Below are 922,746 nucleotides of genomic sequence, written 5' to 3'. Positions count from 1 at the left end.
CGGCGCACCTGCCGTGCCTGCCGCGTCCGCCGTGCCCGGTATACCTGCCGCGTCTGCTGTACCTGCTGTACCTGTCGTATTCGTCATTCCAGGTCTCCCCCATCTCGTCCCGGACCACGTCGCGTCAGCAACCAGCTCCGCACACCCGGCAACAGCGCAGCCGGCGGCGGAAGGGGCGAGAAGGGCCCGGAGGCAGGGGCACGGACCGGATCCGGGAAGCGGGGGCAGGGAAGACCGGCGGCATCCGGCGGCATCCCGCACGGCGTCACGCACCGCACGGGGCCCTGTGCCGCGCACGGTCGTGCACCGCGCGGCACGGTGTCTCCCCCGCCGCCCCCCTTTCCTTCCCTTCCTGCCTTCTGCCTGCCTCTTCGGCCTCTCACGGCTTCCTGCGGCTTCGTCCGGCGCGGGCCCGGCACGCGTTCTGCGGGGGCCGGGCGGACTGTCCAGGGGTGCGGACGCCGCCAAAATATACCGGGTGGACGGTTCTTTGCAACGGGTTCCGGGAGACCGGACGGGAGAGCGGTGCGGGAGGGGTGGGGAAGGGGCCCGGGAGGGGGTTCGCGGGAGGGGCGTGTCCGGGGCGAGGGCGTGTCTGCGCCAGGGCGGGGAGGCATCTCTGTGCCGGGGCGGGCAACGGCCTTGCGGGGGCGGCCTGTTGGGCGGGGGTACGCCGGGGGCGGGGCGGGGCGGGGCCGGGGCCGCGGGAGGGGGCTGGAGGTGTGCGGTGCGGTCCGGGGAGGCGGGCGCGTGACGGGCGGAGCGGCGCGGCTCCGGGGGCATGACGCCGTAGAGCCGGGGCTGCGCCTGGGGCGGCGAGAGGTGTGCAGGGACGGGGAACTGCCGGAGCTGCCGGTCCGCGGCGGGCTCGGAGAGGGGCGGTGCCGTGTCCGGCTGCGGGCGCGGGCGGGGGGCCGCGTTGACGCTCGCGTCGGCTGCAGGCGGGGCGGGGCCGGTGACGCGCCTTCCCGGAGGAGTGTCTGTGCGGTGGCCGGCCGAGGAATCCCCTTCTGGCCGGTCTGCGGTGCGGCCGGGTACGCGGGCGCCCCTACACCCCCGCCCTACGACCCCCAGCCCTCCGGCCCCTGCCCCTGCCCTACGGCCCCGGCCCCTCCGGCTCCGCGGGCAGCCGGACCCCGGGAGGCAGGACCGGGTGCATGTCTGCCGGTTCAGGGGTTCGCGGCGGGCCGCGTGTCCCCCGGTCTGCGGGAGCGGCGATGTTGGGCCGGTGCTCCGCGCTCCGGTGCTGCGCCGGTGTCCTGGCGTGCGCCTCCCCCGCGCACCCCCTCGGCCGGAGCGGGTGCGACGCGTCCGGCCCGGCGGAGCCGCGGTGATGCCGGAGCAGGCCGGGCACAGCGAGGCGGGCGGAGCGGAGGCAGGACAGAGGCCGGGGGCGGGAGCGGGGGCCATCGCGGTGGGCGTACGGGAAGAGGACGGCCGCGTCCCGCGGGCCGGTACCCGGGCGCGGGCGGACCGGGCGGCCGGGGCGCCCTGGACCGGCGGGATGCGACGCGGCGGGGTGCGGTGGGGGCGGGTGCTGCGGGGCGGGGCGGGGGTGGGTCAGGCGGGGCGGGTGGTGAGTTGCGGGGGTGTGCCGGGGGCGGGGAGGGGGGTGTGGTCGGGGCGGGCGGTGAGGATGGAGCGCTGCAGGCGGCCCAGCGGGGCCGAGGGCTCCAGGCCCAGTTCGGTGACGAGGGTGGCACGCAGCCGCTGGTAGACGTCCAGGGCCTCGCCGCGCCGGCCCGCGCGGTGCAGCGCGACCATGAACTGGCCGTGCAGGCTCTCGTGCATCCGGTGCTGGTTGACCAGCACCGTCAGTTCCGGCAGCAGCTCACGGTGGCGGCCCAGGTGCAGGTCGGCGTCGATGCGCTGGGCCAGCGCGCACAGCCGCGCCTCCTCCAGCCGGCGCGTCTCCATCTCGATCTGGCTGCCTGCCTGCACCCCGCTCAGCGCCGGCCCGTTCCACAGGCACAGCGCGCCGGCCAGCCGGCGGGCCGCCCCCGCGTAGTCCTCCGCGTCCATCGCCCGGTAACCGCCGCCCGCCCGCCGCTCGAACTCCCGGTGGTCGACCGTCCCGCCCCCCGTCCGCAGCAGATAACCCCCCGCCACCGTGGCCAGCACGTCCTTGGCCCCCAGCCGCCCACCTCCGTCGCCGGCACCGCCACCACCTGCACCTACGCCGTCGCCGTCGCTGATGCCTGCGTCTGCGGTGTCGCGTGCGTCCGCGGTGTCGCCCGGGTCTGTGTCTGCGGTGCCGTCGGGCCGGCGCGGGACCGGTGCGGCCAGGGCCGTGCCGATCAGCTCGCGCAGCTGCAGGACGTAGGTCTGCAGCGTGGTCCGCGCACTGCGCGGCGGCAGCGCCCCCCACAACTCCTCGACCAGCGCGGACACCGGCACCACCTGATCGGGATGCAGGGCCAGCAGCCCCAGCACCCGCCGCGGCTTGGGAGCCGTCGGCACCACCGACACACCGTTCACCCGCACCGCCAGCCAGCCCAGCACTTCGATCTCCACACCCAACTCCCCCTACACGGCCGCCACGACAGCAGCGGCCCGCAACCGGACCGCCCGGCACCCGGACCATCACGGCACGGGAACCCCTCGATAAAAAAACAGCACGGACGGTTTGTCAATGTCGTGATGGACATCCCGCCGCCGCGAGCGCACAGATCCGGCCAACTCTGACGAGCGCGCCGAGCAGCCGGCCCGCCCGACCCCGTCGGCAGGGCTGGCAGGGCTGGCAGGGCTGGCAGGGCTGGCAGGGCTGGCAGGGCTGGCAGGGCTGGCAGGGCTGGCAGGGTCGACTCAACCTGCCCGGCGCGGCTTGGCCGCACGCGCCCGCCCATCCGGCCGGCTCGGTTCAGCTCGGCCCAGCCACCCCGGTAAGGCCGTCCTCCCGGCCAGGTCGCGGTGGCCGTGGCCGGCACGGCTGTCGCCAGGACGCAGGAGGGCGTCCGCCCGGGCGGGTGCGGGTCAGGGGAACTGGCTGGTACGGGCTACCGGGGGCGGGCTGCCGGGGGGCGCACTGGGGTGCGGGGTGCCGGGATCGGAGGGAGCGGGGGGCTGGGGTGAGGGGTGTCCGGGCCGGAAGGCGGGGCGCGGGGCGGGTATTCGGGGCATCGGGTGCCGGGGATGGAAGCGGGGGCGCCGGTCCCGGTCTTCGCCGCTCAGCAGGCCCGGTCCGGCGGATGGGCACCCCCGGGGAGACCGAAGGCAGCCGTGCACGGGCGGCGGCCACCGTAAGTGCGCTGCCGCCCTGGCCGCAGGCCGGGCCGTCAGCCGTCAGCGACCGACCCGACGACAACGGCCGGCCCGACGACAGAGGGAAAGCGGGCCCGGCAGAGAAGCGCGCGGCGGCAAGAAGGGGGCCGCCCGGGGCCGAGGGGGCGCGGAAAAAAGGGGCGGCCAGTCTTCCCGGAGGCGCGGGAAAATGCCGGTGGCATCGAGACCGACACGCGGTGCTACCGCGACACGGTCAGGCGGCGGCAGCCGGACCCAGGCACCCCACGAACCGCGCCGGCCATACCGCGGCCCACGCGCCGAACCCTCGAAACCCGCCGCCGCGCCGCACATGCCGCTGCCCGAGGCGGATGGTGCCCGCGCCGACCGCGCCACGGCACCCTCACCGCGCCCCTTGGCGCAACCCACCCCGCCCCGCCCGGCCCTGCGGCCACCCACCCGCCGCCCGCCACAGCACGGACACCTCCACGCACGACACCCGGGCCACACCGACACCGAGCCGGAAACCGGCCCGCAGCACCCCACCCCTCACGCAACCACCCGGCCGGACACCGCCTCACGCGGCCAGATGCCACACAGCCCCCGCAACCCCACCCCACCCCACACCCACCCGCTCGTTCGCTCACGCAGGGGTGCGCGCCGCCGACTCCCCCGCCACGCCCACCGGCACCGGCCCCCGCCACACACTTCCCCGCGCTGCCCCCTCCGCGGAGAGCTCACGGCGCTCCACCACCCCCGGCACCGGTCACCGCCAGGAGCCCGACGGCACCCTCGGCCGGCGAAACCCTCCACCCCACCGTCCGGCCCAGAACCTCCCGGCCGTACGCCCCCGCATCCGCATCCGCATCCGTGCGACACCCCCGCGCGGCCCCCGCCACACCTCACCGCACACGCCCGCACCCGTGCACACGCCCACACCCGTACTGGGCACGCCCACCGGCCTCCAGTGCCGGGCACCACCCCGGCACCAACGGCCACGGGCCCACCGCCGCACCCTGCACCGGCACCCCCGCACCCGGACTCCGCACCGCAGACAACAGCCACAGGTGCCGGCCCGCTGGCCCGCCGGACGGGACGGACCCGGCCGCGGCACGGCGCGCCGTCGACACGGAAGCCGAACCCGCCCCCGCCCAGGAACCATCCGGCCCCGGCGCGCAACTGCCCGGCACGACCCGGCCAGCCGATCCCGAACACCACCTCACCCAGGACCGCGGCGCCGGGCGGCGAACTCCCGCACAACGCGCACCGGCACGTACGCGACCACCCACCCACACCCACAGACCACCGCACCGCTGCGCAGCGCAGCCGGGGCGCGGGCACGGGAGGCGCGCCGGTGCCCGTGCGGCGGCGCGTCCCGCCGGCGCAGGCCCGGACGCCCACGCCGGCAGCCGTCAGGGCAGGCCGCCGGAAACCCTCCACGGCACGCGCCCCCTCCCCCACGGGCCGCCCTGGCACGGCACAGCACAGCGCGGCACGGGCCAGCCCGTGCCGCGCGACACCACGCCACCCGCCCTGTTCCGCCCGACTCCAGCCCGTCACAAAAAACCGCACGCGTGGTTTACATAAACGGGTCAGAGACGGACCCGCCGAACCGGCCACATCCATACGGTCCCCGGGACTGTCACCGCCAGGCGCGGGGAGGCCGGTAGGCCGCGGCCGTCCGTTCCGGGCTCCACACATCCCCCGCCTCCGGCCCGGCGCCGCTCCCCTCGCCGGCCTCCTCCCCGCGGGCGGCCAGCACCGCGCACAGCACGGCGCACAGCGCCGCCAGCTCCTCCCTGCTCGCCCGCCCGCGCTCCACCCGGAAAACACTCTCCACGCTGCTCACCCGGCCCGCACCCCCTTCATCCCGACGTGCGGCCACCCTGCACCCGCGCCCTGGAAAACCACTGACGCCCCGCTCGAGAACCACCCCGCCAAGCCCCCCGCGGACCCGGCCCGGACCGGCCCCGGGCACGGTCCGCACCCCACCCCCGCGCACCCGGCGCCGGGCGGGCACGGCGGGGCGCGCGGGGGGCTCGGCGGGGCGGTGACGGCGGGGTGCGGGCACGGTTTCGGCCACCCGGCGCGGAGCGGGTTCTTCCACATCCCGTGCCCCCGGAAGCTCCGATACCCCTAGAAAGAAAACCGAGTGGTATGTATCTTCTGGTCTCGGAAGCACCGCGCCACCGCACGGCACGGCACCACCCCGCACCCCCGCACCACCGCACGGCACCGCGCTGCCGCACGCCCGCACACCCGTAACGCCGCACGGCACCGCCCCGCACGAGCACGGCACCGCACGGCACGGCACGGCACGGCACGGCACGGCACAGCCCCGCACAGCACGCACGGCATCACCTGTCCCGCCGCACCACCCCGCACCCCGCACCGCTTCCTGCCCCACCCCGGTCCGGCGGGGCGGCAGGAAGCCGGGGAGGCGGAAGCACCCCACCCTCAACACGCCTGTTCTGTTCTGTTTCGTCCCGATCCCGGTACAAGGGGGAACCATGTCTACGCACACGTTCCAGGCCCACCGCCCGGCCCTCACCACCGCCGCACCCGCCCCGGCCGCCGGCAGCCCGGCCGCCGCCCCGGCCCCGCTGACCGCGGCCGCCCCCCGCACCCCCGGCGCCGCCGCGTCCGCCGCGGGCGGGGTGCCGGCGGGCCGGGACGCCTACGCCCACCTGTCGCTGACCCGGACCGTGCCCAAGGAGTTCGTCCACCGCGCCTCGGTCGCCGAGGTCCTGCTCACCGACTGGCAGCGCACCGGCGAGGACCGCTTCACCGTCAGCGCCCAGTGGCCCCGCGGCCACTCCTTCTTCACCCCCATCGCCGGCTACCACGACCCCCTCATCGCCGCCGAAACGATCCGCCAGAGCGGCCTCCTGCTCGCCCACACCGAATACGGCGTCCCCCTCGACCACAGCTTCGTCATGCACGACCTCAGCATCGCCCTCGACCCCGCCCACCTCCGCGTCGGCACCGCCCCCGCCGCCCTCACCATCGACGTCACCTGCTCCGACATCACCCGCCGCCGCGGCCGCGCCGCCTCCCTGCGCTACACCAGCACCCTGCGCCGCGACGGCCACGTCCTCGCCCGCGCCGACGCCTCCTGCACCTGCACACCCCCCGCCGTCTACCAGCGCCTGCGCGGCAACCGCACCCACACCACCCCCCTCCCGCTCACCGCACCCACCGCACCCCAGACCGTCGGCCGCACCTCCCCCACCGACGTCGTCCTCACCCCCACCCCCCACCCCCACACCTGGCAACTACGCACCGACACCCGCCACCCCGTCCTCTTCGACCACCCCGTCGACCACATCCCCGGCATGGTCCTCCTCGAAGCCGCCCGCCAGGCCACCACCGCCCACCTCGGCCACCCCACCCTCCCCCTCACCCTCACCACCACCTTCACCAACTACGCCGAACTCGACACCCCCTGCCACCTCCAAACCCACACCACCACCCCCACCACCCCCGGCCACCACACCACCCACATCACCTGCCACCAAAACAACCACCCCGTCTTCCACACCACCATCACCACCACCACCCCCTAACCACCCCACACACCCCCACACCCCGGCACCCCGCACCACCCGGCAGGCCCGACCCACCCGCACCCGCCCCACACACCAACCCCAGCCCCGGCAGCACACGGCACCCCACGCACCGGCCCACCACCACCACCACCACCAGCCCCGCCCGAACCCCGACACCCCGACACACGGGCACACGGGCACACGGGCACACGGGCACACGGGCACACGGGCACACGGGCACACGGGCACACGGGCACACGGGCACAGCTCAGCCCCAGGGCCCCGCCAGCACACGGACACACGGCACCCCACGGCCGGACACCCCCCGCCACGAACCGCAGCACCACACAGCTGAACAGCTCACGGCTCACGGCTCACGGGAAGACCCGGCCCACGGCCGGACAAGACACCCCCGCCCCCACCCCGCCGGGCCCCACCCGGCCGCACGGACAGTCCGCCGCCCCGGACACACCGACGCCATCACCACACACCCCAGGACCATCCCCACCCGAACCGCCCCGCCCCGTCGGCACGCCCCCGGCCAGCACACCAGCGGGCCACGGACCTGCGCCCAGAAACACCGCCGGCCGCCGCCCGACAACAGCCGGAACACACCACGCGACCGCCAGAAGCCAGCCCCGCCCGGGGCCTCCACCGCCCCGCCATTCAGCCGCCCGGCGCGGGCCGTGCGGCCAGCCACACAATCCCCCGGCCAACCACCGAAGGCCCGGGGGCAGGCTCACGAACCGACAGCCCGCCGCGCACAGCCCGGCGCCCCCGAGCCAGCCCGCACCACACCCACCTCAAAACCACCGGGCATCAGCCGGCACGCCCACCCACCGGACACCGCACCAACCGGGCCACCCGCACAAAACCCACCCGCAGCACCGCCGACCGCCGACCGCCGACCGGCAAGGGAAAACGGCCACCCACCGGCGGACCCGCACACCCGGCAAGCGCCAACACCCCAAGGCCACCCGCGGCGACCCTGCACCCACCACCGACGGACCCAGTCGGCCAGGCCCTCAGCATCGTCCCCTGCACCGAGGAACCGGCCCCACCAAAACCAACCACCCACACATGCGCACAAAACGCCCTAAACAAGAACTAATTGAAAACTGCGGCAGAAACCCCGGCCCCGCCCCCCGCCCCTCCCACACCCCCCGGACACCCCCACCGCAGCCCCGCAACCGATCACCGCACACCCCCCACCCCGCCCCACCAAACCCCGTAGACTATACGAACTGGACGGTATTTTTAACCCACCCCGCGGACCCCCACCCGCAACGAAAGAAGCCACCCCATGCCACAACCCAAACAAGACCGCGCCATCCGCACCCGCCACACCATCCTCATGGCAGCCGCCACCGTCTTCGAAGAACGCGGCTACCAAGCCGCCACCATCAGCGAAATCCTCACCACCGCCAACGTCACCAAAGGCGCCCTCTACTTCCACTTCAAATCAAAAGAACAACTCGCCCAAGGCGTCCTCGCCGGACAAGACCAAAACCTCACCGTCCCCCCACAACCCTGCAAAACCCAAGAACTCATCGACACCACCATGCTCCACGCCCACCGCCTCCAAACCGACCCCCTCGTCCGCGCCGGCGTCCGCCTCACCCTCGACCAACGCGCCGACGGACTCGACCGCACCGCCCCCTTCCACCACTGGACCACCATCGTCACCAACCTCCTCACCCAAGCCCAACAACAAGGCGAACTCCTCCCCCACGTCAACCCCCAAGAAACCGCCCAAATCCTCGTCGGCGCCTTCGCCGGCATCCAAGCCATGTCCCAAGCCACCACCAACTACCAAAACCTCCCCACCACCATCACCGCCCTCCTCAAACACACCCTCCCCACCATCACCCACCCCGCCACCCTCACCACCCTCAACCTCACCCCCAACATCACCCACCTCACACAAAACACAGACAACAGCGACAACGACGAGATCAGCGAAGACGGACAAGACGACAACACCGAAAACACAGGAACCAAAACAGAAACCACACACCCAGAAACAAAGGAAAAGACAGCAGCAGCAACCCACTAACCGATCGTTTCAGAATGATGTCGGTCCGCCTCGGCTCGGCGTGTGACCACCCACGCTCTACCTGGGCGCGCCAGAGCGCTTGATGGCCGTGTGGCACTTTTCCGTCATGAACAACGGCACTCGGAAATACGGCGCTTGCAGCCTGGCCGTCTGGGAAGGTAGCCGCCCGCCCGACGACTTTGCTGCTGGTCAGACCTTCGAGGAGCTCTACGGCCAGTTCGTCCGTCGCGGGGATCGATTGGCGGACAGAGGCCCGCATGAGCCACCGAACGAGCACATTGCGGCATACGTGGCCGCGTTGCTGGAGCGGTGGCCCAACCCGACCGGGGAGCAGGATGACCACCCGGTATGGGAAGACGGACTGCACGGCAACGAAACGGGCCCGCTGATCTACTTCGGCGTACGACGGGACGCAGCCGAGGAAGTTTCGACGTTCGCCGCGCAGGTCGCGATGTCGCCCGAACCGTATCCCCGTCCGGCCCCACCCGAATCAATCGCCTAGAGCCCGGCCGCGTGGCCGGATGGCCGCGGGGCAGTCGGCGGACCATGATTCCAATCATTGCCCAGCCGATCATGGTCTCGGAACGGGCGGTGAGCCACACGTAGCCGCGCGCGAGGCGCCGATGCACGGTCATCCACGAGAAGGCGCACTCGACGGCCCAGCACTCGGGCCGGACCTGGAACCCGCCCTGGTCCGGCGCCTTGCGCACGATCTCCAGCTCGCAGCCGAGGACCGCCCGCGCCCAGTCCACTAGGCGGCCGGCGAAACCCTGGTCGGCCCAGACCTTCCGCACTCCCCGACGGTCCAGCCGAGTCCAGAGCAGCGGGTGCCTCGCGCCGCCGCGGTCCTGCATGTTCGCGGCGACAACGTGGACAGCCAGGAGCACGCCGAGAGCGTCGGCGACGATAAACCGCTTACGGCCCTTCACCTTCTCGCCCGCGTCCAGCCCCTGATGCCGGCCGGGACAGTGTCAGCGGTGCGCACAGACTACGAGTCGATCCCCCCCCCGCTCGGCTCCACACTGCGGCCGTCGGCGACCCGGACCTGGCCGCGCAGCCACCCGACGGGGCCTGACCTGTCCAACAGTTCGCCTGACACCCCATCAGAACGAACGTCACGAGCGCCATTTCAGCGTCAAGATATCGCCCGTAACGCCCACGCTGCACATAACGCGCACGCGCAAAACCGCAGGTCAGTACACCTTTACCACCGGCTCAAGGATCGCGACACACTCCACATGGTCATCGGAAAGTTGTCACGAGGGACGATGCCGGGAGAACATGCAGGTCAGATAGGTTTTCCCCGCCGCCAAACCGGGTCGCGATGCACCAGAGCGTCAAACGAGCGTCACGGCCACGGGCCACTCTTCGGCGGCCTCCCGCCTCGCCTGCACACGGAGGTGCCGATGCTGTCGATCGTGATGGCCGAGAATCCCAACCGGTCGCAGAGGTAGTCGATTTCCCCTTGGCGCAGATCTCGCCGAAGGCATCACTGGACGCGCGATAGGTCCAAACGATGACGGCGGACGCCGCGCCGCAGGACAAGAAGGCGACACCGGATCTATAGACCCTAGACACGACAGCCCCCGACAGGCGGGTCCAGTTCGCCCTAGTTGATACACCAATCCCCATCAAGGTGACGCGAATCACTGGAACTCACTGTGCATAACCTGTCCGAGTTCTGTGTTTTGCAATCATTCATGATCTTTACCTGTTGCATACCTTCACTTTGACAACACATGGGTGATGTCGATGTGAAGCATGAAAGGTCGGAATGATGACGGCTCACAGACTCACGCCGCGACGGCGCGGGCGGCCTCAGCGCAGGGGGATCGTTCGCTGGACAGCGGGCGGCGCAGCTCTCACGATGGCCATCACCCTCCTGGACGTGACGAGTTCCGTGGCGGCCCCACCGTCGCGAACTCCGGAGTCCCCAAAGAAGCCGACGGCGACGCAGGCGGCCGACATACCTTCGGCCCGTGTCGCGGCCAGGTTGTCCGGCAGGCGGGTCGAGGCACTCTCGGAGCGCACCGAGGAATCCACGACCTGGGCGAACAAAGACGGCAGCCTGACGACCGAACTCTCAGCGGGGCCCGTCCGGTTCGAGCGGGACGGCAAGTGGGTCGACGTCGATGTGCGGCTGCGGGAATCCGGCTCGGGTGTGGAACCGCTCGCCCACCCGGAGGGACTCCGGCTCGCAGGCAAGACGGGTGCACCGGCGAAGTCGCTGAAGGCGGCCCGTGAGGCGAAGGCCACCGACCTGGTGACGCTCGGAGAGGGCGAGCAGCAGATCATCCTTCAGTGGAAGGGCGGGCTGCCGAAACCGAGGTTGGAGGGCACCCGGGCGGAGTACGTCAACGCCGTGCCCGACGCGGATGTGGTTGTCGAGGCCACCCGTACCGGCTTCGAGCAGTACGTCGAGATCAAGAAGCGGCCCGGCGCGGGCGCCTACTCGTACACGCTGCCCCTGAAGGCCAAAGGGCTGAAGGCCAAGCAACTGCCGGACGGCAGCGTGCAGTTCACCGACCGAAAGAATAAGCGGCGGGCCGTCATGCCTGCCCCGGTGATGTGGGACGCGTCCGTCGACAAGCGGTCGGGCGAGCACACGAACCGGGCCAAGGTCGGCCTGAAGGTCGTGCAGAAGGGTTCCTCCGTCGACCTGGTGGTCACACCGGACGCGAGGTTTCTTGCCGACCCCGACACCACGTATCCCGTCACGGTCGACCCGTCCACATCCTCGCTGAGCAACGTCTTCGACACGTATGTACAGCAGGGCGAGACGGTCGACTGGTCCACGGACACCGAGTTGGACCTCGGCAACCCGGGCACGACCAACGCCGACGGCACGGCGCGCACCGCGCGGTCCTTCATCTCCTGGAACACCACACCGGTCCAGAACGCGCTGGTCCTGGACGCGAAGCTGAGCCTGTGGAACTTCCACTCGGGGAACACGGACTGCAAGGTGTACCCGTGGGAGGTGTGGTCCTCGGGAGCGGCCTCGACGGCATCGCGCTGGGCCGCACAGCCGGCCTGGACCGCGAGGAAGGCCACCTCCACCGAGACCAGGGGCAACGCGGACTGCACGTCGGCGCCCGACGGATGGATCAACGCCGATGTGACGTCGCTCGTACAGGAGTGGGCCTCGGCCAATGCGACGCGCGGCCACATGGGCCTGCGAGCGTCCAGCGAGACTGTGTTGGCGCAGTGGAAGAGGGTCAACTCCGCCAACGCCGCGTCCAACCCGCCGAAGCTGGTGGTCACCTACAACTACCGGCCGCGCACCGGCACCAAGCAGGAGGCCGGTCCGCCGTACTTCTCCTACAGCGGCGCCTACACGGTCAACACCACCACGCCCACGCTGCGCGACACCTTCGTCGACGCCGACGGTGACAAGGTCAACGGCACCTTCCAAATCTTCGACAACGCCACCGACACTCAGGTCGGCGACGTCATCGTGTCAAAGTACGTGCCTTCCGGGAAGGTCACCTCGGTGACCGTGCCGTCCGGAATCCTGGCCGACGGCAAGACGTACAAGTTCCGTACCTCTCCCTATGACGGGACGCACTACAACAACGGCTGGTCGGCGTGGAAGACGTTCACGGTCGACACCATGGCCCCGGCCGCTCCCACCAAGGTCGTCTCGACCGACTACCCGACCGGGAAGTGGAGCAAGGGTGCCGGACAGACCGGCGTCTTCACGATCACGCCACCGGCCGCGGACCACAACTGGCTGGAGTGGTCGCTCGACGGCGTGACCTGGACCAAGGTCTCTACCGCAGGTGCGACCGGCAACAAGACCGTCTCCATCGCCCCGTCCGACAACGGACCGCAGTCGCTGCTGGTCCGTGCCGTCGACAAGGCGGACAACCGGTCCTCGACGGTCGAGTACACGTTCAACGTGGGAGCCGGCGGCTTCCTCCGTCCTGCCTCCGGGGAACGGACCGCGCGCCGTCTCACCCTCGAAACCGAGACCGACGGCGGTAAGTACAACGCGGCCTCCTTCTCGTGGCGGCGTTCCGCGGCGGACCCTTGGCAGCTCGTCCCCGCCGCGCACGTGACACTGGACGGCACCGCCCTCACACAGTGGCCGGTGACGCTGACGAACGGCAAAAACGCGCCGCTGGCATGGAACGCGTCGGCCACGGTCGCACCTGACGGAAGTGTCGAGCTCAAGTCCGACTTCACCGGCCCCAACGGCGCGACGGGCAGCACGGATCCGATCACTGTGGTGGTGGACCGCAACGCCGACAACGCGGCGAGCGAGGACATCGGCCCCGGGTCGGTCAACCTGCTCACCGGCGACTTCACCCTCTCCGAGGAGGACGCCTCCTACTTCGGCCTCTCCGTGTCCCGTACCGCCTTCTCACGCCGCCCGGAGGCCGCCACACAACAGGACGACCAGGCCGTGATCTTCGGGCCGCAGTGGGTGTCGGGCTTCGAGGCTCAGTTGAACGAGTCGGACTACACGCGCCTGGAGAAGATCTCCGACACGGCCATCAGCGTGGTCCTCGCCGACGCCAGCCCGATCCACTTCACGGCCAATGCCGCGCGCACCGGCTGGATACCCGAACCCGGCGCCGAGGAGATGGTGCTGAAGGGAAGCGTCACCGGCACCTTCACCCTCTCCGACAGCTCCGGCACGGTGACCGAGTTCACCAGGGCCGACCCGACGTCATCAGCGTGGCAGGTCAGCAGCACCCTGATCGATGGACTGGCCAACTCGGTCACCTCGGTCATGTCGGAGTCCGTCAAGGTCGGCGACACGGAACTGGCCCGGCCCACCCGGATTATCGCCCCCACATCCGCCGCCACCGCATCCGCCTGCGCGGCGGACCCGTCGACCAAGGGCTGCCGCCTGCTGGAGTACGTGTACGCCCCCACGACGAAGGCCACTTCGTCCGCGTTCGGTGACTTCGCCGGGCAGGTACGCGAGATCCGTCTCTGGTCCACCGAGCCCGAAGCCGCTGGCGCCACGTCCAGGGTCGTCCAGACATACGAGTACGACGACGCCGGCCGGCTCCGCCGTGCCTGGAACCCCCAGATCACCCCGCTCCTGGTGACCGAATACTCCTACGACTCGGCAGGCCGGATCATCTCGCTGACGCCGCCCGGTGAACTGCCCTGGACGTTCACCTACGGCAAAGCGGGCAACGACCCCGCAGCAGGCGAGGGAATGCTGCTCAAGGTCTCCCGCGCCGCACTGAAGCAGGGCACGGCCGACACCACGGAGGGAACGGCGACCACCAGCGTCGTCTACGACGTGCCCCTGTCCGGGTCCACCGCGCCCCATCAGATGAACGCCGCCTCGGTCGGAACCTGGGGACAGCGCGACATACCCGCCGACGCCGCCGCGGTATTCCCGGCCGACTCGGTACCTGCTTCGCACTCCGGATCGGCTCTGACGCAGTCCGACTACCGCCGCGCCACCGTCCACTACCTCAATGTGTCGGGTCAGCAGACGAACACCGCCGAGCCCGGCGGCCGGATCGACAGCACCGACTACGACCGGTTCGGCAACACCGTACGTGTCCTGTCGGCCGGGAATCGGGAGACGGCTCTCGCGACAACGGCGGACGGCAAGGACGCCCTCGCCGAGCTGGGACTGAGCAGCCTGCCCAGCGCCGAGCGCGCCGAACTGCTGTCCACCCGCTCGGTGTACGACGACACGGGCACCAAGGAACTCGAAAAGTACGGGCCGCTGGGACGTGTCGACCTCGCCAAGGACCTGAAGTCGGGCAGCACCACCCTCGTGTCGAAAGATTCATCCGTCATCGCCCGCAGCTGGACCAGCACGCGCTACGACGAGGGCCGTCCCACGGACGCCGGCGTGAGCACGAGCAACCAGGTCACAAGCACCACGCAAGGCGCACAGGTCCGCGAGCACCCGGCCTTCATGGCTGACGCCGAGCTGACCACCGTCGACTACGACTGGACGAAGGGCCTGCCGACCAAGGTCGTGCAGGACCCCGGCGGGCTCGCCATCACGACCACGACCGAATACGACAGCCAGGGCCGTGTGACCAAGCAGGGCGCACCAGGAACCTCGGGCACCGACGCGGGAACACAGGTCAGCGCCTACTGGTCCGCGACCGGCACCGGGACCTGCGCCGGGCGACCCGAATGGGCCGGCCTGCTGTGCACCAGCGGCCCGGCCGGTGACATCGCCGGCGGCGGCAGCAACCCTGCCCAACTGCCCACGATGACCGCCGAATACGACCGCTGGGGCAACACGGCCAAGACCGCCGAGAAAGTCGGTACGACGACCCGCACCATCACCCACGGCCACGACGCGGCCGGCAGGCCCACCAGCGTGACCGTCACCGGCGGCATCGGAGCGGACGTCCCCGCGACCACAACCACCTACGACCCCGCGACAGGCCGCACGGCCAAGACCAGCGCACCGACCGGCGGCACCATCACCCACGCCTACGACAAGCTCGGCCGCGAGATCTCCTACACCGACGCCGATGGAGGAACCACCACAACCACCTACGACCTTCTCGACCGCACCGTCAGAGTCGGCAACAGCGTGCCCAGCACCACCACATACACCTACGACACCGCAGTGGACGCGCGAGGACTCGCCACCAAGGCCACGGACTCGATCGCGGGCGATTTCTCCGCCACCTACGACGCGGACGGTGCGGTCTCGTCCGAGAAGCTGCCCGGCGGATACACGCTGAAGCAAGCCAAGGACGCCACCGGCGCCATCACGGAGCGCACCTACACCAGGGACAGTGACGGAACCGCCGTCTACAGCGACGCCGTCACCTCCACGATCCAGGGCCGAACCTCCTCACACGTGGGCTGGTCGCACCAGCGATACGGCTACGACGCCGCCGGACGCCTGACCCGCGTCGAGGACACCAGCGACAACACCTGTGCGCTGCGCACCTACACCCTGGACAAGCGCTCCAACCGGACAGGTAGCACGAGCGTCTCGGCCGACACCGGGCTCGCCTGCCCCACCGGCGCGGGCACCACCACCGCCCGTGCCTTCGACACCGCGGACCGAATCGTCGACTCGGGCTACACCTACGACGCGTTCGGCCGCACCACCACCCTGCCGGGCTCGACCCTCGCCTATTACGCCAACGACCTGGCCCGCCAGCAGACCGCCGGCACCTGGCGCCAGACCTGGCAGCTCGACGCCGCCCTGCGCTCCCGCGCCTGGACCATCGAGACGAACAGCGCCGGCACCTGGACCCAGACGTCCGCCAAGACCAACCACTACGGCGGCGACTCCGACGACCCCAGCTGGATCGTGGAGAACACCGCGCAGGGAACGGTCACCCGCAACGTCACCTCCGCGACCGGCGTGTTCAGCGCCACCACAAGCAAGTCTGGTGACACGGTCCTGCACCTCTCCAACATCCACGGAGACATCGCCCTGCAACTGCCCCTCGACACGGCCGTCGCACCCACGGTTCTCGACAACGACGAGAACGGCGCGCCCCGCACGAACAAGGCCGCAGCACGCTACGGCTGGTTCGGCGGCAAGCAACGCTCGGGCGAAACGCTCACCGGACTCGTCCTCATGGGCGCACGCCTCTACAATCCGGGCACCGCACGCTTCCTACAGACCGACCCGGTCTTCGGCGGCAACTGCAACGCCTACGACTTCGTCTGCGCGGACCCGGTCAACGGAACCGACCTCGACGGCCGGTGCGGCGCCTGGGGAAATCCGTTCAAGAAGTGTGACAAATGGCGCATCATCATGTGGTCGCGCTCTCCCGGAAGCCACTGGAAGACCATCCGCGAGGGCAGCACGTCCAACGTCACGGTGAACGGGGTCAAGTACGGAAAGTTCGGTCTCCGGCACATCAAGGACAAGCATGTCGGGAGCGGAAAGCGATCCGCCTGGCGTTCCAGCTCCACCATGCTCAGCGACCTCAAGAAGACACTCATCTCTGGCAAGTGGAGGAACGCCTGGGGCGGTGTCTACAACGGCAAGTACGACATCACGTACTCCTACTGGACCGGCTGCGGATGCCGCGGGAAGAAGAAGTACACCGTTACGGCTCACTACCGCACCACTGCCGCACCGGACGGAAAGCCGCTCGGCGTGACTACCGCCTACATCAACAGGACGGGCTGACATGCGATCTCCACGCGGTGCGAAGGGTCCCCACACATGAACTCGCCCAACTCACCCGACTCCCTCATTCGTTCCGTCGCCGAGAGCATCGCACGACGTATCGCCGACCAGACGAGACCAGTGAGGTCACTGGCATCGGTTGTCAAGCTTGTCGAGAACGACGAGGCTGACGAGGCTCTGGACGATCTCGCGCACGTGATCGAGTTCTTCCGTATCTCCGTCCACCGCGCTGAATACGATCAACTCGTCGCCGCAGCCCAACAGTTGGATGCAATGGACTCGCTCACCAACCTCAACGTGGAGCAGTTCGTGGCTGAACAGCCCTGATTCAGATGCCCCATTCGAACAAAGGGGGCTCGGCCGAACCTTCGGACCGGGCCCCCTTTCACGCCTCCGGGCGGGCTCCTCTCGGGCTCCGGGGACCGGCACGGAGGCGACTCCGCGGCCGCGGAAGTCGTAGACGGCGGGGGGCTTGCTCCTCGGGCCGAAGCCCGAGGATCCTGGCCTTCTCGATCGTCGCGTGCCGCTAAGAGAACGGACCATAGTCGCTACGGCAGAGGCCCGAGGTCGCCGTTGACAATGGTCTCAGGGATCGGGGGGCGGTCCCAGAGAGCGAGGATCTCGTTCGCCAGGGCGACGATCGTGCGCGTGTCGCGGTCGCCGTACGCCCTGATGGCTGCGGCCGAGAGGCTGCGCGGGACTGCATCGGCGTCGAGCAGGACGCGCCAGTCCTCCGGTGGGAGTTCGAGGAACTCCAGCGCTTTCAGCCCAGGGATCTCCAGTGGGTCGGCGAGCGTTCCGGGGTAGCCGGAGAGAGTACGCAGGCGGGGCAGCCCGATCACGGGGGCCAGGCTGAACGGTTCACCGTCCCAGACGCCGAGGCTCAGCACCTCCAGTTCGGGATGGGCTGCGGCCTCGATGCTCCTGACGCTCTGGTGGTTGACCCACGCCACCTGGGGTAGTCCGCGCTGGCCGCGCCCGGAGTACCAGTCCCGTTCCGGATCCCGGACTAGGTCGGTGAGGGACTCGGCGAACAGCTCGGCCCCCACGCTCCGCTCGTGGTCGAGCACGACGATCTGCCCGATGTGGCCGCACGGCCCAGGCGTCAGGTCGACGGCGACCTGGTCCCCGCCGCCGGTGTCGCCGATGACGATCCATCCGGGCGAGCCGACCAGATCCTGCACGGCTGCATCCGGCCCGGTGACAGCCGTTTCCATCGCCGCGTGCTCCCAACGGAACGGACGGCATGATCTGTCAGCGACGGAGACGTCGTCCAGGGAGCCCAGCTCGAAGCCGACCGCGTCGAAGACGCGCTGTGCCGCCTCGTAGTCGTCGTCCCAGTCCGCCCACCGCGCGCGCGTCACCCGGTAGAGCACCTTGATCTCCTCGGGCAGTGCCACTCCGAGGCGGGCATCCACCGCGGCGATCTCCGCCTCGGTGGCGCCGATCGCCTCGGGTATCCGCTCGCGCAACGTCCGTTCCAACAGCGCCAGGTCCACGGACGGGGCCGGCCGCGCCCCGGGCACGGTCTCGGGCAGGCGGCGCCATGGCTCGGGCATCGCCCCTTCGACCAGGAGCAGTGCCCCCGGATGGGCGTTGCCGATGCCGGGATCCGCAGCGGGGCTGGGATCGAACAGATGAAGCACGACCTGCCCGTTGGGCGGGATCTCCACGGTGAACGCGATGTGGGCAACGTCCGCCGCGGCGAGCGCGTTTTGCACCCGCTCGATCGCGTCGAACTCCGCCTGCATGTCCGACACGAGCAGGGCGCGTCCGGGCTGCGGGCGCCGTTGCTGCACGGGCACGCTCCACGAACCTTGACCGATACTCCCCGCCACGTTGCCGCCCGGCACCGCGAGGGTCGCCGTGTGGGCTGCCCGCAGGAGCCGCAGCAGCGGCTCCCAGGTGGCGAAATCATGCAGCGTGGACACCAGGGCCTCCGGCCGGTTCAGTGATCATGACGGTGGCGATTATGTCGTCCGCCGCCGACAACCTCGTCAGCCACCCGTGCACAGAGCGATACCGCCGACCGGACACGGCGGGCATTGCCTCAACAGGCCGAGCGCTGGCGCCTGAACGGCTACCGTCCCGAGAACCACACCGAGCACAGTCGTGGACGCGGCACGTCCGACCTCAAGGCGCACGTCGACTTCCTCGAGCCCCTCGTCGACCGGTACTCGCGGCTACTCCTGTAGCTGGAATCAGACAAGCGTACGGGGATGGCGTTCCTCTAGGAATCCGATGCCACTTCACTGCTCTTCATCGATTCCGGAACCGAGCACACCTGACAGGACCAACCGGTGCTCACCTCCGAGAACGAACCGCCACAGGTCCCGGCGCCCCGTGTGAAGCTAGTCGAAGAAGCTACCGAAGGTAGTTAAAGGACAAGCTCAGTGAGTGTCTTTGAACTCTGGTCGTGAGGTGCATACAACTCGATGATCTGTCCGTGGCGGATGACAGGACGGCTCGGCGGTACTGCCGAGAGTGTGGTGATCCGCGTGAGAGCCGAGCATGTCAGTACCAACTGGCAGGATCCGCCGCATGACTTCCTCGATCTATGAGTCCTGGACCCGCATCGAGACGTGGCTCGTGAACAACGCGCCGCGCACGTTCGCCGAGCTGGCACCTCCCGCCGAGCGCGCGGCGATCGTAAGGGCAGAAGAGGCTATCGGCCTAGCCTTCCCCCATTCGCTGACAGAGTCTCTCCTTCGTCATGAAGGCACAGCGGACGCCATCCTGTTACCACCGTTTTGGATGATGCTGAACACACAGCACATCGTCGACGCCTGGACGAGCCGGACCGACATCCACGGCCCGCAACGGCCGGACGCCGAAACGGGCGATCCCGGGCGCGAGCACGGGCCGTGGTGGCACCGGCAATGGATCCCGTTCGCCGCAGACGGCGCCGGCGACTATCTGGTGATCGATCAGCGCCCGACACGACAGCGTGGACGAATCGGAGCTGCCGACCACGAGAACGGCTGCCACTTCAAAACGCACCCGATGTGGACCTCTTTGCCAGACCTGCTCGACATGACGGCCACGGCAATCGAGACCGGCAGTCTTCTGGACTGCTATGAAGAGTCGTCATCGATGAGCGAGAGCTGACATGGGAGTTTCGACTGGACAATAGCTGAGCTTTCTGAACTCAGGCCGCCGTGAGGTGCGTACGGCTGGATGATCTGGTTCGGGGCGGATGGCGGGACGGCTCGGCGGCACTGCCAGGAGTACGGGGACCTGCTACCGATGACGACGACGGCGGAGGCAGCGTTCTGCTCGGGCCGGTGCGGGTCACGGCGGTGGCGCATGCTGCGGCGGACCCGGCAGAGGGCCGCCGATTCCTACCGTCTTACTCAGGCACGGCTACGGACGGACAGGCTCAAGCCTGCTGAGCTTGCCGTTTAACGTTCCGCTTCGAACAGGCGCACCTGGGGGTGGCATGATCGGCTCCGGTTCGACTTGGCCGTGAGGTGGTGTGACGTGGGCGATTGGCGGACTGATCCGACGTTCGCGATGTGCCGGGCGTTGGCGGACGGGGCGGATCTGTCCTCTTTCGCGGGCGGGCCGTTCGACGTCACCGCCTCCGGGGCGAAGGACGGCAGGCCGGCCAACAGGTGCCCGGCGAATCCGGCAAGCACCGCGGCGAGGATGCCGGGCAGGCCACTCCAACTCCTCGCCCCAGTCCGCCCCGGCGGGCGCTGCCGAAGGTCACAGCACCGGACGCCCTAGCCGGACACAGGTGTCAACTGCTCATCCGCCCACTCGGCGAAGGTAGTGAGAGGGATGCCCAACTCCCGGGCGAAAGCGGGCCGGGCGGGCTGGAGGACCACGTTGTTCCACTCGTGTCCGGCTCCCCACTTCGGCATGCCCGCGGCGAGGGCCTCGTCCATGTTCATGGAGGGCGCGGTCACGCGCACGCCCCAGGCCGCGGACAAGGTCTGCGCGATCTGCTCCATCGTGCGCAGGTCACCGGCGAGTTCCAGTTCCACCTGGTGGAACCGGTCGGGGTTTCGGAGGGCGTGCGCCGCGGCCGTGCCGATGTCCCGCACGGCCACCAGGGCCAGTTCGGTGTCCGGCTTCAGTACCGTCAGCAGTCCGCCGCCGGGACCTTTGGGCGCCAGCAGGGGCAGGTTCTCCATGAAGAAGGCGGGCTTGATCACCGTCCAGCGGGCAAAACCCGCACCACGCACCGCCTCCATGATCGCCTGCTTGGTGTGGAAGTAGTCCGCCATCGCCGCCCAGCGGCCCTCGGCCCAGCCGGCGACCTGGGTGTGTTCACCGACGCCACTGGTCGAGGACTGTACGAACTGCCGTACTCCTCCGGCCTTCGCCGCGTCCACCAGGTTGGTGGCCTGGGCGAGTTCGCCTGCGAAGTCCACGCTGGTCTCGGTCATGGGCGGCATCTGCACCGAGAACACCGCGCGGACCCCCTCGACCGCCGGACCGAGGGAGGCCCGGTCGGAGAGATCCGCCCTCACCAGTTCGGCGCCCAACGCCGCGATCGCCTGGGCAGGCTGCGACCAGGGATCGCGTACGAGCGCGCGTACGGGCACCCCGGCGGCCAGAAGTGCGCGAGCCGTGGCCCCGCCTTGCTGGCCGGTGGCGCCGGTGACCAGGACGATGTCGCTGCTGCTGGGCATGGTTGCCGCTCCTCACATATCGGAGAGACAAAACGGCGGGGCCCGCCGTTAAGATATGGCGGGGCCCGCCGTTTAGCAATGAGGAGATCATGACCGGTCAGCGCTCGGACGCCCGACGCAACTACCAGCGCATCCTCGCCGTCGCCGAAGCCGAGGTCGCCGCGCGCGGCGCCGAGGCATCCCAGGAACGGATCGCCCGCACCGCAGGCGTCGGTTCGGCGACCGTGCGCCGTCACTTCCCCACCCGCCGCGCCCTTCTCGAAGCTGTCTTCCAAGAGCGCATCGAGGGCCTGTGCGAGCGCGCCCACCGGCTGAGTACGGCCGAGGACGGCCGCACGGCACTCCTGGAGTGGCTCCACGCCTTCGTCCTCTACGCCGTCTCAGCCCGCGGATTCGCCCATGTCCTCAGCTACGAGCCCCCCACAGAAAAACCCTCCCCGAACAGCTGTGGCAGCAGAATCGAAGCGGCTGCAACTCCCTTGCTCCAGAGGGCGATTCACGACAAGGCGGTGGAGCCGCACGTCACCTTTCACGACCTGCTGACCCTCTCCGTCGGCATCGCCCTGGCCACCGAGCACCACACAGACCCCGATACCCAGGCCGGCCGCCTCCTCCGCCTCGCCGTGGAAGGGCTCAGCCCTGAGCAGGGCACAGCCGGGATCCCCAGGAACGCCTCCACCAGATCGGGGCGGAGTTGACCGCGGGCCCCGCTGTCCCGTCCAGGGCGCTGTTGGTCTCCATCCCTGAGGGAGTTGCGGAGTGGTCGCACCCCTAGGGCAGTTGAGGTAGGTAGGTGCCGGGAGTCTGACCGGTCATCCGGCGAAACGCCGCGATGAACAAACTGGGTTTGCGGTGGCCGACCGCGCGGGCGGTGGCGTTGACCGAGCTGCCGCGGGCCAGCATCGACACGGCGGCGCGGATGCGGACCTGGGTGCGCCAGGCGGCGAAGCTGAGCCCGGTCTCGGCGCGGAACAGGCGGGACAGCGTGCGGACGCTGGTGTGGACATGATCGGCCCAGGCCGCGAGTTCACGCAGGTCGTCCGGGTGGGCGACGAGCTGCTCGGCGATCGCGCGGGCCCGTGGGTCGGTGGGCACTGCGACGTGGATGTGATGGGGCGGCAGCGGGGTGAGGAGCTGGAACATCAGCGTCTGGGCGGCCGGGCGAGTGCGGTCGCCGGGATCGGTGTGATGCAGGTGAGTGATGATCTCGGCGAGCAGCGATCCGACGGTGAAGCAGGTGGGCTCGGCCCAGGTGAGAGGGCCACGGTTGGGGGCAAAGGTGATGGTCACCATTTCGCCGGTGTGCAGCACGGAGCCCGCGTGCTCGACGTCCCCGGGCACCCAAAGCCCGTGGCCGGGCGGGATCAGCCAGTCACGGCCGGCGACGCTGCCCATCAGCGTCACGGTCGAACTCCACGTGAGCATCGGCTCGGGGTGCGCGTGCAGGTGCAGCTGTTCGCGGTCCTGGGCGATGTCGCGGTCGATGCACAGGATCGGCGAGACGGTACGAGACCCTGCGTCCGCGGGCGCGGAGCCTCCGGTGCGTTGTTCGTGACCCGCGGCTCCCTCAGATGCGTCGGCGCGCAGCCCGGTGCTTTCCACATCCGAAGCGGCTCCCGACATGAACCGCTGGGCTTCCTCGTCGCGGTCCTGGCGGCGCAGTACGATCGCCAACTCCCGGGCTACGGCTGCTGATGCCGGCGGAGAGCCAGACACTTCGGCCCAGGTGCGGGCGCGATCCGCGCTGAGCCGGGCCTGCTCGTAGGAGCCGAGCTTGCTCAGTACGGCGGCGGCGAGGCTGTAGACCAAGGAGAGTCGGGCCTGGTCAAGTTCCCAGCGTGAGCGGGTCGCAGACGGCGGCAGCACGAGTGAACTCGCCCGCTGTGCCGGGATTCTGATCTCTTCGGCCAGCCAGCACCTCACTGTGCTGAGGCGTGCGGGGTTGATGGTGAGCAGGCGCAAGGCCGACGTCGTGTTCCATGCGGTCACGCCGCTGGGAACGGACCTGCTGCGGGGACGGCAACCGTCCCCGCAGCAGGTGTGCCCCGATCAGCAGTAGCCGATCTTTCTGTAGCCGATCCAGAACTCGCCCTTGTTGTTCACGCTCGCGTTCGTGCCCACCGCGGGGAGGCGGTTGGCTCCCCAGATCCGGCCGCGGAAGCCCTGAGAGACGCTGTCGATTTGAACGTAGGGCTGGACATCGAAGCCGCCGTGGAAGGTGGCCGTGGCGTCGCCGGGAGCCCGCGTACCGCTGGCGTAACAGGCACTTCCGTTCGAGCGGCGGAGGACGAGATCACCGTTGTCCTGCAAGAGCAGGTAATACCCGCTGTTGCAGATGGCCTGGTTCGTGGCCAGCTTGCCGGAGAACGACGTGCCGATGCAGGTCACCGCCGAGGTGTAGGTCTGCCCGGTGGATGGCTGGGCCGCGGCTACGCCGGACGCGCTTACCACTGCGGCGCCGGTCGCAACGACCGCCGTCCAAACTCGTTTCATCGTGGGCATGGCGCATTTCCCCTCGTTGATCTTCTTGCCGCGCAACGAGTCTGCCAGCGACTGCGGTCTTGATCGCGTATTTCCTGATCACGTATTTCATGCCTGCGTAAAACTCGCCCGCCCCACGCCAATGAGTTCGGCGATGATCTCGGTCGAGCGACGCCAGCTGGCTGAGCACTCTGATCGCCGGTACCTCTTGGTGCTGTGCCCGCTAAGGCCCCCGCGTCCGCTCCCACAGGCAGCCGGCTCCAGTGCAAGCTGTTCGTTGACGCCCACTGACGCTGTCCCGCACCAAGCCGCTGCGAACTCGTCGGTCACGGCGATGCACCTCGGTCGCCTGGACTGCCAGGAGAGCGGCCTGCGCCGGCATGAACGGGGCCAGGACGACCCGGTGTAGGTGTAAAAAGGCGGGCCTGTTGTCGCCAAGGTCGACGGTCCCTCTACCTTCACGGAGAGTCTGGACCGCTGAACCTGGAGTCGTGCCCCCGTGCGGGCCGATGCGGCCGGCGTTCCGGAAGCCGTGTGATCGCGGCGCTAAACGCCAGCCCGAGCGTGACACCGACAACGGAGCCGACGCACTGCGCCCAGGCATCGTCGAGGGATCTGGGCAGGACGGCTCTTGTGAGCCGGCTTGCAGGCGACGGACTGCTATCGCGGCCAGTGTGGCCGTCCACCGGCACCGCACCCCGTTGATGACGTCGCCGCAAAAGAGGAGCAGCAGCGTCATGCCCAACTCGCCGTCCCAGCCGACCGCGGCCGGCCCAGCCCCGAAGGCAAGCGGGAACAGCCAGAGCCCCACCATCTGCCGCGCCAACCTGGGCGGCCGCCGTACTGCACCATGGGGAGGCCAGAAGAATCGTGGGATGTGCTGAACGATCGCGTACCTCTGCATGAATCGCGTCCCGCTCCCACGACGGAGCCGACATCTGCCGCGCTCAGTACTACAGTCCAGTTTTCACGTAGCCGCCGCTCCGTATGCAGTCCCAACGCGGAGACGACCCGGGCCTCCGTTCTCCTGTTCGTTCGTTCCTCACCCAGCTGCCCCTCGGACGGCCACTGAGCCCTTGCCGGGCTGACGGTGCTGATCGTGCGCTGGACCGTCCTGCGCGGCGACGAAGCTCCCGGAAGACGGTATTTGGGCGATCCGCAGGCGGCCGGTGCCGGTCGCTCATTCGCACCTCCCGTCACCGATTCACGCTTCCGGCCGTCGGTGTCCGGGGCGGTGCGCGCTGGCGGCGATCAGCGCGGTCACGCTCGGATGCCATGGACGCGTGGCCGGGCCGGTCAGGACGAGTCGGCGTTCGAGGAGCGGTCGCAGGGGGACGAGGGTCAGAGCGTTCGGCAGCATGCTCGCGGCCAGCGAGGGGAGGACCCCGACTCCCAGTCCCGCTTCGAGCATGGCCAGCAACGTGGACAGTTCACGGATGCGCCGCGTCGGCCGGAAGGGAATGCCCGCCATCGAGTGGAGATGGCGCAGTGGGGCCTCGAAGCCGGACGTCGTGACCAGAAGCGGATCCTCCAGCAGGTCGGCCAGGTCGATCGTCTGCTCGCCCGCCAGCGGATGGTCGGTACGGACGACGGCTTCGTAGCGGTCGGTCGCCACGTGCAGGCCGCCGGACGGCGCGGGCCGCGGGTCGATGAGGATGGCCGCGTCGACGGTGCCGTTCTCCAGCCACTGCTCGATCTCGTCGTCGACCGCCTCGAAGGGAGTGACCTCAAGGAGAGGCAGGTGGGTGTTCCACTGGCGCAGCAGGGAGGGGAGCAGTCCGCGAGCTGCCGTAGGGGGAACGGAGAGGCTGATCGGTTCCGTGTTGTCGTTGTCGTGGTGGGTCGTGGCGGCGGCGTCGAACGCGCGGGCCGCGGCGAGTGTCGCGCGTGCGTGCGGCAGAAGCACCTCGCCGAGCGCGGTGGGGCGCGCCGGTGTGGTCCTGCGGACGACTTCGCCGGAGAGCGATCGTTCGAGCGTGGCCAGCGTGTGGGAAACGGACGACTGGCTCATGTCCAGCGCGGCCGCGGCGGTGCCGAATCCTTCGTGGTCGACGACAGCGACGAACACGCTGAGCTGTCGCAGGGTCACTTCCATCGAGTATGCCGATCGAGAGATGAAGCTCATCTATTTGCTTCATCTTAATCAGGAGGTCACGCTGGACGGCACAGCACCGCGCGACGACGGGAACGAGGAAGAACGACATGCGCTCCACCTCCGAGTACCACCCTCTGGACTCCGGCGTTCACGTTCTGGACAACCCGGTCTTCGCGTCGCTCTCGAATCCCGCGCACGCACGGCTCGCACGCCGCCGGGGCAATGTGCTGCGCTACCTGGAGGACGTCTCCCCGTTCATGGGCCTGCCGGATCGTCCGACAGAGCAGGACTGGCAGGACGCCGCCCGGCTGCTGAGTTCGGGCACCGCCGGTTACGTCCACCACTCGGGCGGGATTCCCCGTGCCTGGACCGTGGTGAAGAGGCTCGACGTCCTGCAGATGACAGCACCCGCAGCCCCGCCCGGTGCGGCCGACGAGCGTGCGGTACGGCTGACCGCCGCGGACGTCCCCGAGATGCTGGACCTCGCGCACCGCACCGCTCCCGGCCCGTTTCACGCACGCACCATCGAGATGGGCGAGTACCTGGGCATCCGGCAGGACGGTGTCCTGATCGCCATGGCCGGTGAACGCATGCGCCCGGCGGGCTGGACGGAGATCAGCGCCGTGTGCACGTCGCCGGAACACCGGGGAAAGGGCCTGGGCCGAAGCCTCCTCACGACCGTCCACTCCCGGATCACCGCCCGCGGCGAACTGGCCTTCCTCCATGTCGCGGCGACGAACGTCGGTGCCGTCCGACTCTACGAGTCACTGGGATACGAGACCCGTCACGAACTGGCCCTCACGATCCTGCGCCGCCCGGACCTCGGCGCTCCTGACCGGGATTGACCTCATCGCTCCGAGTGCGGCGGGCCCTTTCACCATGCCTGCGCTTGCGCAGGTTCCATTTCGCCGACCGGGCCCGTCCCAGGGCGGTGAAGGCGGCCCGGTGTCGTACGGCGGTCAGATCGCGCTCCCCCCACAGTGCGTCGAGATGAGGCGGCACCGTGCGCGGGGAACCCCTCAGGGCTGAGCCCTTAACTCTTCCAGCCGGTTGACGCACGCGTCGAGTTCACCCTGAGGCGCGTCCCAACCAGCCTTCACGACCACCGCTCGCAGCCACTGCGCAGCCGATTCGATCCGGAAAAGAGTCCCGGAGAAGTCGAACATCACACCCTTGATCATGAAGCCGATCCTGGCGGCGCCGACGCGCCGACGCGCCGGCCGCAAGCCCTCCCGCACAGGCCTGTAGGCCCGGGTTTCACCGAAAGCAGGTCATCAGGGTGATCGCCGCCTCGTGGCCGTGATGAGGACTGTTGAAGACGGCCAGGGATGCTGCCCGCCTTGGCGTGCGCGGGAGCGGTCAACTGCGCCGCGGCATCCAGTCGTTCGGCCGCTTCCGCTTTCACGGCCTCGACCACGTCGTCCTCGCTCAGTTCACGCCGGGCCGCTTCGGTGGTGCCGGCACCGACCGGCGACTGCTCAAGGGACAGGCTGCGCGGCGCGGTCTCCTCCACGGGCACCGCCTCGGCGTTGTCGAGCGCGGCAAGGGTGGTACGAAGGGCGCTGACCGTGGCCTTGTCACGCGCGCGCATCGCTGCCGGCGGCGCTCGGCGCATGGGAAGACGTGGAGACATGGCTGGTGACCCTAGGGGGTGCCCGGGAACCCACACCGCGATATGCGTGTCGCCGGCAGGGCAACCGGGAGCATCCCTCGCGGGTCTACCCACCGATGACACACCATCAGGTTTCGTCGTACACGGGGAAACGGCGAACCCGGCGTCCTGAGGGGGGACTTCATGCGCATGCGCCCGACCGTCGCCGTCACTTTCCTGACGGCCACCCTTTCCGCGTCGGTGCTTCCGGCCACCGCACGCGCGGCGGACCCGGCCGCCGCCGACAGCACCACGTTCTCGCATGTCGTGGTCAACGGCGGCAAGGACATCGTGCTCGGCCCGACCACCAGAAAGACCGTCACGATCACGTGGACGGCCCAGGACCCGGAGGGCATCACCGCTTCCTGGGCCTATCTGTGGCACGGCCCCAACACCGACGACGCCGACGGCATCCTGCCGCAGTACCCGCCGACGGGCACTTGCGTGGTCTCGGCGGCCGACCCGACCACCTCCACGTGCAAGGTGAGTTTCAGCGTGGACGCCGTACGGGACGTCGACCACAACGCCCTCGCCGGCGCCTGGAAGGTACTCGCCGGGGCACAGGACGCCAGCGACGACTGGACGGAGACCGACGTCGTCGGTACGGCCGACATCAAGCGGTCGGCCAAGGCGACCGTCAACGCCTCGCCCGAGCCGGTGAAGAAGGGCAGGACGATCACGGTGACCGGGAAGCTGACCCGCGCCAACTGGGAAAGCGGCAGCAACACCGGCTACCAAGGCCGGACGGTCCAGCTTCAGTTCCGCAAAAAGGGCAGCTCCGTCTACACCGCGCTGAAGACCGTCACCAGCGGATCCGGCGGCTCGCTGAAGACCACAACCAAGGCGAAGACCGACGGTTACTTCCGCTTCGTGTTCACCGGCACCGCCACCACCGGCCCGGCCACGGCTGCGGGCGACTTCGTCGACGTGAGGTGACGAACCGGGCCGCCGCAGCGGAGTAAGGCGACGGCCCCCGCCGGAATCGTCCGCTTCCCAGTCGGGGCGGTCGCGACGCATGCTGCGGGCGCGCAGATCGGCGGTCATCATCCGGCCGCGCTCGACAGGGCGGGTGGAGTCCTCGACGACCGTCTGCACGATCTGGTCGTCCAGGCCCGCCGGGTGAGGCCGCCCTCGCAGGGCATAAGCGAAGTAGCGGCGGGCTTCCCAGGGCGTAAGCGAGGTAGCGGCGGGCTTCGGCGAGCAGGTGGTGGCGTGTGAAGGCGCCGCGCATCACGTACACCACGGTTACGGTGGCGACGGCCGCCAGGACGACGTCGACCACCGGCCGCACCCGGGCCCACACCGCAGTGGCTGCCGCCCGCGCCCGCACGGCGCGTGCTGGGAGACGACGTCGACGCCCCGAACGCCCGGATCGCCGATGCCCTCTACCCCCTCGCGCAGCTCGGTCAGCGACCTGGCGGCGGTGGGCTTCGGGCGGCGCGTCCCCATTCAACGCGCCCCCAGGAGCCGGGGATTCACCCCGATCCCGAGACGCTGGACGGCCGAGCAGACCTACGGCTGGCTCATACGACCTCATGGCCCTCAGACTCACCGGCGAAGCCACCCCGAACTGGCGCGGAACCTGACATGGGACCAAAAACGAATCACAGGACCAAACACTCAGTACGGCCCGGTCGCACGAGCTGCGGCTGCTCGCGGCGCATGAACCACCGGATCGAAACCGGCCCCGCACAGAAGCGACCGATCACCAACACGGTGCGCTCACCCCGATCGGCAGCACCTGCTAACAAGATCCCCGACCGCGTCAGGCACTCAGCCGGGTCGTGCTCTTTCCGTTGGTCCACTGAGCGGAACAGTGCGCGACAGGAGGAGTCCCAAGGATCACTCTTCGACCAGCAGTCCGGCGCGGACCCCGGTCATGTCCGCGCGAGCGGGTTCCGTTGATGCAGCAGGTATTGGGGGACAAATGGAGCAAGGGACGGCAGATCTGCAGCCTCGCGGCGTCCGGTTCACCATTCTCGGACCGCTTTCCGTTACCGGCGGGGGCAGGAATGGACCGGTCCCACTCGGACCCCCCAAACAGCGCATGCTTCTTGCTGTCCTGCTGTGCCGTCCCAATGGCTTGGTGCCCGTCGAGATGATGATTGACGCGCTGTGGGACGGCGGCGTGCCGAAGACCGCGCGGAAGAACGTCCATGTCTACATTTCGGCGCTGCGCAAGCTTCTGGAAGACGTTGGAGCGGGCGGGCGGCTGCTCAGCCGGGGAAGCGGCTATCTGCTGATGGTCGGCGAAGGGGAGTTGGATGCGCTGCGGTTCCGCAGCCTGGCCCGTGCCGGACGGGAGGCGTCAGGCCGCGGCGCGCTCGTTTCTGCGTCCAGGCTGCTGAAGGAGGCGCTGAAACTGTGGAGCGGGCCGTCGCTGCCGGAGCTGCGCAACTCGCGGGCGATATCGGCCGAGGCGGAACGTCTCGACACCCGTTTTATACAGGTGTACGAGGAATGGGCGGAGGTTGAGCTGCAGTTGGGCAACGCCAGGGAGGTCGCCGAGACCATCGATGACCTGATGGAACTGCATCCCCAGCGCGAACGCCTGCGGGCCACCCATATGAATGCCCTGTTCCAACTGGGGCGGCAGACCGAGGCGTTCGCCGTATACGAGGAGTACCGGCAGTTCTTGGCAGGTGAGTTCGGTCTGGGCCCCAGCCCGGTACTCGAAGCTCAGTATCGCTCGATGCTGGCCTGAGTCCGGTCCGGACCGGACGGCTCAGGTCGTCGGCGCCACGGCCAGGGTCGGCGCTTGACGTCCCGTGAGCATGCGCAGTGTCCGACCGCGCCCGGTGCCGGTGAGGTCGTAGGGGACGAGCATGATCTCGTCGACGCCCAGGGTTTTCGCGACCCGCTCGATGCCCGACATCACCGTGGACCGGCCGCCGTGGACCACCTGTTGGTCCTCCAGGACCTTGCGGGCGAGGAACTCCTCCCGGGCCTTGTCCGGAGGCTCGCCCAGGGCGGTCACCCGGCGCCGCACGGCGTTGCACGCGGTGTGCAGTGCCAGTTGCTCGGCCTCATCGTCACTCCCCGCGCACAGTACCTTCAGCGAGGCGATGACGTAGGGCCGGGCACCTCGCGGGCCGGCGTCGAAGGTCGCACGGTAGCGCTCCACCGCCGCCGGGCGGCACTTGGACTGGCCCAGGTGGAGCCCGTAGACGAACGGCAGCGACCGCTCGGCCGCCGTTCGAGCGCCGTTCTCGCTGGTCCCCAGGACATACACCTGGGCCGGTGAGGCGACCCGCGGAGACAGGTGCAGGGTCGGGCGCTCCGGCTCGATCGGCGTCCGCGCCCAGGTGGGCGGGTCCAGGAAGCCCATCAGCTCGTCGATCAGGGCGGGGAACTCGAACGCTGCCCTGGCGTCACGCCTGAGCGCCGCCTCGAGCAACTTGGTGTGGGCCCCGGTGCCGCCGGAGGAGCGGCCTACGCCCAGGTCGATTCGGCCGGGATGCAGTGCACCCAGCGTGGCGAACTGCTCGGCCACGGTGTAGGGAGCGTAGTTGGGCAGCATCACCCCGCCTGCACCCACGTGGATGCGCTGGGTGCGGGCGGCGACGTGTGCGATGAGTACCGCTGGTGCACTGCTGACGGCGTCGAGCGAGGCGTGGTGTTCGGCGACCCAGAATCGGTGGAACCCGCATTCCTCAGCGGCTTGGGCGACGCCGACCACCTCCCGGATTGCCTGTTCGGCAGGCATCTGCCTGTCCGTCGCTCCCAGTTCGAGCACGGACTGCAGGACGGCGGGACGGGCGCTGTCGGCGCCGACGGGCATCTGTGGCGTGGTCACGAGGGGCTCCTGGCAGGTGCTGGTGTGCTGGTCTGTGGGGGCTTGGGCAGGGCGACGGGGACGGCTGCGAGCAGGGCGAACGCCATCGCGAAGGCGGCGGCGGTCGTCGGCAGTGACAGCCGGGCCAGCAGCAGCCCGGCAGCCAGCGGCCCGCATGGCTGGACGATCTGAGCGACCAAGCCGCTCGCGGTGATGACACGGCCGTAGATCTCCTCCGGCACGGCGACCGCCATGATCGTGCCGAACGTCGCCGAAATCACCGGGATGAGCAGGCACAGGGCGCAGAACCCGGCGACGAACGCGATGGTGCTCCCGCTGGTCCAGGCGACGGCCAGCAGCACGGCCCCGGTGGCGGGACCCGCGACGAGGGTCGCTTTCAGGGAGACGTGTCGCTGGACGTACGGGGTGAGCAGGGAGCCGGCCAGTCCGGCCACCGCTGCCGCGCTCATGGCCGTTCCCACCGCGACCGCGCCGTCGGGTCTGCTGCCCACGCCGAGGATCAGGGCGAACGTGAGGGCGGAGAAGGCCAGGTTCAGCCCGGCGCCGTACAGCACGCACCAGCGCATGAACCGGTCTCCGGCCAGGTACCGCCACCCTGCGGTGAACCTCGTCAGGAACCGCTCGGCGACCGGCTGCGGACCCGCTGCTTCCGCGTCCCTGCCGCTGGGCGCCCCGTCAGGGCCCCGGCCACGGCGTGGCGCGCGGACCACCACGGCCACGCACAGCGCGGAGACGCCGAAGGTCAGCGCGTCCACCGCGAGCGGTACGGAGGGTTCGAGCGCCAGCAGCAGCCCGGCCGCCGCCGGCGCGGCGATGTCCGCGCCGTACGCCCGCGCCTGGTTCAACGACAGCGCCGCACCCAACTGCTCGGTCGGCACGATCCGTCGGATCACCTTGCTCTGGGCCGGGCGGAACACTTCCAGTGCCGCGACCGACACGACCACCGTCACCAGAGCCAGCGCGACCGGCACCGGCCGTAGGAGCACGTACACCGCCAACGACCCGACGGCGACCAGCCGGACCAGGTCGGACCCGAGCATCAGCGCACGCTGGTCGCAGCGGTCGCTCAGGTAGCCGGCCGGCAGCCGTGCCACCAGGCCGACGGCCAGGGAGACCGTACCGACGGTCGCGGCGACCGTGGTGGAGTTGCCCGACGCCAGCAGCACCAGCGGCAGCACGATGTACGTCATCGAGGAGCCGAAGTCCGACAACGCCTGGCCGATCCACAGCAGTTGGAAGTCCCGGTTGCGGCTGAGCCGTGGCACGGCGGCGGCCGGTACCGGGGGGACGGTGGCGGTCATCCACGGCTCCCGGAAGCTGTCGGTGGCTCCTTCAGCAGGTCGTCCAGCAGGAAGTTCGTGTTGGTGCGCGCCCCGGGGCGCGCCCTGCGGAACCGGTCCAGGAAGAGCGCGACACCGGCCGAGCCGCTCGCCAGGTCGCAGCACTCCCGTACCGACTGCTCGCCGGGGAACACCACACCCTCCGGCCGCCGCACCGCACTGCACAGCACGGCCTCGGCCGCCCGCTGCGCGTCGCCCAGGAGCTCGGGGTCGCCCAGGAACTCGTAGGCGTCCAGCAGGGTGTTGCCGATACCGCTGATCCCGTGGAACAGCTGGGGAAACGTCGTGTACTTGCGCCGCACGTCCGGCAGTAGTTCATCGATGCGCTTACGCAGGCTTCCGTCCCCGGTCACGTAGTGGTAGCGCAGCAGGGTGGTCAGGATGCCCGCGGTGCCCTCGTCCCAGTACTGGCGAAGTACCGGGGACGGTTTGTCGTCGGTGCGTGCGACGGCCGGGAAGGACAACCGTCCTGTGGGTGAGTACTCGCCGCAGGCCAGATCGAACTCCAGCCCCGCGCGGCCCAGTTCCAGCACGTACTCGTCATCGGTGGCCGCGTGCAGGGCCAGCAGGAACATGGCCACACCGGACGCGCCCTCTCCGTAGCCGACGGGGACGTGCTTGCCGGAGCCGGTCCAGTGGGCCCGCACGCCCTCATGCCGCGCGCTCCGCGCGAAGTGCTCGCCGATCTCGCGGGCGCGGTCCAGGAACTCCGTGCGGCCGGTGTCGCGCCACAGCCGAAGGCAGGCCATGCCGTGCCCGGCCGCCCCGGTCAGCACGCCCGGCTCGGTGTACAGCAGCCGATGCCCCGCGGCGTCGCGCAGCACCCGGGCCGCCACCTCGCGATGTCCCATCGCCGACAGCACCCAGGCGACACCTGCTGAACCGTAGTAAAGGCCCGGTGGCAGCGCCTCATGACCTGTCGGCTTGCGCAGCGCCCAGGTGAGAAAGGTGTCCGGCACCTCGCCACCCACGGTGTGGAGTGCGTAGAGGCAGCCGTAGGCACCGTGCGCGACGGACAGCGGGTTGGTCTCGAAGACCAGCGGGTCCGCCGGGAAGAGCCGGTCCTCCCGCTGCAGATCGGCAGTACCGTGCAGGAACGTCACCACGCCGTCCAGCGTGGTCTCGATCCGCTGTCCCAGGTCGGCCGCGGACTCCGGTTCGGGTGTCACCGGGTGTGCCAGCGGCGGGGGTTGCTGCCAGGCGGTGGTGAAGGGCAGGTCGGTGAGACGCCGGCGCAGCGCGACCGGGTCGGGCAGCGGCGCGTTCTCGTCGTACAGGTCCCGGATCAGCGCGACCAGTTCTCCCGGCAGAGCCAGGTCGGCTGCCACCTCGTCGAGGAGCCGCAGCGGGATGTCGTGGTCGACCAGGTCGTTCGAGTGGCAGGCCAGGACGCAGCACAGCATCAGCCCGCCCAGCGCGTAGTAGTCGGTGCGCCGGTCGCCGCGCCCCGCGGCCATCGCCCGCCGAGTGACCGCACCCGGGGTGCTGAGCCCCGCGCCGCCCTCGGTCCCCTCATGGAAGGCGGACTCCAGATCGATGACGCGGATCCGGTCGTCCGCGGTGACCATGATGTTGGTCATCGACAGGTCGCCCAGTACGATGCCTCGCTCATGGCAGGCCGCGATCGCGTCCGCTGTCTGCACCCACAGCAGACGGAACCGGTCGTAGTAGTCGGCCAGCCGGGCCGGGGTGAGGTCCAAGCCGTACAGGGGGTTCTGGGCGATGCTCAGGTGGCCCAGATGACTGCCTTCGATGTAGTCCTCGGCGATGAACGCGTGCTCCCACTGCTCGAAGAACGCGACGGGGCGCACGAACAGACCGGTGTCGGCCAGTTCGGTCAGCAGCTGGTACTCATGGCGCAGCAGGTCCACCGCGTCGACGCCTCTGGGGCCCACCTCGACATACGGCCGGGCCTCGCGCAGCACCACGTCGGCGCCGGTCTCGGTGTCCACGCCGCGGTAGATGCCGCCGCGGTTGCTGAACGCCAGCGCACTGCCGACCTTGAACCGGCCGCCCAGCAACCCGTTGCCCGCGCTCCCACCCCCGCCCGCGGCTCCGTCCTTGTCCGTTTCCGTTCCCTGGTCCGCACCCGTGTACGGATCCTGCGCCCAGTCCGGGACGAGCCAGTAGGGGGTGCGCACATCCGGGACCAGCGAACCGTCGGGGGCCTGGATCATCAGATCCCGCAGGCCCAGCGGCTTGAGCTCGAAGCGGCTGACGAACCCGCCGTAGCGGTAGGACACCACCCGCGATCCCGGACAGCGCCGGTCGGTGAGGACATAGGGTCCGTCCAGCCCCGCCAGGGCCTGGGTCAGCGCTGCCGCGACGGCGCGGAACTGCGTGTCGTCGTCCGGGTAGACGGTGATGAACTTCCCACTCGATGCGCGGGGGAACGACTTTCCGTTGGCCTCACCCACTGCCGGGGGGTCCATCAGGAACTTGAAGCGCACCCCTGCATCCCGCATGACCGGCAATGCCCGCCGTAAGGTCTCGGTGCTGTTGCGTGAGGTCGACGAGACGTGCAGCTTCCAGCCCTGGCCGACTACGGGCGCGCCCGGCGGTTCGGCGATGATCCAGTAGCCACGACGCCAGGTGTGCCAGTCGTCCGGCAGCGCCGACCGGTATGCGCGCATGTGCTCGCTGCTCGGCATGCGCCGGCTGAAGTTCTCGAACCACCGCGGATGGTGACTCATGTAGGACAGCATTGTTTCCCACGGCCGCTGCATATCAGCCCGCCCCATTTCGCGCTCATGGTTGTGGTCCGGAACCTGTTGGCCCGAGGATCTGACGCTGCGAGCGGTCCCGGACGGGACGAAGGGCTTTGTCCGATGCAATCCGGGACCGCAAGCACTAACTCGCTGTCAGCAGCTGAAGAGGTAGCAGGAGCTGCAGCTGTCGACGATGACGCCGGTCTGGCTGTCGTCCTCGAGGTCGAGGCTCTGCAGCGACAGCACGAAATCCGCGTCGGTGAATCCGTTTTGCTCAGTCATGGGATCTCCACTTCCGATCGAAGGTGAATTTTTTCGCCACGACGACGCCCGATAAATGCCCTGGCGGGTTCGGAGAATCCGCCCGGCGATTTAACGGGATTCGCTGACATCCTCGATACTGGGCGGGCCCGCTTCGAAAACGGTATGCCGATGGTATGGATTCAGTACGTTCCCAGGCCCGGAGCCGCGGACCTCGGTGCCACCAGTCACGGCGGCTGCGATTCCCGGTAGGGGGCCGGATCGTAGCTGGCCAGCGATCTATCGAGGGTGCTCGTGGGCATGTACGGGCGCCGCGATCATCAACTTTTGTGACAATGCATCAGAGTGCGGTGGCTGCGGAAGCAACCCCGGTCCGTCACGCCGGTGCGGCGTCAACCAGCCTGTGGAATGGCGCTGTTGGTGATCGACGCCCGGCCCATATCGTTGCCTCATGTGGTCATATGCGGTGTGGGGGCTGGTCGGTGCCGCCCTGTACAGGTGTCTCATCGTCCGGGCTGCCTTCCTGCGCGACGAAGACCCGTTCACACACCGGTACGGGCGGTGGGACTACCCCGACGGGCCCGGCGTCGGCGCACTCGTCGCAGGCCTGTGCGTGCACGCGCTTCTGGGCGCGGCGGTCGGCTGTACGGCGGCGACTCTGGCCGGCACGGCGGGGGCGGCGAATGCGGTCAGGTCCATGATCGCGCTGGTCCTGGGGGTCGTCACCCCGATCGTGTTCAAGCCGACCGGGCGGCTCGTGCTCCGGATCCTGATACCCGATGCCCTGGACGGGGGAACGGAGATACGGCTGACCGACCGCCGGTACTGGTACACGCCGCCCGGCCACCCGCCCGTGGCCGCCGACGGATCGTACCCGTGGGCCGACGACCTGGCCCGGCGCATCCGCGCGCAGGAGGTGGCCCGGCCGGTCAACCTGAAAGGCGCCCACCTCAACGGGACGGACCTGACCGGGATGGATCTGCCCTGGGTCTACGCGCAACTGGGCACACTGCCGAGGGTGTGCCTGCGCGAGGCGAACCTGTCCCGGAGCTTCTTCTACGTGGCGAATCTGATCGACGCCGACCTGACGCGGGCTCGCTTGGACCGCGCGGAGCTGGGCTCGGCGAGGCTGGTCCGGGCACGGCTGACAGAGGCCGACCTGACCGGAGCGGACCTGACGCACGCGAACCTGATGGACGCGGACCTCGCGGGAGCACGGATGCGCGGAGCGAACCTGGGCGGTGCGGTGCTCGTCCGGGCGAACCTCACCCGTGCCGACCTGACCGGGGCGTGTCTTGAACGGGCCGACCTGACGGGTGCCGACCTGAGCGGCGCGGAGCTGACGGGCGCGAACCTGGCCGGGGCGCGGTGGACCTCGGAGACCGTCTGGCCCATCGGGTCGGCCGACCGGATTCGGGACGATTCGGAGCAGCTCTTCGATGACTCGTACCGCGTGCACGGCTGGTCGCCCGAGCCCTACAAGTCCAAGGAGAAGAGTCAACCTCCCTTCTTCCAGAGGCTGTTGATCGCCTTCTGCGATGCTGCCCCGGCGTTCCGGCCGCTCCACGCCGGTGACGTCGGCCACGGCAAGGAGGCGCGGGCCCACCGTCCCGCCAGACCCGTCGGGCGGGACGGCCTCAGGAGTGCGTTGAAGTCCGGCACGGCCGTTTCCCTGTCCGGCGCGCAGCTGCACCGTGTCGATCTCGCGGGCGTGAGCCTCGCCGGAACGGACCTCAGCCGGGCCGACCTCACGAAAGCGATCCTGACGGCCGCCGACCTGAGCCGGGCCGACCTGACCCGGACACGTCTGACGCAGGCGAATCTCTCGGGAGCCAAGCTGAAGGGCGCGAACCTGGCTGGAGCGAACACCGTGAGCGCGGACGTGACGGGGGCGATCCTTACCGGCGCGAACCTGGCCGGCGTCTACCTGATGGGCGCGAATCTGTCCGGCGCCCACCTGACCCGTACGAACCTGACCGGCGCCCTGTTCTCGGGGACGAATCTGACGGGGGCCGACCTGACCGACTCCGACCTCACCGATGTCGCACTGGACCAGGCGGACCTGCGCGGAGCGAAGCTCCTGCGGGCCCAGCTGACCTCCGCCGACCTGAGCAAGGCCGACCTGACCAAGGCCATCCTCACGGAAGCCGACCTGACCTGCGCCCATCTCTTCGCCGCGGACTTTTCCCAGGCCCAGATGATCAGAGCAAAACTCACTCTGGCCTTTCTGTACAACGCGAAGCTCACGGGCGCCGACCTCACCCACGCGGACCTGGCCGGAGCCGACCTGACCGGAGCGCGCCTCAGAGGAGCCAAGCTGGTCGGAGCCCGGCTGCGCGGCGCGGACCTGGCCGGGGCTGACCTGAGTGGAGCCCGCACCGACGGCGCCGACTTCGCGGAGGCGGTCTGGTCCAGCACGACCAAGTGGCCCGGCACGATAGCCGCCACTATCCGAGATCACTCCGAAACCGCCCCCGACGGCACCTACCGCGTACGCACCGGCACCCCCGGCAAGCGCCACTCCCCCACTACGGGAACCTCTGAACCGTAGACCGAAGCCGTCCAAAAACCTCCGCATCCAGTTCGACCGACTGTCGTACGGGTCTTTCCTGGGTTCGTCCGCTCTCGCGGATCTGGACTGGCTCTCTCGGTGAAATCGGAAGCCGTGCAGGCACGCGAAACTCCTCTCCACGAGCCGGCGGTAGGTGCCCGGCCGCGGTCGGCGAGAAGAGAGTCCGGCTTGCGGCGGGGGCGCCCGACCCGGCTGCGGACCGGTGCGACGGCGTCGGGCAGCGGCAGCTGTTGGGTGACGTCGTTGCGGTTGCCGCCGGTCGGCAGGACGACGAGCGGGGTGCCGTGTGGGTCGGTGATGAGGTGGTGGTTCGATCCCCCCGGCCTCGGTCGACTGGCGACGGACCTGTCCGGGCCGAAACCGAGGTACTGCGGCAGGTACTCCCATTGATGCCGGTGTGCAGCACGTACAAGATCCCGCACAGCGCCTCCCGGTCCGGCAACGGCCTGCGGCCGGGGTAGCGGAACCTGCGCTCACGCTGCGGCAGCAGCGGCTCCAGGCGGTCCCACAACTCACCCGACACGATCCACGGCAGCATCCTCAACTCCCGTCCCGGACAGAGCAAACAGGGGCAAACCACCTCATAGTGTTAGCCGTTGTCAGCCACCCAATCCGAAGCGCGTTCAACGGGGTAGCTGGCGGTGAAGCTGAGGACGTGGTTGCGCTGTTCGGCCCGCTGCCGGTTCGGATGGCCTGTGCCGCTGGCGGCTGGTGAATGTGCCACGCCGAACTTGCCTACGTCGACTACCGGGGCCACTCACGCGGTGGGCAGCGGCGCAGTGCACGAGGCCAACACCCGGTCGTAGGGGGCCCGTTCGCTCGGGGAAGCCGCCGGGCCGTCGCCGGATGGGTAGCGGGTTCTTCGCTGGGTGGGCCCGATGGGCTTCGGGCGGCCTGAGTTGACGTCACTCGGCCGCGGCCCGGGCGTCCCCGGCCTTGGTGCTGCCCGGGGTGACGTTCGGGAGGAGGACGACCTTGCCCAGTGGGTGGTCGTGTTCCAGGTGGGCGAAGGCCGCCCGGACCTCGACCAACGGGTAGGTCCGGCTGATCGGCACCTCGATCCTGCCGGAGGCCGCCAGCCCGGCCAGTTCGGCCAGTACCGCCCGGTCGGTGCCCTCGGCACTGCCCTTCGACCGGGTGCCGAGCGCGGCGGCCGCGCCGTAGTCGAGCGTGTTGATCCGGCTGGGCGGTACTCCCAGCGAGAGGGCGATGCGCGGGTAGTCGCCGCCGTGGAAGTCGAGGAAGGCGTGCGCCGTGCCGCCGCCATCGCTCTGGATGGCCTGGCGAAGACGTTCGGCGACCCCGCCCCCGTAGCCGACCAGGGCGGCGCCCTGGGACTCCAGCCAGTCCTGGTGCCGCGCGGAAGCGACCGCCACCACGCGCGTCCTGCGCAGGCGCAGGAGTTGGACGGCGAAGCTGCCGACCCCGCCGGTGGCCCCGCTGACCACGACCGTCTCCCCGGCCCGCGGGGCTACGGCGGCGACGGCAGCCCAGGCCGTGCTGCCCGCGACGTAGAGGGCGCCTGCGGCGGCCCAGGTGAGATTCTGGGGTTTGCGGACGAGCTGGTCCGCGGGGACGGCGACGTACTCGGCGTGGCTGGAGCGCTCCCAGGACCAGCCAAGGACCGGGTCCCCCGGTGTCCAACCGGTCACCGAGGCTCCGGTCGCGGTGACGGTGCCGGCCAGGTCACTTCCCTGGCCGGACGGGAACGTCGCCGGGTAGTGCTCGTGCAGGGCCCCGGTGCGGATCTTGGCCTCGCCCGGGTTGATGCCGGCGGCGCGTACCCGGATCAGGACGTCCTTGGGGCCGAGCGGACGCGGTTCGACATCCTCGACGCCGAGTACGTCGATGTCTCCGTAGCGGTGGAAGCGTACGGCTTTCACGAGGTCAGCCCTCCGGCTGGGCGTGGCTGTTGATGAAGGCGGCGACGTGGTCGAGGGCGCGCGCGGCCTCGTCGAGGAGTGGGGCGAAGCCCTGGAAGACGTGCGGTGCTCCGGGGAAGGTCTGCAGGGTGACCGGGACGTCGGCGCGGGCGGCCCGCGCGGCCAGCCGCAGGGCGTCATCGAGGAGGATCTCCCGACCGCCGGCCTGGATCAGCAGCGGCGGCAGTCCGCGCAGTTCGGCGAACAGCGGGCTGGCCAGCGCGGTGCGCGGATCCGCGCCGGCGAGGTAGTCGGCGGCCCGGATCTGGAGGGCCTCGGGAGTGAGCGCCGGATCCGCCTCGGCCCGGCTCGCCATGGTGGCGCCGGACTGGGTGAGGTCCGCCCACGGGGACAGAACCGTCGCGGACGAGGGCTGCGGCAGCCCCGCGTCCCGGATCGCCAGTAGGAGGGCGAGGGCGAGGCCGCCGCCGGCCGACTCTCCTGTGACCGCGACCGAGTCGGCCCGGAGGCCCCGGTCCAGCAGTGCCCGGTAGGCGGTGAGGGCGTCGTCGACGGCGGCCGGGAAAGGATGCTCGGGGGCGAGCCGGTAGTCGACGGAGAGGGCGGTGGCGGCGGTGCGCCGGGCGATCTCGGAAACCAGGCCGACACTGGCGGCAGCGGAGCCGATCGCGTAGGCACCGCCGTGGAAGTACAGCACGGTGACGCCCGTCGGCGCGGCGGCGCCGGCACGCACCTCGAGGGCGGGCACCGAACCCAGCTCGACGGACCGGGTGCGGACGTCGTCGGGCAGCGGTGCGGAGCCCAGCATCTCGTCGAAGACGTGGCGCATCTTCTCGACGTCGCCGCCCAGGTCCAGCGGGGAGTTCTGCAGCAGGTCGGAGACGGCGTTCAGCTGACTGCGGGTCATCTCGTTGATTCCTTGCACGGGGAGGTGGTGGGTGAGTGGAGGGGTGCGGGGAGGCCTACGCCCGGGCGACGTGCAGGACTTCCTCGAAGCCCATGCGCCGCACGAAGTCCGTACGGGCCTCCAGTACCGCGGAGTTGGCCTGTTCGACCATGGAGTTGGTCAGGTCCACCACGCTGCGGAAGGGACGCTCGCCGAAGGGCAGGGCCAGGATCCTGGTGATCTCCTGAGCAACCACCACCGGGTCGGCCTGCGTGCCCGGGGTGAACAGGCCTTCGGTGGCTGCCTCGTTGCGGGCGGCGAGCGGGTCCAGGACTCGGTATCCGGCGGCGACACCGGTGGCGTCGGCGGGCCGTGCCGCCTTGGGGAAGTGGTCGGTGCCCTGGGTGAAGGCCCCCGGCATGACGATCACGGTCTCGATGCCGAGCGGGGCCACGTCGTAGGAGGTCACCAGGGCCAGAGCGTCCATGGCGGCCTTGGAGACGACGTACGGGCCGAGGAAGGGCGGGGTGGTCACCGGGATGGTGCTGCCCACGTAGAGGAGGGTGCCGTGGCCTTGGGCGCGCAGGTGCGGGAGTGCAGCCCGGTTGAGCCGCTGGACGCCGAGGGTGTTGACGTCTATCAGATGGGCGATCTCCTCGGCGGTGAACGCCTCGACGTAACCGGTGGCCAGGTGTCCGGCGTTGTGGATGACGACGTCGAGCGTCCCCGCGTCCTTGAGCACCGCCGCCACCGCGTGGTCGGCGGACTCCTGCGAGGCGACGTCGAGTTCGACCACGTGGAGGTCGAGGTGCTCCTCCGCGGCCAGGCGGTGCAGTTCCTCGGCGCGGGTGGCGTTGCGGGTGCCGGGGGCGCGCATCGAGGCGTAGACGCGATGGCCGGCTCGGGAGAGCGCCCGCGCGGTCAGGTTGCCGATGCCGGTGCCGGCACCGGTGATGAGGACGGTTGACATGATGGTTCTCCGATCGGTGGGGTGGATGGGGGCGGGGATTGGCGGTCAGGCGATACCGCCGTTGCTGAACAGCACCTGGCCGTTGATCCAGCGGCCGCCGGGCCCGGCCAGGAAGGCCACCGCCTCGGCGATGTCCTGAGGCGTGCCGAGCCGCTCCAGGGGTGCGGCGGCGGCGATCTTGGCGATCAGCTCCTCGCTCTTGCCCTCGACGAACAGCGGCGTCGCGGTCGGCCCGGGGGCCACCGCGTTGACGGTGACGTCCCGGCCGCGCAGCTCGCGGGCCAGGATCAAGGTCATGGCCTCGACCGCGCCCTTGGTCGCCGCGTAGCCGCCGTAGCCGGGCTGCTGGAGCCGGGTGACCGAGGTGGAGAAGTTGATCAGGGAGCCGCCGGGACGCAGTCGGCGGGCGGCGAGCCGGGAGACGACGAAGGTCCCCCGGACGTTGACCCGGTGCATCCGGTCGAAGTCGTCCGGCTCCATCTCAGCGAGCGGGGCGAGCAGCATGATCCCTGCGGTGTTGACGACGACATCGATGCCGCCGAAACGCGCCTCCGCGGCGTCGAAGACCTCCGCCATCTCCGCCGGCTCGGCGATGTCGCCGGAGTGGGCCACCGCAGTGCCTCCGGCCGCGGTGATCGACTCGACGATCGCCTCCGCCTTCGCGGCACTGCCCGCGTAGTGGACTACGACGGCCATACCGTCCGCGGCCAGCCGGCGCGCGACCGCGCCGCCGATACCACCCGAACCGCCGGTCACCACGACCACCCTCGGCCGGCCGGATCCGTTCTCCGCCATCGCGCCGTTCATGACTGCTCCGATCCGGCATCCGGATGGATGCCCGTAGGGATGAGGCTGTTCGCGGGCGATGCGCCCGGCGACGTGATCAACCCTCCGCTTCGTGCAGTTATTTGTCTAATGCATGGAATTCACTTACGTTATGCGCATGGTGCATATCGAACGGGTCGACCTCAACCTGCTGGCGCCGTTGGCCGCACTGCTGGAGGAACGGCACGTCTCGCACGCCGCCGAACTCGCCAGGATGAGCCAACCGGCGATGAGCCGGGCGCTGCAGCGGCTGCGCGACACGCTCGGCGACGAACTCCTGGTGCGCACGCCCGGCGGATACCGGCTCACCCCGCGGGCCGAGCGCGTCCAGCGCCAGCTGCGAGCAGTCCTGCCGCAGCTGGAGAGCCTGTTCGCCCCCGAGGAGTTCGACCCCGCCGTGGCCGCCGAGGCATTCCGGATCGCCGGGACCGACTACGCCCAGGTGGCCGCCCCCGCGGTCTTCCAGCGCGTCCTCCGCGAGTCGCCGCGCTCCACGCTGCACTTCCGCACGTGGCACGACGCCATCTACGAGGACCTCGACCGAGGCGTTGTCGACCTGGTGTTCTACGGCGGGCCAGGGTCGGTCACCGCGCTGCGCACGGAGCACCTGTTCGACGACCGGTTCGTGTGCGTCCTGTCAGCGGACCACCCGCTGGCCGAGCGCCCGGAGATCGCCCTGGAGGAGTATCTCGACGCCGCTCACGTGATCGTCGGCACCGCCGGCGAGCGCCAGACCGCGATCGAGGGGCGCCTGGAGGGCCTCGGAGCACGCCGCCGGGCCGGGCTGACCGTGCCCTACCACTCCCTGGCCGTTCACTCCGTCCCGGGCACCCGACTGATCCTCACCCTGCCCGCGAGGCTGCTCGCGCAGCAACGCCCGGACGCCGGGATCCGGATCGTGCCCGCTCCCGAGGAGATCCGCCCACTCCACTACCAAATGGCCTGGCACCCGCGCCTCGACGGCGATCTGGGGCAGCGCTGGCTCCGGGACACCGTCCGCGCCGTCGCAGCCGACCTGCCGGAGCCGGCTCCTGAGGGGTCGGGCTGATCACCGGGAAGGGCCCCGTCGCCACAGGCACGTCAAGCAGGCGCGAGGGCTTCGCATGCGCCTTCGCAGGGTCGTGACTGTCGGCCAACGAGCGACAGACGACAGGCCCGGCGAGGGTTCAACGAACCCGGACTGTCAGCGGCCTGACGGCAGCTCAGATCCAGAGGAACGGCGTGGCCAATCTCGGCTACAAGCGGGTCTCGACCGACCTGCAATCGACCGATCGCCAGAACCGCGCCTCCACCCGCTGGAACAAACGAAGGTCAGCGAACTGCTCACGTACGCGCGGCTGGGCACCACCGTGCAGATCTCCGAGATGTTCCGCCTGGTACGCGGCACCGGACACATCCTCGACATTCCGGTGGGCCCTGCGCGACTCAACGAGTCCCACATCGCACGGGGATCAATCAGACGTCTGATTGATCCCCGTGCGATATCGGCGACCCGATCGGCCTTGGCCAGCACCCCAACCCGATCCCACCTGCGTGGACAAGGGATTCGGCAAAGGCAGGGTGGGACAGCCTTCCAGAGGCTAGGCGATCTCGGAGTCGATGCCGGTGATCACTGCGGGGCCGAGCGGCACGTCGTCCGCGTCGAGTCCGGCGTCCCGCAACGCGGTTTCCGCGAGCCTCCGCGCCTCGCTCTCCGCGTCGGCGTTGGAGTCCGCCTCCACGGTGAGCCGGAGGGCGAAGGTGTTGTCGTCGTTGACGGCGAGCACGTCCAGGTCCTCGGCATTGCCCATCGTGGTGCTATGCGGATCCGCGGGCCGCAGCGCCCGCCCCAGCCGCTGCCTTGCCGCGTCGTCGATACCAGCAGTGAAGGTGCCGGGCACAGTGATCACATAGGTGGTCATGAGAATCCTTCCGTCGCCTGCCACACCACATACCCCACATCACGACAAGGATGACGAGCCCCTCGACGGAGGGCGAACCGGCGGCGGGCGTGACCCGGCGAAGCGGTGGCGTCGACCAGCATGAGGCAGGCGGCGAGAACCGCCGCCGTGGCCGTGGCCGTGGCAAGCGCACCGATGTCCCTCAGGCCATCGGTTCGCCACCCACAGGTACGACCTGAGCGCGTTCTACGGGATATCGATGTCACGCGGACCAAGAAGTTCCCGTCCGAGATCGTCGAGCACGACAAGGCCTACTTCGACGTCACCATCGACGACCGCATTGGCCGTGATTACGAGGTGCGGCACGCGCCGGCCTGCCGTTAGCGCCGTTCACCTGTCGGGCCGCTCGTCCGGAGTCTGCGGCCGAGCGCGGCCGTGGCAGACGCATGGTGACGCCCTGTGCCGGAGGTGGCGTAGCCAGGTGGCCGGCCCGATGGCCGAATCGTGCACGCGAGAGCGGAGTTCGGCGCTCCGAACCCTCCGCTGCCCGCGGTGCACCCGTCCTACGCGCGGTTGCCGACCGGGGCTCTCGGTCGCTCGGTACGGGTGGTTGCCGGGTCGGAGCAGGAGGCCCGGGCCCTCATTGACCAGCGCTGGCCATTGGAAATGCGCCGCGGAAATCGTGCTAATCCCGCGCGTCCCCTCGGTTCCTGCCGGCCCACCTTCTGGGGCTGCCCGGGCAGCGACCTGAGCCGCATCCGGCGTGGTCACGTCACGGCGGCCAGCCGTGTCACAAGGCGCAGCCGACGGCGGCTTCACGCCCGGCCGGATGGGACCGAGTATTTGACCACCGCCGGCTTGTCAGTGCCGAGCGGGGTTTCCTGGGTGGTGACACAGGCCAGGAAACCCCGCTCGGCTAGAGCGCGCGCTCCAACGGCCGCTCACTGGGGGGGGTGGGCGGCCGGTTGGATCAGGAGTCGGCGAAGCGCTTGAACGCCGCCTGGGTGCCCGAGCCCGGGTCGCCGTCGATCGCGCCCGTGTAACCCCACTGCGCGGCCAGCATCCGCTGGAGCGCCTTGACGGTGTTGGTGCCCGGGTCGCCGTCGATGGCACCGGTGTATCCCCAGATCCCCGAGAGGAATCGCTGCATCGCCTTCCAGCTGTTGGTGCCCAGCTGACCGTCGATGCTGTCGTTGTAGTCCCAGTACTCCGCGAGGAAGCGCTGGACGTTCTTGGCCTCGGCCGTGGTGAGGCCGAAGTTGTGCGTCGCCGCCGCAGCCGCCGGCTGCGAAACAACCGACGTGGACGAAGGACTCACAGGCGCCGCGTAGCCGACACCCGCCGTCGCCACCGTGCCGGCGGCGATCCCGGCAACGGCAACCAAGCCGGCAAGCGTCTTGCCCAGAGCATTTGATCGCATACGAATTCGTCCTTCGGTCGTGAGTTGACGCCTGATCAGTCCGGCGGACCAGCGGCAGGACCACGATGCAGGCTGTCCTGACCACGCGGCCAGGAATACCGCCGAACTGAGGGCCGCGCGAGACGACGAGCCCGCTGACCTGCACTGACGATCTCTCCCACGACGGTTCTATGGGATCGCCGCCGCCGCGCGATACACCCTCCCCCACGATTTCCCACCCGCCGAGCGTCGCAGCGCAGTGCACCACCACGATCTTCAACCTCGGCGTCGCGCGGTTCCCAGCAGCCTCCGGGGCATCACGGCGTGCTGCGCTGCATGGCCAGGAAGACGTGCTTACGGCCGCCCTCGCTAGTCATGAGGATGGGAGGCCCTGCCACAATTCGCCCTGAGCGCGGCCTCACAGCGGATCGACGACGCATTGCGCAAGCCGGTCGGCGCCATGGACAAAGAACTTCCTCTGACAGCACGGGAGTTGGCCGAGCTGCGGGAAGCAGCAACAACGGTCCGAACCCCTTTGTCACTCGCTTCCACGGACGGAAGGTCAACACGTCACGCTGGTCTGAGGACGTCCAGCCAGACCTCGAAGACAAAGGGTGTGCTGTCGGGTCCGCCCTCCAGCCACCGTGTACTCACTGTGGCGACGCCGTCAGTGATTTCCTCGATCGTGCACGTAGTGCTGGTCGGGCAGGGGTAGTCCGAGGTCTCTTGCAGTTCTCCGGCGAAGTAGGCGGTCTTTCCGACCAGTTGATGAGGCCGGTCGTAGACATCGGCGAACTCCACCAGAATCAGACCCGGTTGCGGATAGTCGGTGAGCCACACGACAGCAACGGCAGGAAGTTCGCAATCATCACCCTTGCTCAACTTTGTCGTCATGCGCGCATCCTAGGAACCTGAGAGCTTGCAGGACCACCGATGCACGACAACTCGCTCCACCAGCGCCTGAAGACCGAGCCTCCCATCACCACAGGTCTGGTGTTCACACCACCGGCGTGGCCTTGCCGGCGAACGCCCCACTTCCCCGGACTGCGCTCTTCGTTCCACCGCCCCGCGACGTGCCGACGACTCCAGCGCCCATGGCAGGGGCTGGTGAGTTGAGGGACGACGGCGCCGACGAATAACCGGCCGACCACAACCACCCCCAGGCGGCCCGACCCACCTGCGCAGCAACCGACGTCCGAAGCGAACCCAGGGGCAACTGCGCAGCCTCAGCACTCCGTTGTTCGGGCTCTCAAAGTCCGCCGCGGACCACATGGTCGACCGCCTGGGAGTCAGGCCTCGTCGTCATCGGTCTCCCACGCGTGAAGAGACCACAGGGCGACGGTGTGCTGCTCTGTTGCTGGTGGCATTTCCCGCCCGGTGGACTTCCTCTCACCTGATGCGTACCCTCCGGCATAGCCTGCGCCGAGTTCAGTACCGGCCGGGCCGTATCGACGGATGCCTCACCGGCACCCGACTCCCCATATCCAGCCAAGAGCAGTCGCTCTGATGCGCGAGCAACAAGAATTACCGGTTCCGGCTTAGGCCCGCTCCCCCGCCAACTGGTCTCTCGTCGCGCGGAACCTTGCTTCTTCGAGATGGCTCGGGCGAGTGCTGAGCCGAAGTTGACGACCCGCGTAGCCTCCGCCGACAACTCTGAGTACGGAAACGACCGTCGGCCAGTCCGCGGGACTGACATAGCCGTCGGCGATTTCGACACGGTCGACCACGCCAAGCTCCTCGGATGGAACCTGCACTCTGAGCCCATAGTGCATACGCTTGATCACTTTTCCGACCCGCCACCGGCATCCGCCCCGGCCGCGACAAGAAGATCCACCGTCTCAGGATGGGGACCATTGTTCGCCCACTCCAGAGGTGACCAGCCGGTGCCACCGTCCTCCCTGAGGTTCGGATCAGCACCAAAGGCCAACAACTCACGCACCGTCCCGGTATGCCCCCAACACGCAGCCGCACACAACGCAGTGCCCTCCGCACCAACCCCCCTGCTCTCCACATCAGGAGACGCACCCGACGACAGAAGCAAACCCACGATCACCGCCTCACCATTCACCGCAGCCGCGTACAGAGGCGTAGTCCCCTCATTGTCGGGACCTTCCGGGTCAACCCCCGCCCCCAGCAATGCCTTCACCGCGACGACATCACCCGCCTGGATCGCCCCGAACAAACGCCCCAACAACTTCTTCCGCCGCCGACGATTCATGAGGGCGAGACTCCTATCCAGAACGGCTTCGACGCCGTAACCACACCAGCGTGCCTCAGGTCCACAGCGCCTTGATCTCGGTGGCGAGAACGCGGCCTTGGTGTCGGCCTGCCTCGGCGGCGGCACGGGCGCGGGTCGGGTCGTAGGGGTTGGGGCCGATGGCCTCGCGCGCTGCGGTATCGGGAACGGCGAGGATGGCGCGGGCACCGGTGCGGTTGAGGTGGGCGACGTCGTCCAGGGCGCTGGGAATCCCGGCGTGGCCCTCGAACATGGGGGCCAGGACGACGATGCGGTCGTGGCCGATGGCCAGGGTGGCGTTGGCAGCGGAGACCATGCCGGCGTCGATCCATTCGCGGCCGCCGAAGCGGACGCTGGGCCAGATGCCGGGTACGGCGCCGCTGGCGGCGGTGGCCGTCTCGATAGGGACGCCCGCGTCGGGACCCAGCAGGCGGAGTTGGCCGGTGTCGGCGTCGGTGACGGCGACGCGCATGTTGGCGGGCCATTGGTTGGTGCGCAGGCGGGAGCGGACGACAGCGCGGCGGGTCTCGGTGTCCACGCCCGCGCCGAAGGTGCGGGCGACCCGGCCGAATCCAGCGCCCACTGCTTCGGGGTTCCCGGCGCCGGCGATGAATGCCTGGGTCCAGCCTTCGTAGACGGCCGGGTCGGTATGCATGACGGGTTCGTTGTCACCGGCCTGGCCCTGGTCGGCGAAGAGGATCTCCCAGTCGGTGCCCGAGGTGTAGTTGGTGCCGACGAAGGAGCCGGCCGAGGTGCCGATCACGGTGTCCGCGTCGCGCAGGTCGACTCCTTCGTCGAGGAGTCCGGCGAGGACGCCGACCTCCCAGCCCATGCCGGTGATGCCTCCGCCACCGAGGACGAGTGCCCGAGTGGGGGTGGTCGGGTTGGTGGGGTTAGTGGGGGCCATGACAGCGCCTTTCCGAGAATCACCATTACCGATAATCGAGGTTACCGTATAGGGATGGAGAACGTGCAGCGCGGCCGCCGACGCCACCCCGACATCGCTCCCCTGGCGCTGGAACAGACCCTGATCCTGCTGAAGGCCCACGGCTACGAGGGGCTGCGCATGAAAGACGTAGCCGCGGCCGCAGGCATCGGTCTCGGCGCGCTCTACCGCCGCTGGCCCGGGAAGGAGGAAATGGTCGCGGACGCGCTGCGAGCGGACCGGTCCCTGCACGCCACACCCGACACGACGGACCCGCTCGCAGACCTGACCGCGTCCGTCGAACGCATCATCACCGCGATGCCCCACGGACTCGGCCGTCTGATCGCCGCATGCCTGAACGAGCCCGACTCCGCCCTGGCACGCGTGACACGACAGGCCAAACTCACCCCCATGATCGACGTGCTGACGGCCCGCCTGGAACGCGTCACCGGACCCACACCCCACACCCGCCGACGGGCCGAAAGCGGCCTGTCCTACATCCTGTGGAAACACGCCCTCGACGGAGAAGCCATCAACACCGGCGCGCTACGGGACGAGGCACTCGCCATCATGGACGTACCGTCCTGAATCCCCGAACGCCAAGCTGCGCGGTGAGGCCGAAGAACCTTTTGCAGCAGCAGAGGGCTGCCGACGTCCGCCGGCCCTTCGCTGGCGCACGCGCGACCTTCGGCGACGTCCATCCGGGGCTCTTCCGTCACGGAAGGGCCGTGTCCCGACTCAGCCTCGCTGCCTCGACGCGTCGCCCTCGATGGCTTCGACGACCTTCTTCGCCGTGGCCTTGGCCGAGCCCGGGTTCTGGCCGGTGACGAGGTTGCCGTCGGTGACGGCGTAGGAGACGAACGGCAGTGTCGCCTTCTCGTAGAGCGCGCCGCGCTGCTTGGCCGCCTCCTCCGCGTTGTAGGGGACCAGCTTGTCGACGCGGGCGAGGACCTCCTCGGTCCAGGCGAAGCCCGTCATCCTGCGGCCGGCGATGAGATAGGAGTCGTCGGAGAGCCGCGTGTTGAGCAGGCCGCAGTAGCCGTGGCAGACCGAGGAGACGACGCCGCCGCGCTCGTAGATCTCGCGGGTGATGCGCTGCAGGCCCTCGCTGTCGGGGAAGTCGTACATCACCGCGTGCCCGCCGGTGAAGTAGATCGCGTCGTAGTCCGAGGGGTCGATCTGGTCCGGGCTCGCGGTGTTCTCGAGCAGGGCCATCTTCCCGGGGTCGGCGCGCCATTCCTTGGCGGTCTTGTCGTAGTTCGGGAACTTCAGCGCACGCGGCTCGAGGGGCACCGAGCCGCCTGCCGGGCTGACGAGGTTCTGCTCGTAGCCGTGCTCCTCGAAGACGTGCCAGGCGTGCGTGAGTTCTGAGAGCCACAGGCCAGTGGCGTGGGAAGGGTCGTCGTAGTGGCCGACGTTGGTGACGACGTTGAGGACGCGCTTGGTCATGGTTGATCTTCCTTCATGCGGCCCGGGATGACGGGGTGGCCCGGCCGTTGCAGCTGGTGGTCTGTCAGCGGATGCCCAGGGCACGCAGCGTCTTGAATGCCCGGGTCAGGACCCGCGCCCACTGCTCGTGCTCGACTCTGCGGGGCGGGGAGAAGCCCTGGAGTCGCTGGTGCGCGACGGTCTGGGCTTCGGTGTACTTGAGCAGCCCGTCGGCGCCGTGACGGCGGCCGAGGCCGGAGTCGCCCATGCCGCCCATGGGGGCGTCGATGCTGCCCCAGGCGGCGGCGAACGCCTCGTTGACGTTGACGGTGCCGGCGTGGAGTCGTCCGGCGACCTTGCGGGCCTCGGTGCCGTTGCGGCCCCAGACGCTCGCGTTGAGGCCGTACGGCGTGGCGTTGGCCATCGCGACCGCCTCGTCGACCGACCGGTAGCGGTAGACCGACACCACGGGGCCGAACGTCTCGTGGTCGAACAGCGTCATCTCGGGGGTCACATCTGTCAGGATCGTCGGCTCGTAGAACAGTGGCCCGAGGTCGGGCCGGGCCTTGCCTCCGGCCAGTACGGTCGCGCCTTTCGATACCGCGTCGTCGACGTGCGAGCTGACGGTCTCGAGCTGCGAGGGGGTGGTCAGCGAGCCCATGTCCACCGAGAAGTCGTAGGTCGCGCCCAGGCGCATGGCCCGGGCGCGCGCGACGAACGCGGTGACGAACGCGTCGTGGATCTCATCGGCGACGTAGAGCCGCTCGATGGACACGCACAGCTGCCCGGCCGAGGGGAAACAGGCGGCGACCGCGCCCGTGGCGGCCTTCTCGATGTCGGCATCGGCGAGGACGACCATGGCGTTCTTGCCGCCGAGTTCCAGGGACGCTCCGATCAGCCGCTCGCCCGCGTCACGCGCGATCCGGCGCCCGCTGGCGGTGGAACCGGTGAACATCATGTAGTCCCCGCCTTGCATGAGCGCGTTTCCGATGGAGCTGCCACGGCCGACCACCATCTGCCAGACGTCGGTCGGCAGGCCGGCCTCGCGCATCAGGGCCAGAGCCCACAGCGCGGTCAGGGCGGTCTGGGTGTCGGGTTTCTGGACGACGGCGTTGCCGGCCATCAGGGCGGGGATGGCGTCGCCGGCGGCCATGCTGAGGGGGTAGTTCCAGGGCGAAATAACGGTGACGACGCCCTTGGGGTGGTGCAGTTCGGTGGTGTGGGTCAGCACCGCGATCGCGCCCTTGCGGCGCTTCGGTGAGAGCAGCCGCTGTGCGCTGCGGGCGTAATAGCGGGCGGTGATCGCGATGTCGCTGACCTCGAGGAACGCGTCACGACGGGTCTTGCCGCTCTCGGCCTGCATCAGGTCGAGGGCTTCGTCCTGCCGCTGGAGGACCAGGTCGTGGAAGCGCAGCATGACGCGCTTGCGGTCGGCCACGGGGGTGGCCGCCCAGCGGGCCTGGGCAGCGCGTGCCCGGGCGAAGGCGTCCTCGACGTCGTCGGGGGTGGAGACCGGCAGGTCCGCGAGCGGTGCGCCGGTGTACGGCGAGGTGGTGGCGACCCGCTGGGCGCGGGCATCGGCGGCCACCAGGGTGGCCAGGCGGGCGACCCGGGACGGTGTCAGCCATGCCGGCAGGGCGGCCTCGGCGGGGGCGGTGTCCGTGGTGGTCATCGCGGTCTCAGCTCCGGTCCTGGATCGAGGTGGGCACGGGCATGTGCAGCGCCAACTGGCCCTCGGTGGTGACGTCGAGCTGGATCGTGCGGACCGGCTTCAGTGACCGCAGGTCGTCGCTCATCCGGCCCCGGCCGAGCCGCAGGTCCAGGCCGCGGGGGAACCGCGTGGTTCCCGAGGAGAGCATGTTGATCTGGCTGGTCGTGGAGTGCCAGGCACCGTCGATGGTGGTGTACGAGGTCAGAGTCGAGACGTGTTCGCCGGTGGGCCGGGCGGTCTGCTTCGGGGTGGGCGCCGACAGCGCGAGGTCGAGGCCGCCCTGGTCGTTGGCGACCCTGGTGGAGGTGCGATGGGTGTCGATGTCGACGTCGAGTTCGGTGACCCACTTGGGGAACCCATAGCCGTCGTGGCCGCGCACCTGCGCGATCTCGGTGTTCACCGGGAGCGAGAGGACGTAGGAGTGGAGGGAGTCGTTCTTGAGCCCGGTGACCAGGTCGAGCAGGCCGAGCCCGCCATGCCGCGCCGGCTTCACGGCGATGCCGACCGCGGCCTCGGTATAGAAGTCGATGTCGCAGACGTCGTACCGGAAGGACATCACGGAGACGATCCCGATCCCCGGGGCGATCTCGAGCGGGGTGAGCTCCTGGGGCAGGCGGGCCCGGATCGCTTTGGTCGGCGCGAGCATCGTGAGCCGGGTCGTGGAGATGCGGTAGTAGAAGTTCGGCGTCAGCGTGGGCCCGATGCGGGAGTCCACGCGGCTTTTCGGCATCCGGCGGAAGAAGTCGACGCTGCTGACCCGCGGGTCCCGCTCGACCTCGTCGAGATCGGTGTCCATGCGGAACCGGTCGTAGAGGCCGCCTACGGGGACGGTGACGGGACGCCCTCCGAGATCGACCTCTACGGTCCGGTCGCGGTCGGTCGGCTTGGTGGTCGAAGCCATGGACTCTCCTCCAATGTAAGCGGTGTCAACACCGAGGATCGCACGGCATGTAAGCACCGTCAACAATGGAGGATGTGAGGCACGCGACGGGCGGACGGCACACGTCAGGAGCCGACCGAGGCGATGGCGAGGAAGGCGTTGCGCACCCGGTCGGCGACCTCCTCCTCCGACGCGGCCTGCAGCTTGCCGTCGAGGTACAGGCAGGCCAGCCCGTGGGCGAGCCCCCAACCACCCGACGCCAGGGCCGAGGCGTCCGCGTCGGGGAAGACGCGATCGAGCGCGTCGGCCAGCAGCTCGTGCAGGGCGTCGGCCGCCTTGACCCGCTCGTCATGGGCGTCCTCGCACGGCTTGCCGAACATCACACGGAACAGCGCCGGGCGCCGCAGCGCGAAGGCGACATAGGTGACGGCGAACTCGGCCAGGTCCGGGAGCGAGGCGGGCAGGTCGCGCCCGCCGCCCAGGTCGGCCAGCAGGTCCCGGAAACCCTCGACGGCCAGTGCGGACTCCAGGGCGTCGCGGTCCTTGAAGTGGCGATACGGCGCGGTCGGCGACACGCCGGCCTGGCGCGCGACGGCGCGCAGCGAGAAGGGCTCGCCGCCCTCCAGCATCTCCATCGCGGTCGACAGCAGGGCCGCCCGCAGGTCGCCGTGATGGTAGGCGCTCTTCTCTGATGTTGACATTGCTTACTTCGTCCTCCTATGCCTTGTTAGCACTGTAAACATAGTGTACGTCCGGAGGACCCGAGACCTGCGGGAACGGGCCCACGCTGTGCTCACCGGCCGACCGACGTATCCGGTCGACCGGCCGATCACCACACCGGCCCTCGTCATCGGCCTGGGCGACGACACGCGGTCGCCGGTCAGCGCAGTCGACGACCTCGTTCATCGCCTTTTCTCGTCCACCTCGGTGACACGTTGACACCGGATCAGCGACCAAGTGCCAGAAGGCTCGGCCGGCGACCACATCGGCTGGGTCCGCACCCGGCCGCGGTGGTCGACCGCATCCGTGACGGCACGACGCCGCTCGCAGCCGGGCTGTCGTCGCCACCCGCCCCATCCACTTCAAAGGAGACCCAATGCAGACCGTTCTCGGCGCCGGCGGACCGATCGCCGACGAGCTCGTGAACGAGCTCCACCGCAACCACACCAAGGACATCCGCCTCGTCAGCCGCAAGCCCTCGCGAGTGAACGACACCGACGAGCTCGTGGCCGCAGACCTCACCGACGCCGACGCCACCAGCCGTGCCGTCGCGGGCAGCGACATCGCCTACCTCACCGTCGGCCTGCCCCTGGACTCGGAGCTGTGGGAGCGACAGTTCCCCGTCATGATGCGCAACGTCATCGACGCCTGCGCCGAATACAGCACGAAACTCGTCTTCTTCGACAACACCTACATGTATCCCGGAACCTCGACGCCCCAGACCGAGGCGACGGCATTCGCGCCGGGCGGACGCAAGGGACGGGTCCGCGCACAGATCGCCACCATGCTGCTGGAGGCCATGCGGGCCGGCCGCGTCGAAGCGGTGATCGGCCGGGCCCCCGAGTTCTACGGTCCCGGCCGGACCAAGAGCTACACGAACTCGTTGGTGTTCGACCGGATCAAGGCGGGCAAGCGGCCGTTCGTCCCTGTCGACGCCCATACCAAGCGGTCCCTGATCTGGACCCCCGACGCGAGCCGCGCTCTCGCCCTGCTCGGCAACACGCCGGATGCCTACGGCCAGACGTGGCACCTCCCGGTCGACCCGGACCGGCGGTCCTACGCCCAGCTCATCGACCTCGCAGGCGAAATCACCGGTCGCAAAATCGGCTACACGGTGCTGCCGATGCTCGCCTTCCGCCTCGGGCGCCGCTTCGTCAAGCCGCTCGACGAGATGTACGAACTGCTCGTCCGCTACCGGGACGACAACATCTTCGACAGCTCCAAGTTCGCGGCCCGCTTTCCCGAATTCCAGGTCACGAGCTATCGGGAGGGAGTGGAGCGGATCCTCGCCGGCTGACCTGTCGACAGGTCTCCCGTCGACAGGTCCTCCTGATGGCTGACTCGTGCCGCAATGCCGAACCGGATCTGGTGCTCCAACGGCGTGACGTCCGTGGCGCGCTGGAAGGGCCGACGGAGTTCGACACGTCCAGGTAGCCGACACTGCGGGAGATCTGGGCGATCACGGGGGTGGGCGTGCAGTTGGGCCTGCACCTCACGGATGCCGGTGGCACCGTGTGGAAGTTGGGGCGTGAGCTCCTGCCGGTCCACGAGGGTGAGGCCCAGGTCGACCCACGCGCCCGCGGTCGTCGCGGCCATCTCGGCCACCTCGGTGGTCTCCCGTCTTAGCGGAAACCGAGACAACCACCCAGGCCGATACGCCTCGACGCATGGCAAGGACAAGACCCCGAACTCGCCACCGGTCCCCACGCCTTCCAGGCCTACGGAGTCGCCCTGCCGTAGCTGGCGACATGCCCGGCTGCCCGTCCCTAACTGTCTCTAACAAAAGTGGGTTGATCATGTGACTGTCGGCTTGATCGCTCGTTGGTGAGGGCATGGGGAAGCGTCAGTCGCGGCCGTGGATCGTGTCGGACGAACTGTGGTCGCTGATCGAGCCGTTACTGCCTGAGCCGCCGCCGAAGCAGGTCGAGGGGCGGCCACGAGTACCTGACCGTCAGGCCCTGTGCGGGATTCTGTTCGTCCTGCACACCGGGATCCAGTGGGAATACCTGCCGCAGGAGCTGGGCTTCGGTTCGGGGATGACGTGCTGGCGTCGGCTGGCGGCCTGGAACGAGGCCGGCGTGTGGAACCAGCTGCACCAGTTGCTGCTGAACAGGCTGCGGTCGAAGAACCAGCTGGACTGGTCGCGGGCGGTGATCGACTCCTCCCATGTCCGGGCCGCGCGCAGGGGCCCAAAAGCGGTCCCAGCCCGGTCGATCGCGCACGTCCGGGCAGCAAGCACCACATCATCACCGACGGCCAGGGCATCCCGCTCGCGGTCTCGCTGACCGGCGGCAACCGCAATGACGTCACCCAGCTGCTTCCGCTGCTGGACAAGATCCCGCCAGTGGCCGGAGTGGTCGGCCGGCCGCGCAGGCGGCCCGACATGCTCTTCGCGGACCGCGGCTACGACCACGACAAGTACCGCCGACTCCTGCGCCGGCGCAACATCCGGCCCGCGATCGCCGAGCGAGGCCAGCCGCACGGCACCGGCCTGGGCACCTTCCGCTGGGTCGTCGAGCGGACGATCTCCTGGCTGCACGGCTTCCGCCGGCTGCGCATCCGCTGGGAGCGACGCGACGACATCCATGAAGCCTTCCTCGGTCTCGCCGTCTGCCTGATCACCCACCGCCACGTTCAGAGGCTTTGTTAGGGCCAGTAAGGAACAGGTCCGCGAACTCCTCGTCCTGGAACGCCACATCCAGCCGGTCCCGCATCAGCATCGTCGGGGATCCGCAGGCCTCTCCTGGCCCGCACGCACATATCCGCCCTCTCCCCGGAACCCCGGAACCGGGCCGAGATCAGGAAGGCGGAGGACAGAATTCGGCGTCCACGATGGGCAGGATGGTCTCCGCCCCCCAGTCCGCGTTGTAGTCGAGCGTGAGTTGGTGACGGCCGTCCTCTGTGGTGGCGGACAGTGTCAGCCATCCCACCATGCCCCCATCGTGGTACCAGAGGGTGGCGCCGCAGCTCAGCTGGAACCGTTCGATACCGAGGCCGTAGGACGCGCCCGGGAAATCGGGATTGCCGATGGTCGTCTTCATCTCCTTCAACTGCCGCGGCGGCAGCAGTCTCCCGCGCATCAGTGCCGCGTAGAACCGATTCAGATCCGTCGCGGTGGAGATGATGTCGCCGCTGCCCCAGATCTGTGACCCGTTCACCTCGGTGACGTCGTCGATACGATCCGGCTGCGAGGCGAAAAGCCTGGAATAACCGGGGCTGGCCGGTCGCGGCAGACGAACTCCCTTGCCGGGAAAAGACGTCGCCCGGAGCCCCAGGGGTTCGAGGATACGGTCACGCACCTCGTCCTCGGACGACCTGTCGGCAACCTTCTCGACGATCAGCGCCGCCAGGACATCGTTGGTCGTGGAGAAGGAGTGCCTGGCACCAGGTGCGAACAACGGCGCGTGGGACAACGCCACCCTCACCCGCTGCTCCGGCGTCAGGGTGTTGAAGCGGTGCCGGAGATAGCCCTCCCCCGTCAGGTACGTCTCCCCGTACGTCGGGTCGGCGAGGTAGTCGAACAGGCCACTGGTGTGGTTGAGGAGCTGCCGCACGGTGATCTCACGGCCGTAACTGCCAAGACCCGCCAACAGACCGGGCAGGTACCGTGCCACGGTGTCGTCCAGGTCGAGCCGCTTCTCCGCCTCCATCTGAAGCAGGACCGTCGCAACGAACGTATTGGTGATACTGCTGATGCGGAACCGGTCGTTCCTACCCCGTGGCGCACCCGTCCTCAGGTCCCCCACACCCGATGCCGGCTTCCAGGTAGCGTCGGCGTCACGTGCTTCCGCGGTGACACCGGGGACGCCCGCCCTCACAGCCGCGTCCATCGCCCTCCGGGTCGCTTGATGCTCGACCGCCGCAGAGGTCGCGCCACGCGATGCCTGCGCGGAATCCGTGAAAGCGGTGACCGTCATCACGAGCACCACCAGACCGACCACGCCGGTCCTTGATCTCTTGGGTATGGCGATTTCCCACTCCCCTGATTCGCCCCTACGCCACAGCCGTCGACCGCACGTTCATTTCTGAATTCCCCCGATGACTTCATTGCTTCAGAGATGACGGCAGACCATATCGAAACCCGATTGTCCGGTCGACGGGACACCACGATTCGAGGACTATTCCATCGTTTTCGCAGCGCCCATGGAAGGTGAGTACCCCATGTATCCATGTATCCATGTATCCATGTATCCATGCATCGATACCGAAGAGATCAGCGGCCCCGCTCGGCTGTCGCGTTCGCTCCCGAGGCCGTTTCTCCTGCGCCATGCGGACTCGCTTCCGCGGGACATCATGGCGGGGCGGAAACGGCCTCGGGAATTGCGACCCCCTGAACGCGTCAGGCGTAGCAGCGTGAGCCGGTGACGATGCGGATGCCGGTCACCTTGCCGTATCCCCGGTGGTACAAGGAGGCCTGGCGTCCCGGTTCGGCGCAGCTGGTGTAGCCGCTGCTGTAGAGGAAGTACGCGGCGCCAGAGTGCCGGGCGTTGTAGACGTAGGTGACGTCGGAGCGACGGAAGGTCTGCCAGTAGGACGTGACGTCCTTGTAGGCGCCCACCATGACCTGGTGGGGCTCGTACACGCAGACGTACGGATTCCTGCATCCGCCGAGCGATGACGGCGAGGCGTGAGCTGCCGTTCCGACGGCCAGAGTCGACCCGATGAGCAGAGTGGCCGACGCGCACAGCACGCCGAACCTTTGTGCAAGACGATGACGCATGTCCTTCTCCCCCTCTTTGTGCGGACGACGAGCACATCAGCGACCGGTCGCCAACAGGAGGGCGTGCGAGGGTGGTTCGGAGGTGTGCGTACGGGGTGCGGTCTCCCCCGCGCCCTTCTGCACGCCCGTGCCGTGCGGAAGCTGATCTCGCGGTTACCGGCCCGATGAAGTGCTTACACCGAGGCCGGGACCGTGTGGAGTGGCGGCCGACGGCCTCGTCTCAGGCGTCGGGCCGCACCGGCGTCGGCGCCCGTCTCCTCAGGCGGCGTCCTCGTCAGGGTGTTCCTCCACGGTGCGGGAGTCGGTGAGGCTGAGCGCGCCGCCCGCGGCGATCAGGCCGACGACGACGGCGAGGACGCCGTAGGTGACCCGTTCGCCGTGGAAGAACGACGCCACGAGGCCGTGGCTCCAGGTGCCGGCGGGCAGTTGAGTGGTGACCAGGGCGGCGATGAGGGTGCCGACCACCGCGGTGCCGATGCTGGAGCCGACCTCCTGGGCGGTGTCGTTGAGGGCGGCGCCGATGGAGGTGCGGTTGGCGGGCATCGCGTCGACGAGTGCGACCGCGCAGATCGTCATCACGGTCCGCAGGCCTACGGTCATGATCACCATGCAGACCGCGATGGCGCCGTATCCGTGATCGACGCCCCAGGACAGACCCGCCAGCGAACCGGCCAGGCAGGCCGCGCCCACCAGACAGGCGATGCGGTGGCCGAAGCGGCGGCCGAGCCATTCGGACAGGGGGGTCGCGACGAGCATGGTCACGATGATCGGCAGGTTGGCCAGCCCGGCCCGTACGGGGCTCCAGCCGTACGCGTACTGGAAGTGCAGGATCAGGCCGAACATGATGCCGGCCATCGCGATGGAGGTACCGACCTGCGCGATGGTCGCGCCCCGCACGGTGCCGCTGGTGAACAGGCGCAGATCCAGCATGGGGGCGGCACTGCGGCGTTCGTGCCGGACGAACGCGACCGCGGCCGCGACCGCACCGGCGATCGAGACCAGGGTGATCGTGGAGAGCCAGCCGTGCTCGACACCGCTGGTCAGCGAGTAGCAGGCGAGCCCGATGGCCGTGACGCTCAGGACGGCGCCAGGTACGTCGAGCGCGTCCTTGGTCAGGTCCTCGGCCCGGTCGGCGGCCACACCGAGCCGTACGCCGACGCAGGCGATGAGCGCGATCGGGGCGTTGACGAGCAGCAGCCACTCCCACCGCACGTGGGCCAGCGCGGTGCCGCCGAGCAGGGGGCCGAGGACGAAGCCGGACATGCCCACGACGATCATCACCGTCATGGCGCGCATGCGCAGCGCCTTGTCGTCGAAGAGGCGGAAGACGAGGGAGTTCGTGATCGGCGCCATCGCGGCGGCGGCTATGCCGAGCGCGGCCCTGAGGGCGATCAGCTCCCCCGCCGTGGTGACGAGGACGACGCACAGACTCAGCGAGCCGAACACGCCCAGTCCGATCAGCAGCACCCGGCGACGGCCGAACCGGTCGGCTGTCGACCCGGCGGTGAGCAGGAGTCCGCCGAAGGTCAGCGAGTAGGCGCCGGTCACCCACTGCAGCGCAGTCGTCCCGCTGCCGAGGTCGCGGCCGATCGTGGGCAGGGCGATCGAGAGCAGTGTGTTGTCGACCATTTCGACGAAGAAGGCCAGGCAGAGGGCTGCCAGGGGGATCCACGCCGCGCGTAGGGACGGGTAGACGCGTGCGGGTGAGTGCAGCGTGGTGGTGGTCATCGCAGGCCTTCCGGTCGAACGTCGTTCGGTCATCGAACGGCGCACGGTCATCGAACGCTGTACGGGTATCGAACGCCGTACGATGCGGTACGATAGAACAACGTTCGATACGATGCAAGACGCGACGTGAGAAGCGAGGGGACGACAGCCATGGCACGCCTTCAGAGCCGCTCGGGTACGGGACGCCGACGGGCCTCGCACTCGATGGAGTCCGTACTCACGGAGGCGGTGGCTCTGCTGGACGAGGCCGGCGCCCCGGCCCTCACGTTCCGGGCACTCGCCCAGCGCCTCGGCGGCGGCGTGGCCAGCATCTACTGGTACGTCGACAGCAAGGACGAACTCCTCGACCGCGCGACCGACCACGTCATGGCCGCCGTCCTGGTCCGCCTCGAGAGCCTCCCGCACCGCGACGACCCGATCGACGCCCTGCGCGAGATGGCCCTGACACTCTTCGACGGGATCGTCGAACGCCCGTGGCTGGGCGACTACTTCATGCGCAACACCGAAGTCCAGGGCAACGCCCTGCGCCTGTACGAGAGGCTCGGCCAGCAGACACTCCGCCTCGACCTCACCGCACGCCAGCGGTTCTACGCGGTGTCCGCCATCGTCGGCGTCGTCGTCGGCTCCGCCGTCGACCTCGGCAAGGAGCCGCCCCAGGAGATCCTCGACGGCGCCACGACCCGCGAGGAATTCCTCGGCCGCTTCGCCAAGTCCTGGCGCGAACTCGACCCCGAGGAATTCCCGTTCGTCCACGAGATCGTCGACGAGTTCGACGGCCACGACGACGTCGACCAGTTCCGCTCCGCACTGGAACTCACCCTGACCGGCCTGCGCCTCCAGGCCGGCGCCTGAGAATTCCCGCCACCGCACACCCCTGACACGGCGCACGCCGGCAACCACGCTCCCGGCAGCCATCCGCCAACACCGCGCGGTGCCTGGTCAGTTAATCGGTTGCGGGGCACCTGGACGGGGTGTCTGATCCCGACCATGACGATTGTGCTGAGTACGCCCACGGCCGACGGAGCGCGCGAGGCCATGGCCGCGCTGCGTGAGTGGCAGCACGACGAAGCACCCATGCAACTGCATCCCGGGGACATCGGCTGGAACTACCGGTTCGGGACGGCCGAGACGCACGCGGTGCTCCGCACCTGGAGCCGGGACGGACACATCCTCGCCGTCGCGATGCAGGATTCGCCGACGCTGGTGCGGATGTCGGTCGCTCCCGATGCCTTCCATGACGAGGACTTGGCACGGCGGCTCGTCCAGGACTTCTCGCTGCCCGAGCGCGGCGTGCTGCCGGAAGGAACGGTCTCCGTCGAGGCCCCGCAGGGCCTGCTGCTCCACGACCTGTTGACCCAGGAGGGCTGGGATGTCGACGACCCGTGGACACCGCTCTTCCGCGACCTCGCCGAACCAGTGGAGGACCCCGGCGTACGGATCGAGGAGATCGGCCTGGAGCAGGCACAGGACTTCGCCGACGTCCTGCGGTCCGCGTTCAACAGCACGCGGCCCACGCGCGAGTACCGGCACAGGATGTCCGCGGCTCCGTTCCACGCCGACGCCCGATGCCTTGGCATCTACGACGACCAGGGCAACCCCGGTGCGGTGGTGACGGTCTGGTCCGCCGGCCCCGGGAAACCGGGGCTGGTCGAGCCAATGGGTGTCCACGCCGAGCACCGCGGCCACGGCTACGGCCGGGCGATCACCGTCGCCGGGGCGGCCGCCCTGCGGGAGCTGGGCTCGTCAAGCGTGCGCGTGTGCACGCCGAGCTCCAACGTCGGCGGCATCGCGACGTACAAGGCGGCCGGGTTCACGGAGAGGCCGCAGATCGCCGACCGGATCCGAAGAACATCCCTGACACCGTGATCGGAGAGGTGGGTCCTCCGACGGGACAGGCGGGGGTGAGTAGGTCAGTGATGGCCGGTGACCGTGAACCTCCACTGACCGGAGCCGACTGTGTACACGGTCTCGTCATGGCCGCCGTGCTGCGGCCGCGCGCCGGATGTGGCGTGGACCTCCACGTGAGTCCGGCCGAGGTGGGGGACATGAACGGTCGCGGTGCTGCCGACCGGGACATTGACATCGAGGACTGTGCGGTCGTCGTCGTTCGTCCAGGAGCTGGCGACTCGACCGCGGACGGTCGCGATGGATGCCGCCGCGTGGTGCAGTCCTGTGGGGATCTGCGGGGCGATGGTCACAGTGCGGTAGCCGGGGCCGGTCGGCTGGATGCCGCCCAGCTGTGTGTAGAAGGAGGCGTTGATACCGGCGAACATGGCGTGGTCGTGGCTCTCCATGCTTGAGAAGTAGGTCCACTCCTCCCAGGAAGTCGTCGCCCCCTTCGCGATCTCATAGCCGAAACCGGGATAGCTGCGCTGGTCCAACACCTTCATCGCCACATCGGTCCGGCCGATCCCGGCGAGCGCGTCCATGAGGTACCGGGTTCCGAAGATGCCGGTGTCGAGGTGACCGGCGTCCTTGGTGAGGATGGTGTCGACGAGTTGGTCGCCCACCTTGCCGACGTTCTGTGCGGGCACCATGCCGAAGGCGAGCGGCAGCACGCTCGTCGTCTGTCGGCCGTCGCCGTAGGTGTCCCCCGCCGCGTTGAGGAACGCGGTGTTGAACGCCTGCTTGATGGCGTCGGCGATCTGGGTGAAGTGTGCGGCCTCGTCGCTGTGGCCCAGCGCTTCCGCGGCCTTGGCCACGTCCACGGCCTGCAAGTACGACAGGGCGGTGTTCACCACGGACACTTCGCTGGTGCAGTCGCCGGCGCTCGGGTTGCCGAGGCCGCCGTTGGCGTTGGAGCTGTGGTCGGGCGGGCACCAGTCGCCGAACCCTCGGTCGGCCGGCCAGATGTGCCCGGGCACGTCGGTGGCGTTGGTGTCGACGAACTCCTTCATCCCCGGGTACACGCTCTCGAGCGTGGCACGGTCGCCGTACTGCTCGTACAGGGTCCAGGCGAGCGTGATCTGGTCGCCGTCCATGTCGGGCTGCTGCGCGTTCCCGGCGTCGTTGGGGAGCGGAACGCCTGGCGGCATGTCCTGGAGGTAGTCGGCGTAGTAGCCGTCCATGCCGAACTCGCGGACGGAGGCGTCGTGATAGGCCTGTACGTCCATGCCGGGCGGGGTCCGCTCGTCACGGACCGGGTTGTCGGTGGGAGTGCTCATCGAGTTGTTCAGGATGGTCCGCCGGTTGTTCTGCCAGATCTGGTCGAGCAGCGGGTCGGAGGAGGAGAACGTGCCGGTGGACGTCACGTCGGTGTGCACCACCCGGGCGTCGAGGCTCTTGGCTGTCGGGGTGCCCGGGTAGCCGGTGACCTCGACGTACCGGAACCCGTGGTACGTGAAGCGGGGTTCGTACGTCTCGGTGGTGCGGGCGCCGGCCAGGGTGAAGGTGTCGGTGGCCGCCGCGGAACGGTTGGTGGTCGTGTCGAGCATGCCGTCGTCGCCGATCTCCTCGGCGGTCCGCATCCGTACGGTGGTGCCCGCCGCGCCCTTGACCCGCAGGCGCTCCCAGCCGGCGATGTTCTGGCCGAAGTCGTAGACGTAGACGCCCGGTTTCGGCTGGGTGAGTCTCACCGGTGCGAGTGTGTCGGTGACCCGGATCGGCGGTGCGGTGGCGGCGGTCAGAGTGCCGGTCGGTGCCTGCACGGTCCGCACGGGCTGCCAGCTGGTCGCGTCGAAGCCGGGTGTGTCCCAACCCGGCTTCTCCAGCTCGGCGTTGTAGGTCTCGCCGGCGTAGATGCCGTTGCTGGTGATCGGACCGGTGGACCAACTCCACTTGTTGTCCGTGGTGATGGTCTGACGGTGGCCGTCGGTGTAGGTGACGTCGAGCAGCACCACGGCCTGCTGAGGGCCGGTCCAGCGGAAGCCGTAGGGGCTGAACCGCTCGTCGTAGCCGTTGCCGAGCCACAACCCGACGGTGTTCGCACCGCCCCTGAGGTCGTCCGTGACGTCGTAGGTCGTGTAGAGGTCGCGTTTGTCGTACGGAGTCGAGGCGGGCGCGAGGACCTGGTCGCCGACCTTGGCCCCGTTGAGGTGCAACTCGTAGAAGCCCAGGCCGAACACGTAGGCGCGGGCGGTGGCGACCTTCTTTCCGTCGAGGGAGAAGGCGCGGCGGAGCATCGGCGCGTCGGGCTCCGCGTCCAGGAGGGTGGGATCGCCCCGGGGTTCGAGCCGGCCGTCGCTGATCGCGGTGTCGGGGAAGAGCGGGTCGGGTGAGGTGCTGAAGTCGTCGGAGAAGAGAGCGGCGCCGCCCAGGCTGTGGACCGCGATGTTGTCGTAGAGGGCGTCCTCGGAGACTCCGTTGGTGACCGAACTGCGGAAGCCCAGCGTGCCCGCGGTCAGGGTGGTGTCGGTGCGGGTGTCGACCTGGGTCCCGTCGATCGAGGTGGTGATGCGGCTGGCCTCGGCCCTGATGGTCAGGTGGTGCGGGGCGTTGGCGTTCGCCGTGGTGACGACCGGGCTGAGATCGACCTCACCGAGGTTGGTGAACCGGCCGCCCGACTGGACGTGCGGGCGCAGCAGCACCTTGCCGGCCGTCTGTGCCGCGTTGATCTGCCACATGTAGTAGTCCTGCGCGTCCTTCACCCGGAACAGAACACTCGCCGCGCCTGTCTTGATGGTGAAGTCCGTGTCGAGGGTGAAGTCCGACCAGGAGTCGCTGCTGCCGGTGTCGGGGCTGATCCACTGGGCGCCCTGCCAGGCCGCCGTGTCGAGCAGGCCGGTCTCCCAGTGCCCGGGAGGACTCCACCGGGAGGCCCGGCCCTGGGCGTCCCACACCTGCACGGTCCAGTAGTAGGCGCGCGACGAGGTCAACTTCGGCCCGCCGTAAGGCACTCCGACCGAGTCCGCGGTACGCACCCGGCCGCTGTCCCAGACGTCGGCGTCCTTCGCGTTCAGGCGCTTCGGGCTGCTTGCCACCAGAACGCGGTACGCGGTCTGACGGTCGTCGCGGGCCGAGGAATGCAGCTGCCAGCCGAGGCTGGGCCGGGTGTCGTCGGTCCCGAGCGGGTTCGCGGCGCCGTCCGCGGTCAGTTGTCCCACGGTGATACGACCGGACGAAGCGACCGCGATTCCGGGACCGCCGGGCGATGCCCCAAGGGTCACCGCCGCTACCAGAGTCGCGACCGTTGTCCATCGTGATGACTTCCAGCGCCAACGACTGTGCACGGGCTTCCCTCCGGGTTGCGGCACAACATCACCACGAATTGAAACGTTTCATTCCATCGAGGCGTTGGCAATCTACGAGGGCAGCCCCTCGGGGTCAATGGACCGGACGAGAATGCCTCCCGGCCCACGCGGTGTCAGCTGCGGCTCCGGGAGGCCGATCGATCGCGTTGCCAGAGGCAGCGACTTTCCTGGGTCCAGCGCAGGGGTCGGAGACGGCTCGCCCAGGTGATCGTCGTGCGTGTATCGGTTCCATCGGCCGGACTCGCCGCCGGACGGGGCGGCGTGAATGCCACCTCCAGGCGCGTGTGGCCGACCTGGTCCTGGTGATCGCCGACTGCGACCTGGCCGGTTCTTCCCGAGTTTCGTACCGCTGTGCTCGGCTTCGGGTCAATCGACGGGGAGGCGTAGCGGTCGAAGTGCACGCGGCGTGGGGCGAGTTCACCGACACAGAAGGGCCCGGCTCGCCTTCACCCAGCTCACTACCGTCCACCGCTCACGCCCAGCTCGCCGAATGGACCCACTGAGGTCTGATCCGTCGACCGCACATCCCGCGCCACCTGACCCGTGACAGTGATCGTGGGCGGCCCTCCCGTCAGCGATGCCGAAATCGCCTCCAGAGACGCCTCTCCCCCCGGTGGTTCAGCTGGCGTCGATCTGCACGCGGTGACGTCCCCCCGCTGGCCTCTTGGTGATGCTGGTGTCGCCGGGAGGTGCGAAAAGGCGGGTGCCACCCGCCCCGACTGTTGATCGCCGGATCTGTCGGCGCCATCACGCTGCGCAGGCAACGGTCCGAGGAGGCCGCGCCAATGTGCCGCTGGCCGCGCATCGAGCCGAGTCGAGTCGGCTCGGCACAGATCGTCAGGACCGACCCACAGTACGCGGCATCGCCTGCAATCCGGCAGCGCGGCCCTGCTTCGGCATGGCGGGCCCGCCACAGGGACGAGAGCCCTCGCGGATGACGTGTCCGCGCCCGACTTACCGTCAGGGTCGCGCGCACGGCTCCTGGGCGCAGTCGAATCAGACCAGTTCGGCCAGCCCTCACCTCCAAGTCGGCATTGCCCGCTGCGCAGTTCCGCCGCGGCCACGGGGGGGGCGCCCGTGGCCGCCAGGCCCCGAGTGCCGGTAGCGGTGCCGCGCGTCGAGTTGTGCGCCATGGGTTGACGCACTCACAGCTACTGCATAACTTGCCTCTTGCAGAATCTGAATGAAACGTTTCAAAAGGATTCGAACCGTCACCCACCCCTCCTGGCCTGCGCGTTCTTCGCTGAGCGCCGCTGACCTGAGAGCCGCCAAGGCAGCACTCGCACCCCGGAGTCTCAATGATCATTTCTGGCAGAAGACGTCCGCCCGGCAGACGCGGTTGGGCGGGCGCGACGTTCGCTCTGGGCCTTGCCCTCATCGTGGCCATGGTCACCCAGCCCGAGGCCGTGTCCGCCGCGGAACACACCACGCAGACCAGGACCCCCCAGGTCACGACCGACTGGCGGCAGTACGTCCAGACGCCGAAGCACTCCGACGTCTGCCCGGTCTCGGTGGTCAGCACGACAGGCCCGGTCGAAGGCGCCCGGAACCTTCTGTGCGGCGGCACCGGCAGCGCGACGCTGACCTACACCGCCGGAGGAGAAGCACCCACCGTCCTTCTCGACTACGGCCAAGAGACGGGCGGCCTGCCCTACTTCACCGTCTCCGCCAAGTCCGGGTCCCCGACACTGAAGGCCGCGTACAGCGAGGGCCGGGATTACATGACCCCGTCGGGTGACGGGGCGGCGCCGTGGGCGGACGGCGACAGTTCACGGTTCGACACCTACCCGGTCACCGGGCCGGGCACGATCACCAACCGCTCCGCGCAGGGAGGCGAGCGGTACGAGCGGATAACGCTCTCCGACCCGGGTCGTGTCACGCTCAGCAAGGTCGGCATCAAGTACATCGCCGACCGGACTCAGGCGAGCGGATACCAAGGTCACTTCCTGTCGAGTTCGGACGAGTTGAACAAGATCTGGTACGCCGGGGCCTACACCCTGCAGACCGATCTCGTCCCGACCAACTCGCTCCCGGGGAGCTGGTCGATCCAGGACGGTGCTCTGAGTGCCGGCGGTTCGAGAGTGAACGACGGTGCAGGCGTGCTGAATCGCGGCTCGTCCTGGACCGACTACACGACGACCTTCCAGACCAGGATTCTCCACAACCAGGCCGGGTGGATGGCCCGCGCGCAGAACTCGCAGAACGGCTACCTGTTCATCCTCGATGACAGCACTGACACAGGGGGCACCCCGAACACCCTTCAGGAACTCAGCGTTCACGACGGCGCCTACACGAGCCTCGGCTCCGTCGCTCTGCCGTCGCCCTTGACCGAGGGCACCTGGCACACAGTGACCACCACGGTGTCCGGAACGAGCATCTCGATCCTGCTGGACGGCCGGCCGATCGATCATGTCGACACCTCCGCGCTGCCCGCCGACGCCGTGGCCTTTCCGAGCGGAACCGTCGGCTTTCGTGAGTTCGGCGACGAGGGGGCGTCCTTCAAGGACCTCACTGTCGTCGGCGGCGACGGCAAGACGCTCTACAGCAGTCCGCTGACCGCGTCCGCCTCCCTCGCCGACTTCACTCCGCCCGGATCCAACGCGGTGGCATCGGTCCTCGACGGCGCGCGGCGCGACCGCGCGATCTGGAGCGGGGACATCCTGGTGGAAGGCCTCACGGACTACTACTCCGTGAACAATCCGGAGTACATCAAACAGTCACTGGATTTGCTGGGCAGTCGGCAGCTCTCCAGTGGATTCGTACCCGGCGCTCTCCACCCGGCAAGCGTGGCGCACCTCGGCCCTCTCACCCCGGGCGAGACGGCCAGCTATTCCGCCACGTATTCCATGTACTTCGTCGCGGATCTGGCCAGTTACTACCTCCACACCGGCGACAGGGACTTCGTCGCCAAGGAATGGCCCGTCGTCAAGCGTGAACTCGCCTGGAACGCGACCAGATTGGACGGCAACGGCCTGCTCTCGACCCGCGCCGGGGTCGACGGTGCGGACTGGGACTTCTACGACGGCGACAAGGGCGGCGAGGTCTCGGCCTACAACATCCTCTACTACAAGGCCCTGTTGGACGGCGCGGAACTGGCCACGGCGGCCGGAGACACCTCACAGGCCACTGCCTACCGGGCCGATGCCGGGGCGTTGCAGAAGCGGATCAACGAACGTCTCTACGACCCGACGAGCGGCCTCTACAAGATCAGCGACACCCAGTCCGGCGTCGCGCAGGACGCCAACGCTCTGGCTGTCCTGTACGGAGTCGCCCCGGCCGCGAAGCAGGCGGAGATCCTGTCCAAGCTCAAGTCGTCGCTGTGGAGCACCCCTTACGGACCGCTTCCCTTCTCCTCCGAGGCCGGCAACAAGGACCTGGTCAGTCCCTTCGTCAGCGGGTTCGAACTCCAGGCGCGTCTGGCGGCCGGGGACACCGCCAACGCACAACAGCTCCTGCACGACGTGTGGGGTCACATGATCGCTCCCGGCCCGAACCAGACCGGGACCATGTGGGAGAACATCTCCGGCCTCGACGGCACACCCGGCCTCGGGTCGGGAGCGAGCCTGTCCCACGGTTGGTCCACGGCCCCGACGTCCGCACTGTCCAGCTACGTCCTGGGTGTTCGTCCGGACACGGCGGGCTATGCCACCTGGACGGTGCAACCCCATCCCGGAGACCTCGCCTGGACCCGGGGAACTGTTCCCACCCCGCACGGAGACCTCAGCGTCGACTGGACCGCGAACAAGGGCAGGAACCAGTTCAGCCTGACCGTCAACACGCCCAAGGGCACGAGCGGAACCATCGCCGTCCCGGTCTCCGGCCGGACCGGAACCGTTGCGGTCAACGGTGACGTGGTGTGGCGCCACGGATCCTTCAGCGCTGCGGCGGGAGTCACCCACGGACAGTTCGAGTCCGGCTACGTCCACCTGAAGGTGAAGGGCCACGGCACCTTCAAGGTGACCTCGCACTAGGGTCCGTCTTCAAAGATCATTGAGTGGTGGATCATGGTCGGGTGATACGCCGCCATGAACTCACCGACCTGGAGTGGGAGTTACTTGCTCCGCTCATACCGCGTGCCGCGACGGGACGACCGCGCGTGCCAGACCGGCAGGTCATCAACGGGATGGTCTACAAGATCCGGACCGGGGTCTCCTGGCGTGACCTGCCGGAACGCTACGGGCCGTGGCAGACGGTCTACACCCGCTTTCGCCGCTACGCGTTGGACGGCGTGTTCACCCGGGCACTCCAGCAGATCCAGGCCGACGCGGACGCTGTCGGCGACATCGACTGGCTCGTCCAGATCGACTCCACCATCGTCCGCGCCCACCAACACTCGGCCGCCACCGGCCGAAAAGGGGGATCAGCCGGCCGGACGAACCGGACGATCACGCCCTCGGCCGATCCCGAGGCGGACTGACCACCAAAATCCACCTCGCCTGCGACGGCCGCGGCAGGCCCCTGGCCGTCCTGCTGACACCCGGACAACGCCACGACAGCACCTGCGCGCGTCCCCTCCTGGAACGCATTCGCGTCCCGCGTATGGGACTGGGCCGACCCCGTTGCAGACCCGACCAGGTCGTCGCCGACAAGGCTTACAGCTCTCGTGGTTTCCGCGCCTACCTGCGCAAACGCGGAATTGCATGCACCATCCCGGAAAAGACCGACCAGAAGCGTCACCGCCACAATCGCGGCTACCGAGGAGGCCGGCCACCCGCTTTCGACCGCCAGCTCTACCGTCGGCGCAACGTCGTCGAGCGCTGCTTCAACCAGCTCAAGGGCTTCCGCGGCATCGCCACCAGATACGACAAGACCGCCACCTCCTACGAAGCAGCGGTCAATCTCGCGTCATTCCTACTCTGGGCAAGATCCGTTTGAAGACGGACCCTAGGGCCACGCAGCCTTCGGTACCCCAGTGACAGGTAAGCCCGAGGGACGTGGGGCCTGCACCGGCTGACAGTGCAGGCCCCACGTATGCACGGTGCGTGGCGCGGCGGCGAAGTGGCAGCCCCGTCTGCTCAGCCCAGTGTGAACTTCTGCGCGGCGCTGCCGTTGCAGCTCGCGATCTGCAGCCGGGTCCCGTTGGCCGTCGCGCCGCTCGGCGAGTCCAGGCAGCGGCCCGACTGCGGATTGAGCAGCGAACCATCAGCCTGCTGAACCCACTTCTGGCCACCCACACCATTGCAGTCCCACAACTCGACCTTCGTCCCGTCGGCCGTGCCATTGCCAACGATGTCCAGGCACCGGCCGAGCGTCGACAGCGAGCTGTCGGAACGGTGGTACCAGTGCTGGTCGACCGCCCAGGACTGGCAGTCCCAGAGCTGTACGGCCGCGCTGTTACCACCGGTGTCGTCCGCTGCGACGTCGACGCACTTGCCGCCGGGTCCGACGGCCGGAGCACCGCCGTTCACCGCGAACTTCTGGGCGGCGCTGCCGTTGCAGTTGGCGATCTGCAGCCGGGTGCCGTTGGCCGTGGCGCCGTTCGGCGAGTCCAGGCAGCGGCCCGACTGCGGATTGAGCAGCGAACCATCAGCCTGCTGAACCCACTTCTGGCCACCCACACCATTGCAGTCCCACAACTCGACCTTCGTCCCGTCGGCCGTCCCGTTGCCAACGATGTCCAGGCAGCGGCCGATGGTGCTGAGCGAGCCGTCGGCGTTGTGCTGCCAGTGCTGGTCCTCGGCATAGGTCTGGCAGTCCCAGAGCTGTACGGCCGCGCTGTTCCCACCGGTGTCGTCCGCCGCGACGTCGACGCATTTGCCACCGGGTCCGGTGATCGTCCCCTGGGGGCCGTTGGGTACGTCCGTCTGACCGGAGTAGCCGACGGAGACGATGTTGGCCTGCACGGCGTTCTCGGCGGCGTCCGTCGGATAGCCGGCGACCATGACCCCCTCGAAGAAGGTGCCGCGGTTGCGGTTGCTGTTGTCGCCGCCGGTGCCCAGGATGATGCCGCCCTCCTGCTGCATGGGCCGGTAGCCGCCACGGGTGGGCAGGGCTCCGTTCCACCAGGTCGACAGCGCGCCGGACTGCGAGTTGCCGCCCTTGAGCGCGTATGTGGTCTGGCCGTTGTTCTTCAGCACGGCCGTCACGTAGGCGCTGTTGTTGCCCAGGTTGGCGGTGTTGGAGCCGTTGTTCCCCTGGAACATGCCGTTCTCCATGTCGGCCTCGACCCAGGGTCCCGAACCGGTGCACGGCGCGAAGTAGCACGTCGTCGCGATGCTCACGGCGTCCATGTGGCCGTTGCCGGTGTCGGCCGGTGTGCTCTCCGCGTTTCCGTAGTCGAAGCAGCAGTCGGAGCCCACGTGCGTGCCGCTGGCCACCATGTAGGCGCCCTCGGGCTGGCCGTTGACCGCGACGCCGGAGGCCACACCGGTGTAGCGGTAGCCCACGCCCGGTGAGATCCAGATGCCGTACACCTTGTGCCTGCCCGCGGTCACCGCGATCTCGCCGGCGTCGGCCCCGCGGTCCACACCGCCCGCGGTGCCTGCCGGGCCGGGGGTGAGGTCGTTGTGCCGTGACGTCTGGTCGTAGACCTTCGAGATGCGGCAGGTCGTGTTCTGGCAGAAGGTGTCCTGCCGGCCCGCGTCGGCGTAACCGCCCTGGGCCAGCAGGCCGATGTCCGCCGTGGCTCCGTCGGAGGCACGGGTGACCTGGTAGAGCGGCCCGTTGTACGACGACACCAGGGCGCGCGTGGTGCTGTGCGCGGCGACGCAGGGGGTGCCGGCGGCTCCGTAGATGTCGCACGGCAGGGAGCCCGCCGCCTGCGACGTCGTGGGAAGGCCGACGACGAACGCGAGGACGAGCCCGAGAGTGGTGGCTGCCGTGGCCAGGCACCGCGCCGCCCTCTGGGTGATGCGGGGACCTCGCCTTGAATTCAGTCTGCCGATATTCGGCAATATGTGTTTCATTACTCATGAACTCCTTTGCAGAGCGGCTCGAATGTCGTGGTTTTCATGGCGTCGAATCCATCCGCTCACGCCAGCCGCCACAGGTGGTCGTCAGTCCCGTTGTCGTCGAACTGCACCACCTGTGCGCTGTTCTGCGTGGACATCCCGTCGACGCCCAGAACCTTTCCGCTGTGCCGGTTGCGCACCAGGAACCAGCCGTCGCCCTTGTCGATCAGGCTCCACAGGTGGTCGTCGGTCCCGTTGTCCTCGTACTGGACGACGTGCGCGCTGTTCTGGGTCGACATCCCGTCGACGCCCAGGACTTTGCCGCTCTGGCCGTTGCGCACCACGTACCAGCCGTCGCCCTTGTCGACGAGTTGCCACGCGTGGTCTCCGGTACCGGTGTTGTCGAACTGCACGACCCTCGCGCTGTTCGCCGTCGACATGCCGTCGACGGCCAGCACCTTCCCGCTGTGCTTGTTGAGGATGCGCCGGTACGGCGGCTCCGGCAGCCATGTCCTGCCGTCCGGGGACGCTGTCGGGAACGACGTGATCCGCAGCCGGGCCGCGCCCATCGGGACGAGCGTGACGTGTTCCACGGCACCGGTTGCCCGCGCCGGGCTCTGCTGGAGCGGGGCGACCACGTGTTCGTCGTCGGCGATCCACTCCGGGACGCGGCGCGCCTGGGCGGTGAGCGTGAGCGGGGTGGTGTCGTGGGTGAAGGGATTCGCCGGGACCGGACCACCGGCGCGGCTCAGCGTGAAGGTCGAGTCGGGTACGAGGCTGTAGTTCCAGGGTGTCGTGGCGTGGACCTCGTACTCGGGGAAGGTGTCGTCGCCCGCGTAGCGAACGTACTGCTCGCCTATGCGCAGCCCGTAGACCAGCGGTCCGCGGGTCACGCTGACGGCGCCGTGGTTGGTGGACCAGGTGCGGACGGCGGTGCGTTGCGGGAGGGTGAGGGTGACTTGGTCGCCGTCTTTCCAGGTCCGCGCCACACGGACGAACGCGGGTCCGTCCTGGGCCGGTACCGGCTGCCCGTTGACTCGCAGTTGAGGGCCCGCGCACCAGCCCGGCACTCGTAGCAGCAGCGGGAACGAGACCGGCTGCGGCGTCGACAGGGTCAGGGTGACGGTCTCGTCGAAGGGGTAGTCCGTGTCCTCGGTGACGGTGATTACGGTGCCGCCCGCGACCGTGGCGCGGACACTGCTCGGCGCGTACATCGCGGCGGCGAGTCCGCCGTCCGGGGTGGCCAGCCACAACTCCTCGCTGAAGTAGGGCCATCCCATTCCGTAGTTGTGAGGGCAACAGCGGTACTGGTCGACGCCGGGCTGGTACGACTGCATCGCGAAGCCGTTCTGGAACTGGCCCTGGGTCTTGGGCGCGTTGTCCAGGTCCACGCTGTTGGCACTGGTGATGTAGTGCACGGCTCTGCCGTCGGGGTCCAGGGCGGCGGGCAGCACGTTGAATGCCAACTCCTCGCAGCGGTCCGCCCATACGGGGTCGCCGGTGATGCGGGTCAGCAACTCGTGGCTGGCCATGAACTCGACGACGCCGCAGGTCTCGAACCCCTGCCGCGGGTCTCCGAAGCCAGGTCTGATGTTCTCGTCACCGGCGATCCCGCCCCCGGGGAACTGGCCGTATCCGCCGAGGACTTGATCGTAGGTTCGGTAAGTGGCCAGGGTCAGGTCTGCGGAGCCCGAGCGCTGCGCGTACTGCGCCGGTTCGCGGAAGCCCTGTGCGATGTTGACGTTGTGCGGCGTGGGAAGGGAACTGGTCCAGTCGGCACCCCACGCGTGCATCTTGTCGACGAGATCGAGCAGGAACGCCTCGCCCGTGCGGCGGTACAGCCACACGGCAATGTCCATTCCGTCGCCCCAGCGCAGCGAGACCCAACTCGAGTCGAAGGCGCCCCGCCCCTGGGCGTTGATGAAGCGAAGGAACCGCACGAGGAAGGGCACGATCCGCTGGTCGCCCGTGTATTCCTCGTACGTGCGCAGCGCCTGGAGCAGCGGCAGGAACGGCCAGAAGTCGGGGCCTCCGTTCAGGGAGGTCCGCAGTGACCGCGGCCCGAAGAAGCCGTCGTCCTGCTGGGTGGCGAGGACCGCGTCGAACCAGCGTCGGGCCTGATCAAGGGCGGCGGCGTCACTGGTGGCGATGGCGAGGGGCACGTATCCCCGCAGCCAGTACGGGAGTTCCTCCCAGCCGTCGCGGTCGGGGTGTGCCCAACCGCTCGTCGTGAGGTCGAGGAAGTGGGAGCGCGCGGCATACTGGCCGCACAAGCCGGCCAGTTGCAGGCGCAGCTGGCCGGCGAGCCAGCCTCGCGGGGTGATGCTTCCTGGGCGCAGCCGAGTGAAGGTATCGGCGGCGAGGCCGCCGGCCGCTGCAGCCGGCACCGCCGGGAGTACGGCACCCAAGGCCAAGGAACCGACAGCGAGGCCTCCGGTCTGCAGGAAGTGGCGTCGGGCGAGCGGCATACGGCTTCTCCTGTGGGGGGTGCGGGTGGGGGGAGGTCTGCGTTCGGGTGCTGGCGCGCAGGTCGCCCGCCGCTGGGCGGGTGTTGCGCCTAGCAAGCTCGCTTCGGCGGGATCGGAACTTCAGCGGTTGTCGGTCGGATGCGTATCGTTGTCTCCGACGGGATAGACAACGTTGTCTTCCGTTCTGACAGAAGGCCGACTGTTACGCAGGATCATGGCGGGTCGCCGTGTCCGGCGGCCCGGGGGTGAAGGTTGAGACCTCGCCGAAAGCCAAGGCCTTGGCGCCAGAGGTCGTGGACTTGGCGGTCCGTAGACACGTCTCCTCCTTGACTCAGGAAGGGCGGCGACTCGCCGCCCTCACTCTTTACAACGTTGTAAGAAGCGGCAGTTGACATCAGAGCACGACTTCCGCACCTTGGCCAGGAGCATGACAAGACCTCGCGCCCCGTCAGGGTGGCCACCCGCGCGGCCACGGGCACCAGTTGCGGAGCGTCGGCCGATCTCCCGTGGCTGACCTGGTGGTTGAAGACGAAGCCGGCTTCGTCTTCAACCACCAGCGCGGTGTAGCGGGACTGGGCGGGATGCTGGGATCTGCCCCTGCGGACGGCCGTGTCCGCAGCGGGAGTTGAGCGTACGGCCCGGTGTTGGGGACATCTCCGTGGAGCGTGACTGGACGTCACCCTGGAGGCCGGGGCTGGGCCGCTCGGCGCAGGGCCCCGTAGCGGGCGGCGCGGTCAGCGATCCTGGAGGAGGGTGACCGCTTCGGAGAGGTCGGCGTACGCGGGTTCGAAGGTTCGCGCCGCGACAAGGAACATCGACCGGTCGGTGAGGGCGCGGGCGAGGCGGGCGGCATTGCCGGGCAGGCGGCGGGCGAGCGTCACACCCTCGTCGAAATAGGGGGCGAACCGCTCCTTGAACAGATCCGGGCGGCCACCGTCACGGGCGGCCGCGCGGATGATGATCCTGCGCTGGACGTCGGCCAGTTCGGGCAGCCGATCAGCCTCGCGCAGTCTGACCGCCTCCGCTTCGAGGTCCGGCAGCATGGCCTGAAACCCGTCCCGCACGTCGCCCGACCATCCGAGTTCCGTGCCGAACGGCGGCATCGGGCTTGCGGGGCTCGCGGCGGGCTCGGCCGCCCGCCCCGACAGGACGAAGAGCGTGCTCCACCAAGAGAGGATGCAACTCCAGTTCTTCGGCTCCCCCGTGGTCGCGAGCTCCTCGAGGACGCTCAGCGCCTCCCGCCGGGCGGCCGTGCCACTCGCCCCGTCCCCGGCGGCGTCCCGCATCCGGGAGAAGTGGACCAACTCCCAGGTGAGTATCGACAGAGAGGCGTTCTGTTCGGCGGTCTTGAGCCGGGTCTCGTCGAGGAGTTCACGGAAGACGGCCGACGCCGCGTCGGGCAGGCCGGCCCCCTCCAGGTTGGCCGCCCTCCGCACCATGGTCCAGAAGGACTGCTCCCGGCCCCCGTTCCGGGCAGCCTTTTCGTCCAGCTCGGCGGCCTCCCTGAAGCGTCCCTCCTCGGCCAGGACAGTCGCCAGGCGATCGCTGTCGCCGCCCTCGGCCAACTCCTCGCAGACAACACGCCCTTCCGCCCTGCGCCCAAGGGCGAACAGCGCGGTCTGGTGGGCGTTCAGGGCCCTGCGCAGCCGCTCCGCCCGGTTCGGCGCCTCGGCCTCCATCCTGCGAGCAGCCCAGGACGCCTCCTCGGCCAGAGCGAGGTCCGCCTTCGGATCCCGGCTCTCGTAGTACAGCCCGAGCACGGCGTCGACCAGCTTCGGCATGTACACCTTCGGGCTCACCTCTGCCAAAACCCGGTACGCGCCTGCCAGTTCGGCCCGACTCGGCCGGCCGGACCCCAGCAACAGCACACGGGCCGATAGCACCGCATCGTGATCGATCGTCACCACTCCCCCTTGTCTCCGGATGACGCACGAAGGAGATTCTGCGAGGTGGTCCACGGGCCGGACAAGCGTCTCGAACTGTGCGTTCCGTCCTACGAAAAACGCCGCTGACCTGTCATGATGTACATGTCTTCACCCCGAAATCACGAGCGGGCAGCAGCATCGGGCGCCTCCTCCCCCTTCCTCCGTTCAGCATCGACCGAGCCGGCTCGGTCTGCGTGAACGGCCTTGTCTTCAGGGCGAGTCGGACCCGGGTGACGGCCCCCGCAGCGCCGTGTGCGGCACAAGAGCGAACACCTCGACGACATGGCAGGACACATAATCACGGCCCAACCAGATTCCCCGGCTGCTCACTTCGCCAAGTGGTCCCACAACAGGCACCTGTGCGCGGCGGACGCATCGACGGGGCGAATGCCACCCCGTCCCGAAGCCAGTGACTGCACCGACGGCCCCAGCGGGGACGACACGTGGAAAGCGGGCCAGCGAGGTGCGCCGGTGGTGTTCGGGTCGCCTGTGCGCGCGAAGTTCGTCCAGTAGCCGATCATCCGGTCCGACAGGGCGGACTGTGCGCCGGTCGGCGGTCGCTCGGTGGGAAAGGAGGGGAACAGGTAAGGCATCTCGAAACCGTGCGCCGCGCCATAGGGGAAGCCCGGGTTCGTCGGCAGGCCGGCCAGGACGGGAGCTTCCCGGTCGCTGAACACGTAGGCGTACAGCGGCAGGTCCGGCGCGCGTGCGGCGATGACGCGGCCGGCTGCCAGCGTCGTACACGTAAATGACCGGTCGGTCAGCGCCGCGGCCCAGGCCAGCGCGGGAGAGCCATGGCGTGCTGCCGGGTATTGCGCCTCTACGGCCGGGGCCGCGGGCCCGAAGGCCTCAGCCAGCCGGGCGCGGTAGGCGCTCTCCGTACGGATGGGGAATGCGGCGAGCGACGCGCCGACGAACATCCGCATCTCGTCGTGGTTGGTGCCCAGCATGACCGGCACGCGGTGGAAGTGTCCCGCTCGCAACGCCTCGTCCGGTGCGACTGGCAGGAGCCTGTTGCCGTAGGCCGGTCGGTTGAACGACTGCATCAGCTGCGCGGTGGCGAGGCGTCCGGTGCTCAGCCCGCGCAGGCATGTGAGCACCTCGTTGGCGGCGCCCTCCGTGCAGCCCAGCTGCCGGGCGGCTTCCGCGCCCGCCGTCTGGACCTCGGTCTGCGTGGCGAACGGCTCGTACGCCGGTGTTCCGGGCGCGAGAGCTCCCCGTGGGAAAGACGTCAGGCAGGAACCGCTCTGGAGGACTGCGCTCTGGAAGAGGCCCGCGGACGACGGTGAGGTGAGGTGGGCGCAGATGCTGATGGCGCCCGCGGACTCGCCGAACAGCGTGACCTTGCCCGGGTCCCCGCCGAAGCGCGGGGCGTTGGAGCGGACCCAGCGCAGGGCGGCTTGCTGGTCGGCCAGGCCGAACGGCGGGGCGGTGCCAAGTGCGGTGTGTCCGAAGTACCCGAAGATCCCCAGGCGGTAGTTGACCGTGACGACGACGGCGTCGCCCTGGACCGCCAGGCGTTCCGCGCCGTAGTCGCCACCGGAACCGCCAAGGAACGCTCCGCCGTGCATCCACACCAGCACGGGCCGCTTCTTCCCCACCGGCTTCGCCGCGGGCACCGTGACGTTGAGGTAAAGGCAGTCCTCCGAACCGACGACAGCGCCTCCATCCGAGGGCCCGTCAACGCCCGTTCCCGGTGTCGGCATCTGCACACAGCGCTGCGCCGGCCGTGTCGCATCCCGGATGCCTTGCCATGCGGCGGCGGGCACGGGGGCCTGCCAGCGCAGCGGTCCGGTCGGCGGAGCGGCGTAGGGCAGTCCTTCGTAGGTGACGTACGCACCGTGCGAGACGCCACGGACCAGGCCCAGTTCGGTTCGGACGACGCGACCGCCCTGTTCCGCGGAGTCGAAGGGATCGGGGCGGGCGTCGGCCGGTGCGACGGCGGCCATGAGCAGGGCCGCCGCGCTCAGCAACGGGAGTAGGACCCTGCGAAGAGTGGCTCTCCGGCCGGAAATCGGTGTGGTCTTGGTCGGGGGCACTAGCTCCCACCTTCTTGGGTCGGGGACGGCTCGGGACAAGGGCGTACGGCGCTGCAATCGGTGGCACGCGGGCACACCGGCCAGGCAGGTAGATGGTTGAAGCAGCAGCATCGGCGCGTACGGATGCCGGCGGCGATAAATACGCTAGAACCTCCCGCGCGCTGGAGGTTCAAGAGCTGTGACGCAAGACACGTGGAGCATCGGCGAGCTCGCGGCCGGCACGGGGCTTCCCGTCAAAACGGTCCGCTACTACTCCGACAGCGGCCTGCTGCCCGTGGCCTCCCGTAGCAGCGGTGGCCATCGCCGCTACGGCCCCGAGGCATGGGAGCGGATCCGGCTCATCAGACGCCTGCGGGCGTTGGACACCCCCATCGCGACCATCACCCAAGTGGTCACAGGCGAGCGCACGCTCGAGGACCTGGTGTCGTCCGAACTCGGGGCGGTGCAGGAGCGCCTGGCCGAATTACGGTGGCGCGAGGCCACACTCAAGGCCCTTGACCATGGTGATGGGGAGGAGCGCCTACGACGGCTGGAAGTGCTCTCACGGGTGCAGCGGCTGCCGGAGGCACGGCACACGCTCACCGGTCACTGGTACCGGGAGCTGTCCTCAGCCATGCCCCGACGCCGGCTCGACATCATGATCGCCATGTTGGCACCGGAGCCGCCTCAGGACCCCACCCCCGTCACAGCCCTGGCCTACGCCGAGCTGCATCTGCTCATCGCCACGCCCGGCTTCACCCGTTGGACCCAGGACTACCAGGAGGAGATGCGCGACGGTCCGGCCTTCTACGCGGAGATCGACGAAGCAGCGACCATGACGGCCGCCGCCCTCGCCCAGGGGCTGGTGCCCGGGGCGGGGCCCGTGGTGGACGCCTTCGTGTCGGCCCACGCCCGAGCCCGCGGGGAGTCGGACACCCCTGCCTTCCGCGCCCACCTGCACAGGCTGGTGTCGCGGTCGTCGGCCTTCGATCCCCGCTTGGAGCGGTACTGGTCCCTGGTCGGCACCGTCACGGACGGCCGCGTGCTGAACATGACGGTGGCTCATCGATGGCTGACCGAGGGGCTGTACCTCTCGATCACCTGATGCCGAAGCCGCCTGCCTGACGCGTGCCACGGCCCGGTCGCTGGATAGGGTCGGATCGTGGACCGCAGCAGGAGGCAGCCGGGCGAGGCGTTCGCCGTGGAAACGCAAGGGCCGCTGCCGGCGCGGGTGGTGCGGGCGTTGTGGTGGGGTTCGGCCGGCCTGGTGCTCGCCGTGCTCGGTACCGCGGTGGTGGTCGCGGGCGCCGGGGACGGCCGGCGACTGTCCGTGGCCGCGGTCCTGGTCCTCGTGCAGGTCGGCGCCTTGAGGTGGCAGGTACGCATCCCGCTCGTCGTGCTGGCGGTGACCGCGGTGACGGGGCTGGCGGTGTGGGCGTTGTTGCCCGAGGTGTCCTTGACGGGGGCGCTGCTCGCGGCGCAGGTCGTGCTGTGCGTGCTGTCGGCCACCCGTCCGCGGCCGGTGTCAGTCCGGGCGCTCGCCGTGATGTGTCTGCCCGCACCCCTGGGGTTCGGGGCGAACGGCGGCCCAGCGGGGGTGACGGTCTATCTGTTGGCTGTGCTCCTCGCATGGACCGTGGGGCAGTGGCGGCGGGCGCAGCGGGCGAAGGCGGGGGCGGAGATGCGCCGGGCCGTGGTCGAGGAGCGGGCGCGGATCGCGCGCGAGGTGCACGACGTGGTGGCGCACACGCTGTCGGTGATGGTCATTCAGGCAGGCGCCGCGGACGACGTGTTCGCCCAGCGGCCCGACCAGGCTCGTCAAGCGCTGCGGGCCATCGAGACGGGCGCCCGCTCGGCGCTCGCGGAACTGCGTCTCCTGCTGCATGCGTTCGGGCCCGAAGACGGCCGGGACGCGGAGGCGGACGGGAACCGGGAGCCGGGGCCTTCGCTCGGCCGCCTCGACGACTTGGCCGACGCCGTCCGCGCGACCGGGATGACCGTACGCGTGTACCGCGAGGGCGTCCTCGACGGGCTGCCGGCCACGGTGGATCTGGCGGCCTACCGGATCGTCCAGGAGGCTCTCACCAACACACTGCGCCACGCGGTCGGCGCCGACGACGTGACCGTGCGCGTGACGGTCGAAGGGGAGTGCGTGGAGATCACGGTGGTCGACAACGGGCGTACACCACACGGGAGTTCGGTCCAGGTGGGTGCGGGGCGCGGTCTCCTGGGGATGCGGGAGCGGGCGCGGCTCGTCGGCGGCAGTCTGCGCGCCGGGCCGCTGGCCGGTGGCGGGTTCGAGGTGGCGGCGCGGCTGCCGGTGGAGGGGGTGTCATGACACTGCGGGTGGTGGTGGCCGACGACCAGGTCCTGGTCCGAACCGGATTCCGCATGATCATCGACGCCCGGGACGATCTTGAGGTGGTGGGTGAGGCAAGCGACGGCCGGGAGGCGGTACGGCTGACGCGTGACCTGGTGCCCGACGTGGTGCTGATGGACGTACGCATGCCCGTGGTGGACGGCATCGAGGCGACCCGGCAGATCGCCGAGTCGAGCAGTGGGTCCCGGGTGCTCGTGCTGACCACCTGGGACGTGGACGCGCACGTGGTCGCCGCGCTGCGGGCCGGGGCGAGTGGCTTTCTGCTGAAGGACATCCGTCCCGGTGAACTCGTCGACGCCATCCGCCTCACCGCGCGCGGCGACGCGCTGCTGGCGCCGGCCGTGCTGAGCCGCGTCCTCGACCGCTTCCTGCGCACCACGCCCGATCCGGCGCCCCTGCCCTCGCTGCGGAACCTCTCGGGCCGGGAGCGGGAGGTGCTCACACTGATCGGGCAGGCGCTGTCGAACGCGGAGATCGCCGACCGGCTGAGCCTGTCGGAGGCCACGGTCAAGAACCATGTCACCGCGGTGCTCCGCAAACTGGGCCTGCGCGATCGCGTACAAGCCGTCGTCGCCGCCTACGATCACGGCCTCGTCGAGCCACGCCATCCCTGACGGCGCGGTCTCCTCCTTGAGGAGGAGACCGCGCCGCAGTCCCCCTGTGTTCCCAGTGCAGACCCGTTCCCGGGGCCGATCCGCTCCCGAGGCCGCCGGCCGTAGCGTCGACGTGTGATCGACGACCTGCCTTCTCTCCTGTATCTGCTCGCCTACGACGAGGCGGCCAAAGGCCCCTACGACCGTTCCCGCGCCCGGCTGTTGGTCCGTGCCGCCGCCCTGGTCGACCTTGCGATGCACGGCCGGCTGAGCGAGGACGGCGAGGGTGCGGTCACCGTGTCCGGCACCCGGCCGACCGGTGACCCGGTCCTGGACGGTGTGCTGCGTGACGCCACCGCCGGGCACGGCTGGAAGCGTCTCCTGCGCCGCCACCGCAAGCGGACCCTGACGGAGGTCGAGGACCGGCTCGTCGCGGCGGGACTGCTCACCGCCACAGTGCCCCGAGCTCCCTTCGCCACCCGGCGCCTGGCCGTGACGGACCACGCCGCGACGGCCGCGGTCCGCGCCCGGGTGTCGGCGGCGCTGCACGGGGACGGCCCGGTCACTGAGATTCCGGCCGCCGATGCCGCCCTGCTGGCACTGGCGGCCGCGGGCGGCATCCGCTCGGTCGTGTCCCGGCGCGACCGCAGGGCCCTCGGGGCCCGCATCGACGCCTGTACGCGTTCGCTCGCCGTCCTCGCGCCCGGCCTGGAGAAAGCCGTACGCACTCTGCCTACGACCATGATCGCCGCGCAGGGCGGCATGGGCGGCGGCTGATCCGACCGAACGGGGAAACGATGACCATGCACCGAGTCCTGACCGCTCTGGGGTGCGCCCTAACCGCCGTACTCACCACGGCTTGGTCCGGCCCGCCGCCACCGGCCCGTCCCGCCACCGAGGTCGTCACCCACAACGGCGTGACGCGGGGCTCCGCCCACGACGGCTACCGCACCTTCGAGGGCGTCCCGTACGCGGCGCCCCCGGTCGGCAGCCTGCGCTGGGCACCGCCCCACCACGCCCTCCCCTGGTCCGGGACGCTCGACGCGACCCGGCCCGCGAGCGCCTGCCCCCAGCCGGCCGGCGAGGTACCCGGCGGCAGCACCGACGAGGACTGTCTCCACCTCGACGTCACCACACCCGACACCGCGGACCCGGCACACCCCCGCCCGGTGATCGTGTGGCTGCACGGCGGCGGCCTCACCACCGGCGCGGGCAGCTCCTACGACGCCCACCGCATGGCGACCCGCGGCGACGTCGTGGTCGTCACCGTCGACTACCGACTCGGAGCCCTGGGTTTCCTCGCGCACAGCGGGCTGCCCGGTTCCGGCACCTTCGGACTGGCCGACCAGCAGGCGGCGCTGCGCTGGGTCCGCGCCGAGATCGGGGCCTTCGGCGGCGACGCGCACAACGTGACCCTGGCCGGTGAGTCGGCGGGCGGCTACAGCGTCTGCGCCCAGCTCGCCTCACCGGCCGCCGTGGGCCTCTTCGACCGGGCGATCATCGAGAGCGGCCCGTGCACAGGCAGCCCCGACCACCCGTTCGCCCCGTACTCCGCCCCCCTGTCCACGGCGCGTGCCGAGGGCTCGGACCTCGCGGCAAAGGTGGGTTGCGGCGCCGCACGCGATGCCGTCGCCTGCCTGCGACGGGTGAAAGTCGCCCGCCTTCTCGCAGCTCAGGAGATCGATCAACAACCCGCCTACGCCACCCCGTTGCTGCCCGACGATCCTGCGGCGGCCATCGCCGCCGGCCACTTCCATCACGTCCCCGTCCTCCTCGGAAACAACCACGACGAAGGCAACGGCTGGGCCGCCGGGATCATCCAGGCCGGCAACCCCGTCACCCCCGACACGTGGCCCGACGTCGTCGCCGCCTTCTTCCCCTCCCCCGGCCAGGCCGACGCGATCGTCCGCGAGTACCCGGTGCACGACACCGACGGAGGCCCGGTGTTCGGCGCCGTGATCGGCGACGCGAACTTCGCCTGTCCCACGGCACGCGCCGACGCCCTGCTCGCGGTTCACGTACCCACCTGGCGTTACGAGTTCGCCGACGAGCACGCCCCGCCGCTCACCTCCGGCACACCACCGTTCCCGCTCGGCGCGCCGCACGCGAGCGAACTCCCCTACCTGTTCGACCTGGGCGGCCGCCCCCGCGCCCTGAGCCCCGCACAGCACCGGCTGGCCGACACCATGATCGACTACTGGACTCGCTTCGCCCTCAGCGCCGACCCGAACGGCCCGTCATCCCCGCACTGGCCCCGCCACGTGCCGCTGTCCCTGGCACCGGACCACATCGCCCCCACCCGCACGGCGCACCTCCGCCACCACTGCGCGTTCTGGAACACCCGCAGGTGACCATCAGGGCGCCGGGCGCCTCGGCCGACAAACAGACCCCCGGCTCATGACGCAGACCTCACGCCGCAGAGGCTTCGACGGCTCCGTGCGTGCAGCTACCGGACGTCGATGGTGGGTGCGATGCCTGGCACCAGCACGGCTCGCCGAAAGAAAGTGCGCCGGGATGTCGATCCAGGCGTGTTGTGTACGACGCAGGGGTGAGAGAGCGACATCAGCACGAGAGGTGAAGGCCATGCCCAAGGTCCGCGTACACAACGTGACGATCTCCCTCGACGGCTTCGCGGCCGGCGCGAACCAGCGACTCGACGCCCCGTTCGGCGACGGTGTCGGCTGGGGCGACGACCTGCACAGTTGGTTCGTCTCCGCGATGGAGGATTCCGCCGCGGGCAGGACCGGAATCGATGTCGACCACTTCACCCGCGGTGATCAGAACATCGGCGCCACGATCATGGGGCGGAACATGTTCGGGCCGCAGCGCGGGCCGTGGGAGGACGAGTCCTGGAAGGGCTGGTGGGGCGACAACCCGCCCTACCACCACAACGTATTCGTGCACACCCACCACCTGCGCCCGAAGCTGGAGATGGCCGGCGGAACGACCTTCCACTTCACCGACCAGCCGGTGGAGACGGTTCTCCAGCGCGCGTTCGACGCCGCGGGCGGCAAGGACGTCCGGATCGGCGGCGGCGCGGCGGTCATCCAGCAGTATCTGCGCGCCGGGCTGATCGACGAGCTCCACCTGGCGATCGCGCCGATCCTCATCGGGCGCGGGGAGCGGCTGCTCGACAATCTGGGCGACGGCGTTGACGGCTACCGGGTGTCCGAACTGGTCAGCTCACCGACCGTCACACACGCGGTGCTGATCCGCCGCTGACGCGCGGGGGCAAGGGTTCGCGAGGATCGGTGTGCTGCCGCGCCCGCCTGGGTGGTTCGTGATCCTGGCCCTCGTCGCTGCACAACGGGCACACGGCCTGGGTCGTCGGCGTACGGGCTCGGTGGCGTTCCGGGCCGGCCGCGTGCGGGAGTGGGACCGGCTGATGTGTCGTGCGGGGAGACCGCCTGTCCGGTGCCGGGCGTGCTTCAGGGCTGAATGTTCTCCAGGTCGTCGAGGAGGCTGGGGTGTGTCGGCTGCCACCCGAGGGCGTTGCGGGTGTGGGCGCTGGACGCCGGCTGGTCCATGGCGAAGATCGGGCCGAACGGGCCGAACTCTTCCTGCGGAACCTCTTCGACCGGCAGGCCCAGTCGTCGGCCGATGACGGTCGCGATGTCCCGCACCGCGTCGCCCTCGTCCCCGACAGCGTGCCAGGACGTCCCCGCCGGCGCCGACTCGAGGACCAGCCGGAACAGGACCGCCGCGTCGAGCGCGTGCACGGCCGGCCAGCGCTGGGTGCCGTCACCCGGATAGCCGGCCACTCCGGTACGGCGCGCCGCATCGGCCAGCAGGCCGGCGAATCCGCCCCGGCCTTCGTTGTGAACCGTGCGCGGCATGCGGACAGCCATGCTGCGCAGACCATCCGAGGCGAGATCCAGCAGCGCGGTGACCGAACGGCCCCGACCGCCCACCGGCCCGTCGGTCGGCAGCGGATCGTCCTCGGTGGAGGCGCGTCCTGGCACCCATGGCGTACCCGAGACCGTGACGATCGGGCGGTCGGTCCCGATGAGTTCCTGCCCCAGCGCGGCGAGAGCGGCGCTCTCCTCGGTGATGGCCCGAGCGAGCGCATCCGGACTGCTGTAGTCGCGTCCGAACGCCAGGCTGATCACGCCGTCGCACTGCGCGGCGCCGGACCGCAGGACGTCGAGGTCCGCCAGCCCGCCTCGCAGCACCTTGGCGCCAGCGCTCTCGAGAGCCTGCGCCGAGCCGTCCGAGCGAGCCAGTGCGAGAACGGTGTGGCCGTTGCCGAGCAGTTCGGCGACGACGGCGGATCCGATGGTTCCAGTACCGCCGGTGACGAAGACATGCATGAGTGCTCCCTGAAAGTGATGGGACTGTTGTCCCATCACCGACCATACACCGTGATGGGACACCGGTCCCATCACCTATCCTGATCTCATGGCTAGATGGCAACCGGGTGCGACTGAGCGACTCGTCGTCGCGGCCGTCGACCTGTTCACCGAGCAGGGGTACGACGCCACCACGGTGACGCAGATCGCCGAGCGCGCCGGCGTGACCAAGAGCACCTTCTTCCGGCACTTCTCCGACAAGCGCGAGCTGCTGGTCGCCGGGCAGGAGACGCTCAGCAGGCTGCTCTCCGACGGCATCGCCGAGGCGCCTGCGAGCGCCAGCCCGCTTCAGGCGGTGGCGGCCGGCCTCGAGCGTGCATCGACTGCCATGGGGCCGACGAACCGTGAACTCGGCCCCCGCATCAAGGCAGCCGTGGCGGCCAGCACCGAGCTTCAGGAGCGCGACGCCCTCAAGAGCGTCGGTCTCGCGGCCGCCATGACAGCCGCACTGATCGCCCGCGGGGTCCCCGAACCGACTGCGCATCTCGCGGGCGAGCTGGGGGTCCTCGCGTTCAAGCGGGGCTACGCCCGGTGGTCCGAGAGCGATCGTGATGACGCGGAAGGGCTCGCGCCACATGCACTGGCAGCCCTGGAGGACCTCCGCGCGGCGACTGCGTCGTTGGGCTGATCGATGCCGCTCGGCTGGGGCGGGCCGGGCGCGGTCGGCGCCATGAGCAGATGCTCCTTCGGCCGCGACAACCCGGCGGCGTTCACCCGGCCGGTCCGGCACCCGAACGGGGACGTCCGACACGACTCGAACCAGGCTGTCGCGCCGGACGAACCCCGGTAACGCGCCTCACCTGCCTGCCTCATGTGCTCTGCACAGGGCGAAAGGAGGGCCCTGGCTGATGTAGTGGTGCGTCCCTATTCGGAAGCCCGTTGACGCACTCAGCAGTTCTGCACCCAGTGGACCCAGTACCAGGGCGCGTCGTCGTCCATGTTGAAAGCGCCTCCGTCATTCCAGCGTGAGACGCCGCTGTCGTCCAAGAAGTTGGCAACGGTACCTGTGGTCTGGTTGTCGACCCAGGACCCGTCGGCCGTCCACGGGATCCTGTAGCGGCCGCACCCGTACATGGGTATCGAAGTACCGTGCCAATTCGTACCGCTGTAGGCGCAGAAGTATCCGTAGGCGACAGGTGAGCCGCAGGGGTCGGCGAGCGCCCCCTTGGTCATGTCGCGGGGGTGAGCTTCGCCGGGGAGAGCCACGAACATGAGGTTCTTGCCGCCCAGGTCGATCACGTTGGCGGCCACTTGCTTTCCGCCCATCTGGGCGAGATACCGGTCCACTTCGTGCTGGAGGGCCGAGGTCTGAGAGGCGGTGAGTCCCGACTGCCTGGCCTGGGAGGCGTAGGGACTGGTGGCGCCCTCAGCACCGGCTGATGCGGAGCCGAGGATTGCTGCTCGGCGGTGGATTGCGGGACGCCTCAACTTAGGAGTCGCCGGATGAGGGGCACCAAGCTTTTCGAAGGTCGCCGAAACGCGTTTGGCGGTGAAGCGACCGTCAGTGGCACGGTGCGCGACACCCCCGACCGCGAGTACAGCCTTGTCCTCCAGCAGCACCCCCAACTCCTGCATGGGCAAGCGCTGTTGGGCGTAGGGCTTGCCGTTGGCCAGAGCCATACCGCCCCGTTCGGTCAAGGAGGCCGGTCACCTGCCCCGGCGGCGCGGTGGCACTCAGCCCGATCCCGCCGAACGCCCGGAACATCGCCTGGGGCTCAGCCGTGCAGCGCACGGTAGGCCGCGATCGCCCCTGGGTGCAGAGGGACAGCGCCGGTGCCGATGAGGCTGCGGACGTCCAGGAACTGGGTACCGACGGCGTTCGGGGGAACGAGCTCGGTCGCGCGCTGGACCAGCAGACGGGTGAGTGCCTCGGCCACGCCGCGGGGCAGTTCGGGGCGGCACACCAGCAGGTTGGACACCCCGATGGTGGCGACCCCGCCCGCCGCCCGGTACGCGCCCTGCGGCAGCGACACCTCTTCCAGGCCCGAGCCCGCCTGGCCGCCCTGGCCGCCGAGCCGGGGCAGTAGGCCGGCCAGGGGCAGGAACCGCAGGCCGACCCGGTCGTCCAGCGTGGTCAGAGCCGGCAGCGGTACGCCGCCCGCCACGAGCAGCGCGTCGACCGAGCGCGCCCGCAGGGCATTGGCGGCGTCGGCGAGCGGGAGATGGCGTACGGCGACCTCGGAGCCCGGGGTCAGACCCGCGGCGTGCAGGATCTGTTCGCCGAGTACGGCCGCGCCCGATCCGGCCGCGCCGAGCGACACGGTGTGTCCGGCCAGGTCGCCGACCGTACGCACGGCCGAGTCGGCGCGGACGACGAACTGGAGGTAGGTCTCGTACAGCCTGCCGATCGCGCGCAGCGGCACGGGGCGCGGGAAGAGGGCGGCGCCCTGGGCCGCCCGTGCGGTGTCGGTGAGGACGAGCGCGAGGTCGGCGCGGCGGTCGCGGAGGAGTTCGATGTTGGTGAGGCTGCCCGGGGTGGTGCGGACGCGGCAGCTCAGGCGGGGGTACGCCGCCGTGAGTTCGGCGGCGAGGAGGCGGCCGAAGGCCTCGTAGAACGCCGTGGGCTCCCCGGTCGCGAAGCGCAGGACACCGCTCGGTCCGGGCCGTTGCCCGGAGGCGTCGCCGGTGAGCGCGCCCCCGAGGACGGCGGCAGTCGTCACGCCGAGGGCGGCGTGGAGCAGAGCGCGGCGGTCGACGGGTCGGGTCATCGTGCGCCACCGCGCGGATCACGGCGGGCCGCGGTCGTCCCGGGGCCGGCGGTGAGCCGCCCGCGCGACGGGTGACGGGCGTCGCCGCGGTCGGTCACGGCGCGCGGTACGAGGGCCGCGGCCCGCAGTCCTCGTGGGTGCGCGGGCTCCAGTTCCAGTCGGCCGCCCCGGCCCGCCAGCAGTTGTTCGACGATGGCCAGCCCGAGGCCCGTACCCGCCGTACCGTCCTGCCGTTGTCTTCCGGAGCGCCAGAATCTCGTGGTGGCCTGGGCGATTTCCGCCGGGGTCAGGCCGGGTCCGTCGTCCGTCACGGTGAGGACGGCGTGCGGACCTTCGGCGGCGCACCGCAGGGAGATCTCCGCGTCCGGACCCGCGTACTTGATGGCGTTGTCCAGGAGGATGTCCGTGATCTGGGCGAGTTCGTGGTCCGTGCAGGCGGCCACGACCGGGTTCGCGTCGGTGTCGAGTGCGAGGCGGATGCCGGCGCGGTGGGCGACCGGCTCCCACAGCCGGTACTGGGCGGTCGCGATCGCCGTGGCGTCGCAGTGGGCGTCGGAGTCGTCGGTCACGGCGAGTTCCCCGGCGCGGTGTTCCGCGGTGGCGAGGGTCAGCATGCCGTCGAGCAGGGTCTCCAGGCGGTCGAGTTCGGTGGTCACGCCCGTGTACGTGCGGTCGGCGGACGCGGGCAGGTGGCGGTGCAGGGCGTCGACGCGCAGCCGTAGGGCCGCCATCGGGTTGCGCATCTGGTGGGAGGTGTCGGCGACGAGTCGGCGCTGCTGTTCCAGGGCCGCCGTGACCGTACCCGCCATGCGGTTGAAGCCGCTCGCGAGCTGGCGCAGTTCCGGTGGGCCACCGGCCCGGGTCTGCTCGGGCGGGAGCCCCGCGGCGAGTTGTCCCACCGCGCGGTCCAGCCGGCGCAGCGGGCTGACCACCCACCGCGTCGCGGCCCGGGCGATGACCGTGCAGGCGACGGCGACCAGAGCGGTCCCCGCGAGGACGGCGGCCCAGCGCCGGGTGATGTCCTGCGCCGCGGTGTCGACCGAGGCCCGGAGCACGACGGCGCCGGAGACCCGGGTCCCGGTGCCCGCGGGCTCGGCGAACATCCGGGACCCCTTCGACCAGGGGCGCAGGGCGCCCGTGGGATGCGCGGTCTGGTTGCGCAGCGCCGCGTCGAGCAACCTGCCGACGGCGGGGTCCGCGGCGCGCATCCCGCCGGTCTGGACGATCGGCCTGCGGCGGGTGTCGGTGACGACGAGCGGTTCGCCGTACAGCTGGGTGTAGCGGCGGGCCTCGGCGGTGACGGCCGAGGTGTCGCCGGTCTGTTCGGCCTGGTCCATGAGGGACGCGAAGCGGTCGAGGTCCGCGCTGCGGGCGAGGACGAGCTGCTGGGTGCGGTCGGACGCGGTGAACAGCAGCAGCGGTACGGCGAAGGCGGCCACCGCGATCACGACGAACAGCAGCAGAGCTGCCTGGACCCGGGTGCGCACGCGTCGGTTCCTCAGTTCCCGAGGTCCCCGAAGCGGTAGCCGAAGCCCCGGATCGTGGTGAGCAGTTCGGGGCGGGCGAGCTTGGCGCGCAGCTGGGTGAGATGGACGTCGAGCGACCGGGACACGGCGTGGTAGGCGTCGCCCCACACCTCGTCCAGGAGCTGCTCACGACTGACCGCGGTGCCCGCCCGTCCCGCCAGCACGGCGAGGATGTCGAACTCCTTCGTGGTCAGCTCGACCTCGGCCCCGGCGACCCGGACCCGGCGCGCGTCGAGATCCACCTCGACGTCGCCGGCGCGGACCGTCCGCTGCGTCGGGTCGTCCTTCACCGCGGTCCGCCGGGTGACGGCGTCGATCCGCGCGAGCAGTTCGGCGAGGCGTACCGGCTTGACGAGGTAGTCGTCGGCCCCGAGCCGCAGTCCGCGCACGACCGAGCGCTCGTCACCGCGGGCGGTGAGCACGACGACCGACATGTCGCTGACCGCCCGCAGGGCGCGCAGCACGTCCAGGCCGTCGGTGTCGGGCAGGCCCAGGTCGAGGAGGAGCAGGTCGGAGCTGCGGTGGTAGGTCAGGACGTCCCGGCCGTACCGGACGCGTCTGGTGACATGGCCGTGGTCGTACAGGACCTCCACGAGCGCCCCGGCGACCCCGTCGTCGTCCTCGGCCAGCAGTATCTGCACGTGACCCACCTCCTTTCGGCCACTCGGGAGAGCCGCTCCAACCGAATGTAGACCACACCGACCGGGTGCTCGCCGGAGTGTTAAGGGGAGGTTAGTTCTGTGTTCGGCCCTCTCGTCCGCCGGTGCGGGGCGGGGCCAGGCTGCACGGCACCCAGCAGCCTGAGAAGGACGCCGTAAATGATCATCGACTGTCACGGTCACTACACGACCGCCCCGCCGGCCCTGGAGGCGTGGCGCAAGCGGCAGATCGCCTCCCTCACCGATCCGTCTGCCGCCCCGGCCCGCGCGGACCTGCGCATCTCCGACGACGAGCTGCGCGAGACCATCGAGCCGAACCAGTTGCGCCTGATGGACGAGCGCGGCATCGACATGACGGTCTTCTCGCCCCGCGCGTCGTTCATGGCGCACCACGTCGGCGACTTCGAGACCTCCGCCGCCTGGGCCGCGATCTGCAACGAACTCTGCCACCGCGTCGGCCGGTTGCATCCGGAGCGCTTCGCGCCGGCCGCGATGCTCCCGCAGTCCCCCGGTGTCGATCCGGCCACCTGCGTTCCCGAACTCACGCGCTGCGTCGAGGAGTTGGGCGCCGTGGCGGTCAACCTCAACCCCGACCCCTCGGGCGGCCACTGGACCTCCCCACCGCTCACCGACCGCTCGTGGTACCCGGTCTACGAGAAGATGGTGGAGTACGACATCCCGGCGATGATCCACGTCAGCACGAGCGTCAACCCCGCCTTCCACACCACGGGCGCGCACTACCTCAACGCCGACACCACCGCGTTCATGCAGCTGGTCCAGGGCGACCTGTTCGCCGACTTCCCGACCCTGCGCCTGGTGATCCCGCACGGCGGCGGCGCGGTGCCGTACCACTGGGGCCGCTTCCGCGGGCTCGCGATGGCGCTCGGGAAGCCACCGCTGGAGCAACACGTCCTGGGCAACGTCTACTTCGACACCTGCGTGTACCACCAGCCCGGCTCCGACCTCCTCTACGACGTCGTCCCGGCCCGCAACATCCTCTTCGCCTCGGAGGCGATGGGCGCCGTCCGCGACATCGACCCGTGCACCGGCCACCACTTCGACGACACCCGCCGCTACGCGGAGGCCGCCGAGCTGCCCGCCGACGACCTGGCGGCGGTCCAGGAGCACAACGCCCGCGCCGTGTACCCCCGCCTCGACGCGCTCCTCAAGCGCCAGGGCCGGTGAAGCACATGAGCACCCTCGCCCCCAAGTCCCCCGGCTGGCTCGACTGGTACGGGAATCCGTCCGAACCGGCCTTCCGGCTCCCGCCGGGAACCGTCGACACCCACTGCCATGTCTTCGGCCCTCAGGCCGAGTTCCCCTTCGCACCGGAACGCAAGTACACGCCCTGCGACGGCGGCAAGGACCAACTCTTCGCCCTCCGCGACCACTTGGGCATCGCCCGCAACGTCATCGTGCAGGCCACCTGCCACGGCGCGGACAACAGCGCCATGGTCGACGCCGTCCGAGCGGCGGGCGGGCGGGCGCGCGGCATCGCGACCGTACGACCGGACATCGACGAGAGCGAACTGCTGGCACTCGACGCGGCGGGCGTGCGCGGGGTCCGTTTCAACTTCGTACGGCGTCTGGTGGACGCGTCGCCCGAGGACGAGCTGCAGACGATCGCCAAGAAGGTCGCCCCGCTGGGCTGGCACGTCGTCCTCTACTTCGAGAGCGCCGACCTGCCCGAACTGGAGGGATTCTTCGGGTCGTTGCCCGTTCCGCTGGTGGTGGACCACATGGGTCGCCCGGACGTGACCCGGCCGGTGGACGGGCCGGAGTTCACCCGTTTCCTGCGCTTCGTCGAGGACAACGACGTCTGGGTGAAGGTGACCTGCCCCGAGCGTCTCAGCGTCACGGGACCGGCCGCCCTGAACGGCCAACGTCACGCGTACACCGACGTCGTCCCCTTCGCCCGCCGGGTCGTGGCGGAGTTCCCCGACCGGGTGCTGTGGGGCACCGACTGGCCGCATCCCAACCTCACCGACCACATGCCGGACGACGGTCTCCTCGTCGACCACGTCCGGCAGGTGGCGGTCACCGACGACCAGCGCCACAAGCTCCTCGTCGCCAACCCGACGCGCCTGTACTGGCCCGACGAGGACCAGTGACACCCCAACTCCCGTCCCTCCTCCCCGACTTCGACAAGGGCCGCTCATGCAACACGCCAACGCGCTGAACCGGCTGAACCGGCTTCCGGTCTCGCGATTCCACAAACTCACCCTGCTCGCCGTCGCCTTCGCCTACTTCTTCGAGTTCGCCGACATCAACAGCTTCGCCACCACCGCACCGAAACTGATCAAGCTGTGGGGCGTGACGGTCGATCAGATCGCCTACGTCACCTCGCTGTCGTTCGTCGGCATGTTCGTCGGCGCGATCGTCGCGGGCTCCCTCGCCGACCGGTGGGGCCGCAAACGGGCCCTGCTGTGGACGACCCTCTTCTTCGGCCTCTCCTCGTTCGCCGCGGTGTTCTCCTGGGACCTCGTCTCCCTGGGCGTCTTCCGCGTCCTGACCTCGGCGGGCCTGTCGGCGATGACCGTCGTCGGAGTCGTCTACGTCAACGAGATGTACCCGTCGGCGACCCGCGGCAAGTACCAGGCGTACGCCATCGCCATCGGCATCTGCGGCACCCCCGTCACCAACCTCATCGCCAGCGCGGTCGTACCCCTCAACGACTGGTCGTGGCGGCTGGTCTACCTCTGGGGCTCCCTGGGCATCCTGCTCGTCCTGTTCACCCGGCACCTCAAGGAGTCACCGCGCTGGCTCGAGAGCAGGGGGGACCACGCCACGGCGGACACGATCCTGCGGGAGATCGAGGCACGCGTCGCCGCGGAGAAGGGCCCACTCCCCGAACCCGCTCCCCCGGTCGCCGAGAAGCCGTCGGCAAAGGCACCGCTGCGCCTGCTCCTCCAGCGGAAGTACCTGCTCCCGACCCTCCTGCTCACCGTGCTGTGGACGACACAGACCATCGGCTTCTTCGGCTACTCCAGCTGGGCACCCACCCTGCTGGCCAAGGAGGGCTTCAGCGTCGAGAAGTCCGTCTTCTACGTGGCCCTGACCACGGTCGGCGCACCACTCGGCTGCTACCTGGCCTCCCTGGTCACCGACCGGTTCGAGCGCAAATGGTGCCTGGTCGCGTTCGGCACGGTGATCGCGGTCTGCGGCCTGCTGTACGGCCTCACCTTCAACCCCGTCCTCATCGTCGTGTTCGGCTTCCTGGTGAACCTCTTCGAACGCGGCTACACCGCCCTCGCCTACGCCTACTCCCCCGAGCTCTTCGACACCCGCAGCCGCTCACTGGGCACCAGCGTCTCGTACGGCCTCGGCCGCCTGTCGAACGCCGCCGGGCCCCTGATCGTCGCCGCGCTCTACAACGGCCACGGCTACCAGAGCGTCTTCTGCTTCATCGCCGGCACCTGGCTGCTCGGCGCGATGGCCCTGGCCGCCTTCGGCACCCGGACACGGTCGGCGCGCCTCGCGGAGGCGGAACGGCAACGCGTGAGCGTCCCCGCCTGACCGGGATCGAGCCGGCCGACAACGATGTTTCCTGGATGCACCCGAATCCAGCAGAGACTGTTGACCGAGCTATACATCCGATGTTCACTGCAAGTGACGCGGACATGCCCACGTCGACTCACCCCTGCCAGCCGCGGCTTCCTGTGGCCTCCACAGGCTGCGACTTGAAGACCCCTTCTGCTGTACGTGTGTTCCTCCTCCGCAGTTGCCGACCGGCGTGCTGATGCCTCATGTCCGTGCACATCTCAGGAAGGCGAGCACATCGAAGCAGTCATCGGATCATTCCGTATCCATGCACCACCCGTGACCCACAGGGAGGGCCTTCGATGAGACAGCGCAGACTCTTGCGCGCGTTACTCGCGGTCGTCTGCATCATGACCGGGACGGCGGTCGGCCTCTCGGCACCCGCCGTGGCGGCGACGACGGACGCCGCGTTCGACTCCGCCACCGGAGAACTGAGCGTGGACCGCGCCGCCTACATGTCCAAGCACGATCTCGTCTACAACCGGCCCAACACCAACCCGCTCCAGGGACTGACCGTGGGCAACGGCCGGATGGGCGCCATGGCCTGGCAGAACAACGGGCTGACCATGCAGGTGTCCGGCGTGGACACCTCCCAGCAGACCGCGTTCGGCGCGGGCATGCTCAACCTCTCCACCTCCCCCGCCCTGGAGAGCGGCTACAGCACCTACCAGCAACGCCTGTCTCTGTACGACGGCACGCTGACCACCAAGTACGACGCCAACCGCACCGTGACCGTGATGGGCGCGCCGAACTCGGAGGTGATGGGCGTCCACGTCGAGGACTCCCGCTCCGGGGTCTCGGCGGTGACCCTCGACCTGAGCCTGTGGGACACCTCCCAGCTGGGCAACAGCGGGGACGTCCCCGATCTCAACACCTGGAAGACGGTGGCGACCTACGCCGACTCCACGGGAGCCGGACTGAGCCGCGGCCAGACCGACGCGCAGAACTTCGGCTACACGCTGGCCGCGTCGGTGGAAGGCACGCCCTACACCGCGCGGGTCGTCGACGGACGCACGGTCCGCCTGACGATCACGCCCTCCAGCAGCTACACCATCTGGTTCACCGCGAGCAGCCGGCTCAACGCGCCCTCGCACGACTCGGTGGCCCAGGCCAAACGGGCGCTGGCCGCGGCCAGGAGCCGTGGCTACAGCGCGACACTGAACGACTTCCGCTCTTGGTGGCACGACTTCTGGGGCAAGTCGTTCGTGCAGTACTCGGGGCTGTCGGGCGATGCGGACTATCTGGAGAACGTCTACTACCTGAGCACCTACATGATCGCCGCCGGCGGATACGGGACCAACCCATTCCACTTCATCAACGGCGTCTTCCGCGCCACCGGCGACCAGACCAAGTGGAGCAACGCCTACTGGTACTGGAACCAGCGCGATGTGTACAACTCCTTCCTCGCCTCCGACCACGTCGATCTGCTGGCCGGCTTCAACCGGCTCTACAGCCGCAACGCGGCGGCGCTCAAGGCGTACACGAACACCCGCTACAACGTCGACGGGCTGTGGGTGCCGGAGACCATGGGCTGGGACGGCAACGCCCGCGGCACCGTCAACAGCGACTACACCAAGAACATCTGGTCGACGGGCACCGAGGCCGCGTACAACATGTACCTCCAGTACGCGTACACCAATGACTCCGCCTATCTGCGGGACACCGCCTATCCGTTCATGCGGGACGTGGTGAAGTTCTACGCGGCGAAGCTCTCCGTCGACTCGGCGGGCAAGTACTACGTGGCGACCTCGAACGCCCACGAGACCTACTGGAACGTGCCGAACGCGATCACCGACCTCGCGGCGGTGCGCACGCTGTTCCCCCTCGCCATCCGCGCGTCGCAGTCCCTGGGTGTCGACGCCGATCTGCGTCCGCAGTGGCAGCGGATCCTGGACAGCCTGATCGCCTATCCGTCCACCTCGGACGTCTACCTCCCGCACACGCCACCCCTCGCCCAGACCCGCAACGACGAGAACGTCGCCGGCGAGATCATCTGGCCCTACGACCGCACCGGCATCGGATTCCCGGACCAGCAGAAGGCCGTGAACACCTTCAACGCCCGCCCCTTCCCGTACGACAACGTGTGGGCCAACGACGCGGTCCAGGCGGCCCGACTCGGGCTCGGCGACCAGGCCTACCAGGGCATGAAGACGATGCTCCGCAAGTACCAGACCTATCCCAACGGCATGACCGACAACACCAACGGCGTCTTCGAGTACCTGGGAGTGCACCTGACGGCTCTCAACGAGACGCTCCTGCAGTCCTACAACGACAAGATCCGGGTTTTCCCCGCGCCGCCGAGCGACGCCTCGTTCGTGGGACGGTTCACCTTGCTGGCCAAGGGCGGGTTCACCGTCAGCTCGGAGCGTGAGGCCGGCGAGGTGAAGTACATCGGGATCAAGAGCCGGTACGGCAACTCGACGCGGGTCGTGAACCCGTGGGGCACCCAGCAGCTCCGGGTCCGCCGGGTCTCCGACGGCGCCACCGTGCTCACCACCAGCGCGGCCGAGTTCGATCTCTCGACGGCCGCGGGCGCGGTGTACGTGGTGGAGCGCACCGCGAAGCCGCTGTCCTCCTACAGCTCCGTACGGCTGTCCGGATCCGCCAACCAGGGCGAGAAGGCGCTGAGCGGCACCAGCTCCACTCTCGGCCTGTCCCAGAACCCCCACCCCATGGTGAACAACACCCAGTTGACATACGACAGCAACTGGCACGCCACCAGCGCACGCGGGTACGGCGACTACAACGACGACACCCATCACAGCACGACGGTGAACGCGGTGGCCCAGTACACGTTCACCGGGACGGGAGTCGCCTACCTCTCGGAGCGCAACGGGGACATGGGTCCCGTCGACGTCTACCTGGACGGCGCCCTTCAGGCCACGGTCGACCTGAAGGTGTCCGGCGCGCGTCAGGTGCAGCAGACGGTGTGGCAACGGTCCGGTCTGACCCGGGGCACGCACACCATCCGGATCGTCAACCGGAGTACCTCGGTCGGGATGGTGGACGCGCTGCGCATCACGCCGTAGGCCCACGCGACCTGCCTCTGTGGACGGCCTCCCGCTCGTTCGGAGACCGTCCACAGAAGTTCGGTCACCCCAACTCGACCTCGCAGAAGCCGAGTTCGGGCCGACAGGCACTCCACACCTGCCGACAGACACTCCACAGGTGTGCGCCACACTCCCCACATGACCACCGAACTCCGTATCGGCATCCTCGGTGCCGCGTCCATCGCGCCGAGCGCGCTGATCAAGCCCGCGCGGCAACACCCCCGTGTCACGGTGACGGCTGTCGCGGCTCGCAGCAGGCCACGTGCCGAGGCCTTCGCACGCAAGCACGACATTCCCGTGGTGCATCCCACCTACGAGGCCCTGCTGGCCGATCCGCGGATCGACGCCGTCTACGTGCCGCTGCCGAACGGCCTGCACGCGGACTGGATGCTCAAGGTGATCGACGCGGGCAAACATGTGCTGTGCGAGAAGCCGTTCACCGCCAACCGCGCCGAGGCGGAGCGGGTCGCCGAGGCCGCCGACGCCGCCCACGCGCGCACCGGTCTGGTGGTGATGGAGGCCTTCCACTACCGTCACCACGCCCTGGCCGCCCGGATGCGGGAGATCGTGCGGAGCGGAGAGCTGGGCGAACTGCGCCGCGTGGAAGCCGAGGTGTGCTTCCCGCTCCCCCGCTTCAGTGACATCCGCTACGACTACGGCCTGGCGGGCGGCGCCACCATGGACGCGGGCTGCTACAGCGTGCACGTCGCCCGGCTCCTCGGTGACGAGACCCCGGCGGTGACGGGCGCGCGCATGCTGACGCTGCGCAAGGACCCTCGCGTCGACCGTGCCATGGAGGCCGATCTCGTCTTCCCCGGTGGAGCGACCGGGCATCTGCGCGCCTCGATGTGGTCGCGGCACGTGCTGTCGATCCGGGCACGCGCGATCGGTTCGGCGGGCGAGCTGGAGGTGACCAATTTCCTGATGCCGCAGCTCTATCACCGGTTGACGATCCGCGGCCCCCGCGACGCGGGCCGACGCACACTCCGGCGCGAACGGGTGGCCCGGCAACCGTCCAGCTACGCCTGCCAGTTGTCCTCGTTCGCAGCAGCGGTCCTTGACGGCGCTTCAGTGCTCACCTCGGCCAGGGATGCCGTCGTAACCATGGGCGTCATCGACGACATCTACCGCGCCGCCGGCCTGCCGCCGCGCGGCGAGCCCGGCCCTTCCTAGAACCGCCGTGCCGTTTCGCTGTCCGGCCGGGCGCGATCCGCGCCTCGCGCCCGCGACGGCTCTCCCTCGACGCTCTGCTCACCCTGTCCGCCACCACGTTCGGCCGGCACTCCGGCGGCGGGGCAGCGTCGAAGGTACCCGTGTGCGCGGCGGCGCCCGAGTGCTGCTCAACCGGATGCTGCTCGGCCATACCGCGCTCAACTCCCCCGACACGGACCGGCCGAGTGACGACACTGCGGCGAACTGAGCGAGTCCGCCGCGGAGTCCGGGCCCTCCGAGGCGCCCCATCTACCGCCCGGCAGCCGGGACTTCGGGGCGAGGACCGATGGGTGTGAACACGCCGAGGCGGTCCTCGACCTCCTGGGCAGCGGCCAGGCACAGGTCCTCCCGGAACGCGCGCCCGATGATCTGCACGCCGGACGGCAGTCCGTCGCTGACTCCGGTCGGCACGGCGACCGCGGGCACGCCCACGAAGCTGGTCACCGTGCACAGGCGCATGCTCTCGGCGACCCGCTCCCGCCCCGCTTCGTCGCGTGACTCCAGTCCCGGCTCGACGGGCGGCTCGGTGAACACCGGTCCGAGCAGCAGCGGGAACTCGTCGAGGAACTCCGCCCAGGAGCGGCGGATGCCGAGCCAGGTCCCCATCAGCTTCGTGAGCTCTGCGGCGTTCGCCGGAGGGGTCTTCTCCATGGCCATCCGGATGTAGCGGTCTCCGCCCTCGCCGAGCAGTTTCCGCACCACCGGCCAGGTCGGCGCGAATTCGGTCACGGTGATCCGGCCGTATGTCTCGAGTGCCTCGTCGAGCCGGGGAACGTCCGCCATCTCCCGCACGTCGTATCCCGCGTCGCGCAGCGCGTCCGCTGCCGCCCTGACGGCCCCGCGGACCGTGGGGTGGACGCCGCGACCGCCGGGGTCGACAACGAGCGCGACCTTGACCGGCCCCGGCAGCGGTTCGCCGTAGAGGGGCACGGGTACGGCTCGTGGGTCCCGTGGGTCGGTCCCCGCCAGCGCCTCGTACGCCAGCCGCAGGTCGGCGACCGTACGGGCCAGGGGTCCGTCGGTGACCAGCATCTGTGAGGCCGGCCCCGGGTCGTCCGGCCCGAGGATGCGATGGTCGGCGGGGAAGCGCCCGGTGGTCGGCTTCAGCCCCGTCACGCCGCAGAACGAGGCCGGGATCCGTACCGATCCGCCGGAATCGTTGCCGAGTCCGAGCGCGGCCATACCGGTGGCGACGGCCACTCCGTCACCGCCACTGCTGCCGCCAGGGGTCCGGCTCCGGTTCCACGGGTTGACGGTGTCGCCGAACAGCTCGCTGCGGGTGTGCATCCCGGCCAGGACCAGGGTGGGCATGTTGCTGTGGCCGATCGGTATGGCTCCCGCCGCGCGGAGCCGGGCAACCGGGGGTGCGTCGGCCGGAGCCACCAAGTCGCGGAAACGTGGCGTTCCGAGTGTGGTCGGCACGCCTTCGACAGGGGTGGTCTCCTTCACCGTGAACGGCACGCCGGCGAGCGGTCCGAGTTCTTCGCCCGCTGCTCGCCGCCGGTCCATGCGTGCCGCGGCCTCGCGGGCTCGCTCGGCCAGCAGCTGCGTGACCGCGTTGACCTGTGGGTTGACCTCGGCGATGCGTTCCAGGTGGCCGTCGATCAGTTCGACCGCCGATACCTGTCCGCCTCGGACGGCCGTCGCCTGGGCGGCGGCCGTCATTGCCCACAGAGCGTTCTGCCTGATCATCGCGCTTCCTGTCCCCATGCCGAAGTACTCGTGGGCGAGACCCTACCCCGGAGGCGATACGATCGTATCGAAATAAGGGGAGTGATCGAGCATGCCCAAACAGGTGGACTACGAAAGCCGACGCCGCCGGATCGCCGAGGCCGTCTGCCTCCTCGCCGACGAACACGGACCGGAGGGAGTGAGCATGCGCGACGTCGCCGCCCGCGCGCAGGTCTCACTGGGCGCCGTTCAGCGCTGCTTCCGCAGCAAGGCGGAGATGCTCCTCTTCGCCGTCGACCACGTCGGCGACCGCATCACCGAACGTGTGAGGAACCGCCTGGCCGCAAGCCCGGCCCAGTCGGCTGCGACCGCCCTGGGCCACGCGGCCGACGAGATCGCCCTGCTCCGGGAAGAACACCGGGCCGAGGCACGGATCTGGCTCGCGTTCGTCGCTCAGGCCGCTGTCAGCGAGCCACTCGCAGGCCCGCTGAGAACCAGCTACGCAGCCCTCCAGAACCTCCTCGCCCGCCTCATCACGGAGGCCACCGAGAGCGGTTCGGCCGACGGAGGCACTGCGCCGCCCAACCCACAGCACGAGGCCTGCACTCTGCTCGCCCTCGCCGACGGCCTCACCACCCATGTACTCGTAGGCCACTTGCCCGCAGAGCAGGCCGAGGAAATCCTGCACGCGCACCTCGTCGGCCTCTGGGAACGCCTCGGCACCACCCGCCCCCAAAAAGCCGTCTGACGCTCGGGGCGTTCATCGCATTGGGCCTGCCTTGTCGGCGTTCCACTCTCGGGTGCAGAACATCCTCAGTGACCACGGAGTTGGCCCGCGTCGCCAGCTGACGCGCGCCCCACCCAGGACGACGGCGGACTGGGCGCCCGTGGCCCGGCGTGGGCGAAACGTCGTAGGAGCGATCGAGAAGCCGCTGATGGCGAGATCGCGGCGGCCCTGCGTGGCCACGGCCGGTGGTCGGAACTCCCGGTCCTGGTGCATCCGCCGGACTGCGTGAGCCGGAAGGGAAGGTGACCATGGATGTGATCAGGGGTGCCTGCCCTGTCAGGCGCGCCGGACGGGAGGCGTCGGTTGAGCGGTGGGCGGACGACTCAGCGGTGGGACGTGGTCGTGGTGGGTGCCGGCCTGGCCGGGCTGGCCTGTGCGCACGATCTGAGCGCATTGGGGCTGCGGGTGCGGGTGCTGGAGGCGGGCGACCGCGTCGGCGGCCGGATGCGGACCGACCGCGTGGAGGGCTGTGTGGTGGACCGGGGGTTCCAGGTCTTCAACACCGCCTATCCGCAGGTGCGCGCCCGTCTTCCGCTGCGGGAGCTGCGGCTGCGGGCGTTCACACCGGGGTTCCTCGTGCACGACGGCGGACGGCGACTGCGGTTCGCCGACCCCACGCGCACACCGCGCCAGGCCCTGCGTGCCGTGACCGATCGGCTGGCCGGACCACGTGATCTGGCCGCGCTCGCCGCGCTGACCGGCTTCGACGCACTGGCCCCCGCGGCGCTGGTACGGCGCCACAGCGACACCTCGACCCGACAGGTGCTGGCAGCGGCGGGCTTCACCCGGGGTTTCGTGGAACGGTTCTTCCGTCCCTTCCTGTCCGGCGTGTTCCTGGAGGAGGACCTCTCGACCTCCGGCAGGTTCTTCCACCTGCTGTGGCGGAGCATGGCACGCGGCACGCTCTGTCTGCCCGCGACGGGCGTGGGGGCCGTACCCGAACTGCTGGCGTCCACGCTGCCACCGGGGACAGTCGCCCTGGAGTCGCCCGTGACGGCTCTCACCGACGAGGGCGCTCTTCTCGAGGACGGCCGACTGGTCCCCGCGCGGACCGTGGTCGTGGCCACGGACGCCTCTACGGCGGCCCGGCTGGAACCCGGCCTGACCGTGCCGTCGTACCGAACCGTCACCACGTACTACCACCTGGCGTCCCGCTCGCCACTGCACGAGCCGACTCTCGTGACGGATGTCCGACGGCGCTTCGTCAACAGCATCGTGCTGAGCGAGGTCCACGCCGGATACGCGCCGCACGGGTACGCGCTGATCGCCACGTCGGTGCTCGGCGACGACCGCGAGGGACGGGAACAGGCGACGCGGACCGCGCTCGCCGAATGCTACGAGACCGACACGGCGGGATGGGACCTGCTCACCGCCCGGACGGTGGCCGGAGCACTGCCCGCCATGGAACCGGGACTCCCCCTCAGCCGCCGTACCCGGATGGCCGCCGGGCGGTACGTCTGCGGCGACCACCGGGCCACCGGCTCGGTGCAGGGTGCGCTCGCTTCAGGAGCGCGGGCCGCCCGGGAAGTGGCCGCCGACCTGTTCTGAACCGGTCGGCCCGCGCGCCGGGCTCACGGCGCCTCCTCGTCCCAGCGCCGGTCGGTGGCCAGCACTTCTTCCAGGTTGCCGAGCCGGTCCAGGCCCTGCACTGCGCGGGCGGTGCGCTGGTTGGCGGCCAGCAGGTCGCGGTGGCGGTGGGCGAAGGACCAGTAGCCGGTGGTGAAAGGACAGGCCCGGTCCCCCGCACGGTCGCCGGGACGGTAGGCGCAGCCCTCGCACAGATCGCTCATACGGTGGATGTAGGCGCCGCCCGAGGTGTACGGCTTGGTGGTCATGCGACCGCCGTCGGCGTACTGGGACATCCCGGTGACGTTGGGCAGCATCACCCAGTCGTAGCCGTCGACGAAACAGCGGTGGAACCAGTCGGTGACCAGACGCGGATCCCAGCCGCGCTGGAGGGCGTGACTGCCCAGGAGCATGAGGCGTGGGATGTGGTGGGTCCAGCCCGTGTCGCGTACCTGGGCGAGGACCGTGGTCAGGCAACGGGCGGTGACGGCGTCGGCATCGAGTTCGAGGAACCACTCGGGCAGCGGGGCGTGATGTCCGAGCGCGTTCCGGTGGCGGTAGTCCTCGCCGAAGTACCAGTACAGCTGCCACACGTACTCGCGCCAGCCGGCGACCTGTCGTACGAAACCCTCGACGCTGTTCACGGGGGCCCGGCCTGCGCGCCAGGCCTCCTCCGCGGCGGCGACCGCCTCCCACGGGTCGAGCAGGCCGAGGTTGAGCGAGGAGGAGAGCAGGCTGTGGCTCATCACGGGGTCGGCGGCGAGCATGGCGTCCTCGTGCGGCCCGAACCCGGCCAGCCGGTGCTCCGCGAAGCGGCGCAGCGCGGCACGGGCCTCGGTGCGGGTGGCGGGAAAGAGACGGGGTCCGTCGCGGCCGACGAAGCGGATGCCGTCCTCTTTCTCCCAGCGGTCCAGTTCGGCACGGACCTCGGCGTCGATGTCGTCCTCATCGGGCCGGTAGGGATCGGGAGCACCGAGGGTGGACGCGCCACGCGGCGGTCGCTCCCGGTTCGCGTGATCGTGGTTCCAACGTCCGCCGGCCGGGCTGTCGCCGTCCATCAGCAGGCCCAGCGCATGGCGGACCCAGCGGTAGAAGTCCTCCTGGCGCAGGCGCCCCGTGCCGCGCTCATCGGCCCAGGCCGAAAACGCCTCCTGGGGAACCAGAAAGCCCCGTGCGGGAAGCAGCCGTACCTGTTCCAGGGAACGGACCAGGCCCAGGGCCGCACGCGAGGTGGGGTGGTGCACGGTCACAGAGGCGTCGCCGACCGCCTCGTACAGCCCTTCCCGGTAGGTCTCGGCCCGGATGTACCGGACGCGGTCGCCGAGTTCGGCGGCCCGGTGACGCATCGCGGAGAGCACCAGATGAGCCTTGGCCCGGTGGAAGCGGCGCCGCCGGAACACCGAACGGGCCTCGATCATCACCACCTGGCTGTCACGAGCGGGACCGCCCGTGCCCGGAGCGAGGAAATGCGGTCCGAGCTGGTCGCCGAAGAGCCAGTGCCAGTCAGTCATGCTCACTCCGTGAGGTGGTGGAAACGCCTGGGAGGGCCGGATAAGGCATCCCGATCTGCGTACGGTGCTCCCTCGCGGCGCACCTGCATCTGACCCGGCGTGTCGAGGCAGCGCACCTGTGCGGAGCACTATCTCCCTTGCCCACCGGCGAGGCGAGCCGCGGCCACTGCACGGCATGGAGGGTTCCGGTTCGCCGGTGGGCTGGGAACGTCAGGTGGGCCAATCTACGGCCGGTGCAGGCCCCGGCCAGGGCGACGCGCGCGTGCCCGTCGCCGCGTCGGCAGCACGGTCGTCGATTCGGTGGGACGGGCGGCGTGTTGTTGTGTCGTCGCTCCCTGGCCGGTGCAGGGCGAATCGCCTGGCTGAGGTGGTGGCGGCCGATCCTTCACCGCGACGTGGGCGGACTTGCCGGCATCGGTGATGGCCTGACCGTTGCGCTTCCAGCAAGTCCGGCATGCCGGTCACAGCAGGCTGGGTTGCTGCCATTCGGTGCCGAGGACGTGGTGGTCAAGGAAGTTGAGGCAGGTCTCGTACCACAGGCGTGTGTGGTTCGGCTTCAGGATCCAGTGGTTCTCGTCCGGGAAGTAGAGGTACTTCGCGTGGACTTCGTGCCGCTGCAGTTCCTGGAAGAGCGTGGCGCCCTGCCCGACGGGCACGCGGTAGTCCTTCGCGCCGTGAATGACCAGCATCGGGGTGCGGATCTTGGCGACGTCCAGGTGGGGCGAGTCGGACTCGTACCGCTCGGGGCGGTTCAGCGGGTCGCCGAAGATCCGCTGGAAGTACCAGGGCGCGTCGGTGTCTCCCTGGAACATCCGCAGATCCCACAGACCTGCATGGCTGATGATCGCCTTGAACCGGTCCGTGCTGGTGGCGACCCGGTTCGCCATGTATCCGCCGTACGAGCCGCCGGCCAGTGCGGTACGTGAGGCGTCGATGTCGTGGCGGGCCTCGGCCGCGTCGGTCAGCGCGAGCACATCCGTGTAGGGGCGTCCGCCCCACTGCCCCCAGCCGCGCTTGTGGTTGATCTGCCCGTAGCCGGTCGACAGGGCTGGATCCGGCAGCAGCACCGCATAGCCGCGTGCGGCGAAGGGCCAGGGGTTCCACCGCCAGGTCCAGCCGTTCCAGCTGGACTGCGGTCCGCCGTGGACGGCGACGAGCAGCGGAGCCGGCTCTTCGGCGGACGCACCCTCGGGCAGCACGAGCCAGCCGCGCAGCGCGAACCCGTCGTCCCCCTCCGTGCGCACCTCGGTGAGTACGCCGGGCAACCGACCGACACCGCCCGGCGCGGGCAGCACGGCCGGAGTCTGGTCGGCGACGCCGGCGTCGATCCGGACGGGCACCGGCGGCGCGTCGACCGCATTCCGCAGGGCGTAGAGCGTCTGCCCGTCGGGGGCCACGGTCAGCGAGCCGTACGTACCCGAAGCGGTCAGGCGTGTGACGCCACCGTCCGCATCGCGCCGGAAGACGGGCGCGTGCCCCTGCTCGTCGGCCGTGAAGAACACCGTGTCGTCCACCGGTGAACAGGCCACGCCACCGGGCCAGTTGTCGAATCCGGGCAGCAAGTCCCGCACGGTGCCGTCGGCCAGGTCGATCCGGACGAGAGTCGTTTCCCAGGGGTCGTCGTACGTCGGATAGCGCATCCGGCAGCACACGACGGCTGAGCCGTCGTGGGTGAACCGCGGCCCTTCGTAGAGGTGCTCCAGATCACCGACGACGAGTATCTCCTCACCGCTCACCGCGTCGGCCACCACCACGGCGGTGCGATGCTCGTCCGGGACCCGCCCGGGCACGAACCGGCTGTACGCCACCCGTGTGCCGTCCGGCGACAACGCCGCGTCCCCCGGATCCTCCAGACCGATCCCCTGCCCGCCGGCGTCGACCGGCTCCGCGCCCGCACCGGAACGGACGAAGGTGTGCGGCTCCGCCGGGCCGAGGTCGTGGTCCCATGCACGGGTCGGCCCGGCCTCATAAAGGATCGCGGTGACCTTCGCGTCCTTGCGCGCCGCGCGCAGCCTGCCGTGCGCCTCGGCGTCGGCGGCACCCGGCAGCAGTCCCCCGGTGTGGCACAGCGCACCGGAGTCCCGGGCGACGGTGACCGCATCGATCCCACCTGGATGCCGGGCCACGACGACGGCCTCTCCGCGCGGCGGCAGCGCCCACACCGCGGCGCCCTCGTCGTCGTCCTCGTCGCCGTCCGCGGCGCGGCTGGACAGGAAGTACAGCGTCCCGTCAGGACCGAACACCGGCCCCGACTCACCCTTGTCGGACCGGGTCAGCCGCAGCGCGTCGCGATCCCCGGCCGGATCGATCTCCCAGAGACCGGACACGAACCGCGTCCCGTCCCCGGACAACGTCTGCACGGCGGCTACGAGCCGAGTGCCGTCGACGGACAGGGCAAGGGAGTTGACACGGGGGCAGGCGACGAAGGCGGACAGGTCACGGAAGGTGGACGGGCCACCTGAGGACTCAATCATGCAGGCGATTGTCGCCCGCGCACGCTTCGGACGGCCAGGGAGCGTGACGTGGTCCGCCGCTGATGCGGACCGCCACGGAAGTGCCGGTGTTCGTGAGGTGTCCGGAGCCGGGGTTCACCTGGAAGAGGTTGTTTGACCGTGCTGCTCGCTCTTGGACACAGCAACCCTTTCGACCGTGGTCGAAAGGCATGACCGGAGTACGGCGACCGCTCCAGACTCGGACGGACGGACTCAGCCCGTGGAACCGAGGGGGAGCACATGCGCAAGGAAAATCGGGCAGGCACGGGCACGAAGGCCCGGAGGACGGCCGCCCTGTTGGCGGCCACGGCGCTCACCGTGGGAGTCGCGGTGGCGACCGCACCCTCCGCGGCTGCCGCCAGCCCGTGTTGGAGCGGCGACGCCAACAAGTGGTGGTGCAACAACGTCTCCGGCGCACCGGTGTACGGCACGGTCGGGGACAACCACCTCTACCCGGACCCGAACGTCATCGTCGGCTACATGTACTCCAACCCGAGCTGGTTCTACTGCAAGGAGGACAACCAGGCATGGGTGGGCGGGCCGCACTCCACACGCTGGGAGATGACGGTCGCGGACAATGGCCGGCTCGGCTTCATGAAGGACACGGCGATCGCCAGCGAGACGAACCCGCTCCCCAACTGCAACGGGTGATCGGTGCCGGCCGTGCAGCGCCACCGGCCGCATTTCCATGGTCCACTTCTGCAACGCACCCTGGAGACCTTCGCATGCGTATGCGTACACGGAAGACCCTTGCTGCCCTGATCAGCGTCATGGCCCTGGCCCTGGGGCTCGGGACCACCACCGCGCCCAGCGCCTCGGCGGCATCCGGCTGCTGGTACAGCGGCAGCCACTGGTGGTGCAACAACCGCGCGGGTGCGCCGGTCTACGGCTTCAAGGACCTCGCCCGTGCCTACCCCGACTCCAGCCGCATCGTCGGGTACATGAACTCCAACCCCAGCTGGTTCAACTGCCGTTACGACGGCGGCGCGTCCGACGAATACGTGGGTGGTCCACACCCCTACCGCTGGGAGTGGACCGAGGCCGACAACGGTCAGTGGGGCTGGATGAAGGACACCGCCATCAGCAGCGAGACCAACCCGCTGCCGGCCTGCTGGTGATCGTGCCGCCGCCGTAACCATCTCGCCGGTGGCGGGTCCGCGGGCCGACGCCGGGCCGTCGTAGGCGGTTTCCGGGTGAACCGCCGACGACGGCCCGTCGGTGATCTCCACGCCCTGCCTTTGGCAGCCGATCAGCGCGTCGACCCCGGCGGGCAGCCGGGTGAGCGCCTGCGAGCTGGTGGTCGTGTCGGCGCGCACCTAGACGTGGGCGCCCCATGTGCCGTACCGCGAGCCGGAGCGCGGAACGGCCCCGGGGACGTTCAGTGAACGCACCAGCGTGTCGAGGGCGCTGTACGCGGCGCCGAACGTGGTGCCCTGCGGGTGCAGCGTGAAGACGGCGACGATCGAACGGTCGCCCGCGCCCACGGTTCCCGTGGTGTGCAGTGCGGGCCTGGCGAGGTCGACGCCCGCGCCGGATGCGGTCGGGACCCGTCGGCCGGAGGCCGAGGCCGTCGTGTCCGCGCAGTCGCTGCTCTCGCCGAAGCGGGACGAGCCCTGCTTGACCGCCCAGGGCTGCTGGAACGACGCCGGGATGCCGAACCGCTGGTCGAAGCCGTCGACGCCGCACCGGGTGGAGTCGCTCAGGTCACCCATGACGATGTCCCGCAGGGCGGCCGGTGCGCTGTCCAGGATCCAGCGGTAGATCCGCACGGCGTCGGCCGCCGACAGGGCCGTGTAGCCCCAGTAGCCGGGGTAGGCCGCCGGCGGGCCCGCGGTGTCCGTCAGCCCCAGCCGGGGGATCATCCGGTCGATGATCGCCGAGCCACCGTCCTCGGTCCAGTAGAAGTCCGCCGCGGAGTCGTCGCTGGAGCGCAGCATGCTGTCGAGGCGGGCCCGCTCGTCCGAGGGCAGGCCGTAGCCGGGGCCTTGGTCCCAGAGGTGATCCAGAGCGATCAGAAGCTTCACCACCGAGGCGGAACGGAACTGCGTGTGCACGTTGGACTGCTCCGTGAAGGTCCCGGTCTGGCGGTCGTACACCGCGATTCCGGCGGTGACGCCCGGCGGTACGTTCACCGAGGACGTGCGCGGGGTGGTGGGCGAGGGTGTCCGGGCGCGGGCGGGTGCCGCCGTGGCGAACACCGTGGCTGTCAGGACCAACCAGGCCGCCGCGAGGGCGAATTCGCCGCGCGGTCTGTGTGAGGAGAAGGGGGACCTGGACGACTCCCTGGCGCGGACGGGCCGCAGCGGAAACGCGTCGGGGCCGGCCACCGTCGGAGGGGCCGGCCACGACACGTGTGTCAGCAGTTGCGGACGGACCAGACGGGGTTCCAGTCCTGGTCGCCCACCTGCGGCGGGGAGAAGGCGCGCAGCACGTTGCCGTTGGCGTCGTAGAAGTAGGAAGTGACCGACCCGGTCTGCTTGTTGAGGTAGTAGCCGTTGCCGGTCCAGTTGGACAGGGAGTAACGGTTGCAGTTGTAGAGATAGAAGATCTTCCACTTGGACACGGTCTGGTCCCACACCTCGAGGCAGAGGTTCCCCGCTGAGCAGGTGAACGTCTGGTCGTCCGTGCGGTAGCTGACGGTGGTGGACGGAGAGATCGTCGGGGAGACGGCGGCCGCGGCCTGTACATGGTCACTGGTACGAGGGCCGGAGGCGGTTGCCGCCTGTGCCGGACCGGTGGCGAAGACGGCCATCAGCAAGCAGACCATCGCGCCGATGATGCCGAGCAGCGAGCGCTTCGCGCGCATGGATGAGACCTCCGTCGAGACGGCAGCGGGACATCTGGGACAGCGGCACGGAACGTGCCCTGACCGCGACGATCGCCGATCGCGTGGGCCGGCAGAAGCCTTTCGAACCTCCTCGAAAGGCCGCCGACCCCGGGCACGACCACATCACGCCCACGAAGCCCCAACTAACCCTGGCTACAGTCCAGTTGAGGAATGATCAGCCCACGGGACGGCATGAGTACGGCCCATGGGCGTCGTTGACGTCGCCCGCACCGGACGCCACCGTGGTCCGGCGACACATGACGGCCACGACCGAACCGGACACGGTCATCGGACCCGGGACAACCACGACTTGAGCATGTGCGAACTCAGCCATGCCGGACAGGAGATTGCCGAACCGTGCGTACCAAGCGCTCACTTGTCGGACTCTGCGCCGCCCTCGCCGTGGGGGCGGCCCTATTCACCACCGGAACCGCGCAAGCCGCCCCGGCCTCGCACGGAACTTCCTCCGGTCACGTCATGACCATGCCCGCAGCGCCGAGGACGGCCCGCCCCGCGACGCTCCTGGCCGTGGCCCCCTCCACTTCCCCGGCCGTCCGCACGGCCTACGCCGGTGCCGGCGGGGGCGTGTACTGCCAGAGCGGCTACTTCTGCGCCTCGGTCTGGGACCCGACGGCCGGCAAGTTCAAGATCTTCTTCTTCTACTCCTGCAACCGCTACACCCTCTCGAACTGGACCGACTGGGCCGAGGCCCAGAACAGCCAGACCGGAGGCGCCGTCGCCAGTCTCTACGGCTCCGGCGGCGGCCTCCTGCAGACCGTCCCGGCCGACAACGCGGTCTACGCCGTCAATTGGTCACCTGTGTACTCGATCCGGAACTGCTGAGCCGGGTGCCCTGTTCGGCTCAGCGCGGAGGGCAGGGTAGGACTCAGGGATGACGGGCCGGATCGGTATCCGTCCGCCGTCGGGTTCCCGCACCCGGCAGCCGGTGGCCCCTGGGCGTTGCCGAGTACCTGACGCACTGGCGCTGAGTAGTCGTGACATCCCTGGCGCGCCAATCCGCAGAGCCGAATTGTTCAGGACGGACGCCGGAATCCAGGGCGCCATCCGACGGACAGTGCCCAGTGGACTCCAGGGCTGGCCGTCACCGTGATTTTGACCTGGCGCCTGCTGCTGCCCAAGCCGATTTCGTTGTAGGTCGTCGAGGGCGCGGCCGCGCACGGCATGGTATAGCTGGCCAGTTTCCCGATGACTATGGTGGTTTTCCCCTCGCCGGCGCATTCGGTCGCCACCGCAACCGTCCCCGCCTTGATGTTCCCGATCACGGCCACCTCTTCCGACCCTGTCCTGTTCGCCAGCCGGATGAGGGCCTTGGCCGAACCGAAGATGTCGGGCGGAGTCTTCGTCAGACCAATGACAGAAGAACGAGGGGAAGGCGATGCCGAGACGGTCGGATTTCTGCGCGGTGAGCTCTGAACATAGTGCGCTGTGCAGCCAGTGACGAGGGAAACGCCCAGCGCGAAGACGATCGTCACTGCCGTACGGACCCTGGTCAGCTCAGCCATGTGCACCAGCCGACGGTGCAAGGCGTGTACAAATGTGCCTCCATATTTCATGGAATTCGCTCCCCGATGTGGGCGTATCCATGCCGGAGGATCGTAAAGATCACTTACTCAAACAAACAATGATCTTTGACTAAAGAGCCCACAAAGAAGAAGACTGGTGGGCGCCGACTTGCACGAATCCATCGCTCGATCCTCCCTGGCGAACGACGCGTTTCCCGTAACGCCAGGGGAGTTTCACGCCGACGTACGAGGTCGATGTCGTAGAGGCACACGCCCATGACTGCCTCGCACGGTCGTCTTCGTCCGGTATACGGACTCGCGGTCTGATTACCGAAGTAGTCCTGGCGGCCATCCCCTCCCGCGCAGTCTCCTCGGTCGGGGAAAGGGCCTCCCGCAGGATCCGCAGGCGCTCGGGGCCGGTCCGGAACTCAGGGTTTCCAGGTGCGCAGGAAGGAGGCGATCCGGTCGGCGGTACAGCGCGGGTTGTTCAACTCATGGGCGAGCGCGGTGAGTTGCTCGCGGGTGGGGCTGACGGGGATGTTGCTGGCCTCGAGGTACATGACGGCGACGGCACAGGCGATGGTGAGGTTGGAGCGCTCCAGCCAGCGACAGCGGCCCAGGGTGTGCACCAAGGCGGCGGCGCGGGCGTAGGGGCCGTTGTAGACGGGGGTGTCGAGGAGTTCCCCGCGGTGGCGGGCGACGGCGGCGATGGGCACGCCGTAGTCGTCAGGGGCAGGGTCGCGGTGCCCGGTCCGTTCCGCCACTTCGAGGATCCAGGATTCGTCGACGTGCAGGATCACGCGGCAGCGCCTGGCTGCCGATCGGCGTACGGCGCGTCGAGTTGTTGTTCCAGATCGTCGAGGAAGTCACCGTGCTCGTCGATGAGCCGCTGGGCAGCCGCCATGCCGGCGGCGCGGGCGCCGGTGGTGTCCTCGACGATGAGCCGCTCGACGTACTTGTTGAAGTCCAGGCTCCGGGCACGCGCGGCGGCCTTACCGGCCTCCAGCACGTCCTCCTCCAGCCTGACCTGCGTCTGCTTCTTCACGGAAGTCACGTTCGAATGGTAGCAGGGTGGTAGCCAAGGCGGAGGCGCCGTACTGCGGACACGGCTTCCGGGCCGACACGCCCGTACGACCAGCCAAGCCCGGGCAGCCCGCGCGCATAGGTGGTCCGACCGCGCGGCTTTTCAACTGCCGGAGCTAGCCTCACCCGAGCTGCGGCTTAAGTACGGGTACTCATGACACCCCTTGCCTGTCGGATGATTCTGGCCGGGTGAGTACAGATCCTGAACGTACTGGTCGAGCCGTGGCCGTGTCCGTGGGCCTGGTTGTCCTGGAGCTGTGGGCTCTTGGAATGATCTGGTTTTTCTGGATTGCGTCCTACTGGTCGTCCTTTGGCGACCAGGCTTACGGCGCACCGCCGGGTCCCTATCTGCAGAAGGCTCTGTTCGTGGCGGCAGCCGCCCTGGTTGCGGCTGTTGTAGCTGGAGTCCGCCGGATACCTGTGGTCGCCGTCACCCAACTTGTCGCGGCCCTTGCCATTTGCGGAGCCCTGTCCAGCGCGAAAACCGCCGGTGAACGCATTTACGAGTCCTCCTACCGGAATGCCTGTCTCTCAGGTCTGGTCTGTGACACACCTTCGCCCCCGCGATGAGCTGTTCCTGACACAGGCCATGCCTGCACGCGATCGGTGCTGCGGCGCAAGGGAGTTGCGCCGTTGTCGCCACAGCAGGCCGCGCGGGCCACGGCGCTTCTCCTTCCGTACGAACTGTGCGCATTCCCAACGCACCATACGAACGTGCTCACTTCGCCGGGCGTTCGTGGCAGGACCGGGCCGTAGAGGAGGCGTGAGTGGCCAACTCGGCATGGCTCGCGGAGCACGCCCGGCGTCCCCTCCCCTCCCCCCTCCCCCACCTTCAGCCCTACCGCCGCACACACCCGGTCCGCGCGAACCGCCCCCGGTCGACGACGGCTCCGTCAGACAAGTCGTGGCAGCACGTCAGTGACGTCGATGACGGCGCTGGTGGACGGGTGGGCATGGGCGGCCTGGAGGAGTTTCGCGGCGCCTCGGACCGCTGCGGTCTGTGGGGCGGGTACCGGCTGGACGGGGGTGTGCAGCCGGCGGGCGAGGCGGTAGGAGATCTCGGGACGCAGGGCTCCCCCGCCGACGAGCAGCGCGCCCCGCCGCAGCGCGTCGAGCGCCTGTGGACCGGGGTCCTCCTCCAGCATCGTGGTCACCATCGCGACGACCGCGTCCGCGATCTGCGCGGGTGGGGTGGCGCGGTCCAGGTCGCTGGTGCCCAGCGCGGTATGGCGGGCGTCGACGACCGCTCCGTCGGCGAGGAGCGCGACCTCGGTGAGATGGGCGCCGAGGTCCACGACGAGCAGCGGGCGGGTCAGGTCTGCGTCCACGGCGACGGCCACGGCGCGCGCGGTGGATACGGTCAGCACCGTGCGCGGGCGCAGGATCTCGACCGCCGTGCGGGCCTCGGTCCGGTAGGCGATCGCGCCCAGGACGGGCGTGGTCAGGATGACCACGGGACGGCCGAAGCGGGGCAGGCGGTGGCCGAGCATCCGGTTGAGCATCCGGGCCGTGCCGGGGGTGTCGACGATGCAGCCGCGTTGGATGGGATACACGGAGCCGGCGCCCGGGAAGGTCACCGTGGGCATGTCGATGATCGTCCGCCGCCCGGACAGCCAGGCACGGGTACGCGCGCTGCCCAGGTCGAGCGCGATGCCACAGCAGTGCCGGCACCAGGGCCACGGTCGGTGACGGGCGGACGTGGGGCGAGGTACCGGCGGATTGGTCATCGGCCGGCCTCCAGGACCTGTTGGCAGCGGGCGCAGTAGCGGGCCTGCGGCACGATCATGAGTCGTACGAGGGCGACGGGCCCGCGGCAGAGGTGGCAGGTTCCGTAGGTGTTCTGGTCCATCCACGTCAGGGCGGCCTCGACGTCGGCGAGGACCAACCGGGCTGAGGCTGCGAGCGTGACCCGGACCTCGGTCTGGGACGCGGTCCGACGCTCGGGTGACGCGGCGGCCCGGGTCGTGGCGGTCGCCGAGAGCTGCCGCAACTGCTCCTGGCGGAACAGGCGTTGCTCGTTCAGGTTCTCGCGCAGTGCGGCCAGGTCCTCGGTGGAGAGGTTGCTGCCGCGGTCGTCGGTGGTCTGCTGGTTCACCATTTCACCCCTAGGGCAGGGCGGGAGACGGATGGCGGAGGGCCGGTCGTCAGCCGGCGTTCCTCTGGCAGGGGACGCAGAAGCTCGTGTACGGCAGGATCTCCAGGCGTTCGACGGGGATCGCCCGGGAGCAGCCGCGGCAGCTGCCGTAGGTTCCGTCCTGGACGCGGGCGAACGCGGCATCGACCTCGGCGAGAACCCGCCGGATGGTGTCCTTCTGCGCGGACATCAGCTGTTCTCCCGTGTCGGGCCCCGCCTCGTCGACGGCCTGCAACTGCGTGAGGCGGGAGGCGCGTTCGTGTTCCAGTCGCTGGCGGGCCTCATGGGCCGTCAGCCGCTCGGAGCGGGTCTCGGAGCGGGTCCCGGTCCGGGGCGTGTCGAGCGACATGGCGGGTCCTTCTTTCGGCGGGGCGCGTCGCGCCGCTGTGTGGTCGGGTCGAGGGTCGGAGGGCACCTCAGGTGCTCCGGTGCCTCCAGCGTGGTCGGTGGCCGACGTGAAACCCATCGGGCGCGATGACCATCTACGGCCCGGCCCAGGGCTCACCCCGGCATGGGCAGGCCACGGTCGCCAAATGGGTACCGGACCCCATCGACGTGGCGTACGGCAGCGGGCAGATTGGGAAGCGGGCCGGTCAGGGCCCCTGGAGGCGCGTCCCGCTCGGGGTGTGCGGTGACCGACACTGGAGACCAGGCCGTGTCGAAAAGAGAGGCGTCATTCCGGTGTCCCTGTTTTGGCGGAGCTTCGCCCTCAACGCGGTAGTGCTGGGCAGCGCCACCGCGCTGTTGCTGTGGGCTCCGGTGACGGTGTCCGTGCCGGTGGTGCTGACCGAGGCGGTGATCCTCGTGGCCGGCCTGGTCGTCATGCTGGTCGCGAACGCGGCGATGCTGCGGATCGGACTGGCTCCGCTCGACCGGCTCACCCGGCTGATGACCACGGTGGATCTGCTGCGCCCCGGGCAGCGGCTGCCGGCCCAGGGGCACGGCGAGACCGCCGAGCTGATCCGTGGCTTCAACGCCATGATCGAGCGCCTCGAACGCGAACGCGCCACCAGCAACGCCCGCGTCCTGACCGCGCAGGAGGCCGAACGCCGTCGTATCGCCCAGGAGTTGCACGACGAGGTCGGCCAGACGATGACCGCGGTGCTGCTGGCCCTGGAGCGGGCGGCCACCGAGGCCGAGGACCCCCTGCGGGGCGAACTGCGGCAGGTGCAGGAGATCACCCGGGGCAGTCTGGACGAGGTGCGCCGACTGGTGCGCCGGCTGCGTCCGGGGGTGCTGGAGGATCTCGGCCTGGTCAGCGCGCTGACCTCGCTGACCACGGAGTTCTCCACCCACGCGGGACTGCGCGTCGTCCGCGGTCTCTGTTCCGGTCTCCCCGAACTGGATCAGCAGACGGAACTCGTCCTGTACCGCGTCGCCCAAGAGGCCCTGACGAACGCGGCCCGCCATGCCGAGGCCGACCAGGTCGAGGTGACTCTGCGGCACACCGACGAGACGGTGGTGCTGGCCGTCGTCGACGACGGCCGCGGCACCGGCGTGGCCCGCGAAGGCGCGGGCATCCGCGGAATGCGGGAGCGTGCCCTGCTGATCGGGGCCACGCTGGACGTCACCTCCCAGCCCCGGGCCGGTACGCGGATCCGGCTGACCGTGCCCGTACCCAGGAAGCAGCCATGACCACGCCCGACGCCCCCGCGATCCGCGTTCTCCTCGCCGACGACCATGCGCTGGTACGTCGCGGAGTCCGCCTCATCCTCGACCGGGAACCGGATCTCGAGGTGGTCGCCGAGGCCGGCGACGGCGCGGAGGCCATCGAGCTGGCCCGCACCCACGAGGTGGACCTGGCGGTGCTGGACATCGCGATGCCGCGCATGACCGGTCTGCAGGCCGCCCGCGAACTCGTCGCCCTGAAGCCGGGGGTGCGGGTGTTGATGCTGACGATGCACGACAACGAGCAGTACTTCTTCCAGGCGTTGAAGGCCGGGGCCAGCGGATATGTGCTGAAGTCCGTGGCCGACCGCGACCTGGTGGCCGCCTGCCGGGCCGCCATGCGGGACGAACCTTTCCTGTATCCGGGCGCGGTCACCGCCCTGATCCGCCACTATCTCGACCGGGTCCGCCACGGCGAGGAAGTGCCCGACCAGGTACTGACCCCGCGCGAGGAGGAGGTTCTCAAGCTGGTCGCGGAGGGCCACTCGTCCAAGGAGATCGCGGAGATGCTCTTCATCAGCATCAAGACCGTCCACCGGCACCGGGCGAACCTGCTGTCCAAGCTCGGTCTGCGTGACCGGCTGGAGCTCACCCGCTACGCCATCCGCGTCGGCCTCATCGAGGCCTGACCCGCCGACCGCCTCAAGGCGCCGGCCGCCCACTCCCCGGCCGGTGCCTTGAGGCCTCCGGGCGCTCCCGGCCGACCGCCACCGACATGCGAAGGGGACGGGGCATGGCACGCATCACGCCCAACGCCCCTTGCTCCGGGGGCTCGCTCCGGACCGTCGTGCGGATCGTCCTCCTCGCCGTCCTCACCACGCTGCTCGCCGTACCGTGCCCTCATCCCCGCGACGGCACGGTGCGCGCCGCCGTCGCGACCGTGTCGGCCCACCCGCTCTCCTACGCGGACGACGTGGACTCGGCCGTGGCCACCACCGTGGCCCGGAGTCCGCGCGATACGACCGGTGAGCGTCCTTCACCACCGCTCGCCGTTCCCGTGGCGGCGCACGTCACGGCCGCGGACCTGCTCCGGCCCTCGCGGACCCGGCCGACCGTGCCCCACGCGGCATCGTCCGACCGGCCGACGAACCGCCCTGGGACCCGCGCACCCCCTCGCTCTCCGACACCCGAACCTCTCCCTTCCTTCTCCTTCCCCTGACCGCGGTCGCAGTGCCGGCCGCGGCCTGTCTGCCGGAGGCCCGCCGTGAAACGATCCCGGCGCACCAGAGCGCTGATCGCCCTCGCTGCCGTCGCACTGTCCCTGTACGTCGCGCTCACCGTGCCCGTCCGCCTCGGACTCGATCTACGGGGCGGCACCCAGTTCGTGCTGGAAACCCGCCCACCGAACGCCGCCGACGCCGGCAGCGAGGCCACGGAACGCGCCATGGAGGTGCTGCGCGGCCGTATCGACGCGCTCGGAGTCGCCGAACCCACCATCACGCGCTCCGGCGGCAACCGGATCGTCGTCGAGCTTCCCGGCGTACAGGACCCGCGGAAGGCGGCGGACGTCCTCGGCCGTACCGCCCAACTCTCCTTCCACCAGGTGCTCGGCACGGCGTCCGATGCCGGCGCCACGCCCGAGCCGATGCCCGAACGCCCCCAGCAGCTCGTGCTGGCCGACGAGGCGGGGCAGCCCCTGCGTCTTCGGGCCGCCGCTCTGACCGGCGACGCAGTCGACAAGGCCGCCGCCCGCTTCGACCAGCAGGGCGGCGCCGGATGGCATGTGACCGTCGACTTCAAGGGGCCGGGCCAGGACCGGTGGGCCCGCCTGACCGGTGAGGCCGCCTGCCATCAGGCCGGAAGTCCGGCCCGCCGGGTCGCCATCGTCCTCGACGACAAGATCATCTCATCGCCGCAGGTCGACCCGTCCGTCACCTGCGGCTCCGGCATCGCCGGCGGCTCCACCCGGATCACCGGAACCTTCGACGACGGCGAGGCCCGAGAACTGGCACTGCTCATCAACGGCGGCGCGCTGCCCGTGCCGGTCGAGACGATCGAGCAACGCACCGTCGGTCCCACGCTCGGCGCGGAGGCCATCACGGCCAGCGCTTGGGCCGCCGCCGTCGGCACCGCCCTGACGTCGTTGTTCATCATCGCCGTGTACCGGCTCGTGGGCGTCCTGGCCACCGTGGCCCTGGCCTGCTACGGCCTTGTCTCCTACGCCGCCCTCGCGGCCCTCGGCGCCACCCTCACCCTGCCCGGCCTGGCCGGGTTCGTCCTGGCCATCGGCATGGCGGTCGACGCCAACGTGCTCGTCTTCGAACGGGCCCGCGAGGAGTACGCCGCTCGCTCCCGCCCCACCCCACGGGCGTCCCTGACAGCGGGGTTCCGCGGGGCGTTCAGCGCGATCGCCGACTCCAACATCACCACCCTCATCGCGGCCGGACTGCTGTTCTTCCTCGCCTCCGGTCCCGTGCGCGGGTTCGGTGTGACGCTGGGTATCGGCGTCCTCGCCTCCATGCTCAGCGCCCTCGTCATCACCCGCGTCCTCGCCGAGCACGCCGTGGAGCGCCGCAGGGTGCGCCGCCGCCCCCGGATCACCGGCATCGCGCACACCGGCGCCGTCCGCGACCGGATCACCCGCGCGGATCCGCACCTGATGCGTCACCCGCGCCGATGGCTCGCCGTCTCCGCCGCAGCCCTCGTCCTGGCCGCCTCCAGCATCGCCCTGCGTGGTCTCGACTACGGGGTCGAGTTCACCGGAGGACGCCTCGTCGAATACACCACGGCCGCCGCCGTCGACGCCGACCGGGCCCGGAACGCCCTCGCCGACGCCGGGTTCCCCCGCGCCGTCGTACAGACCTCCGGCGAGAACCGACTCAGCGTCCGTACCCACCGGCTCAGCGACGCCGAGGCGGCCTCGCTCACCGAAACCGTCGCCGCCCTCACCGGCAAGGCCGACCTGCTCCGTGACGAAGCCATCGGCCCGAGCCTCGGCAAGGAGCTGCGCCAGGGTGCGCTCATCGCGCTGGCCGTCGCCCTCGTCGCGCAGTTCGGCTATCTCGCGGCGCGCTTCCGCTGGCTGCTGGGAGGCTCTGCGGTGGCCGCCCTCGTTCACGACGTCGTGATCCTCGTCGGCGTCTTCGCCTGGCTCGGCAAGCCCGTCGACGGGGTCTTCCTCGCCGCACTCCTGACCGTCATCGGGTACTCCGTCAACGACTCCGTCGTCCTCTTCGACCGGATCAGGGAACTCGCCCGCCGCGACCGCGCAGCGCCCTTCAGCCGCATCGCCGACCAAGCGCTGCTCCAGACCCTGCCGCGTACCGTCAACACCGGCATGGGCGCCGCGTTCATCCTCACCGCGCTGGCCGTCCTCGGCGGCGACACCCTGACGGACTTCGCCCTCGCTCTCCTCATCGGCCTCGCGGTCGGCACCTACTCCTCCATGTTCACCGCCACGCCCCTGGCGGTGGAACTGCACGGCCGCGCATAGGCCGTTGGCGGGGAGGCCCGGGGTCAGCTGGTGAAGGTGAACCAGTTGATGTTGGTGAAGTCGGAGGTGCTGCCCGCGAAGACCAGGTAGACGTCGTGGACGCCTGTGGCGGAGGCGACGAGGTTCGCGGGCACCGTCTGCCAGGTCTGCCAGCCGCCGTTGTTCCCGAAGTCGATCTCGGCGATCTTCGTGCCGCCGGTGCTGTCCAGACGTACCTGGACGGCACCGCTGACCCCGGCGGCCGCGCCCGACGCCAGCCGGGCCTTGAACTGGCCCGGAGAAGCCGAACCGAAGTCCACCGACGAGAACTTAAGCCAGTCGCCGTTCGAGATGTACCCCACGTCGCTGCCGCCGCCGGTGTCGGAGCAGGTCTCCGTGGTGGTCCCGCTCTGCGCCGAGTAGGACTCGGCCTGAATGGTGCCGTACGCGCTGACGGTGCCCGAGCCCGGGCCTCCCGGTCCGCTGCCGGAACCCGCTCCGAGGGTGATGGTCCACGAGGTGGGCGCACCGTCCTGGATGTGCCCGTCCACGGGGGCCGAGCCGGTGGCGCCGACGTCGTCGTAGGGGAAGGCGTAGCCGATGCTGGCGTACTGGTGGACCAGACGTGCGTAGTGGTTGGTGATCGCGTCCTTGTAGTACTGGGACGGTGTCACACCGTCGGGCTGGTTGTTCCCGCCGGAGACCAGCAGTGAGCTTCGGTTGAGCGCGGCGGCCAGCCGCGCGGCGATCGCACCGCGGGCGTCCGAGCCGGAGTTGTAGAGGGGGCCGGACGCGCAGCCGAAGATGTCGACCGCGCTCGGCTTGGTGAACGGCACGCCGTTGGTGTTGAGACCGGAGAAGACGATGGCGCCGCCGGAGACCGTTCCGGTGTAGGAGCCGATGCTGCCCTGTCCGTTGACGGTCAGCGCGGTGGAGGCGTAGTGGCTCCAGACCCGGTTGAGGTAGTCGTCCCAGTAGCCGCCGAAGTCGACCGGCGAGTGCGAGGGAGCCATGACGCGCAGGACGGCACCCGAGGAGTCGGTGACCACCAGCCTGTCCCAGGGTGCTCCGTCGGAGGCGTGCTGAGCCTGGAGGCCGGAGGCGATGGAGGCGAGGGCACCTGAGGGCAGCGGGCTGACCGACTGGTTGCCCCCGCTTCCGGTGCTGGCCATCGAGACCGGCAGCGCGACCATGTCGACGTAGGAGATGTTGGCGTAGAGGTTGGCGCTGTTGAAGGTGAACTCGCAGAACGTCCAGTTGGTGGCCCAGTTGGGGTCGGAGCTGACCAGGGCGGGCTGCACCAGGCCGGGTACGTTGCCCGGGTTGACGAAGAACTGGAGCTTCTGGCCGACCGAGAACCAGACCCGGCCGCCTATGACGTAGTCGTTCAGGTTGACCGTGGTCCCCGCCGAACCGGAGGCGCCGAGCGGGATGGAGTAGTCGGCGATGGGGGTCACGGGGGACGACGGGTTGGGCAGCCTGTTCAGGGCGCCGTTCGCCGAGACGAAGACGGGCCAGCCGCTGCTGTCGGAGCCGGAGATGTAGGCGTAGACGTTGTCGTGGCCGGAGTTGTTGGCCAGTTTCACGGGGAGGGAGACCGCGGCCGCCGCGGCGGCGGGCGAGAAGGGGCTGAGCACGGCCGCGGCGGCGGCGGCACCGGCAGCGGTCAGCAAAGAGCGTCGGGAAACCACAGGTCCTCCCAGGGACTTGACCATCCGTCAGGGGCACGACGGTTGTGGGGTGTTGGGTCGTGTGGGGTTCTGTGCGGGGGTGACGATATTGGCCTGGACCAATATGGTCAAGGGTTCTGGAGGCGTGGACTCCGCGCGGTCCGCGCCTGGTTGTGGGACTCCCCCGACGCCCGCCTCCTGCGTCCGCCGCCGCGGCACGCCCAACGGCCCCATGTCCGTTACGCGAACGCCTGCTTCACCGTTTTCCGGCGTCCGGGTCGAGAGCGTCGTAGTGGTTGCACAGGGCGTCCAGGATGCGCGCGAGCCGCAGGGCGAGGGCGAGTTGCCCGGCGGGCGAGGTCCGCTCGGGAATCGTCAGCTTGCGCCTCGCCTCCCGCGCGCAGGCCAGCGCCAGGCAGGCGGCGAGGTCACTGCTCTGCGACTGGCGTGCGGCGATGGTCTCGACTTCGGGGACCATCACCCGGAGATGACCGCGCAGTTGAGCCACAAGGAGAGCGAGCTCGCCGGTGGACGGCGGCCGGGCGAGTTCCAGCACGAGCCGCGAGGTCACACGCATCGTCTCGACGTCTGCCGGATCATGCTCCTCATCGAGCAGAACGGGCATGCCAGTTGGGGCCATACCGTCCCTTCCGGCCGCGCCTCCGGAACGGATGCACTTCGCCGCGGACTTTTTTTGGACGACCGCTGCCAACACCTGAGGGACTGCGAGGAGTTCGCCGACCGGTCAGGGAACCCATCGGCTGGGCCGCCCGGCGTGGCTGCTCCACCGGCGTGCGGAAATACCGCGCATCCCCTGCATTCGCGTCCGTGTCAGCGCTGGTCGATCGCGATCCCGCGTGCCGCGAGTTCGGTCAGGACGGGGTCGCGTCGGCCTTGCAGAATCTGTCCGTTCATCTGCAGTGACTTGTTGAGCCGTCGCAGCGACTTCAGTTCGAGCAGGGGTCCCAGCTCGGTGAGGGAGTGGTGTCCGCCGAAGAGGAGCTCGGAGAGATCGGGCAGTCCGGCCAGCGTACTGATGTCCGTCACTTCGTCCAGGTAACCCATCCGCAGGGACTGGAGCGACTTGAGTCCGGCCAGGGGCGAAAGGTCTTTCCAGGGCAGGCGGGAGAGGTAGAGCCGGGTCAGGGAGGGAAGAGCGGGGAGGTCGATCAGTTGCGGGGCCCGTTCCACGCTCAGTGCGCGCAGTTCAGGACAGGCTTCCAGGATGCCGAGGGAGCCGAGCCTCGTGACCTTTTCCAGGGTCAGGTCGGCGACCGGGGTGCCGGCCAGCCCCCTGATGTCCGTGAGCGCACGGCAGTCCCACACACCGACCTTGGTGAGCGCGGTCAGGCCGTCCAGGCGGCCGAGGTCGGTGAGCGAGGGAAGACCCTTGAACCCCAGTTCCCGCAGAGCCGGCAACCGGCCCAGGTCACCGGGGCTGCACAGGCTGTCGGTATGGCTGACGGACAGTTCCTCCAGCGTGTGATGGGAGTCGAGGCCGGTGAGGTCCAGCAGGCCGTGACAGTTGTCGAGACCGAGGCCACGGAGGCCGTGGAGGGACGCGAACGGGGTGAGGTCCCGGATCAGGCTCAGCCCGTCCAGGTGAAGCCGGAACGGGGTGGTGAGGTCGGCCAGGGACGCGAAGTCCGCGAGCGCGGGGCAGTTCTCGAGGGTGATCTTCTCCAGGGAGGGCAGAGCCCCGACTCCCGCGAGGGAGGCCAGCCGTTCGCTGCCCGCGACCCGCAACTCCGTCATGTGCGTCAGCGCCGAGAGTCCGAGCAGGTCGGAGAGGTCCGGACAGCCCGTGATCTCCAGTGTCGTCAGACGGGGGTGGTGGCCGAAACCGCGGACGGACTGGAGACGGGCGCAGTCCTCGATGACCAGTTCGGAGAGGTTCGCCGCCGCGGCGATGCCGGTCAGGTCGCGAAGCTGCTTGCAGCTGACGAGGCGTAGCACGGCCAGCGCGGGCACGTTCGTCAGGCCGGTCAGGTCGCGGACGGCCGTCCAGCCGAGATCCAGATGGGTGAGGCGGGTGAGACCGGACAACTGCGCCGGAGATCCGAAGGACCGACAGCCGCGCAGGTTCAGGTGTTCAAGAAGGGGGAACGCGGCCGCGAAGTCGGACACCGAGGTGACCCGGGTCATGCTCAGGTCGAGGTGGCGCAGGCGGCTCAGGGGCAGCAGGGGCTTGACGTCGGACACCGGACGGCAGCGGTGCAGGCTCAGCCGGGTGAGCTGGGTGAGGCCGCTGAGTGGGCTGAGGTCCTCGACTCCCGCACAGCCGTTCAGGTCGAGGTGACGCAACTCGGTGAGCGCGCCGAGTTCCGCGAGGTCGGTTATCTCCTTGCAGCGATCCACCGTCAGCGCGCGCAGCATGGTGAGGTGCCGCAGGCCCGACAGCGAGGTCACGCGCTTCAATGTCAGCTCCGTACGGCCCTCCTGACGGAAGGCCGGCGCCAGGAGGGCCGCGGCGAAGCCGTCCGGATCGGCGGCCGTCGGCCACAGCCGCAACAGCGTCTCCACGGCGAGGTCCGCGATCGGCGCGAAACGTGCCGCCAGCTGCAGCGCGGCACCGCCGTCGGTCACCTGCACCAACTCCCGCAGCGCCTTGCGGGCCTGAGCCGGCTTCGCCTTCGGGAGCATGTCGGCGTAGGTCGTCACGCGTTCGTCCGGGCTTCCGCCGCCGGTGATCGAAGTCATACGCGGGACCCTACAATCCGCCTCTGACAACCCCTCAGCGCTCGATCCCCAGGCCGGTGGTCGGCCGCTACAGCACACCCCTACCTGCACCCACAGAGCTGGCATTGGACGCCGAGGTCTCAGGCCCGGACTATCGACTCGATGCACAAGGTCGACTTCGGAGATCGTCCCGTCGGACCTCGACGCGACCCTGACGGACATGTCGACGTGGTCCCGGAGGAGGGCCGACCGGATTCGCTCCGGTCGGCCCCTTCATCACGTACGGACAGTTGTCGGCGCGCGGCCTTCAGTCCGTTCGCCCAGTCCCCCGGCCGGGCTCAGCCCTGCGCCAGCTCAGCCACCGGCTGCCACTCCTCCCACACCGCGAGACGCTGCTCGTAGTCGGCCTTGGCGATGCCCAACGGCGCCGAGCCGAGGAAGCAGCGCAGCGGAGGCTCGTCGGCGTCGACGATCTTCAGCACGGCAGCGGCGGAGGCCGTCGGATCGCCTGGCGTACCGATGCGCTTGCGGCGCTGCTCCTGCACCTCCTTGTGGAAGTCGGCGTACGCGGGCAACGGTTCGGACGTGCTCGACGACGAGCCCGCCCAGTCGGTGGCGAATCCACCGGGCTCGATGAGGGTGACCTTGATGCCGAACGGCGCCACTTCCTGGGCCAGCGCCTGGCTCATGCCTTCGAGCGCCCACTTCGACGCGTGGTAGATCCCCACCAGCGGGAAGGCGCTGATGCCTCCGATGGAGGAGACCTGGAGGATGTGGCCGCTGCCCTGCTCACGCAGGAACGGCAGCGCCGCCTGGGTGATCCACAGGGCGCCGAACAGGTTGGTCTCCAGTTGCGCGCGTGCTTCGGACTCGGTGAGTTCCTCGACCAGGCCGAAGTGGCCGTAGCCGGCGTTGTTGACCACCACGTCCAGGCGCCCGAACCGCTCGTGCGCCTGCTTCACGGCGGCGAAGTCGGCTTCCCGGTCCGTCACGTCGAGGCGCAGGGGCAGCAGGCGTTCTCCGTGCTTCTGCCGGAGGTCGTCCAGCGAGGACAGGTCGCGCGCGGTCGCGGCCACGGAGTCACCGCGTTCGAGGGCGGCGATGGCCCACTCCCGGCCGAAGCCGCGTGAGGCACCGGTGATGAACCAGATCTTCTGCGTCATGGTGTGCTCCTCCAGAAAACTCGTCAGCCGTACTGTCGGCACACCGCGATGTGCCACCCACCAGACAACACGCGGCTCGCCATGCCCGCCACACCAATCGGGGCACATCCACCGGCGCCACCCGGCCGGTGCACACTTTGTGCCGAGGTCCGTGGGCAGCGGGCCAAAGCGGGGGCCTCGCCCGGCTGCCGGTCCAGGGCCCCGTGGGGGACGCCGAGCCCCGAAGGCCTTCGGGGCTGTGCCGTGCAAGGTCGTCAGGCGTGCATGTCGGTGAAGGTACCGACGCACCCGCGACAGCCTCGGCGCACAGCGGAGCGGCGAGCTTCGAGGAGTTCGGGGCCGGGATCGCGTCGGTGTCCGCTACCGTGGCGGGCGGCGCGACAGCCGCCACCCCGGCCGACGTCCCACGGCGTTCGCCCGCTCCCTGGAGATCCCTTATCCGTGGCCGATCCCAGCAGCACCCCGCGTCCGACGGGACCCCGCCCCGCGTGGCTGACCCGCAACGTCAAGGTGCTGTGCGGGGTCTCCTTCCTGCAGGACGCGGCCAGCGAACTCCTCTACCCGATCCTGCCGATCTTCCTGACCGTGGTGCTGGGCGCCCCGCCCGCCGCCGTCGGGGCGATCGAGGGCGCGGCCGAGGGAGCGGCGTCGATCACCAAGGTGGCCGCCGGGCGCCTCGCGGACCGGTTCGACCGGCGCCCCCTGATCGGTGCGGGATACGGGCTGGCCGCGGTGGGCAAGCTGCTGATCGCGCTGGCGACCGTCTGGCCCGTGGTGCTTCTGGCCCGCGTCACCGACCGGCTCGGCGAGGGCATGCGCGGTGCGCCTCGCGACGCCCTGCTCGTCGAGGGCGTGCCGAAGGAGCAGCGCGGCAGGGTGTTCGGTCTGCACCGGGCCGCCGACACCGCAGGCGCGGTGGTCGGCCCGCTGGTGGGGCTGGTCCTGTACGAGGCGCTCGACCATCGGCTGCGCCCGCTGTTCTGGATCGCCGTGATCCCCGCCGTGGCGTCGGCCGCGCTCGTCGCCGCCGTCCGCGACCCCCGCTCCCGCAAGCACGCCGATGACGCCGCCAGGTCGGCCGACGGCCCCCACTCCGGCTCACCCGAGAACGCCGACGGCACAGCGGGGAAGGCCGTCCGGACACCATGGCGATCCCTCCCACGCCCGTACTGGCGTGTACTGGCGATCCTGCTGGCCTTCAACCTGGTCAACTTCCCCGACGCGCTGCTGTTGTTGCGGGCTCACGACCTGGGCCTCTCCACGGCCGGGGTGGTGGGCGTCTACGCGGTCTACAACCTCGTCTACGCCGCCCTGTCCTACCCCGCCGGCGCGCTCTCCGACCGGCTGCCACGCTCGCTGGTCTTCGCCGCCGGCCTGCTCTTCTTCGCGATCGGCTATCTGGGCCTGGGCCTGATCCACAGCCCCTGGGCGGTGTTCGTGGTGCTGCCGCTCTACGGCGGTTTCGCGGCCTGTACCGACGGCGTCGGCAAGGCCTGGATCTCGACGCTCGTCCCCGACGACCAACAGGGCACCGCACAGGGCCTTTTCCAGGGCGCCACCGGTGCCGCGGTCCTGCTCGCGGGGGTGTGGGCCGGTCTCGCCTGGGGCGCCGACGGGCACGTTCCGCTGCTGCTCTCCGGCGGCATCGCCCTGGTTCTCGCCGGTGTGCTGCCGGTCGTCGCCCGCGCGCGGACCGCGGCGCGCTGATCCAGGGCTCCAGGGCGGGACGAGCCGGTCGGCTTCCGGCCATGTCTGGTGACAGGTTCTGGTCAAGGACTGTCCAAATGCCGGACATCTCCTGTCGCCGGTGGTCGGGTCGTCCCCGACGGCTGTATCCGTGCCCGCTCGGGAGGTCCTGGTGTCAGTACCGATCCGCAAGAGACGTTGGTTCACGATCTGCGCCATCACCGCATCCGCCGCACTGGTGGCGATACCCGCCGGCGCCGCGCCCGGCTCGGGCAGCAGCCCCTTCGGGGTCCGCGCACTTGCTCAACTGGCCGCCGAACGAGGGCAGTCGGTGGGTGGCGTCAGCCCGAAGGCCAAGGCCGATGACGACGACGGCAATGAGGCCGACGAGATAGCCGAGGGTGCGGACCAGTACGCCGAGGCCCGCACCTCGCCCGGCATCGTCGCACCGGGCGCGTACGGCGCCGCCTGGACGAGCCTGACCAAGCTGCCCGCTACCAGCGGCAGTTGGCGCAACATCACGAACCTGCCGTACAACTCCGACGACCCGCGCTACCGCGACTACGACTCCAACTCCAGTGGCGGTTCGGGCAATGTGACCGGCCGGATGGCCGCGATGTCCGCCGACGACGACGGGGACGTCTACGCGGGCAGCGCGGGCGGCGGCGTATGGCGGTCCCGGACCGGAGGCGGCCGTTGGCAGCCCATCAGCGACAAGCTGTCCTCGCAGTCCACCGGCGCGCTCGCGCTGGACGGCGCCGGGCGGCTGTGGCTGGGCACCGGCGAGGCGACGACCAACGCGGACGCCTATCTCGGCAGCGGCGTCTACGTCCTGTCGGACCCCCGGCACGGCACGTTCTCCTCCCGCAGTCGGGTCGGCGGCGACGAACTGGAATCCACCACCATCCACGAGCTGCGCTTCGGCGGCGGCAAGGTGTGGGCCGCGACCAGCGAGGGCGTGTGGAGCCACTCCGCGAAGAGGCTCAGCGGCGCCTGGAAGCTGGAGTTCGCGCCCAACCCGGCCTATCTGCCGGGCGGTTCACTCGCGAACGACGACTCGGCCGCGTACAAGAACATCGCCAACGACATCGCGATCGACCCGAAGGACCCCTCCAAGGTGGTCCTCGCGGTCGGCTGGCGCAGCGGTGACGACTACAACGGCTTCTACACCAAGGTGCACGGCGTCTGGACCCGGATCACGAGCGGCCTGGGCGACCTGCCCGCCGACCCGGACGACATCGGCAACGTCACCTTCGCCCGCTCCGCCGACGGCTCGCGCTACTACGCCATCGACCAGTCCCCCGAGCAGCTCAACACCAACCCGGACAGCGCTCTGGAGGGCATCTACGTCTCCAAGTCCGGTGCACCGACCGGCCCCTGGACGAAGATCGCCGACTACAAGGGCCTGGCCGCGGACGGTTCGGCGCTCACCTCCAGCGGCTACATGCCGGGCGTACAGGCCTGGTACAACCAGTTCCTGACCGTCGACCCGGCCAACGCGGAGCACGTGTACGCGGGCCTGGAGGAGGTCTACGAGACGAAGGACGGCGGCTCCACCTGGTCGACCGTCGGCCCGTACTGGAACTTCGGCTTCCCCTGCTGGAGCATCGACCCCGCCAAGCAGACCGGCGACTGCAGCCAGACCACCCACTCCGACCAGCACGGCGTCGCGATCGGCCGCTACCACGGCAAGAGCTTCGTCTACGTCGGCAACGACGGCGGCGCCTACAAGCGCCCCCTCAACGGCTCCCAGGACGCCTCAGGACACGCCACCGACTGGACCTCGCTCAACGACGGCACCATCGACACCCTCCAGTACTACTCGGTGGGCGTCGGCAAGGACCTGACGTACGGCGGCGTCTCCGTCACCGGCGGCCTCCAGGACAACGGCCAGTCCATCCTCCGCAGCAACGACAAGGTCATGGGCTCCAACTTCGGCGGCGACGGCGGCGACACGCTCACCGACCCGGCCAACGGCTGCGACATCGCCCAGGAGTACGTCTACCTCGCCGTTCAGGTGACCCAGAACTGCGCGGTGAACGACGGGAGTTGGGTCAACGACCCCAGCAAGGTCACGTCGTACAACGTGGCTCCCGCCGACAACGCCACCGGTGAGGCCCGCTTCATCGCCCCGATCACGGCCGACCTGAAGAACAGCTCGACCTGGATCGCGGGCGGCCGTCACGTGTGGGTGCAGACCCACGGATACGCCATCCGCAGCGGCGACGAGTGGAAGAGCGTCTACGACCTCGGGGAAGGCCGTACGGCGACCGCCGTCGCGGCCTCGGGCGGCAAGGTGTACGCGGCCTGGTGCGGCCCCTGCAACAACCAGGGCTTCGCCCGCGGCATCTCCGTCGGCAACGCGGACGGCACCGGCTGGCACGACATCGCCCTCCCCGGCGGCGCGGACGGCACCGTACCCAACCGCTATCTCGCCGGCTTCGCCGTGGACCCGAAGAACGCCGACCACGTCTACCTCGCGGTCAACGGCTTCTCGCGGCACTGGACCGAAGGCCCCGGCGCAGGCGTCGGCCATGTCTTCGAGTCCACCGACGGCGGCACCACCTGGAAGGACATCTCGAGGAACCTCCCCGACGTGCCGACGAACTCCGCGGTCGTCACAGCGAACGGCGGCCTCGCCGTCGCCACCGACCTCGGCGTCGTCTACCGCGGGCCCGGCCGTACGGCCTGGGAGCGCGTCGGGAACCTCCCGGCCGTCGCCGTACTCCAGTTGAAGCTGGGCCCCGACGGCCGGACGCTGTACGCGGCCACCCACGGCCGCGGCATCTACACGATCGACGTGCGCAAACTCCGCTGAGGCAGAGGCGGTTGGAGGGGTGGTCCCGGGTTGCCCGGGGTCACCCCTGCGTCGTGTACGGCACCACGCGCAGGTCGAGGGTGAAGACGACACGCGGCGCGCCCGCCAGGTCCGGTGCCTTCGCGGTCGCCGTGATGTTGGCGGTACCGCCGCGGGTGCCCGCGCAGCGCACCGAGGCACGAGCCGTACCGTCGGTGTTCGCCTTCCATCCGGACACCACGGCGAAGACCGGTGCGGAACTCCGCACAGCACGCCACCTCTTGTCGTCGACACGGGGTTCGAGGACGAGGGACACCACGGTCCCCGGCCGCACACACAGCCGCTGCACGACCGCGTGACCAGGGCTCACGGTGACCTCGACCCGTCCGGACGCACAGTTCACCGGCGACGCGGAGGACGTCCCGGAGGGCGCCGCGGACGGGCTCCGTCCGGTCGGGCTCACCGACGAGGAGGACGACGGCGACCGTCCCGCCGACGTGCCGCACGCCACCAGGACAGCGACTCCGACGACCGTCCACACTCCGGCACACCACCGCATCCCGGCACCTCCCGGCCTCCGTGTCCGCACACCAGCATGCCCCTTCGACGCGGGCCGGGGCGTACCGGTTCACATCCGGTTCCGGATGCACCGTCGCGCACCGCGACGGGTGTGGACGTCGCCGCCCGGCCGTGCGGGACACGTCAGTTCGTCCGTGCCGTCCAGCTCAGTGCCGCCGCCCTGGCCAGGTGCAGGTGTGCGCGCTCCTCGGGAAGCCCCGGCCCGCACATGCGGACGTGGTGGAAGTGCAGCAGGTCCGGCAGCAGTTCCTGCGGGAGCGGCGCGTCCGCGCCGTGGAGCGCCGTGCGGTAGGCGGCCAGCGTGGCGCGCCGCGCGGTCCAGCTCGCTGCCACGCGCGCGTCCGGCGCAGGGGAACCGGACGCCCGGGACGTGAGGGAGGCCGTCGTCAGGGCGATGGTCTCGTCGTAGACCGCTCTGGAGGGAGCGTTCCTGTCCGTCCGGGTGTGCCCGATCAGCCAGCGCATCGCCTTCGCGTCGTCGCCCAGCAGGCCGACGGCGATGTCCACCATGCTCGCGGCGGTCATCGCGCGGGCGTCGGGAGCGCCTTGCCCGGCCAGCGCGGTCAGCTGGGCGAGAACGGCGGCCGAGTCCGCGGCGAAGTAGTCCTCGGCCGCTTCCGTCGCCGCCGGACCGCCGTGGCGGGCGGTATGCGGATGGTAGGTGTCCATGCTCGCGTGGGTGATCAGGCCCGCGTGCCGAAGTCGCCGGGTCCACTCGCCGACCTGCCCGACAGCGGTGCCGAGCGAACCGGGCGGGCAGGTCAGCCGGAGACGGAGGTGGTCCTCGGGGTCGCGGTGGCGGACGAACCACCAGCGGGGCTCGCCCAACTCCCGCAGCAGGCACGGCAGATGACGGGTCAGGATTGCGTCCTGCCGGTCGCGGTGTCCGTGCAAGCGGACGGAGAGCAGGTCGCCGCAGCCGGGGAGACGACCGTGCTCCCGGCCGACGACGTGGCCCGTGCCACGGACCGGCGGGCGGGTCCGGTCCACCGCGACCAAGGGCACGACGATCTCGTGGGCACGGCCGCCGGTCCAGCCCAGGTCCCCGGGGCTCGGTGCGGCGCGGAGCAGCGCCTTGCCGTCGCGGTCCAGGTGGGTTCGGAGCAGGACCCGGTGCGAGGGGTGGGCCAGGTCCAGGTGCATACGCCGGTCGCCGTCGCCCAGGTACACGTGCTCGGGCAGGCGCACTTCGCGACGCCAGGCGGCCATGGCCTCGTCCCACCGCGGCCACGGCGTGCGCGCGCCGGGGAGGTCGTCGTGGCCGAGTGTCCAGCGGGCCGGGGACAGCACGGTGCGCCCGTGGCGGAGTGCGGGGAGGAACGGCAGGCCGGACACGGCCGCTCCCCACGAGAACCCGGTGCACGGGACGGTCAGTGCCACCGGTGCCTCGATCAGGAACCGCGCGAGCGGATGGGTGTGCTCGGTCAGATCCACGGCGTTCAGCAGCATCGTGTGCACCGGGCGGCGACGGGAGACCGAGACCAGGTGCAGTTGGTCGGCGTCGGCGGTCACCGCGAGGTCCGTCACGGGCAACCGGCCCGCGTCCGGGTCGTGGTGGCCGCCCAGCGGGATCACCCACTCCGCGGTCCGCGGGGTGTGCGCGACGTTCGCCGAGCGGAGGTACAGCGGAGTGGTACCGATCTCCGCGAGCAGCGCCTCCTGTTGTACGCCGGGCAGGCCGGCGTAGACGTCGGTCATCCGGCGGCGGTCGGCGTCGTCGAGGAGATGGAGGAAGCGCCCGGTGGACGTTCCGGCAGCACGGGCCACCCCCACGACATGCAGCGTGAACTCACCTTGCTCCAGGGCCGATCGGCTCTCGGCGTGGATCCGCACGGTCACCTCGGTGCTGGGCTGCACGGGCCTGTCGGGACCCGCCACCTCCAGTTCGTCGATCGTGGCGTCGTCGAGCCGGACCTCGTGTCGGTGGCTCGTCGCGGCGGTGTACGCGAGCTTCAGCAGCCGGCTGTCACGGGTGGTCAGGATCGGAGCCGGCGGCGCGGTTGCTGCTCCGAGGTAGCCGGCGGGGTAGCCGAGCTGCTCGACGGCGTCCAGGACGGGTACCGCCGCTCCCGGGCCGTAGCGCTCGAGGAAGCGGCCGTGCCAGGCGATCCACGCGGGACTCAGCGCGGCCCGTGGCGCCAGACGCGTGAGCACCGCGGCGGCCGACGCCACTTCCTCGGCCACCGCGTCCGGGATCACCAGGTCCCAGTCCAACCGCAGGTCGAGGGCGAGCGCGGGTTTCACGGCGGGACACAGCCGTGTCATGGCGGCGGTCACCTGTGCGCGTTCGGCGCGGGCGCCCTCTGGAGTGGCGGTCGCGTCGTCGTGTCGTGCCAGGGCCGCCGCGACCTCGCGCAGTCCGGTGACGTCGGTCGCGGACAGCTGCTGGAGCTCACCGAGCAGGGTGACGATCGGGTCGGACGCCGTGACCGCGGGGCGCAGGCCGGTGATGAGGAATCGCTGGCGTACGAGGTTCGCGAGCAGGTTCTCGATTCCAGTGGGCGAGGCGGCCGGGAAGTCGGCGGAGAGCTTTTCGGCGAGAACTGCCCACAGCACCGGTGTCCGTGCGCCGTCCATGGCCATGCGGACCGGCGGGGTCGCGCGGATCCCGACGTGCGCGGGGACACCGTCAGCCGTGCCGCTGGGGCGGTACTCGATCACCAGCCGTCCGTCGCGCTCGAACGCGAGGCCGGAGGCGAGGAGCGTCACATGGGGCCGGAGCGCGTGGTGTTCCTCCAACCGGTCGACCAGCGCCGCCGTCCACACCGCGTCCGGTCTGGTGACCGTCCGGTGCCCGTTACCCGCTCGCAGCACGGGAGTTGCCCCTGTGCGGGCGGCCTGGACACCGGCGAACAGGCCGAACGGAGTGGCACGAGAGCGGGCACGCAGCAGGTAGCGCAGCACCGAGAGCACCGCGCGCCGCACGGCTGGTTCCGGCACCGGCTCCCCGGCGCATATCCGCTGCACCCGTCTCGCCAGGTCCGGGCTGGCGAACTCGACCGCGGCGGCGAAGTCGGCCGTCTGCCAGGCCAGTTGAAGCCACGCCCGCCACGACTCCTGGTGCGCGGACGGGCCCGTCAGGTCCGGCCAGACCATCCGGTGGCCGGGAGGCCGGACCGCCGCCCGGACCACGGCCGCGTCGACATGGCGGTACAAACGGCCCTCCAGCAGGACAGCGGTGTTGTCCGCCATCCTTCCGAACCGCCCGGTGGCGAGGGCGATTACGAGCCATGGTCATGTGGACGGCTGCTGCGCCACCCCGGTGCCGGTGCGGGTGCGTGAGTCGCTGACCTGGCTGAATGTCGTCCCGCCCAAACGACGACGTATGGGCTGTTGGTGCGCGCGCGGTGTGGCTAGCGTGAGCGCCCACACGGCAAGCAGCACATTCCCATCACCTTCCTGAAGGGGAGACATCCATGACTGCTGCATCTCCTGAGAAACTCGCCGACGAGGAATTCGGGGAGCTCGAAGAACTCCAGGTGATCGACTCCAGCGAGCTGAAGCTCGGCGCGGCGTACCACACGTACACCTACATCGCGGCGGAGAGCACCGAGGACATCCCCGAGTAGGACGCGCGGGAGCCAAGGCAACTCTCCGACGGACGAGCCCGGTGGGACGAGGAGGTGGGTCGTGCCGTCCAGCACGCCGGCGGACCGTACCCGCACCGACGCCCTGTTGATCTTCCCGCCGCAGACCGAGGCCCGGTTCTTCCCGTATCTGAGCCTGCCCTACCTGACCGGCCACCTGCGCCGCCGGGGCCGGCGGGTGCACCAGGCCGACCTGAACATCGCCGTGCTCCACGAGCTGCTGCGCCGTCCCGCCCTGCTGGACGACGCGGTCCGTGCCCAGGACACGGGCGACGACAGGACGGCCGTGAGCGACTGGTACCGCCGAGCGGTGGCCGACGTGTTCGCCGCGCACATCGGCGACCTGCGTGCCCACGTCCTGCACAAGGAGCCGGCCGGCGACCTGGGCGCCGACCGTGCGGTCCGGCTCGCCGGCCTGGCTCTCGAACTCCTGGTCCGCGACACCTTCCTGGTGCGGACGTGGGAGAACCTCGACCGGCTCGACGATGCCGTCCGCCGGGCCGCGGCCCGGCCGCCCGCCGCGTCCGACGTACCGGTCGCATCGCTGCACCGCCTGGTGAGCGGGCTGCTCGGCCGGCATCGCCCCCGGGTGGTCGGCCTGTCGGTGGCGTTCTTCAGCCAGCTCGCGCCCGCGCTGCTGATCGCCGCCTGGGTGCGGCGGCTGGCACCCGACACCCGGATCTGTCTGGGCGGTCAGCAGGTGATGCTCCGCCACGACAGCCTCGCCCGGCTGCCCGGCGTCCTGGAATCGGTCGACGCCCTGTGCCCGACCGCCGGGGAGGAACCGCTCGAACGCTGGCTGGACGCGCTCGACGGGACGGTGCCGGTCACCGCCGTGCCCGGCATGACCTGGCTGTCACCCTCCGGGGCCGAGTCGCGCACGGGGCCCCCGGTGATCCTGCGCTTCCGTGACCTCGGACCGCCCGACTTCACCGGACTGCCGTTCCGCTCCTACCTCAACGACGCCCTGGAGCTGGCGATCGTGTCGTGCGTCGGCTGCTACTGGGGGCGGTGCGCGTTCTGCTCGTACGGCAACAGGGCCCTCCCGCAAGGCGGTTACCAGCAGGGCACCGCGACCCAGATCGCCGACGCGGTGGAAACGGTGGTGCGCGCCACGGGCACCCGGTACGTGTCGGTCGCGGACGAGAACACCAACCTGCGGCTGATCCTGAAGGCGATGCGCGTGGCCCGCGCACGCGGCGTCCGGGTCCGGTTCGGTGTACGCGGCCGACTGGAGGCGATCCTGACCGACCCGCAGTTCTGCCTCGATCTCGCCGCGGTCGGCTGCGCGATGATCTCGGTCGGCTACGAGGGCGTCTCGCAGCGCCTGCTGGACCGGATGGACCGGGGCGTGCGCGCGGCCGACTACCAGCTGATCCTCGACAATCTCGACGCGGCGGGCATCACCGTCCGGTTCTCCGTGATGGGCCAGGTGCTGGACGAGACGCCGGACGAGTTCGAGGCGTCCCTGCGCTTCCTCGTCGACAACGAGCGGCGCATCGGCATCGACGCGCTGGAGCTGATGGTCGCGGAGCCCGGCAGCCGGCTCGTGGGCAGCCCGGAGGAGTACGGGCTCGCCCTCGACACCACGGACCGCCTCACGGGCAACCCGGAGCTGAGCTACCTGGCCGGCCGGGTCGGGCACCCCCTGTCCGTCCGCGGCGGCCCGACACGCACCGAGGCACTGGACCGGCTCGTACGGATCTTCCACACCGTCAGACCGGGCCGTACGCACGCCTCGACGTCCTCGCACCCCGCCTCGGCCGGCCCTCGCGGACCCGGCGTCGAGGCCCTGCGCCCGCACACGTGGGTACGCGTCGCGCCCCCGTCCGCCGACGACCGCGCGGCGGACCGCGTCACCCTCGCCGACCTCGTCCGGGAGCGGTTCTACGCACTCCCCCGCGCCGACGTCGAGCAGCGCCCCGACGGCCTGCTCACGGCCCGCACCGAGCGCGGCAGCCGGCTGCTGGCCCGCCTGGCCGACGCGGGGGCGGGCGCGGCCGACCCGGAACGTTCAGCAAGCCCGGCCGCCTCAGCCAGGAGCTCGTCATGACGCAACCGCCGCGCACCACACCCGGCGGCGCCCCCACGGCCACCGCCACGCAAGCCCCGCACCGGATGGGCCTGGGGGTCCTGATGGACATGCCGTGGGGCGGCGGGCGCCTCGGCAGGCGTGGCATCGGATTCGTGGAGAGCGACGACGGCGGCGGAGACATCACCGACCGGGTCCGCGCCTTCCTGCACCGCCACGGCGGCGACTTCGCGTACTCGGCCCTCGCGTTCCAGCCGCGCTCACGCGCCCGTGTACGACCGGCCGACTACGTGCGCGCGTACGACCGCTTCTTCGAGGCGGTGCCCGCCGGGTCGGCCCGCGCCTTCCACCAGACCGAGCTGAACATGGGCACGCCCGAGCGCTACGACCGCCGCCCCGCCGCCGAGTTCACCAACGAACTGGCCGCCCGCTACGGCTTCTCCTGGGTGGTCGAGGACCTGGGCATCTGGAGCCTGCGCGGCATACCGATGCCCTATCCGCTGCCGCCGCCGCTGACCGAGCCGGGCCTGGAGATCGCCACCCGGAACGTGGCGGAGGCGGCCCGGCTGCTCGAACCGCCGCTGCACGTCGAGTTCCCCGGCTTCACCGAGGGCGGCTCGTTCGTCCTCGGGCACATGGACGCCTTCGAGTACTTCGCCCGGCTGGCGGAGGACGCCGAGGTGCGGGTGACGCTCGACGTCGGCCATCTGCTCAGCTACCAGTGGCTGCGCGGACGTACCGGAAAGAGCATGTACGACGGCATCGAGGCCCTGCCCCTGTCCCGGTGCCGCGAACTGCACCTGTCCGGCTGCCAGATCGTGGGCGGCAAGTTCCGCGACCTGCACCACGGCGTCCTGCTGGACGAGCAGGTGGAGCTCACCGAGTATCTGCTGCCGCGCTGCCCGAACCTCCTCGGGGTGTCCTACGAGGACCCGATGTACCGCGAGGACGGGCAGTTGGTGGAGAAGTCCCGGCGGAACTACGCGCGGCTTCGGGACCTGGTCGGCGCCTGGCAGCGCGGGGAGGCGAAGTGACCGCGGTGGAGCCGGGAGCGTCGCTGGACGGCGAGCGACTGACCGACCTGCTCATGCGGTTGCTGCTGGACGCGGACCTGCGGGCCCGGCTCGCCGACGAGGGCGCCGAGGCCGTGGCGGCGGATCCCGGCGAGCTGGAGTGCCTGGCCTCCGTCGACCTGGCCGAACTGGGCACCACCGCACGCCGGTTGCGCTCCCAGGTCTGGCGGCCCGGCAGCGGCGGCAGCCTCGCGACCACGTTCCCGCGCAGCCTGCGGCTGCTCCAGGACACCGGCGCCACGGAGTCCGAACTGCTCACCGGCTTCCTCGGCTCACCGCACTTCGCCCGGTTCCGGCTGATCCCTTACACCGCCCCCGGGTTGTCGGCGGAGGAGGCGTTCGCGTCGTACCTGCTGGAGGGCGCCGAGGCACGAGCGCTGCGCGACACCGTGACCCACGAGCTGATGATCGCCCTGTTCACCGCGCTGACGTGCGAGCAGCCCCTGTCGTTCGTGATCGAGGCGGAGGGGATCGTCCCGACCGAGCGCGGCCACGCAGCCGTGCGTACGTACGCGGCGTCTTCCGTGGCCACTTGGGGACCCACCATCGGTGGGCGTCCCTCCGCGGAGGCCCAGGGCGCGGACGAAGCGCACTACGCGTACTTCACCACGCCCGCAGGACTCGCTCACGGCGTGGTGTCCGGGCGGGTGGCGGAGGCCTTCGAGGCCGGGCCGTCGGAACGGCGCGAGACCGCGCGGCGGGCGCTGGCCCACCGCGGACTGTGGTGACGGGGAGAGGATGCGCCGTGCACATCGTGTTGGTGGACATGCCGTGGTCGTCGCTGGACGCGCCGGCCCTGGCCCTCGGCATCCTCAAACGCCGCATCCTCGACGTCTTCCCCGACGGCGCCGCGGACGTCGAAGTGGTGCACGCCAACCTCGACTTCGCCGACTGGGTGTCCGCCCGTACGGAATACGGCTTCGAGGAGTACGAGTTCTGCTCGACCTCGTACTTCTCCGGACACAGCGAGTGGATCTTCTCCGGCGCGCTCAACAACCAACCCCGTTGGCGGGTGGCGGAGTTCACGGAACACTTCGGCGAGAAGATGCCGGCACACATGCTGGCCAAGGCGCGGGAACTGCACGAACTCGCGCCGCTGTTCGTGCGGGAGACCGCCGCCAAGATCGCCGCGACCGCACCGGACGTGGTCGGCTTCACCACCACGTTCGCGCAGAACGCGGCGGCCCTGGCCGCGGCCCGCGTGGTCAAGGAACTGGCGCCCGGCACCACCACCGTCTTCGGCGGCGCGAACTGCGACGGCCCGCAGGGCGCCGCGCTGCACCGCAACTTCGAGTACGTCGACTTCGTGGTGCGCGGCGAGGGCGAGATCGCGTTCCCCCGCCTCCTCGCCGCGCTCCGCGACGGCGACGCCGATGACCTGGCCGCCATCCCCGGCCTGTGCCGCCGCGATGCGCGGGGCCGGTCCGTGGCCCATCCCATGAATGCCGCCCCACTGCCCCCGGGAGCACTGGTCACGCCCGACTACGGCGACTACTTCGAGCGGCACGCGCAGTCCACCGCGGGCGGCTGGGTGGAGCCGCGACTGGTGGTGGAGGCGTCGCGCGGCTGCTGGTGGGGCGAGAAGCACCACTGCACTTTCTGCGGTCTCAACGGTTCGTTCATGGAGTTCCGCAGCAAGGACCCGCGGCGCTTCGTGGAGGAGATCCTCGGCCTGGTCGAGCGCCACCGCGTGCTCGACGTGTGGGTCACCGACAACATCCTCGACATGGCCTACCTCACCTCCATGGCCCCGCTTCTCCAGGAGTCGGGGTACGACCTGCGGCTGTGCTACGAGATCAAGTCGAACCTGCGGCGCGAGCAGCTGGCGACGCTGTTTGCGGCCGGAGTCAGCTATGTGCAGCCCGGCGTGGAGAGCCTCAGCACGCGCGTGCTGAAGCTGATGGACAAGGGGGTGACCGGCTGCCAGAACGTGCGGCTGCTGCGGGACGCGGAGACCGTCGGCGTCAACCTCAGCTGGAACTACCTTCACGGCTTCCCCGGGGAGACCGAGCAGGACTACGACGAAATCGTCGGCCAGCTGCCCGCCCTGCACCATCTCGGACCGCCGGCCGGCTCCACCCGCCTGAAGGTCGAACGCTTCAGCCCCTACTTCGACCGGCCGGAACTGGGCTTCGGCGACCTTCGACCCGCCGCGCACTACCAGCACATCTACGACCTGCCGCAGGACGAGCTCGCCGACCTGGTGTACATCTTCGACTCACCGAACCAGGGCATCGCCGGCGCCTGTCTTGACCGGCTGCGCACGGCCGTCGCCGACTGGACACGGGCGTACCCGCGCAGCCGCCTGACCCACTGCGACCTCGGCACGCACATCGTCCTGGTCGACACCCGGCCGGGCTTCTCCTGGCGGCTTCTCGACCTCACCGACCCGCTCGACGTGACGGTGTTCCGGCTGCTCGACACGCCGCACAGCCTGCCGGCCCTGGTGCGCAAGTCCGCTGCGCGGTGCGCGGACCCGCAGGGGTCGCCCGGAGAGGTGACGCAGGAACAGGTCGGCGCCCTGCTGGCCCACTGGCTCCGCCTCGGCCTCGTCTTCGCTGAGGGCGGGCAGTACGTGCACGTCGCGCCCGCCGTGGCCAACCAAGACCTGCTGCGTCTCGACGGCGCCGGACTGCACGGGGACGACACGTCGCTGGTCCCCGCCCTGGCCACCGGCGCCGAGGGAGACACCCGATGACGACGGAACTGACGCTGTGGAAGGACCGCGACCCAGCGGCCATGCGCCTGCCGGGCATGTACTGCGGCACCCTCGACGGGCCGCCCGACAACCCGGTGCACGCCGTCGGACAACTCGCCTCCGAGGGCGTCCAGTTCGTCCGGGTGCCCGAGCCGGTGGACCTCACGGATCCGGACGGCGCGTCCGCGGTCGCCGTCCTCCTCCTCGTCCGGGAGCTCACGGGCCACGGCATCGCGGTGGACTGGACACTGCGCATGGCCGACCCGGCACAGTGGCGGGCGCTGAGCCATCTGTACCCTCCGGCAGCCGTCCTCCGGGGCGCCACAGGAGAGGAGAACGACGCGGGCGTGGTCACCGCGTGGCGCGGCTCGTTCCACATCGCGAAGTGCGGTTACCGCCGCGGTCCCGGCTTCCTGGAGATCCGCGACCACCGCTGGGGCTCCTTCCGCCGCCTGGTCGTCAACGCCCCCCGCAGCACGGCTTTCCAGCGGCTGCTGGACGGCGTCCCGGTGGTGGCGACGGCATCGACGGAGCGGGTTCTGGAGCGTCACCTGCGCGAGAACCTGGTCCATCGCGCCGGGCGTCACATGTGGTGGACGCCGTACCGACTAAGACGCTGGCCGCTCAGCACGACGATCCCGTAGGAACCTCTCGACCCACTGTTCCGTCAGCTCGTCGGCCTGGCGCCTGATTCCGGGAGCCGGCAGCGACGCGGGCGCGGCGACGCCCAGGAAGTCCAGACAGCCGCGCAGTCCTGCCTCGTAGTCGGCGACAAGATCCTCGTAGACGACGGTGTGCGGGACGACCCGGTGCCGCACGAAGTACTCCTCCCAGACCGCCGCGTCGCGGTCGAGCATCCACAGGTGCCGGCGGATCTCCTCATAGCCGTACCGGGGAGCGGCACGCGTACGCCCCTCCGGCAGGAAGGTCCCGTCCAGGATCCAGACACCGGTCTGCTCGGCCATCGTGTACGACACGGCCTGCCGTAACCGGTCCCTGCGCTGGATCCAGATGTACCGGGGTGCTTGGAGGATGTCGTACGGGTCCGCCTCCAGGCTCCCGAGGTGTCCCGCGTGGATCCGCAGCCCGAAGACACCGTTGGGGCTGGTCCTGCACGTCATCAGCCGCCGCACATAGCCCGCCGCCAGCTCTCGCGGATCGTCGGAGTCGAACCCCCACCGCTCGAAGTAGTCCAGCACGAAGGCATCCGCGAAGTAGTCCTCGGCGAAGCCGGCCACCCCGGTGTGCCACAGAGCACGGGCGAGCATGTTGCTGCCGCACCGGGGCGTCGACGCGAGCACATACCGGACCGGCGGCAGCCCGGCGAAGTGAGGGAAGTCGAACTCCGGGTTGTTGGTGCGATAGCGCAGCGCCATGAGGACACCTTCGCGCGCGGCAGCGGTCGTTGTCATCGGTCTCAGGGCGACGGCCCGCGGTCCCAAGGCCGCCACCTCAGTCCCACATCGCCGGTACCCCGGCTCGCTCCTCCACCGACTGCGCCGCGTCCAGCAGCAGTTCCTCCTCGAAGCGGCCACCGATCAGTTGCGCGCTGATGGGCAGTCCGTCGTCGTAGGAGGCCGGGACGGTCACCGCCGGGAAGCCCAGGATGGGGACGGCGGTCATCGGCCACATCGCCGTGAAGAGTTCTTTGGCCCGAGCTGGATCGTCGATGTCGGCGTTCTGCTCGAAGGGGAGTTCCGCGCAGGTGGGGGTCAGGAGGAGCCGGTCGCTGCCGAGGTACTCCTGGAGGCGGGTGATCAGGGTGGCGCGGCGTGCCCAGCCGTCGATGTAGGTCTGGAGGGACGGGGTCTCTCCCCACAGGTCCGCCGCGGAGGCGAAGTGGTGGGCCAGGGCGGTGTTGATGGTGTCGTCGCCGAGTGCGCGCACCGTCGGCAGCAGGGAGCGCATGTCCTCGGTGAGGAGCAGCGACCACAGGCGGCTCGCTTCCGCGAGCAGGGGGAAGTCGTCGAGTTCCTCGACCCGGTGGCCGGCGTCCGCGAGGTGGGCCGCGGCCCGGTCCAGGGAACGGTCGACGGCCGGGTGGTTCTTCACGGTGCCGATCCCGCGTACGACCACCACGGTCGCGGGCTCCTCGCGGCGCGGCCGGTGCGGCATCGCGGGGACGCCGGCGGGGTCGCGGAGGTCGGGCGTGGTCATCGCGTCGAGCAGCATCCGTACGTCCGCCACCGTGCGGGCGAGCGGGCCCTGCACGGCGCAACTGTGCACGGTGGGCGGGAAGTCGAGGGCGACAGGGCCTGCGGGCGTGTCCGCGTAGGCGGGCGGAGCCCAGTCGGAGATCCGCCCGACGGTGGGGCGCAGCCCGACCACGCCGCAGCAGGCGGCGGGGAACCGGATTGAGCCGCCGATGTCGTTGCCCTGGGCCAGCGGGGTCATGCCCGCCGCGAGGGAGGCGGCGGCGCCGCCGCTGGAGCCGCCGGGGGTGCGGGCGGTGTCGCGGGGGTTGAGGGTTCTGCCGTGCAGCGCGTTGTCGGTGAACCAGCGCAGCGAGAAGGCGGGGGCGTTGCTGCGGCCCATGGGGATCGCGCCGGCCTCGCGCAACGCGGTCACGCAGGCGGCGTCGGTCTCGGCGAGCCGGTGCGAGAGGGCGGGCAGGCCGTTGCTGGTGGCGTATCCCCGCTGTTCGGTGTTGATCTTGATGGAGACGGGGATGCCGTGCAGGGGTCCCACCGGTTCGCCGGCGGCCAGGGCTTCGTCGGCCTGGCGGGCGGCCGTGAGGGCCTCTTCGGGGCGGAGATCGGCCAGCGCGTTGTAGACGGGGTTGGTCTCGTCGACGCGGTCGAGGCAGGAGCGCACCACGTCGACGCTGGAGACTTCGCGGGCCCGCACGGCCGAGGCGAGTTCGACGGCGGTCAGCTGCCACAGTTCGGTGGGTCGGGTGATGGCCATGGACACCTCTTCGTGGTGAGGGAAACCCGGACCCGGCCGGCGCGGACGACAGCGGCGAGGGCGTGGGGCTGATGAGCGGAACGACGCCGGGGCCGGTGGCCGCGTCAGGGTGTGTTCCGGGCGACCCGTGGACCGCCTCGTCATACAACGTCGTTTTATTTCGCGGCCAGCTTCCGTCCGGACACCACGGGATGTCAAGCCCCGACCTCGCGGGTTCGGGGTTCGCACGGCCGCCGGGGCCGCGCAGGAGCCCGGCCGAACCGGCACCCCGTGACCTACCGCGCTGGCCACCCGCCTGTGTGCCTTACTGGCCCTAACAAAGCCTCTGAACGTGGCGGTGAGTGATCAGGCAGACGGCGAGACCGAGGAAGGCTTCATGGATGTCGTCGCGTCGCTCCCAGCGGATGCGCAGCCGGCGGAAGCCGTGCAGCCAGGAGATCGTCCGCTCGACGACCCAGCGGAAGGTGCCCAGGCCGGTGCCGTGCGGCTGGCCTCGCTCGGCGATCGCGGGCCGGATGTTGCGCCGGCGCAGGAGTCGGCGGTACTTGTCGTGGTCGTAGCCGCGGTCCGCGAAGAGCATGTCGGGCCGCCTGCGCGGCCGGCCGACCACTCCGGCCACTGGCGGGATCTTGTCCAGCAGCGGAAGCAGCTGGGTGACGTCATTGCGGTTGCCGCCGGTCAGCGAGACCGCGAGCGGGATGCCCTGGCCGTCGGTGATGATGTGGTGCTTGCTGCCCGGACGTGCGCGATCGACCGGGCTGGGACCGCTTTTGGGCCCCTGCGCGCGGCCCGGACATGGGAGGAGTCGATCACCGCCCGCGACCAGTCCAGCTGGTTCTTCGACCGCAGCCTGTTCAGCAGCAACTGGTGCAGCTGGTTCCACACGCCGGCCTCGTTCCAGGCCGCCAGCCGACGCCAGCACGTCATCCCCGAACCGAAGCCCAGCTCCTGCGGCAGGTATTCCCACTGGATCCCGGTGTGCAGGACGAACAGAATCCCGCACAGGGCCTGACGGTCAGGTACTCGTGGCCGCCCCTCGACCTGCTTCGGCGGCGGCTCAGGCAGTAACGGCTCGATCAGCGACCACAGTTCGTCCGACACGATCCACGGCCGCGACTGACGCTTCCCCATGCCCTCACCAACGAGCGATCAAGCCGACAGTCACATGATCAACCCACTTTTGTTAGAGACAGTTAGCCTGCTCTTCGCACGGCCGCCGGTTCGCTCAGGAGCCCGGCCGAACCGACACCCCGTGACCCACCGCGCCGGCCACCCGCCCTCATGCGCCTTGGCTTGCTCTTCGTACAGCCGCCAGGTCCACTCAGGAGCCCGGCCGAACCGACACCCCGTGACCCACCGCGCCGGCCACCCGCCCTCGCGCGCCTTGGCCTGCTCTTCGTACGGCCGCCGGTCCGCTCAAGAGCCCACCCGAACCGACACCCCGTAACCCACCGCGCGGGTTACCCGCCCTCCCCCTCCGGGGCCGGTTCCACGACCGGCGCGCCGCCCCGCAGCAGCCTCACCACCGCGAGCACGGCGTCGGCGCCCCGCTCGTCGGGCCAGCCGGCCGGGTCCTCCAGGGTGGTGAGCCAGTATCCGCGCATCAGCAGGTGCAGGACGTCGGCGGCCAGCGCGGGGTCGGCCAGGGAGGCCTCCCCCGCCAGGGCGCGCAGTTCGTCGCGGTTGCGGCGGGAGGTGTCGCGCCGGACCGCCTCAATCTCCGGGACCGCGCCCGGCCCTTCGCTGGCGATCTCCATCAGCAGGCGCCGCAGCACCTCGTCGTCGTCCTGGGTGGTGCACATCCAGCGGACGGCCGCCTCCAGCCGCGCCTCGCCGGAGAGTCCGGCGAGGGCGTCGTTCATCTCGCGGCCCCACTCCTCGTCCGCGCGACGCAGGGCGTTGAGCATGAGGGCGGACCGGCTGGAGAGATAGTTCGTGATCATCGCGGTGGAACCGCCGAGCTGGGCGGCGACGGCCCGGATGGTCACCGAGCGCACTCCCCGCTCGCGGGCGACCTCGATGGTGGCCGCGGCGATCTCGTCCAGGCGGCGTGCCTCGTCTACCTCGATCGGCATGTGGCGAACCTTAACGCAGTGGGTTGACCCCGTTTACATGGTGCTGCAATGTTGTCATACAACGCCGTTACATGACGCCGTTACCTTTCCTGTTCCCGGAGTACACCCGATGACCGTTCACGTCGAACGAACCGGGGCCGGACCCGTTCCTCGCCACGCGCGCCAGCATCTCGTGCGGATGCGTGACGGAACCCGACTGGCCACCGACGTCTATCTGCCCGACGCTCCCGAGCCCGGTCCGCTGCCCGCGGTGCTGGTCCGGCTGCCCTACGACAAGAACAGCCGGTACGTCTTCTTCGACCGGGTCGCCCGGCTGTTCAGCGCACGCGGCTACGTCCTGGTCGTCCAGGACGTCCGCGGGAAGTTCCGCTCCGGCGGGCACACCCTCCCCTTCCTCCGGGAACCCGACGACGGCTACGACGCCATCGACTGGATCACCCACCAGGACTGGTCCGACGGCACCGTCGGCATGTTTGGGGACTCCTACTACGGCTTCACCCAGTGGGCCGCGGTCGCCTCCGAGCACCCCGCGCTGCGGGCGATCGTGCCCCGGGTGACCACCGTCGACTTCAACTCCACGGTCCAGGACCCGCGCGATCCGTCCGGTGGCCTCGGCAGCCCGGTCTGGGTGGAGGGCATCGAGTACTACGCCCACTACTGGGTGGACAACGGCGTGTACGACTTCGAGCCGGACCGCTCGGTGCGCCCCGTCATCGACCAGTACGAGGACGCGTTCCGGGCGATCGGGGCCCGCTCGGCCTGGTTCGACCTGCTCGCACCCCGGTTCACCGACCTGCTGCACGCCCTGGGCCGCCATCCCTTCGACGCCCGGCCGGTGCCCGTGCTGCACTGCGTGGGCTGGTACGACAACATCCTCGTCCCCCACATGCGGGACTATCTGGAGCTGACGACCCGCCCCGGCTGGGACGCCGTCCAGTACCTGTGGGCCGGCGCGGTCGACCACGAGAACTACCACCTGGACCTCGCCCCGGTCACCGACGCCACCGACCACGCCGTCAGCGACGAGGCGCTGGACCGGATGCTGCCCGGGTACGCGGGTCCCGCGCTGGACTTCTTCGACGTGTTCCTCAAGGGCAGCCGGCCGGTGTCGTCGATCCCCCGGGTGTCCTGGGAACTGGGTCACGCGGGCCGCCGTACGGCGCAGAGCTGGCCCCCATCGCGGAGCCGCCCGCACGTGCTGTGGCTGAGCAACTCGGAGGCGGCCGGCGCCTCGGCCCTGCCCGGCGGCGCGCTCCGCGAGGAGGCCGCCTCCGGGGAGCAGAGCGCGAGCTGGACTCACGACCCGGAGTCGCTGGTCCCGTCACTGGTGGCGAATTCGTTCTCCCAGCTGCGCACCCACCCGGACGCCGGTCCCCTGGCCGAGCGCGACGACGTGCTCGCCTTCAGCGGGCCCGTGCTGACGGAACCCCTGGACCTGGCCGGTCCCCTCTCCCTGCATCTGCATGTCACCAGCACCGCCGAGGTGTTCGACCTGCACGCCAAGGTCGTCGACCTCGCCCCGGACGGAACGGCCCGCGTGATGGCGCGCGGCCAGGTGTCCGTCCGCGCAGACCGCGCCCCGCGTGAGATCCCCGTCGACTGCGGCCACACCGGATACCGCCTGCGCGCGGGCCATCGCGTCGGTCTGCTGCTGGCGTCCAGTGACTATCCGATGTTCCTGCCGTGTTCGGGCACCGACGAGAACCCCTGGACGACGGTCACCGCGAAGGCGGGCACGCAGACCCTGCGCACCGGCCCCCCGAGCCCGTCCCGACTGGTGCTCACCATCCTCCCCGCGTCGGACGGCTGACCACGCGTCCGGTCCGCGAGCACCACCTCTCCGCACCCGCGCCCTGTCCCCCCACCACCGAAGGACCCGTCACCGTCTTCCCGTCCCTTTTCCCAGGAGCACCACCATGCACGCTCCCCGAAGCGCCCTCGCCGTCACGGCGGCCGTCACCTCGCTGCTGACGCTGTCCGCCTGCGCGGGCGGCGGCTCCGACGCCGGTTCGGCGCCGTCCGCCGACCTCAACCTGACCAGCACCACCCCGCCCGCGACCGGCACCCTCGACGAGGTCACCTGGAACCTGCCGCTGGGCGAGCCCACCACGCTCGACCCCGCCAAGGTCGGCGACTACTCGCCCAACACCGTGGAGGCCAACCTCTGCGATCCACTGCTGCGGCTGACGTCCGACTACACGATCGCCCCCGGTCTGGCGACGTCGTGGAAACGTCCGGACGACAGGACCCTCGTGCTCGACCTGCGGGACGACGTCACCTTCTGGGACGGCAACGCGATGACCGCCAAGGACGTCGTGGCGAGCCTCACCCGGCAGCTCGCGCCGGCGACCCAGTCGGTCAACACCCAGGTGCTGGCGTCCGTGAAGTCCATCAGCGCGACCGGCGCACACCAGGTCACCGTCCGCTTCAAGGCCCCCGACGAGCTGTTCCTCAAGTACCTGGTCAACGGTTTCGGCGCGGTCAGCGAGGCGTCGTACCTGAAGAAGGCGGGCACCTCGTACGGCACCGCAAAGGGCGGTCTGATGTGCACGGGACCGTTCAGACTCACCGGATGGAAGTCCGGCGAGTCCATCACCGCCGAGCGCAACACCGCTTACTGGGACGCCTCGTTGCGGCCCAAGGTGAAGAAACTGACCTTCCGCTTCATCACCGACAACAGCACCTTGACCTCGGCCCTGCTGTCCGGACAGATCGACGGCAGCTACGAGATCCCGTCGACCGTCGCCAAGGCACTCGGCAAGTCCTCCTCGGGAACCCTCTACTACGGGCCCTCCGCGCAGACCGTGTTCGTCTACCCGACGAGCGCCGACTCCCCCATGGCCGACCCGAGGATCGCGAAGGCGCTGTCCCTGGCCCTGGACCGCGACGCACTGCTGAAGAACGTCTACGACGGAGCCGCGCAGAAGCTCAAGACGTTCATCCCGTCCCTGGTGTGGCAGAAGTCCGAGGCGTCCGCCGTCTACAAGGAGGGCTACGACGCCCTGCCCGCCGTCCCGGCCGTCGACCTGGCGAAGGCGAAGCAACTCGTGACCGAGGCGGCGCCGAAGAGGCGGACCCTCACCATCGCGATGGGCGCCGGCGACCAGCAGTCCCTCCAGACCCTCACCTTCCTCCAGGCAGCGGCCAAGAAGATCGGCCTGACCGTCGTCATCAAGCAACTCCAGCCCACCCAGATGTCCGGCCTGTTCTACGACCCCTCGCTCCGCCAGGGACTCGACGCCACGATGTCCCTCGGCTACGTCGAGATCCCCGACCCCCTCTCGTATGCGCAGATGTTCACCGCGCCCGCCTCGCCCCTGAACTGGACCCACTACGCCAACGCCAAGGTCAACACCCTGCTGACGCAGGCTCAGGCGACCCTGGACCCGAAGGCGTCGGCACGGCTGTTCACCCAGGCGCAGGCGCTGTACAGCGAGGACCTGCCGATGGTCGCGCTGGCGGCGCCGTACGAACGGGTCTTCCTCAACAAGCGGCTCAGCGGCGCCCCCGCGTCGTTCGCCTACATCAACATGCCGTGGGCTGCCTACCTCGGCGGCACCGGCAAGGACACCGCATGATCTGGCGGTTCGTCGCCCGGCGGACGGCGACGATGGTGGTGACCTGTCTGGTGGCCAGCGTCGCCGTGTACGGCGCCCTGTTCATCTCGCCCGGCGACCCGGCGACCCTGCTCATCGGGGGCGGAAAGCCGCCCAGCCCCACACTGCTGGCGGAGATCCACCGCCAGTACCACCTGGACGACCCGTTCCTTCAGGGGTATTGGCGCTGGCTCAGCGGCATGCTGCACGGTGACGCCGGTCAGTCCCTCACGTACCACGACGCCGTGAGCAGACTGCTGGCCGACCGGATCGGCAACACCGCCTTCCTCGTCGGCTACGCGGCGGTGCTGATCATCGTCCCCGGGGTCGCCCTGGGCACGGTGGCGGCGCTGCGCGGCGGTCTCGGCGACACCGTGGTCACGGTGGTGACGACGGCCCTGATGGCGGTGCCCACCTTCGTGATGTCGGTCCTGCTGATCTGGTGGCTGTCCGTGGGCTGGGGCTGGTTCCCGGCCTACGGCGCGGGCACCGGCCTCGGCGGACGACTGGAGCACCTCACCCTGCCGGCGATCGCCCTGGCCACCGCCTGGCTCGCCTACGTCGCCCAGGTCACCCGGTCCGCCGTACGGACCGAACTCGCCTCGGAGCATGTGCAGACGGCACGCAGCCGGGGTGTGCCCGAGCGGTTCGTGGTCCGCAAGCACGTGCTCCGCAACGCCTCCGGACCGATCTTCTCGGTCTCCGGGGTCGCGGTGGCGGGACTCGTCGCCGGCTGCGCCGTGGTCGAGCAGGCCTTCGGCATCAACGGGATCGGCGCCCTGCTGGTACAGAGCGCTGCCAAGCAGGACCTGGCCGTGGTGCAGGCGCTCGCGGTGCTGTCCGTGGTCGTCTTCGTGACGGTGAACACCGTGGTCGACGTGGTCACCGCCGCGCTCGACCACCGCGTCTCGCTGGAGGACACGGCATGACCTCCCAACAGATCGTCATGACCGCCCGCGGCAGGTTCCGGCCGCTCGGGCTGCGCACGCTGCTGCGGGGACGGGTGGTCACCGCCGTGGCCGCGACCGTGGTCGCGGTCACCGTGCTGGCCGCCGTGTTCGCGCCGCTGGTGGCGCCCTACGACCCGACGGCCGTGGACCCGACGGCCGTGTACCAGGGTTCGTCCGCCGCCCACTGGCTGGGCACCGACGACACCGGCCGCGACATCCTCTCGAGGATCCTGTTCGGCGCCCGGCCGAGCCTGCTGGCCCCGGCGGTCGTCACGGTGACCGCCGGGGTGGTCGGCACAGCCCTCGCGGTCAGCGCGGCCTGGCTGGGCGGCTGGTACGACCGGCTGGTGTCGGGCCTCCTGGACGTCGTGTTCGGCTTCCCCGGCCTCGTGCTCGCGGTGGTCACGGCGGCCGTGTTCGGCGCGGGACTCCCCGTCGCGGTACTGACGCTGTCGGTGGCCTACCTGCCGTACATCGGGCGCGTGGTGCGCGGCGCCGCGCTGCGGGAGCGGAACCAGCCCTACGTGGCGGCGCTGCGGATGCTCGGTCTGCCGGGCGCGCGGATCTGCCTGCGCCATCTGACGCCGAACCTGCTCCCGCTCGTGCTGGCGCAGGTGGTGACCTCGTTCGGCTACACCCTGCTCGACATCGCCTCGCTGTCCTTCATCGGGCTGGGTGCGCAGCCGCCCGCACCGGAATGGGGGCTGATGGTGGCGAACGGGTCCACCGGCATCCTGGCCGGCCGGGCCGAGCAGTCGCTGTACGCGGGCGCGGCCGTCGTGGTGTTCGTCATCGCCTGCAACCTGCTCGGGGGCGCACTGTCCCGCCGGCTCCTGGGAGAGGACCGATGACCGCGAAGAGGCCACTGCTGGAGCTGGACGGACTGCGGATGACACTGCCGGTCCGGGGACAACCACGCACCGTGCTGCACCGGGTCGACCTGACGGTGCCGGAGGGATCGGCGCTCGGTCTGGTCGGTGAGTCCGGCTCGGGCAAGTCCCTGTCCGCGCGGGCCGTGCTCGGACTGCTGCCGGCCGGGGCACGCTGCGAGGGCGAGATCCGCTTCGACGGCGAGCCGTTGAGCGGGATGTCGCCCGCCCGGCGGCGCCGGCTGCGCACCCATGACGTGGCGATGGTGTTCCAGGACCCGCGGGCCCACATCAACCCCGTGCGCACCATCGGGGACTTCCTCACCGAGGGACTGGTCACCACGCGCGGTGTCCGGCCCCGGGAGGCCGAGGCGCGGGTGACCGGGCTGCTGCACGACGTCGGGATCGCCGACGCCTCGCGCCGGCTGCGGCAACGGCCCTCCGAGCTCTCCGGCGGTCTGCTCCAGCGGGTCATGATCGCGGCTGCGCTGGCGGGTGAGCCGCGGCTGCTGCTGGCGGACGAGCCGACCACCGCTCTCGATGTCACCACTCAGTCGGAGGTGATGGCGATCATCGACGAGGCACGGGTGGCGCGGGGGCTGGCGATGTTGTTCATCACCCACGATCTGGCGCTGGCGGCGGCGGTGTGCGACCGCGTCGCCGTCATGTACGCGGGCGGTGTGGTGGAGGAGTTGGACGCCGGCCGACTGCACGGCGGCGCTCGTCACCCCTACACTCGCGCGCTGCTCGCCTCACGGCCTGATCCCCGGGCCGAGGACCTGCCGTTGCGCGCGGTGCCGGGCAGGCCGCTGTCGGCCTTCGAGGCGGGCACGGGGTGCGCGTTCGCGCCCCGCTGCGAGCGGGCCGCCGACATCTGCCGCACCACAACTCCGGTGCCCAGCCCGGTCGGCGAGGGCGTGGCCGCCTGCCACTTCCCGGAGACCGACACCCCCTCCGCGAGGAACGTCCGCACCCGGAGCGCCTCGGACGGGATCGAACCCGACGCGGACGCCGTCAAGAACCACCCTCCCACCTCCACAGTCGCCACCAGCCAGGAGCGTCATCCATGACCGACGCCGCGCCCGCACCCGCACTCAAGGTCACCGGCCTGCGCAAGACCTTCGGCACGTTCACCGCCGTCGACGGAGTCGACCTGACGCTGCTGGCCGGTGGATCGCTCGCCGTGGTGGGCGAATCCGGGTCGGGGAAGACGACCACCGCCCGGATGATCGCGGGACTGGAACAGCCCAGTGCCGGTGTCGTGCTGATGGGAGGAGAGACACCGCCCGTCAGAGGGCGCCGGGCCGCGGCCCGGCGGCGGTTCGCCGGCGCGGTGCAGATGGTCTTCCAGGACCCGTACGCCTCCCTCGACCCGAGCCAGCGGGTGGGCGACGGCCTCGCCGAAGTCCTGCGGCTCCACACCGGGCTGCGCGGCCAGGAGCTGCGCGACCGGGTGGCCGCCGAACTGGACCGGGTCGGTCTCGATGAACGTCAGTCGGCGGCTCTGCCCCGGTCGCTGTCCGGCGGCCAGCGCCAACGCGTCGCCATCGCACGGGCCTTGGCGGTACGGCCCCGGATGCTCGTCCTGGACGAGGCGGTCGCCGCCCTCGACGTGTCCGTGCAGGCGCAGATCATCGCGCTGCTCCGGGAGATCCGCCAACAGACGTCGGTGGCCTACCTGTTCATCACCCACGATCTCGGCATCGTGCGCCACGTCTGCGACGACGTCGTGGTCATGCGGCACGGCCGGATCGTCGAGCGGGGCGGCGTCGCCGACGTACTGACGGCGCCCTCCCACCCGTACACCCGTCAACTCCTCGACTCCGTACCCCGGCCGGGCTGGAAACCGTCCCGCCGCCCCCTCACCACCGGAGAGTCCCGATGACCCGCACCCCGTCCCTCACCTTCGTGTTCGAGATCCGCGCCGCCGTCACCCCGTCCCTGCACATCGGCCACGGCGAGGGCGAGCGGCTGGAGTTCACCCCCATCACCGGAGGCACGGTGAGCGGCCCACGCCTGAACGGCACCGTGCTGGCCGGAGGCGGCGACTGGTCCTCCACCCGTGGTGACGTGTGGCAACTGGACGCCCGCTACCTGCTGCGGGCCGACGACGGGGCGGTCATCGACATCATCAACCGTGGCTATTACCACGAACTGCCGGGCGGGACCGAGCAGTTCGACGACGGCGTGCGGGTGAGCGAAGCGGGCTCCTACTTCCGCACCGCCCCGACGTTCCGCACCGACGCGCCCGCCCACCTCTGGCTGGCCCGCACGGTGTTCGTCGGGCTCGCCAGGGAGGAGGACGAGCACATCGTCATCCGCTGTTACGCGGTGGACTGAGCGTCGGGCGCGAGTGCGGCGCGGGGGCCAACCGGGAGACGTTGGTGGCGGGACCCCGACGCGGCCATCCCCTTTCCAACCCACTCCACAACGTTGGGACACGAACACACGGCTATCACTGCACGTTTTCACACTCCTCTATAACCACGGTGTACAGTCCGGCGGGTGCCCTCCGCCGCGTCGGGCCGGTCGAGCGGCGTCTCACGTCCTGTAGGAGAGGAACACTGTGAGCCCAGCTGTGCAACGACGCTTCGGAGGGCTGCGCGCGCTCGGTTTCGGGGCCCGGCTCGCCCTTGCAGGCGGCCGGGAGAACACGGTCCGCACCGTCCTCGTAGTGATAGGCGTGGGGCTGGGCGTGGCCATGTTGCTGCTCGCCTCCTCGGTACCCAGCGCCAGACATCACCGAGACGAGCGGATCCACCGCCGTATCGACGTCAATCTCGACGACCGCGCCATCGAGGCGTCGGATCACACTGTGCTGATCAGCGACATCGACACTGTGTTCCGGGGCATGGGGATCCGGGGACGCACGGTGGAGCCGGAGGGACCCGCCGCACCGCTCCCGCCCGGAGTCCGGCACTATCCGCGCCCTGGGGAGATGGTCGTGTCGCCGGCCTTGGGCAGGCTGCTGACCGCACCGGGCAGCGAACTGCTGCGGGAGCGCCTCGCCCACCCCATCACGGGCGAGGTCGGTGACGCGGGACTGCTCGACCCGGGCGAGTACGTCTTCTACCTGGGCGGAGACCACATGGTGGCGGGCGTCGGAGGAACACGGCGGCTGGACCACTTCGGGAAGGCGTACCCGCCGAAGCCGCTCCCGCCCGAACTGGTCCTGCTCAGTGTCGCGGGAATCGTCGTCCTTCTCGTCCCGGTCGGCGTCTTCATCGCCGCGGCCGTCCGGTTCGGCGGCGAGCACCGGAACCGACGGCTTGCCGCCCTACGTCTTGTCGGCGCGGACCGGCGTATGACGGCCACCGTCGCCGCGGGCGAGGTCATGGTCGGCACACTCGCAGGGATAGCCCTGGGAGCAATCCTGTTCATGGCGGGCCGTCAGTTCGCGGGCCGGGTGGAGATACAGGGGCTGGGCGTCTTCACGGAGGACCTCACGCCGGAACCTCCACTGGTGCTGCTCACAGTGTTCGCCGTCCTCACGCTCTCCCTCGTGGTCACCCGGCTGGCCATGCACCGTGTGGCCGTGGAGCCGCTCGGGGTCGTCCGCCGGGGCGGCGGGAGAAGCCGGCGGCTGTGGTGGCGCGTCGCCCTGCCCCTGCTCGGACTCGTCCTGTTGCGAACGTCGGTGCGCAGTCCCTCCGACCTGCAAGGCACTTCTCAGGTCGGCACGATGGTCGTCGGCATGCTCGCGCTGCTGGTCGGGGTCACCGCCGTGCTGCCCTGGATCGTGGAAGGTCTCACGCGGCAGCTCGGCGGTCGCGGTCCGCTGTCCTGGCAACTGGCCCTGCGCAGCGTGCAGTTGAACGGCGAGACCGCCACCCGCTCGGTCAACGGGATCGCAGTCGCCGTGGCAGGTGCCGTGGCGCTGCAGACCCTCTTCACTGGGCTCGCGCACCCTCCAGGAGCCAGCGCGGCCCGAACCCCGCACGGGATTCCTTCCCTCCATACGCAGGTCGGCATCGCCCGTCTTGACAACGGCACGACGGACGCCGATCAGTACGGTCCCGCGTTCGCCGTGACCCCTGGCGTGCAAGAGGCCGTGGACTTCGCGGAGTTGACCGTGACCCCACCCGACGGCGGGTTTCCGCAGGCGGTCCGTATCGCCGACTGCGCTCACCTGCGCCGACTGGCGTCCCTGCCCTTCTGCTCCGACGGGGACAGCTTCCTCACCGCGGCCACCGGCGCGGATCGCATCCACGACACGACCACCTGGAAGGCCGGAGTGACGCTGCGCATCGGCGCGAACGGCCCGTACTGGAAGACGCCACACATCACGGCTGCCGCCCATGCCACGAACGCCAGTCCCCCGGGCGATGTCGGCGAACGCGTACTTCTGGCCACGCCCCGGGCGGCGGGACCGACAGCGATGGCACACGCCGTCAGAACCGTCAGCCTCACCTACACGGCCACGGCCGACGACGTGCAGGACCGCATCCGTACAACGGCCGCCCGGCTGGACCCGTCCTTCACCGTCGACTTCCCCGGACGGCCCCGAGTCGACCCGGCACTCGACGGGATCAGACGGGCCCTGCTGGCCGGGGTGACGGCCGTCCTGCTGCTCATAGCCGCGAGCATGCTGCTCGGCGCGTTGGAGCAGATCCGGGACCGAGCACGTCTCATGGCCGTGCTCGTCGCGTTCGGCACCCGACGTCGTACGCTCGCCGGTTCCGTTCTCTGGCAGACCGTTCTTCCGGTCGGACTCGGTCTGCTCGTCGCCGCGCTTATCGGAACGACTCTCGGCAACACGCTCCTCGGCCTTCTCGGCAGACCCGTGCTCCATGACTGGACCACCTTGCTGGCCATGGCCGGCATCGGCGCGGCCGTCTCCGTCGGGGTGACCCTGCTGACCCTGCCCACGTTGTGGCGGGCGGCTCGACCCCAGGGGTTGCGGCACGAGTGAGCGGGTAGGTTCAGCGTGATCGTGTGCCCTGGTCAGGCCACCGAGCCCACCACCAGCGCCGCGCACCCGAACAGCACGACACTGATCAGTGTCATGGCGATCAGTGTTCCGCGCAGCCACCGTCCGAATCGGAGGCGGTGTGCCTCCTCCACCGTGTTGATGCGGTCGGCTATGTGATCGGTGACCATCCGCGCAACGTACTGCTGCTCGTCGAGGTACCAACGTTCGAGGTCGCGCTTCTGACCGGGGCTGAAGTCCGTGGCCTGCGCGGTGAATTCGGCCAGTCGGCGACGGGCCGCGCCGAGGTGGGCCTCCCGGTACAGATGGGCCTCGATGTCGATCAGGCCGCGGGCCGCTGTCTGCTTGTCCGTGTCCATCGTGTGCTCCGAAGTCGAACGTGTTGTTGTCAGGACCGGCCGTACTCCGCAAGGACGACTGCGGCCGCGGGTTCGAGAATGACGTCGCTCACGGCATGCTCCTTCGGCAGGGGCGAGGCGGGATTCTCACCTCATGAGACCGTGCCGAGCGCCGGTGTGTGACGCGGCCGGGCAGTCGAGGTAAGAGCCCGCACGAGCATCTCGTCCTCGATCTGCACCCCCACTCGCGCGACTGGAACACGGTCCTGACCGCAGCCCACTATGTCCGCACATCCGACAGCGTTCGCTGTGAACAGTGGTGATCTCGTGTCACAAAAGATCGACGTGTTCGGTCAGTGGACCGTAACCGGTTCACCATGTGTGAGGAGATTCGTCATGGACGCACGCATCAACTTCTTCGGCAACGGCCTCGCGGGCAAGGTCATGCGGCACCTGAACTCGGCCGGCAAGGCGGTGGCTCCCGCTCTTCCGGTCCCCACTCAGGAGCTGGTGAAGATCCGGGCGAGCCAGATCAACGGCTGCGGGTTCTGCACCGACATGCACACCAAGGACGCCGCCGCGGCCGGTGAGACGCAGCTGCGGCTCAACCTGGTGGCCACCTGGCGCGAGGCCACCGTCTTCACCGACGCCGAGCGAGCGGCGCTGGAACTGACCGAACAGGGCACGCGCATCGCGGACAGCTCGACCGGTGTGAGCGACGACGCGTGGGCCGCCGCCGCCAAGTTCTATGACGAGGACCAACTGGCCGCGCTGATCTCGCTGATCGCCGTCATCAACGCCTACAACCGCATCAATGTCATCAACCGCCAGCCGGCGGGCGACTACCAGGTCGGCATGTTCGGCTGATCTCCGCACACCGGCGCCCGGAGCCACCCGCCGCCGGAGGGGCGATCCTCACCACCGGTCCGTGCCACAGCGGTCACACGCTGCGGCACGGACCGGCCATTTCCGGAACGCCTGTCCAGCCAGTGGTCCCGAGGCGTCGCCGGCGCGGAGGACTTCCAGATCCTGTGTCCGCGTCCAGGCTCTGATGACGCCGCCTTCGTCACGCCGGTGCACGGGTACGGGCGCATGACGCAGGACGGCGTCGATCCGTTCGTCGCCGGGGAGGACGAGACCGTAGACCGTCTTCCAGCCCCCGCCGGCGACATGGCTTCCAAGACCACGCAGCAACCGGGTCCCCAGCCCTCGGTTCTGCCAGGAGTCCTCGACGAGCAGGGCGGCTTCTGCGGCTGAGCGGTCCGGCATGAGGTGGCCCAGAGCGACGATGCGGCCTGCGTCGTCCCAGGCGGCCAGGTGGATCGATCCGGGGCGGCCCAGGAGCGCGGGCAGGTAGCTGCGCGGATCGGGCATGGCCCGGTGGTAACGGCTCCACAAGGTCTGTGCGGAGCATCGCCGGTGCAGCGCCACGGCGGCATCGAGATCGCCGGGGCCGGTCGAGGTGACGTGCGGGGGATGGTTCATCGGTTCTTCCTGACGGCGGATCTCCCTGGCGTGGGCGCGCAGTTGACCGGCCGGTGTGTGAAGGATCTCGGGGCCGGGGCGATCCCGTCGTGCCCACGCGGAGGGTCCCGGAGCGGCGCGCGCTCCGGGACCCTCCCGACGTCAGCGCACCGAGTGAGCGGCGTCCTCGACGACGTCGGCGACCTTTCCGGGCTGCGAGACGCTCACCGCGTGGGACGCACGGACCTTCGTGGTGTGAGCGCCCGCCCGCTGGGCCATGAACTCCTGTGCCTGCGGGGGGATGTTGAGGTCCTGCGTCGCGATCAGCACCCAGGACGGAATCGTCTTCCACGCGGGCTCGCCCGCGCCCTCGGCCAGGGCGGCACTGGTCACCGGCCGCTGGTTGACCGCCATCAAGTCGGCCTGGTCACGGGGCACGTCGGCGGCGAACTGGTGCCGGAACTTGTCGTTCTGGATGTAGAGGTCGGTTCCCTGGGAGCCGTCGGGGTTGGTGATCGGCACGGGGCGCAGGGCGTCCCCGAGGGTACTGCCGGGGAACTTGCCCGAGAGGTCGACCGCGCTCTCGCCCTTCTCCGGAAGGAAGGCGGCGACATACACGAGCGCCTTGACGTCCTTGTCGCCCGTGGCGGCATTGCTGATGACGGAACCGCCGTAGGAGTGGCCCACGAGCACCACCGGGCCGTCGATGCTCGCCAGGACGTCCCTGAGGTAGGCGGAGTCCCCCTGGAGGGAGCGCAGCGGGTTGGCGACGGCGACCACGGGATAGCCGTCGTGGCGGAGTTCTGTGATGACGCCGTTCCAGCTGGTGGAGTCGGCGAACGCGCCGTGGACAAGCACCACCGTCGGCTTGGGCCGATGAGTGCCGGTGTCCTTGTCCGCGGACGCCGGCACGATGGCAGCTGCGGTGAGGGCTGCGGCGAGGCCGACCCCGGCCAGGACGGTCAGCGGGGTCCGCGCACGGCGCATGCGGGGCGAAGGGTTCATGAGGTCGCCTTTCGAGATGGGACGGTCAAGTCACGTTGCGGAGACGGGCGGGGCACTGCCCCAGGAGCGTCGGAAGGACGTCATCGCCGACAGGGACAAACCCGCGCCGGGAAACAGGGCGCGGAGTCACAGCGGCGGTCGATCGGACGCCTTGAGTGCTCAGTGCGGCGATCTCTCATTTGCCGCGATCTCTCCGTATGACCGATGAACCTGTCGAGGAGTGACACTCCATCGCCTTCTGGATGTCCGGCGACCGGGTCCCGGCTGGGATGAGCGTCAATGTGCGGGACGCAGCAGCGCTCCGGTACCCCGCACAGCGTCTGTCACGGAGACCCTCGCTGCTCGGTCAGAGCAGCGGGCACATCCGATGGCGCCGGGCGGACCGGCCGACAAGGGAGGACACCCGATGAGCCAGAACTTCGATCACGACGACCGTCCCGAGGCCGCCACCGTGTTCCTGGCGGCGGAGGCGGCCCTGCTCACGGAGCGGGTACGCATGCTGCGGGAACAGCTGGCCGACGTCGATGCGCGCATCCAGGAGACCGCCGACCGGCTCCGTCGGCGTTCCGCACCCTGCCGCCCCTGACCGTGCGGCACCCTGTCGTTTCCCCGTAGCGGTTCGCGCACGACGGTGGGACACTCGATTGCATCTTTCGACTCGCACCGGTGCGTCCGCGGTGATGAGTATGATCCTGCATACGATGTCATGAGGTATCCCATGCCGGATTCCGAGCCGAGCGGCCCCAGCGCCTGACTGGGCACGGCCCGGTGCATGGGGGTGAGGATGAGAGGAAGCCATGGTCCCGGCAACTCGCGCGGCGAACAACATCGAGAACACCGCTGAGAGCCTCCAGGAGGATCTGGCCCGACTGGAACTCCAGAAGCGGGCCCTGGAGAGGGAACTGGCCGCTGTCGCCGCGCATCTCGACTCCGTACAGCGTGCTCTGGGCGCCCTGTCGGTCCTGATGTCCGACCCCACCGGCGCGGCACGATCCACGTCGACCGGCGATGCCGGGCGGGTCCATGATGTAGAAACGGTACGGGAGCCCAGCCCGTCTCTCGTCGAAGAGCCGTCGGTGGACAGCACGTCCCGGTCGCGGACGCCCGAACAGCAGCAGTACGGACAGCTCACCGAGCAGATCATCGACTTCTTCGCGCACGCCGCCGACTCGGAGGTCCGAGCCCGTGACGTGGCCGCGGCGCTCGGCCGTGACACCGACAGCGGGAGCATCAACGCCGTACGGAGCACGCTCGACCGCCTCGTCGGCACGTCCCGGATCAAGCGGGCCGGCCGGGGACTCTACCGGGCCTTGTGACGCAGGCGCGCCGTGCCTCGGGCACGATCCGCGGGGGTTCGGACGGCGCCCGAGGCCGGCGCTGAGGTGTTCCGGAGCAGCCGCGACCTTCCGCGCCCTCCCAGAACACTGTGATGAGCATACCAGCGTTTGACACTCTTCGATCCGAACAGTGGCATCGGCCATAGCCGTGGCCGGACTGCGGATCAGCCGTCCAGCGCACCCCGCGGGTACCGCGCGCTCTGCGGCCCTGAACTCCGGGAACACGCCCGACTCCCACACTGTTGCACCGGCGAGCGGAAAGGACGGCGAGACCGTGCACGGTGAGTACAAAGTCCCTGGCGGCAAGTTGATCGTGGTGGACATCGAGGTGGAGGACGGCGTGCTGCGCCGTCCCCGAGTGGCGGGCGACTTCTTTCTCGAACCGGATGAGGCCCTCGACTCGGTGAACCGTGCGCTGGACGGTGCCCCGGCCGACACGGACGCGGCCGGCCTGGCGGCGCGCATCGACCGAGAGCTGCCCGACGGCACGGTCATGTACGGCCTGACGTCGGAAGGTGTGGGCATCGCCGTACGCCGGGCCCTCGCGCATGCCAGTGACTGGGCCGACTACGACTGGCAGTTGATCCACGACGGCCCCCAGAGCCCGGCGCTCCACATGGCGTTGGACGAGGCCATCACCGCCGAGGTGGCTGCTGGACGGCGGCCGCCGACGCTCAGGGTGTGGGAATGGGCGAAGCCGGCGGTGATCATCGGCAGCTTCCAGTCGCTGCGCAACGAAGTCGATCTCGACAGCGCCCACGAGCACGGCATCGAGGTCGTACGCCGTATCTCCGGCGGCGGGGCGATGTTCGTGGAACCCGGGAACACCATCACCTATTCGCTGTCCGTGCCCGACGCCCTGGTGCAGGGACTCTCCTTCCAGGACAGCTACGCCTATCTCGACGACTGGGTGCTCGACGCGCTCGGCGAGATGGGGATCAAAGCCTGGTACCAGCCGCTGAACGACATCGCCACCGACCAGGGAAAGATCGCCGGCGCGGCCCAGAAGCGCATCGTGGGACCGGACGGCGGTCCCGGCGCCGTGCTGCACCACGTGACCATGGCCTACGACATCGACGCCGACAAGATGCTCAGCGTCCTGCGCACAGGGCGCGAGAAGCTGTCGGACAAGGGCACGAAGAGCGCGAAGAAGCGAGTGGATCCGCTGCGCCGGCAGACCGGACTGGAACGGGAAGCCGTCATCGCGGGACTGATCGATTCCTTCAGGAAGCGCTATGGACTCGCCGTGGGCGGGGTGACGGACGCCGAGATGAGACGTGCGCGGGAGCTCGTGGACACGAAGTTCACCACACCCGAGTGGACGGCCCGGGTTCCCTGAAGTCCGCCGGCCAGGGCCTCGGCCGGGTCGTGAGACCCGGCCGTCCCATCATGGCTTCACCGCTTCGGGCGCGGATCGGTTCGCCAGCCAGTCGCCGTAGCGCTGCCGCGCGACGTGGGCATCAGGACCGGGCAGCAGATCCGCGTGCCGAATCCGAGCGCCGAACACGGTGCTGCGGTTGTCGGCGAAGACGCGGCGGTGTTCCTCATCCGAGGTCAGAGCCGCGCGGACGAAGGCGTCCAGCCTGAACTGCTCGGGGCCGGCGATCTCCTGCACGGCATTCGACGGTGTGAACGCCGCGGTGTGGGCGAGCAGCGTGGCCACTTCGGCACCTGCGACCGGGCGTATCCCGACGGGCGGCACCCACACGATCCAGTCCTCTGTCGTCGCGGCCGCGATCTCGGCCGCCGACTCGAAGAGTTGCGTGGCGCGGACGATCGAGTACGGGATCCCGGAGCGCCGGATCATCTCCTCCTGTGCCCGCAGTGCCCGGAAGACCCCCTCCGCACGAACCCGGTCCACGCCCACCACGGAGAGCGAGACATGGTGCTCGACGCCGGCCGCCGCTTCGGCGGCGAGGAGACCGGCCGTGGCGCGGTTCCGTCGCGCAAGGAGAGCGTCCTCATCGATCACCAGGCCGTCGTCCTCGGTCAGAGTGCCGTCGTCGAGGGACGGCGGCCCCGAAAGGTCGATCACCACGGAGCAGCCGGTCAGCGTGTCCACCAGGCCGGCCTCCGTGAGGTCGTCACCACCGGTGGGCGCCGGTACGACGGCGACCTCATGACCGTGGTCCCTCACTCCCTGCGCGGTCTCCGCCGTGGTGGGCAGACCGCTGCCGAAGACGACCACCTTCATGGCACTACCTCTCTCTACAAGGACCTGCCGTACCTCGCCGAGCAGGCTCGACGGGCCGCGCATCGCGGTATCCGCAGTGGCGCCCCGGTAGGAGTGGACAAGGTAAGAACCAACGGTGTGACACCGTCCCTGAGGTCCGCAGCCGTGCGTCAGCCCATGTCCTCGAGTTTCTTGCCCTTGGTCTCCTTGACGAACTTGAGGACGAAGGGGATGGAGAGGGCGGCGAAGACGGTGTAGATCACGTAGGTCGCCGACAGGTTCCAGTCCGCCAGCGAGGGGAAGCTCGCGGTGATGGCCCAGTTGGCGATCCACTGCGCGGAGGCCGCCACGCCCAGAGCGGCGGCGCGGATCCGGTTGGGGAACATCTCGCCGAGGAACACCCACACCACGACACCCCAGGACAGGGCGAAGAACAGGACGAACACGTGGGCCGCGACCAGCGCGGTCCAGCCCTGCGCCGAGGGCAGCTTGCCGTCGACCAGGTGGTAGGAGAAGGCCCAGGCCTCCAGCGCGAGACCCACGACCATGCCGACCGAACCGATCAGGGCCAGCGGCTTGCGGCCGATCCGGTCCACGAAGATCATGGCGATCACGGTGCCGATGATGTTCACGATCGACGTCGTGAAGGAGTAGAAGAACGACTGCGTCGGGTCGACCCCCACCGACTGCCACAGCGTCGAGGAGTAGTAGAACGCGACGTTGATACCGACCAGCTGCTGGAACGCGGACAGGCCGATACCGACCCACACGATCGGCTTGAAGAAGAAACCGCCCCCGCCGAGCAGGTCCTTGAACGTCGACTTGTGCTCCCGCTTCATCGCGTGCTCGATCTCGGCGACCCGGGCATCCAGATCGACGTCGTCGCCCTCGACCTCACGCAGCACCTCGTGCGCCCGGCCCACCTTGCCCGCCGAGATCAGGAAACGCGGGGACTCGGGGATCGCGAAGGACAGCAGCCCGTACAGAACGGCCGGGATCACCATGACGCCGAGCATGACCTGCCAGGCCTCAAGACCCATCAGCTTGCCGCGCTGGTCACCGTCCGCGGCGTTCAGCAGACCCCAGTTGACCAGCTGCGAGATCGCGATACCGATGACGATCGCCGCCTGCTGGAACGACCCGAGCCGGCCCCGGTAGGCGGGCGGGGACACCTCGGCGATGTAGGCCGGGCCGATGACCGAGGCCATACCGATCGCGAACCCGCCGATCACCCGCCAGAACGCCAGATCCCACAGCGCGAACGGCAGCGCCGAACCCACCGCACTGATCGTGAACAGCACCGCCGAGATCTGCATACAGCGGATACGGCCGATACGGTCCGCAATCCGCCCCGCCGTCGCCGCACCGATCGCACAGCCGATCAGAGCGATCGCGATGACCTGCGCCAGGGCCGCCGACCCCACGTCGTAGCGGTCACGGATCGCCTCGACCGCCCCGTTGATCACAGAACTGTCGTAACCGAAGAGGAAGCCGCCCATCGCGGCCGCCGCCGCGATGAAAATGACATGCCCCAGATGTTCGGGATGAGCCGACCCGGCTCCTGACTGAGGTGCCTGCGCAGTGCTGGTCACGTGTAACTCCTCCGGGACTCGGATCGCGGTCTGTCTGGTGATCGACAACAGGGCTTCCATCCGCTGCCCTCTCCGGGCACGGGTACGCCTGGCGCTCGGTCGGAGGCTCTCGCCCACGGCGGCCGGCCGGGCAGCGGCGGCGCTCACCGGTATGAGACAGCCTGCGCGTGTCCGTTGTGACGCTGTCTCGCCGTCTTTCCGCCGCGGCAGATGTCACAACCGCGTCGCCCGTCCGGTCTTGAGGACGAGACCGAGAGAACAGAGGACGTCGTGCAGGAGATCCTGATCGTGGGTGGCGGCTACGCCGGTTTCTACGCCGCGTGGGGCCTGGAGAAGAAGCTGCGCCGGGGCGAGGCACGGGTCACCGTCGTCGACCCTCGGCCCTACATGACCTATCAGCCCTTTCTGCCCGAGGTCGTGGCGGGCTCGATCGAGGCGCGCCACGCGGCGGTGTCCCTACGGCGGCACCTGCACCGCACACGGCTCATCGCCGGAACGGTGACGGGCATCAGCCACCACGACCGCACCGTCACCATCCGCCCGGACAGCGGTCCGGAGCATGAGCTGTCCTACGACATCCTGGTGGTGACGGCCGGTGCCGTGACCCGTACGTTCCCGATACCCGGGGTCGACGAGGAAGCCTTCGGCCTCAAGCACGTGGAGGAAGCCGTCGCCATCCGCGACCGGCTGCTCACCTCTTTCGACCGCGCGGCGACGCTGCCGCCGGGGCCAGACCGTCGCAGGCTCCTCACCGTCACGTTCGTCGGCGGCGGGTTCTCCGGTGTGGAGGGGTTCGGGGAACTGCTCTCCCTGGCCACCGCTCTGCTCCGGCACTATCCCGAGCTCTCGGCGGACGAACTGCGGTTCCACCTTGTCGAGGCGCGCGACCGCATCCTGCCGGAAGTCGGGGACGGACCCGGCGCCTGGGTGGTGCGGACACTGCGCGAGCGGGGAGCCGAGGTGCACCTGAACACCCAACTCGTCTCCGCGAAGGACGGACACATCGTGCTGTCGAACGGCGAGGAGTTCGACTCCTGCCTGCTCGTGTGGGCCGCAGGCAACGCGGCCAACCCCATCGTGCACAACCACACGGACCTTCCCGTCGACGAGCGCGGGCTGCTGACCGTGCGGGCCGATCTGCGGGTGGGTACCGAGGACGCGCCGCTGGAGGGCGTGTGGGCCGCCGGCGACGACGCCGCCGTCCCCGACCTCGCGGCACACCTCCCAGGAGCACACACCGTCCCGAATGCCCAGCACGCGGTCCGCCAGGGCAAGTTGCTCGCGAAGAACATCCTGGCGACGCTCCGGGGGCGAGCCGTCGCGGACTACGTGCACCACAGTCTCGGGGTGGTCGCCACCCTGGGCCTGGGGCGCGGGATATTCCAGTACCGGCGTCTGGTCGTCAAGGGCTTCCCGGCCTGGCTCATGCACCGCGGTTACCACGTGCTGGCGATACCCACGTGGGAACGCAAGGTCAGGGTGCTCGCGGTGTGGATCACCGCCGTGCCGTTCGGCAGGGACATCGTCTCCCTGGCCTCGGTGCAGAGGCCCCGCGAGGCCTTCGTAGCTCACGGAGACCCCCGTCGAGGTGAGCAGTCCACGGAGATACCGGCCCGGTGAGGAAGAGGCCCGGAGCGATGACGAGCCAGGGCTCGACGTTGATCACGCGCTGGAGAGCACTGGACCGCCTCCACGGCCGGATCGAGAACACGATGGAGCGACGGCTCCATGAGGACTTCGGGCTGAGCCTGCGCGAGTTCCAGGCGCTGACGATGCTGCAGGAGAGCATCGACACCGCGCACGGGCGGCTGTACCTGCAAGACCTCGCCGCCGAGATCGGGTTGAGCCAGTCGGCCACGAGCCGGCTGGTCGCCCGGCTGGAGAGCCGCGCACTGATCACCACCTCGACCGCGGCCCTTGACCGGCGCAGCGTCGACGTACGCCTCACGCCCGTGGCCCGGGAGACACTGCGCCGCGGCATCCCGTTGGTCGACGAGACCGTCCGGCACACGGTCGAGACACTCGCCGACGAGGGCTGTGACCAGGATCTGCTCGGCTACCTGCGGAACGGCGGCACGGACGACCGACCGATCGCGGAGTGATCCACCTGAAGTTCCGGGGACTGCGGCCGAGTTGGGGGTTCCCTTGCTCGGCATTGCGCTTCGTGATGATGAACTCGGGCAGGGTCCGGGAGTGCCGTACTCGAGATCGCCGAGCAACTCCGTCCTGCGCCACTGCCGCCCTGGGCCTTCTCTCCGGCCGACAGCCGCGAGAGGTCCTCGTGCGTGAACCATTCGCAGGTCTCCCACGCCGACGCGGCACCGGCGTCGGGCAAGCCGGGCCGACGTGTCGAAGGCGCCCATGCGCCCGCCGTCGTTGAGCTGCCACACCGTCTCGGAAGCACCGACACGTGAGCCCCGGTCAGGTCCGAGGAGACCCGACCCTCATCCGCGCCACCAGAGTTCCCCGCCGACCGAGGACGTCACATCCTCGAGCGGGCCGAGCGCGGCCGGATCAAGAGGGCTGTCGGTGCACCGGACCCATCGCGCGGCGCACCGCGGGGCGGAGCTCATCGGGCCCGTGCCCCGTCCAGCACGTCGGGCAGTGCGCGACGTGAGCTGATGCCGAGCTTCGTGTAGACCTTCCGCAGGTGCCATTCCACGGTGTGCGGGCTGATGAACAGCTCCGCGCCGATCCTCGCGTTCGTCATGCCGTCGGCCGCAAGTGCGGCGACCTGGGACTCCTGCGGGGTGAGCGCGCTCGCCGGCCCGGGCTCGCGCACGGTGACGTGCTCGCCGGTGGCGAGGAGTTCGCGGCGGGCCCGTTCGGCGAACGCGTGGGCCCGCATCCCGTCGAACATCTCGTGCGCCGTGCGCAGATGGTCGCGGGCCTGCGCCCGGCGCTGACCGCGCCGCAGCCACTCGCCGTAGAGCAGATGCGTGCGCGCCACCTCCACCACGACCCCGCCGCGGCCGAATTCCTCTATGGCCGTCCGGTACAGGCCGTCGGCCGCCTCTCCCTCCGCGAGAAGTGCCTCGCTGCGGGCACTCGCGCCGCGTGCCCATCCGGAGCCGGCGGCACGGGTGAGTTCGGTCAGCCGGGCCAACGAGGCACGCGCCTGGTCGAGTTCGCCGCACCGCACCGCGGCCTCGACATGTTCGACCAGCGACAGTCCGGTGAAGTTGAACCCGTCGTGCTCGATACCGGTGCGGGCCGCCTCCATCGCCTCCTCGTAACGGGCCAGCCCGTTGAAGAGCACACCCTGGATGTAACCCATGGCGCCGAGCAGGGACACCTCTCCCCTGCGCACGGCGCTCTCCCTGGCCTCCTCGACGATGTCGGCGACGACATCCGCCTCCCCCCGCCACGCGGCCAGCACGAGCGCGGCGTACTTGTGCGGGGCGTGCCCGGTCGCGGCGGCGATCGCGTCGGCCTCGTCGATCATGCGGGCCGCCTCGGCGAAGTCGCCGTAGTGGATGTGCACTCCGCCCGCGTAGATCAGGGCGGGGGGCAGCGTGCCGAGCGCCCCGATGTCGCGGGCCAGGCGCACCGCGCGGCTCGACAGCGCGTCCCAGGCGTGCAGGTCCCAGGCGTAGTGGATGAACGCCTCCAGGGCGACCGGGGCCAGCAGCAGCCACCGGACGGCCGCCTCCCGGGTGTGGAGCTCTTCGTGTTCGAGCAGGTCGAGTGCCTCGCACAGGACCGGAACGCCCACCTCGCAGCCGTCCGCGAGCAGCGCCGCCACACCGTCCAGGAGGGCGTCGGCGGCCTTGGAACCCGAGGAAGGCGCCCCGGACGCGCGCGCCGCGACAGCCGCGGCCCGGGCGCCCGCAGGGCCGTGGACGCGGCCCGCGAAGATGGTGGCGCTGATCGCCTCCAGGTAGGTCTCGCGGGCCAGGGGCGAACCCGCCGCGGTGAACTGTGCGGCCGCGTCCAGGAACAGCGGTGCCGCCTCGTCGCTGCGGCTGCGGGCGAAGAGGATCCTGGCCCGCAGCCGTGCCAGCCGGGCGCGGTCCAGGGGGCTCAGGGGATACAGGTCGGCCACGGCCGCGAGTTCGGTGGCCCGTTCCGGCGCGGCGGCCGAGAAGTGGGCCTCCGCTGCCGCGAGCGCGCGGCGCCCACGCGGCCAGGGGTCGGGCGTCACCTCCACCGCGCGTTCCAGCAGGACCGCCTCCGCGGCGATGCCGCCGCGCTGCCGAGCTCGGTCAGCGGCCTGTTCCAGCCCTGCGGCGACCTCCTCGTCGGGCCCGTCGGCCGCCTGCGCGGCATGCCAGGCACGCCGGTCGGGGTCCAGGAGAGGGTCGGTCGCGTCGGCCAGGGCCCGGTGCACGGCGCGCCGGTCCTCGGGCTCCGCGCCGTGGTAGACCGCCGACCGGACCAGGGGGTGCCGGAACCGCACCGGCTCGCCGAACTCGATCAGGCCTGCCGCCTTGGCCGGTGCGGCGTCCGGGGTGATGTGGAGGGACGCGGCCGCGCGGATCAACAGGCGCGCGTCACCCACCGGTTCCGCCGCGGCGGTCAGCAGCAGCGTGCGCGTGGCGGCCGGCAGTGCGCCGAGCCGTCCGGCGAAGTCCCGCTCGACGCGGCCGGCCACCGACCCCTGGACGCCCGGGGAGCTCGACGCGTCGACCCCGTAGGCGAGTTCGGCGGCGCTGCGGCCGCGGGAGAACTCCAGCAGCGCCAGCGGGTTGCCGTGCATCTCGGCCACGAACCTGTCCCTGACCCGTTCCTCCAGCCGTCCCCCGACAGCGCTCGCCAGGAGTTCCCCGGCCGCGGCGGGTTCAAGGCCCTTGAGCTGAAGTGCCGGCAGGCCCCCGAGCACGGACCGTCCCTCGGGGTCGCGGACCGCGAAGGCCATCGCAACCGGCTCCGCGAGAAGTCGCCGGGCCACGAACTCCAGTGTCTGCAGGGACACTTGGTCCAGCCACTGGGCGTCGTCGACCAGGACGAGCACCGGCCGGGTCTCCGCGGCGCGGGTGAGCAGGGTGAGTACGGCGAGGCCGACCAGGAAGCGGTCGGGCGGATCGCCGACCGCCGTCCCGAACGCCACTCGCAGCGCGTCGCGCTGGGGTTGCGGCAGTTCCTCGATGCCGTCCAGGAACGGCGCGCACACCTGGTGCAGGCTCGCGTAGGGCAGCTCCATGTCGGCCTCGACACCGCGCGCCCAGGTCACCGCCACCCGGTCCGCCTGCGCGGCCGCGTACTCCAGAAGCACCGACTTGCCGATGCCCGCCTCGCCCCGGACCACGAGAACCCGTGACCCACCGTCCCGCAGGCCGGCCAGCAGGTCGTCGAGCGCTTCGCACTCACGCTGCCGGCCGAACAGATCGGGAAGCGGACCGGCGATCATGCGACTCGGCTCCTCGGCGGATTCGGGGAGGACAGAGCTCCCACAGCGATGGTCGGAAGGATCATTGCCACGATACCCGCGAGCTCTGTCACACGGTGCGTGCGGACACTGTGACTACTTCCACGCCCGAAATCACGCCGACGCTGTCACAGATCGGGGGTCTGTCCGGTCGTTCCCAACCGATGATCCCGTACGTCCGCCGTCGCAGGAGGATCCATGTCTTCGCTCGGGCACCAGCTCGCCACGTCCGTCCTCGTGGTGGGAAGCGGTGCGTCAGGCCTGCGAGCGGCCATCGAAGTCGCCGAGACCGGTGTCGCGGTCGCGGTGGTCACCCAACGGCCCTCCGACAACGCCCCGGCCCGCGAGTGGTACGAGGCCGCCGACTGGGAGTCCACCGGCGCCCACCCCGGTGACGGCCACGCCTCCGACACACTGCGGGAGAGCCGCTTCCTGACGTCCGCCGAACGGCACACCGGCTGGGACCTGTACGGGAATCTGCATGCCCGCGCGCGGCAGCTCGCGATCCCCGTCCTGCACCATGTGTACGTCACCCGGCTGCTGGTCGACGACGGTACGGTGTTCGGCGCCTACGGATTCGACCTCGTCGACGGCTCGCGCCACCTCGTGCACGCCGACTCGGTCGTCCTGGCCACCGGCGGGCACACCCGCATCTGGCGGCACACGTCCGCCCGGCGCCACGAGAACACCGGCGGCTCCCTCCGACTCGCCACCGAGGCCGGGGCCCGGCTGCGCGACCCGGAACTGGTGGGATTCCACCCCTTCGGGCTGACCAGGCCGGACAGCACGGCGGGCATGCCCGTCAGCGAGCGCGCACGCGACGTCGGCGGTGTCCTGCTCAACAACCTGGGTGAGCGGTTCATGACGCGCTACGACGCCGCGAACATGGAGCGCTCCGACCAGGCGACCGTCGCTCGGGCGTCGTACACGGAGATCAAGGAAGGCCGCGGGTCCCGGTCCGGTGGCGTGTGGCTGGACCTGTCCCACCTGCCCGGTGAGACGGTCCTGACGCGGTTGCCGCGGCTGCACCGGCGCATGCTGGAGCTGCAGACGCTCGACATCACCCGCGACCCCATCGAGGTCGTGCCGACGGCCCAGTTCTCCCTGGGCGGCATCTGGGTCAGGCCCGAGGATCACAGCACCGACGTGGACGGCCTCTTCGCGGTCGGGGAGGCGGCCTGGGGCCCGCACGGCGCGAGGCCGGCGACGGAGAACAGCCTCGTCGAACTCCTCGTCCGCGCGCGGGTCACCGGACGTGCGGCGGCGGAGTACTCGGCGACGCTCACCGGCACGCACCGCTCACCGGCCGCGACACGCGCCGCGGAAGCGGACCTGCGGCGCGTTCTGAGCGCCGACGGCGACCAGAACGTCCGCGCCCTGCAACGCTCGGTACGGCACCTGATGACGGAACACGCAGGCGTGGTACGGAACGAGGCCGGGATCCTCGCGGGGCTGACCGGACTCGACGGGATCGAGGCCCAGGCGGCGGACATCGGCGTGCACATCGACATCGGCGGCTTCCGGGACCTGGCCCACGCCTACGACCTCAGATCGACCGTCCTCGCCGCCCGTGCGACCCTCCAGTGCGCTCTGGAGCGGCGCGAGACCCACGGCTTCCATCACCGGTCAGACCACCCCGCCACCGCCTCCGCCGTGCGGGTCACCATGCTGTGGTCCCAGGCCACCGGCGCGCGCCGCGAACCCCTGCCGTCCGTTCCCGTGACCCCCGCCGAGCAGCCCGCCGACACCGACCCCGCCGGATGAGGCGACCGGTCGCGGGAAATCTCCGCGCACCGTCCTGTCACACATCCCGCCCCCGCCCGGTCAGGAGGGAGTACGTGCCATCGCACCTGGTGCCCATGGCCGGCCGGCTCACCGCAGCCCCACCGTGCACCGGGCCAGAACAGTGAAGGGGAATCCCCATGAAGGTCGTAGTCATCGGCGGAACCGGGCTCATCGGTTCCAAGGTCGTCTCCAAGCTCAACGAACACGGCCACGAGGCGGTGGCCGCCTCCCCGAACACCGGAGTCAACACCGTCACCGGCGAAGGTCTGGCCGACGCGCTGAAGGGCGCCTCCGTCGTCGTCGACGTGTCCAACTCCCCCTCCTTCGACGACGACGCCGTCGCGGAGTTCTTCCGGGCCTCCACCACCAACCTGCTCAAGGCGGAGGCCGAGGCCGGTGTGACCCACCATGTGGCGCTGTCCGTCGTGGGCACCGACCGTCTCCAGCAGGCCGGCTACTTCCGTGCCAAGCAGGCGCAGGAGGACATGATCCGGGACTCCGGAGTGCCGTACTCGATCGTGCACGCCACGCAGTTCTTCGAGTTCGCCAAGACGCTCGCGGACTCCGCGACCAGCGGTGACACGGTCACCGTCGCCCCGATCAAGATCCAGCCCATCTTCTCCGGCGACGTGGCGGCGGCCGTCGGCCGTACCGCGGTCGGCACCCCGGTCAACGGAATCGTGGAGGTCGGCGGCCCCGACACCTTCACGCTGGAGGACTTCATCCGCAAGGGCCTCGCGGTCCACGGCGACCCCCGCACCGTCGTGACCGACCCCAACGGTCTCTACTGGGGCGCCGCTCTCCAGGAGACCGACCTGCTGCCCGGCCCCGACGCGCAGCTCGGTGAGACGCACTTCGCCGACTGGAGCAGTCAGCAGTAGCCGCGGCTCCGGGACCCTGCCCCCGAAGTCACGCGGACAACGACGACCGGCTCGCCGCGCTGATCTCGCTGATCGCGATCGTCAGTACCTGCAACTGGATCAGCGTCATCAGCCGGCCTGCGGCCATCGGCCCGGCATGTTCGGCTGACGCGCCCGTCCCCTCGATGCGGAGCCACGGGCCGACCCCTCTCCCGTCGTCCCAAGGAGACACCATGCGCCTTTCTCCTCCCCCCGAGGACGCGGCTCCCCTCCGCATCGCCGACGCCCGCGGCCGTTGGACCCTCCTAGCCACCGTGCTCGGCTCCAGCGTGGTGCTCCTCGGGTCGACCGTCACCAACGTCGCCCTGCCGCGCATCGGCGACGACTTCGACGCCGACCTCGCCGTACTCCAGTGGACGGTGAACGCCTACATGCTGACCCTGGCGGGCCTCATCCTGCTGGGCGGCTCCCTGGGCGACCGCTTCGGCCGACGCCGGATCTTCGTCCTGGGCATCGTGTGGTTCGCCGCGGCGTCCCTGTTGTGCGGGCTGGCTCCCGACACCACCACCCTCATCGCCGCCCGGGCGCTCCAGGGTGTCGGCGGAGCGCTGCTCACGCCCGGCTCGCTGGCGATCATCGAAGCCTCCTTCCACCCGGACGACCGGCCGCGCGCCATCGGCCTGTGGTCCGGCTTCGGCGGCATCGGCGCGGCACTGGGGCCCTTCCTCGGAGGGTGGCTGGTCGACGGCCCCGGCTGGCGCTGGACCTTCCTGCTGACGATTCCCCCGGCGCTGGTGTGCGTTCCCCTGGCACTGCGCCATGTCCCGGAGTCCGTCGGCAGACCTTCGCAGAGCAAGGCGGCGACCGCTGCCGGAACCGGCCCCCGTCGGGGCTTCGACATCGCCGGTGCCGTGCTCGGCGCGCTGGCCCTCGCCCTGGCCACCTACGCACTGACCGAGGCCCGCACCGGCGGGCCGGTGGTCCTCGTCGCGGCGGCGGGCAGTGTCGCGGCAGGGGCCGCCTTCGTGCTGGTGGAGCGGCGCAGCAGTGACCCCATGATGCCGCTGTCGATCTTCTCGTCACGGCCGTTCGCGGCCATCAACGTGATCACCCTGTGCGTCTATGCGGGGCTGGGCGGGTTCTTCTTCCTGACGGCCCTGCAACTCCAGATCGTCGCCGGGTACTCGGCGCTGGCGGCCGGCGCGGCCATGCTGCCGAGCACAGTGCTGATGCTGCTGTTCTCCTCGCGCTCCGGGGTGCTCGCCCAGCGTCTGGGGCCGCGGATTCCGCTCACCGTCGGCCCGCTGGTGTGCGGCGCGGGGATGCTGATGACGGCGCGGGTCGGCACGCACGCCTCCTACTTCTCCGACGTACTGCCCGCGCTGCTGGTGATGGGCACCGGCATGGTCGTCATGGTCGCTCCGCTGACCGTGACGCTGCTGGCCTCGGTCGAGGCCGCCGACGCGGGACTGGCCAGCGGTATCAACAACGCGGCGGCCCGCGCGGCCGGGCTGGTCTCCGTGGCGGCCCTGCCGCTGCTGGTGGGGATGGACCCGGACGCCTACCGTTCACCGGCCTCCTTCGACACGGCGTTCGGCCGGGCCATGCCGCTGTGCGCGGGCCTGCTGGCCCTCGGCGCCGCCGTGGCCCTCGCCCTGCCGTGCCGGACCGCCGGCACTGCTCCGCCACGGCACGGCCGGGCGCACGGCTGGCTGATGGAGCCTCCGCTGGTGTCACGCTTCGCGCATCATCAGGCCCTCGACTAAGAAGCCCGCCGGGCCACGGAACAGGAACCGGCCGAACCAACCGGACCAGGCGCACAAGCCGCTTCGCCCCGCTCCGCCAACCGGCCACATCGCCCTGGGTGTTCACCCCGCCAGAACCCCGGGTCCCTCGCAGGCCAGGTGAAGCACGGCCACGTCGTCGCGGAGCCCACCGAACGGAGCGGCCAGCGCCGACGCGCCGTGCACCAGGGCATCGACGAACGCCTGCGTCCCCAGGTGCGCGAGACGGGCCGCGAGTCGCAGCAGTCCCTCCTCGCCGAGCCGTCCCTGGGAGGTGGGGCCTTCGTAGAGACCGTCGGTGAACAGCACCACGCCGTCCCCGTCCGACAACGCCAACTCGCTCTCGCGCCAGTCCCCCTGACCGGGAAAGAGACCCAGCGGAAGAGCAGGCCGCGGCTCGGCCCACCGCACCCTCCCCCGGTGCCGGTGCAGAAAGCCCGGGTGGCCCGCGCTGACCATCCGCAGGGACCTCCGGTGGGGCGGCAGGACCAGGGACACCACCGTCGCGTAGGTCTCCTCCCGCGCTCGTTCGTCGGTCAGGATCCGTTCGAGGAGCCGGAGTTGTTCCAGTTGGCTCTGCCCGCACAGCACGGCGGTGTGCCATGCCAGGCGCAGATGGACGCCCAGAGCGGCCTCGGCGGCACCGTGACCGGACACGTCGCCCATCACCACATGGACGCTGCCGTCCTCGCCGCGCACCACGTCGCAGAAGTCACCGCCCAGCAGCGTGTGCGCGCGACCTGGTGCGTAGTGGAAGGCGGTCGTGAAGCCCTCGCCACGCAGTGCGAGGTCGGGCAACAGGCCACGCTCCAGCGCGGTGTTGTCCCCTGCCATGCCTTCCTGACCCTCCGTCGTCGCCCCGCCAAGCGCACAAGCCGGCCGGTCCTGACGCGGAGTCCGGATCTGGAGCGCGTCCTGTGCATCCCATGCCTCGCGGGACGGCGGAGACACGCTGAGGCCGCGGCGGAGGGTCGCACCCCCACGGGGTCGGACCTCCTGGGCCCGAAGTCCTCCGCAGCGATCGCCGGTCGGCTCGTCCGACGGCGGGATGGGGCTGCTCATGTGTGGTCTTTCCTACGACGAGGGGAATCGGCGGCTCCACGCACAAGTGTCGGCGGCGCTCTGGGCGAGCGCCTCTCCTTCTCGTACCTGGCCCGATCTGTTCGACCATGAGACAGCGGCGAAAGGGGATGTGTGACATCCCGACGCCCATCCGTGAGGCACGGCACGGGAGTTGAGGGGCGACAGCGGACAGGGACCGTCCCGCTGTCACGAACCGGGCCGCTGTCCAGTCAAGTCAGAGAGCACAGAAATTCTCGCCGCGCCTCTCGCACGGTGTCCCCGCCTCACCGCCCGTACCGGCGGAGAACGGAGATGAGGCCTCATGTCCAGTACGCCGAGAGACTCACTCAACTGGTTGGTGGGCCTGCCGTTCCATTCGGACGGTTCCCGTGTCGTCTGGCTGTACTACCTCGTGGGCGACGCGACCGACAGCGTCGGCGCCGTGTGCGAGGCCGTGCTCCGGGCCAACAGCGGACCCGAGCGGAACGCCCGCGGCGAGGTGCCCGTCGAACCCGATCATGCCGAGGTCCGCCGCATCCGCAGGCACGTCCTGGGCGATGTCGTCCTGGAAGCCTGCTGACCCTCGGGGCCGTACTCCCCGGGCCCCTGCTCATCGCACGGCGGTGCCGCCGACTCCAAGTGTCACAACAACGCCGCCCGTCCGGTCAGTACGGCGACTGATGTCCGACACGATCCGAGGAGGGCCGGGAAGATGTCCCAGAGCACTGAACTTCAGGCGGACCCCGCCACCGTCGCCGCGTCACTCACGGCGGAGGCGGCCGCGCTGGAAGGGCGGCTACGGCAGCTCCACGAGGAAGTCCACGCCGTGAACGCGCACATCGCGTCGATCGCCGAGACCATCCACACCATGCGCGCCACCGCCACGGCACGGGGCGGGGGCGAGCGTCGCTTCGGCCCGATGGGCGACGCCCGCCCCGCGGTTCAGCGCCGCGCGAGCCTCCTCAGGGCCGAATCGGCACCTCCTGCAGCACCCATCCGTTGCCGTCCGGATCACTGAACTCGGCGTAGGAGTGGTAGTCACGACGCTGCGGGTCGGGTCCGCCGACCCGCTTCTCGTCCGTGCTGCGGTGGAACACACCACTGGTGTCATGGAAGATTCCGCCGGTCGCCACGCCTCTTGCAGCGAGCTCCCGGCAGGCCCGCTCGATGTCGGAGACGACGAGGTGAAGGCCCCGGACCGAACCCGGAACGGCCGTGGTGACCCCGGTCCCGAACAGGACCGAACACGCGGATCCCGGGGGCGTCATGTGCACCACGCGATAGGACGCGTCCATGACCTGGTCGGCGTCCAGGCGGAACCCGACCGCCTCGTAGAACGCCTTGGCCCGGTCGACGTCCGAGACGGGCAGCACCAGGACGCCCAACTTGAGCTCCATGACACCGTCGTCCTCGCCGGCGGGCGCCTCGGCCGTCGCGGGACCCTCGGCCTCCTCGATCTCCACCCGGTACAGGTCGATTCCGACCCGCGATCCGTGGGTGACGACGGTCCAGCCCTCCACCACACGCCACTCCGCGTCGGTGCCCTTCAGATACGTTCCGTCCGGTGCCGCGGCGGCGCGCAGTTCGGCGTCCAGTTCCTCATGCCGTTCGTGCGGCACGTGGAGCTCCAGGTCGAAGCGGCGCAGGGGGCCGGTGCCGTGCGCGGACGGCACGGCCGGCAGTCGCACAGCGGCCATCTCGCGGAGCGCGCCTAGCAGGTTGAGCCGCAGTGTCGTCATGCCCGATCCTCTTCGTCGACCCAGCTCATCAGCTTGCGGAGCTGCTTGCCGGTGGTCTCCAGCAGGGACTCGGCGTCCTTCTGCTTGTACTCGTTGTACTTCTTCAGGCCACCGTGGTACTCGGCCATCCACTCACGCGCGAACGTGCCGTCCTGGATCTCCGCGAGGACCTGCTTCATCGTGGCCCTGGTCTCGTCCGTGATGATCCGCGGACCGGTGACGTAGTCGCCCCACTCGGCGGTCTCGGAGATCGACCAGCGCATCTTCTCCAGGCCGCCCTCGTACATGAGGTCGACGATGAGCTTCAGCTCGTGCAGGCACTCGAAGTACGCGATCTCGGGCTGGTAACCGGCCTCGGTCAGCGTCTCGAAACCTGCCTTGACCAGCGCGGACACTCCACCGGCGAGCACGGCCTGCTCACCGAAGAGATCGGTCTCGGTCTCCTCGGTGAAGGTCGTCTTGATGACGCCGGCGCGGGTGCCGCCGATGCCCTTCGCGTACGACAGCGCGAGCGCCAAACCGTTGCCCGTCGCATCCTGTTCCACCGCGACGAGACACGGAACGCCGCGGCCCTCCTCGTACTGGCGGCGCACCAGGTGGCCCGGGCCCTTGGGGGCGACCATGCAGACGTCGACACCGGCCGGCGGCTTGATGAAGTCGAAGCTGATGTTCAGGCCGTGGCCGAAGAACAGCGCGTCGCCGTCCTTGAGGTTGTCCTTGATGGACTCCTCGTAGACCTGGGCCTGGATCGGGTCCGGGACCAGGATCATGATGACGTCGGCCTCGGCGGCGGCCTCCGACGGGCTCACCACGCGCAGGCCCTGCTCCTCGGCCTTCGCCTTGGACTTGGAGCCCTCGTGCAGACCGACCCGGACGTCGACACCCGAGTCGCGCAGCGACAGCGCGTGGGCGTGGCCCTGGCTGCCGTAGCCGATGACCGCGACCTTGCGGCCCTGGATGATGGACAGGTCGGCATCGGAGTCGTAGAACACCTCGGCCATGGCAATCCCCTCAATCGTGGCCACCGATATCGAGCGGCGGGGATGAACACCCACCCTCGAAAGACGACCGAAACACTATCGCATGCGATGTTGTCACATGTTTTGAAATTGGTCGGGTGACCGGTTCCTGCCTGCGGAGAACGGCCGGGGCGATGGTCGCCGCCCCGGCCGTGCGGCACTCAGTGGGGCAGCACCAGCATCACGGCCGTCCCGAGTGCCATCGCCCCCTCCCCCACGTGTCGCGCCGGCGTCGCCGCCGCGGCCCGGCGCGCTGCGCTGGCCGCCGATCGCAGCGAGGGCATGGGACGGGTCAGGGACCAGAGGGCGTACACCAGCAGACCGCAGGCCAGCGCCGGCGTTCCCGCGGAACCGTCGTGAAGGGGAGCTGCCGCAGGGCCGTCGGGCGCGGTGAGGTGCGCGGCAGCCGCCTCGACATGGTCGTGCCCGGCAGCGGTGTGCGGCCCGTGCAGCATCCAGGCCATGGCGGCCATCCCGGCCGCGTGCGGCAACCGGTGGGCCACTGCTGCCGCTGCCCCGCCGACGGGGCGGCCGAGCGGCAGCAGGAACCACAGCGCGCCGCCAGTGAAGGCACCGGTCGCCACGGCGGCCGGGCCCGCGCCGAGATCGATCCACGGCATCGCCGCCATGGCCACGACCATGGCCGTCCTCAGCAGCTGGTCCGCCCGGACACGGAACCCGGTACCTCTCGTCCCGACGTCCCGCGCCAGACCGTGGAGAAGCACCACGACGAAGAGCAGCGTCAGCAGGGAGTGCACCAGGACGAGAGGGGTGCTCATGCCGGGTCCGTGCCCGGTCAGCTGGTGGGGCGCGGTGCCCGGAGGTGGGCGCGCTCCGCCAGTTCCTTCTCGTCGACCAGTTCCAGCATGGGCTTGCCGGGAGCGCACATCATGGTCACCACGAACCGGGTCCGCGCGTCCGGCAGCGCGTTGCCGTCCTGGTAGTGGATGGCGTCGCCGCCGGGCTCCCAGAAGGTGCCGCCCGCCTCCACCACGCGCTCGGGCTCGCCCTCCAGCTCGAAACGGACCGCGCCCTCGACGACGTAGCCGAAAGCGGGGCCGGAGTGCCGGTGCGGGGGCGTACCCGGATCGCCGGGCTCCCACTCGACGAGGATGGTCATGGCCGACGCACCCTCCGCGATGGTCAGCGGCGCGGCGTCCTGGAGCACCTTCGCCGCCGTCATCCAGCCGGCGGTCCCCTCCTGGTCGCCGTGGCCATGGCCGTGGCCGGAATGGTCGTGTGCTGTCGTTTCGTCCGACACGGTGTTGCACCTTCCGTAGGCGTGAACCTTGTTCGTCCCCTCTGACCGGAGGCCGCACGTCTTTGTGACACCTCCGGGCCACGGTGCCGATCCGGTTCTCCGGCCCTTCAACTGCGGCTCTTCCGCGCAGCCGACGGGCCTGGCGATCGAGGAGGGAACTCCGAGGCGGCAGGGCACAGCGATTACCACCGTGTGAGAATGGAACGCGGAAGAGATAGCGTGACCAGACGCGGCCCACAGCGCGTACCTTCCCCCGCACGTAGCATGATGGGCGCAGAGCCAGAAGGGACGACCCATGCGCGCTGGCGCCCACTCCGACACCTGGGACGGCGGACTCCACGAGTTCGTCTCGGCACGACCTCGGCTGTTCGGCATCGCGTACCGCATCCTCGGCAGTGCCGTGGAGGCCGAGGACATCGTCCAGGACGCCTGGCTGCGCTGGCAGAACACCGACCGCGCGCAGATCCACGAACCGGCGGCCTTCCTGACCACGGTCACCACCCGGCTCGCGATCAACCTCGCCCAGTCCGCGCGGGTGCGCCGGGAGTCCTACGTCGGACCGTGGCTCCCCGAGCCGGTCGACACGACCCAGGACCCGCATCTGGGGGCGGAACGCACCGAGGCCGTCGAGCTGGCGGTCCTGCTGCTGATGGAGAAGCTCAACCCGATCGAACGCGCCGCCTACGTGCTGCGCGAGGCGTTCGACTACCCCTACAAGCGGGTCGCCGACATCCTGGAGACCAGCGACGCGAACGCCCGGCAACTGGTCAGTCGGGCGCGCAAGCACCTGGGGGCCGAGCGCAAGGAGCGCGTCAGCCCGGCGGCCCACCGGCGGCTGCTCGAGGGCTTCCTCTCCGCCGCGCGCACGGGAGATCTCTCCACCCTGGAGTCTCTCCTGACCTCGGACGTCGTCAGTTACTCGGACGGCGGCGGCATCCGCGGAGCGTCCAGGATCCCCGTCGTCGGCCGCGATCACGTCGCCCGGTACCTGAAGGCCTTCGCCCCGCGCTTCTGGCCGGACACCGAGATCCGGTTCGTCCAGGCCAACGGACGGGATGCCGTGCTCGTGTCACGGGACGAGGACCCGCTTGCCCTGATGTGCCTGGACGCGTCCGAGGCGGGCATCGACCGGATCATGTGGGTGATGAACCCGGCCAAGCTGACCCCCTACGTGCTCTCCCTGGGAGCCTGACCGCGCGGCTCGTGTGCGGCCGGGCGGCTCGCCCCGGGCCCGCGCGCCGGTGTCACAAACAGGTGCTCCAGCCGGTCGTAGGTGGTGACCACCCCGAGCGATGGGAGCAATCGTGGTTGCCACCGAACAACGTCTTTCCACCGCGGTACTGGTGATCGGCACCGGCGGAGCAGGGCTGCGCGCGGCCATCGAACTGGCCGAGGCGGGCGTCGACGTCCTCGCCGTCGGCAAACGCCCGAAGGAGGACACCCACACCTCCCTCGCCGCCGGCGGGATCAACGCCGCCTTGGCCACGATGGACCCCGAGGACACCTGGCAGCAGCACGCCGCCGACACCCTCAAGGAGAGCTACCTCCTCGGCGATCCGCGCACCGCCGAGATCGTCACCCGCGGCGCAGCCCTCGGCATCGACGATCTGGAGCGCTACGGCATGGCTTTCGCCCGCGAGGACGACGGCCGTATCTCCCAGCGTTTCTTCGGCGCCCACAAGTTCCGCCGCACCGCCTTCGCCGGCGACTACACGGGCCTGGAGATCCAGCGCACGCTCGTCCGGCGCGCGATCCAGCTGGACATACCGGTGCTCGACAGCGTCTACATCACCCGCCTCCTGGTCCACGACGGCGCTGTCTTCGGCGCCTACGGGTTCGGTCTGACCGACGGCAGGCGCTACCTCGTGCACGCGGACGCCGTCGTCCTCGCGGCCGGCGGCCACACCCGGATCTGGCGGCGCACCTCGTCCCGGCGCGACGAGAACACCGGTGACTCCTTCCGGCTGGCCGCGGAGGCCGGAGCCCGGCTGCGCGACCCGGAACTCGTGCAGTTCCACCCCTCCGGCATCATCGAACCGGAGAACGCCGCGGGGACCCTGGTGAGCGAGGCGGCCCGCGGCGAGGGCGGCATCCTGCGCAACGCTCTCGGTGAGCGGTACATGACGCGCTACGACCCCGTACGCATGGAACTGTCCACCCGCGACCGGGTCGCCCTCGCCTCCTACACCGAGATCAAGGAAGGCCGCGGCACACCCAACGGCGGTGTGTGGCTCGATGTCTCGCATCTGCCCCGGCAGACCATCATGAGCCGGCTTCCCCGCGTCTACCAGACGCTCATGGATCTGCAGATGCTGGACATCACCCGGGATCCGATCGAGGTCGCTCCCACGGCCCACTACTCGATGGGCGGTGTGTGGGTGCGCCCCGAGGACCACAGCACGGACGTGCGGGGCCTGTACGCCATCGGCGAGGCGGCCAGCGGACTGCACGGCGCCAACCGGCTCGGCGGCAACAGCCTCATCGAGCTGCTGGTGTACGGCCGTATCACCGGACAGGCGGCCGCCGCCTACTCGGCGTCCCTGACCGCACAGCCGCGCTCGGCCGCCGCGACCGCCGAGGCACGCGGGGAGGTCGACGACCTGCTCGCCGCGGACGGGCCCGAGAACGTGCGCGCGCTCCAGCGCGCCCTTCGCAACACCATGACCGAGCACGCGGGCGTGGTCCGTGACGAGCAGGGGCTGCGCACCGGGCTCACCGAGCTGGACGCCATCGAGAAACGCATGGAGAAGGTGGGCGTCCATCCCGACATCGCGGGTTTCCAGGACCTCGCTCACGCCTTCGACCTCAAGTCGGCCGCGCTGGCGGCCCGTGCCACGCTGGAAGCGGCTCTGGAGCGGCGCGAGACACGCGGGTGCCACAACCGCAGCGACTATCCCGACATGGACCCCGCGCTTCGGGTCAACCTCGTCTGGTCCCCGGCCGACGGGATCACCCGCGAGCCCGTCGGTCCTGTTCCCGACGAGATCGCGGCCCTGATGGTGGACGTCTCGACGGACGGAAAACTCGTCGAATAGCAGCCCTGCTTTTTCGGGCCGCCGAGGACATTCCGCAGGCCCAAAAGGTGTCACAGCCCCCTTCAGCCCCCGGTCCTACCTGGTGCAGACATCGCATGAGAAGCAGTGAAAGGAACATCCTCATGAAGGTCGTAGTGATCGGCGGCACCGGACTGATTGGTTCGAAGGTCGTCACCAAGCTCAACGAACACGGCCATCAGGCGGTCGCCGCTGCCCCGAACACCGGAGTCAACACGCTCACGGGCGAGGGCCTGGCCGAGGTGCTGGAGGGCGCGGCGGTCGTGGTCGACGTCTCCAACTCCCCCTCCTTCGCGGACGACGCCGTCATGGACTTCTTCCATACCTCCACCACCAACCTGCTCAAGGCCGAGGCGAACGCCGGTGTCACCCACCACGTGGCCCTCTCGGTGGTCGGCACGGAACGCTTGCAGGAGAGTGGCTACTTCCGTGCCAAGCAGGCGCAGGAGGAACTGATCAAGGACTCCGGGATCCCCTGGTCGATCGTCCACGCCACGCAGTTCTTCGAGTTCATGAAGGGCATCGCGGAGTCGGCGACCGAGGGCGACACCGTCAGGCTCGCTCCGGTGAAGATCCGGCCCGTTCACTCGGACGACGTCGCCGCCACCGTGGGCCGCACCGCCGTGGGCACGCCGGTGCGCGGTGTGATCGAAGTGGCCGGCCCGGACACCTTCCAGTTGGACGAGCTGATCCGCAGGGGTCTGGCCGCCAAGAACGACCCGCGCACGGTCGTCGCCGACCCGCATGCCCCGTATTTCGGCGCCGAGTTGGCGGAGGCCACGCTGCTTCCGGGCCCGGGCGCGCGCATCGGCGAAACGCGTTTCGGCGATTGGCTCGCGCAGCAGCAGTAGGGGCACCGTCTTGGGCCTGTCGTTCCACGCCTCGTGGAACGACAGGCCCATTTTCCTGTCCGGCCGAAGCAGGGCCCCTGAATCGCTGTCACAATTCCCCGCTCCTCCCGGTCGTTGAGGGCGAGAACGATCACCGGGTCCATGAGGACCACGTGGCCGTTTCCGACGATCCGGTACCCGGAGGAATGGAGTCGACATGTATCCACAGGCATCCCCGACGGACAGTGACCTCGGCGAGGCCGTGTCCACCTTCGTGGAACTGAGGCCCCGCCTTTTCGGTATCGCCTACCGCGTACTGGGCAGCGCTGCGGAGGCCGAGGACGTGGTGCAGGAGGCGTGGCTGCGCTGGCAGAGAACCGACCGTTCCGTGGTGGTCAGCCCCGCGGCGTTCCTGTCGAGCACGACGACGAGGCTGGCCATCAACGTGGCTCAGTCGGCCCGGGTGCGCCGCGAGACCTACATCGGCCCCTGGCTGCCGGAGCCCATCGACACCAGCATCGATCCGGTGGCCGGCGCCGAGCGCGCGGAGGCACTGGAACTGGCCCTGCTGCTGGTCCTGCAGAAGCTCACACCGACCGAGCGAGCCGCCTACGTGCTGAGGGAGGCCTTCGACTACGGGTACGCCGAGATCGCGCAGATCCTGTGCCTGACCCCGGTCAACGCGAGGAAGGTGGTCAGCAGGGCGCGCAAGCACCTCGCGGGCGACCGGGGCGACAGCGTGGACGTCCAGGAGCACCGCAGGCTGCTCGACACCTTCGTCACCGCGGCCCAGGAAGGAGACGTGGCCTCGCTGGAGGCCCTGCTGACGCCCGACGCGGTCAGCCTCTCCGACGGCAACGGGCTGCGCGGGGCGGCCCGTGTGCCGGTGGTCGGACGGGCCCGGGTGGCGAACCTGTCGACCGCCTCCTCGCGGTTCTGGCCGGGGGTCGAGGTCGCGTCGGTGGAGGCGAACGGGCGTGCGGGCGTCCTGTTGTGCCGGGACGGCCGGCCCGACGTCTTCATGACGATTGCGGCCACGCGCCGGGGCATCCACCAGGTCATGTGGCTGTTCAACCCCCGCAAGATCTCCGCCTTCCTCGCCTCCCGCGCCCGCTCCGTCCCGCTGTCCGCGCACGCCCGAAGCGTCGTGCCGGGTTGACTCACCCGCGGGACGGGCCGTTCCAGCTGCTCAGCTTGTCCGGGTTGAGAATCACCCATACCTGAAGGACCAACGCATCGGCGATGTCGAGGGCGAGGACCGCGGCGACCCGGTCGTCGCACCGGGCAACGAGGCCAGTACGTCCGTTGACCGATCCGGTACGCAGGGTCACGCGCCGCTGCCCGGCCAGCAGGACCAGCAGGCTGCGGGCGACCTGCTCATCACCGCGGACGGGCCGGGTCAGGGCCCGGATCTTGCCGCCGCTGTCGAAGAAGGCCGTCGCGTCGGAGGCCAGCAGGGCCCTCAGCCGGCCGGCGTCCTGATCGGTGCACGCCTGCCCCACCGCACGGGTGATCTCGTGCTGCCTGCCCGCCGCCGTGGGCCGCGCACGCAGTGCCCGCACCCTCAGCCGGGCCCACTCGACCGGCTCCGCGTCCTCGCCGTACGGCGGCCGGGGTGTCCGGTTCTCCCACTCCTCCTCCCCTGCCCAGGGCGGGGCCGGGCTCGTCAGGCACGCCTCGTCCACGACCCGCGTGAGCCAGGCCCGAGGGGATGTCATCCGGAGGCGCTCCGGATCGGTGAGGCGGTACCAGCGCCGGTAGGCCTCGTCGACGACGCGCTCGGCCGCGACGCGGCTGCCGAGTGCGCGGCAGGCGACGTCCAGCAGCTGCCGCCGCTCGTCCAGCGACTCGGCGAGCGGTACCGCGCCGACGACATGATCCATAGAGCGGCCCCCACGGCGACGAGAGTTCGGAGCCGCGGCCGTCGCGACGGCCTGCCCCTGACGTTACCGGTACCCGTCCCGACCGGGCTGGTCGAACGGGTAACCGGGACGGAAGATGCGGAATGATTTCACACCACATGAAGGATGTGCCACTTAGTGTCACGTGTGCACGGCGTGCGGAGATCCCGCGGGGTCGGCCACCCGCAGTCGGGCCGGGGGCGGGTAGGGCAGCACCGCGGAGTTCCGGGCCCGCAGTCCGTCGAACGCGATCTCCAGGAAGCGTTGCCACGCCCGCGGTTCCCGGTCCAGCAGCGGCTGGGCGGTCTGATGGATGCCGCCGAGAAGCAGCACGACGTCCGTTCCGGTGATGTCGGCGCGGACGGCGCCCTGCTCCCTCGCCCGTGCCGTGAGGTCCTCGGCCCTCTCGCAGAGCCGGTCGATCGCGTCACGCACTTCGGCGTGCTGGAGCGAGGGCCGGCCGATGACCTCGCAGAACGCGCGGTCGGCGGCGAGCAGGCCGATCCCGTGGGCCATGAAGTCCCGCAGCGCGTGACCGGCGTCGGCGGCGCGCATGAGTCGGTCCGCCGTGCCGAGCAACCGGTCGAGCAGCTGCATCATGATGGCCACGAGGAGGTCGTCCTTCGTCGGGAAGTGCCGGAAGACGGTGCCTTTGGCGACACCGGCCCGCTGGGCGATCTCGCTCATCGGCACGTCCACCCCGCACTCGGCGAAGGCCTCGGTCGCCGCCCGCAGGAGCAGTCGCCGATTGCGGACGCTGTCCGCCCTGATCCGCTCGGCCACTGTCCCGTCACCTGCCTCCATGGATCACAACATTAACACTGAAGATGACTTGAGGGTCAGCTTCAGTGTTAGCCTGTCACAACATGACCCTTCGGTCACTTTCCCGGGCCGCCCTGTCCTGCGCATCCGCACGAGGGCCTGCCCGGCGCACTCGCACCGCTACCTCTCAGGAGACGACATGAGTAGCACTCTCGACCCCAAGGTCGCCCTGGTCACCGGCGCCTCGTCCGGCATCGGCAGGGCGACGGCGCTCGCGCTCTCCAAGGCGGGAGCCACCGTGGCCGTCGGTGGCCGCAGGACGGAGCGGCTGACAGCGCTGGCTCAGGAGGCCCCCGGCGAGATACTGGTCCTGGACATGGACGTCAGCGATCCCGAGTCGGTGCGCAAGGCCGTCGACGCGACCGTCGAACGGTTCGGCACCCTCGACATCGTCGTGAACAACGCCGGCGTCATGCTCACCGGACCGGTCCTGGGCGCGGACCCGACGGAGTGGACCCGCATGGTCGAGACCAACCTGCTGGGCTCCATGTACACGGTGCACTCCGCGCTGCCCCACCTGCTCCGCTCCCACGGTGCGGTGGTCCAGATCTCCTCGACCTCGGGCCGCTTCTCCTCGGCCGGCGCCGCGGTCTACTCCGCCACCAAGTTCGGGATCAACGCCTTCACCGAGGCCCTGCGCCAGGAGGTCACCGAGCAGGGGGTGCGCGTCGTCGTCGTGGAACCGGGATTCGTCTCCACCGAGTTGGCCGACCACATCACGGACCCCGCCGGGCGTGCCGCGGTCACGTCCATGGCCGAGTCGATGCGGACCCTTCAGCCCGAGGACATCGCGGCAGCGGTGGTCTACGCCGTCACACAGCCCGATCACGTCGCGGTCAACGAGATCCTCGTACGCCCCACCGACCAGTCCCGCTGATCCGCCACGGGCGGAGCCCACTGCACGGGCCCGTCCGCCGCCCGGCCGGGTCCGTGCGGTCGCGCGGCGGTCACAGCCGGGCGCCGCGCGCGGTCTGAGTTCGGGAGGCACGAGCGGTGTCTCCGACCGCACCCGGCAGAAAGGCACACCATGAACTCGCGCCTCGTCATCGTGGCTGAGGACAAGGGGCTCGCGCGCTCCGTGGCGATCGGTCCGCACCGTCTGACGGCCGACGAGCCGGAGCCCGCCGGCACCGACACCGGCCCCACCCCGGTCGAACTCCTCCTGGCCGCGCTCGGATCGTGCGCGTCCATGGCGGTACGGGCCTCCGCGCAGCGCCACGCGTGGCCGCTGGAGCGGGTGGACGTGGCCGTCAGGTTCGACGCCGAGGGGCAGGTGGTCAAGAACATCGGCCTCGTCGGGGAGTTGACCTCCGCCCAGCGGGATCAGCTTCTCGCGGTCGCCGGACGGTGTCCCGTCCATCGGCTCCTGGCCAAGGAGGTCACGATCATCACTGTGCCCACGTTGCTCGCCGAGCCCGAACCGCTGCCATGACCCCACATGCCGACGCCGACGTGGGGTGCGGTACCCCACGTCGGCGTCGGCCGACGGGCTCAGGCGGTGGCCTGCGCCGCCTCGTTGATCAGACGGGCCACGTCACCGGGCCGCGAGACACTGACCGCGTGGGAGGCGGAGACCTCCATGACGGTGGCCCCGGCGCGCTCCGCCATGTAGGTCTGCACCTGGGGTGGGATGTTCCGGTCCCCGTCCGCCACGAGCACCCATGAGGGAATGTCCCGCCACGCGGGCGCGGACGCCCCCTCCGCCAGTGCGGCATCGGCCACGGGCCGCTGTGTGGCGGCCATGACGGCAGTGGTCTCCTCGGAGACGTCGGCGGCGAACTGCCCGTGGAACTTGGACTGTTCGATGTACAGGTCCGTGACCTTGCTGCCGTCGGGCAGCGTCACCGGCACGGGCCGCAGCGTCTCACCGAGGGTACTGCCGGGGAACTTGCCCGACAGGTCCACGGCGCTCTCGCCCTCGTCCGGCAGGAACGCCGCCACGAAGACGAGCGCCTTGACCTCGGGCAGCCCCTTGGCCGCGTTGCTGATGACGGAGCCGCCGTAGGAGTGGCCGACCAGGACGACGGGGCCGTCCAGGGACGTCACGAGTTGCCGCACGTAGTCGGCGTCGGTGGTGAGTCCGCGCAGGGGGTTGGCGGCGGCGATCACCGGATAGTCGTGCGCGCGCAGCTTGCCGACGACGCCGTTCCAGCTGGAGGCGTCCGCGAACGCGCCGTGCACGAGGACGATGGTGGGCTTGGGTCGACTCATGGGAGTGTCCTTTCGACTTGTCAGGGGACGATGCGGTCGTGCGAGCGGTGTCAGTCGGTACCCAACGCCTTGCGCAGGACGTGGACGGCCTGCTCGATCGCGGCGGTCGAGGCCTGCGTGCCGCGGACCGTGTTCAGCATCATGAAGTCGTGCAGTGAGGCGTTGTAGCGGATGCTGGTCGTCGGCACACCGGCCTGGACGAGCCGGCGGGCGTAGGCCTCGCCCTCGTCGCGCAGCACGTCGTTCTCGTCCACGACGACGAGCGCCGGCGGCAGTCCCCGGAGGTCCTCCAGCGTGGCCCGCAGCGGCGAGGCGGTGATCTGGGCTCGCTCGGCCGGGTCGGTGGTGTAGGCGTCCCAGAACCATTCCATGGCCTTGGCCGTCAGATGAGGGCCGTGGGCGAAGGTCCGGTAGCTCTCGGTGTCCTGGGCCGCGTCGGTGACGGGGTAGTACAGCGACTGGTGCACGAAGGTCACGTCACCCCGCTGCTTCGCCATGTGGGTCAGGGCGGCGGTCATGTTGCCGCCGACCGAGTCCCCGGCGACGGCCAGGCGGGAGGCGTCGAGCCCCTCGCCGGAACCCTCGGCGGCGATCCACCGGGCGGTGGCGTAGGCCTGCTCGATGGCGACGGGGTATCTGGCCTCCGGAGAGCGGTCGTACTCCACGAAGACCAGCGCGGCGTTCACCCCGACCGCCAGCTCGCGCACGAGCCGGTCGTGCGTGCCGGCGTTGCCGAGGATCCAGCCGCCGCCGTGCACGTAGAGGATCACGGGCAGCGGGCCGACGCTGCCGACGGGCTTGACGATGCGCACCCGCACGTCGCCCACCTCCGCCGGAACGGTGAGCCACTTGTCGTCCACGTCGGGCTTCTCGACGGGCTGCGCCTGCACGTCGTCGAGCAGCTTGCGCGCGCCCTCGACCCCGAGCTCGTACAGCAGCGGCGGCTTGGCCGTCGCGTCGGCGAAATCCTGCGCGGCGGGTTCGAGAACAATGTCGCTCATGGTGTGGTCCCTCTCTGTTGGTGAGGACTTTTCACACCATGGGACCGCGCCGTCGGCGCACCTGTGACACCGAGAGCCCCGGGCCGGGACGAACGGCCCAGGGTCGGGCCACGGAACGGTGACTAGGGAGCGGGCGTGCCGGGCTTCGGCAGCGGCTCTCCGTCCACGTAGAGGTCGACCCGCTCGTTGTAGAAGGCCGCGAGGCCCGCGATGCGGTTGGCGTGGATGGTCGGGAAGTCGTACGCCCAGACGATGTCCTCGTGGGCGGCGGCCTCGCCGTCGAACGACCAGTAGCCGCTCGTCGTGCCCTTGTACGGGCAGCGGGACACGGTGTCGGAGCTCCGCAGCCGGGTCCAGTCCACATGCGCCCGGTCGAGGTAGTAGCGGGTCGGCAGACCGGTCTCGAACAGCTTGACGCAGGACGGGGCCTGCGCCAGGACGACGCCCTCCACCTCGACGCGGACACTGCTGGAGGAACGCACGGCGTCGACGCGCGAGTACGGGCTCCTGGGGTGCACAAAGACCGGTTCGTCCTCCTCGAACCAGTGGTCGATCGCCGCCCACTCGAAACGCACCGTGTCCCGGAGCGGGGCCGGGGCGTCCTGCCCCCACACCCAGGCAGCACCGGGCCGGGAGTCCTCTCCCACGGACAGTGTGTGCCGGTGGGCGGTGCCCGCTCCGTGCTGCTCGGCGAACCCCTCGTCGGCGAGGACGCCGTCGACCAGGTCCCGCACCGGGATGCTGAACTGCGGATAGGCCTGCCACTCCCAGACGTACAGGGCCCGCCGCGTGTCGAAGACGGTACGGCCGTCGATCACTCCCCTGATGCGGCGGGGCACGGGCTCCACGCGCCCGACGGGAACGAGGAAGCTGGGATGCAGAACACTTTCGGTTTCCATGGTCATCACCTAGGTCGGTCGGATGATTCGTGCCCGTTCGGGCCGGGACCGCAGGGGTCCACGGAGACGACGGCACGGCGGCACTGGGCAGGGCCTGTTTCCACTGTCACAGCGGGCGGCGAGAGCCGGTCTGTGCAGGGTGACAGCCCTCGTGACAAGGAGAGCACTCCGTGAACGCCCGCACTCGCTATGACAATGACACTGTTGACGGCAACATTGTGACCCGCACATGGACACCGATCACACCGTCGCCGACTGCCAGGGCCGACGGCGGCCGGACCCGGTAGCGGGCCGGACCCGACACCCGGTACGACTGGTCGCGCCCGCCCGGAGTCGCGGCCCCATCCCCCACCCAGTCCTTCGCCGGAGGATTCGCATGTCCGCCCTCCCCCTGCTCACTCCGCTCCGGCACGTCACGACCGACGTGCTCGAAGTCGCCTACTACGAGACGGGTTCCGACGACGGTGACACCGTCGTCCTTCTGCACGGTTTCCCCTACGACATCCACAGCTACGTGGACGTGGCACCCCTGCTGGCCGAGAGCGGGTTCCACGTCGTCGTCCCGCACCTGCGAGGACACGGCCCCACCAAGTTCCTGTCCGACTCCCTCCCCCGGTCCGGTCAGCAGGCGGCACTGGGAGCCGACGTCATCGGGCTCCTCGACGCCCTCGGCATCGAGCGGGCCTTCCTCGCCGGCTACGACTGGGGCGGGCGCGCGGCCACGGTCGCCGCGGCGCTGTGGCCCGAGCGCGTCCTCGGGCTGGTCTCCGTCAACGGTTACCTGATCCAGGACATCGGCGCCGCCATGCACCCGATCGCTCCCGAACAGGAGGCGGGCTTCTGGTACTTCTACTACTTCCTCACCGAACGCGGATACGCCGGCCTGACAGCCGATCCGCGAGGCGTCGCCCGGGTCATCTGGAGGCGCAACTCCCCCGTGTGGGCCTTCACCGAAGCCGACCTGGAGCGGGCCGCGGAGGCCTTCACCAACCCGGACTACGTCGACGTCGTGATCCACTCCTACCGGCACCGGCTCGGTCTGGCACCGGGCGCGGAAGCGTACGCCGACCTCGAGACACGCCTCGCCGGTCTGCCCCCGGTGACCGTCCCCACGGTCACCCTGGACGGCACCGCCGACGGCAACTTCCCGGCGACGGACGGGTCGTCCACAGCCCACCACTTCACCGGCCCGCGCCTGCACCTCCAGGTGGCGGACGCCGGCCACAACCTGCCGCAGGAGCGCCCCGAGGCGTTCGCCGCCGCGGTGCGGGACGTACGGGCCCTGCGCCGCGGACACCCGCGCCACGACTGCCTCTCTCGGTGACATCCGTGGCCCCGGCGCCGCGCGGACGTCACAACAGCCGGCGCCCGCCGGTCAGATCGGGTGACGGCCGCCGCGCGGGGCCCGGTCGGGCCCTGACCGCCGAGGGAAGGAACAGCCATGTCGTACCCCTATCCGGAACAGAAGTACTTCGGAGACGACGGGGAGGTCAACGCCGTCTTCCGGCCTGCCACCACCCCGCCCGACCTCGGCGAGGACGGGCCGGGAAAGGACGCCACCCACTACCTGGCCACCACCGCGACCACACGCGGCGAATTCGGGCTCTACCGCGTGGAGATGCGGCCGCGGGCGGGCGGACCGAAGACGCACTTCCACAAGCGGATCTCCGAGTCGTTCTTCATCCTCGACGGGACGGTGCGCATCTTCGACGGTGCGCGCTGGGTGGACGCCCGCAGAGGGGACTTCCTGCACGTGCCCCAGGGCGGGCTGCATGCCTTCCGCAATGACTCCGACGCCCCCGCGGACATGCTCCTGCTGTTCACACCGGGAGCGCCGCGCGAGGAGTACTTCGAGCAGGTGTCATCGCTGGCGCACGCCTCGGAGGAGGAGCGTGAGGCGTTCTTCACCCGGCACGACTCCTACTTCGTGGAGTAGATCCGCCTCCAGGGTCTCCCCACCGGCACAGGCGCGGGCCACCGTGTCACAAGGACACCTTCCGTCCGGTCTGTAGGGCAGGACCCGAGGACATCACCCCGTGCCCTGCCGGCGTGAGCGCGTCCCTCGACCTCCACCCCCATGCCTTCAGGAAGGCCGTCATGAGTGATCCGTCCCGGCCCACCGCTTCCCTGACGAGCAGTGAACTCGACCAGCTTCCCGACCGTGACCGGGAGGAGACCCGCGAATGGCAGGCCTCCCTGGACGCCGTCATACGGAACGCCGGACCGGAGCGGGCGGTGTATCTGATCCGGCGGATGCACGAGTACGCGGCGCGCTCCGGCCTGTCCGCGCCGGGACTGCTGACCTCGGACTACGTCAACACCGTCCCGGCGACCGCGCAGCCGGAGTTCGACGGCGACGTCGCGATGGAGACCAGGATCACCGCGCTGAACCGCTGGAACGCCGCGGCGATGGTCACCCGTGCCTCCCGGCTCGGCCTGGGCGGTCACATCTCCACCTACGCCTCGGCCGCCTGGCTGTACGAGATCGGCTTCAACCACTTCTTCCGGGGCAAGGAACAGGACGGTTCGGGCGACCAGTTGTTCCTCCAGGGGCACGCCTCGCCGGGCATCTACGCCCGGGCGTTCCTCGAAGGGCGCCTGACCGAGGGGCAGTTGGACGGCTTCCGGCGTGAGGCGAGCGGTCACGGTCTCCCGTCGTACCCGCATCCCCGGCGTCTGCCTTGGCTGTGGGAGTTCCCGACCGTGTCGATGGGCCTCGGTCCCCTCAACGCGATCTACCAGGCGCGTTTCAACCGCTATCTGCGGGCCCGCGGCATCAAGGACACCTCCGCCTCCCGTGTGTGGGCGTTCCTGGGCGACGGGGAGATGGACGAACCGGAGTCGACGGCCGCCCTCACGCTGGCGTCTCGCGAGGGCCTGGACAACCTCACCTTCGTGGTCAACTGCAACCTCCAGCGCCTGGACGGACCCGTGCGGTCCAACTCCAAGATCGTGCAGGAGCTGGAGGCCCGCTTCCGCGGCGCCGGCTGGAACGTGGTCAAGTCCCTCTGGGGCGCGGCCTGGGATCCGCTGCTGGCCGAGGACCGCACCGGCGATCTGGTGCACCGTCTGGGTGAGGTGCCCGACGCCCAGCTGCAGACCCTCGCCGCGCGGGACGCCGCCTACATCCGCGAGAGCTTCTTCGTCGGGGACGCCCTGTCCGCGGTGTCCGCCACCTTGAGCGACGCCCAGGTGGTGGAGCTCTTCGCGAACTCCCGTGGCGGACATGAACCGTTGAAGGTGTACACCGCCTACCGTGCCGCCGTGGAACACCGGGGAGCGCCGTCGGCGATCCTCGCCCAGACGGTCAAGGGGTACACGCTCGGGCCGACGTTCGAGTCCCGTAACGCCAACCATCAGATGAAGAAGCTGACCATGCCGCAGTTCCGCGAGATGCGCGATCTGCTGGAACTGCCCATCCCCGACAGCGCGCTCGCCGGCGACGAGGTCCCCTTCTGGCACCCGGGGGACGACTCGCCCGAGGTCCGGTACCTGCGCGAGCGGCGTGCCGCCCTGGGCGGCCCCGTCCCGGCACGGCGCGTCATCGCCAAGCCGCTTCCGGAGCCCTCCGCCAAGCCGTTCGAGGTGCTGCTGAAGGGCTTCGGCAACCAGGAGGTCGCCACCACCATGGCGCTGGTCCGCCTGGTCAAGGACCTCATGCGGGACGGCAGGACAGGCGCCCGCTGGGTGCCGATCGTCCCCGACGAGGCCCGCACCTTCGGCATGGAGTCGATGTTCCCCACCGCCGGCATCTACTCACCCCTGGGCCAGACCTACGACCCCGTCGACGCCGGCCAACTGCTGCACTACAAGGAGAGCGAGACCGGGCAGGTCCTCATCGAGGGCATCACCGAAGCCGGCTCCGTGGCCGAGTTCACCGCCGCCGCGACCTCGTACGCCACCCACGGCGAGCCGATGATCCCCTTCTACATCTTCTACGCCATGTTCGGATTCCAGCGCACCGGCGACCAGTTCTGGGCCCTCGCCGACCAGATGGGCCGCGGGTTCGTCGTGGGCGGCACCGCGGGACGCACCACCATGACCGGCGAGGGTCTCCAGCACGGCGACGGCCACTCGCACCTGCTGGCCGCCACCAACCCGGCGGCCGTCAGCTACGACCCGGCCTTCGCCTTCGAGATCGCGGTCATCGTCCGCGACGGCCTGCGCCGGATGTTCGGGGAGCGGCCCGAGAACGTCTTCTACTACCTCACGGTCTACAACGAACCGAAGCGCCAACCGCCCATGCCGGCCCTGCCCGGCATCGAGGAGGGCATCGTCCGCGGCATGTACCGGCTCCGGCCCGGCTCCCCGGCCGTGTCCGGGCCCGGGCTCCAGCTGCTTGCCTCCGGCACCGCCGTCCACTGGGCGCTGCGCGCCCAGGAACTGCTCGCCGCCGACTGGAACGTGCGGGCCGACGTGTGGTCGGTGACGTCCTGGACGGAGCTGCGCCGCGACGCGATGGACACCGACACCGCCCGTATGCGCGGCGAGAAACGCGTCCCCTTCGTGACCGAGGCCCTCTCCGGTGCGCCCGGCCCTGTCCTGGCCGTGAGCGACTGGATGCGTCAGGTCCCCGACCAGATCAGCCAGTGGGTCGAGCAGGACTACTACTCGCTCGGCGCGGACGGATTCGGCCTGTCCGACACCCGCGAGGACGTGCGACGCGCCTTCGGCCTGTCCCCCGAGTCGATCGCCGTGACGGCCCTGGACCGCCTGGTGCGGACCGGGCAACTGGCCCCGGTGACCGTCGATCAGGCCCGTAGCCGCTACGGCGTGCACGACTGAAGGGGTCGAACGACGTCATGACGGATTCTGTGACCTGGCCGACGCGCACCGGACCTCTGTCCGGAGGCACCCCGCCCCACCGGCACGACGGATCGGGATCCCCGCGTCCCGTCAGAGGTCCGCCCGGTCATCGCCTCGCCGCCCGCTGCCCGACCAGCGTGAAGAAGATCGTCGAGACCGCCGCGCTCGAAGGCCTCCGGCGGCCCGACTCGACGGCACGGCCCTGGTACCCACCCATGGTGTGACCAGCGGCGCGATGGAGATGTGCGGCCGAAGACCGCATCTATACGCTCACAGCCGGGGGTGTTCATGGAAGGCAAGAAGCCGGGCTCACTGTGGGGACGGGAGAGCGAACGCGCGGTACTGGACCGGCAGTTGGCCAAGGTGCGCGACGGCCACAGCGCGGTCCTGGTGCTGCGGGGCGAGGCCGGTATCGGCAAGTCCGCGCTGCTGGAGTACACGGCCGACAGCGCGGAGGGCTGCAGAGTGGTGCGCGCGGCCGGAGTCGAGGCCGAGATGGAGCTGGCCTTCGGGGGGCTGCACCAGCTGTGCGCGCCGTTCCTCGATCACCTCGGGCACCTCCCCGATCCGCAGCGAACGGCCCTGGAGACCGCCTTCGGCCTCAGCGCGGGCACTCCCCCGGACCGGTTCCTCGTGGGACTGGCGGTCCTCAGCCTGCTCGCCGACGTCGCTCAGGAGACGCCGCTCATCTGCCTGGTCGACGACGTGCAATGGCTCGACCGTGTCTCGGCGCAGATTGTCGGGTTCGTCGCCCGGCGTCTGATGGCGGAGCGGGTCGGGCTGATCTTCGGCGTCCGCGAGGCCGACGGGGAACGCGCTCTGCAGGGGCTGCCCGAGCTCACTCTCGGGGGTCTGAGCGAGCCCGACGCCCGCGCGCTTCTGGCCTCGGTGCTTCCCGGCCGGTTCGACGAACCCGTCCGCAGCCGGATCCTCGCCGAGGCCCGCGGCAACCCGCTGGCCCTGCTGGAACTGCCCCACAGTTCCAGCGCGGCCGAGCTCGCCGGCGGGTACGCCACGCCGTCGATGCGGCCCCTCGCCGGCAGGCTCGAGCACAACTTCACCCTGCGCGTCCAGGAACTGCCCCCGCAGACACGGCAGCTCCTGCTCCTCGCGGCGGCCGAGCCCGTAGGCGACGTCTCCCTGCTCCACCGCGCCGCCGACCTCCTCGGCCTGTCCATGAGCGAGGCCTCCCCGGCGCTGGCCGCGGGCCTGCTCGAAGTGCGCACACGGGTCCAGTTCCGGCATCCGCTGGTGCGTTCCGCCGTCTACCGCGCGGCGGGACTGGCCGAGCGCCGCGAGGTGCACCGGGCTCTGGCCGAGGCCACGGACGCACGGTCCGACCCCGACCGCCGCGCCTGGCACCTGGCCCGCGCCACGGCCGAGCCCGACGAGGCGGTGGCGGACGAACTGGTCCGCTCGGCCGACCGCGCCCAGGCGCGCGGCGGCATCGCCGCGTCGGCGGCCTTCCTGACGCGGGCGGTCGAGCTGACGCCCGACGCCTCCCGCCGCCGGACCAGAGCGCTGGCGGCGGCCCGCGCCAAGTACCTCGCCGGAGCGTTCGACGCCGCCCTCGAACTGCTGAACGTCGCCGAGATGGACACCCTCGACGATCTGCAGCACGCCCAGGCCGCCCTGCTGCGCGGACAGATCACCTTCGGATCGCGCAGTGCCGGCGCCACCGTGCCGCTCCTGCTCGCGGCGGCCCGGCAGTTCGAACCGCTCGACCCGGGCGTCGCCCGCGAGACCTACCGCGACGCCTTCTACGCGGCCCTCACAGCGGGCCGTATGTCCAGCGGCCCCGGGCTCGAGGAGGTCGCGAGGTCCGCGCGCACCGCACCGCAGACGTCCCACCCCGGCCCCACCGACCTCCTGCTCGACGGACTGGCCGCCGCCACCACGGACGGCTACGCGGCGGGCGCCCCGATGCTGCGCCACGCGCTGAGCACCCTGCGCTGCGGCGGCTTCACGGTGGAACAGTCGCTGGGCTGGCTCCCGTTCGCCTGCCGCATGGCCCACAACGTGTGGGACTTCGACAGCTGGAGCTCACTGTCCGCCAAACTCGTCCGCCTGGCACGCGAGACCGGAACGCTGTCCGTGCTGCCGTCGGCACTCCTGCTCCGGCTCGCGAACCGGGTCTTCGCCAGCGATCTGGACGACGCTGCCTCGCTGGCCATGGAAGCGGTGACGATCGGCGAAGCGACCGGCAGTCATTTCCTGGCGCACTACGGGGCGATGGTGATCGAACCCTGGCGGGGACGCGAGACGGAGACTCTGCGGGCGATCGGGACGATCACCGGCGACAGGACCCTGAGCGGCGAGGGGAAGTCCCTGACGGCGCCCCAGTGGGCGCTTTCGGTGCTGTACAACGGCCTCGGGCGGTACGAGGAGGCGCGCGTCGCCGCCGAGAAGGGCTGCGCATATCCGCAGGAGCTGGGGCTGGCCCTCTCCTCCCTGCCCGAGTTGGTGGAGGCGGCGGCACGCAGCGGACGGCGCGACCTCGCCGTCGACGCCGCCGACCGTCTGTCCGCCATCGCCCGGGCCAGCGGCACGGCCTGGGCGGCGGGCACCGCCGCGGCCGCGCGTGCGCTGGTCAGTGAGGGCGAGGCGGCCGACGCCCTGTACCGGGAGGCGATCGCCCGGCTGGAGAGCACCCAGGTGCGGACGGCGTGCGCCCGTACCAGGCTGCTGTACGGCGAATGGCTGCGCCGCGAGGACCGCGGCACCGAGGCACGGGAGCAGCTCACGCGCGCCCACGAGTTCCTCGACCGGGCCGGCGCGGAGGCCTTCGCCGAGCGTGCCCGGCGGGAGCTGGAGGCCACCGGCGAGACGGTGCGCGGCCGCACACCGGGCACCGACGAGGCGCTCACCCCCCAGGAGGCCCAGATCGCGCGGCTGGCCGGGGAGGGGCTGACGAACCTCGAGATCGGCGCACAGCTCTTCCTCAGCCCGCACACCATCGAATGGCACCTGCGGAAGGTGTTCACGAAGCTCGGGATCAAGTCCCGCAGGCAGTTGGGCACCGTGCTCCCCAGAGGCGCGGCTACCTCCGCCTGACCCTTGGCCAGGGGCTGCGCGTCCATCGAGCGCGTCCCTGGTCACACCCGTGCGCGCTCCGCGGGGCGCTCCTTCCTCACGCCTCGCACGGGCCGCTCCTCCGGCCACGGCACCGGGGCGCCAGGGGGTGGCGGGCCGTGGGCCACGTGGTGGCCACGGTTCGACCACGGGGTCCCCCACGGTCCACCAAGGGCGCGGCAGTCGCCCTGCCGGAGCGAACTTGGGATCAGCGGCCAGGGAGGCCGCGGATCCCGAGCAAGCAGAGGAGCCGATCGTGGGCACATCCGTGATCGCAGACCGCCAGAATCCGCAGACCGCGGCGGTCACCGCCACCACCGCGGCCGCCGAACTCCACGACGCGGCCTTCGTGTTCGTCCGCGCCCGGCCGGGACTTCTCAAGATCGCCAACCGGATCCTCCGGGACCCCGGCGAGGCCGAGGACGTCATCCAGGAGACATGGCTGCGGTGGCAGGGCACGGACCGCAGCGTCGTCGTCAACCCCGGTGCCCTGCTCCGGACGACGACCGTGCGGCTGGCCATCAACGTGCTCCAGTCGGCGCGCAGACGCCGCGAGTCCAGCGCCACCCCGTGGCTCCCGGAACCGGCGGACGCCGGCATGACACCGGAGGCGCTGGCGGAACGTCAGAACGCCGTGGAGCACGCCGTCGCGCTGCTGCTGCAGACCCTGACGCCCAACCAGCGTGCCGCGTACGTACTGCGCGAGGCGTTCGGCTACTCCTACGACCAGATCGGCGACCTGCTGCAGCTGTCGGTGGCGAATGCGCGGCAGCAGGTCTCCCGCGCACAGGACAGGCTCACCAACCGCCGACACCGGCAGCACGTGGACGCGGTCACTCACCGGCGCCTCGTCCAGGCGATCTTCACGGCCGCACGAACAGGCGACCTCGGCCAACTGGAGCGCGTACTCACCCGCCAGGACGCGCATGGTTCCGACGCGGCGACAGACACACGGCCCGGCACAGCCCGGTCGATCAGCTCGTGAGGAAAGCGCGCACGACCTCGGCGAACCGTTCAGGATGCTCGATGTGACCGAGATGGCCGGCCTCCTCCAGGGTCACCAGCCGGGCGGCGGGCAGCAGTTGGTGCGTCATGTGTGCCCAGTGCGGCCCGCAGATGAAGTCGTCCGCGCCGACCACGATCAGTGTCGGGACGGTGAGCCGGGGCAGTTCCCCGCGCACGTCGAACGGCGGCTCCTCTCCCCAGGCCGGTGCCGCGTACATCCGCATGGCCGCCCGCCCTGCCGCGAACTCCTTCTCCCGGCCCCAGTAGTCGTGGAAGTAGGCGGGCGCGATGGCGCGCAGCACCGCCGTGGCGCCGGCGTCGTCGGACCGGTCGGGACGTGTGGTGAGATCGGCGACGTACGTCGCCACCTCGGGCTGTTCGTCCGCATGACGCCGGACGAAGCCCTCCATACGGGCCACGGCGGCAGCCCAGAACTCCTCGCCCGTCACGGGTGAGGTGTCGTACAGGACCAGGGCCGCCAGGCGCCCGGGGTGGTCGAGCGCGTACCGCTGGGCGACGAATCCGCCGTGCGAATGGCCCAGCAGGGCCACCTCGGCGAGGCCCAGATGCTCGATCACCGCGTGCAGGAAATGCGTGTACGCGGCGAGGGTGTAGTCGCTCGGGTCGGCGAGTCGGCCGGACGCGCCCGTGCCGACCGGCTCGATGTAGACGACGGTCATGCTCCGCTCCAGCTCGGGCATGCGGAGGTACTCCCAGCCGATGCCCGGCCCCCCGGAGTGGGTCACGCACACCGGGCCGGATCCGGCGACGTGGTAGCGCTGGTCGACGTCGGCCGTGCCGTGCCGGACGACGAGGGTGTGGGTGCCCGGGGAGAGGGGATCGCCCGGATCGACGGCTGGGCTGGGAAGGGGCAGCGGGCCCTGTGCGGTGTTCACAGTTCACAGATGGTGCGGTGGCCCCGGTTCCGACTCAAGACATTGTGTCTGTTGTCACACTGCATTTCACACTGTTCTCCCCGCGGTCCGGCTGAGTTGGTTCGCAGGCGTCCGCGTGCGTCACAGGAGCCCGCTCCCCACGGTCAGATCCATGAAGGACGACTACGAGCAAGGAGGCGCTGCCATGAGCTGGCGCGAGAGTGCGGCTTGCAGGGATGTCGATCCCGACCTGTTCTTCCCCATCGGCACCGGGGGCCTGACACTGGTCCAGGTCGGCGAGGCCAAGGCCGTGTGCGCCCGGTGTCCCGTCAGGGAACGGTGTCTTGAGTGGGCTCTCGACGTCGGTCAGGTCGAGGGTGTCTGGGGCGGTACGACGGACAGCGAACGCCGAGCGACGCGACGACGCTCGGCCCGGCGGAAAACCGATCCGATCGGGGCGAAGGCGTCCTGACCAGGACACCACGACGCGATTCTGCCACACGATGCCATGTCACACCTTCACCACCTTGTCGGTCCTCTCTGATGAGGGCAAGGCAACGAACCGATGCCCGGCCGCAGCTCCTGACCGCGCACACGTTCGCTGCGCGGACCCGGCCGCAAGGCGCTCCTGGTGACGTGTTGATGGTGGTAATGACATGAGCGATGCAATCGAGTCGGTGCCGACAGCGGAAGACCGCAGCGGGGAGAGGATCGCCGAGTGGGCGAGGACCCGGATGGGTCTCCGCCGCGGCACCGGGAGCGGTGGACCCAAGGCGCGTCCGGACCACTGGTCGTTCCTGCTGGGCGAGATCTGTCTCTCCAGCTTCGTCGTACTCCTCGTCACCGGCGTGTATCTGACCTTCTACTTCCACCCGTCGACGAACCAGGTCGTCTACGACGGCAGTTACTCCCCGCTGCGCGGCCAGTTGGTGTCCGAGGCCTTCGACTCGACGATGCACATCTCCTTCGACGTACGCGGCGGCCTGCTGATCCGCCAGGCCCATCACTGGGCGGCACTGATCTTCGTCGCGGCCGTGCTCACCCACATGATGCGCGTGTTCTTCACCGGCGCGTTCCGCAAGCCGCGCGAGCTGAACTGGGTCCTGGGCTTCGCCCTGCTCGTCCTCGCCATGTTCGGCGGCCTGACCGGCTACGACCTGCCCGGTGACCTCCTGTCGGGAACAGGGCTCTCCGTGGTCAACGGGACGCTTCTGTCGGTGCCGATCGTGGGCACCTACCTGTCGATGTTCCTGTTCGGCGGTGAGTTCCCCGGCCATGATCTCGTGCCGCGCTTCGCCGTGATCCACATCCTGATCATTCCGGCGCTGATGCTGGCGCTGGTCGCCGCCCACATCCTCCTGGTGCGCCGCCACGGGCACACCCAGCACCCGGGCCCCGGCCGGACGGACAGGAACGTGGTCGGCCTGCCGGCGCGGGTGTACGCCGTCAAGGCGGTCGGCTATTTCAGCCTGGTCGCCGGAGTCGTGTGCGCCATCGCCTCGATCGCCCAGATCAACCCCATCTGGGAGTACGGCCCGTACCGCGCCGATCAGGTCTCCGCGGGCTCACAGCCCGACTGGTACATGGGGATCGCCGACGGGATGCTGCGCGTCATGCCCGGCTGGGAGCTGACCTTCTGGGGCCACACCCTGGCCCTGGACAACCTGATCCCCCTCGCGGCCGGCCTCGGCTTCTTCCTCGTCATGGGCGCCTATCCGTTCCTGGAGGCCTGGGTCACCGACGACGACCGCGACCACCACCTGCTGGAGCGGCCACGCAACCGGCCCGTGCGCACCGCGTTCGGTGTGGCATGGATCGGCGTCTACGCGGTGGCGCTGCTCGGAGCCGCGAACGACGTCATCGCCGTGACCTTCCACCTGTCGGTCAACGCGGTCACCTGGACGGTTCGCATCGCCCTGTTCGTCGTACCGGTCGTCCTCTTCGTCGTCACGAAGCGCGTGGCCCTGGGCCTGCAACGCCGCGACCGTGACAAGGTCCTGCACGGCCGCGAGACCGGTGTCATCAAGCGCCTCCCGCACGGCGAGTACGTGGAGGTGCACCAGCCTCTCGACGCGCGCGAACTCCACGTCCTCACGGCACACGAGCAGTATCGGCCCCTCGATGCGGGTACGCCCGACGGAAACGGCCGAACGACCCGAGCCGGCAGAACACAACAGTTCCGCGCGCTCCTCAGCCGTGGCTTCTACGGCAAGGGGACCCAGATCCCCAAGGCCACCGCGCAGGAGTACGACGAGATCACCAGTCGGCATCACGGGTGACGACGCGTCCGCCAAGCACCTGAAACAAGCGGCGTCCCAGCCCCTTGATCGGCACATGTCTCGGCCCCCTGGACAGCTACCGCGTCCAGGGGGCCGAGACATATATGGATCAGGGACGGTCTTCGGGGGCGACGTAGTCGAAGGTCGGTCCCGCGGTCGTGCCCTCGCCGTCGGGCATCGCCATCAGGCTCTGCGCCTGTCCCTTGAGCGCGTACATCGTGCCCACCGACACCCCCAGCATCGCGGGACTGCCGTTGAACGCCTGCTCCAGGAGCTGGAGCAGTTTGCCGTACGCGACGTTGAACGCTTCCTGCGCCGTGCGGATCGCGCTGCCCTCCGGATGGTCCTCAAGCCGCGGGTTGGGCCGCATCGGGCGCACCCCGGCGGGGTCGACGGTGAGCGTCTCGCCGGTGGGGCCGGTCTCCGGGGTGTCGCCCGGCTGGTACCGCCGGCCCTCCGCCAGCTCCTGGAACCGGTAGTAGTGCGAGACCGCCTTGGTCTGCGCGTGGAACATGTCCACGTCCCCGTCCCACACGTCGACGCGTGCGGCGCCCTCGCCCTGCTCGACGATCTCCTCGAGTGCGGCGAGCGCCGATTCGAGGTCGGTGACCGGGCTCAACTGCCCGCCGGTGTGGCCGAAGGGGCCGGCGGCCACCTGCCGGGCGGGGTCACCGGTGAAGACCTGCTCCTCGCCGAGCTCGCTGCAGAGACGACGCAGTCCCCGCTCGACCGCGTCGTAGAACTGACCGATGGTCTGATAGCCGTCGCCCTCGGCCGGATCTCCCGGGTGGGCCGGTTGTTCCAGGCGCAGGAACATCGTGAGCGCCTCCTGCCCGAACGGCAGCAGGGACAACTGGATGGAGGGATCGGCGTGCGGCATGGTCCGCGGGTGCGGCGCCAGTATCCGCGGGGTGTCGACGCGAGGCTGCCCGCCGACGGCGTTCAGCAGGTTCGCCGCGAGTGCGAGGTGGATCATCTCCTCGACGAACACGCTGCTGATCACCTCGACGGCCTGGGCGTTCCGCTCGGGGTCGAGCGAATACAGGGCCGTGAGGTAGGGCGGCAGCGTGGCGTGTTCCAGCTCGATGGCCCACTGCAGGTGCTCGCGCAGGTCCTCCACCGTGGTGATCGGGCGGAAGCGCGCCTGGTCGGAAGGGTCTTGCTGATTCATGGGGTCTCACCTGGGTTTCGTGGGTACGGTTCGGCCGCGGGTGCGGGCCGATCTGTGTCACCGGAATCGGCACCGGCGGGGGCCGTGCCGGGCGTTCGGCGCGCTGGGGCGGGCGCCGGTCATGAGACGTCCGCGCGGGACAGGCGGACGGCGGAGACGTCGAGACTGAGCTTCGCCCTGTCGCTGACGAGGACACCGCCGGTCTCGAGGGGCGTGTTCCAGCCGAGGCCCCAGTCGGAGCGGCGCACGGTGGCCGTGCCGGAGAAGCCGACACGGTGGCGCCCCTGCTCGTCACGCGCGGACCCGCCGAAGGCGAGGTCGATGGGGAGAGGGAGTTCGACGTCCTTGATCCTCAGCAGGCCGGTCATACGGAACTGACCGTCACCGCAGGCTGCGACGCTCACGGAACGGAACGCCATCAGTGGATACGTGGCGGCGTCGAAGAAGTCCGGCCCCGTGAGGTGGGTGTCCCTGTCGAGGTTCCCGGTGTCGAGACTGCCGGTCTGGACACTCAGGTAGGCCTCGGAACGGGTCGGCTGGTACCCGTCCAGCTTGACCAGCCCCTCGAACGCGCCGAACCGTCCGCGCACGTTCGTGATCATGGCGTGCCGGACGGAGAAGCCGATGGTGCTGTGCGCCGGGTCGATGGTGTAGACGCCGGTCAGAGCCGTGTACGAGGCGTCGGTCGACATGTGGGGGTCCTTGCGGTTGCTGACCACGACGATGAGGTCGTTGTGAACCATCGCCGTATCTCTGCGGATGATGAGGCGGACCGCGGCCGAGAAGGGCCCAGCGAGGTCCGCAGGAGGAGAGACAGGGAAGGACGGTCTCGTGTGACACCGATTGCACGGCCGAGAGCCCGCTCCCCGGCCGGTGCGTCGAGGTGTGGATCGGGCCGCTGTCACTCACGTCGTACGGTCAGCACCGCGGGGGCGCCCGCTTCGGGTACCGGGGTGAATCCGTGGTCGGCCAGTTCCTCGGCCACGTCGTCCCGGGAAGCCGGCCACATCCAGAAGGTCTCGGTGTGCTCGCGCACGACATCGGTCCCGTCGCGCACCCAGTAGTCGAAGCGGGTGCGGATACGGCCCGCCTCGGCCGACAGCACCATGTGCCCGCCGTACTCGTGCCGGCCGAGTCTCTGGGGAGGCAGCGGGCGGACGGTGGGCGTCCGCGGAAGGTACGCGGGAGGAAGGTGCAGCAGGAGGAGGCCGCCTGGGCTGAGTGCTTCGGCGACCGCGGGGTAGAGCCTGCGTCGCGAGGAGGGGTCGAGGCACGCCAGGGTGTTGTGACAGACGGCGACGTCCGCGACACCGCGCAACCGTGCCTCGTCGAGCGAGCAGGGGTGCACGGTGACCCGCCCCCGCACGTCGGCCGGCAGGGAGGCGAGGCGGGTCATCAGCGCGGAGCGCATGGAACGCGCGGGTTCGACGGCGTGCACCCCCACCTCGGACTCGGCGAGGCCCAGCAGCGTGACACGGCCGGTGCCCGCACCGATGTCCAGCACACCGAGACGTGCGCTTCCGACCGCCGTTCCGTAGAGCTCCCGGACCTGCGCCGCATCGGCCTCGCCTTGCAGGACGTCGTAGAACTCGGCACTGACCGCGTACGCGTCTCGGGACGAGATGCCCGGCGGGTGCGCGGGCGAACGGGACGAAAGGGAGTACATGCCCAGCTGACAGATCCGGCGCCTCATGTGTGACGGAACGGCGGGCACCGGACTGCTCGGGACGAACCCGAAGGGCGTGCCGTACCCTCTCGCCGACGCTCCCGGGGCTGCACCTCGATCACACGTAACACGGTGTGCCACTATGTTGTGCATAGCCGCTTCGGCACCTGATGCTCGTCGTGCCGGCGCACTGTCGGCCGGGTCGTCTTCCCGGATTCCGGCCGCGGCCCTACCGAGAGGGATTACCGACCATGCCTGCCATCCTGATACACGGCGTTCCCGACACCCATCGCGTGTGGGACGGCGTACGCCGCCGGCTGACCCGCTCGGACGTCGAGGCCTGGGACCTGCCCGGGTTCGGCACTCCCCGGCCCGCAGGATTCGACGCCGACAAGCAGGAGTACGTCGACTGGCTCGTCGAACGCCTTGAGCGTGTCGGCGAGCCGGTGGACCTGGTCGGTCACGACTGGGGCTGCATCCTCACCGCGCGCGTCGCCTCCGTCCGCCCCGACCTGGTGCGCACCTGGGCCGGTGGCAACGGACCGATCAGCTCCCGCTACGTCTGGCATCCGCTGGCGAAGCTCTGGCAGGACCCGGTCGAAGGGGAACGGTTCATGGCCGCACTGGACCCCGCGTCCTTCGCGAAGGACCTGGTCGACGGCTTCGACGCGCCCGTTGAGCCGGTGGAGGAGATGATCCGCCACGTCGACGACACGATGAAGGACAGCGTCCTGCGGCTGTACCGGTCGGCCGTGACCATGGGGGCGGAGTGGGAACCGGCCCTGTCGAAGGTGACCGCACCCTCCCTGGTGTTCTGGGGTGCGCGCGATCCGGCCTGCCCGATCGAGTTCGGCCACGAACTCGGCGAAGCGCTGCGCGCCACCCGCGTCGTCGCCCTCGACAGCAACCACTGGACCGTACTGGAGCGGCCCGCGGAGGTGGCCGCCGCCCTGGAAGCGCACTGGGCGGAGGGCACGGCCCGCTAGCCGCAGCGTCTCGTCGCGCACGAAACGGGGTCGCCCCGCGCCGACCGCCGTTGTTGTCGGCGCCGACTCGGGCGCGGCTGCCGGAGCGCCCGGCCTGTACCGGGGCCTGTCCGGGAAACCGTGTCACATGATCGGCCTCTGTCCGGTCACCAGTGAGTTGCTGACGAACCGCCGCCCGAAGGAGGGCATCCCTCCTTCGGGGGCCACGGCGGTCACTGGCGTGAGCAGAGGTGGCACCGCCGCGTCGGGTGCTGTGGGAAGGGGTGATGCCATATGGACCAGGAGCCGGACGACGACGGGATGCCGATCGCGGAGCTGCTCGACGAACGGCGCCACCTCCTCGACGTCGCCTATTGGATGCTGGGCCGGAGCCAGGACGCGGACGGCGTCGTGGCGGAGGCCTACCGGTGCTGGTACGGCTTGTCGAGCGGTCACAGGGCTCGGCTCACCGACCCCCGCTCCTGGCTGGTGAGGGCCGTCGGCGGTATCTGCCTGGACCGCCTGGCGCCGTCCGGGCGGGCGCGTCCCGGCCAGGACGGCACGGCCCCGCCCCGGGACCTGGAGGGCGAGGTGAGCCAGGCCCTTCTCCAGGCACTCGACTCCCTGTCACCGGCCGAGCGTGCCGCGTTCGTCCTCAACGACGTGTTCCGGATGGCTCCCGGGACGGTCGCCGACATCGTCGGCCAGACGGAACGGGAGTGCGGCGAACTCGCCGCCAGGGCCCGACACAGCCTGCGGACCAGACGGGCACGCCCCACCACGCGACAGCAGCACGACTGGGTGGTCCGAGCCGTCCACGAGGCCTGTGCGGCGGAGAACCCCGCACTCCTGACGGCACTTCTGGCACCGGACGCCACGGTGTTCTTCGACGGAGGCGGCAAGGTCAGGACGCTGACCCGGCCCGTCCACGGCGCACCACGCGTCACCCGCAGTCTGCTCACCCTTCTGGCCGGCCACCCCCACACCACACTGCACTGCCAGTCCGTCAACTCCCGCACCGGAATAGTGGTGCGCTACGGCGACGAGGTCGCAGCCGTCATCAGCCTGGACGTCGCGGGCGACCACGTCATACAGATCTGGGCGGTTCTCAACCCGGACAAGCTCCGCCGCTGGAACCGGGCGGACACGCGGGAGAGCTGAGAAGCACGCAGGGCGGGCGCCCTGCCCCGACCGTTCGTCCCGCCCCACTCCCCCACCACGGCCCGGCTTCTTGTCGGTGATCGACTCTTTTTTGAGACGGCTCTTGACGTGGGAGGGGGCTAGGCATTCCCATCGTCTATCGATAGAACTTTATCGAGTGCGTTGAGAGGACGACATGAGGAACAGACGCGTCGCGGACGGCTCGGTCCGTGGCCGCGGACTCCCGCTCCCGGACCTGGGACTCGGCTGTGCGCCCATCGGCGACCTCTACGCGGCGGTCAACCCCGAGGTCGCGGCGGCCACCGTGCACACCGCGCTCGCGCTGGGTTCCACACTGCTGGACACCGCACCGAAATACGGCAACGGCCTGTCCGAGCAGCGCCTGGGGCAGGCCCTCGCGTCGCTCGACCCGAACTCCTACCAGCTCGCGACCAAGGTGGGATGGAGCGTCACCGAAAACCGTCCGCCTGAGCCGGCGTTCAGCGCGGACGGCGTGCTCCGCAGCCTGGAAGGCAGCATGCGGCGCCTCGGCACGGACCGGTTCGACATCGTCCATGTGCACGATCCCGACGACCACTTGGACCAGGCCGTCGCCGAGACCATGCCCGTCCTGGAGCGTCTGCGCGACGAGGGGGTGATCGGCACCATCGGGGCCGGCATGAACAGTGACGGGCTCCTGGCGGATCTGGTCCGCCGCACGGATCTGGACCGCGTGCTCATCGCGGGCCGCTACACCCTGCTGGAGCAGGGAGCGCGATCCGCCCTGCTGCCTCTCTGCCTCGAACGGGGCATCGAGGTGATCGCGGCCGGTGTGTTCAACTCCGGTCTGCTGGCCGATCCGCGGCCCGGAGCGCCGTACAACTACCGGCCCGTACCCGACGAGATCCTCGCCAGGGCACTTCGGCTGAAGGAGATCTGCACCCGCCACGAGGTCCCGCTGCGTGCCACCGCGCTCCAGTTCCCTGCCGCGCATCCCGCCGTGCGTACGGTCCTCATCGGCGCGGCCCATCCCGACGAGGTCGCGGACAACGTGGCCCTGGCCCAAATGCGGCTGCCGTCCGCCCTGTGGAGCGAGTTGCGGGAGGCCGGACTCATCGACGCCGCGTCACCTGTGCCGTGACAGCCGCGCCTCCGTCCTGATCCCTTCCTCATCGCCCTCAAGTCCACCCTCTTGCGCAGGAGTTGCCGTGCAGCCGAGAACCTGTCCCGTCGTCCGCCCCCGGAACATGTCGGGACGGTTGTGACATGGGTGCGTTCGCTGGAACAAGAGCCCTGGTCACCGGAGGCGCCTCCGGCATCGGGCTGGCCACGGCACGCCAACTGGCGCTCCAGGGCGCGCAGGTGGCAGTCCTGGATCTGCAGGCACCGCCCGGCGACGAACTCTTCTTCGTACGGGGAGACATAGGCGACACGCCCTCCGTCACGGCGGCCGCGCAGGCGGCGTTGGAGGCACTCGGCGGGTTGGACATCCTGGTCAACAACGCGGGAGTCGGTGCCCAGGGAGGGGTGGAGGACAACCCGGACGCGGAGTGGCATCGCGTCCTGGACATCAACGTCGTGGGGCACGTCCGGGTGACACGGTCGGTCCTGCCGAGTCTGCGTGCCTCCTCGTGCGCGGCCATCGTGAACGTCGCCTCCATCGCGGCGACCGCGGGTCTCCCCGACCGTGCCCTGTACTCGGCCACCAAGGGTGCCGTCCTGGCCCTTACCCTGGCCATGGCCGCCGACCTTGTGGCGGACGGCATCCGCGTGAACGCCGTGAACCCCGGGACGGTGAACACCCCTTGGGTGGAGCGGTTGTTGAACGGGTCCGACGACCCCGAGGGCGAGCACGCCGCCCTGGCGGCACGGCAACCCCTCGGACGCCTGGTCGCCCCCGAGGAGGTGGCCGAGGCCATCTGCTACCTCGCCTCGCCTGCGGCCGGTTCCGTCACCGGGACCGCGCTCGCGGTCGACGGAGGCATGGCCGGCCTGCGCCTGCGCCCGAAGGGCTGAACCGATGGGACCGCAGCCGGACACGTCATGGCGCATCGACGCCCATCACCACGTGTGGGACCTGGCTGTCCGGGATCTGCCCTGGACCCGGGACATCCCCGTCCTGAACCGCAGCTTCGGCATGGCCGACCTGCGTCCACACCTACGGAAAGCCGGCATCGGCGCCACCGTGGTGGTGCAGACGTCAGCTGTCGCCGAGGAGACCACCGACCTGCTCGCCTTGGCGGCTCGGGACGAGCACGTGCGTGCCGTCGTCGGGTGGACGGACGTGACCCATCCGGCGATCGGTGAGGCGCTGGACCGGCTGCGGGAAGGTCCGGGGGGCGCGGCTCTGGCGGGCATCCGCCACGCGGTTCAGGACGAGCCGGATCTCCAGTGGCTGCACCGCGACGAGGTACGCCGGGGCCTGAAGGCAGTCGGCGCGGCCGGCCTCGTCTACGAACTGCTGGTCCGCCCGGGCCAGTTGGCCATGGCGGTGAAGGTCGTGGAGGACCTGCCCGAGGTGTCCTTCGTACTCGACCACGCGGGTAATCCCGAGATCGCGCCGGACGCCCTGGCCCCATGGGCTGCTCTCATGGGCCGACTGGGCCGTCGCCCCAATGTGGCTGTCAAGCTCTCCGGACTGGTCACCCGTTCCCCCGCACCCCACACGCCCTTTCTCGCGGCGTACGCGGACGTTCTTCTGGACCGGCTGGGTCCGGAACGGGTGATGTTCGGCTCCGACTGGCCGGTCTGCCTGCTCGCCGCCTCCTACGACCGGACGGTCGCCGTCGCCGCGTCGTTGACCGCGCGGCTCAGCCCGTCCGAACAGGCCCAGGTTCACGGGGGAACGGCGGCGCGCTGGTACGGGATGAACGGCCGTCGTTGACGGCGACGGCCGTTCACGGCCCGGGGCGGTCCGCAGCGCCCAAGGACCACTGCGGACCTTCCCTTCGATCCGCTGCGGGCGTGGCGGACGTACGCGTCTGACCGACCGTCTAGCGGGCCCTGTTCAGCAGCGCGATCGCCCAGGGCCGCAACTCCGCGTCGACTGCGAGTACGCCGTCATCGGAGACGGTGTGCCAGGTGGTCGCGCCCTGCCCGGCGCCAGCGCGGATCGCTTCGAGGTCGGCCATGGACGGATTGCCGTCGCGGCCCTGCCTGGTCCATTCCGTCATCGCCCAGCCATGTCGGTCGTCGACCACCTCAAGGGCGTAGCGCTCACCGGCGACCAGTCCGGCGATGCGCAGGCTCAGCCTCTTCGGCTGCCCCGTCGCCAGCGTGCGGTCGGCGACATCCCGGGTGCCGAACGACGCGGGGACCGACAGGGCGACCTCCTCCGGATAGTGGACGGCCAGAGCCGTCACGTCGGTGCCGCGACGGGTGACCACGAGGCCCTCGTCGCGGTGGACGAGGTGGTCGCCCAGCGCGTTCAGCATGCGGTAGGCGTGCATGGCCGGCTTGGGGATGCCGTCCTGGTTGAGCATGCCGAATCCGCCGTGGAACGGGTCGCGGCCGGCTCCCTCCTCCTCGAAGACGTCCGTGAAGGTCCAGTAGGCAAGGCTGTCGACCAGGCCGATCGACGCGAGCACCGTGCGGACCACGAACGCGGCGGCCTGGGGGTAGTCGTGGGTGAAGTCCCGCGAACTGGAGCTGGAACTCCACTCGGTGAGATGGATCTCGGCCCGCGGAAAGGGACCGGCGTCGACGATCTCACGCACCCGGCGCAGGTCGGTCGGCGTGGCCTCGACGCCACGGGTGAGCTTGCGGCCGTTGCCGTGCCCGTCCAGCGCCCAGTCGGTCGGATACGGATGGCACGAGACGAAGTCGACGGGGAGCCTGTTGTCGGCGCAGAACCGCAGGAACTCCTCCAGCCACACCGGTCGCCAGTCGAGGGCGTCCAGGTCGGGGGCGGTCAGCACGGTCTCGTGCTGTGCGATGTCCTCGACCTCGCCGTCGAAGCGGGCGTCCGGCACGAAGTTGCTCGTCGCCGGGCCGCCGACCCGCAGTGCGGGGTCGACCGCCTTCACCGCCAGGACCGTCACCCGGTACAGCTCGAAGTACTCGCTGCGGGTGCCGCGGAAGAACGGGCCGAGGTTCGGTTCGTTCCACACCTCGAAGTACCACGCGCGCACCTCGTCGATCCCGTACCGCGCGACCCAGTGCTCGACCGTGGCGCGTACGAGCGCCGCCCACTTCTCGTTGTCCGTGGGCGGCGACCCGTTGGCGCCCCACCAGAAGACCGTTCCGGTCTCGCGGGCGAGTTCCGGCGGGGAGAAGCCGAACTCGACGAACGGCCGCATCCCGGCGGCGAGGATCGCGTCGAACAGCAGGTCGACGTAGTGGAAGGAGGGCGCCACCTCACCGTCGACCTCGCGGTAGACGAACATGTCCCCGTGGAACAGACCGTGGAAGCGGACGTAGTCGAAGCCGCCGAGCCGGTGCGCCTGCGTCAACTGGCTCTGCCAGTGCGCCCGGAGTCCCTCGTTGGCCCGGCCCGCGCCCACGACGCGGCTCCAGAAGTGGTCCAGCGGTACCCCGGGGGCGTCCGCGAGGTCGAGTTCCCGTTCCATGATCGCTTCGGTCACGGGGAGGGTGCCTTCGATCGGTTGTCGCGCCACAGTTCGTACTCGGCGCGGCTGTTGGGGCTGAGCGGGTAGTAGTCGGAGAGTCGGGCGCCCTGTTCCAGGCGCATGCGGCTGAACGACTCCCAGTCCTCGTGGTCCTCGGCGTCCTGGATGAGTTCCAGCGCCTTGCCGGACGGCACGATCACGGCACCGTCGTCGTCGGCGACGACCACGTCACCGGGCAGGCAGAGCACACCGCCCGCCGCGACGGGCACGTCGTAGGCCCAGGGGAAGAGGTCGGTCTGAGACGCGTAGTGCGGGGTGGTGCCGGTGCACCAGATCGGTACGCCGAGCTGACGGACCCGGGCGGCATCCCGGATCCGGCCGTCGACGACGATCCCGGCGCCGCCGCGCCGCTTGAAGTAGCGCACGAGCATGTCGCCGAAGCAGCCGGTGAAGGCGCTGCCCCAGGCCTGGACGACGAGCACGTCGCCGGGCTGAACGGTCTCCAGGACCGCCCAGAGCGCCGTGTCGCGCTCGACGTACTCCTGGCCCAGGCCGCTCGCGACGTCCTCGCGCTGGGGCATGAACTGCAGGGTGAGGGCCGATCCGACGACGCGGCTTCCGGTCTCCAGCGGTGTCGGTCCCTGGACGGCGGTGCGAGTGACGCCCATGGAGTGCAGTTTCGCGCACGCGGTCGCGGCGCTTATCGCGTCCATGCGGCGGATGTGGTCGGCGTCGGCGCGCTGGAAGGGCTCGCCCCGAACGGGCAGCGGCCACACTGCCGACGGCGAGTTCTCGGTGTCCATCAGGATTCTCTCCGGGGTGTGATGCGGGTGAAGCTGGTGTGGGCGGGGGTCTGGGCGCGCCGGGTGACCTCCAGCCGTAGCGTGACGCGATGCAGCGGGCGGAGCGCGACCACGAGCCGGGACGATCCGACGGGGGTGCTCACCTGCCGTGTTTCCGGGTCGGGGATGAGATAGCCGCGTGAGTCGCCGACGCAGGCGTCTCGGGCTGCGTCGAAGACCACCCGGTCGATGCGGTCCTCGCCGAAGGCGCCGGCCTGGACGACGACCTCCCGCCGGGAGTCGGGGTCGAGGTTGACCAACTCCAGGCGTACGCCGTCGGCATCGGCTTCGCGCACCAGCGCGGCCACGCCGTCGGGAAGGCCCGGGCGGCCGCGCAGCGCGTCACCGAACGTGACACGGGCCAGCGCGAGCCCTCCGTTGTAGAGGGCGGGCGGCGCGCCGGTGGTCAGCTGGGTGAGCACTTCGGTGACGACCGGGTTGAGCCGCTGCCACCAGTGGATGTCGTCGTCCGGCGGCCCGTACGGAGTCGCCCGCATCAGGGCCAGCCGTCGCGCCACCTGGCCCAGCGCGAGTTCGAGGGCCGCCTCGGGATATCCGGGGTTGCGGCCGAGGAGGAACGACACCCACGGTGCCTCGTGCCCCTGCTCCTCCTTGTCCTGGAACCACTTGGTGTCGCGCCAGTCGAAGCCGGCGTCCTGCTCCAGCGATTCCAGCCGCTCGCGGTCGGCCGGCTCCGAGGTCAGCCACCACAGCCAGACCGGGTAGACGAGAGGGACGGGGTGGAGGTCGAACCAGCCGTTCAAGTCGTGCCGGTAGGGCACGAGCCGGACCGGCACATCGGGCGCGACGTCCATCTTCTGCGCCCAGCCCCAGCCCATGCTTCCCGCGGTCGCCGCATCGGTGCGCACCACGCCCCGCGCGATGACGGTGTCGAGGGGCACCCGTGCGAGGTCCAGTCCTGCGGTGCCGCCCGTCACGAGGGTCTCGTTGACGGCGGCGATCATGGCGGCGGCCTCGACCGAATGCAGTCCGTGCGGCCATGCCCAGCCGTAGTGGCCGCCGTACCAGTGCCCGTCGTGCAGTTCGCCGACGACTCCTGACGGGCCCACGTTGTCCGGGATCAGGCCGCCGTTCGCCGCCGCGCGCTCACGCCACGCGCCGACGTACTCGACGACCCAGTCCGCGAACTCCGGGTCGTGGTCGTAGAGCCAGGCGTTGGTCACCAGTGAGGTGGCCGCGAGGTTGATCGCGGTGTCGCCCCTGCCGAGGCGCTCCTGCATGGCGTCGCCCATACGACGGGCGTTCTCCTCCGCGTACAGGTCGTCCCAGCCGGTGATCCCGGGAAGGTCGTCGAGCGGCAGGCCGTACGGCTTCATGACGGCCTGGTGCGCGCTGTACTCGGTCCACTCGGTCCCGAGCCCCGGCCGCGGACCACCCGATCCGGTGTGCGGGGCGACGATGATCCGCGCGGCCGGGTCGTAGTTGCCCCTGGCCGGGTCCGTGTAGAGACGCGCGAACCGCAGGGCCCGCTCCCGGAAGGCGGCGTCGTCCGGGTCGGCCGCGCAAAGGGCGTAGAAGAAGTTCAGCGACTCACCCTGGTGGAACCAGTCGTAGCCGACCTCGTACTCGTCGTGGACGAAGCCGAACTCCGTCAGCTGCGCCGTCACTCCGGCCCAGTGCTTCTTGGCCGACGCGAGAAGGTCGTCCGCGCCGCCGAGCCGGTACAGCACCGGCCAGTTGAAGAAGGGCTCGTAGAAGTCGTCGACGCCGTCCCGGTGGTGCATCCGACCGCCGTAGGTCAGGCGTCCGTCCGGACCGCAGTAGGTCGCCCCGAACTCGCGCCACGCCGAGTCGAGCAGGGCGAACAGCCGCCGTTCCAGCACCGCCCACAGCGGGGTCTCGCGCACCGGGACCGTCGCCTCGACGCGTGTCAGGTCATCCTGTGGATCGTCCATCGCCCCTATCCCTTGATCGCGCCCGCGGTCAGGCCGCCGATGATGCGCCGCTGCATGAAGACGTAGAACACGATCACCGGAGCGGTGGCGAGCAGCATGTTGGGATACACGACCGTGTAGTCCGTGGAGAGGCGGCTGATCGCGGCGTAGACGCCGGTCGTGACGGTGTAGACCCCGGACTGAGGGCCGAGGATGAACTGCGGATTGACGAAGTCGGTCCACACCCCGACCGAGTTGAGGACCATCGCGGTCGCGACGACGGGACGCATCAGCGGAAAGATCACCCGCCAGAAGGTGCCGTAGCGGCTCGCGCCGTCGATCCGCGCGGCCTCGTCCAGCTCACGCGGGACCGTCTGTACGAACGCGACGAACAGGAAGACCGTGGTGGGCACGGTGAGGGTGGTCTCGAACAGCAGGAAGCCCGGGATCGTGCCGATCAGTCCCAGCGCCTTGAGCACGTAGATCACCGGAATGACGAGGGTCTGGCCCGGGATGAACAGACCGGCCAGCAGCACGAGCATGACGACCCGGTGGTAGGCCCGCGTCCCGCGCGCGATGGCGTACGACGCGGGGCCCACGACCACCAGGTTCAGCGCGTTGACCGCCACGACGAACAGCAGTGTCACACCGTAGGCGGACACCACGTTGAAGTCCGGTGAGGTCAGCGCTCGGTGGAGATACGTCAGCGAGAAGCCGCTCGCGGGCCAGCCGAAGGGCTTCGTCAGGATGTCGTGCTGCGACTTGAACGCGTTGGTCAGCATCAGGTAGAGCGGGCCGACCATGACGAGCACGAGGACGAGCACGGCCACGGCGCGTCCCACGCGGCGGGCCGTCATGCGGACACCGCCTGCTCGCTGCGCCGGCGGGCCGAGGTGATCCCGACGGTCACCACGATGATGACGATCATCAGCACGACCGACTGGGCGGCTCCGTAGCCGAGTTGGGTGTTGTCGAACGACGACGTGAGGATGTTGTACACAAAACTCTGCGTCTCTCCTGCGGGGCCTCCGGCGGTCAGAGCGAGGATCAGCTCGTAGACACGGAGGAGGCCGATAACGACGAGAACCACGTTCACGGTCACGGTGGGCGCGAGCATGGGGAGCTTCACGCGCCAGAAGGTCTGCCACGGGGAGGCGCCATCGATCTTCGCGGCCTCGATGACGCTGTCCGGCACGGTCTGCAGACCGGCCAGGTACAGGACCACGTTCACGCCGAAGCTGGACCACACGATCACGCAGATCACCGTCGCGACGGCCCAGGTCGGGTCGGACAGGAACGGCAGCGAGTGCTTGGCCCCGACCACCGCGTTGACGGCGCCGTCGGTGCCAAGGATCGACGACCACAGGAAGCCCAGGATGACCGGACCCACGACGTAGGGGTAGAAGACGAGCACGCGCAGGATCGCGTTGAGCCGGCTGTTGCGGCTGAGCAGCAGCGCGACCCCCAGCCCCAGCACGTTGCACACGACGGTGCCGACGAGGGTGATGAGCAGCGTCACGAAGGCCGCGTGCCGGACGGCGGAGTCCTCGGTGAGACGGACGTAGTTGCGGAACCCGACCGGATGCGGCGGTGTGGTGAAACCGTTCCAGTCGGTGAAGCTGAGGTACACCGCGATCCCGATCGGGACGACGACGAGGCCGACCACCAGGAGCAGCGGCGGAGCCATCATCACGATGTCGACGGCGGACTCCCGGCGCTTCGCGCGCGACCGGCCGGAGTGCGAGGGCGGCCGGGGAGCGACCGCCACCGGAGCGGCCGGAGCGGTTTCGGTGCTACTGGCCTGCATTGTCGTTCCACCAGGAGTCGAGCTTGGCGGCTGCCTGATCGGCGGACTGTCCCGTGTACAGGGACTGGACGACGGTGTTCAGCTCGTTGCCGAACCCCGCGTTCACTCCGGGGCCCGAGGTGCCGCCCACCGTGCCGGGCGCGGTGTCGACGATCTTTCCGACGGCCTCGTCGAGCGCGGTTCCCGGATAGCTGTACCCGGACCGGAAGTTGCCCTCCGACTTGAGCGACGTCGTGACCGCGCCCTTGTCCGTCACGAGGTACTTGACCAGCGCGAGGGCGAGGGTCTGGTGCTTGGAGGACTTGAGGATCGAGTACGGCTGGGCCTGGCCGCTCATCTGCTTCGGCGGGGATCCGTCCGGCGTCGGGGTCGGGAACACGCCCACCTTGAACGGCAGGTTCTTCGCCGAATTGACGCTGGCGTTGAGCCAGTTGCCCATGATGTACATGCCCGACTTGCCGGCGAGGAAGTTGTCGATCGAGGCCTGGTACTTCTCGCCCAGCGAGTTCTTGGGGACCGCTCCGCTCGCGATCCAGCCCGCGTAGGCCTGGAGATAGGTGTGGTACGCGCTCTTCGCGAACGTGGTCTTCTTGTCGTTGCGCTGGGCGTACCACTGCGGGTCGTCGCCGAGCAGGGCCGGGTTGGCCATCATCGCGAACTGCGCGCCGGTGACCCACTCCCCCGCCGTCTGCAGCGGGGTGTATCCGGCGCTCTTCAGCTTGCCGAGGGCGGCCGTGAACTCCGCCAGCGACTTCGGTGCCGTGGTGATGCCGGCCTTCTCGAAGGCGGTCTCGTTGTAGTAGACGAGTGATTGGTTCTGCAGGCCGGTGGCGACCTGCCAGGTCTTGCCGTCCACCTTGGTGGAGTCGGAGAGCGGGGTCGAGCTCACCCAGGACTCGTCCGGGAAGGCGGTCATCTGCTGGGCGACCACGGGGTCGAGGGTGCTCGCGACGATGTCCGGGGCCGCTCCCGAGACGAGTTCCTGCTGCAGCGTGGACTGGACGTCCTTGCCGGAGGGCGACTCGATGGTGATCTTGACGCCCGGGTGGCTCTTGACGAACGGGGCGACCAGTCCCTGGTAGTACGACTTGGTCAGCACCGGGGTGATGTTGGCCAGCATGCGGATGTCGCCCGTCGTGCCGCCGCCCGACCCCGCGGACGAGGATGAGGATGAGCATCCGGCCAGGACGAGGACGGACGCGGTGAGGCCGGCGGTGACGGCGACCGCGGCCCGGCGCGTGCTCACCGGTCTTGGCCGGTCGGCGGGGACCGCCCCCACGGCGGCGCTGACGAATCTGCGGTGTCCCATGATGACCTCAATTCGATTCTCGTCTATCGATAAGATATCTGACGGTCACCGTTGCCTCTGTGTCAAGGGTTTGTCACCACATCGAGGCGACTATCGATAAGATGCGAAGTGGTATAAACCAAGGAGGCTTGATGCCAGACGCCATCGGGGAGCCGCTGACCCGGGTCCTGCTGTCCGACCAGGTGTACGCGCGGGTGCGGGGCCTGATCATCGAAGGCGCGCTGGCACCCGGCGCCCGGCTGGTCGAGTCCGAGATCGCCCGCCAGTTCAACGTCAGCCAGGCACCGGTGCGTGAGGCGGTGCGGCGCCTGGTGCACGAAGGCCTCGCCGACCACATCCCGCGCCGGGGCAGCTTCGTGGCGGTGGTGTCGCAGGAGGACGCCCACCACGCCCGCGCCGTGCGCGTGGCGATCGAGGAACTGGCCGCCCGCACCGTGGCCGCGCAGTCCTCGAACACGCCCTTCGAGGCGCTGGAGGTCCAGGTGGAGGCCATGCGGCGGGCCGCGCTCCAGGGTGACGTGGGAGGTTTCCGCGATGCCGACATCACCTTCCACCGCACGGTCTGCGAGATCAGCGGAAACCCTTTCCTCCCCAAGCTGTGGGGGGTGATGGAGCCGAACCTCCGGGCCCTGCGCGTCGTCTCCGACCCGCTGTTCACCGGGAGTTGGACCGCCATGGCCGAGGATCACGCCGAACTGCTGGAGGCTCTGAAGTCGGCTGATCCGGACCGGGCGGGAGGCAAGTTCGCCGCCCACGCGCGAGGGGACGACGGGATGACCCCGGGCCACTGACCCCGTCCCACCACGAAAGGGCCCCGCCGGAGAGATCCGGCGGGGCCCTTTCGCGTCCGAGCCGGCCGCGGCCCGGCCACCGAGCCCAGGCCCGCAGCGGGTGGGCTCGAGCGCGTCGGGCTCATGCGCCCGAGCCCAGGTGCCTCACCGGAAGGCACGCGCCTCCGCCAGCCGCTCACATTGGCCGTTCGAGATCCGACGCCTCTCCAGAGACCGGCACAGAGCGCCTGACCAGCAGCCGGACGGGCGCCGCTCCTCGCGTCATCGAGCAGCCTCCAGGCGTGGCAGCGACCTGGGGGCGGACGAAACGATTGACGAGACCCGGGGCGGACTCTATTTTCGCGACTATCGATAACCGATTGGAGTTCGATGTCCAACCGCTCCAGATCCCGCGCCGCCGCCCTCACGGTGGCCGCGGTCTTCCTCTCCCTCGGCTCGGGCGCCCTCGCCACCAGCGCGCAGGCCTCGCCACGGCCGCACACCTTCCACGTCTCCCCCAGCGGCTCGGACCGGCACGCGGGTACCGCCCGGTCACCCTTCAGGACGATCCACCGCTGTTCCGCCGTGATGTCCCCGGGTGACCGCTGTGTCATCGGCTCCGGCACCTACCACGAGACGATCACCCCGGCGCGGAGCGGGACCGCCACGGCCCCGATCACCTACACGGCGGCTCCGGGCGCGCGGGTCGTCGTCGACGGCGCCGACCCGGTGACCGGATGGCGGTCCGTCTCCGGCAAGGACTTGGACGCCCTCGAACGCGACGACCCCTTCATGGCCGGCTCCGGCTTCGCGACCGCAGTCGCGACCGGCGAGGTCTATCAGGCGCACCTCACGATCAACCCCCACCTGACGGGCAACCAGGTGTTCTGGAAGGGCGCGGCGCAGATCGAAGCCCAGTGGCCCTACCCCGGAGACGACGTCAGCGTGCCGACGCTCGCCTCCGCGCAGTCCGGCACCACCGACAGCCTCTCCGACACCGCCCTCACGCAGCCCGCAGGCTTCTGGAAGGGAGCACAGCTGACGGCGCACAACTGGTTCGTCAGCGAGACGGGTACCGTCACCGACTCACAGGTCGGCACCATCACCGCGGCGGGGCTGCCCACCTGTGTGGGGCTGAGCCCGAACCAGAGCACCAACTACTCGCTCAAGGGCAAACTCGAACTCCTCACGCACCCCGGCCAGTGGTTCTACCAGGCCTCCGCGCACATGCTGTACCTGTACTCACCCGACGGTTCGAAGCCGTCCGACGGTTCCGTGGCGGCGAAGCAACGGGCCGCCGCCATCGACCTCGGCGGCCGCTCGCACATAACCGTCGAGGGCCTGGGGATCCGCGGCGCCACCGCCCAGACGTCCGCCGCCTCCACCGGAGTCGTCCTCGACGGCATCGTCGCCCACGACATCTCCTCCGACGCGGCGCTGAACCCCGACCCCGCCATGGTCACCGCGCCCGACAGTTGCGCCGTCCTGACCGCCGGCGAGACGACGTCCGGCATCCTGCTCAAGGGCCGCGGCAACGTACTCCGCAACAGCCTGGTCGACGGCAGCACCGGCAACGGCGTGGTCATGTCCGGCACCGGCAACACCGTGGAGAACACCACGATCCTGCACGTCGACACACTGGGCAGTTACGCGGCGGGCATCAACGTCCTCGGCTCGGACCAGCGCATCGTCCACAACACGATCCAGAGCTCGGGCCGCAGCGGCATCAACATCGACAACAAGGTCGCCGGCTTCACCTCCGCGGGCCACACCATCGCCTACAACGACATCTCCGACTACGACAACCTGGTCGTCGACGGCGGCGCCATCTACGTCTGCTGCTCGGTGAACCTCGCGACCACGGTGATCCATCACAACCAGCTCCACGACCCGTCCCCGTTCGCGCACACCGCGCCGGCACCGGGCGTCTATCTCGACAACAGCACCTATAACGCGACCGTGTACAACAACGTCGCCTGGAACCGCACCACTTACGGGGCCGTGCTGATCAACCCCAACGGACAGAGCACCTCGGGCAACCGGATCTACAACAACACCTCCGGCACCGACACCAACGTGGCCAGCACCTTCGGCGGCACCTACTCCGACACCGAGATCGTCAACAACATCGGTGTCACCGGGAACGATCCGGGGATCACGAACTCCCACAACTTCACCCCCGTCAGTGCCGCGCGGTTCACCGACCCGGCCGCGAACGACTTCACGCTCACGGCCGACTCCCCCGCCCGCAACGCGGGACTGGTCCACCCACCGGCGACGGACGGCTCCACCGACCCGCACCCGAGCCTCGGCGCCTACCAGTACGGCGCACCGAAGTGGGTCGGCGGCGCCACCCGGACCGGTCCGCAGACCGAGGCCGAGTCCTACTCCTCCAGCAGCGGCGTCAGCACCCACGCCGCCGGCACGGGCACCGTCGTCGGCAGCTTCGACGGCGGGGACTGGGTCGGCTACGACCACGTCGACTTCGGCACCGACGCGGACCTGTTCACCGCGTTCGTCGGCGTGGAGGACGCCTACGCCAACAAGGGCATCGAGATCCACCTCGACTCCGTCACGGGGCCGCGGATCGGTGTGCTGCACGTCGCGGGCACCGGCGGTTTCGACACCCTCTCCGTCCAGTCCACGTCGATCGTTCCCACCAGCGGTCAGCACAAGGTCTACCTCGTCGCCCCCGGCGGACAGCCCGGATTCGGCAACCTGGACCACTTCTCGTTCAACCACGCGAGCCGGTAGCCCCAGCACCCGGCGAACAGGAAGCCCTTCTACGGTCCGACACCGGTTCCCGAAGCGTTCAGGGAGCCGGTGCCGGACCGGCCGACGCGCGGGACTCGGTTCCTCCTCCCCCGTCGTAGAGCTGAAAGGGAGGAACCCCTCACGTACCCCTCGGCCTACGCGTCAGCCGGTCCGAAGCCCGACGGCCAGCGTCAGTTCGAGGACCCGGTGCGGCGATGCGAGATCCGGAAACAGCTCCCGCAACTGCGTCATCCGGTACCGGACCGTCTGAGGATGGACGAACAACGCCGCCGCCACCTCATCCCGCCGTCCCTGGTGCAGCAGCCACGCCCGCAACGTCTCCTCCAGCCGCCGCGCGGTCGCGACAGGCACGGTCCGCAACGGCGCCAGGGCACGGGCACGCAGGTCCGCGAACGCGTCCGCGTCGGCGCTCAGCACCAGTTCGGGCAGATGGTCCTCGGTGTCGCGGATGTCGGAAGAGAGGGAGCGTGCGCGCACCGCCCGTGCGTAGGAGGCGGACGCACGAGTCCATGGCCGGGGCGGCCCGATCACGGCGGAGCGTTCGTTCAACTGCCGTACGAGATGCGGTCGGTCGGCATCGGGGACGAGCAGTACACCGGTGGCGTCCGGCAGATCGTCCAGGACGAGGGTGCTCTGGTCGAGGGTCCGGTAGGCGGGCCGGGCCTGAACGGCGGGCAGCAGGACCGCGGTCAGCGACACCGGGGCCTGCCACCCGGCTCGTTGAGCGGAGACCAGCAGCACGTCCGGGCTCGCGCCGGCGACGAGGTCCCGGGCCAGCTGTTCCAGGTGCCGTTCGTGGGCCCTGCCCCGGGCGGCCAGTTCGTCGGCGTGGCCCGCGGCGCTCGCTGCGGAGAGCTCGTCGATGTAGGCGAAGGTCAGCTCGGCGAACTTGGCGACCTCGGCCGCGGGCAGACCCGCGGGTACGGCACCCGCTGCCAGACATCGCCAGGCCACACGGGCGCCGACCCGGTACGCGCTGAGCAGAGCGTCCATCGAACGGCCGTCGCGCACCTCGCCGCGGCCCAGCTCGTAGGCCGCGTCCCCGCCGTCGCCGCCTGTGGCATGGCCGCTCGCGAGGTCAAGGTAGTGTCCCAGGGCGGTGCGGACGGCCCGGCGGATGGTGGCGCCCATACGGCCCGAAAGGGCGCCCGCATAGGGTGGGACCTCGTCGATAATCGCCTGGACGACCTCGTCGGCGGTGGTCCTCAGCACGGCCCGAAGAGCGGTGACCGTCGTCTCATCCAGGGCCAGTTCGCCGGCCCTTCGTATCGCCTGATTCACGTTTTTGTTCCCTGCGAACAATTCTGCCGACCAGATTCACATCCTGCGGTCAGGACTTTACGCCCTGAGGCGCAGCAAGCTGGAGCGATGACGAGTGCAGCCCTTCGCAGCAGGGCGTGGAAACTGCTGGAGATGGTCACGACGCCGCTGCTGCCGTCCGACTACCTCGACCTGGTCAGCCCGCTGCGAGCGGGCGCCGACCTGCGGGGTCGCATCGAGGCCGTGCACCCCGAGACCGGTGACGCCGCGACCATCGTGATCAGACCGGGGCGAGGCTGGCGCGGCCATACCGCCGGTCAGTACGTGCGGATCGGGGTCGACGTCGACGGGGTCCGCCTGTGGCGTGCCTACTCCATCACCTCCCCGACCGACCGCCGGGACGGCCGCCTCACCATCACCGTGAAGGCGATCCCGGACGGCAAGGTCAGCAACCACCTGGTCCGCAGGACGACACCGGGCACGCTGATCCATCTCGACCAGGCGACCGGTGACTTCGTACTGCCGCGGGCCAGGCCCGCAAAGGTGCTCTACCTGACGGCCGGCAGTGGCATCACGCCCGTGATGGGCATGCTGCGCGACACCGAGTTCGACGACGTCGTCATGGTCCACTCCGCGCCGCGGCCGCACGACGTGATCTTCCGCAGCGATCTGCACAAGCTGGTCGCGGACAAGAAGCTGCGTCTGACCGAGGTGCACACCGACACGGACGGCGTGCTCGACATCGCCCGCCTCGACGAGCTGGTGCCCGACTGGGCCGAGCGCGAGACCTGGGCCTGTGGGCCGACGGGCCTGCTCGACGCCGCCGAAAAGCACTGGAGCGAGCACGGCGTCCCGGAGCGCCTGCACACCGAACGCTTCCGCCCCAGCATCGTCGTCGCCGGCGACGGCGGCGAGGTCACGTTCAGCACCACCGGCAGGACCGTCGCCGCGGGCGGCGCCACGCCGTTGCTGGACGTCGGCGAGGAGGCCGGCGTGCTCATGCCCTCCGGGTGCCGCATGGGCATCTGCTTCGGCTGCGTCACCCCGCTGAAGGCGGGCGCCGTCCGCGACCTGCGCACCGGCGAGATCACCGAGGCCGAGCCGGGCGTCCTCATCCAGACCTGCGTGTCCGCCGCGGCGGGCCCCTGTGACATCGAACGGTAGGAGCACCTTGACCGCCATTGACCCCACCGCCCACCTGACCGCGGAGCAGATCGAGGAACTCGGCCGCGAGCTGGACGCGATCCGCGACGAGGTGATCGCCGGCCGCGGCGAGAAGGACGCGGCCTACATCCGCAAGGTCATCTCGGCGCAGCGCAAGCTCGAGCTGGCCAGCAGGGGCGTGCTGCTGTTCTCGATGTTCCCGCCCGCGTGGGTGCTCGGCACCGCCGGCCTGTCCGTGGCGAAGATCATGGACAACATGGAGATCGGCCACAACATCCTGCACGGCCAGTGGGACTGGATGCGCGACCCGAAGATCCACTCCACCACCTGGGAATGGGATCACGTCTCGCCGGCCGACCAGTGGAAGCACTCCCACAACGAGCTGCACCACACGTACACCAACGTGATCGGCAAGGACAACGACCTCGGCTACGGCATCATGCGCGTCGACGAGGACCAGAAGTGGCACCCGATCTACCTCGGCCAGCCGCTGTGGAACTTCCTCAACGCCTGCTTCTTCGAGTACGGCATCGCGGCGTACGACCTGGAGCTCGGCAAGAACCTGGACAAGCGCCGCCGCAAGAACCCGGAGTTCCGCGCGCGGGCCAGGGCCGTGGGCCGCAAGATCCGCAAGCAGGTGCTCAAGGACTACGTCATCCACCCGCTGCTGTCGGGCCCGTCCTTCCTGCCCACGCTCGCCGCCACGTTCACCGCGAACCTGGTCCGCAACATCTGGTCCCACTCGGTGATCATGTGCGGGCACTTCCCCGAGGGCGTGCAGGTCTTCGAACGCCGGTCGATCAAGGGCGAGACCCGCGGTCAGTGGTACCTGCGCCAGATGATGGGCTCGGCGAACATCAGCGGCAGCGCGGCCATGCACTTCATGACCGGCAACCTCTCGCACCAGATCGAGCACCATCTGTTCCCCGACCTGCCGAGCAACCGGTACGCCGAGGTCGCGGTGAAGGTGCGCGCGCTGTTCGAGAAGTACGAGCTGGACTACGTCACCGGACCGCTGCCCAAGCAGGTGTTCTCCGCGTGGCACAAGGTCTTCCGGCTCTCGCTCCCGAACAAGAAGTCCAAGCTCACGACACCGGACCTCGAGCGGGAGCTCGTCGCAGCCTGACTGCCGGCATGAGAACCGGCTGCGACGAGCTGGTGCTGCCGGCGCGCTGAGCGCGCCGCACATCCTGTCGACCGACACGATCCGGCCCACCCCCGGCCACGGGGTGAGCCGGACCGCGGCAGTGCTGCGTGGGTCAGCGGACCGTGGTGACCCGGTGCTCCTTCAGCGCGGCGCAGTTGGAGCCCGTCACGTAGACGAACACGTTGTCGATGTGACCTCCCCAGTCGACGCAGTAACCCTTGCCGTAGACGTAGGCCGGTCCCGCGTACGACGTGTACGCGCCCTCGTCCTGGGCGTACCCCTCGGTGTCGGGAACGTAGACCCATGCGCCCATGTCCCGCGCGGTGCCGGGATTCGTGCGGATGGTCGCGACGCAGTTCTTGCCGGTGGAGGCGTTGTACGTCAGGTAGACGGTGCCCTGCGTGCCGACGGGCGCGGAATTGACGGTCTTGTAGGAGCTCCCACAGACCTTCTGCGCGGTGGTGTTCGGCGCCGCGGAAGCCGAGCCGGCCGCAACGGTCGTCGCGCCGACCGCCAGGGCCGTCATCGCGGCACCGGCGAGAACAGAATGACCGAATCTCACTTTTCCCCCTTATGACTTAGACGTGTCGTACTCCTGACAGGTCAGACACGTGCCGGTCCTCCAGGGTTGTGACCTCGCACCGGCACGATCCGGCCCCCTTTGACCGGGCGAGCCGAAACCCCGGCTGGATGGCCCTGACCTCGAGGGACAGGGAGGTTGCGGCGCCGCCGAGGCCCCGTCCGCGTGCCGCGCTGCCCCAGCTTTCACCCCAGGACATTGAGACCCCTGAAGACCAGCCGGCGGCCCGGGTGACCTGCCGTCACTCACGCGTGACGCCCCGACGCAGCACTCCCGCCCGTACGGCACGACACCGCACACACATCGGCGCGTTCCTGCCACAACCTCCCGCTGTCCGATGTGTCGGTCGAGTTCACTGAGGTCTGCCGGCGGCGACCAGTCCTCGGTCCTGTCCAGGGCGCCGAGCTTCGTCGTGGACGGCTCGCGGCTCTGCGGGAGCCAGGGTCCTTGCCCACGCGTGTGCCGACTCCGCGAGAGAGTCGTCGGTGCCGTGATGCGCGGCCAGCACCACCCGGTCGGGGCGGAGCAGGACCGTGCCGTCGCGCAGCCACGAGGAGAGGGCGCCCGTTGTGTCGATGGTGAAGGTCTCGCCCTGGACCTGAACGCCGACGGGCTCGCCGCCGGGGGGCAGCACCGTGACGATCCGGGCAGCCAGCGCTTGGGCCAGGCGTCTTTCGGTCGGGGTCGGAGTGCGGCAGGTGAGAAGGGCGAACCCGTCTCCGAGAAGGTCGTCGAGGCGCACGGGCAGGTTGTCGAGGGTGTGCATCGGAGGCTGGGGGCTGAGCTCTCCGGGACGGGGACCCCGGCCGGGCAGTCGGGCGAGGTTGTGGCCTCCGCCGGTGAGGGCTCCGCCGCGCAAGGCGGGGCTGAGCGTGGTCAGGGCGGCCTGCGTGAGCAGTCCGGTGTGCCGGCCGACGGCCAGTCCCACCCGGCGTGAGACCCGTGCCACGGGATGCGCGCTGGTCATCGCACGGCCGACACGGACGGCGGTTCGCACCAGATGGATCGCGTGGGGTCGGCGCTCGCTCTCGTAGGTGTCGAGAAGGGATTCGGAACTCTGCCCTGTGAGGACGCGTGCCAGCTTCCAGGTGAGGTTGTGGGCGTCGCGCAGGCCCGCGCCGAGGCCCTGACCGATGAAGGGAGGGGTGAGGTGGGCGGCGTCTCCGAGGAGGAAGACGCGGTCCTGCCGCCAACTGTCGGCGACTTGTGCGCGGAAGGTGTACCGCGCGAGGCGGACCACCTCGAGCTGTTCCTCGGGGATCGACCCCGTCCATGGGGACAGAAGCCGCAGGATGCGGGATCGGTCGGTCATCGCCTGTTCGGCGTCCTGCTCGCTGAGGCGGAACTCCCAGCGGTAGCGGTCTTCGCCTACGCGCATGTAGGTGGCGGGTCGAGCCGGATCGCAGACCTGGTGGACACCCTCCCAGGCAGGGAGGGGTACGGGACAGCGGACGTCGACGACGAACCAGTGCTGCGGCCGGCCCAGGAGGAGGTGGCGGGAGCCGATGGCCCGGCGGGTCGGGCTCGTGGCGCCGTCACACCCCAGCACGGCCGCGGCGACCACGGTGCGTTCGGCGCCGGCGGTGATGTCCTGCACGCGGACGGACGTCGGCAGACCGGAGCCGGGGGGCGCAAGGGTGAGGCCGAGGATCTCGGTCTCACCGTGCAGGCTCACCAGGGGTTCCCGCTTGATGAGGTCGCGCAGGATGTGTTCGAGGTCGGGCTGGTCGAACATGTTGGCCTGGGGAAAGCCGTGGGCACCCACAGGGTCGTCGCGCAGGAACCGGGCCAGGACGCGGTGCCGGGAGTCGACGAGCTGCATGCCGAGGCTGGGCCGGCTGTGTGCGGCGAAGGTGTCGGCGGCTCCGACGGCCTGGAGGATGCGCATGACCTCGTCGTCCACGTGAACGGCGCGGGGCAGCGGGTAGGGCGCCGGGTGACGTTCGAAGACCTGGCACGCCACTCCGTACCGTGCGAGCAGGAGAGCCGCGACCAGGCCGACGGGTCCAGCTCCGAGCACGGCGACAGGTGTGTCAGCGCTGTCGCTCGGCAGGGCCGAGGGCGACGCCGGAGGGGTGTGACCCTGATCGGAGGTCATGACTTCATGGCTTTCATCAGGGCGGTCAGCCGGGCCGGGTCGAGTTCGTTGTTCTCGCGCAGGGCACCCAGCACGGTGCGCAGCAGAGCCGGGGACGGAGTGGCGCCGAGGAAGTCCCGGGTGGCGGGAGGCCCCCACTGGGCGAGTCCGGAGGCGGACATGGCGGCCCATCCGGGTTCGAGGGTGTGGTCGAACAGGTCGCCGTCGGTGAAGTGCTCGACGAGGAAGCGGTCGGGGTCGCGCCAGTAGTCGAAGATCTGGCTGCCCTGGATGTGGCGGCCGATGCCCCAGGAGCGCCGGTAGCCGCGCCGGGCGAGGTACTCGCCTCCGGCGGCGAGGGCGTCGAGGTCGGCGACCTGGTAGGCGGAGTGGACGTAGCCGGTGTCGGGGCCCAGGTGCATGGCCAGGGTGTGGTGGTCGGCGGGCCGGCTGCCACGGTCGCAGCGGATGAAGGCCATGGTCGGGCCGCGGTGGCGCTGGCCGTCGAGGTAGAGGAAGTCGCTGACGATGAGACCGAGGTGGTGGAGGTACCAGTCCAGGGCGCGGCCGAAGACGCGGGTGGAGAGGACGACGTGGCCCAGGCGCTCCACACGGGCCGGCTCGTGTGGCGGGCGCTGGGTCGCGTTGAGGCGGACGCGGGTCGCGCCGGTGTTCAGCTGGAGTGGCTGCTGGCCGGGCAGGGCGGGGTGCTCGGTGACGCCGTGGACGACGCGGACGGGGATGCCGGAGGGGTCGAGGAGGTCCACGTGGTGGCCTCCTCCGTACTCGGTCGACGCGTGGACGTGCCGGCCGGTGGCCGTGGCCAGCCGGTCGAGGTCGGTGCGGTCGGCGGCGAGGAAGACCGGGCCCAGGAAGCGGGAGGCCGGGCCTCTGCGGATGACGAGGCAGTGCGGTCCTGGCAGGGTGCCGCGCAGATACAGGGCATCGGGGGTGCGGGCGGCGACGGTGAAGCCGAAGTCGCGGGCGAAGGTCTCCGCGCGGTCCAGGTCGGGTTTGACGAACTCCAGCCAGGCGATGTCGGCGACTTTGATCACGGGCTGCCGGTCGCGTCCGGGGTGTTCGTCGCGGCGCGCGCCGTCTTCACTGTGCAGCCCCTGATGCGGGTCCGACGCGGTGGGGGTGGGGGAAGTCATGGGTGCGGCTCCAGATGTCCGGTGCTCAGGCTTCGGTGAAGGACCAGGCGAAGGTGTACCGGCCGAGAGCGGCGGTGATGCGGTCTGCGGCGTCGGCGGCTGCGGGCCGGGGCAGGGTGACGGTCAGGCGTGCGTCGTCGAAGCGGCAGTCGACGTCCTTCGGGTCCGACGGGAGGCCCGCTGCGGCGAGTTCGTCGAGAACGGTCTGCCGCACCGTGCGGATGCGCAGGGGCACCTTGGTGGGTTTGCCTACGGCGGTGACCGGAAGGCTGTCGAGGACGATGACGTCCTTGGGTACGGCCGCGCTCTCCTGGAGGTGGGCGCGTGCGTGCTCGATGAGGTGACCCGGGTGGTTCAGTGCTTCGGGTGCGTCGGGGCCGAGGGTGACGTAGGCGATGGGTACCTCGCCGGCGTGGGGGTCGGGGCGGCCCACGGCGCTGGCTCCGGTGACGTGGGGGTGCTGGAGCAGCGCGTCCTCGATGGTGGCGGGGTCGATGTTGTGGCCGCCGCGGATGATGAGGTCCTTGGCGCGGCCGATGAGGTGGATGAAGCCGTCCCTGTCGACGCGTGCGAGGTCCCCGGTGTTGAGCCAGCCGTCGCGGACCGTCTCCTGGCTGTCCAGGTGCAGGCCGTCGGTGCCGTGTCCGGTGACGTAGCCGGCGAACACGGTGGGCCCCTTGATCAGCAGGACGCCGGGGGCTCCGGGCGGGAGATCGAGCCAGGTGTTCTTCGAGTCGACCAGCGCGGTCTTGACCTGCTGGTAGGGCATTCGCTGCCCCACGGATCCGGGCCGGTGGTCGCCGCCGGTGAAGCTGCGGGCCGTCGCGCAGGTGGCTTCGGTCAGGCCGTAGCCTTCGCAGATTTCGACGCCGGTGTGCTCGGTGAAGGCGGTGCGGACGGTCGGGGGCAGCGCCGAGGCGCCGACGACGGCGAACCGCAGGGAGCTGATGTCGGCGTCCACGGGCACCTGGGCCAGGACGGAGTAGACGGTGGGTACGGCGGACATCGCGGAGATTCGGTAGCGCTCGACGATGCGCCAGATGTGGCTGTAGAGGGCGGGCTCCCGGTAGCCGAGCGGGCCTGCCCACACCACGTGCTGTCCGCGCAGCAGGGGGGCGAGCAGGGTGACGACGAGAGCGTTGACGTGGAAGAGCGGAAGCCCGGCGAAGATCACGGACCGCTCGTCGAGGAGCGAGTTCGCGGCGATGCTCCAGGCGTCGACGACTTCGTTGCCGTGGGTGTGGGCGGCGAGCTTGGGAGCGCCGGTGGTGCCGCCGGTGTGGAACAGGGCGGCGAGGTCGTGGGCGTTCGGTTCGGCGCGGGGCCGTTCGTCCGGGCTGGTCGCCATGGCGGCGTCGAGGTAGTCGACGGTGGTTCCGCCCAGGGCTTCCAGGGCGGGTCCGGTGCCTGTGGCTGCGGTGGGCCGGAGTGCGTAGAGGGCGATGGGTTTGAGTTCGGCTGCCACGGCCAGCGCTGTACGCCAGGTCCCGGGGTCGAGTTCGGGTCCGGCGGCGACGAGGATCCTGGCGCGGCCCAGGCGCAGGAGCCGGGTGATGTGGTCGGCGGGGAGGTGCGGGTTGACCGGTGCGGCGATAGCGGCGGTCTGGGCCGCCAGCAGTGCGGTGGGCAGGAGTGCCGTGTTCGGGGAGAGCAGGCCCACCGATTCACGGCGGCCGATGCCGTGGGACCGGAAGAGGTGGACGAGGCGGTGCACCTCCGTGCGCAGTTCGGCGAAGGTGCGGGTGTGGCCGTTTTCCCAGTCCTCCGCGCGGGGCAGGAAGGTGACGGCCGGCCGGTCGGGCCACAGCGCGGCGGCCCGGTCCAGGACGGCGTAGGTCGAGGTGGGCAGGTTCCGTGCGGTCAGCGGCACTTCTTCGATCGCGGCCAGGGAGTCGGGGGTGGCGTAGTCGGGCCACAGGGCGGGAGCGGACGAGGTCGTCATCACAGGGCCTTCGCTGTGGCGGCACGGACCGGGGTCTGCTGGGTGCCGAGATCGAGGGAACCGTCGGGGGTGCTGATGGAGGCGGTCACCATGTCCCCGGGCTTGAGGTAGGCGGGGTTCTTCGCCTGCCGGGCGAAGAATGTCTTCCATTTCTTCTCGGGCGGCAGCAGCGATCCGATCAGCTCCAGTGCCTTGCCCGGTGAACGCAGGGCGGTGCCGCCAGGGGTACCGGTCAGGAGGACGTCTCCGGGGGCCATGGTCTGGAAGCGGGCGAGGGCGGTCAGCGCCTGGTCCGGCTTGGTGATCATCTCCGCCGTGCTGCTGTCCTGGCGGACCTCGCCGTTGACCGCGCACACCAGACGCAGCCGTTCCAGCGAGGCGAGATCGTGCGCGTCGACGAGCAGCAGTCGGGGGCCGAGCGGGGTGAAGGTCGGGTAGGACTTGCTCTCGTAGAACTGGGTCTTGGGCAGCTGCACGTCGCGGGCGCTGATGTCGTTGGCGACGACCAGGGCTGCGACGTAGTGGCCGAGGGTGGCGGTGGTGACGTCGGCGTCGAGGGGCAGCGGGGCGCCGAAGACGAGCCCGAGTTCGACTTCGTAGTCGAGCAGGCGGACGTGTCCGGGCCGGATGATCTCCTGGGCCGGGCCCGACACGGATCCGGAGGCCTTGCGGAAGAAGGTCGTGGGCACGAGGTCGGGATCGAAGCCGGAGTCGATGGCGTGGGAGCGGTAGTTGACCATCTGCGCGACGACGCGGCAGGGCGTGGTCACCGGTGACAGCAGCTCGCGCGGTCCGAGGTCTTCCCAGCCGTCGTCGGACCGTTCGGCCTCTTCGACGGCCTGCCGGTCGGCGAGGAGATCTGCGGTGGTGGCGGCGTCGGTGCCGACCGGGTGGACCCGGCCGTCGGCGCGCTGAACCCACCAGCCCTCACGCGTACGGACAACGGCTGTGCTCATGGGGTTCTCCTGCTCGGAGTTTCGGGAGGCGTGAGGAAACCGGCGCACGCTGCGCGAAGAGGGGTCGCGGTCTTGAGAGGGCTGCCGCCACACGCCTTAACTGATGAAAGCATCACTCTTGAGTGTCTAATCTGTCAACGCCACGTTTCCGGCAGGTACGGCCCGACCGCCATCGGGCCGGACACCTATGCGCTACGGGGTTCGCGCAGCCGGGGAAAGAGGCGCCGCGCGTTGCCGTGCAGCAGATCGGCGCGGACCGCCGGGTCCAGGGCCTCGACGAGCGGGCGCGCGAGGCCTTCGACGGCCCAGTCGGGCGTGAAGGGGAAGTCGCTGCCGTAGAGCAGGTGCCGGGTGTCCGTGAGGTTGAGCAGGGCGGGCAGGGCGCGGGGAAGGGTGAAGCCCGCGAGGTCGAAGTGGAGCGTGGCCAGGTCCGCCAGGACGTCGACCGGCGGCCCGTCCGCCTGCATCAGGGCGAACACGGCGATGCGGTCGGCGAGGACGGGCAAGGCGGCACCGGCGTGCGGGATGACGAAGGAGATGTGGGGGTGACGTCGCAGGGCGCCCGAGAGGATCAGGTGGGCCACGGCACGGGTGGTGTCGAAGGGGAACTCGATCATGGGGCGGGGGTAGCCGAGGCTGGTGTCCTTCCAGCACTGGGGTGAGGTCGGATGGAGGAACACCACCGCGCGGCGCTCGTCGAGGAGTTCCATCAGGGGTTCGTAGAGAGGGTCGCCCAGGTAGTGGCCCTGATAGTGGGTGTGCAGGGCGATGCCGTCGGCGCCCAGGTCGTCGAGGGCACGCTCGGCTTCGGCGAGGGAGGCGGGAAGGTCCGGCAGCGGAAGGGATGCCATCAGACCGAAGCGTCCCGGGTGGGCGCGGACCAGTTCAGCGCCTTCGTCGTTGACGTTTCGGGCCAGTTCGCGGACGGCGTCCGGGGTGCCGAAGTCGATCCCAGGTGAGGACACGGACAGCATCGAGGTCTGGATCCCGACCTCGTCCATGTGCCGCAGCGCAGACTTCGGGTCCCAGTCGGGGATGGCGGGCATCCCGTCCGGCTGGGTGATGCCCGCGTCCTCCATCGCCGCGCGCAGCCGGGCGGTGAAGAAGTGGGCGTGCACGTCGATCGCGCCTTGCAGAGGCGGGGCGCCTGCGGGGCCGCTCGCGGTGGCGCTGTTGTCGGTCATGGGGCTCTCCTCGCCGATGGCAGGTCGTCCCCTGTCACCTAGATGATGGAATCGTCAATTACGCGTGGACCATCAGTCAAGGAGTGGCGGCTTCTTTTCACTCCGAAGCCCGGACATCCCTGGCCGCCGGGCCACCACCCCTGTGACCCTGCGGCGTGAGCGGCTGTGCGGGTTGGACGGCGGGCGGCCGCGCGGGCGGCCGCGCGGGCGGTCAACGGTGCAGGGCCGAGCCGACCGGCCGGGGCGCTGCCGACCGCCGCTGTCTGCCTTCCGGGCGCGACTCTCGGCCTTGCCATCGCTCCTGCCGGAGGTGGAAACAGCGCCCGGGGGGGTGGCCGTCCGTGCGCGCAGGGTCTGCACTGGGGGCACGGATCGGGCGGGCGAGGACAGCTGGGGCGAGGATCGCGGAGATGACACCCATGGCTTCGGTGAACTCGCCCGTAGCGGCGTCGCGCACGCCATAGACGAGGTGCAGGCCGCGTCGCCGAGACCGGTTACAGCCTCGCGTCCGCCGGCGGCCGAGTGGCGCGCCAAGTTCGGCCCGCCTGCGGGCAGTTGCCCGATGGTGTCGGCGGGGGTCGCGCGGTGCTGGGTGGAAAGGACCGATCCCGTGATGGTGATGGCGACCGTGGAGCCGATCTCGCGGGTCGTGTCGTTCATGGCGGAGGCCACGCCCTGGCGGTCGGGTCCGAGGGAGTCGACGATCACGATCGGGCCGTACCGGCGGAACCGATCAGGCCGATGCCTAGGCCCGCGATCACGGGGGCGACGAGAAGGCGGGGTAGCTGCTTTCGGCGGTCAGGGCCGGTCAGGGAGGTCGGAGACGGTCAGTCAGAACAGGCCGGCGGCCAGGAACAGGCGATCTGCGGGCAGCACGGCCCTGTGGCCGATGCGGCGAGTGAGCCGGGGACGAGCCGGGAGGGTGGGCTGCGAGACGGGCAGCACCACCGTGGCTACAGGCAAGAAGGCAAGGGCGCCCTGGTAGAAGGCTGTACCCGTGGATGAGCTGGAGGAACTGCAGCCCTACGAAGGCGAATCGGACGACGGCCAGGGACTGGCTCATGAACGCGATCGCGCCGGCGCAGAAGCCGCGCAGGACGAACAGGCGCGGGTCACGGATCGGCCGGCGACCACTCAATCGGAGCACGATGCAGCCGGTCAGCCCGAGCACGGAGACGGCGAACGCGACGAGGTTCGATTACCGCGGCGACGGGGCATTTCGCGCCCCGCTCGACCGAACGCGTCGAGGTGCCTGGCGTTGAGAGCTTCCCGATCGAACAGATCCGCCGCGCGGTCGAGCGGCTGTCGCACCCGCACCCCGCTCGGCGCGCGCCATGCGAACCCGGATCGCACCGGTCACCCCAGCGCGGGCAACGGCCTGACGGAGATCTCGTGCGCTTCATCGGGAGGCAGGCCGAGCATGCGCAGGACCAGCTCGGCCGCCGCCTCTCCCGCTGAGGCGTTGAGGTCGCTGGTGGCCCCAAGCTGGACGAGAGCCAGCACGATTCCGCCGACGGCCCCGAGAGCGACTTGGGCATCCTTGATGTCGAAGCGTCCCGACGCCTTCCCGACCTCCAGGTCACGCAGAGCGCGCGGGCCCAGGCCGGTCCCGCTGTGGACATGCTGGAGTCCCCGGAAGCGGAGGATCCCGGTGATCTCCGGGTGGCTGGCGGCCAGTCGCAACGTGAGGCGGACGCTGGCCGCGAAGGTCTCGGCGGGGTCCTCGATGTCGGCCGTGGCGGCGTCGAGCAGTTGCCCGTACTCCTCCAGGGCGTCGGCGACTGCCGCGTCGAAGAGGGCGTCCTTGGTCTCGAAGTGGTTGTAGAAGGTCCCGAAGCCGACGTCCGCCCGGTCCGCGATCGCCTGAATGCTCACATCGGTGCCGCCCTGCTCGGCCATGATCTGACGGGCAGCGCCGATGAGGGCCTGACGGGTCTTGGCCCTCCGGCGCTCGAAGCGGTTCGCGGGCTGAGTGGTGGAGGGCTGCATGGCGCGATTCTAGTCGCCAACAGAACTGATGAGGCCATCAGTCGTCTGACATGACGGGAATCTCAGGATTGACTCGTCGGTCGACCAGTGAGGGTTTTCCCGGCGGCGCTTCCCGGCCCACCGCAGCACTGGAGGTCCCGGGATCTTGCTCCCCATACCTCACCGAAGCCGTGTGGCGGCACCCGATTGCCCTCATCGTCGCAGCCACCCACACGGTGCGTTGATGGACAGCGCCGTGACCAACGGCGCCGAGCGCAAGGTCGCTGCCGCGTTGCAGGACGCGACGGACACACCACAGGGGCGACGAAGGAACAGCAGGGCCTGGAAGCCCATTTCGACAGACAAGACGTTCCCTTCCCCCCACCCGGGAAAGTCGCCCGACACTCCCGACGACGCCTGACACTCCCCCGGCTCGGCGCATCAGCAACGGGCTTCCTCCGGAGACCCGCGCGGCCCAGCCCTGCTGCGTGCCCATGCCCAGGACACTCCGCAGACAGCTGCCACCGGATGCCGTCACCGCGAGGCCGGCAGACCCGTCCGCATACCGTTTCGGACCCGCCGCCTCAAGAGATGCAAGCGCCACCCAGGCCAAAGGGACCCGACGTGCACCCGTCCTCGCCCTCGCCACACCGTCACCGCATCACCGCATCACCGCGTCACCCGGGGTCATGAGAGCTCGATGACGATCTTGCCCCGCACATGCCGGTCAGCCTGGATCTCGACCGCGCGGCGGATCTGTTCGATCGGGAAGCTCTCAGCAACAGGCACGCGGAGTCGGCCCACCGCAACCATCCGGGCGAGCTCTTCGAGGGCACCGGGAGCCGCGTTCGCGCCGTTGGCCGCCGCCACGCCGTCGACCTGCGCGGCGATCGTGCAGATGCGGTCGTCCGGGACGCCCAACTCCCGGGCGGCGTGCACCGTCTCCACCCCGTGCAGGTCCATCGCGGCGGTGACACCCCTGGGGGCGAGCGCTCGGACGCGGTCGGCCAGGCCGTCACCGTAGGCGACCGGCTCGGCTCCGAGTTCGCGGAGGTAATCGGCCGACGACGGCGACCCCGTCCCGATCACGCGCGCCCCTGCGACCCGGGCTAGTTGGACGGCGAACACCCCGACTCCGCCACCCGCACCGCCGATAAGCACGGTGTCGTCCGGACCGAGGGCGACCGCGGCAAGGGCGGCGGACGCGGTGCGGCCCGCGATCGTCAGGGTGGCGGCGATGCGGTCGTCGACACCGTCAGGGGTGTGGTGAGCCTCGTTCGCAGCCGTCTCCCCGCCCGCGTCGACCACCACGAAGTCGGCGACCGCGCGGGACAGGGCACCTCCGAACACCCGGTCGCCGGGCGCAAAGCCGCTCACCCCGTCACCGACCTGATCGATCACGCCCGCGTAGTCCGTCCCGAACCCGACGGGCAGGGTCAGTCCGAACCGGCCGGCCGTCTCCTCGTCCGCGGTCATGAACCAGTCCATCGGGTTCAGACCGGCGGCGGCAACCCGCACGCGGATCTGTCCCGGGCCGGCCTGCGGCGCGAGAATCTCCCGGACAGCCAAGACCTCGGGTCCGCCGAAGGAATCCAGCCGGACCGCCCTGCTCTGACCGGCCGACGGCCGATTGCTCCGTTCCTGCATGTAGGTCTGCCTCCTCGATTTCCACGCACCCACCGAAACGGACCGTGTTCCGTTTACGTGGATGACCGTAACACAAACGGATCACGATCCGTTTTGGCCGCGCCAGAGGTACGACCGCCCCGGCCGGACGCAACCCACCACCGCGACGCACTCCTCGCGGTGACCACCCGCGTCTCCGCGTCGGCTGGCACCGAGCTGCCGCTGCGTCCGCTCGCCACCCGCAGCCGAGGTCGGCATCGCCACGCTCCACCGGCAGCCCCGACGCACGCTCCACCGGCACTCCCCGACCCACGCACCCCCGGCACTCCCCGACCCGCGAATCACTCGTCGACGCCGCCTACCGGAACCGTTTCGTGCGACTGACGACCGGCGCCTCTTCGCACCGACACGACATCCGCCGCGACATGCCGAACCGAGCCGAGTCGGCACTGCCACACACCCGCCGGAAAGAACCCCGTACGGCTTGACCCTCACGTGGCGTCAGGCTGCATAGTCACTGCCGTGGAGGATCACTGGACCGTAGGACAGGTGGCCGGGCTGGCCGGCGTGACCGTCCGCACCCTGCATCACTACGACGAGGTCGGTCTCGTACGTCCATCGGCACGAACCGCGACCGGATACCGGGCTTATTCAGCAGGCGACATGGAGCGGCTGCGCGAGGTGCTGGCCTACCGACGCCTGGGTTTCGGACTCCGGGAGATCGCGGACCTGGTGGACGACCCGACCACCGACGCGGTCGCGCACCTGCACCGACTGCGCGAGCTGCTGCTTGAGCGGCGTAACCGCGCCGACGCCATGGTGGCGGCCATCGACAGGGAACTGGGAACACGGGCGAGGGGGCTGACAGTGACACCGGAGAAGCAACTGGCGCTGCTCGGCGCACAGTTGTACGACGCGATCGGCGGCGCGTACACCACGACCCGGCGTACCGAGCCGCGGATCGCCGCGCAGATCTGGGACGCACTCGGCGACGCCCGGTCGGTGCTGAACGTCGGGGCCGGCACCGGCTCCTACGAACCTGCCGATCGCGACGTGACCGCGGTCGAGCCGTCGGCGGTGATGCGGGGTCAACGGCCCGCGGGTTCGGCGCCGTGCGTGGACGCCACCGCGGAGCAACTGCCCTTCGAGGACCAGTCCTTCGACGCCGCGATGGCGGTCTCCACCGTTCACCACTGGGCAGATGTTGCGGCGGGGCTGCGCGAGATGCGACGCGTGGCCCGCCGCGTGGTGGTGCTCACGTTCGGCACCGACGAACCGGGGTGGATGGACCGGTTCTGGCTCACCCGTGACTACCTGCCCGAGTTCGCCGATGTCCTGGCGACGTTTCCCTCGCTCGCCGGGATGGCCGACACCATCGGCGCCCGCGTGGAACCGGTACCCGTCCCGTGGGACTGCGCTGACGGCCTGTTCGAAGCGTATTGGCGCCGCCCCGAGGCCTATCTGGAAGATCACGTACGCCGAGCGGCATCGGTGTGGACGAGAGTCGGCCCCCAGGCCGAACATCGGGCGGTGCACAGCCTCGCCGACGACCTCGCCACGGGCCGCTGGGCCGCACACAACAGCGACCTCGCCGGACGCGACACAGCAGACCTCGGCCTCCGCCTGCTCACAGCGTGACGCACACTCTCGCGGGGCCGCCCAAGCCTCCCCGCTCATGCTCGTCACGCCTCCTCACATCCGCGACAGAGCCGCGAAGTTGGACCAGACCCCGACCCAAACCCGACCCAAACCCGCCCGGAACCCGCTCTCGTCCCCACCCTCACCCAGCGACCACCCCACTCACGCGCTCCCCTCCGATCACCGATGAGTTTCGCTGTCCCGCACGGTCCAAGTCGATGCACCGAACAAGTCGGCACACCGAACAAAGGGACATCCCCATGAGCACGACGCACCTGCAACCGACGACCCACGTCGCCCGCCGCATGTTCGAGCTCCTGGAGCCGATCTGCCTGGTCACCTTCACCGCCGACGAGTGCAACGAGGAACTGGCCGCACTCGGCCACCGCACCTACTGGGACGGCTACTTCGCCAGCCGCGCCGCGCCCCTGGGCCGGGTGCCTGCCCACGTCGTGCACGCGGCCTTCTACAACTTCGCCGACGGGGAAGTCGCGCGGCACATCCCCAGCGCCTGGGAAACGATCCCTCCCGCCGCGTCCGTCGCCGCGCGGGAGCGGGGCAGCGCGGCCTCTCTGCGGCGCATCCTCGGTGAGGAGCTGGCCGGCTCCCCGGGCCTGGTGCGCGCCGCGGACCTGACCACCAAGGCCGCGATCAGCGCCCCCACCGAAGGCCGGGTGATGTACGCCGGCATGCGCACCCTCGACGTTCCCGGCGACCCTGTCGCCCGGCTGTGGCACTCCGCGACCATGCTGCGCGAACACCGCGGTGACGGACACATCGCCGCGCTCCTCGGCGCGCACATCGGTGGCACGGAAGCCCACGTGCTCTCCGCTCTGGAGATGAACATCCACCCAGCGGAGTCGTTCGGACGCATCCACCACCTGCCCAAGGAACGTCTGGCCACGGTCATGGACGGCCTGCGCGAACGCGGACTCATCGACGCCGAGGGCCACTTCACGAGCACCGGCCGCGCGACGAAACAGCGCATCGAGGCCCTCACCGACGAACTCGCCGCCCCGCCCTACAACGCCCTCTCCCCCGCCGAACTCGACGAGCTGATCACCGAACTCCAGCCCATCACCGCGACCCTGGTGGCCACGGGCTCGCAGTGACGCCCGGAAGCCGACGGCGGCCCCGCCCTCAAGGACGTTCGGTGCCCTCCCGGAACTGCTCGAAGGCGATGCCCTCGCCCGCCACCGTCCGGCCGGTCGGGGTGGCGCGGTCGGCACATGTCGAACCCCGCGTCACCGCCCCACCCCGGGGGCCCGTGATCGTCCTGCGGATGCGATGCCCGGCGAAGCGGCTGAGAATGGACGGGTGAGTGGCACTCATGCGGCACGGGGCGCAGCCGCTGAACCGGCGCCCAGGACCCCGAACCAGACGCTGACCCTCGCGGCCATGCTCTTCGCGGTGTCGATGACGTTCATCGATCAGACGATCGTCTCCATCGCGGCTCCGGACATCGTCAACGAACTGGGCCTGACCGCCTCGGGCATGCAGTGGGTGGTGAACGCCTACCTCCTGTCACTGGCGGCGTTCTTCGCCCTCGGCGGGCGGCTGGCGGATCTCTTCGGGCCACGCCGGGTCGTCATCATCGGCACCCTCGTCTTCGTCATCTCCTCCGTGCTCTGCGGCTGCGTACCCAAAGGCGACTTCGCCCAGACCTGGCTGATCATCTTCCGCGCGACGCAGGGCCTGGGAGCGGCACTCCTGTTCCCGGCGGCCCTGGCCGTCGTAGTAGCTGTCTTTCCGGTGGAGCGGCGCGGCCGGGCCCTGGCCCTGTTCTTCGGCCTGTCCGGGGCTCTGACGGCCCTCGGACCGCTGCTGGGCGGCTGGCTCACGTCCTGGACCTGGCGGGCGATCTTCTGGGTGAACGTGCCCGTCGCCGTCGTGGCCCTCGTCCTGACGATGATGGCGCACGTCCAGAACCGGCGCCGCGACGAGTCGCTGGACGTCGTCGGCGCCGTACTCATCGCGGTCGGCATGGGTGTGAGTGTGCTCGGTTTCCAGCAGGCGGCGACCTGGGGCTGGGACAGCGCGGCGACCTGGGCCTGCATCGCGGGCGGTCTGGCGGTGCTCGCTCTGTTCTGGCGCTACGAGCGGGGCAGGCGGCACCCGCTGGTCAACCTCGCGGTGTTCCGTGACAAGGCCTTCACCGTGGACGTGCTCGTGCTGTTCTTCGCCATGCTGGCCTTCGTCCCGGTGTTCTTCTTCGCCTCGGTCTACGCCCAGGTTTCGCTGAGCGCCTCCCCCAACCAGGCCGCGTTGTATCTCCTGTACTTCTTCGCCGGCTTCGCGATCGCCTCCCAGTGGGGCGGACGGATGCTGGACAAACAGGGAGCCCGGGGGCCGATGAGGATCGGCACTGCCCTGGGCGCCGTCGGGTTCGCCCTGTGGGCCAACAAGCTGACCGATCTGTCGATGCACGACCAGTGGCCCTACGTGGCCCTCGCCGGCGCCGGCATCGGCTTCATCCTGGCGCCCGCATCCACGGACGCCGTCAACCGGGCGATCGGTGCCTCCTACGGGGAGGTCACCGGCATCACCCAGACCGTGCGCAACTACGCGGCGAGTGTCGGCCTGGCCGTCCTCGGGACGATCCTCACCCACCAGACGACCCAGAACGTCGTGTCGACCCTCACCTCCCGCGGGGTGTCGTCGGGCACCGCGAACGGCGTGGCGAAGGACATCGCCGAGGCGGTCACGGGCAATGGAGACGCCCGCCAGCCCACCGGCAGCGGGCCTGCCGCGAGTGCCGCGCGCGACGCGATGTCGAGCGTGCGGATGGACTTCGCCGAGGCCAACCAGTGGGTGCTCTACGGCATGGCCATCGCCCTGGGCATCGGCTACCTCGTCTCGCTGCGCCACCCCGGCGGCAAGGGCACCCCGGCGATCACGGAAGGCGAGACCGCGGCGGCCCCGACCGCTCCGGCGTCCCCCGCCGCTCCGGCGACCCCGTCCGGAAGCGGGCACCGGACCCGGGCCTGAAGCGCAGCGCCTCGGCCGGGGCACACCCCGGCCAGGTGTTGGTCGTATCCCCGAAGATCAGCACGGCACACCCCGCAGCGTGACCGGCCTTTCCCCATCAGGCCCTGTCGACGCGGCAAGTGGTGCTGCCGGGAACCCAGTTGACACGCCGAGGAGGGATGCCGCCGTCTGTGGTGCGAGGGGCGCACGGTACTGTGTTCAAGTCTCGAACACTTCTCCGCACGTTCTGCGCGGGTGACATGAAGGACGTGTCGCCCGTCCGAGCCGCCCCGCACACGACCTCTGAAAGTGACTTGATGAACGTGTCGACCGGCGGCAGACGGCCATGGAGCCGGGCCCGGTTAGCCGCCCTCGTCTGTGTGATCGCCCTGTTGCCCACCCCCGGTTACGCGGCGCCGGCAGCACCCGACCCGCAGGACGACAAGTCGATCGAGGGCATCCGTACCGAGTTGAACGGCCTGTACCGCGAGGCGGAGATAGCCACCGAGGCGTACAACACGGCGGACGTGAAGGCGGCCGGGCAGACGAAGCGGCTGGTCGCGCTGCGCAAGGACCTGGCGCGGTCCGAGGACCGGGTGCGCGACCTGCGCAACCTCGCGGGCGCAGCCGCTCGCACCCAGTACCGCGGCGGCAACCTCGCTTCCACGGGTATCCAGTTGCTGCTGGGCGACCACCCGGACCAGGCCCTCGACGAGGCGTCCCAGGCGCGCCAGGCCCTGCGGAGTCTGGCCACCGTGTCCGACAGCGAGAAGAACGCCCGCGACAAGGTGAGCCAGCAGACGGATGCGGCCGCGAAGAAGCTGCGCGAGCTGAAGATCAGTCGTGCGGCCAAGGCTGCGGCGAAGCAGAAGATCGAGCAGAGGATAGCCCGGGCCGAGCAGATCGAGGACGGCCTGCAACGGGACCAGGCGCGCAGACTCGCCCAGTTGGACAACGCCGCGGAGCAGAAGGCCAAGTCCCGCTGGACCGGCGGGAATTCCGGCAGTGACACGAAGGCGACCGGTGCGGCGGAGCGGGCCGTCAACTTCGCGATGGCACAGATGGGCAAGCCGTACGTGTGGGGAGCGGTCGGTCCTTCGTCGTACGACTGCTCGGGCCTCACGTCCACCGCGTGGGCGGCGGCCGGGCACCCCATCCCCCGTACCTCGCAGGCGCAATGGCAGGGTCTACGGCATGTCAGCCTGGCGTCGGCGCAACCCGGGGACCTGATCATCTACTTCAACGACGCCACTCACGTCGGCATGTACATCGGCCAGGGGCGGATCGTGCACGCACCGAGGCCGGGACGTTCGGTCACGGTGGCGCCCGCCGCCTCGATGCCCATCCTCGGCGTGGTCCGACCCGGAGCCTGAGCAGATGAACCAGTCACCGACCCCCCGCAACGACGCGAACCTGCCGGTACTCAACGCGCCGCCGCTGATCCGGCTCGACGCGTTCGTGGCCGAGGACGGCTCGACGGTGGTCAACGGCCATCTGCTGGAGATGGGCGGTGTGCAGCAGCCCAACGAGGCGATCCTGGACGCCATCGCCATGTTCGCCCGCACCTTGGGTGCCCCGGTGGCGGCCACCGTCATCGACCGTACGGTGATGCAGGTGGCGCGCCTGCGGGTGCACCCCGACGGGTCGAGCCGCACGATCGCCGAGGACGAGGACCTGCCGCCGGGACGCGAGCGCACCGCCGCGGAGGAGGAGGCCTTTCCGCCGCTCGCCCGGGTCGAGCGGATCATCCGGCACGCCCAACGCGAGGAACTGCACGCCGCGTTCGTCCTCGCCAGCGCGCTGCGCGAACACCTCACCCTGCGCAGGGGCGCGGAGGACGAACTCGCCCTGGAGGCACGGGCGATCGAGGCGTACCTCGCCTTCCAACGGGGCGACTACGCCCTCTCCACCGTCCTCGCGCTGACCGTGGCACGCATCCGCTGCCGCACGGACCTCGCGCTGGCCGCGCCGGAGGTGGCCCGCGCCACCGCGGCGTGGCAGCGGCTGCTGGACGAGAGTCAAGTGGCCACCCGGGGAGCGGAGTTGCTGCACATGTGGGAGCGCCTCGCCGAGGAGGGCGTACCCCTGGAGCCGGCTCACCAGGCCATGGCCCGCGCCGTCCGCAACCGCCTGGAACAACGCGACCTGCACCAGCACAGCCAGGCACGGCCGGCCCTTCCTCCAGGACAGGAACCGATCGCCCCCGAGGACAAGCCCCTCAAGCCCACCCGCCGCGGCCTGCGACGGTTCACCCGCCGAGCCGGACGGCCCACGCAACCGTCGTCGTAGACCGGCGAGTTGGTCGCACGGTGAACAGTCTTGACGGTATTGGTCTGGTCCAATAACGTCTGCCCCGCACAGAACCCCACACAGCTCAACACCCCCCATCGTCACCTGAGTTGATGAGAGCCCGCTCACCTACTCCGGGCCTGCCTGTCGACGGAGCCAGTCCGAGGCGGCACAGCAAACAAGCGCGATCCTGTTTGTTCTTCGGAGGTAAGACAGATGCAATTACTCTCTGCAAGATCACGGCGCGGCGGATGGAAGAGCGCGCTGACGCTGATCCCCGTCGTCGTGGCGACCGTGGCCGCCACCTTGACCGCGACGGCGCCCGCCGCTCAGGCGGCGGTCCCCCCGGCGCCGTCGGGCTTCTCCCTCACATGGAGCGACGACTTCAACGGTGCGTCCGGCACCGGCATCGACCAGAGCCTGTGGAAGTACGACACCGGACCGGGCAGCAATTTCGGCACCGGTGAGATCGAGACCATGACCAGCAGCACCTCGAACGTCTACTACGACGGTCAGGGCCACCTGGTGCTCCAGGCCCTGCACTCCGGTTCCGACGCGCGCAGCGGATGGACCTCCGGCCGCGTGGAGACCCAGTCGGCGGGCTTCGGCGCACCGGCCGGCGGCGTCGTGCGTATCGAGTCCGTCCTCCAGCAGCCCAACGTCACCACCGCCAACGGCGCGGGTTACTGGCCGGCGTTCTGGATGCTCGGCGCGCCACTGCGGGACGGCGTGACCTGGCCGAAGTCCGGCGAGGTCGACATCATGGAGGACATCAACGGCCGCAGTTCCGTCTTCAGCACCCTGCACTGCGGCGTGAACCCTGGCGGACCCTGCAACGAGTCGACGGGCATCGGCTCGGGTGAACGCGCCTGCTCCGGCTGCCAGACCGGCTTCCACGACTACGCGGCGGAGATCGACCGCTCGGTGTCACCGGAGCAGATCAGGTTCTACCTCGACGGGAACAACTTCTTCACCGTCAACGCGACCCAGGTGGACGCGACGACCTGGGCCGACGCGGTCGACCATCCCTTCTTCATCATCTACGACCTCGCGATCGGCGGCGGTTTCCCTGACGCCTTCGGAGGGGGTCCGAACGCGGCCACGGTCTCCGGCGGGAAACTGGTCGTCGACTCGGTGGCCGTCTACAACAAGGCGCCCGGCTCCGGAGGCGGCGGCGGTTCGGTGACCGGCCAGACGATCACCGGCCCCGGCGGCAAGTGCGTGGACGTGTCAGGTGACGACACCGGCGGGGACGGCACCGCGGTGCAGTTGTGGGACTGCCAGTCAGGGGCCAAGGACCAGCACTGGACCTGGAGCGGCCAGACCCTGCAGACCCTCGGCAAGTGCCTGGACATCGCCGGCGGGAACAGCGCCGCGGGGACGAAGCTGCAGCTCGCCACGTGCAACAGCGGCGGCTACCAGAACTGGGTGCGGCAGACCGACGGCTCGCTCCGCAATCCGACCAGCGGCCGGTGCATCGACTCGCCGTCGGGCGCCACCGCCAACGGGACCCGCCTCCAGATCTGGGACTGCAACAGTGCCGACGCCCAGAAGTTCGCCATCGGCACCCCGATCTACGGACCGGGCGGCAAGTGCGTCGACGTGGCGGGTGACGACACCGGCGGCGACGGCACGGCCGTACAGCTGTGGGACTGCCAGCAGTCCACCTCGCTCGACCAGAAGTGGACCTGGAGCGGCCAGACCCTGCGCACGCTGGGCAAGTGCCTGGACATCGCGGGCGGCGTGAACGCGAACGGCACAAAGCTCCAGCTCGCCACGTGCAACGGCGGCGGCTACCAGAACTGGGTGGTCGACGCCGACGGCTCGATGTCCAACCCGACCACCGGCCGGTGCGTCGACTCACCATCGGGCGCCACCGCCAACGGCACCCGCCTCGAGATCTGGGACTGCAACACCTCCGGCGCCCAGAAGTTCTCCCTGGCCTGAGGATCGTCCCCCTCCCCGCGGGGAGGGGGATTCCTTCCCTGCCGGTAGCCGCGGAAGGTCGACCATCAGCCGAGGTAGTCCGCGCGCCCTTCGTCGTCGAGTTCGAAGGGACCCTCGGGGATGACGCAGAACTCATTGCCCTCAGGGTCCGCCATCACCAGGAACCCGCCGTCGGCGTACTGCTCCAGCCTGCGACCGCCGAGCATCTCGACCCGCTGCTGCTCGGCAGCGGGATCGGGAGAGGTGATGTCGAAGTGCATCCGGTTCTTGCCCGACTTGGGGTCCTCGCTCCGCTGAAAACCCAGCCCCAGGCCGCCCTCCCGCCGCAGCCAGACATACGGGCCCATACGGGCCACGACCGGCCTGCCGAGCAGCTCGGACCAGAACGCGGCGAGCCGCTCGGGGTCCGTGGCATCGACGATGAGGGCATTGATCTGCACAGGTGACTCCGCCATGCCCCGATCCTCTCAAGCGGGCCCAACCCGCTCAGCAGCAGGAGACGTTCACGAGCGAGCCCACAGTCGGCCAGATCTCAACTATGCCGTTCCGTGTCGTCGGCGTATCAATGGGGATCGTACGTTCCGACGGACCGTCAGATTCGATCCCCCGCAGTGTGCCCGCACCCACTCGGCCCGGGGTCGCCATCCCACACATGGCACTCCCACCAATGGGAAGGGAACACGATCCCCATGAAGAGATTAACCACCGGTGCGGCACTCGCGACCGGCGTCATCGCAGCCACGACGCTGGCCCTCGCGCCCACCGCTTCGGCCGCCGTCACCCCGAGCTCCGCGAGCATCACCGCCTCCTGCGGGATCTTCGGCGGCGGCGCGGCCACGCTGACCGCGACGCAGACCAGCAGCACCTCGGCGACCATCACCCTCAGTTCCACGGCCATCACCACACCGCTCGCCCTGTCGGCGAACTCCATCAGCTCGACGCTCACCATGTCGAACTCCACGGGCGCCAGCCGGGTCTTCAGCGGCACCGTGAACCCGGCCATACCCGCGGGCGGTTCGGTCACCGTCGGGCCGCTTCCCGGCACCGTGGCCGTCGGCGACAAGCTGGACTTCTACAAGGGCTCGCTGAAGATGGTCATCTTCGGCATCTCCGTCACCTGCACGTCGAGCGCGGCCCAGTCCCCCGGACCCTTCGTCTTCAGCTGAGCCTGCCGTGAGTGAGTGACCCGTTCCGGATGCCGCAGGAACCGACTGATGACAATCAGTCACGTTCCTGCGGCATCTCCGCTGTCGGCCACCGGCCGCGCGATTCCGCCGAGCGCCGGCCACCACGTGCGCGGCTTCCTGTGATCCCTCCGGCTACGAGGGAACACATTGACGGCCCGAGTAGACCGGTCGTATAGTCCTCGACATCGGGACGTCGGCGCGAACCGGCGCCCCCACAACTCCCCGAAGGAGCAGGCATCATGGGACGCATCAAGGTCGGCACGGAGAACAGCACCGACATCGAACTGCACTACGAGGACAAGGGATCGGGCCGGCCCGTCGTGCTGATCCACGGCTACCCGCTGGATGGCACCTCCTGGGAGGGACAGATCCCGCCGCTGCTGGCGGCCGGCAACCGGGTCATCACCTACGACCGGCGCGGCTTCGGCAAATCCAGCCAGCCCGCGACCGGTTACGACTACGACACCTTCGCCTCCGACCTCAACACCCTCATGGAGACCCTCGACCTGCACGACGCGGTCCTGGTCGGGTTCTCCATGGGCACCGGCGAAGTGGCCCGCTACCTGTCCACATACGGTTCGGCCCGCGTCGGCAAGGCCGTCTTCCTGGCCTCGCTGGAGCCGTTCCTCGCGATCACGGACGACAATCCGGACGGCGCCGCCCCGCTCTCCTTCTTCCAGGGCGTCTCCGACGCGGTGGCCAAGGACCGCTACGCCTTCTTCACCGGCTTCTACGACGACTTCTTCAACCTCGACGAGAACCTCGGCACCCGGGTCAGCGAGGAAGCCGTACGCAACGCGTGGAACGTGGCGACCGGCGCCGGTGCGATCGCCTCGGCCGCCGCGCCCCTGAGCTGGCCCACCGACTTCCGCGCCGACATCCCCCGCATCGACGTCCCGACACTGATCGTGCACGGGACCGCCGACCGTACGCTGCCCATCGACGCCACCGGACGGCGCTTCGCCAAGGCGCTGCCCAGCGCGCGGTACGCCGAGATCGAGGGCGCCCCCCACGGCCTTCTCACCACCCACACCGCCGAGGTCAACGACGTCCTCCTCGACTTCCTCGGCGACTGACCACAGTCCACAGAACGCTGACCCTCGTTAGACGACCGGTCTATTCAGCGATAGGGTGGCAGCATGCCAGTCACTCAGGGCGACACCCGCCGCAGCATCCTCGACACGGCCCAGCGGATCATGTCCCGCAAGGGTTTCGCCGCGGTGGGGATCAACGAGGTCCTGTCCGCGGCCGGGGTGCCCAAGGGGTCCTTCTACCACTACTTCGACTCCAAGGACGCCTTCGGCGAGGCGATGATGCATTCCTACTTCACGGACTACCTCGCCGACATGGACCGCATCCTCGCCGAGCCGGGCGCGACCTCGGCGCAGCGGTTGCTGAACTACTGGCAGAGCTGGCGCGACACACAGAGCGTCGACGAGTGCCAGGGCAAGTGCCTGGCCGTGAAGCTCGGCGCCGAGGTCGCCGACCTGTCCGAGTCCATGCGCCTCGCGCTGAAGGACGGCACCACCGCCATAGTCGACCGCCTGGAACGCACGATCGCCGCCGGCGTCGAGGACGGCTCCCTCTCGGTCGACGACGGGGCCCGCACCACGGCACAGGTCCTCTACGACATGTGGCTCGGGGCCAGCGTCATGGCCAAGATCCACCGGGACATATCCGCCTTGGACACCGCGATGACCGCCACCCGCCGACTCCTGCACCTGTAATCCTCCGGGCCGCACCCCCGGCGCCGGGCATCGCACCCCACGCACCACCCATCGGATCACACCGCGACCATGCGGCAGATTCCGCTACACATCCAGAGACGACCGGTCTACTGATACAAGACGACCGGTACACCACGCGAAGGAGCAGCACTCATGAAGGTCCTCATCGTCCTCACCTCGCACGACGAACTCGGCGACACCGGCAGGAAGACCGGCTTCTGGCTGGAGGAACTGGCCGCTCCCTACTACCGCTTCAAGGACGCCGGCATCGACCTCGTGCTCGCCTCCCCCAAGGGCGGTCAGCCTCCGTTGGACCCCAAGAGCAACGAGCCGGCCAGCCAGACCGACGAGACCCGGCGCTTCGAGGCTGACCCCGAGGCCATGGACGCCCTCGCCCACACCGTCCGCCTCGACTCCGTCTCCCCCGACGACTTCGACACCGTCTTCTACCCCGGCGGCCACGGCCCGCTGTGGGACCTGGCCGAGGACCCCACCTCGATCCGGCTGATCGAGACCACCCTGCGCGCCGGCAAGCCGCTCGCCCTGGTCTGCCACGCCCCGGGTGTCCTGCGGCACGCGGTGAACGAGGACGGCACGCCGCTGGTGCGCGGCAAGAAGGTCACCGGATTCACCAACAGCGAGGAAGAGGGCGTCCAGTTGACCAAGGTGGTTCCCTTCCTGGTCGAGGACGAACTCGTCCGCCTCGGCGGCGACTACTCCAAGGGCGCCGACTGGGCACCGTACGTCCTGCGGGACGGCCTGCTCATCACCGGCCAGAACCCCGCCTCCTCCGGCCCGACCGCCGACGCCCTCATCGAACTCGTCACCAAGACCGGCGCGTAAGCGCCCCCGTCATCCCACCGCACAAACGGCCCTACGCCCCTGCCGGACCGGACGCCCACACGACTCCGGCCCGGCAGGCCCACCCCAACTGTCCAGGCTGTCCCGGTCTGCTGACCGCTGCATACGGTGGAAAGAGGCCCGGTTGGAATGAGAGGACGAAGACGTGGATGTGTATGAGGCCGTGGACAGTCGCCGGGCCGTGCGGGCGTTCAGCGATGATCCGGTACCCAGGGATGTGCTCGAACGAGTGCTGAATGCGGCGACGCGGGCTCCGTCCAGCGGAAACCTCCAGCCGTGGCATCTGTACGTCGTGACCGGCGAACCCCTGGCTGAACTGAAGAGGCGCGCGACCGGCAGGGCACTGGCGGGAGACCCGGGTGACGAGCGGGAGTATCCGATGTACCCGGACGAACTGACCTCGCCGTATCTGGACCGCTTCTCCACGGCGGCGGCCCAGCGGTACGAAGCCCTGGGGATTGAGCGCGACGACCCCGCCAGGCCCGTGAAAATCGCCGCCTTGAACTCGGAGGCGTTCGGGGCACCGGTCGTACTGTTCTGCTACCTCGACCGGACGATGGGGCCCGGGCAGTGGGGGGGACGCGGGGATGTATCTGCAGACGGTCATGCTGTTACTGCGGGCGGAAGGGCTGCACAGCTGCCCCCAGGTGATGTGGACCATGTACCGCAAGACCGTCAGCCGAACCGTCAAAGCCGATGACGAACTCGTGCTGTTCTGCGGCATCTCAGTGGGATACGAGAAGGAAGGCGTGCCTCGGCTGCGTACCGGACGGGCGCACATGACGGAAACGGTGAACTTCATCGGAGTGTGACCGCTGGCGGCCAAGGCTCATGGGCGTCACGATCCGGGGCGCCCGGTGCTGCCGGGCGCCCCGGATCTGTGGCTCAGGCCGGCAGTTTCCAGTTCTGGGCTGCCGAGCCGTTGCAGGTGTAGAGCTGGAGTTGGGTGCCGGTCGTCGTCGTGGAGTTGGGGTCGTCCAGGCACAGCTTGGACTGGGGGTTGATCAAGGAGCCGTTGGCGCCCGCGGTCCACTGCTGGGCGCCGCTGCCGTTGCACGTCCAGAGTTGGATCAGCGTGCCGTTGGTGGTTCCGCTGTGGTCGGCGTCCAGGCATTTGCCCAGACTCCGTACCGTTCCGTCGCCGGCGACGATCCAGTCCTGGGCGTAGGTGCTGTTGCAGGTCCAGAGCTGGACGTGACTGCCGTCGGTGGTGGAGGAATTCGCGTCGTCCACGCACAGGTTGGCCGCCACCGCCGAGGTGATGGGGCCGATACGGGGTGAGGCCGGAGCCGTGGTGTCACCGGCGTAGGAGGGCGGAGCGGCGGAAGTGGCCGTCGCCCAGGAGGTGTTGGCGCTCGTGCCGAGCGTGTAGGTCAGCGTACCGCCCGCGGTGATCGCGGACGTGGGGGCGTAGGCGTTGTTCCAGGCGGAGCCGTTCCACGTCGCGGACTGGACGTAGGGGGCGTTGTCGGCGGCGCCGTTCCCGTTGATCGTGAGCGTCTTGCCCGACGGCAGGGTGATCACGGCCTGGGTGAACACCGGGGAGCCCAGGGCGAGATCGGCCGTGCCGGGGGTCTCGGGGAACATGCCGAGCGCGGACCACACGTACCACGCGCTCATCGCGCCGAGGTCGTCGTTGCCGTCGGCGAGCCCGCCGGGGGTGTTCGCCCAGATCTGCTGCTGGATGGCCCGTACGGTGCCCTGGGTCTTGTAGGGCTGCCCGATGTAGTCGTACTCCCACGGCAGTTCGATGCTGGGTTCGTTGCCGACCCACGCGTACCCCTGGTCGCCCGTGTAGCTGCGCAGCACGGTGTCCAGGTAGTGGCTCATCGCCGTGTTGCCGCCCTTGGCGCGCGCCAGGCCGCCGATGTTGAAGGGGATCATCCCGGTGTAGATCCAGGAGTCGGCCTCGACCATGTCGGTGCCGCTGGTGGGGTCGAAGCCGCCGGTCCAGGACCCGTTCGCGTTGCGCGGCTCGACGAAGCCGGAGGCCGGGTTGAGCACGTTGCGCCAGTCCTGGGCGCGATTGGCGTACGTCTTCTGGTTTCCGGTGTCGCCGAGCGCCCCGGCCATCGCGGAGAGCGCGAAGTCGGCGGTGTTGTACTCCAGCGTGGTGGCCACGGGGCCGTAGAAGTTGCAGCAGCCGTAGCTGCCGTCGTGCGGCATGTACCCGGGTGAGTTCAGGTAGTTGAGGCCCGGCCGGTCGTTGTTGGTCGTGCTCGCCTGCTTGACCATGTCGGCGAGGGCCGTATTGGTGTCGAAGTCCCGGGCACCGAAGGCGTAGTAGTCGGCGATGATGCCGTCGGCCGGGTCTCCGACCATCACGTACGACTCGCCGTTGTTCTCGGACCACTTGGGGAAGATCCCGGTCTGGGCGTAGTCGTCGACCATCGACTGTGCGGTGTCCGAAGCTACTTGGGGTGCGACCAGAGCTTCGAGCTGCGCCTGCGAGCGGTAGATGTCCCAGCCGGAGTAGTTGGCGTAGACGGCCTTGTGGCCCGCGTCCACGGTGTGGGTCCTGCCGTCGAAGCCGTAGTACTGGCCGTTGGTGTCGCTGATGACGTTCGGGTGCAGGAGTGAGTGGTAGAGCGCGGTGTAGAAGGTCTGCTGCTGCGCGGCTGTCCCGCCCGCGATCTGTATCTTGCCCAGCGCGCTGTTCCAGGCGTTCTGAGCGGCGGTGCGGGTCGCGTTGAAGTCCCAACCGGTGTTCTCCGCGGCCCGGTTGGCGGTCGCGTTGGCCACCGAGACGTAGGAGACGCCGACCTTGGCCTGCACCACCGGGTTGCTCGTGGTGTTGAAGGTGACGTAGCCGTTCGAGGCGGCGGCCTGCGGCGAGGCGCTGTCCTTGGTGGTCTTCGGGGCCGCGGCGGTCGGCGTCTTTCCGTGCAGCACAGGCTTGTTGGGCTGCTCGGCCGCGTTCTTGGACGCCGTGCGGGGCTTCGCGGGGGTGGCGGCCGACGACTTGGCGACCGAGCTTCCCTGGGACGCGAACGGCTGGTCGAAGACCATGTCGAAGTACACGGTGTACGTGTTCCCCGCGCCGCAGAAGCGCCCGCTGGTGACCTGTCCGCTCACCTCGGTGTTCGACACCTTGGTGAACTGCGTGGACGAGGCGCCGTTCTGACTGCCCGTCAGCTTGAAGATCAGGTTGGCCTGGCTGGTCGAGGGGAAGGTGAAGCGCGCCATCCCGCTGCGGGTCGTGGTGGTCAGTTCGGTGGTCACCTGGTTGTTCAGCGCAACCTTGTACGACCCCGCGGACGCCGATTCGTTGGCGTGCGAGAACGCGTCCGTGGCCCCGGTGTTGACCGCGCCGACCGTGGGCAGCACCGGTACGTCTCCCGCCGCTCCGCAGCCCGGACCGGCGATGTGAGTGAGGCTGAAGCCGGTGATGGACGAGTCGTTGTACTCGTAGCCGCCGCCCGAGGGCCGCGACGTCGTGTCGGGGCTCCACTGCACCATGCCGAACGGCACATCGGCCCCGGGGAAGTCGTTGGCCTCGTTCGACGTGCCGATGAACGGGTTGACCACGGTGGCCGGCGACGCGACGAGCGCCGCCTTTCCGGCCGCCCACGCGGGTGCGCACAGCCCGGCCATGGCCAGCGCCGCGGCCGCGAACAGGCCGATCGCGGCAGTTCCGGGAGGTCTCAACTGTCGTGTCACGGGGGTTTCTCCTCTACTCGGAAGCGGGAGCTGGAGCTGGAGGTCGCGATGGAGATGGAGCTGGGCTGAACCTGGCGGTGACAACGTTGTCTTCCTGCGAGGCGCGTAACTCGCTTGAGCAGCAGTCGAGTTGGACAACGTTGTCGCACCATCGGAGCAAGGCGCCTGGCGATACGAGTCCGCGAGCAGGCCCCTCGGAGTACGGGCGAGAACTGTTCGTGAAGCTAGCTACAGGGCAGGGTCATGTCAACGACTTGCACAAGGGCTCCCGGTTCCGTGCGGCGCGGGCGGACCGGTACACCGGACGCGATGCCACGGCTGCCGACCACCCCAGGGAGGTTGGCAGTTGGTGGTGGAACGGAGTTCTGGGTGGGAACGCGGCTTCCGCCGCCTCCGTGGTGCTACTCCGCGGTCGGCGGCGTCAGAAGCTGCCCAACGGCCGCGTTCCCTGCTGTGCGTTGGAGATGCGCGAGCTGGTTGAGCATGGCGCTTTCGGGTGCGGTGTGCGCAATCCTCCGGCACACGACCGCCCGGGCATTGTCTTCCCCTGGTTCCCCGGGGAATGCCTCCGCTGCCTCGCACCCCGGCTCGTCAGACATCCATCACTTCCTTTCCGCTACGTGAAGCGAGCCAAGTCTGCCTTCCTGGACATTGCCCTGTCGCGTGTCCCCCACCTTTCACCGACGGTGTAAGGAGTCGCGCACCGGGAGGACAACCGCGCGCAGTCGGGTGCAAGCGTGCCCCGAGGTGTGCACCTACGGGCAAGCCCTGCGCGCCCTGGCGGTGATAACTGTGGACGGACAGCGCTGTTGGTACGTGCAGGAGGTCCCGTGCAATCTTTCGACCGCGACCGTTCCCAGGCGGCGGACCACACACGGGGCAGATCCTCCACTCGGCCCGCTGCGGCTCCGCTGACAGGGGCCTGGATCCGGCATCTGCAACGCTTCGCCACGGGCACCGCCGACCGGCAGGAGAGCGATCCCTCCCTCCAGCATGCCCAGGTGCAGCGGGCGGCTGTCGAACGGGCACTCGCGTCTCCGGGCAAGCCGATGGAAAGCGGTCTGCGAAGCGAATTGGAGGGCCGGTTCGGGGGAGCCGACTTCAGCGGAGTGGTCGTTCATGACAACACGGTGGCACGCGAGGCCGCGGCGACGCTGGACGCCAAGGCGTTCGTGAGCGGTCGTCACGTTGTGGACGGCGGCGACATGAACAAGCGCACCTGGGCTCACGAACTGGCTCACTACGAGGAACAACGGAAGGGTTCCGTACCCGGTACGGACAACGGCGCGGGGGTGCGCATCTCCCATCCGAACGACGACGGTGAACGCCGCGCGGACGCGAAGGCCGATCATGTCATGAGCGGTCCGGCTCCCGTGCAACGAGCCACTGACCAGGCGCCGGAGAGGGAGCAGCAGTCGGCGCACGCTGCGCAGGGCGGGTGCGGTGGCGGAGATCATCACGGACACGGTCCAGCCGTACAGCGGTACAAGGTCGTCCGTCCCGGAGAAACGGATTATCCGAAGAAGCAGCCGGACTCGGATTCGTTCTTCGTCTCTCAGGACACCAACGAGAGCGGAAGCTGGTTCGACGAGCGCTCCAAAAATGAACCCCCCAAGCCTCACCTTGTGTATTCGGGGGCGCTCCCGCTCGCCGTGGCGGACTCCTTCGAGCTCGCCGCGCCCTACGCCGGCGGAGGGGTCGAACCAAAGAGTTTCTTCGCCTCCGATTCCCAGATCTCCGCGTCCAATCAACGACTCGGCGGCCACATCATTCTCTCGAAGACCGGCAGGTCTCTGCTCTTCGAAGGCTCCGGCAACGGGAAGACCCTGTGGGAGGTCGAGCCGGAGATGAAGGTGGAAAAAGACGGGCGGAAGCCCAAGGGGCTGGAAGTCGGCACTCCGCAGCGCTGCAACGAGATGGTCGAATTCGTCACGGGGAAAAGCAGCATGAAGTATGCGGTCGACACCCCGTACTGGACCACGGTCGAGAAATTCCTCCAGCGCATGGAGGGAAAGAAGAAGTGGCTCGGTCGCTACCAGAAGGCCATAGAATCGGGCGACGTCGAGCACTTCAACGCGGTCACCTTCAAAATGAGTGACAGGTTCCAGGAGTGGGTCAGGAAGAACCCCAAGAAGGCGGAACAGGTTCTCGCGGAGCTGGAAGTCAACGAGAATGCCGCCATGCCCAGGGTGAACGACGCGATGGCTGTCACTGCCTCGCCGAACGAAGAGCAGGACCGAACCCGCAAGGAGGCCCGAGCAGCGGGAAGGGGCGGCGACTACATGGACTATCACTTCGGCGGTGTCGTCGCTGTCAGCGGAAATGACTACATCACCATGGAGAATTACGCCCGCGAACAGCACGCAGACAGCATGGACACCAAAAGCAAGGACGACCCCCTCTGGTACTTCCGGATGTACGGCAAGCAGTCCAACCAGACCTGGCACGAGCTCTGGGCCGGTTCCAACACAAGTCTCCTCGGCGCGAAACTCACCATCACGCTGCGCGGCTGAGAAGACGTCACCGCAGCTCCGGAGAGGTTCCCGCAACGGGCTGGCTGCTCGCCCCTGTGGCCGTCAAGGCGGTTGTGCGCGAGGCCCTTTGACTCACGATGCGAGCAGTCGCGATGTACGGCCGCCATGTCGTGACGCACCGCCAGGCCGAGCGCGGCCTTCGTGACCGTGCGGCAGGTCGTGGCGAACAGGGCGACGTCCACGCCGTGTTCGAGGCGCGCGGTGCCGGCGAACTTCCGTCCCTGCGGGTGGAGCAGCCCTGTCGACTCCGCGGCGGGCGGGCCTGGGCCGGCCACGTCCCCCCGCGGAGGTCGAGCGCACCGTCGAACTCAGCGGCCCCTGCCCGCGGTACCGCACACTGTGGAACCGCGTGTGGACGCCCAAGCGCCCGGACCACGGACCGTCACCGGTTCGACGTTCCGCGGGTCAGCCACCTGGCGACAGCGTTGCCCGAGCCGGATCGGTCCCAGTGTGCGGCCGTCGCGAGGACGGTGGCAGCGGCGCCCGTTCCTAGTACGGCGCCGGCGATGACGTCGCCCGGGTAGTGCACCCCGGTGTGGACGCGCGAGTAGCCCACGGCGCAGGCCAGCAGGCCGAGCGGGACCGTGACGGCCGGGAACACGGGCCCGACCGCCGCGGCGAAGGCGACGGCGGAGGCCGTGTGGCCGGACGGGAACGAGGCTGATGCGGGCATGGGGACGTGCCGGCCGGGGAAGGGCGAGTCCTCGGCGCGGTGCGGGCGTGGCCGCCGTACCAGACGCTTGCCGAGCAGGTTGGCCGTGGTGGAGGCGACGCCGATCGCCGCGACGCCGAGCACCGCGGCGCGGCGGGAGCGGCCGGGGCGCAGTGCCAGGCCGGCGGCGATCACGAGAGAGATCTTGGAGTGGTCGGCCGCGGCGGACAGCCGGCGCAGTGCCGAGTCGAGGGTGGGTGTGCTGGTGACCGTCACGGCCTCGTAGAGGACCCGGTCGAGGCTGGCGAGATCTCGCAACAGGCCCTGCGGTTCCGGTTGCTGCCGAGGGTGGTGGTCAATCATCGCTCTGCTCCTGGTCCTTGTCGGGTGTGGGGGTTGCTCGGTGGTGGCGCGGCAGGTCGAAGGCGAGGCGTATGACGCGGTACCAGTCGACGGCCGGTGCGACGTACGGTGCCCCGGGACGTTCCCGTGGCACGCGCACCCGCAGCGCGCCGGGTCGTATCGTGCACACGACGGGCGGAGGCAGGAGGAGTGCCTCGCCGTCCACGGCCACCGGGATGGTCTCCTCGTCGGACTCGACGATGACGCTGCGGGACGTCAGGGTCGTGAGACCGCTGGCCCGCTCCCCCAGCAGCGCCAGTTCGGCGGCTTGTACCGCGCCCCCGACCCGGACCGCGATCACCCCGAGCTCGCCCGTGTCGAGCCGTTCCCTGCGGCCGCCGGTCAGGGGGTCGGCCCGTGCGTAGGGGTTGTTGCTGACCAGCACCGCCTGGGGGGCCTCCAGCCGCTCTTCGTCGGTACGGGCACTGAGTGCGGCGCCCGCCTCGCCCACCAGCAGGTCCGGCAGCTGGTCGAGCGCGGTGGCCGCTTTGGCGTCGCGGTAGTCGGGGTTCTGCACGATGTGGGCGTACGTACCGAACGAGGCGGTGTTGACGAACGGCCGGCCGGAGATGTCGCCGAGGTCGACGCGGAGTTCCACACCGTCCGAGAGCGCCTCCAGGCTGCTCACCGGATCGTCCCGGTCCAGGCCGAGGTCCATGGCGAAGTGGTTGCGGGTGCCGGCTGTCACCACCATGAACGGCAGACCGTGCTGGGCGGCCACTCCCGCCACGAGGGCTTGAGTGCCGTCACCGCCGGCCACACCGAGCAGGTCCGCTCCCTCGGCGACGGCCTGCCTGGCCAGTGCCACGGGATCCGGATCCGTGTCGAGGTCGAGCAGGATCACCCGTGCGCCCAGCGCCTCGGCCCGCTCGACGAGTCCGTGCTGCCCGACCTTCCCGCCACCCGACTTCGGATTCATGATGAGCACGGCCCGGCGGGGCGCGCGTACCGTGCGGGTGTGCATGCCGTGCGGCTTGCGCAGCCGGCGCAGGGCACTCCTCGCACAGCCGAGCGCGGCCGTCCACGCCGCGAGGGCGATGACCGCGACCAACCACAGCCCGGACACGGCGTACAGCACCAGGACGCCGACGGGTGCGGTGATCGCCAGCAGGGCACCGAGGAGCCGGGCGAATCCGCGGTGCGCCAAGGCCCACCACAGGCCCGCGGCGGCCAGTCCGAGGCCGACCAGGCCCAGCAGCAGGATGAACCAATGGCCGGTGCCGGCCACCACCGCGGCCACCGCTCCCGCGATGCACAGCAGGGCGAGGCGGGCCAGGGCACGCGCCGCGCCGAGCCCCGTCTCGGGTCCCTGGGTTTCCGTCTCGCGCGTCGTTCGGGTCTCGTTCAATGTCGCTTCCCGGTCATGGCTGGGGCAGACGCCCGCCGACGCGGCGGGCACTTCGTCTGCCCATCACTCCGGCGGTTCCTGTCGGTGTGCATGGGACGGTACGCGGTCTGTCCGGCCTCGTCCTCGACCGAGCGCGGTCGGCTGCGCGGACTCAAGCCGCGAAACCGACAGCGGTGACGTCTCCGTCCGCACCCGCCACCCCGTCTCCTCACGCCCGTCGGTGATCGACTGAGCCCCGCCGACCTGCATCGCAGAGTGGATCAAGCCTACAGGCCGGGTCGCGCGGACCCCGACGGCACCGGATCCGGCTCCGGCTCCGGGACGCGGTCGTAGCGAAGGGTGCGTGCGGGCTGGCTTGTTGGCTCCAAGCCTGATAGATCACCTTGTCATGGCCATGAGTGCGATGGAACTGCACAGCATCAATCGCTGGGAGGCGTCCTTCCTCCGCGAAGAGGTGGACGGCTACTTCGCCCACGGCATCGAGTGCACGCCGGGCGCGACGGTACTCGACGTGGGCGCCAACATCGGTGTGTTCTCGGCCGCCGTCTATGAACGGCTGGACGGAGACGTGCGGATCTACGCCTTCGAGCCGATGCCCGCACTCCACGCGACACTCGATCGCAATGCGCGTGAGTTCTTCGACGGCCGTCTGACCGCGCTCCCCTACGGCTTGGCCTCCCACGACGACGAACTCGATTTCAGCTACATTCCGGCCGCCACGATTTTCTCGTCCTCCTCGCGGGATCAGGGGAACATCGAGGATGAGCGCCGCCGGGTCACCGCCAGCGTTGTCGAAATGATCCGCCAGGGCGGCCTCGGACCGGTCCTGCGCCGCATACCCGCCCCCCTCCTCACGCGTCTCATCGGCCGCAGACTCCGGGTGCTACGACAGCTTGAGACGCACCGAGTGAAGGTCAGGCCCCTGTCATCGGTGCTCGACGAGCTGGGCATCGACCGCGTCGACCTGCTCAAGGTCGACGTGGAAGGCGCCGAACTCGAGGTACTCCGAGGCATCGAGGAACGGCACTGGCCACTGGTCCGCCAGGCCGTCGTCGAGGTGGAGCGCTGGCAGCAGAACCGCGACACGGTCCGCGAGGTCCTCCTCACACACGGCTTCACGGTCCACACCGAGCAGGGCTCGGTGCAGCGGGCCGGCGACATCGGCATGGTGTTCGCCGTCAGGCCCTGACCACCCGCAGCGCGCGGCACTCAAGGCGTTGTCGACGGCTGAGACGAAGAGGGGGATCGGCTCTGATCGCCATGTCCGGGGCGGGAGTTGGGCGTCCGGCCCGCTGCGGATCAGATTTGCTGTGGGACCGCCTGGAGCCGTCGCTGCCGCAGTGCGAGCGCACGTTTGGACATCCGGGCCGAAAGGGGGTGGTCGAGCCGAGGGACGTCCAACTGCTCGACACCAGGCAGCGCGTCATGGTCCGCCAGGCCGGCGTCGAGCGGGAGAAGCGCGCGAAGTTCGTCAAGGCGGGGGGACAATCCCTGCCGCTGCCTCGGACACGATGATGACCCGCCCCTGGGCCTCCAACTCGGCGACCCTCACGGCCGCTTACTCCTCCCCGTCGAACGACGCCACCCACATGTCAAGCACACGCACCGAAAATCCCCCCACCGAGTGAAACCCCCGCACAGAGAATCGCTTTGTCACACAAGAGGCGGCAATCGGCATACGCTCAGAGCCTGTTGCCGCCCCGGCCCCTGGTGGCGAAAGCGTCCCCGCTCCCGAGACATCGGGCAGCCGGGCTCACTCGGGGGAAACGCCGTGCAACAGAGCAGCAGCGCATGGCCCATTGGGCACATCCGCAGCCAACAGGTCGGTGGAACAACCGTCATCGAGTTCCACGGCGAGATCGACATAGCCGCCGCCCAACAGATCCTGCCGGACCTGGACGCGGTAACAGCCGCGCCGGGGCGCACCGTTGTCATCGACCTGGGCCCGGTCGAGTTCTTCGACGTGTACGGGCTACGACTCCTGTGCCACGCCGAGCGACGGGTCACCGAGCGGCACGGATGGCTGCTGCTCGTCTGCCCACATCCGCTGATCCTCAAGATCCTGCGCGCGGGAGACCTCATCGGCCGCTTCACCCCGCTCGCCGCGCTCGAAGAAGCCCTGGCGCTCGCCGACTCGGAAGCCACGGGCTGACGCGCGACCGGAACGAACACGTGCGAACAGGGTGGGGCCGAGCGGAACCGTCGGATCTCGGTGAGTCCGAGTCGCCCGATACGGACCGCCGTCCGGACTCGTCATCACGACGCCGACGGCCGCCGCCGGCGTCGTAGTCGAGAAAGTCGGTTCGACAGGGCAGTCGAATCCCCTTCCGCACCCGTCTTTACGGGGGAACAAGGGAGGGCGCTTTGAACGCCGACGATGAACGCGAGTTCCGCGAGTTCGTGGCGGCGCGGTCGAGATCGCTGCTGCACACGACGTACCTGCTGACCGGGGACTGGGAGCAGGCCCGCGATCTGCTCCAGACCGCGCTCGCGTCCACGGCCCGGCGCTGGTCGCGGCTGCGCGACCGGCAGCAACCCGAGACCTATGTCCGCCGGGTGATCTACCACGCCCAGATAGACCGCTTCCGGCTGCTCAGTTGGGGCAAGGAGACGGTCACCGACACGGTCCCGGATCCGCCCACGCAGGCCGCCGACTGGGCCGACACCGTGGTTCAGCGCCACGACATCATGACCGCGCTGCGGCAACTCCCCAAACGCCAGCGCGCGGTGATCGTGCTCCGTTACTTCGAGGACCTGCCGGACGCCGAGATCGCCGAGATTCTGGGCATCGCTCAGGGCACCGTCCGCAGCCAGACCCACAAGGCCCTGGCCTCCCTCCGTGCCGCCTTCACCGAGACAGGGTCGTCGACCATGGTCTCCCCCTCCCCTGCCTCCGGAAGGAGCACCGGCGCATGAACGACTCGACCGCACATCCCCTGCACGATGCCCTGCACGCCCATGTCGAAAAGGGCGACCCCGACGCCGCCGATCCCTTCCTGGCGGGTCTGGCGGACGACGCGTTGAGGGTGGCCCGGCGACGCCAGCGGCTGGCCCGCTCCGGGGCCGGTGTCCTCGTCGCCGCCGTCATCGCCACCGTCGGGGTCGCTGTCGCTGACGGGGCGACCATGCACGCGCACCCACTGCGGCCCTCCGTAGGGGGCACGGGGAACGCTGAGAAGTCGACCCGGTTCTCACTCCTCCCGGTCACCTCGGTGACGGACCACTCCTGCGCCCCCGGCAGCGACGGCTACACCTTGAACGCGACCACGACCAGCCCGGCAACCTGCGTCCATGTCGACCGCGCGAACGGCATGACCGGCGTCCGAGCCGTCTCTGCGAAGGCCCGCCACAGCGCCGCCGGGTGGGAGGTCGACCTGACCCTCAGCCCCACCGACCGGACCCGCCTCGCGGACCTCACCGACACCCTCGCCACGGCCACCGTCCCGCGCAACGAGATAGCTGTCGTCATCGACGGCAGACTCCAGGGCATCGCCCTCATCGCCGCCCCCCTCACCAACGGCCACTTCGGCATCGCCGGTGACCTCACCAGCGAGACCGCCCACGACCTGGCCCTCCGCATGGGAACCGGCGAGTAGGCCGCGTGGCAGGTAACGCCGTTGGGGCGCCGCGTAGTTGGGTGGTCCGGCTGCCCACGACGAGGCTCGGCCGGCCGTTCACCCCACTGGTGGGCACGGGTGGTCAGGATGCCGGCGCGGTGAAGTAGTCGCCGTACTCCAGGTCTTCGAGGAGCGTGGGGTGGGTGGGCGACCAGCCGAGCAACTCCTGTGTGAAGGAGCTGGAGACGGGCGCGTCGAGGCCGTAGACCCTGGCCATGAACGGGCTGATGAAGTGTCCGGCGGCCTGATCAGGAGTGAGCGCGATCGTCGGCAGGTCGAGTTTCCGGGCGATCGTCTCCGCGATGCTCTTCATGGTGACGCCTGTTTCGGCGACTCCGTGCAGCACGCTGCCCGCAGGAGCGTTCTCCAGGGCCAGGCGGAACAGGACGGCCGCGTCGCGCCGGTGAACGGCCGGCCATCGGTTGGTGCCGTCGCCGACGTAGGCCGAGACGCCGGACTTTCGCGCGGTCCCGATGAGCATGGGGATGAAACCATGGTCCTCGGGACCGTGGACGGTGGGAGCGAGGCGGACCACGGTCGCGCGTACCCCCCGTTCCGCGAAGTCCAAGCAGGCTCGTTCGCCCGCGATACGGAAGCCCGCGATCCCGGACGGCTCGGGCTCGTCCTGCTCGGTGGTCTCCCGGTTTTCCGGCATGACCAGCGTGCCCGAGGTGATGACCAGCGGCTTACCCGAGTTCTCCAGCGGCCGGCCAAGCGCCTCGATGGCGGCCCGGTCGCGCCTCGTCATGTCGTCGAGGTCGGAGAAGTCGCCGCCGTAGGCCATGTGCAGGACGCCGTCGGCGACTTGGGCACCCCTGCGCAGGCTGTCGTGATCGTCCAGGGAGCCGTGGTGCGGCGCAGCGCCCAGCGACTCCAGCAGGTCGGCGGCAGCGGCCGAGCGCGCCAGGCCGGTAACGGTGTGGCCGGCCGAGATGAGTTCGGCGACGACGGTGGGGCCGGTCTGGCCGGAGCCGCCCGTGACAAAAACATGCATGAAAGGCTCTCTCCTTCACGTAACGCCAGTTACTGGCGCTACGTAGCGCCAGGCGGTGACATTACGTAGCGCCAGTGACTGGCGTCAAGTAGTGTCAGTCACTGGCGCATGTGCTAATTTCGGGCCGTGCCACGGAGCGGAGAAGATGCGCGGCGCCGCCTCCAGCAGGCGGCTCTGGAGCTGTACCAAGAACACGGGTTCGACCGGACCACCACGGCTCAGATCGCGGCCCGGGCCGGTGTCAACGAGCGCACCTTCTTCCGGCACTTCCCGGACAAGCGCGAGGTGCTCTTCGCCGGCGAAGCCGACCTGCGGGCCGCGCTCGTGCAGGAAGTCGCCGACGCCCCCGACGGGCTCCAACCTCTCGACGTACTGCTCTGCGCGTTCCGCAAGGCCGGACGGATCCTTGAGGACAACCGCCCGTTCTCCGAACCACGGCTCGAGATCATCGCCAGGACACCGGCACTTCGCGAGCGCGACCTGGCCAAGGGCGCATCGCTCACCGAGGCGTTGGCGCAGGCGCTACGGGAGCGTGACGTGCCCGCGCGTCTGGCCGACCTGGCCGCCCAGACGGGCTGGGCCACCTTCCACCACGCGGCCCAGGCCTGGATCGACGACGCATCGCGGAAACTGGACGCGCACCTCCTCCAGGCCTTCGACGATCTGCGAGCCCTCTCCGCGACTGCCTGAATGATCCGTTCCATGGAGGCAGGGCCATGGGGCGATCAGCGAGCGCGGGGCCAGCCGCCCCATGCAGCCGTTGCTCCAGATCGCGGTGGTCAGCGCGGGGATGCGCCGCCTGGGCGGGTGCGGACGGAGAGGGCACGGGCCGGGAGGAGGCTGGCGGGGTCACCTGGCCGCCAAGGTGAAGTCGTGTCGTGCGTGCTCTGCACCATCAGCAGTGAGACCAGTCGGGTGTCCACGAGCTGCGGGGCGATCCCCGATGCCGGGGGTAGACGTCGGCCCGACGCCCTGCGCCCCACCCTCCGCGGACCGAGCCCGGCCCGAGCCGAGTCAGCGACCCGGCGTGTCCACCCGGCCCGCTCCACCGACACCTCGCCAATGGCCCGGGCGCACCCCTGGTTCACGCCGAGCGGAGTACCCGCTCAGGCCGATGCCTCCGTCGCCGCCGTGATCAGGGCGCTCGCCGCCGCGCGGGTGGCCGCGGCCACCGTGGAGTCATGGTCCATCAGGGCGGAGATGCCGGCGCCGTCGTAGAGGATCTGGAGCTGGTGGCCCAGGGTGTCGGGGTCGGTGGCGCCGGCCTCGGTGGCGAGGCGGGTGAAGAGGGCGCGCATCCAGCCGCGGAAGGCGTCCGCCGCCTCCTCGACCAGCCCGCCGGGGTTGGCCTCGGCGCCGGCGCGGATGAAGGCGCAGCCGTGGAAGTCGGGCCGTTCGAACTGCCGGCCCTGGGACTCGAAGACCGCCAGCATCTGCTCGCGGGGCGTGTCGCCCTCCGCGACGGCCCGGGTGATCCGGTCGGCGGTGCCCTGGTGCCGAGCGTCGAGGTACGCCCGGACGAGCTGCTCCTTGCCGCCGAAGGTGTTGTACAGCGACGCCTTGGCCACGCCCGCGTGCTCGATGACCCGGTCGATCCCGACGGTCTGCACGCCCTCGGCGTAGAACAGCTCGTTCGCGGCGGCGAGCAGGCGCTCCCGTGCCGACGGCTTGGCGGTGCTCTGGACGCTCGCCATGACGGTCACTCCTTCAGACAGATCTGTCTACATTATGCCCCGGCCGGGGTCCCTCTCAGGTGTTGCCGTCCACTCGCCGGCCCTGCGGGATCCCCGCCCCGTCCCGGCCGCCACGCAGCAGCCCGAACAACGCGAACGCCGCGAGGACGATCACGGCGACGCCGTACTCCTGCGCGGTGTCGGTCAGTCCGCCCGCGTGGACGACGAGGAAGCCGGCGATCACGGCGGGCACCCCCATGCCGAGGTAGGAGACGACGAAGAGCAGGGACAGCACGCCGGAGCTCTCGTGCGGCCGGGCCAGCGGCATCACCGTACGGATGCCGCCCTGGAACCCGCTGCCGAAGCCGACGCCCGCGATGGCGGTGCCGACGAAGAAGCCGGTGGGTGAGGAGTCGCGAAGGGAGACGAGGGTCAGGGCCACCCCGGCGAGCAGCGCGAGGATGCCGGTGAGCATCACCGTCCGGGTCGCCGCCTTCCGCAGGACCAGCACCGAGACGGCAGCCACCCCCGCGAGCACGAACAGACTCAGCCCGCCCAGGACTTCGGACGTGGAACCGGTCAACTGCCGCACGAGGGACGGGCCGAGCGCCCCGTACAGCCCGGCCAGCGCCCAGACGGCGAACAGGACGGGCGCGGCCACCAGCATCGGGCGGCGTACGGCACGCGGCAGCTTGATCTCCGGCGCCAGGCTGGCCAGCGCCCCCGGCTTGCGGGTCACCGTCTCCGCCATCAGTGCGACGGCGACGGCCTGGAGGACGAAGACCGCGAGCAGCCCCAGGTAGACCAGATGCGTGGGGGCGGGCAGGAACTGGACCACGAGGCCGGAGACCAGCGCGCCGGTCGCCGTGCCGATGCCCGGGACGACCGCGTTGGTGATCGTGCCGCGTGGGCGGTCGATGTCCATCATCCCCGCCCCGATCGCGCCGAGCGCGGCGCCGGTCGACAGCCCCTGGACGATCCGGGCGACCATCAGCCCCGGCACGCCGTCGGCGGTGGCGAACACCAGCATCGAGGCGGCCTGCGCCGCCAGCGCGGCCAGCAGCACCGGCCGCCTGCCGACGTGGTCGGAGAGCTTGCCCATGGTGAGCAGCCCGAGCAGCACGGCCACCGCGTAGACGCCGAAGACCACGGTCGTGGTGATCGGGTCGAAGCCCCATTCGGCCTGGTAGGTCGCGTAGAGCGGGGTCGGCGCGCTGGAGGCCGCCAGGAAGGAGATGGTGATCCAGGCGAGAACGTACAACGCCACGTTCGGTGGCAGCCGCCGGCCCCGAGCGAATGGGGCAGCGGGGCCGGATCCGGATCCGGCGTCGACAGTCGCGGCATCCGACGCGCGCGCCGGTATGGACGCCTGGACGACCGAGAGTTTCGTCATGACCATTCCCGTCCCATGTATGAGTAGACCTGTCTGTCTAATCGCGATACAGACTAGACAGACAGGTCTACTCAGGTCAAGCGGGAGAGACAGGCGTTACGGTCCGGTGGCCTGCCCGGTGTCGGCCCGCGGCGCAGGCGCGATCACGGCTGCGGGGCGGCAGCAAGTTCGGGGCGCGGCGGCACGGCGACACCTAATCCTGACGGAACACGTTTGTTCGAGCTCGTTCGGCGCACACGAAGAGCTGACACAGCCTTTTGTTCGAAGAAGCGGAAGCGGAGACGCACCATGGGAATCATCGCGTGGATCATCATCGGCCTGCTCGCCGGAGCCATCGCCAAGCTGCTGATGCCGGGCAAGGACCCGGGCGGCATCATCGTCACCATGCTCATCGGCATCGTCGGCGGTCTGCTCGGCGGCTGGCTGGGCAAGGTGATCTTCGGCGTCGACTCCATCGACGGGTTCTTCGACCTCTCCACCTGGATCGCCGCGATCGTCGGATCCCTGATCCTGCTCATCCTCTACCGCTTGGTCACCGGCAACCGACGCTCGCACCGTCACGCCTGACCGATCGTCGGTACACACCCGCACCACCTGGACGGCTCCCCCTGGTTCACAGGACGGGAGCCGTCAGCATGTCCGGGGCTTCGGCGAAGAGCGGCCGGCGCGCGTCCGACATGACTCCGTGGGCCCGCGGAGCACAGCCCCTCGACCCCGGTCGACGGCATTCAAGCGCCGCCGCACGAACACGTGCAGCCGGACCCTGCCCCACGACGTCACTTTCGCCGATTCGGGGGTACTCGGTTCCCACCGCGAAGAAAGGCGAATCATGGACCAGGCAAGCCGGCATACGCCCGGCAGTACCCATGGGCGCGGCGGCAGCCCCGAAGAGCCGGTCGGCGAGCTGGTGCAGCGTGCCTCTCAGCAGCTGACGGACCTGATACGCGGCGAAATGCGGCTGGCGCAGGCGGAGATGACGGAGAAGGGCAAGCGCTACGGCAAGGGCGGCGGCCTGTTCGGCGGGGCGGGCCTGGTCGGCTTCCTCGCCCTGCAGGCGCTGGTCGCCGCCGGGATCGCCGCTCTGGCCGTGCCGTTGCCGGTGTGGGCCGCCGCCCTGATCGTGGCCGCCCTTCTCGGAGCGGCCGCCGCCGTGCTGGCCCTTACCGGGAAGAAGGAAGTCGCCCAAGCGGCTCCGCCAGCCCCTGAGCAGACCATCGACAGCGTGAAGGCCGATCTGGCCGAGATCAAGGAGAGTGTCAAACGATGACGCAACCGCCCCACGACGAACCCATCGCAGCCGACACGGACGACCTGCGCGAGCAGGTCGAGCAGACCCGGCACGAGCTGGGCGAGACCGTTCAGGCCTTGGCCGACAAGGCGGACGTCAAGGCTCGCGCGCAGGAGAAGGCCGCCGCGCTCAAGGAACAGACAACGGCGAAGACCGCGGAACTGACGGGTCAGGCCAAGGCGAAGGTCTCCGAAGCGTCGGAGGTGCTTCAGGACAAGGTGCCCGACGCGGTCAAGGACAAGACAGCCGTAGCCGTGGACCAGCTGAAGACCAAGGCGTCGCAGGCCGAGCAGGTGTGGCAGGACAACGCTCCTGAGCCCGTACGGAACAACCGCACCGTCCTGATAGCCGCGAGCGCGGCCCTGGTGGCCGTCTACGTGCTGCTCCGCCGCAAGAAGAGGTAGGAGGGCTCAGGATGAAATCCTCCAAGGTGGCCTACAAACCCGTCGGCCTGGTGCTCGGAGCGCTCAGCGGCCTGGCGGCCAGCGCGTTGTTCCGACAGGTCTGGAAGACGGTCGGTAACGACCAGGACGCGCCCGACGCCACCGACGAGGACCGCGGTTGGAGCGAGGTGCTGACGGCCGCCGTCCTGCAGGGCGCGATCTTCGCGGGAGTCAAGGCGGCCGTCGACCGAGGCGGCGCGGTGGCCACCCGCCGTCTGACCGGTACCTGGCCCGGCTGACCCACCGCTCTGCGTCCCGCCCACCTCGAACGGCTCGGCGCAGCGCTTCCCGTGCGGCCTGAACCGGTCGGTGCCGGAGAGGTCGAGCAGGCTGCCGTCATTACTGGCCTGCTCGACCCGCACCCCGACCGAGCGACGCCGGCGGGATCGGGAACCCTGTGCTTCAGTGGCGCACACCGCGACACGATCCACAGGTCTGGAGTCGGACATGAAGCCGAATCGCTCCATCCCCGCATCGACGGTGATCCCCGTTCTGATCTATCCCGATGTACGGGCGGCGGTTGCCTGGCTGGGCGCGGCCTTCGGGTTCGCCGAGCGGGTACGGATCGGCGAGGACCACCGCGCGCAGCTCGGGTTCGGCGACGGTGCCGTCATCGTCGGGGATACGGGAAATGATCGCCGCCCGCCGCGCCCCGGCGAGGTCACCCACTCGGTGATGGTGCGCGTGGAGAACGTCCGCGCACATTGCGACCAGGCCCGTAGGCACGGCGCCCGTATCGTCATGGAACCGACCGATTTCGAGTACGGCGAACGGCAGTACACCGCCGACGACCTCGCGGGCCACCGATGGACGTTCTCGGAGACGCTCGCGGATGTTGCCCCGGAGGACTGGGGCGGGACGTCGGTCACGCCCGTTTGACCCTGCCGTATGTCGGCATACCGGCGCCCTGCGGACGTGGAAGGGCGGCCCGGTAAAACTCTGGTGCCCGGCTGCATCCGTGAGAGGCCTTCCGCGCGAAGTTCGGACAGAACGCGCGACGGAGGAGCCATCCACATGCAGCACCCCACGGGACCAGGCAGACAGCCGACCGTCCCGCCGGTCATTGGCATCCCCTGGTGCGCCTGGCACCAGGCGTACAGCGCTACGGCCCGACTCGTGCAGGACGCGGAAGGTGCGGCGCACTTCGCCTGCAACTCCTGCCGTGAGGCGTACCACCTGGTCCCCGTCGCGGACCGGCCATGACACAAGCCCCCGAGCCGCCCCCGGTCGAACGGTTGAGCAAGGCGCAGTACGACGGGTGGGCGTGCTGTTGGTGCGGCAAGAGTCTGCTGCACGACTCCGGGGCGGTGTCCGCGGGGATCGCACGAGGCAACTCCGGGGTGCACGTCCTCGACGTCGAAGTGTTCGCCTGCGGGGCTGCCTGCCCGCAAGGGCCGCGTAGCCCCCGGTCCGGCAAGGCTTCCCAGGCGTGAGGTCGGGCTGATCGACCGTCATGCGCCCACCCGGTCGCACGGCTTCAGGATTCTCCCGGTACTCCCGCCTCGAAGTCAGGGCCGATGGCGTCGGCCCAGGGCTCCGTTTCGGTGACGACGGGTCGACCGAGCCGGGCCGACTCCTCGATCGCCAGGCCCAGCAGATGGTCCTGGAGCCCGTCCGCCAACGGGTACGGAGGCGGACCCTCGCCACGAACCCACATGGACATCCGCTCGACGATGGTCGCGGCGGCGATGTCCTCGTCGGACAGACGAGCGGGGCGGTAGGGATTGCGGTACATGGCACGGCCGTTCACCGCGATGCTGTCCAGGAAGAATCCCTCCAGGTTCATGTCGAGACCGGTCTGACGGCGCGTCACGACGGACTCCACGACGGTGCGCGGGTCCTCGAGGAAGACCACGCGATCGTCGACGATCTCGCCGCCCGTTCCCCGCACGGTGAGCCTCCTGTGCCGCAGGGGGTTCCACCACTGGTTCTCGGTGAAGTCGTACAGGCCCGTGCGGCCGCCTCCGAAGTCGAGGATCGCGAGTGTCGCCGTACGCGGGACGGGATCAGGGTTGTCCGAGAAGGCGCCCCCGAAGGCGATGGGTTCGACCAGGGACGTGCTGACGGAGTTGGCGATCACCGTCGTGGGCCCACGTCCCACGTCGAGCAGTCCGCGCATGATCGACACCGCGTGGTACAGGTGGTTCGAGGTCACCTGCACGCCGGTGGGCTCGCCGACCAGTCCTTCCTTGACCATCCGCAGCCGAGCTCGGTGCGCGGGCATGAACATGTTGTGTTCCGCCACCTGCACCAGGTCCCGTGCACCCACCCGGGACCACAGCGCTCGCATCATGGGGAGGTCCGGAGCGGGTGGGGTCTCCTCAAGGACGGCGACACCGAGTTCGACGATCTGCTGCGTGATCTCCGGCGCGGCCGGCCAGGGCACCGCGACGATCACGAAGTCGGGCTCGCCCTGCTTGGCCGCCTCTTCCACGGAGTCCACCGCGAGAGTTCCGAACCGGTGCGCCAGCTCCTCGCGTCTCGCGGCCGACCGCGAATGGACCCCGGTGACGGCGAACCGCCCGGGCAGCTCGGCGGCAACCCGCAGGAAGAACTCCGATCTCCAGCCGGTGCCCACGATCGCGAACTTCGCCGGTCGATCCGTCACGGCCATCTGCCCGCCTCCTGTTGGCCTGTTCCTCCACGGCCGGAAGGCCTTGAGGAGTGCTGAGGACCAGTGTCCGCCCGGTTCGGCTGTACGGGCGTGTCCGAAGGCTCCAAGGGGAGGCCGATCCTGACCTCACCAACGGGCCGGGTGGCGAGGGCGTCTGCCTGGCGCGCCGATGAGTTTGCAGGTTGCCTGAAGTCCTCCCTATGACAAGGCCGCCCCGTCGGCGGCCCGGGAGACGCCGGATCCCGTTGTCATGGAGGAGAGAGTGAGGCCAGGATGAACAGTCCGATTCGGCTCTACATGTCGATGTCGCTCGACGGCTTTATCGCCGGGCCGGACGATCGGCCAGGTCAGGAGCTCGGACGCGACGGTGGACGGCTCTTCAACTGGCTGGACGACCGGAAGTCCGACGGTCCGAGCGGACAGGTCTACCGCGAAGCGCTGGCGACCGGCGCGGTGATCTCGGGCAGGCGGACCTTCGAACTCGCCGATCGCTGGCAGGGCGACCATCACGACGGCGTGCCGGTACTCGTCCTCACCCACCACGTGGATGACGGGGACGTACCCCCCGGCCACGCGCGCTTCGTCACCGACGTCGAGGAGTGCGCCCGTCAGGCTCGCGCCGCCGCCGGGGACCGGCCGGTCATGGTCCATGGGGCGGGGGCGGCCCAAGCGCTGCTCCGGGCCGGGCAGTTGGACGAGATGGAGATCCACCTGGTGCAGGTCCTCCTCGGGGAGGGGCGACGGCTGTTCGACCATCTCGGTGGTGATCACATCGAACTCGACCTCGTCCGACGGCTCGACGACCGGGACGTCACCCACCTCCGCTACCAGGTGCGCCGACCCGGGGAGGCCGCGTGAAGACGCTCTTCGTCTCCTACCGCGTCACCGACCTGGACCGCTCGCTCGGCTTCTACACCGCCCTGGGCTACGGCGAACTGGGGAGAGTCGAGATCGGCGACGGGGCTCGTCTTGTGATCCTCGCCTTCCCCGGCGAGCCGGCGGCCTCGCTCGAACTGGTCCACTGTCCCGCCGACGGGCGCGTCGACGTGGGCACCGGTTTCGACCACCTCGCGATCCAGGTGGACACGCTCACCGACACCCTCAAGTCACTGACCGAAGCCGGCCTGGAGCCGGGGCCCCTCCAGTTCCCGGGCGGCCCGGACGGTCCGAAGACGTCGTGGCTCACGGACCCGGACGGCTACCGGATCGAGCTGGTGGAGTGGCCGTCCGGACATTCCGACAGCATCACCGCAGCGGACTTCTCCTGAGGCGGTCACGGTGAGCGGAGTGACGACGCTCCCTTCAGCGCGGCCGCGGCGCACCACGCCATTCCCAACCCCAGCCCCACCCAAGGGACTTGAGCACTGCCTCCGTGTGCCCTTCACGGGTGCGCCTGCCCACGCGTGACGGCCGGCGCCGCCTGCCACGCGCCCGGCGGCATCCCTGTCGCCTTGCGGAAGAACACCGAGAAGTTGGACGCGTCGGGGAACCCCAGCACGTTGGCGCAGCGGGCCGCGGTGAGGCGGTCGTGGGCGAGGAGCCGTTCGGCTTCCAGGACGATCCGGTCGACGATGTATCCCTTCGCCGTACGGCCGCTGACCTGCTGCACGGCTCGCGAGAGGGTGCGGGGCGCGTATCCCAGAGCGCGGGCGTAGTAGCCGACGTCGTGATGTTCCCGGAAGTGCGCTTCGACGCTGGTCCGGAACACCCGGAACACGGGATGTGAGAACCGTGCTTCGGCGTGCGGCGGCCGAAGCCGGGCGACGAGTGCCGACAACAGGATGTCCGGCAGCTCCGTCGAGAGGTCCCCGGTTGGGGCCGACGCCTCGAGGAAGAGATGGTTGCGTGCGGCGTCGACGTACGGCCAGTCGGCGTCGGGAATGCTCCAGTGCGCGGCCAGGTCCGGGGACGCCACGAGGTCCCGGGTGGCGTGGGTGACCGGCGCGGTCGGCACGAACAGCACGAGGTGTCCCGCGACGCCGGTGATGTCGTCCCACTGGTGGACCGCGCCGGGAGGGATCCACACCGCGGAGCGCTCCTTGAGCGGGTGCCGGAGGAAGTCCACCGTGAGGGAGCCGTGCCCGGCGTCGACGACGGCGAGGACATGGAAGTCGGCACGCTGCGTACCGCCGTCGTTCAACTCACGGAGGCGGTCGAACGTCATCGTCTCGACCGTGGCCGCGCGGCGCTCCGCGGGCTGGTAGCTCATCTGCCGGATCACGGTCACGTGTCCATTTTCCACCATCGGCCGACCAGTCACGCCGATGTCCTGCCTGGGCGAGCGGGCTTCAATGACTGCACAGGGAAATCGCCCTGGACAGTCACCGGGAGAACCACGATGAACACGACACAGCCGATGCCGCTGCCCGTTTACGACCATCGGCCGGGGACCGAACCGACCCTGGTGTTCCTGCACTACTGGGGTGGTTCGGCCCGCACCTGGGACCTCGTCGTCGACCGCCTCCCGGGCCGTGCCGTGCTCACCGTCGACTTCCGCGGATGGAGCCGCTCCAACGGTCTGCCCGGCCCCTGCACGCTGGGCCAGCTCGCCGACGACACGCTCGCCGTGATCGCCGACGCGGGCGTCACCGACCACGTCCTCGTCGGGCACTCGATGGGGGGCAAGGTCGCACAACTGGTCGCGGCGACCCGGCCCGCCGGCCTGCGCGGCATCGTCCTCGTCGGCTCCGGGCCGGCGAAGCCCTCCGCTCAGATCACACCCGAGTACCAGGAAGCCCTGTCCCACGCCTACGACTCCGACGAGTCCGTGGCCGGGGCACGCGACCACATCCTCACCGCGACCCGACTGCCCGCGTCGCTCAAGGCACGGGTCGCCGTCGACTCGCGAGCCGGGGCCGACGCCGGCCGCACCGAGTGGCCGCTGCACGGCATCGCGGAGGACATCACCAAGCACACCAGCATGATCAACGTCCCCGCCCTCGTCATCGCCGGGGAGAACGACCAGGTCGAGCCGGCCGACGTGCTCCGCGCCGACCTTCTGCCCTACCTGTCCCAGGCGGAGTTCACGGTGATCCCGTCCACCGGTCACCTGATCCCGCTGGAGGCGCCGGAGGACCTCGCCGACGCCATCACGGCCTTCGCACCAGCGGCCTGACCCTCCGCGCGGCCTGGCAACGGTCATCCTCCGCGTCACCAGCCGAACGCCTCCACCACGAGCCGGACGCCCCTGCCGAGCCGCCTACCCTGACATCCCATGTATTTCCCAACTCCCTTCTCCGATCGCACCATTGACAGCGGTTGCACCTCCCCTCAATCATCAGACATCCGATGAATGGGAGCCGCTCATGGGTACGTATCCGAGACGTCAAGTCCTGGGCACCGCGGCCGGAGTCGCCGTAGCAGCAGCCCTTCCCCTCCCCTCGGCCACCGCCGCGCACGCCGAACCCCTCACCGAACACACCGGGCCGTGGGCTCCCGTCCCCGACCCCGTCCCTGTCCCCCTCGACTCCCTCTACGACAACGACGGCATCGACACCACCTCCGCACGCGGCGGTGACTTCGACGGCTCGGGTTACACCTTCCCGGGCGAGGAACTCCCCGCCGGCCGGGTCGAAGTCGACGGCACACCCTTCGTCTTCCCGGCCTCGGGCACCGGCGCGAAGAACAACGTCGTCGCACTCGGACAACGCGTCGAACTGCCCACAGGCCGCTACTTCTCGGCCCTCTTCCTCACCGCGGGCAGCTACGGCAACGCCACAGGCCAAGCCACGGTCCATTACGCGGACGGCTCGACCACGACCGCCACCCTCGGCGGAGCCGACTGGTACGCCACGGGCGGATCCCTGTCGGCGCCCTACCGCTACGCCCCGGACGGCTCCAAGGACGAACACCGGGTAGGGATCGGCACATCCGAGCTGTGGCTCGACCCGCAGCGCGACGCCGTGGCGATCACCCTGCCGGTGACCAGCCCGGCCCAGGCCAATAAGGCGTCGCTGCATGTGTTCGCGCTGTCCCTGCAACCCGCCGCCCAGGGACGCGCGTTGGCCCTGCGCGAGGCGCGGTCGACGAACTCGCTTCTGGAAGCGTCCGGCGCCCAGAGCATCGAAGCCACCGTCGTCAACGCGGGCACGGTCGCCGTCCTGGCGGCGGACGGCGTGACGGTACACGTCGAGGTTCCGGGGGCACGCACCGTCGAGGCCGCCCGGGTCCGCCGACTGGACCCCGGCGAACAGGCCCGGGTCCGGATGGGCATCCGCAACCGTGCGGGCACCGCGCCGGGCACGCCCCAGGACGGCTCGGTGACCGTCACCGGCCGCGGCACCCAAGTCACCTCGCGGACAAGCCGGTTGACCCTCGGCGTCGCGAACTACCAGCCCACCGAAACCTCCTTGACGGGCCATCAGGCTCCGTACTGGTTCCAGGAGGCCAAGTTCGGGATCTTCATCCACTGGGGCGTCTACTCGGTGCCCGCCTGGGCGCCGGTCGGCAAGCAGTACGCCGAGTGGTACTGGGATCAGATGCAGGACCCGAACAACCCGACGTACGCCCACCACCGGGACACCTACGGCGAGGACTTCGCGTACGACGACTTCATTCCGCGGTTCACCGCAGAGAAGTTCGATCCACGGGCCTGGGTGGAACTGTTCCGGGACGCGGGCGCCCAATACCACGTGCTCACCTCGAAGCACCACGAGGGCTTCGCGCTGTGGGACACCAAGGTCTCCGACCGCAACGCCGTGAAGATGGGCCCCAGGAGGGACCTGGTCAAGGAACTCTTCGAGGCGTCACGCCGCCACACGCCCGAACTCCACCGCGGGCTCTACTTCTCGATGCCGGAGTGGTTCAACCCGGACAGCCCGTGGATGGGCCACGCCCCGCGCAATCCGTACACCCTCCAGCCGGTGCCGTACACCGGATACACCGCGGGCAAGGACTATGTGACGGAGTATCAGGCCGCGCAGATGCTGGAACTGATCCACGGCTACGACCCCGAGCTCATCTGGTGCGACATCGGCGGCGCCAACGACAGCCTCCATGTGCTGGCGGAGTACTTCAACCATGCCAAGAACCGTCGCCGCCCGATCGACGTGACCGTCAACGACCGTTCAGGGATCGCCTTCCACGACTTCACCACGCCCGAGTACACGACGTACGACAACACCGTCGTCGCCAAGTGGGAGTCCAGCCGCGGCCTCGACCCGTTCAGTTACGGCTACAACCAGGCGACCCCGGACGACGGTTACATGACGGCCGAGGAAGTCGTGCACAACCTCGTCGACATCGTGTCGAAGAACGGCAACTTCCTTCTCGACATCGGCCCGCGGGCCGACGGCACGATCCCCGAGATCATGCAGACCCGACTCCGCGAGACGGGCCACTGGCTGCGCACCAACGGAGAGGCGATCTACGACACCACGTACTGGTCCCGGATGGCCGAACTGGGCGAGGACCTGCGCTTCACCGTCCGCCCGGACGAGGCCTTCTACATCCACTCCCTGACCAGGCCGAGCGCCAAACTCACCGTCGAAGCGCCGATCCCCATCCGCAGCGGCGACAAGGTGACGATGCTCGGCCACGGCCGCCCCCTGACCTGGACCCTCAGCAACGGGGCGCTGGTGATCGACGTCCCCGAAGCGGCACGCAAGGCGGGGCAGCATGCGTGGGTGTTCAAGGTGCACTGGCGCGTCTGAGACCCGACGGCGCCCCTGAGCATTACCGCTGGCCGCGGCGGCGAGGAACGCACCCTCAGCCGCTGCGGTCGGGCGACTCCCCCACGGACACCACCACCGCTGCGGCCTGCCCCTCGGGGGCGTCGTAGCTGACCGTGTCCCCGGCACCGCGGCCGAGGAGGGCGCGTCCAAGGGGGCTGTCGGCCGTGACCAGCATCTGGTCGCTCGCTGCGGCCGTCTCACCGATGTGGACGGTCTCCACCGAGCCATCGGAGAACCGCACGGTGACGGTACTGCCCACCCCGACCATGGTCGTGGAAGGCGGGCCTGCCACGTCCGCCTCGCTCAGCCGTGTGGTGACCTCGGAGATGCGGTCGTCGAGGCGCCTGACCTCGTCCGCACGTTGCAGCTCATCGGCTTCGTCGGCTCTGTCGCCGACCACCGAGTCGGAGTCCCGCAGTGTCGCCGCGACCGTCCCGCGTTCGGTGTGGAGGTCGGCTAGCTCTTGCTGAAGGGCGTGACGGGCGGCATCGCTGATCGGTGCTGGTTCGCTTGGCATGCCTGCTCCTCGGAGACGCAGGAAGGCGGAGGCAGAAAACAAACTTTTCATACCGTATCAGCACTTTTGCGACGGCGAATCGCGTCGCGGCGGCGGACTACAGGCCACCAGGCATCCGGTGCTCGGTACCGTCAACCACTCACGATGCCCACCACGAGGTTGATGGCCGTGGCGAGAATGCTCGTGCCGAAGAGGTAGGACATCAGCGAGTGCCGCAGCACGATCGACCGGATCGTGGAACTCGAGACATCCGTGTCGGACACCTGATAGGTCATTCCGAGGTTGTAGCTGAAGTAGAAGAAATCCCGGTACGCCGGCGGATCGTCCGAATTGAAGTCGATGCCGTTCCCGGACTCGTAGTACACGTAGGCATATCGGGTGGCGTACATCAGGTGCAGGGCGGCCCAGGCCGTGAAGACCCCGCACAGGGCGGTCGCGGCGTGGCCGGTGTCGGACTCGCCGCCGTGCAGGAGGAGCAGCACGATCGCGACCAGTCCGCACAGCGCCACCAGGACCACCACGAGTTCCTCGGTGACGGGCCGGAAGTCCTCGCGTCGCGCGTTGCGGTGAGTGGCGTCGGCATCCATCGGCCACAGCACCGCCCAGCCCGACACCACGAAGAACAGTTCCATCGCGGCGATTCCGGCCAGCACACCCAGCGCCGCGTCGGTCGCCGGTCCGACGGCCACGCCGACCGCGGCCCCGAGGACCAACGCGCAGGCAAGACGTGGCACGGCGGCCAAGGGCAACCAGGTCCTCATGCGCTATCACCGCAATCTCGTCGTCGCCTCGAACAGGGAGTAGGTACCCCACCTGTCGACCCGGCATCGCCGCGCTCTTCCAAAGCCCCGGAACGGCCGACGAGGTTCACTCGCCCACCCACCACAGACGCTCTCCGCCACGGGCGCCCTGCTGTTCGCCACGGGTGGCATCGGCGCACGTAGCCGGATCGACACGCAGGGCGAATACCGGAGTGGCCCAAGGATTTGCCCTGGAAATGGACCACACCCCTGGGCTACTCCGCGCCTAAAGTCGGAGACATGAGGACGGGCGGACAGCCAAGCCGACTTTCCGCCCCCTGCGGAATTCCCACCAAAATCCACAGAGTCAAAGAACCGAGGAAACGAGTCCCATGAAAGCGATCGTGGTGACAGACCAGGCTGCGGGAACAGCCGGGATGACGCTGGCCGAGCGGCCCGAGCCGCAGCCGGCCATCAACGACGTCGTCGTTCGGATTCACGCGTCGGGATTCGTCCCGACCGAGTTGGAGTGGCCCTCGACCTGGACCGACCGCGCCGGCCGTGACAGGACCCCGTCGATCCCCGGCCACGAGCTGGCCGGAGTGGTCAGCGCGCTCGGCTACGGCACGACGGGGCTGTCGGTCGGGCAGCGGGTGTTCGGCCTCGCCGACTGGCATCGTGACGGCACCCTGGCGGAGTACGTGGCGATCGAGGCACGCAACCTCGCACCGCTCCCCGGGGACGTCGACTTCACGGCAGGCGCGTCCCTGCCCATCTCAGGTCTGACCGCGTGGCAGGGGCTGTTCCAGCACGGCCGCCTTCAGGCCGGCCAGACCGTCCTCGCCCATGGCGCGGCCGGGGCCGTCGGGACGATGGTGACCCAGCTCGCACGCGAGGCCGGCGCCTATGTCATCGGCACCGGGCGTGCCGCCGACCGTCAGAAGGCACTCGACTTCGGCGCGCACGAGTTCATCGACCTCGAGAACGACGCGCTGGAAGACGTCGGCAGCGTCGATCTGGTCTTCGATGTCATCGGTGGCGACATTCAGAAGCGGTCCGCCGCCCTGATCAAGGCTGGAGGAACCCTGGTGTCCGTCGTCGGCCCAGTCGAGGCGCGGCCTGCCGACGGCCTGACGGTGGACTTCGTCGTCGAGGTCGACCGTGCCGAACTGGGCGAGATCGTGCGGCGGGTCCGGGACGGACGACTGCGGACGAACATCGACGACATCTCGTCCCTCGACGACGCCGTCGCCGCACTCAATCCGACCGAGCGACGCAAGGGAAAGACGATCATCCGCGTGCGTCCGTGAGGGACGGGGAAGCACCGGCGGCAGGTGAGCAAAGGTCGGAGCAGTGATCGAGAGTGCCGGACCGCCCGTTCTACGGGCGGCCGGGCCACGGCAAGATGGTCGGCGGTCCTGGCAACGCGTACCGCTGTCGCCGTGACGTGTCCGTCGTCGCCGCGCAGCTCACTGTGCAGGGAGTGAACCAGCCGCGCCTTCTCGTCCGGTTCAGGGGGCGACAGCGTCGCGGGCACCGCGGCGCGCCGACCGAGCCCCGAGGTCAAGTCCCCGTACGTCAACGGCTTTTGGAGCCGGCGGAACATCACGGGCCCCCGGCGATCACACGTCCATCACCGAGGTCGCCGACACCACTCCCCCCGCCCGATTCAACAGACCCCGGCCCGACGCACGCCCCTCCAGGCCGACCCGGGTCCGGGCCAGCACCCCGCCCCGAGGCACACCGCTTCACCGACACACCCCACTTCTCACTTCCCTGAATCGTTGTCATCCCTCTTGACCTCACTTCAGAGAGCGAATTACGGTTCCCGCATTCGCAGTAAATGAAACGATTCAACACCCGCTCACCCGTGACAAGTTGGGGCTGAACCATGCACGAAACCCACCCGCAGCGTGCCGGTGCGACCCGCCGGTCCGTCATGGCCGCCGCCCTGACGACGGGCGTCCTCGCGACACTCGGTCCGACGGCGAGCGCCGCCACATCCTCCGGGGCCACTCGCCCCAACACGGCCGCGCCCACGGCGAGTTGGTTCGCCCGACCGGCCACGTCGGTCCGGCCCAGGTTCCGTTGGTGGTGGCCGGACGGGCTGGTGGACCCGGTGGAGATCGCGCGAGAGGTCGACCAGATGGCCGACGCGGGTTTCGGCGGCGCCGAGATCGCGGCAGTGCACCACAGCATCACCGACACCTCCGTACTGGACACCGCCCGCCACGGATGGGGCAGCCCGGCCTGGCGCGCCGGTGTGACGGCCGCATTGCGCCAGGCCGCCCGACGCGGACTGACCATCGACCTCACCCTGGGCCCGAGTTGGCCCGTCGCCGTGCCCGGAGTGACCCCGGACGACGACGCCGCGGTGAAGGAACTCGCTTACGGCAAGGCCACGTTGACCGCCGGTGCGGCCTACGACGGCCCGGTGCCGGCCTCCGTCTACGCGGCAGCCTCGGGTGTCACACAGCAGAAGCTCGTCGCCGTGCAGGCCGCCCGCGTCAACACCGCCTACTCCAGCGGCAAGGCGACCGGACTGGACGCCGAGAGCGTCACCGACCTCACCGGCCAGGTGTCGGACGGCCGTCTGAGCTGGACGCCGCCCGACTCGGCGACCTGGGTGATCCTGTCGTACTGGCAACGGGGTTCGGGCCAGCAGCCCGAGGCAGGGCCGCACTCCTCCCCCGCCGCGTACGTCGTCGACCACTTCAGCGTGGCGGGGACCGCGGCCGTCACCCGCTACTGGGACTCCACGATCCTGGACTCCACGCTCCGTCAACTCCTGAGATCGGCGGGCGGCACCTTCTTCGAGGACTCCGTCGAGCTGGAGACCAAGGGGCTGCAGTGGACGCCCGGCCTGCCCGCGGCCTTCCGCGAGCACACGGGACGGGACCTGCTGCCGTATCTGCCAGCCGTGGTCCTCGACAACGGCAACCAGATCTTCGCCTTCGAGGCGCGGCTCACCCAGGAGATCCGGCACGACTTCTGGGAGACCGTCTCCGGACTCTTCAACAAGCACCACCTCGGCGCGCTCACGTCCTGGGCGCACGGACACGGCATGCAGATGCGTTCCCAGCCGTACGGCCTCCAGACCGACGCGATCGCCTCGGCGGCCGTGCTCGACATCCCCGAGGGCGAATCGCTCGGCTTCAAGAACCTCGACGACTACCGCTGCCTGGCCGGCGGACGGGACATGGCCGGTCACCGCATCCTGTCCTGCGAGGCGGGCGCGTACGCGGGCGGCGCCTACAACACCACCTGGGACAAGTTCCTGCGCACCATGGGCGGCGCGTACGCGGCGGGCGTCAACCAGACCGTGATCCACGGCTTCTCCTACGCCACCGCACCAGGCGTCAGCTGGCCCGGCTTCGCCGCGTTCAGCCCGTACAGCGGGGCCCCGGGATACGGCGAGTCGTGGGGGCCCCGGCAGCCGACCTGGCGCCATGTGCCCGACATCGCCGCCTACCTCGGCCGCGTCCACGAGGTACTCCAGTCGGGCACCGCCCGCGCGGACATCGCCGTCTTCCGGCAGACCGGCTACACGGCCACCGGCATCGGCGCGTCCTGGCTGACCTCGACGGGCGTCCCGCTCGGCTGGACCCACCAGTTCCTGAGCGGTCCCCTGCTCGACCTGCCCACCGCCAAGGTCTCCGGCAGACGCCTCGCACCCGACGGGCCCGCCTACAAGGCCCTGTTCCTCGAAGGCGACTTCTTCTACGGCTCCACCCCCACGCTCGCCGTCGCGGACGCCCGCAGACTCCTGAAGTTCGCGCGTGCGGGCCTGCCCACCGTGCTCCTCGGCGCCTTCGACCAGGCCCTCACCCCAGGCCTCCCCGACACCGGGGAGCAGGCCGAACTGCGTTCTCTGACCGCCCAGTTGCTCGCTCTGTCGAACGTGCGTCAGATCACCGACAAGACCCTGGTCGGCGCGGCGTTCGCGGAACTCGGCGTGACCTCCGACGCCGTCTACTCCGTGTCGTCGACCCTGCTGAACGCCCACCGGGTCACCGACGACGCCGACTTCTACTACCTGTGCAACGGCAAGCACGCCGAGACGGTCAAGCCCGCCGTGGCCCTCATCGACCACGACGTCACGCTGCGCGCGACCCGCCGGAAGGGGTCCGGCGCGGTCCCGTATCTGCTGGATCCCTGGAGCGGGCAGGTCACCCGGCTCGCCCAGTACACGCAGGACGGCGACGCGTTCACCTTCCGGGTGACGCTCCAGCCGGGCGAGACCCTTGTCGTCGCGCTGGGTGCCCCGGGATTGTTCGGGGACCGCTCCGGGAACCGTCCGCACGCGGTCGCGACCGACGCGGACAGCGCGCTCTTCGCGGACGGATCACTGGCCGTACGCGCCTTCACGTCCGGTGTCCGCACCACCACCCTGTCGACGGGCCGCAAGGTCACCACGGCGATCCCCGAAGTGCCGGCAGCCGTCCCCCTCGACCGGTGGACGCTCACGGTCGACGACTGGCAGCCCGGCGGCACCGCGACCACCACCACGATCGTCAAGCACAGCCTCGTCCTCGACGCCCTGCTCCCCTGGTCGCAGATCCCCGAACTGGCCGACGTGGGCGGCATCGGCCGCTACCGAACGACGGTCACCCTGCCGAAGACCTGGACCTCGGACACGGGGGCCCTGCTCCGCCTGGGCAGCGTCGGCGACACGTGCCGGGTCACCGTCAACGGAACTCACCTCACCCCCGTCGACAGGATCAACCCGGTGGTGGACCTCGGCGGCCATCTCCGCCACGGCACCAACACCATCGAGGTCGAGGTCGCCACACCGTTGTTCAACCGGCTCCGGATCAGCAACCCGACGGTGTTCGGCACATCGGCGAGACAGTCCTACGGCCTGGTCGGACCGGTCCAGCTCACGCCGTACGTACAGCGAAAGGTGGGCTGATCTCCGCGCCCCGCGCCATGATCACGCCGAGACGGGAATGCCCAGTTCGTCGAGCAGGCCGCGCACCCTCTGTTCGACGGCGTCTCGGACCGGCCGGACGGCCTCTACGCCCCGACCGGCCGGATCGCCCAGCTGCCAGTCGAGGTAGCGCTTGCCGGGGAAGACGGGGCAGGCGTCGCCGCACCCCATGGTGATCACCACGTCCGAGGACCGCACGGCCTCCACGGAGAGGACTTTCGGCGTCTCGGCGGAGATGTCGATACCGACCTCCTTCATCGCCTCTACGACCGCCGGGTTGACGGCGTCGGCGGGCGCGGAGCCGGCCGAGCGGACCTCGACGCGATCGCCGGCGAGGTGGGTGAGGTAGGCGGCGCCCATCTGGGAGCGGCCGGCGTTGTGGACGCAGACGAACAGGACCGAAGGACGCGGGGCGGGGGTGCTCATGGCGGGTGTCTCTTTCGGGAGTCAGGACGAAGCGGGCTCTGGCTCGCTGCTCGGGAGGCCGAGCGCACGTGGCGCTGGGGCCGCGTCGGGGACGTAGACCGCCGCCACGACCGCGAGCCCGAGCGCGGTGCCGAGCAGCTGGGCGGCGATGAACGGGGCGACGGAGGCGGGCGCGATACCGGCGAAGGTGTCGGTGAAGGCCCGGCCGATCGTCACCGCGGGGTTCGCGAAGGACGTGGAGGAGGTGAACCAGTAGGCGGCCCCGACATAGGCGGCCACCGCGGCGGGAGCGAGCGCGGCGCGGCCGACCCGCGCCAGGCCGAGGATCAGGAGGATCAGTCCCGCCGTGGCGACGACCTCGCCCAGCCACAGGTGACCGGCGGACCGGTCGTGGGTGGAGAAGTGCACGAGCGGTCGCGCGAACATCGCGTCGGCCAGGACCGCCCCGCCGATCGCACCCGCGACCTGGGCGGGCACGTACGCGGCGACGTCTCGCAGGGGGAAGCAGTCCGGACTCCGGCGTCCGGTGAACCAGGCGGCCAGGGTGACGGCCGGGTTGAGGTGCGCGCCGGAGACCGGTCCGAGCAGCAGGACGAGGACGCCCAGGCCGAGGACGGTGGCGAGGGAGTTGGCGAGGAGCTGAACGCCGGCATCGGGCGACAGCTCGGCGGCCTGGATGCCGGAGCCGACCACCACGGTCACCAGCAGTCCGGTGCCGATCGCCTCGGCGGCGGCGCGGCGGCCGAGGGATGCGTTCACGCGGTGACTCCGGCGGGGTGCGGAGCGCTCAGGAACGCGGCGAGGTTTTCCAGGACGCCGGGCAGCGCCCAGTAGTAGACCCAGGTGCCGCGGCGCTCGCAGTCGATGAGCCCGGCCTGCCGCAGGAGTTTGAGGTGGTGGGAGATCGTCGGCTGGGACAGGTCGAAGGCAGGGGTCAGCTCGCACACGCAGACCTCCCCGCTCTGCCCGCGCGAGGCGATCATCGACATCAGGCGCAGTCGCACCGGGTCGCCCAGGGCCTTGAAGACCTTCGCCAGGTCGGCCGCCCGGTCCTCGTCCAGCGGCGCGGCGGCCAGGCCCGGGCAGCAGGTGGCGTCCTGACCGAGCACCTCGAGCTCTTGTTTCGACATGCCTCTATGTTGACGTTCTTCGATTCAAGGCGCAAGGTTGCATCAACAAACATCTATACAGGCCGTTCCGGGCCCCTGCCGTGGCCCGTCACCTGGGGAGTGAATCATGAGCGAGCAGTCCACCGATCTGCGCGAGACAGTCCGTCGGCGGTACGCGGCGTCGGCCGTGAAGGTCACCGAGGGCGGCAGCGCCTGTTGCGGACCCCAGCCGGTCGAGGTCGACGACAACTTCGGCTCCGCCCTCTACGCCGCCGACGAGCGCGACGCCCTGCCCACCGAGGCCGTCGCCGCCTCCCTCGGCTGCGGCAACCCCACCGCCGTGGCCGAACTGCGCGAGGGCGAGCGCGTGTTGGACCTCGGCTCCGGCGGTGGCATCGACGTCCTGCTGTCCGCCCGACGCGTCGGACCCACGGGCAAGGCGTACGGGCTGGACATGACCGAGGAGATGCTCGCCCTGGCCCTGGCCAACGCGGAGAAGGCGGGCGCCACCAACGTCGAGTTCCTCAAGGGCACCATCGAGGCGATCCCGCTCCCCGCGAACACCATCGACGTCGTGATCTCCAACTGCGTGATCAACCTCTCGACCGACAAGCCCGCCGTGTTCGCCGAGACCTTCCGCGTCCTCAGGCCCGGCGGCCGCATCGGCCTGTCCGACGTCGTCGCCGACGACGCGCTCACCCCCGGACAGCGGGCCGAGCGCGGTGACTACGTCGGCTGCATCGCCGGCGCACTCTCCTTCACCGAGTACCGCACCGGCCTGGAGGCCGCGGGGTTCACCGACATCGAGATCACCCCGACCCACCCGGTCGCCGACGGCATGCACTCGGCGATCGTGCACGCCACCAGGCCCCCGGCCGTCGAGACCCGGCCCGAGGCGACGCCGTCCGCCGACACCTGCTGCGGTGCCGACTCCTGAGTCGCCGTCGAAGCCAGGTTCCACGCCGGCGGCATCCCGACCACCAGGGCGGGTTTGGTGGTGCCGGGGAATGAGGCCGCCTCGGACGACCGACCTGCGCCCGGTCAACCGCACGTCAGCGTCGGTGTCGCCCAGTCGCCGTGGTCGTTGCCGTTGCCGTCGCCCGCGTCGCCGACCCTGAGGTCGACCACCTGGGCGCCGCTGACGTCGACGTCGATCGGCACCGCCGCCTGTCGGCCGTGGATCGTCGGCGTGGTGACCAGGGTCCTGCCGTCGGCGATGACGGAGAACGTCACCGAGCCCGCCCCGTTCGTCTCGTCGTCGACGCCGACGTCCGCCGTCAACCGCGAGCACTGCCCGGCGAGGTAGAGCTGGACGTCGCTGACGGAGTTGGTGCCCAGGCCCTTAACGTGACCGACGCCCGCGATGGTGATCGGACGGCCGTCACCGGCCGCCTGTTCACCGACGCTGGTGTCCCGTTCCACTGGGCCCCACCCGTTGGTGGACGACAGGAACGACAAGTCGCTCACGTCGCTCTTCCCGGCCGGCGGGGCGGGCGGTATCCCGCCGACGATGCGCTCGTCGGTGCCGACGGCCTGCCGTCCGTTCTGCCGGTAGCGCGCGGTGGCGGTGAGCGCGGAGGCGGACGACAGCGTCTCGGTCGGCGGCGTGACCGTCCAGGTGAAGGTGGCCGATGCGCCGGGTCGCAGGCGCTTGACCGACGCGGGGCTCGGGGAACCCACGCTCCAGCCCTCGGGGGCGGCGAGCGACGCCGTCAGGTCCGACGCGGACGGCCGGTCCTTCGGCACCCGCACCGTCGCCCGCGCGGTGAAGGCCTGTCCCGGCTGGGCGGTGTCCGGCACGTCCAGGGTGACCTCCGCTCCTGGGCGCTTCGGCATCGCGTAGGTCCTGGCGTCGTAGCGGGGACTGTCGTTCTGCGCGACGCGCAGCGAGGAGGCGTAACTGCCGTAGTCGGTCAGGGAGACCTTGCCGAGGCCGCCGGTGCTGCCGTCGAGGTTCCAGACGGCGATGGCGATGCTGTTGTGGCCGTTCGGGTTCAGGATGCCGTTGGGGACCGGGAACGTGTGCTGCGGGCCGAGGTAGTTGACGTAGTTGCCGACCTGCCAGCCGTTCACGAAGATCGTGGCGCGGTACTTGCGTGCCGGGTCGTCGGTGAACGTCAGCCCGAGCGAGGTGTCCTGGCCGTGCGGCAGGTCGAGTTTGGCGTCGGTGCGGTACCAGGAGACGCCGGGTGTCGTGTCGGTCGTCGGGAGGGTCACGCGGTTCCAGTCGGCGTCCGGGTAGCCCGGCAGGGACCAGCCGGCCCGTTCGCCGTAGAGGCCGCCCGTCGAGAGCGGGCCGCGGACTGTGTCCTGGAGGTCCTCGCCGCCCCGTACGCCCTGGAGGCGCCAGGTGACGGACGTGAGCGGCGCGCCGACGAGGGAGGCGCTGGTCAGGCCGCGCGCGGTCTTGTTGCCGTTGGAGGAGTTGTAGTCCTCCTCGTGCCCCATGTTGACGGTGAGCACGGAGAGGACGTTGTCGCCGGTGGACTTCACGGAACCTGCCGGGAAGGTGAAGTCACCGCTGCCCGTGGTGGAGCTGCCCAGGAAGGTGCCGTTCAGCCAGGCGGAGAACGCCTGGGCGCCGCCGCCGGAGTCGGAGACCAGGTGGATGCCGGTCTCCTTGCCGGTGGCGCGGAAGCGGCCTCGGTACCACGTGTTGCCGGTGTGGAAGCCGTAGTCGTCCGCGTAGAGCACCGGCAGCGAGTTCACGCCGGAGACACTGTTGGTGGTCTCCTTGTCGGCCACCTGCCAGGTCGTGTCGTCGAAACCCGGGGCTGCTTCGGGGGATTCCTCTTCGTGCTTCCAGTCGGTGAGCGCCGGGAGGTGGACGGGGGCGGCCACCGGGATCTTTCCGGTACGACTCCCCGTGCCGGTGGCGTGACTGTCCAACGCCCGGCCGTTCCAGGTGACTTGGGTCGCGGAGGTGAACACCTCGATGTTCTTGTCGTCGGCGTTGTCGCCGTTGAGCGCCAGGGTGCTGCCGCCGCGCAGGCTGGTCGCCGTGCGCAGCAGGTGGGTGCCGCGCACGAGCACGGGGCCGCTCGCCGTGTCCTGACGCCAGAAGGTCTTCGCCGTGGCCTTGTCGCCGAGGAGCAGCAGGAGCGGCCGCTGTCCGGCGCCGCTGATGCTGACGCGGATCAGGCCCTGGTGCGTGTAGTTGAGCCGCAGGTCTCCGGTGGCCGGGTCCCAACTGGTGCCGACCGTACCGCCGTTGGCGGTCACGGTGGGCTTGGAGCCGTAGCGCAGGACGGTCTCGCCGTCGCTGCCCTGGTCGCCGTAGAGCACGGCGACGTCCCGGTTCCCGATGGTCGCGCTGGTCATGATCTCGGAGGTCGAGTACTGCAACTGTGCTGCGCCGAGGCGGTAGTTGGCCACGATCACGTGGGAGTCGCGGCCGTCGAGGGTGATCGCGGTGCCGGGCTGCTGCGGCACGACCGGGTAGGTCGGCTCGGCGGTGGCGGCCGTCGGTACGTCGATGGCGTCGACGGCCACATAGGTGTCCGTGGATCCCGAACTGTGGTTCCCGGTGACGACGATCTTCAGCGTGTGCGCGCCGGGTGCGAGGCCGGTCTTCTGGAAGAGCACCGCCTGGCTCTCGCCGCCGGAGTCGTCGACCGTGGCGGTCTTGGTGCCGTCGAGATAGACGTCGGCGTAGCCGTGGTTGTCGGTCTTCGAGCCGATCCAGCGGATCGCGGTGCCGTCGAAGGGGACGGTGAGCGAGTCACCGGCCTTGTTCGAGAACGACTCGGTGTGTTTGTAGTCGCCGCCGGTGTAGCTCGTATCGGCCACGTGCGACCACGAACCGGCGTACTGGAGCGCCGAGTCGGGGTCGTCCCAGGTGTAGGTGGTGTCGGCGGACGGCTGGGCGTTGAGGTCCAGGGAGATGTGCGTCTTGTCGACGGCCGTGGACGTGGAGTTGCCGTGCCGGATGACGTGGAACTGGGTCTTGGTGTCGGGGTTCATCCGGGCGGTGTCGACGACCGCGGAGTCGTCCGGCGGGGTGGCCCTGATCGCCTCGGTCTTGGTCAGCGGGGCGACCGACTGCGTGAAGTAGCCGATGAGTTTGTCCTCGTCGTACTTCGGATCGAGCTGGCGGGTCTCGCGGATGGCGGCCCCGTAGTCGTACGACGTGTAGTTCTCGGGCATGCCGAGCCAGCCCCAGTTGGTGCCGCCGTAGGTCATGTAGAAGCTCTGGGCTGTCGCGCCGACGGCGATGTTCTGCTTGTAGAAGACGTTGGCGAACCGGTCGTTGATGAGCTGGGCGCACTTGTCGTAGCCCGGGCCGCCCCAGGGGTCGAAGGCGCCGCCCTGGAACTCCGGTGAGTACAGCGGTTTTCCGGCCGGGTGGTCGTAGCTGATGTCCGGGACGCCGTTCCACTTCGAGGGGTTGGAGCAGTCGAAGCCCTGGGGGTAGGAGTCGGGGCCGTCGACGTCCAGGGCGCCGGTACCGGAGTTGAAGGTGCCGTTGTTGTTGCCGGTCAGCGGGACCGTGATGCCGTCGGCGTGGGCCTTGTCCTCAAGGTGCTGCATGTAGGAGCGGGCGGCGGCCGAGCCGTCGTAGTACTCGTTCTCGACCTGGTAGGCGATGACAGACCCGGTTCCGTTGGTCAGTTGGTGGCGGGCGATGATCCGGTCGATCTGGCTCAGCCACTCGTCCGCGTACGTGAGGAACCGCGGGTCGTCGCTGCGGTTGTCCTCCGCCTTGGTGGTCAGCCAGCCCGGCAGGCCGCCGCTGTCGACCTCCGCGTTGATGTACGGGGCCGGGCGGGCGATGACGTAGAGGCCGGCCTCCTGGGCCATGTCGAGGAGCTTGTCGACGTCCCGCACCCCGGTGAAGTCGTAGACGCCCGGCTTGGGCGAGTGGTAGCCCCAATCGAAGTACAGGGAGGTCGAGTTGAAGCCGGCGGCCTTCATCTTCTGGAAGATGTCACGCCACAGGTCCTGGCTCGGGAGCCGGAAGTAGTGGAACTCGCCGGACCACAGGTAGGTGCGTTTGCCGTCGACGAGGAACGAGTAGCCGTCGAGACTCACCGTGTGCGGCTGCGGAGGGGCGGCGGGAGCCGCCGGCTTCTGCTCGCCGACGTCCTGCGCCGCCGCGGCCGGGGCGATGGTGCCCGCCGCCAGGGCGATGGTCGCGGCCGTCGCGAGGACCGCCCTCCACCACCGTCGGCGACCGGGTCTCGCACCTTCTGAACCGATCCGACTACCCCGCACTGCGGCCTCCAGACCGACTGGGCGAACAGCATCAAACAGACTCAGGCAAACCCGAACAGTAAGGGGGCGCGGGGCCAACCACAATGGGTCGGAAGGACACAGTCGAAGGGCCGGTTCCCGGACTCACGTCAGGAACCGGCCACCTTCATGGTTCTGGCCGCAGTTCCGTGAGAGCCCAGGACAGAGGCGGCATGCAGGAACGTTCCCCTGTGGGACATCCTGCACATGGGGGTCGAATCGCTCGCTGATGTTCTGTTCGTCGGGTTCGATGTGCGGTTGACGCGCGTCACCAAGGCCGCCGAGGGGCTGGTCGTCGAGGCGGTCGCGTGCGGGCCGCCACCACGTTGTACGGGGTACAACTCGCAGGCAACGAGGGTGCATTCGTCGTACGGGCGCGGCCTGGCCGGGCTGCCGGTGAACGGGCGGAGCCTGACCGTGCGGTTACGGGTCCGGCGGTTCTTCTGCGACCGCGGCCTGTGTCCGAGGCGGACGTTCGTCGAGCAGGTTGCCCAGCTCAGCGAGCGGTACCGCCGCTCCAGCCTCGGACGGAAGCAGTGGCAGCATGCGGTTGCGGCAGAGCTGGGTGGTCGTCCCGGTCAACGGCTGTGTCGGCGGCTGCTGTTGAAGGCGGGCCGGACGCGGCTGCTGGGCCTGCTCACTGAGCCAGCCGTGCCCGAGCAGGCGCCGCGCGTGCTCGGTGTCGACAATTTCGCCTTCCGCAGGGGGAAGCGGTACGACACCTTGCTGGTCGACGTCGAATCCGGCCGTGTCGTCGATGTCCTGCCCGACCGTGAGTCCGACACCTTCGCCGCCTGGCTCACCGCGCATCCCGGCGCCGAGATCATTTGTAGGGACCGTGCCACCGCCTACAGCAAAGCGATCAAAGAAGCCGCGCCGGACGCCCTGGAGGTCGCAGATCGCTGGCGCCTGCTGCAGAACCTCGACGCGGCCGTGGAGAGGACCTGCCATCAACACCGCTCCTGTCTGCGGAAACATGCTGCGGAGGAGACCCCAGTGCCCCTGGCGGCGGCCGTCACGATCACCGAGTTGCCGCCCGTCGAGCCACCCCGCACCCAGATCATCGAGCGGACCCGGCACCGTCACACCGACATTCACCGGCTCGTGGACGCCGGTTGGACCATCAGTGCCATCGCTCGCCGTCTCCACCTGGACCGCAAGACCGTGCGCCGCTTCCGGGACACCGACCTCGACAACCTCCTGGCCTCTGCCCGAGACCGCCGCCCCACCGGCGTTCTTACCCCCTTCAAGGCATACGCCACCGCATGCTTCACCGACACCGGCGGCAGCGTCACCGCACCCAGCTCCTCGCCGAGATCCGCGCACAGGGCTATCGCGGCAGCGTCCAGGCCATCCGCAAACACTTCGCCGCCCTCCGCGACGGCACCGCCGAACCCGTCTGCGCCGACATCCCCAGTCCCGGAAGATCACCTCGTGGATCACGTGCCGCCGGGAAGACCTCAGCACGAAAGGCGACGAACGACTCCTCCAAGTCCGGCTCGCCTGCCCTGACATCACCCGCGCCTGCGACCTCGCCCGCACCTTCCACGACCTGGTCACATGCCGCCGCGGACACCTGCTGATGGACTGGATCCGCCAGGCCGAACAAGATGCTCCCGCACGCGCTCGCGGCTTCGGCGGCTTCCTCCGCCAGGACCTCGCCGCCGTCACCGCCGGTCCGACTCCTCCGGATCCGCATCCTCACCCGACCATGAGCTTCACGGAATGCGGCCAGAACTTGAATCTGACTCTGACCGCAGTTACTTGAGCGACCTGGTGGCGATCGCGATCACGCACGAGGACAAGAAGGCGCAAGCCCTTTGTTCGACCCGCCGTAGGTACCTCCTGCGCTCGCACGTGCCGGTCAGTCCTGGGTGCTTCGTGTCTACCACGCATGCCAGAGCTCACCGTGACGGTGGCGGACCGGAGGGATATCTACGTCGTCAAGGTCGTGGCCGGCGTGGTGCAGTCCGCGGATCCGCTGGGCTTCAAGTCGACCCTGGAGCCGGGCGCGACCTTCAGCCGTAGCGATCTCGGCGGAGAATGAGCCCTTTCTGCAGTAGAGCACCATCGACTGCCAGGAGGTGATCCGGCGCAGCGTCTTCGTTGGAGCAGGGCGACGGCCTTCGCGGGCGGCTTGGGCCAATTCAGCATGTGTGTAGCGCAGGTCGTACAGGGACATGGACTCCGATGCGCCGTCTCGGACGCGGAGTCGCCAGGGAGTCGTGCGAACAGTCCTGGACATCGAGAGCCTCCGTAGGGCCCCCTGGGCTCTCCAGAGGTACCTACGGCGGGTGCGAAGTCGTCAGCACAACTCAGCCCCAAAATCGGTGAACGATCTACCAGCAGCACAGTAGTCGCGCGGAGGAGTAGGGCCGAGTTTTTTGCTCGCCCCCGTTGTTAGGTCAGACCACCCCAAGATCCTTCACGGAACTGCGGCCAGAACCACCTTCCCGGATGCCAAACGGTGAGAGCCAGCCATCACTGACGGACCGTCAAAAACGTGTCGTCGGCGTATGGATGGGTGACTCGCCCACGATCTACGGGTGTTCTCCCCGTTTCCGTACGGCGGGGGCGGGTTCGGGGTGCGCGCCGGTGAGTTCGGGCTCCAGTCCCTCGCTCAACCCGGCGGGTCGCCGGCCCGCGTCGTGGCGCCAGGCCTCGAAGGCCCAGGTGGTGAGGGCCACGACGGCGAGGCCCAGGAGCCAGCCGCCCACGACATCGCTGAACCAGTGGACGCCGAGTGCGATCCGGGTGAAGCCGACACCGACCACGGACACCACCGCGATGCCCCAGCACAGCGGCCGCAGAGCGCGCGGCACCATGGGCAGCAGCACCAGCAGCAGGATGGCGAACGAGGTGGTCGCGGTCATCGCGTGTCCCGACGGGAAGGAGAATCCCGGCGCGTGCGCGACCGGGTCCTCCAGGGACGGCCGGGCCCGCTCGACCAGCGTTTTGACCAGCAGCCCGATCAGGCCACCGGCCGTGGCCGTCACGGCGGACCAGGCGGCGAGCCGCCAGGCCCTGCGGTACAGCAGCCACACGGTCAGCAGCGCGACGATCGTCCGCAGGGTGACCGGATCCCATACCCGGTCGGACAGGAAACGCAGCGTGTCCGTCCATGCCGGATGGTCGAGGGCGGTCTCGTTCAACCGCCGTGCCGTGCGCGCGTCGAGACGCCGCAGCGGCTGCCAGCGGCCCTCGACCAGCACGAGCAACAGGCCGAACGGGACAGCGGCTACGGCGGCGACAGCCACCGAACCGAGGAGATGGACGCCGAATCTCCGGTCGGCCGCCCGGCGACGACGTAGGTCACCAAGACGTTGGGCCGTGGCGCGGACCACCATTCAGACTCCCGGGTCGGCTGAGATCGGACCGGGCCGCAGCGCCCGCGCGGCCTCCAGCTGCGCGGCGAAGGACAGACCCAGAAAGAGGGCGATGGAGGTCAGGTAGGCCCAGAGCAGCAGGGACATGAAGGCGCTGAGCGGGCCGTAGATCGTGTCGAAGGACCCGCTGATGTCCAGGTACAGGCTCAGCACCCAGGTCAGGACCGTCCACAGCACGAGGTAGACGGCCGCGCCGAAGGCCAGCCAGGTGTAGCCGGGCTGCTTGCGGCGGGGCGAACGGCGGAAGATCGCGCTGGCCGAGATCAGGGCGAGCACCAGGCCGAAGGGCCAGCGCAGGATCTCGCAGGCGGTCCTGGCCTCGCCGTCGAGGTGGTACACCGTCGCCGCGGCCGCGGCGAGATCGCCGCCTGCCACCATTACGACGAACCCGATGCCGAGCGGGATCCCGGCGCTGAGGGACATCACGAGCCCGCGCAGGTACTTCTGGTGGAAGGGGCGGTCGCGTTCGTTCCCGTAGATCCGGTTGGCGCCGCGTTCTATCTGGCACATCGCGGTGGTGACGTTGACCAGCGAGAAGACCAGGCCGAACCAGAGGGCGATCTGGTCGCCGTCGCCCGCGCTGTGGCGGCTCCGGGCGAGTGCGTCGTCGACGACGTCGGCGCTGGGCCCCTGCGCGATCCGGTGGATGGTCAGTTCGGCGAGTCTCCCGATGTTCTCCGTGTGCAGGGCCGTGGAGAGCCCGACGAAGGCGATGGCCAACGGGATCACCGACAGCACCGTCTGCAGGGCGAGCGCGCGGGAATGGCTGAAGCCGTCGGCGTAGCGGAACCGCACGAAGGCGTCGCGCAGCAGCGGCCAGCGGCCGTAGCGGCGCAGCGACGCCAGGGCCTCGTCGGCCGAGAGGTCGTCGCCGGTCATGTCGCGGGTCTCGGGGACCTTGGTGGCGGTGCCCATTCACTTCTCCCGGGTGGGCAGCAGCACGGTCAGCGCACCGGCGTCGACCTCGGCGGTGAGCCGCCGCCCTTGGGTCACCGGGTCCCCGTCGAGCTCACGCGACTGCGGTGCGGCGAAGGTGAGTTCGGCCCGCCGGAAGGTGAAGAACTCCACCGGTACGCCCTTGGTGCCGGCGCCCTCCGGGCGAAGCGTCTCCGCGGTCGTGGCCCGCGGGTTCCGGCCGTGGCCGCGCATCAGGGCGCCCAGGGCGCGCGCCCAGCCGCCGGGGCCGCGCGGGTCCAGGATCAGCAGATCGAGCAGCCCGTCGTCGGGCCGGGCCGCCGGGAGGAGCGTCAGACCGCCTTGTACGGTGCCGACGTTGGCGAGGAGCACCATGCGGGCCGTGCGCTGCAGGACGGGCGCGTCGTCGAGCCGCACCGTCAGCCGCATCCGGGGGGTGCGCAGGGTGCCGACGGTGGCGAGGACGTAGGCGAGCCAGCCGACGGCGGACTTGGCGCGCTCGTCGGTGTGTTCCAGCATCGCGGCGTCGAGTCCGGCCCCGGCCATCGCGGCGAAGTGGGTCGAGGCGAGGCCGTCGCCCTCGATTCGGCCGAGGTCGATGCGGTGCGGGGTGCCGGACAGGGCGGCGTCGAGCGCGGTGGTGGGGGTGAGCGGCAGGCCGAGGTTGCGGGCCAGCAGGTTGCCGGTGCCGCAGGGCACCACGACAAGCGGTACGTCACTGCCGGCCAGGGCGTCGGCGGCCGCCCGCACGGTTCCGTCGCCACCGCAGACCACGACCAGTTCCGCACCGGCACGGACCGCGCCGGACGCCTGGCCGGTGCCGGGGTCCTCGGCGGTGGTCTCGATGAACTGCGGTGCGCGGTGGCCGTGTTGTTCCAGGATCCGCCGCAGCTTCTCGCGGCCCTCCGCGTCGGTCGCCAGGGGGTTGAAGATCACGACGGTGCTGCCGGGCGCGCGCTCCTCGGTCCGCTCGGTCGTGTCGGCGGACCCGGTCCGCTGCGCGGGAACGGCGGCGACGGACGCATCGGTGAGCAGGGCACGGCCGACGATCAGCAGGGACAGGGCACCGTTGGCCATGCCGCCGATCACGTCCGTGGGGTGGTGCATGCCCCGGTAGAGGCGTGAGACGCCGACGACCAGCGGCAGGAGGAACAGCAGCCCGGCCAGCGGCCACCGCCACGGCCTGCGCACGCGGGACAGCACGAGCACCGCGAGTCCGGCGTAGAGCGCGGTGGCCGCGCCGGTGTGGCCGGAGGTGTAACTGGACGTGGGCGGGGAGGCGTCAAGCCGGTGCACATGCGGGCGGGTCCGGTCCACCGACAGGGTCACGACCAGGAACACCAGCGCCTGGAGCGAGACGGCGACGGCGAGGAAGGCCGCCTGACGCCACATCGGCAGCCGGGGCAGGAGCAGCAGCGCCACGCAGGTCAGCAGGGTGACGGCGATCACCGTGAGGGTGTTGCCCGCCTCCGAGCCGATGTACGACAGCGTGGTCAGCGTGCTGGTACGGATCCGCTCGAACCCCTCGTCGACGTGGTCCTCCACCGTCAACGGCCACACGTTCTTGGCCGGGCCCGTTATCAGGAGCCCGAAGCCCACCATCACGGCGGCCTGACAGACGGTCAGTGCGCCGATGCGCGCTACGGCACCGCCGGTACCCCGGGGCAGCACGGGCGAGCGGCCCCGCCGCACCGCCTCGGCTCCCTCCCCGGTCGCTCCTGCTGCTCTTCCCGGCACGGCGGTCGACATCGGGGCTCCCACGGTTCGGCGCCTCGCGGCGGCTCACGGTCGGGTGCCGTTCGCACCCGATCGATCGCCGTCTGCCCCCGAACCCGAGGCGCAGACACCCTCTCACGTGGGAATCCATGAGCCCGTACCCCGGACGCGCACGGAAGGTGCCACTGGGGCACGGTTCGACGGCCACGGCAGGTGGAGTGGGTGGGTGCACGGCACCCGGCGTCACACGTCGGCGTCGGGGCACGGTGGCGGCTGCGCGGACCCGCGGATCCGGACCGCCGAGCCGTGCGGTCCGGACCGTGACCGGCCGGTCGTACCGGGCTCGCGCGACCGCGGCACGGACCGTCGGCTCCCGCGCTCCGGCAACGACCGTGCGCGGCTCGTCTCAGGCCTCTTCCAGGCCGGCGATGCCGATCCGCGCCTCGGTGTCCACCAGTCGACGGACGAAGTCCGCGCGCGCCGCAGGATCGCCGGGTCCGGATGCCCGGCGATCCTGCGGCGCGTCCACGGGGAGATCCGGTCCCTGCGAAGGTTCCGCGCGGGCCCGGCGAGTGTCGGATGGCCGAGGGGTGCCATGCGGACCACTCGGTGCGCCAACTGCCGGACGGATCAGCGCAGTCCGGCGAAGAGGTCGTTCTCGGGCAGGGCCGCGCCGGTGGTGTCCCGGACACGTACGAAGGTCTCCACGCCCATGAACTCGCCGAACCTCTCCTTGCCCATCTTGAGGAAGAAGATGTTGTCGCCCTGACTGGCGTGCGCGGCCAGCGAGTCGAACTTCTGGCCGCTGAACGCGGTGGCGTCCACCCACGTGGTGATCTCGTCGTCGGGGAGACCGATCTTGGCCATCTCGGCGAGCTCGGCGGGGTCGGGCTCCGGCATCTCCGGGTGGAACTCGCGCATGAGCTCGCCGAACCGCTGCATCGTCGAGCGGGGCATCGTGGTCCAGTACACCTTCGGCGTCGGCTCGACCATCTCCAGCGCCGCCATGGTGATGCGGTGGGCCTGGATGTGGTCGGGGTGGCCGTAGAAGCCGTTCTCGTCGTAGGTGACGACCACATCGGGCTGGTAGTGCCGCATGAGGTCCGCGAGCCGGGCCGCGCCTTCCGCCACGGGGGTCTGCCAGAAGGCGCCCGGGGCGTCGTTGCTCGGCCAGCCCATCATTCCGGAGTCGCCGTAGTCGAGCATCTCCAGATCGCTGACCTTCAGGACCTCGCAGCTCGCCTCGAGTTCCTCACGGCGCATCGCGGCGACGGCCACCGGATCGTGGCCGGGATCGCCCGGCTTCACGCCCCCTGGTCCGTCACCGCATGCGCCGTCGGTACAGGTCACGAGCACCGTGCGGACGCCTTCCGCCGCGTACCGCGCGAGGACTCCCCCGGTTCCGGTGGCCTCGTCGTCGGGGTGGGCGTGCACTGCCATCAGCGTCAAGGGCCGGTCAGTCATGAAACAGTCCTCCTGCGGGACATACGTCGTGATCCGAGAGCGCGGCGGTCGTACCGCGGTCGAGGGGGCCGGACCCCGGCGGGGCGGAAGACCTCGTGATCTCCGTGTTCCCCGCCCATGCGGCACCGGTCCCTCAGCGGTTGCAACCGCGCCGACCGGACCGACTGTTCCCGATCCGGTCCCTCAGACTTCCAGACGCGCCCGATTCAACGCGAACGAGCTACCGGCGCGACCTGCGCATCTCGACACCACGTGGCATCCGGTCACTCAGACCGCGAACGTGTTCGCCGACGGGCCGAAAGGAGGAAGGCTCCCCCGACGTCATCCCAAGAAGGCCGTCGACACCTCAGGCCTCCTCGGCCCCCAACACGTACAGCCCCGGCAGGTTCACCACGATCGCCTCCTGCGTGCTGCGAGCGATCACCACCACGGCCTCTTCCGCCGGGTCCGGGTTCTCCTCGCGGTGCGGCACGAAGGGCGGGACGAAAATGTAGTCGCCGGGGGACGTGCGCAGGCGGATCTCCTCCGGCTGGTCGCCCGTGTCGTCGAGGAAGACGAACTCGGGGTGTCCGCTGACCACGTAGATGGCGGTCTCGGACTCGCCGTGGTGGTGGTCGGAGGAGGACGTGGAAGGGGCTACGTGCGTCTGGCCCATCCACAGTTTCTCGGAGCCGACGGTCTTGCCGGACACCGCCGCGAACCGGCGCATGCCACCGCTCTGCGCGGTGTCGCCGTCGAGGGCGTCGGCGCGGACGTGGTGCAGGCGGGTGCGCAGGGGGGTCGCCGACTCGCCTGGGGCGTCGTGGAGATGGGGGTGGAAACCTTCGCCGGGGGTTGTCAGCGGCTCGCTCATGGTTGGCGACGCTAGAGCCGCCCCGAAAAGGATGTCAAGAGGTGTCCATTGTCCTTCACCTGCGGCAATGTTCCCGCAATGTACGAGGGGCGGATGCGGGGACCGCGTGAGGGGAACCCCGGGAAGCCCTCGATACCGGGCCCGCGTCGGGCATCATGTGCGCATGCATATTTCCGCGAAGGCGGACTACGCCACGCGGGCCCTCCTGGAGCTCGCCTGCGAACCTGCCCGTCCGCTCACGTGCGAGGCGATCGCCTCCTCGCAGCAGATCCCGTTCCGGTTCCTGAAGTCCGTGGTGGGCGAGTTGCGCAGAGCCGGTCTGGTCCGCAGCCAGCGTGGCTGTGAGGGCGGGTACTGGCTCGGCCGGCCCGCCGCCGAGATCACGCTCCTGGATGTCGCCCGTGCCGTGGACGGCGAGCTGATCACCCTCCGCAGCGAGCCCCTGGCCGGACTCGACTACCCCGGCCCCGCCTCCGGCCTGCCCGGAGTGTGGCGCCGCATCGAAGACGAGGCCGCCGCCATCCTCGGCGGCACGACCCTGGCCACGCTGCTGCCCGCCACGGCGACGGACGTGAACGGCGACAGAGACACCGCCGAACACGAGCACGCACCGGGCGAGCACCTGAGCCGCCAGGGAGCCGCATGACCCCGGACACCGGCCGACCGGCCACCGAACTCACCGAATTCACCGGCGGCGCCCAAGTCTCCGAGGGCCGCGAGGATCACGAGGACCGCAGCGCCCGCAAGGACCGCGACGTCGCCGGACAGCACGAAGCCACCGAAGTCCCCGCCGACCCCAACAGCCTTGACGGCCCCGGTACTCGAGACCTCCCCGACACCCCCGCCGCCCTCGAAATCGTCGAGTACACCGATCCCCTCTGCCCCTGGGCCTGGGGATCCGAACCCGTCTTCCGCCGCCTCCGCGCAGCACTGGCCGGCGACGACCGCGTCCGCTGGCGCCGCGTCTACTGCATCCTCTTCGACCACGACGAAGACCCCGCCCCCGATCCCGCCGCGGAGACCGCCTGGTACGCCCGCTACGTCGAGGACATCAGCGCGCACACCCACGCCCCGCGAGCGCTACGGCTGAGCCGCGTCGCCGCGAGTTCCTGGCCGGCCTCACTGGTCGCGAAGGCCGCCGAGGCGCAGGGCACGGAAGTCGCCGACCGGGTGCTACGGCGGCTGCGGGAGAGCGTGTTCGTGCTCGGGGAACCCGCGGACACCCCCGAGTCGGCGCTGGCCGCGGTGGCGGGCGTACCCGGTCTCGACGCGGACCGGCTCGCGGTCGACGCGGCGTCGCCCGAGGTGCTGGCGCGGGTACGCGCCGACCACGCCGAAGCGCGTCGTCCCGTGGCCGAGGTGCTGTCGGTGCGCGATGGCGACTCGCCCCACCCCGGTGCCGCGAAGGAGACCCCGGACGGTCAACACCGGTACGCACTACCGACGTTGCTCGTGCGCACCGCCGCCGGACACCGCGTCGTCCCCGGCTGGCGCCCGTACGAGGAGTACGTCGCGGCCGTCACCGAGCTGAGCCGCGGGCTGCTTCCCGCACCCACGACACCGCACCCCGAATCACCGGCTCCGCCTGCGCTCGCGCCCACACCACTCCCCCCGGCAACGGCCCTCACCCACTACCGCACCCTCACCGACCCCGAACGCACCCACCTCGCCGACGCCACCCCCTGGCCCCCACCCGGCGCCGTCCGCATGGACACCGCGAACGGCCCCCTGTGGCTCCACCCGGACGAGGCCGCCGTGCACCCCGCGACCGCCCCCTGGCCACCCACCGCACCCCGCTAGGCCTCTGATCAGCGGTCAGAGACCGTCGCGCCTTCCAACAAGGCCCGCGCCTCGGGATCGTCCCGCCGAATGAGACACCAATTGGTGTCCATTGACAGCCGCCGACGGCTGGCCCCAGGATGTGCAGCATGCTCACGACGCACCCCGGTGTGGTGTGCCGCTACGTGGACCTGCGGCGCACCTGCAGCGCTCTCTGTCGCTGACCCGCCGCCCCCGGCCCACAGGCGCCTGACCGCGCTCCCGTAGGCACCGGCGCCCCACCGCCTCGCCGACCGGCGCCCGTCCTCCCGCGCCGCTCCCCTCGCGCTTCGCCGCCGACTCTCCGCCTCCGTATCCCGGTTGCCTTCCGTGCTCCGCCGACGCCTCCTGCCCTGGGCGCGGCATGCCTCCGTGCGCCTCGAAGCCGCATCGGCATGCCCGTCGCCCCGGTCCGCGAGGTGTCCGGCACCCGGTTCAGCCGCCGTCACCCTCCTTCCACCGCACCCCGCTCTCCGCCCGCTGCACCTCACCCCGCTTCCGCCGCCCCGCGCTCTTCTCCGCTGCCCCGGCGCGGCCGGAAGCCCTCGAAGAAAGAAACCAAGATGTCCGGACGACTCACGCCCCGCAGCCGTCGGGCGGCCTTCCGCCCCGGCCGGCTGCGCGCCGCCGCACTGGGGACCGCCCTCGCCACCGTGCTCGTCCCCGCGCTCAGCGCCTGCGGCGGCGACGCCTCGACGGCCGGCGGCGGTGCCACGCTGAAGTGGGCCTCCTCCTACTTCCCCACCCACTGGGACCCGGTCGTCGGCGGCAGTGGCGCCCAGTTCCGCGAACTCGCCCTGGTCTACGCCTCGTTGACCCGGACGGACGCGACCGGCAAGGCCGTGCCCGACCTGGCCAAGAGCTGGGAGTACAACGCCAAGGGCGATCAGATCACCTTCCATCTGCGCCCGGGCCTCAAGTTCAGCGACGGGACGCCGGTGGACGCGACCGCAGTGAAGGCCGCCATCGTCCGCGCCCAGAAGCAGAAGAACTCCGCGCTGTTCGGCGACCTCACCTCCATCAAGTCGGTGGACGCCAACGGACTGGACGCGGTGCTCCACCTCAGTCAGGTCGACTACCAGATCCCCCAGCTCCTCGGCGAGCGCGTCCTCCAGATCGCCAGCCCGAAGGCGGCCGCGTCGCCCACGAAGCTGGACCAGAACCCGGTCGGCGCGGGCCCGTTCACCGTCACGCAGCTCGTGCCGGGCACCAAGGTCCTCCTGAAGAAGAACCCGGACTACTGGGACGCCAAGAACATCCACATCGACAACGTCGAGCTGACCTCGGCCCCCGACGCGGCGACGGTCGTCTCCGGACTCCAGACCGGCGTCTACAACTTCGCCGACATCGCGCCCAGTCAGGCCGAGGCCGCCAAGAAGGCCGGACTCGACGTCTTCGTCCAGCCCGGCTTCAACGCCAACAACATCAGCCTCAACGTGAACAAGGCGCCGTTCAACAACGCCAAGGTCGTCGACGCGGTCCGCTACGCCATCAACCGCCAGGAGTTCGTGGACAAGCTGACCTTCGGCTACGGCTCGGCGACCAACCAGCCGTTCCCCAAGGGCTATGTGGCCTACGACCCGCAGTCCGCGAACGACTACGCCTACGACCCCGCGAAGTCCAAGCAGCTGCTCTCCGAGGCCGGTTACAAGGCCGGCCAGATCAAGCTGGACCTCGTCATCCCGGCCGAGGATCCCCAAGCCGAGGTCGTCCAGGCCCAGTTGGCGAAGGTCGGCATCACCGTCAACATCAAGGTCGACAAGAACTGGGCGACCCCGTTCTTCGCCAAGGACCTGACGCTCTCCCTCTACGGGACGACGGGGCGCGACTCCGCAGCGCAGACCCTCACCGCCCACTTCGGCCCGAACGGCCCCCTCAACCTCAGCTCGCCGTACGAGCCCTCGGGCTTCGAGGCGGCCATCGCCAAGGTGCGGCAGACCCCGCTGGACTCGCCCGACTACGCCAAGGTCCTCCAGGCGGCCACCCGGGCCGGTCTGCAGAGCAAGGCGCTGGTCTTCACCTACTCCTCGCCCAACCTCATCGCCAAGAGCAAGTCCATCTCCGCCCTGCCCAAGAACCCGGCCCACATCGACTGGACCGGCGTGACCATCGGCGCGAACTGACGCTCCGCCACCTTCCGTTCCACAGAAGGCCATTGCAGGCCACTGCACATCCCAACAGCTCACTACAGGTCACTACAGAGAGGGGGCAAGCCATGACGACGACGGAGGCACCGGCCACACCACCCGACGTCCGTCACCGGGTCGCCACGACCGGGGCGCGGCACACCGTGGGCCGCGTCCTGGTCACCCTCGCCCGGTCGATCGCGATCTTCGTGCCCGTGTTCCTGGTCGCGACGTTCGTGACGTTCGCGCTGCGGTCACTGAGCGGGCTCAGCCCGGCGCGGATCCAGCTGGGCGAGGAAGCAACTCCCGAGGCGGTAGCCAGAGTTGAGGCCCAGTGGGGTCTCAACCGGCCCTTCCTCGTCCAGTACACCGACTGGCTGGGCGGGGTCCTGCACGGACAGCTCGGCACCAGCTGGACCAACGGCGCCGACATCTCCACGCTCATCGGCCTCGGCCTGGGCGTGAGTCTGTCGGTGGCGTTCTTCGCGCTGATCATCGGCGTGGTCGCGGGCTTCGGTCTCGGCACGCTCGCCGCGCTGCGCCGTACGACCTGGGTCGACCGCGCGATCACGGGCTTCGTCACGGTGATCTCGGTGATGCCGGCGTTCGTCGTCGGCATCGTGCTGGTCGCGGTGTTCGCGGTGGGACTGCATGTGTTCCCGTCCGCCGGATACGTCCCGGCGGCGCAGGGGGTCGGGCCGTGGCTGGCCCATATCACCCTGCCCGCCGTGGCGTTGAGCTTCGACGTCGTCGCCGACGTCGCCCGGCAACTGCGCACGAGCCTCATCGCGGCCTACCGCGAGAACTACGTGACGGGCGCGGTCGTACGGGGGCTCAGTCCGCGGCGGATCTTCCTCGGCCATGTACTGCGCAACGGACTCGGCCCGGCGCTCGCCACCCTCGGCCTGAAGTTCCCCACGCTCGTCGGCGCCTCCGTCGTCACCGAGTGGATCTTCGGGCTCCAGGGGTTCGGCCGGTTCGCCAACGACTCCGCGCAGGCCGGTGACGTACCGGCCGTGCAGGGGGTCCTGGTGGTGTCGATCGTCCTGGTCGTCGTCTTCAACCTGATCGTCAACCTGGTGCTGGCGCGTGTGACGCCGGCCTCCCAGCGGGGGGTGTGACCATGGTGCGCCGCGTGCTCTCCCTGACGTCCGGCCGGATCGCGCTGGTGATCCTGACCGTGATCGCCCTGCTCGCCGTCCTCGGGCCGTTCATCGCGCCCCACGATCCGCTGGCCACAAGCTCCGACACCCTCGCCGACGCGTCGGGCGCGCACTGGCTCGGCACCGACTACCTCGGCCGCGACGTGCTCAGCCGCCTGCTCGACGGCTCCCGGGTCAGCGTCCTCGGCTCGCTCGAGGTCGCCCTCACCGCGCTGGGCGTCGGGGCGATACCCGGCATCCTGTCGGTGTACTTCGGCCGGGTCTTCGAATGGGTCACCCTCCGGCTGACCGACACCCTGGTCGCCCTGCCCTTCCTCCTGTTCGCCGTCGCCGTGGTCGCGCTGCTCGGCAACGGCATCACCCAGGCGATGCTGGTCACCGGGGTGTTGGTGTCCCCGTTGTTCTACCGGGTGGCCCGCGCCGCCACGCTGGCCGTGGCCCGCTCGCCGTACGTGGAGGCGGCGCTCATCTCCGGCGCGTCCATCGGGTGGGTCGTCCGGCGGCACGTCTGGGTCAAGGTGCTGCCGCCGATCGCGGTCGCGCTCGCCCAGACCATCGGCGTCGGCTTCGTCATCGTCTCGACGCTGACTTTCCTGGGCATCGGCGTCCAGCCTCCCGCACCCACCTGGGGCGGCCTGCTCGCCTCGGACCTCGGCTACCTCACCCAGAAGCCGTGGGCGCCGCTGGTCCCCGCCCTTCTCATCATGGTCACCGTCTGGGCCTGCAACCTCCTCCCCGACGCGATCCGCGACGTCTCCGGCGAGGCAGGCCGCGCGCTCGTCAACAACCACAGGGCGCGCGCCAATCGACTCGCCGGGACCGGGACAGAGCGCGGCTCCGACTCCGACCTCGCGAACGTTCACGCCGGAGGTGCGTGATGGCAACCCTCTCCGAGAAGGTCCTCACCGAGGCCGAGCAGAACTCCGGAACCGTGACCGAGGCGACCGGCACCGGTGCCGGCAGCGGCACGGCCCAGCCCGAACAGCGTCCCAACCCCTCAACTCCCGCCCCCTCAACACCCGTTCTCTCCGTACGAGACGTCCGCATCAGCGACCAGGCCGCCGGCCAGGAGATCGTCCACGGCGTCACCTTCGCGCTGACGCCCGGCAGAACCGTCGGCATCGTCGGCGAGTCCGGCAGCGGCAAGACACTCACCTGCCGGGCCACGCTGGGCATCCTGCCCGCCCACTTCGAGGTCACCGGCGGCTCGATCGAGATCGACGGCCAGGACATCTCCGGGCTCACCTCCGCTCAGTGGACGGCCCTGCGCGGCGCCACGATCAGCGCGGTCTTCCAGGACCCGGCGTCGTACCTCAACCCCTCGATCCGGGTGGGCGCGCAGATCGCCGAGGTGCTCCGGGTCAAGAAGGGCCTGAAGCGGCGGGCGGCCCGCCAGGGGGCGATCGAGCTGCTCCGCACGGTCCACCTGCGCGACCCCGAACTCGTCTACGGCCAGTACACCTACGAGCTCTCCGGCGGCATGCTCCAACGCGTCCTCATCGCCGCCGCGATCGCCGCCGACCCCCGCATCCTCATCGCCGACGAGGCCACCACCGCGCTCGACGTCACCGTCCAGGCGGAGATCCTCGACCTGCTGGCCGACCTGCGCGAACGCACCGGCCTGGCCCTCGTCCTGGTCTCCCACGACCTGGCCGTCGTCGCCCAGCTCTGCGACGAGGTCCTCGTCATGCGGCAGGGCGAGGTCGTCGAACAGGGCCCGACCCACGAGGTGTTGCACAACCCGCGGCACGAGTACACCCGGCTCCTGATCGCCGAGCACGAGCAGTACGGCCTGGACAAGTTCCTCGCCGCCGACGCTGCCGAGACCACGGACGCCGTGGACGCCGGAGAGCCCCTCGGCGCCGTAGAGGAGGACGCATGAGCACCACCGACCACCACCCGGCGACGCAGCCCGCCCAACCCGTCCTGGAGATAGCCGACTTGGAGGTCCACTACGGCTCCCGTCGACGCCGCCGCCGGGCCCTGAACCGGGTCTCGCTGAACATCGCCCCCGGCGAGACCGTCGGCATCATCGGGGAGACCGGCTCCGGCAAGTCGACGCTCGCGCGGGCAGCGCTCGGTCTGGTGCGTGCCTCGGGCGGGTCGATCGTGATCGACGGCGAGGAGGTGGGCGCGTACGGGCATCGCCAGTGGCGCGCGCTGCGGCGCCGCGGGGTCATCCAGTACGTCTTCCAGGACCCGCTGCGCAGTCTTGACCCGGACGTGACGATCGAGGCGTCGCTGGCCGAACCCCTCCTGATCCAGGGCGTGTCACGGCAGGAGGCGGCGGCGCGGGTGCGGGCGTTCCTCGATCGCGTACGGCTCTCCCCCGAGCTGCTGGACCGGCTGCCGGGCGAGTTGTCCGGCGGTCAGCGTCAACGCGTCGCGGTGGCGCGGGCGTTGGTGACCGAACCGCGTCTCGTCATCCTCGACGAGCCGGTCAGCGCGCTCGACTCCGCGAACCGGGTGCAGATCCTGCAGATCCTCAAGGAACTCCGCGCCGACGGGGTGGCCCTCGTCTTCATCTCGCACGACCTCGGGTCCGTGGCCGGGGTCGCCGACCGGATCGCGGTGCTGTACCAGGGCGAGCTGGTCGAGGTCGGCGCGACCGCCGACGTCATCAACCAGCCCCAGCACCCCTACTCGCGCCTCCTGGTCCGTTCGGCGCCCACCCTGCACAGCGCGGCGGCGGACCGGGCCGAGCGTGAGGCCCTGCGCGCCCTTCTCCACGCCTGACACCCCCTCACCTCCCCTTACAGAACAGGAACTGCCATGTCCCGCACGCTCCACCTCGCCCTGCACCCCTACGGCGTGGGCGGTCCCGGCCAGCACGGTCTGTGGAAGGACCCGCGCGTCGCGAAGAACGCCAGCATCGACATCAACTACTACATCCGGCTGGCGCAGGCGGCCGAACACGCCCTGTTCGACGCCCTGTTCATCGTCGACAGCCAGTTCATCAACTCCACCTACCCGGCGCACTATCTCAACCGCCTCGAACCGCTGACCCTGTTGTCGGCGGTGGCGACGCACACCAAGCATCTCGGGCTGGTGGGCACGGCGAGTTCGACGTACAACTCGCCCTTCAACCTGGCCCGTCGCTTCGCCTCGCTCGACCACATCAGCGGCGGGCGGGCCGGCTGGAACGTGGTGACGAGCTTCGACACCGGCACCGCGCGGAACTTCGGCCTCGACGAGCACCTCGACTACTCCACCCGCTACGGCCGCGCCCTGGAGTTCGTGCAGGTGGCGCGGGGGCTGTGGGACTCGTACGAGGACGACGCGTTCCCGGCGGACGTCGAGCGGGGCGTGTTCCTCGACCCGGCGAAGCTGCACGGACTCGACCACGCGGGCGAGCACTTCAAGATCGCGGGCCCGCTGAACCTCTCCCGCTCCCCGCAGGGCCAGCCGGTGATCTTCCAGGCCGGGGTGTCCGAGGAGGGCCGTGATCTGGCGGCGCAGGTGGCCGAGGGCATCTTCGCGCCCGGGGGCACCCTGGAGTCGGCGCGGGACTACTACGCCGACGTCAAGAAGCGCACCGCCGCCTACGGCCGTGACCCCGAGCACGTCAAGATCCTCATCCACGGCGGCCCGGTCGTCGCCGCCACCGACGAGGCGGCCCGCCGCCGTGAGCGGGAGATCTTCGAGGAGGACGACGACTTCGGCCGCAACCTGGCCCTGCTGGGCCGGTCCTTCGGGGCGTACGACTTCAGCGTGCACGACCTGGACGCGCCCTTCCCGGACGTCGCCCACCTCGCCGAGAAGGGCGGGCGCACGGGTGCCACGCAGCTCATCGCGCGGGCCAGGTCCGAAAACCTGACACTGCGTCAAGTGGCGGAGTCCGTCAACCAGTTCCGCCAGTCGCCGTTCGTCGGGGACCCGCGGACGGTGGCCGACACCATCCAGCAGTGGTTCGAGGCCCGCGCCCTCGACGGCTTCAACCTCGCCTTCCGCACCGAGGAGGAGCTGAACTACTTCGTCGACAGCGTCGTCCCGCTCCTGCAGAAGCGCGGCCTGTTCCGCACCGAGTACACGTCCGACACCCTGCGCGGCAACCTCGGCCTGCCCATCCCGGCCAACCGCCACTCCCGCGAGCGCCAGCTCGTGAACGACTGAGAGGGCCGGCACACCATGACGAGCGAGAGACCACGCTTCCGGCTCGGTTTCCTCACCCATGTCCAGGGCCGGGACGACGACATCGCCCGCACCTACCGCAACGCGCAGGAACTCTTCGTCGTCGCCGACGAGTTGGGCTTCGACGTCGGCTGGGTGGCCCAGCACCACGTCCCCCTCGGGGGCGGCGGGCTGTCCTCGCCGTGGACCTTCCTGGCCCACGCGGCGGCCCGCACGACCCGCATCCGGCTCGGCACCGCCATCACCGTCCTCCCTCTGGAGGATCCGGTGCGGCTCGCCGAGGACATCGCCACCGTCGACACGCTCAGCGGGGGCCGGGTGGAGCTCGGCGTGGGCAGCGGGTCGAGCGCGGTGGAGTACGCCGCGTTCGGCAAGGACGTCGCCCGCAAGCGTGAACTCACCAGCGAGCACCTCGACATCGTCCGGCAGGCGCTGGACCGGCGTGAGGTGGGCACGCCCGGCTTCCGCATCCAGCCCCGGCCCGGCGACTTCAACGACCGTGTGTGGCAAGGGGTGTTCAGCGAACAGGGCGCCGCGTTCGCCGCGCAGGGCGGTTCGAATCTGCTGCTCAACCGTGCGGCCTACGGCTTCGACGCGCCCACCGACGAGGTCCAACGTCCATGGGCGGACGCCTACTTGGCCGCCTGGGAGGGGCCGCGCCGCCCGCGCATCGGCCTGTCGCGGTTCGTGTTCCCGGCCAAGGACCGGCGGACGGCGCTCGCGGCGATCGGCGACGACGTCCACCGGGCGGCGCTGCGGATGGCGGAACACGGCGCGTTCCCCAAGGGCCTCGGCCAGGACGAGGCGTTGCGCCGCTTCCACTCCTTCTACGGCCATCCCGAGGAGATCGTCGCGGAGCTCGGACAGGAGCGGGTGCTGCCTGTCGCGACCGATCTGATCACCCAGTTCAACCCCGCCGTCCCCGACCACGACGCGGCCGTCCGTGCCCTCGAACTCATCGCGACCGAGGTGGCACCGGCGTTGGGCTGGCAGCCCGCGCCGACGGCCGCGACCGTATCCGCAGGAGTGTGAAATGACCCAGTACAGCGACTACTTCGGGCCCGAGGGCCTGCGCGTCCGGGGCACGGTCCTGGTCGTGCCCGGCCGGGGCGAGACCCGCTCGACCTACACCCGCTTCGGCAGGCGGCTCGCCGCCGACGCCTACCGGGTCCGGGTCGTCGACGCCCCCGATCTCGGCACCGAGGATCTGACCGCCCTCGCCGCCCGGCTCTCCGAAGCGGCCGAGGACACGGCCGCGGACGACGGTGTCGTACGACCGCTCGTCCTCGTCGGAGCCGACTCGGGTGCCGCGGCCGTGGCCGCGCTGCTCGACCGGGAACCCGGCGTCCGGCCCGACGCCGTAGTCCTCGCGGGCCTGCCCGGCCGTTCCCCCGGCTCCGCCGCGACCGCCGGCACCTGGGACGAGGAACTCGACGTCCGCACCTCGTGCCCCGCCCATCGGGGTGCCCTCACCGAGGACCCCGAGGTGCGGCGCGGTTCGCTCGACGAGGCGGTGCCGGAGGCCGTGCTCGGTGCCGCCTACGACAGCGAGAGCGCCGTACCGACTCTGCTGCTGGTCGGTGACGCCGATCCGCTCGCCGATCACGAGGCGCTCGCGCAGTCCGCCAAGTCCCGTGCCGCAGCCCGGCTTTCGGTCGTGCACGGGGCTCATCACGATGTGCTCAACGACCTCCAGCACCGTTCGGCGGCCGCCGAGGTCGTCACGTTCCTGGAGACCCTGCGCAACGATCTGCGGCCGCTGGTCACGGTGCGGTCGAGCGCCTGGTGAGCGTCCGCCCGCCCGCTCGGAACGTCGTCTGAACCCCGATCACGGAAGGTCCGTCATGGCCTCGATCCTGTCCGTCTCCGGCAGCCCCTCCCCCACCTCACGCACCACCCGCCTCCTGCGTCACCTGGACGACCGGCTCCGCCTCCAGGGCCATGACGTGACCCCGCTGGAGGTGCGCACCCTGCCCGCGCAGGCGTTGCTGGGCGCCGACTTCGGGCACCCGGCGATCACCGCCGCCACGGCGCTGTTCGAGCAGGCGGACGGGGTGGTGATCGGCACACCGGTCTACAAGGCCGCGTACTCGGGCCTGTTGAAGTCGCTCCTCGATCTGCTCCCGCAGTACGCGCTGACCGGCAAGACGGTGCTGCCGCTGGCCACGGGTGGCAGCACGGCCCATGTGCTGGCGATCGACTACGCGCTGCGTCCGGTGCTGAGTTCCATGGGGCCGTCGCACATCGTGCCGGGGTGGTTCACGCTCGACAAGGACATCACGGTCGGCGAGGACGGCACGCTGACCGTGGCGTCCGCCACCGCGACGGCGCTGGAGCAGGTCACGGACCACTTCTCGCGCGCGCTGGGCGGCCGTACGGCGGTGCTCGCCTCCGCGGGGTGACGGCACCGGGTCCGGCGTGGTTGTGGCAGTCGTGTTTCAACTGCCCACGTCACGCTGGTCCTCGGCCACCGGCTGTGGTTCTCTCACGGTATGACCGTGCTCGTGACCCGCCGCCACGTCGACTACGTGCGTGTCACCAGCACGGGGTGTTCCGCCGCGAGCTGACGCTCCGCTCCGGCATCCGATCCCCCTCCTCACCACCGCGCCGCGCCGTCCTCCGTCCTGCCCTTGTCCGGTCGGGGCGGCGGCCCCGCGGTCGTGCCACGCACCCCAGCACCCCGCACGCTCCGCACAAAGGAGAACCATGAGCCAGCCCATCGACTCCGTCGCCGCGGGTCACACCCCCGAGGACGAGCCCGCAGGTCCCGACACCTCGGCCTGGTCGTTCGAGACCAAGCAGATCCACGCCGGTGCCGTGCCGGACCCGACGACCGGGGCGCGGGCGACGCCGATCTACCAGACCAGCTCGTTCGTCTTCCGCGACACCCAGCACGCGGCGGACCTGTTCGCGCTGGCCGAGCCCGGCAACATCTACACCCGTATCCACAACCCCACGCAGGACGTCTTCGAGCAGCGCGTCGCCGCCTTGGAGGGTGGCGTCGCCGCGGTCGCCCTGGCCTCCGGGCAGGCCGCCGAGACCCTCGCGATCCTGACGGTGGCGTCCGCGGGTGACCACCTCGTCTCCAGTACGTCCCTGTACGGTGGGACGTACAACCTGTTCCGGCACACGCTGCCGAAGTTCGGCATCGAGGTGTCCTTCGTCGACGACCCGGACGACGCCGAGGCGTGGCGGGCGGCGATCCGGCCGAACACGAAGGCCCTGTTCGCCGAGACGCTCGGCAATCCGCGCGGCAACGTCCTGGACGTCCGTGCGGTGGCCGACGTCGCGCACGAGGCGGGCGTACCGCTGATCGTCGACAACACCGTGCCGACGCCGTACCTGCTGCGGCCGATCGAGCACGGCGCCGACATCGTCGTCCACTCGGCGACGAAGTTCCTCGGCGGGCATGGCACCACGATCGCCGGTGTCGTGGTCGACGGCGGCACCTTCGACTTCGGCGCGCACGCGGAGCGGTTCCCCGACTTCAGCGAGCCGGACCCCAGTTACCACGGGCTGCGGTACTGGCCGGCGCTCGGCCCGGGCGCCTTCGCGGTGAAGCTGCGGGTGCAGCTGCTGCGCGACCTCGGCCCGGCGATCTCGCCGCACTCGGCGTTCCTGCTCCTCCAGGGCGTGGAGACGCTGAGTCTGCGCATCGAACGGCACTCGTCCAACGCGCAGGCCCTGGCCGAGTGGCTGGAGCAGCGCGACGAGGTGGCCGCCGTCCACTACCCGGGACTCGAGTCCAACCGCTGGTACGAGGCGGCCCGGCGGTATCTTCCGCGCGGTGCCGGTGCGGTGCTGGCCTTCGAGCTGCGGGACGGGGTCGAGGCCGGTAAGCGGTTCGTGGACGCGGTCGAGCTGTTCAGTCATCTCGCCAACATCGGGGACGTACGCAGCCTCATCATCCACCCGGCTTCCACGACCCACAGTCAGCTGGACGAGGCGCAGTTGGCGGCGACCGGTACCTCGCCGGGGCTGGTGCGTCTTTCGGTCGGCATCGAGAACCTCGCCGATCTGAAGGCCGACCTGGAGGCCGGGTTCCGCGCGGCCAAGGGCGCGTCCTGAACACCGTACCGACACCGTCAGGGGTCCCTCTCCCGCCGGCCTCCGGGGCCTGGCGGGAGGGGGACCCGCCCGGGCGCCGTAAGTGGCACGCCCGGGAGAAGCCCCTCGCCCTGGAGGCGGGGGGTGAACTGCCCGGTGTACGACTGGCGTTCGAGACCTGGGGGCGGCTCGCGCCGGACCGGTCGAACGCCGTGCTGGTGCTGCACGCGCTCACCGGCGACAGCCATGTCGCTGGTCCCGCGGGGTCGGGTCACCCCACCGCCGGCTGGTGGGACGCGCTCGTCGGACCCGGCCACGTCCTGGACACGGAACGGTGGTTCGTCGTCGCGCCGAACGTGCTCGGCGGCTGCCAGGGCAGCACCGGCCCCTCCTCGCTCCGCCCGGACGGGCGACGGTGGGGCGGGGCCTTCCCGTTCCTGACCCAGCGCGACCAGGTCGCCGTTGAGGCCGGTCTGGCGGATGAACTGGGCATCGGGCGCTGGGCGTTGGTGGTCGGCGGGTCCATGGGCGGGATGCGGGCGCTGGAGTGGGCCGTGACGTACCCGGAGCGGACGGCGGCGCTCCTGCTGCTCGCGACCACCGCGTCGGCGAGCGCCGAGCAGATCGCCTGGGCCGACATCCAGCTGCACGCGGTCCGTTCGGACCCGCACTGGCACGGCGGCGACTACCACGGCACCGGCCGGGGACCCGACGTCGGACTCGGCCTTGCCCGGCGCCTGGCCCATGTCACGTACCGCAGCGAGCCGGAGTTGGCGGTCCGCTTCGGCCGTGCGGCGCAGGGTGCGGAGGATCCGTGGGACGGCGGCCGGTACCAGGTCGAGTCGTATCTCGACCATCACGCCGCCAAGCTGGTGCGCCGTTTCGACGCGGGCAGCTACGTCACGCTGTCGGAGGCCATGAACAGTCATGACATCGGCCGCGACCGGGGTGGCACGCGTGCCGCGCTGCGCCGGGTGACGGCGCGGACCCTGGTCGCGGGGGTCGACTCCGACCGGCTCTATCCGCCGTACCAGCAGGCCGAGTTGGCGGCCGGGATCCCCTCGGCGGACCGGCCCCGGGTGATCGAGTCGCCGTACGGCCACGACGGGTTCCTGATCGAGACGGAGCAGGTCGCCGCGCTCGTACGCGAACTCGTCGGCTAGCCGTGCTGCCTTAGCGTCGGCGCCAGGGCAGCGCCTCCTGGTCGTCCCCGGCGTCCTCCTCGCGATGCAGCGCCGCGTTGATGGCCTCGCCGATCTCCGCGAACTGGCGTACCTGCTCGGGCGTCAACGCGTCGAAGACCGCGCGGCGTACGGCCTCGACGTGGCCGGGGGCGGCGCGCTCCAGGAACGCGCGGCCCTGTGCGGTGAGCACGGCGAGCTGGCTGCGCCGGTTCTCGGGGTCCTCGTGCCGGTCCAGGTAACCGGCCTCCTGGAGGCGGGTCACGGCGTGGGTCAGCCGACTGCGGGTGATCTTGAGGCGCTCGGCCAGCTCCGACATCGTCAGGGTGCCCTGCGGGATCGAGGACAGGTGGGCTAGCAGGATGTAGTCGGAGTGCGTCATCCCCGCGTCGCGGCGCAGCTGGCGGTTCAGGTGGTCGGAGAGGAGCGTGGAGAACTCGACATAGGCGAGCCAGGCCCGCATCTCCTCGGCATCCAGCCAGCGTGGCGTCGTGGTCATGGTCGCACTGTAACCGCCGTGGTTTGAACCCTAAAACTGACCGGCCGCATGCCCCGCTCGGGGACGGCGGAAGTGGCGCCTCCGCGCGGGAGCGGAACGTGGTAGAGGGAAAGCGGTGCGACGAGACCGCGACGGAACTCTCCTATGGCGCACCAGAAAATGGACTAGACAATTTCGGGCCGGTCGGCCAATGGGCGCGAGCCGTCGGGGACGTTCCCGAAGCCGAGCGTGTTCCCGAATGCGGCACCCCGGAGAACCGGGCGGCCCCGGTACCGAATTGCCGTTCCGGGACCGCCCGTTGTCACGACTACTCAATTGTCATATGCCCCGCTGCTTTCACACCTCCAGGGACGCCTCAAGCCGCTTGAGGTGATGCCTCGCCAGCGCCAGATTGCTGCGCTCGCGGTCCAGCGCCAGATACAGGAAGAGCGAGCCGCGGGTGCTCGCCAGCGGTCTGATCAGGTGGTACTGCTGACCGAGGGTGATCAGGATGTCCTCGATGCTGTCGTCCACGTTGATGGACTTCAGCGTGCGCTGCTTGGCCCGTACGACCTCGGTGTTGCCCGCCCCCGCGACCTCCAGGTCCAGATGCGGTCCGCCGCCGAGCGCCCCCAGCGTCATGCCGCTCTCGTAGTCGACCAGGGACGCCCCCAGGGCCCCGTCGATAGTCATCGCTTCCTTGAGTGTCGCCTCAATGTTCACGTGGTGCCTCGTTTCCCTCACGAGCCGGCGAGATTCAGCATCTCGCCACGAAAACGGTCGCAATGCGAACCGTGCGGGTAACAGACAACACCATCTTTGGTCAGAGTTGCGATAGTTGGCAAACAAAGTAGTCTGCTCGCCAGAGTGACTGAAGGGGGGACCTTTGTCATCGCTCGACGCCGCACTGGGCCGTGCCCTGACCACGCCCGGTATCAGCGGAGCCGCGGTACTCGATGCCGTCACCGGCCTTTCCTATGCGGAACTCGGTGAGGTGAGTGCCGGTCAGGACTCCTGCGAAATAGCGGAGTTGGCCCGCACCCGCCTCATTCGGGCAGGCGCGGAAGGGGAGTTGGAGAGCATCATCGTCACCACTTCCACGCGACACCTCGTGACGATCCAACTCCCGCGACAGGGCGACCCCTTGCTGTTCTGCGCGACGGTCGACCGCGACCGCACCAATCTCGGCTCGGCGCTGCGCGAACTGCGGCTGCACGCCGACGAGTTGCTGGCATGACGGAAAGCACCGAGGAGCCGCTGCCCGACTCCCGCAACGTTCCCGCCCTGTTGGCGGCACTCCGGGCCCAACGGCGGTCCTGCACGGTGGTCGTGACGGGCACGCCGGGTGGCTCGATCCATGTGCGCGACGGTCTGGTGGTGGCCATGGAGACGCCCGGGGCGCCGGGCGTCGAGGGTCTGCTGCTGCGGTCGGGCCGGATCGACGAGCGGGCGTGGTCCGCGGTCCGCGCCTCCGACACCACGCATGAACACCTCGCCGCCGGACTGGTGGACCAAGGACTCGTCGGCGCGGGCGAGTTGGAGGTCGTCAGCCTGAGCGCGCTCTTCGACGCCGCCTTCGCGCTCTCCCTCGCCGTACCCGACGGCTGGGAGGTCACCGACCCCGTGCCGACGCTGTACCGCAACGCCGGAGTCACCCCCGAGCGTCTCCTCGGCGAGGTGTCCCGACGCCTCAACGCCCTAGCTGGGGAGCCCGGTTCGGCCGCCGCGCTCGCCCGCACCCTGCTGCGGCCGGCGTCGGCCGCGCACCTGCCCGAGACCCCGGGCACACTACCGGCCCGGCACCGCGCGGTCCTGACCGCCACGGACGGCCGCCGCACCGCACGGGACATCGCCTTCACGCTCGGCCGGGGCCTCTTCGCCGTCATGCTCGACCTGCGCCACCTGCTGGACCGCGGCCTCGTCGAACCCCACACACCCCCGCCGGACCGCCGGCCGAGCACGGCACCACGGGTCGCCTCCACGACGGCGACGCCCTCCGCGCCCGGCCCCGCGTCGCTCCCCCGTCGGCTCCCCGGCCGGAACTCCGTACCCGCGCACCGGCCCCACGACTGACCCCGAACCGTCCGCCCCCGGCCGCGTCCCCACCGCGTTCCCCTCCTGCCTCGTTGTCCCACCGCATGCACGCAAACAGGAAGAAGACGCCATGAGCGACCCCGTGACCGACCTCCTCATCGCCCTGCGGGACAACGTGATGGGAGTCACCGAGACCACCCTCGCCACCAGCGACGGGCTCGTCGTGGCGAGCGACACCACCAAGACCCACCCCGAGTCCATGGCCGCGGTGGCGGCGGCGACCCTCGCTCTCGGCAACCGCCTCGCCGACCAGGGCGGCACCGGCCACCTCCGTGAGATCAGCGCGAGTTGCAGCACGGGCCATGTCATCGTGACGGCCGTCGGGGACCGGGCACTGCTCGCCGTGGTGACGGACGACGGCCTCGACCAGGCGGCGTTCCGACGCGAGATCCCTGCGGTGACGGCGAAACTGCGGCGGCATCTCGACGAGGACGTGTAGCCGGACTCCCGCATCTCGCGGACTCACGGCTCCACGAAGAAGGCGTCGCCACTCAACGGGTGAAGACCTGGAAGACCTCGAAGAACCCGGACCACGCCGCCGGCCTCTGTCTCGGGCCGTCAAGGCCCTACAGGTGGCGCACTCATCGCTGCCGTCAGGAACGTGATCGCCCAACGCCGGGCCGCCTCGCCCGCTACCGGCGACGCGCAGCCAGGGGAAGGCTGCTGGTGGACCTGGAGGCGGTCGACGGCCGTCACGGCGAAGATCCCCCGCATCCGGAACGACAGTTCCTCCGGAGAGAGGCCGGGCAGGACGCGCGCGAAGGCCGCGAAGTAGCGCTCTCGGACCGAGTCCTCGGCCTGACCGGTCCAGCTGCGTGCCTCCTCGGCCGGGTCGCTGAGGATCGTCACGATCAGCCGGGACGCCCGGGCGCCCCCCTCGTCGTCGGCCGGCATCTCGTCGAACAGCGGCCCCGCGAACGCCTCCACCAGTTCGCCGACCGATGGGTCGGGGGTCCCGGCGAGCAGCTTGTCGAGCCCGGCGCACTGGGCAGCGGTGATGGGCTCGACCACGCGGCGGACGACCGCCGCCATCAGCTCGGCCTTCGAGCCGAAGTGGTAGCCGACGGCTGCCAGGTTCGCTCCGGCGCGTGTGGTGATCGCGCGGACCGAGGTGCCGCGGTATCCGTGCTCGGCGAAGAGGTGCTCGGCCGCGTCAAGGATCTGGGTGCGGGTGTCTGGGGTCGCCACACGAGGGACTCTACCTATGCTTGAATCAAACGAACGTATGAATGAAACGAGCGTATGAAAGAGGGCTTCCATGAAACTGCTCGTGTACGGCGCCGGGGTCTGCGGCAGCCTGTTCGCCGCGCGCATGCACGAGGCAGGCCACGACGTCACGCTCCTCGCCCGGGGCGAACGTCTGGCCGCCCTGCGTCGGCAGGGAGTACAGCTCGCCGAGGAGGACGGCCCTGTCAGGCGGGTGCCGATACCGGTGACAGAGCACCCGGGCGGGGAGTACGACCTGATCACCGTCTTCGTCCGCACCCACCAGGTGGATGCGGTGCTGGCATCACTCGCCGGTGTCCGAGGTGACGTGCTGTTCCTGCTCAACTGGGCAGCCGGACCGGAGACGTTGGGCGCGGTGATCGGCCCCGAGCGGGTGCTGCTCGGTTTCCCCACGACCGGCGGCACGATGGACGGCGACGTGGTCCGCCACCGCAAGCCCGGCTTCCTCACCCGCCGGGTCCCGATGCCGATCGGCGAGCCCGACGGCCGTACCACCCCGCGGCTGGCGCACATCGTGGAGACATTCCGTGCTGCCGGGATCAACGCCAAGGCCGAGCCGCGGATGGCGGCCTGGCTCAGGACGCACGCCGCGTTCGAGGCCCCGCTCGGCCAGGCGGCGCACGCGGCGGGCGGCCCGGTGGAGCTGGCCGACGACTCGGACGCGGTACGCGGCATGCTCCACCTCATGCGAGAGAACCTCGCCGCGATGGAGACGCCGCCGGTACCTCGCGCGTTCGCCGCCTTGCGGACTCTGCCGCAAGGGCTCCTGGTAGCCGTGCTCCGGCGCTTCCTGAAGAGCCCGACGGCCGTGAACAGCGGGCTCAGCGACTCCTCTCCCGCCACGGCGGCCGAACTCGATCAACTGGCCGAACAGCTCCGTGCCCCGGCGGGAGCCCGCTGAGCGACCCCGGACCGCGAACACCTCACTGACGTCACCATCGACAACCCCGGCGGCGACGGCGGCGAGCCGCTCTTCGAGTGGATCCACAACCTCGCGAGCTGGCGGGAGCGGCAGGGCATGACCGGTGGGGAGGAGAACCGTGACTCCGAGTTGATGCGCGAGTGGTTCGACGCCACCGGTGCGGTGGTGATGGGCCGGATGATGTACGACACCGGCGAGGAGTTCTGGGGCCACAACCCGCCGTTCCGGACCCCGGTCTTCGTCCTCACCCACCGTCCCCGCCCGACGCTCGTCAAGGAGGGCGGCACCACCTTCACGTTCGTCACCGACGGGATCCACAGTGCGCTCGACCGGGCGAAGGCCGTCGCCGGTCACCGGAACGTCGACATCGCGGGCGGTGCGAGCACCCTGCGCCAGTACCTCGCCGAGGGCCTCATCGACGAACTCCAGCTCCAAGTGGTCCCCGCCCTCCTCGGCGCGGGCCTCCGCCTCTTCGACGGACCGGGCCGACTCCCGCGCCGCGTCGAACCGCTCAGGGTGGAGGAGACGCCCCTCGCCACCCACTTGAAGTACCGCTTCGTGAAGTGACGGGGCGGAACGGACGGGCCCAACCGCCGTCAGAGGGTGAGGAGTTCCTCGTAGAAACCGCCGAATCCCCGTTCGCGGTCGACGAGATGGATCTCCAGGATCCAGTGGCAGGTGCGGCCGGTCTTGTCGGTGCGGCGCATCGGGGTCTCGTTCTCGGGCGTGACGTACGACTCGACGTGGGCGCCCTCGATCGTCTCGTGCGGGAACTCGCCGACCAGGTGTCCGGCGTGCCAACCGCCCAGTTCCCAGCCCGCCTTCTCGGCGAGGCGGGCGACCTCGGTGTACAGGTCCGCGCCGGTGATGTCCGGGGTGTTCTCGAAGAAGCGCCGCCCGGCCGCGAACACCTGGGGCAGGTCGTCCCGCAGCCGTTGCTTGACGGGGTCGTCGCCGAGGACGAAGGTGCGGCCGAAGTCGGCCTCGTACTCCTCGAAGATCGGCCCGAAGTCGGCGAACACGATGTCGTCCGTGCCGATCACCCGGTCCGGCGGGTTCTCCTTGTACGGCTTGAGCGTGTTCGGCCCCGAGCGCACGATCCGCTTGTGCCAGTGCCGGGTCGTGCCGAACAGTTCGTTCGCGAGGTCCCGGATCCGGTCGCTGACGGCCCGCTCCCCCTCACCGGGCGCCACGAGCCCGCGCTCCTTGATCTCCGCGAAGAGCAGCACGGCCTTGGCCTGGGCGTCGAGCAGGCGGGCGGCCCGCGTGGGTTCGTCATCAGCCATGGGGCGAACCTAGCCAGCTAGATCGTTCCCGGCAACGGGATTCCATGGCCGGTCCCGGCCGCTACGTGGTCCGGTGCCGTCGGGCCGGCGCCACCGCCGTTCCTCGCCGCATCCTCCTATCTGCCAGGGGGAAGCGAACTCCCGGCTGGCGGATGCGACGGGGTCTGTGACGGGCGTGGCCGGAACGGCTAGTTTGTGGACTCACCGTCGGTGATAAATCCGGCAATCCGCACCTTTTCTCTTCTCTGTGAGGCGTTCCGTCATGAGCTTGAGCATCCGCAACCAGATTCCCGGCACCGTCACCGCCGTCACGCCCGGCGCGGTGATGGCGACCGTGAAGGTGCGCCTCGACGGCGGCCAGGACCTCACCGCGGCGATCACGCTGGAGGCCGTGAAGGACCTGGGGCTCGCCGAGGGCACGGCCGTGCGCGCCATGATGAAGTCCACCGAGGTCGCGCTCGCCACGAGTCGGGTCGAAGGCGTCTCCATCCGCAACCAGCTGCCCGGCACGGTCAGCGATGTCGCCACCGGCGGCGCGATGGCCGTCGTCAAGGTCACGGTCGACGGGGGCGAGCTGACCGCGGCGATCACCAAGGACGCCGTCGGTGACCTGGGCCTGCGCACGGGTTCGCCGGTCGTCGCGCTGATCAAGTCGACCGAGGTGTCCCTGGCAACCGTCTGACACGGGGCACTCCCGGACAAGCGTTGACCGGCCCGGTCCCCTCGCACAGGACCCGGGCCGCCCGCCCGTCGAGCGCGGCGAGCACGGTCCCGGCGGAGGTACGGGCGCCCGGGTCGAGGCCGATCAGCCCGTGCACGCGCACGATCTGCTCATCGTCGAGGCGGGCCCTGCCCGGCGCCGAGGGCGCCGACGTAAGCGATGCCAGTGGTCAGCCTGCTGTGCAACACCGTGATGTCTACGTCCCGTTCATCGCCCAGCACGATCAGACAGGCAGCGGCCGGACGCTCACGGCCCTCCTCGTTCCGGGCGTCGGCGCCGAAACCCACCTGGTGGGCGAGGTCGCCGTAGCCGGTATTCCGGTGAGGGGCGGCGCGCGGGCGTGCGGCGGGACCCGGCGTCGGCCGGCGCCCGGGTGAGCGCCTACGCTGCTCGGGGAAGGTAGCCGTGACCAGGAGACCAGCGGAGAAGGGACCTCACCCGTGGCGAGCGACCGACACGATACGGCCGAGGCCGGCGACGCGTCCCGGCCCGTCCCGCCCGGCCAGCGTCATGTGCACGGCTGGCCGGTGTCGCATTACGGTCCTGTGCCCCGGTTCCGCCCCGAGCGCTGGAACCTGCGCGTGCACGGCGCCACCGCCGACGGTGCCGAGCGCGTCTGGACGTTCGACGAGCTGGCGCCGCTGCCGCATGTGACGGTCGTCGCCGACCTGCACTGCGCGTCCGGTCCGACCTCCACCGACCACGAGTGGTACGGCATCCCCGCGACGACCGTCCTGGAGCTGGTCCCGCCCGCGCCGGAGGTCACGCACGTCATGGCGTGGGCGGAGTACGGCTATTCGACCAATCTCCGCCTCGCCGACTTCACCGCGCCGCAGACCCTGCTGACCACCCATCACAACGGCGAGCCCCTCACCGCCGAACACGGCTTCCCCCTGCGGCTGGTGGTGCCGCATCTGTACGGCTACAAGAGCGCGAAGTGGCTGCGTGCGATCGAGTACCTCACGGAGGACCGGCGCGGTTTCTGGGAGGAGCGCGGCTATCACACCGTCGCCGATCCGTGGAAGGAACAGCGCTACTCCTACCAGGAGCAGGACGCCGACGGTGCGTGACGGCACCCCCGCTGAGCGGCGGAAACCCGCGACAGGGCGCCTCAAGGACGGCACGTAACCTCGTCCGCATGGTTGCGCATCGATACGTGGACGTGAACGGCATCCGGCTGCACATCGCCGAGCAGGGCGAGGGTCCCCTGGTGATCCTGCTGCACGGTTTCCCGGAGTCGTGGCACTCCTGGCACCGGCAGCTGGGCCCGCTGGCCGAGGCGGGGTTCCGGGTGGTCGCCCCGGACCAGCGGGGCTACGGCAGCAGTGACCACCCGGACGACGTGGACGCGTACACGATCCTTCATCTGGTCGGCGATGTCGTGGGCCTGATAAGGGAGTTGGGCGAGGAGAAGGCGTACGTCGTCGGGCACGACTGGGGTGCGCCGGTCGCCTGGCACACCGCGCTGCTGCGGCCGGACATGGTGCTCGGGGTGGCCGGTCTGAGCGTGCCGCCGCCGCACCGGGGCGCGCAGCCGCCGCTGGGCATGATGGAGGAGATCTTCCAGGGCCGGTTCTACTGGAACTATTTCGCCCGGCCGGGTGTCGCCGACGCCGAGTTCGCCCGGGACACCCGCACCGCTCTCCGCAAGTTCCTCTATTCGGCGTCCGGTTCGGCCTCTCCTTCGGGCGAGATCCGGCAGCCGCTGGTGGATCCGGAGAAGGGCTGGCTCGCGGCGATGGAGGATCCCGAGGTGCTGCCGGAGTGGCTCACCGAGGACGATCTCGACGTGCTGACCGAGAGTTTCACCAAGGGCTTCACCGGCGCCCTGAACTGGTACCGGAACCTGGACCGGAACTGGGAGTTGACCGCGCCGTGGGCCGACGCGGTGATCACCCGGCCCGCCCTGTACATCTTCGGCGACCGCGACGTCGTCCCCGCGTTCCCCGGCGCGCGCGACCTCATCGACCAGTTGCCGCGGCTCATGCCGAGCCTGCGGCGCGCGCCGGTCGAGCTGGCCGGCTGCGGTCACTGGACCCAGCAGGAGCGCCCCGCCGAGGTGAACGCCGCTCTCATCGACTTCCTCACCGGCTGCGAGCAAGAGATCAACGGCGGGCCAGGAACGGTGTCAGACCCTTCGTGATCACCTCGGCCAGCCTCTCCTGGTGCGCGGTCAGGAAGAAGTGGCCGCCGGAGAGGGTGACGAGGTCGAAGGTGCCCATCGTGTGCTCGCGCCAGGCCTCGGCCTCGTCCGCGGAGACCTTCGGGTCGTCGACGCCGGTGAACACGGTCAGCGGGCAGTCGAGGGGCGGCCCTGGCGCGTACCGGTAGTTCTCCACGATCCGGAAGTCGGCGCGGATGGCGGGCAGCACCATCCGCAGGATCTCCTCGTCGGCGAAGACCCGGTTGTCCGTGCCGCTGAGGGTGCGGATCTCCCGCAGCAGACCGTCGTCGTCCAACGCGTGGTCGTACTCCGGCCGTTGGCGGGAGGGAGCACGCCGCCCGGACACGAACAGGGCCGCCGGAGCGTGTCCTACGGCCGTCAGCGAGCGGGTGACCTCGAAGGCGAGCATGGCTCCGAGGCTGTGGCCGAACAGGGCGAGGGGCCGGTCGGTCAAGGGCAGCAGTTCGTCCACCACGCCACGCGTGAGCTGGTCCAGGCTCTCGACGAAGGGTTCGCCACGGCGGTCCTGGCGGCCGGGGTACTGGACCGCCAGGACCTCCACCTCGGGGCTCAGCATCGCCGGCAGGCCCGCGAAGAAGGTGGCCGAGCCGCCCGCGTGGGGCAGGCAGACGAGGCGCACCGGGGCGGTGGGCCGGGGCTGGAACCGCCGTATCCACAAGGTGCTCTGGGGCTCGGTCATGTCGCTCCGTGGGGACTCAGCGGGTGGCCGGGGTGTCGTAACGGTGGAAGCCCCGGCCCGACTTGCGGCCGAGTCGGCCCTCCTCGATCAGGCGGTCCAGGAGGGGCGGGACGGCGTGGTGGGGGTCGCCGGTGCGGCGTTCCATGGTGCGGGCGACGTCGGCGATGGTGTCGAGGCCGATGAGGTCGAGCACGGCGAGGGGGCCCATGGGGTGGCCGCAGCCGAGGGCCATGCCGCGGTCGATGTCCTCGGGGGTGGCCACGCCCGCCTCGTACATGCGGACGGCGGAGAGGAGGTACGGGATGAGGAGCGCGTTGACGACGAAGCCGCAGCGGTCCTCGGCGCGGACGGTCTGCTTGCCCAGGACGTCGGTCACGAAGGTCTCGGCGTCGCGCGCGGTGCGGTCACTGGTGTGCTGGGAGCGGATGACCTCGACCAGGGGCATGGCGGGCACCGGGTTGAAGAAGTGCAGGCCGATGACGTCGCCCGGCCTGCTGGTGGCGTTGCCGAGGTCGGCGATGGAGAGGCTGGAGGTGGTGGAGGCGAGGACGGCCGCCGGGTCCTCGACGGTCTTGGCGAGGACGGTGAACAGCCGCAGTTTCGCCTCACGGTCCTCGGATATCGCTTCGATGACGAATTGACGGTCCGTCAACTCATCGGTGTCGCAGCCGAATCCGGCACGTGCCTCGGCGTCCGCGCGGGCCCGCTCGTCGATGTGTCCCTTGGTAAGGGCACGGTCGAGCAGCCGCAGGACCCGGGTGCGGGCCCGGTCGGCGGAGGCCGGCCCGGAACCCAGCACACGCACGTCCAGTCCTGCACGTAGACACTCGGAGGCGATCCCCGCGCCCATGATGCCGCCGCCGACGACACCGACCCGCCGGGCGCTCATGCGGCGGCTCCCGCGGCCAGGGCCGGGGCCGACCAGCGCAGCAGGCCCGTGGCGACCGCCATGCCGGCACCGAACCCGGCGAGCAGCACGAGGTCGCCCTCGCTCAGCAGGCCGGACCGGTTCGCCTCGTCGAGGGCGATGGCGACGGAGGCACTGCCGGTGTTGCCGGTGTGGTCCAGCGGGAGATGGGTGGCGGCGGCGGAGAGGCCGCAGGCGTCGATGAGTTCGGCGACCATCATGCCGTTGGCCTGGTGGGGCATGAAGTGGTCGATGTCGGCGGCCTTGCAGTCGCAGCGGTCCAGCAGGTCGGCGATGATGCCGGGCACGTTGTCGAGGACGTAGTCGCGGACCTGGCGGCCCTGCATGTGCAGCAGGTGGGAGCGGTCGGCGATGGTCTCGGCGGAGGCGGGGCGACGGCTTCCGCCGCCGGGCAGCCAGATCAGCTCGTGGGCGTCGCCGCCGCCGACCATGTCGAGGTCGAGGAATCCGGACTCCTCGTCGACGGCCGCGACCACGGCGGCTCCGGCCCCGTCGCCGAACAGCACGCTGGTGGCCCGGTCCTCGAAGTCCACGAACCGCGAGTAGACGTCGGTGCCGATGACCAGGGCCTTCGCGGTGGGGCGCAGGGTGATCAGGGCCCGGGCCAGGGCGAGCGCGGTGACGAAGCCGGAGCAGGCGATGTTGACGTCGAAGCAGCCCGCCCGGCGGGCACCGAGGGCGTGCTGCACCAGGGAGGCGGTGGCCGGGATCGGGGCGTCGCCCGTGGTGGTGGAGACGATGAGGTAGTCGATCTCGTCGGCGTGCAGGCCCGCCGCGTCGAGTGCGGCGCGGGAGGCGTGGACGGCGAGGTCGGAGGCGGCCTCGTCCGGTGCGACGAAGCGACGGGAGACGATCTTCGTCTTGCGGGCGATCCACTCCGCGTCGGTGCGGGGGACGATCCGAGCGATCTCCTCGTTGGTCACCACTCGTTCGGGCAGATAGGAGCCGGTCGAGAGGATGCCTATGCCACAGGGCTCGGTGCTCGCCCCGGCCGTGTCCGGATTCATGTGCGGTTCCCTTCGGATGTCGCGCCGCTCGCCGCCCTGTGCGTCATCGGACAGCGGCCGGGGTGAACGGGCGCAGCGGGTTGAGCGTGTCCTCGCCGATACGGGCGCGCAGTTCGGGCGCGGTGACGCCGAGTCCGGGCTCGGGGGCGAGGCAGAGCACGCCGACCTTGCCGATGTGCTGGTTGAGCTGGACGCGCCGGGTGGCCTCGCCGACCTCGGACAGCGGGTGCACCTCGGAGACGACGGGTGCGATGTGTCCGCGTTCGAAGAGGCGGGCGCACTCGACCATTTCCTGGAGGTTGGCGATGTGGCTGCCGATGATCCGCTTGAGCTTCATCCACAGGTAGCGGTTGTCGAACTCGTGGTGGTAGCCGGTGCTCGACCCGCAGGTCACGACGGCGCCACCGCGCCGGACGACGAACACGGAGATGCCGAAGGTGGCACGTCCGACGTGCTCGAAGGCGATGTGCGGGTCGGCCCCGACCTCGCGGCGGATGATGGCTCCGAGCCGTTTGCCGGCCTTGATGGCGAGTTCGGGGTCGTCGCCGGTGTCGTCCCCGATGCCGATCTCCTCGCGGTTGATCACCACGTCGCAGCCGAGCCTGCGGGCGATCGCCGTCTTCGACTCCGAGCCGACGACTCCTACGGCGATGCCGCCGCCGTTCTTCACCAACTGGGCGGCGTACGCGCCGAGTCCGCCGGACGCGCCCCAGATCAGCACGATGTCGCCCTGCTTCATCCGGGCGCCGCGGTCGCTGACGAGCATCCGGTACGCGGTGCCGCCGCAGACGGGGATGCTCGCTCCCTCCTCCCACGTCAAGTGGGCAGGTTTGGGGACGAGTTGGCTGGCCCGCGCCACCGAGTAGTGGGCGAGGCCGCCGTAGTTGGTCTCGAAGCCCCAGGCGAGCTGGTTCTCGCTGAGCATGCCGTCGGACTGGGTGGCGGGCTCCTGGTCGTCGACGTAGGCCGGGCTCACGATCACGTGGTCGCCGACGCGCCAGCGGCGGACGCCGGTGCCGACACGGACGATGACCCCGGAGCCGTCCGAGCCCAGCACGTGGAAGGGCTGGTCGTGGCGGGTCGCCCAGCCGCCCTGGCGGGCGTAGGAGCGCAGGAAGCGGAACGTGGAGAGGGGTTCGAACTTCGCGGACCAGACGGTGTTGTAGTTCACCGAGCTGGCCATGACCGCGATCAGCACCTCGTCGGGGGCGAGTTCGGGCATGGGGACCTCGCCGACGTGCAGGGTGCGGCGGACGTCCTTGTCCTCGGAGTCGCCGAAGAGTCCCTCGTCCTCGACGCGCAGGTGGGCGGCGGTGAAGTGGCTTGGCAGCGGGGCGCGTTGGAGTTCTTCGGGCGACGCCCCGGACAGCACGGCATCGGACAGCGACATGTCGGGTTCCTCATTCACCGTCGGGTGGTTCGATGGACAGCGCGTGCCGGAAGACGTTCCGCGGGTCGTACGCCGCCTTGACGCGCTGCAGGCGGGGGTAGTTGTCCTTGTAGTAGAAGGTCGACCACGGCACCCCCGACGTGTTCTGCGTGGGGTCGGCCATGTCGGCGTCGACGTAGTTGATGTAACAGCCGTCCCAGGTGCCGTCCGGCACGGGGACTCCCCCGGTCTTGGCGTAGACCTCGCGGTACATGCCCCGCACCCACGCGATGTGGGTGGCGTCGGTGGCCGGGTCGACCCACCAGGCCTGGTACTGCATCTTGACGACCGAGTCGCGCTGCGGGATCGCGGTGGCGTCGGAGGCGACCGAGCTGATCTCGCCGCCGTAGGGGAACAGGATCAGGGAGGCGCCGGGGTTGCTGTAATCGGGGGCCGTCAGATAGCGGTGGATGACGGAGGCCTGGTCGGTGGTGAAGTTGCCCTTGAGGTAGGCGGACCGGGCCTTCACGCGGACGGCGGGGGCCGCGTAGTTGGACGTCGAGATGAAGCGGGTGGCCTGGCCCCAGGTGACCTTGGAGGGGGCGACGACCAGACTGTCCCGTACGGCCTGGGCGGTGCCTGCGCCGATCGCGGTCAGGTGGTCGGTGAGGATCTGTGCCGCGTTCGGGGCGGTGGCGTCGACCTGGGTGATGAGGGTGAGGACGCCGGTGGCTACGTGGTTCAGGCCGAACAGGCTGGACAGCGCGTTCTCGGCCGCGCCGGGTGCGCTGTGGGCCTGCTGCCAGGCGACGAAGTTCCGCAGCAGCCTGCCGAAGTCGGCCTCGTCGACCGAACTCCAGGGAATCGCGACGATGTTGAGCAGTACATGGGACGGCGGGGCGGGCAGCAGGGTCTCCGGGTTGGTGCCGGTGGCGTCCGGGCTGCGGAACCAATAGCGGGTCACCACACCGAAGTTGCCGCCGCCTCCGCCGGTGTGCGCCCACCACAGGTCGTGGTGCGGGTCGGCCGGGTCGGCGGTCGCGATGACGGCCTTGGCGATGCCTGCCGCGTTGACCACGACGACCTCGACGGCGTAGAGGTGGTCGACGACGAGGCCGAACTGCCGTGACAGCAGCCCGTATCCGCCGCCGCAGGCGTGTCCGCCCATGCCGACGGAGTAGCACAGGCCGCCGGGGAGGGTGACGCCCCAGTCGCGGTAGAGGGTGTCGTAGACGTTGAGGAGGATCGCGCCGGGTTCGATGCAGAAGGCGCGCCGCGCCGCGTCGTAGGAGACCTTGTCGAGGGTGGAGAGGTCGAGGACGATGTCGATCTCGGGGTTGTAGACGAAGTCCTCGAAGCAGCCGCCGCCGCTGCGCACCGAGAGGCGTTTGCCGCCGCTGACGGCCTCCTGTACGGCGGCGACGGCGTCCGCGGTGCTGCGGATGACCCGGATCTTCTCGGGGTGACCGACCCAGCGCTTGTTGTAGCCGGTGGTCATGTCGTCGTAGCGGCCGTCCTGCGGGGTGACCACGATCGGGGCACTCGCCGTGTCCTCGGCCGTGGGCGTCGCGGCCTGTGCGGTGCCGCCCGCTCCGGTCGCCGCCGTCGTTCCTGTCACGGTCACCCCCGCGATCGCGTATTCGAGCAGTCTTCTGCGGCCCAGCTCTGGCATCCGGCGTCCCTCTCCTCGGTGGTGGCGGTCAGCGGCGCGGGCCGGCCACGGCGGGCATGCTGGTGATGGCGCTGACGAAGTTGCTGGTCACCCGGACCGGCTCACCGATCTCGAAGTCCGGTACGCGGCGCAGGAGTTCGCCGAGGAGCATGCGGAGCTCCATGCGGGCCAGGACGTTGCCGAGGCAGTGGTGGGGGCCGCCGCCGCCGAAGCTGATGTGCCGGTTGGGGGTGCGGGCGAGGTCGAGGGTGTTGGGGTTGGTGAAGACGCGCTCGTCGCGGTTGCCCGACGGGTAGAACAGGGCGACCTTGTCACCCTCCCTGATCTTCTGCCCGTTGAGTTCGGTGTCGCGGCTCGCGGTACGGCGCAGGGTGAGGACCGGGGTCGCCCAACGGAGCAGTTCCTCCACGGCCTTGCCGGAGAGGGTGTCGAAGTCGGCTGCCAGCAGGGCGCGTTGGGCGGGGAAGTCGGAGAGCGCCTTGCCCGCGTGGCTGATCGTCTGCCGGGGGGTGTCGAAGCCGGCGCCGATGAGCAGCAGGAAGAAGGCACTGATCTCGGCGTCGGTCAGGCCCTCGCCGTCGACCCTGGCCTGCACGAGGTCGGTCATCACGTCGTCCTGCGGGTCGGCCCGGCGCGCCTTCGCCATCTCCACGGCCGTACCCGAGACCAGTCCGACGACCTCGTTGACCAACTCGGCGCGGTCCTTGCCGAGTTTCTCCGCCTCGTCGCGGCTGGAGAGCATGATGCTGATCGCCTCGGTGAAGCGGTCGATCTCCGCCGCCTCCAGACCCAGCATGTACGTCATCGTCCAACGGGCCATCGGCATCGACACCTTGGCCACGAAGTCGCACTCGCCCGCGGTCGCGAAGTCCTCGACGATACGGCGCACCTCCGCGGCCATCGACGCGCGCATCTGCTCCATGCGGGCCGGGCTGAACGCCGAGGAGACGAGGCTGCGCAGCTTCAGATGACGCGGGGCGTCCAGGGCGACGATGGACTGGGTCGCCTGGAGGATGTCGTCGGGCAACTCCTCGAACTGCACACCCTTGCTGGATATATAGAGATCCGGCTGACTGCTGACGGCCACGATGTCGGCGTGCCGGACCACCGCCCAGAACCCGTCGTCGGGCGGGGTCGGGAGCAGGCTGCCCTCGGGTGCCTTGTGCCAGGAGACCGGGCGGGCGTCACGCAGGGTCCGGAAGGTGTCGTCCCAGACCGACGGGGGCTGCGACCAGAACTGGATGGACGAAATGTCGGCGGTGTCGAACTGCCGAGACGCGGCGGTCACCAAGGTCTCCTCCTGCTGAGGGAAGCGGCACGCGTGGGACCACGACGTGCGGACATCGCCGCCGAGCATGCGACAGCCCCCCTGCCGAGGCCTTGTCGAATCGCTTGCCGCCCACTTGCGGGGGGCTGCCCGCCGGGACCACGGGGCTCTCGGACGAGGGCAGCCTGCCGGGGCCACGGGGCTCTTGGACGAGGGCAACCTGCCGGGGCCACGGGGCTCTTCGGTAAGGGCGGCCTGCCGAGGACGCCTGCCTCCTCGCGGGAGCTGTCTGCCAGGGACACCGGCACCTTTGCCTACCGGCCCGCCCGGTAGGAACACCCGCGCCCTTTGCCTGTCTGTCCGCGTGCCAGGGAGACCCGCGCCTTGCCTACCGGCCCGCCTGGCAGAGTCACCTGCGGCTTCGCCTGCCGGTCCACATGACATGGACACCCGCGCCTTCGCCTACCGGCCCGCCCGGTAGGAGCACCCGCGCCCTTTGCCTGTCTGTCCGCGTGCCAGGGAGACCCGCGCCTTGCCTACCGGCCCGCCTGGCAGAGTCACCTGCGGCTTCGCCTGCCGGTCCACATGACATGGACACCCGCGCCTTGCCTACCGGCCCGCCTGAAAGAAACACCCGCGCCCCTTGCCTACCTGTCCGCGCGTGAGGGACACCCGCGCCTTCGCCTACCGACCCGCCCGACAGGAACTCCCGCGCCCTCGCCTGCCGGGCCCGCATGCCAGGACACCCGCAGCTTCGCCCGACGGCCCGCCTGGCAGGGACACCCGCGGCTTCGCCCGACGGCCGCCCGTCGGGGACGGTTGCGTCCTAGCGCCGGCCTGACCGTCAGGAACGCGCGCACCGTTGGCTGACTGCTCGCCCACCGAGAGCGCCCGCGTCGGTGACTGACTGCTCACCCGCCGGGGAGGCCCGGTTCCTCGTAGCGCCTAGGCCACAGAGGACACCCACGCCGTCCCTTGACGGCCCGCCCGCCAGGACATCCGCGTTAGGTCCCGACGGCCCGCCCCACGGAGACAGTTGCGGCCGAGCACCGGCCTAACCGCAGGGAGCGCCCGCATCGTTGCCCGACGCCCCGCCCCTCACCACGCCCCCCTCACCAAGCCCCGCACCACCCCCGTCAAGCCGGATGCGGAGGCACAGATGTAGGCCCGCGAGCGCCCTTCGCGTCTCCAGCCGTCGAATGCCTCCGAGGCGCGCGCCGTGCCCGGTCGCGGCCGGGCTCGTACTCGCCGTGCAGCGCGGCGGGGCGCTGGGCCAGGGCCCGGACCACGCTCTCGCGGAGTCTGGCGCGGTCGGAGCCGCTGAGTTCGCCGAGGAGGACCTCCTGGACGAGTTCGTCGCGGAAGGAGAGGAGGAAAGGGGGTTGGGCCGCGCGGCGCAGCAGGCCACGGCGGGTCGCGGCCTCGATGGCCGCCTCCACGTCAGTGGTGCTGCCCAACACCTCGCGGACCAGGGCGAGTTCGAACGCGCCGCCGAGTGCGGAACAACAGCGCAGGACGTCAAGGACCGGTCCCGGCAGCGCAGCGAGCCGGCGGCCGACGGCCTGGCGGACGCCGACCGGGATGTCAGCGAGGGCGTTCTCCACCACCGCGCGGTCACACAGCAGCCCGGGGTCGCCGACCCCGGCGATGAACTGGTGCAGGACGTACGGGTTGCCGCGGCTGCGTTCGTGCAGCAGCCGTAAGACCTCGTCCGGCACCTCGACCAGCGTCTGCGCGGACACCAGGTCGCCGGTCTCGCGCCGGGACAGCCCGGTGAGCCGCACGCTGCGGGTCCGCGAGTCGCCCAGCGCCTCCGCGACCGCTCCCCCGCCCATCAGGTCGGCGGCGGCACCCGTGTCGTCGGCGGTGACGACCACGCTCAGCGGTTCGCAGTGCAGCCGGGTGCGCAGCAGCGCGAGGAGTTCGAGGGAGGATTCGTCGGCCTGGTCGAGATCTTCGAGTACGACGACGAGGGGGTCCTCGGCGGCGAGCGAGAGCAGCGTCTCGCACATGGCGTCCTGGGTGAGGAAGCGGGCCCGGGCCGAGGGGTCCTCGCCGCTCAGACTCCGCCGACCGGACTCGGGGTCCAGCATGAGCGGCGCGAGCAGACTCCCGAACCGCGCCTCGGCCTTGCGGAACCCCTCGGGGCGCGACACCGCGAGCTGCCGGAAGACCTGCGCCCACACCCAGTACGCGGGCACACCCTCGCCGGAGGTGCACCGCCCCCAGACGACTTCCTGGAGCAACTCGTGCAGCCGGACGGCGAGTTCCTCGACCAGTTCGGTCTTGCCGACACCCGTCTCGCCGAGCACGGCGGTCAGATGGCTGCCGCCGTCCAGCGCGTCGAGGACATGGTCCCCGAGAACGGCCAGTTCCCGATCACGGCCGACGAGGACACCCCGGGTGCCGGAACCTCTGGGCAGGCGGTGGGCCCCGGTCGTGTGATGGGTCCGCGCGGCGGGCTGTCGCGGGTGAAAGGGCCGTTCGGCAACAGCCGTCGGGGGCTCGTCAGGGCCCGGCGTGGCGGCAGCGGGACGCGGGGCGGCCTCGGGGGTCGGCTCGTACAGGTCGGCGCCGCGGTCGGTGATGACGCAGGAGCCCCCTGACGCCGGTGGTTCGGTCAGGGGAAGGCGCTGGTGGAGTATGTCGGCGTGGACGCCCTGGAGTTCGGCCCCTGGGTCGACCCCGAGTTCGTCGGCGAGATGGCGGCGGGTCTGCTCGTAGAGCCGTAACGACTCCGCCTGCCGTCCCAGCAGGTACAGGCCGCTCATCAGGTGCCCGACGCACCGCTCGCGCGTCGGATTGCGCTGCACCTCGGGGTAGAGCGTGGTCACCACGGAGTCGGCCTCGCCGATGGCCAGACAGGCACCGGCCCTGGTCTCCACGGCGGTCAGCCGCAGTTGCTCCAGTCGTTCGTTCTCGTCGGCGATGGGACCGTACGAGGTGAGTTCGAGGTACGGGTCGCCGCGCCACAGGGCGAGCGCCTGGGAGAGTTCGTCGCGGGCGCTGTGGAACCGTCGTTCGGCGAGATCCTGCCGGCCACGGTCGACGAGGGTCTCGAACCGGTGGACGTCGACGAGTTCGGGGTCGATCTCCAGGACGTAGCCGGGCGAACTGTGGCGTACCCGGGCCCGGACGCCGCCTTGTTCGCCGCCGGAGGCCAGCGCGCGGCGCAGGTGCGACACGTAGGTCTGGAGTGTCGCGATGGGGCGGCGGGGCGGGCGTCCCGACCACAGTTCGTCGACAAGCTGCCCGGCAGCGACAACGTTTCCCATCCGTACCAGCAACAGGCCCAGCAGTGCTCGGTGCCGCAGCGGTCCGAGCGGCAGGGAGCGCCCGGCGTGCAATGCGGTCAGCGATCCGAATACCCGTAACTCCCATGCGGGTACGCCTGTTTCGACCGCTCCGTCGACTCGTGGCCGACCGTCCGCAGTTGCCTTCCTGTCGATCGCCCGCTCCAGCGTCACACCCTTGAACAGATCCGACATACGCTTCCTTTGGTCACAGGGAGATGCGGTCGAAGAGAGCGGTTCCACTACACGGCGCGACGCTGCGCAAACAGAACGGAGTGTTTGGACGACACATGCGAAAGGATCTTGGACGACGGCTTTTCGGCCAACAGCCGATGGAGGGGCCTGCCCGACCGTCCACCCGTTCTTTCCTTGAGGTTTACGAGTAGCGAACCCAACCGGGCACCCCCTTTTTCTTTTCCCTGCGCGGGCGTTCGACCACGGGCCGGGCGCCTCGAATCCGTCCTGCGGCGCGATCGTAGAACACATGTTGTGCCGAAAATGTGACGCGCTTCAAGACCGGTTGCATTCAGCCACCACGCGTCTTGTCGCCCCCCTGACGCTTCCCCGCCCGCTTCCACCGCGCACTGTGGGCGAAAAGGGCAACCGAACCATACTCGCGTTCGAACTCGACTAATCTCGGATTCGTGTGGTTGACCGTAATGGGGCCCGTGCGGGCGTGGCAGGACGACACGGAACTCGAGCTGGGGCCCGCCAAGCGACAGGCCCTGCTGGCACTGTTGTTGGTGCGGTCCGGGCAGCCGACGAGTCTGAGCACGATCATCGACGTCCTGTGGGGGCAGACGCCGCCGAGCAGTGCCGCCAACGTGGTCTACCGTCACGCGGCCGCCGTCCGCAGACTCCTGGAGACACCGGGGGCCGACCCCGGCGAGGACGGTACGCCCGCCACCCGACTGGTGCGGGTCTCGGGCGGCTACCGTCTGGACGCCTCCCCCTCGACACTCGATCTACTGCGTTTCCGCCAACTGCGCGGCGCCGCCGAGGACATGGGCGGCACCGGCGCGCTGCGTGACAGCGTCCGACTGCTTACCCGTGCGTTACGTCTGTCCCGGGGGCCGACGGCGTCCGGGATCCCGCCGCACATCGCGCAGCACCCGTACTTCATGGCCGTAGACCGCGAGTATCTGACGGCCGTGAAGGAGGCCGCGGTCATCGCCACCGCCGTGGGCGAGCCGGGGTCCGTTCTGGACATACTCCAGCCGGCCGCCGCCCAGCATCCGCTGGACGAGATACTCCAGGCCCAGCTGGTCCGGACCCTCGCCGCGACCGGCCGCCAGGCCGAGGCACTCCAGGCCTACCACGCGGTCCGCACCCGTCTCGCCGAGCAGTTGGGCATCGCCCCCGGGCCCGAACTCCGGTCCGTCCATCAGGACATCATGCGCCGCGACGCGCACGAGGCCCCCCGACTGTCGCCCGCCTTCCCCGCCGAACCCGCTCGCGCCCGACCGCAGGAGCCGCGCCGGTCTCTTTTACGGCCCTCCCAACTGCCCCCGGACGTGACGGACTTCGCGGGGCGGGAGGCCGAACTCGCCCGCCTGGACACGCTGTTCCCGGTCGACGCGCCGGCCCCGGACGATGCCGGTCACGTCGGGTCGGAACCCCGCAGCACGCATGACACCGGCAACGAGAACACCCCACCCCGGCCGCCCGTGGCGATCGTCGGCATGCCCGGCGTCGGCAAGACCACGCTCGCCGTGCACTGGGCCCACCGCATCGCCCCCCGCTTCCCCGACGGACAGCTGTACGTCGATCTGCGCGGACTCGCCATCGACGGCACCCGGGTCACTCCGAGCGAGGCGCAGCGTGCCTTCCTGGTCGCGCTCGGGGTTCCGGACCGGGAGATCCCGGCGGACCGGGACACCAGGACCGACCTGTACCGCAGTACGCTCGCCGGTCTGCGGCTGCTGATCGTGGTCGACGACGTGGCCCACTCCGACCAGGTACGGCCGCTGCTGCCCGGCACCCCCGGCGCCCTGGTCCTCGTCACCAGCCGCGACCGGCTCGGCGGGCTCGCCGCCCGCGAAGGCGCACGTCCGCTGGTCCTGGCCGATCTGAGCCCGGCCGAGGCCCGCGAGGCACTCGTCCGACGCCTCGGCGGCCGTGGGACCGGGACGGGTTCAGGGGCGGTTTCAGGGACGGATTCGGGGGCGGGCGACGCGGTCGACGACACCGCCGCCGCGTGTGCCCGGCTGCCGTTGGCGTCGGCCGTCGCGGGGGCCGATGTACTGCGACCGGACGGTCGTCTCCCGTGTGTGGCGAGCGAGTTCAGGGCACGGGAGGTCACCCTGGACGAGTTCACCGAGAGCGGCCCGCAGGCCGACATCCGCAGCGTCTTCGCCTGGTCCTACCGGCAGTTGGCGCCGGACTCGGCCCGGATGTTCCGGCTGCTGGCGCTGCATCCCGGGTTCGGGATCGCGGCCACCACCGCCGCCAGTCTGGCCGGGATCCCGCTCGAACTGACCCGGGAACTCCTCGCCGAACTGACCCGCGCGCATCTGCTCACCGAGGAGGCGCCGGACCTGTACGTCCTGCACGACCTTCTCGCCGCCTACGCCCGGGAGTTGCTGCGGGGCAGCGACCGGGAGGGCCAACGCGGGCTGTCCATACGGCGGATGCTCGACCACTACGTGCACACCGCCCGCGCGGCGGCGACCCAACTCGCCCCGCAGCGAACGGAACAGTGGCCGCTGCCGCGCCTCCAGCCGCGTACGACACCGGAGCCGCTGCCCGACCGCGAGCGGGCCGCCGACTGGCTGGACCGATTACTTCTGCCCGTGCTGATCCCGGTCGCGGGGGAGGCGGCGGCCCGTGGACTGCACGCCCACGTCTGCCAGTTGGGGCTGGCGCTCGAAGTCCATCTGGACCGGCGCGCCCGCTGGGAGGAGCAATTGGCGCTGCAGAAGATCTGTCTGCTGAGCGCCGAGGCGCAGGGCGACCTGTGGGCCGCCGCGCACGCCCACCGGGCGCTGGGTTTCGCGCAGGGCCGGCTCGGGCGGCCGGTGGAGGCGCGCACCCATCTGTTCCGCGCGCTCAGCCTGTTCACGGAGGCCGACGACCCCCGTGGCCAGGGTGCCACGCACCGCGCTCTCGCCTTCCGCGCCAACGCCGCCGTACGACACGACCGCGCCCTGGACCACTACGGTCAGGCGCTCGCCCTGTACCGGAGCGCCGGGGACACCCTGGGCGAGAGCAGTGCCCTCAACGGCATCGGCAGGACACTGGTCCTGAAGGGCGATCACCACGCGGCGCTCGACCACTGCGCCCGCGCCGTCGAACTCTCGCGCGCCGCAGGCGACTTGAACGGTCAGGCCGCCGCGCAGGACGGCCTGGGCCACGCCCACCACCACCTCGGCGAGTACGACCGGGCCCTGAGCCAGTACCGGCGGGCGCTCGCTCTCTACCGGGAGTTGAGCGACCGCTGTCTGGAGGCCGACGTCCTCGTCCACGTCGGCCAGACCCAACACGCGCAGAGCTACGTCGACTTGGCGGCCGAGTCCTGGGAGCGCGCGCTGTCCGTCCTGGACGCGCTGCACCACCCCGAGGCGGGCGCGCTGCGCCGGAGGCTGGCCGAGCTGCGGGCGGGGGTGCCGCGGGAGGCGTCGGGCTGACGCAAGCCGACCGCAAGGTCTGCCGCCAGTGGACCGCAAGCCGTCGCGCGAGCCCGTGGCAAGGGGCTGGGCCCATGCTCCCCGGAGCAGCGAACCCAGTGGCCAGGAGGGCGCAGTCGTGCAGGAAACACAGGTGACCGAGGAGCTGGACCTCAGCTTCGTCCAGACGCCCCACGAGGTGCTGAAGCGGCTCCGCGAGGCCGGCCCCGCAGTGAAGGTGATGCTGCCGAACGGCTCACTGGTCTGGATCGTGACCCGCTACGAAGAGGTCAGGCAGGCGCTGAGCGAGCCCAAGCTGAGCAAGTCCTTCAAGGGCCTCAACGAACTGATGGCCCGTCACACCAAGGAGGGCATGGCCCCCAAGCAGTACGACGAGGCCCTCGTCGGCCACATGCTCGCCAGCGACCCGCCGGACCACACCCGGATGCGCAGGCTGGTGAACAAGGCCTTCACCCCGCGCCGCGTCGAGGGCATGCGCACCATGCTGGAGGAGCTGACCAGCAGCCTGCTCGACGAGATGGAGAAGCACGACGAGATCGACCTCCTGGAGGCGCTCGCCTTCCCCGTCCCGATGGAACTCCTCTGCACCCTCCTCGGCGTGCCGGAGGCCGAGCGGCTCGCGTTCGGCCGCTACGCCAGCGTCGTGCTGGCCGACCTCGCGCCCGAGGGGTACGAGGAGGCCACCACCGCGATGCGCGAGTACCTGGTGAAGCTGATCCAGGTCAAGCGCGACAACCCGGGCGACGACCTGCTGAGCGCGCTGATCGCGGCCCGCGACGAGGACGACAAGCTGAGCGAGGGCGAACTCCTCGCCACGATCTACCTGATGTTCTCCGCCGGCACCGAGACCGCCGTCAACCTGATCGGCAACGGCGTCCTGGCCCTGCTCACCCACCCCGAGCAGCTCGCCGCCCTGCGCGCGGACCGTGCGCTGCTCCCGCAGGCCGTCGAGGAGTTCCTGCGCTTCGACGGGCCGGTCAACCTCGCCACGTTCCGGTTCACGGTCGAGCCGGTGACTCTCGGCGATGTGACCATCCCGGTCGGCGAGGTGGTGATGGTGTCGCTGATGGCCGCGAACCGTGACCCCGACCGGTTCGACAACCCCGAGCTGCTCGACATCACCCGGCCGATCGGCGGCCAGATGACCTTCGGCCACGGCATCCACTACTGCATGGGCGCCCCGCTGGCCCGCCTGGAGGCCGAGATCGCCCTCGGTCAACTCCTCGACCGCTTCCCCGACTTGACCCTCGCGGTCGATCCCGCCGAGCTGAAGTGGCGGCTGAGCACCGTGACCCACGGCCTGGACCGGCTGCCGGTACGGCCGCACGGCGCGGCCTGACCTCACCGGAGCCCGCGCACGGAAGGGCGGTGCGGTGGCCGGCGTACGCAATCCGCGAAGGGGAGGGATGTCCGCGATGGCAGAGGTGACGGTGACGGACCCGACGACGGGCAGGGACGGCGACGAGCCGGTCGCGGTGGTCGGCATGGCCTGCCGGCTGCCGGGCGCACCGGACCCGTCCGCCTTCTGGCAGCTGCTGCGGGAGGGCCGGGACGCGATCGGCGCCCCTGCCGCGGACCGGCGCCCGGCGCCGCACGACACGGAACGCCCCGGCGGTTACCTGGACCGTGTCGACGGCTTCGACGCCGCCTTCTTCGGTGTCTCCCCCCGCGAGGCACTGGCCATGGACCCCCAGCAGCGACTCGCCCTCGAACTGGGCTGGGAAGCGCTGGAGGACGCCGGTATCGCCCCCGACTCGGTCGGAGGCACCCCCGCAGGCGTCTATGTCGGTGCGATCTCCGACGACTACGCGACCCTGCTGCGCCGGAACGGCCCACAAGGCATCACCCGGCACATGTTCACCGGCATCCAGCGAGGCGTCATCGCCAACCGGCTCTCCTACTCGCTGGGGCTGCGGGGGCCGAGCATGACGGTGGACTGCGGCCAGTCCTCTTCCCTGGTCGCAGTCCATCTGGCCGTCGACAGCCTGCGCAGGGGCGAGTCGGACCTCGTTCTCGCGGGCGGCGTCCACCTCAACCTCGCGCCCGAGAGCACCCTCGCCGTCGAGCGTTTCGGCGGCCTCTCCCCCGACGCCCGCTGCTTCACCTTCGACGCCCGCGCCAACGGCTTCGTCCGCGGCGAGGGCGGCGCACTCGTCGTCCTCAAGCCCCTCGCCCGCGCCCTGGCCGACGGCGACCGCGTCTACTGCGTCATCCACGGTTCCGCCGTCAACCACGACGGCGCGGGCGAGGCCCTGGCGGTCCCGAACGCGGACGCCCAGCGCGAGGTGATCGACGCCGCGCTCAGTACGGCGGGCGTCCACCCCGACGAGGTCCAGTACGTCGAACTGCACGGCACGGGCACGCCAGTCGGCGATCCGATCGAAGCGCAGGCACTGGGCGCCGCCTTCGGTACAGGGTCCGAGAGGCCGGTTCCCCTTGCGGTCGGTTCGGCGAAGACGAACGTGGGCCACCTGGAGGGCGCGGCCGGAGTGGTGGGCCTCATCAAGGCCGCCCTCTCCCTCCACCACCGCCAACTCCCCGCCAGCCTCAACTTCGAGACCCCCAACCCCGCCATCCCGCTCGACCGCCTGAACCTGCGGGTCCAGACCGAGACCGGCCAATGGCCGCAGCACGACCGCCCGTTGCTGGCCGGCGTCTCCTCGTTCGGAGTCGGCGGAACCAACGCCCACCTCGTCCTGGGCGAGGGACCACGAACGACAATCGGCGGTACGACGGCGCAGCCCAGCGGAGTGGTCCCCTTGGCCGTCTCGGCGGGCAGCGCGGAAGCACTGGCCGCGTACGGCACACTCCTCGCCGACCACATGGAAGCAGACCCGGACCTCCAACTCGGCGATGTCGCCCACACGTTGGCCACCACCCGGGCGGTACTGCCATTCCGGGCGGTGGTGGTCGCCGAGGACCGGGACAGCGCGCTGACGGGACTGCGCTCGCTGGCCGAAGGGCATCCCGCGCCCCATGTCGTCACGAGCGCCGGACCGGTCGCACCGGCGCGACGCGGACCGGTGTTCGTGTTCCCCGGGCAGGGCTCCCAGTGGGCGCACATGGCCCACGATCTGTACGCGAGCAGCCCGGCCTTCCGTGAAGCCCTGGACGCCTGCGCCACCGCCCTCGACCCTCTCACCGGCTGGTCCCTCATCGACACACTCACCGGAGAAGACGAGGCCTGGCTGGAGCGGGTGGACATGGTCCAACCCGCCCTCTTCGCGATGATGACCAGCCTCGCCCGCCTCTGGATGTCCTACGGCGTCCAACCCGCCGCCGTCATCGGCCACTCCCAGGGCGAGATCGCCGCCGCACACATCGCCGGCATCCTCTCCCTGGCCGACGCCGCCCGCATCGTCACCGTCCGCTCGACCGCCATGCGCGATCTCTCCGGCCACGGCGGCATGGCGACCGTGAGCGCGAGCGCCGACTGGGTGACAGAACACGCGGGCCACCACATCACCATCGCCGCCCACAACTCCCCCACCACCACGGTCATCAGCGGCACACCCGAGGCCCTGGACCAACTCACCGCTGAATGCGAGCCGTTGGGCGTGCGCGTGCGACGCGTCAACGTCGACTACGCCTCCCACTCACCCCAAGTCGACGCCCACCACGACCACATCACCGCCACGCTCGCCGACATCCGCCCCCAGTCGGCTGCCATCCCGATGGTCTCCACCGTCACCGGTGAACCGGTCCAAGGCCCCGAACTGGACGCGGACTACTGGTTCGCCAACCTCCGCCGGCCGGTCCGCTTCCACCAGGCCCTCACCCACCTCACCGCCACGGGCCACGACACCACCGTCGAAGCGAGCCCGCACCCGGTTCTCACCCCCGCGGTCGAGGAGACGGCGGAGGCAACGGGCGCACCCATCAACGCCCTGCACACGCTTCGCCGCAACACCCCCACACACTTCGCCACGGTCCTGGCCCACGCGTACACCACGGGGACCGCCCTCACCTGGACGACGGCGGGAAGCACGATCCCCCTCCCCACCTACGCCTTCCAACGCCAGAGCTACTGGCCGCAGTTGACCGCGCAGACGGACCCCACAGCGGCTATTGCCGAGGACGACTACGACACGACGGCTGCCCCGGCCCCGGACCTGTCGGCCCTCCTGGATGTCGTACTGAACGAATGCGCCCGAGTCCTGGGCCACGTCTCCGCCGCCGATGTCCCGGAGCACCTGCCCTTCAAGGAACTCGGCTTCGACTCGTTCGCCGGCGTCGAGCTCTGCAAGCGGCTCTCGGCGCTGCTCGGCCACCGGGTTCCGGTCAACTCGACCTACGACCATCCGAGTCCGGCCGAGTTGGCCGCCTTCCTGCGGGACGAGTTGGCCGGTGTCCCGGAGGAGACAGCCCCGGCCACCGGCGTCGCGAAGAGCGAGGACGACGATCCGATCGTGATCGTCGGCATGGCGTGCCGCTTCCCCGGCGGTGTCCGGACGCCGGACGACCTGTGGCGTCTGCTGGTCGAGGAGCGGGACGCCATCGCGGACTTCCCCGACGACCGCGGCTGGAACATCGAGGAGTTGTACGACCCCGATCCGACGAATCCCGGTACCTCCTATGTGCGCCGAGGCGGGTTCCTGGACGACGTGGCCGGTTTCGACGCGTCGCTGTTCGGTATCGCGCCCCGCGAGGCGCTCGCGATGGACCCGCATCAGCGCCTGCTGCTGGAGACGTCGTGGGAGGCCTTCGAGCGGGCGGGCATCGACCCCGGCTCGCTGCGCGGCAGCCGCACGGGTGTCTTCGTCGGGACCAACGAGCAGGACTACGCGACCTACACGGCGCCCCAACAGGCCCAGGGCAGCGAGGGGTTCCTGCTGACCGGGCACGCGGCGAGCGTGGCGTCCGGGCGGTTGGCGTACGTCTTCGGCCTGGAGGGCCCGGCGCTGACGATCGACACCGCCTGCTCGTCCTCCCTGGTCGCCCTGCACCTGGCGATGCAGTCACTGCGCAGCGGTGAGTGCGACCTGGCCGTGGCGGGCGGCGCGACGGTGATGTCGACGCCCGGCATGTTCCTGGAGTTCTCGCGGCAGGGTGGTCTGTCACCGGACGGCCGCTGCAAGGCGTTCGACGAGTCGGCGGACGGCACCGGTTGGTCCGAGGGTGTGGGGACGCTGCTGGTCGAGCGCCTCTCCGACGCGCGCCGCCACGGACACCCCGTCCTGGCCGTGATCCGTGGCTCAGCCATCAACCAGGACGGCGCCTCCAACGGCCTCACCGCACCCAACGGCCGCAGCCAAGCCCGCCTGATCCAGCAGGCGTTGGAGAACGCGGGACTCACCGGGACGGACATCGACGCCGTCGAGGCGCACGGCACGGGAACCCGCCTCGGCGACCCCATCGAGGCCCAGGCACTCCTGACCACCTACGGCCAACACCGCCCGGCAGAAAACCCGTTGTGGCTCGGCTCGATCAAGTCCAACATCGGTCACACCCAGGCCGCCGCCGGCATCGCCGGAGTCATGAAGACCGTCCTCGCCCTGCGGCACGGCGTGCTGCCCCGCACGCTGCACCTCACCGAGGCGACCTCCCACGTGGACTGGTCCTCCGGAACGGTCCAACTCCTCGGCGAGACACGAGACTGGCCGGAGACGGACCGTGTCCGCCGTGCCGCGGTCTCCGCGTTCGGCATCAGCGGCACGAACGCCCACGTCATCCTGGAACAGGCCCAACAGCCCGTCGCACAGGAGGAGTTGGCGCGGCCCTTCGGCACGGTCCCGCTGGTCGTGTCGGCCGGGAGCGCGGAAGCCCTGGCGGTTACCGGGGCTCGGTTGGCCGAATGGCTGGAGACCGAGCCCGAGCTGCAACTCCCGGATGTCGCGCACGCCTTGGTGACCACCCGGGCGTCCCTCCCGCACCGGGCGGTCGTCGTCGCGGACGACCGGGACGGCGCGATCGACGGCCTCCGTGCCTTGGCCGAGGGCACCAACCTCCCCCACCTGATGACCAGTTCGGGGCCGGTGACGACCAGTGGACGCGGTCCGGTCTTCGTCTTCCCCGGGCAGGGCTCCCAGTGGGCGGGCATGGCCAACGGCCTCTACGACAGCAGCCCCGCCTTCCGCGCAGCGCTGGACGCCTGCGCCGCCGCCCTCGACCCGCTCACCGGCTGGTCCCTCGTCGACGTCCTCACGGGTGACGACGATGCCTGGATGGGCCGCGTCGACATGGTCCAGCCCGCCCTCTTCGCGGTGATGACCAGTCTCGCCCGCCTCTGGATATCTGCTGGTGTCCAACCGGCCGCCGTCATCGGCCACTCGCAGGGTGAGGTCGCCGCCGCGTACATCGCCGGCATTCTGAGCCTCGACGACGCCGCCCGCATCGTCACGGTCCGCTCCACCGCCATGCGCCGGCTATCCGGCCACGGCGGCATGGCCACCGTCAGCAGGAGCGCCGACTGGGTCGAGGAACACACGGGCGACCGGATCACGGTCGCCGCCCACAACTCCCCCACCACCACGGTCATCAGCGGCACACCCGAGGCGCTGGACGAACTGACCGCCGAGTGGACCCCGTCAGGCATTCGCGTACGCCGGGTCAACGTCGACTACGCCTCCCACTCCCCCCAGGTCGACGCCCAGCGCGACCACATCACCACCGCACTCACCGGGATCACCCCGCGGCCCGCCGTCATTCCGATGGTCTCCACCGTCACCGGTGAACCGGTCCAGGGCCCCGAACTCGACGCGGACTACTGGTACTTCAACCTCCGCCGACCCGTCCGCTTCCACCAGGCCCTGACCCACCTCCTCAGCGGCGGCCACCACACCACCATCGAGACAAGCCCGCACCCCGTCCTCATCCCGGCCATCGAGGAAACAGCGGAAGCCACCGACACCTCCGTCAACGCCCTGCACACGCTCCGCCGCAACACTCCCCCGCAGTTCGCCACCGCCCTGGCCCAGGCCCACATCACCGGCACCACCCCCACCTGGACCACCCAACTCCCCGCTCCCCAGGGCCACATCCCGCTCCCCACCTATCCCTTCCAGCACCACCGCTACTGGCTGGACCGTGCCAAGTCGGCCGCCGGGGCGCGGCCGGGCGTCGAGGTCCGTGAACACCCCTTGCTGACCACGTCCGTCGGGCTCGCGGACGGCGGTGTCGTCCTCACCGGCGGCCTGGAACCCACGACGCCCGGGTGGGTGACGGATCACGCCGTCGCGGGCGCGGTCCTGCTGCCGGGTACGGCCTTCGTCGAGATGGCGGTACGTGCCGGTGACGAGGTCGGCTGCGGCACGGTCGAGGACCTCACACTGCGGGCACCCCTCGCACTCTCCGGACCCGTGACCGTCCAGGTGACGGTGGAGGAACCGGACGACACGGGCCGCCGCAGGATCACCGTCCACTCACGCCCCACGCCCGACACCTCATGGACCTTGCACGCCGACGGCTTACTCACCGCTGGCGACGGACAACCGGCGTCAAGCGAGACCGAGTTGGCCGAATGGCCGCCCACGGACACTCAACAGACCCCCATAGACGGGCTCTACGACGACCTGGCCGCCCACGGCTACGACTACGGGCCCGCCTTCCAAGGAGTACGAGCCCTGTGGCGGGACGGCGACGAGGTCTTCGCCGAAGTCGCCCTTCCCGGGGAACTCATCGAGGGTGCCCAGGAGTTCGTTCTTCACCCGGCGCTGCTCGATGCCGCCCTGCACGCCGTCGCCGCGACAGGGCTGCTCCCCGCGACACCCGGCATACGGCTGCCCTTCGCCTGGTCCGGCGTGCGCGTCCACGCGGCCGGCGCGAGCACCCTGCGGGTCCGGCTGCGTCGTACAGGCGCGGACGCCGTGACCCTGAGGGCGACGGACGCCACCGGCGCGCCGGTCGTCTCCGTAGACTCCCTCGCGCTCCTGCCCATCGCCCCCGAGCAGCTGCGCGCGGCCTCGCTCGACGCACACCGCGATGCCCTTCTCGCCGTCCGCTGGGAGCAGTTGACGCCCACGAGCGACGCACCGGACACCGCCCTCCCGACCCACTGGGCCGCCGCCATCTCACAAGCCGACGAAATCGACGACGCCCTCGCAGCCGTGCCCGCCGACGCACCGTCCGCCGTCCTCTTCGACGCGTCGTCGACATCCCCCTATCAGCCGAGGGACGTGACGCTGCGCGCCCTCGATGTCGTACGGCGCTTCGTGACCGAGCCCGCGCTGCAGAACTGCGTGCTCGCGGTGCGCACGTCCGGGGCCGTCTCGGCGCGGCCGGAGGATCAGGTGACCGCTCCGGCGGACGCGGCGGTGTGGGGGTTGGTGCGTTCGGCGCAGAGTGAGCATCCCGGGAGGTTCGTCCTCGTCGATGCGCCGGACGGCGCGGAGTCAGGGGTGGCGCGATTGTCGCCCGCGCTCGTACTGAACTCCGGTGAACCGCAACTCGCGGTGCGCGACGGCCTGTTGTCCGCGCCGCGGCTCGACAGGTACCGCCCGGACGACGGGGCGTTCTCCGGCTTCGACCCGGATCGCACGGTGTTGATCACCGGTGGCACCGGGGCCCTGGGTGCCCTCGTGGCCCGGCATCTCGTCGTCTCGCACGGCGTGCGCCAGTTGCTCCTGCTCAGCCGGTCGGGGCCGGGATCGGCCGAAGTGGCCGACCTTGTCGAGGGGTTGGCCGCCGAGGGTGCCGTCGTCGGCGTACGGGCCTGTGATGTGGGTGATCGTGAGGCGTTGGCCGGGGTCATCGCCGATGTCCAGGGCTCGGGGCATCCGCTGGGCGCCGTCGTGCACGCGGCCGGGGTGCTGGAGGACGGCACGGTCGAGGGGTTGACCGAATGGGCCGTGGACGCGGTGTTGCGCCCGAAGGCCGAAGCCGCGCTGTATCTGCATGAGTTGACCGCTGGGCTCGATCTGTCGGCGTTCGTGATGTTCTCCTCGGTCGCCGGGGTGCTCGGCAACCCGGGGCAGGCCAACTACGCGGCGGCGAACGCCTATCTCGACGCGCTGGCCGCCGTCCGCACCGGTCTCGGGTTGCCCGCGCTGTCGCTCGCGTGGGGGCTGTGGGACCAACCGACCGGGATGACCGGGGAGTTGGGCGGTCAGGATCTCGCACGGATGCGACGCAACGGGTTGCTGCCGTTGTCGGCGGCGGAGGGGCTGGCGTTGCTGGACGCCGCGCTGGCCGCGCCGGCGGAGGTCTCGGCGCTGGTGCCGGCCCGCGTCGACGTCGGCGCCCTGGCGCGTGGCGGGCGGCCGGTGCCGCCGCTGTTGTCGCTGCTCGCGCCGCGTGTCGGACGTAGGTCCGCCGCCCGGGCCGTGGCGCCGGACGGTGGTTCGCTGTCGGCGTTCGAGGAGCGGCTCGCCGGGTTGTCCCGGGACGAGCGGGAGCGGTTGCTGGTGGGTGTGGTCCGGGACGAGACCGCGCTGGTGCTCGGGCACGCGCAGGGTGCGGGGCTCGATGTGGCGGCGGAGTTCCGGGAGTTGGGCGTGGACTCCCTGATGGCGGTGGAGGTGCGCAACCGGCTTGCCTCGGTCACCGGGCTCACGCTGCCGTCCACCGTCGTCTTCGACCATCCCACCCCGCAGGCGCTGGCCCGGCTGCTGCACGAGCGGCTGACCGGGGCGCTGTCCGCGCCGGAGCCGGTCGTGGTGGAGCCGGCTGCGGACGACGAGCCCATTGCCGTGATCGGCATGGCGTGCCGTTATCCCGGCGGGGTCGAAGGGCCGGTGGATCTCTGGCAGTTGGTGCTGGACGAGCGCGAGGCGATCGGCGGGTTCCCGACCGACCGGGGCTGGGATCTGGGCGCGTTGTTCGCCCCCGACACCGGTGCGGGCGGCACCAGCGCCACCCGCAGCGGCGGCTTCCTGGCGGACGCGGCCGGCTTCGATCCGACGCTGTTCGGGATCTCGCCGCGCGAGGCGCTCGCCATGGACCCGCAGCAGCGGCTCCTGCTGGAGGTGTCCTGGGAGGCACTGGAGAACGCCGGGATTCCGGCCGAGGCCGTGCACGGTTCACGGACCGGGGTGTTCGCCGGGCTGATGTACCACGACTACGGCACGGGCCTCGCGCAGGTCCCGGAGGGCGTCGAGGGGTATCTGCTGACGGGTGGCGCGGGCAGTGTGGCCTCCGGGCGGATCGCCTACGCGCTGGGGCTGGAAGGGCCCGCGCTGACGGTCGACACGGCGTGCTCCTCCTCGCTGGTGGCCCTGCATCTCGCCGCACAGTCGCTGCGCCGGGGCGAGTCCGATCTCGCCCTCGCCGGCGGGGTGACGGTGATGGTGGCGCCGGACACGTTCGTGGAGTTCTCCCGGCAGGGCGGGCTGGCGGCCGACGGCCGCTGCAAGTCCTTCGCCGAGGGCGCGGACGGCACCGGCTGGTCCGAGGGCGTGGGCATGCTGCTGGTGGAGCGCCTGTCCGACGCGCGGCGCAACGGGCACCAGGTCCTCGCCGTGGTTCGCGGTACCGCCGTCAACCAGGACGGCGCCTCCAACGGGCTCACCGCGCCCAGTGGTCAGGCCCAGCAGCGCGTGATCCGCCAGGCGCTCGCCGACGCGGGTCTCACGCCGGACGAGGTGGACGTCGTGGAGGGGCACGGGACCGGGACCGCGCTGGGTGATCCCATCGAGGCGCAGGCCCTGCTGGCCACGTACGGTCAACAGCGGCCTGAGGAACGGCCGTTGTGGCTCGGTTCCGTCAAGTCGAACATCGGGCACACGCAGGCCGCCGCCGGTGCCGCGGGCCTCATCAAGATGGTCATGGCGATGCGTGCGGGTGTGCTGCCGCGCAGCCTGCACTCCGCGACGCCGTCGTCCCATGTGGACTGGGCTTCCGGCGGGGTGGAGCTGCTGGACCGGGCGCGCGAGTGGCCGTCCCTGGAGCGAGTGCGGCGGGCCGCCGTGTCGTCCTTCGGGATCAGCGGGACGAACGCGCACATCATCCTGGAGGAGGCCCCGAGCGGGGACGATCCGATCGAGCGCGGGCCGGAACCGGCAGTCGTGCCGCTGCTGTTGTCGGCCGCCGACGAGGACGCGCTGCGCGCCCAGGCGGCCCGGATCGCGGACACCTTGGACAACTCGACCGATTCCGACGTGCGGTTGGTGGATGTCGGCTGGTCATTGGCCGGCGGCCGGTCCCAACTGCCCAGGCGGGCGGCCGTGGTCGCCGAGGGGCGCGCGGAGTCGGTCTCCCGGCTGCGGGCGTTGGCCGAGGGACGGTCGGCTGCCGGGGTACTGACCGGGCGGGCGGAATCGGGTGGACGGCTGGCCGTGGTCTTCAGTGGGCAGGGCAGCCAGCGGCTCGGCATGGGCCGCGAACTGCACGCCACGCAGCCCGTGTTCGCCGCGGCCTTCGACGAGATCTGCGACCACTTCGCACCCCACCTCCAACTCCCCCTCCAGGACGTCGTGTTCGGCGAGGCGGCCGAGCTGCTGAACCGCACCGGTTACGCGCAGGCCGCGCTCTTCGCGGTCGAGGTCGCCCTGTACCGGCTCGTGGAGCACTGGGGCGTGACGCCCGGCCTGCTGATCGGCCACTCCATCGGCGAGTTCGCGGCCGCGCACGTCGCCGGAGTGTGGACGCTGCCCGACGCCTGCGCCCTCGTGGCCGCACGCGGCACGCTGATGCAGGCCGTGGAGGCGGACGGCGCCATGGCCGCCCTCGCGGTCACACCCGACGAACTCCGGCCCGTGCTCGCCCCGTACGGCGAGCGGCTCGGTGTCGCGGCGGTCAACGGCCCCTCGTCCGTGGTGATTTCGGGCGACCGGGACGCCGTGGAGGAAGTGACGCTGCGGTACGAGGCGGACGGGCGGCGGGTGCAACGGCTTCGGGTCAGCCACGCCTTCCACTCCGCGCACATGGACACGATGCTCGACGCCTTCGCCGAGGTCCTGGCCGGCGTCCGCTTCCACCCGCCGACGCTGCCCGTGGTGTCCAACGTGACCGGCGCGGTGGCCGATCCGGCGGAGTTGTGCTCCCCGGCGTACTGGGTGCGCCATGTGCGCGAGGCCGTACGGTTCGCCGACGGCATCACCACCCTGCACGCCGAGGCAGTGACCGCCTACCTCGAACTCGGCCCCGCCGGCACCCTCACCGCCGCGGTGCGCGACAGCCTCCCGGACGACGCGCAGCCGGTGATCGTCTCCGCGCTGCGCCGTGACCGGCCGGAAGCGGCGACGTTCACCGAGGCCGTGGCGGCACTCCACCTCTCGGGCCTGTCCGTCGACTGGACGCCCGCCTTCGCGGGAACCGGCGCCCGCATGGTCGACCTGCCCACCTACCCCTTCCAGCACAGCCGCTTCTGGCTCCAGGCACCCGAGCGAACGGCGGGCCCCGACCTGTGGGAGAGCGTCACTCGCGCCGAACCCGGAGACCTGGCACGGCAGTTGGATCTCGACGAGGAGCAGGTGCGTACGGTCCTCCCGGCACTCACGGACTGGCTGCGGGCCCAGGGTCGGTCGGTGCGCCGGGAGCGGTCCGACCGTCAAGTGGGCTGGGTGCCCGTGACGGTCGCCGAGCCCCCGGCCCGGCTCGGCGGACGCTGGCTCGTGGCCGTGCCTTCGGATGCGGATCGGACCGACGCGCGGGTGTCGGCGCTGGCCGCCGCGCTGGAACGGTCGGGAGCTGACGTCGTCGTAGGTGAACTCGCGTCACAACACGCCGAGTTCGCGGGGATTGTGGCGCCAGTGGCGCTCGCGGAGGATCCGGGGTCGTTCGCGGTCGAGGTGGCGCAGGCCGATGCGGTGCTCTGGTTCGTGACCCAGGGTGCGGTGGATCCTGTCCTCGATCCACGGCAGGCGGCGGTTTGGGGCCTCGGGCAGGTGATCTCACTCGAACTGCCCGAGCGGTGGGGCGGGTTGGTGGATCTTCCCGGTGTCCATGACGACCAGGACCTGGACGCGCTGTGCGCCGTGCTGGCCTCGAACGGCCACCGGCCGGGCGCCGACCGGGAGGATCAGGTTGCGATCCGCGACGGCCGGGTGCTCGGGCGCCGTGTGATGCCGTTGTCCGCCGACCGGGCCCCCGAACAGCCGTGGCGGCCCACCGGCACCGTGCTCGTCACCGGCGGTACCGGTGCGCTCGGGGCGCGGGTCGCCGGGTGGCTCGTGGACGGGGGCGCCGATCACGTCGTACTGACGAGCCGTCGGGGTGAAGACGCACCGGGAGCGGCCGAGTTGGCGGCGGAGCTGCGTGAGCGCGGTGCGCGGGTGTCCGTCGAGGCGTGTGACACGGCCGACCGGAGTGCGGTGGGCGAGGTGCTGCTGCGTCACCGTCCGCGTGCGGTGTTCCATGCGGCCGGCGTGTTCGAGGCGGGCGAGGTCGTGGGGTTGTCGGTGGCCGACTGGGCGGCGGTGCTGTCCGCCAAGGCCGATGGGGCACGTCATCTGGACGTGCTGACGCAGGAGTTGGGGCTCGACCTCGACGCGTTCGTGTTGTTCTCGTCGATCGCCGGGGTGTGGGGCAGCGTCGGGCAGGGCGCCTACGCCGCCGCGAACGCCGTCCTCGACGCGCTGGCCCGGCGTCGGCGCGCGGACGGGCTGGTCGCGACGTCGATCGCCTGGGGGCCGTGGGCGGGCGAAGGCATGGCGGCCGACAGCGAGTTGAGTGCCGCGCTGCGGCGCAGTGGGCTGGTCCCGTTGGCGCCGGAGGACGCGCTCGCCGCGCTTCAGGACGTGCTGGACCGGGACGAGACGTGCCGGATCGTCGTGGACGCGGACTGGGAACGGCTGTTGGCGGGGTTCGCGGCCGTGCGGCCCGGCCCGTTGTTCGGTCTGCTGCCGCAGGCGGCGCGGCCGGTCGAGGGCACACCGGTGGCGGACGAGGCCGGCGGGGCGTACGCACGGCGGGTCGGCGGGTTGCCGCGTGCCGAGCAGGAGCGGGCGGTGCTCGGACTGGTGCGGGATGTGGTCGCGGCGGCGCTCGGGCATGAGTCGGCCGAGGCGCTGGACGTCGGGCAGACGTTCAAGACGCTGGGCCTGGACTCGATGACGGCGGTGGAGGTGCGCAACCGGCTCACCACGGCGACCGGACTGGCGCTGCCCACCACGGTGGTCTTCGACCGTCCCACGCCCCGGGATCTGGCGCGGTACGTCCGCGACCGTCTCGTCGGTGAGGCGTCCGATGCCGGGCCGGTGGCGGCGGTGCGGCCCGCGGCGGACGAGCCGGTGGCGATCATCGGGATGGCCTGCCGCTACCCCGGCGGCACGACCGCCCCGGAGGACCTGTGGCGGCTGGTCGCCGAGGAGCGGGACGCCGTGTCCGACTTCCCCGAGGACCGGGGCTGGGACCTGGGCGCTCTCTACGACCCGGACCCGGCCGCGACCGGGACGTCGTACTCCCGCGAGGGCGGTTTCCTCGACGACATCGCGGGGTTCGACGCGGGCCTGTTCGGGATCTCACCGCGCGAGGCGCTGGCCATGGATCCGCATCAGCGGCTGCTGCTGGAGACGTCGTGGGAGGCGTTCGAGCGGGCCGGCATCCCGCCGACCTCGCTGCGCGGGAGCAGTACGGGCGTGTTCGTCGGCGCGGGTGAGCAGGACTACGCGGGTGGGGTGACCGATGCGCCGGAGGGCGTGGCCAACCACCTGCTGCTCGGGCACACGGCGAGTGTCCTGTCCGGGCGGGTCGCCTATGTGTACGGGCTGGAGGGGCCCACGCTGACGCTGGACACGGCGTGCTCGGCGGGGCTGGTGGCGCTGCATCTCGCGGTGCGGGCGCTGCGTTCGGGCGAGTGCGATCTCGCCCTGGCGGGCGGGGCGACGGTGATGTCGACGCCGGGCGGTTTCGTCGAGTTCAGCCGGCAGCAGGTGCTCGGGCGGACGGGGCGGTGCCGGTCGTACTCGGACGACGCGGACGGTTCGGCGTTCTCCGAGGGCATCGGCACCCTCGTGGTGGAGCGGCTGTCGGACGCGCGGCGCAACGGGCACCGGGTGCTGGCCGTGATCCGCGGCTCCGCGATCAACCAGGACGGTGCCTCGAACGGGCTCAGCGCGCCCAACGGGCAGTCCCAGCAACGTGTGATCCGCCAGGCCCTCGCCGACGCGGGCCTGGCGCCGGACGAGGTCGACGTCGTGGAGGGGCATGGGACCGGGACGCCGCTCGGGGATCCGATCGAGGCCGAGGCGCTGCTCGCGACGTACGGTCAAGATCGGCCTGCCGAGCGGCCGTTGTGGCTCGGGTCCATCAAGTCGAACATCGGGCACACCCAGGCCGCGGCCGGTATCGCGGGTGTGATCAAGATGGTGCAGGCGCTGGAGCACGGGCTGCTTCCGCGCACGCTGCATCTCGATTCCCCTTCCTCTCATGTGAATTGGGCCGCGGGGGGTGTCGCGTTGCTGGACCGGGCGCGTGAGTGGCCGAATGTGGACCGGGCCAGGCGTGCGGCCGTCTCCGCCTTCGGGATCAGTGGTACGAACGCGCACGTCATCCTGGAGCAGGCGGAACCGGTGGTGGATTGCGGGGAGTTGGAGGCGTCCGGGCCGGTCGTGTTGCCGTTGTCCGCGCACAGCGGTGCGGGGCTGCGGGGTCAGGCGGGGCGGCTGCGGGAGTTGCTCGGCGACTCCCCGGACCTCGAACTCTCTCTTGTCGGGCGGGCGTTGGCCGCGAGCCGGGTGACGGAGCTGGAGCATCGGGCGGCTGTCGTCGCCGAGGACCGGGAAGGCGCGCTGGCCGCGCTCGGTGCCTTGGCCGAGGGCGGGGCGCATCCGGATCTGACGGCGGGAGCCGGTGCGCCGGGCGCCGATCCCGTGCTGGTGTTTCCGGGGCAGGGGTCGCAGTGGCCCGGCATGGCGCTCGAACTCCTCGACTCCTCGACGGCGTTCCGTGAGGCGCTCGCCGACTGCGACGCGGCGCTCGGCGAGTACGTCGACTGGTCCGTGCTCGACGTGTTGCACGAGCGGCCGGGTGCGCCGTCGATGCAACGGCTCGACGTGGTGCAGCCGTTGCTGTTCGCGGTGATGGTGGCGCTGGCCCGCACCTGGCAGGCGGCCGGGATCACACCGGCTGCGGTGGTGGGGCACTCGCAGGGCGAGGTGGCCGCGGCCTGTGTCGCGGGTGCGCTGTCCCTGTCGGACGCGGCACGGATCATCTGCCTGCGCAGCCGCACCATGCAGGAGGAGCTGTCCGGGCTCGGCGCGATGGCGTCGGTCGCGCAGCCGCAGGAGTGGGTCGCCGACCGGTTGAGGCGCTGGGGCGACCGGCTCAGCGTCGCCGCGGTCAACGGGCCGACGTCCGTGGTGGTTTCGGGCGAGGCCGCCGCGGTGGACGAGTTCCTGGCGGACGCCGAGGAGGCGGGCGTACGGGCCCGGCGGGTGAAGGGCGCGATCGCCGCCGGCCACTCGGCACAGGTGGAGCTGGTGGAGGAGCGGGTCCGTGCGGAACTCGCGCCGGTCTCCCCCGGAGCCGGTGAGATCCCGATCGTCTCGACGGTCACCGGCGAGGCGTGCGACGGGTCCGGGATGGACGCCGACTACTGGTACCGCAACATGCGTGAGCCGGTGCGATTCGACGCCGCCGTACGGGAGTTGCTGACGCGCGGGCACCGGGTCTTCATCGAGGTGAGCCCGCATCCCGTGCTGCTCACCGGGTTGCAGGAGACCGTGGAGGACGCGGGCACCTCGGCGTCCGTGCTGGGCACGCTGCGCCGGGACGAGGGCGGCGCGCGACGCTTCGCGACCTCCCTGGCGGCGGCGTACGTCGCCGGTGTGGACGTGCCGTGGGGGGACGCCGTGTACGCGGAGACGCCGGCGGTCTTCGTGGACCTGCCCACCTACGCCTTCCAGCATCAGCGGTACTGGCTGGACTCGCCGCGCCAGTCGGCGTACTTCGCCACTCCGGCGAGCCGGCCGGCGGAGAGCGCGGACGCTTCCGGCGACGAGGGTCAGCGGCGCTTCTGGGAGGCCGTCGAGAGCGGGGACTTCGACGCACTGGCGAGCGAACTCCCACTGGTGAACGGACAATTGGCTTCCCTCCGGGATGTACTGCCGGCGCTCGCCGACTGGCGGACGCGGTCGCGGGAGGACGCGGCGCTCGACCGCTGGCGGCACCGGGTGGTCTGGGAGCGGGTGGCGACGCCCGGGCGTCCTGAACTCTCCGGGCGCTGGCTGGTGCTCGTGCCCGAGGAGGAGGCGGCGCGGGCGGTCGCCGGTCCGGTGGAGGCCGCTTTGCGGGCGCACGGCGCCGAGGTGGACCAGGTGGAGTTCTCGGCGGGCGCGGACCGAGGTGAGGTGGCCGAGGCGCTGCGCGCCCTGCGCGGCGGGGACGAAGTGCCGGTGCCCGTCGGGGTGTTGTCCCTCACCGGGCTGCTGGACGGGGCCGACGCCGGGCACGAGGCCGTGCCGCGCGGGCTGGCGGCGAGCTTGGGTGTGGTGCAGGCTCTCGTGGATACGGACCTGGCGGGCGATGCCCCGCTGTGGGTGCTCACCCGGGGTGCGGTCGCCGCGGAGTCGGGCGATGCCGTGGACGCGCCGGAGCACGCCATGGTGTGGGGGCTCGGCGCGACGGTGCGGCAGGAGCATCCTGAGCGATGGGGCGGGGTCGTCGATCTGCCGGGCGGGCGCGAAGTCGGTCTCGATCCAAGGGCGTTGACGCGGCTTGTCGGTGTTCTGTCGGGGGTCACGGGCGAGGACGAGGTCGCGGTGCGTACGTCGGCGACGCTGACCAGGCGGTTGGTGCCGGCGCCCGCCGACACCAGGACGCCCGAGGACGAGGCCGGTGGTGACGCCGGGGACTGGAAGCCGAGCGGCACGGTGCTCGTGACCGGCGGCACCGGTGCCCTCGGCGGACATGTGGCCCGGCATCTGGCCACCCTCGGCGCGCCCCATCTCCTCCTGGTGGGACGGCGGGGGCCGGACGCTCCGGGTGCCGCCGAACTGGCTGCCGAGATAGGCGAGTCGGGGACGAAGGTCACCGTCGCCGCCTGCGACCTCGCCGACCGCAAGGCCCTCGCACGACTGCTGGGCGAGATCCCGGCGGAGTATCCGCTGACGGCCGTGGTGCACACGGCGGCGGCGGTCGACGACGCGCTCCTGGACTCCCTGACCGTGCCCCAACTCGACCGCGCGCTCAGGGTGAAGGCGCTCGCCGCGAGGAACCTGGACGAGCTGACCCGGGATCTCCCGCTGGAACTGTTCGTCCTGTTCTCCTCGTTCGCCGGGGTCACCGCCGACGCCGGGCAGGGCGGCTACGCGCCGGGCAACGCGTTCCTCGACGCGCTCGCCCTGCGACGCCGGGCGCTCGGCCTGCCCGCCCTGTCCATCGGCTGGGGGCACTGGGCGGGCGGCAGCGGCCTGGAGGGCGGTGAGGTCATCGCGAACCGGCTGCACAGGTTCGCGATGGAGTCCATGGCCCCGGACCGCGCGGTGCGCGCGCTGGACCGGGCGGTGCGTCTTGACGGCGGGCTCGGGCACATCGTGATCGCCGACATCGACTTCGAGCGCCTCGACGCCGGGTCGATCGGCGCCCGGCCGACCCGGCTCTTCCTCGGACAGCCCGGCTACCGGGGGGCGTTGGAGGCGGCGACGGAGGCCGGACCCTCCGACGCGGGCGGCGCCGACGACGCCGTAGCGCACTGGCGTGCACAGGTGACCGGAGCCACGGCAGCCGAACGGGCCACGTTGGTCAAGGATCTGGTGCTCCGTCAACTCGCCGCCGTCCTGGGCCACTCGGACCCGGACGACCTGTCGTCCACCCGGCTCTTCCGCGACCTGGGCATCGACTCGCTCACGGCGGTGGAGTTCCGCAACCGGCTCGGCGCGGCCACCGGGCTGCGGCTGCCGGTCGGGGTCGTCTTCGACCATCCCACGCCGGAGGCGCTCGCCTCGTACGTCGGCGGGGAGCTGACGACGGGGGCATCCGGACCGTCCGGCTCGGAACCACGCGACGAAGTGCCCTCGGTGGACGAGGAGTTCGACCGTCTCGAAGCCGCGCTGGCCGGTCTCGACCGGGGTGACCGTCGCACCTCGGCGACAGTCGCGGGCCGGCTGCGGGAGCTGCTCGCCGGGTGGCCGGAGGAGTCCGTCCCGCCACCGGCGTCGGATTCCGCCGGGCTGGAGTCCGCGACGACGGCGGAGGAGGTCCTGGACTTCATCCAGGAACGGTTCGGCAAGTAGGCACCAGGCCGACCGGCCGGAGACCCGAGCAGTCCAGGCGCTCCAGGGGAACGCCGTCCCGAAGCCACAGCACCTCAGGAGATGTTTGCAGTGACGAGCAACAGCGGCCAGAGCGGGCCGACCGGTGGGGACAAAGTCGTCGAGACCCTCAAGTGGATGGCGCGCGAACTCGACGAGACCAAGCGGGACTTGGCGGAGCTGCGGGCCCGCAGGTCCGAGCCGGTGGCGCTCGTCGGCATGGCCTGCCGCTTCCCCGGAGGCGTCGCCTCACCCGAGGACCTGTGGCGGCTGCTGTCCACCGGCACCGACGCGATCGGCCCGCTGCCCACCGACCGGGGCTGGGACCTGGACGCGCTCTACGACCCCGATCCGGCGGCGTCCGGGACGGCGTATGTGCGGGAGGGCGGGTTCCTGGACTCGGCGGGTGACTTCGACGCCGGGTTCTTCGGGATCTCCCCGCGCGAGGCCCTGGCCATGGACCCGCAGCAGCGGCTGCTCCTCGAAGTGGCGTGGGAGACGCTGGAGGACGCGGCGATCGATCCGACCGGGCTGCGCGGCAGCGACACCGGAGTGTTCGTCGGCACCAACGGCCAGGACTACATCGCGCCGATGATGGACGGGGTCGCCGATCTCGGCGGTTACCTCGGTACGGGTTCGACGCAGAGCGTGCTGTCGGGGCGCCTCGCGTTCACGCTGGGCCTGGAGGGGCCGGCGGTCACCGTGGACACGGCGTGCTCGGCGTCGCTGGTGGCGCTGCACCAGGCGGTACGGGCGCTGCGCGGCGGCGAGTGCGACCTGGCGCTCGCGGGCGGCGCGACCGTCATGTCCAGCCCGTGGACGCTCGTGGAGTTCTCCCGGCAGCGCGGCCTGGCCGCGGACGGCCGCTGCAAGACGTTCTCCGACCGCGCCGACGGGACCGCCGTGTCCGAGGGCGTCGGCATGCTCCTGCTGGAACGCCTCTCCGACGCCCGGCGCAACGGCCACCGCATCCTTGCCGTCGTCCGCGGCACCGCCGTCAACCAGGACGGCGCCTCCAACGGCCTGACCGCACCGAGCGGCCCCGCCCAGCAGCGCGTCATCCGGCAGGCCCTCGCCGACGCGGGTCTCACGCCGGACGACGTGGACGCCGTAGAGGCGCATGGGACGGGGACGCGGCTCGGGGATCCCATCGAGGTCGACGCGCTGCTGACGACGTACGGCAAGGACCGGCCCGCCGAGCGGCCGCTGTGGCTGGGGTCCGTGAAGTCGAATCTCGGGCACACGCAGGCAGCGGCGGGAGTCGCCGGTGTCATCAAGTCGGTGCTGGCCCTGCGGCACGGTGTGCTGCCGCGCACCCTGCACGCCGAGCCGCCGACCCCGCACGTCGACTGGGCCACGGCGGGCATCCGGCTCCTGCACGGCGAACAGCCGTGGCCGGAGACGCACCGGCCGCGCCGGGCGGCGGTCTCGTCCTTCGGCATCAGCGGCACCAACGCCCACATCGTCCTGGAGGAGGCCGAGCCGACACCCGTCGGCCCTGCCGCTTCGCCCTCCTCTTCCGCCTCTCTGCCCTGGCTGCTGTCCGCGCGGAGTGCGGCGGCGCTGCGGGGTCAGGCCGCGCGGCTGGCCGCGCATGTCACCGAGCGGCCGGACGCCCGACTCGCCGACCTGGCCTGGTCAACGGCCGCCACGCGGGCCCGGATGCCGCACCGCGCGGTGGTCGTCGCGGCCGACCGTGAGGAGCTGCTCGCCGGGCTGAACGCCGTCGCCACCGGTGCTCCGGGCAGCGGTGTGGTGCGGGGCGAGGTTCTCGAACGCCCCTCCCCCATCTTCCTGTTCACCGGGCAGGGTGCCCAACGGGCCGCAATGGCACAGGAGTTGCACGACGCGTTCCCGGTGTTCGGCGCCGCGTTCGACGCGGTGTGCGTGGAGTTGGACCCGCTGCTCGAACGGCCCCTCAAAGACGTCGTGTTCGCCGCGCCGGGTACCGCCGAGTCGGCGCTGCTCGACCAGACCGCCTACACGCAGCCCGCGTTGTTCGCCGTGGAGACGGCGCTCTTCCGGCTCGTGGAGTCATGGGGGCTGGTCCCGGACCGGCTGATCGGGCACTCCATCGGGGAGTTGACCGCCGCGCACGTCGCCGGGGTCCTGTCGCTCGCCGACGCCTGCGCGCTGGTCGCCGCGCGCGGCCGGGTCATGCAGGCGCTCCCGGCCGGTGGAGTGATGATCTCCGTGCGGGCCGCCGAGGAGGACGTCGTCCCGCTGCTCGCCGAGGTGAGTGATCAGGTCGGCGTGGCCGCCGTCAACGGGCCCGCGTCGGTCGTGCTGTCCGGTACGGCGGAGGCTACGGCCGCGGTGGCGCGGACGCTCGCGGACCGGGGGCACAAGACCAGGGAACTCCAGGTCAGCCACGCCTTCCACTCGGTCCTGATGGAGCCGGCGATGGCGGAGTTCCGGCGGATCGCCGCCGGGGTGACGTTCCACGAGCCGCGCATCCCGCTGGTCTCCGCGCTCACCGGTTCGCTCGTCGGCCCCGGTGAGATGACGGACCCGGAGTACTGGGTGCGGCATCTGCGGGAGCCGGTCCGGTTCCTGGACGCGATCCGCACGGCCGAGGCCGAAGGGGCCCACGTCTACCTGGAGTTGGGTCCCGACGGGGTGCTGACCTCGATGGCGGCGGACTGCCTGCTCGACCGGTCTACGGCGGTGCTCGCGTCGACGTTGCGCAAGGACCGCCCCGAGGCGCGGTCCGTCCTGTCGGGTGTCGGCCAGGCGTACGCCGCCGGTGCGGACGTCGACTGGGACCGGGTCTTCGACGGTACGGGGGCCGGGCGCGCGGAGCTGCCGACGTACGCGTTCGACCACCGCAGGTACTGGATCACGGCGGGCCGCACCTTCGACGGCTCCGCCGATCCGACCGAGGAACCGGCGCTCCCCGAACCCGACCTCGCGCAGGGCGAGTTGGAGATGCTGGAGCTGGTCCGGGCGGCGGCAGCGGCCGTGCTCGGGCACGACTCGAAGGACGCCGTGGCGGCGACCCGGCCCTTCTCCGAACTGGGAGTGACCTCGGTCGGCGCGGTGGAGCTGTGCGCCGAACTGCGCGCGGCGACCGGCCTGTCGGTACCGGCGTCGGCCGTCTTCGACCACCCCAACCCGCAGGCACTCGCCGCCCATCTCGACCAGGAGCGGCGGGGCGAGGTGCGGCGGCCCGACGCCGGGCCGGCGCGGCACCGGCCGGACGAGCCGATCGCGATCATCGGCATGGGCTGCCGGTTCCCGGGCGGGGTCACCGGCCCCGAGGACCTGTGGCGGCTCGTCGCCGAGGAGCGCGACGTCCTCGGGGGCTTCCCGGACAACCGGGGCTGGAACCTCGAGGAGTTGTTCACTCCCGACGGCGCTCCGGGTACCTCGACGGAGGCCAGGGAGAGCGGATTCCTTTACGACGCAGGTGAGTTCGACCCCGCGTTCTTCGGCATCTCGCCGCGTGAGGCACTGGCGATGGACCCGCAGCACCGGCTGCTGCTGGAGACCGGCTGGGAGGCGATGGAACAGGCCGGGCTCGACCCGGGCACGCTGCGCGGCAGCCGCACCGGGGTGTTCGCGGGGCTGGTGGGGCACGACTATCTGCTGGGTCCCGAGCGGATGCCCGACGATCTGGTGCCGTACTTCGCGACCGGCATCGGCGGTTCGATCGCCACCGGGCGGATCTCGTACACCTTCGGGTTCGAGGGTCCCGCGGTCACCGTGGACACGGCATGCTCGTCGGCGTTGGTCGCGCTGCACCAGGCGGTGCACGCGCTGCGGTCCGGTGAGTGCGACCTCGCGCTCGCGGGGGCGGCGACGGTGATGTCGACGCCGGGTGCGTTCGTGGGCTTCTCCGGGCAGGGGCTGATGGCGCCGGACGCGCGCAGCAAGTCGTTCGCGGACGCGGCCGACGGCACGATGTGGTCCGAGGGTGTGGGCATGCTGCTGGTGGAGCGGCTGTCCGACGCCGAGCGCGCCGGGCACCGTGTCCTCGCGGTCGTCCGGGGTACGGCCGTCAACCAGGACGGCGCCTCGAACGGCCTGACCGCGCCGAACGGCACCGCCCAACAGCGCGTGATCCGGGCGGCGTTGGACAACGCGGGCCTCGCCCCGGCCGATGTGGACGCGGTCGAGGCGCACGGCACCGGTACGCGGCTCGGCGATCCCATCGAGGCGCACGCGGTGATGGCGACGTACGGCAGGGACCGGCCCGAGGACCGGCCGCTGTGGCTGGGTTCCATCAAGTCGAACATCGGTCACGCGCAGGGCGCGGCGGGTGTCGCGGGTGTCATCAAGACCGTGATGGCGTTGCGGCACGGGGTGTTGCCCCGGACGCTGCACGTGGACCGGCCGTCGACGCGGATCGACTGGTCGCTCGGGGCGGTGAAGCTGCTGACCGCGAGCGAGGCGTGGCCGGAGACGGACCGGCCGCGCCGGGCGGGTGTGTCGGCGTTCGGCGCGAGCGGCACCAACGCCCACGTCATCCTCGAACAGGCCCCGCCGGAGCCGGAGTTCACCGATCCGCGGCTCCCGCTGCCGGTGACGCCCCTGCTGCTGTCGGCGCACACGCCGGAGGCGCTGCGGGGCCAGGCGGCACGGCTGGCGGCACATCTGCGGGAACCGGCCACGCCCGCAACGGAGTTGACCGATCTCGCCTGGTCCCTCGCGAACCACCGCGCGGTCCTCGCTCACCGTGCCGTGGTCCTCGCCGAGGGCCATGACGACGCGCTCGCCGGGCTGGACGCCCTGGCCGCGTGCGAGGAGACCACGGGGGTGATCACCGGGGCCCCGACCGGGGACCATGCCGTGTTCGTGTTCCCCGGCCAGGGTTCTCAATGGATCGGCATGGCCTCGGAGTTGCTGCGCAGGTCGGAGGTGTTCCGGGACACGTTCGCCGACTGCGAGCGGGTCTTCACGGACCTGGTCGGCTGGTCGGTGACGGACGCGATGGCGGGCACCCCCGGGGCTCCCTCCCTGGAGCAACTCGACGTCGTCCAGCCGGTGCTGTTCTCGGTGATGGTGGCGCTGGCCCGCACCTGGCAGGCCGCCGGTGTGCGGCCCTCCGCCGTGGTGGGCCACTCGCAGGGCGAGATCGCCGCCGCCTACATCGCGGGCGCGCTGTCCCTGGAGGACGCGGCCCGGGTCGTGGCCCTGCGCAGCCGGCTGATCGTGGACGTCGTGGGCCTCGGCGCGATGGCCGGCGTGTCCAAGTCGCAGGCCTGGGTGGCCGAGCGACTCGGGCCCTGGTCAAGGGAGTTGAGCGTCGGCGTGATCAACGGGCCGGAGTCGGTCGTCGTCACCGGTGATGTCACGGCGCTGGAGGAGTTCCTCGCGGTGGCCGAGGCGGACGGCGCGCAGGTGCGCCGGGTGCGCGGGGCCGTGGCCCCGGGGCACGCACCGCAGATGGAGCGCCTGCGTGAGCAACTGCTGTCCGCGCTTGAGGAGTTGGAGCCCACCACCGGCACTGTCCCGCTGTGCTCGACGGTCACCGGCGAACTCCTCGACACCGGGCGGATGTCCGCCGACTACTGGTACCGCAACGCCCGTGAACCCGTGCAGTTCGAGGCGGCGGTACGGCACCTCCTGGACCGGGGACACCGTGTCTTCCTGGAGATGAGCCCGCACCCGCTGCTGCTGAGCGGCGTCGCGGACATCGCCGACAGCCAGGACACGAAGGTCGCCGCCCTGGGCACCCTGCGCCGCGACGACGGCGGCCCCGAACGCACGGCGCGCGCCCTGGCCGAGGCCTGGGTGCACGGCATCGCCGTCGACTGGACCGCCGCCGTCTTCGACGGGGTCGGAGCACGCCGCGTGGAACTGCCGACGTACGCCTTCCAGCGCGAGCGCTACTGGCTTGAGCCGGTCACCGGGCCGGTGGGCGCCGGGGTCCTCGGCACCGGGCATCCGGTCACCGACATGCGCGTCGAACTCGCCGACGGCGGCTCCCTGTTGACGGGCCGCCTGTCGCACCGGTCGCTGGGCTGGCTGGGCGATCACGCGGTGGCCGGGGTGGCGATCCTGCCGGGCGCGGCGTTCGTGGAACTGGCGGTGCGCGCGGGCGACGCGGTGGGCTGCGCGACGGTGGAGGACCTCACGTTGCAGGCGCCGCTTCTGGTGCCCGCCACCGGCGGGGTCGTCGTACAGGTCACGGCCGAAGCGCCGGACGGCACGGGCCGGCGGGCGGTGCGCATCCACGCCCGCCCGGAGAGCGAGGGCGAGGACGGCGCCTGGGTGCAGCACGCGGAAGGCGTCCTGGCCCCCGTCGGCGCCGACCCGGAGCCCCTCGCCGACTGGCCTCCGCGCGACGCCGAGACCCTGCCGTCCGACGACGCGTACGAGCGGATCGCCTCCGCGGGCATCGCGTACGGACCCACGTTCCGCGGCCTGAACGCGGCCTGGCGGCGCGGTGACGAACTCTTCGCGGAGGTCCGACTCCCGGAGTCCGAAGGAAAGAACGCCGCGTCGTACGGAGTGCACCCGGCGCTCCTGGACGCCGCCCTGCACGTGGTGGTCCTCGACAGGCTGGCGGAGAGCGGCCAACTCGCCTTCTCCTGGAGCGGCGTGACCCTGCACGCCCAGGGCGCCACCGCGCTCCGTGTACGGGTGCGGCAGCTCGGGGACGGGGCGTTCGCGTTCCACCTCTACGACGGCGCCGGGCAGCCGGTGCTCACGGCCGAGTCCGTCGCCGTACGCCCGCTGTCGCCCGCCGACCTGTCCGCCGCGCGCACCGGGACCGAGAACTCCCTGTTCCGGGTCGACTGGACGCCCCTGCCCTCGGCCGAGACCTCGGGTCAGGCCCGCTGGGTGGTGCTCGGCGAACGGTGCGAGGCGGTGTGGCCCGCCGAGATCGACGCCCGTCGCCGGTACGCCGATCTCGCGGCCCTCGCCGACGCGGTGGACGCGGGTGCGGCGGTGCCGGAGGCGGTCGTGGTGGCCGGTGCCGGTGGGGCGCCCGGTGACCGGCACGTCCTCGTGGACGCGCTGGAGTTGTGCCAGTCCTGGCTGGCCGACGACCGCTGGACGGATTCCCGTCTGGTGTTCCTCACCCGGGACGCCGTGGCGACGTCCGCCGACGCCCCCCTCACCGATCTCGCGCACGCCCCGCTGTGGGGGCTGGTCCGCTCGGCCCAGCAGGAGCAGCCCGACCGTTTCCTGCTGCTCGACAGCGACACCGCCGAGGTCCCGACGGTCCTCATCGGCGCGGCACTCGGCTCCACCGAGTCCCAACTCGCCGTACACGAAGGAGTGTTGCGCACCCCACGACTGGCCCGCACTCCGGCCGCGGACCGTCCGGCACGTCCCCTCGGCCCCGAGGGCACAGTACTGATCACCGGCGGCACGGGCACCCTCGGCGCCATCCTCGCCCACCACCTCGTCGCCCAACACGGCGTACGACACCTCCTGTTGACCGGCCGCCGGGGCGCCGACGCGCCGAGGGCGGCGACACTGCAGGCCGAGCTCACCGAGGCCGGCGCGACCGTCACCGTCGCCGCGTGCGACGTAGCGGACCCGGCCGCCCTCGCCCAGCTCCTCGCGGACATTCCCCGACAGCACCCGCTCACAGGGGTGTTCCACCTCGCGGGTGTCCTCGCCGACGGCGCGATCGGCTCGCTCACGACCGGGCACTTCGCCACGGTGATGGGGCCGAAGGCGGACGCCGCCTGGGAGTTGCACCGGCTCACCCGGGATCTCGACCTGGCCGCGTTCGTCCTGTACTCGTCCATGGCCGGCACCTTCGGCGGCGCGGGACAGGGCAACTACGGTGCGGCCAACGCGTTCCTGGACGCGCTGGCCGCGCATCGCCGGGGCATGGGGCTGTCGGCGCTGTCCGTGTCCTGGGGGCTGTGGCAGGACCGCTCCGAGATGGGGGCCGGGCTCAGCGAACAGGATCTGGCCCGCCGTATGGCACGCTCCGGCACCCGGAGTCTGTCGGCCGAGCAGGGAATGGCCCTGCTGGACACGGCGTTGGCCGGGACCGACGCCCATCTCGTGGCCGCACGCTTCGACTTCCCCACGCTGCGCGCGCAGGCGGCCGACGGCACGCTGCCTCCGCTGCTGCGGGGTCTGGTCCGGGCGGCCCGCCGTACCGCGGGGGCGGCCGAGCAGTCCGGTCTGCGCGAGCGACTCGGCACGCTCGGACCGGCCGAGCGCACGGCCGCGCTGCTCGACACGGTCCGTGCGACGGTCGCGCTCGTCCTGGGACATGGTTCCGCGGACGCGGTCGACGACGGGCGTGCCTTCAAGGAGTTGGGGCTCGACTCCCTCACGGCGGTGGACCTGCGCAACCGGCTGACCGCGCTCAGCGGCGTCAAGCTCCCCGCCACCCTCGCCTTCGACCATCCGACGCCCCGGGCGATCGCCGAACTCCTCGACGCGAAGCTGTTCGCCACCCCGGTGGAGGTCACCCCGCCGATCCTCACCGACCTCGACCGGCTCGAACTCGCCCTGCTGGGCGCCGACTCCGCCGATCCGGTGCTGCGCGCACGGGTCACGATGCGGCTGCACTCCCTCGTCGCCAAGTGGCGCGCGGCGGACGAGAGTCCGGACGGACCGGTGCCGGGAGCTGCCGACGACGGACTCGGCCTGGAAGAGGCCTCGGTCGACCAACTCCTCGACTTCATCGACGACATGGGCAGCTTCTGAGCCCACCGGCGGCCGGGCACCGAACCCCGAGTCGCCGCACCGGTGGACAGCAGACGCATCAGCGAGCGGAAAGGAAGCGTTCCGTGGAGGACACGCGGGTCATCGAGTACTTGAAGCGGGTGACGGCCGATCTGCACCGCGCCCGCGCCCGGCTCCTGGAGCTGGAGTCCGGCCGCCAGGAGCCGATCGCGATCGTGTCGGCGGCGTGCCGCTTCCCCGGCGGCATCGACTCGCCCGAGGACCTGTGGCGGGCGGTCGTCGAGGAGCGCGACCTGATCTCGGCGATGCCCGCCGACCGCGGCTGGGACATCGACGAGCTGTACGACCCCGACCCCGACAGCGTCGGCAAGATGTACGTCAAGGAGGGCGGCTTCCTCCAGGACGCCGGCGGTTTCGACGCGGGGCTCTTCGGCATCCCGCCCCGCGAGGCGCTCTCCATGGACCCCCAGCAGCGGCTGCTCCTGGAGGTCACCTGGGAGACGTTCGAACGCGCGGGCCTCGACCCGCACGGCCTGGGCGGCAGCAAAACCGGCGTCTTCATCGGCGTCCTCTCCCACGACCACGGAACCCGGCTCACCCCGGCCCCCGAAGGCTTCGAGGGCATGATCGGCGCGGGCAGCGCGGGCAGCATCGCGTCCGGGCGGTTGGCGTACGTCTACGGCCTGGAGGGTCCGGCGCTGACGATCGACACCGCCTGCTCGTCCTCCCTCGTCTCCCTGCACCTCGCCATGCAGTCGCTCCGCAACGGCGAATGCGACCTCGCCGTGGCGGGCGGCTCGACCGTGATGTCGACGGTGGAGTCGTTCATCGAGTTCTCCCGGCAGCGCGGCCTGGCACCCGACGCCCGCATCAAGGCCTTCGACGACGCGGCCGACGGCTCGTCCTGGAGCGAGGGCGTCGGGACCCTGCTGGTCGAACGCCTCTCCGACGCACGCCGCCACGGACACCCCGTCCTTGCCGTCGTCCGAGGCTCAGCCATCAACCAGGACGGCGCCTCCAACGGCCTCACCGCACCCAACGGCCGCAGCCAAGCCCGCCTCATCCAGCAGGCGTTGGAGAACGCGCACCTCACCACGGCCGACGTGGACATCGTCGAGGCACACGGCACCGGCACCCGCCTGGGCGACCCCATCGAGGCACAGGCACTCCTCGCCACCTACGGCCAACAGCGGCCGGCGGAACGCCCGTTGTGGCTCGGCTCGGTGAAGACCAACATCGGGCACACGCAGGCCGCCGCAGGCATGGCGGGCATCATCAAGATGATCTGGGCGATGCGCGAGGGCGTCCTCCCCCGCAGCCTCAACCTCTCCGAGCCCACGACCCAAGTCGACTGGAGCGAGGGCAACATACGCCTCCTCGACAAGGCCCACCCCTGGCCCGACACCGACCGCCCCCGACGCGCCGGGGTCTCGTCCTTCGGCATCAGCGGCACGAACGCCCACGTGATCCTTGAGCAACCGGACTCCCCCACCCTCGACGAGGAACCCCAACCACCCACGGGCGAGGTGCCGTTGGTGGTGTCGGCGGGCAGCGCGGCAGCACTGGCCGCATACGGAAAACGACTCGCCGACCACCTGGACGCCCAACCCACCCTTCAACTCACCGACGTCGCCCACGCGTTGGTCACCACCCGGGCGCTCCTGCCGCACCGAGCCGTCGTCGTCGCGGAAGACCGCGAGGGTGCGATCAGCGGACTCCGCGCACTCGCCGAGGGACGCCCCGCACCCCACGTCGTCACGAGCACAGGACCCGTCAGCCCGGCGCGACGCGGACCGGTGTTCGTGTTCCCCGGGCAGGGCTCCCAGTGGGCGCACATGGCCCACGGCCTGTACGCGAGCAGCCCGGTCTTCCGCGAAGCTCTGGACGCCTGCGCCACCGCCCTCGACCCGCTCACCGGCTGGTCCCTCATCGACACACTCACCGGAGAAGACGAGGCCTGGCTGGAGCGGGTGGACATGGTCCAACCCGCCCTCTTCGCGATGATGACCAGCCTCGCCCGCCTCTGGATGTCCTACGGCGTCCAACCCGCCGCCGTCATCGGCCACTCGCAAGGTGAGATCGCCGCCGCACACATCGCTGGCATCCTCTCCCTGGCCGACGCCGCACGCATCGTCACCGTCCGCTCGACCGCCATGCGCCACCTCTCCGGCCACGGCGGCATGGCCACCGTCAGCGCGAGCGCCGACTGGGTGACGGACCACGCGGGCGACCACATCACCATCGCCGCCCACAACTCCCCCACCACCACGGTCATCAGCGGCACACCCACGGCCCTGGATCAACTCACCGCTGAATGGGCGCCGTTGGGCGTGCGCGTACGACGAGTCAACGTGGACTACGCCTCCCACTCACCCCAAGTCGACGCCCACCACGACCACATCACCGCCACGCTCGCCGACATCCGTCCGCGGCCGGCGGCCCTCCCGATGGTCTCCACCGTCACCGGTGAACCGGTCCAAGGCCCCGAACTGGACGCGGACTACTGGTACTTCAACCTCCGCCGGCCGGTCCGCTTCCACCAGGCACTGTCTCACCTCACGACCACCGGTCACCACACCATCATCGAAGCGAGCCCGCACCCCGTCCTCATCCCGGCCATCGAAGAGACGGCAGAGGCGACCGGCGTGCCCCTCACCGCACTTCACTCCCTCCGCCGCAACGCCCCGGCCCACTTCACCACCGCGCTCGCCCACGCCCACACCACCGGCACCACTCCCACCTGGACGACCGCCGGACGCACGATTCCCCTCCCGACCTACCCCTTCCAACACCACCACTACTGGCTGGAGTCGAGCCCGACTCCCCTGCGCTCAAGCGGCGGCCCGGCTCCCTCCCCGGACGTGCCCCTGCACGACCCCGTCGCGGAGTTCCGGGAGCGGCTGGCCGGGCTCTCTCGCGCGGAAGTGGCCGAGGAGATGTTGGATCTCGTGCGTACCCATGCGGCGGTCGCGCTCGGGCACGACTCGGTGGAGCCGATCCTCGTCGACCGGCCGTTCCAGGAGCTGGGCTTCGAGTCGCTGACGGCCGTCACGCTGCGCAAACGGCTGGTGGCCGCGCTGGAGTTCGCCCTGCCGGTCAGCGTGGCCTTCGACTACCCGACCCCGCAGCTGCTCGCGGAGCACCTGGCCGACGTGCACCAGGAACAGTTCGGGACGACGCCCGTCGACGACGGGACGGGGCTGGACGACGCGACCGACGACGAGTTGTTCGCGCTCATCGACAACGACAGCTCCGAGGAGTCGTCATGACCGAGGCCGCGCAGAGCGAGGTCAGGCTCCGCGAGTATCTGCGCAAGGCGACCGTCGGTCTCCAGGAGGAGCGTCGGCGGGTGCGTGAACTCACCGACCGCGTCGCCGAGTTGGAGAACGGGGGCGCGACCGCGAGCGGGCGGGACGCGGTCGCCGTGATCGGCATGGGGTGCCGTTGGCCCGGCGGTATCGACACGCCGGACGCTCTGTGGCAGGCGCTGGCGGAGGGGCGGGACTGTCTGACGCCGTTCCCCACCGACCGCGGCTGGGACGTCGACGGGCTCTACGACCCGGAACCCGGGGTGCCGGGCCGGTGCTGTGTGCGGGAGGGCGGGTTCCTCACGGACGCGAGCGCCTTCGACGCCGCGTTCTTCGGCTACACGCCGGACGAGTCCGCCGGTACGGATCCGCAGCAGCGCCTGCTCCTGCAGACGGCGTGGGAGGCCGTGGAGAGCGCGGGCATCGACCCGTTGTCGCTCGGCGGTTCGGCGACGGGTGTGTTCGTGGGCCTGACCCCGCAGGGGTACGCCGGGACCGACGCAGGCCGGGAGCGCCCCGAGGAGGGCACGGACTATCTGGCCGTGGGCACGCTGCCCAGCGCCGCGTCCGGCCGTATCTCGTACTTCCTGGGGCTGCACGGCCCGGCGCTGACCGTGGACACCGCCTGCTCGTCGTCCCTGTCCGCACTGCACCTGGCCCGGCAGGCCCTCCTCACCGGCGAGTGCTCGCTCACCCTGGCGGCCGGCGTCACCGTGATCGCCGTACCGGATGTGTTCCTGGAGCACAGCCGGCTCAGCGCCCTGGCCCGGGACGGCCGTACGAAACCGTTCTCCGCGAAGGCCGACGGCGGGAACTGGGCCGAGGGGGTCGGGGTCCTCCTCCTGGAACGCCTCTCCGACGCCGAGCGCCACGGCCACCCCGTGCTCGCGGTCGTGCGCGGGTCCGCGGTCGGCCAGAACGGCACCAGCAACGGCCTCGCCGTACCCAACGGACCCGGTCAACAGCGGGTGATGGAAAGGGCGTTGGCCGATGCGCGGCTCATGGCCGCGGACGTGGACTTCGTCGAGGCGCACGGCACCGGGACGCCGCTCGGGGACGTGATGGAGGCCGAGGCGATGCTCCGCGTCTACGGCCGCGAACGGGACGCGGACCGCCCGCTGCTCTTCGGGTCGGTGAAGTCCAACTTCGGTCACACGCAGTCGGCTTCGGGTATGGCCGGCGTCATGAAGTCGGTCCTCGCCCTCGCCCACGGCACTGTCCCCGCCACCCTCAACTGCGAGCCGCCGCTGGAGACGGTGGAGCGTTCGCAGGGGACGTTGCGTGCGGTGTCGGCGGGGGTGCCGTGGCCCGAGTCCGACCGGCCCAGGCGCGCGGCCGTGACCGCGCTCGGCGCGGGCGGGACGAACGGCCACGTGATCCTGGAACAGCCCGCACGACCGGCCTGGTCCCGCGACTCGACCTCCCCTGAGCGGGATGTGCCTGCGGTGCCCTGGATCCTGTCCGCGAAGGACCCGGCGGCGTTGCGGGGACAGGCCCGCAAGCTGCTGCTCCATGTGGAGGAGCAGCCGGAGACCGACCTCGACATCGCGTACTCCTTGGCGGTCACGCGGAGCGCCTTCACCCACCGTGCGGCCGTGTTCGGTGCCGATCGTAAACAACTCCTTTCAGGGTTACGGGCGTTGGCGGACGGCGAGCAGGACGGCCCCGGGCTCGTGTCGGGGCGTGCGCGTACGGCGAAGACCCTGCTGGTCTGCTCGGGGCTACCCGGCGACCTGCCTTCCCGGGCTCGACTCCCCTGGGCATGGCCGGTGTTCGCGAAGGCGGTCGCGGAGGTCGACGAGGCATTGAGTCCGTATCTGCCGGGGTCGCTCGCCGAGCGGCTCGGCGGCGGGGATGCACCGCCGAGCGGTGAAGTCCCGTCCCCTGTCGTGTCGTTCGGGTTGTCCTTGGTCCTTGCCCGGCTGTGGCGGATGTGCGGCGTGCGTCCCGCGGCGTACGTCGGGGAGGGCGGACCGGGTCGGTGGGCCGCCGCGTATCTGAGGAGAACCTGCAGCTGGGAGGCGGCGCTCGACGGGCTCGACGCCGGTCGCGGTCCTGCCGCGGAGACTCCGCCGACCGCCTCGACGTCCGGCCTGATCCACCTGCCCGCGATCCCCGCATCCGATGGTGAACCCGACTCCTTTGTGCGGCAGTTGGGTGAGGCGTTCGTGGCGGGGGTCAGACTCGACTGGGCCGGGGTGTACGCCGGGCTGGGCGCGCGGCGCGTGCCGTTGCCGACGTACGCCTTCCGGCAGGACCACCACTGGTCCTTCGCATGACGACGGACCGGTGGCCGTGTGTACGGCGCCCCGCTGTGTCCCCTTCCGCAGTCCCCGAACAGAGGTGAGTTGAGATGTCGTTGTCCGATGCGGTGATGTCCGGGGCGTCGCCCGATGAGCTCGAACGCACGCCGCTGCCAAGCCACTTCACCGCCGCCCATCTGCGTGTCGAGGACGAGGGTGCCTTCGCCGACCACGCGGAGGACGCCGACAAGGACGTGCGGCACACGCTGCACGTCGGTGAGGTGCCGGTGCCCGAGCTGGCGCCCGACGAGGTGCTGGTCGCCGTGATGGCCAGCTCGGTGAACTACAACACCGTCTGGTCGGCCAAGTTCGAGCCGCTGTCCACGTTCCGCTTCCTGCGTTCCTACGGCCGCGAGGGCGGCTGGGCGGCCCGGCACGACCAGCCCTTCCACGTCCTGGGTTCCGACGCGGCCGGTGTCGTCGTACGGGTCGGCACAGGGGTCCGGCACTGGCGCATCGGCGACCACGTCATGGTCAACGCCGCGTACGTGGACGACCAGGAGCCGATCAGCCAGGCCGACGGCATGCTCGGCGAGCATCAGCTCGCGTGGGGGTACGAGACCAACTACGGCGGCCTGGCGCACTATTCGGTGGCGCGGGCGAGCCAACTCATCCCCAAACCGGCCCACTTGACGTGGGAGGAAGCGGCGACGATCCCGGCGTGCGCGGGGACGGCGTACCGGATGCTGGTGAGTGACCGCGGTGCCCGGATGAAGCAGGGCGATGTCGTGCTGATCTGGGGCGCGTCCGGTGGACTCGGCGCGTACGCGGCCCAGTTGGTGAAGAACGGTGGCGGGATCGCCGTCGGTGTGGTCGGCTCGGAGGAGAAGGCGGAGGCCGCCCGCAGGCTGGGCTGCGATGTGGTCGTCAACCGGGAGGACATCGGCATCGGGGACGACACCGGTGACGACCCCGCGCAGGTCGCGGCGGCCGGGAAGCGGCTCGGCCGGCGGGTGCGGGCCGCCGTGGGGGCGGATCCCGACATCGTCTTCGAGCATGTGGGCCGGTCGACCTTCGGGATCTCGGTGTTCATCGTGCGGCGCGGCGGGACGGTGGTCACGTGCGGGTCGAGCACCGGGTACATCCACCAGTTCGACAACCGCTATCTGTGGATGCGGCTGAAGCGCGTCATCGGCAGCCATGTCGCCAACCTCCAGGAACAGGTGGAGTGCGCGCGTCTCTTCGAACAGGGCGGTGTCGTACCGACGTTGTCGTCCCTCTTCCCGCTGTCCGAGGTCGGGGAGGCGACCCGCCTGGTCCAGCTCAACCAGCACATCGGCAAGGTCGGCGTGCTGTGTCTCGCCCCCGAACGCGGGCTCGGTGTCACCGCGCCGGAACTGCGCGCCCGGATCGGCGAGGACGCCCTCAACCCGCTGCGGTCCTTCGCCGCCCGCCCCGAACCGGTCGCGTGAGGCGCCCGGCCCTCCTTTCCAGCTCGTCCGACTCGACCGCCCATCGCACCCGTTGAACCGAAAGGCCGTTGCCATGACCGACTCCGCCCAGACCCTCCCCGTGCCGGAAGCCGTCGGCAAGCTGTACGACCGGCTGACGCTGACCGCGCTGCGCGACGGCACGTTCAACCCGAACATCCACATCGGCTTCTGGGACACGCCCGACTCCAAGGCCACGCTGGAGGAGGCTGTGGACCGGCTCACCGATGTGCTCATCGAGCGGCTGCTGGTCGACGAGACGGACCATGTCCTGGACGTCGGCTGCGGGGTGGGCGGTCCTGGCCTGCGGGTCGTGGAGAGCACCGGTGCCAGGCTCACCGGCATCAGCATCAGCGAGGAGCAGGTGAAGACCGCGAACCGGCTCGCCGAGGAGGCCGGCCGCGCGGACCGTGCCGTCTTCCAGCGCGCAGACGCGATGCAACTCCCCTTCGAGGACGCGTCGTTCGACGCGGTGATGGCGCTCGAGTCCATCATCCACATGCCCGACCGGGAGACGGTCCTCACCGAGGTGGCCCGCGTGCTGCGCCCCGGTGGCCGGCTCGTCCTGACGGATGTCTTCGAGCGCGCTCCGCGGAAGGTCCCGCGGCACCCGTCCATCGACAAGTTCTGCCGCAACTTCATGGTGACCCTGGCGGACGTCGACGGCTATGTGGCGATGCTGCACCGTTCGGGGCTGCGGCTGCGGGGGCTGCTCGACATCACGGAGCACACGCAGCAGCGGACCTTCCAGGAGCTGTCGCGGCCGGTCGAGGGCGCGGACCGCCACGAGGCCCTCGGCCAGACCAACCTGCCGGACCTCTTCCAGCCCTCCGACATGCTGGGCGTGGACGAGTTCGGGTGCATATTGGTGGCGGCCGTGCGTCCCTGACCTGCGCGTCCGGCCGCGTCGGGGGCAGATTCGCCATCTGCCTCCGGTCAGGCCACACCCTGACCGGTGCCTCCGATCGGACCGCGCCCCCCTGCGGCCCGATCGGAGGTCCGGTCGCCGGAGAATCCACTCGCCCCGACAACACCTGGCGAGGGATCCTCTGCGCATGGAGTTCCTCTGCTACCACCGCGACCGGCCCGGCTCCCTCGCCCTGCGCGACGAACTGATCGAAGAGCACTGGTCCTACATGGACGGGTACGCGAAGGAGATGATCGCCCGGGGCCCGACGCTCGCCGCCGACGGAGACACCGCCACCGGAAGCGTGCACATCCTCGACCTCCCCGATCCGGGCGCCGCCCGCGCGTTCGCCTTCGACGAGCCGAACTACCAGGCCGGTGTCTACCGCGACGTACTGCTGCGGCGCTGGCGCAACACCCTGGGCCGCACCATGTGGGACTTCCCCGGCGGCAGGACCGGCGGCAACCGGTACCTGGTCCTCGGCCTCGGCACCGGGCAGGCCGTCGACCTCACGTTGCCGTCCGGCCGGGACCAACTCATCGCGTACGGACCCCTGTTGTCCGACGACGGCGACACCTGGCTCGGCACGGCCGCACTGCTGCGGGCGCCTGATCCGGAGACGGCGGGCGCGGTACTGACCCGGGACCGGTACGCCGACGTCGAAGTGCACCCCTGGCAGTTCGGCGGCCGACCCACCTGATCGGTGAGGGACCCGCTGGGAGGCACGACCTCTCAGCAGCGAGGAAACCGGTCGTGGCACCGGCACCGGTCACCGAGGCATGCTGACTGTTCGACGAACCGCGGTTCTCCAGGCACAGGCACGCCTCCCTGGGACCCAGAACAGGACAGCCAGGCATGACCCCGAACGACCAACTCGCCTACTACAAGCCGGAACTCGTCGTCATCCCGTGCGGCAGCCGCAAACTGGACCACCCCGCACGGGCGGCGGACCTGTACACCGGCTCGTACCACCGGGCGTGCCGCGCGGCGGCCGAGGCGCTACGCCCCGACCGGCTGCTGATCCTCTCCGCGCGCTACGGCCTACTCGACCTCGACGACGTCGTCGAGCCGTACGACACCCCGCACGGCACGAAGGAGTCGGTGACCTCCCAACTCCTCCTGGAACAGGCCACGTTGCGGAACATCGTCCGCCTCGACCCCGTGATCGCCCTCGGCGGCGCCCGCCACGTCGGTCTCGTCCACTCCGTGTGGCCACACGCCCTCACCCCGCTGACCGGCACCCGTGGCATGGGCGAGCAGATGGCGCGGCTCGTGGCGCTGCGCAACGGGACCGCCGGCTAGCCGGGACGGGACCCCCAGCAGGTCACAGTGGCTCCGGACCGCGTGAACCGCCCCACCTCGGGTAGGAGACCGGCTCGGACGCGGCCGGACGAACGGTCGCGCCATGCACGAAAGGACGGTCGGAACATGGCGTTGGAGCAGGTCGGCGGGGACGTGGTGGATGCGGTCGTCGTGAATGACGGGCATGTGCTGCTGGTGGAAGGGCAGGGCGGCTGGGGACTGCCGTCCGGGGTCCCCGAGGACGCCGAGACCGAGCAGGCCACCGCAGCGCGGGCGGTGTACGAACTCACCGGGTTCCTCGTGGACGGGTCCAGTCTGCTGGAGTCGGGGACGGCGGGGCGATCGGCCGTCGTGTGTCATCTGCTGAGCGCGGACCCGTCGGGGGAGGCCCAGCTCACGGCGGGGCAACTCCGCTGGGCGCCGTTCGCCGACGCCATCGCGGCCGGGCTGCCGGCGGTCGTGCAGACCTACCTGGAGGGGCACTCGCCGGTGTAGGAAACCCGGTTCCCCGTGTGACGCCACCGGCGGGCGCGGTTCTCAGGCCGTCGCCTTCCGGATGCGCGCCAGCAGGGTCCGGAGCTGGGCGCGGTCCTCGGTGTCCAGCTCCGCCGTCGCCTCCGCGAGGGCGAGGCCGTCGACCTCCTCGGCCTCGCGGTGGCAGTCGCGGCCCTTGTCGGTGAGGCGGAGCAGGAACGCGCGGCGGTCGTGGGGATGGCGTACGCGCTCCACCAGACCGTCGCGTTCGAGGCTGTCGACGATGCTGGTCGCGGTCCGCGCCGCGACACCGGTCATCTCGCTCAAGTCCCGCATACGGAGCGGCTGTTCGGCCCGGGCGAGCATCCGCAGGGCGCGCAGCCGGGCGACCGAGGCGCCGTTCGCGCGCAGCCGGGTCTCGACGAACTGCCGTAGCTGGTGCGTCGTCTCGTAGAGCTCGTCGACCAGGATGTCGCTGCTGCCGTGCACTGCCATGGCGTTCCCCGTTCCGTGGTGAGGGCCGATTGTACGAGCCCGGCCGGGACCAATGAGCACTCACATAGTGAGTATGCTCAGCATGTGCTGCCGTTCCGACGCCGTCCCGTCCCCCTCGCCCTCCGCCGTCGCTCTCGAACCCCCCGAGACCTTCAGAGTCCCGGACGTCTCCCAGCTCTCCAACGCCTCCGCCCCAGCCAGCGGTTGGTGGTCCCCGTCATGTGCGTCTGCGTGACGTTCATCGCGATCGTCGACGGGGCGATCACGACCGTGGCGCTCCCGTCGATCGCCCGCCAGTTCGGGCTGACGACGGCCGCCCTGGACGGGGTGGTCGTCGTCTACCCGGTCTGCCTGGCGATGGCGATCCCCGCCTCCGCCTGGCTGGTCGAACGCTTCGGCGCCAAGCGGGTCCTGCTCACCGCCCTCGGCGCCTTCCTCGGCTCGTCGCTGCTGTGCGGCGCGGCGGCCGACCTCGGCCAGCTCGTCGCCGCCCGCGCGGTGCAGGGCCTGTCCGCCGGACTGCTCTTCCCTGCCGCGACCTCGCTGCTCTTCAGCACCTTCAACTCCTGGGAGCAGGTGCGGATTTCGCGGTACATGATCATCCCGCAGCAGATAGCCCCGGCCGCCGCGCCCATCCTCGGCGGCCTGCTGGTGGACAACCTGTCCTGGCGTTGGGTGTTCTACGTCAACCTGCCGCTCGGCCTGCCCGCCGTGGTGTTCGGGGCACTGTTCCTGGCCGAGCACCGCGGGCACCGGCCCGGCCGTTTCGACCTGACCGGGCTGCTGTTGAGCGCGGCGGCTCTGGGCGCGGTGATGTTCGGAGTCTGCGAGGGCCCGAACCGCGGCTGGTCCTCGCCCTCCGTCGTCACCGCCCTCGCGCTGGGCGCGGTGCTGCTCGCCGCCGCCATCGCCTTCGAACTCCGGGTCTCCGAGCCCCTGTTGAAGCTCCAGCTCTTCGCGGACCGGCTCTTCCGGGACACCAACCTGATCAACCTGGTGGGCCTGGTGCCGATCCTCGGCGCGATGTACCTCGGGCCGCTCTTCCTCCAACAGGGGCAGGGCCGTTCGGCGTTGGAGTCGGGCACCAGCACCTTCCCCGAGGCGTTCGGTGTACTGCTGACCGTCCAGGTCGCCGGGATCCTCTACTCCAGGGTCGGCCCCCGGATCATCATCGGCTGCGGTCTGGCCATGGTGAGCGGGGTCCTGCTGCTCTTCGCCACCTGCGACCAGGACACGGGCCTGTGGACGTTCCGCGCCTACATGTTCCTGCTCGGCGTCGGCATGGGCGGGGTGTTCATGCCGACCACGGTGGCCTCGCTGGCGACCGTCTCCCGCAAGGACCTGGCCCAGGCCTCCATGCTCAACACGGTCGTACGCCAGACCGGTGGCGCCTTCGCCCCGGCGGCGGTGACCACGGCCCTGGTCCTGAGCACCCCGTCGACAGCCGCGGCCCATCCCCCGATCACCGCCTACCAGCACGCGTACGTGGCCCTGGCCGCCCTCGCCGCGGCCACCGCCCTCTTCGCCTTCACCATCCCCGACGGCCCGGCCCGCACCGCCGCCGCACGCGGCACCACGGCGTCCGGAGGAGCCGCTCCGGCACGACGGCGGCACGAGGAGGCGCACTAGGGCCCGCTCGCTCGCAAGGTGCGGGCCATTAGGTCATCGAGGGTCAGTCACGCGCGTTCTACGACGTCCACGGCGTGCCGTGCGTCAACTCCGGCCACGCCGACGGAGGCGGGCCGAACGCGCGCCGGCTGGCCCTGACACTCAGTGCGCCGATGGCGGCATTGGCGCCACCGCCGATCACCGCGCCGATCCCGAACGGTGCCACGCGGCCGAGCACGATGATGCCCTGCTTGGTCCCGTACTTCGTGATGAAGTTCTTGCCCAGGACCTTGTTGATCTGACGCAGCGTCTCGATCGGGACCTTGGCTACCACCTGGCGCCCCCAGTGCTGCCCCGTACGCTCCGCGACTTTGGTGACGGTGGCGGAACCGGACCCGCCGAGCATGATCCCCATCACGATCGTCCGGCGGCGCTCGATCTCGTCGATGGGGACTCCGTGGACCTCTGCGATGGACAGCGCGAAGAGGGCGCTGAGTTCGAGTGACGAGAACACCTCGCCCGCCGACAGCGCCAGGGCGACTCCCGTGCCGACGCCGGGCGCGGCGGCGGTCGCTCCCACGGCGGCACCCGTGCCGCTCAGGGCACTGACGTACATCCGCTCAAGACTGCGGATCACCTGCGCGGGTGTCGCCTCGGCGTTCCGCTGCCGGGCGCGGGCGATGTTCTTGCGCACCAGCGGGCTCTGGAGGTCGATCGCCTTGTTCAGGAGGTCGAGGACCTGCTGTCCACGTGCCGCTTCTTCCGGTTCCGATTCCGCTTCCGGTCCCCCGTGGGCATCATTCGCCATGCCGTGAACTCCCCCTGTCGTCACGTCCCCAGTGAGCCTCACACTCAAGCAGGCGAGTGGACCCTGTGTCAGAGGATTCAAGCCGTTCAGCGGCTCAGGTGGGCGAGTTCCCGGTTCATCTCGGCGAGGAAGCGGACGACGACCGCCAGTTCGTCGGTGGTGAAGCGCTCGCATGCGGCCGCGGTGCCGTGGGCCAGCGGCCGGAAGTACTCAGCGGCTACGCGCCGGCCCGCCGCCGCGTAGCGCAGGTGCACCACACGGCGGTCGTCGACCGCTCGGACGCGCTGGATGTGCCCCGCCTTCTCCAGGCGGTCGATGCACGCGGTCACCGCACCGGACGTGAGGCTGAGCCGCTCGCGCAGTCGGCCGGGCGTCATGGGCCCCTCGTAGGTGTCGTCGTCGAGGATCGCGATCAGAGCCAGCACGTCGGTGAGGTGCAGCCCCTGGGCCTGGGCGAACCTGTGGGCGATGCGATTGAACTCGGCGTTCATTCCGCGCAGGAGCACAGCGAAGGACTGCAGTCCCGTCGGATCGTCCCCGGGCAGGGGCGACGAGGAGTTGTTGACGGGCATGGCCCCAGTATATGTTCTCTCAATCATTGAGATACTTGATGATTGACTTAATTCCGCAGCAGCCTGAGGACTTCCATGGGAACCACACAGCGCCGGGCCCGGTGGCTCGTACCGCTCGTCCTGCTCTTCGTGTGGCTGGGCGCGGGCGCGACCCTCGGTCCCTACGCCGGGAAACTGGGCGAGGTGGCCACCAACGACCAGGCCGCGTTTCTGCCGCAGAGCGCGGAGTCGACCAAGGTGCTCAAGGCCCGGGAGGCGTTCGACCAGTCCGAGACCCTGCCGGCCATCGTGATCTGGACGGCGCACGGCGACCGGATCACCAAGGCCCAGCAGACCGCCGCCACCCGCGCGGTCGGCACACTCGCCGGAGAGCCGGGCGTGGTCGGCCGCCCCTCCCCCGCCCTCCTCTCCGAGGACGGACAGGCCATGCAGTCCGTCGTCCAGCTGAGGTCCGACCTCGGAGAGAACCTCCCGGATGTCCTCGGCACGGTGCGCGAGGCGGTCCGGGGCGTCCCGGCGGCCACCGCGCAGATCGCGGGCCCGGCGGCGAGCCAGGCAGACCTGGCCGACGCCTTCGGGGGCATCGACGGACTGCTGTTGGCGGTGGCGCTCGGCGCCGTGCTGGTGATCCTGCTGCTCGTCTACCGGAGCGTCCTGCTGCCGTTCCTGATCATCCTCGGAGCGGTGTTCGCTCTGGGGGTGGCCTGCGCCGTCGTCTACGCGCTCGCGGACCGGGGCATCGTCCGGGTCGACGGGCAGATCCAGGGCATTCTGTCCATCCTCGTGATCGGCGCCGCCACCGACTACGCGCTCCTGCTGACCGCCCGCTTCCGTGAGGAACTCGCCGTGCGCGAGAACCGGACGGCCGCCGCGGTGGCCGCTGTACGGCGCTCGTTCGGCGCGATCACGGCGAGCGCCGCGACCGTGGCGCTCGGCCTGCTGGCCCTTCTCGCCAGCGACCTCACGAACAACCGCGCTCTCGGCCCGGTCGGCGCCATCGGCATCGCGTGCGCCATGCTCTCCGCACTCACCTTCCTGCCGGCCGTACTGGCGCTGCTGGGCCGCACCGCCTTCTGGCCTTCCCTGCCGAAGGCGTCGGACGCGTCCGTGGAAGGGCACGGTGTGTGGGGGCGGATCGGCGCGGCCGTGGACGCGCGACCGCGGCGGACCTGGGTGGTGACCGCGCTCGTCCTGGCGGTCTTCGCGGCCTTCTCGCCCTCGCTGTCCGCCAAGGGCGTCCCCCTCGACGAGATCTTCGTGAACGATGCGCCCTCGGTCGCCGCTCAGAAGACGCTCGGGCAGCACTTCCCCGGCGGATCCGGCAACCCCGCCGTGATCATCGCCGACGCCGACCGGGCCGCTCAGGTGACGACAGCGGCCAGGAACACCAAGGGGGTGGCGTCGGTCGGCGCCGTCTCCGCCTCGGGGCGGCCCGGCGCCGGTACACCGCTCGTCGTCGGCGGCCGGGTGCGGATCGACGCCGTCCTGGAAGCCGCGGCCGACAGCGACGCCGCCAAGGGGACCGTCGCCCGGCTGCGCACGAACCTGCACGCCGTGGCCGGGGCCGACGCCCTGGTCGGCGGGTACACGGCACAGCAGTACGACACCCAGCGGACCGCGGCCCGCGACCGCACCGTCATCGTGCCCATCGTGCTCGGCATCATCCTGCTGATCCTGATGCTCCTGCTGCGCTCGCTGCTGGTGCCGCTGCTGCTGGTGGCCACCGTCGGGCTCAACTTCCTGGCGACGCTCGGGGTGTCGGCGCTCGTCTTCCAGCACGTTCTCGGCTTCAGCGGCACGGATGCCTCGGTGCCGCTGTACGGGTTCGTGTTCCTGGTGGCACTCGGCGTCGACTACAACATCTTCCTGATGTCCCGGGTCCGGGAGGAGGCCCTCGTACTCGGCACACGGCGAGGCGTACTGCGCGGGCTGACCACCACCGGAGGAGTGATCACCTCGGCAGGTGTGGTGCTCGCCGCGACGTTCGCGGCCCTGATGGTCATCCCGCTCGCCTTCCTGGTCCAGATCGCGTTCATCGTGGCCTTCGGCGTCCTCCTGGACACGTTCGTGGTCCGTTCGCTCCTGGTGCCCGCCCTCGTGATCGACATCGGCCCCCGGGCGTGGTGGCCGAGTGCCCTGGCCCGAGACACCACAGGACACGGGACCGGGCCGAAGCCCCCGGCGTGACGAGGGCGTTGCCCGTCGAGGCGCAACGTCTTCTCCCCGCCCGGGGGTTCCGCGGTCAGGCGATCCCGGTGCCGCGCACCAGCAGCAGGGCCACGTCCACCACCGCCACGACGACCGCCGCCGCGAACGCCGCCCGCTCCCGGCGGCGTCCCAGCACCGTCCCCGCCACCGCGACCAGGCCGGCCAATGCCAGCGCCGCCACTCCCCACCGGCCGGGTGGTCCGGCGGGCCCGAGTGCCAGCACCACGGACGCGGCCACCAGCGGCACCGGCAGCAGCAGCCGCGCGCCGTCCGGGCCCAGCCGTTGCGGCCAGCCCCGTACGCCGATGGCCAGATCCCCGCGGATGTCCGGCAGCACATCGCCCAGATGGGCGCCGACCCCCAGCAACGCACCGGCGGTGACGACCCACCAGGCCGGCCACGGCTGTCCCGGCAGTCCCAGCGCCACGAACGCCGGGAGCGCGGCGAAGCCCACCGCGTACGGCGCCCAGGACCATGCCGTCGCCTTGAGCCGCAGGTCGTACGCCCACGCCGCCGCCACCGCGGCCAGGTGAACGACGCCCGCCCACAGGCCGCACGCGAACGACAGCGGCACGCAGAGCGCCAGCGCGGCGCACGCGGCCACCCACACCTCCGTCACACCGACCGTGCCGTCGACGACGGGTTTGCCGCGGCGGCCGGCGGCGATGTCCCGGCGCGCGTCGAAGGCGTCGTTGCACCAGCCGACGGACAGCTGCCCGGTCAGCACGGCGGCAGCCGTCAGGACACACCGCGCGGCGCCCTGACCGGCCGTCACGGCGAGAGCGGCCGTCAGGGCGGTGACCGCCACGACGGGCCCGGGGTGACACGACCCGGCCAGGCCGGCCACCCGGTCGGCCCAACTCACCCCGGGGCCGCCGGTCGTCGAGTGCTCGGGAGTGCCCACCCGGCCGATCGTAGGCGCCCGGGCCGCACCCGGCTGCCGCACACGCTCCGCCGGGCGGACGGCCGTACGGGCGATCCATGGTGACGAAGTCCCGGTCCGGGGAAGTGCTGGGGAGCGACTCACTCCAGTCGCCGACCGGACGGAACCACATGACGCGGATCGCCGCCGTTCACGGTGCTCTCGCACCGCACCGCCGAAGCCAGTCCGAGATCACCGACATAGTGGCCCGCACCTGCCTGCCGCAGGGCGCGGACCGCCGGGTCCTGGACCGGCTGCACCGCAGCGCGGAGGTCCACTCGCGTCACATGACACTGCCGCTCGAACGGTACGGAGAACTCGACGGATTCGGCGCCGCGAACGACGTCTACGTCACCGCCGCCACCGACCTCGGCGCCAAGGCCGTCCGGGACGCACTGCACCTGGCCGGTCTGTCCCCGGCCGACGTGGACCTGCTGGTCTTCACCTCCGTCACCGGCATCGCCATCCCTTCCATCGACGCCCGGCTGGTCGGCCGTCTCGGCCTGCGACCGGACGTCACCCGGCTCCCTCTGTTCGGCCTGGGCTGTGCCGGCGGCGCCGCCGGCCTGTCCCGGGTGCACGACTACCTGCTGGGCCGGCCCGACGACGTGGCGGTGCTGCTCTCGGTCGAGCTGTGCTCGCTCACCTTCCAGCGCGACGACGCCTCCATGGCCAACCTGGTCGCCACCGGACTGTTCGGCGACGGCGCCGCCGCGGTCGTGGCCTGCGGCGCGAACCGTCCGCGGCGCCCGGACGAGACCGCCGGCCCGACGATCGTGGACACCCGCAGCCACCTGTACCCGGACACCGGGCGCGTCATGGGCTGGGACATCAAGGACACCGGCTTCCGGATCGTCCTCGACCCGCGGGTCCCCGATGTCGTACGCAGCTATCTCGCCGACGACGTCGAGGGGTTCCTCGGCGACCACGGGATCAAGCAGAAGGACGTGACCGCCTGGGTGTGCCACCCCGGCGGCCCCAAGGTCCTTCGGGCCGTCACCGAGGCCCTCAACCTGCCCGACGGCGCACTGGACGTGACCTGGCGTCATCTCGCCGACGTCGGCAACCTGTCCTCGTCGTCGGTGCTCCACGTACTGCGCGACACCCTCGCCGAACACCGCCCGCCGCCGGGCACCCCGGGAGTGCTGCTGGCCATGGGACCCGGCTTCGCCTGCGAACTCGTCCTGCTGCGCTGGTAGTTCCGGCCTCGAAGACACGAAGGACACGAAGGACTCAGGGACACATGATCTGGTACGGACTGCTGGTGGCCGCCGTCGCCGCCGAGCGCGTCGCCGAACTCGTCGTCGCCCGCCGCAACGAACGCTGGAGCACCGCCCGCGGCGCGACTGTCGCCGGGCGGGGCCATTACCCGGCGATGGTCGCCCTCCACACCGGTCTGCTGGTCGCCTGCCCGGCCGAGGTCTGGCTGGCGGACCGGCCCTTCGTACCCGCTCTGGCGTGGCCGATGCTGGCCGTGCTGGCGGGCGCGCAGGCGCTGCGGTGGTGGTGCATCCATGCTCTGGGACCCCGCTGGAACACCCAGGTGATCGTCGTACCCGGCCTGCCGCTGGTGACGAGCGGCCCCTACCGGTGGCGGTGGCTGCGGCATCCGAACTACGTGGCCGTCGTCGCCGAGGGCGTGGCCCTGCCGCTCGTCCACACCGCATGGGTCACCGCAACCGCGTTCACGGTGCTCAACGCCGCCCTGCTCACCGTGCGCATCCGCTGCGAGAACGAGGCCCTGGCCGCAGCGTCCATGCCGACCACGGCCGCTCCGGCGTGATCGACGTACTCGTGGCCGGGGGCGGGCCCGCCGGACTGGCCGCCGCCATCCACGCCGCGCTCGCCGGCCTGGAGGCCGTCGTCGTCGAACCCCGGACCTCACCCGTGGACAAGGCCTGCGGAGAAGGAGTCATGCCCGGTGGAGTCGCCGCGCTGCGAACGCTGGGCGTCGAGGTCACCGGCCGCGAACTGCGCGGCATCCGCTACGTGGACGGCACCACCCGCGCCGAGGCGTCCTTCCGCGACGGCAACGGGCTGGGCATCCGCCGTACGGCACTGCACTCCGCCCTGCACCGGCGCGCTCTCGGTCTCGGCGTGCGCATGCTTCAGGGCAAGGTCGGCGAGGTACGCCAGAGCGCGGACACGGTCACCGCCGCCGGAACCACGGCCCGCTGGCTGATCGCCGCCGACGGCCTGCACTCCCCGCTGCGGCGCGGGCTGGGCCTGGAGCTGCCCGGCCGCCCCCACGGCCGCTACGGACTGCGCCGCCACTACCGCGTCGCGCCGTGGACGGACTTCGTCGAGGTCCACTGGTCCCGGCACGGCGAGGCCTATGTGACACCGGTCGACGACGACCTGGTCGGCGTCGCGGTCCTCAGCCGCAACCGCCGTGGCTACGACGCCCACCTCGCCGACTTCCCGGCCCTCACGGCATGCCTGGGCGGCCCGACCGCGACGGAGGTACGCGGCGCCGGCCCGCTGCGGCAACGGGTGCGGCGCAGAACCGCCGGCCGTGTCCTGCTGGTCGGCGACGCCGCGGGCTACCTGGACGCCCTCACCGGCGAGGGCATCGCCCTCGCGCTGGCGACGGCCGGGGCAGCCGTCCGCTGCCTGGTGGCGGACCGCCCGGACGCATACGAGCGCGCCTGGACCCGGCTGACCCGACGTCACCGGTTGCTGACCGGTGCCCTGCTGACCGCGAGCCACCGTCCTGGCACCGCCCGCCTGATCGTCCCGGCGGCATCCCGAATGCCCCCGCTGTTCTCCGCCGCGGTCCACGCACTGCAGTAGCGCTCACCGCCCGCCCGGGACCCGGCCGGAGGAGACCGGCGGCGATCAGAAGATGCCCTGCCCCGGCACCAGGATCCCCTTCGGGTCGTAGGTCTTCCTGGCCTCGGCGAACCGCTTCCAGACCGGCCCGAAGTGCCGCTTCCAGTCGGCGTGTTGGAACGGTACGGACCCGACCGGGTACTGCGTGCCGCCGACCGCCTGGACCTTCTCGTACGCCGACCGGTTGGCGTTCAGCAGGCGTCGTACGGTCGCGGTGTCCTCGGGCGGGGTGGTCCGCAGGACGGCGAACAGGTAGGGCACCGGGTCGTCGGGCATGCGCAGCAGCGGGGCGTGGAGGTGTTCGCGCAGCAGGGGGTAGAGGAGGACGACGCCGGGTCCGAGGTCGGCCGGGGTGAGCGCGTCCAGGAGGGTGCCGGCCACGTCGGCGGTGCTGCGGCCGGGCAGGACCAGGTTGAGCCAGGGGTGCGCGTAGGCCCACAGGCCCGCTTCCTTCAGGGCGGCGACGGAGGGGGCGAGCCGGTCGAGGAAGTCGTAGTAGGCGAGGTCGGTGATCTGCGCGCCGGACGCCTCGTAGCGCAGGCCCCGCAGCAGGGCGGTGTCGTCGGGGGTGTCCCCCACCGGCGGCCCGTAGGCGACGGCCTCGATGGCGAACTGGTTGAAGGCACCGGCGGTGTCGGCGCTGACCTGGCCCTCGAGGTAGGCGAAACGCCCCTGGGTGGCGAGGAGTTGCTGGTCTTCGAGGAAGGTCTGGAGGTCGCCGTACGGCAGGAGGTAGTGCCGTACGGTCTCCGGGGCCGGGACCAGGCGCAGGGTGGCGCCGACGATCACCGCGCACTGGCCGAGTCCGGCGAGCACGGCGTGGAAGAGGTCGGCGTGGCGGGTCGGGGAGCAGCGGAGCAACTCCCCTGCCCCGGTGACGACTTCGAGTTCCACGACGTTGTCGACCTGGGCACCCCGCTGGTGGCTCTGGCCGCCCAGGCCGCCGACGGACAGGGTGCCGCCGACGGAGAGTTCGAGGTAGTCGGTGAAGACGGGCGGGGTGAGGCCGTGGGCGATGGCCGCCTTGGCGACGTCGCTCCATTTGGCGCCCGCGCCGACCGTGACCTGTGAACTCCCCTTCCGTACGTGGCCGATGGCGGAGAGCGGGCCGGTCTCGATGATCAGGCCGCCCTCGACCTGTGCCTGGCCGTTGGTGCCGTGGCCCTGTCCGCGGGGGGCCAGGGAAAGTCTGTGCTGGTTGCAGAACCGCACCATCGCGACGACGTCCCGCACGGAACCGGGGCGCAGCACGGCGGCCGGACGCCGGTGCACGATGTGTCCGAAGTCGTCGGCGTCGGCGCCGAGGGAGGCGTCGTCGGTGAGCAGCGTCCCGTCCAGCCGGGGAATGTTGTTGAGCGGCCGGCCGGAGTCGGTCACCGCCCAGCTCCGGGTGAAGGGGTCGAAGCCGATCACCACGGCTGAGCCTGCGACCAGGCCGCGCAGAGCGGTGCGTCGAGACGGAGTGCGGGGCATGTGGTCCTCCTGAGACCGTCCGGTGAAACGATCAACGACGGCTCAGTCTAGGCACGTTGGGGTCCGGAAACGGGTTCCGTCCGGGCAAGTTCCCCGACCGGTTCGGCCCGTGTCGCGGCGGCCCCGCGGTGCTACTCGCCGCCCTGGCTGCCCGGGTTCAGGCCCCGGCGCCGCTTCTTGCCGGAAGCGCGCACGAGTTCGCCCGCGATGAGGGTCACGGTCGCCACGACACGGGCCCACCGGGGCCCGCCGCGCTCGGCCCACACCACACACGCACACCCTCCGGCGACGAGCACCAGGACACCGAGCAGCACTGCGACGATCATGTTCCCCACCCCTGTGTGGCACGGTCCGACGACACGTGCGGTCCTGACGATCTTCTCAGGCCGGACGCGTCGGGCCAGGCGGCCCCTCCCCCATCCAGGCCCGTGTGCCGAAGGAGGCGCAGGCCCGGGAGGCCACCGCGGCCGCCGCACGGAGTGCCCCGGCGAAGGACTCCGGGGTCGGGCGGCTTCCCGCGAGGTGGTGGGCGAGCGCCCCGTGCAGCACGTCACCCGCGCCCACCGTGTCCGCCACCTTCACCGACGGCACGTCGACCGTGCCCTCACTGTCCGGGCCCGTCCAGACGACGGGGTCCGCTCCCCGGCTCACCGCTGCCCAGGTCACGCCGTGTTCCCGCAGGAAGCGCAGCGTGTCCGCCGGGGTGGTGGTGCCGGGCGGGTGGAAGTCGGCCGAGCAGACGGCCACATCGATGAACGGCAGCAGGTCCTGGGTGCCGGGCTTCCAACTGCCGCCGTCGAAAAGGGTGTTGCGGCCGAGGGCACGCGCGGAGCGGGCGGCGGCCAGGGCCAGGTCCATGTGGTGGCCGTCGAGCTCGACGAGGTCGCAGTCCGTCACCAGTGCGTCGAGATCGTCGGGCGGGGTGAGCCGGTGTGCCGTCGCGTTGGTCGAGGCGACGGCGCGCTCGCCGGTGGACGCGGTCACCAGGACGGAGGAGACGGCGGGCGGGTCGGGCGAGTCGGCGGCCAGGTCGGAGACGGTCACACCCAGCGCGGCCAGGTCGGCCACCACCCCAACTCCCCATGGGTGGGCGCCGATTGCGGTCAGGAGTCGCGGGGTGCCGCCCAGGTGGGCGAAGGTCACGGCGGCGTTCGCGGCCGGGCCGCCCGCGGCGACCACCTGCTCCAGAGCCGTGAGTTTCTCGTTCGCGCCGGGTGCGTGGTCCACGAGCTGGATGACGTCCAGGGTGCACAGCCCGACGAACAGTCCTGTGGGGCGCCCTCTCTCCATCTACGACCTCCTCACGCCATTTACTAACAATTGGTTGAGCAGTCCAGACTGATAAATCTACTGTTAGTAACCATGAAGGTGAACAGCCCGAACGACACCACCCGCCTCGCCTCCGAGCTGCGGCTCGCGGTGGGCCGGGTGACCCGGCGGCTGCGCCAGGCGCACGCCGTGGGGGACGTGTCGCTCTCCGGAGTCTCGGTGCTCGCCCGGCTCGCCCGCGACGGCTCCGAGTCGCCGACGTCCCTCGCCGAGGCGGAGCGGGTCCGCCCGCAGGCCATGGCGAGCACGCTCGCGGTGCTGGAGCAGCGCGGGCTGGTCCGCCGTAGCCCCGACGCCGCGGACGGGCGGCGGAGCATCGTGGCGATCACGGACGAGGGACGCGCCATGCTGGCCGAGCGGCGGTCCGAGTCGGTCCACCGGCTCGGGGCCGTCCTCGACGAGTTCACCGCACAGGAGCGCGCGACACTCGCGTCCGCCCTCCCCCTCCTCGACCGACTTGCGGAGCGACTGTGAACGAGCGCGCACACATACCCGGCGACGGACAGGGGAACGGGGGCGGACGGCCGTCGCGGCTGAGCGCGGTGCGCTCGGCGCGTCGTAAGGACACTCCCCCGGGGCCGAACTACAAGTGGGTCGCGCTGTCGAACACGACACTCGGCGTCCTGATCGCGACGATGGACGCCTCGATCGTGATCATCTCGCTGCCGGCGATCTTCCGGGGCATCGGCCTGGATCCGCTCGCGCCGGGCAACATCGGCTATCTGCTGTGGATGATCCTGGGCTATCTGCTGGTCTCCGCGGTGCTCGTCGTGGTGCTCGGCAGGCTCGGGGACATGTTCGGCCGGGTGAAGATCTACAACATCGGCTTCCTGATCTTCGCGTGCGCGTCCGTCGCGCTGTCCCTGGACCCGTTTCGCGCGGGAGCGGGGGCCATGTGGCTGATCCTGTGGCGCATCGTGCAGGCCTTCGGCGGTTCGATGCTCACCGCCAACTCGGCCGCGATCCTCACCGACGCCTTCCCGGCCCGGCAGCGCGGAATGGCGCTCGGCGTCAACCAGATCACCGCCCTGGCCGGGCAGTTCCTCGGGCTGCTCGCCGGTGGTCTGCTCGCGGTCGTCGACTGGCGCGCGGTGTTCTGGGTGAGCGTGCCGATCAGCATCACCGGCACGATCTGGTCGTACCTGAGCCTGCGCGAGACCTCGGCGGGCCGCCCCGGCCGGATCGACTGGCTCGGCAACCTCACCTTCGCGGCCGGCGCGGGCATCCTCCTCGCGGGCATCACCTACGGCATCCAGCCCTACGGCGGCAGCGCCACCGGGTGGGGCAACCCGTGGGTGCTCAGCGGGCTGATCGGCGGTGCCGTACTGCTGCTGGCCTTCTGCTACATCGAGACGCACATCGCCGAACCGATGTTCAACCTGGCCCTGTTCAAGGTGCGCGCCTTCGCCGCGGGCAACCTGGCCGCGCTGCTGACGGCGATCGCGCGCGGCGGTCTGCAGTTCATGCTGATCATCTGGCTTCAGGGCATCTGGCTGCCGTTGCACGGCTACGACTACGACTACGAGGACACTCCGCTGTGGGCGGGCATCTTCATGCTGCCCCTCACACTCGGGTTCCTGATCGCCGGGCCGCTCTCGGGCTATCTGTCGGACCGGTTCGGGGCGCGGATGTTCTCGACGGTCGGGCTGATCGTGGTGGCGCTGTCCTTCCTCGGACTGCTCGCGCTGCCGATCGACTTCGACTACGGCATGTTCGCGGCGCTGCTGCTGCTCAACGGGCTGGGTCAGGGCATGTTCTCGGCACCGAACACGTCGTCGATCATGGGCAGCGTGCCGAGCGAGTACCGGGGCGTCGCCTCGGGCATGCGGTCCACGTTCCAGAACTCGGGCACCGCGCTGTCCATCGGTGTGTTCTTCTCCCTCATGGTGTCGGGGCTCGCGTCCTCGCTGCCCCACACGCTCAGCCAGGGGCTCCAGGCGCACGGTGTGCCGACCGGGGCCGCCGAGCAGGCCGCGTCGCTTCCGCCGGTGAGCACGCTCTTCGCCACGTTCCTCGGCAACAACCCCATCCAGCACCTGCTCGCGTCGAACGGCACCCTGGAGCACGTCTCCGCCGCCCAGCGGGCCGTCCTGACAGGGCACACCTTCTTCCCCAAGCTGGTCTCCGGGCCGTTCCACCACGGCCTGACCATCGTCTTCAGCGTCGCCGCGGGCATGGCCCTGATCTCCGCGGTCGCCTCGGCGCTGCGCGGCGGCCACAAGCCCGAACTCGACCCCGGGCGGTCGCCCACCGACCGGCCGACCGCCCCGGCGGGGACGCCCGAGACCTCGCAGGCGGGGCCCAACTCGGCGTCGTAGAAGCGGACATGCGGGTGCGTGCGCCCCCTCGGGGAGGGAGCGCACGCACTCTGTGTGTACGGGGCGGGTCAGCTGGTGCCGTTGACGGCGAACGTCCACTCGGCGTGGCTGCCGGGGCCGACGGTCAGGGTCGAGTTGCCGATCTGCTCGACGTGCCGGTCCTTCACGGGGTGATTCAGCGACATATCGACCTCACGGTAGCCGGCCTGCTCGCGGGTGGTGACGTCGAGGCGGATCGTGGTCCCGCCGCCCTGCGCCACGACGCCGCCGCCCGTCACGGTCCGGACGGTGAAGCCGCCGGCGCGCAGCAACGGCACGGTGTCGGCGAGGTCGCCCGCGGTGACCGCGATGCGGACGGAGGTGACGTCGCGCATGAGGTGGGTGCGGTAGTCGTCGGAGAGGTAGCGCTCCCGGCTGACGTCACCGGGGAAGCTCGGCGGCTCGGTGTTGCTGCGCGGGTCGGCGAAGTACTCGGGGCGGTACTCCATCCCCCAGGCCCCGAAGGCGTCGTACTCACTGGTGGTGAGGACGGCGTCGAACCACGGCACGGGCACGCCGTCACCGAAGTCGCGGGTCTGGAGGAAGTCGATGGGTTCGGTGACGCCCTCGTCCTTCAGCCGGTCCTTGACGGTCGCCAGCTCTCCCGCGTGCTCGACCGAGAGGCCGAGTCCGGCGGAGCCGAGGGTGCCGTCCTGGCCGGGGACATCACCGATCCCGAGCAGTTCGAGGTAGGTCTCGCGGCCCATCAGGTAGCGGCCGGTCCAGGTCTCGCCGCCGGTGCCGCTCGTGGTGCGGACCTGGAAGTTGGCGAACTCCCGCAGATAGTCGGAGTGTTCGATGGCGTCGGCGGTCTCCCGGTCGAAGACCCCGTAGGAGTGGTTGTAGAACAGCAGCTGCCGACCGGTCGAGTCCTGATTCCCGTCGGCCTGTGCCGTCCCCAGCCCACCCCCGATCGCTCCGGCGAGGGCCACAGCGAGCACGATGATCATCCGTAGTGCGCGGCGCATCAGCATGTGCGGGATCGTAGGGCGGGGCCGAAGCGACCGCTGTTCATTCTGAACAAGGCCGAAATGCTTGACACATGGCGCTTTGTCGGGGTGGCCACGCGGCAACAGGCGTGTTGCGTGCCGCGGTTCGCGGCCTCGCGGTGTCCCCCGACGTCAGGTCACCAGGAGGTGCCGCCCTGCGAGGGCTGGGCCGACTGCCGCTCCGGGAACACCGAGTCGCCGCCGAACAGCGCGGCGGCCTCGGGCTCCGGGGCCTGTCCCTCCTTCTCGCCGAGCATCATGTCGGGGTCGAACATGACGATGACGGCGGCGACGAGGAGCACCAGGAGCGGGCCGGCGAGCATGAGCAGGAGGAACGCGATCAGGTCGGCGGAGGACTGCGAGGACCCGGCCACGTTGGTGAGGTGGACGGAGACGGCGGCCATGCCGGTGTAGTGCATGCCGGTCACGGCGATACCCATGACCAGGCTCGCGCCGAGGCTCGCCCACAGCGCGTGGATGGAGACCGCCGCCCAGAGGGCCGCGGTGGCGGCGGCTACGGCGATGACTATGGAGAGCGCCACGGTCGTGGGGTCGTAGTGGAGGGTGCCGTTCGTGTGGATGGCGGCCATCCCGAGGTAGTGCATGGCCGCGACGCCGAGCCCGGTGACTGTGCCCGCCACGGCCAGGTTGAGCGGCGAGCCGCCCCGGTAGCCGACGAGGAACACTCCTACGGCGACCACCGCGATCGCCACGACGAGGCTCAGCAGTGTCTTTGTGCCGTCGTAGTTGACCAGCGCGCCCTGGACGCTGAAGCCGATCATCGCGATGAAGTGCATGGTCCATATCCCGCAGCCGATGGACACGGCGCCGAGCGCCAGCCAGCGCGCTCTGTGCTGCGGGCGGCGCAGCGAACGGGTCGTGCAGCGCAGGCCGAGGCCCGCCCCCAGGCACGCCATCAGATAGGCGGCGACGGGGGTCACCGCTCCGTAGTAGAAGTCGGAGACGGTGGCGGTCTCGGCGGAGATGACGGTCATGGAGTGTTCCCTTCACGTGCGCGACGGCGGGCGGCACCGCGGTCTCGGTGTGCCGGCACGGTGACGTGCGCACACTCCCGTCCGGCCGACCGCGGACGCTGCCGGGTCGTGCCGGGTACGGGCCCGTGTTCGGGCCTCCGGTCAGGAGGGATGCGGGGACACAGGGTGCGCCACGGCAGGGGCGCGCGCGGATCGACCACCCCCGCCCCTGCCGCACGTTCGTACCGACTCGGCCGGGTGGACGGACCTGCGTGAGCGCGCGGACATCCTGCTGACACACCACAGGACACGGGGAACCGAACGGTCGAGATCCGGCCACCAGGCCGAGTTGTGCATGATTCAATCACGCGCCGCTCACATATCCTGCACAAACTGGATAGGTGTTAGCCGAATCGATACATCGCCACCAGTACGCACAAAGCCCACCACGATGGGGAGTTCAGACCTCCGATACCGACCGTCCACCCCGGCGGACGCGGCCCGACGCCCAGAAGTCGCCGGGTGCGCAGGAGGGTTTCGCGGCACCTGCCACACCCTTCGCATGGCTGAATATGCACGGGACAATCGCCGGATACCGCATCGAGCGGACTTCCGCGCAGTCGATGCCCACCTCACCGGCCCGGAAGGGCTTCGGCGGCCAGAAGGCCGTACGACCCGTCGCCCACGCGGCAGTTGACGCCCCCCTCGCGTCAACCGGCCTTCCGTGCCGCCTCGGCAGCCTTCGCCGTCACGTCCGCCGCGGCCCGCGCCGCCTTCCCTGTCACACGCCACACCAGCATGCTCAGCCCGACCGCGGGACTGGGCGGGAAAACGCCCAACTGCCCCAGCATGGACACGTCGTCGCGCACCGCCTCGTGTCCGACCACCTTGCCGTCGCGGAGGTCGAGGACGTGGATCTGCTCGAAGTCGATGTCGCGCCCGGTGGGCGGTATCGCCTGGTCGAGCGCGCCGTCGCGGAAGCGGACGAAGGGCCCGGTGTGACGGCCGCGCATGCGCAGCCGTAGCCAGACCTGGTGGTCGTTGTGGGCGACGTCCTGGACGGGGAAGGCGAGGTCGGTGAAGGCGGAGCGCATCCATGCGCTGGAGGCGAGCACGCCCGCCGGGCCGGGGAGGGCGCAGGCCGAGGGGGAGACGGCGGACTCGCGGTTGTGGAAGTCGTCGTGCACCACGTCCGCGGCCAGTGCCGGATCGCCGGTCTCGAGGATGCGGAAGAGCCCGTGGGCCAGTGCTGTGGCGTCCATGCCCATTGCGTGATCCCTTTCGAGGGAGGTGCGTATGAGGGGTGTTGCCGGCCGACAGCAATTGAGGTTACAGCACGCCTATTGAATTCATCGCCCGTAGGATGTCGGGATGCCGACCAAGCGCCGTTACGTGTCCCCGCTGCGTGAGCAGGCCGCTGCCCGGACGCGCGCGCTGATCCTCGGGCATGCCACGGAGCTGTTCGCCGAGCGCGGGTACGGGCGGGTCACCGTCGCGGACATCGCCTCGGCGGCCGGGGTCGCCTCGAAGACCGTGTTCGCGAGCGTCGGCAGCAAGAGCGACATCCTGAACCTGATCGTCGACCAGGGCGTGCTCGCCTCGGGCTACGAGCAGGCGATGAGGGAACTGCTCGAACTGCCCACCCCGGAGGCGGTTTTGAAGGCACTGGCCCACGGGACGCGGCTGGGCAACGAGGGGCAGTTCGCGGTGCACGAGGCGATCCGCAAGGCGCTGCCCGTGCACGAGGACGGCGAGGAGCTGTGGGAGCGGGCGACGGCCGCCTACCGGGACGCGCTGCGCGCCGCCGCCCGTCGGCTGCACACGCTGACTCCCCCGCCGTCCCGCTCGGCGGAGGAGACCGGTGACCTCCTGTGGTACTGGTTCGGCCCTACCGGGTGGCGCACGCTCGTGGTCGAGCTGGGCTGGTCGTGGGACCGCGCCGAGAGCGTCCTCTACGACACGGCGGTCGCCACCCTTCGCTGAGGCCGCGGTGCTCAGGCGCCGACGTATGCCGCCAGGTGCTCGCCGGTGAGCGTGGAGCGGGCCTCGACGAGGTCGGCGGGCGTCCCCTCGAAGACGACCTTGCCGCCGTCGTGCCCGGCGCCGGGGCCGAGGTCGATGATCCAGTCGGCGTGGGCCATGACCGCCTGGTGGTGTTCCACGACGATGACCGACTTGCCGGAGTCGACCAACCGGTCGAGCAGGCCGAGGAGTTGCTCGACGTCGGCGAGGTGGAGTCCCGCGGTGGGCTCGTCGAGGACGTAGACGCCGCCCTTCTCGGACATGTGGGTGGCCAGCTTGAGGCGCTGGCGTTCGCCGCCGGAGAGGGTGGTGAGCGGCTGGCCGAGGCTGAGGTAGCCGAGGCCGACGTCGACGAGCCGGGTCAGGATCCGGTGCGCGGCCGGGGTGGCCGCCTCGCCCGCGCCGAAGAACTCCTCGGCCTCGGTCACGGACATCGCGAGCACCTCGCTGATGTCACGGCCGCCGAAGTGGTACTCCAGCACGGAGGCGTCGAACCGCTTCCCCTCGCAGTCCTCGCAGGTGGTGGCCACGCCGGCCATCATCGCGAGGTCGGTGTAGATGACCCCGGCGCCGTTGCACGTGGGGCACGCGCCCTCGGAGTTGGCGCTGAACAGGGCCGGCTTCACGCCGTTGGCCTTGGCGAAGGCCTTCCGGATCGGTTCGAGGAGTCCGGTGTAGGTGGCCGGGTTGCTCCGGCGGGAGCCGCGGATGGCGCCCTGGTCGACGGAGACCACGTTCTCCCCGGCCGGGATCGACCCGTGCACCAGCGAACTCTTGCCGGAGCCCGCGACACCGGTGATGACGGCGAGGACCCCGAGCGGGATGTCCACGTCGACGTCGTGGAGGTTGTTCGTGGCGGCGCCCCGGATCTCCAGCGCGCCGGTGGGCTTCCGCGTCGACTCCTTGAGGGACGCCCGGTCGTCGAAGTGCCGGCCGGTGATGGTGCCGCCGGTGCGCAGTTCCTCGACGGTGCCTTCGAAGCAGACGGTGCCGCCCGCCGTACCGGCGCCGGGGCCGAGGTCGACGACGTGGTCGGCGATCGCGATGGTCTCCGGCTTGTGCTCGACGACGAGGACGGTGTTGCCCTTGTCGCGCAGGCGGAGCAGGAGGTCGTTCATGCGCTGGATGTCGTGCGGGTGCAGGCCGATGGTGGGCTCGTCGAAGACGTAGGTGACGTCGGTGAGGGAGGAGCCGAGGTGCCGGATCATCTTGACGCGCTGCGCCTCACCGCCGGACAGCGTGCCCGCCGGGCGGTTGAGCGAGAGGTATCCGAGGCCGATCTCGACGAACGAGTCGAGGGCCTGCTGCAGGGCGGCGAGGAGGGGCGCGACCGACGGCTCGTCGAGACCCCTGACCCACTCGGCCAGGTCGCTGATCTGCATCGCGCAGGCGTCGGCGATGCTGATCCGCTTGATCTTCGAGGACCGGGCGCCCTCGTTGAGGCGGGTGCCGTCGCACTCGGGGCAGACAGTGAAGGTGACGGCACGGTCCACGAACTCGCGGATGTGCGGCTGCATGCCCTCGCGGTCCTTGGCGAGCATCGACTTCTGGATGCGCGGGATCAGACCCTCGTAGGTCATGTTGATGCCCGCGATCTTCATCCGGGTCGGTTCGCGGCGCAGGAAGTCCTGGAGTTCCTTCTTCGTGAACTTACGGATCGGCTTGTCCGGGTCGAAGAAGCCGGACTCGCTGTAGAGACGGGAGTTCCAGCCGCCGCCCGTGTATCCGGGGACGGTGATCGCGCCCTCCGCGAGGGACTTGGAGTCGTCGTAGAGCTGGGTGAGGTCGAGGTCGGTGACCGAGCCGCGGCCCTCGCAGCGCGGGCACATGCCGCCGGTGATGCTGAAGCTGCGGCGCTCCTTGACCTTCTGTCCGCCGCGTTCCATGGTGACCGCGCCCGCGCCGCTGATCGAGGCGACGTTGAAGGAGAACGCCTTGGGCGAGCCGATGTGCGGCTTGCCGAGGCGGCTGAAGAGGATGCGCAGCATGGCGTTGGCGTCGGTGGCGGTGCCGACGGTGGAGCGGGGGTCGGCGCCCAGCCGCTGCTGGTCCACGATGATCGCGGTGGTCAGCCCGTCGAGGACGTCGACCTCGGGGCGGGCGAGGGTCGGCATGAACCCCTGCACGAAGGCGCTGTACGTCTCGTTGATCAGCCGCTGCGACTCCGCGGCGATCGTGTCGAACACGAGTGAGCTCTTGCCCGAGCCGGAGACACCGGTGAACACCGTCAGCCGGCGCTTCGGGATCTCGATGCTGACGTCCTTGAGATTGTTCTCGCGCGCCCCGTGCACGCGGATCAGGTCATGGCTGTCGGCAGCGTGCGGCGCGGACGACCGCGTGTCCGTCCTCGTGGCCTTGCTCATCGTGCCTTCCCTCCGTTGTGCCCGGCCGCCGAAGATCACTCGGCGGCCGTCGCCTGGCTCGATCCAATCAAGCTTCGAGCGGTACGTCCGCTTCCGGTCCGGCGCGCGCTGCCGCGGTGCCGTACCCGTCCCTCACGCTAGTGCGGGCGCGTGAACTCGCGCTTCTCGAATCCTGACCGTTCGCGACCTGCCGCCTCACGCCTCGTGAGGAGCGGCCAGCGCGCCACCCCGCTGCACCCGGCGCAGGTGATGCACGTGGCGGCCCAGCGCCACCGCGGCCAGGGCGGCGACCAGGCCCGTCACACCCCGCCAGCCGAAATGGTCGTAGGCGCGCACGCCGAGCCAGGAGCCCGTGCTGCCGCCGAGGAAGGCGCAGGTCATGTACGCGGTGTTGATCCGGGCGCGGGCCTCGGGCCACAGCGCGAAGATGCGGGCCTGGTTGGCGACCTGGCCGGACTGGACGGCCACGTCGAGCAGCAGCATGCCCGCGGCCAGGGTCAGCAGGCCGGTGGTGCCGCCGCCGTAGGCCGGAACGAGGACGGCCGCCGCGGTGATCGCGCCGAGCATGGCGAGGAGGCTGACCCTGTCGGGGCCCCTGCGGTCGGCGAGGCGGCCGGCGAGCGGGGTGCTGAACATGCTGGCCGCACCGACCAGCCCGAGGACGCCCACCGCCTGGGCGCCCATGCCGTACGTCGGTCCGGTGACGAGCAGGGTGAGCGTGGTCCAGGCGGCGCTGAAGCCGGCGAAGACGGTGGCCTGGTAGAGGCAGGAGCGGCGGAGGTCGGGTTCGGCGCGCAGCAGGCTCAGGGGCGCGGCTATCAGGGACGGGTAACTCAGGCGCGTGGACGGTTCGGTGTCCGGGACGACCCGGGAGAGGATCGCGGCCAGGATCAGGACGACCACGGCGGCCACGATGTAGGGCGACCGCCAGCCGAGCCGTTCGCCGAGGGTGCCGCTGAAGGTGCGGGCCAACAGGATGCCGCCGATCAGGCCGCTGAGAAGGGTGCCGGTGACGGCTCCGCGGCGCTCGGCGGGTACGAGTCCGGCGGCCATCGGAATGATGATCTGCGGCACGACGGTCGTCACGCCGGTGACCGCGCTGGCGACGACGAGCACCGGGAGCGAGGGCGCGGCGCTCGCGGCGAGGAGTCCCGCGGCGGTGAGCGTGAGCAGGGTGACGATCAGGGGCCGGTGCGGCAGCCGGTCGCCGAGGGGCACGAGCAGGAAGATGCCGGCCGCGTAGCCGAACTGCGCCGCGGTGACCACGAGGGCCGCCGAGCCCGTGGAGACACCCAGGTCGGCGGCGACGAGCGAGCTGATCGCCTGCGGGAAGTAGATGGCCGAAACGCCCACACCGCAGGCGAGGGACAGGACGAGGATCACCCAGCGGGGCACGGACACACCTCACGCGAGAACCGGTTTGACTGGTTCGGGCGACGGTAGCAGGCGAGCCTGTTCCGTGGCACCACTTAAACCGGTTCCACGGGGGTAGGGTGGGCGCGTGTCAGCAACTCCCCGCTTCCGTCAGGGCGCCGGGCGCCTGTGCCTGGACTTCGTCCGCACCCTGCGCCACCGCGGTTCGCCCGACGTGGTGGAGGAACTCCCGGACGCCGAGGCCGTGTTGGCGTGGGTGCGGCAGTGCGGCCCGTGCGCCGACGTCACCGGGCGCCCCGATGCCGCGGACGCGCGTGCGCTGCGGGAGGCCGTCCACACCCTGCTCACCGACGCGCGAGCCGGCCGGACGCCCGACGCCCGCTCCCGCGACACGGTCAACTCGGCTGCCGCGCACGCCGTTCCCGTGCCGCGCCTCACCTCGACAGGGCAGCTCACCCAGCACACCGACGACCCCGTCCGGGCCACGCTGGCCCTCGTCGCCCGCGACGCCCTGGACCTCGTCACCTCTCCGTCGCTGGCCCGCCTCCGCACCTGCGCGGGCCCCGCCTGCGGCGCCCTGTTCCTGGACATCTCCCGCCCCGGGAACCGCCGTTGGTGTTCCATGGGCACCTGCGGAAACCGGGCGAAGAAGGAGACGCTGCGCGGCAGGACGGTCTGAGGTCCCGCGGGATCCGCCGTGTGTCCCCGGTGCTGGAGCTGGACCTCTAGGCGGTTCCCCCGTCGGCCAGGCGGTTCAGCAGGGCACGTGGCCGATACGGGATGACCTCGGCCAGGGAGATGGCGGTGCTGGTGCGGTCGACCCCGTCGATGGCGAGGATCGCCTTGGTGATGCGGTGCAGGTCGGCGGTGTCCTTGGCGACGACCTGCGCGAGGAGGTCGGCGTCGCCGGTCGTGTAGTGCACCTCGATGACCTCGGGGAGGGCGAGCAGCCCCTCGTGGACGCCCTCGGGTTCGGCCTGGCTGACCGCGAGCGACATGAAGGCCACCAGGCCGTACCCGAGAGCGGCGGGGTCGACGCGCCGGCTGACGGGTTTGAGGGCACGGTCGGCGGCCATCCTCCGCAGCCGCGCGTGCACGGTGTTCCGGGCCACGCCCAGGGTCTGCGCCAGGGCGAGGATCGTCGCGTCGGGGTCGTCGTCCAGGGCGAGGACGATCCGGGCGTCCAGCGAGTCCATGAGCGTCATGGTGCGCATTCTGCCACCGGATACTCAGGTCATTGAGCAACTGTCGCACTGGATCCGAGTTGTATTGCGCGTATGCCTCTCGTTGTGGTCAAGGTGGTGGGCCGTTTCACGCCCCGCCCTTCTGAAGGACCGCCCGCCATGACCTTGAGGCCGCACCCCACCGGTACCACTCGTTCCTGGGTCGTCGTCGTGGCCGCCGGGGTCGCCGCCGGGCTGCAGGTGTGGAAGGTGCCGCCCGCGGTGCCGTTCCTGCGGCACGATCTGTCGCTGAGCCTGGTGCAGGCGGGGACCTTGCTCGGAATCGTCCAACTGGCCGGGATGCTCGGGGGACTTGCGGTCTCGCTGCTGGCCGAGACGGTCGGTGAGCGGCGTTGTCTGAGCGGTGGGCTGGTTCTGCTGTGCCTCGGTTCGGCCGCCGGTGGGTTCGCCTGGTCGGCGACGCCGTTGCTGGTCTCGCGGGCGGTCGAGGGGGCGGGTTTCATCCTGGTGGCGGTGACCGGGCCGGGGCTGATCCGCCGTACCGCCCCACCCGGGCGGCTCACCACGGCGATGGGGTTCTGGGGTGCCTATCAGGGCATCTCCACCTTCGCCGGGCTCGTCGTCGGCGCGCTGGTGCTCCAGGTGGTGTCGTGGCGGGTGTGGTGGTGGGGCATGGCGGTGCTCGCGCTGGCGCCACTGCCGTGGGTCCTGGCCCGGGTGCCGCGTGACGCGGCGGGCGGAGTGCGCGGAGCGGCGGACGGCCTCACGCGGATCGGCCGTACCGTGCGGGCCTCCGCTCCCTGGACCGCCGGGCTCGTCTTCGCGTGCTACACGCTGCCGTGGATGGCGGTGGTCGGGTTCCTGCCGACGATCTACCGCGACGGCGGGATGACGGGCGGTTGGCCGGGTGTCCTCAGCGCCGTGGTCGGTGCGGCGAACGCCGTCGGCTCGATCGGCACGGCGGCCCTCATGCGGCGCGGTCTGCCCACCCGGCTGCTGATCGTCCCCGCTTTCGTCGTCATGGCCGTCACTTCCGTGCCGGCCTTCGCCGTCGACTGGAACGGTCTCCCGGCAGGCAGTGCGGGGCAGTTCGTGTGCGTGACGGTGTTCTCGCTGACCGGTGGCGCGATACCGGCGACCCTGCTGCGCATGATCGGTGAGCTGACGCCGGCCGGTGGGTCGGCTCCGGCCACGATGGGCCTGATCCAGCAGCTGTTCAACGCCGGTGGTTTCCTCGGCCCCACCGTCGCCGCGTGGCTGGCCACCCGCACCGGCGACTGGCACTCCACGTGGTGGCTGACCTGCTCCTGCACGGCCGCGGGCATCGCCCTCAGCCTCCGTCTCCGGTCGCGCGCCAGGGTTCCGGTGCGGGAGGCGACGCCCGCATCCAGCAGGTGAGGTGAGAGCCGCTGCCGCTACGTCACGTTCCGGTCCCGCAGTGCGGTGCGGAGGGGATCGTCGGCGGGCAGGCCGAGTTCGACGGTCAGGGCGCGTGCGCGGGACCAGACCTCGTGGGCCGCGTCGGACTGTCCCGCGCTGCGGTGGCTGTCGCCGAGGCAGATCAGACAGGCGGCCTCGCTGTGCCGTTCGCCGGTCGCGTGGAACAGCTGGGCCGCCTGCCGGTAGCGGTCAACCGCCTGTTGGTAGCCGCCCAGTTGGTGGTGGATGTAGCCGAGGCTGTCGGAGATGTGGGCCTGTCCGTCGACGTCGCCTGCCGCCCGGGCGAGTTCGAGGGCCTGCTCGCAGTGGCCGAGCGCGCGGAGGTGGTCGCCGAGGTGTGCCTGCCGCCAGCCGATGTGGTTCAACGCCGCCGCCTGGCCCGCCCGGTCGCCCGCCGCCCGGTAGTGCTCCAGGCTCAAGTAGGCGTGTTCCAGGGCGAGTCCGGAGTTGCCCTGCGTCCCCGACATCCGCGAGAGGTGCTGGTGGGTCCTGGCCTGGCCCGCGTCGCTGCCGACCGCGATGAAGAGTTTGAGTGCCCGCAGGTAGTGCTCGCGGGCGGGTTCGGGGCACTTCAACCGGTCCAGGGCGAGGGCGAGTCCCCGGTGGGCACCCGCCCGACCGGCCAGGGAACCCTCCCGCTCGGCGGCGACCAGCGCCTGGTGCCCGGCGGTCAGCAGCGCCTGCCAGTAACCGTGCCGGTCGAGGAACGTGGTCAGTACGGTGACCAGCCGCCACACATGGCCGTCGAAGCCGGGCTGGGGCTGCCGCACGATCTCCAGCAGCACCGGGTGCTCGGCGGCGAGCCAGGCCAGTGCCCGGCCGTAGTCCTCGAACGCGACCGCGTTCGCGCCGGCTCTGGGAGCGGGCGCCTCCACCGGGTTGGGCTGCGGGGTGACCAGGACGTCGGCGGCCCGCGCGGAGTGCAGGTAGTGGTCCATCATCCGGTGCAGCGCGGACCGGCGTTCCCACTGGTCGTCGTACGTGCTGACGAGTTCGGCGGCGTACACGCGCAGCAGGTCGTGGAAGGCGTACCGGCCGGGTACGTGCTCGACGAGCAGATGGCCGCCCGTGAGTTCGGCGAGCAGCGGCCGGACACGTTCGGGCGGTACTCCGGCCAGGGCCGCCGCCGCGCGCTGGTCCAGGTCGGGGCCGGGGTGCAGTGCCAGCAGCCGGAACAGTCGGGCGGCTGCGGAGCTGAGGGCGCTGTAGGACCAGGAGAACACCGCCCGTACCTGACTGGACTCCTCGCCTCCGTCCAGGGCGTCCAACCGGCCGCCCGCTTCCCGGAGTTCGTCGGCGAGGGTGCCCAGCGGCCGGTGCGGCTGGGCGGCGGCGCGGGCCGAGACCACGGCCAGCGCGAGGGGCAGTCCGGCGCACCAGGTGACGACGTCCGCGACCGCCGCCGGTTCGGCGGCGACCCGGCCCGCGCCGAGCCGTTCCGCGAGGACAGCCCGGGCGGCGGCCGGTGTCAGCGGGTCCACGGCGAGGAGATGGGCGCCCTCGGTCGCGGCCAGCCCGGTGAGCCGGTTGCGGCTGGTCACCAGCGCCATGCAGCCGACGGCGCCCGGCAGCAGCGGGCGGACCTGCTCCTCGTCCCGCGCGTTGTCGAGGACGACCATCATCCGCCGCCCCGCCAACAGGCTTCGGTACAGGCCGACTTGGGCCTCAAGACCGGGCGGCACACGTTCCGGCCGTACCCCGAGCGCGTCGAGGAAGCCGCGTACGGCCTCGGTCGGCTGCACCACCGATCCCTGGGGGTCGAACCCGCGCAGGTTCACGTACAACTGCCCGTCGGGGAAGGCGCTTTCGACCCTCCGCGCCCAGTGCACGGCGAGGGCGGTCTTGCCGACGCCCGCCATGCCCGACACCGCCGAGATGACCACGGCGGCGGACTCGCCCTCGGCCGAGGCCAGGATCGCGGCGAGGCGGGCGAGTTCGGCGTCGCGGCCGGTGAATCCCCTTATCGCCATGGGGAGTTGCGCGGGCAGCTCGGTCTGTCGTACGACCGCCGGTGGCTCGGGCCGGCGTGACACCGTGGCCGGTTCCGGGTGTGGGGACGAATCGGAGCGGTGGCCGCGCAGGATCGACTGGTGGAGCTGACGGAGCGCCGGGCCGGTGTCCGTGCCCAGTTCCTCGGCGAGGTGCTTGCGGACGGCGGCGTAGCAGTCGAGGGCCTCGGCGCTGCGGCCGGTCTCGTGCAGGGCCCGCATCAGGGCCTCGGCGAGGGGTTCGGCGAGCGGGTACTCGCCGAGGAGACCGGTCAGCGGGCCGATGACGGCGGCGGGATCGCCGTGCCGCAGTTCCGCGCGGGCCCAGCCGACGGCGGCGTCCTGGTGCTGGCGCCGCCAGGCCTCGCGCATGCGGGCCGCCCACTCGCCGTTCAGGCCTGACAGCGGCTCCCCGCGCCAGAGGTCGAGGGCCTCGCGCAGCAGCACCGCCCGCGAGGGTTCGGCCGACCCGGCCGCCCGTGCCTGGTCGACCAACTGCCGGAAGCGGTACACGTCCACCTGGTCCTGGCGGGCCTCCAGCAGGTAGCCGCCGGAACGGCGCACGAGTAATAAGGGTTCTTCCGCGCTCTCGGCGGCCTGCTCGCACATCCGCCGGATGCGGGCGACATGGGCGTGCACCGCGCCGCGGGCTCCGTCGGGGGCGTGCGGGCCCCAGACCCGCTCGATGACCACGTCGACGGCGACGGGCCGGCCGACGTCCACGGCCAACGCGGCCATCACGGTGCGGCGTTGGGGTGGGCCCACCTCCACCGCGCGCCCCTCCGCCGACAGTTCCACCGGCCCGAGCAACTGCACGTCCACCATGGTGTGTGCCTCCCCCCGCACAGAGCCTCCTCCTTTTTTTCACAGACGTGTACGCGGCGCGACAAGCCTTCGACAAGGTTTCCGGTCACACACCGGTGCGAATCTGCTGGGGAACGGACGGGCCGCCGACCGCGTCCCGTCCCGGCACGACGGCTGGGCCGTCGCCTGGCGGCTGCGCAACAGGCAAACGGGGGCGAGACGTGTGACCGCACAAGGAGTGATGGCACCCGGGGCACGGGTGCCGGTACGGCGGCCGGAGACCTTACCGGCCGCCACGGGGAACGCCGGCGGACGGAGCGTACTGGAGGGCGCCTTCGCGTTGCTGGAGGCGGTGGAGCGGGCCGTGGAGGCGGGGCCGACCCGGCTGGCGGCCGACTGCGGGCTGCCGAAGACCACCGCGTACCGGCTGCTGGAGCAGCTCGCGGACCTGGGCGCGGTCGAGCGGTGCGGCGGGAGTTACCGGGTCGGCCCGAGGATGTTCCGCCTCGGCAGCGCCTGGCAGCCGCATCCGAGGCTGCGTGCCGCCGCGCGGGAACCGATGCGCCGGCTCGCGCAGCTCACGGGCACGACGGTGGGGATCGCCGTGCTGTGGAAGGGCGAGACGCTGATGGTCGAGTGGTGTCCCGACGACCAGCGGCCCGAGCCGCTGGGCACACGGATGACCTGGCCGTGGTTCACCGCGGCGGGCAAGGTCCTGGTCGCCACGGCGGCTCCGGCACCGCTGCTGGGGCCGCTCCCCGCGTCCTGGTCCCGGCACGCCGACTCGATCCGCGAGCACGGCGCCGCCTTCGACCGGGAGGAGGTGGTAACGGGCGTGTGCTGCGCGGCAGTTCCGCTCCTCGGGGTGCGCGGCACCCCCGTGGCCGCCCTGTGCGTCCTCACCGACCCGGCCCACCACCTGGAACGGCTCGCGGAGACCGCACGGCGGACGGGGCGGGTGATCAGCACGGGGTTGCGGGGGCGCTGAGAGGGCTGGTTCAGGGGCAGGTGAGGGAGGTGGTACGACGGGGCAGGCGGGGCGCTGGCCGGCGGCCGGGCGGGGACGGACGCCGGGCCGCGCCGCCTGCCCGCGACACCCCGGAAAACCCCTGCACTCCCCATCGATCTCCGTCGTAGGCTGACGGCCGCTGTCTGCCGAGGGAGTACACATGGGGATCCGAAGCCTGACCCGCATCGAAGCCGAGCGCCGGGCCCGACTGATCGCGGTCGAGCGGTACGACGTGGACGTCGACCTGACCGCGCTGCCCGACGGTCCGGAGGTCCGCGCGGTCTCCACCGTGGCGTTCACGTGTCGTGAGCCGGGCGCGGAGACGTTCGTGGACTGTGCGGCCCAGGTGCTGAGCGCCACGCTGAACGGCGTCGCGCTCGCCCCCGCCGAGGACGGGCGGATCCACCTCCCGGGCCTGGCCGAGCGGAACGTCCTGCGGGTGGAGAGCGTGCAGGCCGACACGACGGCCGGTGAGGGTGTCCACAAGGCGACGGACCCCGCCGACGGCGAGGTGTACCTGTGGATGAGCTTCGAACCGGACGAGGCCCGCTTCGTGTGGGCGTGCTTCGACCAGCCGGACCTGAAGGCCCCGCACGCCTTCACCGTCACGGCCCCGGCCGCTTGGACCGTCACCAGCAACTCCGGTGACGCACAGGTGGAGTTGGTGGAGTCCGGCCGCCGCTGGACCTTCCCTGACACCCCGCCCCTTTCGGTGTACAACACGGTCATCAACGCGGGTCCCTTCCACGAGGTGCGCCGCGAGACCGACGGCCACGACTTGGGCCTGTACGCCCGCCGTTCACTCGCCGAGATCCTCGAGCGCGACGCCGACGACATCTTCACCCTCACCAGCCAGGGCCTCGCCTTCTACGGCGAGGTCTTCGCGATGCCGTTCCCGCAGCGCCGCTACGACCAGGTGTTCATGCCCGAGTTCGGCGGGGCGATGGAGAACTACGGCTGTGTGACCTGGTCGGACGCGTTTCTCCAGCGGGCCGCGCCGACCCCCGCCGAACAGGGCCTGCTGGCACGGGTGTTGCTGCACGAGATGGCCCACATGTGGTTCGGCAACATCGTCACCATGCGCTGGTGGGACGACCTGTGGCTGAACGAGGCGTTCGCGGAGTTCGCCTGCCACTGGGCGGCCGAGCGCGCGACCCGGCACACCGACGCCTGGGCGAGCCATCTCATGATCGGCAAGATCCGCGCGTACCTCTCCGACCAGGGCCCCGCCTCGCACCCGATCCACCAGCCCATCCACGATGTCGCCGAGGCGGCGTCGATCTTCGACAACATCACGTACCCCAAGGGCGCGTCCGTCCTCCAGCAGCTCAAGACGTACGTCGGCGAAGAGCAGTTCAAGACCGGCATGGCCGCCTACTTCGCCCGCCACGCCTGGGGCAACACCACCCTCCAGGACCTGATCGACGCCCTGACCGAGGCCAGTGGCCGCGACTTGGACACCTGGCGCACGGCCTGGCTGGCGACGGCGGGCACCGACCGCTTCACGCTGGAGCGCGACGGCGACACGGTCACCCTGGTGGCCGCCGACACTCCGCGTCCGCAGGTGCTGGCCGTCGGGGCGTACACGAAGAACGGCGACGCGCTGGAACGCGAGGCGCTGGTGCGGGTCGAGGTGACGGAACCCCGCGCCACCGTCACCGGCCTCCCCTCCGACGCCGACGTCCTGCTGGTCAACGACGACGACCTGACCTTCGCGACGACCCGCCCCGACCCCACCACCAGGGACGCCCTCTTCCGTACGGCGGCCCGACTGCCCTCCGCCATCTCACGGGGCGTGGCCGCGGCCACCGTGTGGGACATGCTGACGACCGGCGACGCGACGGCGGCGGAGGCCGGCCGGTGTCTCACCTCGGTGCTGGCGGTCGAGACGTCCGACGCGGTGATCGAGGCGTATCTGAACCTGTCCGCGAACATCGCGGAGCTGTGGGCGCCGCCCGCCGAGCGCGACGGCCTGTCGGCGGCGGTGGCGGCGGTCTGCCGCGACCTCGCCGCGGACCCCGGCCGCCGCCGGGTCGCGCTGCGCGGCCTGGCCGGTACGGCGACGACGGCGGACGATCTCGCCTGGCTCCGCGAACAGGCGGGCGACGACGTGGACCTTCGCTGGCGCGCGCTGACCCGCGAGGCGGAACTGGGCGGTGACGTCGCGGCGGAGTCCGACCTCCTGCTCACCCAGGACCCGAACCCGGACGCCTGGGTCCGCGCCCTCATCGTGCGGGCCGCGCTGCCCGACGCGGCGGCGAAGGCGGAGGTCTGGCAGCGGCTGGTCGTGGACCGCTCGGTGCCCGTCACCTCGGTCGGCCCGGTGGCGTCGGCCTTCTGGCGCCCCGGCCAGGACGAGCTGCTCGCGCCGTACGCCGAGCGGTACTTGGAGGCGGTCCCGAAGCTCCACCAGGGCGGCATGATCCTGGCGATGAGCTACACGCACCGGCTCTTCCCGCTGCACGGCATCGACCCGACGTACATCGAGCGGGCCCGCGAGGTGTCCGGCGAGGCGGTCCCGGTGGTCCGCCTCACGGTCCTGGAACGCTCCGACGAGGTGAGCCGCATGCTCCGCGCCCGGGGCGCCTCGGCCTGACCCGCCCCTCACTCAACCGGTCGGCCGGGCGGGCGAGTTGTCGCCCCACGGCCGACCGGTACTCCCCCACGAAGGGTTGAGAAGGACGCGCATTAGCCTGTTCGTGCCGGATGGGAATGGTCCGAATGGACCGCCCGGTCGAACAGCGCGAGAACGGAGCAGCCGAGGTGAACGACGCGCAGGCCGACCCCCACGAAGGGGGCACGCCACCCACCCATACGTCCGATCTACTGGAGCGGGTACGGCGGCATCGGCGCCACACCCTGGAACTCCTCACCGTCTGCGCCGTGACACTGGTTCCCTGGACCGTCGTGCTGGCGTTGACGCTGCCGTCCGGGTACGAGGTCCACCAGTGGCGCCTGACCTGGGTCGGGTTCGACATCCTGCTCGTGGTCGCGATGGCATCCACCGCGCTGCTCGGCTGGCGGCGGAACCGCGCCGTCGTCCTGGCGGCGCTCACCACGTCGGTCCTGCTGATCTGCGACGCGTGGTTCGACGTGTCCCTCGCCTTCGGCACCTCGGAGGTCTGGTTGTCGGCGGCATTGGCGTTGTTCGTCGAACTGCCGCTGGCCGTCTATCTCATCCGCCGGGTGATGGCCATGATCTCGCTCGCCCAGTGGCCCTCCGCCGACACCGCGACGGCCGGTGACACATAGCTCACCCCGCACCCAGTCGGCGGTGAGGTTTTCGCAACTCCCCTTTGTTCCCGATGACTTCGTTCGGACATCCACAGGGCTGAAGTTGGTCGACATGGAGAGCGGCGAGGTGGCAAGACCTCGGCGCGCGGCATGGAGGATGTCATGCCCGAGATGTATGTCGACATGCGGCGGCCCGCGACGCGCCCGGCGGCACGGCTGTCCGGCGCGCACTACTCGGTGGCCGTGGTGGGCGGTGGTCAGGCGGGGCTCTCGGTCAGCCACGAACTCCGCGAACGCGGCATCGACCACGTGGTCGTCGAGGCGCACCGGGTCGGCCACGAGTGGCGCGAGCGCCGCTGGGACTCCTTCTGTCTGGTGACCCCCAACTGGCAGTGCAGGCTGCCCGGTTACCCCTACCGGGGCGACGACCCCGACGGCTTCATGGTCCGCGACGACATCGTGCGGTACCTGGAGGGCTACGTCGCCCACTTCCGCCCGCCGCTCGTCGAGGGCGTGACCGTCACGAGGTTGCGCCGCTCCCCCGGCGGGGTCTTCGAACTCGCCACCACCGAGGGGGACTTCACCGCCGACCAGGTGGTGATAGCCACCGGGCCGTACCACACACCATCGCTCCCCCCGATGGCCCAGCGCCTGCCCGACGCCATCACCCAGGTCCACTCGTCCCGCTACCGCAACCCCGCCCAACTCCCCCCGGGCGCGGTCCTGGTGGTCGGCACCGGCCAGTCCGGCTGCCAGATAGCCGAGGACCTGCACCTCGCCGGACGCCAGGTACATCTGGCCGTCGGCAGCGCGCCGCGCGTGGCCCGGTTCTACCGCGGCCGGGACTGTGTCGCCTGGCTGGACGAGATGGGCCACTACGCGAAGAGCATCGACGACTTCGACGACGCCGGCGCGGTCCGGATGCGCGTGAACCACTACGTCACCGGACGCGACGGAGGCCGCGACATCGACCTCCGCGCCTTCGCCCGCGACGGCATGCGGCTGTACGGCCGGCTCACCGAAGTCACCGGTACGGCACTGGAGTTCGCCGACGACCTCAAGGTGAACCTCGATCACGCGGACGCCGTGGCGGAGGGCATCAAGGATGCCGTCGACGCCCACATCACCACCCGGAACATCGCGGCACCAGTGGAGCCGCGCTACGTACCCGTGTGGGAGCCGGACGACCAGCCCCGCGAACTCGACCTGGTCCAGGCCGACATCACGTCCGTCGTCTGGTCCACGGGGTTCCGCCGCGACCATCGCTGGATAGAGGCCCCGGTCTTCGACGGCCGCGGCTACCCGATGCACTGGCGCGGCGCCACGAGCGTCCCCGGCCTGTACTTCCTGGGCCTGCCCTGGCAGCACTCATGGGGCTCGGGACGCTTCGAAGCGGTGGGCAGGGACGCGGAGTTCCTCGCGGACCACATCGAGGCCTCCCGCCGCCTCGCCGACGTCTGCGGCACCCTCACCGGCGCCCCCACCGAACTCGCCTCCGCCCTCCCGATCGGCTGAGGCGAAGGACGAGCGCGCGGAAGCAGCGGAAGCAGCGGAAAAGGACGAGCACGAGGAACGGGACGACACCCATGGTCCACGACGCACACCGCCACATCGGCGTCCTGCCCGCCTACCCCTTCTACGGCGGCCCGCCGGTCAACCCCGACACCACCGCCCGCGCCACCGTCAAGCAACTCGTCGCCGACCTGGACGCGGAGGGCACCGAACGCGCCCTGGTCATCCCGAACTACGGCGTCCCGGACCCCGCGATCGCCTTCTCCTTCAACGAGTTGGCGATCGAGGCCGCCCAGACCGACGACCGCATCCGAGCCGGGCTGTGGGTCTCCCCGCGCCCCGAGGACGAGCAACGCACCGCGCAGGCACTGGAGTTGGCGGGCGAGCGGGGCGTGAAGGCGCTCAAACTGAGCTTCCTTCTCGGCGGACGGCCGACCGACCCGGCCTGCCGCCCTCACCTGGACCGTATCTTCGCCGAGGCGGCCCGCCACCACCTGGTCGTCCACGTCCACACCTCCCCCGGCGCCGCCTCCGACATCGACGAGGTCGGCCACCTCGTCGACTGGTACGCCGACCAGGTCCCCGTCCATCTCGTGCACTTCGGCGGCGGGATGAGCGGCCACATCAAGCTCGCCGGTTCCCGGTTCTTCGACTGGATCACCGCCGGCAAGCACGTCTACACCGACCTCTCCTGGGCCATCGGGTTCACTCCCCGCTGGCTGGCCCGGGAGATCGAGCGCCGCGGTATCGGTCATGACCGGGTGCTCTTCGCCAGCGACCAGCCGTGGGGCGACTTCACCGGCGAATACGCCCGCCTCGCCGAAGCGACCGGCGGCGGCGAACTCGGCGACCTGGTCTTCCGGGACACCTTCGCCGCGCTCTACGACTGACCGACTCCCGTCCCCCGTCCGGTACGTACAAGGAGACAGCCATGTCCGAAACCGTCGAACTCAGCGAGATCGAGCAGAAGTCCCTCAACGAGATCCCCCACCCGTCCCTCCCCGAGGGCACCAGCATCTACGGCGCCACCAAGGTGTTCCCCGACTACAAGGCGGAGGACGGCGAGACGTACTTCACGCTGGTCCACGGCATCGCCCACGAGTCCTCGGTCTCCTTCGTCGCCGTCCTCCAGGCGACCCGCGCGCTGCGCAAGGGCTTCGAGACAGCCATCTACTTCTACGGCCCCGGCTCCCTCAACTGCCTTGCCACCCGCGGGTTTCCGACCACGGGCAACTCGGCGTTCCCCGGCGAGCACAACATCAACAACCAGCTCAAGACGTTCATCGCCGAGGGCGGCAAGGTGTTCTGCTGCCGCTTCGGTCTGTCCCTGCACGGCGCCCGCGAGGAGGACCTCATCGAGGGCGTCATCCCGACCCACCCGCTGGATGTCCAGGACGCGCTGATCCACTACGCGCGCAAGGGCGCCATCATCAACTCCACCTACCAGCTGTAAGGGGGCCGCTGTGAGCGTTGGCACCGGATCGACGAGCACGGCGGTGGATGTGCGCATCATGACGCGCGCCGAACTCGCCCTGCACGGCGTCGCGTTGGACGCCCCCGTACGGCGGCCCGACGGCGCGGGTCCGAGCGGCGACGGCCACGTCCTCGTCGACGGTGCCAACGCCGCACTGCCCACCAACCCCGCCAGCCCCTACCGCGTCCGCGACGGCAAGGTCTGGCTCGGCGACGAACACGGTCGACTCACCGACACCGGGCTCACGTTGACCCCTGTGCACCGCCCGAAGTTCTACGACCTCGTCACCGCCGACGGCACCCCCTACGAGCACATCGCCCGCCTCCACGGCGCCGACGTCCTCGCCACCACCGTCGTCCAGACCTGCATCCGCTACGCCGAGGCCGACCGGTGCCGCTTCTGCACCATCGAGGAGTCCCTGCGCTCGGGCGCGACGGTCGCCGCCAAGACACCGGCGCAGCTCGCCCAAGTCGCCGAGGCGGCGGTCCGGTTGGACGGCGTCAGGCAGATGGTCATGACCACCGGCACGACCACCGGGTCCGACCGGGGCGCCCGCAACCTCGTCCGCTCCGTGCGCGCCGTCCTCGAAGCGGTCCCGGGTCTGCCCATCCAGGTGCAGTGCGAACCGCCCGGCGACCTCGACTGGATCGGGGCCCTGCACGACGCCGGGGCCGCCACGATCGGCATTCATGTCGAGTCCCTCGACGAGGAGATGCGGCGGCGCTGGATGCCGGGCAAGTCGGCGGTGCCCCTGGCCGAGTACGAGGCCGCGTGGGACGAGGCGGTGCGGGTCTTCGGGCGGAACCGTGTCTCCACGTATCTGCTCGTCGGGCTCGGCGAGGACCCGGACGAACTCATCGCGGGGGCAGGCGAGTTGATCGAGCGGGGCGTGTATCCGTTCGTCGTCCCGTTCCGTCCGATGGCCGGCACACTCGCCGCCCGCGACGGCATCCCGGCACCGGGCCCGGAACTCCTCACGTACGTCACCGAGGGCGTCGCGGCGAAGCTGCGTGCCGCCGGGATGAGCGGCGCCGATCAGAAGGCGGGCTGTGCGGCCTGCGGCGCGTGCAGTGTCCTGCAGTCGGCGGGAGGCTGAGGGCGTGCTCCTCGACGGCTCCGGCACAGCACCGGCGACGGACCGGCCGTTCGACATCCTGGCCCTGCTCGGCGACCGCAGCACACTGGCACGCCGACCCAACTTCCACGTCGACGTAGCGTCCGGTCAGGGCGAGTTGGCGGACTACCGGCGACTCCGCCGGGACACTTTCGTGCACGAGCAGGGGCTGTTCACCCGCCACGACCTGGACGACCGTGACGCCGATCCCCGCACGGTGGTGCTGGTCGCCAAGGACCGGTCCCAGGCGGTCGTCGGCGGGGTCCGGCTCGGGCCGGTCGACGACGGTCCCGACCTGGGCTGGTGGGCGGGCGGCAGACTGGTCGTGGCACCGGGTGCGCGCGGCCCCCAGGGCATCGGCGCCGCACTGGTCCGCGCCGCGTGCGCGCGGGCCGAGGGCGAAGGCGTCCTGCGCTTCGACGCGACCGTCCAGACCCGCAGCGAACCGCTCTTCCGGCGCCTGGGCTGGCGATCCGTGCGCCCGACGACCGTCGCGGACACCCCGCACGTCCTGATGCGATGGCCGATCGGCAGGATCGCGGCCCAAGCTGCCTCCACCAAGTCCGCACTGGGCCCGCTGCTCGCGGAGTTGCCCGCACCTCCGGGCTTCGTCGGTGACGACGGCGCGCCCGTCCCCGGCACGGACGTGATCGCCGCGTGCGACGCGATCGTGCCGTCGATGGTCGAGCGGGACCCCGAGTGGGCGGGTTGGTGCGCTGTCCTGGTGAACGTCAACGACCTTGCGGCGATGGGTGCTTCACCGGTCGGGCTGCTGGACGCGCTGGGTGCCCGGGACGCCGCGCACGCGGCACTGGTCCTCGCCGGACTGACCCGCGCGGCACGGGCCTACGGCGTCCCGGTGCTCGGCGGGCACACTCAACTCGGCGTCCCCGCAGCCCTGTCGGTGACCGCGCTCGGCCGCACCGACCGTCCCGTGCCCGGCGGCGGAGGGCGCCCCGGACACGCCGTACGGCTCACGGCGGACCTCGGCGGCGGCTGGCGCGCGGGCTACCGGGGCCGTCAATGGGACTCGACCACCCGGCGTCGTACCGACGAACTGCGCACGATGACAGAGGCGGTGGCCGTCGCGCGACCGGCCGCGGCGAAGGACGTGTCGATGGCGGGGATCGCCGGGACGCTGGGAATGCTGGCCGAGGCGAGCGGCTGCGGGGCGGTGCTCGATGTGGGCGCCGTGCCCCGGCCGACGGGTGCGGCCATGGGTGACTGGCTGACCTGTTTCCCGGGGTTCGCGATGCTCACGGCCGACGAGCCGCACGCGCCGGCGCTGCCCGCCGGGCCCGCAACGGGCGCTGTGTGCGGGGAGTTGACCGCCGGGCAAGGGGTCGGGCTGCGCTGGCCCGACGGAGAGATCACCGAGGCGGTCGCCTCCGCGGTGACCGGAATGGGGACGGCATGAGCACGCTGCGGATGGCGGCCGTGGCCGCCGAGTTCGGCCGCGACCTGGAGGAGGACTTCGCGATCGTGGAGCGGCTGATCAAGGAGGCGGGCGAGCAGGGCGTGCGGCTTCTCGCGCTGCCAGAAGCGTGCCTGGGCGGCTATCTGCTCAGCCTGGACGACGACGGCGCACTCGACGAGGGCCCGCCCGCGCTCGCCCTCGACGGCCCGGAGATCCGCCGACTGGCCTCTTTGGCCGGGGAGTTGACGGTCGTGGCCGGATACTGCGAGGCCGCCGGGGACGCCCGCTACAACAGCGTCGTCTGTGTCACCGGCGACGGCGTCCTCGGCAACCACCGCAAGGTCCACCAGCCGCTCAGCGAGGACGCGAGCTACGCCTCCGGTGACGGTTTCCACGCCTTCGACACACCGGTCGGCCGGCTCGGGATGATGATCTGCTACGACAAGGCGTTCCCGGAGTCGGCCCGGGCCCTGGCGTTGGACGGGGCCGAGATCGGGGTGTGCGTGTCGGCATGGCCAGGTGCGCGCACCAACGCGACCGCCGACCTCGAACAGGACCGCTGGAAGCGGCGGTTCGACCTGTTCGACCGGGCGCGGGCGCTGGAGAACCAGATCGTGTGGCTGTCCGCCAACCAGGCGGGCACGTTCGGGTCGCTACGCTTCGTCGGCAGTGCCAAGGTCGTCGACCCGGGCGGCGAGATCCTCGCCGACACGGGCGTGACCTCCGGCATCGCCGTCGCCGAACTCGACGTCGTCCAGGCCCTGGAGACCGCCCGCCGGTCGATGGGGCATCTGCGCGACCGGCGGCCCGAGACCTATGGCCCAGCCCCGGGAGCAGTCACCGTATGAGCACCGTCCGGATCGCGGCCGCGGCCGCCCACTTCGGCCGCGACCTGGAGTTCGACCTCGCGCGCGTCGCCAAACTCATCGACGACGCCCGCGGTTCGGGCGCCGGGCTGCTGGTCCTGCCGGACGCCGCCCTCGGCGGGTACCTCGCCGATCTGCGCCATCCCGACCCGCAGGCGCTTCCTCCCGCGCTCAAGCCGGACGACCCGCTGATCCTCCAAGTCGCGCGCCTGGCCGCCGAGATGGTGGTGTGCGTCGGCTACTGCGAGGACGGCGGGACCGAGCGGTACAACGCGGCGGTCTGCGTCAGCGGCGACGGCGTCCTCGGCCGCCACCGGAAGGTGCACCTTCCCGCCGGCGAGGTCGCCGCGTACACGGCGGGGGACCGCTTCGACGCCTTCGACACCCCGGTGGGCCGTCTCGGCATGCTGATCGACTACGACAAGACGTTCCCGGAGTCGGCCCGCTCGCTGGCCCTGGACGGCGCCGAGATCTTCGCCTGTCTCTCCGCGTGGCCCACGAGCATCACCAACCGCGCCCCGCGCATGGCCCAGGACCGTCAGGCCCGCCTCTTCGACCTCTACGACCAGTCGCGCGCCGCCGAGAACCAGGTGGTCCTGGCCTCCTCGAACCAGACCGGCGCGATGGGCGGCATGCGCTTCCTCGGCCAGGCCAAAGTGGTCGGCCCGGGCGGTGACATCCTCGCCCGCACCTGGTCCAAAGCCGGGCTCGCCGTGGCCGAGATCGACGTCGCGGCCGAGACCGACCGCGCCCGCCGCGTCCTGCGCCACCTCGACGAGCGCCGCCCCGACGCCTACCGGGAGTCCCGTACGTGAAGATCGCCCTGCTCAGTTACTCCACCAAGCCGCGCGGCGGGGTCGTCCACACCCTCGCCCTCGCGGAGGCCCTCGCGGCCCTGGGCGAGGACGTCACGGTGTGGACCCTGGGCCGGGGCGGCGACGCGGGCTTCTTCCGCCCGGTGCACCCCGCCGTACGAATCCAGGTGGTCCCGTTCCCCGACGGCCCGCCCGAGGAGTCGGTCGGCGCACGCATCCTGCGCTCCATCACCACCCTCCGCGCCGCCTTCGACCCCACGCCCTACGACGTCGTCCACGCCCAGGACTGCATCAGCGCCAACGCGGCCGGCCCCTGCGTCCGCACGGTCCACCACCTCGACCACTTCACCACCCCCGAGCTCGCCGCCTGCCACGAGCGCGCGATCGTCGAGCCGTACGCCCACATCTGCGTATCGGCAGCCGTGGCCGGGGAGTTGGCGTCGGGCTGGGGCATCGAAGCTCAAGTCATCCCGAACGGCGTGGCCTACGACCGCTTCGCCGCCACCGACCCGGCCGCGCAGGCGAGTTGGCGATCCCGTCTCGGCCCGTACGTCCTCACCGTGGGCGGCATCGAACCCCGCAAGGGCTCCCTGGACCTGCTGGAGGCGTACGCCCTGCTGCGCGCCACGCGTCCTGACGTCCGGCTGGTGATCGCGGGCGGTGAGACGCTGTTCGACTATCGCGACTACCGGGCGAGGTGGGAGGCGAGGGCCGCCGAACTCGACCTGGAACCCATCGTGTTGGGGCAGGTGGGAGAGGACGAGTTGCCGTCGCTGGTCGCGGCGGCGGACGTGTTCGCGTTTCCGTCGCTCAAGGAGGGGTTCGGGCTCGCGGCGATGGAGGCGCTGGCGGCGGGGGTTCCGTTGGTGGTGCGGGATCTGCCGGTGCTGCGGGAGGTGTTCGGCGAGGCGGCTCAATTCGCAGCGACTCCAGAGGAGTTGGCGGCCGAGCTCGGGCACGCGCTCGCGACGGAGGACCCGGAGCGGCGTTCCGCCGGGCGTGCGCTGGCCGCCCGGCACACCTGGGACGCGGCGGCACGCGGCCACCTCGACTTCTACCGTTCCTTGGGCACTCGCGCCTGAACGGCCCCTGTCAACAAGGGCGTTGACACCTCACCCGATCCGCGTCACGGTGAGGGCTCCCGTGACCGGAGGTCGTCCATGGCACCGTCCTCAGCGTCCCCGTCAGCCGCCGGCCTCGTAGAACGCGTACGGGCGCTCCAACCCCTGCTCCGCGAGCACGCGTTGCGCACCGAGCAGGAGAGAAGGGTGACGGAGGAAGTGGCGTCGGCCCTGACGGAGGCCGGGGTGTACCGGATGAACGTCCCTCGGCGGTACGGCGGTTACCAGAGCCGGTTGAGCACGCAGGTCGAGGTGTTGAGCGAGATCGCCGCCGGGTGCGGTTCGACCGGCTTCGTGGCGCTGATCCAGGCCGGTTGCGCGTATATCGCGGCGCTCTTCCCGGACGAGGCGCAGGACGAGATCTTCACCAGCCCTGACGTACGGGTCGGCGGCACGCTGGTCCCGGACGCGGTCGCGGTGGCGACGGACGGCGGCTATGTCGTCAACGGCACGTCGGGCTTCGCCACCGGGTGCCAGAGCGCCGACTGGCATCTGCTGACGGTCCGGGTCCGGTCCGCCGAGGGCCCGCCGGAACTGCTGTGGACCGCCGTGCCGATGTCCGAGCTGGAGATCCTCGACGACTGGCATGTCTCGGGGTTGGCGGGGAGCGGCAGCAACAGCGTGGTCGCGCGGGACGTGTTCGTGCCCGCCCACCGCGTCCTGCCGGTCGGCCCGCTGCTGGCGGGCGACTTCCCCTCGAAAGCCAACGCCGACGACCCCTTCTACCGGATGCCGGTCCTGATGCTGTTCTGTGCCTGGACGGCGCCGAACGCCCTGGGCCCGGCCCGGGCGGCCCTCGCGGAGTTCTCCGAGCGGATCCATCGGCGGGGCATCACCTACACCTTCCACGAGCGGCAGTACGAGGCGGGCGTCACGCATCTGCAGATCGCCGAGGCGGCGATGAAGATCTCCTGCGCCGAGCTGCTCGCCCGCGAGTTCGTCGCCCGGATCGAGACCGCGGCCGAGAACGGCGAGCCGTACACACAGGCGGACCGGGCCAGGATCCGGGCGCAGAGCGGCTATGCGGCCCGGCTGTGCAAGGAGGCCGTGGACCTCATCGCCTCCGCGTCTGGGGCGTCCTCGCTGCACCGCGACGTCCCGATCCAGCGTGCGGTGCGGGACTTGTACGCGCTCAACCTGCATTCGTTCGTCAATCCGGCCACCAACCTGGAGCTGTACGGCCGCGTGCTGTCGGGGCTCGACGCGGGCACGCCGTTCCTCTGACAGGTCCGGGGACTTCAGCGCAGGGACGCCAACCAGGCCTCGGTGTCGGCGGGTTGGGCGAAGCGGTGTGTGGTGAGCGGCGCGAAGAGCGGGTCGCCGGTGCGGCGTTCGATCTCGCGGCGCCGGTTCGCGTACTGCGACCAGGCCCACCAGGCGGGGTGCTCCCGGCTGAACCACCCCGCCCACGTCTCCCTGTTGCCGCCGAAGACGCTCTCGCGGGTGACCGTCCGCCGCAGCGAACGGCGCAGCACGCGCGGCATGATCACACGTCTCGGGTAGTCCAGCCAGAGCACCGTGTCGGCCTTCTCCCAGAGCAGATCACGGACTTCGGGCGAGCCGATCGAGTCGATGATCCAGCGGGGTTCTGAGGTGAGCCGCAGGACGTCGTCGGTCAGGCCTTGGTTCACCGCCCAGTCGGGGCCGTTGAAGTACAGCGCGTCCATCTCGTGGTACGGCACTGCGAGCCGTACCCCCACGGGCCGTGCGAGCGTCGATTTGCCCGCGCCTGTCGACCCGACCACCAAGATCCGTTCCATCCCCGCACTTTAACTACGATGTGTCGATTCCGGCGATCATCGACAGGAGCCCCGCCATGAGCAGTCCGCAGTACGCCCACGCATCCCTCGACGGGCTGGTGCTGGGGGACGCCTTCGGCGACGGCTGGTTCACGCGGTCCGACGAGGACGCCGAGCAGTTGTGGGCCGCGCGGGAACTGCGCCCCGCGCCGTGGTCGTGGACGGACGACTCGGCCATGGCGTTCGTCCTGTTCGCCCACCTGGTGGCTTATGGCGAGGTCCGACCGGGCGCGCTGGCACGGGAGTTCGCAGCCGAGTACGAGCGTGACCCGAACCGGGGGTACGGCCCGTCCATGCACGGCATCCTGCGCCGCATCGGCGACGGCGAGGACTGGCAGCGGTCACCACCGGGCAGTTCGGCGGGCAGGGGTCGTACGGCAACGGTGCCGCGATGCGGGTCGCCCCGCTGGGGGCCTGGTTCCGGGACGACCTGAAGGCCGCCGCCGAGCAGGCCCGGCTGTCCGCGCTGACCACTCACGCGCACCCGGAGGCCGTCGCGGGGGCGGTGGCCGTGGCGGTCGCCGGCGCCCTGGCCGCGGCCGGTGCGGGTCAACAGGCCGCCCCTCGTGCCGAGTTCCTGCGGGAGGTCGCCTCGCAGGTGCCGGAGAGCGATGTCCGCTCCGGCCTGCTGGTCGCCGCGAACTTCCCCGGACGGACCTCGGTGAGACACGCGGCGTCCGTGCTCGGCTCCGGGACGCTCATCTCTGCTCCGGACACCGTGCCGTTCGCCCTGTGGTCCGCCGCCGGTCGACTCGACGACCTGCCCGAGGCGTTGTGGCAGACCGTCGCCGGGTGGGGCGACCGGGACACGACCTGCGCGATCACCGGAGGTGTCGTCGCGGCCCGCACCGGGACGGGCGGCATCCCGTCCGCGTGGCGGGACGCGTGCGAGGCGATCCCTGCCTGGAGCGGCTGGGACGCGCTCACGGCAGCCGACGCTTAGTCGGCGCCTCGGTTCGATGGCGTTGCCCGCGTACAGGCCTTGAAGACCCGTGGGGTGCCGGGTGCCGGTCGTGGTCCACGCCGTTCGCGGTCAGGCCTCATGAGGCTCCCGCATGATGTCTGTTCGGACATGGGGCGCGCGTGCGCAGGTCGGTACGGTGCGGTGCCGCGCGCCCCCGGGCGCCGTCAGGCGCGACCGACCGCCGCGGGCAAGGCCTGCCGGGCCACCTCGACGACGCGCTCGCGCACCAGCTCCATGCAGAGCCGCATGTTCTTGTCCGCGATGACGTTGTCCGGGATGCGGCACGCGAACTGCAGCCCTTCGTGGACCCGGGTCACCCACGCGCACACCTGGTCGCCGTACGACACCCGGATCAGTCCGTACGCCTTCAGCTCCTGCCAGCGCTCCGAACCGGGCAGGGCGCGCGAGTCGACGTAGGAGACGATCGAGTACAGGTCGGGTGACGTGGGCCGGAAGTCGGCCCCGAGCAGCCGCAGGACGCGGGCGATGGGCATGCGGGCCAGCGGGCGGTTCTCGCGGAGGGTGGCGCGGACCATGCGCAGCGCGTCGTCGAAGTCCGTGGCGTGCTCGACGGGGATCTCGATCGGCGCGCCGCCCACGTACCAGCCGACCGAGTCGGCCCAGCGGGACTTGGCGCGGGTGTGGAAGGGGACGACGGTGCGGTACACGTCGAGGCCGCTGATCTCGCGGGCGGCCAGCGCGACGGCCGCCAGTACGCCGACGAGGCTCCCGCCGTAGGGCCGGCAGTACGCCTCGAAGGCCGCCGCGTCGATGTCGTCGACCAGCATCTCCTGGAGGAACTTCTGTGTGGGGAGCGGTCCTTCGGGGTCGAGGCCGAGGTCGACGGGGAAGTTCGGCAGCTTGCCGTCGCAGCGGGCGATGAACTCGCGCCAGCGGGAGACGACGGTGTGGGTGTCGTCGATCTGGTCGGCGTCGGTGCGCTCGCCCGCGCAGAAGTCGATGTAACTGGCCACGGGCGCCGCCTCGACCGACGTCCCGGCGAGTCCCGCCGCGTACAGCTCGTGGACCTCGCCCGCGATGCGGTGGAGGGAGTAGGCGTCGACGTTGCTGTGGTCGAAGGCCAGGTAGACGCTCGTACCCTCGTCGCGGACGACCGCCGCGAAAAGGAAGTTGGGCCAGGTGAGCGCGTCCGCCGCCACGTCGAAACGGTCCTGCAGATACCGGGTCAGCGTGACCGGGTCCGCGAACTCCCCCACGTCCTCGCGGTGCAGGGCCACGTCGTCGGCGTCGAGAGTGAAGCGGCGCATCTCGTCACCGGCCCACCGGAAGCCGCTGCGCAGCGTCTCGTGCCGGAGCATCCAGGACCGCAACGCGCCCTGCAAAACGTCGAGTTGGATCCGTCCCGGCATGTCGAAGGCGGTACCGAGCCAGGTCGGCACGAACAGCCCGTCCTCGCGCACCGTGCGCGCCGTCCGGATGTGGGACTCCTGCACGTACGCCGGTGGCCGCGCGTCGTCCGGGAGTTCCCGCGCCGCTCCTACGGCCGTCGGGTGCAGCGTCCACTCGACGAGTCGTCCGGGTCGGATCTCGCACCGCTGAAGGTCACTCATGCGCACAGGGCTCTCCGTTCGCCTGCCCACGGGAGGCCGCCGGGCACCACTGTCGATCCACGCCTCCATGCCGCTCGGGCACCACTCACTGCACGAGGAGATCAACGATCGGATATTCGGAAAGCAACGCCGTGAACAGGCTTTCTGATCAGTCCATTTCAGCCCGTGCGGCGGAGCTGCGCCGCGAGGTGGTGTTGCAGCGGCTGTCCTACGGCCTCCAGGTCGTGCGCGAAGGTGAGCGTGGACTCGTCGGTCAGGGTGTAGCGGCGGCGGGTGGCGGTGACCTTCTTGGCCGTGGGGGTGAGGGCGACCTCGTGGGTGGTGAGGTCGACCGTGCCGGCGGCGGCTGTTCCTACGAGGATCTCGGCGATGCCGGTCGGTTGGGTGATCAGGGCCTCGACGCGGGCGTCGGGTTGCAGGCGCCACCAGCCGCTCTCGCGGGCGGCCGGGCGCAGGGGTGTGCCGTCGGGGGTGAGGATCCAGGCGCGGGCCTCGTAGTGCAGGAAGGGGCGGCCGTCGTGGGTGAAGGTGACTTCCTGGGCGTAGGTGAAGTCGCCGTCCAGGGTGGGGTATTCGCCCTCGCCCTTGCCTTGCCAGTGGCCCAGGAGGCCTAGGACGGGGTCGAGGAGGGGGTGGGGGGCGGGCTTTTCGTCGGGGTGGTGGGCGTCGGGGAAGGGGTGGGTGGACACGGGGGGCTCCTGGGGTTGATGCGGATGTCGGGCGCAGCCTAGGCGCTCCGCTGGGGTGACCCGGTACGTCATTGTTCGGCTGCCGCGCCGTGGGGGCTGGGCGCGCAGTTCCCCGCGCCCCTTTGGGGGTTGGCGATGCGCGGTGTCGATCGTCCGGTGCGCCTGCTACGAAGTTTTTGCCTCCTCGCGGGGACCCCATGAATCGGGTCCCACCTGCGCGGAGTCCCCTATGTCCGACGCGGCGCGCGGTCGGTAATCGTGAGTTCACCCGGGTTCCCTTCCACCGCGTTCTACGCGCGTGGTGTCATGCACCTGCCCGCCACCCCCCACGTGGGCAACAACTCGACTAGGAGTCACGCATGTTGAGGACGTTCCTCGGCCGCGCGGGTGTCGCGCTGGCAGCCGGCGCCACCCTCTTCGTCACGGCCGTCCCCGCCAACGCCGCGACGTACACCGCCTTCGCCTTCTCGCAGTCCGGCACCACCCAGCCGACCATCTACGACTTCATCAACTCGGCGACCTCCTCGCTCGACATGACGATGTACGAGCTGGAGGACACCACGGCCGTCAACGACCTGATCGCCCTGGAGAAGAAGGGCGTCACCGTACGGGTGGTCCTCGACCGCGCGCACCAGTCAGCGAACAGCTCGGCGTACACGGCCCTGACGAACGCGGGCGTGGGTGTCGTGTGGTCGCCGTCGGCCTTCGTCTACACCCACCAGAAGACGATCACCGTGGACGGCACCAAGTCCCTTGTCCTGACCGGCAATCTCACCTCGCAGTACTACTCGACCGGCCGTGACTACGGCGTCTTCACCGACGACACCCGTGATGTCGCCGCGATCGAGAAGGTGTTCAACGCGGACTACGCCGGGACCTCCGTCACCCCGACCGACGGCGACCATCTGCTCTGGTCCCCCACCGACTCGCGCAGCCGGCTGCTGACCGTGATCAACGCGGCCACGAAGACGCTGGACGTCGAGGAGTTGGAGTTCAGCGACAGCACGGTGGTCAACGCGATCGTGGCCCGGGCGAAGGCGGGCGTGGCCGTGCGGGTGGTGCTGGAGACTCCTGCCGACTACTCCAGCGAGGTCTCCGCGATCAAGGCGGCCGGCGGCAAAGTCATCGGCTACTCCGACCCCAACGGCTTCTACATCCACGCCAAGGCGATGGTCGCCGACTACGGTCTGTCCACACAGGAGGTGGAGGCGGGCTCGATGAACATCAGCAGCAACTCCCTCTCCAACAATAGGGAGTTGGGCATCATCCTCACCGGCACGGGCGTGGCCCAGTCCGTCGCCACGACCATCGAGACCACGTTCAAGAGCGACTACGCGGGCGGTACGGCCGCCTAGGGCTTCCGTGTGGCGCCGGCGGGCTCCGGGGTCGGGGCCTCGGAGCCCGCCGCGCCGAACCGCCGGTTCTTCACGGCGTACGCGACCGCAGCCTGCGCAGCATCCGGGCGTCCTCGAAGCCGACCGAGCGTGCGGCGGCGTCGATCGTGACGCCGTGGCTGATGAGGTGCTCGGCGCGTTCGAGGCGGAGGGTCTGCTGGTAGCGCAGCGGGGTGAGTCCGGTGGCCCGGCTGAAGAGGCGGGTCAGGGTGCGCTCGCTGACGCCGACCGCCGAGGCGAGGGAGGGCAGCGGCAGCGTCTCGTCGAAGCGGGTGTCGATGAGGTCCTGGGCGCGGTGCACCGTGTCGTCGAGGTGGGAGCGGTGCCGGAGCATCGCGCTGGCCTGCGGTTCGTGGCCGTTGCGGCGGGCGTAGACGACCATGTCCCGGGCGATCTGGGCGGCTGCGGCGGGACCGTGGCGGGTGGCGATCAGGTGCAGGGCGAGGTCGATGCCGCTGGCGATGCCGGCCGAGGTGACGACCCGGTCGTCAGTGGTGAACAGGACGTCGCGGACGACGGTCGCCTTCGGGTGGCGCAGGGCCAGTTCGTCCTGGACGTCGTGGTGGGTGGTGCAGCGGCGGCCGTCGAGGAGCCCGGCCCGGCCGAGCGCGTCGGCCCCGGCGCAGACGCTGGCCACCGTCCCGCCGCGGGCGTGGTGGTCCCGGAGCGCCCGCAGAGCCGTGTCGCCGACGGCGGGCGCGTCGACCAGCGTGAGGGCCCGCCATCCCGGCACCACCACCAGGTCCTCGGGGCCCAGCTCGGGCCAGTCGAGCGCGGCCGTCAGGGGCAGCCCCTGGGCGCTGGTGACCTGGGACTGCTCGGCGACGTAGGAGAGCGTGTACGGGTGCCCGAAGTCGGCTGCCGTGGAGAAGACCTGGGCAGGGCCTGCCAGGTCCAGCAGGTGGACTCCGGGGACCAGGAAGAAGACGACGTTGCTCACGATCCGGTCATCATGCCTGATGTGCGGCGGCGGCTTCCAGTTCGTCGACCGTCGCGATGGTGGCGAAGCGGCCCGCGAGGGCGTACTCGGTGCGCCGGACGACCTCGTCGGCGGGGAGGGTGCGCGGGTCGGCGAGGAGTTCGGCGACGGTCTGGTCGGCGGGGGCGTCGCGGTGTGGGATGGGGTTCGTCGCCGTCGCGTCGGTGACGAAGGTGACCTGGTAGCCGAAGTCGCTGCCGACGCGGGTGGTGGTCTCGACGCACTGCTCGGTGCGGATGCCGCACACGGTGAGTTCGCGGACGCCGTGCTCGGTGAGGAGCTGCTGCAGGTTGGTGGTGGTGAAGGCGTTGTGCGAGGTCTTGTGGAGGAGCGGTTCGCCGTCCGCGCGCTCCAGTTCGTCCATCAGCCGGACGTGGCCGAGGGCCGGGTCGAAGACGTCGCCGCTGCCGGGCTCGGAGTGCAGCACCCACACCACGAGGTCACCGGCCTGCCGGGCGAGCCGGACCAGGCGGTTGACCTGGTCGGCGATCTTCGGGTCGGAGATGGTCGCCCACAGCGGGCGGGCGCGGAAGGATTCCTGGACGTCGATGACGATCAGTGCTCGGGTCATGTCCCCAGACTGCGCCGTGCGGGTGGGCGGGCGACAGGCCGCATCGGGTCCGGGACCGGACCGATCCGGTCACCGGATCGAGCGGCCCATCGTCATGGCGTCCGGTTCAAAGCCGGTGACCGGGGCGAGCGACCTGCCTCACTCCGGTCACCGGATCGGACCGTCCGCCGCCGTAATGGCTACCGCAGCTCGACGAGCAGGTCGCCGCCCTCCACCTGCTGGATGCGGTTGATGGCGAGGCGGGAGACCCGGCCGGACTTGGGCGCGGTGATCGACGCCTCCATCTTCATCGCCTCGATGGTGGCGACGGTGGCCCCTGCCTCCACCTCGTCGCCCTCCTCGACCGCGAGGGTGACCACGCCCGCGAAGGGGGCGGCCACATGGCCGGAGTTGCCACGGTCGGCCTTCTCGGTGACGGGGACGTCGGAGGCGGCGGAGGTGTCCCGCACCTGGATCGGCCGGATCTGGCCGTTCAGGGCGGACATCACCGTGCGCAGCCCGCGTTCGTCGGCCTCGCCGACGGCCTCCAGCTCGATGAGGAGACGGACACCGGGCTCCAGGTCGACCGTGTACTCCTTGCCGGGCCGGATGCCGTAGAAGAAGTCCTTGCTGTCGAGGACGCTGGTGTCGCCGTAGGTCTGGCGGTGGTTCTCGAACTCGCGGGTCGGGCCGGGGAAGAGCAGGCGGTTGAGGGTGGCGCGGCGGTCCTTGTCGAGGGCCGTGCGGTCCTCGGGGCTGAGGTCCTGGACGGGCTTGGGGTCGGCGCGGCCCTGGAGCGCCTTGGTGCGGAACGGCTCGGGCCAGCCGCCGGGCGGGGTGCCCAACTCGCCGCGCAGGAAGCCGATCACGGAGTCCGGGATGTCGTACCGGTCGGGGGACTCCTCGAAGTCGGCGGGGCTCACTCCGGCGCCGACCAGGTGCAGGGCGAGGTCGCCGACGACCTTCGACGACGGGGTGACCTTCACCAGGTGGCCGAGGATGCGGTCGGCGGCGGCGTACATCGCCTCGATGTCCTCGAAGCGGTCGCCGAGGCCGAGCGCGATGGCCTGGGTGCGCAGGTTGGAGAGCTGACCGCCGGGGATCTCGTGGTGGTAGACGCGGCCGGTGGGTGAGGCGAGGCCCGCCTCGAAGGGGGCGTAGATCTTGCGGACGCTCTCCCAGTACGGCTCCAGGTCGCCGATGGCCTGGAGGTCGAGGCCGGTGGGGCGGTCGGAGTAGTCGGTCGCGGCGACGATCGCGGACAGGGACGGCTGCGAGGTCGTACCCGCCATGGAGGCCACCGCGCCGTCGACGGCGTCCGCGCCGGCCTGGATCGCGGCGAGGTAGGTGGCGAGCTGGCCGCCCGCCGTGTCGTGCGTGTGCAGGTGGACCGGCAGGCCGAACTCGCGGCGGAGGGCGGACACGAGGGTCGCGGCGGCGGGTGCGCGCAGCAGGCCCGCCATGTCCTTCACCGCGAGGACGTGGGCGCCCGCCTCGACGATCTGTTCCGCGAGCCGGAGGTAGTAATCCAGCGTGTACAGGCGCTCGTTGGGGTCGGACAGGTCCGAGGTGTAGCAGAGGGCGACCTCGGCGATCGACGTTCCGGTGGCGCGTACGGCGTCGATGGCCGGGCGCATCTGGCCGACGTCGTTGAGCGCGTCGAAGATGCGGAAGATGTCGATGCCGGTGGCGGCGGCCTCCTGGACGAAGGCGTCGGTGACCTGGGTCGGGTACGGCGTGTAGCCGACGGTGTTGCGGCCGCGCAGCAGCATCTGGAGGCAGATGTTGGGGACGGCCTTGCGCAGGGCTGCCAGCCGGTCCCAGGGGTCTTCGGCGAGGAAGCGCAGCGCGACGTCGTAGGTGGCGCCGCCCCAGCACTCCAGGGAGAGGAGTTGGGGCACGGTGTGGGCGACGACCGGGGCGACCGCGAGGAGGTCCTTGGTGCGGACGCGGGTGGCCAGCAGCGACTGGTGGGCGTCGCGGAAGGTGGTGTCGGTGACGCCGATCGTGGGTGACTCGCGCAGGTGCCGGGCGAAGCCCTCGGGGCCGAGTTCGGCGAGCAACTGCCGTGAACCGGCCGGGGGTTCGGTGTTCGGGACCGTCGGCAGCTTGGTGGTGGGGTCGATCAGGTCGGGGCGTTCGCCGTGCGGCTTGTTGACCGTGACGTCGGCGAGGTAGGTGAGCAACTTGGTGCCGCGGTCGGCGGAGTGACGGGCCGTCAGCAGGTGCGGACGCTGCTCGATGAACGAGGTGGTGATGCGCCCGGCCTGGAAGTCCGGATCGTCCAGCACCGCTTGCAGGAAGGGGATGTTGGTGGCCACACCGCGGATGCGGAACTCGGCGACGGCGCGCCTGGCGCGGTTGACGGCGGTGGTGAAGTCCCGGCCCCGGCAGGTGAGTTTGACCAGCATGGAGTCGAAGTGCGCGCTGATCTCCGTACCCGCGTGGGTGGTTCCGCCGTCGAGCCGGATGCCGGAGCCGCCGGGCGAACGGTAGGCGCTGATCCGGCCGGTGTCCGGGCGGAAGCCGTTGGCGGGGTCCTCGGTGGTGATACGGCACTGGAGTGCCGCGCCGTGCAGGGTGACCGTCTCCTGTGAGAGGCCCAGGTCGGCGAGGGTCTCCCCCGAGGCGATCCGCAACTGCGCCTGGACGAGGTCGACGTCGGTGACCTCCTCGGTGACCGTGTGCTCGACCTGGATGCGCGGGTTCATCTCGATGAAGACGTGGTTGCCGGCCGGGTCGAGGAGGAACTCGACGGTGCCCGCGTTGCGGTAGCCGATCTCGCGGGCGAAGCGGACCGCGTCCGCGCAGATCTGGTCGCGCAGTGCGGGGTCGAGGTTGGGCGCGGGGGCCAGCTCGACGACCTTCTGGTGCCGGCGTTGCAGCGAGCAGTCGCGCTCGAAGAGGTGGATGACGTTACCCTCGCCGTCGGCGAGGATCTGCACCTCGATGTGCCGGGGGTCCACGACGGCCTTCTCCAGGAAGACCGTGGCGTCGCCGAACGCGGACATGGCCTCGCGGGCGGCGGCCTCGATGGACTCGCGCAGGGTGGCCGGGTCCTCGACACGGCGCATCCCGCGCCCGCCGCCTCCGGCGACCGCCTTCACGAACACCGGGAAGCCGATCTCCTCGGCGGCGCGGACCAGTTCGTCGACGTCGGTGGAGGGTGCCGAGGAGCCGAGCACCGGTACGCCGGCCGCGCGGGCGGCGGCGATGGCCGTCGCCTTGTTGCCGGTCATCTCCAGGATGTGGGCACTGGGACCGACGAAGGTGATGCCCGCCTCCTCGCAGGCGCGGGCGAGTTCGGGGTTCTCGGAGAGGAACCCGTAGCCCGGATAGACCGCGTCCGCTCCCGCCCGCTGGGCCGCGCGGACGATCTCCTCGACCGAGAGATACGCGCGGACCGGATGACCGGGCTCGCCGATCTCGTAGGCCTCGTCGGCCTTGAGCCGGTGCAGCGAATTGCGGTCCTCGTGAGGGAAGACCGCGACCGTTCGCGCGCCCAGCTCATAGCCGGCGCGGAACGCCCTGATCGCGATCTCTCCACGGTTGGCGACCAGCACCTTGCGGAACATTCCCGATCCCTTCAGCCTGCCGATGACGTGCACCATGGTGTCGGCGTCGCCCCTGTAACGCCATGTGAGCCGGGACACTAGTCGCAAACGTGTCGCGCCGAGCGCTCCGCCGGGCCGACGGTAAAGAAATCGTATGGTCTAGTCCAAAGTGCACTTTGGTCCAGTCCAATCCATTGACGTGATCGCGACAGCGCAAGAAGCTGGGCGCCTCCCCCATCCCCACCGGAGGCACAACGTGACACGTCTTCGCGCATGTCTGGTCGCGGCGGCCGCCGTGACGACCGCCGCCGCGGGCACGACCGCACTGGTCGCGACCAACGCCCAGGGCGCGACCAACGCGGCCACCGCGCTGAGCAACCGCTGGTACGCCGCGGCCCCCTATCTGATGCCGACGGACAACAACCCGCCGGACGCGGGCGCCATCATGGACGCCACCGGCCTCAAGGCCTTCCAGCTCGCCTTCGTCCTCGCCCCCAACGGCGGCGGCTGCTCCCCCACCTGGGGCGGCACCTCACCGGTCTCCTCGGACACCGCCGTCCAGTCGGTCATCAACACGATCCGCGCCAAGGGCGGCGACGTCTCCGTCTCCATCGGCGGCTACGGCGGCACCAAGCTCGGCCAGGCCTGCGCCGACCCGGCCTCGACGGCGGCGGCGTACCAGCAGGTGATCACCAAGTACGGACTGCATGCGATCGACTTCGACCTGGAGGAGCCGGAGTACGAGAACACCGCGGCCATCCACAACGAGATCGGCGCGGCCAAGATCCTCCAGACCAACAACCCGGGCCTGTACGTCTCGGTCACCACGGCCGGCACGGCGGACGGCACCGGCTGGTTCGGCAAGCAGATGCTGCTGGAGGCGAAGTCGCAGGGCTTCACGCCGAACAACTTCTCCATCATGCCGTTCGACGGCGGCTTCAACGGCGCGGCCTCGCAGACCAGCGCGCTCACCAACTTCAACTCCATCCTGCAGTCCACGTTCGGCTGGAGCCAGGCGACCGCCTACGCCCACGAGGGCTTCTCGGGCATGAACGGCCGCAGCGACACCGGCGAGTACTTCACGCAGGCGGACTTCCAGACCGTCCTGAACTACGCCACCAGCCACAACATGGACCGCTTCACGTTCTGGTCGCTCAACCGCGACCGGCAGTGCAGCCCGGTCGACAACGGCGGTACGACGTCCGGGACCTGCTCCAGCGTGGCGCAGAACCCGTGGGACTTCGCCAAGTACTCGGTCCAGTTCGCGGGCGTGACCCCGCCGACCGGGACACCCACGCCGACTCCGACCCCGACCCCGACGCCCACCCCGGGCACGTGCAAGACGGCGTGGAGTTCCACGGCCGTCTACACGCAGGGCAACGAGGTGTCGTACGGCAACCACAACTGGGTCGCCAAGTGGTGGACCCAGAACGAGGTGCCCGGTGCCTCCCAGTGGGGCCCGTGGCAGGACGAGGGCTCCTGCTGATCCGGCGGGATCAGTAGGGCACGGGCTGCGGCGTCGAGTGGGCCTTGAGAGAGGCGTGCTCGGCGTCGTCGTCCGTTGTCGGGAGCGTGGCGAAGTGCGCCCGACTCCCTTGCTGTCAAAGGATGTTGACCGCCCGCGCGACCACCAGGACGACGATCGACACGGACACCGTGGACTGACTCATCATCAGCATCTTGGCCCAGCGCGAGAGCGGCATCACGTCGGTCGGGCTGAAGGCGGTGGAGTTGGTGAAGGACAGGTACAGGTAGTCGAGGAACACCGGCTCCCAGTCCGGCGGCGCGGTCTCGGGGCTCTGCATCTGGACGAAGAGGAAGTCGGCGTACTGGTGGTGTCCCATGACCCGGGCCATCGGCCCGCCGCGGTCCCACTCCCAGTACCAGAGGGCGAACACGATGACATTGGTCAGCCAGATGGCACCGCCGGTCAGCAGCAGCGGCCCGGCATCCAGCCCCTCGGTGCCCCTGACCAGACCCACCACCAGCCGGGCCGCCGACCAGCTGTTGGCCAGGCTGATCACGCCCGTCAGGACCAGGCTCGGCCAGCGCAGCCACCGTGTGCCGGGTTCGATCCGCCGGGGATTGGCGACGAACAGGCCGACCATCAGGGCGAGTTCGAGGGCGGGCAGCAGCCAGTACGGCTGAAAGGCGAGCCGGTGCGGCAGCATCAGCTGCAGGGCGAACGCCACCAGGATCACGGCGGACACCGCCCACCGGGTCTCCCCGCGCGTCACCCGGCGCCACGCGGGCACGACATCGCGCCCGCCGTCCTCCAGCAGCCGCTCGATCCTGGCCAAGCGGCTCGCGGAGTCGCCCCTACCGTCCGTACCGTCCGTCATGGCACCGATTGTCCCTGGCCGGGGGTCCGCCGCCGCACCCGCCCCACCCTGCGGGCGTTGGGTTGTTCCGGCCGGTCGGTCGCGGGTGTCCGGTGCGGGCGGATCACCGGGGCCCAGCGGCGCGGCACTTCCGCGAGTCGTGCCTGCAGCTCGGCGAGCATCGCGTGCCGCCCGGCACCACGCGGGGCATCCCGCCCATCCCTGTCACCCGGCAGCGGTTCCGCGAGTCGCTCCGCCAACCCCGCGAGCATCGCGTGCCGCCCGGCACCACACGGGGCATCCCGCCCACCCCTGTCACCCGGCAGCAGTTCCGCGAGTCGCCCCGACAACCCGCCGAACATCCCGTCCCGGCCCGGCACCACGCGGGGCATCCGCCGTCCCTGTCACCCCGGCAGTAGTTCCACGAGCCGCCCCGACAACCCTGCCGACCAGCGCGACCCGGTCAGCCTCGCAGCGGCTCCGTCAGCCTCCCCAGCAACCCCGCGACCAACGCCGTCTGACCCGGCACCGTATCGACGTAGATGAACTCCCCCTGCGCATGCGCCCCGTCGCCCACCGCACCCATGCCGCACAGCACCGGCAGGCCGAGGGCGGCGACGAAGTTGGCGTCGCTGGCGCCGCCGACGGCGGTGTCGGGGAGGTGGCCTCGGCCCTGGTCGCGGGCGACCTCGCGGGCCAGGTCGAGCAGTGGGGCGGAGGCAGTGTTGAGGATCATCGGGGGCCGGTTCCAGGCGTGGTCGATGTCGATGCGGACGCGCGGGTCGCTGACCTCGATGGCGTCGAACTCCTCGTCCACGCGGGCCTGTTCGGCCGCGCTGCTGACCCGGATGTCGACCCCGGCGGTGGCCTGCCCGGCGACGACGTTGATGGCCGAACCGCCCTTGAACAGCCCGGTGTTGATCGTGGTCCCCCTGTCCGGCGCGGCGACCTTCGCGGCGGCCACCACGAACTCGGACAGCGCGGTGATCGCACTCGCCCCGTCCTGCGGCGCAAGCCCCGCGTGGGACTCGACGCCGGTGGCCGTGACCTGGAAGATCCCGGTGCCCTTGCGGGCGGTCTTCACCGCGCCGTGGGCACTCGGTTCCAGGACCAGCGTGACGTCGGCCCGCTGCGCGAGCTCCTCGATCACCGGCCGCGAGGAGAGGGACCCGATCTCCTCGTCGCCGTTGAAGAGGAAGGTGACGGTGGGCAGCGGCGCGCCGGTCTCGCGGGCCAGCTTCAGCGCCCAAATCCCTTGCGCCAGGCCGGTCTTCATGTCGAAGATGCCGGGCCCGCCCAGCCTCTCCCGCCCGTCCTCGGTCGGCTCGGGTTGCTCCCATCCGGCGAGGGTGCCGGTCGGCCATACGGTGTCGTAGTGCCCGACGAGTGCGACGTGTCCGGCGCCGGTGCCGTCGTAGGTCAGGGCGAGGGTGTCGCCGCACGCGCCGCCGGGGTGGCGCCGCTCGTGGTCGGGGCGGCCGAGGCGCTGGACGGTCAGCTCGCGCAGGAGGTCGAGGCCGGTCGCGAGGCCGGGGAGGTCGTAGCTGCCGGTCTCATGGCGGACCAGTGTCAGGATGTCCTCGACGATTCGCGAAGAGGCGTCCTGGGCGCGGGCGGTGAGAGTGGCGGGTGCGGGTGAGGCGGTCATCATCTGCTTTCTCGCGCGGACGAACGGACGGGGTCGCTCGGGACGGGGTCAGCCGATGCCGAGTGGGATGCCCAGCAGGTACCAGGCGACGAAGAACGCGACCCAGACCACCCACACGACGGCGGCGATCGGGAGCGTGAAGGAGGCAAGGGTGCCGATGCCGGCGGACTTGCGGTACTGCTGGATGAAGCCCAGGGCCATGACGAAGTAGGGGCTCATGGGGGTGATGCAGTTGGTGACGGAGTCGGCGACGCGGTAGACGGCCTGGGTGGTCTCGGGCTCGATGCCGATGAGCATCAGCATGGGGACGAGCACCGGTGCGGCCAGGGCCCACAGGGCGGAGCCGCTGGTGATGACGAGGTTCATGAAGGTGATCAGCACGGCGATGCCGACGAGCACCGTCCAGCCGTTCAGGTGCAGGTCCCGCAGGGTCTCAGCGCCTTTGACGGCGAGGATGTCGCCGATGTTCGTCCACTTGAAGTAGGCCAGGAACTGGGCGATCGCGAAGAACAGGACGAGGATCGGCGCCATCGAGCGGGTGCCGTCGGCCATCGCGCCGATGGTGTCGCGGGCGGCGGTGAAGGTGCCGGTCATGCGGCCGTAGACGGTGCCGAGCACGGCGAAGAACACGCCGAGGACGAGTGCCATGCCGCCGATCAGCGGGGAGTTGACGATGCCGCCGCCCTCGCCGCGCAGGGGTGAGGAGGACGGGATCATCGCCGCCGCCAGGAACACGAGGAAGCCGACGGCGACCAGGCCGGTGGTGCGCAGGGCGCGCCGCTGCCGGTCGGTGACCTCGATCTCCGCAAGTTCCTCGGCGTCGGGCGTGGCGACCGGCTCGTCGGGTTCGAGGTCGGAGCGGCGGGCGAGGACCTTGTCGACGACGAGGGTGATCACCAGCGCGACCAGGACGGACGAGCCCAGCCCGAAGAAGTAGTTGGCGACCGGGGTGACGACGTAGTGCGTGTCGATGGTGTGGGCGGCGGCCGTGGTGATCCCGGAGAGCAGGACGTCGGTGGTGGTGAGCGACGGGGAGGCATCGTACCCGGCGGCGATCGAGACGTAGGCGACGACGCAGCCGAGGACGGGGCTGCGGCCGGCCGCGCGGAAGCCCAGGGCGCCCAGCGGGATGAGGGTGACATAGGCGGCGTCGCCTGCGACATGGCTGACCATGGCCGTCATCGACAGAACGAAGGTGAGGTACCGGCCCGGCACCCGCGCGACCATGCGGCGCAGCAGGGCGGAGAAGAGTCCGCTCTTCTCGGCCACGGCGATGCCGAACATCACGGTGAGGATGGTGGCCAGCGGCGGGAAGGCCGCGTAGTTGTCGACGGCTCCCTCGACGGCCATGGTGAGGCCGTCCTTGCTGAGCAGGTTCTGCACCTTGATGGTCTCGTGCGTGCCGGGATGCAGGGCGGTGAGGCCGGTCGCGGACAGGACGGCGCTGAGGACGGCGACGACTCCCGCGAGGATCCAGAACAGCCAGAAGGGGTTGGGGAGTCGGTTGCCGACCTTCTCGATCGCCGTCAGGCCGCGGAACGCGACGCGCAGTGCTCTCGACTGCGGCTCGGTGGACGGGGTCCGAGGTGGGGCGGAGGTGACACTCATCGGTACCTCTTGGCGCGGTGGGGGGATGTTCCTGCGAACAATGGCATCCAGATGAGAGATTCTCTATAACTTGGAAGTAACAGTGGGATTAAACAGCACCTTAGAGTGAGGCCCTATGACCCGTCCTCTCCTCGACGAGCTCGACCGGCGCCTCATCGGCGCGCTGCATGTGGCGCCCCGGGCCACCTGGGACGACATCGGCGAGATCCTGGCCGCCGACGCCAGCACACTCAAACGCCGTTACGACCGCCTGCACGAGGCACGCATGGTGCGCGTGATCGGGCAGGCCGACTGGGGCATCCACTCCACGGCGATGCCGGTCCACGTCTTCCTGGACATCACCGGCGAGTCCCCGCTCGCCGTCCTCCACCGGCTCCGCGACCTGCCGCATCTCCAGCTGCTGGCGCAGATCTCGGGCGACTACCCGCTCTACGCCGTCGTGCACGCCCCGTCCGAGGCGGCCACCAGCGAGGCGATCGACCGGATGTTCTCGGTGCCCGGAGTCCGCCGCGTGAACGCCATGCCCGCGCTCAGCACCCTGCGCCGGGGCATCACCTGGGACCCCCGCTTCCTCACCGACACCGAGCGCGCCGACCTGCTCAAGCTCACCGGCTCCCGCCCCGAGGGGACCGCGACCGCGACGCCCCCGGCGAAGCCGCTCAGCGAGGCGGAGCGTGGCGTCGTGGGCCAACTGCTCCAGGACAGCCGGGCGTCCGCCGCGAGCATCGCCCGGGCCGCCGACCTGGCCACGTCCACCGCGCACCGCGTGGTCCGCCGGGTGCTGGACGAGGGCTGGGTCAAGCCGCGGCTGGAGACCGTGTCGGAGTGGCTGGGCTTCCAGACCCCGTTCATCCTCCGGCTGCGGGTGGCGCCGGGCGCGACCCCCGAAGTGATGCGCCGTATCGACCAGTTGCCCCAGACCCGGCTCGCCGCCCACGTCGCCAGCGACATGTCCGTCCTCGCCACCGGCCTGGTCGCCGACCGCTCCGCCCTCGCCCTGTTCGTCGACAACGAACTGGCCGGCATCCCCGGCCTCCTCGGTGTCAGCGTCGCGGTGATGCTCGCCGAACCCCGCCGCTACTGGCTCGACCGCGACTTGACCACCGGCCTCGGCACCTTCCACGCACCGACCCTGCTCTGAACAGCGAGAGGCGGGCGTCCCGACACCGAGGTGCCGGGACGCCCGCCGCCCTCAACTCACCATCTCCGTACGGTCATCCGGTGCCGAACGCACCCGTGCTGTACGCGCATTCCGTGTAGATGTAGCCCGACCTGAGCGTGGCCGTGTCCGAGGCCGGCGTCGCGGTGGAGCTGTCGGGACGGTGCACGAAGTACGTCGTCCCGGTCGGCAGACTGATCGTCTTCTGCGGGTAGCTCTTGCCGGAACTGCACGGCTTGAACCCCTTCAGCAGCGTGGTGGTGAGGGAGTACGACGTGCAGCTCCCGCAGCCCTTCAGGGTGAAGCTGCCGGTGACCGGGCCGGTGTACAGGACGGTGATGTCGTCCGGGCTGTCGTTCTTGACCGTGACGGAGATGCTGCCGCCGGACGCGGTCGTCGGCAGCTTCTTGCCCGCGGCCGGGACCGTCTTCGCCACCTCGGCGGCGATGGCGATCTTCTTGGCGCGGGCCCGGTTCTTGTCGTGGGTGTTCTTCTTCACGAAGTCGTTCATCGTGCTGAGCGCCGAGTCGAAGTCGCCGCCCTTGTACTGGAAGACACCGCACTGGTAGGCACCGGAGTCCGCGTGACTGCTCGCCTGTCGCGCGTCCGCGCCGAGCGCGTCGGCGGACCCCGCCTGCTGGCCCTGGAGGGTGTCGATCTGCCCGGCGAGAGACGTCAACTGCTGGACGGCTGTGCAGGGTTGGCTGCCGCGCACCCCCGCGACCGCCTTGTCCACGGCCGACTTGACGGCGGGTTCGACCTGCTTCGCCTGGGGCGAGTCCGGGAACAGGGTCAGCAGATCACCGAAGTTCCCCGGCCAGTCGGCGCCCTGGGCGGCCAGCCCGGTGGACGCGCACTCGTACAGCGAGGTGGCCAGCCGGTCGTCCGGCCAGGTGGTCAGCGTGCCCAGTTCCTTCTTGTCGATGGTGCCGGGGACGGTCCGCAGGTACTTCAACTGGGGTATCGCGTCGCAGTAGTTCTTCTGCGCGTAGGCGCCGGCGACGGTCGTGTAGAACGTCTTCATCCGGTCGGGCACGCGATCGGCCGCCCGTGAACCGGAGTGGTCGGTGCTGAGGTCGTCGTAGACCACCAGCGCCTGGCGGTAGTGCGGTTCGGCCGCCGAGAACGACAACCGCCCCGAATCGGCGACGAGTTGGTCCGCCTTGTCGAGTCGGTCGAGCAGCATCTGCTGAGTCGCCTCGTCGCGGGCGTCGTCGTAGAGGACGACTCCCCCGGCCGGTACGGCGAGCAGGACCAGGCCCAGCAGGACCGCGACGGCCATGGGCGCGGGCCAGGCCAGGCGCGTGCGCAGGCCGGTCAACGCGCCGTGGACGGCGGCCAGTACGAGGAAGACGACGTACAGGGCGACCAGGACGCCCGAGACGCCGTCCGGGTCGGCGGGCAGGGCCACCAGGAGGAGCACGATGGTCGCCACCCAGCACACGGCCATGAGCAGCCAGCGGCGCATCAGGGCGTAACCGAGCCCGAGACCACTGAGGTTGAGGAGGCCGACCGCCACCGATCTGAGTCGGTCGGGCGGCGCGGGTGGTGGGGACGACGGCATCGGCGGCACGACGAACCCCTGGACAGACCCGTACTGATCCCCGGACATGCTTCTCCCCCCGATCAACAATGCCCCCGTTACCGTGACTTGTCAGTGTACGGTCGGGTTCAGTGCCCGGACAGTGGGGGCCTGGTGGTTCCGCCGCCGCGCAGGACGCGGGACAGTCCGAGCGCCGCCGTCCGTACGGCCGGGGCGAGTTGGGCGGGGCGGAAGCGGCTGCGCGGTACGGCGACCGAGAGCGCGGCGACGGCGGTGTCGCCGGCGAACACCGGGGCCGCGATGCAACTCACCTCCAGGGCCGCCTCCTGCTCCTCGTAGGCGAGCCCGGAGACCTGGATCTTCTCCAGGGTCATGCGCAGCCGGGCCGGGTCGGTGATCGAGTGCGGGGTGAGGCTCGGCAGCGGGTGGGACAGTACCTCATCCGTCAACTCGGCGCCGGAGAAGGCGAGTAGAGCCTTCCCGACGGCCGTGCAGGTGAGGGGGAGACTACCGCCGATGCGCGACGGAAGCCGCAACGCCTCGTGGCCGTGGATGCGTTCGAGGTAGACCACCTCCATGCCCTCGCGGACGCCGAGGTGGATGGTCTCGCGGGTGGCCTCGAAGAGGTCCTGGAGGAAGGGCAGGGCTGTCTCGCGCAGATCGCGCCGATGCGGCACCAGCGACCCCAGCTCGAACAGCTTCGCGCCGAGCAGGTAGCGGGGGCCCGAGCGTTCCAGCCAGCCCAGCCGGACGAGGTCGGCGGCCAGCCGGTGGACGGTGGGCTTGGGCAGTCCGGCGAGCTCGGAAAGTTCCGACAGGCGGTACGGTCCGCCGCTCGGACTGAAACAGTCCAGGATGAGCGCGGCCTTCTCCAGCATGCTGCCGCTCGCGTTGTTCCGTGTCACGGAACAAACATTGTCCCTTCGCGGGGATGTTGTCTATACCGGGACGTGCACCCGCACCACTCCCCCCGAACCCGCACCGTTCCCCCAGTCCCGCATCGCCCCCGGAGGTAACCCGTGCCCACCGTGCCCGACGGCGCCCGTCCGGACACCGTGTCCCCGGCCGTGGTCAAGGCCGCCGACCTGCTGGCGGAGGCCACCCGTACCGGGGTCGCCTGCCCGCCGGTGCGCGACCTGCTCGACGTCCCCGATCTGGCGACCGCCTACGCCGTGCAGCAACTGAACGTGCGGCGCGGTGTGGCCGCCGGCCGCCGTGTCGTCGGCCGCAAGATCGGCCTGACCTCCCCGGCCGTACAGCATCAACTGGGCGTGGACCAGCCGGACTTCGGCGCCCTGTTCGCGGACATGGCGGTGCCGGACGGGGGTGAGGTGCCCGTGGGCCGGCTGCTCCAGCCGAAGGTGGAGGCCGAGGTCGCGCTGGTCCTCGGCCGGGATCTGCCGGAGCGGGAGTGCACGGTCGTCGACGTGCTGCGCGCGGTGGACTTCGCGCTGCCCGCGCTGGAGATCGTCGACAGCCGGGTGCGGAACTGGGAGATCTCCCTCGTCGACACCGTCGCCGACAACGCGTCCTGCGGTCTGTACGTCCTGGGCGCCACGCCCGTCCCGCTGACCGCCGTGGACCTGCGCACGGTCACGATGACCATGACCCGGGGCGGCGAGACCGTCTCCGAGGGCACCGGCGCCGACTGTCTCGGCAGCCCCCTCACCGCCGCCGTCTGGCTGGCCTCGGCCCTCGCCGAGCGCGGTGACCCGCTGCGCGCGGGCGACCTCGTGCTGACCGGCGCCCTGGGCCCGATGTCCCCGGCCGCACCGGGCGACGCCTTCGAGGCCCGCATCTCGGACCTGGGCTCCGTACGGGTCCGCTTCGCGAAGGACACCGCGGAAGCAGCCGCGCCCACCACGGAAGGGACCGGCAAGTGACCACGAAGGTCGCCATCATCGGCTCCGGCAACATAGGCACCGACCTCCTCATCAAGGTCCTGCGCCTCTCGGAGGCCCTGGAGATCGCCGCCCTGGCCGGCATCGACCCGGACTCCGACGGCCTCGCCCGCGCCCGCCGCCTCAAGGTCGCCACGACCCACGAGGGCGTCGAAGGACTCGTCAAACTTGACGAGTTCGCCGAGGTCGACATCGTCTTCGACGCGACCTCCGCGGGCGCCCACCGCCACCACGAGGAGGTCCTACGGCCCCTGGGCCGCACGCTCGTCGACCTCACCCCGGCCGCGCTGGGCCCGTACGTCGTCCCGCCGGTCAACGGCGACGACCACCTCGACGCCCCGAACGTCAACATGGTCACCTGCGGCGGCCAGGCCACGATCCCGGTCGTCGCCGCCGTGGGCGCGGTCTCACCGGTCCACTACGGCGAGATCGTCGCGTCCATCGCCTCCCGCTCGGCCGGACCGGGCACCCGCGCGAACATCGACGAGTTCACCGAGACCACGTCCTCCGCCGTCGAGCAGGTCGGCGGCGCCGCTCGCGGCAAGGCGATCATCGTCCTCAACCCGGCCGAACCCCCGCTGATCATGCGGGACACCGTGCACTGCCTGGTCTCCGACTGCGCGACCGAGGCCGTCACCGCGTCCGTCGAGGAGATGGTCGGCCGCGTCCAGGCGTACGTGCCCGGCTACCGGCTCAAGCAGAAGGTGCAGTACGACACGGTGGCCGCCGACGACCCGCTGCGCACCCTCGCGCCGGGCGCGGGCGAGCTGCTGAAGGTGTCGGTGTTCCTGGAGGTCGAGGGCGCCGCCCACTACCTCCCCGCCTACGCGGGGAACCTCGACATCATGACCTCGGCCGCGCTGCGCACCGCGGAACGCATGGCCGGCCGCAGCCGCGAGGAGGCAGCGAAGTGACCCCGTCCCTCTACGTCCAGGACGTCACCCTGCGGGACGGCATGCACGCCGTACGGCACCGCTACACCGTCGGCCAGGCCCGCGCGATCGCCGCCGCCCTCGACAGCGCCGGAGTCGCGGCCATCGAGATCGCGCACGGCGACGGACTGTCCGGGTCCAGCATCACCTACGGCGTCGGCGCCCACACCGACTGGGAGTGGATCGAGGCCGTCACCGACGCCGTACAACGGGCCGTCCCCACCACCCTGTTGCTGCCCGGCATCGGCACCGTCCACGACCTCGAGCAGGCCCACGCACTCGGCATCCGCTCGGTGCGGGTCGCCACGCACTGCACCGAGGCCGACATCTCCGCCCAGCACATCGCCGCCGCGCGGGAGTTGGGCATGGACGTCGCCGGGTTCCTGATGATGTCCCACATGGCCGATCCCGCCGAACTCGCCCGCCAGGCCAAGCTGATGGAGTCGTACGGCGCGCACTGCGTCTATGTCACCGACTCCGGGGGCCGGTTGACGATGGACGGGGTCCGGGACCGCTTCCGCGCCTACCGCGAAGTCCTCGCCCCGGAGACCGAGTTGGGCATCCACGCCCACCACAACCTCGCACTCGGCGTGGCCAACACGGTCGTCGCGGTGGAGGGCGGGGCCGTACGCGTCGACGCCTCCCTCGCGGGCCAGGGCGCGGGTGCGGGCAACTGTCCGCTGGAGGCGTTCGTCGCGGTCGCCGACCTGATGGGCCGGCAGCACGGCTGCGACCTGTTCCCCCTCATGGACGCGGCCGACGATCTCGTACGACCGCTGCAGGACCGCGAGGTGCGGGTGGACCGCGAGACGCTCAGCCTCGGCTACGCGGGCGTGTACTCCAGTTTCCTGCGCCACGCCGAGGCGGCGGCCGAGCGCTACGGACTCGACACGCGCAGCATCCTGGTCGAGGCGGGGCGGCGGGCCATGGTCGGCGGTCAGGAGGACATGATCACCGACATCGCGCTGGACCTCGTCGCCCGTGCCGAGGGCTGACCCGCGTCAGGGGCTGATGTCCATTGTCTGGGTGCCGATGACGGACAGCAGCCGCAGGGCGCTCTCGGAGGGTGAGCCGGGGACGGTCGTGTAGATCACGACCCGCTGGTCGCGGTCGGCGATGTCGAGGACGTCGCAGTTGACGGTGACCGGGCCGACCATCGGATGCTGGAAGGTCTTGCGGAAGGTGGGTGCGGCGGCCACGTCGTGGGAGTTCCACAGTGCGGTGAACTCCTCGCTGCCGGCGAGGAGTTCGGCCACCAGCCCGGTCACCTCCGGGTCGTCGGGGTAGCGGGCGGCGGTGGCGCGCAGGTCGTGGGCGGCGAGCCGGGCGAAGCCGTCGGCGTCGGACACGCCGTACAGCCGCCGTCCCGGCTGGTGCGGTCCGAGGAAGACGCGGCGCACCAGGTTGCGGTCGCGCCTCGGCAGGGCCGAGAAGTCCTCCATGAGGGCGGCGGCGAGATCGTTCCAGGCGATCACCTCGTACGTCGCGGACACCACGAAGGCGGCGGCCTGCGGCAGCCGGTGCACCAGGTCGAGGAGGCTCTGCCGGACCTCGCGCGAGGGACCGGGCGGCGGGCCCGGCGGTACGCCCGCGAGGTGGTGGAGGTGGTCGCGCTCGGTGTCCGTCAGCCGCAGGGCGCGGGCCAGCCCGGCCAGTACCTCGCGCGACGGGTGCGGGCCGCGTGCCTGCTCGAGCCGGGTGTAGTACTCGGTCGAGATGAACGCCAGCTGCGCGGCCTCCTCGCGGCGCAGCCCCGGGGTACGGCGGCGCGGTCCCGCGGGCAGCCCCACCTCGGCGGGGGTGATCCGCTCACGTCTGCTGCGCAGGAAGTCGCCAAGTTCTCGTCGGTCCACTCCCCCAGTGTGGACGGACGGCGACGCGCGGATCCAGGTACTGCCGGTGCCTGGATCGGCATCACCGGTCGGCGGAGGCTCGGTGCCATGACCAACACACCCACTTCCCCCTCCCTCGGCCTGCTGTCCGGCAAGGTCGCCTTCGTCACCGGCGCCGGGCGCGGCATCGGCGCGGCGGCGGCGCGGCTGTTCGCCCGGGAAGGCGCTCAGGTACTGCTCGCGGCCCGCACGGAGGCCCAGCTGAAGGCGGTCACCGAGGAGATCCGCGAGGCGGGCGGCACCGCCGACTACGTCGTCTGCGACCTGGCCGACGCGACGAGTGTCCGCGTCGCCGTCGACCGCGCCGTGGACCTGTACGGCCGCCTCGACGTGGCCTTCAACAACGGCGCCACGATCCAACGCCCGGGCCCGATGGACGAGTTGGCGGAGGACGAGTTCGACCACGTCTACGACGTGAACCTCAAGGGCGTCTGGCTCGCCATGGTCGCCCAAGTCGCCGCCATCCGCGCCACCGCCAGGACCGGCGCCATCGTCAACAACTCCTCGGTCGGCAGTCTGATGGGCAACCCCGAGCTGCCCGCCTACGGCGCGATGAAGCGCGCGGTCAACAGCCTCACCGAGTCGGCCGCCGTCACCTACGGCCCCGAGGGCATCCGCGTCAACGCCATCGCCCCCGGCAACACCCTCACCGAGATGATCCAGGCCTGGGAGGCGGAGTCCCCCGGCCTCCAGGAGCGGCTCACGGCGCACACCCCGCTGCGCCGGGCGGCGGACCCCGACGAGATCGCGCAGGCGGCGGCCTGGCTGCTCAGCGACCGCGCGTCCTTCGTGACCGGCACGGTCCTGCGGGTCGACGGCGGCGCGCGGGCCTGAGGAGCGGCCCGCTAGAGCGCGGGTTCCCGGCGGTTGTGGCGACGGATGACCAGCCACGTTATCCAGCCGACGCCGATGATGAACCCGAAGCTGATGATCCGGTACAGCACGACCGTGGCGATCGCGGTGCTGGTGGCGACACCGCCCGTGACCAGCCCGAGGATCAGCGCGCTGTCGATGAGGCCGAGGCCGCCGGGGATGATCGTGAGAGTCCCGGCGGCCATGCCCGCGCAGAAGGCGAGCAGCAGTTGGGCGCTGCTGATCCGGGTGTCGCTGACGGCGTGGAAGCACAGCCACAGGCAGCCCGCGTCGAGGAGCCAGTTGAGTACGGCGAACACGGCGGCGGCGACGGCGTGCCGGGGTTCGAGCCGGGCGGTGCGGAGCTGCTCGACAAAGCCGCGGATACGGTCGAGGCCCTGGGTCTCGGGCACGTGCCGCAGCCGGTTGACCCGGGCCAGCGCGGCGCGGGTGGCCGGTTCGACCTTCTCGGGGTGGCGGGTGATGCGCCGGATGCCGACCGTCAGCAGGATCACGGCCAGGCCGAGGGTGACGAGGCTGTGCCACTGCAGGCTGCCGTCGGAGACGAGCGCGGAGATCGCGGTGACGACGGCCAGGGCGGCCGCCGAGAGGATGCCGGAGAGCGCGATGCACCAGGAGGCGATGGCAGGCGTGGCCCCGAAGCGGCGCATCTGCTGGTAGTTGAAGTGCGTGGAGAAGGCGGGCCCGCCGGGCAGGGTGACGCTGAGCGAGTGGGCGGCGTAGGCGAGGGCGACGTGCTTCTGGATCGGCACGATCACCCCCGCCGAGCGCAGCAGCCGGCGCTGCATGCGCGCGTAGCAGCCCATGGCGGCCACCTCGGCGACGAGCGCGACGGCGAACCAGTTCAGCCGGGGCGCGCGCAGCTGGGACAGGGCGGAGGCCAACGAGGGCCAGCCCAGGACCAGTTCGGTGCCGAACAGCGCGAGCAGGACCGTGATCACCACGGGCCGCAGCCAGCGCCGGCTGCGGCGGGAGGTCGGTTCGGCGAGGGGGGCGGTGGCGTCCGGGGTGTTCACAGGCAGGACCGTCGGTCTCCGTCAGGTGGGCGGGAACGGCATCCGACCGGGCACCCCTGGACGGCTGCCCGCGAGCGGGCAGAGACATTCAGTCGCCGGGGATTCCGGCGCCGCTCGTCGCGGGGACGGTGTTCTCCGAGCGGGCGAGGGAGCGGGCGCCGAGGCGGAACTGTTCCAGTTTATCCACGATGATCCGACCGGCCGGCGTGCGCCCCCGGCGCACGCCGCTCACCCGGCCGCCTGCGCCGGCACCGCGCGGGAGTTCTACACGGAGCCGGCGTGCTCCTGGTCGCGGCTGGTGTCCGTCGCCTGCGGGCCGGGCTCGGGGGTGGCGCGGCGGCCGGGCAGGACCGCGAGGACGATCAGGGTGCCGACCGCCATGATGATCCCTCCGACGAGGCTGGTCCGCGCGACCCCGTGGGCGAAGGCCTCGTGCACGGCGTCGACCAGGGCCTGCGCCTGCTGCGGTCCGGCGGAGGGCGTCTTCGCGATCTGCTGGGCGACCGCCAGGCCGCCGCCGACCGAGTCCTTCGCGGTGTCCAGGGCCGCGGCGGGGAGGTGGCCGCCGGCCAGGTCGGTCAGCTTGTCCTTGTAGGTGGTGCCCAGCAGCGAGCCGAGGATGGCGATGCCGAGGGAGCCGCCGAGTTCCAGCGCGGTGTCGTTGGCGCCGCCGCCGACGCCGAGTTCGCTCTCCGGGAACGAGCCCATGATCGTGTCCGTGGCCGGGGAGACGCTGAGCCCGATCGCGAAGCCGAGGAGCAGCAGCATCGGCAGGAAGTCGGTGTAGGTGGAGGACTTGTCGACGAGGGTGAGCAGGAAGACGCCCACGGTGCCGATCGCCATGCCGGTCACCACCATCGGCTTCACACCCAGCTTGGGCGTCAGCCGCCCGGTGACGACGGCGCCGAGGGACACGGCACCGGCCAGCGGCAGCAGTCGTACGCCGGTCTCCAGCGCGCTGTAGCCGAGGACGAACTGCAGGAACTGGGTGGCGTAGTAGATCGCGCCGTAGGTGCCGAAGAAGAAGAACAGGACCGCCAGCATCGAGCCGCTGAAGGCGCGCTGGGCGAACTTGCGAACGTCGAGCATGGGGTGCGGGTGGCGCAACTCCCAGGCCACGAAGGCCGGCAGACCGACAGCGGCGACGACGGCCGCGACGACCGGACCGGCGTCCCAGCCGAAGTGCGGGCCCTCGATGAGCGCGTAGACGAGGCTGCCGACCGAGACGATCGAGAGCAGACCGCCCGTGTAGTCGATGCGGCCCATCCCCTCCGCCCTGGACGGCGGCACGAGGACCAGGGCGCCGACCACGGCGAGGAGTGCGATGGGGACGTTGATCAGGAACGTGGAGCCCCAGGCGTGGTCCTCCAGCAGCCAGCCCGCGACCAGCGGGCCGATGGCGATGGCGAGACCCGAGGTCGCGGTCCAGGCCGTGATGGCCCGCGCCCGCTCACGCTTCGGGAAGATCGCGACCAGCAGGGACAGCGTGGCCGGCATGACCACCGCAGCGCCCACACCCATGACCGCGCGGGCCGCGATGACCAGCCCGGTCTCGTGGACCAGGCTCCCCATCACCGATCCCCCGGCGAAGATCACCAGCCCGGTGAGGAGCGCGCCGCGCCGGCTGTACTTGTCACCGATCGCGCCCAGCACGAGCATCAGCGCGGCGTACGGGACGGTGTAGCCGTCGATGACCCACTGCAGATCGCTGCTGCTCAGGCCCAGGTCGGTGGTCATGTCGGGGGCGGCGACGATCAGCGAGGTGTTCGCCATGACCACGATCAACAGGCTCAGGCAGAGCACGATCAGGGCGGACCAGCGCCGTGCGTACGGCCCGGTCATCTTGTCGACGGGTGTGGTGGCGACGAGCGGCATCGGAGACTCCTAGACAGCATTAATTGCTCACTGATGTGCAGACTATTTTATTGCCCACCGATGTGCAACTATGCCGATGCGATCACCCGGCCGGCACGGTCCGCCACCTGCGACCACCCCGAAGAAAGAGACCCATGTACGAGCCTCACGAGATGTACGAGTCCTACGAGCCCCTGGACGCGCACGACCCGCCCCGGAGGAGCCGCCGACCGGTCGTCATCGCCGTCGGCTCCCTGCTCGCGCTGCTGCTCGTGCCCGTCGCCGCCGACCGCCTCGCGACGGCGCGGGTCGAGTCCCGTACGGCCACGGCGTTCCAGGCGGGCATGCACACGCCCTCGGCGCCGGAGGTCCATGTGCGGGGCTTCCCCGTGCTGACACAGCTGGCCTCGGGCACCCTGCGGCACGTGGACATCACCGCGCACGACATACCGGCGAGCGACACCACCGGCCTGCTGCCGTTGAGTGAACTGTCCTTGCGGCTAACGGACTTGAGGAAGTCCGACGACGACTCGGAGGCACGGGCCCACTCGGCGGAGGCGACCGCCCTGCTGTCCTACCCGGACCTCTCCGCCACCCTGGGCCCGACGATCACCCGGGGCAGCCGCCCCGACCAGGTCCGCGCGACGGTCCCGCTGCCCACCGGCGACATCACGGTGACGACGACGGTCTCGGTGCTCCCCGGCAACCGCATCGCCTTCAAGGACTTCCAGGTCACGGGCGGTCCGCTGCCCGAACTGGGGCGCGCGGCACTCAGCGGGGCCTTCGCTCGGCCGATCCAGCTCCGGAACATCCCTCAGGGCCTCGGCCTGCGCTCGATCACCGCGACGGACAGCGGACTCAGTGCCCGGCTGTCGGGCGAGTCGGTCACCTTCCGCGCCGACGACACGGCACGGACCGGCTCGTCGTACAGCGACGCCTGATGCTCAGTCGTCCGCAGCCGCCCGGGCCGACGGCGCGACCTCGTCCACCACGATCCGCGCCTGCTTCTCCGGCACACCGGCCGCGATCAGCGAGGCGACCGCCGCATGGGTGCCGTCGTCCTCCAGCGCCCCGGAGTTGACCTCTTCGAGCAGGGCGATCGACATGGCTTCGAGTCCGGCGCTGAGCACGGCGGCCGACAGCTGGGTGTGGAAGACGCCCTCGCGCTGGCCCCGGTCCAGGATGGTCGCCGCCGCGCCGCGCGCCGGTGACAGGATCTCGGTGACGCGCTCCACGCCCAGATCGCGCCGGGCCAGCGCCAGGAGCAGCCGGTAGCGGTCGCCCACGGTCCACATCGACAGCACGAACCGCGCGTACGACCGCTCGGCCGACTCCGCCCCGGCACCGGGCGGCTCCGGCTCGGCGGGCAGCGCGGCCCGCAACGCCTCCGACGCCTCCTCGGCCAGCGCCTCCAGCAACGCCTCCCGGCCGGGGAAGTGCCCGAACAGGGTGCGTCGTACGACCCCGGAGGCGCGCGCGAGTTCTTCCAGCGTGATGTCGGGGTTCCGGCCGAGTTCCCGGCGGGCCGTGGCCAGGATGCGTTCCCGGTTGGAGCGCGCGTTGCTGCGCTGGGGGACTCGGGCCGGGGACTTGGTCACGGACAACCTCGGTGAAGTGCGGGTACGGGGGTGAACGGTACGTCCAGTCTGGCACGGGCCCGGGGTGCCACGGCGGCGCGGCACCGCGGGCACGGCCCATCCCGGCAGCCGTGGCAGCTGTCCATCACGGGCACCGTCAGTGGGACGCGTGCAGATGCCGGTCGAGCCGCTCCTGCGCGCTGTCCACGCTCACTCCGAGCGCCTTGCCCAGGGCCTCGCCGGACACGTCGTCGGCCTGCACTCCGTACGCGGCCTCCTTGCCGACGCGCCCCGCCATGCGCTCCAGCAATGCCACCGCCTTCAGCGCGGCGACCGGCGCGGTCTCGGCGAGCGCGTCGAGGCTCTCCTCCAACTGCTCCAGCAGAGCGGAGAGTTCCTCGGGCAGCGGGATCGTGCGCCGCTCGACGGCATGGATGTGTTCCCACCAGTCGTCGTACGCGTCGGAGGTGTCCAGGTCGTCGAGGTCGTGGTCGTCGACCTGCTCCCAGTCGATGGGATGGTTCACCCCGCGCCAGCCGCACGCGCAGGACGCGCGCCGTCCGGTCGCTTTCGGCCGGCCGAGCCAGCCGTTGTACGCCCACCACTCACGTGTCTCGAAGCCGCAACTCCCGCTGCCCACCTCGAGATAGACCGGCTTCGGCTCACTGCCGTCGGCGAGGACCGCTCCCACGATGCCCTCGTGGGACTCCCCGAACTCCTCACTCCGCCACGCCACAACTCCCCCTTCCGGAAACCCCGCTACGGCCGGGCCCGCACCGGAAGGTGCTGACCCGGCCACAGTACGAGAGTGCCGCAGAACGGATATCCGGGGAGGGTGAAATCCTCCAACAGCCCGGATTGTTGGGACATTCGGCCCGATCGGTCCGTCAGGCGACCGCGGGGTCGAGCAGCCCCGCGCGGAGGCGGCGGAGCATCCGGCTGATGAGCCGGGAGACGTGCATCTGGGAGATGCCGAGTTCCTCGCCGATCTCGGCCTGGGTGCGCTCCTCGACGTAACGCATGTGGATGATCTGCCGCTCGCGCTCGTCGAGTTGGGCGATCAGCGGGGCCAGGGAGCTGAGGTCGTCGACCAGTTCCATCCCCGGGTCGTCCTCGCCGATGACGTCGGCCAGCACGGTCTCGCCCTCGGCGCCCGCGTCGGAGCTGAGCGCCGCGTCGAGCGAGGAGGAGGTGTAGCCGTTGGACGCCTTGCGGGCCTCGATGACCTCTTCCTCGGAGAGGCACATCAGCTCGGACAGCTCACGCGTGGTGGGCGTACGGCCGAGGCGGGAGCGCAGTTCCTCGGTCGCCTTGGCCAGCTCGACGCGGGCCTCCTGGAGCCGGCGCGGCACGTGGACGGCCCAGCTGGTGTCGCGGAAGAAGCGCTTGATCTCGCCGACGATGTAAGGGACGGCGAACGAGGTGAACTCCACCTGACGGGTGAGCTCGAACCGGTCGATCGCCTTGATGAGTCCGATCGTGCCGACCTGGACGATGTCCTCCATCTCGTTGTTGCTGCGGCTGCGGAAGCGCGCGGCCGCGTAGCGCACGAGGGAGAGGTTCATCTCGATCAGGGTGTTGCGCACGTACTGGTGCTCGTGAGTGCCTTCCTCCAGCGAGGTCAGCCGGTCGAAGAACTGGCGCGACAGCTCACGCGCGTCCTTCGGGCTCACCTTCGACGGCTGCGCGATCCTGGGAAGCGCTTCCCCTGCCGTCGTCCGCTGCCCTGCCGTGGCCGGTGCCTCCGCTGCCGTCACGGCTGCCATAACGCCCACCCCATTCGTCCGGAAGTACTGCCGACAAGACCCCCCTGCCCCCGTTCTCGCGACTCACTCCCCCTCATCCGGACAATTTCGGGGCGCGCGCCTCGTTTTCCCGCGGACAGGCCGAAGTTCCCTGCTCACAGGGCTGAGTTCCCTGCCGAGAGGTCAAAGTTCCTCGCGAACACGGCGGCCGGCGGGCCGAGTTCAGTCGCTCTTGCGGCCGACCCCCGCGTAGACCCAGTACTCCGAGGGCTTCTCCGGGATCTCGTCCTCCGAGTCCGGGCGCCACAAGGGGACGTAGGTCAGGCCGGGTTCGACCAGGTCGAAGCCGTCGAACAGGCCGTGGATCTCCTCGTAGGAACGGGCGGTGACCGGCGAAGTGGCCTTGGAGCTGTACAGCTTGCCCACGGCCGCGGCGGTGTCCGGGCGGTCCTCGTTGGTGGCATGGCTCATGGCCAGCCAGCTCCCGTGCGGGAGTTGGTCGCGGAAGGCGGCGACGATGCCGGCCGGGTCCTCGCCGGGTGAGACGAAGTGCAGGATCGTGATCATCAGGACGGCGACCGGCTGGTCGAAGTCGATCAACTTCCGTACCTGCGGGGCGGACAGGACGTCGGAGGGCCGCCGGATGTCGCCGTCGACGATGTCCGCGTCCGGGTTGTCCGCGAGGAGGGAGGTGCTGTGGGCGACGGCCACCGGGTCGTTGTCCACGTAGACCACGCGCGCTCCGGGGCTTGCGGCCTGCGCGACCTCGTGCACGTTGCCCTGGGTGGGGATGCCCGAGCCGAGGTCGATGAACTGCCGTACCCCGGAGGCGATCAGGAAGCGCACGGCCCGGCCGAGGAAGTCGCGGTTGGCACGGGCCAGGGTGCGTACCTGGGGGTCGATCGCCGTGAAGGCGGCGAGTGCCTCACGGTCTATGGCGAAATTGTGTTCACCGCCCAGCATCGCGTCGTACATTCGGGCGACACTCGCCTTCCCCGGATCGATCCCCTGCGGCAGACCTCCACTGTCCGGCACCACAACTCCCTTTCGACCCAAGATCCTTGACGCGCCATCATATAGTTGCCGACGAAACCACGGCAGACCGCTTGCCTCCCCCACGCCACGCGACCGGTCCCCCACGCTGAAAGGCACGACCCTGCGGAACGAACCGCGCAGTCACCACGGTGACGCACTCCCTGCCGGTCCCCCACGCCGCAGGCAGGCCACCTTCGCGCCCGCCGCGGACGTGATCGGCTCCGAGCTCGATCTGCGGCTGACCGGCAGCCATGTCGTGCACGCGCTGACGCCCGGGTTCTGCGACGCCGCGTCGGTGTATCTGCTGGAGCGGTGGGTGCTGGAGGAGAACGCGTATCCCGCCGCCGATCCGCCCCAGATCGAGGCGCGGAGGCTGGCGCTGCGGGTGGGCTCGGAGGCGCCGGAGGCCTGGGACGGTGTGCTGCCGGTCGGCGAGGTGGTCGTGTTCCCTCGCGAGACCCCGTACGCGCGCGCTCTGGCCAGCGGGCACACGCAGCTGCTCGACGCGGTGGACAAGCACACCTCGGATCGGCTGCTGGCCTCCGCGGGCGGTGACGCGAAGCGCATAGACGATCTGCTCGGGACGGCGTCGTTCCTCGTCGTACCGCTCCAACTGCGGGGTGCCACCGTCGGGTTCGTCGCGTGCACGCGCGGCCCGGACCGGGAGCCGTTCCTGCCCGGCGAGGCGGTCGCCGTGGAGTCGTTGGCGGCGAGGGCGAGTGTGGCCCTGGACAACGCGCGCCGCTACGAGCGCGAGCGCCGCACCGCGCTCGCCATCCGCAACAGCCTGCTCCCGGACCCGGCCCGCGCCTTCGACGGCTGCCGTATCGCGCACGGCTATCTCCCGGCCGGGCAGGCCAACATCATCGGCGGCGACTGGTTCGACGTCCTGCCCCGCCCCGGCGGCCGGGTCGGCCTGGTCGTCGGCGACGCGATGGGCCACGGCCCCGAGTCCGCAGTGGCCATGATCCAGTTGCGCACGGCGGTGCGCACGCTGGCGCGGCTCGACATGGAACCGGCCGAACTGCTGCGCAGACTCGACGAGTTGGCCTACGACACACCGGGCGCGTCCTTCGCGACCTGCATCTACGCCGAGTGGGACGCCCGGGCCCACTCGTGCACGCTGGTCGGTGCCGGACATCCGCCGCCGCTGCTGCTCGGCCCGGACGGACCGGCCGCACCGGTCACGCTCGCCAGCGCCGGACTGCCGCTGGGGCTCGGCACGGGCAACTACGAGGCCACCGTGCTCACCATCGACGAGCCGGCCCTGCTCCTTCTCTACAGCGACGGCCTGGTCGAGTCGCGGCACGCCGACATAGACCACGAGATCGCCCGGCTGGCCCGCACCCTCGACACGGCCGCCGCCGAACCCGTGCCGCCCGGCGCGCCGGATCCGTTCCCCACGCTGTGCGAGCGGCTGCTGCGGCCGCCGTATTCGGCGCCCGGGGCGGACGATCGCACCCTGCTGCTGGCCGAGTTGACGCCCGCGACCACCTGAACAGGCCGCGGGCGTCCTCGCCCCCTCCACGTGTCCGGCATCAGTAGCCGGTGGACAGAGTGGCCCACACGGCCTTTCCGCCGGTGAGTCCCGATCGGTCGACCCCCCAGGTCTCCGCGATCGCCTGCACGATGAACAGTCCGCGCCCGCTCTCGTCGTCGAGACACGGCTCGCATCTGGAGAGGTTGCTGCCCGTGTAGTCGTGGTCGTGCACCTCGATGCGGAGACTACGGTCGGTGACGAGCCCGACACCGCACAGGAGCCGCGCGCTGGGCGTGTGACACACGCCGTTGGTGGCCAGCTCGGAGATGAGCAGGACCGCGTCGTCACGGACCGGTTCGGGCAGCCGCCACTTGGCGAGCTGCGCGCCCATGGCGTGCCGGGCGGTCCGGACACCGGAGCGGTGCGCCGGCAATTCCAGCCAGTGCGCCAGGTCCGGGCTGGCGACATCTAAGAGCTGCGGGGAGGGAGTCGTGTGGGGGGACACGGTGGTTCGCCTTCCATCGGGGGCGGGCGCAGGCGGGAGACGCACGGCGTGACCAACAGGCCTGCCGGACTTGGGGAGTTCGGTGGACGGCCTAGATCGCTCACACAAGTAACTATGCCCATAGCTCAGTTCAAGCTGCAACCGACTCCCTGATAATTTCAGAACGACCGTTTCTGTCTGGCGGCATCAGCAAGTCGCTGTCAGACTAATGCCGGTGACAGTCCCTCAGGAGGTTGGGCGTGAGCGAAGCTCGGTCGAGCACCGGCGCGGGTGCACCCACGGTTCTCCGCATGATCCTCGGCCGACGGCTGCAGGAGAGGCGGCAGGACGCGGGGGTGTCCCTGGAGAACGCCGCGAAGGCTCTGCGGGTCACGTCCCTGACCATCCGCCGGCTGGAAAAGGCCGAGGTCGGCCTCAAACCGCTCTATGTCGAGAAGCTGCTGGAGACCTACGGCGCCGACCGCCAGGAGATCGACGAGTTCGTCGCCCTCGCCGACCGGGCCAACGAGCCCGGCTGGTGGCACGCCTACCGCGATGTGCTCCCGGGCTGGTTCACCGCCTATGTGAGCCTGGAGACCGGCGCCAAGACCCTGCGTACCTATGAGCCGCACTACGTCACGGGACTCCTGCAGACGTACGACTACGCGCGAGGCGTGCTGAGCGGCGGCTTCCCGAACGACAACGACGAAGACCTTGAACGGCGGGTGCAGTTGCGTCTGCGCCGCCAGAGTCTGCTGGAGAGGCCGGACTCGCCCACGCTGTGGGCGGTGCTGGAAGAAGCCGTGCTCCACCGGGTGGTGGGAGGTCCCGCGGTCATGCGGGACCAGATAGACCGGCTCCTCGAGGTCTCGGAACTGGACCACGTCAGTGTCGACATCGTCCCGTTCTCGGCGGGTGCCCACGTCGGGGCGTGCGCACCCTTCACCTATTTCCGGTTCCAGGAACCGGAGCTGCCCGACGTCGTCTACAGCGAGATCCTCTCCGCCTCCATGTATCTGGACCAGCGGTCCGATGTCGTGGCCCATCTGGAGGCGCACAACAGGATGTCGCTGCTGACCTCGTCCGCGGACAGCAAGGCGCTCTTGAACCGCATGCGCAAGGAGTACTCATGACCACCACCGACGACATGGTCTACAACGGGATGCCCGCGTCGAACCTCGGCGAGCAGGGCTGGGAATGCCCCTGGAGCGGTCCCAACGGGGGTCAGTGCGTGGAGACGAAGCAACTCGCCGACGGGCGGATCGCGTTGCGCCAGTCGACCGATCCCGCGGGACCCGCGCTCATCTACACGCCCCAGGAGATGGCCGCGTTCGTCGACGGGGTCAAGCGGGGACTGGCCGACCATCTGATGGCAGGCTGAACCACACCACGGGCGTGGGGAATTGGAGCCGGCCCGGCTGCGACCTGCCCGAGACGCCGACGTACACCACCTGAGAGGGAGAGCATGACCAACGCCCACGCCGCACGGGACATCGACACCAGCAGGCCGCACTCCGCCCGCATGTACGACTACTACCTGGGCGGCAAGGACCACTTCGAGGTCGACAAGCAGGCGGCCGAGGCGGTCTCGGGCGTCTTCACCGGCGTCTTCGTCGCCGCCCGGGAGAACCGCGGGTTCATGCACCGCGCCACCCGCGCGCTCGCCCGGGAGCACGGCATCCGCCAGTGGCTCGACATCGGCACGGGCATCCCCACCGAGCCGAACCTGCACCAGGTGGCCCAGTCCGTGGTGCCCGAGGCCCGGGTGGTCTACGCCGACAACGACCCGCTGGTCCTGAAGTACGCCGAGCGCCTGATGCGCAGCACCCAGCAGGGACGCACCGCGTACGTCCAGGCGGACGTGAACGACCCCGACACGCTCCTCAACTCCCCCGAAGTGGCCGAGATACTCGACTTCGACGAGCCGATCGCGCTCTCGCTGAACGCCCTGCTGCACTTCGTCACCGACGACCAGGACCCGTACGGTCTCGTGGAGCGTCTGGTGTCGGTGCTCCCCTCGGGCAGCGCGCTGGCCATCAGCCACGTCACCGCGGACTTCGACCCCGAGCCCTGGGCGAAGGTCACGGCGATCTACGAGGAGGCCGGGACGCCGGTGAAGGTCCGCAGCCGGGACGAGGTCGCGCGGTTCTTCACCGGGCTCGACCTGCTCGAGCCGGGCATCGCCGTGGGGCACCGCTGGCGTCCGGCCCCCGTCACCGAGGAGTTGTCCGAGGCGGAGGCACCCACGGACGCCAAGGTCAGCCTGTGGACCGGGGTGGGCATCAAGCCGTAGCCCCGCCGCGGGACGCCCATGACGTCGTGTGCGGGAAACCTTGACGACGGCGGTGCCGGATGCCACGATTCCGGCGCCGCCATGTTTGCGTAAACATCTCAACCCACCTCCTCGGCCTCGGGATCGGCCGAGGATTCCGGCGCAGGATGTTTACGTAAACGCCGCGTCGCGGCCGGTGGAGGAAGGGAGACAGGAGGCTCCCGGCGAGCAGGGCCCACCGTGCCCCACTCCCCCAACACCACCGCGCCCACCGGGACGTGGGACGACGAGCCGACGTCATCCGCCCCGCCCGGTATCTGTTCCGACGGCCGCTCAGCCGCGCGCAGGTCCCGCCCTGCGCGGAGTCGCCATTCCTGAAAGGGCAAGTCGATGCGCACCCACCCCGCCCGAACCCCTCTGCGGGCCACCTTCGTGGCCGTCGCGATCGCCGCGGTCACCGGCGCCACGCTGGCCGGCAGCCCCGCCTCCGCCGCGCCGAGCACCAACACGTCCCAGTTCAAGGGCGTCAACTGGGCCGACCCGCGCGACAATTACGCCGACGACCCGGTCGTCCTGTCCGGCCTGTCGCTCTCCGACAGCTACGCCCAGACGTACGTGAAGGCGACCCGGGTGATCGCGGCGTTCCGCGCCAACCTCGGCGCCAACACGGTGCGGCTGCCCATCAACCCGTACACGGTGAACGGCAGTTACTGGAAGTCGTACCGCGGAGTGATCGACGCGGCGACGGCACAGGGGTTCAAGGTCATCGTCTCCTACTGGGAGGGGACGGGCGCCAACAAGGACGGCTTCATCGACGACCCCGCCACCTACTGGCCCATGTGGAGCACCGTCGTCAAGGCCTACCAGCACAACCAGCGCGTCTACTTCGAGCCGATGAACGAGCCCCACGGCTACACCGACGCCGAGTGGGCCGACCTCGCCGCGAAGTGGCTGGACACCTACCGCTCGGTGCCGCGCAACCGCGTCTTCGTCAGCGGCGCCGGCTACAACGACCATGTCACCACGGTCTGCGCGGACCCGCGCCTGAAGGGCACGTACCTCTCCCTGCACCACTACGGCTTCTGGAAGGACTACGCGACCTACGACCAGTGGGTCAGCGACCTCAAGGAACGCCTCGGCACCTGCGCGAACCGCACGGTGGCCGACGAGTTCGGCGCCCCGATGACCACTGGCCTGAACTACGACGTCCCGACGCCCGCCGACAACTCGGTCAACTTCATCCAGGCCGACACCGACACGTTCCGCCAGCTCGGCATGGGGTCCGTGTACTGGCCCGGCCTGCGCACCGACGACACGTACTCGATCCAGAAGCTCATCGGCGACGCGGCCCGCCCGTGGCTGGTCACCACCAACCAGTCCGGCGCCGACCGCCTGGCGTGGGCGTGGGGGCGCGGCAAGCCCGTGAAGTCCTGAACAGGTGCCCTGGTCCGCGCCCGCCGTCCAACGGGGCGCGGACCAGGGCACGTTGGGCAGGGGCTGCGAGTCAGGCGCCTCCGCTCCGACGCCCGCGACCTGACGCCCAGCGGCGACGATGCGCGCGCCGTCCGCCGCGCAGTCGGTTCACGGCCTGGAACCGCTTTTTCGCACCGAGGCTCATTGCCGGTTGACATCTTGGTCACTGACCAACTTCACTGAAGGTGTTGGTCAGCGCACAAGAGCACCCCTGGAGGAGCGATCATGGCGAAGACGTGGTTCATCACCGGAGCCTCGAAGGGATTCGGCCGGGAGTGGGCGGAAGCCGCGCTCGAACGGGGCGACCGGGTCGCCGTGACCAGCCGTTCCGGGTCCGCCTTCGACGACCTGGTCGAGAAGTACGGCGACGCGGTGCTGCCGCAGCGGGCGGACGTCGCGGACCGTACGGCGGCGTTCGCGGCCGTGCAGCGTGCGATCGACACGTTCGGCGCGCTGGACGTCGTCATCAACAACGCGGGCTACGGCCTGTTCGGCATGACCGAGGAGGTCACCGAGCGGCAGGCACGCGATCAGATCGAGATCAACGTGTTCGGCGCCCTGTGGGTCACCCAGGCGGCGCTCCCCCACCTCCGCGCCCGTGGATCGGGCCACATCATCCAGGTCTCCTCCATCGGCGGGGTCACCTCGCTGCCCGGGCTCGGCCTCTACCACGCGTCCAAGTTCGCTCTCGAAGGGTTCACCGCGAGCCTCGCCGCGGAGGTGAAGGGCTTCGGCATCAGGGTCACCCTGGTCGAGCCGGCCGGATACGCCACCGAATGGGCGGGCCCCTCCGCGGTACGGACCGACCGCCTCCCGGCCTACGACGACTTCCGCGCGGCCATGACGGGGATCTCCTCCAAGCGCGGCGATCCGAGTGCGACGCGGGCGGCGATTCTCACCGTGGTGGACGCGGAGCGGCCGCCGCTGCGGATCTTCTTCGGCGAGGGCCCGCTGGAGATGATCACCAAGGAGTACCAGGCGCGGCTCGACGAATGGCGAGCGTGGGACGAGGTGTCCAAGAGCGCGTTCGGGTCGTAAGGGATGACTTCTTGATGCGGATCGCGTGCCGGCACCCGAGGATGTCGAGAACGTGCCGCCGGCTCCGTCCCAGGGACATCAGCGGCCACCACCGGCCACGCGGCAAGGCCCAAGGGATGAAGGAGCAACCACCATGGCGATTCAGCGGATGGACAACGTAGGCATCGTCGTCGACGACATGGAAGCAGCCATCGCGTTCTTCCTGGAACTCGGCATGGAGCTGGAGGGCAGGGCCGAGGTCCAGGGCCCCTTCGCCGACCAGTGCACCGGGCTCGACGGCGTCCACTGCGACATCGCGATGGTCCGGACCCCGGACGGTCACAGCAGGCTGGAGCTGGCGAAGTACCGCAGCCCCGAGGTGATCGACGAGGGGCCGCGCGACCGGCCGCACAACATCCTGGGCACGCACCGCGTCATGTTCGCCGTCGACGACATCAAGGACACCGTCGCCCGCCTGCGCCCGCACGGTGCCGAACTCATCGGTGAGATCGCCCGGTTCGAGGACAGCTATCTGGTCTGCTACGTCCGCGGTCCGGAGGGCATCATCGTCGGCCTTGGCGAGCAGCTGAGTTGAGAGCCCCTAGCCCCTGACGCACTGTCATTTCGCAGCTTGTGAGCGGGGTTTGGTCGTCGGTGCCGATTGCAGGATCTGCTCGATCCCGAACTCGAAGCGCTCGCCGTAGTCGATCGACGCATAGTCCTCCAGCACCGAGTGCAGGCCCGGGAAATGCTGCTCGTCCAGCGTTTCCCGCAGCCGGTCGTGGAACTCGGCCGGTGTCGCCTGCTCCTCCTGGACGAGCCCGAGCGTGAAGTAGAAGAGGCTCCAGGACGTCCACGCGGCCGACTTGCGGGTCGGGCAGCCCTCGAAGAGGAGGGTCACCAGCCGTTCGGAAAAGGCCAGCGTGTTCGGCTCGACGGGGAAGGTCCCGGCGACGAGCAGCGCGCCGTCTCGGTGTCCGAGCATCGCCTGCCGCAGCCGCCGCAGGAGTTCGGTCGCCTGCTCGCGCCAGTCTCCGGGCAGGTCCTCGAGGTCGACCTCGCCCAGGATGGCTTCCGCCATCAGCCCGAGCAGCCGGTCCTTGGTCCGGATGTGCCACATGACCGTGTTCATCCGGACGTCGAGTTCGGCAGCGATCGTCCGGGCGGACAGTTTGGCGATGCCGTCACGTTGCAGGACGGCGAACGCGGTCGCGACGACACGGTCGAGGGTGATGCCGACCTTGGTCCGAGCAGCGCCTGGTGTCTTGGTCACCGATCAATGCTAGCCGGGCCGGCATCGCCGAGCGATCCCGCCACAGCACGCCCTCACGTGAACTGGCCACCACCGCGCCTACACGTCCGGCGCGTAGTGCTTCCCGTCCCCCCGCCGCTCCTCGGGCGGCAGATTCCGCCGCGGCGTCTGGACCGGTCCTACGACGAGACCGCGCGCCCGCTGCCAACCGGCCCTGGCCCGTGGGTGGTAGCGCCGCTCGAACGGCACGAGGTGCCAGCAGAGGGCGACGGTACGGCCCAGCAGCCACAGCGCGACCGCGCTCCGCCGCGACCAGCGGTAGCCCAACTTGGCGCGCACAGAGGGCGGATACATCCCGACGGTGAGCCACACGAAGGGCCGGGTCAGCGGACCCCGGATCACCCGCCACACCATGTCCGGCAGCCGGTTCAGGAAAGGTGGTTTGCCTATGCGGCGGATGTCGAGCACGGCGCGTGCCGCCCGGTTGTCCTCCAGAGTGTCGGCGCACATCCGCTCGAAGTACACCGTGAAATCTGCCCAGTTGGCGGGAGCGGGCCGGTCGCTGACCCCGTAAAGGCGGTACCACTGAAGGCTCTCGGCGTAGAACCGCTCCTTCTGTTCCCGTGTCAGCGGTCGGCCGAAGTACCGGCAGATCAGCACCGGCACCATGACGAAGGTCGCGTGCGCCCAGAAGAAGGTGTCCGGGTCGAGGGCGTGATAGCGCCGCCCCTTGCTGTCGACGCCCTTGATGCCGACGTGGTAGTCGCGCACCTCGCGGGCGGTGCGGGCCGCGTCCGGGCCGTCGTAGATCACTCCGGCGATCGGGTAGAGCGAGCGGAGCAGCCGTTCCCACCGCTCCTCGAAGAAGTGGGAGTGTTCTTCGACTCCGGCGCCGAGGCCGGGATGCATGTTCTGCATCGAACCGGCCCAGAGGCCGATCAGCATGCCCCGCCAGTCGCTGAAGTACCGCCAGGCCAGTGACGACGGCCCGAGCGGTTCGGGGGTCGTCGGGTCGCCGGGGGTGGTCAAGGGCCGCTCCTGACTGCCGAGTTGGGGTTCTTACAGGGCCCACCAGCAGTACAGCCGCCGGTTCTCCGCTGTGGCCCGCCTGGCCAGGCCGGACAACCGATGGAGCACTTCCGGCATCTTGGTGGGCGTGAATCTCAGTTCTTCGACCGCCGCGAACGGCCCTGCGGCCCGGTCCAGTCGTTCACCGGACGCCGTGGCCAGGGCGTCCCGGAGTGTGTCGGAGACGCTGATGATGAACGCCGCCTCGGCCTCGGGGTCCGAGAGGAGTTGCCCGGAGCGGGGGCGGGCGCGCGCCTCGTCGTAGGTGCAGTCGGTGAGGATGCCTTCGAGCCGCGCCATCACGACCACCGGGTCGATGTCCTTGAGGGACAGCACGTCGAACACCGACGGATCGGGCCCGCCCGGTGCGTCGAGGACACCGACGGCGGCCTCGTCACTCGCGGCCGAGAAGTACTCGCACATCACCATGCCGTAGAGCGTGCCCTATACCGCCGTCCGACGGCGACTGTCGTACGGTGACCGCTCACGGTGGGGAACGAAAGGGTGGGAATGGGAACTTACGGGGGCGAGCCGGTGCGTACACTGCCGGACATCCTGCGGGAACACGCGGCTCGGATCGGTGGCCGGACCGCATACCGCGACGACCGACGTGCCGTCACCTACGGGGAGTTGGAGCAGCGCACCGGCCGAGTGGCGGGGCACCTGGCGCGGCTCGGGGTACGACGTGGGGACCGGGTCGCGATCCATCTGGGCAACAGGGTCGAGCTGGTGGAGAGCTGGCTCGGAGTGCTGCGCGCCGGGGCGATCGGCGTCCTGCTCAACCCGGCTGCGTCGGAAGAGGAGTTGGCGTACTTCCTCGACGACAGCGGCGCCGTCGCGGCATTCACCGAGCGGTCGCTTGCCCACTTGGGAGCCGTGCAACGGGTGATCGTCGTCGGGCAGGAGGAACCGACCGACGGGGCGATCTCCTTCGAGGCCGTCGCCGGGACGGATTCGGGTACCGCTCCGCGTGACGACCTGGGACTCGACGAGCCCGCCTGGATCCACTACACCTCGGGCACGACCGGGCAGAGCAAGGGCGTGGTGTCGACGCAGCGTTCGGGACTGTGGTCGGTGACGGCGGCCTACGTACCGGCGTTCGGGTTGGCCCAACAGGACGACCTCCTCTGGCCGTTGCCGATGTTCCACGCCCTCGGCCACTCCATCTGTCTGCTGGGTGTCCTCTCCGTCGGTGCGAGCGCCCGTGTCCTGGCGCCGGGGGCGAGCGTCGTCGAGGCGCTCACCGCCGAGCCGTTCACCGTCCTGGGCGGGGTCCCCACCACCTACCGCCTGCTACTGGAGTCGCTACGGGAGACCGCGCGTCCGGTGCCCGCGTCGCTGCGGGTGTGCGTCAGCGGAGGGGCTCCCTGTTCGCCCGAATTGCGCGCCGAGACCGAACTGGCGCTGTCCGCGCCCCTGTTGGACGGATACGGCTCGACGGAGGCCTGCGGGAAGATCGCGATCCAACGGCTCGACGCTCCCCACGACGACCCCTCGCGCGGCTTTCCCATCCTGGTGCTGGACATCCGCATCACCGATCCGTCCACCGGTACCGAGGCACGCGCAGAGGACGAGGGTGAGATCTGGGTGCGTGGCCCCGGGGTGATGACCGGCTATCACAACCGGCCGGACGCCACGGCGGAGGCGTTCACCGACGGCTGGTACCGGACCGGCGACCTCGGTCGGCGTGACACGAGCGGTCGTCTCCATGTCACCGGCAGGGTCAAGGAGTTGATCATCCGGGGTGGGGTGAACATCAACCCCTCTGAGGTGGAGGGGGTGTTGCTGGCGCTCCCCGATGTCGTCGACGCCGCTGTGGTCGGCCGCCGGCACGACGTACTGGGCGAGGTGCCGGTGGCGTTCGTCGTGCCCGGCCCCGAAGGCGTGGACACGGCAAGGGCGTTCGCCGTCTGCCGGGAGAGGCTGTCCGGGTTCAAGGTGCCGGACGAGATCTATCCGACCGCCGCCCTCCCCCGTACCGCCACCGGCAAGCTCGCCAGGGCCGACCTCGCCGAACAGCTGCCGCAGCGCCTCGCCGCCGAACGGACGACCGCGTCGGCCGCTCTGCGCGAAGGGCTCGCGGCGGCCTCCGACGCCGTACTCGACCTGGTCCTCGACGTGACGGCACGGACCCTCGACGTCCCCGTGCCGGAACTCGACCCCGACGTGCCCTTCACCGCGCAGGGCCTCACCTCGCTCGGCGGGGTGCTGCTGCGCGACCGACTCGGCACGGCGACCGGTCTGCCGCTGCCCGCGACGCTCGTGTTCGACCACCCCACACCCACCGCTGTGGCGGCCCTCGTGCGCGACGCGTTGCAGGGAACCAGCCCTGCGCGTCAGTCGGTTGACGACGGCCGCTCCGAACCGGGCGAGCCCATCGCCATCGTGGCCATGGCCTGCCGCTACCCGGGCGGAGTCGAAACCCCGGAGGACCTATGGCAGTTGGTCGCCGACGGCACCGACGCGACCTCCGACTTCCCGGCCGACCGGGGCTGGAACGTGGACGACCTGTATGACCCGGACCCCGACCACCTCGGCACGTCAACCACCCGTCGCGGCGGGTTCGTCGACCGCGCCGCCGACTTCGACGCCGCGTTCTTCAGCATGTCGCCCCGCGAGGCACTAGCCACCGACCCTCAGCAGCGCCTGCTGCTGGAGACCGGCTGGGAGTTGCTGGAGCGGGCGGGCGTTGACCCGGCCGGGCTGCGCGACAGCGACACCGGTGTCTTCGTCGGCGTCATGCACGCCACCTACGCGAGTCGTCTACTGCACCGCGGCGGCCACGAGTTGGAGGCGCATCTCGCCCTCGGCTCGGCGGGCAGCGTGGTCTCCGGCCGCATCGCCTACACACTGGGACTGCGCGGGCCCGCCGTCACGGTGGACACCGCGTGCTCGTCGTCGCTGGTCGCGATGCACTCGGCAGTACGGTCCCTGCGCGACGGCGAGTGCTCGCTCGCCGTCGCCGGCGGGGTCACGGTCATGGCGTCACCGGGCCCGTTCGTCGCGTTCAGCCGGTTGCGCGGGCTGGCCCCCGACGGCCGCTGCAAGCCGTTCTCGGCGGCGGCCGACGGCACCGCCTGGGGTGAAGGGGTCGGCCTGGTCCTGCTGGAGCGGCTCTCGGACGCCCGGCGCCACGGCCATCCCGTACTCGCTGTACTGCGCGGCTCGGCCGTCAACTCCGACGGCGCCTCCAACGGCCTCACCGCCCCCAACGGCCCTGCCCAGCAACGGGTGATCCGCTCGGCGCTGGCCGACGCGGGACTGTCCCCGGCGGACATCGACACCGTCGAGGCCCACGGCACGGGCACCGCACTCGGCGACCCGATCGAGGCACAGGCCCTCCTCGCCACCTACGGCGAGCACCGCACCGCCCAACGCCCGCTGTGGCTCGGCTCGTTGAAGTCCAACCTCGGGCACACCCAGGCCGCGGCCGGTGTCGGCGGCGTCATCAAGACCGTCCTGGCCATGCACCACGACCGCCTCCCCCGCACCCTGCACGCCGACGAACCCTCACCTCACGTCGACTGGTCTTCGGGCACGGTACGACTGCTGTCCCGGGACGAGGAGTGGCCACCCGAGCCCGGCCGCCCACGCCGCGCGGCGGTGTCGGCGTTCGGCATCGGCGGGACCAACGCGCACGTGATCCTGGAGGAGCCCGAGGCGGTCACGTCTCACGAACAACCCCTGCGCCGCACCGTGACACCCCCACTGCTGCTCTCGGCGGCGAGCCCGGCCGCCCTGCGCGAACAGGCCGCACGCACTGCCGACTTCCTTCGCACCCACCCCGAACTCCCCCTCCCGGACGTGGCGTTCACCCATGCGACCACCCGAGCCGCACTCCCCCACCGAGCCGCCGTCACCACCGACGACCGCACGGCGACACTGACCGCCCTCGACGCCCTCACGCAGACCGCTCCCCCGCACCCCGCCAACTCCTCCGCCCGCCTGGCCCTTCTCTTCACCGGCCAGGGCGCGCAACGGACGGGAATGGGACGGGCGTTGTACGACACCTTCCCGGTGTTCGCGACCGCCTTCGACGCCTTGTGCGCACGCTTCGACGCCCACTTGGAACGTGCCCTGCGCTCGGTCCTCTGGGACACCGACGCCAGCAAGCTCCTGAACCGCACGGACTTCGCCCAGGCCGCCCTCTTCACCTTCGAGGTGTCCACCTTCCGACTGCTCGAATCGTGGGGCGTACGACCGGAGTTCCTCGCCGGGCACTCGGTCGGCGAGCTGGCGGCAGCGCACTGCGCGGGTGTGCTCTCCGAGGCGGACGCCGTCGAACTGGTCGCGGCGCGCGGACGGTTGATGCGGGCACTGCCGGAGGGCGGGGCCATGGTGGCTCTCGACGCCGCCGAGGCGGAGGTACTGCCCGAGCTGACCGAGGGCGTCGCGGTCGCGGCCGTGAACGGCCCTCGCGCGGTCGTCGTCTCCGGCGCGGAGGACCCGGTCCTCGCGCTCGCCGAACGCTTCGCCGCACGAGGTCGCCGTACCGTCCGGCTACGGGTGAGCCACGCCTTCCACTCCCCTCTCATGGAACCGATGCTCGCCGAATTCGGCCGTGTCGCGGGCGAGTTGACGTACCGCGCGCCCTCTGTCCCGGTGGTGTCGGGCCTGACCGGGCTTCCCGCCACCGGGGAGGAGCTGCGGTCGGCCGCGTACTGGGTACGGCATGCCCGTGAGGCCGTGCGGTTCGGGGACGCCGTGCAGTGGCTGGCGCACGACGGCCGGGTGACCGCGTTCGCGGAGATCGGCCCGGACGCCCAGCTCACGGCCCAGGCCGCGACGGGCCTGGCCGGGACCGGCAAGGAACTCCTCTTCACGGCAACGGCCCGCCGGGACGGCGCGGAGCCACGGACGATGCTCGACGCGCTCGGTCAACTCCACGTCCATGGGGTGCGGTTGGACTGGCATCAGGTGTACGCGGGCAGCGGTGCCCGACGCGTCGACAACCTGCCGACCTACCCCTTCCAACGGCAGCGCTACTGGCTGCCCGACACCGCTACCGGCGCGACCACCGGCACCGCACACCCGCTCCTGACGCACACGGTCACCGTGCCGGGCACCGAACGGCTCTTGTGCACGGACAACTTGTCCGGCGCGGCCCAACCCTGGCTGCGTGACCATGTCGTGGGCGGCCACACCCTCGTGCCCGGCGCCGCGTTCGCCGACCTCGTGCTGCACGCGGGCGACCTGTGCGGCCTCGCCGTACTGGAGGAACTCGCTCTGCTCAACCCGCTGTTCCTCCCCGAGGACGACGAAGCGGGCATCCAGCTCCAGGTGGTCCTGGGCGAACCGGACGACTCCGGGCGCCGTAGCGCGGACGTGTACGCGCGGCCGGAGGAGTCCGGCGCGCTGGGCACGTGGACGCAGCATGCGACGGGTCGGCTCGGCCCAGGAGTCCTGACCGATCCGGTCCCGCTCACGGCATGGCCGCCGGCCGGTGCCACCCGACTGGATCTCGCCGGTGCCTACGAGCGGGTGGCCGAGGCCGGGCTGGCGTACGGTCCGGCGTTCCAGGGTGTGACGGCGCTATGGCAGCGGGGCGAGGAACTCTTCGCCGAGGTCGGCCCGTTGCCGGTCGCGGACGCCCGGCACCACATGCTCCACCCCGCCCTGCTGGATGCCGCCCTGCACACGGGACTCCTCGCCGAACCGCCGACCGGCACGCCCCGACTGCCGTTCGCCTGGCGGGGCTTGAGCCTGCACGCCACGGGCGCGACGGCCCTGCGCGTCCGCATGACGACAGCCGAGCCGGACTCGATCACCCTCGATCTCGCCACTCCCACGGGCGAACCCGTTGCCCGGCTGGAGTCCATGACCACGCGCCCGGCGCCGGACGTGGCCCCCGCCCCGGCCGGAGACCTGTACCGGCTGCGCTGGACGGGCGTCCCGGACGGCGGTGAGGCGCCCACCGTGACGATGTCGACGACGGACGACCTGGACCTGGCTCCGTTCCTCGCCTCCGCCGACGACGAGTCGTCCTGGTCCGACGCAGCGCCGGAGTTGGTCGTGGCGTCCTTGTCCGATCGCAGCGACGCGCACACGGACCCGGCCGCCGCTGCACACGAACTGACCGCACGCGCACTGACGTTGCTGCAAACACATCTCGCCGGTACCGGGCGCCTCGCCGTGGTCACGCGCGGTGCCTCCGGCGCCTCACCGGACCTGCCCGCCGCGACCGTCTGGGGCCTGCTGCGGACCGCGCAGTCCGAGTACCCCGGGCGCCTCACGCTCCTGGACGTCGACGACCACCCCGAGTCGATGCGACGGCTGTCCGCCGCCCTCGCCACCGGCGAACCCCAAATCGCCGTACAAGAAGGCATGTTGAGGGTCCCCCTGGTGGCTGCCGTACCCGGTTCGGCGGAGGACAGCACTCTCGGCGGGGGCACTGTCCTCATCACCGGTGGCACGGGGTCCCTGGGAGCCATGCTGGCCCGGCACCTGGTCGACCGGCATGGGGTGCGGCGGCTCGTCCTGCTCAGTCGGCGCGGTGAACAGGCGCCGGGCGCACGGGAGGTGCGGGACGAGCTCCAGGAAGCGGGCGCACAGGTGGACCTGGTGGCCTGTGACATCGCTGAGCGGGACCAACTCGCCTCCGTGGTCGCGAGGTTCGGCCCCGACCTGACCGCCGTAGTGCACGCGGCTGGTGTCCTGGATGACGGGGTGCTGGCCTCGATGACACCCGAACGGCTGACGCAGGTGCTGCGGCCGAAGGCCCACGCGGCTTGGCAGTTGCACGAGTTGACGAAGGAGCTGCCTCTCACGCAGTTCGTGTTGTTCTCGTCGGCGGCCGGGTTGCTCGGCAACGCCGGTCAGGGCACCTACGCGGCGGCGAACTCCTTCCTGGACGCGCTCGCCCGTCATCGTGCTCAACTGGGCCTGCCCGCGCTGTCGTTGGCGTGGGGTGCGTGGGCGGACGAGGAAGGGATGGCGGCGCGCAGCGGGCGGGTTCACGGCGGCCCGGTGCGTGCGGTCTCCCCGGAGCAGGCGTTCGCGCTCTTCGACGCCGCCCTCGGCAGCGGCGAACCGGTCCTCGCGCCACTGCCGTTGGACCGTTCCCCGAAGGCACTCCCGGCCGGGGCGGTCGTACCGCCGCCGCTGCGTGGCCTGTTGCGCGCGGAACGGCGGTCGGCCTCTGCCGTGGCCAGTGATGGAGCGCCCGGCAGTGGGGCCGGTGCGTGGCGGGGGCGGCTCGCGGCTCTGCCCGAACCCGAGCGGCTGCCCGCGTTGCGAGGGCTGATCCGGACCGAGGTCGCCGGAGTGCTCGGGCACACGGACACCGACGCCGTCGACCGGGACTTCTCGGAGCTGGGCCTCGACTCCTTGATGCGGGTGATGCTCTGCAACCGGCTGAGCCTCCTGACCGGCACGCCTCTCGCGGTCACGGTGGCCTACGACTGGCCGGACACGGAACAGCTCGCCGAGCACCTGTACGGCGAGCTGCGCGGCAGCCTCTCCGACGAGATCTCCGTCACGGCCGTGCCGTCACCTGTGGAGCCCGGAGGGCGCGGGCGCGGGGCGGGGCAGTCGCTGCCCGGCCTGTACCGGAAGGTGTGCGAGAGCGGGGAGGTCGTAGCGGCCATGCATCTGGTGGTGACGGCGTCCATCGGTGCCCCCTCCTTCGGCCCGGAAGAGGCCGCCCGGCACGCGCTGCCGCCGTTGCGGCTGGCGGCAGGCGCCCGGGGGCCGGCCCTTGTGTGTGTTCCGGGGTTCGCGACCAATCTGGGGCGGCCCTGGTACGCGGGGCTCGCTCCTTGTTTCGAGGGTGAGCGGGACGTGTTCGAGGTGCGGCACCCCGGGGTCGATCACGGGGACGCGGTGGCCAGGGACCTGGAGTCGCTGACCGAGGCGCACGCCACCGCCGTACGGCATCAACTCGGCGACAGGCGCTGTGTGTTGGTCGGCCATTCCATGGGCGGGACGGCCGCGCACGCGCTCGCCGCCCGGCTGGCGTCGCTCGGGGCTCCCCCGGCCGGGCTCGTGCTGATCGACTCGTACCACGTCACCCCGGACCGGGAGGCCGAGCCGTGGCTGCTGTCGCTGCCGGCGCGGATTCCGCTGGCGGTCGGAGAGAGGTTCGACACGTTGGTGGACGATCTGACGCTGCTGTCGCTGGGGGCGTACACGCGGATGTTCCGGGGGTGGCGGCCCGAGTCCATCGAGGTGCCCACCCTGTCGGTGCGGGCCTCGGAACCGCTGCCGGACATGCCGCGGGAGTGGAGGTCCTCGTGGCCGGGTGTGCGGGACACGGTGGACACCGCCGGTACGCATCTGAGCGTGCTGGAGGAGGACGCGGCGACGACGGCGAAGGCCTTGCGGGACTGGATCGACGCGCTCGTGTAGCCCCGTACGAAACCCAATATCTACGTCGGCGACATGAGAAATGAAATTAACGTCCGCACATGCCCGATCGCGCCGTGCTACTATTGATCTCAGTTGCAGTTGTGGTTGCCAAACCCTTCAGATGCCCGCACCGCCCTCCGGGACGGTGGAGCATTTTTTTGTGTGTCCGGTTTTTTTCCGGCGGGGTGATCATCACGGCGACACGGAGTCCGCACAGTGCGGGCACCGGTGACCGCCCCGAAGGAGAACAAAATGGCCAGTGGCACCGTGAAGTGGTTCAACGCGGAAAAGGGTTTCGGCTTCATCGAGCAGGACGGTGGCGGCGCTGACGTCTTCGCCCACTACTCGAACATCGCCGCCCAGGGCTTCCGCGAGCTGCAGGAGGGTCAGAAGGTGACCTTCGACATCGCGCAGGGCCAGAAGGGCCCGACGGCCGAGAACATCGTCCCTGCGTAACAACGACGTTTACTTCGCAGCTGGGGCCCGCACCTTGGGGTGCGGGCCCCAGCTCGCTGCATTTCCCATGCTGTCGGCGCTATTCCGCCGAAGCCACCGGCTCGTTCTTGCGATTCTCTGCGCCGTTCATTCACCGCGGGAATTCCTTGATACGTGCCATATCAAGGAAGGTTCCACATTTTGAACCGCGCACGTACGAATGACCGTTTCTCGCGAAAGCGTAATGGGAATCCGGAATCCGGAAAGAGCGGCGGCTACCGCTCTGCAGCTCCGTCCGGCAACCGTTCCGGCGCGCCGCGCCGCTCCAAGAGCGGTGGTGGCCGACCGGCCGCCCTGCAGGGCGAGTTCGCGCTGCCGAAGACGGTCACCCCCGGCCTGCCGGCCGTGGAGTCGTTCGCCGAACTCGACATGCCCGCCAAGCTGTTGGCCGCGCTCGGTCACGAGGGCGTCTCCGTCCCGTTCCCGATCCAGGCCACGACGCTCCCCAACTCCCTTGCCGGCCGCGACGTGCTCGGCCGCGGCCGCACCGGCTCCGGCAAGACCCTCGCGTTCGGCCTGGCGATGCTGGCCCGCACGGCGGGCCGCCGCGCCGAGCCGCGTCAGCCGCTCGCGCTCGTCCTCGTCCCGACCCGCGAGCTGGCCCAGCAGGTCACCGACGCGCTGACCCCGTACGCCCGCGCCGTGAGCGTGCGGATGACCACGGTCGTCGGCGGTATGTCCATCGGCCGTCAGGCCGGGGCGCTGCGCGGTGGCGCGGAGGTCGTGGTCGCGACGCCCGGACGCCTCAAGGACCTGATCGAGCGCGGCGACTGCCGCCTGGACAGTGTCTCCATCACCGTCCTCGACGAGGCCGACCAGATGGCCGACATGGGCTTCATGCCGCAGGTCACCGCGCTGCTCGACCAGGTGCAGACGGGCGGCCAGCGGATGCTGTTCTCCGCCACCCTCGACCGCAACGTGGACCTCCTGGTCCGCCGTTACCTGACCGACCCCGTCGTCCACTCCGTCGACCCCTCCGCGGGCGCGGTCACGACGATGGAGCACCACGTCCTGCATGTGCACGGCACGGACAAGCAGCGGGCGACCACCGAGATCGCGGCGCGCGAGGGCCGGGTCATCATGTTCCTGGACACCAAGCACGCGGTGGACCGGCTGGTGAAGCACCTGCTGAACAACGGTGTCCGCGCGGCCGGTCTGCACGGCGGCAAGTCCCAGCCGCAGCGCACCCGCACGCTCGCCCAGTTCAAGGACGGGCATGTGACGGCGCTGGTCGCGACCAACGTCGCGGCGCGCGGCATCCACGTCGACAACCTCGACCTGGTCGTCAACGTCGACCCGCCCACCGACCCCAAGGACTACCTGCACCGCGGCGGCCGCACGGCCCGTGCGGGCGAGTCCGGCAGTGTCGTCACGCTGGTCACCCCCGACCAGCGCCGTGACATGACCCGTCTGATGGTCGCGGCCGGTATCACCCCGGAGGTCACCTCCGTGCGGTCGGGCGAGGAGGAGCTGACCCGGATCACGGGCGCTCAGGCCCCGTCCGGTGTCCCGGTCGTCATCACCGCGCCGGTCGTGGAGCGCGAGCGCACCCGTCGCCCGTCCTCCTCCTCGTCCCGGGGCCGTCGTGGCCGTCCGGCCGGCGAGGGCCGGTCCACCGGTGGTGCGGCCCGTCGCAGCAGCGGCGGCAGCGGAAGCAGCAGCCGGGGGCAGCGACGGTCGTCCTTCGGCCCCGCGGCCTGAGGACCAACTCGGCGCCTCCGGGCGCCCGTTCGGCCCCCGATCCTCCTTCTCTCTGTGAGGCAACATGCGCTGTGTCATCGCCCGGTATCCCTTCGACCTCACCAAGATGGGTGTCCTGGAGACGATGAAGGGCATCAAGCCCGAACTGATCACGGGTGAGTCCGTGACCATCGGGCGGCGCCGCTACCCCGTCAAGCAGGTGGGGCAGGTCATCACCCGGCAGGACCCGCGTGACTTCAACAGCGGCGAGGTCGTCCGGGCCATGACCCGGCTCGGCTTCACCTGCCACGGTCTGCCCGAGGCGACGCCCGTGCAGGCGCTCACGCCGTTCGAGAACGCCTCGGCCCTGCTGGGCAGCGGCGCGCCCCAGGACGTGTAGCAGCGACACCAGTACCACCATGAGGGCCCTGCCGACGCGCGTCGGCAGGGCCCTCACGGCGTTCCAGGCCTTCTACGGGCCGGGCGGTACCCCTGCTGAACGGGCAGATGAACAGCGGGTTAGCATATGAGCGCCGCCTAGCTCGAAAGAGAAACCTGTGCCTGTCAACGAGGACTCGTTCACCAACTGGAAGACCCGCGAGGAGATCGCGGAGTCGATGATCCCGATGATCGGGAAGCTGCACCGCGAGCGGGACGTCACCGTCCTGCTGCACAGCCGCTCCCTGGTCAACAAGTCGGTGGTCAGCATCCTCAAGACCCACCGGTTCGCCCGCCAGATCGACGGCGAGGAACTCTCCGTCACCGAGACCCTCCCCTACCTGCGGACGCTCACCACGCTCGACCTGGGCCCCTCGCAGATCGACATCGGCATGCTTGCCGCGACCCACCGCGCCGACGAACGCGGCCTGTCCGCCGAGGAGTTCACCGCCGAGGCCGTCGCCGGTGCCACGGGCGCCAACAAGATCGAGCGCCGCGAGGGCCGCGATGTCGTCCTCTACGGCTTCGGCCGCATCGGCCGCCTGGTCGCCCGCCTCCTCATCGAGAAGTCCGGCTCGGGCAACGGCCTGCGGCTGCGCGCCATCGTCGTACGGCGGGGCGGGGAACAGGACATCGTGAAGCGCGCCTCGCTGCTGCGCCGCGACTCGATCCACGGCCAGTTCCAGGGCACGATCACCGTCGACGAGGCGAACAGCACGATCGTCGCCAACGGCAACGAGATCAAGGTGATCTACGCGAGCGACCCGTCCGAGGTCGACTACACGGCCTACGGCATCAAGGACGCCATCCTCATCGACAACACGGGCAAGTGGCGTGACCGGCAAGGACTTTCGCAGCATCTGCGGCCCGGCGTCGACAAGGTCGTCCTGACCGCGCCCGGCAAGGACGACGTCCCGAACATCGTGCACGGCGTCAACCACGACACCATCAAGCCCGACGAGCGGATCCTGTCCTGCGCGTCCTGCACCACCAACGCGATCGTGCCGCCGCTGAAGGCGATGGCCGACGAGTACGGTGTGCTGCGCGGCCACGTGGAGACCGTCCACTCGTTCACCAACGACCAGAACCTGCTGGACAATTACCACAAGGCCGACCGCCGCGGCCGTTCGGCGCCGCTGAACATGGTGATCACCGAGACCGGTGCCGCATCCGCCGTCGCCAAGGCGCTGCCCGACTTGAAGGCGCCGATCACCGGCAGCTCGATCCGCGTCCCGGTGCCGGACGTCTCGATCGCCATCCTCAGCCTGCGCCTGGGCCGTGAGACCACCCGCGCCGAGGTCCTCGACTACCTGCGCGACGTCTCGCTGACGTCCCCGCTGAAGCGGCAGATCGACTTCACCACCGCCCCCGACGCGGTGTCGAGCGACTTCATGGGCTCGCGCCACGCCTCGATCATCGACGCGGGCGCCACCAAGGTCGACGGCGACAACGCGATCCTCTACCTCTGGTACGACAACGAGTTCGGCTACTCCTGCCAGGTCGTCCGGGTGGTCCAGCACGTCACCGGGGTCGAGTACCCGACGTACCCCGCGCCGGCCGTCTGATCCCGACGCGCTGAACGCACTGCGGCCCGGCCACCCAAGTGAGGGTGACCGGGCCGCAGTTGATCACAGCCGTGCGTGGTGTCAGCGGGAGCTGCGCTTGCTCCGGTAGAGCACCACGAACCCGGCGACGAGCAGCAGCGCACCGGCCACGGCGGGCCACAGGTTCGCGCCGGTCTCCGCGAGACCGCCCTGTGCCTGCGGCTCGTTCGGGCTCACGGCGGCGTAGCTCTCGCCGCCGGAACTCGCGGCGGGCGGCGTCGTCTCGGCGGTGCCGACCTCGCCACCGGAGGCGGCCTTGTCGTCCGAACCACCCTGGGTCGGCGTCGACTTGGAGCCCTCGGTCTTCGTGTCAGCCTTGGGCACCGAGACGGCGGTGGTCAGCGATCCCGGGTCCGTGGTCTGCACGTCGGTGGGCTGGTCGTCGGGCGCGCTGGTCGCGGGGTCCGCGGTGGCCTGGCCGCCGTTGTCACCCTTTCCGCCGTTCCCGCCGTTGTCACCGCTTCCGGCGTTGCCGCCGTTGTCACCACCGCCGGCGTTCCCGCCGTTGCCCTGGTTGCCGCCGTTCCCGGCGGGCTCGTCGGACGCGGTCGCGCCGGCCGTCGGCTGGGCGCTGTCGGTGGCCGTCGGGGACTCCTGCGGTTCACCGGAACCGGAGCCGCCGCCGTTGCCGGAGCCGCCGGCGTTGCCCGAACCGCCGCCCGAGCCGGAGCCGTCGCCCGAGCCGCCGGGGTCGTTGTCCGTCCCCGCGCCGCACTTCTCGCCGTTGTTGATGCAGTTGACCATGTCCTTCATCAGGCCCTCGTCGAAGACGTTGATGAAGTCGCCGTGGTCGGTGACGGGCTTGTGCTGCTGCTCGGGGAAGGAGTCCACCGCGAACAGCGGAGTCGTCTTCCCGCCGTCCTGGAGGCTCGGCGCCTTCACGTCGTAGACGATCCGCTGGACCAGCTGCGGGATGGCCTCGAAGCCGGCGGGGCAGGTGCCGTCGGCGGCCTCGAAGGCCACGTGGGTGCGGTGGTTGGCGCTGTCGATGTTGCGGCCGTCCCAGCAGCTCTGGAACTTGAAGGTGCGCACGACGTCACTGCCGGACGGGCACAGCGGGTACTTGTCCTTGAGCTGCCGGTCCTCGAAACCGGTGCAGCTCCAGGAGGCGTTGGCGTTGGCCGGGCCGTTCACGAAGGCCTTCGCGTCACCCGTGATGATGCGCAGGAGGCGCGGCATCGCGACGACCTTGCTCTTCGGGTTGCCCACGAACGTCAGCGTGGCCGCCCTGGCCGTGACGATCTGGCCGGAGTTGCCTTCGGTGCCGCCGCCGGGCTTGTCGGCGTCCCGCTCCTGCTTGCCGTTCTGCAGACGCAGCACGGGCCAGTAGTACGTGGACTTGTCGCCCTGGTTCTCGCAGCTCGTGTTCGCCTTCGCCAGGTCGTCGTCACTGGCGAACGCGTTGTTGGACTGGTTGCCGACGTAGTCGTGGAAGTGGTGGGCGCCGTTGGTCACCCCGGGGGCGACGATCACGTTGTCGGAGTTGAACAGGCCGTTCTCGTTCACCCCACAGGCGGTGACGAACGTGCCGCGGGAGGCGTCGGCCTGGTCCTGTGCCGCGTTCACGTTGGGCTGTACGGAGGTGATGTCCGCGTAGTCCGAGGCGACCGGTCCGTTGGTGGAGGGCTGGTTGCCCTGCTGGTCCTGGCCGCCGGCGCTGGCGCTGGCGTCACCGCCGGCAGTGGCGGCCCCGCTGGCGTCGCCGTTGCCCTTGTCGTCGCCGCTCTGGTCGTCGGACCCGTTCGTGGGCGCGATCAGCGTGCAGCCGGCGAGCGCGTCGAGTCCCTCCGGGCGGTCGCCGACACGCGCGATGGCGTCGTCGATCCGGCCGATCGTCGCGGCCCGCTTCTCCTTCAACGGATTCATGATCGCGTTGTCGGCGAAGGAGGCGTCCTGGCGTATGGACTCGGTGGAGTCCTTGAGCTTCTGGTAGGCCTCGGTTATCTGCTGGTCCAGAAGCGCGAGTTGGTTGTCGACCTCGGTCTTCGCCGCGTCGGGCACCGTCGTCAACTGGGTCCCGATGTCCGGGCAGTCGATCGTCGCGCCGTCCGATGCCGCATCGGGAGACCCTTGCTGGGTGGTGTCACCGCCCCAGCCCTCGGACGCCGACGCGTAGACGTTCGCCGCCACCAGTCCTCCGCCGCCCAGCATCAGGGCGACTGCTGCCATCGTCGCGCGTCGTGCGCCCGTGGGGCGTCTGCGCGTGTTGCGTGCCAAGGAAGTTGCTCCTACACGTATCGGTCGGCCCGGCTCGTCCCGGCATGGAAATCCCCCGCACCAATACGGGGCGGGGTGCCGGTGTGTTCAACCGTCCCAAAAATTCATAGCGACCTCTTATGGAGCTCCTGGCACGGTGGCCCCCAAGAGCCCTCGCCACACCCAGGACGAGGTAAAGGTCACAAATACGTATCGGACATATCGCGCTTCAACCTTCACATGAGGCACACACGTTGGCTAGGTTGACGCCCAGGCCGTACGACCTACACCGGCGATCAGCGCCGGGCCGCGCGGCTCGCGTCGAATCCGGTGCGTCGCTCGCGACAGCCGGAACCGGGGACCCAACCGACTTGGGGTGAATCGGCCCAACCGCCCATCTGGGCAAGGACCGTAGGGCACACCTTCCGTGATCGACCGCCCGAACCCGACAGCTAACCCGGTAGGCGCGTTACGGAAGGAGCACGTCTGCCATGCCGGCAGAACGAAGTACGCGCACCGGAGGCAGTGGCCCCACCGTGGACGACCGACCCAGCCGTGACGAAGTCCAGCGGCGGATCAACTCCCTTTACGACCGGGCCGAGACGGCCACCGGGAACTACAACGCCACCCGTGCGATGTCCGGGGGCCCGCGCAAGCGTGTCGAACCCCGGTCCGGCGCTCCGCGTCCTTCCGACCCCGCCCTCGACGCCGTCACCCGGCAGTTGTTCGACCGGGCGCGGGCCCAACTCGGCCCGACCGTACCGGCGATCCTGCCGCCCAGCAGGACGGGCCGTCCGGCGGCGGCACGTTCCGAGCGCTCCGAGCGACGCCCCGAGGGTGACGGCGGCGGGCGGGCGCTCGAAGCGCAGCCCGGCCGCGCTGTCGCCGAGCTGACCGCGGGGACGTCCGTACCGGACATCACCAGCCAGCACCTCGCCTCCCCCGTCGCGGAGTTGACCGCGCGGCCGGTCGCCGAGTTGCTGCCCGCCGCGCCGCAGACACCGCAGGCGCAGGCACCGCAGGCACCGCAGGCACCGCAGCTGCCCCAGCCGACCATGCTCGACCTGCCGCCCGTGCCCGCCGTCGAGATGACACCGGCGCCCTTCGCACAGCCGCAGCAGTTCGCACCGACCTTCGCCCCGGCTCCGGCCTTCGACCCGCTCACCGCGGACCTCAACCTGCTCCCGTCCATCGCCGCACCGCGCTCCGAACCGGCCCCGGCGCTGGCCACCTGGCCGCCCGCCGAGTCCAACTGGCCTACACCGGAGGCGACTTGGTCGACCGGGCAGACCCCGGTGATCCCCGAGCAGCAGCCATGGTCGACCGGCCAGATGCCGATCGTGGCCGCACCGGAGACCCCTTGGTCCAGCGGTCAGATGCCAATGGTGGCCGCACCGGAGACTCCCTGGTCCAGCCGTCAGATGCCGATGGTGACCGAGCAGCAGGCATGGTCCACGGGCCAGCTGCCCGCCATACCCCAGCAACAGACCTGGTCCACCGGAGAGATGCCGGTCGTGACCCAGCAACAGGCCGCGTCCACTGGGCAGATACCGCTCGCGGCCCAGCAACAGGCCACCTCCACGGGCCAGATACCGGTCGTGCCCGAGCAACAGCCTTGGGCCACCGGCCAGATGCCCGTCGTGGCCGCGCCGGAGCCGACGTGGTCGACCGGGCAGACACCCGTGATCCCCGAGCAGCAGACGTGGTCGACCGGGCAGACGCCGATCGTGGCCGCGCCGGAGACGCCCTGGTCCAGCGGCCAGATGCCGATGGTGACCGAGCAGCAGACGTGGTCCACCGGCCAGACGCCGATCGTGGCCGCCCCGGAGACCCCCTGGTCCAGCGGCCAGATGCCGATGGTGACCGAGCAGCAGGCATGGTCCACCGGCCAGCTGCCCGCCATGCCGCAGCAACAACCCTGGTCCACCGGCCAGATGCCCGCCCTGCCCGAGCAACAGCCTTGGTCCACGGGCCAGTTGCCCCTGATGCCCGAGCAGCCGACCGCGTACCCCGCGCCGCCGCAGGACTGGCGCCCGCCGCAGCAGGAGTGGCAGCCGGTCCCGCCCGCCGCCGAGGTCGCCTTCGCCGCGGCGCCCCTCCTCGGGCCCGAGGTCTCCTTCGCCGCGGCTCCGCTGCTCGCCCCCGAGGTCACCGCGGCCGCCGCGCCGGCCATGGCCCCGGAGATCATTCTCCCGGCGGCCCCGGCCATGAGCCCGACGGTCGCCGCGCCCGTCCCCGTCGCCCCGGACGCGGGCACCCAGAGCAAGACCGCCATCGCGCTCGCCTTCGCCCGCGCCCAGATCGGCAGGCCCTGCCTGTGGGGCGCGGCGGGACCGGACGCGTACGACTGCTCCAGCCTCACCCAGGCCTCCTGGAAGGCCGCGGGCGTCCACCTCCCGCGCACCGCGCAGGAACAGTCGAGCGCCGGCACGCTCGTCCCGCTCACCGACATCCGCCCCGGTGACCTGCTGTTCTTCCACGACAGCGTCGACCACGTCGGTCTCTACACCGGCAACGGCCTGATGATCCACGCGCCGAGCCCGGGGACGCCGATCCGCGAGGAGTCGATCTTCTACGCCGGTTCGGCCGCCATCCGGGGCGCCGTACGGCCCGCCTGAGCCGCCCGGGGCCGGGTGTTCCCGGCCCCGACCGCGCCCGTCCCGCCACTCTCTCCCGGGCGTGTCGTTGGTCCGTACGAGTGGTGGAACCTCCGACACGGTCGTAGCGTCAACAGGGAGACGAGATCGTGTGCCTCGACAGGCGGGTCCCCCGCCGGTGCGAGTACGGGGCGACGAGGACGAACAGGCGGCCGGGAGCGGACATGTACAAACACACCATGGTCGGAGTCGTCACGCTGTGTGCCGCCGCCCTGCTGGCGCCGGCTGTCGGCAGCTCGGCCGCGGCATCGGTGCGCACGGAGCCGGTGGCCGCTCACCGGCAGTTCCAGAGCCCCGTCCTCGTCGACTGCCTGTGGCACCCCGAGGTGCGCCCCTCCGACTTCACGCTCGCGTGCGGGGACGGCAACAGCCGCCTCACGTCGCTGCACTGGACGTCCTGGAACGACACCTCCGCGACGGCCACGGGCGTCAACATGGTGAACGACTGCGTCCCCTACTGCGCGGCGGGCAAGTTCCACTCGTACCCGGTCGTCGTCCGCCTCGACACCCCGCAGACCTGGAAGCGGCACCCCCAGGTGCAGCAGTACGGCCAGATCAGCCTGACGTACACCGCGGGCCGGCCCGACAAGTTCGCGCACGTCGTGACGTACCCCCTGTGGAACTGACTCACAGGGACAGCTCCACCACCAGCGGCCGGTGATCCGAGATCGCCGTCCTGGGCACCCGCACCGCCCCTACGGCGTCCTCGCCGAGCCCGTTCAGCAGGATGTGGTCGAGCTGGACGAGCGGGCGGTGCGAGGGAAAGGTCGCCTGCCGCGCCGAGCCCCGCCAGCCGCGCCGCGCGGACGCGTTGAGCGCGACCCGGGGCAGTGCGCCGATCAGGTTGAAGTCGCCCATCAGCAGCTGGGGTCGGGGCAGTTCGGCGATCCAGCGGCGCACGGAGCGCAGTTGCCCGATGTTCCACCCCGGCACGAACGAGAGATGCACGGCCACGACGGTGAACGGGCCGTGCGGTCCTTCCAGTACGGCCGCCAGCGCGGCCCGCGCCTGGTCCCGGGCCAGCACCGGAACGGCCCGCCCGGCCACCCGCAGCGGCATGCCGAAGGGCGCTGCCGGGAGCCGTAGCGCATGCCACTCGCGGACCGGGAGCCGGGACAGCAACGCGACGCCGTGCGAGGGGACTTGGGGCCGGCGGGCTTCGTGGCCGTAGACCCGCATCCCGGGCTCGGCCGGGTCGAGGACCCAGCCCCGGCCCGGTACGGAACGGCAGTGCAGCGCCGTCGCGTAGCGCCAGTCCCGAGCGGCCATCGCCTCGGCGGCGACCGCCGCCTGGTCGACGCCGCCCGACCGCTCCTGGAGCCGGTCGATCTCCTGGAGCGCCACGATGTCGGCGTCCAGGGATGCGACGGCCTCGGCGAGGGGCGCGGAGAGATCGCCGGTGAGCGTGGCCGTCGGACGGCCGTCCGGGTCGATCGGCCGACCGTGCAGCACGTTGAACGTCGCACACCGAACCAGTGAGTCACCCATAGTCAGGCCGCATTGTACGTAGGCCGCCCGCGGGGACTGCCTGGTGGTGCGGTTCAGGGACTCACCGCCGGAACGAATGACGAATCCGTGGCCCGTACGTCGAGTCATTTCGCGATCACACACGTACCTGCGGTCATGGGCGCCCAGCGCCGACCCGCCACGTCACCGACTCGGAGAACAGGCACCCCATGAACGCATCCGCACCGCACGACCCCGCCGCCGACGGAACCGCCCAGATCGGCGTCACCGGCCTCGGCGTGATGGGCCGCAACCTCGCGCGGAACTTCGCCCGCAACGGCTACACGGTCGCCGTCCACAACCGGTCGCCGCACCGGACCCATGAGTTGATGAAGGAGTACGGCGACGAGGGAGCCTTCGTCCCGGCCGAGACCGCGCGGGAGTTCGTGGCCGCGCTGGAGAAGCCCCGCCGTCTGATGATCATGGTCCAGGCCGGGCCTGCCACCGACGCCGTGATCGACGAGTTCGCCGAGCTGATGGAGCCCGGCGACATGATCATCGACGGCGGCAACGCCCACTTCGCCGACACCCGCCGCCGCGAGGCCGCCCTGCGCGACAAGGGCCTGCACTTCGTCGGCGCCGGTGTCTCCGGCGGTGAGGAGGGCGCGCTGAACGGGCCGTCGATCATGCCCGGCGGTTCGGCGGAGTCGTACGCCGTGCTGGGCCCGATGTTCGAGTCCGTGAGCGCGAAGGTCGACGGCGAGCCCTGTTCCACGCACATCGGGACCGACGGCGCCGGGCACTTCGTCAAGATGGTGCACAACGGCATCGAGTACGCCGACATGCAGCTCATCGCCGAGGCCTACGACCTGCTGCGCCAGGTCGGCGGCTACACCCCGGCCGAGATCGCGGAGATCTTCCAGCGCTGGAACGAAGGACGCCTCGGCTCCTATCTGATCGAGATCACCGCCGAGGTCCTCGCGCACACCGACGCGGAGACCGGCAAGGCGTTCGTCGACATCGTCACCGACGCGGCCGGGCAGAAGGGCACCGGCCGCTGGACCGTGCAGACCGCGCTGGAGCTGGGCTCGCCGGTCACCGCGATCGCGCAGGCCACCTTCGCCCGCGCCTCCTCCAGCCAGGGCGCCCTGCGCGCCGCCTACCGGGGACTGCCGGGCGGCACCACTCCCCCGCTGAGCCGCACCGAGGCCGACCGGTTCACCGCCCAGGTCGAGCAGGCGCTGTACGCGTCGAAGGTCATCGCCTACGACCAGGGCTGGAAGATGATCCAGGACGCGGCGGCCGAGTTCGACTGGTCGATCGACCTCGCGGCGGTCGCCGGGATCTGGCGCGGCGGCTGCATCATCCGCGCCTCGTTCCTGGACCGCATCCGTGCCGCGTACACGGCGGACCCGGGGCTGGTCAGCCTGCTGAGCGAGGAGAGTTTCGCGGGGGAGATCGGCGACGCGCAGGTCCCCTGGCGCGAGGTCGTCGCCTCGGCGGCGCGCCGCGGCATTCCGGTCCCGGCGTTCTCCGCCGCGCTGTCCCACTACGACACGCTGCGCGCCGACCGGCTGCCGGCGGCCCTGCTCCAGGGCCAGCGCGACTTCTTCGGCGCGCACACCTACGGCCGTACGGACCGCACGGGCACGTTCCACACGCACTGGTCCCGTCCCGGCCGCCCCGAGACCACGGCCTGAGCAACCCCAACGAAAGGGCCCTCCCGCGCGCGGGAGGGCCCTTTCGTTCAGGCGACGGGCGGTGCCGTGCTGTCGCGTATGACGAGCTTCGTGGGCACGAGCGTGGTGCCGTGCTCCTCGCTCCGCTGCCGCATCCGCCGCAGGACGCCCTCCACGCACAGGCGGCCGACCTCGGCGAAGTCCTGGTGGACGGTGGTGAGGGGCGGCAGGAAGGAACCGGCCTCGGGGATGTCGTCGAAGCCGATGACGCTGACGTCCTCGGGGATGCGCCGGCCGCGCTCGTGCAGGGCTCGCAACAGGCCAAGGGCCATCTGGTCGTTGGCCGCGAACACGGCCGTGCAGTCGGCCTGTTGGGCGAGTTCCAGTCCCACGCGGTAGCCGGATTCAGCGGACCAGTCGCCCCGTACGACGGGAGGCACCGGCCGTCCCGCGTCGGTGAGTTCGGCGCTCCAGGCGTCGGCGCGGCGCTGCGCGGCGAACGACTCCTCGGGTCCCGCCAAATGCCAGACCGTGCGATGCCCGAGGTCGAGGAGATGGCGTACGGCGGCCCGCGCGCCGCCGTTCTGGTCGGTGTCGACCACGCTGTAGCGGTCGCCCGCGTCGGAGTCGGCGACGACGACCTGGACGTGCGGCGGCAGGGAGATGGTCGCCGCGTCCAGGAGGTGGACCTCCATGATCGCGATGACCGCGTCGACGGCGAGTTCGCCCAGCCGGGAGAACGCGCCGCGCACCTCGTCCTGCGTGGGGACGGCGACCGGCAACAGCGTGACGGCGTAGCCCTCGTGCGCGGCGGAGGTGGCGATCGCCTCAAGGGTGCGCATGTTGCCCGTGGTGGAGAGGTTGAAGGTGATCACTCCGATGGTGCGGAACTCGCCGCGTTTCAGGGCGCGGGCCGCGCTGTTGGGCCGGTAGCCCAGTTCCTTCATGGCGGCGAGAACCTGCTGCCTGGTCTCCTCGTTGACGCCCGCGTAGCCGTTCGACACGCGGGAGACGGTCTGTGAGGACACGCCCGCCACGCGTGCGACATCCGCCATCGAGGCGCTCTGGGCGCGCCGCGCGGAACGCTTCCCGCCACGCGCGCGTGCCCCGTCTTTTCTCGCCGAGGCACCGTCCGCTGTGTCCACCCGTCTCCCTCACATATCGATCCGATTGCCACGGTCGTGTTTCGTCGGACGACCCTTGACCACCGACATTGGGGCAGTGTAGACATGCCGCCATCAGATGTTTACGTAAACATAACAGGCCGGGGCCGTTGTGGACCGTGCTGTTTACGCAACATCGCGACGGCGTGTGACGCCGGTTCCGAGATGGACGAGCGAGGAACTACATGACGACGCTTCAGCCCCCTGCGGCCGCGACTCGGCCTCCTGACAGGCCCTCGGCGAAACGGGACCGCCGTTCCTGGACAGGGTGGGGTTTCATCGGACCCTTCGCGGTGGTCTTCGCCTTCGTCTTCCTGGCTCCGATCGCCTACTCGATCTATCTCAGCCTCTTCCGCGACCAGCTCATCGGCGGCAACCACTTCGTCGGCCTGGACAACTACAAGCAGGCCTTCCAGGACGACCAGTTCTGGTCCTCCCTGGAGCGGGTCTCGCTGTTCCTGGTGATCCAGGTGCCGATCATGCTCGGCATCGCCCTGTTCGTGGCGCTCGCCCTGGACAGCGGCCGGCTCTTCGGCCGGGACTTCTTCCGGATCTCGATCTTCCTGCCGTACGCCGTGCCCGCCGTGGTCGCCACCCTGATGTGGGGCTTCATGTACGGCACCCAGTTCGGTCTGGTGGGTGACATCAACAGCGCGTTCGACGTCACACTGCCCGACCCGCTCTCCGCGCACCTGGTGCTGGCGTCGATCGGCAACATCGTGACCTGGGAGTTCGTCGGCTACAACATGCTGATCTTCTACTCCGCGCTGCGGGTCATCCCGAACTCGCTGTACGAGGCGGCGGAGATCGACGGCGCCGGGCAGTTCCGGGTGATCACGGCCATCAAGCTCCCCGCGATCCGGGGCGCCCTGGTCATCGCGACGATCTTCTCGATCATCGGCAGCTTCCAGCTCTTCAACGAGCCGAGCATCCTGCGGCCGCTGGCGCGCAACGCGATCACGACGGACTACACGCCGAACTTCTACACGTACTCACTGTCCTTCAACGGACAGCAGCACAACTACTCCGCGGCGGTCGCCATCATCATGGGGCTGATCACCATGGTCATCGCCTACGTCGTGCAGCTCCGCGGCATGCGCAAGGGAGCCTGAGCCATGAGCACCCCCGTCACCACCGCCTCTCCCTCGGCGTCGGCCGCGTCCGGCGGCGGTTCGAAGAGCGCACCCCGGCTGCGCACCCCGCGCAAGAAGCACTCCCCCGGGCGTCCCAAGCGCAGTGTGCTGCTGACCGTGCTGACCGGACTGATCCTGGTCTACACCGTGGTGCCGCTGCTGTGGCTGGTCATCAACGCGACCAAGACGCAGGCAGGCCTCGCCGACTCCAACGGCCTGTGGTTCGCCCACCACTTCGCGCTCTGGCAGAACATCCACGACACGTTCACCTACCACGACGGCATCTTCGTCCGCTGGCTGCTGAACACCCTGCTGTACGTCGTGCTCGGCGCCGGCGGTGCCACCTTCCTGTCGATCCTCGGCGGCTACGCGCTGGCCAAGTTCAAGTTCCCGGGCAAGCGCGCCGTCTTCGCCGTGGTCATCGGCGCGGTCGCCGTCCCGGGTACGGCCCTCGCGGTGCCGACATTCCTGATGTTCAGCAAGATGGGGCTCACGGACACCCCGTGGGCGGTGATCATCCCCTCCCTGGTCTCGCCGTTCGGCCTGTACCTGATGTGGGTGTTCGCCACCGAGGCCATCCCGGTCGAGCTCCTCGAGGCCGCCCGGATCGACGGCGCGGGCGAGATCCGCACCTTCTTCCAGGTGTCCCTGCCGCTGCTCGCCCCCGGTGTCGTGACGGTCCTGCTGTTCACCACGGTCGCGACGTGGAACAACTACTTCCTTCCGCTGATCATGATCAAGAACCCGGACTGGTACCCCCTGACCCTGGGCCTGGACGCCTGGAACTCCCAGGCCCAGACGATCGGTGGTGACGTGATCTTCAACCTGGTGATCACCGGTTCGCTGCTCACCATCGTGCCGCTGATCGCCGCGTTCCTGCTGCTGCAGAAGTACTGGCAGTCCGGTCTCGCCGCCGGAAGCGTCAAGGAATAACCCCACCCTCAAGAAGTCCCACCCACGAAGAAGTGGAAGCACCTCCATGCGCAGAACTACCGGCCGCCTGCTGCGCGGCATGGCCATCCTCTCCGTCCTCGCCCTGGGGGCGACCGCCTGCGGCGGCTCCGGTGACGACAGCTCCAGCACGAAGGCCGTCTCCGCCTCGGACATCCAGGCGGCCCTCAAGAAGGGCGGCTCGGTCACGGTCTGGGCCTGGGAGCCCACGCTGAAGACGGTCGCCGCCGACTTCCAGAAGAAGTACCCCAAGGTCAAGATCAACCTGGTCAGCGACCGGTCCGGCGACAAGCACTACACGGCGCTGTCGAACGCGATCGCGGCCGGCAAGGGCGTCCCCGACGTCGCCCAGGTCGAGTACTTCGCGCTCAGCCAGTACTCCCTCACCAAGGGCCTGACGAACCTGACGCCCTACGGCGCGGACAAGCTGGCCTCCAAGTACACGGCCGGTCCGTGGAACGCGGTGAGCGACGGCGACAAGGTCTACGGCCTGCCGATGGACTCGGGCCCGATGGCGATGTTCTACAACAAGAAGGTCTTCGACAAGTACAAGATCGCCGTCCCGACCACGTGGGACGAGTACGTCGTCGCGGCCCGCAAGCTGCACAAGGCCGACCCGAAGGCGTACATCGCCAACGACGCCGGTGACGCGGGCTTCACCACCAGCATGCTGTGGCAGGCCGGTTCGCGCCCCTACAAGGTCGACGGCACCAAGGTGACGGTCAACTTCGAGGACGCGGGCGCCAAGAAGTACACCGAGACCTGGCAGAAGCTGATCGACGAGAAGCTCCTCGCGCCGATCAACGGCTGGACCGACGACTGGTACAAGGGCCTCGGTGACGGCACCATCGCCACCCTGACCACGGGTGCCTGGATGCCCGCCAACTTCGTCAGCGGTGTCGCCGGTGCCTCCGGTGACTGGCGCGCGGCGCCGATGCCGCAGTGGACCGCGGGCGGCAAGGCCAGCGCGGAGAACGGTGGTTCGTCCCTCACCCTGCCCGCCCTGGGCAAGAACAAGGAACTCGCCTACGCGTTCGTCCAGTACGCCAACGCCGGCGCCGGCATCCAGACCCGCGTGAACGAGGGCGCCTTCCCGGCCACCAAGGCCGAGCAGCAGTCCGCGGCGTTCCAGAACAAGGCGTTCCCGTACTTCGGCGGGCAGAAGGCCAACCAGATCTTCGCCCAGTCCGCGTCCGAGGTCGCGTCCGACTGGTCGTACCTGCCCTTCCAGCAGTACGCCAACTCGATCTTCAACGACACCGTCGGCAAGGCGTACATCTCCGGTACGACGCTGGCCCAGGGTCTGAAGAGCTGGCAGGACGCCTCCGTCAAGTACGGCAACGAGCAGGGCTTCACGGTCAACAAGTGACCCGCCCGCAAGGCACCGAGCAGTAACCGGCACCTCCTCGGGAGCCGCCGCCGAGCAGCACTCCGCCCGGCGGCGGCCGCCCGTGACCCACCACGCAGCACGCATCTCGTACCGCCAGTGCAGTAACCGGAAGGACCACCATGATCTCCACCCTCCTGTCCCAGTTGCGGCACGGGCCGGACGGTGAACCCACCACCCCCCGCCTCGCCTACGGCGCCGACTACAACCCGGAGCAGTGGCCGCGCGAGGTGTGGGACGAGGACGTCCGGCTGATGCGCGAGGCCGGCGTCAGCATCGTCTCCGTGGGAATCTTCTCCTGGGCTCGTATCCAACCGGCCCGGGACGCATGGGACTTCGGCTGGCTGGACGAGATCATGGACCTGCTGCACGCGGGCGGTATCGGCGTCGACCTCGCCACCGCGACCGCGTCCCCGCCGCCATGGCTGAGCACGGAGCACCCGGAGATCCTCCCGGTGACCGCCGCCGGCGAGACCCTGTGGCCCGGTGGCCGTCAGCACTGGCGTCCCACCTCGCCCGTCTTCCGCGACCACGCGCTGCGCCTGGTACGGAAGTTGGCCGAGCGCTACGCGAACCACCCCGCGCTGGTGGCATGGCACGTCTCCAACGAGCTGGGCTGCCACAACGTCTACGACTACTCCGACGACGCGGCCCGCGCCTTCCGCGACTGGCTGCGCGCCCGCTACACCACCGTCGACACGCTCAACCAGGCCTGGGGCACGGCCTTCTGGTCCCAGCGGTACAGCGACTGGGAGCAGATCCTGCCGCCCCGGCTGGCCGCCTCGTTCCCGAACCCGACCCAGCAACTGGACTTCAAGCGCTTCTCCTCGGACGCGCTCAAGGACCATCTCCGCGCCGAGCGCGACCTGTTGCGCGAGATCACCCCGGACGTGCCGGTCACCACCAACTTCATGGTGATGGGCAACACCAAGGGCATGAACTACGCCGACTGGGCGTCCGAGATCGACTTCGTCTCCAACGACCACTACGTGACGCCCGGTTCGCAGGACCGCGACGAGCTGTCGTTCTCCGCGAACCTCGTCAGCGGCATCTCCGCCGGCCGCCCGTGGTTCCTGATGGAGCACTCCACCAGCGCGGTCAACTGGCAGCCCGTCAACGTCGCGAAGCGCCCCGGCGACCTCGCCCGCGACGCGCTGCTGCACGTCGCGCACGGAGCCGACGCCGTCTGCTACTTCCAGTGGCGCCAGTCCGCGGCCGGCGCCGAGAAGTACCACTCCGCGATGGTCCCGCACGCCGGAGCCGACAGCGAGGTCTTCCGCGCGGTGGCCGAACTCGGCCGCACCCTGCGCACGTTGGCCCCCATCGCCGGGTCCGACCGCGAGACCGCCCGGGTCGGCATCGTCTTCGACTGGGAGTCCTGGTGGGCGAGCGAGCAGGACTCGCACCCCACCGACCGCCTCGACTACCGCCAGGAAGCGCTCGACTGGTACTCCGCCCTCCTCGACCTCGGCGTCCGCGCCGACCTCGTCACGGCGCAGACCGCCCTCGACCGCTACGACGTGGTCATCACGCCGGTCCTCCACATGATCCCGGCGGCCCTCTCCAAGGAACTCACGCGCTACGTCGAGCAGGGCGGCCACCTCGTCTCCACCTACTTCTCCGGTGTCGTCGACGAGAACGACCACATCTGGCTCGGCGGCTACCCGGGCGCCCTGCGCGACCTGTTGGGCATCCGCATCGAGGAGTTCGGCCCGCTGCTCGACGGCGACACGGTCGAGCTGGACCTCGACGGCACCGCCACCGGTTCCCTGTGGACCGACCGGATCACGGTGACCGACCCCGAGGTGGAGGTGCTGGCCCACTACCGCAGCGGCGCCTACACCGGCCGTCCCGCCGTCACCCGCCGTACGGTGGGCGGAGGTTCGGCCGCGTACGTCTCCACCCGGCTGGGCCGCGAAGGCCTCACGGGCCTGCTCCCCGAGCTGCTCGCGCCCGCCGGTGTCGTCAGCGAACTCCCCCACTCCGCAAAGGGAGTTGTGGAACTGACCGTGCGCCGGAACGCCGACAGCCGCTACCTGTTCCTGGTCAACCGCACCGACGACACAGTCCCGTTGACCGGCCTGACCGGCGAACTCCTCGTCGGCAGCACGGGCGACGACGGCTTCCCGGTCCTCTCCCCCCGGGACGTCGCCGTGGTACGCCGGCCCGTCAGCTGAGTCCGAGCAGCCCCCGGCGGAAGCCCGGTGTCATGGGCCATCCGTGATTCCTCTTCCGCCCGGGGGGGGTCGGCTCTCGACAGCTCGACGAGATCCAGTGGCGGTTCCGAGGCGGCTCCCTCCCTGCGAGTGATACCCCCTAGGGGTACAGTCCTGCCTGTCGCACACGGGAGAGGGGCGGGTTCATGGAAGCGATCGGGCACGCGTTGTCCATTGCCGGGTCGATGACCTGGGAGGTGACCTGGGCGCTGATCCTCGGCTTCACGCTCTCCGCCGTCGTGCAGGCGGTGGTGCGTCGGTCCACGGTCGTACGGCTGCTGGGTGACGACCGGCCGCGCACGCTCGCGCTGTCCGCGGGGCTCGGCGCGGCCTCGTCGTCGTGTTCGTACGCGGCCGTCGCGCTCGCGCGGTCGCTGTTCCGCAAGGGCGCGAACTTCACCGCCGCGATGGCCTTCGAGATCGCCTCGACCAACCTCGTCGTCGAACTGGGCGTGATCCTGGCCCTGTTGATGGGCTGGCAGTTCACCGCGGCCGAGTTCGTCGGCGGGCCGATCATGATCGTCGTGCTCGCGGTGCTGTTCCGGTTCTTCCTGCGGCAGCGGCTGCTGGACCGGGCGCAGGAGCAGGCGGAGCGCGGGCTGGCCGGCTCCATGGAGGGGCACGCGGCGATGGACATGTCGATCGGGGGCGAGGGGAGCTTCGTCCGCCGGCTGTTCTCGCGGGACGGGTTCACGTCCGTCGCACACATCTTCGTGATGGAGTGGGCGGCGATCCTGCGCGACCTGGTGGCCGGACTGCTGATCGCGGGGGCGATCGCCGCCTGGGTGCCGGACAGCTTCTGGCACACGTTCTTCCTCGCGGACCACCCCCTCGCCGCGAAGCTGGTCGGCCCGCTCGTCGGCCCGTTGGTGGCCATCGCGACCTTCGTGTGCTCGATCGGCAACGTGCCCCTGGCGGTGGTGCTGTGGAAGGGCGGCATCAGCTTCGGCGGGGTGATCGCTTTTCTCTACGCCGATCTGCTGATCCTGCCCATCCTGAACATCTACCGGAAGTACTACGGCGCCCGGATGGCCGGCTTCCTGCTGGTCACCTTCTTCGCCGCGATGGCCGTCGCGGGTTACGTCGTCGAGTTCGCCTTCGGGGGCCTGGGGCTGATCCCGGACCAGGCCGACGCCAAGATCCCCGACGACGGCATCACGTGGAACTACACGACCTGGCTGAACATCGTGTTCCTGCTGCTGGCCGCGAGTCTGGTCGTACGGTTCCTGCGCAGCGGCGGTCCGGCCATGCTGCGGATGATGGGCGGCTCACCGGACCAGGGCGAGCAGGCACACGAGCACCAGCACCACCACTGACCCCGCCCGCACACCCCGGGCGTCCCAGGTCGAATTCCCGTACCGGCACGGCCAGTTCACTGTAAAGAACCTTGACAGACGATTGGTCTAGTCCAAATATGGTCGCTGTTCGTCCCGGTCCGGGGCGACTTCTCTCCTTTCAGCATGGGAGCGTCAATGAGACGACCTGGGCTTCTCCGCGCGTCACTGTCCTGCGCGGCCGTAACCGCCTTGTCCACGGGGCTCGTCGCACTCGGCGGGGGTGCCGCGGACGCCTCGCACCGCGCGCGGCCCATGCCGGACCATGTGGCGGCGCCGTACTTCGAGGCGTGGACCGGTGAGAGCCCGGCGGCGCTCGCCGCCGCGTCCGGCAACAAGTACCTGACGATGGCCTTCCTGCAGACCGAGGCGCCCGGTTCGTGCACGGCGTACTGGAACGGCCAGCCCGCCCAGCCGATCGCGCAGTCCACCTTCGGCAAGGACATCGCCACGATCCAGGCGCGCGGCGGCAACGTCATCCCGTCCTTCGGCGGCTACAGCGCGGACACCACCAACACCGAACTCGCCGACAGCTGCACCGACGTCGACGCCATCGCCAAGGTCTACGAGAGCCTGGTGACGACGTACGGCGTGAGCCGTATCGACCTCGACATCGAGGCCGACTCCATCAACAACACGGCCGGCATCGACCGCCGCAACAAGGCGATCGCGAAGGTGCAGCGCTGGGCCCGACACACCGGCCGCAGCGTGGAGTTCTCCTACACGCTGCCGACGACCACCACCGGTCTCGCGCCCAACGGCGTCGCCCTGCTGCAGAACGCGGTCGACAACGGCGCGCGCGTGGACGTCGTCAACATCATGACGTTCGACTACTACGACGGCGCCGCCCACGACATGGCGCAGGACACCAAGACCGCCGCGACCGGTCTGCACTCCCAACTCGCCGCGCTCCACCCGAAGTCGAACCCGGCGAAGCTGTGGAAGACGATCGGCGTCACCGAGATGCCCGGCATCGACGACTTCGGCCCGGCGGAGACCTTCACCACGCAGAACGCGGTCACGGTGAGGAACTGGGCCGCCGCCCGGGGCATCAACACCCTGTCCTTCTGGGCGCTCCAGCGCGACAACGGCAGCTGCGTGGGCACCGGGGCCGCCAACAACTGCTCCGGGATCGCGCAGGACACCTGGTACTTCAGCCACACGTTCAAGTCGTTCACACGCGGCTCGGGCGACCACCACTAGGGGCTCGGCGGGCTGCGGGTCGCCGCCTCCCCCAGGGCGGCGGCGCGTCAGTCCGCCATCATCTCGCGCACCAGCGGGGCCACCTTCGTGCCGTACAGCTCGATGGTGGTCATGAGGGCGTCGTGGGGCATGCCGGTGATGCCGTACTTCAGGTTGAAGCGGGTCGCGTCGAGGGTCTTGAGGGTGGCCGTGATCTTACGGGCCACGGTCTCGGGCGAACCGACGTGCAGCGCGCCGCCGGGGCCGACGTCCCGCATGAGGCTCTCGCGGGTCGAGGTGCGGAAGCCGCGCTCCCGGGCCACTCCGGCGATCAACTGCTGGAAGGCGGGCAGGAATTCCTCCTGCGCCTGTTCGTCGGTGGCGGCGACATGGCCGGGCGCGTGCACACCGATGGGGCGTGCGGGGTGGCCGAACTCGGCGAGTGCCCGCCGGAACAGCTCGGAGAACGGGGCGAAGCGGGCCACGTCGCCGCCGATGATCGCCAGCATCAGGGAGAACCCGTACTGGGCGGTGCGGACGACGGACTGGGGGCTGCCGCCGACGCCGATCCAGGTGGGGATCGCACCCGTCTCGCTGTGCGGGTACACGGAGACACCGTCGAGGGCGGCGCGGGTGGTGCCGGACCAGGTGACGGGCTTCTCCTTGAGCAGTTCGGCGAAGAGGGCGACCTTCTCCTCGAACAGCTCCTCGTAGTCGTTCAGGTCGTAGCCGAAGAGCGGGAACGACTCGGTGCTCGACCCTCTGCCGAGGATGACCTCGGCACGGCCTCCGGAGACGCCGTCGAGGGTGGCGTAGCGCTGGAAGACGCGTACCGGGTCGTCCGAACTGATCACGGCCACCGCCGAGTTGAGGCGGATGCGCTCGGTGCGCGCGGCGATGGCCGCGAGGACCACGTCGGCGGCCGACAACGGCATCGACTCGGTGTGGTGCTCGCCGATGCCGAAGTGGTCGACTCCGGCCCGGTCGGCGAGGACGCCTTCCTCGACGAGGCGGCGGATGGCCTGGCCGTGGGTGAGCGGCGAGCCCTCGGCGTCGTTCGTGACGTCACCGAAGGTGTCCAGGCCGAGGGTGATGCCGGAGGGGGTGGTCGGGGTGGTCATCTCGTACTCCTTGGGTCTGCTCGGTGGGTCAGGTGGCGATACGGCGCATCACGCCGAGGAGCCGGGTCAGGTCGTCGGCGTCGACGTGGTCGAGGACATGCCGTCGGACGCTGGACAGATGGGCGGGCCAGGCCTCCTGGAGGCGGGCGAGGCCCTGGTCGGTGAGGACGGCGTTCCAGCCGCGCGCGTCCTCGGCGCAGCGCTCCCTGCCGACGAGCCCCTGGGTCTCCAGGCGCGCGACGATGCGGGTCATGCCGCTCAGCGAGAGGTTGCGGACCGACGCCAGCTCGCTCATGCGCATGCGGCGGTCCGCGGCTTCGGAGAGGTGCATGAGGGTCGTGTACTCGGACAGCGGCAGGCGCTGTTCGCGCAGCATGTCGGCGTCGACGGCCCGGGGCAGCACGAGCATCACCCGGGCGAGTTCGCGCACCAGCTCTTCCTCGTGCGGGCTCATGGGGCGCAGTGGCTGCTCGGGCGTGGTCATGCCATCAGGATACTTGATTGACGCAGCAAGTAAGTGGGGCGAACCATGCGGCGGCCCGGTGGCCTGCGGTGCTCACCGGACGGGCGGTTCGTCCCCGGTGGTGGTCGCGTGGCCGTGGTAGCGCAGCAGGAGCATCGCGGCGTCGTCGTGGAGGGGGCCCGCGGTGTGGCGGACCAGGTCCTCGCGGAGGGAGTCGAGGGCGCTCTGCGCGTCGGATTCCTTCAGCAGGTGCGCCCGCTCCCCCAGCGGATAGAACGTGCCGCGGTCGTCGCGGGCCTCGGTGACGCCGTCGGTATAGAGCAGCAGTTGCTCACCGGGGGCGAAGCGCACGGAGAACGGCTTCGGGTTCTCGCTGCCCCGGGCGCCGCCCAGGCCGAGCGGCGGGGCGTAGGAGGGCGGCACGGGGAAGTCGGCGGTGCCATTGCGCCGTACGACCATCGGTGGCGGGTGGCCGTAGTTGAGGAACAGCACCTCGTGGTCCGCGCCGATCTCGGCGAGGACGGCGGTCACGAACTTCTCGTCGGACAGCACCCGGGAGACGCTGCGCTCCAGGCGTTCGCCGAGTCCGACGAGATCGGGTTCGTCGTGCGCGGCCTCGCGGAACGCGCCGAGCACCACGGCGGCCGTCTCGACGGCGGCCAGGCCCTTGCCCTGGACGTCGCCGACGATGACCCGCACGCCGTGCGGGGAGGCGACCACTTCGTAGAGGTCGCCGCCGATCCGGGCCTCCGCGACGGCGGAGGTGTACGACACCGCGGCCTGGAGCGGTCCGGCGGTCAGCGGCACGGGTCGTAGGAGCACGCGCTGGGCGACCTCGGCGATGGACCGCACGCTGGCGAGTTCGGCCTCGCGGCGGCCGCGCATCACGGCGGCGGCGATGCCCGCGCCGGTCACGCCGACCACCGACACCATCGCCAGAAAGCCCCGGCGTTCCTGGAACAGGCCGTCGTAGAGACCGAGTCCGACGCACAGGGCGAGAGCCGCCGCGCCGAACCACGCGGTGCGGCGCCAGCCGCCGACCAGGCCCGCGAAGGCCGGTCCGAGGGAGGCCAGCGGGAGAAAGCCGAGGCCGGGGCCCGTGACGAGGTCGCCGACCGCGACCACCGCCATCACCGCGGCGGGCAGCCAGGTCAGCAAGGGAAGACTGCGCTGCGGCTTCGCTGCGGCCATGGTCCACTCCAAGGGCGTCGCGGCTTTCGGGGGGCGCCTTCCGCAGGGGCCCCTCCCCCACCTTTGGACATCGCAAGGCTGCCAGGCAATCCCCTCGACGTGCCCGGCCCTTTACCCAATTGAGTCCGAGAACGGACATTTCCTGATCGACGACAACCATGTGGCAACGTCCGATTGCCGATCACGGACTCAGGGCAAGTGAACTGTGTAGGACCGGCCGCGCACAGCATGCGGCGGCCCCGGTGCGGTGGCGCCGCGGGGATACCGGGTCGTCCTAGGAGGGGAAGTGATTCGCCATGCGTACGCATCGGCGTACCCATAGGCGTTCTGTACGCGTGGAGTACCTGCTGCCCGACGAGGCCGCGTCGGCGGGTCAGGCACGGAGGCTGACCTCGGAGTTCCTCGCCCGCTCCCGTCATCGGATGGAGCGGGTGGGCCCGTCGCAGATCGACGACGCGACGCTCATCGTGTCCGAACTCGTCGCCAACGCGACCGAACACGGCCGCGGCGAGTGCCGGTTGCGGATCCAGTTGTCCGACGAGCGCGTCACGGTCGAGGTCTACGACGACAACCCGGCCCCGCCGCGCGTGCGGCCGCTGACGGCCGAGGGCGAGAGCGGACGCGGCCTGGCCATGGTCCGCTGCCTGGCCCACCGCTTCGACGTCACCCCCGTCACCGGTGGCGGAAAGCGGGTCCGCGCGATCCTGGCCATCTGACCCGGCCGCACGCTTCAGCGGACGATCAGCGGCGGTACGACGGGGACTTCCGGGGCGGCGTCGATGTCGGCCTGTGTCATCCGGAACTCCACGGGGTACGCCTCGCGCCGCGTGCGGCGGTCGGGTTCGGTGGTGCGCCACATGTAGAGACAGCGGACGCACTGGAGTACGTCCCACACGCCGGGGACCGGCGAGGTGGTCACGGTGTCGAGCGTGTCGTGGGCGCAGCGGGGGCAGATCATGGCGGGTGGCTCCTGAGGTGGATGCGGTGGGCGTTCAGCGGGCGGCGATGAGGGCGCGCAGCCGCTCCGCCCACTCCGGGGTCTCGGGGAGGTCCCGTACGGGCGTGTCGAAGTGACCCCTGTCGTCCGGGGCGACCGGGGTCGTGGCGTCGATGATCATCTTGCTGGTGATTCCGGGGGTGTTGGCGGCCGGCGCGAGTGCCATGACCGACAGGTTGGGGACGATGACCACGTCGTCCTGGGGGTTCACCTTCGCGGACATCGCCCACATCACCTGGGGCAGGTCGAAGGGGTCGACGTCCTCGTCCACGACGATGACCTGCGTGACGTAGCCGAGGCCGTGCGGGGTGGTCATCGCGCGCATGCCGACGGCCTTGGCGAAGCCTCCGTAGCGCTTCTTCGTCGACACGATCACCGCGAGGCCGTGCGTGTACATGGCGTTGACGGCCTGCACCTCGGGGAATTCGGCGCGGAGTTGCTTGAGGAGGGGGACGCAGGTGTTGGGGCCGACGAGGTAGTCGACCTCGGTCCACGGCATGCCCAGGTAGAGGGACTCGAAGACCGGGTTCGTGCGGTACGAGACGCGGTCGACGCGGATCGTCGGCATGCGCCGGCCGCCGGAGTAGTGGCCGGTGAACTCGCCGAAGGGGCCCTCTATTTGGCGGTTGCGGCTCTCCACCACGCCCTCGATGACGACCTCGGAGCCCCAGGGGACGTCGAAGCCGGTGAGCGGGGCGGTGGCGATGGGTGCGGGGGCTCCGCGCAGGGCGCCGGCCATCTCGTACTCGGACTGGTCGTAGCCCATCGGCATGCCGGCGACGACGGTGATGACCGGGTCGTTGCCGAGGGTGATCGCGATGGGCAGGTCTTCTCCCAACTCCTCGGCTGCATGCAGGTGTTGGGCCACGTCGTGCATGGGGACCGGCTGGAAGGCGAGGCGGTCGCGGCCGATGACCTCGATGCGGTACGTGCCGACGTTCTGCTTGCCGAAGTGGTCCGGGTCGCGGGGGTCGCGGGAGACCACGGCGGCCTTGTCGAGGTAGAAGCCGCCGTCGCCGTCGTTGAGCCGGAACAGCGGGAGGACCTTGAACAGGTCGATGTCGGCGCCCTGTTGGGCGTTCTCCCGCCAGGGCGCGTCCTCGCGGCGCTCCGGCGCGACCGGGAAGGCGTCCCAGCGGCGGGCGAACTCCTCGACCTGCTCACGTACGGAGGTGTCCGGGGGCAGTCCGAGGGCGAGGGCGTGGTTGCGCCAGGAGCCGTGGACGTTCATCGCGATCCGGGCGTCGGTGAAGCCCTTGACGTTGTCGAAGTAGAGGGCGGGGGCGCCTTCGCCGATGCGTCCGGCCGCGTTGGCGGCGGCGGCCAAGTCCGGTTCGGGGAGCACCTGTTCGGTGATCCGCAGGAGCTGGCCCTCCTTGTCGAGGATGTCCAGGAAGCTGCGCAGGTCGTCGTAGGGCATGGGGGCTCCGTACGTGAAGGGGCGTGTGGCGCAAGGGATTTAGGGCGTTCGGATGTAACTGGTGGTGGGTCAGGCGGCCGGGTGGATGCGGGCGTCGCGGGCGGGTCGCATGCCTTCCCAGCGCTTGGCGGCCGGGGCGGGCAGGTCGAGCTGGTCGAGGACGCGGGAGGTGATGTGGGTGACGATGTCGTCGACCGTCGCGGGGTGGTTGTAGAAAGCGGGCATCGGCGGCACGATGCGGACGCCCTTGCGCGCGAGGTCGAGCATGTTCTCCAGGTGGATCTCGCTCAGGGGGGTCTCGCGCGGTACGAGGACCAGCGGGCGGCGTTCCTTGAGGATCACGTCGGCGGCCCGGCCGATCAGCCCGTCGGCGTAGCCGGTGCGGATGCCGGCCAGGGTCTTCATGGAGCAGGGCACGATGACCATGCCGTCGGTGCGGAACGAGCCGGAGGCGATGGTGGCGCCCTGGTCCTCGGGGCCGTGGACGACGTCCGCCAGCCCTGCGACCTCGCGGGCGGTGCGCCCCGTCTCCAGCTCGACGGTGGTCCGGGCCCACCGGCTGAGGACGAGATGGGTCTCCACCTCCGGCAGCTCGGCGAGCTGCTCCAGCAGCCGGACACCGAGGACGGCACCGGTCGCTCCGGTCATCCCCACGATCAGTCGCACGTCGTCAGCTCCTTGCCCGGTTCGGTCTCTGTGACGTCGACCGTAGGAGCGGTTCGGGGCCCGGCAAGGGTAGGCTCGGGACTCACCATGGGAAAAAACGGTCAGCCTGAGATCACGGACGTGCCGTACCGGCCGTCGCTCGCCGCACCCATCGGGATGGACGTCGTGGACTTCACCGAGCTGCTGGCGCGCGGTGAGCGGCGCGGCATCGACCTGTCGGCGCCGCAGCGCCCGGACTTCCACCACCTGATCCATGTCACCGAGGGGACGCTGCGGCACCGGGTGGACTTCACGGACTGCGTGGTGGAGGAGGGCGGCTGGCTGTGGGTCAGTTCGGGGCAGGTGCACCAGTACGTCCCCGCCGACCTGACGACGGCCCGGGGCACGATCGTCATCTGGCAGCCCGGCTTCGTCCTGGCCGATCCCCCCTTCGACCAGTCACCCCTGCTCCCGACGGGCCCGCACGCGCGAGCGGCACGCCTGACACTCCGTCACCTCACCTACGAGTACGCCGACTTGGCCTCGCTCCCCCTCGACGCCCACCTCCAGACCCTCCGCATGCTCCTCTCCGTCCTCCTGCTGCGCCTCTCGCACGTCCGCCCGGACCCGGTGTCGTCCGCCCCGGCCGACGACACGTTCCGCCGCTACAGCGCCGCGCTGGAACGGGACTTCCGCAGCAGCCACCGCGTCGCCGACTACGCCGCCGCCCTCGGCTACAGCCCGCGCACCCTCACCCGCGCGACCCTCACGGCCACCGGCGCGACCGCCAAGCAGTACCTCGACGCCCGCATCCTCCTGGAGGCCAAACGCCTCCTCGTCCACACCGACGCCACGGCCGCGGACATCTCCCGCACCCTCGGCTTCACCGAGCCGACCGACTTCGCGAAGTTCTTCCGCAAGCGGGACGGCCGTACGCCGCTGGAGTTCCGGGCGGTGGCGCGCGGACAGGGATGACTCACGCCAACAACAGGGGTCGGGGAAGCGGGAGTTCAGGGCGGGCGAGACCGCCTCTCAGCGTGACGTGTTCCAGCGCAAGGTGCGGAGCGCGCAGGCGCTGCGGGTCGTCGAGGACACCCTTGAGGCACTGATCCTGGGCGACTGGCGGCTCGGCCACTGGAAGGACGAGGACCGAGCATGCCCAAGGTCGCCGGTTGACCGTGGTGAGCGAGGCCGAGCACCGGGCGGTGGAGCGGGTTCACGGGGAGTCCGTGACGATGATCGAGGGGGTGACGGACCGTTCGGGTCAGTGGTGGTCGACGTAGGTGACGAGTCCGCCGATGGTCAGGCCCAACGCGAGTCCGCGGCAGAAGGCCTCGTGGCTCATGCCCGCGGTGTGCTGGGCGGCGCTCATCGCATACGGTGCGCGGATCCCCAGCTCCACGCCGCACAGGACCACGACGTAGCCGAGACGCAGGGCGGCGGCTGTCCACTCGGGGTCGTGCGGGACACAGATCCGGGAGTAGATCTCACCGTCGGGCGTCCGCAGTTCCAGCCGGGAGTCGGTGGGTATGTAGCTCCGCGCCAGATGCGGCTGTTGCTCGGGTAGTTCGTGCAGCTCCCATCCGGGGATCGAGTACAGGTCGGAGATCTCGGGCGGCAGGCGCCTCATGCCGAACAGGATGGCGCCTTCGAGCTGCGGTTCCTCGGGTACGTCGTCGGGCGAGGCTCTCTTCGGCAGGATGTACCCGAAGTAGCCCACGCCCACGGCCCGCCTGAACTCGAAGAGGGCGGTGGGCATGGGGCGCATCTGCGCGGGACCGAGGGCGACCGCGCCTTCCCCGGTCTCCAGACCCGTCAGCACACCGAGCTGCAGGGCGGGGTCGTCGCTGAACAGGATCCGCCCGTTGTCGTCGAGCTCTTCGTCCTGATGATGGCTCATCTTCTGCAGCCCTCCGCTTGGTTACCGCTCCGCGTCCGCGAATCAGACGGCTGGATGTTGAACCATCCTATTGAAGGATCGTTGAACAATCCATACCTTGGAACGCGTGCACCACCAGGCCGACGGTCTCGTCGAGAGCAGGGGTGAGGGTGAGCGCGAAGGAACCAGACACAGGTCGGCGAGACGTGGGCCGACGGGTGCTGGTGGGTGTCGTGAGCACCGGCGGAGCGTTGGCGCTGTGGGCGATCGTGCGACTGGTCGTACGCACGGCTTTCGTCACGCACGCCCAGTGGATCGAGGTGCTGTGCGCGCTGGTGCTTCTCCTCGCCTGGGGATGTGCTGGCGCTTGGACATCCGGTGGCTGCTGTGTGCGGCGTGCCTTGTCGGGGTGCTGTTCCTGCAGGACCGGGAGCTGGCTCAGCAGGCACTGCACCAGCACGGGCGTACCGAACACGTCAGGGTCCGACAGATCCAGTGGTCCGCCGGCGACGGCATGGACGCGAGCGTGCACATCTACACGGTCACCGTTGTCGACGGCCCGCCGATGGCCCCGATCGAGGAGAGTGGGCTCATGCGCTGGAAGTGGGTGGTGGGCGGCACTTACACGGTGACCGTCGACCCGCAGGGCACCGCCCCACTCAGGCGGGGAGGCAGGCCCGGGCCGCCGGTGATCCAACAGTTGCTGCAGATCCCCCTCATCCTCGGCCTGACCTCCGCCCTCTGGCAGCCCTCTGGACGGCTTCTGCGCCGACGACGCGTTCCATCAACGCGATCTGCCCAGGCATAGGGGGCTGCGCTTGAGCGGCACCGGGACCACGCCAAGCCCAGCACCTTCGCCTGGCGCCCTAAGCGGTGCCGCCCGAACTACCCACCCACGCCCACACCTTGAGCTGACGCGTAGTGACGCAGCGCCTCTTCCACCGCCGAACCGACCAACTCCGTTTCATTGCGCTGCAGTTCGAGCTGATCGGGGTGGGTGAGCAAGGCGTGGACGGTCGCGGAGGAGTCCCTCGGAGGTGAGGGGGGACTCGACACCGGGTTCACGAGCCGTGGCGACCAAGTCGCTGAGCAGGTCGGCCTCTTGAGCGCCGCGCTTCCGGTGGATCAGGTCGGCCAGGTAGGCGCCCAGGGCTCCCGCCGCCGAGGCTCCGGCCTGGGGCGACGCGGGCATCACGAGTTCGTTCGACCAGGCGCGGAACACCGTACGGTCTGCCTCCGGCACCCCGAACAGCTCGCAGATCACCGTGACCGGCAACGGCAGCGCGTATCCGCTCACCAGGTCGGCCGTCCCCGCTGCCGGGAGTTGGCGAGCAGATCGGCGGCGATCTCCACGATGCGCGGCCGGAGCGCGGCGATCCGCGCGGGCGTGAAGTGGCCTGCGACCAGCCGGCGTAGCCCTGGCATCACCAGTAGGTGAAGCCGCCCGGTGATCGAGCAGGTCCTCCGTGATGCCGCCGATGCCCTGTGGGGAAGGCCGAGCTGCGAATCGCCGCCCCATGCCGGGCACACCAGCCGGATCTCGCCCCTGCACCGCCGGTAGTGCGGGCAAGTGCCGCATTCCCATGCGCACTTGTACCGCAAAGACCGCGGATTCCACCGTCGGTGAGCACGGGTCCTCATGGGCGATCATGAGCACAGTTCCGATCCCGGAGGCGTACGAGTGCCACTTCCCGTGCGGGGCCGCGCTTCGGAGTCCGTGGAACCACGGCAGAGTATGGGCATGGACGTACTCGATCTTGCCCGAGCTCTTGTTCTGGAGCGCCACCCCGACGCCCGTGCCGCGTTCCTCGGCGGCAGTGTCCTGACGAGCCGGCGCACCGCCCGGTCCGACCTGGACGTCGTCGTCCTGCTCGACGGCCCGCCCGCCCCGTACCGTCAGAGCCTGCGGTACGGGAACTGGCCGGTGGAGTTGTTCGTGCACACCGAAGACTCCTGGCACAGCTTCGTGACCCCGGAGATCGTGCAGCGGAACTCGCCCCTGTTGTGGATGTGCGCCGATGGTGTGCTGCTGCTCGACGCCGACGGGACAGGAGCCCGGATCGCGGACACGGCGAAACGCCTCGCGGCCGCAGGCCCTCCCCCGGTCACCGACTCGGCACTCGAAGACGCCCGGTACGCGCTGACGGACCTGCTCGACGACTTCGCCGCCTGTACGGATGCGGGGGAACGGCTGTTCGTCGTGGCCGAACTCGTACGGCGGACCGGCGAGTTGGCGCTGCTGACCCACGGCGCGTGGCTCGGCGGCGGCAAGTGGCTGGCCCGGCGCCTCGAACCTGTCGCGCCAGACCTGGCCGCGCGCCTGGACGAGACGGCGCAAGCCGCCCTGCGCGGAGTGTCAGAGGGCCTCACCTCGCTCGTCACAGAGGTCCTCGACACGGCGGGAGGCCCGGTCTGGGAGGGATACCGCCGCAGCGGACCGCGTAAGACGGCCTGATCGCGTCGCGCCCAAGAACGGTCCGTTGGGCGGTTCGGGGAACTTCGGGGCGACAGCGTCTTCGGTGGATGCGGCCACGAGGACATGCAGGCCGCGTACGACGGTTCGGCTGACGATGCCCCGACCGGAGTGCCCGGGCAGGCCCGAGAGTCTCCCGTCACCGGCGGGAGTCCGCGCAACCGCACATCCGAGCGCTGTCCGGTCGGCCGGGCTCAGTACCATCCACGGGTGTCATGGATACGACGTCATAAGCGCAAAGAGGAGCCGTCGGCGAAGCGGCTGCCCGATCTGGAGTTCCTCGCGCTGGTCAAAACCGGGCTCGAAGAGATCGCGCCAGGAGTGACACAGGGCGCCCAGCTCAAGGGCAACTCGTTGATCAGCCCGCAGGGTTGGGCCGCGGCCGTCGCCCCGCCCCACCACGGGGGTGGCCACCACTACGACCTCGTCGCGCTGCCCGACGTCAGCCTCCAGCCGGACGTACCGTGCTTCATGGACTGCGTCGTGTCGATGTCCGCCGATCCGCAGGACGCGGCGAATACATGGGTGCAGACGGCGGGCGTCTGCCTGCTGGAACTCCTGGACCGCCGCGCACACTTCGCAGACCACACCGACCCCGACGACGAACGCGGCGTACCCGGCTGGCACACGATCACGTCAGGCGTGGTCGGTCTCGGAAGCAACGTCGACGAGAACAGGCGGCTGCAGCGCGCGCTGCTCGAAGCGAACGTGCTCCACCAGGTCGCGGACTCGTTCGCCGCCGACCTGGAATCGCCCTTCTTCAACGGCGTCAAAGTCTTCTACGGCGGTCGCCCAGGCGCGATGCAGGCCGAAATCCGCGTCAACGGTGAGCGCCACGAGGCAGCTTCGGCGGCCTTGACGGCGCTCGGGCTGCCCGAGCCGACGACATTCACAGCGGTGCGGTTCTACGCGCTGCTGCTTCCGGTACCAGCGGGCAGCAGCGAACCGAGCTACCCGACGACCCCACTCGATCTCGCGTCTGCCTCGGTGCAGGTCAAGGCCCACACCCACGGCGCCGCCTGCGCATGCGGCGGCCACCTCGACCCGGAGCACCCCGGCTTCGACCTGGCCCTGCCCCACCTGGTCGCCGAGCTCTCAGAGGCGGAGCGCAGGCGCCGCGTGAAGTCCGACACGGGCGCGATCATCATCGCGGAAGGCGTCGGCAACTTCCTCAAGGTCCGCCTCCCGATCCGTCTCGACGACGGCCGCACGGTGGTCTACCTCGCCTGGATCTACCTCCAGGCAGCCGTGATCGACGACTTCGTGCAGCGGGTCCGCGACGACAACCTGGACGGCCATCGCTTCGAGGGCCTGCTGTGCAACGCCATCGGCCCCTGGGGCAAGGACGTCCTGCGCGCCCCCGTCGTCCTCGGCGGCCAACGGATCAACGAGGACGGCTCGGTCCACCACAGCGAGGTCCTGGAGTCCAGCGACCCCTTGCTCAGCAAGGTGCTGACGGAGACTTGGCCCGCTGCCTTCGTCCTCGGCGACCGCTTTCCCCACCCCGCGTCGAACTGAGGCGCCAGACCGGCCCGAACCCGCCTGCACGGCTCCCCTTCTCGGTTCGCAACGCAAGGTAGACGATCAAGTGGCGCAAGGTTCCTCCCCGGTACTCGTGGGTCGGCGCCGCGGCGAGGCTGATCGCAGGCGGCGGACGCCGCGTAAAGACCTCGTCTGGTGGTCCGCGGGTCCGCAACTGGACACGCCCCACCTGCAGACCTGCGAGACATGTGACTTGCGTCACACCCAGGCGGGTTCGGGGGTACTGGCTCGTACGTGAAAACGGCGTCGACGCGAGGCATGCACCGCGTTATTCGATGAGGGCGAGGGGTGCTCACTCGCCGTTTGCCTTCGAATCGAGCACTGGGCGTGCCCTGGTGGGGCTGGAGTGAAGGAAGGCTTGCTGACGGTTCGGTAGTGCGCGACGACCTGCCTCCGTAGTGCCCGCCGAGGTGGCGCCAGGGGCGGAGAGCGGTCTCAATCTTCGGTTCACATCGCGACGGCGTTCATGACTCGCTGCAGATAGGCGAATTGAATTGTGGTGCGGAGTGGATTCCCTTGGACTGGGGCTCGTGAGGCGCGTGGGGGTGCGTCAAAGGCCATTGTCTTGCGGCGCGTTGACGGGAACACTGTTCTTCACGCGGAGTCGCTGCCGCATTCCCGAATTTCCGGGGACCGGCGTCGACGCGTGGAGAAGGTGAGGTGAAGTCAAATGAGTATGAAGATGACGATGACCACTCGCTGTTCGGTCTCTGTGCACTGGCGGCACGTGCGAGTGGTCATCATCGTCATGGTCCTCGTGTTCCTGAGTGTGATGACTCACGGAGACGGTGACATGACGCTGGTCGACGCGCTGTTGTCGCGCGTCTGAGGGGCGAGCAGGTCCCTCCCAAGGGGGCGGTTGCCGGGAGACCGGTGACCGCCCCTTCGCTTTGTCAGGCTAGCGCACAAAGTCTGCCCGATGAAGGGGAATCTGCTCGAATTCTCCTCGGCGCTCTTGGAACTATCCAGTAGGAGACCCAGCAGGCGTCAGGCGTGTGCGAATTGAACACGGCGGCAAGAAGAGGCTGTGGAGGGGCCTAGTTCCCGCAGCCGGTTCGTCCAACTAATCAGCTCACGGAGAGGACACGGCGGAATTCGGTGTTGCCGTACTCGTCAGGTGAGGCGATGGCGACTCCCTGCGCCTCCACCCACGCGTGGAAACGGTAGGGGTCGTCCGCCGTGCCGATGCACCACACCCCCCGCCTGCGGGTCAGGGCCAGGACCCCGAGCGTGGCCAGGGACAACTCCAGGCAGGCGGCGCGTCCGGGGTACCACCAGGCTGCCCGCCGCACCGCCGCGAGGGAGGCGGAGGCCTGCTCCGGCGTGGCCTCCCGCCGGCACCACGTGCGCGCGGTCCAGGTCACCGTACGGGAGACGTTTCTCAACGGCAGCCGGATCAGCAGCAGGGCGCCGAGGAGTGCGAACAGGCCGAGCACCGCAGTCACGGCGCCGCGAAGGGAGCGGTCGCCTTCGTCCCACACAGGTTCAGCTGCCATGGTCATCTGGGCTGCGTCCAGGGGCACTTCGGTGGCGGGCGGAACGTCGCGCTGCGGTGGGGCGTGCGAGGCGGATCGGCGGCTGTCCGGACGCCGGCCCGCGGTCAACGTTGCACGCTCTGCCGTTGGAAGCGGAGCGTCGGCCGCCGGGTACGGGTATGTGCGTTGTCCTGCCGCGGGAGGCGTCCGGCTCGGGGCGTGCACGGTGAGGAGGCCAAGGCTGATCAGGTTGTCGGCGAGGCGGCAGGCGTCCTCTCGGATCCGGTCGTGCTGCAGGTCCGGGTAACGGCCGGCCAACACCAGCACCGCGGAGTCGAAGTTCCCGCTGCGGTGCCATTCCTGCCAGAGGGTGTGAGCCATGGAGTTCATCGCGAAGCAGTGACCTGACCGCACGTCCAGCAGCACGCTGCCACCGTGCGGTGAGGCACTCTCGCGGACGTACTCGGACACGCTCAGCCGTGTCATGGCCGCTCCTGTCCGCAGCCGTCGGCCCTCAGCCACAAGTCCGCGCCGAGCAGGCGGTTGAGCGCTGGGAAAGGTGCGGGCAGACCCGCGACCGCCTGTTCGACCGAGGCGACCACCCGCGAGGGTTCGATGATTCCGAGTTCGGCCAGCGGGGATCGGTGGATCCGTGCTCGGATCTGTGTCGCTGAGCGGCGGGCGCCGCGGTAGTTCTCGGCCGCGTAGTCGCCCTTGGTCCTGCGCCGCAGTACGGGGTCGGGGACCAGGCCGGTCAGGGCGGCCGCGAGCAGTGGCTTGGCGGTGAACGGGTCGATCCGGTGCGGAAGCGGGAGGCGTGTGCAGGCCCGTACGACCTCGCTGTCCAGGAAGGGAGCGTGCGGCCAGATGCCGAACGCCCGGGCCGTGGAGGCGAACTGAGCCTGCGTGGCGGCGGAGGCGCGCAGCTCGCACAGGACTGCCCGGGTGCCCGGTGTCGCGGGGGCTGAAGGGGATGTGGAGCCGGCCGATCGGGCACGCTCCTCGGCCAGTTCGGCCAGCTGCCGCCGTGCCCTGATGGTCAGCCAGGCCGTCTCCGGTCCCGGGGCCGGCCACCAGGCAACCGCGTCCACCCACTGTGGCGGGTGGTCCAGGGGTTCGTCGAGACGGGAGGCGAGTTCGCTCATCGCCTGGTGCAGGGGGGTGTGTGCAAGCCGTCTGGCCCTCAGGATGACGTCTGCCGGGGAGAGTTGACGTATGCGGGCCAGTGCGCGCCCGTCGCTCAGGAGCCGGCGCAGTCCGACTGTGGCCGCGATGTCACCGAGATAGGAGGGGGGCGCGGCCAGTAGTGCGTCGCCGCCCTCACCGGTCAGGTGAATACCGGGGCCGCCGCGCGCGATGTGGTCCAGTCGCAGCCGCTGTCGGGCGCCGATGACTGCCGCCGGGTCGGGCTGATCCGCGAAGCCGTGCTCGGGCACGCCGCCGTAGGGCAGGGAGTCCTCACCGCCACGGGTTACGGCGAGCCGGATCGATTGGGCCCGCTCGGCGTGGGCCAGGGCGTGGTCGAGATCCCCGGCAGGTGCGTCGGGGTGGTGGTAGACGAAGGCATCCAGGGGCGGTCGACCGGTTGCGCGGGCGGCCAGGAAGGCCAGAGAGGTGGAGTCCAGACCGCCGCTGAAGTCCGAAGTGATCCGTGGGGCGCCGTCGGTGCGCAGGGTGACAGCGTGCGTAAGTGCTGACCGTAACTCGGCTGCGCTGTCGTCGAACCGCGTTCCGGGGTCGGGGGCGAGGTCCTCGTACGTCCAGTGGGTGCAGCTGCCGGAGGGAGCGACTCTCAGTGCCTGGCCCCCGCCCAGCCGGCTGATTCCGTCGTACGCGGTGCGCCCTTCCGTGAGTTCGGGAACCGCGGGGCAGACGATGTGCGCGGCGAGCGCGGCCCGGTCGGGCCGGCCGGCTGCTCCGGACAGGGCCGCCGCGGTCCTCGCTCGGGTGGACAGGACCGTGTTTTGGCCGTGGCGCCCGTAGTAGAGGGAAAACTGCCCCGCCGGGTCGGCATACGCGGTGAGGTGGCCGTCGTCTTGGAGCAGGATGAGCAGGTAGGCGCCGGGCCATCGGGTCAGACGTTCCCAGCGGCCGTCCTGCACAGCCCGCCGCAGGTCATGACGCATCGTCACTTCGTCGGCGAGGCACTGGCCGACGGCGGCCACCCGGGCGCGTGCGCACGCTACGGTGCGGACCTCACCGGGGTGCCAGGAACCCCAGGACCAGAGCAGGGTTTCGCCTGGCCACAGCCGGGTGGCTCCACTCGGCGCCGGGGCAGGTGCCGGCGACAGCACACCCGCGACGGTGGGCCCGTCGGGAGGGGGAAGGACAGGAGACGGGCAACGCAGGTCAGTGGCTGCGGCGGGGGCCGCAGGTCGAGGCATGACAGCTGTCCGGAATATCAGTAGTAGTACTGGGCATTGGCATCGGCACTCCCGTTGGGGGAACTGCCCAATGTCACCTCACGGACATGGCCCAGGTCGACCACCATCGGTGGTTCGTAGGCGGCCGGTTCCTCGGGAGACGGTACAGCCCCGGCCTTCACCGCTTGTCGCGGATATCCGAAATCCTCGTGCGGGGATACGGCAATGGGCTCGTAGGTCATGAGACCGCCTCGGGTCAGGGGCATCAGCTGCCCCGGAAAAGGATCGGAACGGAAAAGACGCGCGCCGGTAGTCCCGGCGTCGTCGGGGCAAAAGTGTAGCGATGCTCGCGCCCCTCCAGGTGCCGAACCGGCCCACGATCGCAGGTGCTCCGGCCTGGTCGTTCCCGCCGCTGTCATCTAGTGGCAGAAGAGTTTCCGGTCTCGCCAACGGGTCCACTGACGGAAGGTTGGCTCATTCGATAGACCGCGCTCACTCATTTGAACGAGTGCGGCAGTGACATCGGGTCCTCGGCGTCATATCGAAGAAGAGAGGTGCTCGCGCGGCATGTTCGCCATCGAGCGTCTCGGTAAGCGCCCTCGGCGGGTGAGATACGAGGTCGACAGTCGGGTGTCTAGGTGTTGTTGGCCGCGTGCTCCATGCCGCGAAGGCCGAGGATCAAAGCGCCCTGGGCTTCGGCCCGGGTGTCCAGTTCGCTGAGGTCGATGACGAACTTGGAGTCCTCGGCGACCGCGCCGGGCAGCGCGAAACGGCGCAGGGACTCTTTGCAGCCCTCCAGCAGCAGCGGACTCTGGGCGAGCTGCCCACCGATGACGACGAGGTCGGGGTTGAGCAGGTTGCACAGTTGGGCCAGGGACTGCCCCAGGCGTCGGCCGGCGTCGTGGATCACCCGCATGCAGACCGCGTCCTGTGTCTGGGCGGCTCTGATGACCTGTTCCAGCGTCTCCGGTGCGGGCACACTGTTGCGGGCCCGCGCGGCACGCACCTGCGCGATCAGGGCCTCGGCGCCGATCACCGTCTCCAGGCAGCCGCGTCCACCGCACTGACAGACCGCACCGTCCGGGTCCACGGTGAGGTGACCCAGTTCCCCTGCCATGCCGCCGTGGCCCCGCAGCACGCTGTTGTGCACGATGATGCCGGCGCCGACACCCGTCGACGCCTTCACGTAGACCACCGTTTCCGCGTTTTCCCGTGTGCCGTAGGTCTGTTCGGCCAACGCGCCGAGGTTGGCGTCGTTGTCGATGAAAGCACGCACGCCCAGCCACTCGCCCAGGTCTTTCGCCGGATCGTCGCCCGCCCGCCAGGGCGGCAGGATCGGCGGCGTGAAGCCGCCGGTGCGCGGGTTGATCATCCGGGGTACGGCGATGCCGAGGGAGAACACGTCGGAGCGGTTCCGCCCCGTTCCTTCGATCGCCTCATCGATCATCTGCCTGACCTCGGGCAGAGCTCGGGACCAGCTCCTGCTGACGCCCTCCGAGCTGACCCGCGAGGTCACCTGGTCGAATTCCTTGTCGAGTCTGCGGGCGACCACGGTCATGTGGTTGAACCCGAGGTGCACGCCCACGCCTACATCGTTCACGCCTGAGAGGCAGACCTTGCCGCGCTCTTTGGCGGTGGGCACGAGGCCGGCCTCCGCGAGTTCACGGACCGCGGCCGACACGGTGGCCTGCGAGAGCAGGGTGCGGTGCGCGATGTCGGCCTGGGTGCCGGATTTGATCGCCACGGCGAGAAGGACCTTCCTGCGGTTGGCCGCCCGGGTGGGGCCGGCCACGGGCAGTCGACCTAAGAGATCGTCCTCGTTCGCCATTGGTCCCCCATCCCCCGATACCCGCATCTCGATTTTTTAGATCGAAGAGGAAATAATACCAGCCGAGCCTTCAATTCGAACCGGCTTCAGCTTCGAATAGTTGAGTGGTAGTGGGGACCTGAGGGGATTCGGAGCGCCACCATTTTGCGAAGGCGATCTCTACAGAGGTCCATAATTGGCTGAAATTGTCTATACAAGGTCGTTGCTGTTGGCATTTTCGATCAGTGCGCTCATCTAATCGTGACCCCGGCCTTGACGCCTGGCCCCCAGCTCCCCTCCCCGCTCTCACCGCAACCCAGCTCAACGACGCACTCCAGCGCCTCGGCCCGCAGCACTGACCCGACCACGGCCGACTCACCGCAAAAGCCGCGCCCCGCATAGGGAGTTGACATCAGGACAGCACACTGCCCGACCCCGCGAACCGGTCCAACGGTCCCTCGGTGCCGGGCAGTTCGACCCCGCGTGTTCGCTACGGTCGGGTCAGGACTCGACCCCGGCGTCTTCGAGCGCCACGACCGGCTGCGCCTTCTCCTCGTCCGCCGCGGTCTGCCGTACGGCGGGGATCGCCGCCGCGACCAGCGCCGCGAGCAGTGCGACGCCGCCGCCGATGATCAGGCCCGTACGGAAGCCGCCTTCGGAGGTGAAGGTGTAGCCGTTCGCCGTGGTGGTCATCTGGGCGAGGACCACGCCGATCACCGCGGCGCCGATCGAGGTGCCGAGGGAGCGCATGAGGGTGTTGAAGCCGTTCGCCGCGGCGGTCTCGGAGAGCGGGACCGAGCTCATGATGAGGGCGGGCATCGCGCCGTAGGCGAGGCCGACGCCGCTGTTGATGACGATGCAGACGACCATGAGGCCCCACGCGGAGCTCATCAGGCCCATCGACAGGGCGTAGCCGGCGGTGATGACCAGGACGCCGCTGATCAGGGTGAACTTCGGGCCGCGGGCGTTGGTGAGCTTCCCGCCGAGCGGGGAGACGATCATCATCATGATGCCGCCGGGCGCCATCCAGAGGCCGGACGCGAGCATCGACTGACCCAGGCCGTAGCCGGTGGCCTCGGGGAACTGGAGCAGCTGCGGGACCACCAGCATGCTGGAGTACATGCCGACGCCGACGAAGACCGAGGCGATGTTGGTGATGAGGACGCGGGGGCGGGCCGTGGTCCGCAGGTCGATCAACGGGTCACTGGTGCGCAGCTCCCAGACGCCCCAGGCCAGGAAGGCCACGATCGCGACGGCGAACAGGCCGAGCACGGTGGCCGAACCCCAGCCCCAGTCGGCGCCCTTGGAGATGCCGAGCAGCAGGCAGACGAGGCCGACGGCGAGGCCGAGGGCGCCGGGCGCGTCGAAGCGCTGACCCTTGGCGGCGGCCGGTACGTCCGGGATCAGGAACCAGATCAGCGCGGCGACCACGATGGCGAGTGCGGCCGAACCCCAGAACAGGGCACGCCAGTTGGCGTACTGCGCGATGGCCGCGGCGATCGGCAGGCCGAGGCCGCCGCCGATGCCCATGGACGCGCTGACCAGGGCGATGGAGGGGCTGAGCCGCTCCTGCGGTACGACGTCCCGCAGCAGGGCGATGCCGAGCGGGACCATGCCCATGCCCATGCCCTGCAGTCCGCGGCCCACGATCATCGGGACGACGGATGAGGAGAGCGCGCAGACCACCGAGCCCACGATGAGCGGGACGGAGCAGGCGAGCAGCATGCGGCGCTTGCCCACCAGGTCGCCGAGGCGACCGACGACCGGCACGCAGACCGCGGCCACCAGCAGTGTGGCGGTGATCACCCACGCGGCGTTCGAGGACGAAGTGTGCAGCATCTCCGGCAGGTCGGCGATGAGCGGGGTGACCAGCGTCTGCATGATCGCCGCGGTGGTGCCGGCGAAGGCCAGCGTGGCGACCACGCCGCCTGCGCGGGCTGAAGGCTGGGGGGCGTCCATGACGGGACTCCTCGGCATGTCTGTTCGGTCGGGACGTGAACGAATATGCATCGTACACATCGTATGTATCGGCCATGCCATCTGGCTGATGCATACGGTCGTGGGAGGATGGGCCGTGCCGCCCCGAGCGCAGGACACGGTGGCGGCGTCGGCAGGAAGCAGGAGGCAGCGGACCGATGGACAGGCGCACGCGCGAGATCGAGTACGAGCAGATGCTCCTGAGCCGGCACGGGCTTCTGTCGCACAAGGGCGGGCGCCGCAAGGACGGTGTGCTGGAGCGCAGCGCCTACATCCTGCTGAGCCGGATCCGCATCCAAGGCCCCATGTCCATCGGCGAGTTGAGCGACGCCTTCGGTCTCGACACGTCCACCCTCAACCGGCAGACGGCGGCCGCCATGCGCTCCGGACTGGTCGACCGCATCCCGGACCCGCAGGGCGGCATGGCCCGCAAGTTCCGCATCACGGACCTGGGCGCGCGGATGCTCGACGAGGAACGCGAGGGTCTCGTCCAGTCCCTGGACCAGATCATGGACGCCTGGTCGGACGAGGACATCGACGCCTTCGCTGCCTTTCTACGACGCTTCAACACCGACATCGAACGGCTCGGCGGGCGTCCTTGGCCGCGGCCGTGAGTGATGGCCGGAGGCGGGTGAACCCGGCCCGCCGACAGCACACGTGAGCCCCGCCCCGTGTCAACTCACGGGGCGGGGCGGTCAGTTCACGCAGGAGGTGCCTGGGTCAGGACGAGCGGCGGGTCCGACTGGCCATGTACACCACACCGCCACCGAGGGCGATCACCAGGGCCGCACCGCCGGCGATGAGGCCGACCGGCGCGTTCGAACCGGTCTCCGCCAGCGGCTGGTTGCCACCGTTCGGCGTCGCCTTCGGAGTGGGCGAGGGCGACGACTTCAGCGGCGGCACGTGCGCGGAGGTGGGAGGCGTCGTCGACGGCTTGGGGCTGGCCGGCGGGGTCGACTCCTCGGCGGGAGGCGTGCTGTCGGCCGGGGTCGACGGCGTCGCGGGCGGCGCCGAGGCGGGCTGCGTCGGCGTCGGGGTGGGCGACTCCGGGGTGCCGGTGGTGCACTCCTTGTCGCCACCGTTCCAGGCGGCTATCAGGTGGTACGGCGTCATGATGTTGTCGGGCTCGTACGGCAGCGGGCCGTGGCCCTCGCCCGTGCCGCCGTCGTATGTGACGTCGTCGCCGTACAGGTCGATCTGGCCGTAGCAGTCAGGGGACTTGACCTTCAGCTGCTGCCAGGTGTGCTGGGCGTCGTCCGCGCCGGCGACGTCCTTCGCGGTGAGGTAGACCGTGGCCTTGTCGACCATGGTCTGATGGCCGGAGGTGTACCAGTTGGGGCCCTCGGCGGTGTACTCGGCGAGCGAGACGGGGTACTTGCAGCTGTCCCCGACGCTCTGGTCGGGAGCGAGCCGGACCTCGACGGTGCCCGGGACGGTGTCCCACTGGAGGAACCCGCCCTGCGAGGTCCAGTCCGCGCCCACGACGTTTCCGTCAGCGCCGACGATGCGGTACTGCACGGTGGCGGACTGGCAGCCGCCGCTCTCGGCGGCGTTCGCCGGACCGGCTGCGAGCACGGGCGCGGCGGCCGCGACGAACGCGGTGGCGGCGAGGGCGGACAGGGATCTGAGATGGTGCGAACGTGACAAAGTGAGCCTCGAAGAATGGTGAAAGGTGTGGGAGGTGGCAGAGCGCGAGCGGCGGGCACACTGAAGGAAACGATCGATGGCGTGCGCTACCGGACCGCTCGCGACGCTTCGCTCAGCGTAGACACGGCGAAGCAAGCCGAATTCTTGTCACCTTTCACAACTCCCGTCAATCCTTCACCAGTTGGCCACAGGTCAAGATCAGGGCAGCACGGTCACAAGATGCCAGCGCAGCGCCTCCAGCGCGACGAACAAGCCCGGGTCGACGAGTTCGTCACCGTCGCGCTCGTAGGTCATGTCGCCCAGCAGTTCGGCGAGTTGGCGCGTGCCGCCGCGCAGATCGGGCCACGGGAGGCGGACCCGGCCCTGTGCGGGCTGTTCGGAGAGGTTCACGACGACGAGGTGGCGGCCGGACGCGGTGGTCCAGGACCAGGCGACCAGGTTCTCGTGGGTGGGGTTGTCCGGCCAGCCCGTGCAGTCGAGGAGCTGCCACTCCCCCTCCGTACGCAGGCCTGAGGAGGCGACGACGGCGAGCAACTGGTGCTGGAACGCCTGGAGTTCCTTGTCGACGGGCTCCTCCGGGCGCCGGGCGAGGAAGACCGGCGGGCGCACCCGTCGCCCCTCGAACTGGCCCTCGTGCCAGAGCGTCGCGCCGGGCAGGGTGGCGATGGTGACGGCCGCCGCGCGTTCCCGCTCGGGTGACAGCGTGGCGGCGGCCCTGGGTTCGTCGTGGTTCTCCAGGAAGCGGACCAGACCGCGCTGGTAGCCGACGTCGGCCTGGAGGTGGCCGCGCACCGACTCCGCGTCCTCGTGCAGCAGCCGGTCGTAGAGCCGCTTGTCGTAGCAGTGGTCGAACCCCTGTTGTTGCAAGGCCCATTCGAGGTCCCAGTACGCCTCGGCGACGAAGAGGAAGTCGGGGTGGCGTTCGCGGACCTTGGGGATCGTGTACGGCCAGAAGTCCTCGGCCGGTGCCGTGCCGGCCCGTTCGCCCCAGGTCTTCGTGAAGACGTCGGTCATCAGCAGCATGGCCATGTCGCAGCGGACGCCGTCGGCCTGGTCGGCGATCGAGGCGAGGGTGTCGACGGCGGCCGTGCGCAACTCCTCGCTGAACGCGTTGAGTTGGACGACGTCGGGCCAGGGCGCGAAGTACGGGTCGCGGCCCCGGGCGAACACCTTGCCGCCGGCTTCGAGGAAGGCGGCGGGGTCGCGGGCCAGGTCGTCCTGAGTGCCCTGGATGAGACAGCCGGGGCGTTCGGTCAGCCAGGGGTGGTCGGGGGCCACATGATTGGGGACGTAGTCGAGGATCAACCGGACGCCACGGGAGGCGAGTCGGGCGCGGGCCGCCGCCAGTCCCGCCGGGCCGCCGAGGGACGCGTCCACGACGTAGTCGCGGACGCAGTACGGCGATCCGACGACGTCCTCCGGGCGGAGGTCGGGCAGCGCGGCCCGGAATGACGCCTGGAGGGCTTCGTCGCGCAGGGCGATCTCCAGTCCGGCCGGGCTGCGTTCCCACACACCCATCAGCCAGACGGCGTCGACGCCCGGGAGGGCGACCTCGTCCCAGGCGGGATCCGGGACCTCGCCGAGGGTGAGGGTGCGGCCGTAACGCGTGCTCAACTCCCCCAGCCAGATCAGGGTGTTGATCTCGTAGATCACCGGGTGCTCGGGCCAGGCCGTCATGACAGGGGCTCCTCTCGGTCGCCGGTCGGGCGGAGGCTCTCGCGGCCCCGCGTCGACCACTCCTGGTCGCCCAGGGTGTGGAAGAGGGTGGCGGTGACCGCGGACAGGCCGGTCCAGCCGGTCTGGTGGGAGGCGCCGAGGCCGGCGCCGTTGTCGCCGTGGAAGTACTCGTAGAAGAGGATCAGGTCCTTCCAGTGCGGGTCCTTGGCGAACTTGGCCTGGGCGCCGTGCACCGGCCGGTGCCCGTCGGCGTCGCTGAGGAAGGTGGCGGTGAGCCGGTCGGAGATCTCGCGGGCGACCTCGTAGAGAGTGAGCTGTCGGCCCGAGCCGGTCGGGCACTCGACGGTGAACTCCGGGCCGTGGAAGGCGTGCAGGTTCAACAGGGCGCGGATCAGCAGCAGGTTGACCGGGAACCACACGGGGCCGCGCCAGTTGGAGTTGCCTCCGAACATCCCGGAGTCGGACTCGGCGGGCAGATAGCCGACGCCGTACGACTCCCCGTGCACCTCGAAGGTGTACGGGTGCTCGGCGTGGTGGCGGGAGAGGGAGCGGATGCCGTGCGGGCCGAGGAACTCGCCCTCGTCGAGCATGCGGGACAGGATGCGGCGCAGCCGGTCCTCGCCGAACAGGGCGAACAGATAGCGGCCGTCGGCGTTCGGGCCCAGCGCCTCGTGCGAGGAGATGGTCGCCTCCACGGCCGGGTGGCGTTCCATGAACTCCCGTGCCCCCGAGACCAGTTCAGGGAAGCGCCGGTCCGCCCAGCCGCCGACCAGGCTGGTGGCCGCGAGGGGGATCAGGCCGACGAGGGAGCGCACTTTGAGCCGGGTCGCCGTGCCGTCGGGCAGCCGCAGCACGTCGTAGAAGAAGCCGTCCTCCTCGTCCCACAGGCTCGCGTTGTCGGCGCCGATGCGGTTCATGGCGACGGCGATCCACGCGAAGTGCTCGAACAGGGACTGGGCCTGCTCGACGTAGACGGAGTTGTCGACCGCCAGCTCTATGGCGATCTCCAGGAGGTTCTGGCAGTACAGCGCCATCCACGCGGTGCCGTCGGCCTGGTCGAGGTGGCCGCCGGTGGGGAGCGGGGCGCTGCGGTCGAAGACGCCGATGTTGTCGAGGCCGAGGAAGCCGCCCTGGAAGACGTTGTTGCCGTCGGTGTCCTTGCGGTTGAGCCACCAGCTGAAGTTCTTCATCAGCTTCTGGAAGGCGTTCTCCAGGAAGGCGCGGTCGGCCTTGCCGGTGCGGTGTTTCTCCAGCTCGTAGAGGAACAGGGTGGCCCAGGCGTGGACGGGCGGGTTGACGTCGCCGAAGTTCCATTCGTACGCCGGGATCTGGCCGTTCGGGTGGAGGTAGAGGCGGCGCAGCAGCAGGTCCAACTGGCCCTTGGCGAAGGTGAGATCGACCATCGACAGGGCGACGGTGTGGAAGGCGAGGTCCCAGGCCGCGAACCACGGGTACTCCCAGGTGTCCGGCATCGACATGATCTCGTCGTTGACCATGTGGTACCAGTTGCTGTTCCGCACCCGGGGGTCGGAGGCGAGCGGGTCGAGGCCGTGCTCGGAGAGCCAGCGCTCGACGTCGAGGTAGTAGTACTGCTTGCTCCACAGCATCCCGGCCAACGCCTGCCGCACCAGGCGTCGTTCGTCGGCGGGCGTGTCGGGGGTGGTGACGCCGTCGTAGAACTCGTCCGCCTCCGCGCGCCGTTGGGTCATGACCGCGTCGAAGTCGCCCGTCCAGTCGGGCAGTTCGGCGGCGGTGAGGCGGAGGCGGACGGTGGCGCTCTGGCCGGCCGGGACGGTGAGCACGTGGTGGACGGCGGCCTTGGTGCCGGTCCGGTCGGGGTTGACGGCTCCGGTCTCTCCGCCGACGACATGCCGGTCGATGGCGTCCTTGACGTACGGGGAGGCGTTCGGACTGCCGAAGATCTTCTCGTTGTTGGTGTCGTTCTCGGTGAACAAGGTCTCCGCGTCCGCGTCGCAGTACAGCCAGCGCGGGCCCAACTCCTCGTGGTCGGCGCGGAGATGGCCGTCGGGTTGCTGCTGGATGGAGGGTACGGCGGTACCGCCCGCCCAGGACCAGGTGTGCCGGAACCACAGGGTCGGCAGCAGGTGCAGGGGTGCCTCGTCGGGGCCGCGGTTGTGCGCGGTGATCTCGATCAGCAGATCGTCGGGGCCGGCCTTGGCGTACTCGACGAACACGTCGAAGTAGCGGTCCTCGTCGAAGATGCCGGTGTCGAGGAGTTCGTACTCGAAGTCACCGCGCCCACGCGCCCTGTTGGTGGCCTTGAGGTCCTCGTACGGGAACTCCGACTGCGGGTATTTGTAGAGGTACTTCATGTACGAGTGGGTGGGTGTGCTGTCGAGGTAGAAGTAGTACTCCTTGACGTCCTCGCCGTGGTTTCCCTCGGAGTTGGTGAGGCCGAACATCCGCTCCTTGAGGATCGGGTCGCGGCCGTTCCACAGGGCGAGCGCGAAGCACAGCCGCTGTTTGTCGTCGCTGACGCCCGCGATGCCGTCCTCGCCCCAGCGGTAGGCGCGGGAGCGGGCCTGGTCGTGGGTGAAGTACGACCAGGCGTCGCCGTTCTCGCTGTAGTCCTCCCGTACGGTCCCCCACTGGCGCTCGCTCAGATAGGGACCCCAACGGCGCCAGGGCACCCCGGAATCGTCCGCCTCGGCCAGCCGTCGCCGCTCGGCATCCGGTGTGTCGCCGCTCGTCCCCATCGCGTGTCCTCCTCGTGGCCCGGCACCTCCGACAAGACTCCGGTGTCTTGCGCGCGACGGCAACGGATACCGGGCCGGTCCCGCGGATGGTCCCCTCGCGTTCATCTCCGGGTCCGGGCGGAGTGCGCGAGGACCGCGGCGACGGCCAGCAGCAACGCCGCTGCCGCCGCGACCGGCGCCACCAGGAACGCGCCCGCGCTGCCGTGCCTGTCGGCGAGGTATCCGGCGAGTGCCTGCCCGGTCGCGGTGCCGAGCGGGCCGCCCGCGCACAGGATCGTCAGGGCGACGGTCGCCCGGTCGGCGGGCGCGAGGCGTTCGGTGAGGGCGTAGAGGCTGATCAGGTACGGCGCCACGGTCACTCCGGCGACGGCCATGGCGGCGGGGAGTACCTGCCGCCGCTCTCCTGCGACCAGAGTCAGCGTGCCCAGCAGCAGTGTCGCCGCGAAGGTCACGTACCGGCGGCGGAGGCCGAAGCGCGCGGGGAGCCAGGCGCAAGCGGCGCCAGCCATCGCGCTGCCGATGCCGAAGACGGCGTAGAGGAGTCCGGCGCTGCCCGGGTGACCGCTCTCGTTGGAGTAGGCGGTGACGCCGGTCTGTACGGCGCCGAATACCGCGCCCATCGCGGCCATGGCGAGGCACATCGCGGCAAGTGGCAGGCGGGGCAGGGGAGTTCGCGGCGTGCGCGTGCCCGTGCGGTCCTCGGTGCTCCCCTGGGTCAGGGACAGGGCGAAGGGCACGGTGGCCAGGAGGAGAAGGGCGATGGCGGCCACGGTCGGTGCTGTCGGGCCGAGGGTGGTGAGGAGTCCGACGAGAGCGGGTCCGGCGACGAAGCTGATCTCGTCGGCGGTCGCCTCGTAGGAGAAGGCGGTCGGTATGAGGTCGGGCCGGGCGCGGGCGTGCAGCAGGCGTGACCAGTGGACCCGTACGAGGGGGCCGATCGGGGGTTGGGTGAGGCCGGACAGGGCGGCGGCGGTCAGCATGCTCGCGCGGCCGGTGTGGCTCGCCGCGACGAGGGCGGTGAGGGCGGCGGCGTTGACGAGTGCGGTGAGTGTCCCGACGAGGCGGTGGCCGTGGCGGTCGGCCAGGGTTCCGGCGACGGGGGCGCCGAGCGCGTTGGCGATGCCCTGGGCCGCCGCGGCGAGTCCGGCGAAGGCGTAGCTGCCGGAGGCGGCGTGGACGAGGACGAGGGTCGCGAGCGACGAGGTCGCGTAGGGAAGGCGGGCCAGGAAGCCCAGCGGGAAGAAGGCCGCGCCGGGCACACGCAGCAGGGATCGGTACGCCATCGGCGTCTCCAATGAGCACGTCGGAGAGACGCGCTACCCCTGCCTCGCACGCGTGAAGGATCCCTGTTCTGCCGCACAGCGTAGCGAGCCAACGGGCCTGTCACCAGAGCGTTTCAGTCCCTCCCGTGGTCCCCGAAGGCAGTGACTGACGGGAAGCGGACGGGGAGTTCGACCAGTTCCTGGGGGCCGTGCGCGCCCTCGCCGTCGAGTTGACGGGCGTCGCCGGGGCGCATCGTGCAGGCCGCCGTCTCCGCGACCAAGAGCCCGGCCGCGACCCGTTAGCGGCGCACCTGGCGGGCGAGCGTGGTCTCCAAGTCCACGGATTCGTCGGCCTGTTCGCGGGTGATCTCCCGGTCGGGCGGCGCGGGTTCCTGGTCGTGGTGGTCGGTGCCCATGGCGGTCATTCCGGCTGGTGGGCCACGGGCCGCCGGGCCGTGCGGAGCGCGAAGCGCGGGTGGGGCTCGGCGCGGCCGAGGGCGAGGTCGGCGGCCATCGCGCCGATGAGCGGGGTGAACTTGGCGCCATGGCCCGAGCACGGGGAGACGACGACGAAGGGACCGGTCCGGTCGAGCACGAAGTCCTCGTCGGGGGTGCTCGTGTAGAGACAACTCGCCTCCGCGACGGGTGTCGGGTCGAGGCCCGGGAGCGTGCGCTCCACCCACGCGCTGACCTTGTCGCGCGAGGCCGGATCGACAACTCCGGTGCGGGTGTCGGCAGTTGTGGGGGTGCCCTCGTCGTGCTGGGCGACCTTGACCGCCGGGAGCGGTCCGCCGTCGCTGCCGGACGGGAGGCCGTAGAGGTTCAGCCGGTCCGAGTGGACGAAGACGGGCCAGCTGGTCGTCTCGGGGTCGCGGCGGCGGTAGTGGAAGACCTGCTGCTGGGTCACCTGGAGGGGCGGCAGAGGCGCCGACAGGCCGAGCGGCGCGGCGAGTTGGGGCAGCCAGGCACCGGACGCGACCACGACCGTGTCGGCGACGACGGTGGGGCCGTCCGTGCGTAGCGCTACGCGGCCGTCGTTGAGGATCTCCGCTCCGGTGACGCGGGTGCCGGTGAGGACACGGGCGCCCAGTTCGGCCGCTCGGCGGACGGCGGCGGCCACCGTCGCGTCGGCATCCACCGTGCCCGCGTCCGGGTGATGCAGCACGGGCCCGTCGAAACGGAACTGCGGCCAGCGGTCCGCCGCTTGGGCCGCGGTGAGCAGTTCGTGCGGTACGGCCGCTGCCGCGAGGATGTCCGCGATGCCCTCCGGGTCGCGGCCCGCGCCGAAGTCCAATCCGCCGGTGAGGCGCAGCAGTTGGGCGCCGGTGTCGTGCTCCAGTTCCTGCCAGAGTTCGCGGGCCTCGCCGGTGAGGCGGACGTACAGGGGGTCGGCGTAGGCGCGGCGGTAGATCCGTGAACTGCCGTGGGAGCTGCCGGACTTGTGGCCGATGTCGTACGCCTCGATGAGCGTGACCTCGTGGCCCTGGCGGGCGAGCTGCCAGGCCGTGGCCGCGCCCATCAGACCTGCTCCTACGACGGCGATCACAGGGCGGCTCCGGGGGTGCCGGGCATCCAGGCGGCGACGGGGGCCGGAACGGTCGTCAACACCGGGCCGGTGGTCTTGGGCGGTGCGGCTGCGGTATCCATCGCCATGGGGCTCCCAACGTCCGGGTTTCCTGAGGGGAATCATCATCTCCCATCAGGAAACTTGGTCGCCGAGCGGCTCAACTGCCGCCCTCCGTTGTGGATATGGCGTTCTCAAATGGCGAGAGGTAGCCTCTCATCCGATCGCCAGAGCTCGTTCCGTCTCGCCGGGGAGGCCGTCATGGCAGGCACGATGCAGGGCAAGGTCGCCGTGATCAGCGGAGGTTCGACCGGCGTGGGACGGGCCGTCGGGGCGCAACTCGCCGAGAACGGGGCGGATGTGGTGCTGCTCGCCCGCCGCGCCGACCGACTGGAGGCGGCGGCCCGGGAGATGACGGGGTCGGTGGTGACGATCCCGACCGACGTGAGCAGCGGCGACAGCGTCCGCGCGGCGTTCGCTCAGATCGAGGAGCGGTTCGGGCGGGTGGACATCCTGGTGAACAGCGCCGGGGCGGCCCGCATCCGCGCCATCGAGGAGACCGCCGACGAGGACATCCACGCCTGCATCGGCACCAATCTCCTGGGCCCGATCCACACGGTCCGCTCGGCGGTGCCGCTGCTGCGGGCGGCCGGTGGGGGTGACATTCTCAACATCTCCTCCGAGATCACGCTGGACCACATGCCGCTGATGGCGATGTACGCGGCCGGCAAGCACGGCCTGAACGGCTTCACCGCCGCGATGCACAAGGAGCTCCGCGGCGACGGGATCCGGGTCGCGCTGGTGCTCCTGGGCTCGATCTCGGACAGCGCGTTCTTCGAGAACTTCTCCGGCGAGGACCGGCAGCGCGCCGCGCCCGTGTGGGAGGCGGACGGCTACCTGACCAGGGTCGGAGCCATGAAACCGCTCCCCTCCGCGACGGTCGCGCGGGTGATGTTCCAGTTGCTCAGCACACCGCCGGAGGTCGTCCAGGACGTGGTGCACATCCGCCCGGCGGGCTGAGGCCGGCGGCCCGCCGCACGTGTGCGGGACTCGCCCGATCCATGCATCGGACTTCGACACCCCATAAGTCAGCCTTATGAGGTCATAGACCGGACCCGCATACCGAGTAAGGCATGCCTTAGTTTAGGCTTCCCGTCGAGTCGCTTGTTTTCGCTCGAAGGGAACCTGATCATGCCGCGCCCCCTGCGGGTAGCCATCGTCGGAGCCGGCCCCGCCGGGATCTACGCCGCCGACGCCCTGCTCAAGTCCGAGGTGGCCGCCGAACCCGGCGTGTCCATCGATCTCTTCGAGCGGATGCCCGCGCCCTTCGGCCTGATCCGGTACGGCGTCGCCCCCGACCACCCGCGCATCAAGGGCATCATCACCGCCCTGCACCAGGTCCTGGACAAGCCGCAGATCCGCCTCTTCGGCAATGTCGACTACCCGACCGACATCAGCCTGGACGACCTGCGCAGCTTCTACGACGCGGTGGTCTTCTCCACCGGCGCCACCGCCGACCGCGAGATGTCGATACCGGGCATCGACCTCGACGGCTCCTACGGCGCCGCCGACTTCGTCTCCTGGTACGACGGCCACCCGGACGTCCCGCGCACCTGGCCGCTGGAGGCCGAGAAGGTCGCCGTCCTGGGCGTCGGCAACGTGGCTCTCGACGTGGCCCGCATCCTCGCCAAGACCGGCGACGAGCTGCTGCCGACCGAGATCCCGCCGAACGTGCACGAGGGCCTCAAGGCCAACAAGGCGCTCGAGGTCCACGTCTTCGGCCGTCGCGGCCCGGCGCAGGCGAAGTTCTCCCCGATGGAGCTGCGCGAGCTGGACCACTCCCCCAACATCGAGGTCATCGTCGACCCCGAGGACATCGACTACGACGAGGGCTCGATCGCCACCCGGCGCGGCAACAAGCAGGCCGACATGGTCGCGAAGACCCTGGAGAACTGGGCGATCCGCGATGTCGGCGACCGCCCGCACAAGCTGTTCCTGCACTTCTTCGAGTCCCCCTCCGAGATCCTCGGCGAGGACGGCAAGGTCATCGGCCTGCGCACCGAGCGCACCGCGCTGGACGGCACCGGCAACGTGAAGGGCACCGGCGAGTTCAAGGACTGGGACGTCACCGCGATCTACCGCGCGGTCGGCTACCTCTCCGACAAGCTCCCCAAGCTGCCCTGGGACATCGAGTCGGGCACGGTCCCGGACGAGGGCGGCCGGGTGATCGAGGAGACCGGCGAGCACCTCCAGTCGACGTACGTCACCGGCTGGATCCGGCGCGGCCCGGTCGGCCTGATCGGGCACACCAAGGGCGACGCCAACGAGACGGTCGCGAACCTGCTCGACGACCACGCCAACGGCCGTCTGCACACCCCCGTCTCACCCGACCCGGAGTCCGTGGACGCGTTCTTCGCCGAGCGGAACGTCCGCTTCACCACGTGGGACGGCTGGTACAAGCTGGACGCCGCCGAGAAGGCCCTGGGCGAGCCGCAGGGCCGCGAGCGCGTGAAGATCGTCGAGCGTGAGGACATGCTCGGGGCGAGCGGCGCCTGATCCTCGCCTCCGCACAGTGGAAGCACTCCCGTACAGCTGCATCCGAGGGGCCCGGCGGCCGTGACCGCCGGGCCCCTCGCGCAGGTCAGCGCGTTGCCCTGCCGTACCGCGCGAACACGGTGTGGGCCGCCTTCTCCAGGGCCAGGCACTCCAGGTGGACGGGCGGCCCGCCCGCCGGGAAAAGGCGTTCGCCGGTGCCGAGGACCGTGGGGAAGGTGATCAGCCGGTACTCGTCGACGAGGTCCTCCGCCATCAGCGTGCGGACGACGGGCAGGCTGCCGATGATGATGACATCCCGCTCCTCGCGCTTCACGGCGTCGACGAGGTCGCCGTCGAGGACGCCCGAGTTCGCCCATGCCGACACATCGGTGAGGGTGCGGGACGCGACCAGCTTCGCCGCGGCATTCATGCGCGCGGAGAACTCGTCGTCGCGGGCCGGCCACAGCCGCGAGAACGCCTCCCAGGTCCTGCGGCCGAGCAGCATGACTCCGCCGTCGAGCATGCTGCCCAGCCGGAACTTGTCGCCGGCGATCTCGTCGCGGCCGTAGCGGAGGATCCAGCCGCCGTCCGGGGTGCCCTCGGACCCGTCGGGGTCGGAGACGATCCCGTCCAGGGTGGTGAACTGGATGACGATGACGCTCATGATGGGTGTCCTTTCGGTCGGTGCTCACCCGTACGTACCGGTGGCGTCGGCCGAACTCATCGCCGCGAGTGGGGTCAGTTCGAGGAAATCCGTCGGGGCAGGTCGAAGGTGTCCAGCACCTGCGGATCGGTGAAGACGACGTTGCGGGTGATGCGGCCGCCGGCGACCGTGAACACCTGGAGGCTGTGCAGCCACCGGTCTCCGTCGGGGGCCGCCGCGTACGCGGCGAGCGCCGGTTGCCCGTTGGCGGCCAGGGGCCTCAACGCCCAGTCGGTGCCCCGGAGTTCGAAGACCCTGCGCATGAACGCGCCGTAGTGCCCAGTGCCGTTGAACCAGAGCGGGACCGGCGGCATCTCCAGGACCACGGCGTCGGCCAACAGCCTTACCAGGCCGGGGACATCGGCCGCTTCGAACGCCCGCAGATAGCGGTCGACGACCTCGCGTGCCCCGGGGTCGTCCGGTTCGGCGATGGCGTCGTCGTCGCCGACGTCCGTGAGGGAGGCGCGGGCGCGCTGGAGTGTGCTGTTGACGGCCGGGACGGTGGTGTCGAGCTGGTCGGCGACCTCGACGGCGCTGAACTGCAGCACCTCGCGCAGCACGAGCACGGCCCGCTGCCGCGCGGGCAGCCGTTGCAGGGCGACGACGAGGGCGAGCCGCATGTCTGCGCGGGCCTCCATGTCGTAGCGCGCGTCCGGGAAGGGCTGCAGCCAGGGGACGTCGGTCGCGGGGGTGAGCGGTGTGCCGGGGTCCTCGCCCGGCGCGCCGAGGCCGGACGGCAGGGGGCGGCGCGCGCGTCCTTCGAGCGCGGTGAGGCAGACGTTGGTGGCGATGCGGTACAGCCAGGTCCGCACGGACGCGCGCGAGGGGTCGTAGCGGTCGCGGGCCTTCCACGCGCGCAGCATCGTGTCCTGGACCAGGTCCTCGGCCTCGTGGAACGAGCCCAGCATGCGATAGCAGTACGCCACCAGTTCGCCCCGGTACGGCTCGAAGTCCACCCGGCCATCATGGCGTACGGGCCTGCTAACGTCCCCCGGTGTTCTCCCTCCTCGAACCCCCGTTCCTCAGCCGGCTGCGCGCTGCGCGCCGGATCCTCGTCGCCGGTGCGGGCGGCGGATTCGACGTCTACGCCAGGCTGCCGCTGGCCCTCGCGCTGCGCTCGGCCGGCAAGGAGGTGCACCTCGCGAACCTGTCGTTCGCCGATCTGTACGGCCTCGACCAGGACGTGTGGGTGGACCGGGAGGTCGCCGCCGTACGCCCCGACACCCAGGCCCGGGGCGACTACTTCCCCGAGCGGTCGCTCGCGCGGTGGCTCGACCTGCACGACCTTCCGTCGACCGTGTACGCGTTCCCGCTGACCGGTGTGCAGCCGCTCCGGGACGCCTACCGCACGCTGATCGGGCACCTCGGCGGTGTCGACGCGGTCGTGCTGGTGGACGGCGGCACCGACATCCTGATGCGGGGCGACGAGCACGGGCTGGGCACTCCGGAGGAGGACATGGTCAGCCTCGCGGCGGTGAACGGGCTCGACGATGTGCCGGTGCGGCTGGTGGCGTGTCTGGGGTTCGGTGTGGACGCCTATCACGGGGTCAACCACTCGCTGGTGCTGGAGAATCTGGCCGCGCTCGATCGCGAGGGCGCCTACCTCGGCGCGTTCTCCCTGCCGCGTGAGAGCCGTGAGGGGCAGCTGTATCTCGACGCGGTGGCGCACGCGCAGGAGAGCACGCCGGAGCATCCGAGCATCGTCAACGGTTCGGTGGCGGCGGCCGTCCGCGGGGACTTCGGTGACGTCCGTTTCACCGAACGCACGCGTGGCGGTGAGCTGTTCGTCAATCCGCTGATGGCGCTGTACTTCTGCGTGGACGCGCCGGGGCTCGCGCGCCGCAACCTCTACCTCGACCGGTTGGAGAAGACCGCGCTCGTCCGCCAAGTCAGCACGCTCATCGAGGAGTTCCGCGACGGACTGCCCCGGCAGCGGCCCCCGCGCGCCTATCCCCACTGACCGAACCGAGCAGCAGGCGCCCGCTCGCCCCCGCGACGAGCAGGCCGGTCAGCATGCAGACGAGGCCGAGGGCAGGACCGGAGGACCAGTTCACGGCGGACGCGCGGAAGGCCAGCACCACGGCCGCGGCGATCGCCGTGCCCGGAAGTGCCAGGAGCGCGGGGCGAGTTCGGTCGAGGTCGTCCTCGGCCAGGGCACCGAGGACACCGACACCCAGCGCGAGAGCCCAGACGCCGAGGGCCTGCGCGTCGACCCGGTTCACGGCCCAGGGGACGAAGTCGGCCCAGAAGGAGGGCCGGGTCAGCAGGCCCGCGCCGATGCCCAGCCAGGCCGAACCCAGCACGGCGAGCGGGGGTTTCGACCAGGCCGGGAGCGGGGCCGTGCGGGGCGGGGGCGGTCCGGCCGGGGTGAGGTGCTGCCAGGTCAGGGTGATCAGCGCGGCCACGCTCAGCAGACCCAGCGTGAACAGCCAGCCCAGGCTGAACAGGACGGGGATGATCGAGCCGCCGCGCGCGATGTACAGCCGCCCCGCGTCGAGCAGCGTCACGGCGAACAGACCGACGAGCACGATCCCCAACGGGTTCACCAGCGTGCGCACTTCCTCCCACCGGCGCGCCTTGGCGACGGTGAACAGGCCCGGCGCGGTGCCGAGCATCGCCGCGCCGATCAGCCCCGGGCTCACGGACTCGGGCGAGGGCCAGGCGCCGAAGACGTGGCCGGTGAGACTCACCGCGCCCAGGAGTCCGCCGACGAGGAGGCTCACGACCGCGACGGTGGTGGCCAGGATGGCGACTCCGGCCGTGAGGGGACGTCCGCCCTCCGGTGCGCTCGTCATGAGCGGACCTCCGCAACCGGCGTGGACAGACGGGCAGTTGAGGCCGATGCGGCGGGCGCGGTCCGCTTCAGCAGCTCACGGGCGTACATGACGCGCAGGCTCACGACCATGGTCGCCATGAACGCGAGCATGCCGCAGCCGATGGCGACACCGGCCGACAGGGCCGTCAACCGGTCGAGTCCCAGGGCGCGTTGGAACACGGAAGCCGCGCCGACCGACAGCACCGGCGCCAGACACAGCGCCGTCAGATGCAGCCGCCACTCCTCCCGGGCCCAGTGCCTGCCCTGACGTCCGGCGCGACGGGCGTTGACGGCCATCACCGCGTAACTGACCGCGAAGGGAAGGAGATAGGCCCACATAAGCCGCCGTCCGGTCGCGCCGAAGTCGAGATACGAGCGCGCGATCCACAACAGGGCCGCAAGCCCGGCGAGTTGGGCGACGGCGAGCACGGGCAGCGGCGCCCAGGAACCCGACACGCCCTCGACCGTCGTACGGCGGTCCCGGGCGCGGGAGGCGATCAGCGCGCCGAACACGACCACCGAGCCCAGGTGCGCGATCGCCACCTGGTTGATCTGTTCCATGGTCAGGCCGGGCAACAGCCTTGGCAGGAAGCCCCATTCGAGGCGGAGCAGCGGTGCGGTGAGGAGGTAGGCGTAGCAGAGGAGCATCCAGCGCTGATGCAGGTCGGGGAGGCCGCCGATCGCGGCGAGGATGCCGAAGGTCACACTCAGGACGGTGCCGACCAGGATGGTGGCGAGCACGATCCAGAACGCGGGCCCGCTGAACGCGTCCTTCGGGTCGGTGCGTGCCAGGTAGATCGCGGCGCCTGCCATCGAGACGTACACCGTGACCGCGAAGACCACGCCCAGCGTGCGGTGCAGCCGGGTGCGTCGGCGGGCGGCGGTGAGGAGTTGGGCGGGACCGAGCAGCATGAGGGCGCCGCCGAGGACCGAGTGCACGATCATCGGGACGAGGCTGTGGCGGTAGGGCGCGATGCGGCCCGCGAGGGCGTCGGTGACGTAGCGCGGATTGACGACGCGGCCCATGACCCACTCGCCGAGGGCGGGGGCGCCGGGGCGGGCGTAGGGCCAGAGTTCGGTCATCGCGATCGGCGCGTACGCCACGCACACGGCCGTCACCGCGATCATCGTGGCGCGGCGCCATGTGCTGCTCGTCGGACGACGCACGGCGGCCCCCCTGCTGGCTCAGGGCCTCGGCCCGGCCCTCGATGGTCTCTTCTGGACTATCGAGACGGTAGAGGCGGCCGCCGTCGGGGTCAACGGTCCTGCGTGCGTTCGTCGCGGTGGCGCACCCACTGCCAGAAGTCGACCATCATCCGCTCGTACCGGATGCCGAACTCCAGCGCCTCGCGCTGCCCCGGGGTCAGCAACTCGCCCACGTCGTCGGCGAGTTCCTCGTAGTCGTGCAGGGTCTTCTCGTGCTCGCCGAGCTGGACGGGGGCGAGGACGTCGGGCGGGCCGCCGAACCAGAGCTTGAGGATGCCGCGTTCCCTGGCCTCGACCGGCACGAACTCCGGGTCGTCGAGCCAGCCCCGCAGGGCGGCCCTGCCCTCGCCGGTGAGGGTCAGCACCCGGCGGTTGCGGCCGCTCTCCTGGCGTACCTGCGACAGCAGCCCCGCCGCCAGCAGCCGGTCGCACTGCGCGTACACCTGCGCGTGCGGCACCGACCAGAACGGCGCGACCGTCCGCGCGGCCTCGACCTTCACGTCGTACGGGCTCGCCTCGCCCAGCTTGTCGATGATGCCGAGGACGAGGAAGGAGGAGGTGGTGAGCCGCGCGTCAGACATGCGCCGACCGTATCGCGGTGTCGAACGAATACTTGAGGGCCGTAAATGCTGTGAACTGCCCCACGACGGGTAGTTCTTAACTCAGCGCCTTCTCCGCGTGAACACCTCCACTACAAAGGAACTGTGGTCTTGGCTCTCGCGTACCCTGACGCCCCATCAGCCCGCAGGCCCGGGCGTACCTGGACTATTCGCATCACAGGTCACCGCGACCGTACGGCGTCGGTCAGCTGCTCCTCCGGGTGCGGCATGCCGGCCCGGTCGCGGGACATCGCGGCCCTGCGCCGCTTCGCCGAAGCCCATGCGGCGGCCCACGTCAGAGCGGCGACCGTACGCCCGGACGCGGCCTGCGGCTGCCGTCGTCAGCGGTGCGCGGCGCACGAGGGGACCCGGGTCGACTGCTCGGGCTCGGTGCTGCTCGTGCTGCGCCACGATCCCGCGGTCGGCCAGGTGTGGACCCTGGCCGAGGTCTGCGCTGCCTGCGCCTCGCTGATGTCGCACACCCGCGTCGTCGGCCGCCCGGCAGCGCGCACCCGCCCGCCCCGCGAGGAGACCGTCGTCCCCCTGGAGGTGCCGGCCGCGCCGAGCGCCCGGCCGGTTCCGGCCGGATTCAGCGCGCCCGCGCCGCCACCGGGAGCCGCGCCCCGGCCGGGCGGCGCGGACAGGCATCGACGGCGGTGAGACCCGGTGGCACACGGAAGGGACCCGCCCCGAGCGGATGGTGGGCGGGTCCCGTCCGCCCCCTCATTGTGCGGACCGGGCCAGGTCACAGACACGCGTGAAACCCGGCCGCCCGGAGTGAACCGATCACACCCCGCGCGTATGCTCGCGCGGTATCGCCGAAAAACCGGGCATACGAGACTTCACCACCCCTTGCCCGGCCCCCGCTTGACCCGCCAAGATCTCCGACGGTGATACTGGTGGGTCAGCACCGCCCCCGCACGCAGATTGGCCTATGTCGAACTCCTCCACAGCTCCGCCCCTGATCCCTCACACGGTCTGGCTCGCTCGCGGCCGCCATGTCGGGGACGACGACGCCGCGGATGTCGTGCGGCGGCAGCTGCAGCGACTCAAGGACCGCGAGGTCATCGACGACCACCTGGAACCGAACGAGGACCAGGACCGGGACGCCGGCCCGCCCCAGGACCACGAGCCGGTCCGCGATCCGCGCGACCGGGTCTTCGAGGCACGGTGGCGGGTCGAGGGGACGGTGACCGTACGGGCGCGGCTGACGCTTCCGCACGTCCCGGAACCCGGCACCGGCTCCACCTCCGCCGCTGCGGATTCGGACGAGGGACAGGAGTGGATCCTCGTCGCCGAGGCCGAGCGGGGCTGGGACGTCCGGTGGCCCTCCCCCGCGACCATGTTCTGGCCCGAGGACGCGGACGCCGGCTGGGACCATGTCACGGTTCCGGGCCTGCGCTTCCGGCAGGTCAACCCGCTGCCCTCCGACGAGAAGGAGCTGCGGCGGCTGTTCCGCAGCTGTGCGCAGGACGGCTGGAGCGTGCACGTCGTCGTGCACGAGGCGATGACCCCGGACGCGCTCGGCCGACTGCCCCTGGCGCGGATGCTGCCCGCGGGTCTCCAGGACCGGGTGGTCGAACACCGGGCCACACCGGATCAACTACGCTCCGTGAACTGGGCGTTGCTGCGCGAGTTCGACTTCCAGGTGCCGCGCGGCGGTGCCGTGGTGCTGCCGACCAGCCCGGTGGCGGACTCGTACGACGTGCGCGAGTTCTCCGTACGCAGTGTCTTCCTCGACGGCTCCGAACCCACCGAACTCATCGACGTGCTCTGCCGTTACGCCGCCTCCGAGCGTCCCCTGCCGGAGGGCGCCGAAGCCGCCGTCACCGCGCTCCGCGAGCAGTGGAGCCTGATGACGATGGACGAGGAGCTGGCCCGGGAGCGCAGGCTCGTGGCCATGTACGCCGAGGCCCTTGAGGCCATGACGAAGTCCCGCGACCTGTACCGGGAGTCCGCGGACCGGGCCAACGAGGCACTGGCCGCACTCCGCGAGTCCGCCGGTGCCGCCGCCGCGCCCGGGGCTCCGCCGCTGTCGGGCGGGTCGCCGTTCCAGCGGACGTTCGGCCGGCTGAGGGACGCGACGAAGGGGCTGCGCCCGAGCGCGCCGGCCGAGGAGGACCGGAACGACCCGCAGCCTGAGGGTGGCCGGTCAGCTGAAGAGCGGTAGGCGGTCCGCGTCGGGACCGAGGGACCGTCGTTCGGCCTCGGTGAGGGGTGCCCGGCCGGTGGCGGCGCGCGCGTAGTGCTCGTCGGTCCAGTCCAGGGGGACCGGGCGGCCCAGCAGCCCGTCGAGGGTGGTGCGCACCGCGGCCAGTCCGGTCGCGGACGGGCCGGGGGCGTCGGGCAGATGGGGGACAAGGTCGAGGTGGTGGATGCTCGCCTCGACCGCGAGGGTGGTCATCAGATCGGCGGCGGTCAGTACATGGCCCTGGGTGGCGACCCGGAGTTCCGGGTCGGTCGCGGCGGCCGCGGTCTCCAGGTACAGGGCGCGCAATTGCCGGAAACAGAGGAACATGCTCGCCCCGACCCTGCTCCAGCGACGGCCGTTCGCCGCGCCGGCCGGGTCGGGCGCCCAGTCCCGCCAGTAGGTGACGGCGTCGCGGTCCGCCGGTCCGGACGCGGGCGTGTGCAGGGCGACCAGCGCACGCTGGGCGTCCCCGAGACAGTGGAAGACCAGATCGCGCGCCGCCCAGCCCGTACAGGCGGTCGGCACCCAGGACTCCTCGTCCCCCAGCGGCTCGACGACGGCCATCAGCGCCTCATAGGACTCCCGCAGCACCCGCACCGGGCTCGGACCGCTTCCAGGAACATCTGTCATGCCGCCACCCTATGCAGCGCGGTCACCGTGGTGAAAACGGACCACCAGTGGTGATCACCGCCCACGCGCACCAGCCGCCTCCCGTCCTAGCGTGGCGGCATGCCGATGCAACCCTGGTTCCGCGATGCCAAGTTGGGCATCTTCGTCCATTACGGGATCTACGCCGTCGACGGTGTGCCGGAGTCCTGGTCGTTCTACACGGGCCAGGTGCCGCACGATCGCTACATGCGGCAGCTCGACGGGTTCACCGCCGCACGCTACGAACCCCGCGCCTGGGCCCGGCTGTTCGCGCGGGCGGGTGCTACGTACGCGGTGCTGACCGCCCGCCACCACGACGGTGTCGCCCTGTGGGACTCGGCCCACGGTGACCTGGACGTGGTCCGCCGCACCCCGGCCGGGCGCGATCTGGTCGGCCCGTACACGGAGGCGCTGCGCGAGGAGGGCCTCAAAGTCGGCCTCTACTACTCGCACTCCGACTGGAACCACCCCGACTACGCCAGCACGGCGCATCCGCAGCCGCCCGACGAGGAGATCCGCACCAACCCGTACGCCTCGGCACGGCCCGGGCACGAGGACCCGGCCGCCTGGGCGCGCTACCTCGCCTACCGGAACGGCCAGGTCGGCGAGTTGGTCGACCGGTTCCGGCCGGACCTGTTGTGGTTCGACGGCGAGTGGGAGCGCAGCGAAGAGCAGTGGGGCATGCGGGAGTTGGCGGAGCTGATCCTCGCCGGGAATCCGGACACCGTCCTCAACGCCCGCATGCTCAGCCACGGCGACTACGCGACACCCGAGCAGGGAGTGCCGTTGCAAGCCCCGGACGGGCCCTGGGAGTTGTGCCTCACGGTCAACGACTCGTGGGGTTTCCAGCACGGGGACGAGCACCACAAGTCGGTGCGGCAGCTGGTGCGTTACTTCACGGAGACGATCGGGATGGGCGGCCGTCTGCTGCTCGACGTGGGTCCGCGGGAGGACGGGACGATAACTCCCGCGCAGACGGAGCGCCTTGAGGGACTCGGCGCGTGGATCGCCCGGCACCGGGAGGCGGTGTACGGCACGGTCGCGGGGCTGCCCGCCGGGCACCACTACGGCCCGAGCACCCTCTCCGCCGATCGCCGCACGCTGTACCTGGTGTGCTTCGACCCGCCGCGCGAGTCGGTGTCGGTGCGCGGGCTCCGTACGCCCGTGAAGCGGGTCACCGTGCTCGGAACCGGTGCGGAACTGGGCCATGACGTCATCGGCGGGCTCGGGGAGGTGCCGGGTGTGACGTGGATCGACGCGCCGGGTGCTGCCGACGTGGACGAGGTCGCGACCGTCCTCGCGGTCGAGCTGGACGGGGAGTTGGACGTGTACCGGGGCGCGGGGCGGGACTGAGGGCATGCGGTGCCGACAGCAGCTCGCGACGGCTCCCGGCCTGCGGCCCTTGAAGTCCGCCAAGCCCCTCACCGGCGCCCACTGGGACCGCCTGGTGCGGGCACCTGGCGACACCGGCTCGCACGCCCTCCCGTCAGGCCCTTCACGCCCCCAGGAACGCTCACACCACCCTCAGATGCCGCCCACCCGCGCCCGAACTGCCCTGGGCGAAGCCCCCAGTTCGCGCCGGCACGCCTTGTTGAAGGCCTGCAGGTCGCCGATGCCGACGGACGAGGCGATCGCCGGGACGGACAGCGTCGACTCGCGCAGCAGGTGCCGGGCGCGTTCCATGCGGCGGTGCCGGATGTAGGCGACGACCGTGGTGCCGGTCTCGGCGCGGAAGAGGCGGATGAGGTGGTTGTGCGAGACGCCGGCCGCGTGCGCCACCTCGGGGACGGTCAGTTGGGCCGCCAGGTGCGACTCGATGTGGGCGACGGCGAGGGCGACCGCGGGGTGGGGTCCGGCGGCCCCGCCGTCCGCCGGGGTCGCGAGGTCCGCCACCCGCCACAGCACGGCCCACAACTCGGCTGCCGCACGGGCCGAGTTGCGGGGCGCCGCCGCGACTGCGCGCTGCATGAGGTCGGTCAGCACCGGCGTCTGCGTGCCGGCGTCCTGCATCAGGGGAACCGTCAACAGCTCACCGGCGGACGGGAGTTCCAGGTGGGCGAAGAGATGTTCGGAGCGACCCCGGTAGTGGAACCGCACGAGCGCGCCGGGCGGCACCAGGCTGACCTGGCCGGGCCTGATCGCGTGCGGCACGCCGTCGACCGTCAACTCGGCCTCGTAGCGGTACAGATGGAGCTGCCACAGGTCTGGCAGCCGGAACACGTCACGCGCGCTCACCGTCCCGTGCACGCCGACGCCCAGGCTCGCCACGCGCGGTGGGGCGTCGAGGCCGATCCGTACATGGGTTCCGGTGGGGTTGATCGTGCTCACGGTGAAAAAGTACCAGCGCCTGACACGGGGTCAACGACTGTCAAGACTCTTCGAGGCGTTCGGGTGTGATGTTCCCCTCGTCGGCAATACCGAGGCCGTAACAGGGCATCCGGATAAGGCACATGCCGTGCGGCCGGACCGGAAAAAGGGGCGCCAGTGGACTCGACCACGACCGTGATCGTCATCGTCGCGGTGCTCGCGGTGCTGCTGCTCGCCGTGGCCTTCGGAGTGTTCGTGCGGCTCGTCCGCACCCGGCGCTCGATGCGGCGCGCAGGCCTTCCCACCGGCCCCAAGTGGGTTTTCTGGGGTGCCGTCCTGTACTTCGTGCTGCCGACCGACCTCATGCCCGACCCCGTCTATCTGGACGACATCGCCGTGCTCCTCCTCGCTCTTCGCACGATGCGCAACTCCCTCGGCGAGCAGGAGAAGGAACTGCCGGGCGAGCTCGACTGACCCCCGTAAGCGTGGCGCGCTCCTTACTTTGACTACGGAGAGTAAGGAAACCATTCACTCGTTCGATTCGTATAAGTCTCTGGAAGCAGACGGAAGTCAGCGGGCCAAGCGACCTCGCAGGGTGGCCACCGCTTGCACGAGGCAGTACCGACGAGGGAGAGACGATGCAACCGTTCGCGCTCAACTACGCTCGCCCGGCAGCACAGTTGGAGTTCACCGCTCCGTACAGCTACGACTCCGGACTGCAGTTGAACGTGCTCGCCGACGGACGGGTCGCCGCCCATGATCTCGCTCTGCTGAGAGAACTGGGGACCACGACGTCCACCGCGGGATCGAAGACTCACTTCGACGACTGAACACGGAACGACGAAAATGACCGTCCTGGTCCTTACCTGCGAAGAGGACGTCACGGCGGACATGGTGGTGGTCCACCTGCACGCGTCCGGCGTCCCCGTCGTCCGGATCGATCCCGCCGACCTCACCGGCGGGGTCGCGTTGTCCGGGGAGTACGTGCACGGAGCCTTCCGCGGTCATCTGTCCGCCGGAGGGCGGCTGGTGAGCGTGAGCGGACTGCGGTCCATCTGGGTGCGCAGACCCGGCACCCCGGCGACCCGCGCACCCCAGCCCTCCGCATGGCTGACCGAGGAGGCCTCGCAGGCGCTCTACGGCATGCTCCGCGGCTCCGGCGCCCGCTGGATGAACCACCCCGACGCGTCCCGCCGTGCCCGTCACAAGCCCTGGCAGCTGCGGCTCGCCCAGCACAGCGGACTGCCCGTGCCGGCCACGCTCATCACCACGTTCCCGCAGGCCGCCCGCGAGTTCTCGCGGCGCTTCCCGGACCTGGTGGTCAAGCCCGTCTCCGGTGCCCATCCGCAGGATCCGCCCCGCGCGGTGCCGACGAGCCGGGTCGCGCCGGACACCGACTTCTCCGCCGTCGCCTACGGGCCGACGCTCCTGCAGCGCCGGGTCGCCAAGCGCGCGGACATCCGGCTCACCGTGGTGGGCGACCGCATGCTCGCCGCCCGCACGGCGACCGCGCCGGACGCCGACCCCGGCGAGGTCGACGTCCGTTTCACCACCTCCGCGCAGCCGTGGCACCCCGTCGAGGTCCCGCCGCGCATCGCCGAGTCCGTCCTGACGTACATGCGGGATGCCGAACTGGCCTACGGCGCCTTCGACTTCGCCGAGGACGCCGACGGGACCTGGTGGTTCCTGGAGTGCAACCAGTCGGGCCAGTTCGGCTTCGTCGAGGCCGAGACGGGCCAGCCGATCGCGCGGACCATCGCGGAGTGGCTCGCGCTGCCCGCCGACTCGGAGCGGGAGGGGCTTGTCAACGGGTCGGACAGCGCGGCCACTTGAGCAGTAACGGTTCACCTGGGGCGGTGTGAGCGCCCCGGGTCAGGAGTGGCGCTCCGCCCCGTATGTCCCGAGGAGGCTGCACACGGCGTCCTCCTCGACCGCGCGGACTTTGGCCAGCAGTTCCGGGTTCCCCGCCTGGTTCACCTGAGTTGTCAATGAGAAAGTGAGGGCCCGCCGGCCGTCGGGGGTCGCCGCGATCAACTGTGTGTAACCGAGAGTGTTCCCCGTATGTCCGAGTACGACCCCGCATTTCGTGTCGTAGCGGAAGAGGGCGAGTCCGGCGCTGTTGCGGCCGGGGCCAGCCGGCTCGGAGGCGCCGGGGATCCAGTGCCGCTGCTCGCGTACGGCGGCCTTCGAGGTGAGGGCTCCGGCGGCGTATCCACCGATGAACGCGGCCAGGTCGCGGGGCGAGGAGGTGATCCCGCCCGAGGCCCACACGCCCGACATGCCGATCGCCTCACTGACGTCCTGCGGCCCGGCCGGATCGCCGACCACGTAGCCATGCATGTACGGCTCGGGCATCTCGTACCCCTGCGGCAGGCTCGTGTCGCGCAGCCCCAGCGGCTTGTACACGTTCCGGCGCAGCAGGTCCTCGTAGCGCACGCCGGTCGCCGCCTCGGCCATCAGCGCTACGGCGATGTTGTCGGAGTTGGAGTAGCGGTACTGCGAGCCCGGCGTGAAGCGCAGCGGCTGGCCCGCCACGAAGTCGAGCAGGCGCCGGGAGTCGAAGTGATGGTGCGGGTCGGCCTGGATGATGTCGCGGAAGCGGGTGCTCTCGCTGAAGTCCGGGAGGCCGCTGGTGTGTTGGAGCAGCTGGCGCAGGGTCACCTTCCGCCAGGCCCGGGGCTGGCGGGGCAGCCGGGCGCCGATCGTGTCGTCGAGGGAGAGCCGGTGCTCCCGTACGAGGCTCAGGGCCACCGCTCCGCTGAACGCCTTGCTGGTGCTCGCGGTCCGGGTGTGGTCGTCCGGTGCGAGGGGGCGGCCGGTGGTGATGTCGGCGGTGCCGGCGCTCAGGACGCGCTGGTGGTCGCCGTCGCGGAGGACGACGATCACGCCGGGCGGACCGCCGGGGGCGGCGACCAGTGCGTCGAGGCCGCGCTGGAGGGAGTGGTCGTCGGCCGCGGCGGGCGAGGCGGGGACGAGGGCGCCCACGCAGGTGGCGACCAGGAGGGAGACGAGGCGGAGCGGGAGGGGCATGGAGTGTCCTGGGGCAGTGGGGTCAGGGCACGACCAGAATCCGGGGGCCCGCCGCTGTCCGCGCGGTCGTGTGCTCCATCCGGCCCCCTCCCCCTGTTCGCCGCCCATGGTGTTGCCCCGCCGCCCGGGCTGTGCCGTAATCGGATGACCCGTGGTGCGGATCTTGGCGGTGCCGTGCCGCGCCGGAAGGAGCGGCTGGGATGGACGCGTACGGTGCCGGGGACGGTGTCTCGGCAGCTCCGGGCGGGCTGCTGGACCTGTTGCGGGTCGCTGCCGTGGTCCTGGACGCCGGCGGGTACATCACCCTGTGGAGCCCCGAGGCGGAGCAGTTGCTCGGCTACTCCCCCGAGGAGGCGCTGACCCAGCGCGCGGACCGGCTGCTGGTCTCGCCCGACGACCGGGTCAGGGCGCGTGAGCTGTTCGCCCAGGTCGGTACGGGCGCCCGCTGGGCCGGGGTCTTCCCGCTGCTGCACCGGGACGGTACGGAACGGCCGGTGGAGTTCCGCACGATGCGGCTGCGCGACAGCCACGGACAGCCGCATCTGCTGGGGCTTGCGGCGGACGCCTCGACCGTACGGGGTGTGGAGCGGGACCTGGCCCTGTCCCACAGCCTGGTGCGGCAGACGCCGGTCGGCATCGCGGTATTCGACACCGACCTGCGGTGGGTCGCGGTCAACCCGGCCCTGGAGCGCATCAACGGCGTGCCGGAGGAGCAGGTCATCGGCCGCCGGGTCGGTGAGGTGCTGCCCGGCCTGGACGTGGCGGCCATCGAGTCGCGCATGCGGCATGTGCTGATCACCGGCAAGCCGCTGCTCGACCAGCAGACCGTGGGCCGGACGGCGGCCGACGTGGTGGACCGGGCGTACTCGGAGTCGTACCACCGCATCGAGGACGCGCAGGGCCGGGTCCTCGGGCTGGCGATGGCCGTCCTGGACGTGACCGAGCGGGAGCAGGCGGCGGCCGAGGTCGCGCAGGCGCGCCAGCATCTGTCCGTCGTCGCGGAGGCCGGGGTGCGGATCGGGACGACGCTCGACCTCCAGCAGACCGCGCGGGAACTGGCCGACGTCGCCGTGCCGCATGTGGCCGACCTCGCCGCCGTCGACGTACTGGAATCGGTCGTCACGGACGGCACGATCACCCCGGTGACCGAGGACGCGCAGGTCGAGTTCCGCGCGCTGGCCGTCGCGGCCGGCTATCTGACCGACGCGATCCACGCGGCGGACCCGGTGGGCGAGTTGGCCACCTACGGCCCCAACCGCATCATCACCCGCTGCGTCCGCGAGGCCGGACCGATCCTGGTCGAGCGGGTCGATCCGCCGACGATGCGCCGCATCGCCCGGGACGGCCGCGCCGCCCAGACCCTGCGCACGGCGGGCGTCCACTCCTACCTCGCCGTCCCGCTGATGGCCCGCGGCGAGGTGCTGGGCACGCTGAGCCTCTACCGCACGGTCAACGAGCGCCCATTCGACGAACAGGACCGCGTCCTCGCCTCCGAACTCGCCGCACGGGCCGCGATCTGCATCGACAACGCCCGTCTCTACGGCCGCGAACGCACCACCGCGCTGACCCTGCAACGCAGCCTGCTGCCACCCGCCCCGGCGCAACAGCCGGGGCTCGACATCGCGGCCCGCTACCTCCCGGCGCTGAGCGAGGTCGGGGGCGACTGGTACGACGTGCTGCCACTGGGGCCGGGCCGTACCGGGCTCGTCGTGGGCGACGTGATGGGCAAAGGAGTCCAAGCCGCCGCCATCATGGGGCAGTTGAGCACCGCGACCCGCGCACTGGCCCGACTCGACCTGCCCCCGGCCGAGTTGCTGCACCACCTCGACGACCTCGCCGGGTCCCTGGGCGACGCGATCGCCACCTGCGCGTACGGCGTCGTCGACCTAGGGCGCGGCACCTGCGAACTCTCCAGCGCCGGGCATCTGCCGCCCGTCCTGATCCGCCCCGACGGCACGGCGGAACTCCTCGACATCCCCGGCGGGGTCCCGCTGGGCGTCGGCGGGGTGGCGTTCGGCACCGCCCAAGTCGACTTCACCACGGGCGCGCTGCTCGCCCTGTACTCCGACGGTCTGGTGGAGAACCGGGGCGAGTCCATCGACGTCGGACTGCACGCGCTGACACGGCTGTTGCAGAGTTCCCGCCGCCCCCTGGAGCAGACCGGCGACATGCTGCTCAACGCGTTGCGCCCGGAGCCGGACGACGACGTGGCGCTTCTCCTGGTCCGCGTCACCGGCTGACCGGTCACGCGCCCGTGGTCGAGCCCGGGCGAATGATCATGAGGACCGTGACGGTGGCCCACAGGAGGTTGAAGATGCCGGTGAACATGGCGAGTTGAACGGTTCCGGAACGCTCCACGGGTGTCTGGGCGCCGAGTTGCTCCAGGAGTTCGTCCTGGCGCGGCAGCACGAAGGCGATCAGGATGCCGGCCGCGACCGCGGTGAGCGTGATGGAGGCGATGAGCCAGCCACTGCCCAGGACGCCCATGGCGGAGGCGGTCGCGAAGCCGAAGAGGGGCACCGCCAGCCCGACCGCGCCGTAGACCCGGCAGATGCGGTGCAGCAGTCGTACGGTCGTCACGCCCGCGTCGGGTCCGTCAGGGCCCGTGAGGGCTCGGCGGGCCGCCGGGGGGAACATGCTGGCCGCGACGGTGACGGGGCCGACCGCGACGATGGCGGCCAGGACGTGCAGAGTGAGAAGGATCTTGGTCACCGGCCCAGGCTAGGGAGGTCCGGCACGGGAACACAGAGGCTGAAACGACAGCTTCCGACGGATTCTCGCCACCGGGCTTGACCAGGCGGCAGTGGAAAAAGGCAGTGTCACACCCTTGGCGGGAATCCGCCTATGGTGGTGTTCATGCACACCGTCGCGATCCTCGCCCTCGACCACGTGGTGCCGTTCGACATGGCCACACCGATGGAGGTGTTCGGCCGTACCCGGCTGCCGGACGGGCGGAGCGCCTACCGGGTGCGGGTGTGCGGCGAGACGCCGGACGTACGGACGGACGGGTTCGCCCTGCGGGTCGACCACGGGCTCGAAGCGCTGGCGGACGCCGACACCGTCATCGTGCCGGGCCGCTCCGAGCGGGCCGCGCCGCCCTCCCCCCGGGTGCTGGAGGCACTACGGGAGGCGGCAGCGGCCGGGACCCGGATCGTGTCCATCTGCGTGGGCGCCTTCGTCCTGGCCGAGGCCGGACTGCTGGACGGGCTGCGCGCCACCACGCACTGGGTGGCCGCCGAACTGCTCGCCCGCACCTACCCGTTGGTCGAGGTGCGGCCGGACGTGCTGTACGTCGACAACGGACAGATCCTCACCTCCGCCGGGGCCGCCGCGGGCCTCGACCTGTGTCTGCACCTGATCCGGCGGGACTACGGCTCGGCGGTCGCCGCCGACGCGGCCCGGCTGTCGGTCATGCCGCTCGAACGCGAGGGCGGGCAGGCCCAGTTCATCGTCCACCGGCACCCGCCCGTCCCGCAGGGCTCGACCCTCGAACCGCTTCTCCAGTGGATCGAGGACAACCTCTCCCACGAGATCACCCTCGGCGCACTCGCAGCCCAGTCGGGCATGAGCGAGCGGACGTTCAGCCGGCGCTTCCGCGACCAGACGGGCAGCACACCGCTCCAGTGGCTGTTGCGGGCCCGCGTGCGGCGGGCCCAGTATCTGCTGGAGAACAGCGACCACACGGTCGAACGCATCGCCCAGCAGGCCGGGTTCGGCTCCCCCACCGCGTTCCGCGAACGCTTCCGCCGGGTCGTCGGCACCAGTCCGCAGGCCTACCGCTCGGCGTTCCACGGCAGGCCGCTCGCCGCGGCGACCTCGTCCTGACCTGACTAAGCGGCGGCGGCCCGGCCTTCCGCGATCACGGTCTTCGGGGTGCTGCGCGCCGCCGCCAGCAGGGCGTCCGCCTTGACGATGGCCTCCCGGATGCCGGTGGTGCCCATCATCACGCAGAGGGTGTAAACGACGTCGTTCAACTCGGCGGCCGCCTGCGGATGTTGCCTCTCCGCCTCGGAGATACGCAACACCGCGTACCGGGTGAGCAGCTTCCTGACGACCTTCGGGTCCGGCACCAGCACGGGGCGCCCCTTTCTCGATTTTCCCTCCGAGTGCCCGGCCGGCGCCGGACCAAGCACACGAATACGACACACCGACGCGCCCTTGACACAACGCTATCGGTATGAGCTCAGGCGGCCTGCCCGGTGTGCAGTGCCGTGTACGCCCCGCCCCGGCGCAGGAGTTCCTCGTGCGTGCCGACCTCCAGGATCTCCCCGTCGCCCATCACCACGATCCGGTCGGCGCTCCGGACGGTGGACAGCCGGTGCGCGACCACGAAGGTCGTACGGCCGCGCAGCAGCCGCCCGAGGGCCTGCTGCACGAGGGCCTCCGAGCGGGTGTCCAGCGCGGAGGTCGCCTCGTCCAGGATCAGCACCTTGGGGTCGCGGATCAGCGCCCGTGCGATGGCGAGGCGTTGACGCTGGCCGCCGGAGAGCCGGGCCCCGCGCTCGCCGACCAGGGTCTCCATCCCTCGCGGCAACTTCTCGACGAACTCTAGGGCGTTGGCGTCGCGCAGTGCCGTGCGGACCGCCTCCTCGTCGGCGTCGTCCATGCCGTAGGCCACGTTGTCGTGGATCGTGCCGTCGAAGAGGATCGACTCCTGGGGGACGACCGAGACGAAGCGGCGGTACGTGCGCAGGTCGAGGGTGTTCATGTCGGTGCCGTCGAGCAGCAGTTGGCCGGTGGTGGGTCGGATGAAGCCGATGACGAGGTTGAGCACGGTGGACTTGCCCGCGCCGGACGCGCCGACGAGGGCGATCGTCTCGCCGGGTTCGACGGTGAGCGTGAAGTCGTGCACGGCGGGCCGGAGTTCCTCGTCGTAGGAGAGGCCGACGTGCTGGAAGGTGACGGCTCCGCGCACCTCGGTGACCTCGGTCCTGCCCTCGTTGTCCTCCAACTCGGGGGCCTGGAGCACCTCGCCGACCGAACGGACCGATTCCAGGCCCTTGGTGATGACCGGGGCCAGGCTCGTGAGGGTGGTGGTGGAGTTGGTGAGCGTGGTGAGGAAGGCGCTCAGCATGACGACGTCGCCCGCGGTGACGCCCCAGACGCCGTAGTACGACACGAGCGCCGCGCCGGCGAGGACGAGGACGCCTACGACGTTCAGGACGACCCAGGCCAGGGAGCCGAAGCGGCCGTTGAGGAGGTCGAGGCGCATCCCGGAGGTGAGGAGCCGGCTCAGGGTGCCGTCCATGCGGCGCAGCGCCTTGCCCTCCAGGCCGTGGGCGCGGGTGACCGGGATGAGGCGGGTCATCTCCGTCACCCGTGAGGACAGGGTCTCCACCTCGTGGCGGAAGTGCTCGTTGTGGGTGCGCAGGCGGGCCCGCAGCCGGGAGACGAGGAGCGCGGCGACCGGCACGACCACGATGAAGACCGGCACGAACTCCGGGGTGCGGAAGCCGATGATGACCAGGCCGCCGGTGAGCACGGTGATCGCGCCGAGCCCGGTCTCGGCGGTCTGCTGGACCATCTGCTCGACGGTCTCCACGTCCCGGACCACCTTGGCCTGGAGGACGGCGGCGCTGACCCGGGAGTGGTAGCCGATGGAGAGCTGCTGCATGCGCGTGCACAGGGCCGAGCGCAGGTCGGTGCCCATGCGGCGGACGCTGCCGTAGAGGAGGCGGACGTAGAGCACGTGCAGGGGGTAGTTGATCAGCAGGATGAACAGGATGATGCCGGTGCTCGTCCAGAGGCGGCTGACCGGCTGGTGCTGGACGACCGTGTCGATGATCGACGCGGTGATCAGCGGGAGCAGCCAGATGGGGCTGTGCTTGACCGTGAACACGGCGACGGCCAGGGCCAGCCGTCTTCGGTCGGCGCGGAACAGGTAGGCAAGGGTGCGGATCGGGTGTTCGTCGCGGTAGCGGTGGTCGAGCGGTTTCTCCGTGGATGACGCCATGAGCCGTGATCCTTCCCTTGCCACCGGGTGGCGGGCAAGCGCTTTCTACGCCGACCCGCCATCACGGCACCTCAGACGTCACGGCTCACTCAGACGGCGTCCAGCTCCGCGATCTCCTCGGCGGAGAGGGTGAGCTCGGGCGCGGCGGCCGAGTCACGGATCGTCTCGGGGCGGCTGGCGCCCGGGATCGGTACGACGACCGGCGACTTGGCGAGCATCCAGGCCAGGCACACGCGATGCGGGCTGGCACCGTGCCGCTCGGCGATGCGCGCGAACGGCGCGTAGGAGGAGCCGAGTTCACCGGCGCGGGTGATGCCGCCGAAGGGGCTCCAGGGCAGGAACGCGATGCCGAGTTCGTCGCACAGGTCCAGCTCCGGCTCGCTGGAGCGGAAGGCCGGGGAGAACTGGTTCTGCACGGAGACCAGACGGCCGTCGAGGATCTCGTTCGCCAGCCGGATCTGCTCCGGGTTCGCGTTCGAGATGCCGGCCAGGCGGATCTTGCCCTCGTCGAGCAACTCCCTTACCGCGCCCACCGAGTCCGCGTACGGGACCCTCGGGTCGGGGCGGTGGAACTGGTAGAGCCCGATGGCCTCCACGCCGAGCCGGCGCAGGGACGCCTCGCAGGCCTCCTTCAGGTACGCGGGGCTGCCGTTCAGGGTCCAACTGCCGTCGCCGGGGCGGAGATGGCCGCCCTTGGTGGCGACCAGGACGTCCGCGCCCCGGTCGTGCGAGGCGAGGGCCTTGGCGATCAGGGTCTCGTTGTGTCCGACCTCGTCGGCGTGCAGGTGGTAGGCGTCCGCGGTGTCGATCAGGGTCACGCCCTCGTCGAGCGCGGCGTGGATGGTCGCGAGGGAGCGGGCCTCGTCCGGCCGCCCCTCGATCGACATGGGCATACCGCCCAGGCCGATCGCACTGACCTCGACGTCACCGATGCGGCGGGTGTCCATGCGGGTGCTCCTCCTCCAGCTGTCACGCGGGACCGTGCCGTCCGGCACCGCCGGGGCCGGGTCTCGGGCACGGCGGGCGGGACGCAGCCTCCAGCGTGTCCGGCCAGGGTCCGCAGGTCCAATAGAAGAAATCGAATGGATCCAGCAGCGGGACTGCTCAATCGGAACCGGCGGACGGGAGTTGGTCGGTGGGCAGGCTGCGCGGTGAGGCCTCCTCGCCGAAAACCCTTCAGTGCGGGCTCTTCAGCGCGCGGCGACCTTGGCGATGAACGTCGTGACGTTGGTGACGGTCCGCTGGATCTTCTCCTCCAGGGTCAGCGACTCGGGCAGCCTCGCGCCGACGCCCGCGTCCTTCTTGCCGCGGACGTACAGCGAGCAGGCGAGGTCGGTGCATATGTAGGCGCCCACGGAGTTGCCCTGCTGTCCGGCCTTGCCCGCCTTGGGGGCGGTCATGAGCGAGACGCCTCCGGTGTGGGTGGTCATGCACATCGAGCACATGCTGCGCCGTGTCTGCCAGGAACTGGAGCCCGGGCTGCGCAGGGCGAGCGCCGTCGGGCGGCCGGCCAGCTCGATGACGAGGTAGGCCCGGTCCGGGGCCTGGGGGTCGCGCCAGCCGAGGAAGTCCAGGTCGTCCCAGGGCCGTTCGTCCAGGTCACGGGGGACGGTCAGGCGTTTGGCCTCGCCCTTGGTGCAGTTCACGAAGGCTGCGCGGATCTCGCGCTCGGTCAGGGGTCTCATGAATCGGAGGCTAGTTTGCCTAAAACCTTTAGGCAAATGCATAATAGGTTTCGTCGATTGGGAGGAAGGTCATGGCCAGAGCAGGACTGACACCGGAGCGGCTGACCGTCGCCGGGGCGGAGCTGGCCGACGAGGTCGGCTTCGAGCACGTGACCGTCTCGGCGCTCGCCCGGCGCTTCGACGTCAAGGTCGCGAGCCTGTACTCGCATCTGAAGAACTCCCACGACCTCAAGACCCGGATCGCCCTGTACGCGCTGGAGGAACTCGCCGACCGGGTCTCCGACGCCGTCGCCGGACGCGCCGGCAAGGACGCCCTGGCCGCCTTCGCGGACGCCTACCGCGACTACGCCCGCGAACACCCCGGCCGGTACGACGCGGCCCGGCTCCGGCTCGACCCCGAGACGGCCGCCGCCAGCGCGGGGGTACGGCACTCCCAGATGACCCGGGCGATCCTGCGCGGCTACGACCTGACGGAACCGGACCAGACCCACGCGGTCCGCATGCTGGGCGGCGTCTTCCACGGCTACGTCAGCCTGGAGCTGGCCGGAGGCTTCGACCACAGCGCGCCCGACGCGCGGGAGTCCTGGACCTGGATCGTGGACTCGCTCGACGCGCTGCTGCGGAACCGGGCCGCGCCCCCGAACTGACGTATTCCCGAACCGACATACCCCGTCCCGGATCCGAGCGCGATCCGGTGCCGGACCCGGCCGTACTCCGCACCTCCCGATCAACAGGTTGAGGCGATGACCACAGAGCACGACATGATCACCACGCCCGTCACCACCGACATGCTGCGCGGCTTCCTGGAGCTGGAGACGACCGCACGCGGCCTGCTGCCGCACCGGCTGCCCGCCCGGGCGCGCCGCCAGTTCCCGGACGACCAGCTGGTCGTGGCCGAGGCACAGCCCTCCGGAGTACGAGTGGTCTTCCGCACCCGGGCCACCAGCGTCGAGCTGGACACGCTGCCCACCAAGCGTGTCTACCGGGGGTTCCCGGCCATGCCGGACGGGGTGTACGACCTGCTGGTCGACGGCCGTCTCACCGCCCAGACCACGGTGATCGGCGGCAATGTGCGCACGGTCACCGACATGATCACCCAGGCCTCCGAGCTGACGGAGGGGCCGCCCGGCACCGCCCGGTTCGCCGAACTGCCGGCCGGTGACAAGAACATCGAGATCTGGCTCCCGCACACGGAGGTCACCGAGCTGATCGCCCTGCGCACGAACGCCCCGGTCGAAAAGGCGCCGGGCAACGGGCGCAAGGTGTGGCTGCACCACGGCAGTTCCATCAGCCACGGCTCCAACGCCACGCATCCGAGCGGGACTTGGCCCGCACTCGCAGCCGCGCGGGGGGAGGTCGACCTGGTCAACCTGGGGTTCAGCGGCAACGCGCTGCTCGACCCGTTCACCGCCCGCGCGATGCGGGACGCCCCGGCGGACCTGATCAGCGTCAAGGTCGGCATCAACATCGTGAACGCCGACGTGATGCGCCTGCGCGCCTTCACCCCGGCGGTCCACGGCTTCCTGGACACCATCCGCGAGGGGCATCCGACGACCCCGCTGCTGGTCGTCTCCCCCATCCTGTGCCCGGTGCAGGAGGACACCCCCGGACCGCTGATGCCCGAACTCGACGGCGGCGCCGTGCGGTTCAGGGCGACGGGCGATCCCGCCGAGCGTGCGGCCGGCCGCCTGACGCTCACCATGATCCGCGAAGCGCTCGCCGACGTCGTCCAACAGCGAGCGGCCGACGACCCGCACCTGCACTACCTCGACGGCCGCGACCTCTACGGCGAGACGGACTTCGCGGAACTCCCGCTGCCCGACGAAGTCCATCCCGATCCGGCAGGGCATCGGCGCATCGGGGAGAACTTCGGGCGGTTGGTGTTCGGGGAGGGGGGCCCCTTCGCGACGGGAACTGGCTGAGACCGGCCGGGACTTGATGAGGCCGATCGGGGCTGGCTGAGATCGGCCGGGGCTTGATGAGCCTGATCGGGGCTTGCTGAGACCGGCCGGACTTGCCGAGACCGGCCGGGGCTTGCCGAGACCGGCTGGCACTGACCGTGCCCGGCTGCGGCGCGCTCGCACCGGCCGCCATCGACTCAGACCGGATGCGCTGGGGGTTCGCTCGCCCCCACCGGCCGGTGCGCCACGCGCCGAGCACCGAGCACCGAGCACCGAGCACCGAGCACCGAGCGGCCAACGACAAGCGGCGCTGCACCGCCAAGCGGCACGCGGCACGCGGCACGCGGCACGCGGCACGCGGCAAGGAGGGCTTGCGTACCTGCCCCGTTCGTATGACACGCTCACCAGCGGCCGGACGGATCACCTCCGGTCGCGTCACCGGCTCGACCGTGGAAAGGCAGCGACATGCGCATCGGACTGCTCGGCACCGGCCCTTGGGCGCAGATGGCTCACGCCCCCGCCCTGAGCGGGCACGACACCTGGGACTTCGCGGGGGTCTGGGGCCGCCGCGCCGACGCCGCCAAGGAACTGGCCGACCGGCACGGCGTGCCTGCCTACGACGATGTCGACGCCCTGATCGCGGACGTGGACGCCGTCGCCATCGCGCTCCCCCCGTCCGTGCAGGCCGAGTTGGCGGTGCGGGCCGCGCGGGCGGGGCGGCATCTGCTGCTGGACAAGCCGCTCGCCCCGACCGTGGAGCAGGGCCGGGCCGTGGTCGACGCGGTACGGGAGGCCGGGGTCGCCTCGGTCGTGTTCTTCACCACCCGCTTCGAGCCGGCCTGCGAGGCGTGGGTGACCGAACAGGCCGCCGCCGGGGGCTGGTTCACGGCTCGGGCGGAATGGCTCGGCTCGGTGTTCACCAGTGACAGCCCGTTCATGAACTCGCCCTGGCGACGGGAGAAGGGCGCGCTGTGGGACGTGGGCCCGCATGCCCTGTCCGTGCTGCTGCCGATCCTCGGTGACGTCCGCCGGGTGGCCGCCGCCGTACGGGGCCCGGGTGACACGACCCTGGTGGTCCTCGACCACGAGGGCGGCGCGTCCAGCACCCTGACGCTGAGCCTCACCGCACCGACCGCCGCTGCGGGAGCCACGGTCGAACTGCGCGGCGAAGCCGGGGTGACCAGCATCCCGGACGACTCGGACGGCGCGGTCTCCGCCCTCGCCCGTGCCGCCACCGCGCTGAGCGAGTCCGCCCGCACGGGTCGGCCGCACCCGTGCGACGTGACCTTCGCGCAGCGGGTCACCGAGATCCTGGCCGAGGCCGAGGCGATGGTGGACGCCGGCACCGTCTGATCCCGGGTCACTCGCCGCCGGGTGCCCCCTCGTCCTCGTCGAACGGCTCGTCGCTCCACCGGAACCACGCCTGCTCCCCCTCGATGTGCAGCAGGAACTCCGGCACGGGCCCGTCCGGCGAGGTCAGCGTCACCTGGCGGCTGATCTCGTCGTAGACCTCTTCCCACTGCTGCCAGTCCGCGTCCCCCTGCGCCAGGGCGAGTTCCCGCGCGAACAGCTCCCTGACGGACTCGAAAGCCTCACCGGCGGTGAACTTGCCCGACAGCCAGGGGAAGTCGGCGTCGTCGATCAGGATCTCCCCGACCGACTCCTCACCCTTGCGCACCTGCCAGACCTCGCCCACGAACCCCATCACGCCTCCGTCCCACCGCGGACCGACCGGCCGTAGATCGACCTGCCGCCAGCATGGCACCCGGCACTGACAGTCGGCCCGGCCCACGATCCGGGCCGGGCCGACTGGTGTATGCGTCTACCGACCGACGCGCCTACTCGACGGCGTGGAAGTTCACGCGTTCCCGTACGACCGGATAGCCGGCCTTGGCGAAGTGCGCGGCCATCGGGAAGTTGCCCTGGTCGGTGGCGGCGGCGATGAACTCGGCGCCGCGCTCGGCGAGATAGTGCGTGCATTCGGCCAGCAGGTCGCGGGCGTAGCCGTGGCCGCGCTGTTCCGGTACGACTCCGATGAAGCCGATGCAGGGGCCCGACGGGTTGTGGGCCGGGATGTGGATGCCCGCGAGGTCTCCCTCGGGGGTGCGGGCGACCTGCCACCACTCACGCGGGGACGGGCACCAGCGGAAGAAGTCGATCTCCTCCGCTGCCGCTTGCTCGACTCCCCCTTGTTCGATGGCCCGTTGGGCGTGGGCGTCGAGGGTGACGGAGTGGATGCGGCGCAGTGCGTCGACAAACACCTCGTCGTCCGGTTCGGGGGCGAAGAGGAGGCGCCCGGGGCGTTCGGGCAGGCCGCACTCCGGGGTCCACCGGTAGCTGAAACGCTCGACCAGGAGGTCGTAACCGGCCGCGCGCAGGGCGGTGAAGCGGGCCTCGGCGGCTGTGCGGAGTTCGGGGTCGTCGCGCCAGCCCGCGGGGAGGCTGAGTTCCGCGTCGACGCGCCAGGGGGTGCTGCGCAGGAGCTCGGCGGCCGCCTCCTCCTCGCCCTCGATCAGGTCGAAGCAGTCGATGGCGAGGGGTTCGGTGTCGTTCGGGCCGCCCCACCAGGCGGCGCGTGCGACGACCGTGCCGTCGCGCAGTGCCAGCCGCTGCCAGTCGGGTCGCCAGGTCCGCTGCGGATGTGCGGCGCGGACGCCGAAGGTGTCGGGAAGGGTGTCGAAAAGGTGGGCGTCGCTCTCGTCGAGCGCGCGGATGACCAGATCGGTCACGGTATTCCTCCGGGAGGGGTACTGCGTGGAGCGCTCCCGGTCAGGTCACGTCGGGCACACCGGGTCGACGGGGAGGGAGCGCTGGGGTGTTGTGAACTTCATGGCACTCGCCTCCTTCCGTTGGTCTCAGGGCGTGCAGGCACACCATAGGTGATCGTTCTCCCGGCCGTCCATCGCTTTTCCGGGTCCGGCCCGGCGGAGTACGGCTCCGCCGGGCCGGTGCGCATCACTTCGGGAGCTGTCCCGGGTCGGTGCCCCAGCCGGTGTTGGGCTCGGTGGCGAGCCGGAAGTCCAGCCGGCCGCCCTTGAGGGTCAGTCCCGCGCCGGTCCACGCGCGCGTGAGGGTGTGGCCGTCGAGGCGTACGGCGTCGACGTACTGGTGGGTGTCGTCGGCGTCGGGCGCGGAGATGACGATGTCGGTGCGGCCGGGCCGGTCGACGACCGCCTTCGGGAAGAGCGGTGCGCCGAGCAGGAGGTCGGCGCTGCCCGGGGTGCGCGGGTAGATGCCGAGGGCGGAGAGGACGTACCAGGCGGACATGGTGCCGAGGTCGTCGTTGCCGGGCAGGCCCTTGGGGCCGGTGCCGTAGGCCGTGTCGAGGATCTGGCGGACGGTCGCCTGGGTCTTCCAGGGCTGGCCGAGGGAGTCGTACAGCCAGGGCGCGTGGATGTCGGGTTCGTTGGTGGGGTCGTAGCGCAGGGCGTCGCCGCCACGGACCGACCAGGCGCCGTCGGCCGTGTGGAAGAAGCCGTCGAGCCGGGTCGCGGCCGCCTCACGGCCGCCCATCGCCTCGGCCAGTCCCTGGACGTCCTGGGGGACCATCCAGACGTACGCGGCGGCCGAGCCCTGCGCGAAGCCGAGGTCGCTGGCCGGGTTGAACGGGCCCACCCAGGAGCCGTCCAGGTTGCGGGCCTGGATGTAGCCGGTGGCGGGGTTGAAGACGTTGCTCCAGTAGGCGCCGCGTTCGGTGAAGGCCTTCGCCTCGGCGGTACGGCCGAGCAGCTTCGCCCACTGGCCGAGCGCGGAGTCGGCGACCGCGTCCTCCAGTGTCTCGGCGGCGCCGCCCCAGCAGTGGCAGGCGTCCTGGGCGGCGTAGTGGGAGGTCATGTACTGGGCGAGGTTGGGGCGTTGGCCCACGCACTGGCCGGGGCAGCCGGCGTCGGAGAGCTCGTCCGGGTTGGGCACGGTGGCCTGGTGGACGAGGGAGTCGAAAGCGCCCTTGTAGTCGAAGTTGCGGACGCCCATGGCGTAGAAGGTGGCCAGGGTCGCGGCGGACGGGTCGCCGGTCATGACGTGGGTGGCGCCGCTGATGTGCACCCAGCGGTCCCAGATCCCGCCGTTCTGTTGCGAGAAGTTGTAGAGCGATTGAGCGAAGTCGCCCGCGACGGTGGGCTTCAGGAGGGCGAGGAGTTGGATCTGGGCGCGGTACTGGTCCCAGCCGGAGAAGTTGCTGTACTGCGCCCGCTGTCCGCGCGCCAGCCGGTGCACGGCCTGGTCCATGCCCCAGTAGCGGCCGTCCTCGTCGCTGATCAGGTTGGGCTGCATGAGGGCGTGGTAGAGCGCGGTGTAGAAGGTCTGGCGGCGGGCGGGGGTGCCGCCGTCGACGCGTACGGTGCTCAGTTCGCGGTCCCACGCGCGGGCGCCCGCCTCGGCGACGTCGGCCACGCGTGCGTGCGGGGCGATCTCCTGGCGCAGGTTGGACTCGGCTCCCCCGAGGCTGACGTAGGAGATGCCGATCCGCATGCGGACATCGTTGTCAGAAGCCGTGTCGAAGCCGACCCAGCCGCCGGAGCCGCGGCCCGCGCGGTCGGCGCCGGTGGCGTATCCCTCGCCTCCGGAGGCGGTCGTCGAGCCGGGTGACACGGTGCTGTCGTGCCAGGTGCCGACGGAGGAGAAGGCGCGGTCGAAGGAGGCGCTGAAGTAGAGCTTGTAGTAGCTCTTGCGGTTGTTGACGCCACCGTTGGCGCGGCGCCCGCAGAAGGCTCCCGTGTACACCCAGCCGGTCACCTTGTGGTGGGCGGTGTCGATGTCGACGTGCGCGTCCTGGCTGCCGTTGAGGGAGTTGGAGACGCGGAAGAGCAGGTTCGCCGGGCGGTCGGCGGGGAACGTGAAGTCGGCCACCCCGGCGCGCTTGCTGACGGCGAGGTCGGCGGTGGCGCCGGAGGCGAGGCCGAGGGTGTAGCGGCCGGGGGTGGCCTTCTCGTCGGCGTGCGAGAAGTTGGACGCGTACACGGCGTCCTTGGTGTCGGCGGACGGGGACGAGGTGACGTCACCGACGAACGGCATGATCGGTACGTCGCCCGCCGCGCCCGGGTTGCAGCCGGCGCCGTTGACGTGGGTGAGGCTCAGGCCGCGGATGCGGGTGGCGCCGTACTCGTACCCGTTGGCGGCGCCCGTGCTGGTCTGGTCGCCGGTGGTGCTGGTCGGGGACCAGGCGATCATGCCGTACGGGAGGGTGGCGCCGGGGTAGGTGTTGCCGCCGTTGCTGGAGCCGATCAGCGGGTCGACGAGCGAGGACGGCCGGGCGGACGGGGAGTCCGCCGCGAGGGCGGGGAGCGGTGCGGACGCGGCGAGCGCGGTCGTGACCGCCACGGCCGCGGCTCTGAGGCCGAACCGTCGTGCCGTGCCGAGGAGTTGGTGACGCATGCGTCAAGTCGCCTTTCGGGGAAGGGACATGGGGGCGGAGAAAGACAGCGGGCGTCGCGAGGCTAGGAGGCCGCGCGATGGGACGGAAGAGGCGCCCGGGTACGGGTGATGAAGCACGGGTGAACGGTTCGTCGCTGCTTAAGTGATCCTTAAGTGGGGGTTAAGCACTCCATCCCGTCATGTCTGTGCAGGTCAGCGCGGCGACGAGTTCCGGCAGAACCGTTGGCCACACGAGTGCTCGTGCGTAACATCGGGCCCCGGCGGCGGTGCCGACGCACGCTGTGAGAGCGCTCTCATCGTCGGCACCGTCCGCTCCGAACAGCCCGACTCGCCCGGAGGTCCCCCCACATGACTCCCCGTCACCAGCGCCCGCTCGGCCGCCGCAAGCTCCTCTTCGCCCTCGGCGGCGCGGCGGTGGCCGCCCCCGCCGTCGCCGCGCTCGCCCCCTACGCCCTCGCGGACACCAAGTCCATGGAGACCAACGCCGCCCAGGCGGGCGCCCTCCCGCTGACGCTGGTCAACAACAGCGGCTCGTTCGACAACGCGAACGTGCACGTGTACATCGTGGGCAACGTCGACGGCAAGCAGGTGCGGGTCACCCCCGACGGGACGATCGCCCCGATCGCGCTCTCGGACAACGGCGCGGACGGCTTCACCGACTACGCGATCAGCCTCGACTCCGGCGCGGAGACGACGATTTCGCTCCCGTACCTGTCGGGCCGCATCTATGTCTCGCTGGGCGCGAAGCTCAAGTTCAAGGCCGTGGCGGACGGCAACGGCAACGCGGCGCTCCAGTACCCGGCCGGCTGGGTCACGTCCGACCCCAACTACGGGGTGCTGCACGACTGCGCCGAGTTCACGCACAACGCGTCCGGCATGTTCTGCAACACCACGATGGTCGACATGTTCAGCGTGCCGCTGAGCATCCGGCTTACCGGCGCACAGGACCAGACGACGGGCACCCTGCGCTCCGGCGGCCGGGCGTCCGTGTTCGACGCCGTACGGAAGGTCGAGGCGTTCGCCCCGCTGGTCGTGGACGACACGCGGGTCATCGCGCCGGGGCACGGACTGGACGCGGGCCTGTTCGCCGCTGACTACTTCGCGCCGTACATCGACCAGGTGTGGAGCACGTACACCGGCAAGGACCTCACCGTCACCACGAACGCGGGTGCCTTCACCGGGCGGGTCCGCGCCGACCGGTTCACGTTCACCGGACCGGCGTCGGTCTCCTTCGGCAAGCCGACGACCCGGGACGTGCTGTTCTGCGACGGCAATCTGGCCGCCCCGAACGACGGCACCACGGGCCCGGTCGCGGCCGTCCTCGGCGCCGGTTTCAACCGCTCGACGCTCCTGTCGAACCCCGCTCAGCCGACCACGAACGCGTCGGGCTTCTACGCCACGGACCTCACGAACCACTACGCGAAGGCGGTCCACGCGGCCACCGCCGACGGCAAGGCGTACGGCTTCGCCTTCGACGACGTGGCGGACTTCGCGTCGTACGTCCAGGACACGGCGCCCACGGGGATACGGCTGACGCTCACGCCGTTCTAGCCGCTCGGCGTGCGGGGCAGCGCCCGCCGTAGGAGCGTGGTGGTGTGGCAAAGGTGCGCGTTCCGTCGTTCCGCCGGGACCGGGAGCCGGCCCGGCGGGGGTGGCTTCGGGGCGCGCCGCCGCCCGTGTGGGTGCGGGTGCTGCCCTGGGCGCTGGTGGTCGGGGTGTGCGTGGCGACCCTGGTCAGCCCGCACGCGCTCGACATCGGCTTCCTGCTGGGGGCGATCCCGCCGTTGGCCGGGCTGTCGTACGGGCCGCTCGCGACCACGCTGCTGGGCGGTGCCACGATCGGGCTCCTGACGGTGCCGGCGTTCCATCTGAACGATCCCGGTGAGACCGATCTCCTGACCGTGCTGTTCGTCGCGGTGCTGAGCGTGTTCGTGTCCTTCGTCCGCAGCCGGCGCGACGCCCAGCTGGACCTGGAGCGCACGGTCGCCGAGGCCGCCCAGCGGGCCGTCGTGCCGCCCTTGCCGGAACGGGTGGGGCCGGTGGGATGCGCGGGGCTGTACCGGGCGGCGCAGCGCGGGACGCTGGTCGGCGGGGACTTCTTCGACGTGCGGGCCGGGCCGTACGGCGTGCGGGCGGTCATGGGCGATGTGCAGGGGCACGGTCTTTCGGCCGTCGCCACGGTGGCGTCGCTGCTCGGCGCGTTCCGGGAGGCGGTGCTCGACCTGCCGGACCTGGAGGCGGTCGCGGCGCGCCTGGACCGCAGACTGGTGGTGGACTCGGCGCGCTCGGCGCACGCGGAGCTGTTCGCCACGGCGGTGCTGCTGGAGTTCTCGGCGGACGCGGACGCGGTGCGGATCGTGGCCTGCGGGCACCCCTCGCCCGTGCTGCTGCGCGACGGCCTGGTCACGGAGATCGACGTCGAGGCGTGGACACCGCTCGGCCTCGGCCTGGCCGACGTCGGCCCGCTGAGCGGAGCGACCCTGCAACTGCGGCCAGGGGACCGGCTGTTCCTGGCCTCCGACGGGGTGTGGGAGGCGCGGGACGCGGACGGCTCCTTCTATCCGTTCGCCGAACGCCTGCCCCAACTCGCCGACGACGACCCGGCGTTGATGGCGGAGCGGGTGTGGACCGACCTGCTGGGGCACACTCCGGAGATCCGGGACGATGTCACGATGCTGGTGCTCACACCCCGGGCGCAGCAAGGGAGTTGAGGCTCACGCCTGCTGCTCGTGGTCCCCCTCGGCGTCGATGTGCGGCAGGATCCGGTCCAGGAACCGTGGCGTCCACCAGGCGTGCCGCCCGAGCAGGGTCATCACCGCCGGGACCATGAGCAGCCGTACGACGGTCGCGTCGATGAGGACGCTGACGGCGAGGCCGAGGCCGAGCATCTTGACCACGATGTTGTCGCTGACGACGAAGGCCGCGAAGACGCTCACCATGATCAGCGCGGCGCAGGTGATGACGCGCGCGGTGATCTCCAGGGCGTGGGCGACCGAGGCCTCGGCGTCGCCGGTGCGCAGCCAGGCCTCGTGGACGCGGGAGAGCAGAAAGATCTCGTAGTCCATGCTCAGGCCGAAGATGATCGCGAACATCATCATCGGGACGTAGCTCTCGATCGGGACCTTGCCGGAGACGCCCAGCGCGGGCCCGCCCCAGCCCCACTGGAAGACGGCGACGACCACGCCGTAGGAGGCCGCGATGGAGAGCACGTTGAGGACGGCGGCCTTGAGGGCGACGAGGAGGCCGCGGAAGACGGCGAGGATGATCAGGAAGGCCAGCGCGACGACCACGCCGATGATCAGGGGCAGCCGGCTCGACACGATGTCGCGGAAGTCGACTTGCGCGGCCGTGGTGCCGGTGACGTAGCCCTTGGCGGAGGTGCCGGAGACCGCGTCGGGCAGGGTGTCGTGGACCAGGCGGTTGGTGAGGTCGGTGGTGTCGGCGCTCTGCGGGGACTGCTTCGAGTAGACGGTGCCGACGAGGACGTCGCCGTCCTTGGTGGTCGTCAGCGGGGTGACCTTGGCGGCGCCCTGCACGCCGTCGAGGGTCTTCTGGGCCTGGCTCGAGAGGTCCGAGCGCTGGGAGGTCGGGACGCCCGTCTGGTCGATGACGATGGTCAGCGGGCCGTTGGAGCCGGGTCCGAAGGCGTCGGTCATCAGGTCGAAGGCGCGGCGGTCCGTGAACGAGGTGGGGTCGGCGCCGTCGCCGATGTGGCCGAGCTGGAGGGAGAACACCGGGATCGCGAGGACCACGACCGCCGCGACACCCGCGGCGAGGAAGGTCCACGGCCGGTGTTCCACGCGCTGCGCGTACCGGTGCCAGGTGCCCGTTGGTTCGGCGCCCGGTTCCGCGTCGGTCTCGGCGACCGGGCGGCGCACGCGGTAGCGGTCGATCCGCTTGCCGAGGAGCCCGAGCAGCGCGGGTACGAGGGTGAGCGCGCCGATGACCGCAGACACGACCGTCACGGCCGCCGCGAGCCCGAGTTTGCCGATGAAGGGCACCCCGGACACGAAGAGTCCGGCGAGCGCGATGATCACCGTGCAGCCGGAGACGAGCACCGCCCGTCCGCTGGTCGCCGTGGCCTGTCCCGCGGCGCGCACGGGATCGGAGCCGTTCATGAGGTTCTGCCGGTGACGGGTGATCAGGAAGAGGGCGTAGTCGATGCCGACGCCGATGCCGATCATCGTCGCGAGGGTCGGTGACACGGTCGCGAAGGTGAACGCCGCCGCCAGCAGTCCGAGGCAGGCGAGTCCCCCGATGACGCTGATCAGCGCGGTCACCAGGGGCATCGCGGCGGCGATCACGCTGCCGAAGCCGATGAGCAGGACGACGATCGCCACGGCGAACCCGATGAGTTCGCTGACCCGGTCGTCGGCGGCGGGCCGGGCGAGTTCGCCGAGCGGTCCGCCGTACTCGACCTGGGCGCCGGCCGCGCGCAGCGGCTTCACGGAGGTGTCGACGCCATGGAGGTAGCCGTCGCCGAGGGTGGACGGCTGGACGTCGAAACGGATGGTGATGTACGCGGTCTTCGCGTCGGAGGAGAGGGGTCCGACGTTAGGCCCGGAGGACGCCGGTGCCTGCGTCCCGGGCTGTGGCAGCGGGTTCTGCACCGACAGGACGTGCGGGAGTTTCTGGAGGTCGCCGACCGTCTCGGACATCTGCGAGTTCAGCGAGGTGAGCTGCTTGTCCTTGTCGTGCAGGACGATCTGGCTGCTGTAGCCGCCGGCCGCCGGGTCGTGCTCCTTGAGGACCTGCAACCCGTGCTGGGACTGCACGCCGGACAGCGAGAAGTCGTCCGAATAGTCGCCCCCGAAGGACCTGTTGAGGACCTGGAGCGCGGCCAGCGCGACGAGCCAGACGACGATGACGATCACGAAGTGCCGGGCGCACCACTCCCCCAGCCGCCGCAGCACGCCCTTCGCGGCGGTTCCGCCGCCCCCTGCACTGGATTCCGTGGGCGCCATGACCTCGGCCTTTTCCGCCGGGGGACACTTCCGACACCCCCATTAGACGCCCGCGCGATCACCCCGGCATCTCGGGCATGGCACGGCTGCGGCCGAGGTCAGCCCACGTCCCACAGGAACCGGTGGGTGTGGATGCCGAAGTACGGGAACGACCGCACTCTCCGCACCCCCTCGATCGGCCGCACCACGTCGTTGACGAAGTCGAGCAGGTCCCGCGGCCCCGGGGTGACCACCTCGGCGAACAGGTCGAAGCCGCCGGAGGTGAGCACGGAGTACACCACCTCGTCGCGCAGGGCGAGTTGGTCCGCGACGGCACGCGGGTCGCCGTCCACTTCGATGCCGAGCATGGCCATGGCCTGCCCGCCCATGGCCATCGGGTCGGTCACCCCGACGACCTGAACCGCCTTGGAATCCAGGAGGCGTTGGAGCCGCTGCCGGGCGGCCGACGCGGACAGGCCGACCTTGGGTCCGAGGTCGGCGTAGGCGATACGGCCGTCGGTCTGCAGCTCGCGCAGGATGGCGCGGTCGATGTCGTCCACGTGTGTCTCCAACTCCCTCTGTCAGACGGCGAGTTCGGCGAGCGCGTCGGCGAAGACCCGGGTGTGGGTGTCGACGTCCTGCTCGGTCGTGTCGGGGCACATCAGCGCCATGCTGTGGAACGGGGTGAGCAGGATGCCCCGGTTGGCGAGGTAGAGGTGGAGGAAGTCCTCCAGCTCCGGGTCACCCGCGGCCTCGGACTCGGTGCCGGTGCGCGGGGCCGGGGAGGCGAAGCGGTACTCGCTGCGGGCACCGAGGCGGCTCACCGTCCAGGGCAGCGCGTGGGCGTCGATGCCCTCCTGGACCCCGGCCGCGAACCGCTCGGACAGCTTCGCCATGTGCGCGAACGCCCCCTCGGTCAGCACGTGTTCGAGCGTGGCGCGCATCGCGGCGACGGACAGCGCGTTGCCCGCGAGGGTGCCGCCGACACCGCCCATGTCGACCAGGTCCAGGTCGGCGCGGCCGAGCAGCCGGTCGGCGAGTTCGGCGGAGAGACCGTAGGCACCGGCCGGGATGCCGCCGCCGATCGCCTTGCCGATGGTGAGCAGATCGGGTTCAAGGTCCCAGGCCGCGGTGCAGCCGCCCGGTCCCGCGGAGAAGGTGTGGGTCTCGTCGTTGATGAGCAACGTGCCGTATGTGCGGGTCAGTTCGCGTACGGCGGCCAGATAGCCGGGCTCGGGCAGCACGATGCCGATGTTGGTGAGCGCGGGTTCCATGAGGACGGCGGCGACGTCGCCGTGCGCCAACTCCCGTTCCAGCTGGGCGGGATCGTTGAACTCGGCGACACGGCTGGTGAGCGTGACGTCGCAGGGCGCGCCGACGTTGCCGGGGCGTGCGGTGCCGTGGCCGTCCGGTCCGACGACGATGAGCGACTCGTCGACGCTGCCGTGGTAGCTGTAGCTGTTCACCAGGATCTTGGGGCGGCCGGTGACGGCACGGGCGAGCCGGATCGCCCAGCGGTTGGCGTCCGTCGCGGTCAGCGCGAAGCTCCAGCGGGCGAGCCCGAACCGGCGGGTGAGTTCGGCGCCGACCCACTCGGCGTCCTCCGTGGGCAGCATCGCCGTAGCACCGCCCTGTTCGGCGAACCGGCGTTGCACGGCCTCCGCGACGACGGCGGGCGAGTGGCCTGCCATCGCTCCGGTGTCGCCGAGGCTGAAGTCGATGTACTCGTGGCCGTCGATGTCGGTGACGCGGGCGCCCCGGGCGGTGTCGAGGTAGCGCGGGAAGGCACCGGCGGTCTTGTTCATCCAGGTCATCGGCACCCGTCCGAAGAGGTGCTCGGCACGGGCGTAGGCGGCCCGCGAGCGCGGGTTGAGCCGCTCGGCCTCGGCGCTCTCCCGGGCGAGCAGGTCCTTCAGGCGCGTGCGGTCCATGGGATACCTCGATGGCGTCGGCGACGGAATGTCCGGACTCTACGGCTGAAAGCAGCGAGTGAACAAGTGATGCCCGACGAATCGATTGCGGTGACGATCGATTCATGTGTATGTCCCCTCGGGACACAAGTCCCACCGGGTCTTATGTCCCATTGGGACATGATGGGTGTACGGTCGAAGCATGAAGGCAATGGAGCCCCCCGCCGAGACCGTCGGACGCCCGGCAGAACCCGTCGGCGCCTCCGCGGATCCCGTCGGCACCGCCTCGGTGGACCGGCGGCAGCGCAAGGCGCGGCAGACGCGGCACGCGCTGGCGGCCGCCGCCGTGGACCTGATCCTGGAGCACGGTCTGGCCGCGACCACGGTCGAGGCCATCGCGGAGCGCGCGGACGTCACGCGGCGCACCTTCAGCCGGCACTTCACCGGCAAGGAGGACGCGGCGCTCGACTTCGTCCGGGGCGACGGCGACCGCATCAACGCCCTGCTGCGGGCCCGCCCGGCCGCCGAGCCGCCCCTGCTGGCCTACCGCAGGGCGGTGCGCGACTGGCTCGCCGACCGGGAGAACCCGGCCTGGCACCTGCGCCCGCGGATGCGGCGGCTGCTGGCCCTGGTGGACAGGGAGCCCGCCCTGTTCGCCGCGTACGAACGCATCCGGGTCGACGCCCAGGAGGAGTCGATCCGCATCCTCGCCGACCGGCTCGGCACCGACGACGTGCGGGATGTCCGCCCGGCCGTCGTGGTCGACGCCGCCGCCGGAGTCCTCACGGCCGCCCTGCGCATCTGGGCGCGCCGCACGGACGAGCACGACTCGGGAGCCGCAGACCTCGCCGCCCTGGTGGAGCGGGCCTACGACGCCCTGATCGGGGAGGCCGCGGACGCGGCATCCCGGAGCACTACCGAAGAGTGAGCACATCATGAGCACCATCCCCGCCACCGCCCACGTCACCGACTACGCCACCGAGTTCGCCGGCAGGACCGCCCTCGTCACCGGCGCCGCCTCCGGCATCGGTCTGGCCACCGCCCGCCGGCTGGGCGCGGGCGGCGCGAACGTCGTCATCGCCGACTTCAACATCGAGGGCGCCGAGACGGCCGCCGCCGAGCTGAACGCGGAGGGCGTCAAGGCCGCCGCCGTCGCGTTGGACGTGACGAACCCGGAGTCCGTCGAGGCGGCCGTACGCTTCACCGTCGACACCTTCGGCGGCCTCGACCTGGCCGTGAACAACGCCGGGATCGGCGGCCCGAGCGCCCCGACCGGCGCCTACGACATCGAGGCCTACGACCGGGTGATCCGCACCAACCTCGACGGCGTCTTCTACTCGCTGCGCCACGAACTCCCGGTCATCGAGGCCGCGGGCCGGGGCGGCGCGATCGTCAACGTCGCCTCCATCCTCGGCTCGACGGGCTTCGCGGGCTCCCCCGCGTACGTCGCCGCCAAGCACGGTGTGGTCGGTCTGACGAAGACCGCCGCCGCCGAGTACGCGTCGAAGAACATCCGCATCAACGCGGTCGGCCCCGGCTTCATCGACACCCCGCTCCTCCGTGGCATGGACAGCGCCGCCTACGACGGTCTCGTCGCCCTGCACCCGGCGGGCCGCCTCGGCCGCTCCGAGGAGGTCGCCGAGCTGATCGTCTTCCTGCTCTCCGACCGCGCCTCCTTCGTGCACGGCAGCTACCACCTGGTCGACGGCGCCTACACCGCCGTCTGAGCCCGGGAAGGAATCCGACCATGAAGGCACTTCAGTACCGCACGATCGGCGCCGCCCCCGAGGTGGTCACGGTCCCCGACCCCGAACCCGGCCCCGGCCAGGTCCTGTTGAAGGTCACCGCAGCCGGCGTCTGCCACTCCGACATCGCCGTGATGAGCTGGCCCGCGGAGAACTTCCCCTACGACCTCCCGCTCACCCTCGGCCACGAGGGCGTGGGCACGGTGGCCGCGCTCGGCGCCGGGGTCACCGGTGTCCAGGAGGGCGACTCCGTCGCGGTGTACGGCCCCTGGGGCTGCGGCACCTGCGTCAAGTGCGCCGAGGGCAAGGAGAACTACTGCCTGCGGGCAGCCGAGTTGGGCATCCACCCGCCGGGCCTCGGCGCACCGGGTGCGATGGCCGAGTACCTCCTCGTGGACGACCCCCGGCATCTGGTCCCGCTCGACGGGCTTGACCCGGTCGCCGCGGTCCCGTTGACGGACGCGGGGCTGACGCCCTACCACGCCATCAAGCGGGCGCTGCCCAGGCTGGTGCCGGGTGCGACGGCCGTCGTCATCGGTACGGGCGGGCTCGGCCATGTGGCGATCCAGTTGCTGCGCGCGCTGACCTCCGCGCGAGTGATCGCGCTGGACGTGAGCGAGGACAAGCTGCGACTGGCGCGCCAAGTCGGCGCCCACGACACGGTGTTGTCCGACGCGCGGGCCGCGCAGGCGGTCCGTGACCTGACCGGCGGGATCGGCGCGGAGGCCGTCTTCGACTTCGTCGGCGCTGACCCCACCGTCCGGACGGCGGGCGCGGTGGCGGCCGTCGAGGGCGAGGTGGCGATCATCGGCATCGGCGGCGGCTCCCTGCCCGTGGGCTTCGGGCACCTGCCCTTCGAGGTGTCGGTCAACTCCCCCTACTGGGGCAGCCGGAGCGAACTCTCCGAGGTGCTGGCACTGGCCCGCTCGGGCGCGGTGTCGGTCCACACCGAGACGTTCACGCTCGACGAGGCCCCGCTCGCGTACGAGCGGCTGCACGCCGGGACGATCAACGGGCGCGCGGTGATCCTGCCGAACGGCTGACATCCGCCGGCCGGCCTCCCAACTCCCCTTCCCCACGCGCCATTTCCGACACTTGGCACAGAAGCGAACAGAGGCCGGCCGGTTTCGGAGCGAACTCTTGTTACACCGTGCGAGACCGGTCGATGACGGTGTGTACTGTGCTCCGGGCGCCCCGCCCGAGGGGCCCGGACTCAGCCCTGCCCGTCGTCGCTTGGACTCGATTCGATGATCGAATTACCGGACCTGGTGGCCGGCGCTCTCGCCGCCGGCACACTGTCCGCGCTGGCACTGCTCGGTGCCGGGCTGCTGAGCTCACGGCGTCAACGCGCCCTGCAGCGTGAGGAGATCAGCGCACTGCGGGACCGACTGGACGCTGTTCAGACGGAGTTGGCGGCCGAGGTCGAGCATCTCGCGGGCCGACGCATACCGGCCGCCGCGCGGCAGCTCACCCATCCCCGGGTCGCCGTACCGGGGCCCGCACAGCCGCAGTTCATCGGTTCACCCATCGGGATCGCCCTCGAAAGCGTGCTGACCTCGGTCCGCTCGGAACTCGGCGCGCAGCGCACCCGCGTCGACGCCGCCGCGCAGGCCGGGATGCGCGGGGCCACCCGGGAGATCCAGGCCGCGCTGTACCGCTTGCAGGATGCCCTGCGCTCTCTCCAACAGCGGTACGACGAACCCGAGTTGGCGCAGACCCTGTTCATGCTCGACCACGAGAACGAGCAGTCGCTGCGCCGCGCGCAGGTCGCCGCCGTCGTCTGCGGGGCCTGGGTCGGGCTCGCCCGTGAGGAGTCGCACCTCGTCGAGGCGGTGACCGGCGGCCAGGCCCGCCTCGCCGGCTACCACCGGGTCCGGGTGAACAACCACCTCGAAGCCGGTACCGCGCTCGTCTCGCACGCCGTCGAACCGGTCGCCGTCATCGTCGCCGAACTCCTCGACAACGCCCTGCGGCACTCCGCCCCGGACACCAACGTCGTCGTCAACCTGGAGCACGTCCACCACGGCGCCTGCGTCACCGTCGACGACGCCGGGCTCGGCATGACCCAGGACGAACGCGACCACGCCCGCCGGATGGTGGCCGGCTCCGACCCGATCCTCCTCACCGACCTGGGCGACCCGCCCCGCATGGGGTTCGCCGCGATCGGCCGGCTGACCCGGCAGTTCGACCTGGGCGTCGACGTGTCCTCGCCCTCCCCGTACGGCGGCGTCCGCGCGGTCCTCCGTATCGACAGCCACCTCCTCAGCCGTATCGACCCCGAGCAGCGGCCCCCCGCGGCCGGCGCCCCGCGCTCGACCCGCCGGGCCCCGGAACCCGCTCGCACATCCGCGCCGACGCACTCCTACGGCTCCGAGTCCGAGGAGCGGGCCGTAGCCGACGCGTCCGGGCATCAGACCGTGCCCGATGCCGGGGGCCTGCCGCGCCGGCGTCGCCGTACCCCTGTCGGCGCGCCCACAGCGCAGGCCGCGCCCGAGACGCCCCAACCGGAGCGCCGCCCGGAGCAGGCAGCCGCCGCGCTCGGCGCGCTGCAGTCCGGTACCGCCGCCGCGCGTGCCGCGAGCGAGGGCGCGCGAGCCCCCGTAGCCGAGGAAACCGCAGCACACGACCGACATGAGACCGACTACGAAGGGGGAGCGGCCAGATGACCAGCCGCGATGGTGGCGACACGGCATGGGTGCTGGAGCCGATCCTGGAGGTGCCGCATGTGGTGGCGGCGGTGCTGCTGACCCGGGACGGGCTGGTGCGGGGGTACACCGACGCGCTGTCGCAGGCCTCGGGCGAGCGGGTGGCCGCGATCACCAGCACGGTGCAGGGGGCGTGCCGTACCGCCGCGGCGGCCTTCGCCGACCGGGAGCGGGCCGAGATCCGGCAGGTGGTGATCGAGTCGGACCTCGGGTACGTGCTCATCGTCCCCACGGACCACGGGACCTGTGTGGCGGTCTACGGCGACACCGAGGTGCGGCTGGATCTGCTGGCGCACCGGGTGCACTCGCAGGTGGCGCGGCTGGGTGAGAAGGCGATGGCCGCCGCTCCGCGGGGAGTTGACGGCGGCGCGTCGGCATGACGGGCCGCCGCGGCGGCCGTCCTCTCGTTCCGGCGTATCTGTCGACCGGCGGTGTGGCCCGGCCCAGCCGCCCGCATCTGGAACGGCTGACGGTGCTCAGCGGCAGCGGCGAACCCGCCCCGGCCGAGCTGCCCGCCGCCCAACTCGCCCTGCTGGATGCTCTGTTCGGCGGTTCGCTGACGGTGCTGGAGGCGGCGGTCCTGCTGGAACTGCCGGTCTCCGCGGTCCGCGTGCTGGCCGCCGGTCTCCTCGACCGGGGGCTGGCGCTCGCCCGTGCCCCGATCCCGCCCGCCGAACGCTTCGACCCCGACCTGCTGAAGAGAGTGGCCGATGGCCTACGCGCCCTCAAGCACACCTAGCGGCATCCATCTGCCGGACACCGCACGCGAGTTGGTGAAAATCCTCGTCGCGGGACCCTTCGGGGTGGGCAAGACGACCCTGATCGACTCCGTGTCGGAGATCCGCCCGCTGCACACCGAGGAGCGGCTCAGCGAGGCCTCGGCGCAGGTGGACGATCTCGACGGGGTGCGGGAGAAGGCGACGACGACCGTCGCCATCGACTTCGGGCGGATCAGCCTGCCCGGCGGGGTCGTGCTGTACCTGTTCGGCACCCCCGGCCAGGAACGGTTCCGGGCGCTCTGGGAGGACATCGCGTACGGCGCGCTCGGGGCGCTCGTCCTGGTCGACAGCCGCCGGATCGACGCCTCCTTCGACGTGCTCGGCATGGTGGAGGAGAGCGGACTGCCGTACGCGGTCGCCTTCAACACGTTCCCGGACGCGCCCCGGCACTTCACCGAGGAGCAACTGCGCGCCGCCCTGGACCTGGAGCCCACGACCCCGCTGGTGACGTGCGACGCCCGGGACGCGGACTCGTCCGTCGACGCACTGCTCGCGCTGGTCCAGCATCTGATCGACCGCGACCCTCCGGAGCACCGGTGACGACCACCTCTTCACCCGTCCAGCCCGTCCGCCTGGGGGAGGACGCCTTCGCGCGCGACCCCTACGGCCACTACGCCGCCCTGCGCGCGCAGGGTCCGGTCGGCTGGGCCGAACTCGCCCCGGGCGTACCGGCGTACGTCGTCACCGAGCGGCTGGCGGCGCTGGAGCTGCTGCGGGACACCGACACGTTCTCGCACGATCCCCGGCCGTGGGAGACGACGGTCGCGGAGGATTCGCCGGTCCTCGGGATGATGCGCTGGCGGCCCAACTCCCTGTTCGCGGACGGCGCTGCGCACGTCCGCTACCGTGCCGCGCTGATCGACGCCTTCGAGCGGATCGAGCCGCACGACCTGCGCGCCCGGGTGCACCGGGCGGTGCATGTGCTGGTGAGCCGGATCGGGCCGCGCGGACAGGCCGATCTGGTGGGCGAGTTCGCCCGGCCACTGATGGCGCTGGTCTTCAACAGCCTGTTCGGGCTGCCCGACAGCCAGAGCGAGCGGCTGGACCGGGCGCTGGGCATGATGATGGAGGGCGGTCCCCAAGCGGCCGAGGGCGAGGCGGAGTTCGGCGGCTACGTCCTCGAACTCATCGCCTCGAAGGCCGAGTCGCGCGGCGACGACCTGCCGAGCTGGCTCCTGGACCATCCGGCCGGGCTGAGCCCCGAGGAGGTCACCTGGCAGGTGTTCCTCACCCTGGGCGCGGGACACGAACCGACCGCGAACCTGGTGTCCAACGCGCTGTCCCGCATCCTCGGCACCTCGGTCTACTACTCCACCCTGACCAGCGGCGCCCGGCCGGTCATGGACGCCGTGGTGGAGGTGCTGCACCACGAGACCCCGCTCGCCAACTACGGCATCCACTACGCCCGTTCACCCGTCACGTTCCACGGCACGTGGATCAGGCCGGCCGTCCCGGTGGTCGTCTCGTACGGCGCGCTCGCGCACTTCGCCGAGCAGGAGGTCGTCGACGGCCGGCATCCCAAGGACGCCTCGCACCTGTCGTGGTCGGCGGGACCGCACGCCTGCCCGGTCAAACAGCACACGCTGCTCATCGCGACGGAGGCGATCGAGCGGCTCACCCTGTGGCTGCCGGACCTCGAACCCGTGGTGGCGCGGGAGGAGTTGACGTGGCGGCCGGGTCCCTTCCACCGCTCGCTCACGTCGCTGCCCGTGCGGTTCAGCCCCCGCTCCCCCGACCAGCCAGGAGACCTGTCGTGACCGTGTCCGACCGCATCGCCCTCGACCCGTTCGGCGCCGACATGGCCGCCGAGAGCGCCAAGCTGCGTGCCCTCGGCCCGATCGTGCCCGTCGAACTCCCCGGCGGCATCCCGGCCTGGGCCCCCACGGGCTACGACACCCTGAAGGAACTGATCCTCGACCCGCAGGTCAGCAAGGATCCCCGGCTGCACTGGAACCTGTGGCCCGAGATCGGCGAACACCCCTCCTGGGGCTGGGTGTTGGGCTGGGTCGGCGTCATCAACATGCTCTCCACCTACGGCACCGACCACGCCCGCCTGCGCAAGCTCGTGGCACCGAGCTTCACCCATCGGCGCACCGAGGCTATGCGCGCCCGGGTGGAGGCCATCACCGCCGAGCTGCTCGACGCGGTAGCGGCCGACGACGCCGAGGTGGTCGACGTCAGGGCGGCGCTCGCGCATCCCCTGCCGATGCGGATCATCTGCGAACTCTTCGGTGTGCCGCACGAGTTGGTGGACGACACGGGCCGGCTGATCGCGGCCATCATGGACACCTCCGACCCGTCCCCCGAGCACGCGGCGTCCGTGCAGCGGCAGATCGGCGCCGTCCTGCCCGCGCTGATCGCGTACCGCAGCGAGCACCCGGGCGACGACCTCACCACCGAGCTGATCCGGGTGCGCGACGAGGACGGCGACCGGCTCAGCGACGAAGAACTGCTGTACACGCTGCTGCTGGTGATCGGCGCGGGCTTCGAGACGACGGTCAACCTCATAGGCAACGCGATCGTCGCCCTGCTCAGACGCCCCGAGCAGCTGGAGGCCGTACGGGCCGGGAAGATCGGCTGGGACGCGGTCGTCGACGAGACCCTGCGCGTCCACCCGTCGATCGCCTCGCTGCCGCTGCGCTTCGCGGTCACCGACCTGACCGTCGGCGGCGTCACCGTCCCGGCCGGGGACGCCATCATCACCACGTTCGCCGCTGCGGGGCTGGACCCCGCGCGCTACGGCCCGGACGCGGACGTCTTCGACGCGGCCCGCGGCGCCGACGACCATCTGTCCTTCGGGATCGGTGTGCACCGCTGCATCGGGGCACCGCTGGCCCGGGTGGAGGCCCTGACCGCGCTCCCCGCGTTCTTCGGCCGCTTCCCGGACGCCCGGCTCGCCGTCGACGCGGCCGCGCTGCGGCAGGTGCCGTCGTTCATCGCCTTCGGCTGGCAGGAGATCCCCGTACGGCCGCACGGCTGAGCCGGGGCGACGGGCCCGCTCCAGGGGGTGGGACTGCTCCGCCGCGGCCTCGGGGGGGATGGGCCGCGGGCGGAACCGTCCTGCCCGGGTTTCGGGGGGAGAGACCCGGGCGCACTCGTCGACTTCCCCCGTTTTCCCGGGCTACACATCGACCGGCGGAGGGCCCGCGCGGCGACCCGCGCGGGCACGGCATAAGCTCGGCGGGTGGCCAAGTACTTCGACGTGCACCCGGACAATCCGCAGCCCCGCACCATCTCCCAGGTCGCGGACAGTGTCCGCTCGGGTGCGCTGATCGCGTATCCGACCGACTCCTGCTACGCGCTGGGCTGTCAGCTGGGCAACCGAGACGGCATGGAGCGGATCAAGACGATCCGGCACCTGAACGACCGGCACCACTTCACGCTGGTGTGCCAGAACTTCGCCCAGCTGGGCCAGTTCGTGCACATCGACAACGACGTGTTCCGCGCCATCAAGGCCTCCACGCCCGGCAGTTACACCTTCATCCTGCCGGCGACGAAGGAGGTGCCGCGCCAGCTGCTGAACGCCAGGAAGAAGACCGTGGGCGTACGCATCCCCGACCACGTCGTCACCCAGGCCCTGCTGGCCGAGCTGGGCGAGCCGCTGCTGTCCAGCACCCTCCTGCTGCCCGACGAGGAGGAGCCGATGACCCAGGGCTGGGAGATCAAGGACCGGCTCGACCACGTGGTGGACGCGGTGGTCGACTCCGGGGACTGCGGCACGGAACCGACGACCGTCATCGACTTCTCGAACGGCGAGGCCGAGATCGTCCGCAAGGGCGCGGGCGACGTCTCCCGCTTCGAGTGACCCCGGTTCCGCTTCGAGCGACCCCGGCGGAGGGGCCGTAGGCAGGCGTGCCACGATGATCGCGACACGCCGCGCCGGGCCGGCAGGTGGCCCGGCGACCATCCGCAGGGAGGCACCCCCGCCATGACCGCCGTACAGGGCACAGCCGTGGACATCCCCACCGAGGACGGCATCGCCGACGCCTATCTGGTTCACCCCGGCGACGAACGTCCCCGTCCGGCCGTGCTGCTCTACCAGGACGCCTTCGGGCTCCGCCCCCACCTGAAGTCGATGGCCGACCGGCTGGCCGAGGCCGGTTACACGGTCCTCGTGCCGAACGTGTTCTACCGGAACGGCCGTGCTCCGGTGGTCGAGCTGCCCGAGTTCATCGACCCGCACGAGCGCCCGGAGATCTTCGAGAAGGTCGGCCCGCTGCTCATGGGCCTGACGTCCGACCTCGTCGAGCGGGACGCCGGCGCCTATCTGCGCTGGCTGGCCGAGTCGCCGCTGGTCGCGGACGGGCCGGTCGCGATCACCGGCTACTGCCTGGGCGCCCGGCTGGCGCTGTACACGGCGGGCGCCTACCCGGACCGGGTCGCGGCCGCCGCCGGTTTCCACGGCGGACGCCTGGCCACCGACGACCCGACCAGCCCGCACCTCGCCGCCGAACACATCACCGCCGAGCTGTACTTCGGCCACGCCGACCAGGACCCCTCGCTGCCCGAGGACCAGATCAAGCGGTTCGAGGACGCGCTGACCGCGGCCGGTGTCCGGCACCGCTGCGAGGTCTACCCGGGCGCGCAGCACGGCTACACGCAGGCCGACACCTCGTCGTACAACGCGGAGGCCGACGAGAAGCACTGGGTCGCACTGCTGGACCTGCTGGACCGCACCTTCTGAGCGACGGACCGCTTTCACTGATTCAACCCAGGTGCCCACGACGCGAGTTGTCGTGGGCACCTTTCGTTCAACTCATTGACATGCCCGCGCCTCGGCGCGACTCTGAGAGCGCTCTCACAGAGGTACGGACCAATTTCGTACACCCCCCACACGGAGGTGAGTAGTGCTCGCCAGACTCATGCGTCGACTGGGTGCCGCGACCGCGGTGGCCACGATGATCGCGCTGGCCACGCCCTTGACGGCGGACGCCGCGGTGCCCGCCACGATCCCGCTGAAGATCACCAACAACTCGGGCCGCGGCGACGCGGTCTACATCTACGACCTGGGCACCAACCTGGCCACCGGCCAACAGGGGTGGGCCGACGCGAACGGCACCTTCCACGCCTGGCCGGCGGGTGGCAACCCGCCCACCCCGGCGCCGGACGCGTCGATCCCCGGCCCGGCGGCCGGTCAGACCAGCACCATCCGGATCCCCAAGTTCTCGGGCCGCATCTACTTCTCGTACGGCCAGAAGCTGGTGTTCAAGCTGACGACCGGCGGTCTGGTGCAGCCGGCCGTGCAGAACCCGACCGACCCGAACCGCAACATCCTCTTCAACTGGTCCGAGTACACGCTGAACGACTCCGGCCTGTGGATCAACAGCACCCAGGTGGACATGTTCTCGGCGCCGTACGCGGTCGGGGTGCAGCGGTCCGACGGGTCCACGGCCAGCACCGGGCACCTCAAGGCGGGCGGCTACACCGGCTTCTTCAACGCGCTGCGCGGACAGCCGGGCGGCTGGGCCAACCTGATCCAGACCCGGTCCGACGGAACGGTTCTGCGAGCGCTCTCACCGAGCTACGGAATCGAGACCGGCGCCCTGCCGAGCACGGTGATGGACGACTACATCAACCGCGTCTGGACGAAGTACTCGTCGTCGACCCTGACCGTGACGCCGTTCGCCAACCAGCCGAACACCAAGTACTTCGGCCGGGTGTCGGGCAACGTCATGAACTTCACCAACAGCTCCGGCGCGGTGGTCACCACCTTCCAGAAGCCGGACGCGGCCAGCATCTTCGGCTGCTACAAGTACCTCGACGCCCCCAACGACCTTGTGCGCGGCCCGATTTCGCGCACGCTGTGCGCGGGCTTCAACCGGTCCACGCTGCTGGTCAACCCCAACCAGCCGGACACCTCGACGGCGAACTTCTACCAGGACGTGGTGACCAACCACTACGCCCGCAAGATCCACGCGCAGATGGCCGACGGCAAGGCGTACGCGTTCGCGTTCGACGACGTCGGCAACCAGGAGTCCCTGGTGAACGACGGCAACCCGCAGCAGGCCTATCTGACCCTGGACCCGCTGAGCTGAGAGACCGGAACACCCCGCACGCCTGGGGGCGCGTGCGGGGTGCCGGACTCACGGACGGGTCAGCTGGTCGTCAGTGCCGTGTCGTCGACGACGAAGCTGGTCTGCAGCGAGGAGTCCTCGACACCGCTGAACTTCAGCGCCACGGTGGTACCGGCGAAGGAGGACAGGTCGAAGGTCTTCTGCGTGTAGCCGGTCGCCTTGTTGAGGTTGGAGTAGGTGGCCAGGGTGGTCGATCCGGCGGTGACCGTCAGCTTGTCGTAGGCCGTGCTGGTGGTCGTCTCCGCCGTGTCGATGTGGAGATAGAAGGTGAGCGTCGCCTTGCAGCCGCTCGGCACCGCCACCGACTGGGACAGGGTGTCGGTGTGGGTCGAGCCGTAGCCGTCCAGCCAGGCGAAGTACGAGCCCGCGTGGGACGTCTGACCGGTCTCGTTGGTGATGACACCGCTGCTCGCGGTCCAGGTCGTGTTGCCCGACTCGAAGCCCGCGTTGCCCAGCAGCTGGGTCGAGGTGCAGGTGCCTCCCCCGCCGCCGGTGCTCACGGTCCAGGTGAAGGCCGCGGTGCCGATCGCTCCGGTGCTGTCGGTGACGGTCACGGTGGAGCTGTAGGTGCCCGCGGTCGTCGGGGTGCCGGTGATGGCGCCCGTGGAGCTGCTGATGGACAGGCCGGTCGGCAGGCCGGTCGCGGCGTACGTCAGCGAGCCGCTGTTGGTGGAGCTGGCCGAGACCTGGAGGCTCACCGCCGTACCGACGGTCGAGGACTGGCTGCCCGGGTTGGTGACCGTGACCCCGCTGGTGGGCACGGTGATGTGGCTGCCGACGTTGATGCCCGCGAAGGCGTTGCCGACTCCCGCGTACTGGGCGGAACTCGTGCCGTACAGCGCGGCTGCCGCGTTGAGGGCGGCGGTGCGGGCGGAGGCGTAGTTGGTGCTGGACGTCATGTACGTCGTCAGCGCCTTGTACCAGATCTGCAGGGCCGCGGCCCGGCCGATGCCCGCGACGGCGACACCGTCGGAGGTGGTGCTGGTGTAGGTGGTGCCGTTGATGACCTTGGTGCCGCTGCCCTCGGAGAGCAGGTAGAACATGTGGTTCGCCGGGCCCGAGGAGTAGTGGACGTCGAGGTTGCCGACGCCGGAGTACCAACTGTCCGCGGAGCCGCCGTCCTTGCTCGGCTTGTCCATGTAACGCAGGGGCGTGCCGTCGCCGTTGATGTTGATCTTCTCGCCGATGAGGTAGTCACCGACGTCGCTGCTGTTGTTGGCGTAGAACTCGACGCCGGTGCCGAAGATGTCGGAGGTCGCCTCGTTCAACCCGCCTGATTCACCGGTGTAGTTGAGCCCCGCGGTGTTGGAGGTGACGCCGTGGCTCATCTCGTGCCCGGCGACGTCCAGCGAGGTCAGCGCGTGGGTGCTGCCGCTGCCGTCGCCGTACGTCATGCAGAAGCAGCTGTCGTCCCAGAAGGCGTTGACGTACGCCGTGCTGTAGTGGACGCGCGAGTACGCGGCGACGCCGTTGTTCTTGATGCCGCTGCGGCCGAACGTGTTCTTGTAGAAGTCCCAGGTCTCCTGGGCGCCGTAGGCCGCGTCGGCGCCCGCGGTCTGCGTGTTGGAGCCCGCGCCCGTGCCCCACACGTCGTCGGCGTCGGTCATCAGGGTGCCGGTGCCCGACGTGGCGTTGTTGAGGCTGTACGTCTTGTGGCCGCCGCGCGTGGTGTCGTACAGCTGGTACGTCGAACCGGACAGCGTGGTGCTCAGCGACACCGTGCCGCTGTACTGGGTGTTGCCGGTGCCGGTCTGGATCCCCTGGAAGCGGGAGAGTTCCTTGCCGGTGGTGGCGTCGGTGATGACGTGCAGCTGACTCGGCGTCCCGTCGTCCTGGAACCCGCCGACGACGGTCTCCCAGGCGAGCTTCGGAGTCCCGTCGCCGGCCCAGATCACCTTCCGGGCGCTGTCGGTGCTCGGCGCCTTGGCGTCGAGGGACTTCGCGGTGGTCAGGGCCTTGGTCTCGGCCGCCGACCTGGTGAAGGCCGGGGTGGTCGAGGGGACCGTGAGGGTGTGCTTGTTGTTGAAGGTGGCGCTCACGGTGCCGGTCGCCTCGGCGGCCGGCGGGGTGTGCACGACGAGGTCGCCGCCCAGGACGGGGAGACCGTCGTAGGTGCGCTCGTAGCGGGTGTGGACGGTGCCGTCGTTGTCCTTGACGACGTCCTTGACGACCAGCTTCTCCTTGGCGCCGAGGCCGAGGGTGCGCGCGGTCGCCGTGCTGTTCTGCGTGGCGCTCTTCACCAGGGCGGAGCGCTGGGCCGGGGTGAGCTTCGCCTCCAGGCTGCCGGTGAGCAGCGGACTCGGGTGGGGGGACGCGGGCTGCGCGGTCGCGGGCACCGACTGGATGCCTACGGCGAGGAAAGCGGCGGTGGAGACCAGGGCTCCGAGCGCCATCCGCTTGCGGGGAATGCGTCTCACTCGTACTCCTCCTGCGACGGCCGCGGACGCGGCCGGTGACAGACCGGACAGCCGGGTCTGCTGTCCGGGAAGAGCTGAGCTGTGCGGGACCGACCGAACCTTGACCGATCCGTGAAGGATCCGTGGGGGTGGTGCGTGGAGAATGGCAGCCTTGACCCGTCCATGTCACGCAGTCACGGGCACTCAAGGGTTTTCCCTCTGTCCGGCTGTCCGGGGATGTCCCGCGCGGGCCGGAATTCCTCGGCGGGGGCGGGCGATCGGTTCGACCGTGCGAACTGCGGGTGGAGCGCGGCCTGTTGAGGCGTGCCGAACTCCCCGACGTCAGCGGGGAGTTCGGCCGCTACTCCGGCAGACCGCGATACGGCCCACTTCTCCGATGGGGCCGCGCGCAGCGATGCTCCAGGCGCGGCAGGCCGGTTCGACGCTTCGGCCGGGTTCTCGGGGCGTTCCTACTGGATTACGACGGCGTCCGCCTCAGCCGCTCACGGCGAGTTCGGGCATCGACCAGGAGCCGTCGAGGACGGAGGCGTCGGGGCCGTAGACGCGGATGGCGATGGTGAAGGGGCCGTCGGGGGCGGGCAGCCAGTTCGCGGCCCGGGCCGGGTCGGTGGGGCGGTCCTTCTGGACGTACAGGGTGAGGCCGCCGTCCGGGTCGTAGGCGAGGCCCGGGGTGCGGTCGCCGATCGAGTAGCGGTCGGCGGGGTTGTCGACGAGGAGTCGCTCCGGCAGCCGGTACATGGTGGCGGACCAGAAGAAGCGGGCGGGCGGCAGCTGACCTGCGGCGAAGTGGACGGTGTAGTTGCGGCGGCCGGCGTCGGGCGGGCGGTTGCCCTGGTCGTCGGCGGCCCAGCCCGTGTACCAGGCCTCGGCGGCGGGCAGGCCGTAGAGCCCCTTGGCCACGCCGACCGCGCGGGTCAGGTACTCGTCGCCGTGCTCGGCGCGCGTGCCGAACCAGTGCCGGGAGTCGGCCGCGTCCTTCTTCGCGTCCTCCAGCGTGGCCCGGGCGTCGGCGATGCCCTGCTCAACCGCCTTACGGACAGGGGGAGTCAGGGCCGCCGGTTCGAACTCCCCGTGGCCGGTGACGCCGAGGGCGGCCAGCCGGTCGCGCAGTCCGCGCTCGCTGTCGAGCACCGGGAAGAACTGGAGCAGGAAGTCCAGCAGGGTGAAGAACTCGACGCTGTCCAGGTCCTCCTCGCGCCAGACCGGCCACACCGGTTCCTCGACCGGGTGCGGGGCGGGGGCGTCGAGGTACCGCGAAAGGGGCCGCAGCAGGTACCGCTCCTGGATCGCGCGCAGGGCGTCGACGTCGTCAGGGCCCGCCAGATAGGTGCGGCCCAGGACGCCCACGAGGAAGGTGTCGGCCCGCAGCACACCGGCGATGCCGTCCGGAACGGTCCCGCGCCAGCCCGGCCCGACGAGGAGGTGGTCGCCCGCGTCCTGGCCGGTGGTCCGGGCGCCGACGTAGCCGACGTACGAGGTGTCGAGGTCGTGGAAGGGCAGCACGTAGTACCGGTCGACCGCCGGCACCGACACCACCCACGGCTCGGCCCGCAGATCGAGCCACGCCCAGGAGTAAGGGGTGTCGTTGTTCGGCGTCACCACGTCCGTGTTGGCCGGGGTGAAGGGACGTGAATAGTGCCGGAACCGGCCGAACCCGCCCACGTACCGCGGATCGTCGGCGTCCACGGCCTGCGGATACAACGTGCGGTAGTTCTCCAGGAGCGCGAACCCCCAGATCCATCCCTCAGCCGCGGTGCGCCGCGCCTCGTCCGCTGTCGGCTCCATGGGATGCCACCTCTCTACGGCCCACTCCGGCCCTCTGCGGCGCCCTGCGGCTCTCTCCCGCCGAGCCGTCCCGGACGCCGTGAGCGGCCAAGCATCGGAAACGGGCAGACCGAACAAAATTCGCACGGGCCGCTCCGCTTCGCATCCGGGCCACCAGCAGAGCGGCACCGCTCCCCCTGCGCTCCGCGTCCGCCGAGGGGTCCGCCCCGGCATCCCCGTCTTCCGTCCGCCCGGCCCCGGAAAATCACCCGAAATGCGGCATGCGCGAAGCCGGGAGATGCTGGGAGGGCCAACGCACGTCCGAAGGAGGACAGCCATGTCGTTCATGGACAAGGTCAAGGGAATGCTGGGACAGCACCCCGACCAGGCCAAGCAGGGTGTCGACCGGGCGGGAGACATGATCGACGATCGCACGGGCGGCAAGCACGCCAAGCAGGTCGACATGGCGCAGGACAAGGCCAAGGGCTTCATCGACCGCGACAAGCCGCAACAGCCGTGACCGCTTCTGTCCCCGTATCACCCCCACTGCGCACCAAGTGCCGCCCCGAAAGCAGAGTGTTAATCGACTGCTGATGTGAAAGGGTTGCGCGCACGGGCCACGATCCATACATACTCCCCCCACAAGAAGCCAGAACTCTGGGGGGAGTTGGCTCATGCTCGGCACGATCGACGGGTTCCGCTACGGTGCGGTGACCCCGGTGGCGGCCTATCTCATGGCCTGCCTGGGTGGGGCTCTGGGGCTGCGCTGTGTGGTGCGGTCCCTGCACAACAGACAGTCCTGGAAGGCGGGTTGGCTCGCGCTCGGCGCGACGTCGATCGGCAGCGGCATCTGGACGATGCACTTCATCGCGATGATCGGCTTCCAGGTCGAGGAGACCAGGATCGGCTACGACGTCGGCCTCACGGTGCTGAGTCTGGCCGTGGCGATCGTCGTGGTCGGCATCGGCGTGTTCGCCGTGGGCTACCGCGGCGCCACCGTCGGCACCCTCTCCATGGCGGGGATCGTCACCGGCCTCGGGGTCGCCGCGATGCACTATCTCGGCATGGCCGCCCTGAAGCTGAACGGCGACATCGAGTACCGGACGTCCACGGTCGCCATCTCCGTCCTCATCGCGATCGTCGCAGCGACGGCGGCCCTGTGGGCGGCCGTCTCCATCCGGGGCTTCCTGCCGAGCCTGGGCGCCAGCCTGGTGATGGGCGTGGCGGTGTCCGGGATGCACTACACGGGCATGGCCGCCGTGAGCGTCCATCTGCACGCCGCCGGCGGTTCATGGTCCGGCGACTCGGCCAACTCGATCCTGCTTCCGATGCTGTTGGGGCCGGTCGTCTTCCTGCTGCTGGCCGGGGTCGTCGTGATGTTCGACCCGCTACTGGTGATGGGCGAGGGCGACTGGGACCGCTCCTTCGCCCGCCACCCCGTCACCCCGGACGCCGACGGCAGACAGTCCGCCGCACACCCGGACTCCCTCTTCGACACCCCGGACCACTCGGGCCGCCACGAGACCCCGCCCGCCTCACCGGGCGGCCATCGCGCCCGGAAGCGGAACACCCGCACGAGCCCCGCCGCCTCGTCACCGTACGGCACCCCGCAACGCCCGAGCGAGTGGTGACCAACACCGGCCGCCGTCAGGCGACTTGAGCAGCCCAGCACCCCTGGGCGCCACGTCGCGCTACGGCGCCCTCAGTTGGGCGCGCCGGGCGGCACCCTCGGCAGCGGGTCGACGCGCACCGACCCTGGGTCGGCGAGGAACGCGCGGATCAACTCCCCCGCCTCCCCTGCCTGTTCGTCGCCCTGGCAGCGGAGTTCCGTGCCGAGCCGGCGCACGGCGCCGCGCAGCGACATGCGGACCGGCGCGTGGAGTGCGGTGTCGTCGAGCAGGGTCAGCAGGTGGCTCAGGAGGGTCCAGTCAGCCGCGTGCTGCACGGCCGCCCCGCCGGGCAGTTCGGCGGGTACCGGGTCGGTACGGCGCCAGGTGGCGGTGAGGAGCGCGTCGACGAGGTCGGTGACGCCGGGGGTCTCGGGGTCGGCGGCGTGCTGCCAGGCCACGCGGTTGAGCCGGGCCAGGTCCAGCAGGTGTTCCGTGACCAGTGCGGTCGCGACCCGTACGGCCTCGAAGGGGTCGAAGATCCGCCCGGCGCCCGTGTCGAGGTACTGCTCCGTCCGGCCGTAGCGGATCGCGGGCGGGGTGAGGGCGTCCAACACCGTTCGGGGCAGGGCGAGTTGCTCGGCCCGCAGTAGTTGGGCGAGACGGTTCAGTGCCGTGTGCTGGATGGCCGCGTCGACCGGCCGCGCGCCCTGGCCGTCCTCGCCCGCAAGGCCGTACGCGTAGCGCACGCCGCCCACCAGCCGGGCCACGGCGGTCACCTCGTGGCGGTGCAGGAGGTGCAACAGGACGGCGCGTTCCTCGAGTTCGCCGGTCTGCCGGTCGGGCGGCAGCACCCCTCGGGAGAAGCCGTCCAGGGCGATACGACGGACCCGCAGCATCGTCTCCAGCGCCTGGAGGGCGTCCGCCCCGGTCACCCAGGTCACGGCGTCGGCGTGCGCCGCGTCGGGGCCCTGGGCGTCCTCGTCGGAGAGGTAGATCAGGCCCGACTCGGCTGCCTGGCGGCGCAGTTCGGCGAGCGCGCGCTCCTCGTCGCCCGCGTCGAAGCGGCCGTAGGCGTGCGCGACCAGGAAGTGGTCCCACGGCCCGAGTCCCGTGCCGTACGCGGCGGTCAGGTCGAGGCCGCCCTCCTCGGTGACGCGGATCCGGGCGTGCGGGTAGTCCATGACGGACGGCTCGGGGTGTCCCGTACTGGCGAAGTTGTGCATGAAGCCGAGCGCGTGCCCGATCTCGTGCGCGGCGAGCTGGCGCAGCCGGGCGAGCACCAACTCCTCGACTGCGGCGAGGCGTTCGGCCTCGTCCGGGCGGCCGTAGGGGGCGAGGAGGGATTCGCCGAGGGCGCGGACCTGTTCGGCGCGCTGGGAGCCGAGGCGTACCCGGGCGTGCAGGATCTCGCCGGTGCGCGGGTCGGTCAGGCCCTGGCCGAGGGACCAGCCGCGGCCCGCCCGGTGCACCCAGACCACGCCGTTGACGTCGGGGTCGTAGGGGTCGAAGCCGTCGCTGCCGGGCTCGACGCGGTAGGCGTCGGGGAGTCCGATGCCGGCGAAGGCGCGCTGCCACCAGTTGCCGCCCTCGACGACGGCCGAGCGGAAGGGTTCGGGGACGGCCGGGTCGATGTGGAAGACGATCGGGGCGCCGCCGGGTTCCGCGCGGAAGCGGGGCTGGAGCTTGACCTGGGTGCTCGCCCGCCCGACGAGGGCGTGGTCGGCGTAGCCGATGCCGTAGCCGCCCGAGGCGGGATGGTAGCGGCGGACGGGCAGCGGGGAGGCCGGGAGTCGCAGCAGGTTCAGCTGCTGGACGACGGTGACGGCGCGCGGGTCGCCCGCGACGGCCCGGACCGCAGGACCCCGGCCGGGGCCGCGGAAGGTGAGCAGCGCGGGCAGCCGGACGGAGTCGGGTCCGGTGCGGCTGTCGGCGACGAGCGGGAGACTCGCGGACGCGTCGATCGTGTAGTCGCCCTGATCACGGCTGTACAGATGCTCGGCGATCCCGTCGTGGTCGGCGAGGACGAGCCCGGTGACGTCGACGACGGCCGCGCCGTTCTCCTCGCGCAGCACGGGCCCGCTCCACACCACGGACAGCGCGAAGGACTCGTCCCCGGCGCGGACGGCGGCCGGGTCGCCGGAGGTCAGGAAGTGCTTGTTGCGGACGGCGAACAGCACACGGTCGCCGACCCGGCGGAACTGCGCGAGCGAGGTCCTGCCCGCCTTGCCCCGGTCCAGCCAGAGGTCGCTCGAACCCAGGCCCTGGGAGAGGGAGACGGTGAGAAGGAAGGGTTCGTCGAAGTGGCGGATGCCCAACAGCAGCCGGTCCGAACGGAGTTCGGGGTCGGGGACGAGATCGATGAAGTCGGCTTCGCCGGGCATGCGGGGGCCTTTCGGTTGAGCAACGTCGAGTTGATGTTGCCAGGCCCCTGCCGCTCGTACCGTGTCGGCTCGTTGTTACGGTGCACCGGTGTCTGAATCTTCACGCGATACCGCCGAAGGCGCGGGCTGGGGCACCGCGGAGCGCGGCGCGTACCAGCAGCTCATGCCGTCCCACGTCGCGAAGGTGTCGTGGCTGAATCCGAGGACCTTGTGGGCCGCGCGCAACGGTGTGCTGGCGTCCTGGTTCGGTGACCCGACCGGCGACACCCGCGGCCGCTGGGTGGCACAGCGGGAGGCGGCCGGAGCGCCCGCCGACAAGGTGATCCGGCGCGACGATCCGGACACCTTCTCCTTCATGGTCATCGGTGACACGGGCGAGGGCGACGACCCCCAATACGCCGTCGTGCCGGGCTTTCTGAGGATCAGTCAGGGGACGGACTTCGCGGTCGTCGCCAGTGACGTGATCTATCCGGTGGGCACCGCGGACGACTACGAGGCGAAGTTCTTCCGCCCGTACCAGGCCTATCCGGCGCCGATCTACGCGATACCCGGCAACCACGACTGGTACGAGGGCCTCGGCGGTTTCATGCGCGTCTTCTGCGGCGACGCGCCCGCGCTTCCCCGGCCGAAGGCACCGCGCCCGCTGACCCGTGCCTGGTGGCGTGCGCTGCTGTGGCACCACCCGCGCCCGTCCGACGGCGAACACCTGGACAAGGCACGGCAGTTGCGCTCCTCGCCGGACCAACAGGCCGTGCAGCCGGGCCCGTACTGGGCGATCGACGCGGGTCCGGTGCGCATCATCGGCATCGACACCGGACTGCTGGGCACGATCGACGCCGAACAGGGCGCCTGGCTGCGCGAGGTGGCGCAGGGGCCGACGCCGAAGATCCTCATCACCGGTTCGCCGCTGTACGTAGACGGCGAGCACCACCCGTGCGCGATCGAGGGCGGCGGCACGGTCGACGACATCGTCAGCGACCCGGCCCACCACTTCGTCGCCGCGATAGGCGGCGACATCCACAACTACCAGCGCTATCCGGTGCGGTTGGCGGACGGCCGCACCCTCCAGTACGTGGTCTCGGGCGGCGGCGGCGCGTTCATGCACGCGACGCACACCGTGCCGCGCGTCGACATCGCGAACGTCACCGAGCAGGACTTCCGCTGCTACCCGCTGCGCGGCGACTCCCTCGCCTTCTACAGCAGGCTCTACGGCCGCCGCCTGCACCTGCGCCGCTTCTTCACCCTCACCGAGGCCGAGGCGTCGGCCGTGATCTGCGAACGCCTCGGCATCCCGCCGACCCGCACCCCGGGCCCGCCCGTCCGCGTCACCCGACGCATCCGCCTGGTCGCGAGCCTGCTGGGCGCCGGAAGCCGTCCCGACCGGCGCGCGCGGTTCCGCCTCCCGGTGCGCAAGATCTACACGCAGCTCTTCTCGCCCAGCTCGGTGACGTACAGCCCGCCGTTCTTCAAGTGCTTCCTGCGCCTGGACGTCACCCCTGAGGCGATCCGGCTGCGCTGTTTCGCGGCCACCGGCAACCGCGCCCAGGAGATCGACCCGCCGGTCGAGGACGAGATCACCATCCCGCTGAACTGATCACACGCCCGCAATGTTCACCTGCCACAATCGGGACAGAACTGACGTACGACCGCCGGAGGAGCCCGTGCCGCCCACCTCACGCCCGCTGCGGAAGCTGGGCTTCCTCACGATCGGCCTGTTCGACGAGGCCGATCCGCGCCGGGGCCACGAGTCGACGCTGGAGATCATCGAACTGGGCGAGCGGCTCGGCTTCGACAGCGCCTGGCTGCGCCACCGCCATCTCCAGTACGGCATCTCCTCCCCCGTCGCGGTCATGGCGGCGGCCTCCCAGCGCACCAGCCGCATCGAGCTGGGCACGGCGGTGATCCCGCTCGGCTGGGAGAACCCGCTGCGGCTCGCGGAGGACCTGGCGACCGTCGACATCCTGTCCGGGGGCCGCATCAACCCGGGTGTCAGCGTGGGCCCGCCGATGCACTTCGACCAGCTCAAGGAAGCGCTGTACCCCGACACGGCCGACGTCGAGGACTTCAGCTACGAGCGGGTGCGCCGCCTCCTCGACTTCGTGCGCGGCAAACCGGCCACGGACTTCAGCGGGGTCGAGGGCTTCGAGGTGTTCTCCGACCGGGTGCAGCCGCACTCCCCCGGCCTGGGCCGTCGCCTCTGGTACGGCGGCGGCAGCGCGGGCTCGGCGAAGTGGGCAGGCGAGCACGGCATGAACTTCCTGACGAGCAGCGTCGTCAAGGCCGAAGGGCCGGACGAGACACGGGACTTCGCCGAGATCCAGCTCTCGCACATCCGCACGTTCCGCGCCCACCACCCGGACGGCGAGGCCGCGCGCGTCTCGCAGGGTCTGGTGGTCATCCCGACCGACTCCGCGTCGCCCGAACAGCGCGCGAAGTACGAGGAGTTCGCCCGCAAGCGCACTCCCCGTACGACGTCACCGCAGGGCCCGGCCCGGCTGATGTTCGCGCCGGACATCGTCGGCACCTCGGCCGAGATCGCCGAACTCCTGCACGCGCACGCCGCGTTCAGGGAGATCGACGAGGTGGCGTTCGCGCTGCCGTTCACCTTCGAGCACGAGGACTATGTGCAGATCCTGACGGACATGGCGACGAAGCTGGGTCCGGCGCTCGGGTGGCGGGCGGCTGCCTGACCCCGGCTCACCAGCGGCCCGGCTCCGTACCGACGATCGGCTCCGACGGCTTGCCGTCGACGCCGACCGGTATGTCGCCGGTGAGCATCACCCGGTGCATGGTGCGCGGGAAGCCGAGGTGGGCGTTGTCGCTGGGGGCGAGGTGGATGGTGGCCCGGTTGTCCCAGAAGGCCACGCTGCCCGGCTCCCAGCGGAACCGCACCGTGTACTCGGGCCGGGTCGCCTGCGCGAGGAGCATCTCCAGGATCGCTGCGCTCTCCGCGCGGGAGACGCCGGTGATCTGCTCCAGGTAGTAACCGTTGACGAACAGCACCCGCTCCCCCGTCTCGGGGTGCACCCGGACCAGCGGATGCACCGAGGCGACCTGGTGATCCAGGAGGTGGCGGACGTAGGCGTCGTCGCCGGGGCGTGGCTGATAGCCGACGCCGAGCCGGTGCTCGGCGCGCAGTCCGTCGACGAACTCCCGTACCGGCTGCGAGAGTCCGGCGTACGCGGCGGCCAGGTTCGACCAGGTGGTGTCGCCGCCGTAGGGCGGGACGGTCTCGGCGCGGAGGATCGTCGCGGCGGGCGGGTCGACGCGGGCGCCGTGGTCGCAGTGCCAGCCGCGCAGCAGGGTGTGCCGGCGCCGCTCCAGCCACTCCTCGTGCTCCATGCCGAACCGGCCGCCCAACTCCAGCCGGTCGGCGGTCGTCTCGACCTCGGGGAAGCCGGCCGGTGACGCGCTGCCGCGCCGCCCGAGGACGACCGGTTCGCCGAAGCGGCGCGCGAACGCCACATGCCCGGTGTGGTCGAGGCGTTGCTCACGGAAGAACACGACCTTCCAGCGCAGCACCGCCGCCCGGATCGCGGCCACCACGGCGTCGTCGAGCTCGCCGGCCAGGTCGACACCGGTGATCTCGGCCCCGATGTGCCCGGCGGCGGGCTTCACCTCCATGCCGTCCACCCGCACCGCCTCGTCCGTCGTACCGCTGTCCGTCGTCATGCTCACTCCGTCGTCGTACGTGCCCGGCCGGTCGTCCGCACCGGGTCCTCCCCCGCGGGTCGTACCCAGGTCGTACGGGTTCCAAGGAAGATCGTGTCAGTGATCCCCGCGCGGGGGCGACAGGGGTTCCGGTCGCCCATACTGGGTGTACCGCACAGTCAAGGGAAGGTCCGACCGTGATCAGCACCCCGACGCACACGCTCAACGACGGTACGAAGATCCCCGCCATCGGCCTGGGCACCTGGCCGATGGACGACGCGACGGCCGAGGAGGCCGTCGACGGCGCGCTGCGCATGGGCTACCGCCTGGTGGACACGGCGACGAACTACCGCAACGAGACCGGCGTCGGCCGGGGCATCGCCCGCAGTGGGGTGCCGCGCGAGGAGGTCGTCGTGACGACGAAGCTCCCGGGCCGCCACCACGGCTACGAGGAGACCCTCGCGTCCTTCGAGGAGTCCCGGGCGCGGCTCGGCGTCGAGTACGTGGACCTGTATCTGATCCACTGGCCGCTCCCCCGCGTGGGCAAGTTCGTCGACTCCTGGAAGGCGATGATCAAGCTCCGCGAGGAGGGTCTCGCCCGGTCGATCGGCGTCTCGAACTTCACGCCCGGTCACATCGAGCAGCTGGAGAAGGAGACCGGTGTCCTGCCGTCGGTCAACCAGATCGAGCTGCACCCGCTGTTCCCGCAGGAGGAACTGCGCGCCTTCGACACCGAGAAGGGCGTTCTCACCGAGAGCTGGAGCCCGCTCGGGCGCGGTTCCGAGCTGCTGAATGACCCCGCCGTCCTGACGATCGCGGAGGCGTTCGGGGTGACGCCCGGCCAGGTGGTGCTGCGCTGGCACACCCAGCTCGGGGCCCTCCCGATCCCCAAGTCGGCGGACCCCGACCGGCAGCGCGCGAACCTCGACATCTTCGGCTTCGAGCTCGGCCCGGCCCAACTGGCCGCGATCTCCGACCACGCGCCGCAGCGGCTGGGCGGCGACCCGGAGACGCACGAGGAGTTCTGAGCGTCCCGAGCGTCCCGGCCGTTCGGAGCATCCGAGAACTCCGGGGGCGGAAGTCGGCGTTTCCGCCCCCAACTCGCCTTCCCTGCCTCTATGTTCACGGCGGATGTTCAGGTTCTCATCGGAAGGCTCTCGTTGATGCGCACCGCGTTCCGCACCGCCGTGACCGGGTCGGTGGCCGTCGCCGCCCTGCTGCTCGGAGGCACCGCCCAGGCGACCCCGGCGGGCCCCGGCGTCACCGCGACACTGATCGGTCAGACCACGATCGGCGACACCGACTACACCCTGCGCGAGATCACCATTCCGCCCGGCCAGTCCACCGGCTGGCACTACCACGACGGCCCCCTGTACGGCGTCGTCAAGCAGGGCACGCTCAGTCACTTCGACTCCAGCTGCGCCTCGGACGGCGTGTACCGCAAGGGCAGCCCCATCCAGGAACCGGCCGGTTCGGGCAACGTGCACATCGGGCGCAACCTGGGGAACACGCCGCTCGTCCTGGACGTGCTGTACGTCCTGCCGCACGGTGCGCCGTTCTCGGAGGACGCGCCGAACCCCGGCTGCCCCTTCGAGTAGGCGCCCCGGCGGGCGAGTCGACCGGTCAGTCCGGTGGCGGCAGGGGCTGTTCCGCCCAGATGGTCTTGCCGCCGCCGGTCTGCCGGCTGCCCCAGCGCTGGGTGAGCTGGGCGACGAGGAGGAGTCCGCGTCCGCCTTCGTCGTAGGCGTGGGCGCGGCGCAGGTGCGGCGAGGTGGAACTGGCGTCGGAGACCTCGCAGATGAGGGCGCGGTCGCGGATCAGGCGGAGCTGTATGGGCGGTTCGCCGTAGCGGATGGCGTTGGTGACGAGCTCGCTGACGACGAGTTCGGTGACGAAGGCCTCCTCGTCCAGTCCCCAGGCGGTGAGTTGTTCGGTGGCGGCCTGCCGGGCCCGGGCCACGTGCGCGGGGTCCGGTTCGATGTCCCAGGTCGCGACGCGGTCGGCGCCGAGGGCCCGGGTGCGCACCAGCAGGAGGGCCACGTCGTCGCTGGGCTCGGCCGGCATGACGGCCTTCAGCACCGCGTCGCAGAGCGCGTCCAGCGACTCCAGGGGCGTGAGCAGCGCGCGGCACAGCGCGTCGGTGGCGTGGTCGACGTCGCGCTCGCGGTCCTCGATGAGACCGTCCGTGTACAGGGCGACGGTGGCGCCCTCGGGCAGCTCCATCTCGACTGATTCGAAAGGGAGTCCGCCGACGCCGAGCGGTGGTCCGGCGGTGATGGGGACGAGGCTCGCGGTTCCGTCGGGCAGGACGACGGCGGGCGGCGGGTGTCCGGCGGCGGCCAAGGCGAGATGGCGCGAGACCGGGTCGTACACGGCGTAGAGGCAGGTGGCGCCGAGTTCGGCGACCTCGTCGGCGGTGTCGTCCGTCGCGAGGTGGGTGACCAAATCGTCGAGGTGGGTGAGGAGTTCGTCGGGCGGCAGGTCCACGTCGGCGAGGGTGCGGACGGCCGTACGGAGACGGCCCATGGTCGCCGAGGAGGCGATGCCGTGTCCGACGACGTCGCCGACGACCAGGCCGACCCGGCTGCCGGAGAGCGGGATCACGTCGAACCAGTCGCCGCCGATGCCCGCGAGGGACCCGGAGGGCAGATAGCGGTGGGCCACCTCGACGGCCGCCTGGCCGGGCAAGTCCCTTGGCAGCAGGCTGTGTTGGAGGGCGAGCGCGGTGGAGCGCTCGCGGGCGAAGCGGCGCGCGTTGTCGATGCAGACGGCGGCACGGCTGGCGAGTTCCTCGGCGAACAGGGCGTCGTCGTCGGCGTAGTCGTCCGGGTGGGCCATGCGGACGCCGACCGCGACGCCGAGGGTGGTGCCCCGCGCGCGCAGCGGCACCGCGAGCATCGAGTGGACGCCCTTGCGGTGCGAACGGCCTTCCGGGGAGCGGGCGTTGCGGTCGGCGACCCAGCGGACGAAGTCGGGTTCGCCCGCCTGGCTGCGCACCGCACGCCCCTCGCGCAGGGCACGCGCGGGCGGCGAGAACGGCGGGTAGAGATCCGCCCCGCCGAGCCGTACGGCAGCCTCCGGCGTGCCCTCGGTGCCGGAGCCGTGCGCGACGCGCCGCAGCACGACATCGCCGTCCAGGTCCTGCGGCGGTTCGTCCGCGCCGAGCACCCAGGGCAGCAGGTCCACGCTGGCGAAGTCGGCGTAGCGCGGCACCAGGAGTTCGACGAGTTCCTCGGCGGTGCGGACCACGTCGAGGGTCGTGCCGATGCCGGCGGCGGCCTCGTTCAGCAGGGCCAGCCGCTGCTGGGCGAGGTACTGCTCGGTGCTGTCAAACGCCGCGAGGCCGATCCCGGTCAGCTCGCCGGAGTCGCCCTTGAGGGGCCACATCTCGATGCTCCAGGAGTGCTCCCGGTTCAGCGCCGGGGCGCCCGCCCAGCTGTCGTAGCGGACCGGTCTGCCGGTCTCGGTGACCATGCGCAGGTTGTCCAGGAAGCTCCGGCTGTGCTCGGCGTCCTCGACGCTCTCGGGGAAGTACCGGCCGACGAGGGCGTCCTCGGGGACTCCCATCACACGGCAGGCGACGTCGTTGAGCCGGACGTAGCGCTGCTCGGTGTCGAAGACGGACAGGGACATCGACGCCTGCTGGAAGGCCTGCTCGGCGAGCGTGGGTGCGGCGGGGGGTTCGACGGTGAGGACGTAGCCGTCCGGTGTGCCGTCCGGGCCGAGGATCTCGCAGGCCCGGACGGTGAGCCGGAGCAGGGTGCCGTCCCGGTGCCGCAGGACCACGGACCCGGTCAGCGCGGCGACGGCCGTGGTGGCGGGAGGTTCGGCGAGGAGTGCCCCGACCGACCGGCCCACGGCCTCCTCGGCCGGGTATCCCGTCAGTGCCCGGGCGCCCTCGCTCCACCCCGTCACGATGCCTCGGGCACTGATGACCGCCGCGGCGGAGACCTGCTCCATATCGTCCAGGATGGTCCCTATACCGCACCACAACAACCGCGCTACGGCATTTGCGGCTCCTGTGTCACTTCCGGTGGGTGCGGAGTGCGGCGAGGGCGCGGTCGGCGTGGGTGTTCATCCGCAGTTCGCTGGAGACGACCTCGAGGATCGTGCGGTCCTCGGCGATGACGAACGTGACCCGCTTGGTGGGCGCGAGGGAGAACCCGCGCTTGACCCCGAATCGCTCCCGGATCGTGCCGTCGGCGTCCGAGAGCAGCGGCATGCCGAGGGTGTGCTTCCCGGCGAACTCCTGCTGCTTGTCGACGGTGTCGCCGCTGATGCCGACGGGCCGGGCGCCGACGGCCGCGAACTCGGCGGCCAGATCACGGAAGTGGCAGGCCTCGGCGGTGCAGCCGGCGGTCATCGCGGCCGGATAGAAGAAGAGCACCACCGGTCCTTCGGCGAGCAGTCCGCTGAGGCTGCGTTCCGTGCCGGTCTCGTCCGGCAGCGTGAAGTCCTCGACCTTGTCACCGACGTCCAGGCGTCCTGTCATGACCGTCCCTCCCCATTCTTCGCGACACTACGGGCCCACAGTACGAGGGGAATCTGCAGCGGCAGCCGCCCGTAGGCCGCCGCCTTCTGCGGGGCCGGGCGGTCCCGCCAGTCCAGCGCCATCTGCACGTTGGCGGGGAACACGCCGACGAAGAATCCCGCGGCGGCCAGCGCTGCCGTACGCCGGGTGCGCGGCGCGGCGATCCCCGCGGCCAGCGCCAGCTCCACGACCCCGCTCGCGTACGTCCACGTCCGGGGCGACCCCGGCAGGGAGCGCGGGATCGTCGCGTCGAACTGCTTCGGCGAGGCGAAATGGGCGACCCCCGCGGTCGCCAGCAGACCGGCGAGCAGCAGCGACGAGCGTTCGGACCGGGACACGGTTCCTCCTCTGATGGCCTGCCGCGCGATGTTACTCCACGGTAAGCGGGCGCGGTGACGACCCCTCTACTTCTTCGGTCTGACCTTTGATATGTTTCGCAATCGGAACCGGAGAAGGGTCCCGTCCATGGACTTTGAACTGACCGAGGACCAGGAAACGATCCGCAAGTCCGTCGCCGGACTGCTGCGCGACTACGGCGACCAGTACTGGATGGCGAAGGACCAGGCCCACGAGTTCCCGACGGAGTTCTACGACACCGTCGCGGGCGGCGGCTGGCTCGGCATCACCATCCCCGAGGAGTACGGCGGCCACGGCCTCGGCATCACCGAGGCCAGCCTGCTCCTCGAAGAGGTGGCGCGGTCCGGCGGCGGCATGAACGCGGCCAGCGCGATCCACCTGTCGATCTTCGGCATGCACCCGGTGGTGGTCCACGGCTCCGAGGAGCTGAAGCGGCGCACCCTCCCCCGCATCGCCTCCGGCGACCTGCACGTCTGCTTCGGCGTCACCGAACCGGGCGCGGGACTCGACACCGCGAGCATCACGACGTACGCCCGACAGGACGGCGACCACTACGTCGTCAACGGCCGCAAGGTGTGGATCTCCAAGGCGATGGAGTCGGAGAAGATCCTGCTGCTGACCCGCACCAGCAGGGCGGACGAGGTCACCAGGAAGACCGACGGGATGACCCTGTTCCTCACGGACATCGACCGCGACCGCATCGACGTCCGCCCGATACCGAAGATGGGCCGCAACGCCGTCACCTCGAACGAACTCTTCATCGACGATCTGCGCATCCCGGTGGAGGACCGCGTCGGCGAGGAGGGCCAGGGCTTCCGCTACCTCCTCGACGGCCTCAACCCGGAACGCATGCTGATCGCGGCCGAAGCCCTCGGCATCGGCCGGGCCTCCCTCGACAAGGCCGTCCAGTACGGCAAGGAGCGCATCGTCTTCGGCCGCCCGATCGGCATGAACCAGGCCATCCAGTTCCCCCTCGCGGACTCCCTGGCCCGCCTCGACGCAGCGGAACTCGTCCTCCGCAAAGCGACATGGCTGTACGACAACGGGCGGCCCTGCGGTCGGGAGGCGAACACCGCCAAGTACCTGTGCGCCGACGCCGGGTTCACCGCCGCCGACCGGGCGCTGCAGACCCACGGCGGCATGGGTTACGCGGAGGAGTACGGCGTGGCCCGCTACTTCCGCGAGGCCCGTCTCATGCGCATCGCACCGATCAGTCAGGAAATGATCCTGAACTACCTGGGATCGCACACGCTGGGACTCCCGAGGAGCTACTGAATGACCGACAGCACAGGGCTGTTCGACCTCACGGGCCGGTCCGCGCTGGTCACCGGCGCCGGCGGCGGCATCGGCTCCGCAGTCGCCGAGGCACTGGCCCGAGCGGGTGCCGCGGTTCTGGTGACCGACGTCGACGAGTCGGCCGCCGCGGCCGTCGCAGGGAAGATGAACGCGGCGGGACTCACGGCGGACAGCGCGCCCCTCGACGTACGGGACCGGTCCGCCGCCGACACCGCGGTGGCCCGCGCGGCGGCGCTCGCCGACGGGACGCTGCACATCCTGGTCAACAACGCCGGGGTCATCGCCCCCGCGATGTTCGACAAGCTGGAGGAGGAGGCGTTCCGGCGCGTCCTCGACATCCATGTGATGGGCACCTTCCACTGCGCGCAGGCCGCGCTGCCGTTCCTCCCGGACGACGGCAGAGGGCGGATCATCAACGTCACCTCGTCGGCGGGCCTCGTCGGCACGCTCGGGCAGGTCAACTACTCGGCCGCCAAGGCGGGCATCATCGGCCTGACGAAGTCCCTGGCCCGCGAACTGGCGCGGCGGCGCGTCCTGGTGAACGCCCTCGCCCCGCTGGCGGCGACTCCCATGACGGAGACCATCCGGACCAACGAGAAGTTCGCGGCCCAGATGCTCGCCCGCATTCCGTTGGGCCGCTGGGCGCAGCCGGCGGAGATCGCGGGCAGCTTCGTGTTCCTCGCCTCGGACGCGGCCTCCTTCATCACGGGGCAGGTGCTGCCGGTGGACGGGGGGATGGTGATGTGAGGGGCGGAGTGCGGGGTGTACGGCGTGGTGGTGTGCCGGGGCTCGCGCAGGCTGCGCGGCAAGCTGACCCGCCGGGCTCGGGCGGACTGTGCGGCAAGCTGACGTGCCGGGAGCTGTACGAGCCGCGCGGCACGGTGATGTGACAGGCGCCGCGCGTGCTGTGTTGAATGGTTCAGCCAAAGAGGCCGATGAGCGCGGCCTTCGACGAGAGGGCTGAACCTGTGCAGAGCGCCGAGCACCCTTCCCGCACCGCCCGGGGACGCGGGGCGGCCGGTGAACCCCGGCCGCGCTTCGACACGCTCACCGTCCCCAAGGCCTCGGACGTCCTCGCGGGCGAGGTGCGCGAGCGGATCCTCTCCGGGGAGTTCACGGAGGGCACCGCGCTGCCGCCGGAACGCCAACTGGTCGAGCAGACGGGGTTGAGCCGGGCGACGGTGCGCGAGGCGCTGCGCATCCTGGAGGTCGAACGGCTCCTGGAGATCCGGCCGGGGCGTGGCGGCGGCGCCTTCGTGCACCGGCCGGGCCGCGAATCCCTCGCGAACACCGTGCGGTTGGTGATCCGGGGCCAGCGCATCCGGCTGGAGGACCTGCACGAGACCCGGGAGGCGATCGAGCCCGCGTGCGCGGCACTCGCGGCGAGGCGCCGCACGGACGCCGACCTCGCCGAACTGGACGACGCCCACACGGATCTCGTCGCGGCGGACGAGGACATCCAGCGCTTCCTGCGCGCCAACATCCGCTGGCACAACGCGGTGGCGCGAGCCGGCGAGAACGAGCTTCTCATCGGGTTCATGAGCGCTCTCTCGCAGTCGATCCACGCGGCCACCAACATCGAGCAGTTCATGGACGCGGACATCCGCAAGCTCACCGCCCGGGCCCACGCCCGCATCACCGAGGCGATCCGGAACCGCGACAGCGAGGCGGCGATGCGCCGGATGACCCGCCATGTGTGCGGCTTCGCGCGGGCCGCGGCGGAGGTCGACCAGCGGGACGGCGTGGACCTCACGGATCCGGAGAACTGATCCCCTCACGGGTGAGAATCTGATTCTCTTTCTCGTGCAACACCATTGACACTATCGGTCTGACCTTTAATACCATCGCGGTATGAGCAAGGTGAGTCCCGTGCTGACCGTGGCCGCCGACGGAGACGTCCGCATCGTCACCCTGAACCGCCCCGACCGGCTGAACGGCGTCTCCGAGGAACTGCACCGACGCCTGTCGGAGGTGTGGCGCGAACTCGCGGACGACACAAAGGCCCGGGCCGTCGTCCTCACCGGCGCGGGCCGCGCGTTCAGCGCGGGCGGCGACTTCGACCATCTCCTGCGGCACCACACCGACCCGGAGCTGCGGGAGCGGTCCATCCGCCTCGACCGCACCATCCAGACGGAGATGATCCGCTTCCCGCTGCCGGTGATCGCCGCCGTCAACGGCCCCGCGGTGGGCCTGGGGTGCAGCCTCGCCCTCGCCTGCGATCTCGTACTGATCGCCGAGGACGCCTACTTCGCGGACCCGCATGTGTCGGTGGGCCTGGTGGCCGGCGACGGCGGAGTCACCCTCTGGCCTCTGCTGACAAGCCTGTTGAGGGTCAAGGAGTACCTCTTCACCGGCGACCGCATCCCCGCCCCCAAGGCGGTCGAACTCGGCCTCGCCAACCGCACGGTCCCGCCCGACGACCTGATGCGCGAGGCCCTCGCCCTGGCCCACCGGCTCGCGGCGCAGCCCGCCGAGGCCCTCCGCGCCACGAAGCTGGCTCTCGCCACGCTGGTCGAGCAGGTGTCGCGCGGCGCGATGGAAGCGGCACTGATGGCGGAACGGGCCACGATGACCAGCCCGGACCACATCAGGATCATCACCGAACTCGCGTCCCGTGCCGAACGGCGCGCCAAGCCCCCTGAGGAGAACTGAGCGTGGACCGCGAGGAGTTCGTCCTGGTCCGCGACATGGTCCGCTCCCTGGCGACCCGCTTCGGCGTGACCTCCGCCGACGAGGTGAAGCCGTCGACCCGGGCGACCGCCCAACAGGCTCTGGACGAACTGGGCTTGACCGATCTACGGCGCACCTCACCCCCGGCGGCGACCGCACAGGAGTGCGCGCTCCTCGCCGAGGAACACGGCCGCCACCCGCTCACCACGTCCCTGCTTGGCACGGTCCTCCTGGCCCCCGAACTCCTCCGCCTCCTCGGCACCGACGCATCAGGAACAACCCCGACCATCGCGCTCACCCGCGAACTCCGCTTCCCCGGAGGAACATTGACCGACCTCGTCGCCTGGGACTGCGAGGGAGCCGACAGCGCGCTCTGCGTCACCGACGACGGGACAGTCACCCGGGTCGAGTTGGGGCCGTCGGCGCCGAGTACAGACCTCGTACGCTCGGTGCGCGCGGTCCCCCCGGACGGCCCCACGCAGGTCGTAGGACACCTCACCGCACCCGACCAACTCCGCTGGCAGGCCTACGCGCTCGTCGTCGTGACGGCAGAACTCATCGGCGCGGCACGCTCGTTGGTCGAGCAGAGTGTCGAATACGCCCGCGTCCGGCACCAGTACGGACAACCGATCGGCTCCTTCCAGGCCGTCCAGCATCTTCTCGCGGACGCGACGGTCCTGGCCGAGGCCTGCACCAGCGTCACGCGCTACGCCGCCTGGTGTCTCGACAACGAGCCCCCGGAGCGGGCCCTGACGGCGGCGCGGGTGGCGAAGACGGAGGTCAACTCCTCGGCGCTGGAGGCGGTGTATGCCGCCATGCAGGTCTTCGGCGGAATCGCCCAGACCTGGGAGCACGTCGCGCACCTGTATCTGCGAAAGGTGCGCCTGGGGTCGACGCTGCTCGCCACGACGGCCGAACTGCTGCCCGCGCTGGCCGTACCGGAGGCGACGCGATGACCGACACCCCGCTCGACTTCGGCGACCCGGCCGACCTGGACCGGCTGCGGCGGGACTTCCGCGCCTGGCTGGCCGAACACCCGCTTCCCGAACGGCAGTCGGGCGAACCGGTACCGGTCTTCCTGCACCGCTGGCACCGGTTGCTGCACTCGGGCGGCTGGGTCGGCCTCGACGTCCCGGAGCGCTACGGCGGCCGGGGCCTGACCGCGCTGCACCAGGTCGCGATCAGTGACGAACTGGGCGCCTGCCGCGCCCCGGGTGTCCCCCGAATCGGCTATCTCGCCCACGCGCTGCTGGAGTTCGGCTCGGAGGAACAGCGACTCCGGTTCCTGCCAAGGATGTTGGCGGGCGACGAGGTGTGGTGCCAGGGCTTCAGCGAGCCGGGCGCCGGTTCGGACCTGGCGGGCATGACCACCTTCGCCGCGCGGCACGACGGCTTCTACACGGTGCGTGGCCAGAAGCTCTGGACGAGCTACGCCCAGTACTCCGGCCTGTGCCTGCTGCTGGCCCGCACCGACCGCTCGGCACCGGCCCACCAGTCGATCTCGGCGTTCGTCCTGCCCCTGGACCGCCCCGGGGTGACGGTACGGCCGCTGCGCGCGGCCAACGGCGACGACGAGTTCTGCGAGCTGTTCCTGGACGACGTCCGCATCGAGGAGGCCGAGCGTATCGGCACCGAGGGCGTCGGCTGGGCGCTGGCGATGACGACGGTGTCGTACGAGCGCAACGCCCTCGACACCGGGCACATCTCGAAGTACGGGCTGCTCGTCGAGCGGCTGCGGCGTCACGCCACCGAGCACCAAGGCCGCCTGCCCGACGGGCTGTTGTCCCGGATCGGCCGGTGTGTCGTCGACTACGAGGTGCTGGTGGCGCACGCCCGCCGCCGTACCGCCGAACGCCTCGGCGGACAGGTCGCGGGAGCGGAGTCGTCCGTGGACAAGCTGCTGATGACGAGGACCGAACAGCGGCTCTACGACACGGCGCTTGAGGTGTTCCCGGCCGAACTGTTCGGGGAGGGCGGTGAGTTGTTCGGCGACTATCTGTACTCCCGTGCGGCTTCCGTCTACGGCGGCACCTCCCAGATCCAGCGGAACATCATCGCCAAGCGGATCCTGCATCTGCCCTCGAACGGTTAGCCCTGGAGCCGACTGATGCGCTACGACGACGAATTCCTGAGCATTCCGAACGTCATCAGGCTGGCCGCCCGGCGCTTCGGGGACGCCACGGCGCTCATCGACGGTGACCGTCGGTGGACGTTCCGGGAGCTGGAGGCGCAGATGATCGACGCGGTCCGCGCCACCATGGCGCTCGGCGTCATGCCGGGCGACCGGGTCGGGCTGTGCGCCCCCAACTCGGCGGAGTGGATCTTCGCAGCGCTGGGCATCCATGGGGCCGGAGCGATCCTCGTGCCACTCAACACACGGTTCAAGGCGGGAGAGCTCTCGTACATCCTGCGGAAGTCGGGCGCGGCGGCCGTGTTCGCCTCGCCCTTCCTCGGCAACGACTACATCGGCGAGCTGCGGAAGGCCGACCCGGGGCTGCCGGCTCTCCGGAAGACGGTGTCCGTTCTCGGTCCGCAGGGTGCGGCGGAACTCGCCTGGAACGACTTTCTCAGCGCGCGAGAAGGCGTTTCCACGGCTGCGGCCCATGAGTCGATCGACCGGTTGACGCCGGACGACGTGTCCGACGTGATGTTCACGTCCGGCACGACCGGCCACCCGAAGGGCGTGATGCTCAGTCACGGCCAGTCCCTGCGCGCCTACGGCTGGATGGCGAAGGAGTACACGTTCGAGACCTCGGACACCTTCCTGGTGATCCCGCCCTTCTTCCACTGCTTCGGCTACAAGGCGGGCTGGCTGGCCTCCTTGATGCACGGGGTGACCGTGATCCCGATGCCCGTCTTCGACGCCGGTCGCGCGCTGGACCTCATCGCCAGGGAACGGGTCAGCATCCTCCTAGGACCGCCGACCATCTTCCACGACCTCGTCAACCACCCCGACCGCCGGGCACACGACCTGTCGTCGCTGCGGGTCTCCATGACAGGCGGCACCACGATCCCGGAATCACTGATCCGCGCCATGAAAACGGAGCTGTCGATCGACATCGTGATGAGCGCCTACGGCCTCACGGAGTCGACGGCGCTGGTGACCACGACCCGCGTCGGCGACTCCGAGGAGACCGTCGCCCACACCACCGGAAGCGCCATTCCCGGTGTTCAGGTACGGATCATCGCCGCCGACGGTCTGGACGTGCCGATCGGCCTCGACGGCGAGATCCTCGTCCGCGGCTACAACGTCACGCGTGGCTACTGGGACGACCCCGACGCCACCGCCGCGACGATCGACGCCGAGGGCTGGCTGCGCACCGGGGACATCGGCCGGCTCGACGACGACGGCAATCTCGCCATCGTCGACCGCAAGAAGGAGCTGTACATCGTCGGCGGCTTCAACGCCTACCCGGCGGAGATAGAGAAGCTGCTTCTCGACTGCGAGAACATCCAGCAGGTCGCCGTGATCGGCGTTCCCGACGAGCGCCTCGGCGAGGTCGGCTGCGCCTTCGTGGTCCCACCGCCCGACCAGACGCCGACCGAGGCCGACGTCATCGCCTGGGCCCGCGAGCGCATGGCCAACTTCAAGGTCCCCCGGCATGTCCGCTTCGTCGACCAACTCCCTCGCAACGCAAGCCAGAAGGTGCTGAAGGACGAACTCCGGACTCAGTTCACGACCGCGACCCGAGACTCGACGATCTGAGATGACGAGTTCCGACATGTCGCGTTCCGCATCGACAGCAACAGGGCCGCTCGCCGGAATCACCGTGGTCGCGCTGGAGCAAGCCATCTCCGCCCCCATGTGCACCCGCACGCTCGGCGACTTCGGCGCCCGCGTGATCAAGGTCGAGAACCCCAAGGGCGGCGACTTCGCCCGCCACTACGACGACGTGGTCAAGGGCCTGGGAGCGCACTTCGTCTGGGTCAACCGGGGCAAGGAGTCGGTGGCCCTGGACCTGAAGACACCCGCCGGTATGGCCGTCCTGCACCGCCTGCTGGAACGCGCCGACGTCCTCGTCTCCAACCTCACCCCCGGCACCACGGCCAAACTCGGCCTCTCCCCCGCCGACCTGACGACCCGTCACCCCGACCTCATCCCCGTGGAGATCGACGGCTACGGCCCCGGCGGCCCCCTCTCGCACAAGCGCGCCTACGACCTCCTCGTCCAGGCCGAGTCGGGCGCCTGCGCGGTGACGGGCCACCCCGGAGCACCGGCCAAGCCGGGTCCGCCGGTGGCCGACGTGTGCAGCGGGCTGTACGCGGCCCTGTCCGTGGTCGCGTTGCTGTGCGGCAGGGGGCGCGGGGTCGAACCCGCCGCCTCCTCGGTCGCGGTGAGCCTGTTCGACACGATGACGGAGTTGATGGGGTACCCGCTCACCTACACCCGCCACTCCGGCATCGAGCAGCAGCCGCTCGGCATGAGCTCCCCCGCCGTCGCACCCTACGGCGCCCACCGCACCGCCGACGGCCACACCGTCGTCCTCGGCACGACGAACGACCGTGAATGGCAGCGCCTGGCGCGGGAGTTGATCGACCGGCCAGACCTCGCGGACGACCCGCGCTTCCGCAGCAACGCCGGGCGGGTGGAACACCGCGCCGTGCTGGAGCCGGAGATCAGCGCCTGGTGCGCACGGCACGACCTCGCCGACATACAGGACCTCGCGGACGCGGCCGGTATCGGCAACTCCCGCTACAACACGCCAAGCGATGTCATCGCCCACCCGCATCTGCGCGCCCGCGAGCGGTGGCGCGAGATCGACACCCCGTCGGGTCCGGTCCCGGCTCTGCTGCCGCCCCCAGTCATCGCCGGGTACGACCCGCCGATGGGCGCGGTTCCCGCACTCGGCCAGCACACGGACGCCGTACTGGCCGAACTCGGCCTCACCGACGCGGAGATCGCAGCTCTACGAGACCAGGGAGCCGTGCGATGACCGGGCAGCCGGTGCTGCTGACGAGCGACACCGACGGCGTCCGGACGCTCACCCTGAACCGGCCCCACCGCAAGAACGCGATCGACGCAGAGCTGTGGGACACCCTGAGAACGGCGCTCTCCGCGGCGGGCAGCGACCGTACGGTACGCGCGCTGGTCCTGACCGGAGCCGGGAACGCCTTCTGCTCCGGGGCCGACATCCGCAACGGCGTCAGCAGTGAGCACCCCCTGTACCGGATGCGGACCCTGAGCGAAGTCACCCTGCTGCTGCACGAGTTGCCGATCCCCACGATCGCCAAGGTGAGCGGCGTGGCGGTCGGCGCGGGCTGGAATCTCGCCCTGGGCTGCGACTTCGTCGTGGCCACCCCGGACACCACGTTCTCGCAGATCTTCGCGCGCCGCGCTCTGTCCCTGGACTGCGGTGGTTCCTGGCTGTTGCCGAAGCTGGTGGGGTTGCAGCAGGCGAAGCGGCTGGTGCTGCTGGCCGAGACGATCGGCGCGGCTGAGGCCCACTCCCTGAAGCTGGTGACGTGGGTCGTGGACGCCGACAAGATCGACGTTTTCGTCGACGACCTCGCGGCCCGGCTGGTGGGCGGAGCACCCGTCGCGCTCGCCCAGAACAAGGCACTCCTCAATGAGAACGCCGATCGCACCCTGCGCGAGGCCCTTGCCGGTGAGGCGCGGGCGCAGGCCATGAACTTCGCCACGGCGGACGTCCCGGAGGCGTACGCCGCGTTCACGGAGAAACGCCCGCCTCACTACACGGGCCGCTGGGCGGTACCGGGAACAGCGGCGCCCGGAACAACCGCGCCGACAGCTACGGAGGACTCGTGATGCGTGAGGCAGTGGTGGTGGAGGCGGTCCGTACCGCCGTCGGCAAGCGGAACGGCGGCCTGGCTGGCGTGCACGCGGCCGATCTCTCGGCCCTCGTCCTTCAAGCCTTGGTCGACCGTACGGGTCTCGACCCCGAGGTCGTCGACGACGTGGTGTGGGGCTGCGTGGGGCAGCTGGGCGACCAGTCGAGCAACATCGGCCGCTACGCGGTGCTGGCCGCGGGATGGCCCGAGACCATCCCGGGTACCACGGTGAACCGGGCCTGCGGATCGAGCCAGCAGGCCCTGGACTTCGCCGCCCAGGCGGTCATGTCGGGTCAGCAGGACGTCGTGGTGGCGGGCGGGGTAGAGGTGATGAGCCGGATACCGCTGGGTGCTTCACGGGCCGGCGGGACACCGTACGGCCCTCAAGTCCTCGCGCGTTACGAAGGGTTCTCCTTCAACCAGGGCGTCTCCGCCGAGAAGATCGCGCAGAAGTGGGGGCTGGGCCGGGGTGTTCTCGACGAGTTCTCGGCGCTGTCGCACGAGCGGGCGGCGGTCGCGCAGGACGGCGGCGCGTTCGCCGCGCAGATCGTGCCGGTGACGGACGGCCCGAACACGGTGACCGCCGACGAGGGGATACGGCGCGGCACGACCGTCGACACGCTCGCGAGGCTGAAACCGTCCTTCCAGGAGGACGGCGTGATCCACGCGGGCAACTCCTCGCAGATCTCCGACGGAGCCGCAGCCCTGCTGGTCACCACCCCTGAAAAAGCACGCGAGTTGGGGCTGACGCCGATCGTGCGATACCGAGCGGGCGTTGTCACCGGTTCCGATCCGGTCCTCATGCTGACCGGACCGATCCCGGCGACGGAGAAGGTACTCCGCAAGGCGGGCGTCGGCCTCTCCGATGTCGGGGTCTTCGAGGTCAACGAGGCCTTCGCGTCCGTCCCGCTCGCCTGGCTGGCCGAGACCGGCGCGGACCCCGCCCTGCTCAACCCGCTCGGCGGCGCCATCGCGCTCGGACATCCGCTCGGCGCGTCGGGTGCCGTCCTGATGACCCGCATGATCCACCACATGCGCAACCACGGGATCCGCCACGGCCTGCAGACCATGTGCGAGGGCGGCGGCACCGCCAACGCCACCGTCGTCGAACTCGCTCTCTGACAGGGGATGTTGTGCGCCGAGACGTCTTCACCGACGACCACGAGGCGTTCCGCGGGCTCGCGCGGGACTTCATCGCCAAGGAGGTGGTACCCCACTACGCCGAGTGGGAGGAGGCCGGCCGCCTACCCCGCGCGCTCTTCGAACAGCTCGGCTCGATCGGCCTGTTGGGCACGGCCGTCCCCGAGGAGTACGGCGGAGCGGGCCTCGCCGACTACCGTTACAACGTCGTCCTCCAGGAGGAAGCGGCCCGCGCCCTGGTCACGTTGGGCACCGTGCGCACCCAACTCGATGTCGTCCTCCCGTACTTCCTCGCCTACGCCGACCGGAATCAGCGCGAGCGCTGGTTCCCCGGCCTGGTCTCCGGGAAGATGCTGACGGCCATCGCGATGACCGAGCCGGGCACGGGCTCCGATCTCGCCGGTATCCGTACGACGGCTGTTCGCGACGGGGATGCGTACGTTCTCAACGGCGCGAAGACCTTCATCACCGGCGGGCTCCTCGCCGGCCTGGTCATCGTCGTCGCCCGTACGTCGACCGACCCGGACAACCGCCGCGCCGGGCTCACCCTGCTCGTCGTCGAGGACGGCATGCCCGGCTTCACGCGCGGCCGGGTGCTGCACAAGATGGGCATCAAGGCGCAGGACACGGTGGAGTTGGCCTTCGACGACGTACGCGTCCCGGTCGCCAACCGGCTCGGCGAGGAGGGCGCCGCGTTCGGCTACCTCGGCCACAACCTCCCCCAGGAACGCATGACCGTCGCCGTCGGATCAGTGGCGCAGGCACGAGCGGCCCTGGACACGACCATCGCCTACGTCAAGGAGCGCAAGGCGTTCGGCAAGACCGTCGCCTCCTTCCAGAACACCATGTTCGAACTCGCCGCCGTAGCAGCAGAGATAGAGGCCGCGCAGGCCATGCTGGACCGTGCGGTGCTCGAACTCGTCGCGGGTGACCTGAGCGGTCCCGACGCCGCCAAGGTCAAACTCTTCTGCACCGAGATGCAGGCCCGCGCGGTCGACCGCTGCCTGCAACTGTTCGGCGGCTACGGCTACATGCTGGAATACCCCATTGCCCGGCTCTACGCGGACGCGCGCATCACCCGCATCTACGCCGGGACGAGCGAGGTCATGAAGGTCATCATCGCCAAGTCCCTCGGATTGTGAGGCGGTTACGGTGCCGGACTTCTCCAGCAGGCCGGGTGTCGCGTTCGTGGCGGGCGGCTCGGGCGGGATCGGGGCGGCGATCGTCCGACTCCTCGCCGAACGCGGCAGCGACATCGTGTTCACCTATCGCGCCAACCAGGAAGCGGCCGGCGCGGTGGCCGCCGAGGTCACGAAGCTGGGCCGTCAAGTCCGCTCGCTGCGGCTGGACTTGACCGACGAGTCCGCCACGGCCGAGGCCGTGTCCGAGGCGGCCGACGGCATCCACACCCTCGTGTACGCGGCGGGCCCGCACGTCCCGATGCGGCACCTGAGCACGGTGACGCCGAGCGAGTACCGCACCCAACTCGAGGGCGACGCCGTCGCGTTCTTCAACCTGGTGCATCCCGCGCTCCCGTTGCTGCGCGAGAGCCGAGGCAGCATCGTCGCCGTCACGACCGTCGCCACCCGTCGCTTCCCGGTGCGCGACGGTCTGTCGTCGGGCGCGAAGGGCGCGGTCGAGGCCGTGGCCAGAGCACTCGCCGCCGAGGAGGGCCGCTACGGCGTCCGCGTGAACTGCGTGGCCCCCGGCATGCTCAACGACGGTATCGCCGGCCGTCTGATCAGCACGGGCGAACTGGACGAGGCCGCCCTCGCCGTCACCCGGCGCAACATTCCGATGCGCCGCTTCGGCGATGCGACCGACATCGCGGAGGCGGTCGCGTTCCTCGCCTCGGACCGCGCCAGGTTCATCACCGGGCAGGCGCTGGGCGTCGACGGCGGATACAGCGTGTAGGTCACGCGGGGCCGATACGTCGCCCCAACACATAGGTGGCACGGACCAGTTCGCCGGTCAGCGTGCGAAGCGCCTCGCTCAGCGGCACGTGGAGCAGGCACAGGTCGGCGTCGGCCCCGACCGTCAACCGGCGAGGCCGCCCGGGGTGTTGGGGCTCGCCGGTGAACAGCCGTAGAGCCGCCAGGGGTTGGAGTCGCTCGCCGTCCTCGCGTTCGGTCGCGGCCCGCATGACCGCCCAGGGGTCGGGGGTGCCATACGGCGCGTCGGTGCCGGCGGCGAGGGGTACGCCCGCTTCGGTCAGGGTCCGGCAGCGGTAGAGGTGCGGGCGGTCGTCGGCGTCCACGTCGGCGGCGTAGGCCTCGGCCCGCTCGGCCGGGAAGTGGGGCTGGGTCACGACCGTCACACCGAGCCGTCGTAGCCACGGGATCGTCTCGGCCGGGATCACCGACCCGTGCTCGATCCGGTCGCCGTCGGCCGGTCCCACCTCGTCCAGTGCGAGCAGCGTCACCAGCAACTGCACCCGGGTCACACAGTGCACGGCGACCGGGCGGGGTCTGATCTCCCCTATGGTGCGGGCGAGTTGGACGGGTGTGGGGAGTGTCGGATCGTCGAGCATCAGTTTCACGGGTTCGTCGATGCCCATGACGAGGAGCCGTTGCGGGAGGACGGACAGCATCTGGGTGAGGCCGCTCGCGGGGTGCGGGTCGGCGTTGGTGAACCCCGTGACGCCGAGCGCCGCCGCCCGTCGCCCCACCCCCTCCAAGTCCAACCGCACGGGTGGCACGAACCCGCGCAGGCGCTCGTCCTCGCGCCAGAACCGCCCGTCGCCGTCCAGTCCGACCGCCCGCAGCGCGGCGCTGTTCCACACCCACAGCGCGCCGGTGCGATGCTGCACCCGCACCGGCCGGTCCGGCGCGAGCGCGTCAAGCGCCCATCGGTCCAGGTCCCCCGCGACGCTCTCGTGGTAGCCGACGGCCCGCACCCACTCCCCCGGCGGACCACCAACCAGGGCCGCAGCAAACGCCGTTCGGCCTCGCACGTCCATCGGCCCGACCCGCACGGAGGCGGCCTCGGCGGCCAGCGCCGCGAGGTGGATGTGGTGGTCGTGCAGACCCGGCAGCAACGCACCACCCCGGCCGTCCACGTCGACCGTCCCGGCCAGTCCGGCCCCGATGTCGGCGATCCGCCCGGCGTCAATCCGTACGTCCACCACCTCCGCGTGGCCCTCGACCTCAACGTTCCTTATCAGCACGGTGGTTGGGCCAGGTTTCGGGCGTCCGCGAGTGTCGCGGCGCAGGCCGACATGGAGACGCAGAGCAGTTCGCCGCCTCCCTCGGCCAGGGAACGGGCCACGGCCTGGGCGGCGAACACACCGGTGACGGGGTCGGCGAGCGCGTCGCCGAGGAAGACGGGGTCGCCCACCGGGTCGTGGCCCGTCAGTCCGCCGGCGGCGGCAGCGTCGTCTCCGAAGGCGATACGGTCGTTCTCGCGGCCGTATCCGGTGATGCCGACCCAGACCCGGCCGGGGCGTGCGGCGAGGAACTCCTCGGCGCGCAGCCCGAGTCGGCGCAGCGCGCGCGGCCGTGACGCCTCGATGACGACATCGGCCTCGGCGACGATGGCGTCCAGCGCACCGGGAGCGAAGTCCACGACCACGCTGCCGTGCCCGTCGTGCAGCCAGCGGTAGAGGGCGGGCGTCCCGTAGCGCGCACCGTCGGGTCGCGTCGCGCTCTCCACCTTCACCACCCGCGCTCCCGCCAGCCCCAGCAACCGTGCGCACAACGGCCCCGCCCAGAGCGCCGAGAAGTCAACGACCCGTATCCCCGCCATCGCGCGGAAACGCCGTTCACCCCAGCGCTCCGCATGAACTGCGGGCCGGCCGCCCTGCGCCGATCCCGGCACGGCAGCGGCGATGCCGAGAATCCGCGCCGCCTCGGCCACTTCGGTCGCCGTGTTCCGCCGTACCGCCGCATGCAGACCCTCAGGCTCGTCCGGCGAGCCGAGGAGTGCGAGGAGAGCGGGTACGGCGGCCAGGTCGTCGGGGCGGGCCAGGTTCACGGCGACCCAGCCGTCGGCGGTTTTGAGGAGGTGACAGGAGCCGTTGGCCGATGTCCTGGACGGGCGTTCCAGGCCTGCCAGTTGGGCCCGTAGGAAGAGAGCCGACGGCAGGTCGACCGGGACGCCGGTCAGCTCGGTGAACGAGTCGGCGGTGTCGACGAGCGGGGCAAGGTACGGCTCGACGGAGGCCATCCAGGAATGGAGAGTGTGATTCTCTATGATTCGAACCCCCTTCTCACCACAGGTGATCTCAAATTACACTCCGGTCCACACCTGGAGGGAGATCACTGTGGAGTCGCCCTTCGTGATCGTCGACCTCGACCGCACCCCGTCCCGTGAACTGGATGCCGGAGACCGGGACCGTGTCGTGATCGGCGTGGCAGCGGAACCAAGGGGTGCGGTCGAGGGGTTCGACGTTCTCCTCACCGGTGTTTCCGATCCGCCCAGGCCGTGGGTGGGGTGCGCGGACCCGCATGCGACGGCCCAGCAGCTGGGCCGCATCGTCGAGAGTCGGCCCGCCGCGTGCGTCACCCTGGTGCAGGTACTGCGGATGGGCAGCGGCCTCTCCATCCCCGACAGGCTGATTCTCGAATCCCTCGCGTACTCGACGCTTCAGGGCGGAGCGGCCTTCCGCTCCTGGCTGGCCACCGCGCCCCGGCGCACTCCACGGCCCGCCGAGACGCCCGTACGGCTGGATCGCGACGGCTCCCGGCTGTCCATCACGCTGGACCGACCCTGGGTGCGCAACGCGTTCGACGCGGCCACGCGGGACGCGCTGTGCGAGGCCCTCGAAGTGGCCGCGGCCGACCCGTCGATCAGCCGGGTCGAGCTGTACGGCAACGGTCCGGCCTTCTGCAGCGGCGGCGACCTCGCCGAGTTCGGTACGTCCCGTGATGCGGCGCAGGCTCATCTGGTGCGGGTTCATCGGAGCCCGGCCGCGCTGCTGCACCGCTGCGCTTCCCGGGTGACCGCGCATCTGCACGGTGCGTGTGTCGGCGCGGGGATCGAGCTCGCGGCTTTCGCGGGGCGGGTGGTCGCCGCACCGGATACGGTGATCCGCTTGCCGGAGATCGGGATGGGGCTGATCCCGGGTGCGGGTGGCACCGCGAGCATTCCGGTGCGGGTCGGTCGGGAGCGGACGGCGTATCTCGCCCTGTCCGGGGCCGAGTTGAGCGTCAGGGAGGCGCTGCGCTGGGGGCTCGTCGACGAGATCGGCGACCTGGACGACGCGACTGCGGCCGCTCGGCAAGCCTTCCGGTTCTAAGTCCTGGTGACCTTCGCTCCGGTGTTCCCGAGACCATCCTGCGGCCTCGCGAACACCGGAGTCCGGGGCTGAGTCACTTCCCCGTCCACACCGGACTGCGGCGCTCGGCGAAGGCCCGTGCCCCCTCCACCGCGTCGGCGCTCTTGAACACCGCCGTGACCTCGTCCGGTTCGGCCCAACGGCGTTCTCGCATCAGCTTCTTGGTCATCGCGACGCCGAGAGGGCCGTTCTCGGCGATGCGCCCGGCGAGGGCCAGCGCGGCCTCTCGCACCTCACTGGCCGGGACGGCGCGGTTGACCAGGCCGAACCGTTTCGCCTCCGAGGCAGTGACGAGGACGCCGGTCAACCCCATCTCCAGGGCGACGGCGAGCGGTACCCGGTCAGCAAGCGTCGTACCACCGCCGGCCGCGAACAGCCCCCGTTTCACCTCGGCGATCCCCAGCCGCGCGTCCTCCGCGGCGACCACCAGGTCGCAGGCCAGGGCGAGTTCGAAGCCGCCGGCGAGTGCCGAGCCGTTGAGGGCGGCGATCACCGGCGTGGCGATGCCCTCGCGAAAGAACCACACCAGGCCGTCGAAGCTGCCGCCGCCCTTCGCGAACGCCTTGAGGTCCATGCCGGCACAGAAAACCGTTCCGGCGCCGGTGAGGACGATCGCGCGGACCGACGGGTCGGTGTCCGCTTCCCGGAGGACGACTGACAGATCGTCAATCAGCTCCGGGTTGAGGGCGTTTCGGGCCTCCGGACGGTTCAGCGTCGCCACGAGGACGGCGCCGATCCGTTCCGTCAGGACCAGGTCGCTCATCGGGCCGCCGCCACGGCCGCCCGGGCCTTGGAACGGAACGCCTCCAACTTCTCGGCGGGCTCGATGAGTTGGTGGCTGCGGGAGCGGGTGCTGACGTCGTGGCCCTCGGCCGCCTTGCGCAGGGCGCCCACGGTGGCCTGTTCCCGCGGGATGTGCGCGAAGGGATCGAAGGAGTACCAGCGCATCGCGTTCTCGTAGGTGATCTTCCGGGCCTCGTCGTCGGGGACGTCGCAGCTCGACAGCACGTCGTGCAGCTGCTCGGGGGCGTCCGGCCACAGCGAGTCGCTGTGCGGGTAGTCGCCCTCCCAGCAGATGTTGTCGATGCCGATGTCGTGGCGCAGCCGTACGCCCAGCTTGTCGGTGATGAAGCAGGTCAGGAAGTGCTCGCGGAAGATCTCGGAGGGCAGCTTGCCGCCGAAGTCCTGGAGGGTCCAGGTGGAGTGCATCTCGAAGGTGCGGTCGAGGCGCTCCAGGAAGTACGGGATCCAGCCCGTCCCGCCTTCCGAGAGGGCGATTTTCAGGTTCGGGAACTGTTTGATCGGGGGCGACCAGAGCAGGTCCGCCGCGGCGGAGACGATGTTCATCGGCTGGAGCGTGATCATCACGTCGGGCGGCGAGTCGGCGGCCGGGACGGCGAGCCTGCCGGAGGAGCCGATGTGCACCGACATGACGGTATCGGTGTCGGACAGCGCGCGCCAGAGCGGGTTCCAGTACGGGTCGTGGAAGCTCGGGTAGCCGAGGACGGCGGGGTTCTCGGTGAAGGTGAGCGAGTGGACGCCCTTCTCGGCGACCCGGCGCACCTCGGCCGCGCACAGTTCCGCGTCCCAGATGGCGGGCAGCGCCATGGGGATGAAGCGTCCCGGGTAGGCGGCGCACCACTCGTCGATGTGCCAGTCGTTGTAGGCCCGTACGAGTGTGAGGGAGAAGTCCACGTCCTTGGTGGCGAACAGGCGGGCCGAGAAGCCGGGGAAGGACGGGAAGTTCATCTGGGCAAGGATGCCGCCCGCGTTCATGTCCTTGATGCGTTCGTGCACGTCGTAGCAGCCGGGGCGGATCTCGTCGAGGCCCTGCGGTTCGACGCCGTACTCCTCCTTGGGCCGGCCGGCCACCGCGTTGAGCGCCGAGTTGGTGATGGTTGCGCCGCCGAACTGCCACACGTCGGTGCCGTCGTCCCGGTGGACCAGTTGGGGCGCCTCTTTTTTGTAGCGCTCGGGGAGGTGGTTCACGAACATGTCGGGGGGTTCGATGATGTGGTCGTCGACGCTGATGAGGATGAGGTCGTCGCGGTCCATGACGGCTCCTTACGGGGGTGGGATCAGTCGGAGGCGGGCAGCGGCTTGGCCGCCTTGAGGGTCATGGGGGCGCCGTCACAGGTGAGTTCGCCCGCACCGGAGGCGGTGCAGAGGAGTTCGAGCGTCCCGGTGGTGTCGACGTACCGCTTGCCGATGAGGGTGGTGGTGCCGGCCGGTCCGGGTTTCACCGGGGGCGCCTCGGCGGCGGGGACCAACGGGCTGCCGCCGCAGGCGAGTTGGGGTGATGCGGCGGCGGGTGCGCGGATGACGACCACGCGGGTGCCGCAGACGGTGCTGGCGAGTTGGTCACCGGGGCGCGGTGTCGGTGCCGGTGGGGTCATGGCGGAGGTCCCTTTCGAGCAGGCGGTCGGCGAGGAGTTCCACGTCGTAGGACTGTCGGGCCATCCAGTACCGCAAGAAGCCGGTGAGCGAGTACCGCAGGAAGAGCGCGGACCCGACGACGCTGCCGGAGACGGCGGCCAGGCCGAGGGTGAGAGCGTCGTTCTGCACCAGTGGGTCGCTGGTGTTGTGCGAGATGAAGTAGGCGGATACGCCGAGGACGACGCCGATCGTCATCAGGGCGGCGCCCGCGCGCAGCCAGAGAGCGGCCTTTCCGGCTGCGGGGTCCGGGATTTTCAGGACGGTGAGTTCGCGGACGAAGCGGTCCGCTCGCGTCTCCGTGGTTGTCATGTGGAACTCCCCAGGTAGAGAGCGGACAGTTCGGCGCGCAACCCGTCGCCGGGGTGGCCCCGCCGTTCGACCCGGCCGCGTACGAGGACGGCGGCGTGGTCGCAGATGTCGAGGACCGCGGCGGCGAACTGCTCGACGACCAGGACGGCGACGCCCTGCCGGGCGATCTCGCCGACCTGTTCGTAGAGGCGGCCGACGACCAACGGAGCGAGTCCCATGGAGAGTTCGTCGAGCAGCAGGACGGCGGGGTCGGTGGTGAGGCCGCGGGCGAGGGCGAGCATCTGCTGTTCGCCGCCGGAGAGGGTGCCTGCCGCCTGTCCCGCCCGCCGGGCCAGGACGGGGAAGCGGGCGAACGCGATCTCCTCGATCTCCTCCCGGCCGCGGCCGGTGAAGGTCATCATGAGGAGGTTGTCGCGGACGGACAGGTTCGGGAAGACGCCCCGTCCTTCGGGGATGAGGCAGACTCCGGCGCGGGCCAGGTCGCGGGGGTCGGCGCCGGTCATGTCCCGTCCGCCGAGCAGGAGTTGGCCCGACTCGGCGGGGTGGACTCCGGCCGCGACCCGCAACGTGGTGGTCTTGCCCGCGCCGTTGGGGCCGAGCAGTGCCACCACCTGTCCTGCGGCGACGTCGAGGTCGACGCCGTGCAGGACGGTGATGCGTTCGTGGGCGGCGCGGATGCCGCACAATTCGAGAAGTGCGCTCACGCGTCCCCCAGGTAGGCGGCGAGAACGGTTTCGTCGCTGCGGATCACCTCGGGCGGGCCGGCAGCGATGATCTTGCCGAGGTCGAGGACGTAGACCTCGTCGCATACGGCCATCACGAGGCTCATGTCGTGCTCGACGAGGACGACGGCGGTTCCGTCGCCGGTGAGGGCGCGCAGGAGTTCCGCGAAGCGTTCGGTCTCCTCGGCGTCCTGTCCTGCGGCGGGTTCGTCGAGGAGAAGCACCTTCGGGCGGATCGCGAGCGCCCGCCCCACCTCGACGAGACGGCCAACTCCCGTGGGCAGGGCGTCGGGTGAGGTGTCGGCGTGGCCGGTGAGACCGAGCCGGTGCAGGATCTCGGTGACGGCCTGTTCCGCGCGGCGGCGCTCGGGGCCGAGTTCGGCGGCGACGAGGAGGTTGTCGCGCACGCTGAGCCGGCCGAACAGTTCCAGGCGCTGGAAGGTGCGGGCGAGTCCGTGCCGGGCGCGTGCGGAGGGCCGGGACCGGGTGATGTCCCGTCCGTCCAGCCGGACTTGGCCCGAGGAGGGCCTGCGCAGTCCGGACGTGACGTCGAACAGGGTGCTTTTTCCTGCCCCGTTGGGTCCGATGAGTCCGGTGACCCGGCCCGCCTCGGCGCTGAGGGCGACTCCGTCGAGAGCGCGGTTCCCGCCGAAGGAGACGGTCACTCCGCTAACCTGCAGCGACGCCACGGGCCAGCACCTCCTGGTCCTCGGGGCGCCACGCACGCCGTAGACCCCACCACTCGACGGGGATCTCCGGTTCGGCCGGAGCGGCCTGCCGGGCGGTCGCCCACGAGCGGAGTGCCATGGCGAGGACGAGTGAACCGCCGTAGTACGCCCAGTCGTTGATGACGTCCGTGAAGCGCAGGGCCCAGGCCGCGGCGAGGAGGCAGAGCAGCGCGGGCAGGGCGATGCGGTCGCGGGCGAGGGGCTCCCACTGCCGGCGGAAGCGGAGGACGATGCCGTCGGGGTTGTGGCCGAGTCCGACGCCGGCGAGGCCGGGGAGCAGGGCGACGAGGTTCGCGGTGCCGGGGGCGATGGCGATCAGGGCGTTGGTCGGGCCGGCGAAGGCGGTGCCGGCGAAGAGTCCGTTGCCGACCGCGCCAAGGCCGCCGACGACGGCGACGAGGAAGATGGGCAGTCCCGCCACCAGGCTGAACTGGTCGGCGGTGACGGTGTGTTGCTGCATTCCGTACAGCGCTCCGCCGAGTCCCGCGATGCCGGAGGCGAGGGCGAACACGGCGACCTTGGCGACCAGCAGGTTGCCGCCGAGGGTGGCGTACGCGGCCTCGCTGTCCCGCAGGGCGATCAGCCGCCGGCCGAAGCGGCTGCGGCGCAGGGCCGCCACACCGATCGAGGCGAGGGCGAGGCAGACAGCGGAGAACACCATCAACTGCCTCCCGCTGTCGAGCCGGAGGCCGAACAGATCGGGTCCTGTGATATCGACCGAGCCCTGGTCGAACAGGGCGATCCGCACGCCGAGAACGTGGAAGGCGGGGAGCGTGAAGATCCACCGGTCGAGGATCACGGCGAACGCGGCGGTGCCCAGGGCGAGATACACACCGGAGAGCCGCAGCGCGGGCAGTGCGACCAGTGCTCCGGCGACCGCCGAGACGAGGACCGTGGCGCCGAGCGCCCAGAGTTCGCCGTGCGCGCCGAGGTGTCCCCAGACGACCGCTCCGATGCCGGCCATGCTCAGCTGACAGAGGGAGACCTGGCCTGCGTATCCGGTGAGCGGGACGTACGAGAGCGCCACCACTCCCAGCGAGAAGATCGCTCCGTAGGTGATCAGGTCGGCTTCTCCGAGCAGAGAAGCAAGTACCGCACCGAAGGTGATGACGACCGCGGCGAACACGAGGGTGCCGCGCGCGCTCGGCACCGGGACCCGGGCCAGCCGGCGTTCGCGGCCGCGCAGGCGTCGGTGCGGGAAGACCAGCAGCGCGAGGAGGAGCAGCAGGGCGGGGGCGGCGAGCCGTAGGCCGGGAAGGTAGTCGTTCTGCGGGAGGTAGCCGGTCAGGTAGCTCTCCATGCAGCCGACGACGACGGCGCCGAGGAAGGTGAGCGGGAGGCTGCGCAGTCTGCCGAAGACGGCCGCGGTGTAGGCGCTGACGATCAGCAGGGAGAGCTGGGCGGCGTCCAGGGTGACCGTCGGGGCGATCAGGATGCCGCCGATCGCGGCGAGTTGGGTGCCGAGGATCCAGGAGACCCGGCCGGCCCGCACGGGGTCGGCGCCGGTGAGGCCGACGAGGGCCCGGTCGTCGACGGCCGCGCGCATCTCGGCTCCGGCGCGGGTGCGGTAGAGCAGGACGCGCAGGCCGACGGCGACGGCGACGGCCACCGCCATGGTGATGGCCTGGTGCCAGGTGATGACGGCAGGGCCGAGGTGGATGGGCTTGCGGCCGGCGAAGAACATCGGCAGGGGGCGCGCCACGTTCGGGTCCCAGATCCAGCGCGCGGCGGCGATGAGGCCGCTGAGCAGCGCCACCGTCATCACCAGCCGTTCGGCCTCGCCGAGGGCCTGGACGGGCCGCAGCACGTAGCGCTCGACGAGTAGTCCGAAGCCGGGGGCGAGCACGAGCAGCACCACGGCCAGGGCGACCGGGACGGGCCAGCCCCAGCCGACGGTGAGCTGCCAGTACATGAACGCGGACAGCATGCCGGCCGCGCCGTGCGCGAAGTTGAACACGCCGGTGGTGGTGTAGGTGAGCACGAGCCCACTGCCGATGACGGCATAGATCGCGGCCGTGCTCAGGCCGACGATCCCGAAGGTGAGGAACTGGTCCATCGCGTCGGATCTCCCCTCTCCATCGCTGGAAACTAGCTTCTCATCTACGGAGAATCAACCATTCAGACAGAGACTGTTGACGTCGCCTCACACCCCGTGGAAATCTGCCACTCATCTGAGAGAATGGCATTCTCATCGATGGTGAAGGGCGGAAAGTCCTTGTCCTCCTTGCCTGTTCCGGCCCCTCCCCCGGGTCCGACCGACGACCTGATGGAGATCCAGCAACTCCTCGCCCGCTACGCGGTGTGCATCACGCGCGGCGACCTGGACGGGGTGCTGGGGGTCTTCACGCCCGACGGCACGTACAGCGCCTTCGGGGACTCCTACGGCCTCGACGAGTTCCCGGCGCTCGTGGCCGCCGCGCCCAAGGGGCTGTTCCTCACGGGGACTCCGGCCGTCGACCTGTCGGGCGACACGGCGACCGGCACACAGCCGCTCTGCTTCGTCGACCACGCGACGCACGACCTGCGGATCGGCTACTACGACGACACCTATGTCCGCACGGACGAGGGGTGGCGGCTGCGCACGCGGGCGATGACGTTCATCCGCCGCAGCGGAGCGCACGACTCGGGCCGCCCGCACGCCTATCAGCGCCCGGGGACATGAACATCGCCTCACCGCACGGGGACATGAACATCCCTTCGCCGCCCGGGGACATCAACGTCGACGACTTCCGCGCGGGACTGCGCGCCTGGCTGGACGAGCACGACCTGTCCCCCGGCCCCGACCGCTCCCTGGACGCCCAGGTCGCTCAACTGGCCCGAGTTCGAGGGGCGTTGTACGACGCGGACTGGATGCGGTACGGCTGGCCCGCCGAGGTCACGGGGCTCGGCGGGCCCGCGGTGCTCAGAGCGGTGCTCGGCGAGGAGGTCGCCACAAGGGAGCTGGCCGAGCCGGGAATCTACTCGATGATCGAGGTCCTCGCCCCGACGATGATCTCGTACGCCTCTCCCGCGCTGGCCGCCGAGATGGTCCCGCGGCTGCTGAGCGGGCGCGAGCAGTGGTGCCAGGGCTTCTCCGAGCCCGGCTCCGGCAGCGATCTCGCCTCCCTCACCACCCGGGCCGTTCCGCGCGGCGACCACTGGGAGGTCAGCGGCCAGAAGGTGTGGACGAGCCTCGCCCAATTCGCCGCCCGCTGCGTCCTGTTGACGCGCACCGCGCCCGGGCACGACGGGATCACCGCGTTCTTCGTCGACATGGACACCCCCGGCATCACCGTCCGGCCGCTGCGCACGATGCACGGCGTGGACGAGTTCGCCGAGGTGTTCTTCGACGACGTGAAGGTGCCCGCCGACCGGATGCTCGGCCGCCCCGGCGACGGCTGGCGCCTCGCGATGGACCTGCTCCCGCACGAGCGGTCCACCTGCTTCTGGCATCGGATCGCCCATCTCTACAGGCGGCTTGACCGCCTGCTGGCCGAGACGGACATCCCCGACGACACCCAACTCGGTTCCGCCTACCTGGCGTTGCACACGGCCCGTTGCCGCTCCCACGCCACCCAGCGGCGCCTGGCGGCGGGCGAACGGCTGGGCGCGGAGACGTCGGTCGACAAGGTGCTGCTGGCCACCTCCGAGCAGCAGCTCTTCGAGACCGTCCGCGATCTGCTGCCCGGCGTACTGGAGTTGACGGACACGCCCTGGCGCTCGGAGTACCTGTACGCGCGGGCCGCGACGATCTACGGCGGTACGGCCGAGATCCAGCGGAACATCATCGCTCGGCGACTGCTCGACCTGGGAAGGGAGTAGCCGTGGACGCCGTCGAACGGGCCCTGCTCGCCGAGACGCTCCGCAAGACGATGACAGCGGCGTCCGGCCAGGCACTGGACACGGCCCTGGCCGACCTCGGCTGGGCCGAACTCGTCACGGAACAGGCGGACTTGGCCGTGCCGATCGCCTTCCGCCTGCTGGGCGAGACCGGCACGCACGCACCGCTCCTCAACGACGTCCTACTGCACGCGGCGGGCCACCCCCTCGGCGGCACGCTACCGATGCCGTTCGCGGGCGGCGCGTGGGTGATCTGGGAGCGCGACGACACCGTCGCCGGGACGACCCTGGACCCGGAACTGCCGCTGCGTACCGTGCCCGCCGAGGACTCCGGACCACCGCTCGCCGCCGGTCGTGTCGCGCTGGGCTGGTGGCTGGTCGGAACCGGCCGCGCGATGCTCGCACTCGGGCGTCAACACGCCGTGGACCGCGTGCAGTTCGGCCGCCCGCTGGCCTCCTTCCAGGCCGTACGGCACCGGCTCGCCGAGACGCTCGTGGCGCTGGAGGGCGCCGAAGCCACCCTGGTGGCGGCCACGGACGAGTGGGGCGCGCTGCTGGCCAAGGCGGCGGCCGGACAGGCGGCGCTGACGGCGGCCCGGCACTGCCAGCAGGTGCTCGGCGGGATCGGTTTCACCGCCGAGCACGATCTGTACCGGCACGTCCGCCGGGCCATGGTGCTGGACGGACTGCTCGGCAGCGCACGGGAGTTGACGCGCGAGGCGGGGGCCATGCTGCGGGCCGGCGGTTCCGCGCCACGGCTCGTCCACCTGTGATCGACCGAGGAGTGACATCAGTGACCGATCTGTGGCGTGACCTGCTCTCCTGCCTGGATCTCCACGCCCTGCCCGGCTCCGTCTACGAGGGCCGCAACCAACAACTGGGCTACCACCGCATCTTCGGCGGCCAGTTGCTCGCCCAGAGCGTCCGCGCCGCCCAACTGGCCTGTCCCCACAAGGCGGTCAAGAGCCTTCATGTGCAGTTCGCGCGGGCGGGGCGCCCTCAGGAGCCGGTGCGGTACGAGGTGACGCGGCATCATGAGGGCCGGTCGTTCGCCACGTTGACGGTCGTGGCGCGGCAGACACAGGGGGTCGCGGCGGTGGCGGGCGTGACCCTGCACTCCCACGAGGAGGGGCCCGACCAGCAGGCCGCGTTCCCGATGCCGTCGGTGCCGGGGGCGGAGCACGACGTCGGCCTGTCGCTGCTGCCCTGGGACACCCGGGCGACCGTCGACGTGGACTCGCCGAAATCGAAGCCTCCCGAGTACGACCTGTGGATGCGCACGCCGGCCGTAGTCCCGGAACTGGCCCCGGCGTTGACGGCGTACGCGAGCGACCTGAGCCTGATCGGTACAGCGCTCCGACCGCTGGAGGGGATCACCCAGCACGATGCGGGAACGGCGTTCACATCCGCGGTCACCGCGCACACGGTGTGGTTCCACCGCCCTTTCACCACGGACGACTGGCTTCTCCTCCGTCATCGGAGCCCGCTTCTCGCCCACGGCCGCTGCTACGGCCGGGGCGATGTGCTCACCGCGCGGGGGTCCCTGGTGGCGTCGTTCGCGCAGGAGGCGCTGCTGCGGTTCCGTGCGGTGGCCTGACAGATCGGCTCCGCGGGGCCGGGGTACGCGAGGCGTGTGACGGCCGGTCCTCACGGAGCGGTCATCGCGTCGCGTTCCGGTGCCGCCCTCTGCGGCCGGTCACGGGGCTGAGGGCAGGGGGGGCAACCCCCAGCCCCCGGCCCCCAGCCCCGCACCCATCACGGAGCCGGCACCTCGATGACCGTGGCCGAACCCATCCCACCTCCCGCACACATCGCTGCGACGCCGATCCCGCCGCCCCGACGGCGCAGTTCGTGCACCAGCGTCACCAGCATCCGCGCGCCGGTCGCCGCGACCGGGTGGCCGAGGGAGCAGCCGCTGCCGTTGACGTTCACGCGGTCGGGGTCGAGGCCGAGCAGTTTCACCGCGGCGACGGGCACGGCGGCGAAGGCCTCGTTGATCTCGAAGAGGTCGACGTCGAAGGTCGAAAGTCCCGCGCGGGCAAGGGCTTTGGGGATCACCTTCACCGGGGTCAGGCCCGTCTCGGCGGGGTCGGCGCCGACCGACGCCCATGAGCGGACGACGGCGAGGGCGGGCAGCCCCAGCCGGTCGCTGGCGACCACCAGGGCGGCGGCACCGTCGTTGGCGCCGCCCGCGTTCCCGGCGGTGATGGAGAAGCCGTCTATCTCCGGGTGGAGCGGCTTGAGCGAGGCCAGCTTCTCCAGGCTCGTGGTGCGGCGGGGATGTTCGTCGACGGAGAACAGTCCGTGCGGTGTGTCGATGGGCACCAGCTCCGCGTCGAAACGGCCTTCGTCGATCGCGCGAATGGCGTTCCGGTGGGAGCGCAGCGCCCACTCGTCCATGTCGGCGCGGCTGAGCCCGGCCCGTACGGCGGTGTTCCAGCCGACCGTGATCGACATGTCCAGGTTGGGGGCGTCGGGCCGGTCGGGGTGCGTGGGCGGGCTCCAGGGGTCGACCCACTCCCCCTCGACGCGGAAACGCTGTTTCGGTGAGGTGGAGGCCGAGTTGACACCGCCCGCGATGACGAGTTCGTCCATGCCTGCGCGGATGCTTCCCGCCGCGCTCTGCACTGCCGCGAGTCCGGCGGCGCAGTGACGGTTCTGGGCGAGGCCCGGTACGGCGGTGAGGCCGACGGTCAGTGCCGCGTGCCGGGCGACGACGCCTCCGCCGTAGAGGCCCTCGCCGAGGATCACGTCGTCGACCGCGGCCGGGTCGAGGCCCTCCGTGGCGGCAGCGGCGGCAACGATGTGGTGGGCGAGGTCGAACGCGCTGGTGTCGCGCAGGGTGCCCTTGACCGCGGTGCCGACGGGGGTGCGCAGGGCGGACACGAGGACTGCTTCAGGCATGGGTGGTCTCCAACTCGGCCAGCAGGGTGCGGCGCAGCAGCTTTCCGGTCTCGGTCTTGGGGAGTTCGGCGCGGAACACGACGACGTCGGGCGTCTTGGAGGAGCGCAGCCGGTCCTTGACCCACTGGCGGACCTCCGCCGGGTCGCCCTCGCCGACCACGACGGCCACGATCCGCTGCCCCCACTCGGGGTCGGGCACGCCGATGACCGCCGCCTCGGCGATCCCGGGGTGGGTGACGAGAACGTCCTCTATCTCGGCGGGAGCGATGTTCTCGCCACCGCGAATGATGGTGTCGTCGGCGCGGCCCTCGATGAACAGATAGCCGTCGCCGTCCAGCCGTCCCCGGTCCCGGGTGGGGAACCAGCCGTCGGCGTCCAGCGCGCTGCGTCCGCCGTACTCGCCGGAGATCTGGTCCCCGCGCACGAACACCAGCCCGGTCTCCCCGGCGGGGGCCGGCTTGCCGTCGTCGTCGCGGATCTCGATCTCGACGCCGCGCAACGGCCGCCCCACGGAACCGAGTCGGTCACGCACGGCGGGATCGGACGCGGCCAGTGCCTCGCGGTGGTCGTCGGGTCCGAGGACCGCGACGGAGGAGGCCGTCTCGGTCAGGCCGTACGCGTTGACGAAGCCCGTCCCCGGGAAGATCCGCAACGCCCGTTCCACCACGGGTCGCGGGGTCCTCGCACCGCCGTAGGCGAGACTCCGGAGTGTGGGCGTGCCGGCGTCGTCGGTGGGGACCTCCGCGACGATACGGGCGAGCATGGTGGGCACGACGAGTGCGTGGGTGACCCGTTCGCTGCGCGCGGTCCGCAGCCACTCCGCCGCGTCGAAGGCGGAGAGATAGACGAGGCGGCGGCCGGAGTAGAGGTTCGTCAGCAGGTTCATCAACCCGGCCACGTGGTACGGCGGTACGGCCACGAGTGCCGCGTCGCCCTCCTCGGCGGAGGCGAACTCCTGGGTGTTCAGGACGTAGGCCAGCAGATGCCGGTGGCGCAGCAGTGCCGCCTTGGGTTCGGCGGTCGTGCCGCTCGTGTAGAGGACCACCGCGACCGAGTCCTGGTCCTGATCCTGCGCCAACTCGGGTGCGTCGGCGGCCTCTTGGGCGCTCAGCAGGTCGTCGAGGTCGTCGGGGCGCAGCACGAGGGCGCCGGGGTGGCGGGCCAGGAGGCGGGTCAACTGGTGTTCGCCCAGGCGGTAGTTGAGGGGGATGAACGGGATGCCCGCCAGGGCGGCACCGAACAGGGCCACCGGGTAGGCGAGGTGACTGGGACTCAGGTACAGCACGGCCGGGTAGCCCCGGAAGCGGTGGGCTGCGGCGCGGGCGCGGGCGAGCAGGTCCGAGGCGGTCAGGGAGCGGCCGTTCGCCGTGACCACCGGTCGGTCGCCGCCCGAGGCCACCATCTCGAGAATCATGGTTATATTCATGAGAATGCTATTCTCGTCTCACTAGAGCGCTGTTCGCAAGAGAGGAAATCCTTGATGCAGATCAGTGGGAGCTCCGCGGTGGTCGTCGGCGGGGCGGGCGGCCTGGGCGAGGCCACCGTCCGTCGACTGCACGCGGCGGGTGCGAAGGTCGTCGTAGCCGATCTGGCCGACGAGAAGGGCAAGGCCCTGGAGCGGGAACTGGGTGTGCGCTACGTGCGCACGGACGCCACCTCCGAGGACGACGTCCAAGCGGCCCTGGCCGAGGCGGAGTCGGCGGGACCGCTCCGCATCTCGGTGGACGCGCACGGCGGCCCGGCGAGCGGCGGCCGCCTCGTCGGCAAGGACGGCTCACCCCTCGACCTCGCTGGCTTCCGCATGACGATCGACGTGTACCTCACCGGTGTGTTCAACGTGATGCGCCTGGCCGCGGCCGCCATCGCCCGCCAGGAGCCCGTCGAGGGCGACCGGGGCGTCATCGTCAGCACGGCGTCGATCGCCGCCTACGAGGGCCAGATCGGCCAACTCCCTTACGCCGCCGCCAAAGGCGGGGTCGTCAGCATGACCCTGGTCGCCGCCCGCGACCTCTCCCCGCTCGGCATCCGGGTCGTCACGATCGCGCCGGGCACCTTCAACACACCGGCGTACGGCAAGGCGGGCGACCAGTTGGAGGCGTACTGGGGGCCGCAGATCCCGTACCCGAAACGTATGGGGCTGCCGGTCGAGTACGCGGGCCTCGTGCAGCACATCGTCGAGAACGACTATCTCAACGGCGAGGTCGTCCGTCTCGACGGCGCCCTCCGCTTCCCGCCGAAGTGAGCACGACATGAGTGAACTCACCGACGTGGAAGGCCCGTTGCAGGGCAAGGTCGCGTTCGTGGCGGGCGCCAGCCGCGGTATCGGCCGTACGGTCGCGCTGGCGCTCGCGGAGGCGGGCGCCTCGGTCGCCGTGGCCGCGCGTTCCGAGCGGGAGGGCCGGTTGCCCGGGACGATCCACTCGGTCGCGGACCGGATCACCGCGGCGGGCGGGCGCGCCCTGCCGGTGCCCTGTGACGTGAGCGACGAGGCGTCGGTCGACGCGGCCGTCGCCGCGGCCGTCGCGGAGTTCGGCGGGATCGACATTCTCATCGCCAACGCCGGGGTGCTGTGGCTCGGCCCGGTCGAGTCGACACCGCTCAAGCGCTGGCAGTTGTCGCTCGACGTCAATCTGACCGGGGTGTTCCTGGTGACCCGCGCGGTGATTCCGCACGTACGGGCGCGTGGCGGTGGCTCGTTGGTGGCCGTGACGACCGGCGGGGTGGGCATGACGGACCGGGGTGCGAACGCGTACTGGGTGTCCAAGGCCGCCGTCGAGCGCCTCTACCTGGGGCTCGCCGCCGACCTGCGCGAGGACAACATCGCGGTCAACTGCCTCGCCCCGTCACGGGTGGTGCTCACGGAGGGCTGGCAGGCGGCCGGCGGGGGCCGGGAGATCCCGCCGGAGATGGTGGAGCCGCCGGAGGCGATGGCGCGGGCCGCCGTGCTGCTCGCGGGGCAGGACGCCACCGGACTCACAGGAACCGTCCAGCGCTCGGAATCCCTTGCCTGAAAGGCAGTTGGCCCTCGGGCGGCACGAGATCGAGGTGACTGAGAGACAGCATCCGGGGCAACCGGGAGACAACGGCGCAGCCACCGGGATCACGCGTGGCTCGCCGTCTATCCATAGGGGTTAATAATGCTTGCAATCGTGGCGGCCGTGCTCTTCTTCATCGCCTTCATCATCCGTGTCACGGAGACATCGACGCAGATCGTCTTCAGCGAGACGAGTCTCATGCTGCTCGGACTCGCGTTCCTCGCCGCGCATTCGGCGGGACTGGGAACCGGCTGGTCCGCCCGCCGCAGCGGACGCCGCCGCTGAGGAAGCGGCGCGCCGCCCCCAGGGCGCGCCTCCTCCGCCGGTTGCCGACCGTTCAGCGACCGGCGCGTTCGCGTACCGCCGCACAGACCCCACCGTCGACGAGAACGTCGATTCCGGAAACGAAAGCGGCCTCGTCCGACAACAGAAACGCCACAGCAGCCGCGACGTCCTCGGCCCGGCCCACCCGCCCGAGCGGCGTCTGCTCCACGAGAGCCGTCATGGCGGGCTGGGCCGAGGCCTCCTGCCGCCCCTGAGGGGTGTCGATGACACCCGGCGACACGGAACACACCCGCGCCCCGTACGGCCCGAGCCGCACCGCCTCCCGCCGCACGAACCGATGCACCCCGTGCTTGGCCCACGCGTACGCGAGACCGGTGTTCTCCACCGCAGGCCCGAGAGCCTCCCGCAGCCGGTCGAGAAAGTCGTCCCGCAACGGCTCGTCGAGGATCGCCGCTACGGCGGGATCGGCCTCGATGTTGCCGAGGAGCGGGGCCATCGAGGCGAAGCAGACCATCGCGGTCCCCTCGCCGGCGAGCGGGCGGAGGGTCTCGGCCAGGCGTGCGGTGCCGCCGAGGTCGACCTCGAAGATGTGCCGCCAGTCGGCCATGGTGGGCGAGATCCCGGCGGCGTGCGACACGGCCCTCAGCGATCCCAACTCTTCGACACGGGCGGCGAGTCGGGAGAGTCCGGCCGGGTCGGTGATGTCGAGGACGAAGGGTTCGACCTCGATCTCCCCGTCGGCGGCGGCCAGTTCCTCCGCCGCCGCGGTCACGGCCGGCTCGTCCCGGTCCACCAGCAGCAGGATGTCCACCAGGTCGGTGAGCCGTCGTGCGCAGGCGAGTCCCATGCCGCGCCCGGCCCCGGTCGCGATGCCTACGGCCGTCATGCGTCCCCTCCTCCGTGAGCCCACAGCTTCTCCAACCCGGGCCGCGCCACCCGGTCCACCAGTTCCACGAGCAGGCCACTCGGGCCGCGCAGGAACGCGAAGGGCGCGCCGCCGGTGCCGCCCCGGGCCGCCTCGGTCACGAAGCCCTGCCGGGTGAGGTCGGCGGCGTCCGCGGCGACGTCGTCGGACCAGTAGCCGACGTGGTGCACACCGCCGCCGGCCACCGGTTCCCACAGCGTTCCGGGGATACGCCGGACGATCTCCAGCCGGGGCACCGTCCTGGAGTACGCACAGCTGATGTCGAGAACGGCGTTTCCGGTCGGCAGCGTCAGCGGAACCGCCCCGCCGATCTCGGCGCACCACTCATACCCGAACGCGGCCGAGAACTCGGCCAGCGCCCCCTCGAAGTCCTCGACCACGAGCCCGAGATGGAACTGGTCCTCGGCCCTCATGACTCCCCCACCACCCCGGAAACGTCATGCTCACCCAGGCGGGGCGGCGGCCCGTACTCCGGCTCGTACCCCGCGACCCGCACCGAACCGCGCACCAGCCGGAAGTCCCCGGCCGTCACCACGGCCTCCGGTGTCGCCGCGAGCGCCTGCGGCAGCGTGCGTACGGCGGCTGCCGGAACCCCGAGCGGCCGCAGCCGCGCCTCCCAGGCCGCGGCGGTGTCCGCAGCCAGTGCGTCCGCCACGACTGCCAGCACCTCGTCGCGGCGCTCCGAACGCTCGGCCATGGTGGGGAATCCCCCGATGCCCGCCTCGGCGGCGAAGGACTTCCAGAAACCGTCGTGAGTGATGAAGAGCGCCAAGTGACCCTCGGCGGTGGGGAAGAGCTGGGCCGGTACATAGTAGGAGTGCGCGCCTGACGGCAGCCGACGCGGTTCGACGCCTTCGTTGAGGTAGGCGGAGGCGCGGTAGTTGAGCTGAGACAGCATCACATCGCGCAAGGACACCTCGACTTGGCCGCCGTGCCCGGAGACGATCTGGGCGAGGAGCCCCAACGCGGCTGTCAGGCCTGAGGAGTTGTCGGCCGACGAGTAGCCGGGCAGGGTCGGCGGCGCGTCCGGGTCACCGGTGAGGGCGGCGACCCCCGTGGCTGCCTGGACCACGTAGTCGAAGGCGGGTTCGTCGCCCGCGTCCAGGCCGTAGCCGGTGAGCGCGACGCACACGATCCGGTCGTTCCACCTGCGGAGTACGTCGTAGGTCAGGCCGAGGCGGTGGATCGCCGACGGTTTGAGGTTGACGAGCAACGCGTGTGCGTCGACGACGAGTTGACCGAGCCGGGTCTGCCCTTCGTCGGTCGTGAGGTCGAGGCGGATGCTGCGTTTGCCGCGGTTGAGACTGGCGAAGTAGGCGTCGCCGACCTGGCGTGAGATGTCCCCACCCGGTGGTTCGATCTTGGTGACCTCGGCTCCGAGGTCGGCGAGCATCATCGTGGCGTAGGGGCCGGCGAGCATGTGGCCGACCTCCAGGATGCGGATGCCGTCGAGCGGCCCGGTGGTCATCGCAGGTCCGCGGCGAGGGCGGCGAGCATGTCGCGGGTGCGGTACTTGGAGGCGACCAGTTCGTCGCGGGTGTCGCCGATGGGCAGCAGCCGTACGGAGAGGTCGGTGACCCCGGCGTCGGCGAAGCGGCGGAACCGGGCGGCAATGGCGTTCTCGTCGCCCGCCGCACACAGATCACCGATGTCGCGGGCGTCGCCGTACTCGAGAACACGCTGGTAGTTGGGCGAGATCTCGGCCTCGCCGAGGATGCGGTTGGCTCGTTCGCGGGCCTCGTCGACGCGGTCGGGGCCGCACACGCAGACGGGTATGCCCGCGACGATGCGCGGTGCGGGACGTCCTGCGCTCTCGGCGGCCTTGGTGATGCGCGGGACGACGTGTTCGTGGATGGCGCGTTCGTCGGCCATCCACAGCACGGTGCCGTCGGACCGTTCGCCGGCGATGCGCAGCATGACCGGGCCGAGGGCCGCGAGCAGGACCGGCATGGGGGCGACGGGGGCGAGGGTCAGCGGGTTGTGGACGCTGAAAGTGCCGTTCTCGATGTCGACGTCGCCGGTTCCGCCGAACGCGGCGTCCAGGACGTCCAGGTAGTCGCGGGTGAGGGCGGCCGGTTTCTCGTAGGGCAGTCCCAGCATGTCCCGGATGATCCAATGGTGGGAGGGTCCGAGGCCGAGGGAGAGCCGTCCGCCTGTCGCGGCCTGGGCCGAAATGGCCTGCCGGGCAAGGGCGATGGGGTGCTGGGCCTGCAACGGGACGACGGCGGTGCCGAGTTCGATGCGCTCGGTGCGCGCGCCCATCAGCGCGATCGCGGTCAGCGCGTCGAAGTCGGAGGGGATCTGCGGCACCCACACGGTGTCGAAGCCCGCCTTCTCGGCCCATGTCACGTCGTCGATCATCCGGGTGACCTTACGGACCGAGTCTCCACGCTCGGGCCCGATCATCACTCCGATGCGCACGCTGCCTCCAGGGTGTCGGATTGCCGCCGGGTCATGGCGAGTTGACGGTTGTCAGGGCACGCATCGTGGTCACCAGGGCGTCGAGCGGTGTGCCCGTGGGGAAGACCGCGGCGGCTCCGGCGGTGAGCAGTTTCGGTACGTCGGCGGGCGGGATGGTGCCGCCCACGACGACGGCGATGTCCTCGGCGCCGTTGGCGCGCAGGGCCTGGATGACGCGGGTGGTCAGGGCGAGGTGCGCACCGGAGAGGATGCTGAGGCCGACGACGGCCACGTCCTCCTGGACGGCGACGGCGACGATGTCGTCGACGCGCTGCCGGATGCCGGTGAAGACGACCTCGAAGCCCGCGTCGCGCAGGGTCCGCGCGACGATCTTGGCGCCGCGGTCGTGTCCGTCGAGCCCCGGTTTGGCGACCAGCACACGGGCGTTCATCAGAACACCACCGGCTGCTGGAACTCGCCCCAGACCGCCTTGAGCGCGGCGACCATCTCGCCGACCGTGCAGTAGGCGTTGGCGCAGTCGATCAGCACGGGCATGAGGTTCTCGGTGCCTTCCGCCGCGCGGGTCAGTTCGGCGAGGCGCTGCCGTACGGTGGCGGCGTCGCGGGTGGCCTTGACGTCGGCGAGCCGTTTCAGCTGCCGGTCGCGGCCCTCCGCGTCGAGTTCGTACGTGGCGAGATCGGGCGGGGGTTCGTCCGCGACGAAGCGGTTGACGCCGACGACCGGCCGGGTGCCCGCCTCGACCTCGCGGTGCAACTGGTAGGCCTCGTCGGCGATGAGGGTCTGCAGATAGCCGTCCTCGATGGCACGGACCATGCCGCCGTAGCGCTCCAGGTCGTCCATGATCTCGACGATGCGGGCCTCGGTGGCGTCGGTGAGCGCCTCGACGAAGTACGAGCCGCCGAGCGGGTCCGCGACCCGGGTGACCCCGGTCTCGTGGGCGAGGATCTGCTGGGTGCGCAGGGCGAGTGTCGCCGATTCCTCGCTGGGCAGGGCGAACGGCTCGTCCCAGGCCGCCGTGAACATCGACTGGACGCCGCCGAGGACCGAGGCGAGTGCCTCGTAGGCGACGCGGACGGTGTTGTTCTGCGCCTGCGGTGCGTAGAGGGAGGCGCCTCCGGCGACGCAGCCGAAGCGAAACATGGCCGCCTTGTCGCTGCCCGCTCCGTACCGCTCGCGCACGATGGTCGCCCAACGCCTGCGCCCGGCACGGTACTTGGCGATCTCCTCGAAGAAGTCACCGTGCGTGTAGAAGAAGAAGGAGACCTGCGGGGCGAACTGATTGATCGTCATACGGCCGCGGGCCAGGACCGTGTCGCAGTAGGTGACCCCGTCCGCGAGCGTGAAGGCCATCTCCTGCACGGCGTTGGCGCCGGCGTCCCGGAAGTGGGAGCCGGCGACGGAGATGGCGTTGAACCTCGGCACTTCGGCGGCGCAGAACTCGATGGTGTCGGCGATGAGCCGCAGCGAGGGTTCGGCGGGCCAGATCCAAGTGCCCCTGGACGCGTACTCCTTGAGGATGTCGTTCTGGATGGTGCCGGTGAGTTTCGCCCGTGGCACGCCCGTGCGTTCGGCCGCGGCGACGTAGAAGGCGAGCAGGATCGCGGCCGTGCCGTTGATGGTGAAGCTGGTGCTGATCCTGTCGAGGGGGATGCCCTCGAAGAGGATCTCGGCGTCGGCGAGGGTGTCGACGGCGACGCCCACCCGGCCGACCTCCTCGGCCACTTCGGGGTCGTCGGAGTCGTAGCCGCACTGCGTGGGCAGGTCGAGGGCCACGGAGAGGCCGGTGCCGCCCTGTTGGAGGAGGTAGTGGTAGCGGCGGTTGGAGGACTCGGCGGTGCCGAAGCCGGAGTACTGGCGCAGCGTCCACAGCCGTCCCCGGTAGCCGGTGACGTAATTGCCGCGTGTGAAGGGGAAGTTGCCCGGCGCGGGCGGCTCGGATCCGATGTCGTCGGGGCCGTAGACCGGTTTGAGGGGCAGGCCGGACGCGGTCCGGACGAGGTCGTCGCCCTGGGGCGGTGTGGGAGGCGTCATCGCAGGAGGTCCTTCATCACCTTTCCGGTGGCGTTCAGCGGCAGTTCCGTGCGGAACTCCACCGTCCGGGGCACCTTGAACCCGGCCATCCGCGGCCGACTCCACTCGATCAACTCGTCGGCGGTCAGCGGCCCTTGGCGGACGACGAAGGCCTTGCCGACCTGTCCCATCCGCACGTCGGGGACGCCGATCACGGCGGCCTGGGCGACCGCCGGGTGCTCCATGAGGAAGCCCTCGATCTCGGCCGGGTAGGCGTTGAAGCCGCCGACGATGAACATGTCCTTCTTGCGGCCGACGATCCTCAGATAGCCGCGTCCGTCGAGGGTGCCGAGGTCGCCGGTGTGCAGCCAGCCGTCCTGGTCGATGGCCTCGGTGGTGGCGTCGGGGTCGTTGAAGTAGCCGTGCATCACGCTGTAGCCGCGGACCAACACCTCGCCGTCGTCGGCGACTTGGACCTCGACGCCGTCGCAGGGAGTGCCGACGGTGGTGGCGATGTCCTCGAAGGAGTCGCCGGGCCGGGTGGCGGTGGCCGTGCCCGCCTCGGTCAGGCCGTAGCCCGTCATGATCGAGGTGAAGGGAAGTTCGGTCATCACCCGGCGGATCAGTTCGACGGGGATGTCGGCGGAGCCGGTGACCGCAACGCGCAGTGAGGACAGGTCTCTTGAGCCCCGGTCGGTGAGCAGCGAGTGGTAGAGCGTGGGCGGTCCGGGCAGGACCGTGACCCTCTCGCGCTCGACCAGCTCCAGGACGCGTTCCACGTCGAAGACGGGGACGGGAAGGATGGTCATGCCGCGGATGAGGGAGGCGACCAGGCCCGCCTTGAGGCCGAAGATGTGGAAGAACGGGTTGACGATCAGATAGCGGTCGCCCTCCCTGACCCCGGCCAGGTCGCACCACTCCGCGTACAGCCGGAGCGTCTGGGCGTGGGTCATCGGGACGCCCTTGGGCCGGCCGGTGGTGCCCGATGTGAACACGATGTCGCTGATTTGGTCGCCGGTGACCTTCCGCTCGAAGGGTGAACCGCTCGCCAGGAAGCCTGACTTGAGGTCGATGACCGGTACGCCGGGCGGCGCGGTGAAGTCCAGGCCGAGGAAGCCCTCCTGGACGAGAACGGCCTTCGCGCCGCTGCGCACGATGATGTCGTGCGCCTCCTCCGCCTTGAACCGGGTGTTCACCGGCACCACCACGCCGCCCGCGGTCATGAGACCGAAGGCGGCGACGATCCACTCGGCGGAGTTGGGCGCCCAGATCGCGACGCGGTCGCCCTGCTCCACCCCGGCCGACGCGAACGCTCCCGCAGCCACACGCACCCGCTCGACCAGCTCGGTGAACGTGAGGCGGAGCGGGCCGTCCACCACGGCTTCGGCGTCACCGAAGCGGTCGGCCGCGCTCAGCACCATCTGCGGGATGCTCTCCCAGGTCATACGCCGATCAAGCGGGCGAGGTTGCCGCCCATGATCTTGGCCTGGTCGGCCTCCTTCATGCCCTGGAGCGCGTCGATGTAGGACACCGGGTCGGCCAGCCCCTCGGGATGCGGGTAGTCGGAGCCGAACAGGACACGCTCGACGCCGACGACCTCGGAGAGGGCGGCCATGTCCTCCTCCCAGAACGGGCTGATGTGGATGCGCTTCCTGACCTCTTCGACCGGGTCGCCGAGGAAGCCCTTCGGCTGTTTCTTGTAGACGCTGCCCAGTTGGTCGAGCAGCGGCAGCAGCCAGGAAGAGCCGTTCTCGATGACCGAGACCTTCAGTTCCGGGAAGCGGAAGAGGGCTCCGTGGCAGACCCAGGACGCGACCGCGTCGGTGACCGGGCGCCACTCGGACATCATCCGGAAGACCTGCGCCTGGAACGGCGTCATCTCCTGGCTCCTGCCCTCCCAGTCGCTGGAGTAGCGGGAGTAGCCGCTGTCGGAGGAGTGCATGGCGACGAGCACGCCCGCCTCCTCGACCCGCTTCCAGAACGGGTCGAACTCCGGCAGCGCGAAGGACCGCGACCCGCCGTGACCGGGGACCGGCGCGGGCCGGACGAGAATCGCCCTCGCACCGCGTTCAAGGCACCACTCCAGCTCGGCGATCGCCTTGTCCAGGATCGGCAGGCTGATCACCGGGGTGGTGAAAATGCGGTTCTTGTAGTTGAACTGCCAGGTCTCGTGCAGCCATTGGTTCAGGGCGTGGACGACGACGTGGATCAGCTCCGGGTCGTCCCGCATCCGCTCCTCGACCAGGCTGGCGAGGGTCGGGAACATCAGGGTCTGCTGGATGCCCAAGTCGTCCATGAGCGCCAGGCGCGGCCCGGGTTCGCGGAACGCGGGGATCGACCGCATCGGCTCCCCGAACAGCTCCCGGTGCGACTTGCCCTCGGGATTCCCCTCGCGGAAGTAGTCCTCCCACGCACCGGGCCGGGCAACGACCTCGAAGGTGGGGTTGGGGATGTAGTCGCTGATCTGACCGCGGATGGCGATCTTCGTACGGCCCTTCACCTGCACGTACTGGATGGCGCTCGCGTACTGCTTGGGCAGGTACCGGGTGAGCGCATCCTCCGTCTCGTACAGGTGGTTGTCCGCGTCGAACAGTGGATACGGCGGCACGCGCGATGGCATGAGATCCTCCTTCGCAGAATGCGAGAATCCTATTCTCACTCTTGATGCGCGGCAATATCCTTGCGGAGAACGAACTTCTGGACTTTGCCGCTGGCCGTCCGCGGGAAGTCGCCGACGACGTGCAGCTCCTCCGGCCACTTCTGCCGGGCCAGACCCACCGCGGCGAAGTGGGCGCGCAGGTCGTCGAGGGTGGGTTCGGGGTGGCCCGTCCGCAGGCGTACGACGGCTGCCGCACGCTCCCCGAGGCGGGCGTCCGGTACGGCCACGACCGCGGCCTCGGCGACGGCCGGCAGGGCGAGGAGGACCTCCTCCACCTCCAGCGCACCGATGTTCTCGCCGCCGCGGATGATGATGTCCGCCTTGCGGTCGGTGATGGTCAGGTAGCCGTCCTCGTCGAACTCACCGATGTCGCCGGTGCGGTACCAGCCGTCGGCGTCGAAGGCCCGCTCGGTGAGGGCCGGGTCGGTGTAGCCGAGGCAGAGGTCCGGGCCCCGGCTGAGGATCTCCCCGTCCTCGGCGAGCCGGATCTCCACTCCGGCCAGCGCGTCCCCGTCGGTGTAGAGCCGCTTGCCCTCGGGCGCGGTGTGGGCCGACGCAGTGATCGAGGGGTGCTCGGTGCTGCCGTAGGCGCGGAAGACCGTGATGCCGAGGTCGGCGAGGCGTCGGGTCACCGCGTTCGGTACGGCCGCGCCGCCGAGGCCCGCGTACTTCATGCGGGTCAGGTGGGCCGGGGTGAAGTCGGGGTGGTCCAGCAGGCTCGTCATGTAGTAGGCGGCGCCGCCTCCGACGGTGAGGCCGTCGCGGGCCATCAACTCCAGGGCAAGGCCCGGGTCCCAGGTGTCCGCGAGGTTCACCGGGCTGCCGTCGAGGACGGGGATCAGGAAGGCGTTGACCATGCCGATGAAGTGACCGACGGGCGCGGAGGTGAGCTGGTGGCCGCGGTCGGGCGGGTAGCGGCCTGCCAGTTGGCGGGTCTCGAAGGCCAGGGTGCGGTGGCTGTGCACAACTCCCTTGGGATCGCGGGTCGTTCCGGAGGTGAAGGCGATCAGCGCCGGCCCTGACGGGTCCGTGGCGATGACGCCGGCCAGCGGTTCGGCGGCGAGCAGGTCGTCGAAGTCCCGTCCTACGACGCCGACCACGGGGATCTCCGCACTCACCTCGGGGTCGTGGCGCAGATGCCCGAACCGCTCGGCGGTGACGAAGGCCTTCGGCTCGACCGTGCCGAGGATGTAGCCGACCTCCTTGCGGCCGTAGAAGTGGACGATCGGCACCACGACCGCGCCGAGGAACGCCGAGGCCCAGAAGACGGCCGCCGCCTCCATCCAGTTGGGCAGCTGGAGTGCGACGACGTCGCCGGGGCCGACGCCCCGCTCGCGCAGTCCCCCGGCCAGTCGGCGGGCCGTCCGTTCGACCTCGCCGAAGGTCCCGTCCCAGGGCCGTACCGCCGAGTGGACCCGGAAGGCGGTCTCCGGGGCGGCCGCCAGTCCCCGCGCCAGCAGGTCACCGATCGTCTCCCTGGTCCACCAGCCCTCCGCCTCATAGCGGTTGACCAGTTCAGCGGGGATCTTTCGCACGACTGGAACCCCTCTCGTCATTGAGAATTGCACTCTCTCAGAGTGAGAAGGTAAATTCCACACATGGGACGAGACCACGGGTTCCACCCGGTGCGGATCACACGGATCATCCAGGAGACGCCCGACACACGGACCTACGTACTCGACGCGCCCTTCCCGTACCGGGCGGGCCAGTTCGTGACGATCAAGGCCTGTGGCACGCTGCGCAGTTACTCGATGTCCAGTTCTCCGGAGACGGACACCGAGTTCATGACGACGGTGAAGCGGGTCCCGGGGGGCCTGGTGTCCAACTGGATGCACGACCACCTCGCGCCCGGCGACGTCGTCGAAACCACCCTGCCCGCAGGGGTGTTCTGCCTGCGCGAGGGCGACGAGGCGGGCGGGGCAAAGGGGTTCGCCACTCCGGTGGTGGCGTTCTGCGGGGGCAGCGGGATCACGCCGATCCTGTCGCTCGCCAAGTCGGCACTGGCCGGCACCGGCCGCTCCGTGCGGGTGCTGGCCGCCGACCGGGACGCCGGGTCCGTCATCTTCGCAGACGCGCTGGGCGAGTTGGCCGAGCGGTATCCGGACCGGTTCGCGGTGCGCCACCATCTCGACGACCGGCAGGGGTTCGTCACCACGGACCAGGTGCGGGAGTTCGCGGGCGGCGACACGGACGCGGACTTCTACCTCTGCGGACCCGCGCCCTTCATGGAATTGGTGGAGAACGCGCTTCTCACACACGGGATCGCCCCCGAGCGGATCTTCGTCGAGCGGTTCGCGCAAGCCGCCGACCCTCCACCGGAGGATGCCCCCGAGCAGGAGGGCACCCTCACGCTCGTGCTCTCCGGAAAGCCGCACACCCTCGCGCAGCGCTCCGGCGAGACGTTTCTCGAGAGCGCGCGTCGAGCAGGTCTGGCCCCGCCGTTCTCCTGCGAGGCGGGCACCTGCGCCACCTGCATCGCCCAGGTCACCGCGGGTGAGGCCAAGATGCGCGTCAACAACGCGCTCGACGAGGACGAGGTCGCCGAGGGCTGGGTGCTGACCTGCCAGGGCGAGCCGACCACGCCGCACGTCACTGTCGTCTACGAGGACTGAGGCCATGGACGTAGATCTCGAACTCGACGAGGGCCTCGCGGTGGTCACGATCGACCGGCCGCACGCCCGCAACGCGATCGCCCCGTCCACGATGGACGAACTCGACAAGGTCCTCGACGCGGTGGCGGGCGCCAAGGCGCTGGTCATCACCGGTGCGGGTGACCGGGCGTTCGTCTCCGGCGGGGACCTGAAGCAGCTGAGTGCGATCAGGACCGAGGAGGACGCGATGGCCATGTCCCTGCGGATGAGGGGGATCTGCGACCGCATCGCGGCCTTTCCCGGACCGGTGATCGCCGCGCTGAACGGCCACGCGTTCGGCGGCGGCGCCGAGGTCGCGGTGGCCGCCGATATCCGGGTCGCCGCCGACGACATCAGGATCGGCTTCAACCAGGTGGCCCTGGCAATCATGCCCGCGTGGGGCGGCGCCGAGCGGCTCGCCCAACTCATCGGCAAGGGAAGGGCGTTGATGCTCGCCGGTGCCGGGACGGTGCTCGACGCCGCCGAGGCGCAGCGGGTCGGGCTGCTCGAACTGGTGCTGCCGCGCGCGGAGTTCGCGGCGGGTTGGCGCACCCTGGCCAGATCCCTGGCGACCGATCCGGCGCGGGAGATCAAACGCGTGATGAGCGGAGCCGTCCCGGAGGAGGAGGCGGCCCGCGCCTTCGCCCGCCTCTGGGTGTCCGACGAGCACTGGCAGGCAGCGGAGAGGGTGATGTCCCGTGGGTGACACACGAGTTGGGGCGACCGGGGCCGACACGGGCCTGGGCGACGCCGGCCTGGCCGACGTACGCGCGCGCTCGGACCGTGCGCCCGACGACGGGCGGGTGCGGGTCGAGTCGAGCCCGGTGGGGCCGATCGTTCGGCCGCCGGACGCGAGCGATCTCGTCATCCTGTATCTGCACGGGGACCGGCAGTTGGCGGCCTCGCCGGAGTCGGCGGTGGATCTGGCGGAGCGACTCGCCTTGCGGACGGGGGCAGTTGTGGTGTGCCCGCGCTACCGGTCGTCGTTCCCGGGGGCGCTCGACGACGTGCACGCCGTGTACAGCTCGTGCCAGGCGCGTGGTCCGGTCGCGCTGGCCGGTGAGCGGCTGGGGGCCGGGCTCGCGGCCTCGCTGCTGGTGCGGCTGCGGGACATGGGGGCGCGGGAGCCGGAGTGCGCGGTGCTGAGTTCGGCGCTGCTCGATCTGACCCTGGACGCGCCGAGCCTGCTGTTCAACGCGGCCGCCGATCCGGGCTTCGACATCGACGAACTCCGTTTGCACGCGGCCCGGTTCGCCGGTGGCGCCGACCGCACCAACCCGCTGCTGAGCCCGCTGCACGCCAACCTGCACGGGCTGCCGCCGATTCAGCTCCTGGTCGCCGGCACCGATCCGCTGCTGGACGACTCCCTGTCGTTCGCGGCCCGCGCGGCCCACTCCGGTGTCACGGTGGATCTGCGGGTGCGGCCGGACGCGGTGAGTCTGCATCCCGAGAGCGTGACGGCGATGGCCGATTTCATACAGGCGTGGGCCCGAGCAGCACGCCCATGACATCGCGGATGATCTCGGGGTAGTCGGTCTGCTCCTCGTCGAGCATCCACTGCTGCTGGACCCCTTCGAGCATCGCGACCACGGCGGTCGCGGCGGCTCGGGGGGTCAGGCCGCTGGGTACGCGGTCGCCGTAGAGCGCGGTGAGGTGCTCGACGGTGTGCTCCTGGATGGACCGGTAGTAGTCGTGGCAGAACCGCTGTGCGTCGTCGCTGCCGGTGACGCCCTCGGCCACGAGAACGCTGTGGATCTGGGCGAGACCGGGGTTCTTGTGGTCGTAGGTGATGACCTCGGCGAGCAGTCCGGGCAGGTCCTCGCCGGCGTCCGCGTGCAGGGCGGCGAGGTGTTCGCGGGCGAGGTCCTCGCGGAGCTGGACGAGGGCGAGGAGAAGCCGCTTCTTGCTGGGGAAGTAGTGCAGGACGCCCTGTCTGGTCAGGCCGGCGCGCTCGGCCACGGCGTCGATGGAGGCCTTCTTGTAGCCCCGCTCGGCGAACACCGCCAGCGCGGCGACAAGGATCTCCTCGTGTCGGGCCGTCGTCATTGGGCTCCCCTTCCACCACGGCAACACCGGTGTGACCCTACGGTTGCCGTCGCGCGCAGGCGACCCTTCCGGCCACGGCGTTCCCGTTCCGCGGCCGGGGCTTCGTCCGGTCTCACGCGCCCCGGGTCGGCGGCTCGAAGCCGGCGACGATCACCGCGTTGGTGTCGGCCGCGGCCTGCCGCAGGGCCTTGGCGCGGCCGTACGCCTCCGACGCGTACCAGGCGCGTGCCGCTTCGACGGACTCGAATTCGAGCACGACGGTCCGGTCGCCGTGCCATTCGCCTTCGAGGACGTCCGGCTGTCCGTCGACGGCGAGGACGGACGCGCCGCCCTCGGCCATCGACGGTCCGGCCGCACGGCCGTAGGCGTCCATCCCGGCCGTGTCCTTGATCGACTCGGTCAGGATGACGTACCCCTTGGGCATCCGCGCACCTCAATTCACCTTGTTCACAGGCTAGTTGACCGTGATCGCGCGCTCGGGGCAGCTGCCGAGCGCCGTGCGGACCTGCTCCTCGTACTCGGCGGGGACCTCGGGGGTCAGCACCTCGGCGTAGCCGTCGTCGGTCAGGTCGAACACCTCGGGGCAGATCGACCAGCAGATCCCGTGGCCACGACACCGGTCCGTGTCGACGATCGCCTTCATCGGGCGGACTCCTCTGCGAGCGTGAACTCCAGGTTCAGATGGGTGAGTCCGCGCAGGATGTACGTCGGCAGGTAACGGAAGTTCCGCGCACCGGCGGGACCGTGCACACTCTCCGAGAGCCTGATGTCCGTCGTACGGTCGAGAATCCGCTCGATGCCCACGCGGCCCTCGGCGCGGGCCAGCGGCGCGCCGGGGCAGGTGTGCGGGCCGCGGCCGAACGCGAGGTGGTGGCGGGCGTTGGCGCGGGCCGGGTCGAAGGTCTGCGGGTCCTCGAAGTGGCGCGGGTCGCGGTTCGCGGCGCCGTTGAGGACCATGAGGGTGGTGCCGGCGGGGATGTCGACGCCCCCGATCGTGGACGGGACGCGGGAGAGCCGGAAGTCGCCCTTGATCGGGCTCTCGGTGCGCAGCACTTCCTCGATGAAGTTCGGGATGCGGTCGCGCTCGGCGCGCAACAGCCTTTGCAGGTCGGGGTCTTCGGCGATCAGCTTGAGGGCGTTGCTCAGCAGCCGGACGGTGGTCTCCTGCCCGGCGGCGAAGAGGTTGGTGGCGACGCGGGCCACGTCGGCGACGTCGGGGGTCGAGCCGTCGGCGAACTTCGCGGTGGCGAGACCCGTGATCACGTCCTCGCGCGGTGCGCGGCGGCGCTCTTCGACATAGGCGGAGAACTGTCCGTACAGATACTCCAGCGGCGAGTACGACACCTCGCCCGCGGTGCTGCCGATGCCGGCCTGCGGCCGGTGTTCGAGGCCTTCCACGAAGGTGTCGCGGTCCTCGTCGGGCACGCCGAGCAGGTCGGCGATGACCCGGAGGGTGAAGGGTCCGGCGAACCCGCTGATGAACTCGCCCTCACCGGCGGCGAGATACGTGTCCAGCTGGGCGTCGGCGAGGTGCCACATCGACGCCTCGTTCTCCTTGAGGCGCCGCGGGGTGATGAGCCGCATCAGCAGGCCGCGGTGGTCGGTGTGCACCGGCGCGTCGAGCGTGGGCAGCTGGTCGCTCATCGGGAGCCGGTCGCGGTACTGCTCGATCAGCGCGCTGACGTCGTCGCCCTCCAGCGGGACCGGGAACCCGGGGAAGGGGCCGGTCACCGAGAGGCAGGACGAGAACGTGTCGGGGTCGTTCAGGACCTCGATCGCCTCGTCGTAGCCCGTCACCATCGTCACGTCATGGTGGCTCTCGCGGAGCACAGGGCACTTCCCGCGCAAGGCCTCCAAGTAGGGATAGGGGTCCGCGACGACCTCGTCGTCCTGGAAGAAGTCGATCGCCTCGAAGTCCTTCACGGTGTGTACGGTTCCCTTCCGTCACCAGTCTGACGACGAGCGACGTTATCAATATTCTCTGTTAGCGAGAAGGCCGTTTTCACTTTCCTGGAGCGGGACTTGCGGGTTCGGTCAGGCGCCCTTGGCCCATGTGGTCGAGGGCCGCGTCGGCCGCCGCGAGGACGGTTCCGGTCGGGGCGCCCGCCGTGTCGGCGAGATCGGCCAGCAGTCTCACGTCCTTACGGAGCAGCGGTCCCGCGCGTTCGGCGAGCCGGTCGAGTGTGCCGCCCGCGGCCTTCACCCGCTCCAGCGCGAAACTCGTTCCGCTGCCGTGGAGGACGACCTCGGCGAGGGCGCCCCGGTCGATCCCGAACTCCGGTGCCAGAGCCAGTGTGTCGGCCGCGGTCGCCAAGTTGGCGGTGAACAGCAGGTTGTTGAGGAGTTTGGCGATCTGTCCCGAGCCGAGCGGGCCCATGTGGACGACCGGGTCGCCGAACGTCTCGAACACCTTGCGGCAGTAGGCGACGGTGCCGGACTCGCCGCCCGCCATCACCAGCAACTCCCCCTCGGCCGCCGCCTTTCCGCCGCCGCTGACGGGCGCGTCGACCACGGAGACGCCGTGGGCCCGCGCGCGTTCGGCGAGGCGACGGCAGGTGTCGGGGTGGACCGTGCTGTGTACGGCGATCACGCCGCCACGGCGCAGCCCCCGCAGCACACCCTGTTCGCCGGTGACGACCTGCTCCACGTCTGCGTCATCGACGACGCAGACACACACCAGGTCGCTGGCGGCGGCCAGTTCGACCGGGGACGTGGCCCGCCGCGCCGCCGTGTCCGCGAACGCGGTGAGCGTGGCGGGGCGCCGCGCCCAAAGCGTCGTGACGAAGCCCGCGTCGACGATCCGGCGTGCCATGGGGGCACCCTGGCTGCCCAGCCCGATGAATCCGACGCGCATCAGCGGGCCTCCTGGTCGAGCGGGGCGGGGGTGGGCCGGGGTGCTGGATCCGCGACGGTGCTCTGAGGCTCGGCACCCGGTTCGGACTCGGCGTCGGCTTCGGACTGGGCGTCGGCTTCGGCTTCGGCTTCGCCTTCGGCGTCGGACTGAGCGTTGGCCTCGGGCTCTGCGACAGCCTTCGGCTCCGGTCGCCAGAACGTGCCCAGCAGTCCCCCGGTCGCCACCACGGCCACGCCCAGTGCGATCGCGCCGCCGGTCCAGCCGGTCAGGTCGATGCCGGCCGCGTGGTCGACGGACCAGCGGCCGGGACCCAGCACCGCAAGGGCCAGGGCGACGACGGCGAGCGTGAGGACGTACTCGTAGCCGTCCTTGAAGACGAAGAACCCGTTGGGCCGGTGGGCGAGCAGCCCCGCGACCAGCATCACGGAGATCACGGCGGCGCAGGCCAGCGGGGTGAGCAGGCCGAGGACGAGGAGGGCGCCCGCGCCGGCCTCGGTGACGACACTCGCCCAGGCCTGCAACACACCCTGTCTCAGGCCGAGTCCGGTGAACCAGCGGGCGGTGCCCTCGATGCGGCCGCCGCCGCGCCAGTGGTTCAGCCCGTGCAGGAGCATGACCAGTCCCACGACCACGCGTACGAGCAGCAGTACCGCGACGTCGGCGTCACTCATCCGACCCTCCTCGGGAGACGGTCGATCCCGTCGTTGTCGTAGCCGCCGTTCTCGGATGCGAGAACGCACTCCTCGACGAAGGACAGGATCCTCAGGTGGTATCCGGTCGCGGTGTGTCCGATGCTCAAGTTGTGGCCGCTGTCGGCCTGTTCGGCGGTGACGACCCACGGGGAGCCGGAGAACAGGCCCGCGATGTCGGCCATGGCCTCGGGCCCGGAACTCCACACGCGTTCGTGGTCGCCGAGCGTGTAGTGGACGGGAATCCGTACGCGCGCGGCGACTTCGGCGAACTCCAGTGGCCAGCGGCGGGCGACCGTCGCCTCGTAGGGCGGTCCGGCGGACTGGATACGCGGGGCGCCGATGACCTCGTCCGGGTACAGGCGGGCCGGTTCCCACAGGAGGGTGCGCAGGCCTGCTCCGGATCGTCTCGGCACGTCCGGGTCGCGCTGCCGGAAGTCGAGGATCTCGACGGCGCCGGCGGCATGGTGGCGTCCGGTACCGGCGATCTCCAGGCCGAGAAGGTCGTTCCGGCGTTCCTCACCGGCCATGTACACACCCAGCGCGCAACCGATCGAGTGCGCCCACAGGAACAGGCCCGCACCGCGCGACCGCGAGGCGAGCAGGCGGTCCACGGCCCCGTAGGCGAGGTCGACGCGCCGTGCGGGCGAGGCCATGGTCTCGCCGTGCGGAGCCGAACTGCCGTATCCCGGACGGTCGATGGCGACGACGGTGAAGCCCAGTGTCGCCGCGGTGCGCAGGAGCGACAGCCTGGGCCGGCCCGGGTAGTCGTAGTAGGCCGACGTCACCGCTCCCCCGTGCAGCGCGACGATCACCGCGCGCGGGTCGGGGACCTCGCACACGAGGGCCGACATGGGGATGCCGTCGACGTCGAAGACGCGCGAAACGACCTCTGGGGTACGGGAGTTCATCCGTCCGCCCGGAAGAGGATCACGCCGCTCGGGGTGAGTCCGCCGCTGCTCGCCACGGCCACCCGTGCGCCGGGTATCTGCCGGGCCCCGGCCACGCCGCGCAGTTGAGTGATCGCCTCGTGGACCAGTCCCATGCCGTGGGTGCGGCCGTGGGAGAGCTGTCCGCCGTGGGTGTTGAGGGGAAGGACGCCGTCCCGTGCGATGTTCTTGCCTCCGTCCAGGAAGTCCTTGGCCTCGCCGATGCCGCAGAACCCCAACCCCTCCAGCCAGGAGAGGCAGTTGAAGGTGAAGCCGTCGTACAGCTCGGCCACGTCCACGTCTTCGGGACGCAGCGCGGTGCGCGACCACAAGTGGGCGGACTGGCCCAGGACTTGGGGCTCGTGGGTGAGGGTGCTCTGGTCCCATTCGAGGCGTTCCAGGATCTGGGTGCCGACTGCCTCGACGAATACGGGTGGTTGGGCGAGGTCCCGGGCCGCGTCCACCGCGGACACGATCACGGCGACCGCTCCGTCGCAGGGGACGTCGCAGTCGTAGAGGCCGAACGGAGTGCTGATGGGACGGGCGCCCAGGTAGTCGTCCATCGTCATCGGGTCGCGGTAGACCGCGGTGGGGTTGAGTGCCGCGTTGGCCCGCTGGTTGAGGGCGATCCAGCCGAGGGTCTCGCGGGTGGTGCCGTAGCGGTGGAAGTGGCGCTGGGCGTTCTGGGCGAGGGTGTGGGCGGCCGAGATGGCACCGAACGGCTTCATCCAGCCGTCCAGCCGGCGCGGCGGGTCCTGCGCGATGCGGCCGCGGCGCACGAGGTCGCCGTAGGACGCCTCCCAGACCGTGCGGAAGCACAGCACGTGGCGGGCCAGGCCGCCCGCGACGGCGAGCATCGCGGCGATGAGGGAGCCGCCGGGGCCGAAGGTCTCTCCGCCGCCGTTGTACCAGGTGGGTTCCAGGCCGAGGGCGGATTCCAGGGCGGTCACTCCGCCTTCGCCGAAGCCGCCGTAGGGGCCTGCGCCGGGGTAGGTGGCGAGGCCGTCGATGTCGTCGATGGTGAGGCCGGCGTCGGCGATGGCGCGTTCGCAGGCCTGGACGGTCAGGGACAGCGGGGGGACCAGGAGGCGGCGGCCGATCTCGGACATGCCGATGCCGGTGACCGCGACCTTGTCCTCGAACTTCTCCGTGGTCGCCATCGGCCGTACACGGCGGGCGAGTTGGTGGGTCTCGACCTCGGCGAGCAGCAGGGGGTCGACCGCGGGGTGGTCGCGGGCGGGGCGGAACAGGGGCAGCCAGGCGTCCTCGACGGGTTCGAAGACGACCTCCATCCGCATGCCCAACTCCAGCTCGTCCGGGGCGCATTGGACGGCGTTGGTGGTGAGCCGGACCCGGGGGTCCTCCTCGATGGCGACCTGGGCGACGACGTAGGGGGCGGGCAGGCCGGGCAGGGCGAAGCGGTGGTTGACGGTGAAGCCGATCAGCGTGGCGCGGCCGGAGACGGTCCGGACGCCGATGTCGTGCCCGTGGCAGTACCGGCAGACCGGCTGCGGCGGGTGGATGAGGGCCGCGCAGGACCCGCACTCCGCCAGTCGCAGCCGGCCGTCCGCGCCGGCGGTCCAGAAGAACTCGTTCTCCTCCGTGATCACCGGCCCGGGTCGCTGATGCTCCGTCATGTGTCGATCCGCGCGGTGGACTTGCGGACGGTGACGGGTTCGGCGAGGCGCTGTTCGTCGCAGATCTTCTGCAGTTCGGCGAGGGTCTCGTCGAGCCCGGCGCCGAGCCGCTCGCCGGGGGTGAAGGTGGCGGGGAGGTGGCGCATACCCTGGATGACGCCGATGGTCTCGTAGTGCACCGCGCCTTCGGGGTCGCAGCGGTAGTCGGGCATCCGGTCGAGGACGGCCGTCACCATGCGCTTGAACACCGTGCGGGCCACGTTGGAGCCGATGCAGCGGTGGATGCCGAGGCCGAAGCTGCTGTGCCGGTTGCCCTTGCGTTCCATGTCGATCGTGTCGGGGTCGGGGAAGACCGACGGGTCGCGGTTGGCCATCGCCCAGGAGAGCCAGAGGCGTTCGCCTTCCCTGAACTCGGTGCCGGCGATCCGGCAGTCGGCGGAGAAGGTGCGTCCGTCGCCGGGGGCCGGGGTGTAGAAGCGCAGGAACTCCTCGGTCGCGGAGTCCAGCAGGGTCTTCCGGTCGCGGCTGAGCCGGTCGCGTTCCCCGGGGTGCTGGGAGAGCCATTCGAGGGCGTGGGCGGTGAGCGCGGTGGTGGTGTCGAAGCCGCCGCCGATCAACAGGGCGAGTACGCCGAGGAGTTCGCCGTCGTCCGGAGTGCGGCCGTTGAGGTCGGCGCGGACCAGGGCGTCCACCAGGCCGGGGCGGGGTGTCGTGCGGATCTCCATGAGCTGGCCCATGAGGTCCATGCCCATTTTGCGGCTGAGGTCCAACACCCTTTCCCGGTCCGGGGAGTTGGGGGGTGTGTAGACGGAGGCGTGGGCCGGTTCGTTGTAGATGGTCCAGCGCTCGATCGGGATGCCCATCATCGCCAGGGTGAGGACGGCGGGGACGATGTTGGCGAGGTCGTCGACGAAGTCGATGTGCCCGGACTCGATCTTTTCGTCGATGCTCGCACGTACGACCTCGTCGACGAACGGGATCCAGCGCTGGATGGCCGCGGGGGACAGATACGGGTTGAGGGTCTGCCGGTAGTAGCGCTGGTCCGGCGGGTCCATCTCCAGGAAGCCGCCCTGGGCCTCGCTGGCGCGCGGTGGCGGGGGGATGGAGATGCCCTTGTAGCCGCGTCGTTCGCCTTTCACGTCATGGTCGTTGGAGAGGAACTCGGCGGACCTCGCGAGTTCGAAGACCTCACGGTTGCCGCTGGCGACCCAGTGGCCGCCGTGGGTCTCGGTCCAGGCGATGGGGCACTGCCCGTGCAGTTCGTGGGTGATGTCCTCGAACCGGTCGCGGTAGTCGGGGGTGTGCCGGTCGAAGTGCACCTGCGGGTGCTTGCGGCCGGCGTCGTCGTCGACGGCCGCGTCGTCCGTGGTCATGCGGAGTCCTCTCCTGCTCGGTGGTTGCGGTGGGGGTCAGGAGATGAGGGAGATCGCCCGTTCCGGACAGGACAGGACCGCCTCGCGGACGGCCGCCTCCTGGTCGGCGGGGACCTCTTCCTCGACGACCGAGGAGTGCCCGTCGATCTCGCTGAGTTCGAAGGTGTCGGGAGCGCGCATCGCGCAGAGCGTGTGGCCCTGGCAGCGCTCGGGGTCGACTCGTACCTTCACGGTCCTTCCTTCCTGCCGTGCTGAACGCTGAAGTGAACGGGGGGCGTGACGTGGCTACTTGACGTCGGCGAGCGACTTGCCGACGTCGGCCAGCGTCGGCGGTTTGCCGTAGTTGCCCTTGTACTTGTAGGCGGGCGCGTCGCAGCGATAGGCGCCGTCGGTCGGTTTGAAGTCGGCGGGGACCCAGCCGCTGGTGGTGGCCTTCTCGACGTTGAAGCACTTCACGGGCTCGTCGGGCTTGGTCAGGTTCACCGGGGCCTGGAGGCCTCCCCCGGTCCACTCGGTCTGCTTCTTCGCGTTGTCCAGGACACAACTGCGGGTCAGTTCGGTGCAGCTGCGGGCCGAGGTGGCGAACAGCAGCCAGGCGGAGAAGGCGTGCACGGCGGGCAGGGTGATCTGCGCGTCGGGCGCGTACTTCTTGAACAGGGCGACCATTTCCTTGGTCGCCGGGTTGTCGTCCGCCTTCTCCAGCGGGTAAGTCCCGTCGATGCTCGCGAAGTTGGTCTGTGAGCTGAGCGCGGTGTCGGCCAGCTTGAGGAACGCGGGGCCGTAGGCGTTGTTGTTGGCGTCGATCCAGTCGACCTTGTAGTCGATGTTGGTGAGCGCCTGCTCCAGCTTCGCCAGCTGGGTGAAGTCCCCCAGGAAGACGAGGCCCTTGACCTTCTTCGTCTTGATGGACTGGGCGTACGGCGTCCAGTCGGAGACGCCCTGCGCGGGGTAGAGGTCGGAGTAGGTGACCTTGCCGCCCAGCGAGGTGAGGACTTCCTTGTCCTGCGCCGCGATGACCTTGGTGACGGGCACGTCGCCGGTGATCAGGCCGACGCTGCTCGCCGACGACGGGTAGGCCTCCTTCAACAGCCAGGAGTAGTAACCCGTGTAGGGCGCGTACCCGGACGAGGCGCCCTGGGTGATGACCTGGAGGTCGGCGCCGACCTCGGAGGTGACCTGTGCCGGGAACTCGGGGAGCAGGCACTTCAGGCGGGTCTTGACGCCGAGGCCGTCGAGGGCGGCGCCGCCGCCGACCTCGAAGAAGTCGGTGCGGCAGGCCGAGATCATCTGCTGGTTGACCTGCATGAGCTGGGCGTCGTGCGAAACGGGGGTGATCTTGCGTCCGTTGATGCCGCCTGCGGCGTTGCACCAGGAGGTGAAGACCTTCGCCGCGTTCTCGAACTCCGGGTTCTTGGTGAACCCGACGTCGGTGAAGACGCCGACCTTGATGTCGGAGGCGGTGACGCCCTGACTGGTGACGGTCTTGGCCGTCCCCTTCCCGCACACGGACTTGAGCGTGCCGAAGTCCGCGGTGGCGGTGTCGGCGGCTCCGGTGGTGGAAGGGCTGCTGGTGTCCGCGGACTTGGTGCGGCCGGAACATCCGGCCGCGGCCGCGAGGGCCAGGACGAGCGCGGGGATGAGCAAGCGTCTCATCGGTTCTCCTCGTTGAGAATGAGTCCCGCTGTCGGGTGGATCAGGTGACCGCGCCCGCCGCCTTGAGCGCGATGATGCGGTCCCAGTCCAGGCCCAGTTCGAGGAGGATTTCCTCGGTCTGGGCGGCGAACTCGGGCGCGGGCCCGAGGTGTGGGGCGTGCACGTCGAACTGCACGGGGCTGGCGACCAGTTCGAGCTCTCCCGCGCGCAGGAGGTACTCGTTGGCTCTGATCTGCGGGTCGTCGCCCACTTGCAGGGAGTCCTGCACCGGGGCCCACGGCCCGGCCAGGGTGGTGAAGCGCCTGCTCCACTCCGCGAGGGTGCGGGTGGCGATGACCTCGCGCAGGATCTTGACGGCCTCGGACGTGTGGGAAACGAGGTTCTCGGCCGTGTCGAAGCGGGGGTCGTCGGCGAGTTCGGGGCGCTCGATGTGCCGGCACACATCGGCCCAGAACTTGCCGGGCTGCATCATGACGAACGCCAGGTGGTGGCCGTCGGCGGTCTCGTACAGCCCGGACAACGGGTTCGTGACGGAGCCGTGGGTGCCGACGGGCGGCGGGATCCAGGGCTTGCCGAGGTGCAGGGAGAGCGCGGTGGCGTGGCCCATCGCCCACAGTCCGCTGCCGAGCAACGAGACGTCCACGACCGAGGGTTCGCCGGTGCGCTCGCGTTTCAGGAGCGCGGCCGCGATGCCGCCGGCGAGGTTGGTGCCGGAGATGGTGTCGCCGTAGGCCGGTGCGGGCGGGTTGATGATGCCGTCGGTGCCTTCGGGGGTGATGCTCGCGGCGGTGCCGGCACGGGCCCAGAACGCCGTCATGTCGTAGCCGCCCTTCCCCGCCTCCGCTCCGCGCGGGCCGAAGGCGCTGCCCCGGGCGTAGACGATCCGGGGATTGACGGCGCGGATGTCGTCGACGTCGATGCCGAACCGCTCCCGGTGACCGGGCAGGAAGCTGGTCAGGAACACGTCCGCGCGGCGGGCGAGGTCGTAGAGGACGTCTCTTCCCTCGGGGCGGGAGATGTCGAGGCCGAGGCTGCGTTTGCCTCGGTTGGCGTGCTCGACGTTGGGGTTGGGGTCGCCCTCGACGCGCATCGTGCCGGTCTGCCGGAGACCGCGCTGCGGGTCGCCGGTGACGGCGTGCTCGACCTTGATGACGTCCGCTCCCCAGTCGGAGAGGACGGCTCCCGCCGAGGGCACGAAGCCGTACATGGCGACCTCGAGGACCCGGATGCCTTCGAGCGGCATCATGACCGGACCACGACCGCGAACGCCTTGTACTCCAGGAACTCCTCAAGACCGGCGACACCGCTCTCGCGCCCGATGCCCGACTGCTTGTACCCGCCGAACGGCACGTCCGCGGCGAAGTAGTTGCCGCCGTTGATGCTGAAGGTGCCGGTGCGGACGCGGCGGGCGAGCGCGATGGCCCGTTCGTCGTCGGCGCTCTGGATGCCGCCGGAGAGGCCGAAGACGGAGTTGTTGGCGATGCGGACGGCGTCGTCATCGTCGTCGTAGGGAATGACCACGAGGACCGGGCCGAAGACCTCGTCCTGGGCGATCTCGCTGTCCGGGTCGACGTTGCTGAGGAGGGTCGGCCGGTAGAAGAAGCCGGGATCGACCTTCTCGCCGCCGGTAACGAGGTTCGCGCCTGCCGCTACCGCCCTCTCGACCATGCCGTCGACCTTGTCGCGCTGGCGCTCGCTGATGAGCGGGCCCGCGAAGGTCTTGGGGTCGGAGGGGTCGCCGAGCGGGATACGGCCGAGGCCCGCCGCGACCATGGCGACGATCTCGTCGTGGTGATCCCTGGGCACGAGCAGCCGGGAGGTGAGCGCGCACCCCTGCCCGGAGTGGGAGCAGATGGTGCCGGCCGCGAACATGGCGGCGGTGGCGAAGTCGGCGTCGTCGAGGACGATCATGGCGGACTTGCCGCCGAGTTCCAGGAAGACCTTCTTCACCGTGCGGCTCGCGGCCTCCATGATGCGGCGGCCGGTCGCGGTGGACCCGGTGAAGGTGATCATGTCGACGTCGGGATGCGTGGTGAGCGTCTCGCCGACTTCCGCGCTGGAGGACGTGAGGACGTTGACCACGCCGGGCGGTATGTCCGTGTGCTCGGCGATGAGTCGACCGAGGAACAGCGTGGTCAGCGGGGTGTCCGGGGCGCCCTTGAGGACGACCGTGCAGCCTGCCGCGAGCGCGGGGGCGAGCTTGGCCAGGGCGAGTTGGTTCGGGTAGTTGTAGGCGATGATCGCCGCTACGACCCCGGCGGCCTCCTTCTCCACCCAGCGCCGGTGCCGCTGCCCGCGGCTCTCGGACTCGCCGAGCTCCTCGGTCAGCGGGTACTTGCGCAGCAGGTCCGCGTAGTAGCGCACCAGCTTGACGGGGTCGTCGAGTTGGGGGCCGTAGGTGAGCATGCGGGGCGCGCCGACCTCGGCGATGGTCAGCTCGCGCAGCTCCTCGACATGGTCGGTGAGTGCCTGGTGCAGCTGGTCGAGACAGCGGATGCGCAGCTGTACGTCCGTCGACCAGGCGGTGGTGTCGAAGGCGGTGCGCGCGGCGGCTACGGCGGCCTCGGCCTGGGCGGTGGTGGCGTCGGGCGCGTGGCCGTAGACCTCGCCGGTCGCGGGGTTGAGGGAGGGGAACGTCCGCTCCCCGTCGACGAGTTGGCCGTCGATGAGCAGGCGGGTCACAGCCGCACCACCTGTCCGCCGTCCACGCTGATGGTCTGGCCGGTGAGCCAGCCGGCGTCGTCGGAGAGCAGGAACAGCACGGTGGGGGTCAAGTCGCCTGGTGTGCCCATCCGTTTGATGGCCAGGGCCTGGGTCATCCGCTGCTGGAACTCGACCGGTACGACGGTGGCGGTGGCCTCGGTGTCGGTGGGGCCGGGGGCGATGCCGTTGACGCGGATGCCCCGGCCGCCGAGTTCGGCGGCGAGCGAGGCGGTGAGGTGGTTGATGCCGATCTTGGCCAGGCCGTAGTAGCCGCTGGCCATGTAGGCCGCCGCGGAGGACTGGTTGACGATGGCTGCGCCCTCGGTCAGGTGCGGGACGACGGCTCGTGTGACGTAGAGGGCGCCCATGAGGTTCACCTGGATGAAGCGGTTGAGGTAGTCGAGGTCGACCGTGGTCAGGCCCTCGCGCCGCATGCTGTGGTAGATCGCGGCGTTGTTGATCAGGTAGTCGATGCGGCCGAACTCCGCGACGGTGGCTGCGGCCAGCGCGTCGGCCGAGGCGGGGTCTCCGACGTCGACCTTGACGAAGAGCGCGGAGTCGAGGTCCTTCGCGACCCGCTGTCCCTGCTCCTCGTTGATGTCCGCGACCACGACCCGTGCTCCCTCGGCGGCCAGCGCCCGGGCGTAGTCCTCGCCGATTCCCTGTCCCGCTCCGGTGACGATCGCCACCTTGTCCTGGAACCGCATCCTGTCTCCTCGCATGGATGGGCGGCTTGCTCCAATGAAGCGGAAACTACATTCTCCTTATACGCGAATCAACCATCCGGCAGCGAGAATGTCATCCTGACGTTTCGCTGACGGACCCACACGGTGCGGCGAACAGCCCCCGCCTGCGCGGGACTTCCGAAGCACCGGACACGAGAATACGCTTCTCAGATCCGGAAGGGAGATTTTCATGATCGAGACGAAGGGGGTTCCGGCATGAGGACAGCCCTCGTCACAGGCGGCGGCTCCGGTATCGGACTGGCCATCGCGCATCGCCTGGAGGCCGACGGTCTCCAGGTCGCCACCCTCGACCTCAACCCGTCAGACAGAGGCTTCTCCCGGAAGGCCGACGTCTCCGACCGGGCCCAGGTGGACGAGGCACTGACCGAGATCCGTGAGCAGCTCGGCCCGGTCACGGTGCTGATCAACGCGGCGGGAATGGAGGGCTACAAGCGCTTCGCCAACCTCACCTTCGAGGCCTGGCAGCGGGTCATCGACGTCAATCTGCACGGCGTCTTCCACTGCGTGCAAGCGGTCCTGCCGGACATGGCGGAGGCCGGCTGGGGCCGGATCGTCAACATCTCCTCGTCCAGCGCTCAGTCCGGCCAGCCGTTCATGACGCACTACGTGGCCTCGAAGTCCGCGGTCAACGGACTGACCAAGGCGCTGGCCCTGGAGCTGGGTCCGCAGGGCATCACCGTGAACGCGGTGCCGCCCGGCTTCATCGACACCCCCATGCTGCGCCGCTCGGAGGAGCGTCAACTCCTGGGCGGGACGGTCGATGAGCACATCCAGCGCACTCCGGTACGGCGAGTCGGGCGCCCGGAGGACATCGCCGCGGCCTGCGCCTTCCTCGCCTCCGAGGAGGCCGGCTACATCACGGGCCAGGTCCTGGGCGTGAACGGCGGGCGGAACACGTGAGCGGGGGCGGCACGCGCGGCGACGAGGCGGGCACCGAACAGCACGACACTCCGGGCGAGACGGGCACCGAGCACCGCGAGCGCACAAGTACCGCCGCCGAGAACGGCGTTCGCATCCCCCCGGTGCCGTACGACGACTGGGACCACGACCTGTTCTCGGTCATCAATCCGAACCGGAAGCTGCCCGAGGCCAACGTTCTCGGGATCTTTCAGCGGCATCCGACCCTGGCCCGGGCGTTCCTGACGTTCAACATGCACCTCAACACCACGACGCTGCCGGTGCGGGTGCGCGAACTGGCCGTGCTGCGCGTGGCGTGGCGGCGGGGCAGCCGGTACGAGTGGGCGAGCCATGTCCTGATCGGCCGCAAGGTCGGGGTGACCGAGGCCGAGATCGACGAGGTCCGCACGGGCGCCGACACCTTGCTCAACCGGGCGGTGGACGAACTCGACACCGACTCGGGCCTGTCCGACGCGACCTACGCGGCGCTCGCCGCCGACCTGGACCAACACCAGTTGATGGACCTGGTGTTCACCGTCGGCGCCTACACGATGCTCACGATGGCCCTCAACACCTTCGGCGTGGAACTCGACCCCGTGATCTCGGATGAGAACTTCAGTTTCCCAAAACGAGAATGGTATTCTCACAAACGAGAGGGGTGATCCCATGCCACACTTCGCCAAGCCCGAGGCCGGGAGCTGGACCGAGAACTACCCCGAACTGGGCACCAGCCCGGTCAACTACGAGGACTCCATCGACCCCGCGTACTACGAGGCCGAGAAGGAGGCGATCTTCAAGAGGACCTGGCTGAACGTCGGCCGGGTCGAGCAAGTCCCCAAGGTCGGCAGCTACTTCACGAAGGAGCTGGCGGTCGCCGACACCTCACTGGTGATCGTGCGGGGCAGGGACAAGGAGATCCGCGCCTTCCACAACGTCTGCCGCCACCGCGGCAACAAGCTGGTGTGGAACGACTATCCGGGCGAGGAAGTGAAGGGCACCTGCCGCCAGTTCACCTGCAAGTACCACGCCTGGCGCTACAGCCTCGACGGCGATCTGACCTTCGTCCAGCAGGAGCAGGAGTTCTTCGACCTGGACAAGGCGGACTACGGCCTCAAGCTGGTCCGCTGCGAGGTGTGGGAAGGGTTCGTCTTCGTCAACCTCGACCCGGACGCCCAGCCGTTGAAGGAGTACTTGGGCGAGTTCGCCAAGGGTCTTGAGGGCTACCCCTTCCACGAGATGACCGAGGTCTTCACGTACAAGGCGGAGATCGGGAGCAACTGGAAGCTGTTCATCGACGCGTTCGCGGAGTTCTACCACGCGCCCGTCCTGCACATGAAGCAGGCCGTCAAGGACGAGGCCGACAAGCTCTTCAACGTCGGGTACGAGGCGCTGCACTACGAGATCCACCCCCCGCACTCGATGATCTCCTCCTGGGGAGGCATGTCCCCGCCCAAGGACCTGACCATCGTCAAGCCGATCGAACGCGCCCTGCGCAGCGGCCTGTTCGGGCCGTGGGAGGCACCAGACATCGAGGGCCTGGACAGTCTCCCGACGGGCCTCAATCCGGGCCGGCACCGCGCGTGGGGCAACGACTCCTTCGAGTTCTTCCCGAACATGACCCTGCTGATCTGGAAGCCCGGCTGGTATCTGACGTACCACTACTGGCCGACGGCGGTGGACAAGCACCTCTTCGAGGCGAACCTGTACTTCGTGCCCGCCAAGACGGCCCGCGAGCGGCTGAAGCAGGAGCTGGCGGCGGTGACGTTCAAGGAGTACGCGCTCCAGGACGGCAACACCCTCGAAGCCACCCAGACGATGCTCAAGAGCCGAGTGGTGACCGACTTCCCGCTCTGCGACCAGGAGTTGCTGCTCCGCCATCTGCACAAGACGGTCGCCGACTACGTCAAGGAGCACACCGATGCTGCCCAGTGAGTTCGCGGCTCTCGAACCGTTCGGCGCGTGGGTCCTGGAGTCCGAGCGAGAGCGGTACGCCAAGCGCCTGGCCAGCTCCATGGAGGAGATGCAGGCCTTCTACGACGCCGCGTTCCCGCTCCTGGAACGGGCCTCCGAGTACCTCGACGCATTCCCCCTCGCCGAACTCCCGGACCAGGAGCGGAACTTGCTGCTCCTGATGTTCTCCCTGGTGAACGTGTCGTTCCCGGTCGAGGTGTGGAAGCAGGCCCGGGTGCCCGACAGCGGGGCCGCCTACATGGACCTCGTCGTCGAGCCGAAGGTCTGATCCGTCGTGCTCACGCTCAGAGCGGCGCGTGTACTGCACGTGGAGACGGGCGAGTTCGAGACGCCGGGGCTGGTCACGGTCGACGGCGACCGCATCACGCACATCGGCGGAGCGGGCGCGAACACCGGTGAGAGCGAGGTTCTCGACCTCGGCGATGTGACGCTCCTGCCCGGTCTCATGGACATGGAGGTCAACCTCCTGATGGGCGGCCGGGGAGAGACGCTCGCGCTCTCCCCCGTCCAGGACGATCCGCCGCTGCGGATGCTCCGCGCGGTGGGCAACGCCCGGCGGACCCTGCGCGCGGGGTTCACCACGGTCCGCAATCTCGGCCTGTTCGTGAAGACGGGCGGGTATCTGCTGGACGTCGCGCTGGCCAAGGCCATCGACGCCGGTTGGATCGACGGCCCGCGCGTCGTGCCCGCCGGCCACGCCATCACACCGACCGGCGGCCATCTCGACCCCACGATGTTCGCCGCGTACGCCCCCGGGATCATGCCCCTCTCCCTCGAAGAGGGCATTGCCAACGGAGTCGACGAGGTCCGCAAGGCCGTCCGCTACCAGATCAAGCACGGGGCACGCCTCATCAAGGTCTGCGCGTCCGGGGGCGTGATGTCCCACACCGGCACCCCCGGCGCGCAGCACTACTCCGACGAGGAACTGCGCGCCATCGTCGGCGAGGCCCACCGGCGCGGACTGAAGGTGGCGGCCCACACCCATGGGGCCGACGCCGTCCGGCACGCGGTGGAGGCGGGCATCGACTGCATCGAGCACGGCTTCCTGCTCGACGACGACACCATCGCGCTGATGGCGGAGAGGGGCACTTTCCTGGTGCCGACGACCGCTCTCATCGACGGGATGGACCTGTCCTACGCAGCGCCCGTGCTGAAGGAGAAGGCCGCCGAGATCTTCCCCCGGGCGAAGACCGTCGTGGCCAGGGCCGGCAAGGCGGGTGTCCGGATGGCGCTGGGCACGGACGCGCCGGCGATCCCGCACGGCCGCGGCGCGCAGGAGCTGATCGCCCTGGTCGACCGCGGGATGACTCCCCTGGAGGCGCTCCAGGCGGCGACCGTGAACGCGGCGGAACTGATCGACGCGGAGGACAGGGGCCGGGTCGCGGAAGGGCTGCTCGCCGATCTGATCGCGGTGCCGGGCGATCCGCTGGAGGACGTCTCCGTGATGGGTGACGTGCGGTTCGTGATGAAAGGCGGGAAGGTGTTCCGCGACGAACGCCGTTGAGGCGAACTCCTGTGCTGGTCAGCCCAGTTGACCGGAGTGGATCAGACGGGTCCGTCGAGCGGTCGTAGCATTCGCAGAATCATGTCGACCGTGCGCTCGACGGGGCGGTTGCGGGCCGTGACCGTGGACAGGAGGGTGCGGGTCAGGACAGCACCGAGGAGCATGTCGAAGACGTCGTCCGGGTCCACGGCGGGGTCGACGGTCCCGGTCGGCGCGGCACGCAGGATGTCCTGGAACTGCGGTCGCGCCGACATTCGCAGCAGCATCTCCGGCGGCCGGGGTGTGTTGGACGTCTGGGAGTGCGCGCTCAACGCCAACCTCGACGGCACCGACGGCCCCCGTTCGATGCTGGCGCCCGTCGCCAACCCCCTTGCGTTGGAGGAGAGTTGAGAGTCGGACTCATAGGGTTGGGTCGCATGGGGCGACCGATCGTCGATCGGCTCATGACCGCCGGCCACGACGTCACCGTGCACACCCGCCGCCCCGCGACACGCGCCATCGCCCGCGCGGCCGGGGTGAGGTGGGCCGACACGGTCGCGGAGACCGTGCGCGGCGCCGACGCCGTCCTGGTCGTCGTACTGACGGACCAGCAGGTGCGCTCGGTGTGCCTCGGCCCGGACGGTGCCCTCGCCGCCATGGCACCGGGCTCGACACTCGTCCAGCACACCACCTCCGATCCCGACACCGTCCGGCTGCTCGCCGAGGCCGGCGCGGAGCGCGGTGTCGGGGTGCTGGACGCCGCGCTCTCGGGCGGCCCGCACGACATCGCGGCGGGCCGACTCACGCTGTGGGTCGGCGGCGACGAGGCCCAACTGGACAAGATGCGGCCGCTGTTGGACGCGTACGCCTCACCCATCCTGTTCGTGGGTGCGGCCGGGAACGGCCAGCGGGTCAAGCTCGTCAACAACGCCCTGTTCGTGGCGCAGGTCGGTCTCGCGGTCGACGCGGTGCGGGTGGCGGGGGCGGTGGGCATCGACGAGAAGACGATTCTCGCCGCGCTCCAGCACGGCAGTGGTACCAGTCGCGCGCTCACTGTCGTCGCCGGTGGGCATTCGGTCGATGCGGTCGCCGAGCGCCTCGCGGACCTGATGAGCAAAGACGTCGGTGTGGTGCGCGAGGTGGCGCGCAGCGCCGGTGTCGACCTGGGGATCATCGGGACGGTGCTGTCGTCCGACGCGGTCGAGAAGACGGTTCTCCGGCGGTCGTCGTCGCCGTGACGCGGATGTCTGAACCACCATCCCATGCAACCGAGTTGACCCGACCATCCTGGACAAGGAGCACCAAGTGGCTGAATCTCTCGCGAGCACGTACGGGCCGTGGGGTGTCGTCGCGGGCGGGTCGGACGGGGTGGGTGCCGCGTTCGCCCACCGGCTGGCCGCTCAGGGGGTGAACGTCGTGCTGGTGGCCCGGCGCCTGCCCGTGCTGGAGGCCTCCGCCGACGAGATCCGCGCGCGGCACGGCGTCGAGGTCCGTACCGTCCCGCTCGACCTCAGCTCCCCCGGCGCGCCGGCGGAGCTGGAGGAGGCGACGGCCGGTCTTGAGGTCGGTCTGTTCGTCTACAACGCCGGCAGCGACGACCGCAGCGTCCCGTTCCTCGACAAGGACCTCGGCACCCACCTGGGGCTGGTGCGGCGCAACTGCACGGCCGTACTCGAAGCCGCGTACCGCTTCGGTGGCCCGATGGTGGCCCGCAAGCGCGGCGCCGTAGTCCTGGTGACCTCGGGCGCCGCTTGGGCCGGGGGCGCCACGCTCGCCGCCTACGGCGCGTCCAAGGCGTTCGACCTCATCCTCGCGGAGAGCCTCTGGGCGGAGTGGCGGGGCAGCGGGGTGGACGTCCTGGGGCTGGTGCTCGGCAGGACCGACACCCCGTCCCTGCGCCGGACCGAGGGCGCCCAAGGGGGCTCCTACGGCGGCACCTTGGCCGATCCCGACGAGGTGGCCGCCGAGGCGCTCGCCCATCTCTCGGACGGGCCGACCTGGATCTGCGGCAGCCCGACCCCGACCGGCGGTTCTCCGTTCGGAGCGCTGAGCCGCCGTGACGCGGTCCTGGCGATGAGCCGGGGCGCGACCTCGCACAGCGGGCGATGACGGCCCCGGCTGCTGGCTACTGGCCCTTGAGGCGTTCCTTCATGGCGTCGAGCCGCGTGAGAATGGGATATCCGGTCACGCTCAACGCGTTTCCGTGTCCCGTCTCGTGGATGTCGAACACGGACTGGATGGCGGCGTAGAAGCCCTGGACGTCGAGGCTCTGGTTGACGGCGCGCTTGGCCTGGCGGAGCCCGAAGGACGGCATGCGGGCGATCTGCCGGGCCAGGTCCAGGGCTTCGGCGCCCAGTTGGTCCAGGGGGACGACCTTGTTGACCATGCCGACCTTCTCGGCCTCCTCGGCGGTGACGGCGCGGCCGGTGAAGAGGATCTCCTTGGCCTTGCGCGGTCCCAACTCCCAGGTGTGCCCGTGGTATTCGACTCCCCCGATGCCCATGTGGACGACGGGGTCGGAGAATTCGGCGTTCTCGGCGGCCACGATCAGGTCGCAGGGCCAGCAGAGCATGAGTCCGCCCGCGATGCACTTGCCCTGCACGGCGGCGATCGTCGGCTTGGGCACGTTGCGCCAGCGCAGGGTGTATTCGAGGTAGCGGCGGGTCTCGGCGCTGTAGATCCACTCCAGGGTGATCTCCTTCGGGGCCGGCCAGCGGTCCTTCAGGTCGTGTCCCGACGAGAAGTGCTTGCCGTTGGCCTTCAGGAGAACGACCTTCACGTCCTCGTCGGCCGCGGCCCGGCTCCAGGCCGCGTCCAGGGCGTCGAGGAGCTCACCGTTCTGGGCATTGGCGACCTCGGGCCGGTTGAGGGTGATGATCCCCACCCGGTCGTCCACCTCGTACAGGATCTCGTCCATGCGTCTAGTCCTCTGTCGGCTCTCACGAAGCTCTGGCTTCGGAACATGGCTGTGGCGTACGGCAGTTGTGGCCTACGACGGCTTCAGCGCGGCAGGCCGAGGATGCGCTCGGCGATGATGTTGCGCTGGATCTCGGAGGTGCCGCCGGCGATGGTCCCGCCGAAGCTGCGCGCGTACCGCTCGAACCAACTGGCGTTGAACGTCTCCAGGTTCATATGGGTGTACGGCCCCGTCTGCACGGGATGCAGCAGCGACTCGGCCCCGTGCTGTTCGAGGGCGTTCAGCTCGGCGTTCTGCGCGGCCTCGGAGCCGAGCAGTTTGAGCACGGAGATCTCCACCGGGTTTCGGTCGGGCCCGAGCAGCCGGTAGCCGAGCAACCGCAGTGCCTGGACGTCCATTTGGAGAGTCGCGAACCACCCCTCGTCGCAGGCGGCGTCGTGGATCAGGGCGTCCATGCGCTCGGCGTAGTGCACCCACAGCAGGGTCCGTTCGTGGCCGAGCGAGCCGTTGGCCACGCGCCAGCCCTCGTTGAGGGGGCCGACGAGGTTCTCCTTCGGGACGTGGACGTCGGTGAAGAACACCTCGTTGAAGTCGAGGTCGTCGGGCGCGGCGATGGACCCGAAGGGCCGGCGGACCAGGCCCTCGGAGTCGGTGGGGATGAGCAGGACGCTGATGCCCTTGTGCTTGGGGGCGTCGGGGTCGGTGCGGACGAAGGTGAGCAGGACGTCGGCGTCGTGCGCGCCCGAGGTCCACACCTTCTGCCCGTTGACGACGAAGTGGTCGCCCTCGAGGGACGCGCGGGTGCGCAGCCCGGCCAGGTCCGAACCTGCTCCCGGCTCGCTCATGCCGAGCGAGGCGGTGATCTCGGCACGCAGCAGGGGCAGGGCCCAGTCGCGTTTCTGTTCCTCGGTGCCGAAGGTGAGCAGGGAGGCGGCGATGATGTTGAGGCCCTGCGGGTTGAAGCTGTGATAGATCCGCCGCCGGGACAACTCCTCGAGATGGGCGACGACTTGGGGCAGGGTGGCGTTGCGGCCGCCGTACTCGGGTGGCTGGGCGGGCAGGAGCCAGCCCGCGTCGAAGAGCTTGCGCTGCCAGCGGCGGGCCCAATCGGGTATGTCCGCACTGGACTTGGAGCGGACGGTGGCCTCTTCGAGGGAGGGCAGGTGGGCGTCGAGGAAGGCGCTGAAATCGGCGCGGAACGTCTCGACCTCGGGGTCGGGGGCCAGCCTCATACCAGCAGCGCCTTCCTGTGCTCGGACGCCGTACCGAGGAGCAGGTCCCCGGCCTTGGCCCGCTTGAGATGGATCTGCAGTTCGTTCTCCCACGTGTAGCCCATGGCGCCGAACAGCTGGAACCCGTTGCGGAAACAGACCCGTTGGCAGTCTCCGGCGGCGGCCTTGGCCATGGCGGCGGCCCGGCCGCTGCGCGGGTCGTCCTCGGCGAGGGTGAGCGCGGAGAAGTAGGCGAGCACCTTGGCGCGTTCGATGGCGACGTACATGTCGGCGGCCTTGTGCTTGACAGCCTGGAAGGAGCCGATGGGGACGCCGAATTGGTGCCGTTGCTTCACATGGGCGACGACCAGGTCGAGGATGCGCCGGCAACTGCCCACCGTGCTGACCGCGAGGCCCATGAGGGCCAGGTCCGGTACGCCGGCTACGAGGTCGGGTGCCTCGACCCGGGCGATGTGCAGGGTCGGGTCGAACACGGAAAGTCGCTCGGCGGCGAGTTCCTTTCCGTCCCGTACGACCACGCCCTCGGAGGTGAGAAGGGCGATCTCGTCGGCGCGGTCGGCGTCGAGGACGAACTTCCCCGCGCCGTCGAAGACACCGGTGCCCGAGCCGTGCGGCAGGCGTCCGGCCAGTGGTGCGAACCAGGTGGCCGTGGCGAGGAAGGGTGTCGGGTCGGCGGCGTACCCCAGCTCCTCCAGGACGATGGCGAGTTCCACCGGCGGGGCTTCGAGCCAGCCCAAGTCCAGGTAGGTGTCCCAGAGTTGTTTCTCGGGCAGGGACCGTGACTTGGTGACCGTTTCGCGGACCACTCGCTGGAGCAGCCGCTGTTCGTCGTCGAACTCAAACTCCATGCGCGACCTCCAGAAGGACCTTGCCGATGGCGCGGCGCCCCAGGGCGAGGGCCTCGGCGACGTCGGCGAGCGGATACACGGCGTGGACGCGGGGCCTGATCTTCCCGGCGGCGAACAGTCCGTGGAGTTCGGTGCGGGCGGTGACCAGGTCGTCCCGCCGGTGCCGGGCCCAGCCGCCGAGGTCGAAGCCGTGCAGGCTGACGCCTTTGAGCAGGGGGAGGTTGAGGGGGATGCGCGGGATCTCGCCGCTCGCGAATCCCACGCTCACGAACCGCCCTCCCCAGCGCATGGCCCGCAGCGCCTCTTCCGCGTACGGCCCGCCGACGGGGTCGATGACGACGTCGGCGCCGCCCGCGTCCCGCAGGCTCCGCTTCAACTCGTCGTACGGCAGGGTCACTTGCGCCCCCTGCGCGGCGCACGCCGTGCGCTTCTCTTCCGTCGAGGCGACGGCGACGACCTCCGCGCCGAGCAGCGCGGCGAGTTCGACGGCGGCGAGGCCGACCCCGCCGGCCGCGCCGAGGACGGCGACGCGTTCGCCGGGCCGTACGTCGGCGACCAGGCGGAGGGCGTCGTAGGCGGTGGCGTGGCTGACGCCGAAGGCCGCCGCGCGCTGTGTGGGGATGTCGTCGGGGATGCGGCTCAGGGCGGCGGGGCGGGCGGTGACGCGTTCGGCGAAGGCGCCGACGAACATCGAGCCGAAGACCCGCTCACCCTTCTCGAATCCGTGCGCGGCGGCGGCGACCGCGCCGGCGAACTCGCTGCCGGGGATGAAGGGCGGCTCCGCCTTCACCTGGTAGGTGCCGTCGATGACGAGGACGTCGGCGAAGTTGATGGCGGCGTAGTGCACGTCGACCGGAATGCCGTTCTCCTCGGCGAACTCCGGTCCGGGGAGAGGAGGTTCGGGGATGTCCTCGACGACCACCGGACCGCCGACGGTGTGGCAGCGGGCTGCTCTCATAGCCGGGTCGTCGCGGCAAGTTGGGCCGCCTGGGCGGCCATCTGCAGGACGACGTCGCCGTAGTGGGCCATCTTCGGGTTTCCGCCCTCGCCCCGGACGTGACGGGCGTAGCCGCCTTCCAGGACCACGGCCATCTTGAAGCGGGCGAGGATCACGTAGTAGTCGATCTCGCTGACGTCCCGGCCGCTGACCTTGGCGTAGTGCTCCAGCAGGTCGGCGCGGTCGGGCATGCCGGTGTAGTCGACGTAGCCCTTCTGGGTGCGGTCCTCGTCGGCGTCCGGCCAGCCCATGATCACCCAGCCGAGGTCGAGCAACGGGTCGCCGACGGTGGCCATTTCGAAGTCGACGAGGGCGGCGAGCCGCGCGGGTGCGCCGTGCTGGAACATGACGTTGGCGAACTGGTAGTCGCCGTGGATGATGCCGGGTTCCCAGTGGGCGGGACGGTGATCCCGCAGCCAGGCAGCGGCGTTCTCCAGGCCCGGTATCTCGCGGAACCGGAACGCGGCGAGGTGGGCGAGCCAGCGGTCGACCTGCCGGTCGTGGAAGCCGTCGGGGCGGCCGAAGCCTTCCAGGCCCTGGGTGCGCCAGTCCACGCTGCCCAACTTGGCGATGCCTTCCACGAGTTGGTAGGCGAGGCCGGGGCGCAGGGACAGGTCACCGAGGAACGGCTCGGGCCAGCCGCCGGAGTTCATCGGGGACCAGCCGTCGACATGGGCCATGAGGTAGAAGCAGGAGCCGAGCACACTCGTGTCGTCGCACACGGCGATCGCCTCGGGGTGCGGGACGTCCGTGCCGTTGAGCGCCTTGAGGACGCGGTATTCGCGGAGCATGGTCTCGTTGCGCCCCGGCGGAACCTTCTCCGGCGGTTTGCGCAGCACCATGCTCACGTCGCCGCGCCGGATTCCGTAGATGTCGTTGGAGGTGCCTCCGGAGATGTACGACGTCTCGACGGGTTCGCCGGGGGCGATGCCCTGGTCGTCCAGCCAGCGGGCGAGGGATTCCGTGTTCGCGAGCGTCACAGCAGGTCCTCCAACTGCTTCCGGGCCCATGCGCGGCGGGTGGGCAGGTGCTGGGTGGGCCAGAGGCCGGGGGCGGCTTGGTAGCCGCGCAGGAGGTCACGGGCGACGGTGATCTTGTGGACCTCGGTGGGACCGTCGACGACGGCCATGACGGCAGCGCCGTTCCACATGTCGGAGAACGGCATCTCGTTCGAGACCCCGAGCGCTCCGTGCAGGTGCATCGAGCGGTACACGATGTCGTGCAGCACCTTCGGGGTGAGGAACTTGATGGCGGCGATGTCCTTACGGACCCGCTTGTAGTCCTGGTACCTGTCGATCTGCCAGGCGGTGTGGAGCACGAACAGCCGGAACTGGGCGAGTTGGGCGTAGGAGTCGGCGAGGTCGGCGCGCACCAGCTGCTTGTCCGCGAGGCGCTCGCCCTGGGTCTCACGGGACAGGGCGCGCTCGGCCATCATGTCGAGCGCCTTCTGGCTCTGGCCCACGACGCGCATGGCGTGGTGGACGCGGCCGCCGCCGAGCCGGGTCTGGGCGATCGCGAAGGCCTGGCCCTCGCCGCCGAGCAGCGCGTCGGCGGGGACCCGGACGCCGTCGTAGGCGATGAGGGCGTGCATGCCCTCGTCGGTGGCCTCGCCCATGATGCCGAGGTGGCGCTCGATGCGGACGCCGGGGGTGTCGCTGGGCACGAGGAACATCGACATGCCCTTGTACGGGCTGACGTCGGGGTTCGTCACGGCCATCACGATGACGAACTTCGAGGTGCGGGCGTTGGAGGAGAAAAACTTGCGCCCGGTGATGACCCAGTCGTCGCCGTCGCGCTCGGCGCGGGTGGTGAACATCGTGGGGTCGGCGCCGGCCTGGGGCTCGGTCATGGAGAAGCAGGAGAAGCACTCACCCTCGAGCAGGGGCTGGAGGTAGCGCTCCTTCTGCTCGTCGGTGCCGTAGCGGGCGATGATCTCGGCGTTCCCGGTGTCGGGGGCGGCCGTGCCGAAGACGACCGGGGCCCAACTCGACTGGCCCAGGATCTCGTTGATGAGCGCCAGCTTCACCTGGCCGAAGCCGCGCCCGCCCAGCTCGGGGCCGAGATGCGGTGCCCACAGGCCCTCGTCGCGGACCTGTTGCTTCAACGTCCGCACCACGGGGCCGAGTTCGTCGTCCAGGGGGTGGTACGCGCGGTCCGGATAGAGCAGGTCGAGCGGATCCACGCGCTCGGAGCGGAACTGCCTGATCCACTCCAGCTTCTTCTCGAACTCCGGCTCGGTGGAAAAGTCCCATGCCATGTCAGACGAACCTCCTGCCAACCCGGACGGATGGCGGTGAGAATATCATTCTCATCTCACGCAAGTAAGGGTCTCGAAACCTGCAGTGCGCCCTTCGGTAGGGGAAGCCCAGGTGTTACCGCTGAAGTGGAGTATCGTTCTTCGCGTGACAGCTGTCCCCGAAGAGCAACCAGCCTGGCGCCAGCGCGCCGTCGAGCGTTCCACCCGTGCCGCGAAGCTCCGCGCCGAACAACGCGTGCAGCGCTTCCTGGACGCGGCGCAGGAACTCATCGCGGAGAAGCGGACGACGGACTTCACGGTCCAGGAGGTCGTGGACCGCTCCAAACAGTCACTGCGCAGCTTCTACCAGCACTTCGACGGCAAACACGAGCTGCTGCTCGCCCTGTTCGAGGACGCGCTGTCCACGTCGGCGGCGGAGATCCGCGAGACGGCCGGCTCCCAGTCGGATCCGCTCCAGGCGCTGCGGCTCGGGGTGGAGATGCTCTTCCAGCAGTCACTGTCCAACCCCGGTGTGGAGCGCCCGCTGTTCAGCGACTTCGCGCTCCAGCTTCTGGTGAAGCATCCCGCGCAGGTGGCGACCGCTCATCTCCCCCTGCTCCAGGTGTTCACGGAGCTGGTCGAGCAGGCCGAGGACGCCGGTGTCATCCCCGCCGGGAAGCCCCGCCGTCAGGCCTCGATCCTGATGCAGACGGTCATGTTCGTCGCACAGGGCAACGGAGTTCCGTCCGACAGCCACGCCGCCGCGGTCACGGCCGAGGAGGTCTGGCAGTTCTGCCTCGGCGGCCTCTCGGGCGTCCCGGTGCGCAACTGACGGGCACTCAGCAACTGACGGGTCATCCACGACCACGTAATTGACGCTCTCCATAGTGGAGAGTACGGTTCTCGCCCACCGCAACGGGAGGTGGGCGATGACCGAGCCGCTACGGCATGGGGTACAGCGCTACCGGGTCGTGCAGTGGGCCACCGGGAACATCGGCGCCCGCACGATGCGTGCCGTACTGGAGCATCCGCGACTGACCCTGGCCGGCGTGTACGTCCATACGCCGGCCAAGTCGGGCCTGGACGCAGGTGAGTTGAGCGGGGGCGGGCACGGTGTCACCGGGATCGTTGCCACACACGACCTCGACGAGATCCTGGCGCTCGGCGCCGACTGCGTCCTCTACACCCCGCGCGCCTGTGACATCGACGAGGTGTGCGCGCTGCTCTCGTCCGGGGTGAACGTCGTGTCCACGCGCGGCGAGTTCCATCACGCGCCCAGCATGGATCCGGTCGCGCGGAAGCGGGTCGAGGAGGCGCGCGCGCGGGGCGGGACTTCAGTCCACAGCACGGGCAGCAGTCCCGGATTCATCACGGAGGCCCTGCCGTTGGCGCTCACCTCGATCCAGCGGCGGCTCGACGCGCTGACGATCGACGAGTTCGCGGATCTCTCCCAACGGGACTCCCCCGGGCTGCTGTTCGAGGTGATGGGCTTCGGCCGCCCCCCTGCCGAGTTCGGTGAACAGCGCCTGGCCGGGCTGCGCGACAGCTTCGGCCCGTCGCTGCGGCTGCTCGCGGAGGCGCTCTCGGCACCGCTCGACTCGGTGGAGGTGGTCGGCGAGGTCGCAACCGCCCGGCGTACCACCCGAATTGCCGCGGGCACGCTGCCCGAAGGCACGGTCGCCGCGCAGCGGATCACCGTGTCCGGGCTGCGGAAGGGCCGACCGCTGCTGCGGTTCCGCGCGAACTGGTACTGCGCCACCGACCTCGACCCCGCCTGGGATCTCCGCGCGACCGGCTGGCACGTCTCGGTCGAGGGGGACGCGCCGCTCGAGGTCGATCTGCGGTTCCCCGTGCCGCTCGACCGGATGGCCGCGATGTCCCCGTCCTACACCGCGAACCGGGCGGTCAACGCCGTGCCGTTCGTCTGCGCGGCGCCGCCCGGCATCCGCTCGACGGCGGACCTCCCGCAGATCGTCGCCGACCTCGGCTGAGGCGCACCCGACCCGCAACAGGCCCCCGCTCGACGGGACTTGAGCAATCCGTATCCGGACCTCAGACCGTGCTCGCAGGCGCCGCGGCCCCCGGCTCGCCGTCCTCGTCGATCGCGTACTTCAGGAAGTCGTCGACCATGCGGTGGAACAGCGCGGCCAGTTGCTGCAGTTCGTCCGTCGACCACTCGGAGAGGGCCATCTGCATACCGCGCGCACCGGCGTCCCGGACGCTGATCACGGCCTTCCGGCCGGCCTCGGTCAGCTCGATCCGCTGGGCCCTGCGGTCGTCGGGGTCGGGCGCGCGGGTGACGTAGCCGGCCTTCTGCAGCTGCTGCACCGTCCGCGTCACATGCGAGGCCTCCACCCCGAGGCGCTGGGCCAGCTCCCCCGGGCGCAGCGGGTCGGAGTCGGCGACCTGCCGCAGCAACGCCACGGCCGCCCGGTCCAGCGGCACCCCGGCGAGGGCCATCAGCCGGTCGTGCTGGCGGGCACGCGTGCTCAGGTAGGTGATCCGAGTGAGGGCTCGCTCGATCTCGGTCACCTCCGGGGAGGCAGGGTCGGCGGGGGTCGGTGGTGTGGACATGGAACCCACTTTACCATATTGTTGCGTAACTCAAGTAAGTTACGGCGGGCGGTTACCGCGGCTGCTGCCGAGAGAGTACTTCCCGGCGGTCCCACCGCTCGGGCGCCCTCTGGTCCAGGTACTCGCGAACGTGAATTCCGCCGACCGGGACAGGCAACAACTTTCTCGGCTTCAGAGCGGATCCACAGCGTGCTCGCGCAGCGGCCCCACCGACAGGCCTCGCGCCGCGCAGGTGTCGAGGATGCGGGGCACGGCGCCGAGGGTGGCGCGCCACGAGGCGGGGGCCGAGGTGCAGTCGGAGTCGTGCAGCAGGACGGTCCCGCCGCCGTGCAGGTCCGCGGTGACCGTCCGATGTACCGACTCGGGGGTGGCGCGCGCCCGCCAGTCCTCGCCCCAGGCCGTCCACAGCACCGGCGTGAGGTCCAGGCGGCGGGCCGCGAGGTGGGCGGCGGTCGACATCACGCCGTAGGGCGGGCGGAAGAGGTGGGGCGCGCGTCCGGTGAGGTCGCCGACCGTGTCGCGGGCGCGGGCCAGGTCGTCGTGGGTGGCGCGGGGGCCGCGGAGCAGCAGCGGGCGATGCAGCCAGCCGTGGACGGCGATCTCGTGTCCTGCGGCGGCGATCTCACGCACCAGGCCGGGGGCGCGTACCGCCTGGCTGCCGAGGAGGAAGAAGGTCGCGTGCACCCGCCGCTCGTCGAGCAGGCGCAGGAAGAGGGGTGTCGACAGTGGGTCCGGGCCGTCGTCGAAGGTGAGCGCCACGTGGTCCTCGCGGCCGCGACCGGCGAGGCGGGGCATGACGCGGTTGCGGAGCGGGCCGTAGGTGGAGAGGACGGGGGCGGCGTACGCGGCGGCGAGGAGCGGGAGGGCGGGGAGCGCGATGCGGGCGGTCGTGCGGAGGAGGCGGGTGGCGGTCATGCGGGGCGGTCCTTCGTGCGGGGTCCGGTGGCGCGAACGGTCGGCGGGGGAAGGGGAGTTGGGGTCATGCGGGGTGCCCCTTCATGCGGGCCGCGACGGACCCGGCGGCGCGGGCAGTTGTAGGAAGACCGTCGGCGGTCACGCGTGACGCCCATTGCCGCACCACACGAAGACCCTCGCCCGTCACGCGTGCCGTCCCTTCCCGTGCACGCCGTGCGGCACGTGGCCCGTGTGGTGTTCGTGGGACAAGTCGTCCAGGTCGAGGTGCTGGCCTATCGCGTGCATCAGGTCCGGGGCGCCGTCGGTCGTGGCGACCGCGGTGCCGACCGCGCCCGCCCAGACCGCGCAGGCCAGGGCGGTGGTGGTGGCGAGGCGGAAGGCGGCCGGGCGGACGGTCCTTCGGGGAGCGGGTGCGGCCATGGGGGCGGTGCCGGTGCGGCAGACGCGGGCCGTCTCGGCGGCCGGGCCGTGCGGGTCGGCCGTGAACAGGGCGTGGGCCGCCTCGCGTTGGAGCAGGCCGCGTGGGCCGTCGATCAACTCGGCCAGTACGTGCTTGAGTTGGGCCGGGTCGCGGATCCACGCGGCGACGCCCGCCTCGTCCAGGGCGGCGGCGTTGGTGAGACCGTGGCCGGGTATGCAGCCGTAGCTGGCGACGGGCAGGCCCGTGGCGAAGGCCTCCAGGGAGGTCAGGCCGCCCGCGTTCTGGACCAGGACGTCGGCGGCGTGCATCAGGCCGGGCATGTCGTCGACCCAGCCGTAGACGTGCTCGATGCCGTCCGCGCGGAGCTGCTCGGCGAGTGTGTCGTTGCGGCCGCAGACCACGAGCGGTACGGCCGCGCCGCAGTCGCGCAGGTCCCGGGCGACCTCACGGACCGGACCCACACCCCAGGAACCGGCAACCAGCAAGGCCAGTGGGGCAGTTGGCGGCAGGCCGAAGCGGGCGCGGGCCGCGGCGCGGGCCGGTGCGGGCACGGGGTGGAAGCGCGGGTCGGCGACCGGCCCGCACACGCGGACGTCGCGCGCTCCGGCGGCCCGGGCCTGCGCGGCGGGCACGGCGTGCAGCGCGAGGTGGACGTCGACGCCGTCGGCCACCCACAGCGGGTGCACCGAGAAGTCGGTGAGGTAGGTGAGGACGGGCACGGTCAGCCGGCCGTCCAGCCGGAGCGAGCCCAGGACCCGGCTCGCGCCCGGGTAGGTCGACACGACGGCGGCGGTGTCGGCGGGCAATGCGCGCAGCAGCCGTGTCTCGGCGGAGCGCAGCAGGGCCCGCGCGACGGGGCCGCCGCCTCCGGCGCGTTCGGTGCTGCTGTAGATCCGCTGGTAGGCCCAGGGCGCCCGGACGAGCAGGCGGTGGTAGCCGTCCCGGACGAGTCGGCCGAGCCGGGCGGGCAGCACGTCCAGCAGGTCGAACCGGTCGACGGCCAGTCCGGCCGCGAGCAGTCGCCGCTCCAGTTCGGCGGCGGCGCCGTCGTGACCGGCCCCGACACTCGCCGAGACGATGACGACCCGCTCGGCCGATGACGGGCGGCGCACCGGGTTTCCGGGGTGGGGCATGGGCTTTTTCCTCCGCAGGTGGAGTGGAGCGGCGAAACTCTACAACATGTAGTAGGTAAGCTCGTACGACATGTAGTAGTTCAGGAACGCACAGCCCCGGCCGGCCTCTCGATCAGCCCCTTGACCGGCCTTTCGCCCGGCTGGTCCGGACCCTGGCGCACTTCCTACAGGCCGTAGTAGGTCGACGGGTAGGCTGGACTGCCGAGCGAGGGAAGGCGGTGGGGTGAACAGTGCACGACCCGAAGAACGACGAGCCCGGAGCGACATCCGGCAGGCGGGCGCGCGGTGAGCTGGAGAGCGGGGTCCTCGCCGCCCTCTACGGCGCCGACGGGCCGCAGACCGCGCGCCAGGTCAAGGACCGGCTGCCGGGAGACCTCGCGTACACCACCGTGCTCACGATCCTGTCCCGGCTGTACGACAAGGGGATGCTCGTCCGGCACCGCGCGGGCCGCGGCTACGCGTACGCGCCGGCGCGGGACGAGGCGACGCACACCGCGGAGCGGATGCGTTCGCTGCTGGAGCGCGGCAGCGACCGCGAGGCGGTGCTCGCCCGTTTCGTCTCCGAACTCTCCGAGCAGGACGAGCAGTTGCTGCAACGGCTGCTGTCCGGGCCCGACGGCCCGCAGCACACCGACCGCCCCGACGAGGGACCGTGATCCCGTGCTGATCAGCGTGTACGTGCCCCTCCTGATCACCATGGTGCTCGCGGTGTTCGCGCCCCGCGCCGCCCACCGACTGGCCCCGCGCCCGGCCGCCTGGTCGCTGGCCGCGGCCGCGCTGGTGGCGTCGCTGGGCTGGCTGGGTTCGCTGGCGCTGCTGGCGTTCGCCGGGCTGGCGCAGCTCCCGGAGGTCGCCGAGGAGGGCCGCTGGTCGGTCGCTGCCGTGCGCGCCTCCGACCCGGTCTACCTCACGGTTGCCGGGACCGCCGCTCTCGCCCTCCTCGCCTCCCTCACCGGCCTCACGGTCGCCGCGGTACGTCAGCTACGGCATCTTCGCTGGGCCCGCCGCGAGTGCCGACTCCTGCCCGGCGACACGGAGTTGGCCGTCCTGGACATGGCGGTGCCGGAGGCGTTCGCGCTGCCGGGGGCGCCGGGCCGGATCGTGGTGTCGCGCGGGATGCTGCGCTGCCTCGGCGACCGCGAACGCGAGGCGCTGCTCGCCCATGAGCGGGCCCACCTGCGCGGCCGCCACCATCTCTTCCAGACCCTCTGGCGCCTCTCCGCCGCCGCGAATCCCCTGCTACGACCGCTGTCCGGCGCGGGTAGGTTCGTCCTGGAGCGCTGGGCCGACGAGGAGGCCGCGGTGCGCGTCGGCGATCGCACGGTCGTCGCGCATGCCGTGGGCCGGGCGGCGCTGGCCGGCTCGGCGGACCGGTCCCGCCCGGCGCTGGCCGCGACCGGCGGTGCGGTACCGCAGCGGGTCCGGGCGCTGCTCGCTCCTCCTCCCCCGCGCCGGGCCCTGCCGTTCGTCGCGGGCGCCGCGCTCCTCGTCGTGTGCTGCGCGAGCCTGGCCGACGCGGCGACCGACAGCGAGCAGATGATCGAGACGGCGCAGGCGGCGGTCGCGCCGGCGGCCCACGGGCCGTGCCATGAACACGGGCACCTGGACGAGCCCGTCCGGTTCCGGTGACCGACGGGCCCGGCGTCGCGGGCCGCACTGACGGAGCGGAACACCGGATCACCGGTAATCGGACGGGAATCCTCCCCCTCGAAGCCCCCTGCCTCTCGCACCCCACCCATGGAGCGGTATGTCTGTTCTGGCCCGGCCGGCGGTGGCCGCACTTGCCGCCAGGTCCCTGCAGCGTCTGTCCGTGATGGCCGACCGGCGTCCCAGCGGGCGTGGTTCCGCCGCCGCCTCGCATCAGCGGCTTCCTGAATTTCCGCGCCGGACACGGGAGTTGACGATCCCGAGCAGCGTCGCCCCGGCGCGGGCGACGGTGTATCTGCCGGCCGGTGAGGGTCCGCCGCCCCCGGTGCACGTGAACTTCCACGGCGGCGGCTACGTCGTACCGCTGACCGAACTGGACGACCCCCTGTGCCGTTTCCTCGCGGCGGAGGCGGGGGTCGTGGTGGTCAACGTGGACTACGTCGTCGCGCCGCAGCACCCGTTCCCCGCGCCGCCCCGGCAGGCCTTCGAGGTGGTCCGGTGGATCGCGGAGCACGGCGCGGAGCAGGGCTGGGACGGTGACCGGCTCACCGTGGGCGGGCAGAGTGCCGGGGGCGGACTCGCGGCGGCGGTGGCACGGCAGGCGTGGGAGGAGGGCGGTCCCTCGATCGCGCTCCAGGTGCTGCACTATCCGCCGCTCGACCTGGCGACCAGCGCGAAGGACAAGCACGCGGCCATCGCCAAGCCGGTGCTGCGGCCCTGGATGGCGGAGGTCTTCGACTCGTCGTACGTCCCGGATCCGAAGGTGCGTGCCGACCGGCTGGTGTCGCCCGCCCATCCCTCGGACACCGCGGACCTGAAGGACATCGCCCCGGCGTTGGTCGTCACGGCCGAGTACGACCTGCTCAAGGCGGAGGGTGTGCGCTACGCCGACCGGTTGCGGACGGCGGGGTCACTCGTCGACCACGTCGACGTGGCGGGAGCCGACCACGGGTACGACGGCACGGACGACGAACGCGCCCTCCAGACCTACGCCCTGATCGCCCGTCAGCTGCGCGAGGCCGTGGGCAGCGCCTGAACTCCCCGCACGGACAACGCACTTCGCCGGCCATCCCCCTCGGACGGTCGGCGAAGTGCAGCTGGGTCACGCCGACGGCACCGGCTCCGGCAGCGTGAGGCCGAACTTCCCTGCCGCCTCGGTCAGTTCGCGCCAGACCTTCGGCGCGACGGGGATGCCCTTCGCGCCTCGGCTCTCGGCGACCGCCGCGCTGCGCTCGCCGGGGTAGAAGACGCCCTCCGCGCCGTCGGCCGGGGGCAGTTGCTTGAGGGTGCCCAGTGTCGCGTCGACCGCCTCGGTGAACGCGGCCGGGTCGCCGAAGGCCGCCGGGTCGAGGGCGATCAGGAGGGCGTTCTGGCGGTGCTTGCGGCCCTGCGGGTCGTCCGAGTGGAACGCGGCGAAGATCGGCGCGCCGACCAGCACGCTGGTGAGGAGTTCGAACGCGAAGGACATCCCTGAGCCCTTGGCGCCGCCCAACGGCAGCGGCATGACGGCGAGTTCGGGGTCGGTGGTCGGGGTGCCGTCTGCGGTGGCGGCGGCGCCTTCGGGGAGCGGGGTGCCGCTCGCCTTCGCCTGGCGGATCTTGCCGAGGGCGATGGTGGCGGTGGCCATGTCGAGCAGCAGCGGGGCGTGGGCCTGCGCCGGTACGGCGATGGCGAGGGGGCTGGTCGCCACGGCGGCGCCCTTGACGCCGCTGTAGGCCATGTTGGGCATCCCGGCGACGTAGCCGATGCCGACGAGTCCCTGCTCGGCGATCTTCGACACGTAGTAGCCGATGGCGCCGGTGTGCACGGTACGGCGGACCCCGACGGCGGCAACCCCGCTGATCCTGGCTCGCGTCACCGCCTCGTCGGCGGCGGCGCTGAGCGCGACCGGGCCGGGGGCGCGGTCGGCGTCCAGGACGGCGGCGGCCGGGGCGGTGGACTCGACGGTGATGTCGGCGTCGGCGTTGGCCACGCCCTTGGCCAGCAGTTCCAGGTAGGCGGGGACGCGGGCGATGCCGTGCGAGTCGACGCCGCGCAGCGCGGCCCACACGAACACGTCGGCGGTGGTGCGCGCCTGCTCGGCGTTCAGACCGCCCTTCTCCAGGAGTGCGGCGGAGAGGGTGCGCAGGTCGTCGGCGGCGACAAGGACCTTGCCCGGCTTGGGCGTTGCGGTGTCGGACATGGTGGCGGGTGCCTTCCTGGTTCAGCGGGTGACGAGGACGTCGACGACGGCGGTGGTGCCCTCCGCCACGGCCTTGAGCGCACGCTCCAGCGCGGGGGCCAGGGCCTCGGGGGCGTCGACGGTCTCGGTGTGCATCCCGAACGGCTCGGCGAACGCGGCGAGTCGGGGCAGCCGGTGCAGATCGGTGCCGAGCCACTCACCGGTGTCGGCGGCGGCGCCCTCGGGGTAGAACCTGCGGTGGTTGAGGTTCATCGACTTGTAGACGCGGTTGTTGAACACCACGATCAGCAACGGGAGTTCGTAGGCCTTGGACGCGTCGTACGACTGGATGACCGGGTTGTAGGTGAAGGCGCCGTCGCCGATGGTGAGGACCACCGGGCGTTCCCGCGCGGCGAGTTTGACGCCGAGGGCGACCGCGATGCCCTGGCCGAGGCCGCCCTGGACGTAGAAGTACGAGTCGGGGTCGGCGGTCTGGACGTGGCGCTTGACGACACGGCTGTGGGTGATGGTCTCGTCGACGACGATCCCGTTCGCCCCGTCGAGCAGCTTGCGCAGGGTCGCGGCGACGAGGACCGGGTCGATGCCCTCGGCGCCCTCGGCCTTGGTCTCGGCCTGGGTGATCGCCGTCTGCTCAGCCGCGAAACGGGCCTCCTGTGCGGCCCTGCGTTCCGCCACGGCCGTCTCGTCGAGGTCCTTCGCCCGCTTGGCGAGCTGGCGCAGGGTGTTGGCGACGTTGCCCTCCAAGTACCGGTCGGCGAAGAGGACTTGGTAGACGATGTGCGGGCGCTGCGGCACCTCGTCGATGACGACGACGGTGGCCTGGGAGGGGCGGCGCGACGGCGGGTAGAAGGGGGCCCGGCAGTTGACGAGGAGGATGAGGTCCGCCTCGTCCATCCAGGGGCCGATGTCGCTGCCGGCGTGCAGCGGGTGAGTGCGGGGGAAGTTGCCGCAGACCGCCGAGTCGGGCTCGACGACCGGGATGTGCCAGGCCTCGGCGAAGGCGAGGAGTGCCTCGAAGCCGCCCGCCTCGCGCCCGGCCGTCTCGGTGACGATGACCGGGTTCTTCGCCTCGCGGATCAACTGGGCGACGGGGTCGACCTCTTCGGGCGAGCTGTGCGTCGAGCCGGGCTTCACGATCGGCTTGGCCTCACGCCCGTCCCAGTCCTCGAGGAGGATCTCCAGCGGGACGTTGAGGTACGCCGGTCCCGCCGGGGCGCGCCAGGCCAGTTCCGCCGCCCGCGTCACCATCGTAGGAAGGGTGTGGACGCTGGCGGCCTCGTTGGACCACTTGGTGAAGGGCTGGGCGATCTGGTGCGGGCCGCCGACGACGGACAGGTTGCGGTACCACTGGCCGCCCGGGTCCTGTCCTGGGCCGTCGCCGTACGTGGTGGACTCCGAGGAGCTGACCACCATCGGGACGCCCGCGAGCAGCGCGCCGTGCACGGCCATCGAGCCCTGGAGGAGACCGGGGGCGGCGTGCAGCAGGACGCCCTGCGGCCGGCGTTCGATCAGTCCGTAGCCGGTGGCCATGCCGACGGCGACGGTCTCGTGGGTCAGGTCCAGGTACTGCGGGCAGGGCAGTCCGTCGCGGTGGCGGCGGGCCAGGGACTCCCAGACGGGGGCCCACTCGGAGCCTGACGAACAGAAGATGTAGTCGGCGCCGACGGCGTTGAAGGCGGTCACGAGAGCGTCGCCGCCGTCGGCGCCAGGGGTGTGGGTGGTGTCGGTCATCTCTCGTCCGTCCTCAGCCCTCGATCGGCCAGTTCAGGACCTCGGAGATACCGCGGCCCATGATCCATTCAAGCTCCTCGGGCGTGAAGTCCCAGTGCTTGGTGAACTGCTCGATCGTGTCGGTGTAGGTGATGCCGTGCCCGAGCAGGCGGGTGATGTCGGTGCCGTAGAAGCAGCGCTGCGGGCCCATCTTGTCGACCATCTCGCGCACGTACTTCTGGATGTTGTTGTTCGGGAAGGGCTGCGTGGAGTAGCCGGGGAGCGCCGAGACCTTCACGTAGATGTTCGGGTGGGCGGCGAGGTCGGCGGTCTCCGAGACCCAGTAGCCGATCGCGTCGTCGACGCAGCGGGCCATGATGCCCATGTGGTCGATGATGATCCTCAGCTCGGGGTGCTTGGCGGCGATCTCACCCAACTCCCGCTTCCAGATGGGCGCGTGGACCATCGTCGGAATGCGCAGCTCCTCGGCGATCGGCCAGTACCAGTCGTTGGTGCCGTCGATCATCCAGTTGCGGTCCTGCGGCCGGTGGAAGGTGAGGCGGGTGCCCTTCACATGCGGGTTCTGCGCGAAGTCCGCCAGCATCGCCTTGCCCTCTTCGGGCTTGTTCTGCGGGATGCGCGCCATGATCCCGAAGCGGTCGGGGTGCGCCTCGCAGGCCTCCAGGGCGTAGTCGATACGGTCGCCCTCCCAGGACGGCGGCAGGATCAGCGCCCGGTTGACGCCGGCTTCGTCCATCAGCTCCAGCGCCTCCTCGTACGAGAAGGCCTCCTCGCGGTGTCCGTTGAGGCGGATGCGCTCACGCGCTCCCGGGACCCAGGGGCGGTCCGGGGTCTCTTCCTTCCAGATGTGGATCTGCGTGTCGACAACGAACATGGCCGGAACTCTTTCTCTCGAAGGTCTTTACGGAGGGAACGCTAGGCGGGTGACGGGGCCTTGCAGAGTCCCGGGGGCGCAAGCAGTAGTTGCGCGAAACACCGCTCTGCGCAGGGCATTCTCAGTGTGCGGACGGGGTGTCGAAGACGGCGCCGACGATGTGCTCGGCGATCGCCATGGAGGCGGTGGCGGCGGGCGAGGGCGCGTTGCGGACGGCGGTGATCCGGCCGACCTGGTGGATGCGGAAGTCGTCCACGAGGGTGCCGTCGGGGTCCAGTGCCTGGGCGCGGACGCCCGCCCCGCCGCGCACGACGTCGGAGACGCCGACTCCGGGGACGTAGAGCTTTGCGTCCTTCATGAAGGCGGACGCGGACAGGGAGCCGCGGTACTCCTTGATGCCGGTGCGCCAGTGCTGGGCGGCCATCTTCCAGGAACCGGGGTAGGCGGCGAGTCCCGCGAGGTCCTTCACGGAGAGGCGGCCGAGCTTGTAGCCCTCGCGCGCGAGGGCGAGGACGGCGTTCGGGCCGACCTCGACGGTGCCGTCGACGCGTGGGGTGAAGTGCACGCCGAGGAAGGGGTAACGGGGGTCGGGCACCGGGTAGATGAGCCCGCGCACCAGGTGGGTGCGGTCCGGCTTCAGGAGCATGTACTCGCCCCGGAAGGGGATGATCTTCGGTTCCCGCTTGTCCTGCGCCATCTTGGCGACGGCGTCCGAGTGGAGGCCCGCGCAGAGGATCAACCGGTCGACGCGGACGCGCTGTTGACCGGAGGCGACCTCGATGCCGCCCGGCACATTGGTGATGGAGGTGACCGGGAAGCCGAGCCGCACCTCGCCGCCGGAGGCCTCGATGTCCTTCGCGAACTCCCGCGCGATCGCCGGGTAGTCGGTGATCGCGGTGCGCGGCGAGTGCAGGGCCGCGATGCCGCCCGCATGGGGTTCCAGCTCCTTGATCTCCTCCTTGGAGATCCTGCGGAGTTCGGGCACGTGGTTGTTCCGGGCCCGCTCGTAGAGGTTCTCCATCCGGCCCAGCTCGTCCTCGCGTACGGCCACGACGAGCTTGCCGATCTCGTCGTACGGCAGCCCGCGGTCCTGGCAGTACTCGCGCAGGATCGATACGCCTCGGACGCACAGGTCGGCCTTGAGGCTGCCGGGGGCGTAGTAGATGCCGGCGTGCACGACCCCGGAGTTGTGGCCGGTCTGGTGGACGGCGACCTCGTGTTCCTTCTCCAGGACCACGACCCGGGTGCCGGGGCGGCGCAGGGCGATCTCGCGGGCGGTGGCGAGCCCCACGATGCCGGCGCCGACGATGCCGATCGTCTCGTCAGCCATCAGCGACCTCTTCTCTGTCGTACCGAAATCTCTGTCGTACCGACGTTCTCAGGTGCCGAAGTGCACGGCGACGGTCTTCACGCGGGTGGAGAAGCGCAGGACCTCGTCGCCCTGCTCCTTGTAGCCCGTCCCGGAGTCGTGGAAGCCGCCGAAGGGCAGGTGGACGTCCCAGCCGGGGGTGGTGGCGTTGACCGCGATCTGGCCGCACTCGACGTCGTCCGCGAAGCGGTGGGCGGAGGCCAGGTCGCGGGTGAACACGGCGGCAGCCAGGCCGAACGGGGAGTCGTTGACCGCGTCGACGGCCTGGTCGAAGTCGTCCACGGCGCGGACGGCGAGGACCGGGCCGAAGACCTCCTCCCGCCAGATCGCCGTCTCGGCGGTGACGTCGGCGAGGACGGTCGGCTGGACGAAGCAGCCGTATGCGCGATCGCCCTCGGTGTCCGCGTGGCCGCCGGTGAGGACGGTCGCGCCCTGCTCCACGGCCCCCGCGAGATGGGCGAGGACGCCGTCGCGCTGCTTGGGGCTGGAGAGCGGGCACAGGGTGGTCGCCGGGTCGCTGCCCGGGCCGACCTTCAGCGCCTCGACCTCGGCGACCAGGAGTCGGGTGAACTCGTCGTACACCGGCCGCTCGACGATCACCCGACTGGTGGCGGTGCAGCGCTGTCCGGCCTGGCCGAACGAAGCCGCTACGACGGTCCTCGCGGCGAACGGCAGGTCGGCGTCCCTGAGGACCACGGAGGCGTTCTTGCCGCCGAGTTCGCCCTGGAAGCGGACGTTGCGGTCGGCGAGACGGCGGCGGATGCGGTTGCCGACCTCGTTCGAGCCGGTGAAGGTGATGGCGGCGATGCGCGGGTCGTCGAGGAGCGGCTCCTCGATCTCGGCGGTGCGGCCAGTCACCACGTTCAGGACCCCGGCGGGCAGACCCGCGTCGTGCAGGGCGCGGGCGAAGTGCAGGCCCGACAACGGTGTCTCGGTGGCGGGCTTGAACACGGCCGCGTTGCCGGTCGCGAGCAGCGGGGCGAGCTTGCGGGCCGGGGTGATCAGCGGGTCGTTCCAGGGGCTGATCACGAGGATCACGCCGATCGGCTCGCGCTGGGTGTGCACGCGGGTGTCCGGGCGGGCGTCGTGCAGGAGGGTGCCGTAGCCCTGGCGGGCCAGGCCCGCGTAGTAGTCGAGGAAGTCGGCAGCCTTGAGGGTCTCGCCGCGGGCCTCGGCGACGGTCTTGCCGTTCTCGGCGGTGACGTCGGCGGCGATCTCGTCGACCCGCTCGCGGATCAGCCCGGCCGCCGCGGTGAAGATCCGGGCGCGCTCGAAGGGGCTGGTCCGCTTCCATCCGGCGAAGCCGCGTTCGGCGTGGTCGTAGGCGCGGGTGACGTCCTTGGCGGCGAGGGCGGGGATGCGCGCGAGGGGGGTGCGGACGTCGGCGGGGTCGTGCACCTCGATCCACTCGCCGGTCGTCACCCACTCTCCGCCGGAGAGGGTTTCCAGGCTTCGCATGAAGATCACTTCCTTCGTCCGCCGCGGTGCGGGTCCGCGGTCTGCACAGTCGTCGGCCGCAGTGGGCCGGATGCGACAACACACCATGTGGGGGCGGTGCCACCAGTCCCGCGGCGGCAGGCATTGGTTGCGCCGTGCGCGGGTCGGCGCAGGGTTGTTCCATGCTGGAATCGGCTGGCCGGACGGCAGTCCATGAGCCCAGGAACACCGAGGAGAGACACGACATGGCCTACGCAGTCATCGCCCGCTACCTCTGCGAGCCCGCCGACGAGGCCACGGTGCGTGCCGCCTTGCTGAAAGTGCGCGAGCACACCCGTGCCGAACCGGCGAACCTGGCCTACGAGGTGCACGCCGAGGCGGATGTGCCCGGCAGTTTCGTGCTGTACGAGCAGTACGCCGACCGGGCCGGGTTCGACGCGCACAAGGCGGCCGAACACTTCGACGAGCTGATCGTGAAGACCATTTGGCCCCTGCTGACCGACCGCAAGGTGACGTTCGCCGAGGTGCTCTGAGGGAGACGGGCCGGGAAGCGTGCGGACGCGCTTCCCGGCCCTCGTGTCAGAACTCGTTGCCCCACACGTACCGTGCGACGGTCTCTACCAACTCGATCTTCCGGCGCTGCTGTTCGGTGCTCAGCAGCGGCCGGCTCGCCACGTCGGCGAAACCCCGGGACGGCGCCACGGCCCCGTCCTCCAGGTCCTTGAACTCCCCCACCGCGTCGAGCCTGGCCATCACCGTGTCGATGTCCTCCAGCTCGGGCACGGTCGCGTCGACGACGCCGAGGCAGAAGTCGCGGTCCTCGGGGAGGGCCTTGACGAGGGCGAGTTCGGCCGGGGTGCCCTGGTCGAAGGGGAGGATCCAGCGGTCGGCGGCGATCTCGCCGTAGAGCTGCTCGGCACGCGCCCAGTCGATCGCGGCGGGGGCGACCGGGCCGGGGGCGAGGCCGATGCGTACGCCCTCGGGGCGGTCGTCCAGGCGTACCGCCAGGGCGTCGACGGCGAGCGCGTCCGCGAAGGAGAGCGCGCCGGGGTCGGCCGGGTCGGTGGCCAACTGGCCCAGCAGCAGCGGGTTGGTGAGCTGGATCAGGCGGACGCCCTTGGCGACCAGCAGCTGTATCTCGGCGGCGAGAATCTCGGCGAGGGCCTCCCCCAACTCCCGTGCGGAGGCAGGGCCGTGGCCCGGCTGGAAGGTGGTGGCGGCGAGGTACGCGGGTGACGGCAGCGAGGCCTTCGGGGCGATCACCGTCAGTTCGGTGAGCCGGGCCGTCCAGTCCGCGAGGAGCGGGCCGTTGGCCTTGGGGAGGGACTCCGCGACCCAGCGGGTGAGGCCGTCGGCGTCGGTCTCGCCGGTGCGCCGGAAACCTGACACCCCGTCAAGGACCGCGCTGCGGAAGTCCTCCCGGGGGAAGTCGCCGTCGGTGACGACGGTGGAGCGGAGCTTGCGCTGGAAGACGACCGCGTCCTTGACCGCCTGGAGCTCCGCCTCCTTCAGGGCCTCGGGGTCGCCTGCCGCGCGGGCCGCGGTCAGTTCGGCGGGGCGGACCAGGCTGCCGTGGTGGTCGATGCGGTAGTTGAACGTGTCCGCCATGGGTCAGGCGTCCTTTCCGGACGGGGACGACGAGGGCGACGAGGACGGGGCCGGCTTGCCCGCGACACCCCAGGCGGCGAACTCCAGTTCGTAGCCGAGCGAGGCGAGGACCTCCTCGGCGATCTGCTGGTCCTCGTCGGCGGTGCCGCCCGCGATGCCGAGGCCGCCGATGATCTCGCCGTCCCTCTTGATGGTGAGGCTGCCCTCGGTGGCCATGATCGGCATGGCGGCGCCCGGGAGTTGGGACAGCTGGCCGAAGAAGACGGGCTGGCTCTCCTGCCACTTCTTCAGCATCTTGCCGGGGCGCTGCATGATGGCGGCCGTGTACGCCTTGGCGCGCGCGATGTCCGGGGTGAGCGGGCGGGCGCCGTCCGGGCGGCGGATGGCGATGGGGAAACCCCCCGCGTCCACGACGGCCACGCTCACCGCCTTTCCGAGGGACTGGGCGCGCTTGTGGGCGGCGTCGATGATCTCCTCGGCGGCGTCCAGGGTGAGGCTGCTCATGCTGCTTCCTTCGGTGCGGTGAGGGTGCGGCGCAGGTGGGCGACGGCGGCGTTGTACTCGGCGGGCGTCTCCCAGTACATGGAGTGCGGGGCGCCAGGGACGATCTCCAGGTGGGAGCCGGGCAGCAGTTCGTGGGCGCGGGTGACGGTCTTGACGCTGAGCACCGCGTCCTTCTCGCCGGCGAGGAACGCGACCTTCACGCCCGAGCTCTGGATGTCGTCCAGGGACGGGCCGTCGGTGTCGAGGTTGCGCAGGTCCTGCATCCGGGCGACGTTGAACGTGCCCATCTGCTGGAAGAGGAAGGTGAGGTCGGCCCGCTCCTGCTGGAAGCGCTTGGTCAACAGGCGGTCGATGACCGGCAGTTTGACGGCCTCGGCGCGGTCGGCGGCGGCGAGTTCCTTCAGCTCGGGGTGGCTGATGCCGCCGAGCGAGTGGCCGAGCACGACGGAGCCGACCCGCTCGGGGCGGAGCAGTCCGGCGCGCAGCGCGGCGACGGAGCCGATGGACTGGCCGACCAGCATGACGTCGGCCAGGTCCTCCTGGTCGAGGACGGCGACGACGTCACCGGGGAAGTCCTGGCCGTCGAACTCCGTCATCGACGAGTCGGACTTGCCGAAGCCGCGCAGGTCCACGGTGACGACCGTGAACTCATCGCGCAGCGCGGCCACTTGCTGCCACCAGGCGGCGTGGTGGCCGCCGCTGCCGTGCACGAACAGGATCGCCGGACCGCTGCCGTGGCGCTCGTAGTAGATGGAGGTGCCGTCGGAGTCGGCGAGGGGCATGGGGGTGAACTCCTGTACGCGGGTGGCTAGTTGGGGCGGCGGCCGTGGAAGACGAGCTCGATCATGGTGTGGTCGGGGTCGTGGATGTAGCAGAACTTCGACTGGTTCTCGGGGCGTTCGATCGGCCGGGTGTGCCGGATGCCGAGGTCCTTGAGGTGGGCGAGGAAGTCGTCCCAGTCGTCGACCTCGACGGCGAAGTGATAGGGCGCCATGCGCTCCATCTCCTCGACGGGGGTGAAGTGCAGGTCGAAGTTGCCGCGGGTCATCAGCACCACACGGGTGTTGGACTTGGGCATGATGCGCTTCATCCCGAAGACCTTCGTGTACCACTCGGCGGTCCGGTCGGGGTCGGTGGTGGGGAAGTTGACGTGGTGGATGTAGCGGGGTGCGCTGCTCATGACGGATTCCCTTCGCTGTGTACGGGGTTGGACAGGACGCCGATGCCGCTGATCTCGATGTCCACGGTGTCGCCGGGTTCGAGTTGGCAGGTCGACTCGGCGCCCATCCACAGCACGTCCCCCGGGTGCATGGTGAGGTGCCTGGTGAGTTCGACGATGTGGTCGAAGGGGTCGAAGACCATGTCGCCGGTGGCGAACGAGGCGCGAACCTCTCCGTTCACCCGGAGGGTCGTGGTCTGCGCGAGGGCGTCGACGTCGGTCTCCATCCAGGGGCCCATCGGCTTGAACGTGTCGCTGTTCTTGCTGCGCCAGAACGAGCGGTCCTGGTGCTGCCACGTGCGGGCGCTCACGTCGTTGCCGATGGTCCAGCCGAAGACGGCCTTGCGGGCCTCGTCGTAGGTGGCGTGCCGGAGAGTGCGGCCGATCACGGCGACGAGTTCCGGCTCGGCCTCGAAGCGGCCTTCGACGGCGGCCGGCTTGACGATGGGTGAACGGTGGCCGGTGAGCGCGTTGTTGGCCCGGTAGCCGACCTCGGGGCGGTCCGGGGTCTCGGCGCGGGCGTGCGCGATGTGCCGGGGGTAGTTCATGCCGACCGCGTAGAACACGGGCGGTACGACGACGGGCAGCCACCGGGCTTCGGCCACCGGCACGCTGCCGATCACGGACGGGTCGCCGTCGAGCGGGGACTCGGACAGCAGCTCGATGTGCTCCTCCCCCACGCGGCCCCACACCGCCCGGCCGCCGACCGCGACTCGCGTGTATCTCATGGCGGTTCAGCCCGCCAGCAGGTGCGAGACGCGCTTGGTGATCAGGTAGGCGTCGAGGGCCTCGGGTCCGCCCTCCCTGCCGTAGCCGCTCTCCTTGACACCGCCGGAGGGTGCCTCGGCGACGGAGCCGCCGCAGTGGTTGAGGGAGAGGATGCCGGCCTCCAGCGCGTCCGAGAGCTTCTCGGCGGTCGCGGCGGACTCGGTGAAGCCGTAGGCGGCGAGGCCGTACGGCAGGGAGTTGGCGACGGCGAGGGTCTCGTCGAGGTCGGTGAACGGGACGATCGGAGCGAGCGGGCCGAAGGGTTCCTCGTGCAGCAGCCGCGCGTCGGCCGGTACGTCGGTGAGGACGGTCGGGGCGTAGAAGTAGCCGTCGCGCTCCAGGCGTCGGCCGCCGGTGAGGACCTCGGCGCCGCGTTCGACGGCGTCGGCGACGAGGGTCTCCATCGCGTGCAGGCGGCGCTCGTTGGCCAGCGGGCCCATGGTGGTGTCGGCGTCGAGGCCGTCTCCTACGGTGACTTCCCGGGCGGCCTTCACGAACTCGGCGGTGAACTCCTCGACGATGCTCGCGTGGACGAAGAAGCGGCTCGGGGAGGTGCACACCTGGCCGGCGTTGAAGAACTTCGCCTGCGCTGCCTTGCGGGCGGCCCTCACCGGATCGGCGTCCGCGCACACGATGACGGGGGCGTGGCCGCCGAGTTCCATGAGGGTGGGCTTCATGACCTCGCCCGCCCGGGCGGCGAGGAGCTTGCCGACGGGGACCGAGCCGGTGAAGGCGACCAGGCGGATCGTCGGCGAGGGGATCAAGTGGGCGGAGACCTCGGCCGGTTCGCCGAAGACGAGGTTGAGGACACCGGCCGGGAGTCCCGCGTCGGCGTAGCAGGCGACCAGCGCGGCGGCGGTGCCCGGTGTCTCCTCGGAGGCCTTGATGACGATCGAGCAGCCCGCGGACAGGGCGGAGGAGAGCTTGCGGTTGGGGCCGCCGACGGGGAAGTTCCAGGGCACGAACGCGGCGACGGGGCCGACCGGTTCGCGGCGCACGGTGAGGACGGTGCCGGGGGCGGACGGGATGATCCGGCCGTAGGCGCGGCGGGCGTCCTCGATGTGCCAGCGCAGGGTGTCGGCGGTGCGCAGGGCCTCGGTGGTGCCCTCGCGGAGCGGCTTGCCCTGCTCCTGGGCCATGATCCGGCCGATCTCGGGGGCGCGTTCGGTGATGAGGTCTGCGGCGGCGTGCAGGATCGCGGAGCGCCTGGCCGTCGGGGTGGCGCGCCAGACGCGGAAGCCCTCGTCGGCCGCGTCGAGGGCGCGGTCGAGGTCGGCGGTGGTGGCGAGGGGTACGTCGCCGATCACCTTCTCGGTGGCCGGGTTCACGATCGGGGCGGTCCGTCCGGTGCCGCCCTGGCACCACTCGCCCGCGATGTACATGCGGACGGCGGGGTAGCCGTGGTCGGAGGTCATGAGTGGGTGCCCTCTCAGGCTGGGAGGAGAGTCAGGTGGCGGGGGCGTCCTGGTCGCGGTTGGAGCGCAGCGCCCAGATGTGGTGGGGCGGGGTCGTCTCGTGGACGCGGGTCTCGTAGGTGTCGTCGACGCGGTCCATGTCCGCCGCGTACTCGACGCGGCCTCCGCAGGGGGCGTGCAGGAACCGGAAGACGTTCGAGCCGACGGTGTGGCGGCCGAGCTTGCGGGCCTCCCGCCAGCCGCGCTCGATCATGTGGTTGCCGCCCTCGATGACGTCGTCGAAGCCGGGGACCTCGTAGGCGATGTGGTTGATGCCGGCGCGGTCGGGGCGGTGGCAGAGCAGCATGGTGTGCTGGTCGTCGTCGCCCGGTGCCTGCATGAAGACGCCCATCGGTTCGACGATGTCGGTGGGCCGGAAGCCGAGCCGGTCCGTGTAGAAGGCGACGGCCTTCTCGCGGCCCTCCTTGACGATGTTCAGCGCGACATGGCACATGCGCAGCGGGAAGGCCCGGGTGAGCGGTTCCAGCGCGGAGTTCCAGCGGTCGACGCTGCCGAGCGCGTTGGCGGGGCGGGGGGTGACGTCGGCGTTCTTCGGGCGGGCCAGGGTGAGGCCGACGCCGAAGCCGCTCTCGTCGACGGTGTGGAAGACGCCGTCGGCGCTCTCGTGGACCGTGCGGTCGCGGTTCAACTCGGCGCCGAGCCGGGCGAGTTCCTCGCGGGTGTCGACGCCCCAGACGATCTCGCGGAGGGTGGGCCCGGTCTCCAGCGGCGGGGGCAGCAGGGGGCCGGGCACGGTGTCCAGGTGCAGGGTCTGCCCGGTCAGGGTCTCGAAGACCGCGTGCTCGTCGGTCCGCTCCAGCAGGAACAGCCCGAAGTCGTCGAAGAAACGGACGCATTCGGCTACGTCGTCGATCCCGTAGGTGACGGATTCGATTCTCTGGATTCCCATGGATGCCTCGTTTCGCGGGTCGCCCGGCGAGCCTAGATTTCGGGACGTGAAGGCCTCAATGGTCCGGGCTCGTCTGAATACGCAATCGTTTCTTGCGGCTATGGCCTGATCCGCCGGACGGTCCTCAGGACGGGATGGCCGGAATGGGATTCTGTGAGAACCATTCGGAGAGGAAGTCCAGGAACACGCTGACCTTGCGCGGGGTCGCCTGGCCCGGGCCGTAGATCGCGAACAGGGGGCGGTCGGGGACCGCGAGTTCGGGAAGCAGTACCTTCAGGGCGCCGCTCATCAGGTCGTCGTAGGCCGGGCGTTGGGGCAGCAGGGCGATGCCGCGGCCGTGGACGGCGGCCTTCTGGAGCGCGAGGTACGAGTTCGACGAGAAGGCCACGTTGCGGATCTTGTGCAGGGTGGACGCGTGGCCGTGGCCGATGCGCCAGACCGGGTCGTTGACGTGGACGAGGCAGTCGTGGTGGGCGAGGCCGTTGGGCTCGGTGAGCGGGCCGCCACGTTCCAGGTACTTCTCGGAGGCGCAGAGCACGAAGGGCAGGGAGGCGATCTTCTTGAGGCGGACGCTGGAGTCGCGCAGGTCGCGGGTGTGGAAGGCGACGTCGAAGCCGCTGTCGAGGAAGTCGTACGTACGGTCCGACATGCCGCCGAGTTCGAAGCGGACGTGGATCTTGGGGTGGGCCGCGGAGAAGGCGGCGATGGCGTCCCCGAGGTCCAGGCTGCCTATCCACTTGGGGCAGATGATGCTGAGGGTGCCCTCGGCGCGGTCGTGGAGGTGCGAGATGACGGCGTCCTCGGCCTCGATCTCGTCGAGGATGCGGGCGGCGAACTCGGCGTACTTCAGTCCCGGTTCGGTGAGGCTGACCGAGCGGGCGGTGCGGTTGACCAGGCGCACGCCCACCTGCCGCTCCAGCTCGGCGACGTGGCGCGAGACGAGCGAGCCCGACGAGCCCAGCTTCTTGGCGGCGCCGCTGAAGCTCCCGGCCTGTGCGACGGTGACGAAGCTGTGCATGAGGAGCAGTCGGTCCATGATTCCTCCGGAGGCCCACGGGTGCCAGGGGTGGGCCCCGGCGGCGGTGCCGGTCGTACTGATGGGTCCGACGCCGGCCGGGATGTCCTGGTAGCGGCTCCACTTGGACATTCCGGCTGTGTGACGGACGGGCGGCTCGGTCAACAATGAGGCAGGTGTCGCTCCCGGCACCGGACTCCGTCTACTTGGGGCAGTACTGGGGGGCCTTGCTCAGGTTGTCCTTGGTGACCAACAAAAGAGGAATGTTGGCAATTTTGTCAACCTTTTTCTTGGCCAGCAGACCGACCGCGTTCCGGACGGCGGTCTGCCCGATCGCCATGGCCGAGTTGGCGACGGTGGCGGAGAGACGGCCGTCCTTGACGGCGGCGAGGCCCTCCTCCGTGCCGTTCACGGTGACGATCCTGACGTCCTTCTTGCCGGCCGCGTCGAACGCCTTGCGGGCGGCGAGCGCCATGTCCTCGGAGGCGACGAACGCGTACGCCAGGTCCGGGTGGGCCTGGATCATGTTCTCGGCCACGTCCTGCGCCTTCACCGGGTTGAACATGCCCGGCTGGTTCGCGACCACCTTCGCGGTGCTGGGCAGCGCCTTGGTGAAGCCGCCCACGAGGAGGTCGGAGGCGGCGCCCGGCGCGCCCGCGATCACGCCGACCTCGACGCTCTTGCCGCCCGCGTCGGTCGCGACCCAGCCGGCGTCCAGGGCGCCGACCTTGGGCAGGTCCACGACGGCCGCGCCGAGGATGTCGTTCACGTCGCTGGTGGCGACGGAGGTCAGATAGATCGGTATGTTCGCGGCCTTCGCCTTGGCGATGTCGCCCTTCAGCGCGTCCACGTTGACCGTCTGCACGATCAGGGCGCTCACACTGCGCGAGGTCATGTCCTCGATGTTGGACAGCTCGGTGGTGGAATTCTGGTGCGAGTTGGCGGTGAAGACCTTCGCGTTCTCCGTCTTCGCCGTCTGCTCGACCGCCTTCTGGAGACAGCTGTGGAACTCGGTGTCACCGCCGTTGACGAAACCGAGGGTGACATCGCCGGAACTCCCGCTGTCGTCACTGGAACCGCACCCGCTCAGGACGAGCGTGGTGCCGGCGAACGCGGCGAGCACGGATCTGCGGGAACGGAGCGACATTCTCATGGTGAACCGCCATTCGGGGAAAGAGGGAAAGTGGGTATGGCCGGTCAATGACGTGCGGAACGTGCCTTGTGCATCTCGTTGGCGATGGCCGCGATGAGCAGCACCCCGCCGACGGAGACCGACTGGTAGTTGCTGGAGACCTGGAGCAGGTTGAGCGCGTTGGCGACCACGCCGAGGAGGACCACGCCGAGCGCGGTGCCGACGATCGTGCCGTGGCCGCCGGCGAGGGCGGTGCCGCCGATGACGACCGCGGCGACGGCCTGGAGCTGGAGCGAGAGGCCGCCGGTGCCGGGGCTGCTGCCGCTGAGCCGGGACAGCAGCATGAGGCCTGCGAGTCCGGACAGGGCGCCGGTCAGGGCGTAGAGGGAGAGCTTGCGGGCGGTGACGTTGATGCCGCTGAGCCGGGCGACGTGTTCGTTGCCGCCGATCGCGAAGGCGTCGCGGCCGAACACGGTGAACCGCATGACCAGGGCGGTCGCCAGGAGGACGAGGATCGCCACGACCAGCAGGTACGGCACCCCGAGGACCTTGTCGTTGCCGAGGGCGAACATCTTGGTGCCGATGGAGACGCTGACGCTGTCGAGCACCAGCAGGGCGACGCCGTCGAGCAGGGTCGCCGTGGCGAGGGTGGCGACGAACGGGGCCACGTTCGTGAACGTCACGACCACCCCGTTGACCAGGCCGATCAGCGTGGCCAGCACGAGCGAGACGACGACGGTGAACGCGGTGGAGTGGCCGTGCGCCAGCAGCTGCGCCCCGACCGCGGTGGTCACGGCGACGTTGCTGCCCATCGAGAAGTCCATGCCGCCCGCGGTCATCAGCAGCGTGAGCCCGGCCGCGATCACGGCGACGACGCTGACCTGGCGCAGGATGTTGATGACGTTCGTGTCGGTGGCGAACGAGTCGGTCCGCATCGAGGTGGCGACGATCACCACGATCAGGACGGCGATCAGCCCGGTGTGCGGGGCGCCGCGCAGTGCGGCCAGGGTGAGCCGGGGGCGTGCCTTCCCGGGCGGGTCCGAGACGCCGGGGGCGTCGGGAAGTGTCTTGACGCTCACTGCGGTTGACCTCCGAGGGCGGTGGCGACGAGTTCGTCGTGGGTGATGGCGTCGATGTCGTGCTCGGCGACCGTGCGGCCCGCGCTGACGACGACGACCCGGTCGGCGAGGCGCATGACCTCCTCGGCGGACGAGGAGGCGAGCAGGACGGCGACTCCGCGCGAGGCGAGGTCGTCGACGAGGACGTGGATGTCGGCCATGGCCGCGATGTCGACCCCGTTGGTGGGGTCCTCCAGGAAGCAGGCGACCGGCTCGGTCTGCAGCCACTTGGCGAGCAGCACCTTCTGCTGGTTGCCGCCGGACAGCGCGCCCACCGGCGGGTTCCCGGCGAGGGCGACCACGCCGTAGTCGCGGCGCAACGGGGCCGCGCGGCGGGCGAGTTGGGTACGCCGGTGGATACGGCGGCGGGCGAAGCGGTCCCCGGCCAGCATCAGGTTCTCGTCCAGGGACAGCTCCGGGACCAGGCCCAGGGCCCGCCGGTCCCCGGTGACACAGCGCAGCCCGCCGGCGAGGGAGGCGCGAACTCGCCCGAACGGCACCGGAGTTCCGTCCACGGCGAGCCTCCCGGTGTCGGGACGGCGGCGCCCGGACAGCAGGTCGAAGAGGCGCGACTGCGCGTCCCCGGCCGGCCCGAGCACGGCGACGATCTCGCCCTTGCGCACCTCGACGGTGAAGTCCCGTACCGCCCGGCCGTCGGTGAGGCCGTGCACGGTGAGCCCGAACTCGTCCTTGGGCGCGGGCCGTTGGGAGCGCTGGGACACGACGTCCCGGCCTACCATGCCGCGCACGAGGGAGGCGGCGTCGAACTCGGCGGCGGGGGCGCTGCGTACGACGGCTCCGTCCCGCAGCACCGTGACCCGGTCGGCGACGGCCAGCACCTCGTCGATGTAGTGCGAGATGTAGACGACGGCCACGCCCTCGTCGCGCAGGGTGCGCACCAACTCCCGTATCTGGTGGGCCGCTTCGGCGCTCAGACAGGCGGTCGGCTCGTCCAGGATCAGAATGCGGCCGCCGCGGCGGACCTCGCGGGCCACCTCGACCATGGTCTGCTCGGCGACGGTCAGCGAGGCCGCGGTGCGTGTCACGTCGATGTCGATACCGAGGCCCTCAAGCGCCGCGCGGGCCTGGGAGTCGACCTCTTTCCACCGCACGGCCCCGCCGCGTGTGGGCAGGTCGCCCAGCAGCACGTTCTCGGCGACGGTGAGCCCCATCGCCAGCTCCCGGCGCTGGGGCACCGACGCGACGCCGAGCCGGCGTGCCTTGCGGACCGTGAGTCCGTGCTGCGCCTGCCCGTTGACCTCGACGGTGCCGGCGTCGGCCTGGTGGCTGCCCGAGAGGACCTGCACCAGCGTGGACTTGCCGGCTCCGTTCATGCCCATCAGCGCGTGCACCTCACCCGGGTACAGGTCGAGGTCGACACCCTTGAGCGCAGCCGCGCCGCCGAAGCTCTTGGTGACCCCCCGGACGCGAAGTACCGCGCCTCCCCCCGGAGTTGTCACGGCCGTGACTCGGTGCCGTCGGCGCCGTCCGGGGCGATCCGGCCGTAGCCGCGGATGTCCGGGAACGGCGGTTCCTTGTCGGCCTGGAGGTCCACCTGGAAGGTGTTGAGGCACATGCCGAGCATGGTGAAGTTGCCGAGCGCGCCGATGGTGTCGACCAGGCCCTTGGAGCCGAAGTGCTCAAGGGCGGCGGCGAAGGTCTCGTCGGTGACGAAGTGGTCGTCGAGGATCTCCCGGCAGAACCGGTAGAACGCCTGGTCGGCCTCGTTGTCGAAGACGGCCTCGCGCTTCTCGGCGATCGCTTTGACGGCGGCCTCGGGGATGCCGGCCTCGATCGCCTGGTGCACATGGGCGTTCCAGGAGTACTGCGCGTCCCAGTTGCGGGCGGCCATCAGCAGCGTGAGTTCGCTCAGGTGCTTGGGGAGGCTGGAGTCGAACCGGGCGAAGGCGCCGAGCGATTCGGCGCGCTCGCACATCTCCGGGCTGTGCAGCCAGGCCCGGAAGGGTCCGCGGACGGCGCCGCGCCGGCCGGCGATGCGGGCGGCCAGTTCCCGCTGGCGCGGGTCCATTTCCTCTTCTGTGAGAACGGGGAGCCTCATGGGGCCTATACCTGCCTTTTCTTTCCGGCGCGTTACCTGCACGGTCCGGGAATCCGTGCGATGCGTGCCGACCGTACAGGCGGGTCCGGGAAGCTCACCCCTCCGGAAATGCAAGGTAAAGCTGCATGCCAGAGGGCAGCCATTCCCGCGTGCGCGGCCTAACGTCGTTCGCCGCAGAAGCATGTAAGTGGAAAGGAACTCCGGATGACCACGATCATCAAGGTCGCCTCCGTGCCCGTGCTCGACCGGGGCGGTGCCGTCGCGACGACCCCGCTGATCACGACGCCGTCGGCGGGCGGGGAGAACCTGATCACCAGTGGGATGAGCGTGTATCCGGTGGGTTCCGGGGCGCCGTTGCACTCGCACAACTGCGACGAGCACGTGACCGTTCTGGAGGGCCGCGCGGAGGTGGTGGTCGACGGCGAGGTGACGAAGCTGGAGCAGTACGACACGACGTACGTCCCCTCTCCGATCCCCCACCTTTTCCGGAACATCGGCGACACCCCGCTGCGCATCCTGTGGGTGTACTCCTCGGGGTACGTCACGCGGACGTTCACGGAGACGGGCAGGACGGTGGAACACCTGTCGGCGGAGGACCAAATGGGCAAGGACTGAGGCACGCCCCCCCGTCAACCGGCCCGCGCCTGCGCCCCCTTGGGCGACAGGCGCTCCTTCATACCCGGGCACCGAGCGGACCGGGAGGTGCGGACACACCGACGCCGGCCCCCGCGTCCTCGCGGTGGCCGGCGTCCGGTCCTGCCCCTGTCACCCGGGCCGGGGTGCGGTCAGTGGCTGACGGCCAACTCCCGCTCGACGCCCGTCTGTTCGGCCTGCTTGGAGCCGCGCAGCGCCGCGATGCCGATGAACACCATGGACGACAGACCGGCGATGGCGAAGGACGTGAAGCCCCAGTCGCCGTTGCCGGAGGCGAGCAGCTGCCCGCCGAGCCACGGTCCGAAGACGGCGCCGAAGCGGCCCATGCCGGAGGTCCAACCGACCGCCGTGGCACGGTTGTCCGGGGTGGAGCGGATGGAGACGGTCGCGTAGATCATCGTCTGGGCGCTGTTGAGGAAGACGCCGGTGAGGAAGACGACGAGCATCGTCACGGCCTGGTTCATGTGGACACCGAGCAGGAAGACGCCGACGGCGGTGAGCGCGAACCAGATCGCCGAGATGCGCGGGGCGCCGAAGCGGTCGGCGGCGCGGCCTGCGACGAGCATGCCCACGATGCCGCCGAGGTTGAACACGACGACGAACGTGAGGGCGTTGGCGAGTTCGTAGCCCTCGGCTCGCATCAGGGTGGGCAGCCAGGTGGCGACGCCGTAGACGAGGAGCAGGCCGCCGAAGGAGGCCAGCCAGTACAGCAGGGTCTGCAGCCATTCGCCGCCGCGGAAGAGGGCGAGCAGGGCGTCCCACCGGTCGGCCGCCGTCTTCTTGCCGGTGACGGCGGGCAGTTCGACCTCGAAGCGCTCGGCGAGGGCGTGGGCCTCGTCGGTGCGGCCCTTGGCGACCAGGAAGCTCAGCGACTCGGGCAGGAACTTCAGCAGCACCGGGACGAAGAGCAGCGGGACGACGCACACCCAGAAGGCGGCACGCCAACCGACCGGTTCCACCAGCCACTTGGCCACGTAGGCGGAGAGGATGCCGCCCGCGTGGTGGGCGGTCATCAGCATGCCGATGGTGAGGGCGACCCGGCCGCGCGGGGCGTAGTCGGAGACCATGCTGATCGCGGTGGGCAGCAGTCCGCCGAGGCCGACACCGGCGAGGGTGCGGCCGAGGCCGAACACCTCGACGCTGCCCGAGACGGCGCAGATGCCGGAGGCCAGCGAGAACAGCGTCACGCAGGCGATCATCAGCTGCTTGCGGCCGATCCGGTCCGCGACCGTGCCCGCGGCGAGCGCGCCGACCAGCATGCCGAAGGTGGCGTAGCTGCCGAGATCGCCGGCCTGGTCGGCGGTGAGGCCGAAGGTCTTCGTCTCCAGCAGGTGCGGCAGCACCGAGCCGTAGATGAACATGTCGAGGCCGTCGAAGAGCACGGCGAGCCAGCACAGGCCGATGACCAGCAGGGCCAGTCTGCCGGCGCGCGCGGTCGGGGCGGGGGACGGGGAGGGGGAGGAAGACATCGTTGGTTACCTCTCGTGCTTGGTGCGCTAGACGCTAAGGAGCCACCCCCTGGATAGTCAACGTTTTTGTCAACAATCTCATCGACAATCGTTGAGGGGTGGCTCCCGCGTCGCGTTCAGCGGCTCTCAGGCGACCGGCGGAGTCCCGTGGGTGTGGAAGGACGCGATGGTCTTCAGCCCCCAGGCCTGCCCCTTCTTCCGCTCCTCCTCGGTCCACGTGATCAGCGGCCAGTCGGGCGCGAGGACGAGCCGGGTGAGCGGGTTGCACAACTCGATGCGGTTGCCGCCGGGCTCGTAGACGTAGAGGAAGAACGTCTGCTGGATGGCGTGCTTGTGCGGGCCGGTCTCGATGAACACACCGGTGTCGATGGCGAGATCGGCCGCGCGCAGGATGTCCTCGCGGGTGTCGGTCGCGAAGGCGATGTGGTGCAGCCGCCCGGTCGAACCGGTCCAGTCCTCGGTGTAGACGATGTCGTACGACTTGTTCGTGTACGTCAGCCAGCGCGCCGCGATCCGGCCGCTGTCGAGCCGGATCTGCTCGGTCGGCCGGGCGCCCAGAACCTGTTGCTGGAACTCGGCACTCGACAGCACGTCCGCGGCGAGGAAGTTGATGTGGTCGAGCCGCCGTACGCCGACGCCCCGGTTGGGCTTGGCCTGCGGCTGGTTCTTCAGCGCGGGCTTCAGCTCGTCGGGCGCCCGGTAGTGCTCGCTCTCCCAGTACAGGGCGTGCTCGTGGCCGTCCGGGTCGGTGGTGACGTAGAGCTTGCCGAGGCCGGGTTCGTCCTCGACCCACCGGCCGGTGCCGCCCGCCTCCTCGACCGCCTCGATACGGCGCTGGAGTGCCTCCTCGCTGGAGGTACGCAGGGCGAGGCGGCCGAGCCCCGGCTGGTCGCGGGCGGTGAGGACCAGGCTGTGGTGCTCGTAGTCGTCGTAGGTCCGCAGGTAGACGGTGTCGCCGTCCTGGCCGTTGACGGTGAGGCCCAGGTAGTCGGTGAAGAAGGCGACACTGGCGTCCAGGTCCGGGGTGAAGAGCTGGGCGTGGCCGATATGGGCGATGTCACCGAGCGGCGGAGCCATCGTTGCCTCCAAGGGGTCGTGCGGGTGCGGGAGTCGGGGCGGCGGGCCGGGGGAAGACGGTGCCGTCGAAGATCTTGCGTGCGGTGCGGACGACCGCGGTGCTGCGGACCACGGGAGCGGATCCCTCGGGTCCGGCGTCCACGCTAGTTTCGATGTCTAGGAATCCGCTGGGATGCTCGATGCGAATTCGGTCACTTTGTACGGGTATTTCCGCGATGCCCTCCCCCACCCCGCCGGGCAGCAGCAGCCCCGCCGCCACGCTCGCGGCGCCCAGGACGCCGATGGAGGTGTGGCAGCGTACGGGAATGAAGGTGCGGGTCATGACCGCGCCGCCGTCCGTGGGCGGGGCGAGCAGGCTGAGTTTGGGGATCGTGGTGTGCTCGACGTCACCGAGGCCCATCAGCTTCCCGGCCGCCAGGCGGATCTCCCGCAGGCGGGCGGCGAGGCCGGCGTTCTCCTCCAGGTCGGCGGGCGTCTCGTAGCCCGTGACGTCCAGTGCGGCGGCCGGGACGAGGACGACCGGCATGCCGTTGTGGACGCAGGTCACCTCGATCCCGGCGATCGTGTCCCGGACGTGTCCCGTGGGCAGCAACTGGCCACCGCCCTGGGGGAATTCGATCACCACGGGTGCTGCCGAGCCGGGGACGCCGGATATCTCGGCGGTGCCGGAGTAGTCGACCCGCCCGTCCGGAGTGGGGAAGGTCGCGATCGCCAGTTCCCCGGTGTTGAGCATGCGGATGCGGACGGAGGTCTCACCGTCGGCGGGGGCCACGAGCCCCCGCTCCACGGCGAACGGGCCTGTTCCGGCGAGGATGTTGCCGCAGTTCTGACGGTCCGTCACCTCGGCTTGGTCGACGGCGACTTGCAGGAACAGGTAGTCGACGTCGGCCTCGGGGTCGTCCGAGGCGGAGACCACGGCCACTTTGCTGGTGAGCGGGTGGGCGCCGCCCAGGCCGTCGATCTGGCGCGGATCGGGGCTGCCCATGACCCGCAGCAGCAGGTCGTCGCGGGCGGCCGTGTCGGCGGGGAGGTCCTCGGCCAGGAAATAGGCGCCCTTGGAGGTGCCGCCGCGCATCAGCATGCAGCGGACCTCCGCGGGCCCGCTCACGACTCGTCTCCCGTGTACTCCTCGTACGTCCGGTATTCGACGCCGAGCTGCTTGAGGGTGTCCCTCAACCCGTAGCGGTCCAGGCCTAGTTGGCCTTCCAGGAAGGCGGAGCGGGTGGCGGCCTCCTTGGCCTCGCGGGCCTCGGACTTCCGGGCGGTCTCGCGGGCGTTCTCGCGGGGTACGACCACCACGCCGTCGTCGTCGGCGACGATCACGTCACCGGGGCGGACGACCTGGCCGTCGATGGCGATCGGCACGTTGACCGAACCGCCGGTGGCCTTCACGGTGCCCTGCGAGGAGACGGCACGGGACCAGGCGGCGAAGCCCATGTCGCGCAGTTCCTGAGTGTCGCGGATGCCGGTGTTGAGGACGACTCCGCGCACCCCGCGCTGCTGGAGCGCGGTGGCGAACAGCTCGCCGAACAGGCCGTCCGTGCACGGGGAGGTGGTGGTGACGACGAGGATGTCGCCCGCGCCGCACTGCTCCACGGCCGCGTGGATCATGAGGTTGTCGCCGGGCCAGCCGAGCACGGTGACGGCGGTGCCGGCGACCCGGACTCCCTGCTGTACGGGGCGGATCGACGGTCCGAGGAGACCGGTGCGGCCCATGGCCTCGCTGACGGTGGCAACTCCGAACGCGGCCAGCGCCTCGACGTCCTCGGCGTCCGCCTTCGGAGGGTTGGTGACAATCACGCCGCCCATGGTTATGCCAGCTCCTTCGCGATCTGCGGGTACGGACGCATGTACGCCTCGGCCATCGTCTTGTGAGCCAGGCCCAGGTTCGGGCCGGCGTTGCGCTTGAGCTGGACGCCGCGGCGGACGGCCAGGTCGGTGTAGTACTCCCACAGGTGCTGCTGGGCGCCGAGGCACTCCATGGCCTTGCGCTTGGTGTCCCAGACCTCGGTGATGTCGAGCAGGACCTCGGGCTTGAAGCCGCTCATCTCCGGCTGGTGCGGCTCGAAGTAGAAGACCGGCGGGGCGCCGATGATCTCGCCCTCGCCGGGGTAGCCGATGGCCTGCGCGAGGACGCGGGCCTCCAGCGCCATCCGGTTGGCGGCCGGGTGGTCGCCGTTGTACGGGTCCTCGGTGGGGTGGGTGAGCACGACATCGGGCTGCGTGGCGCGGTAGACCTCGACGAGGGTGTCGGTCAACTCGGCGGTGGCGACGAGAGGGTAGTCGCCGGCGTCGAAGAAGCGGACCTCGGCGCCGAGGGTGGCCGCGGCGCGCTCGGCCTCGTCCCGGCGTATCGCCTTGATCTCGTCCAGCTTCTTGCCCTCGCGCCAGGCCTTGGCCGACTCGCCGCGCTCACCGAAGGTCAGACAGGCGATGGTGACCTTCTCGCCGCGGGCGGCGGCGAGGGCGATGGCCCCGCCCGCCCGCCAGACGAAGTCCCCGGCGTGCGCCGTGACGACGAGTGTCGATCGTGGGGTGGCGGGCGCGTTGCCGTGCGTCATTGCTCGAATCTCCTTGGTGGACAGGTGTGCGCCCGTCCCCGGTGTGCCGGTTCGCGGCGCGTCAGTCGCGCAACGCCTCGATCACACTGGCGAGATGGGCGCGGACGGCCGCCTCGGCCGCCTGTGGGTCCCTGGCCGTGATCGTCTCGATCATCGCCAGATGCTCGTTCAGGGACTGCTGCGGACGCCCCGGCCGCAGCGCCAACTGGAAGCGGTGACGCACCAGTTGGGCATTGAGCCGCTCCAGCAGGGTCACGGCCGTCTGCTGGCCGGAGAACTCCCGCACCTTGTCGTGGAGTTCGTGGTTCAGCTCGGAGTAGGTGACGGGCTCGCCGTCGGCCACGGCCTTGGTCATGGCCCGGCCCAGGTCCGCCAGTTCGGCCAGCTGGTCGTCGCTGGCCGCGACGGCCGCCTTGGCCGCGCACAGTCCCTCCAGGACCATGCGGCACTCCGTGATGGCGACCGCTTCCTCCACGGTCACCACCCGCACCCGGGAACCCCGGTTGCGGATCCGCTCGACCAGTCCTTCGGCCGCCAGATCGATCAGTGCCGCGCGGATGCTGGCCCGCGTCACATCAAGTTGCTCGGCGAGCTCGTTCTCCACCAACCGCTGTGCCGGTGCCATGTCGCCGTGCAGGATCGCCTGCCGCAGCTGCGTGAGCGCATGCTGCTTGGCCTGCTCCCCGGTGCTCGGACGGGCTTCTTTCGGCATCGTTGCCCTCCCTGAGTGAGTGCCTGTCGAACCTAAATCTAGCCAAACAAGATTGTCAACAATTTTGTCCGCCGTATTGCAGGCATGCTGCCGCCCCGGGTGACTCAGGGCTCGCGGTAGAGCGCGGTGAGCAGTTCCAGCACGGCCTGGGCGGCGGGGTGCGGATCGTCCTTCCACCAGGCGAGGCGTACGGCGATCGGCTCGCCGTCGCGCACCGGGCGGTAGACGATTCCGGGGCGCTGGTACTGGTGGGCGGTCGCCTCGGCGGTGACGCCGACGGTGCGGCCGGTGGCGATGACGGTGAGCCAGTCGTCCACGTCGTGGATGTCCTCGGTGGCGGGCCGGGAGTCGGGCGGCCACAGGTCGGCGGTCGTGGTGCCGGTGCGGCGGTCGACGAGGAGGGTGCGCCCGGTGAGATCGGCCAGCCGGACCGAGCGGCGCCGGGCGAGGGGGTCGTCGGAGGCCATGGCGCACAGCCGTCGCTCCAGCCCGACGATGACCGACTCGAACCGCCGGTCGTCGAGCGGTCGGCGGAGCACGGCCAGATCGCAGGCGCCCTCGCCGAGCCCCGCGGTGGCCGAGTTGACGCGGACCAGGTGCAAATCGGTGTCCGGGTGCGCGCGGCTCCAGCGGCGCTGGAAGGAGAGGGTGTGCCGGCCGAGCGCCGACCAGGCGTAGCCGACGCGCAGATGGACATGGCCGGAGGTGGCGTCCCGGACCAGGTCGTCGACCTCGGCGAGCACCCGCCGGGCGTGCGCGACCACCCGTGCGCCGGTGCTCGTCGGGGTGACCGAGCGGGAGGTGCGCCTCAACAGCCGTACGCCCAGGTCGCGTTCGAGCGAGGCGAGGGTGCGGGAGACGGCCGCCTGGGAGACGCCGAGGGTGGCGGCGGCGTCGGTGAAGGTGCCCTCGTCGACGATCGCGACGAGGCAGCGCAGCTGTCGCAGCTCCGGATCCATGAGTCCAGCGTATAGATCTTCTCCCGAATGCATTTTGCGCAAGTGCCGACCGGGCGCACGATCGGAGCATGTCCGGAGCCTCCGCAGCGACAACTCCCGTGCCCACCACGGCACCTGGCGCCCCGCGGCCGTCCCGCGTGGGTCCCGCCGGGATCGCCACCATGGCCGGCAGCGGGCTCTCGAACCAGACCGGGGCCGCGATCGGCTCGCTCGCCTTCCCGGTCATCGGGCCGGTGGGGGTGGTCGCGGTGCGTCAGTACGTCGCCGCGGCCGTCCTGTTCGCGGTGGGCAGGCCCCGGCTGCGGGAGTTCACCTGGCGGCAGTGGTGGCCGGTGCTGCTGCTCGCCGTGGTGTTCGGGACGATGAACCTGTCCCTCTACACGGCGATCGACCGCATCGGGCTCGGACTGGCGGTGACGCTGGAGTTCCTGGGGCCGCTGTCCATCGCTCTCGCCGCCACCCGGCGCCGCGTGGACGCCTGTTGTGCGCTGATCGCGCTGGCGGGGGTGGTGACGCTGATGCGGCCGCGACCCTCGGCCGACTATCTGGGCATGGCCCTCGGGCTGCTGGCCGCCGCGTGCTGGGCGTCGTACATCCTGTTGAACCGGACCGTCGGCAGGCGTCTCCCCGGCGCACAGGGGTCGGCCGCCGCGGCCGGGGTGTCCGCGCTGATGTTCCTGCCGGTCGGGATCGTCGTCGCGGTCCGGCATCCGCCGACGCTCTCGGCGGCCGCGTGTGCGGTGGCGGCCGGGGTGCTGTCGTCGGCGGTGCCGTACCTGGCCGACCTGTTCACCCTGCGCAAGGTGCCGGCTCCGGCGTTCGGGCTGTTCATGAGCGTCAATCCGGTGCTCGCCGCCGTGGTCGGGTGGATCGGCCTGGGGCAGCGGCTGGGCTGGGCGGAGTGGGCGGGCATCGGTGCCGTGGTGGTCGCGAACGCGCTGAGCATTCTCACGGCGCGGGACTGAGACGCCCACCCCTCCGCCGTCGCCGCCCTGGCCGGCCGTGTCGACGAGCATGACGTCGGGCCGGCTGAAGGCCTGATCCTCGACCAGCGCGTCCACTTGGCCAGGTCTTCGACGGCGCCCCAACCGGCCACGTGCGCGCGGAAGTTGTCCCTACGGCACTGTGTCAGCCGGGGCCGAGCATCCGGGCGAACTCGGGATCGGTGCGCCGGTTGCCGCGTACGTCGACGGAGGACGGGGTGCGCTGGAGCCCGTACAACTGCCGTGCGTCGCGCCCGAGATGGGGCACGAACTGGATCGCGGTGGCGCCGGTGCCGATGAGTCCGACGCGCTTGCCGGCGAGGCCGGTCAGACCGCCGTCCGCGTCGCCGCCGGTGCAGCCGTGGTCCCAGCGGCTGGTGCGGAAGGTGTGGCCGGGGATTGCTCCGCCAATCCCCGCAACCCCCTGGCGGGACACTCACCCCTCGTCGGCCGCCCGTCCGAGCCAGTAGCCGAAGCCCCGGCGGGTGTGGATGAGCGCCGGGCCCTCCTGGTCGACCTTGCGCCGGAGGCGGGAGACGAGTTGCTCCATCGCGTTGTCGCCGCGGAAGTCGCCCCAGACGTATCGGCTGATCTGCTCCTTGGACAGCACCTTGTACGCGTTGACGAGGAGATGGCGCAGCAGCCGGTACTCGGCGGGCGTGAGGTCGAGGGTGCGCCGGCCGCGCCGGGCCTGGCAGGTGGTGTCGTCCAGGACCAGGTCCGCGTAGTGCAGTGCGCCGTCCCGGCCACCGCCCGCCCTGCCGCGCAGTAACACCTGGATACGGGCGAGCACTTCGGCGATCCGGAAGGGCTTGGTGACGTAGTCCCGCTCCCCCGCGCCCAGTTCGGGCAGCAGTTTGTCGAGGGCGTCCCAGGCGGTGAGCAGGAGGACGGGCGGGCGGTGCGTGACGAGCCTGCGGCCCTGCGCGAGGGCGTCCATCTCGGGCAACTCGGCGTCGATGACGACCAGTTCGAACCGCTGCTCCGCGAGCCGTGTCAGCACTTCGGTGCCGCTGCCGGCGATCCTGATCCGGTAGCCCGCCAACTCCAGTGTGGTGGACAGGAGTTCGGCGTTGTCCGGCTCGTCCACGGCGACGAGCAGGTGCTGCCCGCCATCGCGCGCGAGCGATCGCGTCTCGCTGATGCCGCCGTAGGTGGACATGCACGCCATCCTACCGTCCTGCTTGCCTGACTCAAGCAAATCCATACCGTTGCCTGACTCAAGTAAGTCGCATATGCTTGCCTAACTCAAGTAAGGTCACCGTAAGGCGGCCGCGGGACAGCAGGTGCGCGACCGAGCCCTCGCCTCCGGAGCCGGGGCGCCTTGAGCGGACGAGCCCCCTCGCCGTCTCCCGCACGCTTTCCTCGCGCTCGAGCAGATGTGGACCCTGGCTGACGTGTTGCCCCGACGATTCCGGCGCCCGCCCGGCGCCGCGAGGGAGCGGTCCCCCCGCCCGGCGGTGGACCGCGCCGCACCCGCGCCCGGCGGTCCGCTCCCCCTCGCCCGGACGGATGCGCCTAACCTGATCTTCATGCGCGCCACCGTGCGGCAGGCCGGCCGGGCGACGGTCCAGCTGGTCGTCTCCGCCGCGATGACCTTCGGGTCGTACATCTTCATCACCGTGCTCCTGCTCACCGCGATCGCCACGGCCACGGTCGTCGGCGCGTTCATGCTCCCCGAGACGGTGCTGCTGATACGGCGCATCGCCGGGGCCAAGCGGCAGCAGGCGGGCGGGTGGACGGGCCGGAGGATCCCCGAGGCGTACCAGCCGCTCACCGGCACCGTCCGCGAGCGGCTGCGCACGGCGGTCCGCGACCCGGGCACGCTGACCGACTTCCGCTGGATGGTCGCCTACTACGCCTACGGCACGCTGCCCGTGCTGATGCTGCCGCTGTGGCCGCTGGGTCTGGTCGTCGACGGGGTGTGGTGCGGGCTGCTGCGCCGCCGGGCCGTCGTCCTGCCGCTCATCGGCCGGCTCGCGGATCTCGACGCGCACTGGTCCACCGTCCTGCTGAAGCCCTCACCGAAGGCCCAACTAGCCGTGCGCGTCGAGGAGTTGACGCAGACCCGGGCGGGCGCGATCGCCGCGCACGGCGCCGAGCTGCGCCGGATCGAACGCGATCTGCACGACGGCACCCAGGCCCGGCTGGTCTCCCTGTCCCTGCGCATCGGGCTCGCCAAGCGGGCCTACGACCAGGACCCGGAGGCGGCGCGCCGGATGCTGGACGACGCGCAGACGCTGGCCGAGGAGGCGCTGACGGATCTGCGGCACGTGGTGCGGGCCATCCATCCGCCGATCCTCACCGACCGCGGCCTGGTCGGCGCGGTCCGCGCGCTCGCCGCCGGCAGCGCGCTCGACGTCACCGTGACCGTGGACGGGCTGATCGACGGCCACGACGGGCCGCGCGCCCCGGCGGCCGTGGAGGCGGCGGCGTACTTCGTGATCGCCGAGTCGCTGACCAACGCGGCGAAGTACAGCGGCGCCGACCGCGCCGACGTCCACCTCGCCCGTGCCCGCACCGGACTGCGTGTCCAGGTGCGCGACGAGGGCCGGGGCGGAGCCGGTGGGCCCTCCCAGGCTGCCGGCTCTGAGGGAGAGGCGGGTGGTTCGGGGCTGCTCGGTATGCGGCGCCGGGTCGCCGCGCTCGACGGAAGCATGACTGTGACCAGCCCCGTGGGGGGACCTACCGTGATCGAAGTGGAGCTGCCGTGCGTCTGGTGAACGTGGTCGAGGCGGAACTGACGTGAGAGTCGTGATCGCCGAGGACAACGCCCTGCTGCGGGAGGGCCTGGTCCTGTTGCTGACCTCCGCGGGGCACGAGGTCGTGGCCGTCGCCGGCAGCGGGCCCGAGGTGCTGCCCGCGCTGCTCGAACACCGGCCGGACGTGGCCGTCCTCGACGTCCGGATGCCGCCCGGCTTCCGCGACGAGGGACTGCGGGCCGCGCTGGAGGCACGGGAGCGCATCCCGGGACTGCCGGTGCTGGTGCTCTCGCAGTACGTCGAGGAGTCGTACGCCGCCGAGCTGCTGGGCGTCGGCGCGAGCGGGGTCGGCTATCTCCTCAAGGACCGGATCGGGCGCGTGGACGAGTTCCTCGACGCGCTGGACCGGGTGGCGGCCGGCGGTACCGCGCTGGACCCCGAGGTGGTGACCGAGCTGCTGACCCGGCGGCGCGATTCACCGCTGGACTCGCTGACCCCGCGCGAGCGCGAGGTGCTGAAGCTGATGGCGGAGGGCCACGACAACACGACGATCGCGGAGACCCTGGTCGTCACGGAACGCGCGGTCAGCAAGCACATCGGCAATGTGTTCCTGAAGCTGAGCCTGCCGCCGAGCGACAGCGGACACCGGCGGGTGCTGGCCGTGCTGGCGTATCTGCAGAACGTGTGAGCCACGGCGTGTGACCCGGGTCGTGGCGGCCGCCTCCGGAAGCCACCGCAACCGTGTTCGACCCCGGCGCCCGACGCTACCGCCGAGGGGGCACCATCGTTCTCAGGGCTCCCGGGATCATCTCGACCCCGGAGGCCCGAGAGGACGGAACGTGGCAGCTGAACGCGGGATCTCACGGCGGGCGCTTCTGATCGCGCTGGCCATCGCCGGGGCGACGGCCGTCCCGGCGGGTGCCCAGGGCCCGGCCCCCGGGAACGGCTACACCATGCCCACCCTCACCTTCGACGACCAGACCGTCCAGCGCCGCCTCGGCACCGTCCACGCGTCCGCGCTCCGTTCCGTGTCCGGCGCGAACACCATCGGCGCCGACCGCGCGGTGTACGACCGCTCCGGCCTGCTGTCCTATCCCCCGGGCACGGTCGTGCGGGCCGGCGGCGGTTATCCCGCGCCGCAGCGCTGGACCCGGGACGCGGCGGTCAACGCGTGGAGCGGGGTCAGCCTTCTCGCGCCGGACGTCGGCCGCAACACGCTGTGGTCCGTGGTCGACCGGGCGCGGGACGGGCTCGTCGTCCAGCAGGACAACCAGTGGTGGGACCAGATCGTGTGGGTGCTGGCCGCCCACCACCACTACCTGGTCACCGGCGACCGTGACTTCCTCGCCCGGGCCTACGACACGTCCGCACGCACCCTCGCGGCCCGCCGCGCCGAGCACTTCGACCCGTCGTTCGGCCTCTTCGCGGGCCCGGGCTTCATGAACGACGGCATCTCCGGCTACCCCAGCCCTCCCGCGTCGAAGTCCGTGCACTCCTCGTTCGTCCTCGACCACCCGCACGCCGCGAAACTCATGTGCCTGTCGACCAACTGCCTCTACTACGGCGCCCATCAGGCCCTCGCCGCCATGTCGGAGGCCCTCGGCCACCCCGTGCAGGCCGCCTCGTTCCGCTCCGACGCGGAGCACCTCCGTACGGCGATCGACCAGCACCTGTGGCGCGCGGACGCCGGGACCTACGGCTACCTCGTGCACGGCGAGGGCCCCCTCGCCGGACGCCTCGACACCTCGCAGGAGGGCGCGGGCCTGGCCCTCGCGATCCTCCTCGGCGTCGCCGACAGCCGGCGCGCCGGTCAGATCCTGGACTCCACGCACTGGCAGCCGTACGGCATCGTCAACGTCTGGCCGCACTTCCCTCGCTTCGACGACCGGCATCCCGGACGGCACAACGTGATGGTCTGGCCGATGGTCCACGGCCTCTACGGCCAGGCCGCCGCCGACGCGGGCCGCAGCGAGCCGTTCGCCCTCGCCGTCGACACCCTCGCCGACCTGGTCACCGCGAGCGGCGGCTTCTACGAGCTGTACGACTCGGTGACCGGCAAGGTCGACGGTGGCTGGCAGGGCGGCGCGAGCGGGCACGCGGACCACTTCGTGTCCCAGCCGGACCAGACCTGGTCGGCGACGGCGTACCTCCGCCTGATCCACGAGGGCCTTTTCGGCCTGACCTTCACGGACGACTCGCTACGGCTGGCCCCGTGCCTGCCGTCGGCCTGGGGGCCGGTGAGTCTGCGCGGGCTGCGGTACCGGGGCATGACGCTGGACGTGCGGCTGAGCGGCGGTGGAGGCCGGGTGGAGTCGTGCACGGTCGACGGGCTTGCCGGTGACCCCGTCGTCGCGGCGGACGGACAGGGGCATCACACGATCGAGGTCGCCCTGAAGTCCTAGAGCGTGCCCCGACGGGCCTGGGAGGTCCCTGGGCCGCCTGTCCGGAGATGGGCCTGAAGCAGTCGCCAGGTGCACCCATCGGTCAACGCGGACATGCCGGACGGTCTATCGTGTCCGCATGTCCGTGCCCGAACTGATCCGTATCGTCTCCCGTGACTCGCCCATGGCGCTGGCCCAAGTGGAGCGGGTCCGCGCCGAGTTGGCCGTCCTTCATCCGCAGGTGCGCACCGAGGTCGTACCGGTGAAGACGACCGGCGACAAGTGGATGGGCGATCTCGCCCTGGTGGAAGGCAAGGGGGCGTTCACCAAGGAGGTGGACGCCGCGCTGCTCGCCGGTGACGCGGACCTCGCGGTGCACTGTGTGAAGGACGTGCCCGCCGACCGTCCGCTCCCCGCCGGTACGACGTTCGCCGCCTTCCTGAAGCGGGACGACATCCGTGACGCCCTGATCCACCCGGGCGGCCTGACCCTGGACGAGCTGCCGCCCGGCACCCGCGTCGGCACCTCCTCGGTCCGCCGGGTCGCCCAACTCGCCGTCACCCACCCCGAGTTGGAGTGCGTGCCGTTCCGCGGCAACGTCAACCGGCGGCTGGAGAAGCTCGCGGCGGGCGAGGCCGACGCGCTGCTCGTCGCGATGTCGGGCCTGGAGCGCATCGGCCGGACGGACGTGATGACGGAGGTGCTGTCCCCCGAGGCGATGATGCCGCCGATCGGCGCGGGCATCCTCGCCCTGCAGTGCCGCGAGGGCGACACCGACGTCATCGACACGGTCAGCGGACTCGGCCACCCGGAGACGCACCGCGAGGCGACCGCCGAGCGCATGTTCCTGCACGTCCTCCAGGGCCACTGCAACAGCCCGATCGCCGGCTACGCCAAGGTCGACCGCAGCGGCGAACTCTCGCTGCGCGCCTGCGTGTTCACCCCGGACGGCAAGACCCGGCTCAACGCCCACGAGTGGGCCGGGCGGCTCGACCCGGCGACGCTGGGCACGTCGGTGGCGGTGGCGCTGCTGCGGCAGGGCGCCCGCGAGATCATCGACGGCATCCCGCACTGACGTCTCAGGGCCGGGAGGTCCAGGGAGTACCGCAGGCTCAGGGGGTACCCGGCTCCGCCTGGTCCCTGAGGAAGTTGCTCACCTGGTGTGCCAGGCCGTCCCGTCCGACCCCGGCGGCGACGGCCGCGTCGCACAGGCCGATGCCGCCCGCCCACAGCCGCCGCTCGGTCCACTCCTCCTCCACCCGCAGCTGGATCTGTACGTCCACCTGCTTCAGGGAGTCCTCCGCACCGGCCGCGTACACGACGGCGGTGGCGCGGCGCAGCGGATAGACGTCGAAGCCCTCGATGAACTGCGAGCTGCGCCAGTCGATGAAGGCGCTCTCGCCGTCCGGACCCACCCTGACGTCGATCTGACCGTCCTCCAGGTGGATGCCGTAGTGCCGCGCGCCGCGGTTCTCGACGGTGACACGGAGCGTGAAGTAGGTCAGCCCTTCGGCCGCGTCGTCGCGTCCGCGTGGCGGCTCGGCGGCGGCCAGGCTGTGGACGCGGACACGCAGACCGGCATGTTCGTCGTACTCCTGCCAGTCCCCGACCACGTTCGGCTCGTACACAGTGCACCCTCTCGACCTCAGAGAGCTGCTTCCTATCTGTGTGCTCAGCGCACTGTCAAATGAGCAGAATGCGCTGTGGCCAGCGTTTTCGTCCGCTTGATCACTGATCAAGCCGTGCGCAGGAGAAATCCGCTTTCCGGCCGTCGAATCCTGGTCGGGGGCGTGCCGCACATCACGTCGCCGGCAAGATCACCGGGCGAGCCGTCCGAGCAGGGAGGAGGCGGCCGCGATACCGAGTGCGGCGGCCACCAGCAACACCGCGAAGTCGGTGCCCACATGGGACGGGGTACCGAGCAGCAGCCCGCGCAGCGCGTCCACTTCGTAGCTCAGCGGGTTCACCTTGCTGACCGCCTGCAGCCAGCCCGGCATGATCGCCACCGGGTAGAGGGCGTTGGACCCGAAGAACAGCGGCATGGTGATCGCCTGGCCGAAACCCATCAGCCGGTCCCTGCTGAGCACGATGCCGGCGATGGTCATCGACAGACAGGAGAAGAAGGCCGAGCCGAGGATCACGATCGCCCCGACGCCGATCAGCTTCAGCGGGTTCCAGGTCAGCGCGACGCCGAGGAGCGCGGCGATGACGACCACGACGACGGCCTGGATCAGCGACTTCACCCCGGCCGCGAAGGCCTTGCCGGTGATCAGTGCCGAGCGCGGGGTGGGGGTGACGAGGAGCTTGTTGAGGATGCCCGCGTCGCGTTCCCAGATGATCTGGATGCCGTAGAAGATGGCGATGAACATCGCGGACTGGGCGATGATGCCCGGGGCGAGGTAGTCGATGTACGGAATGCCGCCGGTGGGGATCGCCTTGATGCGGGTGAAGGTCTGGCCGAAGATCAGGAGCCAGAGCGCCGGTTGGACGGCCCGGGTGTACAACTCGGTGCGGTCGTGCCGGAGTTTCTGGAGTTCGACGGCGCACATCGCGATGACGCGGGCGGGCAACAGGCGCCATCCGGCCCGGGGTTGGGGCGGGGTCAGGAGAAGGTTCAGGCCGTTCTCGGTGGCGGGGTCAGCCGACACGGTTCGCGGTGCGGCGGGTGCTTCGGACATCGCGGAAACCTCCTGACTGGTCTTCGAGACCGCTGCCGGCTATGTCCCGGAAGACGTCTTCGAGGGTGGGCAGCGGATCGGTGGCGGGCGCTCCGTCGGCGCGGCGGCGTTCGCCGAGGCCCTCGCGGAGCTGCTCGGGGGTGCCCAGGGCGCGGATGCGGCCGCGGTGCATGAGGCCGACGCGGTCGCAGTACTGGTCGGCCTCGTCCATGTAGTGGGTGGTGACCAGGACGGTCATGCCGGTGGCCTCGCGCACCGCGTTGATGTGCTCCCACACGCTGGTGCGGGCGATCGGGTCGAGGCCGATCGTGGGCTCGTCGAGGATGAGCAGGCGGGGTGCGCTGACCAGGGCCTGCGCGAGTTCGAGGCGGCGGACCATGCCGCCGGAGTAGGTGTTGGCGAGCCGGTCGGCGGCGTCGGTGAGGTCGACGGCCCGCAGCGCCTGGGCGACGCGTGCGGCGCGCTCCTTGCGCGGCACGTCGAAGACGCGGGCGAAGAGGGCGACGTTCTCGCGGCCCGTGAGCCCGCTGTCGGCGGACAGCTGCTGCGGGACGTAGCCGAGCATGCGCCGTACGGACATCTGCTCCTTGGCCGTGTCGTGGCCGAAGACGTGGACCATGCCCGCTGGGACCGGCAGGAGGGTGGTGATACAGCGGATCGCCGTGGTCTTCCCGGCACCGTTGGGGCCGAGCAGGCCGAAGACCTCGCCCTCCCCCACGGACAGGTCGAGCCCGTCCACCGCGGTCGTCTCGCCGAAGGAGTAGGTGAGCCGGGTGCAGCTGACGGCTGCGGACCGCCCGGTGTCGGTGGCAGCGTCGATGGACGGCGTCATGATTCCTCGGCCTCCTCGTGCAGATTCACGGCCAGTTGGTGCAGGGCCGGGATCGCCGCGCGCAGCGCGTCCCGGTCCGCCTGGTCGAGACGGTCCACCTGGCCCCGGACGAGGGCCGCGCGCCGCGCGTGCCAGTCGCCGAGCCGGGTCTTGGCCGCCTCGGTGAGCTGGAGGCGGGCGGCGCGCCGGTCGGCGGGGTCCGTCCCGCGGATCAGGAAGCCGTCCTTGACGAGCTGGTTGACGAGCGTCGACACCGAGTTGCTCGCGAGGAACAGCTCCTTGGCCGCGTCCGAGATGCCGATGCCGGGCCGGACCTCGACCAGGCGCAGCAGTTCCACTTCGGCGCCGCGCAGCCGCGGCAGGGTCATCTCGCTGCGCAGTCGCCTGCGGATCAGCCGCTGGACCCCGACGAGCGCGTCGGCCAGTTCTTCCGGGAAGTTCTCCGTCTCCACACTCCTGAGATTACCTCTTTAGCAGAGGTAACTAACCCAAAAGGATGGTCAAGAGGCCCGCTCGGCAGGCCGTCGGACCGGTTCCGGTTGGACACTGGTGGAGACCGGTGGCCGCCGGTCCACGAGATCGGAACGCGACTGCCATGAACCACGACAGGAAAACGTCCCCCGGTGAGCCGGACGCCGTCTCCACGCGTTCGGTGTTCGGCGCCCCCTGCTGGGTGAGTCTCACGAGCCGCGATGTGGAGGGGACCGAGGCCTTCTACGAGGCCGTGTTCGGCTGGAAGTGGCGCTCGGCCAGCCTCGGCGACCACTTCCGGATCGCCACGGCGAACGACGTCCCGGTGGCCGGTCTGGCCGCCGTGGCCTCCATGTGGCAGGTCGCGGTGGCGTGGACGCCGTACTTCGCGGTGCCCGACGCGGACGTGACCGCGGCCCGGGTCCGGGAGCGCGGCGCGACGGTCGCCGTGGGCCCGCTCTCCTTCCCGCCCGGCCGCGCGGCACTGCTGGCCGACCGGGACGGCGCGGCCTTCGGCATCTGGGAGGGCGAGCTCGTCGGCGGCTGGGAGACCTGGCGCCGCTCGGCCCCGGCCTTCGTCCGGCTGCACACGCGGGACGCCTTCGACGCGGCGATCTTCTACGGCGAGGTCCTCGACTGGGCGTCGGCGGACCCGCAGAGCTGCGATGTGCGCTACGAGGGCGGCGAGGTCGTCCTGCGCAGCGGCGGGAACGTGGTGGCCCGGATCGAGTCGGGCGCCCTGGAGGCGGCCCCCGACCCGACGGTCCGGCCGAACTGGCAGGTCCACTTCTCGGTCTTCGACGTCAGGTCCTGCGCCCGGGTGACCGAGGCGTACGGCGGCAGCGTGCTGCGGGAGTCCGCCACCGAGGCCGTCCTGCGCGACCCCGACGGCGCCCGCTTCACGGTCACCTCCCGCGACGCCCCCTGACCCCGCCGCCTTCCCGGGCGGGCCGCGACAACAGCACCAGACTGCGCGCCTCCACGACCCTTTCGGTGCCGGCCTTGTGTTCCGTCTCGTCCGGGGCGCCCTGCGGTTCGGCGGTGTCGATCAGCGTGGTCCAGCGCTCGCCGTAGGCGATGTCGGGCAGCCGGAACCCGACGGGCTCCCAGAAGCTGTTCAGCAGGAGCAGGAACGAGTCGTCGACCACGGGCCCGCCCTGCGGGTCGCGTTCGGCGATGGCGTCGCCGTTGAGGAAGACGCCCACGCAGTGCGCGTCGGAGCGCTGCCAGTCCAGGTCGGCCATCTCGCGGCCGTCGGGCAGCAGCCACACCAGGTCGGGCAGCGGCTGCCCGGCGTGCACGGCGGTCTCGCCCCGGAAGAACCGGCGCCGCCGCAGCACGGGGTGCGCGGCCCGCAGTCCGATGACATACCGCGTGAAGTCGGCGAGTTCACGCTGCTCGTCGGTCAACTCCCAGTCGATCCAGGAGACTTCGTTGTCCTGGCAGTAGGCGTTGTTGTTGCCGCCCTGACTGCGGCCGAGTTCGTCGCCGTGGCCGAGCATCGGGATGCCCTGCGAAAGGAGCAGCGTGGCAAGGAAGTTGCGCTGTTGCCGGGCCCGCAGCTCAAGCACAGCGGGGTCGTCCGTGTCGCCTTCCGCCCCGCAGTTCCAGGACCGGTTGGTGCTCTCGCCGTCCTGATTCCCTTCCCCGTTGGCCTCGTTGTGCTTGTCGTTGTACGAGACGAGGTCGCGCAGGGTGAACCCGTCGTGCGCGGTGACGAAGTTGACGCTGGCGCGCGGCCTGCGCCGGCTGTGCTGGTACAGGTCGGAGGACCCGGTGAGCCGGGACGCGAACTCGCCGAGCGTGTGCTCGCCGCCGCGCCAGAAGTCCCGCACGGTGTCGCGGTACTTGCCGTTCCACTCCGACCACAGCGGCGGGAAGTTGCCGACCTGGTAGCCGCCCTCGCCCACGTCCCACGGTTCGGCGATGAGCTTGACGCGGCTGATCACCGGGTCCTGCTGGATCAGGTCGAAGAACGCCGACAGCCGGTCCACCTCGTGGAACTGCCGGGCCAGGGTGGCCGCGAGGTCGAAGCGGAAGCCGTCGACGTGCATCTCGGTGACCCAGTAGCGCAGCGAGTCCATGATCAGCTGCAGGACGTACGGGTGCCGCATGAGCAGGCTGTTGCCGGTGCCCGTGGTGTCGTAGTAATGGCCCCAGTCGCCGTCCACCAGGCGGTAGTAGGAGGCGTTGTCGATGCCACGGAAAGAGAGGGTGGGGCCCTGTTCGTTGCCCTCGGCGGTGTGGTTGTAGACGACGTCGAGGATGACTTCGAGTCCGGCCGCGTGCAGCGCCTTCACCATGGCCTTGAACTCGGTGACCTGGCGCCCGCGTTCGCGGTGCGCGGCGTAGGCGTTGTGGGGCGCGAAGAAGCCGATGGTGTTGTAGCCCCAGTAGTTGGACAGACCCCGGTCCTGGAGGACGCCGTCCTGCACGAACTGGTGCACCGGCATCAACTCGACCGCGGTCACGCCGAGTTGGACCAGATGCTCGATGACGGCCGGGTGCGCGAGCCCCGCGTACGTCCCCCGGAGCTCCTCGGGGACCTCCGGGTGCGTGCGGGTCAGACCCTTCACATGGGCCTCGTAGATCACCGTGTCGGAGTACGGGCGCCGGGGCGGCCGGTCGTCGCCCCAGTCGAAGGCGGGGTCGGTGACGACGCCGAGCATGCCGTGTCCCGCGCTGTCACCAGGGGCGGGTCCGGCCGAACGCTCGTACAGCGAGGGGTCGTTGTCGATCTGTCCGTCGACCGCCGTGGCGTACGGGTCGAGGAGCAGCTTCGCCGGGTTGCAGCGGTGTCCGGCGCCCGGATGCCACAGCCCGTGCACCCGGTAGCCGTAGCGCTGGCCGGGGCCGATGTCCGGCAGGTAGCCGTGCCACACGAAGCCGTCGGCCTCGGTCAGCCGGACGCTGCGGTGACTTCCGTCGTCGCCGACGAGGACGAGGTCGACGCGCTCGGCGACCTCGCTGAACAGGGCGAAGTTGGTGCCCGCGCCGTCGTATGACGCCCCCAGGGGAAAGGGGCGCCCGTTCCAGACGGGCACCCCTTTCCGGGACGGGCTCGCGCTCACTTGGCGTCCTCCAGGACGCCGTCCGCCGGGCGGATCGGCAGGGCGGCCGGCACCTCGCGGGGAAGTTCGAGCATCTCCCGCAGGCGCGGTGCGGGCGTCCTGGGGACGCGCGGGACGCGTTCGCCGCTGCGGGCGCGCTGGGAGAACCAGATGACCTTGCTCCCGGTGTCGGTGGCGCAGCATCCCCAGCCGTCGCTCATCGCGGCGATCCGGGCGAGACAGGCGCGCAGGTCCAGGTCCGGGCGCAGATCGCGGTCGTTGTCGCCGATGGCGGTGATGAGGTGCTGGCCGTTCCACCACAGCTCTATGGACGTGTGCTTGTCGGCGGAGTGCTCGTCGATGGCCCGCAGCAGCAGCTCGGCGCCACGGCAGACGGGCTCCACGAGGATCTCCAGGTCCCACAGCCGGAGGTGGGCGGCCAGAATCCGCCTGACCTGCCCGACCCGTTCCTGACTGACGTCCACATCGAGGTGGTAGTAGCACGGCACTGCGGTCTTCATCTTCGTTGGCTCCTCACCGGCGGAACTCACGTCCCGCCTCTGCCCCCTGCGGGGCCCGGCCCCGAACACGAAGCGTGAGCACTGATCGCTTCTGAGTCACCTTCAGAATGAGAGGGCTAGGCCATTCGTGCAACACGAGCGACGGACGAGGTAGTTGAAGAACCAACAAGACGCTTGGTCATCGGATGTGCACCATGAGTGAAAGCCTCGACTGCCGTGACGGAGCCATGCCGCTCCGTGCACGGCCGCCACCCGATGGTCGGGAACCCGCGGTCCGCCGAGGCGAAAGGTGAACAGCGCCATGCTGCTACCCGCCAAGGCCGAGGTCGCCCGCCAACTGCGGCGCTACCGGGCGTGGGAACGCGTGATGCTCGCGTCGCCGGGCGACCGGACGGTACGGGCCACCTTCGAGGACTCGGGCTACACCCTGTGCGTGCTGATGGGCGAACGCTGCGCGCGCGAGGCCGCGGAAGCCGCCGAGCGCTATCTGCGCAGCACCCTGGGCACGTACCTCCAGGAGCGGGACGGACGCCCCCGTACGACGGCTGTCGTCCACCGCGGGCCGCCCGTGGCCGTCGACCAACGTTCCCCCGCCGGAAGGTAGATCCCCCTTCCGGCGCAGCGCGCACCCATCCCACGGCCGGGCGAACAGCCCGGCCTCCGGCACGACGGAGGTGACACCCATGAACGCGACCCCGGCAGCCATCGGCCGCATTCCGGTACGTGACGTACGCCCGTCCGTGGACAGCGGCGCGCGCCCGGCGAAAGCGGTGGTCGGCGAACCGTTCCAGGTCACCGCCACCGTCTTCCGCGAGGGCCACGACACGATCGGCGCCAACACCGTCCTCTACGACCCGGACGGCCGCCCCGGTCCCTGGACCCCGATGCGCGAAATCACCCCCGGCAGCGACCGCTGGGGCGCCGAGATCACCCCGACCGCGACAGGCCATTGGTCCTACGTCGTGGAGGCCTGGGGCGATCCCGTCGCGACCTGGCGCCGGGCCGCCCGCATCAAGATCCCGGCCGGCATCGACATCGGCCTGATGCTGGAGGAGGGCGCCGAGCTGTACGCGCGCGCCGCGGCCGGGGTGCCCGAGGGCCCTGCTCGCGAAACGATCCTGGCCGCCGCGGAGACACTGCGCGACGACACCCTGCCGGTGGGGACACGCTTCGTGGCCGCGCTGACCCCTGCCGTGGACGCGGTGCTGGAGCGCTATCCGCTGCGGGACCTGGTGACGGTCTCCGAGCCGCGGCCTCTGATGGTCGAGCGGGAGCGGGCGCTCTACGGCGCCTGGTACGAGTTCTTCCCGCGTTCCGAGGGCACTCCGGCGCAGCCTCACGGCACTTTCCGTACGGCCGCGAAACGGCTGGACGGGATCGCGGCGATGGGCTTCGACGTCGTGTACCTGCCGCCGATCCACCCGATCGGGACGACCTTCCGCAAGGGCCCGAACAACACGCTGTCCGCGGGGCGTGAGGACGTCGGCGTCCCCTGGGCGATCGGCTCGCCGGAGGGCGGCCACGACGCGATCCACCCGCAGCTGGGCACGCTGGAGGACTTCGACGCGTTCGTCACGCGGGCCGCCGAGCTGGGCATGGAGATCGCCCTCGACTTCGCGCTGCAGTGCTCGCCTGACCACCCGTGGGTGGAGAAGCACCCGGAGTGGTTCCACCACCGCCCGGACGGGACGATCGCGTACGCGGAGAACCCGCCGAAGAAGTACCAGGACATCTACCCGATCGCCTTCGACCGGGACATGGACGGCCTGATCACCGAGACCGTCCGGGTGCTGCGGCACTGGATGGACCACGGGGTACGGATCTTCCGCGTCGACAACCCGCACACCAAGCCGGTCGTGTTCTGGGAGCGGGTGATCGCGGAGATCAACGGCACCGACCCGGACGTGATCTTCCTGGCCGAGGCGTTCACGCGGCCGGCGATGATGCACACGCTCGCGCAGATCGGCTTCCAGCAGTCGTACACCTACTTCACCTGGCGCAACACGAAACAGGAACTCACCGAGTACCTGACCGAGCTGTCGGGCGAGGCGGCCGCCTACATGCGGCCCAACCTCTTCGTGAACACCCCCGACATCCTGCACGAGTTCCTCCAGCGCGGAGGCCGGGCGGCCTTCGAGCTGCGGGCGGTCCTGGCCGCCACCCTGTCCCCGACCTGGGGTGTCTACAGTGGTTACGAACTCTGCGAGAACGCCCCTCTCCGGCCGGGCAGCGAGGAATATCTCGACTCGGAGAAGTACCAACTCCGCCCGCGTGACTGGGAGTCCGCAGAGCGGGAAGGACATAGCATCGCGCCACTGCTGGGCAAGCTCAACGCGATCCGGCGTCGTCACCCGTCGCTGCACCGGCTCAGGAATCTCCGCTTTCACGAGACGGACAACGACGCGCTGATCGCGTACAGCAAGACCACGGGTGTGGACACGGTCCTGGTGGTCGTCAACCTCGACCCGCACCACACCCAGGAGGCCACGGTCTCGTTGGACATGCCGCAACTCGGCCTGGAAGCAAACGAATCCATGTCGGTGTACGACGAACTGACGGGTGAGTCCTATCAGTGGGGCAGGACCAACTATGTGCGCCTGGAACCCGGCAGGGCACCGGCGCACGTGCTCCACATCCGGCGGTCCACACAGAGCGGAGGGTCAAGAGCTTCATGACTGTCAACGAACCGGTCCACGACACCTTCGAGGACACTCCCGCCAAGGACCGGGACCCCGAGTGGTTCAAACGCGCCGTCTTCTACGAGGTCCTGGTCCGCTCCTTCCAGGACAGCAACGGCGACGGCGTCGGTGACCTCAAGGGCATCACCGCCAAACTCGACTACCTCCAGTGGCTGGGCGTCGACTGCCTCTGGCTGCCCCCCTTCTTCAAATCACCGCTGCGCGACGGCGGTTACGACGTCTCCGACTACACCGCCGTACTCCCCGAATTCGGCGACCTCGCCGACTTCGTCGAGTTCGTCGACTCCGCCCACCAGCGGGGCATGCGCGTCATCATCGACTTCGTCATGAACCACACCAGCGACCAGCACCCGTGGTTCCAGGAGTCCCGAAAAGACCCCGACGGACCCTACGGCGACTACTACATGTGGGCCGACGACGACAAGCAGTACCCCGACGCCCGCATCATCTTCGTCGACACCGAAGCCTCCAACTGGACCTTCGACCCCGTCCGCAAGCAGTACTTCTGGCACCGCTTCTTCTCCCACCAACCGGACCTCAACTACGAGAACCCGGCCGTCCAGGAAGAGATCCTGGCCGCCCTCCGCTTCTGGCTCGACCTCGGCATCGACGGCTTCCGCCTCGACGCCGTCCCCTATCTCTACGCGGCCGAGGGCACCAACTGCGAGAACCTGCCCGCGAGTCACGAGTTCCTGAAGCGCGTCCGCCGCGAGATCGACGCGATGTATCCGGACACCGTGCTGCTCGCCGAGGCGAACCAGTGGCCCGAGGACGTCGTCGACTACTTCGGCGACTACCAGAGCGGCGGCGACGAGTGCCACATGGCATTCCACTTCCCCGTCATGCCGCGCATCTTCATGGCCGTACGGCGTGAGTCCCGCTACCCGGTGTCGGAAATTCTCGCCAAGACCCCGGCGATTCCCTCGGGTTGCCAGTGGGGCATCTTCCTGCGCAACCACGACGAGCTGACCCTGGAAATGGTCACCGACGAGGAACGCGACTACATGTGGGCCGAATACGCCAAGGACCCCCGCATGCGCGCCAACATCGGCATCCGAAGGCGCCTCGCGACCCTGCTGGACAACGACCGCAACCAGATCGAACTGTTCACCGCCCTGCTGCTGTCGCTGCCCGGCTCGCCGATCCTCTACTACGGCGACGAGATCGGGATGGGCGACAACATCTGGCTCGGCGACCGCGACGCCGTCCGCACCCCCATGCAGTGGACACCCGACCGGAACGCGGGCTTCTCCTCCTGCGACCCGGGGCGGCTCTTCCTGCCGGCCATCATGGACCCCGTCTACGGCTACCAGGTCACCAACGTCGAGGCGTCGATGTCGTCGCCCTCCTCGCTGCTGCACTGGACCCGCCGCATGATCGAGATCCGTAAGCAGAACCCGGCGTTCGGGCTCGGCTCGTACACCGAACTCCAGTCGACGAACCCGGCGGTCATCGCGTTCCTCCGCGAGTACGAGGACGACCTCGTGCTGTGCGTGCACAACTTCTCGCGGTTCGCGCAGCCCACGATGCTCGATCTGCGGGAGTTCGCGGGACGGCATCCCGTGGAGCTGATCGGCGGGGTGCGGTTCCCGGCCATCGGTGAACTGCCGTATCTGCTGACGCTCGCGGGGCACGGCTTCTACTGGTTCCGGCTCCCCCGAGCCGCTCCCCGCACCGGCCGACGACTTTGAGGATGGGCCCGCGAAAGGACGCGTCACCATGCCGAAGACCGCACCCCTCCGACTGAGCAGCCCCGGCGTCGACCGGCCTCCGGCCACGCTCTCCGGGCTGCTGCGTGAATGGCTGCCCGGGCAGCGCTGGTTCGCCGGCAAGGACCGGCCGGTGGCCGACCTCGACGTGCTCTCCACGACGGAACTCTTCCCCGGCTGCCTGCATGTCCTGGTCCACGCCTCCCACACGCCGGTGCCCTCGCCGGGTGGCACTCCCCCGCCCGGCGACTGCTACCAACTCCTGCTCGGCGTGCGGGAACACGTCTCGCCGCGACTGGCCCGCGCCTTCATCGGCCGGGTCCGGGAAGGGCAGTTGGCCGGTCTCGCGGTCTACGACGCCCTCCAGGACCCGCGGTCGGCGGAACTGCTGCTGGAGCGGCTGCGGCAACCCGGTACGACGGGTCCCCTGCACTTCGAGGCGGACCCGTCGGTCTCCGTGCCCGCGGGACTCGCACCCCGGCTGCTGGGCGCCGAACAGTCCAACTCCTCGCTGGTGTACGGCGATCGGTACATCCTGAAGGTCTTCCGGCGCATCCAGCCCGGCGTCAATCCGGACCTGGAGCTGCCGGGGGCGCTGGCGGCACAGGGCTGCAAGCGGGTCCCGGCGCCGGTGGCGTGGTTCCGTACGGCGGAGCCGCGGGCCGCGACGCTGGGGGTGCTCCAGCCGTTCCTGCCGGACGCCTCCGACGGCTGGGCACTCGCGCTGCGTGCCCTCGCCGACGGCGACGAATTCACCACCGAGGCCTACGAGTTGGGGCAGGCGACCGCCGACGTCCATCTCGCGCTGGCCGCCGCCTTCCCGTCCGACGACCGTCCCCTCGCCGAGAACGACCGTACGGCGGCGGCGATGACCGAGCGCCTGGAGGCGGCCGCGCACTCCGTGCCCGCGCTGCGGCCCTTCGTGCCGGGGCTGCGGACCGCGTTCGGGGCGCTCGTCGGCCGTGATGCCGGGCCTGCCGCCCAGCGTATTCACGGCGATCTGCATCTCGGCCAGGTACTCCGTGCCGGCCACGACTGGTTCGTCATCGACTTCGAGGGCGAGCCGTCCAAGCCGCTGGCCGAGCGGCGCAGCGCGCAGTCCCCGGTGCGGGACATCGCCGGGATGCTGCGGTCCTTCGACTACGCGGCCCGGCAGCGCCGACCCTGGCGCCCGCAGTGGGCGCTCCGCTGCCGGGAGGCCTTCTGCGCGGGCTACGCGGCCCGGGCCGGCTGGGACCCGCGGACCAAGCACGCCCTGCTGCGCGCGTACGAGACCGACCGCGCCGTGTATGAAGTGCTGTACGAGGCCAGACACCGTCCGGACTGGCTTCCCGTACCCATGGCGGCGATAGAGCGTCTCGCCGTCCGAGGAGGCTGAACTCCGTGGCCCTGCGCGACACTTCACCTCAGGAGGCGGGCGGCCCGCCCGCGCCCGCACCCCGGAGCACCTCCGCTCCCGTGGACCCCGCCGACCGCGACCGCCTCCTCTCGGGCGCCCACCACGACCCGCACGCACTGCTCGGCGCGCATGCGGTGCCGGGCGGGTTCGTCTTCCGGGTGCTGCGGCCGTACGCACGGGCCGTGAGCGTCGTGATCGAGGGGACGCGCACCGCGCTCACCTCCGACGGGGGTGGCCTCTTCTCGGGCGTGCTGCCACTCGACGCTCTCCCGGAATACACACTGCTGGTGTCGTACACGGAGGACGACGAGCACGAGGTCCACGATCCGTACCGTTTCCTGCCCGCCCTCGGCGACCTCGATCTGCACCTCATCCGCGAGGGGCGGCACGAGGAGCTGTGGAAGGCGCTCGGCGCGGAGCCGATGACACACGGCGGGGTGGCCGGCACCCGGTTCACGGTGTGGGCGCCCAACGCCCAAGGGGTGCGCGTCTGCGGGGAGTTCAGCTCCTGGGACGGTACGGCGTTCCCGATGCGGTCGCTCGGTTCGTCGGGTGTGTGGGAGCTGTTCCTGCCGGGCATCGGCGAGGGCGCGCGCTACAAGTTCGAGATCACCTCCCGGTACGGCGAGCGCCTTCTGAAGGCCGACCCGATGGCCCGGCGCACGGAGGTGCCGCCCGCCACCGCGTCCATCGTGACCGCCTCGCACTACGAGTGGGACGACGAGGCCTGGCTCGCCCGGCGGACGGAGACCCCGGTCCACGAGGCACCCTTCTCGGTCTACGAGGTCCATCTCGCCTCCTGGCGACCGGGCTTGACCTACCGTCAGCTCGCCGCCGAGCTCCCCGCCTACGTCAACGAACTCGGCTTCACCCACGTCGAGTTCATGCCGGTCACCGAGCACCCCTTCGGCGGCTCCTGGGGCTACCAGGTCACCGGCTTCTACGCCCCGACCGCCCGCCTCGGCACCCCCGACGACTTCAAGTTCCTCGTCGACTCGCTCCACCGGGCCGGCATCGGCGTGATCATGGACTGGGTTCCTGCGCATTTCCCCAAGGACGACTGGGCGTTGGCCCGGTTCGACGGGGAGCCGCTGTACGAACCCGGGGACGCGCGGCGGGCCGAGCACCCGGACTGGGGGACGTACGAATTCGACCTCGGGCGGACCGAGGTGCGCAACTTCCTTGTGGCGAACGCCGTCTACTGGTGCCAGGAGTTCCACATCGACGGCCTGCGGGTCGACGCGGTCGCCTCGATGCTCTACCTCGACTACTCACGCGACTCCGGCCAGTGGACCCCCAACGTCCATGGCGGGCGTGAGGACCTGGACGCGATGGCCTTCCTCCAGGAGATGAACGCGACCGTGTACCGCAGGGTGCCGGGTGTCGTGACGATCGCCGAGGAGTCCACCGCCTGGGACGGGGTGACCCGGCCGACCGACACCGGCGGTCTCGGCTTCGGGTTCAAGTGGAACATGGGCTGGATGCACGACTCGCTGGGCTACATCTCGCACGAGCCCGTGCACCGCAAGTTCCACCACCACGAGATGACCTTCTCGATGGTGTACGCGTACAGCGAGAACTACGTCCTGCCGATCTCGCACGACGAAGTCGTCCACGGCAAGCAGGCGTTGGTGTCGAAGATGCCGGGCGACTGGTGGCAGCAGCGGGCCAACCACCGCGCGTATCTGGGATTCATGTGGGCCCACCCCGGCAAGCAACTCCTCTTCATGGGGCAGGAGTTCGCCCAGGGGGCCGAGTGGTCCGAGTCCCAGGGTCCGGACTGGTGGCTCCTCGACCCCGCCTACGAGGCCGCGCCCGACCACCGGGGCGTCCAGGATCTCGTCCGGGACCTCAACACGGCCTATCGCGCGACCCCCGCGCTCTGGCAGCGCGACACCGATCCCGGCGGCTTCCGCTGGGTGATGGGGGACGCGGCCGAGGACAACGTCTTCGCGTTCCTGAGGTTTGACGCGGAGGGCTCGCCGCTCCTCGCCGTCAGCAACTTCTCCCCCGTGGTCCGCGAGGACTACCGCCTCGGCGTCCCGGACGACATCCCCGCGTGGCAGGAGACCCTCAACACCGACTCCGCGCTCTACGGCGGAAGTGACGTGACCAACCGCGATCCGGTCAAGCCGGAGGACGGTCACATCCGGCTGACGCTTCCGCCCTTGGCGACGGTGTGGCTGACACCGGGGTGACATGCTGCTCCCATGTCGACGCCGATTCCTCCTGATACCGCCCGAGCAACCGGCCTGCGTCTGGAGTTGCGGGGTGTCTCGCAGGAAGTGCGGGGCGCCGGGCGGGTGTTGGACGAGGTGTCCTTCGAGGTCGGGGCCGGGCGGCTCGTGGTCATCGCGGGCAGCAGCGGTGCGGGCAAGACGGTGTTGCTGCAGACCCTCGCGGGACTGCAGCGCCCGACCGCCGGGGACGTGCTGCACGACGGAGCCCAACCCGGGCCGCCCGGACCGGAGTTCGGGTTCGTGCCGCAGGAGGACGTGATCCACCGTGAGCTGCCGTTGCGGCGCACGCTGGAGTACGCGGGGCGGTTGCGGATGCCCGGCGAGACGGTCCCGGCGCGGGTGACGGAGGTGCTCGACGTCCTCGGTCTCGCCCGGCGCGCGGACACGCCGGTGCGGGCGCTGAGCGGCGGGGAGCGCAAACGGGCGTGCATCGCGGCCGAGTTGCTGACCCGGCCCCGGGTGCTCTTCCTCGACGAACCGACCTCCGGGCTCGATCCGGTCACCGGTGCCGCGCTGTTGGCGACCTTGCGCGGGCTGGCCGAGTCCGGGACCACCGTCGTCCTCACGACCCACGTGCTGGCCGATCTGCCGCGCTGCGACGAGGTGGTGTTCCTGTCGCCGGGCGGCGCGGTCGCGTTCGTGGGGGCGCCGGACGCGCTGCTCGGGGCGTTCGGCGCGGAGACGGCGGAGGACGTGTACGCGGCGGTGGCGGAGGGGAAGCGGGCCGAGCGGGCCGCCCCGGTGCCGGGTGCGGAGCGGGTCCCGGTGCCGGTCGCGCACCGTCCGCCGCGCGTCGGCGCCGTACGCCAGTGGGCGCTGCTGACCCGTCGTACGACCGCGCTGTTGGTGCACAACCGGCTGTCGGTCGCGGTGTTCGTGGGGTCGCCGGTGATGATCGTGGCGATGTTCGCGGTGTTGTTCCGGGCGGGTGCGTTCGATCCCGCGGCGCCCGATCCGGGGTCCACGGCGATGATCATGTTCTGGATCGCGTTCGGGGCGTTCTTCTTCGGGCTGACGTACGGACTGCTGCAGATCTGCACGGAGTTGGCGGTGCTGCGGCGCGAGTGGCTGGCCGGGGTGCGGATCGGACCGTACGTCGCCTCGAAGTTGACCACCGTGCTGCCCGTACTGGCCGCGGCGGACGCGCTGTTGCTGGCGGTGCTGCGGGCGCTGGACCGGTTGCCGGCGGCGGGCTGGGGCACGTACGGCTCGCTGTTCCTCACCAGTGTGCTGGCCTCGGCCGCCGCGCTTGCCCTCGGGCTGCTCACGTCGGCGGCGGTGACGGACCCCGGCCAGGCGACCCTGATGCTGCCGCTGCTCTGCTTCCCGCAGGTGCTGTTCTCGGGAGCGTTCGTGCCGGTGCCCCGGATGGCGCCGGCCGGACAGGCGATCAGCTGGGCCATGACCAACCGCTGGGCCTTCGAGGCGCTGGGCTCCGCGATCGGCCTGGAGAACCTGTGGCACGACGGCAACTCCCCTGCGGGACCACCCCTGTTGAGGTCGTACGGCGACTCGTTCGGGCACCCGGCCGCACGCGGCTGGCTGATCCTGGCGGGGTTCGGCGTGCTGTTCCTGGCGGCGACCTGGGCGGTGCTGGTGCGCAAGTGCCGGCAGGGGGCGGGGGCGGCGCGCGCGGGGCGGTGAGGTGTGGTGGGTGCTCCGCCGTCCCGGCGACCCGGCAGGCTGCCGTCCCACCGTGTCCTTCGGCGGCGCCCGACCGTCACACCCCCGCGCCCTAGCAGCCCGCCCGGTCCGCGAGACCCACCACCGTCGGGACGCGGTCGCGGTAGGTGTCCGCGACGAAGTCCAGGAACCTGTCCACGTCCCTGGGTTGTGAGGAGACGCCCACCGATGCGCGGACCGCGCCCGCCGAGGGCAGTCCCAGCACCGTCAGGTAGTCCTCCAGGGAGCCCAGGGGTTTGCGGGCCGCCGAGCGGAGGCTGCGGAGCGGGAGGGCGAAGGCTGCTTCTCCGGCGCCCGGGTTGCAGAAGCAGCCGAAGCGGAGCGAGATGCGGTGTTCGGCGCTGTCCTGGGAGACGACCCGTTCGTCGATGACGCGGCCGTCCGCGCCGAGGAGGTTGAGCGCGACCGTGCCGCCTCGGGAGGGTCCGGTGCCGGTGGGGCCGTAGACCTGTGCCATCGGGGTGCCGTCGGAGTGTAGTAACTCGCTTACACCTGCGAGGAGTTGGGCGGTCAGGCGGGTCACGTGGTCGTGGACGCGGTCCATGCCGATGGCGTCGATCCACGCCAGGCCGGCCGTGATGTCGGGGATGGAGAGGAAGTTGACGGTGCCGTCCTCGAAGGCGGCCTCGCCGTCGGCGAGGACGTGCCACTGGGCCTGGGCGCTGGCGGCGTAGATCGTGCCGCCGGAGAACCAGGGGCGGCGCAGTCGGGCGAGGGCCTCGCGGCGGACGATCAGGCTGCCTATGCCGGTGGGGTAGCCGAACACCTTGTACCAACTGACCACGGTGAAGTCCGGGTGGTGGCGGGACAGGTCGAGGGGGTTGGTCGGGACGGACGCGGCGGCGTCGAGGAGGACGTCGTAGCCGTGTGCCTGGGCCGTGGCGATCCAGTCGAGGGAGTGCCGTACGCCGGTGAAGTTGGACTGTGCCGGATAGGCGAGGAGCCCGCGGCGGCGCCTGCGGGCCGTGAGGGCGGTGTGCAGGCGGTCCTCGTCGATCGCCAACTCCGGTCCCTGAACGGGGACGTACTCGGTCTTGGCACCGGCCGCGCGGGCGTACTCGCGGAGGCCGTTCACGGAGTTGTGGTTGTCGAGGAGCATCACGAGCCGGCCGCCGGGGGCGAACGGATACGACTCGCCGATCAGGCGCAGCGCGGCCGTCGCGTTCGCGGTGAACACCACCGCGAACTCGGCGGGGTCGGCGGAGAATTGCCGCAGCACGGCGGCGCGGGCCCCGGCGAGCAGGTCGCCCGAGGCGCGGGAGGCGGGGCTCTCCGAGTGCGGGTTGCCGAAGACGCCTCCGGTGATCCGCTCGGCACTGGCCCGGACCAGGGACGTCGGGGCGAGTCCCGCGCCGGTGTAGTCGAGATAGGTGTGTCCTTCGGCGTCCAGATAGCCGAAGTCGTGGGCCCTCAACTCGCCGAGATCCACCGCGTCCATGCCCTCGCACCCCCCGTGCCGTCGAGTCATTTCCACTCCACCACCAAACTCCGCGAGAGCACTTCCCTGTTCCCCACACCAACCGCTCACACCTGGGCTACATTCGAGCACCGTCGATAACAGTAATGATCGGCCAAGTCACGCCCCGTACAACCCAGGAGCAGCGCATGCGCGACTTCGCCGTCGCTCCACCCCCCACCTCCACCCTGACCGGCGGCCTCGCCGACAGCATCTTCGAGACCGCCGTCGTCAATCCCACCCTTCCGCTGGTCGCACGGCGGGCCGACCCCTCCTCCTCGGTGTGGGAGGAGGTGACCGCCGTAGAGCTGCGGGACGAAGTCGTCGATCTGGCCAAGGGGTTGATCGCCTCCGGGATCTCGCCGGGCAGCCGGGTCGCGATCATGGCCCGCACCCGTTACGAGTGGACGGTGTTCAGTCACGCCCTGTGGGCGGTGGGCGCCGAGGTCGTGCCGGTGCATCCGACATCCTCGCGGGAGCAGGTCGAGTGGATCCTGCGGGACGCCAACTGTGTGGCCGTGGTGGTGGAGGACGAGCAGGGCATCATGACGGTCGGCACGGTGTGTGCCGCGCTGCCGCTGCTGCGGCACGTCTGGCAGCTGGACTCCGGGGCGCTGGCCCAGATCGCGGAGCGGGGCACGTACATACCGCAGACCACGGTGGACTCGCTGCGCCGGATCGTGATGCCGGACTCCACCGCGGTCATCGCCTACACCTCGGGCACCTCCGGCCGTCCCATGGGCTGCGCGCTGAGCCACCGCAGCCTGGCCAGCCCGGTCGACACACTGCTGGACGGCTGGTCGCACACGGCGGCGCCTCCGGGTGAACAGCCGTCCGTGCTGGCCTTCCTGCCCTTCTCGCACGTGTACGGGCTGATGATCCAGGCCATGTGCATGCGCGGCGGCTGGGTGATGGCCCATGAGCCGGAGATGACGGAGGCGGCGCTGGTGTCGGGGCTGCGCTCGTTCCGGCCGACCTATCTGTACGCGGTGCCGTCGATCTTCGAGAAGATCTACAAGAACTTTCTCCGTACGGCCCAACAGGCGGGCCGCGGCGCCCTGTTCGACCGGGCGGCGGCGACCGCGCGGGAGTTCGCGGCGGCCGAGGAGAGACAGAGACTGGGAAGAGGTTCGGGTCCCGCGTTCGATCTGCGGCTCCAGCACGCCGTGTTCGAGCGGACGGTGTACCGCAAGCTGCGCTCTGCGCTGGGCGGCCGGGTCGTCCGCGCCACGTCGGGCGGCTCCCCGCTGAACCGTGAACTGTCCTTGTTCTACTCGGGTATCGGCATCCACGTGCACGACGGCTACGGCCTCACGGAGACCTCCGGCGGGATCACGATGCAGCCGCTGGGCCGGGAGAAGATCGGCACGGTCGGGCAGGCGCTGCCGGGCACGGAGATCCGGGTCGCCGAGGACGGCGAGATCATGGTGAACGGCCCGTCCGTGTTCCAGGGTTACATCAACGACGAGCGGGCGACCCGGGCCGTCCTGCACGCGGGCTGGCTGGCCACCGGGGACATCGGACGGCTGGACACCGAGGGCTATCTGACGATCACCGGCCGCAAGAAGGACATCATCATCACCAGCAGCGGCAAGAGCGTCGCGCCGGCCGCGCTGGAGAACCGGCTGCGGATGCATCCCCTGATCCATCAGGCGGTGGTCGTCGGCGACGACCGCCCCTGCGTGGGGGCGCTGCTCACCCTGGACCCGGAGTTCGTCGCGCACTGGCGGGCCGGTCTCGCGCTGCAGAGCGACGCGCGGGGCCGGGAGGCACGCGAGGAGAACGCGCTGCGGGAGGAGATCACCCGGGCCGTCGCGACCGCCAACAGCCCGGTGGGGCGCGCCGAGTCGATCCGGGTGTTCCGGGTGCTGCCGCAGCCGTTCGACGTCGCGGGCGGGCTGCTGACGCCGTCGATGAAGCTGCGCAGGGACGCGATCGTGCGGCACTACGCGTTCGAGATCGACGCGATGTACCAGGCACGCGCGCGTACCCCGCAGCAGGCGACGGCGGAGGAGCAGCTGTCGGGCTGGGACGACGCGGACAACGTGTTCCGGTGACCTCACCAGCCCGGGGTCACTCCGGGCCGGGGTCCTTCCGGCCGGGTGTCACTCCGGGCGGTGGGCGACGACCGCGAACATCGTCACGGACATGTGCAGCGCGCCGCGCTCGGCGGCCTCGGCGAGGTCGGCGTAGGCGCGGTCGCGCTGGGCCTCGGTGAGCGCGCCGCGGCGCACCGCGGACTCGCCGAGCATGCGGATCAGCGGCCAGGCCACCGAGCGGTGGTCCTGGAGCAGCGCCTGCGAGCCGCGGTCGTCGACGACGAGTCCGGCGGCGCTGAGCTGGCCGACGAGCCGGCGTCCCGAGTAGGGGTTGACCGCGCCGGTGAGGGCGCCGGAGGTGAACGCGGCCGTGATCTCGGGGTCGCCCGGGTGCAGGATCGTGGTCGCCCAGTCGGTGTCGAGGAGGGCGACGCGGCCGCCGGGGCGCAGCACGCGGGCGATCTCGGAGACGGCCTTGTCGGGTTCGGTGAGGTGCTGGAGCACCCGTTCGCACCAGACGACGTCGACGGAGGCGTCGGGCACCGGCAGGGACAGCGCGTCGCCGTCGGTGAAGCGGGCCGGGTTCCCGGCGGACGCGGCACGTTCCTCGGCGACGGCGCGCAGGCCGGGGTTGGGTTCGACGCCGAGCGCCGAGCCGTTCGAGCCGACGGCGGCGGCCAGTTCACGGGTGGTCGAGCCGGTGCCGGCTCCGACGTCGAGGGCGTGTTCCCCGCTGCCCGCGGCGAGTGCCTCGTGCGCCCATGCGCGCAGTCGTCGTACGCCTGGATTGGCTTCCTGGATGTCGAGCGCGGCCACCAGCCGCGTCACGTTGCCGGCGTCGATGTTCTGGGTGCGGAAGCCTGACCCCGGCTCGGGCTGAGTGTGCGACATGGCGTGCACTCTACGGTCAGGAGCGATCGTCGAGAGGGGGGTCGAAGGTCATTCGGGTACGCCATTTGTTCACACGTCCGCGGCGTACGGACGGCCCCGGCGGGGCATGCTGGTGCCCACGCGTTCGTCTGCCTGCCGCGCTCAGCTGGCGGAACGGCTCCCGGCACGGTGGGATCGACTGTGGTGCGAAGCAGCGATCCAGGGGCAGGCGTACGGCGTCGAGGCAGACCGCCTGGAGCCGCAGAAGGGATGAACACCGTGACACGACCGAGGATCCTGGTGGTTGGCGCAGGCTTCGCAGGAGTGGAGTGCGTTCGCCGCCTGGAGAGGAAACTGACCCCGGAGGAAGCCGACGTCACGCTGGTGACGCCGTTCTCCTACCAGCTCTATCTGCCCCTGCTGCCCCAGGTCGCCTCCGGCGTCCTGACCCCGCAGTCGATCGCCGTCTCGCTGCGCCGCAGCAAGAAGTACCGCACGCGGATCATCCCGGGCGGCGCGATCGGTGTGGACATCAAGGCCAAGGTCTGTGTGATCCGCACGATCAACGACGAGATCGTGAACGAGCCCTACGACTACATCGTGCTGTCCCCCGGCAGCATCACCCGCACCTTCGACATCCCCGGGCTGACGGACCACGCCTTCGGGATGAAGACCCTCGCGGAGGCCGCGTACATCCGCGACCACGTCATCACGCAGCTGGACCTCGCGGACGCGAGCGACGACCCGGCGGAGAAGGCGTCGCGGCTGCAGTTCGTGGTGGTGGGCGGCGGGTACGCCGGTACGGAGACGGCCGCCTGTCTGCAGAAGCTGACGCATGCGGCGGTGAAGCGGTATCCGCGCCTTGACCCGGGTCTGATCAAGTGGCACCTCATCGACATCGCGCCGAAGCTGATGCCCGAGCTGGGCGACAAGCTCGGCAAGAGCGCGCAGGAGATCCTCACCCGGCGCGGGATCGACATCTCCCTGGGCGTCTCGATCGCGAAGGCGGGCCCGGAGGAGGTCACCTTCACCGACGGCCGGGTGGTGCCGACCCGGACGCTGATCTGGACGGCCGGTGTGGTCGCCAGTCCGCTGATCGCCACGCTCGGCGCGGAGACGGTGCGCGGGCGGCTCGCGGTCACCGCCGACATGAACCTCCCCGGCCACGACGGGGTGTTCGCGCTCGGTGACGCCGGTGCGGTGCCGGACGAGGCCAAGGGCGGGGACGGCGCGATCTGCCCGCCGACCGCGCAGCACGCCATGCGGCAGGGCAGGGTCGTCGCGGAGAACGTGATCGCGACCCTGCGCAACCAGCCGCTGAAGCCGTACGTCCACAAGGACCTCGGGCTGGTCGTGGACCTCGGTGGCAAGGACGCGGTGTCCAAGCCGCTCGGCATCGAACTGCGCGGCTTCCCCGCCCAGGTCGTGGCCCGCGGCTACCACTGGTCGGCGCTGCGCACGAACGTCGCCAAGGTCCGCGTGGCGACGAACTGGACGCTGAACGCGCTGGCCGGTGACGACTTCGTGCGCACCGGCTTCCAGGCCCGGAAACCGGCCACGCTGAAGGACTTCGAGTACACCGACTCGTACCTCTCCCCGGAGCAGGTACGGGACCGCATCGAAGGGTCTGGGACCCAGGAGCCGTAGCATCGGGGTTACGGATCTTGGCGTGAACCTGGGGAGAGTACGGCGGCGTGAGGGCAGCGGGACGGGCGGCGTGGGCACGGGTGTGGGATCGCGTCTCGGCGTCCGATCCCGGACTGCTGCGACTGACGGCGGGACTGCGGACGGTCTGCTCGATCGCCCTCACCCTCGCCGTGCTCTCCCTCGCGGGGGCCTCGGTGCCGCATCTGGTGGCCGGGGCGATGTCCGCGATGGTGTCGACGTTCGCGATCCGCGAGAAGCAGCGCGGACAGCAGGCAGTGACGCTCGCGCTGGGGCTGCCGGTGGCGCTGGCCTCGGTGTCGCTGAGCGCGCTACTGAACTCGCGGGTGGTCGCCGGTGACGTCTTCTTCGTCCTGCTGATCTTCGGCGCGGTCTACAGCCGCCGCTTCGGCGACCGCGGCACGGCCCTCGGCCTGATCGGCTTCCAGATCTACTTCCTGTCCCTGTTCGTCGGCGCCACTGTCTCCGCGCTGCCGCGGCTGTACGGCGTGATCGGCGTCGCCTTCGTGTGCAGCGCGCTGGTGCGGTTCGCGCTGGTGCCGGAGACGCCGACGGGGACGCTGGACCGGCTGCGGCGGGCGTTCCGGGCACGGTTCGCGCAACTCGTCACCGCGCAGATCGCGTTGCTCGACGCCGGTCCCGGCGACATGGAGAAGGCCCTCGCCGACGTGCGCGAGGGCACCGCGCGGCTGCACGAGACGGCGCTGCTGATCCAGGGCCGGCTGGAGGACGGAACCTCCGACGAGACGGTGGCACGGCTCGTGCAGCGGCGCATCGCCGACGCCGAGGTCGCCGCCGAACGGCTGGGCCTGCTCCTGCTGACCGCGCGCAGCGCCGAGCGCGGGCACACGCTGACCCTGCATCTGCCGGGCGCGCCGGTTCCGCTGGCCGACCGGCTGCCGGTGCGGGACGAGGCGACCGAGACGCTGCGCCGCGATCTGGAGGCGCTGCGGCTGCTGGTGCTGCGGCCCTCGGGCATGGACTCGGGCACCGCGCTGGCCCATGTGCGCAACCGGCTGCTGGGGTACCGCGAGGAGGAGAACCTGCCCGACGCCCCGGACGCCGTGCAGGACGTGTTCCGGGGCATCGGTGAGGCCGGGCGGGCGGTGCTGGGGCTGCGGATCGCGGTGGACGGGCCGCAGGACGAGTCGGAGGACACGCCCGCGACGACCCGCTCGCGCGAGGAGCTGGACGCGGAGGACATCGCCATCGCGGGCAGCGAGAAGAGCGACTCCGAGGACGCGGACCGCACCGGACTGCGGCGGCCGACGACGCGGGCGGCGGTGCAGGTCGCGGTGGGGTCGTCGCTGGCCATCATCGGCGGCGAGTTCCTGTCCAGCCAGCGCTGGTACTGGGCGGTGCTGACCTGCTGGATCGTGTTCCTCAACACCTCGTCCACGGGCGAGATCCTGGTCAAGGGCTACCGGCGGCTGCTGGGCACGGTCCTGGGTGTCGTCGCCGGTATCGGTCTCGCCGGGCTGGTCGGGCATCACACGTGGACGGCGTTCGCGCTGGTGCTGCTGTTCATCTTCGCGATGTTCTACACGGCACCGCTGTCGTACACCCTGATGTCGTTCTTCGTGACCGCGATGCTGGGCCTGCTCTACACGCTGCTGCACACCTACAGCGCGTCGGTGCTGGTGCTGCGGGTGGAGGAGACGGCGCTCGGCGCGGCCTGCGGGGTGGTCGCGGCGGCGCTGGTGCTGCCGGTGCACACGGACCGCCGTACGAACGAACTCCTCGGCACCGTGCTGGAGCGGCTCACGGCCGTCACCGAGGCCGCCGTCGACCAGCTCAGCGGCGGGGCCGCGGCCGAACTGCTCGACAAGGCACGGGACTTGGACCAGGCGCTGGCCGACATGAGCGCGTCCACGCAGCCGTTGACGCATCCGATCACGCCGTTGCGGGCGCGCCGGGACACCGCGCGGTACGTCGTCGCGCTGCTGGAGACCTGCGCCTATCACGCGCGGTATCTGGCGGCGACGGCCGAGCTGCTGCCCACGCATCCGTCGATAGCGGCGGATCCGCGGCTGCGCGAGGCGGGCCGGCGGATCGTGCACAACATCGGGGTGATCGGCGCGCACGTCTCCGACGCGGACGAAACCGCCGTCGGCGAGATCGAGACCGGGCCGAGCATCGCGTCCCTGCTGCGGCCCGGCACACCTGGGACCCCGCGCTACGGCCGGGTCACCGACCGCGTGCTGCGGCATCTGCAGCGCCTGGACGAGGCCGTGGTCGGCCTGGCCCGCCCGCTCGGCGTGCCGATCGCCGCCCCGGCGAAGTGAACCGCCCGCGCCTGGGTAGGCGACGGTAATGACTGATGTCGTGGACTCGGACGAACTGCTGCGCCGTATCCGGCGGGCCAGGGCCTTCGCCGCCCAGGAGGTGCAGACATGGTCGCAACAGGGCGACGCCGTAAGGGAGGTGGCCTATGAGGCCGTCCTGCGGGTGCTGGACGAGATCGTGGACCCCGGCCGGGCCGCCAGGAAGTGAAACCGGTCACGCGACCGGTTGACCCGGGTACAAATGACGCGTTGATGGTTTACGGTTCATTCATACGTGGTCACGGAGTCGACCGTACCGTCCTCCGCCGCCACCGCTTACGGCCCTGGCTGGTCTCCCCCGTCCAGCCAGGGCTTTTTCATGCCCGTTTCCGTCCCCCGAGGTGCCTGGGGCGTCGGCAGAGGCTGAAATGGGCGTAGGGAGAATTCCGGATCCGCTGCCGGCGAGGAGCCCTGTGCCATGACCAAAGCGATAAAACTGCTGACCGCCCTGCCCCAGGCCCAGCGCGAGCGGCTGATGGAACTCGCGCAGGAGGTCTCGTTCGCCGAGGACTCCAGGATCTTCGAGGCGGGCGGCACGGCCGACCGCTTCTGGGTCGTGCGCTCCGGTGCCGTCTCGCTCGACCAGCAGGTCACCGCGCAGCAGCGGGTAACCGTGGCCACGCTGGGCGCGGGCGACCTGCTCGGCTGGTCGTGGCTGTTCCCGCCGTACGAATGGGACTTCGGCGCGGAGGCGTTCAGCGCCGTGCGGGCCTACGAGTTCGACGCGTCGGCGGTCCTCGCCGTGTGCGTGGAGGACCCGCTGCTCGGACTCTCCCTGGTGCGGATCGTCGCCGAGATCCTCGCGCACCGGCTCCAGATGACCCGGAGCAAGCTGATGGAGCACTACGCGATCCACCGGCCGGTCTGAGCGCCCTCAGATGCGGTAGCGGCGCAGCGCCGGGACCGTGGCGGCCAGGACCAGCATGATGACGATGACGAGGATGCCGCCGCCTGCGACCGCCGTGCGCGGGCCGAGGGCCGAACCTGCCGTGCCGTGCAGGACGTCCGCCAGGCGCGGGCCGCCCGCGACGACGACGGTGAAGACGCCCTGCATCCGACCGCGCATCTCGTCGGTGGCGGCGGACAGCAGGATCGCCCCGCGGAACACCATGGAGACCATGTCGGCGACCCCGGCGGCGGCGAGGAAGACCACGCCGATCCAGAGGTTGCTGCTCAGCCCAAAGCCGGTGATGGCAGCGCCCCAGGCGACGACCGCGCCGATCACCATCCAGCCATGGCGGCGGGCCCGCGAGAAGGTGCCGGAGAAGAGTCCGCCGACCACCGCGCCGATGGGGATCGCCGCGAACAGCATGCCGAGGGCGAGGCCCTCGCCGTAGGGCGCGTAGGTCTGGGCGGCGAGCTGGGGGAACAGGGCACGGGGCATGCCGAAGACCATCGCGATGATGTCGGCGAGGAAGGACAGCAGCAGCACCTTGTGCAGTGAAATGTAGCGGAAGCCGGCGGCGACCTCACGCCAGCCCGCGCGGCGCGGGGTCGCGGACTCCAGGGGCGGCAGCGAGGGCAGCTTCACGACCGCCCAGAGCGTGACACACAGGGCCAGCGCGTCGATGAGATACAGCTCGGGCAGGCCGATGACCGGGATGAGGACGCCCGCGAGGAGCGGTCCGACGACCTGCCCGGTCTGCATCACGGTCGAGCCGAGGGCGTTGGCGGCGGGCAGCTGGTCGGCGGAGACCAGGCGGGCGATGGAGGCGTTGCGGGCGGGCGCGTTGAGGCCCCAGAACGCCTGCTGCATCGCGAGCAGCACCATCAGCGCGGCCACCGAGTCGAGGCCGACGGCGGCCTGCACCCAGAACAGCACCGAGGTGACAGCGATCCCGCTGTTGGTGATCAGCAGGAGCTTGCGGCGGTCCATGGTGTCGGCGATCGCGCCGCCCCACAGCGCGAACACGATGAGCGGCAGCAGTCCCGCCATGCTGGCGGCGCCGACCCAGGCGGAGGAGCCGGTGATGTCGTAGATCTGCTTGGGTACGGCGACGGCGGTGAGCTGGCTGCCGACGGCCGTGACGATGGTCGAGGACCACAGGCGGCGGTAGGCGGGGATCTGCAGGGGGCGGGTGTCCATCGCCCAGCGGCGCCAGCCGCTCCGGGGTCCTGTCGCCGGTTCCCGGTCCTTCTCCGACTCGGGTTCGGTGCCGCTGTCGGTGCTCTCGCTGGTGTCCACTGGCTTCCTGGTTGCTCGTTACATCTAATCGACCAGGGTTCACTATCGCAGCACCTGCTGTGGCTGCCGAATCCGCCATCTCACGCTCCGGCGGCGAGCGTTGCGCCGAGACCGATCATCGTCGCGGCGACCAGGCCGTCCAGGACCCGCCAGGCCGAGGGCTTGGCGAGGTAGCGGCTCAGCAGGCGGGCGCCGAAGCCGAGGGCGGTGAACCAGCACACGCTGGCGCAGACCGCGCCGAGGCCGAAGGTCCAGCGCAGCGGGCCTCGGCTCGCGGCGATCGAGCCGAGCAGGAACACGGTGTCCAGGTAGACGTGCGGGTTGAGCCAGGTCATCGCCAGGCAGGTGAGGACGGCCCGGCGGCGCGAGCCGGTCGCCTCGCCCTCGGCGTGCAGGGCGGCGGGGCGGAACACGCGGCGGGCGGCGAGGACGCCGTAGACGAGCAGGAAGGCGCCGCCGATCAGGCCGACCGCCCGCAGTGCGCCCGGCCAGGCGACCACGACCGCGCCGACACCGCCGACGCCGAGGGCGATGAGGAGCGCGTCGGACAGGGCGCAGATGCCGACCACGGCGAGGACCGCGTCGCGGCGGATGCCCTGGCGGAGGACGAAGGCGTTCTGGGCGCCGATGGCGACGATGAGCGAGAGGCCGGTGCCGAAGCCCGCGGCGGCGGCGGAGAGTGCGTTGGTCACGCCCTCGACGCTAAGGACGACCGGGTCAGGAGTACAGCTAATGATTCTTACATAACATTAGCGTTCGTGATGGTTTCCGAACTGCCCCTGGACCAGGTACGGACGCTGCTCGCGGTGGTGGACGAGGGCACGTTCGACGCGGCGGCGTCCGCGCTGCATGTGACTCCGTCGGCGGTCAGTCAGCGGGTGAAGGCGCTGGAGCAGCGGACGGGCCGGGTGCTGTTGCTGCGCACCAAGCCGGTGCGGACGACCGAGTCCGGCGAGGTGGTCGTACGGTTCGCCCGTCAGCTGGCGCGGCTGGAGCGGGATGCGCGCGCGGAGCTGGGGATGAGCGGGGCGGGTGAGGCGACCCGGGTGTCGATCGCGGTGAACGCGGACTCCCTGGCGACCTGGTTCCTGGGGGCGCTCACCCAGGTTCCGCGTGAGCTGCGGGTCGGCTTCGAGCTCCGCCGGGAGGACGAGGACCATACGGCGGCGCTGTTGCGGGAGGGGCTGGTGATGGCGGCGGTCACCTCGTCGCCGGACGCCGTGCCGGGGTGTTCGGTGCGGGCGTTGGGGCGGATGCGGTATCTGCCGGTCGCGAACCCGGAGTTCAGGGACGCGTATCTCGGGGGTCCGTTGCGGGAGGCGCTGGTCGAGGCGCCGGTGGTCACGTTTGACCGGCTCGACGACTTTCAGGACACGTTTGTGCAGCGGCTGGGGCGGGGGCAGGGAGGTGGTGGGGCGGGTGCGGTTCGGCATCTTGTGCCTACCTCGGAGGGGTTTCTCGAGGCGGTGGCTGCGGGGTTGGGGTGGGGGATGGTGCCGGAGATGCAGGCAGCTCCGCTGATTCGTGCGGGGAGGCTCGTGAATTTTGCGCCTTCTCGGGTGGTGGAGGTGCCGTTGTTCTGGCAGCAGTGGAGGTTGGATTCGCCTGCGTTGGCCGCGGTGGCGGGGGCGGTGTTGGGGGTGGCGGGGGAGGTTTTGCGTGCGGCGCCGTCGCCGTAGGGGTGGGGGGTGTTGTTGTTCGTCTGCGGCTGCGTTGTGGCTGGTCGCGCAGTTCCCCGCGCCCCTTAGGGCGTTCCAGCGTCGTGGGTCGACTCGTGCGGGATGCGCCACGGGCCGATACGGCGCCATTGTGGCTGGTCGCGGCCACGCGGCGGAGCCGGATATCGGCACAGGCCCGCACTCCTGCAGGGTGCTTCCCGGGCTGCTCATGGCCTGACTGTCTTCAGTTGGGCTGCTGCGCTGTCCAGGAGCATTTCCAGGGCCGTTGGGTATGCGCTGTGGGGCATGCGGGCTGCCAGGAGGCGGGCCGCCTCTGCGATGCGGGGGTGGGTGGTGTGGGGGAGGTGGGCGTAGGTCGAGTGCCACATGGACTCGTCGGCGTGCAGGGCGGCGCTCGGTAGGGCCAGGGATGCTGCGTCCAGGGCGGCGAAGGCCAGGGTCTGGTCGATGAAGGCGTGGTAGATGCGGACGGTGTCCGGGAGGGGGAAGCCGGCCCTGCGGAGGATGTCCAACACGGCCTCGTCCGCGGCCAGTTCGTTGGGACGGCCGGTGACGCGGCTCGTGGTGAGTTGGGCGGCCTGGGGGTGGGCCACGTACGCGGCGTGGATGCGCAGGCCGATCGCGCGGAGGTCGGGGCGCCACTCCCCCGTCGGTTCCCAGCCGCGCAGTGCCTGTCCGACCAGGGCGTCGCCGATGGCCAGGGTCAGTTCGTCCATGCCTCGGAAGTAGCGGTAGAGGGTGCTGGGGTCGGCGTCCAGGGCCAGGCCCAGGCGGCGGGCGGTGAGGCCCGCGCTGCCGTGTTCGCGCAGCATCCGCAGGGCCGTGTCGACGATCAGCTGCTCGGACAGGACCGTGCCGCTCTTGGTCGGACGGCGTCGCCGCCGCTTCTCCTCGGGCACCACCGGTTTCGGCATCGCGGCCTCCCTGTCGCCTTATGCCAACGCCATTGACCTTATCCGGGCGGGCGGCGTTGTATCTGCGGCAGGGCCCGCTGACGTTCGCAGCTCGGCAGTGAAGGAGTTCTTGTCATGCGTGTACTGCTCGTGGGAGCCGGTGGGGTGGGGACCGCGGTCACCCGGATCGCGGCCCGGCGTCCGTTCTTCGACGCGATGGTGGTCGCCGACTACGACCTGTCCCGTGCGGAGGCCGCCGTCGCGGCGCTGGGGGCCGACGCCGGCCGGTTCAGTGCCGTACGGCTGGACGCGAGCGACGAGGAGGCTGTCGTGGCGGCGCTGCGTACGCACGCGTGCGATGTGCTGCTCAACGCGACCGACCCGCGCTTCGTCCTCCCCCTGTTCCACGCGGCGCGGGCCGCCGGCGCCAACTACCTCGACATGGCTATGTCGTTGTCCCGTCCGCACCCGGAGCGGCCGTACGAGGAGTGCGGGGTCAAGCTCGGGGACGCGCAGTTCGAGGACGCGGCGGAGTGGGAGAAGGCGGGTGCGCTGGCGCTCGTCGGGATGGGTGTGGAACCCGGGCTCTCGGACGTGTTCGCGCGGTACGCGGCCGATGAACTCTTCGACGAGATCGAGGAGATCGGCATCCGCGACGGGGCGAACCTCACCGTCGACGGCTACGACTTCGCGCCCTCCTTCTCCATCTGGACGACGATCGAGGAGTGCCTGAATCCTCCGGTGGTCTACGAGGCCGACCGCGGCTGGTTCACCACCGCACCGTTCAGCGAGCCCGAGGTGTTCGACTTCCCCGAGGGCATCGGGCCGGTCGAGTGCGTGAACGTGGAGCACGAGGAGGTGCTGCTCGTGCCGCGCTGGATGGACGCGCGCCGGGTCACCTTCAAGTACGGGCTCGGCAACGAGTTCATCGAGACCCTGAAGACCCTGCACCTGCTGGGACTCGACCGCACGGAGCCGGTCACCGTGCCGAGTGCATCCGGGCCAACTGCCGTGTCGCCGCGCGATGTTGTGGCCGCCTGTCTGCCCGATCCCGCGACGCTGGGCGACCGTATGCACGGCAAGACGTGTGCGGGCACGTGGGTGCGGGGCACGAAGGACGGGGCGCCGCGCGAGGTGTACCTGTACCACGTGGTCGACAACCAGTGGTCGATGGCGGAGTACGGCTCCCAGGCCGTGGTCTGGCAGACCGCCATCAACCCGGTGATCGCCCTGGAGCTGGTGGCCACGGGGGCGTGGAGCGGGGCGGGTGTGCTGGGGCCTGAGGCGTTTCCGGCCGGGCCGTTCCTGGACCTGTTGACGGAGTACGGGTCGCCGTGGGGGCTGCGGGAGCAGTGAGCGGCTCCACCTCCCTTGCTACTGCGATGACTTGAGTGGGCGTCAATCGCCCTCCGGCGCACCGGCGTTGGGCAGCCGCAGGGTGAACACCGAACCGGCGCCGGGCTCGCTCGTCGCCTCCACCGTGCCGTCGTGGGCGGCGACCAGGTCGCGGACGATGGACAGGCCCAGGCCGCTGCCTCCGGTGCGGCGGCTGCGGGACTGGTCGGCACGCCAGAAGCGTTCGAAGACGTGGGTGAGGTTCTCGGGGGCGATGCCCGAGCCGGTGTCGGTGACGGTCAGCACGACGGTGTCGGCCTCGCGCCACGCGGTCAGGGTGACGGTGCCGTCGGCCGGTGTGTGGCGCAGCGCGTTGGACACGAGGTTGCCGAGGACCTGGCGCATGCGGACCGGATCGGCCTCCAGCCAGAGGGAGTTGTCGGTCTTGCCGGTCAGGGCGACCCCGGCCGTGTCGGCGGAGACGCGGTAGGCGGCGACGACCTGGTCGACGAGGTCCTCGACGCGGACCGGTTCGCGGTGCAGGCGCAGGGTGCCGGCGTCGGCGGCGGCGAGGTCCTGGAGGTCGTCGATGACGCGCTGGAGGACCATCGCCTCCTCGTGCAGGGAGCCGAGCAGGGCCGGGTCGGGTTCGACGAAGCCGTCCCGGGTGACCTCCAGCCAGCCGCGGATGTTGGTGAGCGGGCTGCGCAGTTCATGGGCGATGTCGCTGACCATGGCCTTGCGCTGGGCCTCCATGCGTTCCCGGCGTTCGCTGAGGTCGTTGAACGCCTCGGCGAGGATGCCGGTCTCGTCGCGGGTCCTCACCGGCACCCGGACGTGCAGTTCGGGCGGCTGCTGGGCCGCCTCGGTCAGCGCGCGCAGGGGCCGGACGAGCCGGGTGGCGACGACCGCCGTCACCAGGACCGTGAGCGCGAGGACGGCCGCCGCCGCGCCGACGACCTTGGCCTTGTTCGCCGGGGAGACGTCGAAGCGGGGTGCGGTGGTGTCGCCGCCGCCGAGGAAGAGTTCGGCCACCGGGGCGACGTACGGCTCGAGTTGGGCGCGGCGGGCGGCGTCGGTGCAGGCCTGCGCCTTGCGGATGTCGCCCGCGTCGCCCAGCTTGTTGTAGGCGCCGATGGTGTAGCGGGAGCCGAGGCTCTTGTCGAAGACGTCGACCCCGAAGTACGGGACCTTGAGGCTCACGCCTCCCCGCGACAGGCAGGGCTGGGCGCTCACCATCAGGCTCTTCAGAGCCTTGCTCTCGGTGGCGGTCGGGGTGTTGAGCCTCCCGTCGGCGCATGCGTCGGGCACGGAATCGTTGGCGTCGTTGCCGTCCGCGTCGGTCAGGACGGGACGGCCGCTCGGCGTCACCGTGATGGTGGTGTCGACTCCGCTCTTCTTGAAGCACGCTTGCCGGTACTTGGCCAGCTTCTCCAGCCGGATCCGCTCCTGCCCGGTCAGCCGGTACGGTCCGACGACCCGGGGGTCCAGTCCGCTGAGCTGGGCGCCCGGCTCCGTATAGGTGTCGGTGTGCAGCGGGTCGACGTTCGCGGCGGCCCGGGGCGGCAGCGAGGTTCCGTGCGGGGCGGAGTCGGCGATGAGGGTGCGGTCGGAGGTCGTCAGGGCGATCCGGCGGCCCATCTTCACCGAGAGGGCGCGGACGGTGGGTGCGACGCCCGTCCACTCGGGGTGGGTCGCGGCGTACCCGCTGAGCTGCGCGAGGATGCGCATGTCGTCGGCGAGGTCCTGGCCCTGTTCCTCCTTGATGGCCCGGGTGGTGGTCTGCACCGCCAGCCAGGCCGTCGCCCCGACCGAGCAGAGCGCGATCAGCACGGTGGCGACGAGCAGCCGGACCAACAACCGCTTGCGCAGCGGTATCCGGGGCCTCACGCGCGGCCGCCGCGCAGCTTGTAGCCGACGCCGAACACGGTCAGCAGCCGGACCGGGCGGCGCGGGTCGGCCTCTATCTTCCGGCGCAGGTTCATGATGTGGACGTCGACGGCCCGCTCCGTGGACGCCCGGTCGAGGCCCCGGGTGTACTGGAGCAACTGCCGCCGGGAGAAGACCCGTTCGGGCTCGGCGGTCATCGCGAGGAGGATCTCGAACTCGGCCGGTGTGCAGTCCACCGGCACCCCGTCGCAGCGCACCTCGTGCCGTACCGCGTCGACGGAGAGCCCCGCCGCGCGGACGACGGTGTCCTCCTGCCGGTCCTCGACGGCCCGGCCGCTGCGCCGCAGGACCGTGCGGATGCGGGCCATCAGCTCACGCGGGCTGTACGGCTTGGTCATGTAGTCGTCGGCGCCGAGTTCGAGGCCGAGCAGGACGTCGTCCTCGGTGGAGCGAGCGGTGAGCATCAGCACGGGGATGTCGTCCTCGCCGCGCAGCACCCGGCAGACCCCGAAGCCGTCGATCACGGGCAGCATGAGGTCGAGCACCACGAGGTCGGGCCGGAGCTCCCGGGCCGCCGTGATGGCGGCGGCCCCGTCGTGGACCACGGTCGCGGTGTGCCCTTCCGTCAGCAGGGAGCGTCGTATCAGCTCGGCCTGCATCTCGTCGTCCTCGGCGACCAGCACATGTGCGCACACCTGGCGGATCCTAAGCGGTCAGTGGCCGAGGGCGGCGGCGTCACCCATGACGATCACGGGGTGCCGGGCCGGGTCCAGGGTGCGCAGGAGTTCCTTCATGTGGGGCTCGGCGATGCTGACGCAGCCGTGGGTGGGACCGCCGTGGTCGACGTGGATCCAGATGCCGCCGCCGCGCGAGGAGCCGAGGGGGCGGGTCCAGTCGAGGGGTGAAGTGCCGGGCTGCCGGTTGTAGTTGATGGCGATCACGTAGTCGAAGGACCCGGCGAGGGGTTCGCCCTCGAAGCCGGTGCCGGGCGAGACGAAGCCCGACCCGTGGTCGTACGACAGCTTGGTGCCGGGGTCCTTGAGCAGGCCGCCCGCGTCCGTGAGCGAATACACACCGATCGGTGAGCGCAGGTCTCCGGCCATGTGGTGGTCGGACCAGCCCCTGAGCGCGTTGTGCGCGGCCCAGCTGACGGTCTCCTCCCAGCCGTCGTCGGTGCGTTCGTACAGGGCGAGGGAGGAGACGGGGGAGTTCGCGCCCCGGCCGGTGACCAGGACGACCTGCTCGGTGCCCGCGGGTATGCGTCCCAGCGTCTTCGGCCCCACGCCCGGGAGTTGCCGGGCTGCCGCCTCGGCGGATATGTCCGACGACGGCGAGGGTGAGGCGGAGGACGAGGAGGCGGGAGTGGGGGCGGACGCGTGGTCCGTCGCCGCCAGCGCACCGCCGCCGCATCCCGTGAGGAGAACGGATGCGGCGACCAGTGCGACCGAGGGAAAACGAGTGATCATGAGTCGACGATGACCGACACATGTGAGGAACTCGTCAGTTCCTACGGCTGGGTCGGCTTGCCTTTCGTGTAGAGCCAGGTGTGGAAGAGGGCATCCAGTCGTGTGCCCGATTTCTGTTCCGCCAGGCTGACGAACTGCGCGGTGGTTCCGTGGCCGTGGCGGTGGGCGCCGGCCCAGGCGCGCAGGATCGAGAAGAAGGTCTTGTCCCCGACGGCCAGGCGCAGTTCGTGCAGGGCCATGGCGCCGCGGGCGTACACCGGGGTGCCGAAGATGTTCGCGCCGCTGCCGGGGTCGCCGGGCGGGTAGGCCCACAGGTCGTCGGTCACCTTGCGGGCGTACAGCGCGTCGAAGGACTGCTGGGCGGTCTTGCCGCCGTGCTGTTCGCTGTAGAGCCACTCCGCGTAGGTCGCGAAGCCCTCGTTGAGCCAGATGTCCTTCCAGGAGGTGAGGGAGACGGAGTCCCCGAACCACTGGTGGGCGTTCTCGTGCACGAGGGTGCTGAGGTCGGGCGCCGAGTCGTAGAGCGGCCGTCCCTGGGTCTCCAGGGCGTAGCCGACGTCCGGGGCGTGGTCGACGATCGACCCGGCCGAGCGGAACGGGTAGGGGCCGAACAGCTTGGTCTCCCACTCCAGGACGGCGGGCAGCTTCTTCAACACGGGCTCTGCGGCGGCGACTTCACGCGGGTCGACGGCGTTGTACACCTTGACGCCGTCGCGGGTGGTGTACTGCTCGACCTTGAACTTCCCTACCGTCGCGGTGGCGAGGTACGCGGCCATGGGTTCCGACGCGTGCCAGCGGAACGTGGTCTTCCCGTGCGCGGTCCGCCGCCCGAGGAGCACGCCGTTGGCGACGGCGGTGCGGTCCTGCGGGACGGTGATCGTGAAGTCGTACGTCGACTTGTCCTTGGGATGGCTGTTCGCCGGGAACCAGGTCATCGCGCCCTGCGGCTCGCCGGCCACGAAGGCGCCGTCGTCGGTGGCGATCCAGCCGTCGGCCGAGCCGTCGGGGTCGGTGACCTGCTGGGGGACGCCGTTGTAGGTGACGGTGACCTGGAAGCGCTGGCCCTTGCGCAGGGCGTGGCGCGGGGTGACGACGAGTTCCTGGCCGTCGCGGCGGAAGCCCGCCTTGACGTGGTCGACGGTGAGGCCGGTGATCGTGAGGCCCTTGAAGTCGAGGTCGAAGCGGGTGAGCTTCTCGGTGGCGCGGGCGGTGAGGACGGCGGTGCCGTCGAGGTGGCGGCTCGTCGGGTCGTAACGGAGCGTCAGTCCGTAGTGGGCGACGTGGTAGCCGCCGTTCCCGGAGAGCGGGAAGTACGGGTCTCCCGCGCCGGACGAGCCGATGGTCGTGGCGCCCGCGGGCGCGGCGGCCGCGAGCAGGGCCGCGACGGCGACGGGGACGGTGGCCACGACGGCGCTGCGGCGGAGCACGGCGGTGCGTCTTGTGGACTGCGGCCGGAGGTGCGTCACATGCGCTCCTACATGAGTGAGGGGGGTGATCATTCGCCTCAGAGACTAGGCCGCGGACTCCCCCGGAATCCCTCATGCCGAGGCAAAGTCCGAAGCGGACACCGACGCGCCGCGGCCCGGGCTGTCGCGCCCGGGCCGCGGCGGCGGTCGAACTGCCGGTCGGTCAGGCCTCACTCGGGGTGAGCGCGGCCAGTTCACGGTCGACGGCCTCCTGGTGGGCGGCCGCGTCCTCACGTGCCTTCTTCGGGCTCCAGCGGCCGGCCATCACGAACACGAAGGGCAGGAACAGGACTTGGCCGCCCACGCAGATCCACCACCAGGTGCGCCACTCCCCCGGGCCGTTCTTCGCGGCCTTCTGCACCTTCGGCCCGTACTCCTTGAGGACCTTGAGCTGCGGCTGTGCCTTCTGTACGACGGCCAGGTCGGCCGGTCCGACCTCCTTCACCGCCTGCGCGGCGAGGGCGGGGGGCGTGGTGGTGGGCGTGTACTTGCCGAGTTCGGCGAAGAGTTGGGGGTGGGCGTCGACGATGGCGAGGGCCGGGGCGGCCTGCTTCGTCGCGGCCGCCACCTCGGCGCCGTGCTCGACGAGCGGGGTGACGGAGGTGACGAGGACCGGGATGAAGGCCGCCGACACGGCGACCACGATCCGTACCGTCCAGCCCCAGACCGCGAGCCCGGCGGCGGTCGCGGCCGGGTTCCGCTTCTCCACGGTCTCGGTGAAGCTCGCCATCCAGGGGGCGTAGGCGACCCCGCTGAACACACCGATCGCGACGAACAGCCAGGCGAAGGTGTAGTAGCCGGTCGTGGCGTGGGTGGCCAGGGCGGCGAAGAAGCCGGTCGCGACGATGGCACCGACCGCGCCGACGATCATGAAGGGCTTGCGGACCAGCAGCCGGTCGGAGAGCAGGCCCGCCACGATCAGGGCGATCGCGTTCGCGGCCCAGTACCAGTTGGCGAGGGCGTTGGTGCGCTGCTCGCTGTAGCCGAAGGTGGTCGAGAAGTAGACGACGAAGTTGCCGACGGCCGCGTAGTAGAGGAGCAGGAAGACCGCGATCGCGAAGGCGGAGCCGAGGATGTCCAGGCGCAGCATCTGCCGCCATTCACCGCGTCGTACGGCTTCGGTGTCGAGACCCTTGGCGCGGGCCTCGACCAGGGCGCGGTCGCGCAGGCTGACCATGATCTGGTCGCGCAGGGCCGGGGCCAGCTCGCGCAGGGCGAACAGGGCGACGACGAACACGATGAGCCCGGCCGCGCCCGAGTAGCGGACCTCGTCCTCCCAGGTCGAGGAGGAGAGCGTGCTGCTGGTGACCGAGGTGACGACGAGGCTGCCGATGACCGGGCCCATGGTCCAGTAGCCCATCGCGGTGGCGCGGCCGAGCTGGGGTGAGAAGTCCCTGATGAGTGCCGGGGTGGCGACGAGGACGATGCCCTCGATGAAGCTCACGGCGGCGAACAGCACCAAGTACGTCGTCTTGTCGCCCGCGTTGGGCAGTCCGAAGAAGACCAGGAGGGCGGCCACCAGCAGGCCGTAGACCACGAGGTTCGCGCGTCCCCAGCGGTCCGCGAGTCCGGCGACCAGGGAGGCGAAGGCCCCGACCGCGTTGCCGACGACCGAGACCCACACGAAGTAGCGGTAGGTCATGTCGAAGTGCGTGATGATCGACGTCGCCACCGCGTACTGGATGTAGAGCATGTAGTAGAGCACGACGGTCGTGATCACGACGATCGCCAGGTACGACATGCGTCGCCCGGTGGCCGGGTACGCCGCGAGGTCGCGGCGGTACAGCCGGGCGAGCGAGCCGCGAGCGCCGGTGCCGGGCGCGTCGGCACCTGGGCTGCTCGTGTCGAATGATGCGGAGGCGGAGGGCATACGGCTCCCTTTGGAACGGCCGGGGACGGTGCGGACGGCGGGAGGCTGGGGGTTCCTTCCGTTCGAGCGGACGCTAGTACCGACTAGTCGGTATGACTAGATGCGTGACACGACTTCGCGGGCGGACATACGGAGGCGGCCCCTCGCGGTGTGCGAGGGGCCGCCGGTGCGGGCCGGTTCGTCCGGGATTAGGTCCGCAGGGTCTTCGCCAGGATGTCGACGACGCCGATGTGTCCGAGTAGGAGCCCGGCAGGCACCCCGGCGCCCCGCCTCCCCAACACCCGTACCGCTAGCGCCCCTTACGCACCCGCGCCGCCGCCCGGGCCTCCGCCGTCTTGCGTGCCTCGGCAGCCTTCCGGGACTCCTTCGCAGGCCGCCCCGGCCTGGTGCCCATCCCTCGGAACGGCGCGTTCCCGGTACTGGCCTTCGTCGTGGTCGGCGGTCGCTTCGCCCCGGTGATGGCCGTCAGCTGCTCCTCGCCGGAGCGCACCTGGGTGACGGTCGGGCGGATCCCGGCCTCGGACATCAGCCGGTTCACGTCGCGCCGTTGGTTCGGGGTGACCAGGGTGACCACGCGCCCGGACTCCCCGGCGCGCGCGGTACGCCCGCTGCGGTGCAGGTAGTCCTTGGCGTCGGCGGGCGGGTCGACGTTGACGACGAGGTCGAGGGCGTCGATGTGGATGCCCCGCGCGGCGACGTTGGTGGCGACCAGCACGGTGATCTCGCCGTCCTTGAACTGCCCGAGCGTGTGGGTGCGTTGGGGCTGCGACTTGCCGCTGTGCAGCGCGGCGGCCCGTACCCCGCTGGCCCGAAGGTGACGGGTGAACTGGTCGACACCGGCCTTGGTGTCCAGGAACATCAGCACCCGGCCGTCCCGGGCGGCGATCTCGGTCGCCGTCGCGTACTTGTCGGCGGCGTGGATGTTCAGCACGTGGTGGTCCATCGTCGCGACGGAGCCCGCCAGCTGGTCGACCGACGCGTGAACGGGGTCGTGCAGATGCTCCTTGACCAGCCGCTCGACGTCTCGGTCGAGCGTGGCGGAGAACAGCAGCCGCTGCCCGTCGGCGGGGACCTGCGCGAGGAGGTCCGAGACCTGCGGCAGGAATCCGAGGTCGCACATCTGGTCCGCCTCGTCCAGCACGGTGATCCGCACCTGGTCGAGGCGGCAGTCCCGGCGTGACACCAGGTCGGTCAGTCGGCCGGGCGTCGCGACGAGCACCTCGACGCCGGTCCGCAGCAGCGCCTGCTGCCGGTTGATCGACAGGCCGCCGACGACCGTCGCCAGCCGCACCCCGAGCGTCCGCGCGTAGGGTTCCAGCGCGTCGCTCACCTGCTGGGCGAGTTCCCGCGTCGGCACCAGGACCAGAGCGAGCGGCCGCTTCGCCTCGGCGCGCTTCCCCGAGATCCGCACCAGCAGCGCGAGCCCGAACGCCAGCGTCTTGCCGGAACCGGTGCGCGCCCGGCCGAGCACGTCGCGGCCCTCCAGCGCGCCGGGCAGCGTCGCCGCCTGGATCGGGAACGGCTCGGTCACCCCGAGGCCGGTCATCGTCTCGACCAGCGCGGGGGGCAGCCCCAGCTGGTCGAAGGAAACGGCCGGCGGCTTGGCGTTCATGGGGAACCTTCCTGGATCTGTTGCCCGCAACGCCGCCGGGGCCCGTACCCCTTGGTACGGGCCCCGGCGACATCGAAGCGTTCCCCCATTTTACCAGCGGAGACCGGAACCATCCGCCCCGCCCGGACCGCACCCCGCGTCGCCCCCACCCCGCGCGCCCGCCCGGACGTAGGCTCGCCGCACCACCGCCACCCGAGGGAGCCCCGCCCGTGACCGTCCGTGTGCGCCGTGTCTACGATCCGCCCGAGCAGGAGGACGGCGTCCGCGTCCTGGTCGACCGGCTGTGGCCGCGCGGCCTGTCGAAGGACGCGGCCCGCGTCGACGAGTGGCCCAAGGAACTCACCCCGTCGACCGAACTGCGCCGCTGGTACCACGCGGGCGAGGGCTCCTTCGACGAGTTCGCCACCCGGTACGAGGCCGAGCTCGCCGAGCCCGAGGCGGCCCAACTCCTGCACACCTTGCGGAACTTGGTGCGCATGGGTCCGGTGACCCTGGTGACGGCGGTCAGGTCGCCGCAGGAGAGCCACGCCTCGGTGCTGGCCCGCCTCCTGTCGTCCTGACGTGAGGAGACGGGCCGTGGCGCCGAGGAGCGAAGGCCGGCCCGGTCAGGCCGTCTGCTTGGCCGCCGCTCGTCCCGCCGCGCGCCCGGAGAAGAGGCAGCCGCCGAGGAAGGTGCCTTCGAGGGCGTTGTAGCCGTGCACTCCCCCGCCGCCGAACCCGGCGACCTCGCCCGCCGCGTACAGTCCGCCGATCGGCTTCCCGTCGGCGGCCAGCGCGCGGGAGTCGAGGTCGGTCTGGATGCCGCCGAGGGTCTTGCGGGTGAGGACGTGCAGCTTGACGCCGATCAGCGGGCCGGCCGCCGGGTCGAGGATGCGGTGCGGGGTGGCGACGCGGCCGAGGCGGTCGCCGATGTAGCGGCGGGCGTTGCGGATGCCCTGGACCTGGGAGTCCTTGCTGTAGGGGTTGGCCAGCTGGAGGTCGCGGGCCTCGATCTGGCGCCGGACGACGGCCGCGTCGAGGAGCGGCTTGTCGGTCAACTGGTTCATCTTCTCGACGAGTTGCTCCAGGTTCCCGGCGGTCACGAAGTCCGCGCCCTTGCGCAGGAAGGCGTCCACCGGGCCCGGGGCGCCCTTGCCGAGCAGCCGGTCGCGCAGCACCGCCTTCTTGTCCTTGGCGGTGATGTCGGGGTTCTGCTCGGAGCCCGAGAGGGCGAACTCCTTCTCGATGATCTTCTGGGTGAGGATGAACCAGGAGTGGTCGTGCTCCGCCAACTCCGGTGTCGTGCGCAGGTACTTGAGGGTGTTGAGGGTGTCGTAGCCCGGCAGGCACGGGTCGGGCAGGCGGCGGCCGAGGGCGTCGAACCACAGGGAGGACGGGCCGGGCAGGATGCGGATGCCGTGGCCGGGCCAGACCGGGTCCCAGTTCTGCAGGCCCTCGGTGTAGTGCCACATGCGGTCGCGGTTGACGAGCCGTACGCCCGCCTCGGCGCTGATGTCGAGCATCCGGCCGTCGACGTAGGCCGGGACGCCGGTGACCATCTCGGCGGGCGGGGTGCCGAGGCGCTCAGGCCAGTACGCGCGGACGATGTCGTGGTTGGCGCCGATGCCGCCGGTGGTGACGATCACGGCCTGGGCGGTGAGTTCGAAGGCGCCGATCGGCTCGCGGCTCGACGTGACGCCCCGGGCCGCGTTGTCCTCGGCGAGGACCGTGCCGCGGACGCCGCGTGCCTCGCCCTCCTCGACCACCAGCTCGTCGACCTGGTGGCGGTAGTAGAAGGTGAGCAGTCCGTCGCGGGCGGCCTGCTTGGCGTACTTCACGAAGGGTTCGACGACTCCGGTGCCGGTGCCCCAGGTGACGTGGAAGCGCGGGACGGAGTTGCCGTGGCCGTGGGCGCGCAGGTCGCCGCGTTCGGCCCAGCCGACGGTGGGGAGCAGTTTGATGCCGTGGCTCTCCAGCCAGGGGCGTTTCTCGCCGGCGGCGAACTCGACGTAGGCGCGTGCCCAGCGCACCGCCCAGGAGTCCTCGTCGTCGACGCGGTCGAAGCCGGCGCTGCCCTGCCAGTCGTTCCAGGCCAGGTCGAAGGAGTCCTTGATGCCGAGGCGGCGCTGTTCCGGCGAGTCGACGAGGAACAGTCCGCCGAAGGACCAGAAGGCCTGTCCGCCGAGGTTGTTGGCGTTCTCCTGGTCGACGAGGGCGACCCGGCGTCCCCGGCTGGTCAGTTCATGGGCCGCGACCAGACCGGCCAGACCGGCTCCGACGACGATGACGTCCGCATCCATGGCGACCGTTGCCCTTCTCGAGTGGGTTGTCATGCAGGGGTGTTGCCGCTGTCGGTGAGCAGCGCGGTGAGCAGCTGCCTGAGCCAGGAGCGCGCCCGTTCGGCGTCCTTGTCGAGCAGCAGTTGGGTGGTGACTCCGTCGTAGGCGGCGATCACCGCGTGGGCGGCGCCGTCGATGTCGCCCAGTACGGCGGGGAGCCGGGTGTGTCCGCGTGCGCGGGTGAGCCGCTCGGCGATCGCGCCGCGCAGCCGGGCCCGGTGGTCGAGCAGGGTCTGGGCGACGGCCGGGTCCCGGGCCGCGTGCACCAGGAAGTCGGTCTTGACCAGCAGCCAGTCCCGGTCGAGGAGCAGCACGTCGGTGACGCGGTCCACGGCCGCGGGGACGTCGAGGCCGGGCCCGTCGAGGGCGAGCGCGCCGGCCACCTGGTCGGCGATCAGCTCGGCCCGGTCCCGGTAGAGGGCGAAGAACAGCTCGTCCAGGCTGCCGAAGTTCGAGTAGAACGCGCCCCGGCTGTAACCGGCGGCCTCGCAGACCTCCTCGATGGAGACCCGCCCGAACCCCTTCGCGGCGAACACGGCGAACGCGGCGTCGAGCAGATTGGCCCGCGTGCGGACCCGCCGCCTGGTCACACGCTTGGCCGCCGTCTCCGCCACCATGCCCGGCCCTCCGCCTCGGTTCGATACGTGAATGTATCCGATACGTCGATGTATCCAAAGGGGTGCGACCGAAGAAGCAGTGCGGGGGACGCACCACAGGAGAAGTGCCGCAGGAGAAGTGCCGCAGGAGAAGTGCCGCGCTTCGAATGGAACAGATTTTCGAATAAGGAGTACGCTGGTCTCATGACCGCGCACCACCTCCAGGGCTCCCTCTTCGACCAGACCGATCAGCTCCGCCTCGGCCCCCTCGACGGGATACGCCGGACGGCTCTGGGACTCGGCGCCTGGATCGACGTGCTGCCCGGGTGGCTCTCCGGCGCCGACGCCCTCTTCGAGGAGCTGGCCACCGAGGTCCCGTGGCGCGCGGAGCGCCGCCAGATGTACGACCAGGTCGTCGCCGTACCCCGGCTGCTCGCCTTCTACGGCGACGACGCCCCCCTCCCCCACCCGGTGCTCGCGGAGGCGCGGGACGCTCTGTCGGCTTACTACGCACGGGAGTTGGGCGAACCGTTCGCCACCTCCGGGCTCTGCTACTACCGCGACGGCCGGGACAGCGTGGCCTGGCACGGGGACCGGATCGGGCGGGGTGCCCGCGAGGACACGATGGTCGCGATCCTCTCCGTGGGCACGCCCCGCGATCTGCTGCTGCGGCCCGTGCGCGGCGGCGAGTCGGTGCGGCGCCCGCTGGGGCACGGCGACCTGATCGTGATGGGCGGCTCCTGCCAGCGGACCTGGGAGCACTGCGTCCCCAAGACCAGCCGGGCCGCGGGACCGCGCATCAGCGTGCAGTTCCGCCCGCACGGCGTGCGCTGAGGCGGAGAGGCGGCCGCTTCGGACGCACGCGGGGGCCGCCTCCGGCGGACGGCGCCGGAGGCGGCTTCCCCGGCGCGAGCCGAGGCCGTCCGCATCTGGTTGGCTGTCCCCGTACGGGGCACCACCTCACGAGGGACGATCATGCGGGCAGAAGTACGCCAAGTCGCCGACGGCACCTACCTGGTGCACGGCAGCAACACCAACTGGGTGATCCTCACGGACGGCGACGCGGCCACGCTGGTCGACACCGGGTACCCCGGGGACCGCGAGCTGCTGCTCGACTCCCTTGAGCAGGTGGGCAGTTCACCGAAGTCGCTCACGGCGGTGCTGATCACCCACGCGCACAACGACCACCTCGGTTCGGCGGAGTACCTGCACAGCGCGTACGGCACGCCGGTCCTGCTGCACGAGGCCGAAGTACCGCACGCCCGGCGGGAGTTCCTGCAACAGGTGACCGTCGGCGACGTGGTGAAGAACCTCTGGCGCCCGGGCGTCCTGCCGTGGATGGTGCACACGATCCGCGTCGGCGGCACCGAGCAGCACCCTGTGGCCGGGGCCGAGGCGTTCCCGGACCCGGACGGTCCGCTCGACCTGCCCGGCCGGCCCGTCCCCGTGCACACCCCCGGCCACACCAGCGGGCACTGCGTCTTCCACCTCCCGGAGCGCGGGATCGTGATCTCCGGGGACGCCCTGGTGAGCGACCACGCGACCTCCCGGATCAAGGGCCCGCAGCTGCTGCCCGACATGTTCCACCACGAGCGCGACCGTGCGGTGGCCTCGCTGGACGTCCTCGAAGCGCTGGAAGCGGACACCCTGCTGCCCGGCCACGGTCCCGTGCACACCGGTCCGGTCCGTGAGGCGGCCCGGCGCGCCCGCGAGCGCGCGATCTAAGGTCACCCCATGGCACTGCAGATCAACGCGACGAACCCGGAGCATCCGGCCCTCCTGCTGGAACTGCCCTGGGACGTTCCGCTGGAGGAGTGGCCCGACGAGTACCTGGTCCCGCTGCCGCGCGGCATCTCCCGCCACGTGGTGCGCTACGCCCGCGCCGGCACCGAGGTCATAGCCGTCAAGGAGCTGGCGGAACGGCCCGCGCTGCGCGAGTACGAGCTGCTGCGCGACCTGGACCGGCTCGGCATCCCCGCGGTCGACCCCCTCGCGGTGGTCACCGGACGCGTCGACGCCACCGGCGAGCCGCTGGAGCCGGTGCTGATCACCCGGCACCTGGGCGGCTCGATGCCGTACCGCTCGATGTTCGAAACGACGCTGCGCCCGGCCACCATGCACCGGCTGATGGACGCCCTCGCGGTGCTGCTGGTGCGGCTGCACCTGGCCGGGTTCGCGTGGGGCGACTGCTCGCTGTCCAACACGCTGTTCCGGCGGGACGCGGGCGCGTACGCCGCGTATCTGGTGGACGCGGAGACCGGCGATCTGCACCCGCAGCTCAGCAACGGGCAGCGGGACTACGACCTCGACCTCGCCCGCGTGAACATCAGCGGGGAGCTGCTGGACCTGGAGGCGTCCGGGGCGCTGCACCCCTCCGTCGACCCGATCGAGTTCGGCATGGAGATCTGCGCCCGCTACCAGAGCCTGTGGGAGGAGCTGACCCGCGTCTCGGTGTACCCGGCGGGCAAGTACCACTTCATCGAGCGCAGGATCCGGCGGCTGAACGAACTCGGCTTCGACGTGGCCGAGATGCAGATCGAGCACTCCTCGAACGGCGACACGGTGACCTTCGTGCCGAAGGTCGTCGACGCCGGCCACCACCAGCGCCAACTGCTGCGCCTGACCGGCCTGGACGCCGAGGAGAACCAGGCACGGCGGCTGCTGAACGACCTGGAGTCCTGGATGGCGACCCAGGACGACTACGCCCCGGGCGATCCCCTCGCCGCCCGGCCCGAGGTGCTCGCGCACCGGTGGGTGCGGGACGTGTTCCGGCCGACCGTGCGGGCCGTACCGCTGGAGCTGCGCGGTTCGATGGACCCGGCGGAGATCTACCACGAGCTGCTGGAACACCGCTGGTACCTGTCCGAGCACGCCCAGCACGACATCGGCCTGGACACGGCGGTCGACGACTACCTCAAGAACATCCTGCCGAAGGTACGCGAGACGCTGGCACCGACCACCCCGGAGTGACCCGGTTCAGCGGGTGGCGGGCGGGGCCGTGGTGCCGCGGACGACGAGGCGCGGCGGAACCACGCTCTCGCCGTCCGGTACGGCCTCCCCGTCCAGGCGGGCGATGGCGCGGCCTACGGCGAGTTCCGCGAGGCGCGGCACGTCCTGGGCCACGGTCGTGAGGTCGATGTGGGCGAGCCGCGACAGGCTCGTGTCGTCGAAGCCGACCACGGAGATCTCGCCGGGGACGGACACGCCGGCGCGCAGGAGGGTGTCGAGGACGCCGGTGGCGCAGCGGTCGTTGAAGGCAAGTACCGCACTGGGTCTGGCAGTTGGGGCGTCCGCGAGCAGGGTGCGGGCGCCGCGCGCGCCGTCCTCCTCGGTGGGGCCGCCGGGCAGCACCTGGACGTGCTCGGCGAGCCCGTGGCGGTGCATCGCGGTGCGGTAGCCGCGGCGGCGGTCGGCGGCGCCGGGTGCGCGCCCGCCGTCGATGTGGGCGATGGTGCGATGGCCGAGCGCGACGAGGTGGTCCACGGCCTGCCGGGCGCCCTCGTCGTCGGCGGTGCGGACGACGTCCACGGCTGGCGGGGCGGGCCGCAGCCGCCGGGCCACCGAGACCACCGGGACCTGGGCCGCGAGCTGCGCGAGGCGGGCGGCCGGGACCTCGGGGCCGAGCAGGACGAGCGCTTCGCACCGGTCGGCGAGCAGCGCCTCCACGGCCTGCCGCTCGCCGCGCGAGGGGGCGACCGCGCTCAGGGCGACCTGATAGCCGGCGGGTTCGGCGGCGGCGTAGATGCCCTCCACCAGGTCGGAGTGGAAGGGGTGGCGCAGGCCGAACTGCACGCCGAGGAGGCGGGAGCGGTTGCTCCGCAGCACCCTGGCCCGGGTGTCGGGCCGGTAGCCGATCTCCTCGGCGGCCTTGAGGACCCGCTCGCGGGTGGTGGCGCTCGCGCCGTAGGCCCCGCGCATCACGATGGAGACCAGCGCGACGGAGACGCCCGCCCGAGCCGCGACATGGGCCAGCGTGGGCCGCTTTCCGTCGGGGACCGCGGGGGTGGTCGGCACGGGGGTCCTTCCGGTCGAGGTTGCGTTCCGTTCGGGATGGTAGCGGCTCCGAAGAGCCTGCTCTCCGGGACGGTGGCCGCCCCAAAGCGCCTGCTCCGACGGTACTGCAACGTTCTAGAAACATGCCCGGCGAAGCCTTGACACGGGGTTCCCGCAGTGGCGTACTACTGCCATCTAGAACGTTCTAGAAGAGGGCGAGCAGTGATGTACACGTTGGCGGTCTGTGCCGAGATGGTCTTCCGGGACCTGCCGATCCACGAGCGGGCCCGGCGGATCCACGAAGCCGGCTTCCAGGTCGAGATATGGGACTGGACCCGGCACGACCTGGACGCGCTGACGCGGACCCCGGCCGAGTTCTCGTCGATGACGGGCTACATCCGCGGCAGCCTCACCGACGAGGCGGGCGCCGCCGAACTCCTGCGCACCGCCGAGGAGTCGGTGAAGGCCGCCGACCAACTCGGCTGCCCCCGGCTGAACTTGCACGGCACGGGTCTGGACTCCGAGGGCCTGCCGGTGGTCCCGGTGACCGGCGAGCCCACGGGCGCGATGTGGATCGCCGCCCACCGCACCCTGACCCGCCTCGCGGAGCTGGGCGAGAGCGCCGGAGTCACCTTCACCCTGGAGAACCTGAACGCGGCCGTCGACCACCCGGGAGTCCCGTTCGCGTCGGCGGCCGACACCCTCGCCCTCGTCCAGGCGGTGAACCGGCCGGGCCTGCGCATGAACCTGGACCTGTACCACGCGCAGATCGGCGAGGGGAACCTCATCGAACTGGTCCGCCGCGCCCACGAGTCGGACCTCATCGGCGAGATACAGATCGCGGACGTGCCGGGCCGCCAGGAGCCGGGCACCGGCGAGATCAACTACCCGGCGATCGCCCGCGCGTTGGCCGACATCGGCTACGACGGCACGGTCGCGATGGAGGCCTGGGCCTCGGAGGGCGACAGCGAACGCGCCCTGGACCGCTTCCGCACCGCGTTCACCGTCTGACCTCAGGGGGCCGCGAGCGCGGGCACCACGGCCACCGGGCACTCGGCGTGGTGCAGCACCCCGTGCGCGACCGAGCCGATCCGCGCGCCCACCGCCGTCCGGTGGGCGCGCCGCCCGACGACCATCAACTGGGCACGCCCCGCGACCGACAGCAGCACCTGCCCCGCGCTGCCGATCTCCACGTGCTCGACCACGGGCACGTCGGGAAAACGCTGTCGCCACGGCTCCAGCGCCTCGGCGAGGCCCTTCTTCTCGTACGGTTCCAGGCCGCCGGCCTCGTCGAGGAGCCGCAGCGAGCCGGGGCTGTAGGCGAACACCGGCGGCAGGGTCCACGCCCGCACGGCCCGGACCGTGGCGCCGCGTGCCGCCGCCGTCTCGAAGGCGAAGCCCAGCGCGGCGGCGCTGTCCTCGGGGTCGCCGTGCTGACCCACGACGATCTCGCGCCCCACGGCCTCCCCGGAGGCGTCTCCCCCGGCGCGCACCAGCACGACGGGCCGTACGGAATCCGCGATCACCTGCTGCCCGACGGACCCCAGCAGGAAGCCGACGACGGGGCCGTGCCCGCGCGAGCCGAGGACCAGCAGTTCGGCGTCGGCAGCGGCGGCGGTCAGCGCCTCGACGGGATCGCCCTCCAGCACGTCGGTCGTCACGTCCAGGCCGGGGTGCCGCTCCGCGAGCGTCCTGGCGGCCTCGTCCGCCGCGTCCCGCACCCAGCCGCCCTGGGTGTCCCGGTCCGCCGCGTCGAGGCCCTGGTGCTCCTCGTACCGCCACACCTGCACCACCCGCAGCGCCAGCCCCCGCCGTACGGCCTCCCGGCCCGCCCAGGCGAGTGCGGCGAGACTCTCCGCCGATCCGTCGACCCCTGCGGTGATCGGGCGTGTCATTCGGTGGCCTCCCTGTGGTGCGGTCACGTGCGTCGGCCTCAGTCTTCACTATGACCTTGGAGTGGGAGCAGGTAGTGGTGGACTCCGCCGACCCCGTCACGCTGGGACGCTGGTGGGCCGAGGCGCTCGGCTGGGTGGTGGTGGGCGAGGCACCGGACGAGTTCGAGATCCGCCCGGAGCCCGAGCGGCTGCCGGGGCTGCTGTTCGTGCCGGTGCCCGAGGGCAGGACGGTCAAGAACCGGCTGCACCTGGACTTCCGGCCCGACGACCAGGAGGCCGAGGTGATCCGGCTGCTGGCCCTGGGCGCGCGGACCGCGGACGTCGGACAGGGCGAGGTGTCGTGGGTGACGCTGATGGATCCGGAGGGGAACGAGTTCTGCGTGTTGCGCTCCCGGCGCCCCTGAGGCCCCCGTATCAGGTGTAGCGGAGCGGACCGGGGCGATCGAACATACGATGAGGGGGAGCCGGCGCGGTGACAACGGCGCCGCCGTGCCGTGAAGCCGACCACTCGGGGTGGGAGACGTATGGCACAGGCCGCCGAATCCGCGCGGACCGTCATCATGACCGTGGACGACGATCCGGGAGTTTCCCGTGCCGTCGCCCGTGACCTGCGGCGGCGCTACGGCGAGTCGTACCGCATCGTGCGCGCCGAGTCCGGCGAGTCCGCGCTCGACGCGCTGCGGGAACTGAAGCTGCGCGGGGATCTCGTGGCCGTGATCCTGGCGGACTACCGCATGCCGCAGATGAACGGCATCGAATTCCTGGAGCAGGCCCTCGACGTCTATCCCGGCGCGCGCCGGGTGCTGCTGACCGCGTACGCGGACACGGACGCGGCGATCGACGCGATCAACGTCGTGGACCTCGACCACTATCTGCTGAAGCCGTGGGACCCGCCGGAGGAGAAGCTCTACCCGGTCCTGGACGACCTCCTGGAGGCCTGGCGCAACAGCGACTACCGTCCCGTCCCCGCCACGAAGGTGGTCGGTCACCGCTGGTCGGCGCGCTCCTCGGACGTCCGGGAGTTCCTCGCCCGCAACCAGGTGCCCTACCGCTGGTACTCGGCCGACACCCCCGAGGGGCTGCGGCTGCTGTCGGCGGCCGGGCAGGACGGGCAGCGGCTGCCGCTCGTCATCACCGCCGACGGGAACGTGCTGGTCGAGCCGGAGCCGACCGAACTGGCCGCCGAGGTCGGTCTCGCGACCACACCGACAGCCGACTTCTACGACCTCGTCGTCATCGGCGGTGGTCCCGCCGGACTCGGCGCGGCCGTGTACGGGGCCTCGGAGGGGCTGCGGACGGTACTCGTCGAGCGGTCCGCCACCGGCGGACAGGCCGGGCAGAGTTCGCGCATCGAGAACTACCTCGGCTTCCCGGACGGCGTGTCCGGTGCCCAACTCACCGACAGGGCACGGCGGCAGGCCGGCAAGTTCGGTGCCGAGATCCTGACCGCCCGCGAGGTCACGGGACTTGAGGTCAACGGCTCCGCGCGCGTCGTACGGTTCGCGGACGGCTCGGCGGTCGCGGCGCACGCCGTGATCCTGGCGACCGGCGTCTCGTACCGGCAGCTGGAGGCGCCCGGCACACCCGACCTGACGGGCTGCGGGGTCTACTACGGCTCGGCGCTGACCGAGGCCGCGTCCTGCCAGGGCCACGACGTGTACATCGTCGGCGGCGCCAACTCGGCGGGCCAGGCCGCGATGTACCTGTCCCGGGGCGCCAAGTCGGTGACGCTGCTGGTGCGCGGCGGGTCGCTGGCCGCGTCGATGTCGTACTACCTGATCCAGCAGATCAACGACGCCGAGAACATCTCCGTGCGCACCGGCACCGTCGTCGAGGCCGCGCACGGCTCCGACCATCTGGAGCAGCTGACCCTGCGCGACACCGAGAGCGGGAAGACCGAACTCGTCGACGCGCAGTGGATGTTCGTGTTCATCGGCGCGGCCCCGCTGACCGACTGGCTGGACGGCTCGGTGCACCGCGACGGGCGCGGGTTCATCCTGTCCGGGCCCGACCTCACCCCGGACGGCACCCCGCCCGCGGGCTGGGAGCTGGACCGGCCGCCGTACCACCTGGAGACCAACATTCCCGGCGTGTTCGTGGCGGGCGACGCGCGCGCCGAGTCCGCGAAACGCGTCGCGTCCGCCGTCGGAGAGGGAGCCATGGCCGTGATGCTCGTCCACCGCTACCTGGAGCAGTCATGAGCGGGCAGGTGCTGCCGTGCAGCCCGCAGGAGATCGGCACGCTGTTCCTGTTCGAGAAGCTGACACCGGAGCAGCTCGGCCGGCTGTGCTGCGACGGCCAGGTGGAGCTGTTCGAGGCGGGGCCCGTCTACACCGAGGGCGACCCCGCGACCTGCTTCTACGTCATGATCGAGGGCACCGTCGTGCTGTCGCGCCGGGTCGGCGGCGACGACGTGGAGGTCAGCAGGACCTCGCAGCGCGGGGTGTACACGGGCGCGATGCAGGCCTATATCGGGGACCGGGTGCAGCAGGTGTACCTCAACTCGATGCGGGTGACGGAGCCGACGCGGTTCTTCGTGCTGCCGGCCGAGACCTTCGCGAACATCATGAGCGAGTGGTTCCCGATGGCGGTGCACCTGCTGGAGGGGCTCTTCTTCGGTTCGAAGAGCACCCAGTTGGCGATCAGCCAGCGTGAACGCCTGCTGGCGCTGGGCTCGTTGTCGGCCGGGCTGACGCACGAGCTGAACAACCCGGCGGCCGCCGCCGTCCGCGCCACCTCCGCGCTGCGCGAGCGGGTGGCGAAGATGCGGCACAAGCTGCGGGTCATCTCGGCGGGCAAGTATCCGCGCGAGGCACTGGCCAACCTGATCGACATCCAGGAGCGCACGGCCGAACGCGTCGCCAAGGCGCCCTCGTTGAGCCCCCTGGAGGCCTCGGACCGCGAGGACGCCCTCACCGACTGGCTCGACGACCACGACATCACCGAGTCGTGGCAGATCGCGCCGACGTTCGTGCAGGCCGGTCTCGACATCGAGTGGCTGGACCAGGTCGCGGCGGCCGTGGACGCGGAGATCCTGCCGAGCGCGATCGGCTGGCTCAACTACACGGTCGAGACAGAGCTGTTGATGACGGAGATCGAGGACTCCACGACCCGCGTCTCGAACCTGGTCGGCGCCGCCAAGCAGTACTCGCAGCTGGACCGCGCGCCGTACCAGGTGGTCGACGTCCACGAACTCCTCGACAGCACCCTGCTGATGCTCGCGGGCAAGTTCGGCGACCGCATCAAGGTCGTCAAGGAGTACGACCGCACGCTCCCCAAGATCCCCGCGTATCCGGCCGAGTTGAACCAGGTGTGGACGAACCTGATCGACAACGCGGTCTCGGCGATGGAGAGTTCGGACGGCACCGGCACGCTGACGGTGCGGACGGCGCTGGAGCGCGACCAGTTGATGGTGGAGTTCCGGGACACGGGGCCCGGTGTGCCGCAGGAGATCCGCGGCCGTATCTTCGATCCGTTCTTCACCACCAAGCCGGTCGGCGAGGGCACGGGACTCGGTCTGGACATCTCCTGGCGGATCGTCGTCAACAAGCACCACGGCACCCTCCAGGTGGAGTCGGTGCCGGGCGACACCCGCTTCCAGGTCCTGCTGCCTCTCACCGCCGTCGACAACGAGACGCCCGAGGAGTCCGCATGAGCGACATCGCAGGAATCGAGCCGAACGTCCCGCCGAGCGGGGCGGGTTGTGCGGAGTGCGACGCGGCCGGCGGCTGGTGGTTCCACCTCCGGCGGTGCGCGCAGTGCGGTCACGTCGGCTGTTGCGACGACTCCCCCGCCAAGCACGCCACGGCCCACTTCCAGTCCACGGGACACCCGTTCATCCAGAGCTACGAGCCGGGCGAGGACTGGTTCTGGAACTTCACCACCTCCGAGCTCTACGACTCGGGTCCCGAGCTGGCCGCCCCGGTGAGCCACCCGAAGGACCAGCCGGTGCCGGGCCCCGAGGGACGCGTGCCGGCGAACTGGGCCGAGACCCTGCGCTGACCCGGACCGCCGGGCGGGAGCCGTCTTCCGCCCGGTGGCCAGGTGCGTTGTCGGTGGCGCGTGCCAGGATGGGGGCGTGTCGTCATCCGTAGCAACAGCCCCGCTCATCGGCCGGGACGAGGAACTCGCCCGCCTCACCGGTGTCCTGGACCGTGCCCGCGCGGGGACGGCGGGGGCGGTGCTGATCGCCGGGGACGCGGGCGTCGGCAAGACCCGCGTCCTGGACGAGGTCGCGGCGCGGGCCGCGCGCTCCGGGATGACGGTGCTCACCGGACACTGCGTCGACCTCGGTGACGTCGGCCTGCCGTATCTCCCGTTCACCGAGATCCTCGGGGTGCTCGCCGACGACGAGCGGTTCGCGGAGGCGCTGGCCGCGCATCCCGCGGTGGACCGGCTGCTGGGCGCCGGTACGGACGCGGACCGCGACGCGGGCGGCCGGCTGCGGCTCTTCGAGGGCATCGCGGGACTCCTCGCCGACCTCTCGGACATCGCACCCCTGCTGCTGGTCCTGGAGGACCTGCACTGGGCCGACCAGTCCTCCCGCGACCTGCTCCGCTTCCTGCTCAGCCGGGGCATCCTCCAGCGCCCGGCGGGCGGCTCCCCCACCCACCGCCTCGCGGTTCTCGCGTCGTACCGCGCGGACGACCTCCACCGCCGCCATCCCCTACGACCCCTGCTGGCCGAGCTGGTCCGGCTGCCCGCCGTGGAGCGGCTGGAGCTGCGGCCCATGGCGGACGCCGAGGTCGCCCGGCTCGTGCGCGCGCTGCGCACGGCTCCGGTACCGGACGGCACGGTCCGCCGGATCGTCGAGCGCGCCGAGGGAAACGCCTTCTACGCCGAGGAGTTGCTCGCCGCGAGCGACCTGGAGGCGGGCGGGGTGCCGAGCGGTCTGGCCGACGTCCTGCTGATCCGTTTCGAGCAGCTCTCCGACACCGCCCAGCAGGTCCTGCGCACCGCCGCCGTCGCCGGGCGCCGCGTCGAGTACGACCTGCTGCGCGACGCGATCCGGCTCCCCGAGGACGAGCTGGAGTCGGCGCTGCGCGAGGCCGTCGAGCGCCAGCTCCTGGTCCCCGGGCACGGCGACACGTACTCGTTCCGGCACGCCCTCGCCCGCGAGGCGGTGTACGCCGACCTCCTCCCCGGCGAGCGCTCCCGGCAGCACGGCGCGTTCGCCCGCCTCCTCGCCTCACGAGGTCACCCGGCCGAGAGCGCGGCGGAGCGCGCCCACCACTACCGCGAGAGCCACGACCTCGCCGAGGCGCTGGCCGCCTCCCTGGAGGCCGCCGACCACGCCCAGCGCGTCGGCGCGCCCGCCGAGGAGCTACGGCATCTGGAGACCGTCCTCGACCTGTGGTCGTCGGTCGACCCGGCCGCCCGGCCCTCGGGCGAGGGCGTCGACAGCGTGGCCCTCACCCTGCGCGCGTCCGCCGCCGCGGCGCACGCCGGGGACGCGCACCGCGCGGTCTCCCTCACCCGGTCCGCGCTCGCCGGGATCGGCCAGGACACGGACTCCGAGCTGGCCGCCCGCGTCCGCTACACACTGGCCGGGAACCTCATGGGCGTCGACAGCCTCACGGCCGCGTTCGCCTACAGCAGCGAGGCACTCGCCATGATCCCCGCCGATCCGCCCTCGCGGACCTGGGTGTGGGCGGCGGCCACACATGTGCTGGCGGCGCGTCAGGTCGGCGAGGACGAGATCGCCCTGCGGATCGCCCGCCAGGCCCTCGCCGTCGCCGAGGAACTCCGACTGACCGACGCCCGGGCCGACTTGCTGATCTCGCTGGCCACTCTGGAGAAGGGCGGCCGACGCACCCGCATGGGCCGGGAGCGGCTCGCGGAGGCACGCGAGGTGGCCCGGCAGTCCGGGCACGCGCCCGTGGAGATGCGCGCCCTGTTCCATCTCGCCATCGGCAGTTTCGAGTCCGGGGAGCTGGAGGAGTCGCTGCCCTGGCTCACCGAGGGTCTGGACCGGGCCCGTCGCGCCGGGCTGCTCTCGTCGCCGTATCCGCTGGAGATGCGCTATCTCCAGCTCCTGGTGCTGTACACGCTGGGCCGCTGGGACGAGTGCCTGAAGGCCGCCGCGAGCGACGCGGCCTCGCTGCCGCACGCGGGTGCCTTCACCATGGGTCCGGCGCTGTATGTGGCCCTGGCGCGTGGGGACTTGGGGGCGGTGGAGCAGGCGCGGGCGCTGCTGGACGGGCCGTTCGACTGGATGGCCGTGATGGTGTCGAGCATCGCGCTGACCGACGCGGGCGCCCTGCAAGGCGATCCGGAGGCGTCGGTCGAGCAGGTGCGTACGGCGGTCGCCGCGCTCACCGACGACTCCGGCCGCCGCCCCGATCTCACGGTCCGGCTGGCCGCCCTCGCCCTGACCGCGGTCGCCGACCGCGCCGTCGCGCTGCGGCTGTCCGGCGACGAGGCGGGGGTGCGCCGCTGGTCGGACACCGCGACGGAACTGGTGGAGCTGGCCCGGTCCGTGGCCGACGCGGGCGGCGAGGCTCGTCCGCAGGGACCGGAGGGTCAGGCGTGGCTGGCCCGCGCCGAGGCAGAGTGGATACGCGCGACCACGGGACCGGACGCGGCAGCCTGGGAGAAGGCGGTGGCCGCGTTCGACTACGGCGACGTCTACGAACTGGCGCGCTGCCAATTCCGTTACGCCGAGGCCCTGTTGGCGGCCGACCGCCGCGAGGAGGCGACCGCCCCGGCCCGTACGGCACGGGAGACGGCCGCCCGGCTCGGCGCCGCGCCCCTGCTCGCGCAGCTGGACACCCTGATCCGCCGTGGCCGCCTGGGCGAGCAGGCGCCGGACGCCGGTGACCGCCCCTCGCCGCTGACGGCCCGCGAGCAGGACGTGCTGCGGCTGCTCGCGCTGGGCCGCAGCAACCGCCAGATCGGCGAGGAGCTGTTCATCACCGGCAAGACGGCGAGCGTCCACGTCTCCAACATCCTCGCGAAGCTGAGCGCCGCGAGCCGTACGGAGGCGGTGGCGATCGCCTACCGCCAGGGTCTGATCACCCCGGAGGCGACGACGTCCGGCTGAGGTTCACTTCCCGCAGTCGAGTGCCTTGAGGTCGACCGCGTCGGCCATGGCCGCCATCCCCTTGTCGTTGGGGTGGATGTGGTCGCCGCCGTCGAGGAAGGGGAGCATCCTCTCCTGGTCGTAGGGGCTGCGGAGGATGTGGTCGAAGTCGGTGACCGCGTCCAGCTCCCCGCTGCTCCTGATGAACTGGTTGACCTCCTGGCGTACCGCCTCACCGGCCGCGTCCCATTCGGGCCAGCCCTTGAAGGGTCCGACGGTGGAGCCGACGACGCACTTCCCGGCCGCGTGCGCCCGCTCGATGATCTCGCGGTAGCCGGCGATCAGGTCCTGGGCGGTGACCCCGGAGTGCGCCTTGATGTCGTTGACGCCCTCGAAGAGGAACACGGTGCGGACGCCGGGCTGGGACAGCACATCGCGCTGCAACCGGTTCAGCGCGCTCTGGCCTGCGCCGTCGGCGAGGACCTTGTTGCCCGAAATCCCTTCGTTGGCCACGCCCTTGACGGTCGTGTGGGCGCTCTGGAGCCGCCGGGCCAGGTAGTCGGGCCAGCGCCGGTTGAGGTCCGACGTGGAGGCCCAGCCGTCGGTGATGGAGTCCCCGAGCGTGACCACGGCACCGATGCCCGCGCTCGGCCGTACGGAGACGGCGTCGAGGTAGTACCAGGAGCCGGTGGTGTCCGTCCAGGCGGTGGCGCCCTCCTCGCCGGTGTGGTCGCCCTGGGTGGCGTACGACGTCTGCATCGCCATGCCGTGGCCGGTCGCCGGGCCCGCCGCGTCCGGGGTGTGGATGCTGACCACGAGGTTGGTCGCGGCGGGCAGTCTGCCGGGAAGCGGGTCGCTGTAGGCCACCTCGCCCGCCGGGATCGTGACCGACTTGGCGCCCCCGAAGGTGAGCCGCCGGTTGGAGCCGGGGACGAGCGCGGCGCCCGCCTTCTGCACACCGGCGTAGGCGCTGTCAAAGGTCAGCGGCCGGTCGCCGAAGGCGTTGGAGAGCCGGATCCGCAGATCGCCGCCGGCCACGCTGGTGTGCACGACCAGCCGGTAGCTGCGGTCGGCGACGCCGTCACCGAGGTGGTCGGCGCTCGCTCCCCAAGTGACCACGTCCTTCGGGTCGTTCACCGCCGTCACCTGCGTCGGTGCCTGCGGTTGTGCGTGTGCGGGTCCGGCCTGGAAGGCGGCGGCGAGCAGGAGGAGTGCGGCCGTACGGCACAGTCGTGCCCGTCTCGCGCTCACCGGGCGAAGTCCCTCAGCGTGACGGATCCGCCCGGCTTGACGGACACGGTGCGGGTCCTGCCCCCGTGGGCGACGGTCGTGGTACGACCGCCGACGCTGCGGAGCTTCACCTCGGTCGGCTTGCCGTTCTTCCAGCGCAGGTCCACGACGAAGCCGCCGCGGGCGCCGACCCCGGTGACCGAGCCGGAGTCGGCCCAGGCGTCCGGGAGGGCGGGCAGGAGTTCCAGATGGCCGGGCCGGGAGTACAGGAGCATCTCGGTCACGGCGGCCGGGGTGCCGAAGTTGGCCTCGATCTGGAAGATGCCGCGGCCCGTCTCCACCTCGTAGATGTCGAAGAGGTTGAAGGCGGTGCCGTTGGTGCCGTTCTCGGACGGGCGGAGGTTGTTGACGATCAACTGGTAGGCGTTGTCGGCGTTCTTGAGACGGGCCCAGCACAGGCTGCGCCAGGCGTTGGCCCAGCCGAAGCTGTTCATGCCGCGCGCGGTGAGCAGGGCGGTGGCGCCGGCGACGATGTCCTTCGGGGTGGAACCGTCGGGGCGGATGCGGTCGCCGGGGAACAGGTTGATCAGCGGGGACAGGTGGCGGTGGGTGGTCTCGCCGAGGTTGTCCGGTGACATCCACTCCTCGAGCCAGCCGGACGTCGGGCTCACCTCGGGCAGGTACAGCCGCCTGCGCAGCCCCGCGATGGTGTTCGCGAACCCGCTGTCCCGCTTCAACTCCGCGGAGGCCGCCGCGTAGTTGCCGAAGAGGGTCCACACCACTTCCTGGGCGTAGGTGTTGCCCCTGCCGTCCTGCGGACCCTGCTCGGGCGACCAGTCGTGGTCCGCGACCAGTACCTCCTTGCCGTTGTCCAGGGTGGTGGTGACCAGCCGCGTCTCCCAGAACTCGCAGGCGCCCTTGAGGAGGGGGTAGATCTTCTCCAGGTGGGTGCGGGAGTGCGTGAACTCGTAGTGCTCCCGCAGGCTGTTGCACAGCCAGGCGTTGCCCGCCGGGTGCCACCACCAGCCCAGTCCGCCATAGGGGTTGGTGGAGAACGCGACGGTCCACCCGGCCACCTTCCCGCTGGTGTTGCGGAAGCGGTTGCGGGAGTCCTGGAACAGCCTGCCGGTCAGCTCGGTCCAGTCCTTCACCTGGGTGACGCAGTAGTCGGTGAACGCGTCGAAGCACGAGGACAGGCCCACCCGGTCGGCCATCCAGTAGTTCATCTGGATGTTGATGTCGGTGTGGTAATCGCCCATCCAGTCCGGGTCGTTGCCGTCCAGCCACACGCCCTGGAGGCCCATCGGCAGGCTGCCGCGCGACGAGCCGACCATGAGGTAGCGGCCGAACTGCACGTAGGCGGCCTCGAGTTCGGGGTCGGGCTCGCCGCTCGTGGCGCGCAGCTGGATGCGCTCCCAGGTGTCGAGGGCGCGCTGCTCGGCGGTCGACTCGCCGAGCGTGAGGCCGAACGTGCCGAACGCCGTGCGGTGGTCGGCGACATGGGTGCGCAGCAGCGTGTCGGCCGAGTGCTCGGCGGCGGCACGGACCTTGCCGCGGGCGAGCTTCTGCGGGTCGGCCTTGGGGTCGCGGTAGCCGTGGGCGGGGTCCGGCGCGTAGTTGGTGCCGCCGCTGACGACGACGGTCAGGTCCTTGCAGCCGGAGAAGGTGATGTTCGAGCCGCTGACCGTGACGCGGCCGCCGCTGCCGTAGGCGGTGACGGCGGCCCCGTACTTCAGGCCGTTGGCGAACGCGGCGCCGAAGGAGGTCGCGGCGGCCTCGCCGTGCGTGCCCTCCAGCGTGATCGTGCCGGTGTAGCGTCCGCCGCCGTTCTGGCTGAAGTGGAGGACGATCGCGTCGTCGGGGCGGCTGGAGAAGATCTCCCGCCGGTACGTCACCCCCGAGCGGACGTAGGAGGCTCCCACCACGCCCCGCTCGAGGTCGAGGGTGCGGCGGTAGCCGGAGACGGCGCCGAGGTCGTGGTCGGGGATGTCGACGGTGAGTCTGGCGAGCAGGGTCAGGGACCCGAAGTCCGCGCGGCCGTAGGGGAATTGGCCGTCGGAGTCGAGCGTGTCGTTGAGGCCGCCGGTCCACATCGTGGCGTCGGTGACGAGGAGGACCTCGTGGCCAGGGTCGTTGCTCGCGAGGGCGCCGAGGCGGCCGTTGCCGACGGGGAGGCCCTGTTCGATCATCGAGGTGTCGCCGGCGGGCGCCTGCCACCACAGGGTGTGGTGTGAAGTGCCGCTGTCGGCCGGGGAGTCGGCGGGTCGCTGCGGTGCGGCCGAGGCGGTGAAGGCGGGCAGGCCGGTGAGGGCGCCGGTGGCCGCGGCGAGGGCGAGCACATTGCGTCTGGGCAGGTCGAACGGTGCACTGGACATGACGGTCTCCGCAAAGGTCGGCTCAGGAGGAAGAGGTGGGCACGTCGATCCGGTCGATGTCCGGCGCGTAGCCCGAACCGCTGTCGAAGGTGATCGTGTTGGCGCCCGCCTTCAGGGACACGGGCACGCTGACCGTCCCGACGGTCCCCCAGTCGCCGGTGGACGGGAACTTGTGGCTGGTGGCCGCGTTGCCGTTCGAGGAGACGCTCGCCGAGCGGGAGTCGCCGCTGACGTAGGCGATCTTCACCTGGTAGGTGCCGGCCTTGGCGACGGTGACGTTGTTGACGGTGAGCTTGCCGCCGACGTAGAGGTTGCCGACCTTCTTGCCGCCGGAGCAGGCCGAGCAGTCGGCGACGGTGGCGTTGCCGGAAAGGGTATTGCCGGTGGCCTCGGCCTCGTAGCCGGTCGTGGTGACGGCGCTGCCGCGCGGGGTGACGGTGAAGAGGCGGGAGCCGTGGGCGGGCAGGGCCTCGGTGACCTTGTTGGTGTAGGTGCCGAGGTCCTCGTGGTTCCAGAGGTCGCGGACGGCGGCCTTGCCGGTGAAGCCGAGGGCCGTCCAGTTCGCGGAGACGGCGGCGGGGGCGTCGGCGAGGTTGAACAGGGCGACCGTGTACGTGCCGTTGGGGTTCTTCGCGGCCCACACCTGCTGGGCGTCGGACGGGGTGACCGGGCGCGCGGGCGGTGCGTCGCTCTGGTCGACGCCGATGACCTCGCGGTTGGTGAGCAGCGAGAGGCCGTAGTCGTCGAGGCGGGTGAGGTCGTCACCGCTGAACAGCGGGGACTTGGCGACGGCCCAGAGGGTCGCGTAGCTCTGGCGCTCCGCCTTGGTCAGCCCGTCCATCGCGGCGTTGCCGACGTCGAGGGAGTCGAGGTCGTTCCAGCCGCCGGGGCCTGCCTGGCCGGTCCACGCGGGGGTGTCGTCCCAGCGGTCGTCGACCGAGTTCTCCCAGCTGACAAGGGTGTTGCAGTAGCACTCGACGTCGGTGTCGATCCGCCAGCCGTTGGAATACTTCTTCCAGTCGGCTGCGTGTCCGTAGTCCAGGGACCAGGACAGCTCCAGGTGGACCGGGCGTCCGGCGGCGGTGATGGCCTTGTTCCAGGCGGCCACATCGGCAACGTTGTCGTACTGGTCACCGCTCTTCCCCGAACCGGGGCCGACCCCGTCGAGCTTGAGGAAGTCGTAGCCCCAGTCGGCGATCAACTGGGCTTGTGAATCGATGTACTTCTGGGTGCAGGGGCGGGAGAAGTCGAGCTTGTACGAGCTGTCCCAGCCGTTGGTGGTGCGCAGGTCGCTGTAGACGATGTCGGCGGTGGTGCAGCCTGCGGCGTTCCAGATCGGCGTCTTGCCGTCGTTGTACGCCTCCTTCTCCAGGCCCGCCGGCAGGTAGATGCCGGCCTTGAGGCCCTTGGAGTGGATGCGGTCGGCGACGGCCTTCATCCCGCTGGGGAAACGTTTCGGGTCGGCCTTCTGGCGGCCGTACTGGTCGTACTCCGGCGTCCAGGCGTTGTCGCGCCACCAACCCGCGTCGATGTTCACGTAGTTGTAGCCGTACTTCTTCAACTTCGAGGCCAGCGCGTCGGTCTGCTTGGTGACGTTGGCCTCGGTCAGGTAGCTGTAGTCGCCGTCCGGGTTGAGACCGGGGTACTTGGACGACTGCATGCTCCAGCTCGACCAGCCCATGAAGGGTTTGGCGGCCACGGGCGCGGACGTGTCCGCCGACGGGGTCGCCGCGTGCGCGGCGGGGAGGTGGGTCGCGAAGCCTGCGGTGAGGGCCAGGACCACCATGGCTCTCAGGGCGCGGACGGGCGTGAGGGAGTACATCGTCGGGCTCCTCGTGCGGGTAGGAGGGGGGCGGGTTTCAGGTGGGGTGTGGGGGCGGGCTAGTCGGCGGCTCGAATGAAGGACTGGATCGCGGTGGCGGCGGCCCCGCGCGCCCACTGGTCGAAGGGCAGGGGGCGGGTGTGCACGTCGCAGCGGGCGGCGGAGCCGAAGGCCGCGGCGGTGAAGGAGTCGCGGATCTGCTCGGCGAACAGGTCGTAGGCGGCCAGGCCCTCGCCGGAGATGATCACGCGTTCGGGGCCGAACAGGTTGACCACGGTCGCGATGCCCCGGCCGATGGCCTCACCGGCCCGCGCGTACACCTCGCGCGCTCCGGCGTCGCCCCGGTGGGCGAGGGCCAACGCCTCGGCGGTGTCGGCTACGTGGACGCCGGTGACCTCGCGGACGCGGGTGAGGATCGCGGCGTCCCCGGCAATCGCCTCGACGCAGCCGCGGTTGCCGCAGTGGCACAGCGGCCCGACGGGGTCGACGACCACGTGCCCGATCTCACCGGCCACCCCGTGGGCGCCCGCGACGACCTGACCGTGCACGACGAGTCCGCAGCCGATGCCCGCGCCGACGGTCACCACGGCGAAGTCGGTGAGGCCCGCGCCGGCGCCGAACCACTGCTCGGCGACGGTCAGCGCGCGCACGTCGTTGTCGACGGTGACCGGCAACCCCGTTGTCATGGCTGCCAGTTCGGCCAGGGGTACGTCCCGCCAGTCCAGGAACGGCGAGTAGCGGACGACCCCTTCGCCGCGGTCCACGTCGCCGGAGACCGCGAGACCGAGGCCGAGCACCCGGATGCCCAACTCGTCGGCCTCGATCCGGAGTTCCTGTGCCAGGTCGGCGATCGAGGCGAGCACCGCCTTGGGGTCGTGGTCGGTCAGCGGCACATGGCGGGCGACGCGGAGACGGCAGCAGAGGTCGGCGAGGACGGCGATGATCTCGTCGCCGGTGACCTTGACCCCGATGAACAACGCCCGTCCGCCGTCGACCCGGACGAGGTTCGCGGGCCGCCCGAGCGCCGGGGGCGCGTCCTGGTCGGCGCCCTCCGCCAGGTACCCGGCCTCCATCAGCGGCCGGACCGCCTTGGTCACGGCGGCCGCCGACAGCCCCGTCCGGCGGGCCACCTCGAGACGGGTGAGGGGGCCGTGGGACAGCACGGTCGTGAAGACCTGTGAGACGGCCGGCGTGTGCGCCGGGAACGACTCGGTACGGGGGATCGAGCGCATGGCGGGAACCTAGATCCCTTCTTTTCCGTCGTCAATAAAAGAAGCAGGATTGGTCGAAGCGAAGTTGTGAGCCGCCTGAGAGGCGTTGGTGCCGGCGGGAGCCGAGCCGGCGCCAGTGGGAGGGGCGTTGTCAGTGCCGGGCGGCACAATCGCCGTATGACGACGATCGATTGGTCCGGGCTGAGCCACGCCTACGGCAGCGCCGAGGACATCCCGGGTCTCTTCGCGCGGCTCGGCGGGTCCGAGGACGACGAGGTGTGGCAGGAGCTGTGGGGCTCGCTGTGCCACCAGGGTTCGGTGTACGACGCGAGCTGGGCGGCGCTGCCCGTGCTCACCGACATCGCGCTCGGCCGGGCGCCGGGCGGGGCGATACAGGCGGTCACGATGGCCGGGCTGATCACCACGGACCCGGACGAGGAGTGCCGGGCGCGGTACGCGCGGGAGATAGGCCAACTACTGGCTGTGGCACGGGAGTTGCGGGCCGATCCGGGGCAGGACGCGCACACCTTCGTCTACCTCCAGATGGCCGTGCTCGCCTTCGAGGACGGCGGGGTGTGGGCGGAGGCGCTGGAGGGGATCAACAGCGAGGAGTACGACCTGGAGTGCCCCGAGTGCGAGGAGGGCCTGTTCGTCGCGTTCGGCTCCTACGGCGTCTTCACCTCGGCCGGCGACTACGTGACCGGCGCGGGCACCGAGGGCGCGGCGCCGCGCACGGAACTCGTACCGGCGGTGCCGGACCGGCTCGACGGCATCGGTGCGCGACTGCACGGCGAGGCGGTCGAGTTCGGGCAGCCGGAGGTCGCGCGGGCACTGACGTACGTGTTCGGGAAGGCGAGCTGCCCGTCCTGCGGGGCCGGGTTCACCGTCTCCGAGGAGATCGAGAAGCAGTGGGTCTGAGGATGAGGAGGTCCGGAGGCCGGTTGGGCCGACTAGGTCGACAAGCTCGCCCGATACCCGATACCCGATACCAGGCGCCCGGGTGCCCCGCTCACGGTTCGCGGCAGGGCACCCGGCCGGTCATCAGTGCCTGGCGGCAGGGGTGTTGGCGACCGTGACGTTCACGGCGGCCCACGCCTGGTCGACGGTCTTGTACGCGGTGCTGTTGGCGCCGTAGAGGTCGGCCGCCGCCTTCAGGGTCGCGAAGCGCGCGTCGTGGAAGTCGGTGGTGGAGACCATGTAGCGGGTGAGCGCGCGGTAGAAGATCGCCGTGGCCTTGGTGCGGCCGATGCCGGTGACCGTGGACCCGTCGTAGGTGGGCGAGTCGTAGGTGAAGCCGCCGATCTTCTTGCTGCCGCTGCCCTCCGCGAGGAGGTAGTAGGCGTGCGAGGAGACCCCGGAGCCGGCGTGCACCTCGGCGTCGTAGGCCTGCGGCGACCAGTAGTCGATCGTGCCCTCCAGCTTGTCGAGGGAGGGGTGGTCGAGGCGGCGCAGGAACTTCTGGGCGAGGCCGAGCTTCTCGCCGATGAGGTAGTTCGGCGGGTTCTTGGCGTTGTTGGCGCTGAACTCGACGTTGGAGCCGAAGATGTCCGCGAGTGACTCGTTCAGGGAGCCCGGTTCGCCGAACTGGTTGCCCTGCGCGTCGACGCGGGTCGGCTCCAGCTTCGCCGTGGCGTCCACGACGCCGTGGGTGAGTTCGTGGCCGGTGACGTCGAGGACGACGAGCGGCTTCTTGAACATGTCCCCGTCGCCGTCGCCGTAGAGCATGCAGCCGCACGTCGAGTCCCAGAAGGCGTTGGCGACCTTCTTGCCGAAGTGGACCATGCCGCGGGCGGCCTTGCCGTTGTTGGCTATGCCCTTGCGGCCGAAGGTCTTCTTGTAGAAGTCCAGGGTCTTGGTGATGCCGTACTGGGCGTCGACGGCGGCGCTGTCGCGGCGCGAGACGGCGCCGTTGCCCCACTTGTCGTTCGTGGTCGTGAACGTCTTGCCCTGCGCGAAGCTCTCCAGCTCCTTGCCCTTGGCGTCGCGGGTCTCGGTGCCCCAGCGGCTCGGGTCCTTGAGGAGGTAACTGGTGCGCGCGGTGCGGGTGGTGGTCAGCGGCACCTTGCCGACGAAGAGGGAGGTGCCGGTGCCCGAGGCGGTGACCGGGTAGTGGACCGCGCGGCTCGCGGCGGCCGACGTGAGGGACTTCGGCTGTACGGCGGTGCCGGTGGCCGGGTCCATGGTCTCGCCGCGCTCGCGCAGGGTGTCGAGGAGCTTGGGCGAGAGGAACTCGTCGCTGTCGGGGGTGTTGCTGCGGATGTTGCCGGTGACGGCGTCGACGACGACCGTGCGGGTGCCGGTCGCGTCGGCGGTGCTGCTGTCGCTGACGGGTATTCGGTAGGCGAGGGCGGCTCCCCCGTCCCGGGCGTCCACGACGAGTTCGGCGGTGCCCGCGTCGCCCCGGGCGACGGTGGCGGCCTTCGCCTCGGCCTGCGTCGCCGTCAGGTGGGGCCGGGTGGTGGCGGGGCTGACGCTGTGGTCGGCCGCCCGGGTGACGCCGGTGTATGTGAGCCGGTGGGAGAGGTGGACGACGAGGTCGCCGCCGAGGACGGGCAGGCCCTGGTGCGTGCGCAGGAACCGGACGTGCCGTGCGCCCTCGGGGTCGATCAGCACGTCCTGGGCCCGGAGTTCATCGCCCCGCGTGACACCGGTCGCCGTGGCGTGCGCGAACGCGGCGGCCCGTGCGGCCGCGACGACGGACGCGGCACTCGTGCCGGTCGACGTCGTCGCGCGGTCCGTCCCCGTGGCCGGTCCCGCGAAGGCCGTCCCGGCCAGCCCCGTGGCGGCCGTCGTCACCGCGACGGCGACCGCCAGGCTGCGTATGTGGGGTCCACGCATGGATGAGGGCTCCTCCGTTCGAAGACGGCCAGGATCACCAACCGCCTTGTGTCGGGGCGCGGTTGAACGCGTCCCAGGGGGCTGGTCGGGCCCCGGGCCGAAACCCTTGCAAATACGTCATGTGCATGTAAAGCCGAAATGAGCGGTTTTCGAACTTTTCATGGCAATACTTTGCGAATCCGATCGCTCAGTGATCAGCAAGTGACCAACTGTGCGTCAGCTGTGGAGATGTGACGGGACGCGAGAAGGTTGCCTCGCGCGACTGTGACCGATCTCGCAGACAGAGAGAAACGGGAGAGAACCGCATGGTCTCAAGAACGGTGCGCAGGGCCACGGCGTCGGCGGCGGCACTGCTGACGCTCGCGGCGGTACCGGCACATGCCGCGACCCACGGGTCGGACACCACAAGGACCGGCGGTACGGCCGCGCTTCCGCGTCCCGCCGCGGCGGGACGCCCGGCGCCCGACCTGGCGGGTCTCCGTGCCGTGCTGCGCACGCTGACGGAGCAGGGCGCGCCCGGGGCGATGGCCCGTATCGACGACAACGGCACCGTCTACACCGCCGCCGCGGGCGTCGACGACCGCACGACCCGCCGGGCCATCGGCAACGCCGACCGCTTCCGCATCGGCAGCATCACCAAGTCGTTCTCGGCCGTCGTCCTGCTCCAACTCGCCGACGCGCACAAGCTGGACCTCGACGCCTCGGTCGACCGCTACCTCCCCGGGCTGCTGCCCGACCAGCGGATCACCGTCCGCCACATCCTGAGCCACCGCAGCGGTCTCTACGACTACACGAACTCCATGTTCGCCAACTCGGTCTCCGGCTTCGAGGCCGTACGCGACAAGGTCTTCACCTACCGGCAGCTGGTCCAGCTCTCCCTGAACCACGCGCGCACCAACGCGCCGGGCGCCGCCTACTCGTACTCGAACACCAACTTCGTGGTCGCCGGGATGCTCATCGAGAAGCTGACGGGCCACGCCGTGGGCACCGAGTACCGCGACCGCATCATCAAGCCGCTCAAGCTGCGCGACACCCTCTACGTCCACCCCGCCACGAAGATCCCGGGCCGCCACGCCCACGGCTACCTCACCCCCGACCGCGCGGGCGCGCAGCTCGTCGACGCCACCGACCAGACCGTCTCCTGGGCGCAGAGCGCCGGCGCGGTCATCTCCACCACCCGCGACCTGAACACCTTCTTCTCCGCCCTGCTCGGCGGCCGGCTCACCTCCGCCGCCCAGCTCGCGCAGATGGAGCGCTGGACCCCGGTCAACAGCACCACGCGCTACGGCCTCGGGCTGCGGCGCCGCGATCTGTCCTGCGGGGTCTCGGTGTACGGCCACACCGGCGCGGTCCAGGGTTTCTACACCTACTCCTTCACCTCGCAGGACGGCCGCCGCAGCCTCACCACGCTGGCCAACACGTCCAACAACGGCACGGTCCTGAACACGATGGCGCGGACGCTGGAGTCGGCGTTCTGCGGCGCACACACCAAGGCGATCAAGCCGATCAAGGGCTCGTCCCTCACCGGCCGGGGCTCCCTCGTCACCGAACGGAACGTCGCCTACGAGGACATCGCGCCGGGGATCGCCCGGGACTGAGCGGGTGCGGTTGGGGGGCGGGGTTGCATCTCCGGGTGCATCTCCCGCCCCCCTCGCGCGGGAACCCTCGCGCCCCGGTGGGACGTTGAACGGACGACGAGGTCCCACCGGGCGACAGAGGTCCCCACCAGGCCCGGGATGTCCCCACCGGGCACGAACAGCGAGGGCGGTGCCATGAACGAGCTGGTGCCGGGCGGAAATCTGCCCCTTCCCGGCGGCGCGCTCACCCTGCGGATACCCGGCCCCTTCGACGTGTCGGCACTGATCACCGACGAAGGCGGCAAGGTCGGCGGCGACGCGGACTTCGTGTTCTACAACCAGCCGACGGCACCCGGAGCGCGCCTCCAGGGCGCCACCCTGACCATCGAACCGGCCCGCCTGCGCACCGGCGCCGCGCGGGTCACGGTGGTCATCAGCCCCGCCGATCCCGGCACCTCCCTGGGCCGTCTGCCCGCACCGACCCTCCAGGTGACCGACACGGCAGGCCGTGCCCTCGCCCGCTTCACCCCACCCCGCCCCCAGCAGGAGACCGTCCTCCTCCTCGCCGAGCTGTACCGACGCGGCACCGGCTGGAAACTGCGCGCGCTGGGCCAGGGCTACGCCGACGGACTCGCGGGCATCGCACGGGACTTCGGCGTGGACGTCGTGGAAGACGCGACGCCTGCGCCCCCGCGACCGGCGTACGCACCCTGGTCGGCGCCCTCGACCGGCCCCCGCCCCAACTCGGCCTCCTCCGCACCCGACCCCACCGGCTTCCTCGCCCTGGCCAACTCGGCCCGCGCCAAAGCGGGTTCACCGCCCGTCTCCCCCGACCCCCGGCTCGCGTCCGCCGCGCAGGCGCACGCGTCCGGCATGGCCGCCGCCGGACGTCTCGGCACCGAGGGCCGTGACGGCACGTCCGTGTACCAGCGGGTCCTGCGCGCCGGTTACTCGTACCTCACCGTCGGCGAGCACCTGGTCTCCGGTCCGCGCACGCCCGCCGAGTTCGTCGACTACTGCCTGCGCACCGAGCAGGCCCGGCAGACGCTGCTGGAGCGGCACTTCACGCACGCGGGTCTCGCGCAGGCCGTCGATCCCCGTTCCGGCGACGTCTACTGGACGGCACTGTGGGCGACGCCGCTGACCACGGCCAACCTCGCCGCCACGGCAGCGGAGGTGGTCGAGCTGACCAACGCGGAGCGCGGGAGGGCCGGTCTGCGGGCGCTCGCCGTGGACCCGTTGCTGGCCGCCGCCGCGCAGGCGCACAGCACCGACATGGTGGCCCGCGCCTTCTACTCGCACACCTCCCCCGACGGCTCCCAGCCCTGGGACCGGGCCGCGGCCGCGGGTTCGCGCAGGCGCACCATCGGCGAGAACATCGCCTGCGGTCAGCGCTCCCCCGCCGAGGTGGTGGAGGGCTGGATGAACAGCCCCGGCCACCGCGCCAACATCCTGAAGCCGGACCTCACCCACATAGGCATCGGCTTCGCGGGCGGCGGGCAGATGGGGACGTACTGGACACAGCTCTTCGGTGCCTGACCGTCCGGGACGATCAACCCGTCCCCGATCTTGGCGGAATGAGATCTTCCGGGTCAGGATGCCCGCATGAAGGGTGATCTGTTTTCCAGTGAGCACATGGTGCAGCCGGCCACCGCGCCGGGCATGACCGTAGAGAACGCCAAATGCATCAGGTATGCGGTGAACGGCGAGATGCTCGCCCGCCAGGGGGCGATGATCGCCTACCGCGGCAACCTCCAGTTCGAGCGCAAGGGCCAGGGCGTGGGCGGCATGCTCAAGCGCGCGGTCACCGGTGAGGGGCTGCCGTTGATGGCGGTGCGCGGCCAGGGCGAGGCGTGGTTCGCGCACGAGGCGCAGAACTGCTTCGTGGTCGAGATAGACCCCGGTGACGAGTTCACCGTCAACGGCCGCAACGTCCTGTGCTTCGACGCCTCGTTGTCGTACACGATCAAGACGGTGAAGGGCTCCGGCATCGCGGGCGGCGGCCTGTTCAACAGCGTGTTCACCGGCCAGGGCAAGCTGGGCCTGGTCTGCGAGGGCAACCCGCTGGTGATACCCGTCTCGCCGCAGTACCCGGTGTTCGTCGACACCGACGCGGTGGTCGGCTGGTCGGCCCACCTCCAGACCTCGCTGCACCGCTCCCAGTCCATCGGCTCGATGCTGCGCGGCGGTTCCGGCGAGGCCGTCCAACTCATGCTCCAGGGCGAGGGTTTCGTCGTCGTACGACCCAGCGAGGAGACCCCGCAGAAGGCGCAGCAGCACTGAGGCGCCGGCGGGTGATCCACGCGATCCCATCACCCGCTTCGACGTCTTGATCCACGACGGCTGACGACGCCCTGGCCGCTCACGGCCAGGGCGGACTGCCGGGCGGGTCCGAAACGTGTTGACCTGCACGTCCCTCGCGGGTCAGGGTCGGAGCGGCACGGCTCACCAGTCCCCGTGCCGAGAGGATGACTGCCTTGATCGGCATCTCGGACATCGAAGCCGCCGCCGAGCGGATCGCCGGACACGTCGTACACACCCCGACCGTGGAGAGCTTCGGGCTCTCGGAGCTGCTCGGGGTGCCGGTCACGACCAAGCTGGAGCTGTTGCAGCGCACGGGTTCCTTCAAGGCGCGCGGGGCGACGGCGAAGCTGCTGTCGCTGAGCGAGGGCGAGCTGGCCGCCGGAGTGGTGGCGGTCAGCGGCGGCAACCACGGGATCGCGCTCGCGGTCATGGCGGCGGCGCTCGATGTGAAGGCGACGGTGGTGATGCCCCGTTCGGCACCGGCGCGGTCCATCGCGCTCGTGGAGGCGACCGGTGCGTCGCTGCGGCTGACCGAGGACATGCCGAGCGCGTTCGCGCTGGTGGAGCGGTTGCGGGACGAGGGGCTGACCCTGGTCCACCCGTTCGACGACCCGGTGGTGATCGCCGGACAGGGCACCGTGGGCCTGGAGTTCGCGGAGGACGCCGGTGACCTCACCGACGCCCTGGTCAGCATCGGCGGCGGTGGCCTGATCGCCGGGATCGCCGCCGCCCTGCACGCCCGGCGGCCCGGCATCCGGGTCTGGGGCGTGGAGACCGAGGGTGCCGTGGCCATGACCGAGGCGCTCGCGGCGGGTGGCCCGGTGCCGGTGACGCCGTCGTCGATCGTGACGACACTCAGCGCGCCGAGCGTGTCGCAGCTGACGTACGACCATGTGTCGGCCCTCGTCACCGAGGTGCTGACCGTCCCGGACCGGGAGGCCGTGCGCGGGTGTCTCGATCTCGCCGAGCACGCCAAGGTGTGGACCGAGCCCGCCGCGGGCTGTCTGCTGCCCGCCGCCCGGCAGGTGCTGGAGCGGGTCGGCGACGGCGCCCGGCTCGGCCTCGTGGTCTGCGGGGGCAACGCGACCGTCGGGGACATCGCCGGCTGGTCGGCCGAGTTCGGACTGCGCTGACAAACCGTCAATCGGGCTCATCGACAGACTCGTTGACGAAACTCGCGACGAAGTTGTCGACAAACACTGGTGCATTGAGGGTCTTCGGGTCGCCGTTTACCGCTGGTTACCACCAGGTCCGGCGTTGATATTCCGCCACGGACACCTCCGTGGCGAATTCCGCCGGGCCGGGACACGAGCGGCGACCTGGGACCTCCTCGCGACTCCCTTTTTCTCGCACACCTGATCGCAGCCGTTGAATAAAAGGCAGAAAACACCGGGGAATTGGGCTTCCTTTGAACGCAGCCCGCCACACCCGCCGTACTTCTGGGAAAGGTGAGAACCAGGGGTTCAGCGAGGGATGGCCATGGTCGAGACGCATGTCTCCGCACACGAGTTGGTGGCCGGCAGATACCGGCCCATGGAGGTCGCGCACCGCGAGACCAACCGGGTCTCCTGGTACGGCGAGGACACGATCGCCGAACGACCCTGCCTCCTCACCCAGGTGACCCTCCCCGCCGCCCCGGACGGAGAGGGCGCCGGCCGCACCGCCGCCGGCGTCCTGCGCACCACCGAGACCATGGTGCTGCTCGCCCCCACCCGCGTCGCCCCGGTCGTCGACGCCGTCGAGGACGGCGGCACGCTGTGGACCGTCACCGACTGGATCGACGGCATCCCGCTCGGCCAACTCCTCGCCCAGCAAGGCACGTTCCACTACGTACGGGCCGCCCGCATCGGACTCGAACTGCTCGACATCCTGGAGACCGCGCACAGCGAGGGCATCACCCACGGCGAACTCAGCCCCGGCCAGGTCTTCGTACGCGACCAGGGCGGGGTCGTCCTCACCGGCTTCGGCCTCGCGGGCGCGACCCTCGCCCCGCGCATCACCGCCCCGTCGTACGCCTCGCCGGAGCAGGCCCGGGACGAACGCATCGGCCCCGCCGCCGACTTGTGGGCGCTCGGCGCGATCCTATACACCCTCGTCGAGGGGCATCCGCCGTTCCGCGACCGGGGCCGCCCCGAGGCGACGCTGAAGGGCGTGGACCGGCTCCCGATGCGCGGCCCGTCGCGGGCCGGCCCGCTGGCGCAGATCGTGCAGGGGCTGCTGCGCAAGAACTCCCGTGAGCGGCTGACCCGCCCCGTGGTCCGCGAGTCCCTCACCCGCATCCTCACCGACGACCCGTACGCGGACCGCGAGCCGGTCCCGCTGCACCGGCTGCGGCGCGCCTACGACGCCGTACACGGCGTGGGCACCACCTGGAGCGGGCGGGGCATGGCCGTCGGCACCGCCCTCGCCGTCGGCACCGTCACGGTCGCCGTCCTCGCCGCGACCCATCAACTCCCCGGCACCTCGACCTCGGCGGCCACCTCACCCTCGCCGCTCCCGTCCGCCTCGGCCCCGGTCGGCACACCGGGCGGCGACGTCGACGGTCACGCCGGCTCCCCGTCCGCGACTCCGTCGCCCACGTCCCCCGCGGCACCGCCCGCCTCCGCCTCCGCACCCGCCTCGCCCTCGGTCACCGCGTCGCCGTCCCCCTCCTCCACCACTTCGGCGCTGCCCGCCGGCTTCCGGGTGTTCAAGGCGGAGCAGGGCTTCTCCGTCGCGCTGCCCAAGGGCTGGAAGGTGGTGGAGACCCAGCAGGTGTCCGGTGCATACCGGATCACCTTCGGCGCCACCGGCGACCCCCGCACGCTGGCCGTGACATACAGCACACAGGCGGGCCCGGACCCGGTGGCCATCTGGCGGGACGACGTCCTTCCCGGGCTCAAGCAGACCGAGGGCTTCCAGCAGATCGGCGACATCAGGGCCACGACGTTCCAGGGCGACAAGGCGGCCGACCTGGAGTGGTTCTCCGGGACGGGCGACGACCGGGTGCGCACCCTGGGGCGTGGCTTCCTGATCGGCGGCGGGCGCAGTTTCTCGCTACGGTGGACGACGCCCGCCGACGCGTGGAACGACGCGGCCAACCGCCAGGCCCTGCAGACCTTCTTCAAGACCTTCCGGCGGTAATCGAACTGACGGCACCGGCGGCGACGCGAAGGCCGGGCGCTCAAACCAGCGGCAATGGGTGGATATAGGCTGCGTGTTCGCACCGTGCTCATCACAAGCCCAGGAGAGTCCGCCTTGACCGTAGTGATCGACCAGGCCGAGACGTCTTTCACCGCCCTCGACGACGCCGGCCTCGTCGCCCGGGACGCGCACGAGTTCGGAGCCTACGCCCGCACCGGCGGCTGGGCGTTCGGCCTCAAGGTGGCGCGCAGCGTCCGGCCCGGCGGGCAGAGCGCGGACGAGACGCCGAAGGTGTCCGCGAAGGAGTTCGCCGAGCTCGCCGACTGCTCCCCCGAGCGCGTCATGCGCTACTACAAGGCCTGGGACCGGGCCGCGGACGACGGTCTCGTCCCGCACTTCGAGGAGCTGGCCCCCGGCCAGGAGGTCGAACTCCCGGACGCCGACGTGTGGTTGAACTACTACGTGTCCCGTTCCAGCGCCACCTCCGAGCGCGGCACCGCCATCACCGAGGCCGCCGAGGCCGAGGGCATCCGCCCCACCAAGGCGCTGGAGGTCGCGGAGAACCCGACCGCGCTGCGCGCCGCGATCCTCGCCGACCCCTCCACCGCGCGGGCCGCCCGCCAGGCCCTGCTGGACCGTGTCCGCGAGGACCCCGAGCTGCAGTCCGAGCTGGCCCGTGACGTCGTACGCACCGACGACCTGAAGAAGGCCGTGGCGACGGAGAGCCGCTCGGCGGACCGCATCGGGTACGTGCGGCAGATCGCCGAGTCGGGCCAGATCAAGACCCCCGCGGGCCAGACGGTCGACGCGCCCGTCGACCTGCGCCAGGAGGCCGAGCGGCACCTGTCCCTCCTCGACGAGCTGGAGGACGGGGAGGACACCGGCGAGTGGGCCACCGAGGCCTACGACACGATGAAGAACCTGGTCGTCGAGGCGGTCGAGGCCGACCCCGAACTGCGCGTCCAGGAGAAGCGCACCAAGTTCTACAGTAGCCTCCAGAAGGCCACGAAGGCGTTCGAGGAGCTGACCTTCGACGACGCCCAGGACTTCTACGAGGACGACATGGTCCAGCGCCTCGAGGAACTCCAGCAGGCCATCGACAGCTGCCTCAGCGCGCTGCGCAAGACCACCACTCCGGCTGAGTAGCCGTACTCATGTAGCGAGTTGGGCCGTCGGACACGATGGGGCTCCCCACGACAAGGGAGCCCCATCGTGTCCGTTCCTGCTTCCCGGCGCCGACTGCCGGCCGTCATGGCCGCTCTGGTGGTCGTCGGCATGGCCGTCTCGGCCTGGCATCCGCACGACCGCACGACCTGGTTCCTGGAGACCGTGTGGGTCTTCGTCGGCCTCCCGGCGATCGTCCTGACCTGGCGCCGCTTCCCCCTCACCGGCCTGCTGTGCTGCCTGCTCGCCGTGCACGCGCTGGTCCTCGCGGTGGGCGGCCACTACACGTACGCGGAGGTACCGGCGGGCGACTGGGTCCGGGACACCTTCGGCCTCAGCCGCAATCCCTACGACCGACTCGGCCACCTGATGCAGGGCTTCGTGCCGGCGGTCCTGGTACGGGAGGTGCTCACCCGGACCTCGCCCCTGCGCGGCAGCCGCTGGCTGGCGCCGCTCACGGTCTGCGCGTGTCTCGCCTTCAGCGCCCTCTTCGAGCTCTTCGAGTGGGCGGCGGCCGTGATCGGCGGGCACGGCGCGGACGCGTTCCTGGCCACTCAGGGAGATGTGTGGGACACCCAGTGGGACATGTTCTGCGCGCTGATCGGGGCCACGGTCTCGGTGCTGGTGCTGAGCCGGGTGCACGACCGGCAGCTGGCGCGGCTCGGGGTCAGCGGGTCGTATGCCGGTGCCGTGTCCACATCGGCAGCACGAACCAGCACAGCAGGTACCAGATGACCACCCCGGAGACCAGCCAGGGCACATAGCCGTCGTGGGTGGCGACCCGGAGGATCAGCAGCAGCGCGGCGGTCATCGTCGCGAGCAGCAGCACGAGTCCGACGAAGGTGAGCCGGGACGCCCAGCGCACCGCCTGCGGTTTCACCCTCCGGCCGGAGACCAGCCGGTGCAGGGAGACCGGGCCGATCAGGGCGCCGGTGGCGGTGGCGCCGAGGACGACGGTCACGATGTAGAGGACCTGGTTCGCGTGCTCCAACTCCGCGTACTTCGGGGTGAAGACGACGGTGAGCAGGAATCCGAAGAGGATCTGTACGCCGGTCTGCGCGACCCTGACCTCCTGGATCAGCTCGCCCCACATCCGGTCGGCACGCTCGTCCTCGGACTCGTCGCGCCCCGACCGCCGCTCTTCATCCTGGATCATGCGGTCCGTGTAACCGGACCGCCGACCCTTCAAACGGAGCCGCGACCTACCAGCGGCCCTCGACCTGCTCCTTGATGCGGCGGTCGTAGAGGTCCCGGATCGCGGTGAGCGTGTCCGGGGACAGCGCGGGCAGCTTGGCGGCCGCCGCGTTGGCGCGGGCCTGTTCGGGTGAGCGGGCGCCGGGGATGACCGAGGTGACACCGGGCTGGTCGATGATCCAGCGCAGGGCCAGCTGGGCCGGGGTGTATCCCTCCGGGGCGAGCGCGGAGAACTCGGCGGCGGCCTCGACACCGGTGGTGTAGTCGACGCCGGAGAAGGTCTCGCCCTGGTCGAAGGCCTCGCCGTGCCGGTTGTAGGTGCGGTGGTCGTTCTCCGGGAACACCGTGTCCTTGGTGTACTTGCCGGACAGCAGGCCGGAGGCGAGGGGCACGCGCGCGATGATGCCGACGCCCGCCTCCTGGGCGGCCGGGAGCACCTGGAGCAGGGGCTTCATGCGGAAGGCGTTGAGGATGATCTGCACGCTCGTCACGTTCGGCCGGGCGATCGCGGTGAGGGCTTCCTGGCAGGTCTCGACGCTGACGCCGTACCGGGCGATGCGCTCCTCTGCGACCAGGGTGTCGAGGGCGTCGAACACCTCGTCCGAGGAGTAGACCGGCGTCGGCGGGCAGTGCAGCTGTACGAGGTCGATGCGGTCGACGCCGAGGTTGCGGCGCGAACGGTCGTTCCACGCGCGGAAGTTGTCCAGGACGTAGTTCTCGGGGATCTGGTCGACGCGGCGGCCCATCTTCGTCGCGACCAGCACGTGCAGGTCGGGGCGGCCGCTCAGGAACGCGGCGATGGTCTGCTCGCTGCGGCCGTCGCCGTACACGTCGGCCGTGTCGAAGAACGTCACCCCCGACTCCGCCGCCGCCTCCAGCACGGCGAGGGCTTCCTTGTCGTCGACGTCTCCCCAGTCGGCGCCCAGCTGCCAGGTGCCGAGCCCTACGACGGACAGCTGCTGATTCGACCTGCCGATTACACGTTCGTCCATGGAGTCAGTCTGTCATCCACCACTGACATGCGCGGTTCGGGCTCCTCCTGGCCGTGACCTGTGGATATTTCACTCGGACGGGTGAACCGGTTCTACAGGGTGCCTACTCGTGTCAACGCCCACCTAGCGTGTGCGCGTGACCGATCATGTGGCGAACAACCTCCAGCCGGGGAACGGCAGTTCCGCTCCCTGGACCCGTCGGGGCTTCCTCCGCTCCGCGGCGGCCCTGGCCGTCGTACCCGTCCTCCTGACGGCCGATCCGGCCGTCGCCGCGGCCGAGTTACCCGATTTCCCCGCCGAGGTCGGCCTCTACCGCTCCGCGTACCGCAACTGGGCCGGCGAGATCACCGCCGACGGCCTGTGGGCCTGCGCCCCGACCGACGCCGACCAGGTGCTGTCCGTCGTCAACTGGGCCTGGCGGCACGGCTGGCGGGTCCGCCCGCGCGGCGCCTCGCACGGCTGGTCACCCCTGACGATCGAGTCCGGTACGACGTCCGACGCGCCGGTGCTGCTGGTCGACACCGCCCCGCACCTCACCGGCATGGCGCTGGACTCCCGTTCGGCGGTACGCGCCGGCACCGGCATCACCCTGGAGGCGCTGCTCACCTTCGTGGAGGGCCACGGCCTCGGTCTCACCGCCACGCCCGCCCCGGGTGACCTGACGCTCGGCGGTGCTCTCGCCGTCGACGCGCACGGCACGGCCGTACCGGCGCACGGCGAGCAGCGGACGGCCGGGCACACGTTCGGGTCGCTCAGCAATCTGGTGCTGGAGCTGACGGCCGTGGTGTGGGACGCGGACACGGGTGCGTACGTGCTGCGGACCTACACGCGCGACGAGGCTGACTGCGCGGCGCTGCTCACGCATCTGGGGCGGGCGCTGGTCACCGAGGTCGTGCTGCGGGTCGGGGCCGACGCGAACCTGCGCTGCCTGAGCCGTACGGACATCCCGGCCGCCGAGTTGTTCGCGGCGCCCGGGTCCGGCGGGCGGACCTTCGCGAGCTTCCTGGACGCGTCGGGGCGGGCGGAGGCGATCTGGTTCGCCTTCACCGAGTTCCCGTGGCTGAAGGTGTGGAGCGTGGCGCCGACCCGCCCGCTGACCTCGCGGCGCGTGTCGTCGCCGTACAACTATCCGTTCTCCGACAACGTGCCGACGGTCGTCGCGGATCTCGTCGGGCGCATCGTGTCCGACGCGGCCTGGTATCTGGCGCCGGTGCTCGGCAACGCCCAACTCGCCGCCGCCGCGCTGGGGTTGACGGCGACGCTGTCGGCGGACATCTGGGGGCCGTCGAAGAACACGCTGCTGTACATCAGGCCGACGACCCTGCGGGAGACCGCGAACGGGTACGCGGTGCTGACCACCCGGGCCCAAGTGCAGCGCGTGGTGCACGAGTTCACCGCCTTCTACAAGAAGCGGCTCACCGCGTACGCCGCGCTCGGGCGATTCCCCGTCAACGGCACCGTCGAGATCCGGGTGACCGGCCTCGACCACCCCGCCGACACCGAACTGACCGGCGCCCGCGCCCCGTTGCTGTCCGCACTGCGCCCGAGCACCGCGCACCCGGAGTGGGACACGGCGGTCTGGCTGGACGTCCTGACGCTGCCCGGGACGCCCCACGCGGAGGAGTTCCTGCGGGAGTTGGAGCAGTTCCTGCTGCGCTCGTACGACGGCACGGACGCGCTGGCCCGGGTCGAGTGGTCGAAGGGCTGGGCCTACACCGAGAAGGCCGGGTGGAGCGACGAGGAGGTGCTCGGCTCGGCGATCCCGGGGTCGTTCGGGGAGTCGGTGTGGGGGCAGGCGGCGGGCACCTTCGACCGGCTGGACCCGCACCGGGTGTTCGGGAACGCCTTCCTCGACCGGCTGTTCGGCTAGCGCTTCGCGGTCGTGTAGGTCAGGTGGGTCACCCGGGACGAGGCGTCCGAGCGGGCCTGGGTCAGGGCGAGCCGGTCCGGGTCCACGTGGTCGAACAGGCGGATGCCGGTGCCGAAGAGCACCGGCGCGAGCGTGATCGAGAACTCGTCGACCAGGCCTGCGTCCAGGTACTGCTGGATGGTCTCGGCGCCGCCGGAGATCCGCACGTCCCGGTCGCCGGCGGCCTCGCGAGCCTGGTCGAGGGCGCTCTCGATGCCGTCGTCGACGAAGTGGAAGGTGGTGCCGCCCGGCCGCTCCCACGGGTCGCGCGGGGTGTGGGTGACGACGAACACCGGGGTGTGGAACGGCGCTTCCTCCGGCCAGGACTGCTCACCGGCGTCGAACATGCGCCGCCCCATGACGCTCACGCCGGTGCGCTCGAAGGTCGCCCGGGCGACGTCGTTGTCGGTGCCCTCCTCGCCGCCCTCGCCGAATTTCAGGTTCTCCCGGAAGAAGCGGGTCGGGAACACCCACGCCTGCAGCTCCGACCACTTCGCCAACCAGCGCCGGACCCGCGGGTCGCTCTGCCCCTGGGGCGAGAAGACGTCCTCGAAGGGCACGTTCTCCGGTGCCATGAAGCCGTCGAGCGACATCGTCACGCTGAAGAACACCTTGCCGGCCATCAGCCCTCAACTCCCTTTGGTGCGGCCCCGTCCGGGGTGATTCCGGGCCGGGCGAGTTCGGCGACGTAGGCCGCCAGGTTGTTCAGCGTCTGCTCGCCGGCCTCGATCGCGTGGTACTTCTCCACGGCCTCGTCGCGGAGTTCCTTGGTGGGGAACAGTGTGCGCATGATGATCCGGGTCCGCTCGCCGGCCGCTTCGAAGGTCAGGGCCGACTCGAAGGAGTTCGGGTCGTCGCGGGACTCGCCGTGCAGCAGCTCGATCCGCTCCGGCGGGACGATCTCCCGCCAGGTGATCCACTCCTGGTAGTCGGTCCCGTCCGGCCCGTGCATCACGAAGTCCCAGGCGCCGCCGACGCGGAACGCGAAGGACCGGGTCGTGGTGGTGAAGCCCTCCGGCCCCCACCACCGCGACAGATGCCTGACCTGGGTGAACGCCTCGAACACCAGCTCTCGCGGGGCGTCGATCTCCCGGGAGATCACGACCTCGCGGTCCGCGGTCGTGCGGGCGGCCCCGCCGCCGTCATCGGTCGTCGCCATCGTGTGGTCCTTCCTGTCTTTCCCGCTTCAGCTCCTGGACGTAGTCGTCCAGTCGGCCGAAGCTCTCGTTCCAGAACCGCTCGAAGCCGCCGACCCACGCGTGGACCGGCCGCAGCCCGCTCGCGTCCAGGCCGTAGAGCCGCTGCCTGCCCGCCTCACGGACCGTGACGAGCCCGACCTCGCGGAGGACCCGCAGGTGTTTGGACGCCTGCGGCTGGGTCATCCCGAGGTCGCGCGCCAGGTCGGTCACCGGTCGCTCGCCGAACCTCAGCAGCACCAGGATCTCCCTGCGCTGCGGTTCGGCGATCGCGTTGAACGCGTCCGAGGTCGTCGCCGCTCGTGCCATGACACCATCGTATGCCCATATGGGCATGTGTCAACGTCGACCGGCCGGTCAGCGGCGCCGCGCCCCGCGCCAACTACGCTTCCGGGGTCACTCGCCGCGCCGGACGGACGAGGACGGAAGCACGAGGAGAGTCGTGACCCGCTGGTCCACCGCCCTGAAGACGGCGGGTGTCACCGACCCGAGACTGCGGCGCGCCTACGACGCCCAGCGCCGGCTCGTCCGCAGGTTCGCGCCGCACGAATACGCCGCCGTACGGCTGCTGTTGCCGCCGGAGCTGCATCCCCCGGCCGTCGCCGCGGTGGCCTACATGCACGCGACCGACGAACTCATCGACACCGGCGCCGTGGACGTCCGTACGACGGTCCTCGCCTCCTGGGACGCGCGGACCACGGCAGCCCTGGACGGGGGTGAACTCCCCTCCGACGAGACCCTGTCGGCGCTCCGGGACACCACGCTCCGGCATCCGTACCTGGTCGCCCGGGTGCGGGCCTTCCTGGACGGCGCCACGGTCGAGGCGCGGTGGACCGGATTCGCGACGGAGGCCGACTTCCAGGCCTACGTGGACAGTTACGCGCTGCCCGCCCTGATGCTCACCGCGTCGCTGCTCGCGCCCGATCCCGACGCGGGACCCGACGATCCCTACGTCCGGGGGTGCCGGGCGCTGATCGAGGGACTCCAGCGCACCGACTTCCTGGCCGATCTCGCGGAGGACGCCGAGGACGGCCGGATCGGCATCCCGGAGGACGAACTGGTCCGGCACGGGCTGAAGTTCGAGGATCTGCGCGGCAGGTCGGAGGCCGCCGTGCCCGCGCTGGAGCGACTGGTCCACGAGCAGGCCGACCTCGCCGAGGCCACGCTCCCCGAGGGCCGCACGCTGCCCGCTCTGGTCGCCGCCGAGCACCGCCCGTTCCTCGACGCGCTGATCGCCGTCCAGGAACTGCGGCTGCGCGCGGTGCGGCGCGAGGGCGGGAGGCTGATCAGGCGCGGGGCGAACCCGTCGGTCCTCGGCGGCCTCGGGATCCTGGCCCGGCAGTACCGGCGCGCACGGGCGGCACGGCGCCGGGCCCGCCAGGGCCTGCCTGACAATTCCCGTCGTCGCCCGTAGGGCGGCCGGGCGCCGTCAGGTGCGTGCTCTCGGCGTGCCGGGCGTGGGCCCTCGTACTGGTTGTACGTGGGTCCGCGCCCGGCACGGCGAGAGTGCGTGCATGGCGTCGCCCGGCAGACGGGAATTGTCAGGCAGGCCCTGGGTCAGCGAGGCGTCAAGTGGGCCTGCACGGTGGGTCCGTAGCGCTCCACGACGGTGTCGATGGCGGTCGCGCGCAGCCGGGTGCCGCGCGCGATGCCGTACATGACGCCGAGGCCGAGGATGGTCGCGACGGCGAGTTCGGCGCGCAGGGCGGGATCGGGGCCGGAGAGGCGCTCGGTGAGGCGATCGATCACCTGGGCGCGGAAGTTGACGCGCAGGACGTCGCCGCGGTCGCCCTGGATCGGTGCGAACGCGATCCGCAGCAGCGGGTCGGCGCCCCGCTCGCGCTGGCTGACCAGGACGTGCCGGACCATGTGCTGGCCGAGTCCGTCGAGCGGGGCGTCCAGGAGGTCCGCCGCGTCGGTCTCGAAGGACATGACGCGGGCGAAGAGGGCGTCCTTGTTGCCGAAGTACTTGAGGATCAACGGCGCGCTGACACCGGCGCGTTCGGCGACGGCCTTGAGGGTGATGTCGGCGTGCGCGTTGCGCGCGAGGAGGTAGCGGGCGGCCCTGAGGATGGCCGCCTTGGTCGCCTCGGCGTCCCGGCGGGCGGGCGGGGACGCGGTGGGGGGAGGGGTGCTCACGGCACTCATGCTCCCTCCAGTGCCCCGTCCCGCGCGCCCTCGGCGCGGTCCGGGGTGCGCAGCGTGTCGTCGGGAGCGGGGTCGCCCGGGATGGTCAGGGCCGCCGCGCTGGCGACCAGGGCGATGACTCCGGCGATGCCGAACGCCATCAGGTAGCCGTGCAGCGTGGGCAGCGGGAGCCTGCCGACGAGGCTGGTGTGGTGGACCAGCACGGCGGCGACCACGGCGCTGGAGGTGGCCTGGCCGATGGTGCGCATCAGGACGTTGACGCCGTTCGCGGACGCGGTCTGACCGGCCGGGACGGCGCGCAGGATGAGGGTGGGCAGCGCCGAGTAGGCGAAGGTGGTGCCGGTGGCGACGACCGTCGCGCCGAGGATGATCGTCCACAGGTCGCGGCTGTCGGCGATGCGCACCACATAGCCGAGCGCGATGATCGCGGCGCCGATGGCGAGCGTGACGCGCGGCCCGCGTGCCGCCGAGATCCGGGCCGAGACGGGCGAGAGCAGCAGCATGGTGACACCGCCGGGCAGCAGGCACAGCCCGGTCTGCACGATGGACAGTCCGAGCCCGTAGCCGGTGGCCTTGGGCGCCTGCACCAGTTGCGCGGTGACCAGCGAGTTGGCGTAGAACGCGAAGCCGGTCAGCAGCGCCGCCACATGCGAGAGGCCCACCCTCGGCCTGGACACCAGCCGCAGGTCCACCAGGGGCTGTTCCACCCGGAGTTGCTGCCACCACCACAGCCCGAACACGACGACCGTGGCGAGGAACAGCGACAGGATCCGCCCACTCCCCCACCCCCACTGCCCGCCCTGCGACACCCCGAGCAGCAGACACACCAGGCCTACGGCCAGTCCGAGCGCGCCGAGCACGTCGAAGCGGCCGGGTTCGCGGACGGGCGACTCGCGCACCGCCCACCAGATCGCCCACACGCCGAGCGCGCCGAGCGCGCTGGTCGCCCAGAACATGACGTGCCAGTTGGCGTACTGCACGATCAGCGCGGCGAGCGGCAGTCCGAGCGCGGCGCCGATGCCGACGGTGGAACTCATCAACGCGACGGCGCTGCCCCGGCGTTCGGGGGGAAGTTCGTCGCGCAGGATGCTGATCGACAGGGGGACGACGGCCGCGGCGGCGCCCTGCAGGGCGCGGGCGAAGATCAGGACGCGGATGTCGGAGGACAGGGCGCACATGACCGAGCCGACGGTCATCAGCGCGAGCGCGCTGGTCAGCACCCGCCGCTTGCCGTACATGTCACCGGCCCGGCCGAGCACGGGGGTGAGGACCGCGCCGGAGAGGAGGGTCGCGGTGACCATCCAGGAGACGGCGCCCGCGGAGGAGTGGGTGAGCCGGGGCAGCGACGGCAGCAGCGGTACGACGACGGTCTGCATGACCGCCATGAGGATGCCGCCGAACGCCAGCACCGGAACGGTGAGCCGGTCCCGGAAGGGGGTCCGCCCGGCGAGGCTGCCGGACGGCTCGGGTATCGGGACGGGCTGACCCATGGGCACTCCAGTGCTGGCGCATAAAGAAGGTGAATGGCTATTCACCTTATCCAGTGAATAGCCATTCACCCAAGCTCGCCTGGAGCGCTCGCGGAGGCCCGCTCGCTCCCGCCGGGCGCCTACTTGCGGGTCGCGAGCGCCCGCGCGTGGACGGTCCGCGCGACCTTGGGCCCGAGCCAGCGCTTGAACCGGCGCAGCGGTTCCAGGCTTCCCGCCGCCTTGTCGATGCCGTAGTACACCTGCGGCGGGACGTACGGCAGCAGCGGCGAGTGACGCTGGCCGAGCAGGGCGAACATGCGGTGCGGGGGCAGGTCGATGTAGCGCTGGAGGTTCTCGTACCACTGGGCGCTGTAGCGGGCCGCGCTCTGGATGGACAGCAGGGCGGCCTTACGGCGCTGTTCGTAGGCGGCGAGGGCCTGCGGCAGTGATGTGCGCTCGCGCAGGGCGTCGGCGAGCGCGATGGCGTCCTCCAGGGCGAGAGTGGTGCCGGCGCCGATGGAGTAGTGGGTGGTGTGGGCGGCGTCGCCGAGCAGGACGAGGTTGTCGCGGTGCCAGGTGCGGTTGGTCAGGGTGCGGAAGTTGAGCCACTGGGCGCTGCCGTCGGCGGAGGCGCGGCCGATCAGGGAGTGGCCGTCGAGAAGGTCGGCGAAGAGCTTCTCCAGCAGCGCGAGCCCGTCGGCCTCGGGCGCGGCGTCGAGGCCGAGGCCGGTCCAGGTCTCGGGGGCGCACTCGATGACGCAGGTGCTGCCCTCGGGACCGAACGCGTAGCCGTAGCACCAGATCCAGCCGTGGTCGGTCTCGACGAACGCGAAGGTGAAGGAGCCGAAGACCTTGCTGGTGCCGAGCCAGATGTACTGGTTGCGGCCGGGTACGAGGTCGGCGCCGAAGTGGTCGGCGTGACGGGAGCGCAGCGCGCTGTTGACGCCGTCGGCGGCGACGATCAGATCGGCGTCGGGCAGGTCGTCCGCCGTGACGTCGTGCTCAAACTCCAGCCGTACGCCCAGGGTTCGGGCCCGTTCGGCGAGGATCTTGAGGAGGCGGTGGCGGCCGATGCCGTGGCCCTCGTCGCCGGGCTGGGTGGTCGTCAGGTCCCGGACGCGGGCGACGCCGTCGCTCCAGCGCACCGAGTGCTCGTCGACGGCCTGCGCCGACTCCGGGTCGTACTCCCGGAGTTGGTCGAGCAGCCCGCTCCAGTACGTCACACCCCAGCCGTAGGTCGAGCCCTCGGGGTTGCGCTCGTAGACGGTGATGTCGTGGGACGGGTCCTGACGCTTCAGCAGGATCGAGAGATACAGACCGGCGGGCCCGCCTCCGACACAGGCGACCTTCACGCGCACACCCCTGGGGATTACTCAAAGTGGTCAATTGGCACCGCAGAGTAGCAGGCCGAGCGCATGCGGCCGCCACCTCGACCCGAGGGGACGAGGCGCGTCGTTGACGGACTCCCCGAGGAGGCAGGAGCACCGGAGGGAAACGCGGGCGGGTCCGCTTCGGCGGACCCGGTCTCACCGCGGGCCGGACCAGGCGCCTACGCCTCGGCGGTGCGGCACTCCGGGTGGCCCCAGCCCTTGTCGTTCTTGCTGATGGGTTCGCCCGCCGCGTACGCGCGACCGCAGAGGCAGCGGCCGGGGAACTTGGCCTTGATGGTGCGGGCGGCCGAACTCGCGCTCTTCCGGGCCGACTTGGCCGCACCCGCGCGGGCGGGCTTCTTCGGGGTGTCGGGCGAGGGGGGCGGTTCCGGGGAGCCGAGGTCGCTGCCCGCGGGCTCCTGGACGATGGCCGCGTGGCTGGCCGCGCGGTCGGCGAAGTCGTTCAGCGGGTCGCCGTCGACCTGGTGGGCGGGGACGTAGCGGAACTCGACCGAGCGGCCGCCGAGGAGTTCGTCGATACGGACGACCAGCTCCTGGTTGGCGACGGGCTTTCCGCCGGAGGTCTTCCAGCCGTTGCGCTTCCAGCCGGGCAGCCAGGTGGTGACCGCCTTCATGGCGTACTGCGAGTCCATGCGGATCTCCAGCGGCACGTCCGGTGCGGTCGCCGTCAACAGGCGCTCCAGCGCGGTGAGTTCGGCGACGTTGTTGGTGGCCTTGCCGAGCGGCCCCGCCTCCCAGCGGGCCGGGCTCTCCTTGTCGTCCGACACGACCCAGGCCCAGGCAGCCGGCCCGGGATTCCCCTTCGAAGCCCCGTCGCACGCGGCCACCACACGTTCACGCATGCGCTCGATCATGCCATGGCCGCACGGCACGCCCCGCACACCCCCGTACGAGCGGGCGGCGTTCACAGGCGACTGCTAATATACAAGTGTCAATTAGTCCACCTTGCTAGTCCACCTTGTTGGGATGCCAGATGTTCAGTGCGGACACAACCGCCACCGAAGTGATCGACGGCGTCGACCTGCACGGCCGCCGGGCCGTGGTGACCGGGGCCAGTTCCGGGATCGGGGTGGAGACGGCCCGGGCGCTCGCCGCGGCGGGCGCCGACGTCACCCTCGCCGTGCGGGACACCGAGGCGGGCGCCCGGGTCGCGGAGCGCCTGGAGAAGGAACTTCCTTCCGGGTCGGGGCAGTTGACGGTCGGGCGGCTCGACCTGGCCGACCGGTCGACCATCGCCGCGTTCGTGGCGGCCTGGCAGGGCCCGCTGCACATCCTGGTGAACAACGCCGGGGTGATGGCCACGCCTCGGCTCACCCGCACCCCCGAGGGCCGGGAGTGGCAGTTCGGCGTCAACCACCTGGGCCACTTCGCCCTCGCCATCGGCCTGCACCCCGCGCTCGCGGCGGCGGATGGCGCGCGGGTCGTCTCGGTCAGCTCCATCGGCCACCTCTTCTCCCCCGTCGTCCTCGACGACCTGGACTACCGCTTCCGCCCTTACGACCCGTGGACCTCGTACGGGCAGTCCAAGACGGCCAACGCCCTGTTCGCCGTGGGTGCCGCCGAGCGCTGGGCCGACGACGGCATCACGGCCAACGCGCTGATGCCGGGCAACGTCGGTGAGACGTCCCTCGCCCGGCACATGGACATGGACCAGGTCGCCGCGTTCATCGCCTCGGGCGACCTCGCGCTGCCGCCGCAGAAGTCGGTCGAGCAGGGCGCCGCGACCTCGGTCCTGCTGGCCGCCTCGCCGACCGTGCAGGGCGTCACCGGCCGCTACTTCGAGGACTGCGCCGAGTCCCGTCCGGTCACCGAGCGGGCCGGTGCCGTCGCCGGCGTCGCCCCGTACGCCCTGGACCGGGAGAACGCGGCCCGCCTGTGGGCCGTATCCGAAGATCTCGTCCGCTAGCCCTCTACGCTGCGCGCATGACCTCGCGACAAGAGCAATGGGCCCTGCTGCGCCGTCACTTGTGGCAGCCCCCGCGCCCCCACGGGGAGCAGCCCCGCGAGCGGGTGGTCGGCCCGCTCGAACTCTTCTACGACCTGGTCGTGGTCGTGCTGGTCGCGCAGGCCGCGCACCATCTGTCCGGGGAGCTGGACTGGCACGGACTCGGGCTGTTCGCGGCGGTGTTCGCGCTGGTGTGGATCGCCTGGCTGAACGGCAGCCTGCATCACGAACTGCACGGGCACGAGGACGCGCGCGGCCGGAGCATGTTCCTGCTGCAGATCCTCGTGCTCGTCCCCCTCGGCGCGTTCATCCCCGGCGCGGGCGGCGAGCACGGGGCCGCGTTCGCGGTGGACGCGGGGGTGCTGTTCGCGGTGCTGGCGCTGCTGTGGCTGCTCGCCTCGCGCAGTGACACCCCCGAGTTCCGGCGCCCCAGCAAGCTGTTCGTGACGGGGACGGCGGTGTGCGCGGTGGTGCTGGCCGCGAGCGCCGCCCTGCCCGCGGACGCCCGGGTGCTGACGTGGGGTGTGCTGGCCGTCGTCTACCTGGCCGGGTTCGTGGGCGTGCTCGGGCGGGCCATTCCGGAGCGGGTGGTCGCGTTCAGCGTGACCGACGCGCTCACGGAGCGGTTCGGGCTGTTCATCATCATCGTGCTCGGCGAGAACGTGACCGGGGTGGTCGACGGACTGGCCCACGAGCCGACCAACGCGCTCACCCTCGCCGTGGGGATGGTGGCCGTGGTGGTCGGGTTCGGCGCGTGGTGGACGTACTTCGACTTCGCTGGGCACCGGCTCCCGAAGCCTGCCCGCGCGAGCGCCCTGCGCTGGATGATGGTGCATCTGCCGCTCACGGCGGCGGTGGCCGCGATGGGCGCCGCGATGGTGGGCCTCGTCGAGCACGCCCACTCCGGCCGCACGCCCGCCGCCACGGCGTGGGTGCTCTGCGTGGGCGCGGCCGTGGTGCTCTGCGCGACGATGACGATCGCGACCTCGCTGCGGGTGTGGAGCGAGGAGCCCGGGCTGTACCGGCCGCTGGCCCGCACCTGTGTCGCCATGGCGGTGCTGTGCGTGGGGTTGGGCGCACTGCGCCCCGCTCCGCTCGTTCTCGGCCTGGTGCTCGTCCTGCTGCTCGGCATCCCCTGGGGCCTCGCCGTGGCGAACCGTGTGTCCCACTACGAGGCGCCGGCCGTGTGACGTCAGGGCGTCGAGGGGCGCGTCTCGGTCCAGTCGACCATCAGACGGCGTTCGGCGAAGTACCAGTCGCCGCCCTGCTTGGTGAACTGGTCGAGGTAGCGGATGGAGGCGATCATCAGCGTGCGCTGCCCGGACTCGTCGACGCCGATGTGGTGGGCCAGGCAGTAGCTCTCGCCCGTCGCCCGCTCGCCGTCCAGGGTGACGGTGCTCTGGCCGTTGAAGTGGGTGGTCGCCCGGTAGGTGTTGAGGTTGTCGAACACCGGGGCCAGGGACTCGCGCCCGCGCAGGGTCTGCGTCGGCTCGGCGGCCGTGGCGTCCATGAACACCAGGAACCGGGTGTCCTCGGTGAACAGGCTCATCTGGCCCTTGGCGTCGCGCCGGTCCGCGCAGTGGGCGTAGGCGTCGATCAGCTCGCGGATGGCCAGCCGGTCGGCGGCCTCCCCGGGTGGGATCTCGGTGTGCGAGGCCATGGCCGTTCCTTTCGCCACACTATTTGACATGTGTATAAAATCACTCGTCATGACAGAGTGCAACGGGAACCCTGGGAGGGCAGAGCACTGAGCGACCGGATCGATCCGCGCATCACCCGCACGACGCGGGCCTTCGAGGAGGCCATCGTGGAGCTGGCCGGCCTGCGGCCCGTCTCGCAGATCACGATCGGCGAGCTGGCCGACCGCGCCGGGGTCACGCGCGCCACGTTCTACAACCGCTACAGCTCCCCGCTGGACCTGCTGATCCAGGTGCTCCACGCCGACCTGGAGCGCGGCCACCGGCTGGAGGCCGAGCGCCGCGCGCAGGGCGACTCGGCCCCGAAACTGCTGCGGCTGGCCACGGCGGAGGTCGCCGACCACGTCGAGCGGTACCTGCCGATATACCGGCACGCGCTCGACGACCCGGCGGACAGCGGGGTGTACGAGGCGCTCGTGCGCCACTTCAGCGACTACACGCTGGACTTCATGGGCTCCGGCCACCACGGGGTGCTGCCCGAGGCCAACCGTCAGGTGATCGCGCAGTTCATGGCGCGCGGCTTCGCGGGAGCGATCAGGGCCTGGCTCGACGACCCCTCCGTCACGAAGGAGGACCTGGTCGACGCGGCCGTGGCCTGCGCTCCCGCCTGGTGGGCGACCGACGGAAAGTGAACGACCGCCCCGGCTAGACGTCCGTGCTCGTGGGCACCTCGCCCTGCGTCCTGGTCACGTCGATCACCGTGAACGAGGCGCCCTGCGGATCGCTGAGCGCCGCGAACCGCCCGAAGGGGCTGTCCGTCGGGCCGAAGCGCACGATGCCGCCGAGCTCGGTGGCCTTGGCGACGGCCTCGTCGCAGTCGGGGACGGTGAAGTAGACGTTGACGTACGACGGCACCTCGGGCGGGAACTCGTCGCCCATCCGCATCCGGCCCAGCACCGGCTGGTCGCCGAGGCTGTACATCCGGTAGTCCATGTCACCGCCGTCCATCTGCTTCTGCGCGTACGGGAAGACGGCCGCGAAGAACGGGTCCGCCTTCTCGGGCTCGCGGGTGAAGACCTCGGCCCAGGCGTAGGCGCCGGGCACGGCCACGGCCTCGAAGCCCTCGTGGGCGTCGCCCTGCCAGACGCCGAAGACGGCGCCGCTGGGCTCACTGGCCAGGCACATCGTGCCGAAGTCACCGACCTTCATGGGCTCCATCAGCACCTGGCCGCCGTTCTCGCGGATCTTCGTGGCGGTGGCCGCCGCGTCCGGTGACGCGAGGTACAGGCACCACTGCGACGGGCTCTCCTGCCCCGGCATCGGCGGTACGACGGCCGCGACGGCCTTGTCGCCCACGAATGCCTGCGTGTAGTTGCCGTACTCCGACGACGCGTCGCCGAAGGTCCAGCCGAGGACCTCGCCGTAGAAGCGCTTTGCTCCGTCCACGTCGCTGAACATCGCGTCGGCCCAACAGGGCGTTCCCTCAGGTTGTACGGCCATGATCGCGGCCCTCTCCGATAGGTCGGGTTGTCCCAATTCTCACGCTAGTCATCCGGGGAGCGGGGCGCGCGCCGAACGCGGCGGTCCGTTCCACACTGGACGTATGGCTGATACGACGACGATGCGCGCGTGGGCCGTGACCGAACCGGGGCCCGTCGAGGCGGGTGTCCTCCGGTTGGTGGAGAAGCCGTTGCCCAGCCCCGGGGATGACGAACTGCTCGTGCACGTGCGCGCGTGCGGGGTGTGCCGCACCGACCTCCATGTCACCGAGGGCGATCTGCCGGTGCACCGCCCCGGGGTGACGCCGGGGCACGAGGTCGTCGGCACGGTGGCCGGGTTCGGGGCCGGGGTGAGCGGCTTCGCGGTCGGTGACCGGGTGGGCGTCGCGTGGCTGCGCCGTACCGACGGGACGTGCGCGTACTGCCTGCGCGGGGCCGAGAACCTGTGCCCGCGCTCCGAGTACACCGGCTGGGACGCGGACGGCGGCTACGCGGAGTACACGACCGTTCCGGCCGCGTTCGCCCACCGGCTCCCCGCGGGCCTGGACGACACGGCCTTGGCGCCACTGCTCTGCGCCGGGATCATCGGCTACCGCGCGCTGCGCCGCTCCGCCCTGCCCCGGGGCGGCCGGCTCGGTCTCTACGGCTTCGGGGGCAGCGCCCATCTCTGCGCGCAGGTGGCGCTCGCCGAGGGGGCCACCGTGCATGTGCTGACCCGGGGCGAGGCCGCGCGGCGGCTCGCGCTGGAGCTGGGGGCGGCCTCGGCGCGCGACGCGTACGAGGCACCGCCGGAGCCGCTGGACAGCGCGATCCTGTTCGCGCCGGCCGGCGAGCTGGTGCCGGTGGCGCTGCGGGCGCTCGACCGGGGCGGGGTCCTCGCGGTCGCGGGCATCCACCTGAGCGACACCCCGCCCCTGGACTACGAGCACGAGCTGTTCTACGAGAAGGAGGTGCGCAGCGTCACCTCCAACACCCGTTGGGACGCACGGGAGTTCCTCGACCTGGCCGCCCGGTACGGCGTGCGCGCGACGACGCACACGTATCCGCTCTCGCGGGCATCGGACGCCCTGAGCGACCTCAAGGCGGGCCGCTTCGACGGGGCGGCGGTGCTGGTGAACGACCTCAACGGGTAGGCGGCGCGCGGAACTTCACGCGGGTCAGGTGTTCGCGCGCCCCGCGCGCCGGGGCGCGGGAACGATCTGTTCCGCTCTCCGCCTCGATCGGGGGTTTACACCCTTCGGGGCGTGAAGCCGCCCCCCGTGCGCGGTTACCGGTCGTTGGCAGGACTGTTTGGCTTGTACACCGACGACGCGCTCACCCCTGTTCACCTCCCGGGAGGGAAAGTGTCCACTCCGGAAAGCGCCACCGGTCCCGCCACCGACGAACCCGACCCCGCGAACCCCGGCAACGGGCAGCTCACCAGCCTCAGCACCGTGGCGGCCCGCCAACTCGCCACGACGACCAAGTCCGAACCGCAGATGCAGGCCATCACCTCGCGATGGCTGCTGAAGATGCTGCCCTGGGTGGACGTGCGGGGCGGTGCCTACCGGGTCAACCGGCGGCTCCAGCTCAGCGTCGGCCGCGGCCGGGTGCAGTTCGAGCAGAACGGCGCCGACGACATCAAGGTCATCCCCCAGACGCTCACCGAACTGCCGGTGCTGCGCGGGTACTCCGACGCGGAGGTCCTGAAGGAGATCGCGGGCCGCTTCCGGGTCCGTGAGGTGCGGGCCGGCCAGGTCCTGTTCGAGGCCGGACAGCCCGTCACCGAGGCCTACCTGGTCGCGCACGGCCGCTTCACCCGCTACACCGCCGGCAAGTACGACGAGGAGGAGGTCCTCGGGGTCGTCACCGACGGCGACCAGATGGGCGACGAGGCGATCGGGCAGTCCGACCCGCTGTGGCTGAGTTCGGTGCGGGCCGAGACCGCGGGCGTCCTGCTGGTGCTGCCCTGGGACGTGGTGGCCGAATTCACCGACCGCGTACCGTCGTTGGCCGCCCATCTGGAGGCGTACGCCGAGCGGCAGCGGCTGCCGATGAACCGCAAGGGCGAGGCCGACGTCCCGGTGCAGGCCGGCCATGTGGGCGAGCCGACGCTGCCCGGCGGCTTCGTGGACTACGAACTCGCCCCGCGCGAGTACGAGTTGTCGCTCACCCAGACCGTGCTGCGGGTGCACACCAGGGTCGCCGACCTCTACAACGACCCGATGGACCAGACCCAGCAGCAACTCCGGCTCACCATCGAGGAGATCCGTGAGCGGCAGGAGTGGGAGCTGGTCAACAACCGGGAGTTCGGGCTGCTCAACAGCATCGACTACACCCAGCGCATCAGCACCTTCACCGGCCCGCCGACCCCGGACGACCTCGACGAACTCCTCGCCATGCGGCGCAAGACGCGGCTCTTCCTGGCCCATCCGAAGGCGATCTCGGCGTTCTTCCGGCAGTGCAACAAGCGCGGTCTGGTACCCGGTACGGCGAACGTCGACGGACACGAGATCCCCGCCTGGCGCGGTGTGCCGTTCTTCCCGTGCAGCAAGATCCCGATCACCCCGCAGCACACCAGCAGCATCATCGCGCTGCGCACCGGGGAGGCCGACCAGGGTGTCATCGGGCTGTTCCAGACCGGTATCCCCGAGGAGTTCCAGCCCGGCCTGAACGTGCGCTTCATGGGCATCGACTCGGCCGCGATCATCCGCTACCTCGTCACCGCGTACTACTCGATGGCCATCCTGGTCCCCGACGCGGCGGGGATCCTCGAGAACGTCCAGATCGGCCGGACGGCCGAATGACGGCGTGGAGCACTTCATGACCACACCCACCACGACCTCCCTCCCGCTCCCCGGGCCGCCGAACCTGGCCCGTACCGTGCGGGCCCGGCGCACCGGGGCGATCCCCGGTCTCAAGTACCAACCCGTGGCACCGGCCGATCCGGAGAAGGCCGCGGAGATCGACCGCAGGCTGGAGGCCTGGGCCCGCGAGCTCGATCTCTTCCCGGCAGAGTGGGACGGGGACTTCACCGGGTTCCAGTTCGGCCGGGCCGTGGTGCTCCAGCACCCGGGCGCCCTCGACCTCGAACGGCTCACCGCGGCAGGCAAGTTGCTGCTCGCCGAGAACATCGTCGACAGCTGCTACTGCGAGGAGGACGAGGGCAAGGGCGGCTCGCACAGCGGCCTCGGCGGACGGCTGATCTTCGGGCAGTCGGCGCTCGACCCCTTCCACTCCACCCCCGAGTACGAGGAGGAGTGGCGGCTCGGCGTGCAGGCCGACGGCCCGCGCCGCTCGTACCACTTCGCCCTCAAGGACTACGCCCTCCTCGCCACCCCCAGCCAGACAGACCGTTTCGTCCACGACATCGCCCGCCTCCACCTCGGCTATCTCGCCGAGGCCGCCTGGGCGGAGACCCGGTACAAGCCGCGGGTCTGGGAGTACCTGACGATGCGGCAGTTCAACAACTTCCGCCCCTGTCTGTCGATCGTGGACGCGGTCGACGGCTACGAACTGCCCGAACAGGTCTACGCCCGGCCCGAGATCCAGCGGGTCACGGCCCTGGCCTGCAACGCCACCACGATCGTCAACGACCTCTACTCCTTCACCAAGGAGCTGTCCGAACCCGACCACCTGAACCTTCCCCAGGTCGTCGCCGCCAACGAGCGGTGCGGGCTGAAGGCGGCCTATCTGAAGTCCGTCGAGATCCACAACCGGATCATGGACGCCTTCGAGGAGGAATCCGCGGAACTGTCCGCACTCTCGCCCCTCGTCGAGCGCTACACCCAGAGCCTGGCCGCCTGGGTGGCCGGCAACCACGAGTGGCACGCCACCAACAGCCACCGCTACCACCTGCCCAACTACTGGTAACAGAACGGCCCCTGACGGACCGTCAGACGTACGATGTACGACGCAAGGAGTCACCGTTGACCACTGCCGACGCCGGCCCCACCACCCCCACTGCCCCGGTGCCGACCCAGTCCACGTACCAGAACCGTGTCGCGGACTACTGGAACGCCGAAGAGAACCCGGTCAACCTCGACCTCGGACAGATCGACGACCTGTACCACCACCACTACGGGATCGGCGGTGCCGACGAGTCCGTGCTCGACGACCCCGACCCCGTCCGGCGCCGTGAGCGGCTCACCGCCGAACTCCACCGCCTGGAACACGCGCAGGCCGAACTCCTCGCCTCCCACCTCGGCCAACTCACCCCCGCGGACCGGGTCTTCGACGCCGGCTGCGGGCGCGGCGGCGGCAGTGTCGTGGCGAACCTGCGCTACGGCTGCCGGGCGGACGGGGTGACGATCTCCACCAAGCAGGCCGAGTTCGCCAACGCGCAGGCCCGCAAGCGGGGCATCGACGACAAGGTGCGCTACCACCACCGCAACATGCTCGACACCGGCTTCCCGACCGGTGAGTTCGCCGCGTCCTGGAACAACGAGTCCACGATGTACGTGGAGTTGGACCTGCTGTTCGCCGAACATTCCAGGCTGCTGCGCCGCGGCGGACGCTATGTGGTGATCACCGGCTGCTACAACGACACCTACGGGCGGGCCTCGCGCGAGGTGTCCCTCATCAACGCCCACTACATCTGCGACATCCACCCCAGGTCGGAGTACTTCCGGGCGATGGCCCGCAACCGCCTGGTGCCCGTCCACGTCCAGGACCTCACCGAGGACACGATCCCCTACTGGGCGCTGCGCAAGCAGGCCGACCATCTGGTGACGGGCATCGAGGACACCTTCCTGGACGCCTACCGCAACGGCAGCTTCCAGTACCTGCTGATCGCGGCCGACCGGGTCTGAGACTCAGCGCCCGGCGATCCTGGAGGCCGCCTCCGGGAGCCCGGGCTCCGGGTCCAGCACGTCCAGCGTGCCGTGCGCCCGCAACAGGCGCACGGTGCGCGGGGCGCACACCACGGCGAACCCCGCCTCGCTCTCCCGCACCCGGCGGCGGAACCGCAGTACCAGGTTGAGCCCGGTGGAGTCGATGAACGTGGTGCGCCGCAGATCGACGACGTAGGCGGGCGCCCGCAGCGCCACGACCGAGTCGAGCCAGTCGCGCAGCGGGGTGGCGTTCGCGAGGTCGACGTCCCCGTGCAGGTCGACGACGAGCAGGCCGTCCCGCGCGCCCAGCAGGGCGTGTGCGCCGGGTGCGGGCCAGGCCGCGGTGGGCACCGGCGCCAGGCTGTTCCCGGGCAACAGGCTGTTCTCGTGCAAGGTGTTCCGTCCCCGTTCCGTGCCCGCCGCGCGCGAGCGCGCGATCCGGCGCGGGTCCGTGCGGCGGCTTCGACATCCCCGCACCGCACGAGCCCGCGCCGGAACTCCCCCCGAGCGGCTCCCCCTTGAACCGTGGGTACCAACTGTTCTACCTTCGCCACATGGTCGGGGCATCAACGCCCGCTCATCAGCGACACAACGAGCGGGCAGCAGGTGGGCCAGGTGATCCGGAATGCGTCCGCACCTCGCCCTGATCGAGGACGAACCCGATTTCGCACTGATGTGCCGTTCCTATCTGGAACATGAGGGATTCACCGTCACCTGGGCCATGGACGCCCGCGCCGGCAAGTCCATCCTCTACGAGAGCCGCGTCGATCTCGCCGTCCTCGACCTGGGTCTCCCGGACGGCAGCGGCCTGGAACTCCTGCGCGCACTGCGCTCCACGAGCCGCCTCCCGGTCATCGTGGTCACCGGCCGGGGCGCGGAGACCGACCGGGTCGCGGGCCTGGAGATCGGCGCCGACGACTACCTCGTCAAGCCGTTCTCGCAACGGGAGTTGGTGGCCCGGATCAGGGCCGTGCTGCGCCGCTCCCAGCCGCCGGAGGCCCCGGCGGTGCTGCGGGTCGGCTCGCTGCGCATCGACACGGCGGCCCGCCAGGCGTCGGCCGACGGCGTCCTTCTGACGCTACGGCCCAAGGAGTACGCCCTGTTGGAGATGCTCGGTGAGGCGCCCGGCCGGGTGTTCTCCACCGAGCAGGTGCTGGAGCGGATCTGGGGCGCCTCCTGGCAGCAGCCGGCGACCGTGATCGAGCACGTGTACCGCCTGCGCGGCAAGCTCGCGGCGCTCCCCACGCCCGCACCCCGGATCACCACGGTCCGCGGCTACGGCTACCGTCTCGACCCCTGAGAGCCGCCATGCCGCCCGCCGCCTCCCCGGACTTCCGGCTCCTCTTCGACTCGGCGCTGTCCCCGCTGCTGGTGCTCACCCCCGACTTCACGATCGTCGAGGTCAACCGCGCGTATCTCGCGGCCACCCGTACGGAACGCGCGATCGTCGGGCAGCGCATCTTCGACGTCTTCCCCGACAACCCGGAGGACCCCTCGGCCGACGGGGTCGCCAACCTGCGCCGCTCACTGGAGTCGGTGGTGGCGACGGGCCGTACGGACACGATGGCCCTGCAGCGCTACGACATCCCCGGCGGCGAGGCGGGCACCTTCGCCGAGCGCTACTGGAGCCCCGTCAACACGCCCGTCCTGGACGTCGAGGGCCGGGTCACGCACATCATCCACCGGGTGGAGGACGTCACCGACTTCGTGCATCTGCGCCGGGTCGGCCGCGAGCAGGAACGGGCCGTCGCCGAGGCGCAGATGCGGGCGGAGGGCATGGAGATCGACCTGTTCGTCCGGGCCCGGGAGATCCGCGAGGTCAACGAGCAGCTGAGCCGCGCCAACGCCGAACTGGACGCGGCCGGACGGCAGTTGAGGGAGGAGCAGCGGGCCAAGGACCGCTTCATCGCCACGCTCTCGCACGAGCTGCGCAACCCGCTCGCCGCCGCGACGGCCGCCGTGGAACTGCTCGCCCTCGACCTGCCGGACGGCGGTCATCCCGCACTGGCCGTCCTGGAACGGCAGTTGGGCACCCTGGTGCGGATGAGCAACGATCTCCTCGACGGGACAAGGGCGTTGACCGGCCGCCTGGAACTGGTCCCCGAGCGGGTGGACCTGCGGTCCGTGGTCGACAGCGCGTGCGCCGACATCCGCAGCCTGTTCGGCCACGAGGAGCGGACCCTTCAACTCACCCTCCCGGACACGCCTGTTGTGGTGGACGGCGACCGGCTGCGACTGGCGCAGGTGCTGGCCAACCTGCTGTCCAACGCGCTCAAGTACACCCCGCCCGGCGGCCGTACGGAGGTCCGCCTCACGACCGAGGAGGGGCGGGCCAGGCTCACCGTGCGGGACGACGGCATAGGTTTCCGACCCGCCCAGGCGGAGGACCTGTTCGGCGTCTTCACCCGCGCGGCCCCGGCGGGCCCCAACACCCCTGAGGGGCTTGGCCTGGGGCTCGCGGTCGCCCGTACGGTGGTCGACCTGCACGGCGGCCGGATCACCGCGCACAGCGAGGGCCCCGGCAAGGGGGCGAAGTTCACGGTCCTGCTCCCCCGGGCCGACGACACGGCCCTCGAGCCGCCACGACCGTCCGCGCGACCTCGCGCACGGCGCCAGCTCGCCATCCTGATCGTCGAGGACAACACCGACCTGGCCGCGACCTACCGCACCCTCCTGGAACGCCAGGGCCACCACGTCACCGCCGTCCACACCGGCGCCGACGCGCTCACCGCGACCGAGTCCGACGTCTTCGACGTGGTCCTGTGCGACCTGGGCCTGCCCGACACCGACGGCTACACGGTGGCCCGTACGGTACGCGCCCGCCCGCACGGCTCCCGGCCGCGCCTGATCGCGGTCTCCGGCTTCAGCCAGGGCACCGACCGCTCACTCTCCCGCGCGGCAGGCTTCGACGCCCACCTCGCCAAGCCGCTCCCGCTGAACGATCTGCTGGACCTTCTGGAGGAGCCCACTTAAGAGCGCGGGGCCCGTTGGGGTGTGGCCTGCCACACCCAGGTCGGGCGGCCTACCGCAGTGACCGGGTGATGCTCGGCGCGACATCGTGATCGGCATGACCGGGGGCCCGCCAAGGCGCTGCCCCTCCCTCCCCGATCGCAGCGAAGGATTCCCCATGCGCATCCCCAAGGCAGCCGTGCCGCGACCGGCGAGGGTGCCCGGCCGGGCACTGGCCGTGCTGGTCGCCCTCGCCGTGGCACTCGGCGCCGCGTTCGTTTTCGCCCCGAGCAGGCTGGCGGCGAACGGATCGGAAAGCGGCTTCTCCGAACAGCAGGGGCTCGTCGACGCCTTGCGCCCCGCGTTCGTCGCGTACTGGCGGTCCGGCGACCGGCGATTCCCCCCGGAGCTTGAGCGGGTCGTCGACTACTGGTTCCGCTTCCACGTGGTCAAGGGCGTCCTGGCCGGGGCCCTGCTGATCGTGCTCGTCGCTCTCGGCGTCCTGCTCTGGAGGGCGTTCCTGAGGTCCGGCGGTCCCCGGGGCACGCCGGCCCTCGCGTCGGCCGCCGCCGTCACCAGTGTGCTGGCGCTGGTGTCACTGGCGGCGGTGATGGCGAACGTTCAGGGAGCGGTCGCCCCCTTCTCCTCGGTGACCTCGATGCTGCCGCTCGGCACGCCCGATGGCCAACTCGCCGGTGCCGTCGGCGAGATCAGGCAAGGGCTGGCCCACTACCCGGACACCAGCGGCCGGAACACGGCCGCCCTCCAGGTGATGGTCGACGACTTCGGCCGGTACCACGCGGTGCTCGCCGTGATGGCCTCCGTCGTGGCCGTCGTCCTGGCCGGTCCGAGCGTGACGGCGTGGCGGAGGTTCGCCGCGGCGGACCGGACCGATCGGCGGACGCGGCGCACGATGGGGTGGTGCGGTGTGCTGTCGGCCCTGGTGGCGCTCGCGCTGGTCGTCGTCGCGGTGGCCAACACGGGCACGGCGGCGGACCCCGCGCCCGCCCTCCTCGGCTTCTACGAGGGCGGCTGGTGAAGCGGCTTCGTGACGGCCGGGCCGCTCACGAGCCGAGGTGGGCGAGGACGGCGAGGACCCTCCGGTGCCGGCTGTCGTCGGGCGGCAGGCCGAGCTTGGCGAAGACGTTCCCGATGTGCTTCTCCACCGCGCTGTTGGAGAGCGCCAGCCGGTGGGCGATGGCGGTGTTGGAATGCCCTTCGGCCATCAGCGCCAGGAGCTGCCGCTCACGCGGGGTCAGCGCCGCCAGCGGGGCCTTGCGGCGCTGTCCGGCCAGCAGTCGGGAGACGACCTGGGGGTCGAGCACCGTCGCGCCGCGTGCGACCCGGGCCAGGGCGTCCAGGAACTCCTCGACGCGGGCGACCCGGTCCTTCAGCAGATAGCCGACCGCGCCGGAGCCGTCCGCGAGCAGCTCGGCGGCGTAAGACTCCTCGACGTACTGGCTGAGCACCAGGACGGGGGTGCCGGGCAGTTGTGCGCGGACGCTGATCGCCGCGCGGAGGCCCTCGTCGGTGTGGGTCGGCGGCATGCGTACGTCGACGACCGCCACGTCCGGGCGGTGGGTGAGCACGGCTTCGACCAGGGCGGGACCGTCGCCGACCGCGGCGACCACCTGGTGGCCGTCGTCGGTGAGCAGGCGGACCAGGCCCTCGCGGAGCAGCACCGCGTCATCGGCCAGGACGATGCGCAGCGGCTCGCGGGGCGCGCGGTCGTGAACCTCTTCGGCCGGGGTCAGTGACATGGCAGTTCTCCGGTGATCGTCGTCGGGCCGCCGTCGGGGCTGGCGGTCAGCAGGCGCCCGCCGACCGCGTGGAGTCTGTCGTCCAGGCCCCGTAGTCCGTGTCCCTTGGCCACGGCCGCGCCGCCCACACCGTCGTCCGTCACCCAGACCCGCAGGACGCCCTCGTCGTGGCGCAGGCCGATGGCGCACCGGTCGGCGTGGCTGTGTTTGGCCACGTTGGTGAGGGCTTCGGCGACCAGGAAGTACGCGGCCGTCTCGATCGCGGGCTCCGGCCGGCGGTCCAGGGGGCCGAGGTCGAGGTCGACGGGTACGACACAGCGGGCGGCCAGCGCGGAGAGCGCCGCCGACAGGCCCCGGTCGGCGAGGATCGGCGGGGCGATGCCGCGTGACAGGGCCCGTAGCTCCTCCAGCGTCTCCTGCGCCTGGACGAGCGCGTCGGCGAGTGCCTCGCGGGCGGTGTCCGGCCTGCTGTCGAAGTGGTGCTGTGCGCGGCCCAGTTCCATCGCGAGGCGGACCAGCCGCTGCTGGGGGCCGTCGTGGATGTCGCGTTCGAGCCGGCGCAGGGCCGCCGCCTCGGCCGTGACCGCGGCGAGGGTCTGCGCGCGTGCGGTGTCCCGCTCCCGCTCCAGCCCGCTGATCCTGCGGTGCAGTGCCGACAGGTCGGAGAGCAGCGCCTTTCCCAGCCCGGTCTGGAGGTCGACGCACGCGCGGGTCACCAGGGGCAGCGTGGCGAGCATCAGGACGCCGAGGACGACGGCGAAGGCGACCCGCGAGTCCGGCGTGGTCAGCCCCAGGCTCAGCGCGATGTGGGACCGGGAACCGCCCACGAACAGGTTCATCGGCCGCAGCGACCCGGGCGACGGATACGGGCTGCGCAGCGGACAGGAGACGGCGGCCACGCCGACGAACCACCACAGCGCCGTCACCACCGACGTGACCACGACGACGGGCAGCACCAGCACCGAGTACCCCAGGTCCAGCCACAGCCCGGGGTCGGACGCGGCCGCCGCCCGCCCCGGCCGCCGTCGCGCGGCACCGGCCAGGGAGCGCACCCGGGCGATCCGCCACCGCTCCAAGTCGCCCGGACACCGCGCCAGTTCGGCGGCACCGGTCCTGATCTGCGACCCGCGCGGCGTCAGCGGGCCGACCGCGCCCAGACACAGGGCGCCGAGCGCCAGCAGCAGTCCGAACGCCGCGGTCACCGGCGCGGTCAGCAGGTACAGGGAGTCCGTCAGTGTGCGGCGCCCCCAGCGCAGCGCGCCCCGACGGCCCGACCGCCACCGGCCCGCGTCCACGCCGGTGACCAGGGGAGACAACGACTCAGCCATGCGCCCAGCCTAGGACAGCCCCAACTCCGTCTCGATCAGCCGGTTGAGGTGCCTGCGGGCGTCCTGGGTGCTCAACGGGGGTGCCTGGCGCAGCCGTTGGAGGGCGAGGCCGTCGGCGAGGGCGGCGAAGCGGACGGTGAAGCCGTCGAGGTCGTCGGAGGCGAACTCGCCGTCGGTGACGCCCCGTTGGGCCAGGGCGCGGATCTGCTGGTGCCAGGTCTCGTAGCGATGGGCCTGGCCGCCGCTGAACGCCTCGTCGGTGCCCTGTTCGCCCGCGTTCCAGTAGTCGAACCACATCCGCCAGTGCCGGTCGGTGTCCTCGGTGAAGAGCGCGTCGACGAGGAGCCGCAGCGCCTCGGCCCCGCTGGTCGCCTGCTCGGCGGCCTCGTTCAACTCGGCGTAGTAGCGCTCGATATGGAGCACCATCGCCTCGGAGAGGATCTCCTGCACACTGCCGAAGTGGTACGTCACGGTGCCGACGGAGACCCCGGCCGCCGCCGCCACGTCGCGCACGCCGACCGAGGCGTAACCGCGTTCCGCTATCAACGGCACGGCCGCCTCGACGATGAGTCGGCGGCGCACCTCGGTGGGCTGCCGGGTCCGGTCGGCGGCGGCGACCGCACGGCGCGGGGACTTCGCGGCCGGCTGCTTGGCGGCCGTCATCCCGACGTCCTCGGGGTGGTGCGGTGCCATGCGCGCTTGGCCACTGTCTCTCCGTTCGCCCGTGCTTCGACACGACTGTCCATGACGAAGTCCCCGGCCGTGGCCCGCAGCTCCGTCCGCGTCATGATCTCAGCGTCCCACTCGTCCCCGCGCCGCAGGCGGATCCGCCACTCGGACACGGCGTGCGCGGACAGCGGGTCGTCGCCGCGGATGCGGTAGGTCTCGCGCGCGCTCTCCTCGAAGCGCAGCCCGTCCGGATAGGTCCGCGACCCCCCGTAGTTGGGGTCGACCTCCAGGGTCCACTCCCCTTTGGCGACATCGTGCGTGACGAGCCGCTCGGGCGCCGCGTCGGCGGGCCGGTCGTAGGTCACGTCGAGCGGTACGGACTGCTCGGGCTCCTCGAAACGGATCCTGGACTCGACTCCGCTTTCCCGCAGGGGCAGGTGTACGGCGCTGTCGGCCGGGACGACGCGCAGCCCGCCGCGTTCGCCGTGCGGCCAGACCCACGGCCAGTAGGTGTCGGAGACGGCGAGGCGGACGCGGTGGCCTGGCGGGATCGCGTAGCCGATGCCGGTCAGCTCGAACTCGACGTCCTCGTAGGTCCCCGGTGTCCACTCCACGGCCCGGTCGCGGCCGTGCCTGCTCAGCAGGTTGAGCACGCCGCGGGTGACGAGCGTGGACGAGCCGTCCGGTGCTACGTCGCAGAGGCGGGCGATGACATGGGCGCGCGGGGTGCCGCTGTCGAGGCGGAGCCGGACGCGCGGCCGGCCGAGGATCTCGACGCGTTCGGTGAGCGGCTCGGAGTCGAAGCAGACCGAACGGCCGTCCTCCTCGCGCTGGTCCGGCGGCAGGTCGCTCGCGTTGCCGAAGGGGAAGAACCGCCCGGCGTCGAGGCCGGTGTGCTGCGGCGAGCGCACAAGGACGGGATCACTGCCCGCACCGAGCGGCCGAGCGTCCCACGTGACCTTCTCACTGGGCCAGTCGGTGTCCCCCACCCAGCGGCCCGGCAGTACGTCGTACGACGTCGCCGGCGGGACCGGGTCGGTGATCCAGGACCGCAGCAGCGGCTCGCCCATGACGCCCGTGTCGACGCCCTTGAGGTGCTGGTCCCACCAGCGCAGGGTTTCCTGGAGGAAGCCGATCGCGGGGCCGGGCGGCAGGCCCCGGTCGGGGTACTGGTGCGACCAGGGGCCGATGATGCCCCGGACCCGGTCGCCGGGCAGGTGCGCGACGAGCCGCAGCACGGCGTCCCGGTACGGGTCGTTCCAGCCGCCGACCGCGAGGACGGCCGCGTCGATGGCGGAGTAGTCCTCGCAGACGCTGCCGTGCTTCCAGTAGTCGTCGCGTTGCTGGTGGTCGAGCCAGGTGTGGAGGAAGGGTTCGAGGGCGTCGAGGCGCTCGCGCCACATCGGCACCCAGCGGTCGGCGCCGACGTTCGCGGGGTCCGGCGGGCGGGACGCGAAGGCGAGCATGGTGCCGGCCCAGGCGAGCATGTCGATGCCGAGGACGGCGCCGCCCATGTAGTGCACGTCGTTGTCGTACCGGTCGTCGGTCGAGCAGACGGTGACGATCGCCTTGAGGGGTTCGGGGGCCAGGGCGGCGATCTGGAGGGAGTTGAAGCCGCCCCAGGAGATGCCGAACATGCCGACCTTGCCGGTGCACCAGGCTTGTGCGGCAAGCCAGTTGACGACGTCGACGCCGTCGGCGAGCTCCTGCGCGTCGTACTCGTCGCCGGGCAGGCCCTCGCTGTCGCCGTGGCCCCGGATGTCGACGCGGACGGAGGCGTAGCCGTGCCCGGCGTACCAGGGGTGGCGCTGGGCGTCGCGCGGTGCGGTCCAGTCGCTCTTGCGGTACGGCAGGTATTCGAGCAGCGCGGGCACCGGGTCCGACTCGGCGTCGTCGGGCCGCCAGATGCGGGCGTGCAGCCGGGTCCTTCCGTCCCGGGTGGGGATCCAGACGTCCTCGCGGACGACCCGGCGCTCGAACTGCTCGCGGTACTTCACGAAACTCCTTCCGCCACAGGGGCGTTGAGGGGGCGCCAGCGTCGGACGCGGTGGCCGTCGGCGCCGTGGTCGGTCCAGATCTCGTCGCCATCGGCCGCGTCGGTCCAGTCGGCGGTGTCGTCGACGTAGGGCCGTGCGTCGGGGTCGGGTTCGAGGGCGGCGGCCATGAGCTGGCGGGTGTAGGGGTGCCGGGGATCGGCGAACACGGCTTCCGTGGGGCCCTCTTCGACGACGACTCCGTGGCGCAGGACGACGACCCGGTCCGCGATGCCTCGTACGACGGCCAGGTCGTGGCTGATGAACAGACACGCCAGATCGCGTTCCCGCCGCAGGTCGTCGAGGAGCCGCAGGACGTCCGCCTGGACCGACACGTCCAGGGCGGTGGTGATCTCGTCGGCGATCAGGACATCCGGTTCGCCCGCCAACGCCCGTGCGATGCCGATGCGTTGGCGCTGGCCGCCGGAGAGCTGTGCGGGCAGGCGGTCGGCGAGGGCCGGGTCGAGGCGTACGTCCGAGATGAGCCGGCGGGCCCGGTCCGTGGCCTCCGTGCGGTCGGTCACCGTGCCGAAGAAGCGCAGGGGGTGGCGGACCGCGTCGCCCACGGAGCGGCGGGGGTTGAGCGAGGTGTCGGCGTTCTGGAAGACGAGCTGCACCCGGCGCCGCAGGGACAGCGGGCGTTGCTGCGCGGGGCGGGCGAGGTCGCCGTCCGCGTGGCGCATCGTGCCGCCGGAGGGGGTGCGCAGTCCGGCGAGGGTCCACGCGAGGGTGGACTTGCCGCTGCCCGACTCCCCGACGAGGGCGAGGACTTCGCCGCGCCGGACGTCGAAGGAGACACCGTGCACGGCCCGGGTGCTGCCGTAGTCGATGGTGATGTCCTGCGCGGTGACGGCGACGGGGGCGTCGGCGGGGACCTCGGCCCTGGGCCTGACCTCCCGCTCCCCCGCTTCGCCGACGACGGCGAGCCCGGCGTCGTCGAGACGCGGCACGCTCGCCAACAGGCGGCGCGTGTAGGGGTCCTGGGGCCGGGAGAAGAGCTGCCTGGTGGGCGCCGACTCCACCACACGCCCCGAGCGCAGGACGGTCACGTCGTCGGCCATGTGGGCGACGACGCCGAGGTCGTGGCTCACCAGCACCGCGGCGAGGCCGAGTTCGTCGCGCAGGGCGGCGATCAGGTCGAGGACGCTGCGCTGGGTGACGACGTCCAGGCCGGTCGTCGGTTCGTCGAGGACCAGCACCTTGGGGCGGGCCGCGATGGCCATGGCGATGGCGACGCGCTGCTGCTGGCCGCCGGAGAGTTCGTGCGGGTAGCGGCGGGCGAGTTCGGCCGGGCGCGGCAGCCGGACCTGATCGAGGAGGTCGACGACGGGCACGTCGCCGCCCGCCTCGGCGATCTGCCGTCCGATGCGCATGGAGGGGGTGAGGGCGTGGCCGGCGTTCTGGCCGACCATGGCGACCGTGCCGCCGCGCAGCCGCCTCAACTCCCGTGCGGGCAGGGCGAAGACGTCGGCCCCTGCGACCTCGACCGAGCCGCCGGTGACCCTGGAGCCGTGGCGCAGATGGCCGAGGAGGGTCGCGGCGACGGTCGACTTGCCGCTGCCGGACTCGCCGACGAGGGCGTGCGTGCGGCCCTCGGCGACATCCAGGGACACCTCGTGCACGACGGGGATGTCCCGGCCACCCGAACGGTAGGCCACGGACAGGGAGTTGACGGACACGATCGAGGCCATCAGGAGCCCTCCCTGATCCGGTCGACGCCCCACGCCTTGGACAGGCCGTCGGCCGCGAGGTTGAGCCCGACCACGAGGGTGGCCAGGGCGATGATGGGGGCGAGGCTGGCCATCGGGACGACGGTGATGGCGGTGCGGTTCTCGGCAACCATCAGGCCCCAGTCGGGAGTTGGCGGGTCGGCGCCGAAGCCGAGGAAGGACAGCGAGGAGATCAGCAGCACGACCCAGGAGGCCCGCATCGCGAACTCCACGCACACCACGTCCGTGATGTTCGGCAGGATCTCCCTGCGCAGGATCGACCAGGTGCTCTCGCCCCGGGCGCGGGCCGCGGTCACGTAGTCGGCGGGGACCACCGCGAGGGCGGCGCCGCGCACGACGCGGACGACCTGCGGGACGTAGACGATCGCGACGGCCAGGACGATGACCGCGGGGCCGGTGCCGAGGGCGGTCACCACGACGAGGAGCGCCAGGACGGACGGGATGGACAGGATCGCGTCCAGGACGCGGCCCAGGACGTCGTCGAACCAGCCGCCGCGCAGGGCCGCCGCGCAGCCGATGACCGTGCCGAGGACGACGGTGAGGAGGGTGGCGGCGACGGAGACGCCGAGGGCGTACCGGCCGCCGTAGAGGACGCGGGCGAGGACGTCGCGGCCGTACTGGTCGGTGCCGGCCCAGTGGCTCCAACTCGGGCCGAGCAGCGCGTGGCCGGCGTCGTTGGCGATCGGGTCGTAGGAGGTGAGGAGCGGGGCGAGCAGGGCGATCAGGACGTGGACGGCGACGATCGCGAGGCCGACGAGGGCCGTGCGGGAGCTGCTCAGGGTGCGCCAGGCGCGGACGGTGCGGGCGCCGCGGACGGTCGTCGGCGGGGCGGTGTCGAGCGTGGTCATCGTGTCCTCCCTCGGGTGCGGAGCCTGGGGTTGAGGGCCATGGTGGCGAGGTCGGCCGCGAGGTTGCAGACGACGTAGACGACCGCGCTGATCAGGGCGATGGCCTGGATGGTGGGCAGGTCGCGGTTCTGCACGGAGGAGAGCATCAGCTTCCCGATGCCCGGGTAGTTGAAGACGTTCTCGACCACCGCGACCCCGCCGACCAGCCAGGCGACGTTGAGCGCGATGACGTGCAGCGTGGGCAACAGGGCGCTGGGCAGGGCGTGTCGGGTGACGACCCGCCAGGTGGAGAGGCCCTTGAGGCGGGCGGTGGTGACGTACTCGGTGGCCATCACGTCGATGACCGAGGTGCGGGCCATGCGGACGATGTAGGCGGCCATCACCACGGCGAGGGCGAGCGCGGGAAGCCATACGGCGGGCAGGAGTTGGGAGACGCTCGCGTCCGGGCCGTAGAGGACGACCGCCGGGAACCACGGGAGGGCGACCGAGAAGCACAGGACGAGGACGGTGGCGACGACGAACTCGGGGACGCTCATGCCGACGAGGCTGACGGTGGAGATGACGTGGTCGGGCCAGCGGTCGCGGTAGAGGCCCGCGAGGATGCCGAGGACGATCGATCCGGTGACCGCGAAGAGGACGGTGACGAGGGCGATCAGCGCCGAGTTGCCGAGATACATGGACACTTCGTCGCCGACGGCCTTGCCGGAGACGAGGGAGGTGCCGAAGTCGCCGTGCAGCGCGCCCCACACCCAGTGGCCGTACCGCTCCCAGGCGGGCTGGTCGAGGTTGAGCTTGCTGCGCAGGGCGGCCACGGCGTCCGGGGTCGCGTCCTTGCCGAGGATCTGGGTGGCGACGTCGCCGGGGAGGGCCTGGACGGCGAGGAACACGAGGATGGACGACAGGAACAGGGTGCCAACTGCGGCCGCGATACGGCGGGTTATGAAGGAGAGCATGGTCAGGCTCCCTTCAGGCCGATGTTGAGGTAGTCGAACTCGAAGCCGTGCTCGGCGTAGCCGCGCACCTTGCGGGAGATGCCGACGAGCCGGTCGGCGAACATCGGGGTCATCGCCCCGCCTCTCTCGATCACCAACGTCTGTGCCTCGCCGTAGAGTTCGCGCCGCTTGGTGTCGTCGGTCTCGGCGCGCGCCCGGTCGAGCACCGCGTCGAAGCCCTTGTCGGACCAGGCGGTCTCGTTGTAGGAGGAGCCGCTGCGGAAGATCTGGGTGAAGAGCTGGTCGACGGGCCGCCCGGTGAACCAATAGGTGGCCATCAGCGGCTTCTTCATCCAGATCTGCGTGTAATACGAGTCCGCCGAGGCCGTCTTGACCCTGATCCTGATGCCCGCGCGCTTCGCCGAGTCCTGGTAGGCGAGCGCCATCGGCGTGAACAGCGGGTCGTAGGACGAGGTGTAGAGGTCCATCGCCAGACCCTCGTGACCCGCCTGCTTGAGCAGGTACTTGGCCTTCTCCGGGTCGTGCTTCGGGTGCGCTGCGATGTGCGCGGGGTCGCTCGGCGGCACGGGGTTGTCCCAGCCGGCGGTGCCGGCGCCCTGGAGGGCGACCTGCACGACGTGGTCGGGGTCGTAGGCGAGCTTCATGGCCTGGCGGACGCGGACGTCGGTGAAGGGCTTCTCGGTGGTGAGCATCGGGAGGACGTACCACTGGGCGTCCTTCACACGGGCGATGGTCGCGCGGTCGGAGGCGGCGACCACGCGGGCGGTCGCGAAGTCGAGGTTGGTCTGCGAGAGGAGGTCGACCTGCCCTGCCAGCAAGGCGTTCGAGCGGGCCGACATGTCGGCGACCGAGTAGAAGGCGATCGCGTCGAGGACCGGGCGGCCGGCCCAGTGGTCCTTGTTCGCGGTGACGCGGCCGGGGCCCGCCGGGGCGAAAGACTCCAGTTTGAAGGGGCCGGTGCCGATGCCGGTGCGGCCGATGGACTTCGCGCTGCCATCGGGTACGACGTAGCAGTTGTAGTGCGTCAGCAGGCTCGGGAACTCGGCGTTGGGCGTCTTCAGCGGCACGACGAGGGTGTGCGCGTCGGGCGTGCCCAGCTTCGCGGGGTCGATGAGCGGGGCGAGGACCGCGGCCTGCGGGGACGCCGTCGCCTTGTCGAGGATGTGGCGCAGCGTGTACGCGGCGTCGGCGGAGGTGAAGGCGCGGCCGTTGTGGAAGGTGACGCCCTTGCGCAGCCGGAAGGTCCAGGTGCGGGCCTTGGCGTCGGTCTCCCAGGACTCGGCGAGGTCGGGGGCGAGTTCGCCGTTGGCGGCGACGCGGACGAGCCGGTTGTAGAGGGCGCCCAGGTACTCGTAGGCGGACAGGGAGCTGGCCGGGTCGAGGGTCTCGGCGTCGGAGGCGGGCGGCCGGGCGATGCGCAGGGTGCCGCCGCGGTCGGGGGCGCCCTTTTGGGCGGCGGCCGGCAGGACGGGGGCGGCCTCCGCCCCGCTGCAGCCGGTCAGCAGCCAGGACCCGCCGAGCGCGGCGGCCGAGGCGACGCCCGCGGCGAGCACCGACCGGCGGCCCGGGTGATGGATGTCGGACATGTACCGACCGTCCTTGTCGCTATTCGTTCAGCCGAACGATTGAGTGAAGTTGGTGAACGATAACGAGGGGATGGTTTCCCGCCAACCCTTTGGGCGCGGAAATTAACGTCCGAAACGCACTGGTTACGAGGGGAGGCCGCGCGGGATGCGGACCTCTGGGTCAACTCCCTTCTCTGCAGGCCCTGTTGACGTCAGACGGCGCAGGCATGTCATGAACGATGCTCAGCATGTCGGACGACGTTCGACATCCCGAACAAAAAGCAGCGCGCCGACGCCGCCGACATGGCGGCACCGGCGCGAAAAACGTCCGCTGCCCGGCCTGGTCCGGCCGTCACTCCCCCGCGAACGCCTTCTCCAGCGCGGCGAGGTCGAACTTGCCCATCGCCATGAAGGACTCCGTCGCACGGGCGACCTTCGCGGGGTCCGGGTCGGTGATCATCTCGATGAGCCGGCTGGGGACGACCTGCCAGGAGACCCCGAACTTGTCCTTGAGCCAGCCGCACGGGCCGGGCTCGCCGCCGTCGGTGAGCTTGGTCCAGTAGTAGTCGATCTCCTCCTGGTTCTCACAGGGGATCTGGAACGAGATCGCCTCGGTGAACTTGAACTCGGGGCCGCCGTTCAGCCCCACGAACTTCTGCCCGAAGGCCGTGAACTCGACGGTGAGCACGGAGCCCGCCGGCTGCGGGGCGCCCTCGCCGTAGCGGCTGACGCGGCCGATGCTGGAGTTCTTGAAGATCGACACGTAGTGGTGGGCGGCTTCCTCGGCCTGACCCTCGAACCAGAGGCAGGTGGTGAATCCGTCGGTGCGGGCGTCGGTGGTCATGCGGTCCTCCATGGGCTGCGGGGCATCGAACACGGTCATCTGTATCGACCCCGGCCCGCCCCGAAACTCATCGGTGGACCGGAGACCCGTCGGACCGGCGGCGGGTTCCGGCCGCCCCCTCTGCTCACGGCGAATCTGCTGAGGGCCTAGAAACCCCCAGGCGGGGGCGTTGTCGGCCGACAGTGGAGACAGATCACGACACACCTTCGACATCCTCGACAAGGAGTGCCCATGTCTCCCCTCACGGCCGGTTTCGCGCCGGCCCTCATGCCCCGCGCCGAGGAGGGCGACACCCCGTCGTCCCGCTTCGACGACCATCTCGCCGCCCAACTGCTGGGCCAGCGCATCGTGTTCCTCGGCACCCAGGTCGACGAGGTCTCCGCGAACCGGGTCTGCGCGCAGCTGCTGCTCCTGTCCGCCGAGGACCCGCGCACGGACATCAGCCTGTACATCAACAGCCCCGGCGGCTCGGTGACGGCGGGCCTCGCAATCTACGACACGATGCAGCTGATCCCGAACGACGTCGCCACGCTGGCCATGGGTTTCGCGGCCAGCATGGGCCAGTTCCTGCTCAGCGTCGGCACCCGGGGCAAGCGCTACGCCCTCCCCCACGCGCGGGTCATGATGCACCAGCCGTCGGCGGGCATCGGCGGCACCACCGCCGACATCGAGATCCAGGCGGAGAACCTGGACTTCACCAAGCGGACCATCGAGCGGCTGACCGCGCAGCACACGGGCCAGAGCGAGGAGACGATCTCCCGCGACGGCGACCGCGACCGCTGGTTCACGGCCGAGCAGGCCAAGGAGTACGGCATGGTGGACCGGGTCGTCGCCTCCCTGGACGACGTCCGCCCGGCCGCCTCGAAGCGACGGATGGGGCTCTGACATGGGGACGTACACGATTCCGAACGTCGTCGAGCGCACCCCGAACGGCGAGCGTTCGTACGACGTGTTCAGCCGGCTGCTGTCCGAGCGGATCATCTTCCTCGGCACCGACATCGACGACGGCGTCGCCAACGTCGTCATCGCGCAACTCCTCCATCTGGAGTCGTCGTCGCCGGAGAGCGAGATCGCGATCTACATCAACTCGCCCGGAGGATCGTTCACTTCACTGATGGCGATCTACGACACGATGACGTACGTCCAGGCCCCGATCTCGACGTTCTGCGTCGGCCAGGCCGCGTCGACGGCGGCGGTGCTGCTGGCCGGCGGGGACCCGGGGCGCCGGTTCGTCCTGGAGCACGCGCGCGTGCTGCTCGGTCAGCCCGCGACCGGCGGGCAGCGCGGCATGGTCTCCGATCTCGCCCTCCAGGCCAAGGAGATGGTGCGGATCCGCTCCCAGGTGGAGGAGGTGCTGTCCCGGCACACCCACCACGACATCCCCACGCTGCGCGCCGACATGGACCGGGACAAGGTGTTCACCGCTCAGGAGGCCGTGGCGTACGGCCTCGCCGACGAGGTGGTCAGCCGACGCCTCGGCCAGGCCTGAGCGATCCGGTCCGTCAGGCGGCGACCAGGCTGAGCTGTGCGTTGTAGGGCGAAGTGACCCTGCCCTGACGCCTGTTGCGGTGCTGGCTCAGCTCGTCCCGGGCCAGCGACAGCAGGTCGCCGAGGTCGAGTCCGAGGGCGTGGGCGGCGGCCGCGAGGACCTCCGAGGAGGCCTCCTTGCGGCCCCGCTCCACCTCCGAGAGATACGGCATGGAGATCCGGGCGGCGTCGGCGACGTCCTTCAGGGTGCGCTCCTGGGCGAGCCGCTCCTGTCGCAGGACATCACCCACCAGGTCGCGCCACAGGGGTTCCTTGGGGGCGGGGACCTGCGGCTCGGGCAGGTGGGGGGCCGGCTCGTGCGGGCGCAGGGGGATCACGCGGGCTTGGTTCGGCGCTTGGTTGGTCACCCTCTCAGACTAAAAGCGCTGGACGTCAGGGGAAGGGGTCAGCATTCTGCCCTGGGTGGAATCACCGAGGTGAAGGGTGTCGGAACGGTGCTGCGCGACACGTTCGACGGAGAAGCCGAGCGCTACGACCGGGCCCGGCCCCGGTATCCGCGCCCGCTGGTCGAGGAACTGGCCCGCACGGCGGGCCTCGGCCCGGACAGCCGCGTCCTGGAGATCGCCCCGGGGACCGGCCAACTCACCGTCCCGCTGGCCGGGTTCGGGTGCCGGCTGACCGCCGTGGAGCTGGGCCCCTCACTCGCCGCGGTGGCCCGGCGGAATCTGGACACGTTCCCGCGGGTGGACGTACAGGTCGCGGACTTCGAGCTGTGGGAGATTCCGGACGAGCTGTTCGACCTGGTGGTGATCGCGACGGCATACCACTGGTTCGATCCCGGCCTGTTCCTCGCGAAGGCGGCGTCCGCGCTGCGTCCCGGCGGGCGGCTCGCGGTCGTCACGACGCACCATGTGGCGGGCGGCACGCAGGACTTCTTCGACCGGACGCAGGAGTGCTACGAACGCTGGGACCCGGCCACTCCGCCCGGTTTCCGGAGTCCCACCGAGGACGAAACGGCAACGGACACACGGGAGTTCGAGGGCTCCGTCCACTTCGAGGACGTCACGGTGTGGCGGGGCGCGCAGGAGATCACGTACACGACGGAGGAGTACCTCGACGTCGTGCTCACGTATTCGAACCATCTCGCGCTGGACGAGCCCGCGCGCCTGGGCCTGCTGGGCTGCCTCCGGGAGCTGCTGGAGACGCGGCACGGCGGCCGGGTCACCAAGCGCTATCTGCACGAGCTGATCACGGCCACCCGGACCGGGGCCTGACCGTCTAGCGGTCCTCGCCCGCGAGGTGCACGACGGCGCGCACCCGCTTGCCGACCGGTACCCGTTCGACGGTCACCTGCGTGGCCACGGCGTGGACTATCTCCAGGCCGTGCCGGCCGATGCGCTCGGGGTCCCGGGCGAAGAGCCGGGGCAGGGCGACGCTGCTGTCGCAGACGGACACCGTCACCGAGGTGTCCGTGCCCTCCAGCTCCAGGATGTACGGGCCGTTGCTGTGCCGGTCCGCGTTGGTGACCAACTCGCTGACCAGCAGGAGCAGTTCGCCGTCGGACTGGTCGTCGATCGTGGCGCACCACTCGGTTCTGAGCTGTTCGAGGAACTGGTGCGTGAAGTGGCGGGCCGCTGAGATGCAGCCCGGTTCGCCGGTGTAGTGCGCCGCCCGCCGCAGCGGTTCCACGGGCACGTCGAAACGAGTCGGTATCACTACCCCGTCCCGGTGGTCGATCATGCGTGTCTCTCTCGGAAGGCGGCTCTGCCGGTCGCTGTCGTATCAGTGCTCGTACCCAGCACCACGCCCGGCAGTCCCCCCGATCAGAGTGACGGTGAAATCGACTGGGACGAAACCGGCGCGCTGACCGTCGAGGCGGACGTCGTCGTCTCGTCCGACGCGGCCGAATCGGAGGGGGAGGAAGCGTCGGAAGAGGCTGATGAGGCTGATGAGGACTCCGTCGACGGCGGCTCGGAGGACGGGGTGTCCGAACCCGGCGACGAGGACGACGGCGAGGACGGTGCGCTCGACGACGGCGGGCAGGGGCTCGGGGACGTGCCGGGCGTTCCCGGTGTGCCCGGGGCCTTGGAGGCGCACGGCGACGGGGAGTCGGAGGACGGTGACGTCGGCGGCGACACGGAGGGGCTGGCCGGGTTCACCGGCGGCGGGGTCCTGTGGTCGTGCTTCCCCGTGTCGCCGTGGTGGCGGCCGAACCAGTGGCCGTTGTGGGGGTCGTAGATCACGAAGATGTTGATGATCTGGGGTGCGGGGGTGACCACGACGACGTTCTGCGGGCGGTACGAGGACCAGGTGTCGCCGGTGCGCTTCGGGGTGGTCTGCTGGGCGACGGGCGGCGTCAGCGGGTTGCCGCAGGCGCAGCGGACGCGGGGCAAGCCGTGGTTGTCGACGAGGACGGCGGTGCCGGCCTGGAGGACGGCCTGATAGCTGGTGGCGGTGCCGTCGCGATAGCCGTGGTTGGTGACCCGGGTGTCCATGCGCAGCTGTACGGGGGTGAGCGAGCGCAGGTAGGCGGGGACTCCGGCGGGCTGGACGCCGGCGACGGACGCGAACGCCGCGTTCTTCGCCGGGGCCGCCTGGAGGGCCTTGATCTGCTGCTCGACGTCGCAGGCGGAGACGTTCTGGGTGCCGCCGTAGAGGCCGGGGGCGCCGCCGTCGACGCCGCGTACCGCGTTCGCCGGTTCGGAGGCGGCGGGGGACGCGGTGACGGGCGGGGCGGAGTTCTCGGTCGCGCTGGACTTCGTGAACGGGTCGGGGCCCGTCTTGGCCGCGGCCTGGAGGAACACCTCGCCCTTGCTCGCCGTGTTCGTCGAGCCGCCGTCGGACCGGGTGAAGACGAGGCCCAGCACCACGGCGGCCACCACGACGGCGGTGAGGATCGCGACCCGCGGCACCGACTTCCACCAGGGCCGGTGCGGCTCCGGCGCACCGGTGCCGCCGCCCGAGGGCTGCGAGGGCGGGCCCGAAGGCGGCTGGGAGGGTCCCGACAGCGGGCCTGAGGGCGGTCCGGTGGGGCGGCCTGAAGACGGAGGTTCGACGCTCACGAGCTCTTCTTCCCGACGCGGGCTGCAAGGCCACTCGTACCGATAAGCGACCCTTTGTCCACAACGAACCCATTGTGTGCTCGGGTCATGGTCCGCCCGCAAGCCGACGCGGACGGCCCTCCCGGCGGGCGCGCTCCCCGGCCGCTGCTTAGCGTGACCGTGTGACCCCCCGAACCCCCTCCGACCAGGCAGTGGCCCGCCACGGCTGGCTCCAGGCGCTCGGCACGGTACTGGCCGGCCTGCTCACCATGGGCGTGGTCGCCGCGCTGGGCCTGTGGGCGGCGGGCGCGGCGGACCTCCCGGACGGGGCGTTCCCCCGGGTCGTCACGGCGACGGTGGTGGCCGCGGTCGGCGGCACCCTGAAACTCTCCGGGAACGCCGGCTCCCTGGCCGACACCAAAGCGGGCCTGACCGCCATCCCCCTCTCGGTGACCCTCTCCGGCGCCCTCGCGACCGCGGCAGGTTTCCTACGGCCCCTGCGGCACCGTGCGGTCGCGTCGGCGACGGAGCTCGTCGGCTGGGCCGCCCGCATCGCCGTCCTGTGGCTGCTCGGCCTGATCGGGCTGGCGCTGGGCGCGCGCCAGAAGTTCTCGATCTCCCTCGGCAGCGGCACCCTGGGCGACATCGGCGACCTGCTCGGCGCCTCCCCCGAGGTCGGCTTCGAGACGGACGTACCGCAGACCGTGCTCTACGGCCTCCTGTGGCTGGCCGGAGTCCTGATCCTCGCCCTCCTGGTGTCCCCCGGCGCGCCCCTCCCCGCCCGCCTGCTCCGCTTCCACACGGCGGTACGACCGGCCGCGTACGCGGTGGTGGCCCTCCTGCTGGCCTACGTGGCGCTCGGCGTCGTCCTGGCCCTCGTCACGGCGGCGACCCGGGGCAACGCCACCCAGACCTTCGCCCTGATCCTGCTCGGCATGCCGAACCTGGTCTGGCTGGCCCTCACCCTCGGCCTGGGCGCCACCTGGAACGGCCGCGTCGACGGCCCCTTCGGCCTCCCCGTCCCCCACCTCCTCGACGAGGTCCTGCGCACCCCGGACGTCTCCACCCTGAACCTGCACACCCTCGCCGCCCACGACGGCCGCGTGTGGTGGCTCCTGGTCCTGGACGCGGTCCTGCTCATGGCCACCGCCTTCCTGATGGCCGCGCGCTCCCCGTCCCGCGTCCGCGCCTGGCAGCACGCCGTCCACTTCGCGATCGCCCTCGCCCTGGCTGTCCTCATGATCTGCCTGGTCGGCCGCGTCTCCGCCCACTACGGCCTCTCCCTCCTCGGCATCGGCGACGTCGGCGGCGGCCTGTCCGGAGACCTGTTCCTGAAGCCCGAGGTGTGGTCGGCGGTGGGCCTGGCGGCATTGTGGGGCTTGGTGACGGGCTTCCTGGGCGCCCTGCTGGCAAAGCCGGTGCACCGGAGGGGCGTGGTGGAAATCCCGGCGCAGCCGGGGCACCGGACGTGAGAGTGTGCGCCGAGCCGAGGAAAGGGCAGACATGGCGCTGACACTCGAAGACCGCCTGGCCATCACGGAGTTGATCGCCCTGCACGGCCACCTGATCGACGAGGGCGAACTCGACCGCATGTCCGAGGTGTTCACCCCGGACGTCGAGTACGACCTCACCGACTTCACCCAGGGCACCCTCACCGGCCTCCCCCAACTCACGGCCGCCGCGCTCACGTTGGGCCCCGCGAACCCCGTCGCACACCACGTGACGAACGTGGTGATCGAGGACTCCCCGGACGGCACCGTCCGCGCCCGCTCAAAGGGCCTGGGCATCCGAACGGACGGCTCCTGCGGCTCGGTGACGTACGTGGACACCCTGGTGCGCGTGGAGGCGGGCTGGCGCATCGCAAGCCGAACGGTAAAGGCCCGCCGCACACCCCTGAACGGACCGAGCACCTCTTGACCCAGGCTCGCCCCCACCCCCCAGGGGCGCGGGGAACTGCGCGACCAGCCCCCACGCACCCGCACCCGAAAAACTCACTCACGCACCCTCAACACGGGCTCCGCCCACCGAGGAAACGCAGGAGGCCCCACATCCGGCCCCCCACCCACCCGCAGATCCACCTCGGTCGCCGCATGCCCCGCAACCTCACCCCCGCGCAACGCCGACACAAACGCCAGGCAAGACACGTACCGATCATCAGGACTCTTCGCCAACGCCTTCGCGAAAACCCCGTCGACATGCCCAGGCAACCCCGCCCGCCCCTCACTGACCGCCGGAGGCACGTCGTACTGGTGCGCCCACAGCAACGCCATGTCGTCATCCCGCCGAAACGGCGGCAGCCCCGCCAGGGTCTCGTAGGCGACACAAGCCAGCCCGTACACATCGCACCGCCCGTCGACCGGCCGCCCCGAGATCTGCTCAGGGGCCACGTAGTCGAGCGTCCCGACGAACTGTCCGACCGTCGTGAACCCGGTCAGTGACAGCGACTTCTTCGTCAGCCCGAAGTCCGTGAGATAGACGTGCTCGGGATGGTCGCTGTCGGTACCCCGCGCCACAAGGATGTTGCCGGGCTTCACATCCCGGTGGACGAGCCCGTGATCGTGCGCCGCGTCCAGCGCGGAGGCGACCTGCCCGATGATCCGCGTGGCCGTCGACAGGTCCAACGGCCCCTCCCGGTCGAGGAGATGACGCAGGTCGCTGCCGGAGACGTAGCGCATCGCGATGTACAGGACCCCGTCCGTCTCCCCCGCCTCGAAGACGGGAACGATGTGCGGATGGTCGATCGCGGCGGCGACCCGGGACTCGTGGGTGAAGCGTTTGCGGAAGGTGTCGTTGCGGGCGAGTTCGGGGGCGAGCAGCTTGAGCGCGACGGTGCGGTCGAGGCGCAGGTCGTGGGCGCGGTAGACGACCGCCATGCCGCCGCGGCCGATCTCGTCCTCGATGCGGTACCCGGCGATCTGCTGCCCGATCAGCTCGGAGGGCCGCCCGGAGAAGAGGCTCGCGTCACGGGCCATCGGTGCTCACGACCTGCGTGGGGGCGTGGCCGGGGTCGGCCGGTTCGGCGCGGGGCCCGTCGTCGGAAGCGTAGGTGCTCAGGCGGGTGCCGTCGGTGTGGACCCAGCGTTCGTGGTCGGCGTCGTAGAGCCAGACGGACTCGCCGTCGACGACCACGCCGATCCGCAGGCCCTTGGTGCGGGCCTGGAACGTGGCGCCGTCGAGGCCGCCGCCCGCGAGCTCCTCGACGGCGGCGCGGTAGCGGGCGAGGGCCTGTTCGGCGCGGGCGAGCAGGGGGCGCGGGTCGGCGGTGCGGGTGAGGGGGCCGCGGGCGGCCGGCGGGTCGTGGGCGACGGAGATGAGGTGGCGGCCGTCGACCCAGGCGGACCAGCCGTTGGAGCACAGGGCGTGGGCCCAGTCGCCGCGCCGCTCCAGCAGCTGCACGGGGAGCAGCGCGTCGAGCGGCACGGTGGGGCGGGCGGGGTCCGGGGCCTCCCAGGCGGGCATCCCGTGCTCGGGGACGACGTGGGTGGGCCGGAAGCCGGGGGTCGTCATCGCGGCGGCCCCTATTTCCGCATCACGGCGGGTTCGTGCCGCCGCAGCAGCCGGGAGACGAGGAAGCCGAAGAGCAGCGACAGCACGACGAGCATGCCCATGTTGAGCAGCCACACCCCGGCCGAGTGCCGGAACATCGGATCGCTGGTGAGCTCGCCCGGCACGATCCGGGCCAGCCCGATGGTGCCGGCCATCCCGCCGAGCGCCCACCGCGAGGGAACCAGCCAGGACAGCTGTTCCAGTCCGGGCACGCCGTGCAGCTTCAACAGGGCGCCGCAGAACACCACTTGGACGATGGCGAGCAGCACCAGCAGCGGCATCGTCACCTCCTCCTTGCGCACCAGCGCGGAGACCAGCAGGCCGAGCATCATCGCGGTGAACGACAACAGGGCGACGGCGACCGTGATCTCGATCAGGGGTGGCATCAACACCCCTTTGCCGCCCGGCGCGTTGAGGTCGACGCCGAACAGTCCGACGAGGGTGAGCACCACGGCCTGCGCCACGGTGATCGCGCCCAGGACGACGACCTTGGAGAGCAGGTACGCCGATCTGGAGAGACCGACGGCTCTCTCGCGCCGGTAGATCGCGCGTTCCTTGACGAGTTCGCGCACGGCGTTGGCCGCGCCGGTGAGCACGCCGCCGACGCACAGGATGAGCAGGGCGTTCATCGCCGTGTCCCGGGTCAGCTGGCTGCCGGCCAGCGCGCGGGCCATCGCGCCCATGACGAACGGCAGCGCGATCATGATGACGAGGAAGGTCCGGTCGGCGCCGAGGGCGGCGGTGTAGCGGCGGATGAGGGTGCCGAGCTGGGCACCGCGGCTGCGGGGTCTGGGCGGCGGCGGGGCCGCGGCGGCCGGGGCCGAGCCCACCTGGTGCGGCTGCGCGGTGGAGTTGACGATGTACTGGCGCTGGAACGGCGACTCCCTGAACTCCCCCGCCCAGTCCCGGTCCTGGTCCCGCTCGAACGCCTCGAAGGCCTCCGGCCAGTGCTCGAAGCCGAAGTAGGCGAGGGCGTCGTCGGGCGGCCCGTAGTAGGCGACCTTGCCGCCGGGCGCAAGCACCAGCAGCCGGTCGCACACGTCGAGGCTGAGGACGCTGTGGGTGACGACGATGACGGTACGGCCGTCGTCGGCGAGGCCGCGCAGCATGTGCATCACCGAGCGGTCCATGCCGGGGTCGAGTCCGGAGGTCGGTTCGTCGAGGAAGAGCAGCGACGGCTTGGTCAGCAGTTCCAGGGCCACGCTGACGCGCTTGCGCTGCCCGCCGGAGAGGCTGTGCACGGGCTGCGCGGCGCGCTGTTCGAGGCCGAGTTCACGGACGACCTCGTCGACCCGGGCCCGGCGTTCGGCCTTGGCGGTGTCCTGGGGGAAGCGGAGTTCGGCCGCGTACGACAGGGCGCTGTGCACGGTGAGCTGGGCGTGCAGGATGTCGTCCTGCGGGACGAGGCCGATGCGCTGGCGCAGTTCGGCGTAGTCGCGGTAGAGGTCGCGGCCGTCGTAGAGGACGGTGCCGCGGTCGGCGGGGCGCTGGCCGGTGAGCGCGTTGAGCAGGGTGGACTTTCCGGCGCCGCTGGGTCCGACCACGGCGAGCAGGCATTTCTCGCCGACCGGGAACGACACCTGGTCGAGGAGGACCTTGCGGCCCCGGTCGACGGCGACGGTGAGGTCCTGGACGTCGAGGGAGACCTCGCCGGTGTCGACGTACTCCTGCAGCTGGTCGCCGACGAGACAGAACGCGGAGTGTCCGATGCCGACGATGTCACCCGGCCCGACCGGGGCGCGGGCGACGGGCTGGCCGTTGAGGTAGGTGCCGTTGTGGCTGCCGAGGTCGACGATCTCGTACGTGCCGTCCGGCCCGGCCCGCAGTTCGGCGTGGCGGCGGGAGACGACCAGGTCGTCGACGACGAGGTCGTTGTCGGCGGCCCGGCCGATGCGGACGGTGCGGCTCGGCAGCGGTCGTACGGTCGTCGGTTGCCGGTAGGTGCCGGTGAAGGCGGGCATGGACACCGCCGAGGGGCGTTCCGGGGCCGGGGCGGGGCGGTCGGCGAGGACGACGCGGGGGCCGTCGGCCGGGTTGCCGAAGCGGATCACGCTGCCGGGGCCGACGCCCCACTCCTGGATGCGGCGGCCGTCTGCGTAGGTGCCGTTCGTGCTGTGCTCGTCCTCCAGCGTCCAGTGGTCGGCGTCCGGCCGCAGGACCGCGTGGTGCCAGGAGACGCGGGCGTCGTCGATGACGATGTCGCTGAGCGGGTCGCGGCCTACGTGGTAGTCGCGGCCCGGGGTCATGACCGTGGAGCCCGATTCCGTCTCCAGGAGGAGTTCGGGCGCGGTCGGCACCATCGGCCGCTCTGGCATGCACCGAATTCTACCGATTCGTTCACGTGTGCGCCCGGTCAGCGGTCAGGGGTGCGCGCTGGTCGACACGTGTCAGGCGACAGGGACGACGAGTGCCGGAACGGTCCGCTGCATCCTGAGGGCGTCGACCGACTCGGCGAGCAGTTCGTACTCGGTGGTCTCGTCGCTGATGGCGATCTGCACGAGCCGTCCGGCCGCCAACTCGTAGGCGACCTGCTCCTGTTGACCGACATCGCGGGACCAGGTGCGTAACGCGCGGGGCACGTCGGGGGCCGTGTCGGCGACCGGGACCAGGGCGCCCCTGGGGAAGCGCGGGTTCTCCGGTTGCGGGTCGAGCCGGTCGGCCATCCACACCGCGCGGTCCCGTAACCACCACAGCGCGAGCGCCAGGGTCGGGGCGCGGTAGGTTCCCAGAGGCACCCCGACGCGCTGTCCGCCGCAGGAACCGTACGCGGTGACATGGCACAGGAATTCGTCGTGCACGATCACTCCCCCGTCGCGTGTCTCGATTGCCGGTCGGGCCTCGCTTTCCATGCGGCTCTGATGGCGGCTCGGGTGGCTCAAGTGGTGCGCACGATGGCGGCTTTGCCTCGTGAAGTGATGCCCTAGCAGTCGAGTATGTTCACTCCCGAAACACTGTCACCACCACTTTTTAGCCACTCTCTTGGCATATTCACAGCCTTGTTTGGCTGAAAACCTTCGGGACCCCTTTTGTGGTGGTCTCCCGCCGTCATTACCCGAGGGGTAATCGACGTCCCGCGCGCTCCCCGGCAGGGTGGAGGCACCGGGTCGGCAGGAAGCCCGATCCGGGTCCTGACCAGTACGAACGACCTCGCTGGAGGCTGATTCACCATGTCCGCGAACACCGATCGCCACGAGAACGCCGTCGCCCGCTACTTCGAGGCCTGGAATGCGAGCGAGCCGGAGGCGCTGGCGAAGGCGGTCGCCGCCGCCTGGGCCGTCGAGGGTACCTACACCGACCCGCTGGCGGCAGTCACCGGCCATGCGGAGATCGCGGGGCTGATCGCCGGGGCGCACACGCAGTTCCCGGGATTCGTCTTCCGCCCGCTGGGAGCCGTCGACGGGCACCACGACACCGCGCGCTTCGCCTGGGAGCTGGTGAGCGGGGCCGACGGCTCGGCGCCCGTCGCCGGGTTCGACGTGATCACGCTGGACGAGGACGGCCGTATCCGCTCCGTGCTCGGTTTCCTCGACCGGGTGCCCGCGGGGGCCTGAGACCGGCGCCGGCGATGAGTTCTCGCGCTCGGGGCGGTCTCCTCTTCGGCAGACCACCCCGAGCGGAGGACTTCATGAGTACCGGCACCCCGTTGAACGAGGAATTCACCGCCGAATTGATCAAAAGCCCGAACGACGGCGGCTGGACCTATCTCGTCTGGCCCGGGTCCGTCGCGTTCTTCGGCACCCGCGGACTGGTCAAGGTCCGCGGCACGATCGACGGACACCCTTTCCGCAGTTCGTTCATGGCGCTCGGCGACGGCACGCACAAACTCCCCGTGAAAGCCGATCTTCGAAAGGCCATCGACAAAAGCGAGGGCGATCAGGTCACCGTCCGTCTCGAAGAACGGCTCAGCTCCTAGCCAGGGCCTCTTCGCGATAGCGCCGCGGCGCCACCCCGACCGCCCGCTTGAAGGCGTTGCTGAAGGCGCTCTCGGAGGTGTAGCCGACGGAGCGGGCGAGCGTGCCGACCGGGGCCGTGTCCTGACGGAGGGCCCGGGCGGCGAGGCTCATGCGCCAGTTCAGCAGGTACGTCAGGGGCGGCACACCGGCCGCCTCCTTGAACCGTACGGCGAACGTGGTGCGGGACATGGCCGCCGCCCGGGCCAGCTCCTCCAGCTGCCAGGGGTGGGCCGGGTCGCCGTGCATCAGGCGCAGCGCGGGGGCGAGGCGCTCGTCGGCGAGGGCGCGCAGCCAGCCGGGCGGCAGCCCGTCCGCGTCGGTCAGACAGACCCGCAGCACCTGCACGAACATCAGCTGCGCGAGCTGCGCCGACACGAACTCGACCCCGGCCCTGCGCAGGCGCATCTCGGCCGCCAACTGCCCGATCAGCCACCGCAGTACATCGGCCTCGGGCGAGTCGGCCCGCACGTGCACCAGCTGCGGCAGCGCCCGCCGGAGCAGATCCCCGCGGTCCCGGCTCAGATCGATGTGCCCGGACACGCAGGCCACGTCCACCGCGTCGCCCTGCCCGAGCCGGCCCATCCGGGTCTCCGGGTCCATGACGACGTCCGCGGAGTCGGTCGGCGCGACACCGGGCCGGCTGCACAGGGTGTACGGCTGGCCGCCGTCGGAGATCACGACGTCCCCCTCGGCGAGCCGCAGCGGTTCGCCGCCGTCCCGGACCAGCAGGCAGCTGCCCTGCACCACGGCGTTCACCTTCAGCCGGTCGCGTCCGCGCAGCTGGATCGCCCAGTCGCCGCCGGCCGTGAACCCGCCGGAGAACACGCTGCGGGCATCGGCGACGGCGAGGGCGTCGGAGAGGGGATCCACGGTCATGCTCGAACTATCACGCAAGTTATGCGGATTCTCAAGTATTCATCGTACGGATCGGCCGACCTACGGTGGTCTCAACAGCTCAAGCTGATGAGGGAGAGAACATGACCACCGCACAGCAGCCCCTGAATTCCGGCTTCGGCGCCTCGACCACCGCCGAGGAGGTGATCAAGGGCGTCGACCTGACCGGCAAGGTCGCGATCATCACCGGCGGCTACTCCGGCATCGGCCTGGAGACGGCCCGCGTGCTGCACGGCGCCGGGGCGCGACTCGTCGTACCGGCGAGGGACGTGGAGCGGGCCCGGGCGGCTCTCGAGGACCTCCCGGGAACCGAGGTCGAGCACATGGACCTGCTGGACCCGGCGTCCATCGACGCCTTCGCCGAGAAGTTCCTGGCCTCCGGGCGTCCGCTGCACCTGCTGGTGAACAACGCCGGGATCATGGCGACCCCGCTGGCGCGGGACGCGCGCGGCTACGAGTCGCAGTTCGCCGCCAACCACCTCGGGCACTTCCAGCTGACGACCAGGCTGTGGCCCGCGCTGGTCGCGGCGCACGGGGCACGGGTCGTGGTCCTGTCCTCGCGAGGCATCCGCTTCGCCGGGATCGACTTCGACGACCTGCAGTTCGAGCACAGGAAGTACGAGCCGTTCCTCGCCTACGGCCAGTCCAAGACGGCCAACGCCCTGTTCGCCGTCGAGGTGGACCGGCGCGGACAGGCCGAGGGCATCCGGGCGTTCGCGGTGCACCCGGGCCTGATCGTCGACACCGGCCTGGTCAAGCACCTCGAACCGGCGGCGCTCCAGGCCGCGGGCGCGCTCGACGCCGAGGGCCGGCCGATCCGTGACCCCGAGCGACAGATGAAGACCGTGCAGCAGGGCGCGGCCACCAGCGTCTGGTGCGCGACCAGCCCGCAGCTCGACGGTCTCGGCGGGGTCTACTGCGAGAACGTCGACATCAGCCCACTGCTCGCCCCCGAGGACGAGGCCGCCTGGGCCGGCGGGGACACCACCCCGGGGGTGCTGTCCCGCGCCGTGGACCCGGAGTCGGCGGCCCGTCTCTGGGAGGTCAGCGAGCGGCTCACGGCCTGACGGCCGCGAGGTGCGCTACGGCTTGATGATCGCGTCGATGCGGGCCAGCTCGTCGGCGTCGAAGTCCAGGTTGCGGGTGGCCGCGACGCTGTCCTCGAGCTGCTGCGCGCTGCTCGCGCCGACCAGCGCGGAGGTGACCCGGCCGCCGCGCAGCACCCAGGCGAGGGCGAGCTGGGCGAGGGTCTGACCGCGGCCCTTGGCGATGTCGTTCAGGGCGCGCAGCTGTCCGACCAGGTCCTCGGTGACGGCGTCCGAGTTCAGGAACGGGCTGTCGCTCGCCGCGCGGGAACCCTCCGGGATGCCGTCGAGGTAGCGGGAGCTGAGCAGCCCCTGCTCCAGCGGGGAGAAGACGATGGAGCCGACCTGGAGCTCGTCCAGGGCGTCGAGCAGGCCCTCGTCCTCGGGGCGCCGGTCGAGCATCGAGTAGCGCGGCTGGTGGATGAGGAGCGGGGTGCCGAGCTCACCGAGGATGCGGGCGGCCTCCCGGGTCTGCTCCGCCGAGTAGTTGGAGATGCCGACGTAGAGCGCCTTGCCCTGCTGGACCGCCGAGTGCAGGGCGCCCATCGTCTCCTCGAGGGGAGTCTCCGGGTCGGGGCGGTGCGAGTAGAAGATGTCGACGTAGTCCAGGCCCATGCGGCTCAGGCTCTGGTCCAGCGAGGACAGCACGTACTTGCGCGAACCCCACTCGCCGTACGGGCCGGGCCACATCAGATAGCCGGCCTTGGTGGAGATCACCAGCTCGTCGCGGTAGGACCCGAAGTCCGCCTTCAGCGCCTCGCCGAGGGCGGACTCGGCGGCGCCGGGGGGCGGGCCGTAGTTGTTGGCGAGGTCGAAGTGGGTGACGCCGAGGTCGAAGGCGCGGCGCAGGATGGCGCGCTGGGTGTCGACCGGGCGGTCGGGCCCGAAGTTGTGCCACAGGCCGAGCGAGATCGCGGGCAGCTTCAGACCGCTGCGTCCGGTGCGCCGGTAGGGCAGGTCCGCGTAGCGGTCGGGGTGTGCGGTGTACAACGCGACTCCAGAGGGGTTGGCACACGGGATACCGGTTCCAGGGAACCACCGCCCACTCTGTCGTGACCTGCGGGCAGTGGTCCAACAGAAGAATCCGATGGAATTCAGCGGTTACGCTTCTCAATCATGGAACTGCGTCATCTCCAGCATTTCATCGCCGTCGCCGAGGACCAGCACTTCACCCGTGCGGCCGAGCGGCTGATGGTGTCCCAGTCCGGGCTCTCGGCCTCGATCCGCGCCCTGGAACGGGAGTTGCAGACCCCGCTGTTCGTGCGCACCACCCGCCGGGTCACGCTCACGGAGGCCGGCCGCGCGCTCCTCGGCGAGGCGGAACGCATCCTGGCGCAGGTCCGCTCGGCGCACGAGGCGGTGGCCGCGGTGCAGGGCGTCCTGCGCGGCACGCTGTCCCTGGGCACCGAGCAGTGCATCGCCGGGGTGCACGTGGCGGGACTGCTGGCCGCGTTCCGGCGCCTTCACCCCGATGTGGAGATCCGGCTGCGGCAGGCGGGTTCGGGCGCGCTGGCGGAGGAGGTCGCGGCCGGGCGACTCGACCTGGCGTTCGCCTACCGCACCCAGGCGGACACCGACCAGCTGCGCTCCGTATCGCTGACCAGCGAGCCGATGACCGTGCTGTGCCATCCCAGCCACCGGCTCGCAAAGACGGGCGCGGCGGTGACCCCGGACGACCTCGCCGGCGAGGTCTTCGTCGACTTCCACCCGGACTGGGCCTCCCGCCGCACCACGGACGCCGTGTTCGCCGCGGCGGGCGTACGGCGGACGGTCGCCCTGGAGGTCAACGACGTCCACAGCCTCCTCGACCTGATCGACGAGAACCTCGGCATCGCGGTCGTCCCCCAGCACTTCCGCCACAAGCGCGAGCCCCTCACCGCGCTCCCCCTCAAGGGCACCGGCGAGGAGGTCTACGAAACGGTGGCGCTGCTGCCGCCCCCGCAGGCGACCAGTCCGGCGGCCCGGGCCCTGATGACGATCCTGGAAACGGACACTCCGGCCGCATGACGGACGGCGATGCGCGATGGTGGTCGTATGCATGCCAACGACATCCTCATTGACGCGTACGGCCGCATCCAGGAAGAAGTCCACGCAGCGGTCGACGGCCTCACCCCCGACCAGCTGCACGCCCGCCCCGCCGCCGATGCCAACTCCATCGCCTGGCTGGTCTGGCATCTCACCCGGGTCCAGGACGACCACATCGGCGAAGCCGCAGGACTCGACCAGGTGTGGCTGAGCCAGGGCTGGGAGAAGCGCTTCGGCCTCGACCTGCCGGCCAAGGACACGGGCTACGGCCACACCGCCGCGAAGGTCGGCAAGGTGCGGGTCGAGTCGGCCGGGCAGCTCACCGGGTACTACGACGCCGTGCACGACCAGACTTTGGCGTATCTGCGCGGTCTGACGGCGAAGGACTACGACCGGATCGTCGACGAGCGCTGGGACCCGCCGGTCACCCTGGGCGTCCGGCTGGTCAGCGTCCTGTCCGACGATCTGGAGCACGTCGGACAGGCCGCGTATGTGCGCGGGCTGCTTCAGAGCGCGGAAGCGTAACCCGGCAGGACGACGTCCTCGATGAGGGCCTTGCGCTCGTCGTACGGGATGAACGCGCTCTTGAGGGCGTTCACCGTGACGGTGCGCAGGTCCTCGATCGTCCAGCCGGCCTCTTCGACCAGCAGGGACATCTCACGCGTCATCGTCGTACCGGACACCAGTCGGTTGTCGGTGTTGAGGGTGACGCGGAAGCCGAGGTCCTTGAGGGCGGTGATGGGGTGCTCGGCGATCGAAGTGGCCGCGCCCGTCTGGAGGTTGGAGGTCGGGCACATCTCCAGCGCGATCCGGCGGTCACGGACCCACCCCGCCAGGCGGCCGAGCTTGCCGTCGACGATGTCCTCGGTGATGCGGACGCCGTGGCCGATGCGCTGGGCGCCGCACACCTGGAGTGCCTGGTGGATGCTGGGCAGGCCGTGCGCCTCACCGGCGTGGATCGTGAACGGGACGCTCTCGCGGCGCAGGTGCTCGAACGCGGCGAGGTGGTCGGCGGGCGGGAACCCGTCCTCGGCACCGGCGATGTCGAAGCCGACGACCCCGGCGTCCCGGAACGCCACCGCGAGGTCGGCCGCCTCGCCGACCCGGTCGAACATCCGCATCCCGCACAGCAGCGTCCGCACCTGCACCGGCGTGCCCGCAGCGGCGGCCTTGGCCATACCGGCGGCGAGCCCCTCCTGCACGGTCTCGACGACCTCGGCGAGGGTGAGTTCACCGTTGGTGTTCAGCTCGGGGGCGTAGCGCACCTCGCCGTAGACGACACCGTCGGCGGCCAGGTCGAGGACGTACTCCTCGGCGGTGCGCAGCAGGCCCTCGCGGTTCTGCATCACGGCGAGGGTGTGCTCGAAGGTGGCGATGTAGCGCACCAGGTCACCGGAGTTGGCGGCGTCGAAGTACCAGGCGGCCAGCTCGTCCGGGTCGGTGGTGGGCAGCGTGCGCCCCACCGCCGCCGCGAGCTCCACCACGGTGGCGGGACGCAGGCCGCCGTCGAGGTGGTCGTGCAGCACGGCCTTGGGGAGCCGGCGGATGATGTCGGCGTCTATGCGCGTAGATGACATGTGCGGGGGTTCCTCGGTCGTCGTTCGGTGAGCGGAGTTGGCGAGTACGGAGGCTCAGGCGGCGGGCTGGAGCAGGTCCCAGCGGTTGCCGTACAGATCCTGGAACACGGCGACGGAACCGTACGGCTCGTGCCGCGGCTCCTCCAGGAAGGTCACGCCCGCGGCGAGCATCCGGGCGTGGTCGCGGGCGAAGTCGTCGGTGTGCAGGAAGAAGCCGACCCGGCCACCGGTCTGGTCACCGACCCGGGCGCTCTGCGCGTCTCCCTTGGCCCGGGCGAGCAGCAGCCCGGTACCGCCCTCGTCCGCACCCGGCGGCACCACGACGACCCATCGCGCCCCGTCGCCACGCGCCTCGTCCTCGGCGAGCCGGAAGCCGAGAGCTTCGACGTAGAAGCGGATCGCCTCGTCGTAGTCGTCGACGACGAGGGTGACCAGGGCGATACGGCTCATCGGGGGTCTCCGTGCGGGTTCCGGGCGGGGGGATTGACGGGTGAGGTTATACGTAAAACGCGGTGGGCGCCAGTCGGATTCCCAGGGGGTTGGGGTGAGGGTGCCGGCGGGGCGGATGCTGACCAGGATTCGGTCACCCCGGCCCCGTCTCCCGCCATCCGCGACCCGAGCCGCCCCGCCCGTGCTCGTAGACTCACGGCGTGGCATTCACGAGCATCCCGCACTGCTTCCAGTAACCGGAAGGCGTTGAGGGCGAGGCCGGACGGCGTCGCCCTCCTTGGTGTGCCTGCTGCGTGAACCACCGTTGCGGCGCTGCCCGTTCCTGCGTGAGGCAGTGACGTCGCGGGCGCACGTACAGGCACGGCTTCTCCCCTTCCCTCCTGCCAGGAGTGCCTCGTGCCCGTGTTGCTTCCCCCTGCCCTCGATCTCTCCCTCGACCTGCTGCGCTGCCCGACGTGCCGCACGCATGCCCTGTCCCCCGACGGCGGCGCCCTGCGCTGTCCCTCGGGCCACACCTTCGACATCGCCCGGCACGGCTACGTCAGCCTGTTGACCGGCGCCCGTGCCACCAGCGGCGACGACGCGGCCATGGTCCGGGCGCGGGACCGGTTCCTGTCGACGGACACGTACGCGCCGATCCGTGAAGCCGTTGCCCTGCTGGCGGCCGACTCCGCGCCCGAGCGGACCACGGTCGTGGACGTTGGGTGCGGCACGGGCTACTACCTCGCCGGCGTACTCGACCGGCTGCCCGGCGCCCGCGGTCTGGGGCTGGACACGTCTGTGCGCGCCCTGCGTTCGGCGGCGCGCGCCCATGAACGCGCCGCCGCGGTGGCCTGGGACGTCTTCCGCCCCTTCCCGCTGGCCGACGGCGTGGCCGAGGTCGTGCTGAACGTGTTCGCCCCGCGCAACCCGGCCGAGTTCCGCCGGGTGCTGCGCCCGACGGGCCGGCTGATCGTGGTCCGTCCCACCGCGCGGCACCTGGCCGAGCTGCGCGGCCGGGTACCCGGGACGGTCACGATCGACCCGGCCAAGGAACACCGCCTCCACCGGGCGATCGACCCGTACTTCGAGGCCGCCGTCACCGAACAGGTCGAGTACACCGTGCCGTTGACCGGGCGGGAGATCCTCGACCTGGTCGGGATGACGCCGAGCGCACGGCACCTGAGCGGCGCGGACCTGAACGACACCGGCTCATGGCCCGACCACGTCACCGTCTCGGTACTGGCCACGGCCTACCGACCTCGGTGACCACGACCAGGCGGCACATGCACCCGGCGACCGAAAGGCCGTAGACGGCATGGCGCCCTGCCCACCCCCTCAGACACGGGGACGGCAGGGCGTCAGCCGGGAGGGGCGGTCATGCCTCCCCGGACTCCAGAAGGTCCCGCAGCACCTGTTCGTCATCGGGGCTCAGCTGCGCGACGAACCGGGCCAGTACCGTCTCCCGGTCACCGTCGCGGTCGAGTTCCGTGTGCATACGGCGCGCGGTGAGCCCCTGCGCGTCCTGCACCGGGAAGTAGGCGAACCCGCGCCCCTGGCGCCGCCGGTCCACCACACCCTTGTCGTGCAACCGGGTCAGGATCGTCGTCACGGTCGTACGGGCGAGGCCCGTGTCGAGGCTCAGCTGAACCTCCCCGGGCGTCTGCGGGGCACCGGCTGCCCAGAGGGCGGCCATGACGCTGGCCTCCAGCTCACCCGCCGGTCGGCGTTCATCCTTCGCGTCGGCCATGGGAACGATCCTCACCCCGTCCTCGTCTACAGTTCAGTAGACCGTCTACAGAATTGTAGTCACTCGGGCGCCGTCTCGTCACAGCGCCCTTGTGTCCATTCCCGCCCGCCCATTATGGAAGGCACCGTCGACGATGACCGCAGGGCTTCGCACACTCCTCCCCCCGCGCGTGTCGACGAGTCCGCACGCGATACCGGCGCTCCGTCTCCGCCCAGTTCCTACGACGGAAGAGCGCCACGATGTGTCCCAGGCCCGCCAGGATTCTCCCCGTACCCCGCCTGCTCGCCCTGCTCCGCCGCCACCTGGGCCGGGCCGTCGCCGTGACGTACGTCGCCGCGGCGGTGCTGCCCGCCCCCGGCCTGTGGCTCCGCCACCCGCACGCGACGGGCATCGCCGAACTGTCCCTGCGCACACCCCAGTTGCTCCTGGCCCTGGTCCTGTTCGGCGCCGGCCTCCAGGTCCCGCTGCGTGAACTGCGGTTGCTGGTACGACGCCCCGCGGCCCTGCTCGCGGGTCTCGCCCTGCACATCCTGGTGCCGCTGCTGATCGTCCCCGGGGTCGCCCTCGCGCTGCGGCTGTCGCCGGACCATGACGGGGGCAGTGGCATGATCGCGGCGATGATCCTCGTCGTCGCGATGCCGGTGGCGGCCGGGGCGACGGTGTGGACCGCGAAGGGGGACGGCGACCAGCCCACGGCGGTGGGCCTGGTGCTGGCCTCGACCCTCGTCAGCCCCCTGACGGTCCCGCTCACCCTGGCCGTCCTCTGCCCGCTCCTCCAGGGCGACTACGCGGGCAGACTCGCCGTGGCCGCCCACTCGGCCGGAAACGCCTTCGCCCTGACCTCGGTCGTCCTGCCCTGCGCGGCAGGCATCCTGTGCCGACTGGCACTCCCCGCACGCGCACTGACCGGCCTTCTGGCTGTCGCCGTATCCGCCGCACTGCCCGCCTCACTCCTCCTGACATACGTCAACGCCAGCGGGGTGTTGGGCCCCTTCCTCCGCCACCCCCGCCCGGTCCTCCTGCTGGCCGCGCTCGGCGTCGCGGCCACGGTGTGCGGCCTGTCCTTCACCCTGGGCCGGGTAGCCGCGCGAGCCCTCCGCCTCGACGCCCGCGCCGGCGCCTCCGTCACCCTGGCCTGCGGCATGAACAACAGCAGCGCGAGCGCGGTACTGATCACGACGACCCTCCCCGACCGCCCCCACATCCTTCTCCCGGTACTGGCGTACGGCCTCCTCCAGAAGGTGGCCGCGGGCCGAGTGGTCCGCATGGGCGAGGAAGCGAACCGGCCGCCCATCCGTACCGAACAGCCGACCAGCACCAGATGACGGCCGCGCGCCAGCCAGCCGACCGCACCGGGTGTCGGTCCCACACCCGTCAGCGGACCCACGTCAGTTGACCGCCCCGAGCAGAACCGCCAATCCTCACCAGACAACCGCCCCACGCCGGATCACCGACCGTGCCAGGTCAGCGACGCGCGCCAAACAACGGCTCCTCGCCGGATGACCGACCCACACCAGATCCTCGACGCGCCAAGCCGGCTCCTCACCAGATGACCAACCCGCGTCGAACCGCTGATCCTCGCCGGGCGACCGACCCCCACCGGACAGCCGACACATGCCAGTAGACCGACCCGCGCCAAACCGCCGGTTTTCACGGGACGGCGGCCCCACACCGGCTCACCGACTCACACCAGATCCTCGACGCACGCCGAACAGCGGCTCCTCACCAGATGACCAACCCGCGCCGAACCGCCGACCCTCGCCGGGCGACCGACCCCCACCGGACAGCCGACGCACGCCAGTAGACCAACCCACGTCGAACCCCCGGTTCTCACGGGACGGCCGCCCCACACCGGCTCACCGACCCACACCAGATCCTCGACGCGCCAAGCAGCGGCCCCTCACCAGATGACCAACCCGCGCCGAACCGCCGACCCTCGCCGGGCAACCGACTCCCACCGGACAGCCGACACACGCCAGCTGACCGACCCGCGCCAAAAACGACCGCCCCCGCCAACCAGCCGCCCCCACCCATGACACGCTGGAGATCACATCGGAACCCGTCCCGACAACGCCCCCACCCCCATCGCCGTACAGGAGTTGAGCCCCATGTCCTCCGAGCTGCCGAAGTCGACCGGAGCCCCGGCCCACCAGAACGTCACCTTTCCCAGTGCCGGGGGCACCGCCCACGGCTATCTCGCGCTGCCGCCTTCCGGGAGCGGGCCGGGCGTGATCGTCATCCAGGAGTGGTGGGGCCTGACCGACCACATCGCCGACGTGGCCGACCGGCTCGCCCAGGAGGGCTTCGTCGCGCTCGCCCCGGACCTGTACGGCGGCAACGTGGCGCACGAGAGCGACGAGGCCCTGCGCATGATGCTGGCCCTCCCGGTCGCCCGCGGTGTCGAACTGCTCTCCGGCGCCGTCGACCACCTGCTGTCCCTGCCCGAGGTCACCTCGGACACGGTCGGCGCGGTCGGCTTCTGCATGGGCGGCGGCTTCGTGCTGTACCTCGCCGCGGCCGACCCGCGCGTCAGCGCCGCGGTCCCGTTCTACGGCGTGATCCAGGGCGAACTCCCCGACTTCTCCGGCCTGAAGGCACAAATCCAGGGCCACTACGGCGAGTTGGACGAGAGCATCCCGGTCTCCGGCCTCGACGCCCTCGCCAAGCACATCCAGGAGCAGTCCGGCATCACCCCGGACCTCCGCCTCTACCCGGCCAACCACGCCTTCTTCAACGACGGCCGCCCGGTCTACGACGCCGACTCCGCCACCCGCGCCTGGGCGAGCACGATCCCGTTCCTCCACGAGCAACTGGGCTGACGCCCCCCTGACGCCCCTGACGTCCACGATGTCCACGGCACCTCGGGCCAAGGTCCTACGCCCCTGGCCCGAGGTGCCGCGCCCCCAACCGGCGGACGCCGACGGGGTGCCGTGTCTGGTGCCGTTGTGGTTCCTGTGGGGCGGGCGGTGCGTCTGGCTGGCGACCCGGGCCACGAATCCCACCGGCCGCAATCCCACCGACGGGCGGCGGACCCGGCCGACCTTCGCGGACACCCGGGACGTCGTGCTCATCGACGGTAAGGCGACCGCCTTTACTCGTTCTTCCGGGTAAGGCCGCTAGCCGTACAGGCATGGCACGAGCAGCGCGAGCTACCCCAACGTCACCTCATGCGCGACGGGACCTGGCTGGCCTGAGCCCCGGACAGGAGCTCCGCCACACCCCCCGCCACCCCTCAACCCGCCTTACCGTGCACCGCGTTGAGCCGACCCAGCTCCTCCTCCGTCAGCCGAATCGCCCCGGTCGCCACGTTCTCCACAAGGTGGTCGGGGTTACCCGTGCCAGGGATCGCAAGGACATGCGGACCCTGGGCGAGGGACCACGCCAGGCGGATCTGCGCAGGGCTCGCGTCGTGGGCCGCGGCGACAGCCAGGACCTCGTCGTCGTGCGCGGTGGTCGCGCCCTGCGGCCCCGCCTCGCCCGCGATGGCGAAGAACGGCACGAAGGCGATGCCCTGTTCACCGCAGATCCGCAGCATCTCGTCGGTCTCGGGACTGAACGAGTCGAGCCCGAACCGGTTCTGCACACTCACCACCGGCGCGATCGCCTGCGCCTCGGCCAGGTGCCGCGGCTCGACGTCGGAGATCGCGAGGTGCCGGATCAGGCCCTCCTCGCGGAGTTCGGCGAGCGCCCCGAAGTACTCGGCGATCGAGTCCTGTCCCATCCGGCGGAGATAGACCACGTCGAGGTGATCGCGCCCCAACTGCCGCAGGTTCTCCTCGACATGGCCGCGCAGGTCGTCGGGGCGGGCCGAGGTGCTCCACTCCCCCGAGTAGTTCCGGAAGGGTCCGACCTTGGTGGCGATCACGAGGTCGTCGGCGTAGGGGGCGAGCGCGGAGTTGATGAGTTCGTTGGCCGACCGGAGGGACGAGAAGTAGAAGGCGGCGGTGTCGATGTGGTTCACACCGAGCTCGATCGCCCTGCGCAGCACGGCGATCGACCGGTCACGGTCGCTGGGCGTCCCGAGGTTGAAGGCTGCGCTGCCCGTCAGCCGCATCGCGCCGAAGCCGATCCGGTTGACGGGCAGGTCGCCGAGTGTCCAGGTGCCCGAGGCGGCGGCGGTGATCTTCTCCGATGTCATCAGCGGAGTTTCGCACACCCCGGCCGCACGCCCGCCCGCACTTTACGGATACGTGTAGCTGTTCAGGGAGTTGACCGCGGCGGCCGGGTTGCCGAGGTCGTAGCGGTCCACGGCGAGGAAGTTGGGCTTCTTGCGCGCGGCCGGCTGGCAGAACCGCTGGGCCCGGTCGAGGACCTTGGTGTTGTCGGTCTGCGCGGTCCCGGCGATGGTCGCGTCACGGAAGTGGTTCATGACGAACAGCGGGCGGAACGCCGCATAGGTCTGCGTCAGCGGCACGTTGAGGTCGCTGCCGTACCACCGGCTGTAACAGGACCAGTCGGAGGAGCCGGCACCGGAGCCCATGGACCAGTAGTTCTCCACGGTCCAGTCCCGCTGGTACATCACGCCGAAGCTGTCCCGGGTGAGTCCGGCGGACTCGTCGGAGGCGCGGCTGTGGTCGGTGAAGATCAGCAGCCGGTGGTTGGCGGCGATCAGGTCGGACATCCTCGGCCAGCCGTTCTGCCGTACGCCGGTCTGGTCGGGGCGGTACAGCACGTCGTACAGGCCGTTGACGCGGGCGAGTTCGCCGCGCAGGACGCCCGGGTCGACGTAGTCCTCGAGGAAAACGGTGACGAACTGGTCGGGGTGCGCCTTGAGGAAGTCGACCATGCGCTGGAGGTCGACGTTCAGGGCGACGGGGCTGCTGACCAGGGTGCAGCTGTCGTGGCAGAGGATCGCGCCGTCGGAGGTCTGGTGGATGTCCAGCATGAACCCCCGTACGCCGTCGGAGAGTTGCTGGTTGATGCCACGTGACTGGTTGGGGAAGAAGTTCACGAAGGGCGGGGCGAACCCGCCGTCGACGCCGTTGGCGTAGGCGTTGTGCGCGGTGAGGAACGTGACCTGGTCCAGGGTGCGTTGGTCCTGGGAGGGCATCGGGTTCGTGGGTGAGGTGATCGGCGTGAGGTACCAGGAGGCGAGGTCGCCGGAGGAGCCGATGGCCAGCTGGGCCGGGTAGTTGGCACCGGAGGGCTTGGCGCCGACGGTCAGGTAGCTGTCCGCGCCTGGAACTTTGAGCGTGTACTCGTCGCCGCCGACGGGTGTGATCTGCCAGGCGGCGTCGGTGCTCGCGCAGGAGACGGTCCTCGCCTGGCCGCCCGAGCGGCCCAGGCAGCTGCCGGCCGTGTCGGTGCTCTCCAGGACGTACGAGGATCCGCTCGTCCGGAGGTTCCACTGCTGGTGGTCCTCGTTGCCCTTGGGGTTGTGCTGCTCCACCGCTCCCCCCTTGTCGGCCGCGTTGAGCCCGGTGGTGGCGCTCTGGACGTAATAGGTGCCGGCGGCCGGGACCGCGTCGGCGGCTCCGGCCGGTGGAGCGGCGGCGACCGCGGCCAGCGCGGCGGTGAGGGCGAGCAGGGCGTGGGGGGTTCGCATGGGTGCCCTTCGGTTGAGTGTGGTCAGGCTCATGACACCGAAAAGGTGATCGCGCCACACCCAAGCGCCTGCGGTCCGAACGGGTCAAGAGCCTTGAACGGTCGGCGGAGTGAACGGGGAAGGGCGGGTCCCGCTCAGCCCGTCTTCCTCAACTCCCGCCAGGCCACGTAGTGGTCGAGGAGGGTCTCCTCCAACGGCCGGTAGATGATGCCCAGTTCCTCGATGCCGCGCCGGTTGTCGACGGGGAACCTGATCCCGAGGTGCTTGCGGATGTAGTCCTGGGTGAGCCCGAACGCCGGGCCCAGTACGCGCACCGGCCAGTGCGGCAGGCCGTGCCGGGGCAGCCGGTACTCACGCGGGAAGTGCTTCCGCAGGGCGCGTGACATGTCGAGGAAGGACGCCATCCGGGCGTCCGCGACGATGTACCGGCCGTGCGCCTCGGGGTTCTCCGCAGCGGCGATGTGCGCTCGTGCGACGTCCCGTACGTCGGCCACGGTGAAGCTGAAGTCGGGTGCCCCGTAGAAGAAGTAGCCCTTGAACAGCTCGTCGAGGAGGAACAGGCTGCCGGATTCGGAGGCCGGGGTGAGCGAGGGGCCCAGGATCAGGCCGGGGTTGACGGAGACCATGCGCCAGCGGGACTGGGCCTGTTGGGCGTCCCATGCGGAGCTCTCGGCGACCGTCTTGGCGTAGTGGTACGGGTTGTTCTCGACCGTGCTGGTGGTGTTGACGTAGTCCTCGGAGAGGATGCCGTCCTTCATGTTCCGTACGTCGATGTAGTCGCCGAAGACGGCGCCGACCGTCGAGGTGAACACCAACTTCTCGACCGTGGGCGTGCGTTCGATGCCGGCGAGGACGTTCCGGGTGCCGGTGAGGGCGGGGTCGACGACGTCCTTCTGCCCGTCCTTGATCTTCTCCGGCATCAGGAAGGGCGAGGCCACGTGGAAGACGACCCGGCAGCCTTCCATCGCCGCGTCGAAGGAGCCGTCCGTCAGCAGGTCGGCCTCGAACAGCCGCAGTGTGCCCGGGAGTCGGTCCCGCAGGGCGAGCAGGGGCGCGACCTTCGCCTCGTTGCCGAGGGAGCGCACGGTGGTGTGCACGCGGTAGCCGCGCTCCAGCAGTTGCCGCACCAGATGGCTGCCGACGAATCCGCTGCCGCCGGTCACCAACACCGTCTCGCCGCCGTCACTCATCCGTGGCTCCGATCACCGTGGCGTCCAGCGCGCACGCTACAACGGTGATCGGCCCCGGGTCAGCGCTTCGGCCGCTCCGAGTGTCAACTCCCGTCGCCCGTATAGGCGGCCGTGGTCCGGTCGGCCGCCTCGCGGGCCACCGGCTCCTCCTCGCCGCTCGCCACGTTCGCCGCGAACCAGGCCTCGCTGCTCAGGGTGACGAACTGGCGGCCCTCCTCGGACACCAGCCAGGCCATGGCGTCCTCGGGCTTCACGGAATCGGCGCCCGACACGTTGCTGTGCAGCCCCAGCAGGATCGAGTCCCAGCCGACGCCCACCGCGCCGGGCCCGAACTCGGCCCACTTCGTGTCGTCGACATGGGCGATGTGCTCCAACTCGAAGCGCGTGCCGTCGCCCTCGGGCGTCAACCGCAGCTCGATCCAGCTGACTTCACCGCCGAACTCCCAGGTGGCGAAGAAGGAGTTGGGCGGGTCGCAGCGCTCGACGGTGCCGCCCGCGTTTCCCTGCAACTGGTATTTTCCGCCCACCCTCAGTTCGCCGGTGACCGGCAGGAACCAGCGCGGGATGCGCTCGGGGTTGGTGCAGGCGTCCCAGACGTCCTCGACCGGTGCGTCGTAGGACTGGGCGATGGTGATCACGCGGGCCTCGCCGGCCTGGAAAGCGCGCCTGCCGACCGTGCGGCTCACGGAGTTGATCTGGTGGGTCACGTCGATCATGGGGTGCTCCTCGACTCGTCGGGGCTGTCGTCGTCGGACGCGCGGAGCCGGCGCTCACGCTTGCCGCGGGCCAACTCGGTGGCCAGGGCGTCCAGATGAGGGGTCCAGTAGCGGCGGAATGGGCCGAGCCAGGCGTCGATGTCCCGCAGCGGCCCGGCGTCGACCGCGTAGAGGCGCCGGGTGCCGTCCGGCCGTACCGTCGCGAATCCGTTCTCCCGCAGCACCTTCAGATGCTGGGAGACCGCGGGCTGCGTTATCCCGAACTCGCGCCGGACCACGTCGCTGACCGTGCCCGCGGGCTGCTCACCTTCGGCGAGCAGCTCCAGGATGCGGCGGCGCACGGGGTCTCCGAGCACATCAAAGGCGTGCATGCGGCAAAAGTATCACCGGTCGCTTATATAAGCGACCGGTGATAGAAGAGGCGGCCGGTCAGACGAGCGGCTTCTCCAGCAGGGCCTTGCGGTGGCTGAACGTCTCGATGGAGTAGCGGCCGTGGTAGTTGCCCATGCCGCTCTCGCCGACGCCGCCGAAGGGCAGGTCGGAGACGGTGAGGTGGGCGAGCGGGAGGCCGTAGCCGATGGCGCCGGAGGAGGTCTCGGCGGCGATCCGGGCGCGGGTGTCGTCGGAGTCGGTGAAGACGTAGAGGGCGAGGGGCTTGTCGCGGTCGGTGATGAAGGCGATCGCCGCGTCGAGGTCGGGCACGGTGACGATCGGCAGGATCGGGCCGAAGATCTCCTCCGCCATGACCGGTGCCTTCGGGTCGACGTCGGCGAGGACGGTCGGCGCGATGTACTTGTCGCCGCGGTCGCTGCGTCCGCCGACCACGACCCGGCCGGAGTCGAGCAGTCCGGCGAGCCGGTCGAAGTGGCGCTCGTTGACGATCCGGCCGTACTCGCCGGAGGTCTGCGGGTCGGCGCCGTAGACCTTCTCGACCGCGCTCGCGAGGAGGGGTTCGAGGGCGGCGGCGGTCTCCGGGTCGGTCAGGACGTAGTCGGGGGCGACGCAGGTCTGGCCTGCATTGAGGAACTTGCCGCGGGCCAACCGGTCGGCGACGACGGCGAGATCGGCGTCGCGGTCGACGAACGCCGGTGATTTGCCGCCGAGTTCGAGGGCGACCGGGGTCAAGTGCTCGGCGGCGGCGCGCAGGACGATGCGGCCGACGGCGCCGTTGCCGGTGTAGAAGATGTGGTCGAAGTGCTCGGCGAGCAGGGCCGTGGTCTCCGGGATGCCGCCCTCGACGACGGCGACCGCGTCGGTGTCGAGGTAGTCGGGCACGAGACGGGCGATGGCGGCGGAGGTGGCCGGGGCCAGCTCGCTGGGCTTGAGGACCACCGCGTCACCGGAGGCGAGCGCGCCGACGACCGGGGTCAGCAGCAGCTGCAGCGGATAGTTCCAGGGCGCGATCACGAGGACCACGCCGAGCGGGTCGTACTGCGTCCAGGCGGTGGCGTCCGTCCCCAGGTGGGCCGGGACCGGCGCGGACTCGGGGCGGAGCCATTCCTCGAGGTGGTCGAGGGTGTGGTCGATCTCGCGGATCGTGAAGCCGATCTCGGTGCGCTGGGACTCGGCGGCGCTCTTGCCGAGGTCGGCGTGGAGGGCCGCGGCGAGGTCGTCGCCGTGCTCCGTGAGCAGGTCGCGCAGGCGGCGAAGCTGGGCGGTGCGCCACTCGACGGGCTTGGTGCGGCCGGTGCGGAAGGTGGCGCGCAGCCGGGTCACGATGTCGGCGGGCTGCTCGGGGCTGGACTGGTTCACGGTGCCTCGCTGCTGGTGCGTGGGGGTTCTCGACGGTCAGATGTATATAGCAACCATTCGTGCACCGGGAAAAATTCCGGTACGGCCATGGTCACCCTCCGCCGCACGGCTGTCACATGCGGACGAGTTCCCGCCGACGGCGTTCCAGATAGCCGCGCTCGGCCGCGCTCCCGGTCCCCGCGATGGCCGCGTCGTACGCCGCGACCGCCTCGGTGTGGCGGCCGAGCCGGCGCAGCAGGTCGGCGCGGACGGCGTGCAGGACGTGGTAGTCGTCGAGGTCCAGCGCGTCCACGAGGTCGAGGGCCTTGCGCGGGCCGTCGACCTCGGCGACGGCGACGGCCCGGTTGAGGGCGACGACCGGACTCGGGGCCACGGCCGTCAGCTGGTCGTAGAGCTGGAGGATCTGTCCCCAGTCGGTCGCGTCGGCGGTCGGGGCGTCGCTGTGCACGGCGTTGATCGCGGCCTGGATCTGGTACGGCCCGGGGTTGTTCAGCCGCAGGCACCGCCGTACGAGTGACTGGCCGTCGGCGATCAGCTCGCCGTCCCAGCGGTCGCGGTCCTGTTCTGGCAGCGGCACCAGCTCACCGTCGGGGCCCTCCCGCGCGGTCCGGCGCGACTCGATCAGCAGCATCAGCGCGAGCAGGCCGGTGACCTCGGGCTCGTCCGGCATCAGCTCGGACAGCAGACAGCCGAGGCGCAGGGCCTCGGCGCAGAGTTCGGGCGAGTCGGTGTAGCCCTCGTTGAAGATCAGGTAGACGACGGCCAGGACGCCCTTCAGCCGGTCGGGGAGGTCGGCGTCGCGGGGCACGCGGTACGGAATCCTCGCGTCGCGGATCTTGGCCTTGGCGCGGACCAGGCGTTGGGCCATCGTCGGTTCCGGGACCAGGAAGGCGCCCGCGATCCGGGCGGTGGTGAGGCCGCCGAGGAGGCGCAGGGTGAGCGCGACCTGCGCCTGGGTGGCGAGCGCGGGGTGGCAGCAGGTGAAGATCAGGCGGAGCCGGTCGTCGCGCACGGGTCCCTCCTCGGCGGGCGCGTCGGACGCGTACAGCAGCGCGGCCTCGGTGTGGCGGGCCTCCCGGGAGGACTCGCGGCGCAGCCGGTCGATCGCGCGGTTGCGCGCGGTGGTGATGATCCACCCGGCCGGGCTCGGCGGCACACCGGTCTCCGGCCACTTCTGCACGGCCGTGGTGAAGGCGTCCTGGACCGCTTCCTCGGCGAGGTCGATGTCACCGAGGAAGCGGACCAGGACCGAGACCGCCCGCCCGTACTCGGCACGGAAGACGGCCTCGATGTCGGTGTCGAACGGCATCAGTCCTCGGCCGTGTTCATGAAGGGCCGCACCTCGACGGCCAGGGTGGTGGCCCAGGTGGCGCGCTTCCCCCACTCCAGGGCCGCGTCCAGATCGGCCGCCTTGATCAGGCAGAGCCCGCCCAGGTACTCCTTGCCCTCGGCGTACGGCCCGTCGGTGATCAGCACGTCACCGTCCTTGGGGCGCAGCACGGTCGCCGTCTCCGGCCCGTGCAGTCCGCCGGCGAAGACCCAGGCTCCGGCGGCCTGCAGTTCGTCGTGGAAGATCCCCAGCTTGCGGACGATCTCCGCCATCTCGTCCGGCGAGGGCATCTGCCCGTCGGTCGGCGTGATCACGCTGAGCAGGTAGTGCTGCATGACGTCCTCCATGGCGTAAGCGATTCTCCGACCCCCCGGGGGGTCTCTCACCTCCTACACGAACGCCATCGTCCCGGATCGACACCGCGCCCCGGAAATCGGGCGGGATTTTCTCCGCGACCTCATCGGCGACGGCACGGGCGACATTGCCGCTGTCCTTCGGGGCGGTCTACTGTGCGGTTCTCATCACGAGCCTCTGCGAGGGCGCCGGGGCCTGGGCCGATTTCCGCGCCCGCACGCCCTCACGGAGGTGGTCCGGTGCATCCCCTGCCGCCCGTGCGGATCGACGGCCCGCGCAGAACCCTGGTCGTGGCCCTGGTCGTCCCGCTGCGCGGTCCGGCGGGCGTCTTCGGCCCGTCCTGCGAACTGGCCGCGCGGCTCGCCGTGGAGGAACTCAACGCCGTCGGCGGCGTGTTGGGCCGCGAGGTCCGGCTCGTGGTGGTCGACGGCGGTGCGCTCCCGGAGCAAGTGGCCGCCGAGGTCGAGGCGTTGGTGTCGATGGGCGCGGTCGACGCGGTCGTCGGCTGGCACACCTCGGCGGTCCGCAAGGCGCTGCTGCCGCGTGTCGCGGGCCGGGTGCCGTACGTCTACACCGCGCAGTACGAGGGCGGCGAGCGCACGCCCGGGGTGTTCCTGACCGGCGAGACCGACGCGGCCCAACTGCTGCCCGCCATGAGGTTGTTGGCGGAGGCGACCGGTGTGCGCCGCTGGTGCACGGTGGGCAACGACTATGTGTGGCCGAGGGTGACCGCCCGCGCCGCGCGCCGCTACGCCCGTGACTGCGGCGGCCGGGTGCGCGACGAGGTGTTCGTGCCGCTGGGGACGTACGAGTTCGGGCCGGTGCTGCGCCGGATCGAGCACTGCGAGGCGGACGCCGTACTGATGCTGCTCGTCGGGGACGACGCGGCGCGCTTCAACCGGGCGTTCGCCGCGTACGGTCTGCACCAGCGGTGTCTGCGGCTGAGCACCCACATGGACGAGAACATCCTGCTGTCCACGGGCGCGGACGCCACCGAGGGACTGTGGGCGGCGGCCGGCTACTTCGAGACCCTGGCCACCGCCGAAAGCCTTGATTTCAGCGGGCGTTACGCGGCCCGCTTCGGCGTGGAGGCCCCCGTCGTGGGCAGTCTCGGCGAGTCGTGCTTCGAGGGCGTACGACTCCTCGCGGCCCTGGCCGAGCAGGCGCGGTCGCTGGAGGTGGGCGCCATGTGCGCGCTGGGCGGCACCGTCTCCTACGAGGGCCCGCGCGGCGCCCTCCGTCTGCACGGCAACCACCTCCGCCAACGTCTCTACCTGGCGCGGGCGGACGCCTTCGACTTCGACATCGTCGCCCAGCTCTGAGCGCCTTCGCACGTGATCAGCCCGCTGACCGGGAGAATCTCCCCATGACCTCGCACCCCCTCGTCGCCCGCGCCCGACACCTCGCGGACGACCTCCTCGCCCCGCACGCCGAACAGGTCGACCAGGAGGGCGTCCCGGCGAGCCACATCGAGGCGGTCAAACAGTCCGGCCTGCTGGGCGTGAGCGCACCCGTGGCCTACGGCGGTTCTGCGGCACCGGGCGCGGTGGCGCGGGAGACGGCGGAGATCCTGGCCGGCGCATGCTGCTCGACGTGGTTCGTACAGACCCAGCACCACACCCCGGTCCTGACCCTGGCCACGAGCGAACTCCCGGTGCGGGAGCGCCTGTTGGGCCCGCTGGCGCGAGGCGAGCTGCTGTCCGGAGTGGCGTACGCCCATCTGCGGGCGTACCCCCGGATCCCGGTGCGGGTCACCCGCGACCGGGGCGGCTGGCGCTTCGACGGCACCGTCCCCTGGTACACGGGCTGGGGCCTGAACGACGTCATGCTGCTCGCGGGTGTGACGGACGCGGACGAGGCGCTGTTCGCGTTCACGGAGGCGAGGGAGCAGCAGGGGCTACGGCCGTCCGAGCCGATGCGCCTGGCCGCCCTCACCGCGTCCCGCACGGTGTCCCTGGAGCTGGACGGCCTGTGGCTGCCGGAGGACGCGGTGGCGCTGCGGACGCCGTACGAGGAGTGGGCGAAGGCCGACCGCCCGAAACCGACGAACGCGTCACCGGCGGTCTTCGGAGTGGCGGAGGCGGCTCTCGCACTGCTGGACGACAACACGTCCGCGCCGCTCCGCACCCGGCTGGCCGAGGTGCGCGAGGAGGCCTACGCGCTGGCCGAACACCCCGTCCCGCACGCGCACTTGGCGGAACGGCTGGCGCTCAGGACGCGGGCGTACGAGGTGCTGATGACGGCGACGACGGCCGCGGTGGTGGCGGGCGGCGGCCGGTCGCTGTCCTTGACGAACAGGGCCCAGCGCCTCGCGAGGGAGGCCCTGTTCCTGCTGGTGCAGGGCCAGACGGCGGAGTCGAGAGGGGTTCACTTGAAGGCGCTGGCAGGCTCAGTCGGCTAGTACGGACGGCAGTTGGCCGCCCGGCCTTCCGAGGTCGTCGGGCGACCTGCCGTAAATCACTTGACCTGGTCACCGGGCGGCGCTGCACTGTGGCGGGACACCACGGGAGTGGTGACGTGTCAGGAAAGGCAGCGGCAGCGATGGAGATCCGTCCCACGACCGACGAGGACCATGACGTCTTCGTCGACACCGTCCATGCCGCGTTCGGGAGCTTCCCGGAGACCCCGACCGACGGCGGCGGGCTCTGGTGGTCGGCGATCGAGATGGACCGCTGCCTGCTCGCCGTGACGGACGACGGGCGGCCCGTCGGCACCGCGGCCAGCTACCCCTTCGAACTCACCCTGCCCGGCGAGACGCTCATCCCGGCCCCCGGGGTCACCGCCGTCGGCGTCCTGCCCTCGCACCGGCGTCAGGGCGTGCTCAGCGCGATGATGCGGCACCAGCTCACCGCCCTGCGGGACAGCGGGGAGGCCCTCTCCGTACTGCTGGCCTCCGAGGCCCTGATCTACCGCAGGTTCGGCTACGGCCCCGCGACCTACACCGCGCGGCTGACCGTGCCCCGCCACCGGGCCGCTTTCGCCGCTCCCCGGGCGGACGGCGCGGAGGCGACCGGCTCGGTCGAGGTGCTGCGCCGTGCCGAGTGCGGCAACATCCTGGAGGAGGTCTACGACCGCTACCGCCGCGCCCAGCCCGGCGCGCTGTCCCGGCCGCACCGCTGGTGGGCGCTGCGCGCGGGGCAGCCCCCGATCTCACCGGCCCCGCGCTACGTCGCCGTCCACCGTGACGCCGACGGCGTCCCGGACGGGTACGCCAGCTACTCGCTCGGCGAGGCCACCACCCTGACGGTCGACGAGACCATCGCCGTCGACGACGCCGTCTTCACGGCCCTGGCCCGGTTCGCGCTCGGCCACGACCTGGTCTCCCAGGTCGTGTTCAGGCATGTCCCGCCGCAGCACCCGCTGCGCTGGCAGCTCGCGGACTTCCGCGCCGGCGAGGTGAGCGGCGACACGGACTGGCTCTGGGTGCGGCTGCTGGACGTGCCGCGCGCGCTGACCGCGCGCGGCTGGTTCACGGACGGCGAGCTGGTGCTCGCCGTCGACGACCCGTTCCTGAACGGACACGGCCGCTATCTGCTGACCGTCCGGGACGGCAAGGCCGACTGCGTGCCGACGGGCCGGGAACCCGACCTGTCCCTGGACATCGACGACCTGGGCTCGCTCTACCTCGGCGGCACCGCCCCGAGCACGCTCGTCCGGGCCGGGCGCATCCGGGCCCACCACCCGGACGCGGCCGCCCGCGCCGACGCCCTCTTCCGCACCGACCGCTCCCCGCACTGTCTGCACTGGTTCTGACCGCACGCCCGGCAACGACGCCCGCCGCACGCGGAGTTGGGCGTCGGCGGGACCCGTCAGCTGGCGAACGGCACCTGTGCGGCGGAGGCCTTCTGCTCGCCGAAGGGGTGCTGCCACACCCCGTCCGCCGCCAGCCTCGGCAGCACGCCCTCCCCGAACCAGTACGCCTCCTCCAGATGCGGATACCCGGACAGCACGAACTCCTCGATGCCCAGCGCCGCGTACTCCTTGATCCGCTCGGCGACCTCCTCGTGGCTGCCGACGAGCGCGGTCCCCGCCCCGCCCCGGACCAGGCCGATCCCCGCCCACAGATTCGGGTGGATCTCCAGCCCGTCCCGGCTCCCGCCGTGCAGGGCGAGCATCCGCTGCTGCCCCTCGGATTCGCTCCGGGCGAGCCCCGCCTGCACGGACTTCACGGTCTCGGAGTCGAACCCTTCCAGCAGCCGGTTCGCCTCGGCCCAGGCCTCCTCGGACGTGTCGCGCGTGATGACATGCAGCCGGATCCCGAACCGCAGCGTGCGCCCCTCCTTCGCCGCGAGCCCCCTGATCCACGCGATCTTCTCGGCGACCTGCGCCGGCGGCTCGCCCCAAGTGAGGTACACGTCCACGTACTTGGCGGCGATCTCCCCCGCGATCGGCGACGATCCCCCGAAGTACACCTCGGGCACCGGGTCGGGCAGCCGTGCCAGCTTCGCTTCCTCGACGCGCAGATGCTCACCCGCCACGTCGACGGTCTTGCCGTCCCACAACTGCCTTACGATCTCCAGGAATTCGCCGGTACGGCGGTACCGGTCGTCCTTGTCGAGGAAGTCGCCGTAGGCCCGCTGTTCGTGGCTCTCGCCGCCGGTGACGACGTTGAGGAGCAGGCGTCCGCCGGTCTGCCGCTGGAACGTGGACGCCATCTGCGCGGCGAGCGTCGGCGAGACGAAGCCGGGGCGGAAGGCGACCAGGAACTTCAGGCGTTCGGTGTTCTGGCTGACCATCGCGGTGGTGAGCCACGCGTCCTCGCACCAGGCGCCGGTGGGCGTCAGGGCGCCCACGAAACCGAGGTCCTCCGCCGCGCGGGCGATCTGGCTCAGGTAGGCGACCGTCGGCGGCCGGTCCCGCCCGGATGCGGTGGCGGGGGTGCCGTGACCACCGCCCACGACATGACGGCTGTCCCCGTTGGTGGGGAGGAACCAGTGGAAGGTGAGGGACACGTGGGATCTCCGATCTGGGCTGTGCGGTAAGGGAGTCAGAGGAGGCCGTGGCGGGGCGGCCTGGTGCCGTTCAGCACATAGCGGCCGATGTGCTGGATCTTCCAGCGGGCCGGGTCGTGCAGGGTGTGGGTGCGGGCGTCCCGCCAATGCCGGTGCAGGTTCAGCGAGTTGAGCGCCGAGCGGGTGCCGGACACCTCGAACAGCGCGCCCGCGACCTCCACGGCGGTCTGCGCCGCGTGCACCTTGGCCGCCGCGACCGCGATGGACGCCTCCGCCGCCGAGTCGTCGTTCAGACCGGCGCGCACCGCGTCCACGGCCCGGGCCGCCTGGACGAGCAGGGCCTCGGACGCCCTTACCTGGATGGCGAGTTCACCGAACCGCTGGATCAGCAGCGGGTCCTCGGCGGCGGTCTCGACCCCGCTCTCGAACCAGGGGCGGCTCTTCGTCCGCACGAACGCGGCGGCCTCGGCCAGCGCTCCCCCGGCGATCCCGACGTCGATGGCCGCGTGCAGCAACTGGGCGACCGCGCCGTGGAGTTGGGGGCCCTCGAAGGTGAGGTGGTGCGGCAGGACCCGGTCGGCGGGAACGGCAACCGCCTCAAGCCTGACCGTGCCGCTGGCCGTCGTGCGCTGGCCCATGCCGTCCCAGTCATCGACGACCGTGACGCCCTCGGCATCGCTCGGGACGTACGCGACATGGAGGTTGTCGTCCTCGGTGCGGGCGAGGACGGGGATCCAGTCGGCGAAGAGGGCGCCGGTGGAGTAGTGCTTGACGCCGGTCAGCCGGTAGGAGCCGTCGGGCTGGAGGGTCAGCCGGGTGCGGATGTCCTGGACGTGTTTGGTGCCGGCCTCGGACTGGGCGTTGCCGAAGCGGCGGCCCGCGAGCAGCTCGGCGAAGAAGAACTTCTGCTGGTCCGGCGTGCCCTGACGGCGGATCACATTGACGTACGCGAAGTGACTCTGCGGGATCTGGGCGAGGCTGCCGTCGGCCGAGCCGAGGAGGCGGAAGATCTCGGCGAGGGTCTCCGCGCTCACATCGGCGCCGCCGTGCTCGGCGGGCACGGTGACCGCGAGCAGTCCTGCGCCGGAGAGGCGGTCCAACTCGGCGCGCGGGAGCCTGCGTTCGGTGTCGCGCGCGGAGGCCCCGGCCCGGAACTCGTCGGCGAGCGCGGCGGCCAGGGCGAGGGCCTCGGCGTCGTCCGCGATCACATGGGCGGTCGCTCGGTCGGTCATGGCGGTCAGCTCGCCGCGGCCAGGAGCGGGGTGCGGCCGAGGGCCGCCGAGAACTGGTCGACCACCTGCGTGAGCGCCTCGGTGGCGGCCGGGGCGACGGTGAGCGAGCCGTCCTCGTGGGCGGTGATGTCCTTGTCGAGGGTGAACCAGCCCTGGACTATGTGGGCGGCACCCATGGAGTTCAGCACCGGGCGGAGCGCGTAGTCGATGGCGAGCACATGTGCGGTGGACCCACCCGTGGCGAGCGGCAGCACGGTCTTGCCGGTGAGGGCGTACTGCGGGAGCAGATCGAGCAGCGCCTTGAGGACCCCGGAGTAGGAGGCCTTGTAGACGGGCGTGCCTACGACGACTCCGTCGGCGCGGGCGAAGAGGTCGGTGGCCTCGACGATGGCCGGGTGGCGGAAGTCCGCGCCGAGCAGGGCCTCGGCGGGGACGGTGCGCACGTCGAGCGGGATCACCTCGTGGCCCTGGGCGATCAGCCGCTGGTCCAGGTGCCGTAGCAGGCGGTTGGTGCGGGAGGAGACGGAGGGGCTGCCGGAGACGGACAGGACGGTGGCCATGGGTCCTCTTTCGGGGAGGCGGGGCGCCCGCTCAACTGACGGGCGCCCCGGGGCAGTTCGGTCAGGAGTACCAGGTGGGTTCGGGCAGTTCGCCTTCCAGGACCCAGCGGCCGACCTCGCGCCGCTTGTAGGCGACGGGGTCGTGCAGGGTGTGGGTGCGGACGTTGCGCCAGAACCGGTCGAGGCCCTCCGTGGTGGCGGTGGAGCGGGCGCCGGTGACCTCGAAGACGCGGTTGCCGATCTCCAGGGCGACATCGGTGGCGCGTGCCTTCACGGCGGCCACCCTGACCTCGAAGTCGCCGCGTGTCTTCGCGGTGACGGCGTCGGGGTCGTCGTGCAGTTTCTGCCCCTCGGCGGCGACGGTGTCGGCGAGGGCCTCGACCGCCCAGAGCTTCGCGGTGAGGTCGCCGTAGGTGTCGATGACGTAGGGCTCGTCGACGGCGCGCTCGTAGCCGCCGTGCAGCCAGGAGCGGGCCTTCGTGCGGGTGTAGGTGGCGGCCGTCTCCAGGGCGCCGGCGGCGATGCCCAAGTAGAAGTTGACGAAGACCAGTTGGATGGTGGGGACGTTGAGCGTGTTGTACGTGCGCGGCGTGAATTCCTTGTCGACGTAACCGGCCGCCGAGGACCACGGGGTGCGGACGCCGTCGAGGATGACGCCGCCGCTCTCGGTGAGGCGCTGGCCGATGTTGTCCCAGTCGTCGAGGAAGGTCAGGCCCTCGCTGCCGGAGGGCACGATCGCGAAGACGTGCTGGTCGGTGCCCTCAAGGACGCCTTCGAGGACGGTGACGTCGGAGACCTTGCTGCCGGTGGAGAAGGACTTGCGGCCGGTGAAGACGAGGTCGTCGCCGTCCTCGGTGACGGTGACGTCCTTGTCGCGCGGGTTGACGGCGCCGCCGAAGAACCACTGGTTGCGGGCGGCCTCGGCCTCGACGTGCTCCCACTGCTCGCGCGTGCCGACCAGGCGGGCGGCCCAGTTCCACAGGTAGTGGTAGCCGAGGAGCTGGCCGATGGAGCCGTCGGCCTTGGCGACCTCGCGGACCACCCGGTAGGCGGTGGGCCAGTCCTGGCCTCCGCCGCCGTGCTCCGTGGGACCGAGCAGGGTGACCAGGCCGGAGTCCTTGAGGAGGCGGACCTCGGCGTGCGGGGTGGCGCCGGCCCGGTCGCGGGCGGCGGCGTCGGTGTCGAGGAGGGCGGCCACTTCGGCGGCGCGGGCGATCCAGTCCTGGGCGGAGTGCGGGGCGGGGCCGGTCTGCCAGTCGGCGGGCGTGACGGTGCTCATGCTGGGGTCCTCTCTCGCAGTGGGGTGCGATCAGGCGTGCACGGAGACGGACTCGGCCTCGGCGTCCGGGAGTTGGGCCTCCAGCTCGCGCACGAGGGGCAGCACGCGCTTGCCGAAGTACTCGACCTCCTCGTGGTAGTGGAGGAAGCCCAGCAGGAGCAGGTCGACGCCCAGCTTCTTGTAGGCGACGATCCGTTCGGCGATCTGCTCCGGGGTGCCGATGAGTCCCGTGCGGAACCCGTCGTTGTACTGCACCAGGTCCTCGAACGTGGAGTCCTGCCACATGCCCTTGCCGTCGGCCGAGGACTGCCCGGCCTGCTTCACCGCGGCCCCGAAGCCCTCGACGGCCTCATGGTCGGCCTTGGCGACGATCTCCCGCAGCGTGTCCCGCGCCTCGGCCTCGGTGTCGCGGGCGATGAGGAAGCCGTTGAGACCGAACTTCGGTGCCCTACGGCCGACTTGGGCGGCGGAGTGGCGTACGTCGGCGAGCTGCTCGGTGACGCCGTCGAAGTCCTTGCCGTTGGAGAAGTACCAGTCGGAGACGCGGCCGGCCATCGCGCGGGCGGCGGTGGAGTTGCCGCCCTGGAAGATCTCCGGGTGCGGGCGCTCGGGGGTGTTGAGGGGCTTGGGCTTGAGGGAGAAGTCGCGCAACCGGTAGAAGTCACCGGCGAGTTCGGTGTGGTCCTCGGTCCAGATCTGGCGCAGGGCCTGGATGAACTCCTCGGAGCGGCGGTAGCGCTCGTCGTGCTCCAGCCAGGGTTCGCCGAGCGCGGTGAACTCGCCCTTGAACCAGCCGGAGACGACGTTGACGGCGAAGCGGCCGTTCGACAAGTGGTCGGCGGTGGCGCCGAGTTTGGCGAGGACGCCCGGGTGCCACAGGCCGGGGTGGACGGCGGCGATGACCTTCAGGCGCTGGGTGGCGAGGAGCAGGGCGAGGCTGAAGCTGGTCGACTCGTGCTGGAACTCGGCGCCGTAGCTGGCCATGTAGCGGACCTGGCTGAGTGCGTACTCGAAGCCGTTGTTCTCGGCGAGGACGGCGAGTTCGCGGTTGTACTCGTAGCCCCAGTCGGTGCGTTGCTCGATCTTGCTGGTGACGAGTCCTCCGCTGACGTTGGGGACCCAGTAGGCGAATTTCACGGGCTCTGCGGGCATGCGGAACTCCTGTTGCGGAATGCCTTTTCGGGCACGCCGAATCCGGCCGGAGCGATATCCGGCGAATTATCGGGCGAGGGGGAAAAGTGGGCGGCGGATCACAGGACGGTGGTGACGGGGATCAGGCCGCGGTGCAACAGGAGGCGCTGGAGACGCGCGCGAGGTCGACATGGCGTCGCCGCGTGAGGTCCAGTCGCATCATCATGCCGTCGATCGTGGCAGCCGTCGGCGAGAGCCGTCAAGGAAAACCCGACCGGTCTCGTATCCCGGACCATTGAATTTCACGAAGGTGTGACAGGGAAACCCTTGAACAGGGCGGGAAATCGGCCGCATTCTGCGGGCATGCGGACCGAACAGCTGGAATACATTGCGGCCGTGACCCGGCTCGGCTCGCTGCGCCGGGCCGCCGAGGAACTGCGCCTGTCGCAGCCCGCGTTGAGCGAGACCGTACGGAACCTCGAGCGCGAACTCGGCGTCGATCTCCTGGAGCGCAAACGGTCCGGGGCGACGATGAGCGCGGAGGGACGGGAGCTGCTGCCGAAGATCGTCGATGTGCTGGACGCGGTGGACCGGCTGCGGGCGGCGGCCGGCGAGCAGCACCGGATCAGCCGCATGGTGCGGGTGGGCACGGTCAACGCGGCGACCGTGCCGCTGCTGCTGCCGGTCGTCCGCGACTTCCGCGCCTCGCATCCGCTGACCCAGGTCGAGGTGGTCGGCGCGCAGCAGACCGACATCCATCGGGCGCTCTCGGAGGGCGGCTTCGATCTCGGCCTGGTCAATCACCTCGACGGCGACGACATGCCGGCCGACTTCGAGTCCACGGAGCTGCTGTCCGGGCTGCCGGTGGTGTGCGTACGCCCCGACAGCCCGCTGGCGTCCCGGCCGACCGTGAGCGTGGAGGACCTGCTCGGCGAGCCGCTGATCGGTATGCGGTCCGGCTATGTGATGCACCGCTATGTGCACCGGCTGCTCGGCGGCCGGGGCCCCGCCTTCGCGTACTCGACCGATGGCGCCGAGATGGGCAAGCTCATGGTCGCGGAGGGGCTCGGGGTGACGGTCCTGCCGGACTTCAGTGTGGTCGGGGACCCGCTGGAGCGGCTCGGCGCGATCACCTTCCGGCCGATCGCCGGCGACACGGCCCGCGTCCTGCTGATGCTGCGCCGCCGCCGCGCCGAGTCCGTACCGCAGGCGGCCGGGGATCTGCACGAGGCGTTCGTACGGCGGGCGCGGGAGCTGAGCGAGGCGGGGGTCTGAGACCGGGGCCGGAGATCGGCCCTCACGCGCTCGCCGCCGCCGGGGCCGGGCGTCGGTCCTCAGCCCTCACCTGCTCGTCGCCTGCCGGGACCGGACGTCAGTCCTCGTCCGCACCTAGTCCGTACCGCAGGCGGCCGGGGATCTGCACGAGGCGTTCGTACGGCGGGCGCGGGAGCTGAGCGAGGCGGGGGTCTGAGACCGGGGCCGGAGATCGGCCCCCACGCGCCCGTCGCCGCCGGGGCCGGGCGTCGGTCCTCAGCCCTCACCCGCTCGTCGCCTGCCGGGACCGGACGTCAGTCCTCGTCGCCCACCGGAACCACCACGAGGAACGCGTCGGACTTCAGATCCATGACGACCCTGGCGGGCTCACCCTCGGCGCGGCGCCGGGCCGCGAACTCCTCGGCAGGCCAAGATCCGCGCGGAGCCCCCGCCGAAAACCGCTTCAACACCTTTGCGCCCATGTCCGCAGACACCTCCAGCATCGTTCTTCGGCTCCCCACCGGGACCGTCGTACCTGTGCTGATGCCCGGGATCGACGCCGACATGCCAAGTTCGCCGACGGCCGGAGGGCGCCGGGAGCGTGTACGCCCGTCGGGTGACAGACGCATCCGCCGGGCGCTTCGGACGGGAAGCATCGCACGACCCCTTTTCCCGTCTCCCGGAGCGCGCACCATGAACGTCTCGGTCGTCCTGTTCACCTCCGACCTGCGTCTGCACGACCACCCCGCGCTGCGCGCCGCCGCCGAGGCCCGCGAGGTGGTCCCCCTGTTCGTGCGCGACCGGGCCGTGACGGACGCCGGCTTCGCCGTGCCGAACCGGCTGGCGTTCCTCGCCGACTGTCTGCGGGACCTCGACGCGGGCCTGCGCGAGCGGGGCGGCCGGCTGGTGCTCCGGTCCGGCGACGTCGTCGACGAGGCGTGCAAGGTGGCCGCCGAGACCGACGCCGACGAGGTGCACATGGCGGCGGACGTCAGCGCTTACGCGCGGCGGCGCGAGCAGCGGCTGCGGCGGGCGCTGGAGGCGGAGGGGCGGCGGCTGCACGTCCACGACACGGTGACCACGGCCGTCGCCCCGGGCGCGGTGACTCCCGCGTCCTCCGACCACTTCGCGGTGTTCACGCCGTACTTCCGGCAGTGGTCAGGGCAGCATCTGCGCCCCGCGCTGACCGCGCCGCGCACCGTGCGGGTCCCGGACGGCGTCGGCTCCGAGGAGCTGCCCGACCGCCCAGACGCCGAGGAGCTCTCACCAGGTCTGGCGTCCGGCGGGGAGACCAACGGCCGTAAGCTGCTGGCCCGTTGGCTGCGCGACGGCATCGTGTCGTACGAGGACCTGCACGACGCCCTAGCCGCCGACTCCACCTCCCACCTCTCGCCCCATCTCCACTTCGGCACCCTCTCCCCCGTCGAACTGGTCCACCGCGCACGGCAGTCGGGCGGACCGGGCGCCGAGGCGTTCGTACGGCAGCTCGCGTGGCGGGACTTCCACCGCCAGGTGCTGGCGGCCAGGCCCTCGGCCGCGGGCTCCGACTACCGTACGAAACACGACCGTTGGCGCTCCGAGCGCAGCGCCCGCGAGGACATCGCGGCCTGGAAGGAGGGCCGCACCGGCTACCCCCTGATCGACGCGGCGATGCGCCAGCTGCTCCACGAGGGCTGGATGCACAACCGCGGACGGCTCCTGACGGCGAGCTTCCTCACCAAGACGCTCTACGTCGACTGGCGCGTCGGCGCCCGGCACTTCCTCGACCTGCTGGTCGACGGCGACGTCGCCAACAACCAGCTCAACTGGCAGTGGATGGCGGGCACCGGCACGGACTCACGCCCCAACCGGGTCCTGAACCCCGTCACCCAGGCGAAGCGCTACGACCCGGACGGCGCGTACGTCCGCCGCTGGGTGCCCGAACTCGCCGAGCTGGACGGGCGGTTGGTGCACGAGCCGTGGAAACTCAAGGGACTTGACCGTGCGGCGATCGATGACTATCCGGACCCGATCGTCGAACTCGCCGACGGACTGGCGCGGTTCCGGCAGGGACGGTCGGGCGACTGAGGCTCCGGCGCACCCTCTCAACGCGCCGCGCCCCGCACCCGGTCAGCGGGGCGCCCCGTGCACCCCGTACATCCCCGCCACGATCTCCACCGCGTCCTGAAGGCTCACCGGCCGCAGCGCCCCCCGCGCCGAGGGCCCGGACCAGCCCGGTCCTGCCAGCACCACCGAGGGCTGTCGCCGGGCGCCCTTCACTCCCCAGCGGATGTCGGCGAGGTGCCGGGCCAGGGGCAGGCTCGCGGTGGAGCGTGCCTGTGCCCACAGGACGACGGCGGCCGGGCCCAGCCGCCGTACCGCGGCGGTGAGCGCCTCGGCGGGGACGGCTGCGCCGAACATCCGTGTGGGCAGGCCGAGTTCACCCAAGGCCGCGTTGAGCGCCTCGATCGGGAGGGTGTGCTGCTCGCCGGGTACGCAGGCCAGCATGACGGGCCCGGCGGGCGGGGTGTCCGGCTGCGGCCCCGGGGGCGGGGTGCGTCGGCGCAGGGCGGTGGAGACGTGCCAGGACAGCAGGTGCTCCACCTCCACGTAACGGTCCCCGGACGAGGCCCACTTGCGTCCCACCGCGTGCAGGGTCGGCACCATCACCTCCTGCCAGGCGACGACGACGCCGTACTGCCCCACGGCGTCGGCCAGTTGACGCTCGACGGCGGGCGCGTCGAGCCGGACGGCGGCCCGCGCGAGGCCGCGGCACTCCTGGCGCACATCGCCGAGGGGCAGGGTCCCGGCCGCGCGCGAGGAACCGTGAGTCCGAGCGGCCTGCCCCGGGTCCGAACCGGCGGCCCCCTTCGCCACCCGCGCCGCCTCGGCCGGGGGCACGCCCGACGAGGTCAGCCGGCACATCTCCTCCAGCACCGCCACGTCCCCGGGGGTCCAGCGCCGGTGCCGTCCCTCGGCGCGGACCGCGGGCCCGATGCCGTAGCGCTGCTCCCAGGACCGCAGCGTGGTGGGCGCCACGCCCAGCCGACGGGCCAACGCGCCGGTCGTCAGGGGTACTTGGGCCGCGGCCTGGTGCGCAGGGTCCGGGGCGGCGGACAACTCGCTCATGCGTCGACTATACGACGCAGAATCGACGCGAGTTGATCGACTTGTCCCGGGCTCCCAGGATGGACGCAACCGGGCATACCCCGGCAGACATCACGAACCGCCGGGCACCACAGCCTGGCCCCGGTGGTCGCCGTAGGACGTGAGGAGCCGTCGCCATGAGCTCGCCGCACAGCACCCTCCGGTCGAGCCCGGCGACGGAGTTCACCGACGAGGAGCTGGCCAGGGGGCTGGTGGCGGGCGACGAGGAGTGTCTGGCCGTGGTGTATCACCGCTGGTCGACGCTGGTGCACACGCTGGCCCGGCGTTCGCTCGGGGACGCCAAGGAGGCCGAGGACGTCACCCAGCAGGTGTTCCTCGGGGTGTGGCGCGGGCGCGGGGGTTTCCGGCCGGAGCGCGGCACGATCGCCGGCTGGATCGTGGGGATCACCCGGCGCACGATCGCCGACGCCCTGTCCGCTCGCACTCGGCGCCTGTATCTGGTGGCCGCCGCCGGGGCGTCGCTGACACTCACCGAGCCCGTCGTGGCGAAGCCCGAGGCGGTGCTCGACCGTGTCCTCGTGCTGCGCGAACTGGCCCAACTCCCCGCGCCCCAGCGGCGGGTGCTGGGGCTGACGTACTACGAGGACCTGACCCAGACGCAGATCGCGCGGCGCACCGGCTGGCCGCTCGGGACGGTCAAGAGCCACGCGCGACGCGGGCTCCACCAGTTGCGCCGCCGCCTCCAGGACGACGAACCGCCTGAACACTACACATAAAGGTGAAATAAGAGCACAATGGGATGAAGCGGCTCCTACCGCGGACCGCATCAGACGCGGTCAGGCCAGCAAGTCAAAGGAGACGAGTCATGGCCAACGTCTCGCACACCAGAGGTGACATGGCGAGCCACCCTGATGTCTCCGAAATGCAGGCGCGCTACGCCCGCATGCTCGGTGGACGCGATGTGGCGCTCGTGGACGGACCGGTGTTCCTGCTCGGTCTGTACTGCGCCGTATCCCCGTGGATACTCCACTACACGACGAGCCAGCCCGCGCTCGTGCCGCACAACCTCATCGTCGGCATCGCGATCGGCCTGCTGGCGCTCGGTTTCACCAGGGCACCGGAACGCATGTACGGCCTCAGCTGGGCCATGAGCGCCCTGGGTGTCTGGATGATCGTCTCGCCGTGGATCGTCGGCAGCAGCCCCGACAAGGGCGTCATCCTGAACAACGTCATCATCGGCGGACTCGCCGTGATCCTGGGCCTGGTGTGTGCCGGTACGGCGGCGCGGAGCACCCCCAAACCGTAGGCACCCCGGGCCGATCGCGGGAACCCCGGACCACTGAAGGAAGCCACGCCCCCTTCAGTGGCCGCCCGGCACCTGCCAGGGCGACTGCGGGAGGGGGCTACCGGTTTCGAGCAGCGACTTCAGGTTCGACAGCACGGCCGGCCAGCCGCCGGAGACGTCGGAGAGCTCGCCCTCGTCGGCCAGGTCCTCATGGGTGACGGTGAGGCGCACGATGTCCTCGTGCGGCCGGATGTCGTAGGTGACCCGGGAGTGCGCGTCCTCCTGGTCCTCCTTCTCCGGCGAGGTCCACGTGGTCACCAGCCGGGTCGGACGCTCGCTCTCCACCACCCTGCCGACGACGTCGGCGATGCCGGAGCCGTCGATGCGCCGGTGCTCCCAACGGGAGCCGCGCTCCCAGTCGGACACGTTGCTGTGACCCCAGTAGGCGGCGGTCAGTTCGGCGTCGGTGAGCGCGTCCCACACCTTCTCGGGGGTGCTCGCGATGTAGGTGACGTAGACGAATGTCGGCTTGTCGGTCATGGCTTCCTCGGCTCGTCGTTTGAGGGCACCGAGCGCGCGCAGGCGCGGGCGCTCGAACTTGTCGATCCAGCGCTCCTGTATCTCGTGCAGCGGGACCGGGTTGAGGTAGTGCAGCTTCTCCCGGCCGCGTCGCACCGTGCTGACCAGGTTGGCGGCCTCCAGGACGGCCAGGTGCTGGGTCACCGACTGACGGGTCATGTCGATCCGCCCGCACAACTCCCCGAGCGTCTGCCCGTTCTCCTCGTGCAGCCGGTCGAGCAGTCGCCTGCGGGTCTCGTCGGCCAGCGCCTTGAAGACCTTGTCCATCCCTGAGTCCTGTTCGGATCGCACACTCAACGTTATGCAGGCAGTTACCTGCATGTCAAGCGGAGTGACTTCGCCCGTTGTGTCCGGTCTACGACTGCTTTGGTCTACGGCGGCTCAGCGAAGGAAGGCGCCCAGTTCGCGGCGGTGCGCGGCCACCCAGTCACGCGCGTCCCGGATACCGTCCACGACCCCGCGTGCCCGCAGCGCGACCATGCCCCGCTCGCCGCGCTCGGCACCGGCCTCGATGCCCCGCCGACACCGGTCCTGCCACCAGAGCACCGTGTCGAGGAGCCGGCGGGTGTCGTCGAGGCCGTACGCCTCGCAGATCAGGGCGATCCGGCGGGCGGTCGCGGGGAGGTCGGTGACGTCCGGGCCGAGGTCGAGGTACTGCCAGCAGACATGCGCGACGTCGTGGATGCGCTCGCCGGGGGCGGCGAGGTCCCAGTCGACGAACGCCAGGGGGTGCCACGCGCTGTCGTAGACGGTGTTCTTGGGCGCCAGGTCGTTGTGACAGACGACGTCCTTCTCACCGGCCTGCGGGGTGCCGTGGGTCAGATCATGGAAGGCCCGCACGAGCCGTGCGACGCGCACGAGGCTGTCGTCGGTGCGGACGGCGGCCCGCTCCTCGGCGCTGACGGCCGCCCGGCCCTCGACGTACCGGAACATCTCCCGCCCGCGCTCGTCCGTACCGAGGAACCGGGGCGCCCCCGGCCAGCCCCGTCGCTCGAAGTGCGCGAGCAGTCCGGTCACATAGCCCGACCGTTCCGGCGACACGGGAGTACGCCGCACGGTCTCCCCGACCCGCACGACCTGGTTGATCGCGCCTCCGCCGAGCGCCGATTCCGCCACCTGGACCGCCTCCCGAATTGGTTCGCCCGCTCGAGTATTGCTCGGCAAGGGCAGGTGCACCGGTTGGCGATCGGCGAGGCCAACTCGACTGCTGTGTGGGGGAATTACGCCACCCTCGGGTACCGGCGGCTCGTGTACACCAGCACGGTGAGCGTGCTCGACGCATGCCTGTTGGACGACCGTGCGCCCGTCGACACCATCCGGGTGGTGACCGACGGGCGCCCAGTCGTCGACATCGCGGAGCACGTGCTCGCCGCGACCGGGTGGGCCAACAGGCCCTAGGTTCCGGCGGGTTCGGGGGTCGCCTCCGTGAGGTACTCCTCCGAGATCTCCTTCGGGCCGAACGGCCAGACCTTCTCGAAGCGGGACCAGAGGAGGAACGCGACACAGCCGAGGGCGAGCCAGGCCAAGGACCATTCGATGGGGTGGCGGCCCGGGGAGTTCTTGTCGGCGTAGCCGTAGATCACGCACCAGCCGACGAAGGCGATGATGCTCGGCACGGGGTAGAGCCACATCCGGTAAGGGCGGCGCAGCGTCGGCTGGCGTTTGCGCAGGACCGTGAGGGCGATGATCTGGGCCAGTGCCTGGACGATGACCATGACGGTGGTCAGGAGCTGGATCAGGGTCGCCAGGTCCGTGTGGCGGCCGATGAGGAACCCGATCGCGGTGATCACGCCCATGGTGGCGAGGCCCAGCATCGGGAAGCGGTGCTTGGGGTGGAGCTTGGCGTACGGGCGGAAGAAGACGCGTTCGCGGGCCGCGTCGTAGGGCACCCGGGAGCCGCCGAGCAGGCCGGTGAAGACGGACGCGAAGGCGGTGATCAGGATCAGGACGGTCACCGTGTCGGCGGCGCCCTTGCCCCACGTCTTCTCCAGGACCGCCGAGGCCACGGAGGTGGAGGCGATGTCGTTGACGTTGGTCATCCGGTGCCAGTCGATGACCCCGAGGGTGCCGATCTGGAGCATCAGGTAGATCGCCATGATGCCGACGATGGAGAAGAGGATCGAGCGCGGGAGGGTGCGGCCCGGGTCCTTGATCTCGGCGCCCATGTAGGCGGTGGTGTTGTAGCCGAGGTAGTCGTAGATGCCGATGGTCAGGCCGCCGGCGAAGCCGAGCCAGAAGTGGTTGCTGCCCAGGTCGAAGGCGTGCGCCGGGTACGTGAAGGCGAGGTGCGCGCTGAAGTCGCTCGCGGCGGCCACGATGACCAGGAACACCGCCGCGATCATCACGGCCCACATCACGGCGGTGATCCGCGCGATGTTCTCGATGCCGCGCCAGAGCAGGAGCACCACCAGGGCGATCACCCCGAGGCCGACGAGGTCGCCGGACGTCTTGCCCAAGTCCGGTGCCAGGTAGCCGAGATACTGCACGAAGCCGACCACGCCGGTCGACATGATCAGCGGGATGAAGAGCATCGCCGTCCACACGAACAGGAACGGCATCAGCCGCCCGGTCCGGTACTGGAAGGCCTGCCGCAGATAGACGTAACTGCCGCCGGATCCGGGCATCGCGGCGCCCATCTCGGCCCACACGAGCCCGTCGGCCAGCGCGAGGATCGCCCCCGCGACGAAGCCGATCACCGCCTGCGGACCGCCGAACGCGGCGACCATCAGCGGGATCGTCACGAACGGCCCGATGCCGCACATCTGGCTCATGTTGATGGCGGTGGCCTGGAAGAGGCCGACGCGGCGGACGAAACCGCCGTCTGGGGGCGGACTGCCGGACATGGAGGCTCCTGAGGGTGTGCGTAAGTGCGGGAGAGGGGGGTGCGGCGTGCGGGCCGGTATCCGGTGGCTGACTGGGCGATAAAGTTAAGGAGCCTTACTAGACTCGTCAAGAGGCTGTCCCGGATACCGGAGAATGATGCGATGCCCGTCAGTGACGCCGTGGAGCGACCGGACCAGCCGTGGAGCCGTCAGCGGCTGCGCAGTACGAACGCGCGGCTGCTGCTCGACCGGCTGCGCACCGCCGGTGCCGCCTCGCGGGCCCAACTCGCCCGCGAGACAGGCCTGTCGAAGCCGACGGTCTCCAGCGCGCTGGCCGCGCTGGAGGAGGCGGGCCTCGTTCACGAGGTCGGCACACAGTCCCCCGAGCGCGGCCGGACCGCCGTGCTCTACGCCCCCGACCCGTCCGCCGGTTACGCGCTCGGGATCGACGTCGGGCGCAGCTGGCTGCGGGTCGCGGTGGCCAACCTGGACGGCGAGGTCGTGGCCCGGGCCGACGTCCGCAACCGGGCCCGCAGCTCGGGCGCGATGGCAGACCTGGTGGTTACCACCGCCCACCAGGTCGTCGCCAACTCCGAGGTGGCACCGGCCGCCGTGGTGCACGCCGTGGTGGGCACGCCCGGCGTCTACGACGAGCAGCGGCGCCGCGTGCGGTACGCGATGCATCTGCCGGGCTGGGGCCGGGCCGGGCTGTTCGACCGGATGCGGGAGGAGCTGGGCGTCCCGCTGGAGGTGCACAACGACGCGAACCTCGCGGCGCTGGGCGAGTACACGTACGGCGTCGGCGCGGGGAGCCGACTGTTCGCGTACATCCTGATCGGCACCGGTCTCGGCATGGGCGTGGTCAGCGAGGGGCGGCTGTTCACGGGGGCGCACGGCGGCGCCGGTGAGATCGGGTTCCTTCCGTGGCCGGGGCGGCAGAAGCCGGAGACGCTGGAGGACGCGGTGTCGGGGGTGGCCGTGGTGGAGGCGGCCCGCCGGTTCGGCATGAGCGGGCAGCAGCTCACCGCGAAGGCCGTGTTCGACGCGGCCCGGCAGGGACACCCCGCCGCGATCAAGGCGGTCGAGCTGGAGGGCGAGCGGATCGCGCACACCGTGGCGGCAGCGGCGGCCGTGCTCGACCCGGACCTCGTGGTGCTGGGCGGTGGGGTCGGGCACAGCGTGGATCTGCTGCTGCGCCCGGTGCGGGAGAACCTGCGGGCGCTCACTCCCCTGCGCCCGAAGATCGTGCCCAGCGCGCTGGGCGAGGACGCGGTGCTGCTGGGTGCCGTGGCCACCGCGCTCGGCACCGCGCGGGACCTGGTGTTCGAGCGCCACTCGACGTCCTGAGCAACTCACCCACGGACACAGGTGTTTGACAGGCATCGTCGGGCGCCCTACCTTCTGGTGCGGTTAGTAAAGCTTCCTAACTTGACGAGGCTGGAGACCGCCGTGTTCCACCGCCCCGCCGTCCCCCCACTCCGCAGAAGCCGTCTCGCCACGGCCGCCGTCGCCCTCGGCCTCCTCGGTTCCCTCACCACCAGCGCGTGGGCGGGGGCACGGGAGCCGTCCCCGCAGCAGCACACGCGGGTCCCGGTGACCGCCGTACGCTCGACCGCCGGGACCGCCACCGCGCTGTCCGGCTACGCCATCCAGTCGTCCGCGAAGGTCCCCGACTCCCCCGCGGCCGTCTCCTCCCCCGGCTATCCGGCGGCCGGCTGGTACCCGGCCGGTGCGCGCTCGACCGTCCTCGCGGCTCTGATCGCCGACGGCGTCCACCCGGACCCGTTCTACTCGACCAACCAGCGGAAGATCCCGAAGGCCGACTTCCAGGTGCCGTGGTGGTACCGCAGCGACTTCACGGTCGCGGACACCGGCAGGCGCACCTACCTCGACTTCAGCGGGGTGATCTCGGCGGCCGACGTCTACGTCGACGGCAAGCAGGTCGCCAAGGCCGCGGACGTCAACGGGGCTTACACACAGCACGAGTTGGACGTCACCTCGCTCGTCCGCTCGGGCACGAACACGGTCGCCTTCCGCATCCGGCCGAACGACCCGGACAAGAACCTCACCATGGGCTGGATCGACTGGCTCCAGCCGCCGCCCGACGAGAACATGGGCATCGTCCGTGACGTCCTCGTCCGCCGCGGCGGCCCGGTCGCGCTCCGCGACGCACACGTGGTGACCAAGCTGGCCGTGCCGTCGCTCGCCTCCGCGGACCTGACGGTGAAGGCGCGGGCCCGCAACGACTCCGGCGCGCCCGTCACCGCGAAGGTCAGGGGCAGCGTCGGCGGAACGACCTTCGAGGAGACGGTCTCGCTCGCCGCCCATCAGACGAAGCCGGTCGCCTTCGCCCTCCGCCTCACCTCCCCGAAGGTCTGGTGGCCCGCGGGCATGGGCGGCCAGCCGCTCTACGCCCTCGACCTCACCGCCTCCGTGAACGGCACCCCCTCCGACACCGCGCACCAGACCTTCGGCATCCGCGACGTGCAGGCCCCGCTGAACTCCGCGGGCGACCGCCAATACCTGGTCAACGGCCGCAAGTTGCTGATCAAGGGCGGCGGTTGGTCACCCGACGAGTTCCTGCGCTGGGACAAGACATACGTCGAGGACCGTCTGAAGTACGCCCTCGACCTGGGCCTCAACACCATCCGTCTCGAAGGCCACATCGAGCCGGACGAGTTCTTCGACCTCGCCGACCGCTACGGCATCCTGACCCTCCCCGGCTGGGAGTGCTGCGACAAGTGGGAGGGCCAGGTCAACGGCGGCGAGAGCGGCGACAAGTGGACCGCCGCCGACTACCCGGTCGCCAAGGCGTCGATGGCCGCCGAGGCCGCCCGGCTGCGCGACCACCCGAGCGTGATCTCCTTCCTCATCGGCAGCGACTTCGCCCCCGACGCGAAGATCGAGAAGACCTACCTGGACGCCCTGAAGGCCGCCGACTGGCCCACCCCGGTGGTCGCCGCGGCCTCCGACAACTCCTCCCCTGTCACCGGCAGTTCGGGCATGAAGATGACCGGACCTTACGACTGGATCCCGCCGAACTACTGGTACGCCAAACGCGAGGGCGGCGCCACCGGCTTCAACTCCGAGACCAGCGCCGGCCCCGACATCCCCACCCTCGACACCCTGCGCCGCATGATGACCCCGGCCGAACTCACCACCCTCTGGAAGGACCCGGCCGCCAAGCAGTACCACCGCTCCCCGTCCTCCACCTTCAACACCCTCAAGCTCTACGACAACGCCTTGACCGGCCGCTACGGCCCGCCGACGAGCCTCACCGACTACGTCCGCAAGGCCCAGCTCGCCCAGTACGAGAACGTGCGGGCCCAGTTCGAGGCCTACGAGCGCAACGCCACCGACGCCTCGAAGCCCGCGACCGGGGTCGTCTACTGGATGTTCAACAGCGGCTGGACCTCCCTGCACTGGCAGTTGATGGACCGTTACCTCGACCAGGGAGGCGCCTACTTCGGCGCGAAGAAGGCGAACGAACCGCTGCACATCCAGTACTCGTACGACGACCGCTCGGTCGTCGTGGTGAACAACCGGAGCGCGTCGGCACGCCAACTCACCGCCCGCGCGACCCTGTTCAACACCGACGGCACCCTGAAGTACGAGAAGAGGGTGCCCGGGGTGAAGGTCTCCGGCGGCGGCGCGCACAGCACGGCGCTCACCCTGCCCGCGCCCTCGTCGGTGCGCGGGCTGTCGACGACGTACCTGGTGCGCCTCACCCTGACCGACGCGTCCGGCAAGGAGGTGAGCCGGAACGTGTACTGGCTTTCCGCCAAGCCCGACACGCTCGACTGGGCGCACACCGACTGGTACTACACGCCGACGACGAGCTACGCCGATCTCAAGGGGCTCAACTCGATGGCACAGGCGCCGGTTTCGGCGACGGCGTCGACCGAGGCGGGTCCGCACGGCACGTCGACGACGACGGTCACGGTGCGCAACTCCGGTAAGGGGAAGGCGCCTTCGCTTCTCACCGACGTCCATCTCGTGGACTCGGCGGGCAAGCCGGTGCTGCCGGTGCGGTGGTCCGACAACGACGTGAGCCTGTGGCCCGGGGAGTCGACGACACTGACGGCGACCTACCGGACGGCCGATCTGCACGGGTCGGTGCCACGGGTGCGGGTCTCCGGCTGGAACACCCCGGAGCGCACGGTCTTGGCGCGGTGAACCGGTGGGGCCCGGCCGCCGCCGGGCCCCACCGGTCGTCGTCAGCTGACGTTCAGCGCCGTGTCGTCGACGACGAAGGACGTCTGCAGCGTGGAGCCCTCCACGCCGGTGAACTTGAGGGTGACGGTCTGCCCGGCGTAGCTCGCGAGACTGAAGCTGCGCTGGGTGTAGCCGCTGGCCGCGTTCAGGTTGGAGTAGGTCGCCAGCGTGCTCAGGACGGTGCCGGAGCTGTTGAGGACCTGGACCTTGAGCGTGTCGTACGCCGTGCTGGTGGTCGTCTCCGCCGTGTCGACGTGGAGATAGAAACTCAGCGCGGCGGTGGTGCAGCCGGACGGGATGGACACCGACTGGGACAGGGTGTCGGTGGTGGCGGTGCCGTAGCCGTCGAGCCAGGCCTTGTACGAACCGGTTCGGGCGGCCTCGCTGCTGGAGTTGGTGATCACGCCGCTGGAGGCGCTCCAGGTGGTGTTGCCCGACTCGAAGCCGTTGTTGCCGAGGAGCTGCGCGGCGGTGCAGGTGGTGCCGCCGCCCCCGCCGCCACCGCCGCTGGTGCCCTCGCCGGCCAGCCAGGCGGTGGCGTTGAGGGCGAGGGCCGCGTTGGTGGCGCCGGTGTCGTTCCAGCCGTCGTAGAGCGTGTTACCGGACTGGCCGGTGCCGTCGTCGATGGGCGAGCTGTCGCCCCAGAACGCGACACGACCGCTGCCGAACGTGCTGGTCGCGAAGAAGGCGCCGGTGTTGCCCGAGTAACCGCTGCGGTACACAAGGCCCTTGACGGCCGAGTTGTCGGCGGGCTTCAGCGTGACCGTCGTGCCGTCGGCGATCAGGCTCTTGGTGACCGTGCCGAAGGAGCCATGCAGGACGGGGTTGGTGCTGTCGCTGATCGCGGCCGGGTAGCCGGAGCTGATGTCGAGCGAGTCGATGGAGAAGCCGAACGGGTCGGTCGAGTCGACGCTGTTGTTCGTCATCAGGTCGTTCAGGATCTCGACGGCGTCCTCGCCGTCGCTGTTGCGGTCGGCGCCGGTGTGGTCGGAGATCATGAACAGGCCGCCGCCGTTCTTGACGAACGTCATGATCGCGGTCTTCTCGGCGGTGGTGAACAGCGTGTTCGGCTCGGGCAGGACCAGCGTGTCGAAGTTCGACAGGTCGGTCGTCGACGAACCGCCGTACGTGAGCGCGCTGGTGGCGGTCTTCAGGCTGTAACTGCCGGTCTTCTGCAGGGCGACGCCCCACGAGGAGAGTGCGCCGGTCCAGTCGGTCTCGGAGGACGGGGAGGAGTCCTGGGAGAGGGGGTCGGGCTTGCTGGTGGAGACGATCCAGTCCGCGTTCCCGGCCTCTTCGGCGTGGCCGTCGTCGAACAGGACGCGGTGGGTGGTGGCCGCGTGCGCGGGCGTGGCCGTGGTGGTGAACTGAAGCGCCGCCCCCGTGACGAAAAGTCCCAGGCCGGCGAGGGCGGTGGTGAGTCTGCGGCGGGATCTTCTGGATCCAAGCATCCGGCGAACCTCCGTGAGGGGATGGGGAAAGGTGCGGTGCGGGCGCCTGATCTGCGCGCGTAGAACGGTAGTTGGGGAGTTCTACACGCGTTGAACGATTGAAAGGTACATGGCATGAAGGGGTCGTGAACAGAAAGTCCCGGCAATAACAGACGGCGAAAGTCGGTCGGACTGCCTTGGCGCGCAGCGGGCACATGAAGAGAGCGGGGATATCGACAAAGAGGGGCGGAGATGGAGATCTCGGGCATCATCAGTGCCATCATCATCGGCATCATCATTGGCGTGTTGGGACGGCTCGTCGTTCCGGGCCGCCAGCACATCGGCGTCCTGCTGACGATCGTGGTCGGCATCGTGGCCGCGTTGATCGGCGCGGCGATCGCATCGGGCCTCGGGGTCGCCGACACCAAGGGCGTCGACTGGATCGAGTGGCTCATCCAGATCGGCCTGGCGGCGGTGGGCATCGCCGCGCTGGACCGGTCGAGGGCGCGCCGCTGAGCGCTGGTCGGGCAGTGCCGCGGATGAGACCGGGCGAAGGGCCGCTGGTGCGGGCCTGTCGCCCGGTTCCCCTCGTTCCGCACTCCTGACGGGCGCCCCTTGTCACCAGGCACCCTCCCGCTCGTCGATGCGAAGTCCGGCCCGCCGAGCCGCGGGCCGGCTTCCGTGCGTCTGCCCTGCGTGCGCCACGGAGGGCAGACGCATCCGTGCTCACCGCGCGGCGTGCAGTGCGGCAAGCCCCTCACTGCTCGACAAGTACACCGGGGTCCAGCCCAGTTCCCGTTCCGCCTTCGCGCTGGACACCCGCAGGTTGCAGGTCATCATCGTGTGGGCGTACGACATCGGGCGAACTGCCCACAGCGGTACGGCCATGGGCTTCGGGAGGCCGAACTCCTCCGCCACGCACAGGAGATGGGCGCGGAAGCCGAGGGGCGTGCGGTCGGCGATGTTGTACGCCTCACCCGGGCGGCCGCGTTCGACGGCGGCGGCCACCGCGCGGGCCGCGTCGGTGAGTTCGACCCAGGGCAGGACCCGGCCGTCGTCGTCTGGGGTGGGGAGCCGGCGCCCGCGCAGCATGGGGAGGAGGGCGTCGGTGCCGCCGGGACCGTAGAGGAGACCGAAGCGGAGGGCGATGCCTTCCACGTCCTTTGCCTCGAAGGTGAGTTGCTCCTTGTCACGCATTCCCGCGAGGTGCTCCTCCAGTTGCGGAGTGGTGCCGCGCGGGCCGAAGGGGTCGTCCTCGGTGAGGGTGCGGGAGCCGAAGTCCCCGTAGCCGTAGCCGAAGACGATCGACTCGACGATGAAGCGGCGGGCGCCCGTGGCGCGCGCCGCCTCGATGAGGTGGGCGGTTCCTTCGATGCGCAGGGCATCGGTGGCACGCATGTCGCGGTGGCGCATGGGTGCCTTGCGCAGGGCGGTCGCCGCGTGGATCACCGTGTCGAAGTGGTGTCCGTCGACCGCGCGCAGCAGTGCGTCACGGTCCATGAGGTCGGCGCGGATGCCGTTGCCCGGCCCGCGGCCGAGGCCGGTGACCTTGTGACCGGCATCGGTCAGGGCCTGGGCGACATGGCCGCCCAGGACGCCGCTCCCACCGGCGAGGAGGATCTCCTGATGGCTGGGACTGCTCTCGTTCGTCGTCATGCCCATGAGACGCATCGAGCCGACGCGGATGTGACATCCGCGCACCGACCCCCTGCTCTACGGCTCGTAGACGTACGGCGTCGTCGTGGTCAGCGGGGCGAGGCCGAGGCGTTCGAGGATGGGACGGCTCTGGTCGGAGGCGTCGACCTGGACGTAGCGGTAGCCGTGATCCGCGGCGATACGGGCGCGGTGGGCGACCAGGGCGCGGTAGATGCCGCGGCCCCGCCAGGCCTCGACCGTGCCACCGCCCCACAGACCGGCGAAGCGGGTACCGGGGACGAGTTCCATGCGCGCCGCGCTCACCGGTTCGTCACCGGCCAGGGCGACGACGGCCACAACCGTGTCGGGATCGGCGGCCAGTTGGTCGAGCAGCCGGGCGCGCAGCCGGGAGCTGTCCGTGCCGAAGGCCTTCGCGTGGACGTCCGCCACGAGGTCGACACCAGCGGGGTCGGTGGCAGCCAACAGCCGCACACCGTCCGGGAGTTGAGAATCAAGGGCGAGTTCGCTGATCTCCCCGACCATCAGCGTCTCCTGCGGCTCGGGCGTGAACCCCGCCGCCGTCAGCCGCTGTCCGAGATCCGTGGGCAGGTCGTGGCCGTAGAGCTTCCACTCGAAGTCGCGGCCGAGCCCGGTGTAGTACGCGATCTGTTCGGCGATCACCGCGTCGGCGTCCGCGTCGTCCAGGTCCGACCAGAGGACGCCGTTCCACCCGTGCCCGTCGGCGACCTGGCGCACCACTCCCCCGACCCGCTCGACACGGGCGCCGGGGCCGTCAGGACGGGCGCCTTCGCGCACGTCACGGTCGTGGAGGGCGAGTACCGAGGCATGATCCATGCGCTCACTCCACCATCCGGTGGCGGCCCCGGCAACGGGATTACGACCCCTGCGCGGGCACCTCGGGCTGTACCGCCGCCAGATACGCGCTGAGCCGGTCGCGGTTGCGGGCCAGGCAGTCGATGCGGGCCTGGATCCGCTCGATATGGCCGCTGAGCAGGGCGGCCGTCTCCGGAGTCAGACACTCCGCGGGGACGTGGATCTCCTCGGGCCCGGAGAGATACGGCAGGATCGCGCGGATCATCTCCGTGGTCAGTCCCGAGTCCAGCAGCCCGCGGATCTGCTGGACGTCCCGGACCGCGGGCTCGCCGTAGAAGCGGTAGCCGTTCTCGGTGCGGTCGGGGTGGAGCAGGTCCTGTTCCTCGTAGTAGCGCAGGAGGCGGGTCGGGACGCCGGTACGGCGGGAGAGCTCACCGATCTTCATGCCTGCCTCCGGGGACAGCGTGCGGGGCTCGTTCGCGGGGCGCGCGCTTGCCTTCACACTGATGTGAGGGTTCGACCATGGTCCCATGACCACCGCATCCCCGGCCAAGGGCACAGCCCTGCCCTGGTCCGGGCTCCTCGCCCTGTCCACGGCCGCCTTCACCGCCGTCCTGACGGAACTCCTCCCCGCAGGGCTGCTGCCCCGGATGGCACCGGCGCTCGGCGTCTCCGAGGCGCGGGTCGGCTTCCTCGTCACCGGTTACGCGGTCGCGTCCTTCCTGGCCGCGATCCCGGTCACCGCGGCGCTGCGCGGACTGCCGCGCCGCCCGGTCCTCATCGGCACGCTGCTGGGCTTCGCCTGCGCAGACGCGGTGGTCGCGCTGTCGTCCTCGTACGCCGTCACCTTCGGCGCCCGTCTGCTGGCCGGGGTCATGGGCGGCACGATGTGGGCGATGCTCGCCGGATACGCCGCCCGGATGGTGCCGGCCGAGCGACGAGGCCGGGCCATCGCGGTCGTCCTCGCCGGGATCACCCTGGCCCTCTCCCTGGGCATCCCCGCCGGCACCGCCCTGGCCGACGCGATCGGCTGGCGCCCGGCGTTCGGCACGCTGTCCGGGCTCGCGCTGCTGGTGGTGGTCTGGATACGGCACCGGGTGCCCGCCTTCCCCGGCGAACTCCCCGGCGCACGCGTCCCGTTGAGGCGCGTCGCCGTACTCCCCGGAATCCCGGCCGTCCTGTCGGTCACGCTGTTCCTGCTGCTGGGGCATCAGGTGATGTACACGTACGTCGCCCCGTTCACCGCGCACACCGGCTCCGGCCGTACGGACGTCGTCCTGCTGGTGTTCGGCGCCGCCACGGTCGTCGGCATCTGGGCCACCGGCGCACTCGTGGACCGCTGGGCACGCCCCACCCTGCTCGGCGCACTGACCCTGATCGTGACGGTCATGTGCGTCCTGGCCCTGTTCGCCGACTCCCCTGCCGTCCTACTGACTTCCGTCGCAGCATGGGGAGTTGCCTTCGGCGGCGCCCCCACCCTGATCCAAACCGCCCTCGTCAACGCCTCGGGCCCCCAACACGCCGACGTGGCAACGTCGTTGCAGACCACGGTGTACAACGCGGGTATCGCAGGAGGCTCGTTCACCGGCGGCCTCGCGCTGTCGGGGTGGGGCGCCGGGGCACTGCCGTGGACGGCGTTGCCGTTGGTCGCGATCGCCCTCACCGTCGTATCACTGGACCGTCGCCACAAGCACCCCCAAAGGGGCGCGGGGAGCTGCGCGCCATCGATGAGCAACGGCCCCGACCTCACTGCACCTCACGCCTAGGCCCGTCCCTCGAGGAATCGGCGCAGGCCGGTCCGTACGCCGTCGGTGGGAACGGTGGCGGCGAAACACGCCGCCTCGACCGCCAGGCCCTCATCGATCGGCAGGTTCATGCCGCGGGTGACCGCACGGAGGCAGGCGGCTACGGCCGTCGGTGCGTGCCGGATGATCCGTCCGGCCAGGTCCTTCCCAGCCTCCAGGAGCGCGTCGGCCGGCACGACGGCGTTTACGAGGCCCAGTTCGGCAGCCCGGACGGCCGGGATCTGGTCGCCGGTCAGGATCATCTCCAGTCCGCGCTTGCGGCCGACGTGCCGCGGCAGTCGCTGGGAACCGCCGAAGGGCGGCGGGAACCCGAGGGTGATCTCGGGCTTGGCGAAGGTCGCGTGCTCGGCGGCGATCGCGAGCGGGGCGGCCTCGGTGATCTCGCAGCCGCCGCCGTAGGCGAGACCGTTGACCGCGACGATCACCGGCTTGGGGAACTCCTCGATCCGCCGGGTCAGCGTCTGGCCCCGCCGGACGATCTCGCGCAGCGCTCGTTCGGGCCCGCCGGCGATGCTGGCGGCCAGTGAGGGGATGTCCGCGCCTGCGCTGAAGGCCTTGTGCCCGGCGCCGGTCAGGATGACCGCGCGGACGCTGTCGTCGGAGTCGATGAGGTCGAGCTGTGCGAGCAGCGCGTCGATCGTCGGATAGTCCAGGGCGTTGAGCTTCTGTTCCCGGTCGATGGTGATCACGACGACCTGGTTGTCCCGCTCGATGCGTACGGTCATGCCGGTTGCTCCGTTTCGCCTGGGTTCGGACCCGTCGAGGCTACGAAGCCAATCCAGGACGATCCATTAATTGTCCTGGATACAATCAAGCCCGTTTCCCATGCCTCTCCACGACGGACAGCAGGTGCCGCATGCGACCGTCCTCGTACAAGGCCGTTGTCCACGAGTTCGCCGCAGCCATCCGATCCGGAGCGATCCCGGCCGGCACCCGCCTCCCGACACACCGCACTCTCGCGCGCGAGCGGCGGATCGCGCTGGCCACGGCCACCCGCGTCTACGCCGAACTCGCCGCCCTGGGCCTGGTGGTCGGGGAGCCGGGCCGGGGCACGTTCGTCCGGGTGCGCTCCGGCTACGACGGTCTGGAACCCTCACGCGCTCTGCCGGTGCCGAGGGTGGCGGACCTCTCGTTCAATCAGCCGCTGGCCCCCGGACAGGGCGACCAGCTGAGGCAGGCCCTACGCACGATGGCGGCCTCGGGAGACGTCGAGGCGCTGTTGCGCCAGCATCCGCCCGGCGGACACCGCCACGACCGGGCGGTCCTGGCCACCTACCTGCTGGAGCGGGGGATCGACACGGTGCCGGACAACGTCCTGCTGACGAGTGGAACCCAGCAGGCGCTCGACATGGTGCTGCGCACGCTCACCTCTCCCGGCGAGGTCCTCGCCGTCGACGCACTCAGCTACCCGGGCATCAAGCTCCTCGCCTCGACACACAGCCTCGACCTTGCCCCCATCCCGGTCACGGCTGCGGGACCGGACCTCGACGCGCTCGATCGGATGTGCCGCGCCCGGCCCGTCCGCGCGATCTACACCATCCCCACCATGCACAACCCGCTCGGCTGGGTGCTCGACCGGGAGCAACGCGAGCGGCTGGCCACCCTCGCCCGCTCACACAACTGCCTGATCATCGAGGACGGAACCTACGCCTTTCTCGAACCCTCACCGCCACCACCGCTCCAAGCCCTCGCGCCCGAACGCACCTGCTACGTCGCCGGCCTGTCCAAGAACGTGGCACCCGGCCTGCGCTTCGCCTTCGCCGTGGTGCCCGACCGCCATCTGGAAGCAGCCACGAGCAGCCTCCGTGCCGCGGCCTGGGGAGCCCCGGGAGTCGTTACCGCCCTCGCCACCAGCTGGATCATCGACGGAACGGTCGCACGCCTGGAGAAAGACCGCCGCGAGGACGCGGCCGCCCGACAGGACATCGCCCGCGCTGCCCTCGCCGGTCTGGACATCACGGCACACCCTGTCTCCTACACCGTGTGGCTCGCTCTGCAGCCGCATCAGCGCACCGATCATGCTGCTGCCGTTCTCGCGGAACAGGGGATCCTCGTGTCCACCGCGGACGCCTTCGCCACCGGACCCACCGTCCCCCGCGCCCTCCGCCTGGCACTCGCCACACCGCCCCGGGACGTGCTCGGAGCCGCCTTGCGCAGCGTGAGGGACACGCTCGACGCCATTCCCCCATGACGTGACCGCGGCGTCGCAACCCAGGTCCCGGGTGAGACCGCAGCACGGCCACCTGGTCCGGCGGCGGTGGGGTGCGGTCAGTGGGGCTTTTCCACGCTGCCGTCCGGTCGGTAGAGCGGGACGGCGAAGCGGGTTGAGGCCGCTTCGAAGGCGCGGTTCTCGGCGGCGAGGCGTTCGATGAAGTCCGGCTGCGCGGTCGGGCCGAAGCCGACCTCGGGACGCGAGCCGTCAAGGAGCGGGAAGACGGTGTCGCAGAACTCCTCCGGATCGGCGCCGTGGTTGGGGCCGGGTCCGGCCAGCTGGGTGGCCACGGCCGGCGGGATCAGCTCCACCACCCGGCACGGCGTGGCCCCCAACGCGTGGCGCAGGTTCACGGTGTAGCTGTGCAGCGCCGCCTTGGCCGCGCTGTAGAGCGGCGCGAAGGGCATGGGCTGGAAGGCACCGCCAGAGGTGACGTTGACGTACACGCTCGGGCGGCCATGCCGCAGAAGCTGCGGGGTGAGGAGCCGGGCAAGGTGGACCGGTCCGGCGAGCAGGATGTCGAGCTCGTTCTGCGCCTCGGCCCACGGAGCGTCGTCCGCCGCGATGCCCACGCGCCGCTGGATTCCGGCGTTGCTGATCACGACGTCGAGGTCTGGCATGACGTGCTGTGCGTGCGCGGCCAACTCCTCACGTCCGCGTGCGCTGCCGATGTCGCTGACGAAGGTCTCCAGGCCGGGCAGTTCCTCGGCAGCGGCGGCCAGCCTCTGGGGGCTGCGCCCGGTGACCATGACGCGGTGTCCGGCTTTCAGGTACCGAACGGCCAGGCCGAGGCCGATTCCGGCGCTGCCGCCGGTGATGAGTACTGTGCGACTGCTCTCGCTTGTTGCCATGTAAACAGCATGCATCTCGGATGTTTACATGGCAACCCGGCAGCGTACGGTGAGCACATGACCTCCCCTCCGCTGGACGACTCCGAGATGGCGCGCTGGATCGCCTGGAAGCAGGCCAACGACGCCGTAGCCGCAGCCGTGGCGCGTGAGATCCTCGACGCGTCCGCCCTGTCCGTGCCCGACTTCTCGGTCCTGTCGCGCGTGATCGAGAACGGCGCCGGCCGCATGCCCCAGCAGAAACTGGGACTCATGCTCGGCTGGCAGCGGGCAAGGCTCTCGCGCCAGCTGTCGCGCATGGCCGACCGCGGGCTGCTGACCCGCGAGGACGGCCCCGCCGGGCGCCGCGTCATCGTCGCCACCGACGCCGGCCGCGACGCCCTGGCCACCGCCCGGCCCGCTCACGCACGCGCCGTCCGCCGCGCCCTTCTCGCCCCCGCCGCAGGAGACCGGACAACGTTCTGGACCGCGGTCCAGGCCATCGCCGATCCCACCGAGCACAGCATGTGATCAGGACAGGACACCAGCAGCAAGTCTTTGACCGCTCCAGGTCGGGGAGCGCCGAGGTGCGGTCGAACTCAACGCACCGCCATGTCCCGGCCCTGAAGCGGCGGTTGAGGGGCCAGTCGGCACCCGACTGCGCGGCCAGCCCTCACCGCCCCGCGGACAGCCAACCGTCCGCACCGCCCCCGACTTCCTACAACTCCCCGAAGTAGTACGCCGCTTCGAGATCGCCCAGCAATCCCACCTCCACCGGCTCCCACCCCGTCTGCTTCCGCGTGAGCTCGCTGGAGGCAGGGCAGTCCAGCGAGGCGACAAGCCCGAGAAAGCCAAAGTGCTCGACCGCCTGGTCCGCAGGCACGCTCCCGGTCGGCACACCGAGCCGTCGCCCGATGACCTCCGCGATGGACCGCAACGACAGCCCCTCGTCACCGACCGCGTGGTACTGGGACCCCGCCGGCGCGGACTCCAGCGCCCACCGATACAACCGCGCCGCATCAAGCCGGTGCACGGCGGGCCACCGCGCACTCCCGTCACCGACGTACGCCGAAACCCCCTTCTCCCGTGCGGTGGCGATGAGTTGAGGCACGAATCCTTGGTCCCCCGTCCCGTGCACGGACCGCGGCAGCCGCACAACAGACGACCGCACCCCCCGCTCCGCCAACGCGACCGCCGCGAGCTCGGACGGCTGCCGAGTCGCCGCGAAGGACCCGGGATCGACCTGGTCCTCCTCCGTCGCCACCTTCCCGTCGGGCAGTCCGGGCGTCCCGGAGGTGACGACGAAGGGCTTGTCGGTGCCCGCGAGCGCCTCGCCGATGGTCTCGATGGCGCGCAGATCGGTGGCGCAGTTGGCGGCGAAGTCGGAGAAGTCGTGGATGAACGCCAGATGGCAGACCCCGTCCGCCGCCTCGGCGCCCGCACGCAGACTGTCGAGGTCGTCGAGCGATCCCCGGTGCACGGCGGCCCCGGCCGCGGTCAGCGCCTCGGCGGACGCGTCCGAGCGGGCGAGTCCGGTGACCGTGTGCCCGGCGTCGAGCAGTTCACGGACCACGGCGGACCCGATGAAGCCGCTGGCGCCGGTGACGAAAACACGCATGGTGCGTTCCTTCGAAGAGGTTGGAGTGGAGCTGCGATGTGTTTCCATCGTGGGCACGGCACGGGCTCCGGGTCCAAAGCCTGTTACGCATGACGCAATACGTTTCAGGCATCACAGCAGCTCAAGGCCCCTATCCAAGGAGAAGACCCACGCGCACCGCAGTACACTCCAGGCATGACGGACCTCCCTCCCGCCCCCGACCTCGAACTGCGTCTCGTGCGGTACTTCATCACCGTCGCCGAGCAGCGGCACTTCGGCCGTGCCGCCGAGGCACTGCACATCACCCAGCCGTCGCTCAGTCGTCAAGTACGGCGCCTGGAGGACCAGTTGGGGGCCCGCCTGCTGGACCGTACCCCGCAGGGCACCCGGCTCACCGAGGCCGGGGAGGTCTTCCTGCCGCGCGCGAAGGCGCTGTTGCGCTCCACCGCGCAGGCTGCCGCCGAGACCCGCGCCGCTGCGCAGCCCGGCCGCCTCACCGTCGGCTACATGGCGAACCTCTTCGTCACCCCGGCGGTGCGCGACGTACGGCGCAGACATCCGGACGCCGATGTGCAGGTCGTACATCTCACCTACGACGACGTGCGGTCGGCGCTGCTCGACCGGCGGGTCGACGTGGTGGTGGCCCGACTGCCGTTCCCTACGGGTCAGTTGGACGTCACGATCCTCTACGACGAGCCGCGCTTCCTGCTCGTCCCGCTCGACCACCGCCTCGCCGGCAAGGAGTCGGTGACCCTGGACGACATCGCCGACGAGCCTCTTCCCCGGATGCCCGGCGCGGATCCGGCGTGGTCTGCTTTCTGGCGCATCGACCCCCGGCCGGACGGCCGCCCGGCACCCGGCGGTCCGGTCGTCCGGGCGCTGGAGGACAAGTTCGAGTTCGTGGCCGACGGACAGGCCGTGGCGATCGTGGCGGGTCTCCGGCCCGGCCAGACGGTCCGCCCCGACATCACGGCGATCCCGCTCCACGGCGTGGAGCCCAGCCATGTCGCCCTCGCGACCCGCGCCGGCGAGCACCACCGCCTGCTGACCGCGTTCCGGAAGTCCGCCCGCGCACTGCTCACGGCTCCGTCGGAACCGTCCGATGAACTCCTCGGCGGCTCTTAGGAGTTGACGCCTCCGCCCTCCCCCGGGGACGACGGAGGCCCCACCGGTCGCGTACCCGGTGGGGCCTTCCGTCCTGGTGCGGGTGCTGAGGTCAGCGTCCCGCCCTGGGGCGGTAGCGCCGGTAGAGGGCGGCGCCGCCCAAGAGGAGAGCCGCGCTCGCGGCGGCAGCCGGGATGGTGCCGTCGGCGCCCGTGTGGGCGAGGGACGCCTCGGCTACGGGCTGGGCGGGGTGTCCCCTCACCTCCGTCATCGCCTCCGGGCCGGGGTGCGGCTTCGCCGGCGCGGGCGGCGCGGGCGGCGCGGGCGGCGCGGGGGTCGGCGGCGCGAGGTGGTGGGGGTGGTCGCCCGAGGTGTTCTCGGAGTGGTTGCCCACGCTCGGGTTGCCGACGCCGACCACGCTCACGGAATTGCCGCTGAGGTTGACGGGGAGGTGGATCGGGAGTTGCACCCCGTTGCCGGAGAGCAGACCCGGCGAATCCTTTTCGCCGCCCTGTGCGACGGCACCGCCGTGCGTCTCACCTGTGTTCCTGCCGCCGCTCCTGTGGACGCCCGCGGATTTCGCTCCGCTGTCATTGGCGCAGCTGTTCCCCGCGGCGGGGTTGAGGAGTCCCACCACGTTCACGGTGTTCCCGCACACGTTCACCGGTACGTGCACCGGGAGCTGAATGGTGTTGCCGGAGATCGCCCCGGGCGAACCGACCGCGGCGCCGTCCGCACCGGAGTCCGCGAACGCCGGCATCGCCGCGGCCAGCGCACCGGATGCGGCGGCGACGGCGATCACACCGTTTCGGGTAACCCGTTTCATAGGTTCCCTGCCTTCCAGAGATGTAGCGGGCACACACCCGCACCGGATAAAACGCGGGCGCACCATGCGGGTTATGGCTTGTCCTCCTTTCACCCCATCGGGCGTCGCGGTTATCGAACTACTCGTAACGATTACTGATCAGTCGAAAACCATTAGTCGGAAAACCGCTTAGGACTATGGAAGGAGCGCAGAATACGGCACCGTTCGCCACCCCGCTCGCCGGGAGGCGGGGCCCGTGTGGCGCCCTTATCGTGATCGAAGGCGCTGGTCACGGCGCGTTCTTGGAGGCATTGATGCTGGCCAAGCTGTCAACGCGGCCCGCGTTCCGGCGCCGCGCGTTCACCGGGGTCCTCACGCTGGCGCTGCTCGGCGCGGGGGTGCCCGCGCTCGCCACGGCCGACGACCGGCCGCAGCCCGACCTGTCCCGGTTCTACCGGCAGAAGGTGAAGTGGGCCGCGTGCAAGGACATGGACGCGCCCAAGGATCTGCAGTGCGGGAAGGTCACGGTCCCGCTCGACTACGCGAAGCCCGGCGCGCGCACGCTGGACCTCGCGCTGGCCCGGTACCGCGCGACCGGCAAGTCGCGGGGTTCCGTGCTGCTGAACTTCGGCGGTCCCGGTGGCGCGGGCGTGAGTGAACTCGCCTCGGACGGCAAGGAGTTCATGGATCTGACGAACGGCTACGACGTCGTCACCTTCGATCCGCGCGGCGTCGGCCAGTCCTCGCCGGTGAGTTGCGGCGCGGGTACCGAGGAGGGCTCGACCGCGGCCGAGGAGGACCCCTCGGACAGCAGTGACCCGAAGGTCGTCCTGCGGCAGCTGCGGAAGGCGGCGGCGACCTGCGCCAAGTACTCCGGCCCCGTCCTGCCGCACATCGGCACGGTCAACGCCTCCCGGGACCTGGACGTGATGCGCCAGGCCCTCGGCGACAAGAAGCTCAACTACCTCGGCTTCTCGTACGGGACGCGGCTCGGCGCGGTGTACGCGGCCCAATTCCCCGAGAAGGTCGGCCGGTTGGTGCTCGACGGCGTCGACACCCTCACCGAACCGCTGTCCGAGCAGGGCGTCGCGGGCGCCCAGGGACAGCAGACGGCGCTGGAGGACTTCCTCGACTGGTGCGTGCAGGACATCGCCTGCCCCTTCGGGACGGACGCGCGCGAGGCGCCGGACAAGGCCGTCCAGTTGGTCCGCTCCCTCGACAAGGACCCGGTGCAGACCGACTTCGGCGACACGTTCTCCGGCCAGGACCTGGTCGGCTCCATCAGCCAGGCGCTGTACAGCAGGCAGTTGTGGCCGGCGCTGGAGCGGGCCATCGCCTCCCTGGTGGAGGACGGTGACACGCGGGCCGTCATGGGGTTCTCCTCCGGCGGCACCGGTGTCCCCCGGCTCGGCGGCAGCGGCGGGATCACCGACGCGCAGGACGTCCCGCTCGACAACCTCCCGGCCGCCCTGATGGCCGTCAACTGCGCCGACGACCCCGACCGCCCCACCGCCGACCAGATCACCAAGCACCTGGACGCGCTGCGCGCCCAGTACGAGGAGGCGTCACCGGTCTTCGGCCGCTACCGGCTCACCGAAGTGCTGATGTGCTACGGCCGCCCCAAGGGCACCGACTACATCCGCGACGACGTCAAGGACGTGGACACGTCGAAGATGCTGCTCGTCGGCACCCGGGGCGACCCGGCGACGCCGTACCGCTGGACCGTGGAGACGGCCCAGCGGCTGGGGTCCTCGGCCGTGGTCCTCGACAACAAGGGCGAGGGCCACACCGGTTACGCGTCCTCGAAGTGCGTGCACGGCAAGGTCGACGACTTCCTGCTCTACGGTTCCCTGCCGCCCAGCGGGAGTTCGTGCCCGCCGGACACCGTGCCCGCGCCCTGAGGTCAGGCGAGGGAGATCTCGGGCTTGTAGAGGTCCATCCAGAGCGCCAGGTCGAGGGCGCGTTCCAGGCCGCGGCGCCCCGCCTGGGTGACGATGGGGGTGTCGCGGTGGGCGGCCTGGCGGAGCCTCTCGCGGTCGACGAGGTCGAAGACCGGGTGGGAGGGCCGGGCGAGGAGGTCCTTGGCGTGGTCCTGGAGGGCGACCGCGTACTTCGGGTCCTGGGTGGACGGGTAAGGGCTCTTGACCCGGTCGTAGACGGACTGCGGGAGGACGTCCGCGGTGGCCTCCCTGAGCAGGGTCTTCTCGCGGCCGTCGTAGGACTTGAGGGCCCAGGGGGTGTTGAAGACGTACTCGACGAGCCGGTGGTCGCAGAACGGGACGCGGACCTCCAGGCCGACGGCCATGCTCGCGCGGTCCTTGCGGTCCAGGAGGATGCGGACGAAGCGGGAGAGGTGGAGGTGGCAGATGCGCCGCATGCGGTACTCGAAGTCGCTCTCCCCGTCCAGGCGTTGGATGCCCGCGACGGCGGTGCGGTAGCCGTCCGCGATGTACGCCTGGGTGTCGAGGGCCTTGGTCAGGTCGGGGCGCAGGACGTCGGAGTCGTCGCCGAAGTGCTGGCCGAAGCGGACCAGCCAGGGGAAGGTGTCGGCGCGCCGGGCCTCCTCGTCGAAGAACTGGAGGTAGCCGCCGAAGACCTCGTCGGCGGACTCGCCGGACAGGGCGACCGTGGACTGGTCGCGGATGGCGCGGAAGAGCAGGTACAGCGAGGAGTCCATGTCGCCGAAGCCCAGGGGGAGATCGCGGGCGCGGAGCATCTTCGCGCGGACGTCGAGGTCGGCGAGTGCCTGTGCGTCGAGGACGATGTCCTGGTGGTCGGTGCCGGAGGCGCGGGCCACGTCGTGGACGTAGGGGGTGTCGGGGGTGCCGCGCAGTTCGTCGGCGACGAAGTTCTCGTTCTGGCCCACGAAGTCGACGGCGAAGCTGCGCACCTTCTCGCCGTGCTCGGCGAGTTGGCGGGCGGCGATCGCGGTCATGGCGGAGGAGTCGAGGCCGCCGGAGAGCAGGGTGCAGCGCGGTACGTCGGCGACGAGCTGGCGGCGGACGATGTCGTCGAGGAGCGTGCGGACGTGGGCGACGGTGGCGTCGCGGTCGTCGGTGTGCGGGCGGGTCTCCAACTGCCAGTAGACGCGCCGCCGTAGACCGGATCGGTCGACGGTGACGACGGTGCCGGGCTCGACCTCGCGCATGCCGTCCCAGATGGCGTGTCCGGGGGTCTTGATCATGGTGAAGAGTTCGCGCAGTCCGTCCAGGGTGACCTTGGGGCGGGCCAGCGGGTTGGCGAGGATCGCCTTCGGTTCGGAGCCGAACAGGACGCCGTCCGAGGTCGGGTGGTAGTAGAAGGGCTTGATGCCCATCCGGTCGCGGATCATGACGAGTTGGTCGCGGCGGCTGTCCCAGATCGCGAAGGCGTACATGCCGTTGAGGCGTTCGGCGACGCCGTCGCCCCATTCGAGGTAGCCGCGCAGGACGACCTCGGTGTCGGAGTCGGTGGTGAACCGGTGTCCCCTGTCGGCGAGTTCGCGGCGGAGCTCGGTGAAGTTGTAGGCCTCCCCCGAGTAGACGAGCGCGACCGTGCCGTCCGCCGTGTCGGCGGTCATCGGCTGACGTCCGCCGGGCAGGTCGATGATCGCGAGCCGGCGGTGTCCGAGGGCGGCGGGACCCTGAACCCAGGTGCCTCGGTCGTCCGGGCCGCGGCAGGCCATCGTCTCCGTCATTGCATCCAATGTCGCGGCCTCGGAGCGCAGTTCACGGTCGAAGGAGACCCAGCCGGTGATGCCGCACATGCGTTACCTCCTGCGTTCGGTCCGCCGGAAACGGGGGTGTTCACCTGCGTGTTCCCGCACGCCCGACCCGCATCCGCCGAACCAGTTGTATCCAGCACCTATATGACGAGCGTGTGTCACACCCACCGGGCCGGTCAACACGCCCGTAACCTGAACGGCCGCCCCGACCCCCGGTTTTGAGCCGCGCTTTGCGCACCCGAGATCCACGGAACGGGGCCCCACCGGGCCGCGCTCGTCAGGAATCGGCCATGGGCAAAGAGTTGCTCAACATCCCGTCGCCGCCGCGAACGTCAGAACTCCACCGGGTCCCGGACGATCGGGCAGGTCATGCAGTGGCCGCCGCCCCGGCCGCGCCCGAGTTCGGCGCCGACGATCGTGATGACCTCGACGCCCGCTCTGCGCAGCAGGGCGTTGGTCTGGGTGTTGCGGTCGTAGGTGAAGACCACGCCCGGTTCCAGCGCGACCGCGTTGTTGCCGCTGTCCCACTGCTGGCGCTCGGAGGCGTAGTCGTCGCCGCCCGTCTCCACGATCCGCAGCGCGGGCAGGCCGAGCGCCTTGGCGACGACGTCGGTGAACGGCGCCTGTCCCTCGTCGACGATGTCGATGCCGGGGGCCCTGTCGCCGGGGCGCAGGGAGAAGGTGTGGACCGCGTCCATGATGGCCGGGTAGAGGGTCACCAGGTCGCGGTCGGCGAAGGTGAAGACGGTGTCGAGGTGCATCGCGGAGCGCAGCCTCGGCATCCCGGCGACGACGACGTGCTCGGCGGCGCCCAACTCGAAGAGGGCTTTGGCGACTTGGGTGATGGCCTGGCGCGAGGTGCGCTCGCTCATGCCCATGAGGACGACGCCGTTGCCGACGGGCATGATGTCGCCGCCCTCGAACGTGGCCTGCCCCCAGTCGAGTTCGGGGTCGCCCCACCAGACGACGGAGCCCGCGAAGTCGGGGTGGAAGGTGTAGACCGCCTTCATCAGGAGGGTCTCGTCGTGCCGGGCGGGCCAGTACAGCGGGTTGAGGGTGAGGCCGCCGTAGAGCCAGCAGGTGGTGTCGCGGGTGTAGAGGGTGTTGGGCAGCGGCGGCATCAGGTATTCGCGCACGCCGGTCGACTCGCGGACGAGGGCCATGTGGTCGGTGCGGTACTCGTCCGGGAGGTCGGTGGTGGCGAGGCCGCCGATCAAGTACCGGGCCAGTTCGGCCGGTTCAAGGCTCTCCAGATAGGCGCGGGTCGCGTCGACGATCCCGAGTCCGACCGCGTTCGCGACGATCTTCCGGTCCAGGAGCCAGTCCTTGGCGGCGGGGATCGTCATGGTCTGGGCGAGCAGTTCGTGCAACTCGACGACGTCGACGCCGCGTTCGCGGAGTTCGTTGACGAAGTCGGCGTGGTCGCGCTGGGCGTTCTCGACCCACATCACGTCGTCGAAGAGCAGGTCGTCCGAGTTGGTCGGGGTGAGCCTGCGGTGGGCGAGGCCGGGTGCGCAGACGAGCACCTTGCGCAGCCGGCCGACCTCGGAGTGGACGCCGTACGTGTGCCGGTCCACGGAGTCCTGTCGGGTCACGGTGCACACACCCTTCCGGAGGTCGGAGGACGGAGAACAAGGGGCGTCCTCGGCGGCTCGCGCGACCCGAGGGACGTTAGCAATGAATTGCCCCGTTTGCCTGGCGGGCTTCCCCCATATGCCCCATCCGTGAATCGGCCCTATCGTGCTGTTATGGAGCACGCACTGAGTCCCGCCACCCTCACCGAACTGCGGCGCCCGCGCCCCTACCCCGCGGTCTCCGTGCTCACCCCGACACATCGTCGCGAGCCCGACAACGCCCAGGATCCGGTCCGGCTGCGCAATGTGCTGGCCGAGGCCAAGAAGCAGCTGGAGACCGATCCCGCGGTCCCCCGGGAGCGGCGCATCGACGTCTCCCGGCAGCTCGACCAGGCCCTCGCCGAGGTCGATCTGGCGCACGCCGAGGACGGGCTGGTGATCTTCGCCGCGCCGGGTGAGCACCAGGTGTGGTCCCTCGCCAGGTCCGTGCCGGAGCGTGTGGTGCTCTCGGACACCTTCCTGACCCGCAATCTCGTCTCCGCGCAGGCCTCAGAGCGCCCGTTCTGGGTGCTGTCGCTCGCCGCGGACCGCGTGACGCTGTGGAACGGCGGGGTCGACCGGGTCACCGAGACCCACACCGGCGGCTTCCCGCTGACCCGCGACCACCGGGACAACTTCGACGCCGAGCGCCAGGAGCGGATCGGCGACATCCCGAGCACCTTCCGCGACGAGGACACCCGGCACTTCCTGCGCGAGGCGGACACCGCGATGGGCCGGATCCTGCGCGAGCACCGCCGCCCGCTCTACGTCACCGGCGACCAGGCCGCCCTGTCCGCCTTCGACGAGGTCGGCAGCGCCACCAAGGACGCGGTGCACATCGCGCACGGCGGCCTCGCGCACGGCACACCCGACGCCGTGTGGCAGGCCGTACGGCCGCTGGTCGACGCTGAGGCGCGCAAGAGCACCGTCACCGTGACCCGCGAGCTCGAATCGGCGCGCGGGCGCAAGGAGTTCGCGGCCGGCGTCGACGAGGTCTGGCAGAACGCACGCGAGGGCCGGGTCCGGCTGCTGGCCGTCGAGGAGAACTACCGCGTCACGGTCCGCGACGACCACGGCGACCACCTGGTCCCGGCCGACAGCGGCGACCTCGACGCCCGCGAGGACATCGTGGACGAGATCGTCGAACAGTGCCTGGAGACCGGCGCCGAGGTCCGCTTCGTCCCCGACGGCACCCTGACCGACGCGGAGGGCATCGCGGGCGTACTGCGCTACTGAGCCCTCCGCCCCGTGGAGACCGGCGCACTCCCGAGGCCTCCCCGCACCCCTGAGGCCGCCCCTCCCGTCCGGCGTACGCTACGGCGTGATCGTCGACGGAGAGGGAGTGCGCACGTGGGTGACCTGCTGGGTGTGGCCGTACTGGGTGCGGGACACATGGGAGCCGACCACATACGACGCCTCGATCAGGTGGTGAGTGGCGCCAGGGTCGCCGCCGTGGCCGACCCGGACACGGATCGCGCCAAGGAGGCGGCGGCCGGCCTGGACGCGGTCACGGTGCACGAGGACGCCGTGGCCGCGCTGGACGCTCCCGGGGTCGAGGCGGTACTCATCGCCTCGCCGGGTCCCGCGCACGAGGAGGCGCTGCTCGCGGCCTTCGAGCGCGGCCTTCCGGTGCTGTGCGAGAAGCCCATGGTGCCGGACTCCACCGGCGCGCTGCGCGTGGTGGAGGCGGAGGCACGGCTCGGGCGGCGGCTGGCCCAGATCGGGTTCATGCGGCGCTACGACGCGGAGTACCAGCGTCTCAAGTCCCTGCTGGACGGCGGGCAGTTGGGCCGCCCCCTGATGCTGCACTGCACCCACCGCAATGTGTCGTCGCCGTCGTACTTCACCTCGGCGATGCTCATCGACAGCTCGGTGTCGCACGAGATCGACGCGGCCCGCTGGCTGCTCGGCCAGGAACTCACCGCGGTGACCGTGCTCAGCCCGCGCTCGTCGGCGAACGCCCCCGAGGGCCTGATCGACCCGCAGCTCGTCCTCTTCGAGACCGACGGCGGCGCCCTGGTCGACGTCGAGATCTTCGTCAACAGCGGCTTCGGCTACCAGGTGCGCTGCGAGGCCGTGTGCGAGGCGGGCAGCGCCCGGATCGGCGAGGACCACTCGATGGTCGTCACCACCCGGGGCAGCGCCCACGAGGACGTGCCGCTGGACTACCTCGTCCGGTTCGCGGAGGCCTACGACCGCGAGGTGCAGTCCTGGGTCGACGCCACCCGGCGCGGCCTGGTCACCGGCCCGAGCGTGTGGGACGGCTACGCGTCCTCCGCGATCGCCGAGGCCGGGGTCCGGGCGCTGGAGAGCGGCGGCCGGGTGGCCGTCGAGCTCGCCCCGCGCCCGGAGCTGTACGCCGACGTCAGCCGCTGACGCTCGCCGCGCCCGACTCGAGGTGGCCGGTGAACCGGCGCGACCAGGTCGCGTCGGAGTCGACGGTCACCGTGAAGTCGTACCAACCGCCTTGGTACGCCACGGCGTTGAAGAAGTCCTCCGTGGACGCGCCCGCGGCGACGGTGTAGGTCCACGGTCCGTCGCCGCGGTAGTGGTTGGAGGTGATGGTGAACTTCACCGAGGCGGCTGCCGAGTTGGTCATCCTGAAGTAGATCGCGAGCTTGCCCGTGCCCGGCTCGACGGCGTAACGGGTGCTCACCTCAGCGGACTTGCCCGCTTTCGTCGCGTCGCCCTGGAAGCGGCGCAGGAAGCGGTTGGGGCCGACCATGGTGATGTCGTACTTGCCGCTGCCGTAGCCCGTCCCGATGTTGAAGTAGTCGGAGGCGGTGCCGCCCGGGTCGACCGTGTACTGCCAGGGCGTGGTGTCGCGGTAGGCGTTGGGGTGGATGGAGAGGTGGGCGGCGCTCTTCGCGGCGCCGCCCTGGTTGGTCATGGCGAACCAGGCGAGGATCTTGCCGCTCGTCCCGAACTCCAGGTGATCCAGGTACCCGTTGGGCTGGTACGGCAGCGCGCGGGCGGGCCTGGTGCCGGTCTCCTGGACGGGCAGGGCGTTGTTCGTCGGCACCGGGTTGGGCAGCGGGCCGCAGGTGGAGATGCCGATGACGCTCGTCGCGGGCAGGGACACCGCGCCGTAGACCGGGTTGGCGAAGTCGAAGACGCCGGTCAGGTCGCCGCTGACCTTGCGGCGCCAGGTGCTGATGTTGGCGCAGGCGGCGGGCTTGCCGAACGACGAGGTCCAGGTCTCCAGGAAGCGCAGGACCGACGTGTGCTCGAAGACCTCGGAGGAGACCCAACCGCCGCGGGTCCAGGGCGAGATGACGATCATCGGGACGCGGAAGCCGAAGCCGTAAGGTACGCCGTTGAGGAACTCGCCGTCGGTGCCGGCGGGCGGAGCGGGCGGCGGGACGTGGTCGAAGTAGCCGTCGTTCTCGTCGTAGTTGAGGAACAGGACGGTCGAGTCGAAGACGTCCGGGTCGGCGGCGAGGGCCTGGTAGACGAGGCTGACGAAGTGCGCGCCGTCGCCGGGCGGGGCGTAGGGGTGCTCGGAGAAGGCCTGGTTGGGGACCACCCAGGAGACCTGCGGGAGGGTGCCCGCGAGGACGTCGGCCTTGATGGCGGCGGCGATGTCGTCGGTGGTGGAGCCTGTGGTGGCCGGGACGGAGGACATGCCGCGGTCGTGAAGCGGGCTGCCCGCCGTGGAGTTGGCGAAGTTCTTGAAGTAGGCGCAGCCGTTGTCGCCGTAGTTGTCGGCCGCGTTCTGGTAGACCTTCCAGGTCACTCCGGCGTTCTGCAGGGACTCCGCGTAGGTCTGCCAGGTGAGGCCGGACTCGTCACCGCCGTCGTAGCTGGAGGAGTCGACCTTGCCGCTCCACAGATAGGTGCGGTTGGGGCCGGTCGCGCTGAGCGTGGAGCAGAAGTAGGCGTCGCAGATCGTGTAGTTGTCGGCGAGCGCGTAGTGGAACGGGATGTCCGAGCGGTCCAGATAGCCCAGCGAGCGGACATTGCCCACGCCCGAGACCCAGTTGTCGAGGCGGCCCTTGTTCCATGCCGAGTGCTGCGATGACCAGGAGTGCGGCAGGTCGCCGTTGCACTGGGCGAGGGTCTCGCCGTCATGGCCGCCCGCTGCCGGGGTGGCGCTCAGCTTCCACGGGTACTGCCGGCCACCGCCGTTGGGCTGGTTGAAGACCGGGTAGCCGCCGTTCAGCGTGATGCCGCTGCGGTCGTCGAAGCCGCGGACACCCTTGAGGCGTCCGAAGTAGTGGTCGAAGCTGCGGTTCTCCTGCATCAGGATCACCACGTGCTTCACGTCCGAGATCGTGCCGGTCGCCGCCGTCGCCCGCTGCGCCGCGACCGCCGGCCGTGCGCCGGTGCCCGTCGCCATGCCCGCCGCCACGGTGGCACCGAGCCCCACGAAGCCTCTTCGGCTGATCGGTGTCATACGCCCCGCCCTCGTCACAGGCGTGCCCGAGCGGCACACCGCGCGCAAGGGTGCACGGGGTGATCGCCAAGGTCCATACCCGGACGGTTAGCCGGAGGTGAACAAAAGTCAAAACCGCCTCCGGTGGTGCCGGGGCGGGCTCAGACGATCCCGAACAGGGCGGTCAGGCCCCGGTCGACGACGGCGTCCATGTCCTCCTGCCCGGTGGCGACGACCTCGTAGGTCCGCAGCAGGAAGCGGCGCAGTTCCGGCGTGTGGAAGTGCAGCAGGGCGAGGCCGAACGGCGAGTGGAACTCCAGCACCGTGCGGTCCCGGCCGCACGGCCACAGGTGCACGTCGCCACCGCCGGCCGGCCTGCGCAGCCCCTCCTCCAGCAGCGAGCGGGCGAAGGTCCAGGTGACGCCCTCGCCGTCGAGGGAGACGTCGGGCGGGAAGTCGAGGTGCACGGCCAGCGGGTCCGAGGCGAGGTAGCGGAGCGTGGCGGACACGGGGATCTCGGTGTCGTCCGCCGTGATCAGCCGGGCTCGGGTGGGCTGCTCGAGGGTGATGTCCATGGTCGGTCTCCACTGCCTGTGCGAGGTCGGCCGGATTGCCGTGTGCATGTACGACCTCGCAGGTGCCGTTCGCATTACGCGGAACCCCGAACGAATTGGTGTGACCTGCATCACATGATCGCCGTCGGAGGGGGCCGCCGGTGAATTCGTTTGCGGCGGGACGGACGGCTCCGGTGGGGTGGACCCCATGGACGGGGCCGCGGAACAGGGGCGACGGACGCGGTGGCACAGGTCGGCGGTCCTCGCGGCCCTGATGCTGGCCGCCTTCACCTTCAACACCGCGGAGAACCTGCCGATCGGCCTCCTCGAACTCATCGCCGACAGCCTGCGGGTCTCCGTGCCCGCGGTCGGACTCCTGGTCACCGGGTACGGCGTGACGGTGGCCGTCGCGTCGGTGCCGCTCGCCCACGCGATGCGGAGTGTGCCCCGACGTCATGTGCTCACCGCACTGCTGACAGCCCTGGTCGTGTCCAGCCTCGTGGCGGCGGCAGCCACGTCCTACGGCCCGCTCCTCGCGGCCCGCCTGCTGACCGCGCTCGCCCAGGCGCTGTTCTGGGCGGTGATGGGACCGGTCGCGGTGGGCCTGTTCGCACCCGAGGTCAGGGGGCGGGTGGTCGGAGCACTGTCCGTCGCCGGCTCCCTGGCCCTTGTGCTCGGCGTGCCCGCCGGCACCTGGCTCGGCCGACGTGACGGCTGGCCGGCGCCGGTCGTCGTGGTGGCGGCACTGGGCTTCGTGTCCCTGGTGACGATCGCCGCCCTGCTGCCCACCACCCGCCCCGACGAGGAGCGGGCCGCCTACGGCACACGTCCGGACGCCCGTAGGTTCGGAACCGTACTGGCTGCGGGGACCCTGTCCGCGACGGGGGCGTTCGCAGGGTTTACGTACATCGTGAGGCTCCTCGGGAAAGTCACCGGGTTCTCGCCCAACGCGGTCAGCGCCCTGCTGGTGGTGTTCGGCATCGCATGCCTGATCGGCGTGACCCTCACCGGCACACTCCTGGACCGCTTCCCCCAGGGCACGCTGGTCACCGCGGTCGCCACGCAGGCGGTAGGCATGCTCGGCCTGTACCTGTTCGGCACCGACCCGGTGCCGGCGGTCCTGTCCCTGACCCTGATGGGCGGCGCCCTCGGCCCCGTCTTCATGACCACCCAGAACGCCATGCTGCACTACGCCCCGGGCCGCACCGACATCGCCCTCGCGGCCAACTCCGGTTGCTACAACGCGGGGATCGCGGCGGGGGCGGCACTCGGGGGGCTGGTGCTGCGGTTCGGGGGTGTGCGGGGGGCGTTTCTTGTGGGTGGGGTGGTGTCGGTGGGGGCCTGTGCGGTGTTGGTGGGGGCGGGGGTTTTGTGGCGGGGGTCAACGGGAGCCGGGCAGAGGGGTGTTGGGGAGGAGAGGCGGGTGGGCGCCTGACCAACTCGGTCCCGGGCAAGCGGCGACGCTGCTCGCGAAAGAGGTCAACCTCCCCCGCGGAAGGCCATGTTGGACAACCCCGTCGTACCTGCGGGGGCTCACTCGCGGACGGCCCCCGCATCCGGATCGTACGCATCAAGCGCCACCCCCCGAATCGCCCCCGCCACCCGCATGACCGCCGCCGAAGGCGCCCCCGGCAAGCGGGCCAACAGCAGACGGCGTTGTTCCTGGGGGCCGCCGCGTACCGGCAGGACGCGTACGCCCGGTGGGGCGGCGGGGGTGAGGGAGCCGGTGATCGTGGTCAAACCGGCGCCTGCGGCCACGAGGTGGAGCTTGGCGAGCCAGTCGCGGGCCGTGTGGGCGATCTCGGGGCGTTCGTCCAGGCCAGGCCACACCCCCATGAGGCGGTCCTCGCCGGAGGAGGGGCTCGCGATCCAGCGCTGGCCGCGCAGGTCGGCCACGTCGACGTAGGCGCCGCGTGCCAGGGGGTGCGTCGCGGGGACCGCGAGGCACAGCGGGCGTTCGGTCAGCGTGTGCAGGACCAGCGGGGGCGGCTCGGTGTCCGGCGGGCGGAACGGCGGTGCCGACGCCAGCAGCGCCAGGTCGAGGCTCCCGGCGCGCAGGGCGCGGACGAGGGCCGGGGTGCCGCCCTCCCGGCTGACGACATGCAGGTCGGGGTCGGTGCGGCGGAGGGCGGCCAGGGCGCGGGGCAGCAGGACCGCGCCCGCGCTGGGGAACCAGCCCAGCCGCACGGTCGCGGCCTCCGTGGGCAGCCCGGACAGCTCGCGCGCGGTCGCGTCGATCTCGTCCACCACGACGGTCGCCCGGCGCAGGACGACCCGGCCGGCCGGGGTGAGCCGTACGCCGTCGCGGCGCCGTTCGAGCAGTTCGGCGCCCGCGGCCCGTTCGATCGCGGCGATCTGGCGGGACACCGCGGACTGGGTGTAGCCCAGCGAGGCGGCGGCCGCGGTGAAGGTTCCCTGCTCGGCGACCGCGCGGAAGACCCGCAGCGCGGTGAGTGACACATCCGTGAAGTCCATGACGTTTACGCATACTAGCGGTGCGTAACTTTCGTTGGACGCACACTGGGCGAGTTCCTACCGTTGCAGACATGAACGCTTCACGCATCGCCCTCGTCACGGGCTCCAACCAAGGACTCGGCCGCGCCCTCGTCGAAGGTCTGGCGGCCCGGCTGGGCCCCGCCGACCTGGTCCTGCTCACCGGCCGCGACCAGGGGCGGGTGACCGACGCGGCCCAGGAGGTCGCGAACCTGCCCGGCACCCGCAGCCGCGTCGAGGGCCGGGTCCTGGACGTCACCGACACCGACGCCATCGCGGACCTCGCCACCGACCTGCAACGGCGGTACGGCGGGGTCGACATCGTCATCTCGAACGCCGTGACCCGGATGCTGCCCGGGGAGTCGCAGGCGGCGCGCGCCGACGAGTTCATCGACGTCTCCAACACCGCCACTCACGCGATGCTCCGCTCCTTCGGGCCCGTCCTGCGCCCCGGTGGCCGGTTCCTCGTCGTGGCCAGCAGCCTCGGCACCCTCGGCCACCTGGACCCCGCCCTGCACCACCTGTTCGACGGCGCGAGCCTGGACCAGGTCGAGTACGCCGTCGAGTCCTGGCGCAGCGCCGTCCACCACGGGACGACGGCCGAGGCGGGCTGGCCGCTGTGGCTGAACGTGCCCTCCAAGGTGGCCCAGGTCGCCGCCGTCCGCGCGGTCGCCGCGGAACGCCGCGAGCCCGACCTCGCGACGGGCACCCTCATCGCGTCCGTCTGCCCCGGCATGGTCGACACGGCCACGTCCCGCCCCTGGTTCAGCGACTTCAGCCAGGCCCAATCCCCGGCCGAGGCCGCGGGCGCGGTGCTCGACCTCGTCTTCAGCGAGCACGTGGACCCCACGCACTACGGCGAGTTGGTCCGCTTCGGCAAGGCGCTGGACTGGCACAGCGGCACCCCGCTGCTGGAACAGGACCAGCTGATCACACCGTGACCGGGGTGCACGGCGCAACTGGCGTGTCACGTACGACAGTTGTGGCCGCGTCCGGGTGGCGGCTGGTGTGCCGTCACCCGGACGCGGCCGTCCGGTCGGAGCCCGCTCAGCCGCTAACTACGCGGCCGGACCGGCCTGTTCACGGGGTGAGCTGCCACTGCTCGATGTAGCCGACGTCGATCGCCGCGTGGTCCTGGACCCGCAACGTCCAGGTGCCGTCGACCGGTTGGGCGGAGGCGTCGACGGTGAAGGTCTGGTCGACGTTGTCGGCGGAGCCGCCCGCACGGTTCAGCAGCGAGTAGACGGTGCCGTTCGGACCGACGAGGTCGACGGTGAGGTCGCCCCGGTAGGTGTGGACGATCTTGACGTAGACCTGGGTGGTGGCCGAGGCGTTGCCGTCGCGGCCGGTGACCGTGATCGGGGACTCCACGGCGCCCGCGTTGTCGGGGATGTCGACGCGGGTGCTGCTGGCGTAGATGTTGGCCACGCGCCAGGTGAAGGCGGCGGTGGCGCTCGCGCCGGTGTCGTCGGTGACGGTCACCGTGACGTCACTGGTCCCGAGGGTGGTCGGGACGCCGGAGATCAGTCCGGTGTCGCTGATGGTCAGCCCGTCGGGCAGTCCCGTCGCCGAATAGGTCAGGCCCGCACCGGAGTTGGTGGTGTAGGCGTCCGTCTGCAGGGACACCGCCTGTCCTACGCCGCTGAGTTGGCCGGCGATCGGGGCCACGTTCACGCCGAGGGCGATCCGGCTGCCGACGTTGATCGCCGCCCAGGCGTCGGCCACGGCGAGGTAGGTCGGGCTGTAGGCGCCGAAGAGGTCCGCGGCGGCCTGGAGGGTCGCGGTGCGGGCGCCGGCGTAGTTGGTGGACGAGGTCATGTACGTGGTGAGCGCCCGGTACCAGACCTTCTGGGCGTTGTCGATGCCGATGCCGGTGACCGGCTGGCCGTCGGAGGTGGGGCTGTCGTAGGAGACGCCGTTGACGGTCTTCGCGCCGCTGCCCTCGGACAGCAGGTAGAAGAGGTGGTTCGCCGGGCCCGAGGAGTAGTGGACGTCGACGCTGCCGAGCGTCGAGCTCCAGTAGTCGCGGGAGGCGCCGTCCTTGGACGGCTTGTCCATGTAACGCAGCGGTGTGCCATTGCCGTTGATGTCGATCTTCTCGCCGACGAGGTAGTCCGGCGGATCGGCGGGCAGGTTCTCGTGGAACTCGACGGCGGCGGCGAAGATGTCGGAGGTGGCCTCGTTGAGGCCGCCGGACTCGCCGGAGTAGGTGAGGCCCGCGGTCGCGGCGGTGACGCCGTGGCTCATCTCGTGCGCGGCCACGTCGAGCGCGGTCAGCGGGTGGGTGTTGCCCGAGCCGTCGCCGTAGGTCATGCAGAAGCAGGTGTCGTCCCAGAACGCGTTCACGTAGCCGTTGCCGTAGTGGGCCCGGCTGTAGGCGGCGACCCCGTCGTTGCGTATGCCGTTGCGGCCGAAGACGTCCTTGTAGTAGTCCCAGGTCGCCGCCGCGCCGAACGCGACGTCCACGCCCGCGGTCTGCCGGTTGCTCTGGGTTCCGTCACCCCAGACATCGTTGTCATCGGTGAAGAGGGTGCCCGTTCCGCTGGTGCCCTGGTTCAGGTCGTAGGTGCGGTGGCCCGCTCGGTCTCCGTCGACGAGCTGGTACGTCGAGCCGGAGAGTGTGGTGCTGAGCGGGACGGATCCGTTGAACTGGCCGGTGCCGGTGCCCGTTTCGATGCCCTGGTAGTGGAACAGGGCCTTGCCCGAGTCGGCGTCGGTGATGACGTGGAGTTCGTTGGGCGTGCCGTCCTCCTGGAAGCCGCCGACCACCGCCTCCCAGGCGAGGACGGGCTTGGCTCCGGCGGCCCAGACGACGAGTCGCGGGGCGCTGTCGAGCTTGGCCTGTTCACCGCCCGCCTTCTCGGCGGTGGTGAGTGCCTTGGCCTTGACGGTCGCCGCCGGCACGTTCGCGGTGATGTCGGGCAGGTTCAGGTCGGCCTTCGCGGCCTTGGACACGGTGAGACGGCCGCTCTTGGCGTGGACGACCAGGTCGCCGCCGAGGACGGGCAGCCCGGAGTAGGTGCGCTCGTAGCGGGTGTGGGTGGTGCCGTCGGCGTCCTGCGTGACGTCCTTGACGACGAGCTTCTCCTTGGCGCCGAGGCCGAGGGTCCGCGCCGTGTTCTTGACGGCCGCGCCGGCGCTCTTGAGGAGGGCTGCGTGCTTCGCGGGCGACAGGTCGGCCGGGGCCGCTCCGGCCCGGGGGGTGGCCAGGATCTTCGCGGGGGCGCGGTCGCCGCCGGGAGCGGCGGAGGCGGCACCGGTCTGCATGCCGGCCGCCAGCAGGGTGCCGACGGCGGTCAGCACCAGGGCGGCGGTGTATCTGGGGTGGTGCGGAAAACGGTCATGCCGGGTCAAGGCGTTCTCCTTATGTGGGGTGGTCGGACTCGGTGGAGTCCTGGAGAGCGGGTCGGGCCGGGGTACGGCCGTCCGGCGGGCGCGCGGGTGGTGAGGAGAAGGGGTGGGGAGGAAGGGTGAGGAGCAGGTGAACGCTCGGTGAGCGTGGTGCACAGCAGCGTGGCATCACGTCCACAGGATTGTCATGGCTACAACAAATCAACGACTCAAAATGACTGTTGCGTACTGCGGATCACTCACTTGAGCGACACTTTTCGGCCGCACGGCGAGCACCGGCACCGCACACGAACGCGAAGCCGTCGAACAGGTGGTTGAATGTCGACGCGGGAGGGTAACCAACCCTTCAACTCGCGTACGGCGCACACGACTTGCCCCACCAGGACAACTACGCCACGAGCACGTCCCACATCACCCGTGAAGACGCTGGCATATGCCAGAAGCACCACCGGATCGTGTGTTGCCAAATCCCTTACAGCGCGTCGCAGCCTGTGCGACAGTCGTAACCGGTCCCTCCATCCGCCTTGGTCGTACCGTCCCCCGCATCGGAGTGCGTCATGCCGTCCCATCTCTCTGCGGACCGCCCCGCCGCCCAGCCGCCCGCGCGCGGCTCGGTCGAGGCGCTGATATCGCAGGCGCGGCGGCTCATGGGCGACGTGGACGCCGTACGACGGGACGCGCAGCACGACGGGTCGGACCCGCGGGAGCGGTGGCAGCGGGCACTGTGCGATCTGGCGCTGCATCAACTCAACGATCTCGACGAACACTTGGCCCAGTTGCGGGACGGTCCGCCGCCCGTGCCGGCCGCCGTCGAAGAGGCGCCCGCCCCGACCGCCGTACCGGAAGCGCCCCGACAGGACCCGCTGCTCACCCGGGTGGGCAGTGCCGAGTGGAACCTGCTGACGGACGAGGCGAGTTGGTCCGGGGAGCTGTACCAGATCCTCGGCCGTGACCCCGCCGCTCCCCCGCTCACCCTCGACGAACTGCCGTCCCTGGTCTTCGACGAGGACCGGCCGGGCCTGACCGCGATGGTCACGGACTGCCTGATCGACGCCAAGCCCATCGACGGCGAGTTCCGTGTCGTGCTGCCCGACGGTGACGTACGGACCGTGCACATGATGGGCGAGCCCGTGCTCGACGCCGACGGCGGCACCGCCTCGATGTGGGCCGTGCTGCGGGACGTCAGCGAACTGCGCCGCAGCCAGCGGACGGTGAGCGAGACCCGTGACTCGCTGCAGCTCCACCGGCATCACGCGCAGGCCGAGCGCCGGCTCGCGGTCGAGCTGCAGGAGGCCGTGCTGCCGCCGTGGCGCGGCTCCCTGCGGCTCCCGCACCAGGGGCCGGAGACCCTGGACCTGGCCGCCCGCTATCTGCCCTCGTCGACGAGCGCGCTGATCGGCGGCGACTGGTACGACGCGCTCCAACTCGCCGACGGCGCCACCCTGTTGAGCGTCGGCGACCTCACCGGCCACGGTGTCGCCGTCACCTCGGGCATGGCGATGCTGCTCGGCGCCCTGCGCGGGATGGCGATGGCGGGCACCGAGCCGGGTCAACTCATGTCCTGGCTCAACCAGTTGCTGGACGCCACCGTTCAACCGGCCCTGGGCAGCGCGGTGTGCTGCCGCTACCGGCCCGAGACCCGCACTTTGGTCTGGGCGCAGGCAGGACACCCCGCCCCGCTGCTGTTCCGCGGCGGGACGGGGCGCGTGCTGGGCGCACCGGACGGCGTGCTGCTCGGCGCCACCTCGGGAGCGGCCTACGGACAGGCCGAGGAGACCCTCGAAGCGGGCGACGTCCTCCTGCTGCACACGGACGGGCTGGTGCCCGGGCACAGCGGACCGGAGGCCGTGGACCGACTCCTCGACCTGGCCCCGCGGTTCGGCGAGGCGCGCACCGCACAGGACTGCGTACGGATGGTCGTGGAGGAGTTCGGCGACACCGAGCGTGCCGATGACGCCTGTGTGCTCGTCGCCAGGACGACCTGATCAACTACCCCTTACCGAAGAGTTCTTGAGATGCCGTCAGGTCCTTGACGGGCTGTCGGCCGTACAAACCCCCTAGGCCTGGGCGCTGTTGCCGCCCCTGGCCCGTGGGGTCTTCGACGGTGTCCTCGGCAGCGCGAGTTTGATCTCCTCCCGCAGTTCGTGGATCTTCGGATAGCCGGAGTACTGGGCGGTGAGCCGGTACATCTCGCGCAGCCGGTCCCAGGTGCGGTGGGAGGAGTTCGATCCCATCGACATCAGGGCCAACCGCGCGTACCTGTCCGCCTGTTCGGGGTCGTCGGCGATGAAGCAGGCCGAGGCCATCGACAGGAAGTCGAAGATCTTCGACCGCTGCCGTCCGTCGACCCGCAGCGCCAGGGCCTTCTCCGCGAAGTACTGGGCGTGCACGGCCGCGCCCGGCTCGTGCTCGGCCAGCGTGCGGTAGGCCAGGGCCTGCATGCCGTAGAGGTCCTCCTCCTTGAAGGTCTGCATCCAGCCCGGTGCCGGTACGTCGCCGCGGTCGGAGACGAAGAGGTCCTCCGCCTGGCCGAGGGTACGGCGCATGGCCTGGCCCTTGCCCATCGACGCCTGTGCCCAGGCCTCGATGGTGTAGAGCATCGCCCGGGTGCGCGGCAGCACCTCGTCCCCGGAGCCGGCCTTGGCGAGTTTCATCAGGTCGAGCGCGTCGTCGGGCCGACCCAGGTGCACCATCTGGCGAGCCGCCCGGGAGAGCGCCTCCCCGGCGCGGGGCCGGTCGCCGCCCTCACGGGCCGCGTGGGCGGCGATGACGAAGTACTTCTGGGCCGTGGGTTCCAGGCCGACGTCGTGCGACATCCAGCCCGCGAGCACGGCGAGGTTGGCGGCGACGCCCCACAGGCGCCGCTGCAGATGGTCGGGGTGACGGTAGGCGAGCATGCCGCCCACCTCGTTGAGCTGTCCCACCACAGCCTTGCGCTGCAGCCCGCCGCCGCGGGCCGCGTCCCAGGCGCGGAACACCTCGACGGACTCCTCCAGTTCCTCGATCTCCTGCGACCCGATGGGGGCGGCCTCATAGCGGTCGAACCCAGCGGGGTCGGCGTGCAGGGGATCGTCGTACCGGGGAGCATCGGCGGAGAGAGTCGGATCGGAGTGCAGCCAGTCGTACATGGCACTGCTGAGTGCGGAGCCTGCGGCGAGCGCGGCGCCCGCGCCCACCAAGCCGCGTCGGTTGAGCATGAGGTCCATTCCCGTGAATTCGGTGAGGACCGCAGCAGTCCGTTCGGGCGCCCACGGCACACCGTCGGGATGTTCCACACTCCCGTCGTCGGGCCGTTTCCCCGTACGCCCGTGCCGGACCAGACCGAGGTCCTCGATGGTCACGACACGGCCGAGACGCTCGGTGAACAGAGCCGCCAGCACCCTCGGCACCGGATCGCGCGGGATCTCTCCCGTGTCGATCCAACGCCGTACCCGCGAGGTGTCGGTCGACAGCTGGGGGTGGCCCATGGCCGCCGCCTGCCGGTTGACCCGCCGCGCGAGCTCGCCCTTGGACCAGCCGGCCAGGCCGAACAGGTCCGAGAGACGGGAGTTGGGTTGTCCGTTCACGTCAAGCCCCCAGGTTCTCGGCTGACTTGAACATAGCCCGGTGCGCCTTGCCGGGCGACTATTCGCCAGGGTTCGCCAGGGTGCGCCAGATGGTGTGCCACTGCGCATCTGGTGTCAGGTAGGAAAGCGCCACCCCGACCCGGTCCCCGAGGAACACTCCCCAGGGTGCACCAGCGGGACCGGGCCGGGAGCGCGCTTGCTTGGACAGGCACTGCAGGCACACGAAGGGATCTGTTTCTCCCATGTACACAGCATCGTCCTCCGTGTCCGCCCCGCCCCGGTCGCTGCACCCCCGCCCGGGCGCCGGCGGCCCCTACCTCGACCCGGCGCGTCCGGCGGCCGGCCCCGTGCTCGGTGCGGGCAGGCCGCGGCGCGTTCCCGGGCTCGGCCCCCAACCCCTCAGCGGGAGACTCGACTTGTCCGGCCCTCAGGGCGCCCAGCTGCGTACGGCGATCGCGTCGGTGCACCGGATCTGCCCGGAGTTCGCTCCGGTGCAGGTGCTACGCCGCAACGGGCGCTCGGTGCTCCTGGTCGGAACGACCGGACGCAGCACGGCCGTAGCGAAGTGTTTACTGGACCACTCCCCCGCGTGGGCCGAGCGGATCCGGCACGAGATAGCCGCGTACCGCTCGTTCGTCCGGCACCGTCCACCGGTGCGTGTGCCGCGTCTGATCGCGGCGGACCCGGACAACTGCACGCTCGTCATCGAGCGGATGCCGGGCCGGGTGGCGGCGCTGCACCGGCACCCGGCGGAGGCCCCGCCGCGGGCGGACATCCGGGCGGCGCTCGGCGCGATCTGCCGGCTGAACGCCTGGCGGCCGCCGGCGGGCACGTTCGACGCCCCGCTGGACTACGCGGCGCGTATCTCCCGCTATCACGAGCTGGGGCTGCTCACCGACCGGGACATGGGAGACCTGCAGAAGCTGCTGCACGGCATCGCGCACTCGGCGGGCCGCGGCGGGATGGGCCAGTTCTGCCACGGTGACGCCCTGCTGTCCAACATCCTGCTGTCACCGGCCGGTCCGGTGCTGGTGGACTGGGAGCACGCGGGCTGGTACCTGCCGGGCTACGACCTGGCCACGCTGTGGGCGGTCCTCGGGGACGCGCCGGTGGCCCGACGGCAGATCAGCCAGATCGCGCAGTCGGCGGGACCGGCCTCGCGCGACGCGTTCCTGGTCAACCTGATGCTGGTACTGACCCGGGAGATCCGTACCTACGAGATGGCCGTGCAGCGCTCGATGCACGAGACGACCCCGGCGGCTCCGGGAACGGCCCACCCGGGTGCTGCGCCGTCCGGCGAGGAACAACGGCTGCTGCTGCGGCGGCTGCACGACGACTGCCAGATGGCCCGCCGGGCCGTGCGTGCGGCGGTCGGCACTCGCTGACGGGGACAAGGTCCGCGGTACGCCCTGCAGCGGCGCACCGCGGACCTTCGTGTGTCCGGCCGCCATATGGCCGTCTTCCATGTGCCCGGCCTCCATGTGTCCGGCCTCTATATGTCGACTCGCCATATGTCGGTACGCGCCGCGCCGCACACCCCCATTGGTGTACTCCACTGACGCCCCGCAGGCCCGGACACCACCGCCACGAAACTCCCCGCATCCCCCGTTGACATGGGAAATCGCCGTCCTCTGGGCATGATTGACGGATCGTCGGTCAGCCGGTACCACTGACGCACGTCCGGCCCCGCACGGTTCATGACAATCCCACCGTCCCAGGAGGCTGCATTGCGAGGATCCTCGACCGACCCCACCCGCTCTCCCGGACACAGACGCGCGCGCCGGTCCGCCGGCGCGCTCGCCACCGCCGCCCTGCTGCTGCCGCTGCTGGGCGCGGCCCCGTCGGAGAGCGCCACCGACTCCTCCGCCTCCACCCTCCAGCGGGCGTTCGCGTCGGCGTCCGCCGAGTACCACGTGCCGCAGACGGTGCTGCTGGCCGTCTCCTACCTGCAGTCCCGCTGGGACACGCACGGCGGAGCGCCGAGCGTGACCGGCGGCTACGGCCCGATGCACCTCACCGACGCCCGCACCGCTCTCGCCGCGACGGAGCACCTGAGCGAGGGCACCGAGGACGCGCGCGGCGACAGCGCCCGCCCGGCCCTGCACCCGACCGCGCAGATTCCGGCGGAGTCCCAACTCCCCGCCCGTCTCAAGACGTTGGCGAAGGCGGCCGAGCTGACCGGCCTCCCGGCGACCGACCTGCGTACCGACGAGACCGCGAACGTGGCGGGCGGCGCGGCCCTCCTGGCCGACGCCCAGAAGAACCTCGGCGAGTCGCTGAGCGCGGATCCGGCCGACTGGTACGGCGCGGTCGCGCGCTTCTCCGGGGCGGACGACACCGCGACGGCGGCGTCGTATGCCAACGATGTCTACGACGTGATCCACACCGGCGAGCAGCGCACCACGGACGCCGGTCAGCAGGTCGCCCTGGCACCGCAGCCGGGTCTCGCGCCCGACACCGCGCAGCTGAAGCGGACCGGGCTGCGCACGGTCTCCGCCGACGGTACGGAGTGCCCGAAGAAGGTGTCGTGCGAGTGGATCCCGGCGCCGTACTCCCAGTTCGGGACCGACGACTACGGCAACCACGACCTCGGTGACCGGCCCGCGTCGCAGAGCATCAAGTACATCGTCGTCCATGACACGGAAGGCCAGTGGGACGGTGTCCTGAACCTGGTCCAGGACCCCACCTATGTGTCGTGGAACTACACGATCCGCTCCACCGACGGTCTGATCGCCCAGCATGTGAAGGCCAAGGACGTCGCCTGGCACGCGGGCAACTGGTACATCAACGCCAAGTCGATCGGCATCGAGCACGAGGGCTTCCTCACGGCGCCGGACGCCTGGTACACGGAGGCGATGTACCGCTCGTCGGCCCGCCTGGTGACGTACTTGACCAAGAAGTACGGCATCCCGCTGGACCGGCAGCACATCCTCGGCCACGACAACGTGCCGGGGCCGACCACGTCCACGATCCCCGGGATGCACACGGACCCGGGCCCGTACTGGGACTGGGCGCACTACTTCGACCTGCTGGGCCACCCCGTCAAGCAGACCGCGCACAGGAGCGGCGGCCTGGTGACGATCCGCCCCGACTACGCGACCAACCAGCCGGTGTACACGGGCTGCGTCACCGCCGGCCAGCCGTGCGCGGCGCACGGCTCCAGCGAGGTCCGGCTGTACTCCGGGCCGGGCGAGACCTATCCCCTGATCAAGGACATCGGCCTCGGTACGACCCCGACCACCGGCGTCAACGACCTGTCGTCGCGGGTGTCGACCGGGCAGCAGTACGCGGTGGCCGACCGTTCCGGGGACTGGACGGCGATCTGGTACCTGGGTCAGAAGGCCTGGTTCAAGAACCCGACGAAGCACCCCACCGCCGTGGCGGCGGCCGGCCTGATCGTGACACCGAAGGAGGGCGCGGACAGCGTCCCGGTGTACGGCCGCGCCTACCCGGAGGCCTCCGCCTATCCGACGGGAGTCCCCGCCCAGGCGATCTCCCCGCTGCCCTACACCCTGCTCAAGGGCCAGAAGTACGTGGTCGGTGACAAGGTGCCCGGCGAGTACTACTACGCGGTCACCTTCACCACCGACTCGCACAAGGTGGTCGTAGGAAAGGATCTCTACTACGAGATCCAGTACGGGCACCGTGTGGAGTATGTGCGGGCGGCGGACGTCCGGCTGGAGCGGTCCAGCCGGTAGCCGTGCCTCAGCCCTGCTGGAACAGTTCCGCCGGGAGCGGTTTCAGCAGGGCGTAGAGGTCGTCCGTGATGGGGCGGTCCCAGGCGGCGATGGTGACCAGGACGTTGTCGCTGCGGTCGAACTGGACGCAGGAAATCCGGCTCTCGGAGAGCTTGAGGCGGCGCACGATCAGCAGGTTGTCGCCCTGCATCACCGGCATGTCCTCGGCTCCTACGACGGTCACCTCCTCGTCGTTCTCCAGCGCGAGGAGCAGTTGCGCGACCTCGAAGGGGATCTCGTCCTCGGCGACGTCACGGGCCGGGGAGCCCTCCGGCAGATTGCCGATGACCATCGCGGGGCCGCGGCCGCCGAACAGGTCGTACCTCAGGAACACACCCTGGCACGTGCCGTCGGGGGCGGGCAGCAGACCGGCACCGAGGTTCCCGGGCCAGTCGCCCGGGTCCATGGCCAGCACATCGAATTCGGGGCCGGCGGGGGTGGCGCTGCGGCGGCGGAGGAACGACATGTGGCCATGGTACGGGGTGCTGTTCGGCGATGGGGCCGTGGTTGGTGCCGGGTGCGTGGTCGGGTGCCGGTGCGTGGGGGCTGGTCGCGCGGTTCCTCGCGCCCGTGGGGGGTCGGCCCTACGTCGGTTCGATCAGTGCCGTTCCCAGGCCTGTGTGGTCCGTGCCCAGCTTTCGGTAGGCCGCTGACAGGAGGCGCACTGCCGTCTGTTCGTCCGTGTGGAGTTCTACGGCTATCTCGGCGTCCGTGTGCCCCTCGGCGGCCAGGGTCGCGGCTGTGCGTTCCTGGGTGGTGAGGGTGTCGGTCTCGGTGCTGTGGAGGCGGCGGGGGCGCAGGCCGGCGGCGGCCAGTTCGGCTCGGGCCGCGTCGGCGAGGCCGTCGGCGCCGCACTGGACGGCCGCGTCGAGGCCTCGGTAGAGGTGGTCGCCGGATTCCCTGGCCCTGCCGGTGCGGCGGAGTTCGGTGCCGAGGGCGACCAGGGCGCACGCCAACTCGTAGGCGGCCGGGGAGCGTTCGAGGTGGGTGACGGACTCTTCGAGGAGTTTGGCGCGGGCCGAGCCGGAGGAGACCTCGGCGGCGATGCGCAGGGCCTGGCCGATCGCGGACGGGGTGCCGAACTGGCGGGCGCGGGCGATCGCTTCGTGGGCGGTGACGACGGCGCGCTCGGGGGTGTCGTGGCGTTCGGCGCGGGCGAGGTGGAGCTGCCAGGGGCACCAGGCCGGGTTGCGGATGCCGCGCGGGTCGAGTCGGCGGCCCGCGGAGGCGAGTTCGGCGGCGGCCTCCTTGGCGAGGCCGCGGGCCAGGAGCAGTTCGCCGTAGACGGTCTGGGCGTCCGGGAAGACCACGGCCGCCGGGAAGGGCTCCGCGAAGTCGTGGTCCTCGGCGAGCCGGGTGGCCTCCTCGACGCGGCCGCGGGCGAGCAGGACCTCGATGAGGATGCCGGTGCCGTACCAGTAGACGGGGGTGCCGGGTCCGACGCGTTCGGCGAGTCGCAGGCCCGCGCGGGCGAAGTCCTCGGCCTCGGCGAGACGGCCGCGCCGGTAGCGGAGGTAGCCGAGGAGGGTGTAGCCGAAGGACAGATGGGCGCCGCGCCAGCCCTGTTGTTCGAAGTCGGCGATGCCGGTGGCGAACAGTTCCTCGGCGCGGCCCGGCCGGTCGCAGTACATGTAGGCGAGGGCGACCAGCACCGGCACCTCGAACCCGCGGTCGGCCTCCGCCCAGCCGAGGCCACCACTCAACGCGCGCTCGGCATGGTGCAGGGCCACATGTGCGGGTTCCCCACGGAGTACGGCGTCCCAGGTGCGCAGGCCGATGATGTACCGCTCGGTGAGGTCGCGGCCCTTGAGGCGGTCGGCGAGTTTGGTGAGGCGGCGGGAGCGCGAGGGGTGGTCGGGTTCGTCGGCGCGGAAGGCGTCCCACATGAACTGCTCGGAGAGCATGCGCAGTTTGACCCGGGCGTCGTCGGTGACGCCGATCTCGCGGGCGAGGGTCTCGGAGGCCTCGGCGAGGCGGTCGCTGTGGGCGAGGACCTGGGAGAGGCGGTAGACGATGTTCTGCCGCAGACCGGCGTCGCTGATCGGCTCTTCGAGGGCGGCCCGCAGATGGTTGACGGTGGTCGCCGGTTCGGTGAGCAGGGAGGCGCTGCCCAGTTCGTAGAGGACGGCGGCCCGGTCGTCGAAGGGCGGGGGTTCGCGCAGGGCGCGGGCGAGGTAGGTGCGGGCGGTGTCGGGGGCGCCGGCGCGCAGGGTCTCGCCCGCTGCGGCGCGGAGTTGCTGGACCACCCAGTTGTCGCCGTCCGGGTGGGTCTCCATGAGGTGGCGGGCGGCGGCGGCGGGGCCCTGCCCTTCGTTGATGACGCACCAGGCGGCCTGGCCGTGCAGGGCGACGCGGACGCCCGCGGGGATGGCCCGGTAGACGGCGGTGGCGATGAGCGGGTGCACGAACTCGAGCCGGCCCGAGGCGGTCGGTGTGCCGGTGAGGATGCGGGCGGCGCGCAGTGCGTCGGCGGCGTCGGCCGCCTCCTCGTGGCCGAGTCCGGCGACGGCGGCGGCGAGCATCGGATGGGTCTCGGTGCCGAGGACGGCGCAGGCCCAGGCGAAGCGGACGGTCGAGGTGCCGAGGCGTTCGAGGCGGGTGATGAGGCCGCTGCCCTTGACGGCGGCGGCGAGGTCGCGCAGGTGGTGCGCCCCGGCCTCGGTGGGGGTCAGGCCGCGGTCGTGGATCTTGGCGGTGAGTTCTACGGCCTCGAAGGGGTTCCCGGCGGTGACGGCCCAGCACTCGTGGCAGAACGCGTCGTCGGCGTGCTCGCCGAGCATCTCGCGCACGAGGTCGGTGACGGCTTCGACGCTGAGCGGCTCCAGGTCGAGCGGGCGGACCCCCGCCCGGCCGGGCAGTCCCCTGAACGACTCGGCGTGGTCCGGGAGTTCGTCGGGCCGGTACGCGACCACGACCAGCAGCGGGAGTTGCTCGGCGCGGGGTGCGAACGCGGCCAGCCAGCCCAGGGATTCGGGGTCGGCCCAGTGCGCGTCGTCGAGGACGAGGACCATCGGGGCGCGTTTCACCGCGAGGTGGGTGAGCACCCAGTCGAGGCCGTCGCGCAGACCCTGCTGGTCGGGCGGGGAGCCCTGGGTGGGCGCGCACAGGCCGAGGGCGGGGCCGACGATGTCGTACCAACTGCCCAGCGCGGCACGGAGATCGGCGTCGGCCGAGCCGGCGAACTGCGGTTGCAGCAGCTGGCGGGCGACGTGGAAGGCGACCCGCTGTTCCTGGTCGCCCCCTCGCGCGGAGAGCACGGTGCAGCCCTGGGCGGCGGCGCGGCGGCGCACTTCGGTGAGGAGGGTGGTCTTGCCGATGCCGGCCCGCCCCGCGAAGGCGAGGAGGGCACCGCGCGGGCGGTCCCCCGGCTCACCGCCGTCCGTGCGCAGACCGGTCAGTTCGCCCAACGCCTCGTCCACGGCGGCGAGTTCACTCTCCCGCTCGAAGAGTGTCCGTCGACTGCGCGCACTCCGCTGCCCCATGCCATACCCCCTGCCACGGTGGTGCGCCCGCGCGGGGAGCGAACGCGCACCGTGAGCTACAGGGACCTCAGCGTACGCTTTCCGAAGGTCGCACGGCCCGGTAGTGGCCGAAAGCGTACCGGCCGGTTCTCCCGGGTCCCGGGGGACGGCGGAGGCACGGGAGAGTATCGATGGATGATCTACGGCAACTGCTGCGCGACGTGGAGGTCTTCGCGGGTGAACTGCCCGTCTTCGACCCGCTGATGGCGCCGGACACCCCGTCCGAGTTGTTCACGGAGTGGCTGTTGGGGGCGCTGGAGGCGGGGGTGCGCGAGCCGCACGCGATGACGGTGTCCACGGCCGGCGCGGACGGCAACCCGACGGCAAGGACCTTGATCCTCAAGGGTGTTGGGCCCGACGGCTGGCGGTTCGCGTCGGACGGCGGCAGTGTGAAGGCCCGCGATCTCGCCCAACGGCCGTTCGCCGCCCTGACGTTCTACTGGTCGCCGCTCGCCCGCCAGGTCCGGGTGCGCGGTCCCGTGGTGGCGGCGGACGCGGAGGACAGTGCGGCGGACTTCCTCGCCCGGAGCACGGGCGCTCGCGCGGAGGCGCTCGTCGGCCGCCAGTCACAGCCGCTCGCGGATCTGGCCCAGCGGGACGCCGCCGTCAAGGAGTCACTGGAGCGGCTGGAGGACGAGCCGGACCTCGTGGCCCCCGGCTGGACCCTGCACACGGTGCGGCCGGAGTCGGTCGAGTTCTGGCAGGGCGACAAGGAGCGGCGGCACACGCGGCTGGTGTACGTGCGTGAAGTCGGCGACTGGCGCAAGCAGTTGCTGTGGCCGTGACCGGCGCCCCGCCCGCCGACGCGACGCTCAAGGCGTGACGCCGTCGGGCAGGTCGCCGTACGCACAAGGGACTTGGTCACTCCTCCGGCGCTGTCGGCGGCACCACGGCCACCGGGCTCGCCGCGTGCAGCAGGACTGCCTGGGTGACCGAGCCGAGCAGACGGGCCGGGGACAGCAGACGGCGGCGGTGACGCCCGACCACGACGAGGTCGGCGTTCTTGGAGGCGGCGACGAGGTGGCCGGCCGCGTCGCCCGGCGCGACGTACGACTCGGTGTCGATGTCGGGGTGGCGTTCGCGGTGCGGGGCGAGAAGGGCCTTGGTGAGGGTGCGGGTCTCGTCCTCGACGGCGTCTTGGTCGATGACCGGCGGGACGAGTTCGCCGGGTGACGCCCAGGCCTGCGGCGGCCACGGGTAGGCGGCGACGACCTGGACGCGGGCGCCGCGCAGGGCCGCCTCGGCGAAGGCGAAGGAGAGGGTGGTCTCGTCCGGGCTGTCCACGTGCAGGCCGACGACCACGCGGGGTCCGGGTCCGGCCGGGACCTCGCCGTGCACCTCGCGTCCGGGCCGGGGCACCACGACGACGGGGCAGTCGGCGTCGCGGGCGGCGGCCATGCCGTTCGAGCCGAGCAGCAGGCTGGCGAAGCCGCCCCGGCCGCGCGAGCCGAGCACCAACAGCTGGGCGCCGGAGCCGAGTTCGGGCAGGACGGCGCCGGGGGCGCCCTGCATCCCGACGTACTCCATGACCGGCCGGTCGGCACGCCCTTCGAGATGGGTGCGGACCTGGTCGAGCACCTCGTCCTCGTCCGGTTCCGGCGGTCCGGCGACCAGGACGCCGGGCGGTGTCCAGGCGGCGGCGTACTGCCACACATGGACCACCCGCAGCGGCGCCCCGCGTCCGAGGGCCGCGTCGACGGCCCAGTCCAGGGCGCGCAGGCTGTCGTCCGAACCGTCGACCGCCGCGATGACCGGCAGGGTGCTCATGGGTTCCTCACCTCCGGAGTAACGGGACCTTCCCCTCCGGTGCCAGCCTGGCTCAGCACCGGCCCCGGAAGGGTTCTCATGATCGCGTGTCCGGAAAATCGCGCGGAACACCCCTCCCGAGCGGCGGTTATGCGCGGACGGCGATGGCGACGAGTGGGCGTTCTCGGCGCAGGGCCCGGTCGACGAGGTGCACCACGCGGTACATGAAGAAGCGTCGCCTCATCATTTCCTCGACGCGGGCGGTCTCCGCGGGGTCCAGGAGCCGGGCGGTCGCGGGCACCACGGTTACGCCGTCGGGCACAGTCCCCTTCATGTCGCAGGGAGCGACGGTTACTTGGGGGTTGTTGCGGATCCGCTTGGCCTTCCCGGTGTCCGGCGGTGTCAGGGCGTAGAGCGTGCCGTCGTGCACGAGGCTGCCGACGGGGGTGGGGACGCCCTGGCCGTTGCGCCGGAAGGTGGTCAGGCTGACGTGGCTGCCCTTGCCAATACGTTCGAGGGCCCGGTCGAAGTCGCTGCGCGCGGTGGTCATGCGGGTCTCCTGGGCTCGCGGGTCGTCCGGCCGGCCAGGGCACGGGCCGCGCGCGCGGCCTGGTCCTCGACGGAGGACGGGGTGTTCCAGGGGCCGGGCAGCATGTCCTGCTGCTGGAACAGAGCCAGCCCGTGGGCCGCCGCCGCGACCTGGACGAGCAGCTCGAACGCCTCGTCCGGGTCGGGGGCGATCCGGCTGGTGACCGGCATCAGGTCGTCGTGCAACACACCGCCCGCCGCGGCCAGTTCGGGGTGCCGGCTCTTGTCGAGACCGGCCAGGAAGGTGATGTCGAAGAGGGCGCGCTCCTCGGCGGCGAACCGGACGTAGGCCGTCGCGAAGGCCGCCAGTTGCTCGACCGGATCCGTGTGCGCGGCCAACGCGGCGCGGTAGCGGCGCCGCTGCTCCTCGTAGCCCTTGAGAGCCAGTGAGGCCAGCAGCGCTTCCCGGTCGCTGAAGTGCTTGTAGGGGGCCGACACGCTGACCCCGGCCCTCCGGCACGCCTCGGCGAGGGTGAACCCGTGCGGGCCGCGCTCGCCGACCAGGGCGAGAGCCGCCTCCTCCAGCGCGTTGCGCAGGTCTCCGTGGTGGGTGCCGGTGGGTCGCCGTTTGACTGCCATGCCGACAAGGTTAACACTATTCACCATAGGTAAATGGCATTCACCTACGACGCCGAAAAAGCGGCCGGCCAGGCAGCAGGCAGCAGGCAGCAGGCAGCAGGCAGCAGGCAGGCCACGATCACCGCCTCCCTGCCGCCCAGTCCCCGTACTACTTCTGGAGGAACCCATGACCGCATCGAAGCCCGCACACTGGACCGCCCAGGACATCCCCGACCAGCACGGCCGTACCGCCGTGATCACAGGTGCCAACACCGGCATCGGCTTCGAGACCGCCAAGGCACTCGCCCTGCGCGGGGCGGCGGTCGTCCTGGCGGTACGGGACACCGACAAGGGCAAGCGCGCGGCGGAGGAGATCGCGCTCGCCGCACCGACGGCGAGCGTGCGCGTCCAGCGGCTCGACCTGAGTTCGCTCGCCTCGGTCCGCGAGGCGGCCGGGGAACTGCGAGACGCCTACGCCCGGCTCGACATGCTGATCAACAACGCGGGCGTGATGTACACCCCGCAGGCGACGACCACGGACGGCTACGAGCTCCAGTTCGGCACCAATCACCTGGGCCACTTCGCCCTCACCGGGCTGCTGCTGGACCGGCTCCCGGCCTCGCCCGCCTCCCGCGTCGTCACGGTCAGCAGCGCGGGCCACCGCATGGGCGGGCCCATCGATCTCGACGACCTGGACTGGCGCACGCGCCCGTACGACCGGACCGCCGCTTACGGGCACTCCAAGCTGGCCAACCTGCTATTCACCTACGAACTCGCTCGCAGACTGCCCGTCGATGGGCCGCTGGCCGTCGCCGCGCATCCCGGCGGGTCCGACACCACCGGTTCCCGGAGCGCGATGGCGCACTCGTCCGCCGTCACCCGCGCGGCCTTCGCGGCGATCCGGCCGCTGCTTCTGCAGTCCCCCGAGAGAGGCGCACTCCCGGTGCTGCGCGCCGCGACCGACCCGGGCGTGCGAGGCGGTGAGTTCTACGGCCCGCGCGGGTTCCAGCAGAGCAAGGGGTATCCCAAGGTGGTCCGCTCCAGCCCGCAGTCGTACGACACGTCGCTGCAAGGCCGGCTGTGGGCGCTCTCGCAGGACATGACCGGTGTCGCGTTTCCCGCGTAGCGCCATGCGAGCGGCGCGGGGAAACGAACCGGAGACCGCCGTCGCGTGCGGCATGCGGCCCGGCCGCCACCCTCACGAGTGAGGGCCGGGCAGAAGATGCCTGTGCGCATGTCCCCTGCCGCTCGGCCGGGGAACCGTCACCTTCAGGTGAGGTCGAACTCCCCCTCCCGCGCCCCCGACACGAACGCGCCCCATTCCGCGGGCGTGAAGATCAAGGAAGGGCTTTCCGGGCGGCCGCTGTTGCGCATCGCGATGAATCCCTCGACAAAGGCGATCTGGACATCCCCCAGGCCACGGCTGCTCGAGTGCCAATCGGCGTCACTGAGGTCCAGCTCCGGCTTGTCCCAGCCCGCAAGCGGGTGCTGCTGGATGGTGCTCTCGGCCACGTCCGTGCTCCTCCCGATTCGTCGTCCGCGGCCAGCCTAGCGATCGGTTTCTGATGCCAACAGGCCACGTGAGGGGGACCTTTCAGGAGGCGGGGGGTTCGCTGCCCACGAGCCACATCGAGAAGAACTGCGATCCGCCGCCGTAGGCGTGCCCGAGAACCCGCCGAGCGCCCTCCACCTGGTGTTCTCCGGCCTGACCTCGCACCTGAAGGGCGGCCTCCGCGAAGCGGATCATGCCCGAGGCGCCGATCGGATTGGTCGAGAGCACACCCCCTGACATGTTCACGGGAAGGTCGCCGTCCAGCTCGGTCACCCCCGATTCGGTGAGTTTCCAGCCCTCTCCCTCGTCGGCGAAGCCGAGGTTCTCCAGCCACATGGGCTCGTACCAGGAGAACGGCACGTACATCTCCACGGCGTCGATGTCCCGGCGCGGATCGGCGATCCCGGCCTGCCGGTACACGTCGGCCGCGCAGTCCTTGCCGGCCTGTGGCGACACACAGTCCTTTCCGGCGAACAGGGTGGGTTCGCTGCGCATGGCGCCCCCGTGCATCCAGGCCGCCGGACGTGGTGCGCGGGCCGCGCCCGCCCGGTCGGTGAGGACCATGGCGCAGGCGCCATCGGAGGAGGGGCAGGTCTCCGAGTACCGGATCGGGTCCCACAGCATCGGCGAGGCCTGGACCTTCTCCAGCGTGATGTCGTGCTCGTGGAGATGCGCGTACGGGTTCTTCAGCGCGTTGCGCCGGTCCTTGTACGCGACCAGCGAGCCGACCGTGTCGGGCGCCCCGGTCCGCCGCATGTAGGCCCGCACATGCGGTGCGAAGAACCCGCCCGCACCCGCGAGCAACGGCTGCTGGAAGGGTATGGGCAGGGACAGCCCCCACATGGCGTTCGACTCGGACTGCTTCTCGAAGGCCAGCGTGAGCACGGTGCCGTGCACACGGGCCGCGACGAGGTTCGCGGCGACGAGCGCCGTGGACCCGCCCACCGAACCGGCGGTGTGCACCCGCAGCATGGGCTTTCCCACGGCGCCCAGCGCGTCCGCGAGATACAGCTCGGGCATCATGACGCCCTCGAAGAAGTCGGGCGCCTTCCCGATGACGACGGCATCGATGTCGGCCCACGTCAACTCGGCGTCTTCCAGGGCACGTTGGGCCGCCTCACGCACCAGCCCCGCGATGGAGACGTCCCGTCGCGCGGCGACATGCTTGGTCTGGCCGATCCCTACGACGGCCACGGGCTCCTTGCTCATCGCGGATCCCCTTCGAGTACGGCGACCAGGTTCTGCTGCAGACAGGGACCGGAGGTCGCGTGGGCGAGGGCCCGGTCGGACTCGCCCCGGTGGATGCGGGCGGCGGCCTCGCCGATGCGGACGAGCCCGGTGGCCATGACGGGGTTGGCGGCGAGGGCTCCCCCGGACGGGTTGACGCGCACGTCGTCGCCGAGGCGCAGCGCCTTGCGCAGGACGACCTCCTGCGCGGTGAACGGCGCGTGCAACTCTGCGGTGTCCACGGGCCGTTCGAAGGCCCCGGCCTTCTCGGCGGCGAGCCGTGCGGACGGTGAGTCCGTCAACTCCCTTACGCCGAGCCCGTGTGCCTCGATGCGGTGGTCGATCCCCCTGATCCAGGCGGGCCGTTGGCACAGCTCGCGGGCCCGGTCCCCGGCCGCGAGGATCACGGCGGCGGCGCCGTCACCGACCGGCGGACAGTCGCCGGTGCGCAGCGGCCGTACGACATAGTCGCCCTGCGGTACCGAACCCCGCACCTGTGCATGGGAGTTGGCGCTCGCGTCGGTCCGGCTGCGGGCCGCGACGGCGGCGAGCGCGGGTTCGTCGGTGTCTCCGGCGTCGATGAGGGCCTGGGCCTGGAGGGCGGCCAGGGCGACCGCGTCCGGCCACAGCGGGGCGACGTAGTACGGGTCCAACTGCCGCGTCAGGACGTCGCGTACGGAGCCGGGGGACGACTTGCCGTACGAGTACACCAGCGCGGTGTCGGCGTCACCGGTGACGAGTTTGACCCAGGCCTCGTACAGCGCCCAGGCGCCGTCCATCTCGACGTGCGACTCGGAGATCGGCGGCCAGGCTCCGACGCCGTCGAGGGCGAGGGTGAAGGAGAAGGCGCGGCCGGCGAGGTAGTCGCTGGAGCCGGAGCAGGTGAAGTCGATGTCGGCGGTCTTGAGGCCGGTCTGTTCGAGGACGCCGTGCAGCACCGGCATCAGCATCTCCACCTCGGACAGTTCGTCGGTGGTCCGCCGGTGGTCGGTCTGCGCGAACGCGACGACGGCGATCTCGCGCGGTGCGGCGTCTCCTGACATCACAGCAGCTCCTTGTAGGCGTCGTAGTCCGCGTCGGGTTCACCGGTCGGCCGGTAGTGGTCCGGATAACGGCCGCCCTCGCTCCACACCGCCTCGACCCGCAGCCCCATGCGCACCTGGTCGTACGGCATCCCGCCGATCCGCCCGTGCAGCGCGAGGTCGGCCCCGTCGAGGGCGATGTGCGCGTAGACGTACGGCACCTCGATGTCGAGGTTCTTCGCCTTGATGTTGACGATGCAGAACGTCGTCACCGTGCCCCGCGGTCCCACTTCGACGTGTTCCGTCGTGGCGACCCCGCAGGTGGGACACGCGCCCCTGGGCGGGACGTACACCTTCCGGCAGGAGGGGCAGCGTTCCCCGACGGTGCGCTGTTCGGAGAGCGCGCGGATGTAGTCGGTCTGTGCGCGCCCGGGCGAGTAGACGTAGTCGAGCCGCGCCTGGGCCACGATGCCGGTGACCATGTCCTCGAACTCGCCGCTGTGGGCGGAGGGTTGATGCCCTCCCTCCCCGTCGTACGGCTCGAAGCACGCGATGTCGGTGATGGCACCGGTACGCTCCTCGGCCCATCGGACGCGCACACGCATTCCGGTGCGCACGGCATCGGGGCCGCTGACATCGAGGGCGTGCAGCAGCGCGGTGTCAGCACCGTCGAGCCGAACCAGCACCCACGCGAAAGGTGTCTCGAGCGGCTGCCCACGCCGGGGTTCGTGATTCCAGGCCCAGGTGGTGACCGTCCCGCTGTCCCCGACCTCGACGAGATCCCGGATCTCCTCGGCGGTGACGGGGTCGTACTCGACGGGAGGCACAAGGGTCCGCCCGTCCCCGGCCTTCACCCCGAGGACGACGCGCTCGCGCAGCCCGGTGAGAAAAGCGCTCTGGACGGGCCCGAGGGAACGGGTGAAGGGAAATTCGAGGATGAGGGGAGCTTTCAGCACTTCGGTCACGACATTCTCCTAACTGAACAGTCGGGCCAGCGCATCCCCACCCAGGAGCGCGGGGAACTGCGCGACCAGCCACAACGAACCCGCGGACACAACCGGACCGACCCGTCTACTCCCGCCGGTAAACAGCCGCCCGTTTCTCCGCGAAAGCCCGGGCCCCTTCCTTCGCGTCGGCGGTGTCGAAGATCGGCCACCCCCGCTTGAGCTCAGCCGCAAGCCCCTCCGTCTCGGTCAGCTCCGCCGTCTCGTACACCGACGCCTTGACCGCCTCGACGGCCAACGGCCCACAGGCATTGACGAGTTCGGCGATCTCCAGAGCCTTGTCGAGGGCAGAACCCTCAGGCACGACATGCCCGACAAGGCCGATGTCCGCCGCCTCCCGAGCGCTGTACGGCCGCCCGGTGAGCAGCATCTCCAGCGCATGCGTACGCGGAATCTGCCGCTGAAGGCGCACGGTCGACCCGCCGATCGGGAACAACCCGCGCTTCACCTCGAACAACCCGAAGGTCGCCGACTCCCCCGCGACCCGGATATCGGTGCCCTGAAGAATCTCCGTACCGCCGGCCACGCAATACCCCTCGACCGCGGCGATCACCGGTTTACGGGGCCGATGGTGCCGCAGCATCGCCTTCCAGTGCAGATCCGGATCAGCGGTGAGCCGATCCCGGTACGCCTGCCCGTCCATCCCCTTGCCGGCCAGCGCCTTGAGGTCCATGCCCGCGCAGAACGAACCCCCCGCCCCCGTCAGCACGATCGACCGCACCGCGTCGTCCGCGTCGGCCTCGACCCACCCGTCGTACAGCCCGACCAGCATCGGCAAGGAGAGCGCGTTCTTGGCCTCGGGCCTGTTGAGCGTGAGCACGAGCGTGGCGCCCTCACGCCGCACGGTCAGGTGTTCCGTACCGCCCATTGCCGTCCTCCCGTCGCCGTACCGCCTGCGGAACGAGAACAGGTTGCAGGAGGCGCCGTGGCAGTACAAGGGGTTTCTGACACTCAGTCAGATTTCTTCTGCGCGGACCCTTCACAGTTGCCGCGCCCTTTGCTCTGATGACCGGCGAACCGACGTCAGGAGGAGTGGTGGAGTACAACATTGCCGACCTGTTCGAGTCGGTCGTCGACGTGGTCCCGGACCGCGAGGCGCTCGTGTACATCGACCACCCGGGCACGGGCGCGGAACGCCGCCTGACCTACGCGGAGTTGGACGCGGCGGCGAACCGGATCGCCCATCATCTGATCGACACCGGGATCCGCCCGGGTGAGCATCTCGGGCTCCATCTCTACAACGGCGTCGAGTACCTGCAGACGGTGCTGGGCTGCCTGAAGGCGCGGGTCGTACCGGTCAACGTCAACTACCGCTACGTGGAAGAGGAGTTGGTGTACCTCTACCGGGACGCCGACCTCGTGGCGCTGGTCTTCGACACGGAGTTCACGGAGCGGGTGGCCGCCGCGCTGCCGCGTGCGGAGCAACTGCGGCATCTGGTCCGGGTGGGAGCGCCGCCCGCGGAGGGGCCGGACGTGCCCGCCGTGGCGTTCGCGGACGCCGAGGCCACCGGATCGCCCGAGCGCGGATTCCCGGCACGGTCGCCGGACGACCAGTTCATCATCTACACCGGCGGCACGACCGGGATGCCCAAGGGTGTGATGTGGCGTCAGGAGGACCTGTTCTTCTCGGGGCTCGGCGGTGGTGCGCCGACCGGTGAACCGGTGAAGAAACCACAGGAGTTGGCCGAGCGGGTCGCGGCTGGCGGGGCCGGGATCACGTTCTTCCCCACTCCCCCGCTGATGCACGGCACCTCCACGCTGACTGCGTTCATCGGCTTCAACTTCGGCCAACGCATCGTGATCCACCGGAAGTTCGTGCCGGAGGAGGTATTGCGGACCATCGAGAAGGAGAAGGTCAGCAGCATGTCCCTGGTCGGGGACGCGATGCTCCGTCCGCTGATCGACGCTCTCAACGGGCCGATGAAGGGAACCGACTGCTCGTCGATGTTCAGTGTCTCGTCGTCCGGCGCGATCATGTCGGAGACGGTGCGGCGGCAGTTCCAGGAGCTGCTCCCGAACACGATGCTGCTGAACAACTACGGCTCGTCCGAGTCAGGTTTCAACGGTACGGCGACGGCCGACTCCGGCGCCGGGAAGTCCTTCCGCATCCGGGTCAACTCCCGTACGCAGGTGGTCGATCCGGCCACGTACGAACCCGTCGCCGTCGGTGAGATCGGCCGGGTCGCGCAGTGCGGCCATGTGCCGCTCGGCTACTACAACGACCCGCGGAAGACCGCCGAGACCTTCTTCGAGAAGGGCGGCCAACGCTGGGTGCTGCTCGGTGACATGGCGACCGTGGACGAGGAGGGTGTCGTCACGGTCCTCGGCCGGGGCTCGCAGTGCATCAACACCGGTGGGGAGAAGGTGTATCCGGAGGAGGTCGAGCAGGCGCTCAAGTCGCATCCGGATGTCTACGACGCGCTCGTGGCCGGGGTGCCGGACGCGAAGTGGGGCAACCATGTCGCGGCCGTCGTGGAACTGCGCCCGGGTGCGGAGCGGCCGTCCCTGGACGACATCCAGACGCACTGCCGTACCCATCTCGCCGGGTACAAGATCCCGCGCCAGCTGGTGTTCGCGGACTCCATCCAGCGGTCGCCGAGCGGCAAGGCGGACTACCGGTGGGCGCGGGAGGTGGCGGTCGCCGCAGCTCAGTGAGTCAACAGTGGGTCAATGAGCAGGGCAGTTTGAACTGGCGGTAGCGTGCGGCCGTACTGATGGTGACGGATCTGGTGGCCCGGGCCAGGTCCGTCATGCCATCACCGGGCTCAGCACGGAAGGACGTTCGGGTGCCGCTCTTCACTCGCTCTCACCCATTGGCACAGCAGAAAGCCACCGGGGAGACCGACCCGACAGCGGCGCCGGAGGCCGCGACCCCACCCGAACAACAGGCCCCACCCGAGCCGGCCACACCGGACGAGCCGAGCGGCGACACCGGGTCCGCGAAAACCCCCGACGGAGCCGACTCCGACAAGCCGGACGCCTCAACGGACCCGACCGACACCGCCGACTCAGCCAAGGCAGTTGATCCTGCGGACGCACCCGACCCCGCCAAGAAGCCGGCCTCTGCCGACGCTGACGTACCGGCCACGCCCGCCGATGCCGTCGAACCCGCTGAGCCCGCGACCCCCGTGGCGCCTGCCGAGCCCTCGGAGTCCACTCGGCCCACCGACTCGGCGGACAGCACGGAGCCCGCCGACTCCACGGACTCCGCCCACCCCGCAGATTCCGCCGAGGCCGCGCAGTCCGACGGCGACGCGGACGCCGACGCCCAGTCCGACGGACCTTCGCCCCAACTCCCTTCCCGCGCAGGCTTGTTCGGCTGGCGGACCCGCTTCCCTCTGGCCGCGCGGGTCGTGCGCGTGGGGACGAGCGTGTTGGCCGGTGCGTTGTTGCTCGTGGCGCTGGTCGTGCCGGACCGGCTCGACCGGATGTCGTTCCAGTCGTTTCTGCGGCTGCCCGTGGAGCTGATCGTGCTGGCGGTGGTGCTGCTCGTGCTGCCCGCGCGGGCGCGGCGGATCGCGGCCGTGGTCACGGGTGCGTTCGTCGGGCTGTCCACCGTCCTGAAGTGCCTCGACATGGGCTTCTACGAGACGCTGGCGCGGCCGTTCGACCTGGTCTTCGACTGGGTCCTGCTGAGCGACGCGGCGGACTGGATGAAGGACTCGTTCGGTCACTCGGGCGAGGTGCTCGCGATCATCGGGGTGATCGTCCTGCTGATCGCGGTGCTCGCGGGCAGCGCGCTCGCGATGGTGCGTCTCGCGGACGTGCTGGCCAAGCACCGTCCCATGGCCGTACGCACCACTCTCGTCCTCGGTGTCGTGTGGATCATGTGCTTCACGCTGAGCGTGCAGGTCGGCGGTGTCACCCTCGCGACCAAGGGCTACAGCCAGTTCCTCTCCAACCGCGTGAAGTACGTCCGCGAGGGCCTCGGTGACGCCGACGTCTTCAAGAAGCAGCTCACCGTGGACGCCTTCGCGAAGACCCCGCCCGACCAGCTCCTGACCGGCCTGCGCGGCAAGGACGTGCTGTTCACGTTCATCGAGAGCTACGGCCGCGTCGCGCTCGACGACCCGACGATGGCGCCGGAGATGGACAAGACGCTCACGGCGGGCGACGCGCGGCTGAAGGCGGCCGGGTTCTCCTCGCGCAGCGCCTGGCTCAGGTCGCCGGTCACGGGCGCGGGCAGCTGGCTCGCCCACTCGACGTTCCTGTCCGGCCTGTGGATCAAGAACCAGCAGCGCTACCGGACCGTCACCACCAGCACCCGCGCGACCCTCACCAGCTACTTCCAGAAGACCGGCGCCTGGCGCACGGTCGGCATCGTCCCCGGGGTGCGCAAGTCGTGGCCCGAGGGCAAGTACTTCGGCCTCGACAACATCTACGACTCGACCCATCTCGGGTACCAGGGACCGTACTTCAGCTGGACGCCGGTGCCGGACCAGTTCAGCCTGGAGTCCTTCGAGAAGCTCGAGTACGGCAAGAAGAACCGCGACCCGATCATGGCGGAGATCATCCTGGCCTCCAGCCACAACCCCTGGTCGCCGATCGCCCACACGATCCCGTGGAACCAGCTCGGGGACGGCACGATCTTCAACCAGATCAAGAAGGAGGGCACGAACCCGACGGAGGTCTGGAAGAGCGCGAAGCGCGTGCGCACCGAGTACCGCAAGGCCATCCAGTACTCCGTGGACAGCCTGACCCAGTGGGTCCAGCGCTACGGCAACAAGAACACCGTCCTCGTCTTCCTCGGCGACCACCAGCCCGTGCCGACGGTCACCGGCGGCACCGCCGACCGGGACGTGCCGATCACCATCGTCGCCCACGACCCGAAGGTGCTGGACAAGATCTCCAGCTGGGGCTGGACGGACGGGCTCAAGCCGGCCGACAGCGCTCCGGTGCTGGGCATGGACAAGTTCCGGGACCGCTTCATGACGGCGTACGCGAAGTAGGCCTCACCCTTCGAGGAACGCGGTGACCCGGCGCACGAACCACGCCGGGTCGTCGAGCCACGGGTAGTGCCCGGCACCCGGCTGCACCGCCAACTCGGCCTGGCGGAAGGCGTCGGCGCTGCGGCGGGCGAGGTCGGGCCGGGGACCGCCGTCCAGTTCGCCCGCGAGGACCAGCGCGGGTGCGGGCAGCTCCGCGAGGGCGGCCAGGGTGGCGGGCGGGTCGAAGGCGCCCTCGGAGAAGTAGAGCTCGGCGGCCTCGTCGTTGCACTGCTCGTCGGCGAGCGCGCAGTGCTTCGCGGTGACGGCGTCCCAACTGCCGTAGAAGAAGGGCTCGATGGCCGGGTCGAAGTCCCCCGTGCCCGCCAGCCAAGCCTCGAACGCCGGGTACGCGCCCTCGAACCAGGGCTCCCCCTTCCGCAGCCGCGCCGCGGCGAGCCGGTCCCCGGCCGTGGCCGGCATGCCGAGCGCCCAGGGCGTGGCGGTGATGAGCGCCAGCCGCGCCACCCGCTCCGGGTACCGGGCCGCGTACAGCATCGCGAGGCTGCCGCCCGCCGAGTGCGCGAGCAGGTCCATGTGCTCCAACCCCATGTGGGCGCGCAACACTTCCACGTCGTCGACCAGCCGGTCGCAGCGGTACGACGCCCGGTCGGCCGGTGTCGCGGAGTCGCCCGTACCCCGGAGGTCGAGCAGGATCAGCCGCCGGTGTGCGGTCAGTCCACCCAGGTCACCCAGGTAGACGGAGGCCCGCATGGGCCCGCCGGGCAGGACGACCAGCGGCTCGCCCTCACCCCGCACGTGGTAGGCGAGTTCGGTGCCGTCGGTGGCGGTGAAGGTGGGCATGGGGTCGATCCTCACCGTCAACCGCCCGCCACCGCAAGGCGGTTCCCCCTGCCGTCGCTTCCCGCGCGGCCCTTCGTCCGGGCGACGCGTCGAGAAAGTGGGGGCAGACCTCTTGCCCCGGTGGGTGCGTGGCTGGATTACTGATCCCACACACATCGACCGAATGATCGGTCGCCCGAAATAGCACCATTGACGAAGGGGTGCGCCGATGGCGGACGCGGCGGAGCTGCTCGACTCGGGGGAACGGCTCGACCAGGACGCGCTCAGGACACTGCAGTTGGAGCGGCTTCGGGCCTCGCTCCGGCACGCCTACGTGAACGTGCCCTTCTACCGCCGGTCCTTCGACGCGGCCGGAGTCCACCCGGACGACTGCCGGACCCTCTCCGACCTCGCCCTCTTCCCGTTCACCGCCAAGGGCGACCTGCGCGAGAACTACCCCTTCGGCATGTTCGCCGTCCCCGAGGAACAGATCCGCCGTATCCACGCGTCGAGCGGCACCACCGGACGCCCCACAGTGGTCGGCTACACGGAGAACGACCTTTCCATGTGGGCCGACATGGTGGCCCGTTCCATCCGCGCCGCGGGCGGACGGCCCGGTCACAAGGTGCATGTGGCCTACGGCTATGGGCTGTTCACCGGTGGCCTGGGCGCTCACTACGGTGCCGAACGCCTGGGCTGTACGGTCATCCCCGCGTCCGGCGGCATGACGGCCCGCCAGGTGCAGATCATCCAGGACTTCAGGCCCGAGGTCATCATGGTCACCCCGTCCTACATGCTGACCCTCCTCGACGAGTTCGAGCGCCAGGGCATCGACCCGCGCGGGACCTCTCTTCAGGTGGGCGTCTTCGGGGCCGAGCCGTGGACGGAGGAGATGCGGCGGGAGATCGAGGAGCGGTTCGCGATCGACGCGGTCGACATCTACGGGCTGTCCGAGGTGATCGGCCCCGGGGTCGCGCAGGAGTGTGTGGAGACCAAGGACGGGCTGCACATCTGGGAGGACCACTTCTTCCCGGAGGTCGTCGACCCGATCACCGGTGAGGTCCTCCCGGCGGGTGAGCAGGGCGAGTTGGTGTTCACCTCGCTCACCAAGGAGGCCATGCCGGTGATCCGTTACCGCACCCGCGACCTCACCCGGCTGCTGCCCGGCACCGCCCGGCCGGCCTTCCGGCGCATGGAGAAGGTCACCGGCCGCAGCGACGACATGGTGATCCTGCGCGGGGTGAACCTCTTCCCCACCCAGATCGAGGAGATCGTCCTGCGCACCCCGGGCGTCGCACCCCACTTCCAGCTCCGGCTCACGCGTGAGGGACGCCTCGACGCCCTCACGGTACGGGCCGAGGCGCGTCCCGGCGCCACCCCCGAGACCCGGGAGGCGGCGGCCCGCAGCATCACCGCGGCCGTGAAGGACGGCATCGGTGTCTCCGTCGCGGTCGAGATCGTGGAACCGGAATCGCTGGAGCGCAGCGTGGGCAAGATCCGGCGGATCATGGACCTCCGCACGCCCTGATCAGCCCGTTCCGGGTGCGCCCGGGTGGGGAACAGGGCTGGACCACCGTGCCGCCGAAACCGCCCCGGCCCGCGAGGTGTTGCGGAAGACGATCGCCGGGGCGGAGGCGCGCACGGCCCCGGCGTCAACTACTCGCCAGGGTAGCTCAGCTGCTGAACCGCTCGCGCAGCTCCCGCTTCAGGATCTTTCCGCTGGCGTTCCGCGGCAGCTCGTCCACGAACACGACCCGCTTGGGTGCCTTGAAGTGGGCGAGCTTCTCCTTTGCGTGGTCGATGAGTTGGGACTCGGTGACCTCGCCGCGCGGGACGACGACCGCGGTGACGGCCTCGATCCAGCGGTCGTCGGGGAGGCCGATCACGGCGACCTCGGCGACGCCTTCGTGGGTGTAGAGCACGTCCTCGACCTGGCGTGAAGCGACCAGTACGCCACCGGAGTTGATGACATCCTTCACCCGGTCGACGACGGTGAAGAAGCCGTGCGCGTCCCGTACCGCGAGGTCGCCGGAGTGGAACCAGCCGTCGCGGAAGGCGGCGGCCGTCTCCTCTGGCTTGTCCCAGTAGCCCTCGCACAACTGCGGTGAGCGGTAGACGACTTCACCGGGTGTGCCGTCGGGCACGTCCTTGCCCTCCTCGTCGACCACCCGCGCGTCCACGAACAGGACGGGCCGGCCGCAGGAGTCCATCCGGCCTTTGTGCTCGTCGGGGCCCAGGACGGTGGCGAGCGGGCCGATCTCGCTCTGCCCGAAGCAGTTGTAGAACGCCAGCTTGGGCAGCCGTTCGCGCAGCCGTTCCAGGACGGGCACCGGCATGATCGACGCGCCGTAGTACGCCTTGCGGAGCCCGCTGAGGTCGCGGGTCGCGAAGTCGGGCCGGTTGGCGAGGCCGATCCACACCGTGGGCGGGGCGAACAGGCTGTCCACGCGCCCGGCCTCGATCAGGTCGAAGAGCCGGTCGCCGTCGGGCGCGTCGAGGATGATGTTGGTCGCCCCGACCGCCAGGTACGGCAGCAGGAACACGTGCATCTGCGCCGAGTGGTACAGCGGCAGCGAGTGCACGGGCCGGTCACCGGCGCTCAGGTCCAGGGCGGTGATCGCGCTCAGGTACTCGTGCACCAGGGCGCGGTGGGTGAGCATCGCGCCCTTGGGGAGGGCGGTCGTCCCCGAGGTGTAGAGCAGCTGCACCAGGTCCTCGGTGCGCGGCTCGGGCCCGTCGTAGGGCTCGGCGGACGGCAGCCGGTCCAGCAGCGAGTCGTCCGCGTTCCGCAGCGGCAACGTCCTTACGTCATCGAGGAGTTGACCGGCGAGGTCGGGGTCGGTGAGCACCAGCGTGCTGCCGGACTGGCCGACGATGTACGCGAGGTCGTCGCCGGTGAGGTTGTGGTTGACCGGGACGTGCACGAGGCCCGCGCGGGCGCAGGCGAGGAAGCCGATCAGGTAGGCGTCCGAGTTGTGGCCGTAGGAGCCGACGCGGTCGCCCGGCGTGAGTCCCTGGTCGAGGAGCACGGTCGCCGCGCGGGAGACGGCGTCGTCGAGTTCCTCGTACGTCCAGGAGCGCTCGCCGTAGTCCACCGCCACGCGTGCGGGAGTGCGCCGGGCACTGCGTCGCAGTACCCCGTCAACCGTGCTGCCGTGTCCGGGCGTCATGACACATGATCCTCGGTGCGCCGCCCGGGCAGGTCAAGCGGGACGGTCGGGGTGGTCCCGCGCCACATGGGCCGTGCCCACATGTGCTGTCCGCACGGAGGCCGCCGCCACACAGGCTCTCCTCACATGGGCCGGGTCCGTCCCTCCCAGTACGGCTCCCGCAGTCGGCGCTTGTAGAGCTTGCCGTTGGGGTCGCGGGGCATCTCGGTGATGAAGTCGATGCTCTTGGGCCGTTTGTAGCCGGCGAGTTGCTCGGCGCAGTGGTCGAGGAGGGCGGCGGCGAGGGAGGGTCCCGGCTCGTGGCCGGGGGACGGTTCGACGACGGCCTTGACCTCCTCGCCCCAGTCGTCGTGCGGGATGCCGAAGGCGGCGGCGTCGGCGACGGCGGGATGGGCGAGGAGCGCGGACTCGATCTCGGCCGGGTAGATGTTGACGCCGCCCGAGATGATCATGTCGATCTTGCGGTCGCGGAGGAAGAGGTAGCCGTCCTCGTCGAGGTAGCCGAGGTCACCGACGGTGAAGAAGTCGCCGATGCGGTTCTTCCGCGTCTTGGCCTCGTCCTTGTGGTAGGCGAAGCCGCCGGTGCTCATCTTCATGTAGACCGTGCCGAGTTCACCGGGCGGGAGCCGCTTGCCGTCGTCGTCGAAGACCGCGAGCTCGCTGATGGGCCAGGCCTTGCCGACCGTGCCGGGCTTCTTCAGCCAGTCCTCGGCGGTCGCGAAGGCACCGCCGCCCTCGCTGGCCGCGTAGTACTCCTCCACGCAGTGGCCCCACCAGTCGATCATCGCCCGCTTCACATGGTCGGGGCAGGGCGCGGCGCCGTGGATGGCGTGCCGCATGGACGAGACGTCGTAGCGCGCCCGTGTGTCCTCGGGGAGGGCGAGGAGGCGGTGGAACTGGGTGGGGACCATGTGGGTGTGGGTGCACTTCTCGCGGTCGATGAGGCGGAGCATCTCCTCCGGGGTCCACTTGTCCATCAGGACCAGGCGGTGCCCGATGTGCAGGCTGGCGCCCGCGAACTGGAGGACGGCCGTGTGGTAGAGCGGCGAGCAGACCAGGTGCACGTTGTCGTCGAACGGCTTGATGCCGAAGATGCCGAGGAACCCGCCGAGGTAGGCGGACTCGGGAGGCTTTCCCGGCAGGGGGCGGCGGATGCCCCGGGGGCGTCCCGTGGTGCCGGAGGTGTAGTTCATGACCCAGCCGAGGGTGCGGTCCTCGGGCTCCGACTCCGGCTGCCCGTCGAGGAGTTCGGCGTACGGCCGGAAGCCCTCGACCGTGCCGACCGCGTACCGGTGGGTGGCGGGCAGCCCCGCCTCGTCGGCGGCCTGGCGGACGGGCTCCGCGAACCGTTCGTGCGCGATGATCACCTTGGCGCCGGAGTCGGCGACGATCCAGGCGATCTCGGGTGCGACGAAGTGGTGGTTGACGGGCACGAGGTAGAACCCGGCCTGGCTGGCGGCCAGATGGGCCGTGAAGAACTCGACTCCGTTGGGCAGCACGACCGCGAAGGCGTCACCGCGTTCGAGCCCGGCGGCGCGCAGACCGTGGACGAGCTGGTTGGTGGCGGCGAGCAGCCGGCCGGCCGTCCACTCCTCGCCGTCGGGTGCGACGAGGACCGTGCGGTGGGGGTTCTGCGCGGCCTGGGCCCAGAATCCGGTGGGAGGTGTGCTCACGACTGTCCGCTCCTTCCGGCGATGCGGTTGATGCGGTCGACGGCTTGCTCGAAGCCGTGGGTGAGGTCGTCGAAGACGGCCTGGACGCTGCGTTCGCTGTTCATGCGGCCGACGATCTGGCCGACGGGGGTGCCGAGCAGTGGTTCGATCTCGTACTTCTGGATGCGGGAGACGGCGTCGGCGACCAACAGGCCCTGCAGCGGCATCGGGAGGGTGCCCGGGCCGTCCGCGTCGTCCCAGGCGTCGGTCCACTCGGTGCGCAGCTGGCGGGCCGGTTTGCCGGTCAGGGCGCGGGAGCGGACGGTGTCGCCTGACCCGGCGGCGAGCAGTTTGCGGGTCACACCGGGCGAGTGCATGTCGGCCTCCGTGGTGGTCAGCCACAGGGAGCCCAGCCACACGCCCTGCGCGCCGAGGCTGAGCGCGGCGGCCACCTGCTGTCCGCTGCCGATGCCGCCCGCGGCCAGTACGGGCAGGGGATCGACGGCCTCGACGACCTCGGGCGTGAGCACCATGGAGGCGATCTCGCCGGTGTGCCCGCCCGCCTCGTAGCCCTGGGCCACGACGATGTCGATGCCGCCCTCCGCGTGCTTGCGGGCGTGCCGGGCGCTGCCGGCGAGGGCGGCGACGAGGACGTTCCGGTCATGTGCGCGGGCGACGACATCGGCGGGCGGGGAGCCTAGGGCGTTGGCGAGCAGCTTGATCGGGTAGTCGAAGGCGACGTCGAGCTGGTTGCGGGCGACCTGTTCCATCCACCCGGTGATGCGCCAGCCGGACACCTCGCCCTCGGCGAGTTCGGGCACGCCGTACTTGGCCAGGGTCTCGGTGACGAACCGCCGGTGCCCTTCCGGGATCATCGCCTCGACCTGGGCCTCGGTGACGCCCTCGACCTTCTTCGCCGGCATGACGACGTCGAGGCCGTACGGCATCCCCTCGACGTGGGCCTCCAGCCAGTCGAGGTCGCGCTTGAGGTCGTCGGGTGCGGTGTAGCGGACCGCGCCGAGCACTCCGAAACCGCCGGCCCGGCTGATGGCCGCGGCGACGGCGGGGAACGGCGTGAAGCCGAAAATGGCGTGCTCGACTCCCAGTTTCTTGCTCAACTCCGTCTGCATGGGCGCAGAATGCCGCAGTCCTCCGGACGACGGAAGGCCTTTTCTGATGCTCCGTCAGATTTCTCGGACGGCTAGGCCCGTCGCGCGGTGAGTACGGGCTGGTAGAAGCCACTGGCCTCCGGCTCGTGCCAACCGACCTCCGAGAAGCCCGAGTCGGCCACCGCGTCGCTCAACTCCCCGCGGGTCAGCGCCCAGTACGCGGTACGCCGTACCCGCACCTCCCAGCCGCCGTCCGCCGCCGGGAACAGCTGGAAGTGCTCCAGGTCGTAGCGTTCGCCGTCGTCGTGCCAGTGCCACAGCTGGAAGGTGACCGCGCGGCCCCGGGCGGTCGTCGACACCTGCGGGGGCGTGGACGTGGGGCGGGCGGCGCGGATCTCGTCGTAGTCCCGGACGGTCAGCAGCAACAGCCCGCCGTCGCGGAGGACTCGGCGCATACCGGCCAGCGCGATGCGTATGTCGTCGGCGGTGAGCAGGTGGGGCAGCGAGTTGTCGGCGCACACGACGGCGTCGAACACGGCGTCCCGGTAAGGGAGTTCACGCATGTCCGCCACGGTCACCGGGAGGACGGCGTCCCGGGCGGCGGCCTCCGCGGCGGCGCGTGCGACCGCGGCCGGGCTCAGATCGCTGCCGACCACGCGGTGTCCGGCCCTCGCCAGCCCGATCGCCTGGGTGCCGATTCCGCAGGAGCAGTCCAGCATCCGGTACGGCCCCGCGCCCAGCCGTGCCCGGACGATGCCGTCGAGCGCCCGGGCCTGGGCGGTCATGCTCGTGTCCCAGTCCGGGAAGATCAGGTGGTAGTCGGCGGCGAGCGCGTCGTAGAACTCCCGGACGGGGGACGTCACTCCCCCGCCTCCAGCACCGCCATCGCCGCGTTGTGTCCGGGCACCCCGCTCACGCCGCCGCCCCTGACCGCGCCCGCCCCGCACAGCAGCACGTTCGCGTGCCGGGTCTCGACGCCCCAGCGGCCGGTGTCGTCCTGGGCGTAGGGCCAGGTCAGCTCGCGGTGGAAGATGTTGCCGCCGGGGAGCCTGAGGTCGCGTTCCAGGTCGAGCGGGGTCTTCGCCTCGATGCAGGGGCGGCCGTCCGCATCGGTGGCCAGGCAGTCGGCGAGGGGTTCGGCGAGGTGGTGGTCCAGCTGGGCCAGCGTCGCCTTCAACAGCTCTTCCCGTACGGCGTCGTTGTCCCGCTCGAACAGGCGGGCCGGAGTGTGCAGGCCGAAGAGCGTGAGGGTCTGGTAGCCGTCCTCGACGAGGTCCCGGCCGAGGATGCTCGGGTCGGTGAGCGAGTGGCAGTAGATCTCGGAGGGCGGTGCGGCGGGCAGCGAACCGGACGCGGCCTGGGCGTGGGCGGCGGCCAGCTGGTCGTAGCCCTCGGCGATGTGGAAGGTGCCGGCGAAGGCCTCGCGCGGGTCGACGGAGGTGTCGCGCAGCCGGGGCAGCCGCTTGAGGAGCATGTTGACCTTGAGCTGGGCGCCCTCGGCGGGCGCGGGCGGCTCGTCGCCGGTGAGGGCGGCCAGTTGCTGCGGGGACGCGCCGACCAGGACGTGCCGGGCGGCCACGGTGCCCTCGGCCTCGGCGGTGCGGTAGGTGATCTCGGCGGCGCGCCCGTCCGTGTCGATGCGTACGGCCTCGTGCCCGGTGGCGAGTACGGCGCCGGCCCCGCGCGCGGCGGTGGCGAGCGCGTCGGTCAGGGCGCCCATGCCGCCGACGGGCACGTCCCAGGCGCCGGTTCCGCCGCCGATGACGTGGTAGAGGAAGCAGCGGTTCTGAGCGAGCGTGGGGTCGTGGGCGTCGGCGAAGGTGCCGATGAGGGCGTCGGTGAGGACGACGCCCCGGACCAGGTCGTCGGTGAAGTTCTCCTCGATCGCGACACCGATCGGCTCCTCGAAGAGCATCCGCCAGGCGTCCTCGTCGTCGACGCGGCGGCGCAGTTCGTCGCGGGTGGGCAGCGGTTCGGTGAGCGTGGGGAAGACCCGCTGCGCGAGGCGGCCGGTCATGCCGTAGAGCCGCTGCCAGGCCGCGTACTCGCGGTCGCCGCCGGTCAGCCGGGCGAAGGCGTCACGGGTGCGCCGCTCGCCGCCGCCGACGAGGAGGCCGGTGGGGCGTCCGTCGCGTTCGGCGGGGGTGTACGACGAGATGGTGCGCCCGCGGACGCGGAAGTCGAGGCCGAGGTCCCGCACGATCTTCTTGGGCAGCAGGCTGACCAGGTACGAGTACCGGGACAGCCGGGCGTCGACCCCGGGGAAGGGGCGCGTCGACACGGCGGCGCCGCCGGTGCCGGCAAGCCGTTCCAGGACGAGCACGGAGCGGCCGGCGCGGGCCAGGTAGGCGGCGGCGACGAGGCCGTTGTGGCCACCGCCGACGATGACGGCGTCGTACGTCCGGTGTCCGGGTCCCTCGTGTGCAGGCATGGTTCTTGGTAACACGAGGTGATCTAGGTCGGCCAGGGGTGGGCTGGGTGAGGGGCGCGTTCGTTGTGCGTCCTTGGGTTGTTTCGCGGGTGCTGCGCCGTGGGGGCTGGTCGCGCAGTTCCCCGCGCCCCTTTGGGGCGTTGGCCCTTGAGGGGTTGGCCCCGGCTCTCAGTGGCCGCTGGCCGCCCGGCCCTGCCGTAGCGCCGCCACCCGGCGGTACAGCTCGGCCGCTTCCGCGCTCCGGCCGAGCTGTTCCAGGCAGTGGGCCTCGTCGTTGCGGCTGGCGAGAGTGTCGGGGTGGGCGGCGCCGAGGACGCGCTCGCGGGCGTTGGCGACCCTGCGGTACTCGGTGAGGGCGTCGGCCCAGCGGCCGAGCCAGCCGAGGCCTACGGCGACCTCGCGGCGGCTGACCAGGGTGTCGGTGTGGTCGGCGCCCAGGACGCGCTCACGGATGGCGCACACGTCGCGGGACTCGGCGAGGGCCTCCTCCCAGCGGCCGAGGCGTCCGAGGTTGACGCCGAGGCCGTGCCGGGCGCGGAGGGTCTCGGGGTGGGCGGGGCCGTGGACGCGGGTGCGGTCGTCGATGAGGTCGCGGTAGAGCTTGAGGGCGTCGGCGCTGCGGCCGAGCCGGCCGAGGCTGATCCCGATCTCGTAGCGGGCGGCGAGGGTGTCGGCGTGGTCGGGGCCGAGCGCCTGCGCACGGGCCTCGGCGACCTCGCTGTACGTCTGCAGCGCCTCGGGCCAGCGGCCCAACTGGCCGAGCGCGTAGGCGACTTCGTAACGGGTGACCAAGGTGTCGGGATGCCCGGGGCCCAGCACGCGGGCGCGGGCAGCCGCGACCTCGCGGGCCATGCGGTACGAGTCCTCAAGGCGGCCGAGTCTGCTGAGGTTGAAGGCGAGGTTGTGGCGGCAGCGCAGGGTGTCCGGGTGGTCGGGGCCCATCGTGCGTTCCCGGGCGGCGAGTACGGACGTGTACACCTGGTGCGCGTCGAAGTGACGGCCCAACTGGCCCAGGACGTACGCCATTTCCTGCCGGGCGGCGAGCGTGTCGGCGTGGTCGGCACCCAGCGCCCGTTCCCTGACGCGGGCCACGTGGGTGTACTCGTGCAGGGCGTCGGCGGGGCGGCCGGTGCGGCTGAGGGTGAAGCCGAGTTCGTAGCGGCTGGCCAGGGTGTCGGGATGGTCGGGGCCCAGCAGGTCCCGGCGTTCGGCGGCGACCGCGCGGTGCACCTCGCCGGCCTCCGCCCAGCGGCCCAGCCTCCCGAGGCTCAGGCCCGCGTTGTGGCGTCCCGCCAGGCCGTCGAGGATCTCCCGGGACGGCGCGGAGGCGGACTCGGGCACCGGTTCCTCGGCGTGGCCGCTGGTCGGGCGGGCGATCCACTCGCCGGTGAGCCCGGCTCCGGCGTCGGGCGGGGTGGTGCGCAGTCCGGCGCCGGTCGCCTTGTGGCCGGTGGTCATCCCGCGCGTCCAGGACGGCAGCCGCGGCTCGCCGGACGCCGGTTCGGCCGGGCGGAGCCGGGGCTGCGGGGTCACGACGGTCGGCACGTACACGGGTGTCGTACGGCCCAGGCCGATCCGGCGCCCCACCTCCCGCGCGCCGTAAGGGCGTTGTTCCGGGAGCTTGGCCAGCAGGTCGAGGATGACCTTCTCCAGGTACTCCGGCACCTCGGGGCGCCGGGTGCGCGGCGGGGTGGGCGCGGTGTCCCGGTGGCCGATGAGGATGGCCCAGGCGTCGCCGAGGTCGAACGGCGGTGTCCCGGTGGTGAGTTCGTACAGCACGCAGCCGAAGGAGTAGAGGTCGCTGCGCTGGTCGACCTCGGTGCCGCTGATCTGTTCCGGCGACATGTAGTGCGGGGTGCCCATCGCGATGCCGGTGCCGGTGAGCCGGGAGGTGAAGCCGATGTCGGCGCCGAGGCGGGCGATGCCGAAGTCGCAGATCTTCACCGTGCCGTCGGTCAGCCGCATGATGTTCGCGGGCTTCAAGTCCCGGTGCACGATGCCCTGTTGGTGGGTGTAGGCGAGGGCGGAGGCGACCTGTTCGGCGATGTCGACGACGTCACCGACGGGCAGTGGCCGCTGTTCGTTGTCCTCCAGGAGCTGGCAGAGGTTGCGGCCGTCGAGGAGTTCCATCACCAGGTAGAGGACCCCGTCGGACTCGCCGAAGTCGTGGACGACCGTCACACCGCGGTGCTGCAGGGCCGCCGCCACCCGGGCCTCGCGCCGGAACCGCTCGCGCAGGACGCCGGTGAACGACTGGTCGTGGTGCGGACCCAGCGGCTTGAGGCACTTCACGGCGACATGCCGCCCGAGCGACTCGTCCCGCGCGCGCCACACCTCGCCCATGCCGCCGCGCCCGATCAGTTCGAGCAGCCGGTAGCGGCCCTGGATCAGCCTGCTGTCCCCCATCTCCCGCGATCGCCCCCGTCGGTGTTCGTCCCGCCCTCCCCTGGCTCGTCCAGTATGGCGAGCGATCGTCCGACTTTGTACGGGCCCGGGCGCGTGCCGTCACACTGCCCGGAGAATATGCCGGGACGGGAGGCGTAGCGGCACAGGGGCGGGATCACAGAGCAACAGGATGCCGGTGGCGGGCAGTTGTCGGGGGAGGCTGGTGGGCCCCGAGTGCCGGTCCGCCGTGGAGCTGACGGGCGTACGACGGCAGGGAGGCTGACGGCGGGTGCGTCACGCGCCGTCGGAGCATCTCGCGCGCCGCGAGGAGAACTGCCCGCGGATGTAAAGCATTTCGATCCTCACCGAAGTGATTGACGCTTCCGGGCGCCTCGGCAAATGGTCTCTCTTCAGGTAGTCGCGCAGCGCGCGGGAGTGCCGCACCACGCGCTGCCGATCGGCGTGAAGACCCGTACCGCCCGAACACCAGGCGGCGGGTTGTCACATCATCGCGGGGAGAATCTTGTGACCGAGTGGATTTTGGCATTCGACGCCGACTGTCGATTCTGCGAAGAAGTGGTGGATCGGGTTCGGGTGTCCGTCGACGGCACGCTGACCACCGCGGGCCTCACGGAGCCCCGTGTTCGCGACCTGCGGGTGCGTGCCCTGGGGGAAGGGGCCGAGTGGGCCCCGACCCTGTTGGCGGTCGACGGCGACCGCGTGCGGGCCTGGACCGGAACCGCGCTGTCCCTCCGTCTGGCGCGGCTGTTGGGGCCGTCGGACTCGCTGCGGGTGGTGCGTGCGCTGCGGGACCTCGATGTGCTGCGGTCTCCGAGCCGTCGGGGAATCCTCAAGGCCGTCCCGGGGCTGGCTCTGGGAACGTTTCTGGTCACCGGCGGCCTGGCAGCCTCCCCCGCGCAGGCCGTGACCCGCGCCCGGGGCAGTAAGGCGTCGCGATGGGTGAAGGCCAACCTCGACCGGCTGCCCTCCGGCTACTCCGAGTTCGCCTCCTACCCCGCGGACTATCGGCGCGCCATCTACGGCGCGCTGTCCGCTTCGGCTCGGAGCGACCTGTGGGTGGCGCACTTCGCGGACTACCGGAAGACGCACCCCGGCCTCTCGGCCGAGCAGTCCGCCGTGCTGGACCACGCGACACGGTCGGCACCGCAGATCATCGCGGGGCGCCGGCAGGAAGCAGCCGCCGAAGACCTGAAGACGGCGGCTGTGGCGGCGTTCGGCGAGAGCGGGGCCCGGGCGGTTCTCATGACGCTGGGCCCTGCCGACACACAAGGCGTGACTCCTCGGAGCGATCAGAGCGGCCAGGTCCTCGACTGCAATTCCCAGTGCGCGGGGACCGGAAGCTGCGACACCGTGTGCTACGCCTCGCCGTTCTACTGCAACTGGACCGACCGCGGCTGCGGTCCGCTGTGGCTGGGACCGTGCAGCGGGTACTGCATTTAAGGCCGCCCCCCTCGGCCAAGGCCACCCCTGCTCGGCGCTCGCGCCTCCCTGCGGCGGTGCACGACCCGGGCTACCGCCGCACCCTCGGCATCCCCAGCCCGATCCACGAGATGATCTCCCGCTGGATCTCGTTGTTGCCGCCGCCGAAGGTGAAGATGACGGCGGAGCGGTAGCCGCGCTCCAGTTCGCCGTGCAGGACGGCGCCGGCCGAGCCCTCCTTCAGGGCGCCGGCCGCGGCGACGGTCTCCATGAGCCAGGCGTAGGCGTCGCGGCGGGCCTCGGAGCCGTAGACCTTGACCGCGGAGGCGTCCTGGGGGGTGAGGGTGCCTTCCTGGACGGCGTTCACCATCTGCCAGTTGAGGAGTTTCATCGCGTCGAGCCGTGCGTGGGTGCGGGCGAGGAGGCGGCGGACCCAGGGGAGGTCGACGACGCGGTGGCCGTCGGCGAGCTTGGTCTCCATGGCCCAGTGCTGGACGTCGTGCAGGGCGCGGATCGCCATGGTGCCGTGGGCGGCGAGGGTGACGCGCTCGTGGTTGAGCTGGTTGGTGATCAGGCGCCAGCCCTGGTTCTCCGCGCCGACGCGGCGGGTGACGGGGACGCGGATGTTCTCGTAGTAGCTGGCGGTGGTGTCGTGCGAGGCCAGGGTGTTGATCACCGTGCAGCTGTAACCGGGGTCGGCGGTCGGCACGAGGAGCATGGTGATGCCCTTGTGCGGCGGGGCCTCGGGGTCGGTACGGACGGCGAGCCAGACCCAGTCGGCGGTGTCGCCGTTGGTGGTCCAGATCTTCTGGCCGTTCACGACGTACTCGTCGCCGTCCCGCACCGCCCGTGTCTTCAGGGCGGCCAGGTCGGTGCCGGCCTCGGGCTCGCTGTAGCCGATCGCGAAGTCGATCTCGCCGGCGAGGATCTTCGGGAGGAAGTACGCCTTCTGCTCGTCGGTGCCGAACCGCATGATCGTCGGGCCGACGGTGTTGAGCGCCATCAGCGGCAGCGGTACCCCGGCCTGCGCGGCCTCGTCGAAGAAGATGAACTGTTCCATCGGTGACAGCCCGCGCCCGCCGAACTCCTCGGGCCAGCCGACCCCGAGCCAGCCGTCCGCGCCGAGCCGCCGGATCGTCTCGCGGTAGAAGCGCTTCTGGGCGGCCGGGTCGTCGTAGCGCGAGTAGGCGTGGTCGGGCACCAACTCGGCGAAGTAGGCGCGCAGTTCGGTGCGCAGCCGCTGCTGCTCGGGCGTGTAGTCGAGATGCACGGCGCCTCCAGGCTCCCCAAGGCCGGTCCTGACGGCGCACACCGTAGAACGTGTTCCAGAAATAGGGAATGGCGAGGCGGCAATGCCCCTCAAGAGGGCGGAGGCACCCGTCGGTCAAGTGGTCGCGGGCGGCCGTCAGTTCAGTGTCGCCAGGAACTCCGTGCACGCCCGTGCGCAGTCCCGGCAGGCCTGGGCGTCCGCCTCGGCGCCGGGCTGGGCGTCGAGGACCTGTGCGCACTCCAGGCAGACGAGCAGGCACCACTTGACCTGCGAGCGCAGGGAGGGCTCCTCCTGGAGGTTCTGCTCGGCGAGCATCCGGCAGGTCGCGTCGCACACCTCGGCGCACAGCTGCGCCTTGCGCCGTACGAGTGCCTCGTGGTCGGTGGCGTCCGGACCGGAGCGGCTGACGCGCAGCACGCAGGCCCGCGAACAGTCTGTGCAGGCCTGTGCGCAGGCGAAGCGGTCCTCCAGGAAACGGACGAGTTCCTGTTGTGTCGTCATCGCTGTCACAGAGTCCGGGTTGCCGTTGCCGCCCGCCGCAAACCCGGCGGAGCGGGCATCCGGGGTGCGCGCTCCTCCGCCGGTCAGTACGGTGCTGTTCAGGTGTTCGACCTTGGACACGGGAAACAGCGCACGTCATCGAGGGGTTGAGGCGGCATGGCCGGCAAGAAGGCGACGAAGCTGCCGCGTGAGAAGTACGAGACCGAACTGCTGCGTCTGCAGACCGAGTTGGTCAAGCTCCAGGAGTGGGTGCGGGCTGAGGGCACCCGGCTCGTCATCGTCTTCGAGGGCCGGGACGCGGCGGGCAAGGGCGGCACCATCAAGCGGGTCGCTGAGCACCTCAACCCCCGGGTCGCGCGCATCGCCGCGCTGCCGAAGCCGACCGACCGCCAGCGCACCCAGTGGTACTTCCAGCGCTACGTCGAACATCTCCCGGCCGCGGGCGAGATCGTCCTGTTCGACCGCTCCTGGTACAACCGGGCCGGTGTCGAGCGTGTGATGGGCTTCTGCACCAAGGAGGAGTACCAGCTGTTCCTGCGCCAGTGCCCGATCTTCGAGCGGATGCTGGTGGAGGACGGGATCGTGCTGCGCAAGTACTGGTTCTCAGTGAGCGACTCGGTGCAGCAGGACCGGTTCCGGCGGCGGCTGGAGGATCCGCTGCGGCGCTGGAAGCTGTCACCGATGGACCTGGAGTCCATCACCCACTGGGAGGCGTACTCGCGGGCGAAGGACGAGATGCTGGTGCACACCGACATCTCCGAGGCCCCCTGGGCCGTCGTGGAGAGTGACGACAAGCGCCGGGCCCGGCTGAACATGATCGCCCACCTCCTCGGCTCCCTCCCGTACCACGAGGTGGCGCCCCCGGTCCTCGAACTCCCGCCGCGCCCGCCGTCCACCGGCTACGAGCGTCCGCCGCGCGATCTGCAGACGTACGTCCCGGACCACGCGGCGAGTCTCTGAGGCGGTCGGGTCGAGGAACACCGTGTCCCCCAGCGGGCGCGCCCTGGACTGGCGGCGCCTGACGCCCGGCATCGCGTCACTGGCCGGCTACCGGCGATCCTGGCTGCGCGGCGACCTGCTGGCCGGGGTCACGGTCGCCGCCTACCTCGTCCCGCAGGTGATGGCGTACGCCGGCGTCGCCGGGCTGCCACCGGTCGCGGGCCTGTGGGCGATCCTGCCCGCGCTCGCCCTGTACGCCGTGCTGGGCTCGTCCCGGCTGCTCTCGGTGGGCCCCGAGTCGACGACCGCGCTGATGACGGCGACGGTGGTGGGCCCGCTCGCGGCCGGTGACCCGGGCCGCTACGCCACGCTGGCCGCCGCCCTCGCCGTCACGGTCGGCCTGCTCTGCCTCGCCGCGTGGGCGGTACGGCTCGGCTTCGTCGCCGATCTCCTCTCCCGACCGGTCCTGATCGGCTATCTGGCGGGCGTCGCCCTGATCATGATCGTGGACCAACTCCCCAAGCTCACCGGGGTGTCGACGACCGGCTCGGCGTTCTTCCCCCAACTCTGGTCCTTTCTGCGGCACTTGCACCAACTCCACGGGCCCACCCTGCTGTTCGCCGCCGTCACGCTCGCGTTCCTGTTCACGGTGGCACGGCTGTCCCGGATGGTCCCGGGACCGCTGCTCGCCGTGGTGCTGGGCACGGCGGCCGTGGCCGTCCTCGACCTCGACGACCGCTACGGCATCAAGGTGATCGGCCACGTCCCGGCGGGACTTCCCACGCTCGGCCTGCCGGACCTCGCCCAACTCCCCCACCTGGTACTGCCCGCCCTCGGTGTCCTGCTCGTCGCCTACACCGACTTCATCCTCACCGCACGGGCCTTCACCGGCGGCGACGAGGACGACGACGGCCCAGGTCTCGACGCAGACCAGGAGTTCCTGGCCCTGGGCGCGGCCAACCTCGGCGCCGGAGCGCTCCATGGCTTCCCGGTGAGCAGCAGCGCTAGCCGCACCGCCCTGGCCGCCTCGGCGGGCGCCCGCAGCCAGGCGTACTCACTGATCGCCGGAGCGGTCGTCCTCGCGGTCCTGCTCTTCCTGAGCCCCCTGCTGTCCCGCACCCCCTCGGCGGTCCTCGGCGCCCTCGTCGTCTACGCGGCCGTCCGCATGATCGACCTCACCGGCTTCCACCGCCTGGCCACCTTCCGCCGCCGCGAACTCCTGCTCGCCCTGGGCTGCTTGACCGGAGTCCTCGCCCTGGACATCCTCTACGGCGTGATCGTCGCCGTGGGCCTGTCGGTGGCCGAACTCCTCACCCGGGTGGCCCGTCCGCACGACGCCGTCGAGGGCCTGGTCCCGGGCGTGGCCGGCATGCACGACGTGGACGACTACCCGCAGGCCCGCACGGTCCCCGGCCTGCTCGTCTACCGCTACGACTCACCGCTGTTCTTCGCCAACGCGGAGAACTTCCGCCGCCGCGCCCTGGCCGCCGTGGCCCAACAGGCCGTCCCTGTCCGCTGGTTCGTCCTCAACGCCGAGGCCAATGTCGAGGTGGACATCACCGCGCTGGACGCGGTCGACGAACTCCGCCGCGAACTCACCCACCGGGGCGTGGTGTTCGCCCTCGCCCGGGTCAAACAGGACCTGCTGGCCGACCTGAAGGCGTACGGCCTGGCGGACACGGTCGGCGCGGACCACATCTTCCCGACCCTGCCGACGGCCGTGGCCGCGTACCGCGAGTGGAGTGGCGCGCACGATCAGGGGACGGCGGGGCCGGTGCCGTAGGCGCGCCGGTTCACACCGAACCGAGCAGGCCGTCGAGGATCCCCTTCTCGGCGAGGTAGAAGACGAGACCGCCGACGGGTGCGAGCACGGCGCACAGCCAGGCGCGCCGCACTCCGGCGCGCGTCAGGTAGCCGGTCAGGAGAGCGACGAGCAGCGCGCCGACGACCAGGAACGCGGTCGCGTCGTCCCAGTAGTGGAGGGTCAGACCCAGCCAGAGCGCCTCACCCAGCACCACCATCGCGACGACCGCCCCGGCCACCGGCCGCACACGCTCCGGCCCGCGCCGCACGGTCCACCCGGCCCACGCCAGCAGCGGCCCGCCGGCCAGCCCCGCGACCGACCACACGGCGGCGCTGCCGAGCCCGCCGGTCCCGAAGGTGTCCCCGAGCGTGGAGGCCGTGTAGTAGCCGACGCAGGTGGCGAGCATCATCAGCGCCCCGCCCCAGACGGCGAGCGGCCGGGACCGGATCAGGGCACCGGCCGCGGCGGTCCAGATGATCCAGGCGGACACCGAGTTGGTCGCCCGCTCCAGCAGGGGTGTCGTGCCGTGCAAGGTGTACGTCGCCCAGCCGAGCAGCAGCCCGAAGGCCGCGGTCGCGGTGAGGACGGTGACGGGGGTGTCCCGAGGGGACGCGGTCGCGGTTGCCATGACCCGGGACTATACACGCGACGTATACGCACGATGTATAGCCGGAGACAGGCCTGTCCGCTTCATCCGGTACGCGCTCTATTCGTCGTCCGTGGCGGCCGTCAGCTCGACCTCTGTCACGCCGTCGTTCTGGAACAGCTCGGACGTCAGCTGCCCGGCGTCGGCGGTGCCTTCGAGCCGGAGCAGGACCTGTGCGGCCGGATCGGCGCGCTCGGGCAGCCGGTCGACCTTGACCTCGTGGATGCGGAAACCCCGCCGCGTGCAGGTCTCCATCAGCTGAGGCAGCAGCGCCGTGCCGGTGCGGTAGGTCAGCCGTACCTCGAAGGTCGCCGGGTCGACGCCGGGTGCCAGGTGCGCGAAGAGCCGGGGGTAGCCGCGTACGACGAGGAAGTGCACGGCGGTGGTGGCCAGCGCCAGTATCGGCAGGCCGCCGCCGCAGGCCATGCCGACGGCGCAGGTCAGCCAGATGGTGGCGGCGGTCGTCAGCCCGCGCACCGCGTCCCGGCGTACGAAGATCAGGCCGCCGCCGATGAAGCCGATACCGGAGACGATCTGGGCCGCGACGCGCGACGGGTCGAAGGAGACGTTGTCCAGGCCGAGGACGTTCGTGAAGCCGTGCTGGGAGACCTCCATCATCAGCGCGCTCGCGATCCCGACCAGGGTGTGCGTGCGCAGCCCGGCGCTCTTCTGCTGTGCCGCGCGCTCCCAGCCGATCAGGGTCGACAGCAGCAGCGCGAGCCCCAGTTCGGCGAGTTGGCGCAGCCCCTGCCCATTGCTCACGTCCCACATCGGGACCGCGAGTCCGGCCATGCGGGATCTCCCTTCCTGCTCCTTGTCACGACATTGTCCCTACCCGGATGCGCGAGACCATTCCCACCCGACAACTTCCTCCGCCTTGACAATTTTTTTTGTCGGCTGGATCCTGGAGTGGTCCGCACACAGAGCACCCGTCCACCCCGAGGACCCCACCATGCGCACCCTGATCAGCACCGCCTTCCTCTCCCTCGACGGCGTCATGGAGGCCCCGGGCGGCGAGCCCGGCTACCGCAACGCCGGATGGACCTTCAAGGACGTCGACTTCCTGCCGGAGGCCTTCGACATCAAGGGGCGCGAGCAGCTGGAGTCCACGGCGATCCTGATGGGCCGGACCAGCTACGAGGCGTTCAGCCCGGTGTGGCCGGGCATGGAGGAGTTCGCCCACTACAACAGCCTGCCGAAGTACGTCGTCTCCACCACGCTCACCGACGACGACCTCGTGCCGAACTGGGGCGAGACCACGATCCTGCGCTCGCTCGACGAGGTCGCCGCCCTCAAGGAGACCGACGGCGGCCCGATCACCGTGCACGGCAGCGCCGCCCTGAACCACGGCCTCGCGGACGCCGGTCTGGTCGACCGCTACCACCTGCTCGTCTACCCACTGCTGCTCGGCGCCGGGAAGCGGCTGTTCCCCGCGACCGACAAGGACACCCAGAAGCTGAAGCTGGTCGAGCACGCGGTGTACGCCAACGGCCTGCAGCTGAACGTCCTCGACGTCGTCCGCTGACCCCGCTCCGGTCAGCGGGGCGGAAACCGGACAGCGACATGAACGAACAGAACCGAAAGCGGTCCGGGCCCGGATTCAAGAGCAGGTATAGGCCTTGGGGCAAGCCGGGCCTATACCTTGACGATTAGTCAACACGACTCCACACTGTCGCCCAAACCTCCACGGACAGTCGGGACCGCGCCCCGCGTCTGAGAGCGCTCTCTCCAACTGTCCTCACCCCCCGCTGGAGAAGGACGACACCGTGAGAAGAACTCTGAGATGCCTTCTGCCCTTATGGGTCATGGCGCTGGTCGCCGCCCTCTGCTCGGCAGGTGCGCAACCGGCCCTGGCGGCAGCAGCGGCCACCTCGATCACCGTGGACGGCGGCCAGAGCGGCCGGACGTTCGACGGGATCGGCGCGATCAGCGGCGGCGGGGGCAACTCCCGTCTGCTGCGCGACTATCCGCCCGCCCAGCAGTCGCAGATCCTGGACTACCTGTTCAAGCCGGGCTACGGCGCGAACCTCCAGTTGCTCAAGCTGGAGATCGGCGGAGACGCCAACTCGACCGACGGTTCCGAGCCGTCCATCGAGCACACCAAGGGCCAGATCAACTGCGACGCCGGTTACGAGTTCTGGCTCGCCGAGCAGGCCAAGGCCCGCAACCCGAACATCAAGCTGTACGGCCTGGCATGGGCCGCCCCCGGCTGGATCAGCGGCGGCTTCTGGTCCACCGACACCATCAACTACCTGATCTCCTGGCTGGGTTGCGCCAAACAGCACGGTCTGCCGATCAGCTATCTCGGCGGCTGGAACGAGCGGGGTCACGACGCGGCCTGGTACGTCCGGTTGAGGTCCGCGCTCGACAGCGCGGGGTACGGCAGCGTGCAGATCGTCGCCGACGACTCGGGCTGGAGCGTCGCCGACGACATGGCGGCCGACGCGTCGTTCAACAACGCCGTGTCGGTCATCGGCGCCCACTACCCCTGCGCGGGCGGTGACGGCGGCAGCGCCGACACCTGCTCCAGCACCACCACCGCGAAGAACAACGGCCGACCGCTGTGGGCGTCGGAGAACGGCTCCCTGGACATGGACGCCGGAGCACCGGCGCTGATCCGCTCGATCGTGCGCGGCTACGTGGACGCCCGCATGACCGCCTATCTGAACTGGCCGCTGGTCGCGGCCATCTACCCCAACCTGCCCTACGGCACGGTCGGCCTGGCCACCGCGAACTCGCCCTGGTCCGGGAGCTACTCGATCGGCGAGAACACCTGGGCGACCGCGCAGGTCACCCAATTCGCCCAGCCGGGCTGGAAGTTCATCGACTCCGCGTCGGGCTACCTCGGCGGCACCGAGTCCAACGGCACGTACGCCACGCTGAAGTCACCGAACGGGTCGGACTACTCCACGGTCCTTGAGACCACCACCGCGACGGCCGCGCAGACGGTCGACGTCCAGGTGCGGGGCGGTCTTTCCACCGGTGCGGCGCACGTGTGGGCGACCCGGGTCAACAGCCCCAGTGCGGCAACGGACTTCGTGCACACCCAGGACGTCACCCCGACCGGAGGCGCGTACTCGCTGACGCTGCAACCGGGGTGGATCTACACGGTCACCACGACCACCGGCCAGGGCAAGGGCACCGCCACCGGGCCGGCCGCGCACGCCCTCGCGCTGCCGTACACCGACTCCTTCGACAACGATGTCTCCGGGACGGAGGCCACGTATCTGTCCGACATGCAGGGCTCGTTCGAGGCGCGCCCGTGCGCGGACGGCCGTGGCGGGCAGTGTGTGCAGCAGGTGACGCCGGTCAAGCCGATCGAGTGGCAGGACGACTCCGACTCCTTCTCGCTGCTCGGCGATCCGACCTGGACCGACTACACCGTCAAGGCCGATGTGAACCTCCAACAGGCGGGCACGGTCGAGCTGTTGGGCCGGGCCAACACCCAGAACCGCCCGCAGAGCCACCAGGCCGCCTATCTGTTCCGGGTGAGCGACACGGGCGCCTGGTCCCTGGTGAAGAGTTCGGCGGCCGGCACCCTGACCACGCTGCTCTCCGGAACCAGGGCCGCGCTCGGCACGCAAGCGTGGCACACCCTCGCCCTCGGTTTCTCCGGCGACCGGATCACGGTCACCGCGGACGGGGTCAACCTCGGCGCAACCGATGACAGTTCGTATGCGGCGGGCCAGATCGGCATCGGGGTGGTGGGCTACCAGACCGACCAGTTCGACAACCTGTCCGTCACCGCGAACCCGCCAGGCGACCACACCGGCATCCTCAAGGGCCGCCAGTCCGGCCTGTGCGCGGACGTCCCCGGGGCGAGCCGGACCAACGGCACGCAACTCGCCCTCTGGGACTGCAACGGCGGCGCCAACCAGTCCTGGACCCTGACACCCGCGGCCCAACTCACCGTCTACGGCGGCGCGAAGTGCCTGGAGGCCAAGGGCGGGAGCACGGCCGACGGCACCCCCGTGCAGATCGGCGACTGCGACAACTCCGCGGCACAGAAGTGGACGGTGGGCAGCGACGGCAGAGTGGTCAACCCCGCCTCGGGCAAGTGCCTGGACGCCACCGCGGAGGCCACCGCTCCGGGCACCCTGCTGGAGTTGTGGACCTGCACCGGCGGCACCAACCAGAGCTGGCTGCGCGGCGCGGTCGCTGCGCCCCTCAAGGGCCAGGAGTCCGGCCGCTGCGTCGACGTCCCGGGTGCCAACCAGACCAACGGCACCGCGCCCGCCCTGTGGGACTGCAACGGCGGCACGAACCAGACCTGGACGTCCACGACCACCAACCAGCTGACCGTCTACGACTCCAAGTGCCTTGAGGTCACGGGCGGTGCGACCGCCGACGGCAGCCCGGTGGAGATCCGGGACTGCGACGGCGGTGCCGACCAGCAGTGGCGGGTGCGGGCCGACGGCAGTGTCGTCAACGTCGGCTCCGGAAAGTGCCTGGACGCGGTCGGCCACGGCACGGCCAACAGCACGGCACTGGACATCTGGACCTGCACCGGCGGCGCCAACCAGAACTGGCGCCGGTCGTAGCGGTACCGGCCCCCGCCGGGTCGTAGGACCGCGGTTGTCCGTGGCCCGGCGGGGGCCGCTTCCCGCGCGTGCTCCGGGATGGCCCGGCGGTCGTCGGCTGAGTAGCCTCCGGTCCATGCGGATCTCTGTTTCCTCGGACATGGACGAACCTGTGGCGCGGGCGCTCGTCGTGGAGTTGCGCGGCCGGGGTCACGAGGTGGTGGCGCACGGGGCGTTGCGGCCCGGGGACGACCCGCAGTGGGCGGTGTGCTCGGAGGTGGCGGCGCGTGAGGTCGCCGACGGGGTGTCGGACCAGGCGGTCGTGTGCTGCTGGACCGGGACGGGCGCGTCGATCGCCGCGAACAAGGTGCCGGGGGTGCGGGCGGCCCTGTGCGCGGACGCCTACACGGCGGACGGTGCGCGCCGCTGGAACGACGCCAATGTGCTGGCGCTCAGTCTGCGGCTGACGTCCGAGCCGCTGCTCAAGGAGATCCTCGACGCGTGGTTCGCGGCCGAGCCCAGCGCGGACGCCGAGGACCGGGAGAACGTGACCCGCGTCGGACGGCTCGACCTCGACAGGCCCGCCCCGTAGGCCGGTTCGCGGAGCGGAAACACTCCGCGAGCAGGCCTTCTCCTCCCTCCCGCGTTATTTCGCTGCCTCCGGCGCATGAATCATTTCCGGCAGGGCACTCGGACGCCTGGAGGTTGATAAACATGGTTCCCTTGATACTGGTTCTTCTGCTGGCACTGCTTCTTTTCGGTGCCGGATTCGCCATCAAAATTCTTTGGTGGGTCGCCATTGTCGTTCTCGTGCTGTGGCTGCTGGGCTTTGTGGCGCGCTCGACGGGTGCCGGTGGCCGTCGAGGACGCTGGTACCGCTGGTAGCGCATAAATCGCTGCGCGGATATCCACGATTTCGCGGAATTCAACGTTCCCCGATATTTCTCCCATCCTAAAGTGAGGTTTGACATGGCGGACAACATGTGGGATTACCAGGCCGAGTCGGGTCACCAGGCCGGTACCGACCTGACCGGATTCAAGGTCGAGGCGACCGACGGCTCGATCGGCAAGGTCGACAAGCACTCCGAGGACGTCGGCGCGATGTACATCGTCGTGGACACCGGTGTGTGGATCTTCGGCAAGCACGTACTGCTGCCCGTCGGGACGATCGCGTCCATCGACGTCGCGGAGCGGACGATCCACGTCGGCCGCACGAAGGAAGAGATCAAGAACTCCCCGGAGTTCGACAAGGACAAGCACGTGGGTGACGCCGGCTACCACGACCAGGTCGGCGGCTACTACGGGAACCCGCGCACCTGATCGACCCGGCGTACCGCGGGGTGGGGGCACCGACAATCCGTCGGTGCCCCCACCCCGTTTCCGCTGCCCCCGTAGACTGCGGGTGCGGTGACCGTCGTCCGCCTTGTCATCGCACGCCGTGGACATCTCCTGTCCCGGCCCGACAAGGATCGAGGTGGCGGTGCGATGAGTACGGCCACCAGGGGTCGACCGTTCGCGCATCCCGCGCTGTTCTACCGGGGCGAGGAGCAGTACACGGCCGGTACGGTCCCCTTCCTGCGGGAGGGGCTGGCCGCCGGGGAGGCCGTCGCGGTCGCCGTTCCCGGCCCACATCTCGACCTGCTCAGGGCCGGACTCGGAGCGGGTGCCGACAGTGTGCGGTTCCTCGACATCACCGAGGTCGGGCGCAATCCCGGGCGGATCATCCCCGGCGTGCTGCGGGCCTTCGCCGACGCCCATGCCGGCCGCCGGGTGCGGATCGTCGGGGAGCCGATGTGGCCCGGCCGCAGTGCCGTCGAGTACCCGGCGTGCGTGCAGCACGAGGCGCTCATCAACTCCGCGTTCGCCGACCGTGACGTGACGATCCTGTGCCCGTACGACGCGGACCGGCTGGCGCCCGGGGTGCTCGCCGACGCCCGCACCACGCATCCGGTCCTCATCGACGGGGACGCCCAACTGCCCAGCGCCGCCTACGATCCGCAGGGCGCGATCGCCCGCTACAACGAGCCGCTCCCCCATCCGCCGGGTGCCGCGTCCGTCGCGTTCGACGCGGGCGAGCTCCCCAAGTCCCGCTATTTCGCGGTGCAGGAGGCCGAGCGGCTGGGTCTCGCGGGCGTACGGCTGCAGGATCTGACGCTGGCCGTCGCGGAGCTGACCACCAACAGCGTGCTGCACGGCGGCGGTTCGGGGACGCTGCGGATCTGGGCCGAGGACGAGCGGGTCGTCTGCGAGGTGCGGGACCAGGGGCGGTTCATGGACGCGCTGGCCGGCCGTCGACCCGCGTCACGCGACCAACCCGGCGGGCGGGGGCTGCTGTTGGTGCATCACATCGCCGATCTCGTCCGTGTCCACACGGCTCCGGACGGCACCACCATCCGGTTCTACCTGACCCGTTGACGCTTCAGGGGTGTGCGGCAGGCGGTGTCCAGGTCGCTTCCGCCTCCTGCGCGGTGGCGTGGGCGGGGAAGACCCGGTCGAGGCCGACCATCTGGAAGATGCGGCTGATGTGCGCGGGGACCGCCGCCAGCGCGATGGTCGCCCGGGCGGCGAGGGCGTGGTTGCGGGCCGCGAGCAGGGCCGTGATGCCGCTCGAGTCGCAGAACGTGACACCGGCCAGGTCGACGACGAGCTGCTGGCCGTCCTGGAGCGCCAGCCCTGGGAGCAGGTCGCGCACCTCGGAGAAGCTGTCGTAGTCGAGTTCCCCGGCCAGTTCGACGACGGGGCCCGCGGGCGTGGTCCGGGTGCGGATGGCGAGTTGGGTCACGGCTGCTCTTCGCTGGTGGGTCGGGGCACGTTGATGGCGAGGACGGCGGTGTCGTCGTCCACGCCGGTACCGAAGGTGTCGAGCAGGTCGCGGATCGCGGCGACGGCCGCGGAGGCGGTGGTGGGGGCCAGGGCGCGGGCGAAGTCGAGAAGGGCCTCGTCGCCGTAGCGGTCGCCGTCGCCGGTGCGGTCCGGGTGGGTCTCGGTGAGGCCGTCCGTGTGCAGCAGAAGGGTGTCACCGGCGGCCAGGTGCACGGTGGCGGTGGCGATGTGGGCGTCGGGCAGCACGCCGATGAGCTGGCCGCCGGGTGTCTCCACATGGTCGGCGCTGCCGTCGGCGCGCAGCAGCAGGGCCGGGGGGTGGCCGCCGCTGGCGAGGGTGATGCGGAAGCCGCCGCGGTCGCCCTCGGGGGTGAGCAGGCCGAAGACGACGGTGCAGAACCGGGGGTCGTGGCCGTTGTACTCGTGGTTGAGGACGGTGTTGAGGTTGCTGAGGACGGCGGCCGGGTCGGGGTCGTAGACGGCGGCCGCGCGCAGTGTGTAGCGGGCCAGCGAGGTGACGGCCGCCGCCGCGGCGCCCTTGCCGCACACGTCGCCGAGGAACAGCCCCCAGGTGCCGGCGGTGAGCGGGAAGAGGTCGTAGAAGTCGCCGCCGACCATGTCGGTGGAGGCCACGTGGTAGTGCGCGGCGACGTCAAGTCCCGGTACGTTCACGAGAGTTGGGGGCAGCAGGGTCTGCTGGAGGGTGGCGTTGAGGCGCTTGAGCCCCTCGCGTTCGAGTTCCGCCTCCTGCCGGGCGCGCAGCAGTTCCGTCTCGTAGGCGCGGCGGTCGCGGGCGTCGAAGACGGTGGTGCGGA

The 922,746-nt window shown here is 70.7% G+C and carries 782 protein-coding genes, 9 pseudogenes and 1 riboswitch (2 of these 792 cut by a window edge); of the genes and pseudogenes, 387 read left to right on the top strand and 404 right to left on the bottom strand.

Annotated features, from left to right (window positions below):
* The 3 genes from OHT77_RS44640 to OHT77_RS44630 all read right to left on the bottom strand — a co-directional run.
* Positions 1-87 carry the beginning of an FAD-dependent monooxygenase gene (locus OHT77_RS44640; RefSeq protein ID WP_328825820.1) on the bottom strand. It extends 1,851 nt beyond the left edge of the window, so the window shows 87 of its 1,938 coding nt (coding positions 1-87); its start codon is at positions 85-87; its stop codon lies off the left edge, out of view.
* Between the two features lie 1,473 nt (positions 88-1,560).
* The gene (locus OHT77_RS44635) at positions 1,561-2,514 is read right to left on the bottom strand and encodes an AfsR/SARP family transcriptional regulator (RefSeq protein WP_328825822.1); all 954 of its coding nucleotides are present in this window, start codon (positions 2,512-2,514) and stop codon (positions 1,561-1,563) included.
* Positions 2,515-4,861: 2,347 nt separating this feature from the next.
* Entirely contained in the window at positions 4,862-5,059 is a 198-nt protein-coding gene (locus OHT77_RS44630; RefSeq protein WP_328825824.1) for an acyl-CoA carboxylase epsilon subunit, read from the bottom strand.
* A gap of 670 nt (positions 5,060-5,729) precedes the next feature.
* Between OHT77_RS44630 and OHT77_RS44625 the strand changes: the two genes are divergently transcribed.
* The 3 genes from OHT77_RS44625 (at position 5,730) to OHT77_RS44615 (ending at position 9,325) form a co-directional block, all read left to right on the top strand.
* Positions 5,730-6,785 carry a ScbA/BarX family gamma-butyrolactone biosynthesis protein gene (locus OHT77_RS44625; protein WP_328825826.1) on the top strand — a complete coding sequence of 352 codons (1,056 nt, stop codon included), beginning with the start codon at positions 5,730-5,732 and terminating at the stop codon, positions 6,783-6,785.
* Between the two features lie 1,285 nt (positions 6,786-8,070).
* On the top strand, positions 8,071-8,823 hold the full coding sequence (locus OHT77_RS44620) for a ScbR family autoregulator-binding transcription factor (RefSeq protein ID WP_328834105.1): 753 nt from the start codon (positions 8,071-8,073) through the stop codon (positions 8,821-8,823).
* A 106-nt stretch (positions 8,824-8,929) separates the two neighbouring features.
* Positions 8,930-9,325 (top strand): hypothetical protein, encoded by a 396-nt coding sequence (locus OHT77_RS44615; RefSeq protein WP_328834104.1) that lies wholly within the window; start codon positions 8,930-8,932, stop codon positions 9,323-9,325.
* 133 nt (positions 9,326-9,458) lie between these two features.
* Here OHT77_RS44615 and OHT77_RS45135 read toward each other — a convergent pair.
* Positions 9,459-9,770: pseudogene (locus OHT77_RS45135) on the bottom strand (transposase); the annotation flags it as partial.
* 920 nt (positions 9,771-10,690) lie between these two features.
* Here OHT77_RS45135 and OHT77_RS44610 point away from each other — a divergent pair.
* Positions 10,691-16,921, top strand: coding sequence for a DNRLRE domain-containing protein (locus OHT77_RS44610; RefSeq protein ID WP_328834103.1), 6,231 nt, complete (start codon positions 10,691-10,693; stop codon positions 16,919-16,921).
* 36 nt (positions 16,922-16,957) lie between these two features.
* Positions 16,958-17,248, top strand: coding sequence for a hypothetical protein (locus OHT77_RS44605; RefSeq protein ID WP_328834102.1), 291 nt, complete (start codon positions 16,958-16,960; stop codon positions 17,246-17,248).
* 221 nt (positions 17,249-17,469) lie between these two features.
* Here OHT77_RS44605 and OHT77_RS44600 read toward each other — a convergent pair whose 3' ends face one another.
* Positions 17,470-18,852 (bottom strand): SMI1/KNR4 family protein, encoded by a 1,383-nt coding sequence (locus tag OHT77_RS44600; protein ID WP_328834101.1) that lies wholly within the window; start codon positions 18,850-18,852, stop codon positions 17,470-17,472.
* A 114-nt stretch (positions 18,853-18,966) separates the two neighbouring features.
* Here OHT77_RS44600 and OHT77_RS44595 point away from each other — a divergent pair, with 114 nt between their 5' ends.
* Positions 18,967-19,116 carry a hypothetical protein gene (locus tag OHT77_RS44595; RefSeq protein ID WP_328834100.1) on the top strand — a complete coding sequence of 50 codons (150 nt, stop codon included), beginning with the start codon at positions 18,967-18,969 and terminating at the stop codon, positions 19,114-19,116.
* Between the two features lie 346 nt (positions 19,117-19,462).
* The gene (locus OHT77_RS44590) at positions 19,463-20,029 is read left to right on the top strand and encodes an SMI1/KNR4 family protein (RefSeq protein WP_328834099.1); all 567 of its coding nucleotides are present in this window, start codon (positions 19,463-19,465) and stop codon (positions 20,027-20,029) included.
* 617 nt (positions 20,030-20,646) lie between these two features.
* Here OHT77_RS44590 and OHT77_RS44585 read toward each other — a convergent pair.
* Positions 20,647-21,561, bottom strand: a complete 915-nt coding sequence (locus OHT77_RS44585; protein ID WP_328834098.1) for an NmrA/HSCARG family protein — start codon at positions 21,559-21,561, stop codon at positions 20,647-20,649.
* 89 nt (positions 21,562-21,650) lie between these two features.
* On the opposite strand from OHT77_RS44585, the gene OHT77_RS44580 reads away from it, so the two are divergent.
* Positions 21,651-22,259 carry a TetR/AcrR family transcriptional regulator gene (locus tag OHT77_RS44580; protein ID WP_328834097.1) on the top strand — a complete coding sequence of 203 codons (609 nt, stop codon included), beginning with the start codon at positions 21,651-21,653 and terminating at the stop codon, positions 22,257-22,259.
* A 73-nt stretch (positions 22,260-22,332) separates the two neighbouring features.
* Here the strand turns inward: OHT77_RS44580 and OHT77_RS44575 are convergent, their stop codons facing one another.
* Positions 22,333-23,523 carry a helix-turn-helix domain-containing protein gene (locus OHT77_RS44575; RefSeq protein ID WP_443048230.1) on the bottom strand — a complete coding sequence of 397 codons (1,191 nt, stop codon included), beginning with the start codon at positions 23,521-23,523 and terminating at the stop codon, positions 22,333-22,335.
* Between OHT77_RS44575 and OHT77_RS45130 the strand changes: the two genes are divergently transcribed.
* Positions 23,453-23,620: a hypothetical protein gene (locus tag OHT77_RS45130; protein ID WP_443048229.1), complete on the top strand. Its 168-nt coding sequence runs from the start codon at positions 23,453-23,455 to the stop codon at positions 23,618-23,620. The two genes, OHT77_RS44575 and OHT77_RS45130, sit on opposite strands and share 71 nt — an antisense overlap.
* On the opposite strand, the gene OHT77_RS44570 is transcribed toward OHT77_RS45130, so the two are convergent.
* Positions 23,611-24,099, bottom strand: a complete 489-nt coding sequence (locus OHT77_RS44570; protein ID WP_328834095.1) for a hypothetical protein — start codon at positions 24,097-24,099, stop codon at positions 23,611-23,613. The genes OHT77_RS45130 and OHT77_RS44570 overlap by 10 nt on opposite strands.
* A 1,147-nt stretch (positions 24,100-25,246) precedes the next feature.
* On the bottom strand, positions 25,247-26,137 hold the full coding sequence (locus tag OHT77_RS44565) for a LysR family transcriptional regulator (protein WP_328834503.1): 891 nt from the start codon (positions 26,135-26,137) through the stop codon (positions 25,247-25,249).
* 107 nt (positions 26,138-26,244) lie between these two features.
* Here OHT77_RS44565 and OHT77_RS44560 point away from each other — a divergent pair, with 107 nt between their 5' ends.
* Entirely contained in the window at positions 26,245-26,982 is a 738-nt protein-coding gene (locus tag OHT77_RS44560; protein ID WP_328834094.1) for a GNAT family N-acetyltransferase, read from the top strand.
* Between the two features lie 174 nt (positions 26,983-27,156).
* Here OHT77_RS44560 and OHT77_RS44555 read toward each other — a convergent pair whose 3' ends face one another.
* On the bottom strand, positions 27,157-27,318 hold the full coding sequence (locus OHT77_RS44555; protein WP_328834093.1) for a hypothetical protein: 162 nt from the start codon (positions 27,316-27,318) through the stop codon (positions 27,157-27,159).
* Positions 27,315-27,728, bottom strand: coding sequence for a hypothetical protein (locus OHT77_RS45125; RefSeq protein WP_420313546.1), 414 nt, complete (start codon positions 27,726-27,728; stop codon positions 27,315-27,317). The genes OHT77_RS44555 and OHT77_RS45125 overlap by 4 nt, the downstream gene beginning before the upstream one ends.
* A gap of 204 nt (positions 27,729-27,932) precedes the next feature.
* On the opposite strand from OHT77_RS45125, the gene OHT77_RS44545 reads away from it, so the two are divergent.
* The gene (locus OHT77_RS44545) at positions 27,933-28,724 is read left to right on the top strand and encodes a hypothetical protein (RefSeq protein WP_328834092.1); all 792 of its coding nucleotides are present in this window, start codon (positions 27,933-27,935) and stop codon (positions 28,722-28,724) included.
* Positions 28,725-29,835: 1,111 nt separating this feature from the next.
* Positions 29,836-30,492, top strand: a complete 657-nt coding sequence (locus OHT77_RS44530; RefSeq protein ID WP_328834091.1) for an AfsR/SARP family transcriptional regulator — start codon at positions 29,836-29,838, stop codon at positions 30,490-30,492.
* Between the two features lie 21 nt (positions 30,493-30,513).
* Here OHT77_RS44530 and OHT77_RS44525 read toward each other — a convergent pair whose 3' ends face one another.
* From OHT77_RS44525 to OHT77_RS44510, 4 genes are all read right to left on the bottom strand, one after another.
* Positions 30,514-31,584 carry an MsnO8 family LLM class oxidoreductase gene (locus OHT77_RS44525; protein WP_328834090.1) on the bottom strand — a complete coding sequence of 357 codons (1,071 nt, stop codon included), beginning with the start codon at positions 31,582-31,584 and terminating at the stop codon, positions 30,514-30,516.
* A complete protein-coding gene (locus OHT77_RS44520) occupies positions 31,581-32,885 on the bottom strand; it encodes an MFS transporter (protein ID WP_328834089.1) in 1,305 nt (434 codons plus the stop codon). Before OHT77_RS44520 ends, OHT77_RS44525 begins: the two co-directional genes overlap by 4 nt.
* Positions 32,882-35,617 carry a class III lanthionine synthetase LanKC gene (lanKC, locus tag OHT77_RS44515; RefSeq protein ID WP_328834088.1) on the bottom strand — a complete coding sequence of 912 codons (2,736 nt, stop codon included), beginning with the start codon at positions 35,615-35,617 and terminating at the stop codon, positions 32,882-32,884. The genes OHT77_RS44520 and lanKC overlap by 4 nt, the downstream gene beginning before the upstream one ends.
* 168 nt (positions 35,618-35,785) lie before the next feature.
* Positions 35,786-35,914, bottom strand: a complete 129-nt coding sequence (locus OHT77_RS44510) for a hypothetical protein (protein WP_328834087.1) — start codon at positions 35,912-35,914, stop codon at positions 35,786-35,788.
* Between the two features lie 430 nt (positions 35,915-36,344).
* On the opposite strand from OHT77_RS44510, the gene OHT77_RS44505 reads away from it, so the two are divergent.
* Positions 36,345-38,444, top strand: coding sequence for a pentapeptide repeat-containing protein (locus OHT77_RS44505; protein ID WP_328834086.1), 2,100 nt, complete (start codon positions 36,345-36,347; stop codon positions 38,442-38,444).
* A 161-nt stretch (positions 38,445-38,605) separates the two neighbouring features.
* Here the strand turns inward: OHT77_RS44505 and OHT77_RS44500 are convergent.
* The 5 genes and pseudogenes from OHT77_RS44500 to OHT77_RS44480 form a co-directional block, all read right to left on the bottom strand.
* Positions 38,606-39,003, bottom strand: a pseudogene (locus OHT77_RS44500) (transposase); the annotation flags it as partial.
* A gap of 367 nt (positions 39,004-39,370) precedes the next feature.
* The gene (locus tag OHT77_RS44495; RefSeq protein ID WP_328834085.1) at positions 39,371-40,348 is read right to left on the bottom strand and encodes an NADP-dependent oxidoreductase; all 978 of its coding nucleotides are present in this window, start codon (positions 40,346-40,348) and stop codon (positions 39,371-39,373) included.
* Between the two features lie 4 nt (positions 40,349-40,352).
* On the bottom strand, positions 40,353-41,255 hold the full coding sequence (locus OHT77_RS44490; RefSeq protein WP_328834084.1) for an alpha/beta hydrolase fold domain-containing protein: 903 nt from the start codon (positions 41,253-41,255) through the stop codon (positions 40,353-40,355).
* A gap of 55 nt (positions 41,256-41,310) precedes the next feature.
* Entirely contained in the window at positions 41,311-42,204 is an 894-nt protein-coding gene (locus tag OHT77_RS44485) for an SDR family NAD(P)-dependent oxidoreductase (protein WP_328834083.1), read from the bottom strand.
* Between the two features lie 45 nt (positions 42,205-42,249).
* Entirely contained in the window at positions 42,250-43,011 is a 762-nt protein-coding gene (locus OHT77_RS44480) for an SDR family oxidoreductase (RefSeq protein WP_328834082.1), read from the bottom strand.
* Positions 43,012-43,147: 136 nt separating this feature from the next.
* Here OHT77_RS44480 and OHT77_RS44475 point away from each other — a divergent pair, with 136 nt between their 5' ends.
* Entirely contained in the window at positions 43,148-44,077 is a 930-nt protein-coding gene (locus tag OHT77_RS44475) for a LysR family transcriptional regulator (protein WP_328834081.1), read from the top strand.
* A 532-nt stretch (positions 44,078-44,609) separates the two neighbouring features.
* Here the strand turns inward: OHT77_RS44475 and OHT77_RS44470 are convergent.
* Positions 44,610-44,930: a hypothetical protein gene (locus OHT77_RS44470; RefSeq protein WP_328834080.1), complete on the bottom strand. Its 321-nt coding sequence runs from the start codon at positions 44,928-44,930 to the stop codon at positions 44,610-44,612.
* Positions 44,931-45,035: 105 nt separating this feature from the next.
* Between OHT77_RS44470 and OHT77_RS44465 the strand changes: the two genes are divergently transcribed.
* Complete coding sequence (locus OHT77_RS44465; RefSeq protein ID WP_328834079.1) at positions 45,036-45,293, top strand: hypothetical protein; 258 nt, start codon at positions 45,036-45,038, stop codon at positions 45,291-45,293.
* Positions 45,294-45,879: 586 nt separating this feature from the next.
* Here OHT77_RS44465 and OHT77_RS44460 read toward each other — a convergent pair.
* The 4 genes from OHT77_RS44460 to OHT77_RS44445 all read right to left on the bottom strand — a co-directional run bounded on the left by OHT77_RS44460 (position 45,880) and on the right by OHT77_RS44445 (position 49,451).
* Positions 45,880-46,329, bottom strand: coding sequence for a peptidoglycan-binding domain-containing protein (locus tag OHT77_RS44460; protein WP_328834078.1), 450 nt, complete (start codon positions 46,327-46,329; stop codon positions 45,880-45,882).
* Positions 46,330-46,878: 549 nt separating this feature from the next.
* A complete protein-coding gene (locus OHT77_RS44455) occupies positions 46,879-47,202 on the bottom strand; it encodes a hypothetical protein (RefSeq protein WP_328834077.1) in 324 nt (107 codons plus the stop codon).
* Between the two features lie 886 nt (positions 47,203-48,088).
* Positions 48,089-48,526 carry an ankyrin repeat domain-containing protein gene (locus OHT77_RS44450; protein ID WP_328834076.1) on the bottom strand — a complete coding sequence of 146 codons (438 nt, stop codon included), beginning with the start codon at positions 48,524-48,526 and terminating at the stop codon, positions 48,089-48,091.
* Positions 48,527-48,581: 55 nt separating this feature from the next.
* The gene (locus tag OHT77_RS44445) at positions 48,582-49,451 is read right to left on the bottom strand and encodes a patatin-like phospholipase family protein (protein WP_328834075.1); all 870 of its coding nucleotides are present in this window, start codon (positions 49,449-49,451) and stop codon (positions 48,582-48,584) included.
* Positions 49,452-49,505: 54 nt separating this feature from the next.
* On the opposite strand from OHT77_RS44445, the gene OHT77_RS44440 reads away from it, so the two are divergent.
* Positions 49,506-50,057 (top strand): TetR family transcriptional regulator, encoded by a 552-nt coding sequence (locus tag OHT77_RS44440; protein ID WP_328834074.1) that lies wholly within the window; start codon positions 49,506-49,508, stop codon positions 50,055-50,057.
* Between the two features lie 150 nt (positions 50,058-50,207).
* On the opposite strand, the gene OHT77_RS44435 is transcribed toward OHT77_RS44440, so the two are convergent.
* The 4 genes from OHT77_RS44435 to OHT77_RS44420 form a co-directional block, all read right to left on the bottom strand.
* Positions 50,208-50,918 carry a type 1 glutamine amidotransferase domain-containing protein gene (locus tag OHT77_RS44435; RefSeq protein WP_328834073.1) on the bottom strand — a complete coding sequence of 237 codons (711 nt, stop codon included), beginning with the start codon at positions 50,916-50,918 and terminating at the stop codon, positions 50,208-50,210.
* Positions 50,919-50,982: 64 nt separating this feature from the next.
* A complete protein-coding gene (locus tag OHT77_RS44430) occupies positions 50,983-52,569 on the bottom strand; it encodes a succinic semialdehyde dehydrogenase (protein ID WP_328834072.1) in 1,587 nt (528 codons plus the stop codon).
* A 7-nt stretch (positions 52,570-52,576) separates the two neighbouring features.
* Entirely contained in the window at positions 52,577-53,509 is a 933-nt protein-coding gene (locus OHT77_RS44425) for an acetoacetate decarboxylase family protein (protein WP_328834071.1), read from the bottom strand.
* Between the two features lie 104 nt (positions 53,510-53,613).
* Positions 53,614-54,189, bottom strand: a complete 576-nt coding sequence (locus OHT77_RS44420; RefSeq protein WP_328834070.1) for a TetR/AcrR family transcriptional regulator — start codon at positions 54,187-54,189, stop codon at positions 53,614-53,616.
* 395 nt (positions 54,190-54,584) lie between these two features.
* On the opposite strand from OHT77_RS44420, the gene OHT77_RS44415 reads away from it, so the two are divergent.
* Together OHT77_RS44415 and OHT77_RS44410 are read left to right on the top strand one after the other, a co-directional pair.
* Positions 54,585-55,505, top strand: coding sequence for an NAD-dependent epimerase/dehydratase family protein (locus OHT77_RS44415; protein WP_328834069.1), 921 nt, complete (start codon positions 54,585-54,587; stop codon positions 55,503-55,505).
* Positions 55,506-56,040: 535 nt separating this feature from the next.
* A protein-coding gene (locus OHT77_RS44410) for an IS5 family transposase (protein ID WP_328826315.1) occupies positions 56,041-56,858 on the top strand; the annotation gives its coding sequence in 2 pieces (ribosomal slippage) (positions 56,041-56,392 and positions 56,392-56,858; 819 coding nt in all).
* A gap of 148 nt (positions 56,859-57,006) precedes the next feature.
* Here OHT77_RS44410 and OHT77_RS44405 read toward each other — a convergent pair.
* From OHT77_RS44405 to OHT77_RS44395, 3 genes are all read right to left on the bottom strand, one after another.
* Positions 57,007-58,149: a serine hydrolase domain-containing protein gene (locus OHT77_RS44405; protein ID WP_328834068.1), complete on the bottom strand. Its 1,143-nt coding sequence runs from the start codon at positions 58,147-58,149 to the stop codon at positions 57,007-57,009.
* 398 nt (positions 58,150-58,547) lie between these two features.
* On the bottom strand, positions 58,548-58,790 hold the full coding sequence (locus OHT77_RS44400; RefSeq protein ID WP_328834067.1) for a hypothetical protein: 243 nt from the start codon (positions 58,788-58,790) through the stop codon (positions 58,548-58,550).
* Positions 58,791-59,186: 396 nt separating this feature from the next.
* Positions 59,187-60,656 carry an MFS transporter gene (locus tag OHT77_RS44395; protein ID WP_328834066.1) on the bottom strand — a complete coding sequence of 490 codons (1,470 nt, stop codon included), beginning with the start codon at positions 60,654-60,656 and terminating at the stop codon, positions 59,187-59,189.
* 204 nt (positions 60,657-60,860) lie between these two features.
* Between OHT77_RS44395 and OHT77_RS44390 the strand changes: the two genes are divergently transcribed.
* Complete coding sequence (locus OHT77_RS44390) at positions 60,861-61,508, top strand: TetR/AcrR family transcriptional regulator (protein ID WP_328834502.1); 648 nt, start codon at positions 60,861-60,863, stop codon at positions 61,506-61,508.
* A 135-nt stretch (positions 61,509-61,643) separates the two neighbouring features.
* Entirely contained in the window at positions 61,644-62,522 is an 879-nt protein-coding gene (locus OHT77_RS44385) for a GNAT family N-acetyltransferase (RefSeq protein WP_328834065.1), read from the top strand.
* Between the two features lie 44 nt (positions 62,523-62,566).
* Here OHT77_RS44385 and OHT77_RS44380 read toward each other — a convergent pair.
* Positions 62,567-64,798: pseudogene (locus OHT77_RS44380) on the bottom strand (family 78 glycoside hydrolase catalytic domain); the annotation flags it as partial.
* Positions 64,799-65,377: 579 nt separating this feature from the next.
* Positions 65,378-65,698, bottom strand: a pseudogene (locus OHT77_RS45120) (glycoside hydrolase family 78 protein); the annotation flags it as partial.
* 1,445 nt (positions 65,699-67,143) lie between these two features.
* Here OHT77_RS45120 and OHT77_RS44375 point away from each other — a divergent pair.
* Positions 67,144-69,816: an alpha-L-rhamnosidase-related protein gene (locus OHT77_RS44375; RefSeq protein WP_328834063.1), complete on the top strand. Its 2,673-nt coding sequence runs from the start codon at positions 67,144-67,146 to the stop codon at positions 69,814-69,816.
* 44 nt (positions 69,817-69,860) lie between these two features.
* Positions 69,861-70,720 (top strand): IS5 family transposase gene (locus OHT77_RS44370; RefSeq protein ID WP_443048198.1). Its coding sequence is split into 2 segments (ribosomal slippage): positions 69,861-70,209 and positions 70,209-70,720, totalling 861 coding nucleotides; the frame shifts between segments, so codons are not numbered across the junction.
* Positions 70,721-70,860: 140 nt separating this feature from the next.
* On the opposite strand, the gene OHT77_RS44365 is transcribed toward OHT77_RS44370, so the two are convergent.
* The 4 genes from OHT77_RS44365 to OHT77_RS44345 form a co-directional block, all read right to left on the bottom strand.
* Entirely contained in the window at positions 70,861-72,750 is a 1,890-nt protein-coding gene (locus OHT77_RS44365) for an arabinofuranosidase catalytic domain-containing protein (RefSeq protein WP_328834062.1), read from the bottom strand.
* A gap of 65 nt (positions 72,751-72,815) precedes the next feature.
* Positions 72,816-75,203, bottom strand: coding sequence for an RICIN domain-containing protein (locus OHT77_RS44360; RefSeq protein WP_328834061.1), 2,388 nt, complete (start codon positions 75,201-75,203; stop codon positions 72,816-72,818).
* Positions 75,204-75,937: 734 nt separating this feature from the next.
* The gene (locus tag OHT77_RS44350; protein ID WP_328834060.1) at positions 75,938-76,984 is read right to left on the bottom strand and encodes a hypothetical protein; all 1,047 of its coding nucleotides are present in this window, start codon (positions 76,982-76,984) and stop codon (positions 75,938-75,940) included.
* 470 nt (positions 76,985-77,454) lie between these two features.
* The gene (locus OHT77_RS44345) at positions 77,455-79,101 is read right to left on the bottom strand and encodes a carboxylesterase/lipase family protein (RefSeq protein ID WP_328834059.1); all 1,647 of its coding nucleotides are present in this window, start codon (positions 79,099-79,101) and stop codon (positions 77,455-77,457) included.
* A 244-nt stretch (positions 79,102-79,345) separates the two neighbouring features.
* On the opposite strand from OHT77_RS44345, the gene OHT77_RS44340 reads away from it, so the two are divergent.
* The 6 genes from OHT77_RS44340 (at position 79,346) to OHT77_RS44315 (ending at position 85,341) form a co-directional block, all read left to right on the top strand.
* Positions 79,346-80,251, top strand: coding sequence for a MerR family transcriptional regulator (locus tag OHT77_RS44340; protein WP_328834058.1), 906 nt, complete (start codon positions 79,346-79,348; stop codon positions 80,249-80,251).
* Positions 80,252-80,308: 57 nt separating this feature from the next.
* Complete coding sequence (locus tag OHT77_RS44335; protein ID WP_328834057.1) at positions 80,309-81,484, top strand: sensor histidine kinase; 1,176 nt, start codon at positions 80,309-80,311, stop codon at positions 81,482-81,484.
* On the top strand, positions 81,481-82,140 hold the full coding sequence (locus OHT77_RS44330; protein ID WP_328834056.1) for a response regulator transcription factor: 660 nt from the start codon (positions 81,481-81,483) through the stop codon (positions 82,138-82,140). Before OHT77_RS44335 ends, OHT77_RS44330 begins: the two co-directional genes overlap by 4 nt.
* Before the next feature lie 114 nt (positions 82,141-82,254).
* Complete coding sequence (locus OHT77_RS44325; RefSeq protein ID WP_328834055.1) at positions 82,255-82,896, top strand: GPP34 family phosphoprotein; 642 nt, start codon at positions 82,255-82,257, stop codon at positions 82,894-82,896.
* A gap of 20 nt (positions 82,897-82,916) precedes the next feature.
* Complete coding sequence (locus OHT77_RS44320) at positions 82,917-84,470, top strand: carboxylesterase/lipase family protein (RefSeq protein ID WP_328834054.1); 1,554 nt, start codon at positions 82,917-82,919, stop codon at positions 84,468-84,470.
* A 232-nt stretch (positions 84,471-84,702) separates the two neighbouring features.
* On the top strand, positions 84,703-85,341 hold the full coding sequence (locus OHT77_RS44315; protein WP_328834053.1) for a dihydrofolate reductase family protein: 639 nt from the start codon (positions 84,703-84,705) through the stop codon (positions 85,339-85,341).
* A 206-nt stretch (positions 85,342-85,547) separates the two neighbouring features.
* Here the strand turns inward: OHT77_RS44315 and OHT77_RS44310 are convergent, their stop codons facing one another.
* Positions 85,548-86,429 carry an SDR family oxidoreductase gene (locus OHT77_RS44310; RefSeq protein ID WP_328834052.1) on the bottom strand — a complete coding sequence of 294 codons (882 nt, stop codon included), beginning with the start codon at positions 86,427-86,429 and terminating at the stop codon, positions 85,548-85,550.
* Positions 86,430-86,517: 88 nt separating this feature from the next.
* On the opposite strand from OHT77_RS44310, the gene OHT77_RS44305 reads away from it, so the two are divergent.
* Positions 86,518-87,096, top strand: coding sequence for a TetR/AcrR family transcriptional regulator (locus OHT77_RS44305; protein WP_328834051.1), 579 nt, complete (start codon positions 86,518-86,520; stop codon positions 87,094-87,096).
* 260 nt (positions 87,097-87,356) lie between these two features.
* Here the strand turns inward: OHT77_RS44305 and OHT77_RS44300 are convergent, their stop codons facing one another.
* The 4 genes from OHT77_RS44300 to OHT77_RS44285 form a co-directional block, all read right to left on the bottom strand.
* On the bottom strand, positions 87,357-88,088 hold the full coding sequence (locus OHT77_RS44300; protein ID WP_328834050.1) for a hypothetical protein: 732 nt from the start codon (positions 88,086-88,088) through the stop codon (positions 87,357-87,359).
* A gap of 95 nt (positions 88,089-88,183) precedes the next feature.
* A complete protein-coding gene (locus OHT77_RS44295; protein ID WP_328834049.1) occupies positions 88,184-89,176 on the bottom strand; it encodes a TAXI family TRAP transporter solute-binding subunit in 993 nt (330 codons plus the stop codon).
* Entirely contained in the window at positions 89,173-90,663 is a 1,491-nt protein-coding gene (locus OHT77_RS44290; protein ID WP_328834048.1) for a sensor histidine kinase, read from the bottom strand. Before OHT77_RS44290 ends, OHT77_RS44295 begins: the two co-directional genes overlap by 4 nt.
* Positions 90,664-90,674: 11 nt before the next feature.
* Entirely contained in the window at positions 90,675-91,343 is a 669-nt protein-coding gene (locus tag OHT77_RS44285; protein WP_328834047.1) for a response regulator transcription factor, read from the bottom strand.
* Positions 91,344-91,520: 177 nt separating this feature from the next.
* On the opposite strand from OHT77_RS44285, the gene OHT77_RS44280 reads away from it, so the two are divergent.
* From OHT77_RS44280 to OHT77_RS44260, 5 genes are all read left to right on the top strand, one after another.
* Positions 91,521-92,546, top strand: a complete 1,026-nt coding sequence (locus OHT77_RS44280) for an amidohydrolase family protein (RefSeq protein ID WP_328834046.1) — start codon at positions 91,521-91,523, stop codon at positions 92,544-92,546.
* A 5-nt stretch (positions 92,547-92,551) separates the two neighbouring features.
* Positions 92,552-93,472, top strand: coding sequence for an amidohydrolase family protein (locus OHT77_RS44275; protein WP_328834045.1), 921 nt, complete (start codon positions 92,552-92,554; stop codon positions 93,470-93,472).
* 46 nt (positions 93,473-93,518) lie between these two features.
* Positions 93,519-94,877, top strand: a complete 1,359-nt coding sequence (locus tag OHT77_RS44270) for an MFS transporter (protein WP_328834044.1) — start codon at positions 93,519-93,521, stop codon at positions 94,875-94,877.
* A 326-nt stretch (positions 94,878-95,203) separates the two neighbouring features.
* Complete coding sequence (locus tag OHT77_RS44265; protein ID WP_328834043.1) at positions 95,204-97,930, top strand: glycosyl hydrolase family 95 catalytic domain-containing protein; 2,727 nt, start codon at positions 95,204-95,206, stop codon at positions 97,928-97,930.
* Positions 97,931-98,089: 159 nt separating this feature from the next.
* Positions 98,090-99,124, top strand: coding sequence for a Gfo/Idh/MocA family protein (locus OHT77_RS44260; RefSeq protein ID WP_328834042.1), 1,035 nt, complete (start codon positions 98,090-98,092; stop codon positions 99,122-99,124).
* A 288-nt stretch (positions 99,125-99,412) separates the two neighbouring features.
* Here OHT77_RS44260 and OHT77_RS44255 read toward each other — a convergent pair whose 3' ends face one another.
* Positions 99,413-100,855, bottom strand: coding sequence for an amidase (locus OHT77_RS44255; protein ID WP_328834041.1), 1,443 nt, complete (start codon positions 100,853-100,855; stop codon positions 99,413-99,415).
* Positions 100,856-100,946: 91 nt separating this feature from the next.
* On the opposite strand from OHT77_RS44255, the gene OHT77_RS44250 reads away from it, so the two are divergent.
* Together OHT77_RS44250 and OHT77_RS44245 are read left to right on the top strand one after the other, a co-directional pair.
* Entirely contained in the window at positions 100,947-101,582 is a 636-nt protein-coding gene (locus tag OHT77_RS44250) for a TetR/AcrR family transcriptional regulator (RefSeq protein ID WP_328834040.1), read from the top strand.
* A gap of 342 nt (positions 101,583-101,924) precedes the next feature.
* Complete coding sequence (locus OHT77_RS44245; protein WP_328834039.1) at positions 101,925-103,169, top strand: NAD(P)/FAD-dependent oxidoreductase; 1,245 nt, start codon at positions 101,925-101,927, stop codon at positions 103,167-103,169.
* Between the two features lie 23 nt (positions 103,170-103,192).
* Here OHT77_RS44245 and OHT77_RS44240 read toward each other — a convergent pair whose 3' ends face one another.
* Together OHT77_RS44240 and OHT77_RS44235 are read right to left on the bottom strand one after the other, a co-directional pair.
* A complete protein-coding gene (locus OHT77_RS44240) occupies positions 103,193-104,698 on the bottom strand; it encodes a cryptochrome/photolyase family protein (RefSeq protein ID WP_328834038.1) in 1,506 nt (501 codons plus the stop codon).
* A 461-nt stretch (positions 104,699-105,159) separates the two neighbouring features.
* Positions 105,160-107,172, bottom strand: a complete 2,013-nt coding sequence (locus tag OHT77_RS44235; RefSeq protein WP_328834037.1) for a S9 family peptidase — start codon at positions 107,170-107,172, stop codon at positions 105,160-105,162.
* A 258-nt stretch (positions 107,173-107,430) separates the two neighbouring features.
* Between OHT77_RS44235 and OHT77_RS44230 the strand changes: the two genes are divergently transcribed.
* Entirely contained in the window at positions 107,431-107,841 is a 411-nt protein-coding gene (locus tag OHT77_RS44230) for a hypothetical protein (protein WP_328834036.1), read from the top strand.
* Between the two features lie 74 nt (positions 107,842-107,915).
* A complete protein-coding gene (locus OHT77_RS44225) occupies positions 107,916-108,308 on the top strand; it encodes a hypothetical protein (protein ID WP_328834035.1) in 393 nt (130 codons plus the stop codon).
* Between the two features lie 198 nt (positions 108,309-108,506).
* On the opposite strand, the gene OHT77_RS44220 is transcribed toward OHT77_RS44225, so the two are convergent.
* The gene (locus OHT77_RS44220; protein ID WP_328834034.1) at positions 108,507-109,406 is read right to left on the bottom strand and encodes a hypothetical protein; all 900 of its coding nucleotides are present in this window, start codon (positions 109,404-109,406) and stop codon (positions 108,507-108,509) included.
* Between the two features lie 140 nt (positions 109,407-109,546).
* Positions 109,547-109,996, bottom strand: a complete 450-nt coding sequence (locus OHT77_RS44215; RefSeq protein WP_328834033.1) for a hypothetical protein — start codon at positions 109,994-109,996, stop codon at positions 109,547-109,549.
* Positions 109,997-110,494: 498 nt separating this feature from the next.
* On the opposite strand from OHT77_RS44215, the gene OHT77_RS44210 reads away from it, so the two are divergent.
* Positions 110,495-110,860 (top strand): hypothetical protein, encoded by a 366-nt coding sequence (locus OHT77_RS44210; RefSeq protein ID WP_328834032.1) that lies wholly within the window; start codon positions 110,495-110,497, stop codon positions 110,858-110,860.
* A 191-nt stretch (positions 110,861-111,051) separates the two neighbouring features.
* On the opposite strand, the gene OHT77_RS44205 is transcribed toward OHT77_RS44210, so the two are convergent.
* From OHT77_RS44205 to OHT77_RS44195, 3 genes are all read right to left on the bottom strand, one after another.
* A complete protein-coding gene (locus OHT77_RS44205; protein WP_328834031.1) occupies positions 111,052-111,540 on the bottom strand; it encodes a hypothetical protein in 489 nt (162 codons plus the stop codon).
* Between the two features lie 428 nt (positions 111,541-111,968).
* Positions 111,969-112,340, bottom strand: a complete 372-nt coding sequence (locus OHT77_RS44200) for a fic family toxin-antitoxin system, toxin component (protein WP_328834030.1) — start codon at positions 112,338-112,340, stop codon at positions 111,969-111,971.
* Positions 112,337-112,594 carry a hypothetical protein gene (locus OHT77_RS44195; RefSeq protein ID WP_328834029.1) on the bottom strand — a complete coding sequence of 86 codons (258 nt, stop codon included), beginning with the start codon at positions 112,592-112,594 and terminating at the stop codon, positions 112,337-112,339. Before OHT77_RS44195 ends, OHT77_RS44200 begins: the two co-directional genes overlap by 4 nt.
* A 218-nt stretch (positions 112,595-112,812) precedes the next feature.
* Here OHT77_RS44195 and OHT77_RS45115 point away from each other — a divergent pair, with 218 nt between their 5' ends.
* Positions 112,813-113,193 carry a DUF6234 family protein gene (locus OHT77_RS45115; RefSeq protein ID WP_405878814.1) on the top strand — a complete coding sequence of 127 codons (381 nt, stop codon included), beginning with the start codon at positions 112,813-112,815 and terminating at the stop codon, positions 113,191-113,193.
* A gap of 323 nt (positions 113,194-113,516) precedes the next feature.
* On the opposite strand, the gene OHT77_RS44190 is transcribed toward OHT77_RS45115, so the two are convergent.
* From OHT77_RS44190 to OHT77_RS44180, 3 genes are read right to left on the bottom strand one after another with little or no spacing between them, the layout of a single operon-like run.
* A complete protein-coding gene (locus tag OHT77_RS44190) occupies positions 113,517-114,350 on the bottom strand; it encodes a rod shape-determining protein (RefSeq protein WP_328834028.1) in 834 nt (277 codons plus the stop codon).
* On the bottom strand, positions 114,347-114,721 hold the full coding sequence (locus OHT77_RS44185) for a TraR/DksA family transcriptional regulator (RefSeq protein WP_328834027.1): 375 nt from the start codon (positions 114,719-114,721) through the stop codon (positions 114,347-114,349). Before OHT77_RS44185 ends, OHT77_RS44190 begins: the two co-directional genes overlap by 4 nt.
* Positions 114,722-114,767: 46 nt before the next feature.
* Complete coding sequence (locus OHT77_RS44180) at positions 114,768-115,106, bottom strand: TraR/DksA C4-type zinc finger protein (protein WP_328834026.1); 339 nt, start codon at positions 115,104-115,106, stop codon at positions 114,768-114,770.
* 332 nt (positions 115,107-115,438) lie between these two features.
* Here OHT77_RS44180 and OHT77_RS44175 point away from each other — a divergent pair, with 332 nt between their 5' ends.
* From OHT77_RS44175 to secD, 4 genes are all read left to right on the top strand, one after another.
* Positions 115,439-116,392 carry a HAMP domain-containing sensor histidine kinase gene (locus tag OHT77_RS44175; RefSeq protein WP_328834025.1) on the top strand — a complete coding sequence of 318 codons (954 nt, stop codon included), beginning with the start codon at positions 115,439-115,441 and terminating at the stop codon, positions 116,390-116,392.
* Positions 116,389-117,054, top strand: coding sequence for a response regulator transcription factor (locus OHT77_RS44170; RefSeq protein WP_328834024.1), 666 nt, complete (start codon positions 116,389-116,391; stop codon positions 117,052-117,054). The genes OHT77_RS44175 and OHT77_RS44170 overlap by 4 nt, the downstream gene beginning before the upstream one ends.
* Before the next feature lie 104 nt (positions 117,055-117,158).
* Positions 117,159-117,584, top strand: a complete 426-nt coding sequence (locus OHT77_RS44165) for a hypothetical protein (RefSeq protein ID WP_328834023.1) — start codon at positions 117,159-117,161, stop codon at positions 117,582-117,584.
* A 45-nt stretch (positions 117,585-117,629) separates the two neighbouring features.
* On the top strand, positions 117,630-119,858 hold the full coding sequence (gene secD, locus OHT77_RS44160; protein ID WP_328834022.1) for a protein translocase subunit SecD: 2,229 nt from the start codon (positions 117,630-117,632) through the stop codon (positions 119,856-119,858).
* A gap of 23 nt (positions 119,859-119,881) precedes the next feature.
* Here secD and OHT77_RS44155 read toward each other — a convergent pair whose 3' ends face one another.
* The 4 genes from OHT77_RS44155 to OHT77_RS44140 form a co-directional block, all read right to left on the bottom strand.
* On the bottom strand, positions 119,882-121,528 hold the full coding sequence (locus OHT77_RS44155; RefSeq protein ID WP_328834021.1) for a beta-1,3-glucanase family protein: 1,647 nt from the start codon (positions 121,526-121,528) through the stop codon (positions 119,882-119,884).
* 235 nt (positions 121,529-121,763) lie between these two features.
* Positions 121,764-122,132: a DUF6415 family natural product biosynthesis protein gene (locus tag OHT77_RS44150; RefSeq protein WP_328834020.1), complete on the bottom strand. Its 369-nt coding sequence runs from the start codon at positions 122,130-122,132 to the stop codon at positions 121,764-121,766.
* Positions 122,133-122,338: 206 nt separating this feature from the next.
* Complete coding sequence (locus tag OHT77_RS44145) at positions 122,339-124,207, bottom strand: leucine-rich repeat domain-containing protein (protein ID WP_328834019.1); 1,869 nt, start codon at positions 124,205-124,207, stop codon at positions 122,339-122,341.
* A 317-nt stretch (positions 124,208-124,524) separates the two neighbouring features.
* Positions 124,525-125,349, bottom strand: a complete 825-nt coding sequence (locus OHT77_RS44140; RefSeq protein ID WP_328834018.1) for an SDR family oxidoreductase — start codon at positions 125,347-125,349, stop codon at positions 124,525-124,527.
* Between the two features lie 441 nt (positions 125,350-125,790).
* Here OHT77_RS44140 and OHT77_RS44135 point away from each other — a divergent pair, with 441 nt between their 5' ends.
* Positions 125,791-127,056, top strand: coding sequence for an MFS transporter (locus tag OHT77_RS44135; RefSeq protein WP_328834017.1), 1,266 nt, complete (start codon positions 125,791-125,793; stop codon positions 127,054-127,056).
* A gap of 151 nt (positions 127,057-127,207) precedes the next feature.
* On the top strand, positions 127,208-129,853 hold the full coding sequence (locus OHT77_RS44130; protein ID WP_328834016.1) for a glycosyl hydrolase: 2,646 nt from the start codon (positions 127,208-127,210) through the stop codon (positions 129,851-129,853).
* Between the two features lie 40 nt (positions 129,854-129,893).
* Here the strand turns inward: OHT77_RS44130 and OHT77_RS44125 are convergent, their stop codons facing one another.
* Both OHT77_RS44125 and OHT77_RS44120 read right to left on the bottom strand, forming a co-directional pair.
* On the bottom strand, positions 129,894-130,202 hold the full coding sequence (locus tag OHT77_RS44125; RefSeq protein WP_328834015.1) for an acetyl-CoA synthetase: 309 nt from the start codon (positions 130,200-130,202) through the stop codon (positions 129,894-129,896).
* A 332-nt stretch (positions 130,203-130,534) separates the two neighbouring features.
* Positions 130,535-133,603 carry a lantibiotic dehydratase gene (locus OHT77_RS44120; protein ID WP_328834014.1) on the bottom strand — a complete coding sequence of 1,023 codons (3,069 nt, stop codon included), beginning with the start codon at positions 133,601-133,603 and terminating at the stop codon, positions 130,535-130,537.
* A 224-nt stretch (positions 133,604-133,827) separates the two neighbouring features.
* Here OHT77_RS44120 and OHT77_RS44115 point away from each other — a divergent pair, with 224 nt between their 5' ends.
* The 6 genes from OHT77_RS44115 (at position 133,828) to OHT77_RS44090 (ending at position 140,445) form a co-directional block, all read left to right on the top strand.
* Positions 133,828-133,980, top strand: coding sequence for a hypothetical protein (locus OHT77_RS44115; protein ID WP_319203252.1), 153 nt, complete (start codon positions 133,828-133,830; stop codon positions 133,978-133,980).
* A 61-nt stretch (positions 133,981-134,041) separates the two neighbouring features.
* On the top strand, positions 134,042-136,051 hold the full coding sequence (locus tag OHT77_RS44110; protein WP_328834013.1) for a B12-binding domain-containing radical SAM protein: 2,010 nt from the start codon (positions 134,042-134,044) through the stop codon (positions 136,049-136,051).
* Positions 136,048-137,064 carry a multinuclear nonheme iron-dependent oxidase gene (locus tag OHT77_RS44105; protein WP_328834012.1) on the top strand — a complete coding sequence of 339 codons (1,017 nt, stop codon included), beginning with the start codon at positions 136,048-136,050 and terminating at the stop codon, positions 137,062-137,064. The genes OHT77_RS44110 and OHT77_RS44105 overlap by 4 nt, the downstream gene beginning before the upstream one ends.
* The gene (locus tag OHT77_RS44100) at positions 137,061-137,831 is read left to right on the top strand and encodes a hypothetical protein (protein ID WP_328834011.1); all 771 of its coding nucleotides are present in this window, start codon (positions 137,061-137,063) and stop codon (positions 137,829-137,831) included. The genes OHT77_RS44105 and OHT77_RS44100 overlap by 4 nt, the downstream gene beginning before the upstream one ends.
* 17 nt (positions 137,832-137,848) lie before the next feature.
* On the top strand, positions 137,849-139,801 hold the full coding sequence (locus OHT77_RS44095) for a RiPP maturation radical SAM C-methyltransferase (RefSeq protein WP_328834010.1): 1,953 nt from the start codon (positions 137,849-137,851) through the stop codon (positions 139,799-139,801).
* Positions 139,798-140,445, top strand: coding sequence for a DUF5825 family protein (locus tag OHT77_RS44090; RefSeq protein WP_328834009.1), 648 nt, complete (start codon positions 139,798-139,800; stop codon positions 140,443-140,445). The genes OHT77_RS44095 and OHT77_RS44090 overlap by 4 nt, the downstream gene beginning before the upstream one ends.
* Here the strand turns inward: OHT77_RS44090 and OHT77_RS44085 are convergent.
* From OHT77_RS44085 to OHT77_RS44070, 4 genes are all read right to left on the bottom strand, one after another.
* Positions 140,410-141,213 (bottom strand): Stf0 family sulfotransferase, encoded by an 804-nt coding sequence (locus OHT77_RS44085; RefSeq protein WP_328834008.1) that lies wholly within the window; start codon positions 141,211-141,213, stop codon positions 140,410-140,412. The genes OHT77_RS44090 and OHT77_RS44085 overlap by 36 nt on opposite strands.
* Before the next feature lie 40 nt (positions 141,214-141,253).
* On the bottom strand, positions 141,254-142,708 hold the full coding sequence (locus tag OHT77_RS44080; RefSeq protein ID WP_328834007.1) for an amidase: 1,455 nt from the start codon (positions 142,706-142,708) through the stop codon (positions 141,254-141,256).
* 313 nt (positions 142,709-143,021) lie between these two features.
* Positions 143,022-143,839, bottom strand: a protein-coding gene (locus OHT77_RS44075; protein ID WP_328826315.1) for an IS5 family transposase whose coding sequence is annotated in 2 segments (ribosomal slippage) — positions 143,022-143,488 and positions 143,488-143,839 — 819 coding nt in all. Because the reading frame shifts where the segments join, the coding sequence is not laid out codon by codon here.
* A 329-nt stretch (positions 143,840-144,168) separates the two neighbouring features.
* On the bottom strand, positions 144,169-144,783 hold the full coding sequence (locus OHT77_RS44070; protein WP_328834005.1) for a TetR/AcrR family transcriptional regulator: 615 nt from the start codon (positions 144,781-144,783) through the stop codon (positions 144,169-144,171).
* A gap of 178 nt (positions 144,784-144,961) precedes the next feature.
* Between OHT77_RS44070 and OHT77_RS44065 the strand changes: the two genes are divergently transcribed.
* From OHT77_RS44065 to OHT77_RS44030, 8 genes are all read left to right on the top strand, one after another.
* Positions 144,962-146,593: a CocE/NonD family hydrolase gene (locus OHT77_RS44065; protein ID WP_328834004.1), complete on the top strand. Its 1,632-nt coding sequence runs from the start codon at positions 144,962-144,964 to the stop codon at positions 146,591-146,593.
* Positions 146,594-146,699: 106 nt separating this feature from the next.
* Entirely contained in the window at positions 146,700-148,361 is a 1,662-nt protein-coding gene (locus OHT77_RS44060; protein ID WP_328834003.1) for an ABC transporter substrate-binding protein, read from the top strand.
* Positions 148,358-149,308, top strand: a complete 951-nt coding sequence (locus tag OHT77_RS44055) for an ABC transporter permease (RefSeq protein ID WP_328834002.1) — start codon at positions 148,358-148,360, stop codon at positions 149,306-149,308. The genes OHT77_RS44060 and OHT77_RS44055 overlap by 4 nt, the downstream gene beginning before the upstream one ends.
* Complete coding sequence (locus OHT77_RS44050; protein ID WP_328834001.1) at positions 149,305-150,180, top strand: ABC transporter permease; 876 nt, start codon at positions 149,305-149,307, stop codon at positions 150,178-150,180. The genes OHT77_RS44055 and OHT77_RS44050 overlap by 4 nt, the downstream gene beginning before the upstream one ends.
* Complete coding sequence (locus tag OHT77_RS44045; protein WP_328834000.1) at positions 150,177-151,268, top strand: ABC transporter ATP-binding protein; 1,092 nt, start codon at positions 150,177-150,179, stop codon at positions 151,266-151,268. The genes OHT77_RS44050 and OHT77_RS44045 overlap by 4 nt, the downstream gene beginning before the upstream one ends.
* Complete coding sequence (locus OHT77_RS44040) at positions 151,265-152,083, top strand: ABC transporter ATP-binding protein (protein ID WP_328833999.1); 819 nt, start codon at positions 151,265-151,267, stop codon at positions 152,081-152,083. Before OHT77_RS44045 ends, OHT77_RS44040 begins: the two co-directional genes overlap by 4 nt.
* Positions 152,080-152,538 carry a DUF3237 domain-containing protein gene (locus OHT77_RS44035; RefSeq protein ID WP_328833998.1) on the top strand — a complete coding sequence of 153 codons (459 nt, stop codon included), beginning with the start codon at positions 152,080-152,082 and terminating at the stop codon, positions 152,536-152,538. Before OHT77_RS44040 ends, OHT77_RS44035 begins: the two co-directional genes overlap by 4 nt.
* A 226-nt stretch (positions 152,539-152,764) precedes the next feature.
* Positions 152,765-155,110, top strand: coding sequence for an FtsX-like permease family protein (locus tag OHT77_RS44030; RefSeq protein ID WP_328833997.1), 2,346 nt, complete (start codon positions 152,765-152,767; stop codon positions 155,108-155,110).
* Positions 155,111-155,142: 32 nt separating this feature from the next.
* Here the strand turns inward: OHT77_RS44030 and OHT77_RS44025 are convergent, their stop codons facing one another.
* Positions 155,143-155,487, bottom strand: a complete 345-nt coding sequence (locus OHT77_RS44025; RefSeq protein ID WP_328833996.1) for a hypothetical protein — start codon at positions 155,485-155,487, stop codon at positions 155,143-155,145.
* Between the two features lie 375 nt (positions 155,488-155,862).
* Between OHT77_RS44025 and OHT77_RS44020 the strand changes: the two genes are divergently transcribed.
* A complete protein-coding gene (locus OHT77_RS44020; protein WP_328833995.1) occupies positions 155,863-156,333 on the top strand; it encodes a carboxymuconolactone decarboxylase family protein in 471 nt (156 codons plus the stop codon).
* Positions 156,334-156,381: 48 nt separating this feature from the next.
* On the opposite strand, the gene OHT77_RS44015 is transcribed toward OHT77_RS44020, so the two are convergent.
* The gene (locus tag OHT77_RS44015; protein ID WP_328833994.1) at positions 156,382-156,951 is read right to left on the bottom strand and encodes a GNAT family N-acetyltransferase; all 570 of its coding nucleotides are present in this window, start codon (positions 156,949-156,951) and stop codon (positions 156,382-156,384) included.
* 141 nt (positions 156,952-157,092) lie between these two features.
* Positions 157,093-157,935 (bottom strand): alpha/beta fold hydrolase, encoded by an 843-nt coding sequence (locus OHT77_RS44010; RefSeq protein ID WP_328833993.1) that lies wholly within the window; start codon positions 157,933-157,935, stop codon positions 157,093-157,095.
* A gap of 406 nt (positions 157,936-158,341) precedes the next feature.
* Between OHT77_RS44010 and OHT77_RS44005 the strand changes: the two genes are divergently transcribed.
* From OHT77_RS44005 to OHT77_RS43995, 3 genes are all read left to right on the top strand, one after another.
* The gene (locus OHT77_RS44005; protein ID WP_328833992.1) at positions 158,342-158,521 is read left to right on the top strand and encodes a hypothetical protein; all 180 of its coding nucleotides are present in this window, start codon (positions 158,342-158,344) and stop codon (positions 158,519-158,521) included.
* A 211-nt stretch (positions 158,522-158,732) separates the two neighbouring features.
* Positions 158,733-159,251 (top strand): hypothetical protein, encoded by a 519-nt coding sequence (locus OHT77_RS44000; protein ID WP_328833991.1) that lies wholly within the window; start codon positions 158,733-158,735, stop codon positions 159,249-159,251.
* 295 nt (positions 159,252-159,546) lie between these two features.
* Entirely contained in the window at positions 159,547-160,611 is a 1,065-nt protein-coding gene (locus OHT77_RS43995; RefSeq protein ID WP_328833990.1) for a lipoate--protein ligase family protein, read from the top strand.
* Positions 160,612-160,659: 48 nt separating this feature from the next.
* Here OHT77_RS43995 and OHT77_RS43990 read toward each other — a convergent pair whose 3' ends face one another.
* On the bottom strand, positions 160,660-161,466 hold the full coding sequence (locus OHT77_RS43990; RefSeq protein WP_328833989.1) for an SDR family oxidoreductase: 807 nt from the start codon (positions 161,464-161,466) through the stop codon (positions 160,660-160,662).
* A gap of 149 nt (positions 161,467-161,615) precedes the next feature.
* Complete coding sequence (locus OHT77_RS43985) at positions 161,616-163,037, bottom strand: sugar porter family MFS transporter (protein ID WP_328828537.1); 1,422 nt, start codon at positions 163,035-163,037, stop codon at positions 161,616-161,618.
* A 270-nt stretch (positions 163,038-163,307) separates the two neighbouring features.
* Here OHT77_RS43985 and OHT77_RS43980 point away from each other — a divergent pair, with 270 nt between their 5' ends.
* Positions 163,308-164,657 (top strand): NAD(P)/FAD-dependent oxidoreductase, encoded by a 1,350-nt coding sequence (locus OHT77_RS43980; protein ID WP_328834501.1) that lies wholly within the window; start codon positions 163,308-163,310, stop codon positions 164,655-164,657.
* Positions 164,658-164,674: 17 nt separating this feature from the next.
* Entirely contained in the window at positions 164,675-165,139 is a 465-nt protein-coding gene (locus tag OHT77_RS43975) for a MarR family winged helix-turn-helix transcriptional regulator (RefSeq protein WP_328833988.1), read from the top strand.
* Between the two features lie 467 nt (positions 165,140-165,606).
* Here the strand turns inward: OHT77_RS43975 and OHT77_RS43970 are convergent, their stop codons facing one another.
* On the bottom strand, positions 165,607-168,387 hold the full coding sequence (locus OHT77_RS43970; RefSeq protein ID WP_328833987.1) for a helix-turn-helix transcriptional regulator: 2,781 nt from the start codon (positions 168,385-168,387) through the stop codon (positions 165,607-165,609).
* Positions 168,388-168,603: 216 nt separating this feature from the next.
* On the opposite strand from OHT77_RS43970, the gene OHT77_RS43965 reads away from it, so the two are divergent.
* Both OHT77_RS43965 and OHT77_RS43960 read left to right on the top strand, forming a co-directional pair.
* Entirely contained in the window at positions 168,604-170,169 is a 1,566-nt protein-coding gene (locus OHT77_RS43965; RefSeq protein ID WP_328833986.1) for an FAD-binding protein, read from the top strand.
* 158 nt (positions 170,170-170,327) lie between these two features.
* A complete protein-coding gene (locus OHT77_RS43960) occupies positions 170,328-171,071 on the top strand; it encodes an SDR family oxidoreductase (RefSeq protein WP_328833985.1) in 744 nt (247 codons plus the stop codon).
* 28 nt (positions 171,072-171,099) lie between these two features.
* Here OHT77_RS43960 and OHT77_RS43955 read toward each other — a convergent pair whose 3' ends face one another.
* Positions 171,100-171,285, bottom strand: coding sequence for a hypothetical protein (locus OHT77_RS43955; RefSeq protein WP_328833984.1), 186 nt, complete (start codon positions 171,283-171,285; stop codon positions 171,100-171,102).
* Between OHT77_RS43955 and OHT77_RS43950 the strand changes: the two genes are divergently transcribed.
* Positions 171,284-172,816 (top strand): MFS transporter, encoded by a 1,533-nt coding sequence (locus OHT77_RS43950; protein ID WP_328833983.1) that lies wholly within the window; start codon positions 171,284-171,286, stop codon positions 172,814-172,816. The two genes, OHT77_RS43955 and OHT77_RS43950, sit on opposite strands and share 2 nt — an antisense overlap.
* Positions 172,817-172,918: 102 nt before the next feature.
* Here the strand turns inward: OHT77_RS43950 and OHT77_RS43945 are convergent, their stop codons facing one another.
* Positions 172,919-173,668: a PP2C family protein-serine/threonine phosphatase gene (locus tag OHT77_RS43945; protein ID WP_328833982.1), complete on the bottom strand. Its 750-nt coding sequence runs from the start codon at positions 173,666-173,668 to the stop codon at positions 172,919-172,921.
* 550 nt (positions 173,669-174,218) lie between these two features.
* On the opposite strand from OHT77_RS43945, the gene OHT77_RS43940 reads away from it, so the two are divergent.
* Entirely contained in the window at positions 174,219-174,476 is a 258-nt protein-coding gene (locus OHT77_RS43940; RefSeq protein WP_328833981.1) for a hypothetical protein, read from the top strand.
* Positions 174,477-174,608: 132 nt separating this feature from the next.
* Positions 174,609-174,914 (top strand): hypothetical protein, encoded by a 306-nt coding sequence (locus OHT77_RS43935; protein WP_328833980.1) that lies wholly within the window; start codon positions 174,609-174,611, stop codon positions 174,912-174,914.
* Here the strand turns inward: OHT77_RS43935 and OHT77_RS43930 are convergent.
* From OHT77_RS43930 to OHT77_RS43915, 4 genes are all read right to left on the bottom strand, one after another.
* The gene (locus tag OHT77_RS43930; RefSeq protein ID WP_328834500.1) at positions 174,859-175,293 is read right to left on the bottom strand and encodes a VOC family protein; all 435 of its coding nucleotides are present in this window, start codon (positions 175,291-175,293) and stop codon (positions 174,859-174,861) included. The two genes, OHT77_RS43935 and OHT77_RS43930, sit on opposite strands and share 56 nt — an antisense overlap.
* A gap of 338 nt (positions 175,294-175,631) precedes the next feature.
* Positions 175,632-176,636 carry a ketol-acid reductoisomerase gene (gene ilvC, locus OHT77_RS43925; RefSeq protein WP_328833979.1) on the bottom strand — a complete coding sequence of 335 codons (1,005 nt, stop codon included), beginning with the start codon at positions 176,634-176,636 and terminating at the stop codon, positions 175,632-175,634.
* A gap of 179 nt (positions 176,637-176,815) precedes the next feature.
* On the bottom strand, positions 176,816-177,433 hold the full coding sequence (locus OHT77_RS43920) for a DUF5134 domain-containing protein (RefSeq protein WP_328833978.1): 618 nt from the start codon (positions 177,431-177,433) through the stop codon (positions 176,816-176,818).
* Positions 177,434-177,450: 17 nt separating this feature from the next.
* Positions 177,451-177,837 (bottom strand): cupin domain-containing protein, encoded by a 387-nt coding sequence (locus OHT77_RS43915; RefSeq protein WP_266776980.1) that lies wholly within the window; start codon positions 177,835-177,837, stop codon positions 177,451-177,453.
* Positions 177,838-178,210: 373 nt separating this feature from the next.
* On the opposite strand from OHT77_RS43915, the gene OHT77_RS43910 reads away from it, so the two are divergent.
* The 4 genes from OHT77_RS43910 to OHT77_RS43895 all read left to right on the top strand — a co-directional run bounded on the left by OHT77_RS43910 (position 178,211) and on the right by OHT77_RS43895 (position 182,957).
* The gene (locus tag OHT77_RS43910) at positions 178,211-179,107 is read left to right on the top strand and encodes an RNA polymerase sigma-70 factor (protein WP_328833977.1); all 897 of its coding nucleotides are present in this window, start codon (positions 178,211-178,213) and stop codon (positions 179,105-179,107) included.
* Positions 179,108-179,219: 112 nt separating this feature from the next.
* Positions 179,220-180,950 (top strand): L-aspartate oxidase, encoded by a 1,731-nt coding sequence (locus OHT77_RS43905; protein ID WP_328833976.1) that lies wholly within the window; start codon positions 179,220-179,222, stop codon positions 180,948-180,950.
* Positions 180,951-181,072: 122 nt separating this feature from the next.
* Positions 181,073-181,819: an SDR family oxidoreductase gene (locus OHT77_RS43900; protein WP_328833975.1), complete on the top strand. Its 747-nt coding sequence runs from the start codon at positions 181,073-181,075 to the stop codon at positions 181,817-181,819.
* A 196-nt stretch (positions 181,820-182,015) separates the two neighbouring features.
* Complete coding sequence (locus tag OHT77_RS43895) at positions 182,016-182,957, top strand: sigma-70 family RNA polymerase sigma factor (RefSeq protein ID WP_328833974.1); 942 nt, start codon at positions 182,016-182,018, stop codon at positions 182,955-182,957.
* 1 nt (position 182,958) lies between these two features.
* On the opposite strand, the gene OHT77_RS43890 is transcribed toward OHT77_RS43895, so the two are convergent.
* Positions 182,959-183,681, bottom strand: a complete 723-nt coding sequence (locus OHT77_RS43890) for an RNA polymerase subunit sigma (protein ID WP_328833973.1) — start codon at positions 183,679-183,681, stop codon at positions 182,959-182,961.
* Between the two features lie 159 nt (positions 183,682-183,840).
* Entirely contained in the window at positions 183,841-184,503 is a 663-nt protein-coding gene (locus OHT77_RS43885; RefSeq protein WP_328833972.1) for a TetR/AcrR family transcriptional regulator, read from the bottom strand.
* 157 nt (positions 184,504-184,660) lie between these two features.
* Between OHT77_RS43885 and OHT77_RS43880 the strand changes: the two genes are divergently transcribed.
* Together OHT77_RS43880 and OHT77_RS43875 are read left to right on the top strand one after the other, a co-directional pair.
* Positions 184,661-185,398, top strand: coding sequence for an SDR family NAD(P)-dependent oxidoreductase (locus OHT77_RS43880; protein ID WP_328833971.1), 738 nt, complete (start codon positions 184,661-184,663; stop codon positions 185,396-185,398).
* 150 nt (positions 185,399-185,548) lie between these two features.
* Positions 185,549-185,953 (top strand): OsmC family protein, encoded by a 405-nt coding sequence (locus tag OHT77_RS43875; protein ID WP_328833970.1) that lies wholly within the window; start codon positions 185,549-185,551, stop codon positions 185,951-185,953.
* Between the two features lie 59 nt (positions 185,954-186,012).
* Here OHT77_RS43875 and OHT77_RS43870 read toward each other — a convergent pair whose 3' ends face one another.
* The 3 genes from OHT77_RS43870 to OHT77_RS43860 all read right to left on the bottom strand — a co-directional run bounded on the left by OHT77_RS43870 (position 186,013) and on the right by OHT77_RS43860 (position 188,632).
* Positions 186,013-186,732, bottom strand: coding sequence for an alpha/beta fold hydrolase (locus tag OHT77_RS43870; RefSeq protein ID WP_328833969.1), 720 nt, complete (start codon positions 186,730-186,732; stop codon positions 186,013-186,015).
* A 50-nt stretch (positions 186,733-186,782) separates the two neighbouring features.
* A complete protein-coding gene (locus OHT77_RS43865; RefSeq protein ID WP_328833968.1) occupies positions 186,783-187,733 on the bottom strand; it encodes an alpha/beta hydrolase in 951 nt (316 codons plus the stop codon).
* Between the two features lie 122 nt (positions 187,734-187,855).
* Positions 187,856-188,632, bottom strand: coding sequence for a DUF427 domain-containing protein (locus tag OHT77_RS43860; protein ID WP_328833967.1), 777 nt, complete (start codon positions 188,630-188,632; stop codon positions 187,856-187,858).
* 376 nt (positions 188,633-189,008) lie between these two features.
* Between OHT77_RS43860 and OHT77_RS43855 the strand changes: the two genes are divergently transcribed.
* The 5 genes from OHT77_RS43855 (at position 189,009) to OHT77_RS43835 (ending at position 197,495) form a co-directional block, all read left to right on the top strand.
* Positions 189,009-189,956, top strand: coding sequence for an alpha/beta fold hydrolase (locus OHT77_RS43855; protein ID WP_328833966.1), 948 nt, complete (start codon positions 189,009-189,011; stop codon positions 189,954-189,956).
* 117 nt (positions 189,957-190,073) lie between these two features.
* A complete protein-coding gene (locus tag OHT77_RS43850) occupies positions 190,074-190,568 on the top strand; it encodes a cupin domain-containing protein (protein ID WP_328833965.1) in 495 nt (164 codons plus the stop codon).
* 161 nt (positions 190,569-190,729) lie between these two features.
* The gene (aceE, locus tag OHT77_RS43845; protein ID WP_328833963.1) at positions 190,730-193,417 is read left to right on the top strand and encodes a pyruvate dehydrogenase (acetyl-transferring), homodimeric type; all 2,688 of its coding nucleotides are present in this window, start codon (positions 190,730-190,732) and stop codon (positions 193,415-193,417) included.
* A 309-nt stretch (positions 193,418-193,726) separates the two neighbouring features.
* Positions 193,727-196,492 (top strand): ATP-binding protein, encoded by a 2,766-nt coding sequence (locus OHT77_RS43840; protein WP_328833962.1) that lies wholly within the window; start codon positions 193,727-193,729, stop codon positions 196,490-196,492.
* A gap of 274 nt (positions 196,493-196,766) precedes the next feature.
* Positions 196,767-197,495 (top strand): sigma-70 family RNA polymerase sigma factor, encoded by a 729-nt coding sequence (locus OHT77_RS43835; RefSeq protein ID WP_328833961.1) that lies wholly within the window; start codon positions 196,767-196,769, stop codon positions 197,493-197,495.
* Here OHT77_RS43835 and OHT77_RS43830 read toward each other — a convergent pair.
* Positions 197,485-198,411, bottom strand: a complete 927-nt coding sequence (locus OHT77_RS43830) for an alpha/beta fold hydrolase (protein WP_328833960.1) — start codon at positions 198,409-198,411, stop codon at positions 197,485-197,487. The two genes, OHT77_RS43835 and OHT77_RS43830, sit on opposite strands and share 11 nt — an antisense overlap.
* A 184-nt stretch (positions 198,412-198,595) precedes the next feature.
* Here OHT77_RS43830 and OHT77_RS43825 point away from each other — a divergent pair, with 184 nt between their 5' ends.
* Positions 198,596-198,862, top strand: coding sequence for a WhiB family transcriptional regulator (locus tag OHT77_RS43825; protein WP_328833959.1), 267 nt, complete (start codon positions 198,596-198,598; stop codon positions 198,860-198,862).
* A gap of 184 nt (positions 198,863-199,046) precedes the next feature.
* On the top strand, positions 199,047-200,669 hold the full coding sequence (qcrB, locus tag OHT77_RS43820; protein ID WP_328833958.1) for a cytochrome bc1 complex cytochrome b subunit: 1,623 nt from the start codon (positions 199,047-199,049) through the stop codon (positions 200,667-200,669).
* A 109-nt stretch (positions 200,670-200,778) separates the two neighbouring features.
* Here qcrB and OHT77_RS43815 read toward each other — a convergent pair whose 3' ends face one another.
* The 3 genes from OHT77_RS43815 to OHT77_RS43805 form a co-directional block, all read right to left on the bottom strand.
* Positions 200,779-201,840: a ferritin-like domain-containing protein gene (locus OHT77_RS43815; RefSeq protein WP_328833957.1), complete on the bottom strand. Its 1,062-nt coding sequence runs from the start codon at positions 201,838-201,840 to the stop codon at positions 200,779-200,781.
* 119 nt (positions 201,841-201,959) lie between these two features.
* Entirely contained in the window at positions 201,960-202,532 is a 573-nt protein-coding gene (locus tag OHT77_RS43810; protein WP_420313544.1) for a YceI family protein, read from the bottom strand.
* A gap of 209 nt (positions 202,533-202,741) precedes the next feature.
* Complete coding sequence (locus tag OHT77_RS43805; RefSeq protein ID WP_328833955.1) at positions 202,742-203,506, bottom strand: class I SAM-dependent methyltransferase; 765 nt, start codon at positions 203,504-203,506, stop codon at positions 202,742-202,744.
* A 251-nt stretch (positions 203,507-203,757) separates the two neighbouring features.
* Between OHT77_RS43805 and OHT77_RS43800 the strand changes: the two genes are divergently transcribed.
* The 5 genes from OHT77_RS43800 (at position 203,758) to OHT77_RS43780 (ending at position 208,495) form a co-directional block, all read left to right on the top strand.
* Positions 203,758-204,492 (top strand): alpha/beta fold hydrolase, encoded by a 735-nt coding sequence (locus OHT77_RS43800; protein WP_328833954.1) that lies wholly within the window; start codon positions 203,758-203,760, stop codon positions 204,490-204,492.
* Positions 204,493-204,765: 273 nt separating this feature from the next.
* Positions 204,766-205,632: an RNA polymerase subunit sigma gene (locus tag OHT77_RS43795; protein ID WP_328833953.1), complete on the top strand. Its 867-nt coding sequence runs from the start codon at positions 204,766-204,768 to the stop codon at positions 205,630-205,632.
* A gap of 175 nt (positions 205,633-205,807) precedes the next feature.
* The gene (locus OHT77_RS43790) at positions 205,808-206,752 is read left to right on the top strand and encodes an aldo/keto reductase (RefSeq protein ID WP_328833952.1); all 945 of its coding nucleotides are present in this window, start codon (positions 205,808-205,810) and stop codon (positions 206,750-206,752) included.
* Between the two features lie 125 nt (positions 206,753-206,877).
* A complete protein-coding gene (locus tag OHT77_RS43785) occupies positions 206,878-207,627 on the top strand; it encodes an SDR family NAD(P)-dependent oxidoreductase (protein ID WP_328833950.1) in 750 nt (249 codons plus the stop codon).
* A 4-nt stretch (positions 207,628-207,631) separates the two neighbouring features.
* Complete coding sequence (locus OHT77_RS43780) at positions 207,632-208,495, top strand: amidohydrolase family protein (RefSeq protein WP_328833949.1); 864 nt, start codon at positions 207,632-207,634, stop codon at positions 208,493-208,495.
* A 109-nt stretch (positions 208,496-208,604) separates the two neighbouring features.
* Here OHT77_RS43780 and OHT77_RS43775 read toward each other — a convergent pair whose 3' ends face one another.
* From OHT77_RS43775 to OHT77_RS43750, 6 genes are read right to left on the bottom strand one after another with little or no spacing between them, the layout of a single operon-like run.
* Entirely contained in the window at positions 208,605-210,194 is a 1,590-nt protein-coding gene (locus OHT77_RS43775) for a GH39 family glycosyl hydrolase (protein WP_328833948.1), read from the bottom strand.
* On the bottom strand, positions 210,191-210,982 hold the full coding sequence (locus OHT77_RS43770) for a ribonuclease activity regulator RraA (RefSeq protein ID WP_328833947.1): 792 nt from the start codon (positions 210,980-210,982) through the stop codon (positions 210,191-210,193). The genes OHT77_RS43775 and OHT77_RS43770 overlap by 4 nt, the downstream gene beginning before the upstream one ends.
* Entirely contained in the window at positions 210,982-212,937 is a 1,956-nt protein-coding gene (locus OHT77_RS43765) for a hypothetical protein (RefSeq protein ID WP_328833946.1), read from the bottom strand. The genes OHT77_RS43770 and OHT77_RS43765 overlap by 1 nt, the downstream gene beginning before the upstream one ends.
* A gap of 5 nt (positions 212,938-212,942) precedes the next feature.
* The gene (locus OHT77_RS43760; RefSeq protein ID WP_266775629.1) at positions 212,943-213,773 is read right to left on the bottom strand and encodes a carbohydrate ABC transporter permease; all 831 of its coding nucleotides are present in this window, start codon (positions 213,771-213,773) and stop codon (positions 212,943-212,945) included.
* Positions 213,770-214,723, bottom strand: a complete 954-nt coding sequence (locus OHT77_RS43755; protein WP_328833945.1) for a carbohydrate ABC transporter permease — start codon at positions 214,721-214,723, stop codon at positions 213,770-213,772. Before OHT77_RS43755 ends, OHT77_RS43760 begins: the two co-directional genes overlap by 4 nt.
* Positions 214,710-216,032: an ABC transporter substrate-binding protein gene (locus OHT77_RS43750; RefSeq protein ID WP_328833944.1), complete on the bottom strand. Its 1,323-nt coding sequence runs from the start codon at positions 216,030-216,032 to the stop codon at positions 214,710-214,712. The genes OHT77_RS43755 and OHT77_RS43750 overlap by 14 nt, the downstream gene beginning before the upstream one ends.
* Before the next feature lie 131 nt (positions 216,033-216,163).
* On the opposite strand from OHT77_RS43750, the gene OHT77_RS43745 reads away from it, so the two are divergent.
* Complete coding sequence (locus OHT77_RS43745; RefSeq protein WP_328833943.1) at positions 216,164-216,823, top strand: GntR family transcriptional regulator; 660 nt, start codon at positions 216,164-216,166, stop codon at positions 216,821-216,823.
* A 369-nt stretch (positions 216,824-217,192) separates the two neighbouring features.
* Positions 217,193-219,556, top strand: coding sequence for a carbohydrate-binding protein (locus OHT77_RS43740; protein ID WP_328833942.1), 2,364 nt, complete (start codon positions 217,193-217,195; stop codon positions 219,554-219,556).
* Positions 219,557-219,718: 162 nt separating this feature from the next.
* Here OHT77_RS43740 and OHT77_RS43735 read toward each other — a convergent pair whose 3' ends face one another.
* Positions 219,719-220,858 carry a PucR family transcriptional regulator gene (locus OHT77_RS43735; protein WP_328833941.1) on the bottom strand — a complete coding sequence of 380 codons (1,140 nt, stop codon included), beginning with the start codon at positions 220,856-220,858 and terminating at the stop codon, positions 219,719-219,721.
* Positions 220,859-220,945: 87 nt separating this feature from the next.
* Here OHT77_RS43735 and OHT77_RS43730 point away from each other — a divergent pair, with 87 nt between their 5' ends.
* Positions 220,946-222,001, top strand: coding sequence for a ferredoxin reductase (locus tag OHT77_RS43730; protein WP_328833940.1), 1,056 nt, complete (start codon positions 220,946-220,948; stop codon positions 221,999-222,001).
* A gap of 7 nt (positions 222,002-222,008) precedes the next feature.
* A complete protein-coding gene (locus OHT77_RS43725) occupies positions 222,009-223,127 on the top strand; it encodes a fatty acid desaturase family protein (RefSeq protein ID WP_328833939.1) in 1,119 nt (372 codons plus the stop codon).
* Between the two features lie 133 nt (positions 223,128-223,260).
* Here the strand turns inward: OHT77_RS43725 and OHT77_RS43720 are convergent, their stop codons facing one another.
* The 9 genes from OHT77_RS43720 to OHT77_RS43680 form a co-directional block, all read right to left on the bottom strand.
* Positions 223,261-223,710, bottom strand: a complete 450-nt coding sequence (locus tag OHT77_RS43720) for a spore-associated protein (RefSeq protein WP_328833938.1) — start codon at positions 223,708-223,710, stop codon at positions 223,261-223,263.
* 370 nt (positions 223,711-224,080) lie between these two features.
* Positions 224,081-225,826 (bottom strand): bifunctional 3-(3-hydroxy-phenyl)propionate/3-hydroxycinnamic acid hydroxylase MhpA, encoded by a 1,746-nt coding sequence (mhpA, locus tag OHT77_RS43715; protein WP_328833937.1) that lies wholly within the window; start codon positions 225,824-225,826, stop codon positions 224,081-224,083.
* Positions 225,823-226,959: a VOC family protein gene (locus tag OHT77_RS43710; protein ID WP_328833936.1), complete on the bottom strand. Its 1,137-nt coding sequence runs from the start codon at positions 226,957-226,959 to the stop codon at positions 225,823-225,825. Before OHT77_RS43710 ends, mhpA begins: the two co-directional genes overlap by 4 nt.
* A 25-nt stretch (positions 226,960-226,984) precedes the next feature.
* On the bottom strand, positions 226,985-228,901 hold the full coding sequence (locus OHT77_RS43705; RefSeq protein ID WP_328833935.1) for an acyl-CoA synthetase: 1,917 nt from the start codon (positions 228,899-228,901) through the stop codon (positions 226,985-226,987).
* Positions 228,901-229,857, bottom strand: coding sequence for a fumarylacetoacetate hydrolase family protein (locus tag OHT77_RS43700; RefSeq protein WP_328833934.1), 957 nt, complete (start codon positions 229,855-229,857; stop codon positions 228,901-228,903). Before OHT77_RS43700 ends, OHT77_RS43705 begins: the two co-directional genes overlap by 1 nt.
* Before the next feature lie 185 nt (positions 229,858-230,042).
* Positions 230,043-231,041 (bottom strand): amidohydrolase family protein, encoded by a 999-nt coding sequence (locus OHT77_RS43695; RefSeq protein ID WP_328833933.1) that lies wholly within the window; start codon positions 231,039-231,041, stop codon positions 230,043-230,045.
* Between the two features lie 831 nt (positions 231,042-231,872).
* Positions 231,873-232,004, bottom strand: coding sequence for a hypothetical protein (locus tag OHT77_RS43690; protein WP_328833932.1), 132 nt, complete (start codon positions 232,002-232,004; stop codon positions 231,873-231,875).
* Positions 232,005-232,397: 393 nt separating this feature from the next.
* The gene (locus OHT77_RS43685) at positions 232,398-233,030 is read right to left on the bottom strand and encodes a TetR/AcrR family transcriptional regulator (protein WP_328833931.1); all 633 of its coding nucleotides are present in this window, start codon (positions 233,028-233,030) and stop codon (positions 232,398-232,400) included.
* 666 nt (positions 233,031-233,696) lie between these two features.
* Complete coding sequence (locus OHT77_RS43680; protein ID WP_328833930.1) at positions 233,697-234,656, bottom strand: NADP-dependent oxidoreductase; 960 nt, start codon at positions 234,654-234,656, stop codon at positions 233,697-233,699.
* A 501-nt stretch (positions 234,657-235,157) separates the two neighbouring features.
* Here OHT77_RS43680 and OHT77_RS43675 point away from each other — a divergent pair.
* Together OHT77_RS43675 and OHT77_RS43670 are read left to right on the top strand one after the other, a co-directional pair.
* On the top strand, positions 235,158-236,273 hold the full coding sequence (locus OHT77_RS43675) for a MerR family transcriptional regulator (RefSeq protein WP_328833929.1): 1,116 nt from the start codon (positions 235,158-235,160) through the stop codon (positions 236,271-236,273).
* A 260-nt stretch (positions 236,274-236,533) separates the two neighbouring features.
* Positions 236,534-237,385, top strand: a complete 852-nt coding sequence (locus tag OHT77_RS43670) for an SCO6745 family protein (protein ID WP_328833928.1) — start codon at positions 236,534-236,536, stop codon at positions 237,383-237,385.
* A 28-nt stretch (positions 237,386-237,413) separates the two neighbouring features.
* Here OHT77_RS43670 and OHT77_RS43665 read toward each other — a convergent pair whose 3' ends face one another.
* Positions 237,414-237,605, bottom strand: a complete 192-nt coding sequence (locus OHT77_RS43665; RefSeq protein ID WP_328833927.1) for a hypothetical protein — start codon at positions 237,603-237,605, stop codon at positions 237,414-237,416.
* On the opposite strand from OHT77_RS43665, the gene OHT77_RS43660 reads away from it, so the two are divergent.
* The 4 genes from OHT77_RS43660 to OHT77_RS43645 all read left to right on the top strand — a co-directional run bounded on the left by OHT77_RS43660 (position 237,561) and on the right by OHT77_RS43645 (position 243,476).
* Entirely contained in the window at positions 237,561-239,261 is a 1,701-nt protein-coding gene (locus OHT77_RS43660) for an MFS transporter (RefSeq protein WP_443048189.1), read from the top strand. The genes OHT77_RS43665 and OHT77_RS43660 overlap by 45 nt on opposite strands.
* Before the next feature lie 296 nt (positions 239,262-239,557).
* Positions 239,558-240,613, top strand: coding sequence for a C40 family peptidase (locus OHT77_RS43655; protein WP_328833926.1), 1,056 nt, complete (start codon positions 239,558-239,560; stop codon positions 240,611-240,613).
* 4 nt (positions 240,614-240,617) lie between these two features.
* Positions 240,618-241,529 (top strand): hypothetical protein, encoded by a 912-nt coding sequence (locus tag OHT77_RS43650; protein ID WP_328833925.1) that lies wholly within the window; start codon positions 240,618-240,620, stop codon positions 241,527-241,529.
* Between the two features lie 216 nt (positions 241,530-241,745).
* A complete protein-coding gene (locus OHT77_RS43645) occupies positions 241,746-243,476 on the top strand; it encodes a ricin-type beta-trefoil lectin domain protein (protein ID WP_328833924.1) in 1,731 nt (576 codons plus the stop codon).
* Between the two features lie 65 nt (positions 243,477-243,541).
* On the opposite strand, the gene OHT77_RS43640 is transcribed toward OHT77_RS43645, so the two are convergent.
* On the bottom strand, positions 243,542-243,931 hold the full coding sequence (locus tag OHT77_RS43640; protein ID WP_328833923.1) for a VOC family protein: 390 nt from the start codon (positions 243,929-243,931) through the stop codon (positions 243,542-243,544).
* 234 nt (positions 243,932-244,165) lie between these two features.
* Here OHT77_RS43640 and OHT77_RS43635 point away from each other — a divergent pair, with 234 nt between their 5' ends.
* The 5 genes and pseudogenes from OHT77_RS43635 to OHT77_RS43615 all read left to right on the top strand — a co-directional run bounded on the left by OHT77_RS43635 (position 244,166) and on the right by OHT77_RS43615 (position 248,063).
* Positions 244,166-244,642 carry a hypothetical protein gene (locus OHT77_RS43635; RefSeq protein ID WP_328833922.1) on the top strand — a complete coding sequence of 159 codons (477 nt, stop codon included), beginning with the start codon at positions 244,166-244,168 and terminating at the stop codon, positions 244,640-244,642.
* Between the two features lie 260 nt (positions 244,643-244,902).
* Positions 244,903-245,739, top strand: coding sequence for an alpha/beta fold hydrolase (locus tag OHT77_RS43630; RefSeq protein WP_328833921.1), 837 nt, complete (start codon positions 244,903-244,905; stop codon positions 245,737-245,739).
* Between the two features lie 63 nt (positions 245,740-245,802).
* Positions 245,803-246,390 carry a TetR/AcrR family transcriptional regulator gene (locus OHT77_RS43625; protein ID WP_328833920.1) on the top strand — a complete coding sequence of 196 codons (588 nt, stop codon included), beginning with the start codon at positions 245,803-245,805 and terminating at the stop codon, positions 246,388-246,390.
* Between the two features lie 153 nt (positions 246,391-246,543).
* Positions 246,544-247,233, top strand: a complete 690-nt coding sequence (locus OHT77_RS43620) for a type 1 glutamine amidotransferase domain-containing protein (protein WP_328833919.1) — start codon at positions 246,544-246,546, stop codon at positions 247,231-247,233.
* A 163-nt stretch (positions 247,234-247,396) separates the two neighbouring features.
* Positions 247,397-248,063, top strand: a pseudogene (locus tag OHT77_RS43615) (nitroreductase).
* A gap of 73 nt (positions 248,064-248,136) precedes the next feature.
* Here the strand turns inward: OHT77_RS43615 and OHT77_RS43610 are convergent.
* Positions 248,137-250,911, bottom strand: coding sequence for a lectin (locus OHT77_RS43610; RefSeq protein ID WP_328833918.1), 2,775 nt, complete (start codon positions 250,909-250,911; stop codon positions 248,137-248,139).
* An 830-nt stretch (positions 250,912-251,741) separates the two neighbouring features.
* Between OHT77_RS43610 and OHT77_RS43605 the strand changes: the two genes are divergently transcribed.
* The gene (locus OHT77_RS43605) at positions 251,742-253,424 is read left to right on the top strand and encodes an eCIS core domain-containing protein (protein WP_328833917.1); all 1,683 of its coding nucleotides are present in this window, start codon (positions 251,742-251,744) and stop codon (positions 253,422-253,424) included.
* Positions 253,425-253,827: 403 nt separating this feature from the next.
* On the opposite strand, the gene OHT77_RS43600 is transcribed toward OHT77_RS43605, so the two are convergent.
* A complete protein-coding gene (locus OHT77_RS43600) occupies positions 253,828-254,460 on the bottom strand; it encodes a phosphatase PAP2 family protein (protein WP_328833916.1) in 633 nt (210 codons plus the stop codon).
* Positions 254,453-255,847, bottom strand: a complete 1,395-nt coding sequence (locus tag OHT77_RS43595; RefSeq protein ID WP_328833915.1) for a diacylglycerol/lipid kinase family protein — start codon at positions 255,845-255,847, stop codon at positions 254,453-254,455. Before OHT77_RS43595 ends, OHT77_RS43600 begins: the two co-directional genes overlap by 8 nt.
* Before the next feature lie 394 nt (positions 255,848-256,241).
* On the opposite strand from OHT77_RS43595, the gene OHT77_RS43590 reads away from it, so the two are divergent.
* The 4 genes from OHT77_RS43590 to OHT77_RS43570 all read left to right on the top strand — a co-directional run bounded on the left by OHT77_RS43590 (position 256,242) and on the right by OHT77_RS43570 (position 259,443).
* Positions 256,242-257,036 (top strand): FkbM family methyltransferase, encoded by a 795-nt coding sequence (locus OHT77_RS43590; protein ID WP_328833914.1) that lies wholly within the window; start codon positions 256,242-256,244, stop codon positions 257,034-257,036.
* Between the two features lie 582 nt (positions 257,037-257,618).
* Positions 257,619-257,999: an STAS domain-containing protein gene (locus OHT77_RS43580; RefSeq protein ID WP_328833913.1), complete on the top strand. Its 381-nt coding sequence runs from the start codon at positions 257,619-257,621 to the stop codon at positions 257,997-257,999.
* 212 nt (positions 258,000-258,211) lie between these two features.
* Positions 258,212-258,763 (top strand): SigE family RNA polymerase sigma factor, encoded by a 552-nt coding sequence (locus tag OHT77_RS43575; protein ID WP_328833912.1) that lies wholly within the window; start codon positions 258,212-258,214, stop codon positions 258,761-258,763.
* Positions 258,760-259,443: a SecDF P1 head subdomain-containing protein gene (locus tag OHT77_RS43570; protein ID WP_328833911.1), complete on the top strand. Its 684-nt coding sequence runs from the start codon at positions 258,760-258,762 to the stop codon at positions 259,441-259,443. The genes OHT77_RS43575 and OHT77_RS43570 overlap by 4 nt, the downstream gene beginning before the upstream one ends.
* A 103-nt stretch (positions 259,444-259,546) precedes the next feature.
* Here OHT77_RS43570 and OHT77_RS43565 read toward each other — a convergent pair whose 3' ends face one another.
* Positions 259,547-260,458, bottom strand: a complete 912-nt coding sequence (locus OHT77_RS43565) for an SDR family oxidoreductase (protein ID WP_328833910.1) — start codon at positions 260,456-260,458, stop codon at positions 259,547-259,549.
* A 126-nt stretch (positions 260,459-260,584) separates the two neighbouring features.
* Between OHT77_RS43565 and OHT77_RS43560 the strand changes: the two genes are divergently transcribed.
* Entirely contained in the window at positions 260,585-261,148 is a 564-nt protein-coding gene (locus OHT77_RS43560) for a TetR family transcriptional regulator (RefSeq protein ID WP_328833909.1), read from the top strand.
* 416 nt (positions 261,149-261,564) lie between these two features.
* Here OHT77_RS43560 and OHT77_RS43555 read toward each other — a convergent pair whose 3' ends face one another.
* Entirely contained in the window at positions 261,565-262,152 is a 588-nt protein-coding gene (locus OHT77_RS43555; RefSeq protein WP_328833908.1) for a TetR/AcrR family transcriptional regulator, read from the bottom strand.
* A 55-nt stretch (positions 262,153-262,207) separates the two neighbouring features.
* Positions 262,208-263,398: an MFS transporter gene (locus OHT77_RS43550; protein ID WP_328833907.1), complete on the bottom strand. Its 1,191-nt coding sequence runs from the start codon at positions 263,396-263,398 to the stop codon at positions 262,208-262,210.
* 414 nt (positions 263,399-263,812) lie between these two features.
* On the opposite strand from OHT77_RS43550, the gene OHT77_RS43545 reads away from it, so the two are divergent.
* The 6 genes from OHT77_RS43545 (at position 263,813) to OHT77_RS43520 (ending at position 266,458) form a co-directional block, all read left to right on the top strand.
* A complete protein-coding gene (locus OHT77_RS43545) occupies positions 263,813-264,091 on the top strand; it encodes a GlsB/YeaQ/YmgE family stress response membrane protein (protein WP_266775388.1) in 279 nt (92 codons plus the stop codon).
* A 262-nt stretch (positions 264,092-264,353) separates the two neighbouring features.
* Positions 264,354-264,791 (top strand): phage holin family protein, encoded by a 438-nt coding sequence (locus tag OHT77_RS43540; RefSeq protein WP_328833906.1) that lies wholly within the window; start codon positions 264,354-264,356, stop codon positions 264,789-264,791.
* Positions 264,788-265,216, top strand: coding sequence for a DUF3618 domain-containing protein (locus OHT77_RS43535; RefSeq protein WP_328833905.1), 429 nt, complete (start codon positions 264,788-264,790; stop codon positions 265,214-265,216). The genes OHT77_RS43540 and OHT77_RS43535 overlap by 4 nt, the downstream gene beginning before the upstream one ends.
* A gap of 11 nt (positions 265,217-265,227) precedes the next feature.
* A complete protein-coding gene (locus OHT77_RS43530) occupies positions 265,228-265,494 on the top strand; it encodes a DUF4235 domain-containing protein (protein ID WP_328833904.1) in 267 nt (88 codons plus the stop codon).
* 208 nt (positions 265,495-265,702) lie between these two features.
* On the top strand, positions 265,703-266,134 hold the full coding sequence (locus OHT77_RS43525; protein ID WP_328833903.1) for a VOC family protein: 432 nt from the start codon (positions 265,703-265,705) through the stop codon (positions 266,132-266,134).
* A gap of 135 nt (positions 266,135-266,269) precedes the next feature.
* Complete coding sequence (locus OHT77_RS43520) at positions 266,270-266,458, top strand: hypothetical protein (protein WP_328833902.1); 189 nt, start codon at positions 266,270-266,272, stop codon at positions 266,456-266,458.
* Between the two features lie 274 nt (positions 266,459-266,732).
* On the opposite strand, the gene OHT77_RS43515 is transcribed toward OHT77_RS43520, so the two are convergent.
* On the bottom strand, positions 266,733-267,869 hold the full coding sequence (locus OHT77_RS43515) for a Gfo/Idh/MocA family protein (RefSeq protein ID WP_328833901.1): 1,137 nt from the start codon (positions 267,867-267,869) through the stop codon (positions 266,733-266,735).
* A gap of 273 nt (positions 267,870-268,142) precedes the next feature.
* Between OHT77_RS43515 and OHT77_RS43510 the strand changes: the two genes are divergently transcribed.
* On the top strand, positions 268,143-268,727 hold the full coding sequence (locus OHT77_RS43510) for a dihydrofolate reductase family protein (RefSeq protein WP_328833900.1): 585 nt from the start codon (positions 268,143-268,145) through the stop codon (positions 268,725-268,727).
* Positions 268,724-269,137, top strand: coding sequence for a VOC family protein (locus OHT77_RS43505; protein ID WP_328833898.1), 414 nt, complete (start codon positions 268,724-268,726; stop codon positions 269,135-269,137). The genes OHT77_RS43510 and OHT77_RS43505 overlap by 4 nt, the downstream gene beginning before the upstream one ends.
* 113 nt (positions 269,138-269,250) lie before the next feature.
* Here OHT77_RS43505 and OHT77_RS43500 read toward each other — a convergent pair whose 3' ends face one another.
* Positions 269,251-270,096: a helix-turn-helix domain-containing protein gene (locus OHT77_RS43500; RefSeq protein ID WP_405878860.1), complete on the bottom strand. Its 846-nt coding sequence runs from the start codon at positions 270,094-270,096 to the stop codon at positions 269,251-269,253.
* A 111-nt stretch (positions 270,097-270,207) separates the two neighbouring features.
* Between OHT77_RS43500 and OHT77_RS43495 the strand changes: the two genes are divergently transcribed.
* Entirely contained in the window at positions 270,208-270,984 is a 777-nt protein-coding gene (locus tag OHT77_RS43495) for an alpha/beta fold hydrolase (RefSeq protein WP_328833897.1), read from the top strand.
* Positions 270,985-271,174: 190 nt separating this feature from the next.
* Entirely contained in the window at positions 271,175-273,520 is a 2,346-nt protein-coding gene (locus OHT77_RS43490; protein ID WP_328833896.1) for an alpha-L-fucosidase, read from the top strand.
* A 55-nt stretch (positions 273,521-273,575) separates the two neighbouring features.
* Here OHT77_RS43490 and OHT77_RS43485 read toward each other — a convergent pair whose 3' ends face one another.
* A complete protein-coding gene (locus OHT77_RS43485) occupies positions 273,576-274,058 on the bottom strand; it encodes a GreA/GreB family elongation factor (protein ID WP_328833895.1) in 483 nt (160 codons plus the stop codon).
* Between the two features lie 131 nt (positions 274,059-274,189).
* Positions 274,190-274,819: a DUF1345 domain-containing protein gene (locus OHT77_RS43480; RefSeq protein ID WP_328833894.1), complete on the bottom strand. Its 630-nt coding sequence runs from the start codon at positions 274,817-274,819 to the stop codon at positions 274,190-274,192.
* A gap of 371 nt (positions 274,820-275,190) precedes the next feature.
* Between OHT77_RS43480 and OHT77_RS43475 the strand changes: the two genes are divergently transcribed.
* Both OHT77_RS43475 and OHT77_RS43470 read left to right on the top strand, forming a co-directional pair.
* Positions 275,191-276,108: an NADP-dependent oxidoreductase gene (locus tag OHT77_RS43475; protein WP_328833893.1), complete on the top strand. Its 918-nt coding sequence runs from the start codon at positions 275,191-275,193 to the stop codon at positions 276,106-276,108.
* A 581-nt stretch (positions 276,109-276,689) separates the two neighbouring features.
* The gene (locus tag OHT77_RS43470) at positions 276,690-279,710 is read left to right on the top strand and encodes a glycosyl hydrolase (protein ID WP_328833892.1); all 3,021 of its coding nucleotides are present in this window, start codon (positions 276,690-276,692) and stop codon (positions 279,708-279,710) included.
* Positions 279,711-279,731: 21 nt separating this feature from the next.
* Here the strand turns inward: OHT77_RS43470 and OHT77_RS43465 are convergent, their stop codons facing one another.
* Genes OHT77_RS43465 through OHT77_RS43455 form a run of 3 tightly spaced genes read right to left on the bottom strand, consistent with a single transcriptional unit; the run spans position 279,732 to position 281,284 of the window.
* Positions 279,732-280,154 (bottom strand): arsenate reductase ArsC, encoded by a 423-nt coding sequence (locus tag OHT77_RS43465; protein ID WP_328833891.1) that lies wholly within the window; start codon positions 280,152-280,154, stop codon positions 279,732-279,734.
* 21 nt (positions 280,155-280,175) lie between these two features.
* Positions 280,176-280,913 (bottom strand): aquaporin, encoded by a 738-nt coding sequence (locus OHT77_RS43460; protein ID WP_328833890.1) that lies wholly within the window; start codon positions 280,911-280,913, stop codon positions 280,176-280,178.
* On the bottom strand, positions 280,910-281,284 hold the full coding sequence (locus OHT77_RS43455) for an ArsR/SmtB family transcription factor (RefSeq protein WP_328833889.1): 375 nt from the start codon (positions 281,282-281,284) through the stop codon (positions 280,910-280,912). Before OHT77_RS43455 ends, OHT77_RS43460 begins: the two co-directional genes overlap by 4 nt.
* Positions 281,285-281,390: 106 nt before the next feature.
* Between OHT77_RS43455 and arsM the strand changes: the two genes are divergently transcribed.
* Positions 281,391-282,200, top strand: a complete 810-nt coding sequence (gene arsM, locus OHT77_RS43450; protein ID WP_328833888.1) for an arsenite methyltransferase — start codon at positions 281,391-281,393, stop codon at positions 282,198-282,200.
* Positions 282,201-282,304: 104 nt separating this feature from the next.
* Here the strand turns inward: arsM and OHT77_RS43445 are convergent, their stop codons facing one another.
* A complete protein-coding gene (locus OHT77_RS43445) occupies positions 282,305-286,477 on the bottom strand; it encodes a beta-galactosidase (RefSeq protein ID WP_328833887.1) in 4,173 nt (1,390 codons plus the stop codon).
* Positions 286,478-286,702: 225 nt separating this feature from the next.
* Between OHT77_RS43445 and OHT77_RS43440 the strand changes: the two genes are divergently transcribed.
* Together OHT77_RS43440 and OHT77_RS43435 are read left to right on the top strand one after the other, a co-directional pair.
* The gene (locus OHT77_RS43440; RefSeq protein ID WP_328833886.1) at positions 286,703-288,007 is read left to right on the top strand and encodes a transposase; all 1,305 of its coding nucleotides are present in this window, start codon (positions 286,703-286,705) and stop codon (positions 288,005-288,007) included.
* A gap of 382 nt (positions 288,008-288,389) precedes the next feature.
* Positions 288,390-288,542 carry a hypothetical protein gene (locus OHT77_RS43435; RefSeq protein WP_328833885.1) on the top strand — a complete coding sequence of 51 codons (153 nt, stop codon included), beginning with the start codon at positions 288,390-288,392 and terminating at the stop codon, positions 288,540-288,542.
* 493 nt (positions 288,543-289,035) lie between these two features.
* On the opposite strand, the gene OHT77_RS43430 is transcribed toward OHT77_RS43435, so the two are convergent.
* From OHT77_RS43430 to OHT77_RS43405, 6 genes are all read right to left on the bottom strand, one after another.
* Positions 289,036-289,842: a phosphatase PAP2 family protein gene (locus OHT77_RS43430; RefSeq protein WP_328833884.1), complete on the bottom strand. Its 807-nt coding sequence runs from the start codon at positions 289,840-289,842 to the stop codon at positions 289,036-289,038.
* Complete coding sequence (locus OHT77_RS43425) at positions 289,843-290,796, bottom strand: YihY/virulence factor BrkB family protein (protein WP_328833883.1); 954 nt, start codon at positions 290,794-290,796, stop codon at positions 289,843-289,845.
* Entirely contained in the window at positions 290,797-292,545 is a 1,749-nt protein-coding gene (locus OHT77_RS43420; protein WP_328833882.1) for a diacylglycerol kinase family protein, read from the bottom strand.
* Between the two features lie 373 nt (positions 292,546-292,918).
* Complete coding sequence (locus OHT77_RS43415) at positions 292,919-293,041, bottom strand: hypothetical protein (RefSeq protein ID WP_328833881.1); 123 nt, start codon at positions 293,039-293,041, stop codon at positions 292,919-292,921.
* Positions 293,042-293,142: 101 nt separating this feature from the next.
* Entirely contained in the window at positions 293,143-293,976 is an 834-nt protein-coding gene (locus tag OHT77_RS43410; protein WP_328833880.1) for a PIG-L family deacetylase, read from the bottom strand.
* 346 nt (positions 293,977-294,322) lie between these two features.
* Positions 294,323-294,829, bottom strand: a complete 507-nt coding sequence (locus OHT77_RS43405; protein ID WP_328833879.1) for a cupin domain-containing protein — start codon at positions 294,827-294,829, stop codon at positions 294,323-294,325.
* 163 nt (positions 294,830-294,992) lie between these two features.
* Between OHT77_RS43405 and OHT77_RS43400 the strand changes: the two genes are divergently transcribed.
* From OHT77_RS43400 to metX, 13 genes are all read left to right on the top strand, one after another.
* On the top strand, positions 294,993-295,475 hold the full coding sequence (locus OHT77_RS43400) for an RrF2 family transcriptional regulator (RefSeq protein WP_328833877.1): 483 nt from the start codon (positions 294,993-294,995) through the stop codon (positions 295,473-295,475).
* Positions 295,472-296,629: a DsbA family oxidoreductase gene (locus tag OHT77_RS43395; protein WP_328833876.1), complete on the top strand. Its 1,158-nt coding sequence runs from the start codon at positions 295,472-295,474 to the stop codon at positions 296,627-296,629. The genes OHT77_RS43400 and OHT77_RS43395 overlap by 4 nt, the downstream gene beginning before the upstream one ends.
* Before the next feature lie 581 nt (positions 296,630-297,210).
* Positions 297,211-298,770 (top strand): ABC transporter substrate-binding protein, encoded by a 1,560-nt coding sequence (locus OHT77_RS43390; RefSeq protein ID WP_328833875.1) that lies wholly within the window; start codon positions 297,211-297,213, stop codon positions 298,768-298,770.
* Between the two features lie 92 nt (positions 298,771-298,862).
* A complete protein-coding gene (locus OHT77_RS43385; protein ID WP_328833874.1) occupies positions 298,863-299,894 on the top strand; it encodes an ABC transporter permease in 1,032 nt (343 codons plus the stop codon).
* 2 nt (positions 299,895-299,896) lie between these two features.
* A complete protein-coding gene (locus OHT77_RS43380) occupies positions 299,897-300,814 on the top strand; it encodes an ABC transporter permease (RefSeq protein ID WP_328833873.1) in 918 nt (305 codons plus the stop codon).
* Positions 300,814-301,818 (top strand): ABC transporter ATP-binding protein, encoded by a 1,005-nt coding sequence (locus OHT77_RS43375; RefSeq protein ID WP_328833872.1) that lies wholly within the window; start codon positions 300,814-300,816, stop codon positions 301,816-301,818. Before OHT77_RS43380 ends, OHT77_RS43375 begins: the two co-directional genes overlap by 1 nt.
* Entirely contained in the window at positions 301,815-302,672 is an 858-nt protein-coding gene (locus tag OHT77_RS43370) for an ABC transporter ATP-binding protein (RefSeq protein WP_328833871.1), read from the top strand. Before OHT77_RS43375 ends, OHT77_RS43370 begins: the two co-directional genes overlap by 4 nt.
* 36 nt (positions 302,673-302,708) lie before the next feature.
* Complete coding sequence (locus OHT77_RS43365; RefSeq protein ID WP_328833870.1) at positions 302,709-304,049, top strand: LLM class flavin-dependent oxidoreductase; 1,341 nt, start codon at positions 302,709-302,711, stop codon at positions 304,047-304,049.
* Positions 304,050-304,064: 15 nt separating this feature from the next.
* Positions 304,065-305,099: an LLM class flavin-dependent oxidoreductase gene (locus OHT77_RS43360; RefSeq protein WP_328833869.1), complete on the top strand. Its 1,035-nt coding sequence runs from the start codon at positions 304,065-304,067 to the stop codon at positions 305,097-305,099.
* Between the two features lies 1 nt (position 305,100).
* Positions 305,101-305,856 carry an alpha/beta hydrolase gene (locus OHT77_RS43355; RefSeq protein WP_328833868.1) on the top strand — a complete coding sequence of 252 codons (756 nt, stop codon included), beginning with the start codon at positions 305,101-305,103 and terminating at the stop codon, positions 305,854-305,856.
* A gap of 55 nt (positions 305,857-305,911) precedes the next feature.
* Positions 305,912-306,469 (top strand): NADPH-dependent FMN reductase, encoded by a 558-nt coding sequence (ssuE, locus tag OHT77_RS43350; RefSeq protein WP_328833867.1) that lies wholly within the window; start codon positions 305,912-305,914, stop codon positions 306,467-306,469.
* Positions 306,470-306,773: 304 nt separating this feature from the next.
* Positions 306,774-308,135 (top strand): bifunctional o-acetylhomoserine/o-acetylserine sulfhydrylase, encoded by a 1,362-nt coding sequence (locus OHT77_RS43345; RefSeq protein WP_328833866.1) that lies wholly within the window; start codon positions 306,774-306,776, stop codon positions 308,133-308,135.
* Complete coding sequence (gene metX, locus OHT77_RS43340) at positions 308,132-309,277, top strand: homoserine O-acetyltransferase MetX (RefSeq protein ID WP_328834497.1); 1,146 nt, start codon at positions 308,132-308,134, stop codon at positions 309,275-309,277. The genes OHT77_RS43345 and metX overlap by 4 nt, the downstream gene beginning before the upstream one ends.
* Before the next feature lie 10 nt (positions 309,278-309,287).
* On the opposite strand, the gene OHT77_RS43335 is transcribed toward metX, so the two are convergent.
* The gene (locus OHT77_RS43335) at positions 309,288-309,794 is read right to left on the bottom strand and encodes a MarR family winged helix-turn-helix transcriptional regulator (RefSeq protein WP_328833865.1); all 507 of its coding nucleotides are present in this window, start codon (positions 309,792-309,794) and stop codon (positions 309,288-309,290) included.
* Between the two features lie 336 nt (positions 309,795-310,130).
* Positions 310,131-310,496: a hypothetical protein gene (locus OHT77_RS43330; RefSeq protein WP_328833864.1), complete on the bottom strand. Its 366-nt coding sequence runs from the start codon at positions 310,494-310,496 to the stop codon at positions 310,131-310,133.
* Positions 310,497-310,659: 163 nt separating this feature from the next.
* Here OHT77_RS43330 and OHT77_RS43325 point away from each other — a divergent pair, with 163 nt between their 5' ends.
* From OHT77_RS43325 to OHT77_RS43315, 3 genes are all read left to right on the top strand, one after another.
* Complete coding sequence (locus OHT77_RS43325) at positions 310,660-311,010, top strand: hypothetical protein (RefSeq protein ID WP_328833863.1); 351 nt, start codon at positions 310,660-310,662, stop codon at positions 311,008-311,010.
* The gene (locus OHT77_RS43320; protein ID WP_328833862.1) at positions 311,007-311,846 is read left to right on the top strand and encodes a hypothetical protein; all 840 of its coding nucleotides are present in this window, start codon (positions 311,007-311,009) and stop codon (positions 311,844-311,846) included. Before OHT77_RS43325 ends, OHT77_RS43320 begins: the two co-directional genes overlap by 4 nt.
* Before the next feature lie 91 nt (positions 311,847-311,937).
* The gene (locus tag OHT77_RS43315) at positions 311,938-312,306 is read left to right on the top strand and encodes a roadblock/LC7 domain-containing protein (protein WP_266775319.1); all 369 of its coding nucleotides are present in this window, start codon (positions 311,938-311,940) and stop codon (positions 312,304-312,306) included.
* Positions 312,307-312,425: 119 nt separating this feature from the next.
* On the opposite strand, the gene OHT77_RS43310 is transcribed toward OHT77_RS43315, so the two are convergent.
* Entirely contained in the window at positions 312,426-313,055 is a 630-nt protein-coding gene (locus OHT77_RS43310) for a TetR/AcrR family transcriptional regulator (RefSeq protein WP_328833861.1), read from the bottom strand.
* Between the two features lie 70 nt (positions 313,056-313,125).
* Here OHT77_RS43310 and OHT77_RS43305 point away from each other — a divergent pair, with 70 nt between their 5' ends.
* On the top strand, positions 313,126-313,995 hold the full coding sequence (locus OHT77_RS43305; protein ID WP_328833860.1) for a ketopantoate reductase family protein: 870 nt from the start codon (positions 313,126-313,128) through the stop codon (positions 313,993-313,995).
* 117 nt (positions 313,996-314,112) lie between these two features.
* A complete protein-coding gene (locus OHT77_RS43300; protein WP_328833859.1) occupies positions 314,113-314,583 on the top strand; it encodes a dihydrofolate reductase family protein in 471 nt (156 codons plus the stop codon).
* 29 nt (positions 314,584-314,612) lie between these two features.
* On the opposite strand, the gene OHT77_RS43295 is transcribed toward OHT77_RS43300, so the two are convergent.
* Complete coding sequence (locus OHT77_RS43295) at positions 314,613-315,302, bottom strand: M24 family metallopeptidase (protein WP_328833858.1); 690 nt, start codon at positions 315,300-315,302, stop codon at positions 314,613-314,615.
* A 262-nt stretch (positions 315,303-315,564) separates the two neighbouring features.
* Between OHT77_RS43295 and OHT77_RS43290 the strand changes: the two genes are divergently transcribed.
* The 3 genes from OHT77_RS43290 (at position 315,565) to OHT77_RS43280 (ending at position 318,166) form a co-directional block, all read left to right on the top strand.
* Complete coding sequence (locus OHT77_RS43290; protein WP_266775314.1) at positions 315,565-315,984, top strand: TOBE domain-containing protein; 420 nt, start codon at positions 315,565-315,567, stop codon at positions 315,982-315,984.
* Positions 315,985-316,463: 479 nt separating this feature from the next.
* On the top strand, positions 316,464-317,093 hold the full coding sequence (locus OHT77_RS43285) for a molybdopterin-dependent oxidoreductase (RefSeq protein ID WP_266775312.1): 630 nt from the start codon (positions 316,464-316,466) through the stop codon (positions 317,091-317,093).
* Between the two features lie 68 nt (positions 317,094-317,161).
* On the top strand, positions 317,162-318,166 hold the full coding sequence (locus OHT77_RS43280) for an alpha/beta fold hydrolase (protein WP_328833857.1): 1,005 nt from the start codon (positions 317,162-317,164) through the stop codon (positions 318,164-318,166).
* On the opposite strand, the gene OHT77_RS43275 is transcribed toward OHT77_RS43280, so the two are convergent.
* The 7 genes from OHT77_RS43275 to OHT77_RS43245 form a co-directional block, all read right to left on the bottom strand.
* A complete protein-coding gene (locus OHT77_RS43275; protein ID WP_328833856.1) occupies positions 318,129-318,887 on the bottom strand; it encodes a thioesterase II family protein in 759 nt (252 codons plus the stop codon). The two genes, OHT77_RS43280 and OHT77_RS43275, sit on opposite strands and share 38 nt — an antisense overlap.
* Positions 318,888-318,903: 16 nt before the next feature.
* Positions 318,904-319,776 (bottom strand): 3-hydroxybutyryl-CoA dehydrogenase, encoded by an 873-nt coding sequence (locus tag OHT77_RS43270; protein ID WP_328833855.1) that lies wholly within the window; start codon positions 319,774-319,776, stop codon positions 318,904-318,906.
* Complete coding sequence (locus tag OHT77_RS43265) at positions 319,773-320,822, bottom strand: 3-oxoacyl-ACP synthase III family protein (protein WP_328833854.1); 1,050 nt, start codon at positions 320,820-320,822, stop codon at positions 319,773-319,775. The genes OHT77_RS43270 and OHT77_RS43265 overlap by 4 nt, the downstream gene beginning before the upstream one ends.
* Before the next feature lie 43 nt (positions 320,823-320,865).
* Entirely contained in the window at positions 320,866-322,212 is a 1,347-nt protein-coding gene (ccrA, locus tag OHT77_RS43260) for a crotonyl-CoA carboxylase/reductase (protein WP_328833853.1), read from the bottom strand.
* 10 nt (positions 322,213-322,222) lie between these two features.
* Positions 322,223-323,863: an FAD-binding oxidoreductase gene (locus OHT77_RS43255; RefSeq protein ID WP_328833852.1), complete on the bottom strand. Its 1,641-nt coding sequence runs from the start codon at positions 323,861-323,863 to the stop codon at positions 322,223-322,225.
* A 28-nt stretch (positions 323,864-323,891) separates the two neighbouring features.
* A complete protein-coding gene (locus OHT77_RS43250; protein WP_328833851.1) occupies positions 323,892-325,151 on the bottom strand; it encodes a cytochrome P450 in 1,260 nt (419 codons plus the stop codon).
* A gap of 1,115 nt (positions 325,152-326,266) precedes the next feature.
* Positions 326,267-328,618: a BTAD domain-containing putative transcriptional regulator gene (locus tag OHT77_RS43245; RefSeq protein WP_328833850.1), complete on the bottom strand. Its 2,352-nt coding sequence runs from the start codon at positions 328,616-328,618 to the stop codon at positions 326,267-326,269.
* Between the two features lie 449 nt (positions 328,619-329,067).
* Between OHT77_RS43245 and OHT77_RS43240 the strand changes: the two genes are divergently transcribed.
* The 11 genes and pseudogenes from OHT77_RS43240 (at position 329,068) to OHT77_RS43190 (ending at position 369,468) form a co-directional block, all read left to right on the top strand.
* Positions 329,068-332,049, top strand: coding sequence for an AfsR/SARP family transcriptional regulator (locus tag OHT77_RS43240; RefSeq protein WP_328833849.1), 2,982 nt, complete (start codon positions 329,068-329,070; stop codon positions 332,047-332,049).
* 118 nt (positions 332,050-332,167) lie between these two features.
* Positions 332,168-333,388: a cytochrome P450 family protein gene (locus OHT77_RS43235; RefSeq protein WP_328833848.1), complete on the top strand. Its 1,221-nt coding sequence runs from the start codon at positions 332,168-332,170 to the stop codon at positions 333,386-333,388.
* 76 nt (positions 333,389-333,464) lie between these two features.
* Positions 333,465-351,098 (top strand): type I polyketide synthase, encoded by a 17,634-nt coding sequence (locus tag OHT77_RS43230; protein WP_328833847.1) that lies wholly within the window; start codon positions 333,465-333,467, stop codon positions 351,096-351,098.
* Between the two features lie 90 nt (positions 351,099-351,188).
* Positions 351,189-359,744, top strand: a complete 8,556-nt coding sequence (locus tag OHT77_RS43225) for a type I polyketide synthase (protein ID WP_328833846.1) — start codon at positions 351,189-351,191, stop codon at positions 359,742-359,744.
* A 107-nt stretch (positions 359,745-359,851) separates the two neighbouring features.
* Positions 359,852-362,992 (top strand): annotated as a pseudogene (locus OHT77_RS43220) (type I polyketide synthase); the annotation flags it as partial.
* Positions 362,989-365,310, top strand: coding sequence for a type I polyketide synthase (locus OHT77_RS43215; protein WP_328833844.1), 2,322 nt, complete (start codon positions 362,989-362,991; stop codon positions 365,308-365,310). The pseudogene OHT77_RS43220 and the gene OHT77_RS43215, both read left to right, overlap by 4 nt.
* Before the next feature lie 74 nt (positions 365,311-365,384).
* A complete protein-coding gene (gene ccrA, locus OHT77_RS43210) occupies positions 365,385-366,746 on the top strand; it encodes a crotonyl-CoA carboxylase/reductase (protein WP_328833843.1) in 1,362 nt (453 codons plus the stop codon).
* Positions 366,747-366,819: 73 nt separating this feature from the next.
* A complete protein-coding gene (locus OHT77_RS43205; RefSeq protein WP_328833842.1) occupies positions 366,820-367,653 on the top strand; it encodes a methyltransferase domain-containing protein in 834 nt (277 codons plus the stop codon).
* Between the two features lie 166 nt (positions 367,654-367,819).
* The gene (locus OHT77_RS43200) at positions 367,820-368,371 is read left to right on the top strand and encodes a YciI family protein (protein ID WP_328833841.1); all 552 of its coding nucleotides are present in this window, start codon (positions 367,820-367,822) and stop codon (positions 368,369-368,371) included.
* Positions 368,372-368,526: 155 nt separating this feature from the next.
* The gene (locus OHT77_RS43195; RefSeq protein WP_328833840.1) at positions 368,527-368,973 is read left to right on the top strand and encodes a DUF6884 domain-containing protein; all 447 of its coding nucleotides are present in this window, start codon (positions 368,527-368,529) and stop codon (positions 368,971-368,973) included.
* Between the two features lie 126 nt (positions 368,974-369,099).
* Positions 369,100-369,468, top strand: a complete 369-nt coding sequence (locus OHT77_RS43190) for an NUDIX hydrolase (RefSeq protein ID WP_328833839.1) — start codon at positions 369,100-369,102, stop codon at positions 369,466-369,468.
* Positions 369,469-369,510: 42 nt separating this feature from the next.
* Here OHT77_RS43190 and OHT77_RS43185 read toward each other — a convergent pair whose 3' ends face one another.
* Positions 369,511-369,942, bottom strand: coding sequence for a MarR family winged helix-turn-helix transcriptional regulator (locus tag OHT77_RS43185; protein WP_266775292.1), 432 nt, complete (start codon positions 369,940-369,942; stop codon positions 369,511-369,513).
* 219 nt (positions 369,943-370,161) lie between these two features.
* On the opposite strand from OHT77_RS43185, the gene OHT77_RS43180 reads away from it, so the two are divergent.
* Positions 370,162-371,571 carry a DHA2 family efflux MFS transporter permease subunit gene (locus OHT77_RS43180; protein WP_328834496.1) on the top strand — a complete coding sequence of 470 codons (1,410 nt, stop codon included), beginning with the start codon at positions 370,162-370,164 and terminating at the stop codon, positions 371,569-371,571.
* A 58-nt stretch (positions 371,572-371,629) separates the two neighbouring features.
* On the opposite strand, the gene OHT77_RS43175 is transcribed toward OHT77_RS43180, so the two are convergent.
* Both OHT77_RS43175 and OHT77_RS43170 read right to left on the bottom strand, forming a co-directional pair.
* The gene (locus OHT77_RS43175; RefSeq protein WP_328833838.1) at positions 371,630-372,358 is read right to left on the bottom strand and encodes a hypothetical protein; all 729 of its coding nucleotides are present in this window, start codon (positions 372,356-372,358) and stop codon (positions 371,630-371,632) included.
* An 86-nt stretch (positions 372,359-372,444) separates the two neighbouring features.
* Positions 372,445-372,930: a MarR family winged helix-turn-helix transcriptional regulator gene (locus tag OHT77_RS43170; RefSeq protein ID WP_328833837.1), complete on the bottom strand. Its 486-nt coding sequence runs from the start codon at positions 372,928-372,930 to the stop codon at positions 372,445-372,447.
* A gap of 75 nt (positions 372,931-373,005) precedes the next feature.
* Here OHT77_RS43170 and OHT77_RS43165 point away from each other — a divergent pair, with 75 nt between their 5' ends.
* Positions 373,006-375,117: an MMPL family transporter gene (locus OHT77_RS43165; protein ID WP_328833836.1), complete on the top strand. Its 2,112-nt coding sequence runs from the start codon at positions 373,006-373,008 to the stop codon at positions 375,115-375,117.
* 55 nt (positions 375,118-375,172) lie between these two features.
* Here OHT77_RS43165 and OHT77_RS43160 read toward each other — a convergent pair whose 3' ends face one another.
* Positions 375,173-376,042 (bottom strand): UbiA family prenyltransferase, encoded by an 870-nt coding sequence (locus tag OHT77_RS43160; protein WP_328833835.1) that lies wholly within the window; start codon positions 376,040-376,042, stop codon positions 375,173-375,175.
* 149 nt (positions 376,043-376,191) lie between these two features.
* On the opposite strand from OHT77_RS43160, the gene OHT77_RS43155 reads away from it, so the two are divergent.
* From OHT77_RS43155 to OHT77_RS43145, 3 genes are read left to right on the top strand one after another with little or no spacing between them, the layout of a single operon-like run.
* Complete coding sequence (locus OHT77_RS43155) at positions 376,192-377,259, top strand: type III polyketide synthase (protein ID WP_328834495.1); 1,068 nt, start codon at positions 376,192-376,194, stop codon at positions 377,257-377,259.
* 44 nt (positions 377,260-377,303) lie between these two features.
* Complete coding sequence (locus OHT77_RS43150) at positions 377,304-377,843, top strand: isoprenylcysteine carboxyl methyltransferase family protein (RefSeq protein WP_328833834.1); 540 nt, start codon at positions 377,304-377,306, stop codon at positions 377,841-377,843.
* Entirely contained in the window at positions 377,840-378,853 is a 1,014-nt protein-coding gene (locus OHT77_RS43145) for an NAD(P)/FAD-dependent oxidoreductase (protein ID WP_328833833.1), read from the top strand. Before OHT77_RS43150 ends, OHT77_RS43145 begins: the two co-directional genes overlap by 4 nt.
* 45 nt (positions 378,854-378,898) lie before the next feature.
* Here OHT77_RS43145 and OHT77_RS43140 read toward each other — a convergent pair whose 3' ends face one another.
* From OHT77_RS43140 to OHT77_RS43130, 3 genes are all read right to left on the bottom strand, one after another.
* A complete protein-coding gene (locus OHT77_RS43140) occupies positions 378,899-380,365 on the bottom strand; it encodes an FAD-binding protein (RefSeq protein ID WP_328833832.1) in 1,467 nt (488 codons plus the stop codon).
* 131 nt (positions 380,366-380,496) lie between these two features.
* Positions 380,497-380,691, bottom strand: a complete 195-nt coding sequence (locus tag OHT77_RS43135; protein WP_328833831.1) for a hypothetical protein — start codon at positions 380,689-380,691, stop codon at positions 380,497-380,499.
* 55 nt (positions 380,692-380,746) lie between these two features.
* Positions 380,747-381,655, bottom strand: a complete 909-nt coding sequence (locus OHT77_RS43130; RefSeq protein ID WP_328833830.1) for a PfkB family carbohydrate kinase — start codon at positions 381,653-381,655, stop codon at positions 380,747-380,749.
* A gap of 72 nt (positions 381,656-381,727) precedes the next feature.
* Between OHT77_RS43130 and OHT77_RS43125 the strand changes: the two genes are divergently transcribed.
* Entirely contained in the window at positions 381,728-382,168 is a 441-nt protein-coding gene (locus OHT77_RS43125; protein ID WP_328833829.1) for a MarR family winged helix-turn-helix transcriptional regulator, read from the top strand.
* Positions 382,165-384,012, top strand: coding sequence for an MFS transporter (locus OHT77_RS43120; RefSeq protein WP_443048188.1), 1,848 nt, complete (start codon positions 382,165-382,167; stop codon positions 384,010-384,012). The genes OHT77_RS43125 and OHT77_RS43120 overlap by 4 nt, the downstream gene beginning before the upstream one ends.
* A 68-nt stretch (positions 384,013-384,080) precedes the next feature.
* On the opposite strand, the gene OHT77_RS43115 is transcribed toward OHT77_RS43120, so the two are convergent.
* The 3 genes from OHT77_RS43115 to OHT77_RS43105 all read right to left on the bottom strand — a co-directional run bounded on the left by OHT77_RS43115 (position 384,081) and on the right by OHT77_RS43105 (position 387,276).
* Positions 384,081-385,001: a DUF5829 family protein gene (locus OHT77_RS43115; protein ID WP_328834493.1), complete on the bottom strand. Its 921-nt coding sequence runs from the start codon at positions 384,999-385,001 to the stop codon at positions 384,081-384,083.
* A gap of 176 nt (positions 385,002-385,177) precedes the next feature.
* Entirely contained in the window at positions 385,178-386,035 is an 858-nt protein-coding gene (locus tag OHT77_RS43110) for an MHYT domain-containing protein (RefSeq protein WP_328833828.1), read from the bottom strand.
* A gap of 689 nt (positions 386,036-386,724) precedes the next feature.
* Positions 386,725-387,276, bottom strand: a complete 552-nt coding sequence (locus OHT77_RS43105) for an ester cyclase (RefSeq protein ID WP_328833827.1) — start codon at positions 387,274-387,276, stop codon at positions 386,725-386,727.
* Positions 387,277-387,385: 109 nt separating this feature from the next.
* Here OHT77_RS43105 and OHT77_RS43100 point away from each other — a divergent pair, with 109 nt between their 5' ends.
* A complete protein-coding gene (locus OHT77_RS43100; protein ID WP_328833826.1) occupies positions 387,386-387,997 on the top strand; it encodes a TetR/AcrR family transcriptional regulator in 612 nt (203 codons plus the stop codon).
* An 11-nt stretch (positions 387,998-388,008) separates the two neighbouring features.
* Here the strand turns inward: OHT77_RS43100 and OHT77_RS43095 are convergent, their stop codons facing one another.
* Together OHT77_RS43095 and OHT77_RS43090 are read right to left on the bottom strand one after the other, a co-directional pair.
* Positions 388,009-390,399 carry an excinuclease ABC subunit UvrA gene (locus OHT77_RS43095; protein ID WP_328833825.1) on the bottom strand — a complete coding sequence of 797 codons (2,391 nt, stop codon included), beginning with the start codon at positions 390,397-390,399 and terminating at the stop codon, positions 388,009-388,011.
* 195 nt (positions 390,400-390,594) lie between these two features.
* On the bottom strand, positions 390,595-391,794 hold the full coding sequence (locus tag OHT77_RS43090; protein WP_443048187.1) for an MFS transporter: 1,200 nt from the start codon (positions 391,792-391,794) through the stop codon (positions 390,595-390,597).
* Between the two features lie 106 nt (positions 391,795-391,900).
* Here OHT77_RS43090 and OHT77_RS43085 point away from each other — a divergent pair, with 106 nt between their 5' ends.
* Positions 391,901-392,452: a CGNR zinc finger domain-containing protein gene (locus OHT77_RS43085; protein ID WP_328833823.1), complete on the top strand. Its 552-nt coding sequence runs from the start codon at positions 391,901-391,903 to the stop codon at positions 392,450-392,452.
* 46 nt (positions 392,453-392,498) lie between these two features.
* Here OHT77_RS43085 and OHT77_RS43080 read toward each other — a convergent pair whose 3' ends face one another.
* On the bottom strand, positions 392,499-392,978 hold the full coding sequence (locus OHT77_RS43080) for an Lrp/AsnC family transcriptional regulator (protein WP_328833822.1): 480 nt from the start codon (positions 392,976-392,978) through the stop codon (positions 392,499-392,501).
* 138 nt (positions 392,979-393,116) lie between these two features.
* Here OHT77_RS43080 and OHT77_RS43075 point away from each other — a divergent pair, with 138 nt between their 5' ends.
* A complete protein-coding gene (locus tag OHT77_RS43075; RefSeq protein ID WP_328833821.1) occupies positions 393,117-394,355 on the top strand; it encodes an MFS transporter in 1,239 nt (412 codons plus the stop codon).
* Between the two features lie 17 nt (positions 394,356-394,372).
* Here OHT77_RS43075 and OHT77_RS43070 read toward each other — a convergent pair whose 3' ends face one another.
* Complete coding sequence (locus OHT77_RS43070) at positions 394,373-397,210, bottom strand: AfsR/SARP family transcriptional regulator (protein ID WP_328833820.1); 2,838 nt, start codon at positions 397,208-397,210, stop codon at positions 394,373-394,375.
* Between the two features lie 220 nt (positions 397,211-397,430).
* Between OHT77_RS43070 and OHT77_RS43065 the strand changes: the two genes are divergently transcribed.
* The 12 genes from OHT77_RS43065 to OHT77_RS43010 all read left to right on the top strand — a co-directional run bounded on the left by OHT77_RS43065 (position 397,431) and on the right by OHT77_RS43010 (position 410,975).
* Positions 397,431-398,177 carry an IclR family transcriptional regulator gene (locus OHT77_RS43065; RefSeq protein WP_328833819.1) on the top strand — a complete coding sequence of 249 codons (747 nt, stop codon included), beginning with the start codon at positions 397,431-397,433 and terminating at the stop codon, positions 398,175-398,177.
* Positions 398,178-398,358: 181 nt separating this feature from the next.
* Positions 398,359-400,794: an aminopeptidase N gene (pepN, locus tag OHT77_RS43060; protein WP_328833818.1), complete on the top strand. Its 2,436-nt coding sequence runs from the start codon at positions 398,359-398,361 to the stop codon at positions 400,792-400,794.
* A 125-nt stretch (positions 400,795-400,919) separates the two neighbouring features.
* On the top strand, positions 400,920-401,450 hold the full coding sequence (locus tag OHT77_RS43055) for a hypothetical protein (RefSeq protein ID WP_328833817.1): 531 nt from the start codon (positions 400,920-400,922) through the stop codon (positions 401,448-401,450).
* 144 nt (positions 401,451-401,594) lie between these two features.
* Complete coding sequence (locus OHT77_RS43050) at positions 401,595-402,947, top strand: MSMEG_0569 family flavin-dependent oxidoreductase (protein ID WP_328833816.1); 1,353 nt, start codon at positions 401,595-401,597, stop codon at positions 402,945-402,947.
* 71 nt (positions 402,948-403,018) lie between these two features.
* Positions 403,019-403,834, top strand: coding sequence for an amidohydrolase family protein (locus tag OHT77_RS43045; RefSeq protein ID WP_328833815.1), 816 nt, complete (start codon positions 403,019-403,021; stop codon positions 403,832-403,834).
* Positions 403,835-403,875: 41 nt separating this feature from the next.
* The gene (locus OHT77_RS43040; protein ID WP_328833814.1) at positions 403,876-404,397 is read left to right on the top strand and encodes an MSMEG_0572/Sll0783 family nitrogen starvation response protein; all 522 of its coding nucleotides are present in this window, start codon (positions 403,876-403,878) and stop codon (positions 404,395-404,397) included.
* Between the two features lie 10 nt (positions 404,398-404,407).
* On the top strand, positions 404,408-405,514 hold the full coding sequence (locus OHT77_RS43035; protein WP_328833813.1) for an MSMEG_0568 family radical SAM protein: 1,107 nt from the start codon (positions 404,408-404,410) through the stop codon (positions 405,512-405,514).
* A gap of 4 nt (positions 405,515-405,518) precedes the next feature.
* Positions 405,519-406,949, top strand: coding sequence for an MSMEG_0567/sll0787 family protein (locus OHT77_RS43030; protein ID WP_328833812.1), 1,431 nt, complete (start codon positions 405,519-405,521; stop codon positions 406,947-406,949).
* Positions 406,946-407,797: a carbon-nitrogen hydrolase family protein gene (locus OHT77_RS43025; RefSeq protein WP_328833811.1), complete on the top strand. Its 852-nt coding sequence runs from the start codon at positions 406,946-406,948 to the stop codon at positions 407,795-407,797. The genes OHT77_RS43030 and OHT77_RS43025 overlap by 4 nt, the downstream gene beginning before the upstream one ends.
* On the top strand, positions 407,794-408,630 hold the full coding sequence (locus tag OHT77_RS43020) for a carbon-nitrogen hydrolase family protein (protein WP_328833810.1): 837 nt from the start codon (positions 407,794-407,796) through the stop codon (positions 408,628-408,630). Before OHT77_RS43025 ends, OHT77_RS43020 begins: the two co-directional genes overlap by 4 nt.
* The gene (locus tag OHT77_RS43015) at positions 408,627-409,712 is read left to right on the top strand and encodes an MSMEG_0565 family glycosyltransferase (protein ID WP_328833809.1); all 1,086 of its coding nucleotides are present in this window, start codon (positions 408,627-408,629) and stop codon (positions 409,710-409,712) included. The genes OHT77_RS43020 and OHT77_RS43015 overlap by 4 nt, the downstream gene beginning before the upstream one ends.
* A 78-nt stretch (positions 409,713-409,790) precedes the next feature.
* Complete coding sequence (locus OHT77_RS43010) at positions 409,791-410,975, top strand: flavin-dependent monooxygenase (RefSeq protein ID WP_328833808.1); 1,185 nt, start codon at positions 409,791-409,793, stop codon at positions 410,973-410,975.
* Positions 410,976-410,989: 14 nt separating this feature from the next.
* Here the strand turns inward: OHT77_RS43010 and OHT77_RS43005 are convergent, their stop codons facing one another.
* Entirely contained in the window at positions 410,990-411,511 is a 522-nt protein-coding gene (locus OHT77_RS43005) for an adenylate kinase (RefSeq protein ID WP_328833807.1), read from the bottom strand.
* A gap of 56 nt (positions 411,512-411,567) precedes the next feature.
* Here OHT77_RS43005 and OHT77_RS43000 point away from each other — a divergent pair.
* A pseudogene (locus tag OHT77_RS43000) lies at positions 411,568-412,493 on the top strand (ADP-ribosylglycohydrolase family protein).
* 185 nt (positions 412,494-412,678) lie between these two features.
* Here the strand turns inward: OHT77_RS43000 and OHT77_RS42995 are convergent.
* Together OHT77_RS42995 and OHT77_RS42990 are read right to left on the bottom strand one after the other, a co-directional pair.
* Complete coding sequence (locus OHT77_RS42995) at positions 412,679-414,085, bottom strand: condensation domain-containing protein (protein WP_328833806.1); 1,407 nt, start codon at positions 414,083-414,085, stop codon at positions 412,679-412,681.
* 158 nt (positions 414,086-414,243) lie between these two features.
* Positions 414,244-414,774 carry an FABP family protein gene (locus OHT77_RS42990; RefSeq protein ID WP_328833805.1) on the bottom strand — a complete coding sequence of 177 codons (531 nt, stop codon included), beginning with the start codon at positions 414,772-414,774 and terminating at the stop codon, positions 414,244-414,246.
* Positions 414,775-415,133: 359 nt separating this feature from the next.
* On the opposite strand from OHT77_RS42990, the gene OHT77_RS42985 reads away from it, so the two are divergent.
* Positions 415,134-416,129, top strand: coding sequence for a phospholipase D-like domain-containing protein (locus OHT77_RS42985; RefSeq protein ID WP_328833804.1), 996 nt, complete (start codon positions 415,134-415,136; stop codon positions 416,127-416,129).
* Between the two features lie 70 nt (positions 416,130-416,199).
* Here the strand turns inward: OHT77_RS42985 and OHT77_RS42980 are convergent, their stop codons facing one another.
* The 3 genes from OHT77_RS42980 to OHT77_RS42970 form a co-directional block, all read right to left on the bottom strand.
* Positions 416,200-417,108, bottom strand: coding sequence for a GlxA family transcriptional regulator (locus tag OHT77_RS42980; RefSeq protein WP_328833803.1), 909 nt, complete (start codon positions 417,106-417,108; stop codon positions 416,200-416,202).
* Positions 417,109-417,118: 10 nt separating this feature from the next.
* Positions 417,119-417,718, bottom strand: coding sequence for a cysteine hydrolase family protein (locus tag OHT77_RS42975; RefSeq protein ID WP_328833802.1), 600 nt, complete (start codon positions 417,716-417,718; stop codon positions 417,119-417,121).
* A 179-nt stretch (positions 417,719-417,897) separates the two neighbouring features.
* A complete protein-coding gene (locus OHT77_RS42970) occupies positions 417,898-421,272 on the bottom strand; it encodes a pyruvate carboxylase (protein ID WP_328833801.1) in 3,375 nt (1,124 codons plus the stop codon).
* A 235-nt stretch (positions 421,273-421,507) separates the two neighbouring features.
* Between OHT77_RS42970 and OHT77_RS42965 the strand changes: the two genes are divergently transcribed.
* Positions 421,508-422,737, top strand: coding sequence for a chitinase (locus OHT77_RS42965; RefSeq protein ID WP_328833800.1), 1,230 nt, complete (start codon positions 421,508-421,510; stop codon positions 422,735-422,737).
* A gap of 115 nt (positions 422,738-422,852) precedes the next feature.
* On the opposite strand, the gene OHT77_RS42960 is transcribed toward OHT77_RS42965, so the two are convergent.
* From OHT77_RS42960 to OHT77_RS42950, 3 genes are all read right to left on the bottom strand, one after another.
* Positions 422,853-423,593 (bottom strand): hypothetical protein, encoded by a 741-nt coding sequence (locus OHT77_RS42960; protein ID WP_328833799.1) that lies wholly within the window; start codon positions 423,591-423,593, stop codon positions 422,853-422,855.
* Between the two features lie 442 nt (positions 423,594-424,035).
* Positions 424,036-425,220: a M20 family metallopeptidase gene (locus OHT77_RS42955; protein WP_328833798.1), complete on the bottom strand. Its 1,185-nt coding sequence runs from the start codon at positions 425,218-425,220 to the stop codon at positions 424,036-424,038.
* Positions 425,221-425,268: 48 nt separating this feature from the next.
* Positions 425,269-426,828: an AbgT family transporter gene (locus OHT77_RS42950; protein ID WP_328833797.1), complete on the bottom strand. Its 1,560-nt coding sequence runs from the start codon at positions 426,826-426,828 to the stop codon at positions 425,269-425,271.
* 115 nt (positions 426,829-426,943) lie between these two features.
* Between OHT77_RS42950 and OHT77_RS42945 the strand changes: the two genes are divergently transcribed.
* Positions 426,944-427,969, top strand: a complete 1,026-nt coding sequence (locus tag OHT77_RS42945; RefSeq protein ID WP_328833796.1) for an Lrp/AsnC family transcriptional regulator — start codon at positions 426,944-426,946, stop codon at positions 427,967-427,969.
* 73 nt (positions 427,970-428,042) lie between these two features.
* Here the strand turns inward: OHT77_RS42945 and OHT77_RS42940 are convergent, their stop codons facing one another.
* Both OHT77_RS42940 and OHT77_RS42935 read right to left on the bottom strand, forming a co-directional pair.
* On the bottom strand, positions 428,043-429,599 hold the full coding sequence (locus OHT77_RS42940; protein WP_328833795.1) for a hypothetical protein: 1,557 nt from the start codon (positions 429,597-429,599) through the stop codon (positions 428,043-428,045).
* A gap of 59 nt (positions 429,600-429,658) precedes the next feature.
* Positions 429,659-430,408: an IclR family transcriptional regulator gene (locus OHT77_RS42935; protein WP_328834492.1), complete on the bottom strand. Its 750-nt coding sequence runs from the start codon at positions 430,406-430,408 to the stop codon at positions 429,659-429,661.
* A gap of 141 nt (positions 430,409-430,549) precedes the next feature.
* Here OHT77_RS42935 and mhpD point away from each other — a divergent pair, with 141 nt between their 5' ends.
* The 3 genes from mhpD to dmpG are packed head-to-tail and all read left to right on the top strand — an operon-like array spanning position 430,550 to position 433,358.
* Complete coding sequence (gene mhpD, locus OHT77_RS42930; RefSeq protein ID WP_328833794.1) at positions 430,550-431,413, top strand: 2-keto-4-pentenoate hydratase; 864 nt, start codon at positions 430,550-430,552, stop codon at positions 431,411-431,413.
* A complete protein-coding gene (locus OHT77_RS42925; protein WP_328833793.1) occupies positions 431,410-432,345 on the top strand; it encodes an acetaldehyde dehydrogenase (acetylating) in 936 nt (311 codons plus the stop codon). The genes mhpD and OHT77_RS42925 overlap by 4 nt, the downstream gene beginning before the upstream one ends.
* Entirely contained in the window at positions 432,342-433,358 is a 1,017-nt protein-coding gene (gene dmpG, locus OHT77_RS42920) for a 4-hydroxy-2-oxovalerate aldolase (protein WP_443048186.1), read from the top strand. The genes OHT77_RS42925 and dmpG overlap by 4 nt, the downstream gene beginning before the upstream one ends.
* Before the next feature lie 6 nt (positions 433,359-433,364).
* On the opposite strand, the gene OHT77_RS42915 is transcribed toward dmpG, so the two are convergent.
* A complete protein-coding gene (locus OHT77_RS42915) occupies positions 433,365-434,216 on the bottom strand; it encodes a helix-turn-helix transcriptional regulator (protein ID WP_328833792.1) in 852 nt (283 codons plus the stop codon).
* An 87-nt stretch (positions 434,217-434,303) separates the two neighbouring features.
* On the opposite strand from OHT77_RS42915, the gene OHT77_RS42910 reads away from it, so the two are divergent.
* Positions 434,304-435,089, top strand: coding sequence for an SDR family NAD(P)-dependent oxidoreductase (locus OHT77_RS42910; protein ID WP_328833791.1), 786 nt, complete (start codon positions 434,304-434,306; stop codon positions 435,087-435,089).
* 11 nt (positions 435,090-435,100) lie between these two features.
* On the opposite strand, the gene OHT77_RS42905 is transcribed toward OHT77_RS42910, so the two are convergent.
* Positions 435,101-436,144, bottom strand: coding sequence for a lysylphosphatidylglycerol synthase transmembrane domain-containing protein (locus OHT77_RS42905; RefSeq protein ID WP_328833790.1), 1,044 nt, complete (start codon positions 436,142-436,144; stop codon positions 435,101-435,103).
* A gap of 264 nt (positions 436,145-436,408) precedes the next feature.
* The gene (locus OHT77_RS42895; RefSeq protein WP_328833789.1) at positions 436,409-438,019 is read right to left on the bottom strand and encodes an MFS transporter; all 1,611 of its coding nucleotides are present in this window, start codon (positions 438,017-438,019) and stop codon (positions 436,409-436,411) included.
* Between the two features lie 134 nt (positions 438,020-438,153).
* On the opposite strand from OHT77_RS42895, the gene OHT77_RS42890 reads away from it, so the two are divergent.
* Entirely contained in the window at positions 438,154-438,939 is a 786-nt protein-coding gene (locus OHT77_RS42890) for an LmeA family phospholipid-binding protein (RefSeq protein ID WP_328833788.1), read from the top strand.
* A 3-nt stretch (positions 438,940-438,942) separates the two neighbouring features.
* Here OHT77_RS42890 and OHT77_RS42885 read toward each other — a convergent pair whose 3' ends face one another.
* The 4 genes from OHT77_RS42885 to OHT77_RS42870 form a co-directional block, all read right to left on the bottom strand.
* Positions 438,943-439,596 (bottom strand): TetR family transcriptional regulator, encoded by a 654-nt coding sequence (locus tag OHT77_RS42885; RefSeq protein WP_328833787.1) that lies wholly within the window; start codon positions 439,594-439,596, stop codon positions 438,943-438,945.
* A gap of 136 nt (positions 439,597-439,732) precedes the next feature.
* On the bottom strand, positions 439,733-440,311 hold the full coding sequence (locus tag OHT77_RS42880) for a hypothetical protein (protein WP_328833786.1): 579 nt from the start codon (positions 440,309-440,311) through the stop codon (positions 439,733-439,735).
* Between the two features lie 151 nt (positions 440,312-440,462).
* The gene (locus tag OHT77_RS42875) at positions 440,463-441,341 is read right to left on the bottom strand and encodes a SigB/SigF/SigG family RNA polymerase sigma factor (RefSeq protein ID WP_328833785.1); all 879 of its coding nucleotides are present in this window, start codon (positions 441,339-441,341) and stop codon (positions 440,463-440,465) included.
* 201 nt (positions 441,342-441,542) lie between these two features.
* Positions 441,543-442,355: an SAM-dependent methyltransferase gene (locus tag OHT77_RS42870; protein WP_328833784.1), complete on the bottom strand. Its 813-nt coding sequence runs from the start codon at positions 442,353-442,355 to the stop codon at positions 441,543-441,545.
* Between the two features lie 211 nt (positions 442,356-442,566).
* Between OHT77_RS42870 and OHT77_RS42865 the strand changes: the two genes are divergently transcribed.
* Entirely contained in the window at positions 442,567-443,853 is a 1,287-nt protein-coding gene (locus OHT77_RS42865; RefSeq protein ID WP_328833783.1) for a PP2C family protein-serine/threonine phosphatase, read from the top strand.
* A 40-nt stretch (positions 443,854-443,893) separates the two neighbouring features.
* On the opposite strand, the gene OHT77_RS42860 is transcribed toward OHT77_RS42865, so the two are convergent.
* Entirely contained in the window at positions 443,894-444,340 is a 447-nt protein-coding gene (locus OHT77_RS42860; protein WP_266775233.1) for an ATP-binding protein, read from the bottom strand.
* A gap of 239 nt (positions 444,341-444,579) precedes the next feature.
* Here OHT77_RS42860 and OHT77_RS42855 point away from each other — a divergent pair, with 239 nt between their 5' ends.
* The 6 genes from OHT77_RS42855 (at position 444,580) to OHT77_RS42830 (ending at position 449,676) form a co-directional block, all read left to right on the top strand.
* Complete coding sequence (locus OHT77_RS42855) at positions 444,580-445,452, top strand: helix-turn-helix domain-containing protein (RefSeq protein WP_266775232.1); 873 nt, start codon at positions 444,580-444,582, stop codon at positions 445,450-445,452.
* Positions 445,449-445,700 (top strand): DUF397 domain-containing protein, encoded by a 252-nt coding sequence (locus OHT77_RS42850; RefSeq protein ID WP_266775231.1) that lies wholly within the window; start codon positions 445,449-445,451, stop codon positions 445,698-445,700. Before OHT77_RS42855 ends, OHT77_RS42850 begins: the two co-directional genes overlap by 4 nt.
* An 84-nt stretch (positions 445,701-445,784) precedes the next feature.
* Positions 445,785-446,612, top strand: coding sequence for an SAM-dependent methyltransferase (locus tag OHT77_RS42845; RefSeq protein ID WP_328833782.1), 828 nt, complete (start codon positions 445,785-445,787; stop codon positions 446,610-446,612).
* Between the two features lie 369 nt (positions 446,613-446,981).
* The gene (locus tag OHT77_RS42840) at positions 446,982-448,025 is read left to right on the top strand and encodes a glycoside hydrolase family 5 protein (RefSeq protein ID WP_328833781.1); all 1,044 of its coding nucleotides are present in this window, start codon (positions 446,982-446,984) and stop codon (positions 448,023-448,025) included.
* Positions 448,026-448,289: 264 nt separating this feature from the next.
* Positions 448,290-449,102, top strand: coding sequence for an SDR family NAD(P)-dependent oxidoreductase (locus tag OHT77_RS42835; RefSeq protein ID WP_328833780.1), 813 nt, complete (start codon positions 448,290-448,292; stop codon positions 449,100-449,102).
* Positions 449,103-449,235: 133 nt separating this feature from the next.
* Positions 449,236-449,676 carry a VOC family protein gene (locus OHT77_RS42830; protein ID WP_328833779.1) on the top strand — a complete coding sequence of 147 codons (441 nt, stop codon included), beginning with the start codon at positions 449,236-449,238 and terminating at the stop codon, positions 449,674-449,676.
* A gap of 24 nt (positions 449,677-449,700) precedes the next feature.
* Here OHT77_RS42830 and OHT77_RS42825 read toward each other — a convergent pair whose 3' ends face one another.
* The 3 genes from OHT77_RS42825 to OHT77_RS42815 form a co-directional block, all read right to left on the bottom strand.
* A complete protein-coding gene (locus tag OHT77_RS42825; RefSeq protein WP_328833778.1) occupies positions 449,701-450,354 on the bottom strand; it encodes a TetR/AcrR family transcriptional regulator in 654 nt (217 codons plus the stop codon).
* Positions 450,355-450,432: 78 nt separating this feature from the next.
* Positions 450,433-451,362: an oxygenase MpaB family protein gene (locus tag OHT77_RS42820; protein ID WP_328833777.1), complete on the bottom strand. Its 930-nt coding sequence runs from the start codon at positions 451,360-451,362 to the stop codon at positions 450,433-450,435.
* Between the two features lie 30 nt (positions 451,363-451,392).
* Positions 451,393-451,830 (bottom strand): hypothetical protein, encoded by a 438-nt coding sequence (locus tag OHT77_RS42815; RefSeq protein WP_328833776.1) that lies wholly within the window; start codon positions 451,828-451,830, stop codon positions 451,393-451,395.
* Positions 451,831-451,911: 81 nt separating this feature from the next.
* Between OHT77_RS42815 and OHT77_RS42810 the strand changes: the two genes are divergently transcribed.
* The 5 genes from OHT77_RS42810 (at position 451,912) to OHT77_RS42790 (ending at position 463,925) form a co-directional block, all read left to right on the top strand.
* Positions 451,912-459,747, top strand: a complete 7,836-nt coding sequence (locus tag OHT77_RS42810; protein WP_443048185.1) for an alpha/beta fold hydrolase — start codon at positions 451,912-451,914, stop codon at positions 459,745-459,747.
* 252 nt (positions 459,748-459,999) lie between these two features.
* Positions 460,000-460,203, top strand: coding sequence for a cold-shock protein (locus OHT77_RS42805; protein WP_019056860.1), 204 nt, complete (start codon positions 460,000-460,002; stop codon positions 460,201-460,203).
* 180 nt (positions 460,204-460,383) lie between these two features.
* Complete coding sequence (locus OHT77_RS42800) at positions 460,384-461,943, top strand: DEAD/DEAH box helicase (protein WP_328833774.1); 1,560 nt, start codon at positions 460,384-460,386, stop codon at positions 461,941-461,943.
* A 64-nt stretch (positions 461,944-462,007) separates the two neighbouring features.
* On the top strand, positions 462,008-462,322 hold the full coding sequence (locus OHT77_RS42795; protein ID WP_328833773.1) for an SCO5918 family protein: 315 nt from the start codon (positions 462,008-462,010) through the stop codon (positions 462,320-462,322).
* A gap of 157 nt (positions 462,323-462,479) precedes the next feature.
* Positions 462,480-463,925: a glyceraldehyde-3-phosphate dehydrogenase gene (locus tag OHT77_RS42790; protein ID WP_328833772.1), complete on the top strand. Its 1,446-nt coding sequence runs from the start codon at positions 462,480-462,482 to the stop codon at positions 463,923-463,925.
* 81 nt (positions 463,926-464,006) lie between these two features.
* Here the strand turns inward: OHT77_RS42790 and OHT77_RS42785 are convergent, their stop codons facing one another.
* Complete coding sequence (locus OHT77_RS42785) at positions 464,007-466,133, bottom strand: DUF1996 domain-containing protein (protein WP_328834490.1); 2,127 nt, start codon at positions 466,131-466,133, stop codon at positions 464,007-464,009.
* A gap of 336 nt (positions 466,134-466,469) precedes the next feature.
* A riboswitch (cyclic di-AMP (ydaO/yuaA leader) is annotated at positions 466,470-466,643 on the top strand.
* Between the two features lie 8 nt (positions 466,644-466,651).
* On the opposite strand from OHT77_RS42785, the gene OHT77_RS42780 reads away from it, so the two are divergent.
* On the top strand, positions 466,652-468,778 hold the full coding sequence (locus OHT77_RS42780) for an NlpC/P60 family protein (protein ID WP_328833771.1): 2,127 nt from the start codon (positions 466,652-466,654) through the stop codon (positions 468,776-468,778).
* 203 nt (positions 468,779-468,981) lie between these two features.
* A complete protein-coding gene (locus tag OHT77_RS42775; protein ID WP_328833770.1) occupies positions 468,982-469,443 on the top strand; it encodes a hypothetical protein in 462 nt (153 codons plus the stop codon).
* A gap of 1 nt (position 469,444) precedes the next feature.
* On the opposite strand, the gene OHT77_RS42770 is transcribed toward OHT77_RS42775, so the two are convergent.
* Positions 469,445-470,305: an endonuclease/exonuclease/phosphatase family protein gene (locus OHT77_RS42770; RefSeq protein ID WP_328833769.1), complete on the bottom strand. Its 861-nt coding sequence runs from the start codon at positions 470,303-470,305 to the stop codon at positions 469,445-469,447.
* Between the two features lie 188 nt (positions 470,306-470,493).
* On the opposite strand from OHT77_RS42770, the gene gndA reads away from it, so the two are divergent.
* Positions 470,494-471,963 (top strand): NADP-dependent phosphogluconate dehydrogenase, encoded by a 1,470-nt coding sequence (gene gndA, locus OHT77_RS42765; protein WP_328833768.1) that lies wholly within the window; start codon positions 470,494-470,496, stop codon positions 471,961-471,963.
* Between the two features lie 47 nt (positions 471,964-472,010).
* On the opposite strand, the gene OHT77_RS42760 is transcribed toward gndA, so the two are convergent.
* Positions 472,011-473,087, bottom strand: a complete 1,077-nt coding sequence (locus OHT77_RS42760) for a LacI family DNA-binding transcriptional regulator (protein ID WP_390920564.1) — start codon at positions 473,085-473,087, stop codon at positions 472,011-472,013.
* A gap of 203 nt (positions 473,088-473,290) precedes the next feature.
* Here OHT77_RS42760 and OHT77_RS42755 point away from each other — a divergent pair, with 203 nt between their 5' ends.
* From OHT77_RS42755 to OHT77_RS42730, 6 genes are all read left to right on the top strand, one after another.
* Positions 473,291-474,217, top strand: coding sequence for a carbohydrate ABC transporter permease (locus OHT77_RS42755; RefSeq protein ID WP_266775217.1), 927 nt, complete (start codon positions 473,291-473,293; stop codon positions 474,215-474,217).
* Between the two features lie 3 nt (positions 474,218-474,220).
* Positions 474,221-475,171, top strand: coding sequence for a carbohydrate ABC transporter permease (locus OHT77_RS42750; protein WP_328833766.1), 951 nt, complete (start codon positions 474,221-474,223; stop codon positions 475,169-475,171).
* A gap of 46 nt (positions 475,172-475,217) precedes the next feature.
* Positions 475,218-476,558 carry an ABC transporter substrate-binding protein gene (locus OHT77_RS42745; protein WP_328833765.1) on the top strand — a complete coding sequence of 447 codons (1,341 nt, stop codon included), beginning with the start codon at positions 475,218-475,220 and terminating at the stop codon, positions 476,556-476,558.
* A 140-nt stretch (positions 476,559-476,698) separates the two neighbouring features.
* Complete coding sequence (locus tag OHT77_RS42740) at positions 476,699-478,753, top strand: beta-galactosidase (RefSeq protein WP_328833764.1); 2,055 nt, start codon at positions 476,699-476,701, stop codon at positions 478,751-478,753.
* 185 nt (positions 478,754-478,938) lie between these two features.
* On the top strand, positions 478,939-480,108 hold the full coding sequence (locus tag OHT77_RS42735) for a permease (RefSeq protein WP_328833763.1): 1,170 nt from the start codon (positions 478,939-478,941) through the stop codon (positions 480,106-480,108).
* A gap of 210 nt (positions 480,109-480,318) precedes the next feature.
* Complete coding sequence (locus OHT77_RS42730; RefSeq protein WP_328833762.1) at positions 480,319-481,329, top strand: chitinase; 1,011 nt, start codon at positions 480,319-480,321, stop codon at positions 481,327-481,329.
* Positions 481,330-481,376: 47 nt separating this feature from the next.
* On the opposite strand, the gene OHT77_RS42725 is transcribed toward OHT77_RS42730, so the two are convergent.
* The 3 genes from OHT77_RS42725 to OHT77_RS42715 form a co-directional block, all read right to left on the bottom strand.
* Positions 481,377-482,429, bottom strand: coding sequence for an LLM class flavin-dependent oxidoreductase (locus tag OHT77_RS42725; protein WP_328833761.1), 1,053 nt, complete (start codon positions 482,427-482,429; stop codon positions 481,377-481,379).
* Positions 482,430-482,457: 28 nt separating this feature from the next.
* Positions 482,458-482,913 (bottom strand): MarR family winged helix-turn-helix transcriptional regulator, encoded by a 456-nt coding sequence (locus OHT77_RS42720; RefSeq protein ID WP_328833760.1) that lies wholly within the window; start codon positions 482,911-482,913, stop codon positions 482,458-482,460.
* A 72-nt stretch (positions 482,914-482,985) separates the two neighbouring features.
* Positions 482,986-484,083: a PP2C family protein-serine/threonine phosphatase gene (locus OHT77_RS42715; RefSeq protein ID WP_328833759.1), complete on the bottom strand. Its 1,098-nt coding sequence runs from the start codon at positions 484,081-484,083 to the stop codon at positions 482,986-482,988.
* A gap of 296 nt (positions 484,084-484,379) precedes the next feature.
* Here OHT77_RS42715 and OHT77_RS42710 point away from each other — a divergent pair, with 296 nt between their 5' ends.
* Positions 484,380-484,799, top strand: a complete 420-nt coding sequence (locus OHT77_RS42710; RefSeq protein WP_328833758.1) for an ATP-binding protein — start codon at positions 484,380-484,382, stop codon at positions 484,797-484,799.
* 14 nt (positions 484,800-484,813) lie between these two features.
* On the opposite strand, the gene OHT77_RS42705 is transcribed toward OHT77_RS42710, so the two are convergent.
* The 3 genes from OHT77_RS42705 to OHT77_RS42695 form a co-directional block, all read right to left on the bottom strand.
* Positions 484,814-485,041 (bottom strand): non-oxidative hydroxyarylic acid decarboxylases subunit D, encoded by a 228-nt coding sequence (locus OHT77_RS42705; RefSeq protein ID WP_328833757.1) that lies wholly within the window; start codon positions 485,039-485,041, stop codon positions 484,814-484,816.
* 34 nt (positions 485,042-485,075) lie between these two features.
* Positions 485,076-486,500: a non-oxidative hydroxyarylic acid decarboxylases subunit C gene (locus tag OHT77_RS42700; RefSeq protein ID WP_328833756.1), complete on the bottom strand. Its 1,425-nt coding sequence runs from the start codon at positions 486,498-486,500 to the stop codon at positions 485,076-485,078.
* 69 nt (positions 486,501-486,569) lie between these two features.
* Positions 486,570-487,166 carry a non-oxidative hydroxyarylic acid decarboxylases subunit B gene (locus OHT77_RS42695; protein WP_328833755.1) on the bottom strand — a complete coding sequence of 199 codons (597 nt, stop codon included), beginning with the start codon at positions 487,164-487,166 and terminating at the stop codon, positions 486,570-486,572.
* An 87-nt stretch (positions 487,167-487,253) separates the two neighbouring features.
* On the opposite strand from OHT77_RS42695, the gene OHT77_RS42690 reads away from it, so the two are divergent.
* A complete protein-coding gene (locus tag OHT77_RS42690) occupies positions 487,254-488,120 on the top strand; it encodes a helix-turn-helix domain-containing protein (RefSeq protein WP_328833754.1) in 867 nt (288 codons plus the stop codon).
* A gap of 289 nt (positions 488,121-488,409) precedes the next feature.
* Here the strand turns inward: OHT77_RS42690 and OHT77_RS42685 are convergent, their stop codons facing one another.
* Positions 488,410-489,045, bottom strand: coding sequence for a hypothetical protein (locus OHT77_RS42685; RefSeq protein ID WP_328833753.1), 636 nt, complete (start codon positions 489,043-489,045; stop codon positions 488,410-488,412).
* A gap of 346 nt (positions 489,046-489,391) precedes the next feature.
* On the opposite strand from OHT77_RS42685, the gene OHT77_RS42680 reads away from it, so the two are divergent.
* The gene (locus OHT77_RS42680) at positions 489,392-489,832 is read left to right on the top strand and encodes a hypothetical protein (RefSeq protein ID WP_328833752.1); all 441 of its coding nucleotides are present in this window, start codon (positions 489,392-489,394) and stop codon (positions 489,830-489,832) included.
* A 156-nt stretch (positions 489,833-489,988) separates the two neighbouring features.
* Here the strand turns inward: OHT77_RS42680 and OHT77_RS42675 are convergent, their stop codons facing one another.
* Entirely contained in the window at positions 489,989-490,321 is a 333-nt protein-coding gene (locus tag OHT77_RS42675) for a hypothetical protein (protein ID WP_328833751.1), read from the bottom strand.
* On the bottom strand, positions 490,318-490,449 hold the full coding sequence (locus OHT77_RS42670) for a hypothetical protein (RefSeq protein ID WP_328833750.1): 132 nt from the start codon (positions 490,447-490,449) through the stop codon (positions 490,318-490,320). Before OHT77_RS42670 ends, OHT77_RS42675 begins: the two co-directional genes overlap by 4 nt.
* A 316-nt stretch (positions 490,450-490,765) precedes the next feature.
* Here OHT77_RS42670 and OHT77_RS42665 point away from each other — a divergent pair, with 316 nt between their 5' ends.
* From OHT77_RS42665 to OHT77_RS42655, 3 genes are all read left to right on the top strand, one after another.
* Positions 490,766-491,479, top strand: a complete 714-nt coding sequence (locus tag OHT77_RS42665; RefSeq protein WP_328833749.1) for a nucleotidyltransferase domain-containing protein — start codon at positions 490,766-490,768, stop codon at positions 491,477-491,479.
* A 228-nt stretch (positions 491,480-491,707) separates the two neighbouring features.
* The gene (locus tag OHT77_RS42660) at positions 491,708-493,015 is read left to right on the top strand and encodes a DUF6348 family protein (protein ID WP_328833748.1); all 1,308 of its coding nucleotides are present in this window, start codon (positions 491,708-491,710) and stop codon (positions 493,013-493,015) included.
* Between the two features lie 706 nt (positions 493,016-493,721).
* On the top strand, positions 493,722-493,868 hold the full coding sequence (locus OHT77_RS42655; protein ID WP_328833747.1) for a hypothetical protein: 147 nt from the start codon (positions 493,722-493,724) through the stop codon (positions 493,866-493,868).
* 238 nt (positions 493,869-494,106) lie between these two features.
* Here the strand turns inward: OHT77_RS42655 and OHT77_RS42650 are convergent, their stop codons facing one another.
* The 5 genes from OHT77_RS42650 to OHT77_RS42630 form a co-directional block, all read right to left on the bottom strand.
* Positions 494,107-495,000, bottom strand: a complete 894-nt coding sequence (locus OHT77_RS42650) for a lasso peptide biosynthesis B2 protein (protein ID WP_328833746.1) — start codon at positions 494,998-495,000, stop codon at positions 494,107-494,109.
* Positions 494,997-496,808, bottom strand: coding sequence for an albusnodin/ikarugamycin family macrolactam cyclase (locus tag OHT77_RS42645; protein WP_328833745.1), 1,812 nt, complete (start codon positions 496,806-496,808; stop codon positions 494,997-494,999). Before OHT77_RS42645 ends, OHT77_RS42650 begins: the two co-directional genes overlap by 4 nt.
* Positions 496,809-496,915: 107 nt before the next feature.
* Positions 496,916-497,119, bottom strand: a complete 204-nt coding sequence (locus OHT77_RS42640; RefSeq protein ID WP_328833744.1) for a lasso RiPP family leader peptide-containing protein — start codon at positions 497,117-497,119, stop codon at positions 496,916-496,918.
* A gap of 392 nt (positions 497,120-497,511) precedes the next feature.
* On the bottom strand, positions 497,512-498,705 hold the full coding sequence (locus tag OHT77_RS42635; protein WP_328833743.1) for an ROK family transcriptional regulator: 1,194 nt from the start codon (positions 498,703-498,705) through the stop codon (positions 497,512-497,514).
* Between the two features lie 480 nt (positions 498,706-499,185).
* The gene (locus tag OHT77_RS42630) at positions 499,186-500,643 is read right to left on the bottom strand and encodes an MFS transporter (RefSeq protein ID WP_328833742.1); all 1,458 of its coding nucleotides are present in this window, start codon (positions 500,641-500,643) and stop codon (positions 499,186-499,188) included.
* A 176-nt stretch (positions 500,644-500,819) separates the two neighbouring features.
* Here OHT77_RS42630 and OHT77_RS42625 point away from each other — a divergent pair, with 176 nt between their 5' ends.
* Positions 500,820-501,275, top strand: a complete 456-nt coding sequence (locus OHT77_RS42625) for a MarR family winged helix-turn-helix transcriptional regulator (protein ID WP_328833741.1) — start codon at positions 500,820-500,822, stop codon at positions 501,273-501,275.
* A 106-nt stretch (positions 501,276-501,381) separates the two neighbouring features.
* Here the strand turns inward: OHT77_RS42625 and OHT77_RS42620 are convergent, their stop codons facing one another.
* The 5 genes from OHT77_RS42620 to solA all read right to left on the bottom strand — a co-directional run bounded on the left by OHT77_RS42620 (position 501,382) and on the right by solA (position 509,510).
* Complete coding sequence (locus OHT77_RS42620) at positions 501,382-502,308, bottom strand: hypothetical protein (protein WP_328833740.1); 927 nt, start codon at positions 502,306-502,308, stop codon at positions 501,382-501,384.
* 198 nt (positions 502,309-502,506) lie between these two features.
* Positions 502,507-503,985 (bottom strand): alpha-amylase, encoded by a 1,479-nt coding sequence (locus OHT77_RS42615; protein ID WP_328833739.1) that lies wholly within the window; start codon positions 503,983-503,985, stop codon positions 502,507-502,509.
* Positions 503,982-506,702 (bottom strand): MGH1-like glycoside hydrolase domain-containing protein, encoded by a 2,721-nt coding sequence (locus OHT77_RS42610; protein WP_328833738.1) that lies wholly within the window; start codon positions 506,700-506,702, stop codon positions 503,982-503,984. The genes OHT77_RS42615 and OHT77_RS42610 overlap by 4 nt, the downstream gene beginning before the upstream one ends.
* Before the next feature lie 101 nt (positions 506,703-506,803).
* Positions 506,804-507,985, bottom strand: coding sequence for an MFS transporter (locus OHT77_RS42605; RefSeq protein ID WP_328833737.1), 1,182 nt, complete (start codon positions 507,983-507,985; stop codon positions 506,804-506,806).
* A gap of 400 nt (positions 507,986-508,385) precedes the next feature.
* Positions 508,386-509,510: an N-methyl-L-tryptophan oxidase gene (solA, locus tag OHT77_RS42600; RefSeq protein WP_328833736.1), complete on the bottom strand. Its 1,125-nt coding sequence runs from the start codon at positions 509,508-509,510 to the stop codon at positions 508,386-508,388.
* A gap of 279 nt (positions 509,511-509,789) precedes the next feature.
* Between solA and OHT77_RS42595 the strand changes: the two genes are divergently transcribed.
* Entirely contained in the window at positions 509,790-510,548 is a 759-nt protein-coding gene (locus OHT77_RS42595) for an SDR family oxidoreductase (protein WP_328833735.1), read from the top strand.
* Positions 510,549-510,719: 171 nt separating this feature from the next.
* The gene (locus OHT77_RS42590; protein WP_328833734.1) at positions 510,720-512,084 is read left to right on the top strand and encodes an FAD-dependent oxidoreductase; all 1,365 of its coding nucleotides are present in this window, start codon (positions 510,720-510,722) and stop codon (positions 512,082-512,084) included.
* A gap of 85 nt (positions 512,085-512,169) precedes the next feature.
* Here the strand turns inward: OHT77_RS42590 and OHT77_RS42585 are convergent, their stop codons facing one another.
* Together OHT77_RS42585 and OHT77_RS42580 are read right to left on the bottom strand one after the other, a co-directional pair.
* Complete coding sequence (locus OHT77_RS42585) at positions 512,170-512,727, bottom strand: dihydrofolate reductase family protein (protein ID WP_328833733.1); 558 nt, start codon at positions 512,725-512,727, stop codon at positions 512,170-512,172.
* Positions 512,728-512,801: 74 nt separating this feature from the next.
* On the bottom strand, positions 512,802-513,722 hold the full coding sequence (locus OHT77_RS42580) for a sigma-70 family RNA polymerase sigma factor (protein ID WP_328833732.1): 921 nt from the start codon (positions 513,720-513,722) through the stop codon (positions 512,802-512,804).
* Between the two features lie 38 nt (positions 513,723-513,760).
* On the opposite strand from OHT77_RS42580, the gene OHT77_RS42575 reads away from it, so the two are divergent.
* Positions 513,761-514,726 carry a DUF1152 domain-containing protein gene (locus OHT77_RS42575; RefSeq protein WP_328833731.1) on the top strand — a complete coding sequence of 322 codons (966 nt, stop codon included), beginning with the start codon at positions 513,761-513,763 and terminating at the stop codon, positions 514,724-514,726.
* Here OHT77_RS42575 and OHT77_RS42570 read toward each other — a convergent pair.
* The 3 genes from OHT77_RS42570 to OHT77_RS42560 all read right to left on the bottom strand — a co-directional run bounded on the left by OHT77_RS42570 (position 514,665) and on the right by OHT77_RS42560 (position 517,368).
* A complete protein-coding gene (locus OHT77_RS42570; protein WP_328833730.1) occupies positions 514,665-515,561 on the bottom strand; it encodes a hypothetical protein in 897 nt (298 codons plus the stop codon). The two genes, OHT77_RS42575 and OHT77_RS42570, sit on opposite strands and share 62 nt — an antisense overlap.
* Entirely contained in the window at positions 515,558-516,748 is a 1,191-nt protein-coding gene (locus tag OHT77_RS42565) for a DUF2306 domain-containing protein (protein WP_328833729.1), read from the bottom strand. The genes OHT77_RS42570 and OHT77_RS42565 overlap by 4 nt, the downstream gene beginning before the upstream one ends.
* Before the next feature lie 89 nt (positions 516,749-516,837).
* A complete protein-coding gene (locus OHT77_RS42560) occupies positions 516,838-517,368 on the bottom strand; it encodes a PadR family transcriptional regulator (protein ID WP_328833728.1) in 531 nt (176 codons plus the stop codon).
* Between the two features lie 246 nt (positions 517,369-517,614).
* Between OHT77_RS42560 and OHT77_RS42555 the strand changes: the two genes are divergently transcribed.
* Together OHT77_RS42555 and OHT77_RS42550 are read left to right on the top strand one after the other, a co-directional pair.
* Positions 517,615-518,046: a hypothetical protein gene (locus OHT77_RS42555; RefSeq protein ID WP_328833727.1), complete on the top strand. Its 432-nt coding sequence runs from the start codon at positions 517,615-517,617 to the stop codon at positions 518,044-518,046.
* A gap of 274 nt (positions 518,047-518,320) precedes the next feature.
* Positions 518,321-519,556, top strand: a complete 1,236-nt coding sequence (locus OHT77_RS42550) for a hypothetical protein (RefSeq protein ID WP_328833726.1) — start codon at positions 518,321-518,323, stop codon at positions 519,554-519,556.
* On the opposite strand, the gene OHT77_RS42545 is transcribed toward OHT77_RS42550, so the two are convergent.
* On the bottom strand, positions 519,539-520,207 hold the full coding sequence (locus OHT77_RS42545; protein ID WP_328833725.1) for a maleylpyruvate isomerase N-terminal domain-containing protein: 669 nt from the start codon (positions 520,205-520,207) through the stop codon (positions 519,539-519,541). The genes OHT77_RS42550 and OHT77_RS42545 overlap by 18 nt on opposite strands.
* A 99-nt stretch (positions 520,208-520,306) precedes the next feature.
* Here OHT77_RS42545 and OHT77_RS42540 point away from each other — a divergent pair, with 99 nt between their 5' ends.
* Positions 520,307-521,578, top strand: a complete 1,272-nt coding sequence (locus tag OHT77_RS42540; RefSeq protein ID WP_328833724.1) for an alpha-L-fucosidase — start codon at positions 520,307-520,309, stop codon at positions 521,576-521,578.
* 171 nt (positions 521,579-521,749) lie between these two features.
* Here OHT77_RS42540 and OHT77_RS42535 read toward each other — a convergent pair whose 3' ends face one another.
* The gene (locus tag OHT77_RS42535; protein WP_328833723.1) at positions 521,750-522,553 is read right to left on the bottom strand and encodes an AraC family transcriptional regulator; all 804 of its coding nucleotides are present in this window, start codon (positions 522,551-522,553) and stop codon (positions 521,750-521,752) included.
* Between the two features lie 156 nt (positions 522,554-522,709).
* On the opposite strand from OHT77_RS42535, the gene OHT77_RS42530 reads away from it, so the two are divergent.
* The 3 genes from OHT77_RS42530 to tgmB all read left to right on the top strand — a co-directional run bounded on the left by OHT77_RS42530 (position 522,710) and on the right by tgmB (position 524,365).
* A complete protein-coding gene (locus OHT77_RS42530) occupies positions 522,710-523,006 on the top strand; it encodes a YkvA family protein (protein WP_266775177.1) in 297 nt (98 codons plus the stop codon).
* Positions 523,007-523,170: 164 nt separating this feature from the next.
* Entirely contained in the window at positions 523,171-523,362 is a 192-nt protein-coding gene (tgmA, locus tag OHT77_RS42525) for a putative ATP-grasp-modified RiPP (protein ID WP_328833722.1), read from the top strand.
* A gap of 16 nt (positions 523,363-523,378) precedes the next feature.
* Positions 523,379-524,365, top strand: a complete 987-nt coding sequence (gene tgmB / locus OHT77_RS42520) for an ATP-grasp ribosomal peptide maturase (RefSeq protein WP_328833721.1) — start codon at positions 523,379-523,381, stop codon at positions 524,363-524,365.
* Between the two features lie 39 nt (positions 524,366-524,404).
* Here the strand turns inward: tgmB and OHT77_RS42515 are convergent, their stop codons facing one another.
* Positions 524,405-525,562 carry a serine hydrolase domain-containing protein gene (locus OHT77_RS42515; protein WP_328833720.1) on the bottom strand — a complete coding sequence of 386 codons (1,158 nt, stop codon included), beginning with the start codon at positions 525,560-525,562 and terminating at the stop codon, positions 524,405-524,407.
* 200 nt (positions 525,563-525,762) lie between these two features.
* On the opposite strand from OHT77_RS42515, the gene OHT77_RS42510 reads away from it, so the two are divergent.
* Positions 525,763-527,802, top strand: a complete 2,040-nt coding sequence (locus tag OHT77_RS42510; RefSeq protein ID WP_328833719.1) for a SpoIIE family protein phosphatase — start codon at positions 525,763-525,765, stop codon at positions 527,800-527,802.
* Positions 527,803-527,806: 4 nt separating this feature from the next.
* Here OHT77_RS42510 and OHT77_RS42505 read toward each other — a convergent pair whose 3' ends face one another.
* Complete coding sequence (locus OHT77_RS42505) at positions 527,807-528,274, bottom strand: hypothetical protein (protein WP_266775171.1); 468 nt, start codon at positions 528,272-528,274, stop codon at positions 527,807-527,809.
* Positions 528,275-528,418: 144 nt separating this feature from the next.
* On the opposite strand from OHT77_RS42505, the gene OHT77_RS42500 reads away from it, so the two are divergent.
* Entirely contained in the window at positions 528,419-529,387 is a 969-nt protein-coding gene (locus OHT77_RS42500) for a GlxA family transcriptional regulator (protein WP_328833718.1), read from the top strand.
* A gap of 5 nt (positions 529,388-529,392) precedes the next feature.
* Here OHT77_RS42500 and OHT77_RS42495 read toward each other — a convergent pair whose 3' ends face one another.
* The 4 genes from OHT77_RS42495 to OHT77_RS42480 form a co-directional block, all read right to left on the bottom strand.
* Positions 529,393-529,638 carry a DUF5133 domain-containing protein gene (locus tag OHT77_RS42495; RefSeq protein WP_328833717.1) on the bottom strand — a complete coding sequence of 82 codons (246 nt, stop codon included), beginning with the start codon at positions 529,636-529,638 and terminating at the stop codon, positions 529,393-529,395.
* A gap of 107 nt (positions 529,639-529,745) precedes the next feature.
* The gene (locus tag OHT77_RS42490; protein ID WP_328833716.1) at positions 529,746-531,515 is read right to left on the bottom strand and encodes an ABC transporter ATP-binding protein; all 1,770 of its coding nucleotides are present in this window, start codon (positions 531,513-531,515) and stop codon (positions 529,746-529,748) included.
* Between the two features lie 89 nt (positions 531,516-531,604).
* The gene (locus OHT77_RS42485; RefSeq protein ID WP_328833715.1) at positions 531,605-532,462 is read right to left on the bottom strand and encodes an aldo/keto reductase; all 858 of its coding nucleotides are present in this window, start codon (positions 532,460-532,462) and stop codon (positions 531,605-531,607) included.
* A 243-nt stretch (positions 532,463-532,705) separates the two neighbouring features.
* Complete coding sequence (locus OHT77_RS42480) at positions 532,706-533,200, bottom strand: FBP domain-containing protein (protein ID WP_328833714.1); 495 nt, start codon at positions 533,198-533,200, stop codon at positions 532,706-532,708.
* Positions 533,201-533,271: 71 nt separating this feature from the next.
* On the opposite strand from OHT77_RS42480, the gene OHT77_RS42475 reads away from it, so the two are divergent.
* The 3 genes from OHT77_RS42475 (at position 533,272) to OHT77_RS42465 (ending at position 536,454) form a co-directional block, all read left to right on the top strand.
* The gene (locus OHT77_RS42475; protein WP_328833713.1) at positions 533,272-533,847 is read left to right on the top strand and encodes a TetR/AcrR family transcriptional regulator; all 576 of its coding nucleotides are present in this window, start codon (positions 533,272-533,274) and stop codon (positions 533,845-533,847) included.
* A 96-nt stretch (positions 533,848-533,943) separates the two neighbouring features.
* The gene (locus OHT77_RS42470) at positions 533,944-535,122 is read left to right on the top strand and encodes a GDSL-type esterase/lipase family protein (protein WP_328833712.1); all 1,179 of its coding nucleotides are present in this window, start codon (positions 533,944-533,946) and stop codon (positions 535,120-535,122) included.
* A 444-nt stretch (positions 535,123-535,566) separates the two neighbouring features.
* Complete coding sequence (locus OHT77_RS42465) at positions 535,567-536,454, top strand: Gfo/Idh/MocA family protein (RefSeq protein ID WP_328833711.1); 888 nt, start codon at positions 535,567-535,569, stop codon at positions 536,452-536,454.
* Between the two features lie 7 nt (positions 536,455-536,461).
* On the opposite strand, the gene OHT77_RS42460 is transcribed toward OHT77_RS42465, so the two are convergent.
* The 3 genes from OHT77_RS42460 to OHT77_RS42450 all read right to left on the bottom strand — a co-directional run bounded on the left by OHT77_RS42460 (position 536,462) and on the right by OHT77_RS42450 (position 540,474).
* Positions 536,462-536,806 carry a hypothetical protein gene (locus tag OHT77_RS42460; RefSeq protein WP_328833710.1) on the bottom strand — a complete coding sequence of 115 codons (345 nt, stop codon included), beginning with the start codon at positions 536,804-536,806 and terminating at the stop codon, positions 536,462-536,464.
* A gap of 133 nt (positions 536,807-536,939) precedes the next feature.
* Positions 536,940-537,830 (bottom strand): GNAT family N-acetyltransferase, encoded by an 891-nt coding sequence (locus OHT77_RS42455; RefSeq protein ID WP_328833709.1) that lies wholly within the window; start codon positions 537,828-537,830, stop codon positions 536,940-536,942.
* A gap of 226 nt (positions 537,831-538,056) precedes the next feature.
* Entirely contained in the window at positions 538,057-540,474 is a 2,418-nt protein-coding gene (locus OHT77_RS42450; RefSeq protein WP_328833708.1) for a GH92 family glycosyl hydrolase, read from the bottom strand.
* A gap of 348 nt (positions 540,475-540,822) precedes the next feature.
* On the opposite strand from OHT77_RS42450, the gene OHT77_RS42445 reads away from it, so the two are divergent.
* Both OHT77_RS42445 and OHT77_RS42440 read left to right on the top strand, forming a co-directional pair.
* Positions 540,823-542,025: a glycoside hydrolase family 64 protein gene (locus OHT77_RS42445; RefSeq protein ID WP_328833707.1), complete on the top strand. Its 1,203-nt coding sequence runs from the start codon at positions 540,823-540,825 to the stop codon at positions 542,023-542,025.
* A gap of 44 nt (positions 542,026-542,069) precedes the next feature.
* Positions 542,070-543,185 (top strand): PP2C family protein-serine/threonine phosphatase, encoded by a 1,116-nt coding sequence (locus OHT77_RS42440; RefSeq protein WP_443048184.1) that lies wholly within the window; start codon positions 542,070-542,072, stop codon positions 543,183-543,185.
* Positions 543,186-543,188: 3 nt separating this feature from the next.
* Here the strand turns inward: OHT77_RS42440 and OHT77_RS42435 are convergent, their stop codons facing one another.
* The 3 genes from OHT77_RS42435 to OHT77_RS42425 form a co-directional block, all read right to left on the bottom strand.
* Positions 543,189-545,438 (bottom strand): MMPL family transporter, encoded by a 2,250-nt coding sequence (locus tag OHT77_RS42435; protein WP_328833706.1) that lies wholly within the window; start codon positions 545,436-545,438, stop codon positions 543,189-543,191.
* Between the two features lie 98 nt (positions 545,439-545,536).
* A complete protein-coding gene (locus OHT77_RS42430; RefSeq protein ID WP_328833705.1) occupies positions 545,537-545,977 on the bottom strand; it encodes an Lrp/AsnC family transcriptional regulator in 441 nt (146 codons plus the stop codon).
* 21 nt (positions 545,978-545,998) lie between these two features.
* Entirely contained in the window at positions 545,999-547,348 is a 1,350-nt protein-coding gene (locus tag OHT77_RS42425; RefSeq protein ID WP_328833704.1) for a transaminase, read from the bottom strand.
* A gap of 181 nt (positions 547,349-547,529) precedes the next feature.
* On the opposite strand from OHT77_RS42425, the gene OHT77_RS42420 reads away from it, so the two are divergent.
* The 12 genes from OHT77_RS42420 to OHT77_RS42365 all read left to right on the top strand — a co-directional run bounded on the left by OHT77_RS42420 (position 547,530) and on the right by OHT77_RS42365 (position 558,591).
* Positions 547,530-548,255 (top strand): TetR/AcrR family transcriptional regulator, encoded by a 726-nt coding sequence (locus OHT77_RS42420; RefSeq protein ID WP_328833703.1) that lies wholly within the window; start codon positions 547,530-547,532, stop codon positions 548,253-548,255.
* 7 nt (positions 548,256-548,262) lie between these two features.
* On the top strand, positions 548,263-549,054 hold the full coding sequence (locus OHT77_RS42415; protein ID WP_328833702.1) for an SDR family NAD(P)-dependent oxidoreductase: 792 nt from the start codon (positions 548,263-548,265) through the stop codon (positions 549,052-549,054).
* Positions 549,055-549,074: 20 nt separating this feature from the next.
* Positions 549,075-550,115, top strand: a complete 1,041-nt coding sequence (locus OHT77_RS42410) for an NAD(P)-dependent alcohol dehydrogenase (protein ID WP_328833701.1) — start codon at positions 549,075-549,077, stop codon at positions 550,113-550,115.
* Between the two features lie 204 nt (positions 550,116-550,319).
* Positions 550,320-551,738 (top strand): ATP-binding protein, encoded by a 1,419-nt coding sequence (locus tag OHT77_RS42405; protein WP_328833700.1) that lies wholly within the window; start codon positions 550,320-550,322, stop codon positions 551,736-551,738.
* Positions 551,735-552,157, top strand: a complete 423-nt coding sequence (locus OHT77_RS42400) for a roadblock/LC7 domain-containing protein (RefSeq protein ID WP_328833699.1) — start codon at positions 551,735-551,737, stop codon at positions 552,155-552,157. Before OHT77_RS42405 ends, OHT77_RS42400 begins: the two co-directional genes overlap by 4 nt.
* Positions 552,154-552,516 carry a DUF742 domain-containing protein gene (locus tag OHT77_RS42395; protein WP_328833698.1) on the top strand — a complete coding sequence of 121 codons (363 nt, stop codon included), beginning with the start codon at positions 552,154-552,156 and terminating at the stop codon, positions 552,514-552,516. Before OHT77_RS42400 ends, OHT77_RS42395 begins: the two co-directional genes overlap by 4 nt.
* Positions 552,488-553,096: a GTP-binding protein gene (locus OHT77_RS42390; RefSeq protein ID WP_328833697.1), complete on the top strand. Its 609-nt coding sequence runs from the start codon at positions 552,488-552,490 to the stop codon at positions 553,094-553,096. Before OHT77_RS42395 ends, OHT77_RS42390 begins: the two co-directional genes overlap by 29 nt.
* Positions 553,093-554,313, top strand: a complete 1,221-nt coding sequence (locus tag OHT77_RS42385; protein ID WP_328833696.1) for a cytochrome P450 — start codon at positions 553,093-553,095, stop codon at positions 554,311-554,313. The genes OHT77_RS42390 and OHT77_RS42385 overlap by 4 nt, the downstream gene beginning before the upstream one ends.
* A complete protein-coding gene (locus OHT77_RS42380; RefSeq protein WP_328833695.1) occupies positions 554,310-555,536 on the top strand; it encodes a cytochrome P450 family protein in 1,227 nt (408 codons plus the stop codon). The genes OHT77_RS42385 and OHT77_RS42380 overlap by 4 nt, the downstream gene beginning before the upstream one ends.
* A gap of 204 nt (positions 555,537-555,740) precedes the next feature.
* Positions 555,741-556,361 (top strand): L-threonylcarbamoyladenylate synthase, encoded by a 621-nt coding sequence (locus tag OHT77_RS42375; RefSeq protein WP_328833694.1) that lies wholly within the window; start codon positions 555,741-555,743, stop codon positions 556,359-556,361.
* 123 nt (positions 556,362-556,484) lie between these two features.
* Positions 556,485-557,240: a dienelactone hydrolase family protein gene (locus OHT77_RS42370; RefSeq protein WP_328833693.1), complete on the top strand. Its 756-nt coding sequence runs from the start codon at positions 556,485-556,487 to the stop codon at positions 557,238-557,240.
* A 163-nt stretch (positions 557,241-557,403) separates the two neighbouring features.
* Positions 557,404-558,591 carry a glycoside hydrolase family 64 protein gene (locus OHT77_RS42365; RefSeq protein WP_328833692.1) on the top strand — a complete coding sequence of 396 codons (1,188 nt, stop codon included), beginning with the start codon at positions 557,404-557,406 and terminating at the stop codon, positions 558,589-558,591.
* A 59-nt stretch (positions 558,592-558,650) separates the two neighbouring features.
* Here OHT77_RS42365 and OHT77_RS42360 read toward each other — a convergent pair whose 3' ends face one another.
* On the bottom strand, positions 558,651-561,047 hold the full coding sequence (locus OHT77_RS42360; protein WP_443048183.1) for a M4 family metallopeptidase: 2,397 nt from the start codon (positions 561,045-561,047) through the stop codon (positions 558,651-558,653).
* 474 nt (positions 561,048-561,521) lie between these two features.
* On the bottom strand, positions 561,522-562,832 hold the full coding sequence (locus tag OHT77_RS42355; protein WP_328833691.1) for a DUF1254 domain-containing protein: 1,311 nt from the start codon (positions 562,830-562,832) through the stop codon (positions 561,522-561,524).
* A 316-nt stretch (positions 562,833-563,148) separates the two neighbouring features.
* Between OHT77_RS42355 and OHT77_RS42350 the strand changes: the two genes are divergently transcribed.
* Both OHT77_RS42350 and OHT77_RS42345 read left to right on the top strand, forming a co-directional pair.
* Entirely contained in the window at positions 563,149-563,331 is a 183-nt protein-coding gene (locus OHT77_RS42350) for an antitoxin (RefSeq protein WP_266775130.1), read from the top strand.
* Between the two features lie 154 nt (positions 563,332-563,485).
* The gene (locus tag OHT77_RS42345; RefSeq protein WP_328833690.1) at positions 563,486-564,442 is read left to right on the top strand and encodes an MHYT domain-containing protein; all 957 of its coding nucleotides are present in this window, start codon (positions 563,486-563,488) and stop codon (positions 564,440-564,442) included.
* Between the two features lie 71 nt (positions 564,443-564,513).
* On the opposite strand, the gene OHT77_RS42340 is transcribed toward OHT77_RS42345, so the two are convergent.
* Positions 564,514-566,802, bottom strand: a complete 2,289-nt coding sequence (locus tag OHT77_RS42340; RefSeq protein WP_328833689.1) for a zinc-dependent metalloprotease — start codon at positions 566,800-566,802, stop codon at positions 564,514-564,516.
* An 88-nt stretch (positions 566,803-566,890) separates the two neighbouring features.
* Here OHT77_RS42340 and OHT77_RS42335 point away from each other — a divergent pair, with 88 nt between their 5' ends.
* Positions 566,891-568,396, top strand: coding sequence for a metallophosphoesterase family protein (locus OHT77_RS42335; RefSeq protein ID WP_328833688.1), 1,506 nt, complete (start codon positions 566,891-566,893; stop codon positions 568,394-568,396).
* Between the two features lie 67 nt (positions 568,397-568,463).
* Complete coding sequence (locus tag OHT77_RS42330) at positions 568,464-569,492, top strand: LLM class flavin-dependent oxidoreductase (protein WP_328833687.1); 1,029 nt, start codon at positions 568,464-568,466, stop codon at positions 569,490-569,492.
* Between the two features lie 7 nt (positions 569,493-569,499).
* Here OHT77_RS42330 and OHT77_RS42325 read toward each other — a convergent pair whose 3' ends face one another.
* Positions 569,500-570,474: a TauD/TfdA dioxygenase family protein gene (locus OHT77_RS42325; protein ID WP_328833686.1), complete on the bottom strand. Its 975-nt coding sequence runs from the start codon at positions 570,472-570,474 to the stop codon at positions 569,500-569,502.
* Between the two features lie 176 nt (positions 570,475-570,650).
* On the opposite strand from OHT77_RS42325, the gene OHT77_RS42320 reads away from it, so the two are divergent.
* Together OHT77_RS42320 and OHT77_RS42315 are read left to right on the top strand one after the other, a co-directional pair.
* A complete protein-coding gene (locus OHT77_RS42320; protein ID WP_328833685.1) occupies positions 570,651-571,481 on the top strand; it encodes an aldo/keto reductase in 831 nt (276 codons plus the stop codon).
* Positions 571,482-571,616: 135 nt separating this feature from the next.
* Positions 571,617-572,051, top strand: a complete 435-nt coding sequence (locus OHT77_RS42315) for a cupin domain-containing protein (RefSeq protein ID WP_328833684.1) — start codon at positions 571,617-571,619, stop codon at positions 572,049-572,051.
* Positions 572,052-572,076: 25 nt separating this feature from the next.
* On the opposite strand, the gene OHT77_RS42310 is transcribed toward OHT77_RS42315, so the two are convergent.
* The 3 genes from OHT77_RS42310 to OHT77_RS42300 all read right to left on the bottom strand — a co-directional run bounded on the left by OHT77_RS42310 (position 572,077) and on the right by OHT77_RS42300 (position 575,322).
* Positions 572,077-574,413, bottom strand: a complete 2,337-nt coding sequence (locus tag OHT77_RS42310) for an ATP-binding SpoIIE family protein phosphatase (RefSeq protein WP_328833683.1) — start codon at positions 574,411-574,413, stop codon at positions 572,077-572,079.
* Between the two features lie 64 nt (positions 574,414-574,477).
* Complete coding sequence (locus OHT77_RS42305) at positions 574,478-574,945, bottom strand: peroxiredoxin (protein ID WP_328833682.1); 468 nt, start codon at positions 574,943-574,945, stop codon at positions 574,478-574,480.
* Entirely contained in the window at positions 574,942-575,322 is a 381-nt protein-coding gene (locus OHT77_RS42300; RefSeq protein WP_328833681.1) for a DoxX family protein, read from the bottom strand. The genes OHT77_RS42305 and OHT77_RS42300 overlap by 4 nt, the downstream gene beginning before the upstream one ends.
* A 127-nt stretch (positions 575,323-575,449) precedes the next feature.
* On the opposite strand from OHT77_RS42300, the gene OHT77_RS42295 reads away from it, so the two are divergent.
* From OHT77_RS42295 to OHT77_RS42240, 12 genes are all read left to right on the top strand, one after another.
* Complete coding sequence (locus OHT77_RS42295) at positions 575,450-576,616, top strand: acyl-CoA dehydrogenase family protein (RefSeq protein ID WP_328833680.1); 1,167 nt, start codon at positions 575,450-575,452, stop codon at positions 576,614-576,616.
* Positions 576,617-577,384 carry an SDR family NAD(P)-dependent oxidoreductase gene (locus tag OHT77_RS42290; protein ID WP_328833679.1) on the top strand — a complete coding sequence of 256 codons (768 nt, stop codon included), beginning with the start codon at positions 576,617-576,619 and terminating at the stop codon, positions 577,382-577,384. It abuts the gene before it with no gap.
* 188 nt (positions 577,385-577,572) lie between these two features.
* Positions 577,573-578,406, top strand: a complete 834-nt coding sequence (locus tag OHT77_RS42285; RefSeq protein ID WP_328833678.1) for a FadR/GntR family transcriptional regulator — start codon at positions 577,573-577,575, stop codon at positions 578,404-578,406.
* Positions 578,407-578,488: 82 nt separating this feature from the next.
* On the top strand, positions 578,489-579,289 hold the full coding sequence (locus tag OHT77_RS42280) for an enoyl-CoA hydratase/isomerase family protein (protein ID WP_328833677.1): 801 nt from the start codon (positions 578,489-578,491) through the stop codon (positions 579,287-579,289).
* Positions 579,290-579,291: 2 nt separating this feature from the next.
* A complete protein-coding gene (locus OHT77_RS42275; RefSeq protein WP_328833676.1) occupies positions 579,292-580,263 on the top strand; it encodes an acyl-CoA dehydrogenase family protein in 972 nt (323 codons plus the stop codon).
* The gene (locus OHT77_RS42270; RefSeq protein ID WP_328833675.1) at positions 580,260-581,399 is read left to right on the top strand and encodes an acyl-CoA dehydrogenase family protein; all 1,140 of its coding nucleotides are present in this window, start codon (positions 580,260-580,262) and stop codon (positions 581,397-581,399) included. The genes OHT77_RS42275 and OHT77_RS42270 overlap by 4 nt, the downstream gene beginning before the upstream one ends.
* Positions 581,400-581,414: 15 nt before the next feature.
* On the top strand, positions 581,415-583,013 hold the full coding sequence (locus OHT77_RS42265; RefSeq protein ID WP_328833674.1) for a FadD3 family acyl-CoA ligase: 1,599 nt from the start codon (positions 581,415-581,417) through the stop codon (positions 583,011-583,013).
* A 16-nt stretch (positions 583,014-583,029) separates the two neighbouring features.
* Positions 583,030-584,241 (top strand): CaiB/BaiF CoA transferase family protein, encoded by a 1,212-nt coding sequence (locus OHT77_RS42260; protein WP_328833673.1) that lies wholly within the window; start codon positions 583,030-583,032, stop codon positions 584,239-584,241.
* The gene (locus tag OHT77_RS42255) at positions 584,238-585,074 is read left to right on the top strand and encodes an enoyl-CoA hydratase/isomerase family protein (RefSeq protein ID WP_328833672.1); all 837 of its coding nucleotides are present in this window, start codon (positions 584,238-584,240) and stop codon (positions 585,072-585,074) included. Before OHT77_RS42260 ends, OHT77_RS42255 begins: the two co-directional genes overlap by 4 nt.
* On the top strand, positions 585,074-586,219 hold the full coding sequence (locus tag OHT77_RS42250) for a thiolase family protein (RefSeq protein ID WP_328833671.1): 1,146 nt from the start codon (positions 585,074-585,076) through the stop codon (positions 586,217-586,219). The genes OHT77_RS42255 and OHT77_RS42250 overlap by 1 nt, the downstream gene beginning before the upstream one ends.
* Before the next feature lie 11 nt (positions 586,220-586,230).
* Entirely contained in the window at positions 586,231-587,379 is a 1,149-nt protein-coding gene (locus OHT77_RS42245) for an acyl-CoA dehydrogenase family protein (protein WP_328833670.1), read from the top strand.
* Between the two features lie 46 nt (positions 587,380-587,425).
* A complete protein-coding gene (locus OHT77_RS42240) occupies positions 587,426-588,151 on the top strand; it encodes an SDR family NAD(P)-dependent oxidoreductase (protein ID WP_328834487.1) in 726 nt (241 codons plus the stop codon).
* A gap of 1 nt (position 588,152) precedes the next feature.
* Here OHT77_RS42240 and OHT77_RS42235 read toward each other — a convergent pair whose 3' ends face one another.
* Together OHT77_RS42235 and OHT77_RS42230 are read right to left on the bottom strand one after the other, a co-directional pair.
* Positions 588,153-589,361: an amidohydrolase family protein gene (locus tag OHT77_RS42235; protein WP_328833669.1), complete on the bottom strand. Its 1,209-nt coding sequence runs from the start codon at positions 589,359-589,361 to the stop codon at positions 588,153-588,155.
* Positions 589,362-589,396: 35 nt separating this feature from the next.
* Positions 589,397-590,401, bottom strand: a complete 1,005-nt coding sequence (locus OHT77_RS42230) for a CoA transferase (RefSeq protein WP_328833668.1) — start codon at positions 590,399-590,401, stop codon at positions 589,397-589,399.
* A gap of 97 nt (positions 590,402-590,498) precedes the next feature.
* On the opposite strand from OHT77_RS42230, the gene OHT77_RS42225 reads away from it, so the two are divergent.
* Positions 590,499-591,473: an enoyl-CoA hydratase/isomerase family protein gene (locus tag OHT77_RS42225; protein ID WP_328833667.1), complete on the top strand. Its 975-nt coding sequence runs from the start codon at positions 590,499-590,501 to the stop codon at positions 591,471-591,473.
* Positions 591,474-591,546: 73 nt separating this feature from the next.
* Here the strand turns inward: OHT77_RS42225 and OHT77_RS42220 are convergent, their stop codons facing one another.
* Genes OHT77_RS42220 through OHT77_RS42190 form a run of 7 tightly spaced genes read right to left on the bottom strand, consistent with a single transcriptional unit; the run spans position 591,547 to position 597,763 of the window.
* Positions 591,547-592,275: an enoyl-CoA hydratase-related protein gene (locus tag OHT77_RS42220; RefSeq protein WP_328833666.1), complete on the bottom strand. Its 729-nt coding sequence runs from the start codon at positions 592,273-592,275 to the stop codon at positions 591,547-591,549.
* Positions 592,272-593,567 (bottom strand): amidohydrolase family protein, encoded by a 1,296-nt coding sequence (locus OHT77_RS42215; protein WP_328833665.1) that lies wholly within the window; start codon positions 593,565-593,567, stop codon positions 592,272-592,274. Before OHT77_RS42215 ends, OHT77_RS42220 begins: the two co-directional genes overlap by 4 nt.
* A 23-nt stretch (positions 593,568-593,590) precedes the next feature.
* The gene (locus tag OHT77_RS42210; RefSeq protein WP_328833664.1) at positions 593,591-593,908 is read right to left on the bottom strand and encodes a hypothetical protein; all 318 of its coding nucleotides are present in this window, start codon (positions 593,906-593,908) and stop codon (positions 593,591-593,593) included.
* Positions 593,874-594,257: a hypothetical protein gene (locus OHT77_RS42205; RefSeq protein ID WP_328833663.1), complete on the bottom strand. Its 384-nt coding sequence runs from the start codon at positions 594,255-594,257 to the stop codon at positions 593,874-593,876. The genes OHT77_RS42210 and OHT77_RS42205 overlap by 35 nt, the downstream gene beginning before the upstream one ends.
* On the bottom strand, positions 594,254-594,961 hold the full coding sequence (locus OHT77_RS42200) for an ABC transporter ATP-binding protein (RefSeq protein WP_328833662.1): 708 nt from the start codon (positions 594,959-594,961) through the stop codon (positions 594,254-594,256). Before OHT77_RS42200 ends, OHT77_RS42205 begins: the two co-directional genes overlap by 4 nt.
* Positions 594,958-595,668: an ABC transporter ATP-binding protein gene (locus tag OHT77_RS42195; protein ID WP_328833661.1), complete on the bottom strand. Its 711-nt coding sequence runs from the start codon at positions 595,666-595,668 to the stop codon at positions 594,958-594,960. The genes OHT77_RS42200 and OHT77_RS42195 overlap by 4 nt, the downstream gene beginning before the upstream one ends.
* Positions 595,649-597,763 carry a branched-chain amino acid ABC transporter permease gene (locus OHT77_RS42190; RefSeq protein WP_328833660.1) on the bottom strand — a complete coding sequence of 705 codons (2,115 nt, stop codon included), beginning with the start codon at positions 597,761-597,763 and terminating at the stop codon, positions 595,649-595,651. The genes OHT77_RS42195 and OHT77_RS42190 overlap by 20 nt, the downstream gene beginning before the upstream one ends.
* Before the next feature lie 210 nt (positions 597,764-597,973).
* Between OHT77_RS42190 and OHT77_RS42185 the strand changes: the two genes are divergently transcribed.
* From OHT77_RS42185 to OHT77_RS42170, 4 genes are read left to right on the top strand one after another with little or no spacing between them, the layout of a single operon-like run.
* Positions 597,974-598,369: a nuclear transport factor 2 family protein gene (locus OHT77_RS42185; RefSeq protein ID WP_328833659.1), complete on the top strand. Its 396-nt coding sequence runs from the start codon at positions 597,974-597,976 to the stop codon at positions 598,367-598,369.
* The gene (locus OHT77_RS42180; protein WP_328833658.1) at positions 598,366-599,508 is read left to right on the top strand and encodes an acyl-CoA dehydrogenase family protein; all 1,143 of its coding nucleotides are present in this window, start codon (positions 598,366-598,368) and stop codon (positions 599,506-599,508) included. Before OHT77_RS42185 ends, OHT77_RS42180 begins: the two co-directional genes overlap by 4 nt.
* 2 nt (positions 599,509-599,510) lie before the next feature.
* The gene (locus tag OHT77_RS42175; RefSeq protein WP_328833657.1) at positions 599,511-600,299 is read left to right on the top strand and encodes an acyl-CoA dehydrogenase family protein; all 789 of its coding nucleotides are present in this window, start codon (positions 599,511-599,513) and stop codon (positions 600,297-600,299) included.
* A 20-nt stretch (positions 600,300-600,319) separates the two neighbouring features.
* Complete coding sequence (locus OHT77_RS42170) at positions 600,320-601,123, top strand: acyl-CoA thioesterase (RefSeq protein WP_328833656.1); 804 nt, start codon at positions 600,320-600,322, stop codon at positions 601,121-601,123.
* Between the two features lie 158 nt (positions 601,124-601,281).
* Here the strand turns inward: OHT77_RS42170 and OHT77_RS42165 are convergent, their stop codons facing one another.
* Both OHT77_RS42165 and OHT77_RS42160 read right to left on the bottom strand, forming a co-directional pair.
* Entirely contained in the window at positions 601,282-602,430 is a 1,149-nt protein-coding gene (locus OHT77_RS42165) for a thiolase family protein (protein WP_328833655.1), read from the bottom strand.
* A complete protein-coding gene (locus tag OHT77_RS42160) occupies positions 602,423-603,844 on the bottom strand; it encodes a class I adenylate-forming enzyme family protein (protein WP_328833654.1) in 1,422 nt (473 codons plus the stop codon). The genes OHT77_RS42165 and OHT77_RS42160 overlap by 8 nt, the downstream gene beginning before the upstream one ends.
* A 66-nt stretch (positions 603,845-603,910) precedes the next feature.
* Between OHT77_RS42160 and OHT77_RS42155 the strand changes: the two genes are divergently transcribed.
* The 3 genes from OHT77_RS42155 to OHT77_RS42145 all read left to right on the top strand — a co-directional run bounded on the left by OHT77_RS42155 (position 603,911) and on the right by OHT77_RS42145 (position 605,750).
* Positions 603,911-604,672 (top strand): SDR family NAD(P)-dependent oxidoreductase, encoded by a 762-nt coding sequence (locus OHT77_RS42155; RefSeq protein ID WP_328833653.1) that lies wholly within the window; start codon positions 603,911-603,913, stop codon positions 604,670-604,672.
* Positions 604,673-604,679: 7 nt separating this feature from the next.
* Positions 604,680-605,441: an SDR family NAD(P)-dependent oxidoreductase gene (locus tag OHT77_RS42150; protein ID WP_328833652.1), complete on the top strand. Its 762-nt coding sequence runs from the start codon at positions 604,680-604,682 to the stop codon at positions 605,439-605,441.
* 126 nt (positions 605,442-605,567) lie between these two features.
* A complete protein-coding gene (locus OHT77_RS42145) occupies positions 605,568-605,750 on the top strand; it encodes a hypothetical protein (RefSeq protein ID WP_266775092.1) in 183 nt (60 codons plus the stop codon).
* A gap of 52 nt (positions 605,751-605,802) precedes the next feature.
* Here the strand turns inward: OHT77_RS42145 and OHT77_RS42140 are convergent, their stop codons facing one another.
* The 9 genes from OHT77_RS42140 to OHT77_RS42100 are packed head-to-tail and all read right to left on the bottom strand — an operon-like array spanning position 605,803 to position 615,300.
* Positions 605,803-606,636 carry an SDR family oxidoreductase gene (locus OHT77_RS42140; protein ID WP_328833651.1) on the bottom strand — a complete coding sequence of 278 codons (834 nt, stop codon included), beginning with the start codon at positions 606,634-606,636 and terminating at the stop codon, positions 605,803-605,805.
* A complete protein-coding gene (locus OHT77_RS42135) occupies positions 606,633-607,088 on the bottom strand; it encodes a VOC family protein (protein WP_328833650.1) in 456 nt (151 codons plus the stop codon). The genes OHT77_RS42140 and OHT77_RS42135 overlap by 4 nt, the downstream gene beginning before the upstream one ends.
* Positions 607,085-608,143, bottom strand: a complete 1,059-nt coding sequence (locus tag OHT77_RS42130) for a CaiB/BaiF CoA transferase family protein (protein ID WP_328833649.1) — start codon at positions 608,141-608,143, stop codon at positions 607,085-607,087. Before OHT77_RS42130 ends, OHT77_RS42135 begins: the two co-directional genes overlap by 4 nt.
* Entirely contained in the window at positions 608,140-609,096 is a 957-nt protein-coding gene (locus OHT77_RS42125) for an LLM class F420-dependent oxidoreductase (protein WP_328833648.1), read from the bottom strand. Before OHT77_RS42125 ends, OHT77_RS42130 begins: the two co-directional genes overlap by 4 nt.
* A 31-nt stretch (positions 609,097-609,127) precedes the next feature.
* Positions 609,128-609,526, bottom strand: a complete 399-nt coding sequence (locus OHT77_RS42120; protein WP_328833647.1) for a cobalamin B12-binding domain-containing protein — start codon at positions 609,524-609,526, stop codon at positions 609,128-609,130.
* A complete protein-coding gene (locus tag OHT77_RS42115; protein ID WP_328833646.1) occupies positions 609,526-611,127 on the bottom strand; it encodes a methylmalonyl-CoA mutase family protein in 1,602 nt (533 codons plus the stop codon). The genes OHT77_RS42120 and OHT77_RS42115 overlap by 1 nt, the downstream gene beginning before the upstream one ends.
* On the bottom strand, positions 611,124-612,551 hold the full coding sequence (locus OHT77_RS42110; RefSeq protein WP_328833645.1) for a FadD3 family acyl-CoA ligase: 1,428 nt from the start codon (positions 612,549-612,551) through the stop codon (positions 611,124-611,126). Before OHT77_RS42110 ends, OHT77_RS42115 begins: the two co-directional genes overlap by 4 nt.
* Positions 612,548-613,726: an amidohydrolase family protein gene (locus OHT77_RS42105; protein ID WP_328833644.1), complete on the bottom strand. Its 1,179-nt coding sequence runs from the start codon at positions 613,724-613,726 to the stop codon at positions 612,548-612,550. The genes OHT77_RS42110 and OHT77_RS42105 overlap by 4 nt, the downstream gene beginning before the upstream one ends.
* 35 nt (positions 613,727-613,761) lie before the next feature.
* The gene (locus OHT77_RS42100; protein WP_328833643.1) at positions 613,762-615,300 is read right to left on the bottom strand and encodes an AMP-binding protein; all 1,539 of its coding nucleotides are present in this window, start codon (positions 615,298-615,300) and stop codon (positions 613,762-613,764) included.
* A gap of 63 nt (positions 615,301-615,363) precedes the next feature.
* Between OHT77_RS42100 and OHT77_RS42095 the strand changes: the two genes are divergently transcribed.
* The 3 genes from OHT77_RS42095 to OHT77_RS42085 are packed head-to-tail and all read left to right on the top strand — an operon-like array spanning position 615,364 to position 617,903.
* Positions 615,364-616,377 carry a ferredoxin--NADP reductase gene (locus tag OHT77_RS42095; protein WP_328833642.1) on the top strand — a complete coding sequence of 338 codons (1,014 nt, stop codon included), beginning with the start codon at positions 615,364-615,366 and terminating at the stop codon, positions 616,375-616,377.
* Between the two features lie 4 nt (positions 616,378-616,381).
* On the top strand, positions 616,382-617,101 hold the full coding sequence (locus tag OHT77_RS42090; RefSeq protein ID WP_328833641.1) for an enoyl-CoA hydratase/isomerase family protein: 720 nt from the start codon (positions 616,382-616,384) through the stop codon (positions 617,099-617,101).
* Entirely contained in the window at positions 617,094-617,903 is an 810-nt protein-coding gene (locus OHT77_RS42085; RefSeq protein ID WP_328833640.1) for an alpha/beta hydrolase fold domain-containing protein, read from the top strand. Before OHT77_RS42090 ends, OHT77_RS42085 begins: the two co-directional genes overlap by 8 nt.
* Here the strand turns inward: OHT77_RS42085 and OHT77_RS42080 are convergent.
* The 14 genes from OHT77_RS42080 to OHT77_RS42015 all read right to left on the bottom strand — a co-directional run bounded on the left by OHT77_RS42080 (position 617,869) and on the right by OHT77_RS42015 (position 630,986).
* Positions 617,869-618,441 carry a TetR/AcrR family transcriptional regulator gene (locus OHT77_RS42080; protein WP_328833639.1) on the bottom strand — a complete coding sequence of 191 codons (573 nt, stop codon included), beginning with the start codon at positions 618,439-618,441 and terminating at the stop codon, positions 617,869-617,871. The genes OHT77_RS42085 and OHT77_RS42080 overlap by 35 nt on opposite strands.
* Before the next feature lie 112 nt (positions 618,442-618,553).
* Positions 618,554-618,865 (bottom strand): DUF1330 domain-containing protein, encoded by a 312-nt coding sequence (locus OHT77_RS42075; RefSeq protein ID WP_328833638.1) that lies wholly within the window; start codon positions 618,863-618,865, stop codon positions 618,554-618,556.
* 30 nt (positions 618,866-618,895) lie between these two features.
* Positions 618,896-619,084 (bottom strand): ferredoxin, encoded by a 189-nt coding sequence (locus OHT77_RS42070; protein ID WP_328833637.1) that lies wholly within the window; start codon positions 619,082-619,084, stop codon positions 618,896-618,898.
* On the bottom strand, positions 619,081-620,364 hold the full coding sequence (locus OHT77_RS42065) for a cytochrome P450 (protein WP_328833636.1): 1,284 nt from the start codon (positions 620,362-620,364) through the stop codon (positions 619,081-619,083). Before OHT77_RS42065 ends, OHT77_RS42070 begins: the two co-directional genes overlap by 4 nt.
* A gap of 79 nt (positions 620,365-620,443) precedes the next feature.
* Complete coding sequence (locus OHT77_RS42060; RefSeq protein WP_328833635.1) at positions 620,444-621,295, bottom strand: NAD(P)-dependent oxidoreductase; 852 nt, start codon at positions 621,293-621,295, stop codon at positions 620,444-620,446.
* Positions 621,295-621,966, bottom strand: coding sequence for a DoxX family protein (locus OHT77_RS42055; protein ID WP_328833634.1), 672 nt, complete (start codon positions 621,964-621,966; stop codon positions 621,295-621,297). Before OHT77_RS42055 ends, OHT77_RS42060 begins: the two co-directional genes overlap by 1 nt.
* Positions 621,963-622,895, bottom strand: coding sequence for an alpha/beta hydrolase (locus tag OHT77_RS42050; RefSeq protein ID WP_328833633.1), 933 nt, complete (start codon positions 622,893-622,895; stop codon positions 621,963-621,965). Before OHT77_RS42050 ends, OHT77_RS42055 begins: the two co-directional genes overlap by 4 nt.
* Positions 622,892-624,550 carry a thiolase C-terminal domain-containing protein gene (locus OHT77_RS42045; protein WP_328833632.1) on the bottom strand — a complete coding sequence of 553 codons (1,659 nt, stop codon included), beginning with the start codon at positions 624,548-624,550 and terminating at the stop codon, positions 622,892-622,894. The genes OHT77_RS42050 and OHT77_RS42045 overlap by 4 nt, the downstream gene beginning before the upstream one ends.
* Positions 624,547-625,923, bottom strand: coding sequence for a cytochrome P450 (locus tag OHT77_RS42040; RefSeq protein WP_328833631.1), 1,377 nt, complete (start codon positions 625,921-625,923; stop codon positions 624,547-624,549). The genes OHT77_RS42045 and OHT77_RS42040 overlap by 4 nt, the downstream gene beginning before the upstream one ends.
* 36 nt (positions 625,924-625,959) lie before the next feature.
* Positions 625,960-626,154, bottom strand: a complete 195-nt coding sequence (locus OHT77_RS42035) for a ferredoxin (RefSeq protein WP_327406534.1) — start codon at positions 626,152-626,154, stop codon at positions 625,960-625,962.
* Between the two features lie 54 nt (positions 626,155-626,208).
* Entirely contained in the window at positions 626,209-627,576 is a 1,368-nt protein-coding gene (locus tag OHT77_RS42030) for an ABC transporter substrate-binding protein (RefSeq protein ID WP_328833630.1), read from the bottom strand.
* Positions 627,577-627,616: 40 nt separating this feature from the next.
* The gene (locus OHT77_RS42025; RefSeq protein ID WP_328833629.1) at positions 627,617-628,822 is read right to left on the bottom strand and encodes a CaiB/BaiF CoA transferase family protein; all 1,206 of its coding nucleotides are present in this window, start codon (positions 628,820-628,822) and stop codon (positions 627,617-627,619) included.
* The gene (locus tag OHT77_RS42020; RefSeq protein ID WP_328833628.1) at positions 628,819-630,258 is read right to left on the bottom strand and encodes an aldehyde dehydrogenase family protein; all 1,440 of its coding nucleotides are present in this window, start codon (positions 630,256-630,258) and stop codon (positions 628,819-628,821) included. Before OHT77_RS42020 ends, OHT77_RS42025 begins: the two co-directional genes overlap by 4 nt.
* On the bottom strand, positions 630,255-630,986 hold the full coding sequence (locus tag OHT77_RS42015) for an SDR family oxidoreductase (protein WP_328833627.1): 732 nt from the start codon (positions 630,984-630,986) through the stop codon (positions 630,255-630,257). Before OHT77_RS42015 ends, OHT77_RS42020 begins: the two co-directional genes overlap by 4 nt.
* Before the next feature lie 234 nt (positions 630,987-631,220).
* Here OHT77_RS42015 and OHT77_RS42010 point away from each other — a divergent pair, with 234 nt between their 5' ends.
* Genes OHT77_RS42010 through OHT77_RS41990 form a run of 5 tightly spaced genes read left to right on the top strand, consistent with a single transcriptional unit; the run spans position 631,221 to position 635,397 of the window.
* Entirely contained in the window at positions 631,221-631,925 is a 705-nt protein-coding gene (locus tag OHT77_RS42010; RefSeq protein WP_328833626.1) for an SDR family NAD(P)-dependent oxidoreductase, read from the top strand.
* Entirely contained in the window at positions 631,922-632,584 is a 663-nt protein-coding gene (locus tag OHT77_RS42005) for a carboxymuconolactone decarboxylase family protein (protein ID WP_328833625.1), read from the top strand. The genes OHT77_RS42010 and OHT77_RS42005 overlap by 4 nt, the downstream gene beginning before the upstream one ends.
* A gap of 4 nt (positions 632,585-632,588) precedes the next feature.
* Positions 632,589-633,854 (top strand): aromatic ring-hydroxylating oxygenase subunit alpha, encoded by a 1,266-nt coding sequence (locus tag OHT77_RS42000; protein ID WP_328833624.1) that lies wholly within the window; start codon positions 632,589-632,591, stop codon positions 633,852-633,854.
* On the top strand, positions 633,841-634,161 hold the full coding sequence (locus OHT77_RS41995) for a hypothetical protein (RefSeq protein WP_328833623.1): 321 nt from the start codon (positions 633,841-633,843) through the stop codon (positions 634,159-634,161). The genes OHT77_RS42000 and OHT77_RS41995 overlap by 14 nt, the downstream gene beginning before the upstream one ends.
* Before the next feature lie 6 nt (positions 634,162-634,167).
* The gene (locus OHT77_RS41990; RefSeq protein ID WP_328833622.1) at positions 634,168-635,397 is read left to right on the top strand and encodes a metal-dependent hydrolase family protein; all 1,230 of its coding nucleotides are present in this window, start codon (positions 634,168-634,170) and stop codon (positions 635,395-635,397) included.
* A 41-nt stretch (positions 635,398-635,438) separates the two neighbouring features.
* Here the strand turns inward: OHT77_RS41990 and OHT77_RS41985 are convergent, their stop codons facing one another.
* The gene (locus OHT77_RS41985; protein WP_328833621.1) at positions 635,439-635,651 is read right to left on the bottom strand and encodes a hypothetical protein; all 213 of its coding nucleotides are present in this window, start codon (positions 635,649-635,651) and stop codon (positions 635,439-635,441) included.
* Between the two features lie 132 nt (positions 635,652-635,783).
* Between OHT77_RS41985 and OHT77_RS41980 the strand changes: the two genes are divergently transcribed.
* Together OHT77_RS41980 and OHT77_RS41975 are read left to right on the top strand one after the other, a co-directional pair.
* Complete coding sequence (locus tag OHT77_RS41980; RefSeq protein WP_328833620.1) at positions 635,784-636,614, top strand: NAD(P)-dependent oxidoreductase; 831 nt, start codon at positions 635,784-635,786, stop codon at positions 636,612-636,614.
* Between the two features lie 67 nt (positions 636,615-636,681).
* A complete protein-coding gene (locus OHT77_RS41975; protein WP_328833619.1) occupies positions 636,682-637,485 on the top strand; it encodes an SDR family NAD(P)-dependent oxidoreductase in 804 nt (267 codons plus the stop codon).
* A 16-nt stretch (positions 637,486-637,501) separates the two neighbouring features.
* On the opposite strand, the gene OHT77_RS41970 is transcribed toward OHT77_RS41975, so the two are convergent.
* The 6 genes from OHT77_RS41970 to OHT77_RS41945 form a co-directional block, all read right to left on the bottom strand.
* Entirely contained in the window at positions 637,502-638,293 is a 792-nt protein-coding gene (locus OHT77_RS41970) for an enoyl-CoA hydratase (protein ID WP_328833618.1), read from the bottom strand.
* Between the two features lie 83 nt (positions 638,294-638,376).
* Entirely contained in the window at positions 638,377-639,525 is a 1,149-nt protein-coding gene (locus OHT77_RS41965) for an acyl-CoA dehydrogenase family protein (RefSeq protein WP_328833617.1), read from the bottom strand.
* Complete coding sequence (locus OHT77_RS41960) at positions 639,522-640,373, bottom strand: acyl-CoA dehydrogenase (protein WP_328833616.1); 852 nt, start codon at positions 640,371-640,373, stop codon at positions 639,522-639,524. Before OHT77_RS41960 ends, OHT77_RS41965 begins: the two co-directional genes overlap by 4 nt.
* Positions 640,363-641,331 (bottom strand): NADPH:quinone oxidoreductase family protein, encoded by a 969-nt coding sequence (locus tag OHT77_RS41955; protein ID WP_328833615.1) that lies wholly within the window; start codon positions 641,329-641,331, stop codon positions 640,363-640,365. Before OHT77_RS41955 ends, OHT77_RS41960 begins: the two co-directional genes overlap by 11 nt.
* A complete protein-coding gene (locus OHT77_RS41950; protein ID WP_328833614.1) occupies positions 641,328-642,350 on the bottom strand; it encodes a phosphotransferase family protein in 1,023 nt (340 codons plus the stop codon). The genes OHT77_RS41955 and OHT77_RS41950 overlap by 4 nt, the downstream gene beginning before the upstream one ends.
* A complete protein-coding gene (locus tag OHT77_RS41945) occupies positions 642,347-643,627 on the bottom strand; it encodes an acyl-CoA dehydrogenase family protein (protein ID WP_328833613.1) in 1,281 nt (426 codons plus the stop codon). Before OHT77_RS41945 ends, OHT77_RS41950 begins: the two co-directional genes overlap by 4 nt.
* A 145-nt stretch (positions 643,628-643,772) precedes the next feature.
* Here OHT77_RS41945 and OHT77_RS41940 point away from each other — a divergent pair, with 145 nt between their 5' ends.
* Positions 643,773-644,438 carry a TetR/AcrR family transcriptional regulator gene (locus OHT77_RS41940; RefSeq protein ID WP_328833612.1) on the top strand — a complete coding sequence of 222 codons (666 nt, stop codon included), beginning with the start codon at positions 643,773-643,775 and terminating at the stop codon, positions 644,436-644,438.
* A gap of 97 nt (positions 644,439-644,535) precedes the next feature.
* On the top strand, positions 644,536-645,597 hold the full coding sequence (locus OHT77_RS41935; RefSeq protein WP_328833611.1) for an NAD(P)H-dependent amine dehydrogenase family protein: 1,062 nt from the start codon (positions 644,536-644,538) through the stop codon (positions 645,595-645,597).
* 61 nt (positions 645,598-645,658) lie between these two features.
* Here OHT77_RS41935 and OHT77_RS41930 read toward each other — a convergent pair whose 3' ends face one another.
* The 3 genes from OHT77_RS41930 to OHT77_RS41920 form a co-directional block, all read right to left on the bottom strand.
* A complete protein-coding gene (locus OHT77_RS41930) occupies positions 645,659-646,180 on the bottom strand; it encodes a MarR family winged helix-turn-helix transcriptional regulator (RefSeq protein ID WP_328833610.1) in 522 nt (173 codons plus the stop codon).
* A gap of 171 nt (positions 646,181-646,351) precedes the next feature.
* The gene (locus OHT77_RS41925) at positions 646,352-647,095 is read right to left on the bottom strand and encodes a polysaccharide deacetylase family protein (RefSeq protein WP_328833609.1); all 744 of its coding nucleotides are present in this window, start codon (positions 647,093-647,095) and stop codon (positions 646,352-646,354) included.
* A 183-nt stretch (positions 647,096-647,278) separates the two neighbouring features.
* Positions 647,279-648,649, bottom strand: coding sequence for a glycosyltransferase (locus OHT77_RS41920; RefSeq protein WP_328833608.1), 1,371 nt, complete (start codon positions 648,647-648,649; stop codon positions 647,279-647,281).
* A 230-nt stretch (positions 648,650-648,879) separates the two neighbouring features.
* Between OHT77_RS41920 and OHT77_RS41915 the strand changes: the two genes are divergently transcribed.
* The 3 genes from OHT77_RS41915 (at position 648,880) to OHT77_RS41905 (ending at position 651,332) form a co-directional block, all read left to right on the top strand.
* Positions 648,880-649,305 carry a BlaI/MecI/CopY family transcriptional regulator gene (locus tag OHT77_RS41915; protein ID WP_328833607.1) on the top strand — a complete coding sequence of 142 codons (426 nt, stop codon included), beginning with the start codon at positions 648,880-648,882 and terminating at the stop codon, positions 649,303-649,305.
* A 4-nt stretch (positions 649,306-649,309) separates the two neighbouring features.
* Complete coding sequence (locus OHT77_RS41910; RefSeq protein ID WP_328833606.1) at positions 649,310-650,278, top strand: M56 family metallopeptidase; 969 nt, start codon at positions 649,310-649,312, stop codon at positions 650,276-650,278.
* A gap of 118 nt (positions 650,279-650,396) precedes the next feature.
* On the top strand, positions 650,397-651,332 hold the full coding sequence (locus OHT77_RS41905) for an alpha/beta hydrolase fold domain-containing protein (protein WP_328833605.1): 936 nt from the start codon (positions 650,397-650,399) through the stop codon (positions 651,330-651,332).
* Positions 651,333-651,398: 66 nt separating this feature from the next.
* On the opposite strand, the gene OHT77_RS41900 is transcribed toward OHT77_RS41905, so the two are convergent.
* The 5 genes from OHT77_RS41900 to OHT77_RS41880 all read right to left on the bottom strand — a co-directional run bounded on the left by OHT77_RS41900 (position 651,399) and on the right by OHT77_RS41880 (position 657,910).
* Complete coding sequence (locus tag OHT77_RS41900; protein ID WP_328833604.1) at positions 651,399-652,478, bottom strand: Ldh family oxidoreductase; 1,080 nt, start codon at positions 652,476-652,478, stop codon at positions 651,399-651,401.
* A gap of 21 nt (positions 652,479-652,499) precedes the next feature.
* Positions 652,500-654,209 (bottom strand): thiamine pyrophosphate-dependent enzyme, encoded by a 1,710-nt coding sequence (locus OHT77_RS41895; RefSeq protein ID WP_328833603.1) that lies wholly within the window; start codon positions 654,207-654,209, stop codon positions 652,500-652,502.
* 13 nt (positions 654,210-654,222) lie between these two features.
* On the bottom strand, positions 654,223-655,083 hold the full coding sequence (locus OHT77_RS41890; RefSeq protein ID WP_328833602.1) for an amidohydrolase family protein: 861 nt from the start codon (positions 655,081-655,083) through the stop codon (positions 654,223-654,225).
* 121 nt (positions 655,084-655,204) lie between these two features.
* Positions 655,205-656,413 carry an L-2-hydroxyglutarate oxidase gene (gene lhgO / locus OHT77_RS41885; protein WP_328833601.1) on the bottom strand — a complete coding sequence of 403 codons (1,209 nt, stop codon included), beginning with the start codon at positions 656,411-656,413 and terminating at the stop codon, positions 655,205-655,207.
* 48 nt (positions 656,414-656,461) lie between these two features.
* The gene (locus tag OHT77_RS41880; RefSeq protein WP_328833599.1) at positions 656,462-657,910 is read right to left on the bottom strand and encodes an aldehyde dehydrogenase family protein; all 1,449 of its coding nucleotides are present in this window, start codon (positions 657,908-657,910) and stop codon (positions 656,462-656,464) included.
* Positions 657,911-658,134: 224 nt separating this feature from the next.
* Between OHT77_RS41880 and OHT77_RS41875 the strand changes: the two genes are divergently transcribed.
* On the top strand, positions 658,135-658,422 hold the full coding sequence (locus tag OHT77_RS41875) for a putative quinol monooxygenase (protein ID WP_328833598.1): 288 nt from the start codon (positions 658,135-658,137) through the stop codon (positions 658,420-658,422).
* Between the two features lie 46 nt (positions 658,423-658,468).
* On the opposite strand, the gene OHT77_RS41870 is transcribed toward OHT77_RS41875, so the two are convergent.
* The 12 genes from OHT77_RS41870 to OHT77_RS41815 all read right to left on the bottom strand — a co-directional run bounded on the left by OHT77_RS41870 (position 658,469) and on the right by OHT77_RS41815 (position 669,646).
* Entirely contained in the window at positions 658,469-659,497 is a 1,029-nt protein-coding gene (locus OHT77_RS41870) for a methionine synthase II (cobalamin-independent)-like protein (RefSeq protein ID WP_328833597.1), read from the bottom strand.
* 3 nt (positions 659,498-659,500) lie between these two features.
* Positions 659,501-660,001 carry a GlcG/HbpS family heme-binding protein gene (locus OHT77_RS41865; RefSeq protein WP_328833596.1) on the bottom strand — a complete coding sequence of 167 codons (501 nt, stop codon included), beginning with the start codon at positions 659,999-660,001 and terminating at the stop codon, positions 659,501-659,503.
* Positions 659,998-660,783: an alpha/beta fold hydrolase gene (locus OHT77_RS41860; RefSeq protein WP_328833595.1), complete on the bottom strand. Its 786-nt coding sequence runs from the start codon at positions 660,781-660,783 to the stop codon at positions 659,998-660,000. Before OHT77_RS41860 ends, OHT77_RS41865 begins: the two co-directional genes overlap by 4 nt.
* 26 nt (positions 660,784-660,809) lie before the next feature.
* Positions 660,810-661,181 (bottom strand): VOC family protein, encoded by a 372-nt coding sequence (locus tag OHT77_RS41855; RefSeq protein WP_019069936.1) that lies wholly within the window; start codon positions 661,179-661,181, stop codon positions 660,810-660,812.
* Complete coding sequence (locus OHT77_RS41850; protein ID WP_328833594.1) at positions 661,178-661,948, bottom strand: fumarylacetoacetate hydrolase family protein; 771 nt, start codon at positions 661,946-661,948, stop codon at positions 661,178-661,180. The genes OHT77_RS41855 and OHT77_RS41850 overlap by 4 nt, the downstream gene beginning before the upstream one ends.
* Before the next feature lie 6 nt (positions 661,949-661,954).
* Complete coding sequence (locus tag OHT77_RS41845; RefSeq protein ID WP_328833593.1) at positions 661,955-663,403, bottom strand: NAD-dependent succinate-semialdehyde dehydrogenase; 1,449 nt, start codon at positions 663,401-663,403, stop codon at positions 661,955-661,957.
* Between the two features lie 31 nt (positions 663,404-663,434).
* Entirely contained in the window at positions 663,435-664,352 is a 918-nt protein-coding gene (locus OHT77_RS41840) for a VOC family protein (protein ID WP_328833592.1), read from the bottom strand.
* 124 nt (positions 664,353-664,476) lie between these two features.
* On the bottom strand, positions 664,477-665,388 hold the full coding sequence (locus tag OHT77_RS41835; RefSeq protein WP_266775028.1) for a LysR family transcriptional regulator: 912 nt from the start codon (positions 665,386-665,388) through the stop codon (positions 664,477-664,479).
* 181 nt (positions 665,389-665,569) lie between these two features.
* Entirely contained in the window at positions 665,570-666,520 is a 951-nt protein-coding gene (locus OHT77_RS41830) for a sugar ABC transporter substrate-binding protein (protein WP_328833590.1), read from the bottom strand.
* Between the two features lie 44 nt (positions 666,521-666,564).
* Positions 666,565-667,578 carry an ABC transporter permease gene (locus OHT77_RS41825; protein WP_328833589.1) on the bottom strand — a complete coding sequence of 338 codons (1,014 nt, stop codon included), beginning with the start codon at positions 667,576-667,578 and terminating at the stop codon, positions 666,565-666,567.
* A complete protein-coding gene (locus OHT77_RS41820) occupies positions 667,575-669,077 on the bottom strand; it encodes a sugar ABC transporter ATP-binding protein (RefSeq protein WP_328833588.1) in 1,503 nt (500 codons plus the stop codon). Before OHT77_RS41820 ends, OHT77_RS41825 begins: the two co-directional genes overlap by 4 nt.
* A complete protein-coding gene (locus OHT77_RS41815; RefSeq protein WP_328833587.1) occupies positions 669,074-669,646 on the bottom strand; it encodes a carboxymuconolactone decarboxylase family protein in 573 nt (190 codons plus the stop codon). The genes OHT77_RS41820 and OHT77_RS41815 overlap by 4 nt, the downstream gene beginning before the upstream one ends.
* Positions 669,647-669,880: 234 nt before the next feature.
* Here OHT77_RS41815 and OHT77_RS41810 point away from each other — a divergent pair, with 234 nt between their 5' ends.
* Positions 669,881-670,291 (top strand): cupin domain-containing protein, encoded by a 411-nt coding sequence (locus tag OHT77_RS41810; protein ID WP_328833586.1) that lies wholly within the window; start codon positions 669,881-669,883, stop codon positions 670,289-670,291.
* 170 nt (positions 670,292-670,461) lie between these two features.
* On the opposite strand, the gene OHT77_RS41805 is transcribed toward OHT77_RS41810, so the two are convergent.
* The 7 genes from OHT77_RS41805 to OHT77_RS41775 form a co-directional block, all read right to left on the bottom strand.
* Positions 670,462-671,799: an MFS transporter gene (locus tag OHT77_RS41805; protein ID WP_328833585.1), complete on the bottom strand. Its 1,338-nt coding sequence runs from the start codon at positions 671,797-671,799 to the stop codon at positions 670,462-670,464.
* A gap of 126 nt (positions 671,800-671,925) precedes the next feature.
* Entirely contained in the window at positions 671,926-672,876 is a 951-nt protein-coding gene (locus OHT77_RS41800) for a catechol 2,3-dioxygenase (RefSeq protein ID WP_328833584.1), read from the bottom strand.
* Complete coding sequence (locus tag OHT77_RS41795) at positions 672,857-673,984, bottom strand: 4-oxalomesaconate tautomerase (RefSeq protein ID WP_328833583.1); 1,128 nt, start codon at positions 673,982-673,984, stop codon at positions 672,857-672,859. The genes OHT77_RS41800 and OHT77_RS41795 overlap by 20 nt, the downstream gene beginning before the upstream one ends.
* A complete protein-coding gene (locus tag OHT77_RS41790; RefSeq protein ID WP_328833581.1) occupies positions 673,981-674,685 on the bottom strand; it encodes a 4-carboxy-4-hydroxy-2-oxoadipate aldolase/oxaloacetate decarboxylase in 705 nt (234 codons plus the stop codon). The genes OHT77_RS41795 and OHT77_RS41790 overlap by 4 nt, the downstream gene beginning before the upstream one ends.
* Positions 674,686-674,687: 2 nt before the next feature.
* On the bottom strand, positions 674,688-675,437 hold the full coding sequence (locus tag OHT77_RS41785) for a PIG-L deacetylase family protein (protein ID WP_328833580.1): 750 nt from the start codon (positions 675,435-675,437) through the stop codon (positions 674,688-674,690).
* Positions 675,438-675,498: 61 nt separating this feature from the next.
* Positions 675,499-676,149 (bottom strand): GntR family transcriptional regulator, encoded by a 651-nt coding sequence (locus OHT77_RS41780; RefSeq protein WP_328833579.1) that lies wholly within the window; start codon positions 676,147-676,149, stop codon positions 675,499-675,501.
* Positions 676,150-676,253: 104 nt separating this feature from the next.
* Positions 676,254-677,108: a LysR family transcriptional regulator gene (locus tag OHT77_RS41775; RefSeq protein WP_328833578.1), complete on the bottom strand. Its 855-nt coding sequence runs from the start codon at positions 677,106-677,108 to the stop codon at positions 676,254-676,256.
* A 68-nt stretch (positions 677,109-677,176) separates the two neighbouring features.
* Here OHT77_RS41775 and OHT77_RS41770 point away from each other — a divergent pair, with 68 nt between their 5' ends.
* A complete protein-coding gene (locus OHT77_RS41770) occupies positions 677,177-678,073 on the top strand; it encodes an EamA family transporter (protein ID WP_328833577.1) in 897 nt (298 codons plus the stop codon).
* 163 nt (positions 678,074-678,236) lie between these two features.
* Here the strand turns inward: OHT77_RS41770 and OHT77_RS41765 are convergent, their stop codons facing one another.
* Together OHT77_RS41765 and OHT77_RS41760 are read right to left on the bottom strand one after the other, a co-directional pair.
* Entirely contained in the window at positions 678,237-678,527 is a 291-nt protein-coding gene (locus tag OHT77_RS41765; RefSeq protein ID WP_443048182.1) for a hypothetical protein, read from the bottom strand.
* Entirely contained in the window at positions 678,528-679,253 is a 726-nt protein-coding gene (locus OHT77_RS41760; RefSeq protein WP_328833576.1) for a response regulator transcription factor, read from the bottom strand.
* 370 nt (positions 679,254-679,623) lie between these two features.
* Here OHT77_RS41760 and OHT77_RS41755 point away from each other — a divergent pair, with 370 nt between their 5' ends.
* From OHT77_RS41755 to hemC, 4 genes are all read left to right on the top strand, one after another.
* On the top strand, positions 679,624-680,814 hold the full coding sequence (locus tag OHT77_RS41755; protein ID WP_328833575.1) for a sensor histidine kinase: 1,191 nt from the start codon (positions 679,624-679,626) through the stop codon (positions 680,812-680,814).
* Between the two features lie 22 nt (positions 680,815-680,836).
* A complete protein-coding gene (locus tag OHT77_RS41750; RefSeq protein WP_328833574.1) occupies positions 680,837-681,481 on the top strand; it encodes a response regulator transcription factor in 645 nt (214 codons plus the stop codon).
* Between the two features lie 151 nt (positions 681,482-681,632).
* On the top strand, positions 681,633-683,195 hold the full coding sequence (locus OHT77_RS41745; protein ID WP_328833573.1) for an MGH1-like glycoside hydrolase domain-containing protein: 1,563 nt from the start codon (positions 681,633-681,635) through the stop codon (positions 683,193-683,195).
* 118 nt (positions 683,196-683,313) lie between these two features.
* The gene (gene hemC / locus OHT77_RS41740; RefSeq protein ID WP_328833572.1) at positions 683,314-684,249 is read left to right on the top strand and encodes a hydroxymethylbilane synthase; all 936 of its coding nucleotides are present in this window, start codon (positions 683,314-683,316) and stop codon (positions 684,247-684,249) included.
* Positions 684,250-684,286: 37 nt separating this feature from the next.
* On the opposite strand, the gene OHT77_RS41735 is transcribed toward hemC, so the two are convergent.
* The 4 genes from OHT77_RS41735 to OHT77_RS41720 form a co-directional block, all read right to left on the bottom strand.
* Positions 684,287-684,802 (bottom strand): hypothetical protein, encoded by a 516-nt coding sequence (locus OHT77_RS41735; RefSeq protein ID WP_328833571.1) that lies wholly within the window; start codon positions 684,800-684,802, stop codon positions 684,287-684,289.
* A 189-nt stretch (positions 684,803-684,991) separates the two neighbouring features.
* Complete coding sequence (locus OHT77_RS41730) at positions 684,992-685,852, bottom strand: ABC transporter permease (RefSeq protein ID WP_266775009.1); 861 nt, start codon at positions 685,850-685,852, stop codon at positions 684,992-684,994.
* Positions 685,812-686,684 carry an ABC transporter ATP-binding protein gene (locus OHT77_RS41725; protein WP_328833570.1) on the bottom strand — a complete coding sequence of 291 codons (873 nt, stop codon included), beginning with the start codon at positions 686,682-686,684 and terminating at the stop codon, positions 685,812-685,814. Before OHT77_RS41725 ends, OHT77_RS41730 begins: the two co-directional genes overlap by 41 nt.
* On the bottom strand, positions 686,681-687,136 hold the full coding sequence (locus OHT77_RS41720; protein WP_328833569.1) for a MarR family winged helix-turn-helix transcriptional regulator: 456 nt from the start codon (positions 687,134-687,136) through the stop codon (positions 686,681-686,683). Before OHT77_RS41720 ends, OHT77_RS41725 begins: the two co-directional genes overlap by 4 nt.
* Before the next feature lie 143 nt (positions 687,137-687,279).
* On the opposite strand from OHT77_RS41720, the gene OHT77_RS41715 reads away from it, so the two are divergent.
* A complete protein-coding gene (locus tag OHT77_RS41715; RefSeq protein WP_328833568.1) occupies positions 687,280-688,083 on the top strand; it encodes a VOC family protein in 804 nt (267 codons plus the stop codon).
* Here the strand turns inward: OHT77_RS41715 and glgX are convergent.
* Together glgX and OHT77_RS41705 are read right to left on the bottom strand one after the other, a co-directional pair.
* Positions 688,061-690,199: a glycogen debranching protein GlgX gene (glgX, locus tag OHT77_RS41710; protein WP_443048228.1), complete on the bottom strand. Its 2,139-nt coding sequence runs from the start codon at positions 690,197-690,199 to the stop codon at positions 688,061-688,063. The two genes, OHT77_RS41715 and glgX, sit on opposite strands and share 23 nt — an antisense overlap.
* Positions 690,200-690,222: 23 nt before the next feature.
* On the bottom strand, positions 690,223-690,726 hold the full coding sequence (locus OHT77_RS41705; RefSeq protein ID WP_328833566.1) for a pep a2: 504 nt from the start codon (positions 690,724-690,726) through the stop codon (positions 690,223-690,225).
* 301 nt (positions 690,727-691,027) lie between these two features.
* Between OHT77_RS41705 and OHT77_RS41700 the strand changes: the two genes are divergently transcribed.
* From OHT77_RS41700 to OHT77_RS41675, 6 genes are all read left to right on the top strand, one after another.
* The gene (locus OHT77_RS41700; protein WP_328833565.1) at positions 691,028-691,330 is read left to right on the top strand and encodes a DUF5133 domain-containing protein; all 303 of its coding nucleotides are present in this window, start codon (positions 691,028-691,030) and stop codon (positions 691,328-691,330) included.
* A gap of 79 nt (positions 691,331-691,409) precedes the next feature.
* Positions 691,410-693,401: an alpha-1,4-glucan--maltose-1-phosphate maltosyltransferase gene (locus OHT77_RS41695; RefSeq protein WP_328833564.1), complete on the top strand. Its 1,992-nt coding sequence runs from the start codon at positions 691,410-691,412 to the stop codon at positions 693,399-693,401.
* Complete coding sequence (gene treS / locus OHT77_RS41690; RefSeq protein ID WP_328833563.1) at positions 693,398-695,116, top strand: maltose alpha-D-glucosyltransferase; 1,719 nt, start codon at positions 693,398-693,400, stop codon at positions 695,114-695,116. The genes OHT77_RS41695 and treS overlap by 4 nt, the downstream gene beginning before the upstream one ends.
* Positions 695,117-695,144: 28 nt before the next feature.
* A complete protein-coding gene (locus OHT77_RS41685) occupies positions 695,145-696,512 on the top strand; it encodes a maltokinase N-terminal cap-like domain-containing protein (protein ID WP_328833562.1) in 1,368 nt (455 codons plus the stop codon).
* Between the two features lie 5 nt (positions 696,513-696,517).
* A complete protein-coding gene (glgB, locus tag OHT77_RS41680) occupies positions 696,518-698,731 on the top strand; it encodes a 1,4-alpha-glucan branching enzyme (RefSeq protein ID WP_328833561.1) in 2,214 nt (737 codons plus the stop codon).
* A 12-nt stretch (positions 698,732-698,743) separates the two neighbouring features.
* Entirely contained in the window at positions 698,744-700,417 is a 1,674-nt protein-coding gene (locus OHT77_RS41675) for an ATP-binding cassette domain-containing protein (RefSeq protein ID WP_328833559.1), read from the top strand.
* A gap of 91 nt (positions 700,418-700,508) precedes the next feature.
* On the opposite strand, the gene OHT77_RS41670 is transcribed toward OHT77_RS41675, so the two are convergent.
* A complete protein-coding gene (locus OHT77_RS41670; protein ID WP_328833558.1) occupies positions 700,509-701,894 on the bottom strand; it encodes an aminotransferase class V-fold PLP-dependent enzyme in 1,386 nt (461 codons plus the stop codon).
* Between the two features lie 167 nt (positions 701,895-702,061).
* Here OHT77_RS41670 and OHT77_RS41665 point away from each other — a divergent pair, with 167 nt between their 5' ends.
* Positions 702,062-703,969: an AMP-dependent synthetase/ligase gene (locus tag OHT77_RS41665; protein ID WP_328833557.1), complete on the top strand. Its 1,908-nt coding sequence runs from the start codon at positions 702,062-702,064 to the stop codon at positions 703,967-703,969.
* 48 nt (positions 703,970-704,017) lie between these two features.
* Here OHT77_RS41665 and OHT77_RS41660 read toward each other — a convergent pair whose 3' ends face one another.
* Positions 704,018-704,842 carry a methyltransferase domain-containing protein gene (locus OHT77_RS41660; RefSeq protein ID WP_328833556.1) on the bottom strand — a complete coding sequence of 275 codons (825 nt, stop codon included), beginning with the start codon at positions 704,840-704,842 and terminating at the stop codon, positions 704,018-704,020.
* 249 nt (positions 704,843-705,091) lie between these two features.
* Here OHT77_RS41660 and OHT77_RS41655 point away from each other — a divergent pair, with 249 nt between their 5' ends.
* The 4 genes from OHT77_RS41655 (at position 705,092) to OHT77_RS41640 (ending at position 709,678) form a co-directional block, all read left to right on the top strand.
* Positions 705,092-706,468 (top strand): NAD(P)/FAD-dependent oxidoreductase, encoded by a 1,377-nt coding sequence (locus OHT77_RS41655; protein ID WP_328833555.1) that lies wholly within the window; start codon positions 705,092-705,094, stop codon positions 706,466-706,468.
* 47 nt (positions 706,469-706,515) lie between these two features.
* On the top strand, positions 706,516-708,771 hold the full coding sequence (locus OHT77_RS41650) for an FUSC family protein (RefSeq protein ID WP_328833554.1): 2,256 nt from the start codon (positions 706,516-706,518) through the stop codon (positions 708,769-708,771).
* 28 nt (positions 708,772-708,799) lie between these two features.
* On the top strand, positions 708,800-708,979 hold the full coding sequence (locus tag OHT77_RS41645) for a hypothetical protein (protein ID WP_328833553.1): 180 nt from the start codon (positions 708,800-708,802) through the stop codon (positions 708,977-708,979).
* A gap of 249 nt (positions 708,980-709,228) precedes the next feature.
* Positions 709,229-709,678, top strand: coding sequence for a cyclic nucleotide-binding domain-containing protein (locus OHT77_RS41640; protein WP_328833552.1), 450 nt, complete (start codon positions 709,229-709,231; stop codon positions 709,676-709,678).
* Between the two features lie 6 nt (positions 709,679-709,684).
* Here the strand turns inward: OHT77_RS41640 and OHT77_RS41635 are convergent, their stop codons facing one another.
* Together OHT77_RS41635 and OHT77_RS41630 are read right to left on the bottom strand one after the other, a co-directional pair.
* Complete coding sequence (locus OHT77_RS41635) at positions 709,685-710,995, bottom strand: MFS transporter (protein WP_328833551.1); 1,311 nt, start codon at positions 710,993-710,995, stop codon at positions 709,685-709,687.
* Positions 710,996-711,075: 80 nt separating this feature from the next.
* Positions 711,076-711,687: a LysE/ArgO family amino acid transporter gene (locus tag OHT77_RS41630; RefSeq protein WP_328833550.1), complete on the bottom strand. Its 612-nt coding sequence runs from the start codon at positions 711,685-711,687 to the stop codon at positions 711,076-711,078.
* A gap of 69 nt (positions 711,688-711,756) precedes the next feature.
* Here OHT77_RS41630 and OHT77_RS41625 point away from each other — a divergent pair, with 69 nt between their 5' ends.
* A complete protein-coding gene (locus OHT77_RS41625) occupies positions 711,757-712,674 on the top strand; it encodes a LysR family transcriptional regulator ArgP (protein WP_328834486.1) in 918 nt (305 codons plus the stop codon).
* Positions 712,675-712,880: 206 nt separating this feature from the next.
* On the opposite strand, the gene OHT77_RS41620 is transcribed toward OHT77_RS41625, so the two are convergent.
* Complete coding sequence (locus OHT77_RS41620) at positions 712,881-713,588, bottom strand: TetR/AcrR family transcriptional regulator (protein WP_328833549.1); 708 nt, start codon at positions 713,586-713,588, stop codon at positions 712,881-712,883.
* Positions 713,589-713,702: 114 nt separating this feature from the next.
* Between OHT77_RS41620 and OHT77_RS41615 the strand changes: the two genes are divergently transcribed.
* A complete protein-coding gene (locus tag OHT77_RS41615) occupies positions 713,703-714,923 on the top strand; it encodes a saccharopine dehydrogenase family protein (RefSeq protein WP_328833548.1) in 1,221 nt (406 codons plus the stop codon).
* A gap of 42 nt (positions 714,924-714,965) precedes the next feature.
* Here OHT77_RS41615 and OHT77_RS41610 read toward each other — a convergent pair whose 3' ends face one another.
* The 6 genes from OHT77_RS41610 to OHT77_RS41585 form a co-directional block, all read right to left on the bottom strand.
* Positions 714,966-716,792 carry a sensor histidine kinase gene (locus OHT77_RS41610; RefSeq protein ID WP_328833547.1) on the bottom strand — a complete coding sequence of 609 codons (1,827 nt, stop codon included), beginning with the start codon at positions 716,790-716,792 and terminating at the stop codon, positions 714,966-714,968.
* A complete protein-coding gene (locus tag OHT77_RS41605) occupies positions 716,789-717,487 on the bottom strand; it encodes a response regulator transcription factor (RefSeq protein WP_328833546.1) in 699 nt (232 codons plus the stop codon). Before OHT77_RS41605 ends, OHT77_RS41610 begins: the two co-directional genes overlap by 4 nt.
* 18 nt (positions 717,488-717,505) lie before the next feature.
* A complete protein-coding gene (locus OHT77_RS41600) occupies positions 717,506-718,258 on the bottom strand; it encodes a L,D-transpeptidase family protein (RefSeq protein ID WP_328833535.1) in 753 nt (250 codons plus the stop codon).
* A gap of 41 nt (positions 718,259-718,299) precedes the next feature.
* Complete coding sequence (locus OHT77_RS41595; RefSeq protein WP_328833534.1) at positions 718,300-719,724, bottom strand: M1 family metallopeptidase; 1,425 nt, start codon at positions 719,722-719,724, stop codon at positions 718,300-718,302.
* 163 nt (positions 719,725-719,887) lie between these two features.
* On the bottom strand, positions 719,888-721,594 hold the full coding sequence (locus tag OHT77_RS41590; RefSeq protein WP_328833533.1) for an MFS transporter: 1,707 nt from the start codon (positions 721,592-721,594) through the stop codon (positions 719,888-719,890).
* 289 nt (positions 721,595-721,883) lie between these two features.
* Entirely contained in the window at positions 721,884-723,206 is a 1,323-nt protein-coding gene (locus tag OHT77_RS41585; RefSeq protein WP_328833532.1) for a DEAD/DEAH box helicase, read from the bottom strand.
* Between the two features lie 209 nt (positions 723,207-723,415).
* Between OHT77_RS41585 and OHT77_RS41580 the strand changes: the two genes are divergently transcribed.
* Positions 723,416-723,766: a DUF488 domain-containing protein gene (locus tag OHT77_RS41580; RefSeq protein ID WP_328833531.1), complete on the top strand. Its 351-nt coding sequence runs from the start codon at positions 723,416-723,418 to the stop codon at positions 723,764-723,766.
* A gap of 45 nt (positions 723,767-723,811) precedes the next feature.
* On the opposite strand, the gene OHT77_RS41575 is transcribed toward OHT77_RS41580, so the two are convergent.
* Positions 723,812-725,485 carry an FAD-binding dehydrogenase gene (locus OHT77_RS41575; RefSeq protein WP_328833530.1) on the bottom strand — a complete coding sequence of 558 codons (1,674 nt, stop codon included), beginning with the start codon at positions 725,483-725,485 and terminating at the stop codon, positions 723,812-723,814.
* A gap of 29 nt (positions 725,486-725,514) precedes the next feature.
* Positions 725,515-726,141, bottom strand: a complete 627-nt coding sequence (locus OHT77_RS41570) for a TetR/AcrR family transcriptional regulator (RefSeq protein ID WP_328833529.1) — start codon at positions 726,139-726,141, stop codon at positions 725,515-725,517.
* A gap of 183 nt (positions 726,142-726,324) precedes the next feature.
* Between OHT77_RS41570 and OHT77_RS41565 the strand changes: the two genes are divergently transcribed.
* The 3 genes from OHT77_RS41565 to OHT77_RS41555 all read left to right on the top strand — a co-directional run bounded on the left by OHT77_RS41565 (position 726,325) and on the right by OHT77_RS41555 (position 729,090).
* The gene (locus tag OHT77_RS41565) at positions 726,325-726,954 is read left to right on the top strand and encodes an alpha-ketoglutarate-dependent dioxygenase AlkB (RefSeq protein ID WP_328833528.1); all 630 of its coding nucleotides are present in this window, start codon (positions 726,325-726,327) and stop codon (positions 726,952-726,954) included.
* 141 nt (positions 726,955-727,095) lie between these two features.
* Positions 727,096-727,845: an MBL fold metallo-hydrolase gene (locus tag OHT77_RS41560; protein WP_328833527.1), complete on the top strand. Its 750-nt coding sequence runs from the start codon at positions 727,096-727,098 to the stop codon at positions 727,843-727,845.
* A 9-nt stretch (positions 727,846-727,854) separates the two neighbouring features.
* Entirely contained in the window at positions 727,855-729,090 is a 1,236-nt protein-coding gene (locus OHT77_RS41555) for a DUF4032 domain-containing protein (RefSeq protein WP_328833526.1), read from the top strand.
* Between the two features lie 6 nt (positions 729,091-729,096).
* Here the strand turns inward: OHT77_RS41555 and OHT77_RS41550 are convergent, their stop codons facing one another.
* Positions 729,097-730,134 carry a LacI family DNA-binding transcriptional regulator gene (locus tag OHT77_RS41550; RefSeq protein WP_328833525.1) on the bottom strand — a complete coding sequence of 346 codons (1,038 nt, stop codon included), beginning with the start codon at positions 730,132-730,134 and terminating at the stop codon, positions 729,097-729,099.
* A gap of 204 nt (positions 730,135-730,338) precedes the next feature.
* Here OHT77_RS41550 and OHT77_RS41545 point away from each other — a divergent pair, with 204 nt between their 5' ends.
* The gene (locus OHT77_RS41545) at positions 730,339-731,124 is read left to right on the top strand and encodes a TIM barrel protein (protein ID WP_328833524.1); all 786 of its coding nucleotides are present in this window, start codon (positions 730,339-730,341) and stop codon (positions 731,122-731,124) included.
* Positions 731,125-731,126: 2 nt separating this feature from the next.
* Here OHT77_RS41545 and OHT77_RS41540 read toward each other — a convergent pair whose 3' ends face one another.
* Positions 731,127-732,008, bottom strand: a complete 882-nt coding sequence (locus OHT77_RS41540; RefSeq protein ID WP_328833523.1) for a universal stress protein — start codon at positions 732,006-732,008, stop codon at positions 731,127-731,129.
* A gap of 50 nt (positions 732,009-732,058) precedes the next feature.
* Here OHT77_RS41540 and OHT77_RS41535 point away from each other — a divergent pair, with 50 nt between their 5' ends.
* The 5 genes from OHT77_RS41535 (at position 732,059) to OHT77_RS41515 (ending at position 739,050) form a co-directional block, all read left to right on the top strand.
* Positions 732,059-732,412: a VOC family protein gene (locus OHT77_RS41535; RefSeq protein ID WP_328833522.1), complete on the top strand. Its 354-nt coding sequence runs from the start codon at positions 732,059-732,061 to the stop codon at positions 732,410-732,412.
* A 120-nt stretch (positions 732,413-732,532) separates the two neighbouring features.
* Entirely contained in the window at positions 732,533-734,209 is a 1,677-nt protein-coding gene (locus OHT77_RS41530) for an FAD-dependent oxidoreductase (protein ID WP_328833521.1), read from the top strand.
* A complete protein-coding gene (locus tag OHT77_RS41525; protein WP_328833520.1) occupies positions 734,206-735,663 on the top strand; it encodes an ATP-binding protein in 1,458 nt (485 codons plus the stop codon). The genes OHT77_RS41530 and OHT77_RS41525 overlap by 4 nt, the downstream gene beginning before the upstream one ends.
* A complete protein-coding gene (locus tag OHT77_RS41520) occupies positions 735,660-736,010 on the top strand; it encodes a UBP-type zinc finger domain-containing protein (protein ID WP_328833519.1) in 351 nt (116 codons plus the stop codon). Before OHT77_RS41525 ends, OHT77_RS41520 begins: the two co-directional genes overlap by 4 nt.
* A 76-nt stretch (positions 736,011-736,086) precedes the next feature.
* Entirely contained in the window at positions 736,087-739,050 is a 2,964-nt protein-coding gene (locus tag OHT77_RS41515; protein ID WP_328833518.1) for a helix-turn-helix transcriptional regulator, read from the top strand.
* A gap of 3 nt (positions 739,051-739,053) precedes the next feature.
* On the opposite strand, the gene OHT77_RS41510 is transcribed toward OHT77_RS41515, so the two are convergent.
* The 4 genes from OHT77_RS41510 to OHT77_RS41495 are packed head-to-tail and all read right to left on the bottom strand — an operon-like array spanning position 739,054 to position 745,688.
* Positions 739,054-740,280 (bottom strand): SGNH/GDSL hydrolase family protein, encoded by a 1,227-nt coding sequence (locus OHT77_RS41510; protein WP_328833516.1) that lies wholly within the window; start codon positions 740,278-740,280, stop codon positions 739,054-739,056.
* On the bottom strand, positions 740,277-742,634 hold the full coding sequence (locus OHT77_RS41505) for a glycosyl hydrolase family 95 catalytic domain-containing protein (RefSeq protein WP_328833515.1): 2,358 nt from the start codon (positions 742,632-742,634) through the stop codon (positions 740,277-740,279). Before OHT77_RS41505 ends, OHT77_RS41510 begins: the two co-directional genes overlap by 4 nt.
* Positions 742,635-742,656: 22 nt before the next feature.
* A complete protein-coding gene (locus tag OHT77_RS41500; protein WP_328833514.1) occupies positions 742,657-744,456 on the bottom strand; it encodes an alpha-galactosidase D in 1,800 nt (599 codons plus the stop codon).
* A 59-nt stretch (positions 744,457-744,515) separates the two neighbouring features.
* On the bottom strand, positions 744,516-745,688 hold the full coding sequence (locus OHT77_RS41495) for an ROK family transcriptional regulator (RefSeq protein ID WP_328833513.1): 1,173 nt from the start codon (positions 745,686-745,688) through the stop codon (positions 744,516-744,518).
* Between the two features lie 156 nt (positions 745,689-745,844).
* On the opposite strand from OHT77_RS41495, the gene OHT77_RS41490 reads away from it, so the two are divergent.
* On the top strand, positions 745,845-746,585 hold the full coding sequence (locus OHT77_RS41490; protein WP_328833512.1) for a hypothetical protein: 741 nt from the start codon (positions 745,845-745,847) through the stop codon (positions 746,583-746,585).
* Between the two features lie 123 nt (positions 746,586-746,708).
* Here the strand turns inward: OHT77_RS41490 and OHT77_RS41485 are convergent, their stop codons facing one another.
* Entirely contained in the window at positions 746,709-748,505 is a 1,797-nt protein-coding gene (locus OHT77_RS41485; protein ID WP_328833511.1) for a M4 family metallopeptidase, read from the bottom strand.
* Positions 748,506-748,810: 305 nt separating this feature from the next.
* On the opposite strand from OHT77_RS41485, the gene OHT77_RS41480 reads away from it, so the two are divergent.
* The 7 genes from OHT77_RS41480 (at position 748,811) to OHT77_RS41450 (ending at position 757,408) form a co-directional block, all read left to right on the top strand.
* Positions 748,811-750,103, top strand: a complete 1,293-nt coding sequence (locus OHT77_RS41480) for a serine hydrolase domain-containing protein (RefSeq protein ID WP_328833510.1) — start codon at positions 748,811-748,813, stop codon at positions 750,101-750,103.
* A gap of 174 nt (positions 750,104-750,277) precedes the next feature.
* Positions 750,278-751,621, top strand: coding sequence for a CAP domain-containing protein (locus tag OHT77_RS41475; protein ID WP_328833509.1), 1,344 nt, complete (start codon positions 750,278-750,280; stop codon positions 751,619-751,621).
* Between the two features lie 66 nt (positions 751,622-751,687).
* Entirely contained in the window at positions 751,688-752,365 is a 678-nt protein-coding gene (locus OHT77_RS41470) for an AIM24 family protein (protein ID WP_328833508.1), read from the top strand.
* Between the two features lie 194 nt (positions 752,366-752,559).
* Positions 752,560-753,519, top strand: coding sequence for a threonine/serine dehydratase (locus tag OHT77_RS41465; RefSeq protein ID WP_328833507.1), 960 nt, complete (start codon positions 752,560-752,562; stop codon positions 753,517-753,519).
* Positions 753,520-753,859: 340 nt separating this feature from the next.
* Positions 753,860-755,509: a serine/threonine-protein kinase gene (locus tag OHT77_RS41460; protein ID WP_328833506.1), complete on the top strand. Its 1,650-nt coding sequence runs from the start codon at positions 753,860-753,862 to the stop codon at positions 755,507-755,509.
* 123 nt (positions 755,510-755,632) lie between these two features.
* Positions 755,633-756,655 carry a hypothetical protein gene (locus OHT77_RS41455; protein ID WP_390922714.1) on the top strand — a complete coding sequence of 341 codons (1,023 nt, stop codon included), beginning with the start codon at positions 755,633-755,635 and terminating at the stop codon, positions 756,653-756,655.
* Positions 756,656-756,760: 105 nt separating this feature from the next.
* A complete protein-coding gene (locus OHT77_RS41450; protein WP_328834485.1) occupies positions 756,761-757,408 on the top strand; it encodes a DUF2238 domain-containing protein in 648 nt (215 codons plus the stop codon).
* Here the strand turns inward: OHT77_RS41450 and OHT77_RS41445 are convergent.
* Both OHT77_RS41445 and OHT77_RS41440 read right to left on the bottom strand, forming a co-directional pair.
* The gene (locus OHT77_RS41445) at positions 757,341-757,829 is read right to left on the bottom strand and encodes a DUF6328 family protein (protein ID WP_328833504.1); all 489 of its coding nucleotides are present in this window, start codon (positions 757,827-757,829) and stop codon (positions 757,341-757,343) included. The genes OHT77_RS41450 and OHT77_RS41445 overlap by 68 nt on opposite strands.
* A gap of 46 nt (positions 757,830-757,875) precedes the next feature.
* A complete protein-coding gene (locus OHT77_RS41440) occupies positions 757,876-758,859 on the bottom strand; it encodes an aldo/keto reductase (RefSeq protein ID WP_328833503.1) in 984 nt (327 codons plus the stop codon).
* 136 nt (positions 758,860-758,995) lie between these two features.
* On the opposite strand from OHT77_RS41440, the gene OHT77_RS41435 reads away from it, so the two are divergent.
* Complete coding sequence (locus tag OHT77_RS41435; protein ID WP_443048181.1) at positions 758,996-760,729, top strand: cholesterol oxidase substrate-binding domain-containing protein; 1,734 nt, start codon at positions 758,996-758,998, stop codon at positions 760,727-760,729.
* Here OHT77_RS41435 and OHT77_RS41430 read toward each other — a convergent pair.
* Genes OHT77_RS41430 through OHT77_RS41420 form a run of 3 tightly spaced genes read right to left on the bottom strand, consistent with a single transcriptional unit; the run spans position 760,726 to position 762,273 of the window.
* Positions 760,726-761,391 (bottom strand): dihydrofolate reductase family protein, encoded by a 666-nt coding sequence (locus tag OHT77_RS41430; protein ID WP_328833502.1) that lies wholly within the window; start codon positions 761,389-761,391, stop codon positions 760,726-760,728. The genes OHT77_RS41435 and OHT77_RS41430 overlap by 4 nt on opposite strands.
* Positions 761,391-761,927 carry an SRPBCC family protein gene (locus tag OHT77_RS41425; protein WP_328833501.1) on the bottom strand — a complete coding sequence of 179 codons (537 nt, stop codon included), beginning with the start codon at positions 761,925-761,927 and terminating at the stop codon, positions 761,391-761,393. Before OHT77_RS41425 ends, OHT77_RS41430 begins: the two co-directional genes overlap by 1 nt.
* On the bottom strand, positions 761,911-762,273 hold the full coding sequence (locus tag OHT77_RS41420; protein WP_328833500.1) for an ArsR/SmtB family transcription factor: 363 nt from the start codon (positions 762,271-762,273) through the stop codon (positions 761,911-761,913). Before OHT77_RS41420 ends, OHT77_RS41425 begins: the two co-directional genes overlap by 17 nt.
* Before the next feature lie 133 nt (positions 762,274-762,406).
* Here OHT77_RS41420 and OHT77_RS41415 point away from each other — a divergent pair, with 133 nt between their 5' ends.
* A complete protein-coding gene (locus tag OHT77_RS41415) occupies positions 762,407-763,378 on the top strand; it encodes a squalene/phytoene synthase family protein (RefSeq protein WP_328833499.1) in 972 nt (323 codons plus the stop codon).
* Positions 763,379-763,521: 143 nt separating this feature from the next.
* On the opposite strand, the gene OHT77_RS41410 is transcribed toward OHT77_RS41415, so the two are convergent.
* The 4 genes from OHT77_RS41410 to OHT77_RS41395 all read right to left on the bottom strand — a co-directional run bounded on the left by OHT77_RS41410 (position 763,522) and on the right by OHT77_RS41395 (position 767,826).
* Entirely contained in the window at positions 763,522-764,112 is a 591-nt protein-coding gene (locus tag OHT77_RS41410; RefSeq protein WP_328833497.1) for a TetR/AcrR family transcriptional regulator, read from the bottom strand.
* On the bottom strand, positions 764,109-765,602 hold the full coding sequence (locus OHT77_RS41405; RefSeq protein WP_328833496.1) for an MFS transporter: 1,494 nt from the start codon (positions 765,600-765,602) through the stop codon (positions 764,109-764,111). The genes OHT77_RS41410 and OHT77_RS41405 overlap by 4 nt, the downstream gene beginning before the upstream one ends.
* Positions 765,603-765,721: 119 nt before the next feature.
* Positions 765,722-766,933, bottom strand: coding sequence for an FAD-dependent monooxygenase (locus OHT77_RS41400; protein ID WP_328833495.1), 1,212 nt, complete (start codon positions 766,931-766,933; stop codon positions 765,722-765,724).
* Between the two features lie 197 nt (positions 766,934-767,130).
* On the bottom strand, positions 767,131-767,826 hold the full coding sequence (locus OHT77_RS41395) for a ribonuclease H family protein (protein WP_328834483.1): 696 nt from the start codon (positions 767,824-767,826) through the stop codon (positions 767,131-767,133).
* Between the two features lie 119 nt (positions 767,827-767,945).
* Between OHT77_RS41395 and OHT77_RS41390 the strand changes: the two genes are divergently transcribed.
* Entirely contained in the window at positions 767,946-768,878 is a 933-nt protein-coding gene (locus tag OHT77_RS41390; protein WP_328833494.1) for an SDR family NAD(P)-dependent oxidoreductase, read from the top strand.
* Between the two features lie 17 nt (positions 768,879-768,895).
* Complete coding sequence (locus tag OHT77_RS41385) at positions 768,896-770,107, top strand: low temperature requirement protein A (protein ID WP_328833493.1); 1,212 nt, start codon at positions 768,896-768,898, stop codon at positions 770,105-770,107.
* Positions 770,108-770,109: 2 nt separating this feature from the next.
* Here OHT77_RS41385 and OHT77_RS41380 read toward each other — a convergent pair whose 3' ends face one another.
* Positions 770,110-770,577 carry a nuclear transport factor 2 family protein gene (locus tag OHT77_RS41380; protein ID WP_328833492.1) on the bottom strand — a complete coding sequence of 156 codons (468 nt, stop codon included), beginning with the start codon at positions 770,575-770,577 and terminating at the stop codon, positions 770,110-770,112.
* 57 nt (positions 770,578-770,634) lie between these two features.
* Here OHT77_RS41380 and OHT77_RS41375 point away from each other — a divergent pair, with 57 nt between their 5' ends.
* Positions 770,635-771,246, top strand: a complete 612-nt coding sequence (locus OHT77_RS41375; protein ID WP_328833491.1) for a TetR/AcrR family transcriptional regulator — start codon at positions 770,635-770,637, stop codon at positions 771,244-771,246.
* 13 nt (positions 771,247-771,259) lie between these two features.
* On the opposite strand, the gene OHT77_RS41370 is transcribed toward OHT77_RS41375, so the two are convergent.
* Positions 771,260-772,054, bottom strand: a complete 795-nt coding sequence (locus tag OHT77_RS41370) for a VOC family protein (RefSeq protein ID WP_328833490.1) — start codon at positions 772,052-772,054, stop codon at positions 771,260-771,262.
* A 121-nt stretch (positions 772,055-772,175) separates the two neighbouring features.
* On the opposite strand from OHT77_RS41370, the gene OHT77_RS41365 reads away from it, so the two are divergent.
* From OHT77_RS41365 to OHT77_RS41350, 4 genes are all read left to right on the top strand, one after another.
* On the top strand, positions 772,176-773,186 hold the full coding sequence (locus OHT77_RS41365; RefSeq protein ID WP_328834482.1) for a zinc-binding alcohol dehydrogenase family protein: 1,011 nt from the start codon (positions 772,176-772,178) through the stop codon (positions 773,184-773,186).
* A gap of 210 nt (positions 773,187-773,396) precedes the next feature.
* Positions 773,397-774,839: a family 2B encapsulin nanocompartment shell protein gene (locus OHT77_RS41360; RefSeq protein WP_328833489.1), complete on the top strand. Its 1,443-nt coding sequence runs from the start codon at positions 773,397-773,399 to the stop codon at positions 774,837-774,839.
* 16 nt (positions 774,840-774,855) lie between these two features.
* A complete protein-coding gene (locus tag OHT77_RS41355; protein ID WP_328833488.1) occupies positions 774,856-775,905 on the top strand; it encodes a family 2 encapsulin nanocompartment cargo protein terpene cyclase in 1,050 nt (349 codons plus the stop codon).
* 56 nt (positions 775,906-775,961) lie between these two features.
* On the top strand, positions 775,962-776,843 hold the full coding sequence (locus tag OHT77_RS41350; protein ID WP_328833487.1) for a geranyl diphosphate 2-C-methyltransferase: 882 nt from the start codon (positions 775,962-775,964) through the stop codon (positions 776,841-776,843).
* 3 nt (positions 776,844-776,846) lie between these two features.
* On the opposite strand, the gene OHT77_RS41345 is transcribed toward OHT77_RS41350, so the two are convergent.
* Complete coding sequence (locus tag OHT77_RS41345) at positions 776,847-777,257, bottom strand: STAS domain-containing protein (protein ID WP_328833485.1); 411 nt, start codon at positions 777,255-777,257, stop codon at positions 776,847-776,849.
* Positions 777,258-777,489: 232 nt separating this feature from the next.
* Here OHT77_RS41345 and OHT77_RS41340 point away from each other — a divergent pair, with 232 nt between their 5' ends.
* The 3 genes from OHT77_RS41340 to OHT77_RS41330 all read left to right on the top strand — a co-directional run bounded on the left by OHT77_RS41340 (position 777,490) and on the right by OHT77_RS41330 (position 780,852).
* A complete protein-coding gene (locus OHT77_RS41340) occupies positions 777,490-778,164 on the top strand; it encodes a response regulator transcription factor (protein WP_328833484.1) in 675 nt (224 codons plus the stop codon).
* A gap of 8 nt (positions 778,165-778,172) precedes the next feature.
* Positions 778,173-779,837 carry a hybrid sensor histidine kinase/response regulator gene (locus tag OHT77_RS41335; RefSeq protein WP_328833483.1) on the top strand — a complete coding sequence of 555 codons (1,665 nt, stop codon included), beginning with the start codon at positions 778,173-778,175 and terminating at the stop codon, positions 779,835-779,837.
* Between the two features lie 154 nt (positions 779,838-779,991).
* Positions 779,992-780,852: a hypothetical protein gene (locus tag OHT77_RS41330; protein WP_328833482.1), complete on the top strand. Its 861-nt coding sequence runs from the start codon at positions 779,992-779,994 to the stop codon at positions 780,850-780,852.
* Between the two features lie 25 nt (positions 780,853-780,877).
* Here OHT77_RS41330 and OHT77_RS41325 read toward each other — a convergent pair whose 3' ends face one another.
* The 9 genes from OHT77_RS41325 to OHT77_RS41285 form a co-directional block, all read right to left on the bottom strand.
* Positions 780,878-781,573 (bottom strand): response regulator transcription factor, encoded by a 696-nt coding sequence (locus OHT77_RS41325; RefSeq protein ID WP_328833481.1) that lies wholly within the window; start codon positions 781,571-781,573, stop codon positions 780,878-780,880.
* Positions 781,564-782,901 (bottom strand): sensor histidine kinase, encoded by a 1,338-nt coding sequence (locus tag OHT77_RS41320; protein WP_328833480.1) that lies wholly within the window; start codon positions 782,899-782,901, stop codon positions 781,564-781,566. The genes OHT77_RS41325 and OHT77_RS41320 overlap by 10 nt, the downstream gene beginning before the upstream one ends.
* 9 nt (positions 782,902-782,910) lie before the next feature.
* Complete coding sequence (locus OHT77_RS41315) at positions 782,911-783,594, bottom strand: TetR/AcrR family transcriptional regulator (RefSeq protein ID WP_328833479.1); 684 nt, start codon at positions 783,592-783,594, stop codon at positions 782,911-782,913.
* A complete protein-coding gene (locus OHT77_RS41310; RefSeq protein ID WP_328833478.1) occupies positions 783,561-785,567 on the bottom strand; it encodes a CocE/NonD family hydrolase in 2,007 nt (668 codons plus the stop codon). Before OHT77_RS41310 ends, OHT77_RS41315 begins: the two co-directional genes overlap by 34 nt.
* Entirely contained in the window at positions 785,564-787,294 is a 1,731-nt protein-coding gene (locus OHT77_RS41305) for an ABC transporter ATP-binding protein (protein WP_328833477.1), read from the bottom strand. The genes OHT77_RS41310 and OHT77_RS41305 overlap by 4 nt, the downstream gene beginning before the upstream one ends.
* Complete coding sequence (locus OHT77_RS41300) at positions 787,294-788,181, bottom strand: ABC transporter permease (protein WP_328833476.1); 888 nt, start codon at positions 788,179-788,181, stop codon at positions 787,294-787,296. Before OHT77_RS41300 ends, OHT77_RS41305 begins: the two co-directional genes overlap by 1 nt.
* Entirely contained in the window at positions 788,178-789,134 is a 957-nt protein-coding gene (locus OHT77_RS41295; protein WP_328833475.1) for an ABC transporter permease, read from the bottom strand. Before OHT77_RS41295 ends, OHT77_RS41300 begins: the two co-directional genes overlap by 4 nt.
* A 2-nt stretch (positions 789,135-789,136) precedes the next feature.
* Positions 789,137-790,720, bottom strand: coding sequence for an ABC transporter substrate-binding protein (locus OHT77_RS41290; RefSeq protein ID WP_328833474.1), 1,584 nt, complete (start codon positions 790,718-790,720; stop codon positions 789,137-789,139).
* 331 nt (positions 790,721-791,051) lie between these two features.
* Complete coding sequence (locus OHT77_RS41285) at positions 791,052-791,555, bottom strand: VOC family protein (RefSeq protein ID WP_328834481.1); 504 nt, start codon at positions 791,553-791,555, stop codon at positions 791,052-791,054.
* Positions 791,556-791,774: 219 nt separating this feature from the next.
* Here OHT77_RS41285 and OHT77_RS41280 point away from each other — a divergent pair, with 219 nt between their 5' ends.
* Positions 791,775-792,428 carry a ClpP family protease gene (locus OHT77_RS41280; RefSeq protein WP_328833473.1) on the top strand — a complete coding sequence of 218 codons (654 nt, stop codon included), beginning with the start codon at positions 791,775-791,777 and terminating at the stop codon, positions 792,426-792,428.
* A gap of 1 nt (position 792,429) precedes the next feature.
* The gene (locus OHT77_RS41275; protein WP_328833472.1) at positions 792,430-793,032 is read left to right on the top strand and encodes a ClpP family protease; all 603 of its coding nucleotides are present in this window, start codon (positions 792,430-792,432) and stop codon (positions 793,030-793,032) included.
* Positions 793,033-793,045: 13 nt separating this feature from the next.
* On the opposite strand, the gene OHT77_RS41270 is transcribed toward OHT77_RS41275, so the two are convergent.
* A complete protein-coding gene (locus OHT77_RS41270) occupies positions 793,046-793,438 on the bottom strand; it encodes a helix-turn-helix domain-containing protein (protein ID WP_266774917.1) in 393 nt (130 codons plus the stop codon).
* Between the two features lie 87 nt (positions 793,439-793,525).
* Between OHT77_RS41270 and OHT77_RS41265 the strand changes: the two genes are divergently transcribed.
* Entirely contained in the window at positions 793,526-794,305 is a 780-nt protein-coding gene (locus tag OHT77_RS41265) for a class I SAM-dependent methyltransferase (protein ID WP_328834480.1), read from the top strand.
* 4 nt (positions 794,306-794,309) lie between these two features.
* On the opposite strand, the gene OHT77_RS41260 is transcribed toward OHT77_RS41265, so the two are convergent.
* Positions 794,310-794,771 carry an ATP-binding protein gene (locus OHT77_RS41260; protein WP_328833471.1) on the bottom strand — a complete coding sequence of 154 codons (462 nt, stop codon included), beginning with the start codon at positions 794,769-794,771 and terminating at the stop codon, positions 794,310-794,312.
* An 83-nt stretch (positions 794,772-794,854) separates the two neighbouring features.
* The gene (locus tag OHT77_RS41255; RefSeq protein ID WP_328833470.1) at positions 794,855-796,093 is read right to left on the bottom strand and encodes a DUF6777 domain-containing protein; all 1,239 of its coding nucleotides are present in this window, start codon (positions 796,091-796,093) and stop codon (positions 794,855-794,857) included.
* Between the two features lie 161 nt (positions 796,094-796,254).
* Here OHT77_RS41255 and OHT77_RS41250 point away from each other — a divergent pair, with 161 nt between their 5' ends.
* Complete coding sequence (locus OHT77_RS41250; protein WP_328833469.1) at positions 796,255-797,544, top strand: streptophobe family protein; 1,290 nt, start codon at positions 796,255-796,257, stop codon at positions 797,542-797,544.
* Positions 797,545-797,575: 31 nt separating this feature from the next.
* A complete protein-coding gene (locus OHT77_RS41245) occupies positions 797,576-797,989 on the top strand; it encodes a nuclear transport factor 2 family protein (protein WP_328833468.1) in 414 nt (137 codons plus the stop codon).
* A gap of 74 nt (positions 797,990-798,063) precedes the next feature.
* On the opposite strand, the gene OHT77_RS41240 is transcribed toward OHT77_RS41245, so the two are convergent.
* The 4 genes from OHT77_RS41240 to OHT77_RS41225 form a co-directional block, all read right to left on the bottom strand.
* Positions 798,064-799,044 carry a serine/threonine-protein kinase gene (locus OHT77_RS41240; protein ID WP_328833467.1) on the bottom strand — a complete coding sequence of 327 codons (981 nt, stop codon included), beginning with the start codon at positions 799,042-799,044 and terminating at the stop codon, positions 798,064-798,066.
* Positions 799,034-799,579: a hypothetical protein gene (locus tag OHT77_RS41235; RefSeq protein ID WP_328833466.1), complete on the bottom strand. Its 546-nt coding sequence runs from the start codon at positions 799,577-799,579 to the stop codon at positions 799,034-799,036. The genes OHT77_RS41240 and OHT77_RS41235 overlap by 11 nt, the downstream gene beginning before the upstream one ends.
* A gap of 11 nt (positions 799,580-799,590) precedes the next feature.
* Positions 799,591-801,933 (bottom strand): ABC transporter ATP-binding protein/permease, encoded by a 2,343-nt coding sequence (locus tag OHT77_RS41230; RefSeq protein ID WP_328833465.1) that lies wholly within the window; start codon positions 801,931-801,933, stop codon positions 799,591-799,593.
* Between the two features lie 72 nt (positions 801,934-802,005).
* Positions 802,006-802,416, bottom strand: a complete 411-nt coding sequence (locus OHT77_RS41225; RefSeq protein ID WP_266774909.1) for a hypothetical protein — start codon at positions 802,414-802,416, stop codon at positions 802,006-802,008.
* 369 nt (positions 802,417-802,785) lie between these two features.
* Here OHT77_RS41225 and OHT77_RS41220 point away from each other — a divergent pair, with 369 nt between their 5' ends.
* Both OHT77_RS41220 and OHT77_RS41215 read left to right on the top strand, forming a co-directional pair.
* Positions 802,786-803,169, top strand: a complete 384-nt coding sequence (locus OHT77_RS41220; RefSeq protein ID WP_328833464.1) for a nuclear transport factor 2 family protein — start codon at positions 802,786-802,788, stop codon at positions 803,167-803,169.
* Positions 803,170-803,243: 74 nt separating this feature from the next.
* Positions 803,244-803,531, top strand: coding sequence for a DUF1905 domain-containing protein (locus OHT77_RS41215; protein WP_328833462.1), 288 nt, complete (start codon positions 803,244-803,246; stop codon positions 803,529-803,531).
* On the opposite strand, the gene OHT77_RS41210 is transcribed toward OHT77_RS41215, so the two are convergent.
* Positions 803,521-804,447, bottom strand: coding sequence for an AraC family transcriptional regulator (locus OHT77_RS41210; protein WP_328833461.1), 927 nt, complete (start codon positions 804,445-804,447; stop codon positions 803,521-803,523). The genes OHT77_RS41215 and OHT77_RS41210 overlap by 11 nt on opposite strands.
* Before the next feature lie 101 nt (positions 804,448-804,548).
* On the opposite strand from OHT77_RS41210, the gene OHT77_RS41205 reads away from it, so the two are divergent.
* Positions 804,549-805,532 carry an oxidoreductase gene (locus OHT77_RS41205; RefSeq protein ID WP_328833460.1) on the top strand — a complete coding sequence of 328 codons (984 nt, stop codon included), beginning with the start codon at positions 804,549-804,551 and terminating at the stop codon, positions 805,530-805,532.
* A 15-nt stretch (positions 805,533-805,547) separates the two neighbouring features.
* Here the strand turns inward: OHT77_RS41205 and mgrA are convergent, their stop codons facing one another.
* Entirely contained in the window at positions 805,548-806,540 is a 993-nt protein-coding gene (mgrA, locus tag OHT77_RS41200; RefSeq protein ID WP_328833459.1) for an L-glyceraldehyde 3-phosphate reductase, read from the bottom strand.
* A 126-nt stretch (positions 806,541-806,666) separates the two neighbouring features.
* Between mgrA and OHT77_RS41195 the strand changes: the two genes are divergently transcribed.
* Positions 806,667-807,557 carry a LysR substrate-binding domain-containing protein gene (locus OHT77_RS41195; RefSeq protein WP_328833458.1) on the top strand — a complete coding sequence of 297 codons (891 nt, stop codon included), beginning with the start codon at positions 806,667-806,669 and terminating at the stop codon, positions 807,555-807,557.
* Between the two features lie 27 nt (positions 807,558-807,584).
* Complete coding sequence (locus OHT77_RS41190) at positions 807,585-808,100, top strand: mycothiol transferase (protein ID WP_328833457.1); 516 nt, start codon at positions 807,585-807,587, stop codon at positions 808,098-808,100.
* On the opposite strand, the gene OHT77_RS41185 is transcribed toward OHT77_RS41190, so the two are convergent.
* On the bottom strand, positions 808,082-809,152 hold the full coding sequence (locus OHT77_RS41185; protein ID WP_328833456.1) for an adenosine deaminase: 1,071 nt from the start codon (positions 809,150-809,152) through the stop codon (positions 808,082-808,084). The two genes, OHT77_RS41190 and OHT77_RS41185, sit on opposite strands and share 19 nt — an antisense overlap.
* A gap of 54 nt (positions 809,153-809,206) precedes the next feature.
* Positions 809,207-809,602: a VOC family protein gene (locus tag OHT77_RS41180; RefSeq protein WP_328833455.1), complete on the bottom strand. Its 396-nt coding sequence runs from the start codon at positions 809,600-809,602 to the stop codon at positions 809,207-809,209.
* Between the two features lie 396 nt (positions 809,603-809,998).
* On the opposite strand from OHT77_RS41180, the gene OHT77_RS41175 reads away from it, so the two are divergent.
* Entirely contained in the window at positions 809,999-810,850 is an 852-nt protein-coding gene (locus OHT77_RS41175) for a putative RNA methyltransferase (RefSeq protein ID WP_328833454.1), read from the top strand.
* A 109-nt stretch (positions 810,851-810,959) separates the two neighbouring features.
* Here the strand turns inward: OHT77_RS41175 and OHT77_RS41170 are convergent, their stop codons facing one another.
* Entirely contained in the window at positions 810,960-811,331 is a 372-nt protein-coding gene (locus OHT77_RS41170; RefSeq protein ID WP_266774898.1) for a BlaI/MecI/CopY family transcriptional regulator, read from the bottom strand.
* A 239-nt stretch (positions 811,332-811,570) separates the two neighbouring features.
* Here OHT77_RS41170 and OHT77_RS41165 point away from each other — a divergent pair, with 239 nt between their 5' ends.
* The 3 genes and pseudogenes from OHT77_RS41165 to OHT77_RS41155 all read left to right on the top strand — a co-directional run.
* Positions 811,571-812,656 carry a sodium-dependent transporter gene (locus tag OHT77_RS41165; protein WP_328833453.1) on the top strand — a complete coding sequence of 362 codons (1,086 nt, stop codon included), beginning with the start codon at positions 811,571-811,573 and terminating at the stop codon, positions 812,654-812,656.
* A 783-nt stretch (positions 812,657-813,439) separates the two neighbouring features.
* Complete coding sequence (locus OHT77_RS41160) at positions 813,440-814,150, top strand: dienelactone hydrolase family protein (RefSeq protein ID WP_328833452.1); 711 nt, start codon at positions 813,440-813,442, stop codon at positions 814,148-814,150.
* A 91-nt stretch (positions 814,151-814,241) separates the two neighbouring features.
* Positions 814,242-814,525 (top strand): annotated as a pseudogene (locus OHT77_RS41155) (pyridoxamine 5'-phosphate oxidase family protein); the annotation flags it as partial.
* A 38-nt stretch (positions 814,526-814,563) separates the two neighbouring features.
* Here the strand turns inward: OHT77_RS41155 and OHT77_RS41150 are convergent.
* The 8 genes and pseudogenes from OHT77_RS41150 to OHT77_RS41115 form a co-directional block, all read right to left on the bottom strand.
* Entirely contained in the window at positions 814,564-815,469 is a 906-nt protein-coding gene (locus OHT77_RS41150) for an aldo/keto reductase (protein WP_328833451.1), read from the bottom strand.
* Between the two features lie 42 nt (positions 815,470-815,511).
* Positions 815,512-816,876 carry a phospholipase gene (locus OHT77_RS41145; protein WP_328833450.1) on the bottom strand — a complete coding sequence of 455 codons (1,365 nt, stop codon included), beginning with the start codon at positions 816,874-816,876 and terminating at the stop codon, positions 815,512-815,514.
* Positions 816,877-817,010: 134 nt separating this feature from the next.
* Entirely contained in the window at positions 817,011-818,066 is a 1,056-nt protein-coding gene (locus tag OHT77_RS41140) for an NAD-dependent epimerase/dehydratase family protein (protein WP_328833449.1), read from the bottom strand.
* Between the two features lie 83 nt (positions 818,067-818,149).
* Complete coding sequence (locus OHT77_RS41135; RefSeq protein WP_328833448.1) at positions 818,150-818,782, bottom strand: SRPBCC family protein; 633 nt, start codon at positions 818,780-818,782, stop codon at positions 818,150-818,152.
* Positions 818,779-819,153, bottom strand: coding sequence for an ArsR/SmtB family transcription factor (locus OHT77_RS41130; protein WP_328833447.1), 375 nt, complete (start codon positions 819,151-819,153; stop codon positions 818,779-818,781). The genes OHT77_RS41135 and OHT77_RS41130 overlap by 4 nt, the downstream gene beginning before the upstream one ends.
* A gap of 58 nt (positions 819,154-819,211) precedes the next feature.
* Positions 819,212-820,543: pseudogene (locus tag OHT77_RS41125) on the bottom strand (aldehyde dehydrogenase family protein); the annotation flags it as partial.
* 103 nt (positions 820,544-820,646) lie between these two features.
* The gene (locus tag OHT77_RS41120; protein ID WP_328833446.1) at positions 820,647-821,843 is read right to left on the bottom strand and encodes an RNA polymerase sigma factor; all 1,197 of its coding nucleotides are present in this window, start codon (positions 821,841-821,843) and stop codon (positions 820,647-820,649) included.
* On the bottom strand, positions 821,843-822,199 hold the full coding sequence (locus tag OHT77_RS41115) for a YciI family protein (RefSeq protein ID WP_328833445.1): 357 nt from the start codon (positions 822,197-822,199) through the stop codon (positions 821,843-821,845). The genes OHT77_RS41120 and OHT77_RS41115 overlap by 1 nt, the downstream gene beginning before the upstream one ends.
* A 258-nt stretch (positions 822,200-822,457) precedes the next feature.
* Here OHT77_RS41115 and OHT77_RS41110 point away from each other — a divergent pair, with 258 nt between their 5' ends.
* The 3 genes from OHT77_RS41110 to OHT77_RS41100 all read left to right on the top strand — a co-directional run bounded on the left by OHT77_RS41110 (position 822,458) and on the right by OHT77_RS41100 (position 825,971).
* Complete coding sequence (locus OHT77_RS41110; protein WP_328833444.1) at positions 822,458-823,540, top strand: substrate-binding domain-containing protein; 1,083 nt, start codon at positions 822,458-822,460, stop codon at positions 823,538-823,540.
* 44 nt (positions 823,541-823,584) lie between these two features.
* Complete coding sequence (locus OHT77_RS41105; RefSeq protein WP_328833443.1) at positions 823,585-824,619, top strand: acyl-CoA dehydrogenase family protein; 1,035 nt, start codon at positions 823,585-823,587, stop codon at positions 824,617-824,619.
* 140 nt (positions 824,620-824,759) lie between these two features.
* The gene (locus OHT77_RS41100) at positions 824,760-825,971 is read left to right on the top strand and encodes a GNAT family N-acetyltransferase (protein WP_328834479.1); all 1,212 of its coding nucleotides are present in this window, start codon (positions 824,760-824,762) and stop codon (positions 825,969-825,971) included.
* 56 nt (positions 825,972-826,027) lie between these two features.
* Here the strand turns inward: OHT77_RS41100 and OHT77_RS41095 are convergent, their stop codons facing one another.
* The 6 genes from OHT77_RS41095 to OHT77_RS45110 form a co-directional block, all read right to left on the bottom strand.
* Positions 826,028-827,170 carry an LLM class flavin-dependent oxidoreductase gene (locus OHT77_RS41095; protein WP_328833442.1) on the bottom strand — a complete coding sequence of 381 codons (1,143 nt, stop codon included), beginning with the start codon at positions 827,168-827,170 and terminating at the stop codon, positions 826,028-826,030.
* Positions 827,171-827,205: 35 nt separating this feature from the next.
* A complete protein-coding gene (locus OHT77_RS41090) occupies positions 827,206-828,402 on the bottom strand; it encodes an SfnB family sulfur acquisition oxidoreductase (RefSeq protein WP_328833441.1) in 1,197 nt (398 codons plus the stop codon).
* A 5-nt stretch (positions 828,403-828,407) separates the two neighbouring features.
* Positions 828,408-828,962 carry an NADPH-dependent FMN reductase gene (gene ssuE / locus OHT77_RS41085; RefSeq protein WP_328833440.1) on the bottom strand — a complete coding sequence of 185 codons (555 nt, stop codon included), beginning with the start codon at positions 828,960-828,962 and terminating at the stop codon, positions 828,408-828,410.
* A 61-nt stretch (positions 828,963-829,023) separates the two neighbouring features.
* Positions 829,024-830,241 carry an acyl-CoA dehydrogenase family protein gene (locus OHT77_RS41080; RefSeq protein ID WP_328833439.1) on the bottom strand — a complete coding sequence of 406 codons (1,218 nt, stop codon included), beginning with the start codon at positions 830,239-830,241 and terminating at the stop codon, positions 829,024-829,026.
* Between the two features lie 30 nt (positions 830,242-830,271).
* Positions 830,272-831,393 (bottom strand): dimethylsulfone monooxygenase SfnG, encoded by a 1,122-nt coding sequence (gene sfnG / locus OHT77_RS41075; protein ID WP_266774880.1) that lies wholly within the window; start codon positions 831,391-831,393, stop codon positions 830,272-830,274.
* Positions 831,394-831,514: 121 nt separating this feature from the next.
* Positions 831,515-831,592, bottom strand: a complete 78-nt coding sequence (locus OHT77_RS45110; protein WP_351520955.1) for a putative leader peptide — start codon at positions 831,590-831,592, stop codon at positions 831,515-831,517.
* A gap of 143 nt (positions 831,593-831,735) precedes the next feature.
* On the opposite strand from OHT77_RS45110, the gene OHT77_RS41070 reads away from it, so the two are divergent.
* A complete protein-coding gene (locus tag OHT77_RS41070; protein WP_328833438.1) occupies positions 831,736-832,647 on the top strand; it encodes a LysR family transcriptional regulator in 912 nt (303 codons plus the stop codon).
* A gap of 293 nt (positions 832,648-832,940) precedes the next feature.
* On the opposite strand, the gene OHT77_RS41065 is transcribed toward OHT77_RS41070, so the two are convergent.
* The gene (locus tag OHT77_RS41065; protein ID WP_328833437.1) at positions 832,941-833,129 is read right to left on the bottom strand and encodes a hypothetical protein; all 189 of its coding nucleotides are present in this window, start codon (positions 833,127-833,129) and stop codon (positions 832,941-832,943) included.
* A 190-nt stretch (positions 833,130-833,319) separates the two neighbouring features.
* On the opposite strand from OHT77_RS41065, the gene OHT77_RS41060 reads away from it, so the two are divergent.
* Positions 833,320-834,693, top strand: a complete 1,374-nt coding sequence (locus OHT77_RS41060) for a cryptochrome/photolyase family protein (RefSeq protein WP_328833436.1) — start codon at positions 833,320-833,322, stop codon at positions 834,691-834,693.
* 42 nt (positions 834,694-834,735) lie between these two features.
* On the opposite strand, the gene OHT77_RS41055 is transcribed toward OHT77_RS41060, so the two are convergent.
* The gene (locus OHT77_RS41055) at positions 834,736-835,734 is read right to left on the bottom strand and encodes a MerR family transcriptional regulator (RefSeq protein ID WP_328833435.1); all 999 of its coding nucleotides are present in this window, start codon (positions 835,732-835,734) and stop codon (positions 834,736-834,738) included.
* Between the two features lie 155 nt (positions 835,735-835,889).
* On the opposite strand from OHT77_RS41055, the gene OHT77_RS41050 reads away from it, so the two are divergent.
* Both OHT77_RS41050 and OHT77_RS41045 read left to right on the top strand, forming a co-directional pair.
* A complete protein-coding gene (locus tag OHT77_RS41050) occupies positions 835,890-836,489 on the top strand; it encodes a sigma-70 family RNA polymerase sigma factor (RefSeq protein ID WP_328833434.1) in 600 nt (199 codons plus the stop codon).
* Between the two features lie 89 nt (positions 836,490-836,578).
* On the top strand, positions 836,579-837,019 hold the full coding sequence (locus OHT77_RS41045; RefSeq protein ID WP_266774875.1) for an SPW repeat protein: 441 nt from the start codon (positions 836,579-836,581) through the stop codon (positions 837,017-837,019).
* Between the two features lie 54 nt (positions 837,020-837,073).
* Here OHT77_RS41045 and OHT77_RS41040 read toward each other — a convergent pair whose 3' ends face one another.
* The gene (locus OHT77_RS41040) at positions 837,074-837,844 is read right to left on the bottom strand and encodes an ArsR/SmtB family transcription factor (RefSeq protein ID WP_328833433.1); all 771 of its coding nucleotides are present in this window, start codon (positions 837,842-837,844) and stop codon (positions 837,074-837,076) included.
* 114 nt (positions 837,845-837,958) lie between these two features.
* On the bottom strand, positions 837,959-838,693 hold the full coding sequence (locus OHT77_RS41035; protein ID WP_328833432.1) for a phosphotransferase: 735 nt from the start codon (positions 838,691-838,693) through the stop codon (positions 837,959-837,961).
* A 63-nt stretch (positions 838,694-838,756) separates the two neighbouring features.
* Here OHT77_RS41035 and OHT77_RS41030 point away from each other — a divergent pair, with 63 nt between their 5' ends.
* Entirely contained in the window at positions 838,757-838,975 is a 219-nt protein-coding gene (locus OHT77_RS41030) for a hypothetical protein (RefSeq protein WP_443048180.1), read from the top strand.
* On the opposite strand, the gene OHT77_RS41025 is transcribed toward OHT77_RS41030, so the two are convergent.
* Positions 838,972-840,420 carry an APC family permease gene (locus OHT77_RS41025; RefSeq protein WP_328833431.1) on the bottom strand — a complete coding sequence of 483 codons (1,449 nt, stop codon included), beginning with the start codon at positions 840,418-840,420 and terminating at the stop codon, positions 838,972-838,974. The two genes, OHT77_RS41030 and OHT77_RS41025, sit on opposite strands and share 4 nt — an antisense overlap.
* 141 nt (positions 840,421-840,561) lie before the next feature.
* Here OHT77_RS41025 and OHT77_RS41020 point away from each other — a divergent pair, with 141 nt between their 5' ends.
* Together OHT77_RS41020 and OHT77_RS41015 are read left to right on the top strand one after the other, a co-directional pair.
* Positions 840,562-841,746, top strand: coding sequence for an ROK family transcriptional regulator (locus OHT77_RS41020; protein WP_328833430.1), 1,185 nt, complete (start codon positions 840,562-840,564; stop codon positions 841,744-841,746).
* Between the two features lie 102 nt (positions 841,747-841,848).
* Positions 841,849-844,575 (top strand): glycoside hydrolase family 2 protein, encoded by a 2,727-nt coding sequence (locus OHT77_RS41015; protein ID WP_328834478.1) that lies wholly within the window; start codon positions 841,849-841,851, stop codon positions 844,573-844,575.
* A 41-nt stretch (positions 844,576-844,616) separates the two neighbouring features.
* Here the strand turns inward: OHT77_RS41015 and OHT77_RS41010 are convergent, their stop codons facing one another.
* A complete protein-coding gene (locus OHT77_RS41010) occupies positions 844,617-846,065 on the bottom strand; it encodes a hydrolase (protein WP_328833429.1) in 1,449 nt (482 codons plus the stop codon).
* Between the two features lie 231 nt (positions 846,066-846,296).
* Here OHT77_RS41010 and OHT77_RS41005 point away from each other — a divergent pair, with 231 nt between their 5' ends.
* The gene (locus OHT77_RS41005) at positions 846,297-846,560 is read left to right on the top strand and encodes a GlsB/YeaQ/YmgE family stress response membrane protein (RefSeq protein ID WP_328833428.1); all 264 of its coding nucleotides are present in this window, start codon (positions 846,297-846,299) and stop codon (positions 846,558-846,560) included.
* A gap of 210 nt (positions 846,561-846,770) precedes the next feature.
* Here OHT77_RS41005 and OHT77_RS41000 read toward each other — a convergent pair whose 3' ends face one another.
* From OHT77_RS41000 to OHT77_RS40990, 3 genes are read right to left on the bottom strand one after another with little or no spacing between them, the layout of a single operon-like run.
* Entirely contained in the window at positions 846,771-847,700 is a 930-nt protein-coding gene (locus tag OHT77_RS41000; RefSeq protein WP_328833427.1) for an NAD-dependent epimerase/dehydratase family protein, read from the bottom strand.
* 57 nt (positions 847,701-847,757) lie between these two features.
* Entirely contained in the window at positions 847,758-848,534 is a 777-nt protein-coding gene (locus tag OHT77_RS40995; RefSeq protein ID WP_328833426.1) for a GNAT family N-acetyltransferase, read from the bottom strand.
* Between the two features lie 40 nt (positions 848,535-848,574).
* Positions 848,575-848,958: a MerR family transcriptional regulator gene (locus OHT77_RS40990; RefSeq protein WP_328833425.1), complete on the bottom strand. Its 384-nt coding sequence runs from the start codon at positions 848,956-848,958 to the stop codon at positions 848,575-848,577.
* An 85-nt stretch (positions 848,959-849,043) separates the two neighbouring features.
* On the opposite strand from OHT77_RS40990, the gene OHT77_RS40985 reads away from it, so the two are divergent.
* Positions 849,044-850,279 carry an MFS transporter gene (locus OHT77_RS40985; RefSeq protein ID WP_328833424.1) on the top strand — a complete coding sequence of 412 codons (1,236 nt, stop codon included), beginning with the start codon at positions 849,044-849,046 and terminating at the stop codon, positions 850,277-850,279.
* On the opposite strand, the gene OHT77_RS40980 is transcribed toward OHT77_RS40985, so the two are convergent.
* Positions 850,276-851,043, bottom strand: a complete 768-nt coding sequence (locus OHT77_RS40980) for a crotonase/enoyl-CoA hydratase family protein (protein WP_328833423.1) — start codon at positions 851,041-851,043, stop codon at positions 850,276-850,278. The two genes, OHT77_RS40985 and OHT77_RS40980, sit on opposite strands and share 4 nt — an antisense overlap.
* Before the next feature lie 131 nt (positions 851,044-851,174).
* On the opposite strand from OHT77_RS40980, the gene OHT77_RS40975 reads away from it, so the two are divergent.
* On the top strand, positions 851,175-852,509 hold the full coding sequence (locus OHT77_RS40975; RefSeq protein ID WP_328833422.1) for an aminotransferase-like domain-containing protein: 1,335 nt from the start codon (positions 851,175-851,177) through the stop codon (positions 852,507-852,509).
* Between the two features lie 77 nt (positions 852,510-852,586).
* Here OHT77_RS40975 and OHT77_RS40970 read toward each other — a convergent pair whose 3' ends face one another.
* Positions 852,587-853,381 (bottom strand): SDR family NAD(P)-dependent oxidoreductase, encoded by a 795-nt coding sequence (locus tag OHT77_RS40970; RefSeq protein WP_328833421.1) that lies wholly within the window; start codon positions 853,379-853,381, stop codon positions 852,587-852,589.
* A gap of 57 nt (positions 853,382-853,438) precedes the next feature.
* Between OHT77_RS40970 and OHT77_RS40965 the strand changes: the two genes are divergently transcribed.
* Positions 853,439-853,888, top strand: a complete 450-nt coding sequence (locus tag OHT77_RS40965; RefSeq protein ID WP_328833420.1) for a MarR family winged helix-turn-helix transcriptional regulator — start codon at positions 853,439-853,441, stop codon at positions 853,886-853,888.
* Between the two features lie 187 nt (positions 853,889-854,075).
* Here the strand turns inward: OHT77_RS40965 and OHT77_RS40960 are convergent, their stop codons facing one another.
* Positions 854,076-854,975 (bottom strand): SDR family oxidoreductase, encoded by a 900-nt coding sequence (locus tag OHT77_RS40960; protein WP_328833419.1) that lies wholly within the window; start codon positions 854,973-854,975, stop codon positions 854,076-854,078.
* A gap of 174 nt (positions 854,976-855,149) precedes the next feature.
* Between OHT77_RS40960 and OHT77_RS40955 the strand changes: the two genes are divergently transcribed.
* Positions 855,150-856,079, top strand: coding sequence for a LysR substrate-binding domain-containing protein (locus OHT77_RS40955; protein WP_328833418.1), 930 nt, complete (start codon positions 855,150-855,152; stop codon positions 856,077-856,079).
* Between the two features lie 91 nt (positions 856,080-856,170).
* On the opposite strand, the gene OHT77_RS40950 is transcribed toward OHT77_RS40955, so the two are convergent.
* The gene (locus OHT77_RS40950; protein ID WP_328833417.1) at positions 856,171-856,860 is read right to left on the bottom strand and encodes a chaplin; all 690 of its coding nucleotides are present in this window, start codon (positions 856,858-856,860) and stop codon (positions 856,171-856,173) included.
* A gap of 317 nt (positions 856,861-857,177) precedes the next feature.
* Here OHT77_RS40950 and OHT77_RS40945 point away from each other — a divergent pair, with 317 nt between their 5' ends.
* On the top strand, positions 857,178-858,764 hold the full coding sequence (locus tag OHT77_RS40945; RefSeq protein WP_328833416.1) for an alpha/beta hydrolase: 1,587 nt from the start codon (positions 857,178-857,180) through the stop codon (positions 858,762-858,764).
* Between the two features lie 2 nt (positions 858,765-858,766).
* On the opposite strand, the gene asnB is transcribed toward OHT77_RS40945, so the two are convergent.
* Together asnB and OHT77_RS40935 are read right to left on the bottom strand one after the other, a co-directional pair.
* Positions 858,767-860,608, bottom strand: coding sequence for an asparagine synthase (glutamine-hydrolyzing) (gene asnB, locus OHT77_RS40940; protein ID WP_328833415.1), 1,842 nt, complete (start codon positions 860,606-860,608; stop codon positions 858,767-858,769).
* A gap of 290 nt (positions 860,609-860,898) precedes the next feature.
* Complete coding sequence (locus OHT77_RS40935; RefSeq protein WP_328833414.1) at positions 860,899-862,161, bottom strand: arginine deiminase; 1,263 nt, start codon at positions 862,159-862,161, stop codon at positions 860,899-860,901.
* Between the two features lie 153 nt (positions 862,162-862,314).
* On the opposite strand from OHT77_RS40935, the gene OHT77_RS40930 reads away from it, so the two are divergent.
* Positions 862,315-863,415: a baeRF3 domain-containing protein gene (locus OHT77_RS40930; protein ID WP_328833413.1), complete on the top strand. Its 1,101-nt coding sequence runs from the start codon at positions 862,315-862,317 to the stop codon at positions 863,413-863,415.
* A gap of 114 nt (positions 863,416-863,529) precedes the next feature.
* Positions 863,530-864,555, top strand: a complete 1,026-nt coding sequence (locus OHT77_RS40925; protein ID WP_328833412.1) for a Gfo/Idh/MocA family protein — start codon at positions 863,530-863,532, stop codon at positions 864,553-864,555.
* Here OHT77_RS40925 and OHT77_RS40920 read toward each other — a convergent pair.
* Positions 864,545-866,575, bottom strand: a complete 2,031-nt coding sequence (locus OHT77_RS40920) for a phosphocholine-specific phospholipase C (protein ID WP_328833411.1) — start codon at positions 866,573-866,575, stop codon at positions 864,545-864,547. The genes OHT77_RS40925 and OHT77_RS40920 overlap by 11 nt on opposite strands.
* A 140-nt stretch (positions 866,576-866,715) precedes the next feature.
* On the bottom strand, positions 866,716-867,129 hold the full coding sequence (locus OHT77_RS40915; protein ID WP_328833410.1) for an SsgA family sporulation/cell division regulator: 414 nt from the start codon (positions 867,127-867,129) through the stop codon (positions 866,716-866,718).
* 253 nt (positions 867,130-867,382) lie between these two features.
* Between OHT77_RS40915 and OHT77_RS40910 the strand changes: the two genes are divergently transcribed.
* Positions 867,383-868,543, top strand: a complete 1,161-nt coding sequence (locus tag OHT77_RS40910; protein WP_443048227.1) for an MFS transporter — start codon at positions 867,383-867,385, stop codon at positions 868,541-868,543.
* Positions 868,544-868,641: 98 nt separating this feature from the next.
* Here OHT77_RS40910 and OHT77_RS40905 read toward each other — a convergent pair whose 3' ends face one another.
* A complete protein-coding gene (locus OHT77_RS40905; protein WP_328833408.1) occupies positions 868,642-869,583 on the bottom strand; it encodes a LysR family transcriptional regulator in 942 nt (313 codons plus the stop codon).
* 71 nt (positions 869,584-869,654) lie between these two features.
* On the opposite strand from OHT77_RS40905, the gene OHT77_RS40900 reads away from it, so the two are divergent.
* Positions 869,655-870,542 (top strand): SDR family NAD(P)-dependent oxidoreductase, encoded by an 888-nt coding sequence (locus tag OHT77_RS40900; protein WP_328833407.1) that lies wholly within the window; start codon positions 869,655-869,657, stop codon positions 870,540-870,542.
* 139 nt (positions 870,543-870,681) lie between these two features.
* Here the strand turns inward: OHT77_RS40900 and OHT77_RS40895 are convergent, their stop codons facing one another.
* Complete coding sequence (locus OHT77_RS40895) at positions 870,682-872,955, bottom strand: M4 family metallopeptidase (RefSeq protein ID WP_328833406.1); 2,274 nt, start codon at positions 872,953-872,955, stop codon at positions 870,682-870,684.
* Between the two features lie 554 nt (positions 872,956-873,509).
* Here OHT77_RS40895 and OHT77_RS40890 point away from each other — a divergent pair.
* Positions 873,510-874,937 (top strand): PP2C family protein-serine/threonine phosphatase, encoded by a 1,428-nt coding sequence (locus OHT77_RS40890; RefSeq protein ID WP_328833405.1) that lies wholly within the window; start codon positions 873,510-873,512, stop codon positions 874,935-874,937.
* A 72-nt stretch (positions 874,938-875,009) separates the two neighbouring features.
* On the opposite strand, the gene OHT77_RS40885 is transcribed toward OHT77_RS40890, so the two are convergent.
* The gene (locus OHT77_RS40885) at positions 875,010-876,518 is read right to left on the bottom strand and encodes a DNA-binding protein NsdB (RefSeq protein ID WP_328833404.1); all 1,509 of its coding nucleotides are present in this window, start codon (positions 876,516-876,518) and stop codon (positions 875,010-875,012) included.
* Positions 876,519-876,760: 242 nt separating this feature from the next.
* On the opposite strand from OHT77_RS40885, the gene OHT77_RS40880 reads away from it, so the two are divergent.
* Positions 876,761-877,903: an aminoglycoside phosphotransferase family protein gene (locus tag OHT77_RS40880; protein ID WP_328833403.1), complete on the top strand. Its 1,143-nt coding sequence runs from the start codon at positions 876,761-876,763 to the stop codon at positions 877,901-877,903.
* Between the two features lie 342 nt (positions 877,904-878,245).
* On the top strand, positions 878,246-880,216 hold the full coding sequence (locus OHT77_RS40875; RefSeq protein WP_328833402.1) for an N-acetylmuramoyl-L-alanine amidase: 1,971 nt from the start codon (positions 878,246-878,248) through the stop codon (positions 880,214-880,216).
* 7 nt (positions 880,217-880,223) lie between these two features.
* Here OHT77_RS40875 and OHT77_RS40870 read toward each other — a convergent pair whose 3' ends face one another.
* Together OHT77_RS40870 and OHT77_RS40865 are read right to left on the bottom strand one after the other, a co-directional pair.
* On the bottom strand, positions 880,224-880,721 hold the full coding sequence (locus tag OHT77_RS40870) for a hypothetical protein (RefSeq protein ID WP_266774848.1): 498 nt from the start codon (positions 880,719-880,721) through the stop codon (positions 880,224-880,226).
* A gap of 118 nt (positions 880,722-880,839) precedes the next feature.
* On the bottom strand, positions 880,840-883,737 hold the full coding sequence (locus OHT77_RS40865) for an ATP-binding protein (protein WP_328833401.1): 2,898 nt from the start codon (positions 883,735-883,737) through the stop codon (positions 880,840-880,842).
* Between the two features lie 170 nt (positions 883,738-883,907).
* Between OHT77_RS40865 and OHT77_RS40860 the strand changes: the two genes are divergently transcribed.
* The gene (locus OHT77_RS40860) at positions 883,908-884,561 is read left to right on the top strand and encodes a pyridoxine/pyridoxamine 5'-phosphate oxidase (RefSeq protein WP_328833400.1); all 654 of its coding nucleotides are present in this window, start codon (positions 883,908-883,910) and stop codon (positions 884,559-884,561) included.
* 76 nt (positions 884,562-884,637) lie between these two features.
* Here the strand turns inward: OHT77_RS40860 and OHT77_RS40855 are convergent, their stop codons facing one another.
* The 3 genes from OHT77_RS40855 to OHT77_RS40845 all read right to left on the bottom strand — a co-directional run bounded on the left by OHT77_RS40855 (position 884,638) and on the right by OHT77_RS40845 (position 886,689).
* Entirely contained in the window at positions 884,638-885,543 is a 906-nt protein-coding gene (locus tag OHT77_RS40855) for a universal stress protein (protein WP_328833399.1), read from the bottom strand.
* 127 nt (positions 885,544-885,670) lie between these two features.
* Positions 885,671-886,072: a PPOX class F420-dependent oxidoreductase gene (locus tag OHT77_RS40850; RefSeq protein ID WP_328833397.1), complete on the bottom strand. Its 402-nt coding sequence runs from the start codon at positions 886,070-886,072 to the stop codon at positions 885,671-885,673.
* Positions 886,069-886,689 (bottom strand): TetR/AcrR family transcriptional regulator, encoded by a 621-nt coding sequence (locus OHT77_RS40845; protein ID WP_328833396.1) that lies wholly within the window; start codon positions 886,687-886,689, stop codon positions 886,069-886,071. The genes OHT77_RS40850 and OHT77_RS40845 overlap by 4 nt, the downstream gene beginning before the upstream one ends.
* A 166-nt stretch (positions 886,690-886,855) precedes the next feature.
* Between OHT77_RS40845 and OHT77_RS40840 the strand changes: the two genes are divergently transcribed.
* Positions 886,856-887,794 carry an oxidoreductase gene (locus OHT77_RS40840; protein WP_328833395.1) on the top strand — a complete coding sequence of 313 codons (939 nt, stop codon included), beginning with the start codon at positions 886,856-886,858 and terminating at the stop codon, positions 887,792-887,794.
* A gap of 143 nt (positions 887,795-887,937) precedes the next feature.
* On the opposite strand, the gene OHT77_RS40835 is transcribed toward OHT77_RS40840, so the two are convergent.
* The 5 genes from OHT77_RS40835 to OHT77_RS40815 form a co-directional block, all read right to left on the bottom strand.
* Positions 887,938-888,180 (bottom strand): DUF397 domain-containing protein, encoded by a 243-nt coding sequence (locus OHT77_RS40835; RefSeq protein ID WP_037740657.1) that lies wholly within the window; start codon positions 888,178-888,180, stop codon positions 887,938-887,940.
* 82 nt (positions 888,181-888,262) lie between these two features.
* Entirely contained in the window at positions 888,263-889,429 is a 1,167-nt protein-coding gene (locus OHT77_RS40830; protein ID WP_328833394.1) for a thiolase domain-containing protein, read from the bottom strand.
* Positions 889,426-890,490, bottom strand: coding sequence for a thiolase domain-containing protein (locus OHT77_RS40825; protein WP_328833393.1), 1,065 nt, complete (start codon positions 890,488-890,490; stop codon positions 889,426-889,428). Before OHT77_RS40825 ends, OHT77_RS40830 begins: the two co-directional genes overlap by 4 nt.
* Entirely contained in the window at positions 890,490-891,434 is a 945-nt protein-coding gene (locus OHT77_RS40820) for a Zn-ribbon domain-containing OB-fold protein (protein WP_328833392.1), read from the bottom strand. The genes OHT77_RS40825 and OHT77_RS40820 overlap by 1 nt, the downstream gene beginning before the upstream one ends.
* Before the next feature lie 106 nt (positions 891,435-891,540).
* The gene (locus OHT77_RS40815) at positions 891,541-892,341 is read right to left on the bottom strand and encodes a crotonase/enoyl-CoA hydratase family protein (RefSeq protein WP_328833391.1); all 801 of its coding nucleotides are present in this window, start codon (positions 892,339-892,341) and stop codon (positions 891,541-891,543) included.
* Between the two features lie 167 nt (positions 892,342-892,508).
* Here OHT77_RS40815 and OHT77_RS40810 point away from each other — a divergent pair, with 167 nt between their 5' ends.
* On the top strand, positions 892,509-894,128 hold the full coding sequence (locus OHT77_RS40810) for an acyl-CoA synthetase (RefSeq protein WP_328833390.1): 1,620 nt from the start codon (positions 892,509-892,511) through the stop codon (positions 894,126-894,128).
* Between the two features lie 704 nt (positions 894,129-894,832).
* On the top strand, positions 894,833-896,422 hold the full coding sequence (locus OHT77_RS40805) for a sulfatase (protein ID WP_328834477.1): 1,590 nt from the start codon (positions 894,833-894,835) through the stop codon (positions 896,420-896,422).
* Between the two features lie 3 nt (positions 896,423-896,425).
* Here OHT77_RS40805 and OHT77_RS40800 read toward each other — a convergent pair whose 3' ends face one another.
* Entirely contained in the window at positions 896,426-897,262 is an 837-nt protein-coding gene (locus tag OHT77_RS40800) for an alpha/beta fold hydrolase (protein WP_328833389.1), read from the bottom strand.
* Between the two features lie 208 nt (positions 897,263-897,470).
* Between OHT77_RS40800 and paaK the strand changes: the two genes are divergently transcribed.
* Positions 897,471-898,769 (top strand): phenylacetate--CoA ligase PaaK, encoded by a 1,299-nt coding sequence (paaK, locus tag OHT77_RS40795; protein WP_328833388.1) that lies wholly within the window; start codon positions 897,471-897,473, stop codon positions 898,767-898,769.
* 145 nt (positions 898,770-898,914) lie between these two features.
* Here the strand turns inward: paaK and OHT77_RS40790 are convergent, their stop codons facing one another.
* The 6 genes from OHT77_RS40790 to OHT77_RS40765 all read right to left on the bottom strand — a co-directional run bounded on the left by OHT77_RS40790 (position 898,915) and on the right by OHT77_RS40765 (position 908,009).
* Entirely contained in the window at positions 898,915-900,411 is a 1,497-nt protein-coding gene (locus OHT77_RS40790) for an acyl-CoA synthetase (RefSeq protein WP_328833387.1), read from the bottom strand.
* A 122-nt stretch (positions 900,412-900,533) separates the two neighbouring features.
* Positions 900,534-902,084 (bottom strand): acyl-CoA synthetase, encoded by a 1,551-nt coding sequence (locus OHT77_RS40785; RefSeq protein WP_328833386.1) that lies wholly within the window; start codon positions 902,082-902,084, stop codon positions 900,534-900,536.
* Positions 902,081-903,193: an NAD(P)H-dependent flavin oxidoreductase gene (locus tag OHT77_RS40780; RefSeq protein ID WP_266774831.1), complete on the bottom strand. Its 1,113-nt coding sequence runs from the start codon at positions 903,191-903,193 to the stop codon at positions 902,081-902,083. The genes OHT77_RS40785 and OHT77_RS40780 overlap by 4 nt, the downstream gene beginning before the upstream one ends.
* 71 nt (positions 903,194-903,264) lie before the next feature.
* Complete coding sequence (locus tag OHT77_RS40775; RefSeq protein WP_328833385.1) at positions 903,265-904,035, bottom strand: class I SAM-dependent methyltransferase; 771 nt, start codon at positions 904,033-904,035, stop codon at positions 903,265-903,267.
* Complete coding sequence (locus OHT77_RS40770; RefSeq protein WP_328833384.1) at positions 904,032-905,603, bottom strand: phytoene desaturase family protein; 1,572 nt, start codon at positions 905,601-905,603, stop codon at positions 904,032-904,034. Before OHT77_RS40770 ends, OHT77_RS40775 begins: the two co-directional genes overlap by 4 nt.
* Before the next feature lie 168 nt (positions 905,604-905,771).
* Entirely contained in the window at positions 905,772-908,009 is a 2,238-nt protein-coding gene (locus OHT77_RS40765; protein ID WP_328833383.1) for a serine/threonine-protein kinase, read from the bottom strand.
* Positions 908,010-908,582: 573 nt separating this feature from the next.
* Here OHT77_RS40765 and OHT77_RS40760 point away from each other — a divergent pair.
* Positions 908,583-909,449, top strand: a complete 867-nt coding sequence (locus tag OHT77_RS40760; protein WP_328833382.1) for a bacteriocin fulvocin C-related protein — start codon at positions 908,583-908,585, stop codon at positions 909,447-909,449.
* 70 nt (positions 909,450-909,519) lie between these two features.
* Here the strand turns inward: OHT77_RS40760 and OHT77_RS40755 are convergent, their stop codons facing one another.
* Positions 909,520-910,698 (bottom strand): acyl-CoA dehydrogenase family protein, encoded by a 1,179-nt coding sequence (locus OHT77_RS40755; RefSeq protein WP_328833381.1) that lies wholly within the window; start codon positions 910,696-910,698, stop codon positions 909,520-909,522.
* A gap of 135 nt (positions 910,699-910,833) precedes the next feature.
* Complete coding sequence (locus OHT77_RS40750; protein WP_328834476.1) at positions 910,834-911,199, bottom strand: ferredoxin; 366 nt, start codon at positions 911,197-911,199, stop codon at positions 910,834-910,836.
* Between the two features lie 156 nt (positions 911,200-911,355).
* Between OHT77_RS40750 and ppk2 the strand changes: the two genes are divergently transcribed.
* Positions 911,356-912,159 carry a polyphosphate kinase 2 gene (ppk2, locus tag OHT77_RS40745; RefSeq protein WP_328833380.1) on the top strand — a complete coding sequence of 268 codons (804 nt, stop codon included), beginning with the start codon at positions 911,356-911,358 and terminating at the stop codon, positions 912,157-912,159.
* Positions 912,160-912,181: 22 nt separating this feature from the next.
* The gene (locus OHT77_RS40740) at positions 912,182-913,921 is read left to right on the top strand and encodes a SulP family inorganic anion transporter (RefSeq protein ID WP_443048179.1); all 1,740 of its coding nucleotides are present in this window, start codon (positions 912,182-912,184) and stop codon (positions 913,919-913,921) included.
* 10 nt (positions 913,922-913,931) lie between these two features.
* Here the strand turns inward: OHT77_RS40740 and OHT77_RS40735 are convergent, their stop codons facing one another.
* Both OHT77_RS40735 and OHT77_RS40730 read right to left on the bottom strand, forming a co-directional pair.
* The gene (locus OHT77_RS40735) at positions 913,932-914,570 is read right to left on the bottom strand and encodes a DUF6518 family protein (protein WP_328833379.1); all 639 of its coding nucleotides are present in this window, start codon (positions 914,568-914,570) and stop codon (positions 913,932-913,934) included.
* Positions 914,571-914,648: 78 nt separating this feature from the next.
* Positions 914,649-915,380 (bottom strand): MgtC/SapB family protein, encoded by a 732-nt coding sequence (locus OHT77_RS40730; protein WP_328833378.1) that lies wholly within the window; start codon positions 915,378-915,380, stop codon positions 914,649-914,651.
* A gap of 160 nt (positions 915,381-915,540) precedes the next feature.
* On the opposite strand from OHT77_RS40730, the gene OHT77_RS40725 reads away from it, so the two are divergent.
* The 6 genes from OHT77_RS40725 (at position 915,541) to OHT77_RS40700 (ending at position 921,523) form a co-directional block, all read left to right on the top strand.
* Positions 915,541-916,113 carry a dihydrofolate reductase family protein gene (locus OHT77_RS40725; RefSeq protein WP_328833377.1) on the top strand — a complete coding sequence of 191 codons (573 nt, stop codon included), beginning with the start codon at positions 915,541-915,543 and terminating at the stop codon, positions 916,111-916,113.
* A gap of 280 nt (positions 916,114-916,393) precedes the next feature.
* On the top strand, positions 916,394-919,129 hold the full coding sequence (locus OHT77_RS40720; RefSeq protein WP_328833376.1) for a ricin-type beta-trefoil lectin domain protein: 2,736 nt from the start codon (positions 916,394-916,396) through the stop codon (positions 919,127-919,129).
* 115 nt (positions 919,130-919,244) lie between these two features.
* The gene (locus OHT77_RS40715; protein ID WP_328833375.1) at positions 919,245-919,700 is read left to right on the top strand and encodes an RpiB/LacA/LacB family sugar-phosphate isomerase; all 456 of its coding nucleotides are present in this window, start codon (positions 919,245-919,247) and stop codon (positions 919,698-919,700) included.
* 122 nt (positions 919,701-919,822) lie between these two features.
* A complete protein-coding gene (locus OHT77_RS40710) occupies positions 919,823-919,993 on the top strand; it encodes a hydrophobic protein (protein ID WP_328833374.1) in 171 nt (56 codons plus the stop codon).
* Between the two features lie 84 nt (positions 919,994-920,077).
* The gene (locus OHT77_RS40705; protein WP_328833373.1) at positions 920,078-920,428 is read left to right on the top strand and encodes a PRC-barrel domain-containing protein; all 351 of its coding nucleotides are present in this window, start codon (positions 920,078-920,080) and stop codon (positions 920,426-920,428) included.
* 165 nt (positions 920,429-920,593) lie between these two features.
* Positions 920,594-921,523 carry an anti-sigma factor RsbA family regulatory protein gene (locus tag OHT77_RS40700; RefSeq protein WP_328833372.1) on the top strand — a complete coding sequence of 310 codons (930 nt, stop codon included), beginning with the start codon at positions 920,594-920,596 and terminating at the stop codon, positions 921,521-921,523.
* Between the two features lie 4 nt (positions 921,524-921,527).
* Here the strand turns inward: OHT77_RS40700 and OHT77_RS40695 are convergent, their stop codons facing one another.
* Both OHT77_RS40695 and OHT77_RS40690 read right to left on the bottom strand, forming a co-directional pair.
* Positions 921,528-921,890, bottom strand: a complete 363-nt coding sequence (locus OHT77_RS40695; RefSeq protein WP_328833371.1) for an STAS domain-containing protein — start codon at positions 921,888-921,890, stop codon at positions 921,528-921,530.
* A protein-coding gene (locus OHT77_RS40690; protein WP_328833370.1) for a PP2C family protein-serine/threonine phosphatase crosses the window boundary here: on the bottom strand, positions 921,887-922,746 show its 3' portion. Its footprint extends 436 nt past the window's final position; only the last 860 of its 1,296 coding nucleotides appear in the window; the start codon falls outside the window, past its right edge; the stop codon is at positions 921,887-921,889. The genes OHT77_RS40695 and OHT77_RS40690 overlap by 4 nt, the downstream gene beginning before the upstream one ends.

The organism is Streptomyces sp. NBC_00252 (genome assembly GCF_036187565.1).
GTDB lineage: Bacteria > Actinomycetota > Actinomycetes > Streptomycetales > Streptomycetaceae > Streptomyces.
The sequence above is the reverse complement of the archived record's forward strand: the minus strand, read 5'-3'. Positions and strand labels throughout refer to the sequence as shown.

Bases quoted from the DNA above. Each gene is read 5' to 3' on its own strand.
- OHT77_RS44625 (WP_328825826.1), top strand. From the start codon at position 5,730: ATGTCTACGCACACGTTCCAGGCCCACCGCCCGGCCCTCACCACCGCC.
- OHT77_RS44620 (WP_328834105.1), top strand. From the start codon at position 8,071: ATGCCACAACCCAAACAAGACCGCGCCATCCGCACCCGCCACACCATC.
- OHT77_RS44615 (WP_328834104.1), top strand. From the start codon at position 8,930: ATGAACAACGGCACTCGGAAATACGGCGCTTGCAGCCTGGCCGTCTGG.
- OHT77_RS44610 (WP_328834103.1), top strand. From the start codon at position 10,691: ATGGCCATCACCCTCCTGGACGTGACGAGTTCCGTGGCGGCCCCACCG.
- OHT77_RS44605 (WP_328834102.1), top strand. From the start codon at position 16,958: ATGAACTCGCCCAACTCACCCGACTCCCTCATTCGTTCCGTCGCCGAG.
- OHT77_RS44590 (WP_328834099.1), top strand. From the start codon at position 19,463: ATGACTTCCTCGATCTATGAGTCCTGGACCCGCATCGAGACGTGGCTC.
- OHT77_RS44585 (WP_328834098.1), bottom strand. From the start codon at position 21,561: ATGCCCAGCAGCAGCGACATCGTCCTGGTCACCGGCGCCACCGGCCAG.
- OHT77_RS44580 (WP_328834097.1), top strand. From the start codon at position 21,651: ATGACCGGTCAGCGCTCGGACGCCCGACGCAACTACCAGCGCATCCTC.
- OHT77_RS44565 (WP_328834503.1), bottom strand. From the start codon at position 26,137: ATGGAAGTGACCCTGCGACAGCTCAGCGTGTTCGTCGCTGTCGTCGAC.
- OHT77_RS44560 (WP_328834094.1), top strand. From the start codon at position 26,245: ATGCGCTCCACCTCCGAGTACCACCCTCTGGACTCCGGCGTTCACGTT.
- OHT77_RS44555 (WP_328834093.1), bottom strand. From the start codon at position 27,318: ATGATCAAGGGTGTGATGTTCGACTTCTCCGGGACTCTTTTCCGGATC.
- OHT77_RS45125 (WP_420313546.1), bottom strand. From the start codon at position 27,728: ATGCGCGCGCGTGACAAGGCCACGGTCAGCGCCCTTCGTACCACCCTT.
- OHT77_RS44545 (WP_328834092.1), top strand. From the start codon at position 27,933: ATGCGCATGCGCCCGACCGTCGCCGTCACTTTCCTGACGGCCACCCTT.
- OHT77_RS44530 (WP_328834091.1), top strand. From the start codon at position 29,836: ATGCTTCTTGCTGTCCTGCTGTGCCGTCCCAATGGCTTGGTGCCCGTC.
- OHT77_RS44520 (WP_328834089.1), bottom strand. From the start codon at position 32,885: ATGACCGCCACCGTCCCCCCGGTACCGGCCGCCGCCGTGCCACGGCTC.
- lanKC (WP_328834088.1), bottom strand. From the start codon at position 35,617: ATGAGTCACCATCCGCGGTGGTTCGAGAACTTCAGCCGGCGCATGCCG.
- OHT77_RS44510 (WP_328834087.1), bottom strand. From the start codon at position 35,914: ATGACTGAGCAAAACGGATTCACCGACGCGGATTTCGTGCTGTCGCTG.
- OHT77_RS44505 (WP_328834086.1), top strand. From the start codon at position 36,345: ATGTGGTCATATGCGGTGTGGGGGCTGGTCGGTGCCGCCCTGTACAGG.
- OHT77_RS44490 (WP_328834084.1), bottom strand. From the start codon at position 41,255: ATGACCCGCAGTCAGCTGAACGCCGTCTCCGACCTGCTGCAGAACTCC.
- OHT77_RS44485 (WP_328834083.1), bottom strand. From the start codon at position 42,204: ATGTCAACCGTCCTCATCACCGGTGCCGGCACCGGCATCGGCAACCTG.
- OHT77_RS44480 (WP_328834082.1), bottom strand. From the start codon at position 43,011: ATGAACGGCGCGATGGCGGAGAACGGATCCGGCCGGCCGAGGGTGGTC.
- OHT77_RS44475 (WP_328834081.1), top strand. From the start codon at position 43,148: ATGGTGCATATCGAACGGGTCGACCTCAACCTGCTGGCGCCGTTGGCC.
- OHT77_RS44470 (WP_328834080.1), bottom strand. From the start codon at position 44,930: ATGACCACCTATGTGATCACTGTGCCCGGCACCTTCACTGCTGGTATC.
- OHT77_RS44460 (WP_328834078.1), bottom strand. From the start codon at position 46,329: ATGCGATCAAATGCTCTGGGCAAGACGCTTGCCGGCTTGGTTGCCGTT.
- OHT77_RS44455 (WP_328834077.1), bottom strand. From the start codon at position 47,202: ATGACGACAAAGTTGAGCAAGGGTGATGATTGCGAACTTCCTGCCGTT.
- OHT77_RS44450 (WP_328834076.1), bottom strand. From the start codon at position 48,526: ATGAATCGTCGGCGGCGGAAGAAGTTGTTGGGGCGTTTGTTCGGGGCG.
- OHT77_RS44445 (WP_328834075.1), bottom strand. From the start codon at position 49,451: ATGGCCCCCACTAACCCCACCAACCCGACCACCCCCACTCGGGCACTC.
- OHT77_RS44440 (WP_328834074.1), top strand. From the start codon at position 49,506: ATGGAGAACGTGCAGCGCGGCCGCCGACGCCACCCCGACATCGCTCCC.
- OHT77_RS44435 (WP_328834073.1), bottom strand. From the start codon at position 50,918: ATGACCAAGCGCGTCCTCAACGTCGTCACCAACGTCGGCCACTACGAC.
- OHT77_RS44430 (WP_328834072.1), bottom strand. From the start codon at position 52,569: ATGACCACCACGGACACCGCCCCCGCCGAGGCCGCCCTGCCGGCATGG.
- OHT77_RS44425 (WP_328834071.1), bottom strand. From the start codon at position 53,509: ATGGCTTCGACCACCAAGCCGACCGACCGCGACCGGACCGTAGAGGTC.
- OHT77_RS44420 (WP_328834070.1), bottom strand. From the start codon at position 54,189: ATGTCAACATCAGAGAAGAGCGCCTACCATCACGGCGACCTGCGGGCG.
- OHT77_RS44415 (WP_328834069.1), top strand. From the start codon at position 54,585: ATGCAGACCGTTCTCGGCGCCGGCGGACCGATCGCCGACGAGCTCGTG.
- OHT77_RS44395 (WP_328834066.1), bottom strand. From the start codon at position 60,656: ATGACCACCACCACGCTGCACTCACCCGCACGCGTCTACCCGTCCCTA.
- OHT77_RS44390 (WP_328834502.1), top strand. From the start codon at position 60,861: ATGGAGTCCGTACTCACGGAGGCGGTGGCTCTGCTGGACGAGGCCGGC.
- OHT77_RS44385 (WP_328834065.1), top strand. From the start codon at position 61,644: ATGACGATTGTGCTGAGTACGCCCACGGCCGACGGAGCGCGCGAGGCC.
- OHT77_RS44375 (WP_328834063.1), top strand. From the start codon at position 67,144: ATGATCATTTCTGGCAGAAGACGTCCGCCCGGCAGACGCGGTTGGGCG.
- OHT77_RS44365 (WP_328834062.1), bottom strand. From the start codon at position 72,750: ATGAAACACATATTGCCGAATATCGGCAGACTGAATTCAAGGCGAGGT.
- OHT77_RS44360 (WP_328834061.1), bottom strand. From the start codon at position 75,203: ATGCCGCTCGCCCGACGCCACTTCCTGCAGACCGGAGGCCTCGCTGTC.
- OHT77_RS44350 (WP_328834060.1), bottom strand. From the start codon at position 76,984: ATGCCGAAGCTGGTCGACGCCGTGCTCGGGCTGTACTACGAGAGCCGG.
- OHT77_RS44330 (WP_328834056.1), top strand. From the start codon at position 81,481: ATGACACTGCGGGTGGTGGTGGCCGACGACCAGGTCCTGGTCCGAACC.
- OHT77_RS44320 (WP_328834054.1), top strand. From the start codon at position 82,917: ATGACCATGCACCGAGTCCTGACCGCTCTGGGGTGCGCCCTAACCGCC.
- OHT77_RS44315 (WP_328834053.1), top strand. From the start codon at position 84,703: ATGCCCAAGGTCCGCGTACACAACGTGACGATCTCCCTCGACGGCTTC.
- OHT77_RS44310 (WP_328834052.1), bottom strand. From the start codon at position 86,429: ATGCATGTCTTCGTCACCGGCGGTACTGGAACCATCGGATCCGCCGTC.
- OHT77_RS44305 (WP_328834051.1), top strand. From the start codon at position 86,518: ATGGCTAGATGGCAACCGGGTGCGACTGAGCGACTCGTCGTCGCGGCC.
- OHT77_RS44300 (WP_328834050.1), bottom strand. From the start codon at position 88,088: ATGGCTCTGGCCAACGGCAAGCCCTACGCCCAACAGCGCTTGCCCATG.
- OHT77_RS44295 (WP_328834049.1), bottom strand. From the start codon at position 89,176: ATGACCCGACCCGTCGACCGCCGCGCTCTGCTCCACGCCGCCCTCGGC.
- OHT77_RS44280 (WP_328834046.1), top strand. From the start codon at position 91,521: ATGATCATCGACTGTCACGGTCACTACACGACCGCCCCGCCGGCCCTG.
- OHT77_RS44275 (WP_328834045.1), top strand. From the start codon at position 92,552: ATGAGCACCCTCGCCCCCAAGTCCCCCGGCTGGCTCGACTGGTACGGG.
- OHT77_RS44270 (WP_328834044.1), top strand. From the start codon at position 93,519: ATGCAACACGCCAACGCGCTGAACCGGCTGAACCGGCTTCCGGTCTCG.
- OHT77_RS44265 (WP_328834043.1), top strand. From the start codon at position 95,204: ATGAGACAGCGCAGACTCTTGCGCGCGTTACTCGCGGTCGTCTGCATC.
- OHT77_RS44260 (WP_328834042.1), top strand. From the start codon at position 98,090: ATGACCACCGAACTCCGTATCGGCATCCTCGGTGCCGCGTCCATCGCG.
- OHT77_RS44255 (WP_328834041.1), bottom strand. From the start codon at position 100,855: ATGATCAGGCAGAACGCTCTGTGGGCAATGACGGCCGCCGCCCAGGCG.
- OHT77_RS44250 (WP_328834040.1), top strand. From the start codon at position 100,947: ATGCCCAAACAGGTGGACTACGAAAGCCGACGCCGCCGGATCGCCGAG.
- OHT77_RS44240 (WP_328834038.1), bottom strand. From the start codon at position 104,698: ATGACTGACTGGCACTGGCTCTTCGGCGACCAGCTCGGACCGCATTTC.
- OHT77_RS44235 (WP_328834037.1), bottom strand. From the start codon at position 107,172: ATGATTGAGTCCTCAGGTGGCCCGTCCACCTTCCGTGACCTGTCCGCC.
- OHT77_RS44230 (WP_328834036.1), top strand. From the start codon at position 107,431: ATGCGCAAGGAAAATCGGGCAGGCACGGGCACGAAGGCCCGGAGGACG.
- OHT77_RS44225 (WP_328834035.1), top strand. From the start codon at position 107,916: ATGCGTATGCGTACACGGAAGACCCTTGCTGCCCTGATCAGCGTCATG.
- OHT77_RS44215 (WP_328834033.1), bottom strand. From the start codon at position 109,996: ATGCGCGCGAAGCGCTCGCTGCTCGGCATCATCGGCGCGATGGTCTGC.
- OHT77_RS44210 (WP_328834032.1), top strand. From the start codon at position 110,495: ATGACCATGCCCGCAGCGCCGAGGACGGCCCGCCCCGCGACGCTCCTG.
- OHT77_RS44205 (WP_328834031.1), bottom strand. From the start codon at position 111,540: ATGGCTGAGCTGACCAGGGTCCGTACGGCAGTGACGATCGTCTTCGCG.
- OHT77_RS44190 (WP_328834028.1), bottom strand. From the start codon at position 114,350: ATGACCAATCCGCCGGTACCTCGCCCCACGTCCGCCCGTCACCGACCG.
- OHT77_RS44185 (WP_328834027.1), bottom strand. From the start codon at position 114,721: ATGGTGAACCAGCAGACCACCGACGACCGCGGCAGCAACCTCTCCACC.
- OHT77_RS44180 (WP_328834026.1), bottom strand. From the start codon at position 115,106: ATGTCGCTCGACACGCCCCGGACCGGGACCCGCTCCGAGACCCGCTCC.
- OHT77_RS44170 (WP_328834024.1), top strand. From the start codon at position 116,389: ATGACCACGCCCGACGCCCCCGCGATCCGCGTTCTCCTCGCCGACGAC.
- OHT77_RS44165 (WP_328834023.1), top strand. From the start codon at position 117,159: ATGGCACGCATCACGCCCAACGCCCCTTGCTCCGGGGGCTCGCTCCGG.
- OHT77_RS44150 (WP_328834020.1), bottom strand. From the start codon at position 122,132: ATGCCCGTTCTGCTCGATGAGGAGCATGATCCGGCAGACGTCGAGACG.
- OHT77_RS44145 (WP_328834019.1), bottom strand. From the start codon at position 124,207: ATGACTTCGATCACCGGCGGCGGAAGCCCGGACGAACGCGTGACGACC.
- OHT77_RS44140 (WP_328834018.1), bottom strand. From the start codon at position 125,349: ATGACGCAGAAGATCTGGTTCATCACCGGTGCCTCACGCGGCTTCGGC.
- OHT77_RS44120 (WP_328834014.1), bottom strand. From the start codon at position 133,603: ATGGCGGACAACACCGCTGTCCTGCTGGAGGGCCGTTTGTACCGCCAT.
- OHT77_RS44115 (WP_319203252.1), top strand. From the start codon at position 133,828: ATGACTGCTGCATCTCCTGAGAAACTCGCCGACGAGGAATTCGGGGAG.
- OHT77_RS44105 (WP_328834012.1), top strand. From the start codon at position 136,048: ATGACGCAACCGCCGCGCACCACACCCGGCGGCGCCCCCACGGCCACC.
- OHT77_RS44090 (WP_328834009.1), top strand. From the start codon at position 139,798: ATGACGACGGAACTGACGCTGTGGAAGGACCGCGACCCAGCGGCCATG.
- OHT77_RS44085 (WP_328834008.1), bottom strand. From the start codon at position 141,213: ATGACAACGACCGCTGCCGCGCGCGAAGGTGTCCTCATGGCGCTGCGC.
- OHT77_RS44080 (WP_328834007.1), bottom strand. From the start codon at position 142,708: ATGGCCATCACCCGACCCACCGAACTGTGGCAGCTGACCGCCGTCGAA.
- OHT77_RS44070 (WP_328834005.1), bottom strand. From the start codon at position 144,783: ATGCCGATCGAGGTAGACGAGGCACGCCGCCTGGACGAGATCGCCGCG.
- OHT77_RS44065 (WP_328834004.1), top strand. From the start codon at position 144,962: ATGCGTGACGGAACCCGACTGGCCACCGACGTCTATCTGCCCGACGCT.
- OHT77_RS44060 (WP_328834003.1), top strand. From the start codon at position 146,700: ATGCACGCTCCCCGAAGCGCCCTCGCCGTCACGGCGGCCGTCACCTCG.
- OHT77_RS44055 (WP_328834002.1), top strand. From the start codon at position 148,358: ATGATCTGGCGGTTCGTCGCCCGGCGGACGGCGACGATGGTGGTGACC.
- OHT77_RS44050 (WP_328834001.1), top strand. From the start codon at position 149,305: ATGACCTCCCAACAGATCGTCATGACCGCCCGCGGCAGGTTCCGGCCG.
- OHT77_RS44045 (WP_328834000.1), top strand. From the start codon at position 150,177: ATGACCGCGAAGAGGCCACTGCTGGAGCTGGACGGACTGCGGATGACA.
- OHT77_RS44040 (WP_328833999.1), top strand. From the start codon at position 151,265: ATGACCGACGCCGCGCCCGCACCCGCACTCAAGGTCACCGGCCTGCGC.
- OHT77_RS44035 (WP_328833998.1), top strand. From the start codon at position 152,080: ATGACCCGCACCCCGTCCCTCACCTTCGTGTTCGAGATCCGCGCCGCC.
- OHT77_RS44025 (WP_328833996.1), bottom strand. From the start codon at position 155,487: ATGGACACGGACAAGCAGACAGCGGCCCGCGGCCTGATCGACATCGAG.
- OHT77_RS44020 (WP_328833995.1), top strand. From the start codon at position 155,863: ATGGACGCACGCATCAACTTCTTCGGCAACGGCCTCGCGGGCAAGGTC.
- OHT77_RS44015 (WP_328833994.1), bottom strand. From the start codon at position 156,951: ATGAACCATCCCCCGCACGTCACCTCGACCGGCCCCGGCGATCTCGAT.
- OHT77_RS44010 (WP_328833993.1), bottom strand. From the start codon at position 157,935: ATGAACCCTTCGCCCCGCATGCGCCGTGCGCGGACCCCGCTGACCGTC.
- OHT77_RS44005 (WP_328833992.1), top strand. From the start codon at position 158,342: ATGAGCCAGAACTTCGATCACGACGACCGTCCCGAGGCCGCCACCGTG.
- OHT77_RS44000 (WP_328833991.1), top strand. From the start codon at position 158,733: ATGGTCCCGGCAACTCGCGCGGCGAACAACATCGAGAACACCGCTGAG.
- OHT77_RS43990 (WP_328833989.1), bottom strand. From the start codon at position 161,466: ATGAAGGTGGTCGTCTTCGGCAGCGGTCTGCCCACCACGGCGGAGACC.
- OHT77_RS43975 (WP_328833988.1), top strand. From the start codon at position 164,675: ATGACGAGCCAGGGCTCGACGTTGATCACGCGCTGGAGAGCACTGGAC.
- OHT77_RS43970 (WP_328833987.1), bottom strand. From the start codon at position 168,387: ATGATCGCCGGTCCGCTTCCCGATCTGTTCGGCCGGCAGCGTGAGTGC.
- OHT77_RS43965 (WP_328833986.1), top strand. From the start codon at position 168,604: ATGTCTTCGCTCGGGCACCAGCTCGCCACGTCCGTCCTCGTGGTGGGA.
- OHT77_RS43960 (WP_328833985.1), top strand. From the start codon at position 170,328: ATGAAGGTCGTAGTCATCGGCGGAACCGGGCTCATCGGTTCCAAGGTC.
- OHT77_RS43950 (WP_328833983.1), top strand. From the start codon at position 171,284: ATGCGCCTTTCTCCTCCCCCCGAGGACGCGGCTCCCCTCCGCATCGCC.
- OHT77_RS43955 (WP_328833984.1), bottom strand. From the start codon at position 171,285: ATGGTGTCTCCTTGGGACGACGGGAGAGGGGTCGGCCCGTGGCTCCGC.
- OHT77_RS43945 (WP_328833982.1), bottom strand. From the start codon at position 173,668: ATGGCAGGGGACAACACCGCGCTGGAGCGTGGCCTGTTGCCCGACCTC.
- OHT77_RS43940 (WP_328833981.1), top strand. From the start codon at position 174,219: ATGTCCAGTACGCCGAGAGACTCACTCAACTGGTTGGTGGGCCTGCCG.
- OHT77_RS43935 (WP_328833980.1), top strand. From the start codon at position 174,609: ATGTCCCAGAGCACTGAACTTCAGGCGGACCCCGCCACCGTCGCCGCG.
- OHT77_RS43930 (WP_328834500.1), bottom strand. From the start codon at position 175,293: ATGGAGCTCAAGTTGGGCGTCCTGGTGCTGCCCGTCTCGGACGTCGAC.
- ilvC (WP_328833979.1), bottom strand. From the start codon at position 176,636: ATGGCCGAGGTGTTCTACGACTCCGATGCCGACCTGTCCATCATCCAG.
- OHT77_RS43920 (WP_328833978.1), bottom strand. From the start codon at position 177,433: ATGAGCACCCCTCTCGTCCTGGTGCACTCCCTGCTGACGCTGCTCTTC.
- OHT77_RS43915 (WP_266776980.1), bottom strand. From the start codon at position 177,837: ATGACGGCGGCGAAGGTGCTCCAGGACGCCGCGCCGCTGACCATCGCG.
- OHT77_RS43910 (WP_328833977.1), top strand. From the start codon at position 178,211: ATGCGCGCTGGCGCCCACTCCGACACCTGGGACGGCGGACTCCACGAG.
- OHT77_RS43900 (WP_328833975.1), top strand. From the start codon at position 181,073: ATGAAGGTCGTAGTGATCGGCGGCACCGGACTGATTGGTTCGAAGGTC.
- OHT77_RS43895 (WP_328833974.1), top strand. From the start codon at position 182,016: ATGTATCCACAGGCATCCCCGACGGACAGTGACCTCGGCGAGGCCGTG.
- OHT77_RS43890 (WP_328833973.1), bottom strand. From the start codon at position 183,681: ATGGATCATGTCGTCGGCGCGGTACCGCTCGCCGAGTCGCTGGACGAG.
- OHT77_RS43885 (WP_328833972.1), bottom strand. From the start codon at position 184,503: ATGGAGGCAGGTGACGGGACAGTGGCCGAGCGGATCAGGGCGGACAGC.
- OHT77_RS43880 (WP_328833971.1), top strand. From the start codon at position 184,661: ATGAGTAGCACTCTCGACCCCAAGGTCGCCCTGGTCACCGGCGCCTCG.
- OHT77_RS43875 (WP_328833970.1), top strand. From the start codon at position 185,549: ATGAACTCGCGCCTCGTCATCGTGGCTGAGGACAAGGGGCTCGCGCGC.
- OHT77_RS43870 (WP_328833969.1), bottom strand. From the start codon at position 186,732: ATGAGTCGACCCAAGCCCACCATCGTCCTCGTGCACGGCGCGTTCGCG.
- OHT77_RS43865 (WP_328833968.1), bottom strand. From the start codon at position 187,733: ATGAGCGACATTGTTCTCGAACCCGCCGCGCAGGATTTCGCCGACGCG.
- OHT77_RS43860 (WP_328833967.1), bottom strand. From the start codon at position 188,632: ATGGAAACCGAAAGTGTTCTGCATCCCAGCTTCCTCGTTCCCGTCGGG.
- OHT77_RS43855 (WP_328833966.1), top strand. From the start codon at position 189,009: ATGTCCGCCCTCCCCCTGCTCACTCCGCTCCGGCACGTCACGACCGAC.
- OHT77_RS43850 (WP_328833965.1), top strand. From the start codon at position 190,074: ATGTCGTACCCCTATCCGGAACAGAAGTACTTCGGAGACGACGGGGAG.
- aceE (WP_328833963.1), top strand. From the start codon at position 190,730: ATGAGTGATCCGTCCCGGCCCACCGCTTCCCTGACGAGCAGTGAACTC.
- OHT77_RS43840 (WP_328833962.1), top strand. From the start codon at position 193,727: ATGGAAGGCAAGAAGCCGGGCTCACTGTGGGGACGGGAGAGCGAACGC.
- OHT77_RS43825 (WP_328833959.1), top strand. From the start codon at position 198,596: ATGAGCTGGCGCGAGAGTGCGGCTTGCAGGGATGTCGATCCCGACCTG.
- qcrB (WP_328833958.1), top strand. From the start codon at position 199,047: ATGAGCGATGCAATCGAGTCGGTGCCGACAGCGGAAGACCGCAGCGGG.
- OHT77_RS43815 (WP_328833957.1), bottom strand. From the start codon at position 201,840: ATGAATCAGCAAGACCCTTCCGACCAGGCGCGCTTCCGCCCGATCACC.
- OHT77_RS43810 (WP_420313544.1), bottom strand. From the start codon at position 202,532: ATGTCGACCGACGCCTCGTACACGGCTCTGACCGGCGTCTACACCATC.
- OHT77_RS43805 (WP_328833955.1), bottom strand. From the start codon at position 203,506: ATGTACTCCCTTTCGTCCCGTTCGCCCGCGCACCCGCCGGGCATCTCG.
- OHT77_RS43800 (WP_328833954.1), top strand. From the start codon at position 203,758: ATGCCTGCCATCCTGATACACGGCGTTCCCGACACCCATCGCGTGTGG.
- OHT77_RS43795 (WP_328833953.1), top strand. From the start codon at position 204,766: ATGGACCAGGAGCCGGACGACGACGGGATGCCGATCGCGGAGCTGCTC.
- OHT77_RS43790 (WP_328833952.1), top strand. From the start codon at position 205,808: ATGAGGAACAGACGCGTCGCGGACGGCTCGGTCCGTGGCCGCGGACTC.
- OHT77_RS43785 (WP_328833950.1), top strand. From the start codon at position 206,878: ATGGGTGCGTTCGCTGGAACAAGAGCCCTGGTCACCGGAGGCGCCTCC.
- OHT77_RS43780 (WP_328833949.1), top strand. From the start codon at position 207,632: ATGGGACCGCAGCCGGACACGTCATGGCGCATCGACGCCCATCACCAC.
- OHT77_RS43770 (WP_328833947.1), bottom strand. From the start codon at position 210,982: ATGGACACCGAGAACTCGCCGTCGGCAGTGTGGCCGCTGCCCGTTCGG.
- OHT77_RS43765 (WP_328833946.1), bottom strand. From the start codon at position 212,937: ATGGACGATCCACAGGATGACCTGACACGCGTCGAGGCGACGGTCCCG.
- OHT77_RS43760 (WP_266775629.1), bottom strand. From the start codon at position 213,773: ATGACGGCCCGCCGCGTGGGACGCGCCGTGGCCGTGCTCGTCCTCGTG.
- OHT77_RS43755 (WP_328833945.1), bottom strand. From the start codon at position 214,723: ATGCAGGCCAGTAGCACCGAAACCGCTCCGGCCGCTCCGGTGGCGGTC.
- OHT77_RS43750 (WP_328833944.1), bottom strand. From the start codon at position 216,032: ATGGGACACCGCAGATTCGTCAGCGCCGCCGTGGGGGCGGTCCCCGCC.
- OHT77_RS43745 (WP_328833943.1), top strand. From the start codon at position 216,164: ATGCCAGACGCCATCGGGGAGCCGCTGACCCGGGTCCTGCTGTCCGAC.
- OHT77_RS43740 (WP_328833942.1), top strand. From the start codon at position 217,193: ATGTCCAACCGCTCCAGATCCCGCGCCGCCGCCCTCACGGTGGCCGCG.
- OHT77_RS43730 (WP_328833940.1), top strand. From the start codon at position 220,946: ATGACGAGTGCAGCCCTTCGCAGCAGGGCGTGGAAACTGCTGGAGATG.
- mhpA (WP_328833937.1), bottom strand. From the start codon at position 225,826: ATGACCTCCGATCAGGGTCACACCCCTCCGGCGTCGCCCTCGGCCCTG.
- OHT77_RS43710 (WP_328833936.1), bottom strand. From the start codon at position 226,959: ATGACTTCCCCCACCCCCACCGCGTCGGACCCGCATCAGGGGCTGCAC.
- OHT77_RS43705 (WP_328833935.1), bottom strand. From the start codon at position 228,901: ATGACGACCTCGTCCGCTCCCGCCCTGTGGCCCGACTACGCCACCCCC.
- OHT77_RS43700 (WP_328833934.1), bottom strand. From the start codon at position 229,857: ATGAGCACAGCCGTTGTCCGTACGCGTGAGGGCTGGTGGGTTCAGCGC.
- OHT77_RS43695 (WP_328833933.1), bottom strand. From the start codon at position 231,041: ATGACCGACAACAGCGCCACCGCGAGCGGCCCCGCAGGCGCCCCGCCT.
- OHT77_RS43685 (WP_328833931.1), bottom strand. From the start codon at position 233,030: ATGCAGCCCTCCACCACTCAGCCCGCGAACCGCTTCGAGCGCCGGAGG.
- OHT77_RS43680 (WP_328833930.1), bottom strand. From the start codon at position 234,656: ATGCAGGAACGGAGCAATCGGCCGTCGGCCGGTCAGAGCAGGGCGGTC.
- OHT77_RS43670 (WP_328833928.1), top strand. From the start codon at position 236,534: ATGAGCACGACGCACCTGCAACCGACGACCCACGTCGCCCGCCGCATG.
- OHT77_RS43660 (WP_443048189.1), top strand. From the start codon at position 237,561: ATGCCCGGCGAAGCGGCTGAGAATGGACGGGTGAGTGGCACTCATGCG.
- OHT77_RS43665 (WP_328833927.1), bottom strand. From the start codon at position 237,605: ATGAGTGCCACTCACCCGTCCATTCTCAGCCGCTTCGCCGGGCATCGC.
- OHT77_RS43655 (WP_328833926.1), top strand. From the start codon at position 239,558: ATGAACGTGTCGACCGGCGGCAGACGGCCATGGAGCCGGGCCCGGTTA.
- OHT77_RS43650 (WP_328833925.1), top strand. From the start codon at position 240,618: ATGAACCAGTCACCGACCCCCCGCAACGACGCGAACCTGCCGGTACTC.
- OHT77_RS43645 (WP_328833924.1), top strand. From the start codon at position 241,746: ATGCAATTACTCTCTGCAAGATCACGGCGCGGCGGATGGAAGAGCGCG.
- OHT77_RS43640 (WP_328833923.1), bottom strand. From the start codon at position 243,931: ATGGCGGAGTCACCTGTGCAGATCAATGCCCTCATCGTCGATGCCACG.
- OHT77_RS43635 (WP_328833922.1), top strand. From the start codon at position 244,166: ATGAAGAGATTAACCACCGGTGCGGCACTCGCGACCGGCGTCATCGCA.
- OHT77_RS43630 (WP_328833921.1), top strand. From the start codon at position 244,903: ATGGGACGCATCAAGGTCGGCACGGAGAACAGCACCGACATCGAACTG.
- OHT77_RS43625 (WP_328833920.1), top strand. From the start codon at position 245,803: ATGCCAGTCACTCAGGGCGACACCCGCCGCAGCATCCTCGACACGGCC.
- OHT77_RS43620 (WP_328833919.1), top strand. From the start codon at position 246,544: ATGAAGGTCCTCATCGTCCTCACCTCGCACGACGAACTCGGCGACACC.
- OHT77_RS43600 (WP_328833916.1), bottom strand. From the start codon at position 254,460: ATGATTGACCACCACCCTCGGCAGCAACCGGAACCGCAGGGCCTGTTG.
- OHT77_RS43590 (WP_328833914.1), top strand. From the start codon at position 256,242: ATGAGTGCGATGGAACTGCACAGCATCAATCGCTGGGAGGCGTCCTTC.
- OHT77_RS43570 (WP_328833911.1), top strand. From the start codon at position 258,760: ATGAACGACTCGACCGCACATCCCCTGCACGATGCCCTGCACGCCCAT.
- OHT77_RS43565 (WP_328833910.1), bottom strand. From the start codon at position 260,458: ATGCATGTTTTTGTCACGGGCGGCTCCGGCCAGACCGGCCCCACCGTC.
- OHT77_RS43555 (WP_328833908.1), bottom strand. From the start codon at position 262,152: ATGGCGAGCGTCCAGAGCACCGCCAAGCCGTCGGCACGGGAGCGCCTG.
- OHT77_RS43545 (WP_266775388.1), top strand. From the start codon at position 263,813: ATGGGAATCATCGCGTGGATCATCATCGGCCTGCTCGCCGGAGCCATC.
- OHT77_RS43540 (WP_328833906.1), top strand. From the start codon at position 264,354: ATGGACCAGGCAAGCCGGCATACGCCCGGCAGTACCCATGGGCGCGGC.
- OHT77_RS43535 (WP_328833905.1), top strand. From the start codon at position 264,788: ATGACGCAACCGCCCCACGACGAACCCATCGCAGCCGACACGGACGAC.
- OHT77_RS43530 (WP_328833904.1), top strand. From the start codon at position 265,228: ATGAAATCCTCCAAGGTGGCCTACAAACCCGTCGGCCTGGTGCTCGGA.
- OHT77_RS43525 (WP_328833903.1), top strand. From the start codon at position 265,703: ATGAAGCCGAATCGCTCCATCCCCGCATCGACGGTGATCCCCGTTCTG.
- OHT77_RS43520 (WP_328833902.1), top strand. From the start codon at position 266,270: ATGCAGCACCCCACGGGACCAGGCAGACAGCCGACCGTCCCGCCGGTC.
- OHT77_RS43515 (WP_328833901.1), bottom strand. From the start codon at position 267,869: ATGGCCGTGACGGATCGACCGGCGAAGTTCGCGATCGTGGGCACCGGC.
- OHT77_RS43510 (WP_328833900.1), top strand. From the start codon at position 268,143: ATGAACAGTCCGATTCGGCTCTACATGTCGATGTCGCTCGACGGCTTT.
- OHT77_RS43495 (WP_328833897.1), top strand. From the start codon at position 270,208: ATGAACACGACACAGCCGATGCCGCTGCCCGTTTACGACCATCGGCCG.
- OHT77_RS43490 (WP_328833896.1), top strand. From the start codon at position 271,175: ATGGGTACGTATCCGAGACGTCAAGTCCTGGGCACCGCGGCCGGAGTC.
- OHT77_RS43485 (WP_328833895.1), bottom strand. From the start codon at position 274,058: ATGCCAAGCGAACCAGCACCGATCAGCGATGCCGCCCGTCACGCCCTT.
- OHT77_RS43480 (WP_328833894.1), bottom strand. From the start codon at position 274,819: ATGAGGACCTGGTTGCCCTTGGCCGCCGTGCCACGTCTTGCCTGCGCG.
- OHT77_RS43475 (WP_328833893.1), top strand. From the start codon at position 275,191: ATGAAAGCGATCGTGGTGACAGACCAGGCTGCGGGAACAGCCGGGATG.
- OHT77_RS43470 (WP_328833892.1), top strand. From the start codon at position 276,690: ATGCACGAAACCCACCCGCAGCGTGCCGGTGCGACCCGCCGGTCCGTC.
- OHT77_RS43465 (WP_328833891.1), bottom strand. From the start codon at position 280,154: ATGAGCACCCCCGCCCCGCGTCCTTCGGTCCTGTTCGTCTGCGTCCAC.
- OHT77_RS43455 (WP_328833889.1), bottom strand. From the start codon at position 281,284: ATGTCGAAACAAGAGCTCGAGGTGCTCGGTCAGGACGCCACCTGCTGC.
- arsM (WP_328833888.1), top strand. From the start codon at position 281,391: ATGAGCGAGCAGTCCACCGATCTGCGCGAGACAGTCCGTCGGCGGTAC.
- OHT77_RS43440 (WP_328833886.1), top strand. From the start codon at position 286,703: ATGGGGGTCGAATCGCTCGCTGATGTTCTGTTCGTCGGGTTCGATGTG.
- OHT77_RS43435 (WP_328833885.1), top strand. From the start codon at position 288,390: ATGCCAGAGCTCACCGTGACGGTGGCGGACCGGAGGGATATCTACGTC.
- OHT77_RS43430 (WP_328833884.1), bottom strand. From the start codon at position 289,842: ATGGTGGTCCGCGCCACGGCCCAACGTCTTGGTGACCTACGTCGTCGC.
- OHT77_RS43425 (WP_328833883.1), bottom strand. From the start codon at position 290,796: ATGGGCACCGCCACCAAGGTCCCCGAGACCCGCGACATGACCGGCGAC.
- OHT77_RS43420 (WP_328833882.1), bottom strand. From the start codon at position 292,545: ATGTCGACCGCCGTGCCGGGAAGAGCAGCAGGAGCGACCGGGGAGGGA.
- OHT77_RS43410 (WP_328833880.1), bottom strand. From the start codon at position 293,976: ATGACTGACCGGCCCTTGACGCTGATGGCAGTGCACGCCCACCCCGAC.
- OHT77_RS43405 (WP_328833879.1), bottom strand. From the start codon at position 294,829: ATGAGCGAGCCGCTGACAACCCCCGGCGAAGGTTTCCACCCCCATCTC.
- OHT77_RS43400 (WP_328833877.1), top strand. From the start codon at position 294,993: ATGCATATTTCCGCGAAGGCGGACTACGCCACGCGGGCCCTCCTGGAG.
- OHT77_RS43395 (WP_328833876.1), top strand. From the start codon at position 295,472: ATGACCCCGGACACCGGCCGACCGGCCACCGAACTCACCGAATTCACC.
- OHT77_RS43390 (WP_328833875.1), top strand. From the start codon at position 297,211: ATGTCCGGACGACTCACGCCCCGCAGCCGTCGGGCGGCCTTCCGCCCC.
- OHT77_RS43385 (WP_328833874.1), top strand. From the start codon at position 298,863: ATGACGACGACGGAGGCACCGGCCACACCACCCGACGTCCGTCACCGG.
- OHT77_RS43380 (WP_328833873.1), top strand. From the start codon at position 299,897: ATGGTGCGCCGCGTGCTCTCCCTGACGTCCGGCCGGATCGCGCTGGTG.
- OHT77_RS43375 (WP_328833872.1), top strand. From the start codon at position 300,814: ATGGCAACCCTCTCCGAGAAGGTCCTCACCGAGGCCGAGCAGAACTCC.
- OHT77_RS43370 (WP_328833871.1), top strand. From the start codon at position 301,815: ATGAGCACCACCGACCACCACCCGGCGACGCAGCCCGCCCAACCCGTC.
- OHT77_RS43365 (WP_328833870.1), top strand. From the start codon at position 302,709: ATGTCCCGCACGCTCCACCTCGCCCTGCACCCCTACGGCGTGGGCGGT.
- OHT77_RS43360 (WP_328833869.1), top strand. From the start codon at position 304,065: ATGACGAGCGAGAGACCACGCTTCCGGCTCGGTTTCCTCACCCATGTC.
- OHT77_RS43355 (WP_328833868.1), top strand. From the start codon at position 305,101: ATGACCCAGTACAGCGACTACTTCGGGCCCGAGGGCCTGCGCGTCCGG.
- ssuE (WP_328833867.1), top strand. From the start codon at position 305,912: ATGGCCTCGATCCTGTCCGTCTCCGGCAGCCCCTCCCCCACCTCACGC.
- OHT77_RS43345 (WP_328833866.1), top strand. From the start codon at position 306,774: ATGAGCCAGCCCATCGACTCCGTCGCCGCGGGTCACACCCCCGAGGAC.
- OHT77_RS43335 (WP_328833865.1), bottom strand. From the start codon at position 309,794: ATGACCACGACGCCACGCTGGCTGGATGCCGAGGAGATGCGGGCCTGG.
- OHT77_RS43320 (WP_328833862.1), top strand. From the start codon at position 311,007: ATGACGGAAAGCACCGAGGAGCCGCTGCCCGACTCCCGCAACGTTCCC.
- OHT77_RS43315 (WP_266775319.1), top strand. From the start codon at position 311,938: ATGAGCGACCCCGTGACCGACCTCCTCATCGCCCTGCGGGACAACGTG.
- OHT77_RS43305 (WP_328833860.1), top strand. From the start codon at position 313,126: ATGAAACTGCTCGTGTACGGCGCCGGGGTCTGCGGCAGCCTGTTCGCC.
- OHT77_RS43300 (WP_328833859.1), top strand. From the start codon at position 314,113: ATGACCGGTGGGGAGGAGAACCGTGACTCCGAGTTGATGCGCGAGTGG.
- OHT77_RS43295 (WP_328833858.1), bottom strand. From the start codon at position 315,302: ATGGCTGATGACGAACCCACGCGGGCCGCCCGCCTGCTCGACGCCCAG.
- OHT77_RS43290 (WP_266775314.1), top strand. From the start codon at position 315,565: ATGAGCTTGAGCATCCGCAACCAGATTCCCGGCACCGTCACCGCCGTC.
- OHT77_RS43280 (WP_328833857.1), top strand. From the start codon at position 317,162: ATGGTTGCGCATCGATACGTGGACGTGAACGGCATCCGGCTGCACATC.
- OHT77_RS43275 (WP_328833856.1), bottom strand. From the start codon at position 318,887: ATGACCGAGCCCCAGAGCACCTTGTGGATACGGCGGTTCCAGCCCCGG.
- OHT77_RS43270 (WP_328833855.1), bottom strand. From the start codon at position 319,776: ATGAGCGCCCGGCGGGTCGGTGTCGTCGGCGGCGGCATCATGGGCGCG.
- OHT77_RS43265 (WP_328833854.1), bottom strand. From the start codon at position 320,822: ATGAATCCGGACACGGCCGGGGCGAGCACCGAGCCCTGTGGCATAGGC.
- ccrA (WP_328833853.1), bottom strand. From the start codon at position 322,212: ATGTCGCTGTCCGATGCCGTGCTGTCCGGGGCGTCGCCCGAAGAACTC.
- OHT77_RS43255 (WP_328833852.1), bottom strand. From the start codon at position 323,863: ATGCCAGAGCTGGGCCGCAGAAGACTGCTCGAATACGCGATCGCGGGG.
- OHT77_RS43245 (WP_328833850.1), bottom strand. From the start codon at position 328,618: ATGTCGGATCTGTTCAAGGGTGTGACGCTGGAGCGGGCGATCGACAGG.
- OHT77_RS43230 (WP_328833847.1), top strand. From the start codon at position 333,465: ATGGCAGAGGTGACGGTGACGGACCCGACGACGGGCAGGGACGGCGAC.
- OHT77_RS43215 (WP_328833844.1), top strand. From the start codon at position 362,989: ATGACCGAGGCCGCGCAGAGCGAGGTCAGGCTCCGCGAGTATCTGCGC.
- ccrA (WP_328833843.1), top strand. From the start codon at position 365,385: ATGTCGTTGTCCGATGCGGTGATGTCCGGGGCGTCGCCCGATGAGCTC.
- OHT77_RS43205 (WP_328833842.1), top strand. From the start codon at position 366,820: ATGACCGACTCCGCCCAGACCCTCCCCGTGCCGGAAGCCGTCGGCAAG.
- OHT77_RS43200 (WP_328833841.1), top strand. From the start codon at position 367,820: ATGGAGTTCCTCTGCTACCACCGCGACCGGCCCGGCTCCCTCGCCCTG.
- OHT77_RS43195 (WP_328833840.1), top strand. From the start codon at position 368,527: ATGACCCCGAACGACCAACTCGCCTACTACAAGCCGGAACTCGTCGTC.
- OHT77_RS43190 (WP_328833839.1), top strand. From the start codon at position 369,100: ATGGCGTTGGAGCAGGTCGGCGGGGACGTGGTGGATGCGGTCGTCGTG.
- OHT77_RS43185 (WP_266775292.1), bottom strand. From the start codon at position 369,942: ATGGCAGTGCACGGCAGCAGCGACATCCTGGTCGACGAGCTCTACGAG.
- OHT77_RS43180 (WP_328834496.1), top strand. From the start codon at position 370,162: ATGTGCGTCTGCGTGACGTTCATCGCGATCGTCGACGGGGCGATCACG.
- OHT77_RS43175 (WP_328833838.1), bottom strand. From the start codon at position 372,358: ATGGCGAATGATGCCCACGGGGGACCGGAAGCGGAATCGGAACCGGAA.
- OHT77_RS43170 (WP_328833837.1), bottom strand. From the start codon at position 372,930: ATGCCCGTCAACAACTCCTCGTCGCCCCTGCCCGGGGACGATCCGACG.
- OHT77_RS43165 (WP_328833836.1), top strand. From the start codon at position 373,006: ATGGGAACCACACAGCGCCGGGCCCGGTGGCTCGTACCGCTCGTCCTG.
- OHT77_RS43155 (WP_328834495.1), top strand. From the start codon at position 376,192: ATGACGCGGATCGCCGCCGTTCACGGTGCTCTCGCACCGCACCGCCGA.
- OHT77_RS43150 (WP_328833834.1), top strand. From the start codon at position 377,304: ATGATCTGGTACGGACTGCTGGTGGCCGCCGTCGCCGCCGAGCGCGTC.
- OHT77_RS43140 (WP_328833832.1), bottom strand. From the start codon at position 380,365: ATGCCCCGCACTCCGTCTCGACGCACCGCTCTGCGCGGCCTGGTCGCA.
- OHT77_RS43135 (WP_328833831.1), bottom strand. From the start codon at position 380,691: ATGATCGTCGCAGTGCTGCTCGGTGTCCTGGTGCTCGTCGCCGGAGGG.
- OHT77_RS43130 (WP_328833830.1), bottom strand. From the start codon at position 381,655: ATGGAGAGAGGGCGCCCCACAGGACTGTTCGTCGGGCTGTGCACCCTG.
- OHT77_RS43125 (WP_328833829.1), top strand. From the start codon at position 381,728: ATGAAGGTGAACAGCCCGAACGACACCACCCGCCTCGCCTCCGAGCTG.
- OHT77_RS43115 (WP_328834493.1), bottom strand. From the start codon at position 385,001: ATGATCATCGTGCTCGCTGTGGCCCTCGCCGGAGCGATCGGGGGTGGG.
- OHT77_RS43110 (WP_328833828.1), bottom strand. From the start codon at position 386,035: ATGACCGTCATCTCCGCCGAGACCGCCACCGTCTCCGACTTCTACTAC.
- OHT77_RS43105 (WP_328833827.1), bottom strand. From the start codon at position 387,276: ATGGACGCCACAGCACTGGCCCACGGGCTCTTCCGCATCCTCGAGACC.
- OHT77_RS43100 (WP_328833826.1), top strand. From the start codon at position 387,386: ATGCCGACCAAGCGCCGTTACGTGTCCCCGCTGCGTGAGCAGGCCGCT.
- OHT77_RS43095 (WP_328833825.1), bottom strand. From the start codon at position 390,399: ATGAGCAAGGCCACGAGGACGGACACGCGGTCGTCCGCGCCGCACGCT.
- OHT77_RS43080 (WP_328833822.1), bottom strand. From the start codon at position 392,978: ATGACGCTCATGGACTCGCTGGACGCCCGGATCGTCCTCGCCCTGGAC.
- OHT77_RS43075 (WP_328833821.1), top strand. From the start codon at position 393,117: ATGACCTTGAGGCCGCACCCCACCGGTACCACTCGTTCCTGGGTCGTC.
- OHT77_RS43070 (WP_328833820.1), bottom strand. From the start codon at position 397,210: ATGGTGGACGTGCAGTTGCTCGGGCCGGTGGAACTGTCGGCGGAGGGG.
- OHT77_RS43065 (WP_328833819.1), top strand. From the start codon at position 397,431: ATGGCACCCGGGGCACGGGTGCCGGTACGGCGGCCGGAGACCTTACCG.
- pepN (WP_328833818.1), top strand. From the start codon at position 398,359: ATGGGGATCCGAAGCCTGACCCGCATCGAAGCCGAGCGCCGGGCCCGA.
- OHT77_RS43055 (WP_328833817.1), top strand. From the start codon at position 400,920: ATGGACCGCCCGGTCGAACAGCGCGAGAACGGAGCAGCCGAGGTGAAC.
- OHT77_RS43050 (WP_328833816.1), top strand. From the start codon at position 401,595: ATGCCCGAGATGTATGTCGACATGCGGCGGCCCGCGACGCGCCCGGCG.
- OHT77_RS43045 (WP_328833815.1), top strand. From the start codon at position 403,019: ATGGTCCACGACGCACACCGCCACATCGGCGTCCTGCCCGCCTACCCC.
- OHT77_RS43040 (WP_328833814.1), top strand. From the start codon at position 403,876: ATGTCCGAAACCGTCGAACTCAGCGAGATCGAGCAGAAGTCCCTCAAC.
- OHT77_RS43025 (WP_328833811.1), top strand. From the start codon at position 406,946: ATGAGCACGCTGCGGATGGCGGCCGTGGCCGCCGAGTTCGGCCGCGAC.
- OHT77_RS43020 (WP_328833810.1), top strand. From the start codon at position 407,794: ATGAGCACCGTCCGGATCGCGGCCGCGGCCGCCCACTTCGGCCGCGAC.
- OHT77_RS43010 (WP_328833808.1), top strand. From the start codon at position 409,791: ATGGCACCGTCCTCAGCGTCCCCGTCAGCCGCCGGCCTCGTAGAACGC.
- OHT77_RS43005 (WP_328833807.1), bottom strand. From the start codon at position 411,511: ATGGAACGGATCTTGGTGGTCGGGTCGACAGGCGCGGGCAAATCGACG.
- OHT77_RS42995 (WP_328833806.1), bottom strand. From the start codon at position 414,085: ATGAGTGACCTTCAGCGGTGCGAGATCCGACCCGGACGACTCGTCGAG.
- OHT77_RS42985 (WP_328833804.1), top strand. From the start codon at position 415,134: ATGTTGAGGACGTTCCTCGGCCGCGCGGGTGTCGCGCTGGCAGCCGGC.
- OHT77_RS42975 (WP_328833802.1), bottom strand. From the start codon at position 417,718: ATGACCCGAGCACTGATCGTCATCGACGTCCAGGAATCCTTCCGCGCC.
- OHT77_RS42970 (WP_328833801.1), bottom strand. From the start codon at position 421,272: ATGTTCCGCAAGGTGCTGGTCGCCAACCGTGGAGAGATCGCGATCAGG.
- OHT77_RS42960 (WP_328833799.1), bottom strand. From the start codon at position 423,593: ATGACGGACGGTACGGACGGTAGGGGCGACTCCGCGAGCCGCTTGGCC.
- OHT77_RS42955 (WP_328833798.1), bottom strand. From the start codon at position 425,220: ATGACCGCCTCACCCGCACCCGCCACTCTCACCGCCCGCGCCCAGGAC.
- OHT77_RS42950 (WP_328833797.1), bottom strand. From the start codon at position 426,828: ATGAGTGTCACCTCCGCCCCACCTCGGACCCCGTCCACCGAGCCGCAG.
- OHT77_RS42945 (WP_328833796.1), top strand. From the start codon at position 426,944: ATGACCCGTCCTCTCCTCGACGAGCTCGACCGGCGCCTCATCGGCGCG.
- OHT77_RS42940 (WP_328833795.1), bottom strand. From the start codon at position 429,599: ATGTCCGGGGATCAGTACGGGTCTGTCCAGGGGTTCGTCGTGCCGCCG.
- OHT77_RS42935 (WP_328834492.1), bottom strand. From the start codon at position 430,408: ATGCTGGAGAAGGCCGCGCTCATCCTGGACTGTTTCAGTCCGAGCGGC.
- OHT77_RS42910 (WP_328833791.1), top strand. From the start codon at position 434,304: ATGACCAACACACCCACTTCCCCCTCCCTCGGCCTGCTGTCCGGCAAG.
- OHT77_RS42895 (WP_328833789.1), bottom strand. From the start codon at position 438,019: ATGCCGCTCGTCGCCACCACACCCGTCGACAAGATGACCGGGCCGTAC.
- OHT77_RS42890 (WP_328833788.1), top strand. From the start codon at position 438,154: ATGTACGAGCCTCACGAGATGTACGAGTCCTACGAGCCCCTGGACGCG.
- OHT77_RS42875 (WP_328833785.1), bottom strand. From the start codon at position 441,341: ATGGCAGCCGTGACGGCAGCGGAGGCACCGGCCACGGCAGGGCAGCGG.
- OHT77_RS42850 (WP_266775231.1), top strand. From the start codon at position 445,449: ATGACCACCACCGACGACATGGTCTACAACGGGATGCCCGCGTCGAAC.
- OHT77_RS42845 (WP_328833782.1), top strand. From the start codon at position 445,785: ATGACCAACGCCCACGCCGCACGGGACATCGACACCAGCAGGCCGCAC.
- OHT77_RS42840 (WP_328833781.1), top strand. From the start codon at position 446,982: ATGCGCACCCACCCCGCCCGAACCCCTCTGCGGGCCACCTTCGTGGCC.
- OHT77_RS42835 (WP_328833780.1), top strand. From the start codon at position 448,290: ATGGCGAAGACGTGGTTCATCACCGGAGCCTCGAAGGGATTCGGCCGG.
- OHT77_RS42830 (WP_328833779.1), top strand. From the start codon at position 449,236: ATGGCGATTCAGCGGATGGACAACGTAGGCATCGTCGTCGACGACATG.
- OHT77_RS42815 (WP_328833776.1), bottom strand. From the start codon at position 451,830: ATGGTGATGTGCGAGTACTTCTCGGCCGCGAGTGACGAGGCCGCCGTC.
- OHT77_RS42810 (WP_443048185.1), top strand. From the start codon at position 451,912: ATGGGAACTTACGGGGGCGAGCCGGTGCGTACACTGCCGGACATCCTG.
- OHT77_RS42805 (WP_019056860.1), top strand. From the start codon at position 460,000: ATGGCCAGTGGCACCGTGAAGTGGTTCAACGCGGAAAAGGGTTTCGGC.
- OHT77_RS42795 (WP_328833773.1), top strand. From the start codon at position 462,008: ATGCGCTGTGTCATCGCCCGGTATCCCTTCGACCTCACCAAGATGGGT.
- OHT77_RS42785 (WP_328834490.1), bottom strand. From the start codon at position 466,133: ATGGCAGCAGTCGCCCTGATGCTGGGCGGCGGAGGACTGGTGGCGGCG.
- OHT77_RS42780 (WP_328833771.1), top strand. From the start codon at position 466,652: ATGCCGGCAGAACGAAGTACGCGCACCGGAGGCAGTGGCCCCACCGTG.
- OHT77_RS42775 (WP_328833770.1), top strand. From the start codon at position 468,982: ATGTACAAACACACCATGGTCGGAGTCGTCACGCTGTGTGCCGCCGCC.
- OHT77_RS42770 (WP_328833769.1), bottom strand. From the start codon at position 470,305: ATGGGTGACTCACTGGTTCGGTGTGCGACGTTCAACGTGCTGCACGGT.
- gndA (WP_328833768.1), top strand. From the start codon at position 470,494: ATGAACGCATCCGCACCGCACGACCCCGCCGCCGACGGAACCGCCCAG.
- OHT77_RS42755 (WP_266775217.1), top strand. From the start codon at position 473,291: ATGACGACGCTTCAGCCCCCTGCGGCCGCGACTCGGCCTCCTGACAGG.
- OHT77_RS42750 (WP_328833766.1), top strand. From the start codon at position 474,221: ATGAGCACCCCCGTCACCACCGCCTCTCCCTCGGCGTCGGCCGCGTCC.
- OHT77_RS42745 (WP_328833765.1), top strand. From the start codon at position 475,218: ATGCGCAGAACTACCGGCCGCCTGCTGCGCGGCATGGCCATCCTCTCC.
- OHT77_RS42740 (WP_328833764.1), top strand. From the start codon at position 476,699: ATGATCTCCACCCTCCTGTCCCAGTTGCGGCACGGGCCGGACGGTGAA.
- OHT77_RS42735 (WP_328833763.1), top strand. From the start codon at position 478,939: ATGGAAGCGATCGGGCACGCGTTGTCCATTGCCGGGTCGATGACCTGG.
- OHT77_RS42725 (WP_328833761.1), bottom strand. From the start codon at position 482,429: ATGACCACCCCGACCACCCCCTCCGGCATCACCCTCGGCCTGGACACC.
- OHT77_RS42720 (WP_328833760.1), bottom strand. From the start codon at position 482,913: ATGACCACGCCCGAGCAGCCACTGCGCCCCATGAGCCCGCACGAGGAA.
- OHT77_RS42715 (WP_328833759.1), bottom strand. From the start codon at position 484,083: ATGGCCGCAGCGAAGCCGCAGCGCAGTCTTCCCTTGCTGACCTGGCTG.
- OHT77_RS42710 (WP_328833758.1), top strand. From the start codon at position 484,380: ATGCGTACGCATCGGCGTACCCATAGGCGTTCTGTACGCGTGGAGTAC.
- OHT77_RS42705 (WP_328833757.1), bottom strand. From the start codon at position 485,041: ATGATCTGCCCCCGCTGCGCCCACGACACGCTCGACACCGTGACCACC.
- OHT77_RS42700 (WP_328833756.1), bottom strand. From the start codon at position 486,500: ATGCCCTACGACGACCTGCGCAGCTTCCTGGACATCCTCGACAAGGAG.
- OHT77_RS42690 (WP_328833754.1), top strand. From the start codon at position 487,254: ATGGGAAAAAACGGTCAGCCTGAGATCACGGACGTGCCGTACCGGCCG.
- OHT77_RS42685 (WP_328833753.1), bottom strand. From the start codon at position 489,045: ATGAGCCATCATCAGGACGAAGAGCTCGACGACAACGGGCGGATCCTG.
- OHT77_RS42670 (WP_328833750.1), bottom strand. From the start codon at position 490,449: ATGCCAGGGCTACGCCGGCTGGTCGCAGGCCACTTCACGCCCGCGCGG.
- OHT77_RS42665 (WP_328833749.1), top strand. From the start codon at position 490,766: ATGGACGTACTCGATCTTGCCCGAGCTCTTGTTCTGGAGCGCCACCCC.
- OHT77_RS42655 (WP_328833747.1), top strand. From the start codon at position 493,722: ATGACGATGACCACTCGCTGTTCGGTCTCTGTGCACTGGCGGCACGTG.
- OHT77_RS42650 (WP_328833746.1), bottom strand. From the start codon at position 495,000: ATGACACGGCTGAGCGTGTCCGAGTACGTCCGCGAGAGTGCCTCACCG.
- OHT77_RS42640 (WP_328833744.1), bottom strand. From the start codon at position 497,119: ATGACCTACGAGCCCATTGCCGTATCCCCGCACGAGGATTTCGGATAT.
- OHT77_RS42635 (WP_328833743.1), bottom strand. From the start codon at position 498,705: ATGGCGAACGAGGACGATCTCTTAGGTCGACTGCCCGTGGCCGGCCCC.
- OHT77_RS42630 (WP_328833742.1), bottom strand. From the start codon at position 500,643: ATGGACGCCCCCCAGCCTTCAGCCCGCGCAGGCGGCGTGGTCGCCACG.
- OHT77_RS42625 (WP_328833741.1), top strand. From the start codon at position 500,820: ATGGACAGGCGCACGCGCGAGATCGAGTACGAGCAGATGCTCCTGAGC.
- OHT77_RS42615 (WP_328833739.1), bottom strand. From the start codon at position 503,985: ATGACGGCCTGGCCCGAGCACCCGGTGATCTACGAGATCAACACCCTG.
- OHT77_RS42610 (WP_328833738.1), bottom strand. From the start codon at position 506,702: ATGGGGACGAGCGGCGACACACCGGATGCCGAGCGGCGACGGCTGGCC.
- OHT77_RS42605 (WP_328833737.1), bottom strand. From the start codon at position 507,985: ATGGCGTACCGATCCCTGCTGCGTGTGCCCGGCGCGGCCTTCTTCCCG.
- OHT77_RS42595 (WP_328833735.1), top strand. From the start codon at position 509,790: ATGGCAGGCACGATGCAGGGCAAGGTCGCCGTGATCAGCGGAGGTTCG.
- OHT77_RS42590 (WP_328833734.1), top strand. From the start codon at position 510,720: ATGCCGCGCCCCCTGCGGGTAGCCATCGTCGGAGCCGGCCCCGCCGGG.
- OHT77_RS42585 (WP_328833733.1), bottom strand. From the start codon at position 512,727: ATGAGCGTCATCGTCATCCAGTTCACCACCCTGGACGGGATCGTCTCC.
- OHT77_RS42570 (WP_328833730.1), bottom strand. From the start codon at position 515,561: ATGACGAGCGCACCGGAGGGCGGACGTCCCCTCACGGCCGGAGTCGCC.
- OHT77_RS42560 (WP_328833728.1), bottom strand. From the start codon at position 517,368: ATGTCTGACGCGCGGCTCACCACCTCCTCCTTCCTCGTCCTCGGCATC.
- OHT77_RS42555 (WP_328833727.1), top strand. From the start codon at position 517,615: ATGCCGGCCCGGTCGCGGGACATCGCGGCCCTGCGCCGCTTCGCCGAA.
- OHT77_RS42550 (WP_328833726.1), top strand. From the start codon at position 518,321: ATGTCGAACTCCTCCACAGCTCCGCCCCTGATCCCTCACACGGTCTGG.
- OHT77_RS42545 (WP_328833725.1), bottom strand. From the start codon at position 520,207: ATGACAGATGTTCCTGGAAGCGGTCCGAGCCCGGTGCGGGTGCTGCGG.
- OHT77_RS42540 (WP_328833724.1), top strand. From the start codon at position 520,307: ATGCCGATGCAACCCTGGTTCCGCGATGCCAAGTTGGGCATCTTCGTC.
- tgmA (WP_328833722.1), top strand. From the start codon at position 523,171: ATGCAACCGTTCGCGCTCAACTACGCTCGCCCGGCAGCACAGTTGGAG.
- tgmB (WP_328833721.1), top strand. From the start codon at position 523,379: ATGACCGTCCTGGTCCTTACCTGCGAAGAGGACGTCACGGCGGACATG.
- OHT77_RS42515 (WP_328833720.1), bottom strand. From the start codon at position 525,562: ATGCCCCTCCCGCTCCGCCTCGTCTCCCTCCTGGTCGCCACCTGCGTG.
- OHT77_RS42510 (WP_328833719.1), top strand. From the start codon at position 525,763: ATGGACGCGTACGGTGCCGGGGACGGTGTCTCGGCAGCTCCGGGCGGG.
- OHT77_RS42500 (WP_328833718.1), top strand. From the start codon at position 528,419: ATGCACACCGTCGCGATCCTCGCCCTCGACCACGTGGTGCCGTTCGAC.
- OHT77_RS42490 (WP_328833716.1), bottom strand. From the start codon at position 531,515: ATGGCGTCATCCACGGAGAAACCGCTCGACCACCGCTACCGCGACGAA.
- OHT77_RS42485 (WP_328833715.1), bottom strand. From the start codon at position 532,462: ATGGACACCCGCCGCATCGGTGACGTCGAGGTCAGTGCGATCGGCCTG.
- OHT77_RS42480 (WP_328833714.1), bottom strand. From the start codon at position 533,200: ATGAGACCCCTGACCGAGCGCGAGATCCGCGCAGCCTTCGTGAACTGC.
- OHT77_RS42475 (WP_328833713.1), top strand. From the start codon at position 533,272: ATGGCCAGAGCAGGACTGACACCGGAGCGGCTGACCGTCGCCGGGGCG.
- OHT77_RS42470 (WP_328833712.1), top strand. From the start codon at position 533,944: ATGACCACAGAGCACGACATGATCACCACGCCCGTCACCACCGACATG.
- OHT77_RS42465 (WP_328833711.1), top strand. From the start codon at position 535,567: ATGCGCATCGGACTGCTCGGCACCGGCCCTTGGGCGCAGATGGCTCAC.
- OHT77_RS42460 (WP_328833710.1), bottom strand. From the start codon at position 536,806: ATGGGGTTCGTGGGCGAGGTCTGGCAGGTGCGCAAGGGTGAGGAGTCG.
- OHT77_RS42450 (WP_328833708.1), bottom strand. From the start codon at position 540,474: ATGCGTCACCAACTCCTCGGCACGGCACGACGGTTCGGCCTCAGAGCC.
- OHT77_RS42445 (WP_328833707.1), top strand. From the start codon at position 540,823: ATGACTCCCCGTCACCAGCGCCCGCTCGGCCGCCGCAAGCTCCTCTTC.
- OHT77_RS42435 (WP_328833706.1), bottom strand. From the start codon at position 545,438: ATGGCGCCCACGGAATCCAGTGCAGGGGGCGGCGGAACCGCCGCGAAG.
- OHT77_RS42425 (WP_328833704.1), bottom strand. From the start codon at position 547,348: ATGGACCGCACGCGCCTGAAGGACCTGCTCGCCCGGGAGAGCGCCGAG.
- OHT77_RS42420 (WP_328833703.1), top strand. From the start codon at position 547,530: ATGAAGGCAATGGAGCCCCCCGCCGAGACCGTCGGACGCCCGGCAGAA.
- OHT77_RS42415 (WP_328833702.1), top strand. From the start codon at position 548,263: ATGAGCACCATCCCCGCCACCGCCCACGTCACCGACTACGCCACCGAG.
- OHT77_RS42410 (WP_328833701.1), top strand. From the start codon at position 549,075: ATGAAGGCACTTCAGTACCGCACGATCGGCGCCGCCCCCGAGGTGGTC.
- OHT77_RS42405 (WP_328833700.1), top strand. From the start codon at position 550,320: ATGATCGAATTACCGGACCTGGTGGCCGGCGCTCTCGCCGCCGGCACA.
- OHT77_RS42400 (WP_328833699.1), top strand. From the start codon at position 551,735: ATGACCAGCCGCGATGGTGGCGACACGGCATGGGTGCTGGAGCCGATC.
- OHT77_RS42395 (WP_328833698.1), top strand. From the start codon at position 552,154: ATGACGGGCCGCCGCGGCGGCCGTCCTCTCGTTCCGGCGTATCTGTCG.
- OHT77_RS42390 (WP_328833697.1), top strand. From the start codon at position 552,488: ATGGCCTACGCGCCCTCAAGCACACCTAGCGGCATCCATCTGCCGGAC.
- OHT77_RS42370 (WP_328833693.1), top strand. From the start codon at position 556,485: ATGACCGCCGTACAGGGCACAGCCGTGGACATCCCCACCGAGGACGGC.
- OHT77_RS42355 (WP_328833691.1), bottom strand. From the start codon at position 562,832: ATGGAGCCGACAGCGGACGAGGCGCGGCGCACCGCGGCTGAGGGATGG.
- OHT77_RS42350 (WP_266775130.1), top strand. From the start codon at position 563,149: ATGTCGTTCATGGACAAGGTCAAGGGAATGCTGGGACAGCACCCCGAC.
- OHT77_RS42345 (WP_328833690.1), top strand. From the start codon at position 563,486: ATGCTCGGCACGATCGACGGGTTCCGCTACGGTGCGGTGACCCCGGTG.
- OHT77_RS42340 (WP_328833689.1), bottom strand. From the start codon at position 566,802: ATGCCCGGCGAAGCCGACTTCATCGATCTCGTCCCCGACCCCGAACTC.
- OHT77_RS42325 (WP_328833686.1), bottom strand. From the start codon at position 570,474: ATGACGACGGACAGCGGTACGACGGACGAGGCGGTGCGGGTGGACGGC.
- OHT77_RS42315 (WP_328833684.1), top strand. From the start codon at position 571,617: ATGCGCACCGCGTTCCGCACCGCCGTGACCGGGTCGGTGGCCGTCGCC.
- OHT77_RS42310 (WP_328833683.1), bottom strand. From the start codon at position 574,413: ATGGAGCAGGTCTCCGCCGCGGCGGTCATCAGTGCCCGAGGCATCGTG.
- OHT77_RS42305 (WP_328833682.1), bottom strand. From the start codon at position 574,945: ATGACAGGACGCCTGGACGTCGGTGACAAGGTCGAGGACTTCACGCTG.
- OHT77_RS42295 (WP_328833680.1), top strand. From the start codon at position 575,450: ATGGACTTTGAACTGACCGAGGACCAGGAAACGATCCGCAAGTCCGTC.
- OHT77_RS42290 (WP_328833679.1), top strand. From the start codon at position 576,617: ATGACCGACAGCACAGGGCTGTTCGACCTCACGGGCCGGTCCGCGCTG.
- OHT77_RS42285 (WP_328833678.1), top strand. From the start codon at position 577,573: ATGAGCGCGGCCTTCGACGAGAGGGCTGAACCTGTGCAGAGCGCCGAG.
- OHT77_RS42280 (WP_328833677.1), top strand. From the start codon at position 578,489: ATGAGCAAGGTGAGTCCCGTGCTGACCGTGGCCGCCGACGGAGACGTC.
- OHT77_RS42270 (WP_328833675.1), top strand. From the start codon at position 580,260: ATGACCGACACCCCGCTCGACTTCGGCGACCCGGCCGACCTGGACCGG.
- OHT77_RS42265 (WP_328833674.1), top strand. From the start codon at position 581,415: ATGCGCTACGACGACGAATTCCTGAGCATTCCGAACGTCATCAGGCTG.
- OHT77_RS42260 (WP_328833673.1), top strand. From the start codon at position 583,030: ATGTCGCGTTCCGCATCGACAGCAACAGGGCCGCTCGCCGGAATCACC.
- OHT77_RS42255 (WP_328833672.1), top strand. From the start codon at position 584,238: ATGACCGGGCAGCCGGTGCTGCTGACGAGCGACACCGACGGCGTCCGG.
- OHT77_RS42250 (WP_328833671.1), top strand. From the start codon at position 585,074: ATGCGTGAGGCAGTGGTGGTGGAGGCGGTCCGTACCGCCGTCGGCAAG.
- OHT77_RS42230 (WP_328833668.1), bottom strand. From the start codon at position 590,401: ATGGCCTCCGTCGAGCCGTACCTTGCCCCGCTCGTCGACACCGCCGAC.
- OHT77_RS42220 (WP_328833666.1), bottom strand. From the start codon at position 592,275: ATGAGCGACCTGGTCCTGACGGAACGGATCGGCGCCGTCCTCGTGGCG.
- OHT77_RS42215 (WP_328833665.1), bottom strand. From the start codon at position 593,567: ATGGACCGCGACGACCTCATCCTCATCAGCGTCGACGACCACATCATC.
- OHT77_RS42210 (WP_328833664.1), bottom strand. From the start codon at position 593,908: ATGACCCCACCGGCACCGACACCGCGCCCCGGTGACCAACTCGCCAGC.
- OHT77_RS42205 (WP_328833663.1), bottom strand. From the start codon at position 594,257: ATGACAACCACGGAGACGCGAGCGGACCGCTTCGTCCGCGAACTCACC.
- OHT77_RS42190 (WP_328833660.1), bottom strand. From the start codon at position 597,763: ATGGACCAGTTCCTCACCTTCGGGATCGTCGGCCTGAGCACGGCCGCG.
- OHT77_RS42185 (WP_328833659.1), top strand. From the start codon at position 597,974: ATGGAGATCCAGCAACTCCTCGCCCGCTACGCGGTGTGCATCACGCGC.
- OHT77_RS42180 (WP_328833658.1), top strand. From the start codon at position 598,366: ATGAACATCGCCTCACCGCACGGGGACATGAACATCCCTTCGCCGCCC.
- OHT77_RS42165 (WP_328833655.1), bottom strand. From the start codon at position 602,430: ATGCCTGAAGCAGTCCTCGTGTCCGCCCTGCGCACCCCCGTCGGCACC.
- OHT77_RS42160 (WP_328833654.1), bottom strand. From the start codon at position 603,844: ATGATTCTCGAGATGGTGGCCTCGGGCGGCGACCGACCGGTGGTCACG.
- OHT77_RS42155 (WP_328833653.1), top strand. From the start codon at position 603,911: ATGCAGATCAGTGGGAGCTCCGCGGTGGTCGTCGGCGGGGCGGGCGGC.
- OHT77_RS42150 (WP_328833652.1), top strand. From the start codon at position 604,680: ATGAGTGAACTCACCGACGTGGAAGGCCCGTTGCAGGGCAAGGTCGCG.
- OHT77_RS42145 (WP_266775092.1), top strand. From the start codon at position 605,568: ATGCTTGCAATCGTGGCGGCCGTGCTCTTCTTCATCGCCTTCATCATC.
- OHT77_RS42140 (WP_328833651.1), bottom strand. From the start codon at position 606,636: ATGACGGCCGTAGGCATCGCGACCGGGGCCGGGCGCGGCATGGGACTC.
- OHT77_RS42135 (WP_328833650.1), bottom strand. From the start codon at position 607,088: ATGAGGGCCGAGGACCAGTTCCATCTCGGGCTCGTGGTCGAGGACTTC.
- OHT77_RS42130 (WP_328833649.1), bottom strand. From the start codon at position 608,143: ATGACCACCGGGCCGCTCGACGGCATCCGCATCCTGGAGGTCGGCCAC.
- OHT77_RS42120 (WP_328833647.1), bottom strand. From the start codon at position 609,526: ATGAACGCCCGTGTGCTGGTCGCCAAACCGGGGCTCGACGGACACGAC.
- OHT77_RS42115 (WP_328833646.1), bottom strand. From the start codon at position 611,127: ATGACGCCTCCCACACCGCCCCAGGGCGACGACCTCGTCCGGACCGCG.
- OHT77_RS42110 (WP_328833645.1), bottom strand. From the start codon at position 612,551: ATGACCTGGGAGAGCATCCCGCAGATGGTGCTGAGCGCGGCCGACCGC.
- OHT77_RS42105 (WP_328833644.1), bottom strand. From the start codon at position 613,726: ATGCCATCGCGCGTGCCGCCGTATCCACTGTTCGACGCGGACAACCAC.
- OHT77_RS42095 (WP_328833642.1), top strand. From the start codon at position 615,364: ATGGGACGAGACCACGGGTTCCACCCGGTGCGGATCACACGGATCATC.
- OHT77_RS42090 (WP_328833641.1), top strand. From the start codon at position 616,382: ATGGACGTAGATCTCGAACTCGACGAGGGCCTCGCGGTGGTCACGATC.
- OHT77_RS42080 (WP_328833639.1), bottom strand. From the start codon at position 618,441: ATGACGACGGCCCGACACGAGGAGATCCTTGTCGCCGCGCTGGCGGTG.
- OHT77_RS42075 (WP_328833638.1), bottom strand. From the start codon at position 618,865: ATGCCCAAGGGGTACGTCATCCTGACCGAGTCGATCAAGGACACGGCC.
- OHT77_RS42070 (WP_328833637.1), bottom strand. From the start codon at position 619,084: ATGAAGGCGATCGTCGACACGGACCGGTGTCGTGGCCACGGGATCTGC.
- OHT77_RS42060 (WP_328833635.1), bottom strand. From the start codon at position 621,295: ATGCGCGTCGGATTCATCGGGCTGGGCAGCCAGGGTGCCCCCATGGCA.
- OHT77_RS42055 (WP_328833634.1), bottom strand. From the start codon at position 621,966: ATGAGTGACGCCGACGTCGCGGTACTGCTGCTCGTACGCGTGGTCGTG.
- OHT77_RS42050 (WP_328833633.1), bottom strand. From the start codon at position 622,895: ATGAACTCCCGTACCCCAGAGGTCGTTTCGCGCGTCTTCGACGTCGAC.
- OHT77_RS42045 (WP_328833632.1), bottom strand. From the start codon at position 624,550: ATGACGGAGCATCAGCGACCCGGGCCGGTGATCACGGAGGAGAACGAG.
- OHT77_RS42040 (WP_328833631.1), bottom strand. From the start codon at position 625,923: ATGACCACGGACGACGCGGCCGTCGACGACGACGCCGGCCGCAAGCAC.
- OHT77_RS42030 (WP_328833630.1), bottom strand. From the start codon at position 627,576: ATGAGACGCTTGCTCATCCCCGCGCTCGTCCTGGCCCTCGCGGCCGCG.
- OHT77_RS42025 (WP_328833629.1), bottom strand. From the start codon at position 628,822: ATGATGCCGCTCGAAGGCATCCGGGTCCTCGAGGTCGCCATGTACGGC.
- OHT77_RS42015 (WP_328833627.1), bottom strand. From the start codon at position 630,986: ATGCGGTTCCAGGACAAGGTGGCGATCGTCACCGGAGCGGGACAGGGA.
- OHT77_RS42010 (WP_328833626.1), top strand. From the start codon at position 631,221: ATGAGGACAGCCCTCGTCACAGGCGGCGGCTCCGGTATCGGACTGGCC.
- OHT77_RS42000 (WP_328833624.1), top strand. From the start codon at position 632,589: ATGCCACACTTCGCCAAGCCCGAGGCCGGGAGCTGGACCGAGAACTAC.
- OHT77_RS41995 (WP_328833623.1), top strand. From the start codon at position 633,841: ATGCTGCCCAGTGAGTTCGCGGCTCTCGAACCGTTCGGCGCGTGGGTC.
- OHT77_RS41985 (WP_328833621.1), bottom strand. From the start codon at position 635,651: ATGTCGGCGCGACCGCAGTTCCAGGACATCCTGCGTGCCGCGCCGACC.
- OHT77_RS41970 (WP_328833618.1), bottom strand. From the start codon at position 638,293: ATGGACGAGATCCTGTACGAGGTGGACGACCGGGTGGGGATCATCACC.
- OHT77_RS41965 (WP_328833617.1), bottom strand. From the start codon at position 639,525: ATGAGGCTGGCCCCCGACCCCGAGGTCGAGACGTTCCGCGCCGATTTC.
- OHT77_RS41960 (WP_328833616.1), bottom strand. From the start codon at position 640,373: ATGGAGTTTGAGTTCGACGACGAACAGCGGCTGCTCCAGCGAGTGGTC.
- OHT77_RS41955 (WP_328833615.1), bottom strand. From the start codon at position 641,331: ATGAGAGCAGCCCGCTGCCACACCGTCGGCGGTCCGGTGGTCGTCGAG.
- OHT77_RS41945 (WP_328833613.1), bottom strand. From the start codon at position 643,627: ATGGCATGGGACTTTTCCACCGAGCCGGAGTTCGAGAAGAAGCTGGAG.
- OHT77_RS41935 (WP_328833611.1), top strand. From the start codon at position 644,536: ATGACCGAGCCGCTACGGCATGGGGTACAGCGCTACCGGGTCGTGCAG.
- OHT77_RS41930 (WP_328833610.1), bottom strand. From the start codon at position 646,180: ATGTCCACACCACCGACCCCCGCCGACCCTGCCTCCCCGGAGGTGACC.
- OHT77_RS41925 (WP_328833609.1), bottom strand. From the start codon at position 647,095: ATGACCGCCACCCGCCTCCTCCGCACGACCGCCCGCATCGCGCTCCCC.
- OHT77_RS41920 (WP_328833608.1), bottom strand. From the start codon at position 648,649: ATGCCCCACCCCGGAAACCCGGTGCGCCGCCCGTCATCGGCCGAGCGG.
- OHT77_RS41905 (WP_328833605.1), top strand. From the start codon at position 650,397: ATGTCTGTTCTGGCCCGGCCGGCGGTGGCCGCACTTGCCGCCAGGTCC.
- OHT77_RS41900 (WP_328833604.1), bottom strand. From the start codon at position 652,478: ATGTCCGACACCGCAACGCCCAAGCCGGGCAAGGTCCTTGTCGCCGCC.
- OHT77_RS41895 (WP_328833603.1), bottom strand. From the start codon at position 654,209: ATGACCGACACCACCCACACCCCTGGCGCCGACGGCGGCGACGCTCTC.
- OHT77_RS41890 (WP_328833602.1), bottom strand. From the start codon at position 655,083: ATGTTCGTTGTCGACACGCAGATCCACATCTGGAAGGAAGAGACCCCG.
- lhgO (WP_328833601.1), bottom strand. From the start codon at position 656,413: ATGGCTGACGAGACGATCGGCATCGTCGGCGCCGGCATCGTGGGGCTC.
- OHT77_RS41880 (WP_328833599.1), bottom strand. From the start codon at position 657,910: ATGCGAAGCCTGGAAACCCTCTCCGGCGGAGAGTGGGTGACGACCGGC.
- OHT77_RS41875 (WP_328833598.1), top strand. From the start codon at position 658,135: ATGGCCTACGCAGTCATCGCCCGCTACCTCTGCGAGCCCGCCGACGAG.
- OHT77_RS41870 (WP_328833597.1), bottom strand. From the start codon at position 659,497: ATGGCGGACACGTTCAACTACCGCATCGACCACCACGGCAGCCTGGTC.
- OHT77_RS41865 (WP_328833596.1), bottom strand. From the start codon at position 660,001: ATGAGCAGCCTCACCCTGGACGCCGCCGAGGAGATCATCGACGCCGCC.
- OHT77_RS41860 (WP_328833595.1), bottom strand. From the start codon at position 660,783: ATGCCCCTCGCCGACTCCGACGGCACCTCCATCTACTACGAGCGCCAC.
- OHT77_RS41855 (WP_019069936.1), bottom strand. From the start codon at position 661,181: ATGAGCAGCGCACCCCGCTACATCCACCACGTCAACTTCCCCACCACC.
- OHT77_RS41850 (WP_328833594.1), bottom strand. From the start codon at position 661,948: ATGAGATACACGCGAGTCGCGGTCGGCGGCCGGGCGGTGTGGGGCCGC.
- OHT77_RS41845 (WP_328833593.1), bottom strand. From the start codon at position 663,403: ATGACCTCCGACCACGGCTACCCCGCCGTCCGCATGTACATCGCGGGC.
- OHT77_RS41840 (WP_328833592.1), bottom strand. From the start codon at position 664,352: ATGGGAATCCAGAGAATCGAATCCGTCACCTACGGGATCGACGACGTA.
- OHT77_RS41835 (WP_266775028.1), bottom strand. From the start codon at position 665,388: ATGGACCGACTGCTCCTCATGCACAGCTTCGTCACCGTCGCACAGGCC.
- OHT77_RS41830 (WP_328833590.1), bottom strand. From the start codon at position 666,520: ATGAGAATGTCGCTCCGTTCCCGCAGATCCGTGCTCGCCGCGTTCGCC.
- OHT77_RS41815 (WP_328833587.1), bottom strand. From the start codon at position 669,646: ATGGACCCGCGCCAGCGGGAACTGGCCGCCCGCATCGCCGGCCGGCGC.
- OHT77_RS41810 (WP_328833586.1), top strand. From the start codon at position 669,881: ATGACCACGATCATCAAGGTCGCCTCCGTGCCCGTGCTCGACCGGGGC.
- OHT77_RS41805 (WP_328833585.1), bottom strand. From the start codon at position 671,799: ATGTCTTCCTCCCCCTCCCCGTCCCCCGCCCCGACCGCGCGCGCCGGC.
- OHT77_RS41800 (WP_328833584.1), bottom strand. From the start codon at position 672,876: ATGGCTCCGCCGCTCGGTGACATCGCCCATATCGGCCACGCCCAGCTC.
- OHT77_RS41790 (WP_328833581.1), bottom strand. From the start codon at position 674,685: ATGGGCGGCGTGATTGTCACCAACCCTCCGAAGGCGGACGCCGAGGAC.
- OHT77_RS41785 (WP_328833580.1), bottom strand. From the start codon at position 675,437: ATGACGCACGGCAACGCGCCCGCCACCCCACGATCGACACTCGTCGTC.
- OHT77_RS41780 (WP_328833579.1), bottom strand. From the start codon at position 676,149: ATGCCGAAAGAAGCCCGTCCGAGCACCGGGGAGCAGGCCAAGCAGCAT.
- OHT77_RS41775 (WP_328833578.1), bottom strand. From the start codon at position 677,108: ATGGATCCGGAGCTGCGACAGCTGCGCTGCCTCGTCGCGATCGTCGAC.
- OHT77_RS41770 (WP_328833577.1), top strand. From the start codon at position 677,177: ATGTCCGGAGCCTCCGCAGCGACAACTCCCGTGCCCACCACGGCACCT.
- OHT77_RS41760 (WP_328833576.1), bottom strand. From the start codon at position 679,253: ATGTCCACCTACGGCGGCATCAGCGAGACGCGATCGCTCGCGCGCGAT.
- OHT77_RS41755 (WP_328833575.1), top strand. From the start codon at position 679,624: ATGCGCGCCACCGTGCGGCAGGCCGGCCGGGCGACGGTCCAGCTGGTC.
- hemC (WP_328833572.1), top strand. From the start codon at position 683,314: ATGTCCGTGCCCGAACTGATCCGTATCGTCTCCCGTGACTCGCCCATG.
- OHT77_RS41730 (WP_266775009.1), bottom strand. From the start codon at position 685,852: ATGTCCGAAGCACCCGCCGCACCGCGAACCGTGTCGGCTGACCCCGCC.
- OHT77_RS41725 (WP_328833570.1), bottom strand. From the start codon at position 686,684: ATGACGCCGTCCATCGACGCTGCCACCGACACCGGGCGGTCCGCAGCC.
- OHT77_RS41715 (WP_328833568.1), top strand. From the start codon at position 687,280: ATGAACCACGACAGGAAAACGTCCCCCGGTGAGCCGGACGCCGTCTCC.
- OHT77_RS41705 (WP_328833566.1), bottom strand. From the start codon at position 690,726: ATGAAGACCGCAGTGCCGTGCTACTACCACCTCGATGTGGACGTCAGT.
- OHT77_RS41700 (WP_328833565.1), top strand. From the start codon at position 691,028: ATGCTGCTACCCGCCAAGGCCGAGGTCGCCCGCCAACTGCGGCGCTAC.
- OHT77_RS41695 (WP_328833564.1), top strand. From the start codon at position 691,410: ATGAACGCGACCCCGGCAGCCATCGGCCGCATTCCGGTACGTGACGTA.
- treS (WP_328833563.1), top strand. From the start codon at position 693,398: ATGACTGTCAACGAACCGGTCCACGACACCTTCGAGGACACTCCCGCC.
- OHT77_RS41685 (WP_328833562.1), top strand. From the start codon at position 695,145: ATGCCGAAGACCGCACCCCTCCGACTGAGCAGCCCCGGCGTCGACCGG.
- OHT77_RS41675 (WP_328833559.1), top strand. From the start codon at position 698,744: ATGTCGACGCCGATTCCTCCTGATACCGCCCGAGCAACCGGCCTGCGT.
- OHT77_RS41670 (WP_328833558.1), bottom strand. From the start codon at position 701,894: ATGGACGCGGTGGATCTCGGCGAGTTGAGGGCCCACGACTTCGGCTAT.
- OHT77_RS41665 (WP_328833557.1), top strand. From the start codon at position 702,062: ATGCGCGACTTCGCCGTCGCTCCACCCCCCACCTCCACCCTGACCGGC.
- OHT77_RS41660 (WP_328833556.1), bottom strand. From the start codon at position 704,842: ATGTCGCACACTCAGCCCGAGCCGGGGTCAGGCTTCCGCACCCAGAAC.
- OHT77_RS41655 (WP_328833555.1), top strand. From the start codon at position 705,092: ATGAACACCGTGACACGACCGAGGATCCTGGTGGTTGGCGCAGGCTTC.
- OHT77_RS41645 (WP_328833553.1), top strand. From the start codon at position 708,800: ATGACTGATGTCGTGGACTCGGACGAACTGCTGCGCCGTATCCGGCGG.
- OHT77_RS41640 (WP_328833552.1), top strand. From the start codon at position 709,229: ATGACCAAAGCGATAAAACTGCTGACCGCCCTGCCCCAGGCCCAGCGC.
- OHT77_RS41625 (WP_328834486.1), top strand. From the start codon at position 711,757: ATGGTTTCCGAACTGCCCCTGGACCAGGTACGGACGCTGCTCGCGGTG.
- OHT77_RS41620 (WP_328833549.1), bottom strand. From the start codon at position 713,588: ATGCCGAAACCGGTGGTGCCCGAGGAGAAGCGGCGGCGACGCCGTCCG.
- OHT77_RS41615 (WP_328833548.1), top strand. From the start codon at position 713,703: ATGCGTGTACTGCTCGTGGGAGCCGGTGGGGTGGGGACCGCGGTCACC.
- OHT77_RS41600 (WP_328833535.1), bottom strand. From the start codon at position 718,258: ATGATCACTCGTTTTCCCTCGGTCGCACTGGTCGCCGCATCCGTTCTC.
- OHT77_RS41590 (WP_328833533.1), bottom strand. From the start codon at position 721,594: ATGCCCTCCGCCTCCGCATCATTCGACACGAGCAGCCCAGGTGCCGAC.
- OHT77_RS41585 (WP_328833532.1), bottom strand. From the start codon at position 723,206: ATGAACGCCAAGCCGCCGGCCGTTTCCTTCGACCAGCTGGGGCTGCCC.
- OHT77_RS41575 (WP_328833530.1), bottom strand. From the start codon at position 725,485: ATGGATGCGGACGTCATCGTCGTCGGAGCCGGTCTGGCCGGTCTGGTC.
- OHT77_RS41570 (WP_328833529.1), bottom strand. From the start codon at position 726,141: ATGGTGGCGGAGACGGCGGCCAAGCGTGTGACCAGGCGGCGGGTCCGC.
- OHT77_RS41565 (WP_328833528.1), top strand. From the start codon at position 726,325: ATGACCGCGCACCACCTCCAGGGCTCCCTCTTCGACCAGACCGATCAG.
- OHT77_RS41560 (WP_328833527.1), top strand. From the start codon at position 727,096: ATGCGGGCAGAAGTACGCCAAGTCGCCGACGGCACCTACCTGGTGCAC.
- OHT77_RS41555 (WP_328833526.1), top strand. From the start codon at position 727,855: ATGGCACTGCAGATCAACGCGACGAACCCGGAGCATCCGGCCCTCCTG.
- OHT77_RS41545 (WP_328833524.1), top strand. From the start codon at position 730,339: ATGTACACGTTGGCGGTCTGTGCCGAGATGGTCTTCCGGGACCTGCCG.
- OHT77_RS41540 (WP_328833523.1), bottom strand. From the start codon at position 732,008: ATGACACGCCCGATCACCGCAGGGGTCGACGGATCGGCGGAGAGTCTC.
- OHT77_RS41535 (WP_328833522.1), top strand. From the start codon at position 732,059: ATGACCTTGGAGTGGGAGCAGGTAGTGGTGGACTCCGCCGACCCCGTC.
- OHT77_RS41530 (WP_328833521.1), top strand. From the start codon at position 732,533: ATGGCACAGGCCGCCGAATCCGCGCGGACCGTCATCATGACCGTGGAC.
- OHT77_RS41525 (WP_328833520.1), top strand. From the start codon at position 734,206: ATGAGCGGGCAGGTGCTGCCGTGCAGCCCGCAGGAGATCGGCACGCTG.
- OHT77_RS41520 (WP_328833519.1), top strand. From the start codon at position 735,660: ATGAGCGACATCGCAGGAATCGAGCCGAACGTCCCGCCGAGCGGGGCG.
- OHT77_RS41505 (WP_328833515.1), bottom strand. From the start codon at position 742,634: ATGTCCAGTGCACCGTTCGACCTGCCCAGACGCAATGTGCTCGCCCTC.
- OHT77_RS41500 (WP_328833514.1), bottom strand. From the start codon at position 744,456: ATGTACTCCCTCACGCCCGTCCGCGCCCTGAGAGCCATGGTGGTCCTG.
- OHT77_RS41495 (WP_328833513.1), bottom strand. From the start codon at position 745,688: ATGCGCTCGATCCCCCGTACCGAGTCGTTCCCGGCGCACACGCCGGCC.
- OHT77_RS41490 (WP_328833512.1), top strand. From the start codon at position 745,845: ATGACGACGATCGATTGGTCCGGGCTGAGCCACGCCTACGGCAGCGCC.
- OHT77_RS41485 (WP_328833511.1), bottom strand. From the start codon at position 748,505: ATGCGTGGACCCCACATACGCAGCCTGGCGGTCGCCGTCGCGGTGACG.
- OHT77_RS41480 (WP_328833510.1), top strand. From the start codon at position 748,811: ATGGTCTCAAGAACGGTGCGCAGGGCCACGGCGTCGGCGGCGGCACTG.
- OHT77_RS41475 (WP_328833509.1), top strand. From the start codon at position 750,278: ATGAACGAGCTGGTGCCGGGCGGAAATCTGCCCCTTCCCGGCGGCGCG.
- OHT77_RS41470 (WP_328833508.1), top strand. From the start codon at position 751,688: ATGAAGGGTGATCTGTTTTCCAGTGAGCACATGGTGCAGCCGGCCACC.
- OHT77_RS41460 (WP_328833506.1), top strand. From the start codon at position 753,860: ATGGCCATGGTCGAGACGCATGTCTCCGCACACGAGTTGGTGGCCGGC.
- OHT77_RS41450 (WP_328834485.1), top strand. From the start codon at position 756,761: ATGGCCGCTCTGGTGGTCGTCGGCATGGCCGTCTCGGCCTGGCATCCG.
- OHT77_RS41445 (WP_328833504.1), bottom strand. From the start codon at position 757,829: ATGATCCAGGATGAAGAGCGGCGGTCGGGGCGCGACGAGTCCGAGGAC.
- OHT77_RS41440 (WP_328833503.1), bottom strand. From the start codon at position 758,859: ATGGACGAACGTGTAATCGGCAGGTCGAATCAGCAGCTGTCCGTCGTA.
- OHT77_RS41430 (WP_328833502.1), bottom strand. From the start codon at position 761,391: ATGGCCGGCAAGGTGTTCTTCAGCGTGACGATGTCGCTCGACGGCTTC.
- OHT77_RS41425 (WP_328833501.1), bottom strand. From the start codon at position 761,927: ATGGCGACGACCGATGACGGCGGCGGGGCCGCCCGCACGACCGCGGAC.
- OHT77_RS41420 (WP_328833500.1), bottom strand. From the start codon at position 762,273: ATGGCACGAGCGGCGACGACCTCGGACGCGTTCAACGCGATCGCCGAA.
- OHT77_RS41410 (WP_328833497.1), bottom strand. From the start codon at position 764,112: ATGAGTGCCGTGAGCACCCCTCCCCCCACCGCGTCCCCGCCCGCCCGC.
- OHT77_RS41405 (WP_328833496.1), bottom strand. From the start codon at position 765,602: ATGGGTCAGCCCGTCCCGATACCCGAGCCGTCCGGCAGCCTCGCCGGG.
- OHT77_RS41395 (WP_328834483.1), bottom strand. From the start codon at position 767,826: ATGATCGAGCGCATGCGTGAACGTGTGGTGGCCGCGTGCGACGGGGCT.
- OHT77_RS41390 (WP_328833494.1), top strand. From the start codon at position 767,946: ATGTTCAGTGCGGACACAACCGCCACCGAAGTGATCGACGGCGTCGAC.
- OHT77_RS41385 (WP_328833493.1), top strand. From the start codon at position 768,896: ATGACCTCGCGACAAGAGCAATGGGCCCTGCTGCGCCGTCACTTGTGG.
- OHT77_RS41380 (WP_328833492.1), bottom strand. From the start codon at position 770,577: ATGGCCTCGCACACCGAGATCCCACCCGGGGAGGCCGCCGACCGGCTG.
- OHT77_RS41370 (WP_328833490.1), bottom strand. From the start codon at position 772,054: ATGGCCGTACAACCTGAGGGAACGCCCTGTTGGGCCGACGCGATGTTC.
- OHT77_RS41365 (WP_328834482.1), top strand. From the start codon at position 772,176: ATGCGCGCGTGGGCCGTGACCGAACCGGGGCCCGTCGAGGCGGGTGTC.
- OHT77_RS41355 (WP_328833488.1), top strand. From the start codon at position 774,856: ATGACCACACCCACCACGACCTCCCTCCCGCTCCCCGGGCCGCCGAAC.
- OHT77_RS41340 (WP_328833484.1), top strand. From the start codon at position 777,490: ATGCGTCCGCACCTCGCCCTGATCGAGGACGAACCCGATTTCGCACTG.
- OHT77_RS41335 (WP_328833483.1), top strand. From the start codon at position 778,173: ATGCCGCCCGCCGCCTCCCCGGACTTCCGGCTCCTCTTCGACTCGGCG.
- OHT77_RS41330 (WP_328833482.1), top strand. From the start codon at position 779,992: ATGCGCATCCCCAAGGCAGCCGTGCCGCGACCGGCGAGGGTGCCCGGC.
- OHT77_RS41325 (WP_328833481.1), bottom strand. From the start codon at position 781,573: ATGTCACTGACCCCGGCCGAAGAGGTTCACGACCGCGCGCCCCGCGAG.
- OHT77_RS41320 (WP_328833480.1), bottom strand. From the start codon at position 782,901: ATGGCTGAGTCGTTGTCTCCCCTGGTCACCGGCGTGGACGCGGGCCGG.
- OHT77_RS41315 (WP_328833479.1), bottom strand. From the start codon at position 783,594: ATGGCACCGCACCACCCCGAGGACGTCGGGATGACGGCCGCCAAGCAG.
- OHT77_RS41305 (WP_328833477.1), bottom strand. From the start codon at position 787,294: ATGGCCTCGATCGTGTCCGTCAACTCCCTGTCCGTGGCCTACCGTTCG.
- OHT77_RS41300 (WP_328833476.1), bottom strand. From the start codon at position 788,181: ATGACCACGCTCGACACCGCCCCGCCGACGACCGTCCGCGGCGCCCGC.
- OHT77_RS41295 (WP_328833475.1), bottom strand. From the start codon at position 789,134: ATGCTCTCCTTCATAACCCGCCGTATCGCGGCCGCAGTTGGCACCCTG.
- OHT77_RS41290 (WP_328833474.1), bottom strand. From the start codon at position 790,720: ATGTCCGACATCCATCACCCGGGCCGCCGGTCGGTGCTCGCCGCGGGC.
- OHT77_RS41285 (WP_328834481.1), bottom strand. From the start codon at position 791,555: ATGGAGGACCGCATGACCACCGACGCCCGCACCGACGGATTCACCACC.
- OHT77_RS41280 (WP_328833473.1), top strand. From the start codon at position 791,775: ATGTCTCCCCTCACGGCCGGTTTCGCGCCGGCCCTCATGCCCCGCGCC.
- OHT77_RS41275 (WP_328833472.1), top strand. From the start codon at position 792,430: ATGGGGACGTACACGATTCCGAACGTCGTCGAGCGCACCCCGAACGGC.
- OHT77_RS41260 (WP_328833471.1), bottom strand. From the start codon at position 794,771: ATGATCGACCACCGGGACGGGGTAGTGATACCGACTCGTTTCGACGTG.
- OHT77_RS41245 (WP_328833468.1), top strand. From the start codon at position 797,576: ATGGCGCTGACACTCGAAGACCGCCTGGCCATCACGGAGTTGATCGCC.
- OHT77_RS41240 (WP_328833467.1), bottom strand. From the start codon at position 799,044: ATGGCCCGTGACGCGAGCCTCTTCTCCGGGCGGCCCTCCGAGCTGATC.
- OHT77_RS41235 (WP_328833466.1), bottom strand. From the start codon at position 799,579: ATGACGACCCCCGGCTTCCGGCCCACCCACGTCGTCCCCGAGCACGGG.
- OHT77_RS41230 (WP_328833465.1), bottom strand. From the start codon at position 801,933: ATGCCAGAGCGGCCGATGGTGCCGACCGCGCCCGAACTCCTCCTGGAG.
- OHT77_RS41220 (WP_328833464.1), top strand. From the start codon at position 802,786: ATGTCCGCGAACACCGATCGCCACGAGAACGCCGTCGCCCGCTACTTC.
- OHT77_RS41215 (WP_328833462.1), top strand. From the start codon at position 803,244: ATGAGTACCGGCACCCCGTTGAACGAGGAATTCACCGCCGAATTGATC.
- OHT77_RS41210 (WP_328833461.1), bottom strand. From the start codon at position 804,447: ATGACCGTGGATCCCCTCTCCGACGCCCTCGCCGTCGCCGATGCCCGC.
- OHT77_RS41205 (WP_328833460.1), top strand. From the start codon at position 804,549: ATGACCACCGCACAGCAGCCCCTGAATTCCGGCTTCGGCGCCTCGACC.
- OHT77_RS41195 (WP_328833458.1), top strand. From the start codon at position 806,667: ATGGAACTGCGTCATCTCCAGCATTTCATCGCCGTCGCCGAGGACCAG.
- OHT77_RS41190 (WP_328833457.1), top strand. From the start codon at position 807,585: ATGCATGCCAACGACATCCTCATTGACGCGTACGGCCGCATCCAGGAA.
- OHT77_RS41185 (WP_328833456.1), bottom strand. From the start codon at position 809,152: ATGTCATCTACGCGCATAGACGCCGACATCATCCGCCGGCTCCCCAAG.
- OHT77_RS41180 (WP_328833455.1), bottom strand. From the start codon at position 809,602: ATGAGCCGTATCGCCCTGGTCACCCTCGTCGTCGACGACTACGACGAG.
- OHT77_RS41170 (WP_266774898.1), bottom strand. From the start codon at position 811,331: ATGGCCGACGCGAAGGATGAACGCCGACCGGCGGGTGAGCTGGAGGCC.
- OHT77_RS41165 (WP_328833453.1), top strand. From the start codon at position 811,571: ATGTGTCCCAGGCCCGCCAGGATTCTCCCCGTACCCCGCCTGCTCGCC.
- OHT77_RS41160 (WP_328833452.1), top strand. From the start codon at position 813,440: ATGTCCTCCGAGCTGCCGAAGTCGACCGGAGCCCCGGCCCACCAGAAC.
- OHT77_RS41150 (WP_328833451.1), bottom strand. From the start codon at position 815,469: ATGACATCGGAGAAGATCACCGCCGCCGCCTCGGGCACCTGGACACTC.
- OHT77_RS41145 (WP_328833450.1), bottom strand. From the start codon at position 816,876: ATGCGAACCCCCCACGCCCTGCTCGCCCTCACCGCCGCGCTGGCCGCG.
- OHT77_RS41140 (WP_328833449.1), bottom strand. From the start codon at position 818,066: ATGAGTGACGGCGGCGAGACGGTGTTGGTGACCGGCGGCAGCGGATTC.
- OHT77_RS41135 (WP_328833448.1), bottom strand. From the start codon at position 818,782: ATGATCGACGTGACCCACCAGATCAACTCCGTGAGCCGCACGGTCGGC.
- OHT77_RS41130 (WP_328833447.1), bottom strand. From the start codon at position 819,153: ATGCACGCCTTTGATGTGCTCGGAGACCCCGTGCGCCGCCGCATCCTG.
- OHT77_RS41120 (WP_328833446.1), bottom strand. From the start codon at position 821,843: ATGCCGTTCGACACCGACATCGAGGCCGTCTTCCGTGCCGAGTACGGG.
- OHT77_RS41115 (WP_328833445.1), bottom strand. From the start codon at position 822,199: ATGCAGCACTACCTGCTCAGCGTGATCACGCCGACCGACGGGCAGATG.
- OHT77_RS41105 (WP_328833443.1), top strand. From the start codon at position 823,585: ATGACCTCGCACCCCCTCGTCGCCCGCGCCCGACACCTCGCGGACGAC.
- OHT77_RS41100 (WP_328834479.1), top strand. From the start codon at position 824,760: ATGGAGATCCGTCCCACGACCGACGAGGACCATGACGTCTTCGTCGAC.
- OHT77_RS41090 (WP_328833441.1), bottom strand. From the start codon at position 828,402: ATGACCGACCGAGCGACCGCCCATGTGATCGCGGACGACGCCGAGGCC.
- ssuE (WP_328833440.1), bottom strand. From the start codon at position 828,962: ATGGCCACCGTCCTGTCCGTCTCCGGCAGCCCCTCCGTCTCCTCCCGC.
- OHT77_RS41080 (WP_328833439.1), bottom strand. From the start codon at position 830,241: ATGAGCACCGTCACGCCCGCCGACTGGCAGACCGGCCCCGCCCCGCAC.
- sfnG (WP_266774880.1), bottom strand. From the start codon at position 831,393: ATGCCCGCAGAGCCCGTGAAATTCGCCTACTGGGTCCCCAACGTCAGC.
- OHT77_RS45110 (WP_351520955.1), bottom strand. From the start codon at position 831,592: ATGCGACTGGACCTCACGCGGCGACGCCATGTCGACCTCGCGCGCGTC.
- OHT77_RS41070 (WP_328833438.1), top strand. From the start codon at position 831,736: ATGCGGACCGAACAGCTGGAATACATTGCGGCCGTGACCCGGCTCGGC.
- OHT77_RS41065 (WP_328833437.1), bottom strand. From the start codon at position 833,129: ATGCTGGAGGTGTCTGCGGACATGGGCGCAAAGGTGTTGAAGCGGTTT.
- OHT77_RS41060 (WP_328833436.1), top strand. From the start codon at position 833,320: ATGAACGTCTCGGTCGTCCTGTTCACCTCCGACCTGCGTCTGCACGAC.
- OHT77_RS41055 (WP_328833435.1), bottom strand. From the start codon at position 835,734: ATGAGCGAGTTGTCCGCCGCCCCGGACCCTGCGCACCAGGCCGCGGCC.
- OHT77_RS41050 (WP_328833434.1), top strand. From the start codon at position 835,890: ATGAGCTCGCCGCACAGCACCCTCCGGTCGAGCCCGGCGACGGAGTTC.
- OHT77_RS41045 (WP_266774875.1), top strand. From the start codon at position 836,579: ATGGCCAACGTCTCGCACACCAGAGGTGACATGGCGAGCCACCCTGAT.
- OHT77_RS41040 (WP_328833433.1), bottom strand. From the start codon at position 837,844: ATGGACAAGGTCTTCAAGGCGCTGGCCGACGAGACCCGCAGGCGACTG.
- OHT77_RS41025 (WP_328833431.1), bottom strand. From the start codon at position 840,420: ATGTCCGGCAGTCCGCCCCCAGACGGCGGTTTCGTCCGCCGCGTCGGC.
- OHT77_RS41020 (WP_328833430.1), top strand. From the start codon at position 840,562: ATGCCCGTCAGTGACGCCGTGGAGCGACCGGACCAGCCGTGGAGCCGT.
- OHT77_RS41010 (WP_328833429.1), bottom strand. From the start codon at position 846,065: ATGCTTGGATCCAGAAGATCCCGCCGCAGACTCACCACCGCCCTCGCC.
- OHT77_RS41005 (WP_328833428.1), top strand. From the start codon at position 846,297: ATGGAGATCTCGGGCATCATCAGTGCCATCATCATCGGCATCATCATT.
- OHT77_RS41000 (WP_328833427.1), bottom strand. From the start codon at position 847,700: ATGACGACGAACGAGAGCAGTCCCAGCCATCAGGAGATCCTCCTCGCC.
- OHT77_RS40995 (WP_328833426.1), bottom strand. From the start codon at position 848,534: ATGGATCATGCCTCGGTACTCGCCCTCCACGACCGTGACGTGCGCGAA.
- OHT77_RS40990 (WP_328833425.1), bottom strand. From the start codon at position 848,958: ATGAAGATCGGTGAGCTCTCCCGCCGTACCGGCGTCCCGACCCGCCTC.
- OHT77_RS40985 (WP_328833424.1), top strand. From the start codon at position 849,044: ATGACCACCGCATCCCCGGCCAAGGGCACAGCCCTGCCCTGGTCCGGG.
- OHT77_RS40980 (WP_328833423.1), bottom strand. From the start codon at position 851,043: ATGACCGTACGCATCGAGCGGGACAACCAGGTCGTCGTGATCACCATC.
- OHT77_RS40975 (WP_328833422.1), top strand. From the start codon at position 851,175: ATGCGACCGTCCTCGTACAAGGCCGTTGTCCACGAGTTCGCCGCAGCC.
- OHT77_RS40970 (WP_328833421.1), bottom strand. From the start codon at position 853,381: ATGGCAACAAGCGAGAGCAGTCGCACAGTACTCATCACCGGCGGCAGC.
- OHT77_RS40965 (WP_328833420.1), top strand. From the start codon at position 853,439: ATGACCTCCCCTCCGCTGGACGACTCCGAGATGGCGCGCTGGATCGCC.
- OHT77_RS40960 (WP_328833419.1), bottom strand. From the start codon at position 854,975: ATGCGTGTTTTCGTCACCGGCGCCAGCGGCTTCATCGGGTCCGCCGTG.
- OHT77_RS40955 (WP_328833418.1), top strand. From the start codon at position 855,150: ATGACGGACCTCCCTCCCGCCCCCGACCTCGAACTGCGTCTCGTGCGG.
- OHT77_RS40945 (WP_328833416.1), top strand. From the start codon at position 857,178: ATGCTGGCCAAGCTGTCAACGCGGCCCGCGTTCCGGCGCCGCGCGTTC.
- asnB (WP_328833415.1), bottom strand. From the start codon at position 860,608: ATGTGCGGCATCACCGGCTGGGTCTCCTTCGACCGTGAACTGCGCTCC.
- OHT77_RS40930 (WP_328833413.1), top strand. From the start codon at position 862,315: ATGGAGCACGCACTGAGTCCCGCCACCCTCACCGAACTGCGGCGCCCG.
- OHT77_RS40920 (WP_328833411.1), bottom strand. From the start codon at position 866,575: ATGACACCGATCAGCCGAAGAGGCTTCGTGGGGCTCGGTGCCACCGTG.
- OHT77_RS40915 (WP_328833410.1), bottom strand. From the start codon at position 867,129: ATGGACATCACCCTCGAGCAGCCCACCCGAGCCCGGCTGATCACGGCG.
- OHT77_RS40910 (WP_443048227.1), top strand. From the start codon at position 867,383: ATGCTGGCCGCCTTCACCTTCAACACCGCGGAGAACCTGCCGATCGGC.
- OHT77_RS40905 (WP_328833408.1), bottom strand. From the start codon at position 869,583: ATGGACTTCACGGATGTGTCACTCACCGCGCTGCGGGTCTTCCGCGCG.
- OHT77_RS40900 (WP_328833407.1), top strand. From the start codon at position 869,655: ATGAACGCTTCACGCATCGCCCTCGTCACGGGCTCCAACCAAGGACTC.
- OHT77_RS40890 (WP_328833405.1), top strand. From the start codon at position 873,510: ATGCCGTCCCATCTCTCTGCGGACCGCCCCGCCGCCCAGCCGCCCGCG.
- OHT77_RS40880 (WP_328833403.1), top strand. From the start codon at position 876,761: ATGTACACAGCATCGTCCTCCGTGTCCGCCCCGCCCCGGTCGCTGCAC.
- OHT77_RS40870 (WP_266774848.1), bottom strand. From the start codon at position 880,721: ATGTCGTTCCTCCGCCGCCGCAGCGCCACCCCCGCCGGCCCCGAATTC.
- OHT77_RS40865 (WP_328833401.1), bottom strand. From the start codon at position 883,737: ATGGGGCAGCGGAGTGCGCGCAGTCGACGGACACTCTTCGAGCGGGAG.
- OHT77_RS40860 (WP_328833400.1), top strand. From the start codon at position 883,908: ATGGATGATCTACGGCAACTGCTGCGCGACGTGGAGGTCTTCGCGGGT.
- OHT77_RS40855 (WP_328833399.1), bottom strand. From the start codon at position 885,543: ATGAGCACCCTGCCGGTCATCGCGGCGGTCGACGGTTCGGACGACAGC.
- OHT77_RS40850 (WP_328833397.1), bottom strand. From the start codon at position 886,072: ATGACCACCGCGCGCAGCGACTTCGACCGGGCCCTCGAACGTATTGGC.
- OHT77_RS40845 (WP_328833396.1), bottom strand. From the start codon at position 886,689: ATGGCAGTCAAACGGCGACCCACCGGCACCCACCACGGAGACCTGCGC.
- OHT77_RS40840 (WP_328833395.1), top strand. From the start codon at position 886,856: ATGACCGCATCGAAGCCCGCACACTGGACCGCCCAGGACATCCCCGAC.
- OHT77_RS40830 (WP_328833394.1), bottom strand. From the start codon at position 889,429: ATGAGCAAGGAGCCCGTGGCCGTCGTAGGGATCGGCCAGACCAAGCAT.
- OHT77_RS40825 (WP_328833393.1), bottom strand. From the start codon at position 890,490: ATGTCAGGAGACGCCGCACCGCGCGAGATCGCCGTCGTCGCGTTCGCG.
- OHT77_RS40815 (WP_328833391.1), bottom strand. From the start codon at position 892,341: ATGGGCGGTACGGAACACCTGACCGTGCGGCGTGAGGGCGCCACGCTC.
- OHT77_RS40800 (WP_328833389.1), bottom strand. From the start codon at position 897,262: ATGCCCACCTTCACCGCCACCGACGGCACCGAACTCGCCTACCACGTG.
- paaK (WP_328833388.1), top strand. From the start codon at position 897,471: ATGGCGGACGCGGCGGAGCTGCTCGACTCGGGGGAACGGCTCGACCAG.
- OHT77_RS40790 (WP_328833387.1), bottom strand. From the start codon at position 900,411: ATGACGCCCGGACACGGCAGCACGGTTGACGGGGTACTGCGACGCAGT.
- OHT77_RS40780 (WP_266774831.1), bottom strand. From the start codon at position 903,193: ATGCAGACGGAGTTGAGCAAGAAACTGGGAGTCGAGCACGCCATTTTC.
- OHT77_RS40770 (WP_328833384.1), bottom strand. From the start codon at position 905,603: ATGCCTGCACACGAGGGACCCGGACACCGGACGTACGACGCCGTCATC.
- OHT77_RS40765 (WP_328833383.1), bottom strand. From the start codon at position 908,009: ATGGGGGACAGCAGGCTGATCCAGGGCCGCTACCGGCTGCTCGAACTG.
- OHT77_RS40750 (WP_328834476.1), bottom strand. From the start codon at position 911,199: ATGACGACACAACAGGAACTCGTCCGTTTCCTGGAGGACCGCTTCGCC.
- ppk2 (WP_328833380.1), top strand. From the start codon at position 911,356: ATGGCCGGCAAGAAGGCGACGAAGCTGCCGCGTGAGAAGTACGAGACC.
- OHT77_RS40735 (WP_328833379.1), bottom strand. From the start codon at position 914,570: ATGGCAACCGCGACCGCGTCCCCTCGGGACACCCCCGTCACCGTCCTC.
- OHT77_RS40730 (WP_328833378.1), bottom strand. From the start codon at position 915,380: ATGGCCGGACTCGCGGTCCCGATGTGGGACGTGAGCAATGGGCAGGGG.
- OHT77_RS40725 (WP_328833377.1), top strand. From the start codon at position 915,541: ATGCGCACCCTGATCAGCACCGCCTTCCTCTCCCTCGACGGCGTCATG.
- OHT77_RS40720 (WP_328833376.1), top strand. From the start codon at position 916,394: ATGGCGCTGGTCGCCGCCCTCTGCTCGGCAGGTGCGCAACCGGCCCTG.
- OHT77_RS40715 (WP_328833375.1), top strand. From the start codon at position 919,245: ATGCGGATCTCTGTTTCCTCGGACATGGACGAACCTGTGGCGCGGGCG.
- OHT77_RS40710 (WP_328833374.1), top strand. From the start codon at position 919,823: ATGGTTCCCTTGATACTGGTTCTTCTGCTGGCACTGCTTCTTTTCGGT.
- OHT77_RS40705 (WP_328833373.1), top strand. From the start codon at position 920,078: ATGGCGGACAACATGTGGGATTACCAGGCCGAGTCGGGTCACCAGGCC.
- OHT77_RS40700 (WP_328833372.1), top strand. From the start codon at position 920,594: ATGAGTACGGCCACCAGGGGTCGACCGTTCGCGCATCCCGCGCTGTTC.